Below are 898,088 nucleotides of genomic sequence, written 5' to 3' on the forward strand. Positions count from 1 at the left end.
ATCTCGCTCACCGGCACCGGCTGCCCGGCCCGGGCCAGCAGCAGCGCCAGCAGCGCCCGTTCCTGCGGCCCGCCGAGGACGACCTCCGACCCCGACCGCCGCACCCGGACCGGCCCCAGAACCGAGAACTCCACAGGCTCCAGCCCCACCGGCCCGCCCCCCTTGCTTCCTCTCCCACCCCCGCCCGACTTTACGTGATCTTTCGGGCCACCGGAGCGGAACCACTGGGGCCCTAGGCGCGGTAGCGGGCCGTGACCGCCGTGAGGTAGCCGCGCAGCATCACCTTGGCCTCCTCCAGCAGCTCGGCGTCCCCGAGCGGCTCGCGGCGGAAGGCCTCCTGGGCGAGGGCGTCGGCGGCCAGGACCGCGGAGTGGCAGGCGCGAGCCAGGGCCGCGTCGTCCCGGGCGAGGCCGAGGGCCAGCAGGACACGGCGGATCCCGTCCGCCATCCGGCGCTTGTGGTCGCGGTCGGCGGCCCGGGTCCGCTCGGTCAGACCACTGCCGAACCACAGCGCCCTGAAACCGTGCTCGCTGCGGTAGATCCCGGCGAAGGCGTCGACGAGCATGCCGACCGGATCCTCCCAGCGCTCCGCCGCCGCGGCCTCGACGAGACCGTCCATGGCGGCCTCCAGCTTGGCGAAGTAGCCGGCCGCGAGCGCGTCGATGATCGCGTCGCGGTCGGGCAGGTACTGGTACAGCGAGCCGACCGAGACCCGCGCCGCCGCGGCCACCCGGGTCGTCGTCAGCGCCTCCACCCCGTCCCTGATCAGGATCTGCTCCGCGGTCTCCAGCACGCGTGCCAACCGGGCCCTGCTGCGCGCCTGTTGAGGGGTGCGCCGCAGGGGAGCGGCCTCGCCCGGACGTGCTGTCGGCTCACCCACGGAACAACCTCCGAACCTGAACGTGACTTTGTTTCATGTTTAGGTTACGGTCGCGCCCATGACCGACTCAAGCTCGGCACTTCGGCCGGAGCGGAGCGCCGTGGCGGACGCCTGCCGCCGCCTGGGGGCGGAGGGGCTGCTGATCGGCACGGCCGGGAACGTCAGTGTCCGCGTGGAGGACCTAGTCGCCATCACCGCGACCGGAGCCGTGCTCGCCGAACTCACCCCGGACCAGGTCACCGTCGTCGACCTCGACGGCGAGGTGGTGGCCGGAACCCTGAGGCCGACCTCCGAACTGGACCTGCACCTCGGCGTCTACCGGCGCTACGGCACCGGCGCGGTCGTCCACACCCATGCGCCCATGGCCACCGCACTCTCCCTCGTCCTCGACGAACTGCCCTGCGTGCACTATCAGTTGCTCGCCCTCGGTGGCACCGTACGCGTCGCACCGTACGCCACCTTCGGCACCCCGGAACTCGCCGAGTCGGTCCTCGCCGCGCTGGAGGGCCGCAGCGCCGCGCTCATGGCCAACCACGGCGCCCTCACCCACGCCCCCACCCTCGACAAGGCCGTCGAGCACGCCCTGCTGCTGGAGTGGGCGTGCGGCGTCTACCAGCGTGCCGCCGCGCTCGGCACCCCGCGCGTCCTCGACGAACAGCGGCAACTCGCGGTCATCGAGGCCGCGATCGCCCGCGACTACGGCACCACCCATCCCGTACCACCCGCGCAGGAGGGAACCCGATGAAGGCACAGCAGGTCGTCACGATGGGCGTGCACGTGCTGGACGTGCTGGTACGGCCGGTGGAGGAGATACCCGAGGGCCAGGGCGCCACCCTCGTCGACGACATCCGGATGACCGCCGCCGGCACGGCCGCCGGCACCGCGCTCACCCTCGCCAAGCTCGGCGCGGAGGTCCGCACCACCGGGGCGATCGGCACCGACCCGACCGGCGACATGCTCGTCCAGCTGCTCAACAGGGCGGGCATCGACACGGAGTTGCTGGTCCGCCGTATCGACACCTCCACCTCCGCCAGCGTCCTGCCGATCCGCCCCAACGGCGACCGGCCCTCCCTCCACCTGCTCGGCGCCAACATCACCTACGGTCTCGACGACGTCCCCTGGGACGCGGTCGCCGAGGCCACCCATCTGCACCTGGGCGGCCCGGAACTGATCGGCGCCGATGTCGCGGCGCGCATCCTGCACTTCGCGCGGGAACACGGCGTGGTCACCTCCGTCGACCTCCTGGCCCCCGGCGAACTGGGCACCTACGACCAGATCGAGCCCCTCCTCAAGTACGTCGACTACCTGCTCCCCAACGACGACCAGGTCCTCGGCTTCAGCGAGGAGGAGGACCTGGTGAGCGGCGCGAAGAAGTTCCTGACCGCCGGGGCCGGGCTCGTCGCCGTCACCCGCGGCGGCGACGGCGCCCTGCTGGTCACCGCCGACGGCACCGAATCGGTCCCGGCCTTCGAGGTGGACGTCGTCGACACCACCGGCTGCGGCGACGCGTTCTCGGCCGGGTTCCTGCGCGGAATCGGCCTGGGCCGCACCCCCCGCGAGGCCGCCGTGCTCGGCAGCGCGGCCGCGGCACTGGTCGCGCAGGGGCTCGGCAGCGACCACGGGGACTTCGACCTCCCCGAGGCCGACGAGTTCGCCATGACCCACAAGACCCGGGACTGACGGGCGGCCCGCGAACCGAGTGGTGAGCCCCGCGGCGGGGGCGTACGGTCGGACAGTGAACGCCGTCGTTCACCGAGAGCAAACGCACCATGAGCAGCAGCCCGCAGCCGACCTCCGCAGCACAGGCCACCACCCGGGAACCGGGCGGCGGGGGACACGGCATGGCGCTGCTCGTCATCGCGTCCTGCCAGCTCATGGTGGTGCTCGACATCACCATCGTGAACATCGCGCTGCCGCACATCCAGAGCGCCCTGGACTTCTCCACCACCAGCCTGTCCTGGGTGGTAAACGCCTACACCCTGACCTTCGGCGGACTGCTGCTGCTCGGCGGGCGCACCGGCGACATCCTCGGCAGGCGCCGCATGTTCGTCTTCGGGGTGCTGCTGTTCGCGCTCGCCTCTTTGCTCGGCGGGCTCGCCCAGAGCTCCGGTGAACTCCTGGCCGCACGCGCCCTGCAGGGGGTCGGCGGGGCCATCGCCTCCCCGACCTCGCTCGCCCTGATCAGCACGACGTTCCGTGAGGGCCCGGAACGCAACCGCGCCTTCGGCGTCTTCGCCGCGGTCTCCTCCGGCGGCGGCGCGATCGGCCTGCTCGCGGGCGGAATGATCGTCGAGTGGCTCAACTGGCGGTGGGTGTTCTTCGTCAACGTGCCCATCGGGGTGCTGATCGCCCTCGCCGCACCCCGCTGGATCAGGGAGTCCGAACGCCACCCGGGCCACTTCGACATCGCCGGCGCGCTGACCTCCACGCTGGGCATGGTGCTGCTGGTGTACGGGTTCATCAGGGCCGCGCAGGAGGGCTGGCGGGACCCGTTCACCCTGGCCTCGTTCGGCGCCGCCGTGGTCGTCCTCGCCGCCTTCGTCCTGATCGAGCGGCGCTCCGACCAGCCGATCACCCCGCTGCACATGTTCGCCGACCGCAACCGCGCGGGCACCTACGGCATCATGCTGAGCCTCGCCGCCGCGATCTTCGGCATGTTCTTCTTCCTGACGCTCTTCGTCCAGGACGTGCTGGGCTTCAGCCCGCTGCAGGCAGGGCTCGCCTTCCTCCCGGTCAGTGCGGTGATCGCGGTCGGCGCGGCGCTCGCCTCGCGGTTCCTGCCCCGGTTCGGTCCCAAGCCGTTCATGGTGGTGGGCGCCGTGCTCGCGGCGGCCGGTCTGGCCTGGCTCACCCTGACCGACGTCCACTCGACCTACGCCGGCAGCATCCTCGGCCCGATCTGCGTCTTCGGCCTGGGCATGGGCATGGAGTTCGTCTCCCTCACCCTCATGGCGCTCTCCGACGTCCCCGTCCGGGAGACCGGCGCGGCCTCCGGGCTGCTCAACGCCACCCAGCAGGTGGGCGGTTCGCTCGGTCTGTCCATCCTGGTCACCATGTTCGGCACGGCCAGCACCAACGAGGCCCACAAGCAGGTCTCCCGCTTCCTCGCGCAGGCCACCCCGGCCGAGCGCCTGCGCTTCCGGCACACCGGCAAACTCCCGAGCCCCTGGTCCGACGAGGTCCTCACGGCCGGCATCTCCGCCGCCTTCGTGACGGCCGCGATCTTCACCGTCGTCGCCGCCCTGGTCGCCGTCCTCGCCATCCAGGTCCGCCCGTCCGACCTGGAACGCCTCAAGGGCGGCATGGGCCCCGGAGCTGTCTGAGCCCACGCGGCCGGTGCATAGGATCACCGGCATGGCAGTGCGACCTGTTCAAGTGAACATCAAGGCCCTCGACCCCGTGGCGGTCGGCCGGTTCTGGGCGCAGGCGCTCGGCTGGAGCGCCTACCACCCCGGTGTGACCACCTACGTCGGACCCGCCGGCGGCCCGGTCTGGCCGGACCCGCTCTGCGTGGGCATCGACGTCGTTCCCGTCCCCGACCCCCGGACGACGACGAAGAACCGTGTGCACCTCGATCTCGCCACCACCTCCGAGGCCCACCGGAGGGAGCTGGTCGAGCGCGTGCGGGACCTGGGGGCGACGCCCGTGGACGTCGGCCAGGGCAGCGTGCCGTGGACGGTCCTCGCCGACGTCGAGGGCAACGAGTTCTGTGTGCTGGAGCCCCGGGACGTCTACCGGGACACCGGCCCGATCGCCGCGATCGTGGTCGACTGCGCCGATCCCCGGGCCATGGCCCGGTTCTGGGGCGAGGCGATGGACTGGACCCTGCACGAGGTGGCCGACGACCGCGCGGTCTGGCGTTCCGCCGAGGGCACCGGCCCGTACCTTGAGTTCCTTCGCACACCGGACGTGAAGACCGCGCCGGACCGCGTCCATCTCGACCTGCTGCCCCGCCCCGGCGACGACAAGGAGGCCGAGGTGGCCCGGCTGCGTGCCCTCGGAGCCACCGACCTCGACCTCGGCCAGGGCGACGTCCCCTGGACCTGCCTGGCCGATCCGGAGGACCACGAGTTCTGCGTGCTCGCCCCGCACTGACCCAGGTGCGCGGCCGGTGGCCGCGGAGATCGCCCTGCCATGTCACAGCCACGGGTGGCTGTCTCGTCCTCTCAGTGAGAACTGATGAGGGGACCGGGAAGGTGATCATCGTGCGGGTGTTCGTGGCGGGCGGATCCGGGGTGCTCGGGCGGCGGCTGGTGCCGCAGCTCGTGGCCGGGGGACATCAGGTGACGGCTACGACGACCGGCGCGGCCAGGCTGGAGCTGCTGCAGCGGCTGGGCGCGCAGGGCGTCGTGATGGACGGACTGGACGCGGCCTCGGTCGGCGAGGCGGTCGCACAGGCGCGGCCGGACGTGATCGTGCACCAGATGACCGCGATCTCGGTGGCGCACGCGGGCAAGCCGGACCTGAAGCATCCGGACCGCTGGTTCGCCAAGACCAACCGGCTGCGCACCGAGGGCACGGACCACCTGCTGGCCGCGGCCCAGGCGACCGGCGTCCCGCACGTCGTCGCCCAGGGATACGCGAGCTGGAACGGCATCCGGCAGGGCGGCCGGGTGAAGACCGAGGAGGACCCGCTGGACCTCCTGGAGGGCACGGCCGCGCAGGCGGGCATGGAGGCGATGCGGCACGCGGAAGAGGCGGTCCTCGCGTACGGCGGCGCGGTGCTGCGCTACGGCGCCTTCTACGGGCCCGGCGCCATCGACGACCAGGTCGTCCTGGTGCGCAAGCGGCAGTATCCGCTGGTCGGCAGCGCCGCGGGTTACAGCTCCTGGATCCACCTCGACGACGCCGCCGGCGCCACGGTGCTGGCCGTGGAGCAGAAGGCGGCCGGCGTGTTCAACATCGTCGACGACGAACCGGCCCCGGCGAACGAGTGGCTGCCCCATCTCGCCGAGTGCGCCGGGGCCAAGCCGCCGCGCCGGGTGCCCGTGTGGCTGGCCCGGCTGCTGGCCGGCGACCAGGCGGTGATCATGATGACGCAGGGGCGGGGCTTCTCCAACGCCAAGGCCAAACGGGAGCTGGGCTGGCAGCTGCGCCACCCGTCCTGGCGCCAGGGCTTCAAGGAGGAGCTGGCGTGACCCGCACCGAGGAGTTCGAGGAGCTGCGGCCGCTGCTGTTCGCCATCGCCTACCGGATTCTCGGCAGCGTGAGCGAGGCGGAGGACGCGCTCCAGGAGGCCTGGCTGCGCTGGCAGGCCGCCCCGACCCGGCCCACCTCGACCAAGGCCTACCTGTCGGCGGTGGTCACCCGGATCTGCGTCGACGTCCTGCGCTCGGCCCGGGTACGGCGGGAGGAGTACGCCGGCCCGTGGTTCCCCGAGCCGCTGCTGGCCGACCCCTACGAGGACCCGGAGCGCTCCGCCGAGCTGTCCGACTCGCTGTCGATGGCCGCCCTGTTGCTGCTGGAACGGCTGACCCCGCTGGAGCGTGCGGTCTTCGTGCTGCGGGAGGTCTTCGGGTTCGGCTTCCCGGACATCGCCTCGGCCGTGGGCCGCTCGCAGGCGGCGTGCCGCCAGCTCGCCGTACGGGCCCGCCGGCACATGGACGCCGGCCGGCCCCGGTTCGAGGCCGGCCGCAAGGAGCGCGAGGAACTCGCCGGGCGGTTCTTCGACGCGTTCCGGGAGGGCGACGTCGACGCGCTGCGCGAACTCCTCGCCGCCGACGTGCACATGGCGGGCGACGGCGGCGGCAAGGCGCCGCAGCTGGCCGACGCGGTCGTCGGCGCCGAGCACGTGGCCCGCGTGCTCGCCGAGTTCGCGCCGCAGATCGGCAGCGTCGGTGTCGTGGTGGAGCCGCGGCAGGTCAACGGCCGGCCGGGCGCGCTCTTCCGCGACCGGGAGGGCAGGATCGTCAGCGTCATGGCGCTCGACGTCGTCGGCGGACGGGTCGGGGCGATCCGTTCGGTGATCAACCCCGACAAGCTGGGGCACCTGGGGCCGGTGGCGGACGCGTGGGCGCTCAGGCGGGAGGCGGAGCGGGCGCGCCGGCTCCAGACCGGCCGGACCGGCTGAGCGCGCACCTCAGCCGACAGTCGTCCCGCCCCACTCCTCCGGAGCCACGTCCGCGAGCGTCTGCGAGAACGTCCACTGGTGCCCGGCCGGGTCCTCGGCCGTGTACTGGCGCTCGCCGTACTCGAAGTCGGTCGGCTCCATGAGGATGCTGGCGCCGTGCTCCCGGGCCCGCTCACAGTGGGCCCGGGCGTCCGCCACACGGACGGTGACCGAGTGCGTGACCTCGCCGGGGCGGGGCGGACGGCGGTCCTTGCGGACGTCTCCGACGATCACCGCCCCGTCGCCGTAGGCGAGTTGGGCACGGTGGTCCTCGCCGATGCGCACCCGCTCGACGAAGCCGAAGGCCGCGCCCAGCCAGTCGACCGCCGCGCGCACGTCCGGGTAGATCAGCACGGGGATGACGGTCGCGGCGGGGACTGAACGGTTCGGCTTCATGACGGACTCCGAAGGATCGACGGCACCCCTACGGCCGTGCGGACGGTGTGGGCACCAGGCCGATTCGCTGGGCGCGCAGGACCGTGCTGACGCGGTCGCGTGTACCCAGTTTGCGGTAGATCTTCTCGATGTGCTTGTGGACCGTACGGTCCGAGATGCCGAGCCGGCGGCCTATCGCGGCCGCGGTCAGCGCGTCCGTGAGCAGGAGCAGGACCGCCGTCTCCCGGGGCGTCAGCCGTGTGTCGGCCGCCTGGTGGGCGGCGCCGGCCGAGCGCCGCAGGCGTTCCAGCAGCTGCCGCTGCCGATCGACCGCGGCCAGCAGCGGCTGCAACTCCCCGGCCACCCGGACCTGGTCGTCGGTGAAGTCCCGGCCCGAGCGGTAGACCATGCAGCCGGTGACCGGGCCCGTCGCCTTCGGCAGCGGGATCGCCAGCACGTGGTCGGCGTCCATCAGGCCGCCGATCAGCCGCGCCGTCGGGCTCGAGGACCAGGCGCGGCCGGCCGCCCGGCGGGCGGTGAGCGGGGTGCGGTCCCGGCCCGCCGTGTACAGGGGCGCGAAGGGGTAGCCCTCCCGCAGCAGTCCCACGGACTCCTCGCCGAGCCGGGCGAACCCGTCGGCGACGGCGGCGGGCATGCCGACCGTGCCCGAGGACGCGTTCCACTCGTCCAGCTTGTAGATCAGCGTCTCGCCACCGCACAGGGTCGGCAGCGCCTCGGCCAGCAGCGGCCACAGCCGCTCCGGCTCGGGCTCGTTGAGGGCCGCGACGGCCACCGCCAGCATGCGTTCATGGGCTCCGCCCAGCGCCTGTGCCACGTTCCGACTCCGCGTACGCAGTTGTACCCATACCGAACGGCGTCCACGGTGCCCGAGACTGCACACGGGCGACAGAGACGCTCTCGGAAACACTCCAGCACATCGTCGCTCCGGCGGCCGCGGCGGGGGAGACCCGGCGGTTCAGGTGGGGGACGGCCGGTGCACCTCCGGCCCCGGATCCCGTGCGGGCCGCCGGAACGGGGGACCGGCGGCCCGCACCCGGGTCACCAGCGTGGCAGCCGTAGCTCGTAGTCCGGCTGGATCCGGCGCATGTAGCCCGTGTCGTCGCGGCCACGCACCCCCGACTCCACGTACAGCCGGTGCAGCCTCTGAAGTGCCTCGTGGTCCAACTCCACGCCCAGTCCCGGCCCTTCGGGGACCGCGACCTCGCCGTCACGGAACTCGAGGACACCCGGACGGATCACGTCGTCGGCGGAGTTCCACGGGTAGTGCGCGTCGCAGGAGTGGTCGAGGTTGGGGATGGCCGCGGCGACATGGGTCATGGCGGCGAGACTGATGCCCAGGTGCGAGTTGGAGTGCATCGACAGCCCCAGTCCGAACGCCTCGCACACGGCCGCCAGTTCACGGGTGCGGCGCAGCCCGCCCCAGTAGTGGTGGTCGGTGTGGTTGACCGTGACGGTGAGCAGGAGCGTCACGCAGAGCAGTACGACGGAGGCCGCCGAGGCGCCGCCGATGTCGTTGCGGGTGAAGCCGAGGGTGTAGGCGCGGGTCATCCAGACGTCCGTCGATCCGGCGGGACCGCCACCGGTGAGGACGTACACCTCCGTGAACACCCGCAGTCCGCGGATGGCGGCGAGCGTGAGGACGATCCCGAGCGCGGGCCGGATCGCGGGCAGCGTGATGTGGCGCAGCCGCTGCCAGAGCGTGACGCCGTCCATCGCGGCCGCCTCGTACTGCGAGCGGTTCACCCCCGCGAGCCCGGCGAGGATGATCACCATGTTGTAGGGGGCGCCCATCCAGATGCCCATGATCATGGTCGACCACAGCGCGGTGCCGGGGTCGTCGAGGAACTGCACCGGGCCGAGGCCGAGGAAGCCCAGGGCGTTGTCGATCAGGCCGTCGGAGGTCGGGTCCATTCATGTTCGTGAACTTGCATCACGAACATGAATGACGGTGCTCAAGCTGCGAATCATGTCATCCGCATGTCAAGACATGAATGAAAGCTTCACGGAGCCTCTGCAGGGCCTGCCGACGGTGTGCCGGAACGGGACGTCACGACGAAGGGCCCCGCGCCGGCTGGCGGCGCGGGGCCCGGAACGTTCTTCGGTTGTGGACTGGTCGAGGCTGTGACCGAAACCGTCAGGCCGGTCGCACGGCGATGCGGATCGCCGCCTCCCCGGCGTTGTGGATCGACTCCTCACGGATGACGGAGCCCGGACCGGGGGCGTGGATCATCAGACCGTTGCCCGTGTAGAGACCCACATGGCTGAAGTTGTCGTGGAAGAAGATGAGGTCACCGGGACGGCTCTCGGCGAGGGGGATCACCGTGCCGGCGCTCGACTGCTCGTGCGTGCTGCGCGGCAGCGCGACCCCGGCGGCCTTCCAGGCGGCCTGGGTGAGCCCCGCGTTGTCGTACGACTCCGGGCCGACGGCGCCCCACAGGCACGGCCTGCCGATCTGCGCGCGGGCGAACTCCACGGCCCGGTCGGCCTTCGTGCCGGTGGACGTCTCGACGGCCGGGACGCCCGTCTCCAGGACGGTCGGCTGTGGCACCCGCCGCTCCTCGACCACCGGCACGCCGGTGTCCAGAACCGACGGCTCCCGCAACCTCCGCGCCTCGTCGGCCCTCCGCCGAGCCTGCTCCTGAGCAACCGGATCCCGCCAGTCGGCCTGCGGCACCGCCGCCGCGACGATCTGCTGTGCGCCGGTGTCCCAGCCGGGCTGGGCGGGGGCGGACGGGGCCATGGTCTGTGCGACGAGCTGTTGTGCGCCGGTGTCCCAGCCGGGCTGGGCGGGGGCGGACGGGGCCATGGTCTGTGCGACGAGCTGTTGTGCGCCGGTGTCCCAGCCGGGCTGTGCCGGCGCGGTGGTGGTGTTCGTGCGTGCCGTGGCTGTCTGCTGCGCCGGTATCGCCCAGCTCGGCTGTGCGGGTGCGGACGGGGTCATCGTCTGTGCGACGAGTTGTTGTGCGCCGGTGTCCCAGCCGGGCTGGGCGGGTGCGGACGGGGTCATCGTCTGCGTGACGAGCGGTTGCGCCCCGGTGTCCCAGCCGGGCTGTGCCGGCGCGGCCGCGGGCTGCTGGGGCTGGGCTGTCCAGTCGGGTTGGGCCGGTGCGGGTTCGTTCATCGTGCGGGCCGTGGCCGCCTGCTGGACCTGGGCTGCCCAGCTGGGCTGCGCCTGGGTGGCCTCGATCGGCGCGGCGGCCGCGCTCTGCGGGGCCGCCTGCCAGGTGTTCCGGTCCTGCTGCGGTGCGACGGCGGGACGCGGGGCGGAGGTCTGCCGGGCGACGTACCGGTACAGCAGGTCGCTCGCCGCGGCGACCTTGCGCTGGTTCTCCTGCTTGGATCTGCGCAGCGAAGTCTGCCTCGACTCCGCGGGGGCAGGGGCCACGGGGGCTGCTTCCTGGCGGGGCTGCGGCACAGCGGGAAGCGCCGCCGTCGGGCCGGCGGGCAGCTCGGCCACCGGGCGACGGGGCCCGGCGGCGGGCAGCTCGGGCACGGCCCGGGTGGGAGCCTCCAGCTCACGGGCCGCACGCGTCTGAACCGGGCGCGCGGGCCGGGTGGCCGCGGGACGCCTGGCCGGTGTGCGGTCGGACGGGAGGATCGCCGGGACGGTCGGCCCGATGGACGCCCGGGCCATGTCGAACCACTGCCGGCTGACGTTGTCCAGGTCGGGGTCCGAGCCCCTGCGCGGCTGACCACCGCGCTCGCCGGTGCCCCGCGCGTTCTGCACGCGGGTCAGGTTGAACTGCCCGGTGTCTCCTTCGGCGCGGTCGTACAGGTTGCTCACCCGCTGCTGGACGTCCTCCCGGCTGGGTGCTTCGTCGCCCGTCTGGGGCGCGGCGTCGGCCGTCTGCGAGAACAGGGCCACCGAGGTGAGGGCGGCCGTCGCGAGGGCGGAGTTGCGCATACCGGGGAGGCCGAAGCCTCCGGCACGCGACGATCGTTCCGGCGCCATGGGGGCCGTACTCCTTCCGTACTCCGCCTACCGAGTTAGCTGTCGGGTTCGGGCGGTCAATTCCGGAAGGCATGCCCTACGGCCCTTGCGCCGAAGCGCAGTCGGGCCGATTCACCCCATGAATCGGTTGGGTCCCCGGTTCCGGCTGCCGCGGAGGCGCACCGGATTCGGCGGAGGCCGCTCTTCCCGACGGGGTTCGCCGGAGTGACACGAGCGGCCTGAGGCCAAGTTAGCCAACTTGTGCGGCTCGTGTGAAGGTTGACGGCCGGAATGTCCGATACGCTTTTGTGACCTTCGTCGTGACGCTCCGTCAGATGCCTCGACGGTGGACAGAGGGCGTGGGTGCGGTGACAAAGAGTCACCGAACCCCTCGTCCGCGGGGCGTCAGGAACGCGAGCCCTGGTCCTGGTCGGCCGCCCGCTCGGCGTTGCGCTTCTTGATCCGCGCGCCCTCCTTGCGGACCTCGGCCTGCGTGGCGCGCTCCTTGACCAGCCACTCGGGCTGCTCCTGCTTCAGGGCCTCGATCTCCTCGGTGGTGAGGGCATCCGTGACCCCGCCGCGCGCGAGACCGGAGATGGAGACGCCCAGCTTCGCCGCGACCACGGGACGGGGGTGCGGACCGTTGGCCCGCAGCTCGTGCAGCCACTCGGGCGGATTCGCCTGGAGCTCGTCGAGCTGGGCGCGCGAGACGACACCCTCACGGAACTCTGCGGGGGTGGCCTCGAGGTACACACCCAGCTTCTTCGCCGCGGTGGCGGGCTTCATCGTCTGGGCGGTCTGGTGCGACTTCATGGGGTCCAGGGTATCGAGCGCGTACGACGCCTCCGACCACGGCCGGTAACCTGGCGGGGTGACAGGCTCGGAAGCATCCCAGACGTTCCGGCTTGCGTACGTCCCGGGGACGACGCCCGCCAAGTGGGTGCGGATCTGGAACGAGCGCCTGCCCGACATCCCGCTGACCCTCCAGCCCGTACCGGCGGCCGAGGCCCCCGACGTGCTGCGGGCCGGCGAGGCCGACGCGGGGCTGGTACGGCTCCCGGTGGACCGTACGTACTTCAGCGCCATCCCCCTCTACACCGAGACGACCGTGGCCGTCGTCCCCAAGGACCACGTGATCACGGCGGCGGAGGAGATCACCCTCGCCGACCTGGCCGACGAGGTGCTCTTCCACCCCCTCGACGACGTCTTCGACTGGGACGCCCCGCCGGGCGAGCCCGCCTTCGAGCGCCCCGCGACGACCGAGGACGCCGTCGAGCTCGTCGCGGCGGGCGTCGGCCTCCTGGTGGTGCCCCAGTCCCTGGCCCGCCTCCATCACCGCAAGGACCTCACCTACCGTCCGGTGACCGACGCGCCCCGGTCGAGCGTGGCCCTGTCCTGGCCGGAGGACTCCACCACCGACCTGGTGGAGGACTTCATCGGCATCGTCCGCGGCCGTACGGTCAACAGCTCCCGCGGTCGCAAGCCGCAGGCGGCCGAGAAGGCCGCGGACAAACCGGCGCCCCGCCGCAAGCCCGCGGCGGCGAAGACGCCGGCCCGCAGCCCCAGGGCGGGCACGTCGAAGACCCCCAAGCGAGGAAAGCCCCGCCGCCGCTCCTGAGCCACCCGGCGGACATCCCGGCCGACGGGCCACGGCGCAGGCCGGCCATGGCCGCGGCCGGCCGCCCGCCGCCGGGTGGGCGCTGCCGCGCCGGAGCGACCGATGCCGGGCGGGCGCTGCCGCGATGGACTGCACGCCGCCGGACGGGCACTGCCGGTATGGAGCGCACGCCCCGACCTGGTACCGCGGCCGGCCGGCCGCCCGTCGCGGGGTGGGCGCTGCCGCGCCGGAGCGACCGATGCCGGGCGGGCGCTGCCGCGATGGACTGCACGCCGCCGGACGGGCACTGCCGGTATGGAGCGCACGCCCCGACCTGTACCGCCGCGGCCGGTCAGCCGCCCGTCGCCGGCCGCCCGTCGCCGGCCGGGAACGGCCGCGCCGGCCGGGAACGGCCGCGCCGGACGGGAACGGCCGCGCCGGAGCGCGCGCCGCTGGCCGGGCACGGCCGAGACAGACGGCACGCCGCCGGCCGGGCACGGCCGAGACGGACCGCACGTTGCCGGGCGGGCACCGCCGCACCGGAGCGCACGCCTCCGTACGGCCACCGCCGAGACAGACCGCACGCCGCCGTACGGCCACCGCCGCCCCGCCCCGTACACCACTGCACGACCACGCTCCGGCTGCCTCCGCCACCCCGCTCGCGAAGACTTGGCCGCTGCCCCGGTGGCACAATCGGTGAGTGGACCGGGGGATCCTCGAGCGTGAGCCCGAGCTGGAGCTGCTGGCCTCGGCCGCACGGCAGGCGGCGGACGGCGCCGGTGCGGTCGCGCTTGTCTTCGGCGAGGCGGGAATCGGCAAGTCGAGCCTGGTCGGGGCCCTGCCCGACCGGTTGCCGGGGCAGGCGCGCGTGCTGGTCGGCCAGTGCGACGACCTCGCCACCCGGCGCCCCCTGGGCCCCTTCCGCGACCTGGTCGGCAGCGTCGGCGCCGAACTCGCCCGAGCCGTCACCGAGGGCGCGGACCGGCACCGCGTCTACGAGTCCCTGCACGCCGAGCTCGCCGTGACTCCGCATCCTGCGGTACTCGTCGTCGAGGACGTGCACTGGGCCGACGAGGCGTCCCTGGACGCCCTGCGCTTCCTCGTGCGGCGCATGGACCGCCTGCCCGCCCTGCTCGTCCTGACCTACCGCGACGACGAGCTGAACAGCGGCCACCCCCTGCGTCACCTCCTCGGCCAGGTCTCCCGCGCGCCCCGCGTGCACCGCCTGCCCCTGGCCCGGCTCTCCCTCGACGCCGTGACCGAGCTCAGCACGGCCGGCCGGCTCGACCCGGCGCAGGTGTACCAGGTGACCTCCGGCAACCCCTTCTTCGTCACCGAGGTCCTGGCCGCCGGCGGCACGGGGGGCGTGCCGCCCACGGTCGTCGACGCGGTGCTCGCCCGGCTGCGCGGGCTGCCGCCGGCCACCGTGGACGCCCTGGAACAGCTCGCCGTCGTTCCCTCGGCCGTCGAACGCCGGCTCGTCGACGCGCTGGTCACCGACGGCGTGGCGGTCCTCGCCGAGGCCGAACAGCGCGGGCTGCTCACCGTCACCCCGGAACGGATCGTCTTCCGGCACGAGCTGATCCGGCGCGCCGTCGCCGACTCCGTGCCCGCCGCCCGGCGCATCGAGCTCGACCGCCAGGTCCTCGCCGCGCTCGTCGCCCGGCCCGGCGCCGACGCCGCCCGCGTCGTCCACCACGCCGCGCGGGCCGGTGACCTGGACGCCATCGCCCGCTACGGCCCGGACGCCGCCCGGGACGCCGCCGCCGCCGGCGCCCACCGCGAGGCCGCGGCCCACCTCGGGCTCGTCCTGCGCCAGCGCCACCGCTACGGCCCGGCCGAACTCGCCGACCTGCTCGAACGCCTCGCCGTGGAGAGCTACACCATCGCCGACACGGCCGCCGCCGTCACCGCCGAGCGCCAGGCCGTCGCCCTGCGCCGCTCACTCGGCGACATCCTCGCCCTCGGCTCCGACCTGCGCTGGCTCTCCCGCATCCACTGGTGGGCCGGCGACGCCGACGAGGCCCAGGCCGCCGCCCGCGAGGCCGTCACCGTCCTGGAGCACGCGGGCGACGACCGCCTGCTCGCCCTGGCCGTCAGCAACATCGCCCAGCTGCGCATGCTGTCCGACCGCTACCCCGAGGCCGTCGAACACGCCGAGCGCGCCATCGTGCTGGCCCGCAAGGCCGACGACATGGCGATCCTCTCGCACGCTCTCAACAACCTCGGCACGGCCCGCTGGCGGGGCGGTGACCCCGACGGGCGCAAGCAGCTGGAGGAGAGCCTGGAGGTCGCCCTCGGCGCCGGCGAGGTCGAGCACGCCTGCCGCTCCTACGCCAACCTGATCTGGACCTTCCTGGACAACCTGCAGTACGCGGACGCCGACCGTTTCCTGCCGCCTGCCCTGGACCTGGCCGACCGCGCCGAGCACCTCGGCTTCCTCACCTACCTTCACGTCGAACTCGCCCTGCGCCGCCTCGCCGCCGCCGACTGGGAGGACGCCGAACGGCACGCCGAGTTCGGCATCCACGACTTCCCGCCGGCCCGCTGCCCCGCCCTGACCGTGCTGGCGCGGGTGCGCATCCGCCGCGGCAGGCCCGGGGCCGGTGAACTCCTCGCCGAGGCGCGGGAGATCGCCGTACGGACCAGGGAGCTGCAGCGCACCGGCCCGGTGGCGGCCGCGCAGGCGGAGGCGGCCTGGCTGCGCGGGGACGCGGACGCCGTGGTGCGGGCCGCGGCCCCGGTGCATGCCCAGGCCCGCCACCTGCCCGGCATCCCCTACGGCGCCGAACTCGGCTACTGGCTCACCAAGGCCGGGCATCCGGTGCCCGCCGACGACTCCGACCACCCCTACGCCCTGCAGACGCGCGGCCACTGGCGGGAGGCCGCGGCCGTCTGGAAGGCCGCCGGCTGCCCCTACGAGCACGCCGCCGCCTTCGCGGAGAGCCCGCACCCCGCCGACAAGCTCGAGGCCCTCGCCGAACTCGACGACCTGGGCGCCGAACCGCTGGCCCGCCTCGTCCGCGCCGAACTGCGCCGGCTCGGGGTGCGGCACATCCCGCGCGGCCCGCTCGCGGCCACCCGGGGCAATCCCGGCCGGCTCACCGAACGTCAGCTCCAGGTGATGCGGCTGCTCGCCCGGGGTCTGACCAACGCGGAGATCGCCGCGCGCCTCGTCGTGTCCGTCCGTACCGTCGACAACCACGTCCGCGCCGTCCTCGGCAAGCTGGACGCGCCCACCCGTCGGCACGTCGCCGCCCGCGCCGCGGAGCTGGGACTGCTGCCCGAGCGCGAAACGTAGGTATCGCGGGCGGCCGAGGTAGGTGATGCCCACCGATGCCCGCAGCCGCGCAACCCGAGTAGAACGTGCGTATCGACCCGACTCACGAAGAAACGGGGGATATCGCATGACCAACACACCGTCCCAGGCGGCACAACGGGAACTCGCGGACTTCACGGGGGAGCTGATCGGCCCCGAGGACTCCGGCTACGAGCAGGCCCGCGCCGTCTACAACGCGATGATCGACCGGCGTCCCGCTCTCGTCGCCCGCTGCGCCGACGCGGACGCCGTCGCCCGGGTGATCGGCTTCGCCCGCGCCCACGACCTGCCCCTCGCGGTCCGCGGTGGCGGCCACCACGGGGCCGGCATGGGCACCGTGGACGGGGGAGTGGTCGCCGACCTGTCCCCCATGAAGGAGATCCACGTCGACCCCGAGGCCCGCACGGTCACCGTCGGCGGCGGCTGCGTCTGGGGCGAGGTGGACCGCGCCACCCACGCCCACGGCCTGGCCACCCCCAGTGGCATCGTCTCCACCACCGGCGTGGGCGGCCTCGCGACCGGCGGCGGCCTGGGCCACCTCACCCGCAAGTGCGGCCTGACCATCGACAACATCCTCTCCGCCGACGTCGTCCTGGCCGACGGCCGGCAGGTGCGCGCGAGCGCCGACGAGAACAGCGACCTGTTCTGGGCACTGCGCGGAGGCGGCGGCAACTTCGGCGTCGTCACCTCCTTCCGGCTCCGGCTGCACGAGATCGACACGGTGGTGGCCGGGCCGACCTTCTGGCCCGTCGAGATCGGCGCCGACGTCCTCGCCGCCTACCGGGACTTCCTCCCGAACGCGCCCCGCGACCTCAACGCCTTCTTCCTCTACGGCACCGTGCCACCGGCGCCGCCGTTCCCCGAGGAGATCCAGCTGCGCAAGACCGCCGGCGTCGTCTGGTGCCACACCGGCGGCGACCCCGAGGCCGCCGCGCGCGAGATGGCACCGCTGCTCGACGCCCTGCCGGAGCCGATGCTGCACGCCGTCGGACCGATGCCCCACCCCGACCTGCAGGGCATGTTCGACGGGCTCTACCCGCCCGGCCACCAGTGGTACTGGCGCGCCGACTTCGTCGAGGAGATCCCGGACGAGGCCGTCCAGCTGCACGCCAAGTTCGGTGCCGAGGTGCCGACGGTCCAGTCGACGATGCACCTCTACCCGATCGACGGCGCCGCCCACGACGTCGGCCCCGACGAGACACCGTGGAGCTATCGGAGCGCCCGGTGGTCCACCGTCTACGCGGGCGTCGACCCCGACCCCGCCAACGCCGAGCTGATCAAGCGCTGGGCGGTCGACTACTCCGACGCCCTGCACCCGTACTCGGCGGGCGGCGCCTACGTGAACATGATGATGGACGAGGGCCAGGAACGGATCCGCGCCAGCTACGGCGGCAACTACGCACGGCTCGCCCGCGTCAAGGCCGACCTCGACCCGGACAACGTCTTCCGCCTCAACCAGAACATCCGGCCCACCTGACCGCATCCGAGGACCGGACGGTGCCCCGGGCGGGGGACGGGGCACCTCCGGCATCCGTGCCGGCCTCCCCCTGCCCGCTCACCAGGTGTCCACGAACGGGCGGTGACCCGGCGGCGGGACGGGGCACCCGTCCAGCGCCGCCAGGATCCACTCCCGCGACCCGGCCGGGTCGATGACCGCGTCGATCTCCAGCGCGGCCGCCGCGTTGACCGCCTTCCCGCGTTCGTACAACTCGGCGACGCGCTCCTCGAAGGCGCGGGCCCGCTCGGCCGGGTCGGCGATCGCCGCCAGCTCCTTGCGGTAGCCGAGACGGACCGCGCCCTCCAGGCCCATCCCGCCGAACTCCCCGCTCGGCCAGGCCACCGTGGCCAGCGGAGCCCGGGTGGAGCCGCCCATCATGGCCATCGCCCCGAGGCCGTAGGCCTTGCGCAGCACCAGACTCACCAGCGGCACCCGCAGATTGGCCCCCGTCACGAACAACCGCGCGAAGTGCCGCACCGTGGCGGTGCGTTCGGCGTCCGGTCCGACCATGAACCCCGGGGTGTCGCACAGCGAGACGACCGGCAGCCCGAACGCGTCGCACAACTGCAGGAAGCGCGCCGCCTTGTCGGCCGCGTCCCGGTCGATCGCCCCGCCCAGATGCGCCGGATTGCTGGCGATCAACCCCAACGGCCGCCCCTCGATCCGCACCAGACAGGTCAGCACCCCGACCCCGAACCCCGGCCGCAGCTCCAGCACCGAGTCCGTGTCCGCGAGCCCCGCGACCGCCGACCGCATGTCGTACGCCCGCCGCCGGTTCTCCGGCACGACGTGGCGCAGCAGCCGCTGGTCCGGCGCCTCCCAACTCGCCCGCGCGCCTTGGAAGTACGACAGATACCGGCGCGCCACCCGCACGGCCTCCGCCTCGTCGGCGACGACGACGTCCACGACACCGTTGGGCACCTGCACCGACAGCGGGCCCACCTCCTCCGGCCGGTACACACCGAGCCCGCCGCCCTCGATCATGGCGGGCCCGCCCATCCCGATGGTCGCGTCGGGCGTGGCGATCACGACGTCGCAGCAGCCCAGCAGCGCCGCGTTGCCCGCGAAGCAGCGGCCCGAGACGACGCCGACCAGCGGAACCGTCCCGCTCAGCCGCCCCATCCGCCCGAAGGTGGTCACGTCCAGTCCCGCGACGGCGGTGGTGTCCGTGTCCCCGGGCCGGCCCCCACCGCCCTCCGCGAACAGCACGACGGGCAGCCGCCGTTGCTCGGCGAGCTCCAGCATCCGGTCGGTCTTGCGGTGGTTCTGCAGTCCCTGGGTGCCCGCCAGGACCGTGTAGTCGTACGACATCAGGACGCAAGGCCGGCCGTCGACGCTCCCCGTGCCGGTCACCAGGCCGTCGGCCGGCGTCGAGCGGATCAGGTCGTCCAGGGAACGGCGCCGGCGCTGGGCGGCGATCGCCAGGGCGCCGAACTCGGTGAAGGTGCCCGGGTCGCACAGGTCGGCGATGTTCTCGCGGGCGGTGCGGCGTCCGAGGGAGTGCCGCCCGGCCACCGCCTCGGGGCGGTTCTCGTCCAGGCCGAAGGAGTGCCGGTGGACGACCTCGGCGAGATCCGGGCGGATCGCGTCGGGGTCGGCCCGTTCGGCGGTACCGGTGTCGTGGTGCGCGCCGGTCATCTCGTCGAGGGTGGCCAACAGGGCTCCCTCGCCGACCGTTTCGCCCACGCGCGCGTGCAGCAGCCGTACCACTGCGGAGCCGGGTGCCCGAACGACGTGCTCCATCTTCATCGCCTCCAGCACCAGCAACTGCTGCCCCGCGTCGATGCGTTGGCCCGGGGTGACGTCGACGGAGACGACGGTTCCGCCCAGCGGCGCGAGGACCGTGCCGTCCACGGCCGCCGCGCCCGGCCCGGTGAAGGCCTCCGCGAGTTCCGCCACCACACCCGTGTGCGCCCAGAAGCGCGGTTCGGCGAGCACCTCCCGCAGCAGCGGAATCCCGGTCCGCACTCCCTCCACCCCGAACTCGCCCAGCGCCCGCCGCGCCCGCGCGCAGGCCGCCTGCACCCCGCCGGACGGGACGTGCGCGATCACCTTCGCCAGCAGGGGGTCGTACCGCATGCCGACCTCGGCCCCCGCCCGGACGGCCGTGTCCACCCGGATGCCGGGCCCGGTCGGCAGGTCGAAGCGCGAGATCCGTCCGGCCTCCTCGGCGCCGACCCGCGCCTGCACGGCGAACCCGCGCGGCGCGGGCGGCGGCCCCGACAGCCCCAGCTCCTCCAGCGTCGCCCCGCCGGCGAGCCGCAGTTGCAGGGCGACCAGGTCGAGGCCGGTCACCTCCTCGGTGACCGTGTGCTCCACCTGGAGGCGGGGGTTGGCCTCGATGAAGGAGAACTCCTCGTCGCGCACCAGGAACTCGAAGGTGACCAGGCTGGAGCAGCGGGTGGCACGGGCCAGCCGCAGGGCCGCGCCCAGGATCTTCTCCCGTACGTCGTCGCGGAGTTCGGGAGCGGGCGCGATCTCGATCAGCTTCTGATGGCGTCGCTGGGCGCTGCAGTCCCGGTCCCACAGGTGCGTGACGGCGCCGGTCGTGTCCCCGGCGATCTGCACCTCGATGTGCCGGGCGCCCTCCAGCAGCCGTTCCGCGTACAACTCGCCCCGTCCGAAGCCCTGTTCCGCCTCCGAACGGCACCGCTCCCACGCCTCCGGCAACTCCTCGGCCCGGCGCACCACCCGCATCCCGCGACCGCCGCCCCCGCCGGCCGCCTTGACCATCACGGGGCCGTCCGCCAGCAACTCCCGTGCTGCCTCGGGCCCGTCGGCGCCCGCGAGCACCGGGACCCCGAGCCCGGCGGCGAGCTCCCGGGCCCGGCGCTTGTCCCCGAAGACGTCCAGGACCTCGGGCGAGGGCCCGACGAAGACGATCCCGGCCTGGCCGCAGCGGCGCGCGAACCCGGCGTCCTCGCTCAGGAAGCCGTAGCCGGGGTGGAGGAAGTCGCACCCGGTGGCGCGGGCGGCGGCGAGCAGCGCGTCACCGTCCAGGTATCCGCTCAACGGCACCGCCTCGTCGGCCGGCCGTGTGTGCGCGGTGTCGCCCTCCTCGTAGACCGCGACCGTACGCAGCCCGGCTTCCGCCGCGGCGCGCAGGACACGTACGGCGATCTCCCCGCGGTTGGCGACGAGCACGGCGGCAGCACCCATGGGAGTCCTCCAGGACACGGACCTCATCGACCGGCCCGGTCATGATCTCAGGCTCACCCGTCGGGCGGCCGCCGGGTGCCAGGTCACTTCCGCGCCCCGCGCCCGATCGACTCGACCAGCGGCAGCAGCCGCTGCGGGACGCGTTCGCGCAGGGCCACCTCGGTGCGGGTGCGGACCACGCCGGGCAGGCTGATCAGCTTCTGGATCACATCCTCCAGGTGGGCGTTGTCGCGCGCCACGACCCGGGTCAGCAGATCGCCGCCGCCCGTGATGGAGAAGGCCTCCACGATCTCCGGTACCGCCGCCAGGGCGTCCCCCACGTCGTCGAGGTGCCCCTGGGTGACCTCGATGTGCACGAACGCGAGGACGGGGTGGCCGAGCGCGGCGGGGGAGAGGGTGGGGCCCGTTCCCGTGATCACGCCGTCCCGCTCCAGCCGGTCGAGACGGGCCTGCAGGGTGCCGCGGGCGACTCCCAGGATGCGGGCGTACTCGCGCACGCTCGTACGGGGCTGCTCCAGCAGCAGCCGCAGGATGCGGGTGTCGAGCTGGTCGACCGCCATGTGCCGGATCTCCTCGTGCGTGGTCCGTTGGCCCGCCCGTGGCCGCCCCCGAACCGATGTAGCTGCGCCAATGGCCCAGCATAATCGGCGTCGCTTGAGCCAGCAGGACGGAGGATGCTGCAATGAGGACGTCGATGGCGCTGCGGACCCCGCGGCGCCTTTTTCATGCCGGCGTGCAAGGGGGCGGGTAAGCGTGTTGAAGAGGGTGTTCGTGGCTCCGGACCCGGGGCGGCTGCGGCTGCGGTTCGCCGCGCGCGCCGTCGTCGGGATCGGGGCGGCCGTGGTCCTGTGCGGTCTCGCCGGACTGTCCCTCCCCGGTACGGTCACCGGCGGCCTGGCCGCGCTGCTGGCTCTGTTCACCGTCTCCGACGCCACCGTCCGCGGGCAGGCGGTCACCACCGCGCTGCTGCCCGCCGTCGGCCTGCCGGTGCTCGCCGCCGCGGCCGGGCTGCACGCCCACCCCGTCGCCCGCGACCTCGTCTTCCTCGCCGTCGTCGGCGCGGGCGTGTACGCCCGCCGCTTCGGCCCGCGCGGGCACAGCCTCGGCGTGCTCGCGTTCATGACCTTCTTCATGGCGCAGTTCCTGCACGCGACGACCGGGCAGCTGCCCGAGCTGTACGTCGCCGTCGTCCTGTCCGTGCTCACCGCCGCGGCCGTGCGCTTCGGCCTGTGGTGCTACGAGGCCCAGCTGCCCCCGGCCCCCGCGCCCGCCCCGCCGCAGGCCGGCGGACTGGCCCGGGTGACCACCCGCCAGGCCGTCCAGGCCACCGCCGGCGCGGGTTTCGCGCTCCTCGTGGGCCAGCTCGTGTCCGGACAGCGCTGGTACTGGGCCGTCGGCGCCACCTGGTGGGTCTTCGTCAACACCGCCTCGCGCGGCGAGACCCTGGTCCGTGGCTTCCGCCGGGTCCTGGGCACCGTGATCGGCATCGGCCTGGGCGTCCTGATCGCCGTTCCGGTGGACGGTGCGGGCCTCCCCACGGCCGTACTCCTCGCCGCCTGCGTCTTCGGGATCTTCTACTCGGCCGCGGTCTCGTACACCTGGATGATGCTCTGCGTGACTCTGCTCGCCGAGCTGCTCTACGGGCTGCTGGGCGTACTCACCCCCGGCCTGCTGGTGCTGCGCCTGGCGGAGACCGCCGTCGGAGCGCTGGGCGCCGCGCTGGCCGTGCTCCTCGTCCTCCCGGTCACCACCCACACCGCCACCGACGCCTGGATCCAGCGCGCCCTGCGCTGCGTGCACGCCTGCACCGCGGAGGCGGCCGCGCGGCTCGCGGGCGTCCCCGACACCGACCCGGCGGCGAAGGTGGCCGAACTGGAACAGCTGCTGGGCCGCGTACGGCTGTCCGTGGCGCCCCTGGTGCACCCGCTCAACCCGATGCTGGGCCGCAAGCGGCGCGCCCGCCGGGTGCTGGACCTGCTCGACGACTGCGCCCGCGAGATCCGCGGCCTGGTCGCGGTCGCCGCCGATCCGGAGGCCTCCCACGACGCCCGGCTGGCCGCCGCCTGCTGGCGGGTGGAGGCCGCCGTCGAGGCGCTGACCGGCGACGGACGCGAACACCCCGCGACCCTCGTCGGCGAGCCGCCGGTGGCCGAACCCGCCCTGACCCACCTGCACGGTCTGGAGCGGGCCCTCGCGGAACTCGCGACACCGCTGCGGACGCCCTCGCGTTCCCGCCTGGTGGGCGCGTGACGGCCGGACTTTCCACCCCTTTGGTCTAGACCTCGCTTGATCGACTGCTACGGTCGCCTCCGACGGCACAGAACCGAGAGGGGACAGCGGTGACAGACTGCGGGCGGCGACGGCGGGCCTTCATCGGGTCGTTCACGGCGGCGGGAGGCCCCGGGATCGTGATGGCGGCCGTGGCGGACGGCGGCGGCCTGAACCTGCTGGGCAGCGTCGACGGCCTGCCCGACCCGTCCTACCTGGCGCTGAGCCCCGACGCGGCCACCCTCTACGCGGTCAGCGAGACGGCCGAGGGAGCGGTGGCCGCGTACCGGGTACGGGGGGACCGGCTGGAACGAGCTGGCGCTCCCGTCCCGGTCGGCGGCCAGGAGCCGACGCACCTGAGCGTCCTCGCCGGACACGTCCTGACCGCCAACTACGGCTCCGGCAGCGTCTCCGCCGTACCCCTGCGCCCGGACGGCACCCTCGCCGACACCGTCTCCGGCATCCTGCGGCACACCGGATCCGGCCCCCACGCCCGCCGCCAGCAGGGCCCGCACGCCCACCAGGTGCAGCCCGACCCCAGTGGCCGCTGGGCCGTCAGCGTGGACCTCGGCACGGACTCGGTCCGCGTGTGCGCCCTCGACGGCGGCGCCCTCGCCCTGCACCGGGAATGCCCCCTGCGCCCCGGATCGGGCCCGCGTCACCTCGCCTTCCACCCGGACGGCACGCGCGCCTACGTGGTCAACGAACTCACCCCGACCGTCACCGTCTGCCACTGGGACGCCGACGCGGGCACGCTCAAGCCGCTCATCGAGGTCCAGGTGCTGCCCGGCGCCCCGGCGGGTGACGCCTATCCCTCGGGGGTCGTCGTCTCGCCCGACGGCCGTTTCGTGTGGACGGCCACCCGGGGCGAGGACGTCCTGTCCACCCTCGTGGTGGAGGGCGACGGACTGCGGTTGGCCGGCACCGTCCCGTGCGGCGGCGACTGGCCCCGAGCCCTCACCGAGTCCCACGGCATCCTCTACGCCGCGAACGAGCGCTCCGGCGAGGTGACCTGGTTCGCCGTCGACCCGGCCACGGGACTGCCCCGCTACGAGGGCTCGGTGATGGTTCCCGCCGCCTCGTGCGTGGTCTTCGCCTGAGTCCGGCAGACCACGAAGCCGCAGAGAACGAAGCCGCAGAGAACGAAGCCGCAGAGAACGAAGCCGCAGAGAACGAAGCCGCAGAGAACGAAGCCGCAGGGCCCGCTCCGAAGTCCGGAGCGGGCCCTGCGGCGTTCGTACGGCGATGCCGTGCGCGTCGCGTCAGCGGACCGGCGCACCCTGCGGCTGCTGCGGGGCGATGCCCAGCGCCGTCGTGTACTTGGCCAGCGCGAGCTTGCCGATCGCCGGGTACGGGCCGAGCGCCTCGGCCGCGGAGCAGCCCGCCTCCCTGGCCGCCTCCTCGATCAGACCCGGGTCGATCTCCGGCCCTATCAGGTACGGCGCCAGCGCCAGCTGCTGCGAGCCCGAGGAACGCAGCTGCTCGGCCACGGACGCGATCGCACCCTCCTGGTCCAGGGCCGCCGCCATCACCGGCACCGCCAGGCGCGCGGCGAGCAGCATGCCGGTGATCCCCGCCGCCTGCACCGCCTCGTCACCACCGACGGAGGCCAGGATGATGCCGTCCGCGGCGGTCGCCACCGTGAACAGGCGGGCCCGGTCGGCACGGGCCAGACCGGCCTCCGACAGCCGCACGTGCAGCGCCTCGGCGAGCAGCGGGTGCGGGCCCAGCACATCGGTCAGGTCGGCCGCGACCCGGCTGTCCATGACGGCCTGGCGGATGACGCGCAGCAGCGCGCTGTCCGGGCCGGCAAGCAGCGGCACGACGACGGCCACGGGGCCGTCCGGCTCCTTGACGTCGAGACCGGCGGCCTTGGCCTGCTCATAGCGGGCCGAGCGCTCCTCGGCGGCGTGCGCGAGCACGGACTGGAGCGTGGGGAACTCCGCGTCGTCCCCGTCCAGGTAGCCGATCCGCGCGTCGAGGCCGGGGAGCTCGGAGCGGGCGATGCTCACGACCTCCTCGGCGAGACTGCGCGTGGGAGCGGCGGGAGTGCCCGGCACCGCGAGGACGAGCGCGGGCGCGCCCTCGGGAGCCGCCAGCGGCTCGGGTCGGCGGTGCCGCCCGGGCTGGCGAGGTCGCGGCATTCGTACTGGCAGGCCGGACGCGGGTCCAGTGGGGGAGCTCATGGCGACGCATGTTACTGGCTTCCTGGGCTCCCCTGTTCGGGGAGGGTGCAGGTGAGCGGTATCCGTCCGGTTTTGTCTGATGAGTAACGTACGGATCAGAAGTGATCGGAGCACGAACCGGGCGCATCACCAAGCATGGGGAGAAGCCCGGGGATGGTCGCTTATGCGGTCACCACGGACAACATCGCCGCGTCACCCGGCAGGGTGAGACCGTCGGCCGCCAGATCGGCGGCGATGCGCGAAGCGCCGCTGAGCGGATCACCGGAGGCCATCTCCCGGCGCGCCCACGGCAGCTTTTCGGCCAGTTCCTCCTCCAGCGGTACGAGGAGGGGCTCGCCCATCTTGAACAGGCCGCCCGTGAAGGCGACCACGGGCTCGCCCGCGGCCGGGCAGACCGCGGCGGCGGACTCGGCCATGTGCCGCGCTGCCGCGCGCAGGATGCCCGCCGCCACCGGATCGCTCTCGGCGCAGGCGGCGACCTCCGGTGCGAAGGAGGCGAGGACGGCGGGGCGGTCCGGACGGGGGTAGAGCCGCCCAGGAAGCCCCGGCAGGGGCCCGAACAACCCCTCGGCGCGCGCCCGCAGGGCCGCCGACCCACCGGCCCGCCCGTCGAACGCGCGCAGCGCGGCCTCCAGCCCGGCCCGCCCGATCCAGGCGCCGCCACCGCAGTCACCGAGCAGATGGCCCCAGCCGTCCGCACGACGCCAGCCGGTCAGGTCGGTGCCGATGGCGATCAGCCCCGTGCCGGCCGCGACCACGGCACCGGCGCGCGGACCGAGCGCACCGACGTACGCGGTGACCGCGTCGGCCGCCAGGGCGACTCGCCGCACCCCGAACTCCCGGCTCAGCGCGCCCGGAAGCTCGGCTCTCAGCCCGTCCCCCAGCGTGGCGAGCCCGGCAGCCCCGACGGCCGCCGCCCGCAACCGGGTCACACCGCTCTCGGCGAGCAACGCCCGCACCATGGGCACCAGTTGCTCCATCAGATGCCCGGGGTCGATCCCGCGCGGCCCCGTCCGCACCGGCAGCGGCGACGACGCCTCGGCGAGGGTGGCCCGCTTCAGGCTCGCGACGGCGGCACGCAGCCCGGAGCCCCCGGAGTCGACGGCGAGGACACCGACGGCACCCCCGCCCCGCCCGGCGGAGTCCGTGTCCGGTCCCCCCGGGTCCCCGTCGGTCACGGCAGACGCCAGTCCACCGGCTGGCCGCCCTGGCCGATCAGCAGGTCGTTGGCGCGGCTGAAGGGACGGGAACCGAAGAAGCCGCGGTCGGCCGACATGGGGGAGGGATGGGCGGACTCGACCGAGGGAAGGCTGCCGAGAAGGGGCCGCAGGTTGCGCGCGTCACGGCCCCACAGGATGGACACCAGCGGTTTCCCGCGGGCGGCCAGGGCCCGTATCGCCTGCTCGGTGACCTCCTCCCAGCCCTTGCCCCGGTGCGCGCCGGGCTTGCGCGGGGAGGTGGTCAGCGCCCTGTTCAGCAACAGCACGCCCTGCCGCGTCCACGGCGTCAGATCGCCGTTGGACGGCTGCGGCAGGCCCAGGTCGGTGTTCAGCTCCCGGAAGATGTTGATGAGACTGCCCGGCAGCGGCCGCACCTCCGGTGCCACCGAGAAGGACAGTCCCACCGCGTGTCCCGGGGTGGGGTACGGGTCCTGACCGACGATCAGGACCCGTACCTCGTCGAAGGGCTGCTGGAAGGCGCGCAGGACGTTCGCTCCGGCCGGAAGGTAGGTGCGCCCCGCGGCGATCTCCGCACGCAGGAAGTCCCCCATCTCGGCGATCCGTCCGGCGACGGGTTCCAGGGCCTTCGCCCAGCCCGCTTCGACGATTTCATGCAACGGTCGTGGTGCCACGGGCGTCACCCTACTGCCGTACGGGCAGCGGAGATCAACCGGTGGCCAAGGCCGTACGATCCCCCCGTCCGGGTCATCCCACCACCGCGGCCCGCACACACAGCACGTCCGGCAGATGCGACGCCAACTGCCGCCAGTTGTCGCCGTCGTCGGCCGAGGCGAACACCTCGCCGTTGCGGTTGCCGAAGTACACGCCCGCCGGGTCGGCGTCGTCCGTGCACAGGGCGTCCCGCAGCACCGTGCCGTAGTGGTCCTCCGCGGGCAGGCCCGCCGACAGCGGCTCCCAGCTCTTGCCGGCGTCCGCCGTGCGGTACACCCGGCAGCGGTGGTCGGCCGGCACCCGGTCGGCGTCGGCGTTGATCGGGAACACGTACGCCGTGTCGCCGCGGCGGGGGTGGGCGGCCGCCGCGAAGCCGAAGGTGGACGGCAGGCCCTCGCCGATGTCCGTCCAGTGCGCGCCCGCGTCGTCGCTCCTGTACACACCCCAGTGGTTCTGCAGGTACAGCCGGTCCGGGTCGGCCGCGTCCCGGGCGACCTTGTGCACGCACTGACCGAACTCCGGGTTGGGATCCGGCAGGAACACCGCCGAGACACCGGAGTTGGACGGCGTCCAGGTCGCGCCGCCGTCCGTGGTCCGGAACACCCCGGCCGTGGACACGGCGACCGTCACGGCCCGCGGGTCTCGCTTGTCGGTGAGCACGGTGTGCAGCCCCTCACCGCCGCCGCCCGGGACCCATTTGGAACGGGTCGGGTGCTCCCACAGCGGGCGGACCAGTTCGAAGGTCTCCCCGCGGTCCTCCGAGCGGTACAGCGCGGCCGGTTCCGTGCCCGCGTACACCACGTCGTCCTCCGCGGCCGCCGGGTGCAGCTGCCACACCCGCTCCAGCGACGCCCCCGTGTCCTTGGGGAACTTGACCGCGGGCCGGGCCGGTTCGGTCCAGGTGCGGCCCAGGTCGTCGGAGTGGAACACGGACGGGCCCCAGTGGGCGCTGTCGCCGCCGGCCAGCAGCCGGGGACGCCCGCCCCGGGTGTCGATCGCGACCGAGTACACGGCCTGCGCGTTGAAGTACGGACTCTCGTCGAACTCCCAGGTGCCATCCCTCCGGCGCCCGATGAACAGGCCCTTGCGCGTGCCCACGGCCAGCAGTACCTCGGTCATGCCGATCACCTCCGCGACGTCTTTGTCCCAGACATCGGCCAGTCTGCACCCAGCCACTGACAGTCACCTCTGGAGACGGCATCGCCGCAGCTCAGCGCGGCCCGGGCGGCTCGGGACGGCGATCTTTCGGACACATTCGCGAAGTGGTCCCCGCGGTTCCGGCACCCGTGCGACCGTCGAGACGGGGTACCCGCCTGAGCATCCGGGGATCTCGGCCCGTAAGGGAGGGAGATCGGGGATGGTCATGTGCTCATGAGGAGGCTGCCTTCTATGGCGTTCCGTGGTCCGAGGGTGTGGCTGTGGCGCTGGCGCCGCAACCCGTTGAAGCGCCGCACCGACGCGCTGGAGGCCTGGGTCGTGCTCGGCGCCTGGATGATCACCGTGGTCGCCGGGGTGCTGGCCGGTCTGGCGGCCACCCAGTCCGTGGAGAACGGCCTGGCCCGCGAGCGGGCCGAATGGCACCGTGTCGACGCGCGGCTGACCGCTAAGGCCCCCGGGAAGGCCGCCGCCAACTCCCAGACGGCGAGCGGCGACCAGGTGTGGGGCAACGTGAGCTGGACCGCGCCGGACGGCAGCCGGCACACCGGCCAGGTCCGGGTGGGTCCCGGGAGCGCGGCCGGCACCGCGGTGCGCATCTGGTCGGACCGGCAGGGCCACCTGGTCACCCGGCCCGCCAGCGTCACCCAGGCCCATGTACGGGCCTCCCTCATCGGCGTCCTGGTCGGCATCAGCGCCGCGGCGGTCCCCTTCGTCGGCGGCCGGGTGCTGTGCGGCCGGCTGGAGCGCCGGCGCCTGGACATGTGGGACACCGAGTGGGCCCGCTTCGGACCGCTGTGGGGACGCAAGACGAGGTGACACCGCCTCGGCCTGCCCGGCCGGGTCGGCGCACGCCGGGTGGCCGCCGTTCCTGCGGGCGGCCACCCGGTGCGCGAGTGCCCTACTCCGCGCTCAGCCCTTCCCGGCACACCCGGAGCAGTCGCAGGTCGTCGGCGATGTCGTGGCTGCCGTAGCCGCCGAGGGACGCCTGATGGCGCCGTGGGGAGGCGAGTTCCGCGCGCAGCAGGTCGTGGAGGGGCTCGGCGACGGGGCCCAGGCCGGTGACGCATTCGGCGACGGTGGGGCGGGTGTGCGGGTTCGCCGCCCAGGCCCCGCGCAGGACGGGAGCGGCGATCTCCGTCTCGCGGTCCCCGCCGATCCGCCACAGGGCGCACGCCGCCGACGTCCGCTGCCACAGGTCGTCGACCGCGGCCATGCGGCGCAGATCGGCCAGTGCGGGGCGGCCCGCGGGACCCAGCCGCCCCAGCGCCTCGGCCGCCGCCGAACGCCCGCGCCGCTCGCCCCGCAACTCCCGCAGCAGCACCGGCAGTACCGCGGCCGCGTCCCCTTCCACCGCCCACAGCGCCGCCGCGGCGGCGACCGCCGACCCGGAGTCCAGCAGGCCCCGCAGCACGGGTGCCGTCTCACCGGCCGCCGGCCCGAGCGCCCCCAGAGCGCGGACCGCCGACTCGACCACCGTCTCCCGGGACCGCAGCCCGTCCGGCATGCCCAGCAGCAGCCGCAGCACCTGCGGTACCGACTCCACGTCCCCGAGGGCCCCCAGTGCCCACAGCAGCGGTGCCGCCCGGTCGTAGGTATCGGGTGAGTCGAGCGGGACCTGCCTGAGCCTGTGGCGCAGGGCCGGCGCCAAGGGGCGGGCCGCGGGACCCAGATCGACCACCACGCGCCCCAGCTCGTTCGGCACGACCGGTCCGGCCAGCACCTGGGCCAGCACGGTCGTCGCCCGCGGATCCCCGCACTGGGCCAGGGCCTTGAGCGCGGTGCCCAGGGTCGGCGCCCCGTGCTCCCACTGCCGTATCCACAGGTCGAGGCGGGAGGCGACCAGCGTGTGCAGGTGGTCCGCGGCCGGGGCGGCCAGGTCGAGGAGACCTTCCAGGACGGACAGGGCCGCGTCGCGCAACCGGTCCCCCTCCGCGCCCAGTTGGGCGCCGATCAGCGCCACGGGTTCGCGGTAGTCGGCACGCCATTCACGGAACAGCCCCATGGACATCCACACCGCGTTGCACCGGTCGGTCGCGTCGGGGCTGCTCAACTGCCCCACCAGCAGCGCGATCCGCTCCTCCACCCGGCCGTCGAGCGCGCTGTGCAGGGTCCGCAGCAGCTGCGAGCCCTCCTCGTCCGAGGGGCGCAGCCGCCGCAGCCGGCCGACCAGCGTGTCCGTCTCCGGCCGGTCCGGTTCTCCGGTCCGGCACGGCCGCCGCCGCGAACGCTCCCTGAGCAGTCGTACGACGGTGGGCACCAGGTCCTCGGGGAGCCGGTCGGGGGCGCAGCCCGCGAGCTGGCCGAGCGCCGCCAGCCGCAGTCCCGGCCCGAACGGCGGTGCGCTCTGGGCCGCCAGCAGCTCCACCGCCTCGGCCGCCTGACCGGGGTGCCGGCGCGCGAACACCCCGAGGGCCTCGGCGAGGGCGAGCAGGACCCGGTCGTCCCGCTCCACGGTGAGCCGCTCCCGCACCAGGTCCAGCACGCGCGCCGGTGCGTCGAGGAACCTCACCAGCGCGCCCGCCGCCGCCCGCCGCACCTCCGGGTCGGGGTCCCGGGCCAGCCGTACGAAGACCTCGGCGCCCGCGCGGACCGCGGTGCGGGCCATGGCGCGGGTGTCGTCGCCGACTCGCTCCTCACCCTCCTGCCCGATGCTGACCAGCAGTTCCACGATGCCGCCCCGCTCGGGCACCGCCTCGCTCGCCACCAGGGCGAGCAGGAACGGCAGGGACGCCAGCGTCGAGTCGTACACGTCTCCCTGGTGGTGCACCGCTCCGTACATGCCGTCGAGCGCGGTCTCCCGCGCGGCCGGGTCCGCGGAGGCCAGGCCCCTCAGCAGACCGGGCACGTCCTCCGCGCTGCCGTACGCGTGCCTCAGCGAGGCCCAGTCGACCTCGTCGATCCCCGTGAACACGTTGTCCTCCCCAGGCGAAGTGCCAACCCTTCGTGAGTCTGCACCACGCCACTGACAACGGAGCGGGATCGGGAGGTCACTGTGCGCAGATCTCGTCTATGGCAAGGGCGATGCGCCGTCCGGCAGGGACCGCTCCAGGATCGCGTCCAGGTCGGCGCCGTCGGGCAGCGTGCCGAAGGCATGCCCCCAGTCGCCGCCCAGCCGGGTGGCGCAGAACGCGTCGGCGACGGCGGGCGGGGCGTGCCGGACCAGGAGGGACGCCTGCAGGGCCAGCGCCATCTGCTCCACCAGGCGGCGCGCGCCGGCCTCGGAACCGGTGGCCAGCAGCCCTTCCAGGCGGACCACGGCGGCATCCAGCCGGGCGTCCGCGCCTCGTGCCAGGGCCAGTTCGTCGAAGAGGGCCTGCGCGGTGCCGGGCTCCCGGCGCAGCGCCCGCAGCACGTCAAGGGCGTTGACGTTCCCCGAGCCCTCCCAGATCGACAGCAGCGGGGCCTCGCGGTAGTGGCGGGGCATGCCCGACTCCTCGACGTAGCCGTTGCCGCCCAGGCACTCCAGGGCCTCCGCGGTGAAGGCCGGGCCCCGCTTGGTGACCCAGTACTTGCCCACGGCCGTGGCGATCCGCCGGAAGGCCGTCTCACCGGCGTCCCCGCGGACCGCCCGGTCGGCCGCCCCGGCCAGCCGCAGGGTGAGCGTGGTGGCGGCCTCCGACTCCAGCGCCAGATCGGCCAGAACATTGCGCATCAGCGGCTGGTCGACCAGCCGTGCCCCGAACGCGCTGCGGTGGCGCACATGGTGGCCCGCCTCGACCAGCGTCTTGCGCATGAGGGTGGCCGACATCATCACGCAGTCCAGACGCGTGCAGTTGACCATCTCGATGATCGTCTTCACGCCCCGGCCCTCGGGCCCGACCAGCCAGGCCACGGTCCCGTCGAACTCCGGCTCGGACGAGGCGTTGGAGCGGTTGCCGAGCTTGTCCTTCAGCCGCTGGATGCGGAAGGTGTTGCGGGTCCCGTCGGGCAGGATCCGCGGCACCAGGAAGCAGGACAGCCCCTCCGGGGCCTGCGCCAGGACCAGGAACACGTCGCACATCGGCGCCGACGTGAACCACTTGTGCCCGCGCAGCTGGTAGACGCCGGGCTCGGCGGTCGGCCAGGCCGTGGTCGTGTTCGTACGGACGTCGGAGCCGCCCTGCTTCTCGGTCATCCCCATGCCCGCGAGCAGGCCGGGCTTCTCGGTCGGCACCCTCAGCGTGGGGTCGTACTCGCGGGCGGTGAGCAGGGGTTCGTAGACCTTGGCCAGTTCCGGCTGGGCGCGCAGCGCGGGGATCGCCGCGTAGGTCATCGACGTCGGGCAGCCGTGCCCCGCGTCGGTGTGCCCCCACACCAGTCCGCCCGCGGTCCGGGCGACGTGCGCGCCGGGCCGCGCGTCCGCCCACGGCGCTCCGGCCAGTCCCTCGGCGACCGCGGCCCGCATCAGGTGGTGCCAGGCGGGATGGAAGTCGACCTCGTCGATCCGGTTGCCGTACCGGTCGTGCGTCCGCAGCACCGGCTCGTGGACGTTGGCCAGCTCGGCCCACTCCTGCGCCTCGGCGCTGCCGGCCCGCAGCCCCAGCCGCCGGACGCCCTCCTCGGCCCATCCGGCACCCTCCCGGCGCAGACCTTCCAGCAGAGCCGTGTCCTCGGAGGCGTCGTACGGGGTCAGGGGAGGCGGTTGGTTGGTGACGTCGTGCGTGGCGTACTGCGGCTGCGGCCGCGCGGGAACGGGTGTCGAGACCATGCCGTCATGTTGCATCTTTTCTGCGCTCGCAGCAATGATGCAATAAGGAGGCGCCCGTAAAGTACGTGCTCATGCGCATGAACGTCCCGGAGCGGTCCGTCGAGGTCGACCTGCGGCCGTTGTCCGCGAGGTCGGTCGTGCTGAGCCTGCTGCTGGGCACGCACCCGCCGGAGCTCGCGGTGAAGGACCTCGTCCGGGCGGTGGAACCCTTCGGCGTCGGCGGCTCCACGCTGCGTGCCGCGCTCAGCCGTATGGTCACCGCCGGTGACCTGCGGCGCTCGGAGGACTCCGTCTACCGGCTCAGCGACCGTCTGCTGGCCCGCCAGCGCCGGCAGGACGAGGCGGTGGAGGCACGCACGCGCGCGTGGAGCGGCGACTGGGAGATGGTGGTGGTCACGGCGACGGGCCGCGGCCCCGCCGAACGCGCCGAACTGCGCGCCCGTCTCACCGCCCTGCGGCTGGCCGAACTGCGCGAGGGGGTGTGGCTGCGCCCCGCCAACCTCAGCCGTCCCCTGCCGGAGGACCTGGCGGCGGTGGCCGAGACCTGCACCGCCCGCCCCGACCGCCCGGCGCGCGAACTGGCGGAACGGCTGTGGCCGTTGGACGCCTGGGCCGCCACCGCCCGTGCCCTGCTGGCCCACGTCGCGCGCGCGGACCGGCCCGCGGACGTCTTCGCCGCCTTCGCCGCGGTCGTACGCCATCTGCTGACCGACCCCGTGCTGCCCGCCGGGCTCCTCCCCGCCGACTGGCCGGGAGCGGCCCTGCGCGCCGCGTACGCGGACTACCAGCGGCAGATCACCCGGGACATGGGCGCATGACGCGGCGGCCGTACGAAGCACCGTGCGGGTGTGCTTCGTACGGCCTGATCCACCGTGGGGGGAGGGCTACTTGTAGGTGATGTCCGAACTCGCGTACTTGCAGTACGTCCCGTCCGGGCCCGAACCGTTCTTCGGCGGCTCCGCGCCCGTGTTGTTGCCGATGTACTTCTGGCAGGGCACGATCTTCTTGCCGCTGTCACCGACGATGGTGATCTTCTTCAGGGTCGCGCTGTCGCCGTAGTTGGTGTTGATGCCGACGAGGGCGCTGCCCTTGTAGGTCGCCTCGATCGTGTTGAGGTTGATGGTCCGCTTGTACTGCGTCTTGCAGTTGCCGCAGCTGCGCACCAGCTTGCCGAAGTTCTGTACGGCGAAGTTCGAGACGTTGAGCGTGCCGGCGCCGTTGAACTGGAACACCTTGTCGCTGGCCTCCTTCGCGCCGCCGCCGGAGACGGTGTACACGTTGGACGACGAGGAGCCCCGGAACGTCGCCGCGTCCTCGCCGACGTCCTCCCACCACACGTTCTGCAGCGTGCAGCTGCCCTCGCAGTGGATGCCGTCCGCGGCGGGCGCGCCGATGATGACGTTCTTCAGGACGGCGCCGGCCGCCAGGTCCAGGATCGGGTCCTGGTTCTCGTTCTGGCCGCCGGTGCCGAGGTCGCCGCTGCCGTAGAGGCGCTTCATCCCGTAGTCCTTGGTGCCGGAGATCGAGATGGTGGCGGTGACGGCCTGGCTGCCGTTGGCGGTGGGCCAGGTGGCCGCGCTCGCCGGGGCGGCTCCATCCGTCATGATCATGACAGACGTGAGGCCGAGTGCGGCCAGGGCGCCGGTCAGCGCGCGCCTGCGGGCGCGTAAGGAAGCTGGTGAAGTCATGTCCCGATGCCTTCTTCCGGATGGGGGGTGGGGTCAGAGCTTTCCGGCGCCCGCGCCGCCGGTCACCGAGGCGACGACGGAGGAGGCCGGCTCGGCCGTGTAGCTGTACGGCGGGCTGGTGAAGGTCCCGACCTGGGAGATCTCGGTCGTGGCGCCGCCCAGGTCGTTGCCCTTGAGGTTGGCGTGGCCGTCCACGTCGCTGTCGCGGTTGGTGGTGACGGCCACCTGGGTCGAGCGGAAGACGTTGTTCTCGACGAGCATCTGCGCGCCCATGCGGGAGTGCACGGCGGTCTCGGCGCCGACGACGTAGTTGTCGTAGAAGTGCCCGGTGCCGAAACGCAGGCTGGGGATGCGGGAGTTGACGTTGTCGAACCAGTTGTGGTGGTACGTCACCCGCAGATGCCCGGTGTCCTCGCTCGCGTTGTTGTCGCTGTGGCCGACCAGGGAGCCCTTGTAGTGGTCCTTGAAGGTGTTCCAGGAGACGGTCACGAAGTCGGACGCGTGGGTGATGTCGACCAGGCCGTCGTAGTAGTCCTTGCCGTGGTCGCGGTCGGAGGAGAGGGAGTTGTGGTCGATCCAGACCTTGGTCGACTTCTGGACCGTGATGGCGTCCGTGCCGACCGCCTTGCTGATGTTCAGGTTGCGGATGATCACGTTGGTGGCGTTCTTCAGTCGCAGTCCGCCGCCGGTGAACCCGGAGGGCGAACCGACGCCGAGGACCGTGGTGTTGGAGCCGACGTCCACCTGGCCGCTCAGCGAGATCAGGCCACTGACCCTGACGACCTTCGCGGTGCTTCCGGTGACGGCCGACTTGAACGCCGACAGCGTCGAAACGGTCGTCGTCGTGGCGCTGCCGCCACCGGTGGTGCCGGCACCGAACCCGACCGGGGAGGACTCCGCCGCCGAGGCGGACCGGGGGAGGGCGAGGACGGTGACGGCGGCGAGGGCGGCCGCCGCGGCCGTCACCGCTGTGGATCTTTGCGCGTGTGTACGTGGGGGGCGAGTACGCATGCGGGTGCGTCCCTTCGACAGCATGCCTGATCGTGTATGTGAACGATGTTCGCCATGTTGAGCACTGCGCGGGGGCATCGTGACCGTTTGGCTCCGAGGAGGCGCCTCTCGGTCACGTCACTGAACGGACCGTAGGGGGTAAGCGCTTTCTGGTCAACGCTTTGCGCACCACAATTCCGTCCGGTCGGCAGGGTGCAAGGGCTTGTCCGGATCTGGGGGCGGAAGTCGCGTGGGAGCGCTTCCATGACGGTTGTGTCCATGTCACCATGCGGGACGCACGCCTCCCCTTTTCCGGGAGATTCCCGAGAGGTTCCGAGAGATTTCCGAAAGGGCGGCTCGATCCCCGGGACGCCCAGAAGGGAGCACACGGACGTGTCCCACCGCACCCGCACAGCCGTCCTGTCGGCGCTGGTCGCCGTACTGCTGCCGTTACTCGCCGCGGTGACCCTCACCGCGCCCCCGGCCACCGCCGCCACGCGTGCCGCCGTACCCACCGCCACCCTCACCGAGGTGACGAACTTCGGCACCAACCCCAGCAACCTGCAGATGTACCTCTACGTGCCGGACAGCGTCACCGCGCACCCCGCGGTCGTCGTCGCCGTGCACTACTGCACCGGCTCCGGGCCGGCCATGTACAACGGCACCGAGTGGGCGCAGCTCGCCGACACCTACGGCTTCGTCGTGATCTACCCCTCGGTCACCCGGGCCAGCAAGTGCTTCGACGTCTCCTCGCCCCAGGCCCTCAAACGCGGCGGCGGCAGCGACCCCGTCGGCATCAAATCCATGATCGACTGGGTAACCCGGACCTACGGCGCGGACACGGGCAAGATCTTCGCCACCGGCATCTCCTCCGGCGCGATGATGACGAACGTCCTGCTCGGCGACTACCCGGACGTGTTCGCGGCCGGCGCGGCCTTCTCCGGCGTGCCCTTCGGCTGCTTCGCCACCAGCGACGGCTCCGAGTGGAACAGCGCCTGCGCGAACGGCACCGTCACCCACACCCCGCAGCAATGGGGCGACCTGGTGCGCGGCGCGTACCCCGGCTACGCCGGGCGCCGACCGCGCATGCAGCTGTGGCACGGCACCGACGACGCGACACTGCGCTACCCCAACTTCGGGGAGGAGATCAAGCAGTGGACCGACGTCCTCGGCGTCGGTCAGTCCCCGGCCGCCACCGACACCCCCGCCTCCGGCTGGACCCGCACCCGCTACGGCTCCACCGGTGACCAGGCGCCCGTCGAGGCGATCAGCCTCCAGGGCGTCGGCCACAACCTCTACACCTACGGCATGGCCTCGAAGGCGCTGACCTTCTTCGGCCTCGGCACCTCGGGCCCCGCGCCCCAGCCCGGCGCCTGCAGGGTGACCGCCACCACCAGTGCCTGGAGCACGGGCCTGACCGCCTCGGTGACCGTCACCAACACCGGCACCACGACGATCAACGGCTGGCAGCTCGGCTTCACCCTGCCCGCCGGGCAGACCATCACCAACGGCTGGGGCGCCACGTACGCGCCGGGCAGCGGTGCGGTGACGGCCATCAACGCCTCGTACGACGGGACGATCGCCCCGAACGCGAGCGTGAGCATCGGCTATCAGGCGAACCACACCGGCAACAGCGCGGCGCCCGCCGCCTTCACACTCAACGGGACCGCCTGTACGGCGAGTTGAGCCTCCCCGATTGCTGCGGTGGCCGGAGGTCGGTGATCTCCGGCCACCGTGGCGTTCACACCGCTGACGGGCGTGGCTCCCTCGCGGTGCGCTCTCTCCTTCGTGTCCGGATGACGTGGCGCTGAACGGGAACCCGGCAAATCCGGCAAAGCGAACTCATACGGATCGAGGAGAGTCATGGCTCGGCAGGAGCAACGGTCGTCGTCGACGACCCTTCCGGAGCCGCTGCGGACCGCGGCCTCGGCGCTGCGGCACGTGCCCGGCGCCGGGATGGTGAGCAGGGTGGCCGGGGGAGCGCTGGACAAGGTCGGAGCCGTGTCACCGCGGGGGCGGCGCCTGGCGGTGTACACGGGGGCCGGGGTGCTGGGTGTCGCGGGCATCGTGGAGTGGCCCGTCGCCGTCACGGGCGCGGCGGTGGCCTGGCTGACACAGCCGCGGCCGGAGGAGCGGGAGCGTTCCGGGGACGCCGGGGACTCCCTGGGCCCGGGGGAGTCCGGGGGCGCCGTGCCCCCGGGCGAGATCGGGGTGATCCCCCTCGACGAAGAGCCCGAGACACCCGGGGACGAGATGGGGGAGATGCGCGCGGGCGACGTGCGTGAGACGCCGTCGGGGCAGGGGTCCGAGACGTCCTGGGGGCGTGGGTCCGAGATGTCCTCGGGGCGTGAGTCCGAGATGTCCCCGGGGCCGGGAGCCGAGACGTCCTCGGGCCGGGTGTTCGAGGCGCCCTCGGGTGATGTGGGCACGACGCCCGGCGCCGCTGTGGGGGCGGCGCCCGGCGGCCTCCCGTCCGACGCGCGGACGGTGATCACCGGCGACACCCAGCTGCCCACCGGCCCCAAGGTGCCGGCCCCCGGCGAGGCCGGGGCGATGACCGGCGACGCGGAACGGCTTCTCGGCCCCCAGGCGCCGGTCCTCGGCGCGATGGAGCCGGTGACCGGCGATACACGGCACCCGTCCGGTACGGAGGCGCCGGGCCCCGTCGGGAGCGGGGTGGGGACCGCTGCGGCGGAGGAGACGCCGGGTCCCGAGGCGCCGGAACCCGGTGCGATGGAGCCGGCGCCTGGTGACACGCGGCCTGCGTCCGGTGCGCGAGTTCCTGGTACGGAGGCGCCGGGTCCCGTGCTCGCCGCTGACATGGCTGACATGGAGGACCTGCCCGGTCCTGAGGTGCCGGAGCCCGGGGCCGCCGAGGCGGGCACCGGTGACGAGTGGCAGACGTCCGGTGCGCCGATGTCGTCTCCCGGCGAGGCGGGTGCGGCGACCGGTGACGGGGACCTGCCCGGTCCTGAGGCGCCCGAGCCCGGGGCCGCCGAGGCGGGGCAGGGCGGCTCGGACGACGGTGGCGTCGGCGGGCGAGGGGCGGGTGAGGGGGTGTGATGGCTCTGGGACTGCTGACGCGGCCCGCGGTCACCGCGGGCCGGCTCGCCGCGGCCGGGCCGCGGCTGCTGGTCCGCGGGACCGTTCCCGTGGTGGGCACGGCGGCCGGGGCGGTGGCGGGGGCGGCCCGGGCCGGAGTGCGCGGCGCGGACGGCGTCGCCCACGTCACGCGGGTCGCCCGAGCGGCGCTGCCGGGCAGCCGCGGACCCTGGCGGGCCGGCACCCGGGCGCATCTCGCGCTGCGCCCCGAGGAGCCGGACCGGGTGCGTCGGGCGGGCGGGAAGGCGCATCTGGCGCGGCGGGTCGCCGAGACGCTGGCCGAGCGGCCGGACGTGGCGTACGCCTACTGGGACGGCGGACTGCGCAGGCTGGTGGTGGTCGCCGCCGAGGAGGCGCTCGGCGACCGTGTCCTGGAAGCGGCGACCGAGGCCGCCGAACGGCACGGCCTGGTGCCGACCGACGAGGCGGTGGAGGAGTTCGCCCACCCCGCCGACCCGTCCGGAATACGGGCCGCCGCGACGGCCCTCGCGGCCGACGGGCTGGGAGTGGCGATCGCGCTGGCCGGCTACGGCCTGCGGCTGCCGCCGACGCCCCGCCAGGTGACCGCGCTGGTGACACTGCTGCGCGAGAACCCACGGGTCCGCGCCTGGCTGCGCGTCCGTCTCGGCCGTACCCGGATGGATCTGCTGCTGGCCGGCGTCAACGCGGCCGTGCACGGGGCCGGCCGGACCCCGACCGCCCTGGTGCTCGACGGTGCGCTGCGCTCCTGCCAGCTGGTCGAGACGGTGGCCCGGGTGACCGCCTTCGAGACGGCGCACGACGAGGTGTGCACCCCCGACCGGTGCGGCGTACCGGCGGACCACTCGCCGCGTCCGCCGCTGCGGACGTCCCCGGCGCAGGAGTACGCCGGGCACGCCTCCGTCGGCAGTCTGCTCGGCGCCGTGGCCGCCCTGCTGGTCAAACGCGACACCACCGAGGCCGCCGAGGCGGTCCTCGCGGGCTCGCCCAAGGCGGCGCGCTACGGCCCCGCGGCCTTCCACGCCGTGCTGAGCACCGCGCTGTCCCGGACCGGGGTGCTGGTCCGCGACACCGAACGCCTGCGTGAACTGGAGATGGCCGACACCGTCGTCCTGCACCCGAGTGCCCTGCGCACACCGGGCGAGGGAGCGGACAAGTGGGCCGAGCCGGTCCTGGACGCGGCTCGGCGGGCCGGACTGCGCGTCGTGCTGGGGGACGATCCGGCACTCGCCGACTTCACCGCTCTCGCCGACGCCGTGCTGCCCGCCGACGAGTCGCTGAGCGAGGCGGTACGCCGGCTGCGCGAGGAGGGCGCCACGGTGGTCACCGTCGCCCGGCCCCGGTCGGCGGACGACACGGACGTACTGGCCGGCCTGCACGCCGGTGACGTCGCGGTCGCGCTGACGGACCACGACGGTGCCGTCGTGTGGGGCGCGGACGTGCTGGCCCCGCACGGTCTGACCGACGCGTGGCGGCTGCTGGCGACCATCCCGGCAGCGCGTGCGGTAGGCCGCAGGTCGCAGACGCTCGCCCGCTCCGGCGCCACGCTGTCCGGGATCCTCGTGGCGGTCGGCGAGTCCCGCGTCCGGGGCCGGAGCCGCCCGCCGTGGCCCGGCCTGCGCCACACTCCGGTGGACGTGAGCGCGGCCGTGGCCCTGTTCTCCGGCGCCCGCGCGGCCCTGCGCGCGGCGGCGGCCCCCGCCCCGCACCCGCGCCCCCGGGTGGCCTGGCACGAACTGGACCCCAAGGGCGTACGACGGCACGTGAAGCGTCTGGCCGAGGCGGAACCGGGCAAGGAACGGCACGTGACGGCCCAGGCGGGCCGGGTCGTCCGCCGTGTGGGCCGGCACCCGGTGCTCGCCCCGGCGCGCTGGTCGGTGCAGCTGGCCCGGGCCGTGCGCGGGGAGCTGGACGACCCCCTCACCCCGGTACTGGCGGTCGGCTCGGCCGCCGAGGCGATCCTCGGCTCCGTCGTGGACGCCCTGCTGGTCCTGGGCGCGCTCGACCTGAACGCGCTGGTCGGCGGGTTCCAGCGGCTGCGGGCCGAACGGGCCCTGTCCGGGCTGCTGGACGAGCACAAGCAGATGGCCCGGGTCGCGCCCCCGGACGCGGCCGAGCAGGGCGGCACACGCACCGTCGACGCCGCCCGGCTGCGGCCCGGGGACGTGATCGAACTCGGCGCCGACGACGTGGTCCCCGCGGACGCGCGGCTGCTGTGGCAGGACGGCCTGGAGGTCGACGAGTCCGCGCTGACCGGGGAATCCCTGCCGGTGGAGAAACAGACCGACCCGACACCGCACGCCGCGGTCGCCGAGCGCAGCTGCATGGTCTTCGAGCACACCACCGTCGTCGCCGGACAAGCCCACGCCGTCGTGGTGGACACCGGCGACCGCACCGAGGCCTCCCGCGCCGTCCACCTCGCCTCCCGCACGCCCCCGGCCGCCGGGGTGCAGGGCAGGCTGCAGGAACTCACCGCGAAGGCGCTGCCGTTGACCCTGGCCGGGGGAGCCGCGGTGACCGGGCTCGCCCTGATACGCCGTACGCCCATCCGCGAGGCCGTCGCCGGCGGGGTGGCCGTCGCCGTGGCCGCCGTACCCGAAGGGCTGCCGCTGGTGGCCACGGTGGCCCAGCTCGCCGCCGCCCGACGGCTCAGCCGGCGCGGTGTCCTGGTCCGCACCCCGCGCACCCTCGAGGCGCTGGGCCGGATGGACATCATCTGCTTCGACAAGACCGGCACCCTCACCGAGAACGCGCTGCGCCTGACCCGGGTCTCGGACGCCGACGGCGCCGTCCACGCCGTGGACGACGACGCGGCCGTGCCCGCGCTGCGGGCCGCGGCGCGCGCCTGCCCGCAGAACGGCGACACCGACCGGATCGTGCACGCCACCGACGAGGCGGTGCTCGACGCGGCCGGCCCCGACCCGGACTGGAGCCAGCTGGAAGGGCGGCCGTTCGAGGCCGCCCGCGGTTACGCCGCCGCCGTCGGCCGAGGCGCCGACGGCACCCGCGTACTGGTGGTCAAGGGGGCGCCGGAGAACATCCTGCCCGCCTGCGCCGGCCCTCCCTCCGGCGCCTTCGACGCGGCATCCGCGCTGGCCACCGGCGGGCTGCGGGTCCTGGCCGTGGCCGAACGCCGGCTGACGGACGGCGAGAAGGACAGCGACGTACTCGAACAGCCCCTGCGAGAGCTGGAGTTCACCGGTCTGCTGGCGCTGTCGGACCCCCCGCGGGAGACCTCCCCGGCTCTCCTGCGGGGCCTGAGCGAGGCGGGCGTGCGGCCGGTCATGCTCACCGGCGACCATCCGCAGACCGCGCGGTCCATCGCCACCGACCTCGGCTGGCCCGAGGACACGGCCGTGGTCACCGGCGACGAACTGACGGCAGCGGACCGCTCGGCCAGGGCGCGGATGCTGGAGCACGTGGGTGTGGTCGCCCGGGTCGCGCCCGAGCAGAAGCTGCAGGTCGTCGAGGCGCTGCGGGACGCGGGCCGGGTCGTCGCCATGGTCGGCGACGGCGCCAACGACGCCGCCGCGATCCGGGCCGCCGACGTCGGCGTCGGCATCAACGCCCGGGGCTCGGCGGCCGCCCGCAACGCCGCCGACCTGGTCCTGACCGAGGACGACCTGTCGGTCCTGATCGAGGCGATCCACGAGGGCCGCGCCCTGTGGCACAGCGTGGCCGACGCCATCGCCATCCTGATCGGCGGCAACGCGGGCGAGGTCGGCTTCGGCATCCTCGGCACGCTCCTGTCGGGCCGGGCGCCGCTGTCCACCCGGCAGATGCTGCTGGTGAACCTGTTCACCGACCTGTTCCCGGCGATGGCGGTGGCGGTGACGCCGGACGAGAAGGCACAGGCGGCGGCGGCCCGATCGCCGGAGGACACCTCCGACGTGCTGGGCGCGCCGCTGATCCGGCAGATCCGGGCCCGTGCCCTGACGACCAGCCTGGGGGCGACCGCGGCCTGGCTGTTCGGCCGCTTCACACCGGGCACCGTCCGCCGCTCCGGCACGATGGCCCTGTGCGGGGTGGTCGGCACCCAGCTGGCGCAGACCCTGCTGGACCGTCGCGACAGCCGGTTGGTGCGGGTCACGTCCATCGGTTCCGCGGTGGTGCTGGCCGCCCTGATCCAGACCCCGGGCGTCAGCGGGCTGCTCGGCTGTACCCCGCTGGGGCCGGTCGCCTGGGCGGGCGTCGCCGTGGCGATCGCGCTGGCGCTGTCGGGGCAGCGGGTCGTGCCCCGGCTGGAGGAGGCGGTCCGGCGGCTGGCTCGGTGACACAGGATGTGCGCACCATAGGCACAGAAAGCGTCCGTCTTCTCCGCGCTTACGACCACCTGGCTCTGTTTTATTTGCTGGTCGGCCGTACCGCACCGAGAAGGATCAAGCCGTGACATCGAACGCGACCCACAACGATCACCTACCCGTCTACGACAGCCTCGTCCGGGAACGCGGTGACGTCGTGGCGGAGACCCGCGAGGTGGCCGAGCTGGCCCAGCACCAGGCATGGCAGGGCCTGCACGGCCACGTCGTCGCGGCCACCTCCGACTTCGACCCGCAGTGAGCTACACGGACCGGTGGTACTGGTCCGGCACGTGCACGTCCCCGCCCAGCTCCCGCGCCGCGTGCCGTGCCCAGGACGGGTTACGCAGCAGCTCGCGGCCCAGCAGCACGGCGTCGGCCTCGTCGTTGGCCAGGATCTTCTCGGCCTGTTCGGCGTCGGTGACGAGGCCGACGGCGGCCACGGGCAGGGTGGTCTCGGCCTTCACCCGGGCCGCGAACGGCACCTGGTAGCCGGGCCGGACCGGGATGCGCACACCGGAGGCGTTGCCGCCGGTGGAGACGTCCAGCAGGTCGATGCCGTGGGCCTGGAGGTCCGCGGCGAACCGGACGGTGTCGTCGGCCGTCCAGCCGCCCTCCTGAAGCCAGTCGGTCGCCGAGATCCGGAAGAACAGCGGCTTGTCCTCGGGCCACACCTCACGTACTGCATCCACGACCTCGAGGGCGAAACGGGTGCGGTTGCCGTAGGAGCCGCCGTAGGCGTCCGTGCGGTGGTTGGAGTGCGGCGAGAGGAACTCGTTGATCAGGTAGCCGTGGGCGCCGTGGATCTCGGCTACCTCGAAACCGGCGGCCAGGGCGCGACGGGCGGCGTCGGCGAATTGGCCGACGATCTCCTGGATCTGATCCACCGTCAGTTCGGTCGGCACCACGTGCCGGTCGTCGAACGCGACCGCGCTCGGCGCGAGCGGCTGCCAGCCGTACGCCTCGGGTCCCACCGGGCCCCCGCCCTTCCAGGTCCGGTCGGTCGAGGCCTTGCGGCCGGCGTGGGCCAGCTGGATGCCGGGCACCGTGCCCTGGGAGACGAGGAAGCGGGTGATCCTTCGGAACGCCTCGACCTGCGCGTCGTTCCAGATGCCCAGGTCGTACGGGGAGATCCGGCCCTCGGGAGACACGGCCGTGGCCTCGGTGAGGATCAGGCCCGTGCCGCCGGCCGCGCGGGCCGCGAGGTGGGTGAAGTGCCAGTCGTTCGGCGCGCCGGTCCCGGGGCCCTCGGGTTCGGCCGAGTACTGGCACATCGGGGCCATCCACACCCGGTTCGGGATGGTCACGCCACGCAGGGTGAAGGGCTGGAAGAGGGCGCTCATGACGAGCTGCTCCGTTCTCGCGGGGCCGAATGACGCTCGTACGATAACCATCGTAGTACGTTGAGTGTCAAACTACGATGGCTCTCGTACAATGGGTCCGTGAGTACCGCCCCCGCCACCAGCAGCCGCGACCTGCCGCACCCCGCCAGCGAGGACATCCGGCTGGAAGCCGTGCTGCACGCGCTCTCCGACCCGATGCGGCTGCAGATCGTGCGTGAGCTCGCCGTCGACGACGACGAGCTCACGTGTTCGCAGTTCGCGCTGCCGGTGACCAAGTCCACGACCACGCACCACTTCCGGGTGCTGCGCGAGGCCGGGGTGATCCGGCAGTGCTACCGGGGCACGGCCAAGATGAACGGCCTGCGCCGGGACGACCTAGACGACCTCTTCCCGGGACTGCTCGACGCCCTGCTCGCCGCCGCCGGCCGGCAGGCCGTTCGCCTCGGGAGCTGAAGCCGCCTTCGCGGGAAGGTGGTTGAACAGCAGGTTCAGCACGATCGCCGTCAGGCAGCCCGCGCTGATGCCGCTGTTCATCACGGTCTGGAACCAGTCGGGGAACCTCTCGTAGACCGTCGGCACCCCGACCGGGAGCATGCCCACGGCCACCGACACCGCCACGACCGTGAGGTTGTGGTTGTCCTTGAAGTCCACCTGGGCGAGGGTGCGCAGGCCGCTCGCGGCCACCGTCCCGAACATCACCAGCCCCGCGCCGCCCAGCACCGGCGCGGGGATCGCCGCGACCATCGCGCCCAGCTTGGGCAGCAGGCCGAGCAGGACGAGGATGCCGCCCGCGGCGGCCACCACCCAGCGGCTGCGCACCCGGGTCATGCCGACGAGGCCCACGTTCTGCGCGTACGCCGTGTACGGGAAGGTGTTGAAGACGCCGCCCAGCACGGTCGACAGGCCGTCGGCGCGCAGCCCGTCCGCCAGTGAGCGCGGCTCGACCGCGCGTCCGGTGAGCTCGCCGACGGCGATCAGGTCACCGGTCGTCTCGGTCATCGTCACCAGCGCCACCACCAGCATCGAGACCACCGCCGAGGCGTGGAAGGAGGGCGCGCCGAAGTGGAAGGGCGTGCTGATGCCCAGCCAGTCCGCGTCGCCGACGCCGCCGAAGTCCGTGAAGCCGAACGGGATCGCCACCGCCAGCCCCACCGCGATGCCGATCAGCACCGCGATCCGGCTCAGGAACGCGGGCGCGAACCGCTGGACGCCGAGCACGACCAGCAGCACGAAGAGGGCCAGGCCCAGGTTCTTCGGCTCACCGAAGTCCTTCGAACCGGCGCCGCCCGCGGCCCAGTTGCCCGCCACCGGCAGCAGTGACACCCCGATGATCAGGATCACCGTGCCCGTGACCAGGGGCGGGAAGAAGCGCAGCAGCCTCCCGAACACCGGCGCGAGCAGCACGATCGCGAGTCCCGCGACGATCACCGACCCGTAGATCGCGGGCAGACCGCCACCGGTCGTCCCGATGAGCACCATCGGTGACACCGCTGCGAACGTACAGCCCTGCATGATCGGCAGCCGGACACCGAACCGCCAGAACCCGACGCACTGGACGAGTGTGGCGATGCCGCACACCAGGAGATCGGCGGTGATCAGGTACGCCAGGTCCGCGGGCGACAGCTTCATCGCCCCGCCGACGATCAGCGGGACGGCCACCGCGCCCGCATACATCGCGAGCACGTGCTGCAGCCCGAAGGCGGCCAACTGCCGTACGGGCGGGACCTCGTCGACGGGATGGACGGGGGCGGGTGCGGTCATGGGGACTCCAGGGCGGCGGGGCATCCGAACAGCACGAGACCGTACGAGGCTTGAACAGTTTGTTGATTTCTGACGTGTTGCCGTTCTGTGTACTGCCCACCCACGGGCGACGGACTCCGCTACGGGGCCGCCGTCCGCGCCGCCGCGAGCAGTGCCTCCCAGTCGGCCAGCTTGACCACGCTTCGCCCCAGTGAGGCCCCGAGCGCCGCCTCGGCACGCTCGATGGCCTGCCAGCCGGTCCATGTCACCGGCTCGGCACCGGCCGCGCGCAGCGCCGCGAGCGGATCGCCGGGCACGTCCCTGCGCAGCAGCACGGGAGCGTCCTCCAGCAGCGAGGTCGCCGTCTGCTTGGCGTCCGGGCGGTTGGTGCCGATCACGCCGGTCGGACCGCGCTTGATCCAGCCGGCCACGTACTCGCCGGGCCCCACGACGCCCTCGCGCAGCACCCGCCCGGCGAGGTGCGGCACGGTGCCGCGTGCCGCGTCGAACGGCAGCCCCTCCAGCGGCACGCCCCGATAGCCCACCGAGCGCAGGACCAACTGCGCCTCGATCTCCTCGTACTGCCCCGTGCCCGTGACACCGCCGTCTCCGTCGCACACCGTCCGCTCGAAGCGCACCGCGCCCACCCGCCCATGGTCGGCGAGCAGTTCGACGGGACGCAGGAAGAACCGCAGGGCGATCCTGCGGGAGGCGGTCCGGGCGGCCGATCCAGCGGGTGGACGGGCGGACGACCACCCCCGCAGCACCTCCACGTTGCGGCGTCTGGCCGTCGGCAGCGCGGACGGATCGGCGTATGCCGGGTCCAGTGCCAACTCCGCCGGATCCACGGTGACTTCGGTGTCCGGCAGACCGCTCAGCTCGCGCAGTTCCTTGGTCGTGAAGCGGGCCTGCGAGGGCCCGCGCCGCCCCACCATGTGGATGTCGGCGACCCGGCTCGCGGCCAGCGCGCCGAGCGCCGCCTGCGGTATGTCGGTCGTGCTCAGCTCGGCCGCGCCCCGGGCGAGCATCCGCGTGACGTCCACCGCCACATTGCCGACGCCGATGACCACGGCGGAGCGGGCGTCGCGCACGAACCCGTCGTCGGCGGCGTCCGGGTGGGCGCTGTACCAGGCCACGAACTGCGTCGCCGACCAGCTGCCCGGCAGGTCCTCGCCCGGGATGCCGAGGTGCCGGTCGGTGGCCGCGCCCACGCAGTACACCACCGCGTGGTACAGCTCCCGCAGCCGCGCGGCCGGTACCCCGCCCGGACCGACGCGGACGCCCCCGAGGAACCGCACCCGCTCGTGCTCCAGGACCGAACGCAGGTTGTTCTGCAGGGACTTGATCTTCTCGTGGTCCGGCGCCACCCCGTACCGCACCAGCCCGTACGGGCACGGCAGCCGGTCCAGGACGTCGACGAGGACCTCCGGGTCCGCCTGGACCAGGCTCTGGGCGGTGTAGCAACCGCTCGGCCCGGAGCCGACCACGGCGACATGCAGCACGGCGGAACTCCTCACGGCGGGAGATCGCTGACGGCTCAAGCATGGCACCGCGGGTGCTCCGCTGACAGGGTGTCGGCGAGCCCTCCGCGTGCGTGTCCGTTCGTATGGAATGTGATCATGCGGTTACGTTGCGTGTGTGCTAGAAGCATCCTTTCTCAATCTTTCTGATCGTTGCCCGTCGGATGGCGCTGTGTCCGTGTGGCCCGCGTGGGAAGTGCGGGAGGGCGGGGACAGTACGGCGTGGTTCCATGTCCGGCTGGCGTTCACCGACGGCGCCCGGGTCGACGCGCTCGCCGTGGTCGGCGGGGGGTGCGTCTCCCTGGAGGACGTCCGGGCCCAGCCGGCGCTGTCCCTGGACGACCTCGCGGTGCTCGCGGAGTGGATCGAGGAGCCGCTCTTCGAGGCGTGCGGCGGCGCCGGGGAATCGGGCGCGGAGGGCGAGGAGTCAGGGAGCGGACGTCGGGCCCGCCCTTCCTGGCCGCGCGGCATCGAGGGGCGGTGGCTCGTCGCGCAGGAGTACCGCGCGGCCCAGGAGGAAGGCGTCGACCCGGTCCTCGCGGTGATGGACGCGACCGGGCACAGCCGGCGCAAGTCGCTGCGGATGATCTCGCAGGCGCGGGACGCGGGCTTCCTGACGCCCCGTCACATCCGCCGCTGACCGGGCGAGTCGGTCGAGCTCGACGTTCCTGTCGAGCCCGGGTCACTTCGACCCGGCCGGCACCTCCGATCCCTCGTCCGGCTCCTCGCCCGTGGCGAAGAACCGTGACAGGTCGGACTGTTGAGTCCCGCCGGACGCTTCCCCGGTGTCCGGCGGGACGCCCATCTCCCAGTCGAGCCGGTAACGCGCGAACAACTCGGCTCGCAGGGTGGTCAGTTGCATCGGCACATTCGGCAGCACCATCGCGTAGACGGCGCCCATCAGCAGGGAGCGCAGCATGGGGTAGTCGGTGGCCGCGTCCCGCGAACCGTGCCGGGCGACGGTGTCCCGCAGCAGTTCGGCGAGCCGCTGCTGCTCCGGGCACTGCATGAAGCCCTCGGCCTGCAGCAGCCCCGCCATGTGCTGGCGCATCAGCACCGGCCGGTCCCGGGCCAGGCCGAGGATCGCGTCGATGGCCCGCGCCATCCGCTCCCGCCCGTCCTCGGTGCGCGGCTCGCGCTCCAGCGCCTCCTCCAGTGTGCGGTGCATCAGCCGGTGCACCGCCGACTGCACCAACTGCCGCTTCCCCGGGAAGTAGTACGACACCAGACCGCGTGCCGAGCCGGCCCGGTCCGCGATGTCGCCGAGCGTCGTCGCCTCGTAGCCGTGCTCGCCGACCATTTCGACAGCCGCCTGCAGGAGCCGCTCCCGAGAACGTCTCCGCAACTCTTCATTGACCGAGGCGCTGCGCGGGGACATGCTGTAACTCCTGCGTTGACTGGCTGCCAGCCAACTATACTCAACGCATCCGGACCGCCACCTTCAAAGGGCGTGGTCAGGGCTGCCGTCCGTCTGGGGCGACGCGGGGGATCGTCTCAGGCGGGCGGTCATGTCGCCCCGAAGGTGTCCTGAGGCTACTGTTTCGGCTCCTGGCGGCCTTGACCTCCGGTTCTCCCACTGCCGTCGCACAGCGGCCCCCGCGTCCCTACAGTGGTCATCGGTGTCGAGCCGAGGAGGCGTAGGGGCATGGAACAGGACGAGCGGATCCTGGCCAGGATCTCGGAGATGGTCGAGGACGAGCGCAGGCTCCGCACTTCTCTCGCCTCCGGGGAGATCGACGGCGAGACGGAACAGCAGCGGCTGGGCCGGCTGGAGCGCGAACTCGACCAGTGCTGGGACCTGTTGCGGCAGCGGCGCGCCAAGGCGGAGTTCGGGGGGAACCCGGACGAGGCGAGCGTGCGTCCCTCCTCGCAGGTGGAGGGATATCTGGAATAGGGGCCGCGGAGCCGGCTCAGTCGACCAGGCCCAGCACCGGGCGCAGCGCGTCCGGCCGCTGCGCCACCGGCAGATGGTCAACGAAGTGCACCCGGCATCCCAGGGCCGCCGCACCGCCGTCCGCCTCCCGGCTGTCGCCGACCATCAGCACCTCGTGCGGTTCGACCTCGAGGGCCTCGCAGGCGAGGGCGAACAGTCGCGGGTCGGGCTTCTGGATGCCGTGCCGGTACGACAGCACGTACGTGTCCACGAACCGGTCCAGGTCGTGGGCCTCGAAGACGGGGCGCGGGTCCCAGCCGATGTTGCTGACCACGCCGATGCCGAGCCCTCGCTCGCACAGCGCGTACAGCACCTCGGCGGCGTCGGGGTACGGCGCCCACGCGGCCGGCGTCATGTGCCGGTCGTACAGCGCGTCGTGCAGGGCCGGGTCGGGCAGCGGCACCTTGCGGGAGAGGCCGGTGTAGGCGGCCCGGTGCAGCTCGGCGCTCGCGTCGCGCACCCGCCACAGCTCGGCGACATCCGCGGGCACCTGGAGCGGGGACGCCCCGCCGGGCAGTGCGCCCGCCGCCTCCAGCGCCTTCGCCGCCTGCAGCAACTCCTGCTCCGGAAGCGGCGTCCCGGCTTCCTTCAGCACGGCGCGCAGCCAGGACTCGGTGGACTCGATGCGGAAGAGGGTGCCGGAGAAGTCGAAGAGGACGGCGAGCATGGAGGGATCCTACGGTGCGACGTTCCGGCGCGCGGGAGGGTGTCCGTCGCGGTGGACGCGGACGTATTCCGCTCAGTCACGCTCGGGGCCCCACCGCTGATGGACCACGACGGCGACCGCGACCAGCGTCGCCCCCAGCAACCAGCCCCCCAGTACGTCCGAAGGCCAGTGCACGCCCAGCCACACCCGGGTCACACCGACCCCGGTCACCGAGACGACCGCCACCCACAGCGCCGTCAGCCGCAGGGCGCGGCCCGCGCCGTAGTGGTGGACCAGCCACAGCAGGAGTCCGCAGACGATCGTGGCGGTCATCGCGTGACCCGAGGGGAAGGCCGCGTAGCGGGCCGAGTCGACGGGATCGGGCCAGACGGGGCGCGGGCGGTCGACCGCGGCCTTCAGCGCCTGCTGCAGCACCGAGCCCAGTGCGACAGCGGTCGCCAGCCAGTACGCCGTCCACCGCGCCGAGCGCCGCCACACCAGCCACACCACGGTGAGCGCGGTCGCGAGGCGCATCGTCCAGGGGTCCCAGACCCAGTCGGTCAGGATGCGGAAGGCGTGGGTGAGGCCGGGTTCGTCCACGGCCCAGCGGTGCGCGGTGCGGGCGACGTCGCCGTCGAGGGTCATCAGGGGCCGCCACTCGGCCACGACCACGGCGAGAAGGAGGACCGAGCACACGGCCAGGACGCCCGCGGCGCCGGTGGCGCGCGCGGCGGGGCGGTGGTCCGGCGGGCGGGGCGGGGATTCGACGGACGGGTTGTACATGGAGCGATCCTCGCCGACGGGTGAGGCCTGCGGCCAACACGCGGATGCCTGTCGTCGCGAGTTCCCCGAAAGGGCACTTCCACCCCGGCGGCGGACCGTGGGGCCCGGCTTCGACGGCGCTCAGAGTGTGATCAGCATCGCCACCATCGCGATGCCCATCGACAGCCGGCACGCCCGAGCCAGCTCCGGCCGGTCGCCCCACCCCACGGCCCCGCCGCCCGCGGTCGCGGGTATCAGCCGCACGCCGGACAGCAGGACGTAGCCCGTGAAGTAGAGCAGCAGCGCACCCGTGAGCAGCGGCACCCCGGAAGGCCCGCCGTGCCCGGCGTGGTGGCCGGGAGAGGCGGCCATCACGACCGCCATGTAGACCATCGCCGAGGTGCCGACCAGGTGGTGCAGATGGTGCGGGTCCCGGCGCGCGGCCCACAGGGCGCGCAGCGCGGCCGACCCGAACAGGACGGCGTAACCGGGCCAGGCCCACGACGGCTGGCTGATCACCGCCGCCGGCACGGCCATCGCGGCCATCCCGAAGCCCATCAGCGCCTCGCCGCCCGCGGAGCGGCGCTGTTCCTCGACGCTGCTGCGCATCCGCAGCAGACAGTAGGCCCCGGTCGCCGCACACAGCGCGACCAGCAGCCAGCCGGGCGAAGCCGGTCCGTGCACGCGCACCTCCCCGCTCGACGGTGTCGACAGTGCGTCGATGCCCGGGCCGTCCGGTGCGCACGCGAGCGCAAGGGTGTACACGGGGAGCATTCGAGGGAGCACGGCAGGTGAGCAGAGCCGCCGGGAAATGATTTATGGGTAAAACACCTGTTAAGCTTGTGGGCATGAGCCGTGCGACCCCCGTCCCCACCACGCCCCGCACCCGCCGACTCCCGCTGGCCGGCGTCCTGCGTCTCGGTCGCCCGTCGGCCATCTGGTTCAAGCCCGCGCTGAGCGTGGTCGCCTCGGTCGCCCCGCCCAACCTCCTCCTGTTGGCCCTCGGCCGGCTCGACCTGGCGATGTACACGATGGCCGGATCGCTGTGCGCCCTCTACGCGCACAACCGCCCGTACGCCGCCCGGGCCCGGGTCCTGGCCTGGATCGTCCTGGGCATGGTCGGCGGCCTCGCCGTCGCCCTGACCGCGGCCTCCCTCACCTCCGACGCCGTCGTCCTGGTCACCGTGGGCGCGGTGCTCGCGGCGGCGCAGAAGGTGCTGTGCGACGCGACCCGGGTCGGCCCGCCCGGCAACGTCGTGCTCACCTTCATCAGCTCCGCCTCCCTGTTCGTCCCGCAGACCCTCGCCCAGCTGCCCGGCCACCTCGCCCTGGCCCTCGCGGCAGGTGCCTGGGCCTGGCTGGTCGGCATGGCGCCCGGCCTGCTGCGCCCGCACGGCCCGGAACGCCGGGCCACCGCCCAGGCCCTCGACGCGGCCGCCGCGTACGCCGCCGCCCACGAAGCCGACGCCGGCCACTCCTGCTCCCGTGCCGAGGGCGGCCACTCCTGTTCCTGTGCCGACGCCGGCCACCCCCGTTCCCGTGCCGAGGGCGGCCACTCCCGTTCCTGTGCCGACGCCGGCCACTCCTGCTCCCGTGCCGAGGGCGGCCACTCCTGTTCCCGTGCCGACGCCGGCCACCGCCGTTCCCGTGCCGACGCCGGCCACTCCTGCTCCCGTGCCGAGGACGGCCACCGCCGTTCCCGTGCCGAGGGTGGCCACCCCCGTTCCCGCGCCGCTGCGGCCGCCGCGATCCAGGCCGCTTGGCAGGCCCTCCTGGCCTCCGGTGACCCCTCCGTCCGGCGTGCCCTGGAACGCCTCGTGGTGCGCGCCGAGGTCGCCCTGGCCGCTCCCGCCGACACCGACCCCGAACTGCTGCGCACCTGGTCGCGCGCCCTGTGCGGCAGTGGCCCCGTCCCCCAGTTCCACGAACCGCGGGACGCCGACGAACTCCTCGGCGTCGACGCCGAACTCGCCGTCCCGCCGCGGCCGTTGTGGAGCAGGCTCGGCCCGCTCACCCCCCTCGCCGTCCGCACCGCCCTGGGCTGCGCCCTGGCCGGCTACGCCTCCCTCGCCCTCGGCGTCGGCCGCCCCTACTGGGCCCTGGTCACCGCGGCCTCCCTGTACCAGGCCAACCTCACCCTCACCTGGAGCCGGGGTGTCCAGCGTGTCGTCGGCAACATCCTGGGCGTGCTGCTCTTCGCCGCCGTCGCCCCGCTCGCCCACCTCGGGCAGCCGGCCCTGGTCCTGTGCTGCCTCGCCTTCAACTTCGGCGCCGAGGCCCTGATCGGCCGCAACTACTGGCTCGGCACCGTCTGCGTCACCCCGATGGCCCTGCTCATCACCGAGTTCAACCGCTACCAGGCGCCCGGCGAGCTCATCACCGAGCGCGTCGTCGACACCCTCGTCGGCGCCCTGGTCGGCTTCCTCGTCGCCGTGGCCGTCACCAACCGCCGCTCCGCCGACCGTGTCGAGCACGCGCTGGCCGCCGCCGAGCGCGCCCGCGAACGCACCGCCCGCCTGCTGGCCGCCCCCGCCGCTCCGGCCGCTCTGGAGGCCGCCCGGCGCGGGCTCGCCACGGCCCTGGCCGACCTGCGGGCCACCGTGGACGCCGCGTCCGGGGAGTGGTGGCAGCGCGCCCTGCCCCAGGAGCGGGTCGTGCGCGCCGAGCAGGCCGGACACCGTACGCTCGCCGCGACGGTACGGCAGCTGGGGCTGCGCGGGGCGAGGGAGGACGTAACGCCATGACGGCAGCGAACGGGCGGCGGCAGGGCGCGACCGAAGGCGACACCGTCTCCGCGGTCGTCCGGCAGTGGCAGGCCGTCCACCCCGGCCTCGACACCGGCCCCATGGAGATCATCGGCCGGATCAACCGCTGCGCCGCCCTCCTGCAGCAGGCCGAGGACGCCCCGCTGCGCCGGGCGGGCCTGAGCCGCCCGGAGTTCGACCTGCTGGGCGCACTGCGGCGCACCGGCCACGAACTGACCCCCAGTGAGCTGGCGCGCGAGACCTTCTCCTCCGGCGCCGCCGTCACCAAGCGGCTCAAGGCGCTCACCGAGCGCGGACTGGTGGAGCGGCGCGGCGACACCCGGGACCGACGCGTCGCGCACGTCCGCCTCACCGACGCCGGCCGGGACCTCGTCGACGCGATCCTGCCCGAACAACTCGCCTACGAGACCGCCGTGCTCTCCGCCGTCGACCCGCGAGGGCAGGGCGAACTCGCAGACCTGCTCGGCGAGTTGCTCGGCCGGCTGGAGGGCACCCCGGGCATGCTGCGGGCCTGAGCGGCGGCTTTCGGAAGTTTCGGAGGACGGAAGCCCGTTGACGCGGTCACCCCGCGGTCCTTACGTTCGACCGGGCCGGTTCGGATCATCGACTGGCGTACGGTATTTCGAACGAAGGAGGGTGCCGTGACGGCCGAGACGCTCACTGTCGACCTGGGCACCGAGACGGGACCCTTCCACGGCGGCGCGAGCGGCACGCTCTACGGCGTCTACGGCGACGGCGTGCCCAGCCGCGCGGTCGTCGAGGGCATGTACGTCCGCACGGTCACCACCAAGGCCCAGGACGGCGTCCAGCACCCCGGGGCCGACGCCCTGGAGATCCTGCCGTCCTTCGTCGCCGCGGGCGGCAGGGACGTCTACGTGTACACGACCGACTTCCACCGCGGCTTCCCCTACGAGTGGCCGGGCGCGACCGGCGAGGAGAGGCTCGCCGGCCACCTGGAGACCGTCCGCCGCCAGGTGCGGCAGGCGCAGAGGCTCGGTGCGCTCACCTCCCACCTCGTGTGGGTGCCGTTCAACGAGCCCGAGGGCAACATGTTCGGCACGGGGGAGTGGAGTTACGACGGCGTCTCCTGGCGGACCGAGCCCGGCCCCTTCTTCTCGGCCTGGACGCAGGCGTACCGCCTCATCAAGGAGATCGACCCCGCGGCGCGCGTCGCCGGCCCCAACACCAGCATTCTGTACCCGGAGGTGCGGGGCTTCCTGGAGTTCGCGCGCGACCACGACGTACTGCCGGACGTGGTGACCTGGCACGAGCTGTCGTCCCCGGACGAGGTCCGCACGAACGTCGCCGCGTACCGCGCGCTGGAACGGGAGTTGGGCATCGGCCCGCTCCCCGTCAACCTGAACGAGTACGCGCACAACTACCACCTCTCCGTCCCGGGGCAGATGATCCAGTGGATCGCAGCCGTCGAGGAGTCGAAGGTCGACGCCGACATGGCGTACTGGAACATCGCCGGCAACCTCAACGACTCGGCGGTGGAGGCGAACAGGGCCAACGGGCAGTGGTGGCTGTTCAACGCCTACGGCCAGATGTCCGGCACCACCGTTCGGGTCACCGCGCCGCACCCCAACGTCCAGTACACGCTGCAGGGCGTCGCCACGCTCGACCGGGACAAACGCCAGGCGCGGGTGCTGTTCGGCGGGGCGGGCGGGGCGGCGGACCTGGTCGTCGAGGGCGTCGACGCGGAGGTCTTCGGCACCCGGGTGCACCTGCGGCTGCAGGAGATCCCCTGGACCGGGCAAGTGGGCTCCTCCGCCCAGCCGTTGCGGCTGCGCGACGTCGAACTGCCGGTAGTCGCGGGCAGGGTGACGCTTGCGCTGACCGGTCTCGACGAGATGTCCGCCTACCAGCTGATCCTCTCCCCGGGCGGCAACGGCGCCGTGCCGCTCGCGCCGTCGACCGGCTGGCGCGGGACGTACGAGGCGGAGGACGCGCTCTACACGGGCGGCGGCTACTCGAGGAACGGCCCCGAGGGATCCCCCTCCGCCGTCGACCGGTTCGCCACCTCCGGCGGCTACCACGTGGGCGGTCTGCGCACCGGCTCCGACGGCGTCCTCGCCTTCGACGTCGAGGTCCCCCAGAACGGCACGTACGACATCCGGGTCTTCGCCAACTCCCACAACCGGGCCGACCTGGTGCGCGAGTCGGGCCCCACCAACGTCTTCCTGCGCATCGACGGCGAGGACCCGCGCGAACTGCTGCTGCCGCTCGGCTACAAGTGGGCCGTGTGGGGACACACCGACACCCGGGCCGAGCTGGCCCGGGGCCCGCACCGCATCACCCTCGCCGCCCAGGACCCCGACCTCGGTGAGACCGTGGGTGACGCCGTCATCGACAGACTGGACCTCGCCCTGCGCGACGAACGCCAAGTCGACGTCTACGAGGCCGAGTTCGCGGCGCTCGGCTCGGGAGCGCGAGTCGACTGCGCCTATCGCGGCGCCTGCGGTCCCGCAGCCGCGGTCCTCCCGCGCGGCGGCACCGTCACCTTCTGGGTGCACGCCGCCGACGACGGCGAGGCGACGGTCACCGTCGACCTGCTCGGTCCCGGAGAGGGGCTGCTCACCGTCAACGACGAGGAGACCGGGCCGTTGGCGCGCGGACCCGTGCCGCTCTTCCTGGCGGGGGGCGTCAACAAGGTGACGGTGACCGGGACTTCGGAGCACCTGGTCGTGGACCGGCTGACCGTGGGCCCGTCGCGCGGTCTGCTGCCCACGACCGCGTACCCGGCGGAGGAGGGCACGCTGACCGGTGCCGCCAGGGTGACCGCGTACTCCCGTGCCACCGGTGGCAAGGCCGTCGACGGCATCGGCGCCGGTCCCGGCAACGCGCTCACCCTGACGGTGACCGCGCCACACGCCGGACGGCACGCCCTGACCGTCCGCTACTCCAACGGCGAACAGGCGCCCGCCACGCACTACAACCCCGACCCCATCTGCCGTCACGCGGACGTCTTGGTCAACGGGGCGGCCCCGCACCGGGTGCTGTTCCCGACCACCTTCCACTTCAACGACTTCCGGCAGCTCACCCTCCCCGTCACGCTGGACGAGGGCACCAACACCGTCACCCTGACCGCCGACGAACTCCCCGACTTCGACGGGGACACCCGAAACCCCCACGGCCAGCGCTCGCCCTACGCCCCGGTGATCGACCGGATCACGGTGACCCCGCTCGCCGCGCGCCCCTGATCCGGGGTGCTCTCCCGCCCGGCCGCGTACACCCCGAACACCGCTGCCCAGCCTTCCGGCGGCCGTCACGGTGCCGCGGTGGGCGGTTCAGATCCCGGGCCGGTACCGGAGGGGATGGTCCGCCGGCACCTCCACCAGCACGATCCGCGTCCCGTCCGGGTCCTCGATCCACATCTCGATCAGCCCCCAGGGCTCCCGCACCGGGGGCCGTACGATCTCGACCCCGTTGGCGCGCAGCTCCTCGTGCGCCGCGTCGGCGTCCTCGACCTGCAGCCACAGCCGTACGGCGGGGGAGGGCGGGGCATCGGAGCGCCCCGAGACCTCCAGGAAGCCACCGCCGAGGAAGTAGACGGTGCCGCGGTCCGGCCCGGTGCCGAACTCGCGGTGGACGGCGAGGCCCAGCTGCTCGCCGTAGAAGCGACGGGAGCGCTCGGGGTCCGAGGGGCGAAGCAGGGTCCGGCTGCTGAGAACGTGCACCATGCACCCGAAGCCTAGTGGCGGCGTTACCCTCATCGGTGCCGTGCCGTGTCAGAGATCGGAGAGCCGCCCCATGGAAACCGCCGCCGGACTGACCTTCCGCGATGCCACCGACGCCGACGTAGACGCTCTGGTCGCCCTGATCGAGTCGGCGTACCGCGGAGACTCCAGCCGGGCCGGGTGGACCACCGAGGCGGACATCCTGGAAGGACAGCGCACCGATCAGGAGGGTGTGCTCGCGGTCATCAAGTCCCCCGACAGCCGGCTGCTCACGGTCGAGCGCGACGGGGTGGTCGTCGCCTGCTGCCAGCTCGAACACCGCGGCGCCCACGCCTACTTCGGGATGTTCGCCGTCAGCCCCCGGCTCCAGGGCGGCGGCCTCGGCAAGGTGATCATCGCGGAGGCGGAGCGCGCGGCCCGCGAGACCTGGGGCGTCAGCGAGATGCACATGACCGTGATCTCCGTACGCGAGGACCTCATCGCCTGGTACGAGCGCCGCGGCTACCGCCGTACGGGAAAGATGACCCCCTTCCCGTACGGCGACGAGCGCTTCGGCATCCCGCAGCGCGACGACCTGCAGTTCGAGCTGCTGGTCAAGGAGCTCGGCTGAGCGTCACGCCGTGAAGCGGGCGGTGCGCTTGATCTCCGGGTAGTCGGTGGTCGCGCCGTCCAGCTGCAGGGCCCGGACCAGACGCAGATGGTCCTGGGTGTTGACCACCCAGCCGATGATCCGCAGGTCCGCCTTGCGGGCCCGCTCGACGATCTCCAGCGTGAGCCGGCGGATGTTGAGGCAGACGGTCGCCGCGCCGGCCTCGACCGCGCGGTCCACGATGTCGGTGCCGAAGCGGCTGCCGATCAGCGCGGTGCGCACCCCGGGCACGAGACGGGCGATCTCGGCGACCGCCTCGTCGTGGAAGGAGGACACCTCCACCCGGGCGACCAGGTCCCGCTTGAGCATCACCTCGGCCAGCGCCCGGGCGGCCTGCACGTCCTTGATCTCGGCCTGCAGCGGTGTGCGTACCGCCTCCAGGACCTCCTCGAAGACCGGCACGTGCTCGCCGCGGCCCGCGTCCAGGGCGCGCAGCTCGGCGAGGGTCTTCTCGGCGATGGGGCCGGTGCCGTCGGTCGTGCGGTCCACGTCGGTGTCGTGCATGACGACGAGGGCGCCGTCCTTGCTCAGATGCAGATCGAGTTCGATGACGTCGAGGCCGGCCTGCTGGGCGGCGACGAAGGAACGGAGGGTGTTCTCGGGCTCGACACCCATGACTCCGCGGTGACCGATGGTAAGGAAGTTCAAGGTTCAACTCGCTTCCGTCGACGGGCGGCTCGGAGCGCGCGCGGACCGGAGCGGACGGCCGCGCGGGCAGAGCCGCAGCCTAACGGCCCGGCCGCGCGATGAACCCGTGCGTACACGGGGGATCGCCGTGGCGTACGGGGCCTGTCCGGCCATCGGGGCCGGAGCCGCTCACCCGGGCGTGGGCGAGTCCTGTGGGCATTGACCGGATGGCTGATACCCGTGCGGTGTGGTCGTATACCCGGAAGGGCCGTCTTCACCGTGTCGGGCAGGAAAAAGTTCTGTGACGATGCGGGTGTGCAGGATAATTTCCGGAGGCCGCTCTTGCTGGGAGAAAGCCCGTATGTATACGGTCTCCTTACGCAAGCTTCTCCCGTGGAGGATGGGACATGACGGAAATTCTTGTGCAGGCGGCTTCGGGGGAGCAGGTTCCTCCCGCGACCAGGGTGGTCGAGCACCCGGCGTGGCCGGTGCTCAAGGATGCCGTGGAGCGGATCCGGCCATGGCAGTCCAAGGACGGGTCGATCGACTTCGAGGCCGAGGGCGCACCCGAGCGCGCCGACGTCGAGACCGCCGTACGGCGTGTCGTGGAGGCCGTCGAGGAGCTCTCCCCGCTGCTCCCGCACGACACCGCCTACCACGAGGCCCTGGTCAAGGACCTGGAGCGGTGGGCCGTCGACGGCTTCCAGGTGCCCGACTTCCTGGACTCGCTGCTGGCCTTCCAGCCCGCCGCGCACCGCGCGGACGGCCTGCAGCACCTGGTCGTCTTCCCGATGTACACCCAGAACGGCAACCCCGACCGCAACCTCGAGGCGGTCGTGCTGCGCATGGTCTGGCCCGACTGGCTGGCCGAGCTGGAGCGCACCCGCTACGACAACCCGCTGTTCTGCGGAATCAAGTTCGAGGACTTCACGGCCGGGTACGACACCAACTCCGCCGTCCTCTTCCCCGAGACGATCGCCGTGCGCGAGGCGCCGGAACGTTTCTCCTGGGGTGGCATCTTCTGCGACCGCGAGGCCGCCCGCTTCCGCCGGGTCACCGACGCCGCCGTCGACATCCTGGGCCTGGAGCTGCCCGAGGACATCGCCGCGATGGTCCACGACCAGAAGCGCTGCGAGGAGGCCTTCGTCCTGTGGGACATGGTCCACGACCGCACCCACAGCCACGGCGACCTGCCCTTCGACCCGTTCATGATCAAGCAGCGCCAGCCGTTCTGGATGTACGGCCTGGAGGAGCTGCGCTGCGACCTCACGGCCTTCAAGGAGGCCGTCAAGCTCCAGGCCGACGGCGTCCCGCAGGCCCGTGACGTGCAGTACGCGGTCCTCTTCGACCGCATGTTCCGCTTCCCGGTCACCGGTGAGCGGGTGCGCAACTACGACGGTCTCGGCGGCCAGCTGCTCTTCGCCTACCTGCACAAGCACGACGTCGTCCGCTGGACCGACAACAAGCTGCACATCGACTGGCAGCGCGCCCCGCAGGTCACCAACGAGCTGTGCGCCGAGATCGAGAAGCTCTACCGCGACGGCATCGACCGCCCCAAGCTCGTCCACTGGTTCGCCGGGTACGAGCTGGTCTCCACCTACCTCGCCCCGCACCCGGGCTCCAAGTGGGCCAAGGGTCCCGACGCCCTCGACCTGAGCCAGCCGCCGCGGAAACTCGTCGATGACGTGCTTCCGGACGAGTTTCCGCTGAGCATGTTCTATGAGGCCCTCTCCAAGAAGCTCAAGAACGTGATCGCCTCGACCCGGGGCATCACGGCTCAGAGCGCCGAGCGGGTCGCCGCGTGAGCGTGCGCGGCACCGGGAACACTGCTCAGCAAGCTCAGGAGGCGAAGAACATGGCGGGGAACGGAGCTCTCAGCGGTGCGGTGATCGCGGTGGCCGGCGCGGGCGGACCCGCCGGGCGGGCCGCGCTGCTGCGGCTGGCCGAGGCCGGGGCGACCGTCGTCGGCGCCGACAACGATCCCGAGCGGCTCGCGGAGGCCGTGGACGCGGCCCGGTACGCCTCCGGCGGCGCCACGGTCACCGGTGAGTCCGTCGACCTGCTGGACCTGGAATCCACCCGGGACTGGGCCACGCACATCGAGAAGGACTTCGGCCGCGTCGACGGCGTGGTCCATCTCGTCGGCGGCTGGCGCGGCAGCGAGACCTTCATCAAGACCAGCCTCGACGACTGGGACTTCCTGGAGCTGCTGCTCATCCGGACCGTGCAGCACACCTCGCTCGCCTTCTCCGAGGCGCTCCAGCGCAGCGACCGCGGCCGCTACGTCCTGATCAGCGCCGCCGGTGCCTCCAAGCCGACCGCCGGGAACGCCGCGTACGCCGCCGCCAAGGCCGCGGCCGAGGCGTGGACGCTGGCCATGGGCGACTACTTCCGCAAGGCCGGGGGCCCCGAGGGGCCGACGTCGGCGGCTGCGATCCTGGTGGTGAAGGCGTTGGTGCACGACGCGATGCGCGCCGAGCGCCCCAACGCGAAGTTCGCAGGCTTCACGGACGTCAAGGACCTCGCGGAGGCCATCGTCGACGTCTGGAGCAAGCCCGCCGCCGAAGTGAACGGAAAGCGTCTGTGGCTGACCGACAAGCCGTGAACCCCCCGAAGACCGACGCCCGCCGCCACCACGACCCGGACGTCCGCGGCTTCGCCAGCGACAACTACGCCGGGGCCCACCCGGAGGTGCTCGCCGCCCTGGCCCTGGCCAACGGCGGGCACCAGGTCGCCTACGGCGAGGACGAGTACACCGAGAACCTGCAGCGGATCATCCGCGGCCACTTCGGGGCCACGGCGGAGGCCTTCCCGGTCTTCAACGGCACCGGCGCCAACGTCGTCGCGCTCCAGGCGGTCACCGACCGCTGGGGCGCGGTGATCTGCGCCGAGAGCGCCCACATCAACGTCGACGAGGGCGGCGCGCCCGAACGCATGGGCGGCCTGAAGCTGCTCACGGTCCCCACGCCCGACGGCAAGCTCACGCCCGAGCTGATCGACCGGCAGGCGTACGGCTGGGAGGACGAGCACCGCGCCATGCCGCAGGTCGTCTCGATCACCCAGAGCACGGAGCTCGGCACCCTCTACATGCCCCAGGAGATCCGGGCGATCTGCGAGCACGCCCACGCGCACGGGATGAAGGTGCACCTGGACGGCTCCCGCATAGCCAACGCCGCCGCGTCCTTGGACGTCCCGATGCGGACGTTCACCAACGCGGTCGGCGTCGACATCCTCTCCCTCGGCGGGACGAAGAACGGCGCGATCCTCGGCGAGGCGGTCGTGGTGATCAACCCGGACGCCGTGAGTCACATGAAGCACCTGCGCAAGCTGTCCATGCAGCTCGCTTCCAAGATGCGCTTCGTGTCGGTGCAGCTGGAGGCCCTGCTCGCCAAGGACCTGTGGCTGCGCAACGCCCGCCACTCCAACGAGATGGCCCAGCGCCTTGCCGAGGGCGTGCGCGCCGTGCACGGCGTGGAGATCCTCTACCCGGTGCAGGCCAACGGCGTCTTCGCCAAGCTCCCGCACGACGTCAGCGAGCGGCTGCAGAAGCGGTTCCGGTTCTACTTCTGGGACGAGGCGGCCGGCGTCGTGCGCTGGATGTGCGCGTTCGACACGACCGAGGACGACGTGGACGCGTTCGTGGCGGCGCTGAAGGAGGAGATGGCGCGCCAGTAGACCCCTTCGATGCATAGATATGCGGTCACTCGTAAAGTCATTGACGGTCGGGTGATCGCGTTTCTATGCTCTGCGGGCATGGAGCTGATCCAGAACACCCCCGACCTGTCCGCCTATCTGGCCGCCGATGAGGTCATCGACCATCATCATCCGCTCGTCAGGCGGACTGCGGCCCGGCTCGCGCGGGACGCCGAGGACTCGTATGCCTATGCACGGCTGGCGTTCGAGTTCGTCCGTGACACCATCCCGCACTCCCAGGACTCCGGGGACCCGCGCGTCACCTGGCGGGCCTCCGACGTCCTGGAGCAGGGCACCGGCATCTGCTACGCGAAGTCCCACGCGCTGGCGGCCTTGCTGCGGGCGGAGGACATCCCGACCGCGCTCTGCTATCAGAAGTTCGATGTGGTGCACGGCCTGGTCGCCGTCCGCTTCAACGGCGCCTGGCACCGGCAGGACCCGCGCGGCAACAAGCCCGGCGTGGACGCGCAGTTCTCCCTCGACGGGGAACGCCTGGCCTTCGCACCGGACCCGGAGTTCAATGAGCTGGACTATCCGGTCTTGTATGCTGAACCGCATCCGCTCGTCGTCGACGCACTCAGGGCCGCCCCCGACCGGGCGTACCTGTGGAAGACGCTCCCCACCGCACTGTGAGGCAGACGATGACCCTCTCGCTGACCGTGTCCGACGAGGTGCGCGCCCTCGCGCCCGGCTTCACCCACCTGGCGATCGAGGCGCACGGCCTGGTCAACGGGCCCAGCACCGCCGAGAGTTCGGCCCTGCTGGACGACGCGGCCCGCCGTCTCGCCGCCCGCCTGGACGGCCGCGCCCCGCACGAGGACCCGCACATGGCCGCCTGGCGCGCGGTGTACACCGCGTTCGGCTCCAAGCCCTCCCGCACCCGCAACTCGGCCGAGGCGCTGGCGAAGAGGGCTCTGTCGGAGGCGGGCCTGCCCCGCGTCAACCTCCTGGTCGACCTCTACAACGCCGTCAGCGTCGCCCACCTCATCCCGGTCGGCGGAGAGGACATCGACCGCATCCGAGGCGGCATGCGGCTCGTACGGGCCGGGGGCGACGAGGACTTCGTGACGGTGGCCGGCGGCGAGGAGGCCGTCGAACACCCCGACGCGGGCGAGGTGGTGTGGCGCGACGACGCCGGCGTGACCTGCCGCCGCTGGAACTGGCGCCAGGGCCCGCGCACCCGGCTCACCGAGGAGACCGTCTCGGGCATCTTCCTGCTGGAGGGTATGGCCCCGCTGCCGGTCGCCGAGACGGAGGCGGCGGGGGCCGAACTCGCCGAACTGCTGGAGAAGTTCAGCCCGGGCGCGAGCATCGACGTACGGGCGGCGCGGTCCGCCGGCTGAGCGGGCGGACTCAGGGAGCGCGGAACAGCCCCGTCCACAGGAAGGGTTCGCCGAAGCGGGAGGACTCGGGCGGCTCGTCCCGCATCCGCCGTATCTCGATCTCCGTCAGACCGGAGAAGATCCGGCGCAGGGACTCGGGCGTGTAGGCGAGCCCGCCCTCCAGCCGGCTGCGCCGGTAGAACTCCGCGTCGGGCAGCTCGGACCCCATGGCGCCGGCGGCGAAACACGTGAGCGCGAACAGCGCGCCGGGCGCGAGACATCGGCCGAGCAGCGCCAGGTAGCTGATGCGGCGGTGCGGCGGCAGATGGTGGAAGCAGCCGGAGTCGTAGACCAGGTCGTAGCGGCCGCGGATCTCCTCGTCGACCAGCGCGAAGGCGTCGCCGCACAGGAAGCGGACCTCGGCGCCCGTCTCGCGGGCGCGTTCCCGCGCCCAGTCGATCGCCACCGGCGACAGATCGACGGCGTCGACCTCGAAGCCGAGCGAGGCGAGGTACAGCGCGTTGCGGCCGGGACCGCAGCCCAGGTCGAGGGCGCGGCCCGTGGTGACCAGGCCGCGGTCGACGTAGGAGACGAGGTTCTCGTCGGGCTTGTCGGCGAAGAACGGGACCGGTCTGGCGCGGTCCGCGTAGAACTCGTCCCACCAGGAGCCCGCGTTCCCCGTCCAACGGTCGGCTCCCGTGGCGAACAGTCCGTCCAGCAACTGCAGGACGTCCTCCACCGTGCGTATGTTCCGGTCCATCAGATCCCCTTCCGACCACCGGGATCCTAGGCCTGAGCAGCGCTGATGCCGAGTTCGGGCGGCGGCCGCGGAAGCCGTGGCCGACGCCTGGAGGGGCTGCGGGGGCGGGGGACGTGGCCGTCGTCCGGGGCGGAGGTGAACCGGGCGCACCGTCGGCGCGACAGGCCGTCAGAAGGCCGTTTGCGGGGCAGCGCCGGGGACTTTTTCGCGTCGCCGGTCCGCGGACGGCCGGCGACGCCGCCTCAGCGTGCCTCGGACTCCCGTACCTGCTCCGGCGTGGGCGCCGTACCGCCCAGATGGGCCGGCATCCACCAGGTGTCGTCGGCGTCCTTCGGGCGGACGGGGTAGGCGCGCTGGGCGGCCTCGAGGAGTTCCTGCACCCGCTCGCGCAGCTGTCGGGTGATCGCGCCGGCGTACTTGTCCTTGGACGCCTCGATCGCCTCGCCGACCCGGATGGTGATCGGGGTGTGGCTGCGCTTGAAGTTGCGCGGCTGCCCCTTGGTCCACAGCCGCTGCGTCCCCCACACCGCCATCGGGATCAGCGGGACGCCCGCCTCCTGCGCCAGGCGTGCGGCACCGGACTTGAAGGACTTCAGCGTGAAGGACTGGGAGATGGTCGCCTCGGGGAACACCCCGACGATCTCACCGGACTTCAGTGATTCCAGCGCGTGCGCGTACGCCGCCTCGCCCTGCGTGCGGTCCACGGGGATGTGCTTCATGCCGCGCATCAGCGGACCGGAGATCTTGTGCCGGAAGACGGACTCCTTCGCCATGAAGCGAACGAGTCGTTTCTGCGGCAGGGCCGCGAGGCCGTCGAAGATGAAGTCCAGATAGCTGATGTGGTTGCTCACCAGCACGGCGCCGCCCGAGCGCGGGATGTTCTCCGACCCCTTGCAGTCGATCTTCAGGTCCCACGCCTTGAACAACGTGAGTGCGAGACCGATGACGGGGCGGTAGACAAGCTCTGCCATGGGACGGGGTGGACCCTTCCTTCTCAGCCTGGGAAGGGATTCCCAGCGGGAAAGTTACGCAGCCGTAGGTTTACGGCATGTCGCAGATCGTGCCCCAAGAACGGCCCGGGAGCCAGTCCAAGTTCCGGACGGCGGCGGAGATCCTCGTCACGTAGGCCCCGGTGATCCACCTCGCCCTTTTAACCCTCCTTTACTCGGTGCGCGGTGTCACCCTCCGCACCAGCAGATACATCTCGCAGCCCAGGCAGTATCCGAACGCGGCGTTGAGGAAGGCGGCCGCGAGCGCGAGCCCCGTCGCGGCCATCCCCAGCCACGCGGGTCCGAGCCAGAACCCGATGAGTCCGAGAACGGCGAAAACCAGTCCCACCGCCTGGGCGAACCGCGGCGGCTGCGGCGACTCGAACTCGGTCGGCGGCCCGATCCGGGGCCGTACGACCCTGCGGAACAGCCAGCCGTAGGGCGAGCGCCCCGCCGCGCCCAGCGCGAAGACCAGCGTCTGCCAGGCCAGCAGCCAGGCGCTCCCGGTGACCAGTACGAGGACCAGCACCAGGGTCGTCACGGCCGCGCCGAAGCGCGGGCCCCTCACGTCGATGTCCATGAATCAAGCATTCCGCATGGAAAATGATTCAGGGCATCGGGAATCTTTGCAGTCTCGTGAACGCTGGAGCAGTCGATGACCGGACTGGTGGTGTGCGTGGCGGTGCTCGCGGTGGCGGGCGCCTTCGGAGTGCTGCATCGACAGCGGAGCGGGAGGGTGCGCGTGCGCGGGCGCGACGACGGAAAGCGGCTCGGCGCGGCCGAACTGGGCGGGGCACTCGGCGAGCGCGCCACTCTCGTGCAGTTCTCCAGCGCCTTCTGCGCCCCCTGCCGGGCCACCCGCAGGATCCTCGGCGAGGTGGCCGGCCTGGTGCCCGGCGTGACCCACGTCGAGATAGACGCGGAGGACCGCCTGGAGCTGGTCCGCGAACTGGACATCCTCAAGACCCCGACCGTGCTGGTCCTCGACGCCGACGGCCGGGTCGTGCGGCGCGCGACCGGCCAGCCGCGCAAGGCCGACGTCATCGCCGCCCTGGGGGAGGCGGTCTGAGCCCGTGACGTGGACGGTGAGGCATCTCCCATATGCCGGAACGTACTTGACTGTGTGCGCCACGTATCGTCAGCCTGACTGCATGCCCACGGAACTCCTTCTCCACGGGCGGGCCCACATCGACCTGGCCCGCACCGCGAGCGCGCGCTGTCCCGGCTGTTGAGCAGCCACGACTCCGCTCGCCCCTCCTCGCAGAAGGACACCGCCGTGCCGGTCTCTCCCGACCTCGACTCCCACACCGTTCGACTCGCCTCGCCCGACCTGCTGCGCTCCGTCTTCCGGCGGCACGCGGCGGGTGTCGCCGTGATCACCGCGCGGGGCGAGTCCGGCCCGGTCGGCTTCACCGCCACCTCCCTCAGCTCCGTCTCCGCCGAACCCCCGATGCTCTCCTTCGGCGTCGGCACCGGCGCCTCCAGCTGGCCCGCCATAGCGGGGACGGAGCACGTCGGCGTCCACATACTCGGCGAGCACCAGCGGGAGCTGGCCGCCACCTTCGCCAGGAGCGGCGCCGACCGCTTCGGAGCGCCCACCGCCTGGCGCGAGGGGCCCGAGGGCGTCCCCGTCCTCGACGACGTCCTGGCCTGGCTCGTGTGCCGGGTCGTCGCCCGTGTGCCGGCCGGCGACCATCGCATCGTGCTGGCCGAGGTCGTCCTCGGTGACCCCGCCGGTCCCGGCAGCCCACTCCTGTACCACCAGGGCCGGTTCAACGGTCTGCGCGACTGATCGTCGCCGGCTTCGCGCTGCGGGACGGTCGAGTTCCGATTACGCTGCGTTGCAAAGGTCACAGTTCAAAGCGCTTGCTTAGCGGGAACCAACTGGGTGTACTGACGAGTAATATTTCGCTCGGAGCGCGGTGTCGCCCCGATCGGGATCGGCCGCTAGAGGCGCCTATGCTGCCTGAAAGTAGGCAGCACCGAAATGACGATGCAGTAGGAGAGCCGGCGTGAGCTTGAGGATCGTTGTCACTGTGAAGTACGTGCCCGACGCCACTGGCGACCGGCACTTCGCCGATGACCTGACCGTCGACCGGGACGACGTGGACGGCCTGCTCTCCGAGCTCGACGAATACGCCGTCGAGCAGGCGCTGCAGATCTCGGAGAACTCCGACGACGACGTCGAGGTCACCGTCCTGACCGTGGGCCCGGAGGACGCCAAGGACGCGCTGCGCAAGGCGCTGTCGATGGGTGCGGACAAGGCGATCCACGTCGAGGACGACGACCTGCACGGCACCGACGCCATCGGCACCTCGCTGGTGCTGGCGAAGGCGATCGAGAAGGCCGGCTTCGACCTGGTCGTCTCCGGTATGGCCTCCACCGACGGCACCATGGGCGTGGTCCCGGCGCTGCTGGCCGAGCGGCTGGGTGTGCCGCAGGTGACGCTGCTGTCGGAGGTCTCGGTCGAGGACGGCACGGTCAAGGGGCGCCGCGACGGCGACACGGCGTCGGAGCAGCTTCAGGCCTCGCTGCCGGCGGTGGTGTCGGTGACCGACCAGTCGGGCGAGGCGCGCTACCCGTCCTTCAAGGGCATCATGGCGGCGAAGAAGAAGCCGGTTCAGTCCTGGGACCTGTCCGACCTGGAGATCGACGCCGAAGAGGTCGGTCTGGAAGGTGCCTGGACGAAGGTCGAGGCGGCGGCCCAGCGTCCGGCGCGGACCGCGGGCACGATCGTCAAGGACGAGGGCGAGGGCGGCAAGCAGCTCGCCGAGTTCCTCGCGAGCCAGAAGTTCATCTAAGGGCCGTCGGCCCTCCAGAGGCTCAACTCCCTTCCCGCCCCTCAAGCCTTCGCACATCCGCAAGGAGTTTCGTTCCCATGGCTGAAGTTCTCGTCTACGTCGATCACGTGGACGGTGCCGTCCGCAAGCCCACCCTGGAGCTGCTGACCCTCGCGCGCCGCATCGGCGAGCCGGTCGCCGTCGCGCTGGGCGCGGGTGCCGCCGGCACCGCCGCCGCGCTGGCCGAGCACGGCGCCGTCAAGGTCCTCACCCACGAGGCGTCCGAGTACGCCGACTACCTGGTCGTGCCGAAGGTCGACGCGCTGCAGGCCGCCGTCGCCGCCGTCTCCCCGGCCGCCGTGCTGGTGCCGTCCTCCGCCGAGGGCAAGGAGATCGCCGCGCGTCTGGCGCTGCGCCTGGGCTCGGGCGTCATCACCGACGCCGTCGACCTCGAGGCCGGCGACGAGGGCCCGGTGGCCACGCAGTCGGCGTTCGCCGCCTCCTTCACCACCAAGTCCCGCGTGTCCAAGGGCACGCCGGTCATCACGGTCAAGCCCAACTCCGCCGCGGTGGAGGCCGCCCCGGCCGCCGGCGCGGTCGAGGCCCTTCAGGTGTCCTTCTCCGAGCAGGCCACCGGCACCAAGGTCATCTCCCGTACGCCGCGTGAGTCGACGGGCCGTCCCGAGCTGACCGAGGCCGCGATCGTGGTCTCCGGCGGCCGTGGTGTCAACGGCGCCGAGAACTTCGCGATCATCGAGGCGCTCGCCGACTCCCTCGGTGCCGCGGTGGGCGCCTCGCGTGCCGCCGTCGACGCGGGCTGGTACCCGCACACCAACCAGGTCGGCCAGACCGGCAAGTCCGTCTCGCCGCAGCTGTACATCGCCAACGGCATCTCCGGCGCCATCCAGCACCGGGCCGGCATGCAGACCTCCAAGACCATCGTGGCGGTCAACAAGGACGCCGAGGCCCCGATCTTCGACCTCGTCGACTACGGCGTCGTCGGCGACCTCTTCGACGTCGTCCCCGCCCTCACCGAGGAGATCAAGGCTCGCAAGGGCTGATCGCCGGCACCTGCCGAACGAGGCCCCCGCGACCGCATGAACGGTCGCGGGGGCCTCGTCTCATCCCAGGCTCAGCCAGACCCGCACCGGAAGGTGGTCGCTGGCGTACCGGCCGTGCGCGGAGAAGGTGTCGATCACCGCGCGGTGCACGGTCACCCCGGCCGTGGTGAGGATCCAGTCGATACGGTCGCCGTCCGGTTTCAGCCCCTGGTAGCCGTGAAAGGTCGCGTACAGCGGGCCGCGCTCGGCCGCCGCGTCCCAGGCGTCCACCAGACCCGTGGACATCATCCTGTCGTAGGCGGGGTTCTTGTGCGCGGCGGCGTTGAAGTCGCCGGTCACCACGACCGGCAGCGGGTACCGGAGCGCGGCGATCCGCTCGGTCATGAGATCGGCGCTGCGTTCGCGTGCGTACTGGCTCGCGTGGTCGAAGTGGGTGTTGCAGACGTAGAACTCCCGCCCGCCGTCGGCGAGATCGCGAAATCTGATCCACGTGACGACGCGCGGGAAGGCGGCGCCCCAGGTGTTGGACGCGATGGTCTCCGGAGTGTCGGAGAGCCAGTAGGTGTAGTGCTCGACAGGGGCCAGCCGCCGGTTGTCGTAGTAGATCGCCGTGGACTCGTCGCGGCTGCCGCCCTCACGGCCGGTGCCGATCCAGTCGTAGTGCGCGCCCAGGTCGGATTCGATGTCCCGCAGCTGCTGGTACAGGCCCTCCTGGGTGCCGACGACATGGGGACGCGCGCGGCGCAGCAGCTCGCGCATCACGGGTCTGCGGTCGCTCCAGCTGTGGGGCTCCTTGGCGCTCGCGAAACGCAGGTTGAAGGTCATCACCTGCAGACGAGGGCCCTGGCGCCCGCGCGCCGGGGCACGGCGGACCCGTGCCCGCAGCGGTAACGAGGAGGCGGAGGAGGGGGAGATCGCGGCGGCGCCGGAGAGGGGCGCGGTGACCGCCGCGGCGAACAGGGCCCGTAGGCCCAGACGGCGGGTGACTCGGCGCTGTTCGGGCACGGGGGCTCCTTCGGTCGCACGGGCCGGACGAGTCTCGCGTGGGGGGAGTTGTGCGTCGAGCTGTGTGATACCCGGGTGTCGGCGGGGAGTGAACATGCCGAGGTCATCGCATGGTCGGCCCGTGGACACGGTGTTGACCGGGCGGACCGGGCACAGATACCTTCATTCTACGGATTGTTGATTCCGTAGAGCGGAAAACTGGAGGGTGTGGGATGGGTCAGGGCCAGCAGGAGACCGTGGCGACGAGCCTCGCGGGCGCCGTCAGCGAGGAGATCAGCGCCTCCCTCGCCCCGGTCGACGCCGAACTGCAGCGCCGCTACCCCGGCGACCCCGGCACCCGTCAGCCCGTCCACACCGTCTACGTCCCCGGTGACGTCTTCGCCGCCGACACCATCCGCTCCTGGGGCGACCGGGCCCTCGCCGCCCTCGACGAACACGCCCCGGACGCCGCCTCCTTCGCCGCCGTCCTCGGCCTGGCCGACGACCTCGCCGAGCCCGTCTACACGCGCGTGCGCGCGAAACTGGAGCGCGAGCCCGTCGAGGACCTGCGCGTCGACTTCGAGGACGGCTACGGCCCGCGCCCGGACGCCGAGGAGGACGAGACGGCGGCCCGCGCGGCCCGGCTGATCGCCGAGGCGTACGAGAACGGCACGGCGGCCCCGTACATGGGCATCCGCATGAAGTGCATGGAAGCGCCGGTGCGCGACCGGGGCATCCGCACCCTCGACGTCTTCCTCACCGGCCTGACGCGGGCCGGCGGCCTGCCCGACGGGCTGGTGCTGACCCTGCCGAAGGTGACGTACGCCGAGCAGGTGAGTGCCTTCGCCCGGCTCCTGGAGGCCTTCGAGAAGGCCCACGGCCTGGACGCCGGCCGGATCGGCTTCGAGATCCAGATCGAGACCAGCCAGTCCATCCTCGCCACCGACGGCACCGCCACCGTCGCCCGCATGATCCAGGCCGCCGAGGGACGGGCCACCGGACTGCACTACGGCACCTTCGACTACAGCGCCTGCCTCGGCGTCTCCGCCGCCTACCAGGCAAGCGACCACCCGGCCGCCGACCACGCCAAGGCGATCATGCAGGTCGCGGCGGCCGGGACGGGGGTCCGGGTGTCGGACGGCTCGACCAACGTGCTGCCCGTGGGGCCGACGCGGAAGGTGCACGACGCCTGGCGCCTGCACTACGGACTGACCCGGCGGGCGCTCGCCCGCGCCTACTACCAGGGCTGGGACATGCACCCCGGCCACATCCCCACCCGCTACGCCGCCGTCTTCGCCTTCTACCGCGAGGGCTTCGAACAGGCCGCCGCCCGGCTCGCCCGCTACGCCAACCGGGCCGGCGGCGACGTCATGGACGAGCCCGCCACCGCCAAGGCCCTGAGCGGTTACCTGCTGCGCGGCCTGGACTGCGGTGCCCTGGACATCGCCGAGGTGGCCCGCCTCACCGGCCTCACCCGGGCCGATCTGGAGGGCTTCGCGGTGCCCCGGCGCGGCGACCTGACCGTGTCCGCCAAGTAGCAGGCGCGTCACAGCAGTTACCGTCGGCCGACGCCGTCACCTCCGCCCCGTAGTCTGTACGCCACGCATTGACGGGTCACAGGAACGGGGCGTGCGGTGTCTTCGGGGGAGACCTCAGGCGGGAACAACCGGGCCGACGGGACGGGCCGCCTGCTGGCGGGGCGCTATCGCGTCCTCGCACAGCTCGGCCGGGGCGGCATGGGCGTCGTCTGGAGAGCCGTCGACGAGGTGCTGGGCCGTGAGGTCGCCGTCAAGGAGCTGCGCACCTACACCGACGCCGACGGGCCCGAACTCGCCGATCTGCGGGTACGGATGCAGCGCGAGGCCCGCGCGGCCGCCCGGGTGCGGCATCCCGGCGTCGTCGCCGTGCACGACGTGACCGAGGTCGACGGCCGTCCGCTGATCGTCATGGAGCTCGTCGACGGGCCCTCCCTGGAACAGGTGCTGCGCGAGCGCGGCTCCCTCGACCCGGTCGAGGCCGCCGGTATCGGCGCCCAGGTGATGGACGCGCTCGCGGCGGCCCACCGGGCCGGCGTCCTGCACCGGGACGTCAAGCCCGGCAACATCCTCCTCGAACGGTCCGGACGCGTCGTCCTGACGGACTTCGGCATCGCGGCCATGGACGACCCGGGCGACGGCGCCGCCACCCACCTGACCCGCAGCGGTGCCCTCGTCGGCTCCCTGGACTACCTGGCACCCGAGCGGGCCCAGGGCGCCGACGCGAGCGCCGCCTCCGACGTCTGGGCCCTGGGCGCCACGCTGTACGCGGCCGTCGAGGGTTCCTCGCCCTTCCGCCGCACCTCGACGTACTCCACGCTCACCGCGATCGTCACCGAACCGCTTCCCGAGCCCGAGCGCGCCGGCCCGCTCACCGCCGTCCTCCGGCAGTTGCTCGACAAGCGGCCCGACGCCCGCCCGGAGGCCGAGCAGGCCCGCGCGCTGCTGCAGGCCGTGGCGGACGCGGGCGGCACGGACACACCGACGACGACCCTGCGCGGCGACGAGGCGCCCAGGACGCGCACGGAACCCGCCGGCCCGCCGCTGCCCACGGCATTCGTCATGCCGGGCGCGGCGGCCGCCGGCCCGCGGGGTCCCGGGCCTGCCGTACCGCCTGAGCACACGGCTGCCGCTGCCGCCGACGACACGGCCGGTCGTCACGACACCGCCCCCGGACCGAGTACCACGGCACCGGAAGCCGGCTCGGCGGTACCCGGCTCGAATCCGGCGGTGCCGGGATCGGGTGCGGCGGTGCCGGGTTCGAATCCGTTGGTGCCGGGATCGGGTGCGGCGGTACCCGGATCGAATCCGGCGGTACCCGGATCGAATCCGGTGGTGCCCGGATCGGGTGCGGCGGTGCCGGGCTCGGATCCGGTGGTGCCCGCATCGGATGCGCCGGTGCCGGGATCGGGTGCGCCGGTGCCCGGTTCTGGTGCCGTGGTGTCCGGTGCTGCTTCGGTGGCCCCCGGGTCCGTACCGCACACCGCCCCCGTGACGCCCGGCTTCGGCCCGCCCGTGCCGTTCGCACCGGTACCGGACCCGGCGTCGGCCCCCACAGGCCCCATCGCGTCCCTCGCCGGCCCGCGCCGCAAGGGCCGTGTGCTGCTCGCCGCCGCGGCCGTCACCGTCGTCCTCGCGGCGGCCGGCGGCACCGTCGCCCTGGTGAACTCGGGAGGCGAGAAGGCGCACGCGGGTGCCTCCGCGTCCGGTGCGGGTCCCTCGGCCCCGGCGTCCACCTCCGACCGCACCGACGCCGGCCGTTCGGCCGGGACCAAGTCCACGAAACAGGGCGACAAGAAGTCCCCGAAGCCGACGCCCACCGGCGGCGAGAAGGGCGGGGCCACGCCCACGGGCCGCGCCTCGGCCTCCGCCACCGCGAAATCCTCGGGCGGCACCACCACCACGGGAGGCGGTGGCGCTGGCGGCACCTCCGGCGGCGGGACCACCGGAGGCGGCGGCACCACGGGCGGCACGACCGGCGGAGGGACCGCGACCACCCCGGCCCCGGCCTGCACCTCCACCGGCGGCGGCAGGTACGACTGCACCGTCTGGCGCACCGCCAAGTCCTACACCGCCTCCGGCGCCGAAGCCGGGGTCCTGAACGCGGGCGTCAACTACTTCTACTGCCAGCAGAATCTGGGGCGCCGCGAGACGTACGGGCAGTGGACCAACGTCTGGTGGGCGAAGACGGACGACGACAGCGGGAACACGAACGTCTACGTCAGCGACGTCTACATCAAGGGCGGGGACAACGACGAGCCCGTCCCCGGACTCCCGGTCTGCTGATCCCCTACGAACCTCTCCAGACCGGACGCCGTGACCAGCTTCTCCTCGGCGAACGCCCGGGCGCCCCGCTCGCGCAGCCACGCGTCGGCGCGGGCCCGTGCGCAGAACTCCTCCGGGGTCACGCCGAACAACCCCCTCAACCGGGCCGATCCGACGAGGAGTTCGGTGAGCAGCCGTCGCTGGCCGGGGTGCCGGCGCGGGGTGTCCGTGCCGTTGCGCAGAACTCCGCGCCGATTGACGTAGACGTGGACCCCGGGCAGCCGCGTACCGTCCTCCAGCTCGATCCGCACCTCGGGCGCGGGCAGCCAGGCGCGCCGGTAGTTGCCGTGCGGCAGCGGTACGCCCTCACTGGCGTCGATCACCGCGAGCTGCTCGGCGTCGAACCAGGTCACGAACAACTCGCGTACGGCGTCGGGTGCTTGGAACGGTGACGCTGAGACGTATCCCGGACGGCTCACATGCGCGGAGACACCCACGTCGACGCCGGTGACCCGGGCGCGGACCATCGGGATGGGCGCGGTGATCCCCGACTCGGCCATCTTGTAGCGCAGTTGGCCGGGGCAGGCGTTGGAACCGACCGCCAGGACGGGGACGCGGTCCTCGTGCACCAGCCGGCCCAGCGGCAGCAGCCGGTCCCCGTCGAGCAGCCCCGACTCCGCGGGCCAGGCCCCCGGATAGCGCAGCGGCTCCTCCCGCGGCACACAGTCCAGTCCGAGCGCCACCAACGAGCGGCCGCCCGTCACCGGCGCCCGCCGCTCCTGAGGTCCCCTCTCGCCGGACACGGTGGCCGCTCAGTCCGCCGGTGGCAGTTCGCCCGAGCCGCGGGTGATCAGGCGGGTCGGCAGTTCGATGCGTTCCGGTGCGATCAGTTCGCCGTCGAGCTGGCGGAAGAGCCGCTCGGCGGCGGTCCGGCCGAGCGCCGCCGCGTCCTGAGCCACCACCGTCACCCCCGGCTGGAGCAGATCCGCGAGCTCGATGTCGTCGAAGCCGACGAAGGCCACCCGGCGACTCTGCTCGGCGAGGACACGGACCACGGTGACGGTCACCCGGTTGTTGCCCGCGAAGATCGCGGTGACGGGGGCGGGGCCGGTCAGCATCTCCTCGGCGGCCCGGCGCACCCGCTCCGGGTCCGTGACGCCGAGGGACATCCAGGAGTCCTCGACCGGTATGCCGGCGTCCTCCATGGCCGCCCGGTAGCCGCGCAGACGCTCCGCGGCCGTGTGGATGCGGGGCATGTCACCGATGAAGCCGATCCTGCGGTGGCCGTGGGCGATCAGGTGGGCGACCCCGCTGCGGGCACCGCCGTAGTTGTCCGACAGGACGACGTCCGCGTCGATCCTCCCGGCCGGACGGTCGACGAACACCGTGGCCACGCCCGCCTTGATCTCGGGCTCCAGGTAACGGTGGTCGTCACCGGCCGGAATGATCACCAGCCCGTCCACCCGCCGGGCGCACAGCGCCAGCGCCAGCTCTTGCTCGCGGTCCGGGTCCTCCGCGCTGGAGCCGTTGATCAGCAGGGCGCCGTGCGCGCGGGCCACCTCCTCGACCGCGCGGCTGAGGGGGCCGTAGAACGGGTCGGCCAGGTCCTCGAGGACCAGGCCGATGCTGGCGGTGCGGCCCTTGCGCAGGACGCGCGCGCTGTCGTTGCGGCGGAAGCCCAGCGCTTCGATGGCCTCCTGGACTCGGCGCTCGGTCTCCGGGGTGACCCCCGGTTCGCCGTTGACCACGCGGGAGACGGTCTTCAGCCCGACCCCGGCCCGCGCGGCCACGTCCTTCATGGTCGGACGGTTGCCGTAGCGGGTGCCGGAAAATCGGTCGGTGCGGCGGGCGGTCTCGGGCACGATGCGCTGTCCTGTCCTGTCTCGTCGACGGGTCTTTTCCGCGGGGATGCGTCGGACCATGACTTTGTATGAGGATGTGGCGTCGAGCATAGAGCCTGGACAACGTTGTCATATGCGCGAGAGACTGTCCACCACAATCTCCGGCCTGCGCCCCCATCGCGAGACCGGCCCGCTCATCTCCGTGGTCGAAGGGGTAAGTTCCCCTGGTCCACCGGGATTCGATGGTTTGACGGGGAGATCCGACTCTGATGCACACCGACCTCGTGGCCGCGCTCGACATCGGCGGCACCAAGATCGCCGGGGCGTTGGTGGACGGCCACGGCCAGATCCTGGTCCGCGCGCAGCGCGCGACGCCCGCGCAGGAGAACGGCGACATCGTGATGGGCGCCGTGGAGGAGGTCGTCGGTGAACTGACCGCCTCGCCCCTGTGGGGACGCGCCACGGCCTTCGGTATCGGCAGCGCCGGCCCGGTGGACGCCTCCTCCGGCACGGTCAGCCCGGTCAATGTGCCGGGCTGGCGCGACTACCCGCTCGTGCGCAGAGTCCAGGAGGCGGCCGGCGGGCTGCCCGTCGAGCTGATCGGCGACGGCGTGGCCATCACGGCCGCCGAGCACTGGCAGGGCGCCGCCCGCGGCCACGACAACGCGCTGTGCATGGTGGTCTCCACCGGCGTCGGCGGCGGCCTGGTCCTGAACGGCCAGCTGCACCCAGGACCCACCGGGAACGCCGGTCACATCGGCCACATCAGCGTGGACCTCGACGGCGACCCGTGCCCGTGTGGCTCGCGCGGCTGTGTGGAGCGCATCGCCAGTGGGCCCAACATCGCCCGCCGGGCGATCGAGAACGGCTGGCGGCCGGGTCCCGACGGCGACACCTCCGCCGCCGCGGTGGCCGCCGCCGCACGCGCCGGCGACCCCGTCGCGGTGGCGTCGTTCGAGCGGGCCGCCCAGGCGCTGGCCGCCGGGATCGCGGCCACCGCGACGCTCGTCGAGATCGACATCGCGGTGATCGGCGGGGGAGTGGGCAAGGCCGGCGACGTCCTGTTCACCCCGCTGCGCAAGGCACTGGGCGACTACGCGACCCTGTCCTTCGTGCAGCGCCTGGAGATCACCCCCGCCCAGATGGGCACGGACGCCGGGCTGGTGGGAGCGGCCGCGGCCGCGCTCGCCAAGCGGGCGGACGCGGCCGCGGTCTGAGCCGCTGCCGGGGCGTGGGCGGCAGGAACGTTTCAGGCGAGCTGCCGGCCCCCTCTCCGGTGCCGGCAGCTCGCCTGCTCTTCCGGTGTCAGCAGCTCACCTGCGCGTTCGCCCAGTCGGCGTGGTCCGAGTCGATGCCGTCCCCACCGTCGGTGACGACGAGCCGGACCACCTGGGCGCCGGTCACGTCCGCGGTGAGGGGCTGGGCGGGCATCGCGTTGGTCAGTACGCCGGTCGAGGCGACCTTCGTACCGTCGGCCCAGATCTCGAAGGCGACGGTGCCGTTGGCACCCTTCTCGTCGTCGACCCCGACGTCCGCGGTGACCGTCTCGCAGGCCTTGCCGGTGTAGTACTCGACCGCGCTCTCCGCGTGGACGCCGAGGCCCTTGGCGTACACCACCCCGCCGATGGTGATCGGATGGCCGTCGCCCGCGGCGCTCTCCCCGTTGCTGGTGTTGCGCTCGACCGGCCCGTAGCCGTTGGTGGCCGACAGCCACGGCAGGTCGCCGAGCCCGGAGGTTCCGGAGGGCGGCGGAACGACGACGGACACGGTCAGCGGCAGGACCTCTTGGGCGCGCAGACCGGTCGGCGAGCGGTAACTCGCCCTGAGTGTCAGGTCGTACGAGCCCGTCGGCGTCCCCTGCGGAGCGGTGACCGACCACCTGGTGCTCAGGGAGCGGCCGGTGGGCAGTACGGCGGCGGTCGTGCGGGAGGCCGCCCGGAGCGCCCATCCGTCGGGTCCGGTCAGTGAGACCGAGACCCGGGTGGCCGGCGTGCGGCCCCAGTCGGTGGCCACGGAGGTGAGCGTGGCGGGCGTGCCCGCCTCGACCAACGGGCTGCCGGTCAGGCCCAGTTCGACGGCCGGCGGGTGCGTGGCCCAGGCGCGGTCGGCCGAGACGCGCAGCAGCACCGTGCCGTGCGCCGGGACGGTCGCCGAGATCGTGCTCGCGGTGTTGTAGCTGCTGTGCCGCCACAGGTCGCGCAGGGTGTAGGCGCGGGTGCCGGGCAGGCCGACGGCCTGTGCGGTGGTGGAGATGTGCTGGGCGGTGCCGTTCTCGTTGAAGAGGGCCACCGCGCGGCTGCCGTCCTTCATCTCCTTGGCCACGACCCAGCGGCCGCCCGCCGAGGAGACGACCGTCCCCTGCTTGCCCAATGGGTCCTGGTCGACGGCGATGACCTCCTTGTTGTCGAGGATGTCGAAGGTCGCCGGGGTGGCCTTGCGCAGGTCCGAACCGATGAGCAGCGGGGCGGCCATGACCGACCACATGGAGAAGTGGCTGCGGTATTCGGTGTCGGTCATGCCGCCGTTGCCCACCTCCAGCATGTCGGGGTCGTTCCAGTGCCCGGGACCGGCGTACGGGGCGAGCGGCAGGTTCTGCTTCAGAATGCCCAGCATCGAGCCCCAGTTGTCACTGATGTCGCCCGTGGTGCGCCACAGGTGACCCACGTCGGCGGCCCATTCCCACGGTTTGTTCTCGCCCCACTCGCAGATGCTGTAGACGATCGGCCGCCCGGTCGCCTTGAGGGCGTCGCGCATGGTGGTGTAGCGCAACTTGGCATCCACGCCTTGGTTGTTGCAGTTGTCGTACTTGACGTAGTCCACGCCCCAGTCGGCGAACTGCCGCGCGTCGCTGTACTCGTGTCCGAGCGCGCCCGGGAAGCCGGCGCTGTTGCACGTCTTGGTGCCCGCGCTGGTGTAGATGCCGAGCTTGAGGCCCTTGGAGTGCACGTAGTCCGCTACGGCCTTGATCCCGTTCGGGAAACGGGCCGGATCCGGGACGAGCCGGCCGTCCGCGTCACGGTTCGGCAGGGCCCAGCAGTCGTCGAGGTTGACGTACCGGTAGCCCGCGTCCTTGAGTCCCTTCTCGACGAACAGGTCCGCGATTCCCTTGACCATGGACTCGTTGAACTCGGCACGGCAGTGGGTGGAGTTCCAGTTGTTGAACCCCATCGGAGGGGTGAGGGCGAGACCGTCGGCGAGTGCGGGCGCGGCGGGCTCGGTGGCGGGCGCCGCGGCGGGTGCGGCGACGGCCGGTGCGGCGAGTCCGGCGGTGCACAGCAGCCCTGCGGTGAGCGCTCCGACCATTCTCCGGCGGTATGTGCGGGTGTGCGGGTGACGCATCGTTACGTTCCTCCGAACACACAAAGGTGGGATGACGCCATGTCCCCGTCATCGGTGCGCGTTTACGGTAGGACGTGTCGGACCGTGTTGGAAGAGGAGCGGTCGTGTGGGATTGCTTCATTGGTCCAATCCAAGAGGTGAGGGTCATCGGATGTCCCGCCGAAGCCGCCTGCCGGATGCGTGACCCCGGACCGGGTCCGGCAGTTGATCAGGGCATGAAGAAGCGCAGCATGATGGCCATCGCCTCCCTCGCCGCCGGGTTCGTCGTCGCGGCGATCAGCCCCACGCACACCGGAGACCACCACGTCCTCGGCGATCACCCCGTGCTCGGCGACCTCAGCGTCGACGACACCGTCGGCACGGTCACCGACACCGTCGGCAAGGGCAGCCTCTCCGACGCCGACAAGACCCTCGGGTAGGGCCCCGTCGGCACGGCGCCGGTGCCCCTGTCCGGGGAGCACCGGCGCCGCTCCGTGTGCGCCCTCAACTGGGGCTGGTTTCCGTGGCAGGGTGGAGCGGGCAAGCCTCAGGGGGCCAACAGAAGAGGGGGACCTGTGACCGTCGTCTGGATCAACGGCGCGTTCGGTGCGGGGAAGACGACCACCGCACGGGAACTGATCGAACTGATCCCGAACAGCACGCTCTTCGACCCCGAGGTCGTCGGCGGAGCGCTGGCACACCTGCTCCCTGCCAAGCACCTCGCCGAGGTCGGCGACTACCAGGACCTGCCGATCTGGCGGCGCCTGGTGATCGACACGGCGGCCGCCATGCTCGCGGAGCTCGGCGGGACGCTCGTGGTCCCCATGACCCTGCTGCGCCAGGAGTACCGCGACGAGATCTTCGGCGGGCTCGCCGCCCGCCGCATCACGGTGAGGCATGTGCTCCTCGCCCCGGCGGAAACGATCCTGCGGGAGCGCATAGCCGGCCGGGAGGTCCCGCCCGACCTCCCCGACGGCGAGATGCGGATACGGCAGTGGTCCTACGACCACATCGAGCCGTACCGCAGTGCTCTGGCCGGCTGGCTCACCGCCGACGCCCATCCCGTCGACACCAGCGCTCTCACCCCGTACGAGGCCGCGGTCCGCATAGCGGAGGCCGTGGGCAGGGGGGAGGTGGCGGTGTGCGACATAGTGCAGACACCCGAGCCGACCGCCGAGACGCTCGCGGCAGGTGTACTGCTCTTCGACGAACAGGACCGTGTCCTCCTCGTCGACCCCACCTACAAGGCCGGCTGGGAGTTCCCCGGCGGCGTCGTGGAACCGGGCGAGGCGCCCGCCCGCGCCGGCATGCGCGAGGTCGCCGAGGAGACCGGCATCCACCTGGACGACGTACCGCGGCTGCTGGTCGTCGACTGGGAGGCGCCCGCGCCGCCCGGCTTCGGCGGGCTGCGGCTGCTGTTCGACGGCGGCCGCCTCGACTCCACCGAGGCGGAGCGGCTGCTGCTGCCGGGGCCCGAGCTGCGCGACTGGCGCTTCGTCAGCGAGCAGGAGGCCGCCGACCTGCTGCCGCCGATCCGCTACGAGCGGCTGCGCTGGGCCCTGCGGGCGCGGGAGCGCGACGCGGCGCTCTACCTCGAGGCCGGTATCCCGCTCGGTTGACGCACTGATCCGTTCACCGCGTTCCGGTCACCCGGAGTGCGTGGAGCCGTCGTGGGCGAGCCGTAGTTCCTCGTACGGGTACGCCGTCCGCCTGCCCTCCTGGCGCAGGCGGCCGAGGAAGCCGTTGAGGACGGCGGTGAGCGGCGCGTCCCGGGAGATGATCGCGGCGGCGGCCTTCGGGGCGCCGTCGGCACGGGCTCCGACCGCGCAGGCGCGCACGAAGGCCTCCCGCTCCAGCCTGTCGTATCCGTAGAGGGCGGTGACGAGCCAGTTCACCAGGTGGGCGCGGCCGTGGAAGAGGTCGTAGTCGCGGTGCCGGTCGAAGAAGGCGTGCTCCGGCCGGGAGAGGTGGAAGCGGGGGCTGAACGCGAGCCCGTAGTCGGCGAGGAAGAAGTCGGCGCCGTCGGTGAGGACGTTCTGGAAGTGGACGTCGAAGTGGAGGAGCCGGCGGTGCCGGAGGAAGCCGGTGAGCGTGCTCAGCCAGTCGTCCACCCGCGTGCAGATCCGGTCCGAGTCGTCGGTGCGGACCTGGGTGTCGAGCCAGTCGTGGAGAGTGTGCGGGAAGTACTCCAGGAAGAGCGTCAGGCTCGCGGACGCCGTCCGCAGGGCCTCCAGCCGAGCACGCACCTGCGGGGCGCCGCCCCAGTACGCCACCGTGGCGTCCACATCGGCCAGTTCCTCCGGCAGCTGCCGGACGTCGTCCGGCAGCACCCGCCAGTGGTGCAGCAGCGGAAAGCCGGGGAAGGCGCCGGACAGCACCCAGTTCGTCGTCATCGTGTGCGTGGCCAGCTCGCGCCAGGCACCGAAGCCCGGGCTGCGTCCGGTGCCGTAGTGGCAGGCGGCCGGCAGGTCGAAGACGTTCGCCGTGGAGCGGGCGTTCGCCGGCAGCGACTCGATGTCCGTGAGCGGCACCCGCTTGACGAAGACGAGGGTGCCCGCCACCTCGACCAGAGTGCAGCGCCCGCCGATGCCGACGCCCGCGGGCGTCCCGGCCGCCAGCAGCTCGCCCAGCTCGCCGTCACCCAACAGGGCCAGCTCGGTGGCGAGTTCGGTGTGGCGGGCGATGCGGGTGACGGAGGACATGACCTCCATGGTCAGGGTCGGACCGGGTGCCTGTCCGCCGTTCGGCGAAGGACCGTGCCGGCGTGGCCGACGACCGGATCGCCGTGTCCCAAGCACGCCACGTCGCAGTCGAGCGCGGCCAGTCGGCGCAGCGAGGCGAGCAACCGGGGCCGGTCCAGGTTGAACACCCCCGGCATCACACCGCCGTCGACCGGGGACGCCGCCACGCTGTCACCCGTGAACAGCACCCGCTCGCACGGCAGATGGACGGCGATGCTGCCGTGCGTGTGGCCGGGGGAGTGCAGGACGTGGGCACCGTCGCCGAAGCCGAGGACGTCACCGTCGGCGACCTCGGTGATCCGCGAGGGGCGGACGAAGGGAGTCCCGGGGAGGTGCCGGGCGGCCTCCGCGTGGATCGGCAGCTCCCAGTCCTCGAGCACCGGTTGCGGGCCCGGGACCTCACCTCGGATCGCGGGGGCGTCCAGGTGGTGGGCCAGTACCTCGGCGCCGGTCAGCGCGGCGAGCTCGCCCGCGCCGCCCACATGGTCCTCGTGGAAGTGCGTGAGCACGATGCGGCGGATCGTGCCCAGCGGCTCGGCGACGGCCGCGACGGCGGCCCCCGAGCCTCCCGGGCCCGCGTCGACGAGCGTCAACTCGTCGCCGTCACGCCACAGATAGGCCTGGCCCACGGGGAAACGCAGGAGATACAGCCGCGGCAGCAGCTCTACGACGTCCATGCGGACGACCGTAGGAGGGCCCCCGTCCGAAGGCGAGGGCCCTCTGCCGACGGCAGAGCGGCTCAGCTCGCCGCGTAGTTGCGCAGGAACAGGGCCTCGGTCACCGACAGCCGCTCCAGTTCCTCGGGCGAGACGCTCTCGTTGACCGCGTGGATCTGCGCCTCCGGCTCGCTCAGGCCGATCAGCAGGATCTCCGCCTCCGGGTAGAGCGTGGCGAGCGTGTTGCACAGCGGTATGGAGCCGCCCTGGCCGGCGTACTGCATCTCCTGGCCGGGGTAGGCGACCGCCATCGCCTCCGCCATCGCCGTGTACGCCGGGCTGGTGGTGTCGGCGCTGAAAGCCTGGCCCTGACCGATCTGCTCCACGGCCACCCGGGCGCCCCACGGGGTGTGCGTCTCCAGGTGGGCCTGCAGCAGCTTGGTCGCCTCGGCCGCGTCCACGCCCGGCGGCACCCGCAGGCTGACCAGCGCGCGGGCGCTCGCCTGCACGGACGGGGTGGCGCCGACGACCGGCGGGCAGTCGATGCCGAGCACGGTCACGGCCGGCCGCGCCCAGATGCGGTCGGCGACCGTGCCCGAGCCGATCAGCCGCACGCCGTCCAGCACCTTGGCGTCCTCGCGGAACTGCTCCTCGTCGTACTGCAGACCCTCCCAGGGGCCCTTTGCGGTCAGCCCGTCGACCGTGGTCGAGCCGTCCTCCGCGCGCAGCGAGTCCAGTACGCGGATCAGCGCGGCCAGCGCGTCCGGGGCGGCGCCGCCGAACTGGCCCGAGTGCAGATTGCCTTCGAGGGTGTCGACGCGGACGCGGAGCATCGTCATGCCGCGCAGGGTGGAGGTGACCGTCGGCAGGCCGACGCGGAAGTTGCCCGTGTCGCCGATGACGATGGTGTCGGCGGCCAGGAGGTCGGGGTGCTCCTCGGCGTACCGCTCCAGACCGCCCGTGCCCTGCTCCTCCGAGCCCTCGGCGATGACCTTCACGTGGACCGGGACGCCGCCGTCGGCCTTCAGGGCGCGCAGCGCGAGCAGGTGCATGATCACACCGCCCTTGCAGTCGGCGGCCCCGCGCCCGTACCAGCGGCCGTCGCGCTCGGTCAGCTCGAAGGGCGGGGTGGCCCAGCCGGCCTCGTCCAGCGGGGGCTGCACGTCGTAGTGGGCGTAGAGCAGGACGGTCTTGGCGCCCTCGGGTCCGGGCAGGTGGCCGTAGACGGACTGGGTGCCGTCCGGGGTGTCCAGCAGGGCCACGTCCTGGAAGCCCTCGGCGGTCAGCGCGTCGGCGACCCAGCGCGCGGCGCCCTCGCTCTCGCTCCTGGGGAACTGGTCGAAGTCCGCCACCGACCTGAAGGCCACCAGTTCGGCGAGCTCGTCCCGCGCCCTCGGCATGAGCGAGGCGACGGTCTCGGCGACCGGATTCGACGACATGGGCACGCTCCTCGTGGGTGCGACGTTGTACAGGTGGATATCGGGATCCTCCCACAGTGGCCTGCGACGACGTCCGCCGTAGGATGCGGTGGACAGGTGCGGCAGCGGCTTGATCGGGAGCAGTAGACCATCGTGAGCAGCGAGAACTCTTCGGCGGACGACGTGCAGCGGGTGTGGGACGTCGTCGTGGTGGGCGCGGGACCCGCGGGGGCCTCGGCCGCCTACGCGGCCGCGGTGGCGGGACGGCGTGTGCTGTTGCTGGAGAAGGCCGAGCTGCCGCGCTACAAGACGTGCGGCGGCGGCATCATCGGCCCCTCGCGCGACAGCCTGCCCCCCGGCTTCGAGCTGCCGCTGCGGGACCGGGTGCACGCGGTCACCTTCTCCAACAACGGCCGCTTCACCCGCACCCGCCGCTCCCGGCAGATGCTCTTCGGGCTGATCAACCGGCCCGACTTCGACCAGCAGCTCGTCGAGCACGCGCAGAAGGCGGGCGCCGAGCTGCGCACGGGCGTCACGGTCCAGCGCGTCGAGCAGCACGGCTCGGCGGTGCCCGACCGGCGCACGGTCGCCGTGGTCCTGCAGGGCGGCGAGACGCTGCTCGCCCGGGCCGTGGTCGGCGCCGACGGCAGCGCGAGCCGGATAGGAGCCCACGTCGGGGTCAAGCTCGACCAGGTCGATCTCGGCCTGGAGGCGGAGATCCCGGTGCCCGAGACCGTCGCCGAGGACTGGAAGGGGCGGGTCCTCATCGACTGGGGTCCGATGCCCGGCAGTTACGGCTGGGTGTTCCCCAAGGGGGACACGCTCACGGTCGGTGTGATCTCGGCCCGCGGCGAAGGCGCGGCCACCAAGCGGTACTTGGAGGAGTTCATCGGCCGGCTCGGCCTCGCCGGGTTCGAGCCGAGCATCTCCTCCGGCCATCTGACCCGCTGCCGCGCCGACGACTCGCCGCTGTCGCGCGGCCGGGTGCTGGTGTGCGGGGACGCGGCCGGGCTGCTGGAGCCGTGGACCCGCGAGGGCATCTCCTTCGCGCTGCGCTCCGGGAGGCTCGCGGGGGAGTGGGCGGTGCGGATCGCCGAGGCGCACGACGCGGTGGACGCCCGGCGGCAGGCCCTGAACTACGCGTTCGCGATCAAGGCGGGACTCGGCGTCGAGATGAGCGTCGGCAAGCGGATGCTGACGGTGTTCGAGCGCCGTCCCGGTCTGTTCCACGCGGCGCTGACGGGCCTCAGGCCCGCGTGGAACGCGTTCAAGGAGATCACCCAGGGCTCGACGTCCCTCGGCGAGCTCGTGCGCACCCACCCGATGGCCCATCGCGCCCTGAGCGCGCTGGACCGGCGCCCGGCGGCCGGCCCTGCCGGCGGCGCCGCGAGCGGTGAGGGCGCCGAGGTCACTTCGTGACGGTGATCCGGAAGACCGGGTGGTCGGGCGCGATGCGGCGCAGGTCGGCGTCGGGGGAGTCCGGGCCCACGCCGTTGAAGAAGACCCCGACCTCGGCCTTCCAGCGCTTGAGGTAGGCCCGCAGCAGCGGGACCTTGTCGTCGTCGGCGACCTCGACCGCGGTGAACACGTCCACGTTCTTGCCCAGGCGCAGTTCACCGCCGCCGGCGGCGCGCATGTTGTGCGTCCACTGGACGTGGCCGCGCGGGGCGAGCAGGTACTGCTGCCCGTCCACGGTCAGCAGGTTGACGGGGGTGGTGCGCCACTCGCCGCTCTTGCGGCCGCGGACCGCGAGGACCCGGGAGCCCCACACGCTCAGGCCGCGGCGGGTCATCCAGGCGACCGCGCGGTTGAAGACGTTGACGGTGAACCAGCCGGGCTTCTGGACGTGCGCGGACATGATCTCCCCATGGGGTGCGTGAGCGGTGCTCTCTTTTGTGAGCGGTGCTCTCGGTTTTCCGTACGAGGAGCAGTCTGCCTCAGATCGCCGATCCAAAGCAAGAGCACTGCTCTCTTTTTTGTGCGATGCTCTCGTTTGTGTGCACTGCTCTGGTTTCGTGGCACACTGCAAGGCATGAGCACCCCCCACAGTGCCCGCGCCCGGGCCCGGATCGAAGTCACCGCCGCCATCAAGGACGAGGCCCGCAGACAGCTCGCCTCGGAGGGCGCGACCAAGCTCTCGCTGCGGGCCGTCGCCCGCGAGCTCGGCATGGTCTCCTCCGCCCTCTACCGGTACTTCCCCAGCCGCGACGACCTGCTGACGGCGCTCATCATCGACGCCTACGACTCCCTGGGCGCCGCGGCCGAGGCGGCGGCCGAAGCCGTCTGCGACGCCACGCCCACCCGGCGCTGGGTCGCCGTCTGCGAAGCCGTACGCGCCTGGTCGCTGGCGCACCCCCACGAGTACGCCCTGATCTACGGCTCGCCGGTCCCCGGCTACGTCGCGCCGCAGACCACCGTCCCCGCCGCCTCCCGTGTGGGTCTGCTGCTGATCGGCATCGTGCGCGACGCGATCAAGGGTCCGGGCGTGACGTTCCCCCCGCTCGCCGCCGAACTGCGCCCCGAGGCCGAGCGCCTCGCCGCCGACATCGCTCCCGACCTGCCGCCCGAGATCGCGGCGGCGCTGGTCGCGGCCTGGGCGCAGTTGTTCGGGCTGGTCGGGTTCGAACTGTTCGGGCAGTTCAACCGGGTCGTCGAGGACCGGGAAGCGTTCTTCCGGCATGCCGCGGGCCAACTCGCGCTGGGCGTCGGGCTGTCGGACCGCCCGTCCGCGAGGCGCTGATGCGGGCACGCTTCACCGGCACCGGCACACTTCACCCGCACCGGCACCGGCACACCCGCACCGGCACCGGCACACCCGCACCGGCACCGGCACATCCGCACCGGCACCGGCACCGGCACCGGCACATCCGCACCGGCACCGGCACATCCGCACCGGCACCGGCACATCCGCACCGGCACACCCGCACCGGCACCGGCACACTTCACCCGCACCGGCACGGGCACCGGCACATGTCACCCTCACCGGCCCACTTCACCGGCACCGGCCTGATCACCGGCGTGGACGAGCGCCGCGCGGAGCTGCCGGCCGTACTTCCCGGGGAGTACGTGTGATCACCTCGCCCGGCTGACGCCCACCAGGCGTGACGGCGTCTAGCGTGGCCGTCATGGACGAGCAGCAGCGCGTGCGCGGGGGCGGCCCGCCGCGGTGGGGTCGGCACGGGCCGCCGTGGGCGGGCCGCCGGGGCGAGGAGGAGCGGGCGGCCCGGTGGCCGTGGCGCTCCACCGCGCTGCTGACGGCCTTCGTGCTGTTCGGGTCCCATTTCGCCGCCCACCGGCAGCACGGCGAGCGAGCCGCCCTGGACGTCTTCGCGTGGGCGCTGCTGCTGGTCGCGTCGGGGCTGCTGCTGTGGCGGCGCCGGTATCCGGTGGCGGTGGCGTTCGGCACGGCCGCCGCCACGGTGGTCTACCTCGGCGCGGGCTATCCGTACGGGCCCGTGTTCCTCACCGTCGTCGTGGCCTGCTTCAGCGCCGTCGTCGCGGGGCACCGCAAGGCGGCCTGGGGCGCGGTGGGCATGCTGTGGGCGGGACATGTGCTGGTGGCCCACTGGCTGTACCGATGGCTGCCGCCGGCCGGGGACCCGCCCGCCTCCTGGGCGCAGGAGGGCGTGATCGCCGCCTGGGTCGCGGCGGTCGTGGCGCTGGCGGAGCTCGCCCGTGCCCGCCGTGAGCAGTGGGCCCGCGAGCGGGCCGAACGGGCGCAGGCGGCGCGGCGCCGGGCCGACGAGGAGCGGCTGCGCATCGCCCGCGAACTGCACGACGTCCTCGCGCACAGCATCTCGGTGATCAACGTGCAGGCGGGTGTCGGCCTGGCCCTGCTCGACACCGACCCCGAGCAGGCGCGCACCGCGCTCACGACCATCAAGGCCGCCAGCAAGGAGGCGCTCGGCGAGGTCCGCCAGGTCCTCGACACGCTCCGCACGCCCGGAGACGCGCCGCGCGCGCCCGCGCCGGGCCTGGACCGGCTGCCGGAGCTGGTGCAGCAGGCGGCGAGCGCCGGTCTGACGGTGGACGTGGAGGGGGCGCCGCCGCGGCTCGCGCCCGGCACGGACCTGGCCGCGTTCCGCATCGTGCAGGAGGCGCTCACCAACGTCGTACGGCACTCCGGGTCACGGCACGCGCGCGTGCACGTCGGCCATGACACCGGGGCGCTGCGGCTGCGGATCGACGACGACGGGCCCGCCACCGGAGCGGACGCCGGCGGCAGCGGCAACGGCCTGGCCGGAATGCGTGAGCGGGCCGCCGCCCTGGGTGGCACGATCGAGGCGGGACCGCGCCCCGACGGGGGCTTCCGGGTGCTCGCCGTACTGCCGTTGAGGCCCGCGGCCAAGGAGGACTACCGGTGATCCGTGTACTGCTCGCCGACGACCAGTCACTGGTACGGGCAGGCTTCCGGGCGCTGCTCGACGCGCAACCGGACATCGAGGTGGTCGGCGAGGCCGCCGACGGCGAGGAGGCGCTGCGCCAGGTGCGTGAACTGCGCCCCGACGTCGTGCTGATGGACATCCGCATGCCGGTGCTGGACGGTCTGGCCGCCACCCGCCGCATCACCGGGGACACCGCGCTGGGCGAGGTGAAGGTGGTCATGCTGACCACCTTCGAACTCGACGAGTACGTCTTCGAGGCGATCCGCTCGGGCGCCTCGGGCTTCCTGGTCAAGGACACCGAACCGGAGGAACTGCTGCGTGCGGTGCGGGCGGTGGTGGCGGGGGACGCCCTGCTCTCCCCTGGTGTGACGCGCCGGCTGATCGCCGAGTTCGCGGCCCGTTCCAAGGAGCCCGCGGCCGCGGACGTCCTCGCCGAACTCACCGAGCGGGAACGGGAGGTGATGGCGCTGGTCGGCATCGGCCTGTCCAACGAGGAGATCGCCCGCCGCCTGGTCGTCAGCCCGCTCACCGCGAAGACCCACGTCAGCCGCACGATGGTCAAGCTGGGCGCCCGAGACCGGGCCCAACTGGTGGTTCTGGCCTATGAGTCGGGGTTGGTCCGGCCGGGCTGGCTGGGCTGAGCGGCACGCCGGAAATCCACCAGGACGCTCACGACCCGGACGACGAAGACGATCGGTGCGAGCGCCAGGCCCACCCTCGGCAGCAGGGCCGACAGCAGGTCGGGCAGGTCGAAGAGGAACGCCGGACCGGCGACGGCCGCGAACACCACCCCGGCCAGGAAGACCGCGCTGACCAGCGCGTATCCGACCTCGACGGTCAGTGCGTCCCGCTCGGCCTTGTGCGGCCTGCCCCCGTGCCCGTCCATCCGTCCAGTCTCACAGCCGTGCGCCCGACGGGCAACCAACTCCCGCCGGGCGCACGCGTGGAGGCTTCCCCTAGTCGCGTACGGGCACGCGATCCGCCTCCAGGGCGGTGGACTTGGCGACGACCACCGAGCGCGCCGGCCGGCGGGTGCGCAGGCCGGTGAGTGTGATGAGCAGGCCGGCCACCGCGACGCCGGTGACGACCAGGAAGCCCGGCCGGTAGCTGTCCAGCACGCTCTGGGCGGTGGCGTGCTGGGGTGCGTGGGCGGTCACCACCGCCGTCACGACGGCCAGGAAGATCGCGCCGCCCACCTGCACCGAGGTGTTGAGCAGGCCGGAGACTATGCCCTGCTCGTGGTCCTCCACGCCGTTCGTGGCCTGGATGTTGAGCGAGGGGAAGACCAGCGCGCAGGCCGCCCCGATGAGCAGCATCGACGGCAGGATGACGGCGGCGTAGACGGGGTCGAGATCGACGCGCAGGAACAGCGCGTATCCGAGCACCATCAGGGCGAAGCCGGCCGCGATCAGCCGCTGGGTGCCGAACCGGTCGACGATCGAGCCCACCTTGGTGGAGGACACCGCGACCAACGCACCCGCGGGCAGGAACGCCAGCGCCGTGTGCAGCGCCGACCAGCCCAGCAGCGACTGCATGTAGAGGGTGGTCAGGAACTGGAAGCCGACGTACGAGCCGAAGAAGGCCACCGCCCCGAGCTGGGCGCGGATCTGGCTGCCGGAGCGCAGCACGCCGAGCCGGATCAGCGGGCCGGGGGAGCGGCGCTCGACCAGGACGAACACGGTCAGCAGGACGGCGACGGCCAGGAAGGACAGCAGGGTGCGGGCCGAGGCCCAGCCGGCCTGGGGCGCCTGCACGACGGTGAAGACCAGCAGCAGCATCGAGGCGGTGCCGAGAACGGCGCCGGGGACGTCGTAGCCGTTGTGGTCCTTCTCGCGCTCGCTGCGCGGCAGCAGTTTCAGGCCGGCCAGCAGCGCGATCAGGGCGATCGGCGCGGGCAGCAGCATGGTCAGGCGCCAACTGGCCTCCGTCAGCAGGCCGGAGAGGACCAGGCCCATGGAGAAGCCGGTGGCCGCGCAGGTGGTGTAGATCGACAGGGCGCGGTTGCGGAGCGGCCCCTCGGCGAAGGTCGTGGTGATGATGGACAGTCCGGCGGGTGCCGTGAAGGCTGCGCTGAGTCCCTTGATGAACCGGCTGGCGATCAGCAGCGGGCCGGAGTCGACGAGACCGCCCAGCAGCGAGGCGAGCGCGAAGACACCCAGGGCGACCAGGAAGACCTGACGCCGGCCGAGCAGGTCGGCGGTGCGGCCGCCGAGCAGGAGCAGACCGCCGTAACCCAGGATGTAGCCGCTGACGATCCACTGCAGGGTCGAGGTGGACAGGTCGAGGTCGGAGCCGATGGACGGCAGGGCGACGCCGACCATCGACACGTCGAGGGCGTCCAGGAACATCGCGGCGCACAGCACCAGCAGGGTGCCCCACAGCCGGGGAGTCCAGCGGACCGCCGAAACCGGGGCCGCGGGGTTGGTGAGCGGAGAGGTCATGTCCACAGACACTACATGCGCATGCATCGAATGCAAACGCATTTAATTCCGATGCAATAAATTCGTTTCTCTGCTACGGTGCGGCCATGGCGGCGAAGAAGGCCGAGCAGGCGCTCGTGGACCAGTGGCGGGACATCCTCGCGCTGCATGCCCGCACCCAGTGCGAACTCGACCGCGCACTGCATCGACACGGCCTGTGCGCCAGCGACTTCGAGGTGCTCGACGTACTGTCCGGGGAGTCCTGCGCCTACCGGGTGCAGGAGATCGCCGAGCGGGTCCATCTGAGCCAGAGCGCCTTGTCCCGCCTGATCGCCCGACTGGAGAAGGACGGTCTGGTCGACCGCACCATGTGCCCCGAGGACCGCAGGGGCGTGCGGGTGGCCCTCACGGAGAAGGGACGCGCCCTGTACGGCGAGGTGCTGCCGGTGCAGCGCGCGGTCCTGACGAAGATGCTGGCGAGCTGAGGATCCTCGCCCTCAGACGGCGGACCTCTCGCGCCACAGCGCGGCGACCGAGGCGTCCCCGGTCACGCCGGGGAAGGGCAGCCGGTTCCACAGGGACAGATACAACTGCGCGGCCGGCCCGGTCACTTCGCAGTCCGCGCCACCGCTTTCGCCCCGCACGGTGACGGGCGGCTCCGCGGTCAGGCGTACGGTCCACACCGCGCCGTCGACGTCAGTCGCCCGCACCCGAAGGACCCGGGGCCGCTCGCTGCGCACCCTGCTCCTCGCGCGGGCGTGGAATCCCCTCAGCAGCTCGTCGACGCCGTCCGCGGCGAACGCGGGCCCGATCTCGCCGGGCGCCCCGCCGCGCGCCGCCTCGGCGTCGATCCGGTGCACGGTCGTCTCGTGCGCCTGCCGCCGGGTCCAGAACGCGAGCGGTGACGGCGCGGGCAGGAAGTGCCAGCACTCCACGTCGGACGGGGCGCCGGCGAGGGTGTCGACGAGACGCCGATGCCCCGCACGGAACCAGGTCAGCAGCTCGGCGCCGTCGAGCTCTGGGGCCTCGCCCATGGCGCGGGGCGAGGCGTACCCGTCGCCGACGAAGCCCGCCGCCCACCGGTGCACCACCCCGGTGTGCCGCAGCAGGTCCCGCACCGTCCAGTCCGGACAGGTCGGCACCTTGGCGTCGGTGCCGGCCCGCTCGGCGGCCACGGCCAGCAGCCGGCCCTCCCGGTCCAGGATCTCCAAGAACTCCGCTGTCTCCATGAGGGGAGTGTGCCGGATGGAGCGCGGGTGAAGGCAACCGTTCTGTCAGCCGGTCGTCCGCCGGCCGGTCGTCCGCACGGGTGCGCTGCCGCGCCCCTGGCTCCGGCCGCTGAGTTCGGCGTCGAACGTCTCCTGGGACACGCGCATGACCTCGGCGTACCGGGGTTCCCGCAGCCGCTTCCACATCTCCTCCTCGGAGACGTCCTCGATGCGGGCGACCACCCACCAGATGTTGCCGAAGGGGTCCTTGACGCGCCCCCCGCGCTGACCGAAGGCGTCGTCCGCGAGGGGGGTGACGACCCGTGCGCCCGCCTCGACGGCCCGCGAGAACGCCGCGTCCGCGTCCGCGACGAACACCCGCAACAGGCTCGGCATGACCGGCCAGTCGGCGCTTCGGTCGAAGGCCAGCACCACCGTGTCGCCGACCCGGATCTCACCGTGCCCGATCGCGCCGTTCTCGGTGGCCACCCGCACCAGTTCGTCGCCCTCGAACGCGTGGGCGACGAAGTCGAGGAAGGCCCCCGTGTCGTCGGTGGTGACCCAGGGCGCGACCGTCGTGTAGCCCTCCGGGGCCCGGTTCTGCTGCTCGGACATGGCGGTCCTTTCGAGGAGGTCGCTCGGACGACGCCGACGGTAGGCGGCCAGTAGGCCGGTATCTGTCCTGGATGGCGGACGTTTCCGTGCGGACCCGGCCGTCCCGGTAGCGTGGTGATCATGGTGGACTGGGACATACGGCCGGCCACGCGGGCGGATCTCGAGGCCGTGGCGGAGTTGCGGGCCGTGGTGATGCGGCCGGATCTGGAGCGACTCGGGCGGTATGACGAGCACCGGGTGCGGCAGCGGCTGCGGGACAGGTTCGAACCGGCGCACACCTGGGTCATCGAGGTCGACGGCGCCTTCGCCGGCTGCGTGGCCCTGCGTCCCGCCGAGGACGCGCACTGGCTGGAGCACTTCCTCCTCGACCCGCGTCTCCAGGGCCGCGGCATCGGATCGGCGGTGCTGCGCGAACTGCTCGGTCGGTCCGACCGCGCCGGCGTCCCCGTCCGCCTGAACGTGCTGCAGGGCAGCCCCGCCCGACGCCTCTACGAGCGGTTCGGGTTCGAGTCGCAGAGCGAGGACCCCGTCGACGTGTTCATGCTGCGCACACCGGCCGCCGCCCCGGCCCCCGCCCTGAAGCCCTGACGCGGACCGCGACCGGGGCGCCCTCGGCGGGGGCGGGGGGTGTGTCGGTCAGGCGGTCCCGGTGCGGGCCCGGAGCATGCGGGCGATGGCGTCCGAGCGTTCCAGGAGCGTGGTGCGGACGACCGGGGGTGCCTCCGCGGCGGCCTTACGGGCCTTGTCGAGGTAGTCGGCGTCGACGGCGTACGGCGACAAGAGGTGCCGGGTGTAGCCCATCGCGGGGATCATCCCGCCGACGTGCAGCTGGGGGATCGCCTCCAGATAGAGCTGGGTGTAGGGGGCCAGCAGCTCGTCCTGGTCCGGGCGCCAGAAGGCCGTCGCGATCTGGCCGACCGCGGCCACGGGGACCTCGCGGTCCACGGCCAGCCGCTGCCAGATCTCGGCCTTCGCGGCGGCGTCGGGCTGGGCGGCCCGTACGGCGAGGGCGCGGATCCGGGCGTCGGGGTCCGGATCGTGTGCGAGCAGCAGCGCGGTCTCCGCGGCGACGTCCCCGCCCAGCTCCGCCTCGCGGACCAGCGCACGCCAGCGCAGGTCCACGTCGTCGCCGGCCCGCTCGCGCAGCCACGCCAGGTCGTCCGCGCCCGTCGCGGTCCGGGCCAGACCGCGCAGCGCCACCTGCCGGCGGCCGGGGTCCGCGGCGAGTTCCCGACAGGCCGCGGCCACCGCCGCCGTCAGCCCGGCGCGTTCGGCGGGCGGCGCCCACAGGTCGGCGATGTTCGCCGCGAGGTCCAGATACGGCTCGATCACCGCGTCGGACGTCTCGGCCGACAGGACCGCGGTGACGCACCGTCCGGCCTCCACCGCCGTGGCCTCGCCGGTGATCAGCATGTCCCACACGGTGGCCACGGCCACGCCACGGGAGATGGCCGTGGGCAACCGCGCCGCCGTACCGAAGAAGGCGTCCCTCGTCGTGGCATCGGGGCGGGTCGTGGCGAAGGTGAGGTCGTCGTCGTTGACGAGCAGGACGTCCGCGGTGGGCGGCAGGCCGGTCACCGGGGTCCGGGGGCCGGTCACCTCGACGCGTACCAGCGCGGCGCGCTCCAGCGCCTCGCCGTCGTCGCCCTTCCTCTGGTAGGCGCCGACGGCCAGCACCTGCGGACGAGGCGTGTCGGCGGCGACCAGCGTCACGCTGTCGCCGTCGCGCTCCAGGGAGAACCGGTCGGTGCCCGCCCTCGCCAGCCAGGCGGCACGCCAGGCGTCCAGATCGCGCCCACTGGCCTCGGCGAGGGCGTCGACGAGGTCCTGGAGCGAGGTGTTGCCCCAGGCGTGGCGGGCGAAGTAGGCGGCCATGCCCGCCCGGAAGCGGTCCTCGCCGACGTACGTCATGAGCTGCTGCAGGACGGAGGCGCCCTTGGGGTAGGTGATGCTGTCGAAGATGGACGCGGCCTGGGCGACGTCGTGGATGGGCTGGTGGATCGGGTGCGAGGCGGGGCCCTGGTCGGCCAGGTACGCCCTGAGCTTGTCGCCCGCCAGATGACCCGCCCACGCGTCGGTGTAGCGGGTGGCGCCCTCGGCGGCCCAGTGGCAGGCGAACTCCGCGAACGCCTCGTTCAGCCACAGGTCGTCCCACCAGCGCATGGTGACGATGTTGCCGAACCACATGTGCGCCATCTCGTGCAGCAGCACGATGGCGAGCAACTCCCGCTCGGCGGGCGTCGGTTCGGCGCGCCGCAGGAACGCGTCCGACCAGGTCACACAGCCGTAGTTCTCCATCGCGCCGCCGAACTCCGGCATGAACACCTGGTCGTAGCGGCGCTGCGGGAACGGCATGGCGAAGGCCTCGCCGTAGAAGGCGAGGCCCTGTCGGGTGAGGGTGAAGATCTCGTCGGCGTCGCGGTCGAGGACCTCGGCGAGCGAGCGTCGGGCGTACAGGCCGAGGTCGTGGCCGTCGGCCTCGCGGCGGATCTCGTGGAAGGGGCCCGCGTTGACGACGGTGTTGTACACCGACAGCGGCGGGGTGTCCGGGTAGCTCCAGCGCCGGGACGCGCCCAGGTCCTCGACGCGGGCGTCACCGGAGTTGCTGGTGACGGTCCACGCGGCCGGGGCCGTGACGGTGAAGGCGTGCGGCGCCTTGAGGTCGGGCTGATCGAAGCACGCCCACACGAACCGGGCCTCGTCCGGTTCGAAGCTCATCCACAGGTAGACCTCGCCGTCCGCGGGGTCGACGGCCCGGTGCACGCCCGGGCCGGCGGCCGTGTCGGACTGGACGCTCTCGACGCGCAGCACGTTGTGCCCGGCCAGGGCGGGCAGCGAGATGCGGCCGTCGTCGCCGGGGGCGAGCGCGGCGCCGTTCAGCGTGGCGCCGCGGACCTGGGCCGCGCAGTCCACGAAGGTCTCGGTGCCGGGCTCGTGGCAGGTGAAGGTGATGGTGGAGACGCAGCGGACCTCCGGCCCGGTGGGCAGAGCGGTGAGATCGATCTCCACGTCGTACCGCTCGACCGTGAGCAGCGCGGCCCGTCGCTCGGCTTCGCTACGGGTCAGGCTCCGGATCCCCATGTGTTCTCCCTCGTCGGACGGCGGAGGTCAGAGTACGTCGGCCGGGGCCGGGGACCGCAGGCATTTTCGACAGTCGCGGGCGGGCGTGCGCGAGCCGGCGTCAGCCGCGCGTGTAGCGGTGTTTGACCCCGGGCGGGAAGTACTCGGGGTCGCCGAAGTCACGCAGCCGGACCTCGGGCAACTGCCGTGCCTCAGGCACGTAGTTCGCGAACTCGCTGTTCAGACGCCGGAGTTGGTCGCCTACGGAACGAGCGACGAGGGCCGGGTCGCCGTCCTTGCCGGGCGCTCGTTCCACCGTGATCCGCACCTGCCGGTCGTGCGACTCGTCCTCCACCACCTCCAGGACGAAGCGGCCGGAGACCCAGTCGTGCACGCCGGGTTGTTCCAGGCCCACGGAGACGTTCTCCGGATAGATGTTGGCGCCGAAGTACGACACCGTGAACAGCGACCGGCCGAAGACGTACACGAACGGCAGGCCACGGGAGTCGGTGCCCGCCGCGGCCACCGGGTCGAAGCCGTGGTCCGCGCAGATGCGCAGTATCTCCGCATGAGGGATCACCCCGCCCTCGTCGGCGATGTGATACCGGATCAGCGGAACCCCGCTGTCACCGGTGAACACCAACGTCCCCTCGTGCTGCTCGAAGTAGCGGCTGCCGGGGTCGTACTGGACCAGCGTGGGCAGCCGGGCGTCCCCGAAGACCTCCCGCGCCGCGTCGGGGCGGGCGGCGAAGAAGCGCCGGACCGTGATGCTGAGCGGCGTCTCGTTGCCCAACACGCCCGCGTCCGCGGTGCCGTACAGCGAAGCGGTGTCGCGCACCGGGTCGGACAGCCCCGCCCGCGCGCCGACGATGTCCCGCCACTCCTCGCTGAACACCTCGCCCGCGAAGACGAGTTTGACGGCGTACCGGCTCCAGTCCAGGCCGGACGCGGCGCCCGTGTCGATGACGTCCTTGAGGAAGGGCGGGTAGCCGAGCAGCACCGTCTGGTCGAAACCGGGGGCGAGTTCGGGCAGGACACGCAGGATCTCCTCCGGTTTGTTGCCCGGCGCGACGACGGTGACCGGATAGCCCTTGGCCGACAGCAGCCGCACGCAGCCGGCCGTGAACAGACCGCCCACCCAGGTGCCCAGCGGGAAGCACACCACCGCCAGCGTGCTGCGCTCCGCGGCTCGGAAGGCGTCCGCGAAGATCTGCTCGAAGCGGCGAGCGATGTGCAGTTCGTCGAGCACGGACCGCGGCCACAGGGTCGGCCGCCCGCTCGAACCGGAGGACACGGCCACGATGTCCAGATCCGCCGGGCGACCGTCCCGGCACCGTTCGGCGAGCGGGTAGCGGTGGTGGTACGACTCCTTGTCGGTCAGGGGCAGTGCGCGGAAGGCGTCGAGGGTGCGGACGGCGTCCGGGTCGACGCCGCGCTCGGCGAGGAAGGCGCCGTAGGCCGGCACGGTGGCGGCCACCCGCCGGAACAGCCCCAGGACGTCGGGGGCGGAGACGAGCGAGGTGTCCTCGGCGAACTCCGCCAGGGCGGAGGCGATGCCGCGGGGGCGGTCGGGGTCCAGCACGGCGCCACCATCCACTGGGTCGGGATCGATCTGCGGAGGTGCGACGTTACCGGCAGCGCGACAACCGGTGGGGCCCGCGGCCGTGGCACGGCGCTTGAGGAGGCGGGCATCGGGTAGGTGCTACGACGCCAGGGAAGACACCGCCCCGCGGGAGATCCCATGAGCGTCACCCTCGTCCACCCCCGCCCGAAGTTCCACCCGGCCCCGCTCACCGAGCCGCCGCCGTCGGGCTACCTCCACCTCGCCGCGACGCTCCTGCCGTCGGCGGCGGGCCCCGGCAGGCCGGGCCACAACCGCGACCGGACACTCCTGCTCGACAGGCTGCGCGCCGAGGCCGAGGACCTGGCCAGCCTGGCCGAGGTCAAGCGGGCCTGCGTGTACCGGGCGGCCGCCACGGCACCGGCGATCGGCTGGAACCCGCCGGACGGCCCGCCCCGCGCCCCCCACGACGTGGCCGTGCTGGTGGAGACCAGGACGCCGCGGGACATCCCAGCCGTGCAGCGCGCCGTCGCCTACCGTGACCTGCGCCGACGCCTCGAACACCACGGTCGGGAGGTGCAGGTGTTCACCGCCCGGTGCGGCAAGTGCGTCGCCGACGTCGACCGCACCCGGCAGGGACTGTTCCTCTTCCACTACCTCACGGGCGAGGACCCGCGACGCGTGGCCGAACTCTGGGAGCACCTCACCGGCTGGTACGCCGCCGAGACCGGCCTCGACAACTCCCTGCTGCTCGAACCCCTCGACGCCGACGCCTCTCCCTACACCCACGTCGGGCACGCCCGCTGGGACCTCAGCCTGCCCGGCGCCGCGCTGCGCCAGTTCGGCAGGCCGAGCTTCTACCGCTTCCTGCGGCCCACGCTGCGGGAGAACCACACCACCGCGATACCGGTGCTGTACCACCTCGTACGACTGCAGGACCGCTGACTGCGGCGCCCGAGTCCGCCGGGCGGGGTCAGGGAGTCGTCGCGCGCAGTGTCGCGAAACCGATGAGCGCGGCGACCGCGGCCAGTATCGCGACGCTGGTCAGCGCGGCGGGCAGCGAGAACCAGTCCGCCATGAAACCGATGGCCGGCGGGCCGAGCAGCATGCCGCCGTAGCCGAGGGTGGAGGCGATCGCGACCCCGCTGGGGCCCGCGAGCGTCCCCGCGCGTTCGACGGCGACCGGGAAGAGGTTGGCGAGGCCGAGGCCGGTGACGGCGAAGCCCACCAGGGCCGCCCAGAGGGAGGGCGCCAGGGCGCCGGTCAGCATGCCGGCGGCTGCGGTGGTGCCGCCCACGACGACGGTACGGGTGCGGCCGAGCCGTTCGAGCAGGGTCGTGCCGGTCAGCCGTCCGGCCGTCATGGCGAGCGCGAAGCAGGAGTACCCGAGGGCGGCGGCCCCGGGGGAGCCGCCGAGGTCCTGTTCGAGGTGCAGGGCACCCCAGTCGGCCATGGCGCCCTCGCCGTACGCCGTGCACAGGGCGATGAGCCCGAAGACGACGACCAGACCGCGCGTGCGGGTGTCCGGTCGGCGTGTGCCGTCCTGCGGGGCGGCGGCCGGCCGGTCGGCGGGTCGTGGCGGCTCGATGCGCAGCAGGGCGCGTCCGGCGACGGCGGTCACCAGCAGCCCGACGAGGGTCAGGCCGAAGAGATGCCGGGCAGGGGAGAGGTGCCCGGCGACCAGCCCGCCGAGACCGGCGCCGATCATGCCGCCGAGGCTGAACGCGGCGTGGAAACTGGGCATGATCGGCCGGCGCAGCGTGGTGACGAGGTCGACGGCCGCGCTGTTGAAGGCGACGTTGATGCCGCCGTATGCGGCGCCGAAGAGGAGGAGGACGAGGCCCAGGGCGAGCGCCGAGTGGGTGTGCGGGGGCAGCGCGACGCTCAGCGAGAGCAGGACGCCGCAGACCACGGTCACCGGGTGGCTGCCGAAGCGGCGGCACAGGCGGCCGGTGAGCATCATCGTGACGACCGCGCCGGCGGAGACGCCGAGGAGGGCCAGGCCGAGGGCGCTGGCCGAGGCTCCGGTCTGCTGTTTGATCGCGGGGATGCGGACGACCCAGCCGGCGAAGACGAAGCCGTCCATGGCGAAGAAGACCGTGAGGACGACACGGAGCCGGACGAGGTCGCTTCGGGGGCCCGGCACGGCGCTGTGCGATCGGGCTTTGTTTATTAGCGGCACAAACTCAGGCTAGGCGAGGTCCGACGACGGGGACAAGGGCGGGGTTCGCATCCGGGAAGGGCGGGGCGCGCTTCCGGGGTGGGCGGGCGCGCTTCCGGGGTGGGCGGGCGCGCTTCCGGGGTGGGCGGGCTCGCTTCCGGGGTGGGCGGGGCGCGCTTCCGGGATGGGCGGGGCTCGCTTCCGGGATGGGCGGGGCTCGCTTTCCGGGGTGGGCGGGGCGCGCTTCCGGGAGTGGCCGAGCTCGCTTCCGGGGTGGGCGGGCTCGCTTCCGGGGTGGGCGGGCTCGCTTCCGAGAAGGGCGCGGAAGCGGTAGATCCGCCCGGTCGGCGGGCAGAACCGGACCATGGAGCACGCCAACGTCCCAACGAGCTTGCGGAGGTCGTGACTTGACCGTCATCGTCGGCCTGGTCCATCGTCGGCGCGTCCACCTCGGGGGAGACTCCGCGGGCAGCAGCGGGTCGCAGCTCACCATCCGCCGCGACCGCAAGGTCTTCACCAACGGTCCCTACGTACTCGGCTTCACCACCTCCTTCCGCATGGGCCAGCTCCTGCACCACGCCTTCCAGGCCCCGCACCCCCAGGGCGACCTCGACCGTTTCATGGTCACGACCTTCATCGACGCCGTCCGCACCTGCCTCAAGGAGGGCGGCTGGGCCCGCAAGGACTCCGAACAGGAACAGGCGGGCTCCTTCCTCGTCGGCGTCCACGGCCGTCTCTTCGAGATCCACGACGACTACCAGGTCGGCGAGCCGGCCGCCGGCTATGCCGCCGTGGGCTGCGGCGACGACCTGGCGCTGGGCGCCCTGCACGCCACGGCCGGCCTCGGCCTCAAGCCGCGCGAGCGCCTCACCGCAGCCCTGCGCGCCGCCGACCACCACAGCACGTTCGTCTCAGCGCCGTACACCTTCGCCCGTACACCCCGCTGAACGGCCACCCGACGGCCGGCTCCCCGCCGCAGTGTCTCGGTCGGCCGCAGGTGCGAGGGCCACAACGTGTTTGAGCGGCCCTGATGCGGCCACGCGACATATATGACCCAGTCGAAGCGTGAGACAGAGCGAAAGTACGCCGCTCCGTCGGCCGACGACGCCGCGTGGCTCCGCGAGCTCACCGGCGTGGACGGCGTCGTGTCGGTCGTGGAGCGGGGGTCCGAGGACCTGGACGCCGTGTACCACGACACCGAGGACCTGCGTCTGGCCGGCGCGGCGGCCACGCTGCGGCGCAGGACGGGCGGGCCCGACGCCGGCTGGCATCTGAAGCTGCCCCTGACCGGCGACAGCCGGGAGGAGGTCCAGGCGCCGTTGTCCGAGACGGTCCCGGACGACCTGCGCGACCTGGCCCTCTCCCGGACCCGCGGGGCGCCGCTGACCCCCGTGGTCCGCGTCCGGTCCACCCGCAGCACACGCCGGCTCGTCGGTTCCGACGAGGAGGTGCTGGCCGAACTGACCGTCGACAGCGTCCGCGCCGAGTCCCTGCGCGGCACCACCACCCTGGCCGCCTGGACCGAGATGGAGGTCGAGCTCGCCGAGGACGCCGACCCCGCGGTGCTGGACGTCGTCGACAAGGCACTGCGCAAGAGCGGCATCGACCGGGCGACCCATGCCTCCAAGCTGGCCCGGGCCCTGGAGGAGACGGGACTCGACGGGCCGCGCCTGCCGGACGCCCGCGCCGAGAGGGTCGTACCCGGCTCGGCGGGCGACGAGGTCCTCCGGCACGTGGACGAGCAGGTGCGCACCCTCGTGGCCCTCGATCCCGCGGTACGGCGCGACCTGCCCGACTCGGTGCACCGGTTCCGGGTCGCCTGCCGTCGGCTGCGCAGCGTCCTGCGGTCGTACCGGTCCGTGCTGAGCCGGGAGATCACCGACCCGATCCGCGAGAACCTGAAATGGCTGGGCGGGGAACTGGCCGACGCCCGCGACCGGGAGGTCCTCGCGGAACGCCTCGACGCGCGCGTCGACGCCTCACCTCCCGAGCTGGTCCTCGGACCCGTCGAGGCCCGGCTGCGGGCGTGGCACGTCGCCGGCACCGCCGAGGCGCGCCGACGCACCCTCGACGCCCTGAACTCGCCCCGCTACCTCGCCCTGCTGGACTCCCTCGCCACCCTGACCGAGCAGCCCCCGCTGCGCCGCAAGGCCGCCCGCGAGCCGCGCAAGGCGATGCCCAAGGCGATCCTCAAGGAGTACGACCGCCTTGCCGCGCGCATGGCGCACGCGCTGGACCTGCCGCCGGGCAAGGACCTCGACGCGGCCCTCCACGAGGCGCGCAAGGCCGCCAAGAAGACGCGCTACGCCACCGAACCGGCGCGCGCCTCGCTCGGCAAACCCGCGAAGCGGCTCGGCAAACGCGTCAAGGCCGTACAGCGGGCCCTCGGCGACCACCAGGACAGCGTCGTGGCACGGGACACCCTGCGGAAGCTGGCCGTGGCCGCGCACGCCGCCGGAGAGCCCGGTTTCACCTGGGGGCTGCTCTACGGCCAGGAGCAGGCCGCGGCCGCCGAACGCGAGCGGCAGCTGCCGGCCGTGTGGGCCGACGCATCCAAGCGACGCCTGCGCAAGCGGCTCGCCCGCTGAAACCACGCGCCACCGCGATCACGGTCCCTTACCTTCGAGGGCGACGACGCTTCCACGAGGGGGAGTTGAAATGGCTGCGACGATGCGAGCGGCGGTCTGCGTCCGGGCGGGCGGCCCGGAGGCGCTGGAGGTCCGCGAGCTGCCGGTGCCCGAGGTGCGGGAGGGCTGGAGCCTGGTCCGGGTGAAGGGCGCGGGCCTGAACCGATCGGAGCTGAGGACCCGGCAGGGGCACTCCCCGAGTGTGACGTTCCCGCGTGTGCTGGGAATCGAGTGCGTGGGAGTGGTGGCCGACTCGACCGATCCGCGGCTGCCGGAGGGGACCACGGTCGCGGCGGTGATGGGCGAGATGGGCCGGGAGTTCGACGGCGGCTACGCGGAGTACGCGCTGCTGCCGAACCAGCTGTTGATGCCGCTCGCCACCACCCTGCCCTGGGACGTCCTGGCCGCGCTGCCGGAGACGTATCTGACCGCGCGGGGCTCACTGGACGCGCTGGGCGTCGAACCGGGCGGCCGCGGAAGGTTGTTGATCCGCGGCGGCACCTCCTCGGTGGGAATGGCGGCCGCGTCCATCGCGGCCGGTCACGGGCTGGAGACCGCCGCCACGACCCGGCGGCCGGACAAGACGGACGCGCTCACCGCGGCCGGCGTCGACCACGTACTCCTCGACGACGGTGAGCCGTTGGCGAAGCGGCTGCGCGAGATCTGGCCCGAGGGCCCCGACCATGTGCTGGACCTGGTCGGGGCGGACACGCTCGTCGACTCGCTGCGCCTGGTGCGCCGGGGCGGCACGGTGTGCATGTCGGGCTCGCTCAGCGGCTGGCTGATCCCGGACTTCGAGCCGATCGCCATGATCCCGTCCGGCACCCGGCTCACGGCCTTCCACAGCGACGACATCAAGGGCAGCGCCGGGGCATCGGTGCTCCAGCGGGTGGTCCGGGAGGTCGAGGCCGGGACCTACCGGCCCCACGTGCACCGTGTGTTCGCCCTCGACGAGATCGTCACCGCCCACCGGTACATGGAGGACGACCAGGCCGCCGGGAAGCTCGTGATGCTGCCCTAGGCGCACCGACCTGGGCGCGGTTCACCGACGCTCACGGTGCGCCCAGGCGAGGAAAGAGGGGACGCGTGGGCGGCAGCACGCCGTCCACGGCCGTCACCCGTTCGGCGATCCGCGCCGCCGCCTCCGGGACGAAAGGCTGGAGCTCGTCCCCCAGGACGCGGCAGGCGGTGACCAGCGCGGCGAGGACCGCGTCGAGGCGTTCGGCCGCGTCGGCGTTGCCCTGCCGCTCCGCTCTGGCGAGCTCCCAGGGGCGGGTGGCGTCGATACAGCGGTTGGCCTCCTCCACGATGCTCCAGGCGGCCTGGACGGCCCGGCGGAAGTCGTGGTCGGCCAGCGCGGCGTCGATCCCGCCGGGTGCCGCCCCGCACACCTCCAGCAGCGTGGCCACCGCGAACCGGTCGGCGCCCAGGGCGGGCACCGCGCCGCCGCGGAAACGGTGGACCATGGTCACGACGCGGTGGACGAGGTTGCCCAGGCCGCCGGCGAAGTCCGCGTCGGCGCGGGCGACGAGCCGGTCCCGGGTGAAGTCCGCGTCCCCGACGCGCGGGACCTCGCGCAGCAGCCACCAGCGCACCGCGTCCGTGCCGTAGGCGTCCACCAGGGCCACCGGATCGACGGTGGCACCGCCGGACTTGCTGATCTTGCGGCCGTCCACGGTGAGGTAGTCGTGGACGAGGACGTCGGTGGGCAGCGGCAGCCCTGCCGACAGCAGCACGGCCGGCCAGTACACCGCGTGGAAGCGCACAACGCCCTTGCCCACCAGGTGCGTTCGGCGTTCTCCCGTCACCCACCACTGCTCGTACGCGGGGTCGTCGGTGCCGTAGCCGAGGCTGGTGACGTAGTTGCCCAGGGCGTCCCACCACACGTAGACGACCTGGTCGGGGTCGTCCGGCACGGGGATGCCCCAGCCGTGGGCGCGCGTGTGGGAGCGGGAGACGGAGAAGTCGCGCAGACCGCCGGCGATGAGGGCGAGGACCTCGTTGCGGCGGGCGGCGGGCTCGACGCGCAGGCCGCCGCCGGCGATCAGGTCGTGGAGCCGGTCGGCGTAGCGGGACAGCCGGAAGAACCAGTTCTCCTCCGTGACGGGTTCGGGTGCGGTGCCGTGCTCGGCACACCGGCCGTCGACCAGCTCGTCCTCGGTGTAGAACTGCTCGCAGCCGACGCAGTACAGGCCCGTGTACTCCTTGCGGTACAGGTCGCCCGCCGCGGCGCACCGCCGCCACAGGCGCTCCACGCCGACGCGGTGGCGGGGGTCGCTGCTGGTACGGATGAAGTCGTCGGTCGACAGCGCCAGCGGGGCCCGGAGCGCGGCGAATGCGTCGGCGTTGCGGTCGACCAGCGTCCGGACGTCGACGCCCTCGGCCTCGGCGGCCAGCACGTTCTTCAGGGAGTTGTCGTCCGTACCGGTCACCAGCCGCACCTGGTCGCCCCGTCGGCGGCGGTGGCGGGCCAGCGTGTCCGCCTGTACCAGCTCCAGGGCGAAGCCCAGATGGGGGCGTGCGTTGACGTATGGGACAGTCGTGGTGATGTAGTGCCGTCGTGTGCTCATGTGCCCTCCCGCCGGGTGGCGGGGCCGGGTCCGCACAACGCGGCGAGGCCCCGTCCCGGGGCCTCGGATTCGGTACGCGTCCGTGCTCAGCAGCCCCGTGAGCGGGGCATCATCCGGCGCTGAGGCGAAGGCGTGATCATGGCACCGAGGGTAGTGGCGGCACGTGGCGTCCAGCACACGAATTTTCTTTTCCACGGCTCCGGGACCGCCCATGCCCATACTGCTTCTGCGGCGACGTGGCTCCTGCGGCTTCCGGGGCGACGTGGCTCCTGCGGGCTCCTGCTGCTTCTGGGGCGATGTCGGCGCACCTCGTGCCGCCCCTAGCGCCGGGGATCCACCTGGATCTTCGGTCCCGGTCCGGCCCCGGCCGGTCGTCCTCCCGCCAGTACCGCCCCGACCTCCGTCAGCCCCACCGTCGCCGCCACCAGCGGCCGGGGATCCACCGACCCCTCGGCGTACGCCCGGACGGCGGCGGCCAGGCCGGGGGAGGCGGACAGGATGCCGATCGCGGTCACGTCCTTCAGGACGAGTGCGCGGGTGTCGACCCCACTGGGTTCGCCGGACAGTCCGATGTAGACCACAGAACCGCCCGGCTCCACCAACTCCACCGCCCTGCGCGGCAGATGGGCCGCGTTCGTGGCGTCGACGACCGCGTCGAAGGGGAGGTCGGGGACGGAGTCCTCCGGCCACACGTGCGCGAAGCCCAGCTCGCGCGCGAACGACAGGGACGCTTCGGTGAGACCGGCGAGGTGCACCTCCGCGCCGGTGACGCGCAGGAACATCGCGGTCAGCAGCCCGATCGTCCCCGGCCCCAGGACGAGGGCCCGGTCGCCGGGGCCCGCGGCCGTGGCCCGTGCGGCGCGCAGCGCGTTGCCGCCCGGCTCCACCAGGGCCCCGAGCGTGGCGTCGACGGAGTCGGGCAGGGCGTGCAACGAGGAGGCGAGCACGGCCAGTTGCTCCGCGAGGGCGCCGGGCCGGCCGCCGCGGATGCCGACTTCGTGCCGTTTCTCGCACACGTGCTGCAGACCCCGCAGGCAACGGCGGCAGGCGCCGCAGCCGAGCATCGTGTCGCCCATGACCCGGCGGTCCAGCCACGCCGGGTCGACGCCGTCGCCGACCGCCGTGACCCGGCCCGCCCACTCGTGCCCCAGCCGCATCGGATACGCCGAGTGCCCCTGGTGGAGGTAGGCCATCGCACCGGTGAAGAACTCCATGTCCGTCCCGCAGACGCCCACCCGCTCCACGTCCACCACGGCTTCGCCCGGTCCGGCCACCGGCGCCGCGACGTCGAGGACTTCGTACGCCCCGGGCGCGGTCAGCACGAAAGCCCTCACCGGCGACTGCCCGGCAGGCCCACAAGACGCCGTCCCCCGGCGGCGGTCGAGCCGCGCCCGCCGGGGGACGTCGCGATGTCGTACGTCTGGATGTGCCTCATGGTGATCCAGAATGTAGACGGTCGCACCGATGGCCGGAAGAGGCCCGGAGGTGACCCTCCGGACGTTGGGCTCCAGCGGCTCCCGGGTGGGCCGGGAGTCGCACGGAGCCCACCCGGGAGCCCGCGCCGCCGTAGGGGGATCAGGCGGTGTGCAGCGTCAGCCCGTACCGGTTGAGGATCTCGTTGACGGGCTGGTACCAGGTCTCGCCGCCGGAGCTGCAGTTGCCCCAGCCGCCGGAGGTGACGCCCTGTGCCTGGTCGCCGCTGATGAAGGAGCCGCCGGAGTCGCCCGGTTCGGCGCACACGCTCGTCTTCGTCAGCTGGTTGACGGCACCCTGGCTGTAGTTGACGGTCTCGTTCTTGGCCAGGACGGTGCCGCAGTGCCAGTGGCTGGTGGAGCCGGAGCGGCAGATCGAGGCGCCGACGGGGGCCTCGGCTGAGCCGCGGACCAGCTGGTCGGAGACGGTGCCCCAGCCGAGCACGACCGGGACGGTCCACCAGCCGCTGCCGACGTTCACCCAGGCGTAGTCGTTGTCCGGGAACGAGGAGCCCTGGAAGTTGCCTATGTAGGAGCCGTCCCAGCCGTACACCGCGCCGGTGTGCTGGTCGCAGTGCCCGGCGGTGATGAAGCCCCCGTACACCGAGAAGCCGATGGAGCAGCGGACGTTGCCCGTGTAGTAGGGGTCGCCGCCCACGGTCCCGGCGGCGAAGGTGCGCGGCGCCGCGGCGGTCTCCTCGACGGTGACGGGCCCGGCCTGGCGGGCGCGGGCCAGGAACGCCCGGACATCGTTGTCAGAGCGGTGTGCGGCGACGACGTCCACGACGACTTCATTGGCTTTGGGGTCGACGTACCAGCTGCTGACCCCGGCGGGCGCGGACAGGGCGTCGATGCGCGCCTTCGTCGCGTCCAGCCGGCGCGCGCTGTGCTCCACGGTCCGCACGGTCGCGCCGGTCGCGCGGACGGCCTCGGTGTTCGCGCCGCGGGTGACGGCGACGGTGAGCCGGCCGGTGGACGGGTCGAACCAGGAGCCGCCGTAGGAGGTTCCCGCGGCCCGCTTGGCCTTGCGCTCCACGGCCGTGGCGGTCTTCTCGGCGGCCAGTCGGGCCCTGGCCTGCTTGTCGGTGAGGCCGAGGTCGTGCCGCATCGCGGTGAGGAGGGAGGCGGAGGCGGGTGCCTCGGAGGAGGAGTGTGCGGGGGAGTCCGCGGCGGAGGCCGGAAGGCTGCTCGCGGTGGCCCAGGTGCCGACCAGGAGGAGAGCGGACAGGCCGGTGCGCAGGGATGTGATGCGTCTCAAGGGGGTGCCCCTTCGTTGTTCCAGCAGGGTGGGGGTGGAACAGCAGAACGGTGAGAGCGCTCTCAGGGGGGTGCGCCGCAGATCCTAGCGGGTGATCATGGTCAGGTCTATGCCAATCCCATGAGGAAATCGGCGAGTTGGCGGCCCTGGGATCTCGGTGCGCTTAGCAGCCCCGTCCTCCTCCCGAAAGGCTTCGTCGATCCGGCTTGTCCGATTTCATCGGCGCGCGCACGCTGGTCTCGGAGGACCCTCGCCGCGTGAATAGAGCGCAAGAACTCATCAGCGTCCCCGTGGTCTGCGTGTTCGCCGTGTTCCAGCGCTTCGTCGTCGGCGGTCTCACCGCAGGCAGCGTCAGGGGCTGACGAACGCCACGTCCGGCCTGCACCGGTCACTCGTCGTCCAGCACCCGGTCGTCCAGGTGGGCGCCGTAGAAGGCGCTCTGACGGGCCATCACGGTGCGCATCGACGTGCCCCGCGGTACCCCGTACACCGTCCCCGGAAAGTCCAACTCGCGTTGCACCTGCCACAGTTCCTCGTGCTGCTCCGGTGCGAAGAGCCGTGCCGGGTCGCCCGCCGCGATCCAGCCGATGGGGACCACGGCGCCGGGCGCGAGCCGGGAGCCCACGTGCAGCACGCTGTTGATGCGCAGTTCGGCCCCCGCGCCCGCCACCGAGCCCGGGAACAGCGAGGCACCCGTGGCGACGAAGACCTCGTCCTCGACGACCGCGCCGTTGACATGGGTGTGCGGGCCGATCAGCACGGCGTCGCCGATCACGGCCGGATGCCGGGCCCGTCCGCGCACGAGCGCGTGCTCCATCACCACCGTGTCCGCGCCGACGCGCACCTCCCCGTCCTCGGCCGTCAGCACCGCGCCGTGCAGCACCCGGGCGCCCTCACCCAGGACGACCGCCCCGCACAGGGTCGCGCCGGGCGCCACGTACGCGGAGTCGGGGACGAGCGGCCGCCGCCCGCGGTGTTCGATCAGCATGGGCGATGAGCCCCTTTCCGTGCTGAGTGGTCCGATGTGGTCCGATGCGCGCAGACTAGCCCGGGCCACCGACAGCGTCGCGGCGGGCTGTGGAGAACCCCCGGGTGAGACGGGGGAGCGCCGTGTTCCGCCGGGAGGTGTACGTCCATAATCTCGCGTCCGTGACCACAACCGGCTGGAAGCATCCGCCCGGCGGCGGGTCGGCGGTGGTGCGGCGGAATGCGTAGCGGCCCACCGCCCGTGCGGAGCGTCCTCGGCGCTCCCCTCACCGCCCGCGCCCGGGCCGAACTCGCCCACTGCCTGCTCGGTTTCCCCCTCGCCCTGGCCGGCTTCCTCCCGGTGGCGGCGTTCCTGGCCCTCGGCGCCGGCCTCACCGTCTCCCTCCTCGGTGCCGTCCTCGGCCTCCTGCTGATCGTCACGGCGATCGGCCTCGCGCGTGCCCTCTCCGGCGTGCACCGTCGTCTCGCCGCGGCGCTGCTGGGGGAGCGGGTGCCGGCGCCGGCCCGGCCGCGGCCGGGGGGAGGGGCGTTCGCGCGGCTGGACGCCCGGCTGCGGGACGCGGCGGGCCGGCGGTCGGTGGCCTACGTCCTGGTGAAGCTGCCCGTCGCCGCCTTCGGCATGTACGCGGCCGGCTGGTGGCTCGCCGGCCTGATCGACCTCGCCACACCCCTGCGCTGGGCCGCCTTCGGCCAGCGGGACATGCCGACGATCACCCCGGTCCCGATCGGCGGCGGAGCCCCGTACAGCACCTCCCTCGCCGGCACCTTCGTCGCGGCGGCCGCCGGGGCGCTCATCCTGCTGACGGCGCCCTGGTGCACGCGGGGCGTGGTCGCCGTCGACCGCTGGCTGATGCGGGCCCTGCTCGGCCCCGGCGAACTCGCCGAGCGGGTACGGAGCCTGGAGGAGACCCGTGCCCTCGCCGTCGACGACTCGGCTGCCCTGCTGCGCCGCCTGGAACGCGACCTGCACGACGGGGCGCAGGTGAGGCTGGTCGCGCTGGCCCTGAGCCGGACACGGCCAGGGAGCGCCTGGGCGCGGACGGCGACCCGGTGGCCGACCCCGGCCGGGTGCGGCAACTGATCGAGCTGGCGCACCGCAACGCCACCGAGGCCCTGACCGAGCTGCGCGACCTGGCCCGCGGCCTCCACCCGCCCGCCCTCGACGACGGTCTGCCCGACGCCCTGGCCACGCTCGCGGCGCGCAGCACCCTCCCCGTGGAGCTGGCCGTCGACGTGCCCGAGCGGCCCACCCCCGCCATCGAGACCATCGCCTGCTTCTGCGCCGCCGAACTGCTCACCAACGTCATCAGACACAGCGGCGCCCGCCGCGCCGCACTGCAAGTCAGCCGGCGGCACGGCGCGCTCCGGCTGTGCGTCACCGACGACGGGCACGGCGGAGCGCGGGCGGGGACCGGCAGCGGCCTGACGGGGCTGACGCAACGCGTCCGTACGGTCGACGGCACGCTGGAGATCACCAGTCCGGTGGGCGGGCCGACGACGGTGACGGTGGTGCTGCCGCTGCGTGCATGAGTAGCCTGCGTCACCATGACGCGCGTCTGGTTGCCGCCCCTGCTCTTCGCCCTGTGCGGCTCGGCCCTGGCGACGGAGCTCGCCCTCGACGGCAGCCCCGCCGAGGCCACGGCACTGCTGCTGGTGTTCCTGGTGCTGGCGGCCGTCAACTCGCCCCTGATCTTCCCGAGGTCGGTCGACGCGCAGGAGGCGCAACGCCGCAGCGCCGCCGACGGCCGGCCCGTCGTCTACTGGCGGCCGGGCTGTACGTACTGTGTGCGGCTGCGCCTCCGGCTGGGCCGTCGTGCCCGGCGGCTGCACTGGGTGAACATCCGGCGGGACCCCGCCGGGGCGGCGGTGGTGCGGGCCGCCAACGACGGCAACGAGACCGTGCCGACTGTCGTCGTGGCGGGCCGGCCGCACACCAACCCCGATCCGGAATGGGTGCGCCGACAGCTCTCCTCCGCCACGTGACCGGCCTCGCCGCACGACTGCGGCACGTGTACTGGATCGGCGGCGGCAGCGGTGCGGGCAAGTCGACGGTGGCCCGCCGGCTCGCCGACCGCCACGGCTGGCGGCTGTACGCGACCGACGACGCGATGCCGGACCACGCCGCCCGGACCACACCCGACGAAGCGCCCTTCCTGCACGCGTTCATGGCCATGGACATGGACGAGCGATGGGTGGACCGGCCGCCGCACGTCATGCTGGAGACCTTCCACTGGTTCCGCGGCGAGGGCTTCGGGCTGATCGTGGAGGATCTGCTGCGGCTGCCGCGGCAGCCCTGCGTCGTCGTCGAGGGTTTCCGGTTGCTGCCGCGCCTCGTGCGGCCGCTCCTCGCCGCTCCCGAGCACGCGGTCTGGCGCCTTCCCACCCCCGACTTCCGCCAGGCCGCCTTCCGGAACCGCTCGGCGCCCGGCGAAGGGTTCCTGTGGAGGACCAGCGACCCGGCGCGGGCCGGCCGCAACCTCGCCGAACGCGACGGCCTGTTCACGGAGCGCCTGCGGGCGGAGACCGAGCGGCTGGGTCTGCGTGCGATCCCGGTCGATGCCGGCATGACGGAGGACGCCCTCACCGAGGAGGTGACCACGGCGTTCCGGCTCTGAGCGCGGGTCAGAACCAGTGCAGGCAGTGCGGGGTGCGCTCGGCCGCGAAGAGCGAGTCGGCGAGGGCGGCCGCGCCCGGACGGTGGGCCCGGATGTGTCCGGCCCGTATGAGCGTGCCCGGTGTGGTGCCGCCGAGGTAGACCGAGCCCAGGTCGCTGATGTCCAGCGACAGGTCGGGTTCCCGGTCCGTCGGGACGCAGTCGGCCTTGCCGTCCCGGACCGACAGCAGGTGGCGGGCCCGCTCGCCGAGGAAGGGGTCGTCGACGTCGAGGACGAGCTCGCCGTCCGTGAACCAGCCACGCGCGGTGAGCGCCCGCGGGACGTCGAGCAGCCGTACCCAGAGCCAGTCGGTGTGGTCGCTGTCCTGGCCGGCCCGGAAGTCCGCGAGCTGCCAGCGCAGCGGGTGCTCGGGCGGGACGTGCTTGAAGACGACCTGAGTGACCAGGTCGTGTCCGAGGACGAACCGGGCCAGGGCCGTGAAGACGGCGTCGTCGGTGGCGATCGTCTCGTCGACCGTCAGGGTGCCGGAGTCGACCGAGTAGCTCGCGTACCCGTCGGGGACGCCGTCGGTGCCACGGTGGACGGCGACGTAGCGCGCCGCGGGCGCGATCGGCGGCTGTCCCGCGCGCAGGGCCCACCAGCGGTGCGGCCGGGACAGCGCGCCGGGCTGGGTGCGGCGGTAGCGGTCGTAGACCTCCTCGAGGACGTCGCCGCACTCGGCACGCCGCAGCACCTCGACCGAGCCCGTTGGGGCGTCGGCCGATCCGCGCGCCCGGGGGAGGGCGAGGGCCGCCCGGTGGCGCGGCACCGTCAGCCGCTGCGTGTATGTCGCGGGCCCGTAGCCGAACCTGCGGTAGATCAGGGCCTCGGAGGCCAGCAGCACCGAGAGGAACTCGCCGCCGGCCCGCAGTCCGGTGAGCTGATGCCGCATCATCGCGCTGAGCACGCCCTGGCGTCGGTGCGAGGGCAGGACGCCGACGGCGGTCACCCCGGGGGCCGGGACGACGGACGCACCGGGCAGGGTGAGTTCGAAGGAGTAGGACGCGGCGGTGCCGACGGGCCTGCCGTCCGCCGTGCGGGCGAGCAGGCCGCGGTCCATCTCCAGCGCCGACCACCAGACCCCGCCGCCCCCCTCGGCCGGTGTCTCCGGGAAGAGTCCGAACGCGGCGTGGAGCGTGTCCACGAAGACGTCGATGTCCTCGTCGCTGGTGGAACGGATCTCCATCGCTGCCGCCGCCTCCTCGAAAACACCGGCACCACGACGCGTGGTGTCCCGCCACCATGCGGTGTCCCCCCGTGGCGGGGTCAAGCGAATTACGGGATCATGCCGGTCATGCGCGTCGTGATCGCCGAGGACGCAGCCGTGCTGCGGGAACTGCTCGCCCCGATGCTCACCGAACGCGGCCACGACGTGTGCGCGGCCGTGGGCGACGCCGACGCGCTGCGGACGGCCGTGGAGCGACACGGGCCGGACGTCACCGTCGTGGACATCAGGATGCCGCGCTCGGGGTGTTCCCCGCCCCACTTCATGAAGGTGCGGATCGCGGTCGGCGCGCAGTAGAGGATCGACACCCGGTACTTCTCGATGATCTCCCACCAGCCGATGTCCGCCGCCGTCCAGAAGACGTCCCGTTCCGGCTTGACGTCGAAGCCACACCTGCATGTCGCCTTTTCGGGCACGCGGCCCGCTCCCGGGTCCGTACCGGCGCCGATCCGGGGTACCCGGCACCCCGTTCACGAGCCCGACGACCAGTTCTGATGAAAGGGAGGCACAGTCATGGCCAAGGTCAAGGAAGCGGTCGAGGTCGCCGTCCCGGTCCACACCGCGTACAACCAGTGGACCCAGTTCGACGAGTTCCCGAAGTTCATGGAGGGCGTCGAGGAGGTCACCCAGGTCGACGACACGCACAACCACTGGACCACCAAGATCGGCAACGTGCGCCGGGAGTTCGACACCGAGATCGTGGACCAGCTGCCCGACGAGAGGATCGCCTGGCGCACGATCGGCGGCGACACCAAGCAGATGGGCATGGTGCACTTCGAGAGCCTCGACGACCTGCACACCCGTGTGGAGCTCGTCATGGAATTCGAGCCGAGCGGGACCGTCGAGAAGGCCGCCGACGCGCTCGGCATGGTGGACCGACGGGTCAAGGGCGACATGAAGCGGTTCAAGGAGTACATCGAGGAGCGCGGCGGTGAGACCGGCTCCTGGCGCGGCCGGATCACCCCGGGATGAGAGCGGCACGCGGCACGGAGCCCGTCGGCCGGGGCCGAAACCCCGCCGACGGGCTCCGCCCCGCGAGCGGCGGCCGGTCCACGCGGGGCCCGTTTCAGCGGCCGCGGCCGGGTACTCGGCAGGCGTGGACGCCACCCGGCTCTCGCTGCGCGAACGTTTCATCCTCAAGGACATCGAGCGCAGGCTGCGGCGCGACCCGCGACTGAGGCACCGTATGCGGGCCGGGCGCGGGGTCCGTTCCTTCTGGCTGCCGCCGACGGTGACGCTGTCGGGCGCAGCCTCCCTCCTCCTCCTGGTCGTCGGCATCCGCACCTCCGATCCCGGGGTCATCCGGGCCTTCGCCGGCCTGTGGCCGCTGACCCTGATCCAGGGCTTCCGCCTGCTGCGCCGCTGGACGGAGCCCCAACACGTACCACCGCCCCCGCTGCGCTGACCCCCCGGCCGACGGCGGGCGCTTCGGCGGGCCCGCCCGGGGAACCCGGCGGCCATGAACACGTACGCAGCCGAGCAGCGGTCGTACTGGATCGACACGGCACCCCAACGAGACCCCCACCCGCCGCTCGAGCGGGACACCACCGTCGACGTCGCCGTGATCGGCGCGGGCATCGCGGGCCTCAGCACGGCCTGGGAACTGGCCCGCAGCGGCCGCAGCGTGGCGCTCGTGGAGGCCGACCGGATCGCCGCCGGAGTCACCGGCCACACCACCGCCAAAGTGAGCGTGCTGCACACCCTCGTCTACGAGCGGCTGCGCCGCACCCGGGGCGAGGAAGCGGCGAAGCTGTACGCGCGGTCCCAGACCGAAGCCGTCCGCCACGCCGCCGAGACGGCCCGCGAACTCGGCATCGACTGCGACTGGGAGGAGACGGCGGCCTTCACCTACACCGAGGACCGGGAGCGCGTCGGTGAACTCGAGGCCGAGGCGGAGGCCGCCCGGGCGGCCGGTCTGCCCGCCGACTTCGTCACCGAGACGGATCTGCCGTTCCCGGTCGAGGGCGCGGTCCGGGTGACCGGGCAGGCGCAGTTCCACCCCCGCAAGTACCTCCTCGCCCTCGCCGACGACCTGCGGCGGCAGGGCGTGTCGATCTACGAGGGGACACGTGTCGTCGGGCTCAAGGAGGGCGAGCCCTGCCGTCTGACCACCGAGGCCGGGGTCACCCTGAGCGCCGACGACGTCGTGGTCGCCACGCACTACCCGATCTTCGACCGGGCCATGCTCTTCACCCGGCTCTCCCCGCGCCGCGAACTCGTGTGGGCCGCCCCCGTCCCCGCCGACCTGGACCCGCACGGCATGTTCATCACCCCCGAGCAGGGCACCCGCTCGGTGCGCACGGCCCCGTACGCCGACGGACAGCGGCTGCTCATCGTCACCGGTGAGCACTTCGCCCCCGGTACCGCCGACGTCGAAGAGCGCTTCGAACGGCTCGCCGGCTGGGCCGTGGAACGCTTCGGGAAACTCGACTTCACCCACCGCTGGGCCACGCAGGACAACGACTCCACCGACTCCGTACCGCTCGTCGGACCGCTGCCCACGGCGGGCCGCCACACCTACGTGGCCACGGGCTTCGGCGGCTGGGGCATGAGCGGCGGCATCATGGCCGGCCGGCTGCTCAGCGACCTGATCACCGGCCGGAGTTCACCGTGGAGCGGGCTCTACGACCCCCGTCGGCTGGGCACCGTCGTCCGCGAGGCGCCCGCCTTCCTGCGCCACCAGGCCCACGTGGCCCGGCACTTCGTCGGCGACCGGCTGCCGTCGGTGTCCGGCGGCGGCTCGGTCGACGACATCGCACCGGGGGACGGGGCGGTCGTCCTGGCCGGCGGACACCACTGCGCGGTCCACCGCGACGAGTCCGGCGAGCTCCACGCCGTCGCCGCCCGCTGCACGCACCTGGGCTGCCTGGTCGCCTTCAACCGCGCCGAGCGCACCTGGGAGTGCCCCTGCCACGGCTCCCGCTTCGACCCCGACGGCAAAGTCGTCCAGGGGCCCGCGACGAGGCCCCTGGAGCGGCGGGAGACGTGACCGTCGGAAGAGGCGGCCGCGGCCGATGACGCGGGGCCCGAAGGTGCCTGCCGGCAGGCACCTTCGGGCCGGTGTCACACGTGCCGGTGGTCGATGCCGAGCAGACTCGCCGCCGCGCGGAAGTCGGCGGCACGATGGCCGACCGCCAGGGACCAGTGGTGGCCCACACCGGTGGCGCTCCAGGCGTCGACCCACTCGCCGGGGTCACGGCCGAAGTCGACACGGCTGGTGGTGTTGCCGATCTCCAGCAGCGGGCCGGGGGCGACCGTGCCCTCGGAGGTGACGAAGGAGAGGCTGCCGTCGGCGTCCTGGCCCAGACCGAGCAGCGTCACCGGGCCGTGCTGGACGTCGAACTCCACGCTGACGCCCCAGCCGCGCTTGCCGTGGTAGACCCCGAGCCCGCGCAGCAGCGGGTCGCGGGCGCTCACGGCGAGATGGGCGGGCCCGTCGTGCCCCATCTCCACTACGCCGTCCTCGAAGTTCAGTGCCTGGATCTCGGTGAAGGAGCCGCCCGCGCCCACGCTCTGCGAGGCCAACTGAGCGACGCTCGTGCGCAGTTCGTACTCGCCCGCCGCCGGTACGCCCCGGGCGGTGAGCAGGGAGGCGCCCAGGATCATGCCGGCGCCGAGCCGCTCGTGCAGCTCGCCGTCGAGGCCCCGATGGTAGTACGCGAGAGTGTCCAGGCCGAAGTCCTCCACCAGCCGGTCCAGCGCCACGGACACGGTCGCGCCCCACGCGAAGTCCTCGTCCACCACGCTGTCGTCGAGCGTGAAGACCCGGCGGGCCAGCTCCATGCGCTCCCGGGTCTCCCCCTCGCTCACCCGCTCCACCCGGTGGCGCAGATCGTCGAACTCCAGCACCTCCACGTGCGAGCCGAACGTCGTGGACAGCAGGGTCGGATCGGTCGACACGTCCAGCATGCCGGGATACAGGTGCCCCATCAGGCCGTGCCGGGCGTGCCGGAGCGCGGCGCGGACGTGCGCGGCCCTCACCCACTGCTCGATCCGCCGCCAGGCGGACTCCTGCCGCAGCCAGCCCGACACCGACCGGAAGGGGACGCGGGCCCGGCGGAAGACGTTGCCGACTTCGGGCACCGAGCACTGGGCGCAGTACGCCAGCCAGGCACCCGTGTCGAAGCGGGCGTGGTCCATCCGCTCGGTCGGCTGCAGGTCGACGACCAGGACGGGAGTGTGGGAGCGGCGGGCGACCGGCAGCACCATCGACGACGTCAGATACGTCGTCAGGAACAGCACGATCAGATCGCAGTCCGTGCGGCGCAGCCGCTCGGCCGCGGCGGCGCCCTCCTCGGCGTCGGAGACGAAGCCGACGTCGGTCACCTCCGCGTCCATCCGCCGCAGCCGCTCGGCGACGTAGCCCGCCGACTCCTTCAACTGCGGCAGCAGATCGGGGAACTGCGGCCAGTAGGTGCCGAGCCCGCCCGCCACCAGCCCGATCCGGGGGCGGCGGCGGGTCACCGGGGGGAGCAGATCGCGCAGTACGGCGGCGCGGTCCTCGCTCGCGGTCGGGGTGTCGGTCGTTGCCATCGTCGGTGCTCCTTGTGAGGTCCGCGCCCCGGGTGGGGACCGCTGCGGCGTTCAGGCCCCGGCCACACCCAGGTCCGCCGGTGCGGGTGCCGCCCGAGGGGTACGGCGGACCAGGACACGGACGATGTACACGCCCGCGACCGCCGACGCCGCCATGCACAGGGTGATCGACCAGAGGAGGAGGGACGCGCTGTACTCCATGAGGGCCGGCGTGACGAACGCGACGCCCGCGAAGACGCCCCGCGACAGGGCGTAGGTCAGACCCTGGGTGGTGCCCCGGGTGTCCGGGGGCAGGATGAGCTGCGACCACACCTTGTAACTCGCCTCGCCCGCGAAGGGGTTGGAGATCTGGTACAGCACGAAGAAGACGAGCATCCCGGCCAGGGCGCCGGCGGTGAGCGAGGCGATGCAGAAGGCGAGGATCTGCACGAGCGTGAACACGTAGAACAGCCGGTCGCGCCAGGGGGTGTCGGCCAGGCGCACGAAGACGAAGGTCAGCACCAGCGCGATCGGCAGGAAGGCCAGGTTGATACCGGTGGCCAGGCTCTGCGAGGCGCCGCTCACCGTCACCAGCAGATACGTCCCGAACTGGCCGAAGGTGTTGGCTCCGATGCCCCAGGTGACGTAGTAGAGGAAGGTCAGGGCCATCGGCAGCAGAGCGGCACGGTTCCACACGTTCTTCAGCGCGGTACCACGCGGCGCTTCCAACACGGCCGCCTCCTGGGCCACTTCGGCGACGGAGGGTTCGTCGGCCAGCTCCAGCCGGGAGCGCAGCTGCCAGGTGACCAGCGCCGCGACGGCCAGATGGCCGGTGATGCAGCGAGCCCCGGTCATGCCGGTGTCCGACAGCAGATAGCCGAGGAAGATGACGACGACGATGCCGGCCACCCACATGACCTGCGTGAAGGACACCAGACGGGCCCGGCCGTCGGCAGGGGCGGCGTCGGAGACGACGGCGAGGGAGGTCGGCAGATCCGCGCCGGCCGCCAGGCCCGCGACGAGCACACCGCCGAAGAGGACGACGTCGTTGGGCGCCAGGGTGATGACGACCGCGCCCAGCGCGAAGCAGAAGATGTCCCAGTTGTAGACGCGGCGGCGGCCGAACATGTCGGCGAGCCGCCCGCCGACGAGGGAGCCGACCGCGATGCAGCCGGTGACGATCGCGCTGATCGCGCCCGCCATCCACACGCCCATGTGGTAACTGTCGCGGTAGATGGCCAGGTTGACGGCGATGCTGACGATGAGGGCGGCATCGAGGTAGGAGGCCATGCCCGACAGGGCGGCGACCTTCCACAGGTGTTTGGGGATGGGTTGTTCGGCGTGCGCGGGGGAGCTCGTGGCTGAGGCCATGATGCGACTCCGTCGTCTGGGGAATGGCCGAGCGGAGGGGAACGTCGCGACTCTGCGGCCGGGTGGGCCGGGGGGCCGAGTCACAGTGACTGTAGGAGCCGAAAAACGTTCCAACAAGACGTGGCGCACGTAATGGCTGCGAAAGAGGGAACCGAGCATCGGTCAGGTCACCACGCTGGTGGGCTTCCTGCCGGTGTTCTACCGTGAACCGCGTATAGAACGTTTTTGATCCGTGAGAGCCTCCGAGCCGCCGCCGGAAGGACCGCATCCGTGATCTCATCCGCCCTGCAGCAGCTGTTCGACGACCCTCCCCGGGACTTCGGCCCCACACCGCTGTGGTGGTGGTCGGGAGCGAAGGTCACGCGCGAACGCCTCGCCTGGCAGATGCGCCGGTTCGCCGAGGGCGGCGTCCACAACCTCGTGGTCATCAACCTGGCCCCCGCCGGGCCCGGTTTCGGTGCCCCGGCCGACGACCCGCCGTGGTTCGGCGAGGAGTGGTGGGCCCGCTTCACCGACGCCTGCGCCCTCGCCCGCGACTCGGGCATGCGCCTGTGGTTCTACGACCAGATCGGGTTCTCCGGCGCCAACGTCCAGGGCGGGGTGACCCGCCTGCACCCCGAGGCGGCCGGGCTCGCGCTGCGCCACCGCTGGACGACCGTCTCCAACGGCACGGTGGCGGTGGGCGGTTCGGAGACCCTGGTGGGCGCCTACGCCGCCGACGGCCGGCGCCTGACCGGCAACAGCACAGGCAACAGCACCGCCAACAGCACCGGCACCGGCACCGGTCGGATCGCGGCCCCCGACGGCACCCGGGTCGAACTCGTCACCGCCGTCCCGACGGCCTTCGACTACCTCGACCCTGACTCCGTCGGCCTGCTCATGGACGCCGTCCACCACGAGTTCGACCGCCGTGTGCCCGAGTACCTGGGCAACGTCGTCGCGGGAAGCTTCCAGGACGAACTGCCCGCCACCAACTCCTGGAGCACCCGCTTCCCCAAGGAGTTCCTCGCCCGCCGCGGCTACGACCTCCTCGACCACCTCCCCGCCCTCTTCGACGCCGACCCGCCCGACGGCCCGCGGTCCGCGAAGATCCGCGCCGACTACTACGCCGTGCGCGCCGAACTCACCGAGGAGGCGCTGTTCAAGCCGCTCGCCGCCTGGCACGGGGAACGCGGCATGCTCCTGGGCTGCGACCAGAGCCACCCCGCCCGCTCCGGCTACCCGGCCCAGTCCACCCAGATCTACACGGACTACTTCCGCACCCACCGCTGGTTCAGCGCCGCCGGCAGCGACCACCACGGCGACTCGAAGGTGCACTCCTCCATGGCCCATCTCTACGGCCATGAACGGGTGTGGATCGAGGCGTTCCACTCCTCCGGCTGGGGCGGCACCCTGGAGGACACCTACGACTGGCTGCTGCCGTTCCTGCGCAGCGGCGCCAACCTGTACAACCCGCACGCCAGTTACTTCGGCACCGCGGGCGGCTGGTTCGAGTGGGCGCCGCCCTCCACCGACTGGCGCCAGCCGTACTGGCGGCAGTACCCGGCCTTCTCCCGCGCCGTCGCCCGGATCTGCTCGATCATGTCCTGGGGCACCTACAGCGCCGACGTCGCCGTCCTGCACCCCACCGCCACCATGCAGGCCCTCATCCCCCTGGACGCACCCGTCCGGCACTTCGGCGACGGCCGCCTCGGCGAGGGCCACACCGACGTCGACGAGACCCAGCACCACTACCTGGAGCTCTGCGGCACGAACAACTGGCTCCGGCCCCGGACGGGCGCCCTCGACCGGCACGGCATCTCCTTCGACGTCATCGACGACGCCTCGGTGCAGCGCGCCGCCGCCACCGAAGGAGCCCTGCGCGTGGGGGAGTCGGCCTACAGCGCGGTGCTGCTGCCCTCGGCGACGGTCCTGGAGGAGGGCACGGCACGACGGCTGACCGAACTGCTCGACGCCGGCGGCCGGGTGGTGGCCGTCGGCCGCCTCCCCGAGGCCGCGGCCGGACTGGCCGGCGACGACTGCGCCGTGGCGGCCCTGACCGCGCATCCGAGGCTGCTGCGGGCGACGGACGCCGAGGCGGGCGCGAAGGCCGTCGAGGACGCCGCGGGCCACGCGACGGCCGACGTGCCCCTGCTCGTCCGGCGGCGGGGCGAGCAGGCCGTCGCCCTGGTGACGGCGGCCTTCCCCGACGCCCGGGCCCAACCGCCCAAGGGCGACCACACCATCGACCCCGCGCGCTACGCCCGCACCAGGACCGTCACCGTACGCGCTCCGGTCGCCGAGGCCGAGGTCTGGAACCCCGCGACCGGCACCCGGCACCCCGCCCACGTCACCGTCTCGCCGCACGTGTCGGCCATCGAGGTCTCGCTGGACGGCGCCCCGGCCGCCCTCGTCGTATGGCGCGAGGGCGACCCGGTGGCCCGCGGCACGGCACGACGGCGCGAGCCGGCCCGGACGATCGACCTCTCGACCGGCTGGCAGGGCCGCCTCGTCCCCACCCTTGACAACACCTGGGGCGACCTCGCCCTGCCTGCGGACTCCGCCGTCGACCAGCCACAGATCTGGACCATGGACTGGACGGAGAACGACACCGGCTGGGGACGGACGCGGGCCACCTACGGCAACCGTGTCCGCCATCTGCCCCCGGTACCCGCCGACCGGGCCCCCGACCCGCTGGACCGTGCCACCGTCGCACGCGTCCTGACGGGCGAACTGCCGCTCGTGCCACCCGAGGAGAGGTGGGCGGTGTCGCTGTTCTCGTCGAGCCGCGGCATCCCCGACCCCGACGGTCTGCTCGGCAACAAGGGCCTGGTGACGGAGGAGTTCGTACGGGTCCCGGTGCCGGGCGCCGGGACCGTCGCCCGCGTCAGGACCATCGTCGAGACCGACCACCGCGGGTCCGCCGACCTGAACGTCGGCGCGGCGGCCGCCAAACGCGTGTGGTGGAACGGCGAACCACTGGAGACCGGCAGCGGCAGTCTGGCCTCCGCCCGCGTGGACGTCGACCAGCCGCGCAACGTCCTCGAGTACGAACTGTCCGACGCGGAGGACCGCCCCTCCCAGATCTCCGCCAAGGCCCATGCCCCGCTGGGCAGTTACTTCTGCCTCTCCCACCCGGACCGGTTCGGCCCGCGCCCGCGGTTCATGTGCCTGCCCGAGGGCGTGCGACCGGACGGCGCCGTGACCTACCGCGGGCGGCTGTCCGTCGCCGACGGCGCGGCGCGGGCGGTACTGGTGGTCGGGGCCGCGGCGGGCGTCACCGTGCTGCTCGACGGCGTCGTCGTGGCCCGGCAGGAGAAGGCCGAGTACTACGAGTCCGACTGGGGCGCGGTGCCGATGTTCTTCCGGCACGAACTGTCGCCTGCGGCGGGCGAACACGTGCTGGACGTCGTGGCGGACGGCACCCGTACGCGGGACGCGGTGTTCGTCGACCTCGTGGCTGGTGCGGCCTCGCTGGTCAGCGGCGCCGGGTGGGAGGCCCGGACGGGTTCGTGGAGTGGTCGTACCGTGGAACACGAGGGCCGCTGGGGGGAGTTGCAGCACTGTCACGCGGCGGTACGGCCGCACCCGCTGCCCGACGCCGAGTGGCTCAACGGAACTCCGGTGCTCGGGGCCCCGGTACTGCCCGTGCGCTGCACCGATGACGTCCGCGAGGCGGCACAGCGTTTCCGGTTCACCGTGCCGCCGGGCACCGTCGCGCTCGATCTGCCGCTGGCGCTGCCGGCCCGGGTGAAGGTCGACGGATTCCCCGAACAGACCCTCACTACAACCGAGTTGATGCTGAACCGACCCCTGGCCGAGGCGGCCGACGTCGAGGTCGTCACCGCACCCACGGCCGTGCTGCGCGGCGGCGGAGCATGGCGCGGGCCGGTACGGCTGCGTACGGTGCCCGCACCGCTGCCCCTGGGGGACTGGCGGTCGCTGGGCCTCGGCGGCTGGAGCGGCGGCGTGACCTACGCCCGCGAGCTGGAGGTACCCGCAGGAGAGGACCCGGTGCTGGACCTGGGACGGGTGCGCGGCAGCGTCGAGGTGGCGCTCGACGGCGAACTCGTCGGAGAGGCGTTCTGTCCGCCCTACCGCTTCGCACTGCGCGGCGCCGCCGGACGCACGGTCCGGATCGAGGTGACAGTGCGCAACACCCTGGCTCCGTATCTCGCCGAAACCACCCCGACGGCCTGGGCGTTCCCCTCCCAGCTGTCGTCGGGGCTGCTGGGGCCGGTGACGCTGACGATCCCCGGATCAGCCGCCGGACAGTGACAGGGTGGAGTCCCGCAGGACCAGCCCCGGCGCGAACACCCGTGCCTCGTGGGCGTGTTCGGCCCCCGCCTCCACCTCGTCGAGCAGCATCTCCACGGCCGCCCTGCCGAGTTCCTCGACCGGCTGGCGCACCGTCGTCAGGGTCGTGCCCACGAAACTCGCGATGTCGAGGTCGCCGTAGCCGACCACCTGCACGTCCTCGGGAACCTTCACCCCCCGCTCGGCCAGCCCGCGGCACAGCCCGGCGGCGAGGAAGTCGTTGGTGCAGAACACCGCGTCGGGCAGCTCGTCGAGACCACGGGCGATCTCCAGGCCGTACCCGACGGTCATCTCCTCCGCGACCACCTGACCCAGCCGTGCCTCGCGCCGGCTGCGCACGGCCTGCCGGGCGCCCTGGTGGCGGTCGGCGCACTGGCGTATCGACCGCTCCCCGTTGACCACGAGGATGTCGCGCGCCCCGCACTCCAGCAGGTGCCGGACGGCGATACGGCCGCCGGCGATGTCGTCGACGGAGACGGAACAGCCGTCCTGGGCGGGCATCGCCCGGTCCGCCAGCACCAGCGGGATGCCCCGCTCGCGCAGCCGCGTCAGCCGGGTGGGGTCGGCGCTGAGCGGCACCACCACGACGCCGACGGCCCGCTGCTCGGCGAGCATGGTGAAGTAGCCCTGCTCCCGCTCCGGCGCGTCCCCGCTGTGGCACAGCACGAGGGAGTAGCCGTGGTCGTAGGCGGCGTCGGCGGCGCCTCTCGCGATGCGCGCGTAGAAGGAGTTGGTGACGTCCGGCAGGACCAGGCCGATCGAGGACGAGTGGCCGGTGCGCAGGCCGGCCGCGCCGGGGTGGGGGACGTAGTCGAGCGCCGCGACCGCGTCGCGGACCCGCTCCGCGGTGCGGGCGTTGACGCGCTCGGGGCGGTTGAGGACGTTGGACACCGTCGAGACCGAGACCCCGGCGGCGGCCGCGACGTCCTGGATACGGGCGGGGCGAACCGGAATGGCGTCCACCCCCTCGCTGTGACAGCCGCGCGACCAGGCACGACGTGGTCCATGTAGGCGACGCAAGTCTACCCCGGACAGGGTTGTAACGTTTTGAGCGAGGTGCGGAGGGCACTAGCCGGCCGTGGCGGCCCGCTCCAGCCGTACGATTACGCTCTTCGACGTCGGGGTGTTGCTGATGTCGGCGACGCTGTCGAGCGGCACCAGGACGTTGGTCTCCGGGTAGTAGGCGGCGGCCGAGCCCTGGGGAGTGGGGTAGGCGACGGCGCGGAAGGCGTCGGCGCGGCGTTCCGAGCCGTCGGACCAGACGCCGACCAGGTCGACGAGGTCGCCGTCCGCGAGGCCGAGACCGGTGAGGTCGGCCTCGTTGACGAGGACGACGCGCCGCCCGCCCTTGATGCCGCGGTAGCGGTCGTCCATGGCGTAGGGGACGGTGTTCCACTGGTCGTGCGAGCGCAGGGTCTGCAGGACCAGGTGGCCCTCGGGGGCCCGCAGCAGGGTGAAGTCGTTGGCGGTGAACACGGCCCTGCCGCTGGGCGTGCGGAAGACACGGGAGTTGACGGGGTTGGGCAGGCGGAAGCCGCCGGGGCGCCGTACCCGCTCGTTGAAGTCCTCGAAGCCGTCGACGACCCGCGCGATACGGTCGCGGACGAGGTCGTAGTCGGCCTCGAACTCCGCCCAGGGGATGTCCGGTTCGGCGCCTAGGACCCTGCGGGCGAGACGGGTGATGATGGAGACCTCGCTGAGCAGGTGCCCGGAGGCGGGGGCGAGGCGGCCGCGGGTGGCGTGGACCTCGCTCATGGAGTCCTCGACCGTCATGAACTGCTCCCCGCCCGCCTGGACGTCGCGGTCGCTGCGGCCGAGCGTCGGCAGGATCAGCGCGGTGCGCCCGCACACTGCGTGGGAGCGGTTGAGCTTGGTCGAGATGTGCGCCGTCAGACGGCAGTTGCGCAGGGCGCGCTCGGTGACGTCGCTGTCCGGCGTGGCACGGACGAAGTTGCCCGCGACACCGACGAAGACCTTGGCGCGTCCGTCGCGCATCGCCCGGATGGAGTCGACGGAGTCCAGGCCGTGCGCCGTCGGCGGCGTGAAGGCGAACTCGCGTCCCAGGCGGTCCAGGAACGGCTGCGGCATCCGTTCCCAGATGCCCATGGTGCGGTCGCCCTGCACGTTGCTGTGCCCGCGCACCGGGCACACGCCCGCACCGGGACGGCCGATGTTGCCGCGCAGCAGAAGGAAGTTGACGACCTCCCGGATGGTGGGCACGCCGTGCTTGTGCTGGGTCAGGCCCATCGCCCAGCAGACGATGACGCCGCGGGCGGCCAGGACCTGTTCGTGGACCTGCTCGATCTCGTCGCGGGTGAGCCCGGTGGCGTCGAGGACCGCGTCCCAGGACGTCTGCCGGATGTGCTCGGCGAAGGCGTCGTAGCCCGTGGTGTGCGCCTCGATGAACTCCCGGTCCAGGACGGTGCCCGGTTCCTTGTCCTCCGCCTCCAGCAGCAGCAGGTTCAGCGCCTGGAACAGGGCGAGGTCGCCGCCGGGCCGTATCTGCAGGAACTGGTCGGCGATCTGGGTACCGCGGCCGAGGACGCCGCGCGCCTTCTGCGGGTGCTTGAAGCGCAGCAGCCCGGCCTCGGGCAGCGGGTTGACGGCGACGACCCGGCCGCCGCGGCGCTTGGTCTCCTCCAGCGCGGAGAGCATGCGGGGGTGGTTGGTGCCGGGGTTCTGGCCGACGACGAAGACGAGGTCGGCGTCGTAGAGGTCGTCGAGGCTGACGCTGCCCTTGCCGATGCCCAGGGTCTCGCCGAGGGCCGAACCGCTGGACTCGTGGCACATGTTGGAGCAGTCCGGCAGGTTGTTGGTGCCGAAGGCCCGCGCGAACAGCTGGAGCAGGAAGGCGGGTTCGTTGGCCAGCCGGCCGGAGGTGTAGAACAGCGCCTCGTCGGGGTGGTCCAGGGCGCGCAGTTCACCGGCGAGGAGGCCCAACGCCTCGTCCCAGCCGATGGGTTCGTAGTGGGTGGCGCCCTCGCGCAGCACCATCGGCTCGGTCAGCCGGCCCTGCTGGTTGAGCCAGTGGTCCGACCTGCGGCTCAGTTCGTCGACCGAGTGCTCGCGGAAGAACTCCGCGGTCACCCGCCGGGTGGTGGCCTCGTCGCTGATGTGCTTGGCGCCGTTCTCGCAGTACTCGTTGCGGTGCCGCTGCCCGGGGGCGGGCTCGGGCCAGGCGCAGCCCGGACAGTCGAAGCCCTTCGCCTGGTTGATGTTGAGCAGTGTCAGGGCGGTGCGTCGGGGGGAGGTCTGGCCCAGGGCGTACTTCAGGGCGTGGGCGACCGCGGGGGCGCCGGTGGCCCAGGTCTTGGGAGCCGTGACGGACAGTTCGTCCCCGTCCGGTTCGTCGAAGTCCCGCATCGGGTGACACGCCCCTTCCTGCCGATCTGCCTCCCCACTGTTCGGCCGGGCGTCCGGCCAGGTCAAAGCGGAAGTTCCGATCGCCTGACAGGCCACACCGATCACCGCTGCGTGCGCGGGCCACCGGTGCCGGCGGGTCGGATGCGGGGGATCATGGGAGGGTGCTGCTGCGTCAACTCGAGTACCTCGTCGCCCTCGCCCGTGCCCGCCACTTCGCGAGGGCGGCGCAGGCCTGCTTCGTCTCCCAGCCGACGCTGTCCGAGGGCATCCGCAAGCTGGAGGACGAGCTCGGCATCCCGCTGGTCCGACGCGGGCGCAGGTTCGACGGCTTCACGCCGGAGGGCGAGCGGGTCGTGGTGTGGGCGCGGCGTATCCTCGCCGACCGGGACGCGATGCAGGACGAGATCCAGGCGCTGCGGGCCGGCCTGACCGGCCGGCTGCGGATCGGGACCGTTCCGACCGCGGCCACGGCCGTCGCGCTGCTGACCCAGCCGTTCTGCGCGGCCAACCCGCTGGCGACCGTGCAGGTCTTCGCCGACCTGCAGTCCGTGGACATCGTCAGCAGGCTCGGCACGTACGAACTCGACGCCGCCGTGACCTACCACAGCACCGTCGTCGAACAGGGCTTCAAGTTCGTCCCGCTGTACCGGGAGCGCTACGTCCTGCTCATCCGGCGCACCGTCCCCGACTCGGGCCCGGCGGAGATCTCCTGGCAGGACGCGGCCCAGTACCCGCTGTGTCTGCTCCACCCCGGCATGCAGGGACGCCAGGTGCTGGAGGCGGCGTTCGAGACGGTCGGCGTCTCCGTCACCCCACGGGTGGAGACTGACTCGATCGCCTCCCTCTTCGCCCAGGTCAGAGCGGGCCAGTGGGCGAGCATCGTGCCGCATGCCTGGCTGCACGTCTTCGGTGTTCCCGCCGGCATGCACGCCGTACCCCTGGTCCGCCCGGTCCGCACGGAACGCATCGGCCTGGTCCTCCCCGCACGCGAGCCGGTCTCAATGATGGGCCAGGCGTTGATCGACGTCGCGGAGCGGGCGGGAATCGCCACGGTGCTGGAACAACTGCCGGACTAGGCCCGGGTCCGCCCGCCGTCTCACGCGGCGGGCGTTCGGGGCCTGACCCGGCCGTTCTCCCATGCCAGTGGGACACAGCCCGGTTCAGTACGCCGGAGGTCCGAGAAGTAGCCCGCGTAGAAGGGCTCGGGGTATGCGGCGGTGAGTGATTCCCCGAGCATCTGCGCCAGGTTCTGATCGAGCGGGAACAGGGCGTGGTCCAGACAGCACAGGTTCGGGTCCCAGCCCCACAGAGGCCCGGCCGGATCGCGGCAGTCGATCAAGGTCATGATCGCGCAGCCCCAGTCCATCAGTGGCAGGCACCAGCGCCGCTGCTTCCAGTCCGGGGAGTGCGCGGAGGCGATGGCCGCCTCCGTCATGTCGGCGAAGAGGTCCGTGCCGTACCAGTCGTGGCCGCGTACTCCGTAGACGCCCCAGCGTGGTCCGAATCCGCCGTTGGCGACCGATGTCAGCAGACGCACCAGCAAGGGTGGCAACCGGTATCCGCAGGCGGCCTCGGTCTCGGCCACCGCCTGAGGCGTGGCGGGAGGAGGAACGTCGCTCTGGGAAACGGCGCTACGGAGCGCTTCCACAAGTTCGTCCTCGGTCACGACCGCAGTCTAGGATCCCCCTCTGACACCCCTGACACCCCTGACACGCCGGCCGCGGGAGCTTTGTGGGGTGCGAGGATGCCGGCGCCCGAGGTGGTGGCCGGGCGCCGGCATCCCACCGGTCAGGCCGGAACCGTCACGGTTCGTACCAGGTGGCGGGCGAAGAACCGGACCGCGCTGTCGGCCTCGAACCGTGGCAGTTCCTTGTGCCGGCCCGCGTTGGCGTGCAGTGACTTCTCCTCGGAGGCGAAGGCGTCGAAGAGGGCGAGAGCGGCCTCCCGCGGAATGTGCTCGTCGTCCCACTGCATGTCGAACTCGACCGGGATCGTGATCCGCCGGGCCGCCTCGGCCAGGGCGTCGGGCCAGTGGAGGCCGAAGACGGCGGCGGTGATCCTCGGCTCGGCGGCCGTCAGCGGTACCCCGATCGCGGTGCCCATGTTCAGGCCGTAGTAGCCCACCGGTCCTCCGGTCCCGATCTCGGGAAGTTCCTGGAGGGCGTCCAGGGTCGCCCGCCATTCCGGTACGGCGCGTTCGGCCAGGTGGGCGTTGTAGCGGACGACGATCGGGCCGACGGGCTCGCCCGCCGCCATCGCCTGCTGCATGACGGCGATCTCCCGCTCGTCGTGCGCTGTACGCGGCCGGTCGCCGTGACCGGGTGCGTCGATGCAGGCGACGTGGAGACCGGCGCCGGTCACGAGTCGGTGCGCCCGGCCCGTCATCGCGGGCCACCTCTTGTGTGTGCCGCCGCCGTGGCCCATCAGTACGAGGGGCGCGCGGTCGGCGCCGGACGCGGGCGACCAGAGGACACCGGGGACGTCGCCCACGGTGAAGTCGCGTTCGAGGACACCCTCGGACGTCTTCTCGGCGGTGAAAAAGGAAGAGTTCATGCGTGTGCCCTTCGGGAGTGCCTGATGATCGCGGCGCTCCCGGCGACGGCTACGTCAGTCGCCCGACCGTGACGGGAGGGGGAGCACCCATATGAATACAGCGTTCACGGGTCTCACCTCCTCGCTCGGTCTCACGGCTGTCGCACGCTATCAAGCGCCCGCCGTCGCCCCAACTCCTTTTCCGCCGGGCCTCATCGGAAGGCCGCCAGGTTGCGGGCGACCCAGTCGGCGAAGGGCCTCGCCGGACGGTGCAGCACGTGCCGCACGTCGGCGGTGACCGTCTGCTCGGCCGGCAGGGGCAGCCCGAGGATGTCCAGGGTGCCGTCGACGACCTCCTCGGGCATGAACCGCGCGAGGTGGGCATGGGCCTCCTCGCGGGAGAGTTCCACGAAGGCGACGTCCTCGCCCAGTGCCTCGGCGATCACCTCGGCCTGCCGACGCGGACCGATCGCCTCCGGTCCGGTGAGTTCGTACGTCCGTCCCGCGTGCCCGTCCTCCCGCAGCGCCGCCGCCGCGACCTCCGCTATGTCGGCCGGATCGACGACGGGCAGGGCCACCTCGCCGAACGGTGCGAACACCGTGCGCCGGGTCCGCACCGACTCCGCCCAGGCGAAGGCGTTGGAGGCGAAGCCGGCCGGGCGCAGGACGGTGAAGTCCGCTCCCGAGGCGCGTACGACGTCCTCGAACTCGCGCAGGCGAGCGTGCGAAGCCGCCTGCGGCCGGGTGGAGTTGATCTGGGAGGACAGCAGGACGACCCGTTTCACACCGGCGGCCGCGACCTCGTCCAGCAGGGCCTTCGGGCTCTCGCCGCGGCTGTTGAGCTCCCCGCCGAGCACGACGAAGAACGCGTCGGCGCCGTCGAGGACCGGCCGCAGGCTCGCGGCGTACGCCAGGTCTGCCCGGGCATGCCGGACGCCGGCCGGGAGGTCCGCGGGCCGTGGCCGCCGCGAGACGGCCACGACCTCCTCGTCCGCTCCGGCCAGCAACGGCACCAGCGCCCGCCCCACATTGCCGGTCGCACCCGTCACCACGATCATCGACTTCCCCCAAGTTAGTTAGTTGACTGACTTGGAAGACCTTAGCAGCGGAACACGGCCGCTGCCTATAGTTGGTTGGGTGACTGACTCAGTGGCGCCCCGGGTGGCGCGCGCGGCCGACAAGCGGCGTCGCCTGAAGGCCGCGGCGGCCCAGGTGCTGCACGAGCGGGGTGTCGAACGGACCACGCTGGCCGACATCGCGCGCGTGGCGGAGGTCCCGGTCGGGAACGTCTACTACTACTTCAAGACCAAGGACGAGCTGGTCCAGGCCGCGCTGTCCGAGCACCGTTCCCGGCTGGACGAACTCACCGCGGCCCTGGAGGAAATGCCCGACCCGCTCGACCGGCTCAGGGGGCTGATCGCGGCCTGGGTCGAAGGGCGTGATACCGCCGCCCGCCGCGGGTGCCCCACCGGAACGCTCGCAGTCGAGCTCGACAAGCGAGAGGAGGGGACCCTCGACGCGGAGGCGGCCGCCGTCGTACGGCAGCTGCTCGACTGGGTCTCCGGGCAGTTCCGGGTCGCCGGGGTGCCCGACCCGGACGGTCACGCCCTCACCCTCGTCTCCGCCTACCAGGGCATGTCGCTGCTGGCCAACGCCCTGCGCGACCCTGAGGTCATGACGCGCGAGGGTGGCCGCCTCCTCGGCTGGATCGACTCCCTCAAGGCCGACGGGCCGACTCCTTGACCCTCGCCCACCACTCCGTGATGCTGTGTTGCGACACGTGAGATGCGTGCCGTAATGAGCAACATCGGGATCAGGTCTCGTACCAGCCGAGGAGTGGCCATGACTCATCAGGTCCGTGCTGTCGTCGCGCGCGCGAAGGGCGCCCCCGTCAGCCTGGAAACGATCCTCGTGCCCGATCCCGGCCCCGGCGAGGCGCTGGTCAAGATCCAGGCGTGCGGGGTCTGCCACACCGACCTGCACTATCGCGAGGGCGGCATCAGCGACGACTTCCCCTTCCTGCTGGGGCACGAGGCGGCGGGTGTCGTGGAGTCGGTGGGGGAGGGGGTCACCGATGTGGCGCCCGGTGACTTCGTGATTCTCAACTGGCGTGCGGTGTGCGGGCAGTGCCGGGCCTGCCTGCGCGGACGGCCCTGGTACTGCTTCAACACCCACAACGCCAAGCAGAAGATGACGCTGACCGACGGCACCGAGCTGTCGCCGGCGCTGGGCATCGGGGCGTTCGCGGAGAAGACCCTGGTCGCCGCCGGGCAGTGCACCAAGGTCGACCCGGACGCGTCGGCGGCGGCCGCGGGCCTGCTGGGCTGCGGTGTGATGGCCGGCATCGGCGCGGCGATCAACACGGGCAACGTCGGCCGTGGCGACACCGTCGCCGTGATCGGCTGCGGCGGCGTCGGGGACGCTGCGGTGGTCGGTTCCCGGCTGGCGGGCGCGGCGAGGATCATCGCCGTGGACATCGACGACCGCAAGCTGGCCACCGCGAAGCAGCTGGGCGCCACCCACACGGTCAACTCCAAGGAGAACGACGCGGTCGAGGCGATCCGCGAGCTGACCGGCGGTTTCGGCGCGGACGTCGTGATCGAGGCGGTCGGGCGCCCGGAGACGTACAAGCAGGCCTTCTACGCCCGTGACCTCGCCGGGACCGTGGTGCTGGTCGGTGTGCCCACCCCGGAGATGAAACTGGAACTGCCGCTCCTCGACGTCTTCGGCCGCGGCGGCTCGCTGAAGTCCTCCTGGTACGGCGACTGCCTGCCCTCCCGCGACTTCCCCATGCTGATCGACCTCTACCGGCAGGGCCGGCTCGACCTGGACGCCTTCGTCACCGAGACGATCGCCCTGGACGAGGTCGAGAAGGCCTTCGAGCGGATGCACGGCGGTGACGTGCTGCGTTCGGTGGTGGTGCTGTGATGGCCGCCCGCATCGAACATCTCGTCACCTCCGGGACGTTCTCCCTGGACGGCGGCACCTGGGACGTCGAGAACAACGTGTGGATCGTCGGTGACGACCACGAGGTCGTCGTCATCGACGCCGCCCACGACGCCGACGCCATCGCCGCGGCGGTGGGGGAGCGCCGGGTACGGGCGGTCGTGTGCACCCACGCGCACAACGACCACATCGACGCCGCGCCGGAACTCGCCGCCCGCACCGGGGCCCCCGTCCTCCTCCACCCGGATGACCTGCCTCTGTGGAAACAGACCCACCCCGACCGCTCGCCCGACGCCGAACTGGCCGACGGGCAGGTGCTGGCGGTCGCGGGCGTCGAGCTGACCGTGCTGCACACCCCCGGACACGCGCCCGGCGCGGTCTGTCTCCACGCGCCGGCCCTGGGGGCGCTCTTCAGCGGGGACACCCTCTTCGCCGGCGGACCCGGGGCCACGGGGCGGTCGTACTCCCATTTTCCGACCATCGTGGAGTCCATCCGCGAGCGGCTGCTGACGCTGCCCGGCGACACGGTCGTCCACACCGGGCACGGGGGGACGACCACCATCGGCGCCGAGGCGCCCCATCTCCAGGAGTGGATAGACCGCGGCTTCTGACCGCCGCCCCCCTCCGCCCCGCCACGCCCGCCGTTCCGTCCGGCCCACGCCGGACGGAACGGCGGGCTGTCGCTTTTCGCGTCTCGTATCGCGCAAGAAGTTGCGGATGGAGCAACCCGAAGTAACGGGTTGTCGTGGCGTCGGAACTCCTTGACAAGCATTCTGGGCGACCCCAGACTGATGTTGCGCTTACCGCAATCCGTTTCGCTATACGCACCGAGGTGTCATGATGATTCCCGCGTGCCGTCTCGCGGATCTCCCGCGAGGTGAGGCCTTCCGGCTCGACATCGACCCGCCTGTCTCGGTGTTCCACACCGACGACGGCGAGGTCTTCGCCATCGACGACACCTGCACCCACCAGGACGCCTCGCTCGCCGACGGCTGGCTGGAGGGCTGCGAGGTCGAATGCCCGCTGCACGCCTCGAAGTTCGACCTGCGCACCGGTGCCGTCGACGCGCCCCCGGCCAAGCTGCCGGTCCGCACGCACGAGGTCGTCGTCGAGGACGGCATGATCTATGTGCGGGTGTCGACCGACGCCCCCAACCTGCCGCCGTGCATCGCCTCCCGGCTCGCCGGAGGTCCCGCGTGAGGACCGTCGCCGTGGTGGGCGCGTCGCTGGCGGGTCTGTCGGCGGCGCGCTCACTGCGCAAGCAGGGCTACGACGGACGGCTCGTCGTCATCGGCGACGAGACCCATCGCCCGTACGACAGGCCGCCACTGTCCAAGGAGTTCCTGGCCGGCACCCTCGGTGAGGCGGACCTGGTCCTGGAGGTCGAGGGCGAGGACCTGGGCGCCGAGTGGCTGCTCGGCACCCGCGCCACCGGACTCGACCGTACGTCCCGTGCCCTGCGGCTCGCCGACGGGCGTCAGGTGCCCGCCGACGGCGTCGTCATCGCCACCGGCGCCGCCGCCCGCACCCTGCCGGGCTCCGCGGGTCTGGCCGGCGTGCACACCCTGCGCACCCTCGACGACGCCCGCGCCCTGCGGGACGAACTGACGCGCGGCGGACGCCTGGTGGTGATCGGCGGCGGGTTCGTCGGCGCCGAGGTCGCCTCCACCGCCTGCGCCCTCGGACTCGACGTGACCGTCGTCGAGGCCGCGCCCACGCCGCTCGCCGGCCCCCTCGGCGAGACCATGGGTGCCGTCGTCTCCGGCCTCCACGCCGACCATGGCGTACGACTGCTGTGCGGCGTCGGCGTCAAGGGCCTCAGCGGTGAGAAACGCGTCGACGCCGTGCTGTTGGAGGACGGCCGGAGTGTGCCGGCCGACATCGTCGTCGTCGGCGTGGGCGCCCGCCCGTGCGTCGAGTGGCTGGAGGGCTCCGGCATCGCGCTCGACAACGGCGTCAAGTGCGGCGCCGACGGGCGCACCAGCATCGCCGGGGTGGTCGCGGTCGGCGACTGTGCCAACTGGTACGACCCGCGCGCGGGCGCCCATCGCCGGGTCGAGCACTGGACCGGCGCGCGAGAACGCCCCGACGCCGCCGTGACCGCGCTGCTGGCGGGCGGCGCCGTGGAACCGGGCGTGCCCAGGCCGCCGTACTTCTGGTCCGACCAGTACGGCGTGAAGATCCAGTTCGCCGGTCACGCGGCCGGCGCCGACAGTGTGACCGTCGAGGCGGGCGCCGTGGGCGACCGCGACGTCCTCGCCGTCTACCGGCGTGCCGGAGAGCCGGTCGCCGTGCTCGGCATGAACCAGCCCCGGCTGTTCACGCGGTGGCGCAAGCAGCTCGCCGCCACGTCTTGACACCGCCGCCGCGGCACCACATGCTGCGGACGCAGCAGTTGCGCACAGTGCGCGCCGTTGCGTAATGAACAACAGAAGCGTGTATCGCCCCAACGCCGTCCGGAGTCGCTCTTCCCGGCGCGTGAATGACCCCTCCACGACGTTCCCCGAGGAGTGCACCGTGACCTCGACCAGCCTGCCGGACAGCCTGATCGCCACCCTGCCCGGCTCCTCCTACACGGATCCGGCGGTCTTCGCCCAGGAGCAGGAGCGCATATTCGAGACCATGTGGTTCTGTGTGGCGCGCGCCTCCGAGCTGGCCGCACCCGGCGCCTTCCGCACCGTCGACGTGGGCCGCGAGTCCATCCTGGTCACCCGCGCCCGGGACCACTCGATCCGCGCCTACTTCAACGTCTGCCGGCACCGCGGCGCCAAGCTGTGCACCGAGGAGTCCGGCGAGGTCAAGCGCGCCTTCCAGTGCCCCTACCACGCCTGGACCTACGGCCTGGACGGCAAGCTCGTCGCCGCCCCCAACCTCACCAAGATGCCCGACGTCGGCCGGACGGAGTACGGCCTGGCGAGCGTCGCCGTGCGCGAATGGCTCGGCTACGTCTGGGTCTGCCTCGCGGAGAACCCGCCCTCCTTCGAGGAGGACGTCATCGGCGCGGTCGTCGAGCGGCTGGGGGACGTCGAGGCGATCGAGCACTACGACATCGACAACCTCTCCGTCGGCAAGCGCATCACGTACGACGTGAAGGCCAACTGGAAGCTCATCATCGAGAACTTCATGGAGTGCTACCACTGCGCCACCATCCACCCCGAACTCACCGAGGTGCTCCCGGAGTTCGCGGACGGCTACGCCGCGCAGTACTACGTGGGCCACGGCGCCGAGTTCGGCGAGGAGGTCCGGGGCTTCACCGTCGACGGCAGCGAGGGCCTCGACCGCATCCCGGGCGTCGGCGACGAGCAGGACCGCCGCTACTACGCGATCACCGTCAAGCCGCAGGTGTTCATCAACCTCGTCCCCGACCACGTGATCTTCCACCGCATGTACCCGGTGTCGGCCGACCGCACGATCGTCGAGTGCGACTGGCTCTATCTGCCGCACGTCGTCGAGAGCGGCAAGGACGTCACCCGGTCCGTGGAGCTCTTCCACCGCGTCAACCAGCAGGACTTCGACGCCTGCGAGCGCACGCAGCCCGGAATGAGCTCGCGGATGTACGCCAAGGGCGGCGTCCTGGTGCCCAGCGAGCACCACATCGGCGCCTTCCACGACTGGGTGAGCGAGCGGCTCAGCGGCGGGCTTCCTCAGCCCAGGTAGCCCATCCGGTGGCTGATCTCCTCCGCGCCCTTGATCAGTACCGGGGCCAGCTCGCGCATGCGCTCCTCGGTGAAACGGTACGAGGGCCCGGAGGCGGTGACCGCCGCGATGACGTTCCCCTCCCGGTCGAGGACCGGGGCGGCCATGGCGTGCAGGCCGATCTCCAACTCCTCCAGGGTCCAGGCGTATCCGGCCTCCCGTGCCTCGGCCAGGTGCTTCTCCAGCTTCGCCTTCGAGGTGATGGTGTGCGGGGTGACCTTCTTCAGGCCCGCCTCGGCCAGCAGCGCGGCGCGCTCCCCGGCGGGCAGGTGCGCCAGCAGGATCTTGCCGCTCGACGTCGCGTGCAACGGCGTGAGCTGGCCGACCCAGTTGTGCGCGGTGACCGCCGCGGGGCCGCGCACCTGGTACAGGTTGATGGCGTAATGCTCCTGCAGCACCGCGATGTTGACGGTCTCGCCGATCTCCTCGGCGAGACGCTCGCAGACCGGACGGCCCTGCTGGGTGATGTCGATGCGGCCGGTGACCGCGCCGGCCAGCCGTACGATCCCGAAGCCGAGCCGGTACTTCCCCCGCTCACCCGCCTGTTCCACCAGACCGCGTGCCTCCAGGGCGCCGAGGAGGCGGAACGCGGTGGACTTGTGAACGTCGATCTCGGCGGCCACCTCACTGACGCCCGCCTCGCCGCGTTGGGCCAGGATCTCCAGGACGCTGATGGCACGATCGACCGACTGCACTCCGCCGGCCTGTGAATTTGACGTTTCGGTGTCTGTGCTGTGGTTGCTCACAGCGAAACTATACGCGTAGTACGGCACAAGTTGTTACCTGTCGGTACCTCCCGCGTTCTGGTCCCGTGCGCGCAGCAGCAGCTTGCCGGTGGAGGTGCGCCCGCCCATCAGCCGGTGCGCCTCGGCCGCTTCGGTCAACGGGAACTCCGCGGTGACCGGGAGGCTCACCGTGCCGTCGGTCACCGTGCGGAAGGCGCGCTCGGCGAGGGAGCGCAGCGCCTCGGGGGCCGACTGCGTGAGCGACAGGATGGAGAAGCCGGCGACGGAACGGCCGTAGGGGTACAGCTCGGGCTGTCCGACCTGCCACGGCTCCGCCCCGCTCGCGTTGCCGAAGGACACCAGGCGTCCGAAGACGGCGAGCGCGTCCAGACCCCGGCGCAGCGTGTCGCCGCCCACGGGGTCGAGCACCAGGTCGACCCCCTTCCCGCCGGTGGCGCGGCGGACGTCGTCGGCGAAGGTGTCGGCGAGGAACACCTCGTCGTAGCCGTGCTTGAGGGCGTGGTCGGCCTTGGCCGGGGAGGAGACCACGCCGTAGACCGCCCCGGCGTCGGCCGCCCGCGCCAGCTGGCCGGCCGCCGTGCCGATGCCGCCGGCCGCGCCGTGCACCAGCACGCTCTCCCCGGCCCGCAGCCGCCCCACCTCGTGCAGCAGGGCGTGCGCCGTCGGCAGCACGGTGGGCAGCGTCGCCGCGGTCCGCAGGTCCAGGCCCTCGGGCAGCGGGAAGACCGCGGCGGCCCCGGCGAGGACGACCTCCGCGTACGCGCCGCTGTCGACCAGGGCGACGACGTCCTGACCGGCCCGCAGCCCCTCGACACCCTCGCCCACGGCCCGGATCCGTCCGGAGACCTCCAGGCCCGGGCGGAAGGGCAGGGACTGCACCCGGTAACCCTCGGCGCGTGCCTTCAGGTCCGCGAAGTTGACGCCGACGTAGGCGGTGTCGATGGTCACCTGCCCGGCCCGCGGCTCGGGCACGCCGGCCTCGACGACCCTCAGCACCTCGGGGCCGCCGTACTCCTGGAACTCCACTGCGCGCATGGGTCGTACCCGCCTCTCCGGAAGTGTTCAATGAAAAGCGAACACTGGGACTGTAAGATACGGATCGAACACTCGGCAAGCGGCGGCGCGCGCCTCGGGGTGAACCGGCGAGGTGCGCGGGACGGGAAGAGGGACATGTCGAAGCAGGCTGTGGGCGCCGGTCACCGCGCTGCGCCGGTGCACACGGACCCGGCGGACGTGTCCGTGCTGACCGCGCTGTCAGCGGTCGCCGACCCCGTGCGCCTGCAGATCGTCCGCGAGCTCGCGGGCTCCGCGGAGTGGACCCGCAGCTGCGGAAGCTTCGACGTACCCGTCGGCAAGGCGGCGCTCAGCCACCACTTCTCCGTCCTGCGCGGCGCAGGTCTGGTCGAACAGCGCGACGAAGGACCCCGGCGGGTCAACCGGCTGCGCCGGGAGGAGTTCGACGCACGCTTCCCCGGACTGCTCGACCTCGTGCTGAGCGCCGACACGGACTGATCCGGCCCCCGCCCCGGCTCCGCGTAGTACCCGGGTACCACGCCACGACCGCAGATCGACCCGCGGTACCACCGAAAGGGACCGATCGCTTCCTAGCGTGGGTGGTGCGGCGTCCGACGGCGCCGCGGACCGAGGGAGAGGCGCGGATGATCGAGGCACAGCAGCTCACCAAACGCTACGGGGAGAAAACGGCCGTCGACGGCCTGGACTTCGTCGTGAAACCGGGCACGGTGACCGGCTTCCTGGGGCCCAACGGCGCCGGCAAGTCCACCACCATGCGCATGATCGTCGGTCTGGACGCCCCGACCGCCGGGTCCGTGACGGTCAACGGCCGCCCCTACGCGCGGCACCGCGCACCGCTGCAGGAGGTGGGGGCGCTGCTGGAGGCCAAGTCGATCCACCCGGGGCGCTCGGCCTACAACCACCTCCGGTCGCTGGCGCTGACCCACGGCATCCCCCGCCGCCGCGTCGACGAGGTCATCGACCTCGCCGGTCTGGGCAGCGTGGCCCGCAAGCGGGCCGGTGCCTTCTCCCTCGGCATGGGACAGCGGCTCGGCATCGCGGCCGCGCTGCTCGGCGACCCGCAGACGGTGATGCTGGACGAACCGGTCAACGGCCTGGACCCCGAAGGCGTGCTCTGGATCCGCAACCTGCTGACCACCCTCGCCGAGGAGGGCCGCACGGTCTTCGTCTCCTCACACCTGATGAGCGAGATGGCACTCGTCGCCGACCACCTGATCGTCGTCGGCCGGGGGCGGCTGCTGGCCGACACCACCGTGCGGGACCTGGTCCGCCAGGCCGGTGGCGACACCGTGACGGTCAAGACCCAGGACCCGGCACGGCTGCGCGAGGCGTTGGCCGGACCCGACGTCGACATCACCGGACACGTCGGCTCCGAAGAACTCCAGGTCACCGGGATCACCGCCCGCGAGATCGGCCTGAAGGCGGCCGAGCACGGCATCGCCCTGTTCGAACTCAGCCCCCGCACGATGTCACTGGAACAGGCCTTCATGGACCTGACCAGGGACGCGGTGGAGTACCACGGCACCGTCACGACCACCGCCGAGACCCCCGGGAGGGCGGCATGAGCACCGTCACCGCGACCACGGACACCACCGGAACACCGCCCGCCACCGCCCCGCGACCCGCCTACCGCGTCACCACCCGGGGAGTGCTGCGCTCGGAGTGGGCCAAGCTGTGGTCCCTGCGCTCGACCTGGATCACGCTCGGACTCGGCCTGCTCTTCCTGGTCGCGTTCGGGCTCATCGCCGCCACCCGCTACAAGTCGGGCTACGCCTCCGGCACCCTGAACCGGGACTTCGCCAGCTCGACGGGCCTGGAACTGTCCCTGTTCGGCACGAACTTCGCCCAACTGGCCCTGGGCGTCCTCGGCGTGCTGATCACCGCGGGCGAGTACTCCACCGGCATGATCCGCTCCACCCTGGCAGCCGTGCCGCGCCGCCTGCCCGTGCTGTGGTCCAAGGCGGCCCTGTACGGCGTGGTCGTGCTCGTCGTCGGCACCGCCGGCGCGTTCGTCGCCTTCCAGATCGGCAGCGGCATCCTCTCCGGCACGCCGGCCGCCATGAGCCTGTCGCACGCCGGAGTCGTCCGCAGCCTCTTCGGCGCCGGGCTCTACCTCGGCCTGGTCGGAGTGATCGGCGCGGCCCTCGGCATGCTGCTGCGCTCGGTCGCCGGCGGGATCTCCGTCCTGGTCGCGAGCCTGATGCTGATCCCCGGCCTGGTGACGCTGCTGCCAAGCTCCTGGCAGAACGACATCAGCCCCTACCTGCCCGGCAACGCCGGCCAGGCGATGTACGCCCTCACGCACGACGCCACCACCCTCTCGCCCGGCGCCGGACTGTGGGTCTTCCTCGGCTGGACGGCCCTCGCGCTGGCCGGCGCGGCGTACCGGCTGGTGCGCACCGACGTCTGACCCCCTGCACCATGGACGGGTGACATCCGTGACCTTCGACGACGCCGGCGCACTGGGGCCGCTGGTCGCCCGCCTCGCGCGGGCCGGCCAGCGGCTGCGGCAGGCCGACCGCGCCCGCCCCTGGGCGCTGGACACCGCGGTCGTGGTCCTGGTCTTCGCGCTGTTCTGCGTGCCGGACCTGCTGCGCGCCACGGGCGCGGTCACCGGCGGCGACGGACCGCACCGGCTGCGCCTCGCCCTCACCGACCTGCCCCTGCCGGCGATGCTGGCGATACAGGCCGGGCTGGTACTGCCCCTGCTGTGGCGGCGGCGACGGCCGCTCGCGACGTTCGGCGTCATCACGGCCGTATTCCTGCTCCAGTGGTCCCTGGACGCCGGGCTGCGCGCGGACATCGCCCTGTTCATCGCCCTCTACAGCCTGGCGCTGCACGGACGGCTGCGGCAGCTGCCGTGGGCCTGCGCCGTCGTGGCGGGCGCCATGACCGTGGTCGCGCTGCGCGTGACCCACGCGGTGTCCGTCTGGGACGCCCTGTTCTTCCTGCTGAGCACGGCGACCGCGGCCCTCGCGCTCGGGCTGACGGTGCGCATCCGCCGGGCCCAGCTCGCCGGCCTGCGCGAGCGGGCCGCCCGGCTGGAGATCGAGCGCGACCAGCGCGGCAGACTGGCGGTCGCCACCGAACGGGCCCGGGTGGCCCGCGAGATGCACGACATCGTCGGCCACAACCTGTCCGTCATCATCACCCTCGCCGACGCCGGCCGATACGCCACCGACCTCGCCCCCGAACGCGGCAAGGAGGCCCTGCGGCTCATCGGCGACACCGGCCGGCAGGCGCTGGGAGAACTGCGGCGCGTGCTCGGTGTGCTCCGCGAGAGCACCGGCACGTCCCCCGCCGAGCCCGCGCTCAGCCCGCAACCCGGCCTCGCGGACATCGACGCCCTGTGCGCCGGCGTGCGCGCCGCGGGCCTGGAGGTCGTCTACCGGACCGCCGGGAACGTCGACGCGCTGGACAGCGGCGTGCAGTTGACGGTGTACCGGATAGTGCAGGAAGCCCTCACCAACACCCTGAAACACGCCGGCCCCGACACCCGGGTGCACCTGGCCGTCCTCGTGGAGGACGCCTCCTTGACCATCCGGGTCCGCGACAGCGGCCCCGCCCTGCTGCCCGGACCGCCGGGCGAGGAAGGACACGGGCTGGTGGGCCTGCGCGAACGAGCGGCACTCTACGGCGGAAGCGTCAGCGCCGGCCCGGTGCCCGGCGGCGGCTGGAGCGTGCGGGCCACGCTCGACCTCACCCCCCAGAGGGGCGCCCCGTGACCACCGTGCTCATCGTCGACGACCAGCACCTGCAGCGCTACGGCTTCCGCATCCTGCTGGAATCGGTCCCGGAGACCGACGTGGTCGGCGAGGCCGCGCACGGCGCCGAGGCCGTCCGCAAAGCCGCCGAACTACGGCCCGACGTGGTGCTGATGGACGTACGGATGCCCGGCATGGACGGCATCGAGGCCACCCGCCGCATCGTCGCCTCCGGCGACCGCTCCCGCATCCTGGTGCTGACCACGTTCGATCTCGACGAGTACGTCCACGCCGCCCTGCGCGCCGGGGCCAGCGGCTTCCTCCTCAAGGACGCACGCCCCGAGGAACTCCTCGCCGGCATCCGCGCCGTGGCCGCCGGCGACGCCGTCATCGCGCCCGCCCTCACCCGCCGCATCCTCGACGAGTACGCCCGGCACCGGCCCGTCCGCCCCGGCGACCCCGCCGAGGACCCCAGACTGAGCACCCTGACCGAGCGGGAGCGGGAGATCCTCGAGGCCGTCGGCAAGGGCTGGACCAACGGCGAGATCGCCGCGCACTTCGTGCTGTCCGAGTCCACCGTCAAGACCCACGTCGGCCGCGTCCTGGCGAAGATCGGCGCCCGTGACCGCATCCAGGCCGTGATCTTCGCCTACGACATCGGACTCGCCCGGCCCAACGAGGGATGAGCGCGGACCGCACAGCGCCTCAGACCGCCGCCACCGGCCGGTACACCGGCTCCCACATGGCCCGGCGCACCCGGTCCTCGATGGTGTCGTCCACGCTCTCGCGGGCGACGCCGTCCTCGGCCGCCGCACGCGCCACGGCGACCGCCACGGCGGCGGAGGTGCGCCGCAGGTCCCGGGTGTGGGGGAGGAGGGAGGCGCCTCGGGCGGTGGAGTCGACCTGTGCGGCGACCGCGTGGGCCGCGGCGGAGAGCATCGAGTCGGTGACCCGCGTGGCCCGGGAGACGACGGCACCGAGGCCGAGTCCGGGGAAGATCAGCGCGTTGTTGGCCTGGCCGATCTCGTAGGTGACCCCGCCGCTGGTCACCGGCTCGAAGGGGCTCCCGGTCGCGATGAGCGCACGGCCCTCCGTCCAGTCCAGCAGCTCGGAGGGCACGGCCTCGGCGAGCCGGGTCGGGTTGGACATCGGCAGCACGATGGGGCGTTCGGCGTGCGCGGCCATCTCCCGGACGATGCTCCCGGTGAAGGCGCCGCCCTGGCCGGAGGTGCCGATCAGCACGGTGGGCCGGACCTGGCGCACCACCTCCGCCAAGGGGATGCCCCCGACCTTCGCGTCCCGTCGCCAGCCGGCGACCTCGTCGGCCGATCGGGCGTAGGCGACCTGGAAGTCACGCAGGCCCTCCTGGTCACGGGTGATCAGCCCGTGGCGGTCGACGGCCCAGAAGCGGTCGGTGGCCTGCTCCCGGCCGAGACCCTCCGCGGCCATGGCGTCCCGCAACTGGTCGGCGACGCCCATGCCCGCCGTGCCGGCGCCGAAGACCACCACCCGGTGCTCGGGCAACGGCATCCCGCTGGCCCGCACCCCGGACAGGACGGCGGCCAGGTTCACCGCTCCCGTGCCCTGGATGTCGTCGTTGAAGACGAAGTGCTCGCCCCGGTAACGGTCGAGGACGCGGCGCGCGTTGGCCGGCCCGAAGTCCTCGAAGTGGAGCAGCGCGTCGGGGAAGAGGCGCTCCGCGGTGGTGACGTAGCGCTCGATGAAGGCGTCGTACGTCTCCGTGTCCACCCGGGGGTGACGGTTGCCCAAGTAGAGCGGGTCCTCGAGGAGTTGCTCGCGGTTGGTGCCGACGTCGAGGACGACGGCGAGGGTGCGGGCCGGGTCGATGCCGGCCGCGGCCGTGTACACGGCGAGCTTGCCCACCGAGATGTCGATGCCGCCCACCCCCCAGTCGCCGATGCCCAGGATGGCCTCGCCGTCGGTCGCCACGATCAGGTCGACGTCGTCGGCGCCCAACCCGGAGGCACGCAGGGCGCGTTCCATGTCCTCGGGGGCGTCGACCGACAGGTAGATGCCGCGCGGGCGCCGGTACTCGGTGCTGTAGCGCTCGATGGCGGTGCCGACCGTCGGTGTGTAGACGATGGGCAGCATCTCCGAGAGGTGATCGCTGAGCAGGCGGTAGAACAGCACCTCGTTGCGGTCGTGCAGGGCGGTCAGGTTGACGTGCCTGGCCAGGTCGGTGGGCTGGGCCGAGTACTGGCCGTACGCCCGGTCGGCCTGCTGGTCCAGGGTGAGCACGCGGGGCGGGATCAGGCCGTCCAGGCCCAGGTCCCGCCGCTCCTGTCCGGTGAAGGCCGTACCGCGGTTGAGACGGGGGTCGGCCAGCACGGCACGGCCGCGTGCAGAGGTCTCGAAACGGTTGTCGTCGGCGTTCCACTGGGTGCTCATCGTCGCTCCGTGACGTGTCCGGGAGTGCGACCGTCGGTCGCCCTGTCCCTCCCCAGGGTGGCCCACCGTGCCCCGGGCCGCCGCGGAGGCCGGGCCGACGCAGCCGGTCCTCTCGCGGGCGGTCGGACGCCTCGAACAGGAGGTGGGTGCCATGTCCGGCAACACGCCGTCTCGGTCGCCACGCACGACACGGGCATCCACCTGACCGCCCCCGGCATCATCCTCACCGTCACTTGCATGGCGGGAATCGCCGGCCCGGCCACCATCGCCACCTGAACCGGGCCGCAGGCGTCGGTGCCCTAACGGGCCTCGGCCCGGACATCCTTGACGAACACGACGCCGGCGGCGTCCCCGAGCTGAGCAGGGTCGAGCGGCGCGTAGCCGAACCAGGGGGACACGCGGGGCGCGGGAGGCGTGCCGCCGACGGCCGCGGCGAGCCGCCCGGCGTCCACGACACAGCGGTCCTCCGGGAGCGCGTACAACAGACCCTCGACGGTGTCCGGCGCGGGCGTGTCCACTCCCCGGTGGCGGATCGTGCCCAGCGCCGTGGTCAGAAAGGCGTACTCCGCGCCGAGCCGGACGCCCGCCAGGGCACCGGCGCTCCACCACTGCACCGGCCCCTGCCACATCCGCATCGAGCTCTTCGCCCGCTGCAGATGTGAGTTGTGGGCGTGCACCAGCACCGGGCCGCGTTCGGCGAGGGCCAGCAGGTTGTGGGCCATCATCAGATCCCGCAGCGCGCACAGCCGTGTCATGCGGGCCGGCGAGGTGTCCGCCATCCCGTGGTGATAGCGCAGCAGTCCGACGGCGGTACGTCCGTACAGGCGCGCCCGGTCCCAGTCCTCCCGGGAGGCCGCACCGATCAGATGTGGCGTCTGCGCGTCGAGCAGTGCCACCAAGTCGTCGGCCAGCAGCCGGAGCCGATCCGCCTCGGCCGACCGTCCCACGGACCGGAACGGCTCGGTCATCGCGGCGGGATCCGTCCACCGGTCGTCGGGGCCGAGCAGACCGTCGAGGGTCTGCGCGGTGCAGGGCAGCAGGTCCGCGTCCACGTGGTCCGCGAGATGGGCGTGCAGTGCGGTGAGGGCCTGTCGGGGGCTCGCGGCCTCGGTGATCTCCAGGGGGCCGTCGAAACCGGCGAAGCTTACGTGTTCGGACGCGGGCCGGCGCGCGTTGTGGGCCCGCATCCAGCGCACGAGCTCCCTGTTGCCGGCGAAGGCGCCCCAGCCATGGCTGAACCCGCGCTCCATGACGTCGTCGAGGGTGCCCGTGCCCGAGGTGACGTACTCGTCCACGACCAGGCCCCGCACGCAGTCGCTCTCGATCGCGACGGTCCGGTAGCCGTCCTGTTCGACGAGTTGCCGGAAGAGTTCGTTGCGCAGGTCGAGCAGGGCGTCCTCACCGTGGGTGGGCTCGCCGAGCCCGAGCAGTCGGGGCCGGCCCGGGAGCAGCCTCCTGACGGAGGCGGCGTCGACGGCACCGGCGATGTCCTTGATGCAAGTGGCCATATCCTCAACGGTATCGTTGAACCTTCGGTTGAGACTTTCACGTGATTTGGGCAGGAGTATGGGGAGAAACCTTCAAAGCGGCGGGCGGCTCAGGCCCGTCGACCTGGCCCGCGCCCACGGTCTGTCCACGCAGGCGGTCAGGAACTACGAGGAGGCGGGCATCCTCCCTCCGGCCGGTCGCACCCCGCACGGCTACCGCACCTACACCTCCGTGCACGCGGCGGCTCTGCGGGCGTTCCTCGCCCTGCTGCCCGGGCACGGCCACCGGACGGCGGCGTCGATCATGCGGGAGGTGAACCGGGGCGCGACCGACGAGGCGTTCCGCCACATCGACGAGAGCCATGCCCAGCTCCTCGACGACCGGCGGACCCTCCACGCCGTGGAGAACGCCCTCCGCGACCTGGAACCCGCCACCGCACCGGAGCCCGGCGGCACCTTCATCGGGCCCCTCGCGGACCGGCTCGGCATCCGGCCCGCGACCCTGCGCAAGTGGGAGCGCGCCGGGCTGGTACGCCCGCACCGCGACCCGCACACCGGCTACCGCGTCTACGACGACGCCGGCGTACGGGACGCCCGGCTGGTCCACCAACTCCGGCGCGGGGGCTACCTGCTGGAACAGATCGCCCCGCTCATCACCCAGGTGCACGCGGCCGGCGGACTGGAACCGCTGGAGGGCGCGCTGACCGAATGGCGCCGTCGGCTGTCCGGCCGCGCATGGGCGATGCTGAGCGGAGCGGCCGAACTGGAGGCGTACCTCCGCGAGCGCACGCCCCCACCCGGCACCCCCCTGTGAGGCACGGCCCCCTCAGGAACCGCCGGCGTGGAGTGTGACGGCGTCGTGGAGGGCGTTCCGGCCGCCGTGCCCTCGGTGCTCAGCAGTACGACGACCGAGGCCGGCCCGAGCCCCAGCGCCGTACGGCGTTCCGCGGCCCCCGGGCCGTTGAGCGCCGCGCGCAGGCCGGCGAGCACGGCGGCACCGCAGGGCCCCGAGGAGACGCCCAGCGCCGCGAGGTCGGCGGCGGCGCGGGCGCAGTCGGCGTCCGTGATGGCGATCGCGGCGTCCAGCCCGGCGAGAAGATGGGGCCAGGCGATGCCGGACGGTGTGCCGCGGCGAGCCGCTGCTCGACGAGGCGCTGGTGGAGCAGGAGATCGGTGGTCTCGAACCGTACGTCGGGCTCGAAGCCGGCGCGTTCCTCCCCGACCTCGTGTGGAGCGGACGGTCCCCGACCGTCGCCCTGCGGCGCCTCACCCGCGGCCGGAGCACCCGCCGCGTCGTCACCGTGGTACGCCGCGGCGGCGAGCACCCGGCCGTCCGGGCGTGGGCGAACCCGGGGAAGCCGGCCGCATGCTGACTCATCTCGTGGCCGCGACCGGTGTCCTGGGGGTGCTGACCGTCGTGCCCGGCCCGGACATGGCGGTGGTGACCCGGCGTGCGCTCGCGGCCGGTGCCGGGGACGGGCTGCGCACCGTCGGCGGGATCGCGACCGGGCTGCTGCTGTGGGGTGCGCCGACCGCGGCGGGCCTCGCGGCCGTGCTCGCCGCCTCGCCCGCGGCCTACCGGGCGGTCAAGCTCCTGGGCGCCGGCTACCTGGTGTTCCTGGGCGCGCAGGCCCTGTGGCAGCACCGGGCCACCGCACCCGCCGTGCCCACGGGCACCGCCCCCACGGGGAGCCCCTGGCAGACGGGCCTGGTCAGCAACATCCTCAACCCGAAGATCGCCGTCTTCTACACCGGACTGCTGCCCTCACTCGCCCTGCCGGGGCTGCCCACCGCCTGGGCCATGACCCTCCTGGTCCTCCTGCACACCGCCCTCACCCTCGGCTGGCTCGGCGGCTACGTGCTCCTGCTGGCGAAGGCGGGCCCGGTCCTGCACAGACCGCGGATCGGCCGTGCGCTCGGCCGCACCACGGGCGTCGTGCTGATCGGCTTCGGCCTGCTGGTCTCCTCGTACGAGGCGAGCGCGTCAGCCGACCTCGGCTCGGGGGGTGGAGTCGGCCGGGGCGGCCGGGAGGTCCAGGCCGCGGGCGGTGACCGGGTGGGCGCTGCCGTCGGCCAGCCGGTAGGTCAGGCCCACCACGGCGGTGCGGCCGCGGGCGACCTGGTCGGCCAGTTCCCGGGAGCGGTCCATGACGAAGTCGACGGTGTGCCGCACATGAGTGGCGATGAACTCCTCGTTCTCGCTCGCACCGGCGGCTTGAGCGGCCAGCACACTGGGCGTCACCCGCTCTATCACGTCCCGTAGGTACCCGGGCGCGGCCCTGCCGTCCGCCACGGCGGCCCTGGTGGCGGCGACCGCTCCGCAGGCGTCATGGCCGAGGACCACGACCAGCGGGCAGTCCAGCACGCTCACCCCGTACTCGATGCTGCCGAGCACCTCCGGACCCGCGGCGTGTCCGGCGGTGCGGACGACGAACAGGTCTCCCAGCCCCTGGTCGAAGATGATCTCGGCGGCCAGCCGGGAGTCCGAGCAGCCGAGGAGCACGGCGAACGGGCGCTGGGTGGAGGTCAGATCGGCACGGCGGGCGGCGTCCTGGTTGGGATGCAGGGGCGTGCCGGCGGCGAAGCGGCGATTGCCCGCCAGGAGCAGGTCATAGGCCTCGCGCGGGCCGGAAGGAAAGACATCGCTCATGATGCCGCAGGTTACGACCGAATCGGCTCCGCCGGCGCACCGGGGTCGGCCGGATGCCGTACAGGGCTCCCTCGGCCGCCCCGGCGCCCACCGCCCGTCCCTACGACCTGCTCTGAGCCGGCTTGACGGCGCGGACGACGGCCGAGTGCATGCCGTCGGCGACCGGGTGGGTCGGGGTGATCTCGACGTCGGTGAACCCGGCGGCCTCGAGGCCCGCGCGGTATTCGGCGAACGACAGGGCACCGGCGATGCAGCCCACATAGTCACCGCGCTCGGCACGCTGTTCGACGGTGAGGGTGTCGTCCGAGACGATGTCGGAGACGCCGATCCGGCCGCCGGGCCGCAGCACGCGGAAGGTCTCGGCGAACACGGCTGCCTTGTCCGTGGACAGGTTGATGACGCAGTTGGAGATCACCACGTCGACGGTGTTCGCGGGCAGCGGGATCGCCTCGATGGTGCCCTTGAGGAACTCCACGTTCCGCGCGCCCGCCTTCGCCGCGTTGGCCACGGCGAGTTCGAGCATCTCGTCGGTCATGTCCAGCCCGTACGCCTTGCCGGTCGGACCGACGCGGCGGGCGGACAGCAGGACGTCGATGCCGCCGCCGGAACCGAGGTCCAGGACGCGTTCACCGGCGCGCAGCTCGGCGACGGCGGTGGGGTTGCCGCAGCCGAGGGAGGCTGCGACGGCCTCCGCGGGCAGGGCGCCGCGCTCGTCCGCGGGGTACAGCGTGGAGCCGAAGTCGTCGTCGACCTCGACCGGCTCGGGTCCGCAACAGGCGGCCGCGCCCTCGGTGACCTTGACGGCCGCGGCCGCGTACCGGCGACGTACCGCCTCGCGCAGATCGTTGGACTGCTCGTTCATGGCTCACCCCCAGGTGACGGGCCGCGGCACGGCGGCCCGGAACGACCTGTATCGACGTTCCTTGATGCAAGCCTGCGCCTTGCATCGACGGACGTCAACATAGAAGCCTGTCGAAACAGGCGGAGGGGGGTCGGCGGCGTCGGCGGTCGGCCTCAGTACGCGTGGTGGACCTGCCAGAAGGCCCAGGCGTCGCACGGGCTGCCGTAGGCGGCGTTCATGTAGTTGAGCCCCCACTTGATCTGGGTCGCGGGGTTCGTCTGCCAGTCGGCGCCGACCGTGGCGTATTTGGAGGCCGGCAGGGCCTGGACGAGGCCGTACGCGCCGGAGGAGGCGTTCAGGGCGTGCATGTTCCAGCTGGACTCGCGCTCCACGATGTTGCTGAAGCACTGGAACTGGCCGCTGGGCACGATCTGCCGGGCGATCGCCTGGATCTCGGCGATGGTGTACGACCGCTGGGGGGTCAGGCTCACGCCCCGGCTCGCGGCGCTCTTCGTCTCGGCGCGCTTCGCGGCTTCCTTCTTCGCCGTGGCCGTCCTGGCGGCGGCCTTGCGGGCGGCCTCCTCGGCCTCTTTCCTGGTGACGGCGTCCGCCTGCACGGCCTGCGCGTCGGCCTGCATCGTCAGGGACGCGGTCTGCACCTGGGCCTGCTGACCCGCCGGTATGTCGGCGAGCAGCGTCGCGTCGGCAGCGCCGGCCTCGGCCCCGCCCGTCTGCGCGGCGGTGCCCGAGGCGACGCCGACGACACTTCCGACGGCGGTGACCGCGGAGGCCGAGGCCACCGCGAATCCGCGGACCGATATCGGGCTCACTGGTCTACCTTCCGGGTCGTCCGTGGCGCCTTGCCGTGGGGATGCGGGCAACTCGCCTCACACGTCCCGCAGTTGCCACACTCTGCCGCGCCGTGGCAGGGGGCCGCAATGGTGAAGGAGGTGTGGATGCTCACATCTGGGGCGACGCCCGGGGCCCCTTCGGCGCCGGGGCGGCGAAGGGGCCGTCGGAGGTCTACCTGCCGTAGCCGGCCGCGGTGATGTTGGCCTGTACGGCGTTCTCGGTGGCGTCGGAGGGATAGCCGGAGGTCATGACGCCCTCGTAGAAGGTGCCCGCGGCGCCGTGGCTGTTGTCGCCGCCGATGCCGAGGATGATGGCACCCTCCTTCTTCATCGGGTTGTACCCGGCGGCGTTGGGGCGGACCCCGTTGTAGAAGGTGGACAGGGAGCCGGACTGGGCGTTGCCGCCGCGGATCGCCCAGTGGTTGGGGCCGCCCCAGACACTCGCGCCTGCTGCGATCGCAGTGGACGGGAGGCGCTTCAGCGGTGTGCCAGACCGTCGATCATCAGGCGGAGGGTGAAGTCGAACCGGTCGTGGCCCTCGCCCGCGGTGAGCTCGGCGGCGTGACGGGTGGTGTGGGGGAAGGTCCCGGCGGGCAGGGCCGCGAAGCGCCGCAGCAGCTCGGCGCGGTCGACGACCCAGACGGCGTCGTCGTCGGCCGAACGCAGGCGGGCGATCGAGGTCTCCAGGCAGTAGGCGGCCACGTACAGCAGCAGCGCGTCGATGGCCCAGGCGGCGGCCTGCGGTGCGACGCCGCCGGCGAGGAGGATGGCGAGCAGCCCTTCGCTGACGCGCATGGTCTCGAGGTCGGTGGGGGCCATGGCGAGCGCGGCGCGGGAGATGCCCGGGTACTTCAGGTACTGGTCGCGGATCTGGGCGCACACACCGTGGATCTGCTCCCGCCAGGCCTCCGGATCGGGTGCGGGCAGGACCAGCTCGGCGCACAGCCGGCCGATGAGCAGCTCGTCGAGGTCGGCCTTGTTGACGACGTGGGCGTAGAGCGATGCGGGGCCGGTGTCGAGGGCGCCGGCCAGTCGCCGCATGGTCAGGGCCTCGTAGCCCTCCGCGGCGATCATGCCCAGCGCGGTGTCGACGACCTGTTCGACGGTGATCGGGTCCTTGCGGCGACGGGGCCTGGGGCCCCCTTCGGCCTCGGTCTTCGGCGGCAGGTGGCGCGCCGCGCGTCGCTCTCTGGGGTTCACCCGAACACTATAACTTGACGCGAACAGTGTTCGTAGATAGAACACTGTTCGTGACAGGGACTGAGAAGTACGACGTGACCGTGGTCGGTGCCGGGCCGGTGGGCCTGCTGCTCGCCGGGGAGCTGGCGCTCACCGGGGCCTCGGTGCAGGTGCTCGAACGGCTCGCCGAGCCGGACAGGTCGATGAAGGCCGGAGCGGTCAACGTACCGACGGCCGAGGCGCTCGACCGCCGGGGACTGCTGCCCGAGGCCGAGAAGGTGCAGCGAGAGATCTTCGAACGAGTGGGCTCGTTCGCCGGGACGACCGTCGGCCGGGGAGCACGCGAATCGCGGTTCACCGGGCATTTCGCGGGGATCGTCCTGGACGCCGACCTCGTGGACTGGTCCGATCCCGATCTCGCCGCGCACACCGCGGTCGACGGAGCGCGCATGGTGCCGCAGCCCGAACTGGAGGCGCTGCTGGCCGGCCATGTGGCACGCCTCGGCGTACCCCTGCGCCGCGGGGTCGAGGTCACCGCGCTCCAGGACACCGGCGACGAGGTGCTCGTCGGCACCACCGCCGGCCCGGTGCGCACCGGCTGGCTGGTGGGATGCGACGGCGGACGCAGCACCGTGCGCCGCCTCACGGGCATCGACTTCCCCGGCACCGACCCCGAACTCACGGGACATCTGGCGGTCGCCGACATCGCCGACCCGGAGAAGCTCGCGAACGGATGGGCATGGTCGCCGCAGGGCGCGTACCGCCACGGGCCGCAGCCGGGGCGGGTCGTCACCGTGGAGTTCGACGGCGCCGCCGCCGACCGGAGAGCGCCGGTCGCCCTCGACGAGGTGCAGGCCAGTCTGCGCCGGGTCTCGGGAACCGATGTCACGCTGACCGCGCTGCGCGGCACCGCGACCCGCTGGAGCGACAACGCCCGCCAGGCCGCGGCCTATCGGTCGGGCCGGGTGCTGCTGGCCGGCGACGCCGCGCACGTGCACTCGCCCTTCGGCGGCCAGGGACTCAACCTCGGGGCCGGCGACGCGATGAACCTCGGCTGGAAGCTGGGTGCCGTGGTCGCGGGATGGGCACCCGAGGGGCTGCTCGACACCTATGACGAGGAGCGCCGGCCTCTCGGCGCCTGGGTGCTGGACTGGACGCGGGCCCAGATCGGCGTGCTGCGCGGGGACGCCAAGTCCGCCGCGCTGCGCGAGGTGGTCGCCGATCTGCTGGGTACCGGGGCCGGAGCCACCTACGCCGTCAAGAAGATCTCCGGCGTCACGCACCGCGTCGACCTGCCCGGCGACCATCCGCTCACCGGCCGGTACGCCCCCGACCTGTGGCTCGCGGACGGCTCGCGGCTGGTCGACCACGGGCACGGCGGCGGGTTCCTGCTGCTCGACCGTACGGCGGACGGCCGATTCGCCCACCGAGCCGAGGCCTGGGGCGACCGGGTGAACGGCGTGACCGACGACCACGCCACCCCGGCCGGTCTCCTGGTACGCCCCGACGGCGTGGTCGCCTGGGCCACCGACACCGACGACACCGAGGCAGTCACCGGTCTGGAGGCCGCCCTGCACCGCTGGGCGGGCACCCCGTAGCTAGTCGCCCCACTCGCTCTCGAGTTCCTTGACCAGGCCGGCGAGCGCGGTCGGGTCCGGGACGGCGTCCAGGGAGCGGCGGACCTGCTGGTCGCCGAACGCCCGCTGCTCGGCCGTCTTCTCGGGGTCCACCGCCGCTTCGGCCTGCACCTGGACGTAGTTGAGGCTGGTCGCGAAGAGCATCGAGAACGCGTCCAGGCTCCGGATCGCCCCCGGGCCGCCGGCGTCCACGTAGGCGCGGACCAGCCGGCGTGCGGAGTCCGAATTCGCACCGGACCACGCGTACACGACCGAGGCCAGCTCGCGCTCCGGTGACACGGGCCCCGCGTTGTCCCAGTCGATCAGGACCGGGCCGGCCGGTCCGACCAGGACGTTCTGGGGCTGGACGTCGAGATGCGACATCACCAGACCGGTGCGGCCGGCCGGGGTCACGAACCGCGCCAGTTCCCTGGCCCGGCCGTCGGCGAGTTCCTCCAGCCGCTCCGACCACGGCAGCCCGTGCCCACGGATCTTCCGGCACAGGCTTTCCCAGTCCGACGCGTCGGGGCACCGCTCGTACCAGGGATGCGGTGCCCCGCTCGCACCCGCTCCGGCGATGTGCAGCAGTGCGAGGGTGCGTCCGACCCAGGTGAGGATCTCCGGGCGGGCGGGGTCGGCACCGCTTCCGTCCACCCAGTCGTAGACCTTCACACAGGTGCCACCCACCTGCGCCGGAAGGGTCGAGACACGAGTGCCGTCCCGGTTGGCGAACAGCCTCGGAGAGGCGATCCCCAGGCGTTCCCCGGCGTCCCTCAGGGCGGCCTCGCGACGCACCTGCTCTTCGTCGCAGCCGAACAGCATCTCCTTGACGGCCCATCGGCGGCCGTCCCCGGCGAGCCTCCAGATCCGGCCCAGTGCGCCGCGTGTGACCGGTGTGATCGTCCACGGTCCGCTGCCGAGTCCGTAGGCCTCGACCACATGGTCGACGGCGTTGTGCACGGGGACCTCCTCGTTCCTCACGGCGGCAAGGCGCGGCCGCCCCGTCGGCGAGGACGGGGCGGCCGCGGTCCGAGGTTCACTCGGGACGTGTCACTCGGCGGCCGAGAACACGAAGGAGAACTCGGCCGGTTCGGCCCGCAGCCAGTACGGCGGCAGCACGCCGGGCCCGCAGGACCCGGTGCCGATGCCGTGCAGGCCGTGGTCGAGGTTGACCCACACCGTCTCACCGGGCGTCAGGTCGGTGAGGTGGGTGGCCGCGTCCAGCTGCTCGGTCGTCCAGCGCCGGGCGGTGAGGAAGAACTCCGGGTCGCCCTCGACGCGCAGCCCGCCGATCTCCGCCCACCGGACGTCGGCACGGGCGCCGTTCTCCTGCGGACGCAGGTACGGCGTCTGCAGCCCGTCCACCGTCGACTCCCAACGTGCCACCCGGGAGGCCGCCTTGGTGTCCGGGTAGCCCTCGCCGGGGCCGCCGCCGTACCACTTCACCGCGTCGGCCCGCTCGAGCCCGAACCGCACCCCGAGCCGGGGCAGCGGCACCGGCCACTCGCCCTGCGGTCCCACGGACACCGTCAGCTTCAGACGGTCGCCGTCCGAGGTCCACCGGTACACCGTGGCGAGGCCGAACTCCCAGGCGGCGGGCGCCACCCGGGTGCGTACGGTCAGCGCGTCACCGTCGAGCTCCACGGAGTCCAGCCGGTGCCGCATGCGGTGCAGGCCGAACTTGCGCCACAGCTCCGCGTAGCGGGTGCCGGTCTGCCACTCCGCGCCCTCGTCGTTGTCGGTGGTCGCCCGCCAGACGTCCAGCCGCAGGCCGCTGACGGCGACGCCGCCAATGGTCTTCAGTGCCCCGCTGCGGGCGTCGAACGCGGCCGGGCCCAGCGTGATCACGCCGCCGTCGGACACCGGCCCGGCGCTCGCGGACACCACCGGCAACGGCCGCGCGACCACGGGCACCTGGCCCCAGGCCACCTCGTGCCCCTTCGACCCCCAGACGGTGTCGGCCGCCAGCAGCGCCCGCACCGTCCACAGGGTCTCGGCGCCCGTGTGCCCGGCCGGCGGTTCGGGCAGCTTGACCTCCGCCGACTCGCCCGGAGCGAGCGCGGGCACGGCCAGGGACCCCGACTCGACCGTCTCGCCGTCCACTTGGTACGACCACTCGAAGGCGAAGGCCGAGAGGTCGGCGAAGTCCTGCTTGTTCGTCACCCGCACGGTGCCGTCGAGTGCGTCGAAGGAGACGGGCTCGATGACCTTCTTGAACTCCAGCAGGCCGGGGGAGGGCCGCCGGTCCGGGAAGATGAGGCCGTCGCAGACGAAGTTGCCGTCGTGCAGCTCCTCGCCGAAGTCGCCGCCGTAGGCGTAGCCCAGCTCGGCGTGCTTGACGCCGTGGTCGATCCACTCCCAGATGAAGCCGCCCTGGAGGCGGTCGTGGGACTCGAACAGCCGCTGGTAGTCGGCGATGCCGCCGGGGCCGTTGCCCATGGCGTGCCCGTACTCGCAGAGGATGAAGGGCAGTTCACGACGTTTGTGCGTACCGCCGTCCAGGTCCTTGCCGATGGCCTCGACCTCGGCGTGCGAGGCGTACATCCGCGAATAGACGTCCGTGTCACGGCAGTTCCAGTCGCCCTCGTAGTGCACGAGGCGGGAGGAGTCCCGGCCGTGGATCCACTCGGCCATCGCGGTCAGGCCACGGCCGGTGCCCGCCTCGTTGCCCAGCGACCAGATGACCACCGACGGATGGTTCTTGTCCCGCTCCACCATGCGCGCGGCGCGGTCCAGGAGGGCCGGGGTCCAGCGGTCGTCGTCGACCGGGTTGTCGCGCCAGGCCTGCTCGGTGAAGCCGTGGGTCTCCAGGTCGCACTCGTCGATGACCCACAGGCCGTACTCGTCGCACAGGTCGAGGAAGGCGGGGTGCGGCGGGTAGTGGGAGGTGCGCACGGCGTTGAGATTGTGCCGCTTCATCAGCAGCACGTCCTCGCGCATCGTCTCCAGGTCCAGGGCGCGGCCCTTCTCCGGGTGCCACTCGTGGCGGTTGACGCCCTTGAAGAGCACCGGCCTGCCGTTGACCTTGATCAGGCCGTCGGCCAGTTCCACGGTACGGAACCCGATGCGCAGCGGAACCCGCTCGCCCTCGGTGACCAGCTCGCCGTCGTACAGCTTCGGCACCTCGGCCGTCCACGGCTGGACCGGGACCGTGACCGTCGTGCCGGTCTCGACATCGATGTCCAGGGCGGGCACGGACACTCGCCCGTCGACGTCGGAGTCGACGCGCAGGGTGCCCTCGCCCGTGCCGTGGTCGTAGGAGGCGTGCACGAAGAAGTCGAGCGCGCTGCCCGCCGGGCGGTGCAGCAGCGTCACGTCACGGAAGATGCCGGGCAGCCACCACTGGTCCTGGTCCTCCAGGTAGGAACCCGCCGACCACTGGTGGACCCGGACGGCGAGGACGTTGCCGCTCGGCTTGAGCAGGTGCCCCACCGCGAACTCGTGCGGCAGCCGGGAGCCCTTGAACTCGCCGATGTCCGTGCCGTTCAGCCAGACGCGGGCGCAGGACTCCACGCCGTCGAAGCGGATCACCGCCCCGCCCTCGGCCGGCCAGTCCGCGGGCAGGTCGAAGACGCGCAGGTGGTCGCCGGTCGGGTTCTCCGTCGGGACGTGCGGCGGGTCGACCGGGAAGGGGTAGAGGTGGTTGGTGTAGATCGGCAGGCCGAAGGCGCCGTCGCCCTGGAGCACCCAGTGACCCGGGACCATGACCTCGTCCCAGTCCCCGGCCTCGAAGCCGGGCTCGGCGAACGAGTCGTCCTCGGCGTCGGCGGTCGGCGACACCCGAAGGCGCCAGCTGCCGTTGAGCGAGAGTGACGTCGCGTCGGAGGACGCGTACCAGGCGCGGGGCGGAAGGGCCCCGCTGCCGGGTGAGACGTCCTCGACGTAGTCAAAGGCAGTGGTGGTACGGAAAGACATCGGTCTCCAGGTCGTGAGTGGAGGGCGTCAGCCCTTGATACCAGTCTGCGCGATTCCCTGGACCAGCCAGCGCTGGAGGAAGAGGAACACGAAGATCAGGGGCAGGATGGAGATGGCGGTGGCCATGAAGATCAGATGGAAGTTGACGGTCTGGTTGGTCATGAAGGAGGACAGCGCGATCTGGACCGTCCAGGAACTCGGGTCCTGTCCGATGACCAGGGGCCACAGGAAGGAGTTCCAGGCGCTGATGAAGGTGATCGTGGCGATGGCCGCGAAGAAGTTCAGCGAGTTGGGTACGACGATCCGCCAGTACGCGCCCCAGTAGCCGAGCCCGTCCACGCGTGCCGCCTCCTCCAGCTCCTTGGGGAATCCCAGGAAGTACTGCCGGAAAAGGAAGCAGGTGAAACCACTGAACAGGCCCGGAATGATCAGACCGCGGTAGGTGTCCACCCAGCCGAGGGACGAGACCAGCACGAAGCTGGGCACGAAGGTGACGGCCGTGGGGACCATCAGGGTCGCGAGGACCGCGTAGAAGACCTTGTTGGCGTGCTTGTACGGGATGCGGGCCAGGCCGTAGCCGGCCAGGGAGCAGACCACAAGGGTGCCGAGAGTGGTCGACACGGCGACGACCAGCGAGTTCACCATGGAGCGGCCGAACTCGACCGTGGGGTCGTCGAACAGTTCGGAGATGTTGGCCCACTGGAAGGAGGGCAGCAGCTTCCAGTTCTCGCCCGTGATCTCCGGGTCCGTGGAGAGGGCGTTGCGGACGATCAGGTAGAACGGGACCAGGAAGAGCAGGGCCGCGACGCAGACGGAGACGTACAGTCCCGTGTTGCCGAGGACGCCCCGGGCCTTCTTGTGCTGCTTGCCGACCTGATGAGGTGCGGTGGTGGTCACTTGGACTCATCCCCCCTTCCGAAGCCCATGAACTTGCCCTGGACCAGGGTGACGAGGCAGATGAGCAGCGACAGGACGACCGCGCCCGCGCTGCCGGCGCCGTAGTCCTGGTTGGTGCCGAGGGCTGCCTTGTAGAGCTCCATGAGCGGTGTCTGCGCCCAGGTCGCCTTGGTGCCGATGATGTTGAAGAACTCGTCGAAGGCCTGGTACGCGGCGATGAGCAGCAGCAGGATCACCGCGGTCGAGGTGGCCCGCAGCTGGGGCAGCGTGATGTACCGGAAGGTCTGCCAGCCCTTCTTGGCGCCGTCGATGGCGGCGGCCTCGTACAGCTCGGCCGGGATGTTCTGCAGCGCCGCCAGGAAGAGGATCATGTAGAACCCGGACTGGATCCACAGGCGCAGGGTCACGATGACCAGCCAGTACCAGGGCGGGGTCGGGTCCGCCAGATAGGCGATGTTGTCGACGCCGAACCAGCCGAGGACGGTGTTCATCAGACCGAAGCGGACGCCGCTGAAGATGGACATCTTCCAGATCAGCGCGGCGGCGACATAGGAGACGGCGGTCGGCAGGAAGAACACCGAGCGGAAGAAGGCCCGCATGAACCGCAGCCGGTTCACCAGCAGCGCCAGACCCAGCGACAGCGCCCAGGTCGTCGGCACGATGAAGGCGGCGAACACGCTGAACGTCAGCAACGAGTCGGGGAAGTTGCTGTTGGTCAGGATCTGCTTGTAGTTGTCGAAGCCGATGAAGTTGCTCGGCGTGACGGTGTACCGCGCGTCGAAGAAGCTGAGCCAGACGCTCCAGACGATCGGCACGAAGACGAAGATCACCAGGCCGATGAGGAAGGGCCCGGTGAAGAGCCAGAAGTTGAGCGTCGGGTTGCCCCGCAGGCCCCGCCGCGGCCGGGCCTGGGAGGCCTTGGCCGGGGCGGGCTGGGCGACCCCGCGTGTGGTGGTGGTCGACATGTCGTTGTCTTCCCGGCGGCCTATCCGAACAGCTTCTTGAGCTCGACGTCGACCTTCTTGTCGCAGGCGTCGAGCGCCGCCTCCGGGTTGCCGTTCTTGCGGACGGAGGACGCGATCACGTCGTTGAACGCGGTGATCATCACCTGGTCGAAGCCGATGTTGTCGAAGTGGCCGTAGTCGGTGAAGAGCTTGACCGCCTCGGCGGGCAGGCCCGACTTGAGCTTGGTGGCGGACTGGGCTGTCGAGGTGCGCGGCGGGATGTGGAAGCCGTAGGACAGCGCCCAGTCCTCCTGGTACTTCTTCTGGTCGATCCACAGCCACTTGACGTATTCCTTGGCGGCGTCGACGTTCTTGCTCTTGGCGTTGACGAAGATCGACCAGCCGCCGTTGTAGACCGACAGCTTGCCGGCGCTGCCGATCTTCGGGAACGGGAAGATGCCGAGGTCGTCGCCGAGCGCCTTCTGCATGGCCGGCATGGACCACATGCCGCCCCACTGGATGGCGCACAGGCCCTGGTTGAGCGCGGAGGGATCCCAGAAGTCGGTCGGGGCGTCCAGCAGCACGTGGCCGCTGGTGAACAGGGTGCGCAGCTTCTTCAGGCCCTCGACGACGCCGTCCGTGTGGTAGCCGATCTTGTTGTTCGCGTCGAGGGTCTGGGCGCCGGCCGAGAAGATCAGGTTGTTCTGGATCGCGGTGAAGTCGTTGCCGAGGAAGACGCCCTTGACCTTGCTGGTGGTGAGCTTGGCGGCGGCCTCGAGGAGCTCGTCGAGCGTGGTCGGGACGTCGACCTTGGCCTTCTCCAGCATCGACTTGCGGTAGTAGAAGAACTGCGGGTCGTCGATCATCCGGATGCCGTAGATCTTGCCGTCGACCGTGTGCGACTTGATGTCGTTCGGGTTGAAGTCGTCCTTGACCGGGTCGATGAGGTCGCTGAGGTCGGCCACCTGACCGCTCTTGACCATCTGCAGCTGCGGGTGGAACTCGAAGACGTCCGGGGCCTGCTTGGTGAGCAGCGACGAGAAGAGCTTCGCCTCGAAGTTGTTGCCCGTGATCCAGTTGGTGCTCACGCCGGCCTTCTTGTACGCCGCCGCGTACCGCTTGATGGCCTGCTCGGTACCCGCCTCGCCGTAGGCGTGGAAGTACTGCACGAGCTGGGTGCCGGACCCACCGCTCCCGCCGCGCCCGTTGTTGCTGCCGCACGCGGCGAGGGTGCCGGCGGCGGCCATGCCCGCGGCGGCCCGGAAGAGGGACCGGCGGGAGAAGTTGTCGTTGCTCAATGCCGACATGCTGACGTCCTTGTCTCGAGTGCGGCTGCGGCTCTGCGGCTCAGCGCCCGGTGGCTCGAATCTGATTGCAGGGCCGGACGCTAAGCTTTCGAGCAGGGCTTAGGCAAGGGGTTGGACGAAGTCTGCGCGAAACGTTGTCTGTCGTTCGGCATGCCGAACGCGGGTACTTTCCATGGGAGTTGAGATAAGTGAGGGCCGCCCGGCCATGGGTGGCCGGCGGCCCTCGAAAAACAGCGAGCGCTACCGGGTCACTGCCGGGACCAGGCCTCGTTGCCGCCGCCGTTGCAGCTGTAGAGGATCACCTTGCTGCCTTCGGCGGTCGCCTGCCCGCTGACGTCCAGGCACTTGCCGGACGCCTCGCTGAGAATCTGGCCGTTGGCGTTGAGCAGCCAGCGCTGGGTCGCGTCACCGGTGAAGTCGGCGGTCGTCGTCAGTCCCGAACTCCCGGCCGTCAGATAGCCGTTCACGCCCTTCAGGGCGCCCTTGGCGTCGTACGACCAGGACTGCTCCGCGCCGCCGGTGCAGGTGCTGATGGCGGCTCCCGAGGTGCCCGCGGTCAGGCACTTGCCGGACTGTTTGCCCTGCCAGGCGCCCGTGACGGCCGTACTGCCGTGGCCGCGCCGGTCGAGGACGTACGTCGTGACGGAGCGCGCGGCCAGGTTCGCCGTGACCGTGCCGCCGCTCACCGACGGCTTGTCCACCTTCGCCCAGTCCTCGGTCGCCGAGGTCCGCACGGCCTGCGTGGCCCGTACCGGAACCTTGCTGTTGAAGTGCAGACTCAGCGGGGTGTCGGTGGTGTTGTGGTTGTTGACCACGACCACCCACGTGCCGTCGCGGTCGTACGCGGAGACCTCGACGCCGTCCGGCGCTCCGGTCACGTTGTGCGCGACCGAGCCGGGCCGGACGAACTTGCTGTACTGGCCGAGCGCGTAGTACCGCTTGGTGAAGTACAGGGTCTGGTTGCCGTTCGTCGCGTAGTCGGGGTCGTAGTAGACAAGGCCGTCGTTCCAGCCGGTGTCGTTCTTCGTGTACGGGTCGCTGCCGTAGCCGCTCGCCAGCGCCACCCACCACTGGAAGGCCGAGTCGTGGGCGCTCGCGAAGTCCTTGTAGATGATCCGCGACATCAGCAGGGCGTTGTCGATGGACGGGTCGTACTCCTGGTTCCAGCCCGTCGAGCCCTTGCCGAAACAGCAGATCTCGGTGGCCCAGGACTTCTGGCCGACGGTCCTCGACGTCTCGTAGACGTTGGCGAGCTGCCCGTCGTTCGGATTGTTGTACGTGTGGTGGGCGAGCGCCGACACGTACTGCTGCGTACCCGGCTGCGAGATCCACTGCGGCAGCTCGGAGACGAACTGGGTGGTCTGGCTGGACTCGTCGGCGATGATCGACGTCTGCTGCTTGCGGGCCCGCTGCTCGGCGCCCAACGCCCGCACGATGTCGTCGCGTTGGTCGACCGTGACCTTCATGCCCTCCTGGCCGCACGAACCGAAGTCGTTGTCCGGCTCGTTGAAGGGGCTGATGTGGTCCAGTTTCGCGCCCTGGCGGGCGAAGTGGTCGGTGACGTCGGCGACGTACTTGGCGTAGTCGCCCTCGTTCTCGGCCTTCAACTGCCCGCCGCAGCTCTGCCCGTTCGTCGTCCACTGCGCGGGTGCGCTGTTGACGAACCCGATCAGGTCCTTGACGCCGTATGCCGAGGCGTACGAGAGGAAGGTCCGGCCGCCCTTGTCCCTGCTCCAGTCGTAGGAGCCGTCGGGGTTCAGGAAGTCCTCGGCGGCGCGGGCCGGGGTGGTGACCGCGACTCCGCCGCCGCCGATGTTGTAGCGGTAGGAGGAAAGGGCCAGGCCCTGCTTCGAGAACAGCAGCTTCGCCACCCGGGCCTGCACCTCGGGCCTGAAGTGCTGCAGGTCGTTGACCCACCAGGCGCCCGACGCTCCGATGTCGTCGATGGTCTGGGCGGCATGGGGGGAGACCTCGGCCGCCGTGGGGGTGGCGGCCGAGGCGGCCGGGGCGGATATCAGGGGGCCGGTGACGGCGAGCGCGGCAGCGGCCGTCAGCAGGAGCGGTCTCCTGCGGTGGGGGTGAGTCACGTGCATCCCTTCCGTCGTCATGAAGGTGGTGCGGTACGGCTCCTTGCGGGGGTGGTGCGCTTGCCCGTCCTCTGGCTCACCGACTGCAGGGCCCCTTCGAGCGCGAACGTGGCCGCGCCCAGGCACACCGGGTCGGTGGGGATGGGGGAGAGGACGATCTCGGTGGCGGCCATCGGCCGCTTCAGCGCGTGCCGCCCCACGGCGGCGCGCACCTCGTCCAGCAGCGGCTCCGCCAGCTTCTTGGCGACCCAGCTGCTCAGGACGACCACTTCGGGGTTGAACAGGTTCACCAGGTCGGCGATGCCCGCGCCGAGGTAACGGGCCGTGTCCCGGACCACCTTGACGGCCACCGGGTTGTGCACGGCGACCGAGGCGGCGAGCGCGTCGATCGTGGCGGTCTGGTCCTCGGGGTGCAACAGCGTGCTGCGCGGACTGAGTTCGCGCAGGTTCAGCATGATCCCGGGGGCCCCGACGTACGTCTCCACGCAGCCGTGGTTGCCGCAGTGGCACAGCCGGCCGTCCAGCACGATCGTGTTGTGGCCCCACTCGCCGGCGCTGTTGCTCACGCCTCGGTGCAGCGCGCCGTCCAGGATCAGGCCGGCGCCCACGCCGGTGCCGAGGTTGACCACCACGGCGTCCCGGCGTCCGCGCGCGGCCCCGAACCACAGCTCGGCCACCGCGCAGGCGCGCAACGGGTTGTCCAGATAGAGGGGATAGGCGATGACCTCGGAGAGCAGGTCGAGCAGTGGTACGTCGTGCCAGTCCCAGTTCGGCGCGTACTCCGAGATGCCCGTGGCGCGGTCCACCTGGCCGGGCACGCTCACGCCGACGCCCAGCACCCGGGCGCCCTCCACGCCGGCCTGGGTGACGACGGCGCCGACGGCCGCGGCGACATGGCCGACGACCTGCTCGGGCCGGTTCTCGCCGGGCCGCATCTCCTCCATGGCGCGGGCCAGGACGTTCAGTCCCAGGTCGAAGAGTTCGACGCGGACGTACGTCTCCGCGATGTCGACGCCGATCAGCGCGCCCCCCGACGCGTTGACGGCCACCAGGCCCCGGGGGCGGCCGCCCGCCGAGTCCTCGAAGCCGACCTCGGTGATCATCCGCAGGTCGAGGAGTTCGCCGACGAGCGTGGCGACCGTGGCCAGGCTCAGGCCCGTGGCGGCCGCGAGCTCCTGCCGGGAGGTGGGAGACTCGGCGATGATCTGGCGCAGCACCTCATAGCGGTTCGCGGTACGGATGTCACGCGATGTGCGCTTCACTGGAGTCTTCACTGACGTTCGTCCCCATCCCTTCCCAGGCCAGTCCCGGCCGGGTCGGCAGCGACACCAGCACCGGCGCGGCGCAAGGCTATGGCCTGCGAGGGACTTTCGACAAGGGATTGGGAAAGGGTTGAAAAACCCGGACCTGCCGTCTTGGCTGTCGTGGCCGTAAGCATAAGCCCCCGGTGGGGCGGTGCCGGTGCGGGTGACCGTGTCGTGATCCGGGGCGTCAAGTTGCGTGGGCCGCAACCTAGTGCGTATAGCGATACCGGTATTAGCATGCGTCGCGTATCTACGGCGCGAGGAGACGAGGCACCATGGCTCCCCTGCAATACGACTTCGTCATCGTCGGCGGCGGTTCGGCCGGCAGTGCACTGGCCAACCGGCTCTCCGCGGACCCGGCGAACAAGGTGCTGGTCCTGGAGGCGGGCCGGTCCGACTACCCGTGGGACGTCTTCATCCAGATGCCCGCGGCACTGACGTATCCCATCGGCAGCCGTTTCTACGACTGGAAGTACGAGTCGGAGCCCGAGCCCCACATGGGTGGCCGCCGCATCTACCACGCCCGCGGCAAGGTGCTGGGCGGCTCCAGCAGCATCAACGGCATGATCTTCCAGCGCGGCAACCCCCTGGACTACGAGCGCTGGGCCGCCGACCCCGGGATGGAGACGTGGGACTACGCCCACTGTCTGCCCTACTTCCGGCGGATGGAGAACTGTCTCGCCGCCGACCCGGACGACGAGTTCCGCGGCCACGACGGCCCCCTCGTCCTGGAGCGCGGCCCCGCCACCAACCCGCTGTTCACCGCCTTCCAGAAGGCCACCGAGGAAGCCGGCTACGCGCCCACGGACGACGTCAACGGCTACCGGCAGGAGGGCTTCGCCAAGTTCGACCGCAACGTCCACCGCGGCCGTCGCCTCTCGGCCTCCAAGGCCTACCTCAAGCCCGTCATGAAGCGCCCCAACCTCACCGTCACCACCCGCGCCCTCGTCACCCGCGTCCTGTTCGAGGGCAAGCGGGCCGTCGGCGTCGAGTACCGGCGCGGCAAGGGCGCCCTCCAGCAGGTCCGCGCCAAAGAGGTCATCCTGTGCGGCGGCGCGATCAACTCCCCGCAGCTCCTGCAGCTCTCCGGCGTCGGCAACGCCGAGGAGTTGAGCGCGCTCGGCATCGACGTCGTGCACGACCTGCCGGGCGTCGGCGAGAACATGCAGGACCACCTGGAGGTGTACGTCCAGTACGGCTGCAAGCAGCCGGTCTCCATGCAGCCGTACATGGCGAAGTGGCGCGCGCCCTTCATCGGCCTGCAGTGGCTGTTCCGGAAGGGGCCCGCCGCCACCAACCACTTCGAGGCCGGCGGCTTCGCCCGCAGCAACGACGACGTCGACTACCCCAACCTGATGTTCCACTTCCTGCCCGTCGCCGTCCGCTACGACGGCTCCTCGCCCTCCGGCGGCCACGGGTACCAGGTGCACGTGGGCCCCATGTACTCCGACGCCATCGGCTCGGTGAAGATCAAGAGCCGGGACCCGCGCGAGCACCCGGCGCTGCGCTTCAACTACCTCTCCACCGAGCAGGACCGCCGCGAGTGGGTCGAGGCCATCCGGGTCGCCCGCAGGATCCTCAACCAGCCCGCGATGGCCCCCTACAACGACGGGGAGATCTCGCCGGGGCCGAAGGTGGAGACCGACGAGGAGATCCTCGCCTGGGTCGCCAAGGAGGGCGAGACCGCCCTGCACCCGTCCTGCACGTGCAAGATGGGCACCGACGAGATGGCCGTGGTCGACCCGACCAGCATGCGGGTGCACGGGGTCGAGGGACTGCGCGTCGTCGACGCCTCCGTCATGCCGTACGTCACCAACGGAAACATCTACGCGCCCGTGATGATGGTCGCCGAGAAGGCCGCCGACCTGATCCTCGGCAACGAGCCCCTCGCCCCCTCCAAGGCCGCCTACTACCGCCACCGCGACGCCCAGAAGCAGGCCGGGTAGACCTTGGCCGGCGAAGCGCTGCGCGCGCTGCTGGAGCACGTCCGCTACGAGGTGCTGCCCGCGGCGGCGACGGAGGAGAAGGTCCTCGCGCATGTCCCGCGCGACGTCGTGGTCACGGTCACGGCGTCGCCGGTCAAGGGGCTGGAGCCGACCCTGGAGCTGACCGGGCGGCTCGCCGCGCACGGCTACCGCGTCGTCCCGCACGTGCCGGCGCGGCTGCTGCGGGACGACGTCCACGTCAAGGAGGTCGTCGCGCGCCTGCGCGAGGCGGGCGTGGACGACGTCTTCGTACCGGCGGGCGACGCCGATCCGCCCGCGGGGGCCTACGGCGGCGCCCTGCCGGTGCTGCAGAGGCTCGGCGAGCTGGGCGGGCCCTTCGCCCGGGTCGGCATCACGGGCTACCCCGAGAGCCATCCCCTCATCCACGACGACCTGACCATCCAGGCGATGTGGGACAAGCGCGCGCACGCCACGTACATCGTCAGCAACCTGTGCTTCGACGCGCGGGTGCTGGGGGAGTGGATCGCGCGCGTACGGCGCCGGGGGGTGACGCTGCCGCTGTACGTGGGCGTCGCCGGGCCCGTGCAGCGTGCCAAGCTGCTCGCCATGGCGACGAAGATCGGCGTGGGGGAGTCGACGCGGTTCCTGAGCAGGCACCCTTCGTGGTTCCTGCGGTTCGCCGCTCCCGGGGGCCACGCCCCGGAGCGCCTGCTGGAACGCGCCGAGGAGGCCCTGACCGCACCGTCGTCCGGTGTGGCGGGCCTGCACCTGTTCACCTTCAACCAGATCGCCGAGACGGAGCGCTGGCGCCGGGCGTGGCTGGAGCGGCTCGGCGGCTGACGCCGCGGCGGGGCCGGGAAGGACTTCTGTCCCTCCCGGCCCCGCCTCCGCATGCCCCCGAGCCGTGTGGTCGCCGTATACAGGGGACTGGCGCGGGTTCCCTCAGCGGAAGACGACCGTGCGGTTGCCGTCGACCATCACGCGGCTCTCGCTGTGCCACTTCACCGCGTGCGCCAGCACCTGCGCCTCCACGTCACGGCCGACCGTCACCAGTTCGCCTGGGTCGAGGGAGTGGTCGACGCGGACCACGTCCTGCTCGATGATCTGGCCCTCGTCCAGGTCGGGCGTGACGTAGTGCGCCGTCGCGCCGACGAGCTTCACACCGCGGGCGTAGGCCTGCTCGTAGGGGCGGGCGCCCTTGAAGCTCGGGAGGAAGGAGTGGTGGATGTTGATGGCGCGGCCGTCGAGCTGCTTGCACAGGTCGTCGGAGAGGATCTGCATGTACCGGGCCAGCACGACCAGGTCCACGTCCAGCTCGCGCACCAGCTCCATCAGGCGGGCCTCGGCCTCGGGCTTGGTGTCCCTGGTGACCGGGACGTGGTGGAAGGGGATGCCGTAGGTCTCGGCCAGCCCCTCGAAGTCCCGGTGGTTGGAGACGATCGCCGGGATCTCGATGTTCAGCGCCCCGGTGCGCCGGCGGAAGAGCAGGTCGTTGAGGCAGTGCCCGAACTTCGACACCATGATGAGCGTGCGGGTCGGGGTGGCGGCGTCCCGCATGGTCCAGGAGATGCGGTGGGCCTCGGCGACCGGGCCGAACCGGTAACGCAGGGTTTCCAGATCCGCGATTGGATCGGAAACATCGAAGTGGACCCTCATGAAGAAGCGGCCCTTGAGCCGGTCGTCGAACTGCTGGCTCTCCAGGATGTTGCCGGAGTTCCTGACGAGGAAGCCGCTCACGGCATGGACCAGTCCCGCACTGTCGGGACAGGAGAGGGTGAGGACGTACTCGCGGCCTGACTGCGGACGAGGGAACTTAGGGGACACGGCGGCCTCCGTCGGTGCGCATTGCACAACTCAGTGAGCGATACGCAACATAGTCCGGGCTGGCGGGACTCTCGGTCAAGAGAGAAGGGGCCTTTGGGCCCTTGCCGAATCGTCATCGGCGGACCCCTTGACGTATGTCCTCACATTCGCCAGGGTGTTCCACCACAAGCAATTGGGTGCACGATGCGCAACGCATTTCGGTTGAAGGGCTAGGCGCGTGGCAGACCTGTATGTGGACGGTGAATGGCGGGAGTCGGTGGCCGGTGGCCGCCGCGAGATCCGCTGTCCCGCTGACGGCACGCTCGCCGCGACCGTCTCCGAGGCGACACGCCCCGACACCGAGGCGGCGATCGCCGCGGCCCGCCGTGCCTTCGACGAGGGCCCCTGGCCGCGCACCCCGGAGCGCGAGCGCGGCGCCCTCCTGCTGCGTACCGCCGACATCCTGGAGCGGGACGCCAAGGAGTTCGCCCGCGCCGAGTCGCTGGACACCGGCAAGCGGCTGGTGGAGAGCGAGTACGACATCGCCGACGTCGTCTCCTGCTTCCGTCACTACGGCGGGCTCGCCGGCACGGACGCCGGACGTGTCATCGACACCGGACGCGACGACGCCGTCAGCCGCGTCGAGTACGAGCCGGTCGGGGTGTGCGGACTGATCACCCCCTGGAACTACCCTCTGCTGCAGGCGAGTTGGAAGGTCGCCCCGGCCCTCGTCGCCGGCAACACCTTCGTCCTCAAGCCCAGCGAGCTCACTCCCTCCACCTCCATCCTGCTGATGCGGGCCCTTGCGGAGGCGGGGCTGCCCGCGGGCGCCGGCAACCTCGTCCTGGGCGCCGGACCGGAGGCGGGCGCCCCGCTCTCCGAACACCCCGCGGTCGACATGGTCTCCTTCACCGGCGGACTGGAGACCGGCAAGCGGATCATGGCCACCGCCGCGGCGACCGTGAAGAAGGTCGCCCTCGAACTCGGCGGCAAGAACCCCAACGTGGTCTTCGCCGACGCCGACTTCGACGCGGCCGTCGACTTCGCCCTCACCGCCGTCTTCCTGCACTCCGGGCAGGTCTGCTCGGCCGGCGCCCGGCTGATCGTCGAGGACACGCTGCACGACCGGTTCGTCGACGAGGTCGTGCGCCGCGCCCGGCTGATCCGGCTCGGCGGACCCTTCGACCCCGACGCCGACACCGGCGCGCTGATCTCCGGCGGGCACCTGGCGAAGGTCGAGGCCTACGTCGCCGCCGGGCTCGCCGAGGGCGCCGTACTGCGCTGCGGCGGCGAGCGGCCCGACGACCCCGCCCTCGCGGGCGGCTTCTACTACCCGCCGACCGTCCTCGACGAGTGCCGGCAGGACATGCGGGTCGTGCACGAGGAGTCCTTCGGGCCCGTGCTGACCGTGGAGCGTTTCACCGGCGAGGACGATGCCGTCCGCATCGCCAACGACACCGAGTACGGACTCGCCGGAGCCGTCTGGACGCAGGACGGGGGCCGGGCCCAGCGGGTCGCCCGGCGGCTGCGCCACGGCACGGTGTGGATCAACGACTACCACCCCTATGTGCCGCAGGCGGAATGGGGTGGCTTCGGGCACTCGGGCACGGGCCGGGAGCTGGGACCTACCGGCCTCAACGAATACCGCGAGCCCAAACACATCTGGCAGAACATCCAACCTCGGCCGCAGCACTGGTTCCGCGGCTGAACGCCGAAATGAGGTCGAACGTGACCACCACACAGACCGAGGTGCCGCAGCGGCGCGGCGGGCCCCAGGACTCGGCCGGCACGCCGGTGATCTCCGTGCGCAAGCTGTGGAAGGTGTTCGGGCCGAAGGCCGAGAAGGTGCCGGAGTCCGAGGAGCTGTGCGGCCTCAGCCGCCGCGAGCTCATGGACCGTACCGGCTGCACGGCCGCCGTCCGGGACGTCGGCTTCGACGTCGCCCCCGGCGAGGTCTTCGTCGTCATGGGTCTGTCCGGCTCCGGCAAGTCCACCCTCGTGCGATGTCTGACCCGGCTGATCGAACCCACCTCGGGCGAGGTCGTCTTCGAGGGCGAGGACATCCGGGGCGCCGACGCGGCCCGGCTGCGCGAGCTGCGCCGCCGCAAGTTCTCCATGGTCTTCCAGCACTTCGGGCTGCTGCCCCACCGCCGGGTCGTCGACAACGTGGCCTTCGGCCTGGAGATCCGCGGCATGAGCAGGGCCGAGCGCACCCGGCGGGCCATGGAGGTCGTGGAACTGGTCGGACTCGCCGGATACGAGAACTCCTACCCCGACCAGCTCTCCGGCGGCATGCAGCAGCGCGTCGGCCTGGCGAGGGCGCTGGCCGGTGAACCGGACGTCCTCTTCTTCGACGAGCCGTTCTCCGCGCTCGACCCGCTGATCCGCCGCGACATGCAGAACGAGGTCATCCGCCTGCACCACGAGGTCGGCAAGACCATGGTGTTCATCACCCACGACCTGTCCGAGGCGCTCAAGCTGGGCGACCGCATCCTGATCATGCGCGACGGCAAGACGGTCCAGTGCGGCACCGGCGACGAACTGGTCGGCGCCCCCGCCGACGACTACGTCCGCGAGTTCGTCAAGGACGTACCGCGCGGTGAGGTCCTCACCCTGCGGTGGATCATGCGCCCGCCGGCCGACGGCGACGAACTGGACGGCCCCGAGCTCGGCCCGGACGTCGTCGTACGGGAGGCCACCCGGACGGTGCTGGCCGCCCAGAAGCCGGTCAAGGTCGTCGAGAACGGCAAGCTGCTCGGCATCGTCGGCGACGAGGAGATCCTCTCCGTGGTCGCCGGGCAGGAAGGCGGCGCATGATGGCCGTCACCATCGAGAAACCCGGCGAGAAGCCCGAGACGGCGGAGAAGGCGGTCCCCGCCGCTCCCGTCGAGAAGACCCGCAGGATCAGCCGGGCCATGGTGGTCGGCGCCGTCCTGGTCGTCTGGCTGGTGCTGTTCGCCGTGCTGCGCGGCAGGCAGACCCTGTCCCTGGCGGCGGCCGACCTCACCGGTCTGCACAAGTGGCTGAACGACCTCAACGACTCCATCGGCGCCAACCGCAACTCCAACCCGCTCTTCCTGTACTTCTTCAACGAGATCCGGCTGGTCATCGACAACCTGGTGACGTTCATCCAGCACCTGATCTCCCAGCCGTCCGGCGCCCGCCCGGTCCCGCAGATCGGCTGGCTCGGCGTGGTCGGCCTGGCCGGCTACGTCTCCTGGGCCGTCGGCAACTGGCGGGTGGCGCTGCTGGCGGTGGCGGGCTTCACCTTCTTCGGGCTGCAGGGCCTGTGGCAGGCGAGCATGGACACCCTCGCGCTCACTCTCTCCGCGGTGTTCGTGGCCCTGCTCTTCGCGATCCCGCTCGGCGTGTGCGCCGGTCTGTCCGACCGGTTCAACCGCGTCGTCACGCCCTTCCTCGACTTCATGCAGACGATGCCGACCTTCGTCTACCTGGCACCGCTGACCCTGTTCTTCCTGATCGGCGGCGCCTCCGCCACCATCGCCACCGTCATCTACGCGGCCCCGCCGACGATCCGCATCACCGCGCACGGCATCCGCAACGTGTCGAGGGCGACCGTCGAGGCGGCCGACTCGCTCGGCGCCACCCGCCGCCAGTCGCTGCTGAAGGTCCTGCTGCCGATGTCCAAGCGGACCGTGGTGATGGGCGTCAACCAGACCATCATGGCCGCTCTGGCCATGGTGACCATCGCGGCCCTCATCAACGCGCCGGGCCTCGGCGCGAACGTCATCCAGGCCCTGCAGTCGCTCGACGTGGGTACGGCCTTCAACGCGGGCCTCGCCATCGTCGTCATGGCGATCGTGCTGGACCGGGTCACCACCGCGGCCAGCGTCCGCGAGGAGGCCGCGCGCAACGCCAAGGACCGCTTCGCCAAGTGGCGCCGGCCGCTGCTGGGCGCCGGCGCGGCGCTCACGCTGGTTCTCGTCTACCTGTCGCACACCTACCTGTGGGCGGCCGACTTCCCCGGCGACGGCACCGTCGGCACCCACATCGCCAGCGCCGCCGACACCGCGACCAACTGGGCGCAGGACCACCTGTCGGGCCTGACCAACGCCCTCCGCGACGCCATCACCAACGGCCTGCTCAACCCGTTCCAGACCCTGCTCACCGACTCCCCGTGGTGGCTGGTGGGTGCGGTGCTGGTCGTGCTGGGCGTGGTGCTCGGCGGCTGGAAGGCCGGAGCCACGGCCGCGGTGTGCGTGGGCCTGCTGGTCGGCACCGGCTTGTGGTCGGACGCCATGACCACGCTGGCCTCGACGCTGGTGGCGACCGTGCTGGTGATGGTCCTCGGCATCGTCTTCGGGGTGTGGATGGGCCGCAGCGCGCTCGTGGACCGCATCATCCGGCCCAGCCTCGACGCGGCCCAGGTCATGCCGCCGTTCGTCTACCTCGTGCCGTTCCTCGCGCTCTTCGGCGCCACCCGCTTCACGGCGATCGTCGCCGCCGTCGTCTACGGCGCGCCCGTCGCCATGAAGATCATCGCGGACGGGATACGGGCCGTGCCGGAGACCACCGTGGAGGCGGCCACCTCCGCCGGGTGCAACACCTGGCAGATCATCACCAAGGTTCAACTGCCGATGTCACGCAGTGCCCTGACGCTCGCGACCAACCAGGGCCTGATCTACGTGCTGTCGATGGTTGTTGTGGGCGGCCTGGTAGGAGCGGGCGCCCTCGGCTACGACGTCGTGGCCGGATTCTCGCAGGGTGAGCTGTACGGCAAGGGGCTGGCGGCGGGACTCGCCATCGTACTGCTCGGAGTCATGTTCGACCGGATCACTCAGGCAGCGGCGCGACGCGCGAGCGCTTAAGGAGCAGGACACCATGGCAAGACACTGGCGAGCCGGCGCGGCCGGCCTGGCCGTCCTCGGCCTCACTCTCACCGCTTGCGGCGGTGCGAAGGTCGGCGACACCTCCTCGGGTTCCAACAGCGCGGGCAGCTCCGGCAAGTGCGGCAACTTCAACCTCGCGGTCAACCCCTGGGTGGGGTACGAGGCCGACGCAGCGGTCGTGGCCTACGTCGCCCAGCACAACCTCGGCTGCACCGTGAACAAGAAGAACCTCAAGGAGGAGATCGCCTGGCAGGGCTTCGGCACCGGTGAGGTCGACACCGTCCTGGAGAACTGGGGTCACGACGACCTGAAGAAGAAGTACATCACCGGGCAGAAGACCGCCCAGGAGGCCGGCCAGACCGGCAACAAGGGCATCATCGGCTGGTACGTGCCGCCGTGGCTGGCCAAGGCGCACCCCGACATCCTCGACTGGAAGAACCTCAACAAGTACGCCGCGCACTTCAAGACCTCCGAGTCGGGCGGCAAGGGCCAGCTCCTGGACGGCGACCCGTCCTACGTCACCAACGACGCGGCCCTGGTGAAGAACCTCAAGCTGAACTTCAAGGTGGTGTACGCGGGCAGCGAGACCGCGCTCATCCAGTCCTTCCGGGACGCCGAGAAGAACAAGAAGTGGGTCATCGGCTACTTCTACGAGCCGCAGTGGTTCCTCTCCGAGGTCCCGCTGAAGAAGGTGTCGCTGCCGAAGTACACGACCGGCTGTGACGCCGTCGCGGAGAAGATCGCCTGCGACTACCCCGTCTACAACCTGGACAAGATCGTCAGCGCGAAGTTCGCCAAGTCCGGCAGCCCCGCCTACAACCTGGTGAAGAACTTCAACTGGACGAACGACGACCAGAACACCGTCGCCAAGTACATCGCGCAGGACAAGATGACCGACGACGCGGCGGCGAAGAAGTGGGTCGACGCCAACAAGGACAAGGTGGACGCCTGGCTCAAGTAGGTCCGGCCCGGGGCCGGTCGAACCCGCCCGGCGGGCGGTGCGCACCCTTGCGTACCGCCCGCCGGGCATTGCCGTGTTCAGGGCGCGTTTCGCGCCGTTTTCCGACGTCACGGACCCCTTGACACCCCCATTCACGGAAGGCACGCTGAGTTGCGCAACCTGAATCACGTTGCGCAGAAAGCAACTGAACGGTTCTTGATTCCGGAGGTGCGGCGATGGCGGGACCCCGAGTGGTGATCATCGGAGCGGGCGTCGTGGGAGCGGCTCTCGCGGACGAGATCTCCGCACGAGGCTGGACCGAAGTGACCGTGGTCGACCAGGGCCCCCTCCCGGCCACCGGAGGATCCTCGTCGCACGCCCCCGGCCTGGTCTTCCAGACGAACTCGTCCAAGACCATGACCGAACTGGCCCGCTACACCGTCGAGAAGTTCTGCTCCCTCGACGTCGACGGCAAGCCCTGCTTCCTGCAGGTCGGCGGCCTCGAAGTGGCCACCACCCCCGAGCGCCTCACGGAACTGCGCCGCCGCCACGGCTGGATCACCGCCTGGGGCATCGAGTCCCGGCTGCTGACCCCCGACGAGTGCGTCGCGAAGCACCCGCTCGTCGACCGCGACAAGGTCCTCGGGGGCCTCCTCGTCCCCACCGACGGACTGGCCAAGGCCGTCCTCGCCGTCGAGGCCCAGATCCGCCGGGCCACCGAGCGCGGCGTCACCTTCCTCGCCCGCCACGAGGTCCTCGACGTGCTCCGGGCCGACGGCGAGGTCACCGGCGTCCGCACCGACCAGGGAGACCTGGAAGCCGACATCGTCGTGTGCTGCGCCGGCATCTGGGGCCCGAAGATCGCCCGCATGGCCGGCATGAACCTCCCGCTCACCCCGCTCGCCCACCAGCTCGCCTGGACCGGCCCGATCCCCGCCCTCGCCGGCCAGACCGAGGAGGCCGTCCGCCCCATCCTGCGCCACCAGGACGCCGACCTGTACTACCGCGACCGCTTCGACGGCATCGGCATCGGCTACTACGGCCACCGCCCCATGCCCATCACCGCCGACGAGATCCTCTCCGTCGACGAGGCCGACCAGATGCCCTCGGTCCTGAAGTTCACCGAGGAGGACTTCGCGCCCGCCTGGAGCGAGACGCAGAACCTGCTCCCCGCGACCCGGGAGGCCAAGGTCGAGGAGGGCATCAACGGCCTGTTCTCCTTCACCACCGACAACTTCCCGCTCCTGGGTGAGTCGCCGGAAGTCAAGGGCTTCTGGGTCGCCGAGGCCGTCTGGGTCACGCACTCCGCGGGCGTCGGCCGGGCGATGGCCGAATGGCTGGTGGACGGCCACTGCTCGTCCTTCGACCTGCACGAGTGCGACGTCAACCGCTTCGAACCGCACCAGCTGACCCCCGAGTACGTCCTGGCCCGCGACTGCCAGAACTTCGTCGAGGTCTACGACATCCTCCACCCCCTCCAGCCGTCCGGTGAGCCGCGCCCGATCCGCAAGAGCCCCTTCCACACCCGCCAGCAGGAGCACGGGGCGTTCTTCCTGGAGGCGAACGGCTGGGAGCGCCCGCAGTGGTACGAGGCCAACGCCCGCCTGGTCGAGGGCCGTTCCATCCCCACCCCCAACGACTGGGCCGCGCGGTACTGGTCGCCCATCGTCGGCGCCGAGGCCCAGGTCACCCGCGAGACGGTCGCCCTGTACGACATGACCGCCCTCAAGCGCCTGGAGGTCAGCGGCCCCGGCGCCGCCGACTTCCTGGAGCGCCTGGTCACCGGAAAGGTCGCCAAGTCCGTCGGCTCGGTCACCTACACCCTGCTGCTCGACCACGACGGCGGCATCCGCAGCGACATCACCGTCGCCCGCCTCGCCCGCGACCTCTTCCAGGTCGGCGCCAACGGCAACCTCGACCTCGACTGGTTCACCCGCCACCTGCCCGCCGACGGCACCGTCCAGGTCCGCGACATCACCCCCGGCACCTGCTGCATCGGCCTGTGGGGTCCCCTGGCCCGCAAGGTCCTGCAGCCGCTGACCGACGAGGACTTCTCCAACGACGGCCTGAAGTACTTCCGAGCCAAGCGCGCCCACATCGGCAGCGTCCCGGTGACCGCCATGCGGCTGTCGTACGTCGGCGAACTCGGCTGGGAGCTGTACACCACCGCCGACCTGGGCGAGAAGCTCTGGGACACGCTGTGGGCCGCGGCCGAGCCCCTCGGCGGCATCATCGCCGGCCGCGGCGCCTTCAACAGCCTGCGCCTGGAGAAGGGTTACCGCTCCTTCGGCACCGACATGACCTACGAGCACGACCCCTACGAGGCCGGCGTCGGCTTCGCGGTCAAGCCCGACAAGGAGGACTTCGTCGGCAAGGCGGCGCTGTCGCTCCGCAAGGAGAACGTGGGGCGCAGGCTGACCTGCCTCACCATCGACGATCCGCGGTCGGTCGTCCTCGGCAAGGAGCCCGTGTACGACGGGGAGCGGGCCGTCGGTTACGTCACCAGCGCGGCGTACGGCTACACGATCGGCAAGGGGATCGCTTACGCGTGGCTGCCGACGGAGGTGGCCGCGCCGGGAACGGTGCTGCACATCGGGTACTTCGACGAGCGCGTCGAGGCGGTCGTCGCCGAGGAGCCGTTGTTCGACCCGACGATGTCCCGGCTGCGTGGGTGAGTTCGTGGTGGGTCGTTGCTCGGCCGCGGGTTCGTCGTGGCTGGTCGCGCCCCGCGGCGGAGCCGCTGATCGACACAGCCCCGCGCCCCTGACGGGGCGTTCCAGCTCAGGCTTCTGGAAGGAGTACCGTCGGTGACCGCACAGGTGCTTGACGGCAAGGCCACCGCCTCCGATATCCGGCGTGAACTGGCCGATCGTGTGGCCAAGTTGACGGCCGCCGGTGGGCCGCCGCCCGGTCTCGGCACGGTTCTCGTCGGTGACGATCCCGGCAGTCGCGCCTACGTCGCCGGGAAGCACCGGGACTGCGCGCAGGTCGGTATCGCCTCCATCCGGCGGGACCTGCCCGCGGACGCCACCCAGCGGCAGGTCGAGGACGTCGTCGACGAACTCAACGCCGACCCCGCCTGCACCGGCTACATCGTCCAACTCCCGCTCCCCGGCCACCTGGACGCGAACGCCGTACTGGCCCGCATGGACCCGGCCAAGGACGCCGACGGACTGCACCCCGTCAACCTCGGCCGGCTCGTCCTGGGCACCGAGGCGCCGCTGCCCTGCACCCCGCGCGGCATCGTCGAACTGCTGCGCCGCCACGAGGTGCCGCTCGCCGGGGCGCGGGTCTGCGTGATCGGGCGCGGCATCACCGTCGGACGCCCCATCGGCCTGCTCCTGACCCGCCGCTCCGAGAACGCCACCGTCACCCTCTGCCACACCGGCACCAAGGGCCTGGCCTGGCACGTCCGCGAGGCGGACATCGTCGTCGCGGCCGCCGGGTCGCCCGGACTGATCACCAAGGACATGCTGCGCCCCGGCGCGGCCGTCCTGGACGTCGGTATCACCCGCACCGAACACGGGCTGGTCGGCGACGTGCACCCGGAGGCCGCCACGGTCGCCGGATGGGTCGCGCCGATGCCCGGAGGCGTGGGCCCCATGACCCGCGCGATGTTGCTCGCCAACGTCGTCGAGGCCGCCGAGAGGAACGCGAACGCCGTATGAACGCGCTCAACACCCCGCTGTCGGAGCTGGACCCCGAGGTCCACGCGGCCCTCGCCGCCGAGCTGCATCGCCAGCAGTCCACGCTGGAGATGATCGCCTCCGAGAACTTCGCGCCGACCGCCGTGATGGAGGCCCAGGGCTCGGTCGCCACCAACAAGTACGCCGAGGGCTACCCCGGCCGCCGCTACTACGGCGGCTGCGAACACGTCGACGTCACCGAGCGGTTGGCGATCGAGCGGGTCAAGTCCCTGTTCGGCGCCGGGTTCGCCAACGTCCAGCCGCATTCCGGCGCCCAGGCCAACACGGCCGTCTTCTTCGCCCTGTTGCAGCCCGGCGACACGATCCTGGGTCTCGACCTCGCGCACGGCGGCCACCTCACCCACGGCATGCGGATCAACTACAGCGGCAAGATGCTGAACGTCGTGCCCTACCACGTCTCCGAGAGAGACAACCTGGTCGACCTGGACGAGGTCGAGCGCCTCGCCAAGGAACACCGGCCCAAGATGATCATCGCGGGCTGGTCGGCGTACCCCAGGCAGCTGGACTTCGCGGCCTTCCGCCGGATCGCCGACGAGGTGGGCGCGCTGCTGATGGTCGACATGGCGCACTTCGCCGGCCTGGTCGCGGCCGGACTGCACCCCAACCCGGTGCCGCACGCCCACGTCACCACCACGACCACCCACAAGACCCTCGGCGGCCCGCGCGGCGGGGTCATCCTCACCAACGAGGCCGATCTCGCCAAGAAGATCAACTCGGCGGTGTTCCCCGGCATGCAGGGCGGCCCGCTGGAACACGTCATCGCCGCGAAGGCGGTCTCCTTCAAGGTCGCCGCCTCACCCGAGTTCGCCGAGCGCCAGGCCCGCACCCTGGCCGGCGCCCGCATCCTCGCCGAGCGCCTCACGCGGCCGGACGCGGCGGCCGCCGGCGTGCGGGTCCTGACCGGCGGCACGGACGTCCACCTGGTCCTGGTCGACCTGCGCGAGTCGGAACTGGACGGCCGCCGCGCCGAGGACCTGCTCCACGACATCGGCATCACCGTCAACCGCAACGCGGTCCCCTTCGACCCGCGCCCGCCCATGGTCACCTCCGGCCTGCGCATCGGCACCCCGGCCCTGGCCACCCGCGGCTTCACCGAGGACGACTTCGCCGAGGTCGCCGACGTCATCGCCCTCGCCCTCCAGCCGGAGCCGGACACCGCCGCCCTGCGCGCCCGCACGGCGGCGCTGGCCGCCCGGCACCCGCTCTACCCGCACCTTTCCGGACCCGCAGGAGACGCCCGATGAGCCCCAGCACCCCCGGCGCCGACCTCCCCGACCACCCGGACTTCCTCTGGCGCACACCCGAGCCGAAGCGGTCGTACGACGTCGTCGTCGTGGGCGGCGGCGGACACGGCCTCGCGACCGCCCACTACCTGGCGAAGAACCACGGCATCACCAACGTCGCCGTGCTGGAGAAGGGCTGGCTGGCGGGCGGCAACATGGCCCGCAACACCACGATCATCCGCTCCAACTACCTGTGGGACGAGAGCGCGGGCATCTACGAACACGCGCTGAAACTGTGGGAGGGGCTGGAGGAGGAGCTGGACTACCCCATTCTCTTCTCCCAGCGCGGGGTGCTGAACCTCGCCCACAGCCTCCAGGACGTCCGGGACAGCGTGCGCCGCGTCGAGGCGAACCGCCTCAACGGCGTCGACGCCGAATGGCTGGACGCCGAGCAGGTCCAAGAGGTCTGCCCGATCGTCAACATCTCGCCCGACGTGCGCTACCCGGTCCTCGGCGGCACCTACCAGCCCCGCGCCGGCATCGCCAAGCACGACTACGTGGCCTGGGGCTTCGCCCGGTCCGCCGACGCCGCGGGCATCGACATCATCCAGAACTGCGAGGTCACCGGCCTGGACGTGGTCGACGGCCGGGTGGTGGGAGTCCGCACCAGCCTGGGGCCGATCGCGGCGGGCAAGGTCGCGCTGTGCTCGGCCGGGCACACCTCGGTCCTCGCCGCCATGGCGGGCATCGAACTCCCGCTGCAGAGCCACCCGTTGCAGGCACTGGTGTCGGAACTGCTGGAGCCGGTGCACCCGACGGTGGTCATGTCGAACGCCGTCCACGTGTACGTCAGCCAGGCGCACAAGGGCGAGCTGGTGATGGGCGCGGGCATCGACGCCTACAACTCCTACACGCAGCGCGGCGCGTTCCACATCATCGAGGACCAGATGTCCGCGGCCCTGGAACTCTTCCCCGTCTTCGCCCGCGCCCACGTCCTGCGCACCTGGGGCGGCATCGTCGACGTCACCCCCGACGCCTCGCCCATCGTCGGCCTCAGCCCCGTCGACAACCTGTACCTCAACTGCGGCTGGGGCACCGGCGGTTTCAAGGCCACACCGGGCGTCGGCTGGGTCTACGCCCACACCATCGCCCACGACACCCCGCACCACCTCAACGCCCCCTTCTCGCTCGACCGTTTCACCACCGGCGCGCTCGTCGACGAGCACGGCGCGGCCGCGGTCGCCCACTAGGACCCCTGGGAGCCGACCCCATGCTGCTCATTTCCTGCCCCTGGTGCGGGCCCCGCGACGAGTCCGAGTTCCACTACGGCGGCCAGGCCCACGTCCCCTACCCGCAGGACCCCTCGGCCCTGACCGACGAGGAGTGGGCCAGGTACCTCTTCTTCCGCGCCAACCCCAAGGGCCCCTTCGCCGAACGCTGGAGCCACTCGACGGGCTGCCGCCGCTGGTTCAACGCGGTACGCGACACCGCGACGAACGAGGTCCTGGCGGTATACCGCTCGGGCGAGGAGCGCCCCACAACGGGCGAGCCCCGCCCGGTCGCTTCCCAGCCCCGTCCGGCAAATCCAACCCGTCCGGCGTTTGAGGACAAGGCCCCTTCAGGGCCGATCGGGGGTCCGGGGGCAGAGCCCCCGGCCCGCACCGGCAGGCGCACCTTGACGTTCACTTTCGACGGCATTGCATACCAGGGCGTAGAAGGAGACACCCTCGCCTCCGCCCTCCTCGCCAACGGCATCATCGCGGCAGCGACCAGCATCAAACTCGGCCGCCCCCGCGGCATCTTCTCCGCCGGCGTGGAAGAACCCAACGCCGTCGTCCAGATCGAGGAACCCTTCCCCGAGCCGATGCTCCCCGCCACCACCGTGGAGCTCTACGACGGCCTGGTCGCCACGAGCCTCTCCGGCCAGGGCCGCCTCGCCACCACCCCCGACCCGGCCCGCTACGACGCCGTGCACGACCACTGCGACCTGCTGATCGTCGGCGCCGGCCCGGCCGGCCTCGCGGCGGCAGCGGCCGCGGCCCGCAGCGGTGCCCGCGTCGTCCTCGCCGACGACGGCCCCGAGCTCGGCGGCAGCCTCCGCGGTACCGGTGAACTCCTCGACTGGGTCGCCGAGACCACCGCCCTCCTCGACGCCGCCCCCGAGGTCAAGGTCCTGCGCCGCACCACGGTCTTCGGCTACTACGACGACAACCACCTCCTGGCCGTCGAGCGCCGCACCAACCACCTCGGCGCCGCCGCCCCGCCGCACGTCGCCCGCGAACGCGTCCACCGCATCCGCGCCCGCCGTGTCGTCCTCGCCACCGGCGCCCACGAACGCTCGCTCGCCTTCGCGGACAACGACCGCCCCGGCGTGATGCTGGCCGCCTCGGCCCGTACCTACGTCAACCGGCACGGTGTCCTGCCCGGCCGTCACGCGGTCGTCCTCACCACCAACGACAGCGCGTACGCGGCGGCGCTGGACCTGCACGCGGCCGGCGTCGGGATCAGCGCGATCGTCGACACCCGCACCGACCCGGGCGAGTGGGCGGAGCGTGCCCGCGCGGCCGGCATCGAGGTGCTGCCCGGGCACGCCGTCGTCGGCACGGACGGCGAGGCGCGGTTGACCGCGGTGACCGTCGCCCCGTACGGACAGACCGTGGGAGAGCGGGAGTTCGCCGCCGACCTGCTGCTGGTCTCCGGCGGCTGGAACCCGGTGGCGCACCTGTTCAGCCAGGCGGGCGGCAGACTCCGCTACGACGACGAGCTCGGCACCTTCGTCCCCGACACCTGCCGGCAGGCCGTCGAGGTCGCGGGCAGCGCGAGCGGCGTCCTCGACCTGGCCGGGGTCCTCGCGCAGGGCGCGGCGGCCGGCGCCCGGGCGCTCGAGGCCGAGGGGTACACCCCGGAGACCCCCCGCCTGCCTCGGCCACCCGCCCAGCCGCGGGCGACACCCCCCATGCGGGTGTTCACGGTCCCCGGCCGTGCGGGCGCCCCCCGTTTCGTCGACCTCCAGCGCGACGTCACCGTCGACGACCTGTCGCGCGCCACCGGCGCCGGCCTGCGCTCGGTGGAGCACACCAAGCGCTACACCACGGCCGGCACCGCCAACGACCAGGGCAGGACCTCCGGCGTCCTGGCGAGCGGAGTCGTCGCCGAACTGCTCGGCGTGGACGTCTCGACGCTCGGCACGACCACCTTCCGCCCGCCCTACACCCCGGTCTCCTTCGCCGCCCTCGCCGGCCGCGACCGCGGCGCGCTGAGCGACCCGGTGCGCACCACCGCCCTGCACGAGTGGCACGTGGGACACGGCGCCCTGTTCGAGAACGTCGGCCAGTGGAAACGTCCCTGGTACTACCCGCGGGACGGCGAGGACATGGAGAGCGCGGTCCTGCGCGAGTGCGCCGCCGCCCGGGAGGGCGTCGCCTTCATGGACGCCTCCACGCTCGGCAAGATCGACGTACAGGGCCCGGACGCCGGCGTCTTCCTGGACCTGCTCTACACGAACATGATGAGCACCCTGAAGGTCGGCATGATCCGCTACGGCGTGATGTGCCGCCCGGACGGCATGGTCTTCGACGACGGCACGGTCATCCGTCTCGCCCCCGACCGCTTCCTGGTCACCACGACGACGGGCAACGCGGCGGCCGTACTGGACTGGATGGAGGAGTGGCTGCAGACGGAGTGGCCGGAGCTGCGCGTGCACTGCACGTCCGTGACCGAGCAGTGGGCCACCGTCGCCCTGGTCGGCCCGAGGTCCCGCGCGGTCCTCGGCTCGCTGGCCCCTCAACTGGCCGTGGCCAACGACGACTTCCCGTTCATGGCCTGGCGGGAGACGACCGTCGCCGGTATCGAGGCGCGCGTCTGCCGCATCAGCTTCTCCGGTGAACTCGCCTACGAGATCAACGTCTCGCCCTGGGATGCCCTCGCCCTGTGGGAGGCGCTGTACGAGGCCGGCACCCCCTACGGCATCACCCCGTACGGCACCGAGACCATGCACGTCCTGCGCGCCGAGAAGGGCTATCCGATCGTCGGCCAGGACACCGACGGCACGGTCACCCCGCAGGACCTCGGCATGAGCTGGGTGGTGTCGAAGAAGAAGCCGGACTTCCTCGGCAAGCGCTCCTACGCCCGCGCCGACGCCGTCCGCCCCGACCGCAAGCACCTGGTCGGCCTGCTCCCCGAGGACCCGGCCGCCTTCCTGCCCGAGGGCACGCACCTGGTGGCCGACAGCGTGCTGCCCGCCCCGCCGGTGCCGATGCTCGGCCACGTCACCTCCAGCTACCGCAGCGCCGCCCTGGGCCGGACCTTCGCCCTGGCCCTGGTCAAGGGAGGCCGGGACCGCATCGGCGAGCGGCTGTACGCGCCCGTCGGCGACCGGCTGGTCGCGGTGACCGTCGCAAGCCCCGTCCTCTACGACCCCGAGGGAGCCCGCCGCGATGGCTGACACCGCGCTCACCGCCCCGCCCCGCAGCCCCCTGGCGCACGCCGCCGGCCGTCTGGCGGCCGCGACGCGCACCTCCGAGGGCGCCATCCGCCTGGCCGAACTGCCCTTCCTGGCCCAGGTGAACGTGCGCCTCGACGCCAAGGGCCCCGCGGCGGACGCCGTGGCGCTCGCCCTGGGCCTGCAACTGCCGCTGGAACCCGACACGGTCGTGCGCTCCGGCGAGCTGACCGCGCTGTGGCTCGGCCCGGACGAATGGCTGCTGGTCGGCCCGCCCGGCACCCAGCGCGCCCTGGAGGGCCGTATCCGGGAAGCGGCCGGAGAGGAACCGGTGTCCGTCACCGACGTCTCCGCCCAGCGCACCGTCCTGCTCGTCGCCGGCCCGCGCGCCCGCGACCTGCTGGCCCACGGCTGCTCCCTCGACCTGCACCCGCGTGTCTTCGGCCCCGGCCGCTGCGCGCAGACAGCCCTGGGGCGCACCCAGGTCGTCCTGGTCTCCCGCGACGAGGCCCGGGCCGGTTTCTGGGTGCTGGTCCGCTCGTCCTTCGCCGGCTACCTCACCGACTGGCTGCTGGACGCGGCGACGGAGTACGTGTAGCCCGCGGCGGTCCGGCGTCTAGGAGGCGCGGGCGTCGACCAGCCAGGCGCCCGCGCTGAAACGGACCTCCGGGCCGTGCACGAAGGGTTCGAAGGCGGCGCGTACGGTCTCCACCACCTTCGTCCGGGTCGCCTCGTCCGCCTCCCGCAGGGCCTGCCCGACCGGCCCCATCCGCGTGAAGTAGCCGGTCAACTGCCCCTCAGGGAAGGTGCATTCGGCGTCGAACGGCCTGACTTCGATACCCGCCCAGCCACTCTCCGCCAGGATGCTCCGGACCCGGTCGGGGTCGGCGAACGCGAACTGGCCCGGCTCGTCCGGTCGGCGGGCCGGAAGGCCGGGCAGGAACGGCGCCGCGGCGCGCTCGGCCGTCGTCATGAACGGATTGTCCGCCGGGCCGCGCCAGGCGATGAACCGCAGCCCGGCCCCCTCGCGCGCCGCCCGCCGCAGATTGGCGAAGGCCCGGACGGGGTCGGCGAAGAACATGACGCCGAAGCGGGACACCACGGCGTCGAAGGTGCCCGGCTCGAAGGCGTGGTCCGCCGCGTCGGCACGGACGAAGGACGCGGCGGTGCCCTCACGCTCGGCGCGCTCCCGGGCGGCGGCGATCATCGGCTCGGAGATGTCGACGCCCACGCATCGGGCCGCCGGACCGAGCCGCCGCGCGGCCGCCAGGGTCGTGCCGCCCGTTCCGCAACCCACGTCCAGCACCCGGCCCGCCGGTCCGGCGGACGCCTCCACCGCGTCGAGGAGCGGTGCCTCGAAGGGCCTGAGCAACCCGTCCAGCACTGCCTGGGACTCGACCCAGGCCTGTCCCGCGGCGCCGTTCCAACGGGCCGCCTGTTCGTCACCGGTGCTGCGCTCCACGTTCATGACCGTCTCCTGTGCTTGCCGTCATCGGGCCAGGATGACACCGTGCTACTTCAAGCCGACTTGAGGTCAAGAGGATGACAGAGCTGGACATTGCCGAGGTGGTCCGGCGCGCCGGGGTGCCCGCCTCCACGCTGCGGTACTACGAGGAGAAGGGCCTGATCACGCCGGTCGGGCGACGGGGCCTGCGGCGCCAGTACGACCCCGCCGTCCTGGAGCGTCTCGCGCTGATCGCGCTGGCGCGCACCGCCGGGTTCCCGCTCGACGAGATCGCGCGGGTGTTCGCACCGGACGGGGCGATCCACATCGACCGGGAGGCCCTGGTGGCCAAGGCCGGGGAACTGGACCGGCGGATCGCCGAACTGGCCGTCCTGCGCGACTCCCTGCGGCACGTCGCCGCCTGTCCCGCGCCCAGCCACATGGAGTGCCCCACGTTCCGGCACATCCTCGCGGCCACCGCGTCCGCGGACGTTCCGGTCCGCCGGAAGCGGGCACCCGGGCAACCGTGGGACGCCTCGATCCCGGGAAGCGCCGACGAGCACGCTCCGTGACCATGGGGTCGCCGTTTCGTCGGTACACGCGACTCCGACTGTCCGCGAGCCGCGCGAGGTGCGACTCTGGGACGGCAGGCATCCGCCGAGGGGACTCGGGAGGGCCCGATGGGACGTGACGTGCCGGCCCTGGTGTTCACGCGGGAGGACCGCCGTCGGTACCGGGAAAAGATGCACACCTGCCTCGACGTACTCGCCCAGATGCTGCGCGAGTCGGGTTTCGAGAGCGAGCGCCCCCGGGTGGGGCTGGAGATCGAGCTCAACCTGGTGGACGACGACGGGCTGCCGGCGATGCGCAACACCGAGGTGCTCAACGCCATCGCCGACCCCGCCTGGTCCAGCGAGCTGGGCCGCTTCAACCTGGAGATCAACATCCCGCCCCGGGAGCTGACGACCGGCGGGCCCGGCGCCTGGGAGGAGGCCATCCGCAAGGCCCTCAACCACGCCGACGAACGCGCACGTGCCGTGGGCGCCCGCCTGATCATGATCGGCATCCTGCCGACCCTGCGGGAGTCGGACGTGGGCGAGGCCGCCCTGTCCGGCGACCCGCGCTACAAGCTCCTCAACGAGCAGATCTTCGCGGCGCGGGGCGAGGACCTGCGCATCAAGGTGGACGGCGTGGAGCGCCTGTCGATGTACGCCGACGCCATCACGCCCGAGGCCGCCTGCACCAGCACCCAGTTCCATCTCCAGGTCGACCCCAGGGAGTTCGCGGACTACTGGAACGCGGCGCAGGCGATCGCGGGCGTGCAGATCGCCCTGGCGGCCAACTCGCCCTTCCTCTTCGGCAAGGAGCTGTGGCGTGAGACCCGCGTACCCCTGTTCGAGCAGGCCACCGACACCCGCCCGCAGGAGATCAAGGCGCAGGGCGTGCGCCCGCGGGTGTGGTTCGGGGAGCGCTGGATCACCAGCGTCTTCGACCTGTTCGAGGAGAACGTGCGCTACTTCCCGGCGCTCCTGCCGCTCTGCGACGACGAGAACCCGCAGGAGGCGCTCGACGCCGGCGGCATTCCGGAGCTGGGCGAGCTGACCCTGCACAACGGCACCATCTACCGGTGGAACCGCCCCGTCTACGCCGTCACCGACAGCGGTCCGCACCTGCGTATCGAGAACCGCGTACTGCCCGCCGGCCCCACGGTCGCCGACATCATCGCCAACGGCGCCTTCTACTACGGCCTGACGCGTGCCCTGGTCGACGAGGACCGGCCGGTGTGGACGCGGATGTCGTTCGCGGTGGCCGAGGAGAACCTGCACGCCGCGGCCCGCGACGGCATCGACGCCCGCCTGTACTGGCCCGGCACCGGTGAAGTCCCGGTCACGGAACTGGTGTTGCGCCGCCTGCTGCCACTGGCCCACCGGGGTCTGGAGCTGGCCGGTCTGGACGCGGCCTGGCGCGAACCCCTCCTGGGCATCATCGAACAGCGCTGTGTCACCGCCCGCAACGGCGCCCTGTGGCAGGCGGAGATGGTGCACCACCTGCAGAAGGCGGGCGTCCCCGACCGCGAGGAGGCCCTGCGCCGGATGACGACGACCTACATGGACTACATGCACCTCAACGCCCCCGCCCACACGTGGCCCGTGGACTGACGCCACCCGGCGTTCGGATTCAGGCGCGGTAGCCGCGCAGCTTGCGGTACAGGGTGGCTCGGCCGATGCCGAGGGCTGCCGCCGTGCGGGCCTTGTTGCCGCCGTGCAGGTGCAGGGCGTCGAGGATCGCGGCGCGCTCGGCGATTTCCATCGGGCTGAGCGGGCGCGGTGCGGGGCCCTCGCGCACGGGGTCCGGGAGTTCGGTCCGCCGGATGGGGCCGGTGGAGCGGCGGTGTTCGGCCAACGCGCGTACGACATGGGCGAGTTCGGTGACATTGCCGGGCCAGGGGTACTGCTCCAGAGCGCGCAGCGCGTCCAGCGTCCAGGTCAGCGGAGGGCGTCCGGGGGCCGGGCGCGGTGTCAGGGCCGTGAGCAACTCCCTGAGGTCCTCCGGGCGTTCGCGCAGCGCAGGCAGTGTCACCGAGCGTGCCGAAAGGCTGTCGAGGAGCCGCTGCAGACACGGACCCGGTGGGCTGCCCGGGGTGTGGGTGACCAGCAGGGGCACGCCGGGATGCGAGGCGAGCAGCGTGTTGAGTGCCGCCGTGTCGGACGCCGCGAGTCGCTCGGCATGCCGGATGAGCAAGGGGCGCCCGTCCGCCAACTCCCTTATCCGGTCGCCTGCTTCGCACTGCGCCGCGTCCACGGCCAGGGCATCGGGAACCAGCTCCAGGGCCAGCGAGGTCTTCCCGGTGCCGCGCTCGCCCACGAGCAGCACGGGCTCGGGGGAGCGGGCCAGTTCCACCGCGCGGCCGACCGCGTGCCGCCAGGGCACCGACCGGCCGGCCAGCCGCACCTCGGTCCGCGCGACCGGCGCCGGTGTCGCGGGTGGCGTCGGCTCCAGCACGGCGACGGCACCGACGACCGAGCCCACATGCGTCACCGGCGTGAGGAACGCGGTGCACCCCGTGCCGTCCGGCAGCCGCACGCGGTACGAGGGCGGGGGCGCCGCGTCGAGGCCCTGCCTCCTCGACCCGTCGTCCGTGTCGCTTCTCTGCCCGGTCGGTTCGACCCTTTCGCTTCTCTGCCCGGTCGGTTCGACCCTTTCGCCTCCCCGCCCGCTAGACCTGCCGACCGCGTCGCTTCCGCGCTCCGGCGGCCGGCCGTCCCCGCCCGCCTCCCGCAGCAGCGCGACCGCCTCCCGCTCCAGAGCCTCCAACCCCTCCGGTGGCAGCAGCCGTTCGGCGGCCCGGCTGACGAACCTGTTGCGGCCGTCGAGGCCCACGACCGCGCGGTCCTGTTCTCCGGCGGCGCGCAGATAGGCGTCCAGCAGCACCCGCTCCGCCGCCCGTGAGCGCGCGAGGAGTTCCGTCTCGACGGCACCGGCCGCGGCCTCGGCGAGCGGAGCCCCCGGATGCGGACCACGGTCGCCGCACAGCCCGGTCGCCACCGTCACCGTGCCCAGCGGCTGCCCGGTCTCCGGTGCCCGCACCGGCACGCTGACCGCGGAGACGTCCTGCCACAGGTCGAGGAAGTGCTCGGGGCCGTGCACCTCGGCCCGGCGGTGGGTGTGCAGCGCGAGGGCCGCGCTGTTGTGGCCGACGGCCCGCTCCGAGAGGTCGGCGCAGCACTCGCCTGGCCCCCGCCCGCTCGTCCACAGCACCCGCAGCCGCTCGTCGGTGAGGATGAGCGAGGTCTGCCCGGTGCCGAGCACGGGGGCGATCCGCTCGAGCACGGGCCGGGCCGCGTCCAGCAGCGGGGACCGTGGGGCCCGCAGCGGAATGGGCGCGTCGGCGGCCGGGCCTGGCACGTCGTGCCGTACACCCAGGAAGCGGGCCCGTCGCCAGGCGGCGACGACGTCCTCCGGTATCCCGTCCGGCAGTTGCCGCCCCAGCAGGAACAGCTCGCGGGCCCTGCGCAGCGGGGCGAGCGCGGGGCGGGCGGTGGGATGCTCTGCGGTGGTCACGGCACCGTTCACCCTACCGGGAACGGTTGAACGCGCAACGACCCCTGTCCGCACCGGCGCCCGGTTCGGCGCACTGTCTCGAATTGAGACACCCGGGACCCCGGCCCGGCGTACATGATCTTGAACAGTCGGCGCCTGTCCCCATGCCGCCTGTCCCCATGCCCTGGAGCGTTCCCCGTGCACACCGTCGAGCCCGATGTCGAAACCGACGTACTGATCGTCGGCAGCGGCCCCGCCGGCGCCTCCGCCGCGCTCGCCCTGAGCACCTACGGCGTGCCGAACATCGTCGTCACCCGCTACTCCGGCCTCGCCGACACGCCTCGGGCGCACATCACCAACCAGCGCACCATGGAGGTGCTGCGCGACCTCGGCGTGGAGGACGAGGTGGTCGCCAAGGCCACGCCGCAGCACCTGATGGGCGACACGACCTTCTGCACCAGCCTGGCCGGCGAGGAACTGGGCCGGATCCGGTCCTGGGGCAACGACCCCCTCGTCCAGGCAGCGCACGAACTCGCCGGCCCCACCCGCATGTGCGACATGCCGCAGCACCTGATGGAGCCCGTGCTGATCGACGCCGCCGTGGCGCGCGGCACGCGGCTGCGCTTCAGCACCGTCTACAAGTCCTTCGTCCAGGACGCCTCCGGCGTCACGGTCACCGTCGAGGACCGGCTGCGCGGTGACGAGTACACCATCCGCGCCCGGTACCTCATCGGCGCCGACGGCGGCCGCAGCAGGGTCGCCGAGGACGCGGGCCTGCCGATGGGCGGCCAGATGGGCGTGGCCGGCAGCATCAACATCGTCTTCGACGCCGACCTCACCAAGTACACCGCCCATCGTCCCTCCACCCTGTACTGGGTGCTCGCCCCCGGCGCGACCGTCGGCGGCATCGGCGCCGGCCTGGTGCGCTGCGTGCGGCCCTGGAACGAGTGGATGATCGTGTGGGGCTACGACGTCACCGCCGGGGCCCCCGACCTGACCACGGAGTACGCCGAGGAGATCGTCCGCAAGCTGGTCGGCGACGACGAGATCCCGGTGACCGTCAAGTCGTCCTCGGCCTGGACGGTCAACGAGATGTACGCCGAGTCGTACTCGAACGGCCGTGTCTTCTGCGCCGGCGACGCCACGCACCGCCACCCGCCGTCCAACGGCCTCGGCTCCAACACCTCCATCCAGGACTCCTACAACCTGGCCTGGAAGCTCAAGCACGTCCTCGACGGCACCGCCTCCGAGAAGCTCCTGGACACCTACACCGCCGAACGCGCCCCGATCGGCCGGCAGATCGTCACCCGCGCCAACCGGTCCATCGGCGAGACCGCCCCCATCTTCGAGGCCCTGGACGGGCTTTCGCCGCAGACGCCCGAGCAGCTGTGGGCCAACATCGCCGCCCGCAAGGACGCCACCGAGGCGGCGCGCAAGCAGCGGGCCGCACTGCGCGAGGCGATCGCGCACAAGGTGTACGAGTTCAACGCGCACGGCGTCGACCTCAACCAGCGCTACGACTCCGCCGCGATCGTCCCCGACGGCACGCCCGACCCCGGCTTCGACCGCGACCCGGAGCTGTACCACCAGCCCAGCTCGCGCCCAGGTGCCAGACTCCCGCACGCCTGGATCACCTCCGGAACCCGCACTCTGTCCACCCTCGACACCGTCGGCCGCGGCCGCTTCACGCTGCTCACCGGCATCGGCGGCGAGAGCTGGGTGCGGGCGGCCGAGAGCTGCGACCCGCGCGTCGCCACGGTCGTCATCGGCCCGGGCAGGGAGTACGAGGACCCGTACGGCGACTGGGCGCGGCTGAGCGAGGTGGCCGACGGGGGAGCGCTGCTCGTCAGGCCGGACGGCTTCGTCGGCTTCCGGCACGGGACCGCGGCCGTCTCCGACGCGGCCGCCGAACAACTGCTCACCGACGCGCTGCGGCGCATCCTCGGGCACACCTGAGCCACCCCGACCCGCGCCCCCGTCCACCGCGACCGACCCCCCCACGGTCAGCACACTGAAAGGTGAACCCCATGCCCCTCGGACTGCTCCGGCGGCGCCTGCGACATGCCCCCGGGAACGCCGCGGGCCACGCGTTCCCCGTTCCGTCCGGCGCGGGCGTCGTCGTCCGCGAGGTCCTGGACCCGGTGAGCCAGCCCCTGGGCGCCGCCGACGTCACGGTGACGGAACTGCGCAGCCACCAGGTCGCCGCCCGCGGCACCACGGACCCCTACGGCCTGTTCCTCGCGGCCCTTCCGCCGGGCAGCTACAGCCTGATGGTCGTGGCGGAGGGGCTCGAACCCCACCGGGAGACCGTGGAAGTCACCGCCGACGCGCCCCTGGAACCGCAGAAGGTGTGGCTCCAGCCCGGCCGCCAGGCGGACCTCCCGGTCCCCGGCACCTGGCTCTTCGACCCGCCGCACACGGCGATCCGCTTCATCGCCAAGCACGTCGGCATGGCACATGTGCACGGCCGTTTCGAGCGGTTCGAGGGCGGCATCCAGGTCACCCCGGACATCACCGACTCCCGCGTCCACGTGCGCATCGACGCGTCGAGCATCACCACGGGCAACAACACCCGGGACGCGCACCTGCGTTCGGACGACTTCCTGGACGTGGACCGCTTCCCGTACATCGACTTCACCAGCACCCGCTTCGCCTACCGGGGCGGCAGCAAGTGGACCCTGCTGGGCAGCCTGACCATGCACGGCGTGAGCCGCTCGGTCTCGCTCGACACGACCTATCTGGGCATGGTCAACGGCGGCTACGGCGAGGAGCTGCGCTGCGCCGCGCTGGCCAAGACCGAACTGCACCGCGAGGATTACACGTTGAACTGGCGGTCCATGCTGGCCCGCGGCATCGCCGTGGTCGGCCCGACCGTCCAACTGGAGCTGGACGTCCAGGCGATGTACCGCACACACGACACCCCGACACCGCCGGAGTAACCGCGCCCGCACCGTCGAGGCCGCCGGAGAAGCGGTCCCGGACCTCCTCCAGCACCGCCCGGATCGGCAGGTTCCATGGCGGGAACAGGTCGCAGGCGGGGCCGCGGCGCGGAGCCATCCCACCGGACCGGGCGTTCGGGCGGCCCGCGTGCCATGTCAGGATGCGGGTGATCGTACGTCCTCCGGAAAGCTGCCCGACGTGAGCGAAACCGAGCCGGCCACCGCGCCGCACCCCCTGCTGCTGGCCGACGGCCGGCCCGCCGCCGAGGCGTGGTCGCTGGACCCCGCCCTCAGGCATCTCAATCACGGCTCGTTCGGCGCCGTCCCGCTGGCGGCGCAGGAGCGGCAGCGGGAACTGCGGGCCGAGATGGAACGCTCGCCGGTGGTGTGGTTCCCGACGCTGCCCCCGCGCCTCGCCGCCGCCCGCCGGGGACTCGCCGCCTTCCTGCGGGTGGACGCCGGCGACCTCGCCCTGGTGCCGAACGCCAGCGCCGGCGCGAGCGTCGTCTACGCCGCCCTCGCCCCGCGTCCAGGCGGCGAGATCGTCGTCACCGACCACGGCTACGGGGCCGTGACCATGGGGGCCGAGCGGCTTGCCCGCCGCTGGGACGGCCGGGTACGCACCGCGCGGGTGCCGCTGGACGCCGACGCCGAGCAGGCGTACGAGGCCGTGGCCGCCGAACTCGGCGAGGCGACCGGTCTGATCGTCGTCGACCAGATCACCTCGGCGACCGCGCGCAGGCTGCCGGTGGAGGCGATCGGCGCGGAGGCACGGCGACGCGGCATCCCGATGCTCGTCGACGGCGCGCACGCGCCCGGGCTGCTGGCCGCGCCGCTCGCCGACGCCCCCTACGACTTCTGGACCGGCAACCTGCACAAGTGGGGCTGCGCCCCGCGCGGCACCGCGGCGCTCGTCGCCCGCGGCCCGCGGCGCGAGGACCTGTACCCGCTCATCGACTCGTGGGGCGCCCCCGACCCCTATCCCGACCGCTTCGACCAGCAGGGCACCATCGACGCCACCTCCTATCTGGCCGCGCCGACCGCCCTGGCGCTCGTCGAGCACACGTGGGGCTGGGAGGCCGCCCGCCGCCACATGGACGACCTGGCCGACTACGGCGCCCATGTCGTCGGCGCCGCCTTCGCGGACCTCACCGGCGAGGACAGCCGGGTCGACGTCGGCATGCCCGTGCCCGGCATGCGCCTGGTCCGCCTCCCCGACGGCCTGGGCCGCACCCGCGTCGAGGCCGACGCCCTGCGCGACCGCGTCGCCCGTGAACTGGACGTGGAGGCGGCGTTCACCAGCTTCGCCGGTATCGGCTACTGGCGGCTGTCCGCGCACGTGTACAACACGGCCGCCGACTACGAGTACTTCGCGGAGAAGTGCGTGCCCGTGCTCGGCGAATGGGCCCGATTCGCGGACTGAACACCCCTCGGCGCCATCAAGGGGCGGCGTCCCGGCCGCCGAACGTCCCCCGGCGTCATCAGGTCAAGCGTCCCGGACCCTTGACTCGCCGGGCCGCCGCCCCGATCCTCGTCCCAGATATTGCGCTGGTCATGACAACCCCATGGGTCCCCCATGCCATGGGGCCGGCCGCGCCGACGGAGGGACGTGGGCAGTGACGCCGAACCGACACTCGAACCGCAGACGCAGGAACGTCACCCTGATGTCGCTGCTCCTCCTGGTGCTCGCCGTGGTCCTCGGCCCCACGCCGAGTTCGGCGGCGGGCGGCGACTGGTGGATCCCGACCGCGGCGCCCACCCCTGACGTGCAGATCAACGTCACCGGCGAGCCGTTCACCGGCACCGACTCGGCCGGAGACGTGCGCGGGTTCGTCGACGCCCACAACCACCTCTTCGGCAACGAGGCCTTCGGCGGGCGGTTGATCTGCGGCAAGGTGTTCTCGGCGAACGGCGTCGCCGACGCGCTCAAGGACTGCCCCGAGCACTACCCCGACGGGACCCTCGCGGTCTTCGACTACATCACCCACGGCGGCGACGGCAGGCACGACCCGGTGGGCTGGCCCACCTTCAAGGACTGGCCGGCCTACGACTCGATGACCCACCAGGCCGACTACTACGCCTGGGTGGAGCGGGCCTGGCGCGGCGGGCAGCGGGTGCTGGTCAACGACCTCGTCACCAACGGCATGATCTGCTCCATCTACCCGTTCAAGGACCGCAGTTGCGACGAGATGACGTCGATCAGGCTGCAGGCGCGGATGACGTACCAGCTCCAGGACTACGTCGACGCGATGTACGGCGGCCCCGGCAAGGGCTGGTTCCGGATCGTCACCGACAGCGCGCAGGCGCGTGAGGTCATCGAACAGGGCAAGCTGGCCGTCATCCTGGGGGTGGAGACGTCCGAGCCGTTCGGCTGCAAGCAGATCCTGGACATCCCGCAGTGCAGCAAGGCCGACATCGACAAGGGGCTGGACGAGCTGTACGGGCTCGGTGTGCGCTCGATGTTCCTGTGCCACAAGTTCGACAACGCGCTGTGCGGTGTCCGCTTCGACTCGGGCGGCCTCGGAACGGCCATCAACGTCGGCCAGTTCCTGTCCACCGGCACCTTCTGGCAGACCGAGAAGTGCACCGGCCCCCAGCACGACAACCCCATCGGCAACGCCTCCTCCGCGGCCGAGTCCGACCTGCCGTCGGGCGTGGCGGTGCCCTCGTACGACTCCGGCGCCCAGTGCAACAAGCGCGGGCTCACCGACCTCGGCGAGTACGCCGTGCGCGGGATGATGAAGCGCAAGATGATGCTGGAGATCGACCACATGAGCGTCAAGGCCGTCGGCCAGGCACTCGACATCCTGGAGTCGGCCTCCTACCCCGGCGTGATCTCCTCGCACAGCTGGATGGACCTGAACTGGACCGAGCGGGTCTACTCCCTCGGCGGTTTCGTCGCCCAGTACATGCACGGCTCCGAGGGCTTCGTCGCCGAGGCGGCCCGCACCAAGGCGCTGCGCGACAAATACGGTGTCGGCTACGGCTTCGGCACCGACTTCAACGGCGTCGGCGACCATCCGGCCCCACGCGGCGCGAACACCTCCAACCCGGTGACGTACCCCTTCAGAAGTGTCGACGGCGGCTCGGTCATCGACAGACAGACCTCCGGCGAGCGCACCTTCGACATCAACACCGACGGCGCCGCGCACGTCGGGATGATCCCGGACTGGATCGAGGACATCAGGAAGGTCGGCGGACAGGCCGTGGTCGACGACCTGTTCCGGGGCGCGCAGTCCTACCTCGACACCTGGGGTGCGACGGAGCGGCACCAGGCGTCGGTCGATCTTGCCAAGGGGCAGCCGGCGACGGCCAGTTCGTCCGAGTGGAACCCGTTCACCAGCTATCAGCCGGAGCGGGCGGTCGACGGGGACGGCGGCACGCGCTGGGCCAGTGACTGGAACGACGACCAGTGGTGGCAGGTCGACCTCGGCTCCACCCACCTGGTCTCCCGGGTCACCCTCGACTGGGAGCGGGCGTACGGGAAGTCGTACCGGATCGAGCTGTCCACCGACGGCACCACCTGGCAGACCGCCTGGTCCACCACCTCCGGCGACGGCGGGCTGGACACGGCCAGGTTCACCGGCACCCCGGCCCGCTACGTCCGCGTCCACGGCCTGGCCCGCGGCACCTCCTGGGGATACTCGCTCTACGACGTCGGCGTCCACAGCGCCTGACACCCCGCACGACACTCAAGGACACGCATGGCGCGCAGACCGTCGGCCGAACGACGCAGACAGCTGACGGAAGCGGCGATCCGGGCGATGGCCCGGGACGGCGTCGCCAGGACGACGACCCGGTCCATCGCCGCCGAGGCCGGCGTGTCCCTGAGCGTCTTCCACTACTGCTTCGACTCCAAGCAGGCCCTGATCGAGTCGGTCATCACGACCCTCACCGACCACTCGGTGACCGTGGTGAAGGAAGCGCTGCGCCCGAAGGCGACGCTGGAGGAGACCGTCCGGGCCGGCTTCCGGGCGTACTGGGACCACGTCCGCGCCCACCCCGACGAGCACATGCTCACCTACGAACTGACCCAGTACGCCCTGCGCGAGCCGGGCTTCGAGCACCTGGCCCGGCGCCAGCACGAGCTGTACGGCAGCGCCTTCGCCGAGCTCATCGAGCGGCTGAGGCTGGACCGGGATCTCGAACTGAGCGTCCCCGTACCCGTGTTGGCGCGCTACCTGGCCGCCGTCACCGACGGGCTGACCCTCAACTTCCTGGTGCTGGGGGACGAGTCGGCCTGGTCGGACATCCTCGACACGGTCGTCGCGCACATCGCGCATCTCGTGGTCTGAGCGGTGCGGGAGGTTGGGGCCGCGCCCCACTCCTTGACGTGTACTGGACGATGTGGATTCATGGGAGCGCTCCCATAAACCTGCTCGTGTCCTTTCCACGCCTGGGTCTCCCGGCGCTCACCCCCATGGAGCCGCAGTGAGAAGAACAAGCAGCACGACACGACAGCACCCCTTGTCGGGCCTGGTGGCCCTGCTGGCGAGCCTCGTCGGACTCGTCCTCGTCGGCGCGCTCTTCCCCGCCGTCGCCCACGCCCAGTCACCCGGGGTCCAGGCCACCGGCCTGCACATCGGCAACGGCCGGCTGGTCGAGGGCAACGGCAACGACTTCGTCATGCGGGGCGTCAACGCCGCCCACACCTGGTACCCGGGCAGGACCAAGCAGTCGCTGGCCGACATCAAGGCCCTCGGCGCCAACTCCGTCCGGGTCGTCCTGGCCGACGGTCACCGCTGGGCCGCCAACAGCGCCTCGGACGTCGCCGACGTCATCGCCCAGTGCAAGGCCAACCGGCTCATCTGCGTCCTGGAGGTGCACGACACCACCGGCTACGGCGAGGACAGCGCGGCCGGCACGCTCGACCAGGCGGCCGACTACTGGATCGGCCTGAAGGACGTGCTGGCCGACCAGGAGAACTACATCATCATCAACATCGGCAACGAGCCCTGGGGGAACACCAACCCGGACGGCTGGACCGCCCCCACCGTCGCCGCCGTCAAGAAGCTGCGCGCCGCCGGGCTCCAGCACACGATCATGGTCGACGCCCCCAACTGGGGCCAGGACTGGCAGGGCGTGATGCGCGCCAACGCCAAGGCGGTCTACGACGCCGACACCACCGGCAACCTCATCTTCTCCATCCACATGTACAGCGTGTTCGACACCGCGCAGGAGATCACCGACTACCTCAACGCCTACGTCGACGCCAAACTGCCCATCCTCATCGGCGAGTTCGGTGGCCCGGCCGACCAGTACGGCGATCCCGACCAGGACACCATGATGGCCACCGCCCAGCAGCTGAAGCTGGGCTACCTGGCCTGGTCGTGGAGCGGCAACACCGACCCGATCCTGGACCTGGCGGTCAACTTCGATCCCCAGCAGCTCAGTTCCTGGGGGCAGCGCGTCTTCAACGGCGCCAACGGCATCGCCCGCACCGCCAAGGAGGCCACGGTCTTCGGTGGCGGCGGGTCGGGTGACACCCAGGCGCCGACCGCGCCCGGTACGCCCACCGCCTCGGCCGTCACGGCCACGTCCGTCGCCCTCACCTGGCCCGCCGCCACCGACGACGTCGGGGTCACCGGCTACGACGTCGTCCGCGTCACCGGCGGCGACGAGACCCGGGTCGCCACCTCCACGGGCAACACCGCCACCGTGTCGGGGCTGACCGCCGCGACCGCGTACACCTTCGCCGTCTACGCACACGACGCGGCCGGCAACCGCTCGACCCGCTCGGCCACCGTGAACGTCACCACCGACAAGGCCCCCACCACCGCCTGCTCGGTCGGTTACCGCCTCGTGGGGGAGTGGCCCGGAGGCTTCCAGGGCGAGATCAAGATCGGCAATCCCGGCACCGCCGCCATCAACGGCTGGAAGCTCGCCTTCGCCTTCGCCGACGGCCAGACCGTCTCCAACATGTGGGGCGGTACGGCCACGCAGTCCGGCGCCGCGGTGACCGTCACCCCGGCCTCCTACACCACCACCATCCCCGCCGGCGGCTCGGTCACCGTCGGCTTCATCGCGAGCAAGGGCTCCACCAACACCGCCCCGACCGCGTTCACCCTGAACGGCAGCACCTGCACGGCCGGTTGAGTCACCGATCGGCGGGAGCGTCCTGCGTCCCCGCCGATCACCTCTCCTCGGCCACCCCTTCCCGCGTGACTCTGCACAGCCCATATACAGGCTATGTAGAGTACGAGTATGGGTACGCTCCGTATGACCCTGCAGACCCAACTGGTGCTGCGGGCTTTGCTGGAGGACCCCGCCAAGGAGCGCTACGGCCTGGAGCTGTGCGAGCCGGCGGGACTGCCGTCGGGCACGATCTATCCGATCCTCGCGCGTCTGGAACAGGTCGGCTGGCTGGACAGCACCTGGGAGGACCCGGCCGTCCACGAGGAGGCGGGCCGCCCCCGCCGCCGCTTCTACCGCATCACCGAAGACGGCGCCGAACAGGCCCGCCTGGCCCTGGCCCGCGCCTATCGCACCCGCAAACAGCCCCTCCCGGGCTGGGCGGCGAACCGTCCGCCCGCCGACGGGGGAGCACCTGGCGCAACCCCGTCACCTCCGCGGTGACCCCGTACTTCCCCTCACCACCAGCGACGTCGGCACCAGGTCCGTGCCCGGCCGTACCCCGCCGCCCCCGCGGATCTGCTGCAGGGCCTTCTCCACGCATCGTCGGCCCACCTCCGCGAAGTCCTGGTGCACCGTGGTGAGCGGTGGCACGAAGTACGCGGCGTCGGGGATGTCGTCGAAGCCGACCACGCTGACGTCCTGCGGGACGGCGACCCCGCGTTCGTGGAAGGCGCGCAGTACGCCCAGCGCCATCTGGTCGTTGGCCACGAACACGGCGGTGCAGTCGGGGCGGTCGGCCAGTGTGAGGCCCGCCGCGTAGCCGGACTCGGCCGACCAGTCGCCGTGCAGCGGGGGCGGCACCGGGCGCCCCGCCTCCTGAAGTGCCGCACGCCAGACCTGGGTTCGGTGCTGTCCGGCGTAGGAGCTCTCGGGCCCGGTGACGTGCCACACCGTCTCGTGGCCCAGGTCGAGCAGATGGCGTACGGCCTTGCGGGCGCCGTCGGCCTGGTCGGTGTCGACGACGCTGTAGCGGTCACCGGCGTCGGAGTCGACGACCACGACGTGGACGCCGGGCGGCAGTTGGACCGACCCGGTGTCCAGGAGGTGGACCTCCATGATGACGACGACCGCGTCGACGGCCAGCTCGCCCATGCGGGTGAAGGCGCCCAGGACGTTGTCCTGGGTCGGCACGTCGATCGGGATCAGGGTGATCGCGTAGCCCTCGGCCGCCGCATGCGTGGCGATGGCCTCCACGGTGCGGCTGTTGCCGGTCGAGGACAGGCTGAACAGGATCACGCCGATGGTGTTGAACTGGCCGTAACGCAGCGCGCGTGCCGCGCTGTTGGGCCGGTAGCCCAGCTCCCGCATGGCCGCCAGCACCTGCTCCCGGGTGGCGGCGATCACCCCGGGATGGCCGTTGGAGACCCGTGAGACCGTCTGCGAGGAGACGCCCGCGAGCTTGGCGACGTCGGCCATCGACACCCGCTGCTTGCGGCGCCCGCCGGGCACACCGGAACCACCCCGCTCCACCACTGGAGCCTCCTTCGACCCGGCTCCGCACCCGTTGCGGAGTCCACCGGATGTTACGCGTGAGACACCTTGACTGCCGCCGGGGCGGATGCCACGATTCCGGCGCCGCCGAGTTTACGTAAACATCCCCCACGACGGCAGTAGATGTTTACGTAAACATTGCGGAGCGCCGAGCCGCCACCTCCTGAAAGGGCACGTCGATGCGCAAGACCCCCGCCAAGAACCGCCTGAGCTCCCGGCTGCGCGCCACCTGTGTGGCGGTGGCGATCGCCGCGGTCAGCGGCGCGACGCTGGCCGGCAGCCCCGCCTCCGCCTCCGCCGCCGCTCCGACCGGCACGAGCCAGTTCCGGGGCGTCAACTGGGCCGACCCGCGTGACAACTTCGCCGACGACTACCTCCAGCTGTCGGGCCTGTCGACCTCCGACAACTACGCGCGGACGTACGCGAAGGCGAGCCGGATCATCACCGCGTTCCGCGCGAACCTGGGCGCCAACACCGTCCGGCTGCCCATCAACCCCTACACGGTCAACGGCGCGTACTGGAAGTCCTACCGCGCGGTCATCGACGCGGCCTCGGCCCACGGCTTCAAGGTCATCGTGTCCTACTGGGAGGGCACCGGCGACAAGCGCGACGGCTACATCGACGACGAGGCCACCTTCTGGCCCATGTGGGACACCGTGGTCAGGACGTACAAGCACGACCCGCGCGTCTACTTCGAGCCGATGAACGAACCGCACGGCTACACCGACGCCCAGTGGGCCGACATCGCCGCCAAGTGGCTCGCGACCTATCCGTCCGTCCCGCGCGACCGTGTCTTCGTCAGCGGCGCCGGCTACAACGACCACGTCACCTCGGTCTGCGCCGACCCGCGCCTGAAGGGCACCTACCTGTCGCTGCACCACTACGGCTTCTGGAAGTCGTACGCCACCTACGACCAGTGGGCGTCCGACCTCAAGGAGCGCATCGGCGACTGCGCGAGCCGCACGGTCATCGACGAGTTCGGTGCCCCGATGACGACCGGCCTGAACTACGACAAGCCCGCGCCTGACGACAACTACGTCAACTTCATCCAGGCCGAGACCGACACCGCCCGCGAGCTCGGCATGGGTTCCGTGTACTGGCCGGGCCTGCGCACGGACGACATCTACTCGATGCAGAAGCTGGTCGGCGACCCCTCCCGTCCCTGGCTGGCCACCACCAACCAGTCCGGCGCCGACCGGCTGGCCTGGGCCTGGGGCCGCGGCCGGCCCGTCCAGGGCTGACCGACTCCTCGCCGCAACGGTCGAACTGCGCCCGGCCGTTGCGGCGAGGCCTTTCGAAGGATCGGGCCGCGACGGGACGGTCAGGCGGCGGCCGGGCGGACCAGGCCCGTCTCGTAGGCGAAGATCACGGCCTGCACCCGGGCCCGCGCGCCGATCTTCGCGAGGATGTGGCTGACGTGGGACTTCACGGTCGTCGGGGCGATGGACAGCCGCTCGCCGATCTCGGCGTTCGACCAGCCGGAGGCCACGGCGGTGAGGATGTCGCGTTCGCGTTCGGTGAGCGTGGCCAGCCCGGCCGGGCGGGCGGTGCGTGGGGCCGGCTGCTCCTGGCGGACGGTCTCGATCAGCGCGCGCGTCAGGGCCGGAGTGATGACGGCGTCCCCGGCGGCCACGACGCGGACCGCGGCGGTGAGCTCCTGAGGGGTGGCGTGCTGGGCGAGGAAGCCGCCGGCCCCGGCGCGCAGTGCGGCCGAGGCGTACGCCTCGCTGCTGGTCGGCGTCAGCACCAGGACGCGCGGGCGGCGCTCGCCCGGCGCGACGGGGCGGGTGATGCGGCGAATGGCCTGGATGCCGTCCGCGTCGGACGCGCCGCTGCCCATGACGACCACGTCGGGACGGAGTTCCTCGCACCGGTCCGCTGCGCCCAGGGCGTTCGCCGCTTCGCCGATGACGGTCAGGTCGGGTTCGGCCGCGAGGAGCATGCGCAGGCCGAGGCGTTGCAGGGACTGGTCATGGACGACGAGTACGGAGGTCATGGCGGGCTTCTCCCCTGAACGAAACCGTTTCGTTCACGTGGGGATCAGCGTAGCCCCGCCGCTATCGAAACGGCACCGTCTCGCTTGTGGCATCGATCACGCGCTCAGTCGGTTTCGCGCAGCGCGGTCCACGTGTCGTGGCTCACGACGCCGTCGGCGTCGAGCCCCTTGGCGTTCTGGAAGCTCTCCACGGCGGCCGTCGTCCCCGGGCCGAACTCGCCGTCCACACCCGAACCGCCCACGCTGTAACCGCGCTTGGTGAGCATGCACTGCACCTGCAGGACGCGTTTGCCGCTGTCGCCCTCGCGGGTGCGGCCGTTGCCGACGTAGTAGGTGCAGTCGGAGATCCAGGGCGGGGTCGCGGGGTCTTCGGGCGCCCCGGTCGCCGGCGCCGTCCCGGTCGGATCGTCGCTCGCGCTCGGCCCCGGGGCCGTCGGAGAGGCGGAGGCGTCGTGCCGCCCGGGCCGGGCCGAGCCCGAGGCGGCGGACGCGGAGGGGGATTCGGCGGTCCGCGCGCCGCCGTCGACGCTCTTGCCGGAGGCGGACGTGTACGTGTGGGAACCCGACGCCGTCGGCCGGGCGCCGTCGGCCCGGTTGCCGCCGCTGCTCGTACGGGAGCCGGGGGAGGAGCCCGAGGCGGGCGGGAGCGGGCTGTCGAGCGCGAGGATGCCCGCGGCCGTCGCACAGAGCACGACCCCCGCGGCGACGACCAGCAGAGGCTTCCTGCGGCCACCGGTGCGGGGCTCGTCGGCGGGTAAGCGCTCGGGCGGGTCCGCCGGAGCCGCGGGCGCTTCGGCCTCGCCCCCGGCGGGGCGCTCCGCGGGCCCCGCCGGAGCGGGAGCCGACGCCATCGGGGCATCGGAGGAGCGCAGGCGCGTCGTCCCGTCACCGGGCAGACCGTCGAGCACCTCGTACGCCCGCTGCCGGGCCAGCACCCGTCCGGCCAGCGGCTCGGGCCAGTCGGCCGCCTCGGCGCGGACCGAAGCCGCGTCGACCAGGTCCTGCGGGGTGGGCCGGCCCTCGGGTTCCTTCGCCAGACAGGCGGACAGCAGGGTGGCGAGGTCGGCGTCCGCCGCCGCGACCTGGCCCAGCAGCTCCCCGTTGGGCTCCTCGAAGGCCACCCGGTGCATCACGTCGACGCCCGTGCCGTCGCCGAACGGCGCATGCCCGGTCGCCGCGTAGACCAGCGTCGCGCCCAGCGAGAACACGTCCGAGGACGGTTCGCAGGTGCCCGTGCGCAGATGCTCCGGAGACATGTAGGCCGGGGTCCCCACCCGGTTGCCGGTGCCGGTCAGCGCGCTCGCGTCGACGGCCTTCGACAGGCCGAAGTCGATGACGTGCGCGCCGTGGACGGACAGCAGCACGTTCGACGGCTTCAGGTCACGGTGCACGATCCCGGCGGCGGCCAGGTCGGCCAGCGCCCGCCCCAGCTCGGCCACCAGCCGCCACACCGCGGCGGCCGCCAGGGCGCCGTCCTCGCGCACGGCGTCCGCCAGATCGAGGCCCGGCAGATACTCGGTGGCCATCCACAGCAGCCGGTCCTCGAAGCCCGTGCCGCACAGCCGGGGCGTACGGGCGGTGCGGACCAGGTCGTGCACCGACGCCTCGCGTTCGAACCGCCGCCGGAAACCCGCGTCGTCCGCGTACTCGGGCCTGATCACCTTCACCGCGACCAGGCCCGGCCCGCCGCCCGCCGGACGGCCGAGATACACCCGCCCCATGCCGCCGCTGCCGAGCAGCGCCAGCGGCACATAGGGGCCGATGCGGCGCGGATCCCCCGAGTGCAGGGGCGCGGCGCCGGTCTGCCGCAGCGCCGCGGCCTCGTCCGGTGCCGAGCCCGACGGCACCGAGCGGTGTTCTGACACGGGTCCCCCGAAGTGATGTTCGTCGTATGCCAGTTCGCCCAAGAGAGGAAGACGAGGCTAACGCAGCAGCGGCGCGCCGACAGCGGTTTCGATCAGTATTCGGCCTGCCGCGGTGGGTCACCGGCGGTGCATGGTCTCCAGCGCGGCGGCCAGCACATGCGGGTCGTGGTGGCCCTTGTAGACCGCGGGAGGCTGCCGGTCCAGGTGGAGCAGCCGGGACACGGCCGTCCAGGCGGTGCGCACCGAGTACTCGACGGTGAAGACGACGTCGTCCGGCACCTCGGCGAACTGCCCGATGAAGGCGAGGTTCACCGACCCCTCCGGCACCACGTGCGGCCGGTCCTCGCGGCGCCGGACCAGGAACTGGCTGGTGATGTACGGCATCACGCACGGCACGACCGTGGAGGTGGCCAGGACGCGCTCCGCGAGCTCCCCTTCGATGCGCAGGTGGTGCAGGACCTCCTCCAGGATCTCCCGGCCGGAGCACATCGTCATCGGCTTGGGCGTGTGGTTGCCCGCGCGGCCCGGGAAGAGACCGTAGCCCCACCACACCGAGACGCCCTCGGGCTGGTCGCGGTAGACGGGCTGGCGGTTGGCGACGATGGTCAGCAGCCAGTTGGAGTCGGTGAAGGTCATCAGGCCGCCCCGGCCGGTCTCGCGCCGGTCGAACTCGGCGAGCGCGTCGAGGAAGGCGGGATCCTTGGCGGTGACCGTGAAGGACTCCCAGCGCGACTCCTTGACGTGCTTGTCGAAGGCCGCGGGGTTGCCGAACTCCTCGCGGCCCCGGGCCAGTCGGTGCCACAGCAGCCAGGAGCCGGAGCGGCCCGGCGCCGGCGGCGGGGCCGAGGTGTGGGTGCCGAGGGTGGAGGCGTCGGTCATGGAGCCGTTGGTGACGAACACGAGGTCCTCGGGTGTCACGGCGATCTTCTCCTCGACGCCGCCCCGCGTGACGTAGAGCGTCTCGACCGTGCCGCTGTGCTGTCCGGGCGTGAACGCCAGGTCGGTGACCCGGGCGCCGGCGTGCACGACGACACCGCGCTCGCGCAGCCAGGCCGCCAGGGGCCGCACGATCGAGTCGTACTGGTTGTAACGGGTGCGGTGGATCCCCGACATGGAGGAGAACTCGGGGAACAGGTGGATGAAGCGGCGCAGGTAGCGGCGGAACTCGATGGCGCTGTGCCAGGGCTGGAAGGCGAACGTGGTGCACCACATGAACCAGAAGTTCGTGGTGAAGAAGTGCTCGCCGAAGCAGTCCGTGATCCGCTTGCCGTCCAGGCGGCTCTCGGCGCTCGCCAGGCAGCGCACCAGCTCCAGCCGGTCGCGCTCGGAGAAGCCCATCGTGGAGGTGTCGACGATCCGCCCCTCGCCGTCGACCAGCCGCGCGGCGTCGTCCCAGCCGAACTCCTCGTGCCCGGCCAGGATCTCCTGCGTCACCGACACCGAGGGGTCGTCCAAGGTGGGGATGCCGGACAGCAGGTCGTAGGTGCAGCGGAACTCCGCCTCGAACATCCGCCCGCCGCGCATGCTGTAACCGGCGTCCGGCGTGCCGCCGGCGTCCAGGCTTCCGCCGAGCTGCCGCTGCTCCTCGAAGAGGTGGATGTCCGCCCCCTCGAATCCGCCGTCGCGGATCAGGAACGCGGCCGCGGCGAGCGCCGCGATCCCACCGCCCACCAGGTATGCCTTCGCCATCGCCCGACTCCTCGTCTCTCAACGGTTGTTCCGCAACCGCGAACCTCACTGTTCCCTGGCGGAGCAGGGGCCGTCAGTGGGCCGTCCGGCACCCGGGGGGACCGGACGGCCCGTACGTCCGCGGCCCGTTCAGTCCGTCTCGCCGGGCAGCCACAGGTCGGGCCCGAAGACCTCGTAGCGGATGCGGCGGGCGGGGATGCCCGCGCCCAGCAGCTGACTGCGGACGGCGCGCATGAAGGGCAGCGGGCCGCACAGGAACACCGTGGCGTCGGAGGGCAGTTCGATGTCGGTGAGATCCATCAGGCCGGTACGGGCGGCGGGTTCCTCCGCGCCGGGCCGCTCGTACCAGAACTCGGTTCGGGCGCCCGGCAGCCGGCCGGCCAGCTCGCGCGTCTCGGCGCGCAGCGCGTGCTCGGCGGGGGAGCGGTCGGCGTGCAGCACGGTCACCGGGCGGGAGGAGCCGATGGCCGCGAGGTGGGCCAGGATGCCCGTCATCGGGGTGCCGCCGATGCCCGCCGAGACCAGCACGACGGGCGTGGTGGCGTCGGCCGGGTCGTCGAGGAACACGTCGCCGAAGGGCGCCGACAGCGTCAGTTCGTCGCCCTCCCGCACCTCGGCGTGGAGCAGGTTGGAGACCTCGCCGTCCGGTGCGCCGGCCTCGCCCGCGACCCGCCTGACGGTGATGCGCCGCAGGTCGCCGCCGGGGGCCGAGGACAGGCTGTACTGACGCAGCTGGTGCACCCCGTCGGGCATGCGCACCCGCACGCTGACGTACTGGCCCGCGCGCGCCCGGGGCGCCGCCTCGCCGTCGACGGGACGCAGCAGGAAGGACACCGCGTCCGGCGTCTCGGCGCGGCGCTCGACGACCGTCCACCGCCGCCAGATCCGGCCGGGCCGGACGCCCGCCTCCTGGTACAGCCGCGCCTCCTGGCCGATCAACGCGCCGGCCATCAGCCAGTACACCTCGTCCCAGGCGGCCGCCACCTCGGGGGTGACCGCGTCGCCGAGCACCTCGGCTATCGCGCCGAAGAGGTACTTGTGGACGATCGTGTACTGGTCGTCGGTGACCCCGACCGCCGCGTGCTTGTGCGCGATGCGGTCCAGCAGAGTGTCGGGACGGATGTCGGGGTGGTCGAGGAGCGCGGTGGCGAACCCGGCGATCGAACCGGCCAGCGCCCGCCGCTGGGCGCCGCTGGCCTGGTTGCCGCGGTTGAACATCCCGTCGAGCAGTTCCGGGCGGTCGTGGAACATCGCGCCGTAGAAGCGCGTCGTGATCTCGTCGAGTGCTCCCGCGACGGCGGGCAGCGTGGCACGGACCACGGCGGCGGACTCTGCGGACAGCATGGGACCTCCCGGACGGGAACGGTTGGCAGGAAGAGCGCCGCCCGGCTGCGGGCGGCGGCCTCAGGTGTAGCAGGCACCCACCGGGGTTTCCGGGCCGTTTCGGGGCGTCGAGGCCAAGAGGGGCCGGTCGGCCCCGGGACCGGGGACCACCGGCCCACAGGGCCCGCCCGGTTCCGGAGCCGACCGGCCCCGCCACCCTCTCCCGTGCGGCCCTACGGCTTGATCCCCACGGCCGTCCACAGGCTGACCTCGGCGTCCGTCGCCTCGGTGTCGCCCTCCGGGCGCCAGCGGTGCCCCACGCTGACGCCGGGCTCCAGCAGCTCGAACCCCTCGAAGAAACGGGCGAACTCCTCCTTGGACCGCACCTGCACCTGCGTCCCGGAGCTGATGTAGATGTCCACCAGCTTCCGCCAGGTCTCCGGGTCGAAGTCCGGCGTGCAGTGGCTGATGGCCAGCGCGCTGCCCGACGGCAGGGCGTCCATGAGCCGGGCCACGATGTCGTACGGGCCCCACGCGTCCGGGATGAAGTGCAGCAGCGCGTTGAGGGACAGCGCCACCGGCTGCGTCAGGTCCAGCGCCTCGGCCAGCTCCGGCGCGTTCAGGATGGTGTCGGGCTCGGTGAAGTCGGCGTGGATGTAGGTGGTGCGGCCCTCGCTCGTGCTGCGCATGAGGCGTTCGGCGTACTTGAGCACCAGCGGGTCGTTGTCCGCGTACACCACCCGGGCGTCGGGGACCACCGACTGGGCGACCTGGTGCAGGTTCGGCTCGGTCGGGATACCGGTACCGATGTCCAGCCACTGCCGGATGCCGTGCTCCCGGGCGAGGACCCGGGTGGCGCGGTGCATGAACGCCCGGTTCTCGCGGGCGCACACGTAGATCGCCGGGAAGACGCCGGCGACCTGCTCACCGGCCCGCTCGTCGATCTCGAAGTGGTCCTTGCCGCCGAGGTAGTAGTCGTACATCCGGGCGGAGTGAGGCCTGCTGGTGTCGATGTCCCGCGCGGCGTGGGAGTTGGTCATCCTGTCCCTTTCGGTGGTGATCGTGGGGGTGTCGGGCAGGTCGCGGCCAGGGCCGGCACGGATCTTCCCGCTGGGGTTCTCGGTCAGCCGGTGGCCAGATGGTCGGCCAGACCCCGCTTGACGCCGGCGACGAACGCGGCGATCTCCTCCGGGGTGTAGATGAGGGCGGGACCGGCCGGGTCGGTCGACTGGCGCAGGGCCACGCGGCCGTCGGCCAGCTGCTTCGTCTGCACGCACTGCCCCCCGTTGGGCCCGCTCCACGGCGACTCCCAGCCCTGTTCGCCGAGTTCCGACGCGGGCATGCCGTTGTACACGTGACAGTCGATGAAGCTCATGAGTACTCCTTGCGCATGCGGTTCAGGAGTGCCCTGCTGTCCGCGTCCGAGGTCAGCAGGGACATGCGGTTGTGCGCCTCGAGATGCGCCACGACGTCGGAGCGCTGGTCCAGGTACATCGCGCCCGAGAGGACCTCGGTGTAGACGATGTCCGGCAGCTCCGGGGCCTCGAAGCGGAAGTAGGTGAACGGCGCGCACGCTCCGACATGGGCGCCCGCGGTGAACGGCACGACGTCGACGCTGACGTGCGCCAGCTCCGAGACATCGAGTAACCGCTCGATCTGCTCCCGCATCACCTCGGGGCCGCCCACCACCCGGTGCAGCACGGCCTCCTCCATCACCACCCACAGCGTGGGCGCGTCGGCTCTCTCCAGCAGGCTCTGCCGGCGCAGCCGCAGGTCCACCCGCCGGTCGAGGTCCTCGTCGCTGTCGTTCGGGAAGCCGCCGCCGAGCACTCCGCGCGCGTACGCGGGCGTCTGCAGCAGTCCGGTGACGTAGTGCGGCTCGTAGGTGCGCAGCGTCCTGGCCCCGGTCTCCAGGCTCACATAGGCGCTGAACCAACTGGGCAGGACATCGCGGTAGGTGTGCCACCAGCCGGGCGCGTTGGCCCGCTCGGCGAGGACGACGAACTCCTCGATCTCCTGCCGGTCGGCCCCGTACGTCTGGAGCAGCAGCTCCACGTACAGCGGGCGCAGTCCCACCTCCGCCTTCTCCAGGCGGCGGATGGTGAGGGGCGTGACGCGCAGCGCCTTGGCGGCCGCCTCCAGCGAGACGCCCGCATCCTGCCGACGGTCCTGCAGCCGGCGGCCGAGGATCATGCGCAGCACGGTGGGGGCACTGTTGCCACCCGTGCCCTGACGGCCTTCGCTCACGCCCTTACCTCCTGAGGGACTGTCACCCGCCCGAGTCTGACAGTGACTTGATGAACCTCACCAGACCGATACCGGCCCGCTGAAATTATCAGCAGGCCTGTTGCAGGTTGAACTTGGGTGCGATCATAGTTACTTGTGTGAACCGTGCCGCCGAACGCGAGTGCGGTCCGTCAACCGTGCCCACCCCAAGTCGAGTTGACGTGCTCCGACGTTCGAGGCGTCCCCCGCGCCTGGCTGCCGCCCGCCCCACGGAAGGCCAACACCGTGTCCCCCCACCTGACATCGTCACCGCAGCTGTTAGACGTGGTGAACCCCGACCGCACGCACTGGCTCGAGCTGCCCGCCCACCGCTCCAGCGTGCGGGTGGCCCGCCGTTCCATGGGCGCCCGCCTCACCGCCTGGCGACTGCCGGCCGCGCTGTGCGAGGACGCGGTGCTGCTGCTGTCCGAACTGGCCACCAACGCCGTGCGTCACACGCTCAGCGCGCGGATCCTGTGCGGCATCGGCTTCGTCAGCGACGTGTGCCTGCGTCTGGAGGTGCACGACCACGACTACTCGGGCAGCGAACTGCCCCGCCGCGAGGCGGGCCCCGAGGACGAGGGCGGACGCGGGCTGCTCCTGGTGGAACAGCTCGCCGACGCCTGGGGGGTGGACCGGTCCGGACTCACCGGCGGCAACGCCGTGTGGGCGAACCTGACGGCCTGAGGGCGCGCGGCTGTGTCAGTCCTTCGCGGGCGTCAGCTCGGCGAGCAGCAGGGTGCGGTCGTCCCCGCCGCCCGGCCCGACGGGGGCGTGCAGCAGCTGCCGGCACACGGCGGACAGTACGTCGTCGGCGGCGCCCGGCGGTGCGAGCGCGGCCTCGTCCATGGCACCGGCCAGCCGGGCGATCCCGTGGTCGATGTCGTCGTCGCGGGACTCCACCAGGCCGTCGCTGTAGAGCACCAGCACGCTCGGCTCCGCGACCTCCAGCACGGTCGGCTCGTAGCTGCCCGCGCCCAGCCCGAGGGGCAGGCCCGCGCCGACGAGCGGCACCGGCGCGGTCCGGCCGTCCGCGCCGCGCAGCAGCGGGGGAGGGTGCCCGGCGCCCACCAGGGTGCAGGTGCGCAGGCGCGCGTCCCATTCGGCGTAGATGCAGGTCGCGAAGGAGGCGCCCGGGGTCTCGCTGGCGAGGTCGTCCAGTCGCCGTATGAGCTCCACCGCGGGGATGTCCAGGCCCGCCAGGGTGCGTACCGCGGTGCGCAGCTGGATCATCGCGACCGCGGACTCCGGACCGTGCCCCATCGCGTCCCCGACGATCAGGCTGACCCGGTCGCCCGGCCGCCGCAGCACGTCGGACCAGTCGCCGCCGATCACCGTGCCCTGCCCGGCCGGCAGCGAGCCGTGGGCGATGCGGCAGCCCTCGACCTCCTGGACCGCGCCGGGCAGCAGACTGTTGCGGATGGCCAGGGCGGTGCGGCGCTCGCGCTCGTAGCGGCGCGCGTTGTCCAGGGCGACGGCGGCGCGGGCGGCCAGCGACTCCACGGCCGCCATGTCCGCGGTCGTGAACGGTCCCCGGTCCGGTCCGCGCGTGCAGGCCACGAACCCGATCGCGTCGTTGCGCAGCCGCAGCGGCACCACCAGGAACGACCCCACCTGCAGCAGCCGGTCGATGCGTTCGTCGCCGTCCGCCGAGGCCTTCAGCCGCTCGGTGGTGTGCGCGTCGACGGCGTCCAGCAGCTGCGCGTGCCCGTCGGTGAGGGCACGGGCGTACGGCGTGCCGCGCGGGAAGACGATCACCTCGCCGACCGGGAGTACGCCCTCCCAGGTCTCGGGCGCGTCCGTGCCCACGCGCACCGCCAGCCGGCGGGCCTCCCGCTGGGGCGGGTCGGCGACGGCGTACGCGCTCTCCTCGCGCCGCCAGCGCTCCAGCAGGTACACGGACGCGGCGTCGCAGAACCCGGGTGTCAGGGCGTGCACGACATGGCTGCCCGTCAACCGCAGGTCGAGCTCGGAGCCGATGACGTCGGCCGCAGGGGAGAAGGCCGACCGGCGGGGCGACGGCAGGACGGCGGGGGTGTCGTCGGCGGAGCTGCGCGGTTCGTTCCGCAGGGTCGTGCCTTTCCGGGTGGGGGGCCGGCCGCGCGGCTGTGACAACGGATCACCGCGCGTCGACGGCAACTATATGATGAGGCGTCAAGAGCCCTGATCCGAGAGGATGTTGTGGTGTCCGACAGCGCAGGACCACCGGTGACCGATTCCGACAGGGCCAGTGTCGCGCGTATGTACGACGCGATGCTGGGCGGAGAGCACAATTTCGCCATCGACCGGGAGGCGGTCGCGGCCGTCACGGCCATCGATCCCCAGGTGCGCATGCTCGCCCGCGCCAACCGCGCCTTCCTCGGCCGGGCCGTGCGCCACCTCGTCGGAGAAGGGGTACGGCAGTTCATCGACCTCGGCTCGGGCATCCCGACCCAGGGCAACGTGCACGAGGTGGCCCAGGCGGCCAGCCCCGGGGCCCGCGTGGTGTACGTCGACAAGGATCCCGTGGCCGTCGCCCACAGCACGTCACTGCTGGCGGACAACCCGGACGCCGACATCGTCGACGCCGACATCCGGCGCCCGGCCGACGTCCTGGCCGCGCCGCAGCTGCGCAAGCTGATCGACTTCGAGCAGCCGGTCGCGGTGCTGATGGTCGCGATCCTGCACTTCGTCACGCCCGAAGAGGACCCGGCCGGCATCGTCGCCGCCTACCGGGACGCCCTGCCCGAGGGCGGCTGGCTGGCACTGTCCCACGCCACGAACGAGGACCGCCCGCGGACGGCCGCCGCGGTGACGCAGCTGTACAACTCCAGGGCCACCTCGCAGGTCGCCACCCGCTCCCACGACGAGATCCTCGGCTTCTTCGACGGCTTCGACCTGACCGAACCGGGTCTCGTGCACGTCCCGATGTGGCGGCCGGACCCCCAGGATCAGGTCCCGGACAACCCCTCCGAGTACTGGGTGTACGCGGGAGTCGGCCGCAGGAACGGATGACGGGGCTCGCCCGGGGGAGACTCACGGTCCCCGCCGCCGGGTGAGCCCCGGCGGGGAACGGACCGCCCGGCGAGGGACCCGGTGGACGACCCACTCGCTACCGAGGTCCGGCGAGCGGCCGTCCCCTGGCACGGACGCCGTCCCCGAGGGGACGGGGGAGCCCCTTGCAGTGCCGGGTCCGGCGTCCGCGCCTTCTCCAATGATCATGGCTGCGACCACTGACACAGGAGAGGCGAGCGACCCGGAGCCAGGGCCTGTCGGCCCCTTGACACGCGGTCGGCAGGCCACCGCGGGACGGTGTCACGGCAGGGCGCGACGCCGCGACCTGCATTCCCGCCGGCTGCGGCGCCGCGATGGCGTGTCGTGGCAGGGTGCGCGGTGTCGTCGCGGCCCGCGCCGACCGACTCTCGCATCCCACACCGCCGTCAGCCGCGCCCCCTTCGCGAGCGGGTGCCTCCAGATCGGCGTGTGTCCGCCCCCTCAGCGTGCGGGAGTCGCCGGATCAGTGTCCGTCGCGGCCTTCAGCGCGCGGATGCCTCCATACGGTCGCCCGCCGCCCCTCCGCGAGCGGGTGCCGCCACACCGGCGCGTGTCCGGTCCCGGCGTGCGGATGCCTCCGCGCCGTCGTCCGCAGCCGTCCCGTCGTCCGCCGTCCCTCCGCGAGTGCGTGCATCGCCTCCCGGTAGGCGGGCGCGTCGATCCGGCCGCGCAGGCGCCGGTCCACGAGCCGTCGCTCGGCCGCCTCCAGTGCCGCGCGACGGCGTCGGGCCCGCGTGGCGCGGCGGGTGCCCGAGGCCGGGCCCAGCAGACGGGCCGTGTCGTACAACGCCCCCGCGAGGATGAGGAGTTGGAGCAGTGCTGCGACGGCGATCACGGCGACGGCCCCGATCCCTCGCCCAGCACGGGCAGTTCCACGCACTCCTTCGTCCGTACCACGTACCGCAGCGCGGCGCCGAACAGCCACGGCATGCCCCGTACGCCTTCCGTGACGGGCACGATCCGCGGGGCGCCGAGCTCCAGCCACTGCCCGCCCAGCCGCATCCGGCCACCGCCGGCCGCCCGGATGTTGCGCAACCAGTCCGATTCACGACCGAAGTTGATGCCGACGACGACCGTGTCCCCCTTACGGAAGGCGCGCAGCGGAGTGTGGCGCACGGTGCCGGTACGGCGGCCGACGTGTTCGAGGTCGGCGAAGGCGAGGTGCCCGGCCAGGCGCAGGGTCGTCCGGTTCACGCTGCCGCGCAGTCGGCGGCTCAGGAGCCGGGGAAAGGGCACGGCGAGCTCACCTCCCCGGGGCGCGGGGCCCGGCGCGACCTGCCGGTACTCGGCGGAAGCGCTCACGGCACCACCTTGATGGAGATCTCGGGCGGCTGCCGCAGGGTGTTGTGGACGGTGCAGTGCGAGACAACCGCCGACAGGGCGGGCAGCCGCTCCGGCGGCAGACCCGGCGGCGGCGACACGACGATGCGTACGGCGCCGACCCGGGCCGGCCGGTCCGGCGCCATCGTGAACTCCGCCCGCACCCGCAGCCCGGTCTGCGCCAGTCCGTGCCGGTGCAGGAAGCGCCCCGCGTAGAAGGCGACGCAGGTGGCCAGGGACGCGGCGAACAGTTCGGTCGGGGTCGGCGCGGTGTCGGCCCCGCCCGCGTCCAGGGGCTGGTCGACCAGCAGACGGTGGTCGCGGACGTCGACGGCGTAGGCGTCTCCGTCGACATGGGTGACGTCGATGACGTGTCCGAAGTCCCGCACGGGAACTGACGCGGTCGCCTCCGCCGCGGTTCCTGCCATGACCTGCCTCCTCGGTGCCGTGCCCCGCTGTCCTCATCCAGTGCAACGCGCGGACGCGGCGCGGACAGCGGGCCGACCGGGTGCCGAGGGGGCCGTTCGGCCCTGGCGGGGCGGCCGATGCGCGGTCACATGCCCCGGCCGCCGACGAGCGGCCCGGGCGCAGGGGGCCGCACGTATACCCCGGTGGGTACCCGTCGTGGGACCAACGGCCCCTGCCCCGGACCGATCTCCCGCACGACCGTGGAGGCATGGGCAAACACATCGTGATTCTCGGAAGCGGCACCGCAGGCACCATGACCGCCAACCGGCTGCGCCGCGCGTACGACGAGCGTGAGCTGCGGATCACGGTCGTCGACCAGGACGACAGCCACGTCTACCAGCCGGGACTGCTGTTCGTGCCGTTCGGGCTCGCCCAGCCGCACGCCCTGGTCCGCTCCCGCCCGCACCAGCTGCACGACGGCATCGACTACCGGCGGGCCCACATCGACCGGGTCGACCTCGACGCGCGGACGGTGTACTTCGCGGTCGGCGGCTGGGTCGCCTACGACGTCCTCGTGGTCGCCTCCGGCGCCCGGCTGCTCCCGGAGGAGACCGAGGGGCTGACCGGCCCCGGCTGGGGCGAGAACGTCTTCACCTTCTACGACCTGCCGGGCGCCGTCGGCCTGCACCACGCGCTGGAGCGCTTCGACGGCGGCCGGGTCGTCGTCGACGTGGCCGACATGCCGGTCAAGTGCCCGGTCGCGCCGCTGGAGTTCGCCTTCCTCGCCGACTGGTACTTCCAGCGCCGCGGCATCAGGGACCGGGTCGAGCTGGCGTATGCCACCCCGCTGGACGGGGCGTTCACCAAGCCGGTCGCGGCGCGGACGCTCGGCGGGCTGCTGGAGCGCAAGGGAATCGAGCTGATCACCGAGTTCACGCTCGGCGAGGTCGACGGCAAGGGCGGCCGGCTGGTGTCCTACGACGAGCGGGAGGTGCCCTTCGACCTGGCCGTGGTCGTCCCGCTGCACGGCGGTGCCGAGTACGTCGAGCGCTCGCCGGGCCTGGGCGATGAGCTGGGCTTCGTGCCGGTCGACCCGCACACCCTGCAACTCCCCGACCGCCCCGAGGTGTTCGCCATCGGGGACGCGGCCGGGCTGCCGGCCTCCAAGGCCGGTTCGGTGGCCCACTTCGAGGGCGAGGTGCTGGTGCGCAACATCGGCCGCTTCCTCGCCGGAGCCCCCCTGGACGGCTCCTTCGACGGGCACGCCAACTGTTTCGTGGAGACCGGCTTCCACAAGGCCCTGCTGATCGACTTCAACTACGACACCGAGCCACTGCCCGGACACTTCCCGGGCCCGGTGGGCCTGCCGCTGATGAAGGAGTCGCACGCCGCCCATCTCGGCAAGCTCGCCTTCGAGTGGCTGTACTGGCACAGCCTGCTGCCCGGCCGGGAGATGCCCGGCGTCGGCTCGGCGATGCCCGAGCGCGGCAAGATCCACTTTCCTGCCTGAACGAGAAGGAGACAGTCATGCCCACCGCCACCTATGACGGCACGCTCGTGCCGGTCGACGACGAGGGCTTCTTCACCGAGCCCGAGCGGTGGACCGAGCCCATGGGCGAGCAGATCGCCAAGGAACTCGGCATCGACACCCTGACCGACCGGCACTGGACGGTCATCCGCTTCATGCGCGAGCAGTACGCCGCCAAGGGCACCGGACCCACCGTGCGGGTGCTGGGCAAGACCTCCGGCGTGAGCGTCAAGGAGCTGTACCAGCTCTTCCCCAAGGGACCGGCGAAGACCGCCGCGAAGATCGCCGGTATCCCCAAGCCCCGCGGCTGCATCTGAGGAGGACGCCGGTCATGGCCGACACCGCCACGATCGAGAAGGTCTCGATCATCGTCTCCAAGGGGTCCCTGGAGGGGATCTACCCGGCCCTGATCATGGCCAACGGCGCCCGCGCCGAGGGCATCGAGGCCGATCTGTTCTTCACCTTCTTCGGCCTGGACGCGATCACGAAGAAGCACTGGGAGCACATCAAGCTGGCCACCGTCGGCAACCCCGGCCTGCACCTGCCGACCCTGCTCGGCGGCATGCCCGGCGTGCCCGACCTGGTCACCCGCTACATGGAACGCAAGATGGACAAGCTCGACATCCCGCCGATCCCCGAGTTCATCGAGATGATCGCCGACACCGGCGCGGGCATCTACGCCTGCAAGGCCTCCGTCGACCTCTTCGAACTCGACAAGGACGACCTGGTCGAGCACGTCCAGGGCATCATCACCGTCGGCGAGTTCTACGAGCACGCCGCCGGCGGCCAGATCATCTTCACCTGACCGCTCCGCGCGGCCCGTCGGCGCCGCGCTCCGCCATCGCGGCCTGGGCCAGCAGCAGTTGGGCCAGGCCGCGTGCCTCGTCCGCCGTCAACGCGGCCCAGGCGCCCGGCACTCCGCCCCGGTCCCGGCCCACGTCCAGCGCGATCCGGGTGATGGGCCGCTCGGCCGTCGTCAGACGCAGACACTTCACCGCGATACGGCGGCCGCAACCGGTGACCAGATCAGAGTCGGCGATCTCGTGGAACCGCTCTGCTCCCGTGCCCGTCATCGGACTCACGCCCTTCCTTTTCGTTCGTATTCGTACCGGCGGTGGTATCAGAGTGAGCGCCCGCGGCGAGCGGATTGTTCCCGGACGCCGCGCCCTGAACGGTCGCCGCCGAAGATCCGTACCTCCGGTGGGAACAGCCCGGATCAGCGGAGACGGAGAGCCACGTGCCACTGCCGCCACACCATCGACGCTCAGGCACCCTTCCGCCCGTCGCCCGCCTGCTGCGCGGCGCGACCGTGGCCGGCACCCTCGCCCTGCTGCCGACGACCGCGGCCTGCACGGCGGGGGAGGACGACGGCGCCGAGAAGAACAGGACGAGCCGGACGGCGGTCACGGCCGCGCCCGAGGCCGGTGTCGTGGCGCCCGCGAAGGTCGAGGTGATCGCCGGGCTGATCGGCTGCAGGCCGAAGATCCGGGTCGAGGCGGAGGAACTGCGGCAGGGGGTGTGCCACACGAAGGAGAGGGACCGGGTCATCACCACGTTTCCCGCGGAGACGTACAAGCTGGCCTGGCTCGACGCGGCCGCCGGTTACGGCGGGAAGTACCTGGTCGGCTCCCGCTGGGTGGTGGCCGCCGAGCCGGAGGCGCTTGAGGGCATGCGCCAAAGACTCGGCGGTGAGATCCGGCAGCTCAGCGGCTTCGGCCCCACCGCCGCCCGGTAGGGCGCGACCGCCGGGACGGCCTCCGTCTCACAGGAACGGCGTGCCCGGGGCGAGGCCCGACAGCACCCGGCCGTACAACTCCAGGTTGGTCGCCGGATTGACGAACGAGTGCAGGTTCAGGGCCTGTACGTCGCGCACCGCCCGCTGGATCGGCACCTCCCGGTGCAGCGACGACGCCCCGGAGGCGGAGGCGATCAGGTCCACCGCCTCCTTGCACAACCGCGCCACATAGCCCGTCTGCGCCCGGATCCTGGCGCGCTCGGGCTCCGGGTACGGTCCGCCCGCCTCGACGCGGGCGACGAAGTCCCGCGTCAGCAGCTCGGCGCAGTAGATCTTCATCGCCGCCTCGGCCGCCTGCAGATGCGTCACACCGGCCTCGTGCTGCCGCGTGTGGAAGGTGTACGTGATGCCCCGGCGGTGGATCCGGTCGGTGAACTCCGCCAGCGCGCCCCGCGCCAGGCCGAGCGCGTGCGGCGCGGTCCACACGCAGAACATCAGCAGGACGGGTGCCGCGTAGAACGGGTCGTCGGCGTTCGCCTTCGAGGGGAACTCCCCGCCGAGCAGCGGTCCGACGGGCAGCACCCGGTGCGCCGGGACGAAGACGTCCCGGGCGACGACACTGTTGCTGCCGCTGCCGGCCAGCCCGGAGACGTACCAGTCGTCGAGGATCTCCAGCTCGGACATCGGCACGGCGGTCCACAGCACCTCGGGCGGCCCGTCCCCGGACTCCACCCGGGCGGTCAGCAGATGCCAGTCGGCGTGCCGGCAGCCGGTGGCGAAGGCCGAGGTGCCGTTGACCAGGTAACCCCCGTCCGTGGCCCTCGCGGTGGCGTCCGGGACGAGGGTGCCGCCGACCCGTACGTCGGGACCGGTGAAGATCTCGTCCTGCGCCTCGTCGGGGAAGAGCGCCGCGATGAACGCGCAGCCCGCCTGGATCAGCGCGGCGAACGCGGTCGAGCCGCAGGCCGCGGCGATCTCGGCCAGCGCCTCGACCTGGGTGTGCGGCGCGGTCTGGTAACCGCCGTACCGCCGGGGCACGTTCATCCGGTACACCCCGGCCTCCGTCAGGGCCGCGACCACCTCGTCCGGCACCCGCCGCTCCTGCTCCGCGCGCAGCGCGTGCTCGCGGACGAGGGGGGCGAGGTCCCGCAGGCGTGCCACGAGGCCGGTCTCGGACGAGGATGCTGGCGGCGGAGCCATGGCGGACCTCCGGGCGGGCCGACGGGACAATCACCGTTTCGCGGATCGGCCCGAGTGTCAACGCCGCCTTCCTGGGCGGGAGTTGGCCTCTCCGGTGGCTCGTGGCTCAGAACAGCGGGGGGACGTCGGCCTCGATGAGGTGCGGACCGGGCTCGGCGAGAGCCGTGCGCAACCGGGCGGTGAAGTCCTCGGCGGTCGTGGCGCGGCCGGCGGGCACGCCCATGCCCCGGGCCAGGGCGACGAAGTCGAGGCGGGGCCGGGACAGGTCCAGCAGATCGCGACGGGCCGGCCCGTCCGCGCTTGTGCCGAGCCGCTGGGACTCCATCCTGAGGATCGCGTACGCGCTGTTCGCGAAGATCACCGTGGTGATGTCCAGGCCCTCGCGGGCATGGGTCCACAGTGCGGAGACCGTGTACATCGCGCTGCCGTCGGCCTCCAGGCACAGCACCGGCCGGTCCGGGCAGGCGAGCGCGGCACCCGCGGCGAGCGGCAGACCCTGGCCGATGGCGCCGCCGGTGAGGGTCAGCCAGTCGTGCCGGGGTGCGCCCGCGGTGGCGCCCGGCAGCCAGAGGCCGGAGGTGTTGGCCTCGTCGACCACGATCGCGCCCTCCGGCAGCAGGGCGCCGATGGCGGCCGCCGCGCTCTCGGCGGTCAGCGCGCCGGAGGGCGCCTCGGGCCGCTCGGCGGCCTGGAGCACCGGCACCACGCCCGCGGCCACGGTGTCGGCCAGCCGGCCGAGTGCCTCCGCCGCGTCGTCGGCGGCCGTCGCCAGCGTGTGGACACGGCAGTCGTCGGGCGCCATGAGACCCGGAAGACCGGGATGGGCGAAGAACGACACCGGCGCACGGGCGCCCGCCAGCACCAGGTGCCGTACGTCGCGGAGCTGCTCCATCGCCCCCTCGGCGAGATAGCCGAGCCGCTCCACGGCCGGCAGACCCGCGCCGCGCTCCAGGCGGGCCGGGAACGTCTCGCACAGCAGCCGGGCTCCGGTGGCGGCGGCGATCCGGGCCGCCGCCCGCAACGCCGGTTCGCGCGTGGCCGGTCCCCCGAGGAGGATCGCGGCCGGTTCACCGCCGCCCATCGCCTCGGCGACCTCCGCGACGGTCCGCTCGGACACGATGGCGGGCGGCCGGACGGCCACGGGCGGCGCGGGCCGGGCGCCGTCCGACCAGGACACGTCGGCGGGCAGGATCACCGTGGCCACCTGCCCGGGGGCGCCGGTGGCGGCGGCCACCGCCTCGGCCACGTCACCGCCGGCCGTGGCGGGATCCTCGCAACGGCGCACCCAGCCGGACACGGTCCCGGCCAGGGCGTCGACGTCCGACTCCAGCGGGGCGTCGTACTTCTTGTGGAAGACGGCGTGGTCGCCGATCAGGTTGACCAACGGGGTGTTCGCGCGGCGGGCGTTGTGGAGATTGGCCAGGCCGTTGCCCAGGCCCGGTCCCAGGTGCAGCAGGGTGGCCGCCGGCCGGCCCGTCATCCGGCCCCAGCCGTCGGCGGCGCCGGTGGCCACCCCCTCGAACAGGCAGGGCACGGCCCGCAGGGCGGGTTCGTCGTCCAGGGCGGCCACGAAGTGCAGTTCGGAGGTGCCGGGGTTGGCGAAGCAGATCTCGACGCCGCACTCCAGGAGGGTGCGGGCCACGGCATGGGCACCGTTCACGGTGATTCGGCCTTTCACGCGGTCAGTCGAACAGGATCCCCGGGTTGAGGATCCCGTCGGGGTCGAAGGCGTGCTTGATGCGGCGCATCAGCTCCACCTTGGCCGGGTCCTCCAGTTCGAGGAAGTACCTCTTCTTCGTCGCTCCGATGCCGTGCTCGCCGGAGATCGCGCCGCCCAGTTCCGCACCGGCCCGGAACAGCCCGCGCAAAACCGCCTCACGCCGCTGCGCATCCGGCTGGAAGACGGCCAGGTGCACATTGCCGTCACCGGCGTGCCCGCAGCCGGTGATGACCGACGCGCTGTCCCGGGCGATGACGTCCGCCTCGGCGAACAGCCTGGGCAGCGCGGCCCGGGGGACGACGATGTCCACGACCTCGTCCGCGCCGGCCGCCTTCGACGCCCAGAACGCCCGCTCACGGGCCTCCATCAGATCCCGGGCGGCCGCCGCGGGCAGCACGTAGACGTCGGCCGCGCCCAGGCCGAGCAACTGCTCGCCCAGCCGCTCCACATCGGCCTCCAGCCGCTCGGCGAAGCGCTCCTCCAGCACCACGACGAGATAGCCCAGCGCGGTACGGCGGACCTGCTCGGGAATGCCGAGGGCCAGCTCCTGCCGCTCGGTCATGGCGGCCATCGTGAGCATGTCGACGTACTCCAGGGCCAGCGGATCAGCGCCTCCCGCCAGCAGGCGCGGCACCGCGCGCGAGACCTCCTCGGCCGAGGCGAACGGCGCCAGCACCGTCGCGCGGTGCTCCGCCCGGGGACGCAGCCGCAGGACCGCCTCGGTCACCAGGGCCAGGGTGCCCTCCGAACCCACGAGCAGCTGGGTCAGGTCGTAGCCTGTGCTGGTCTTCACGTACTTGCCGCCGCTGCGCACGATCTCGCCGGACGCGAGGACGGCCTCGACGCCGAGGACATGGTGACGGGTCACGCCGTGCCGGACGGCGTGCATGCCGCCGGCGTTGGTGTTGACCGTCCCGCCGACCGAGGCGCCCTGCTCACCGGGACGCACGGGATAGCACAGCCCCGAGGGCGCGGTGCGCCGGTCGAGTTCGGCCAGCGTGACACCGGCCTGGACGACCGCTGCGTGGTTGTCGGTGTCGATCTCGACGATCCGGTTCATCCGCTCGAACGAGACGACGATCCCGTCCGCGCGCGGCACGCACGCCCCGCACAGCCCGGTCCCCGACCCGCGTGCCGTCACCGGGACACGCCGCGCCGCGGCGACGGCCACCACCTCCGACACCTCGTCCGCCGTGGCGGGGCGCACCAGATACGCGGGCGTCCGGGCCACCGCGGTCAGCGACTCGTCGTGCCCGTACTCCGCCGGAACGCCCTCCCCGCTCAGGACGTGCTCCGCCCCCACCGCCTTGGCCAGCAGCGCTCCGGTGTCGGTCATGATCCGGTCCCTCCTCGGTGACGCGCCACGGGCACCGCCCGCGGCCGTGCTCGCCATCATGGGACCGGGCCCGCCGCCCCGATGCCGGTCCAACAGGCCTCACTGGGCGGCCGGTTGGCCCTGCCGTCGCCCCGCGCCGACCGCATCCGCCCGTCTTCGAGACACATGCCGAATTGCAAATTTTCGCAATTGGTTAGATGCTGTGATTGCTGTGCTCGCAAGTAATGCCAGGGAAGTCGAGGGCGCCACCCGATGACCACCGCAATCCGCAGGGCGGCCGCCCGTATCTCCTCGTTGCTGCCCACCCGCACCGATCTCGCACAGGTACGGCGCGATCCGCGCCGTGACCTGCTCGCCGGTCTGACCGTGGCCATCGTCGCGCTGCCGCTCGCGCTCGGCTTCGGCGTCTCCTCCGGACTCGGCGCCGAGGCGGGCCTGGCGACCGCCGTGGTCGCGGGAGCGCTCGCCGCGGTGTTCGGCGGGTCCAACCTGCAGGTTTCCGGCCCGACCGGGGCCATGACGGTCGTACTGGTGCCGATCGTGGGCCGGTACGGCCCGGCGGGGGTGCTCGCCGTCGGCCTCATGGCGGGCGTCCTGCTGGTCGGTCTGGCGGTGCTGCGGGCCGGCCGTTACATGCAGTACGTGCCCGCGCCGGTCGTCGAGGGCTTCACCCTCGGCATCGCCTGCGTGATCGGCCTGCAGCAGCTCCCGAACGCGCTCGGCGTGCCCAAGCCCGCGGGTGACCGGGTACTGGTGGTCGCCTGGCGGGCCGTCGAGGACTTCGCCCGGTCCCCGAACTGGACGGCGGCCGGCCTCGCGGTCGGTGTGGCCGCGGTGATGCTGCTGGGGGCGCGGTGGCGGCCGACCGTGCCGTTCTCGATCGTCGCCGTGATCGCCGCTACGGCCGTGGCCCAGCTGGCGCACCTGGACGCGGCGAAGCCGATCGGCGACCTGCCGTCAGGACTGCCACTGCCGTCCTTGTCCTTCCTCGATCCCGGCTCGCTCGGCACCCTGCTCGCCCCCGCGGTGGCGGTCGCCGCCCTGGCCGCCCTGGAGTCACTGCTGTCGGCGTCGGTCGCCGACGCCATGACGGTGGGCCAGCGACACGACCCGGACCGGGAACTGTTCGGACAGGGACTGGCGAACATCGCGGCGCCCCTGTTCGGCGGGGTCCCGGCGACCGGTGCGATAGCCCGTACCGCCGTCAACGTCCGCACGGGCGCGAGCTCCCGCCTCGCCTCCCTCGTCCACGCCGCCGTCCTCGCCCTGATCGTCTTCGCGGCGGCGCCCCTGGTGTCGAGGATCCCGCTGGCCGCGCTCGCCGGCGTCCTGCTGGCCACCGCGATCCGCATGGTCGAGGTCGGCTCGCTGCGGGCCATGGCGAAGGCGACGCGGTCCGACGCGCTGATCCTCGTCCTGACCGCCGTCGCGACCCTCGCCCTCGACCTCGTCTACGCCGTGATCATCGGCCTCGCCGTGGCGGGCACCCTCGCCCTGCGCGCCGTCGCCAAGCAGGCCCGCGTCGAGCAGGTGCCGCTGGACCGGGGCGACCACAGCGACGAGGAGCACGCGCTGCTCGCCGAGCACATCGTGGCGTACCGCATCGACGGTCCGCTGTTCTTCGCCGCCGCCCACCGGTTCCTGCTGGAGCTGACCGAGGTCGCCGACGTCCGCGTCGTCATCCTGCGTATGTCCCGGGTGTCGACCATGGACGCGACCGGCGCCCTGGTCCTGAAGGACGCGGTGCAGAAGCTGCGGCGCCGGGGCATCGTGGTCCTCGCCTCCGGCATACGCGCCGATCAGATGCAGGTCCTCGACTCCGTCGGCGCCCTCGAGCTCCTCAGGCGCGACGGCCACGAGTACGCCACCACGCCCGAGGCGATCCGTGCCGCGCGCGACCACCTCGAGGCGGCCGGCGTCCTGCCCCCGCCCCGGCCGCTCGCCCACAGGGAGGCGTGAGGGATGCCCACACGACCGCAGACCCTTCCCCACCGGCACGTCCTCACCCTGCCCACCGAGCCGTCGGCCGTCCGGACGGCCCGGGAGACGGCCGAACAGGCCCTGGTCGAGTGGGGGATCGGGCTACGGCACAGCGCCGTGGACCCGGCTCTGCTGATCCTGAGCGAGCTGGTCACCAACAGCGTCCGGCACGCCGCCGCCCTCTCCCCGACGATGACCGTGACGTACGCGGCGGGCGCGGACTGCCTGGCCTTCGCCGTCCACGACCGTCACCCCTACCAGCCGCCGCTGTACGGATCGGTCACCGGGGCCGCGTCGGGGGGCCTCGGCACCGTCATGGAACTGCTGCTCGGCCTGCACGGCACCGCGGTCGTCCGTCCCGACGCCGACGGCGGTGGCAAGAGCATCTGGATCACCCTGCCGCTCTGACCGGAGCGCGGGGACGATCCTCACATGACAGTCGGAAATCGCTAATTGCTAAAGTCGATAATTGATGATGTCGTACCGCCGGATGCGGCGGTACGGCCTGCTGTGCGGGTGGAGGAGACGGCACGGTGAGTACGCCGCTGTACCAGCTGAAGGCCGAGTTCTTCAAAACCCTCGGTCACCCGGCGCGCATCCGCGTCCTGGAACTCCTGAGCGAACGCGAGCACGCGGTCGCGGAGATGCTGCCCGAGGTGGGCATCGAACCCGCGCACCTGTCCCAGCAGCTCGCGGTGCTGCGGCGGGCGAACCTGGTCGTGACCCGCAAGGAGGGCTCGACCGTGTACTACTCGCTGACCAGTCCCGAGGTGGCCGAGCTGCTGCGGGTGGCGCGGACGATCCTCTCCGGGGTGCTGGCCGGTCAGGCGGAACTGCTCGCGGACCTGCGGGCCACACAGGGGACGGCGAAGCCACCGGCGTGACGCCCGACGGCGTCTTCGAGACCTCGAACGCCCAGGCGGGGATGTGATCCCGCCCACGGGCGGTCTCAGCAACGGTTGCTATATTGCGCAATCATCCAACCCGTGGGGTGCGCCCTGACGTGCGGGGCGGTCGCCCGCCGCCCGGTCGTCGCGCCGGGACGGTTGGCGTCGGCCACAGCATAGGGAGTGGGACTTGAGCGACCCCTGGGGCGAAACCCGCGGCCGCGCGGGCACACGCAGCCGCACGGCCGGAGTCCCCCGGCAGCGGGTAACGGGTGACGAGGCGCCGGGTCCCGCCCCCGGCGGCCGGGCGGCCGCCCGGCGGGCGGCCCAGGCGGGGGGACGCCGTGCGGGGCGCCGGGCCAAACCCGTGGCCCGCCGCAGGCGGCTCGCACGGATAGCCCTGTTCACCGTCTCGGGGCTGGTCCTGGTGACCGCGGGCGCGGGCGCCTGGCTGTACGAGCACCTCAACGGCAACATCAACAGCGTCGCCCTCGACGACGGAGCCGGCGGCAAGGAGAAGGCGGACGCCTTCGGACGGACCCCGATCAACATCCTGGTGATCGGCTCGGACGGCCGGAACAACGCCGCCGACTGCAAGCTGGGCGGGGGCTGCGGCTCGGCGAAGTCGACCGTCGGACACAACGCGGACGTGGAGATGCTGGTGCACGTCTCCGCCGACCGCTCCAACGCCACGGTGATGAGCATCCCCCGCGACACCATGACCCAGGTCCCCGCCTGCAAGGACCCCGACAGCAGCCAGTCCACGGCCGGTTACTACGGGCAGATCAACAGCGCCCTGCAGTACGGCCCGGCCTGCCAGGTCAAGACCGTCCACGACCTCACCGGCATCACCGTCGACCACTTCGTGATGCTGGACTTCTCGGGCGTCGTGAAGATGTCCGACGCGGTGGGCGGTGTGTCGGTGTGCGTCAGCGACAACGTCTACGACACCTACTCGCACCTCAAGCTCGCCAAGGGCACCCACACCCTCAAGGGCGACGCGGCACTGGAGTTCGTACGCTCCCGGCACGGCTTCGGCGACGGCAGCGACCTGGGCCGTACCGTCTCCCAGCACCTCTTCCTCGGCGCCATGATCCGCAAGTTCAAGAGCGCGGGCACGCTGGAGAACCCGGCCAAGGTGTACTCCCTCGCCGACGCGGCCACCAAGGCGCTGACCGTGGACACCGGTCTGGGCAGCGTCTCCAAGCTGGTCGACCTCGCCACCGACCTGAACAAGGTCCCGTCCAAACGGATGACGTTCACCACCATGCAGACCGGGGCCGACCCGGCCAACGCCAACCGTGTCGTGCCCGCGGCGGCCGCGAAGGCCCTGTTCGCCGCCATCGTCAACGACCAGTCGCTGAGCGGCGGCAAGAAGAAGACGTCCGCCGCGCCGTCCGCGTCCCCCGCCGCCACGGTGCCGGCCTCCGAGGTCGCCGTCGAGGTGGAGAACGGCACCACCACCGGCGGACGCGCCTCGGTCGTCGCCAACGCGCTCCTCGCCAAGGGCTTCGGTTCCGGCACCACTTCGGGCAACGCCCCCGCCCAGTCGTCGAAGACGACGATCACCTACGGGCCCGGACAGAAGGCCAAGGCCCAGACCCTCGCCGCCGCGCTGGGGCTGCCCGCCTCCCACCTGACCGAGGGCACCGCGGCCGGAGTGGTCCTGGTCATCGGCGATGACTGGCCCACCGGTACCACGTACGGCTCCTCGGGCGGCTCGTCGGCCGCCCCCGCCGACACGCACGCGGCCGTTTCCGACGCCCACGCCCAGACCGCCGACAAGGCCAAGACCTGCGCGAAGGTCAGCCCGTACAAGACCGTCGAGATCAACGGCGTGGCCATGACCCCGGCCCAGGCGTACGCGGCGGCGAGCGGCAAGAAGGACTCCGCGCCCTGAGTCCCGGAACGCTCAGCGGTCGTGGGCCATGCGGGCTGTCGTGGTGAGCGGGCGGGGCGAGGAGGTGTGTCCGTGCTCGACGGCGGCCGGCCTGCGCGACGGCCACAGCCGCGCCGCCCCGACGGAGGCGCCCGTCGCGATGGCGCCCAGGGTGACGACGGCCGTCTGCAGACCGGCCTCCGCGCCGAGCCACCCCGCCAGGGGATAGGTGAGCAGCCAGCAGCTGTGCGAGAGCGAGAACTGGGCCGCGAACGCCGCCGTACGCTCCTCGGCCGGCGCGGCACGGCGTACGAGCCGTCCGGTGGGCGTGAGCACCGTCGAGCAGGCGGCGCCGAAGGCCGCCCAGACCGCCAGCAGCGCGGGCCAGCGCCAACTCCCGCCGCCCGCCGCCGTGATGGCGCCGAGCCCCGCGAAGACGAGACCGAGCAGCAGGGCCCCCCGCAGCATCACGGCACGCTCGGGGACCCTCTCCAGCACGCGGGGCAGCACGAGCGCCACGGCCATCGACCCCGCGCCGTACGCGCCCAGCGCGAGAGGTACCGCGCCCGCCGGGCGGCCCAGCACGTCGCGCACGTAGACGACGGAGTTGACGGTCACCATCGCGCTCGCGGCGGCGACCGCGAGGTTCAGGGCGAGCAGCGCGCGCAGCTGCGGGACGGCGAAGAAGAGCCGGGTGCCCGCGGTGGCCCCGGCGTGGACGCGACCGGGTCGCGGGGAGCCGGTGGCGGCCGGCTTCGGCAGCAGCACGGAGACCACGAGCGCGGCCGACGCGAGGAAGCCCAGCACGGTGCCGGTGAACAGCCAGTTGTAGGTGACCACGGTCAAGAGGGCCGCGGCGAGCGCCGGGGAGAACAGGCTCTCCAGGTCGTAGGCGAGCCGGGACAGCGACAGGGCCTGGGTGTAGTCGCGCTCCCGGGGCAGGACGTCGGGGATGACGGCCTGGAAGGCCGGGGTGAACGCGGCCGAGGCCGACTGCAGCAGGAAGATCAGGACGTACACCTGCCACACCTGGTCCACGAACGGCAGCAGCAGGGCGACCCCGGCCCGGGTCAGGTCGGCGGTGACCATCAGGGCCCGGCGGGGCAGCCGGTCGGCGACCGCGCCGATCGCCGGTGCGATCAGGACGTAGGCCACCATCTTGATCGCGAGGGCGGTGCCGAGCACCGAGCCGGCGTCGCCGCCCGCGATGTCGTATGCCAGCAGCCCGAGGGCCACCGTCGCCAGTCCGGTGCCGACCAGGGCGATCACCTGGGCGGCGAAGAGGTGGCGGTAGGTGCGGTTGCGCAGGACGGCGAGCATGCGGCGGCTCCTGGACGCGACGGCGTGATGCGGCTCGGCACGGTCAGTGTAGCCATCATGTGCGCATCTGCGCACATGATGGCCGGAGGGGGGTTCGCGGCGGCGCGCGATGCCTCTGCCCGCGCCGGGCCGCGGTGCCTCTACGCTGTTCCCATGTCGGGACGCGACCCCATGTCAACTGCATCCGGTGCGCATCTGCGGGCCCCGGACAGCGCACGGCTGGCCGAGGCGACCGGGGTCTTCGCGATGCTCTCGGACGCCACCCGGCTGCATCTGCTGTGGCTGCTGGCGCAGGGCGAGTCGGACGTCGGGACGCTCACCGAGCACACCGACGCCTCACGCACGGCGGTCAGTCAGCACCTGGCGAAGCTGCGCCTGGCCGGCCTCGTCGACACGCGCCGGGAGGGCCGGCACATCCACTACCGCCTCAGCGACGGGCATCTGCGCCGCCTCGTCCTGGAGGCGCTCAGCCACGCGGACCACCGGGTGAGCGGCCAGGCACCGCACGACTGAGACGGCGGTCCTGGGCCGGCTTCCCGGTGGCGATCACGTCACACTGCCGGCTCGCCCGGCAGCGGCGGACCGGTGAGGTTCGTAGTGCCTCGGCAGGCGCATGCCGCGGTCGGCCATGATCTGCCGGACGTGATCGGGGTAGTTCGTGATGACGCCGTCGACACCCATGTCCATGAGCGCCTCGACGGTGGCCGGGTCGTCGCAGGTCCACGGAACGACCTTCAGACCGCGGGCATGGGCCTCGCGGACCATCGCCCGGTCCGAGTAGAAGCGGAAGCCGGGGTCGCCGACCTTGCCGGTCTGCGGGAAGCCGTAGTTGGGGGAGAGGGCCCGCACGCCGGGAATCGTGGCGGCGGCCCGGACGAAGTCGCCGCCGTAGTCGTCGGCATCGATCCCGCCGAGCCACGGCGAGGCGCCGGGCAGGCCGACCTGGAGGAAGTCGTAGTTGGTCAGGGCGACCAGTGGCCATCTCGGCGCCAGCGCGTGCATCGCCTTCAGCGCGCCCCAGTCGAAGGACTCGATGGTGACCTGGCGTTCGATGCCGGAGCGGTGGATCTCCTCGTACACCCGGCGCACGAACAGCTCGCGCGGAGCCGTCTCGTCGGGTGCGCCCGCCTCCACCTTGGTCTCGATGTTCAGCTTCAGGCCCCACGCGTGGTAGCTCTTGACCAGGTTCAGGACGTCCTTCAGCTCGGCCATCCGGTTGCCCTTGACCACCTCCTGCGCGGGGAAGCCGGGGAGCTGCTGATAGCCGCAGTCCATCGTCTTGATCTGGGCCAGCGTCAGGTCCTTGACGTACTTGCCGACGTACGGGTACACCGGGTCGCCCGGCGTGACCGGTGCCGTGTCACGGCACTTGACGGAGCTGACCTGCCGGTCGTGGGTGACGACGACCTTCTCGTCCCTGGTGATCTGCGTGTCCAGCTCCAGGGTGGACACGCCGAGCCGCATCGCCTTGGCGAACCCCGCGAGGGACTCCTCGGTCGTCATGCCGATGCCGCCGCGGTGGGCCTGCAGGTCGAACCGGCTCTTCGGGTGCGGTGCGGGGGAGCCGTCGTAGGGCGTGGCGTGCGCGGCCACCGGGAGGGCGAACAGCGGAGCCAGCGCCAGGCCGGCGAGGACGCGTCTTGCGGACATCACTACCTCACTCCTGTCGGGTCGGGCCGTCTGCAGACGCTAGTGCGGCCCGCGGCGAGCTCAACGGCCCCGACATGACGGGGCCGTGAATGTCCGAAAACGCTTGCAGGGTGCAGGGAACGGCCTCGGGAGGAGGTTCGTTGGAACGGCATGGCGCTGAACATGCGAGCGGGACACCGGGGGACCGGGCCCGGTGCGATCACGCCGGACGGATGTGCGGTCGAGCTGTACGCGCGGCTGCCGGTGCGGGAGGAGCCCGACGTCGTCGCCGCGGCCGTGCCGGAAGGGGCGCGCGTCCTGGAACTCGGCTGCGGCGTGGGGCGGGTGACCCATCCACTGCTGGAGCGCGGCTTCGCGGTGACCGCGGTGGACGAGTCGCCGGAGATGCTCGACCGGGTCCGCGGGGCACGCACGGTGTGTGCGCCCATCGAGGAACTGGACCTGGGGGAGACCTTCGACGCCGTGCTGCTCGCGTCGTTCCTGGTGCACGCGGCGGACGCCGCGGTGCGTCGGGCTCTGCTGCGCACCTGCGTACGGCACCTCGCCCCCGGCGGCTGCGTGCTGATCCAGCGCGAAGGCGCCGACTGGCACACGAACGTGCCCCGCGAGCGCGTCGACCCCAGCGGCCACACGGTACGGATCGTGTCGGCGGAACCGGTCGGCGACGGGGTGAACTCGGTCCACGCGGAGTACGAGTTCCCGGACGCCACCTGGACCCACACGTTCCTGACCCGGCCTCTGACCAGGGAGCGGTTCGAGGAGGCCCTGGCGGAGGCCGGCCTGCGGGTGGACGAGTACCTGACGGAGGACGGGGTGTGGGTGCGGGCGGTGCCCGCGGAGTAGGCGGCCCCCGCCTCACACCCGGGGGCGCCTGCGGGCGGCCGCCTCCACCATGTGCAGGATGTCCTCCAGGTCGGCCCGGAACTCGGCGTCGAGGTCCCCTGGCAGGTCCAGCCAGGGGGCGAGCCTGCTGTGGCCGGGGAGCGTGCTCTCCGGCAACTGGCCACGGCGCCCACGCGGGTCGAGGGGACCCGGCGCGAAACGGCCCGCGGCCTCCGAGGCGGCGCCTCGACGCCACGTTGGCGATCGCCCGGGCGGGGCGCGTCATCGCGCGCGGCACCCAGGAGGACTCACCCGCCACCTGCCCGGCGAACTCCGCCTCACCTTCGCCGATCCGGCCGAGCCCGACCTGCGCATGCCCACCACGGACCCCGGCGCCGACCTGGCGGCGCTGCTCGCCTCCGGCCGCACCCCCACCTCCATGGTCCTGCCGTCCTGGGTCTCGCGCGTGGCCCCCGCCTCGCCCGGCTACTGGGCGGTGCGGGGCCTGCACGCGGCCCTGGACGGCGACGGGCGCACCGCCGCGACGGGCCGGTGCGCTCCTCCTCGGAGCCGCCCTGCTGTGCGGCGGCCTGGCCTCGCTCCGTCTGCGGGGGCGCGGCGGACGGCTGGTGGCCCTGTGAACGCCCGCGACGCGAGCGGACCGGCTGATGGCGCATCTCCGACCTCCGCTCGGGCAGGCGCTCTTGACAACATGCGTACTGTTTCGCGACGTTTGATCCACGTCGAACGGTTCGCGACCGGAGGGGTCAATCGCGAAACGAGCGTGTACACAGCGTGGAATCGGCTGATACTGAATGAAGCGGTAGGACGCGGACAGCGCGTCATGGGGGGACGTCACGGGGGAGCGATCGCCGATGCGATCCATGAACAGAAGGTCACCCGCCCTTCCGGCCTGCGCCGCCGTCGGCGCGTTCCTCGCGGAACCTGCGGAAGGACGGTTGATCTGAAGTGGACGTCACGATCCACAGAGCCGACGAACTGAACGCCTCGCTGCGCGAAGCCTGGCACCGGGCCATGGACGAGTCGCCGGAGTACTCCAACCCCTTCCTGGCACCCGAGTTCGCCCTCGGCGTCGGCCGGTACCGATCCGGCGCGCGCATCGCCGTCCTGCGCGAGGGCGGGACGCCGGCCGGGTTCTTCCCCTACGAGCGCAACGCCTTCGGCGTGGGCCGGGCCGTCGGTCTCGGCCTGTCCGACTGCCAGGCCCTCGTGCACCGCCCCGGATTCACCTGGGACGCCCAGGAACTGCTGAAGGCATGCGGGCTGTCCATCTTCGAGTTCGACCATCTCGTCGCGGAACAGAAACCGTTCGGCAGACATGTCACGGGGACGTTCGCCTCCCCGGTCGTCGACCTCAAGCCCGACCCCAGCGGCTACGCCCAGTGGCTGCGCGGCGCCTACCCGGGGCTCGCCAAGACCACGCTGAAGAAGGAGCGCCGCCTCGGCCGTGACGTCGGCGAGGTGCGCTTCGAGTTCGACGAGCGCGACCCGCGGATGCTGCGCCGGCTCATGGAGTGGAAGTCCGCCCAGTACCGCAGAACGGGCCGGATGGACCGCTTCTCCAGGCCGTGGATCGTCGACCTGGTGAACCATCTGTTCCAGGTCCGGGAGTCCCACTTCACCGGGGTGCTGTCCGTCCTCTACGCCGGAGACCGCCCGGTTGCCGCCCACTTCGGACCGAGATCGCGCACCGTGCTCGCGGCCTGGTTCACCGCCTACGACCCCGAACTGCACTACTACTCGCCCGGCCTGATGATGCACCTGCGCACCGCCGAGGCGGCGGCCCGCAACGGGGTGACGCTCATGGACCTCGGCCGTGGCGACAAGGAGTACAAGGACTGGCTCAAGACCCGCGAGCTGCGCGTCTCTGAGGGCTTCGCCAGCCGCCCCCACCCCGTGGCGACGGCCCACCGGCTGTGGCGCCGACCGGTACGCGGCCTGCGCAACACCGTCAACGCCCACCCCGAGCTGCGCGCCCCCGCCGACCGCCTGCTCAGGACGGTCGGCACGCTGCGCACCTCGCGGGGGACGGGCCCCGGCGCCCGCTGATCGTGGGCGGTCGGGCGTCAGCTCGCAGCGAAGTCCGGTCCGCTCGCGAGGCAGGGGTGTAAGCATGTAATCCCAGCCTCTGGGCAAGCGGAAAGGCCGACTCGTGGCCGAGACACTTTCCGGGCCCGACCGCTCCGGCGAGGAGCAGGCCGCGCTCGACTCCTACTCCCGGACCGTCACCTCCGTCGCCACCGAGCTCACCCCGAAGGTGGCGGCCCTGAACGTCGCGCACCGCCGCGCCGGAGGACGCTTCGTGGTCGGCACCGGCTCTGCCGTCGTCTTCACCGACGACGGCTTCCTGCTGACGAACGCCCACGTCGTCGGCCACTCCGACGCCGGTACGGCCTCCTTCGCGGACGGCACCACCACACCCTTCCACGTCATCGGAGCGGATCCGCTGTCCGACCTCGCCGTGGTCCGCGCCGACGGGCCGACCCCGCCGCCGGCCCGCCTCGGCGAGGCCGACGCGCTCCGGGTCGGCCAGTTGGTCGTCGCCGTCGGCAACCCGCTGGGTCTGGCGGGCAGTGTCACCGCCGGAGTGGTCAGCGCACTGGGCCGGTCGCTGCCGGCCGGCACCGGCCGGGCGACCCGGGTCATCGACGACGTCGTCCAGACCGACGCCACCTTGCACCCGGGCAGCTCGGGCGGCGCGCTCGCCACCGCCGACGGCCGGGTCGTCGGTGTCAACACCGCCATCGCCGACGTCGGACTGGGCCTGGCGATCCCCGTGAACGGCACCAGCCGCAGGATCATCGCGGCCCTGCTCGCCACGGGCCGGGTCCGCCGCGCCTACCTCGGCCTCGCCGGCACCCCGAGCCCGCTGCCCCCGCCGGTGCGCGCCCGCACCGGCCACCGCACCGGCCTGCGGATCGTCGAGGTCGTCGCCGCCTCCCCGGCCGCCCGCGCCGGCCTGCGCGCCGGTGACCTGCTGCTCACCGCGGGCGACGCGCCCGTGACCGGCGCCCAGGCGCTGCAGCGCCTGATGCTGGAGGACGCCATCGGGCGCCCCCTGGCCCTGACCGCCCTGCGCGGCGACGCCCTGGTGGACGTCGTCGCCGTACCGGTGGAGCTGATCACCGACGACTGAGCGGGCCCGCCGCCGGGGTCAGGGGGTTCCGTTCCAGCTGTGGGCCACGTCCACGATCAAGTGGCCGTCCGTGCGCTGCACCCGGAACGGCAGCCGGGTCCGCACGCCGAGCCCGAGCTGGGTGTCGCCCTCGAAGCTCGCGGCGAAGCGGGTGTCGCGGAAGGCGCGGTAGCCGGTGAGGTCGACGCCCGGCAGCGGGCGGCCTGCCTTGGCCGGATACGTCGGCTTCCCGGTCTCGGGATCGTACGCGGGCGCGTTGATCCGCACTTCGAGGATCGCTCCGCCGCCGACATGGATCTCACGCCCCGATCCGTCCTGGTAGAGGTGGGTGACGTACCCGACGGAGTAGCCGAGAGCGCTCCGGTTCGCGCCGGGGATGTCGATGACCATCCGGTCGTAACAGGTGTGGCGGCCGGTCCTGACGTTCTTCACCGGTGTCGAGGTGGCCGCCGAGTGGGTCTTGGGAAGGCTGCCCCAGCCCGTGGGGCAGGCGGTCGTCCGGGCCGTGGCGGCCGTTGCCGCCTCGACCGGAAGCGCGCTCGCGCCCAGCGCGGTCACCAGGAGTGCCACTGCCGCCCAAACTGATCTGCTTCGTTTCATCTCGTCCCCCAAAGCGTGGTCGGTGCTGATATGGCAGAAGACATACAGGATGGCGGAAAGGTTGCTGTCCCGCCGGGCTCGATCATCCGGGGCCGTGCGTCCAGCGGCCGCCGAGCAGCGTGCCGTGCACCGGCATCCGCCGCAGCGTGCGGACGTCGGCCGTCGCGGGGTCCGCGTCGACGATCACCAGGTCGGCCGGGTCCCCTGCCCGGATCGCCGTACGGCCCCGGGCCGACGCGGCCAGCGCCGCCCGTACGGGCACCCGCTGCTCGGGATGCCAGGCGGGCCGTGCGTCGAAGGTGCGGTGGACGGCGGCGGCGACGCCGAGCCACGGGTCGAGCGGTGCGACGGGAGCGTCGGAGCCGAACTCCAGCCGAGCGCCGGCCGCCAGCAGATCGGCGTAGGCGAAGGCACGGCCGGTGCGCCCGGCCCAGTGCCGGTCCGCCACGTCCCGGTCGTCGACGGCGTGCGCGGGCTGCACGCCCGCCGTGACGCCCAGTTCCGCGAACCGTGGCACGTCGGCCGCCGTCAACAGCTGGGCGTGCTCGATCCGGCCCCGGCAGCCCACGGCCGCGAACGCGTCCAGGGCCAGCGTGTTGGCCCGGTCGCCGATCGCGTGAACGGCCGGCTCGATGCCGTGCGCGGCGGCCCGCCGCATCAGGCGCACCAGCTCGCCGCACGGCGTCTCCTCGATGCCGTGGGCCTCCGGCGTGCCCTCCAGTCCCGGGTACGGCTCGCAGCACAGGGCGGTGCGGGTGTTCAGGGAGCCGTCCGTGAAGAGCTTCAGCGGCCCGACCCGCACCAGACCGCCCGTCCCGGGCAGCACGTCACCCGTGCGAAACCCGCGCTCGATCACCGCGTCCAGATGCCCGGGATACACGGCGGCCCGCACCCGCACCCCGAGTGGCCCCCGTGCCGCGCGCCGGCCCCAGTCGGCGAGGTTGTCGGAGAAGTGGAAGTCGACGATCCCCGTCACGCCCCGCCCGGCGGCATCCCGGCAGGCCTCGGCCACCCACCGGTCCAGGACCCCGACGGGCACCTCGGGCAGCGCCCGCAGCACCTCGAAGCAGTCGTGCTCCCGCAGCAGCCCCGTCGCGTGCCCGGGTCGCCCCACCAGGGCCAGACACGCGGAGTTCAGCCAGGCGGCGTGCAGATCGGCGCTGATCAGCGCCACGGGCCGGTCCGGGCACACCGCGTCCAGCACCGCCTTGTCGGGCGCGTCCGGCCACAGCCCGTCCCGGAAGCCCCGGCCGACGAGCACCTCACCGTCCGGCAGACCGCGCGCGTACGACCGTACGGCGTCGGCCACCGCACGCGCGGACCCGAGACCGGCGAGGTCGACCCGCTGCCGGTCGCCGGCCCACTGGGCCATGTGCACATGGGCGTCCCACAGCCCCGGCAGGACGGTGCGTCCCTCCATGTCGAGGGCCGGGCCATCGAGTTCGTCCGTCTCCGCGACGGCCACGACCCTGCCGCCGTCGATCCGCACCCTGCCCAGCGGCCCGCCGGGTCCCAGCCGCACCCGGGCGAGGGTCAGCGCGGACGGCCGGCCGTCGGAGCCGTCCGTGAGGGGAGCGGGTGTGCCGTCGACGGTCGTCATGCGGGCTCCAGGCGTCAGGACACGCACGGCGGGGGCCACTCGTGGCCCCCGCCGCGGGATGATCTGCCCCGAGGTTACGCGGGCACCGCCGATCGGGCACCGGTCGCGCTGCGGTAGGTGGAGATGCCCACGGCCAGCAGCCACCAGCTGAGGATCGCGCCCATCAGGGCGGTCGTGCCCCAGCCGTTCGCGGCGTAGAAGTGCGCGGGCGTGTTGCCGAAGAACAGCGACGGAACGAACGCCAGGTTGATCACCGCGAGGGCGTAGGCCGACCTGCCGACCCAGCGCGGCAGCAGCCCGGTGCGTGTGACCACGTAGCCCAGCGTGCCGAGGAAGAGGCCCGTCAGCAGCCGGGAGATCGAGCCGTAGAGGATGTACGTTCCGCTGACCGTGATCGTCGGGTCGACCGGGCGGTCGGCGGCGATGACCGCTCCGGCCTCCAGCCCCGAGGAGACCAGGGCGATCGTCGCGTAGACGAGTCCGGTGGTGAAGGCGATCGCGCCCGCCCACTCGTAGTCGGGGCGGGTGCGCCTGACCAGTTCGCGGAAGGCGGTCACGAACACCACCAGGGCCGTGAGTCCGACGATGCCGAGCAGCAGCCGGGACAGCACGTTCGCGTCCGGCGGCGGCCCCGAGTAGACGAAGTACAGGGGTACTTCGACGATGAGCGCGACCGCGGCGACGACGCCGGCGATGCCGGTCAGGCGCCTGGCGAAGACTTCGTTCATGGGTGGTCCCCCGAGCTGCGACGACGGATGAGGCGTCGGCCGTTGTGCCGACGTCATGAATCCTGTCGCTCGCGCGGTCCGCCGTCCCTGGGTCTGGACACCGGATGCGGGGTGGTGTCACCTACACCCGCGTCAGCCCAGCGCCTTGTCCAGGTTGAAGGCCGCGCTGATCAGCGCCAGATGCGTGAACGCCTGCGGGAAGTTGCCCTGTTGCTCCCCGGTGTGGCTGATCTCCTCGGCGTACAGACCGAGATGGTTGGCGTACGTCAGCATCTTCTCGAACGCCAGGCGTGCCTCGTCGACCCGCCCGGCGTGGACCATCGCCTCGACGTACCAGAACGAGCAGATGGAGAAGGTGCCTTCGTCGCCGCGCAGCCCGTCGGGGCTCGCCATCGGGTCGTAGCGGTAGACGAGCGAGTCGGAGACCAGTTCGTGGGTGAGGGCGTCGAGCGTGGACAGCCACTTGGGGTCGGTCGGCGCGATGAACTTCGTCAGCGGCATCATCAGCACCGCCGCGTCCAGCACATCGCCGCCCTCGTGCTGCACGAAGGCCTGCCGGCGGTCCGACCAGCCCTCTTTCATGATCCGCCGGTAGATCGTGTCACGGCTCTGGCGCCAGCGCGGCAGGTCGGCCGGCAGGCCCCGGCGGTGGGCCATGCGGATGGCCCGCTCGATCGCCACCCAGCACATCAGGCGCGAGTACAGGAAGTTCTTGCGGCCGCCGCGGGTCTCCCAGATCCCCTCGTCCGGCTGGTTCCAGTGCTCGCACACCCAGTCCACCAGGCCGCACACGTCGTCCCACTGGTCGCTGGAGATGGGCTTGGCCCATTTGTCGTAGAGGTAGATCGAGTCGATGAGCGCTCCGTAGATGTCGAGTTGGAGCTGCGCGGCGGCGGCGTTGCCGATCCGGACCGGCGACGAGCCGTGATGGCCCTCCAGATGGTGGAGTTCGGCCTCGGTGAGGTCGGTGCGGCCGTCGATGCCGTACATGATCTGCAGGGGGCCGGAGGGCCTGCCGTCGCCCGGACTGATGTGCCGGGTCACGAACTTCATGAACGCCTCGGCCTCGTCGGTGAAGCCGAGCCGCAGCAGCGCGTACACGCAGAAGGCCGCGTCGCGCACCCACACGTACCGGTAGTCCCAATTGCGTTCGCCGCCCAGCTGCTCGGGCAGGCTCGTCGTCGGCGCGGCCACGATGGCGCCGGTGGGCGCGTAGGTGAGGAGCTTGAGGGTGAGCGCCGAGCGGTGCACCATCTCCCGCCAGCGGCCCCGGTACTTGGAGGCCGACAGCCAGCGGCGCCAGTACGTCACCGTCGTGTTGAACTGCTCCTCGGCCTCGACCTTCGCGCAGCGGCGCGGCTCCACGTCGCCGCCGACCTGGTCCAGCGCGAACACCGCCGTCTCGCCCTCGGACAGCTTGAAGTCGGCCCGCGCGTCCAGGCCTTCGGCCTCCAGCGGCACGGTCGACGTCAGGGCGAGGGAGAGCTCCGCGGACTCGAAGACCGCGACCTCGCCGGCCATGCGCACGGTGTGCGGCAGGGTGCCGTAGGCGAAGCGGGGCGCGACCCGGATCCGGAACGGGATGGAGCCGCGCACGCACACCACGCGCCGGATCAGCCGGTGTCGCTCGGGCTCCCCGAACCCGTCGTCGACCGGCATGAAGTCCTGCACCTCGCCGACGCCGTCCTCGGTGAAGAAGCGGGTGATCAGGACGTTGGTGTCGGGGAAGTAGAACTGCTTCGTCTTCGCCGGCACGGATGCGGCCAGCTCGAAGGAGCCGCCCCGCTCGGCGTCCAGGATCGCCGCGAAGACGCTCGGCGCGTCGAAGGCCGGGCAGCAGTACCAGTCGATGGTGCCGTCCGTGCCCACCAGGGCCACGCTGCGCAGATCGCCGATCAGCCCGTGTTCGGCGATCGGCAGATACCGGCCGGCGGCCGTCGGGACGTCCTGGTCGATCGCTCGTGCGCCCATCGCTGCCTCCCGCACCCGACACGCATCCCGGCACTCAGCCTAGGCGGAAACGGGGACGGCGGCGCGGGGATCGTGGCACCCCGTCGGCGAAGGTGCCGGCGATCGCCTCGACGGTCCGGCCCCCGCCGTTGCCGTGGCGCGCCGGGTCAGACCGCGAGGACCTCGACGCCCGCCTCCTCGAACCGGCGGACCTCCTCCGGGTCCGCCGCCGTGTCCGTCACCAGCGTGTCCACCGCCCCGGCCGCGCAGATCCGGGCGAACGCCCGCTGCCCCAGCTTGCTGGAGTCGGCGGCGACGACCACCCGCTCGGCGCGTTCGCACAGCAGCCGGTTGATGGCGGCCTCGGCCTCGTCGTGCGCCGCGGCCCCGTGCGTGACGTCGAAGGCGACGACGCCGAGGACCGCCACGTCGACGGTGATCTGCCCGAGCACGCCGTCCGCGAGCGGCCCGATGAGCTCGTACGACTGCGGGCGCGCGACCCCGCCGGTCACCACGATCTTGAACTGGGGGCGTACGGCGAGCTCGTTGGCGATGTTGAGCGCGTTCGTGACGACGGTGAGCGCGGGGGAGCCGGAGGCGAGGTCGCCGCGCACGGCGAGGGCGCGCGCCACCTCGGTCGTCGTGGTGCCGCCGGTCAGCCCCACCGCCTCGCCGGGCGTGATCAGCCCCGCCACCGCCTTCGCGATCCGCTGCTTCTCGGAGGCGTGCCGGGCCGTCTTGTAGCGCAGTGGCAGCTCGTACGACACCCCGTGCACCACCGCGCCGCCGCGGGTGCGCACCAGCATCTGCTGTTCGGCGAGCTGGTCGAGGTCGCGCCGGATGGTCGCCGCGGAGACCTCCAGTTCGGCGGCCGCCTCCTCCACGTCCAGCCGGCCCCGCTCGACCAGCAGCTCCAGCAGCGCCTTCCAGCGGGCGTCGCGCGACATCGGCCCTCCCTTCCTCGATCTCCCGGCGACCCTAGCGCACCCCGAACGCGCTCGAATGCTTGATTGTGCTCGAAACCTCGCTATATCTTGCAAGAACAAGCATAGAGAGGGAGGGTGCGGCATGACGCACGTCGAGGACGAGCTGACCAGTCAGCCGGAGTGCTGGACACGGGCCGCGGAGCAGGCGCCGCGGCACGCCGAGGTGCTCCCGGCGCCGGGGGAGCGGGTCGCGATCGTCGGTTGCGGCACCTCGTACTTCATGGCACAGGCCGCCGCCGCGCTGCGCGAGTCGGCGGGACAGGGCGAGACGGACGCCTTCGCCGCCTCCGAGTTCCCCCGCGGCCGCTCCTACGACCGTGTCCTGGCCCTCACCCGCTCGGGTACCACCACCGAAGTCCTGCACCTCCTGGACGAGTTGGGCGGACGCACCCGCACCACCGCGCTCACCGCCGACCCGCACACCCCCGTCATGGGGGCGGCCGACGACGTCGTCGTCCTGGACTTCGCCGACGAACGGTCCGTCGTCCAGACCCGGTTCGCCACCACCGCGCTCACCCTGCTGCGCGCCCACCTCGGCCTGCACACCGACGCCGCGGTCGCCGACGCCCGCACCGCGCTCGCCCGCCCCCTGCCCGAAGGGCTCGTCGACTGCACGCAGTTCACCTTCCTGGGCCGCGGCTGGACGGTGGGCCTGGCCAACGAGGCCGGACTGAAGATGCGCGAGGCCGCGCTCGCCTGGACCGAGTCCTACCCGGCGATGGAATACCGGCACGGCCCCATCAGCGTCACGACCCACGGCACGGCCACCTGGATGTTCGGCGAGGCACCCGAGGGCCTGGCCGAACAGGTCCGCGACACCGGCGGGCTGTGGATCGCGGGCGACCTGGACCCGCTCGCCGAACTGGTCCGCGCCCAGCGCCTCGCGGTCGCCGTCGCCGCATCCCACGACCTCGACCCGGACCGGCCCCGCCACCTCACCCGCTCGGTGATCCTCGCCCCCTGACGCACCTGATCGAACGGGAGAAACCGTGCCCCTCGTCACCACCGGCGAACTGGTCACCCGGGCCGCCGCCACGCACTCCGCCGTCCCGTCCTTCAACATCATCACGCTCGAGCACGTCGAGGCCGTCATCGCCGGCGCCGAGGCCGCCGAGGCCCCCGTGGTGCTCCAAGTCAGCGAGAACGCCGTCAAGTTCCGCTACGGCCGACTGCTCCCGCTGGCCCGCGCCGCCGTCGCCGCCGCCGAACGCGCCGCGGTTCCGGTGGCGTTGCACCTCGACCACGTCCAGAGCGACGACCTGCTGCGCCAGGCGGCGGACGCCGGCTTCAGCTCCGTCATGTACGACGCGGCCCGCCTGCCCTACGAGCGCAACCTCACCGCGACCCGGGCGGCGGCCGACTGGGCGCACGCCCAAGGCCTGTGGATCGAGGCCGAGTTGGGCCAGGTGGGCGGCAAGGCCGGGCAGCCCGCGCTCGACGCCCATGCGCCCGGCGCCCGTACCGACCCCGACCAGGCCCGCGCCTTCGTCGCCGACTCCGGCGTGGACGCCCTCGCCGTGGCCGTCGGCAGCACGCACGCCATGACGACCCGCACCGCCACCCTCGACCACACCCTCCTCAAACGCCTCTCGGCCGCCCTGGACGTGCCCCTGGTGCTGCACGGCTCCTCCGGCGTGCCGGACCACGAGCTCGTCGCGGCCGTCGCGGGCGGCATCTCCAAGGTGAACGTCGGCACCGCCCTCAACATCGCGATGACGGGCGCGATCCGTGACTTCCTCGCCGCGCATCCCGAGGCGGTCGACTCGCGCAAGTACCTCGGCGTCGGCCGGGAGGCGATGGTGAAGACGGTGACCGGCATCATCCGGACGCTGACCTGATCACCGCTTGACGGCCCGGAGCACCACGAACTTCGGGTCGCTCGCGACCAGCCGGCTGTTGCCGAACAGCCGCTTGAGCTTGACGTGGTAGCCCAGGTGCCGGTTGCCGACCACCCACAGTTCGCCGCCGGGCCGCAGCACCCGCTTCGCCCCGGTGAACATCCGCCACGCCGTGGCGTCCGTCGTCGCCTGGTGGGAGTGGAACGGCGGATTGTTGAGCACCAGGTCGACGCTGCCGTCCGGCACCCCCGCCAGCCCGTCCCCGACCCGGAACTCGGCGTGCCCCGGCACCCCGTTCGCCCGGTACGTGGCCTCCGCGGAGGCCACCGCCTGGAACGACTCGTCCACGAACAGCACTTCGGCGCCCGGGTCGGCGACCGCCACGGCCGTACCGACGACCCCGTTGCCGCACCCGAGGTCCACCACCCGGCGGGCGCCCGGGGCGGGCAGGTGCCGCAGGAAGAAGCGGGTGCCGATGTCCAGCCGGTCGGCGCAGAACACGCCCGCGTGGTTGACGACCGTGCGCCCGGAGACCGGACCGATGTCCTCGGGCAGCGCGTAGCTGTACGGCCACGGGTCGGCGGGCCGTTCCAGCGACGGATCGGGCGTGCAGAAGATCAGCCGGGCCTTCTTCACCGCGAGGGAGGTGCGGGTCGGCCCGAGGATCCGCTCGAACAGCTCCAGCGTCGAGGTGTGGATCTCCTTCACCATGCCCGTGCCGACGACGACCGTGCCCTCGTGCACGGCGGGCGCCAGCCGCAGCAGCTGGTCCTCCAGCAGCGCGAGGCTCTTGGGCACCCGCACCAGCAGGACGTCGACCCGCTCCGGCGGCGCGTCCTGGGTGGTCAGCAGGCGTACGGCGCCGGTCTCCACGCCGTTGCGCGCGAGATTGAGCCGGGCGGCCTCCTGTGCGAGGAAGGAGTCGGTGATCTGCGTGGGCCGGTGCTCGGCCAGCGCCGTGACCAGGGCGCCCCAGCGGTCACCGAGGACCACGACCGTGCCGGACAGCGGGACCTTCTCCTCGGCGAGGTGGGCGAGCAGATACTCGTCGGAGGCGTCCCACGCGCGCAGCCTCTCGCGCGGATCCTCGGGGAAACGGGTCAGCGCGAACTCGCCCCAGGGCGTCGTCATACGGTCGTTCATCGTGCGTCCAGGCTAGCGGAACCGCAGGTCATCCCAGGTCGGGAGGCCCGGCACCGTCCGTTCGCACCGGCCTGAGCCCGGAAAGCGCCGTTCACGTCGCGGATGCCGGCGCCGAAGGGCGAACAGCACCTTGTCAGGGGTTCGGGAACTGGATCAGGATGGCATGACCGAGTCAATACAGGGGGTCTCGGGTGACAGCAGCGGCCCTGCGCCGACAGAGCACGACCGTCCCGTGAGCCACGCCGACGCGCTCCTGACCCTCGGATCACTGCTCACGCTCCACGTCCTGTGGTTCACCACCCGTCGGCGCGACCGCCGACGCCGTCGCCACAGCTGAGCGGATGGAGCAGGATGGCCGGTATGGAAGCCGAGCTGTTCCCCAGACACCGGGCCGAGATCGCTCCCGGCGCCGTGCACCTGCCGGACTGGCTCGACGACGGGCGGCAGCGCGAACTGCTGGAGGCCTGCCGGGAGTGGGCGCGACCCCCGGCCGGACTGCGGACGGTACGGGTACCCGGCGGGGGCACCACGTCCGCCCGCCAGGTCTGCCTCGGCCTCCACTGGTACCCGTACGGCTATGCCCGCACGGTCGTCGACGGCGACGGCGCACCCGTGAAGCCGTTCCCCGAATGGCTCGGCGAGCTGGGACGGCGGGCCGTCGCCGACGCGCTGGGTGCCCCCGGACCGCCGTACGACATCGCACTGATCAACTTCTACGACGGCGACGCCCGGATGGGCATGCACCGCGACAGCGACGAGAGGTCGGACGCGCCGGTGGTGTCCCTCAGCCTCGGCGACACATGCGTCTTCCGCTTCGGCAACACCGAGACCCGCGCCAGGCCCTACACGGACGTGGAACTGCGCAGCGGTGACCTGTTCGTGTTCGGCGGGCCCTCCCGGCTCGCCCACCACGGGGTCCCCCGGGTGTACGCGGGCACGGCGCCGCCCCAGTTGGGGCTGTCCGGACGTCTGAACATCACGCTCCGGGTCAGCGGCCGATAGGCGGCCGTGACTGCGGATCATGGGAGACTCGCCCTCATGAGCGGCAAGGCGGACCCCCGGCCGGCGGGGGAAGGGACCACCTCGAGGACGCGGCTTGACCGGGGGCGCGGTGCGCTCGGGCCCGCGTTGGAGCTCGTGCACACCGGACGCGCGCCCACCCGGGCCGTCCTGACCGCCGAGCTCGGGGTCACCCGGGCGACGGCGGGGGCGGTCGCCGCCGAACTGGAGGCATTGGGGCTGATCCGGGTCGACGCCCGGCCCGGCGCGGCGGCCGGCTCGCAGGGCCGGCCCTCCCACCGGCTCGCGGTCGCCGACGACGGGCCGGTCGTGCTCGCCGCGCAGGTCCACGCCGACGGCTTCCGGGCCGCGCTGGTCGGCCTGGGCGGCCGGATCGTGGCCACCGCGCCCGGCTGCGAGACCGTCGACGCCGACCCGGCGAAGGTCCTCGGCTCGGTGGTGGAGGCGGGCACGGACCTGCTGCGCGCCACCGGACGGCGCTGCGTCGGCGCCGGACTCGCCGTCCCGTCCGCGGTCGCCGAACCCGACGGCCTGGCCCTGAACCCCCTGCACCTGGCGTGGCCCGTCGGCGCGCCGGTCCGCCGGATCTTCGCCGAGTGCGTGCGCGCGGCCGGTATCACAGGGCCGGCCTTCGCGGGCAACGACGTCAACCTCGCCGCCCTCGCCGAGCACCGGCACGGCGCCGGCCGCGGCGCCCGGGACCTGCTGTGCGTGGCCACCGGGCACCGGGGCGTCGGCGGCGCTCTGGTCCTCGACGGCCGCCTGCACACCGGCAGTTCGGGCCTGGCCCTGGAAGTCGGCCACCTCACCGTCAACCCCGAGGGCCGCCCCTGCCACTGCGGCAGTCGCGGCTGCCTCGACGTCGAGGCCGATCCGCTGGCCCTCCTCACGGCCGCCGGCCTGGACCCGGGCCCCGAGGTGTCCCTGCTCAGACAGGCCGACGACCTGGTCCGCGAGCACTACGACGACCCGGCCGTCCGCACGGCCGCCGAAACCCTCATCGACCGCCTCGGCCTCGGTCTCGCGGGCCTGGTCAACATCCTCAACCCCGACCGCATCATCCTCGGCGGCCTGCACCGCACCCTCCTGGACGCCGACCCCGACCGGCTGCGCGCCGTCGTCGCCGACCGCAGCCTGTGGGGCCAGAGCGGCGGAGTGCCCATCCTGGCCTGCACCCTCGACCACAACAGCCTCGTGGGAGCGGCGGAGTTGGCCTGGCAGCCGGTCCTGGACGATCCGCTGGGAGCGCTCGCCCAGGCAGGGGGGAGCTAGGCTCGTCGGCATGCGGATCTCCGTCTCCTCCGACATGGACGAACCCGTCGCCCGCGCCCTCCTCACCGAGCTGGGCCGGCGCGGCCACGAGGTCACGGCCCACGGCGCGCTCAGCCCCGGCGACGACCCGCAGTGGGCCGCCTGCTCGGAGGCGGCGGCCCGGGAGGTCGCCGCCGGCCGGGCGGACCAGGCGGTCGTGTGCTGCTGGACCGGCACGGGCGCGTCCATCGCCGCGAACAAGGTGCCTGGGGTACGGGCCGCGCTGTGCACGGACGCCTACAGCGCGGACGGCGCCCGCCGCTGGAACGACGCCAACGTCCTCGCGCTCAGCCTGCGCCTGACCTCCGAGCCACTGCTGAAGGAGATCCTCGACGCCTGGTTCGCCGCCGCGGCGAGCGAGGACGCCGAGGACCGCGAGAACGTGGCCCGCGTCGAGCGACTCGACGCACACAGAACCGCGCTCTGATCCGGCGTGTTCGTGGCCACCATGGTCGACAACTGTTCCCGTACGGCCCGGCTCGGCGCCCGCCGCTGGGGCCCCTGCTTCCAGCCCGCGTACGAGCAGAACGCCGACCCCGCCCCCGAACACCCGGCAGATGACGCCCTGTTGGCGTCCTTCGACACCCATCCGGTGCACGAGGCCCTGGCAGCGGCGGCGAAACCGCGCCCCTGCGCGGACATCTCCGTCGCCTGAGCGGGGCCGGGGGCGTTGTCAGTGCCGGCCGCTAGCCTGCGGGCATGATCGAGACAACGGACGACTCCCGCCGCTTCCCGCCGGCACTGGCCGACGTGGCCCTGGTGGAGTTCGACTACGACGACGGCGAGGGCGTCGACTTCGAGCCGTACGGCGCCTTCGACTCCGCCGAGGAGACCACCGACTGGCTGCGCCACTGGACCGGCAACCACGAACTCGACGGCGATGCCTACCGGGTCTTCGGCCAGGACGGCACCGGCGGCCTCGCCGCCCTGTGGTGCGTACGGCCCGGCCGGCCGCTCGTCGAGCAGCCCGTGGTGTTCTTCGGCTCCGAAGGCGAGCGGGGTGTGGTGGCGGCGAACCTGTCCGACTTCCTGTGGGTCCTCGCCGACGGCCTCGGGCCCCTGGAGATCGTGGATTTCGGGCAGCGCGAGGGCCGGCCGAACCCGGCCCTGGCCGAGCTCGCCGAGCGGCACGCCACCACTGCCCGCCGTTCCGCGGGGGAGATCGTGGACGAGGCGCGGGCCGAGTTCCCCTCCTTCTCCGACGACATCGACGCCCTCTGCCGCTGACCCCGCCCAGGAGGGGGAGTCCCCACGTCCCGGCTCAGCGCCACGGCACGGCGAACGCCCGGCCGGGGTTCTCCGTCAGGACGCGGTCCATGAGCTCCTCGCCCAGCTCCAGCGCCAGCCGCGGCCGGACCCTGCGCAGCAGATACGGCATGCCGGGGCCGCCGTCGACCGACCGGGCCCCGGCGACCACGGTGTCCCCGCCGAGCAGCAGCCGATGCCCGAAGCCGGCCTCGGCCAGGTCCCGCACGGCCCGCGGCATCCGCCAGTCGGTGGAGTGGTGGGCCTGCGACGGGCCGTCGAAGGCGAGATACGCGCCGGCTTCGGCGGCCTGCCGCTGGACGACCGGGTCGGGGGAGCGGTTGAGGTGCCCGAGGATCACCCGGTTCGGCTCCACCCCGAGCCTGCCGCACAGCAGGTCGAGGACGTCCAGCGCTCCGGTCCCCAGCTCCAGGTGCACGGCGATGGCCGCCCCGGTGGCGTGATGGGCCTCGGCCGCCGCGGTCATCGTCCAGCGGGCGTGCGCGTCCAGCGCGTGGAAGCCGCCCGCCACCTTGATCAGTCCGGCCCGCACCCCCGAGGTGCCGATTCCCTGTGTGAGCTCCGCGACGAACACCTCGGCGAGCCCGCCGCGCAGCTCCTCCACCAACTGCGCGCTGTAGTGCGCCGCTTGGTGCAGACCGGTCGCGCACACCACGTGCACCCCCGAGGACCGGGACAGGTCGGGCAGGTCGGCGGCGCGCCGCCCCATGCCGTACGGCGTCCACTGCACCACGGTGCCGCCGCCCACCGCCCGGAAGGCGGCCAGCTCGGCCCGGGCGGCCGCCGCGTCGTTGAGCTCCTGGCCGGGCAACCGGGGGCTGCGCAGGAACAGATGGTCATGGGCGTCGCACACGCCCAGCTCCTCGGGAGGCACGTCCCCGAGCACCGTACGGACCGAACTCACCACTGCCGGCCCCCCGGCAGGACATCGCGCCCCGGCGCGGACAGGTGCAGCACCTGGAAGACGTCCCCCTCCGCCTTGGGCGTCCGGTGCTCCCACAGCGAGAAGTGCACCAGCTCCCAGCGGCTGGTGTCCACGGCGGCCGCCGCGAGCACGGCCCCGTCCTCGCCCGCCAGCCGCCCGACCTCGTCCGTCGCCTCCGTCACGACATCGGCCGGCACGACGCCGTCCGGTACGCGCCGACGCCGGCGCACCGCGATGCGCGCCGCTCCCGAGGCGGCCGTGCCCTCGGCGTACGCGAGCCCCGACCACTGGCGCACCGACGGCCGCCCGAAGTCGTCGCTCAGCCCCTGGAAGGCCCCTCCCCAGAGGAAGGAGTTCATGCCCTCCACGCTGTTCCACAGGTAGAACGGCGCGTACTGGTTGACCGGCGAGCCGTCCACGCCGCGCTCGCGCAGCAGGTAAGCCTTGATCCCCAGCCCCTCCCAGTCGTCCAGCAGATGCCCGATCCGGGCGACACGGGCGCGGATGATGTCCGTGTCGTAGTCGGCGGGGAGGGTCAGCTCGTACTGCATGGCGTGCATCGGATGCCTCCTCAGGCGGGTCGCGGGGCAAGCAGGGAGAGCAGTCCTCGGACACCGGCGTCGAAGTCGGCGGGGGAGCCGGAGGCGCGGGCGAGCACATAGCCGCCCTGGACCGTCGCGAGGACGGCCGCGGCGATCTGCTCGCCGTCCAGCGAGGGCGCGAACTGACCGAGTTCCTTGCCCTCCTCCACGATCCCCGCGATCAGTTCGCGGATCGCGTCCAGCGTCTCGTCGACCGGAGCGCGCAGTTCGGCACTGGCGACGACATCCGGGTCCATCGTCAGCCGTCCCACCGGGCAGCCCCGCAGCACGTCGCGCTCGCGCAGCAGATACGCCTCGATGCGCTCGTACGGAGTCCCCGGCCCGCCCAGTACTCCCTCGGCGGTGGCCCGCAGCTCCGCGGCCGTCCGCCGGATCGCCGCCAGCGCGAGGTCGGGTTTCCCCTTGAAGTGGTGGTACATGCTGCCCTGCCCGGCGCCCGCCCGCTCCAGGATCGCCTTGGGGCTCGTCCCCACGTACCCGCGCTCCCACAACAGCTCACGCGTGGACTCCACGAGTCGGTCCGCAGTGCTCTCCGAGGTACTCATGCACGCACTGTACATACTAGTAGTTACAGAAGTCGAGGGCATAAGGGAGCAGCGCCCCAGCCCGCCGGTACTCCCCGGGAGGTATAGGAACTGCCGCTGGCCGTACGACGACCCGGATACCCTGCCGCCGCCAGTCTCGAGACATCACCACCGGCAACCACTCAGGAGATGACCCGAGATGCAGACCCTCGCAGACTGGCACGGCGGCCCCGGCCCCTGGATCCTCTTCTTCCCGCTGATCTGGGCGGCCGTCGTGATCGGTGTCGTCACCTTCATGCGCCGCACCGTCTGGCGCGGCCGCCGCGGCCCCTGGCGCCCGGTGGACGACCCGCGGCCCTCCGGCGACTCCCCCCTCGCGGTACTCGGCCGCCGCTTCGCCTCCGGCGAGATCGACGAGGACGAGTACTGGCGCCGGCTGTCCGTCCTGGACGAGCAGTTCGGCCGTACGAAGGGCGGCACGGCATGACGACCGCGACCACCGTGCGCGCGGCCGCCCGGGTCGCCGACGCCGTGAAGGTGTACGGCCGTGGCGACACCGAGGTGAGGGCCCTGGACGGGGTGAGCGTCGACTTCCCGGCCGGCCGCTTCACCGCGATCATGGGGCCCTCGGGCTCCGGCAAGTCCACCCTGATGCACTGCGCCGCCGGCCTCGACACCCTCACCTCCGGCACCGCCCACATCGGCGACACCGATCTCGGCGCGCTGGACGACCGCCGCCTCACGCTGCTGCGCCGCGACCGCGTCGGATTCGTCTTCCAGGCCTTCAACCTCGTTCCGACGCTCACCGTGGCCGAGAACATCACGCTTCCCCTCGACCTCGCGGGCGGCGGACGCGACCAGGAGTGGCTCGATGCGCTGATCGACGTCGTCGGTCTGCGCGACCGCCTCCACCACCGTCCCTCCGAGCTCTCCGGCGGACAGCAGCAACGCGTCGCCGTGGCACGGGCGTTCGCCGGACGGCCGGACGTCGTCTTCGCCGACGAACCCACCGGCAACCTCGACTCGCGCGCCGGCGGGGAAGTTCTGGGCCTGCTGGGCCGGGCCGTCCGGCAGACCAACCGCACGGTCGTCATGGTCACCCACGACCCGGTCGCCGCGGCCCACGCCGACGAGGTCGTCTTCCTCGCCGACGGCCGCCTCGTCGACCGCATGGAAGCCCCGACCGCCGACGGGGTCCTGGACCGCATGAAAGCCTTCGAGGTGCCCGCATGAACGCCGCCGTACGCCTGAGCGCGTCCTCCCTGCGCGCCCACAAACGCCGCTTCGCCGGGACCTTCCTCGCCGTCTTCCTCGGCGTCGCGTTCCTGGCCGGCACCCTCGTCATGGGCGACACGCTGCGCGCCGGCTTCGACACCATGTTCGGACGCGCGGCGAGCGGCACGGACGCGGTCGTCCGCAGCGCCGACGCCATCACCACCCCCGGCGAGAGTCAGGGCGCCCGCCAACCGGTCCCCGCGACCCTCGCGCACACGATCGAGCAGGTGCCGGGCGTCGCCGCCGCCGAACCCGACATCGAGGGTGCCGGCCAACTCGTCGGCAAGGACGGCAGGCCCATCGGCGGCAAGGGCCCGCCCACCCTCGCCGGCAACTGGATCAACGACCCCGAACTCAATCCCTACCGGCTCGCCGAAGGCCGCGCCCCGCGGAGGTCCGGCGAGGTGGTGATCAACCGCGGCACCGCCGCCAAGGGCCACCTGAAGATCGGCGACACGACCACCCTGCGCACCCCCGACCCGGTCCGGGTGACCGTCGTGGGCCTCGCGACCTTCGCGGGCGAGGACGGCATGGCCCAGGTCACCTTCACCGGCATGACCCGCGCGGACGCCGAGAAGCACCTCACCGCCCGCCCCGGCGAGGCGGCGAGCATCAAGGTCCGGGCACACCCGGGAACCACCCAGCGGGAACTGGTCTCGCGCCTGACTCCCGTACTCCCCAAGGGAGTCGAGGCGATCACCGGCCAGGAGTCGGCCCAGGAGAACACGGACATGGTCTCCAGCCAGTTCCTGACCCTCTTCACCACCTTCCTCCTGGTCTTCTCCGGCATCGCTCTCCTCGTCGCGACCTTCTCCATCCACAACACCTTCGCCATCGTCGTGACCCAACGCACCCGCGAGAACGCCCTGTTGCGCGCCCTGGGCGCCTCCCGTCGCCAGGTCACCGCCACCACCCTCACCGAGGCCACGGCGGTCGCCGTGACAGCGTCCGCCGCCGGCCTCGCGGGCGGCATCGGCATGGCGGCCGGCCTGCAGGCCCTCTTCCCGGCGATCGGATTCCCCTTCCCCGACGGCGACTTGGTCGTCAAGACCCTCTCCCTGGCCATCCCGCTCGCCGTCGGCATCACCGTCTGCCTGGCCTCCGCCCTCCTGCCGGCCCTGCGAGCGGGCCGCATCGCCCCGCTGGCGGCTCTGCGCGAGACGGCCGTCGACGCCTCCGCCGCGTCCCGCACCCGAGCCGTCACCGGCACGGCCCTGGCCGCCCTCGCCGTGGCCGCGACCCTCGGCGGCGTCCTCGCCTCACCCTCCCTGTGGCTGGCGGGACTCGGCGCCGTACTCGCTCTGGCGACCTTCATCGTCCTGGGCCCGGTCGCCGCCACGAACGTCGTACGGATCCTCGGCACCCCCCTGGACAGGCTGCGGGGCGTCACCGGCTCCCTGGCCCGCCGCAACGCCCTGCGCAGCCCCAAGCGAACGGCCGCCACCGCCGGCGCCCTGATGATCGGCGTGGCAGTCGTCTCCTTGTTCACGGTCTTCGCCGCCTCCCTCAAGGCGACCATGGACCAGACCGTCTCCCGCTCCTTCGCGGGCGACGTGGCGGTCAGCACCCCGTCCTTCGGCGCCGGCGGCAGCGGTCTGAGCCCCCGCCTGGCCGGGGCGATCCAGCAACTGCCGCAGGTCGACACGGCGGTGGGCCTCGGCCGCGGAGTGGCCGAGGTCGACGGCAAGGGCCGCGCCCTGACCGTCACCGACCCCCTCGCCCTGAAGCGCACCTTCGACCTCGGCAGGATCGACGGTTCCCTCGACGCCCTGGGCCCCGACGGCATCGCTATCACCCGCACCGAGGCCACCAGGCAGCACCTCACCACCGGCGCCAAAACCCAACTCACCTTCACCGACGGCCAGAAACGGACCTTCACGGTCCGCGCGGTCTACGGCCGCTCCGAACTCGCCGGCGACTACGTCATCACCCGTGCCGCCTGGGCCCCGCACCGCACCCAGGACTCCGACACGCTCGTAGCCGTCACCTTCAAGCAGGGCGTGAGCACCAAAGCGGGCAAGGCCGCGGTGGAACAGATCACAGCCCGCTACGGCGACCCCGCCGTCCAGACCCGCGACGAGTACGCGCAGTCCTCGGCCGGAGGCATCGACATGATGCTGACCCTCGTCTACGCCCTCCTGGCCCTCGCGGTCCTCATCGCGCTGCTGGGCATCGCCAACACCCTCACCCTGGCGATCCACGAGCGCACCCGCGAACTGGGCCTGCTGCGCGCCGTCGGCCAGACCCGCTCCCAACTACGGGCCATGGTCCGCTGGGAGTCGGTCCTCGTGGCGGCCTTCGGCACGGCGGGGGGCCTGGGCCTGGGCGCCTTCCTGGGCTGGGTCCTGGTCAGGGCCTCGGACGGAGCGAGCGACAGCAGCTTCGCCTTCGCCCTCCCGCCGACCCGGCTGCTGATCGTGACCCTGGTGGGCCTGACGGCCGGCGCCCTGGCGGGCCTGCGCCCCGCCCGCCGAGCGGCCCGCCTGGACGTACTGCGCGCGATAGCCACGGAGTAAGAACACCGGGCAACGGCCCACCGATGTCACCGCGGCCGGCGCGCCGGCCGGGCAATCCAAGGGGCGACCCCCCATCACCGCCCGGTCAACCGACAACGGCCGACCGGGCGGGAGCATGTCCGGCCCTGTGCGCGTCCACCGCGTGCTCGGCCTCGACGAAGCGCCGTACCGGCTTCTCGGTCGTACGCCGTGGCCGCCGGCCGGGCGCGGCGACCGGCATGACGGAGGCGGGCAGTGTGAACCACACGACCTTGCCCGACTCGCCCTCGGGCCGCACTCCCCAGCTCTCGCTCACCGCGGCCACCATGGCGAGCCCGCGCCCGCTGGTGGCGGAGGGTTCCACGTCCCGCACTTCGGGCAGGCGCGGGTCGTGGTCGCGCACCGAGACCGTGAGCCGGTCCAGCAGGAGCTCGATCTTGACGGTGCACTGTTTGTCCGGTTGGGCGTGCCGGTGGACGTTGGTCAACAACTCGGTCACGGCGAGCGCGGCCCGGTCTATGAGGGGATCGAGATGCCAGTAGCGCAACTGCGCTGAAAGGATTCTGCGGACCTGGCCGATCCGCGACGGCAGGGCTTGGAGCTCCACCGTGCAGTGCCTGCTTGGGTTACTGATCACGGCTGCGACTCCCCGACTTGAGGTCCGGAAGAACACGGAGTTCGGATGCAGCAGCGGCCCGGACGGACATGGTCGGCTGCTGTCGTGCCCGGCGGGCTGGTTCGCAGCGTTATCGCCGGTAAACCCAGAGTGACGTGAGATCAGCGTGACGCAAGGGGCGCGGGACCGCAACTCGCGGTCACCTCGCACGGGCTCTGCGTCATCGAACCGGGCCGATCAGCCCCCGCGCCCCGCGGCCCTCCGTACGGCTTCGATGAACCGCCGTGCCGCCGGCGGCCCCCCTTCGCCCGGCGCGGGGTCGTGGTCGCCGAGCGTGAGCGTGTAGCGCTTGCCGTTGAGGTCGGCGAGCGCCCGGTCGTCGGCCGCGAACCACGGCTTGGAAGCGCGCACCGCCTGTACCGGCGCGCTGTCGATCTCGCTGCCGTAACTGGTCAGCAGCTGCACTCTGCCGTCCGTGATCCGGACCTGCCCGGCCCGGGTGAGCGAGCGCAGCCGCTTCTCGATCCGCACGCCCGTAGCCGTGAACTCCGGCTCCGCCATGCCGTATGCCCCCTCGTACGCGTGTGTGCGCCGGTCCGTGGCTCATTCTCGGGCTCTGGTCCAGCGCCTTTCGTGATCCAGTGTGCCGCCCCGTTCGGTGCAGTCTGCCCTCACCCGCCGTCGAGCACCAGTGCGCATGGCGCGCTCGCCGTGGGCATCCGGAGCACTCGCGCGAATGCGCCCCCACCCCGGCCCGGCTCACGCCCCCAGCTTCTCCTTTGGGCTGCTCAAAGTGGTGTTTATGCAGGTGAGGCGGGTGCGGAAGGTGTCTATGATCGAGGTGTCGGCAGTGCGACACGCCGTCGGCGCGAAGTGTAAGGAGCCCGTGGTGAGCACCACTCAGCAAGCCCCGACCGGTGAAACCCTCGACGTCGACCACAGCGACGCCACCTACCGCGACTGGCTGAAAGAAGCCGTGCGAAAGGTCCAGGCCGACGCCAACCGCTCGGCCGACACCCACCTCCTGCGCTTCCCGCTGCCCGAGAAGTGGGGCATCGACCTGTACCTGAAGGACGAGTCGACCCACCCGACCGGCAGCCTCAAGCACCGGCTCGCCCGATCGCTGTTCCTCTACGGTCTGTGCAACGGCTGGATCCGGCCGGGCCGCCCGGTGATCGAGGCGTCCAGCGGCTCGACGGCCGTCTCGGAGGCGTACTTCGCCAAGCTGATCGGCGTGCCCTTCATCGCCGTCATGCCGCGCACGACGAGCGCCGAGAAGTGCCGACTGATCGAGTTCCACGGCGGGCAGTGCCACTTCGTGGACGACTCGCGGAAGATGTACGAGGAGTCGGCCCGCCTGGCTGCGGAGACGGGCGGCCACTACATGGACCAGTTCACCTACGCCGAGCGGGCCACCGACTGGCGCGGCAACAACAACATCGCCGAATCCATCTTCCGCCAGCTGGAGTTGGAGCGGTTCCCGGAGCCCGCCTGGATCGTGGCGACGGCCGGCACCGGCGGCACCTCGGCGACCCTCGCCCGCTACGTCCACTACATGCAGTACGACACCCGCATCTGCGTCGCCGATCCGGAGAACTCCTGTTTCTTCGACGGCTGGACCACCGGTGATCCGGACGTCACCTGCGACTGCGGCTCCCGCATCGAGGGCATCGGCCGACCCCGTATGGAACCGAGCTTCGTGCCCGGTGCGATCGACCGGATGATGAAGGTCCCGGACGCCGCGAGCGTGGCCGCCGTGCGGGCCCTGGAGCGGGCCATCGGCCGCAAGGCGGGGGGTTCGACGGGCACCGGGCTGTGGAGCGCGTTGAAGATCGTCGCGGAGATGGTGGCCGCCGGGCGGCGCGGGAGCGTGGTGACCCTGCTGTGCGACCCGGGCGACCGCTACCTCGACAAGTACTACTCGGACGCGTGGCTCGCCGAACAGGGCCTGGACATCGCGCCGTACACAACGGCGATCGACTCACTGCTGACGACGGGCGTGTGGAGCTGAACGGCTACGGCCGGTAGACAGCGGCGACCCCCCGCGACGTCAGGCCTGCCCCACGTGGCTACCGCCCCTCCGCGAGCCGTCGGTCCAGTGAGGTCACCGCGTCTCGGAAGGCTCGGCCGAGTCCGGCGCGGGCCGCCTTCACCGCCCAGCGGAAGGGCGCCGTGCCGTCCGCGCCGAAGGTCCACTGCACGCGCGTGCCGGTTCCGGCCGGTATCAGCCGCCACTCCTCCGCGAGGGCTCGGGCGCCCGGCGCGTTCGTCACGTCGACCCGGTAGGCGTACAGCTCCGCCTCCTTGGCCGCGATGACCGTCTCCCGGAAGTGTCCGCCGCCCTTGAGCCGGATGTCGCGCCCGGCGCCGTCGTCGACCGACCGGGCGTGCGTCACGGCCGCGAACCACTCCGCCCAGCCCGGCACGTCGTCGTTGAGGGCCCTGAAGACCGCCTCGGGCGCCGCGGAGATCTCCTGTGCGAAGACCAGCCGCACCGGGGCGGTCGCGATGAAGTCGAGCCCCACAGGGCGCAGACGGTTGGCCATGGACGCGAACCCCCGTGACGGGTAAGGGTGGTTGACCGGGGCCACGTCACGATAACTGGCACCCCGTCAGATGTCAGCACCACCCCACCGGGGTCAGTCCTCCGGCTCGCCCGCCACCACCAGCCGCCGCAGGTGATCGGCGATCTCCTCGCGGGCCTCGCCCGCCAGTCCCGCGTCCGTCACCAGCGTGTCGACCTGCTCCAGCGCCGCGAACGAACTCAGGCCCACCACACCCCACTTGGTGTGGTCGGCGACCACCACGACCCGCCGCGCGGACTGCACCAGACGGCGGTTGGTCTCGGCCTCCGCGAGGTTCGGCGTCGACAGGCCGGCCTCGACCGATATGCCGTGCACACCGAGGAAGAGCACGTCGAAGTGGAGCGCCGCGATCGCCTGGTCGGCGACCGGCCCCACCAGCGAGTCGGACGGGGTGCGCACCCCGCCGGTCAGTACCACGGTCGCCGCGCCCTGCCGGGGTCCGGAGCTGCGCTGCGCCGCGTGGAAGACGTCGGCGACCCGCACCGAGTTGGTCACCACGGTCAGATCGGGCACGTCGACCAGCTGGTGGGCCAGCGCGTACGTCGTCGTACCGCCCGACAGCGCGATCGCGCTGCCCGGGGCGACCAGCTCGGCCGCCGAGCGCGCGATGTCCTCCTTGGCCGTCAGCTCCAGACCGGACTTGGCCTCGAAGCCCGGCTCGTGCGTGCTCGCCTCGACCACGGGCACCGCGCCGCCGTGCACCTTCTCCAGCACGCCCTGCCGGGCCAGGGCGTCCAGATCGCGGCGCACGGTCATGTCCGACACGCCGAGCTTGCGCGTCAGCTCGTTCACACGAACCCCGCCCCGGCGCCGCACCTCGTCCAGGATCAGGGCGCGCCGCTGCTCCGCGAGGAGGTTCTGATTCTCGCTCACGTACGCTCCGGTCCTTTCGCCGCATGCAGTCCGACACGCCCGGCACACCCTCTCCGACAAGGACATTCTTCCCGGCCCCGGTGCGCGGACGTCCCATCCTCGCACGCCTTGGTCCCGGCGGCGCCACCGACTGTCACGACGCGTGCGTGCCGGCCGGGCATCATCCGCCCGCCGCTTGTCACACGTATAGGGGAGATTCGGTGAGAAGAGGTGTGGGGCGCCGCCGCGACGGAGATCCTTGAAGCCGCACGGGCACAAGCCGACGGCTCGCCACGGGGGAAGTGCGAACAGTGGAACGCGCGCAGGAAACCGTCTCGACGCAAGGCCCCGGCCCGGCGGCCGGGAAATCCGGAATCGCCCTGGAACTGCTGGTCCACGGGGTGGGCGGCACCACTCCGCAGGACATGCTCGGTGATCCGCGCACGGTGCGGGTCACCGGCGACGACACGGCCGCCGTCTTCCGGCGTGCCGAGGACGCGGACGCCGAGAGCCGACCCGAGGACTACCGGGGCCGCCCGGTCCCGGAGGCCTACGTCTGGTGCAATCTCACCTCCGGCAACAGCGCCCGAGCCCTGTGGCTCCTGCTGCTGCCGTTCATGGTCGTCAACCTCGCCCACTGGATGCGCCCCACCGCACGCGGACGCTCCCGCACGGTCCGCTTCTACGGGCTGCTCGTGCGCCTCGCCGGCCTGACCCTGACCGTGCTGCTGGTCGCCGCCGCCTGCGAGGTCGCCCTGGACCTCGCGGCCTGGCAGTGCGCCGGCATCCGCGCGTGCGCCGGACGCCACTCCTGGCTGGGCTTTCTCTCGCCGGAGGCCTCCCACGACGGCTGGTGGAGCCGCCCGGGCCGCCGCCTCGCCCTCGCCGCCCTCGTCCCGACCGCGCTCACCGGCCTGCTGTGGTACCTCTCGCGCCGCACCTGGAGCGCGTACGAATCGGTACAGCCGGTCTCCCACCTCGACGAATCCGAGGAGGACAGCGCCCGCACCTCACTGGGCCGCCCCGGCTTCTGGTACGGCCGCCGCCTGGTCGCCCGGCTGCGCGCCGCCCACACCGCGGCCGGCCTGCTGACGGTCGCCGCGGCGCTGGCCTCCTCGGCGACCCGTTTCGACCGGCAGGCGGGCGGCCCGGCCCTCCTCGACACGCTGGGATGGCTCCTGTACGCCGCGCTCGGCGCCACCGCCGTCGTGACGTGTTGGGTGATCTGCCGCCGCGGGCGCACCGAGAACCGCCTGGACCGGCGGCTCGACCGGCATCTCGTACGACGTTTGCCGCTGGCCGCCCTCGCGCTGCTGCTGCTCGCCGCCGTGTACGCCGGCTGGGAGCGCCCGGGGTGGGAATCGGCGGGCCGGCTGCTGGGCGGCGGCACCGCCTTCGGCTCCATCGCGCTCGCCCAGGGCGGTCTGGTCATCGTCCTCGGCGTGGTGGCCCGCCTCCTGTACCGCACCCACCCCGATCCCCGGGCGGCGATGCGGGGCCTGGCCGGGCCGGCCGTCGCGATGCTGGCCTGCGCGCTCGGCGGGGTGATGTCCGGCGGGGTCTCCCAGCGCGTGTCGGACTGGCTGGACGGCACCAGGGCCTCCATCGCAGGCCCGCCCGTCCTGCTGACCTGGCAGTCCTCCGTCATCCCCGTCCTCCTCCTCGTCCTGCTGGTGGTGTGCGCCTGGCTGGGGCACGGCACCTGGCGGCTGCGCCGCGGCGAGCTGGCCGCGGTGGAGGCCGACTACCCCGGAGAGCGCCGGGACGCCGCCCGCACCCGCGCCATCGCCACCACGCGCGCGATGGCCGCGCTCACCGACCGAGGCCCCCTCATCGCCGCCGTGACCGCCGCCACCACCCTGGTCCTGGGCGCCGCAGCCCTCGTGGGGGCCGAGTTCACCGACGAGGCACCCGGCCCGGCCGCCCGCGACGGTCAGGCCTTCGTGCACGGCACCGCGCAGACCGCCCAGGCGCTGGGCTCCTGGCTGATCGGCGTCGGCTTCATCCTCTTCGTCACCTGGGGCCGGCGCGCCTACAAGGACGCCTCCGCCCGGCGCACCATCGGCATCCTGTGGGACGTCGGCACGTTCTGGCCCCGGGCCGCCCACCCCTTCGCCCCGCCCTGCTACGCCGAGCGGGCGGTCCCGGACCTCACCTGGCGCATGGCCACCTGGACCCGCGCCACCGGCGGCCGACTGGTCATCTCCGGCCACTCCCAGGGCAGCGTGCTCGCCGCCGCGGCCGCCTGGCAGCTGAAGCCGTCCGACCGCAAGCGGGTCGCCCTGCTGACCTACGGCTCGCCCCTGGAGCGCCTCTACGGCCGCTGGTTCCCCGCCCACTTCGGCCCGGCCGCGCTCAGCTCCCTGCACCACGAGGTCGACTGCTGGCGCAACCTCCACCGGCCGACCGACCCGATCGGCGGCCCCGTCCGGCTGCCCGGCGACTGCGGCCCCGAGGTCGACCACGCACCGCTGAGGGACCCCCTCGCCTACGGCCGCACCGCCCGCCATCCGCTGCCCGCGCCGATCCTCGGGCACGGCGACTACCAGGCCGACCCCGTCTTCGCCGAGGAACGGGAACGGCTGCTGGCCCGGCTGCGCCCGGACGTGCCGGCTCCACGTCCTCAGGGGAAGTCGGGCAGATCCTCGGCGTAGAGGAGCGTCAGGTCGTCCGTGCTCGGCTCGTGGACCTGGGCGACCCGGCCGGCGTGCCGCTCGACCATCGCCTCGAAGGTCTGCCGGGCGGTGCGGCCGTTGCCGAACGCCGGGCCCTTCGGGATCGCCGTGAAGTACTTCAGCAGCGCCTCCGCCGTGCCCTCCGCCAGCCGGTACTCGTGCTCGTCGGCCTGCTGCCCGACGATCCGCAGCAGTTCCTCCGGGCTGTAGTCGCTGAAGGTGATGGTCCGTGAGAAGCGGGACGCCACACCGGGGTTGACCGAAAGGAACCGCTCCATCTCGGCCGTGTAGCCCGCCACGATGACGACCACCGCGTCCCGGTGGTCCTCCATCAGCTTCACCAGGGTGTCGATGGCCTCCTTGCCGAAGTCCCGGCCCGAGTCCTCCGGCGACAGGGCGTAGGCCTCGTCGATGAACAGCACCCCGCCGCGCGCCCTGTCGAACGCCTCCTGGGTGCGGATCGCAGTCGACCCGATGTGCTCGCCGACCAGGTCGACGCGGGAGACCTCGACGAGGTGGCCCTTCTCCAGCACCCCGAGGGAGGCGAGGATCTCGCCGTAGAGGCGGGCCACGGTGGTCTTGCCGGTGCCGGGGGAGCCGGTGAAGACGAGGTGCCGCTTGACCGAGGCCGCCTTCAGGCCCGCCTGCTGCCGGCGGCGGCCCACCTCGATCATGTCGGTCAGCGCCCGCACCTCGCGCTTGACGCTGTCCAGGCCGACCAGCGCGTCCAGCTCGCCGAGCACGGCCTTCGAGGTCCGCGTCGGCTGCTCCGGCTCCGCGGGGGCGGCCCCGGGCCCCTGCTCGGTGATGCGCTGCCCGGGAATGGCGCCCAGCAGACCGGGTGACCGGTGCGCCGTCTCCACCGCGGTCTCGCGTGCCGCCGACGGGCGCGCGCCGGAGCCGCTCTCGTCGCTGGTGCAGTCCTCGACGTCGGGGCCCGTGCCGGCGGCCGCGTCCGGGCCGCCGTCGGCGAACTCGTAACCGCCGCGCGCGCACCGTTCCGTCCGGCACTTGCGCAGCGTCGTACGGCAGCCGTCGATCACGTGGAAGCCGTAGCCGCCGCTGCCGGTCACCCGGCAGTTCAGGAAGCTGCCCCGGCCTCCCGCCGACACGTAGAAGCCGGCCTCGGCGGGGGAGTCGACGGTGCACCGCTCGATGGTCGGATCGGCGCCCTTGGTGACGATCACACCGGTCTGGGTGCCGTCCACGGTGCAGTTGTTGAGGGTTCCGCCGCTGCCGTGGTCGCGGAACCAGGCGCCGGTCGCCGCGTCCCGGATCCGGCAGTCGTCGAGCTGGGCCGTGGCCCCGTCGCTCACCGACACGGCCGTGTTGCGCACCTGCGACAGGTCGCTGTCGACGACGTCCGCGCGCGAGCCGCGGTCCAGGACGAACAGGGCGTCCGGCACGTCGTGCACCCGGCAGGACTCCAGCACCGCCGTGGCGCCGTCACTGACCCACACCGCCGGGTAGTCGCCGGTGCTGTCGAAGATCTCGCACTGGTTGGCGTCGACCCGGGTGCCCGGGTCCCACACCGACAGGCCGTTGCGCCCGAACTGACGCACCGTCGTGCGCGTCAGCGTCAGCACCGAGCGCGAGCGCAGGTCGACCGCGTTCTCCGGGATGTCGTGGATACGGCAGTCCGCCAGCGTGAGCACCGCGTCCGTGTCGAGGGTGACGCCGTCCGCCGTGGTGCGGTGCACATCGCAGTCCGTCAGATGGGCGGTGGCCCGGCCGGTGATCTGCACCCCGCTGCCGCGGACCTCGTACACCTCGCAACCGACCGCCTCCAGGGCGGAGTTCTCTCCCGTCGCCGTCAGCCCCGAGCCCGAGGCGTGGTGAACGCGGCAGCGCTCCAGACGCGGGTGCGCGCCGCCGCGGACCGCGACGCCCGCCTGCCCGGCCGCGACCACCTCGCACTCCTCGAACACCCCGCTGCCGCCGTCGAGTACGGCGATGCCGATGCCCGCCGGATTGTCGACGGTGCACCGCCGTACGGTGGGCCGCGCGCCTCCGCGCACCTCGATCCCGGCCGCGGACCGGGTCACGATCCGCACGTCCAGCAGTTCCGGCGTGCCCTCCTCGACCAGCAGCGCGGGCGCGGCCGCGTCCTGGCCCTCCACGTGCAGGTCCTGGACCACGGCGGAGGCCCGCACGGTCAGCGGCACGCCGTCCAGGGGCGCGATCCGCACCGAACCGGGGGAGCCCTCGGGGCCGCGCAGGGTCACCACCCGCTCCACGACGAGGTTCTCCCGGTAGGTGCCCGGGGCGACGGTGAGGACGTCGCCGTCGGCCGCGGCCTCCAGGGCGGCGGCGAGCGACGCGTACTCACCCGTGCGGCGCCGCCACCGCGATGTTCCGGTGTGCGTCACCTGGACCGTGCCCTGTGCCATGGCGTTGCTGTGCCCCCACCTCGTAGTACGCGGGTTCGTGCTGCCGAATGAGCTCGGCCGGTCCACCGTAGCGTGCGCACGGGGGGTGGGTTGACCAGAGCCGGAAGGCCGTCAGCTGCCGGTGCCGGTCCTGCCCCAGTCCGGGCCCGCCCGGTCCCAGGCCTGGTCCCAACGGGCGTAGCGGCGAAGGACCATGCGCCAGAGGATCAGTCGCCGGGTGCCCTCGACGGCGCCCGCGGTCAGCAGGGCGGCGCCGAATCCGGCAAGCACCGCGTGGGTCGTCGCCGTCGCCGCATCCAGCGGGCGGGCCACCGGACGGCCGTGGGTGTCCGTCCATATCGTGAAGTGGTCGCCGTGGTGCGGGGATTTGAGGGCGGCCAGGGTCACGTCGTGGTGAGCGGTGCCGTCGGGGGCCGTCCAGTCGGCGAGGACACGGCTGCGCAGGTCCCGCGCCGAGGAGGTCTCGGGGTCGGTGTCCAGCGGAGAGCGGTCGAGCTTGCGCACGACGGTGGCCGTGACGGCGTGGCGCGCGGCGCGCTGGTCGCGGACGGACTGCTGCAGGGAGTGCTGGGCGACGCGGCCGACGAGCGAGCCGACCACGGGCGCGGCGGCCAGGATCAGCAGCAGGGCGGCCAGCGCCACCCACGCCTCGACCAGATCGCTCGTGCGACGCAGTGGATTGTGCCGCCAGCGCCAGAGTCCGCCGATCGCTCGCACCGTCCCGCACCCCCTTTCCCGCTCCGTGATAGCCCCTGGCGGAGTCGTCCACGGCCGGGCCCGGTCGACAGAGAGCGAAATCACCTCCGGCCGGGGCCTCTCATGGAGTTCTCACCGAACGTGCAACGCTCGGTGCCCCGGTGTCGGTTCCCGGTGGCGCGGGTGTTGGCCGGATCTTTCCTCACGATCCGTCCGTCGGGGCCTGTGCGAGGACCGTGACAGGGTCTCCGACCCGGATCGTGCCCCGGTCGAGGGGCACCAGGTTCTGGCCGAAGGCCAGCTTGTTGCCCAGCCGGCGGTGCCGTCCCAGGGTGCGCAGGGGTTCCCTGCCCACCTCGGCCGTGGACTGGTCGGTGGTTGTCACCACACAGCGTCCGCACACCTTGGCGACGCGGAAGGTGACCTCGCCGACGGCGACGCGGGTCCAGTCGTCCTCGGCCCAGGCGGTGGTGCCGGAGACGACGACGTTGGGGCGGAACCGGTTCATCGGCAGGGGGCCCTCGGCCGCATGCGCACCCTGCGCGATCAGGGAGTTGAGGGCGTCGAGGGAGGCCACCGTGGTGAGGAGCAGGGGGTAGCCGTCCGCGAACGTCACCGTCTCGCCCGGGAGCGCGAACTCCGGCTCGACGGGGCGGCGTACGGCCGGATCGTCCATGTGCACGAGGCGGGTCCCGGCGCCCAGGTACTGGCTGCACCAGGCGTGTGCGGCCGGCTGCTCCGCGGGGACGCCCTCCACCTTGTCGCCGAAGATCTCCACCGTCACCGTGCCCTGCGGGCGCGGCACGGGCACCGTCAACGGGTCCATGCCCGGAGCGGACAGCCGTACGCCGCCGCCGGGCAGGAGCTCGGCGGCGGCCAGTGCGAGACGCGGCTGCTGACGTTGTGTGACGACCTTTCCCCCGTCGTCGATCAGTGCCCAGCGTCGATCCCCGGCCAGCCCCCAGGGCTCCACGACGGCCTCCCGGGGCGCGAGACCCCGGAACGCCTTGACCGGATGAACGTGAATCGACTGCAACCGCGCATTCCCCATGGAGCCATCGTGCCAGGTGGCGGAGACAGCGGGGAAAGCGGCTCAGTAGCCGCGGTACTGCTGCTGGTTGTACGGATCCTGGTAGGGGGTCGCGGGGCGGGGAGCCGCGGGACGCATGGCCTCGTAGCCCGTGCCGGCGGCCATGGGGCGCTGCGGCTGCTGCTGCGGGCCGGGATAGCCGCGCGGCGCGGTGGCCTGCTGCGGGATGTAGGCGGCGGGCGCCTGTTGCAGCGGCGAGGGCTGCTGCGCCTGCGGGTAGCCGTAGGAGGGCTGGGACGGGCCCGCCGGGAGGGCGGGCAGGGCCGACGGCAGCGCGGGCAGGTTGCTGCCCGGCATGTCGTAGGCGGCGGGGACCCTGATCGGAGCGATCTGCGGGGTGCCCCGCTCGGCGACGAGCCTGTCGTAGATCGGGGTGTCCGGGAAGGCGGAGTAGTAACCGCCGCCATAAGTGGAGCGGGGGGAGGTCATGGCACATAAGTTAAGCCCACGATGTGCTGGTTGGGGAGACCGATAAGAAGGTTGTTTTCCGTGTCTGCAGTGGCCCGGGATGCCCAATGCGAGCGAACGTGCCAAAAAGGGGCGCCGCGCGGAGCCGTGATCGGGTAAAGCCCGAGTTCCGGGCGGGTTACCGGCGGGTCGCCCGAGCGCCCGGTCGCGCCCCGCATGGGAGTTCGCCGCCCTGAGGAATAGGTTGTGCGCAGAAGAAGCCGAAGGCGGCTTCCGGGCGCGGAGCGGCGCTGTGACACGCGAGGGGGCGGACATGTCAATGCCCAAAGGATCGAATACTCCGGTGCCGACGACGGCGCTGCGGGTGGAATTGGGCTGGCGCTCCGGGCCCGGCGTCCCCGACGCGGACGCCTCGGCGCTGCTGCTGGTGGGCCGCAAGGTCCGCTCCGACAGCGACTTCGTCTTCTACAACCAGCCGGCGCACGCCTCCGGGGCGGTCCGGCACGAGGGCAAGAGGGACGGCGGCGGCAGGATCACCGACACCCTCCTCGTCGACCTCACGCGCGTGGAGCCGGCGATCGAGACCGTCATCCTGGCCGCTTCGGCCGACGGCGGTACGTTCGGACAGGTTCCGGATCTCTATATCGAAGTCCGCGATGCCGCCTCCAATGCCGTGGTCGCTCGATTCGACAGCGCGGGCGCGAGTGTAGAAACCGCTTTCGTCCTGGGGGAGTTCTACCGCCGGCAGGGCGCGTGGAAATTCCGTGCCGTCGGCCAGGGATACAGCAGCGGACTGGAGGGCCTCGCCACGGACTTCGGCATCTCCGTGGACGAACCCCAGCACACCCCGCCCGCCGCCGCTCCGGCGGCACCCCCGGTCGCCCGGCCGGTGACCGCTCCGCCGGCCGTCGCACCGCCCGTGACGATGCCGCCGCCGGCCGGGCCCCCGGCCCCCGTTCAGCCCCCCGCGCCCCCCGCCGCTCCGGTCCGCCTGAGCAAGGTCACCCTGACGAAGGCGGCCCCGGCGGTCTCCCTCACCAAACAGGGCGGCACCTCCGGCGCCATGCGCGTGAACCTCAACTGGGAGGTGCGCAAACAGTTCTCGGGCTGGGGCAGCAAGCGCGGCCGCGCGGTGGCGATGCACGCCGACCTCGATCTGGACCTGTGCGCCCTGTACGAACTCACCGACGGCAGCAAGGGAGTCGTACAGGCCCTCGGCAACGCCTTCGGGTCCCTGAACCGTCCGCCGTACATCCACCTCGACGGCGACGACCGCACCGGCGCCATGGCGAGCGGCGAGAACCTCACCGTCAACCTCGACCACAAGGCGAGCTTCCGGCGGATCCTCGTCTTCGTGACCATCTACGAGGGCGCGCGTTCCTTCGCCGACCTGCACGCCACGGTCACCCTCCAGCCGCAGTTCGGCGCGGCGATCGACTTCTCGCTCGACGAGTGCACGGTCCCCTCCACCGTGTGCGCGCTCGCCCTGATCACCAACACCGGCGGTGATCTGATCGTCCAGCGCGAGGCCCGTTATCTGGTGCCCGAGCGCGGGGTGAGCCCCCAGCGCACCGTCGACTACGCCTACGGCTGGGGCATGAACTGGACCCCGGGCCGGAAGTGACCGCCCTCCGGAACCCTCAGAGGGGCCGCTCGTCCGCGACGGTGTCGGGGCGCGCGTAGGTGCGGCCCTTCCAGGCCGCACCCCGCCCGCGGTAGTGCTGCACCGCCGAGTCCACGGTCATCAGGAGGTACAGACACGCGGTGAACGGCAGCAGCGGGGCGAGCCACAGCGGCCGGCGGTAGTAGCGGAGCATCGGCACGTACGTGCCCGTCATCACCAGCCAGGCGAGCCCGCCCAGGACGGCCGCCGCCGGATCCCCCGTCACCGAACCCGCGATCAGGGTCACCGGGGGCACCACATAGACAAGCAGCAGCCCGGCGACCGTCCCGAGCAGCAGCAGGGGGTTGTGCCGCAGTTGGGCGTACGCGCTGCGCGACACCATCCGCCACAGGTCGCGCAGCCGCGGATAGGGGCGGACGCTGTCCACCTTCTCGGCCAGCCCCAGCCAGACGTGCCCGCCGGCGCCCTTCACGGTCCGCGCCAGCGCCACGTCGTCGATCACCGCGTGCCGGATGGCGTCCGGGATCCGTACCCGCTCGGCGGTGTCCGCGCGCAGCAGCACGCAGCCGCCCGCCGCGGCCGCCGTCCGCGCCCGCCGCCTGCCGATCCGGCGGAAGGGATAGAGCTGCGCGAAGAAATAGACGAACGCGGGGACCACGAGCTGCTCCCACGCGCTCTCCACCCGCAGCCGGGCCATCTGCGAGACGACGTCGAAGCCGCCGGTGCGCGCCGCCGCGACCAGCTCCCGCAGACTGTCCGGCTCGTGCGCGATGTCGGCGTCCGTCAGCAGCAGGTACTCCGGTCCACGCGCGCGTGCCAGGCCGATGCCGTGCCGCACGGCCCACAGCTTGCCCGTCCAGCCGGCCGGCGGCTCGCCGGGGGAGCCGACGGTCAGCGGCAGTCCGCCGTGGGACGCGGCCAGTTCGCGGGCCAGGTCACCGGTGCCGTCCGAGCTGCCGTCGTCGATCAGGAAGACCTCCGCACGCCCCGGATAGTCCTGGGCGAGCAGAGAAGGAAGCGCCGAGGGCAGGACGGCGGCCTCGTCGCGAGCCGGGACGACGACGCACACCGGGGGCCAGTCACCGGGTTCGGAGCGGAGCGGCAACCTGACGTCCGTGCGCCAGAAGAAGCCCTGACACAGCAGCAGCCACAGCCAGGCGGCGAGAGATACGGCGGCACTCCACACGATGACGCTCACCCGCGCAGTCTGCCCCACCCGACCGGCCCCGAACGGCTCATCGACTATCGTGGCCGGGTGAAGATCGCGCTCATGGACTCCGGAATCGGTCTGCTTCCCGCCGCCGCCGTGGCGCGCCGGCTGCGTCCCGACGCCGACCTCGTCCTGTCCTGGGACCCCGACGGGATGCCCTGGGGGCCGCGCACGCCCGAGGACATCACCGAGCGGGCCCTGGCCGTCGCCGGAGCGGCCGCGGAGCACGACCCGGACGTACTGATCGTCGCCTGCAACACCGCCTCCGTGCACTCGCTGCCCGCGCTGCGCGCCCGTTTCGAGCCCAAGCTGCCGATCATCGGCACCGTGCCCGCGATCAAGCCCGCCGCCGCGGGCGGCGGCCCCGTCGCGATCTGGGCGACGCCCGCCACCACAGGCAGCCCCTACCAGCGAGGTCTCATCCAGGAGTTCGCGGCCGGCGTGGACGTCGCCGAAGTGCCCTGCCCCGGGCTGGCGGACGCCGTGCACCACGCCGACGACGCGGCCATCGAGGCCGCTGTGGCCGCGGCCGCCGCGCGTACCCCGCAGGACGTCACCACCCTCGTCCTGGGCTGCACCAACTACGAACTGGTCGCCGAGCGCATTCGCGCCGCCGTTCAGCGGCCGGGCGAGCCGCCGCTCATCCTGCACGGCACCGCCGGCGCGGTGGTCGCCCAGGCACTGCGCCGGATCGGCGCGCAGCCCATCCCCGAGGCCGACGCCGAGGGCACCCTGACGGTGCTGCTCAGCGGACGCCGGGCCGAGCTGCCCGCGACGGCGCTCACATATGAGGAGGGACGTTTCCTCCAGGCGGTCAGCACCGCCCGGTGACCGGCGGGTGCCCGGTCGGTGCAGTCACTGTCCGCGACCCGGTACCACCGCTGCGAAACCTGGGTAACCTCATCGGTATGAGGGAGCACCCCCACGACGAGAGCCCCCGGCACCCCGATGTCTGGACGGGACGTGCCACCAACCGCGCCCAGTGGCTGCTGGCGCTCGGCGGCGCGGCCTTCATGGCGCTCGGCATCGAGCTGGCCGTCGACTCCGCCTGGACCTCCGGCATCGCCCCGCTGGTCATGTCCGTCGTCGGCTGCATCGCTGCCGGGCTGCTGGTCCTGTTCGGCACGCTCGCCTTCGTGCACGTGGACCTGAAGCTCGACAAGGAGTCCCTCGAGGTGCGCTGCGGCCACATCGGTGTGCCGCGCCGCCGCATCCCCCTCGACCACGTGGCCGGCGCCGAGTTCGCCCCGCACGTCACCCCGCGCCAGTGGGGCGGCTGGGGCTACCGCTGGCGGCCCGAGAAGGGCACCGCGGTCGTCGTACGCCGCGGCGAGGGCGTCGTGCTGCAGTTGTGGGACGGCCACACGTTCACGATCACCGTGGACAACGCCGAGACCGCCGTGCGGGTCATCAGGGACCGGCTGCGGTCGAGCACGCCCGGCACGACGCACTGACCGGCGCCTCACGGCGTCAGCCGGTCGTCCCGCGGGCGCGCCCGCGTCTCGTGCCGGGGGGTGTCGTCGGCGAGCGGCCGGGCGGTGGCCAGGCCCGCCAGGAGCCCCGCACCGACCGAGACGGCGGTGAAGCTCAGCGCGTTGCCGACCGAGGCGATCGCCGCGAGCAGCGTGAGCGCCGCGCCCGCCGTGAGCACGACCGGGGTGGGGCGCGGGGAGCGCCACAGTGTGTACAGCAGCCACCCGAACACGGCCGCCAGCAGCAGTACACCGACGACTCCCTGCTCCGCCGCCTGCTGCAGCAGCGCCGAGTGCGGCTTGCCGTCCGAGAGGGTGGGGGCGACCGTGGTGCTCAGTTCGCCGAAGCGTCCCGGCCCCACTCCGAGGGCCGCGTTGTCGCGCGACAGGCGCAGGGCGTCGTGCCACAGCCCCAGGCGGTGCGGCGTCAGCTCGCCCCCCAGCGACGCGGTCAGTCCGCCGGGCAGTGAGCCGGCGGCGACCGCCCAGGTGAGCAGGCCCGCCGCGGCGGCAGCGAGTGCCAGACCGGCCATTCCCAGGGCGCGACCGCGCATCCGGCCCGCGGCGAGCGAGCACAGCAGTACGGCCGCACAGCCGATGAACCCGCTGACCGAGCCCAGCAGCGGCGCGGCCACCGCGATCCCGGCCGCCAGCGCGCCCAGCGCGAAGCGCAGGGCAGGTGACCCGGCCTCCCACGCGGCACAGCACGCGGCGCCGGTGCAGAGGGTGAGCAGGGCGGCCGTACCGCCGGCGTGCCCGAGCGGCGCGTCGATCTGCGGGCCGGCCGCGAGGCGTGGCACGACCAGCATCAGGACGAGCCCGGCGAGCGCGCCCGCGCACAGCGCCGCGACCGGCAGCAATGCGCCGCAGATCCGTCCCGCGGCGTAGCCGGCCGCCACGGCCAGCACCGCCAGCAGCACGCCCTCCGGGCGGCCGTCGTGCGCGGTCGCCGTGATCAGCGACCAGGTGGCGCAGCCGCCCAGCGCCACCACGCCCGCCGCGTCCGAAACGTTTCGTCTGTCGCCGTCCTCCCCAGGACCGGCGACGGACGTCATCCCCGTGGAACCCACCCCGCCCCCCACACCCGACCGAAGCCCCCCGACCTCGCACGACCCGCCCGTCGAGGCCGTGACCGGCCGGGCGACTGTGGCTGGGCACACCGTAACCGCTGATGGGCGTTTTGTGGATGAGTTGGACCGAGATGCGCAGGAACGGTGGGGCGGCCGGTTCCCGCGGGCCCGCGTGCTGCCATGCGGACCGCGCTGTCCCGGCCAAGGTCACCCGCCGTACACTCCCCGAGTGACCGTCACCGCAACATCCGTGGACGAGTCGGACCAGTTGCAGCCGCAGACCGCGCCCGCATCGCGCGGGGCGCGCCTCGTACGCCTCGTTCCGGCCCTCGCCGCCGCACTCTGCGGAGTGCTCCTCTACGTCAGTTTCCCGCCGCGCCCCCTGTGGTGGCTGGCGCTGCCGGCCTTCGCCGGTTTCGGCCGGCTGCTGCGCGGCCGCAGCTGGAAGGCGGGTCTGGGCCTCGGCTACCTCTTCGGCCTCGGCTTCCTGCTGCCGCTGCTGGTGTGGACCGGCGTGGAGGTCGGACCCGTGCCCTGGATCGCCCTGGCCGCGATCGAGGCGATGTTCATCGCGCTGGTCGGCGCGGGCGTCGCCGCGGTGTCCAGACTGCCCGCCTGGCCGCTGTGGGCGGCGGCGGTGTGGATCGCGGGCGAGGCGGCACGCGCGCGCGTGCCCTTCCACGGCTTCCCCTGGGGCAAGGTCGCCTTCGGCCAGGCCGACGGAGTGTTCCTGCCGCTCGCCGCGGTGGGCGGCACCCCGGTGCTGGGCTTCGCGGTCGTCCTGTGCGGCTTCGGTCTGTACGAGGTCGTACGCCTGTCCCTGGACGCGCGGCGCACCCGGGAGATCCGGCGATCGGCCGCGGCCGTGGCCCTGCTGAGCGTGGCCGTGCCGGTGGCGGGCGCCGTGGCCGCCCGCGCGCTGGTCAGCGACAAGGCGCAGGACGGCTACACGACCGTCGCGCTCATCCAGGGCAACGTGCCCCGCTCTGGGCTGGAGTTCAACGCGCAGCGCAGGGCGGTGCTCGACTACCACGCGCGCGAGACCGAGCGCCTGGCCGCCGAGGTGAAGGCCGGCAAGATCGCCAAGCCCGACCTCGTGCTGTGGCCGGAGAACTCCTCCGACGTCGATCCCTTCGCCAACGCCGACGCCTACGCCGTCATCGACCACGCGGCGAAGGCGATCGGCGCGCCCATCTCGGTCGGCGGCGTCGTCGCCCGGGACGGCAAGCTGTGGAACGAGCAGATCCTCTGGGACCCGAAGAAGGGCCCGACCGACACCTACGACAAGCGGCAGATCCAGCCGTTCGGCGAGTACCTGCCGCTGCGCGGCCTGATCGGCGCGATCAACGGCAACTGGACCTCGATGGTCCGCCAGGACTTCAGCCGGGGCACCAAGCCGGGCGTGTTCACCATGGACCGGGCCAAGGTCGGCCTGGTCACCTGCTACGAGGCCGCCTTCGACTGGGCCGTGCGCTCCGAGGTCACCGACGGGGCGCAGCTGATCTCCGTGCCGAGCAACAACGCGACCTTCGACCGCAGTGAGATGACCTACCAGCAGCTCGCCATGTCCCGCGTCCGCGCCGTCGAGCACAGCCGCACCGTGACCGTGCCCGTCACCAGCGGCGTCAGCGCGATCATCATGCCGGACGGGAGGATCACCCAGAAGACCGGCATGTTCGTCCACGCCCACCTGGTGCAGAAGGTGCCGCTGCGGTCCTCCGAGACGCCCGCCACCCGGCTGGGCATCCTCCCGGAGATCGCCCTGGTGCTGGTCGCCGCGGGCGGTCTCGGCTGGGCGGTCGGCACGGCGGTGCGCGGGCGGCGCGCGGGGGACGTGTAGCGATACGCCGGGCGCACGCCCCCGGAAGTGCGCTTCGGGACCCGGGCACCGGCCCCTTAGGGTCGGTGCCATGTCGACTCCTGACTTCATCCGCGAGATCCGGGCCACCGTGGGCCACCAGCTGCTCTGGCTCCCCGGCGTCAGCGCCGTCGTCTTCGACGACGAGGGCAGAGTGCTGCTCGGGCAGCGCGCCGACAACCACAGGTGGGCGCTGATCTCCGGCATCCCGGACCCCGGCGAGCAGCCCGCCGCCGCCGTCGTGCGGGAGGTGGAGGAGGAGACCGGCGTCCGTGTCGCCGTCGAGCGGCTGGTCTCGGTGCGCTCCGGCCGGCAGGTCACCTACCCCAACGGCGACGTCTGCCAGTTCATGGACCTCTGCTTCCGCTGCCGTGTCCTGGGCGGCGAGGCGCGGGTGAACGACGACGAGTCGCTGGCCGTCGGCTGGTTCTCGCTTGACGAGCTGCCCGAGATGACCGAGTTCCACCACTTCCGCATCAAGCAGGCCCTGTTCGACGAACCCACATGGTTCGACCCCACGGCGCCCCAATGAAGTATGTGCTTTGACCACATGTGGCGAGGGCATAGCGCTGCCTAGGGTCGTTCCATGACCCCGACCGGTGCCCTCTCGCCCCCACACGCCCTCGCCCTCGACCTCGGCGGCCGCACCGCCCTTGTCACCGGCGCCGCCAGTGGTATCGGCCGCGCCTGTGCGCTGCGGCTCGCGGCCGCCGGGGCCAAGGTCAGAGCCGTCGACCGGGACGCCGAAGGGCTCGAGTCCCTGGCCGAGGAGGCCGCGGGCCTCACCGGCGGCATCGAACCGCACGTCCTCGACCTCACCGACCTCGACGCCGCCGAACACGCGGCCGCGGGCACCGACGTCCTCGTCAACAACGCGGGACTGCAACTGGTGCGCCCCATCGAGGAGTTCCCGCCCGACGTCTTCCACACCGTGCTCACGGTCATGCTGGAGGCGCCCTTCCGGCTGATCCGCGGCGCCCTGCCCCACATGTACGGTCAGGGATGGGGCCGCATCGTCAACGTGTCCTCCGTCCACGGCCTGCGCGCCTCGCCGTACAAGTCCGCCTACGTGGCCGCCAAGCACGGCCTGGAGGGCCTGTCCAAGACCGCAGCCCTGGAAGGCGCCCCCCACGGGGTGACCTCGAACTGTGTGAACCCCGGCTATGTGCGCACCCCCCTGGTCGAGCGCCAGCTGGAAGACCAGGCCCAGGCGCACGGCATCCCGGTGGAGCGCGTCCTGACCGAGGTGCTGCTGCAGGACAGTGCCCTCAAGCGCCTCGTCGAACCGTCGGAGGTGGCCGAGGCCATGGCGTATCTGTGCGGCCCGCAGGCGTCCTTCGTCACGGGCACCTCGCTCGTCCTCGACGGCGGCTGGACCGCTCACTGATCCGGCGTACACCCGTGCGAAGCGGAGTTGTCCACAGGGCTGACGGGGCGGCCGTGGGATGGGTAATCCTGTGAGCATGTCCCGTGATCACGTGCAGTCGGCCGAGCGCTCCGACGCCGAGGCGCCGCCCGCCGCGCCCACCGGCGTCGAGACGCCGTTCCTGGAGCTGCTGGCCAGGGGAGCGTCGGCCGACGCCTACGACCAGCCGGTGCTGCTGGCCCGGGCCGAGGGACGACCGGCCGAGACGATCGACGCGCTGGAGCGGGCCAAGCTGCTCGCCCTGCGGGTGCGCGCGGAGCTGGAGGGCCGGCGCCGTCGCGAGGCCGAGCTGTCGGCGCTCTTCGAGACCGCCCACGACCTGGCCGGACTGCGCGACCTGGACGCGGTCCTCAGGGCGATCGTGCAGCGCGCCCGCTCGCTGCTGGGCACGGACGTCGCCTACCTCAGCCTGAACGACCCCGCGCGCGGCGACACCTACATGCGGGTGACCGAGGGCTCGGTCGCCGCCCGGTTCCAGCAGCTGCGGCTCGGCATGGGCGAGGGGCTCGGCGGGCTGGTGGCCCAGACGGCCCGCCCCTATGTCACCGACGACTACTTCAAGGACGCCCGCTTCCAGCACACCCGCACGATCGACGCCGGTGTCCGCGACGAGGGCCTGGTCGCCATCCTCGGCGTGCCCCTGATGCTGGGGCACCACGTGATCGGTGTGCTCTTCGCCGCCGACCGGCGTGCCCGGGTCTTCGAACGCGAGCAGATCGCCCTGCTGGGCTCCTTCGCCGCGCTGGCCGCGGCCGCCATCGACACCGCCAACCTCCTCACCGAGACCCGCTCGGCCCTCGCCGGCCTGGAGCGGGCCAACGAGATCATCCAGGACCGCAGCGCGGTCATCGAGCGGGCCTCCGACGTCCATGACCGGCTGGCCGAGCTCGTGCTGCGCGGCGGCGGGGTGCACGACGTGGCCGCCGCCGTCTCCCAGGTCCTCGACGGCACGGTCGAGTTCACCGAGGCCGCGGACACTGCCTCGGCGCCGCTGGAGGACTCCCGCGCAGAGGGCCACGCCGTACGCCACAAGGACGACTGGATCGCCGCCGTGACCGCCGGCGGCGAACTGCTAGGCGCCCTCGTGCTGCGCGGCCACCCCGGCCTCGACCCCGTCGACCAGCTCACCCTCGAGCGCGCCGCGATGGTCACCTCGCTGCTCCTCCTCGCCAGACGCTCGGCCGCCGACGCAGAGCAGCGCGTCCGCGGCGAGCTCCTGGACGACCTGCTCGACGCCCGCGACCGCGATCCGCGCCTGCTGCGCGAGCGCGCCTCCCGGCTGCACGCCGACCTCGACTCCACCCACGTCGTCCTCGCCGCCCGTCTCGACGGCCCCGCCGCCGACGCCGAGGAGGAGGCCGCCGCCCGCAGACGCCTCGGGGCTGCCGCCTCCCACCTCGCCGCGACCCGGCACGGGCTGGCCGCCGCCCGCGACGGCGGCACCGTCCTGCTGCTGCCCCTCACCGCCGGCGAGACCGCGACCGGCCTGGCCCGCCGCACCGCCCGCCACCTGGGCAGCGCCGTCCACGAACCGGTCACCGTCGGCGCCTCCGCCCCCGTCCGGGACCTCGCCGCCCACCCCGACCACGTGGCCGCCGGCTACGCCGAGGGCCGCCGCTGCCTGGAAGCCCTGCGCCTGCTGGGCCGCGCGGGCGACGGCGCCGCCGCCGAGGACTTCGGCTTCCTCGGCCTGCTGCTCGCCGGCGACCGGGACATCGCCGGCTTCGTCGACCGCACCATCGGCCAGGTCGTCGCCTACGACGAACGCCGCGGCACCGACCTGGTGCGCACCCTGGACGCCTACTTCACCTGCGGCATGAGCCCGGCCCGCACCAAGGACGCGCTGCACGTCCACGTCAACACCGTCGCCCAGCGCCTGGAGCGCGTCGGCCGACTCCTCGGCGACGACTGGCAGGACCCCGCCCGCGCCCTGGAGATCCAACTGGCCCTGCGGCTGCACCGGTTGTCCGCACCGGCACAGCACTGACCCCCGTACGCACGGGCGTACGGGGGCCGATGCCGCCGGCTCAGACGGTGCGCGCGTCCGCCGCCGGGACCGCCGTGGCCTCCGCGCCCACGGACGGCTCGACGTCGGCCAGGTCCCGGTGACGGGTCTCCTTGGCCGCGAGCACGGCAACGACCGTCAGGGCCGCCGCGGCGACGACGTACAGCACGATCGGGGTGGAGCTGTCGTACTCGGCCAGCAGGGCGGTGGCGATCAGCGGAGCCGGCGCGCCCGCGGCGACCGAGGCGAACTGGGCACCTATGGAGGCACCGGAGTAGCGCATCCGGGTCGCGAACATCTCGGCGAAGAAGGCCGCCTGGGGCGCGTACATGGCACCGTGCAGGATGAGGCCCACGGTGACGGCGAGGACCAGGGCGCCGAAACCGCCGGTGTCGACGAGGGAGAAGAAGGGGAACATCCACAGCCCGACGCCGACCGCGCCCAGCAGGTACACCGGCCGCCGTCCGATCCGGTCCGACAGCGCGCCCCACGCCGGGATGACCGCGAAGTGCACGGCGGAGGCGATGAGCACCGCGTTCAGCGCGGTCTGCTTGGACACGCCGGCCGAGGTGGTGGCGTAGACGAGGATGAACGCGGTGATGACGTAGTAGCTGATGTTCTCGGCCATGCGGGCGCCCATCGCGACCAGCACGTCCCGCCAGTGGTGCCGCAGCACGGACACCAGCGGCAGCTTCTCCGCCTCGCCGCCCCGGGCCGCCTTGCGGGCCTCGGCATGCGCGAGGGCCTCCTTGAAGACGGGCGACTCGTCGACGGACAGCCGGATCCACAGACCCACGACCACCAGGACCCCGGACAGCAGGAACGGAATCCGCCAGCCCCACGACCCGAAGGCGGCGTCCGACAGCAGGGCCGTCAGCAGGGACAGCACACCGGTGGCCAGCAACTGCCCGGCGGGCGCCCCCGTCTGCGGCCACGAGGCCCAGAAACCACGCCGCCGCGCGTCGCCGTGCTCGGACACCAGCAGCACCGCGCCGCCCCACTCGCCGCCGAGCGCGAAGCCCTGGACCAGCCGCAGGGTGGTCAGCAGCACGGGAGCGGCGCTGCCCACGGTCGCGTGCGTGGGCAGCAGACCGATCGCGAAGGTCGCCCCGCCCATCATCAGCAGACTCAGCACCAGCAGCTTCTTGCGCCCGATCCGGTCCCCGTAGTGCCCGAAGACCAGGGCGCCCAGCGGCCGGGCGGCGAATCCGACGGCGTATGTCAGGAACGACAGCAGCGTGCCGACCAGCGGGTCGGAGTCCGGGAAGAACAGCTTGTTGAAGACGAGCGCGGCGGCGGAACCGTAGAGGAAGAAGTCGTACCACTCGATCGTGGTGCCGATCAGACTGGCGGCGACGATGCGCTTGAGGTTGGCGGGGGTCGGTGGAGCGGATGCTGCTGCGGAGGCCATGTGCGCCACTTCCTCGTGTGCGATGGGGACGGGTACGTGTCGGCACACCGTAGGAAGAGGCAGGTCAGGCGGACATGTGGTGGGACAACATAGTTCGGGGGTGGAGTGTGCGTGCACCCCCTATGCCTCCACTTCGAAGTCCGAGTGAGGAGTTTTGTGCCCCTCACGTAGCGTCACGACGGTACTGGGCAGACTTGGGCTTCGTGGGCGGCCGGCCTTTGTTCAGGCGTCGTACGCGTAGAAGCCGCGGCCGTTCTTACGGCCGAGGTGGCCTGCGGCGACCATGCGGCGCAGTAGTGCCGGCGGGGCGTACAGCGGTTCCTTGAACTCCTCGTACATCGACTCGGCGACGGCTTGGGCGGTGTCCAGGCCGATCAGGTCGAGCAGGCGGAGTGGGCCCATGGGGTGGGCGCAGCCGAGTTCCATGCCTTGGTCGATGTCCTGGGGCCGGGCGCCGCCGGACTCCACCATCCGGACCGCGCTGAGCAAGTAGGGCACGAGGAGGGCGTTGACGACGAAGCCGGAGCGGTCGGGTGCCTGGATGGGCTGCTTGCCGAGTTGCGTGGCCAGGTCGCGGGTGCGCTGCACGGTGTCCGGGCTGGTGGTCAGGGCGGGAACGAGCTCGACCAACCTCTGTACTGGGACGGGGTTGAAGAAGTGCATGCCGATGACCTGGCCGGGCCGCTCGGTGGCGACGGCGAGATCGACGACGGGGATGGAGGAGGTGTTGGTGGCCAGGATCGCCGCGGGGTCTTCGACCGCCTTGTCCAGGGAGCGCAGGACGTCGGTCTTGATCTCGCGGTTCTCGGCGACGGCCTCGACGACAAATTGACGGTCGGACAGGTCACCGAGGTCGTGGGTGAACGAGAGCCGGGCGAGGGCCTGGCCGCGCTGTTCCTCGGTGATCTTGCCGCGCTGCACGCCTCGGTCGAGGGAGGCGGTGACTCGACGGCGGCCTGCCTCGACGGCGTCGGGTGTGGCTTCGGCGACACGGACGTCGAGGCCGCCCAGGGCGGCGACTTCGGCGATGCCGGAGCCCATGAGGCCGCAGCCGACGACGCCGAGACGGGTGACGGAGTCCATGTGATGTCCCATCCGGTCAGTGGTAGTGGTCAGACGTTGCGGCGGTACTGGCCGCCGACCTCGAAGAAGGCGTCGGTGATCTGCTGCAGCGAGCAGACGCGGGCGGCGTCCATGAGGACGGCGAAGACGTTGTCGCCGCCCACCGCCGCGTCCTTGAGGGCGGCCAGGGCGGTGTGGGCCGGCTCCTGGTGCCGGGCCTGGAAGTCCTGTACGCGCGCCAGTTGGGAGTGCTTCTCCTCCTCGGTGGCGCGGGCGAGTTCGATGACGCCGGGCTCGGCGATGTCGGCGTGGGGGTTGCGGAAGGTGTTGACGCCGATGAGGGGCAGGGTGCCGTCGTGCTTGCGCTGTTCGTAGAGCATCGACTCGTCCTGGATACGGCCGCGCTGGTAGCCGGTCTCCATCGCGCCGAGCACACCGCCGCGCTCGCTGATCCGCTCAAACTCGTCCAGGACGGCCTCTTCGACCAGGTCGGTGAGTTCGTCGATGACGAACGACCCCTGCAGAGGGTTCTCGTTCATCGCCAGGCCCCACTCCCGGTTGATGATCAGCTGGATGGCCAGGGCGCGGCGGACGGACTCCTCGGTGGGGGTGGTGACGGCCTCGTCGTAGGCGTTGGTGTGCAGGCTGTTGCAGTTGTCGTAGATCGCGATGAGGGCCTGCAAGGTGGTGCGGATGTCGTTGAAGTCCATCTCCTGGGCGTGCAGCGAACGGCCCGAGGTCTGGACGTGGTACTTCAGCTTCTGGCTGCGCTCGCCCGCGCCGTACTTCTCCTTCATCGCGACCGCCCAGATACGGCGTGCCACGCGGCCGAGGACGGAGTACTCGGGGTCCATGCCGTTGGAGAAGAAGAACGACAGGTTCGGGGCGAAGTCGTCGATGTGCATGCCGCGGGCGAGGTAGGCCTCGACGTAGGTGAAGCCGTTGGCCAGGGTGAAGGCGAGTTGGCTGATGGGGTTCGCGCCGGCTTCGGCGATGTGGTAGCCGGAGATGGACACCGAGTAGAAGTTGCGGACCTTCTGTTCGATGAACCACTCCTGGATGTCGGCCATCATCCGCAAGGAGAACTCGGTCGAGAACAGGCAGGTGTTCTGGCCCTGATCCTCCTTGAGGATGTCGGCCTGGACTGTGCCGCGCACGTTCGCCAGCGCGTGCGACCGCAGCTCGGCCGCCTCCTCGGGCGACGGTTCGCGGCCCTCGGCGGCACGGAAGCGGTCGAGTTGCTGGTCGACCGCGGTGTTGAGGAAGAAGGCCAGGATGGTCGGCGCCGGCCCGTTGATCGTCATCGACACCGACGTCGTCGGCGCGACCAGGTCGAAGCCGTCGTAGAGCGCCTTCATGTCCGCCAGCGTGGCCACCGAGACTCCGGAGGTGCCGACCTTGCCGTAGATATCGGGGCGTTCGTCGGGGTCGCGGCCGTAGAGGGTGACCGAGTCGAAGGCGGTGGACAGGCGGGTGGCGGGCTGGCCCTCGGAGAGCAGCTTGAAGCGGCGGTTGGTGCGGAACGGGTCGCCCTCGCCGGCGAACATCCGCGCCGGGTCCTCACCGTCACGCTTGAAGGGGAACACCCCGGCGGTGAAGGGGAAGTGGCCGGGCAGGTTCTCCCCGCGCCAGAACCGCACCAGCTCCCCGTGGTCGGTGAAGCGGGGCAGGGCGACGCGGGGGACCTTGTTGCCGGAGAGCGACTCGCGGGTCAGCTTGGTGCGGATCTCCTTGTCACGGACCTTCACGACCTGCTCGTCGCCGGAGTAGGACGCCACCACGGCGGGCCAGTTCTCGATCTGCTCGCTGATGACGTGCGGCAGCTGCCTGCGGGCCTTGTCGAGCAGCGACTGCACGTTCTCGGCGTCGGAGCCGGCCTCGACGAGCTCGCCCCGGACCGCGTCCAGGCGCTGCACCCGCCGTGCCGCCTCGGCCAGTTGGGCGGTCTCGCCGTGGTAGGCGCGGACGGTGTCGGTGATCTCGGCGAGGTAGCGCACCCGGTCCGCGGGAACCACCTGCCGGATGCCGGAGGAATGGCGAATGTCGACCGGGGCCAACGCGCCCTCCGACAGCGGCAGTCCCTTCTCGGCCAGGGCGGCCTTCAGGTGCTGATGCAGCGCGGTGACGCCGTCGTCGTTGAAGGTCGCCGCCGAGGTGCCGTACACCGGCATGTCCTCGGGCCGTTTGCCGAACGCCTCGCGGTTGCGGACGAGTTGGCGGCCCACGTCGCGCAGTGCGTCCTTGGCTCCGCGCCGCTCGAACTTGTTGATGGCCACCACGTCGGCGAAGTCGAGCATGTCGATCTTCTCGAGCTGCGAGGCGGCGCCGAACTCAGGCGTCATCACGTACATCGAGGTGTCGACGAACGGCACGATCGCCGCGTCGCCCTGGCCGATGCCCGGCGTCTCCACGATCACCAGGTCGAAGCCGGCGGCCTTGACCACGTCGATCACGTCGGACAGATGCTCGGGCAGCTCGCGGCTGCCGCGGGTTGCCAGGCTGCGGAAGAAGACCCGGCTGCCGTCCAGGGAGTTCATCCGGATCCGGTCACCGAGCAGGGCGCCACCGCCGCGGCGACGGGTCGGGTCGACCGCGATCACCGCGATCCGCAGCTTGTCCTGCTGGTCGACACGGAACCGGCGCACCAACTCGTCGGTCAGGGACGACTTCCCCGAACCACCGGTGCCGGTGATGCCGAGCACCGGCACCGACCCGGCGGCAGCCGTGGCACGCAGTTGTGCGAGGAACTCCGGGGGCAGTTTGCCCAGTTCCGCACCGGTGATGGCGCGGGCGATCGCGAACCGGTCACCGGCCAGTACGGCGGCCGCGTCGGCCGGTTTGCCGTCCCAGAGGTCGAAGTCGCAGTCCCGCACCACCGAGTTGACCATCCCGGCCAGGCCCATCCGCTGGCCGTCCTCCGGGGAGAAGATGGTCACCCCGCTGTTGCGCAGCCGGGCTATCTCGTCGGGCACGATGACGCCCCCTCCGCCGCCCACCACGCGGATGTGGCCGGCGCCCTGCGCACGCAGCGACTCGACCAGGTACTCGAAGTACTCGACGTGCCCGCCCTGGTAGGACGAGACGGCCACGCCGTGTGCGTCCTCCTCCAGCGCCGCGTCCACGACCTCCCGCACCGACCGGTTGTGGCCCAGGTGGATCACCTCGGCACCCTGGGACTGGAAGATCCGCCGCATGATGTTGATCGACGCGTCGTGCCCGTCGAACAGAGCTGAAGCGGTGACCAGACGAACAGGGTGCACGGGCCGGTGCAGATCGCTCATGAGGGCCTTCCCGGACGGAGCGGGGTACTGCTGACTTCAGAGATACTAGGACGTCCTAGTAAATTGCTGGAGGTGATCGCCGTCACAGGTCGAGGACCAGGCGCGGCCCGCACGAGCGGGAGACGCAGATGAGCATGGTGTCGCCGGCGGCCCGTTCGTCCTCGGTCAGCAGCGAGTCGCGATGGTCGGGCCTGCCGTCGAGTACGTCCGTCTCGCAGGTGCCGCACGTGCCTTCACGGCACGAGAAGTCCACCGCGACGCCTGCCTCCTCGACGGTTTCGAGTACCGAGCGGTCCGACGGCACGGTGAGGGTGAGCCCGGAACGAGCGAGCTCCAGCTCGAAGGCCTCGGCCGGGCCGGACCCTGTTGGCTGCGTCGGGGCGAACCGCTCGACGCCCAGCGTGCCGGGGGGCCAGCCCGCGCACTGCTCCTGCACAGCTCGCAGCAGGGGTTCGGGCCCGCACGCGTGCACCAGGGTGCCCTCTTCGGGAAGGCCGAGGTGGGCGGCGAGGTCCAGCAGGCCGTACTCGTCCTGCGGACGGATGAGCACGCGGTCCCCGTGCGGGGCGAGGCGGTCGAGGAACGCCATGGAGGCGCGGGTGCGGCCGCCGTACAGCAGAAGCCAGTCGTCCCTCGCGGCCTCGGCGGCCTCCACCATGGGAAGGATGGGCGTGATGCCGACGCCGCCGGCGATGAACAGATGGCGTGCGGCGGGCCGCAACGGGAAGTTGTTCCGCGGTCCGCGGACCCGCACGGTGGTGCCTTCGCGCAGATGGTCGTGGACGTACGCGGAACCGCCCCGGCCCCGCGGCTCGCGCAGCACGGCGATCTGCCAGGCCGTACGGTCGGCCGGGCGCCCGCACAGGGAGTACTGGCGGATCAGGCCGCCCTCTTCACCGTCGTCGCCGTCCAGGAGTACGTCGATGTGGGCGCCCGGCGTCCAGGCGGGAAGCACACCGCCGTCGGGGCGGCGCAGAGTGAGGGAGACGACGCCGTCGGCGGCGGGGGTGCGGGTCGCCACGGTGAGGGTCGTCCAGGCGGGAAGTTGGTCGTTCATCGTGGTTCAGCTCCGGGGTTCAGGCTTGCGTCGGCACATGAAGCAGCAGCGCGTCGCCCTGGCCGCCGCCCCCGCACAGGGCCGCCGCTCCGCTGCCGCCTCCGCGCCGTCGCAGTTCGGTCGCGAGGGTCAGCACCAGCCGGGCTCCGGTCATGCCGACCGGGTGCCCGAGCGCGATCGCGCCGCCGTTGACGTTCACCTTGTCCAGGGGGATGTCCAGCTCCCGTACGGATGCCAGGGCCACCGAGGCGAACGCCTCGTTGATCTCGAACAGGTCCAGATCGGCGCACTTGAGCCGGCCGTCCCGGGACAGGGCGTCGCGGACCGCGCCGGCCGGCTGGACGAGCAGTGAGGGGTCGGGGCCCGCGACCGTGCCGTAGGCGCCGATCTCGGCGAGCGGGGTCAGGCCCTCCCGGCGGGCGCGCTGCGCGCTCATCACGACGACGGCCGCGGCGCCGTCGGACAGCTGCGACGAGTTGCCCGCGGTGATCGTGCCCGCCCCCGAGAAGGCCGGCCTGAGCCGCCCCAGGCCCTGTGCGGTGCTCCCCGGCCGCACGCCCTCGTCGGTGTCGACCACCGTCTCGCCCCGGCGTCCGGCCACGGTGACGGGGACGATCTCCTCGCGCAGCGCACCCGACTCCTGCGCCTGGGCGGCCCGTTGATGGGACAGCGCGCTGTACTCGTCCTGCTCCTCGCGCGTCAGGGCGTACGGCTGCTGGTACCGCTCGGTGGCCGCTCCCATGGAGACGCCGTCGAAGGCGCAGACGAGGGCGTCACGGTCGAGGGCGTCCTCGACGGCGGTGGCACCGTACTTCCAGCCCGTGCGTGATCCGCGCAGCAGGTGCGGGGCGCCCGACATGGACTCCATGCCGCCGGCGACGACCACCTCGTGCCGGCCGGAGGCGATCATGAGGTCGGCCAGGGCGATGGCGTGCAGACCGGACAGGCAGAGCTTGTTGACGGTGCTCGCGGGGACGGAGAACGGAATGCCGGCGCGGATCGCGGCCTGCCGGGCCGGGTTGGGGCCGGCCCCGGCCTGCACGACATGGCCCATGACGACGGCTTCCACGGCTGCCGGGCCCAGGTGCACGGCGGCCAGCGCCGCACCGATGGCGCGGGCGCCGAGGTCGACGGCGGACACCGTGCTCAGGGCGCCCATGAGTCTGCCGATGGGCGTCCTTGCTCCGGCGACGATGACGGATCCGGGCATGGCCGGGACCTCCTGGGGAGTGGGACGGGGTCAGGCGGCCGCGTCGACGGCACGTCGGGCGATCATGTGGGCCGTTTCGTTCACCGAGTGCAGAACGATCCGGCCGCCGGGCATGCGCCGCACCCGGCTGACGGACGTGTAGCCGGGATGGAACCAGAACATCGTCGGCAGGCCGAGCACCGTCGCCAGGTAGGTGTTGGTGATCCCGCCGTGGCACACGACCGCGACCCGCCCGCCGGGATGGGCGTCGAAGATGGTGTCCATGGCCCGTACGGCTCGCGCACGGAAGGCGTCCCAGTCCAGATCGGGCACGAAGTCCTCGTAGCGTCCCTCGGCGAGTGCCGCCGCGCGGGGGTCCTCCGCGCCGATCTGCTCCGGTGGCATGTAGGGGTGGGAGACGTCGGTGTCCCACTCGCGCAGGTCGTCGAGGGCGGTGGCGGTCATGCCGGTGAGCCGTTCCAGGGGAGCCACCGTCTCGCGGGCACGCAGGAAAGGGCTGGTGTACAGGGCGTCGACGTCCTCGTGCACGAGCCAGGCGGCGAGACGCTCTGCCTGGGCGCTGCCCTCCGGCGACAGCCCCGGGTCGAACACGCCCGCCAGGGGGAGGCCGTGCCGGACGAGGAGGAGTTCGGTCATGGGTGATCCTTCGTAACGCGTGAGGGACGGGCGGGTCGGCTCAGCCGGCGATGGTCCGTTCCGAGCTCCAATAGGGGCGCCGCATCGCACGCTTGTCGAGCTTGCCCATCGCGTTGCGCAGCAGCTCGGAGACGAACTCGTACGACTTCGGGCACTTGTAGGCGGCGAGGCGGTCGCGGCAGAACCGGTCCAGGTCCTCGGTCGGCGGCTCGGCGGCCGCGACCACGACCAGCGCCCGCAGCGACTCGCCGAAGTCCGCATCGGGCACGCCGATGACCGCGACCTCGGCGATCGCCGGGTGCTGCCGCAGGACCGCCTCGCTCTCGGCCGGGTACAGGTTCACGCCGCCGGAGACCACGACGTCCGCGGCCCGGTCGGTGATGAAGATGTAGCCGTTCGCGTCGACGTAGCCGATGTCGCCGAGCGTGAAGACGCCGGGGGAGAGGTAGGCGGACCTGGTCTTGTCCGGGTCCGCGTGGTAGCGGACGCCCTGGTCCTCCGGGGCCCGGAAGGCCAGCAGTCCTTGTTCGCCGGGCGGCAGTTGCCGCCCGGCGTCGTCGGTGACCAGGACCTCGAACGGGGGCCGGACACGCCCGACCGAGCCCGGGTGCGCCAGCCACTCGGCGCTGCTGATGCGGGCCACCGTTCCCGCTTCGCTGGCGCCGTACGACTCGGTCAGCACCGGGCCGAACCACTCGATCATGGCTCGCTTCACGTCCGGCGGGCACGCGGAGCCGGTGTGCGAGACCTGCCGCAGGCTGGAGACGTCGTAGCGGCCGCGGACCTCTTCCGGGAGGGCGAGCAGCCGTTGGAAGTGGGTGGGCACCATCACCGTCGAGGAGACCCGCCACCTCTGCACACGGCTGAGGAACGTCTCCGAGTCGTAGCTGCCGAGGACGATGACCGGCTGACCGGCCGTCAGATGCCGCAGCGAGGTCAGCGGCGCGTTGTGCTGCAGCGGGCCGCACACCAGGTGCGGTCCCGGCGGGAATCCCGGCCGGGCGGCCATCGCGGCGAGGTAGGCAAAGCTGTCGGCGACCGGGCCGCTCACCCAGCGCACCTCGGTGCCGCGCGCCCGTCCGGTGGTTCCCGAGGTGTAGACGAGCGGAGGCCGGGCGGGCCGGTCCGTCGGGGCCGTGCGCCCGGCGGGCGCGGCCGCGAGCCATGCGTCCCAGGCGAAGGCGTGCCCCACTGCCGGGGTTCCGTGCATCACGACCGGAAGGCCCAGTTCCCGGGCCGCGTCGAGGGCGGCACCCGCGCCGACCGGTCCGGCGATGATTCCGGTCACGCCCGCGTCGATGATCTGGTCGACGAGTTCGCCCGACGTGAGATTCCGGGACGTGGCCACGGTCCCCACTCCGGCACGCAGGCCCGCCAGATGGGCAACCAGCGTCGGGATCGCGTTGTCGCCGAGGACTGCGATCCGGTCGTCTGGGCCGGGCGCGAGCTCCAGCAGCCGTGCCGTCGCCCGCGCCACCTGGTCGGCGAGGCCCGACCAGGACAGCACGCCCAGGTCGTCCGCCAGGGCGGGCTCGTCGGGTGTCTCCTGGGCGCGGCGGTCGAGTGGCAGCAGCGACATGGCTCCTCCGGCGGCTCCTGGGCCTCTCCCGATTCGAAGGGAGAGGAGATGCGGAGACTGTAGCGTTTATCAAGAAAGTACGGAACACTCTGGTTCCAGGCGGAGTCATTTCCCCAAGTTTCAGAGGCGGGGGCGGTGTACTCCCGATCACCGTTACTCAAACTGCCGTCTGGTAAGTATTCGAGGAGGAGCCATGTCCCAGCCCGATCCGGACGCATGGCGCACACAGGTCCGGCAGTGGCTGGCCGGCGTGCTCGAACCGGCGCGGGCGCCGCAGTCCGCCACAGGGATGGCCGACCTCGCCGTGTTCCACAACCTCCCGGAGGACGAGGAACGCCTGCTCCTGGAGCGCTGCCGCGTCTACCAGCGCGCCCGCTTCGACGCCGGGTACCAGGCACTGACCCTCCCCGAGGACAAGGGCGGCGCGGGCCTGACCGCCGCCCATGCGGCGGCCTTCGCCAAGGAGGAGTCGGCCTTCGAGGTGCCGCCGTCGACCGAGCTGATCAGCGTCACGGTGCGCCTTGTCGGCATGGCGGTCTCCCTGTTCGGGACGGCCGAGCAGCGTGACACGTACGCGCGCGCGTTCCTGCGCACCGACCTGCTGGCCTGTCAGCTCTTCAGCGAACCCGGTGCCGGATCCGACCTCGCGGCCCTGCGCACCCGTGCCCGCCGCGAAGGCGACGAGTGGGTGATCGACGGTCAGAAGGTGTGGACCTCGGGCGCCCAGTTCGCCGACTACGGTCTGCTGCTCGCCCGCACCGACCCGGACGTGGTCAAACAGGCCGGCATCACCGCCTTCCTGGTCCCGATGGACGCCACCGGCGTGGAGGTGCGCCCCATCCGTCAGATGAGCGGCGGCGCCTCCTTCAACGAGGTCTTCCTCAGCGGCGTCCGTGTTCCGGACCGGCTGCGGATCGGGCGACCGGGCCAGGGCTGGGAGGTCGCCACCGCCACCCTCGCCTTCGAGCGGACCGCCTCCGGCGGCGGCAACCGTCGCAAGGGCGGCACGTTCGCGGACGTCCTCGCACTCGCCCGCTCCCTCGGCCGCACCGAAGACCCGCTGGTCCGCCAGCGCCTCGCCGACCTGTACGTACGCGCCGCACTGCGCGCGGCCACCGTGGACCGCGTCGCCAGGACGAGCGCCGCAGGCGGCCGGCCGGGCCCGGAGGCGTCGCTGACCAAACTCATGGCCTCCGACCTGCTCACCCGCACAGGACAGGTCGCGGCAGAGCTGATGGGCGCGCGGATCAGCGCCGACACCGGGGAGGCGGGCACCTTCGCCTGGGCGCAACACCTGCTCGGCGCCCCGGGCTACCGGCTGGCCGGAGGCACCGACCAGATCCAGCGCAACCTGATCGGCGAACGGGTGCTGAAGCTGCCGCCGGAGCCGCGGGTGGACCGGGTGCCGTTCTCGCAGCTTCCCGGCAACTGAGGCGCCGGGCTCCTTTCAGCAGCAGCGTTCGGCAGCCGCATACCGCAGTCACATTCGGCAGCCACATTCGGCAATCGCATTCGGCAATCACAAAGGAGTGACCTCGATGGATCTGGGACTGACAGGCGCGAAGGCACTGGTGACCGGCGCGAGCCGGGGCATCGGCCGGGCGATCGCCACCACCCTGGCGGCCGAGGGCTGTGCGCTGGCCCTGTGCGCCCGCGGTGAGGAAGGCCTGGCCAAGGCGGCCGCCGAACTGCGCGGCGAGGGGGCCACGGTGTTCGCGGAACCGGTTGACGTCACCGACCCGGCCGCGCTCGCGGGCTTCGTGCAGCGGGCGGCCGGCGAACTCGGCGGTCTGGACCTGCTGGTGTCCAACGTGTCGGCAGGCAACGTGAAGGGCCCCGAGTCCTGGGAGGCCAGCCTGCGCGGCGACCTGATCCCGTTCGCGGGACTCGTCGAGGCGGCCCTTCCGTACCTGGAGGCCTCCGACCGGGCCGCCGTCGTCGCCATCGGCACCACGAACGCCTCCGACACCGCGCGCCCGGCCGGAGCGAACTCGTACTCCGCGCTCAAGGCAGCCGTGGTCCAGCACGCCTCGGCCCTCGCGCACGCCCTCGCGCCGAAGGGCATCCGCGTCAACACCGTCTCGCCCGGCCCGATCGACTTCCCCGGCGGCGCCTGGGAGACCATCCGCGCCGGCCGCCCGGAGGTGTACGAGGAGGTGCTCGCCAAGCTGCCGATCGGCCGTTACGGCACCGCGGAGGACGTGGCAGCGGCGGTGGCGTTCCTGCTCGGGCGGACCGGCTCCTTCTGCGTCGGGGTCAACCTCGTGGTGGACGGCGGGCTGCTCACCCGCGTCCAGTACTGAGCCGTGGCGGGCCCGGCCGGCCGCCTGGACGCCGTGTTGGTCTGCGGCGGCCGGTGGCACGACTTCGACTACGCGCGGCTCCGGCTGCTGGAGCTGCTCGGTGAGCATCCACGAGTGCGCACCACCGTGTATCAGGACTACGACTGCGTGGCCGCGCTCGAGAAGGCCGATCTGCTGGTCACCTACACCTGTGACGTCCGGCCCCGCCCGGCACAGCGGGCCGCGCTGGCACGGTTCGTCGAGCGGGGCGGGCGCTGGCTCGCCCTGCACGGCACCAACGCGGTGATCGAGCCGTCGGTGAGTGACGGACCGCGGGTGTTCACGACCCCGCGGCTCCTGGGGGAACTGGCGCCGGTGCTCGGCAGCCAGTTCCTGGCCCATCCGCCGATCGAGCCGTACGAGGTGCGCGTCACCCGGCCCGACCATCCACTGGTCGCCGGGATCAGCCCGTTCACGGTCACCGACGAGCTGTACGTGTGCGAGCTGCACGGGGAGTTGGAGGTGCTGCTGCATGCCGAGTACACGGGGCCCTGCCGCGGTTTCGCCGAGGGTGACACGGCGGCCCTCGACGCCGCGCCCCGACCGGTGCTGTATCTCAAGGGGCACGGTCTCGGTGAGGTCTGCTACTTCACCCTCGGGCACTGCAGGGGCCGTTACGACGTACAGGACCTGGGCGTGGACGACACCGGCCGGGTGGATCGCGGGCCGTGGGAGACGCCGGAGTTCATGACGGTGCTGCGGCGGTGTGTGGCGCGGACGGTGAGTGGGCGAAACCCGGCCACGGAGCGGGCCGGCACCTGAGCGGGGCTCGGGCGCCGGCCCTGCACGGGGCGCGGTGCTCAACCGTGCGGCAGTACCACCGCGCGGCCGTTGATGTCGCCGGCGTGCAGACGCTCGTAGGCCGTCGGCGCCTCGTCGAGTGGGAAGGTCTCGACGTGGGAGGAGACCAGCCCCTGCCGCGCCAGCTCGACGACCTCCATGAGTTCCGGGCGAGTGCCCCAGTAGGGGAACGAGGCGGAGACCTCGAACGGCAGCCCGCCGCCGAAGCCGACCGCCAGGGTGCCGCCGCCGATGCCGACGATCGTCACGTCGCCCGCCACCGCCACCGACGCCGCGGCCACCGCGAGCGTCGCCTCTGCTCCCACGAAGTCCAGCACCACGTCCGCTCCCGTGCCGCCGGTGAGCTCCCGCACCCGTGCGGCCGCCGCGCCGTCGGAGAGGAGCGTCTCGTGGGCCCCGACGGTGCGTGCCAGCTCGAGCTTCTCCTTGCTCACGTCCAGGGCGACCACCCTGGCCGGTGTCAGAGCGCGGAGCAGCTGTACGGCGAGGTGCCCCAGGCCGCCGACCCCGATCACCACCGCAGTGCTGCCCGGGATCAGCTTGGGCATTGACTTCCTGATCGCGTGATGGGGCGTCAGCCCCGCGTCGGTGAGGGGGGCGGCCTGCACCGGGTCCAGACCGTTCAGCGGCACCAGGTGGCGGGGCGAGTCCACCAGCATGTACTCGGCGAGCGCACCGGGGGAGCCGAGTCCCGGCGGCAGGATGCCGAGCGCGGCGGCGCGCGGGCAGCAGTTCTCCTTGCCCTGGGCGCAGTTGTGGCAGTGCCCGCAGCCCCACGGGCCGTACACCGCAACGTCGTCGCCTTCCGCCACTGCCGTGACACCGTTGCCCACGGCCGCGACCGTGCCGACACCCTCATGGCCGAGCGTCATCGGCAGCGGGTAGGGGAACTGCTCTTCGGGCCAGCCCATGACCGCCAGGTCGGAGTGGCACAGACCCGCCGCCGTCACCTTCAACAGCACCTGGCCCGGGCCCGGTTCGGGCACGGGAACCTCGACGACCTCGGGGGCGTGTCCCACCCTCCGGTACTGCACAGCCTTCATGGTCAGGTCTCCTTGCTGGTGGCAGGCGGGGTGCCGCTCTCCGTGGGAGTCCCGGCGCCGGCATTCGCGGGGATTCCCTTCCGGCGGCGCAGCACGGCAGGCAGGGCGATCCGGCCACCCGTCAGGACCAGCGCCACGATGAGGACCGAGCCGGTGAACAGGCTCGCGGCCCACTGCGCGCTGGTGGCGAGCCCGAGTCCGGTGATGCCCGTGCCGAGCAGGAGGACGGCGAGCACCGTGCCCCAGGCGTTGAAGCGGCCCGCGCGCAACTGGGTCGCCCCGACGAAGGCGGCGGCGTAGGCCGACAGCAGATACGGGGTGCCCGCGGTCGGCGAGCCTGATCCGACCGAGGACGCGAAGACGATGCCGGCGAAACCGGAGAGCAGCGAGGAGGTCACCAGGGTCAGGAAGCGCAGCCGGTCGGTGCGCACGCCCTGCAGCCGGGCCGCGTCGGCGTTGAAGCCGGTCGCGTACAACCGGCGCCCGGTGGCGGTGTGTTCCAGCAGGAACCAGATGGCGAGCGCGGCGAGCAGCAGATACAGCACCGGCAGGGTGATGCCGCCCGCGTCCAGCTGGGCGATGCTCGCGAACGGCTTGGCGAGCAGCTGCACACCGGTGATGGAGCTGTCGTTGGTGACCATGGTGATCAGTGACTGGATCAGCGCGCCGGTGGCCAGGGTGGCGATGAACGAGTCGACGCGCAGGACCACCACCACGATCCCGTTGACGACTCCGATCAGCAGTGCGGCGGCCATCGCCAGGGTGAGCGCCGCGCCGGGGCCGAGTCCGGCGGAGACCAGGAAGCGGGCGGTCAGCACGCTGGTGAGCGACATGGTGTAGGCGACCGAGAGGTCGAAGACACGTGCGGCCAGTGGCGGTACGACGCTGAGTGCCACCAGGCCGGCCACGGCGTTGCCGTTCAGAACCTGCTTGACCGTGATGATGGTCGGGAAGGTGTCCGGCGCCCACACGGAGAAGAGCACGACGATGACCAGCCACACGTATACGGCGCCGATGTTCCGGAACGACAGGGCTGCCACCGCCCGCCGGCCCAGTGCGCCGGGGACGAACACCGCGGACCTGTGCGGTGCGGACGGCGGTAGCTCCGCCGCCCGGGTCGGTGTGGATGTCATGTCAGAGGGTCCCTTCCAAGACTCATGTCACTCGGTTCCTTCCATGGCGTGCACGAGCGCGGGCTCGGTGATGTCCCGGCCACTGATCTCCCGTGCGATCCGGCCGTCGCGCACCACCAGGACACGGGTGCACAGCGCGAGCAGGTCCTGCGTGTCGGAGGAGCACACGATGACGCCCATGCCCTCGTCGGCCTGACGCTCTATCAGGTCGTACAGCTGCAGACGGGTGGCGACGTCCACGCCCGCCGTGGGTTCGCACAGAGCCAGCACCGGCGGGCGCTGTGCCAGACAGCGGGCCATGACGACCTTCTGCTGGTTGCCGCCGCTCAGGGTGGTGATCCGCGCCCCTGGTCCGGCCGTGCGCACCCCGACCCGGCTGATCCAGTCCTGTGCCAGGGCGGACTCGCGGCGCCGGTGCAACCGCCCCGCCCGGGCGCGCAGCCGGTGCAGGAGCGGGAGGGTGAGGTTCTCGCCGACCGAGAAGTCGCCGATCACTCCCTCGCCCGCCCGGTCCGCCGGGACCAGGGGAAGGTCCAGGGCGCCGGCGTCACGCGCCTCGGTCCACCGCTCGGAGCGTTCCGGCAGCCGCAGCCTGCCGCTCACCGGCCCGGCATGGGCCCCGCACACGACGTACGGCACGATCTCGTGGCCGGAGCCGACCAGTCCGGTGATGCCCAGACGCTCACCCCTGGCCAGGTCGAGGTCGATCCCCCGCAGAGGCCCGGCCCACAGGTCACGGACCTCCAGCACGGGGTCGGCGGGACTGGCAGAGGGCGCCGGGCGGTGGTCGGTCTCCGTCTCCTCGCCCGCCATCAGTTCCGCCAGCGAGCGCGGAGTGAGCTCGGCGACCCGGCGCGTGGCGATCCGGCGTCCGCCGCGGATGACGGTGACCCGGTCGGCGAGCGCGAAGATCTCGTCCATCCGGTGCGAGACGTACAGGACGCCGGCGCCGGCGTCGCGGACCTCCCGCACGATGTCGAAGAGGCGGGCCACCTCGCCGGGCGGCAGTACGGCGGTGGGCTCGTCGAGCACCAGGACACCGCGGCCGCCGTCCCAGCCCTGCAGCGCGGCGGCGATGGCCACCACCGCGCGCTGCACCGGGGTCGCCGCCACCAGGGGACGGCGTACGTCGATGCCGAGACCGAACCGTTCGACGAGGGCGGTTGTGCGTCTCTCCATCTCCGGCCAGCGGATGTTGCCGAAGGCCGTGCGGGCGAAACCGTGGCTGAGCGCCAGGTTGTCGATGGCGCTCAACTCGCCCACCAGCCCCAGCTCCTGGTGGACGAAGCGGAGCCGGTCGTGGCGGGAATCGGTGGCATGGCCGAGGTCGAAGGGCTCGCCGTCGAGTTCGGCCACCGCACCCGGCTCCGCATGGTGGAAGCCGGCGAGGATCTTGATGAGGGTGGACTTGCCGGAGCCGTTGGGCCCGATGAGGGCGTGGATCTCGCCGGGTGCGACCTCGAGATCCACGTCCCTCAGTGCCTGGGTGCCGCCGAATCTCTTCGACAGAGCGGCCACCCGCAGTACCGGCCCGGTCAACTCAGGCCCCAGAGCGCCTTGAACTGCTTCTGGTAGCTCTCGACGATCGGGAAGTCACCGTCGGCGGAAGGCAGGTTGTCCTTGGTGACGAGCATGTTGGGCAGCGCCGCCTTCTGGTCCACGGCCATGGACTGGCCGGTGAAGTGCCGGGCCAGCGCGTCGACCTGGAGCCAGGCCGTCTCATGGGAGTTCAGCGCCATCGCGCCGTCGGTGAGACCGCTCTGGATGTACTGGTAGTTCTGCGCGTCACCGACGTTGACCACGATGTGCCTGCCGGTGAGGCCGGCGGTCTTCAGCGCGGCGGGCACGCCCACGTTGAGCAGGCCCAGGGAGAAGACGACATGGGTCACCTTCGGGTGTGAGCGGAGATACGACACCACGCGGTCCGGCATGTCCTTGCCCACCGCGGTGATCGGGACGTCGACGTTGTCCAGCGCGCAACCGGCGCACCACTTCTTGTAGTTGGCCGCGAAGGAATCCTTGACGGGCTTGAGGATCGTGTACGCCGGCAGATCGAAGTACACGGTGTTCGCCTTGGCGCCGCTGTTCGACACCACCCACGAGGCGAGCATCCGGCCCTGGATGCCGACGTCCTTCGGCCCGTTCTTCAGCAGGGAGATGCCGTCGCCCACCACGTCGTCGGCGTTCGACTGGATGACGGGGACACCGGCCGCCGTCAGCTGTGCCAGCTGCTTGGTGTAGACGGCACGCGGGAAACCGGAGGCGACGACGGCGTCCGGCTTGTCGCGTACGGCCTGTTCGTAGGCGGCCTGGACGGACTCCGGCGTGCCCTGGGTGGCGATCTGCTTCACCTTCCAGCCGAGTTGTCCCGCGGCGCCGGTGAAGAAGTCGGCGAGGTCCTTGCATGACTGGACGCCGCAGAGGATGAAGTCGATCTTCTTTCCCTTGGGAATCTTCTTGCCGACCGGCTGGGTGACCGAGATCGCGGCCGGGCGCTGCGCATACGTCTTCAGAGCCGCACGGGCCGCCGTCAGGCCGGGCGATCCGGGTGCCGCCGCCTGCGAGGAGTCGGCGGCCGGGGTCGTGCCGCTGCCGCACGCCGTCAGGGTGAGCAGTGCAGTGGCGGGGACGATCGCGGTGAGGGCGCGGCGGACCGCGCGACCGGGTCTGGAACTCATCGTTGAGTACTCCCGTGGTGTGGCGCACGCAAGAGGTGCTGGGGGATGCAGGGCTGCGTCGATCGCCGGCGTGGGGCACGGCGCGGGCCACCGGGGTGAGAGCCCCGGGGCGCTGGGGCCGGGACGGGCAGAAGACCGTTCCGGAGCGGAGAAACTTATGAGGTACTACAGCCTCAAGTGGGTCGGAGTGTGGCATGCCCCGGCGTGCTTGGGGAGAGGGTCACCGCAAGAAAATCCAGGATCTCAGGCTGATTCCGCGATGACCTTGGGAGATGCGGGCGCGTTCACCGTCGCGAGTGTTGCTCTCGACCTCAGCCGGTAACTACACTCACTCTAAAGTTTCTGCCGGAGGAGAGATGATGGACGAAACATCGGAGCTGGGCACGGCGCGGTGCCCCGGGCCCAGCGTCCAGGACTACCTCGACCAGGACAGCCGCCCTGTTCCCCCCGCCCTGAGGTACGAGCGGAACGACCACCTCGGCAGCGAGGACATCGACACCGCCCGCTTCACCTCCCGCGAATGGGCCGAACGCGAGATGCGGCAGGTGTGGCGCCGTGTCTGGCAGTTCGCCTGCCTGGAGAGCGAGATTCCCGAGGTCGGCGACCACGAGGTCTACGAGATCGGCGACGACTCGCTCATCGTCGTGCGCACGGCCCCCGACGAGATCCGCGCCTTCGTCAACGTCTGCCTGCACCGCGGACGCAAACTGCGCACCGGCGGCGGCAACGTCAGCGAGTTCCGCTGCTCGTTCCACGGCTTCGCCTGGAACCTCGACGGCACGATGCAGACCCCGCCCTGCGCCTGGGACTTCCCGCACGTCACCCCGGAGAAGTTCGCCCTTCCCGAGGCCCAGGTGGCCACGTGGCGCGGCTTCGTCTTCATCAACATGGACCCGTACGCGGAGTCCTTCGACTCCTACCGCGGCACCTTCGACGACTACTACATCTGGCCGCTGGAGAACCGCTACAAGTCGCTGCACATCGCCAAGGTGCTGCCCTGCAACTGGAAGATCGCACAGGACGCCTTCATCGAGTCCTTCCACGTGATCGCCACCCACCCGCAGATGCTGCCGTGGCTCGCCGACGCCAACTCCCAGTACGACGTCACGGCGGACCAGCCGAACTGGAACCGGATGATCAACATCCAGGGCGCGCCCAGCCCGCACGTGGCGGAGCACGTCACGGAGGAGGACGTCCTCGAGACGTTCTACGACTCGCGCGCGTTCTACGCCGCGGCCCAAGGCCGTGACCTGGTGATGCAGGAGGGCGACGAACTGCCGGCGATCCCGCCGGGCGGCACCGCCCGCCAGGTCCTCGCCGAGCGGATGCGCGCGCAACTGGCGGCCACCTCGCAGCAGGACTTCTCGCGGACCGCCGACACCGAACTGCTGGACGCCATCAACTACTTGCTGTTCCCCAACTTCAACCCCTGGGGCGGCGCCAAGTCCAACATCATCTACCGGTTCCGGCCCAACGGCCTCGACCCGGACTCCTGCACCGCGGAGATCATCTTCATGTCGTCCCCGAAGCAGCCCGGCGAGATGCCGCCCCCGGTGAAGATCCGCTGGGTGCCGGAGGACATGCTCTTCGCCGACATCCCCGAACTCGGCGTGCTCGGCCCCGTCTTCGACCAGGACTGCGAAAACCTCCCCTACGTCCAGCAGGGCCTCAAGGCGATGCGCAAGCCGGGCATCACCCTGGCCAACTACCAGGAGAGCCGCATCCGCCACTTCAACCGGACGCTCGACCGGTGGATGGACCAGTGACCCACTCCGTGGCGGTCAGACCCCTGGGCGTCGAGCTCGAAGTCCTCGACGGCGAGGACCTGTTCACCGCCGCCCAGCGGCTCGGCTACCGCTGGCCCACCGTCTGCGGCGGCAAGGGCACCTGCCGTACCTGCTTCGTCCAGGTGGAGGACGGCGCCGAGAACTGTTCCCCCGTGGGCCCGTTGGAGCGCGAGGGCATCGAGGCCCTGCGCAGGCCGGTGGACGGCCTGACCCGGCTCGCCTGCCGGCTCAGGGTCGAGGGCCCGGTGACCGTGACCAAGCGCGGCGTCCGCCGCCGAGTGCAGGAGTGAGGCCCCCATGTCCAAGCAAGTGATCCACCCGCTGACCGGGCATGTGTACCGGCTCACCGAGGACGGACTGGTGGAGGTGACCGACCCCAGGACCGGGGCGCAGGGCGTCTTCGACTTCCAGGCCCGGTGGCAGTCGGGCGAACTGCGCCACGCCGACCTTCAGATGGCCGGCTGGGTCGGCCGCCTCGCACAGCGGCGCACCCCGCCCCGGCCGGAGGGATGACGCCGTGTCCCCGCGCACCACCCGCGTGGTCTGTCTGGTACGCCGCCCCGAAAAGGAGCCGGCCCCCGGTGACTTCACCGTCGAGGAACGCCCTCTGCCGCCCCTCGGTGAGGGCCAACTCCTCGTCCGCAACCTCTACATGAGCGTCGACCCGTCCATGCGTGGGCGGTTGGAGAGCACCGAGAAGCACTACACGCACAACTTCACCCCCGGATCACCGCTCGACGGCCGGGCCCTCGGTGTCGTGGAGGAGAGCCGCTGTCCCGGCGTACCGCCCGGTGCCTACGTCCGCCACCAACTCGGCTGGCGGGAGCGGGCCGTGCTGGACGGGGCGGCCACCGACGGAGCCGATCGCATCGACCCGCAACTCGCCCCGCTGCCCACCTGGTTGGGGCTGCTCGGCCAGACCGGATTCACCGCGTACGTGGGCCTGACCCGGATCGCGGCGCTGCGCCCCGGCGACACCGTCTTCGTGTCGGCGGCGGCCGGGGCCGTCGGCACCGCCGCCGGCCAGTTCGCGCGCCTGCTGGGCGCGGACCGAGTCGTCGGCACCGCCGGCGGCCCGGAGAAGTGCGCCCTGCTGGTCAAGGAGTTCGGCTACGACGCCGCCGCGGACTACCGTGCCGAGCCGGTGCGCGACGCCCTGGCCCGGATGGCACCCGACGGCATCGACGTGTACTTCGACAACGTCGGCGGAGAGCAGCTCGCCGCCGCCCTGCACGCGCTGCGGACCGGTGGCCGGGTCGCCCTGTGCGGCATGATGTCGCAGTTCGGCGGCGCCCGACGGACCGTGGACATCAACCAGTTGATCCAGGCGGTCCTCAAACGGCTGACGCTGTGCGGTTTCATCGTGCGCGACCACGACGGCCTGCGGCCGGAGTTCGAGCAGCGGGTCTCGGGCTGGCTCGCCGAGGGCCGGATCACCACGCGCGAGACGGTCGTGGACGGCCTGGAGAACGCCGCGGGGGCGTTGCTGTCCCTGCTCGGCGGCGGAAACGTGGGCAAGATGCTGGTCCGCCTGGGCGATTCCGGCTGAAACGGCCCCTTCCGGCACGCTGAAACGGCGCCCCCGGGCGGGGGCGCCGTTTCAGCGCATGGGCTGTGACGCGGCGACGGTGTGGGCCGTCAGGGAGACCCCGACTCGGGTCAGCCCCGCCACGGCCGCCCGGAAGTCCTTGATGTGCGCGGTGGAGAAGTGCTCGTCCAGGGCCTGCCGGGAGGTCCAGTGCTCGTACACCCGGATACGCCGCTCGTCGGCGGGATCGGCGGTCATGGCGTAGTCCAGACAGCCGGGTTCCTGCTCGCGGGTATGCCGGCCCAGCTCGACGAGGGCCCTCAGCATGCCGGCGCGGTCGGCGGGCTCGTAGTCCATCCAGCCGGCGACGATGATTTCCTCAGCCACGGGATTCCTTTCGCGGTCGTGCCCGCGGGCCCGTCGCCCCGGTGCAGGGGAGCGGCGGGCCCGCGGTGCTTCAGATGCCGAGCGGCGCCGGGACGCTGTCCACGGTGACGGTGCCCTTGTCACCGTCGACCGTGATCACCATCCCGTCCTGCAGGCGCTGTGTCCCGCCCTCGACGGAGATGACGGCAGGGATGCCCAGTTCGCGGCAGACCACCACGGCGTGGCTGTTGAGCGCGCCCACGTCCACCACGGCCGCTCCGGCGACCAGGAACAGCGGGGTCCAGGCCGCGTCCGTGATCGGTGCGACCAGCACCTCCCCGGGCTCCAGCGCCTCGCACGAGGCCGGGTCGGTGACCACCCGCACACGGCCTGTGTAGGTGCCGTGGCTGCCGCCGACACCGCCGAGGACATCACCCTCGACGGCCGCCTGCGTCCGCGCCTCGGCGCGCCTCGGCCAGGTGCCGATGTCGGTCTGCGCGTCCTCCGCGACGAAGAACGGCGGTTCCAGGTCGTGCAGGGCGGCATACTCCTCCAGCCGGCGCGCGATGACGGGGCCGAAGGACTCCGGGGCGGCGACATAGTCGTCGAGCTCGGTGTCCAGCAGCATCATCACGTCCTCGGGCCGGGCGAAGAGCCCCGCCTCGACGCCGCGGCGACCGAGCTCCCGCACGGCCATGCGGATCTCGTTGACGACGGTGACGCAGTTCGCCTTGGTGCGTTCGCGGGCCGGGATCCACACCTGGGAGGCGTGCATGCCGGCGTCGAACATGGGCTGTGTCTCCTCGGGCAGCGCGGCCCGGATCTCCTGCGCCGTCCGCTCGCGCCGTTCGGTCAGCCGTGTCCGGCGGGCGGCCGGGGAGTCGTCGTCGGGACTGTGACGGATCCGGTCGACCAGGGCCAGCGCCTGGACGGGCGCCGCCTCCCAGGACAGCGCGTGGATGTCCCACTCGTTGGGGCCGCGGTCGCCGGACTCGGCCAGGAACTCCTCGAAGGCGTCGCGGAACGTCTTCACGTCGCCGCTCGCCCCGTCGAGGGCCTCCTCCACGGCGGCCGGACCCCGGTCGAACAGCGCGCTCAGCTCGGCCGAGGCCGCCACCTGCCGTGACAGCGTCCACAGCCCGGTCGAGGGGGAGGCGGAGTCGACGTCGCCGAGACCGCCGATCAGGTCGAGCATGGCGCCGGGGCGGTCCACGCTCGCGCACAGCGGGCCGAGGATCGCCGGTCCGACGGACGCGGGCAGCGAGGACTCGACGTGCCGCTGGAAGGTCGTCTCCACCTCGTCCAGCAACGACCGTGCGTACGCCACCAGTTCGGCCTCGGACAGCCGCGTCAGGTCGGGCCGGGAGCGGCGCAGTGCGCGCAGACGCCGCCGGTCGGCGTCGGCCTCCGGGAAGCCGCTCTGGCCGAGCATCCGCTGAAGCGTCCCGCCCGCCTTGGCGGTCAGCTCCTCGTCCTGGTCGTCCGGGTGCGCCACGTACACCGGCGTGTCGGAGCGCTGTCCGACGAAGGCCGCGTCGATCTGGTCCGCGGTCTGGCCCATGCGGATGCCGAACAGCCGCATGTGGGACAGGTTGAGGTAGAAGTGGCCGCCGAACATGCCGACGAACGGCGGTCGGGGGCCGGCCACCTCCTCCTCGCGGTAGATGCCGAACCCGACGAAGCCGCGACGCCAGCCCTGCAGGCCCTGCCCCCACACCAGGGTCCAGCCCAGCGGGCTGGCGGGTTCCGGCAGGGTTTCGCCCGCGTTGGCGCGGGTGTAGTGCGGCAGCCGCTCACTGCGCTGCCAGTCCGTGATCCAGCTCTTCATGGCCGAGGTCTCCCGCTGTCCGTACCCGCGCCTACCACTGCGCCGTTCCGCCGTCGACACTGATCAGTGCGCCGGTGATTCCTGTGCCGGCCTCGCTCGCGAGCAGCGAGGCGACAGCCGCGATCTGCTCCACCGTGGTGATCTTCTTGGTGGCGGCGTGCTCGGCGAAGCGGCTCAGCCACTCCTCGTAACTGATGCCCTCGGCCTCGGCCGCGGCCGGCCCCGCGGCACGCATCAGGTCGGTGTCGACGGCGCCGGGGCAGATGGCGTTGCAGGTGATGCCCTGGGTGCCGTACTCGAAGGCGGTCGCCTTGGTCAGGCCGTGGATCGCGTGCTTGTTGGTGATGTAGTGGCTGATCCCCGGCTTGTTGGCCTGCTTGCCCTCGACGGAGGAGATGTTGATGATGCGGCCCCAGCCGTGCTCCAGCATCTTCGGCAGCGCCCGTCGGGTGCCGTAGAAGTAGCCGTTGACGTTCAGCTTGAGGGCGTCGTGCCACGCCTCGTCGCTGAGTTGGTGGATGGGGGCGAAGCCGGAGCTGCCGCCGACGTTGTTGACCCAGATGTCGAGCCGGCCGAAGCGTTCGGCGGCGAAGTCGGCGAGGCCCTCGATGTCCTCCTGGCTGTTGGCGTCGCAGGGGTGGAAGACGGCCCGGTCCCCGGCGCCCATCTCCTCCAGGGCCTGCTTGCCCTTGATCTCGGAACGGCCGCTGATGACGACCGTGGCGCCGTCGGCCACGAAGGCCTCGGCGATGGCGCGGCCGATGCTGCGCGTGCTGCCCGTGATCACCGCGACACGTCCGTCGAGGCTGCCCGTAGCCACCATGCTGTTCTCCCGCGAGTGTTGTTGGTTCGTCACCTGGTGGCTCTGGCGGCCTGTGCGCCGTCTTCCAGGTGCTGGTGGATGGTGCGGTGCAAATGCTGGAGTCCGGGCTCGTTGCGTCCGAAGACGAAGTCGGTCCCGTCGAGGGCCTTCAGACCCTGCTGGACTCCGTAGGTGGTCGCGTAGTCCTCGTCGCGGACCACCTCGTGGAACCACTCGCCGAATTGGTCGGCGGCCTGGCGCTCCTCCTCGGTGACCGCCGGCTCCCGCAGCAGGATGATCTGCTGGGTCACCGACTCGGTGGCCGTCCGGGGGAGCACCAGGGAGACTGCGATCTTCTGGCGCCAGCCGCCGGCGATCGCCAGGCCCGGGAAGAGCCAGTAGATGGGTCCGACGCAGTCGCCGGGATCGCGCTGGTCCGGGGGCAGTTCGGCCGCCTGCGCGATGGGGCGCAGGGCCGGTGCGATGCGCTGGTGGGGGCCCCAGGTGTCGTGGGCCATCATGTTCGAGAGGTTCGTCTCGAACACCGTCTTCGGGTGCAGCGAGGCGAAGTGATAGGTCTCCAGATATCCGTCGAGGGTGACCTTCCAGTTGGGACTCGTCAGCTCGCTGGTGGCGTAGTGGTGGCACTCCGCCAGCCGCATACCCTCGAGGAGCGGCTGCAGATCGCCCAGCCAGGCGTCCAGGTCGGGCTCGGCCGCCGGGTCCAGCGAGACGAAGACGATCCCCGCCCGCTCCCCGGCCGGAAGCCTGACCAGGCTGCGCCCCTCGCGTGGAACGTCGCCGAAGGTCTTCTCGGCGTAGACCCCCCGCAGTTCGCCGGACAGGTCGTACGACCACGAGTGGTACGGGCAGGTGAGCCGCCTCGACACCCCGCAGCCGGGCTCGAGGAGCTTGGCCCCCCGGTGCCGGCAGGCGTTGATCATCGCGTGCACGGCGCCCTGGCGGTCCCGGGTGATCAGCACGGGGATGCCGAGCACGTCGATCGCCTTGTAGGTGTTCGGACCTGGCAGCTCGCAGGACATGGCGAGCGGCAGCGGGACGCTCCGGTGGACGGCGTCCGTCTCGCGTTGCCAGCGGTCGGCGTCGAGGTAGTTGGCGACGGGTTCCGTCCACTGGCCGTCCGCCTGGTGCGTCGTGTTGGCGCGGTAGTGCGCCATCACGCGCTCGACGAGTTCGGCGGCCTCCCGCCGCATCGTCAGGGATGCGGCGTCGGTGGACCGGTCCTGGCTGATCCACGAGGAGTATGCGGGTGCCGAGGGCGGGTTGCGGTCGGCGTCTGTCTCCCGGATCTCCGGCGAACTGGTCTGGACCACGATGTCCTCACAATCCTCCCAGCCGCGAGCCGGTGACCGGCTTCGGAATGCGACAGCTGGGCTGTGTCCGAAACTGCAACAGGACTTAGTGTGGTCTGTCAATAGAAAGTGGCGAAGTTGCGGCTCGGTCTCCCGTGGGGTGGGTGTGATGGTCATGGTCCGACCGTTCGAGGTGGGCCTGGTGGTACGGGACTTGGGGCCGATGGAGCGCTTCTACCGCGACGTGATCGGTTGTCGCGCCGTGCACCGCTCGCGTGTGCCGGTGGCCGTCGGCGGCCCGGCCGGACTGGGCGGCGAGCTGGACGTCGTCTGGCTCCAGGTGCCCTCCGGGGGGTGCGTCAAGCTGATTCTTCCCTCGTCGCCCGCGGTGCGGGCCCGTGCGGCGCTTCCATTGACCGGCCGTGTGGGGCTGTCGTATCTCACCTTCCACGTCGACGACGTGGACCCCATGGTGGCCGCACTGAGGGCCGCGGGCGCCAAGCCCCTGTCGGACCCGGTGGTCGTCCGCGCGCACGGTCGGCGGATCACCTTCTGGACGGATCCGGAGGGCAACGCGGTGGAGCTGGTGGACGACCGGGGCGAGGAGTCGGGTCCGGGGCGTAGTAATTAGAGAACCTGTTCAGTAAGGTGCGTGGTGCTCGTTACTGTAGAGCGACACTAGAAAGTCCACTTCCGTGGCACACCTCCCTCGGGCGAAGGGGCGGACGATGGCTCAGAAGAAGTCGGCCGAAGCGGCCGCGCACCAGGTATCCGCGCAGGTCATCAGGGATCTGCACGAGCGCATGGTGCGCATCCGGCTGTTCGAGACCGAGGCGGGCAAACTCATGGAGGCCGGCAAACTGCCCGGCTTCCTGCACCTGTATGTCGGCCAGGAAGCCGTGGCCGCCGGCGTGATGGCGGCCCTGCGCGACGACGACCAGATCACCTCCACCCACCGGGGCCACGGGCACGCCGTGGCCAAGGGCGTCGGCCTCCGCGAGATGTACGCCGAGCTGTACGGGCGCGTCACCGGCGCCTGCCTCGGCCGCGGCGGCAGCATGCACATCAACGACCTCACCCGCGGCATGCTCGGCGCCAACGGCATCGTCGGGGCGGGCGTCCCGATCGCCGTGGGTGCCGCCTTCGCCGCCCGGTACAAGGGCGAGGACAGCGTCGCCGTGACCTTCTTCGGCGACGGCGCCACCAACATCGGCGCCTTCCACGAGGGCGCCAACATGGCCGCGATCCTCGGCCTGCCCGTCGTCTTCGTCTGCGAGAACAACGGCTACGCCGAATTCACGCCACAGTCCGGGCACATGCTGCTCACCGACGTGGCCGACCGGGCCGCCGCCTACGGTATGCCCAGCGTGATCGTCGACGGCATGGACGTGCTCGCCGTCCATCGCGCCGCCGCCGACGCCGTCGAACGGGCCCGGTCCGGCGCGGGCCCGATGATGATCGAGGCCAAGACCTACCGCTACTTCGACCACCAGGGCGTCAAGGGCCTGCGGCACCCCTACCGCTCGGACGAGGAGGTCGCCGAGTGGAAGGCCCGCGACCCCATCGACCTGCTGGAGACCCGTGCCGTCGCCGACGGCACGGCGGCCCGCGCGGAGCTGGACGAGGTATGGCAGCGCACCCGCGACGAGATCGCCGAGGCCATCGCCTACGCCGAGACGAGCCCCCTGCCCGACCCCGCCGACCTGCTGCTCAACGTCTACTCAGGGTGACCGCCATGACCACCACCACCGAAGCACCGGCCGTCGCCCCGAACGCCGCGGCCCGCAAACTGACCTACGTCAAGGCCTTCAACGAGGGTCTCGCGCAGGCCATGCGCGAGGACGAGAGCGTCTTCGTCGCCGGCGAGGACGTGGCCGGGTACGGCGGCGTCTTCCGCATGTTCGACAACCTGCTCGACGAGTTCGGCCCCCGCCGCATGATCGACACCCCGATCTCCGAAGCCGCCCTCGTCGGCCTCGGCGTGGGCGCCGCCGCCCGCGGCCTGCGCCCCGTCGTCGACCTCATGTTCATGGACTTCATCGGCGTCTGCCTGGACCAGATCGTCAACCAGGCAGCGAAGATGAAGTACATGTTCGGCGGCGCGCTGTCCGTGCCGCTCACCATCACCACCGCCTCCGGAGCCGGCCTCGGCGCCGCGGCCCAGCACAGCCAGAGCCTCGAGGCCTGGCTGGCCCACGTGCCCGGCCTCAAGGTCGTCATGCCGTGCGACGCGTACACCGCCAAGGGCCTGACCGTCTCGGCCATCCGGGACGACAACCCGGTCGTCGTCATGCTCAACAAGGTCCTGCTCGGCAGCACCAGCGAGGTGCCCGAGGAGATCTACGGCATCCCGCTGGGCCAGGCGCACACCGCGCGCCAGGGCGGCGACGTCACCGTGATCGCCCTGGGCCGCATGGTGGGGGAGGCCCTCGCGGCGGCCGACGAACTCGCGGCCGAGGGCGTCGAGATCGAGGTGATCGACCCGCGCACCGTGCAGCCCCTGGACACCGAGACGATGTTCGCCTCCGTCCGCCGCACCAACCGGGTGCTCGTGGTGCACGAGGCCGTCACCTTCGGGGGGCTCGGCGCGGAGATCGCCGCCCAGATCCAGGACGCCGCCTTCGACCACCTCGACGCGCCGGTCCTGCGCATCGGCGCCCCCTTCTCACCCGTCCCCTTCTCCCCGGTCCTGGAGAAGGCGTACGTCCCCGATCGCACCCGGATCGCCCAGGGCTGCCGGCGTCTCCTCGAAAGGTCGTGACCGACGTGGCGGTCGAGGTTCTGCTGCCGAAGATCGGCCTGACCATGCAGGAAGGCACGATCGACGAATGGCTCGTGCCCACCGGCGCCGCCGTCGTGGAGGGCGACGCCCTGCTGCGGCTGGCCACCGACAAGGTCGACGTGGACGTCGAGGCGGAGGCCGGGGGACTGTTCCACCCGGTGGTCGCGGCCGGTGCCACCGTGCCGGCCGGGGCCCTCATCGGCTGGCTGCTGGCCGAGGGCGAACAGCCACCGGACCCGGCGGGTACGCCGATGCCCGCCGGGTCCGGGTCCGGGACCGCTGCGCCCGCCCCCGACGCCGGCGCGGCGCCTTCCGTGAACGGCACGGGTGAGAAGGGCATCGGTGACCGGCTTCTGTCCTCACCGAACGCCCGGAGGGTCGCCGCGGCCGCCGACGTCGACCTCACCGCCGTACGAGGCACCGGCCCCGGCGGACGGATCGTCTCCGAGGACGTGGAGGAGTTCCTCGCGGCTCTCTCCGGCGATCGCGTCACGCCCGCCCCGTCGGGCGACACCCCCGTCTCACCGCTCGTCCGCAAGCTGGCGAAGGAGCGGGGCATCGATCTCTCCGAGGTCAACGGCACCGGGCCGGGCGGCCGGATCCGCAGGGCGGATCTGGATGGCGTCACTCCGGCGCCCGAAGCCACTCCCGTTCGTCCCAGTGAGGTCATCCCGCTCACCGGGATGCGCGGCACCATCGCCCGCAGGATGCACGCCAGCCTCCAGGAGATGGCGCAGCTGACGCACGGCTACGAGGTGCGGATGGACGCCGTGGTGTCCCTGCGGGACCGCCTCAAGGAGGAGTGGACCGACAGCGATCTGCCGGTCCCCAGCATCAACGACTTCCTGCTGAAGGCCGCGGCCCTGGCCCTGCGCGAGCACCCGCTGCTCAACGCGACGGTGCGGGAGGACGGCATCCATCTGCTCGACGAGGTTCACCTGGGCTTCGCGGTGGCCGTTCCGGGCGGCCTGATGGTCCCCGTGATCGAGGACGCGGTGGAGCTGTCTCTGCCCGAGATCGCCCGTCGGTCGAGGTCCCTGGCCCAGGCCGCACGGGAGGGACGGATCTCGCCCGCGCAACTGGACGGGGCCACCTTCACGGTCACCTCGCTCGGTGGATACGGCGTCGACTTCTTCACCCCCGTGATCAACCCCGGCAACGTCGCGATCCTCGGGGTGGGCCGGCTCAGGGACGGCGTCGAGTGGGTGGACGACCGGCCGCTGCGCACGCGGGTGCTCACCCTCAGCCTCACCTTCGACCACCGTGCCGTCGACGGGGCACCCGCCGCCGAATATCTGCGCACCGTAGGTGAGTTGCTGAGCAAGCCCCTCCGCCTGCTGCTGTGATCCGTGGCCTATGTGGCCGGCTCGGCGATCCGTTCCGCGAGGTTGCCGACCTCGCGGACGAAGGAGCGGTGCCCCAGCGACCGGTAGACGTCGTCACCCCGGACCTGCGAGATCGCCGCGGTCTCCAGCAGCGCCAGCAGGCCCAGGCCGATCACCGCCGCCTCGGCGTCGGAGACCGACCCGCGGGCCTTGCGGATCAGCCGCACCAGTTCTTCCAGCAGTTCGGTACGGCTCTCCTGGCGCAGTGCCTCCGCGTCCTGGCTCATGCCGGCCGACGACACGAAGAAGACGGTGGCGGCGGACCGGTGTTCGCCCAGCCAGGCCAGCAGTGAGGTGATCGCCGTGCCGACGTCCGAGCCGGGTTCGTGGGCCTGAGTGAGTGCCTGCAACTGCTCGCGCAGCGCGGCGGCGAACACCCGCATACCCTCCGCGAGGACCTGGTCCTTGGAGGAGAAGTGGTAGTACACCGCTGCCGAGGTCATCTCCGCGCGAGCGGCGATGTCGGCCACCGTCACCTCGTCCGGCGGCTGGGTGGCGAACAGCTCCGTGGCTGCGTCGATCACCCACTGCTTGCGCGACGGACGGTGAGCGGCGCGGGTTCCGGATGTCGTCATGGTGTCAAGTATGCCGGGAGTCCGGTGCTCCGGAGGCGCTTGCGTAGCAGGAATTATGCCGTCGGGTGGGAGGAGTTACTGGATACAATGGTCAGTACGCAGGGCCCACGGACGCGGGCTCACGGCAGTCGGCAGGGAGCATGATGGCCACCACGAAGAACGGCAAGCAGCCCGCCCACCGGCCCTCGCGGCGGCAGCACATCATCTCCGCCGCCGTGCGGGTCTTCGGCCGCAACGGATTCGCGGAGACCAGCGTCCAGGACATCGCGGACGAGGCGCAGGTGGTGCCCACCGCCGTCTACTACCACTTCGACGGCAAGGAGGAGTTGCTCGAACTCGCGATGCGACGGGTCTTCGACCAGCTGAACGCGGTCGTGGAGGCGGCGCGTCCGGAGTCCGAGCCGGGTGATGCGGAGGGCCTGGTCCGCGTCATCGACGCGGTGTGGGACTGGGTGGAGCAGAACCCGGACGAGGCCCGTCTGTACCAGGTCCAGGTCGCCTCCGCGAACGGCAGCGTCAAGGTACTGCGGGACGAGTTCGAGCAGCGGCACATCCAGCGTGGCTACGACTATCTGCCCGAGGGCACCACTCGCAGCCCCCGGGCGGCGAAGGCCCGGCACGCGGGGCAGGCGCTCGCGGTCCGCACACTGATCAGTACGACCATGCTGGTCACGGCGCTGCGGGCGGAGGGAGGACCGCTGTCCCAGCTGCCCTCCCGGTCCGTGCTGGAGGCGGTCAGGGCGCTGGCGCTGCGTATCGTCGGCGCCGAGGAGAAGCCGGCCCCGTCCCGGACCTGAGGCAGTTCACCAGGGCAGCGGCCTGCGGTCGGCGAACAGCCCGCCCGTCGTCTCGTCGCCCTCGGGAAGGGTCGCCAGCCAGACCGGGGTGTCCGCCCCTTCCTCCGGACCGCGCGGAGCGGACCGGCCGCCCATGCCGCTGCGGGTCCAGCCGGGGTCGGCGGCGTTGACCAGGACGCCCGTGCCGGAGAGTTCGGCCGCGAGCATACGGGTCAGGGCGTTGAGCGACGCCTTGGAGATCCGGTAGGCGGGGTGCCGACCGGAGTCCATCAGCGCCAGCGAACCGTAGGAGCTGGTGACGTTCACGACCCGCCCGTAGCCGGCTTCCACCATGCCGGGGACGACGGCCTCCGCCACCCGCCAGGCGCCGGTGAGGTTCGTGTCAAGGGTCGCCCGCAGTATGTCCTCATCGATGTACGGGGGCCGCAGTTCCCGGTCCAGGGACACGCCCGCGTTGTTCACCAGCACGTCGATCCCACCGGTCAGCCCCGTCGCTTCCCGGACCGCTTCCGTGACGCTCTTCGCGGACGTCACGTCCAGGGCCAGCGGCAGTGCCGCCGGGCCGATGACGCGGCACGCCTCCTCGGCGGCCTCCCGTCCTCGCGCCCCGACCAGGACCCGCAGCCCCTGGCCGGCGAGCTGTCGGCACATCTCCAGGCCGATCCCACGTGCCCCGCCGGTCACCAGCGCCGTTCTCTCGCCGTGCCGCATGTTTCGCCCGCCGCCTCTCACACCGTCAGGACCGAGCAGGCGCTGATCCCGGGGGCCCCGTACACATGGGTGAAGCCCACCCGGGGAGCGCCCGGCACCTGCACGCCGGGCGCCCGGCCCTGCAACTGCCGTACGACTTCGTGGAACTGCCGCAGCCCGGACGCGCCGACGGGCTCTCCGCCGGCCAGGCAGCCGCCGTCGGTGTTGACCGGTGTCCGGCCCGTCGGATCGGTCTCCCCGGCGGACAGCAGTTCCTCCTGCTCGCCGTGACCGCACAGCCCGGTCTCCGCCAGGTGGATCAGCTCCGAGCCGCTGTCGGTGTCCTGCAACTGGGCGACCTGTACGTCCGCGGGTGCCACCCCTGCCGCGCGGAAGGCCGCCTCCGCGGCGTCGACGCTGGGGCTGTGGTGCGGTCCCGGAGGCAGCCAGGGCGAGAACACCTCGAACGAACCGAAGCGCCGGGTGCGGAAGGCCAACGACGCCAGCTTCACCGGCCGTTCGCACAGGTCGAAGGCGCGGTCGCCGTGCGCCAGCACCAGCGCCGCCGCCCCCTGTCCGGGCGAACAGAACATGTACTGGGTGAGCGGGGGACTGACCTCGGCGGAGTCGAGGATCTCCTGCTCCGTCAGCGGCTTGCGCCGCCAGGCCAGGGGATGGTGCGAGCCGTTGCGGAAGGCCCGCGCGGCGACCATCGCCAGCGCCCGCTCCGAGATCCCGTGCTCGTACAGATACCGCCGGGTCTTGAGGGCGAAGAACTGGGTCGTGAGCATCAGGCCGGTCTCGGCGTACCAGTCGCCCAGACCGTAGCGGGCGGCGGAGACGTGGAACGCGCCCCGCTCGTGCTTGTCGAACCCGACCGCCAGTCCAAGGGAGGCCTCGCCCGCGCGCAGCGCGTTGGCCACCGCGAGCACGGTGGAGGCGCCGGTCGCGCAGCCGTTCTGCACATTGACGAAGGGCACACCGGTCAGGCCAAGGCGGCCCACCAGTGTGTCGGGCTTGCCGGACACGTCGGAGCCGCCGGCCGCGTAGCCGATGTCCTCCCAGGCGACACCGGCGTCGGCCAGCGCCTCGCGTATCGCCCGCTCGGCCATGTCCATGCCGGTGACGCTCTCGTCGCGGCCGAAGGGATGCATCCCGCACCCGACCACGTACACCTCGTCGGTCCGCCTCATCGCTCCCCGTCCAGGTCCGGACGGAACGCGAAGGTCACGACCTCGGTTCCGTCCTCGTCCTGGTACGCGGGCACCGTGGTGAGCCGGACCGGCAGACCGATCCGTATCTCCGCGCGGGGAACCGCCAGCAGTGCCTCGACCAGCACCTCACCGAGGTCCACATAGCCCACGTGGTAGGGCCGGTGGCCGCCGGACGGCGGGCGGTACGGCGGCTTCGGCGCAAAGGCCTGGAGCGTCCACGACCAAACGCGCCCGCTCACCGGCAGCACATGCTGGGACATGGCGCCGTTCGAACACTTGGGGCACGAGTCCTGCCGGGGGAAGACCACGGTGGTGCACGCGGAGCAGCGCGCGCCCGCGAGACGCGGTGGGCCCCCGTCGTCGAACAACACCTCGTCGATGAGTCTGGTGGTCATGCCGTTCCGCCTTCCACGTCACCAGCCCAGCAGCCCGGCCAGCCGTTCCCGATGGTGTGCGGCGCCGCCCAGCAGGACGGCGTCGGACTGGGCACGCCGGAAGTACAGGTGTGCGTCGTGCTCCCAGGTGAAGCCCATGCCGCCGTGCAGCTGCACGCACTCGGCGGCGACGGACACGAACGCCTCGCCGCACCACGCCTGTGCCACCGCCGCCGCCTCGGCCAGCGCCTCGGGCGAGCCGGCCGCCCGCACCGCGCGCACCACGGCCGACCGTGCGGCCTCGACCTGGAGCAGCATGTCGGCACAGGTGTGCTTGACCGCCTGGAAGCCGCCGATCGCCCTGCCGAACTGGGTACGGTCGCGCACATGGGCCACCGTCATGTCCAACGCGGCCTGCGCTCCGCCCAGTTGCTCGGCGGCCAGAGCCACCAGCGCCACGTCCAGGGCGCGGGAGACGACGTCCGCCCCCTCGCCGCCGGCGGTCAGCGCCCGGGCCCGGGCACCGGAGAAGGTGACCACCGCCTGGCCCCGGCTCAGGTCCAGGGTCGGCACCCGGCGCACCGCGACCTCCGGCTCGCGCGGGTCGACGAGGTAGAGGTCCACGCCGTCGGCGCCGGCCGCGGCCACCACCAGCGTTTCGGCGTCGGCGCCGTCGAGGACGAACGGCGCGGTGCCGTCGAGCAGCGGCACGCTGCCCTGCCAGGAGACGGCCACCGGCACGGCGTCGGACCGCCATGCTCCATCGGGGGCCGCCACCGCCAGGGCGTGCACCGTGCCCTCGGCCAATTCGGCCAGTGCCCTGTCGGCGGTGCCGCAGCCGGCCAGCACCTGGCCGGTCAGCACGGTGGAGGACAGCAGCGGTACCGGCGCCAGCGTCCTGCCCAACTCCTCGCAGACCACGGCGATCTCGGCGATGCCGCCGATGCCGCCGGCCTGCTCGGGCAGCCCGAGGGCCGCAAGGCCGACCTGCCGGCCGAGGGTGTCCCACAACTCGGCGTCGACGCCGGGGGAGTGCTCGGACATGCGGCGTACCGCGGCGGTCCCGCCGGCGTCCGCGCACACCGACCGAACGGTCTCGCGCAGGTCGTCCAGTTCGGTGTCCGACAGCGCTGCGCCGTCCGTCACGGTGCTCGTCATCGTGTGCTCCCGCTCTCGTCGCGCCGCTCCCGCAGGGCACTGTGCGCGGCCGCCATCCGGGCCACCGGCACGCGGTGCGCGGAACAGGAGACGTAGTCGAGGCCGAGGTCGTCGCAGAACGCGATCGACTCCGGGTCACCGCCGTGCTCACCGCACACGCCCAGCTTGATGGCGGGCCGTACGCTCCGCGCCCGCTGCGCCGCCAGGTCGATCAGGGCCCCCACCCCGTGCGGGTCGAGCCGGGCGAACGGGCTGGCGGTCAGGAACCCGCGCTCCTGGTAGTTGGCGAGCACCTGGCGCTCGACGTCGTCCCGCGAGAATCCGTAGGTGAGCTGAGTGAGGTCGTTGGTGCCGAAGGAGAAGAACTCGGCGTGCTCGGCGAGTTCGCCGGCCAGCAGCGCGGCCCGCGGCGTCTCGATCATCGTGCCGAGCCGGTACGGGACCTCCACTCCGGTCCGGGCGGCGACCGCGTCGGCGGCACCGCGCACGTACGCCGCCGCGGCGGCCAGTTCCTCCGGCAGGCTGACCAGCGGGATCATCACCTCCAGCTCCGGGCGGACTCCGGTGGCGGCGACATCGGCCCAGGCGGTGAAGAGCGCCTCGGCCTGCGCCGGGTAGAGCCGCTCGTGCAGTAGCGCCAGCCGCACTCCGCGCAGCCCGAGCATCGGGTTCGCCTCGCGCAGCGCGGCGGCCCGCTGCTCCTCGGCCGCGTCCAGGGCCTGTCCGGGGGCGGGCAGGAACTCGTGCAGCGGGGCGTCCAGCAGGCGCACGGTCACCGGGCGGTTTCCGACCGCCGCCAGCAGAGCCCTGAAGTCCTCGTGCTGGGCGTGCTCCAGCGCCAGCAGCGCCTCGTCGCGGGCCGTCGGGTCGGCGGCCAGGATCACCCGGCGGATCAGCGGCAGCCGCTCGCCGAGGAACTGGTGTTCCGTACGGCACAGCCCGACACCCTCCGCGCCCAGGGCGACGGCGGTGCTCACCTCCGCGGCCGTGTCGGCGTTGACCCGCACACCCAGCCGGCGCATGCCGTCCGCCCACTCCAGCAGGGTGGACAGCTCGGGCGGCGGTCCGGCGACACTGACGCTCAGCGTCCCCGCGTAGACGGCGCCGGTGCGGCCGTCCAGAGAGACGGGGTCGCCCTCGCGCAGCACCCGGTCCCCGATCCGCACCGTCCCGGCGGCCCGGTCCACGCGCAGCCCCTCGGCGCCGCACACCGCGGGCTTGCCGGCGCCCCGCGCCACCACGGCGGCGTGCGAGGCGATGCCGCCGCTGCCGGTCAGCACGGCGACGGAGGCGAGCATCCCGGGGACGTCCGCAGGGTTCGTCTCGGCAGCCACGAGCACGACCCGAGCACCGTCCGAGGCCAGTTCGAGGGCACGCTCGCTGGACAGCGCGACCGCTCCGGTCGCCGCCCCCGGGGACGCGGGCAGCCCCCTCACCAGGAGCTCCTCCCCGCCGGTCAGCCGGAGCTGGGGGTGCAGCAGTTCCTGCACCTGCGCGGGGGTGATGCGCCGTACGGCCTCCTCGCGGCCGAGCGCACCGTCCCGGGCCAGGTCCGCGGCCAGACACACCGACGCCCGAAGCGGCGGGCGCAGTTGCGCCGAGGCGGCGAGCAGGGAGATCTCGTCGTCGCGCACTTCGAAGTCGACCGACACCGGCGCGTGCAGATGACGCTCCAGGGTGAGCAGGGAGTGCTCCAGCAGGGCGGTTCCCCCGGCCAGCCGGTCCAGCGGTTCACCGGTGTGGGGTGGCGGGGCGCTGCGACGCACCCCACGGAAGAAGGAGCCCTGGGGGGAGAGGCGTCCGGTCTCGGGGTGGCGGCTGACCGCCGTGCCGTGACCCGAGTGGTCCGCCGGGCCGATGCGCAGTGCCTGCACGTGCAGGGCGACGGCGAGATCGGCGGGGAGTCGCTGGGCCCGGCGGGACCTTCTCGCACGCGGCGAGTCCCATCGGCCGAGAAGGGCGCGGGCGGCCAGTGCGAGCTGCTCTGCCGGGTCGTCGGGGAAGGGCCCGGAACCGTGCTGCGCCACCAGCGCCAGCAGTGCTTCGACCCGCGCTCGCGGCTCGGGCGTGTCGAGGAGGGCGTCGTCGAGCACCGCACCCGGGACGTCGAGGGCGTACTCGGCGATCATCCGCACCGTGGCGGTCCACACCTCGTGCAGTGCCTCCGCGCGACCGATGACGGCGCACAGGTCGCCCGCATTGCCGGGCGTCACGCCGAGACACGCAAGGTCGGGCGGCAACCCGGCGATCTCGGTCGGAGCACTCGCCGACAGGCGCAGCAGCAGCGGCCGGGTCGGGTCGCCGATCCGCCGTCCCGAGAGTTGTTCGACCAGTTCGACGGCGGATCTCGCGGTGTCGGGTTCGGACAGGGACGCGGAGGCGTCGGCAGGCACGGTGAGGCCCGGCACGACCGGCAGCCCGAGGGCCACCAGCCGGTCCATCGCCGCGCCGTGTGCGCCCAGTCCAGCGGCGTCGAGGCCCCGGATCCGGCCCTGCCCGTAGGGCACCAGGCTGCGGCCGGGGGTCTCGGACGGTGTACGGGAGGGCTCGGACTGTGCGAGCGGGCCCGCCTCGCGGTCGGTGACGCTCAACCCCGGCTCCTTGTGACCAGCTCTTCTTCGCGGGCCTCGTCCTGGGCCCGGCTGATGCCGAGCACCAGCAGCAGTTCCTGGTGCAGCCGCATCCACACGGTGTGATACGAGTCGCACAGCGGCGAGGCCAGCCACTCCAGCGAGCCCTCGTCGAAGTGGTCGAGGGCTTCCTCCAGGGCCGTGAGGTAGCGTCCGCTGCCCGCGAGTACCCGTTCCAGCCTGCGCAGCACGGGCTGGATGGCCTCGTGCACGTCTTCCAGCGACTCGCGCACCTCGGCGTCGTAGCCGCTGTCGGAGTGGTCGTTGGCCGTTCCGTCGGGGCGGCACTGCCAGGCCGTGCACACGTCGCGGATCTTCCGGTTGACCGGCAGGAAGGCCTCGTACGCCGCGGTGATCCGCTCCTCCTGCTCGGATCCCGCGGCAACCCGCAGGATCCGCGAGGCGGTGGCCTTGGCACGCTCGGTCGGCAGCACCACCGGCCCCTTCACCATCGCCAGTCCCGCGTCGACCAGGGGGCGGTGCTCGGACTCGGGCCGGCCACGCCACATGCCACGCAGAACGAGGTCGACGACGGCTTCGGTGAGGCTCTCGTCGGGAGCGTCCGGAAGGTCCACGGCAGCAGATTGCATCGCCACACCTTTTCCCCGGTTCAGTGGTGACCGGTTCCTCGGTTCTGTGTTGCCCGGAGGTTACGCTCCGGGCGAGGTGTTAGTGAAGAGGGATTCAAGAAACACTTTCGGGCTCCCTGGTCCCGGTCCCGCTGTCACCCGCCTTCGAGCCGCCCCGGGCGGCGAGGAACGACACCATGCGGTCCTGTGCCTCCCCGCCGTCCGCCAGGGAGGCGATCAGCCGCGCCTCTTCGGCGAGGTGGCGGCGCAGTTCTTGCCCGGCGCCGGCGCGCAGCAGACCCTTCGCGGCACGCAGCGCGCCACCGGCGCCGGCAGCCAGACCTGCGGCGGTCCGGTGGGCCGCGTCGTCCAGTTGCCCGTCGTCCACGGAGCGGGAGACCAGGCCCAACCGCTCGGCGTCGTCGCCGGTCAGGACCCGGTTGGTGAGGATCAGGTCCGCCGCCAGGCGGGGACCGGCCAGGCGCGGCAGGAACCATGAGGCCCCGCAGTCCGGCGTCAGTCCGATCGCCGTGTACGCCAGCCGGAAGCGCGCGGACCGGGCCGCCAGGACGATGTCGCCCACGAGTGCGAGGCCGATCCCGCCGCCCGCGGCGGCGCCGCGCACGGCGGTCACGAGGGGCACCGGCAGGTCGTGCAGAGCCTGTATCGCGGCGTGCGCGGCGGTCGCCACGGCGTGCACATAGGCGCCGGTCTCCGTGCCGCGACCGGCGAAGGCGCGCAGGTCACCACCCACGCAGAAGCTGCCGCCCGCCGCCCGCAACAGGACCGCGCCACCCGGGTCCGCCGCCACCTCGGCGGTCGTGTCCCGCAGTGCCTGCGCGGTCCTGAGGTCCAGGGCGTTGCCCCGCCCGGGATCGTCCAGCCTCACCTCGACGACACCGTCGGGGTGGCGCACGATCCGGACCGGCTCGGCGCTCGTGGGCAGGCTCATGGCTTTCTCCTGTCGTCTTCCCGTCGCCGGGTCCCTCCCGGCAAGATACTGAAGACGCTGTACAGTTTCTAGGACGCGACGGGCGCCGATGCCCGTACGCCCGTCGGCGGGAGGTCCCGTGCCCATCCAGTTCGATGTCGATCCGCCTGTTGCCCAACTCGCCGCGTCCACCGCCGAGTTCGTACGCGAGGTGGTGATCCCGGCCGAGCGCGAGTGCGGCGGGTCCGTGCACGACGCTCCCGAGGCCCTGCGGCAAGCCCTTCAAAAAGGTGCGCGTGAGGCGGGTGTGTTCGCTCCCCATGTGCCGACGCGGTGGGGCGGCCACGGGCTCGACCTGCGCGGACAGGCTGTGGTGTTCGAAGCGGCGGGCTACTCGCTGCTCGGACCACTGGCGCTGAACTGCGCGGCCCCGGACGAGGGCAACATGCACCTGCTGGAGAAGGTGGCCACCGAAGAGCAGAAGCAGCAGTACCTGCAGCCGCTCGCCGCGGGCGAGACACGATCCTGCTTCGCCATGACCGAACCGGCGCCCGGGGCGGGTGCCGATCCCCGCTCCTTGCGGACCACCGCGACCCGGGTCCCCGGTGGCTGGCGCATCGACGGCCGCAAGTGGTTCATCACCGGGGCCGACGGAGCCGGCTTCGCCATCGTCATGGCCCGTACCTCCGGCAGTCCCGGCGACCCGGGTGGCGCCACCATGTTCCTGGTCGACGCCGACACCCCCGGCATGCGCATCGTCCGGACCATCGAGACGCTGGACGAGTCGCTCTTCGCGGGGCACAGCGAGATCGTCTTCGAGGGGTGCGTGGTGGGGGAGGAGCAGGTGCTCGGCGCGGTGGACCGCGGTTTCGACGGCGCCCAGGTCCGGCTCGGTCCCGCCCGGCTGACCCACTGCATGCGCTGGCTGGGAGCCGCGCGCCGCGCCCAGGAGGTGGCACTGGAGCGGGCGGGCAGCCGGACCGCGTTCGGCTCGGTGCTGGGAGATCTCGGCATGGTCCAGCAGATGCTGGCCGACTCCGAGATCGACATCGAGGCGAGCCGCGCGCTGATCCTGCGTACCGCCTGGGAGCTGGACACCGGCTCCGCCGCCGCCTCGCAACTCACCTCCGTGTCCAAGACCTTCGTGGCGGAGGCGGTGAACCGGGTGGTGGACCGGGCGGTACAGATCTGCGGAGCGCTCGGCATCTCGGCAGCCGACGCCCCGCTGGCCCGTCTGCTCAGGGAGGTGCGGCCGTTCCGGATCTACGACGGCCCTTCGGAGACGCACCGATTCGCCATCGCGCGCCGCGCGGTGCGGCCCTACCGACAGCCGCGAACCGGTGCCGCCGACGACTCATGACGGCGTCGCCGTGGGAAACGTTTCGGGCCCGTCTCGCCCGGCATCCGCGGGTCGGGCGATGTCCCGCCGCGCTGCCGTGGTGTGACAAACGCGTCGCCGGGAGCTGAGTCTTTGTGAGCACCGCCCCGACTCCGGTCCCGTGCCGTCCTACGGTCCGGCCATGGACACGAGTCGAAGCAGAAGAACCCCCAGGGCCCTGCGCACGGCCGCGCTGGCGGCGCTGCTGACCACCGGGGCGCTCACCGCGGCCGCCCCGGTCGCCCACGGGGACGGCGCGCGCATCGAGACGCGGGTGGGCGCCGCGGCCGGGGTCACCGAGTCCGTGGTGCGGGTCAAGGTTCCGCTGCCGGCGTCCTTCGGGACGCGTCCGCGGGCGTGCGACTGGCTGTCGTACCTGCGCTACCGCTCCTCCGCCGGGCCGGCGGCCTCGGCCGACGCCGACCGCGTCCTGGTCGCCCAGCCGGGCATCCTGGAGGGCGCGGGAGCCTTCGACAGCGTCGCCCGCAACACCGTGAGCCGCGCCGCCGAGCAGGGCGAGCACATCGAGTTCTGGGCGCTGGACCGGCGTTCCAACTGCCTGGAGGACCACACCGGCATCGACTCCGGCGACCAGCACACGGCCGTCGACTACTACTACCGCGGCAGGCAGGTGAACGGCCGCACCTTCGCCGGGTTCGCCGGCAACGGGCAACTGGGCTGGATGGCGAGACTCGGCATCCAGCAGACCGTGCGCGACCAGTACGACCTGCTCACCGCCGAGCTGCCCGACCAGAACCTGCGCAAGCGGAAGCTGCTGTGCGGCGGGCACTCGCTCGGCGGTGTCGTCACCGGCTACTTCGCCACCGCCGACTTCGACGGCGACCCCGCCACCACCGCCGACGCCGGATACAACCAGTGCGCGGGCTACTTCGCCCTCGACACCACCGTCTCCACCTCCCTCGCCGACCTCAGCGGCAGCATCCCCGACGACACCGACCTGCCCGACGTGGGCCTCGGCTACGGCGCCGTCCAGGCCGGCCTGGACAGCGGCGTCCTCCCGCGGTCGCTGTCCGCGCCGGTCCTGCTCAACCCCGAGACCATGACCCTGCTGGCCATCGCGGGAGTGGGCGCGCTGCAGAATCCCGGCGGCGAGTCCGATCTGCCGGCCTACCTGCCCTCCAGCACCGACATCGAGGCCACCAACCGCTTCCTGTTCTCCAAGGACGCCGCGGCCTTCCTCAGCGGCTCGCCCGCGGTGAAGGACTTCCGCCTCACCAACCAGGCCGTGCTCGGAGCCCTGCTGGACGACAACTCCGTACCCCTCGCCTTCCTGCAGAGCAGCGTCGGCCTCTTCGACGGCGGACCCGTCACCGACAAGAACTTCCCCGCCGCCAACGGCGGTTCACAGCAGCCCGGTCTGTTCGGCACCCGGTACAAGGCCATCCCGGCCGAGCCGCACGGCCCGCTCTACACATGGCGCGATTACGACCGTGTCGGCGCGCCGGACGACCCCGGATACCGCTCCTCCGACGGCACGCCGTTCACCGACGCCGGTGAAGAGGTCACCGACATCCAGGAGTTGGCGCGCAGCCTGGCCCGGCAGCCGCTGGACTTCACCGAGCAGTACTTCCCGACGAAGCTGGTCACCGACATCGAACTGGCCACCTCGCCCCAGGTGAGGCGACTCGTCGTGCGCCCGGACGGGTTGACGGCCGATCCGACGCTCACCGTGCTCGCGGGCGACGGACTGCTGGCCGGCCGTGTCCCCGCCGACCTGCATCCCGTCATCGCCGACGGTTACCAGCACCTGGACGTGCTCACCGCCGCGCCCGTGCAGAACGACGGGCGGCCCGAGCCCGTCTCCACCCACCTCGCGCGCTTCGCCGGAAGGCCCGAGTGACCGGTGCACGGCACGAGCCGAGGGCCCGGGAGGAGATCCCCTCCCGGGCCCTCGGCGTGCGTGGCCGGCGTCGGCCGTCAGACCTTGGTCGCCGCGAAGTCTGCCGCCGCGCCCGCGTCGGCGGTGTAGCCGAGGTGGGCCAGGACGTCACCGCCGCCGTTCTCGCAGATCGGGTCGCCCTTGGCGCAGAAGTCGATGGTGCGGCTCTGGTAGGGGCCGGTGACGCTCTTGCCCAGGGCCCTGATCGGGTTGCCGAACAGCAGCACCGCCGCGACTCTCGGTGCCACTGCGGCGGGAAGGGTGGCCACGATGGGACTGCCCACGACCGCGCCGTCGCTGCTGATGCCGATGGAATTGTCGACCACATTCGCGCCCTGCGAATAGCCGACGAGAATGAAACGCTGGTTCGGGCAGGCCGCCGCCTGACCGCTGACGTGGTTCACGAGGTCCGCGTTTCCCTGCGCGGCCGATGTGAGAGAGAGGTCGGCCGGGTAGTTCACCTTGTAGCTGGAGAGATGACGGCCGGTCAGTTTCTGCTGCAGCGCGGAATACACGGGGTCGCCGACGATCGCGCCCAGGGTGCCCGGCTCGAACGTGCCGCGGGCCGCGACGACGTCGATGTCCGAGCAGGTGGCGGCCGATGCGACGGGCGCCGAGAGGCTGGTGAGTCCGGCCCCGCCGACCAGGGAGAGCGCGGCGAGGCACAAGCGGATACGCATGGGGATCCTTTGCGGGTCGGGCGCGTTGCGCGCCTGCGAAAAAGGACCCCCCGAACGTATTCGCGTTCAGCCGCGGGGTGTTATCGCTGGGAATTCAGAAATTCCCCCGATTTTGTTGCGTGCAGACGTATCTCCTCCGCACGCAGCGCGAGAATCATTTCCAGGCGGGTGTCCGGGTCGTGCAGTGCGTCGCCGAAGACCTTTTCCAGCTGACGCATCCGGTAGCGGACCGTCTGCGGGTGGACGTGCAGCCGGGTGGCGACGTCGGGGACGTTGCTGCCACTGAGCAGCCAGGCCAGCAGGGTCTCGGCGAGGCGGGCGCGCTGGCCCTCGGAGACCCCGTCGAGCGGTGCCAGGGCGCGCGCCCGGAGCTGGACGAGCAGCGGTTCGTCGCTGTGCAGCAGCAGGGTCGACAGGTGCTCGTCGCACCGCACGACACCCTGCCGGGGCAGGATGCCCCGCCCCATCAGGCCCAGCGCCAGCGACGCCCAGCGCAGCGACCGCGCGGCCTCGGCGAGCGGCACCGTGGGCCCGATCGCCGCCGGCCGGCCGCGCAGCGCGAGCGCGAAGGCGCGCCCGGCGAAGCGGCCCGAGCCGTCCGGGTCGGGCACCAGCATCCGCGGCGGCCGCGACCCCATGTCCACCAGCGCTCCCGCGGCCGCGAGCGGCCGGTCGTCCTCGCTTCGTTCGGCAGCGGCGGCGAGCGCGACCACGGCCACGTACCGCGGCACCGACCACCGTGCGCCGTGCGCCAGTTCGTGCACGGCCTCCACCGGCACCGGCCCCTCGCCCAGCAGCAGGTCCAGCAGGCGCCGGCGCCGCCGCTCCAGTTCGTCGGTGCTGCGCAGCCGCGCGTCCGCGTAGCCCTCGGCGGCCGCCTCGGCGACCTCGTGCACGGTCCGGAAGGCGAGTTCGCCCAGCGCGGCCACCACCTGGGAGTCCAGCCCGAGCTCCTCCACGGTGCGGCTCATCAGCCGCCAGGCGTGCAGCCCGCCGATCCGCAGCGCGGACTGCAGCGCGTCCAGACCGCGGCCCACCAGGGCCTCGCCGCGACCGAGTTCGTAGTACGTCGCCGCGATCGCGTCGCCGGGGCCGCGCGGGTCGGCGATGTGGTCGACGAACAGGGTCAGGGCCTGCACCACGCCGGCTCGCAGATTCCGCGTGTAGGCCCCGTCCGCCGGGCCCGCGTACTCGGGGACCTGTCTGCGGACCTCCTCCTCCACCTCGTCGGCGACGGCCTCGAGCCGGGAACGCAGCAGCTCGGCCAGATCGGGCGGAAGCAGGGGGGCCGCCCGCCCGGCCGGCCCCTCGTGGGGGGTGGGGACGGCCATCGAGGTCACTCCTTTCACCCGGAACCGGCTCACCCGCGGGCTGTTGCCCGTGGGACGAGGGGCATGTCCCGTGTTGGACGGGCGCCCCCTGCGCTCCGTTCCGTGCCCCGACGGCACCGACATCACTCCGGCACTCCCAGCGCACGGGCGAGCATCGGCCACGACGCGGTGAACTCCTGCTTCCAGTACTGCCAGCTGTGCCCGCCTCCCGAGTAGAAGTGTTTCGTCACGGCGATGCCGAGCCGGTCGAGGGCGTCGGTGAAGCTGTGCGCCGACGGCCACAGGGCGCTCTCCAGCGCCTCGGGCAGCCAGTCGCCGATGCCGCCGAGCACACCGCTGCCGCTGGAGACGTACAGCGGTGTGCCGCGCAGTCCCTGCGCCCGGGCCCTGGGGTTGAAGTTCTGCCAGGTGAGCAGGTCCAGTACCGGGTTGCCCCACAGGGACAGGGGCGTCAGGTTCTCGCGGGCCACGATCGCGTCGACGAGCGTCGGCACGCCGGGGAAGGTGGTGTCGAGGATGCCGCTGTAGGAGGCCGCGGCCGTGAACGCGCCCGGATGGCGCGCCGCGTGGGCCATGGCGCCGTAGCCGCCGGTGGAGACCCCGGCCACTGCCCGTACCGCGGAGGCCCGGTAGTCGCGGGCGAGCAGCGCCGGCACCTCCGAGAGCTGGAAGGTCTCGTAGTCCGGGCCGCCCCGCCAGGCCGTGGGAATGCCCGTGGGCCCCGCGTCCGGCATCGCCACGATCAGGTCGCGGCCCTCGGTGAAGGCCTCGATGCCCGTCTCCCTCGTCCAGGACGTGTAGTCGTCGTGGGCGCCGTGCAGCAGGTACAGCACCGGGTACGTCCGTCCGGGCTGTGAGCCGAAGCCCGACGGCAGGATCAGCCGCACGGGCGCGCTGCGGCCCAGCGCGGCGGACGGGACCGACAGGTCGAGGGTGCGGGCCGTCAGACGGGTGGCGGCTCGCGCGGTGCCGGTCGCGGCGCCGAAGAGCGCGGCCAGCCCGGTGACCGCGGCGGCCTTGGCGACGGTGCGTCGGGACACTGCGGCGGTGCGGTGCGGGTGGGACATGGCGGCTCCTCGGGTTTCCGGTTCAGCGGACCTGCTCGGCGAACTCCCGCCGCAGCCGGGCGGCGAGCTCGTCGACGTGGGGCGGGTCGAGGAGCGACAGATGGTGCCCCGCGACCGGTACGACGGTCAGCCGCGGACAGACCTCGTCCCAGCCGAGCGCCTCGTCGTCGCGTTCGTAGGCCGGGTCGCGCACCGTGTGCGGCGCGGGCTCGGTCGCCCGGTACAGCACCACCCGGCCGTCGTAGCGCCGCGGCCGGTGCGCCTCGCCGATCCTCAGGTCGAGATAGGAGGCGCGCTGATGCTCCAGCGCGGCGGCCGGCACCTCGGCGGCCTCGCGCAGGGCCCGCAGCACGGTGTCGATGCGCTCGCCGTCGTCGTCCAGCGCGACGAGCTCGTCGTACGGCAGGTCGAGGCGCACCCCGTAGACGTCCGCGACGTGGGCCGCGAAGCCCGTGAGGTGGGCGCGGATCCGGCCGGGCCGGGGCAGGGGCCGTACGGAGTCGATGAGCACCACCAGCTCCACCTCGCGCCCGGCGGCCACCAGCTGCCGCGCCGTCTCCTGTGCGACGAAACCGCCGAAGGACCAACCGCCCAGCAGGCAGGGCCCGTTCGGGTGGGCGGCGGTGATGGTCTCGGCGTAGCGGCGGGCCTTCTCGGTGACCGTGCAGGCCTCCTCGATCCGGTCCAGTCCGTACACCGGCCGGTCTCCGCCGAGGCGTTCGGCGAGCGTCCGGTAGACGTCGGTCGTCCCTCCGGCGGCGTGGACCAGGAAGAGCGGGGCCCCCGGGCCGGTGGCGTTCAGGGTCCGCAGGGGGCCGAACCCCCCTCCGGGGAGAGCCTGTTGCAGGCGGTCGGCGAGGTCGCCGAGCCGGGCGGCGCCCATCAGGTCGCGCAGCGGCAGTGCGGTCCGGAACTCGCGCTCCAGCGCGGTGCGGACACGGACGGCCATCAGCGAGTCCAGTCCGAGGTCGGCCAGCGGGGTGGCGGCGGTGAGGCGGCCCGGCGGATGTCCGGTGACGGCCGCGAGGTGGTGCCGCAGGCGGGCGGTGACGGAGTCGTCGTCCGACGCCGGCTCCTGCTTCGGCGCCGCCGGGACCGCCGTCCGCCCGTCCGTCCACCAGTGCCGCACATGCCGCCAGCGCGGCGCGGGCAGGTCGATGACCCGCCCGGCCGGCAGCGGCAGCCGCAGGCCCGCCGCGTGCAGGGCGCCCAACTGGCCGACGAAGGAGGCCGAGTCGTCGGCGTCGCGGCGCAGCGTGCCCAGGGCCAGGGCGCCCGGCGCGGTCCCGGTGAGGGCCCGCAGCAGGACCGGGTGCGGCGAGATCTCCACAAAGGCGGTGTGACCGTCGGCCGCGGCTGCCGCGACGGCCCGGTCCAGGCGGACCGGCCGCCGCAGGTTCGCGACCCAGTGGGCGGCGTCGAAGACGCTCTCCTCGCGCGGGTCGTCGAGGACGGTGGAGTAGACCCGCACGCGAGGCCGTCTGCCCTGGACGTCGACCAGCGACTCGGCCAACTCGGGCAGCAGTGGGTCGACTTGAGGGGAGTGCCCGGCGCCGACGACCTTCATCGCCCTGGCCGCGCGCCCCTCGTCCCGCAGCCGCCGTACGAGCCGGGCCACCGCCTCCTCCTCCCCGGTGACGACCTGCTGGCCGGGTGAGGAGTGCACGGCGACATGGACACCGGGGAAGTCCCTTGGCAAGTCGTCGACTTCGGTCTCGTCGAGGTCGACCACGGCCATCGCGCCGCCCCGCAGCCGGCTGAGCAGCCGCGCCCGTACGGCGACGATCCGCGCCCCGTCCGACAGCTCCAGGGCCCCCGAGCACACCGCGGCGGCGACCTCGCCCATGGAATGGCCGATGACGGCGACGGGCTCGACGCCGTGGGCACGCCACAGCTCGGCGAGAGCCACCTGAACCCCGAACAGCACGGGCTGGGCGACTTCCAGGCGCCCCAGTTCACCGCCCGAGGCGAGGTGGTCGTACAGGGAGAACCCGCACTCTGCGGCCAGTTGGGCATCCGTCTTCTCCACGGCGGCGGCGAAGGCCGGTTCCTCGGCGAGCAGCCGGCGCCCCATGCCGGCCCACTGGCTGCCGTACCCGGAGAACACCCACACCGGCCCGCGCCCGATGCGATCCCGGTCCTCGGTCACCACCCCGTGGTGCGGCCGTCCCGATCCCAAGGCGCCGAGCGCTTCGGCGAGTTCGGCGCGGTCGCGAGCGACGACCGCGGCCCGTACGGGCCCTCGGCCGGTCCGCCCCGCGAGCGTGCGCGCGACGTCGGCCGGGTGCGCGCCGGCGCCGGCGGGGGTGTGCAGCCAGTCGGCGAGGCGGGAGGCGGTGTCCCGGACCCGTTCCCCGTCGACGTCGGACAGCACGTACAGCCGGGCCGCCGGGTTCTCGGGGGGCGGAGCCGGGGCGGGCCGCCATTCCTCCAGTACGGCATGGGCGTTGGTGCCGCCGAACCCGAACCCGGAGACGCCCGCCACGGCCGTTCCGCCGTAGCGCGGCCAGGGCTCCGGCTCGGTCACCACCCGCAGCCGTGTGCCGTCCACGGCGCTGCCGTTCGCGCAGTGCAGGGACGGCGGGACGATGTCGTGGTGCAGGGCGAGGACGGTCTTGACCAGCCCGGCGATGCCCGCGGCCGACTCCAGATGGCCGAGGTTGCCCTTGACCGAGCCCAGCAGCAGCGGCTGGTCGGGGTCGCGGTCCGCGCCGAGGACCGCGCCGAGCGCGCCCGCCTCGATCGGGTCGCCGAGCGGGGTGCCGGTGCCGTGCGCCTCGACGTGGTCGACGTGCGCCGGAACGGCACCGGCCCGCGCGTACGCGGTGGTCAACAGGGCTTGCTGGGCGGCCGGGTTGGGAGCCAGCAGGCCGTTGGAGCGGCCGTCGGAGTTGACGGCCGTGGCCCGGATGACGGCCAGCACGCGGTCGCCGTCCCGTTCGGCGTCGGACAGCCGTTTCAGCAGCACGGCGGCGCAGCCCTCGCCGCGTCCTATGCCGTCCGCCGCCGCGGAGAACGGCTTGCACCGCCCGTCCGGGGCCAGGGCACCCGCCCGCCGGAACGCGACGGTGACGGTGGGGGACAGCAGCAGGTTGACGCCGGCGGCGATCGCCGCGTCGCTCTCACCCGTCCGCAGGCTCACACACGCGTGGTGCACGGCGACCAGCGACGAGGAGCAGGCGGTGTCGACGGCCATGCTGGGTCCCCGGGTGTCCAGGACGTACGCCAGCCGGCCCGCGGTGACACTGAGCGCGGCGCCCGCCGGGGCCCACGGGTCGACCGTGCCGGAGTCGGCGCCGGTGAGCCCGCCGTACTCGGGCGCCGACACGCCCACGAAGACACCGGTGTCGGTGCCGGCCAGGGCGGCGGCCGGGACGGCGGCGTGGTCGAGCGTCTCCTGGACCACCTCCAGCAGGATGCGTTGCTGCGGGTCCATCACGGCGGCCTCGCGCGGGGAGATGCGGAAGAAGTCCGCGTCGAACCCGGCGATGTCGTCCAGGTAGCCGCCGTAGGGCAGCGCGTCGGCGGGCGGGAAGGCGGTGAAGTCGCGCCACCGGTCCTCGGGCACCCGGCGGATCGCGTCGACACCCTCGCCCAGCAGCCGCCAGTAGTCGTCCGGACCGTGCACCCCGCCCGGCAGCCGGCAGCCGACACCGATGACCGCCACGGGCTCCCCGGCGATCACCGGCCGTGGAGCCGGCACGGTGGCGGCCCCCCGGGCCGGCGCGGCGGCGGTCTCCCGCGGGGCGCACAGGCGCGCCACCAGCGCCTCCCCGGTGGGCGCCTCCCACACCAGCGTCGCCGGCAGCTCACGCCCGGCCAGCGCCGACAGCTCGCCGGCCAGGGTCACCGCGTCCCGCGAGGACATGCCGAGATCCGCCAACGGCCGGTCCATCGGGGCGTGTTCGACCGCCGTGCCGCCCCACTCGGCCACCCGGCGGGCGATCAGCCGGCGCACCGCCCGTTCGTCGACGGCGCTCACCGCGCGTCCTCGGCCGGGTACGCGCCCGCCAGATAGCGCTCGCGGGTCAGCGCCCGCGACACCTTGCCGCTGGAGGTCCGCGGCACGGTGCCCGGTGGCACGAGGACGACGTCGGCCAGCCGCAGCCCGTGCCGGGCCGACACGGCCGCGCGTACGGCACCCACCAGGGCCGGCACGTCGATCTCGGCGAGGGACGTGCCCCGCACGTGTTCGGCGACGACGACCACCCGCTCGCCCGAGGCGCCCGGTGTGCCGAAGGCGGCGAGCCGGTCGGGCCGCAGGGCCCGGTGGGCCTCCTGGGCGGTGGCCTCCACGTCCTGCGGGTAGTGGTTGCGTCCGTCGACGACGATGAGGTCCTTCAGCCGGCCGGTGACGATCAACTGCCCGTCCAGCACGGTCCCGAGGTCCCCGGTGCGCAGCCAGCCGTCGGGGCCGAAGACGCGGCGGGTGAGCTCCGCCTGGTTCCAGTAGCCGCGTCCGACGTTCGGCCCCTGGACGCGGATCTCGCCGACCTCGCCCTCGGACAGGACGGCGTCCGTCACCGGATCGGTGATGCGCACCCGCTGGCCCGCCGGGGTGCCGCAGCCCGCCAGCAGCACGGCCCTGGGGTCGTCGGGCCGCGCGGGCAGCGCCTTGCCGGTCGCCAGGGCGTCCCGGTCGAGGGCGAAACGGTGCGGGGGTTCGCCGGGCCGGGCGGCGCTGACGAAGACGGTGGCCTCGGCCAGCCCGTACGACGGGCAGTGCGCCGCCGGATCGAGCCCCTGGGCGGCGAAGGCGGCGTGGAAGCGTTCCGCGGTGCCCGGGCGGACCGGCTCGCTGCCGTTGATCAGCGCGGCGATGTCCCCCAGCCGCAGATCCGCCTTCTGCGCGTCCGTGACGGCGGCGGCGCAGTAGTCGTAGGCGAAGTTGGGTGCCGCGCTCACCGCGCGCGGATGCGCGCTCAGCAGGCGCAGCCAGCGCACCGGCTCGTGCAGGAACGCCACCGGGTCCATCAGCACCGAAAGCTGCCCGCGCACCACCGGGGCGGCCACGCTCAGCACCAGCCCCATGTCGTGGTACAGGGGCAGCCAGCCCACGCAGGTCACCGGGTGGGTGTCGGCGCGGTAGGCGCTCAGTGCCTGGCGGGCGTTGGCGACGACGTTGGCGTGGGTGATCTCCACGCCCGCCGGGGTGCGGGTGGAGCCGGAGGTGTACTGCAGGTAGGCGACCGCCGACTCCCGGGGCGGCACCGGCCGCCGTCCGTCGGCGGCCGTGTCGGGCACCTGGTCCGCGACCACGACCCGGGCCGGGGTGTCCGCGCAGAAGTCCCGCACCATGTCGGCGGCCGGGCTCGTGGTCACCACGACCGCCGGACGCGCGTCGGCGAGCACCGCCGCGAGCCGGTCGCCGTGCCCGGGCAGGTCCGGCGGATACAGCGGTACGGCGACCAGACCGGCCGTGAGCGCGGCGAGGAAGGCGGTGACGTACTCCGTGCCCTGCGGACACAGCAGCGCCACCCTCGCGCCGGGTTCGGTGTCCTCGGCGAGCCGGGCGGCCAGGGCGCGCACCCGCAGGTCCAGGCGCCGCCAGGTCAGCGTGCGGTGGACGCCGCGGGAGCCCGGCGCGGGGTGGTCGACGAAGGTGAACGCCCGGCGGTCGGGGGTGGTCTCGGCCCAGTGCCGCACATGTTCCGGCAGGCTGCGGTGGGCGGGCACGAGCGGGGGACGGCGGCTGTCCATCGGGCATGGCTCCTGACGTGGTCGGCGTGTGGGGCGCGGCGGTGGGAGCGGTGCGCAGGGTCAGAGGGGGCGGAAGGTGCAGAAGGTTCAGAGAGGGATGTTGCCGTGCCGGCGCTCCGGCATCGGGGCACGCTTGCCGCGCAGGGTCCTGAGCGCGCGGCACACCTGCTCGCGGGTCTCGCGCGGGGCGATGACCGCGTCGACATAGCCGCGCTCTGCGGCCGCATACGGGGTGCCGTGGGTGCTCTCGTACGCGGCGACGAGCCGGGCGCGCAGCGCCTCGGGGTCGGCCGCGGCGGCGAGTTCACGCCGGTGCAGGATGCCGACGGCGCCCTCGGCGCCCATCACGGCGATACGGGCCGTGGGCCAGGCTAGGTTGACGTCGGCGCCCAGGTGCTTGGAGCCCATCACCGCGTATCCGCCGCCGTATGCCTTGCGGACCACGACGGTGACCTTGGGCACGGTCGCCTCGGCGTACGCGTACAGCAGTTTGGCGCCGCGGCGGATGATCCCCGCCTGCTCCTGGCGGACGCCGGAGAGGTAGCCCGGCACGTCGGCGAAGGTCAGCAGCGGGACGCCGAACGCGTCGCAGAACCGTACGAAGCGGGCGGCCTTCTCCGAGGCGTCGATGTCCAGCACACCGGCCGCGTGCAGGGGCTGGTTGGCGACGACGCCGACGGTGCGGCCCTCGACCCGGGCCAGCGCGCAGATGATGTTGGGCGCGAACAGGGCCTGGACCTCCAGGAGTTCGCCGTCGTCGACCACCGTCTGCAGGACGTCCCGCATGTCGTAGGCCTGCCCCAGCCGGTCGGGCACGACCTCGTCCAGCCAGGCGCCGTCGCGCGCGGAGCCAGGGGCGTACTCCGGTGGCCGTTCGAGGTTGTTGGCCGGCAGGTACGACAGCAGGTCGCGCACGGTGTCCAGCGCGTCCTCCTCGTCGGCGGCGAGGAAGTGCGCGTTGCCGTTGACGGTGTTGCTGGCGCGGGCGCCGCCCAGTTCCTCGGCGCTGGTGCGCTCGCCGGTGACCGCCTCGATGACGTCGGGGCCCGTGACGAACATGTGGGAGGCGCCGTCCACCATCACCGTGAGGTCGGTGATGGCCGGGGAGTAGGCGGCGCCTCCCGCGCAGGGACCGAGGACGACGGAGATCTGCGGGATGACCCCGGAGGCGCGGACGTTGCGGCGCACCAGCTCGGCGTAGAGAGCGAGGGAGGCGACGCCCTCCTGGATGCGGGCCCCGCCGCCGTCGTTGAGCCCGACGACCGGGCAGCCGATCTTCAGGGCGAGGTCCATCAGGGCGACCGTCTTCTCGCCGAAGGACTCGCCCATGCTGCCGCCGAAGACAGTGGAGTCCTGGGCGAACACGCAGACGGGACGGCCGTCGACGGTGCCGTGGCCGGTGACCACCCCGTCCCCGTACGGGCGCCGGGCACCGTCCCCGGCCCGGCGGGCCCGCACGAACAGACCGGTCTCGGTGAAGGAGTCCGTGTCCAGCAGCCGTTCGATCCGCTCCCGCGCACCCAGCCGCCCCCGGCGTCTCGCGCCGCCCGGGGCCACCGCCCGCACCCGACGGCTCTCCAGTTCGGCGAGCCGTGCGGCGGTGCGGTCGGGGGCGTGCGCCGCCGTGTCCTCGGCCCGGGATGTCGTCGCCTCTCGCGTCACAGCCACCTCCGAAGTGGCTTTCGAATATGGCAGCGAGACCACGGTGAGGGAGGTGGTTGAGTTTTCTCTTTGCGGGAGTTGAGTGCCCGGGGAGCGCGGTTAGTGCGGCGGTGACAAGGCGGGGCGCGTCAGGGCTCGCGGTGCTCGTGCGCCGCGAGTTCCAGTGCCTCCGCCTCCGCCTCGGCCACCCGCTGCTCGGCGGCCACGTCGATCGAGCGGGTCAGCCACCAGTACAGCACCGCGGAGACCGGCAGTCCGACGAACAGCGAGATGTCGGCGCCGTCGAGGGCGTCGGCGACCGGGCCGGTGTAGAGGGTGCCGACGGAGAAGAACGGGACCATGACGGCGAAGCCGACCAGGTAGGCGATGATGCCGTGCCAGCCCCAACGGCCGTACATGCCGCGCGGGTTGAAGATCTCGGCGATGGCGTAGTGGCCGCGGCGCACCACGTAGTAGTCCATCAGGTTCACCGCGGTCCACGGGATGAAGAGATAGAGGACCAGCAGCAGGAAGTTGTTGAAGTTCTCCAGGAAGTGGGAGGTCGCGGCGAGCGCGCCGACCAGGGAGAGGGCCGCGGTGAGGCCGATGGTGACCAGACGGACGGCGAGGGTGGGCCGCACCCGCTTGAAGGAGTCGATGGCGCTGATGAGGGTGAGGGAGCCGCCGTACATGTTCAGCGCGGTGACGGAGATCAGGCCCAGCGCGGCGAACAGCAGCACGATCGCGCCGAAGCCGCTGAACACCTTGTCGCCCGCCGCGTTGATCGACCTGATCGTGTCGAAGTCCTTGCCCGCCCAGGCGGCGAGCAGGGCGCCGAGGACCATCAGCCAGATGCCGCCGAGAGCGGAGCCGAAGTAGGTCCAGTAGAAGGTCTTGCGGACGGTGACGTCCGGCGGCAGGTAGCGGGAGTAGTCGGAGACGTAGATCGCCCAGCTGATCTGGTAGCCGGCGACCACGCCGAACTGCGCCAGGAACGGGGTCCACTTGAAGGCGCCGAGGTCGAAGGAGCCGGCCGGGTAGTGCAGGGTGAAAAGGACTCCGACGGTGAAGATCCCGAAGACGACCAGGAAGGTGTACGTCAGGAAGCGTTCGGCCTTGTGGATGATGTCGTAGCCCACCAGCGCGATCACGAGGGCGAGCACGGTGACCACGACCACCCACAGCTTCACGCCGCCGTGCACGGTGGAGTGCATGGCCTCGCCCGCGAGGATCGTGTTGAAGACGTTGAAGCCCGCGTACTGGACGTAGGCGAACAGCCAGACCAGCAGGGCGCCGACATAGCCGAACTGGGGCCGCGACTGGATCATCTGCGGCAGGCCCAGCTGGGGCCCCTGGGCCGAGTGGAAGGCCATGAAGAAGGTCCCGAGGACCGTGCCCGCCACGATCGCGATCAGCGACCAGACGAGATTGCCGCCCTCGGTGATGCTGATCAGACCCACGGCCAGCGTGGCGATCTGGGCGTTCGACATGAACCACAGCGGGCCGAGGTGCCACAGCTTGCCGTGGCGCTCGTCCAACGGGACGTAGTCGATGGAACGGATCTCCAGGCCCTGCACCCGGGGTTCCGACGTTGTGGTCACGGCGCCTCCAGAGAGCAGATCCACCCCTGTGGCCGGATTCATTCCCTGGAATTGTCTGGCCAAAGGTGGCATTGCCGACCCTTGACCAGACGGGTTCCCAGGTCAGGCCGCCGGACTCGGGAAGGTCGGGTACTCCACGCCCGAGACGTGCTGGACGACCCGGATCACCTGGCAGGAGTAGCCGAACTCGTTGTCGTACCAGAGGTAGAGGATGGCGTTGTCGCCCTCCACCTTGGTCGCGCCGGCGTCGACGATGGAGGCGTGCCGCGAGCCGATGAAGTCGCTGGAGACCGCGTCGGGTGCGGTGGTGAAGTCGATCTGGCGCTTGAGCGGCGAGGTCAGCGACACCTCGCGCAGGTAGTCGAGGACCTCCTCTCGGTCCGTCTCCCGGGCCAGCTGCAGGTTGAGGATCGCGATCGAGACGTCCGGGACCGGGACACGGATCGAGCTGCCGGTGATCCGCGCCTTGAGGTCGGGCAGCGCCTTGGCCACCGCGGAGGCGGCGCCGGTCTCGGTGATGACCATGTTCAGCGGCGCCGAGCGGCCGCGGCGGTCGGCCTTGTGGTAGTTGTCCAGCAGGTTCTGGTCGTTGGTGAACGAGTGGACCGTCTCCACGTGGCCGCGCAGCACGCCGTACTCGTCGTCCATGGCCTTCAGCGGCGGCACGATCGCGTTGGTGGTGCAGGACGCGCAGGACAGGATCTGCTCGTCCGGCTTGATCGTGTCGTGGTTGACGCCGTGCACGATGTTGGGGACGTCGCCCTTGCCCGGCGCGGTCAGCACGACCTTGTCGATGCCCGGACGCAGGTGCTGGGACAGGCCCTCGCGGTCGCGCCACTTGCCGGTGTTGTCGATGAGGATCGCGTTGCGGATGCCGTACGCGGTGTAGTCGACCTCGGAGGGGTCGTTCGCGTAGATCACCTTGATCGCGTTGCCGTTGGCGAAGATCGTGCTCGACGCCTCGTCGACGGTGATGGTGCCCTGGAACTGCCCGTGGATGGAGTCCCGGCGCAGCAGCGAGGCCCGCTTGACGATGTCCTGCTCGCCGCCGCCGCGCACCACGATCGCGCGCAGCCGAAGGCCGTTGCCCGAGCCCGACTTCTCGATGAGCAGCCGGGCCACGAGCCGGCCGATGCGGCCGAAGCCGTACAGGACGACGTCCCGGCCCTCGCCGCGCTGGATCTTGTTGGCGCCGGTGGCACCCGCGACCGCCTCGGCGGTGAACGCCTCCACCGTCAGACCGCGGTCGTCGCTGCGGTAGGTCGCGGCGAGCATGCCGATGTCGATCTGGGAGGGGCCGAGGTCGAGCGCGGTCAGCGCCTGCAGGAACGGCATGGTCTCGGTGACCGACAGCTCCTCGCCGGCGATCTGCCGGGCGAAGCGGTGGGTCTTGAGGATGCTCACCACAGACTTGTTCACCAGGGAGCGGCTGTGCAGCAGGACGGTGACGTCCCGCTCGCGGTGCAGCTTCCCGATGAGGGGGATCATCGACTCCGCGATCTCCTCGCGGGTCTTCCAGTTGGTGAACGAGTCGTCGTTGACAGCAGTCACGGATCCATCTTTCGAGCTAGGCGGCGCTCATATGTTAAACCCTGGTTGATCGATCGTTTGAGCGGGGTTCGTCACATCCGCTTCCCTCGGACATCGAGACGATCCGGCCGCCCGTCCGTACCTGACGGGCATGGGGCACGCCCGCCCCGCCACCGCTCCGATCGAGGGACGAACTCCATGAACGCAACCGCAGCCATCGGCGTGACCGGCCTGGGCGTGATGGGCCGCAACCTGGCGCGCAACTTCGCCCGCAACGGATACACCGTCGCCGTCCACAACCGCTCGGCCAGTCGCACGCGCGCGCTGATGGAGGTGTACGGCGACGAGGGCGCGTTCGTGCCCGCCGAGACGGCCGAGGAGTTCGTCGCCGCCCTCGAACGCCCCCGCCGCCTCATGATCATGGTCCAGGCGGGAGCGGCCACCGACGCCGTCATCGACGAGTTCGCCCCGCTCCTGGAGCCCGGCGACATGATCATCGACGGCGGCAACGCCCACTACTCCGACACCCGCCGCCGCGAGGCCGCCCTGCGCGAGCGCGGCATCCACTTCGTCGGCACCGGCGTCTCCGGCGGCGAGGAGGGCGCGCTGGAGGGGCCGTCGATCATGGTCGGCGGCTCGGCGGAGGCGTACGACGTGCTCGGGCCGATGTTCGAGAGGATCAGCGCGAAGGTCGACGGCGAGCCCTGCGCAGCCCACATCGGCAGCGACGGCGCCGGGCACTTCGTCAAGATGGTCCACAACGGCATCGAGTACGCCGACATGCAGCTCATCGCCGAGGCCTACGACCTGCTCCGGCAGGTCGCCGGATACACGCCCGCCGAGATCGCGGACGTCTTCCGCCGCTGGAACCGGGGCCGGCTCGGCTCCTACCTGGTCGAGATCACCGCCGAGGTCCTCGCCCACACCGACGCCGAGACCGGGGCCCCCTTCGTCGACATCGTCGCCGACGCCGCCGGCCAGAAGGGCACCGGGCGCTGGACCGTGCAGACCGCGCTGGACCTGGCCTCACCGGTCACCGCGATCGCCCAGGCCACCTTCGCCCGCGCCGCCTCCGGCCAGAGCGAACTGCGCGCCGCCTACGCCGGGCTGCCCGGCGGCACCCGGCCCGCGCTCAGCCGTACCGAGGCCGAACGCTTCACCTCCCAGGTCGAGCACGCCCTGTACGCGTCCAAGGTCATCGCCTACGACCAGGGGCTGAAGATGATCCAGGACGCGGCCGCCGAGTACGGCTGGAAGATCGACCTCGGCACGGTCGCCCGGATCTGGCGCGGCGGCTGCATCATCCGCGCCTCCTTCCTCGACCGCATCCGCGTCGCCTACGCCGCCGACCGCGAACTGGTGAGCCTGCTCGGCGAGATGGAGTTCGCCATGGAGATCACCGACGCGCAGGTGCCCTGGCGGGAGACCGTCGCCTCCGCCGCCCGCCGCGGCATCCCCGTCCCCGCCTTCTCCGCCGCGCTCGCCCACTACGACACCCTGCGCGCCGACCGCCTGCCCGCCGCCCTCCTGCAGGGCCAGCGCGACTACTTCGGCGCCCACACCTACCTGCGCACCGACCGCCCCGGCGCCTTCCACACCCACTGGGCCGCGCCCGACCGGTCCGAGACCCCCGCCTGACCCACACCGCCGTGACCCCCGGGCGGAACGGGTCGTTCCGCTCTGTGTGATCCACATCAAGCGCGGACTCCTCACGGCCGCCGCGGCGCTCGTCGCCCTGGCGGCCCTGACCGCCCCCGCCGCCCACGCGACCGACGACGTCCCCTGCCGCAGCCCCGTCAAGCGGGACCTCGCCGACCCCCTCTCCGGCCGGGTGTGGCCGGGCACCACCGTCATGTACTGCAACCTCACCCGCGGCCATGTCCCGGTGTTCGCCTCGCGCTCACCGGGCGCCCCGGTCGTCGGCCACCTGGAACAGGGCGGCGCGGCGAACTGGTTCGTCACCGAGACGAGGGGCCAGACCTTCAGGGACGGCGCCGCCGAGAACCACTGGTGGGGCAGCACCATGGCGGACAACGGCCGCTGGGGCTGGGTCCCGGAGGTCTACTTCGCCGGCGGCGAGAACAACGAGGGCGACGCGGGCCTGCTCATGCCCGGCGGCTACACCTGCGCGAAGGTCTGCGCACCGCTGCCGTTCTGGGCGCGCTGAGGCTCCCGGGCCACCGGTCGGGCAGAATCACCCCACGCGGTCCCGGGGCCGGCCCGGCCGGGTGGGACCCATTGATCATTGACGGCCGACCGGACCCCACTTAGCCTCCAGCCATCACGTGCGGAACACGGGAGGTCGTCGATGGCAGGGTCCCCGGACAACGCCGAGGGCAGAGCGGCGGCCCGGCAGCTCCAGGTGGAGACGCACGGGCTCGACGTGATCGGCGACGCCGAGCGCAAGGGCACACCACGCACCCTGTTCTGGCCCTGGTTCGGCGCCAACGTCTCCATCCTCGGACTCAGCTACGGCGCCTTCGCGCTCGGCTTCGGGATCTCCTTCTGGCAGGCACTGATCGCCGGCGTCGTCGGCATCGTCTTCTCGTTCCTGCTGTGCGGCTTCATCGCGGTCGCCGGCAAACGCGGCTCGGCGCCGACGATGGTCCTCGGCCGGGCCGCCTACGGGGTACGCGGCAACCGTCTGCCGTCGGTGATCTCCTGGGTGCTCACCGTCGGCTGGGAGACCGTGCTGTGCGCGCTGGCCACCATGGCCACCGCCACCGTCTTCTCCCGCCTCGGCTGGGGCGGCGGCACCGAGACCAAGGTGGTCGCCCTGGTCCTGGTCGGCGCGCTCACCGTCGTCGGCGGGGTCATGGGCTTCGACCTGATCATGCGGCTGCAGACGGTGATCACCGTGGTCACGGGCGTCCTCACCGTCGTCTACGTCGTCCTCGTCGCCGACCACGTCCACTGGAGCACCGTCAGCGCGATCCCGGCGGGCTCCGCGCAGGAGTTCATCGGCGCGCTCGTGTTCATGATGACCGGCTTCGGCCTCGGCTGGGTCAACGCCGCCGCCGACTACTCCCGCTATCTGCCGCGCCGCTCCTCCAGCCGCGGCGTGATCGGCTGGACCACCTTCGGCGCCTCGGTGGCCCCGCTGCTCCTGCTGGTCTTCGGCCTGCTGCTGGCGGGCTCCTCCGACAAGCTCGGCACCGCGGTCGCCGCCGACCCCATCGGCGCCCTCACGATCCTCCTGCCCACCTGGTTCCTGGTGCCGTTCGCCGTCGTCGCCGTCCTGGGCCTGGTCGGCGGCGCCGTCCTCGACATCTACTCCTCCGGCCTCGCCCTGCTCTCCGCGGGCCTGCGGATCCCCCGCTACCTGGCCGCCCTCGTCGACGGCGTCCTCATGATCGCCGGCTCCGTCTACATCGTGTTCGTCGCCGACGACTTCCTCGGGCAGTTCATGGGCTTCCTCACCACCCTGGGCGTCCCCATCGCCGCCTGGTGCGGCATCATGCTCGCCGACCTCGCCCTGCGCCGCCGCGACTACGACGAGACCGACCTCTACCGCCCCACCGGCCGCTACGGCGACATACCGCTCACCCCGTTCCTGCTCACCGTCGCCGCCACCGCTCTCGGCTGGGGCCTGGTCACCAACTCGGCCGCCCACTGGCTCACCTGGCAGGGCTACCTGCTCCAGCCCTTCGGCCTCGGCGGCAAGACCGGCGCCTGGGCCTACGCCAACCTCGGCGTCCTCGCCGCCCTCGCACTCGGCTTCCTCGGCACCCTCACCCTGGGCCGCGCCCGCGTGCACGCCCAGGAAGCGCAGGCCCAGAGCCCGACGGACGCCGGAGCCGTCGTATGACCAGCGGACTGCTCACCGTCATCGACATGCAACGCGTCTTCGCCGAACCCGACAGCCCCTGGGCGGCCCCGCGCTACGCCGAGGCCGCGGCGGGAGTACGGCGTCTGCTGCCGGCCCACCGCGACCGGACCGTCTTCACCCGCTTCGTGGCCCCCGCGGAGCCCGAGGGCGCCTGGCGTGCCTACTACGACCAGTGGCCCTTCGCCCGCCAACCTGCGGACGCCCCGCTGTGGGAGCTCACCGACGAGTTCGCCGGCCTGGCCCCGCGCGTCCTGGACGCCCCGACCTTCGGCAAGTGGGGCCCGTCCCTCGCCGCCCTCGCTGAGCGGGAGGGCCGCCTGGTCCTGGCCGGCGTCAGCACCGACTGCTGCGTGCTGTCCACCGCGCTCGCCGCCGCCGACGCCGGCATCGAGGTACTGGTCGCGGCGGACGCCTGCGCGGGCGCCGACGACGACTCGCACGCCAAGGCGTTGCACATCATGGATCTCTACCGGCCGTTGGTCCGAGTCACCACGGTCGCCCAGCTGCTCGCGGAGGCGCAGTGAGAGCCGGAACGAACCCGAACCCGACCCCGCGACGACGCGTGGCCCTCCTCGGCGGAGGCTTCAGCACCGACGACGACGGCCTCCTGGACGACTGGATGCTGAGCCATGTGCGCACCGACTGGCCGCGCATCTGCTTCCTTCCGACCGCCAGCGGTGACGCACCCGCGTACGTCGAGCAGTTCCTCGACGCCTTCCGGCCCCGTCGACACTGCATGCCCTCCGTGCTTCCCCTGTTCCACAGGGAGTTGGACGACGAGGCGCTGCGCGCCCACCTGCTCGCACAGGACGTCGTGTACGTGGGCGGCGGCAACACCGCGAACATGCTCGCGGTGTGGCGCGTGCACGGAGTGGACCGGCTGCTGCGCGAGGCCTACGACCGCGGCACCCTGCTGTGCGGCATCAGCGCCGGTGCCAACTGCTGGGCGGAGAGCTCGCACACGGACTCCTTCGGCCCGCTGACCTTCCTGCGGGACGGACTGGGCCTGGTGCCCGGCTCGGTCTGCCCGCACTACGACGGCGAACCGGGCCGGCGCCCCTCCTACCGGTCCGCCGTCGCCGCCGGATCGCTGCCTCCCGGATGGGCGCTGGACGACGGAACCGGCGTCCTGTTCACGGACGGCCGGCCGACGGAGACGGTGACCCGCCTTCCGCACGCCCGGGTGCACCGGGTGGAACCGGACGGGCGCGGCGGCGCCGACGAACAAGAGCTGGAGTGCCGACCGCTGCCCTGAACCGCCGAGGCCGGCGCCGATCCTCCTCGATGCCGGACGGGCCGACGGGGACGTGGTGGACGGTCCGCCGTCAATTCCCCCGGTGGCAGGAATGGCCTGCCTGGGTTCGGGTACGCGAGCAGAACCGTGCCCGCGGGCGATCATGCCCCGGGCGGGCCGTACGACCGCCGCTACCTGGGGACCTTCCATGGACACACCTGCCAACGACCACACCGCCACACCGGCCCGGCAGGCGCTGGACGCGCTGGCCGTGAACACCGACGACACCGCGGCGCTGGACGCACTCGCCGGCAGCGAGGTGCTCGTGCCCGTACCCGACGACGCGAACCAGGAGGACGCCGCCGACCCCTCGGCCGTGGCGCTGCCCGTCCTGGAGCAGCCGGGCGGCGACCCGGTGGTGCCCGTGTTCACGTCGGAGGGGGAGCTCGCCGACCTGCTGCCCTTCGTCTCGCGCTACCGGCTGGTGCCGCTGGGCGCGCTCGCCTCGCAGTGGCCCGCCGACGACCTGTCGCTGACCATAGACGCAGGCTCCGACCACCCGCTGACACTCACCTCGGAGGGCGTCCGCACCCTGCTGGCCCGGCCCTAGCGCACGCGGGTGGGCCCGGCCACCGATCACGGAGGGGGAGCAGCCGGGCCCGCAGAGGTGCGGGTGTCTCCCGCTCCCGCACCCGAGGCTCACGCGGCACGGAGATCAACGGCGCCGACCCCGTCCCCTCCCGCGGGACAATGGCCGCATGAGATGGATCTCCGGCGTGGCCGGCGGGCTGCTGCTGGCGGTCATGGTCTCCAGCGTGCTGCGTACCCTGGTGGTTCCCCGAGGGCTGTACTCGACGCTGGTGTACCGGCTGTGGTGGACGCTGCGCCGGCTGCTGCGGCTCACGGCCCCGCGCGGTGACTACGGCGCCATCGACCGCGCGCAGACCTGGCTCGCTCCGCTGGTCCTGATCGGCATGCTCGCCACCTGGCTGGGCGGCGCGCTGGCCGGCTTCGGAATGGTGCTGCACGCTCTGTCGGGGCTGCCCTGGGGCAGCTCCTTCCGGGAGGCCGGCTCCAGCCTGTTCACCCTCGGCTTCGCCAGCGGCGCCCGGCTGCGGCTGTCCGCGCTGGACTTCGTCGCGGCGGCCACCGGCCCCGTCCTCATCGCCCTCCAGATCGCCTACCTGCCCACGCTCTACGCCGCCTACAACCGCCGTGAACTGGAGGTGACGCTGCTGCAGTCACGGGCCGGCGAACCGGCCTGGGGTCCGGAGATCCTGGCCCGGCAGTACCTCGTCGACACCGAGACCGCGCTGCCCGAGCTGTACCGGGCCTGGGAGCGGCTGGCCTCCGACATCGGCGAGAGCCACTCCACCTACCCCGTCCTGCTGGCGTTCCGCTCACCCCGGCCCTATCGGCACTGGCTCGTCGGCCTCATCGCCGTGATGGACGCGGCGGCCATGCAGCTGGCGCTCACCCCGCGCAGCGCCCCGCCCGAGGCACGGCTCGTGCTGCGCGCCGGGTTCACCGCCCTGCGCGACGTCGCCCGTGCCCTGCGCATCCCCTTCGACCCCGATCCCGACCCGGACGCACCGATCCAGCTCGACCCCGTCGAGTTCGAGGCCGCGGTCGCCATGCTGGAGGCGGCGGGCTTCCGCGTCGAACGCGCCACCGCCGAGGCCTGGCCGCACTTCCACGGCTGGCGGGTCAACTACGAGGCGATCGCCTACCGGCTGTGCCGCCGCTGCGACGCCGTACCGGCTCTGTGGACCGGCCCACGCGACTTCACCTCGACCCCCATCCCGCCACGCCGCCCGGCGGACCGCAGACCGGGCGAAGGCTCCTCGGGCCGGCCACCGGCAGCGGGACCGCGCGGCTGAGACCGACCGCGACGCGCGAGAGAGCGACGGGGGGTACCGGACGGCCACGCGCGAGAGGGCGACGGGGGTACCGGGCGGCCGGTGCCGTGAGCGTGTGCGGTCGGGGTGGGCCGGAGGGCGACCGTGGCAGCCGGGGGCGCCTCCGAGTCCGTCCGGCGAGTGCCGGCAACGGGGCCGCGCGGCTGAGAACGACCGCGATGCGCGAGGGGGCGATGGGGGTACCGGGCGGCCGGTGCCGTGAGCGTGTGCGGTCGGGGTGGGCCGGAGGGCGGCCGTGGCAGCCGGGGGCGCCTCCGAGTCTGTCCGGCGAGTGCCGGCAACGGGGCCGCGCGGCTGAGACCGACCGCGATGCGCGAGGGGGCGATGGGGGTACCGGGCCGCTGGTGCCGTGAGCGTGTGCGGTCGGGGTGGGCCGGAGGGCGGCCGTGGCAGCCGGGGGCGCCTCCGAGTCTGTCCGGCGAGTGCCGGCAACGGGGCCGCGCGGCTGAGACCGACCGCGATGCGCGAGGGGGCGATGGGGGTACGGGCCGCCGGTGCCGCGAGCGGCCGTGACCGCCGAGGCCGGGCGGGCGGGGTCGCCGCCGGCTCCGTCCGGCGAGTGCCGGCACACGGGGCCACATGTGGGCCGGGCCGCGGCGTGTCACTGGGCGACCGCGGCCACCAGGCAGGCGATGCCGAGGAGGAGTACGGCCGTGAGGAGCAGAGCTGTCACCGCTCACACCCGGGCGACGGCCGCGGACAGCGGGAAGGCGACGCCGGTCAGTTCCTCGGAGACGTCCCACAGACGGCGGGCGGTGACCGGGTCGCTGGCCGCCGCGGAACGGCCGACCAGGGTCGGGGCGCCGCGCATCTCACCGAGGCCGTCCGGCCCGACGTAGCTCGCGCCGGGCAGGTCCTGGACGGCGGCGAACAGGGTCGGCAGGGCGCCCGCCCTGTTGTCCTGGGCGACGAAGCGGTTGCCGACCCGCATCACGACGCGGCGCAGCGCGCTGCCGTCGTGGCTCTGGAGGTTGGTCGCGGCCCAGCCCGGGTGCGCGGCGAGCGCCCGCACGGACGAGCCCGACGCCTCGAGCCGGCGCTGCAGTTCCAGGGTGAACAGGAGGTTGGCCAGCTTCGACTGGCTGTAGGCCTTGATGGGGGCGTACTCGCCGGTGAGGTCGAGGTTGTCGAAGTGGATGCGCGGGCTGCCCGGCATCCGGTGCGCGCCGGAGGACACGGTCACCACCCGGTCGGTGATGTGCGGCAGCAGCAGGTTCGTGAGGGCGAAGTGGCCCAGGTGATTGGTGCCGAACTGCGTCTCGAAGCCGTCCTTGGTGGCGGACTCCGGGATGTTCATGACGCCGGCGTTGTTGACGAGCAGGTGCAGATCGCCCTGCCACTGCGCGGCGAACTCCCGCACGGAGGCGAGGTCGGCGAGGTCGAGGCGGCGCACCTCCACGCTGCCGTTCACGCGCGCCGCGGCGGCGGAGCCGCGTGCGGGATCCCGCACGGCGAGCACCACATGCGCGCCGGCGCCGGCCAGCGCCTCCACGGTGGCGATGCCCAGCCCGCTGTTCGCGCCGGTGACCACGGCGGTACGGCCCGTCTGGTCGGGGATGTCGCTGATGTTCCACTTGCTGGATCGAGTAGCCATGCCCGCAAATGTAGGCGCCGCCAACAATGCTGTCAATGACAACAATGGTGACGACGACAACAATGTAGGCGTCACAAACATGACCGTTACACTGAAGCCCATGCACTCCCGGACTCGCCGCTATCACCACGGAGATCTGCGCGCCGCCCTGCTGGCGCGAGCCGAGCAGACGCTCCGCGAGAGGGGGCCGGCGGATCTTTCGCTGCGTGAGCTCGCCCGCGATCTCGGCGTCAGCCACGCCGCGCCGAGCCGTCACTTCAAGGACAAGCAGGCGCTGCTCGACGCGCTGGCGCAGACCGGATTCGAACGGCTGCGGGAGGTCCTGGAGGCGTCACAGGAGGGGATCGGCGCATCCTTCGCGGAGCGTTTCGACGCGATGGTCCGCGCCTACGTCGGTTTCGCCCTGGAGAACGCCGCGCTGCTGGAGCTGATGTACTCGCTCAAGCACGCCCCGGAGGCGTCCGAGGCCCTGGTCGTGGCCACGGAGCGCTGGTCGGAGCTGCTGGAGCGGTTGATCGAGGAGGGGCAGCGCAGGGGCGAGGTGCGCAAGGGCTCGCTGGAGCGCGTAGGGAGCCCCATCTTCGCGGTGCTGCACGGCTACGCCGACCTCGCGGCGACCGGACACCTGCCCCCGGAGGTCGGCGAGACGGGACTCGACGACGTGATCGCGTTCGTGCTGCGGGGCTGCGCGCCGGACTGATCAGCCCAGCATGCGACCGAGCGCGGCGCGCTGCAGCGGCAGAACCTCGGCGTGCAGGTCGCGCCCCTTGCGGGTCAGGGCGACATATACGCCCCGCCGGTCCTCGGCGCAGACGGAACGCGCGACCAGGCCGTCCTTCTCCAGCCGGCCGATGAGCCGGGACAGCGCGCTCTGGCTGAGATGGACCCGCCCCACCAGGTTCTGCACCCGGCACTGGGTGCCCTCCTCGGGCGCCTCGGACGCGAGGATGTCGAGCACCTCGAAATCGCTCGCGCCGAGGCCGTGAGGGTGCAGCGCCCGGTCGATCTCGCACATCGTGCGCGCGTGTACGGACAGGATGTCCCGCCACTTCGCCTCGAGCCGGGCGTCTGCCGTCTTCACCGCCATACCTGCACGGTAACACCGAATCGGCCAGTTGTTGAGTGTGCAACTAGTGCGGATGCATGCGACTCGCCGGTCGTCAGGCGGCCGGGTCCTGGAGCAGCCCGATGAGGTTGCCGTCCGCGTCCTTCAGGGACGCGATCAGCCTGCCGTTGCCCACGTCGCGGACGTCCTCCAGCACCTCGGCACCCGCCTCCACCAGCGCGGCGAGCCGTCCCCGGATGTCGGAGACGTGCCAGTACGGCACCGGCCCGGTCCAACCCTGCGCGTGGCCGTTGGGGTTGAGGCCGACGTCCTGTCCGGCGTCCTTGAAGCCGACGTAGTACGGCTCGTCCGCGTAGGGCTCCGTGTCCAGCAGGGCGCTGAACAGCGCCTTCGCCCGGGTGAGGTCCTTGACGGGGTAGATGATCGTGTTCAGGCCGGCGGTCATGGCGTTCTCCTCGGCTCAGCGGTGTCACCGACGGATTTCGTCGGTGATTTCACGCTAGAGCGGGGGAGCGGACTGCGGCTTCTCGGATCCTGACCGGTTGCGATTCAGACGTCCGCCACCAGGAGCCGGTAGCCGACGTCGAGGGTGTCGAGGGTGAGCAGACCGGCGTGGCGGATGTGCCAACGCCCCGCGGCGAGGTCGTCGGCGAGCGCCGCCAGCCCGGGTGCCAGGACGTCCTCGCCGGCCTGGGCGAACAGGGAGATGCCGGCCCTGATCCATGGGTCGAGATAGGCATGGGGGCGGCGCCAGAACGCGGCGCCGAAGCCGTCCGTGCAGTCGTGCGGGACGGGCACCGGCTCCTGGCGCGCCCCGCCGAGCAGGGCGGCGAGGCGGTCGACCGGGACGGCCCGGGAGTCGTCGAAGGCGGCCGCCGCCGGCAGGTACTCGCGCACCAGCCAGAACCGCTCGCGAAAGACCCGCTGGTCCCAGGTCAGAACGACGATCCTGCGGCGGGCGACCCTGCGCAGTTCGGCGATCCCGGCCGCCGCGTCGGTCCAGTGATGGACGGTCAGCAGCGCCATGACGGCGTCGGCGGCGCCGTCCCGCAGCGGAAGACGCTCGGCCACCGCGCGCACCGCGGGCGCGCTCCCGGGCGCGCGCTGGGCCACCATCACCCGGCTGGGCTCGACGGCGAGCACCGTGCGCGCGGGCTCGTAGGAACCGGTGCCCGCCCCCACGTTGACCACGTCCGTGGCATCCCCGAGAGCCGCGTGTATCCGTGCGGCGATCCGCGGATCGGGCCGCCGGGTCCGGCCGTACGTCGTGCCGAGCGTGTCGTAGGTGGCCATGCCCCTCAGTATGGGCAGCGGCACGGCTACCGCGGCCCGGCCCGGACGCTACGTCGAGTCCCGCTTGACCAGCTCCGTCGGGAGGATCACCGCCGCCGCGTCCTCGCCGCCGATCTGGGCGAGCAGCACGCGCACCATCTCGGCGCTGATGCGGTCGTAGGGCTGCCGGACGGTGGTGAGGGCGGGGGTGGCCTCCACGGCCGCGACGGAGTCGTCGAAGCCGCCCACGGCCACGTCCTCGGGGACCCGGCGCCCCGCCCGGGCCAGCGCGGTGAGCGCGCCCTGCGCCATCAGGTCGGAGGCCACGAACACGGCGTCCATGTCCGGGGCCTGCGCCAGCAGCCGTTCGGCGCCCGCCTCGCCGCTGGCCCGGCTGTAGTCGCCGGAGACGACGAGCCGTTCGTCGATGTCGATGCCCGCTTCCCCGAGTACCTCCTTGTAGCCGGCGAGGCGGTCGACACCGCCCGGCAGGTCCAGCGGGCCGGTCACCATGCCGATGCGGCGGCGGCCCAGGGACAGCAGGTGGCGCACCATGTCCCGGGCGCCGTCCCGGTCGTCCGCAGCGACATAACTGACCTTGGAGCCGGGCCCCATGGGCTTGCCGCACTGCACGAGAGGCACCCCCGCCTTGCGCAGCTCCTCCGCGACCGGGTCGCCGGAGTGGCTGGAGACCAGCAGCACGCCGTCGACATGGCCGGCGGTGATGTAGCGCGTTATGCGGCGCCGTTCGTCCTTCGTGCCCGCCAGCATCAGCAGCAGCGGCATGTCGTGTGCCGCAAGTGCCTGGGTGCAGCCGCTCAGCAGCACGTTGAAGTTCGGGTCCTCGAAGAAGCGCTCCTGAGGCTCCGTCAGCAGAAAGCCGATGGAGTCCGAACGGCCGGTGATCAGCGAGCGGGCGTGCCGGTTGACGACGTACCCCGTCTTGCGGATCGCCGCGTTGACCGCCTCCTGGGCGGCCGGGCTGACGTAGTGCCCGCCGTTGAGCACCCGCGAGACGGTGCCTCGTGAGACACCTGCCTCGCGCGCCACGTCGTGGATCGTCGGCGGTCTGCGTCGGCCCCCCGTGTTGCTCATGGTCATGACTTTACGGCCCCGGAGAGCAGATCGAGGCTCCAGAAGCGCTGGATGACCAGGAAGAGCGCGATCAGCGGGAGCACCGCGAGGAACGCCCCCGTGATCACCAGGGTGTACAGCGCGGGCTGGTTGGAGCCCTGCTCCAGCAGCGTGTACAGACCCAGCGTGATCGGGAACTTCTCGTCGTCGCTGAGCATGATGTACGGCAGCAGGAAGTTGTTCCACACGGCAACGAACTGGAACAGGAAGACCGTCACCAGGCCCGGCACCATCATCGGCAGCGCGACCCGGGTGAAGATCCGCCACTCGCCCGCCCCGTCCATCCGCCCGGCCTCCACCACGTCCGCCGGCACGGCGGCGGAGGCGTAGATCCGCGCCAGGTAGACGCCGTAGGGGGAGAGGATCTGCGGCAGCAGCACCGACAGGTAGGAGTCGGTGAGGTCCGCCTTGGCCAGCAGCAGGTACTGCGGGATGGCGAGGATGATCGGCGGCATGAGCACGCCCGCGAGCAGGATGTTGAAGATCGTCTCGCGGCCGCGGAAGCGGTACGTCGCCAGGGCGTAGCCGCTGAACGCCGACACACACGTCGACAGCAGGGCGCCCAGACCGGCGTACAGGGCGGAGTTGCCCATCCACGTCCAGTACACGCCGTCGCGGTAGGCGTCGAGCTGCTTGATGTTGTCGGCGAAGCCGGTGCCGGGCAGGAAGGTGAACGTCGAGAACAGCTCACTGCCCGACTTCGTGGACGCGACGACCACCCACGCCACCGGCAGCAGCGTGTAGACCGCGCCCAGCACCAGGGTGAGCGTGGGGACCAGGGCGATACGGCGGCGCAGCGGCGGGCGGCTCCGGGTGGCGCCGGTGGTGCCCGCGGCCGGCGGGGCCTCTCGGACGGCGAGGGAGCTCATCGCGTGGCCTCCTGCTTCTGGCGGCGGTTCGCGGCCCGCAGGAAGCCGAAGGACAGCACGAGCGTCGCGACCGCGATGATCACGGCCTCGGCGGCGGCCTGGTAGATGTCGCCCTTGCGGAACGCGTCCTGGTAGACGGTCATCAGCGGACTCCAGGTCAGGGGCAGGGAGTTGGTGAGCGGCTTGAGGGTCGTCGGCTCGTTGAACACCTGGAGCGTGGCGATGATCGAGAAGAAGAAGGTCAGCACCAGCGACGGTGCCACCATCGGGATCTTGATCCGCAGCGCGGTCTGCAGCGGGGTGGCGCCGTCCAGCCTCGCCGCCTCGTACACCTCGGCCGGGATCGACCGCAGCGAGGTGTAGATGACGATCATGTTGAAGCCGGTGCCGCCCCAGACCGCGATGTTCGACATGGCGAGGTACAGCGGGCCGCCGTCGAGGAGGTCCGGCTGCGGCAGGTGGAACTTCTCGAGCAGGTAGTAGAAGGGGCTGACGTCCGGCAGGTACAGGAAGCCCCACATCAGCGCCGCGACGACGCCGGGGATGGCGTACGGCAGGAAGATCGCGAGCCGGGTGAAGGGCGCGAGGCGCACCCTCTCGGAGTCGAGCATCAGCGCGAAGAGGAGGGCGAGGCCCAGCATCACCGGGACGACGATGCAGCCGTAGCCCAGCACGCGCAGCGCCCCGTGCATCAGCTCACCGTCGGTCAGGGCGTCGGTGTAGTTCTCCACGCCGGCCCAGACCTCCTTCCGGGCACCCGACCCCAGGCCGAGCCCGGAGACGTGCACCTTGCGGAAGCTGAGGTGGACGGCGTAGCCGATGGGCAGCGCGAAGAACAGGGCGAAGAGGATCGTTGCTGGAATCAGGAAGGCGTACGGGGCCCCCTTGACCCCGTACGACCTCCGGCGGGCGGCGCTGGTCACTGAGAGACCCCGAAGCCCTGCTTCTTCAGGTCGGCGACCGTGGCGTCCTGCATCGTGGTCAGGGCGGCGACGAAGTCCGACTTGTTCTTGGCGGCGGCGCCGAAGGCGTCGTTGAAGGTGGTGTAGGCGACGTTCACGTTCGGGCCCCAGGCCGAGGGCGCGGTGGTCTTCGCGATCTCGGCGGCCTTGGTGTAGAAGTCCGCCTGGTTGGCGAAGTACGCCGGGGGATTGGCGAAGGCGCCGCTGGTCTGGGCGTTCGTGGCGGCAGGGTAGATGCCGCTCTCCTTGGCCAGCGCCTGCAGCGCGGAGCCGTCGGTGTTCAGCCACGCGGCGAACTTGGCGGCGGCCTCCTTGTGGGCGGAGTCGGTGGTGACAGCCGTCGAGGAACCGCCCCAGCTGCCGGTGACGTTCTGGCCGGCGGACCACTGGGGGAGCGGGGCCATGGCCCACTTTCCCTTGGTGGCGGGCGCGGCCGTGGTCAGCGTGCCCGGCGCCCACACGGCGGAGACCCAGGCGATCTGCTTGCCGGTGTTGAGCGCCTTGTTCCAGGCCGGGGTGTACATCGGCTGGTTGTCGACGGCGCCCTCCTTGACCAGGCCGCCCCAGAACTTGGCGACCTTCTGCGTCGCCGCGTCGTCGATGCCGACCTTCCACTTGTCGCCGGAGGTCGTCCACCACTTGGCGCCGGCCTGCTGGGCGAGGCCCGCGAACAGGCCCGAGTCGTTGGCGGAGAAGGTGGTCAGGTCCTTGTCCGGGGCCTTCTTCTTCAGCTGGCGGGCGACCTGTGCGAACTCGTCCCAGGTCGTCGGCACCTTCAGGCCGTACTTCTTGAACAGGTCGGCGCGGTAGTAGAACATCATCGGCCCGATGTCCTGCGGGATCGCGTACACCGCGTCCGTGCCCAGCGTGGTCTGCTGCCAGACGCCGTCGGCGAACTTGCCCTTGGCGTCGCCGACGTCCTTCGCTATGTCGGCCAGCGCGTCATTGCTGACCAGCGTCGGAAGCGCCTGGTACTCGGCCTGCACCAGGTCGGGTGCCTTCTTCGCCTTGTGCGCGGTGAGGATCTTGGTGACCAGCGAGTCGCCGGACGCCTGCTTCTTCACGGTGACCGTGATCTGGTCCTTCTTGCCCGGGCCCTTGTTCCACAGGTCCACGACCTTGTCCATGCCGGGCGTCCAGGTCCAGTACGTCAGTGAGACCGGACCGGACTCGGCCTTGCTGTCGCCGTCGGACGAACCGCAGGCGGCGAGTGCCGCGGCGCCGAGGGCGACGGCGAGGGCGGACGCTGCACTTCTGACAACGAGACGGCGGCGCTGCGCGTTGGGCATGGATCTCTCCCCTGACCTGGGTCCCCGCCCTCTGCGGGGACCTGCCGTGCGAATCACATGAGCGGGGCCCCCGCCCGTCGCGAGGACCTGTCGTGCTGCTCTGTGAGCGTTCACAGTAGAGAAACATCCCGGACACTTGTCAATGGTTGTTGCTGTGCGGTTATGTTGGGCTCGCACCGCCGAAGATGTGTGTGCACGTTCCCAAATGATCGACCAATTCGGGAGAGATCCATGCCGGAGACCAGCCCCAGGGGCCTCACCAGGCTCGCCTTCGGTGGGGACTACAACCCCGAGCAGTGGCCGGAGAGCATGTGGCAGGAGGACGTCCGGCTGATGCGCGAGGCCGGCGTCACCATGGTGAGCGTCGGGATCTTCTCCTGGGCGCTGCTGGAGCCCTCACCCGGCGAGTACGAATTCGGCTGGCTGGACCGGGTTCTCGACCTGTTGCACGCAGGCGGCGTCCGCGTCGACCTGGGCACCCCCACCGTCTGCCCGCCCGCCTGGTTCTACCGCGCCCACCCGGAGGCGCTGCCGGTCAGCCGAGAGGGCGTGCGCTTCGCGTTCGGCTCCCGCGCCGCCATCTGTCACAGCAACGCCGACTACCGCGCGGCCGCCGCCGACATCACCACCCGGCTCGCCGAGCGCTACGGCCACCACCCGGCCGTGGCCATGTGGCACGTGCACAACGAGTACGGCGTCCCGGTCTCGGCCTGCTACTGCGACTCCTGCGCCGCCCACTTCCGCCGCTGGCTCGAGGCGTCGTACGGGAGTGTCGAAGCGGTCAACGAGGCGTGGGGCACGGCCTTCTGGGGCCAGCGCTACTCGGGTTTCGAGCAGATCGGGCCGCCCAGTGCCACCCCGACGGCCGTCAACCCGGCCCAGGCCCTGGACTACAAGCGCTTCGCCGACGCCACCATGCGCGAGAACTTCCGCATGGAGCGGGACATCCTGCACCGCCTCTCGCCGGGCGTGCCCGTCACGACGAACTTCATGACCGCCCTCAGCCAGTGCGACTCCGTCGACTACTGGGCCTGGGGCCGCGAGGTCGACATCGTCACCAACGACCACTACCTGATCACCGACGGCCGCCGCACCCACGTCAATCTCGCCATGGCCGCCGACCTCACCCGCTCCGTGGCCGGCGGCGCCCCCTGGCTGCTGCTCGAACACTCCACCTCGGGCGTCAACTGGCAGCCCCGCAACCCCGCCAAGGCGCCGGGCCAGATGGCCCGCAACTCCCTGGCGCACGTCGCCCGCGGCTCCGACGGCGCGATGTTCTTCCAGTGGCGCCAGTCCCGGCGCGGCGCCGAGAAGTTCCACTCGGCGATGGTTCCGCACGGCGGCACCGACACGCGCGTGTGGCGCGAGGTCGTCGAACTGGGCGCCTCCCTGGACTCGATCGGCACCGTCCGCGGCACCCGCACCGAGGCCGACGTGGCCGTCCTGTGGGACTGGCACTCCTGGTGGGCGCAGACCCTCGAATGGCGTCCCAGCGAGGACCACGACGCGCGCGAACGCGCCGACGCCTTCTACGAGACCCTCTACGACCGCCACCTCACCGTCGACTTCGCCCACCCGGAAGCCGACTTGTCGAGATATCCCCTTGTCGTCGTGCCCGCCCTGTACCTGATGACCGAGGCCGCCGGGAACAACCTCAGGGAGTACGTCGAGAACGGCGGCACCCTCGTGGTGTCGTACTTCTCCGGCATCGTCGACGAGCACGACGGAGTCCACGAGGGCGCCTGCCCCGGTGCGCTCAGGGACGTGCTCGGTCTGACCGTCGAGGAGTTCTCGCCGCTGCTGCCGGGCCAGTCGGTGCGCCTCACCGGTCCGGACGGCTCCGAACTCGCCGGCGACGTGTGGACGGAGTTCGTCGTCCCGCGCGGCGCGGAGACCGTGTGGACGTACGCCGACGGCCTGACCGCGGGCCACCCGGCCGTCACCCGTCACCGCCTCGGCGGGGGCACCGCCTGGTACGTCTCCACCCGCCTCGCCCCCGAGGGCCTGGACGCGCTGCTCGGCCGGGCCGTCGAGGACGCCGGTGTCGCGGCTCGCGCCGACCTGCCCCGCGACGTCGAGGTCGTACGCCGCACCGGCGACTCGGGCAGCTACCTCTTCGCGATCAACCACACCGCGTCCGACGCCAAGGTGCCGCTGGAGGCGCACGGCACCGAGCTGCTCACCGGTGAACGTGCGGCGGGCCGCCTGGAAGTACCCGCGGGAGCCGTGCGGGTCGTACGACTCGACGGCTGAGCCGACTCCCCTTCGCCCGTGTGTGCCACGAGAGCCGCGGGCGGAGGGGCCCTCCCTCCGGGTGCCACCGGAGGGGCACCTCCATCGGAGGGGATCCCCCATCCCCATTCGTCGAAGGGACGACGGACGACGATGTTCCATCCCAGACGCACCCTCAGGGCCCTGCTGCTGCCGCTCGTGGCCGGGCTCGCCCTCATCGCCCTTCCCGCCACCGGCGCACACGCCGCCGCCACGCTCACCAACGGCGGCTTCGAGTCCGACGGCGCGGGCGTCGCCGCCCCCACCGGCTGGTCCGAGTACGGCGACACCGGCGCCTCGTACACCGAGTCGGGCGGCCACAGCGGGAGCTACCGGCTGTCCCACTACGCGGCGTCCGCCTACAAGGTGGAGACGTACCAGTACCTGTCGGGGCTGACCAACGGCAGCTACACGCTCACCGCCTGGACCCGCTCCAGCGGCGGGCAGAACTCCGCGTACATATCCCTGAAGAACTGCGGCGGTTCGGAGCAGAGGACCGATCTGCCGGTGTCCACCAGCAGCTGGGTCCGCATCGTCACGTCGATCAAGGTGACCGCCAACCAGTGCACCATCAGCATCAACAGTGACGCGAAGGCGGGCAACTGGATCAACGTCGACGACCTCACCTTCACATCCGGATCGACCGGTCTGTCGATCAAGGGTGCCGACATATCCTCCCTCGCCAAGAGCGAGGCCCTCGGCGGCGTGTACAGGACCGGCTCCGGCACGACCGGCGACGCGGTCACCATCCTCAAGAACGCCGGCATGAACTACGCGCGCCTGAAGGTCTGGGTCGACCCGGCCGACGGCTACAACAACAAGTCCCGCGTGCTGGCCATGGCCAAGCGCGTCAAGGCGGCCGGCATGAAGCTGCTGGTCGACTTCCACTACTCGGACAGCTGGGCCGACCCCGGCAAGCAGACCAAGCCGGCCGCCTGGTCCGGCCACACCTACAGCCGGCTCAAGACGGACGTGTACAACCACACCTACGACGTACTGAACGCACTGAAGGCGCAGGGCACCACCGCCGACATGGTGCAGGTCGGCAACGAGATCAACGGCGGCATGCTGTGGAGCGAGGGTTCCACCGACAACTGGTCGCAGCTCGCCGGCCTGCTCAACTCCGGCTACAGCGCCGTCAAGGCGGTCTCCTCCGGCACCCTGGTCGCCCTGCACCTGGCCAACGCCGGTGACGACTCCACCGTCCGCTGGTGGTTCGACAACGCCAAGACGTACGGCATCGACTACGACGTGATCGGCCTGTCCTACTACGGCTACTGGCACGGCTCGCTCGCCGCCGCCCAGACCACCCTGGACGACGTCGTCTCCCGCTACGGCAAGCCGGTGTTCGTCGCCGAGACGGCCTACCCGTTCACCCTCGCCCAGGACGACTCGCTGGAGAACCAGATCGACACCACCGGCGAACTGGTCACCGGCTACCCGGCCACCCAGGCGGGCCAGCTGGCGTGGATGAACGCCGTCGCGAACATCGTGGAGGCCGTCCCCGGCAACAAGGGACTCGGCGTCTTCTACTGGGAGGCCACCTGGACCGCGGTCACCGGCAACGGCTGGGACCCGACCGACTCCGCCTCCGGCAACGGCTGGGAGAACCAGGCCCTGTTCGACTACAACGACAGGGCCACCTCGGCCATGAGCTGGTTCAGCCATCGCTGAACCTGTGTGGAGGGGGCCCGGTCGCAGGGGAGCGGCCGGGCCCTCGCCCATGTTTGCGCGGCCGGGACCAACAGCCCAACCCCCACTGGGCCGTCGGGTCCCGGACAAAGGCCACCGAGTCCCGGACACGGCGGCACGTGCTGCGGGACAGTGGGAGGACGCGGTACGCGGTGGCCCGTCCGGTGAGGGGGACGAGATGCTGAGGACTCCCGGCGGCACGCTGCGTCAGGACATCCTGGAGTGGCTCAAGGACCCGGCCGCGCACTTCGCCCCGCAGCCGCACGGCGACCCGGTCGACGACGGCGTCACCGCGGACGCCGTGGCGAGCAGACTGGGCGTGCCGAGCGCCGTCGCCCTGACCCACCTCGACCTGCTCACCGACCTGGGCCTGCTGCGCACCCGCCGACGCGGGCAGCACACCTACTACCGGCGTGACGAGGTGCGCATCGCCGAGGTGGCCCGCATGTTCGAGAAGGGCTGGTAGACGCGGCAGGGAAGGGGAAGCTACACCGTCCCCCGCGACGACGGCACCGCCGACGGCCCCTGGTCCGTGCCGCCTTCGTCCTCGGGCGGCTCCTCCGTGTACCCGAACCGCTCGCACAGCAGCCGCCCGACCAGCGCGCCGCCGTACACCACGAACCCCACGCCCACCAGCCAGGACTCCACCACCAGGATGGTGCCCATGGGCCCGTAGCTGATCGCGTTGGTGATCAGCAGCGGGGTGAACACCAGGTACGAGAACCAGCGCAGGCCCACCAGACCGGCGATGGTGGCGACGGCCCCGGGCAGCAGATGGCGCCAGCGCACCTGGCCGGCGAGCAGGAAGTGGGCGCTCCACCAGAAGAACAGCAGCCCGACCGCCAGGCTGAGCGGGACGCGGGGCGTGCCGCCCAGCACACTGCGGGTCTGCACCTGCGTGTACACGTACACCATCAGCACCACCAGCCACACCACTTGGCGGTACAGCCGGTGCCACGGGCCCGCCGACGGCTTCCAGATCCGCGCGTAGCCGTTCTGCACACTGGACGCGAAGGACAGACCGAACAGGGCGAGCAGCGCCACGCTCCACGCGCTGGTGGTGCTGATGACCTTGCGCGGCGGGGTGAAGACGTGGGAGAGCGCCCGGGCGGACCGGCCCGACAGGTCCATGCCGTCCACCAGCCACAGCGCGAACCCGCCGTGCCCGAGCGGATCCGCCGCCGCGACCACGATCAGCAACGGCGCCAGCGTGACCAGGGCGAGCGTGGCGAAGCCCATGGCCCGGTGCAGCAACTCCAGTTCCGCGCCGCGCCGGTGGAGCTCGGCCAGCCCCAGCCGGTGCCACCACGCGGACGACCGTGACATGGGACCACCCCTTCTTCGTGACCGGAACACCGCTGTGCGCATGGTCCGGTGGAGACACTGGTGGCGAGTGACTGAGTGGGCAGAAAAGCCACGAGGTAAACCTGATCGAGTGACCCGCTGCCCGTCGGACGTCCGTACGCATGCCAGCATGAACTGTCCCGACCTCGACGAGGAGGTTCTCATGGACCGTCCCGCCGCACTTGTCCCGCTGAAATACGTCGCCATCGGCGGCCGAGGCCCCGAGGACGTCGTGGCCGACGCCCGCGGCCGCGTGCTGACCGGCGTGGAGGACGGCCGCATCCTGCGCATCGACGGCCTCACCGACGACTCGCCCGCCCGCGTCGAGGTGCTCGCCGAGACCGGCGGCCGGCCCCTCGGCCTCGAACTGCTGCCGGACGACGCCCTGCTGGTGTGCGACGCCGAGCTCGGCCTGCTCCGCGTCGACCTGCGCGAGGGCATCGTCCGCATCCTCGCCGACTCGGTGGCGGGGGAGCGGCTGCGGTTCTGCAGCAACGTCGTGGCGCTGTCCGACGGCAGCGTCTGCTTCACCGTCTCCAGCCGCCGCTACCCCCTGCACCAGTGGATCGGGGACATCGTCGAACACACCGGCACCGGCCGGCTGCTGCGGCTGGCGCCCGGCAGCGAGTACCCCGAAGTGCTGCTGGAGGGCCTGCAGTTCGCGAACGGGCTGGCGCTGAGCTCCGACGAATCGTTCCTGATCGTCGCCGAGACCGGCGCCCGCCGGCTCACCCGGTACTGGCTCAGCGGACCGAAGGCCGGGCGCGGCGAGCCCTTCGTGGAGAACCTCCCCGGCATGCCCGACAACATCTGGCGCGGCGCGCCCGACGGGCCCGTCTGGGTCTCCCTGGCCGGCCCCCGGATCCCCCCGCTGGACCTGCTGCACCGTGCCGCCCCCGCCGTGCGCGCCGCGGCCGCCCGCGTCGCCTTACGCGCCCCCTACCGCCCCACCGGCACCATCGGCGTCCTCGCGGTCGACGACCGGGGCACGGTCGTCCACCACCTGACCCACCGCCGCTCCGGCTTCCGCTTCGTCACCAGCGTCTGCGAGGCCGGCGGCCGCCTCGTCCTGGGCAGCCTCTCGGAGCGCGGAGTGGCGGTGTGCGAGCGGCCGGACCCGAAATGACCTCCGCGCGGCCCGGACGCTACGCTGTAGCCCGGCCGCGACCCCCTTCGCGGCGCGGCGGTGGGGCCCGCCGTACCCGAACCGCGGCACCGGTGCCGCCAACGGTCCCTACTTGCGAAGGAGCGGCGCCCGCGCACCCGGGCCCCGGCGAGTAGGAGACGTACGACCATGACCGCACCGGAAGCCGAGAGCCTGCGCGCGCCGGCCCGCACCCGGCGAGCACCGGCCTGGCGCACCCAGGCGCCGGTCCTCGCGGTGGTGGCGCTGGGCGGAGCCCTCGGCGCGAGCGCCCGCTACGCGCTCGCCCTGGGGTGGCCCACCCCGCCCGGCCACTTCCCGTGGGCGACCTTCTGGACCAACGTCGTCGGCTGCGCCGTGATCGGCGTGTTCATGGTGGTCATCACCGACGTGTGGGCCGCCCACCGGCTGGTGCGCCCCTTCTTCGGCACCGGTGTGCTGGGCGGCTTCACCACGTTCTCCACGTACGCCGTCGACATCCAGAAGCTCGTCGACGCCGGCCACCCGGTCACCGGGCTGGCCTACCTCGCCGCGACGCTGTTCGCGGCCCTCACGGCGGTGTGGTTCGCGGTCACCGCCGCCCGCCGCGTCCTGAAGTGGAGGCAGCCATGACGAGGCTGACCGGCAGCGCCCTGCGCGTGACCGTCTTCATCGGCGAGAACGACACCTGGCACCACAAACCGCTGTACTCCGAGATCGTCCATCGCGCGCACGCGGCCGGCCTCGCCGGCGCCAGCGTCTTCCGCGGCATCGAGGGCTTCGGCGCCTCCTCGCTGATCCACACCTCGCGGCTGCTGTCGCTGAGCGAGGACCTGCCGGTGGCGATCGTCGTCGTCGACACCGAGGAACGCGTCCGCGCCTTCCTGCCGCAGCTCGACGAACTCGTCGAAGAGGGACTCGTGATCCTCGACGACTGCGAGGTGATCCGGTACGTCGGGCGCGAGAGGGCGTCCGGCGGGTCGGACCGGAAGGGTAAGAAGTCGTTGTGAACTGGCTGTTGGTCGTCGCGGGCGCCGTGGTCGGCGCGCCGCTGCGCTACCTCACCGACCGCACCGTGCAGTCCCGGCACGACTCCGTCTTCCCCTGGGGCACCTTCGCGGTCAACGTCACCGGCTGTCTGATCCTGGGCCTGCTGACCGGCGCCGCGGCCCAGGGTGCCGCCGGTTCCCAGGCGCAGCTGCTCCTCGGAACCGGCCTGTGCGGAGCGCTGACGACCTACTCCACCTTCTCCTACGAGACCCTGCGGCTGACCGAGACCGGAGCGGGGCTCTACGCTGCCGCCAACGTCGTCGGAAGTGTGACGGCGGGCCTCGGCGCGGCCTTTGCCGGGGTTTCGCTCGCCCGGGCGTGGTGGGGGTAGGCGCAAGGGCCCCCGCGCACCCGTAGTAAGACTGTCTACAGCACTGTCGACCAACTCCTCAGAACTGGATCCCATGAGCGTCATCAACGTCGGTCAAGCCGCCGTCCTCGGAGTCGTGGAAGGGCTGACCGAGTTCCTCCCCGTCTCCTCCACCGGGCATCTGAAGATCACCGAGGGGCTCATGGGAATCCCCGTCGACAACGACGCGGTGGTCGGCTTCTCGGCCGTCATCCAGGTCGGCGCGATCGCCGCGGTGTTCCTGTACTTCTTCAAGGACATCGTGCGGATCTGCGCCGCCTGGGGCAGGGGACTGGTCAACAAGGAGGAGCGCTACCACCACGACTACAAGTTCGCCTGGTGGGTGATCTACGCGACCATCCCGATCGTCGTCGTGGGCCTTGCCGCCAAGCCGCTCATCGAGGGCCCGCTGGCGTCCCTGTGGGTGGTGGCCGCCTCGCTGATCGTCGGCAGCGGCGTGATGTGGGCGGCGGACCAGATGGGCCGGCACAAGCGCGGTGAGGGCGACACGACGTTCAAGGACGCGATGCTGGTCGGCAGCTCGCAGATCCTCGCCCTGCTCTTCCCCGGCTTCTCCCGCTCCGGCGCCACCATGTCCACGGCGCTGGTCCTCGACCTCGACCGGGTCGCCGCCACCCGGCTGTCCTTCTTCCTCGGCCTGCCCGCCCTCACCGGAGCAGGCATCTACGAGCTCAAGGACGCGCTCGGCGCGGGCGTGGGTGCCGCCCCGCTCCTCGTCGGCACGGTCATCTCCTTCGTCGTCGCCTACGGCTCCATCGCCTGGCTGCTGAAGTACGTCGCCAAGCACTCCTTCAACGCCTTCGTGATCTACCGGATCATCGTCGGCGTGCTGCTGCTGGGCCTGCTCGGCGGGGGCGTGATCAGCAGCTGACCCGTCCGGTCGCCCGACGCGGGGTGTGCGATCTGTTTTCAGGTCGCACACCCCGCGAATCTTTTCATTCACCTCCCTTGACAGCCCCCGTACGTCACCCGCAGGATCACTCCCGTGAACCTGTCAGACAGCAAGACAGCCAGTCAGGGTCCGCGGCGCATCAGCGCCATGGAAGCGGTCCTGGCCCATCTGCGCGCCGCCATCGAGAACGGCGAGTACGCGGTGGGGGACAAGCTCCCCTCCGAGGCCGAACTGTGCCGCGCCCTCGAGGTCAGCCGGCCCGTCCTGCGCGAGGCCCTCAGGGCCCTGCAGACGATGGGCCTGACCGTCTCCAGGACCGGCAAGGGCACCTTCGTCGTCGCGAGCGCCGTCGAGGACCCCACCTTCGGCGACTACGCCGCCAGCGACCTGCTGGAGGTGCGCCGCCACGTGGAGATCCCCGTGGCGGGCTACGCGGCCCGGCGCCGCACCCCCGAGGACCTCGACCACCTCACGCACCTGCTGGAGCGCATGGAGCGGGAGACCGACACCACCTCCTGGGTCGCCCTCGACACGCTGTTCCACCTCGCCGTCGCCCAGGCCGCCCAGAACCCGGTCTTCCGCCGGGTCATCGAGGAGATCCGCGACGCACTGGCGCGTCAGTCGGCCTTCCTCAACGACCTGGGCGGACGCCGCGAGCACTCCAACCGCGAGCACCGGGCGATCGTCGAGGCGCTGATGGACGGTTCCGAACTCGACGCGACCGACGCCATGGCGCACCACCTCGACCGCGTCGAGAACACCCTCACCGACATCGTGCGCCCCCCGCGCGCGGAAACACCCACGGAAGGCGGACCCGAGGCGTGAGCGAGCACCTCAAAGAAGAGACGCGCACACCGGCCGCACATGTCGACGCGGGCGACGCGGGCTACAGCAAGTCCCTGAAGTCCCGGCACGTCAACATGATCGCCATCGGCGGCGCCATCGGCACCGGTCTCTTCCTCGGCGCGGGCGGCCGCCTCGCCGACGCGGGCCCCTCCCTGTTCATCGCCTACGCGGTCTGCGGCATCTTCGCCTTCCTCGTCGTGCGCGCCCTCGGCGAACTCGTCCTGTACCGGCCCTCCTCCGGCGCCTTCGTGTCGTACGCCCGCGAGTTCATGGGCGAGAAGGGCGCGTACACCGCGGGCTGGATGTACTTCCTGAACTGGGCCACGACCGGGATCGCCGACATCACCGCGGTGGCCACGTACACCCACTACTGGGGCATGTTCTCCGACATCCCTCAATGGTTGATCGCATTGATCGCCCTCGCCGTGGTGCTGACCGTCAACCTGATCTCGGTCAAGATCTTCGGTGAGCTCGAGTTCTGGTTCGCGATCGTCAAGGTCAGCGCGCTGGTGATCTTCATGTGCATCGGGATCTTCCTGCTGGTCACCCAGCACCCCGTCGACGGCGCGCACCCCGGTCCGTCCCTGATCACCGACAACGGCGGCGTCTTCCCCAACGGCCTGCTGCCCATGCTGCTGATCATCCAGGGCGTCGTCTTCGCCTACGCCTCCGTCGAACTGGTCGGCGTCGCGGCCGGCGAGACCGAGAACCCCGAGAAGATCATGCCGAAGGCGATCAACTCGATCATGTGGCGCGTCGGCCTGTTCTACGTCGGCTCGGTGCTCCTGCTGTCGATGCTGCTGCCCTGGAACAAGTACACCGCCGGCGAGAGCCCCTTCGTCACCGTGCTGTCCAACATCGGCATCCCGGCGGCCGGCGGCGTGATGAACCTCGTCGTCCTCACCGCGGCCATGTCCTCGCTCAACTCCGGCCTGTACTCCACCGGCCGCATCCTGCGCTCCATGGCGATGTCCGGCTCCGCGCCGAAGTTCACCCGCGTGATGAGCCGCAGCCAGGTCCCGTACGGCGGCATCCTGCTCACCAGCGGTATCTGTGTCCTGGGCGTCGGCCTGAACTTCGTGGTCCCGGCGGACGCGTTCGAGATCGTCCTGAACTTCGCGGCGATCGGCATCCTCTCCACCTGGGGCATGATCATGGTCTGTCACCTCCTCTTCTGGCAGAAGACCCAGAAGGGCGAGCTGACCCGCCCCGGCTACCGGCTGCCGGGCTCCCCCTGGACCGAACTCGTGACGCTGGCCTTCCTCGCCTCCGTCCTGGTCCTCATGTACGCCGACGGAGGCGCCGGCCGCACCACCGTGCTGTGCCTGCCGCTGATCGTCGGAGCCCTGGTCGGCGGATGGTTCGCCATCCGCGGCCGGGTCGGCGCCCGGTCCGCACGGACCGAACCCACCACCGGAGCCGACGCGTGACCCACGCGCCGCTCCCTGACAAGAGGCAGTGATGTTCAGCAGTTCCGTCGCGGGCGCACCCCAGATCCGCGAGCCCCTCCACGCCCCCGTCGCCCACCTGATACGCGACGGGGTCGTCGAGGGCATCCACTACGGTTCCGTCGTCGTCCTCGGCGCCGGCGGGAAGGTCGACTTCCAGCTCGGCGACATCGAGGCCGCCTTCTACCCCCGCTCGGCCCTCAAGCCCGTCCAGGCCGTCGCCATGGTCCGGGCGGGTCTGCCGCTCGACGGCGAGCTGCTGTCGCTCACCGCGGCCAGCCACTCCGGCGAGGAGCGGCACCTCGCCGGGACCCGGCGCATCCTCGAACTCGCCGGCCTGACCGAGGACCATCTGCGCAACGTCCCCGACATGCCCTTCGACCCCGTCGTGCGGGACACCTGGGTGCGGGAGGGCCGGCCGCCCTCGCGGCTCGCCCAGAACTGCTCGGGCAAGCACGCGGCGATGCTGTACACGTGCGTGCTCAACGACTGGCCGCTCGAGGGTTACCTCGACCCGGCGCATCCGCTGCAGCAGGCGATCGCCGAGATCGTCGAGGACCTCACCGGGCAGCGGATCGCGCGGGTCACGGTCGACGGGTGCGGGGCGCCGCTGTTCTCGGTGTCCCTGCACGGGCTCGCCCGGGCCACCGCGCGCGTCACCACCGCGGCTCCCGGCACACCGGAGGCCCGCGTCGCCGACGCGATGCGCTCGCACGCCGAGATGGCCTCCGGCTCGGGGCGGGACGTGGCCGCACTGATGCGGGCCGTGCCGGGGCTGCTCGCCAAGGACGGCTTCGAGGGCGTCGAGGTCGCCGCGCTGCCGGACGGGCGGGCGGTGGCCGTGAAGATCGCCGACGGGGCGAACCGGGCGCGGATTCCCGTGGCCGCGGCGGCGCTGGCGCGGGCCGGGGTCGATCCGGCGGCGCTCACCGAGTTCCGGGGCGAGGCGCTACTCGGCGGTGGGCAGCCGGTCGGGTGTGTGCGGCCCGCGCGTTCGCTGGACCCCGTCGTCGTTCCGGCTTGCGCCTAGCGGGGCGGGTCGACCTGTCGATCGGCGGGTGCGGGTCCGTTGTGGCCCGTCGCGCAGTTCCCCGCGCCCCTTGTCGGGGCGCCATAAGTTCCGTACCTCAGAAAGAGGACCTTCTCCCTCATGACCAGCGTCGTCACCCGTAGCGAGCATGATCTGCTCGGCGACCGTGATGTTCCCGCCGATGCCTACTGGGGGGTGCACACCCTCCGGGCCACCGAGAACTTTCCGATCACCGGCACGCCCATCTCCGCCTATCCGCACCTGATCGACGCCCTCGCCGCGGTCAAGGAGGCGGCCGCCCTCGCCAACGAGGAGCTCGGGCTGCTGGCGCCGGAGAAGGCCGCCGCGATCGTCGGGGCCTGCCGGGAGATCCGGGGCGGCAAGCTGCACGACCAGTTCGTCGTCGACGTGATCCAGGGCGGCGCCGGGACCTCGACCAACATGAACGCCAACGAGGTCGTCGCCAACCGGGCGCTGGAGCTGCTGGGGCACGAGAAGGGGCAGTACGGGTTCCTGCACCCCAACGAGGACGTCAACCTCGGCCAGTCGACCAATGACGTCTACCCGACCGCCGTCAAGATCGCGACGGTCTTCGCGGTACGTGGACTGCTCAGGGCGATGTCCGTACTGCAGGACTCCTTCGCCCGCAAGGCCGTCGAGTTCCGTGATGTGCTCAAGATGGGCCGTACACAGTTGCAGGACGCGGTGCCGATGACGCTCGGTCAAGAGTTCTCGGCGTACGCGGTCATGATCGACGAGGACCGCAACCGTCTTGACGAGGCCGTCCAGTTGATCCATGAGATCAACCTCGGGGCCACGGCCATCGGCACCGGGCTCAACGCACCGGCCGGATACGCGGAGGCGGCCCGCCGTCATCTCTCCGCCATCACCGGACTGCCGCTGGTCACGGCCGCCAACCTCGTCGAGGCCACCCAGGACTGCGGGGCGTTCGTCCAGATGTCCGGGGTGCTCAAGCGCATCGCCGTCAAGCTTTCGAAGAGCTGCAACGACCTGCGGCTGCTGTCGTCCGGGCCGCGTGCGGGCCTGGGCGAGATCAACCTGCCGCCCGTACAGGCCGGTTCGAGCATCATGCCCGGCAAGGTCAACCCGGTGATCCCCGAGGTCGTCAACCAGGTCGCCTTCGAGGTGATCGGCAACGACGTCGCCATCACCATGGCCGCCGAGGCCGGGCAGCTGCAGCTGAACGCCTTCGAGCCGATCATCCTGCACTCCCTCTCGGAGAGCATCACGCATTTGCAGAGCGCCTGCGTCACACTGGCCGAGCGGTGCGTGGACGGCATCACCGCCAACACCGAACGGCTGCGCGCGAGCGTCGAGAACTCCATCGGCCTGGTGACCGCCCTCAACCCGCACATCGGGTACACGGCCGCCACCGACATCGCCAAGGAGGCCCTCGTCACCGGCCGCGGTGTGGCCGAACTCGTCCTGGAGAAGGGCCTGTTGCCCGCCGACACGCTCGCCGGCCTGCTGCGGCCCGAGGTCCTCGCGGGCAACGGCGCACCACTGGTCTGACCGGTCGCAGATCCGCGACGAAGCACCCTGACCGGCACGGAGGCACAATGGTGATCATGACAATGACGTCGTCCCGCGCCTTCCAGCCGGTCCTGGAGCGCATCGCCGAGGAGATGGAACGCACCCCCGGCCGCGGCCGGCCCGCCGACTACATCCCGGCGCTCGCCGCCCGGGACCCGAGCCGCTTCGGGATGGCGGTGGCGGAGCTGGACGGCACGGTGTACGGCGTGGGGGACTGGCGGGAGCCGTTCTCCACGCAGTCCATCACCAAGGTCTTCACCCTCGCCCTCGACCTGGCTCGCGAGGGCGACGAGCTGTGGGAGCACGTGGGCCGCGAACCCTCAGGCAACCCCTTCAACTCCCTGATCCAGCTGGAGTACGAGAACGGCATCCCGCGCAATCCCTTCATCAACGCCGGCGCGCTGGTCGTCACCGACCGCCTGCACACCCGTACCGGCGACGCGGCGGGCGAGCTGCTGGCCTTCCTGCGCACGGAGAGCGGCAACCCGGCGCTCGGCTTCGACGAGGACGTCGCCGCCTCCGAGGCGGGACACGGCGACCGCAACGCCGCCCTGGCCCACTTCATGGCGTCCTACGGCAACATCGACAACCCCGTCCCGCTCCTGCTCGACCAGTACTTCCGCCAGTGCTCCGTCACGGCCTCGTGCGCCGACCTCGCCCTGGCCACCACCTTCCTGGCCCGGCACGGCGTCCGCGCGGACGGCACCCGGCTGCTCACCCGCAGCCAGGCCAAGCAGGTCAACGCGGTGATGCTGACCTGCGGGACGTACGACGCGGCCGGCGAGTTCGCCTACCGGGTCGGCCTGCCCGGCAAGAGCGGGGTGGGCGGCGGGATCATCGCGGTCGTGCCGGGGCGCTGCACCCTGTGCGTGTGGAGCCCCGGGCTCGACGAGCGCGGCAACTCGGTGGCGGGGGTGGCGGCACTGGACCGCTTCACCACCCTGACGGGCCTGTCGGTGTTCTGAGCCGCAGTTCGCAGTACATCCGCAGAGCGTTGAACTCGGCGTGTTCGGAGCTGTCCGGCAGCGTCATCATCTCCGTCCGCTCGTGTGTCGTATGCCGTGGAGGCCCCTCGGCCCGGCGGAAGTCATCGCCGTGGCCACGGGATCACACGCCGGTCACATCCAGGTCCCCGACGCGAGGGCGGCGCGTCAATCTCCGGCCATCCGGCGTTGACACGCTTCCCGAGTGTTGGCCATGGCCTTTCCCGTCGATCTCCGCCGCTGCCAGGTGCTGGGGCTGGCCGGTACCGCCTTCCTCGCGCTGGGCGGGGAGACGGCCGGCGCCCTGCCCGTCGAGGAGCTGTCGGCCCCCGCGAACGTGCGCGTGGCGCTGGGGCTGGTCTGCGTGTACTTCGGTGTCGTCCTGCTGATCGCCGCCTGGCTGCTGCTGGGCAGGCTCGTGCGCGGCGCCGAGCCGCCCACGACACGGGCCCTGCTGCTGGTCCTCGCCGTGTGGGCGGCACCCCTGCTGCTCGCCCCGCCCCTGTTCAGCCGGGACGTCTACAGCTACCTCGCCCAGGGCGCCATGGTCGACGCCCACATGGACGTGTACACCTACGGCCCCGCCCACCTCGGCGGACCCCTCGCCGACGAGGTCCCCGCGCTGTGGCGGCACACGGCGACCCCGTACGGCCCGGTGTTCCTCGGCGTCGCCTCGGCCCTGACGGGCCTGACCCGCGGCGAACTGCCCGCCGGGCTGCTCGGCATGCGCCTGGTGGCACTGCTCGGAGTGGCCCTGATGGCGGCGGCGCTGCCCCGCCTCGCCCGCCACAGCGGCGCTGACCCCGCCCAGGCGCTCTGGCTCGGCGCCCTCAACCCGCTGGTCCTGCTGCACCTGGTGGCCGGCGCCCACAACGACGCGATCATGCTCGGACTGCTCGGCACGGGACTGGTGGCCGCGCTGGGCCGGTGGCCGGTGGCGGCGGCCGTGCTCGTCACCCTGGCCGCCCTGGTCAAGGCGCCCGCGGTGCTCGGTCTCGTGGCGGTCGTCGCGCTCGGTGTCCGCGCGGGCCTCGCACCGGCGCGCGCGGTGCTCACGACCGCCGCGGCCGCGGTCGCGACGACCGTCGCCACCACCGCCCTGACCGGCACCGGCTACGGCTGGATAGCGGCCCTGAAGACGCCCGTCTCCCCGCACAACTGGGCGCTGACCAGCCTGCTCGGCCGCGCCACCGCCGCCCTGCTCACCAGGGCCGGCAGCGATCTGGCCCCGCTCGCCGTCCCCGCCTGGCAGGCCGCCGGCCTCGTCGCCACCGCCGTCGCGATCCTCGTCATATGGAAGCGGCGGGGACGCCTGACCCCCGTGTACGCGCTCGGCCTCAGCCTGGCCGCGGTGGTCGTCCTCGGCCCGGCGATCCGCCCGTGGTACGCCCTGTGGGGGCTGTTCCTCATCGCCGCCGCGGCGCCCAGCACGCCGATACAGCGCCGTCTGGCGCTGGTCACGGGCGCGGTGGCGTTCCTCGCCCTGCCCAGCGGGGCGCCCGCGGGCACCGACGAACTGGTGCTGGCCGTCTCCGGCGGCCTGCTGGCCGTGGCCGTGCTGTGGCAGGTCCACCTGGCGGCGCAGGCCCCGGCCCTGGGACGCACCGCGTGAGGCCCCCCGCCACCGACCGCGGTCGGAGCCTGCTGGTCATGGCCGTCGCCGCCGCCGTCACGGCCTTCACCGCGACCGTGCCGCTGCTGCGGGACTGGTTCGACCTGCGCGTCTACTACGGCGCCGTCGACACCTGGATCCACCACGGCGGCCGGCTCTACGACTACCGGGTGCCGGGGACGACGTACGGCTTCACCTACCCGCCGTTCGCCGCGGTCGCCATGCTGCCCATGGCCCTCGTCGGACTGCGCACGGCGATCGTCCTCGCCCTGCTGCTCAACCTGGCGGCCCTCGCGCTGATCGCGCACCTGCTGACGGACGGGGCGTGGCGGCGCCTGGGCTGGTTCGGCTGCGCGCTGGGCGCCTGTCTGCTCGCCCTGTTCGAGCCCCTGCGCGACACGTTCAGCTTCGGCCAGGTCAACCTCCTGCTGCTCGCCCTGGTGCTGATCGACGCCCGGCTGCTGCGCACCGGAGACGACCGCTGGGCGGGCGCCGGCATCGGCCTCGCGGCGGCGGTCAAACTCACCCCCGCCGTCTTCATCGGTCTGCTGCTGCTCGCAGGCCGCCGAAGAGCGGCCGCCACGGCGGCTGTTGTGGCGTGCGCGGCGACCGCACTCGCCGCGTGGGTGGCCCCGGGCGCCTCCCGCTTCTACTGGACACGGGCCCTGTGGGACACCAGCCGGGTGGGCCGCATGGACTACGTCTCCAACCAGTCGCTCCAGGGCGTCCTGGCCCGTCTCGGCGTGACGGACCGCGCCGTGTGGGCATGCGTCGTCCTCGTGGTGCTCGCCGTATGGGCCCGGCGGACCCGGTCGGCTCTCGCCGCGGACGACTGGTCGGGCGCCTTCGCCCTGACCGGTCTGACCGCGTGTCTGGTCAGCCCGATCACCTGGGTGCACCACCTGGTGTGGGTGCTGCCGGCGCTCGCGGTGCTGGTCCGCGCCGGGCACCCGCGGACCGCCGGTGCCCTGTACGCGGTGATGTGCACCAGCGTGGTGTGGCTGTGGTTCGACGACGCTTCCGGCATCGACGGATTCCTGGGCGCCAACACCTACGCGTGGATCACCCTAGGTCTGCTGCTGCGGCTGCCCGTCGCTCAACCCTCCGACGAGCGCGGAACCCTGCCCCGCAGCACGAACGCCACCGCACCGGCGCCCAGCGCGGCGGCCCCCGAGATGACACCGGTCTCCGGCCATCCGGGCCCGCCCCCGGGTACGGCCACCGCGGCCACGGCGGCCACCGGCGCGGCGTGCGGACCCGGCCTGGGCCGCACCCGCAACCCGTCCAACGACCCCACCGGCGCCACCCGCCCGGCCGCCCCGAACCCCCAGTCGAGCAGCTCACGGGCCTCCTCGTAGACGGTGAACCCGCCACCGGCCTGAGGGTTCATCACCGTGACGACGAGGGTCCGCCCGCCCCGCCGGGCGGCGGCGACGAGGGTGTTGCCCGCGTTGGTCGTGTAGCCGTTCTTGACACCGATCAGCCCGCGGTACGGCTCCACACCGTCCGCGCCGGTCAGCAGCCGATTGGTGTTCCGGATGCCGTACCACCCTCCGGCGCCGTCCGGGAACTCCGCCTCGGCCGTGCCGCAGTACCGTGCGAAGTCCGCGTTGCGCAGCCCGGACCGGCCGAAGACCGCGAGGTCGTACGCCGACGACACCTGCCCCGGCGTGTCGTAGCCGTCGGGCGAGCGCACCTGGGTGTCCAGCGCGCCGAGGGCCCGCGCCTCGGCCTGCATCCGGGCGGCCGTCGTCGCCCAGCCGCCGTTGAGGGAGGCGAGGACGTGCACCGCGTCGTTGCCGGAGTTCAGGAACACCCCGCGCCACAGGTCGGCGACGGTGTACGTGTGTCCTTCGGCGACCCCGACCATGCTGCTGCCGGGCCCGATGCCCGCCAACTCCTCCTCCCGCACCCGGTGGCGGATGCCGCCCGGCAGGGTCGGCAGCACGGTGAGCGCGAACAGGGTCTTCAGGGTGCTGGCGGGCGGCAGCCTGCGATGCGCGTCGTGCGCGGCGAGCACCTCGCCGCTGCGGGCGTCGGCCACCAGCCACGACAGCGCGGAGACGTCGGGCAGCGCGGGAGCGTCGCGGTGCGGGCGCACGAGTGTGCCGTGCCGGTACAGGAGCGCCGGGCGCGGCATCGCAGCCCTCGGCCCGCCGGCCGGGCCCGGCTTCGGCGCCGCGGCCGCCGCGACGGGCGCGAGCGCCAGGACGCCCGCCACACAGACCGCGCAGGTCGCGGCAGCGGCCCGGGGCATGCGGAACGCGGCCGCCTTCCTGGGCGTGAGGAACGCGACCGCGGTTCGAGGCATACGGAAAGAGAATCCGATGGTCATATCGTCAACGTAGGAATCGGGCCGGCGTTCGGGCCGATGGCCGGGCCGGGCCGCGGTCGGGAGCACCCGGATGCCGCAGTCACCCGGAGGCGTCGGCGGTCTTCCGGTGTCCGGCCAGCCGCAGCGTCACGACGGCCGCGATCCCCGCGACGGCGCCGAAGGTGAGCGCGGCCGGCACGCCGCCGCCGAGATCGGCGAGCAGGGACACCGGCCCGCGCACGGCGGTGGTGTCGTCCATCGCCCAGTGCAGGAGCTGGCTCGCCAGCAGGCCCAGCACGGTCGCACAGACGGCGCCCGCCGCCATCGCCGGCACCGTGGCCTCGGTGAGGAGGGCAGGCAGCAGCCGCAGTGCCCACCACACCACGGCGAGCACGAGCACGTCGGCGGCCCGGTACAGCAGCCAGTCGCCCAGGGGCGTGGTCGACGGGTCGCTCCAGGCGCCCAGCAGCAGCCACTCGCGCAGCAGGTCGCCGGGCTCGGACAGCAGCCCCTCGCCGGGGAAGGACGTCTGGATCCAGGCCGCCACCGACTGGTACGACAGGACCACCAGCGACAGCGCCACCACCGCGGTTCCGGCGCTCGCCGCCAGACGGGCCGCGAGCGGCGGCACGTTCCGCCGCGGCAGCGGTTCCGCGTCGTTGTCCAGGACACGCGCCACCACGACCGCGACCGGGGCGGTCAGCAGCCCCGCGAACACCGCGACCGGACCGCCCGAGGCGATCACGCCCGCCAGCTGCGGCAGCACCCGGAAACTGCCGTGCCCCCGCGAGGCGATCAGCCACGGCGCCGACACGGTCACGGCCAGCGTCGCCGCCACCGGCGCCCAGGCCCACAGTGCGAGCAGCGTGGCCGGCGTACGGCCCTGTACGGGCGGCAGCCGCCGCAGCAGGAGCAGGGCACCGGCCAGGAAGAACACGAAGAGCGCCACGAACCTGATCTGCATCGCGGTGCGGTAGAGGTCGGTGTACGGGCCGCCGCCGCCCGCGCCCGAGAACGACCAGGGTGAGAGCAGGACTCTGAGGGCGGTCGTGGACTCGAAGTCGAACACGTTGCCCGTGCCCTGGAGTTGGAGTGCCGAGGCGCTCGCTCCCGCCCACAGCATCAGCAGGGTGAGCAGGGCGCCTCCGACCGCTGCCGGTATGAGCGCGCGCCGATATGTCATGTGCCGTACCCCCGTGTCGAACCTGTGGTCTGCATGTGCAGGTCAGCCCGAAGGATAAGGGGCGCGGTTCGTCAGCCGTTCGGCAGTGTCGGCTGGATGCGGCGCAGGAAGGCCGAGTTGTCCGGGGTGTCGCGCATGCGCTCCAGAAGGGTCTCCAGGCTCGCCTGCCCGTCCCGTGTCTGCAGGGCGCGCCGCAGTCCGCGTACGGTGGTCAACTCGGCGGGGGAGAGGAGGAGTTCCTCGCGGCGGGTGCCGGAGGGGTTGATGTCGACGGCCGGGAAGACGCGGCGCGAGGCAAGTTCGCGGCTGAGGCGCAGCTCCATGTTGCCGGTGCTCTTCAACTCCTCGAAGAAGTAGTCGTCGGCGCGCGAGCCGGTCTCCACCAGCGCGGTGGCGAGGATCGTCAGCGAACCGCCCTCCTCGGCGAGCCGGGCGGCCCCGAAGAACCGCTTCGGGCCGAGCAGCGCGGAGGCGTCCACGCCGCCGCTGAGCGTACGACCGCTCGACGCGGCCGCGTTGTTGTGCGCCCGGCACAGCCGGGTCAGGGAGTCGAGGAGGATCACGACGTCCTCGCCGGCCTCGACGAGCCGCTTCGCCCGCTCGATGACGAGTTCGGCGAGCGCGATGTGCTGCTTGGGACCCCGGTCGAAGGTGGAGGCGTACACCTCGCCGCGCACGGAGCGCCGCATCTCGGTGACCTCCTCGGGCCGTTCGTCCAGCAGCACCACCATCAGGTGGCACTCGGGGTGGTTGCCGGCGACGGCGGCCGCGATCTGCTGCAGCAGCACGGTCTTGCCGGTCTTGGGCGGCGCCACGATCAGGCCGCGCTGGCCCTTGCCGACGGGCGAGACGAGGTCGGTGACGCGCCCCGCGAGCCCGGCCGCCGGGTGCTCCAGGCGGATGCGCTGCCGGGGATGCAGCGGGGTGAGGTCGCGGAAGTGCGGGCGGCCGCGGAGTTCGTCGGGCGTGCGCCCGTTGACCCGGACGACCTCGGTGAGCGCGCGCCGGCCGTCGCGCACACCTTCGACCAGGTCGCCCTTGCGCAGGCCGTGACGGCGGATCAGCGCGGGCGGAACCGGCAGGTCGGACGGTGTGGCGTGCAGGCTGCCGGCGCGCAGGTGGCCCTTGCCGCCCGCGTCGATGTCGAGGACACCGCCGGCGACCTGGGCCTGGGGTTCTTGCCTGACAGGGGGGTGTTCGAGAGTGGTGGTCATGTTGTTCGGTCCTTTCGAGGACGAATGCCATGGGACATGCGGGAGGGAGGGGAAGGCCGCGAGAGGAAGGCGGACATGCGCATTCGGCGGCGGGAACGGCACCTCGGTGCGGGGCGGAGAACGCGCCGGTCACGAGGTGGTGGTGAGAAGCCGGTGCGCCGGCCGGAGGACGGCGGGCGGGCGGCCAACTGAAGTGGAACTGGCACCGGCGCCCTCAACGGGGCGTACACAAGTGCTAGCAGAACGGTACCACAGGGGCCGCGGGCCCAAACCGGTCGACTGCTCACCGGCGTCAACACGTCGAGGACTCCGCCTATTCCGCTCGGGGCGCAGCTGTGCATCACGGTGCCGAGCCGACGGTGCAGACCGCGTGGGCGTAGAGGACGAGCCGAGAGAGGCCGGGGCACGCGCTCCGGCCTCTCGGCACGCCCGGGTGTCGATTCGGTGCGGTCCCGTTCGTCGGTGGGGTGTAGGAAGCTCATGACGACCGGGAGGACCCCATGAAGTACATGCTGCTCGTCTGCGGCGACGACACCGCCGACGCCTCCGGCATGGCACCCGTCGAACCCTGGGTGGAGGAGCTCGGGGAGCGCGGCGCACGACTGCACGGCCACCGGCTGGCCCTGCCCGCCGAGGCGGTCACCGTGCGGGTGCGCGGAGGCGAGGTCCTGCGCACCGACGGCCCCTTCGCCGAGACCAAGGAGTACGTCGCCGGATTCGACGTCCTGGAGTGCGACAGCCTGGAGGAGGCCGTCGAGGCGGCCGCCGCGCACCCCGTGGCCACCATCGGTGCCATGGAGGTACGGCCTTTCTGGCCGATGGGCGACGACGAGGACCCCGAGAGCGCGATCCGCGCCCTCGACACGGAGCTCAGCACCGCCTTCAGCGCCCGCGACGTCGACCGCGCGCTGGCCTGCTACACACCGGACGCGGACGTCTTCCACCTCGCCGACGGCCGGGAGCGCCAGGGCCTGAAAGCCCACCGGGAGGCGCTGCGGGAGCTGTTCGCGTCCGTCACCGGCCCCGTGAACCGCGAGGTATTGGACCTCCGCGTGAACGTGGACGAGAGCGTCGGCTTCACCCACGCCCTCGTCCGGCTGACGGCGGCCCGGGCAGACGGCACGGCGCTCGACGAGACACTGCGGGTGACCACGGGCTACCGCGACACCGGCCTGCGCCGGCTGATCACCCACGAACACGCCGTGTCCCTGAAGGGGGCGTGATGCGGTACGCCCTCCTGGTCCGTTCCCCTGTGGGCGGTGATGAAGAGCGGCCGGAGGAGGACGCCGAGGGCCCGCGGGACGTTTCGGCGGGGCGAGTCACCGGCGGCGTACGGTTGCGGCCGGCCGCCGACGCCACCACCGTCCGCGTCCGGGGCGGTGAAGTCCTGCTCGGCGACGGGCCGTTCGAGCCGAGCGAGGAGGACCTCACCACGATCGCCTTCATCGACGTCGACGACCTCGACGAGGCGATCGCCCTGGCCGCCGGGCATCCGTACGCCTGTGGCGGCGGTTCGGTCGAGGTACGACCGGTCTGGGAGTGAGCACCACGGACGACGTCGAGGCGGCCGTCGCCGCCGCCTTCCGCGAGGAATGGGGCCAGGTCGTGGCCACCCTCATCCGGGTGACCGGCGACTGGGACCTGGCCGAGGAGTGCGCGCAGGACGCCTTCGCCCAGGCCCTCGACCGGTGGCGGCGCGACGGCGTCCCGCGCCGCCCCGGCGCCTGGCTGACCACCACCGCCCGCAACCGCGCCCTCGACGTCCTGCGCCGCAGGGCGGTCGGGGCGGCCAGACTCCGGGAGGCCGCCGTGCTGGCCCGTGACGAGGGACCGTACGACCCCGAGTACGACCGCGACGACAGCGGCGTCCAGGACGACCGGCTGCGCCTGATCTTCACCTGCTGCCACCCCGCCCTGCCCGTCGAGGCCCGGGTCGCCCTGACCCTGCGCACCCTCGCGGGCCTGACCACACCGGAGATCGCCCGCGCCTTCCTCGTGCCCGAGGCGACCATGGCCCAGCGCCTGGTGCGGGCCAAGAGGAAGATCCGCAACGCCGGGATCCCCTACCGGGTACCGCCCGCCCACCTCCTGCCCGAACGCACCACCGGCGTCCTCGGCGTGGTCTACCTCCTGTTCAACGAGGGCTACGCCGCCACCTCCGGGGCCGAGCTGGTGCGTACCGACCTGTGCGCGGAGGCCGTCCGCCTCGCCCGGCTGCTGGCCCGCCTGATGCCCGACGAACCGGAGACTCTCGGCCTGCTCGCCCTCCTGCTGCTGCACGACGCGCGGCGGCACACGCGCGTGGACGCCGCCGGCGACCTGGTGACCCTGGAGGACCAGGACCGCACGGCCTGGGACCGGGCCGAGATCGACGAGGGCACCGCGCTGGTGGAGACGGCCCTGCGCCGCGGGCGGCCCGGGCCGTACCAGATCCAGGCGGCCATCGCGGCCTGCCACGCCGAAGCCGCCACGGCGGAGGACACCGACTGGGCGGACATCGCCGCGCTCTACGACGCCCTGCTCCGCTTCGTGCCCTCCGCCGTCGTCCGGCTCAACCGCGCCGTCGCCGTCGGCATGGCCGAGGGCCCGGACGCCGGGCTCGCCCTGGTCGCCGAACTGGAACGCGACGGCGACCTCGCCGACTACCACCTGCTCCCCGCCACGCGCGCCGACCTGCTGCGCCGCGACGGACGTACGGCCGAGGCGGCCGAGGCCTACGAGCGGGCGCTGGAACTCGTGGAGAACGACACCGAACGGAGGTTCCTGGAGAAACGGCTCGCGGAGTGTCGATCGGCGGAGGGCCGTTCGTCGGTGGAGTGAGACCACCACTCACCATCGAGGAGACCGCGATGCCCCCGCCCCGACCCGGCAGACTCCGCCGAGCCCTCACCCCCGGCGCGAGCTACACGGGCGCCCTGGTCCTCACCGTCGCGTGACGTCAGGAGGCGGAGGCGGACCGCGCCTCCGCCTCCTTGGCGATCTCCTCGAACCGCGCGCCCATGGCCGCCGCCAGCGCCTGGGCGCCGGACAACGGCCGGACCATGACCGTGAACTCGTCGATCAGGCCGTCCTCGTCCAGGTGGATGAAGTCGCAGCCCGTCAGCTCGCGGTCGCCCACCCGCGCGGCGAACACGAGGGCATGGTCGCGGCCGTCGGGCCCGGCGAGCTCGCGCTCGTACCGGAAGTCCTCGAAGACCTGCGCCACCGCCCGCAGGATCGCCGCCGTGATCGCCTTGCCCGGGTACGGCTTGAACACCACCGGGCTGGAGAACACGACGTCCTCCGCCAGCAGCGCCTCGACCGCGTCGAGATCACCCGCCTCGACCGCCTCGCGGAACGCGCGCATCGATCACTCCATAGTGAACTAGTGGAATAGGTGCCGATGACACTAGCCAGTCCGCGGGAGCCTGTCCATGGGCGGCTCTCCGTGAGGAGCCGTCCCGGCGGCCGTCCACGACCGGCGTCCCCTAAGCTGACGGAGATGTTCAGCCCCCAAGGCCCCAGCCTGCGCGAACTCGCCGTCCAGGCGCTCTCGTCCGTCGAGCGCGGATACGACCTGCTCGCGCCGAAGTTCGACCACACCCCCTTCCGGACGCCCGAGGCGGTGCTCGATGCCGTCGCGGCGGCCCTCGCCCGCACCGGGCCCTACCAGGCGGGGCTCGACCTGTGCTGCGGCACCGGCGCGGGGGTCGAGGTGCTCGGCCGGGTCTGCCGGGAGAGCGTGACCGGGGTCGACTTCAGCGCGGGGATGCTCGCCGTGGCCCGGAAGAACATCCGGCCGGCGGGGCCGGACGTCTCCTGGGTGCGGGCCGACGCCCGGGCGCTGCCGTTCCGCCCGGCCTTCGACCTGGTGGTCAGCTTCGGGGCGTTCGGCCACTTCCTGCCAGGCGAACTGCCGGGCCTGTTCCGGCAGGTGCACGCGGTGCTCCGGCCGGGCGGCTGTTTCGCCTTCCCCGTCCTCGCGCCGCCCCGGCCCTCGTCGCCGGCCTACTGGATGCTGCTCGGCTTCGACGCCGCCATGCGGGTGCGCAACGCCGTGTGGCGCCCGCCGTTCGTCATGTACTACCGGGCCTTCCGGCTCGGGGACGTCCGGCGGGAGCTGGAGGGCGCCGGATTCCGCGTCGGCCTCGAAGCGCTGCCGGAGTTCGGGCGGCGCGGCGACGGGAGCCCGCGGGTGCGGCTGGTGCGGGCCGTCAGGGTCTGAGGGCGGGCCTCGACGGCGGGGGCTGGGCCGTCGGTCCCGGGAAAGGCCCGACCGGCCCGGCGCCACGGGCCGCGCCGCGCGCGACGATGAGAGTGCGCAAAGGGGCTCAGGGAGGTGCGTCGTGAACTGCTACGACTGCGCGCTCAAGGACACGACGGCCCCGGCGGTCGCGGTGTGCGACCGCTGCGGCTGCGGTGTGTGTCTGCGGCACGCCCATGTCGTCGGACGGCTGATGGAGCGGGTCCCCGGCTCGGGACCGAGCGTCGGCCGCAGGCTCGCGCGGCGCGTGACATGTCCCTCGTGTCACGAGGCCGAGGACTTCGACCATGTGCGGTGCGCCGGCTGAGCGGTCCTGCCCGGCACGCCGGGCGGCCGGGGTCAGCTGTCCTCTCCCGCACGCAGGGCGGCCGGGGTCAGCTGTCCTCTCCCGCACGCAGGGCGGCCGGGTTCAGTCGTGCGGGACGACGGCGACCGGGCACGGCATGTGGTGCAGGGCCGCGTGGGTCACCGGCCCGAGCTTCCAGGTCAGGTGGGAGGGATTGCGCTCCCGTCCCAGCACGGTGAGTCGGCTGTGCTCCGCGGCGTACAGCAGCACCGCGGTGGCCGGCCCGGCCGTCACCTGCTCCACGACCAGGACGTGGGGGAACTTCTCCCGCCAAGGGGCCAGTGCGGCCGCCAGCCGGGCGTGTTCCTCGGCCTCGTGGCGGCTGTCGGCGTGACCGGCGGCCATCGCGTGCAGCGGGGACACCGTGCCGAACGGCGGCAGCGCCCGCACCGCGCGCACCCGGGCCCGGCGCGAGTCGGCCGCCGTGAACGCGAACTCGAGCAGCGGGTCGGCGGCCGGGCCCGTCTCCTTCACGCCGACGACGACCTCGCCGGGTTCCGCCGCCGCGGGATGGCCCGAACCGTCCTCGACCGCCGGGTCACCGGCCCGGACCACGACGGCCGGACACCGCGCGCGCCCCAGGACGTAGAGGCTGGTGGAACCGAGCAGGAAGCTCGCCGTGGAACCGTGTCCCCGGCTGCCGAGCACCAGCAGCTCCGCGAGCCCGCCGAGGTCCAGCAGCGCTTCCGATGCGGGCGTCGACGTCAACTCCGTGGTCAGCCTCAGACCGGGGTAACGGCGCAGCAGTTCGGTCTCGGCCCGCTGCAGCAGCCGCCCGCCGTTCCGCTGCCTGCCGAGTGCCTCGCGGGCGGGCGGCACGTCGAGTGGCTGCGTGGACCAGGAGTGAAGCAGTAGCAGCGGCCGCCCTCTGGTCACGGCCTCGCGGGCGGCCCACCACGCGGCCGTCGTCCCGGCCGGGGAGCCGTCGATTCCGACGACGACAGGTCCGGTCATGGCCCACCTCCGGTCCCGGCGCGGCACCCGGGGGCGCCGCGCCGCGCGCAGTCCCCTTCTTCAGGATCGCCGTCGCCCTGCCGCCGGGGCAGGGCCGGAAGGTGCGCCACGTGGGCCGTTCGGCCCGTCCCGGCATGCCGCCAGGTCGCCCGGCTCCACCGCTCAGCCCGCCGCCGGGAGCGTGAACTCGTAGACCAGGGCCTCCTGTTGGGCGTCCACCAGCAGGTCGGTGATCTCCAGCGGACGCGCGTACTGGTCGTGCACGCGCCGTCTCACCCGCACCGAGGGCGCGTCGGCGAGCGGGGTGATGGAGTCGCGGTGGTGCAGGGTCAGGCCCGCCTTGCGCATCCAGTCGTAGGCCCGGTGCAGCTGGGCCGTGGCGGCACCGTCTGCGCGGTCGCGGTAGCGGGCCAGTTCCTCGACCTCCGACAGGGCGACGGCGGAGAAGGAGGTCACGGCGGTACGGCGGCCCCGGCCGTCGGCGCCCGCGGACTCGTAGCGGTGCACCAGTGTCGGCCGGTGCGGGGCCAGCCCGAGGGCCTCGGCGTGCTCGGGCGGGGGAGCCTCCCAGGTGACCGTGGCCCGGTCGACCGCGCCGCCGGGGTCGGTGGCCCGGGCGCCGACCGGGAAGGTCAGCGAGGACGGGCTCCGTACCGCAGGCCCCGGCAGCGTGGCGTGGCTGCCCCGCCGGTCGGTGGCGACCAGGCCGTCCCGGCGCAGCAGCTCCAGCGCCTGCCGTACGGTCTCCCGGCTGACCCCCAGATGCTCGGCCAACTTCCGTTCGCTCGGCAGTCGTTCACCCGGCGGGATGCCGCCGTCGCGCAGCTCGTCCAGCAGGCGCGTGGCGACGCGCCAGTACAGCGGCGGATCGGGGACGGGGGAGTGGTCGTGCGGGGTGGTGCGGGCCATGCCGCGCCTCCTGTTGGTGACGTGCGGTAGCCGTGCGGGCTCGGTGCGCCACCAGATCTAGCATTGGTCTAAACCACCAGGGAAGGGTGGGCGGGCGGTTCGGCCGAAACCGAACCGCCGGGCCCGGGCTCACAAGGCGCCGTAGAGGGCCTCGATCAGTGCCGTCTTCCGCGGGTCGTCGGCGATATGAGGCCCCATCCGGTTCATGACGTACCCCAGCGACACCTCCGCCTCGGGGTCGGCCAGCCCGCAGGAGCCGCCGAAGCCGTCGTGTCCGAAAGCCCTCGGGTTGGGCCCGTAGGAGCCGTTCGGCCCGCTCAGCCACAGGCCGAGCCCGATCTCCGTATCGGCCCCCAGTCCGGGGCCGAGCACCAGGTCCCGGCACCTGCCCTGACCCTCGCGCACCCGCTCCGCCGCCTCCGGGGACAGCACGCGCCGGCCGCCGTACGACCCCCGTCCCGCGAAGATCCCGTACAGGGCGGCGACCGCCCGCGCCGTGCCGTGCCCGTTCGCGGCCGGGATCTCCGCGGCCCGCCACTCCGGCGTGTTCGCCTCGGCCGCGCCCACCAGGGGATTGGCCAGCGCGGCGAGCACCGCGGGCGTCAACCGGCCGAAGGCCGCGGCCTGTTCGCTGTCGGAGGCGGCCGGCGGATGCACCAGCTCGGCGGCCCGCCCCGCCTCCTTCTCGGGCAGGCCGATGGTGAAGTCGATCCCCAGCGGTCCGGTCACCTCACGCTCCAGGAAGGCGCCCGGCGACAGCCCCGAGATCCGCCGAACGACCTCCCCGACCAGGTGGCCGAAGGTGAGCGCGTGATATCCGGACACCGTCCCCGGCTCCCACCACGGCTCCGTCGCCGCCAGCCGCCGCGTCGTCAGCTCCCAGTCGTAGAGCTGCTCGACCGAGTGCGGCTCACGCAGGCCCGACAGGCCGGACCGGTGCGACAGCAGGTGACGTACGAGGACCTTCTCCTTGCCGGCCGCGGCGAACTCGGGCCAGTACTCGGCCACCGGCGCGTCGAAGTCGAGCAGCCCCCGGTCCGCCAGGATGTGCGCGCACAGCGCGGTCGGCCCCTTCGACGTCGACCACACGTTGGCCAGGGTCTCCCGCTCCCAGGGCCGGGTGCGGTCCGCGTCGGCCCAGCCGCCCCACAGATCCACCACGACTTCACCGCCGACGGTCACCGTGACCGCGGCGCCCAGCTCCGCCCGTTCACGGAAGTTCTCCTCGAACGCCGTCCGCACCGCCTCGAACCGCGCGTCGCAGTGTCCCCGCGCGACTGGCTCGCGTTCCGCCATGGGCCCCTCCGTCCTCCGCCGGAAGCCCGGGCCGCACCGCCGCGATCCGGGCCCCCCGAACGTACCGACTGGTCGGACTGGAGGGAAGGTCAGAGGAGGAACAGGTCGCCGGCCGGCTCCTCGTGGCCGTCCGCCGTGTGCCAGTAGTCCCGTGTCGCGACCGCCAGACCGGCTTCGTCGAACCGCACGAACACGCAGCCCGCCAGGGTGGACGGCGCTCCCTCCTCCTCGGCCAGCACCCGGAACTCGGCCACGGCGACCCCGTCCGCGCCGACGACCGGCGCCGAGAAGCGCACGTCCGTCACCCGCTCCCGCGCGAAGGACCAGCGCAGGTAGTCGGCCAGTTCGGCCCGGCCCCGGTGCGGCCGGCGGAACGGCATGGACCGGTGGACGCACTCCTCGGCGTACAGCGGCAGCAGGGCGTCCACGTCGTGCGCGGCCCAGGCCCGCTCCCAGACCCGGACGAAGCGTTCCGCGGCCTCACGTGTCTCCATGCCGGACTCAGGCGTACGCCCGCAGCCACTTCACCTTGGCCGCCTCCTGGTAAGGCCCCCCGCCCTCATGGTCGTTGAACTCGTACACCTCGATCCGCTTGTCGTCGTGCGCCCAGTTGTGGAACGCCGCGTAGACAGTCGAGGGCGGGCAGGTCTGGTCCTCCAGGGCCGCCGAGAACAGGGCGGGCGCGCGGCCGCGGGTGGCGAAGTGGACGCCGTCGAAGTAGGAGAGAGTGCGCAGGGCGTCCTCGGTGCGGCCGCGGTGGGTCTTGAGGAACAGGCCGATCTCCCGGTAGGGGTGACGGTCCGTCACGGTGGTCGCGCGCGGGAAGTCGCACAGGAAGGGGACGTCCGGGGCGATCGCGACCAGGTCCGGGACCAGGCCGCCCACGGCGATCGTGATGCCGCCGCCCTGGCTGCCGCCGGTCGCCACCGTGCGGGAGGCGTCGGTCAGCGGATGCGAGCGGGCCGCCTCGACGGCACGCACCGCGTCGGTGAACACGCGGCGGTAGTAGTAGTTCTCGGGCGCGTCGATGCCACGGGTCATGAAACCGGGGTACGCCGGGGCGCCGCCCATCGGGTCCGCGGTACCGCCACCGCCGCCCCAGGCGCTGCCCTGGCCGCGCGTGTCCATCACGAAGTGCGCCCGGCCCGTCGACGCCCACAGCAGGTGCTCGTGCGGGAGCCCGCGCCCGCCGCCGTAACCGATGAACTCCACGACCAGCGGGACCGGTTCCCGCGTCCCGGCGGGAAGCGTCAGCCAGCCCTTCACCGGGTGGCCGCCGAACCCGGCGAACGTCACGTCGTACACCTGGACCGTCGTCAGCCCCGTGTCGACCGGCTCGAAGCGGGCGTCAAGGTCGTGCTCCCGGGCCTCCCGCAGGGTCTTGGACCAGAACGCGTCGAAGTCCGTGGGCTCGACGGACGCGCTGCGGTACTCGTGGAGCTCGTCGAGGGGGAGGTCGAACAGGGCCATGCAGGACCGCCTTCGAGTCGGGACCGTACCGTTGATCACACCGTACGTGGGTGGTCGGACGACTCGCCAGACCCTTGCCTCTCGACCTCCGGACCGCGAGGGTCCGCCATCGGTGAAGGATTCGCTGGTCGTGGACGCGGGGACAGTCGGCGTCCGACGGATCGGACGGGCGCCGACGCCCGCGGGGCCGCGCCGAGAGGTCGGGTCTTCGTAGGGGGCTAGGGTCCCCCGGCCTGCCGCCGTGTCCACTGCGGCTCGGTGCGTGCCCATGCCCGTCCCCACTCGGCCAGCCGGTGGCGGGTGGCGACACGCCGCACCACGGCGTTGGCCACGAGCAGTACGGCGGCCGCGCCGCCCGCGGCGCACGTGCCGATGGTGACGGTGTGCTGCCAGATCTGGCTCGCGCCGGGCGGCGGGGGGACGGCGCGGTCGCGGGAGTCGAACCACACGTCGACGGTGTCGCCGCGCCGGGTGCCCGCCGGGACGCGCGCCTGCGCGGTGTGCGTCCCGGCCGTCCGATCCGTCCAGCGCACCTTCACCGGGTACGAGTGGTCGCGGCCGCCCGGTGTCGTGCTGGGCCTGTCGGGCGGCGTGCCGACGACCTCGGCCCGCACCCGGTGGTGTTCGGCCCGGTCCGCGGCCGCGACGGCCCGCGCGTGATCGTGTGCCCACCAGCCGGCCACCGCCCCGGCCAGCGGGGCGCCCACGAGCAGCAGCACGGCGACGGCCAGCGCTGTCCACGCCTCCACGACGTCCGACCGGCGCCGCAGCGGATTGCGCCGCCAGCGCCAGCCGCGCACCCGGGTTCGCATCTCGACCTCCCCGCCGTGACCGGAGCCGGAGGGACTGAGGGTGTCCGGTCCGTATTGTCCCTCCGCGCCGCACGCGCGCGCGAGTTCCGGGGGAGGCGGGTACCCAGCGGCGGCGAGATCGCGCACCGCCGGGCGGGCCGGAAGCCGTGCGTCAGCCGAAGCGTTCGATCCGGATCCGGTCCACGGGCTGGCCGGCCGCGACGAGCAGCCGGGAGGCGTGTTCGGCGAAGGCGTTCGAGCCGCACACGTAGGCCTCCCACCCGCCGGGAGGCCGATCGGCCAGGAGCGGTGCCAGATGGGCGGCGGCCAGACGGCCCACCGGCACACCCTCGGGGGCGCTCCGTGTGAAGACCGGCGTCGTCTCCGCGCCGAACTCCCGCGCGTAGATCAGCTCCTGGGGGCTGCGTGCGGACACCACCAGCCGCAGCGGCACGTCCAGGCCCCGCGCCCGGCGATGGCGCACCATCGACATCAGCGGTACGACACCGGAGCCGGCGCCGATCAGCAGCGCGGGCCGGTCGCCGGGCCACGCGAAGAAGCCACTCACCGGGCCGCGCACCTCGACCCGGTCGCCGGGCCGCGCCACCGTGTGGAACCAGCCCGAGACCTCGCCGCCGTCGACGCGGTCGAGGGTCAGCTCGATGTGCCCGCCGTCGTCCGGCGCGGAGGCGATCGAGTAGTGCCGCTGGGCCACGTAGCCGTCCTCGGCCGTGAGCCGGAGCATCAGGTGCTGGCCGGGCAGATGCCCCCTCCAGGCCGGCACCGCGAACCGGAACGTCGAGGCGTGCGGCGTCTCGGGCCGGATCTCGGTCAGGGTGGCGATCTGCCACTGCGCGGCGCCCCGGTCGCTCACCTCGATCCGGCCGGGCACGGCGAACCGCGTCGGGGGAACGAACACGGGGGGCGTATCGGTCGCTCGCTCAGTCACCGGAGTACCGCTGCTCCTCCCACGGGTTGCCGCGTCGGTGGTAGCCGTTCTGCTCCCAGAAGCCCGGCTCCTCGTGGTCCAGGAGCCGGATGCCCGCGATCCACTTGGCGCTCTTCCAGAAGTACAGATGCGGCACCAGCAGCCGTGCGGGACCGCCGTGTTCGGCGGGCAGCGGCCGGCCGTCGTACTCCCAGGCGATCCAGGCCTTCCCGCCGGTCAGGTCCGCCAGGGGCAGGCTGGAGGTGTACCCGGTGTGCGCGTGGGCGACGGCATGGGTGGCCGACGCCAGGGGTCGCGCCTCGTCGAGGAAGGCGTCCAGGGACACGCCCGCGAACCGGACACCGAACTTCGACCAGCCCGTCACGCAGTGGATGTCGCCCTCGTACGCGGACCCCGGCAGCGCGTGCGCCTGCGCCCAGTCCCAGGTCAGCGGCCGCTCCACGAGTCCGTCGACGCGGAAGGTCCAGTCGGTCGCCGCCAGTTCGGGCGTGACCTCGGCGGACAGGACGGGCCAGTCGTCGCCCGCGTCGTACTGGCCTGGCGGCAGGCCCGGATCGGGGACGCGGGGGCGCCCGGTGAAGCCTCGGGTGACGTTCATGGGGATCCAGCGGGAGGGAGGTCGGTTCTTACGTGTCCAACCGTACGTGCACGTCAGGTCTGCCCCGGCCCCGGGGAGCCCCGGTGATCGTCAACGGCGTGTGAACTCTCCCGGGGCCCGGGAATAGCCGCTCCCCGATCTTGCTTGCCGCCTGTGGCAGCGGTGAGCGCGAGCGAGAGTGGGAGCACATGCCGAAGGCGCACGTCTTCACGTACTACGGACGTCCGGAGGCCGGGGCGCACCGGCCGGTACCCGGTGCGGGCGTCGACGTCCGGGGCGGGGCCGGCACAGGGGTCGCCGGATGAGCCACGTCCTCGACAACCCGGCCCTCGCCTCCCTGACCGGCCCGCACGCCCACTTCGCCGAGCGGCGCGGCCGGGTGCTGCGCTACCCCGTGGACGTCTCGCCGTGGCTCGCGCTGCCCGACGAGCCCGACGCGGACGACTGGGCCGACCTGGCCGCGCTCGCGGGCCCCGGGGCGGAGGTGCCGCTGAACGGCTACTGCCCCGAGGTGCCCGCCGGCTGGGAGGTCGTCTTCCACGTCGAGGGCGTGCAGCTCGTCGACGACGGCATGGCCGCCGCGCCGGACGCGGAGGCCGTCCGGCTCGGCCCCGCCGACGTGCCGGAGATGCTCGACCTGGTCGCCCGCACCCGTCCCGGTCCGTTCCTGCCGCGCACCGTCGAGCTCGGCACCTACCTCGGCATACGCCGGAACGGCGCCCTGGTGGCCATGGCGGGGGAGCGGCTGCGTCCGCCGGGCTGGACCGAGATCAGCGCCGTCTGCACCGACCCCGCCCTCCGCGGCGAGGGACTGGCGACCCGGTTGATCCTCGCCGTCGCCCACGGCATCCGCGAGCGCGGCGAGACCCCGTTCCTGCACACCTCCGCCCGCAACACCGGCGCCATCCGCCTGTACGAGGCACTCGGCTTCCGGCTCCGCCGTACGACCGCCTTCCTCGCCGCTCGCGCCCCCGAACACCTCACAGAGGTAAGGGAGTTGGCCGTGCCCTAGCTCTCCTCGGCGCGTGTCGCCCACGCGTTGTACCGCACCAGATACCCGGCGAACCGCCGTAGATCCTCCGCCGGCCAGTCCGCCAGCCGCTCCCGGAACGCGGCCCTGCGGCTGTCGGTGACCTGGGCGAGGATCCGGCTGCCCTCGTCGGTCAGGTGCAGGACCTGCACACGGTGGTCGTCCGGAGCCACGCGCCGCTCGACGAGCCGGGCCCGCTCCAGTGCCGCCACCTGACGGCTCACCGTGGACTTGTCCAGGGCGTAGTGGGCCGCCAGGTCGGTCGCCCGGCAGCCGCCGCTCTCCTCCAGGTGCCCGAGCAGCGTGTACGACACGAGCGACAGCTCGGGGTGCATGCGCCCCGCCGAGGCCCGGGCGCGCCGGGCGAAAGCCGTCATCTCGCGCTGGATGGTCTCCACCGCCTCGTCCGCGTCCACCGGAACCTCCCTCGCGCTACTGGTTGTATAGTACAACTGGAAGTGCGAGTTGTGTAAGCCAACCATTTGGGGGCGGTGAGTGATGAGGACCCCGGCACTGCGCCACGTGCTCACGCATCTGATCACCCCGCTGCTGATGTGCCTCGGCATGGGACTCGCGTACATGGGGGCGTTCGTGACCCCGGAGCCCCATCACCTGCCCGTTGCCGTCGTCGGCTCCGGGCGGCGCAGGACCGGGAAGAGGAGGAGGTCGAGGAGGCCGTCGGCGTCTGAGAGTTGGGGTAGTGTTGCCGTCCGGCCGCGGACCACCCCGGCCGTCAGGACCGAGGAGGTGAGACCCATTACCGCTGTGTCAGCTCGGGTGCTCTCTCCTCGCGTCGACGCGGATCACCGCCGCTAGCCGACCGCGAGAGCGCCCTTCGCTTCACCGAAAGGCTCTCGGCTCCATGCCACCCTTCTCCCTGACCGCCCGCGACTCCGTCGTGACCGCACTGCGCGCCGCCGGCTGCGTCTTCGCCGAGGACGAGGCCCGGTTGATCCTCGCCGCCGCCCGCACACCGGACGAACTGGCCGCGCTCGTCGAGCGCCGGGCCGCCGGGCTCCCCCTCGAACTCGTCCTGGGCTGGGCCGAGTTCCGTGGCCTGCGCATCGCCGTGGAACCCGGCGTCTTCGTGCCCCGCCGCCGTACCGAGTTCCTCGTCGAAAAGGCCCTCGCCCACGCCCCCGAGGCGTCGGTCGTGGTGGACCTGTGCTGCGGCTCGGGCGCCGTCGGCACGGCCCTGGCCGCCGCCCTCGGCACCGTGGAACTGCACGCCGCCGACATCGACCCGGCCGCCGTGCGCTGCGCCCGCCGCAACATCTCCGGCGCCGGCGGTCACGTCCACGAGGGAGACCTCTTCGACGCGCTCCCCGGCGACCTGCGCGGCCGGATCGACATCCTCGCCGCCAACGTGCCCTACGTCCCTTCCGACGAGGTCGCCCTGCTGCCCGCGGAGGCCCGCGACCATGAACCGCTCGTCGCCCTCGACGGCGGCTCCGACGGTCTGGACGTCCTGCGCCGGGTCGCCGCGCAGGCACCGAGCTGGCTCGCACCGAGTGGGTGCCTGCTGGTGGAGACCAGCGAACGGCAGGCGGAGGTGGCCGTCGACGCCTTCTCCGGCGCCGGTCTGCGAACCAGGTCGGCGGTCTCCGAGGAGCTGTACGCGCACGTGGTGATCGGCGTCAGACCCTGACGCGGGCGGACCGGGCGACGGCGTCCGTCACGTCGTCGCGCCGCTGCCCGAAGGGCTCGCCGACGGCGAGGGCATGCCCCAGCGGTGCGGGCCGTGCCCCGGGAAACCGCCGCGCCGGCCGTCGTCCGAGCCCTCGTCGCCCGGCCCCTTGCCGTCGAAGGGCCCGGACAGCACCCGGAGCGCCGTCCTGGTGCCGCTGTCGGAGCGGGTGCCCACCAGGAAGACGGTGTCGTCCTTCTTCAGGGAACCGGTCCCGGTGCCCTTGGTGCCGTCGTGCAGGACGGTGGTGCCCGAGTCGACGGTCCACGTCCACCGGGCGCCGTCCTCGCTCTTGACGGTGACCTGGTCGCCGTCGACCTTCTCCACGGTCCCGCGCTGCCAGACCCGTACCACCCACTTGCCGGTGTCCTGGTCCTTCACCGTCGACTCGCCGTGCACGCCCATGCCGCCGAAGTCGAACCAGCGGCCGCCGTGCCCGTACCCGGGTCCGCCCGGGGACGGCGAGGCGGAACCCGACGCGGAGGGCGTGGCGCCCGAACCCGGACCGCCCGAGGTGGCGGCGTACGCCACGGTGCCGCCGAGGGCCAGCACGGCGACCGTGGTGGCCGCGATCACCGCCCGCGCGCGGCCGGAGCGCCGCCGCCAGACCCGGTCCCAGGCCGGTTCCGGCGCGGCTTCCGCCCCGCCCGGACCTGTCATCACCTCCCACTGCGGTGCCGTCTCGCCCTGGCGTTCGGACGGCCCGCCTCCGGCGGTGGATTCCTCGTGCGGATCGTGTGTCACGGCGCGCTCCCGTCGGTCACGGCACCCGGCATCCCCATGCCATGCCTTGTTGTGATTGTGCGAGGAGCTTGATAAGGGCCGGATAATCAGTACCTGTGAAAACCGGGCGAGGCCGCTCGCGGGCCGCCGCTACGGCTGCCGCACGCGCGCGATGAGCAGTGCCACGTCGTCGGAGTTGTCCGGCTGGTGCAGTGTGCGCAGCAGCAGGTCGCACACCTCCTCCAGGGGACGGTCGGGGCCGTCGAGCAGGGACAGCAGCGCGTCCAGGCGTTCGTCCAGGGGGTGCTGCCGGGTCTCGACGAGACCGTCGGTGTAGAACACCAGCCGGTCGCCGGGGCCGAGGTCGACCGTGGTGGTGGAGAAGGCCACCCCGCCCACGCCCAGCGGCGCGCCGGTGGGCAGTTCGAGCAGCTCCGGAGGGTGGCCCTCGCGCAGCCGGACCGGTGGCAGGTGTCCGGCGTTGGCGATCCGGCACTGCCGCAGCGCGGGGTCGTGAACGGCGTACACGCAGGTGGCGATGGAGTGGTCCAGGTCCTCGGTGATGCGGTCCAGGTGCTCCAGGAGCCGGGCCGGGTCGAGGTCCAGGGAGGCGAGGGTGTTGGTGGCGGTGCGCAGTCGGCCCATGGTGGCGGCGGCCGTGATGCCGCTGCCCATCACATCGCCCACCACCAGTGCGGTCTTGCCGCCGTCCAGGGGGATCACGTCGAACCAGTCGCCGCCGACCTCGCTGGTGGCGCCCGCGGGCTGGTAGCGGGAGGCGACCTCCAGGCCGCCGGTGACCGGCGGATGGCTGGGCAGCAGACTGCGCTGCAGGGTGAGGGCGGTGTCGCGGGCGTTCTGGTACCAGCGCGCGTTGTCGATCTGCACGGCCGCGCGGGACGCCAGCTCCCGGGCGAGCAGCAGGTCGTCGTCGGTGAACGGCAGCGCGTTGCGGGTGCGCTTGAGGTCGAGGGCGCCCAGCACCTCGCCGCGCGCGATCAACGGCACCGCCAGATAGGAGTGGACGCCCGCCCGGTCCAGCCGCTCGGCCGCCTCCGCGGAGCGGGCGATACGCGGCAGGTCGGCCTTCTCGACCCGGGGCAGCATGACCGGCCGGCCCGTGCGCACGCACTCGGTGACCAGGCGGTCGGGGCCGTAGCGGGCCACCTGCCCGGGCGGGTCCGCCGCCCGCAGCGCCTCCGGAGCGTCGTCCGCCCGCACGGCCAGCGCCCGTATCACCGCCGGCTCCGTCGGTCCGAGGCTGCTGCGCCTGCCCGCGACCACCGCGTCCAGCAGGTCCACGGCCGCCACGTCGGCGAGCTCCGGCACGGCCACCTCGGCCAGCTCGCGTGCCGTGCGCTCCAGTTCCAGGGTGGTGCCGATCCGGGTCGTGGCGTCCGCGATGACGGCCAGCCGCCGCCGCGCGCCCTCCGCCTCAATGCCGGCCCGGTGCTGCTCGGTGACGTCCACGACCATGGCGGCCACGCCCAGCACGGTGCCGACGGCGTCCTCCAGGCGGTACAGGGAGAGCGTCCAGGCGTGCTCCCGCACCGGATCCGCCGGGGTCCTGCCGACGGTGAGCTCGTCGACGAGCGGGCGGCCGGTGCGCAGCACGTCGCGTGCGGCCGACTCGATGGCGTCGACGTCTATGTGCGGCAGCACCTCGCGCATCGACCTGCCGATGTGCTTCTCCGCCGGCACGCCGTTGAGTCGTTCGAGTGCCGGGTTGACCGAGACGTAGCGCAGGTCGATGTCCAGGACGGCCAGCCCGATCGGGGACTGGGCGATCATGCGCGTGGACAGCGCCACGTCCCGCTCCAGCCGCCGTACCGTCGAGCGGTCGGCGCACAGGCCCAGCGCGTAGACGTCACCCCGGTCGTCCAGCAGCCGCATGTTGCGGAACTCGACCAGACGGGTGCTGCCGTCCTTGCGGCGGATGGGAAAGGCGCCGGCCCAGCTCTGGCCGGTGAGCATGACGTCGGCGAAGAGTTTGATCACCAGGTCGAGATTCTGCTCGTGCACCATGATGCGGGCCGCGTACTCTCCGAGCGCCTCCCGCGCCGGGTAGCCGAACAGCTCCTCGGCCTGCGGACTCCACAGAACGATGCGGCCCTCGGCGTCCAGCACCACCGAGGCCATGCCGAGTACGTCGAGCAGCCCGCTCGGCCGCACCGACTCGTGGCCGTCGGCCACCGGAAACCCGGGTGCACCCATGGCACGCACCGCCTTCGCCCTTCGCGCGGCACGCCGTCCCCCGTGCCGACTCCCCATGTTCTACCGCGCTCAACCGTCTTCGTGACGTCCCCGTCGCCCACCTCCACCATCCCTCGACACGACCGGGGCGTCGCCGTAGCGGTGACGACACTACCGGCGACGCGCTGTCACCGGACCGCGAGCTCTCGAGGTCGTCTTGGTCTGTACATGACCGTCCGGTCGGGGTCAGACTGGCCGCCGAGCACACCCCGCCCCCCATGGAGGAGCCCCCGCATGCCCCTGCGTGCCCGGCAACGTTGTCACGCGGTCCTGACCGCCGCCCTCGCCCTCGCCACCGCCGCCGTCCTGTCGGCCGCGCCGCCCGCCTCGGCCGCCGACACCACCTGGACCGAGGTGGGCTCCGACCGCGCCGACCCGCTGACCGAGAGCCAGGGCCTGACCTCGGTGGAGGTCCCGGCCGGCAGCCCCAACCGCTACACCGGCATCGGCACCATCCCCGTCTCCGTGTCCAGCCGCGGCTGGAACCATGTCGGTGACCCCGACGCCTCCTCCACCGGCTACTACGTCGAGCCGTACCAGGCCGACTCGGGCACCGCGAAGATGTTCCGGGTGCAGGCGCCCGGCGGCGCATGGTCCGAGTACACGCACACGCTGGGCTCCGGCGAGGCCCTGAACAACTCCTGGGTGGCGATCTCGCCCGACGGACAGTGGATGCTGTCCGGCGAGTACGGCACCATGAGCCGCTTCCTCGTCTTGCCGACCCCCGGCGTCAACGCGGCCACCTCGCCCTCGGCGAACCTCCCGCAGGTCTCCACCGTCGTCCTCGACCACGCCGTCCGCGACGTGCAGGGCTGCGACTTCGTCACCGCCACGCGGCTGCTGTGCTCCTCGGACGACCCCGCCGGCACGCTGTTCGGGATCACCAAGCCGCTCCTGCAGGTCGACCTGTCCGCCGCGGCGAACGGCACGTCCGACGTCACCGGCCATGTCACGGCGCTGCGGCAGCTGCCGCTGAGGAGCTCCTGCTCGGGCACGTTCGAGGCCGAGGGCATCGACTACGACCGCCGTGACGGCACCCTGCGCGTCATCGTCGTCTCGCCGGGCTTCTGTGTGCTGACGGACAGCAAGACCTACCGGTTCACCAAGAGCTGAGCCCTCGCTGGTCCCCCGACCGCAGTGGTGCTTTTCTGGGGATGTGACGCGGTTCGCGGGGAACCCGCCGTGCCGCGTCACCTCCACGAGAGGAGCGATCAGGACATGGACCGCGAACGATCGCACGAGGAGCCCGTCTCCCTCGAGATCAGTGGCTGCAGCAAGGAGGACGCCCGGATCGTGTTCGACGCGCTCTGCGCGTGTTTCGAGTCCGACCGCGGCGCCGACGAGGTGCCCCAGCAACTGCACGAGACCCGGCCGATGGTGTGGCTCGGCACCTTCGAGGTCACCGACGCCCACTCCTGCCCGCCACCCGCCCGCCTCGCGGCCTCGGTCGAGGTCGACGCCCAGGGCGGCTACTGGGCGATCGAACGGCTGCGCAGCACCCTGGATCCCCTGTTCAGCGTGCGTGACCTGTCCTCCGCGTCGGGGGATCAGGAGCGGGAGCTGCATGTGATTCTGGAGAGCCGATGAGGGGTGCGGGGCTGGTGCCGTGGGCCGTGTGCCGGGTGCGGTGATCGGCGGTGTGCGGCTTCGTCGTGGCCGGTCGCGCAGATCCCCGCGCCCCGGGGGTGGGCTCGCGGACCGTCTCCGACGGGTTCAGGCCAGCAGGCTCAGGACGGCGCGGTGGTATACCGCGTGGACCTTGGGGAGGTCTGCCAGGCGGGCCCGTTCGTCCACGCCGTGCAGGCCCTCGTGGTGGACGCCGAAGCCGGCGGTGGCCGGGATGCCCTCGGCCGCCAGCAGGTTGCCGATGTTCGACGGGCCCGCGGTCTTCGCCCGCACGGCGAGCCCCTCGCGCGCGGCGGCCTCCAGCAACGCGGCGGCCGGCTGCCGGTCCTCGGCCAGCCGGTACGGCGGCCAGGACGCCACCGGGGTGATCCGGGTCGGTCCTGGGGCGGGCAGCCGCGCGTCCAGTTCGGCGACGGCGGCGCGGACGACGGCCTCCGCGTCCTCGGCGCCGAAGCCCGGTGTGGTGCGGATGTCGACGCCCACCTCGCACCGCCCGGGGACCACCGAGAAGCCCTCCCCGCCGTGGCAGAAGGTGACCGTCAGCCTGGGCGGCAACGGGAACTCCCCTTCCGCGTCCGGTAGTTCGGCCTCCTCCAGCAGCCGCACGAGCAGGGCCGCCCGGGAGACGGCACCCGGCGCCGCACGCCGCGATCCCGAATGGCCGGTCTCCGCGTGCACCGCGAGCGTGGCCCGCCACAGCCCCCGCCCGCCGACCACGACCTCGTCCGGCCCCGGATAGCCGATCATCACCCCGGCCGGGCGCACCGCCGCGGGGTCCGCCAGATACGCGCGGGCGCCGCCGAAGCGACCGGTGTGCTCGTCGGCGTCCAGCAGCACGGCAAGCCCGCCGCGCAGTGCGTCGGCCCGCTCGCGCACCTCGGCGGCGATCCGGCAGAACAGCGCCGCCGCCAGCTTGGAGTCGGCCGCGCCCCGCCCCCGCAGCCACCCGTCCACCACGTCCCCGGCGTCCGGCGGGAACGACCAGGCGCCCTCGTCGCCGTATGGGGCGGTGTCGACGCAGGCGTCCAGTGTCCACCAGGGCCCCGGGCGGCCGCAGGGGATCTCCACGAGCAGGGCGACGGTCCGCCCGGCGTCGTCCCGCAGCCGCCGCCGCGGCAGGTTCCGCGCTCCCAGCCAGTCGTCGAGGACGGCGAGGACGGGGCCATGGTCGTCGATCCCGCCCCGGCTCGGGCGGCGGATCAGTTCCTGGGCCAGCTCGAGGGTCTCCGCGGTCATGCGGTGACTGTGCCCGACGGTGGCCGGAGTCACGCCCCCGCGGTTGTGCAACTAGTTGCACAAAGCGTCGGCGGTCCTCTACAACTACAGGCACGACACCGCGCACGGAGGGGCCCGATGAGCCGTTACCCGCACCTGCTGAACCCGCTCGACCTGGGCTTCACCACCCTGCCCAACCGCGTCCTCATGGGCTCCATGCACGTCGGCCTGGAGGAGGCCGAGCGCGGCTTCGAGCGCATGGCGGAGTTCTACGCCGCCCGGGCCCGCGGGGGAGTGGGCCTCATCGTCACCGGTGGCATCGCGCCCAACGACGCCGGACGGCCCTACGAGGGCGGCGCGAAGCTCACCTCGGACGCCGAGGCCGAGCAGCACACGGTGATCACCGACGCCGTCCACCGCGCCGGCGGCCGGATCGCGATGCAGATCCTGCACTTCGGCCGGTACGCCTACCACCAGGACCTGGTCGCCCCGAGCCCCCTCCAGGCCCCGATCAGCCCCTTCCCGCCCCGCGAGCTGACCGACGCCGAGGTCGAGCAGACGATCGAGGACTACGCCCGCGCGGCCCGCCTCGCGAAGCGGGCGGGCTATGACGGCGTCGAGATCATGGGCTCCGAGGGCTACCTCATCAACGAGTTCATCGCCGCCCAGACCAATCACCGCACCGACCGCTGGGGCGGCTCGTACGACAACCGCATGCGCTTCCCCGTGGAGATCGTGCGCCGGGTGCGCGAGGCCGTCGGCGAGGACTTCATCATCGTCTACCGGCTGTCCATGCTGGACCTGGTCCCCGGCGGTTCCACCCTGGACGAGGTCATCACGCTGGCCAAGGCCGTCGAGGCCGCCGGCGCGACGATCATCAACACCGGCATCGGCTGGCACGAGGCCCGCATCCCCACCATCGCCACCTCCGTGCCGCGCGGCGCCTACACCTGGGTCACCAAGCGGCTGATGGGCGAGGTGTCGATCCCGCTCGTCACCACCAACCGCATCAACACCCCGGAGCTGGCCGAGGAGTTGCTCGCCGAGGGGTACGCGGACATGGTCTCCGTGGCCCGGCCGATGCTCGCCGACCCCGACTTCGTCAACAAGGCCGCCGCCGGAACGCCGGAGGCCATCAACACCTGTATCGGCTGCAACCAGGCCTGCCTCGACCACACCTTCAGCGGGAAGATCACCTCCTGCCTGGTGAACCCGCGCGCCTGCCACGAGACCGAACTGGTGCTGTCGCCCACCCGGTTGCGCAAGCGCGTCGCCGTCGTCGGCGCCGGGCCGGCCGGACTCGCCTGCGCCGTCACCGCCGCCGAACGCGGCCACGACGTCGTGCTGTTCGACGCCGCGAGCGAGGTCGGCGGCCAGCTGAACGTCGCCCGCAAGGTCCCCGGCAAGCAGGAGTTCGACGAGACCCTGCGCTACTTCCGCCACCAGCTCGACGCGCACGGCGTGGACGTACGCCTCAACACCCCCGTCGCCGCAGCCGACCTGGCCGACTACGACGAGGTCGTCGTCGCCACCGGCGTCACTCCGCGCACCCCCGACATCCCGGGCGTCGACCACCCGAGCGTCGTGGGCTACCTCGACGTCCTGCGCGAGGGAGTCCCCGTCGGCGACCGCGTCGCCATTCTCGGCGCGGGCGGCATCGGCTTCGACGTCGCTGAGTTCCTCACCGACGGCGGGGACAAGGCGAGCGAGGACCCGGAGACGTACTTCCGCCAGTGGGGCGTAGACATGGACTACCGGGCGCCCGGCGGCCTCGCCGCCCCCGAGCGCCCCGCGCCGCCGCGCACCGTGCACCTGCTGCAGCGCAAGACCAGCAAGGTCGGTGCCGGCCTCGGCAAGACCACCGGCTGGATCCACCGCGCCGAGCTCAAGCACCGCGGCGTCACCATGGTGCCCGGCGTGCGCTACGACCGCATCGACGACGCCGGTCTCCACATCACAGTCGGCGAGGAGTCCACCGTCCTGCCCGTCGACACCATCGTGCTGTGCACCGGCCAGGAGCCGCGCCGCGACCTGTACGAGGAGCTGGTCGCCGCGGGCCGCAGCGCGCACCTGATCGGCGGGGCGGACGTGGCCGCGGAACTGGACGCCAAGCGCGCCGTCAAGCAGGGCACCGAGGTCGCGGCCGCCCTGTAGGGGCCGTCCCTAGGATGACTTCATGTCCCTCCCGCACGCGATCCTCACCGCCCTGCTCGAGAAGCCGTCCTCGGGGCTGGAGCTGACCCGCCGGTTCGACCGGTCGATCGGCTACTTCTGGTCGGCGACGCACCAGCAGATCTACCGGGAACTGGGACGGCTGGAGGCCGAGGGACACATCCGGGCGCTGCCCACCGAGCAGCCGGCCCGCGGGCAGAAGAAGAGCTACGAGGTCCTGCCCGCGGGCCACGCCGAACTCCAGCGGTGGACGGCCGCCGCCCAGGACCCGAGGCCGCACCGCGACACCCTGCTGCTGCGGATGCGCGCGGCGGCCGTCGTGGGCACGGAGGGCATCGAGGCCGACCTGCGCCGCCATCTCGCCCTGCATCAGCGGCAGCTGGCGGAGTACGAGGAGATCGAGAGGCGCGACTTCCCGCCGGGCAGGGACAGTGCCCAGGACCGGCTGCGGCACCTCGTGCTGCGGGCGGGCATCGACCTGGAGACCTTCTGGACGCAGTGGCTCGGCCACGCGCTGGAGGAGTTCGCCGAACTGCCCGGTGGCGAGGGCGCCTGAGGCTCAGAGCCGGTGGGGCTTGGTGCGGCGGCGCAGGTACCAGGCCGTCGCGATGACACCCGCCCCGACCAGGGCGCTGCCCACGCCCACCGTCACCGGTCCGTAGTCCCGCACCGCGCCGCCGAGACCGCCCATCACGCCCAGCGACGGCGACGGCGAGGCGGTGGCCGAGATGGTGGGGGTCGCGGTGGCCGCCGAGACGATGACGGACTGCGTGCCCGCGGTGCTGTTGTTGAAGGCACACATCACGATGACGGTGTACGTGCCGGGACTGACACCCTGCCAGGCGGCCGTCTGGATGCTGGTCGTCCCCGAAAGCGCCACCTGCCGGCCCTGGGAGAAGTTCGCCTGACTGCTGTTGAGCAGCGAGGCGGTGCCCCACATGCCGTTGCTCGCGGTCTGGTTGCACACGGTGGTGGTCACCGACACGGTGGACCCGCTGGTGCTCACCGAGATCCCCGAGCCCAGCGCGGCGGCGGGCGTGGCGGCGGCCAGGGCGACGGGCAGCGCGGCGGCGGCTGCCACGGCCAGGCCGGTCCGGATCAGAGGCTGAGAGTTGCGCATGTCGACTGCCCTCCGGCGGCACGGTCGGCGGTACATCCCTTGCGCCGCCGGGGGTCGGGAATCGCCCGTGCTGCCTCCGGGTCAGCCAACGCGGCGGTGTCCCCGCGCGCATGCGGAGCGCAGCCGGGCAGGTGACGGATTCCCTCGTCCGGACCGCCACCGGCTACCGCGTCGTCACCGACCGCTCCGCCGTGAACCCGCCCCAGGTGCCGTCGGGCAGTCTGGCGCGGACCCGAACGCGATGGGTGACGCCGGTCTCCCGGCCGACGTAGAAGCTGTAGCGCGCCCGGTCGCGCGGGGCGTCGCCGCCGTACACCAGGGAGGTGGCCGGCTGTCCGTCCAGGCGGATCTGGTACTCCGTGACCACGCCGTCCGTGCGCGGCACGGTCCAGGAGAGGTCGAGGTAGTACGCCCCGTCGGCGCGGTGGCAGCTCGCGCGGAAGGCGGAGGGCGCGGTGCCGCGTCCGTCGTCGGTGCCCGGGGTGGTCAGGCGGACGGTGCCGCCGGGCGGGGAGACGTTGTCGGCGGCGTCGCGGGCCCGGACGGAGAACGCGTATCGGGTGCCCGGCCGCAGGCCCGTGAGCACGGTCGCCGTCTGGTTCCCGCCCACACTGTGGACCTTCGAGCCGCCCTGGTAGATGTCGTACGACAGAACGGCCGTGTCGTCCCGGGACGCGGACCAGGACAGCTGGACCTCGCGGCTGCCGATCACCCGGCCGCGGGCCGGTCCCGGGCGGGTGGGCGCCGTGTCGTCCGCGGCCACGGCCGCCGGGGTCGTCGCGCGCACCGGGCGGCTGGGCGGGCCGAGCCGGCCCTCGCCGTCGCGTGCCCGCACGGTGAAGACGTAGCCGGTGGTGGGGCGGAGGCGGGTGACGTCCACCATGTGCTCGGAGGCCGGCACCTGGGCGACCTTGGCGGTGCCGCGGTACACCTCGTAGAGCCGGACGCGGGGAGTGGTCGGCACCGCGTCCCACATGACGTGCACGCTGCCGGCGCTGCCGGCCGTCGCCGTGACGCCCGCGGGCGCCGCCGGCAGCCGGCCGTCGTCGTTGCCCGTGCCCGGTGAGCCGCATGCCGCGGCACAGGCCAGCACACCGCACAGGGCGAGGAGCCGGCGCGGGACAACAGCGGCACGACGACGCACGGCTCGGCCCTCCGGACGGATGCGGCGGCAATGGTACGGACCAATATGGGGGTGGGTGCGCACGCGCGGCAAGGGGGCGTGGCGCGGACGCGGGGCGTTGGAGATCGCCCGCGGAGGTTACGTATGCTGGAGCTCCTGACGGCCGAACTCTCCTCGAGGGCTCGGGAGTTCATGCCGTGGCGCGGGCCGCTGTCGTCGCTGATCCCGCGCCGGGGAACGGGCGGCCGGGGGACCGGAGCCGACGCCGGCTCAGGTCCCCGGCCCCTGCCCGCCGTTCGGGTCGTTCACCGTCCGGCCCCCTTGCGGTGGCCGCGTGGGCGCACCGGGGTCAGATTGACTGAGTGTTCGTCACTGTTCCCCAGGAGAGGCTCCCCCCATCGTGCGTGTCCAGTCGCTGACGCTGGCCGCGGCCTGCGCCGCCCTGCTCGCCCCCACGACGTCGCCCGCAGCCCAGGCCCGCTTCGCGGAGCAGCCGGTGGCCTGGCGGGAGGGCGACGTCAGCGCCGCCGACCTGCTCGCCAAGGTGCGCGGCTGTGCCCAGGTCTCCCGCGGCCGCTACCGCAGCGACGAGGGCACCCCGGCGACCATCCCGGTCTGCGGCACGCGGGACGCCGTCTTCTGGAAGGCCGATCTCGACATCGACTGCGACGGCCGGGCCGGCCCGCGCTGCAACCGCCGCACCGACCCGCTGTTCTCCTCGCTCACCGCCTACCAGCAGTCCGACGGCCGCCATCTGAGCGCCGAACGCCTGCCGTACATCGTCGTGCCCGCCGTCAGCCGTATCTGGGACCACCGCGACCACGGCGTGCGCGGCGGCTCGGTCGCGGCGGTCGTCTACCGGGACCGGGTGCAGTACGCGGTGGTCGGCGACATCGGCCCGCGCGGCATCATCGGCGAGGCCTCCTACGCCACCGCGCGGGGCCTCGGCATCAGGCCCGACCCGCGGGGCGGCGGCACGTCCTCCGGGGTCACCTACATCGTCTTCAAGGACTCGCGGGTCAAGCCGATCGAGGACCACGCGGCCGCCGTCGCCGCGGGGCAGCGGCTGGCACGGCTGTTCGTGCGGCGCGGGTGAGGCGCCGAGGACCCGTCGGGCGGTGGGTCGACCGCCCGGGTGCCGACGGCGTGTCGGTCGGCGGTCGGCGGGCCGGATCCCGGCGGCGCGTGGGGCGGCGGGCCGTGCGCCCGGGGCGTGTGGGGTGGCGGATCGGCGGGTCGGCCCCGGGGGTGCGTCAGACGGCGGACCAGCCGTCGTCGACGGGCAGGATCACGCCGTTGATGTCGCTCGCCGCGTCCGAGGCGAGGAAGAGGATGGCGGCGGCCTGCTCCTCGGGCCGGGCGACGCGTCCCAGATTGACGAAGTGCGGGCCGAGCGCGGTCGGTCCGTGGGCGGCCTGGTCGGCGTCCACCACGATGCCGGTGGCCGTGCCGCCCGGGGCGATGGCGTTCGCCCGGATGCCCTGCCTGCGGTACATCACCGCCAGGGACTTCGTCAGACCCACCACGCCGTGCTTCGAGGCCGTGTAGGCGGCGCCCGCCGCGCTGCCGCGCAGGCCGGCCTCGGAGGCGGTGTTCACTATCGCGCCGCCGCCTGCCGCCAGCATGTGCGGCAGCACCGCCCGGGTGAGCAGGAACGGAGCGGTGAGGTTGACCCGCAGGACCCGCTCCCATTCGGCGTCGGTCACGTCCGCCAGCGCCGACATCCGGTCCATGATCCCGGCGTTGTTCACCAGGACGTCCACCGAGCCGAAGCTCTCCACGGCGGTCCGCACCACCTCGTCGACCACACTCTGCTCGCCGAGGTCGCCCACGACCGCGACCGCGGTGCCGCCCGCCGCCTCGATCTCCCGCACGACGCCGTCCGCGCCCTTCGCGTCGATGTCCGCGGCGAGGACCCGGGCGCCCTGGGCGGCAAAGGCCAGCGCGGCGGCGCGGCCGATGCCCGAGCCCGCTCCGGTGACGATGACGCCGCGTCCGTCGAATTGGCCGGCCATGTGGTGCTCCTGTTCCTTGGGGGGCGGTCCTGGGGAGGCCACCCTACGACTTAATGTCCCTGGGTGACATAAAGTCGTGGTGGAGAATTCCGGAGGAGTGATCCCCCCGACCCGGAGGACCGGATGACCGCCGCCCGCGGACGTGCTGGACGACCGCCGCTGACCGACGAGCGCAAGGCCGAGATCCGGCTGGGGATCGCACGGGCCGCCGTGGAGCTGTTCGTCACCCAGGGCGTCGCCGCGACCACGGGTGAACAGATCGGGCAGGCGGTCGGGGTCTCGGCGCGCACGGTCTGGCGCTATTTCCCGAGCAAGGAGGCCTGCGTACGGCCGCTGTTCACCGCGGGCATCGAGATGGTCGCCGACCGGCTGCGCGAATGGGCGCCCGGGCGGCCGCTGGAGGACATCTTCGCGCCGGAGGCCACCGACGAACTCGGTGTCCTCGTCGGTCCCGACCACGAGACCGTCGGCGCCCTGGTACGGCTGACCCGCACGGAGCCCGGTCTGCGCGCCGTCTGGCTGCAGACCTACGACGAGGCGGAACCGGCGTTCGCCCGCGCCCTCGCCGAGGGCGCCGGGCTGCCGCCGGACGACCTGCGGCCCGTCATCCGGGCGGCGATGTTCAACGCGGCCCTGCGCGCCGCGGTCGAGCACTACGCCTGGCACACCGCCGAGGCGGAGCCCGACCGCGCGACGGCGCAGGACGAGCTGACGCGGATCGTCCGCTCGGCCCTCGCCGTCGTCGCGGAGGGACTCGGGTAGGCGTTCCCCGGCGGTCAGACCTTCCTGTACGTGTACGCGTCCGCGGCCGCCGCCTCCACCGCCGCGAGGTCCGCGCCGGTGGCCGCCGTGACCACCGCGGCCACCGCTCCCTCCACGAAGGGGGCGTCCACCAGGCGTGTGTTGTCGGGGAGTTCGTCGCCCTCGGCGAGCAGTGCCTTCACGGTCAGCACCGCGCTGCCGAGGTCGGTGAGGACGGCGACCCCCGCGCCCCGGTCCACGGACGCGGCCGCCGCGGCGATCAGCTCCGCGCTCGTGCCGAGTCCTCCGCCCTCGGTGCCGCCCGCCGGGGCGACGTGCACCGAAGTGCCGCCGCCCGCCAGGCCCTTGGCCAACTCCGCCACCGAGGAGGCCACTTCGGCGCTGTGCGAGACCAGCACGATCCCGACGGTCTTGTCGTCACTCACCGTTCGCCTCCGCGAGTCCCGCGATCAGCAACGCCGACGAGGTCGCGCCGGGATCCTGGTGGCCGATGCTGCGCTCGCCCAGATAACTGGCCCGGCCCTTGCGCGCCTGCAGCGGGATCGTCGCCAGCGCGCCCTGCTCGGCGGCGGCCCGGGCCGCGCCGAAACCGTCGGCGAGCGCGTCCACCGCCGGCACCAGCGCGTCGATCATGGTCTTGTCGCCCGGTGCGGCGCCGCCCAGCGTCATGACCGCGTCCACCCCGGCCCGCAGCGCCTCGGCGAGTTGCTCCTCGCTGACCTCGGCGGCGTCCCCGAGCGCCTTGCCGGTACGGCGCAGCAGCGTGCCGTACAAGGGGCCCGACGCGCCGCCGACGGTGGAGATCAACTGACGTCCGGCGAGCGTGAGGACCGCGCCGGGCGTGTCCGGCGCCTCCTTCTCCAGGACCGCGGTCACCGCCCGGAACCCGCGCTGCAGATTGCTGCCGTGATCTGCGTCCCCGATGGGGGAGTCGAGGGCGGTGAGCCGTTCCGCCTCACGCTCCACGGACGCGGCGGTGGCCGTCATCCAACGGCGGAAGAAATCGGCGTCGAGCACTGGATCTCCTTGCGTGGTAGGTACGGCCCGAATTCCGGTGTCTCACATGCCCCAGCGCAGCCCCGGCGTCTTCACCGGCGCGTCCCACAGCCGCAGCAGCTCCTCGTCGACCTGGCAGATGCTGACCGACGCTCCGGCCATGTCGAGCGAGGTGACGTAGTTGCCGACGAGAGTGCGGGCGACGGCGACACCGCGCTCCGAGAGGACCCGCTGCACCTCGGCGTTGAAGCCGTACAGCTCCAACAGCGGTGTCGCGCCCATGCCGTTGACGAGGACGAGCACCGGGTTGCGCGGCGGCATGTCCTCCAGTACGGCGTGCACCGCGAAATCCGCGATCTCGCCCGAGGTCATCATCGGCCGCCGCTCGCGGCCCGGCTCGCCGTGGATGCCGATGCCCAACTCCAGCTCACCGGCAGGCAGATCGAAGGTGGGGCTGCCCTTGGCCGGCGTGGTGCAGGCGCTCAGGGCCACGCCGAAGCTGCGCGCGTTCTCGTTGACCTGACGGGCGATCGCCTCCACCCGCTCCAGCGGCTGTCCCTCCTCCGCGGCGGCGCCCGCGATCTTCTCCACGAACAGGGTGCCGCCGACGCCGCGCCGCCCGGCCGTGTAGAGGCTGTCGGTGACCGCGACGTCGTCGTTGACCAGTACCTTGGCGACCTGGATGCCCTCGTCCTCGGCGAGTTCGGCCGCCATGTCGAAGTTGAGCACGTCGCCGGTGTAGTTCTTCACGATGAACAGCACGCCGGCCCCGCTGTCCACGGCCGCGGCGGCGCGCACCATCTGGTCGGGCACCGGCGAGGTGAACACCTCGCCCGGGCAGGCCGCCGAGAGCATCCCGGGGCCCACGAATCCGCCGTGCAGCGGCTCGTGCCCGGAGCCCCCGCCGGAGATCAGGGCGACCTTCCCGGCGACGGGGGCGTCCCGCCGTACGATCACCCGGTTGTCGACGTCGACCGTCAGTTCGGGGTGGGCGGCCGCCATGCCCCGCAGCGCGTCCGCCACCACGGTCTCAGCGACGTTGATGAGCATCTTCATGACTACCTCCGGGAAACGTGTCCGCTGAGCCGCAGTCCCGGCAGCTCACACTGGGAAGTATCGACGTTTGCGCGGCGATGGTCACGTGCGCGGCGTTTTCGCCCGCCGGATGTTCGGCCGTTCAACTTCCGCGCGCAACAGTAACCATGTGCCGATGAAATTGAACAAGTAAGTAAGTGAATTTGCTGATTTCTCGCATTATCCACCCACCTTCGGAAGTGGGTGGGAAGTCAACACCAAAACTCGAACCCACGGGGGGGTCGTACGGCGCCGCGTCCGTGACCGACTGCTGCGTCCCCTCGGGCTCGGGGACGCCGCCCTGGCGCCGACGGGCGACGGCCCCGACGCGACGGGCCACGGCAAGGACGGCCGCACCCCGGTCCCGGCCTTCGACGCCGGAGGCTTCCAGGCGCCGGGCGCCGTCCGCTGCACCCCGCACGACCTGCCCACCTTCCCGCGGCCTGGGGCACCGGCAGGTGCACACGGTGGCCCGGATCCGGCATCCGGCCTCCGGCGCGTGATGTACCTCCACGGCGGTGCCCCCCTGGGCCAGCAGGCGTTCCTCGGTCTCCGGCCGGACACCGGGGCGGCCCTCGTGGCCGTGTGCAGCCGGCGGTTCCGGGCGAAGGACCCGTTCGTGCCCACGACGTGCGGGCTGCTGGCGGAGCTACGACGGCGGACGGGCCCGGGCGCGCGTCTCGCGCTCCCGGGCCCGTCCGGTCTCACCGGCGCCGGTGAGGTCTCACAGACGCTGCCACAGGGCGGGCGTGACGTCCGGGGCCCAGGAGCTCTGTGCCTGATGGGACTGCAGACACCGGTAGGTGACCGTCCCGACCGTCACCTCCGTCCCCACCTCGTACACCCGCCCCGCACGCCAGGCGCGCGCGTCGGCCGGCTCGGGTGCCGCGGAGGTCTGGCCCGTGGTCTTCAGCGTGAGGCCGAAGTCGTCGAGGATCGGGTTGACCGGCTGGAAGAACGTGGTGCCGCCGCGCGTGCAGTCACCGGAACCGCCCGAGGTGACCCCCTGCGCCTGCGCGCCGGAGATGTAGGGGCCGCCCGAGTCCCCGGGCTCCGCGCACACATCGGTCCGCGTCAGTCCGCCGACCGTGCCCTCGGCGTAACTGACGCTGGTGTCCGTCTCCTTGACGGTGCCGCAGTGCCAGCCTGTGGTCGAGCCGGACCGGCACACCGACGCGCCCACCATGGCCTGCACCGAACCGGCCACCTTCACCTTCTGGCCGTTCTTCCCCTTGACGTAGGGGGTGGCCGTCCAGGTGGAGTTCGTGGCCACCCAGGACATGTCCTTGCCGGGGAACGTGGCGGCCTGGAAGGTCCCCTGGGCGGTGGTCCGGTCGGGCCCGGTGGTCTTGGAACCCGGCTTGCCGCAGTGGCCGGCCGAGGCGAAGCCCTGCTGCACGCCCTTGGTGACGGAGAAGCCGACGGAGCACCGTGCCGTGTTGTCGATGTAGTAGGCGTCGCCGCCGACGATGTCCGCCATGAGGCGCGGCCGTTTCGCCGACAGACGCACGGCGGTGCGGCCCACCTCGGCTCCGGCCGCCTTGACGAACGCGGCCGCCGCCTTGCGGCTTCTGGCCTCCACCACCACCCGGTTCGTGCGCACGTCCACGTACCACACGGGCGTGTCGGCGGTCTTGACGCCGGCCGCCGCCCGGTCCAGCTTCTCCTTGACCGACCGCAGCCCGGCCAGCCCCCAGCGGACGGCCACCGGGGTGGCGCCCTGAGCCCGGATCGCGGAGAAGTCCGCCCGGTCGGTGGTCGCGACGGTCAGCTCGGCCGCCGTCGCGCCCTTGACCCAGGCACCGGCGAAGCGGGTGCCCAGGGTGTTGCGCAGGACACCCGCCCGGGTGCCGGCGTCGGCCTCGTTGACCAGGCGCGTGGCCGCCTGGTCCGGCGTCAGGCGCAGGTCGCGTTCCAGGGCGTGCAGGACCTGCGGCGACGGCTTGTCGGCGCCGAGCGTCTGGGCGGCGCTGGGAGCCGGGCCGCGGCCCGGACCGGCCGACGCCGCCGGCTGGATCGCGGTGAGCGCGAGTGTGCCGAGCGCGACCACGGCGGCGCCGCGTACGGTCGCGCGGTGTCTGTCTGCCATTCGGCGTACCTCCTGAGGGATGCGGTGGAGCAGGTCGTGAGACCACAGCCCTAGCCCCCGGCACCGGCGTGATGCCGCGGGCCGCGGGCTTTTGCGTACTACGGGGGACACCGGGAGCGGCATGTGCAGTAGCGGCCCGACGGCCCCGTCCCGGCCCCGGAGAGCGGGCCGGTTCAACCCGCGTCGGTCACCGGCCACGGGGCCGTCGGCCGTCCGCCCAGGGACCAATGGGCACGTCCGGGGACCTGCGGCCGCTCACCCCGCCGGGCGCGGGGCACAAGGATCGTTTCCGGGAACCGCCCCACCGCAGCGACCGGCGCGAGGAGCACTGCCATGTCCGCCACACCCACAGGACGCGAGGCACCGGACCTGGGCCCCCAGAAGGCGCTCGGCCTGCCCGCCGCCTCCGCGCTCGTGATCGGCAGCATCATCGGCACGGGCGTCTTCGCCCTTCCGTCCGCCCTGGCGCCGTACGGGCCGATCTCACTCGTCGCGTTCGCCGTCGTGACCCTCGGCGCCCTCGCCCTGGCCCTGACCTTCGGCTCACTCGCCGGGCGCGTCCCGGCCGACGGCGGGCCGTACGTCTACGCCCGCGACGCCTTCGGCGAGTTCACCGGGTTCCTCAACGCCTGGTCGTACTGGATCACCGCGTGGGCGGGGAACGCCGCGATCGTGGTCGCCTGGGTCGGCTACGTCGAGGTGTTCGTCAACACCGGGCACCGCACCGGCGTCTCGATCCTGATCGCGCTGGTCGGGCTGTGGATCCCGGCCGCCGTGAACCTCACCGGCGCACGGAACACGGGCGCCTTCCAGGTGATCACCACCGTGCTGAAGTTCGTCCCGCTGGTCTTCATGGCCACCGTCGGCCTGCTGTTCGTCGAGTCCGCCGACTTCGGCCCCTTCAACGCCTCCGGCCGGTCGGCGACCGGCGCGATCTCCGCGGCCGGTGCCATCGCCCTGTTCAGCTACCTCGGCCTGGAAGCCGCCTCAGTCGTCGCCGGACGCGTGCGCGAACCCCGGCGCAACGTGCCGCGCGCAACCGTCTACGGCACCCTCGTCTGCGCCGTCATCTACATCCTCGGCACCCTCGCCGTCTTCGGCACCGTCCCGCACAGCCGGCTCGGCGACTCCACCGCGCCCTTCACGGACGCCGCGAACAACATCTTCGGCGGGACCTGGGCCGGTGACGTCGTCGCCGCGGCCGCGATCATCTCCGGCATCGGCGCCCTCAACGGCTGGACCATGCTGTGCGCCGAGATGCCGTACGCCGCGGCCCGCGACGGGCTGTTCCCGGCCGCGTTCGCCCGGCTGCGCGGCGCGAACGGCGTCCCCGTCTTCGGCATCGTCGCCTCCACCGTGCTCGCCTCACTGATCACCGTCTTCAGCTACACCCGCTTCGAGGACGTCTTCACCAAGATCGTCCTGCTGAGCGTGCTGACCGCCGTGATCCCCTACCTGTTCTCCGCGGCCGCCCAGCTGTACTGGCTGCTCGGCCGCGGCCGCGAGGGACTCGGCCGCGCGCGGCTGATCCGTGACGCCACCGTCGCCGCGCTGGCCATGGCCTTCTCGTACTGGTCGATCCAGGGCAGCGGCTACCAGACCGTCTACTACGGCCTGTTCGTGCTGCTCCTCGGCCTGCCGGTCTACCTCTGGCTCAAGCGCGACCACGGTGAGTACGGCGAGAGCGCGGCCGGGCCGGCCGCCGGGTCCCGTGCGCCGGAGACGCCGCTGAAGCCGGCCCCGTGCATTCCGCGGCAGCGCGCACGGCGCGGGAACACCCTGCGCCACCACGACTGAGACCCGGGGGTCCCGCCATGACCACGTTCCACGTCGACTCCGAGGTCGGCCGCCCGCGCCAGGTGGTCCCGCACCGCCCCGGACTCGAACGGCGCCCGCGTCCACTGCTGCGCGGACCTGCCGGCCCAGACCCTCGACGTGCCCGAGGCCCGCGACCGGCTGCTGGACCGGGTCGTCACCCCCGCAAGCGTGGGAACGGCCCTCGTCGAGACACCGTCGCAGGTGCCGGACTCGGGCGCGGGCGCGGCGGACCGCGCCGCATGAGCCGCCTCATCGATCGCGACCCGGCCCGCTGACCGGCAAGGAGACCTTCCATGAACGTCGACCTGCGAGGCCGCTCCTTCCTCAGCGAACTCGACTTCGCTCCGGCCGAGGTGCACCATCTGCTCGACCTCGCCGCCGAGTTGAAGAAGGACAGGCGCGCCGGCACCGAGTGGCCCCGGCTCGCCGGCCGTCACCTCGCGCTGATCTTCGAGAAGACCTCCACCCGCACCCGCTGCGCCTTCGAGGTGGCCGCCGCCGACCAGGGCGCCGCCACCACCTGTCTCGGCCCCGGCGACACCCACCTCGGCGGCAAGGAGTCCGTCGCCGACACCGCCCATGTGCTCGGCCGGATGTTCGACGGCATCGAGTACCGCGGCTCCGACCAGTCGACCGTCACCGAACTCGCCGCCCACGCCGGCGTACCCGTCTACAACGGGCTGACCGACACCGCGCACCCCACCCAGAGCCTGTGCGACATGCTCACCATGCGCGAGCACAGCCCGAAGCCGCTCACCGACATCAGCTACTGCTACCTCGGCGACGGCCGCAACAACATGGCCAACTCCCTGCTGTCGATGGGCTCCCTGCTCGGCATGGACGTGCGGATCGCCGCTCCCGCCGCGCTGTGGCCCGACCGTGGCCTGGTCGCCGACTGCCGCTGGTTCGGCCAGCGCACCGGTGCGCGGATCACGGTCACCGAGGACGTCGAGACCGCCGTACGCGGAGCCGACTTCCTGCACACCGACGTCTGGGTCTCCATGGGCGAACCCGCCGACACCTGGCGCGAGCGCATCGACCTGCTGCTGCCCTACCAGGTCACCGGCCGGACCCTCGCGGCCACCGGCAACCCGGACGTGCTGTTCATGCACTGCCTGCCCGCGCTGCACGACCACCGCACCCGGCTGGGCCGCCAACTCCTCGACACCTACGGCCTCGACGGCCTGGAGGTCACCGACGAGGTCTTCTCCTCGCCCGCCTCGATCGTCTTCGACCAGGCGGAGAACCGGCTCCACACCATCAAGGCCGTGCTCGTCGCCACCCTGGAGGACTGAACCATGCGTATCGTCGTCGCCCTCGGCGGGAACGCCCTGCTGCACCGGGGCGAACGCCCCGACGCGCGGATCCAGACCGCCAACGTCGTCCGGGTGGCCACCGCTCTGGCCGCGCTCGCCCAGGAGAACGAGCTGGTGATCACCCACGGCAACGGCCCGCAGATCGGCCTGCTGGCGCTGGAGAGCGCCACGGACCCCTCGCTGACCGCCCCCTACCCGCTCGACGTGCTGGGCGCCCAGACCCAGGGCATGATCGGGTCCCTGCTGGTGCGGGCCCTGCACGACGCGCTGCCCGGCCGGAAGATCGCCGCACTCGTCACCCACACCTACGTACGCGCCGACGACCCGGCCTTCGACACTCCGACCAAGTTCGTCGGCCAGGTGTACCCGCGGGCGCGGGCCCAGGCGCTGGCGCGTGAACGGGGCTGGAGCGTGGCCCGGGACACCGACGGCTGGCGCCGGGTCGTTCCCTCGCCGTCACCCGAGTCCTTCGTGGAGACCGAGACGATCCACGACCTGCTCGCCGCCGACACCCTCGTCGTCTGCGCCGGCGGCGGGGGCGTCCCCGTCGTCGCCGACCCGGACTGTGGCGGGCTGACCGGGGTGGAGGCCGTCGTCGACAAGGACCTCGCCGCCGCCCTGCTCGCCCAGGACCTCAAGGCCGACTTCCTGCTGATCCTCACCGACGTCCCGTGCGTGTACGCCGGCTTCGGCACCCCCGACCAGCGGCCCGTACTCGACGCCACCCCCATCGAGCTGCGCCGCGGCGGCTTCCCCGCCGGGTCCATGGGCCCCAAGGCCGAGGCCGCCGCCCGTTTCGTCGCCCGCACCGGCGGCCTGGCCGCCATCGGGGCCCTGGACGCCGCCTACGAAATCGTCCACGGCCGCTCCGGCACCCTGGTCCGCCCTGACCTCACGGTGGGCTGACGGGCGGCGCCGGGTGTGCCCGTGGGCGTCGGGGCGGGGACTCGGCCTCGGCGGCCGTGTCCGGGTATGAGGAAACCCGTGCACCGGTGTGGTGCACGGGCTCCGCGGCCGCCGGCCGAGTCCCGCCCTGTCGAGCTCGGCGGTGCCGCGTGGAGATGGTCCTCAGCCGCCCCGGGGAAGGGTGCTCACCCGGTCTTGTGCCCCCAGCGCGGTCCGACCATGGCCCATTCGGTGTCCCACCCGTCGAGGCGCCGCCGGTCCAGCCGCCAGCGGACCACGGCCCCGGCGGCGAACACGACGCCGGCGGTCGCCAGCGAGGCCGCCGTACCCAGCAGACCGGCCTCGAACCCCGCCTCCACGCGGCCGGGCGGCTGGGAGGTGAGCCGGTCCTGTGCGTCCAGCCAGACCAGGACCCGGGCGCCGGCCTTCTGCCCGGCACTCACCAGGGCCCGGCCGGTGTGGGCCGTGCCGTCGGAGGCGGTCCAGCGGACGTTCGCCGATATCCGTTCCGCCGTGTCCCCGCTCGACGAGGCACTGGGCAGATCGGTGAGGAGGACGGCCCGGACGGAGTGCCGTTCGGCGCGCTGCCGGGCGAGCACGTCGTCGGCCGCGTGCGCGGTGACCAGACCGGCGATCGCGCCGCCGACGGCGACGACCACCCACATGGCGAGGACGACCCAGGCCTCGACGATGTCGTCGTGCCGGCGCAGCGGGTTGTTCCGCCACCGCCACAGCCGCTTCTTCACGGGCTTGCCGCTCATCGGTCCGCACCTCCCTCTCGTGGTCACGGACAAGACGGTGGCACCGGGAAAGGCGTGCCGGGATGGGCCGACCAGGCGCTTTCGGGGGACCATCCGGGACCTGCTGCCCGACGCCCTTGGGCCGTTCAGCCCCCCTGCCGCGCCTCGGCCCGCGAGCAGGCGACCACCACCGTGCCGCTGTCCACCGCCCGACGGCCGGCGATCAGCCCGTCGCACCGGCCAGGTTCCCGGGGTCCGCCGCGGGTGCCAGGGCCTCGCAGAGCCGGGTGTCGAGTTCGAAGACGCCCGCCAGGCCCGCCGGGGGCAGCAGCCGCCGGAAGCCGGGGCTGTCCGTGACCAGCCGCAGCCGGCCCTCCTGTGCCACGACACGGTTGCGTGCCCGGCACAGCATCCCCAGTCCGGAGCAGTCGATGAACGACACGTCGCGCAGGTCCACGACCAGGTCGGGACGTCGACCCGCGGTCAGCTCGTCCAGCCGGGCCGAAAGGGACGGCACCGTGAGCAGGTCGATCTCCCCGCGCAGCGCCACGACGGTGCGGCCGGCGACGACGCGCACCGTCGGCGGTGGGGGTTCGGAGTGCATTTCGGCCATGGGAAAAGGCAAGCGGGCAGGCCAGGGCGGCGGGTAGGGCCGTTCGGGCCAGCCGGTTCCACGCGAGGTGGGCCGTACGGGCACGGCCGCCGCCAAGGACCCGTCCGGCGTGACCCTGGGGGCCGACCGGCCCAAGCGCCCGCCCGGGACGGCCGGACAAGCTGGACCTGCGGGGCAATCCCGGCGCCGCACCGGCTCGCGGCCCTCCCGGACCACGGGAGCGACAGGCCGAGGAGGGAAGGATCGCCATGAAGGGCTTCGTCTACCACGGACCCGGCAAGTCCTCCTGGCAGGACGTCCCGGACCCGGGCGTCCAGGAACCCACCGACGCCGTCGTCCGCGTCGACGCCGTCACCATCTGCGGTACCGACCTGCACATCCTCAAGGGCGACGTCCCCGAGGTCCGCCCCGGCACCGTGCTCGGCCACGAGGCGGTCGGCGAGATCGTGGAGACCGGCACCGACGTGCGCACCGTACGCCCCGGCGACCGGGTGCTGGTGTCCTGCATCACCGCCTGCGGCCGCTGCGCCTACTGCCGGCAGGGCATGTACGGCCAGTGCCGGGGCGGCGGAGGCTGGGCCCTCGGCCACCTGATCGACGGCACCCAGGCGGAATACGTCCGTGTGCCGCACGCCGACCTGTCCGTGCACGCCCTGCCCAGCACCCTGGACGCCAAGGAGGCGGTCCTCCTCGCGGACATCTTCCCGACCGCCTACGAGGTCGGCGTCCTCAACGGGCGCGTCCGACCCGGTGACACCGTCGCCGTCGTCGGCGCCGGACCCGTCGGGCTGGCCGCCATCGCCACCGCCCGGCTCTTCAGCCCGGAACGGATCGTCGCCGTCGACCTGGCCGCCGCCCGCCTGGACGCCGCCAAGGGGCTGGGCGCCGACGCCGTGGCCGACGCCCGCGAGGACCCCGAGCAGCTGGTCGCCGACCTGACCGACGGACTCGGCGCCGACGTCGTCATCGAGGCGGTCGGCACCCCGGAGACGTTCGAGATGTGCACCCGGATGGTGCGCCCCGGTGGGCACGTCGCCAACGTCGGCGTGCACGGCGCCCCCGCGACCCTGCACCTCGAGGACCTGTGGATCAAGAACGTGACCATCACCACCGGCCTGGTCGACACCAGCTCCACGCCGACCCTGCTGCGCATGGCGGCCGCCGGCCGACTGCCCGCCGGGGCCCTGGTCACCCACACCTTCCCGCTGAACGCCATGGAGGAGGCGTACGACGTCTTCGCCCGCGCCGCCGACACCGGCGCCCTGAAGGTGGTGCTCGGCGAGGAGACACACGAGGCCGTCGCCGTCCGGACGACGTGACCGGACCCGACCGGAGGGAGTGACGGGCCATGACCGCACCGACCCCGTCGAACGCGCACGACGCCACGGCCCCGGGCGATCTCGGACGCCGACTCGCCCGGCGACGCGAAGACCTCGGCCTCACCCGTGAGGAGACGGCCGCCCGCGCCGGCATGGCCCTCGGCTACCTCCAGTACCTGGAGGAACAGCCGACCGCCGCCCCCGGCACCAGCACGCTGCTCAGGCTCGCCGGGGCGCTGCGCACCTCCCTCACCGAACTGACCGGCGGAGAGATGGAGGTGCCGCCCGGTCCCGGGCGGTCGGCCCGCCAGGCCGAGCTGACCGAGCTCACCCCGCAGCAGTGCCGCGCCCTGCTGGCGACCCACGGCGTCGGCCGCATCGCGGTGCCCACCGTCGAAGGACCTCTCGTCGTCCCCGTCAACTACAGCGTGGTCGACGGCGCGATCGTCTTCCGCACGGCCCCCGGCACCCTGCCGGCCCAGGCCGCCGGCTGCCGCGTCGCGTTCGAGGTGGACCGCATCGACGACGTGTTCAGCCAGGGCTGGAGCGTGCTGGTACGCGGCCTGGCGCGGATCGTGACCGACCCCGCGGCCGTACGCCGGCTGACCGAGCAGGCGCGTGGTGAACCCTGGGCCGGCGGGCGGCGGGACACCTGGGTGCGCATCGAGCCGCTCGCCCTCACCGGACGCCGGATCACCGCCTGAAAGGTCCCTTGGCCGACCTGTTCGGGACCGATGGCCCTTAGCCCGCGGTCCCGCCGTGCCAACCATGGAGAGACACATCCCACCGCCCAGTCCGGGCGGCGGGCCACGGGCCGAAAGCGACTGGCTGATGTATCCCAATGACGGATTCCGCGAACTCGAACGGCAGGAGTGCCTGCGTCTGCTGGCGAAGGCGCCCGTCGGCCGCATCGTGCACACGCGTCAGGCCCTGCCCGCGGTGCTCCCGGTCAATTTCTCCCTGGACACCGACGGCGCGGTGCTGCTGCGCACCTCCGCCACCTCGGAACTGGTCCGCGCGATCGACGGCGCGGTGGTGGCCTTCGAGGCCGACGAGGTCGACGCCGACGCCCACGCCGGCTGGAGCGTCGTGGTCACCGGCCACGCCGCGATGGTCACCGACCCGGCCGAGCAGGAGCGCCTGGTCCGCACCGGCCCCCGCTCCTGGGCGCCCTCCCCGAGGGAGGTCTTCGTGCGCATCGAGCCCGAGCTGGTGACCGGACGCGAACTGATCGCCGGACGCAGCCTGTACGGGGTCGATCTGCAGGCCCCCCGCTGAGCGAACGGGACGGCCCCCTGCCGCAGGACCGCACGGGACGGCCCCCTGCCGCAGGGACCGCACGGCCCTACGGCAGGGGGCCGTCCGGCATCCCCGCCGGGTTCGCGCGGTCCCTGCCCCCGGCGCGCGCACCGCACGACCATCGAGGTGATGGCCGTAGCGGGATCCCGCGAGAGCCCTACGACGGCGCACGCGCCCCGGTCCCGGCGGCTCCTTCCCGCCGCACGGGAAGAGCACGGCACAGAAGGGAAACGGGACATGACTCTCCAGCACGTCGTCGTCGGAGTCGACGGAACACTGGTCGCCGTACGCGCCCTGGACCGGGCCGCGGACGAGGCCGCACGGCGCGACGCCGAACTGCGCGTCGTCTACGCCGTGCCCGACCGGGACGAGGCCGCGCCGATCCTGGCGTCCGCCGTGGCCCGCGTCCACGCCCGGCGCCCCGGCCTGCGGGTGACGACCGAGGTCGTCCAGGGCAACGCCGTGCGCGCGCTGACCGACGCGAGCGAGGGCGCCGCCCTTACCGTCGTCGGCACCCGCGGGTTCGGCGGGGTCACCGGCACCCTGTTCGGCTCGGTGAGCCTGCGGCTGGCCGCGCAGGTGCACGGCCCGCTGATGGTCGTGCGCGGGGACCACCTCGTCGACCACGCCGCCGAACCGTTCGACGCCGGCCGGCACGTCCTGCTCGGCCTGCAGGGCGACAGCGACGCGGACGTGGCCGGCTACGCCTTCGAGGAGGCCGAGCGGCGCGGTGTGTGGCTGCACGTGCTGCACTCCTTCAACCACCGGCACGTCGCCCCCGAACTGCCCTCGCTGATCCCCGCGACCAGCCCTGGCCAGCAGCGCCTGGCCCAGCACGACCGGGCGGAGGAGGCCGTACCGCGCTTCAGCCTCGCCCGGCTGCAGGAACGGCACCCCCGGGTGGGCGTCGACGCCCGCACGGTACGCGGCGGGCCGGCCCACGCGTTGCTGGAGGCCACCGCGGACGCGTCCGTCGTGGTGATCGGAGCGCACCGCCGCACGGGCCGTGTCGGCCCGCACCTGGGGACGGTCGCGCACACCCTGCTGCACCACTCCCACTGCCCCGTCGTGCTGGTGCCGACCCAGGCGTGACGGCCCCCGCCGTCGGGATCCAAGTGGTCCCGGCGGCGGGGACGTTCGGACCGGCGGCCGGGCCCTGCAGCCCATGCGACGACCGTCGCGAGAGCGGGACATTTGAAAACGTGACGAGGGCTTGGAAGCCCCCGTGAGACTCGAGGGGATGAAGATCATGGCAGTGCACGACCACCCGCAGCGTCACCAGGGATTCCACTTCCCGTCCCTGCGCCGGACCGGAACGGCCCCCCGCACCACGGACACCACGACGGCGGCGGCCGTGACCGGCGCGCACGTCCTCGCCGGGCTGCGCCTGCTGACCGGGTTCGTCTTCCTGTGGGCGTTCCTGGACAAGACATTCGGCTTCGGCTACGCGACCCCGTCCGGCAAGGGCTGGATCGACGGCGGTTCGCCCACCAAGGGCTTCCTGAGCTCGGTCGCGGCCGGACCCATGGAGTCGACGTTCCACGACTGGGCCGGGGCAGGCTGGGCCGACTGGCTGTTCATGCTCGGTCTGCTGGGCATCGGCCTCGGGCTCCTCTCCGGCGTCGCGCTGCGCCTCACGGCCGTCGCGGGCACCGCGATGATGGCGCTGATGTGGATCGCCGAATGGCCGCCGGCCAAGCACCTCTCCGACGGATCGGCCAGCATGTCGACCAACCCGTTCGTCGACTACCACGTCATCTACGCCGTCGTGATGATCGCCCTGGCGGTCGTGGGCGCCGGCGCCACCTGGGGGCTGGGCAGGCTGTGGGCACGGCTGCCCTTCGTCAGCCGTAACCGCTGGCTGCTCTGACCGCTCGGTGCACACCGGGTCGTGGGCGCCGCCGCCGAGGGGATCCGATTCCCCCGGCGGCGGCGCCCTTTCGCGTGCGGCAGGCCGGGACCGATCGGTACCGGACAGGGACTTGTGGACCTTCCCGCCGCGGGCCGCCGCCGACGACAGTGGTCGTGACAAGAAGGAGGCTGCACATGTCCCGAACCCTCACCGTCGGCCTGGACGGCTCGCCCGAAAGCCTCGCGGCCGCCGAATGGGCCGCGCGGGAAGCCCTGTTGTGGCCGGCCGCGCTGCGCGCCGTGTACGCCGGGGACCAACAGCCCTCCGCCTACCGGCCGTTCGCCGGTGAGGCCGTGCCGTCGCCCGGCGAGGACCGGGCCGGACGCATGCTGCGCGAGGTTCGCGCCGCGCTGACCCACCGTCACCCGGGCCTGGACCTCACCACGGCACGGCTCGACGGGCGCCCCGCCTCGGCCCTGCTGGAGGCGGCCCGCGACGCCGACCTGCTGGTGCTCGGCTCCCGCGGACTGGGCCGGGCCGCCGGCCATCTGCTCGGCTCGGTCGCCTCGGCCGTACTGGACCGGGCGGAACGGCCCGTGGTGCTCGTACGCGCCGACGACGGCACGTCGGACGAGCAGCCGGCGCAGGACCACGCGGGCGCCGTGGACGGGGACGTGGTGCTCGGCCTGGAACTGCACGACCACGCCGACGACGCCCTCCTCGCCTTCGCCTTCGAGGCCGCCGCACGGCGCGCGGCCGCCCTGCGGATCGTCCACGGCTGGCGGCTTCCGGCCTACCCCGACGTGCTGTCCGCGGGCACGGACGAGCGGGAGGTCCTGGACGCGCTGCTGCGGCCGTGGCGGGAGAAGTACCCCACGGTCGGGGTGGCCGGCGAGGCGGTCGTCGGAGGGGCCGGGCCGCACCTCGTGGACGCCTCGCGGAACGCGGCCCTGGTCGTCGTCGGCCGCCGCAACCGCCGTACCTCGACGGTCGGTTCACCGATCGGGCCCGTGACGCAGGAGGTGGTCCGGCACGCGGTGGCCCCGGTGGCGGTCGTACCGCACGACTGACCGCGGACCGCGGACCGCGGACCGCGGCCCCCGCCGCGCCGGCTCAGGCGTCGGTGGGGGCCAGGCGGATCCCGGTCACCAGATCGGGGCGGATACGCACCGCGTAGTCCATCGCGCGGCCGACCCAGGGACGCAGCAGCTCCTGGTAGCGGGCCAGCTGCTGCGGATCGGTGACCAGATGGGCGTAGCCCGTCACCACCACGCTCCAGCCCAGGTGCGTGTCCGGGTCGATGACGTCGGCCTCGTACGCGACGACCACGCCCTGCCCGTCGGCCTGCCGGGTGCGGGAGGTCAGGGCCGCGCGCTCGTGGGTGCGGATGACGATGTCGCCGTCGTCGAGGACGTGGTTGACGGGGCGGACCGTCGGCAGCGCGTGCTGTGTGAAGACGATCCGGCCGTACGAGACGCTGCCCAGCAGCCGCAGGGCCTCCGCACTGTCGAGCGCGATGCTCTGGCGGGGTTCCGTGGGAACCGGCTGGGCTTGGTCCAGGGCCATGGGCGGATTCCGTAGATTCTCGTGGTTCAGTCGGTCGGTCGTCCCTCGCCGCATGGCGCGGCTGTGGCCGATCGCGTCATGGAAGCCGGTAGCGGACATCGCCCGCTAGGGCCGTTCGGGCCCTGTCCAGGCCCCGGTGGACCCTTCCACCGCCGCCGGCCACCCGCGGGCGTCAGCCCTCGCGCACACCGGTGTCGTCCACCTCGTAGGTGAGGCCGTTGACGACTCCGACGACCCCCTCGATCTTCCACGCCGAGCGGACGGCCGGCGCTATCTCGCAGCTCCGGGGCACCCGGCCGGTCAGCGTGACCATGCCGTCCCGGACGGTGACGCCGACGGCCTCGGGCGGCAGTCCCAGCACGCCGACCACGATCCCGTCGACGACCTCGCGGCGGATCGTGGCGTCGGTGCGCGCGAAGACCCGCAGCAGATCGCGTCGGGTGGCGATGCCGATCAGCCGGTCCTCCTCGTCGACCACGGGCAGCCGCTCGATACCGTGCCGCTCCATCACCCGCGCGGCGTCCGAGACGGCCTGCTCCGGGTGGACGGTGACCGCGGGAGTGGACATCAGGTCCCCGGCGGTGAGGGTGCCGGTCCCCGCGCGCGCCAGATCGGTGCCCGACACCACGCCGAGGACCTTGTCGTCGTGGTCGACGACCGGCAGCCCGCTGATGCGGTGCCGGTCCAGCAGCCCGACCAGCTCCCGGAACGGCGTTGTGCGGTGGGCGAGTACGACCTCACTGGTCATCACCTCGCCGATGATGTGCGGTTCCACGGCGCCTGCCTCCTGGTTCCGGCGGGTGGCGGGCAGGGTGGTCCTGCCCGCCCTTGACGTCCTAGCCCTGTCGCTCCTGGCCGGGGCCGCCCCGCCACGGCGGCGGGGTGGCCGTGCGCCGCGCGGTCTCCCCGCGGTCGGCGAGCCGGTCCAGCCGGGTGCGCAGGCGGTCCTGCAGCCGGTCGGCTAGTTCATGGGCGCTCGCCTCGCTCGCGTGGACGACGAGCAGCTCGCCGCCCACCCGGATCTCGGCGCCCGCGGACCAGGGCTGTTCGACATGGTGGGCGGCCGCCCTGGCGACCCGCACCTCTCCGTCGACTGCGGGCAGGCCCGGCCGGTCGAGCGCCGCGGCCACCTTGGTCCGGACGTAGGCCAGAGCCGCCTCGTCCACATCGCCCTCGGCCCGTACCCGCACGGCGAAGGCAGTGGCGGCCTCGGTGCCGATGTCCCTGGGAGTCATGTGCTCCACCCCTTTGATCGTCTGTGAGCAGTTCCAGACTCCCCCGGGCGTCCGCCGCGCCCCAGGGGCCGCCCGGCCCAGGAACGGGGCCGGGGGTCCTCGGCGTGGCGGAGGTGCGCGGGCGGTGGTCCCGGGTACCCGCGCGGTACCCGGAAGGGGAGGGAAACAGGGCCGACCGGCCCTGGCCATCGGCCCCTTGGGCGAGAAGGATCTCGAGATGGAACCGGTTCCGCGCCCAGGTGCGCGGGACGCGGTGCGGTGGAAGACGACAGACACGGCGAGGAGCATCTGATGGCGGACAGCCGGCGGCCGGGACCCGACGAACCGATCCGGGTCTTCCTGCTGGACGACCACGAGGTGGTACGACGCGGGGTGCACGACCTGCTCAACGACGAGCCGGACATCTCCGTGGTCGGCGAGGCGGCCACCGCCGAACAGGCCCTGGTCCGCGTCCCCGCGCTCCGTCCCCACGTGGCGGTCCTCGACGTGCGCCTGCCCGACGGCGACGGCGTCAGCGTCTGCCGCGAACTGCGCTCACGCATGCCCGAGTTGAGCTGCCTGATGCTGACCTCGTTCGACGACGAGGAGGCCCTCCTCGACTCGATCATGGCCGGCGCCTCCGGATACGTGCTGAAGCAGATCCAGGGCTCCGACCTGGTGTCGGCCGTGCGCACCGTCGCCTCGGGGCAGTCCCTGCTCGACCCCAGCGCCACCACCCGGCTCATGGCCCGGCTCCGCCACGACCAGCGCCAGGAGGAGGAACCGGACGCGCTGCCCGGGCTGACCGACCGCGAGCGGGAGATCCTCGCGCTGATCGGCGAGGGACTGACCAACCGGCAGATCGGCCAGCGGCTGTTCCTCGCCGAGAAGACGGTGAAGAACCACATCTCCCGCCTGCTGGCCAAGCTGGGCGTGGAACGGCGCATCCAGGCCGCCGTCATCGCCACCCAGGCCCAGGACCGGCTGCGGCAGCAGGGCCACTGACCCGGCCGACCGGGGTCCGATCGGCCCTCGGCCGCCCCCGTACGGCCCATGCCGGACCCGGCCCGCCTCCCGCAGGCTGGCAGTGCAGCCCGGACACCACCGGGCACCCGAGGAGGGACGGACATGAACGTGCGTGTGGGCATCAACGGCTTCGGCCGCATCGGCCGCAACTACCTGCGCTGCGTGCTGGAGCGCGCCGCGAGCGGCAGCGGCACCGGTATCGAGGTCGTCGCGATCAACGACATCACCTCGCCGGCCACGCTGGCCCACCTGCTGGCCTTCGACTCGACGTACGGCCGCATCGGCCGCGCCGTCGAGCACGACGACACCTCGATCACGGTCGACGGACACCGCATCGCGGTCACCGCCGAGCGCGACCCGGCCGCCCTGGGCTGGGGCGACCTGGGCGTGGACGTCGTCATCGAGTCCACCGGCCGCTTCCGCACCCGTGAGACGGCCGGGGCACACCTGAGGGCGGGAGCGCGCAAGGTGCTGCTGTCCGTACCGGGCAAGGACGTCGACGCGACCGTGGTGATGGGCGTCAACGAGGGGACGTACGACCCCGAGAACCACCACGTGATCTCGAACGCCTCCTGCACCACCAACTGCGTGGCCCCCATGGTCAAGGTCCTCGACGAGCACTTCGGCGTCGTCAAGGGCCTGATGACGACCATCCACGGCTACACCAACGACCAGGTGGTGCTGGACGGACCGCACAAGGACCTGCGCCGCGGCCGCAGCGCCGCCGTCAACATCATCCCGACCTCGACCGGCGCCGCCCGCGCCGTCGGTCTGGTCCTGCCCGAGCTGGCCGGGACCCTGGACGGCATCGCCGTCCGCGTGCCCGTCGAGGACGGCTCACTGACCGACCTGAGCATCATCCTGGAGCGGGCGGTGAGCGCGGAGGAGATCAACGCCGCCTACCGCGAGGCCGCCGACGGACCGCTGAAGGGCATCCTCAGGGTCTCCGACGCGCCGATCGTCTCCCGCGACGTCGTGGGCGACCCGGCCTCCTGCGTCCTGGACGCCCCGCTGACCCAGGCGCACGGCGAACTCGTCAAGGTCTTCGGCTGGTACGACAACGAATGGGGCTACACCAACCGGCTGCTGGACCTCACCGAGCACGTGATCGCCCGGCTGCCGCAGGGCTGACCGGCCCACGGCGGTCCTCCCACGTGAGATCCCGTATCGTCCCCCCGACAAGACCGTTACCGTGGCACCTGAGGCCGAGGCCGGTCGGCAACACGGCACAGGGGATGTGGAGGATCACGGGTGGGACGCTCCGAGGAGCCCGCGGAGGCTCGCATGCGGCTGCCCCAGCTCAGGCTCGACGAGCTGCTGGAGGAACTGCAGGCGCGGCTGGACGCGGCTCGCGGTACCCGCGACCGGGTGCACAGCCTGCTGGAGGCGGTGCTCTCGGTCGGCCGGGAGCTGGAGCTGGAGCAGGTGCTGCGCAGCATCGTGGAGGCCGCGGCGGTGCTGGTCGACGCCGAGTACGCCGCACTGGGCGTCATCGGCCCGGACGGCAAGCGGCTGTCGGCCTTCCACACCGTCGGCGTCGGCCCGGAGGAGATCGCCCGGATCGGCCCCTACCCCGAGGGTCACGGCATCCTCGGGGAGCTGATCCGGCACCCCGAGCCGCTGCGGCTGGCGAAGCTCTCCGAGCACCCTGCCTCCTACGGCTTCCCCGCCCACCACCCGCCGATGAACTCCTTCCTCGGAGTGCCCATCCGGGTGCGCGAGCAGGTCTTCGGCAACCTGTACCTGACCGAGAAGCGTGGCGGGGCGCAGTTCGACGAGGAGGACGAGTCGGTCCTGTCGACGCTGGCCGTGGCGGCCGGCGTCGCGATCGACAACGCCCGTCTGTACGAGGAGTCGCGGCTGCGTGAGCGATGGCTGCAGGCCAACGCCGAGATCACGCACAGCCTGATGTCGGGCGGTCCGAGCAGCGACGTCCTCGGACTGATCGCCGAACGGGCCGGCGAGATCACCGGATCGGCCCTGGCGGCGGTCGCACTGCCCATGGAGGACACCGACTCGCTCGCCGTGGAGTTCGCCTTCGGCCTGGACGCCGACGCCCACCGCGGGCTCGTGCTGCCCATGGACCGCAGCCTGATGGGGCTGGCCTTCTCCGGCGCCGTCCCGGTCACCAGCACCGACGCCGCGCACGACCAGCGGATCTCCCTGGAGCCGCCGCGCTTCGAGGGACTCGGCCCCGCCGTGGCCGTCCCCATCGGCTCGGGAGAGGAGGGGCCGCGAGGCGTCGTCCTGCTGGCCCGCAGGACCGGACGGCCGGCTTACTCGGTCACGGAGATCGAACCCCTGCAGTCGTTCGCCGGGCAGGCCGCCATCGCGATGGAGCTCGCGGAGCGCCGTCGGGACGCGGAGGAGATAGCGGTGCTCAAGGACCGCGACCGGATCGCCCGCGACCTGCACGACCTGGCCATCCAGCGGCTGTTCGCCACCGGTATGACGCTGCAGAGCGCAGGCCGCTTCATCGAGCACGAGGAGGCCGCCGAGCGCGTGGTCCGCGCGGTCGACGACCTGGACGAGACCATCAAGATCATCAGGTCGACGATCTTCGGTCTGCGGGCCCGCGACGGCGGGGCCGGCACCGGACTGCGCGCCCGCGTCGTCCGGGCGGTGGGCGAGGCCAGCCCGGTCCTCGGCTTCGCGCCCAGCGTGCGGATGGAGGGCCTGGTCGACACGGACGTGCCCCAGGAGATCGCCGACCATGTGATCGCCGTGCTCTCCGAGGCGCTGACCAACATCGCCCGGCACTCCGGCGCGCAGCGCGCGGACGTGGCTTTGGAGACCGATGGCCGCGAGGTGCGGCTGACCGTCGCCGACAACGGCAGGGGCATCCCCGACGGCGGACGCCGCAGCGGGCTGCGCAACATGGCCGAACGGGCCGAACAGCTCGGCGGCTCGCTGCGGGTGGACTGTCCCGAGGGCGGCGGTACGACGCTGGTGTGGCTGGTGCCCGTGGGGGAGCGGTGACCCGGGCCTGAGGCCCGGCAGGGGTCAGCAGGGCACGTCGAGGCCGACCGCGCCCCCGTGGGGGGTGTTCTCGGCGTGCGCGGTGCCGCCGTGGGCGGCGGCCACGCCCCGCACGAAGGCCAGCCCCAGCCCGGACCCCTCGCCGGTGCGGCTGGCCTCGGCCCGGGTGAAGCGGTCGAACGCCCTGGGCAGGAACTCCGGCGGAAAGCCCGGTCCTTCGTCCGTGACGCACAGCCGCAGCCGGTGCCGGCGGACGGCGGCCGTGACGCGGACCGTCCCGCGGCCGTGGCGCAGGGCGTTGTCGACCAGGTTGCCGATGGCCGGAGGCAGCCAGCGGGTGTCGACCTCGACGTCCACGTCGGCGACCTCGACCGTGAGGCGGCGCGCCGACCGTTCCGCGGTGCGCCGGTGCGGGGCCACCGCGCCGTCGACGAGGTCGGCCAGCCGGACGCGGGTGCGGGTGACATGCGCGGTGCCGCCGAGCTCCTCCAGGTCGAGGAGCGCGTTGGAGAGGTCGATCAGGCGCTGCACCTCGGTGTCCACCGAGCGCAGGGTGTCGGTGAGTTCCCCGGCCGAGCGGGGGCGGTGCAGGGCCACGTCGAGTTCGGCCCGCAGCAGGGACAGCGGCGTACGCAGCTCGTGGCTGGCGTCCGCGACGAACCGGCGCTCGCGTTCCGCCGACGCCTGTAGGCGGTCGAGCATGTGGTTGAGGGTGTGGCCGAGCCGGGTGATCTCGTCGTCGCGGTCGACGGGCACGTCCAGGCGCAGGTTCTGGGCGCCCTCGGCCAGGGTGGCGGCTCCGCCGCGGTAGCGCTCCACCGGGCGCAGGGCGGCCCGCGCGGTGCGGTAGCCGACGTAGGAGGCCGCGATGAGGGTCAGGGCGGAGGCGAGGGCGAGCTGGGCGAGGAGTTCACGCAGTGCCTCGTCACGGTGGCCGCGCCGCACCGCGGCGACCACGATCGAGGTCCGCCCGCCCGCGCTGACGCGCCCGGCCTGCAGCCGCAGCGTGCCGGAGGTGATCGGCAGCAGGGAGCCGACGTCACGCCGGACCGTGGCACCGCGCGTGACCGCGTCGAGTTCGGCGGGGGTGAGCAGGGCCCGGCGGGGCAGCGCGTCGCTGGAGCGCAGCACGCGGCCGTGCGCGTCGAGGATCTGCCGCAGGCTGCCGCTGGGGCCCGGTGGCAGCTCCTCCTCGGCGCGGACCGCCTGGTCGAGGCTGTGCCGATAGGTTGTCAGGTCGTCGTTGAGCTGCTGGTCCAGGGCGGTTCTGACGCGCCAGTAGACCAGCCCGGCGGCCCCGGTCAGGACCAGGGACATGGTGACGGCGACGGCCAGCACCAGACGGGCGACCACGGGCAGCCGGCGCAGCCGTGCACGCGGCCCGCCCGGCGGGGTCACGGCGCGATCTCCAGGCGGTAGCCGCGTCCGCGCAGCGTCGTGATCGTCATACGGCCGAAGGCCCGGTCGACCTTGGCGCGCACCTTGGAGACGTGCACGTCGATGGCGTTGCTGCGCAGGTCGGTCTCACCGTCCCACACCTCGTCGAGCAGCTTCAGCCGGCTCACCACCCGCCCGGCGTTCTCCATCAGCACCCGCAGCACGTCGAACTCCCGCCGGGACAGTTCGAGTTCGCTGTCCGCCCGCCACACGCGCTGCCGCTCCGTGTCGAGGACGAGGTCACCGACCCGCAGGCGGCCGGAACAGTCGGGGCGGCGCCGGGAGATGGCCCGCAGCCGGGCCAGCAACTCCTCCATGGCGAACGGCTTGACCAGGTAGTCGTCCGCGCCCGCGTCCAGTCCGGCCACCCGCTCGTCGATCGCGCCGCGCGCGGTCAGCAGGATCACCGGCACGTCCACGCCCTCCTCGCGCAGCGTCCGGCACACCTGGACCCCGTCCAGGCCGGGCAGCATCACGTCGAGCACCACGGCGTCCACCCGCGGGTCACGGGCGGCGGCCAGCCCGGAGGGGCCGTCGTAGTGGCCCTCGGCGGTGTGACCGGACTCGGTGAAGTAGCGGACGACGAGGTCCGTGAGGCGGCTCTCGTCGTCGACGACCAGGTAGTGCATGCCGGCCAGGCTAATCGGCCCCGGCCCCGGTCAGGCGCGTCGGGCAGCCTTCATGGTCTGTTCATGTGACATCCCTACCGTCCTTCACGTCGCGGTGCCCCGCGGGCCGCGACCGGTCCGCCGTCCGCCGTGCCGCGACGGAAGGGACAGCCATGCACACAGCGGTCACGGTGCTCGCCGCCAAGGGCATCACCGACCACATCGCCCCCGCGGACCTGCTGACCCGCGGCGGCCTCGACATCGTCGCCCTGCTGGTCCTGGTCGGCCTGCTGCACCGCCGCCGCCCCAGCGCACCGGCCATGCCGCTGGTCCTGGCCGCGCTGAACGTCGGCCTGTTCGCCGCGATGACCACGATCAGCGCCGGCAAGTTCCCGGCCGGAGTCGGCTTCGGGCTGTTCGGCGTCCTCTCCCTGGTGCGGCTGCGCAGCGCGGCGTTCACCCTGCGCGATGTCGCCTACACCTTCGTCAGCCTGGTCGTCGCCCTGTGCGCCGGGCTGCCGCAGCGGCAGGTCTGGCTCGTCGTCGCCCTGGTCGCGGCGGTACTGGTCGCCGTGCTGGTGGTCGACGACCCGAGGCGGTACGAGCCGCCGACGACGGCGGTGAAGTTCACCCTCGACCGGATCTACCCCGAGCCGGAGCTCATCGCCCAGGACGTGGCGCTCCGCTTCGGCCGGACCCCGCTGTCCGTGCTCGTCGAGGAGGTCGACTACGTACGCGAGACGACCCGGGTCCTGGCCCGCTACCCCGCAGCGCCGCACGCGCTGCCGGCCGCCGATGCCGGCCCCTACGAGCCGCCCACCGTCGGCCCGCGCGAGCAGGTGACGGCGTCATGATCTCCGCGTCCTCCTTCGCGGCCGGTCTGGGGCTGTCCGCCCTGCGGGGTGCGACGCTGGCCGAGGTCGACGCGGCGGCGGCCCTGCAGCACCGCACCGACCGCAAGTACCTCGTCCCGCTCGACCAGGCACACGCCTTCGTCCGCCTGCTCGCCGACAGTCATCACGTCCTGGACCTCGCGGGGCGCCGCACGACGAGCTACGTCAGCGTCTACTTCGACACCCCTCGACTGGCCGCCTGGCACGCCCACGTCCAGGGCCGGCGCCGCCGCTGGAAGGTCCGCACCCGCCTGTACGCCGAGGACGGCCTGTGCCGGGTGGAGGTCAAGACCAAGGACGGCCGCGGCGCCACGCTCAAGCACGCCCTGCGGATCCCGGCCGTCGACCACGGCGAACTCCCCGCCGACGCCGCCGAGTTCGTCGAGCGGACCCTGAACGGTGCCGGTATCCCGGTCACCGCCGGGGAACTGGCCCCCGCCGCGGAGGTCCGTTACCTCCGCGCCGCCCTCGCCGACCTCCACCACGGCACCCGCGTGACCCTCGACGCCGCCCTGACCTTCCGGCACGGCGACCGCACCGCCGCCCTCGGCCCCGGCCGCGTGCTCGTCGAGACCAAGGGCGGCACCAGGCCCGCCCCGGCCGACCGGCTGCTGCTGCGCCTGGGCGGCCGACCCGTCTCCCTCAGCAAGTACGTCCTCGGCCGCTCCCTGCTCACCCCCGGCCTGCCCGACAACGACGTACGCCGCCTCGTCCGCGACCACTTCACCACCGCGGGGACGAGCACCGGACCGCTCCTCGAAAGGACCCCCGCCGCATGAACCCCCTGCGCGGCATCACCTGGCCCTACGCCGTCATCGCGCTGCTCGCGGTCGCCGCGGCCGCCTTCGGCCTGCTGCACCCGGCCGCCGCCTCGACCTCGTCGAAGAAGAAGCCCGGAGCGACGGCACTGATCAAGCAGAACCCGCCGCCCACCCTCTTCACCGACGCCCGGATCGCCGCGATCGGCAAGCAGGCGAGGGACGAGCGCAAGAAGGCCGACGCACTCTTCGCGCAGTGGAAGGCCGCACACGGCACCACCCGCGACGACACGGCGTTCGCCGCCTGGGCGGCACGCCAGGTCCCGGCACCACCGTCGGCCCAGCGACGCACCGCCGAACTCCACCAGGTCCAGGCCCTCGCCAGGACCCGTACCGCGGCGGGGGAGAAGGCGGCGTCCTGGCTGGAGCTCTACGGCAAGAAGGATATCTGGAAGCTGTACCTCCACGACCGGCGTGAACTGATTCCCGCCGCGCAGGGCACGGCTGAGAAGGCCGAACTCAAGTCGGCCCTGAAGCTGGCCAAGACGATCAGTGACCGGCTGGCGGCCAAGGACGCACAGCCCGCCCCGTTCGTCCTGGACCCGAGCCTGCGCCCGGACAAGCACATCGAACCCGGCGCCAAGGGCCCCTACTCCTACCCCTCCCGCCACGCCGCCCGCTCCGCCGCCGCCGTCACCCTCCTCAGCGCGCTCTCCCCGCACCGCGCCGCGGACTACGAGTGGATGCGGGCCGAGGTCCTCTACTCCCGCCTCTACATGGCCGGCCACGTCTCCTCCGACCTCGTCGCCGGCACCCTGCTGGGCGACCTGATCGGCGACTACGAACTCGCCGTCGCCGGCGGCTAGCACCTCCCGCGCACGTGGGGACCAGCGGCCGCCCGGCATGACCGGGTGGCCCCTGCCCGCGGGCCCTGCGCCGGACCAGGCTGAGAGGCGGAACGCGAAGGGACAGCCCCGTCGCGGCCATGTGCCCGGACGGGGTCCGAGCGGCCCTGCCCCGGGGCCCTTCGGCCTCTGCAGGCCGCGCGGCGCACGCCCGAGGCTGGGGTGACCCGACCGGGAGGAAGCCATGCGGGAGGTGCCATGGACGCTTCCACCGCCGCCTCGCTCTCCGCGTCGCGCACCGCGCACGAGCGGTTCGTCACCTCCCCCGGCACGGCACGGGGAACCCGCGGCCTGGTGGCCGAGTCCTGGCGGCGCTGCGCGCAGTGCGCGGTCCGCCCCGACGGCAGCCGGCTGCCGTCGCTGCTGAGGACCACGGAGGAACTGCGCGCCTATCGCGCCACCCACCCGCTCGCCGTCGCGCTGCCCATGCTCCGCGAGGTGCTGGGCACCGGGGCCGCCGACGACGGGCACGTGTTCGCCGTCGGCGACGCCGACGGAACCCTGCTGTGGGTCGAGGGCGACACCAAGGCCGTCGGGCGCGCCGAACGCATGCACTTCGTGGAGGGCGCCGGCTGGTCCGAGCGGCAGGCCGGCACCAACGCCCCCGGAACCGCGCTGGAGTTGGGGCGCGCCGTGCAGATCGTGACGGGCGAGCACTACAGCGCCGCCGTGCACGGCTGGTCCTGTGCCGCCGCCCCCGTCCGCGATCCGCGCACCGGCCGCGTCGTGGGCGTCGTCGACCTGTCCGGCGGGCCGACCATCGCCACCCCGCCGGCCCTCGCGGCGGTGCGGGCCGCCGCACTGGCCGCCGAGGCCGAACTCGCCTCCCTGCGAACGCCGCAGGGGGACCCGCTGCGCCTGTACGCGCTGGGCCGGGACAGCGTCCTGCTGCAGGAGACCGGACGCATGCACCGGCTCAGCCCCCGGCACAGCGAGATCGTCCTCGCGCTCGCGCTCGCCGGCCACGGCGTGAGCGGCGAACGGCTCGCGGTGGACCTGTCGGAGCGCGAGGTGCCCGCCTCCACCCTGCGGGCCGAACTGACGCGACTGCGCGCCGTGCTGGGACCCGAACTGCTCGGCTCACGGCCGTACGCCCTGCTGCGCCCCGTACGCACCGACTTCGGCGACGTGGCGGAGCTCCTCGCCGAGGGCCGGGTGGCCGAAGCCCTCGCCCGCTACCCCGGTCCGCTGCTGCCCCGCTCCGACGCACCGGTGATCGTGGAGCAACGCCGCTGTCTGGAACAGCAGTTGCGCGGCGCCGTCCTGGCCAGCCGGGACCCCGGGCTGCTGCGCCGCTGGGTCGACGCCGGCTGGGGCGGCGACGACGCCCCCGCCTGGTCGGCGCTCGCCCACACCCTGCCGGGCGGCTCCCCGCAGCGCGCGGCGGCGGCCGCCAGGGCCCGCGCCCTCGGCCTGGAGAGCGGGGTGATCCCGCAGCTCAGGCGGCATGCAGCGGTATTGCAGCGTCCCCGCTCCTAGCGTGTCGAGCATCAGCGGATCGTCGTCATCGAAAGGGGACGGTCATGAAGTACGAGTCTCCGGGCAAGCCCGGCAGCCCGGTCGACGTGGCGCCACGCTACGAGAACTTCATCGGAGGCAAGTGGCAGGCGCCCACCACGGATCAGTACTCGGCCAACCTGTGCCCGGCCACCGCCAAGCCCATCTGTGAGATCCCGCGCTCGGGGGCCGCCGACATCGAACTCGCCCTCGACGCCGCCCATGCCGCCAAGGACAAGTGGGGCGAGGCCTCCACGGCCGAGCGGGCCGCGGTACTGAACAAGGTCGCCGACGCCATCGACGCCCACCGCGAGGAACTCGCGGTCGCCGAGAGCTGGGACAACGGCAAGCCGGTCCGCGAGACGCTGGCCGCCGACATCCCCCTCGCCGCCGACCACTTCCGCTACTTCGCGGCCGCGATCCGCGCCGAGGAGAGCGAGATCACCGAGATCGACAAGAACCTGATCGCCTACCACTTCCACGAGCCACTGGGCGTGGTCGGCCAGATCATCCCGTTCAACTTCCCGCTGCTGATGGCCGCGTGGAAGCTCGCCCCGGCGCTCGCCGCAGGCAACGCCACCGTCATCAAGCCGGCCTCGCCCACCCCGTGGTCGATCCTGAAGCTGATGGAGGTCGTCGGAGACCTGCTCCCGGCGGGCGTCCTCAACGTCGTCAACGGACCCGGCGCCGAGATCGGCAAGGCCCTCGCGACCAGCAAGCGCATCGCCAAGGTCGCCTTCACCGGCGAGACCGTCACCGGCCGCCTGATCATGCAGTACGCGGCGGAGAACATCATCCCGGTCACCCTGGAGCTGGGCGGCAAGTCGCCGAACATCTTCTTCAACGACGTGGCCGCCCACGACGACGACTTCCTGAACAAGGCCGTCGAGGGACTCGTCCTGTACGCGTTCAACAAGGGCGAGGTCTGCACCTGCCCCTCCCGCGCGCTCATCCAGGAGGACATCTACGAGGAGTTCATGGGCCGCTGCCTGGAGCGCATCCGCGCCATCAAGCAGGGCGACCCGCTCGACACCGACACCATGATGGGCCCCCAGGTCTCCAAGCAGCAGGTCGAGAAGATCGCCTCCTACGTGGACATCGGCCTGAAGGAGGGCGCCGAACTGCTGGTCGGCGGCCACCGGCCCACTCTCGGCGGCGAGTTGAAGGACGGCTACTTCTTCGAGCCGACCGTCCTCAAGGGCCACAACAGGATGCGCGTCTTCCAGGAGGAGATCTTCGGGCCCGTCCTCGCCGTCACCACCTTCAAGGACGAGGCGGAGGCCCTGGAGATCGCCAACGACACGCTGTACGGCCTCGGCGCCGGCGTGTGGAGCCGCGACACCTCCCGCACCTACCGGATGGGCCGCGCGATCAAGGCCGGCCGCGTCTGGACCAACTGCTACCACCAGTACCCCGCGGGTGCCGCGTTCGGTGGCTACAAGATCTCCGGCATCGGCCGCGAGACCCACAAGATGATGCTCGAGCACTACAGCCAGACCAAGAACCTCCTGGTCAGCTACAGCGACAAGCCGCTCGGGCTGTTCTAGGAGGAGGACGGCGACATGTCCGAGAAGGCGCAGAACGGCACCGTCGGGCGCGTCACCGCCACACCCGCGGCGCGCAGGGCGATCGCGGCCCTGTGCGCCGCCCACGGCGGGCCGGTGATGTTCGTCCAGTCGGGCGGCTGCTGCGACGGCAGCGACCCCATGTGCTTCGAGGGCGGCGAATTCGCCCTGGGAGCCGGCGACATGCTCATCGGCGTCGTCGACGGCTGCACCTTCCACATGGACGCCGACCAGTACCAGGCGCTCGGCCGCCCCCTGTTCGTCCTCGACGTCGAAGAGGGCACGCCGGGCGGATTCTCCCTCGCAGCCGGGGACGGGCTGCACTTCGTGACCCGGGTCGAGGCGCCCGGAGAACAGACCAGTTGAGGAGCAGATCGATGAAGGCAGCAGTCGTCACCGACTTCGGCAAGCCCCTGGAGATCCAGGACCTGCCCGTCCCCGAGCCCGGACCCGGCCAGGTGCTCGTGAAGATGGAGGCCTCCGGCCTCTGCCACACCGACATCCACGCGGCGCACGGCGACTGGCCGGTCAAGCCCCGGCCGCCGTTCATCCCCGGCCACGAGGGCATCGGCCCCGTCACCGCCGTCGGCGCCGGCGTCCCCGCCGACCTCGTCGGCAAGCGGGTCGCCGTGCCGTGGCTCGGCTCGTCCTGCGGCACCTGCCGCTACTGCGTCTCCGGCTGGGAGACCCTGTGCGAGTCCCAGGTCAACTCCGGCTACAGCGTGGACGGTTGCTACGCCGAGTACGCCGTCGCCGACGCGAGCGGGATCGTCCACGTGCCCGACGGTGTCAGCTCCTTCGACGCCGCGCCCCTGACCTGCGCCGGCGTCACCACCTACAAGGCGATCAAGGTCGCCCGCGTGGTCCCCGCCGAACGGGTCGCCGTCTTCGGCATCGGCGGCCTCGGCCACCTCGCCCTGCAGTACGCGCGTCTCGTCGGCGGCCTGGTCACCGCCGTCGACCTGGAACCCGACAAGCTGGGCCTGGCCCACCGGCTCGGCGCCGACGAGATCGTCAACGCCCGCACCCACGACCCGGTCGAGGAGATCAAGAAGGCCGGCGGCGCGGACGTCGCCGTCGTGCTCGCCGCCGCCCCCAAGGCCTTCGAGCAGGCGTTCAGGTCGCTCAACCGCGGCGGACGCCTCGTCATGGTCGCCCTGCCCGCCGACAACGCGGCGATCAACGTGCCCATCTTCGAGACCGTCCTCGGCGGCATCTCCGTCATAGGCTCGATAGTGGGCACGCGCCAGGACCTGGCCGAGGTCTTCGCCCTGCACGCCGCCGGCCGCACCCAGGTCATCGCCGAGACCCGGCGCCTGGACCAGGTCAACGACTCCTTCGACGAGGTCCTCGGCGGACGGGCCGAAGCCCGGCTCGTCTTCGAGTTCTGAGGCCCGGGAGACCCCCGCGGCCCCGGAGAGAGGCAGCAGATCATGCCAAACGTCACCGTAGGTGCCGTACGGGAGCGGGCGCCCGGCGAACGCCGTGTCGCCCTCGTCCCCGAGGCGGTCACCCTGCTCACCCGGGCCGGCATCGACGTCCTGGTCGAGACCGGGGCCGGCTCCGGCGCCTGGTTCACCGACGCCGACTACACCGAGGCGGGCGCCGGCGTCGTACCGGCGGACGAGCTGTACGCACGCGCGGACGCCGTGCTGTGCGTGGGCCCGCCGGACGCCGAGACCGCACGGTCGCTGCGCGCCGGACAGACCCTGATCGGCCTGCTCGAGCCGCTGCGCCACCCCGCCCTCGTGCAGGAGCTGGCCGAGCGCGGAGTGCGCACGGTGAGCCTCGATCTGCTGCCGCGCACCCTCAGCCGCGCCCAGTCCATGGACGCGCTGACCTCCCAGGCCAATGTCGCCGGCTACAAGGCGGCCGTCCTCGCGGCCGACTCCTACGACCGGTTCTTCCCGATGCTGACCACCGCGGCGGGCACCATGCGTCCCGCGCAGGTCCTCGTCCTGGGGGCCGGGGTGGCCGGGCTGCAGGCGATCGCCACAGCCCGCCGCCTCGGCGCCGTCGTCACGGCGTACGACGTACGTCCCGAGTCCAGAGGGGAGGTGGAGTCGCTGGGCGCCCGGTTCCTGGACATCCAGAGCCAGGCACCAGGGGAACCGGGCGCCGGACAGGGCGGCTACGCACGGGAGCTGACCGAGGAGGAGCAGCGGGCCCAGCGCGCGGCACTGGACGCGCACATCGCCCGTACCGACATCGTCATCACCACCGCCCAGGTCCCCGGCCGAAAGCCGCCGCTGCTGGTCACCGCGGCCGCGGTGCGGGGCATGAAACCCGGCTCGGTGGTCGTCGACCTCGCCGCCAGCGACCTCGGCGGCAACGTCGAGGGATCCGAACCCGACAAGACGGACGTCCTCGACAACGGCGTCACCGTCATCGGCGCAGGCCGGCTGCCGTCCGCCATGGCGACCGCGGCCTCCACGGCCTACGCCCGCAACCTCGTCGCGCTCCTGCGCCACCTCGTGCGCGACGGCGAACTGGTCCTCGACCCGGCCGACGAGATCACGGCCGCGCTCCTGGGCGAAGCGGCACCGAAGGGAGGCGCGACCTCATGAACGAGCTCGATCTCCTCACCGCGATCACCGTCTTCGTGCTGAGCGTCCTGGTCGGCGTCGAGGTCATCAGCAAGGTTCCCGCGACCCTGCACACCCCGCTGATGTCCGGCTCGAACTCCGTGCACGGCATCGTCGTCATCGGCGCGATGCTGATCGCCGCCGAGTCGCACACCTGGCTCGGCTACGTCCTCGCCTTCGTGGCCATGGTGTTCGGCGCGATGAACGTCGTCGGCGGATACGTCGTCACCGACCGGATGCTGGAGATGTTCAAGGCCAGGCCCAGTGAGAAGAAGGACGTGTGAGCGCCATGGACACCGTCTCCAACGCCGTCCACTACATCTTCCTGGCCACCGCGGCCTGCTTCGTGCTCGGCCTGCACCTGATGAACCACCCGCGCACCGCCCGCCGCGGCAACGCGATCTCCGCCGGCGCGATGGCCGTCGCGATCGCCGCCACCGTGTGGCTCGTGATCCACGAGGGCACGATCACCACGACCGGCTGGCTGGTGCTCGTCTCCGGCGGCCTGATCGGCGCCGCGCTCGGCCTGTACGCCGCGCGCGAGGTCAAGATGACCGCCATGCCCCAACTGGTCAGCCTGTTCAACGCCGTCGGCGGCGGGGCGGCCGCCCTCATCGCGGTCAACGACCTGCTCCAGGCCGACCACCCGGCCGCCCTCGGCGCCCGCGTCTCCCTGCCGGGCGCCCTGGACATCGTCATCGGCGCGGTCACCTTCTCCGGATCGCTGATCGCGGCCGGCAAGCTCCAGGGGGTCGTCTCCGGCGCGCCGGTCGTCTTCCCGGGAGCACGGCTGCTCAACGTGCTGCTGCCGGCCTCCTTCGTCGCCGGCACCGTCTGGCTGGTGCTGTCGCCCGACTCCCTCGGCGCCCTCTACGGGCTGGTGGCCGTCGCCCTGCTGTTCGGCGTGACGATGGTGCTGCCCATCGGCGGCGCGGACATGCCGGTCGTCATCGCCCTGCTGAACGCCTTCACCGGATCCGCGGTCGCGATGGCCGGCTTCGTCCTGAACGAGACCGCGCTGATCATCGCGGGCATGCTGGTCAGCTCCTCCGGCGGCATCCTCACCAAGCTGATGGCCGACGCCATGAACCGGTCGATCGCCAACATCGTGGTCGGCGGCTTCGGCACCGGGGACGGCGCTCCCGCGGCCGTCGCCGGAGGCACACCGGCCCAGGTGCGGCCGGTCTCCGCTGACGACGTCGCGATCCAGCTGGCGTACGCGAGCAAGGTCATCTTCGTCCCGGGCTACGGCCTCGCCGCCGCGCAGGCCCAGCACGAACTCGGCGACCTGGCCAAGCTGCTCTCCGACAACGGCGTCGACGTCAGCTACGCCGTCCACCCGGTCGCCGGCCGCATGCCGGGGCACATGAACGTGCTGCTGGCCGAGGCCAACGTCCCCTACACCCAGCTCAAGGAGATGGACGACGTCAACCCCGAGTTCCCGCAGGCCGACGTCGCGCTCGTGATCGGCGCCAACGACGTCACCAACCCGATCGCCCGCAAGCCCGGCAACGCGATCTCGGGCATGCCGATCCTGGACGTCGACAAGGCCAAGAGCATCGTGGTCATCAAGCGCTCGATGGGGCACGGCTACGCGGGCATCGACAACGAGCTCTACACCGACCCCAAGACCGGGATGTTCTTCACCGACGCGAAGAAGGGACTGAGCGAACTGAAGTCGGCGGTCGGCGAGTTCGTCGGCTGAGCAGCACAGGGCAGTGCCCCCGCGGTCACCCGCGGGGGCACTCGCGCGTCCGCTCACGTCGGCAGGAACCGTTCCCGGAACACCCTCTCCGGGGCGACACCCGCGGCGAGCGCGGCGGCCGCCACGCCCTCCACCAGCGGCGGCGGCCCGCACACGTACACGTCCGGGCCTTCCCCGGCCGTCCGCAGCGCCTCGGCGACCCGCTCGGCGGGCGTGCCGGCCGCGCCCCGCCATCCGGTACCGGGCCGCCACACGCACACCTCGTAGGCGAACGACGGCAACTCTGCGGCGACTTCCTTCAGCTGTTCCTCGGCGAAGACGTCCGTCTCCTCGTTCACGCCGAGGAAGAACCGGGCGGGCTGCGGCTCCTGCCACTCCGCCATCTGCCGGGCCATCGACAGCAGCGGCGCCAGACCCGTGCCGCCGGCCACGAACCAGCGCGGCCTGAGCCCCGTCTCGCGCAGCCCGAACGCGCCCTGCGGGCCGTGCACGGTCAGCCGGTCGCCTATCCGGGCGTCGCGCAGGTACCCGGAGAACAGGCCGCCGGGCCGCAGCCGCACGAACAGCTCCACCCGGCCGTCCCAGTTGCCGGTGTTGGCGAGCGAGTAGGCCCGCCGCTCGTCCCGTCCCGGTACCTGCACCTCGACGAACTGCCCGGCGTCGAACTGGAATCCGGCGCCCTGCTCCTCGTCCTCGTCCAGCATCAGCTCCAGCCGTACGGTGTCCCGCGCCACCGTCTCCAGCGCGGTGACCGTGCCCTCGCGCACGGGGATGCCGCCGTACAGGACGCGCGAGTCGCCGTACGGCAGGGCGGCGCTCAGCGGGCCGCGCGGGTAGGTGCGGCACAGCAGCACACCCCCGGCGTCGCGTTCGGCGGGCGGCAGCGCGTCGGGTGAACACGCGCCGAGGTCGTACCGGCCGTCGGTGACGTCCGCCCGGCAGGAGCCGCAGGTGCCCTGGCGGCACGCGGCGGGCAGGGCGGCCCCCCACTGCGCGGCGGCCTCCAGGACGCTCTGCCCGTCGCCGCAGTCGAACTCCAGCCGCCGGCCGTCGGATGTGGTCAGGCCGACCGGCGCGGTCATGCCCCGGCCCCGTGCAGCGCGGCCGCGACGTCGGTCGCGGGGTCGCCGATGACACGCAGCCCGAACCGGTCGACGAGCGCGGCGACCAGAGTGGGCGTCAGATACGCCGGCAGGGACGGGCCGAGGTGGATGTCGCGCAGGCCCAGCGCGAGCAGGCTCAGCAGCACGGCCACCGCCTTCTGCTCGGTCCAGGACAGCGCGAGGGTGAGCGGCAGGTCGTTCAGGCCGCAGTCGAAGGCGTCGGCCAGTGCGGCGGCGATCCGGATCGCGGAGTGGGTGTCGTTGCACTGCCCCAGGTCCAGCAGCCGGGGGATGCCCTCAATGGTGCCGAAGTCGTGCTGGTTGAAGCGGTACTTGGCGCAGCCGAGAGTGAGCACGACCGTGTCGTCCGGCGCGCCGAGGGCGAAGTCGCGGTAGTAGTCGCGGCCGACCGTGGGGCCGTCGCAGCCGCCCACCAGGAAGAAGTGCCGTATGGCGCCCTTCTTCACCGCGCCCACGACGTCGTCGGCGACGGACAGCAGCGCGTCCCGTCCGAATCCCACGGTGATGAACCGTTCCTCGCCGTCCTCGCGGAAGCCGGGCATCGCCTTCGCGGCCTGAACGACGGCGGAGAAGTCGCCGTCGGCGAGGTGCCGCACGCCCGGCCAGCCGACCGGCCCGGTGGTGAAGATCCGTCGGCGGTAGGCGGGAAAGGGCTCGATGATGCAGTTCGACGTCATGAGGATCGGGCCGGGGAACTTGGTGAACTCGCGCTGCTGGTCCTGCCAGGCGCCGCCGTAGTTGCCGGCCAGGTGCGGGTATCGCTTGAGCAGGGGGTAGGCGTGCGCGGGCAGCATCTCGCCGTGCGTGTAGACGTTGATGCCGGTGCCCTCGGTCTGCTCCAGCACGGCCGCCAGGTCGCGCAGGTCGTGTCCGCTGACCAGGATCGCCTTGCCCGCGACGGGCGTCGTGCGCACCGCGGTCGGCTGCTGGGCGCCGAACGTGCCGGTGTTGGCGGCGTCCAGCAGTTCCATCACCGACAGGTTCAGCCGGCCCAGACCGACCGCCCGCTCCAGCAACTCGCCCGTGTCGGCCGGATCGCCCGCCAGGTACGCCAGCGCGTCCTCGACCCCGGCGAAGACCTCCTCGCTGTGCCGGCCCAGGACATGGGCGTGATGGGCGTAGGCGCAGATGCCCTTGAGGGCGTACAGGTGCAGCGAGCGAAGGCCGACGACGTCCGGGCCGACCAGGGCGAGACCGGCGTCGACGCGGAAGGCGGGTGCCTGCTGAAGCAGTCCCGCCAGGTCCGGCGCTGGCTGCCAGTCGGCCGGGCCGGCCGGGTGCTCCGGTTCCAGCCCGCGCCCGCGTGCCGCCGCCTCGTAGCGGGCCCGCACCCGGTCGCGTACGGCCGCGGCCTCCTGGAGGAGGGCGACGAGGCGGGTCGGGTTGAAGTTCACGTTGGTGAGCGTGGTGAACACCGCGTACAGGATGAACCCGGCCGCCTCGTCGTCGCCGGCGCCGAGGACGCGGGCCCGGCTCGCGTACTGCGCGATGCCCTTCACCGAATGGATCAGCAGGTCCTGTACGTCGGAAGTGGCCTCGTCCTTGCCGCAGTTGCCGAGCGGACCCGCGCAACCGGCCCTCTCGCCCGTGCGGTCGGTCTGCTCGCACTGGTAACAGAACATGCGTCTACTCCTTCGGAGGTGTCGCTCACTACGGAACGTGACGTTAGGCGCGGGGCACGACGGATTCCTTGACGTGGGTCAAGGGGGTTGCGTGACGGGGGTCACCGCCAGTCCAGGCGGGCCGCCAGCCGAGGCACGTCGTGCAGGGCCACGCACCGGCCCCGGACGCTGATCAGGCCGTCCGCGGACAGGCTCCGCAGGGTGCGGGAGAGCGTCTCGGGCGTGAGGTTGAGCCGGGAGGCGACGGTCTGCTTGGCGGCGGGCAGCACCACCTCCCGCCCGCCGTCGCCGTCCCCCGCCTCGTGCAGCAGGAACCCGATCACCCGCTGTTCGCTGGTGCGCAGCGAGTACGACTCCACGTCGCGCACCAGGCGCCGCAGTCGTACCGCCATGTTGGCGAGCATGCGGCGGGCGAAGGACGGATCCCGGTCCAGCAGGTCCAGCACCGCCCTGCTGGACACCGACAGCAGCTCCGAGTCGACCAGGGCGGTGGCCGTGACCGGGCAGGTGATCCCGTCGAACACCACCGCCTCGCCGAAGCTCTCGCCGGCGGGCACGATCTCCAGCACCTTCTGCGCGCCGTCGGCCGCGGACACCGTCAGCTGGACCTGGCCGCGCAGGACGAAGAAGAAGCCGCGTACGGGGTCGCCCTGGTGGAAGAGGATCGTGCCCCGGCCCGCCGTCCGGACGTGCGAGCCCGCGGAGACGACGGCGAGCTGTTCCCGCGTGAGCCCGTCGAACAGCGGCACACGCGGGAGCAGTTCGGGCACCGTGAGGGTGCTGTGCGTCATGCGCCGGAGTCCTCCTCCGGCACCATCTCGATGGCCCCGCACGGGCATTCGGCCGCACACAGCCCGCAGCCCTTGCAGTAGTCCAGGTCGATGGCGAAGCCCTTGCCCGGGCCCAGCTTCCTGATGGCGTTGTCCGGGCAGACGCCGTAGCAGTTGTCGCACTCGAAGCAGTTCCCGCAGGACATGCAGCGCCGGGCCTCGAACAGCGCGGTGGACTCGTCGAGTCCCTGCACGACCTCGTCGAACGTCGAGACGCGGCGGGCCAGTTCGAGGCGCGGCCGCACCGAGGCGGGGGCGTCGGAGTAGTACCAGGTGTTGAGCAGGTCGAAGTCCGCCGGGGCGTGCTTGGCGCCCGGATCGTAGCTGCTGCCGCGCAGATACGCGTCGATGTGCCGCGCCGCCTTCTTCCCGTGCCCGATCGCCACCGTCACGGTGCGCTCCGCGGGCACCATGTCACCACCGGCGAAAATGCCCTGATGGCCGGTCATGAGACCGTCGGCGACCTGCACCATGCCGTGGTCCACGGCCAGCTCCGGCACGTCCCGCAGCAGGGACAGGTCCGAGTCCTGGCCCAGCGCCAGCACCACGCTGTCCGCCTCCAGTTCCTCGAACTCTCCGGTGGGCTGCGGGAATCCGGTCTCGTCGAGCTCCATCCGCTCGATGGTCAGCCGGTCCTCGTCGGCGTGCTTGATGGTGGAGAGCCACTTGATGCGCACGCCCTCCTCAAGCGCCTCCTGGACCTCGACGTCGTGCGCGGGCATACGGTCCCGGGTGCGCCGGTAGACCACCACGGCGTCGGTGGCGCCCAGCCGGCGGGCGGTGCGGGCGGCGTCCATGGCGGTGTTGCCGCCGCCGTAGACGGCGACCCTGCGGCCCAGCAGCGGCGGGCCCGCGCCCTCCATGCTGCCGAGCAGCGACACCGCGTCCAGGATGCGTGCGCTGTCCCCGGCGGGAATGTAGGCGCGCTTGCCGATCCCCGCGCCCACGGCCAGGAACACGGCGTCGAAGCCGCCGTCCGCCTGCGCCTCGAGCACGTCGTCGACCTTGGTGCCCAGCTCCAGGGTGACGCCCAGCGCCGTGATCCGGTCGATCTCGGCGTCCAGCACCTCACGCGGCAGCCGGTAGCGCGGGATGCCGTAGCGCATCATGCCGCCGGGCCGGTCCTGCGCCTCGCGGATCGTCACCTCGTGGCCGAGCAGCCGCAGATGGTAGGCGGCCGACAGCCCGGCGGGTCCGGAGCCGATCACCAGCACCCGCTTGCCGCTCGTCGCCGGGGGTGCCTCGACGCTCCAGCCCCGCCTGATCGCCTCGTCGCCCAGGAAGCGCTCGATCGAGTTGATGCCGACGGCGTTGTCGACCTGGACGCGGTTGCAGGCGGTCTCGCAGGGGTGGTAGCAGACCCGGCCCATCACGGCGGGCAGCGGGTTGTCCCGCATCAACTGCCGCCACGCGGACTCGTAGTCGCCGCCCTCCGCGTGGAACAGCCACTGCTGGATGTTCTCGCCGGCGGGACACGCCTGGTTGCACGGCGGCATCCGGTCGACGTACTGGGGACGCTCGGTGCGCCAGGCCCCGGTCCGGTTGGCGAGGCTGGAGCCCACGTCCAGGGTGATCGCGAACGGCTTCTCCTTCACGACGACGCCTCCTCCTGCTCCAGCAGCCCGAACCGGGCGATATTGCGGTCGGCCACCCGCTGCAGACGGGCGATGACATCCGTGCGCGGCTCCGGCTCGAAGAGGTGCGCGTACCGCTTCTGCGGCCGCAGGTACTCCTCCACCGGTAGGCGCCGCCGGATCGGTGTGACGTCGGTGACCACCCCGCCGGTGGCCTCGAACACCGGGAACAGCCCGGTCTGTTCGGCCAGCCGCGCGATGCGCACCGTGTCGTGGGAGGCCGTGCCCCAGCCCAGCGGGCAGGGCACCAGCACGTGCAGATAACGGGCGCCGCGCATCCCCATCGCCCGGTGCACCTTCGCCTCCAGGTCGCGCAGGCCGGCGACGGTGGCCGTGGCGACGTAGGGGATCTCGTGCGCCATCGCGATCAGCGGCAGGTTCTTGCCCTGCCCGAAGGAGGCGCCGGGCTGCTCGCCGACCGCCTGCGTGGTGGCCGTGCGCGCGGTCGGGGGAGTGGCCCCGGAGCGCTGCACGCCGGTGTTCATGTACGCCTCGTTGTCGTAGCAGATGTACAGCACGTCGTCGTTGCGCTCGAACATGCCGGACAGACAGCCCAGGCCGATGTCGACCGTGCCGCCGTCCCCGCCCTGCCCGACCACCCGGATGTCCGTGCGGCCCTTGGCGCGCAGCGCGGCGGCCACACCGGCGGCGACGGCGGGCGCGTTGCCGAACAGGGAGTGCAGCCACGGCAGTTGCCACGACGTCTCCGGATAGGGCGTGGAGAAGACCTCCAGGCAGCCGGTGGCGTTGACGGCGATGACCTTGCCGCCGGCCGCCCGCTGGGCCGCGTCCAGGGCGTAACGGGCGCCGAGCGCCTCGCCGCAGCCCTGGCAGGCGCGGTGGCCGCAGGTCAGCGCGTTGGAGCGGCCCGGGTCGGCCTGGTCGGACTGCGCCTCCGGCCCCAGCAGCCGGTTTCCGGCGGCGAAGCTGCCCACCTGGTAGAACTTGACCTGCGGTGCGGCACTCATCGGTTGCTCCCCACATCGCGCAGGATGTTCTCCGCCGACGGACCCGACCGCCTGGTCTTCGCCATCCGCGCAAGTTCCCGCTCCACCAGTTCGGTGTTGAGGTCGAGGAAGGTCAGCTGCTCCAGCCGTCCGGCGACCGCGTCGTCGAAGAGCCGGTGCAGGGATTCCTTGGTGATCGGCCGCCCGCCGAGCCCGGCGACCACGGTGTGGCCGGCGAGCTGGATCCCGGACAGCGCGGTGCGCACGTTGGCCGACACGATCCCGCCGATGCCGACCGCCAACGCCCGCTCCAGGACCACCACTTGACGGGCACCGCCGAGCACCGTGCGCACCGCCTCCAGCGGGAACGGCCGGAAGGAGGTGATCGCCAGTGCCCCGATCCGCACCCCGCGCTCCCGCATCTCGTCGACGACGTCGCACACGGTGCCGAACACCGAGCCCAGCACCACCACGATCGTCTCGGCGTCCTCACAGGCGTAGGGATGCACCAGCCCGCCCGAGGAGCGCCCGAAGACCTCCCGGAACTCCTCGGCGATGCGCGGGATCGCCTCAAGCGCCTGCATCTGCTTGGCGTGCGCCAGATAGCGCACCTCGGTGAAGGCGTCCGGCCCGACCATCGCGCCGATCGACACCGGCTCGTCGGGGTCCAGCACCTGCCTCGGGTCGTACGGCGGCAGGAACGCGTCGACCTGCGCCTGCTCGGGCACCTCGATGCGCTCCCAGGCGTGGGTGAGCACGAAGCCGTCCATGCACACCATCACGGGCAGCGACAGCTCCTCGGCCAGCCGGAAGGCCTGCGGGTGCAGGTCGGCGGCCTCCTGGTTGTCGCGGGCGTACAGCTGGATCCAGCCGGAGTCGCGCTGGGACATGGTGTCGCTGTGGTCGTTCCAGATGTTGATGGGGGCGCCGATGGCCCGGTTCGCCACCGTCATCACGATGGGCAGGCCCAGACCGGAGGCGTTGTACAGCGCCTCCACCATGTACAGCAGCCCCTGGCTGGCGGTCGCCGTGTAGGTGCGGGCGCCGGCCGCGGAGGCGCCGATGCACATGGACATCGCGGCGAACTCCGACTCGACGTTGACGTACTCGCAGGGCTTGAGCGCACCGGACTTCACCAGGCGGCTGAGCTCCTCCACGATGTGGGTCTGCGGTGAGATGGGGTAGGCGGCGATCACCTCGGGACGGCAGTACGCCACCGTCTCCGCGACCGCGCGCGACCCCTCAGTCTGCTTGAGCACGGACGAGCTCCTCACGCTCGGCGCGGACATGGGCGAAGGCCTCCCGGGCGGCGGCCGCGTTGGCCGCGCCCAGCTCTCCGGAGAAGCGCTCCACGATGGCGGCCGTCAGCGACTCGATCAGCACGCACCCGGTGAGGGCGGCCAGTCCGCCGAGCAGGACGGCGTTGGGCACCGGCCGCCCGAAGTGACGCAGGGCGAGCGCGGTGGCCGGCACGGTCAGGGCGACGGCGTGCGGCACCGTCTCGGCGAGGTCGGCGAGGCCCAGCTCCTCGATCGGGCGCGGCGAGTTGATCAGCACGGCGCCCTCCGGGTTCAGGCCCTCGAAGACGTTGACCTGGTGCAGGAGCGTGGCGTCCTGGACGACCAGGGCGTCGGGCCGCATCACGGGCTCGCGCACCCGGATGGGGCGGTCGTCGATACGGCAGAACGCCATCACCGGTGCGCCCGTGCGCTCCGAGCCGAAGCTCGGGAACGCCTGCGCGTGACGGCCCTCCAGAAACGCCGCCACCGACAACAACTCCGCGGCCGTCACGGCACCCTGCCCGCCGCGACCGTGGATGCGTACCTGGAACACGGCACCCTCCTCCCGGAGCCTTGTCTCCAGTCGTACCTCCGCCCCACCTCGACCTCGCAGGGGCCGAAGGTCCCCGGGCGGGGGCCGAGGGGGCAGGACGTGCCGCGGCTCCCGGGCGGGCGGGATCATGAACCACAGGAGGGGGAGGTCATGCCGGGCCCGAAGGCCGGAGGCCCCATTGCGGAGCCCCGAAGACGGTATCGGGGGAGGGATCAGCCGCCGGCATGTGACGTGCCGGAGCCGGAGTCCGCCTGGGTCGGCCAGTCGTCCCGTGGTTCCGGTACCACTGCCGTGCGGGTGCCGAACCGATCTCTGTCGGAGCCGAGCCGTTCTCCGCCGGCGTCTTCGCACGTGTCGCGCGCCGGGGTGGGCGGCTATCCGGGCCGTTGGGTCCGGTCATTGTGCGCGAGGCCGTCCGGATGCTCCCTCGTGCGCTCTCCGAGGGGCAGAAGCAGTACGCACAGGATGGCCGGGGGACGGTGGATCTGGCCCACCTCCTGCCAGCCCCACGCCTCCAAGGCGGCGCGGGCCGAGCGGTCGGACCGGTCCGGCAAGGTGACCCCGAGGGAGGCTTGATGGTCGTCGAGCAGGCGCTCCTGGAGCCGACGGGCGAGCCCACGGGCGTACTGGTGCGGATGGACGACGGTTTCGAGGATCGCGAAGACGTGTCCGGACGCGGTCAGTTGCTCCAGGTTCTGCGGCAGCGGCCCGCCGAACCCCTGCCACCAGGAGCCGTCACGTGGCACGGGGACTCCGAAGACACACCCGGTCAGGGACCGGGCCTCAGCGACCAGCATGTCGAATCCCGGCCGCTTCACGCCGTCGGCCAGACGGCGCAGGAATTCTTGCCGGCCGCGGAACTCCTCGCCCGGCGGGGTGGTGGTGGACTCGACGTACAGATCCGCCAGGTCCTCTCGCAGGCCCTCGGCCTGCCAGCGGTTCAGCCGGCGCAGCCGCACCGTGTCCATGGCGGACGGCTTCGGACTTTCCGGTTCGTGGGGTTGCCGCGGAGTGCGCATGGGGCGCCTCGGTTCTGGAGACCGGCAGATGGGCGGGAGTGCCATCGTGGACGATGTGCCGTGCGGCGCCGGGGTCTTGGGCGTCTGTGCATCAGCATAGCTCCGGACCGGTGCCGCGCCGGGGCCAGTTGGGGGCACGAAAGGGCGCTCCGAGTGGCCGTCGCTCGCCTCTCCGTGTCCGGGATCGGCCCGGGGTGCGATGCGACACCGCCGCCGCAGCTGCGCGGAGTTGACACGAGACGCGCACACGTAGGCCCTGTACCGCCGCGCCTGGATCTGTTCTAGGCTGCACGTGGGGATGACGGGACTGCGACCGTGTCAGGTACCAGCAAGTCTCCCCATCCAGGCTCCCTGCCCCCGAGTCGGAAACCAGGCCCGGCCGGAGCCGCATCGCCGGACGGCGCGGCTCCAGCCTCAGTCCTCCCGGCATTTTCCAGACGGGGTGTTCCCATCAGTCCCGCCGCCGTGGAGGACAGCGCGCGAGGAAACGGCGGAGGGGGGCCTCCCGTCCTCGCGCTCCGGACGGCCGCCGCCGCAAGACGGCGGCGGCCGTCCGGACCACGGCCCCCGGCGCAGGAGCGGCCTGCCGAGCGCGCGGGCTGTGGCGGGGGAACGGGTCAGGACTCCAGCCCGGCAGGGGGGTCGGAGCCGTCGATGAAGGCGCGGGCCGGGTCGGCCAGGCGCCGGTTGTGGGAACGGGCATAGGCGCGCAGCGCGCTGAACCTTGCCCGGGCATGCGCGGACGCCGTTGCCCGGGGAGGCCTCCCTCCTGATCGGTCACGCGGTGGCCGGCCGGGGGTACACGGCGGCCTCCCGTCGGCGCACGGTCGGCGGCGTGCCGGTAGGACCAGCCGGCGCCGGGTGGGCGGCTCCGTCCGTACCGCGGCCGGCTCGTCGGTGGTGGTGTCCTCCTGGTCCTACCTGATCGGCTCATCGGCCAATGACGAGCACTCCCGGTCCTCCGTGTGCAAACGCTGCAACGCGCGCCGCAGTGCCTGCAGCATCCGCGCCGGGAGCGGCTTGCCCTCCCAGGCGGCGACGACGGCCTCTGCCACCCTCGGAAGTTTCATGTCGCACTGGCGCGAGATGTCGACCAGCAGGCTTCTGGCCGTCCCGCGGCTGCAGGGGGTCAGGACCATCACCATGCCGCGGGCCTGGTCGACGATCGCACGGCCGGCCAGCGCCCGCCGTAATTTGTCGTTCTCGGCGCGCAGGGCGACGAGGTCCTCTCCCTCGGCCGCATTCCCCCACGTGGCTTCCGCCCGAAGCTTCCACCAGTCCTCTTGGAGCACGGTAGTGCGATGCATGTCATGTACCTCTCAAATAGTTCCGACGTGTCCGGACGGTCGAAGCGGTCTCGGAACCCATGACTGACGGCCGCGCCACGCGTCAGCCCTGGGGCTCGTGGTCCCGCCGGTTCTCCCGCCGCCGGCGCGCCTGGTTCTGACGGTCGTAACGCCTGTCCCAGCGTTCCCTGCGGTCGCGGTAGTCCCGGTAGTCGCCGGGATCGAAACCGCCGCCGCGGCTTCGGCCTCTGCCTCGATCGCGGCCGCGGCGGGTCGTGCCGTAGATCAGCGCCGCCGCCACCACCCACCAGAGGGGGTGGAAGCCGGAGTCGAACAGGACGGCGATGAGGACGAGAAGCAGGATGAACACGGTCGGCCTTCCCGGGGAGCGGGACACGGCATCGATACCGGGGACTGGGGCCTCACAGCACAGCGTAGTCCTGTCAATACGTTAGGTGTACCGTCGAGCGTCAGCATTTCCGGATGTGTACGGGTGCGTCGCTTCACACCGCCTTGCGCGGACGGCCGCTTGGCACCTGTCGGGAAGCCGCCGCGAGGGCTAGTGTGCGGCATGCCGCCCCGGCCCCCGGCAGCGTCGCATCGCGAACGCGCTCCCCACCGGGCGCCCCCGCGCATCGGTGCCGGAACCCGCCGTGTCACAGGCCCTGCCGTTCCCGCACACGCTCCTCGTCACGAGAACGCGGCGAAGCGCGATGCGCCTCAAGCGGGCAGCGATCTGCCGCCCGCCGCGTCGCACGCATCCCATACCAGGCGGTACACATGTACGCGCTGATCGTTTCCGCTTCGACCCCATTCGTTCTGCTCGCCGTCGTCATGGCCCTCTCCTGGTGGGAGGACCACATCCTGCCGTCGCTGCCGACCGAGCCGGCCGAGTCCCCCGCCGAGGCTCCTCTCGCCCCGGCGGCCCCAGCACAGCTCCCAGAACCCCCCCCATGTCGGCACCGCGTTGACAGGGGAGACCGCCGGGCGTTGACTGGCAGCACGGCGTAGGGCCATGCCACTCCGGATCACCGGGCGCGGCATTCCTCCTCCCCGTCTCGCCCGGACCCCGCGGAACCAAGGAAATCCCCGCGATCCGGAGGCCCGGCAATGATTCTTTGGATTCTTCTCCTGCTGTTGATCCTGGTGGTCTTCGGGATCGGCTTCACGATGCACCTTCTGTGGTGGGTCGCCATTGTTCTGCTGGTCCTCTGGATCGCCGGCTTCCTGATGCGCGGCCGACGCGGCGCCCGTCACCGCTAGTCCGTCACCGCTAGTCCGTCACGTAGTCCGCACCTGCCCACCGGGACGACCGCCCGTACGGCGATCACACGCGACCCCACTCACTCACCAGGCAGGAGGCCGGCCATGAGTGTCGGACAGACCATCAGGCACAAGACCCAGGCGTTGAAGGGCCGAATCACCGAACGCATCGGTCGGACCACCCACAACAGGCGGCTGCAGCGGGAAGGCAGGACCGACCGTGTCGCAGGAGACCTGAAGCAGTCCGGCGACAAGGTCAAGGACGCCTTCAGGCCGGGGAGGCGCTGAAAGGCCGCCTCGGCCCCGAGTACGCCCGCACGGTCGGCGCGCGAGAGGTGAAGGAGCACGGTTCCCGCGCGCCTGGCGAGCGGATCGCGGTTTCCCCGACGGCGAGCGGTCCGACGACCGGATCGCGGTCCTTCGCCGGTCAGCCGCGTCAGGCGTGCGGGACGATGGCGACAGGGCATTGGACGTGGTGCATCACCGCGTGGGCCACCGGGCCGGTGTGTGTGCCGAGCCTGCCCGCGCGGGCCCTGCGGCCGACGACCAGCAGGCCGGCCTCGGTCGTCGCGTGCAGCAGCTCCTGCGCCGGACGCCCGTTCTCCACCAGCTCCCGCACCTCGACCGCCGGGAACTTCTCCCGCCACGGCCGCACCATGGAGGCCAGCTCCTGCTCGGCCACGGCCTGCGCGGCGGCGTTCGCCTCCTCGTCCGCCGGGCGGGACAGCCTGGGCTGCTGCCACAGGTGCACCACCAGCAGCGGGGCGACCCGCAAGGCGGCGCTCTCGAAGGCGAACTGCAGGACCTCCTCGCACGGATGCCCGGTGTCCACCCCCACGACGACCTCGCGGTACGGCTCCCGCCTCGACGGCCGCCCCGCCGGGTCCGGGATGCGCTCGTCCTCGGAAGCCTGATCGGCCCGCACCAGCACCACGGGCCGCGACACGTGCGCGACCGTCGCGAGCGCCACCGACCCGGCCATGAAGCCGCCGAAGCCGCTGAACGCACGGCTGCCCAGTACCAGCAGCTCCGCCTGCGCGCCCGCCCTGACCAGCGCCTCCGCGGCGGGCCGGGCGATCTGCTCGGAACTCAGACGGACCTGCGGATACTGTTCGTTCAGCCGGTCCAGGGCGGCACGCATGATCCGTCCCGCCCAGTAGCGGGGTGCCTCCAGCTCCGGCAGGTCCGAGGCGTCGGGCGACAGCCCCTCGTACGCGTGCACAAGCCGCAGCGGCAGCCCGCGCCGCAACGCCTCCCTGGCAGCCCAGTCGGCGGCGGCGAGGCTCTCACGTGAACCGTCCAGTCCCACGACAACGGGGCGAAGCACGGCCAACACCTCCCCGGACAGGTGCCCGTGCGGTCCGCTCCGGCACGGGTCATGCCACCAGAGTCGGCGCGCGCACGGCGGCCCGGGCAGGGGCTGGCCGTCCTCGGCACCAGGCCGAACGGCCCTGCTCCCCGCCCGGGCCGTCCCGGGATCAGTGGGCCGCCCCGACCGGCGCCCGCCGGGTCAGTGTCCGCCGCACCTCGGTGCCGGTGAAGACCAGCGCCACCGCCGCCACCGCCGCCAGCAGCAACAGGCCGACCGCGTAGGAGCCGTAGGAGCCGTAGAGCGAACCCATCACCAGCGGCGGGATGAAGCCGCCCAGGCCGCCGGCGGCGCCGACGACGCCGGTGACCGAACCGGTGCGCTGCGGCGGGGCGAGCAGGGCCACGAAGGCGAACGTCGCGCCGCTGCCGGCGCCGAGTGCGGCTGCCATGGCCAGGAAGGCGATCGTGCCCATCGGCGCCAGCGTCGGCGTCGCCGACTGCACCAGCGCGCCGGTGACGACCAGGGCCAGCGAGCCGGCCAGCACGCGCACCGGGCCGACGCGGTCGGACAGCCAGCCGCCGATCGGCCGCATCGCCACCGCCAGCAGCACGAACCCGGCCATGCGGTTCGCCGCGTCGGCCTGGGTGAGGCCGTAGCCGTTCTTCAGGTAGGTGGGCAGGTACACGGAGAACGCGACGTAACCGCCGAAGGCCACCGCGTACAGCGCCGAGGCCTGCCAGGTGATGCCGAGCCGCAGGGTCGCCGCGAGCCGGGTGCTCAGCGGTTCCGTCGGCACGACGCGGTCCGGCGCGTCCCGCAGGACGAGGGCGGCCACGACCGCGTACACCACGAGGACCGCGGCGGTGATCAGGAACGGGGTCTGGACACTGTGCGCCTTGACCAGCTTGACCGTGCTCAGGGCGCTGATCGCGGTGCCGCCCATGCCCATGCCGAACAGGCCGATGGCGAGCCCCCGCCGCTCGGGCGGGAACCAGGCGTTCACGAACGGCACGCCGACGGCGAAGGCGGTGCCGCCGACGCCGAGGAAGAAGCCCCCGACCAGGAGCGCCGTGAGCGAGGAGTGCCCGGCGAGCCCCAGGTACAGCACGGGCACCACGGTCACGAGGGACACCAGCGGGAACATCAGCCGTCCGCCGTAGCGGTCGGTGAGCGCGCCCACCGGTATGCGGCCCAGCGAGCCGACGACGACCGGCACCGCCACGAGCAGCGACTGCTGGAAGGAGGACAGGCCCAGGGAGTCCTTGAACCGCGGGCCGAGCGGGCTGAGCAGCGCCCACGCCCAGAAGTTGACGGCGAATCCGACGGTGGCCAGCGCCAGCATCAGCCAGGCCCGCCCCGGGACCGGTGCCGGCGGCGCCTGTTGCGGGTTCCTCGACGGCTGGAGCATGGCACTGGTCCCTTCTGCGGGTGAATGACTGAAGCAAGGGTTGAGGATCACCCCGTCCGGCGGCGTGGGCCGAAGGACCTCGACATACGGCCGGTCGGGACCCGCCCGGGGCCGTTCGGCCCACGGTGGGGCGGCCGGCGCCCCGCATAGCGTCCCGGTCCATGGAGAACGACAGGACCGCTCGCCCCGCACGGCGCGGCGCCGCCGAGCGCAGGCCGTTCGCGGCCGGGCGGCGCGCCGAGGAACACGTCGAGCGCGGGACCGTTCTCCCGGACCGGGTCACCGGAGCACGTCCGGTGACCCCGGGCGGCCCGCCCGGCTTCCGGTGGGGGGAAGCCGGGCGGGACCGCCGGAACGCCGAACTCGGCGCGGGACCAGGGCAGTCGAGTTCGTCGCCGTCGGCCGGGCCCCGGCCCCGTGGCGCTGGGTGAGCGGAGGCCGTCCGTGAGCCCGCTGCCCGCCACCATCCCGGTGACCGCGCGCACGCGCATCCGCGCGACCGCCCGCCGCCGCACCGTTCCGACCCCCGACGCGGCCGAGCGTCGCGTCCTGCTGCTGCGGCTGCTCTCGCTGCTCCTGCGGTATCCGGACCACGAACTGACGGACGGCAGGCCCAGGTTGGCGGCCGCGGTGGCCGCCCCGCCCCCGTCGCGGGCCGCCGCCGAGCTCGCCGCCTTCATGGCGTGGTTCACGGCCGACGAGCCGGAGGAACTGGGGCGGCGCTACGCCGAGATGTTCGACCCGCGGGGCGACGGCAGCCTCCACCTCACCCACTATCTGAATGCCGACATCCGCCGCCGCGGGTCGGCCCTGCTGGCCCTGAAGCGCCGCTACCGCGCCGCCGGCTGGAACATCGAGGGCGCGGAACTCCCCGACCACCTCCCGGTCGTCCTGGAGTTCGCCGCGCTCGCCGGCCCCGGCCCGGGCGAGGCGCCGCTCCGGCAGCACCGGCGCGGACTGGAGCTGATCCACCGGGCCATCACCGACACCGGCTCGCCCTACGGCCATCTCCTCGCCGCCCTGCGCACCCTGTTGCCGCCCGCCGAGGACACCGAACCCTCGCGTCACTCCGGCGCCCACCCCGAGGCGGACCGCTGATCGTCGCGGTCGGGCACGACGATCTGACCGCCGTCACGCTCAAGCTGGTCGAGGAGCCGTTCACAGCCTGAGCGTGAACCATGTCGTCTTGCCCTCGTCGGTGGGCCGTACGCCCCAGGTGTCGGCGAGGGCCCGCACCAGCAGCAGACCCCGCCCGGACTCCTCGTCCTCCGCCGCCAGACGCGGCTGGGGCAGATGCGGGCTGTGGTCGCTGACCTCGACGGTCAGGTCCGTGGCGGTGCGGTGCAGATGCAGGCCGATGGGGCCTTCCGCGTGCTGCACGGCGTTCGTCAGCGTCTCCGACAGCAGCAGCAGGGCGTCGAGGGTGCTCGGCGCGCAGTTCCACGACGTGAGCGCCTTCTGCAGGAACGCCCGTCCCTCCGGCACGGAGGACGGCACGGCCGGCAGTTCGATGCCGAGGGCGGCCAGCGGCGCGGCCGGCAACTGCGCCAGCAGGAGCGTCACGTCGTCGTTGTGGCTCTCCGGGTCGGGCAGCAGACTCGCCAGCACATGATCGGCCGCGGCCTCCAGGCACGGCGTACCGACGAAGAACTCCTCCAGGACGACGGAGAGTTCGCCCACCCGCTCCTCGATGTCGCTGCCCGGCGTCTCGATCAGCCCGTCGGTGTAGAGCACGAGGGTCGCGCCCGGCGGGATCGCCGTACAGGACTGTTCGTACAGGACGCCGCCCACGCCCAGCGGCGCGTTGACGGGGGAGGAGAGACTGCCCACCCTCCTGTCGACGCCCGCGATGAGGATCGGCAGATGGCCGGCGGAGCACACCGTCACCGTCCCGGTGTCCGGCGCGATGACCAGGTAGCAGCAGGTGACGAGCTGGTCCGGCACGTCCAGGTCGGCCACGCAGGTGTCCAGGGCCTGCATCAGCTGTCTGGGCTGCATGCCGGTCTTGGCGAGGGCGTGCGCCGCCGAGCGCAGCTGGCCCATGACGGCGGCGGCCTCCAGACCACGGCCCATCACGTCGCCTATGAGCACCCCGACCCGGTCGGCGCCCAGCGGGATCAGGTCGAACCAGTCCCCGCCCACCCCGGCGCCCTGCGTGGCCGGGCGGTAGCGGCTCGCGGTGTCCAGACCGGGCAGGGAGGGCGGGGCGCCCATCAGACTGCGCTGCAGGGTGAGGGCGATGTGCCGCTGCTGCTCGTACAGCGCGGTGAGCTCGGCCTCCGCCTTCTTGCGGTCGCTGATGTCCCGCACGATGGCGCACGCCCCGACCACGGTGCCGGCGGTGTCCCGGGTCGGCCACAGGGTGACGTCGACGTCCAGCATGTCCCCGGACCTGGTCACCCGCAGCGTCTCGAAGTGCTCGACCTTCTCGCCGTCCCGCAGCCGCCCGAGCAGGATGCTGACCTCGTCCCGCAGGGCCGCGGGGGCGAGGAGGGAGACGTGCCGGCCGATGACCTCCTCGGCCGTGTATCCGTAGAGGTCCTGCGCGGCCGCGTTCCAGTAGGTGATGTAGCCGTCGAGGGTCTTGGCGAGGATGGCGTCCTGCGAGGACTCCACGAGCGCGGCGAGTTCGTTGATGCGGGCCTCGGCGGCCTTGCGGTCGCTGACGTCCCGGACGGCCGCGGACACCAGCAGCCCGTCCGTGGTCTCCAGCGGGCTGAGGCTGATCTCCACGGGGAACTCGGTGCCGTCCTTGCGCAGCCCGTGCAGATCGAGCCCGGCCCCCATGGGGCGCACCTGGCGGTTGTCGGTGTAACCGCCGCGGTGCAGGGTGTGCTGGCCGCGGAACCGATGAGGCATGAGCAACTCCACCGGATGCCCGAGGAGTTCCTCGCGTCCGTAGCCGAAGAGGGCCTCGGTCTGGGCGTTGACTAGTTTGATGGTGCCCGTGTCGTCGACGATGACCATGGCGTCCGGCGCCGCCTCAAGCAGTCCCCGGAACCTTTCCTCCGCGCCGCCGGGAGCACCCTCCCGGACCGCCGCCGCACAGCGGCAGCCACCGCGCGCCCCCGCGCCGGGCTGCTGCTCCGTCTCGACGAAGTCGGCCACCTCCGCCTCACCTCCACCCCCAGGGACGATTCGGCCATCACACCTCCTCGACGCCCGCGCCACACCGCAATGTCGCTTACTGTCCGTACACTGTTCGCTCCTGTCCGTTGTCGGGCCCGCATGTGGCCCGTCCAGCGGCGGAAGTGCCCGTCGGGATCAGGTACTCGTGCCGTTCGGCCCATGCCATCCGCCGCCCGGGGGCCGAACCTGAAGGCAAGGGGTTCCCCAGGGGCGCCACGGGCGCCCGGCCTGCCGGAGGACATCATGTACGGCACTCCGCACACCGTGAGCGATGTGATGACCCGCACCGTCGTGGCCCTGGCGAGCGCCGCGCCGTTCAAGGACATCGTCAGGGCGATCCGCCAGTGGCAGGTCAGCGCCCTGCCCGTGCTCGACGAGGACCGGCGCGTCGTCGGTGTGGTCTCCGAGGCCGACCTGCTGCCGAAGGAGGAGTTCCGCGACCGGACCCCCGACCGGTACACCCGGATGCACCGCGGCGGCGACCTCGCCAAGGCCGGCGCGCGCACGGCGGGCGAGCTGATGACCGCCCCGGCGCTCACCGTCCGGGCCGACGCCACCCTCGCCCAGGCGGCCCGCACGATGGCCCAGTACGGGGTCAGGCGGCTGCCGGTCGTGGACGAGGCCGGGGTGCTGCAGGGCATCGTCAGCCGCTCCGACCTGCTCCAGGTGTTCCTGCGCGAGGACGCGGACATCGAGCAGGAGGTGCGCCGCGAGGTGATCGGCCCGCTCTTCCCGGACCCCCTCGAACCGATCCGGGTCCAGGTGCGCGACGGTGTCGTACGGATCACCGGCCGGGTCTCGGACACCGCCTTCGTGCCCGTCGCCGTCCGCCTGGCGCGGGCGGTGGAGGGCGTGGTCGACGTCGACTGCCGACTGGCCGGCCCGCCGCGCCGGGTCGACCTCGACGCGGACCTGCCCGACGTCCCCGATGCGCAGGCCGAGGCCGAAGCCGAGGCCGACGCCGACGGGGACGCCACGGGCCCCAAAGAGGTCCGGATGTCCCCGTGACGACCCCGGTCGGCCCCTGACCTGCGACGGCCGTCCATGAGACGTTCCCCTTGAGGGAACGAGGACCGTTCTCGGCAGACGCGAAAAGGGGCGTCGACGATGAAACAGCAACGCCGTACCCGGCCGGCCAGCGTGCGGTTCTGGCGGTGGCGGCACAACACGCTCCTGCGCCGCAGCGACCGCGTGGAGGGCTGGGTCCTCCTGGCCGCCTGGACCCTCGCCCTGCTGGGCGGCCTGTTCGCGGGGCTCGCCGCCGGCACCTGGGCGGCGCACGACCTCGACGCACGACGGGCCTCGGTGCACTCCGTGTCCGCCGTCCTCCTCCAGGACGCGCCCAAGAGCGCGGTCGTCAGCCCCTACGGCTCCGACGGCACCGTGTGGGCCAAGGTGCGCTGGACCGACGGTGCCGGCACCGTGCACACCGGCCTGGCCAAGGTCGAACCCGGCGGAACGGCGGGCGGCCGCGTGACCGTGTGGCTCGACCGCGACGGCACCCCCGTCGTCGAACCCGCCGGCCCCACCGTGGCCCGCGCCCAGGCCGTCCTGCTGGCCGTGCCGACCGGACTTGCCACCGGCGCCCTCGTCCTCCTCGGCGGCCGGCTGGTGTGCAACCGCCTGGACCGCCGCTCCTACGAGGAGTGGGCGGCGGAATGGCGGCAGGTCGGCCCCCAGTGGCGCAAGCGGATGCTCGGCTGACAGGGCCCACCGGGTCCGGCGCGGGGCCGGACGGCCCACGCGGGCGCCCGCCCGCCGCGCCACGCTGGAAGCAGGAGACGAAGAGGAGGGCGAGATGAGCGGCATGATCGAGCGGTTCCCGGGCTGGCCCGCGTTCCCCGACCTGTTCGGCTGGGTCGAGGGCGGATTCCCGGCGACGCACACCGCTCCCGGGACGCACGGCATTCGCATCGAGGAGCAGTTGAAGGACGAAACGTACGTGCTGCGGGCCGAGCTTCCGGGCGTCGACCCGTCGAAGGACGTCGAGATCACCGTCGCGGAAGGCATTCTGACACTGCGCGCCACGCGCACCGAGGAGACGACCGACAAGCACCACACCGAGTTCCGCTACGGCACCTTCAGCCGCTCCCTGCGGCTGCCCGCGGGAGCACAGGGCGACGAGGCGACCGCGGAGTACAAGGACGGCGTACTGACCATCACGGTTCCGGTGCCCGAGAAGAAGACGGACACCCGGACCATCCCCGTGCGGCACGTCTGAGCGCTGTCACGGCGCCGAGCCGCACCCCGTGCGCGACCGGTGATCCGCCGGCCGCGCACTTCGGCGTCCGGGGTGCCCCCGCACCCCGGGCACAGGTACACGAGGGGAGGAGCGAGTCATGGGCATCGGCGGAGACTGGTACAGCGAGAACGGCTCGCACATGAGGATCACGGCCGACCCGACGGGCGGCCTCAGGGGCACCTACGCCTCGGCCAACGGCCACGCCACGGGCACGTACCCGCTGGTCGGCCGCTACGACAGCGCCGCCCTGCCGGACCACGGAACCACCCTCGGCTGGACGGTCGCCTGGCACAACGGGCAGTCCGACGCCGGCTCGGTGACCAGCTGGAACGGCCAGTACCACAAGGAGGGCAAGGAGCGGATCCGCGCCACGTGGCTGCTCACCGCGTCCGCGAACCCGGCCAACACCTGGGAGGCCACGGCCGTCGGGCAGGACGTCTTCACCCGCGAACCGCCGCCCCAGGAGCTGATCGAGGAGCAGCTGCGGCGCACGCAGTGAGGTCCGGACACCGAACGCGGGCGTCACACCGGTCGGCCCGACGAGGCCCCGGCGGACGGACGGGCGAGATGGCCCGTGAACCAGTCGCAGGCCAGTTCGGCGACCATGGCCAGGGCGCCCGGTTCGGGGAAGAGGTGCGTGGCCCCGGGCACGACGGCGATCCGGTGCTCACAGCGCATCCAGTCGGCGGCGAGCCGGTTCAGCCCCAGGACCCGGGTGTCCGCGGAGCCCACCACGAACAGCGTCGGCGCGTGCACGTGCGCCAGTGCGGCGGGCGTCGCCAGATCGGGCCGGCCGCCGCGCGAGACGATCGAGACGACGTCGGCGTCGGGAGCGGCGGCGGCCTCCAGGGCGGCCGCGGCGCCCGTGCTGGCCCCGAAGTAGGCCACGTACAGGCCCGTCTCGCGCCGCAGCCACAGGGCGGCGGCGTGCAGGCGCTGGGCGAGCATGCGGATGTCGAAGACGTTGTGCCGGTTCTCCTCCTCGTCCGCGCTGAGCAGATCGAGCAGGAGCGTGCCCAGGCCGGCCCGGTTGAGGGTGTCGGCGACATAGCGGTTGCGGGGGCTGTGCCGGCTGCTGCCGCTGCCGTGCGCGAACGCCACGACCGCCGGGGCCGCCCCGGGCACCGACAGGAGCGCCGGGAGCCGGACGCGCCCGGCGGGCACCTGGATCTCGCCGTCCCCGGGCGGGTCCCCGAAGCCGCCGGCCCCGGACATGGCGAGCAGGTCCGTCACCTCGGCGTCCGTGACCTGCGTGAAATCGCGGTACCAGACGCCGACCGAGCCGAAGGGGCGCGGCTGGTGCAGCACGACCGACCGGTCGGCCACCCCCCGCAGCCGGGCGAGCGTGGCGGGTGGCGCCACCGGCACCGCGAGGACGATCCGGGCGGCGTGCCGGCCACGGACCAGCGTGCAGGCGGCCTCCGCGGTGGCGCCGGTGGCCAGCCCGTCGTCCACGATCACGACGGTGCGCCCCGCCACCGGCACGGGTTCGCGCCCGCCGCGGTAACGCCGTACACGCCGCTCCAGTTCGGCCCGCTCGGCCTGCTCCACGACCGACAGGTCGGCGCGCTCCAGCCCGCTGTCGCGTATCACGTCGTCGTTGAGGACCCGCACCCCGCCCTCGCCGATCGCGCCGAAGCCCAGCTCGGGCTGCCAGGGCACGCCCAGCTTGCGCACCACCAGCACGTCGAGGGGCGCGCCGAGCGCGCGGGCAACCTCGTGGGCCACCGGCACGCCGCCGCGCGGCAGCCCCAGCACCACCACGTCCTGCCCGCGCAGATACTCCAGACGCCGGGCCAGCCGTCGACCCGCCTCCCTGCGATCCCGGTAACGCATGGGCCACCTCCTCATGCGCGCACCGCGGCGGCGACACCGCCGCTCATCCGGCGCGGGATTCCGCCTTCCTTCCATTCGACCCCCGGTACGGGGGGTCCGGCAGGGGCACATCGGGCCCGACCCCGGACCCCTTCGGCCCATGCCCGCACCCTCGCCGCCCAGCACGCTGGTAGGGGGACGCGGAGGGAGGTGGCACACGCCTTCGGGATTCACGATCTGTCGGCGGCCGGGTGGAGAACGGCACCGTCCGTGCCCGGCACGACGCGGCGGGAAGGACCCATCCGCTTCTCGCGGATCCTGATTGCGCGGTGCGCGGCTCGGGTCCGCTGCTCCGCGTCTTCGCCGGGTCCTTCCCGTCACATCCAGCACACCACGCCCGCAGGGTGGGCGCCAGGGCCGATGGGCCCTCATCCGTGAAGGAGACCGTGGCCATGACCACTCCGCCCGTACGCACCGACGACCGGCCGCAGACGCGCGGCCGGCCCGCACTGCTGACCTTCCTCGGCGGCGTGGGGACGGTCACCGGCAGCAAGTTCCTGGTGGAGAGCGACCACGCCCGCGTCCTCGTCGACTGCGGCCTCTTCCAGGGCATCGCCGACCTGCGCAGGCGCAACTGGCGCGAACTGCCCTGCGACGGCGCCGACATCGAGGCCGTCGTGGTCACCCACGCGCACCTCGACCACTGCGGCTACCTGCCCCGGCTGGTGCGCCACGGCTTCCGCGGCCGCGTCGTGACCACGGAGTTCACCGCCCGGCTGATGGAGATCGTGCTGCGCGACAGCGCCAAGCTGCAACTGGAGACGGCCCAGCACGCCAACGAGCACGGCTGGTCCAAGCACCGGGTGGCGCAGCCCCTCTACGACGACTCCGACGTGGACCGCACCATGAAGCTCGTGGAGGCCGTCCCCTACCGCGCGCCCGTCGACATCGCCCCGGACACCCGGCTCACCCTGCACCCCGCCGGCCACATCCTGGGCTCGGCCTGGGCCCGCCTCACCCTGGAGGACGGCAGCACCCTCGCCGTCAGCGGCGACATGGGCCGCCCCGGCCACCCGCTGCTGAGCCCCGCCGAACCCTTCTCCGGGGCGGACGTCCTGCTCATGGAGTCGACCTACGGCAACCGGCGCCACGACGAGCGGGAGGCCCGGACCAATTTCGCCGACGTGGTCACCCGCACCCTGGCCCGCGGCGGCACCGTCGTCATCCCCGCCTTCGCCCTCGACCGCACCGAGGTCGTCCTGCACGAGCTGGCCGAACTGCGCCGGGAGGGCCGCCTTCCGGCCGCCGTACCGGTGTACGTCGACAGCCCGATGGCCCTGGCCGCCCTGGACGTCTACCGGGACGCCCTGCTCACCCGCGCCCCCGACCTGCGGCCGGACGTCACGGCGGCCGGCACCGCGGTGCTGAGCCCCGAGCCGTTCCGGCCCGTGCGCTCGCTCCAGGAGTCCCTCGAACTCGGCCGCGCGGGCGGACCGGCCGTCATCGTCTCGGCGTCCGGCATGGCCACCGGCGGACGCGTCCTGCACCATCTGCGGCGGCTCCTGCCCGATCCGCGCAACGCCGTCGTCGTGGTCGGCTTCGCGGCCCGGGGCACTCGGGCCCGCGACCTCGTCGACGGCGCCACGGCGATCAAGATGTTCGGCGAGTACGTCCCCGTACGGGCCCAGATCGCCGACGTGCCGCACTTCTCGGCCCACGCCGACGCGGCGCAGATCGTCGAGTGGCTGCGCGGCGCTCCCGCCCCGCACGTCACCTACCTGGTCCACGGCGAGCAGGAGGCCGCCGAAGCCCTGCGCGAACGCATCGACCACACCCTGGGCTGGACGGCCGTGGTACCGCGCTCCGGCGAACGGGTCCTGGTCCGCTGAGGACCGCCGTCCTCAGTAGGGCATCGGCCGCCCGGAGGGCGTGCGCAGGTCCTGGGGCTGCGGCCGGCGCGGTGTCCCGGGGCGCCTGGTCTGCTGTATCCGCCTCATGACCGTCGCCTCCCTGGTCGTCGTCCGCGGTCCGCCGGAGTCCCGGCGTCGCGTAACACCCCAGCCTCGTCCGCCGCGCATCGCACGCCCATGAGGCGACCTTCCCCGCGCCGTGGGCCACCCCGCACCCCCGAGCCGGGGGCCGACCGGCTCATGCGGCACCGGCCCACGCGGACTCGGCGCAAGGGCCGCTCCAGGCCCCTGTTCGGGACGTAAGGCTCATGTGCCCGGCGGCGCAAGGGAGTTGGCTGTAAGGGAAGGAACCACAACGCCTACCCGAGAGGAGGGGGGACAGTGGGTACGACCCTGACACCGGAATTCTGGGAGCGGTTCGCCGTTCTGCTGGTCGCCGCGATGGCCGTGACCTTCGTCCTCACCGCACTGTTCGACACACTCGTCGTGCGGCTGACGAACCGTCGCGGGCACCGGCCGCCGACGCCGCCGGCGGAGGCCCCGCACCGGCCGACGCCCCGGCACCACCGTATGCCCGTCCGCGGCTGACCGGCGACGCGGCGTCAGCCGCCGTACGCCCCCGCGATGCGCCGCCGTGGATCCGCGCCGTTTCCACACCGCGGCGGCCCGCCGTCGGCCGGCCCACCCGCCCGGGCCGCGAGCGACGGCACCCAGATCGTGCGCACACCAACGCGACCGCCGTCCCCCGGAGGGACCGCGCGGCCGCGATCACCGATGTGCGCGCTCAGGCGGCACCGCTGTGCGAGAACGCCCCTCCCACGCTCCGCAGGGGAGCCGCGACCCGCTCGGGCGCGGGCACCGTCACCACCGGCACCGGCGCGTGCCGCAGACACTCACGGCCCACCGCGCCCAGCGCCGGCCTGTCCCACCGCCCGTGATCGCCGCGTCCCAGCGCCAGCAGCGCCGCGCCACGCGCGTGCCGCAGCAGCACGCGTGCGGGCGGCCCCTCGACCAGCACCGCGCGTACGCCGGTTCCGACACGGGCCCCGAACGCCGTGCGCACGGCCGCGGCGAGGAGCCCGGCGGCCGCCTCGCGCTGCTCGGCCTCCGTCGGCCGGCCGGACGCCGGGGCGTAGGGGGCCAGGCCGGCGGCCGGCTCCCACGCGTGTACGGCGAGGACCCCGGTGCCCAGCGCCCGCGCCTGCTCCCCGGCCCAGCGCAGCGCGGCCACCGACGCCTCGGAGCCGTCCACACCGACCACGACGGGACGGTCGGCGGTGTTCTCGGTCATGGCTGCCTCCCGATCGGACTCCGGGTTCACCGTGCCCCGGCCCGGTGGGCCGGGGCGTGGGCCGGGCGGCCGTGCACAGGTGCCGAACGGTCCCTTACGGACCGTGGCGGGCCGCACCGGGTTCACGGGTGGTGGTGGCGGCGGTCGTCGCGCTCGCCCGTGCCCATGTAGTGGCGCTCCTCGATGACCGTCCCGCTCTCGCCGGGACGCTTCACCATGCCCCTTGTGGACAGGAACATGATCAGGCCGAGAACACCGACCACCATCAGCGTCAGGCCGACGATGAACTGGCTGTAGCCGAACACCATGCAGGTGCCCACGACGGCCGCCCCCACCAGGAAGAGCGGAAGATACATGGCTGCCCTCCTTCGGTCGTCCGCCCGCGGGCGGACGGGAACCGGCGAGCCTGACCGGGACGGCCGACGGCCTCCCCCCTGCGGCTCATCTCCAGCGTCTCCGCCGCCGCGGCCGTATTCCAAGGGCTGAACGGGCAGGCGACAGGCCCGAATGGCCCCTCACCTGCGCGAATCCCCGGACGCACAGGCGCTCACCCGTCCCGCGCGCCTCCTGCCGTGCCGCCTTCGGGGCCGAACGTCCCTGTCCGGGGCCGAACCACCCATCGCGCCGGCCGCGTACGGGTGCCACGGTGAACTGGGAGACCTGCGCTGCCGCGGCCTGCGCGGCCCGACGAAAGGCGGTGGGAACGATGGAGCTGCCCCTGGTCGTGGGTGTCGACGGTTCGGAGTCCAGCCTGGCGGCCGTCGACTGGGCGGCGGACGAGGCGGCCCGGCACCACCGGCCGCTGCGCCTGGTCCATGCCTCCCTGTGGGAGCGCTACGAGGGCGCCGTGCCGTCGTCCGGCGGCCTGACCCGCCCGTCGGGGCAGGTGATGGCCGAGAACATCGTCGGATCGGCCGTGGAGCGGGCCCGCCGCGGCGCGCCCGAGGTAACGGTGTCCGGCGAGGTGGTGCCCGAGGACGCGGCGGACGCGCTCCTGCGCGAGGGCCACAACGCCTTCGCCCTGATCACCGGCTGCCGTGGCCGCAGCGAGCTGGCGGGACTGCTGCTCGGGTCGGTCGGCCTGACCGTGGCCGCCCGCGCCCACTGCCCCGTCATCGTCGTCCGCGGCGACAAGGCGGGCCTGGAGGGCACCCATGAGCGGATCCTGCTCGGCGCGGGCGACCCGGCCACCAGCGGCGAGGCCGCGCGGTTCGCCGTCCGGGAGGCCGCGGCACGCGGGTGCGGCCTGGACGCCGTACGCGCCTGGCGCTGCCCGGAACGCGAGAGCGCCGCGGACTTCGGCGCGGCCACGGAACCGGCCCGCTACCACGAACAGCGGGCTTCGGCCCTGCTGGACGCCGTGCTGCACGACGCCGCCGCCGACCACCCGGCCGTCCGGCTGCGCCGGTTCACGGTGGAGGGCCCGGCCCGGCAGGTGCTGCTGAACCGGTCGGCGGCCGCCGACCTCGTCGTCATCGGCGCCCGGCGCCGCCACGGACACTTCGGGCTCCAGCTCGGCCGGGTGGGACACGCGCTGCTGCACCACGCGGAGTGCCCGGTGGCCGTCGTACCGCAGCAGATGTGACCGGCCGAGGTGCCCACGGGGACGAGGGGAGGACCGGCGACGTGACGGACGAGGTGTGGGAGTACGAGGGGTACGCCCCCGAGGACGAGCGGCTGCGCGAGTCCCTGTGCGCGCTGGGCAACGGCTACTTCGCCACCCGCGGCGCCCTGCCCGAGTGCGCCGCGGACGAGGTGCACTACCCGGGCACCTACGTCGCCGGCTGCTACAACCGGCTCACCTCCGAAGTGGCCGGGCGCAGCGTCGAGAACGAGGACATGGTCAACCTGCCCAACTGGCTGCCGCTGCGCTTCCGCCTGCCCGGCGGCCCGTGGCTCAGCCCCGAGACGGCGATCGTGCTCGACCACCGCCAGACGCTGCACCTGACGTCGGGGATGCTGGAACGCCGCACCCGGTACGGCGTCGGCGAGGACCGGGCACTCGTGGTGCGCCAGGAGCGGCTCGTGCACATGGGCGACCCCCATGTGGCCGCGCTGCGCACCGAGTTCACCGCCGACGGCTTCGACGGCACGCTCGAGGTGGAGGCCGCCCTCGACGGCACCGTCACCAACGCCGGCGTGCCGCGCTACCGCGACCTCGACGGCCGCCACCTCACCCATGTGCACACCGGCGCCGACGACCTGGGCACCGTGTGGCTGCGCTGCCGCACCCGCACCTCGGACATCCGCGTCGGCATGGCCGCCCGGCTCAGCGCCGACACGCCCGTCACCGTCCGGCACGACGGGCCCCGCCCCGCGCAGCGCACCGTCCTGCGCCTGACCGACGGCCGCCCCGTCACCGTCGACAAGACGATCGCCCTGCACACCTCGCGCGACCCCGCGATCAGCGATCCGCTGTACGCCGCCGTCGACCGGGTCGGCCGGGTGCCCGGCTTCGACACCCTGCTCGACGACCACATCACGGCCTGGGACCAGCTGTGGCGCCGGGCCGACCTCGACGTCCCCGGCGAAAGCGGCCGCATCCTGCGCCTGCACCTCTTCCACGTCCTGCAGACCCTCTCCCCGCACACCGCGGACCTCGACGTCGGCGTACCCGCCCGGGGACTGCACGGCGAGGCCTACCGCGGCCACGTCTTCTGGGACGAACTGTTCGTCCTGCCCTACCTCAACCTGCACTTCCCTGAGGTCTCCCGCGCCCTGCTGCGCTACCGCCACCGCCGCCTCGAACAGGCCTGCACCGCCGCCCGGGAGGCCGGCCGCAGAGGCGCCATGTACCCCTGGCAGAGCGGCAGCGACGGCCGCGAGGAGACGCAGCGGCTGCACCTCAACCCCAACTCCGGCCGCTGGCTGCCCGACCACTCCCGCCTCCAGCACCACGTCGGCTCCGCGATCGCCTACAACGTCTGGCAGTACTGCCAGGCCAGCGGCGACGCCGAGTTCCTGCAGACCAAGGGCGCCGAGATGCTGCTGCAGATCGCCCGGTTCTGGGGGGACGCCGCCGTCTACGACGAGGACCTGGGCCGGCACCGCATCAAGGGCGTCGTCGGCCCCGACGAGTACCACGACGCCTACCCGGGCGCCGAGCTGCCCGGCCTCGACGACAACACCTACACCAACGTCACCGCCGCCTGGGTGCTCGCCCGCACCCTGGAGGTCCTGGGCGACCTGCCCGAGTCGCGCCGCCGTGAACTCGTCGAGCGCACCGGCCTGGACGGCGGCGAACTCGAACAGTGGGAGGACGTCTCCCGCACCCTGCACGTGCCCCTGCACGCCGGGGTCATCAGCCAGTTCGAGGGCTACGGCGACCTCGACGAACTCGACTGGGACGGCTACCGCCGACGATACGGCGACATCCGCCGGCTGGACCGGATCCTGGAGGCCGAGGGCGACACCGTCAACCGCTACCAGGCGTCCAAACAGGCCGACGTCCTCATGCTCGGCTACCTGTTCTCCCCGGCCGAACTCGCCGGCCTGTTCCACCGGCTGGGGGTGGCCGTCGACGACGAGATCTGGTCGCGCACCGTCGACCACTACCTGACCCGCACCAGCCACGGCTCCACCCTCAGCGGTCTGGTGCACGGCTGGGTGCTGGCCCGGGCCCGGCGTGCCGAGGCCTGGAAGTTCTGCCAGGAGGCCCTGCAGGGCGACGTCGCCGACCTGCAGGGCGGCACCACCGGGGAGGGCATCCACCTCGGCGCGATGGCCGGCACCCTCGACTTCGTGCAGCGCGGGCTGACCGGCCTGGAGACCCGGGCCGGCGCCCTGTGGCTCGACCCGGTGCCGCTGCCGGAGCTGTCGTCGTACGGCTTCGTCCTGCGCTACCAGGGCCACTGGGACGTACGGCTGCGCCTGAGCCGGGGCCGGCTGGAGATCGCCGTACCCGAGTCCGAGGCGTCGCCGATCGAGGTGCGGCTGCCGGACCGGTCGGTGAGCCTGCGGCCCGGCGAGTCCGGCCACCTGCTGCTGGTCGGTTGACGGCGGGAAGGCGGTGGGCCTGATGGGCCACCCGCCGAGACCGATGGCCCCTACCCGCGGCGGGCCGGCCGGGGCGAGGCTTTTCCAATAGCGGTCCGAGCGAGAGGAAGGGGCCGCCATGAGCGGGAACCACGGCTCCGAGCCCGGAAGGACGCACCCCGGGCTCGCGCGACCACTGGACACCACGACGGTCACGGCCCTGGTGGCCGCGGCCACGGCCGCCCCGTCCCTGCACAACGCCCAGCCCTGGCGGTTCCGTCACGTCGCCGGCGGCAGCACGCTCGAACTGCGGGCCGACCTCGACCGGACGATCCCGCGGTTCGACCCCGACCTGCGCGGCCTGCACCTGGGCTGCGGCGCGGCCCTGTTCAACCTGCGCGTCGCCGCGGCCGACGGCGGCCGCGACATGCACGTCCGGCTGCTGCCCGATCCCGCGGACCGGCGGCTGCTCGCCACCGTGCGCGTCACGGACACCGACCGCCCCGACCGCGAACTCGCCCGGCTCGCCACGGTGATCAGCCGACGGCACACCAGCCGCCATCCGTTCGAGGACCGGGAGGTCCCGGCCACCGTGCAGGAGGCGCTGCGGCACGCGGCCGAACAGGAGGGAACCCAGCTGGTGTTCCCCGACAGATGGCACATCGAGTCGCTGCTGGACGACGTCCGCGACGCCGAGGGACGCGACGACTTCGACGCCGCGTACATGGCGGAGATGCGCGCGTGGACCCGTGTCGGCCCGCAGGAGACCGAGGCCGCCGTGGACGGGGTCCCGGACTACGCCTTCGGGCCGAGCAAACGGGGAGGGCGTGCCCCGGTGCGCGACTTCGCGGGCCGACGGCCCCTGCCCGGACGCCCCGCGGCCGTGTTCGAGACCGTCCCGAACCTCGCCCTGCTCGGCACCACCCACGACCACCCCGCCGACTGGCTGCGCGCCGGAGAGGCGATGGAACGGGTCCTGCTGCTGGCCACCCTGCACGGACTGGCCACCTCCCTCACCTCGCACAGCCTCGAACGACAGGACCTGCGCGAGCTGGCCCGCGACCCCGTCTCGGGCATGGGCTTCGTCCAGATGGTGCTGCGCCTCGGATACGGACCCGCGGGCGTCGCGAGCCCGCGGCGGCCGGTCGAGCAGGTCCTGGAGATCGTCTGAGGGAGCCCGGCACGCGTCAGTCGTGCGGGACCACCGCGACGGGGCACGGCGCGTGGTGCAGCACGGTGTGTGCGACGGGCCCGAGCTTCCAGGTGAGGTGAGAGGAGTGCCGGCGGCGCCCCACGACGGTGAGCCGGCCGTGCGTGGCGGCGGACAGCAGCACCTGCGCCACCGGCCCGGCCGTCACCTCGTCGACGAGGGGAACGCCGGGGAACTTCTCGCGCCACGGCGCCAGCGAGGCCGCGAGCCGCGCGCGGTCCACCGCCTCGCGCTCCTCGTGCCGGCCGGCCGTGACCGCGTACTGGTGGGGGACGGCCCGTACCGCGTGCACGCCGCAGCCGTGCGCCTCGGCGGTGGTGAAGGCGAACTCCAGCAGGGCGTCGGCACCCGGCCCCGGCTCGACACCGACCACCACGTCGCCCCGCTCACGGCCAGGACGCCCCCAGCCGGTCGCGACGGCCGGATCGCCGGCGCGGACGGTGACGGCGGGACACCGCGACAGCCCGAGGACGTGCAGGCTGATGGAGCCGAGGAGGAAACTCGCGGCCGAGCCGTGTCCGCGCGAGCCGAGCACGAGCAGGGCGGCCCGCTCACTGTGTTCGAGCAGGGCCTGCGACGCGGAGACCTCCACCAGCTCGGTCGTCAGGCTCAGATCGCCGTAACGGTGCAGCAGTTCGGTCTCGGTGCGCCGCAGCACGCTCTGCCCGTACCGCTGCTTGCTCAGCGCCTCCTGCGGGACCGGCACGTTCAACGGCTGCGTGGTCCACGAGTGGACCAGGAGCACCGGCAGCCTCCTGGTCAGGCCTTCCCGGGCGGCCCACCACGCGGCGGTCGTGCCGAAGGGGGAGTCGTCGACTCCGACGACGACGGGTCCGGTCATGGCGCACCTCCCGGCGGTGCGGCGGCCGTGCCGCGGCATCGCGTTCAGGTTCCCCTCGGTCCGTTTCTCCCAGCGTCGTCCCGCGCCCGGCGGCGGGGGAGGGCCGGACGGTGCGCTGTTGGGAGCCGTCCGGCCCTGGGGAGCACGGCCGGCCGGGGGCAGGCTGGGGATCGGGCGGAGAGGCGTGTCCTCGCCCGCCCGCGCCGTGAGGGGAGATGTGTGATGAGCGGCCCCGTCGTCGTGGGAGTGGACGGTTCGGCGTCGAGCCTGGCCGCCGTGGAGACGGCGGCCCGGGAGGCCGCCGTCCGGGGCGTGGGGCTGCGCCTGGTGCACGCCGTCGGATGGCCGCCGCTTCCGCTGCGGCGGGGCCGCTCCGCGTGGACGCCGGACGCGGCGGGCGTGCGCGAGCAGGTGGACGGCATGCTCACCGAGGCCGAGCAACGGGCCCGCAGGATCGCACCCCATCTGCGGACCGTCACCGACAGCGTGCTCGGCGAGCCGGTCATGGTCCTGGAGATCGTCTCCCGCCGCGCCTCGCTCCTCGTCGTCGGCAGCCGCGGGCTGAGCAGGCTCGGCAGCCTGCTGCTCGGCTCCACCGCCGCCCACCTCGCCGCCCACGCCCGCCGCCCGCTGCTGGTCGTGCGCGGCCGGCCCGATGCGTCCGGCCCCGTGCTCCTCGCCGTCGACGGTTCCCCGGACGCCCGTCCGGCCGTCGAGTTCGCCTTCGCCGAAGCGCAGTCGCGCGGCGTCGGCCTGGTGGCGCAGCACGTGTGGAACACGGCCACCGAGCGTGTCTACGACGGCCCCGCCGACCCGCCCTTCATGACGTACGACGAGGACCGGCTGCGTGACGAGGAGCAGCGGGTGCTGGCCGAGGCGCTGTCGGGGCTTCGCCAGAGGTACCCGGACGTCGTCGTGGAGCGGCGCCTGGTCCGGGGCCGGGTCGGCGGCGCGCTCGTCGAGGCGAGCGCCCGGGCACAGCTCGTGGTGACCGGCGCGCACGCCCACGGCGGCTTCACCGGGCTGCTGCTGGGCTCGGTCGGCCAGGCCCTGCTCCACCACGCGCAGTGCCCCGTCGCCGTGATCCGCTCCACGGGGGAGTGACCCGGCGACGGGGCAGGGCGCCGACCGGCGCGTGCTCAGCCTGGGACGAGGTGGTCCACCACGGCGACGACGTCCGCGATCTGTTCCACCTCGGCGACCAGCTTGGGGATCCGTCCGGCGTCCAGCGAGCCGCTGAGCGTCACCGTCCCGTCGTGGACCTCGGCGTCCACCTGTGCCGGGTCGATGCCCAACTCGCCCACCACGACGCGGTGGAGGACCTCGGCGCGGATGGCCGCGTCGTCCCGCACCAGGGCGTGCAGCAGCTCGCTGCGGCTGACGACGCCCACCAGGTGCCCCTTGTGATCGGTGACGAACACCTGCCTGATCCGGGAACGCGAGGCGATGCGCGCCGCGTCGATCACGAGGGTCCACGAGTGGACGGTGAGCGCGGGCGCCGACATCAGCATGCCCGCCGTCACCCCCGCGCCCGCGTCACGCGGGTGCCGGCGCAGCATCCGGGCGAACGCGCCGGGGTGGTCGCCCGCGGTGATGGACGCCGCCCGGGCGAGCAGGTCGGACTCCGCGATCACGCCGATCACCCGCTGGGCCTCGTCCACCACGGGCACCGCGCCCGTCTGCCGACGCGCCAGCATCCGGGCGACGTCGAGGAACGGGGCGTCACGGGAGACGCCCGCCACCGACCGCCGCATGACGTCACGCACCCGCAGTTCCGCGGTCGTGTGTGCCTTGTGGTGGACGTGACGGGTCTCGGCGGCGTGCGTGCCGGCGGCGACCGGTGTCTCCAGCGCGGCCGCCGAATGGGACGCCATCGCCTGCAGATAGCGCACCATCATGTCCTGACGGACGTCCTCCACCGGCGACGGCTCGAAGGTCGGTACGGCATGCCGGGCTTCCACCGACGCGGCGGCGTGTTCTCGTGCCTCTCGGTCGCTCATGGCTACCTCCCAGCGTGCGTGGAGACCACACCCCTCCTGCTCTTACCGTCTCGCCGACGCGGTGGCCGCTGACAGGGCCGACCGGTCCCTTCCCCGGGGCGAAACAGCCCTAGAGGACCTTCGGCCGCCTTCGTAGCGTGAGAGTGGGCCACGGTGGGCTCCCGCGCCGGGTCCGGAGGTTCTCATGCCCGGGTTCCGCGAGTTCCGCATACGACTCCGGCCGGCCGGCTCGCCCGGTCCGGCCGCGCCGGGCGGTGTCCCCGCCGACCGGTCGGGCGAACTCATGGCCGAACTGCAGCCCGAGCTGACCCGGCTGGACGACACGGCGGCGGCCGCCGACCGCATCCGCACCGAAGCGGTCCACGAGGCCGACGAGCGTCGCCGTGCCGCGCGGCGGCAGGCCGAGGAGACGGTGCGGGCGGCGCGGGCGCGCGCCCAGGACGTCAGGAACGAGACCGCGGCCCGGATACGGCGGGAGGCCGCCGCCGAGGCCGAGCGGGCGGACGCCGAGTCGCGCCGAGAGACCGAGGCGCTGCGGGCACGGGCGCGCGCCCGAACCCCCGACCTCGCGGCCCGGGTCGTGGCCCGGGTCGCCGCCGACCTGGGCCTGCCCGCCGGGCGGGGCGGACCGGAGTAGGAGGCCGTGATGGGCGCCGGCTGGGTCGCGGGGGTGACACGGGCCAGGTCCATGGTCGTCGGACGCCTCGGCCCGGACGCCGCTCGCGAGCTGGCCGCTTCGGCCACCCTCACCGAGGCCCTGCGCGCCCTGGCCGGCACCCGCTACCGCAAGGTCCGCGAGACGGAGCCCGAGCCCGCCGCGGCGGGCCGCGCGGTCTCGGCCGCCCTCCTGTGGCAGCTGCGCGTGCTCGCCGGATGGCAGCCCCGGGCGGGTGTCGCCGCCCTGCGCCGGCTCGCCGCCGGCTTCGAGATCGCCAACACCCGCGACCATCTGCGCGCCCTGGCCGGGGAGCCACGCCCGGCGCCGTACCGCCTGGGCGCTCTCGCCACCGCCTGGCCGCGGCTGGCCCGGACGGCCGACGCGCGCGAGGTACGGGCCGTACTGACCGCGTCGGTGTGGGGGGATCCCGGCGGCGAGTCCGCGGCGTCGGTGCTGACCGGGATGCGGCTGTCCGCCGCCGCCGGGGTCGTGGCCGACCTGCCGCAGGCGGCCCGGTGGGCGGCGGGGGACACCGCGCTGCTGCTGGCGCGCGAGTCCTACCTCCTGGACCGCCCGCCGACCGGACGGGCCGCCGGACACGCCGAACGGATTCTCGGCCGGTCCGCCGTACGGGCCGTCTCCTACGACGACTTCCGCGCCCGCCTGCCCTCGGCGGCGCGCTGGGCACTGAAGGACGCCGGGCGGCCCGCCGACCTCTGGCGGGCCGAGGCCCGCTGGTGGTCCGTCGTGGAACGGGACGGCCTGGAGATGCTGCACCGGGCGGACCTCGGCGTGACCCCCGTCGTGGGCGCCATCGCCGTCCTGTCCGCCGACGCCTGGCGGCTGCGCGCCGCCCTGCTGGCCGCCGCGCACGAGGGCCGGGCCCGGGAGGCTTTCGATGACCTCCTGGAGTGAGTCCCCGATCCGCGCGGCACCGGTCCGTATGCAGCGGGTGGCCGTCGTCGCCCCCCGCGGCGCTCTTCGGGACGTCCTGGTGCGGGTCGCCGACGCCGGCTGCGTGGAACTGGACCACCCCGACGACGCGCCCCACGGCACCGGACCGGCCGCCCGGGCCCTGCAGGCGCTGCGCGCCGAAGCAGCCCCGCCCCTGCTGTCCGTCTCCCCTCCCGACCTTCGGGAACTGCAGGCAGAGGGCCGCGCCGACCTGCTGGCCGGCGAGGCACAGCTCGAGGCGCACCGGGCGGCCGCGGTACGGCGCGGACCGGCGGCCGCGCTGGCCGGCTGGTGCCCCGTGCCGGCCGTGCCCAGGCTCGGCGCCGACCTGGCCGACGCCGGCGGCGCCCTCGTACCCCTGCGGGCGCCGCGCGGCATCGACCCGCCCACCCTGCTGACCACCACGACGCCCGTCCGGCGTTCCTTCGGCCCCCTGGTGCGCACCTACGGCACCGTCCCCTACGCCGACATCGACCCCACGCTCCCCGCCGGAATCGCCTACGTCGTCATGTTCGGGATGATGTTCGGCGACGCCGGCCACGGCGCCCTGCTCCTCCTCGGCGCCCTGCTGCTGCGGCGCGGCCGCCCGCGCCGGCTCGCCGCACTGCGACCGCTGTGGCCCTTCGTCGCCGGAGCGGGGCTCACGAGCAGCCTGGCCGGGTTCGCCTACGGCGAGTTCTTCGGCCCGACCGGCGTGCTGCCGGTGCTGTGGCTGAACCCGCTGGACGAGCCCCTGCGGCTCCTGGCGAGCGCCGTCGCGTTCGGCGCGTTCCTGCTCGCCCTGGCCTACGCGGAGGGCATCGTCAACCGCTGGCGGGAGAGCGGGCCGGGCCGAGCCCTGTACGCGGCCTCCGGCATCGCCGGGGCGGCGGTGTTCCTCGGCCTCGCGCTCGCCGCCGGGGGAGTGCTGCTGCACACCCCGGCCCTCACCTGGACCGGAGCGGTGCTCGCCGTCACCGGACTGGTGCTGGTCGGCGCCGGGCTGACCGCGGAGTCGGGCGGCGGCGCCTCCGGCGCCCTGCAGACGGGCGTCCAGCTCTTCGACGTGGTGGTCCGCATCGGCTCGAACACCATCTCCTTCGCGCGGCTCGCGGCCTTCGGACTGACCCACGCCGCGCTCGGCGGCATCGTCTGGCAGGCCACCACGGGCCTGGCCGGCCGCGGCCCCCTGGCCCTGGCCGCCGCGCTCCTCGTCTTCCTCCTGGGCAACGCGCTCGCCTTCGCCCTGGAGGCACTGGTCGCCGGGATCCAGGCACTGCGCCTGGAGTTCTACGAACTCTTCTCCCGGGTCTTCGACGCCGAGGGCCGGCCGTTCGACCCCTGGCACGTGCCCACGGAGCCCACCCACGCACCCGTACGACACGAAACGGAGGTGACAACATGATCGCCTGGCTGATCGCGCTTCCCGTCCTCGTCGGAGCCTTCGCCGTCACCCGCCGACTCCTGCGGCACCGCGGCCGCGGGGCGCTGCGGGCCATCCTCGCGGTGGACGCGGCCCTGTTCGCCGGGGCGCTGGCGCTGCTGGTCGTCGCGCTGAGCGGCGGCGCGGCGCAGGCCCAGACGGCCACCGCCGCCGGGCAGAGCTCCGGCTCCGGTTCCGCGGCGTTCATCGGCGCCGCCATCGCGGTCGCCGGCGCCTCGATCGGCGCGGCGATCGCCGTCGCCTACACCGGCGCCGCCGCCCTGGCGGCGATGAGCGAACGCCCCGAACTCTTCGGCCGGGCCATGGTCATCGTCGGCCTCGCCGAGGGCATCGCCATCTACGGCCTGGTCGTCGCCGTCATCCTGCTCGGGAAGACCTGACCATGGGGCACATCGCGGCGATCGGAGAACCCCTGCGCATCCTCGGACTCGCGTCCGTGGGCGTCCTGCTGAGCCCTGCCGAGAGCCCGGACGCCGCACGCGCAGCCTGGCGGAACCTGCCGCCGGACGTGGACCTGGTCCTCCTCACACCGACCGCCGCCGACGCCCTCGACGCCGAGGCCGTCGAAGGCCAGGAGCCGCTCGTGGCGGTGATGCCGCCATGAGGACCCTGCCTCCGGCACTGGAGCCGGTGCGTGCGCGGTTGCCGCGTGCCGCGCGGGGTGACGCTGATGCGCTCGGTGGTCAGGTGGTGTTCGTGGTGGTGGTGCCGGTATGAGGAATCCGCCTGCGGCCTCGGCCGACGTCGCGCTGGCACCGGTGCGTGCGCGGTTGCTGCTTGCCGCGCGGGGTGAGGCTGATGCGCTCGGTGGTCAGGTGGTGTTCGTGGTGGTGGTGCCGGTATGAGGAATCCGCCTGCGGCCTCGGCCGACGTCGCGCTGGAGCCGGTGCGTGCGCGGTTGCTGCTTGCCGCGCGGGGTGAGGCTGATGCTCTGTTGGCCGCGGCCGATGCCGAGGTCCGGGCCGTGCTGGCCGAGGCCGACGGGCGGGCCGCCGCGATTCTGGACGAGGCCCGCAGGATGGGTGAGGCCGATGCGGCGGCGGCCCGCGACGCCGCCCGAGCCCGGGCCCGCCGGACCGCCCGCGCCCGCGAGCTCGCCGCCCGCCGGGAGTGCTGGGAGGAACTGCGCGCACGGGTGGTGGCCGGCGTCGAGGACTTGCGCCACGCGGACTCCTACCCGGCTCTTCGCGCCCGCCTGACCGCGCACGTACGCGCCGTGCTGGGCGTGGAAGCCGAGGTCACCGAGGCCCGGGGCGGGGGAGTGACCGGACGGACGGCCCACCGCAGGCTCGACTGCGGCCTGACCGCGCTCGCCCTGCGGGCGCTGGAGCGCATCGACGGGGAGGCGGAGGAGCTGTGGGCACCATGACGGACGTGTCGTCGGCGGACGGCCGCGTCCTGCGCGTCGCCGGCCCGCTCGTGGAGGCCGAGTACGTCACCGGCACCGCGATGAACGACCTGGTCGCCCTGGGCGAGGCGGAACTGCCCGGAGAGGTCGTCGCCATCCGGGACGGGGTCGTCACCGTCCAGGCGTACGAGTACACGGGCGGCCTGGCCCCCGGCGCGCGGGCCCGCCCGCTCGGCCGGCCCCTGTCCGCGCCGCTCGGCCCCGGCCTGCTGGGCGGGGTCTTCGACGGCCTGCTGCGCCCCCTGGCCACGGCCGGTGCCTGGCTGGAACCCGGCGCCGCCGGCCGCGGGAGCGGGCCGGCACGCCAGTGGGAGTTCGTGCCACGGGCCTCGGTGGGCGACCTCGTCGCGCAGGGCGACGTACTCGGGGAGATCCACGGCCCGGGACCCGTGCCGCTCAGGGTGCTGGTGCCGCCTGGCCGGTCCGGCGCCGTGGACCACGTCGCGGGCGCCGGCCACCACCCCGCCGACGCCGTCGTCGCGTCCGTCGCCGGCACCCCCGTACGCATGACCACCCCCTGGCCGGTCCGCACCCCCCGCCCCGTCCGCGAACGCCTCGACTCCCCCCGCGCCCTGGGCACCGGGCAGCGCGCCATCGACCTGCTCTTCCCGGTGGCCCTCGGCGGCACCGTCGCCGTCCCCGGCGGCTTCGGCACCGGCAAGACCGTGCTGCTGCAGCAGATCGCCAAGTGGTGCGACGCCGACGTCATCGTCTACGTCGGCTGCGGCGAACGCGGCAACGAGATGGCCGACGTCATCGACGAGTTCGGCGCGCTCACCGACCCGCGCACCGGCGGCCGGCTCGCCGACCGGACCGTGATCGTCGCCAACACGTCCAACATGCCGATGATGGCCCGGGAGGCCAGCATCCACACGGGCGTGACGGTCGCCGAGTACTTCCGGGACATGGGCCTGGACGTGGTCGTCATCGCCGACTCCACCTCCCGCTGGGCAGAGGCGCTGCGCGAGTTCGCCTCCCGCACCGGCGCCCTGCCCGCCGAGGAGGGCTACCCGGCCGGCCTCGCCTCGGCGATCGCCGCGTTCTACGAACGGGCCGGCGCGGTCACCACCCTCGGCGGCCGCGGCGGCTCGGTGACGGTCATCGGCGCGGTGTCCCCGCCCGGCGGCGACATGGCCGAACCGGTCACCGCGCACACCCAGCGCTTCGTGCGCTGCCTGTGGACCCTGGACCGCGAACTCGCCTACGCCCGCCACTACCCGGCCGTCTCCTGGGCGGAGTCCTTCTCCCGCGACGCCGAGGCGCTCGGCGCCCGCCGCGCCGCGACCGACGACCCGGACTGGCCGGCCCGGCGCGCCCGGGTCGCCGGTCTGCTCGCCGAGGCCGACCGGCTCGCCGACCTCGTCGACCTCGTCGGCATCACCGCGCTGCCCGCGCAGGAGCGCGTCAGCGTCCTCGGCGGCCGGCTCGTACGCGAAGGGGTCCTCCAGCAGAGCGCCCTGTCGCAGCGGGACGCCTACAGCGGAGCGGAGAAGACGGCCGCGCTGGCCGAGGCGGTCCTCGGCGTCGTCGACCGCTGTCGCGAACTGGCCGACGCCGGCGTGCCCGCGGCACACATCGAGGAGGCCGACTTCACGCCCGTACTGCGCGCCCGCGAGGCAGCGGGCCCGCACGACGCGGACACCGTGCGGGCACTCGGCCGGAGCATGCTCGACCGACTGGGGGAACTGACATGACGGACACGCGGGACACGCGGGACTGGGGCCTCGTCGAGTACACCTCCATCCGTGAACTGCGCGGCCCGCTCGTGGTCGTCGACAAGGTCGAGGGCGTCGGCTGGGACGAGTTCGTGCTGTTCACGCTCGACTCCGGCGAGCAACGGCACGGACTCGTCCTCGACGTCGACCGCGGCACCGCCGTCGTGCAGGTGCTGGAGGACACGGCCGAGATCGACCCGGAGCGCATCCGGGCCGCCTTCACCGGCACGCCGCTGCGGATCCCGGTGGGCCCCGGCTGGCTCGGCCGGGTCTGCAACGGCCGGGGCGAACCCCTCGACGGAGGGCCACCCGTCTTCGGCTCCACCACCTCGGCGGTCGGCGGCAACCCCGTCAACCCCGTGCGCCGCGAGCCCCCGGCCGAACCGGTGCTCACCGGGGTCAGCGCGGTGGACGCCCTGACGACCCTGGTACGCGGTCAGAAGCTGCCGGTGTTCTCCGCGGCGGGCCTGCCGCACCTGGAGCTGGCCGCGCAGATCGCGGCCCAGTCGACGGCCGGGGGAGAGCCGTTCAGCGTGGTGTTCGCCGCCATGGGCGTCACCCACGCGGACGCCGGGTTCGTGCGCGACGCGCTGGAGGAGCGCTCCGCGGCGGGCGAACTGGTACTGCTGCTCAACACCGCCGCGGATCCGGTGATCGAACGTATCCTCACCCCGCGCATCGCGCTGACCGTCGCCGAGCACCTGGCGTTCACCGGCGGCCGGCACGTGCTGGTGGTGATGACCGACATGACCAGCTACGCCGAGGCGCTGCGCGAGGTCTCCGCGGCCCGCGGCGAGATCCCGGCCCGTCGCGCCTACCCCGGCTACCTCTACAGCGACCTGGCGTCCCTCTACGAGCGCTGCGGACGCATCCGCGGGCTGCCGGGTTCGGTGACCGTGCTGCCCCTGCTCACCATGCCGGCCGGCGACATCACGCACCCCGTCCCGGACCTGACCGGGTACATCACCGAAGGACAGGTCGTGCTCTCCCGCGAGATGCACGCCAAGGGCGTCTACCCGCCGGTCGACGCCCTGTCCTCGCTGTCCCGGCTCATGCGCAAGGGCGCCGGCCCCGGCCGCACCCGGGACGACCACCTCGACGTCGCCGCCCAGCTGCTCGCCGCGCTGGCCCGGGCCCGCCAGGTCAGGGAGCTGGCCGACCTGGTCGGGCAGGCGGCGCTCAGCCCCACCGACCGCCGCTACCTGGTCTTCGACGAGGCGTTCGCGCACAACTTCGTCGACCAGCGCCGCGACGAACGGCGCACGCTGGAACGGACGCTGGAGCGCGCCTGGCAGGTGCTGCTCACCCTGCCGCGCAGCCAACTGTCCATGCTGCCCGCCGAGTTCCTCGACGCCCACGCCGCGCCGGAAGGCGGGTGAGCCGCGTGAAGGACCTGCGGACCCCGCCCGGCCGGGCCGGCCGGATGAGACTGCGCCACAGCCTGGACGTCGCCCGGCGCGGCGCCGACCTGCTCGACCAGAAGCTGCGCATCCTGCGCGCCCGGCACGAGACACTGCTCGCCGCCGAGGAGACCGCGCGCGACGCCTGGCACGAGCGCCTGCGGGAGGCCGAGACCTGGTTGCGGCGCGGGCTGCTGCTGGGCGGCGACGAGGCGCTGGAGGCGCCGGCGCCCGTACACCCCGCCGAGATCCACATCGTCCGGACCTCCACGATGGGCGTACGTCACCCGGAGAAGGCCACCTGCGTGCTGCCGCAACGGGAACCGGACACTCCGGCGCCCGCGAACACCGCGCTCGTCCACGCCGAGTCCGCCTACGCCGAGGCGGTACGGGCCGCCGCCGACCACGCGGTCGCCCGCGCCGCGGCACGCGAGGTCGGCGCGGAGGTCCTGCGTACCCGCCAACGCGTCCGAGCCCTGCAACGCCACTGGATCCCCCGCCTGGAGGACGCACTGGCCCGCGCGGACACCGCCCTGGAACAGAGCGAACACGAGGACGCGGTCCGCCGCCGCTGGGCCGCCCGCGCCCCGGACGACCGGGGGTGACGGGCCGCGGGGCACGGATCAGGCCTCGGGGCTGCCCACGTCCCGGGCCACCGGGTGTGACAGGACGCGGGGCCCCGGGCCGCGCCCGACCCGGCGTGACAGGCCGCAGGGCGCGGGGCACGGCCGCCTCCGGGCCTCCCACGACCGGACGAGCGGGCGTCGCCCGCGCCCGGATCCGCTCGGCCCCTCCCGGGGGTCACATGACCCATGGCAGCCGGGTGGTCGGCACGTCGAAGCTGGAGAGGTCGTCTCGGAGTCCGGAGGGCTTCCTGTGGACAAGGACAGCGTCGCTCAGCGGCTCGCACCCGGTCCGGAAAGCGGCACGGTGCCCGCACCCCGCGCATCCGGGCCCCCACTGCCCCGGCAGCGGGCCGACGAGGTGCTCGCCGAGCTCGGCACCTCGCGGCGGGGCCTGGCCGCCGCGGAGGCCGAGCGGCGCCGGCATTTCCACGGACCCAACGAACTGCCGCAACCTCGCCGCAGGGGACTGTGGCGACGCTTCTTCGCCCAGTTCACCGATCTGTTCGCGATCCTGCTGATCGTCGCCTCGGCCCTGACCTTCGTCGCCTACGCCCTGCAGGACCCCCGCGACGTGGGCAACCTGCAACTGGCCTTCGCGATCCTCGGCGTGGTGGTGCTCAACGCGGTCATCGGCTTCGTACAGGAGTACTCGGCGGAGCGCACCGCCCAGTCGCTGCAGGCGATGGTGCCGCACACCTGCCGGGTGCTGCGCGACGGCGAGCGCCTGGAACTGCCGACGTCCGCGCTGGTCCCCGGCGACCTCGTGGTCCTGGAGGCCGGGGACGCCGTACCGGCGGACTGCCGTGTCGTCGAGGGCCACGGCCTGATGGTCAACAACGCCTCCCTGACCGGGGAGAGCGTGGCCGTCGGCCGGGTGGAGGAGCCCACGACGGCCGCCACCGTCCTCGACTCCCGCAACTGCGTGTTCATGGGCACCACGGCGGTCTCCGGATCGGGCAAGGCGGTCGTGTTCGCCATCGGCGCCGACACCGAGTTCGGCCGGATCTACCGGCTCACCCAGGAGGCACCGCAGCAGCAGACGCCCCTGCAGCAGCAGGTGGCCTCCATGGCCCGCCGGGTGGCCGTCCTGGCCGTGGCCATCGGCCTGCTCGTCCTCGCCGTCCGCCTGCAGAGCGGACAGCCGCTGGTGTCCACGTTCGTCTTCGCTCTCGGCGTGATGGTCGCCCTGGTCCCCGAGGGACTGCCCGCCACCCTGTCGGTGTCCCTGGCCATCGGCGTCCGCCGCATGGCCCGCCGCCAGGCGCTGGTCAAGAAGCTGCTGGCGGTGGAGGCACTGGGCTCCACCACGGTGATCTGCACCGACAAGACAGGCACCCTGACCCAGGCCGAGATGACCGTCACCCGGCTGTGGAGCGGCGGGGCATGGCACGAGGTGTCCGGCGTCGGCTACGCCCCCGTCGGCGCCGTCACCGATCCGGAATCCGTACGGGACCTGTTGCGCGTCGGCGTGCTGTGCTCCGACGCCCGGCTGCTGGCACCGGACGAGCAGGCCGACTGGCGGGTCCTCGGCGACACCACGGAGGGCGCGATCCTCGTCGCCGCGGCCAAGGCCGGACTCGACCCGGCCACCGAGCGGGCCGCCGCGCCGCGCATCGCGGAGTTCCCCTTCGACCCCGTCCGCAAGCTGATGAGCACCGTCCACCGCACGCCCGAGGGCGACGTCGTGTGCGCGAAGGGCGCCCCCCAGGAACTCCTCGCCCGCTGCACGCACCTCCTCCAGGACGGCGTCTCCCTGCCCCTCACCGACGAGTTGCGCGCCGGTGTCACCGAGGCCAACGACACCATGGCCGCCCAGGGACTGCGCGTCCTGGCCGCGGCCCTGCGTCCCGTGACCTCGGCACCCGGCGACAGCGCGGAGGCCGAGTCCGGGCTGACCCTGCTGGGCCTCGTCGGCATGTTCGACCCGCCCCGGCCCGAGGTCTCCGCCGCCGTGGAGGCCTGCCGCAAGGCCGGCATCCGCATCGTCATGGTCACCGGCGACCACCCGCTCACCGCGGAGGCCGTCGCGCGCAGGGTCGGCATCGTCACCGGACCCGCCCCCACCGTGGTGACCGGAGCCCGGCTCGGCGAGATGGACGCGGGCGAACTCGACTCGGTGATCGCGGCGCCGGGAGAGCTGCTGCTGTGCCGGGTCAGCCCCGAGCACAAGATGCGGGTCGTGGCCGCCTTCCAGAAGCGGGGCGAGGTCGTCGCGGTCACCGGCGACGGCGCCAACGACGCCCCCGCGCTCAAACACGCCGACATCGGTGTCTCCATGGGCGCCGGCGGCACCGACGTCGCCCGCGAGGCCTCCGTCATGGTGCTGCTCGACGACTCCTTCGCCTCCATCACCGCGGCCGTCGAACTCGGCCGCTCCGTCTACCGCAACATCGGCAAGTTCCTGACCTACCTCTTCAGCCACAACATCGCCGAGCTCACCCCGATCCTGGCCGCCACCTTCGTCGGATTCCCGCTGGTCCCGCTGAGCGCCGTGCAGATCCTGGCGATCGACCTGGGCTCCGACGTACTGCCCGCCCTGGCGCTCGGCGCCGAGCCACCCGAGCCCGACACCATGGAGCGCCCGCCCCGCGGCCGGCGCGAACGGCTGTTCTCCGCCGCGCTCGTGCGCCGCTTCCTCTTCCTCGGCTTCGTGCAGTCCATCGGCGTGTGCACGGTCTTCTTCTGGCAGGTGCACTCCTCCGGCATCCCCTACGCCGACTTCACCACGGACACCCCCGCCTACCGCAAGGCCATCACCCTGACGCAGGCGGCCATCGTCGTCAGCCAGTTCTTCAACGCCCTGGCCGTGCGCACCGACCGCGAGAGCGTCTTCCGCGTCGGCCTGTTCTCCAACCCGCGGCTGCTGGCCGCCGGCTGCTTCGGAATCGCCCTGATGGCCGCCATCAGCTACGCGCCGCCCCTGCAGGCCGTCTTCAACACCGCGCCGATCTCGGCCACCGACTGGGCGGTGCTCACCGGCTTCGGGGTGCTGCTGCTGGCCGCCGAGGAAACCCGCAAGGCGTGGCTGCGCCGCACACCACCGCACCAGCCAGAGAGGAAACAGCCATGAGGGTCGTCATCGTGGGCTGCGGCCGGGTCGGCTCCGCCCTCGCCACCCGGCTGGTCAACGAGGGCCACGACGTGCGGATCATCGACCGCGAGCCGAAGACCCGCACCCTGCTGCCGGCCGGCTTCCCCGGTCAGGTCCTGCACGGCAACGGCTTCAGCCGCACCCTGCTGGAGGCGGCCGGCATCGAGCACGCCGACGCGTTCGTCGCGGTCACCTCCGGGGACAACACCAACATCGTCAGCGCCAGGACCGCCAAGGAGACCTACCGCGTGCCGATAGTCCTGGCCCGCATCTACGACCCGAGGCGCGCCGACATCTACCGAGATCTCGGTATCCCCACCATCGCCAGCGTCCGCTGGACGGTGAACCGGCTTCACGAGATGCTGCTGCACCGCCACCTCACCCCCGAACTCGGCTTCGGCAACGGTGAAACGCTGCTGCTGCGCTCCCAACTGCCCGCCCACCTCACCGGCCGGCGGCTGGGGGAGCTGGAGGTCGACGGCGAGATTCGGCTCGTCGAGGTCACCCGCGGCGGGCGCTCGTTCCTGCCGACGCGCAGCACCCCCGCCGAACCGGACGATCTGATCACCTTCGCCGTGTCCGCCGAGGCCCTGACCCGGTTGCGCGGCTTCCTCGACAAGGAGCTCGGCACATGAAGGTCATCGTCGCCGGCGCCGGCCGGCTCGGCAGGCAGGTCGCCCAGGTGATGGCGGCCGCTGGCAACCAGGTCACCGTCGTCGACCGCGACGACGACCGCGTCGCAGCCATCCACGACCGGCTGCCGGCGCGGCTGGAGGTCGGGGACGCCTGCGAACCCTCGGTCCTCGAACGCGCCGGCGCGCACTCGGCCGACCTCGTCGTCGCGACCACCGGGGAGGACGAGGACAACCTCGTCATCAGCCTCCTCGCCAAGCGCCAGTTCGGCGTCGAGAGGGTGGTGGCCCGGGTCAACGACACCGAGAACGCCTGGCTGTTCGACCGGAACTGGGGCGTCGACGCCGCCGTACCCGCCGCCATGCCTCTCATCTCGCTCATCGAGGAGGCCGCCGGAGCCACCGACACCGTCGCCCTGCTGCGGCTGAGCAAGTCCGGCGTGAACGTCATCGAGACCACCATCACGGCCCGCTCGCGCGCCGTCGGCCGCACGCTGGCGGACATCACGCTGCCGGCGAGCACCGTCCTCGCCGCGGTCATCAGGGACGGCGGCCCCGTCGTGCCGGCACCCGCGCTGGTCCTGCGGGCCGGGGACGAGATCCTCGTCGTGTCGCACGAGGCGACCGAGGACGAGGTGCACGCGGCCTTCCAGTGACGGTCGCGCGCGAACGGCGGCCGTCGGCGGGGGTGTCCCCGGCCGGCGGCCGCCGGAGGCGGGCCGTCACCGTTTCGCGGGCCCGGCCAGCTCGACGATGTCGTCGGAGGCGACGTCGTGCAGGCGGATCGCGAGGTCCTCCAGCGCACGGCTGGCGGCCAGTTCGTCGCCGATCTCGGGGATCGAGCGGTCGACCGGGTTCTTGCGGGCCACGCCCCGGCCGGTGACCGTCTCGGTGTCCCGGGTGGTGAGCACGGCCCGCGCGTGGGTCTCGTCGCCGTCCTCACTGATGAAGATCTGTACCGTCCACTGCTTGGCTTGCATCGTGATCACTCCCGGGCGGAGGGGTGAGGAGCAGGCGCCCGGACGAACCGGTTCCTCCGCTCATCTCCCAGCCTGCGCCCCTGACGAGGACCGGGACAGGGCCGAACGGCCCGCCGGCCGGGACGTCATGCCGAGGCCGCCCCGGCGTCCTGCGCGTCCTGCGTGACGGCGTCCCGCGGAGCGGCGTCCTGCGCGACGGCGTCCTCGGGACCGGTGGCCGGCTCCGTCCGGACCGTGCCCGCGCCCTCGTCGAGCCGCAGTCCCGTGGCGGCCGAGAAGCAGTGCACGGCGTCCGCCCGCACCACGACCCGGACCCGTGACCCCTTGCCCTGCGTGGCACGCCCGGGCAGCCGGACGACGACCGGCGCGCCGGCCCCGCCCACCCGCGCGGTCGCGTGCAGGTAGGCGACGGAACCGGTGTCCTCGACCGCGTCGACCACCAGGTCCAGCGCCGGGGTCTTCTCGTCCTCCTCCGAGAGGATCCGGAACTGCTCGGGCCGGACGCCGAGCGCGATCTCGGTGGCGTCCTCGGCGGACGCGGAGCGCAGGATGTCGCGGGGCAGCGGCACGGTCAGCCCGTCCAGCCGGACACCGTCCGGCGTCAGCGGCAGCCGGAACAGGTTCATCGCGGGCGAGCCGATGAAGCCGCCGACGAAGGTGTTGGCCGGCCGCTCGAAGACCTCCTTGGGCGTGCCGACCTGCTGCAGCACCCCGTCCTTGAGGACGGCCAGCCGGTCGCCCATGGTCATGGCCTCGACCTGGTCGTGGGTGACGTACACCGTGGTGGTGCCCAGACGGCGCTGCAGCACCGCGATCTGGGTGCGGGTCTGCACGCGCAGCTTGGCGTCCAGGTTGGACAGCGGCTCGTCCATCAGGAACACCCGCGGCTCGCGCACGATGGCCCGCCCCATGGCGACGCGCTGCCGCTGGCCGCCGGAGAGCGACTTCGGCTTGCGGTCGAGGTACTCCTGCAGGTCGAGGATGGTGGCGGCCTCCCGAACCCGTTCCCGTATCCGGGGTTTGGGCATGCGCGCGATCTTCAGGGCGAAGCCCATGTTGTCGGCCGTCGTCATGTGCGGGTACAGCGCGTAGTTCTGGAACACCATCGCGATGTCGCGGTCCTTGGGCGGCAGATGGGTCACGTCCCGCTCGCCGATGCGGATCGTTCCGGAGTCGACGTCCTCGAGCCCGGCGAGCATGCGCAGGCTGGTGGACTTGCCGCAGCCGGACGGGCCGACCAGCACCATGAACTCGCCGTCCCTGATGTCCAGATCGAGTTCGCTGACCGCCGGGCGCTCCATGCCCGCGAAGCGGCGGGTGGCCTTCTCGAAGGTGACCGATGCCATGACCAATCCCTCCCGTGTATCTCCTGCTCCCAGCCTGGAACGGTCGCCGGCGCCCGCGCATGACCCGACCGTCCCCTTCCCCGGCCGATGGACCCCCTGCCGCCGTGCTCCGGCGGCGCGGTCAGCCCGCGACGGTGCACGTCCAGCGAGCGCCGTGCGGCGGGACCCGCGGTGCCGAACTGCCGTACCGCGAGGCCGGGTCGACGGCGCGAGCGGGCGTCACGACGGGCGTGAGCGCGGGGACGGACCGCCGGTTCCCCGGCACCGTGACGACGGGGACCGTCGCCTGCTCCAGGCAGGCCCGCACCACCCCTCCCGTCGCGTGCTCCTCGTGTCCCCGGCGCGGGGTGCGCCCGAGCGCCAGCAGGACGGCGCCGTGCGCCTGTTGGATCAGGACGCGGTCCGGTGCCCCCTCGGCCACGACGGCGCGCACGGCACCGTCGTCCTGCGGACCGAAGACCTCGCGGATCGTGGCGGTGAGCAACCGCGCCGCCCCGTCGCGCTGTTCGGCCGCCGTCGGCCGTGCCGAGGCGGGAGCGTAGGGGGCGAGCCCGGGCCGTTGCCAGGCGTGCACGGCGACGACGGTCGCGTCCAGGGCCCGAGCCTGCCGGGCGGCCCAGCGCAGTGCCGCCACCGATGCCTCCGACCCGTCGACCCCCACCACGACACTGTTGCCGACCGCGCGTTCCGCCATGACAGCCCTCCTCGCCGGATGTTCCCCGGTGTCCCAGTCTCCCGGGGCGACCCGCGCGGGACTTGGGCCGAGTGGCTCCCCCGCGGGCGCCGAACGGGTCGGTCGGTGCGCCGGTCGGAGCCGTACGGCCCAGTGCCGGGGGCGGGCCGGGAGCGGACGCTGGATGCGGCACGAACGGACGTGACCGCGGAGCCGGGACAACCGGTCCGGGTCCGCCGCGCCGTGCCGCCGCTCGCGGCACTCGGCTCTCGTGGCCGGGACGGGCCGAGGTGCGGGGAGGCCGGAGAGGAGAGAGGCGTCATGAACGGACCGGTTGTGGTGGGGGTGGGCGCGTCGCCGTCGAGCCTGGCCGCGGTGGAGACCGCCGCCTGGGAGGCCGAACGGCGAGGTGTGGGCCTGCGGTTGGCGCACGCCGTCGCGTGGCCGTCCGACCCTGTGGCGCCCGGTGTGCCGCCCTGGGACCCGGACGGCGCCGGGCTGCGCGCGTCGGCCGGGGGAGCACTCGCCGAGGCCGAACGGCACGCGCGGCGCGTCGCGCCTGAGCTGCCGATCACGAGTGAGGTGCTCGTAGGCGAGCCCGGGACGGTGCTTCAGTCGCAGTCGCGCGCGGCCTCGCTGACTGTGGTCGGCGGTCGCCGTCAAGGCCGGTTCGGCGGGCTGCCGTTCGGCTCGGTCGCCGGCCTGCTGACCGCGCGGGGACGCTGCCCGGTGCTGGTCGTGCGCGGCAGGACCGGCCGCAGCGGACCCGTCGTCCTGGCGTCCGACGACGCCTCGCCCGCGGCCCGCGCCGCGGCCGAGTTCGCCTTCGCCGAGGCCGCCCAACGGGCCGCGGAACTGGTCGTGTTGCACACGGGCGGAGACGGTCCCGACGGAGTGCTGACAGAGTTGCGGCGTAGGTACCCCGATGTCGTCGTGCGCCATCGTCGGATCCGGGGGCGCAGCCGTCCGGTCGTCGTCGGAGCGAGTGCGGGCGCCCAACTCGCCGTCGTGGGCGTGCCCACCCACACGGGCCTCACGGACACCCTGACGGGCTCACTGGGCCGAGCCCTCCTGCACCACGCCCCGTGCACCGTCGCGGTGGTCCCACCGGCAACTCCGAAGAGTTAGGCCTCAGTCCACGGCCGGGGGGAGCTTCGCTGTGATTCCGGTGAGGATCAGGTCGATGCCGGCCAGGAACTCGGTGCGGTCGTCGTGGTCGCGCAGCCGGTCGGCGGTGCTTCGGGTGAAGGCGTAGCGCTCGGGGTCCAATTCCGTCCATGCCTGCGCGACGGCGTCCAGGAAGTCGGTGCGGTCCGTGCCGGGCGGCTGGGAACGGGCGTTGGCGGCGTTCTGGCCGGCGACGCCGAGGATGTAGTTCAGCAGCGCCGACACCGCCGTGAACCGGGCGGCCTCGGGCACCCGAAGCGCCTGGACCTGCCGTCCGAGGCGCTCGAAGACCGACACCATCGGCGGCTGCCCGGGCGCGCGGGTGAGCTGCGTGCCGACCCACGGATGGGCGTCGATCGCGTCGAACAGACCGAGTGCGAGGGCCCGGATCACCTCCTGCGGCGTGTCTTCGGTGCCGTCGTCGGCGAGGGCGTCGGCGACCACGGCGTCGGCGGCGGCGGCCAGAAGTTCCGCCTTGCCCGTGACGTGCCAGTAGATCGCCCCGGGGCCGGTGGCCAGGCGTTCGGCCAGCGCACGGAACGTCAGGCCGCCCTCGCCCACCGCGTCGAGCAGTTCCACGGCGGCGCCGACGATGCGCTCCCTGGAGAGCGGTTCCTGCCGTCGTTCCGGACGGCGCGTCCTGGTTGCCATGCCATCAGTCTAGCCATCTGGAATGTCGTTCCACCTTGACAATGCCTGGAACGCCGTTCCAGTCTGGGGATGCTGGAACGGCGTTCCAGCGTGTGTGCCGGGTGCCCGCCCGGCGACGCGCGGCCTCCGGAAGGAACCATCCATGACCACTCCCGTCACGATCATCGGCGCCGGGCTCGGCGGCCTCGTCCTGGCCCGCGTCCTGCACGTGCACGGCATCCCGGCCACCGTCTACGAGGCGGAGCCCTCGCCGACGGCCCGCGCGCAGGGCGGAATGCTCGACATCCACGACCGCACCGGCCAGCCGGCTCTGCGCGCGGCGGGCCTGTTCGAGGAGTTCAGCGGCCTGGTCCTCGAGGGCCGCCAGGCACTGCGGGTCCTCGACCGGGACGGCACCGTCCTGTTCGACCAGCCCGACGACGGCACCGGCGGACGCCCCGAGGTGCAGCGCGGCGAGCTGCGGCGGATGCTGCTCGACTCGCTCCCGTCCGGGACCGTCCGCTGGGGCCACAAGGCCGCCGGCGTCCGCGCCCTCGGCTGGGGACGCCACGAGGTGACCTTCGCCGACGGCACCACCGTCGTCACGAGCCTGCTGGTCGGCGCGGACGGCGCGTGGTCACGTGTACGCCCCGTGTTCTCCACGGCCACGCCCCGGTACACCGGCATGTCGTTCGTCGAGACCTACCTCCTCGACGCCGACAGCCGGCACCCCGCCGCCGCGAAGGCGGTCGGCGGCGGATCGCTCTTCGCGCTCGCGCCGGGCAAGGGCATCCAGGCCCACCGTGAGAGCGGCGGAGCCCTCCACGCCTACGTGGCGCTCGCCAGGCCGCGGGACTGGTTCGCCGCCCTCGACCTCACCGACGCCCGTGCGGTCACCGCCCGGGTGGCGGCGGAGTTCGAGGGCTGGGCGCCGGAGCTCACCGCGCTGATCACCGACACCGACACCGCGCCGGTCCTGCGGCCCCTCCACACGCTGCCGGCCGAGCACAGGTGGGACCGGGTGCCCGGAGCGACCCTGCTCGGCGACGCCGCCCACCTCTCGCCCCCGAACGGCGAGGGCGCCAACCTGGCCATGTACGACGGCGCCGAACTCGGCCACGCGCTCGCCGCCCACCCCGACGACGTCGAGGCCGCCCTCACCGCGTACGAGCAGACACTGTTCCCGCGCAGCGCCGAAGCCGCGACCGAAGGCGCCCACCTGCACGGACTCCTCTTCGGTGACGACACCCCGCGCGGCCTCGTCGACATGTTCGCCGCCGCCTGATCGACGAACCGCTCGCGAGGTGTGTGGAGGCGGCGACACAGGGGACTTGGTGGTCACGTCGGGTGCGGCGACGCTCCCCCGGGGGGCCGGCCCGGCCAGGCTTCTCTGGTTCTGACATCGAGCCAGGGAGGCCGCTGCCCGGATTCAGGCGATGCCGCCCTGTTCGCAGATCATCCGGGCGACCTCCCGCAGCTTGATGTTGCGCTCCTGCGAGTAGCGGCGCAGCACGTCGAACGCCTCCTCCTCGGTGAGCTGATGGCTGCCCATGAGGATGCCCATGGCCTCGCCGATCACATGGCGGGTGGCCATGGCCTGCTCCAGCTGGGCATGCGTGCGGGCGCTGGAGAACGCGACCGCCGCGTGCGAGGCCAGCAGCCACCCCGCCAGCTCACTGGCCCCGGTGAACATGCCGGGCTTGCGGGAGTACAGGTTCAGCGCGCCGAAGTCATCGTCCTCGGTGAACAGCAGGAAACCCATCATGCTGCCCACGCCGAGCCGGGAGGCCTGCGGGGCGAAGGCGGGCCAGCGCGGGTGCTGCTCGGTGAGATCGGCGATGCGCAGGACCCGCTCGCGCACCGTGCCGGCGGTGTCGAAGCACGGCCCCTCGCCCAGCCGCTCCTGCAGCCGGTCGCACTCGACCACGAGATCACCGGTGGGGGCCAACGTCCGCACCTTCCTGCCCTGCACGACAAGGATGCCGGCGGCGTCACACCCCTCCACCAGCTCGACGGCGGAGGCCGTGATCCGTTCCAGCGTGGCACCGACACTGTCCTGTGCCAGCAGATCGCGCGCCATGGCCGCCATCTGCTGCGCGAATTGCGCCCACTCCACGCCGTCCTCCGCCTGTCGTGTCCCGAGGACCTCCCTTCTACCCGGATTCGCACGCGACCTTCACCCGGACACGGCGGTCGCCGGGCCGGACGTCGCGAACGTGTCCTGGTCCAGCGTCTGCGCCACCGTCCTGCGCGGTGAGGCCGGTCCCTGCGGCCCGTATCCGAGGCGGAGCACCATCTGGGCGTGCACGCGCCCGTCCTCCGGATCCCGCACCAGCTGGTCGCGCAGGTCCGGCCACTCCAGAGCCTGGTGCAGCAGCGAGGCGCGCACACCGTGCCGGGTGGCCACCAACAGCACGTGCTGCAGGGCCTGGCCGGCCCGCAGCCAGTCCGCCCGCCGGTCGTGCGGGGTCGACAGCACGGCGAGCGTCGGCCGCTTCTCGAAGGCACGGGCGGCCAGTGTCGACGGGTGGAGATGGGCCCCGAAGTCCCGCATCGGGACCTGGTCGCGGTAGTCCTGCGGGCCGACGGCGTCCGGCGGTATGCCGAGCGCCGACTCGTCCGGCTCGCGGATCCAGCGACGGCTCTCCGCGGCCCGGTCGGCGTCGGCCCGGTTGCGGCGCTCCGCCTCCAGCGTCACCCGCAGCAGCCGTTCGGTCTCGGCGGTCTCCGGGCTGCTCAGCAGCGCGCCTTCCGCCTGCGCGGCCTCCGCCAGCTCGTGGTGCAGGGCGGTGGGCAGCGGCCGGTCGGAGTACGGGAAGCGGCTGCTGCGCCGGTGCCAGAGGGCCTCGTAGAGCTCGGGCGCCGGCGAGGAGCGCGCCGTGCCGCCGAGCCGGACGGAGGCGAGCAGTTCGGGTTCACCGGGCCGGGGCAGCAGCCGGGTCACCGGGGCCCAGCCGAAGTGCGCCACCGCCAGCCGCAGGTTGAACAGCGCGCAGCCGACCGACACGTGCAGTGCCCGCCCGGAGGGGTCGAGGTGGCGCAGCCCGCGGTCCTGCGCCGCCCGGATCTCCAGCGTGAGGGTGTCCGGGTCGAGCCGGAACCGCCAGGGCTGGGTGTTGTGGATGGAGGGGGCGGCCACGGCGGCCGAGATCAGCTTCTCCAGAGTCGCCACGTCGAGCAGCGCGGTGGACATGGGGGCCTCCTCCCCGCCCGGTGACGAAGGGCGGTGGAACGGGTCGATGACCCTGTCCAGGGTGGTCCCGGCGCGGACTCCGGGGCAGGGGCCGTACGTCCTCGAATCCCGCCGTACGGCCCCGCCCGGTTCAGCGGGTGTGCGGGGCGCCCTGCTCGGGCTGCTCCAGCTGCGAGGCGAGCACCGCCGCCTGCACCCGGCGCTGCACGCCCAGCTTGGCCAGCAGCCGCGAGATGTGGTTCTTGACGGTCTTCTCCGACAGGTACAGCTGCTTGCCGATCTCCCGGTTGGTCAGGCCGTCCCCGATCAGGGTGAGGATCTCCCGCTCGCGCGGCGACAGGCTCGCCAGCTCGGGGGAGACCTCGGGGGCCTCGGCCGGCTCGGTGCGCAGCGACCGCATCAGCCGGGCCGTGGTCGCCGGGTCGAGCATCGACTGGCCCGAGGCGACCGTACGGACCGCCGAGACCAGGTCGGAGCCCTTGATCTGCTTGAGCACGTATCCCGACGCCCCCGCCATGATCGCGTCCAGCAGGGCGTCCTCGTCGTCGAACGAGGTCAGCATCAGGACCGCCAGCTCCGGCATGCGGCTGCGCAGTTCACGGCAGACGGAGATGCCGTCGCCGTCGGGGAGCCGCACGTCCAGGACGGCCACGTTCGGCCGGACCGCGGGGGCGCGCACCAGGGCGTGCTCGACGTTCTCGGCGTCGCCGACCACGCTGATGTCCGGCTCGGCGTCCAGCAGGTCCGCGAGGCCGCGGCGGACGACCTCGTGGTCGTCGAGCAGGAAGACGCGGATGGGATCCTGCGCCGTGAAGGTGCGTGCCTCGGTCATGTCGACCTCTCGTTCCCCGGGTGTGAGACGGACTGCGGGCCGTCTGTGCTGAAGATCATGACCCGCCCGGACCGGAGCCACTAGGGCCGACCGGCCCAACCGGACCATCGCCCCATCAAAGCTCCCCCCGGGGCGCAGCCGCAATCCTCTCCCCTCCGAGATCGATAGGTGAGACCTTTTAGGTGTGTCCGTCCCATTGCGCCCTGAGGGGGTGTGACCGATGCGGAAGGTGAGAGGCGGCAAGGTCATGGGGTGGCGCTGGCGTGACAATCCGCTGCGGCGGCGCAGTGACGTGCTGGAGGCCTGGATCGTCCTGGCCGCCTGGACGCTCGCCTCGGTCGTGGCGGCGCTCGCCGGGATCCTCGGCGCGCAGCTGTCCGAACGCGCGGCCGAGCGGGACCGGGCGGGCCGTGAGCCCGTCTCCGCGGTGCTGGTCCGCATCCTCCCGGGCGGCGCCCCCGACGCGGTCACCGGGGTGCGCTACGACCGGGCCCTGGCGACCGTGCGCTGGCGGGACGCGTCCGGGACACCCAGGACCGGCACGCTGGAGGTCACCCCCACGGCCCGGGCCGGCAGCAGGGTGCAGGCCTGGACGGACGGCCACGGCCGTCTGCTGTCCAAGCCGGTGGGACCCGCGGAGGCGACGACCCGCGCGGTACTGGCCGGCACCGGTGCCGCCCTGGCCGCGGGCCTGCTGGCCCTCGCCGGCGGGCAGCTGGTCCGGCTGCGGGTGCAGCGGCGCGCCACGGAGGCGTGGGGCACCGAATGGGACCGGATCGACGGCCGCTGGGGGCACACCACCGGCTGATCAGCCGGCGGCGTCCTGCCCGTCGAGGGCGAACCGCACGTCCACGACCCCCTCGACCGCCCGCACCAGGCGTGCGGCCACGGGCACCAGTGACGTGTCGGCGACCCGGCCGCCGAGCGTCACCACACCGTCGCGGACCTCCACCCGCACGCTCGAGGCGGAAGCGGGGAAGAGGTACGTCACCACGTCCCGGCGCACCTCCTCGGCGATGTCCTCGTCGTCGCGCAGGAACACCTTCAGCAGATCGGCCCGGCTGACGATGCCGACCAGCCGCCCGGACGCGTCGACGACGGGCAGCCGCTTGACCCGGGCCCGCGCCATCTCCCGCGCGGCCTGCGCGAGGGTCGCGTCCGGGGCCACGGTGAGGGCGGGGGAGGTCATCAGCTCGCCGGCCGTGACCGACCCGGCCTTCAGGAGATCGGACAGCCGCCGCAGCTGGGTGTGGCGGTCGGGGTCGCTGTCGCGGAACTCCTCCTTGGGCAGCATGTCCGCCTCGGAGACGATCCCGACGACCGCTCCCGTGCCGTCCACGACGGGCAGCGCGCTCACCCGGCGCTCCTGCATCGTCCGCACGATGTCCTTGAAGGCCGCCCCGACGTCCACCACCGCGACGGCACCAGTCATCACGTCGCCGACGAGGTGCGGCGAGCCGTGCCCGCCGGCTTCGCGGCCGGTGCGGTCCGCGTGGTCCTCGCGCGTGGTCATCGCATGCCTCCGCTGCCGTAGGGGCCGTAGAGGTCCAGCAGCCGGGTGCGGGCCGACTGCAGCCGGTGCGCCACGATCCGGCCCACCCACTCGGCGACGGTCCGGCCGAACTCGGCGTCCCGCTTGCACTCCGCCCGCACGTCCGCGGCGTCGAACTCGTAGGCCCGCAGCGGGGTGACCGCCTCGGCGCCCAGATGCCAGGTGTGCGGCGGGTAGAGCCAGGACCAGCCGAGCAGTTCGTTGTGGCCGAGGGAGTCGATGACGGCCGCCTGACGGCCCGGCACGCGCATGTCGAGATCGACGGTGCCGGTACGGATGATCCAGAACCGGTCGGCGTGTCCACCCTCCTCGAAGAGCCGTGCGCCCTCGGGATACGACACCTCGCGAGCCATCCGCATCAGCCGCTCCCGGTACTCGGGAGACAGAGCCCGCGGCATGCTCGACGTTGCGGGAGCGTTCATGGCGTGCCTCCACTCAGGCGTACGGAACTGCCACCTCCAGGGTGTCGGCGGCCCCCGGCACCGGCCATGGGCCACCCGGCCCCAGCCGCGGGCCACCCGGCGGTTCAGTGCTCCCGGCTCCACTCGCGGTACGCGGTCACGGCGGTCGGCAGGGTGGGGAAGATCAGGTCCCGGCCCACCGTCTCCGCCAGCCCGTACGCCTCCAGGTCGTCCAGGAGGTCCTGCTTGACTCGGGCCAGCGCGAAGACGATCCCGCGGCGCGTCAGCTCGCGCCGCAGCGCGTCGACCGCGTCCAGCGCGGTGATGTCCACCTCCACGTTCGCCTCGGTGTTGAGCACGAACCAGCGCACCGGCCCGGTCTGTTCGTCGACGGCGGCCAGCGCGCGGCGGTGGAAGTCCTGTGCGTTGGCGAAGAACAGCGGGGAGTCGTAGCGGTAGACGAGCAGGCCCGGGATCGTGCGGGCCTGCGGGTAGTCGTCCACGTCGTGCATGCCGGCCACCCCGGGCACCAGCCCCTCGACGGCGTCGTGCGGGCGCGCGACCCGGCTGAGCAGCTCGGCCACGGACAGGCCGACGGCGACCAGCACCCCGTAGAGGATGTCCAGGGTCAGCACCCCGGCCAGGCAGCCGAGCGCCAGGAGCAGTTCGCGACGGCGGAAGGCGGCCAGCTTGGTGAACCCCGTCAGATCGATCATGCGGACGGCCGCGTAGACGACGAGGGCGCCCAGCACGGCCGACGGGGTACGGCTCAGCAGGGGGCTCAGGAACAGCAGCACACACAGCACCAGCGCGCCCGCCACCAGGGAGTAGGCCTGGCTGCGGGCGCCCGCGGAGGAGGCGAGCGCGGTCCGGCTGGCGCTGCTGCTGACCGGGAAGCCGTGCAGCACGCTCGCGCCGATGTTGGTCGCGCCCAGCGCCAGGAACTCCTGGTCGGCGTCGAGCGGTGGCGCGTCCTCGTCGGGGCCGGTGAAGGCGCGGGCGGTGAGGACGAAGTCCGTGTAGGCGACGATCAGCACGCCGAGCGCCGGCAGCACCAGGGGCGGCAGCTCGGCCGGATCGGGCAGCGCGAACGAGGGCAGTCCCGAGGGCACCGTGCCGATGACCTTGATGCCGAACCGGTCGTCCAGATCGAACGCGACCACCGCGGAGGTGCCCAGCACGACGGCCAGCAGCGGCCCGGGCACCGCGCGGGACAACCGGGGCACCGTGAACAGGAACGCGATCGTCAGCGCCGAGAACAGCACGGTGGCCGGGTGCCCCTGCCCCAGGTGCCGCAGGAACGACCACAGTTGGGCGAAGAACACCGAACCCGTCGTGGGCACGCCGGTCAGCCGGGGCATCTGGTCCATGATCATGATCAGGGCCACGCCCGCCAGGTAGCCGATCAGCACCGGCCGGGAGAGCAGGTCGGCGACGAAACCCAGACGCAGAACGCGGGCCGCCACGCACAGCAGGCCCACCGTGAGGGCGAGACAGGCCGCCAGCTCGGCGTAGCGGTCCGGGGAGCCGTGGGCGAGCGGACCCACCACGGTCGCCGTCATCAGTGCGGTCGTGGACTCCGGGCCCACCGACAGCAGCCGGGAGGAGCCCAGCATCGCGTACAGGGCGAGCGCGGGCAGGATGGCCCACAGCCCGGCGACCGGCGGCAGACCGGCCACGCCCGCGTACGCCATCACCTGCGGCACGAGATACGCGGCCACGGTCAGGCCCGCCAGCAGGTCGCCGCGCAGCCAGGAACGGCGGTACCGGGACAGCGGCACGAGTCCGGGCGTCAGGCGGTGCCACGCGCGTACGTGCCCGCTCCAGCCCCGCGACATGGGCCTGCTGTCGTCACACTCCCTCAGCATCCACCGAGAATCGGCCACTCGCCCGGTCTTGGGGAAGGGCCCCGACCGCGCGAGGCCCGACCGGTCCCGTACCGGACGCCGTTCGGCCCCGCACGCGCCGACCTTCGGCATCGTGCGCGACGGACCGAGCCCGAGCAGCGTCGGGGATGTGGACGTCTCCCGGACACCGGGCCGTGACAGCACGGCCCGGACGCCCGGTCCCGCCGATCGGCGCGATCCGGGCCCCGGTCCGGTCGGCCGGCGCGCGGCAGCCGCCGTGCCCGGCCGAAGCGGACCGCCGGCCGGGGGGCGCCGGCGGGACGGTCGTCCACCGGCGGGGTGCCGGCGCGAGGTCGTCGCCCGCACGGTCGGCCCGCCGCGCGCGGGAGGGACGGCGGATCCCGGACTCACGGGACCCGCCGTTCCGCATGGCCGTTGGGCCGGTCGGTCCCCGTTGGGGAAAAGCGGCCCCTGCCGACCCGGGCGCCTCCCGGCCGACGCTGGACCCAGATACCCGATCAGGAGGCAGCATCATGGTCCGCACCGTTGTCGCAGGTCTCGACGGCTCACCCGAAAGCCGCGCCGCGGCCGAGTGGGCGGCGCGCGAGGCGAAGCTGCGTGGTCTTCCGCTGAAGATCGCGCACGTTTGGGAGCCCGTGCCCGCGCCGATGGCCCAGGCCCCCATGCTCGGTGCCGAGACCCAGCAGCACTGGACCGAGCGCATCCCGCGGGAGGCCGCAGAAGGCCTCCGGCTGCGCCACCCCGGCGTCGAGGTGAGCATCGAGCACTCCACCGGCCAGCCCGCCGAGATCCTGGCCAAGGCCGCCGAGGAGGCCGAACTGCTCGTGCTCGGCTCCCGCGGGCTGAGCGGCATCGGCGGCTTCCTGGTCGGCTCCGTCGGCCTCGCCGTCGTCGCGCACGCCGCCCGGCCCGTCGTGCTGGTCCGTGCCGGTGAGCAGGCCGCCGACGAGCACGAGGCGGACCCGGTGGGCATCCCGTCCGCCGCGACCCCCTACCTGCCCGTGCTGCTCGGCCTCGACCCCGCCCACGCCGACGACTCCGTCATCGAGTTCGCCTTCGACGCGGCCGCCCGCCGCTCGACCACCCTGCGGGTCGTGGCCGGCTGGAACCTGCCGCCCTACTACGCCTACGGCCTGTCCGTGGACCCGGACTTCGACCGGGAGGTCGCCCGGCAGCAGGCCGCGGCGCTGGCCGCGGCCCTGCGCCCGTGGCGGCTGAAGTACCCGGACGTCGAGGTCGTCGAGCAGTCCCGGGCCGGCAGCGCCGCCACCTTCCTGATCGACAACTCCGCCGACGCCTCCCTGGTCGTCGTCGGCCGCCGCACCCGCCGCAGCCCGCTGGGCCCGCACATCGGTCCCGTCGCCCACGCCGTCCTGCACCACGCCAAGGCCCCCGTCGCCGTCGTCGCCCACGACTGACGGCCCCCGACACCCCGAGGAGCAACAACCATGAAGGCAGCGGTCGTCCGAGCGTTCGGTGCACCCCTGGTCATCGAGGAACGCCCCGACCCCGAGCCCGGCCCCGGCCAGGTCCGCATCCGGCTGGAGGCCTCCGGGCTGTGCCACACCGACATCCACGCCGCCCACGGCGACTGGCCCGTCAAGCCGAACCCGCCGTTCGTGCCCGGCCACGAGGGCGTCGGCCTCGTCGAGAAGCTCGGCGACGGCGTCACCCACCTGAGCGTCGGCCAGCGGGTCGCCGTGCCGTGGCTCGGCCGGGCGTGCGGGCGGTGCGAGCACTGCCTGTCCGGCTGGGAGACGCTGTGCGAGCAGCAGATCAACACCGGCTACGGCTGCGACGGCGGGTACGCCGAGAAGATGCTCGCCTGGGCCGACTACGCACAGCCCGTGCCGGAGGGGGTCAGCGCCCTGGAGGCCGCCCCGCTGACCTGCGCCGGCGTCACCACCTACAAGGCGCTCAAGGTCGCCGACGTGCGGCCCGCCCAGCTCGTCGCCGTCTCCGGCGTCGGCGGGCTCGGCCATCTGGCCGTGCAGTACGCGAAGATCGCCGGCGCCACCGTCGCCGCGATCGACGTCACCGACGACAAGCTCGAACTGGCCGCCGAACTCGGCGCGGACATCGTCATCGACGCCCGCAAGGAGGACGTCGGCGCGGTCCTCAAGGGGCACGGCGGCGCCCACGCCGCGATCGCCCTCGCGGTCAACCCGGCCGCCTTCGAGGCGGTCAACGCGGGCTTGCGGCGCGGCGGAAAGCTCGTCATGGTGGCCTTGCCGGCCCACGGCACCATCCAGGTCCCGATCTTCGACACCGTCCTCAACGGCACGTCGGTGATCGGCTCCATCGTCGGCACCCGGCAGGACCTCGCCGAGGTCTTCCAGCTGCACGCGGACGGCCGCACCAAGGTCATCTACGAGACCCGGCCCCTGCAGAGCGTGAACGAGTCGATCGACGAAGTCCTGCGCGGCCAGGTCAAGGCCCGCATCGTGTTCGATCTCGGCACGGGAAGGTGAGCACCATGGAACTGCCCCTGGTCGTGGGGGCCGACGGCTCCGAACCCAGTCTGCGCGCCGTGGACTGGGCGGCCGACGAGGCAGCGCTGCGCGGAGTGCCGCTCCGGGTGGTGTACGCCTCGCTGTGGGAACGCTACGAGGGCCACGCGCTCGCCGAGGACCTCCGCAAGCCGTCCGAAGAGGTCATGGCCGAGGACGTCGTCGGCAACGCCGTCGAACGGGCGCTGCGCCGCCGCCCCGAGCTCCAGGTCACCGGCGAGGTACTGCCCGAGGAGCCGGAGTACGCCCTGGTCCGGGAGGGGCGCAACGCCTCCGCGCTGGTGGTCGGCACCCGCGGCCGCAGCGGCATCGCCGAGATGCTCCTCGGCTCCGTCAGCCTCACCGTCGCCGCCCACGCCGACTGCCCGGTGATCGTGCTGCGCGGCAGCCACGACAACCGCGCCCAGCCCGCGACCCACGGGCGCGTCCTGGTGGGCGTCGGTGAGGAGAGCAAGGACTCGGCCGCCGTGCGCTTCGCCTACGACGAGGCCCGGCGCCGCGGGGTGCCCGTGGAGGCCGTACGGGCCTGGCGGTGCCCGGCGCACGAGACCACCGACCACCCCCTGATGGCCGGCGAACCCGCCCGGCTGCACGAGGAACGGGCCGTCGAGTCCCTGGAGGAGGCACTGCGGGACGCCCCGGAGGACGTCGAGGTGCGCCGCCGTACCGTCGAGGGCAACGCCCGCCGTGTGCTGGTGGACCTCTCCCACCACGCCGACCTGCTCGTCGTCGGCGCCCGGCGCCGGGAGGGACACCTCGGGCTCCAGCTCGGCCGCGTCGCGCACGCGGCACTGCACCACTCCGCCTGCCCGGTCGTCGTCGTACCGCAGCCGGCGTGACCGCCTTACAGGCCCGCCGCGTGATCCGGGACGTAGGTCTGCAGGTCGCGCGGCGGGCGCACGTAACCGGTCGACGCAGGGCGGGCGGGCAGCTTCAGCACCGGCGGCGGCACCTCGTGGTACGGCAGGGAACCCAGCAGATGGGCGATCATGTTCAGCCGGGCGCGCCGCTTGTCGTCGCTCTCGACCACGTACCACGGGGCCTCGGTGATGTCGGTGTGCACCAGCATCTCGTCCTTGGCCCGGGAGTAGGCCTCCCAACGGGTGATCGACTCCAGGTCCATGGGCGACAGCTTCCAGCGCCGCAGCGGGTCCTCCAGCCGGCGCCGGAAGCGTTCCTGCTGCTCCCGGTCGCTGACCGAGAACCAGTACTTGCGCAGCAGGATCCCGTCCTCGACCAGCATCCGCTCGAAGATGGGGCATTGGCGCAGGAAGAGCTGGTACTCCTCCTTGGTGCAGAAGCCCATCACGTGCTCGACGCCGGCCCGGTTGTACCAGGACCGGTCGAACAGCACGATCTCCCCGGCGGCCGGCAGATGCTCCACGTAGCGCTGGAAGTACCACTGGGTGCGCTCGCGCTCCGTCGGCTTGGGCAGCGCCGCGATCCGCGCCACACGGGGATTGAGGTGCTCGGCGACGCGCTTGATCGTCCCGCCCTTGCCCGCCGCGTCCCGGCCCTCGAAGACGACGACCAGACGGGCGCCCTGCGCCCGCACCCACTCCTGCAGCTTCACCAACTCCGTCTGCTGGCGCAGCAGTTCCTTCTCGTACGCCTTGCGCGGCAGCTTTGCCGCCTTCTTGCCGGCCATGCCGCCTCTTCCCCTCGATGACTGTGGAGTCACTCATGCCCAAGGTCGAACACCAGGACGCCACCGTACTGACCGACGACGAGGTGCGCACCCTGGACGCCCACTGGCGGGCCGCCAACTACCTGGCCGCCGGACAGATCTACCTGATGGCCAACCCCCTGCTGCGCGAGCCCCTGCGGCCCGAGCACATCAAGCCGCGGCTGCTGGGCCACTGGGGCACCTCGCCCGGGCTGAACCTCGTCTACACCCACCTCAACCGCGTCATCAAGGCGCGCGGCACGGACGCCCTGGCCATCTGGGGCCCCGGCCACGGTGGCCCCTCCGTCCTGGCCAACTCCTGGCTGGAGGGCACCTACAGCGAGACCTACCCGGACGTCTCCCGGGACGGAGCGGGCATGGAGCGGCTGTTCCGGCAGTTCTCCTTCCCCGGCGGGGTGCCCAGCCATGTCGCGCCGGAGACGCCGGGCTCCATCCACGAGGGCGGTGAGCTCGGCTACTCCCTCTCGCACGCCTACGGCGCCGCCTTCGACAACCCGGACCTGGTGGTCGCCTGCGTGATCGGCGACGGCGAGGCGGAGACCGGCCCGCTGGCCGCCTCCTGGCACTCCAACAAGTTCCTCGACCCGGTGCGCGACGGCGCCGTCCTGCCGATCCTGCACCTCAACGGCTACAAGATCGCCAACCCGACCGTGCTGGCCCGTCTGCCGGAGCACGAACTCGACGAACTGATGCGCGGCTACGGCCACGCCCCCATCCACGTCACCGGCGACGACCCGCTCAGCGTTCACCGCGCCATGGCCCACGCCCTCGACGAGGCACTGGACCGCATCGCCCTGCTGCAGAACTCGGCCCGCGAGGACGGCGTCACCGAACGCCCGCGCTGGCCCGTCATCGTCCTGCGCACCCCCAAGGGCTGGACCGGCCCCGCCGAGGTCGACGGCCTGCCCGTGGAGGGCACCTGGCGCGCACACCAGGTCCCGCTGGCCGGCGTCCGGGAAAACCCCGAGCACCTGCGGCAGTTGGAGACCTGGCTGCGCTCCTACCACCCCGAGCGCCTCTTCGACGGCGACGGCCGGCCCGTCGCCGACGTCCTCGCCTGCGTCCCCGAAGGCGATCGCCGGCTGGGCGCCACCCCGCACGCCAACGGTGGCGTCCTCCTGCGCGAGCTGCCCGTCCCCTCCCTGGACCGCTTCGCCGTACCGGTCGACAAGCCCGGCACCACCCTGCACGAGCCGACCCGGATCCTCGGCGACCTCCTGCAGGAGATCATGAAGGACACCTCGCACCGCCGCGACTTCCGTCTCGTCGGCCCCGACGAGACGGCCTCCAACCGGCTGCAGGCGGTCTTCGACGCCAGCGGCAAGGCCTGGCAGGGGATCGTGCTCCCGGTCGACGAACACCTCGACCGGCACGGCCGGGTGCTGGAGATCCTCTCCGAACACACCTGCCAGGGCTGGCTGGAGGGCTATCTGCTGACCGGCCGGCACGGACTGTTCTCCTCCTACGAGGCGTTCGTGCACATCGTCGACTCCATGGTCAACCAGCACATCAAGTGGCTGAAGACATCGAGGGAGCTGTCCTGGCGGGCGCCCATCGCCTCCCTCAACTACCTGCTCACCTCGCACGTGTGGCGCCAGGACCACAACGGCTTCTCCCACCAGGACCCCGGCTTCGTCGACCACGTCCTCAACAAGAGCCCCGAGGTCGTCCGCGTCTATCTGCCGCCGGACGCCAACACCCTGCTGTCGGTGGCCGACCACGCGCTGCGCAGCAAGGACTACGTCAACGTGATCGTGGCCGGCAAGCAGCCCTGCTTCGACTGGCTCTCCATGGACGCCGCCCGCGCCCACTGCGCCCGCGGCGCCGGCATCTGGGACTGGGCCGGCACCGAGAACGGCGGCGAGCCGGACGTCGTCCTGGCCTGCGCCGGGGACGTGCCCACCCAGGAGGTCCTGGCCGCCGCCCAGCTGCTCCGCCGCAACCTGCCCGACCTCGCCGTACGCGTGGTCAACGTCGTCGACATGGCCCGCCTGATGCCCCGCGAGGAGCACCCGCACGGCATGAGCGACTTCGAGTACGACGGCCTGTTCACCAAGGACAAGCCGGTGATCTTCGCCTACCACGGCTACCCGTGGCTGATCCACCGGCTCGCCTACCGCCGCACCGGGCACAAGAACCTGCACGTGCGCGGCTACAAGGAGTCCGGCTCCACGACCACGCCGTTCGACATGGTCGTCCGCAACGACCTCGACCGCTACCGGCTGGTCATGGACGTCATCGACCGCGTCCCCGGCCTCGCCGTGCGCGCCGCCTCCGTACGCCAGCAGATGGCCGACGCCCGCAGCCGCCACCAGGCCTGGATCCGTGAGCACGGCACCGATCTGCCCGAGGTCGCCGACTGGGGCTGGAACGCCTGAGAACGGCCGGGATCGGGGGCCGACCGGCCCTCGATCCACCCCCGGACAGCCCATGGGAGCGCGGCACGTTCCGCTGGACCCTCGAAGTGTCAACAGACGTGGAAGGGATCCGCGATGTCGCACGACGCTCTCAGCAGGCCCCAGGTCCACGCCCTGCTCGCGGACGGCACCACCGTGTGCATCCGCGAGGTGCGGCCCGGCGACCACGAGCAGCTGCGGGGTTTCTACGAGGAGATGTCCCCGGAGAACCTGAGGCTGCGGTTCTTCGCGATCAGCCGGCGCTCCGCCGAGATGGCCGCCGACCGGGCCTGCGCGACGCCGCACCCCGGATATCGGGCCCTGGTGGCCGAGACCCAGGGCCGCGTCATCGGCCTCGCCGAGTACGACACCTCCGGCACCGGCCAGGAGGCCGAGATCTCCATCGCGGTCGCCGACACCCTGCACCACCGGGGCGTCGGCACCCTGCTGATCGAGCACCTGGTCTCCGCCGCCCGCGCCGAGGGCATCACGGCCTTCAAAGCCGACGCCCTGTGCGAGAACCACGAGATCCTGCGGCTCTTCGCCGACCTCGGCCTGCACACCGCCCGCCACTTCGACGGCCCCGAGGTGCGCTGCACCATCGAGCTCGCCGAGAGCGAGAGCTACCTGACGGCCGTGGAGGAGCGGGGCAGGGCGGCCGACGTCGCCAGCCTCCAGCCCCTCCTGCGCCCGGACGCGGTGGCCGTCGTCGGCGCCGGCCGCAAGCCGGGCTCGGTGGGCCGCGCGATCCTGCACCACCTGCACTCCGGCGGCTTCACCCGGCGCCTGTTCGCCGTCAACCCCGCCGCCACCTCCATCCTCGGCGTCCCTTCCTACCCTTCCGTCGCCGCCCTGCCCAGGACACCCGACCTCGCGGTCCTCGCCGTACCGGCGGCCGCCGTGGCCGAGACCGCCGAGGAGTGCGGCAAGGCGGGCGTACGGGCCCTCCTCGTCGTCACCGCTGGCCTCGACGCCGACCAGGCGGCCGCGCTGCTGACCTCCTGCCGTACCTACGGCATGCGGCTCGTCGGCCCCAACTGCCTCGGCGTCTCCAACACCGACCCGGAACTGCGCCTGGACGCCACCTTCGCCGCCGGCCACCCGCGTCCCGGCACCGCGGGCGTCGCCGTGCAGTCCGGGGGAGTGGGCATCGCCCTGCTCGACGGCATGTCCCGGCTCGGCATCGGCGTCTCCTCCTTCGTCTCGCTCGGCGACAAGTTCGACGTCAGCGGCAACGACCTGCTCCAGTGGTGGGAGAGCGACGGCCGCACCGACCTCGCCCTGCTCCACCTGGAGTCCTTCGGCAACCCGCGCGCCTTCTCCCGCACCGCCCGACGGGTGACCCGCCGGATGCCGGTGCTGACCGTCGACGCCGGACGCACCGACGCCGGCCGCCGCGCGGCCGCCTCGCACACCGCGGCCGCCGCCACCCGCACCATGACCCGCGGCGCGCTGTTCACCCAGGCCGGCATCACCGCCACCCGCTCGGTCGGCGAACTCCTGGAGGCCGCCGCCCTGATGCACGCCCAGCCGCTGCCCGCCGGACCCCGCGTCGCCATCGTCACCAACGCGGGCGGCGCCGGTGTGCTCGCCGCCGACGCCTGCGCCGAGGCCGGGCTGATCCTGCCCGCGCCGACCCCGCAGCTCGTCGACGACCTGCTCGCCGTCCTGCCCGAGGGTGCCGCCGTCGGCAACCCCGTCGACGCCACCGCGGCCGTCGGCGAGGAACAGCTCATGGACTGCGTGGACCGGATCATGCGCAACGGCGGAGTCGACGCCGTCCTCGTGGCCCTCGTCCCCACGGCGGTCGCCGCGGCGACCGGCGACGACCTCGTCCGCGCCCTCACCCGGGCCCCCGGCCGGCGCGCCAAGCCCATCGCCGCGGTACGGCTCGAACAGGCCCTGCCCGTCGAGCTGCTGGCCACCTCGGACGGCGGCGCCGTCCCCGCCTACGCCGAACCCCAGGCCGCCGCACGGGCACTGGCCCACGCGGCGCGCCGCACCGCCTGGCTGGCCCGCCCCGCCGGCACCGTCCCCGCCCTGGCGGACGTCGACACCGCCCGCGCCCACACGGTCGTCGAGGCCTACCTCGACGCCCACCCCGACGGCGGCTGGCTCGACCCCCGAGCCTGCGCCGAACTCCTCGGCTGCTACGGCATCCCGCTCTCGCCCTGGGCCTGGGCGGAGACCGAGGACGACGCCGTCCTCGCCGCCGACCGGCTGCGCGGCGCCGACGGCCGGGTGGTCATGAAGGGACACTGGCCGGGCCTGCTGCACAAGAGCGTCGAGCACGCCGTCCATCTCGACCTGCGCGGCGACTCGCAGGTACGGGCCGCGTTCCGCGACCTGGAGACCCGGTTCGCCGGCCGGCTGACGGGCGTGGTCGTACAGCCCCTGGCCGCGCGCGGCACCGAACTGTTCGCCGGCGTCGTCCAGGACCAGGTCTTCGGACCGCTCGTCCTGTTCGGACTCGGCGGCACCGCCACCGAGATCCTCGCCGACCACGCGGCACGTCTGGCCCCGCTCACGGACCACGACGTCCACGACCTGATCACCGCCCCCCGTTGCGCCCCACTGCTGTTCGGGGCGAACGGCGAGCGGCCCGCCGACCTCGAAGCCCTCGAACAGCTGCTGCTGCGGCTGTCCCGGATGGCGAGCGACCTGCCGCAGCTGGCCGAGGCCGACTTCAACCCCGTACTCGCGTCACCGGGCGGCGTCAACGTGCTCGATGCGCGGGTGCGCCTGCTGCCCAGCAGGCAGCAGGACCCCTATCTGCGCCGGCTCCGCTGAGGAGGAGAAGCCATGAAGCACAACAAGGTCGGCTCCGTCATGACCACGGACGTCGTCCGCGCCGAGTACGGAACCCCCTTCAAGGAAGTGGTCCGGCTGCTCGGTGAGAACCGCATCAGCGGACTGCCGGTGGTGGACGAGGACGAGAAGGTCATCGGCGTCATCTCCGAGACCGACCTCATGATCCGGCAGGCCGACACGCCGGACCCCTACGAGCAGCCCCGGCACCACCCGCTCGCCGCCCTGACCCGGGAGAGCCGCACCCACAAGGCCAAGGCCCGCGCCCGCACCGCCGGCCAGCTGATGACCGAACCGGCCGTCACCGTGCACGCCGACGACACCATCGTCGAGGCCGCCCGCACCATGGCCCTGCACCATGTGGAACGGCTGCCCGTCCTGGACGAGGAACAGCGGCTCGTCGGCATCGTCACCCGCCGCGACCTGCTCCAGGTCTTCCTGCGGCCCGACTCCGAGATCCGCAAGGAGGTCGTCGACGAGGTCATCGTCCGCGCCCTGTGGCTCGCCGAGCGCAGTATCGACGTCTCCGTGGTCGAGGGCGTGGTCACACTCGCCGGACACATGGAACGCAAGAGCGAGACGGAGATCGCCGTCTCCATGACCCGCCAGATCGACGGTGTGGTCGCCGTCGTCGACAAGCTCACCTTCCGACTGGACGACTCGCATCTCCGGCCCGCCGAGGAGAGCGCCATGCACGGCGTCGCCGACGACTGGATGCGCAAGCTGTGACGTGAGAGGAGGCGGACCCCATGCCCGAGAACGTGCTGGTCGCCTATGGAACGACGAACGGATCGACCGCGGGGATCGCCGAGGCGGTGGCCGACGTCCTGCGCAAGGAGGGCCTCACCGCGGACACGGCGTCCGCGGCCACGGTCACCGACGTGACGTCGTACGACGCCTTCGTGGTCGGCGGCGCCCTGTACGCCGGGCGCTGGCACCGCGACGCCCGCCGCTTCGTGCGCCGGCACCGGCGGACCCTGGCCGAGCGGCCGGTGTGGCTGTTCAGCAGCGGCCCGCTCGACGCCTCGGCCTCCGAGAAGGACATCCCGCCCGTGCCCTGGGTGCGGCGGACCGTGGACAAGCTCGACGCCCGCGGCCACGTCACCTTCGGCGGCTGCCTCCAGGAGGGCGCCAAGGGGCGCATCGCCCGGATGATCATCCGTAACGGGAAGGGCGGTGACTTCCGCGACTTCCCCGAGATCGAGGCGTGGGCGGCCCGGGTCGCCGACGAACTGATCAAGAGGGAGCAGACGACCTGAGGAAGCACCCTCCCCGAAGGAGGCGCATCATGAACATCCGTCAGATCCCCGCCGTCACCACCGAGGCGGTGCTCTATCTGGTCGCCGCGGTCCTGGCGTTCCTGTGCCTCGGACTGGCCGCGTCGGTCGCGGGCCTGCCCCTGGTCCCGCTGGTCGTACCGGTCATCCTCGGCCTGGTCCTGCTGGCCCGGCACCTGGCCCACCGCCACCCCATGACCAAGGTCTGAGCGGAGGCGGCGGAGGCGGAAATGGACGACCCCGGCGCGGTCCTCGCGCCGGGGTCCTCGTGCCGCCGGCCGGAGTCAGCGGTTCACGGCCAGCGGCACGGTGTCCACGGTCACCGGGCGTCCGTCCTCGGGTGAGACGAAGTACGCCGTGAGCAGACCCGGCCCGGTGCGCAGCGCCCGGTAGGGGAAGGTGACGTCGAAGGTGCCGCGGGTGCCCGTGCCGGACGTGGCCCGGACCAGCACGTCGGCCGCCCGGTGCCCGGAGACGTCGGTCAGCCTCAGCCGGAACTCGGCCTCGAAGGTGTCCGCGCTGCCCCACACCCGCAGCGGGGTGCGTACCGCGTCACCGATCAGGGGCGACTCGACCAGCACGGCGGGCGACAGGTCGTCGAAGTCGGCGCGGCCGACCGGCCTGTCGAGGACGATGCCCCCGGGGCCGAAACACCTCACCGGCTTGCCCTCGATCTCGACGGCGACCTTGCGCACCGTCGGGAACCTGGTCAGCGTGAACACGACCTGGGCCAGCCGGGCCCGCATCAAGGGGCCGCCGCCGCCGTCGAGGAAGCGGTCGGACAGGTCGACCGTCGCGAGACGGCCCTGGACGTCGACCGAGCGCAGCTCGGTACCGGACGGGACGGCGGTGGTACGGCCCCGGTGGCCCTCGAAGCGGCTGGGGCCGGACAGCAGGGCGCGTACGGCCGCGGTGGCGGTCGCCGGAGCCGTCACGGTGCGGGGGACGGCCGAGACCTTCCCGTCGTGCAGGAAGTACACCGCCGTACGGATCCTCCTGGACGACGAATGGCTCGTGGCGGCGGCCGACGGCTTCCGGGCCGCCGGCGCGGACGGTGTTCCACCGGACATGGCATCCTCCTCCCACACTTCCAGCGAACCGCTCCCCGCGGAGGTCGGAAGAGGGCCGCACAGGCCGCGTACCGGGACCCTCGGCCCCTGCCTCCGCCGACCGCGCACGGGGACCCTTGGGGGTGGATGGTTCACGAAGGGTGGACGGTTCGCGAAAGGCGGGATCCACCATGACCGTGTCGTACGAGAAGTCCGGCCACGCGGCGGTTCACCTGGCCCGTGCCGCCTCCCTCGCGCCCTCCCCGCACAACAGCCAGCCCTGGTTCTTCGTCGAGGAGGGCCACGACCACGGCTTCGAGGTGCACGCCGACGGGGGGCGGCGTCTGATGCTCAGCGACCCCGGCGGCCGGGAGATGGTCATCGCCTGCGGAGCGGCACTGTTCAACACCCGGATGGCCGTGCGCCACCTCGGCTTCCAGCCGTCCGTGGACCTGTTGCCACGGCCCGGCGACTCCGCCTTCCTGGCCCGCGTGGGCTTCGCCGTGCACGCCCCGGCCACCGCAGACGAGACACAGCTGATCGACGCCATGCCCCACCGCCACACCCACCGCGGCCCCTTCGCCTCCCTGGCCCTGCCCAGCGGCCTCCTCGACGACCTGCGCGAACACGCCCGGATCGAGGGCGCCGTCCTCCACGTCCTGGAGGAACCCGAGGAACTGGACCTGATCGCCCGCCTGGTGCGCACCGCCGAGGACGCGCACCGCGCGGACCCGGGCCGAACCTGGGAGGTCAAGCGCAGCGTCGGGCCCGACCAGGTGCCCGCCGACGCGTGCCGCTACCACCCGGACTCCACACTCCTGGCCGGTCGGGACTACCTCGACCTGGCACGCCGCTTCATCGTCCCCGCCCGCCGGCGCGGTTTCGGCACCGGCACCGTTGCTGTGCTGTCCACCCCGCGCGACGGCCGGCTGGACTGGCTGCGGGCCGGGCAGGCGCTGCAGCGTGTGCTGCTGGCCGGCGCCGCCCGTCACGTCATGGCCGCCTTCCACACCCAGCCGCTCGAACTCCCCGAGATCCGCGCCGAGTTGCGTCGGCGACTGGCCGCCGGGAACTTCCCGCAGATGGTGCTGCGGCTGGGCGTCCCGGCCCAGGTGTGGACCACCGCCCGCCGGCCGGCCTCCGAAGTCCTCGTCCGCGACGACGCGTTGGTCCGGTGGTGACGATGCCCGCGGTACGGCCCGAACGACCGGCCCGGACGCGCTGGTGGCGGCTGCGGCGCAACCCGCTCAGGCGCCCCAGCTACCTGGTCGAGGCCTGGCTGCTGCTGGCCGTCTGGACGGTGGCCCTGCTGGCGGCCGTCGTCGCGGGCGTGGGCGCGGCCGGCGCCATCGAACGGGACAGCGCCGGGCTGCGGGCCGAACGGCACTCCGTCCAGGCCGTGTTGACCAAGGACGCGGAAAGCGGCACCTCCTCCGTCGACGGCATCGGCGACGCCCGCGCCTGGGCCACCGTGCGCTGGACCGCGGCGGACGGGACACGGCGCACGGGCGTCACCCGGGTCTCGGGCGCGAGCAAGGCCGGCAGCACCACCCGGATCTGGCTGGACGCCCAGGGCCGGCTCGTGCCCGAGCCCGCGGGCGCCGGCCAGGCGCGGTTCCAGGCGGTGGTGCTGGGCACGCTGGCCGGCGTGACCGTCGCCGGAGCGGTTCTCCTCGTCGGCTCGGGGATGTGCGCCCTGCTCGACCGGCGCCGGCTGGTCCAGTGGGACACCGAGTGGGCCCGCGTCGACCGCCAGTGGGGCGGGAAGACACACTGACGCCCTCGCGAGCGGCGCGCCGAGTCCCAGCCGAGTCCCAGAAGACGTGAACCGCGCACCAAGTCTCAGCAGATGCGCGGCAGTTGCTCGCCGAGGGGCATCTCCACGATGCGACGGGCGCCCACCAGCGTCCGCAGTGTCGCCCGGCCCGACGGGCCTTCGTGCAGCACCTCCCCGATCCGGACCGCCCCCGCGCCCTCCGGCAGCGACCGCATCGCCGTCAGCGCGTCCTCGGCGGCATCCGCCTCGACGAACACCACCATGCAGCCCTCGTTCGCGACGACCAGCGGATCCAGGCCGAGCAGGTCGCACGCGGAGGCGACGGCCTCCGGTACGGGAACCGCGCTCTCCTCGATCTCGACGGCTACCGACGAGTCCCGGGCGATCTCGTTGAGCGAGGCGGCCAGCCCGCCCCGCGTGGGGTCGCGCAGCACGTGCACGGCGGCACCGAGCGGCTCCAGGGCGTGCACCAGGCGGTGCAGCGGACGGCTGTCGGAGGCGATGTCCCCCTCGAAGCCCAGGCCCTCGCGGGTGCTGAGCACGGTCGTGCCGTGCAGCCCGATCGGCCCGGAGAGCAGGACCGCGTCGCCGGGGCGGGCGTTCGCCGCCGACGGGCACAGCGGCGCGCGCCGCTGCCCGACCCCGGTGGTGTTGATGAACAGCCGGTCGGCGGCGCCGCGGCCCACGACCTTGGTGTCACCGGTGATCACGGGCACGCCCGCGTCCTGGGCCGCCTTGCCCAAGGAGGCCGTCACCGCCCGCAGTTCGGACAGCGGCAGCCCTTCTTCGATGATCAGGGAGACGGACAGCGCGAGCGGCCGGGCGCCCCGCATCGCCAGATCGTTGATGGTGCCGTGGACGGCGAGGGACCCGATGTCCCCGCCGGGGAAGAACAGGGGGCTGACGACGAAGCTGTCGGTGCTCATCACCAGGTCCGGCAGACCCGGCAGCAGCGCCGCGTCCTCCAGCGGTCCGCCGGCCCCGCCGACCGCGGGCAGCACCAGGGTGTCGAGGAGTTCCTCGGTGAGCCGGCCGCCGGCGCCGTGGCCCAGCAGCACGACCTCCTCCTCGTGCCGGGGAGTCGGGCATTCGATGGTCATGGCGTGCTCCTCGCCGAAGCGGTGCGTCCGGCCGCGTGGAAGGCGGCACACGTGCCCTCGGACGACACCATGGGCGCGCCGAGGGGATGACGGGGCGTGCAGCGGGTGCCGTACGCGGGGCAGTCGGTGGGCAGCTTGGCGCCGGTCAGGATGGCGCCCGCGATGCACTCGGGGTCCTCCACGGGCCGCAGCCCGCCCACGTCGAACCTGCGGGCGGCGTCGAACCCGGCGTAGGCGTCCGCGAGTTCGAGCCCGCTGTCGGGCAGTGCCCCGATGCCCCGCCAGGACCGGTCGGCGACCTGGAAGACCTTCCGTACGGCCTCCTGGGCGTCGGTGTTGCCCGAGCGGCGCACGGCCCGCACGTACTGGTTCTCCACCTCGAAGCGGCCCGCCTCCAGCTGCCGGACGGCCATCAGGACGCCCTCCAGCAGGTCCAGCGGCTCGAATCCGGTCACCACGATCGGCACCCGGTGGCGGGCGGCGATCGGCTCGTACTCGGTCCAGCCCATCACCGCGCACACGTGCCCGGCCGCCAGGAACGCCTGCACCTCGCAGTCGGGGTCCTCCAGCAGCGCGGTCATCGCCGGCGGCACCAGGACATGGCTGACCAGCATGGAGAAGTTGGTCAGCCCCAGCCGGGCGGCGTGCAGGACGGCCGTGGCGTTGGCGGGCGCCGTCGTCTCGAAGCCGACCGCGAGGAAGACGACCTCCCGGTCGGGGTGGGCCGCGGCCAGGCGCACGGCGTCCATCGGGGCGTACACCACCCGGACGTCGGCGCCGCGCGCCCGCAGGGACAGCAGGTCGGTCTCGCTGCCGGGCACGCGCAGCATGTCCCCGAAGCTGGTGAAGATCACGCCGGGGCGGGCGGCGACGGCCATGGCCCGGTCGAGGGTCTCCAGCGGGGTGACGCACACCGGGCAGCCCGGGCCGTGGATCATCCGCATCCCGGCGGGCAGCAGCTCGTCGATGCCCTGGCGGACGAGGGTGTGGGTCTGACCGCCGCACACCTCCATGATCCGCCAGGGCCGGGTGGCCGTGCGCCGCAGCTCCTCCAGCAGTCGCCGGGCGAGCGCGGGGTCGCGGTACTCGTCGAGGTACTTCATCGCTGCGCGAGGTCGAGCCGGATGTCCACGACGCCCTCCACGGCCCGCACCGCCCGCGCCACGATCGGCACGAGGGTACGGTCGGGCAGCACGCCGCCCAGGGTGACCACGCCGTCGGCCACTCTCACCGTCAGGGGAGTGGTGATCGGCAGCTGGCCCAGGACGCTGTGGCTGACCTCCTCGGCGATCTCCTGGTCGTCCCGCAGGAAGACCTTGAGCAGGTCGCTGCGGCTCACCACGCCCTGCAGGATGCCCACCGAGTCCACCACCGGCAGCCGCTTGACGTGCCGGCGGGCCATGATGCGGGCGGCCTCGGCGACGGTGGCGTCGGCGTGCACGGTCACCGCGGGGGTGCTCATCAGCTCGCCCGCGGTCAGCGCGGCCGCCTTCTCCCGCTCGGTGCGCTCCGCGTCCTCCTCGCCGCCGTCGCGGAACTCCTCCTTGGGCAGCAGATCCGCCTCGGAGACCACGCCGACGACCCGGCCCTCGCCCACCAGGACGGGCAGGGCGCTGACCTTCCACTGGTCGATCAGGCCGACGATCTCCTTGAAGGAGGCGTCGCGCCCGACGGCTATGACGGTCTGCGTCATCACATCGCTCACGGTGTACGGAGATTCAGGCACGGTGGCCTCCCGCGGTCGGGCCCGAGGTACGGACGACGGTCAGGTCGAGGAAGTGGGTGGAGCACGAGATGCACGGGTCGTGGTTGCGGATCGCCCGCTCGCACAGGGCCGTCAGCTCGTCGTCGTCCGGGTCGTGTTCGCCGATGGCGGCCTGGGTCATCCGGCGCAGGTCGTCCTCGATCGCGCCCTGGTTCTGGGCGGTGGGCGGCACCATCGTCGCGTCGGCGACCAGGCCCTCGGCGTCGATCTCGTAGCGGTGGTAGAGCACGCCGCGCGGGGCTTCCGTGGCGCCGTGCCCGACGCCCGCCACCGGCGGCACCTCGGTGTACGGCGACGCGGGCGGCTCGTAGCCGTCGATGATGCGCAGCGCCTCGCCGACGGCGTACACCACCTCGACCGCCCGCACCAGAATGGACCGGAACGGGTTGCGGCACACCGCGCCCTCGCGCGGGTCGCCGAGCCCCGCCGCCACGGCCGCCTCCAGCGCCACCGGCGACAGCAGGGAGCCGCTGACCGCGAACCGGGCCAGCGAGCCCGTCAGGTGCAGCCGTCCGTCGAGCCGCGAGTGCAGGGCGGTGGAGTGGGCCACATGGGTCTCGGTGACATGCTCGGTGAACTCCCGCACCGGGAAGGAGCCTCGGCTTCCGTCGGCGCGCAGCACGGTCGGCGTGCCGCCCTCGATCGCGTACGTGTCCGCCGCGGCCAGCGCCAGCAGGTCCGCGTCGGTGCGCGCCTCGGGGAAGTCGAAGCCCGCCACCCAGCGCACGGTCTCCCACGCGTCGTCCAGTGCCTGTTTCAACTGCTCGCGCAGCGGCCGCAGTTCGGCGCGGGCCGGGACACGGTGGAAGCCGCCCAGCCGCACGTTGATCGGGTGCACGGCGCGGCCGCCGACCAGCTCCATGATGTCGTTGCCGGCCTTCTTCAGCCGCAGCCCCCGCTCCACCTCGGCCCGGTGCGTCCGGGCGAGGTCGATCGCGCTGGGGCGGCCCAGGAAGTCCGGTGCGTGCAGCAGATAGATGTGCAGGGCCTGGCTCTCGATCCACTCGCCGCAGTACAGCAGCCGGCGCAGATCCCGGATCACCGGGTCCACCTCGACCCCGCAGGCGTCCTCGATCGCCGCGCAGGCACTCATCTGGTAGGCCACCGGGCAGATCCCGCACACCCGGGCCGTGATGTCGGGCGGCTCGGTGTAGGACCGGCCGCGCAGGAACGCCTCGAAGAAGCGCGGCGGCTCGTAGATCTCCAGCCGCGCCTCGGTGACCGTGCGGTCGTGTACGTGCAGGCGCAGTGCGCCCTCGCCCTCGACCCGGGACAGCGAGCCGACGTGCAGGACACGGGATCCGCGGTGCGTCACTTGCCCAACTCCTTTTCGAACGCGGGGGCGTTGAAGGTGTGCAGGAAGCGCACCACGGCGTCCTCGTCCATACCGTCACGGCGCAGCACGGGGATCAGCGCGGGCAGGTTCACCGAGCCGGAGGGCCCGAAGCAGCCGAAGCAGCCGCGGTGGTAGGCCGGGCACAGTGCCCCGCAGCCGGCGTGCGTGACCGGGCCCAGACAGGGCGTGCCGTGCGCCACGGTCACGCAGACCGTGCCGCGCCGCTTGCACTCGAAGCACACGCTGTGGTCGGGGACGTCCGGCTTGCGGCCGGCCAGGAACGCGGTCAGCACCTCGATGAGCTGGCGCCGGTCGATCGGACAGCCGCGCAGCTCGAAGTCGACGTCCACATGGGCCGAGACCGGCGTGGAGGTGGCGAGCGTCTCGATGTACTCCGGGTGCGCGTAGACGGTGCGCCGGAACTCGTCGACGTCCGCGAAGTTGCGCAGGGCCTGGATGCCGCCCGCGGTCGCGCACGCCCCGATGGTCACCAGGTGCCGGGAGGCGGCCCGGATCTGCCGGATGCGCTCGGCGTCGGCGGGCGTGGTGACCGAGCCCTCGACCAGGGACAGGTCGTAGGGTCCGGGCTGCACCGCGCTGGAGGCCTCCAGGAAGTGCGCGATCTCCACCTCGCCGGCCAGCGCGAGGAGTTCGTCCTCGCAGTCCAGCAGGGTGAGCTGGCAGCCGTCGCAGGAGGCCAGCTTGAACACCGCGAGTTTCGGTGCCATCTCACAACTCCCTTACCGAAAGCAGGGGTTCGGCGCGGCCCCAGTCCACGACGGGGCCCTCCTGGCACACCAGCACGGGCCCCAGCTGGCAGTGCCCGCAGTGCCCGGTCGCGCAGCGCATGTTGCGCTCCAGCGAGACCTGCACACGGTCGTGGGGCACTCCGTGCTGGATCAGTTCGCGTGCGGTGGCCCGGATCATCGGCTCGGGCCCGCACACGAACGCCGTCGTCTCCTCCGGCTCGAAGTGCGCCCGCCCCAGCAGCTGGGTGACCACGCCGACGTCCCCGCGCCAGTCCGGCTCGGGCTGGTCCACCGTCACCCCGGTGTAGGCCGTGGCCCAGCTCGCCACCTCGGCGCGGGCGATCAGGTCGCTCGGGGTGCGCGCCCCGATCAGGACGTTGATGCGCCGGTACGCCTCCGGCTCGGCCAGCGCGCCCAGGATCAGCGGGCGCAGCGGGGCGAAGCCGATGCCGCCCGCCACGATCACCACGTCCCGCCCGCGCGCCCGCTCCAGCTCCCAGCTGCTGCCGTACGGTCCGCGGATGCCGACGACGTCGCCGACCCGGGCCGTGCACAAGCCGTCGGAGACCGCGCCGACCGACCGCACGGTGTGCGCGAGTCCGCCCGTGGCCTGCACCGAGCTCACCGACACCGGGATCTCGCCGCGGCCGAAGGCGTGGACCATCGCGAACTGTCCCGGCAGGAAGTCCGGGAGCGGGCGGCCGACCGGCTCGAACCGCAGCGTGACCGTGTCCGCGGTCTCCGGGCGGCGGGCGACCACGCGATGGGGGACCGGCACGGCGGTCATCGCTCTTCCTTCGTCTCGTAGATGCCGTAGAGGTCCACCAGCCGGGCGCGCGCCGCGTTGAGCCGGTGGGCCAGCACCCGGCCCACCCAGTGCTCGACCGCGCGCCCGAACTCGGCGTCGTTCAGGCACATCAGACGGACGGCGACCGCGTCGAACTCGTAGGCCCGCACCGAGGTCACCGCTCCGGCTCCGAGCTGCCACACGAACGGCTCGTACATCCAGGACCAGCCGACGAGGTCGCCCACCCCGATCGTCTCGATGACGGGCGGCCGGCGGCCCGGCACGTGCATGTCGAGGGCGACCGTCCCACTGCGGACGATCCAGAAGCGGTTGGCGTGCGCGCCTTCCTCGAACAGGCGGGCGCCCTGCGGGAAGTCGGCCTCACGGCCGACGCGCAGCAGCCGCTCGCGGTGCTCGGCGGGCAGGGCGTGGTTCATGCGCAGGGCGATCGAGGGGGGCATCAGTCGGTCTCCGTTTCGAGTTCGGCCTTGAGCGCGGCCACTTCCTCGGTGATGTCGATGCCGACCGGGCACCAGGCGATGCAGCGCCCGCAGCCCACGCAGCCCGAGGTGTCGAACTGGTCGTGCCAGGTGGACAGTTTGTGAGTGAGCCACTGCCGGTACCGGCTGCGGGCCGAACGGCGTACCGGCCCGCCGTGCAGATAGGAGAAGTCCAGGTCGAAGCAGGAGTCCCAGCGCTGCCAGCGCTCGGTGTGGTCACCGGTCAGGTCGGTGACCTCCTCCGTGGTGGTGCAGAAGCAGGTCGGGCACACCATCGTGCAGTTGCCGCAGGTCAGACAGCGCTCGGCGACGTCGTTCCAGCGCTCGGCGTCCAGACTCGAACCCATCAGCGTCCTGAGGTCGACCGGTGGCAGCGAGCGCCCCATACGGTCCCGGGCGCCGTCCACCGAGGCACGGGCGGTGTCCTCGGTGACCGGGTCGGCCGCGCGATGCGGCACCCGCGCCAGCAACTCGGCACCCGCCTCGCTGCCGACGCGCACCAGGAACCGGTGCCCCTGCTCGTCCACGACCTCCGTCAGCGCCAGGTCGTACCCGGGGTCGGCGGCGGGCCCGCCGCCCATGGAGACGCAGAAGCAGGTGGCGCCGGGGTCGGTGCACTCGGCGGCGATCAGCAGCGCCCCGGACCGGCGCCTGCCGTAGCCGGAGTCCTCGTACCGTCCGCCGGCCAGCACCCGGTCCTGGATGGCGATCGCCCGCAGATCACAGGGCCGCACGCCGAGGAAGGCGTACGACGGGTCGTCCGGCTCCTCGGCGCTGAAGGTGACCTCGCCGTCCGGCTTCCGGTCGGCGCTCCACAGCCGCTCCCGCGCCGGGTGCAGGAAGTTCTTCCAGGACTGCGGGCCCGCGCTGTGCGCGAAGGCGGCGCCGTCCTCCCGCCGCACCAGCCGGTACCGCCCGGCCTCCAGCTCCACTCCCCAGCCGAAGGGCAGCGCGTCCGCGGAGTCCAGCTCCGCCAGCACGACCGCCCCGTCACGGACAGTCGGCCCGACGACGGTCCGCCCTTGTGCCACCAGTGCCGCGACCAACGCGTCGAGGCCCTCCCGGTCGAGCACGGCCGGCGCTGCGGTGGCGGTCATGACGGTCCTCCTCGTCGAAAGGCGGTCGTACGAATCCACTTTCAGGTTGTGTCGTGGGGCAGGCCAGTGGCAGGGGCCGACCGGCCCTCCCGCACGAGCCGACCGGGCACTCGACCCGGGACGGCCCGAACCGGTCTACGGCAGCGGTTCGCCCAGTTCGCTCTCGACCGCTCCCGCCATCGCCCGCAGCACGTCCAGCGTCCGCCGGGCCTCCTCCTCGTCGACCGTCGTGATGGCGAAACCGACGTGCACGATGACGTACGCGCCCACGTCGGCGTCCGGCGTGCAGCTCAGACAGACCTCACGGCGCACACCCCCGAAGTCCACCGTCGCCATCCGCAGTCCTGCGTCGTCGTGCACCTCCACGACCCGCCCCGGAATCCCCAGGCACATCAGTCCTCATCCCTTCGCACCGAGCCGCGCCGCCGCGACCGCCGCCTGTCCGTAACTGATCCCGCCGTCCCCGACCGGCACCTCACCGCCGACCAGCACCCGCAGCCCCTGCGCGTGCAGGCGCCGCTTCACCTCGGTCAGCAGCCGGCGGTTGACGAAGCAACCGCCGCCCAGACACACCGTGTGCGGCGCGCCGTCGGCCACCGCCTGGGCGACCAGCTCCGCGGTGACGATCCCGAGCGTCAGATGGAAGGCCGCGGCCAGGGCCTCCACCGTTTCCCCGTCGAGCCGCCGCCGCAGCAGGTCCGCGACGGTCGGCGTGGGGTCGTACACCCACAGGCCCTGCGCCCGCACGACCCGATGGGCCAGCGGCACCGCGTGCAGATCGCCCGCCGCCGTCTCCAGCAGGACGGCCGCCTCGCCCTCGTATCCGGTCCGGTCGCACAGTCCGAGCAGGGAGGCGACCGCGTCGAAGAGCCGTCCCGCGCTGGACGCGCGCGGGCAGTTGACGTTCCGGGCGACCATGACCCGTACCGCGGTCGCCTCGGCCGGGTCGAGCCGTTCGGTGAAGGGCCGGGTGAGCCAGGGGTACGGCCGCGGGGAACCCAGCGTCTCCGCGCCGAGCAGCAGCCCGAGGGCCGTACGGGAGGGGTGGCGCACCGCCGAGTCGCCGCCGGGCAGGGGCGCGGTCGCGAACCGGCCGACGCGGCGGAAGCCGCTGAGCCCGGCGACGAGGATCTCGCCGCCCCACAGGGTTCCGTCGTCGCCGAGCCCCAGCCCGTCGTAGGCCACCCCGATGAACGGGCCCCGCACCCCGTGCTCGGCCGCGCACGCGGCGACGTGCGCGTGGTGGTGCTGCACCGCCATCCGCGGCACCGGCTGCGCCTTGGCCCAGCGGGTCGACAGATAGCCGGGGTGCAGGTCGTGCGCGAGGACGGCGGGTTCGATGCCGGTCAGCCGCTTGAGATGTTCGTACGACGCCACGAACGCGTCGTGGGTTGTGACGTCCGCCAGGTCGCCGGTGTGCGGCCCCAGATGGGCGCGGCCGTCGGCGGCGAGCGTGAACGTGTGCTTGAGCTGGGCGCCCACCCCGGCGACCGGCCGCTGTGCGCGCAGCGGCAGGGGAGCGGGGGCGAGGCCGCGAGCGCGGCGGACGGTGATCCGGGTCCGTCCGGCGAACTGCACGACGGAGTCGTCGTAGCGGGAGCGGATGGACCGGTCGTGGGTGAGGAAGCCGTCGGCGACACCGGCGAGCGCGTGCCGTGCCTCGGCGTCGTCGATGGAGAGGGGCTCGTCGCTGAGGTTGCCGCTGGTGACCACGAGCGGGCGGGCGAGTTCGTCCAGCAGGAGGTGGTGCAGACCGGTCGTGGGCAGGAACAGGCCGACGCGGGTCAGGCCCGGGTGCACCTCGGCGGCCAGCGGGGGAGCGCCGTGCCACCTGCGCCGGGCCAGCAGGACCACGGGGCGTTCCGGGGAGGTCAGCGCGGCCTGTTCGGTGGCGCCGGCGCGGGCCAGCCGGTCCGCCGCGGGAAGGTCGGCGACCATCACGGCGAAGGGCTTCGTGGGACGGCGCTTGCGCCGCCGCAGCTCCGCGACGGCCGCCGGCTCGCCCGCGTCGCACACCAGTTGGTAGCCGCCCAGGCCCTTCAGCGCGACGATCCCGCCGTCGGCGACCGTCTTCACGGCCGCCCGCAGCGCCTCCTCGCCGCGCAGCTCGTCCCAGGCCAGCCGCGGCCCGCAGACCGGGCAGGCGACGGGCTCGGCGTGGAAGCGGCGGTCGGCCGGGTCGGCGTACTCCGCGGCGCAGTCCGCGCACAGCGGGAAGTGCCGCATGGTGGTGCGGACCCGGTCGTAGGGCAGGTCCTCGATGATCGAGGCCCGCGGGCCGCAGTCCGTGCAGTTGATGAAGGGGTAGCGGTGCCGGCGGTCGGCCGGGTCGCGCAGCTCGCGCAGACAGGCGTCGCAGATCGCCGCGTCCGGGGGGATCTCGCGGGACGCGGCGTCCGGGGCGCCGGGCGGACTGTGCCGGACCAGGAAACCCGCGGGGAGATACGTCCGCACATCGTCGCTCAGCCGGATGCGGCGCACCCGGGCCAGGGCCGGGGCGTCGGTGCGCAGGCGGGCGGCGAACTCCTCGATGTCCCGGGGCGGGCCGGCGACCTCGCCCTCCACGTGCCCGTTGACGTTGGCCACCCAGCCGTCCAGGCCCAGCGCGGACGCGGTGCGGTACACGAACGGCCGGTAGCCGACGCCCTGGACGATGCCCTCCACCTGGAAGCGCCGTACGGTCATGACCGGCTCCTGGCCGTGATCTCGTCCTCGACCGCCGCCACGAGGGGCTCCACGGCGGCCGCGACGGCGGCGGACAGGCCGGTGCCGAAGTCGCTGTCGGCGCCCTCGACGGCGTAGACGACGAGATGTTCCGGCAACAGGCCGAGGACGCGGGCCAGTTCGACGGCCTCGCCCAGTCCCAGCCCGTGCGAGCTGGTGGCGGACGGCGGCGCGATGTGCCCGGCGTCGAGTTCGAGGCGGTGCACGCGGCCGGGGGTGCCGGGGTGGGCGTGCGCGGCGTCCACGACCACGGCGAGCCCGGCGCCCTCCCACAGGCCGATCAGCCTGCCGGGGTCGCCGTCGCAGGTGGCGAACACCGTGCCGGCGGGCAGCGGACGGTCCCCGGCCCGCTCCTTCAGACGCGCGACCACGGCCCAGCCCACGCCGTCGTCGCGCCGGAACTCGTTGCCGACGCCGATCACGGCGATACCCGTGCGTGTCCTCATGCCCTCACGGTGGTTCGCCGACCCCGGACCCCGCATGGGCCGAACGGACCCGTGCACCGGGCCGACCCTCCCCACCATGCGAACCTCCCCCCAGCGAGTCACCCGGCAGCGACGACGACCACGCACCGCACCGGCGCCCGTCCCGCACTCGCCGCGGTCCTGCGGGCCACCACGGCGACCGGGCACCCGCCGCGGTCATCCGGCCACCACGGCGACCGGGCACCGGGTCGTCGCGAGTACCGCGGATGCCGTGCGGCCCGTGCGGTGGCCCAGGACCAGGAGGCCGGCGGTCGTGGAGGCGTGGGAGAGGGCCTGGGGCGGCGGGAAGGACAGGACGTCCTGCTGGACCTCGACGTCCGGGTATCGCGCCCGCCATGGCCGAAGCGCGTCCGACAGCACCTGCACCTCCTGGTCCTCCCAGGTCGCACGGTCCTCCTCGGGCACGGCGAAGGGCGTCTCGGCGGCCTCGGCGGGCAGCGTCCAGGCGTGCACCGCGCGCAGCGCCGCCCCGCGCAGCCGCGCCGCCTCGAAGGCGAAGCCGATCGCCTCGTCCGCCGGGTCCCGGCCGTCGACGCCGACCGCCACCCGGTCGGGCAGCCGCGCCGGCGGGTCCGGCACGAAGACGACGGGCCGGCCGGACACCGCGGCCACCGCCCCGCGCGCGTCCGCCGCGGGTGAGGGCCGTACCAGCAACTCCACGTCCCGGCCCGCCCGGTGCGGCTCGGCGAGATCGCCCGAAGACAGCGTCAGCCCGCGCAGCCGCGCCTCCCGCTCGGCCCACGCCACCGCGGCCCGGCCCGCCGCGGAACCGTCGTCACCCGCGACGACCACTCGCCCCATGCCGCATCCCCTTCCGCCCGTTCGACCCCCACCGTGCCCGCCGGACGCCGCCCGCGACAGAGGGCCGAACGGTCCCCGCTCGAAGACCCGGCGGCCCATATCGCCGCCCCGGGCGCGGGACGACGCTGGGACCGAGGAGCAGACCGAGCGCTGGAGGTGCGCACATGCTTCCGCCCGTCATCGCCGGAGTCGACGGCTCCGCAGAGAGTCTCGCCGCCGCCGAGTGGGCCGCCCGGGAGGCGGCCCGCCGAGACCGGCCGCTGCGGCTCGTGCACGCCTGGAACTGGCATCCCCGCCAGGGCGAGGGCGAGCCGGCCACGGCCGCCGAGCGTTTCCTGGCCCGCCGCGCCCTGCGTGCGGCCGAGGAACGCGTCCACCGTGTCAGCCCGAACGTCAAGGTCGAGGACGAACAGGTCGAGGGACCCGCGACGGCCGCCCTGTTGAAGGCCGCCGAAGAAGCCGACCTGCTCGTGCTGGGCTCGCGTGGCCTCAGCGGCTTCACCGGATTCCTGGTCGGCTCGGTCGCCCTCGGAGTGGTGGGGCGGGCCCGCGGGCCCGTCGTCCTGGTCCGGGCGGACGAGGAAGCCGCGGACGAGCACCTTCCGGCGGCCGACGGCAGCGCGTCCGAGGACACCGGATACCGCGACGTCGTCCTCGCCATCGACCTGAACGACCCCTGCGACGAGGTGATCGAGTTCGCCTTCGAGGAGGCCCGGATGCGCGGTGCGCGTCTGAAGGCCGTCCACGCCTGGCAACAGCCCTCCGCGATCGGCCTCGGCCCCGGAGACCTCGGACTGGTCGCCGAGTCCGAGCGGCCCGGGGAGTGGCTCGGCTTCCTCGGCGCCGTGCTCCACGTGTGGCGCGAGAAGTATCCCGAGGTCGAGGTCGTCGAGACCGTGACCGAGGGCCGCCCGCAGTCCGTGCTGGTCCGCGCCGCCTCCGGAGCGAGCCTGCTGGTCGTCGGCCGCCGCACCACCGAACACCCGACGGTCCCGCGCACCGGCCCCGTCGCCCATGCCGCCATCCACCACGTCGGCTGCCCCGTGGCCGTCGTCCCTCACGCCTGAGAGGCCTCTTCAATGAGCACGCCCGTGAAGTACGTGTACCGATTCGCAGAGGGCGGCCGCGACATGGCCGACCTGCTCGGCGGCAAGGGCGCCGGACTCGCCGAGATGACCCGGATCGGTCTGCCCGTCCCGCCCGGATTCACCGTGACCACCGAGGCCTGCAAGGTCTACCTCAAGACCGGCGAGGAGCCGCCCGAGCTCGGCGTCGAGGCCGCCCAGGCGCTCGCCGGCCTGGAGCAGGCGATGGGCCGCAGCCTCGGCGCGGCCGACGACCCCCTGCTGGTGTCCGTACGCTCCGGTGCCCGCTTCTCCATGCCCGGCATGATGGACACCATCCTCGACATCGGGCTCAACGACCGCTCCGTCGACGGCCTCGCCCAGGCCTCCGGACAGGAGAGGTTCGCCTGGGACTCCTACCGGCGGCTCATCCAGATGTTCGGCCACACCGTGATGGGCGTGGACGGAGACCTCTTCGAGGAGGCCATGGCCGCACACAAGAAGAAGGACGACCACGACCTCGACACCGCCGATCTCAAGCGGCTCACCGAGGAGTTCAAGGCCATCATCCGCAAGGAGACCGGCGAGGAGTTCCCGCAGGACCCGGCCGACCAGCTCTCCCGCGCCATCCGCGCGGTCTTCGAGTCCTGGAACACCGAGCGCGCCCGCGTCTACCGCCACCGCGAACACATCCCCGAGGACCTCGGCACCGCCGTCAACGTCCAGGCGATGGTCTTCGGCAACCTCGGCTCCGACTCCGGCACGGGCGTCGCCTTCACCCGCGACCCCGCCACCGGTGAACGCGGCCGGTACGGCGACTACCTGCCCGACGCCCAGGGCGAGGACGTCGTCGCCGGCGTGCGCGACGCGCTGCCGCTGAGCGAGCTCAGGACGCTCGACCCGCGCGCCTACGACGAACTGGGCGACCACCTGCACACCCTGGAGAACCACTACCGCGACCTGTGCGACGTGGAGTTCACCGTGGAGCGCGGCAAGCTGTGGGTCCTGCAGACCCGCGTCGGCAAGCGCACCGCCGAGGCCGCCTTCCGCATCGCCCACGACCTGCGCGAGGAGGAGACCATCACCGCCGACGAGGCCCTGGTCCGCGTCGACGGCGCCGAGCTGACCCGGCTGATGTTCCCCCGCTTCGACGTCAAGTCCACCGACCGGCCGCTGGCCCACGGCGTCCCCGCCTCGCCCGGCGCCGCGGTGGGAGCCGTCGTCTTCGACTCCGCCGAGGCCGTACGCCGTGCCGCGGCCGGCGAGCACGTGGTCCTGGTCCGCCGGGAGACCACCCCCGACGACCTGCCCGGCATGATCGCCGCCGAGGCGGTGCTGACCAGCCGGGGTGGCAAGACCAGCCACGCCGCCGTGGTCGCCCGCGGCATGGGCAAGGTCTGCGTGTGCGGCGCCGAGGAGCTGACCGTCGACACGACGGCCCGCCAGTTCACCACCGCGTCCGGCACCGTTGTCCGCGAGGGCGACGTCGTCTCCGTCGACGGCACCGCGGGCACCGTCCACCTCGGCGCCCTGCCGCTGACCGCGTCCGAGGTCGGACGCGCGCTGGAGACCGCCACCGCCTCCGACACGCTCACCGACGCGGTCCTGGGCGCCCTCGCCCACGCCGACTCGGTGCGCCGCCTGGAGGTCCGCGCCAACGCCGACACGCCCGAGGACGCCGTCCGCGCCCGTGCGCTCGGCGCGCAGGGCATCGGCCTGTGCCGTACCGAGCACATGTTCCTCGGTGAGCGCAGGGCACTGGTCGAGGCGATGATCCTGGCCCGCGACGACTCCGCGCGCGAGCGGGCGCTCGACGCCCTGCTGCCGCTGCAGCGGGCCGACTTCACCGCCATCCTTCAGGCGATGGACGGGCTGCCGGTGACGATCCGGCTGATCGACCCGCCGCTGCACGAGTTCCTGCCCGACCGCACGGAGCTCGCCGTCCGCCTCGCCCGCACCGAGCACCCGGACGAGCACGACCTCGAGTTGCTCGCGGCCGTCGAGCGGATGCACGAGCAGAACCCGATGCTGGGTCTGCGCGGCGTCCGCCTGGGCCTGGCCGTGCCCGGTCTGATGGCCATGCAGGTGCGGGCCATCGCCGAGGCCGTGGCCCAGCGGCTGCGGGACGGCGGCACCCCGCGGGCCGAGGTCATGATCCCGCTGGTCGGCACGGTCGAGGAGCTGCGGCTGGCCCGCGACGAGGCGGAGACCGTGCTCGGCGAGGTGGAGACGGAGACCGGTCTGACCCTCGACTGCCCGATCGGCACGATGATCGAGCTGCCGCGCGCCGCGCTCACCGCGGGCCGCATCGCCGAGGTCGCCGACTTCTTCTCCTTCGGCACCAACGACCTCACCCAGACCACCTGGGGCCTGTCCCGGGACGACGCGGAGGCGTCCTTCTTCCCCCTGTACATCGACAAGGGCGTCTTCTCGGTGTCGCCCTTCGAGACGATCGACCAGGAGGGCGTCGGACGGCTGGTGGAGATGGCCGTCGAGGCCGGCCGTGCCGTCAACCCCCGTCTGGAGACGGGTGTGTGCGGCGAGCACGGCGGTGACCCCGACTCGATCCACTTCTTCCACCGCGCGGGTCTGGACTACGTCTCCTGCTCGCCCTTCCGGATTCCGGCGGCCCGGCTGGAGGCGGGACGCGCGGCGCTGATGGAGACCACCGGCACGAGTGACAGCAGGTGAGAGACCCCGGGGACGGTGAGTGGGCTCGCCGTCCCCGGGTGCCCGTCGGCGCATGGCGGTGGACAGGAGGACGGCGCGGCCGCGCCGGGCGCCGGTGCGGCCGCGCACGCGCTCGTCCCTGGGGCGGGCGCTGCTGCGTTGGGCGACCACGACCGATCACAAGGTCATCGGCAATCCGGACCTCACGACCGTATCCGGCGAAGCTTCGGCCCGGGCCAGCACGAACAGGGTCATGCCGATCAGCCAGTTGACCTCGCGGGGCCGGCGGAACGCGCCCGTGGAGAAGACCCGCAGCAGGTGCACGGCGATCGCCGCCACGAACACCAGCGCCGCCCAGTGGTGCAGTTGGCGGATCGGCAGACCGCCCCGCACGTCGAAACCGATGTCGAGGGTGGAGCGGTACGCCTCCGACATGCGCACCCCGTCCAGCGGCCGGTACGAGCCGCCGTAGACCGGTCGGCGTGTGAGCGTTCGTAGGTCAGCAGCGCAGCGGCAGGGTGTTGCGGGCGGAGTCGGTCATGGCTCTCGCTTCCTCTCGCGATGACGGTGGGAGGGCGCGGGCTCAGTGGCCGCCCGAACTCCCGCTGCCGAACGACCCGCTGTTCCCCCCGGTCCAGCGCGGCCGATCCTGCGAAGCGGCGGCCCGGGTCGGGGAGTTGCCGTGCCCCGGCAGCTCGTGCGGGGTCAGCCGCTGGTCGGAGCGGGGCACCTCGTCGGGCTCGCGGGCCTCCCGGACCTCGCGGACCGGACCCCCCTCCGGCAGCCGGGGCTGGTCCTCCGGGCTCGGCGGACCGGGCTCCCGGCGCCGAATGCGTGAGCCCAGCAGGAAGGCCCCCAGCAGCAGGGCCACGAGAACCACACCGGCCGCGATGAGGCCCATCGCGGAGGCGCTGCTTGCGGCGATGACCATCGATGCGCTGTTCATGGGCCGCGAGTACCCCGCGCCCGGGGCGTGAACCGGCCCGGCGCCGTGGGTGGCGCGAACGGCACGGCCCGCGGCGACACCGTGTTTGGCGGCGCGAGCCGCGGCTACCCGAACCGGGTGACTTCGACAACGACCCAGCAGGAGCTCTTCCAGTTCCTGGAGGACCGCTTCGCGTGCGCCCAGGCGTGCACGGAGTGCGCACGCGCGTGTGCGCTGCGCGCGAGCCTCGTGGACCCGGACGGCACGGAGGAGCAGGAACTCGTACGACGCAAGGGCATCATGTGCGCGGAGGTGTGCGACGCGACCTGTCGTGTGCTCTCCGAGCAGAACCGCATGGACGAGGCGGGCATCCGCATCCAGGTGGAGTGGTGCCGCACGGTGTGCCTGGAGGCCGCGCACGCCTTCGACCGGCTGGCGGGCACCGAGGACGGCGCGAAGGCCTGCCGGGAGTGCGCGCAGGCCTGCACGGACTTCCTCGCCACCCTGAACTGACCTTCCGCCCGGCTCATTCCGCACCATCGGGCACCTTCGCCATTCCCAATTACTGGAACACGTTCTACGGTGTGCGCCGTCAGGACCGGCCTGGGATGCCTGGAGGCGCCGTGCACCTCGAATACACGCCCGAGCAGCAGCGGCTGCGTGCCGAACTGCGCGACTACTTCGCCGAGCTGGTACCGGACAACGCCTACGCCCGCCACGCCGACCCGGCCGCGCAGAAACGCTTCTACCGCGAGACCGTCCGCCGCCTCGGCACCGACGGCTGGCTCGGCGTGGGCTGGCCCGAGGAGTACGGCGGCCGCGGTCTGACGGCGATGGAGCAGTTCATCTTCTTCGACGAGGCCGCCCAGGCCGGCGTCCCGCTGCCCCTCATGGCGCTCAACACCGTCGGCCCCACGATCATGCGGTACGGCACGGACGAGCAGAAGGCGTACTTCCTGCCCAGGATCCTCTCCGGCGAGATCGACTTCGCCATCGGCTACAGCGAGCCCGACGCGGGAACCGACCTCGCGTCGCTGAAGACCCGCGCGGTGCGCGACGGCGACGAGTACGTCGTCAATGGGCAGAAGATCTGGACCACCAACGGCGACACCGCCGACTGGGTGTGGCTCGCCACCCGCACCGACCCGGACGCCGCGCCCCACAAGGGCATCACCATGCTCCTCGTCCCCACCACCGATCCCGGGTACTCCTGCACCGTCATCACCACCCTCGCCTCCCACGACACCACCGCCAGCTACTACGAGAACGTCCGCGTCCCCCTCTCCCGCCGGGTCGGCGCCGAGAACGAGGGCTGGCGGCTGATCACCAACCAGCTCAACCACGAACGCGTCACCCTGGCCGCCCACGGCACCATGGCCATCCGCGCCCTGCACGACGTGCAGCGCTGGGCCATGGAGACCAAACTCGCCGACGGCCGCCGCGTCGTCGACCTGCCCTGGGTGCGCCGCCTCCTGGCCCGGACCCACACCCGGCTCGACGCGATGAAACTCCTCAACTGGCAGATGGTGCACGCCGTCCAGAACGGCACCCTCACCCCGCAGGACGCCTCCGCGGTGAAGGTCTACGGCTCCGAGGCCCGCCGGGACGCCTACGCCTGGCTGATGGAGATCGTCGCCGCGGCGGGCGCCCTGAAGGAGGGCTCCGCCGGCGCGGTGATCCACGGCGAACTGGAACGCGGCTACCGCTCGGCGGTCATCTTCACCTTCGGCGGCGGCAACAACGAGATCCAGCGGGAGATCATCTCCTGGATCGGCCTGGGGATGCCGCGGGTGCGGCGTTAGCCTGCGGGCATGGGTGATCCCGGGCTGTTCACACCGAACTCCGTGACCTGGCAGATGCACGGCGACCCGATGATGTGGGTCGCCGGCATCCGCGCGCTCTACCTCCAGGCCCTGCATCCGCGCGCGGTGCGCGGCGTCATGCAGAACTCCGACTTCCGCAAGGACGCCTGGGGGCGGCTGATGCGGACCGCCGACTTCGTGGGCACCACGACCTACGGCACCACCGAGGCGGCCGAGCGGGCGGGCGTCCGAGTCCGCAAGATCCACCGCATGCTGTCGGCCGTCGACCCCGGCACCGGGGAGCGGTACGGCGTCGACGAACCCGAACTGCTGCTGTGGGTGCACTGCGCCGAGATCGACTCCTATCTGCAGGTCCTGCGCCGCTCCGGGTTCCGCCTCACCGACGCCGAGGCCGACCGCTACATCGGCGAACACCGCGTCAGCGCCCGGCTGGTGGGCCTCGACCCGGACGCCGTACCCGCGAACCAGGCGGAGATGAACGCCTACTTCGACAAGATCCGCCCCGAACTCGCCGTCGGACCCGAGGCACGCGAGGTGGACGACTTCCTGCTCCGCCCGCCGACGCATCCCCTCCTGGTCCCGGCGCGCGAGGTGCTGTGGCGGCGCGTGGCACACCTGGCGTACGCCGCCCTGCCGCCGTACGCCCACGAGCTGTACGGCAGACCGGCACCGAAACCCGCGACCGTCACCCTGCGACTGCGTGCCACGGGCAAACTGCTGCGCTGCGTCCCCGCACGTGTGCACTGGCAACTGCCGCCCAAGCACATCCCGCGGGCGATGGCCCGGCTCGGCCCCGGCTCGCGCCCGGCACCGTACAAACTCGGACGATAGGTCGCCATACTGGACGAGCCAGGGGCGGGCGGGACGAAGAGGTACGGGGGCGGTCGCGGACGATGGGGGACAGCAGGCTGATCCAGGGCCGGTACCGGCTGCTCGACCTGATCGGGCGGGGCGGTATGGGCGAGGTGTGGCGGGCCAGGGACGAGTCGCTCGGCCGGCATGTCGCCGTGAAGTGCCTCAAGCCCCTCGGCCCCCACCACGACCAGGCCTTCACCAGAGTGCTGCGGGAGCGGTTCCGCCGCGAGGCCCGGGTGGCCGCCGCCCTCCAGCACCGCGGGGTGACCGTCGTCCACGACTTCGGCGAGACCGACGGCATCCTCTTCCTGGTGATGGAGCTGCTCGAGGGCCGCAACCTCAGTCAGCTGCTGGAGGACAACAAGCACCACCCGCTGCCCGTCCCCGACGTCGTCGACATCGCCGACCAGGTCGCCTCCGCCCTCGCCTACACCCACAAGCAGGGCATCGTGCACCGCGACCTGAAACCCGCCAACATCGTGCGGCTCACCGACGGCACGGTGAAGATCTGCGACTTCGGCATCGCCCGCCTCGGCCACGACATCGGCTTCACCTCCCGGCTGACCGGCACCGGCGTAGCGATGGGCACCCCGCACTACATGTCCCCGGAGCAGATCGGCGGCTCCGAGGTGGACCAGCGCAGCGATCTGTACTCGCTGGGCTGCGTCCTGTACGAGATCGCCACCGGAGTCCCGCCCTTCGACCTCGACGACCCCTGGGCGATCCTCGTCGGTCACCGCGACACCCCGCCCCGGCCGCCGCGCAGCCATCGCGCCGAGCTGCCCGAGTATCTCGAGAGGATCATCCTGGACCTCCTGGCCAAGCGGCCGGAACAGCGCCCACCGGACGCCCGGGAGCTGGGCCGCCGTCTCGGTCTGGGGCGTACGGCACCGGCGTACGTGCCCACCGTCGTGACCCCGCAACCGGTCCTCCACCCGCCCGGGCAGCGGCCCGCGGGCACGCCCCGCCTGCCGTCGTGGACGCACGGCATGACCACGGGCCACAAGGCCACCGGCGCCGGCCCGGACGCCACCCCGCCGGACACCGGCGCCGGGCTGACCGGCGAGTGGACCCCGCGCCCCGCCTCGGCGCAGCCCGGCGAGACCGCGCCGGAGCCTTCACCGCAGACACTCACCGCCCTGGCCGGACGGCACAACGCCGGGCTGGCCCTGGCCCGGTCGGGCCGCTGGGCGGAGGCCGGGGAGGTACACCGCGCGGTGGCCGCCGAACGCTCGCGGCTGCTCGGCCCCGAGCACCCCGACACCCTCGCCAGCCGCTATGAGGTCGCCTTGACCCTCAGCCGCACCGGCCACGCGGCCGACGCCCTGCGGGAGTACAAGTTCGTGGCCGCCGCGAGAACGCGGGCCCTGGGCGCCGACCACCCCGACACGCTGGCCGCCCGCCAGGAAATGGCCTATGTGCTGGGCCAGTTGGGCCGCCACTTCGACGCGCACCAGGTGTACAACGCCGTGCTCGCCGCCCGCGAGCGGGGCATGGGCGCCGATCACCCCGACACCCTGCGCTGCCGTCACAACCTCGCCTTCAACCTCAGCAGGCTCGGCCGCCCGGAGGACTCCTACCGGATGGCCCGGGACGTGGCCGCCGCCCGCGCCCGCGTCCTGGGGCCCGAGCACCCCGACACCCTGGTCACCCGGTACGAGGTCGCCTACGCGCTGGGCCAGCTGGGCCGCTGGCAGGAGGCGCTGCAGACCTACCACGAGGTCGCCGAGGCCCGCGCCCGCGCCCTGGGCCCCGACCACCCCGACACCCTCGCCGCCCGCTACGAGGTCGGCATCAGCCTCGGCCGCCTCGGCCGCAGCGAGGACGCGCTGGCCCTGTACCGCGCCCTGATCGACGACCGCACCCGGGTCCAGGGAGCCAACCATCCCGAGACCCTGCGCGCCCGGCACGGCCTCGGCGTCAACCTCGGCCGCCTGGGCCGCTGGGAGGAGGCGCTGGCCGAGTCCCGTGACGTGTGCGCCATCCGCGAGCGGGTGCTGGGGCCCGAGCACCCCGACACCCTGGTCAGCCGGCGCGAGGTCGCCGTCGGTCTCGGCTGGCTGGGCCGCTGGGCCGACGCCCTGACCGAGTACCGGCGAGTGGCCGCCGCCCGCGAGCGCGTGCTGGGCGCCGAGCATCCCGACACCCTCGCCAGCCGCAACGACGAGGCCCACTGCCTGGAGCAGCTCGGCCGCGGCGCGGAGGCCGTCGAGCTGTACCGCAGGGTCGCGGTGCTGCGGCAGCGGCAGCGGGCCTCCGGCGAGCACTGATCACGTCGCCGCCCCGCTCTGGCCGATCTGGATCACCGCGTGTTACCAAGAACCATGACCGCACACGAGGCACACCGCAGCTACGACGCCGTCGTCGTCGGCGCCGGCCACAACGGCCTGGTCGCCGCCGCCTACCTGGCCCGGGCCGGGCGATCGGTGCTGGTGCTGGAGCGCCTCGGCCACACCGGCGGCGCAGCCGTCTCCACCCGGCCGTTCGCCGGCGTGGACGCACGGCTGTCGCGCTACTCGTACCTGGTCAGCCTGCTGCCGAGGAAGATCGTGCGCGACCTCGGCCTCGACTTCCGCGTCCGCACCCGCACCATCTCGTCGTACACCCCCGTGGAACGCGACGGCCGAGCCACCGGACTGCTGGTCGGCGGCGGCGAGAGGCGCACCCGGGAGGCCTTCGCCCGGCTCACCGGCTCCGACCACGAGTACGAGGCCTGGCAGCGCTTCTACGGCATGACCGGCCGCGTGGCCGAGCGCGTCTTCCCGACCCTCACCGAGCCCCTGCCCACCCGCGAGGAGCTGCGCCGCCGCATCGACGACGAGGAGGCCTGGCGCACCCTCTTCGAGGACCCGATCGGCGTCGCCGTCGAGGACCGCTTCGCCGACGACCTCGTGCGGGGGGTGGTCCTCACCGACGCCCTCATCGGCACCTTCGCCGACGCCCACGACCCCTCGCTGGCCCAGAACCGCTGCTTCCTCTACCACGTCATCGGCGGCGGCACGGGCGCGTGGGACGTCCCGGTCGGCGGCATGGGCGCGCTGACCGACGCCCTGGCCACGGCGGCCCGGGAGGCGGGCGCCGTCATCGCCACCGGGCACGAGGCGCTGCGGATCGACACGGACGGGCGAGCCGCCGAGGTCACGTACCGTACGGCGGACGGCGAAGCCGTCGCCGCCGCCCGGCACGTGCTGGTCAACGCCTCCCCGCAGGCCCTCGCCGAACTGACCGGCGACGTGCCGCCCGCCCCTGCCGAGGGCGCCCAGCTCAAGGTGAACATGCTGCTCAAGAGGCTGCCCAGGCTGCGCGACGACTCCGTCGACCCGCGCGAGGCGTTCTCCGGCACCTTCCACATCGCCGAGGGCTACGAGCAGCTCGCCGCCGCCCACGCCCAGGCCGCCGCGGGCCGGCTGCCCGCCGCGCCGCCCTCGGAGATCTACTGCCACTCCCTGACCGACCCGACGATCCTCGGCCCGGACCTCGTCGAGCAGGGCTATCAGACGCTCACCCTCTTCGGACTGCACACACCGGCCCGGCTCTTCGAGCGGGACAACGACTCCGTACGTGAGGAACTCCTCAAGTCGACCCTCGCCCAGCTCGACGCCCACCTCGCCGAACCGCTCGCCGACTGCCTGGCCGTCGACGCGGACGGCCGCCCCTGCATCGAGGCCAGGACGCCCCTGGACCTGGAGCGCGACCTGCGCCTGCCCGGCGGCAACATCTTCCACCGTGCCCTGGCCTGGCCGCACACCCAGGAAGGCACCGGCCGCTGGGGCGTTGAGACCGCGCAGGAGAACGTCCTGCTGTGCGGGGCGGGCGCGGTCCGCGGCGGCGGTGTGAGCGGCGTCCCGGGCCACAACGCGGCAATGGCGGTACTGGAGGCGACCGGCGAGTGACCTCCTCGGCCGGGGAGTTCTACGACTCGCCGGCGCCTGAATCCGGCCGGGCCGCCGGTCGGCGCAGTCCCGCGACCAGGAGGTCGACCAGGCGGCGTGCGTCGTAGGCGGGGTCGTTCTCCGCGCCGGCGCACAGGTTGCCCACTCCGCGCATGAGTTGGTAGGCCGTCAGGCCGGGGCGGATCTCGTCGGCGGCCTCCGCGGCGGCCAGCAGTTGCGCGCAGACCGGCACGAGGCGGTCGAGGAAGTAGGCGTGCAGCGTCTCGAACCCCGCGCTGTCGGACTGCAGCACACCGGCCAGCCCGTGCTTGGTGACCAGGAAGTCGACGAACCGGTCGATCCAGCGTGCCAGCGCGGTGTACGGGCCGGCGCTGCTCGCCAGGAGGGCCGGGCCCGCCTCGGCGCAGGCCTCGACCTGGTGCCGGTACACGCCGATGATCAGGTCCGCGCGGGTGGGGAAGTGGCGGTACAGCGTGCCCAGCCCGACACCCGCCTCGGCCGCAATGTCCCGCACCGGCGCGTCCACGCCCTTGGTGACGAAGACCGCGGCGGCCGCGTCCAGCAGCGTCTCCTTGTTGCGCCGGGCGTCCTTACGCCGGGACGGGGCACCGCGCCCGCCCGCCTCAACGCTGTCGCCGTCCTTCACAGCGTCCTTCCCTCCACCATCGCCTTGCAAAAACGGAACACGGTTCCGTATCGTCGTTCCGGAACGAGGTTCCGGTTCGCCCATTCTGGCAGAGCGCGAACCGGGTAACCAGCCATGCCACGAGGAGACACTGTCATGCAGTACCGCACCTTGGGCCGCACCGGTGTGCAGGTCAGCACGCTCGCGCTCGGCGCGATGAACTTCGGCGCCATCGGGAACACCACCCAGGACGAGGCGACCGCCGTCGTCGACGCCGCCCTGGAGGCGGGCGTCAACCTCATCGACACCGCCGACATGTACAGCGCAGGCGGCTCGGAGGAGATGGTCGGCAAGGCCATCGCCGGCCGCCGCGACGACATCGTGCTGGCCACCAAGGCGACCATGCCGATGGGCGACGAGCGCAACCACCGCGGCAGTTCACGCCGCTGGCTCGTCACCGCGCTGGACGACAGCCTGCGCCGCCTCGGCGTGGACCACGTGGACCTCTACCAGATCCACCGCTGGGACCCGACCACCAGCGACGAGGAGACGCTGTCGGCGCTCACCGACCTCCAACGGGCCGGGAAGATCCGCTACTTCGGCTCCTCGACCTTCCCCGCCCATCGCATCGTGCAGGCCCAGTGGGCCGCCCGCGAGCACCGCCTCGGCCGCTACGTCACCGAACAGCCCAGCTACTCCATCCTGCAGCGCGGCGTCGAGGCCCATGTCCTGCCCGTGGCCGAGGAGTACGGGATCGGTGTTCTGGTGTGGAGCCCGCTCGCCTCGGGCTGGCTGACGGGCGCGATCCGCGAGGGCGGTGAAGTCACCACCAACCGCTCGGCGTTCATGCCGGAACGCTTCGATCTGAGCCTGCCGTACAACCGGGCCAGGCTCGACGCCGTCGAGCGGCTGGCCAAGGTCGCCCACGAGGCCGGCCTGACCCTGATCCAGCTCGCCCTCGGGTTCGTGACCGCACATCCCGCCGTCACCTCCGCGCTCATCGGCCCGCGCACCCTGGACCACCTGCGCAGCCAGCTCGCCGCGGCCGACACGGTGCTCTCCGCCGACGTGCTCGACGCGATCGACGCGATCGTCACGCCCGGCACCGACCTCGCCGCGCACGAGAAGTTCGACGCGCCGCCGGCGCTGCTGGACGCGTCGCTGCGCCGCCGCCGGCCGGTCAGCCCGCACCGGCCGCGGTGAGGAGCTCGGCGGTGTCCGGGTGCGGGCCGTTCTCCGCCCACCGCAGCGGGGACCAGCCGGTGCCGTGGTCCTCGCGCAGCGACGGATCGGCGCCGTGTGCCAGCAACTCCCTTACCACCTCGGTGTGTCCCCAGCACGCGGCGGCGCACAGCGGGGTGCCCTCCGCGCCGATCCCGCTGCTCTCGGCGTCGGGCGGGGCGCCGGCCGCCAGGAGCAGACGGACGATCCCGGCCTCGCCGTTGACGGCGGCCTCGTAGAGAGGGGTGGTGCCCTCGCGGTCGGCCCGTCGCGGATCGGCTCCGGCGCGCAGAAGCGCCCCCACCCGGGCGCTGTCGCTCTGGAGGATCGCCTCGAAGAGCCGGCCGGTGAGCTTCTTCTGCCGCCGTCGGTTCATGCGCCGCACAGTAGCCAACAGGGCGCGTGGGAGATCAGGGTTTTTCGACGGCGCTAGTCCGCCGACGCGGTCCAGCCCACCGGCGTGATCCGTGCCGAGTCGGCCGGGCGTGCCTCGTCGAAGAGCACGTCGCCGCCCGCCCGGACCCGGATGGCGTCGACGTACGCACCCCGTCCCACGTACAGCTTGTCCGTCGAGTACCGCCAGCGCACGGCCAGTTGAGCGGCGGCCGGAAGATCGGCCGTCAGGCGGTGCCAGACGCGGCCCGACCAGCCCGTGACCGAACCCGACGGGTGCTCCCGCGGCTGTTCGCCGTGGCGGGCGGTGGTGAACGGCAGGGGTTGCCAGGTGGTGCCGCCGTCCGCCGTGGCCTCCAACACGAGTGTGTCCGCGTCCGGTTCGGTGTCCCACCACAGTGCGGCGCCGAGCCGCGCGCCGGCCGGCCTTGTGTCGAGCGCGGGCAGGGTGAGCGTGGCCGCCGTGGAGTTCGCCATGCCGGAGAACCACGTGGTACGTCCACGCACGGGGCGGACGGGCACGGCCCGCGCCAGGTTGTCGCCGGCGGCGACCCGGGGAGCGGAACCGGAGCGCCAACTGCGCACCGGATGGACCGAGTTGCCCAGCACGACGAGGAAGGAGTCGGTCGTCGGGTCCAGGACCAGCGAGGTGCCGGTGAAGCCGGTGTGGCCGGCGGTGCGCGGGGTCGCCATCGCGCCCATGTACCAGTGCTGGTAGAGCTCGAAGCCGAGGCCGTGCTCGTGACCGGGGAAGGCGGTGTTGAAGTCGGTGAACAGCAGCTCCACCGACTCCGGACGCAGGATGCGGGCGCGGCCGTAGGCGCCGCCGTTCAGCAGTGTCCGGCCGAGCACCGCCAGGTCCCAGGCGCACGAGAACACCCCGGCGTGGCCGGCGACCCCGCCCAGGCTGTACGCGTTCTCGTCGTGCACCTCGCCCCACACGAGCCCGCGGTCCAGCCCGGACCAGGGCGCCCGCTCGTCCTCCGTGGCCGCGATCGTCGGCCGCCAGGAGGTGGGCGGGTTGTAGCGGGTGTGGTCCAGGCCGAGCGGCCCGGTGATGTCCTCGCGCAGCAGGACGTCCAGGGTGCGGCCCGTGATCCTCTCCAGGACCAGCTGGAGGGAGATCAGATTCAGGTCCGAGTAGAGGTACTTGGTGCCGGGCGGGTTGATCGGCGCCTGGTCGTAGACGAGCTGAATCCTGGCGTCGTACGTCGGCGCCTTGTACAGGGGAATCCAGTCACGGAAACCCGAGGTGTGGGTGAGGAGCTGGCGGACGTTGACGTCCTGCTTGCCCGCGGCCCCGAACTCGGGGACGTACGAGGCGACCTTCGCCTCCAGTTCCAGTTCGCCACTTTCCATGCGCTGTACCGCCAGGAGGGAGGTGAAGAGCTTGGAGACGGAGGCGAGATCGAAGACGGTGTCCTCGGTCATCGGGATCTGCTGCTCGGCCGGGAACTCGACGCCCGTGTCGGTCTTCTCGTCGTACGACCGGTAGCGCACCGCCATGCCGATGGGCCGGTGCAGCGCCACGGTACCGCCGCGGCCGGCCAGCAGGACGGCGCCCGCGTACCAGGGGTGCTTGGGGGAGGGGCCGAGGAACGCCTCGGCGTCCGTGACCAGTTGGCGCAGATGCCCGGCCAGCAGGCCGGCGCGTTCGGGCGAGCCGTGTCGCAGGGTGGGGTGGGCCGAGGCGGGGGCGGCCGCGGCCGCCGGGCCGGCGGGGAACGGGGCGAAGGCCAGAGCGCCGCCCAGGGCGAGGGTTCTTCGGGCCAGTTGGCGCCGGGACAGCCCCGGCCGGGCCGCCGCGTCGTCCGTCATGGGTGAGCCTCCCGTGCCTGAAAGTATCTTTCCGGGATCACCTTGCGGACTGAAACTTTCGTGTCAGGGGTGCGGTGTGTCAACAGGGCGCGGTGCCGGCAGAAAAACTGACGGAGCATCAGAAAAGGCCTTCCGTCGTCCGGAGGACTGCGGCATCCTGCGCCCATGCAGACGGAGCTGAGCAAGAAACTGGGAGTCGAGCACGCCATCTTCGGCTTCACGCCGTTCCCCGCCGTCGCGGCGGCCATCAGCCGGGCCGGCGGCTTCGGAGTGCTCGGCGCGGTCCGCTACACCGCCCCCGACGACCTCAAGCGCGACCTCGACTGGGTCGAGGCCCACGTCGACGGCAAGCCCTACGGCCTCGACGTCGTCATGCCCGCCAAGAAGGTGGAGGGCGTCACCGAGGCCGACGTCGAGGCGATGATCCCCGAGGGGCACCGCCAGTTCGTCAAGGACACCCTCGCCAAGTACGGCGTGCCCGAACTCGCCGAGGGCGAGGCCTCCGGGTGGCGCATCACCGGCTGGATGGAACAGGTCGCCCGCAGCCAGCTCGACGTCGCCTTCGACTACCCGATACGGCTGCTCGCCAACGCCCTCGGCTCCCCGCCCGTCGACGTGGTCGCCCGCGCCCACGAGCACGACGTGCTGGTCGCCGCCCTCGCGGGCAGCGCCCGGCACGCCCTCAAGCACAGGGAGGGCGGCATCGACATCGTCGTCGCCCAGGGCTACGAGGCGGGCGGCCACACCGGCGAGATCGCCTCCATGGTGCTCACCCCGGAGGTCGTCGAGGCCGTGGACCCGCTGCCGGTCCTGGCCGCCGGCGGCATCGGCAGCGGACAGCAGGTGGCCGCCGCCCTCGCCCTCGGCGCCCAGGGGGTGTGGCTCGGCTCCCTCTGGCTGACCTGCACCGAGGCCGACCTCTCCTCGCCCGCCGTGACCCGCAAACTGCTGGCCGCCGGCTCCGGCGACACCGTCCGCTCCCGCGCCCTGACCGGGAAACCCGCGCGCCAGCTCCGTACCGAGTGGACCGACGCCTGGGACGACACCAGCGGACCCGGCACCCTCCCCATGCCCCTGCAGGGCCTGCTGGTCGCCGACGCCCTCACCCGTATCCAGAAGTACGAGGTCGAGCCACTGCTCGGCACGCCGGTCGGCCAGATCGTCGGCCGTATGACCAGCGAACGCAGCGTCCAGGCCGTCTTCGACGACCTCACCCGCGGCTTCGAGAAAGCCGTCGACCGCGTCAACCGCATCGCCGGAAGGAGCGGTGAATGACGAGCACGACGAGTACGCCCCCGGCCGGATTCTGGGCCCAGGCCGGTGCCGATCCCGACCGGAAGGTCCTCATCGCCCCCGACGGCGAGGAGTGGACCGCCGGACGTCTGCACGCCGCCGCAAACCGCCTCGTGCACGGCCTGCGCGCCGCGGGACTCGCGCGCGGGGACGCCTTCGCGGTCGTCCTGCCCAACGGCGTCGAGTTCCTCACCGCCTACCTCGCCGCCAGCCAGGCCGGCCTCTACCTCGTGCCGGTCAACCACCACTTCGTCGGCCCGGAGATCGGCTGGATCGTGGCCGACTCGGGCGCCAAGGTGCTCATCGCCCACGAACGGTTCGCCGGCCCCGCCCGGCACGCCGCCGACGAGGCCGGCCTGCCGGCCACCCACCGCTACGCCGTCGGCGAGGTCGAGGGCTTCCGCCCGTACACCGAACTCCTCGACGGACAGCCGGAGTCGGCGCCCGCCGACCGCGAACTCGGCTGGGTCATGAACTACACGTCGGGCACCACCGGCCGCCCGCGCGGCATCCGCCGTCCGCTGCCCGGCAGGGCACCCGAGGAGGCCTATCTCGGCGGCTTCCTCGGCATCTTCGGCATCAAGCCGTTCGACGACAACGTCCACCTCGTGTGCTCGCCGCTCTACCACACGGCCGTCCTGCAGTTCGCGGGCGCGTCCCTGCACATCGGCCACCGACTGGTCCTGATGGACAAGTGGACGCCCGAGGAGATGCTGCGCCTCATCGACACCCACAAGTGCACCCACACCCACATGGTCCCGACCCAGTTCCACCGGCTGCTGGCCCTGCCGGAGGACGTCCGGCGCTCCTACGACGTCTCGTCCATGCGGCACGCCATCCACGGCGCCGCCCCCTGCCCCGACCATGTGAAACGGGCGATGATCGACTGGTGGGGCGACTCGGTCGAGGAGTACTACGCGGCCAGCGAGGGCGGCGGCGCCTTCGCCACCGCGGAGGACTGGCTGAAGAAACCCGGCACCGTCGGCAAGGCCTGGCCCATCAGCGAACTCGCCGTCTTCGACGAGGACGGCAACCGGCTGCCGCCCGGCGAACTGGGCACCGTCTACATGAAGATGAACACCGGCGGCTTCGCCTACCACAAGGACGAGGCCAAGACGAAGAAGAGCCGCATCGGCGACTACTTCACCGTCGGCGACCTCGGCTACCTCGACGAGGACGGCTATCTCTTCCTCCGCGACCGCAAGATCGACATGATCATCTCGGGCGGAGTCAACATCTACCCGGCAGAGATCGAGTCCGCGTTGCTGGCCCACCCCGCCGTCGCCGACGCCGCCGTCTTCGGCATCCCGCACGACGACTGGGGCGAGGAGGTCAAGGCGGTCGTCGAACCGGCGCCGGGACACGAGCCGGGCCCCGCGCTGGCCGCCTCGATCCTCGAGCACTGCGCCGAGCGGCTCGCCGGCTACAAGCGGCCCAAGAGCGTCGACTTCATCACCGAGATGCCCCGCGACCCCAACGGCAAGCTGTACAAACGGCGGCTGCGGGAGCCGTACTGGGAAGGGCGGACCCGGCCCGTGTGACGGGCACCCGGCCGACGGGGACGGATCGAACGCTGCGCGCCGTCCGTGCGTCACAGGGACGGCACCGTGTTCGTCACCGTCACCGTCGGCCCAGGGGGACCCCATGCGCAGGCACACCGCACGCGCGGCCATGCCGCTGTCCGTACTCGCCCTGCTCGCGGTAGGAGGCTGCGGTGGCGAGCAGGCCGCGGGCGGCGGCTCCCGCCCGGAGGGGACCTCCCAGGCCCGTGCCCGCGCCGTCGCCGAGGCCTGGCACGGCTCCCGGGCCGCCCGGGCGTGGACGAAGGGCTACCACCCCCTGGACGACGTGGTCCAACTGCCCGACGGCGCCTTCCACACCGACGCCGACAAACGCGCCTACGCCACGGAGAACTTCGTCCTGGACACCGCCCTGCCCGCCGCCCCGGCCCGCACCGGCCGGGTGAAGTGGTCCCACGGCGGCTCGCTCACCCTGCCCCTGACGGGCGCACGCGAGGCGTACGACTCCGTGGCCCGCGGCGGCAACGACGGACCGCATCTCACCGTGACGGACGCCCGGCTCGGCGAGACCACCCTGCTCACCAGCCGCGGCCCGGCGACCGTCCCGGCCTGGCTGTTCACGATCGAGGGCTACGACACCCCGCTGAAGCGGGTGGCCCTCGGTCCCTCGCGCCCGCCCGCCCCGCCGATCCGGCCGGCCGCGAAGGCTCCGAGCGACGAACTGTGGCCGCTGGCACGGCTGGTGGACGTCTCCCGCGACGGCCGGTCCCTCACCGTGCTCGCCCAGCGCGGCGCCTGCGACGAGGGCCCCGCCGTCGGTGTGCTCGAGACCGACGACAGCGTGGTGCTGTCCGCTTCGATCACCGGGCACAAGGGCGGTGTCTGCACCAGCGAGATGCTCGGCGTGCCCAAGACGGTGACTCTGAAGCGGCCGTTGGGCGACCGCATCCTCCTGGACGCCTTCACCGGCCGCCCGCTGACGTCCCCGAGCGGCGGCTGAGCCGGAGCGGCCCCTGTCCCGCGCGCACCGCGCGGGGCAGGGACCGTGCCGCGCTCAGCCGTGCTCGCCGACCCGGACCACCCGCAGCGCGGGCGAGGCCAGGACGTCCTTCTCGCAGAACCTGGCCGTCACCCACCTCTCACCGGACAACAGCCGCGTCTGGTCGCTGTAGTGGGGCGAGTTCGGGTTCGACGACTGCGAGTACGTCAGCAGGGTGCGGGCCACCGGGCAGCCACCGCCGTCCCAGCCGACCGCCTGGATGTGACTGGACCCGAACGGCACCTCGGTGTAGGCCCCGCTCGCGGCGTCCCACGTCGGCTCGATCACGTTCCACACACCGAGCCGGCTCGAGCCGCCCGGTACGGCGATGCGCTCACCACCGCGGACCACGTACTGGTGGTCGCCGAGCCGGGCGTCCAACGCGGTGTTCGTGCGGCGCAGTTCCGCCACCGCGTCGGCGAGGGCCGTGGCGAAGCCCGGCGCGGCGGTGTTCAGCGTGTTCGGTGTGCGGACCGGGTCCGCCGCCGAGAACGGCACCTTCCAGAGCCGCCCGGGCGGCACCGCGGCCGTCAGCTTCCGCCAGAAACGGTCGAAGAGCAGCGCCCCCCGGCTGCCGGTGTCCATGGTCCGCCCCCAGGCCGCGAGCACGGGACAGGCGGCGGAGACGTCGACCGCCGTGCCGTCGCCGGCCGTCGCCGTGCCACCGGGCAGCGCGGCACACGCCTTCGCCGCGTCCGCGGCGGCCAGATCGCCCGCCGGCACCCGGTTGGCGAACTGCTGCCGCTGCAGGTCCCGGACGGTCAGCCCGCCCCGCTTCGCCATCGCCGCGACGTCCTCGATTGCGCCCCTGGTCCGCAGCGAACGCTCGGTCCCGGTGTCCCCGAAGATCCGCTCGTATCCGGTCAGCGGCCGGTCCGCGTCGGCCAGCCAGGGGCTGTTGTTGGAGTTCTCGGCGTACGGCGCGTCCTTGAGCGTGGGCATGCGGGCGGGACCGAAGATCCCGGGCTGCACGGCGTCGGCGTCACTGCCGATCGCGCAGTCGCCGCGGGAGCCGTCGAGCACCGCGAGGCCCGCCTGCGGGTAGGTGATCCTGCCGAGGTCGGTGGAGCACCGGGCCGCGAGGTCGTCGGTGATCCGGGGCAGCACCTGCGACTGGGTGTAGAGGGAGTGCCCGGCGGAGTCCGCGGCGACGGTGTTCACCCACGGCAGACCCTGGTGCTGCTTCAGGGAGGCGAGGACGCCGGCGGTGGAGCGCGCCCGGGCGAAGCCGAGCGAGGTGTCGGGGAAGCGGAAGTTGGCGGCGTTCGGGTCGTTGAGCGCGTACGCCGTCGTGGCGGTCCAGGGCAGCGGCGGATCGCCCTGGGGATCGGCGACGACCGGACCGTAACGCGTCCACCACTGGCTGCGGGTCACCGGCGCGCCGCCCCTGACCGCCACGGTCACGGTCCGCTTCGTCATCCGCTCGCGTTTGCCGTCCACCAGGTAGACGGTGGGGTCGGCCGGGTCGAGGGTCAGCCGGGTCAGGTTGAAGGGGACGCCGGTCGCGACGGTGTGGGACCACGCCACGTGGGAGTTGTAGCCGATGGAGACGGTCGGGGAGCCCAGCAGCGAGCCGCCGGCGACGTCCAGCCGGCCCGGGATGGTCTGCTGCGACTGCCAGAACCGGCGTCCGCCCTGCCACGGATAGTGCGGGTTGCCCAGCAGCAGACCCCGGCCGTTCGCGGTGGTCGCGCCGCTGAAGGCGACCGCGTTCGACCCCATGTCCGCCGACCGGTCCCGCACCAGCCCGACCAGCGCCTCGGCGTCGGCCGGCCGTGCCGTGGCCGCGGTCCCGGAGGGCGGCTGGGCGCCGGTGATCTCGTCCACGGCGCCGCCCTGGCCGGCCAGCACGGACAGGGCGTAGAACCGGACGGCCACGTCGGTCGCGGTGACGGGCCGCAGCCAGGCGGCGCCCTCGCACGCGGGGTCGGTGACCCGGTTCCGCGCCAGCCACGCGTTGTAGCCGGCGGCGAAACCCCGCATCAGGTCCTTCACGTCCTCGCTGGGGCCCAGCGGTGCCCGCGCGGCGAGCAGCCTCTCCACCGTGCCGGACCGCCGTATGCCACGGAAGTACAGGTCACTGGCGAGATTGGTGGACGCCGACGACAGCGAGCGGTCGGTCGTCGCGTCGGCGCCGAAGTAGCGCGAGCGCTCGCCCCGCACGGTGGTGAAGCCGTCGGCGAGCAGACACACCTGGTCGGCGGCCTGCGCCCAGCCGGTGCCGAAGCCCAGGTCCGGGTAGTCCTTGGCGACGATGTGCGGGATTCCGTACTCGGTGTAGCGGATGACGGCGGACAGCCCGCCGTGCGAGGGATGTTCCTGGCGGCTCGGACGTTCGGCCGCGGCGGCCGGCAACGCGGTCGCGGCGGTGAGTAACGCGACGGCCCCGACGATCAGCCGTCTTCCACGGGTGCGCAATGGTGTCTCCCAACATCCTTGAGAGGAGCGGTGGTTGAACATACCTGCGGCTGTGACCCGCCCGGGTGCTTGACCGGCCCCGGCCACGGACCGAGGATCATGAGTCATGACGCAGGGACAGGGCAGCACGGTTGACGGGGTGCTGCGGCGCAGCGCCCGGCGCACCCCGGCGCGGGTCGCGGTCGAGTACGGCGACCGCAGGTGGACGTACCAGGAACTCGACGAGGCCGTCTCCCGCGCGGCGAGCGTCCTCCTCGGCCAGGGCCTCGCCCCCGGCGACCGGGTCGGCGCCTACGGCCACAACTCCGACGCCTACCTGATCGGCTTCCTGGCCTGTGCCCGCGCCGGACTCGTGCACGTGCCGGTCAACCAGAACCTGACCGGCGACGACCTCGCCTACATCGTCGGCCAGTCCGGCAGCTCGCTGGTCCTCGCCGACCCCGACCTGGCGCCGCGGCTCGCCGACGGCACGAGGACGCTGCCGCTGCGTGACGCCGAGGACTCCCTGCTGGCCCGGCTGGCGACCGCCCCGGCGTACGACGGCCCGGAGCCGCGCACCGAGGACCTCGTGCAACTGCTGTACACCTCGGGCACCACGGCCCTGCCCAAGGGCGCGATGATGACCCACCGCGCCCTGGTCCACGAGTACCTGAGCGCGATCACCGCCCTCGACCTCAGCGCCGGCGACCGCCCCGCGCACTCCCTGCCGCTGTACCACTCGGCGCAGATGCACGTGTTCCTGCTGCCCTACCTCGCGGTCGGCGCAACGAACATCATCCTCGACGCCCCCGACGGCGACCGGCTCTTCGACCTGATCGAGGCCGACCGCGTGGACAGCCTGTTCGCCCCGCCGACCGTGTGGATCGGTCTGGCAAACCGCCCCGACTTCGCCACCCGCGACCTCGACGGGCTGCGCAAGGCGTACTACGGCGCCTCGATCATGCCGGTGCCGGTCCTGGAGCGACTGCGCGAGCGGCTGCCGAAGCTCGCCTTCTACAACTGCTTCGGCCAGAGCGAGATCGGCCCCCTCGCCACCGTCCTGGCACCCGACGAGCACAAGGGCCGCATGGACTCCTGCGGCCGGCCCGTCCTCTTCGTCGACGCCCGCGTGGTCGACGAGGACGGCAAGGACGTCCCCGACGGCACCCCCGGCGAAATCGTCTACCGCTCCCCGCAGTTGTGCGAGGGCTACTGGGACAAACCCGAGGAGACCGCCGAGGCCTTCCGCGACGGCTGGTTCCACTCCGGCGACCTCGCGGTGCGTGACGCGCACGGCTACTACACGATCGTCGACCGGGTGAAGGACGTCATCAACTCCGGTGGCGTACTGGTCGCCTCACGCCAGGTCGAGGACGCCCTGTACACGCACGACGCCGTCGCCGAGGTGGCCGTGGTCGGGCTGCCCGACGAGCGGTGGGTCGAGGCCGTCACGGCGGTCGTCGTCCCCCGCGGGGAAGTCACCGAGGCCGAACTCATCGAGCACGCCCGCGAGAAACTCTCCGCCTTCAAGGCGCCGAAGCGGGTGGTGTTCGTGACGGAACTGCCGCGCAACGCCAGCGGAAAGATCCTCAAACGGCAGCTGCGGGACCGCTTCGGCACGTGACGCGATGCACAGGCAGTCTCCCGCCGTACCTGGTATTGCCATGGCTACCATGAGTCTTGTATACGGCAGGAGGGCACAAACCAGGCATGCGATGCTGCTTCTCCGCTCCTCTCGCCGCCCTCGCCGGTGTCCCCGGCCCCTGTGAGGTGCTGCGTTCGGGAGCCTTGCTCGCTCCGGCCCTGCTCAGGGCCGCCTCCGCCGCTCGTTCACGCCTTCCGCACCCGCACCAGATCGCGGCCGTCCACCTGGAACTGGTCACCCTGACCGAGGACAGCGCCGTCATCACCTGGTACACCGGGGTCCCCGGCACCGACGACGGCTTCGGCCGCATGCTGCCCGCCCTCACGGAGGGCGAGGTCGTGTACGGCACCCACCCGGCCCACCTCAACCGCACCGCGGGCGAGAACCGGCTCACCGCCCACCACCACGTGGAGCTCACCGGCCTGGAGCCGGGGCAGACGTACTACTACCAGGCCCGCTCCCGGGGCGTGGCCGCCCGGCCCACCACCCTGCACCTGGTGCGCGGCAACGCCGCGGGCACCTCCCGGCACGGCCTGGGCTCGCTGGGCGGGCCCTACGCCTTCACCACGCCGCAGCCCCCGCCCGGCCGGCATCTGATGTCCCTCGCCCTCTGCAACGACCTGCACCTCGGTGAGACCGTCGCCGGCCTGGTGACCGGCTTCCCCCTGCTGCGCGGGGTGTCGCAGGAGCCCGGTCTGCCGCCGTATCCGGAGATCATGACCCGGGCCCTGGTCGAGGAGGCCCTGCGGCGCGGAGCGGACCTGCTGCTGGCCGCGGGCGACATATCGGCCGGTGGCGGGCCGGCCGACCTGGCTCGCGCCAGGGGCATCCTGGACGGCTTCGGCACCCATGACCGCGACTACTTCGTCGTCCGCGGCAACCACGACCGGCCCGGCTCGGAGGACGTCGACGGCGACGGCTTCCGCCGTGGGTTCGGCCGGGCGGACGAGCCCGGCTACTTCGCCCGGGAGCTGGGCGGGCTGCGGATCATCGGCCTGGACACCTACGAGAAGCGGGGCAACGGCGCCGACTCCGGCGGGCTCGGCCCCGAGCAGCTGGCCTGGTTCCGCAACCGGCTGCGCGAGAACCGGGAACAGCCCACCGTGGTCTTCGGCCATCATCCGCTGACCGTGCGGGACTCGCTCTTCCCCGTCAGCGCGGGCCAGCGCCTCGGCCGCCGCCAGGCCCGCTCGATCATCGACGCCTACGCCACCACCCCCGGCGTCTTCCTCCACCACGCGGGCCACACCCACCGCAACAAGCGCACCCTCGTACCGCAGGCCCCGCACGTCGCCCTGCAGGAGGTCGGCGCCGCCAAGGAGTACCCCGGCGGTTTCAGCCTGCTCCGGATCCACACCGGCGGCTACGCCCTGAACTTCTTCAAGGCGCGCGGCGCGGAGGCGCTGGAGTGGGGCGAGCGCAGCCGCCGGATGGCCGGCGGGCTCTGGCCGCACCACGCGCTGGGCCGCTCGGTCACCGACCGCAACAGCGTGGTCTTCCGCGACCTCTCCGGCATCACCCGCCCCACGTCCCCCTCCCTCGCCACGACCACGGCGCAGAGCGCCTGACCGCAGGCCTCAGGCGCGCGGGCGCAGGTCCACGATGCGGCGGATCTTGCCCACCGAGCGCTCCAGGGACTCCGGTTCGACGATCTCGACGGCGACCGAGACGCCGATGCCGTCCTTGACGGCCGCCGCGATCGCCGACGCGGCGGCCTCCCGCGCCTCCGCACCCGCGTCGGCACGGGCCTCGGCCCGCACGGTGAGGGCGTCCAGCCGGCCCTCGCGGGTCAGCTTCAGCTGGAAGTGGGGCGCCACGCCCGGCGTCCGCAGCACGATCTCCTCGATCTGTGTCGGGAAGAGGTTCACCCCACGCAGGATCACCATGTCGTCGCTGCGCCCGGTGACCTTCTCCATCCGCCGGAACACCCGCGCCGTCCCCGGCAGCAGCCGCGTCAGGTCGCGCGTGCGGTACCGCACGACCGGCATGGCTTCCTTGGTCAGCGAGGTGAACACCAGCTCGCCCTCCTCGCCGTCCGGCAGCACCTCACCCGTGATGGGATCGACGACCTCCGGATAGAAGTGGTCCTCCCAGATGTGCAGCCCGTCCTTGGTCTCCACGCACTCCTGCGCCACCCCCGGGCCGATCACCTCCGACAGCCCGTATATGTCGACGGCGTCGATCGCGAACCGCTCCTCGATCTCCCGCCGCATCTCCTCCGTCCACGGCTCGGCGCCGAACACGCCGACCCGCAGTGACGTGCCGCGCGGGTCGACGCCCTGCCGCTCGAACTCGTCGAGCAGGGTGAGCATGTACGACGGCGTCACCATGATGATCTGCGGCTCGAGATCCTGGATCAGCTGGACCTGACGGGCCGTCATGCCACCGGAGGCCGGGATGACCGTACAGCCGAGCCGCTCGGCGCCGTAGTGCGCGCCGAGGCCTCCTGTGAACAGCCCGTATCCATAGGCCACATGGACCTTGTCGCCGGGCCTGGCGCCGGCCGCCCGGAGCGAGCGGGCCACCATGTCGGCCCACAGGGAGAGGTCGCCGTCGGTGTAGCCCACGACCGTGGGCCGTCCCGTGGTGCCGCTGGAGGCGTGGATGCGGCGGATGCGGTCCTGCGGCACGGCGAACATCCCGTACGGGTAGTTCTCGCGCAGGTCGGCCTTGGTGGTGAAGGGGAAACGCGCGAGGTCGGACAGGGACGCGCAGTCCTCCGGCCGCACCCCGGCCTTGGTGAAGGCCTCGCGGTAGAACGGCACGTGTTCGTAGGCGTGCCGCAGCGAGGCCCGCAACCGCTCCAGTTGCAGGGCCCGCAGTGCCTGCGCGTCGAGCCGTTCCCCGCTGTCCAGCAGCTCCGCACCATCCGCCATGGGGGCTTCTCCCTCACCGACCGCGCCAATTCGGACGACCGATCATTCGGTCGAGCTCTTCGGGATCAAGTAATTCAGGCGACCCGCAGGCAGGCAAGGGTTCCACCCGGATTTTTCTCACCGGGACCGCCGCCCCGGGAGACGAGGAAACCCGTTGCGACCCGCGGGGACCCTCCGTGAAGATCGGCGGCATGCCTGTCTTCACCGCTCCGGACGGAACCGAGCTGGCCTGTCACCCGCGGGGGGAGGGCGCCCCGCTGGTCGTGCTGCCCGGCGGGCCCATGCAGGCGTCCTCCTACCTCGGTGACCTGGGCGGACTCACCGCGCACCGGCGGCTGATCCTGCTGGACCTGCGCGGCACCGGCGACTCCGCGGTGCCGGCGGACCCGGCGACGTACCGCTGCGACCGGCTCGTGGACGACGTGGAGGCGTTGCGCGTCCACCTCGGGCTGGAACGCATGGACGTGCTGGCGCACTCGGCCGGCGGCAGCCTCGCCATGCTCTATGCCGCCCGCCACCCGATGCGGGTGTCCCGGCTGGTGCTGGTGACCGCGATCCCGTGGGCGCTGGGCCTGCGGGCGACCCCGGAGCAGCGGCTGGCGGCGGCCCGCGCACGCAGTGGTGAGCCCTGGTTCGCGGAGGCGTTCCCCGCCTTCGAGGACTGGCTGGCCGGGAAGTCCGACTTCGACCCCGCGTGCGCGCCGTTCTTCTACGGCCGCTGGGACCGGGCCGCCGCCGATCACATGGCGCGGTCCGACGCGGAGTTCAACGACGAGGCCCACGACATCTACGGCTCCGACGGCGCCTTCGACCCGCCCGCCACCCGTGCCGCCCTCGCCGAGGTCACCGCACCGGTGCTCGTCCTCGGCGGCGGCCTCGACGGAGGACCGTCCCCCGACCTCGCGCGCGCCGCCGCCGACGCCTTCCCGAACGCCGAGTTCGCCGTCCAGCCCGGTGCCGGACACTACCCGTGGATGGACGACGGGGAGTGGTTCGCGCGGCATGTGGCCGCGTTCCTTGACCGGTGACCCACCGGGCGGTCTCAGCGCCTGCGACCCGGTGCGGCCCTGCGGCGCCGGCGCAGCACCAGGTGACCGGTCGCCAGGCCCACGCCGAGGACGGCGAGTCCCACTCCGCCGACCACCTCGAAGTCGGCGGGCCCCGTGCTGCCGCCGAGCCCCGCGTTGACACCCCGCCGCGGTACGGCGGTGGCGGCAGCGGTGGCCGTGGCCGTGGCCCGGTGCGGCAGGTCCTCGCAGGCGATGCCGTCGTTGTCCGCGTCCAGGCGGTTGGGGTCGCTCGGATCGCTGTTGAACACGGCCTGCGCGTCCTCCTGGAACGCGAAGTCGGAACAGTTCAGGTCGTTCTGCGCGTGGGCCACGGCGGCCGCGGGCCCGACGGTCGCGAGGAGTGCCAGCGCGGCCGTGCTCAGGGTGCGAGTGCACATGTTCATGGCGGGTCCCTTCCAGTGACGGTGAATCCGATCCACCGTCACTGCGACCCTAGGGACGGGCCCGGGCCCTCGGCGCGTCTTGCTACGCCGTCCGAAGGTCCCCCGGCCGGGGGACCTCCCCGGCGGACCGGATCACCCGCCCTGCGGCCCGTACGCCGTCATGAAGCGGTCCCGGAACTTGTTCATGGTCCACTCCGGCGCGTTGTCGGCGGGCTTGATGCCCTCCGTCCAGCCCCAGTCGGAGATGCGCTGCAGCACCTTCGGGTCCCGGGCGACGACGGTGACCGGCACGTCCCTGTTGCTGGTGCCCCCGGTGACCGTCGGGACGGGCTGGTGGTCGCCGAGGAAGACGAGGACGGTCTTGTCGTCGCCGTACCGCTGGATCCACTGGGTCAGGCTGTCCAGGGAGTACTGGATGGCCTTGCGGTACTCGGTCCGCACGCGCTTGGCGCTCTTCCAGACCTCCGTGGGGTTCGTGCCCTCCTTCTTGATCTTGTAGAAGACCTTGCCGTTCCCCAGGTCCTTCCAGTCGATCATGTGGGCGATGGGCGACCAGGGGTTGTGGCTGGAGGCCAGGATGATCTCCGCCATGATCGGGTCGCGGTTCTTCTTGCCGTGCTCCAGCTTCTGGAAGGCCTCCAGGCTGAACTGGTCCGGCACCGGCGTCCAGCTGAAGTAGGGGCCCTGGTAGCCGAGGTGGGTGGAGTCGTAGATGTGGTCGAGGCCGAAGTACTTGCCCTCGGGCCAGGCCTTGCGGACGCCGGGGACGATGCCGACGGTCCGCCAGGCGCCGGTCTTCTGGAAGTAGCTGGTCAGGGTGGCGCGGTCGCTGGTGGTCAGGGTCCGGTAGCGCTGCTGGTTCTTGACCCACAGGCCCGACAGGAACGTGGAGTGGGCGAGCCAGCTGCCGGCACCCGTCACGGGCGACCTGAGCCAGCCGCTGCGCGCGGAGAAGCCCGCCGCCTTCAGGCGGGCGTCACCCGCCTTGAGCGTCGCGTCGACCTCCGGTCCCATCGTCGGATCGTCGATGGCCACGCGGCCGTAGCTCTCGATGAAGGTGAGCATGACGTCCTTGCCGCGCAGCCCGGTCAGCAGCTGGTCGGACGGGGTCTTGGCGTAGGCGTCGACGGTGAGCTGCTTCTTGAAGACCTCGGCGTCCCCGAGGCCGTCGCGTACGTACTGCACACGGTTCGACAGGTACTGGGCGTAGCCCTTGGTGGCCACCGTGACGCCGCCGAACTGCACGCCCAGGGTGAAGCAGATGATCCACACGACACCGAGGACCAGGGTGGAACGCACGGCCACGGGGCGGTGGCGGGCCAGTACGTTCGCCAGCCGTACCGTCGCGAGCGCACTCAGCACGAGCACGGCGACGACCAGGGCGATCACCGCGATGACCGCGAGGATCTCGCCGGTGCGGCCGAGGGAGTCCTTCAGGAAGTCCGCGGCGTCGCTGAGCAGGACCCAGTCGAAGACCAGGTCGAACGGCCTGGCCAGGGTCTGGCGGAAGCCCATGTCGAGGCACTTCAGAACGGCGGACAGCCCGAGGAGCACGCCGAGGGCGGCGGCCGTGATCCGCCGTGCCCGCGAGGGCAGTGCGAGCAGGACGGCCGCGAGGAAGATCCCCTCGACGGGGAGGCGGAGGAACGACTGGACGGTGATGTAGTCCAGGCGGTTGGGCACGAGCAGGACGACGAACACCAGCACGGCGGCCAGCACGGTCGTGCCCAGCCACACGCCCCGCGCGGTGCGCGGAAAGCGCCGACGCCAGCCGAACCAGCCGGGACGGGCGGGGGAGACTGGGGAATCGGGGGAAGCCGCCTGGGCGTCGGGCTCGGCTTCGTCGAGAGTTGCGGTGCCCTGCGCGTCAGGGGTGGCTTCGTCGAGGATCGCGGTCTCCCGCGCGTCGGGCTCGGCTTCGTCGCGGGCGGCGCCCTCAGGGGTGGGTTCCGCGGCGGCAGGCGTCTTCGGCGTCGGCTTCTCGGCCGGCTCGGTGTCCCTTCGGGCTTCGTCCGTCGCCGTCACGTCGGGGTCCGGGCTCCCGTCCGCGTCCGTGTCCGGCAGCTGGCGAGGGGGCGTGAGGTGCGACACCCGTAGGTCCTTCCGTGCGGTTTCCCGGTGCTGGTACGGCGGACCGGGCCCGCAGGTCGGGGCCGCCTACCTCGCGTACGGCCCGCCGTCACCCTCCGTTCAGGCACGCAGGTCAACCGCGGGCAAAGACTACGCCCGCCCCCGCGCCTACCGGTCGGCGGCCTCCGCCACGTCCCGGGCCCACCGGTAGTCCGCCTTGCCGCTCGGCGACCGCCGTATCGCCTCCGTGATCACCAGCTGCCGGGGAATCTTGTAGCCGGCGAGATGGGTGCGGCAGTACGTCTGGACGTCCTCCAGGGACGGCCGCGCCGCCCCCTCGCGCAACTGCACCACCGCCGCGACGTGGTTGCCCCACTTCGCGTCCGGCACTCCGGCCACCAGCGCGTCGTACACGTCGGGATGGGACTTCAGCGCCTGCTCGACCTCCTCGGGGTACACCTTCTCGCCGCCGGTGTTGATGCACTGCGAACCGCGGCCGAGGACGGTGACCACGCCCTCCTCGTCCACCGTCGCCATGTCCCCGAGCAGCACCCAGCGCTCACCGTCCTTGTCGAAGAAGGTCTCGGCGGTCTTCCCCGGGTCGTTGTAGTAGCCGAGCGGCACGTGGCCGCACTGCGCGACCCGGCCCACCTCACCCGCCGCGACCGGCTCATGGGTGGCCGGATCGACCACCTGGGTACGGGAGTTGACGCGGATGCGGAAGCTCTGCCCGGCCCCCGAGTCGGCCGTCGCCGTGCCGTTGAAGCCGGATTCGGAGGAGCCGTAGTTGTTCAGCAGCACGGCGTTGGGAAGCAGTTCCTGGAACTGCCTGCGGACCGTCTCCGACAGCACCGCCCCGGACGAGGACACGCTGAACACCGACGAGCAGTCCGTTCCCTTCATGGGTCCGGCCAGCGCGTCGACCAGCGGCCGCAGCATCGCGTCACCGACCAGCGAGATGCTGGTGACCTTCTCCTTCTCCACCGTCCGCAGCACCTCCTCGGGCACGAACTTGCGGTGGATCACGACCCGTTGGCCGAAGTTGAAGCCGATGAGCGAGGTGAGGGTCGAGGTGCCGTGCATCAGCGGGGGAGTGGGGAAGAAGGTGATCCCGCTGCCCCCGGCCGCGACCCGCTCGGCGAGCTCCTCGGGCTTCCGCACCGGCTCACCGGTCGGCGCCCCGCCGCCCAGTCCGGAGAAGAACAGGTCCTCCTGACGCCACATCACCCCCTTGGGCATGCCGGTGGTGCCGCCGGTGTAGATGATGAACTGGTCGTCGCCCGAGCGCGCCGGGAAGCCGCGCTCCGGCGAGCCCGCCGCCTCGGCCTCGGTGAACGGCACCGCGGCCGAGACCCCCTCGTCCCCGCCGCCCACCCGCACCAGATGCCGCAGCCTCGGACACTGCGGCAGCGCCGCGGCCACCCGTGCGTCGAACTCCGCGTCGAAGACCAGGGCCGTCAGATCGGCGTCCCGGTACAGGTACACCAACTCGTCCTCGACGTAACGGTAGTTGACGTTGACCGGCACGATCCGCGCCTTCAGGCAGCCGAACACCGTCTGCAGGTACTCGATGCCGTTGTAGAGATGCAGCCCGAGATGCTCACCGGGCCGGATACCCGCCTCGATCAGGTGGTGGCCGACTCGGTTCGCCGCCGCGTCCAGTTCCGCGTACGTCAGCCGGCGTTCCGCCCCCGTCCCCGGATGGTCGATGTACACCAGGGCCTCGCGGTCGGGCACCACGTCGACGACCGACTCGAACAGGTCCGCAAGGTTGTACTCCACCGTTCCTCCTGACCCCGTGCAGCCGTGACGAAGAAAGGCGCATCCGTCGGTTCGCCGGTCATCAGAGCAAAGGGCGCGGCAACTGTGAAGGGTTCGCGCGAAGAAATCTGACTACCTGTCAGAAAACTCTTGAAGTGCCTCCCGCGCTCCTGCAACCTGTTCTCGTTCCCGGAGAGGGGAGATGGTCATGGGTGGGACGGAACACCTCACCGTCCGGCGCGAAGGCGCCACGCTGGTGCTCACGCTCAACAGGCCCGACGCCAAGAACGCGCTCTCGCTGCCGATGCTGGTCGGCCTGTACGACGGCTGGGTGGAGGCCGACGAGGACGACGGCGTCCGGTCGATCGTGCTGACCGGTGCGGGCGGGTCGTTCTGCGCCGGCATGGACCTCAAGGCCCTGGCCGGGCAGGGCACGCAGGGCGAGCAGTACCGCGGCCGCCTCAAGGCCGATCCGGACCTGCACTGGAAGGCGCTGCTGCGCCACCACCGCCCCCGCAAACCGGTGATCGCCGCCGTGGAGGGCCACTGTGTGGCGGGCGGCACCGAGATCCTGCAGGGCACCGACATCCGGGTCGCGGGCGAATCGGCGACCTTCGGACTCTACGAGGTCAGGCGCGGGCTGTTCCCCATCGGCGGCTCGACCGTCCGGCTGCAGCGCCAGATCCCGCGCACCCACGCCCTGGAGATGCTGCTCACCGGGCGCCCCTACACCGCCCGGGAGGCCGCCGGCATCGGCCTGATCGGCCATGTCGTCCCCGACGGCACGGCGCTCGCCAAGGCCCTGGAGATCGCCGAACAGGTCAACGCCTGCGGCCCGTTGGCGGTCGAGGCGATCAAGGCCTCGGTCTACGAGACCGCCGAGATGTCGGAGACGGACGGCCTCGCCTCCGAACTCAAGCGCGGCTGGCCGATCTTCGACACCGCCGACGCCAAGGAAGGCGCCCGCGCCTTCGCGGAGAAGCGGCCGCCCGTCTACAAGCGCGCCTGACCCGAAGGAGACCGGGCATGCCCGAAGTCCTCAAAGCACCCCTCGCCGTCGAGTTCCCCTTCACCCGCTCCCTCGGCCCCGTCCAGAGCGCCTTCCTGACCGGCCTGCGCGAGCGCGTCGTGCTCGGTGTGAGGACCGTCGACGGCCGCACCCTGGTCCCGCCCGTCGAGTACGACCCCGTGACCGCCGAGGAGATCCGCGACCTCGTCGCCGTGGCCGCCACCGGCACGGTCACCACCTGGGCCTGGAACCACGAACCCCGCCGCGGCCAGCCCCTCGACACCCCCTTCGCCTGGGTCCTGGTCCGCCTCGACGGCGCCGACACCGCCCTGCTGCACGCCCTGGACGCCCCCGGTCCCGACGCCGTGCGCACGGGCATGAGGGTCCGCGTCCGCTGGGCCGAGGAGCGCTCCGGCGCCATCACCGACATCGCCTGCTTCGAGCCGTACGCCGGTGACGACACCGAAGTCACCGTCCACGCGGGGGAGTTCGACGAACCCGTCACCGGCATCGTCGCCCCCGCCCGCCTCGACTACACCTACTCGCCGGGCCGCGCCCAGTCGGCGTACATCCACGCCCTCGCCGACCGCCGCACCGTCGGCGAACGCTGCCCCACCTGCCGCAAGGTGTACGTCCCGCCGAGAGGCGCCTGCCCCACCTGCGGTGTCGCCACCTCGGAACAGGTCGAAGTGGGACCCCGCGGCACGGTCACCACCTTCTGCATCGTCAACATCAAGGCCAAGAACCTCGACATCGAAGTGCCGTACGTCTACGCCCACATCGCCCTCGACGGCGCCGACCTCGCGCTGCACGGACGCATCGGCGGCATCCCCTACGACCAGGTGCGCATGGGCCTGCGCGTGGAGGCGGTGTGGACCGAGGGGGCCCGCTACCCGGACCACTACCGGCCGACCGGTGAGCCCGACGCGGAGTACGACGCCTACAAGGAGCTGCTGTGACACGTGACATAGCACTGGTCGCCTTCGCCCAGACCGACCACCGGCGCACCACCGACGAGCTCTCCGAGGTCGAGATGCTCATGCCGGTCCTGCACGGCGTGCTCGATCAGACCGGCCTCAAGACCGCCGACATCGGCTTCACCTGCTCCGGCTCCAGCGACTACCTGGCCGGCCGTGCCTTCTCCTTCACCCTCGCCCTCGACGGCGTCGGCGCCTGGCCCCCGATCTCCGAGTCGCACGTCGAGATGGACGGCGCCTGGGCCCTGTACGAGGCCTGGACCAAGCTGCTGACGGGGGAAGCCGACACCGCACTCGTCTACTCCTACGGCAAGTCCTCACCGGGCTCCGTGCGCGACGTCCTGACCCGGCAGCTCGACCCGTACTACGTGGCGCCGCTGTGGCCCGACTCGGTCGCCCTGGCCGCCCTCCAGGCGCAGGCCCTGATCGACGCCGGGGAGACCGACGAGCCCGCGCTCGCCGCCGTCGCCGCCCGCAGCCGCGCCGACGCCACCGCCAACTCCCACGCCCAGCTGAGGGGTTCGGTCCCGCAGGGCGACTACCTCGTACGGCCCCTGCGCACCGGGGACTGCCCGCCCATCGGCGACGGCGCCGCCGCGGTGATCCTCGCCGCCGGCGAGCGGGCCCGCGAGCTGTGCGAACGGCCCGCCTGGATCCGCGGCATCGACCACCGCACGGAGGCCCACAGCCTGGGGGTGCGCGACCTGACCGACTCGCCCTCCGCCCGGCTGGCAGCCGAGAAGGCAGGAGCCTTCGAACGGCCCGTCGACACCGCCGAGCTGCACGCGCCGTTCACCTCCCAGGAGGTCGTGCTGCGCAAGGCGCTCCGGCTGGACGCGACCGTGCGCGTCAACCCGTCCGGCGGCGCCCTCGCCGCCAACCCGATCATGGCCGCCGGGCTGATCCGCGTCGGGGAGGCCGCCGCCGCCGTCCACCGGGGCGAGTCCGACCGGGCGCTCGCCCACGCCACGTCCGGCCCGTGTCTGCAACAGAACCTGGTCGCCGTACTCGAAGGGGATCCGCGATGAGCAAGGAGCCCGTGGCCGTCACAGGGATCGGCCAGACCAAGCACGTGGCCGCCCGGCGGGACGTGTCGATCGCGGGACTCGTCCGCGAGGCGGCCCGGCGGGCCCTCGACGACGCCGAACTCACCTGGGCCGACATCGACGCCGTCGTCATCGGCAAGGCGCCCGACTTCTTCGAGGGCGTCATGATGCCCGAGCTGTACCTCGCCGACGCGCTCGGAGCGGTCGGCAAGCCCATGCTGCGCGTGCACACCGCCGGCTCGGTCGGCGGCTCCACCGCGCTCGTCGCCGCCAACCTGGTCGCGGCCCGCGTCCACGGCACCGTACTGACGCTGGCGTTCGAGAAGCAGTCCGAGTCCAACGCCATGTGGGGGCTGTCCCTGCCGATCCCCTTCCAGCAGCCCCTGCTCGCGGGGGCGGGCGGCTTCTTCGCCCCGCACGTGCGCGCGTATATGCGCCGCAGCGGCGCCCCCGACACGGTCGGCTCGCTGGTGGCGTACAAGGACCGGCGCAACGCGCTGAAGAACCGTTACGCGCATCTGCACGAGCACGACATCACCCTGGAGAAGGTCCAGGCCTCACCCATGCTGTGGGACCCGATCCGGTACTCCGAGACCTGCCCGTCCTCCGACGGCGCCTGCGCGATGGTGCTGACCGACCGGGCGGGCGCGGCCCGGGCGCCGCGGCCGCCGGCCTGGATGCTGGGCGGGGCGATGCGCAGCGAGCCGACCCTCTTCGCCGGGAAGGACTTCGTCTCCCCGCAGGCCGGCAAGGACTGCGCCGCCGACGTGTACCGGCAGGCCGGCATCGCCGACCCGCGCCGCGAGATCGACGCCGCCGAGATCTACGTGCCGTTCTCCTGGTACGAGCCCATGTGGCTGGAGAACCTCGGCTTCGCCGACGAGGGCGAGGGCTGGAAGCTCACCGAGTCGGGGGTGACGGAACTGGACGGCGATCTTCCCGTGAACATGTCGGGCGGGGTGCTGTCGACCAACCCGATCGGCGCCTCCGGCATGATCCGTTTCGCCGAGGCGGCCCTGCAGGTGCGCGGGCAGGCCGGAGAACACCAGGTGGAGGGCGCGCGCCGGGTTCTCGGGCACGCCTACGGAGGCGGTTCGCAGTTCTTCTCCATGTGGCTCGTGGGCAGCGAACCCCCCACCTCCTGAGCGTCTCGCCAAAGGTCCCCCTCACGTGGCCTGTTGGCATCAGAGGCCGATCGCTAGGCTGGCCGCGGACGACGAATCGGGAGGAGCACCGACGTGGCCGAGAGCACCACCATCCAGCAGCACCCGCTCGCGGGCTGGGACAAGCCGGAGCTGGACCTCAGCAACGCCGACTGGCACTCCAGCAGCCGTGGCCTGGGGGATGTCCAGATCGCCTTTGTCGAGGGATTCATCGCGATGCGCAACAGCGGCCGCCCGGAAAGCCCTTCCCTGATCTTCACACCGGCGGAGTGGGGCGCGTTCGTGTCGGGCGCGAGGGAGGGCGAATTCGACCTCACCTGAGCCGCGGGGTGCGTGCCGGTCGGGCGGTGTCCGCCGCCCGTTTCCCGGACACTCGGCCTTGAACACTTCCCGGCGCCGGCGCCCGAGCGGGGCCGACCCGGGAGGGAAGGCCGTGATCCGGAGGTGAGGACCCCATGAACAGCCTGCCCGTCGTCGCGGCGGTCGACGGTTCGGACGACAGTATGCGCGCCCTGGACTGGGCCCTCGACGCCGCCCGCGAACGCGCGGCCCCGCTGCGGCTGGTCCATGTGCGGCAGTACGCCCCCTGGGCGCAGCCCGACGTCCTGGTCGCCGGACCGCCTCAGGCGGGCGAGGACCCGGTGCTCGCCCAGGCGCGGGACCGGCTGGAGGACCGGACCCACCCGCCCGGGATCGAGTACGTCGGCCTCGACGGCGCGCCGGGTGCCGTGCTGCCGGGGCTGGGCGCCACCGCGCGGTTGCTGGTCCTCGGCTCCCGTGGCCGGGGCGGCTTCGCCGGCCTGCTGCTCGGTTCCAACGGCATGGCCGCCGCCCGCGACGCCGAGTGCCCGGTCGTCGTGGTGCCGCGGCCCGGACGCCAGGTCCACGGGGACGCGCCCGTCGAACCGGGACCGCGCGTGGTCGTCGGTCTTAAGGTGGACGCCCCCGACGAGGCGACCCTGTCCTTCGCCTTCACCGAGGCCGCGCTGCGCGGCGCCCGCCTCCAGGTCGTCGCCGCCTACGCCTGGCCGGTGCGCTCCTGGGCGGTCCCCGCCGAACTCGCCCCCGAGATGATCGACCAGGGGGCCGTCGAGAACGAGACCTGGACGCTCGCCGAGGGCTTCCTCGCCCCGCACCGCAAGAAACACCCCGACGTGCGCGCCGACGCCTTCGCGCTGCCGGGCGACGCGGCCGGCCTGCTGGTCGCCGCCTCCAGGGACGCCGAACTGGTCGTGGTCGGCCGCCACCGCCGCCGCCTGCTCGCACCGGCCCGCATGCTCGGCTCGGTCGCCCAGGCGGTCCTCCTGCACGCGGCGAGCCCGGTCGCCGTCGTACCGCCGGAGCCGGGGGAAGGCTAGAGGCGCCGTTCCTCGCCGTTCCTCGCCGCTCCGCGCCGTTCCTCGCCGCTCCGCGCCGCGGAGGCAGCGTGCCTCCGCGGGTCCTCACGGGACGGCAGGTTCTCATGGGACGGCAGATTCTCATGGGTGGGCAGGATCTAATGGATGGGCAGATGTAATGGATGGGCCCAGGCCTATCATTAGGGCATGCCGGACCCGCTCGCTCCAGAAGCCCGCCTCTGCCTCGACCTCGCCCTCACCGTCCGCCATGACGGCCACGGCGGCGTCGCCGACGACCTGAGCGACGCCGCCGGGCTCACCGCCTGGGTCCGCGACCACCCGGAGACCGTGCCTGACGCCCACCGGTGGGTCGCCGGCGAGGGCGACCTCGCCGCCGTACGAGAGCTGCGGGCAGCCGTCCGCGCCCTCTTCGCCCGTGCCGTACGACCCGCCGAGCCCAGTCCCGCCGACGCCACCCGCCTCCTGCCCGTGCCCGACGCCCTCGCCCGCCTCAATGACGCGGCCGCGCGCACCCCTACCGTGCCGGTCCTGCACTGGGACGACGGTGCCGAACCCGTCGTGCGCCGTCATGCGGCCGACGGCGCCGAAGACCTCACGGCGACCCTCGCCCAGGCCGCCATCGCCTTCCTCACCGGCCCCGACCGGCAGCGACTGCGCGCCTGCCACGCGCCGCGCTGTGTCCGCTACTTCCTCAAGGAGCACCCCCGCCAGGAATGGTGCAAGCCCTCGTGCGGCAATCGCGCAAGAGTCGCCCGGCATCACGAACGACACCGAAGCACCGTTTGAACCGGTTTCGGTCAGTAATGCTCGTACCAGGTCGTGCGACCCCCCTGCGGCGTACGCTGAGGTGCCTGGAGGCCACGGTGCGTGTCCGCTCCCCGCGCGGACGCACCGCCGTGGCAGGGGGTATGCCATGGTGCAGCGTGTCGTACGGAACAGCCGGACCCTCTTCGAGCGCGAGAGCGAACTCGCGGCCGTCGACGAGGCGTTGGCTGCACTCACCGGCCTGCGCGCGGACGGGGCCGAACCGCCCGACCGTCCCCGCGGCGCCCTCCTCGCCTTCGCGGGACGCGCCGGCATCGGCAAGACCACCCTCCTCGCCGAAGTCCGGCGGCTGGCCACCGCCAAGGGCTGCACCGTGCTCTCCGCGCGGGGCGGCGACCAGGAACAGCGGGTCGCCTTCCATGTCGCCCGCCAACTGCTCCAACCCCAGTTCGCCGGAGCCGCACAGGCCGACCTGCGCGACTCGCTGGGCAGTTGGTACGACATCGTCGGTCCCGCCCTCGGCCTGTGCGCGCCCACCGCGGCCGCCCCACCGGACCAACAGGGCCTGCGCGACGGCCTGGACTGGATCCTCACCCATCTCGCCGCGCTGCGCGCCCCGATGGTGCTGGTGCTGGACGACGCCCACTGGGCCGACCCCGAATCCCTGCGCTGGCTCGCCGCGTTCGCGCCCCGCGCCGAACAGCTCCCGCTGCTCATCGTCGTCGCCTACCGGCCCGACGAACTCCCCGAGCACGCCGAGTCGTTCAGGGGACTGCCCGGCCGGGCCGGCACCCGCCCCCTCGACCTGGAACCGCTCAGCGCCGCCGCCGTCGCCCGGCTGGTGCGCGAAACCCTCGGCGCCAGGCCCGACGACGCCTTCTGCCGCGAATGCTGGGCCGTCACCACCGGAAATCCGTTCGAGACGGTCGAGTTGCTCGCCAAGGTGCGCGAGCGCGGCCTCGCCCCGACCGAGTCCGCCGCCCCGCTGCTGCGCGATCTCGCCGCCGCCGTCAAGGGCAGCGGCCTGGTCGCCCGCCTCGAACGCCTCGGCGCCTCCACCGTGCGCTTCGCCTGGGCCTGTGCCGTCCTCGGCACCGAGATCCACCCCCTGCTCGCCGCCGCCGTCGCCGGACTCGGTCACGAGGAGGCCGCCGACGCCGCCGACGCGCTGCGCACGGCCCGCATCCTCACCGGCGCCGAGACCCTGGAGTTCGTCCACCCGCTGATCGCCACCGCCGTCTACCGGGCCATCCCGCCCGGCGTCCGCGTCGCCCTGCACGGCCAGGCCGCCTGGTGCGTGATCGACGACGGCCAGGGCCCCTCGGCGGCCGCCCGCCACCTCCTGGAGACCCACCCCGACGGCGACACCTGGGTGGTCCAGCAACTGCGCGCCGCCGCCGCCCAGACCGTGCGCGCCGGCGCCCCCGACGCCGCCCGCGGCTACCTCGCCCGCGCCCTGCGCGAACCCCCGCCCGCCGGGGACCGCGCCGCCGTCCTGTACGAACTGGGCTCGGCCTCCCTGCTCACCGAACCCGCCACCACCGTCAACCATCTGCGCGCCGCCCTGGAGGAGCCGGTCACCGACCCCGGCCTGCGCCACCACATCGTCTACCGGCTCTCCCAGGTCCTCGCCCACAGCGACCACCTCGCCGAGGCCTCCGACACCCTCGCCCGCGAGATCCGCGTCACCGACGACGCCCGGGTCAGGCTGCGCATGGTCGCCGAACAGTTCATGTGGGACGCCTTCCGCGCCGACGAACCCGACCACCCCTCCCGCTCCCGCCGCCTGGCCAGGCTCGCCGACCGGCTGAGCGGCCGCGACCTCACCGAGCGCTATGTCATCGGCCTGCGCACCTGGGACGCCGTCCTGCGCGGCGAGCCCGCCCACATCGCCCTCCACCACGCCGAACGCGCCCTGGCCGGCGGTCTGCGCTGGGCCGAACCCGACCGGGGCTTCGAGGTGCCCGTCCTGGTCGCCCTCGCCTTCATGTACGCCGACCGGCCGGGCCGTACCGAAGAACTCTTCGCGCTCGGCATCGCCGACTACGAACGCCAGGGCTGGCGCGGCGCCCACCTCTCCTTCGCCTACACGCTCCTCGCCTACGTCCGCTACCGGCGCGGCCGGCTCGCCGAGGCCGAGGACTTCGTCCGGGCGGGACTGCGGCTGGCCGAACGCGTCGGCCCCGGCACCCCCGCCCACTGGTACGCCGTCGGCATCCTCATCGAGGTACTGCTGGCCCGCGGCCGGATCGTCGAGGCCGCCCGCACCGGCGAGGACTACTCCTTCTGCGCGCCCTACCCGGCGGCCGTCGTCTTCCCAGACGCCCAGACCGTGAGCGGCGAACTGCTCCTCGCCCGCGGCCTGCACCGGAAGGCGGCCGATGAGCTCGCCGCGGCGGGCCGCCGACTCGACCCGCGCGGCATCCGCAATCCCGCCTGGTGCCCCTGGCAGCTCCACCTCGCCCGAGCCGAGGCCCACACCGCCCCGGAACGGGCCGTCGCCACCGCCCTCGAAGCGGTCGCCCGGGCCCGCCAGTTCGGCACCCCGTCGGCCGTCGGCCAGGCGTTGCGCACGGTCGCCGAAGTCTCCTCCGGTTCCGCCCGCGTCAAATACCTGGAGGAGGCCGTCACCCACCTCGAACGCTCTCCGGCCGCCTACGAGCTGGCCTGCGCCCTCGTCGCCCTCGGCACGGAACTCCGCCGCACCGGCCGTCCCCGGGAGGCGGCCGAGCACCTCTACCGGGGCCTCGACGCGGCGGTCCAGTGCGGCGCCGACGGGCTGGTCGAGGACGCCCGTGACGAACTCACCGCCGCGGGACTGCGCCCACGGCGCCTGCACAGCACGGAGACGGACACCCTGACGTCCCGAGAGAGCTCGGCGGCGAACCTGGCGGCCCAGGGGCGCACCGAGGCGGAGATCGCGCGCGAACTGCACATCGACGAGCCGACGGTCGTCCGCCTGCTCTCCGCGGTCTACCGCAAGCTCGGCACGGACAGCACAGGCCTGGCGGTCACTCTGAAGGCGACGGAAGACCAGGAGACCTGAGGGCGCCGAGCCGTGACAGACGCGGCTCGGGCGGGTGGGTGCGACCAGCACCCGCACCACGCCCGCCTGCCCCGTACCATTGGCGCATGTCGTTCCTCCGCCGCCGCAGTGCGACCCCCGCCGGCCCAGACTTCGACGTACTGGCCATGGACCCGGGTGACTGGCCCGGCAACCTCGGCGCCGGCCTGCTGCCCGCCCCCGACGGCAGCTGCCAGGGCGTCTTCCTGCGCTACGACCTCTTCGGCGGCCGCGGCCCGGCGATGATCATCGGCAACCTGCCCGAGGGCTCCCCGGCCCGCGAGGTCGCCGAGGGCGAGATCCCCTTCGAGGTCGCCCAGCTCCTCCTCGCGCTGGAGAACGAGGAGGAGGTGACGGTCGTCGGCGTCGAGGACATGCCGGTCATGCAGGGCGACAACCTCCTGATCGTGCGCCGCCTCAAGCTCTCCGAGAGCCGGATCTCCTGCGTGCAGTTCGACCGCAGCGACAACGTCCTGGTGACCATCGCCGCCTGGGACCGCCCCATCACCGACGACCTGTACGCCCTGCTGAAGCCGCTCCCGGCGGAGCTTTTCCAGCAGGGCTGACCCGGCCCTACCGGCCGGACGGCAGCAGCGTCACGTCCGCGGCGCGCACGAACTCCACGCGATGGCCGTACTGGATCTCGTAGTACAGGTCCTTGCCCACCACGACCCGGTGCGAGTCGGTGGTGAAGGTGACCGCGTAGTAGTACTCACCCGGCACCACGTCACCGACCACGTACTTCTGCCCCTTCGGCAGCGTGTACGGCAGCGGGGACACCGCCTGCGCCGGCACTCCCGCCGGGTACGCCGACGCCTCCGGGTAGGCCCGCCCGTACACGGGGACACTGTCCAGACCCTCCCTGGGCGTCACGACCGGACCGGAGGCCGGCACCGCCGTCGGGTCCTTGTGCGGGTTGCGGAACCAGGCCTTCTGACCCAGGTACCAGATCGCCGTCCAGTCCTTGTACCGGTCGGCGACCGCGTACTGCTGGCCGGTCGACACCCGCGAGCCCACGTCGTTGACGTCGATCGTGGAGTCGGCGCCCTTGTGCAGGCCGACGTCCTTGATCAGCGGCGAGCTCTCGTCGTGGTCCGAGTACAGGCGCACCTCACCGGACCCGTGCGCCGCGCAGGGCTCGTCCTTGGTGACGCAGCCGGTGTACGGCGGTTGGTTGGCCGCGTAGTCCGGCAGGATCGTCACCACCCCGGCGTTCTTCCCGGCGGTCCGCTTGAAGGGGTGGCCGAGCAGCTCGAAGTAGTGCCGCCAGTCCCAGTAGGGGCCGGGGTCGGTGTGCATACCGGGGATGGTCGACGTCGTCGGGCCGGGGACGTTCTCATGGCCCAGGATGTGCTGCCGGTCCAGCGGGATGCCGTACTTCGCTGCGAGGTAGCGGACCAGGCGCGCCGACGCGCGGTACATCGCCTCCGTGTACCAGGCGTCCGGCGAGGCGAGGAAGCCCTCGTGCTCGATGCCGACGGACTTGGCGTTGACGTACCAGTTGCCCGCGTGCCAGGCCACGTCCTTGGCCTTCACGTGCTGGGCGATCAGACCGTCCGTGGAGCGGATCGTGTAGTTCCACGACACATAGGTCGGGTCCTGGACCAGGTTCAGCACACCGTCCCAGGTGCCCTCGGTGTCATGGACCACGATGTACTTGATGCTCTGCGACTCCGGGCGGTCCCCCAGGTCGTGGTTGCCGTAGTCGTCGTTCCCGAACTGCTGGTAGGGGGCCGGGATCCACTCGCAGGACACCGACTTCGGGCACTCTGTGCCGTCGTCGGAGACATTCCTCAGGCCTGCCGCGTGGAGCTGCCCGGTGTCGGCGGCGAGACCCGGCCGGGCGGCCAGGACGACCTGCTGCCCGGCGTCCGTCATGCGTTCCTCGCCGGTGCGCATCACGTCGTAGACGTCGTTCGCGTACGCGGCCGCCGTCGCGGTGTCGTCGGCGCCCGAGAAGCGGGCCACCGCCCCGTACCAGGCCGCGGGGTCGGCGCTCAGCGGCTCGCCCAGGTCCCGCTGCGCGGCGGCGAGCAGCGCGGCGCCGCCGGCCACGTTGGCGTCCTCGTCCGTCCGCAGCCGCTCGGCCGGGATGCCGCTCAGCTCGGCCGCCCTGCTCAAGGTCCGCAGCCGGGCGGGGAGCTGGGACTGCGCCGGTACGTGGACGTCGGGGCGCAGGGCGGCGCGGGCGCTGTCGCCGCGGGCGTCCTCGGTGCCCTGACCGTGGTGCGAGGTGGCGGTGGCGAGCGCGGTGCGGGCGTCCGTGAGGTGCATCGGGCCGTAACCGCCGGAGACGCTAGGCGCGCCCTCGTGCGCGTCCCAGCGTGACTGCAGATAGGAGACGCCGAGCAGGACGCTCTGCGGGACGTGGTACGCGGCGGCCGCGGACGCGAACGCCCGCTGCAGCGAGCCCGCCGACGACTCGGCCGCGCTCGGCGCCGGGGCCGCGCCCAGCAGCGGCAGCAGCAGAGCCGCGGTCGAGAGAGCGCCGACGGCTCGACGGGTGTGTCTGTGGCCGGGTGCGGATCTGGGGTCGGTGACGGATCCTCGCAATGCAGCCTCCTGGGACGAGCGGGCGTGGCGGGGCGTGCAGGGCCGGTGGTGGGTCAGTGGTACCGGCTTGCCGACGATCCGTCAATCATGCCCACGAGCAGGAGATTTCCCATGTCAACACGAGGATGGGGGAGTTTCCCGGCGGCGGCTTCCGGGCCTGCGAGGCGTCAGTGGAGTACACCAATGACCCGTGCGGAGGAGCCCGCGAACACGAAGATCCGCGGCGCGCTCCCTCACGGGCGCACCGCGGACCTTCGTCCCCTTCAGCGAGTGCCGACCGCCGCGCGCACGGCCCGCCGGGCCAGCTGGCAGTCGTCGTGCAGCCGCCTGAGCAGCAGCCGCTGTTCCTCGCCGGACGGCGCAGCACTCGGGTGGGCCACCCCCGGTGCCGCCGGGGCCGCGTCGTGCATCGAACGCTGCACGGCCGTCTCGTAGGTGCGGATCTCACGGGTCAGGACGAGCATCAGGTTCACCAGGAACGCGTCCCGAGACGCCGGACCCGCCGACTGGGCGATCTGGCTGATCTGACGGCGGGCCACCGGGGCGTCGCCGAGGACCGACCACAGCACCGCCAGGTCGTAGCCGGGCAGGTACCAGCCCGCGTGCTCCCAGTCCACCAGCACTGGACCGGCCGGGGACAGAAGGATGTTCGAGAGCAGTGCGTCGCCGTGACAGAACTGGCCCATGCCCTGCCGGCCCGCCGAGTGCGCGATGCCGTGCAGCAGCTTCTGCAGGTCGCCCATGTCCCGGTCGGTCAGCAGTCCCAGCTCGTGGTAGCGGGAGATCCGGGCCGCGTAGTCCAGCGGGGCGTCGAAGGTGCCCGCCGGCGGCCGCCAGGCGTTGAGCCGGCAGATCGCGCCGAGTGCCGCCCTGATGTCCGCCCGGGGAGGAGCCTCGGCCGGATGCCGCTGCAGCGCGGCCACCCGTCCCGGCATCCGCTCGATGACCAGTGTGCAGTTGTCCGGGTCCGCCGCGATCAGTCTCGGCACCCGCACCGGAGGACGGTGCCGGACGAACGAGCGGTATGCCGCTATCTCGTGCCTGATCCGCTCGGACCACGCGGGCGAGTGGTCCAGTAAGCACTTGGCGACGGCCGTACTGCGCCCGGTCGTGCCGACCAGGAGCACGGACCGTCCGCTGCGGCGCAGCACCTGCACCGGAGCGAACTCCGGGCAGATCCGGTGCACCGACGCGAGGGCCGTTCGCAACTGGGCGCCCTGAGGGCCGGACAAGTCGAGTCTCCCGCTGAGCGGTTGGGTGCCGGGCCCCGGGGCGCGCCGCGGCCGTCCCGCACCGAGCGCGGGGGCCACCGGGCGCCCGGCGGGGTCGAGGAAGGGGCCGCTGCCCGCCGGGCGGGAGCGCAGCGACCGGGGCGGGGCGGACACGGAGGACGATGCTGCGTACATGGGCGAAACAGATCCCTTCGTGTGCCTGCAGTGCCTGTGCGGTTCAGACGCGCTACCCGGCCCGGCCCCTCGGGAGCATCCTGGGGAATGCGTCCCTTGTTCACGAAGGCAACCGGGTCGGGGTGGCGCGTTCCTACCTGACACCCGATCACCACTGGCACACCATCTGGCGCACCCTGGCGAACCCTGGCGAATAGTCGCCCGGCAACTCTCCCCGGGCTACTGTCAACTCAGCCGAGAACCTGGGGGCTTGACGTGAGCGGACAACCCAACACCCGCCTTGCGGACCTGTTCGGCCTGGCCGGCTGGTCCAAGGGTGAACTCGCGAGGCTGGTCAACCGGCAGGCGGCGGCCATGGGCCACCCCCAGCTGTCGACCGACACCTCCCGGGTGCGGCGTTGGATCGACACGGGAGAGATCCCGCGCGATCCGGTGCCGCGGGTGCTGGCGGCTCTGTTCACCGAGCGTCTCGGCCGTGTCGTGACCATCGAGGACCTCGGTCTGGTCCGGCACGGGCGTACGGGGAAACGGCAGGACGGCGGGAGTGTGGAACATCCCGACGGTGTGCCGTGGGCGCCCGAGCGGACAGCTGCGGTCCTCACCGAATTCACGGGAATGGACCTCATGCTCAACCGACGCGGCTTGGTGGGCGCGGGTGCCGCGCTCGCCGCAGGCTCCGCACTCAGCAGCGCCATGTACGACTGGCTGCACACCGACCCGACACTCAAGTCCGACGCCCCACGATTCGACGATCCCCTGCACGCCGACCCCGCTGGGTTCGACCGCTACGAGGCCGCCCCCATCGGGTCGCAGGAGATCGAGGAACTGGAGCGCTCGGTCGAGGTGTTCCGGGCCTGGGACGCGGCCCGCGGCGGCGGGCTGCAGCGCAAGGCAGTCGTGGGCCAGCTCAACGAGGTGGGCGGCATGCTCGCCTACCGTCACCCCGACCATCTCCAGCGGCGCCTGTGGGGCGTCGCTGCCAACCTCGCCGTCCTCGCGGGCTGGATGTCGCACGACGTCGGCCTGGAGCCCACGGCCCAGAAGTACTTCGTCATCGCCGCGCACGCGGCCAGAGAAGGCGGTGACCGGCCCCGCGCGGGGGAGGCGCTCTCCCGGGCGGCTCGCCAGATGGTGCACCTGGGCCGGCCCGACGACGCACTCGACCTGATGAAACTCGCCCGGTCCGGCTCGGGCGACGAGGTGCTGCCGCGCACCAAGGCGATGCTCTACACCATCGAGGCCTGGGCACAGGCCTCCATGGGCAAGGGCCAGGCCATGCGACGCACCCTGGGCCAGGCGGAGGACCTCTTCGTCTCCGACAAGTCGGACGTGCCCCCGCCGAGCTGGATGCAGATGTTCAAGGAGGAGGACCTGTACGGCATGCAGGCCCTGGCCTACCGCACCCTGGCCGAACACGACCCCTCCGCGGCCGTGCACGCCCAGCACTACGCGGAGAAGGCCCTGGCCCTGCGCGTCGACGGACGCCAGCGGTCGAAGATCTTCGACTTCCTGTCCATGGCGTCGGCCTGCTTCATCGCCGACGACCCCGAACAGGCCGACCGCTACGCGCGCCTGGCCCTGATGTCGATGGGATCCAACTCGTCCCACCGCACCTGGGACCGGCTGCGTCAGATGTACCGGCTGACGGCCGAGTACTCCAACTACCCGAAGATCCACGAACTGCGGGAGGAGATCGAACTTGCGCTGCCGAAGAAGGCGTCCCAGGGCGGCAACAGCGCACGGGCATAGGGAGTTCGTGCCTCCGCCGGGACGGGCCGAACCCGGGACACCGGTGGTCCGATGCGCCTACGCCGTCACCCTGGCGACGAGCACGCACGCGTCGTCCTGACGCTCGCTCGCGCCGAACTCCTCCACGACCAGCCGTACGCAGTCCTGTGCGGTTCGCGCCTCGCGGAAGCGGGGGGCCAGGTCCAGGAGCCGGTGCGCGGGCTCTGTCACTCCCGCGGCATGCCCAGGCTCCAGTCCGTCGGTGTGCAGCAGGAGCAGGTCGCCCACTTCGAGGGTCTCGTGGACCTCCTCGAAGGCGGCGTTCGCGGTCGCGCCGAGCAGAACGCCCTGCGGGGCGCGCAGCCTGCGCCCCGTCCCGTCGCGGAACAGCAGCGGGGCGGGGTGTCCGGCCTGCGCCCAGGTCAGGGTGCGGGTCTCGGGGCGGTAGCGGCAGCAGACGGCGCTGCCGAGGGCGGGTTGCACGGTGGCGTCGAGTAACCGGTTCAGCAGGGACAGCAGTTGTCCCGGTGCCGTGCCGGCCATCGCCATGCCGCGCAGTGCGCCGAGCAGCATCGCCATGCCCGAGGTGACGGTCACGCCGTGCCCGGTCAGGTCGCCGACGCTCAGCAGGGTCTGTCCGTCGGGCAGTTCCAGCGCGTCGTACCAGTCCCCGCCGATCAGCGCGCCGTCCGACGACGGCAGGCAGTACGCGGCGAGGTCCAGCGTCTGGGGGCCTCGGTGCGGGAGCCGCAGGGAGCCACGCCACGGCGGCAGCACGGCCTCCTGCAGCTCGACCGCGAGCCGGTGCTCGGTCTGCGCGCGGTGCTGGTGGCGCTGGAGCGAGTCACGGGTCTCGCTCACCGCCTTCTGGCTGCGGCGCAGTTCACTGACGTCCCGCAGCACGGCCCACATCGAGGCGGTGCCGCCGTCGGCGTCGAGCACGGGCTCGCCCATCATGTGCACGGTGCGCACCTCGCCGTCCGGGCGCACGACGCGGAACTCCCCGTCGATGGGCTGTGCGTCGACGAGGCAGTGCGTGACCATCGCCGTCAGCCCCGCGCGGTCCTCGTCCAGGACCAGGGAGGGCAGTTCGTCGAGGGTGAGCGGGGCGGACTCGGGGGCGCGGCCGAGGATCTGGTACAGCTCGCCGGACCAACTCGCCTCGTCGGTGAGCAGGTTCCACTCCGCGGAGCCGACCCGGCTGAGCAACGAGCCGTGCCGGGGAGCGGGCGGCACGGACCGGCCGCCGGCCGGCTCCGGGGCGGCGGGAACGGAGGGCGGTCCGTCCCGCAGCTGCGCCAAGTGGGCGTCGAGGTCGTTGAGTTGATGCAGCGCCAGGTCGCACAGCGCGCGCTGCCAGCGCTCCCGGGGGTCCGAACCGTCCGCGTGCGTGTCCTGTCGTACGGCGTCCACGTCGCCCTTGAGTCGCCGCGTCTGCGAGATCAGCGCGTCGACCGAGCCGCGCCCCGGCGGCTGGGCGGCTGGGTGATCCGCAGAGAGATGGGACGGCATGACGCACTCCGATGCGGGACGGTACGACCAAGGCGGACGGAGGGACCGTTACGACTGTTGCACAGCCCGCGACGCCCTGTAAGTGATTTGGCAACACACGATCCGGTGGTGCTTCTGGCATATGCCAGCGTCTACTTGGAGTGGTTGCGCTGCGTCTGTCGCTTACCTCCTCGGCTCGTCAAGTCGTAGGCGGCGTACGTGACTTGGGGCATCGTAACCGAGTCCCGGTGCGTGTTCCGCAGTGTGTTCGACGGGTGTTTGTTCGGCATGTTTGTTCGCATCGCTACCCAGTGACGCAGGTCACACAAACTGGAAAGCGCTTGCATGTAATGCGATCGGGGTCTTCGAGGTCGTAACAGTGTCGGCGATCCGGCCGACCTCGGACCCGTATTGGGGAGCGGCCATGGACATCACCCTCGAGCAGCCCGTCCGGGGCCGCCTGGTCACCGCCCGTGAGCAGGAACTGCCCGCCCCCGCCACCCTGCGCTACACGTCGGCGGACCCGCTGGCCGTGCACCTCGACTTCCCGCCCGACGTCTCCCTCGACGGCACCGCGGTGACCTGGACGTTCGCCCGCACCCTGCTGGACGAGGGGCTGCGCGGCCCGGTCGGCGGCGGCGACGTGCACCTGTGGCCCTGCGGCCGCGCCCGCACGGTGATCGAACTGCATTCGCCGTACGGCATGGCCCTGCTGCAGTTCGACACGGCCGCCCTGCAGCGGTTCCTGGTGCGTACGTACGCCGTCGTCGCCGCCGGGCAGGAGGATCTGGCCGAGGCGCTGGACCGCGGCCTGAGCGCCCTGCTCGGCAACGTGTGACCGGACCGGACTCAGTAGCGCAGCACCCCGGCGATCCCCTGCGCGTCGACGAGCGCGCCGTCCGGGACGAAGCGGACCTCGGCGCCCGTCTCCAGGCACTGTTCGACGATCTCGTCGACGATGTCCTCACGCGCGTCTCGGTCGCCGCTGTTCGCCGGCGCGAGGTGCTCGCCGAGCGCGTCGCGCACCGTCATGCGGAAGTTCTCCTCGACGGCGAGCAGGCGGACGCGGCCCTCGCGGGCGCTGTGCCAGACCTCGTCCACGCCGGCCGCGAACGACTTGCGGCCGCGGGCCGACTCCAGTTCCCGGGCGACGGCCTCGGTGTCGCTCCGGGCCTCGGCGTCGAGCACCGGACGCACCGCCTGCCACACCGCATCCGGCGTGCCGTGCGCGAGTCCGCCGTGCGGGACGTGCATCGCCTCCTTGGTGACGCCGCCCACCTCGTCCAGCGCGGACAGGGCGGCCTGCTCGCCGGTGACGTAGAGCCGTCGTGGCTGCTCGCGCAGCACCATGCCCATCGTCGCGTCCGCCTCCCGCAGGAAGTGGCGTGTGCCCTCGTCGCGGAAGGTGCTCGGCACGTCGCCGATCCGCTCCACCCGCTCGGCGTCGAAGTTCGGCGTCGCCCGGGTCATCGGGAAGCCGCCGCTGTGGTCCTCCGTGACGCGGTCGATGCCGCCGCTCCACAGGGTGACCCGGTCGGCGGAGACCGACAGCACCCAGAACGGCCGCTCGGCGGCGTGCGCGGAGACCAGGTTGCGGGTGAGGAAGGTGTCCGAGAGGACCACCCGCTCGGGCACGGTGCGGGCGAGCGACCACACCTGGTGCTCACCCGGAGCGGCGAAGATCACCAGACCGTCCTCGGCATGTGCCAGATCCACCTCCGAGAGGGCCTGGTCGAGCTGACGGACCACGTCGGAGCGCCGTTCCCGCGTCACCGAGGGATCGGCCTCCAGCTGTTTCTTGGCCTCGGCCACGACATTGCGCAGCCGGACCGGATCCTGGGCGTTGTCGGGCTCCCGGCGATGCGTCGGCGTCAGCACGGACACGGCCGGATACGGCCGCGGGCGCCGGAGCTCGGAGAGGGTTGAAGGACTCAGATCGTGCTCCATAACAGCACGATAGGACTGAATCGGCGGTCGGGCATGGGGAGCGGTTCGACCGGGCATTACGGGCATACGGTTGCCAATGTCTCCCGAGTCGCCGGATGGCGCCTCCCACCCGGCCTGCCCGAGCTGTGGGTCGTGGAGACCGGCGGTGACGCGTACGCCTCCGAGTGGCAGCAGTGGGGCAGCGGCAACAACGCGGTCGCCCTGGAGCCCGGCGTGGTCTTCACCCACGACCGCAACACCCACACCAACACCCTGCTCCGCAAGGCCGGCATGGAGGTGATCACCATCGTGGGCGCGGAGCTGGGCGGCGGCCGCGGCGGCGGACACCGCATGACGTGCCCGATCGTGCGCGACCCGGTGGACTTCTGACCCAGGGCCCTAGCGGACCCCGTCCGGCGGCTCCGTCACCGCGACGTTCCCCTGAGCCACGGCGCACAGGGTCCGCACCCCGGCGCCGTCCACGGTCGTCACGTCGCAGCGGCACACGACACGGGTGCGGCCGGCCCGCACCACCTGGGCGTCCGCGCGCAGGACGACACCCGTGGCCGGCCGCAGATAGTCGATGGTGAACCCGGACGTGATCACCCCGGCGCCCACCACCGTGGCCGCGGCGAGCGTCAGCGTGTTGTCCGCCAGGTAGGAGAGCACCCCGCCGTGCACGAAGCCGTACTGCTGGAGCAGCTCCTCGCGGACGTCCAGCTCCAGCGAGGCCGTGCCGTCTCCGCAGGCGGTCAGCCGGGTGCCCAGCAGCCTGCTGAAGGGCTGCTCGGCCAGGGCCTTGCGAGCCAGTTCCAGGTCCATCGCGCCGTCCGCCCTCCGTCTCACTTCACCAGTGAAGTGAGGGTGGCGTGCGCCGTCGGCGTCTGTCAAGATCGGCCCATGTCCGAGCCGGATCAGCGCCTGTACTTTCTGCTGCAGCGGGCGGCCCACCGTCTGCGCACTGCGGTGGACCGGCGCTGCCTCGCCGTCGCCGGCGTCACCACGGCCCAGGTCGGCGCGCTGTTCGCCGTACAGGACCGGCCCGGTGCGACCCAGCAGGAGCTGGCCGGTGTACTCGGGCTGCGCGAGTCGGCCGTCACGGCGCTCGTCGGGCGGCTCGCCATGGCGGGCCTGCTGTCCAAGCAGGCGCACCCGCTCCAACACCGCGCCGTCGTACTGGAGTTGACCGACGCCGGAGCGGACGCCCTGCGGGCCGCGCGCCCGGAGATCGACCGCTTCAACGCCCAGCTGCGCGAACTGCTGGGTGAGGACGGCTTCGTGACGACGGCCGAGGCCCTGCACCGCCTCGCCTACGACTGGGAGGCCTGACTCAGTCGCCCTCCTCCGGCGCGCAGGAACTGCCGTTCGGCGGCAGGGAGCCGTACAGGAGGAAATTGTCGACCTTCTCGTGCACGCACTTGGAGGAGGCGTAACCGGTGTGCCCCTCGCCCTTGTTGTCGAGGACCACCGCCGAGGAGCCGAGCCGCGCGGCCGTCTCCACGGTCCAGCGGTACGGCGTGGCGGGGTCGCCCCGGGTGCCCACGAGAAGCATCTTGGCGCTGTGCACGTCGCGCACCTTCTCGCGGATGTAGTCGGTGCCCTTGGGCCGGCCGTAGCACATCAGCAGCTCGGTGAGCCGGTAGCGGCCGAAGACCGGGGAGGCCTGCTCGTACTCGGCGCGCAGCCGGCCGAGGTCCCGGGCGATCTGTTCGGCGCCGGGGCGGTCGGGATCGTCCGCGCAGTCGATCGCCATCAGCGCCGCGGGCAGGTTGTCCAGCGGGACGTCGTCCTCGTCGACCAGCCCGCCGTCGCCCTGCGCCCGGCGCGGCCGGGCCCCGCCGGTCGCGAAGTTCATCACGCCGCGGGTGTCGCCGTCCTCGACGAGCTGGGCGAGGGCGCGCTCCAGGGAGGGCCACAGCTGCTTGCTGTACAGCGCCTGTCCGATGGCGCCCACGAGGTCCTGGCCGGTGAACTGCCCGCCGAGGTCGCCCGGCACCGGGTCCTGGTCGAGCGAGTCCACCAACTGCACGACCTGTTCCCGCGCGTCGCGCGCGTCCTGGCCGAAGGGGCAGGCGATGTCCTTCACACACCAGGTGATGAAGTCCTCCAGGGCGGTCTGCTGACCCTCGGCGCCCGCGATCCCCTGCTCCGCCATGGGCTCGGTCAGCGTGTCCACCCCGTCGAGCACCAACCGGCCCACCTTCTTGGGGAACTGGGCGGCGTACACCGCGCCGAGCCGTGTTCCGTAGGAGAAACCGAGGTAGTTGAGCTTCTTGTCGCCGAGCGCCTGGCGCATCACGTCCAGGTCGCGCGAGGCGTTCACCGTTCCTATGTGGGGCAGTACCGGCCCGGAGTGCCGCGCGCACTGCTCGGCCGCCGCCTTCAACTGCCGCAGCACATCCTGCGGATGGCGGAGGTCGGCGTTCTCGTCGGTGACCGCCGCGAGCGCGTCGCTCTCGTCGCCGCAGCTGACCGGCGAGGACCTGCCGACGCCGCGCGGGTCGAAGGACACCACGTCGTACTCGTTCGTCAGGCCCATGAAGTCGTCGCCGCCGGAGGCGAGTTCGCTCACCCCGGAGCCGCCCGGCCCGCCGAAGTTCAGCAGCACCGAACCGCGCTTCTTCTTCGCCGTCGCGCGGTAGCGGGCCAGCGCCAGATCCAGCGTGCCGGCCCGGGGCCTGGCGTAGTCGAGCGGCACCGTGACCTTGCCGCACTGCAGGTCCTTGGGCGCGTCCGGCCCCTTGCACCTGGACCAGACGATCTTCTGCCGGTAGAAGCGAGACAGGTCGGGTCCGGTGCCGTCCGCGGTCACCGACGGCAGCCCCGCGGCCAGCAGGGCCACAGTGGCGGCCCCGGTGACCGCGCAGCGCCGCACCGCGGACCGTGTCGTCGGCTTGGCCAGCATCGATGCCTCCCAGGGCGCCCGCAGCGGACCGGCGGGAAACGGCGCCCTCGCTCACGATAGGCGGCCCCCACGGGCCCCGCCTCCGGGCGGGCGGAACCCCCTGACGTGCCTTACCCTCGGCGCTCCCCGGGCTGCCGGCCACCGGCGACCGCGGCGGCTCGTCGTCCCGGTGACGGACGTCTTGCCCGGGCCGTCAGGAGGACCATTCCGGACTCCCCGTAGTCGGGCGGGGTGGGGTCGGCGTCGATGTGGGTCACGGTCAGGTCGTGGGTCAGCGGCGCGAACACCTGCGTGACCGTCTCGGGGTTCACCGGGCAGCCGGGCCAGCGCAAGGCCGGGCCGACGCGGTAGGTGGGCAGGTCCTCCATGAACGCGGCCACCAGGTGTCCGCCCGGGACGACGCAGCGCACGAAGGCCCGGCAGAAGTCGGCGAACTCCGCACGGTCCTCGGTGGCGCCCTCGGCGACGAAGTGCATCGACGCCAGGTCGTACCCGCCGGGAGCGAGCTCGCGCACGTCGGCGTGGACTACGTTGACGTCCGCCAGTGCCCCCGCCAGGGTGGCGGGCAGGTCGGGGTTCAAACGCCGGCACAGCGCGTGGAACGGCAGCCAGCTGGCGTCCGGCCCGTAGAGGATCTGCCGCTCCAGGTAGGCGACGTTCCCGGCCCCCGCCTCGACGGCGTCGATACGGCGGCTCGCGGCGGCGGCGAGGATCAGCGGGTACAGGTTGGGGCCCGCCCCGAACTCGACCGACCTGGCGAGGGACCTCGGCGGGATGCGCCGGTAGAAGGCGGAGTGATGGGCGATGACCGCCGCGTCGGACGGATGCAGGTCGCGGTAGTTCTCCGCGAGGTAGTCCGCCACCGGCCAGCGGTCCCAGTCCACGTCGTCGTTGTGCGTCGTCATCGGCCTCAGCCCTTCGGCCGCAGCGGGAAACGGGCGGCCAACCGGGTCAGCGTCCCGTTGAGCCGCTCGATGTCGTCGTCGGAGTTGAGCGCCGTGACCTGGACGCGGCATCCGACCCGGTCGCGCGGTACCAGGGGATGGGCGGCCAGCGTCACGTAGATTCCCTCCTCCCACAGGAACGCCCCGACCGCGTCCAGGTCGTCCGCGTTCGCCAGCGGGATCTCGATGATCGGCAGCCGGTCCCGGTTGAGGGTCGCGACGCCCAGCTCGTCCAGGTGATCCAGCACTTGGACCGTCCTGCGGTACAGATCCGCGCGCAGCGCGTCGCCCCGCTTGTCGTTCACGTCCAGCCCGGCCAGCACCGTCGCCAGGGACGCCGTGGGGGACGGACCCGAGTACAGGTAGGGGCCCGCGGCCGTCTTGAGCCGGTTCTTCATCGCGGTCGGCAGCGCGAGGAAGGCGAGCAGCGACGAGTACGCCATGGAGAAGCCGCCGGCAAGCACGATCCCGTCGTACGACTCCCCGGTGTGCCGCACTATGCCGTTGCCGCGCGTCCCGTACGAGCACGGCTCGCGCGGCCCGCGCTCCCCGACCACCCCGAACCCGTGCGCGTCGTCGACGTACAGCGTCGCCCCCGCCGCGCGGCACACCGAGGCCAGCGCGGGCACGTCGGTGAGGTTCCCGCTCATGCTGTTGACTCCGTCCAGGCACACCAGCCGGGGCAGGCCCGAGGGCACCGAGGCCAGCAGGGTCTCCAGCTCCCCGAGGCGCTCGGCGTGGAAGCGGTGCAGGGTGGCGCCCTGGCCGCGGGCGACGAGGCAGCCGTCGTAGACCGTCCGGTGTGCCGTCGCCTCCACGAAGACGTGGCCGCCGTCGGCCAGCGCGGGGATCACCGAGGTGTGGATCAGCGTCAGCGTCGGCAGCAGCAGTGTGTCGGGCGCGCCGAGCAGCGCGGCCAGACGTTCCTCGATGTCCGGGTACAGGCGCGGGCTGCCCAGCAGACGGGACCAGCTGGGGTGGGTGCCCCAGCGCCGCAGCGCGGGGTCCACCGCCTCGATGATCTCCGGGTCCCAGTCGAAGCCGAGGTAGTTGCAGGAGGCGAAGTCGATCAGCCAGTGGTCGCGGCTGCGGATGTGCCGGCCCCGCACCTCGTCCAGGACCGCGTCGCTCATCGGGCTGGTCCGCCGCAGGTGTTCCAGGCTCGCGTTGCGGTCCTGACGCCGTGGGTGCGCGGGGCGGCTGTCGGCGACGGGCACCGGCTCGGGGCCCGGGTCGGTCCTGGCGACCCGGCCGTTGTCACTGCGGCGCAGCACCCGTTCGCTCTGCTGCACCGTCATCGGCCGGGCGAACAGATAGCCCTGTCCGAACCGGCACCCCATCCCCGCCAGCAGATCACGTTGCGCCGGCTCCTCGATCCCCTCGGCGATCACCTGCAGCCCCAGGGTGTCGGCGATCCGCACGATGCCCTCGACGAGCGCGACCTGCTGGGCGTCGCGGGTGATGTCGTCGATGAACGTCTTGTCGATCTTCAGTACGTCGATGGGGAAGTCCCGCAGGTAGCGCAGCGAGGAGAAGCCGGTCCCGAAGTCGTCGACCGCGATGTGCACCCCGAGCTCCTTCAGGGCCCGCAGGACCGCCTGGATCTGGGTGTCGCGTCGCAGCAGCACGGTCTCGGTGAGCTCCAACTGCAGTGACCCCGGGGCGAGCCCGGGCGTGCGCAGGGCCTGGCCGACCTGGTCGACGAACCCGGCGTCGCGGAACTGGCGCGCGGAGACGTTCACGCTGATGTACGGCGGAGCGGCGGGGCCGGGCAGCCGCTGCAGGCCGGCGATGTCGTTGACGGCGTTCTCCAGCACCCACGCGCCCAGCATCGCGATGTGCCCGGTCTCCTCGGCCAGCGCGATGAACTGCTCCGGCGGCATGGGCCTGTGCGGGGCCTGCGGCCAGCGCACCAGCGCCTCGAAGCCGACGACCTCGCCCGCCTTGATGTCCACGACCGGCTGGTAGCGCAGGGTGAACTCCTTGTCGGCGACCGCCCGGGCGAGCCGGTTCTGCAGGTCGTGCCGCTCGACCATGCGGGTGTGCAGCAGGGGGCGGAAGCGCCGCCACTGTCGTTTCCCCGCCGCCTTGGCCGCGTAGAGCGCGAGGTCGGCGTGGCCGAGCAGTTCCTCCGCGTCGGTGCTGTCGCGGGCCGTGGCCACGCCCACGCTGGCGGAGACGGTGACCGACTCCTCTCCGAGGGCGAACGGCCGGGACAGCGTCTGGATGACCTGGGCGGCCAGCAGCTCCGCGTCCAGCGGTTCGCGGGCGTCCTCCATCAAGGCCGCGAACTCGTCGCCGCCGAGCCGGGCGGCGGTGTCGCTGCGCCGCAGCGCCTTGGACAGCCGCTCCCCGACAGAGACCAGCAGATGGTCGCCGGCAGAGTGCCCGAGCGTGTCGTTGACCTGCTTGAAGTCGTCGAGGTCGATGAAGAGCAGACAGGTCAGGGACGACTCGCGGCGCCCGCGCAGCAGGGCGCGCTCGATCCGCTCCAGCAGCAGCGTCCGGTTGGGCAGGCCGGTGAGCGCGTCGTGGAAGGCCCGCTGGGTCAGCTCGTGCTCCAGCCGGCGCTGCTCCGTCACATCGCGCAGGGTGACCACCAGTCCGCCCACGGTCCGCTCGTCCCGGAAGTCGTTGCACCGCACCTCCACCTCGACCCGGCCCGCGCGGTGCCTGACCCACCAGTGGTCGTGGGTGGCCCGCGGCCCCGCCGTCCGTACGGCCGCCAGCTCCCGTGCGGCGCGCTGCCGGTCCCGAGGGTCGACCAGGTCCGGCAGCGGGACGCCGACCAGGTCGGCGGTGCCGAAGACGGACGCGGCGGACGGGCTGGCGTACCGGATGTTGTCGTCGTCCTCGACGATGAGGATCACGTCCGAGGTGTTGCGCACCAGCGTGCGGAAGTACGCCTCCTTCTCCCGGCGGACGATCTCCTGGCGCAGCGCGATGCGCTCCATGGCCAGGCCCGCGTGCGAGGCGAGGATCTCTATGGAGCCGCGGGTCTCGGCAAGCTGCCCGGGTGGCCCGGCGACCAGCAGTACGCCCGGGACGTCTCCGACGGGGCGGTCCGGCGGGATCATCAGGCACACCAGGACAGTGGCGGAAGGCTCCAGCTCGTCGCCGACGGCGAGGTCGCGGGCGTCGGCGAGGCGTCCGTGGTGCGGCGCGAGGTCGGCGGCGCGCTCGGCCGGGAGCAGCAGGGTCCGGTGGTCGACCGCGCTCTCCAGCAGACCGTCGACGGCCGTGGCGCAGACCCGGGCGACCTCTTCCTGGCGGACCGCCGAGACGAGCGAGACGGCCGCGAGGCGCAGCGTCAGCTCCCGTGCCACGGTGCCGCGGTGGGCCACGACCATTCCGCCGAGCCGGAGGATCACGAGGACGAACAGCACACCGGAGAAGGCGGCGATCACCGCGGCGTCGTCGGCCGAGCGGGTCAGCCCCTCGTCCAGCAGGATGCCCGGGGCGATCAGCGTCGCCAGGGCCAGCATGACCAGTCGGCGCCGGTGGGCCAGCAGGGACCTGTGCCGGGGCTCGGCCGCGGTCAGTTCCACCATCGACGGGTGCAGCGCGGCCTGGCCCCAGGCGGTGTAGAAGACGATCCATCCGGTGTCGAGGGCCGTGCCCGCCTGCCAGACGTCGTTGAGCTGCAGAATTCGGTACGCGATGTCGAAGCCGAGCAGCGTCAGCGTGCCGACCACCAGCAGTTGCACGGAGCGGTTGTGGCCGCCCACCGGGCTCGGGGTGAGAAGCCGGGCCAGCAGTGCCAGCACCAGCACGTCACCGAGGGGATAGGCGATGCTGATGGCCCGCTGCTGCCAGGTGAGCCCGCGCACCTCGGTGAGCGGCTGCACCAGGTACAGCCACACCGGCAGCGCGAGCCCGGAGGTGAAGATCAGCGCGTCGAGCAGGCTCGGCGGGTCGTGGCCCGCCCAGCGGTAGCGGACCAGCCCGGACAGCCCCGCGGCGAAGAGCGGGTAGGCGGCCAGGTAGCAGGCGTCCGCGGGGGAGGGGAAGGGGTTGGAGGCGTGGAAGTACTGCTCGACGACGTTGTAGTACGTATCGCCCGCGATGAACGTCAGCAGTCCGCCGGCCAGCAGCCACCAGGGCCAGCGGTGGGCGGGGCGGTGGACGTGCACCCCGGTCAGTACGGCGACGACGGCTGCCACACCGATGACCGCCCACGCCGCAGCGCGTGCTTCGGGCACCGCCAGGTACAGGGTCGTGGCCGCCGCGACCACCGCGGCATGAGCGACCATCAGCCGATGAGACGGCAGCAATGGCAAGCGCCTCCCCCAGCCGGAGGAGACCGGGTCGATCACCTGGTCTGCTTATTCGTAGAGCCTATGCACGGGGCGCGCGCCGCTGCATCTTGGGCGGTGCCGGGCCCGTCTCGGGCGTCCCCGCGGTGAAACCGGAGGTGCAGCGCGCGCACCTGTGCCACCAGCTCCGGTACCGGGCCGCCCGAGGCCCACCCAGGCGTGCGGGGCCGCGCACATCGGGCAGTGCTCGCCGCAGGTGTACACCGTCGCCGCCGCCCGCTCCTCGGGTGTCGGACGGGCGGCCGCCCAGCGCGCGAGCTCGAACGCGGGGCCGGGTGCGGTCGCCCGAGGCCACCCGGTTGTGGTCCTCGCCGAGCACCGTGCCGTCCCCGCCCACGAGGACCGACCCGAACGGCCCGTCACCGGCCCGCGGCGCCTCGGCCGCCGGCTCGACGCGGCGCCGCAGAGGGGGCAGCTCGGTGTCCTTCACGACCAAGGCGTACGGCCCTCCTCGCGACGTGATCTTCGACGTGCAGCCTACGGTCGCCCGCGCACGCGGCAAAGGCGGGCCGCGGCGCTCGACGGCGGCGACCCTGCGTCGCCACGGAGGGGCCGACCAGCGCTGACGCGCCGCCGACACGGGAGCCCGGAGGGTAAAGGTGTTGCCGCGTCCGGCGCCGGGTGCTGGAGTGACCCCATGGATCATGCAGCGGTGCTCGCCCTCTTCGACCGTGACATGCGCGAGGGCGCCCAGCCGGACGGCCCCGCCACACGCGTCGAGCGGGTGGGCGGCGTGGTGCGCCAGGTGTCGACCGCGCGCGGCTGGAACGGCGTCGTCTGGTCCGACCTGGACGAGACGAGCGCGCAGGCGGCGATCTTCGAGCAGATCGCCTTCTTCTCGGGTCTCGGCCGGGAGTTCGAGTGGAAGCTGTACGGCCACGACCTGCCGGTGGAACTGGGGGAGCGGCTCAGGGCAGCCGGGTTCACGGCCGAGCCCGAGGAGACGCTGATGATCGCCGAGGCCGCGGGTCTCGACCTCGACGTCGAGCCGCCCGAGGGCGTCCGTCTGCTGCCGGTCACCGACGCGGCGGGCGTGCACCTCGTGGCCGACGTGCACGAGAAGGCGTTCGGCACCGACGGCTCCCGACTGCGTGACCAATTGCTGGCCCGGCTGGCCGCGGAACCGGACACGATCGTCGCCGTGGTCGCGCTCGCCGGCGACGAACCGGTCAGCGCGGCCCGTATGGAGCTGGTGCCCGGCACCCGGTTCGCCGGGCTGTGGGGCGGCGGGACCGTCGAGGCCTGGCGCGGACGCGGGGTGTACCGCGCCCTGGTCGCCCACCGCGCCCGCGCGGCCGTCGAACGCGGCTACCGCTACCTCCAGGTCGACGCCTCCAGCCAGAGCAGACCGATCCTGGAGCGACTCGGCTTCGCGCCCCTGACCACGACGACTCCGTACACGTACGTCCCCTAGGGCCCGCCGTTCGGATCGGCTCGGCGTCCCGGGGTCCGGCACGCCCCGGCCGCCCCTGGAAGCCGTGGGGCGGTTCACTTCCCTGGGGATGTCACATCCGTGGCGCCCCGGTTCGTCGCATCGGCATGACGACGAACAACACCCACCAGAGCATCCTCCTCGCGGGCGCCGGCGGCGTCCTCGGCGGCCACATCACCCGTGCCCTGACCGAGGCCGGGCACAAGGTCACCGGGCTCGGCCGGGGACCGGCCCATCAGGTGCGCGCCGACCTCATGGACCGGGACGCGGTGCTGCGCGCCGTCGACGGGCAGCACTTCGACACCGTCGTCCACGCCGCCACCGCCCTGCGCCGGGCGCCGATGCGCCACCGCGACATGTACGCCACCGACGCGCTGCGCGTCGCCGGCACCGCCCACCTCGTCGAGGCGGCGCAGGCCACCGGCGCGCACCGCTTCGTCAGCGAGTCGATGGTCTTCGGTTACGGCTACGGGGACTTCGGCGACCGCACCCTCACCGAGGACGACCCGTTCGGCCCGCGCGGCACCACCCCGGAGCTGGAGCGGCACGTCGAGGGCATGCGGATCAAGGAGCAACTCACCTTCGAGGCGGCGGGACTCGCGGGCATCTCGCTGCGGTTCGGTCTGTTCTACGGCCCCGGCGGCACCGACGCCGTCCTGACCATGCTGCGCAAGCGGCAACTGCCCGCCCCCGACGACCACGGCCGGGTCCTGCCGTGGATCCACCTCGCCGACGCGGCGCGCGCGGTGGTCGCCGCCGTCGAACACGGGCGGGCCGGCCAGGCGTACAACGTCACGGACCGCACCCCGCTCGGCTTCCGCGCCCATCTCCTGTACGTGGCCGAGGAGTTCGGGCTGCCGAAGCCGCTGACGGTGCCGCTGTGGCTGACCAGGCCCATGCCGTACGCGCACACGATGATGTCGACCAGCATGCGCGTGTCCTCGGCGAAGGCGGAACGGGAGCTGGGCTGGACGCCCCGGTACCCCTCCTGCCGCGACGGCCTCGCGGCGTCGGCGCCACGAGGTTGAAACGCCAACCGGGGCTGGAGGTTGAAACGCCAACCGGGGCTGTTCGGACCGCAGTCGGGGGCCGATCGGCCCCGCCTCACGAACCGGCGTGCCTGGCAGTCTCGTCCATGGGTACACCACCCGGGGGACAGCCTCCCGCGGCGTCCGACTCTCCCGCTCAGGACGCACGGTCGAGGCGGCGGGCCCGCCGACTGCTGAGGGGAGCCGCGTCGGCGGGCCCGACTACCCTGCCGCGTCGGCGGGCCCGACTACCGCGCCCAGCCGTGGCTGCGCACCGGACCGCGCACTCCGGCCCCGGCGAGCCCGTGCCGACCCTCGCATGCGTCAGCGGCGTGCCCTCGTCCGGTCCAGTGCGGCGACACCGAGCGCGGCGAGGCCGATCTGGATGAGCCACTCGATCCAGTCGACGCCCTTGGTGTCGGCCACGCCGAAGGCACTCGCGATCGCCGACCCGATCAGGGCGGCCACGATGCCGACGAGGATCGTCAGCAGGATCCCGATGCGCTGGCGGCCCGGTACGACGAGCCGGCCCAGTACGCCGATGACGATGCCGATCACGATGGCACTGATGATGCCTGAGATCTCCATCTCCACCCCTCTTTTCAAGGCCCCCGCACTAAGCAGATGCCCCCTGGGGAGGGGGACAGTCCGTTCCGTTTCACGTACGGGTCAACGTCGGGTCATCTCCACGGGGCGGGGCGGGTGACGCCTGTTCAGCCCCTGTTCTGCCATGTACCGTTCAATCGGTCGCACGGACCCCGTGCGACCGAACGTCTACGCGCGCAGATGTCCTGTGTCTACGCGCGTAGTTCCGGCCCCGCATCCCGCACCACACGTCCCCAACCCCACTCGGAGGTACGCCGGATGCTCACTCGTTCCAGGACCCGCCACAGACTCACCACGGCCCTCGCGGTCTTCGGTCTGCTCGGCACGGGCGCCGCCCTCCAGGCCACGGCAGGCGCCACCCCCGCCCGCGCCGCCACCACCCATCGCGTCCTCTTCGACGACGGTCACGCCGAGGAGGCGGGCAACGCGGACTGGATCATCTCGACCAGCAAGCCCGACCCGCTCGGTCAGGACTCCACCCCGTCCGCCGAGACGGACTGGACCGGGGCGTTGTCGTCCTGGGGCGTCGCGCTGCAGAAGACCGGCAGCTACAGCCTCAAGACGGCCACCAGCGCCCTCACCTACGGCGGCTCGTCGTCCACCGACCTGTCGAACTTCGACACCCTGGTGCTGCCGGAGCCCAACACCCTGTTCACCACCGCCGAGAAGACGGCGATCATGACCTTCGTCAAGAACGGCGGCGGACTGTTCATGATCTCCGACCACACCGGAGCCGACCGCAACAACGACGGCTACGACGCGGTCGAGATCCTCAACGACCTGATGACCAACAACAGCGTCGACTCCACCGACCCGTTCGGCTTCTCCATCGACTCGCTCGATGTCGGTTCCGGCTACCCGGCCGCGATCAGCGACAGCACCGACCCGGTCCTGCACGGCTCCTTCGGCACGGTCACCAAGAGCCTGATCGCCGACGGCACGACGGCCACCCTCAAGCCGTCCGACAACTCCTCCGTCAAGGGCCTGGTCTACCGGTCCGGTTACTCCGGCAACACCGGCGCGTTCTTCCTGACGTCCACCTTCGGCAGCGGCCGGGTCGCCTTCTGGGGCGACAGCTCACCCGTCGACGACGGCACCGGTCAGTCCGGCAACACCCTCTACGACGGCTGGAACGACTCCGGCGCCACCAACGCCGCCCTGGCCCTGAACGCCACCGCCTGGCTGGCCGGCGCGGGCAGCAGCAGCGGAGGCGGCGGGGGTTCGGGTACCTGCACGGCCGCCCAGCTGCTCGGCAACAACGGCTTCGAGTCGGGCAGCACCACCTGGAGCGCCTCCAGCGGCGTGATCACCAACTCCACCGGCGAGTCGGCGCGTTCGGGCTCGTACTACGCCTGGCTGGACGGCTACGGCAGCGCCACCACCGACACGCTGTCGCAGTCGGTGACCATCCCGTCCGGCTGCACCACCGCCGCCCTGAGCTTCTATCTCCATGTCGACACGGCGGAGACCAGTACCAGCGCGGCGTACGACACGCTCAAGGTCCAGGTCCTCAACAGCTCCGGGACCGTGCTGGGCACCCTGGCGACCTACTCGAACCTCAATGCCGCGAGCGGCTACACCCAGCGCAGCTTCAGCCTCGCGGGCTACGCGGGCCAGACCGTCACGCTGAAGTTCACCGGCACCGAGGGCTCCACCCTGCAGACCTCCTTCGTCATCGACGACACGGCCCTCAACGTCAGTTGAGACCCGCGGGGGCCCGGCCGCAGGGCCGGGCCCCTTCGGTCATGCGGCCGGGACCGTGAGCTCCGGCGTGTTCCAGCCGGAGACCCGCACGTTCGGCGCCGCCCCGCGCAGGTCCGCCGTCCGGTAGGCGGCGGTGAGCGTCACCGACTCGCCCGGCCACAGACTCACCTCGTTGTCCGACCACCGCACGGGCAGCACCGGCCGCCCCTTGGCGTCCACCAGGTGTACGTCCGTCAGCAGCGACGGCGTCCTGCCGCTCCCGGTGTTGCGCAGGGTGACCGTCGTGGTGGAGGTGCCGCCCGAGGAGGCCGTCGACGCGGTGGCCGACACCGACACCTGCGCCATCGAGGCCAGCCCCTTCAGATCGGCGTAGCTCGTCGTCGGTGTGTAGTACCAGTCCGTGTGGGCCCAGTCGAGCGTGTCGGGCTTGGTGGACAGCCAGTAGACGTTGCGGCTGACCTCCTTGCCGGAACCGTCGGTCAGGGTCAGCCGCAGCAGGTACGTCGTCGCCAGTCCGCTCACCGACGAGGGCAGGGTGAGCGCGGTGGCGTGCGCGCCGTCGCCGTTCACCTTCACACCGGTGCTCGTCCTGTCGAACTTCTGGGTGCCGTCGGGGTTGTACAGGGTCGCCCGGACGGTGAGCCCGGAGGCCGCCGTGGGCCGGTTGTCGACGACCACCACGGAACGGTCGTCGTAGGAGTACTGCACGTGCAGCGGCTCGTTCGCCTTCTTGGCCCCGAAGTAGGCGCCTCCCTGGTCGAGGTAACGGTCCATCAGCTGCCAGTGCAGTGAGGTCCAGCCGCTGTTGAACATCCAGTAGACGACGCCCGTCGAGGGCTTGGAGGCGTCGGTGGCGTTGCGTTCGTACGCCTCGAACTGCGCGCGGACGTTCTCGTACTGCGCGAGCTGGGCCTTCCTGACGTAGTCGGTCAGGCCGGTCGGAGGACCGTAGCGGCCGGTGAGGGCGTCGTCGTAGAGCTTGAGGGTGCCGAAGGTGGACGACGGCGAGCGGTGGTACTGCTTGGCGCCCGGGTCCTTCCAGAGGGTGTCGAGTTCGGCCGGGGTCATCATGCGGCGCAGGGTGTCGAGGGTGGGGATGTCGGGACCCGCGCTGGTCTCGGAGTTGAAGCCGGTGGCGCCGCCCTCGCGCTTGGCGTACCAGTAGTTCGGTGGGATCCAGTCGTAGGGGCCGGTCATCTTCATGCCGGAACTACCCAGCTGGGGAGAGGAGTTGTCGGAGGCCGCGGCTACGACGGGGGCGTTCCAGTCGGCTGCCTTCAGCGCGTCGAGGTAGTTCTTCTCGATCGTCGCGTCGGGGGCGAAGTCGCTGCCGATCAGGAAGGAGACGACGCTCGGATGGTCGCGCAGCCGGGCGGCCTCGGCGGCCATCGACGCCTTGGCGACCGGGTAGTCGGCGGCCGTCCACTTGTCGCCGGGCTCGCCGCCGTTGACCTGGCCCTCCCACTTGTCGCAGCACTCCCAGCCCGGCAGCGTGAGGATGCCGTAGCGGTCGGCGAGGTCGAAGAACTCGTCCGGTTCCAGGTGGCCTTCGAGGCGGATGGTGTTCAGGCCCAGGTCGAGGGCGTACTTCAGCCGGTCCTCGACGTACGTCCGGTCCCAGCGCAGGAACTCGTCCGGTGACCAGCCGCCGCCCTTGATCAGCAGCTTGCGCCCGTTGACCCGGTACTGGCGGGCGCCGTCGGAGTTCAGGGGTGCCTGGACGTCCCGGATGCCGAAGGTCTCGTGCGCGGTGTCGGAAGGGGTGCCGGAGACGGAGGCGGTGAGGTTCAGCTCGTACAGTGCCTGGCCGCCCATGCCGGCGGGCCACCACACCTTCGGGGACGTGAGGTGGAGGCCGGGCACGTCGGTGGGGGTGAAGGTGACGGTCCTCGTCTCGTGGGCGGCGAGCGAGACGGGCCGGGTGAACGTCGTCGAACCGATGCTGCCGGAGACCGTGGCCGTCACGGGCGCGTCGGAGTCGTTGCGTGCCCGCGCCTTGACCGTCAGGTCCGCCGAGGCGAGCGAGGGGACATCCAGCTCGGTCACCACGTGGGCGTCGCGCAGGGCGACCGGTCCGCCGCGGCGGACCACGACGTCGCGGACGATGCCCATGTTCTCGTCGGGCGGCGGCTGGAGCCAGTCGATCCAGCCCATGGTGAGGTTCTTGGCCGGGTCGTTGGGCTGGATCCGGAAGGCCACGGTGTTCTTGCCCGGGCGGACCAGCGAGGTGACGTCCAGTTCGTGGTGGGTGTAGGCGCCGGTGACGTCCTTCGTGGTGGCGACCTGCTTGCCGTCGACGTACACGTCCGCCGCCGAGATCACTCCGCTGAAGTCCAGGTAGGTGCGCTCGGAGGTGTCGGCGACCGTGAAGTCGGAGCGGTACCACCAGGGAACCTGGAAGTCGGCCTTGGGGATCTTCCGCTGGTCGGTCGAGTAGAACGGGTCGGCGTACACGCCGTCGGCGAGCAGGGCCGCCAGGACCGTGGAACGCGGTCCGGCCGGGTGCCAGCCGGCCGCCGGGTAGCCGGGGGAGGAGACGGCGGCCGCGGAGTCGGTGACCTCGGCCGTCGACTGAATCGCGTAGCCGGACAGGGCGGCCGTACTGCCCGGCGCTGCGGGGACCCTGGTGACTTGGGCGGGCGGGGCCGGCCGGCCGGGGTCAGGTCCGCCGGCCCAGGCACTGGTGGTGAGGGAACCCAGCAGTCCCAGGATCGCGGTCGCCGTGGCGAGACGCTGTCTGTTCACGGAGGCTCCAGCTTTCGTAAAGTTAGGAAACTTTACTAACGCGAGGCAGGCTAGGACCCGGCGGTGAAGCCTGTCAATCACCCCGGCTGACGCCCGAGTTGCTCAGGAGGCGGCCGACCGGCGCTCGAACACCACGTCCCGAGCGGTGTCGAGGGCGGTGGCCACCGCGCCCAGCAGCACCGCGTCCTCGCCCAGCCGGCTGGGCGCGATCCTGGGCCGCAACGGGGTCAGCGCACGGAGGTTGTCGCGCACCGGCTGCAGCAGCAGGTCCACGCTGTGGCCGACGCCGCCGCCCAGGACGACGAGGTCCGGGTCGAGCACCGCCGCGGCCGCCGCCACCGTGTGCGCGATGCGCTCGCCCTCCAGGCGCACCGCCCTGACCGCCGCGTCGTTGCCCTGGCGCGCCGCGTCGAACACGGCCTTGGCCGTGAGCTGCCCGCTCATGCCGAACCGGCGCGCCGCCTCCACGACGGCCACCCCCGACACCGCGTCCTCCAGCCGGGCCGGCTTCTGCTGCCCCGGCCACGGCAGGAACCCGATCTCCCCGGCCAGCCCGTGCGCCCCCGTGAACAGCCGCCCGTCGGCGACCACGCCCATGCCGAGCCCGGTGCCGATCAGGATGTAGGCGAACAGCCTGCTGCCCGCGCCCACCCCGTACGTGTACTCGCCCAGGGCGGCGAGATTGGCGTCGTTGTGCACCTCCAGCGGGACACCCAGGTCCGCGCGCATCCGGTCGAAGAGACCGGCGCGTCCCCAGCCCGGCAGGTGCATCGCGTACCGCACCCGGCGCTGCTTCTCGTCGTAGACGCCGGGCGTGCCCACCACCGCGTGCACCACCTCGTCGGGCGCCACGCCCGACCCGGCGACCACCTGGCGGGCCGTCGTCACCACCAGGTCGGCCAGCGCGCCCGAGCTGCGGGCGCGGTTGCGCACATCGGAGCGGGCGACGACGGTGCCGTCCAGGTCGGCCACGGCCACCCGCAGCCAGCTGCGGCCGATGTCGATGCCGAGAGCGTGGCCGGCGGCGGGATCCGGCGCGTACAGCACCGCCGTACGACCGCGTTCGGGTGCGTGGGTGCCCACCTCGTGCACCAGGCCCGCCGACTCCAGCGAGGCGAGCGCGCTGGAGACGGTCGGCTTGGACAGTCCGGTGTCGCGGGCGAGCTGCGCCCGGGACGCTGCGCCGGACGCGCGCAGCCGGTCCAGGAGCAACCGCTCGTTGGTGCTGCGCAGCCGCTGCCGGTTCCAGGGCTGTTCCTGCTGCTCCACGACGTCACCGGCGGCCATCGCACCATTCTCGCGCATACGGGCTCCCCTCTTGACGCATCAAGTAAGGCTCCTTAACTTTATCGGCCAGTCAGCCACCGGATACCGGCCCGCACGCCGTACCCCACCCTTTCGCCCCGCACCCACCCCCAGGAGCCCTCATGTCCGGTAGCCCGCCACCCACCGGTGGCTTCGTCCGTCGCGTCGGCCAGTTCCAGGCCACGGCGATCAACATGAGCCAGATGTGCGGCATCGGCCCGTTCGTCACCATCCCGCTGATGGTCGCCGCCTTCGGTGGGCCCCAGGCGGTGATCGGATTCATCGCGGGCGCGATCCTCGCGCTGGCCGACGGGCTGGTCTGGGCCGAGCTGGGCGCGGCCATGCCCGGCTCCGGCGGTAGCTACGTCTACCTCCGCCAGGCCTTCCAGTACCGCAGCGGGCGGCTGATGCCGTTCCTGTTCGTGTGGACGGCGATGCTGTTCATTCCGCTGATCATGTCGACCGGCGTGGTCGGCTTCGTGCAGTACCTCGGCTACCTGGCCCCGGACCTGACGAAGACGCAGGGGGACCTGATCGGCCTCGGTATCGTCGCGCTCGTCGTCCTCCTGCTGTGGCGCGGCATCGAGAACATCGCACGGATCACCGCCGTGATGTGGGCGGTCATGATCGCCTCGGTCGCCCTGGTCATCCTCGCCGCCGCCACCGACTTCAGCGCGCACCTGGCCTTCACCTACCCGGCGCACGCCTTCGACCTGGGCAGCAACCACTTCTGGATCGGCTTCGCGGCCGGCCTGACCATCGGCATCTACGACTACCTCGGCTACAACACCACGGCCTACATGGGTGCCGAGATCAAGGACCCCGGCCGCACCCTGCCCCGCTCGATCATCTTCTCCATCCTCGGCATCATGGCGATCTACCTGCTGCTGCAGATCGGCACCCTGGGCGTCATCGACTGGCACCGCATGACCGACCCGAAGGACATCGCCTCCACCTCCGTCGCGTCTGCGGTGCTGGAGAAGACCTGGGGCAAGGCGGCGGCCGACACGGTCACCGTGCTCATCCTGATCACGGCCTTCGCCTCCGTCTTCACCGGACTGCTCGGCGGCTCGCGCGTGCCGTACGACGCGGCCCGCGAACGCGTCTTCTTCCGCCCCTACGCCAAGCTCCACCCCCGGCACCGCTTCCCGATGCTGGGCCTGGCCACCATGGGAGTGATCACCGCCATCGGCTTCCTGATCGGCCGGCACACCGATCTCGCGACTCTGATCCAGCTGCTGACGACCGTGATGGTGCTCGTCCAGGCGCTCGCCCAGATCGTCGCTCTGACGGTGCTGCGCAAACGGCAGCCCACGCTGCGCCGCCCCTACCGCATGTGGCTCTACCCGCTGCCGAGCATCGTCGCCTTCGTCGGCTGGTGCGTGATCTACGGCTACGCGGACAAGAACTCGCCGGGCCGCCACCCCATCGAGTGGTCCCTGGCCTGGCTGGCCCTGGGCTGTGTCGCCTACCTGCTGTGGGCCCGCTTCGAGAAGGTGTGGCCGTTCGGACCGAAGGAGATCACCGAGGAGTACCTCGAGGCCGAGGCACGGCCCGACGCGGCACCGGCGGGTGCCTGAGCCGCTAGGATTCCCCCAACTCACCAGGCCTCCCCGGCCGGACGTGCTCCGCCGGGGAGGCTTTTCGCATGTCCGGACCCTTTCGGACCGTCCTCAGGAGTACCTCATGCCCGATGTGTCCGTCCGCCTCGCGACCGCCGGAGACCGGCCCGTCGTGGAGCGGCTGTGGCTGATGTTCCGTCGCGACCTCTCCGGCTTCCGCGGCGTGCTGCCGAACCCGGACGGGACCTTCCGTGGCGACCGGGTCGAGGCGGCCTTCGCACGGGACGGCTGGGCGCCGTACCTCTTCCTCCGCGACGACCGCCCCGTCGGCTTCGCCTTCGTCCGCCCGCCGGCGGGTCCGGTGCGCGTGCTGAACAGCTTCTTCGTGGTGCGCGGCGCGCGACGGGAGGGCGTCGGTCTGCGGGCGGTGCGGGAGGTCGTGGGCAGGCATCCGGGCTCGTGGGAGGTCGCCTTCCAGTACGACAACCACCCCGCGGTCCGCTTCTGGCGACGCGTCGCCCGCGAACTCGCCGGCGACGCCTGGTCGGAGGAGGCGCGGCCGGTGCCGGACCGGCCCGAGCTCCCGCCGGACGTATGGATCTCCTTCGCCGCCGGACAGACCGGTTCCTTGACATGCAGGTAATTGCCTGCATAACTTTGGGTGTGCGAGGAGAGAGCGAATCCGGGATGGACAAGGTCTTCAAGGCGCTGGCCGACGACACGCGCCGGCGTCTGCTGGACCGGCTGCACGAGCACAACGGCCAGACGCTGGGCGAGCTGTGCGGGCACATCGACATGACACGCCAGTCGGTGACCCAGCATCTGGCCGTCCTCGAGGCCGCGAACCTCGTCAGCACGGTGCGGCGGGGGCGGGAGAAGCTGCACTACCTCAATCCGGTCCCGCTCCACGAGATCCAGGAACGGTGGATCGAGAAGTTCGAGCGCCCGCGCCTGAGCGCGCTCGGCGCCGTGAAACGACAAGCCGAGGAAGCCATGACCGACAAGCCCACATTCGTGTACGTCACCTACATCCGCAGCACGCCCGAGAAGGTCTGGGACGCGCTCACCGACGCGGACCTGACCGCCTCCTACTGGGGCCACAGCAACGTCTCGGACTGGCGCCGGGGTTCACGCTGGGAGCACGTCCGCACGGACGGCTCGGGCATCGCCGACGTCGTCGGCACCGTCGTGGAGAGCGAGCCCCCCACCCGCCTGGTCACCACCTGGGTGGACCCGCAGAAGGAGGGTCAGGAGGACACGTACTCCCGGGTCACCTTCGACATCACCCCGCACGAGGACATCGTCCGCCTCACCGTCACGCACGAGGACCTGTGGGACGAGGGCGCGCTGTCCGACGTGTCGCTCGGCTGGCCGGCGGTGCTGTCCAACCTCAAGTCCCTTCTGGAGACCGGCAGTCCGCTGCCGCAGGAGCCGTGGCTGGTCCCCGGCCGCTGAGCATGTGGTCCGCTGGGGGAGCCCCTGGGCGGGGGCTCGCCGGGCACGTCCGCCGCGGAGGGACCTCCGGGGAGCGCCGACCCTCCCCGGAGGCCGTCGGGGAGGAGGGGAGCTCCCCGGCCCGCCGGTCCGTCAACCGGTACCGCGGTACACCCCTACTTCCGTCGCGGGGCGCCCGGCGGATGCGGCCCGGCACCGGCGACTCTCGCGCCACCGGCGCACCAGGACGACTGCGCCGACCAAGGCCACGAGCAGAACCACGGGCCCCGGCAGCGCGGCTGACGGCCTCCCGCCGGACCTGGGGAGGGGGCGGGCCGCCCCGCGCATCCGCTCGGCGACCGCCCGCCGCACCGGCGCGGCGGGCCGCCGGGTCACGCCGTCGCCCGGCCCGGTGCTCCGGCCCGCCGCGACGACCCGTATCAACCCGGCCAGCGCGTCGGCGCACCGCAGGCACTCCGCCACGTGCCCCTCGGCCGCCACTACGTCCGCGGTGCGGGGCAGCCGTCCGCCGTCGAGGGCGAGGGTCGCGAGGAGGTCAGGTGGGACATGACCGATGCGATACGGGCCGGACATGCGCCCCCTCCTTCTCGTACGGGTGTGCCGCACAGTTCCGCACCGTTGCTGCGTCGAAAGGAGGTGCGAGCGGCGGCTCGTGCGCTTCTCAGAAGTCCACCTCCTGGAGGCGCCGCCGCAACTGCTGCAGGCCGCGGCGGGCATGGCTCTTGACCGTGCCGAGCGGCCAGCCCGTGCGCTGAGCGATCTGCGTCTGGGTGAGGTCCTCGTAGAAGGCCAGCCGCAGGACCCGCCGCTGGGGGGCCGGCAGCCTGGCCAACTCCTCGAGGACGAGCACGCGGTCGAGGGCCCCGTCGGGCTGGACCGCCCAGGGGTCGGGGGACAGGGCCGGTGACGCGCCGACGGAGGCCACGGCCGTCAGGCGGCGGGTGCGGGCCGAGAGGGCGTCGGCGATCTTGCGCCTGGTGATGCCGACGATCCAGCCCCCGACCGTGCCCCGCTCCGGCCGGAAGGCCCGGCGTCCGCGCCACACGCCGAGGAACACCTGCTGGGTGACGTCCTCCGCCTCCTTCGCGTCCCCCAGGGAGCGCCAGGCCAGCGCGTGCACCATGGCCGACCAGCGGCGATAGGCGGCCTCCAGGCAGCACTCGTCGCCCTCGACCAGCCCGCGGGCGAGTTCGTCCTCGGCGAGTGACTCCGGTGCCGTCGTGGATGCGTACGGCGCCCGCCCGTGGGGGGCCGCTGCCGCGGGGGCCGGGGCGACGGTGCTGCGTTGTGGGCACATGACGGCTGCTCCTCGCGTCGGACGAGCGGGCGGACCGGACACGTCCGCCGGAGCGGCTGCCGGTCCGCCCATGCTGCGAGCCCGGGAACAAGGTCATCAACTCGCATCGTTTCTGCGTCGTATAGGCTCGCTCCATGAGCGATGCGGCCGCTTACGGGGATGTCACGCACGGCGAGGAGCGGGGCGCGGCGCAGGCCGCCACCGAGGTGGGCGTGCCGCTGACGACCGGCGCCCTGGCCCGGCGGCTCGGGGTCTCGCCCACCACGCTGCGCTCCTGGGACCGTCGCTACGGCATCGGCCCCGCGGCCCGCGCCGACGGACGGCACCGCCGCTGGACCCGGCAGGACGTCGCCGTGCTCGAGGCGATGTGCCGGCTGACCTCGTCGGGGGTACCGCCCGCGGAGGCGGCCAGAGCCGCGAAGGAGACGGCCGGCACCCCGCCGGGAAGGGCCGAGGCGTACGTCCAGCCACCGCCGCCGATCCGCTCGAAGGCTGCCGGCACACTGCCGCTCGGTGATGTGCGCCAGGAGTGCCGCGGGCTGGCCCGGGCCGCCGTACGACTGGACGCCCCGGCCGTCGAGCGGCAACTGGCCGCCGCCGTAGAGCAGTACGGCGTCGCCGAAGCCTGGCAGGAGGTGATGGCGCCGACCCTGCACGCCGTGGGACGCAAATGGGCCTCGTCCGGCGACCGCTACGTCGAGGTCGAACACATGCTGTCCTGGCACGTCTCCACCACCCTGCGTCGGCACACCCCGGCTCCGGAACGGCAGGGCGAGGTGTCGGCCACGGGGCCCGTCGTGCTGGCCTGCGTGCCCGGTGAGCAGCACACCCTGGCGATCGAGGCGCTCAACGCCGCCCTGGGCGCACTCCACGTGCCGACTCGGATGTTCGGCGCCGCCGTGCCGGTGGAGGCGCTCACCGCTGCCGTGCAGCGACTGGGGCCGTCGGCCGTCGTGCTGTGGGCGCAGGCGCGCTCCACCGCCAGCCTGCCGCTGGCCCGGCACCTCGCCGACACCCAGTGGGGCGTCAAGGGCGCCCGGCGCGGCCCACGGGTGGTCCTCGGCGGACCCGGCTGGTCCGGCCCCTCGACACGGGGCCTCCCCAGACCGCAGACCCTCCGCCAGGCCCTGGACCTCCTGTCCACCGCCCACCGGGGCGAGGTCCCCGGCGAACACCCCGACGGCCCCGTCCCGAGGCGATAGGGGCGGGCGCATCCGGGGAACGTGTGGCACCGGAAGGCATCGACACAGGCGTGTGCCGGCGCCCCGGCACCGCCGCCGAACGGACGTCCGAGACCGCAAGGAGCCCGCCATGCCCGCGCCCGCCCGTACTCCCGACGTCCTCGTGATCGGCGCGGGTGTCGCCGGTCTCGCCTGCGCCCGGGACCTGCTCGCCGGCGGGCTCGAGGTCGCCGTGGTCGAGGCCTCCGACGCGGTCGGCGGGCGGATGCGCTCCGACCGCGTCGAGGGCTTCGTCGTCGACCGTGGCTTCCAGGTCTTCAACACCTCCTACCCGCAGGTGCGGCACCGTCTGGCGCTGCGCGACCTGGAGTTGCGGCCGTTCACGCCGGGCTTCCTCGTGCACACCGCGGAAGGCAGACTCCGCTTCAGCGATCCGACCCGGCGCCCCCGCACCCTGCCCGACCTGCTCCCGGGACGCCTCGCGGGTCCGCGCGATCTGGCGGCGCTCGGCCTGCTGTCGGCGCGGGACATGCTCGCGCCCGTACGTCTGGTGAAGCGCTCACGGGAGAGCACCACCCGCACCGCGCTCGCCGACGCGGGGTTCTCCGAGGGGTTCGTCGAGCGCTTCTTCCGCCCGTTCCTGTCGGGGATCTTCCTGGAGGACGAGCTGGAGACGTCCAGCCGGTTCTTCCATCTCGTCTGGCGCAGCATGCTGCGCGGCACCCTGTGCCTGCCCACCGCCGGGATCGGGGCGGTGCCCCGTGCGCTGGGGGCCGCGCTGCCGACCGGCACGGTCCGGCTGGAGACGGCCGTGACCGGGCTGACGGACGAGGGCGCCGTCACGGCCGACGGCACCGAACTGCCCGCCCGTACCGTGGTGGTGGCCACCGGACCCGGCCCGGCCGCACACCTGCTTCCCGGGCTGGACCTGCCCGGCTACCGGACGGTGACCACGTACTACCACGTGGCGCCGCGCCCGCCGCTGGCCGAGCCCACCCTCCTGGTCGACGAGCGCCGCCGCTTCCTCAACACCTGCGTCCTCAGCGAGGTCGTCCCGGACTACGCCCCCGCCGGCTCCGCCCTGGTGGCCACCTCCGTCCTCGGCGCGGACGCCGAGAAGCGGGAGGTGACGGTGCGCGAGGCACTCGCCGAGGTGTACGACAGCGACACCGACGGCTGGGACCCGCTGACCAGCCGCACGATCCAGGACGCGCTGCCCGCGATGCCGCCTCCGCAGCCGCTCGGCCGCGGCACCCGTGTCGGTCCGGGCCGCTACGTGTGCGGCGACCACCGCTCCACCGGCTCGGTCCAGGGCGCCCTCGCCTCGGGTGCACGCGCGGCCCGAGAGGCACTGCGGGACCTGCACCGCGCCTGACGCGCGGCGTCAGGGCGGGCCGTCGCCCCGGCGCTCGTCCTCGCGCAGGAGTTCGTCGAGGTCCTGGAGCCGGTCAAGCCCGCGCACCGCCCGGGTCATGCGCGGATTGGGTTCCAGGCGGGCGCGATGGCGGTGCAGGAAGGCCCAGTAGCCGGCCGTGAACGGACAGGCGGTGTCGCCGACGCGGTCGGTGGGCCGGTAGGCGCACGGGCCGCACAGGTCGCTCATGCGGTTCACGTACGCGCCGCCCGAGGTGTACGGCTTGGTGGTCATGCGGCCGCCGTCGGCGTACTGGGACATCCCGACCACGTTCGGCAGCATCACCCAGTCGTAGCCGTCGACGAAGCAGCGGTGGAACCAGTCGGTCACCGCGGCCGGGTCCCAGCCCCGTTGCAGGGCGTGACTGCCCAGCAGCATCAGACGGGGGATGTGGTGGGTCCAGCCGGTGTCGCGCACCTGCGCCAGGACCGTGGCGAGACAGCGCGCGGTCACCGCGTCGGCGTCCAGTTCCAGGAACCACTCGGGCAGCGGCGCGCGGTGGCGCAGCGCGTTGCGGTGCCGGTAGTCCTCGCCGAAGTACCAGTACAGCTGCCACACGTACTCGCGCCAGCCGGCGATCTGCCGTACGAACCCCTCGACGCTGTTGATCGGCGCGGTCCCGGACCGCCAGGCGGCCTCGGCGCGTTCGACGCACTCCAGCGGATCCAGCAGTCCGAGGTTGAGCGCGGACGACAGCAGGCTGTGGCTCATCACCGGGTCGGCGGCGAGCACGGCGTCCTCGTGCGGGCCGAAGCCGGCCAGCCGGTGTTCGACGAACCGGGCGAGCGCGGCCAGTGCCTCGCGGCGGGTGGCCGGGAACCGGCGGGGGCCGTCGCGTCCCACGAACCGGATGCCCTCGTCGCGTTCCCAGCGGTCCAGGTCGTGGCGGACCTCCGCGTCCAGGTCGTCCTCGCGCGGCCGGTACGGCGCCGGGGCGCCCAGTCTCCCCGCCCCTTTCGGCGGCGGTTCGCGGTTGTCGTGGTCGTGGTTCCAGCGCCCGCCGGCGGGGGCGTCACCGTCCAGGAGGAGGCCGTGCCCGCGTCGCACCCAGCGGTAGAAGTCCTCCTGCAGCAGCCGCTGTCCGCCGTGGCCGTCCGCCCAGGCGCGGAAGTCCGCGTGCGGGACCAGGAAGCCGCGCGGCGGCAGCACGGTGATGTCGGGCAGCGACGACACCAGCCGCAGCGCGGCTCGGGAAGTGGGGTGGCGAACCGTCAGAGATTCGCCGGGAAAGGCCTTTTGCAGTCCCTCGCGGTACGTCTCCGCCTTCACGTACGTCACCCGGTCGCCGAGTTCCGCGGCGCGGTGGCGCATGGCGGACAGCACGAGGTGCGCCTTGGCGCGGTGGAAGCGCCGGCGGCGGAACACGGACCGGGCCTCGATCATCACGACCGGTGCGCCGCGGTCCGGCCCGCCCTCGCCGTGGGTGAGGAAGTGCGGGCCGAGCTGGTCGCCGAACAGCCAGTGGGGGGTGGCCATGTGCGGGCTCCTCAGTCGCGGGCGCGGGCCTGCTTGAAGCGGGCGAGGCCCTCGGAGAGCTCGACGATGGGGTCCGGGTAGCCGTCGAGGGCGGCACGGTCCAGGCCCTGCAGCTTCCATGGCTCGTGTACGAAGGGGCTGTCCACTTCGGCGAGTTCGGGGACCCAGCGGCGCACGTACGCGCCGTCGGGGTCGTAACGCTTGGCCTGGGTGAGGGGGTTGAGGACCCGGTTGGGCCGGGTGTCGGTGCCGGTGCCCGCCATCCACTGCCAGTTCAGCTGGTTGTTGGCGACGTCGCCGTCGACCAGGAGGTCCAGGAAGTGCCGGGCGCCCACGCGCCAGTCGACGTACAGGGTCTTGCACAGGAAGCTCGCGGTCAGCAGCCGGCTGCGGTTGTGCATCCAGCCCTCGTGCCGCAGCTGGCGCATCGCCGCGTCGATCACCGGATAGCCGGTGCGGCCCTCCTTCCAGGCCTCGACGTCCTCGCGGGCGGTGCGCTCCGTGCGCCAACGGTCGTGCTTGGTGCGGTAGTCGGCGGTGGCGGCCGCGGGCCGGGCGGCCAGGACCTGGCGGTGGAAGTCGCGCCAGGCGATCTGCCGGACGAAGGCCTCGGCGCCGGGGCCGCCGACCTTGCGGGCCCGGTGGACGAGCTCGACCGGGGAGAGCGTGCCGAAGTGCAGATGGGGCGAGAGCCGGGAAGTGGCGTCCCCGGCCATGTCGTCGCGGCGGTCCTCGTAGGCGGCGACCCCGTCGCGCAGCCAGGCGGCCAGACGCCTGCGACCCTCCGTCTCCCCGCCGGCCGCAAGGCCCTCCGACAGCCCCGACAGACCGGAGCGGGCCGGGAGTTCCTCGGAGCCGACGCCGTCCGGGACGCGGACGGTGCGCGGCGCGGCGAGCGTGTCGCGCAGATGCGTCTGCGCCCACTGCCGGAAGTACGGGGTGAAGACGGCGAAGTGGTCCGAGGAGGCGGGCGTGACCGCGCCGGGCGCGACGGCCGTGGTCACCGTCTCGTGGACGTGCAGGCGCCGCCCCTCCGACTCCAGCGCGCGGCGCAGCCGCTGTTCGCGCAGGTGCGCGTAGGCGCTGACGTCACCCGCCATGTGCACTTCGTCGGCGTCGGTCTCGGCGACCACCTTGCACACCTCGTCGACGACGTCACCGGACCGCACGATCAGCCGGCCGCCGCGCTCGCGCAGCCCGCTGTCGAGATCCCGCAGGCAGTCGGCGAGGAACGCCAGCCGGTTGGGCGCGGCGAACCCGGCACCGGTGACGCCCTCGTCGCGCACGAACAGCGGCACCACGGCTTGGGCCTCGTTGGCGGCGCGCAACGGGGGATGGTCGTGCAGGCGCAGGTCGGCGGTGAACAGGACGACCGAGACGTTCATGGTGCTTCTCTCCGGGGCGGCGAGTGGTGGGCGGCCGATCAGGTGCTTCCGGCGCGGCGGACGCGGCGGATGCGGCCGTCAACGGCTCGGTGCGTTTTCCCTCTTGGGCGTGAGGGGGGTCCGCGACGCGGTGAGCGCGATGTTGCGGGCCATGCCGCCGAAGACGACGGCGTGGAAGGGGGAGACGCTCCACCAGTAGGCGTGGCCGAGCAGTCCGTGGGGATGGAACAGGGCCCGCTGGCGGTAGCGGGTGCGGCCCTCGTCGTCGGTGTCGGCGCACATCTCCAGCCAGGCCAGTCCCGGCAGCCTCATCTCGGCCCGCAGCCGCAGCAGACGGCCCGGCTCGATCTCCTCCACGCGCCAGAAGTCCAGCGAGTCGCCCGTGCGCAGGTGTGCCGCGTCCCGCCGGCCGCGGCGCAGGCCCACGCCGCCCACCAGCCGGTCCAGCCGGCCCCGGACCGCCCAGGCCAGCGGGAAGGAGTACCAGCCGTTCTCGCCGCCGATCCCCTCGATCACCCGCCACAGCGACTCGCGCGAGGCGTTGACGACGAGCTCCCGCCGGTCGGTGTAGAGGCTGCCGCCCGCCCAGTCGGGGTCGGTGGGCAGTGGATCGCTGGGCGCGCCCGGCACCGACGCCGACGACCAGCGGGTGGTGACCTGGGCGTCGCGCACGCGTTGCAGGGCCAGGCGTACCGCCTCGTCGAAGCCGATGGGCCGGCCGGGGCCGTCGGGCACGTACCGGGCGATGTCGTGCTCGTGGCAGACGACCTCGTGGCGCAGCGACTCGGTCAGCGGCCGTGCGATCGGCGCGGGTACCGGGGTGACCAGTCCGACCCAGTGGCTGGACAGGCCGGGGGTGAGCACGGGCACGGGGAGGATGACCCGGCGGGGCAGGCCGGCGACGGCCGCGTAGCGCAGCATCATGTCCTTGTACGTCAGCACATCCGGTCCGCCGATGTCGAAGGCGCGGCTGACGTCGGCCGGCATCCGGGCGCTGCCGACGAGGTAGCGCAGCACGTCCCGCACCGCCACGGGCTGGATGCGGGTGCGGACCCAGCTGGGGGTGATCATCACCGGGAGGCGTTCGGTGAGGTAGCGCAGCATCTCGAAGGAGACGGAACCGGAGCCGATGACGACCGCGGCCCGCAGTTCGGTGGTGGGGACACCGGAGTCCCGCAGGATCCGGCCGACCTCGGCCCGCGAGCGCAGGTGCGGCGACAGCTCGCTCTCCGGCACCCGCGAGGGCGTGAGACCGCCGAGGTAGACGATGCGCCGTACGCCCGCCGCGCGGGCCGCCGCGCCGAAGATCCGGGCCGCCTTGCGGTCGGTCTCCTCGAAGTCGCCGCCGGAGCCGAGTGCGTGCACCAGGTAGTAGGCGACGTCGACGCCGCGCATGGCCTCGGCGACGGAGTCGGCGTCGGTGACGTCGCCCCGTACCACCTCCGCCTGTCCGGCCCAGGGGTGGTCGCGGAGCTTGCCCGGGGAGCGGGCCAGGCAGCGCACGCGGTGCCCCTCGGCGAGCAGCTCCGGCACCAGCCTGCCGCCGATGTATCCCGTCGCCCCGGTCACCAGGCAGCGCGGGCCCGGTCCGTCGTCGTCAGCGTTCATCTGCTCCGGGCCCTTCGTGTCGGTGTCCCTGTGATCACTTCCACGGGGGCGGCGGGATCGGATGCGGGCGGGCGTATCTATAGGCTGATCGCGTGGCCAGAGCAGACGACCGGGAGCAGCGAGCGGTGGCGCCGGGACCTGACGGGGCGCTCCCCGAGGGGATCGACCTGCATGCGCTCGCCGTGCAGCTGCGCCGGATGAACGGCGAGATCAACCGTCTGGTGCACGGCTTCGCGGGCGAGCAGGGGCTGCACGCCACGGACGTCCAGGCCCTCGCGGCGATCCTGGATGCCGAGGAGCCGATGACGCCGGGGCGTCTGCGCGAGCATCTCGGACTGACCTCCGGTGCGGTCACCGCCTGCGTGGACCGGCTGGAACGCTCGGGGCACATACGCCGGGTCCGGGAGAGCGCCGACCGCAGGGTGGTGCACCTGTACTACGCGGCGGACGGCCGGGCGGCGGCCCGTACCTACTTCCGGCCGCTCGCGAAGGCGGCGGAGGCGGCCTGCGGAAAGTTCAGCGAGGGGGAGCTCTCCGTCGTGCTGCGTTTCCTGGCGGCCATGAACGAGGAGCTGGCTCCGCTCCGGTCTCCCGGTGACTGACCGACCTCACACCTGACCACTCGCGCGAAAGCCGCTGCATCCGGCGGGGCCCCGGCGGCGGAAGATCGGGCGTCACTTACCATCGATCCTCCTTATCTCAATCATTGAGATTGTTTTTCATTGAGATACCTAGGCGCTTGGAGAGTCATGTCCCTCAGCCCGCGACGGGGCCGCTTCGTCGTACCCCTGCTCCTGCTCGTCGTCTGGCTCGGCATCGGCGGCGCGCTCGGCCCCTTCGCCGGACGGCTCGGTGAGGTCGCCACCAACGACCGGGCCGCCTTTCTGCCGCGCAGCGCCGAGTCCACGAAGGTGATCGGCGAGCAGCGGGCCTTCCAGCAGGACGAGACGCTGCCGGCGATCGTCGTCTGGACCGACGAGGGTGGCGGTCCGGTACGGGACCGCCAGGCCGCCGCAGGACGCGCGCTCGCCTCCCTGTCCGACGTGTCCGGCGTGGTCGGAGACGTGTCTCCCGCGCTCCTCTCCCGGGACGGCAAGGCCCTCGAAGGCGTCGTACAGCTGAGGCCCGATCTGGGGGACCGGCTGCCCGACACCCTCGACCGGCTGCGCGCGGCCGCCGAGCGGGTGCCCGGCAGCACGGTCCGGCTGGCCGGACCGGCCGCCAGCCAGGCGGACCTGGCCGACGCCTTCGCCGGGATCGACGGCCTGCTGCTGGCCGTGGCCCTGGTGACCGTGCTGGTGATCCTGCTGCTCGTCTACCGCAGCGTCCTGCTGCCCCTGGTGATCATCATCGGGGCCGTGTTCGCCCTCGGACTGGCCTGCGCGGTCGTCTACGTGCTCGCCGACCACGACCTCGTCCGCGTCGACGGACAGGTCCAGGGCATCCTCTCCATCCTCGTGATCGGCGCCGCCACCGACTACGCGCTGCTCATCACCGCCCGTTACCGGGAGGAACTGGCCGGGCGGACCGACAGGTACGCCGCCGCCAGGGCCGCGCTCAGGCAGTCCTGGGGCGCCGTCGTGGCCAGCGCCGCGACCGTCGCCCTCGGACTGCTCGCCCTGCTGATCAGTGACCTCACCAACAACCGCGCACTCGGCCCGGTCGGCGCCATCGGCATCGCCTGCGCCGTGCTCAGCTCGCTGACGTTCCTGCCCGCCGTGCTCGTCCTGCTGGGCCGGGCCGCCTACTGGCCCGCCACCCCTCGCCCCACCGGCGCACAGGGCGGCGGCCACGGCGTGTGGCGGCGCGTCGCCGCCGTGGTGGACCGGGCGCCCCGCAAGGTGTGGGCCGTGTGCCTGGCCGCCCTCGTGATCTGCGCCACCTTCGCCCCGACCCTGGCGTCCAAGGGCGTCCCGCTCGACGAGACCTTCGTCGACGACGCCCCGTCCGTGGCCGCCCAGAGCACCCTCGCCCAGCACTTCCCCGGCGGCTCGGGCAACCCCACCGTCGTCATCGCGAACGCCGACCGAGTCGACCCCGTCCTCACCGCGGCCCGCGGCACCGAGGGCGTCGCCTCCGCGGCCGGGGTCACCGCGTCCGGGCGGCCCGGCGGCGCGCCGAAGGTCGTCGACGGCCGCGTACGCGTCGACGTCACCCTGGACTCCGCGGCCGACAGCGACAGCGCCAAGGACACCGTGGCGCGGCTGCGGAAGGCCCTGCACGCGGTGCCGGACGCGCAGGCCCTGGTCGGCGGCTACACCGCCCAGCAGTACGACACCCTGCGCACCGCCGAACGGGACCGCACCCTGATCGTCCCCGTGGTCCTGGCGATCATCTTCGTGATCCTGACGCTGCTGCTGCGCTCCCTGCTGATGCCCGCCCTGCTGGTGGCCACGGTGGGGCTCAACTTCCTCGCCACCCTGGGCGTGTCGTCCCTGGTCTTCCGGCACGTCTTCGGCTTCACCGGCAGCGACCCCTCGGTGCCGCTGTACGGGTTCGTCTTCCTGGTGGCGCTGGGCGTCGACTACAACATCTTCCTGATGTCGCGGGTGCGGGAGGAGTCCCTGCGGCACGGGGTGCGGGAGGGCGTCCTGCGCGGTCTGGTCGGCACCGGGGGAGTGATCACCTCGGCCGGCGTGGTGCTCGCCGCGACCTTCGCCGCCCTCGGGGTGATCCCGCTCGCCTTCCTCGTCCAGATCGCCTTCATCGTCGCCTTCGGCGTGCTCCTCGACACGCTCGTGGTGCGCTCCCTGCTGGTGCCCGCCCTCGTCCGCGACCTGGGCGCCGTGGCCTGGTGGCCCGGCCGGCTGTGGCGATCCGCGCCGGACGGGACTGCATCCGTCGCGGCCGGCCACGGCGAAACAGGTACGACACCCCGACCGGCCGGGGTCTCGACCGAGGAGTGAACCGTGCGCCCGCAGAACGCCGAGCTGGGACCGGCCGACGCCCGCGCCCGGTCCGGGCCGCTGTTCGAGCGCCTGCGTTCCCTGGAGGAGCGCACCGCCGAGTACGCGCACGTCCGCAACACGCTCGTGGAGCTGAACATGTGGATCGTGCGGCACGCGGCGCGGCGCTTCCCGGCGCGGCGCGAGATGAGCGACGACGTTCTGCAGGCGGGCACCATCGGGCTGATCAAGGCGATCGACCGGTTCGACCCGACGCGCGGCTTCGGCTTCGAGGCCTACGCCGTGCCGACGGTCGTCGGCGAGATCAAGCGCTTCTTCCGTGACACCACCTGGGCCGTCCACGTGCCCCGGCGGCTGAAGGAGTACCGAGGAGTACTGCGCGAGGCCGTCGTCGCCTTCGAGCAGTCCGAGGGGCGCTCGCCCCGGGTCGGTGAACTCGTCGAACGCACGGGTCTGACGGAGGAGGAGGTGGTGGAGGGGTTGCAGGCGGCCGACGGCCACGAGGCGGTCTCCCTCGACGCGTCCCTCGGGTCCGACGGGGACGGCACCGGAATCGCCGACCGGCTCGGTGTCGAGGACCCCGCCATCGGCCGCACCGACGACCGGGTCACCCTCGCACCGCTGCTCGCCGCCCTGCCGGAGCGCGAGCGCCGGATCCTGACCATGCGGTTCCTCTACGACATGACACAGAGCCAGATCGGAGCCGAGCTCGGCATCTCCCAGATGCACGTCTCCCGGCTGCTGGGCCGCACCCTCGCGGGGCTGCGGCGCCGGCTGTACGGAGCCGTTTGATGGATTATCGACAAATCTCTCCACCGGGCCGGACATGTCGGCGCTCCCAGCGGGCAGTCGCATTGTACGAACGTGATGGTCCGAGAACGACTCCGGAGGTGTCTGCCGCTATGGGCGCGAAGGTGTTGGAGCGGTTTCCAGCGGGAGCTCCGCGCGGATCATGGCCGGCAGAGGAGTACGCGGCCAAGCGCCGCGCCGAAGGTCAGTCCGCGACGGTCGTCATGGATCTGAAGTCGGACACCTTCCTCGTGGTGGTGCCGGCGGGCGACGAGGAGTGACCGGGATCGGACGGGCCACCTGTGCGGCCCGTCCGATCCCGGTCACTGCGGTGCCGGAGCGGTTCACGGGCGGTTCGCCAGGGCGCGGCGGACCGCCCTCGTGACGATCGGCGGCAGCAGGTCCACCCCTATCCGGCGGGCCCGGGACCGGGGGCGGCGGGACGCCGGAACCGGCGCTGTCGCGGGGGCCGGCTCCGCGTCGACCACCCGCGGCTCGGGCTCCCGGTAGTGGCGGGAGCGGGGAAACGGCGGAGCCTGCATGCCCTTGAGGGCGCGGGCGCGCACCAGCCGGTGGCCCGCGGCCTCCTGCACGCTCAGGCCGACGTCCGTGCGGGCCCGCAGCATCTCCAGCAGCTCCTCCTGCACGGGCTCCGGATCGCCCCAGGTGCCGTACAGCTTCTGCGTGCTGAGGCAGACCGGGCGCAGGCCGCGGTTGAGCACGGCCTCCCAGGTGGCGACCGAGACGCCGGGGGTGTGCTCGGAACGGAAGTCGTCGAGGACGACGATGCCGCCGGGCAGCAGCAGGTCGTGGGCCGCGCCTATGTCGTCGCGGACGTGCTCGTACAGGTGCGAGGCGTCGATGTGGACGAAGCGGCAGCTGCGCGGGGCGACCTCCGCGGGGATCACGGAGGTGGGGGCCTCCAGCACCCGTGGCAGGGCGTCGTGGAAGGAGAGGTAGTTGCGCTCGAAGGCCTGTCGGGTGAGGGAGGAGTACGACTTCGCCGTCTCGGCCCGGTTGGCCCCGTCCGGCGCCTCGCCGCCGAAGAGGTCGCAGACCGTGAACTGCTCGCCCTCCCGGCGGTGCCGGCCGAGCAGGACGGCGCTCTTGCCCATGTACGCGCCGAGTTCCAGCAGGTCGCCCCCGAGACCCGCGGCTTCCTGCCGTTCGAGGAACCAGGTGAACAGGACCTGGTCCAGCGGCGGGAACCAGCCGGGGACGTCCTTGAGTTCGCCGGGCAGTTTGATGTCGGTTGCCTGTGCGGTCGCCATGAGGCGATTCTGCTCACTGGGCGGGGCCGAAACTGTCACCTGATTGAACGTCCGATGAACAGCCGAACCGGCCTCAGATCAGTGCCAGCGCGTCGAGATGAGCCCGGCGCACGTCGGTCGTCTGGCCCTGCACCAGAAGGAACAGACCCTCGCGTGCCAGCCGCTGCGCCGGGCTGTCGAGGGCCATGGCGCGTCCGCCCCCGGCCACCACGGCCGCCGTCGTGGCGGCCCGCATCAGGTCGTACGCGCGTGTCTTCAGCTCCAGCCGTTCCGCGATCCGCTCGTGCGGCACGGGATGCGCGGCCAGCGCGTACACCCGGGTCCGCACCTCGTCGAGCCGCGCCCGCAGGGCACCGGCGGTCTCGCCCTCACCGGCCTCCTCCACCAGCCGCAGCGCCGCGTGGGCGACGCCGAACACGGCGGGGGAGGCGTTGGTGTTGCGGGGCAGGTCTACGAGGGCGAACTTCTCCCGCGGAGTGCGCAGCACCACCGACTCCCCGGGCAGCCACAGACCCTCCAGCTCCAGCGACACCGTCCGGGCCGCCGTCAGCGCGGCCAGCCGCATCGGCGGCGACGGGCGCAGCCCCGGCTGCTCGCGGGCCTCGGCGAACGCGAACACCACCTCCTCGGCGTCGGTCACCCCGGCCAGCAGCATCACGTCGTTCAGACCCCAGCCCGTGTACCAGGGCACCGTTCCGTCGAAGCGCCAGCCGCCGCGCTCGGCCGTCGCCCGCACCGGCACCCGCGGAAAGGCCCGTACGTGCGCGAACGCGATGCCGGCCAGCAGCTGGCCGGTCGCCAGCGGACGCAGCAGCCGCTCGCGCACCGGCAGCCGCGACCCGGCCAGCATCCGGACCGGCGAGTGGTGCTGGGTCTGCACGAACCAGGTCGAACAGCAGGCCCCCGCCAGGATCTCCTGCACCTCCCGCACCACCGTGTCGGGGGCACCCGCACCGCCGTACTCCCGCGGCGCCCCCACTCCCAGCAGCCCCGAGCGCCTGAGCGCCTCGATGTGACCGACGGGCACCGACTCCCGGTCGACGCGCTCCGCGTTCGGGGCGAGGAGGTCGCGGGCGAGGGTCCGGGCGGTGGCGAGGAGCGGGTGCGGCGCGGCGGTCATGGAGAAGATTCTGCCGATCCGGTCGCGCGCGGTGTCGATCCGCGGGTGTGCCGTTCGTGTAGGAGGTGAGACATCAGCTACGACGCCTAGGAGGACGTCATGACGTACTACCTGCTCAGCGTGGTCACCCCGACCGACGGCACGCCCCCGGAGCCCGACGCCCTCGCCGCGATCATGCGCGACGTGGAGGCCTTCAACCAGGAACTGCGCGACGCCGGCGCCTGGGTCTTCGCCGGCGGTCTGCACGCCCCCGAGACCGCGACCATGCTGCGTCCCGACGGCGGCGACGTCCTGATCACCGACGGGCCCTTCGCCGAGGGCAAGGAGTATCTGGGCGGGCTGTGCCTGATCCAGGCCGCCGACCTGGACGAGGCGCTGGAATGGGGCAGGAAGGCGGTCCGCGCCACCACCCTGCCGATCGAGGTGCGCCCCTTCGTGGAGAGCCACTAGTGCCCGTGCCCGACACCGTCGACGTCGAGGCCGTCTTCCGCGCGGAGTACGGCCGGGCCGTCGCCGTCCTGGTGCGCTTCCTCGGCGACATCGACCTCGCCGAGGAAGCCGTCCAGGACGCCTTCACCACCGCCGTGCAGCGCTGGCCGCGGACCGGCGTGCCGCCGAGCCCGGCCGGCTGGATCATCACCACCGCCCGCAACAGGGCGATCGACCGGCTGCGCCGGGAGGCGACCCGCGACGAGCGACACGCCGAGGCCGCCCTGCTGCGCGCCGGCGACGCACCGGCCGAGGAGGGCCCCGTGCGCGACGACCGGCTCCGCCTGATCTTCACCTGCTGCCACCCCGCGCTCGCCCCCCAGGCGCGGGTGGCCCTGACCCTGCGCCTCCTGGGCGGGCTGTCCACGCCGCAGATCGCCCGCGCCTTCCTCGTGCCGGAACCGACCATGGCGCAGCGTCTGGTCCGCGCCAAGGCCAAGATCCGCGCCGCCCGGATCCCCTACCGCGTACCCCGGGACGCCGACCTGCCGGACCGGCTGGCGGGCGTCCTGGCCGTCGTCTACCTGATCTTCAACCAGGGATACGAGGGCTCACCCGGACTGTGTGCGGAGGCCGTACGCCTCGGCCGGCTCCTGGTCGAGCTCATGCCGGACGAGGCCGAGGCCACCGGCCTGCTCGCGCTGATGCTGCTCGTGGAGTCGCGCCGGGACGCCCGCGTGGACGCGGACGGCGTACTGGTGCCGCTGCCCGAGCAGGACCGCGAGCGCTGGGACCGGGAGCTGGTCGCCGAGGGGCAGGCCCTCGTACGACGCTGTCTGCGCCGCAACCAGCCCGGCCCCTACCAGATCCAGGCCGCCATCCAGGCCGTCCACAGCGACGCCTCTCGCGCCGAGGCCACCGACTGGCGGCAGATCGGACGGCTCTACGACCAGCTCATGGCCGTCGCTCCGAGCCCGGTCGTGGCCCTGAACCGGGCGGTCGCGATCGCCGAGACCGAGGGACCGGGCCGGGCGCTGGACCTCGTCGACGCCCTGGATCTCGGCTCGTACCACGTCTTCCACGCGGTCCGCGCCGACCTGCTGCGCCGACTGGACCGCGACGCCGAGGCCGCACGGGCCTACGAGGCGGCCGCCGAACGCGCCGAGAGTCCCGCCGAGCGCGCCTTCCTGGAACGCCGCCGACGCCGGCTTCCGCCCACGTGACGGCTCGGCGGCCGTACATCGGCCCCCTCGGCGCCGGAATTTATTTTGGTGTATGAAAGGTTGGCATATACACCTGACCTGAGTACCCCTGATCGTTCCAGCAGCGAGGCACCATGAACCAGCCCATCACCGAGCAGCCCGCCGACGTCGTCGCCCGGCTGCGCGCCGCCTTCCGCAGCGGCCGCACCAAGCCCGTCGAATGGCGCACCGCCCAGTTGCGCCGTCTGCGCGACATGCTCACCGAGAACGGTCCCGACCTGGCCGCGGCCCTCCACGCCGACCTCGGCAAGAGCGCCGCCGAGGCCGACCGCACCGAGATCGGCTTCACCGTCCGCGAGATCGACCACACCCTCGACCACCTCGCCGACTGGCTGCGCCCCGAACCGGCCCCGGTCCCGGACCGTCTCGGCGACGACGCGCGCGCCTGGACGCAGTACGACCCGCTCGGCGTCGTCCTCGTCATCGCCCCCTGGAACTACCCCGCCCAGCTCCTGCTGGCCCCGCTGGTCGGCGCCCTCGCCGCGGGCAACGCGGTGCTCGTCAAGCCCAGCGAACTGGCCCCCGCCACCTCCGCCGCCCTGGCCCGCCTGCTGCCGGAGTACCTCGACACCGGCGCGGTCGCCGTCGTCGAGGGCGGCATCCCCGAGACCACGGCCCTGCTCGCCGAGCGCTTCGACCACATCTTCTACACCGGCAACGGCACCGTCGGCCGCATCGTCATGCGCGCCGCCGCCGAGCACCTCACCCCCGTCACCCTCGAACTCGGCGGCAAGTCCCCGGCGTTCGTCGACCGGGGCGCGGATCTCGACGTCGTCGCCGACCGGCTGGCCCGCGGCAAGTTCCTCAACGCCGGGCAGACCTGTGTCGCCCCCGACTACGTGCTGACCGACCCCGAGACGGCCGCCGCCCTGGAGCCCGCGCTCACCCGCGCGGTCGAAGCGCTCTACGGCGGCGACCCCTTGGCCTCCGGCGCATACAGCCGGATCGTCAACGAACGTCACTTCGACCGGCTCACCGGCCTGCTGGGCTCGGGCCGTACGGTCGTCGGCGGCGTCGCCGACCGCGCCGCCAAGTACATCGCCCCGACCGTGCTCGCGGACGTCGACCCCGAGTCGCCGGTGATGCGCGAGGAGATCTTCGGACCGATCCTGCCGATCGTCACGGTGGCCGGGCTGGACGAGGCGATCGACTTCATCAACGACCGCGACAAGCCGCTCGCCCTCTACGTCTTCTCCGAGTCCGGCGACACCCGCGCCCGTATCGCCGCGGAGACGTCCTCCGGCGGCCTCGGACACGGTCTGCCGCTGGCCCATCTCACCGTCTCCGACCTGCCGTTCGGCGGGGTGGGGGAGAGCGGCATGGGCAGCTACCACGGCCGCTGGTCGATCGAGACGTTCAGCCACCGCAAGGCGGTCCTGGAGAAGCCGCTGAGCCCGACCCGCTGAGAGGTCCGCCCGGCCGTGACGGCGAGCGCGTTCGGTCCGCTATGGGTATGTTCGTCGTGCTATGCGCCGCGAGGCCATGCGGTGGTCGGCCCGACGCGACCGCGTGGCGCGGCGCCGACCCCGGGAGGACCCATCGCCGGAACGACGTCGGAGAGCGGCTCCGGGGCCGCGGCGCGCAACCAGCCCCCGGAAGCCGATCTGCTGCGCACCATGCTGGGCCGGCCGGACTACCGCAAGGCCCTGGTGTTCTGCGGGCTCATCGGGATTCCGGTGGCGCTGATCGCGTTCTGGTTCCTGGTGGCGATCCACCGGCTGGAGCAGCTGATCTGGACGACCTGGCCCAAGGATCTGGGCTGGAAACAGGCTCCCTGGTGGTGGGGCCTGCCCCTGCTGACGGTGGCCGGAGTCGTCGTCGGCCTGGTCGTCACGCGGCTTCCGGGCCGGGGCGGACACGTCCCGGCAGCGGGCCTGCATTCGGGCGGCGTCACCTGGAAGGCGCTGCCGGGTGTCGTGATCGCCGCCCTGGTCGGTCTGCCGCTGGGCGCGGTACTGGGACCCGAGGCACCGCTGATCGCGATGGGCGGCGGACTGGCCCTGCTGTTCGCTCGGCTGGTCCGGGCACCGGACACCGAGGCGAGCAATTCGCTGCTCGGTGCGGCCGGGGCGGCGGCGGCCATCTCAGCGCTCTTCGGGAACCCGATCGTGGGCGCGGTGATGCTGATGGAAGTCGCCGGGCTCGGCGGCCCACAACTGTTCGCGGTGATGCTGCCGGCCCTCCTGGCCAGCGGGGTCGGAGACCTGATCTTCACCGGGTTCGTCCGATGGACCGGCCTGAAGACGGGGAGCCTGTCCATCGGTCTGCCCAAGCCGCCGCCGCTCGACTGGGGAGACGTGCTGTGGGTGCTGGTGCTGGCGCCCGTCCTCGCGTTCCTCGTCCACTGGATCTTCGTCGGCGGCCGGTTCGCCGCCCGCTTCGTCACGACCCGGACGGTGCGGAACACCACCCTCTGCGCGCTGGGCGCGGCGGTCTGCGTCACTCTCTACGCGGTCGCCACGGGGCGTTCGCCGGGCGAGGCGGCCCTGTCCGGCGAGTCCACGCTGGCCGCGCTGGCGCACGACCCGCACGCCTGGTCGGTGGGCGCCCTCATCGCCGTACTGGCCTTCAAGGGCCTGGCGTACGCGCTGTGCCTGGGCAGCCTCCGTGGCGGTCCCGTCTTCCCCGCCCTGTTCCTGGGCGGTGCGTTCGGTGTGCTGCTCTCGCCGCTGCCCGGCCTGGGGCTGGTGCCGGCGATGGCGGCCGGGATGGCGGCGTCGGTGACCGCGGCCCTGCGGCTGCCGGTGAGCAGTGTCGTCCTGGTCGTGCTCCTGCTGGGCAACGTGGACACCGTGGCGCTGGTGGTGCTCGCGTCGGTCGTGTCCTTCGTGCTCAGCCAGCTCCTGCCACAGGGCCCGCGTGTCCTCGCCGTAGGGGAGCGACCCGCCGACCGGACGGCCACCGGCGCCCCGGGGCGGGCTGACCACCTTCGCGGTCGTCAGTCCCCGGGGACCGGCTGAGTCTCCGAGGGACCCGGCGTGCCCAGACGGCGGGCCGCCCAGGGCTCACGGGCGATGACCGCGCCGGCGGTGATGCACAGGGTCGCGACCACGCAGAGCGTGATGAGCCAGGACAGCAGGGTGAACACCGCGCCCAGGGAGCCGTACTTGTCCAGGCTGTGGTTGAGCGCCCGGGGCACGTACAGCGACGCGGACGACGTGAGGACGCTCAGGGCCGTCCCGGTCAGCAGCGCGCCGGGCAGCAGCGGCAGCCACGGCACGCGCCCGGCCAGCAGCAGATGCTGCGTCCACCACCAGATGCCGGTCTGGGTGATCAACAGCAGCGGCACGCCCAGCCACAGGCCGAGACCGAAGCCGTTGCGCAGAGTGCCCTGAACGCCGAACATCAGCAGCCATGTCGCCAGCCAGGCGATCCAGCGCCAGGCGGCCACCCGGGCGCCCGCCTTGGGCATGCTCCAGGCGCGCTCGCACAGCCGTTGCATGGCACGGCTGCACGCGGTGGCCGAGATGAGCACCATGAACCCGCCGACCGCACCGGTGGTCTGGCGCAGTTCGTCGGAGGGATCACCCGTGCCCTGCACGACCTTGGCCAGCTCGGCGTTCGCGCTCCCGGACAGTCCGAAGGTGTCGTGCAGGGATCTGACGAACTGGTCCCGCATCGACGGCGGGGCGACGGAGGCGACCACGAACAGCAGGGGGACGGCCGTGAGGAACGTCTGGGCGGCGAGCCGGGTCGCCGAGTCGAGCACGTTCACGTTGATCAGATGCGACAGCAGGTGTGTGATGACCGGGAACCGGGTCTCGGCGCGGTTTCGCAACCCCGTCAGCCGGGTCCGCGTCGAGGAGCCCCGCTTCCCTCCCGACGCACGGCGTGACGGGCGGCCCGGACGGCCCTTTCCGGTCCCTGTCCCTGGCTGCATGCCTCCAGCCTGCCGCTCCTGCGGCCGAACGGCTCCCGGCGGGAGCGCGGCCCGAGCCGAGCGGGTGAAGAACCTTCGCGCAAACAGATGGGACAGGGCGGCGGCCAGGTGCCCAAGGGGCCCGCGACCCGGCGATTTGTGGGGTGCGGCCCCGCCGGTGAGACTGGAGCCATGGGCGAGAGCCGCTTCGTCGCGGGGCGTGCAGCGTCGTACGGGGGCCGCGATGGTGCTTGACCTGGTGATCATCGGCCTCGCGATCGCCGTGTTCCCCCTGTCGGTGACCGCGTTCGTCCTCGTGCTGTCGGCAGAACGCGGCATCTGGAAGGGCCTGGCGTTCATCCTCGCCTGGCTCGCCTGTTTCGTGGCCGTCCTGGCCGCCGTACTGCTCACCACCGGCGGCAAACCGCCGGCCCCCAAGTCCGCGCCCTCCACCGCCGCGTCCGCCGTCAAGCTCGCCATCGGCGTGGGGCTCGTCGGGTTCGGCTGGTACCGGCGCAGGAACCGCGAGCGAACCGGCCATCGGCGCCGGTCCACCGGCGGACTGATGACACGGCTCGACCGGCTGTCCGTGTGGACCGCGGCCGGGCTCGGGCCGCTGCTCCAGCCCTGGGGGCTGGTGGCCGCCGGCGCGGCGACGGTGGTCAGCGCCGACCTGTCCCACGCGTCCTCCTACCTGGCCCTGATCGGCTACTGCCTCCTCGCCACGAGCAGTCTGCTGACGATGGAGATCTACACGACGTTCGCCCCCGACGCGGCCCGGGTGCGCCTCGGCAGGCTGCGCACCTGGATCGAGACCCACCAGGAGCAGGCGCTCGTGGGCGTCGCCCTGGTGGCCGGCCTGTTCCTGGTGAGCAGGAGCATCGCCCAGTTGGCCTGAGCCCACCGCGCCGCCGGGGCCCAGGAGTGTCAGGCCGCGCCCGGTGCGCCGCTGGGGCCGGGATCCAGGAACTCACGGATGGCGAAGGCGAGCAGCACGATCAGCGCGGTCCAGATGACCACCGCCGTGGTCGGATAGCTCCAGGTGAACAACACGATCGCGGCCACCGCCAGGATCGCCACCCCGATCCACTTCTTGAAGCGGTGCACGAACCGGCCCACCGGCCCGAGCCGCAGCCCCGCCGAGACCGACGCGTCCCGTCCCGCGCCGATGCTCCTGCTGAAGAAACGACGGGTGAACACCGCGCCGCGGGACGGACCGACGAAGAACGCGCCGATCACCGTGACCAGGGCCAGCGCCCCGACCGCCCGCACACTCGAGCGCAGGAAGCGCACCAGCGCGTCGTAGACGGCGCCCGCGGCGGCCGAGTTGGTGCCCGGCGGCAGATGGTCCAGGTACACCGCGCGGAAGACGGTGAGCGCCACCCCGAGCAGCACCATCGCGAGGAACACGCCGATCGCCGCGCCGATCAGCGCCCGCCTGCGATGGACCGCCAGGAACACACCGGCGGCGGCGATCAGCACCGCGATGACCGGCAGCCAGTTGCCCACGATCTGCAGCACCCGCATGTACGACTTGACCTTGCCGACGTCCTTGCCCTCGACCACGACGAAGTCCGTGTGGACCGCCGGGATCTTGGACGCGACCCCCAGCCCCGCGTCGACCAGTCGCTGCTTCACCTGGGCCACGATGGGCCCGACGTCGATGGCCACCTGATTGTTCTTCAGCTGTACGACACTGTCGCTGTTGCCCGTCAGCGCCTTGTCCACGGCGCTGTGGGCACGTCGGTTGGCGTTGGTCCAGGCCGTCTCGAAGGCGGAGCTGGAGACCACGCGCATCACGGTGTTGCTCACCAGCTGCTTGAGGCCGTTCTTGATGGGGCCGTCCAGATTGCCGACGAGGTCCGCGACCCGCGGCGGCACGCCCTTCTGCGAGGCCGCGTCGCTCAGCTGCTTCACGAGCGCGTCCACGTCGACCCGCTGCAGCACGGCGTCGGTGACCCGGTTGGTCACCGCCTGCTGGATGTCGGGGTTCGACGCGAGCGGCGCCATCGTCGCGACGTAGCGATCGGTGTCCCGGACGATGCTGTTCGCCCAGACCGCCACCACCGCGAGCAGGGCCAGCAGGGACGCCAAGATGATCAGTAGGGCCGAACCGAGCGCCCGCAACCGGTGCTTCGGCTCGTGCCGGGCGCTCTCCAGTTCGCTCACCCGGCGCCGCAGTTCTTCCAGCTCGCCGTCCTGCGGCCGCTCAGGGGGGAGTGCCTCGCTGTCTGTCATGTCTTCGAGGAGATCCCGCCGGAGCCGTACAGGCGAGCCGTGGACAACCGGGCGGGTGACACGGGCAAGATGTGGCGCCCGCCCCTGTCCGGTGATGCAATGGCAATCAGGGGACGTACGCCTGCCAGAGGTGATCACCGTGAGCGAGCAGTTCGAGGACATGGGTCCGATCGACTACGTGGTGGTGGAGTTCCCCGGCAACCACATGACGGGCGAGGCCTTCCCCCTGCTGGTCGATCTCGTGGACCGGGGCATCATCCGCCTCCTGGACCTGAGGTTCATCAAGAAGGACGAGGACGGCTCGGTGACGGCGCTGGAGATCGCCGATCTCACCGGGGACGGGCACCTCGACCTCGCCGTCTTCGAGGGGGCCAGCTCCGACCTGCTGGGCCAGGACGACCTGGAAGAGGCGGCCGCGGCCGTGGAGCCGGGCAACTCGGCCGGTCTGCTGGTCTACGAGAACCTCTGGGCGGCCCCTTTCGCAAGCGCCCTGCGGCGTGGCGGCGCGCAGCTCGTCGCCTCCGGGCGCCTGAACGTGCAGGCCGTCCTGGCCGCCCTCGAAGCCGCCGAGGCGGCGTCGTGAGGTGCGATCCGGTGAACCGGTGAACAACAGCCAGAGTCGTTCCACGACTTAACGGGTGAGAGGCGATTCTCATGCCAGGTCTTCTTCGCGGGGTTGCCCGCACGGCCGTGGTCGCGGGCACGGCGACCGCCGTGTCCAACCGCGTGTCCCGTCGCCAGCAGGGGCGTTGGGCCGCCCAGGCACAGCAGCCGCAGGGCTACCAGGAGGCGCCGCCCCCGCCGCCCGCGCCCACCACCACCTCCACGGCCGACGACATGACGAACAAGATCGACCAGCTCAAGCAGCTGGGCGAGCTGAAGGCTCAAGGCATCCTGAGCGAGGCCGAGTTCGAGGAACAGAAGCGCAGGCTGCTCGCTTGACCGCCACTCGACGACGCATCTGACCTCTTCTGCGTCCAGGGCGAGGAGTGGGCGACGCGATCCGTGGCACACGGGCATGGCCCGTCCCGCGTGCCTTCGGCCGATCGCGAGCCGATACTCCAGGGCCGCCCGACCGTCCCGGGCCCGCTCCTCTCGCTCGACGCGCGGGGCAGCTCCGGAGCTGGTGTGCTGGTCCGGAGCCGATCGCCCATTCAGGAGATGCGGATGAGTACCTATCGAGTCGCCCAGGTCGACGCTGCCGGAGGCCAGTTCCGGGTCACCGAGCGCGAGGTGCCCCGGCCCGGACCCGGGCACGTGCGGATCGCCGTGGAGGCGTGCGGGGTCTGCCACAGCGACGCCCTGTTCGTGAACGCCGGGGTGCCGGGCGTCAGGTTCCCGCTGGTACCCGGACACGAGAGCGCCGGCCGGATCGAGGAACTCGGCGAGGGGGCTGAGGCGATGGGCTGGCGGACGGGCGACCGCGTGGCCGTGGGCTGGTTCGGCGGCAGTTGCGGCCACTGCACGCCGTGCCGGCAGGGCGACTTCATCGTGTGCGACAACCTCAAGGTGCCCGGCTGGGCCTACGACGGCGGTTTCGCGGAGCGGATGATCGCGCCGGTCGACGCGCTGGCCCGCATCCCCGACGCGCTCTCGTCGAGCGACGCCGGCCCCATGGCCTGCGCCGGCGTCACCGTGTTCAACGGGCTGCGGCGCAGCTCCGCCCGGCCCGGCGACCGCGTCGCGGTGCTCGGGCTCGGCGGCCTCGGCCATCTGGGGGTGCAGTACGCCGTCGCCATGGGCTTCGAGACCGTGGCGATCGCGCGCGGGCCCGGCAAGGCGGACTTCGCCAAGCGGCTCGGCGCCCACCAGTACGTCGACAGCACGGCCGTCACCCCGGTCGCCGAGGCGCTGCAGTCGCTCGGCGGTTGCAAGGTCGTCCTGGCCACGGCGGGCAACTCCGACGCCATCTCCGCCACCGTGGACGGTCTCTCGCACCGCGGCGAACTGGTCGCCATCGGCGCCGACAGCGAAGCGATGGGCATCAGCCCCGTCCAGCTGCTGATGCGCGGCAGGATCGTCCGCGGCCACCCGTCCGGCACCGCGCAGGACGTGCAGGACACCATGGCCTTCAGCGCCCTGCACGGCATCCGGCCGATGACCGAGACGGTCCCGCTGGACCAGGCCGACGCGGCCTACCACAAGATGCTCTCCGGCGGCGCCCGGTTCCGCATGGTCCTGGTTCCCCGCTGACACGCCGACGCGCTGGACGGTGGGCCGACCGTCCGGTCGACCCGGAACCCGCCGACCGCCCCGCGCGAGCCGCGTCCCTCAGGCCGTCCAGGCGCCGTCCCGCATCAGGTGGCGCCCCGGCAACTCCCGCGCCCCGCGCCACGCCTGCACGGCGCGGGGCCGGACCCGGAAGTACGCGTACGAGGCGGCGTCCGTACGCGGATCCCAGCCGGTTGCGGCCGCGAACGCGTCGGCCGCCGCACCCGGCACCTCCGCGCGGGAGAACGTCTCCACGTCACCGTCGACGAGCACGACGTCCCGGGTGTCGCCCAAGGCCAGCCGAGTGCGCCCGCCGTCGCGCAGATTGCGGCCCGTGGGATTGGTGAGCCGGGTGCACACCCAGAAGCACTCGCCGTCCCACACGAACCACAACGCGACCAGACACGGCAGCCCGTCCGCGTCAGCCGTCGCCACCCAGACGTCCGACTCCCGTGCGAACCGGGCGAGTACGTCCTCCTTGCGCCGCCGCGGATCACGTGGCGGCTCGGTGATCTCCATGCCCCCGCACGCTACCGACGCGCACGCGCTCGCACCTCGGGCCTCGGTCCTACACCCATCGACCTCCTCCTCCCCGGCAGCCGGTGCCTCGGGGTGCCTCGGCGACGCACGACGGAAGCGGACTGGCGTCCGGGACGTTTTACGTATAACCTCACCCGTCAATCCCCCGCTTCGGAAGGCCCCCGATGAGACGCGTCGCCCTGGTCACCCTCGTCGTCGACGACTACGACGAGGCGATCCGCTTCTACACGGAGGCCCTCGGGTTCCGGCTCGCCGAGGACGCGCCGCGGCCGGACGGCTCTCGCTGGGTCGTCGTGGAACCCGGCACGCCGGGGCAGGGCACCGCGCTGCTGCTCGCCCGCGCCAAGGGGGAGGCGCAGCGCGCCCGGATCGGTGACCAGACCGGCGGCCGCGTCGGCTTCTTCCTGCACACCGACGACTTCGCCCGCGACCACGCCCGCATGCTCGCGGCGGGCGTGACCTTCCTGGAGGAGCCGCGCCACGAGCCCTACGGCTCGGTCGCCGTCTTCCAGGACCTGTACGGCAACCGCTGGGACCTGCTCCAGCCCGCCGACTGACCCCCTCCCGCCCCCTCAGAACCGCCCGCCCGAGAAAGCCCACCATGACTGCTACGCGCGTAGATGCCGATGTGATCCGCCGCCTCCCCAAGGCCGTCCTGCACGACCACCTCGACGGCGGCCTGCGCCCCGAGACCGTGGTGGAGCTCGCGGAGGCGGTCGGGCACACCCTGCCCACCACCGACCCGGACGAGCTGGCCGCCTGGTACTACGAGGCCGCCAACTCCGGTGACCTGGTGCGCTACATCGCCACCTTCGAGCACACCCTCGCCGTGATGCAGACCCGCGAGGGACTGCTGCGCACCGCCGAGGAGTACGTCCTCGACCTGGCCGCCGACGGCGTCGTCTACGGCGAGGTGCGCTACGCGCCCGAGCTGAACACCAGCGGCGGGCTGGCACTGAGCGAGGTCATCGAGACCGTCCAGGAGGGACTCGCCTCCGGCATGGCCAAGGCGGCCGCCGCCGGCACCCCGGTCCGCGTCGGCACCCTGCTGTGCGGCATGCGGATGTTCGACCGGGTCCGCGAGGCCGCGGACCTGGCCGTCGCCTTCCGGGACGCCGGCGTGGTCGGCTTCGACATCGCCGGCGCGGAGGACGGGTTCCCGCCCGCCGACCACCTCGACGCCTTCGAGCACCTGCGCCGCGAGAGCGTGCCCTTCACCATCCACGCCGGCGAGGCGCACGGCCTGCCCAGCATCCACCAGGCCCTGCAGGTGTGCGGCGCCCAGCGCATCGGGCACGGCGTGCGCATCACCGACGACATCGTCGACGGCAAGCTCGGCCGTCTCGCCGGCTGGATCCGGGACCGCCGTGTCGCCCTGGAGATGTGCCCGACGTCCAACCTCCAGACGGGAGCGGCGACTTCGATCGCCGAGCACCCGATCACGGCGCTGAAGGACCTCGGCTTCCGGGTCACCCTCAACACCGACAACCGTCTGGTGTCGGGTACGACGATGACCCGTGAGATGTCGCTGCTGGTGCGGGAGGCCGGCTGGACGGTCGAGGACCTGCGCACCGTGACGGTCAACGCCCTCAAGAGCGCGTTCATCCCGTTCGACGAGCGCAGGGCCCTCATCGAGGACGTCGTCCTGCCCGGCTACGAAGCCGCGCTCTGAAGCTGCCCGCGCAGATAGGCGGCCTGTCCGACGTGCTGCAGATCGTCGGACAGGACGCTGACCAGCCGTACGCCCAAGGTGACCGGCGGTTCCCAGCGCTCGTCGACGACGCGCTCCAGATCCGCGGCGGCCAGTGAGCGCAGCGCTCGCAGTGTCTGTTCGTGGACGGCGTCGTAGTAGCCGGTCAGCAGGTCGGGGGAGTCGACCCGTACCTTGGCGACCTTCGCCGCACTGTGGCCATACCCGGTGTCGCGGCGGGACAGGTCCAGCCCGAAGCGTTTCTCCCACTCCTCGGCGAGCCACACCTGGTCGAGCCCGAAGGCGTCTGCGACGTGGTCGTCCTGGACGCGGGTGAGGTGCCAGACCAGCCAGCTGATGGAGTTGGCGTCGTGGGTCGGGCGGGCGTTGAGCACGTCCGGTCCGAGTCCCCCTACCGCGGAGTGGACTTCTTCCCGGATGCGGCTGAACGCGTCGATGAGGATGTCCTTGGCATGCATCCCTCCACCATCGCGCATCACGGCCCGTCGTGCGTCCCCTGTTCCAGAAGCGCCATCAGGGCCCGCGCCGCCGGGCTGGTCGCCCGGTGCGGCGGCAGCAGCGCCACCGTCTCGTACACGGTCTCGTCGGTGTCCTTCACGGCCAGGGCGGTCAGCGTCTCCCGCTTGTGCCGGAAGTGCCGGGGCACCACCGCGATGCCGAGGTTCTCGTCGACCAGGTCCAGCAGGCTGTGCACGTCGTTGACCTCCAGCGCCACGGTCCGCCGTACACCCGCGACGGCGAACGCGGCGTCGGTGGTGCGGCGCGGGCCCCAGTCGGGGTGGAAGTCGACGAACACCTCCCCCGCCAGGTCGTCCGGGGTGACGGCAGTGCCGTCGGCGGCCAGCGGGTGCGTGGGGTGGCACAGCACGGTCATCGGTTCTGCGGTCAGCGCCACCGACCGGAGCTGGTCGGTGTCCGCCTGCGTGCGGTAGGCGAACGCCAGGTCCAGGCGGCCCGCCGCGACCTCCTCGGCGAGCTCCACGGAACCCGCCTGCCGCAGCCGGATCTCCACGTCCGGGTGCCGGTGCCGGAACGTCGCCAGCAGGCGCGCCGTGTGCACCCCCGCGATGCACTGCTCGGTGCCCAGCGAGAGCGTGCCCCGCAGCACCCCCTGCACGGCGGCCACCGCCTCGTGCGCGGCCCGGACCTGCGCCAGGATCCGCTCGGCCTCACCCAGCAGCGCCCGCCCGGCCTCCGTCAGCGTCACCCTGCGGGTCGTCCGCACGAACAACGGCGTCTGCAGCTCCCGCTCCAGCGCCCGGATCGAGGCCGACAGGCCCGATTGGGACACCATCAGCCGCTCGGCCGCCCTGGTGAAGTGCTGGTCCTCGGCGACCGCCACAAAGTGCTGGAGATGGCGCAGTTCCATCGGACCCCTTCTCGCAGGCGACGACCGGTCTCACCCCGCAATGGTAGGCAAGCGCTCTCCGGCCGGTTCCCGACCCCCAAAGGCGAGACTCCTTGCGATAAGGGGCGGGACAGCGGAAGACTGGCAGAGACCGCAGACGCAAGGGAACTCGCTTTAGTGGAGGTCGTTCGATGCTTCTCCCGGACGGTTTCTGGATCTCGTTCACTCTCATCGTCCTGGCCGGTCTGGTGGCCACGGCCGCGGCCGCGCTGCTGGTCGCCGCGCTCACACCGGGCGGCACCGGCCACCGGCCGCGCACGCCCCGCCGGTCGCCGGACCCGGGCGTCACGCTCGTGCGGCTCCCGCGGCCGGCCCGGGAGCCCGAGCCGCACCGGAAGGCGGGCTGACCCCGGCCTGCGGTGACGGCTCCTGAGATACGTTGGCGGGATGCCGGGCCCCAGTACTTCCCGAGTGCGCCGACCGGGCGGCCGCAGCGCCCGAGTGCGTGCCGCGGTACTCGCGGCGACGGTCGACGTCCTGCTCGAAGGCGGCCTCGACGCCCTCTCGATCGGCGACATCGCCCGCCGCGCCGGCGTCCACGAGAGCTCGGTCTACCGGCGCTGGGGCACCCGGTTCAACCTGGCGCTCGAAGCGGTGCTCGACCGCACCGGGACGGAAGTGCCCGTGCCGGACACGGGCGCCCTGCGCACGGACCTGAACGCGCTGCTGCGCGGCACCGCCGCTTTCGTCCGCACGCCCCTCGGCGAGCTGCTGCTGCGGCTGGCGCTGCGGGCGGACATGGCGGAGTACGAGGGCGCCCGCGAGCGGTTCTGGGACCACCGCTTCGCCGCCGGGTCGGCCGTGCTGACCCGGGCCGAGGAACGGGGCGAACTGCGTCCCGGCCTGGACCACCGCCTCGTCTTCGAGGCGCTCATGGGCCCCCTGCACATGCGGCTGCTGCTCACCCGCGAGCCGCTGGACGAGACGTTCCTGGACGGCGTGGTGGACCTGGTCCTGGCCGGCATCGCACCGCACGGCTGACGTGCCGGCGCCGGTTGCGCGGATCAGCGCTCGGGCGCCGGGTGCTCGGCCGGCGGCCGGGACGGCAGGGCCGCGAACGCCAGCGCCGCACCGCACGCCGCGACCGCGGCGCCGACCGTCAGACCCAGGCCCATCCCGCTGACGAACGCCGAGCGGGCCAGTGCCGCGAGCAGACGGCCGGACGTGCCGCCCACCCGCCCGGCCAGTTCGAGCGCGCCGCCCAGTGAGCCGAGGACACTGTCCGACAGGCCGCGCGGCAGGTGGTACGGCGCGAGGGGCGGGCCCATGCGGTCCTGGTAACGGGTCGTCAGCAGACTGCCGATCACGGCGACACCGAGCGCGCCGCCCAGCTGGACGGACACCCCGTTCGACGCCGAGCCGACACCGGTGTCTCCCGGCGGCAGCGTGCCCATGAGCGAATCGAGCGCGGCCGGAACCACCAGCCCCGCGCCCAGGCCGAGCAGCAGCATGCCGACGAGGACGTCGCCGTACGTCGACGACACGTCCGCTCGGGACAGCTGCCACAGACCGCCCGAGACGACCAGCAGCCCCGTGCCCACGACCGCCTTGGTGCCCGCCGCCCGGACCAGCACCGGGGACAGCGGGGCCACCAGCGCCAGGAGACCGGCCACCGGCAGGATGCGGACACCCGTGGCCAGGGCCGAGTAGTCGAGGCTGAACTGCAGGTACTGGGTGAGCACGAACAGCGCGCCGAACAGTCCGAACATCGCCAGGGCAACGGACGACGTGGCGAACGAGAAGCGCCGCTCGGCGAAGAAGCGCAGGTTCAGCATGGGGTGACTGGAGGCCCGCTCCCACAGCCCGAAGCACACCAGCACGGCCAGGCCGGCGCCGCCCGCGCCGAGCACCAGCGCGGACGACCAGCCGCGCACCGGCGCCTCGATGATCGACCAGAGCAGCATCCCGAGGCCCGCGATCGACAGCACCGAGCCCACCGGGTCCGGCCGCAGCGCGGCGGGGTTGCGGGACTCCGGCACCAGCAGCCGCGCGCACACCAGCCCGGCCAGCGCGAAGGGGATGTTGACCCAGAAGACCGAGCCCCACCAGAAGTGCTCCAGCAGCAGCCCGCCCGCCACCGGGCCGATCGCGATCCCGAGCCCGCTGGTGGCGGCCCACACGCCGATGGCCCGCCGTCGCTCACCGGGGTCCCGGAACACGTCGGTGATGATCGACAGGGTGGCCGGCATCATCATCGCCGCGCCCACCCCCATCCCGGCACGCGCCGCGATCAGCATCCCGACGGAGCCGGAGTACGCGGCCCACGCCGAGGCCGCGCCGAACACGGCGAGCCCGGTGGTGAAGACCCTTCTGCGGCCGAACCGGTCCGCCCCGCTGCCGGCCACCAGCATCAGCCCGGCGAACGCCAGCGCGTAGGCGTCCACGATCCACTGCAACTGGGTCGTCGTCGCCCCGAGTTCCTTCACCAGCGTGGGCAGGGCCACGTTCAGAATGGTGTTGTCCAACGTCACGATCAGCAGCGACACACAGAGCACCACGAGGGCGGTCCAGCGGCTCCGCCCGCCGCCCGCGCCCGGTGCCGGGGCTGCCTGCGGTATGTCCTGCACATACGTCATGCCTCCATGGAGCGCCCGGATTCGGCGCTACCGGCAGGTACCGAACGGCCCCCCGACGGGCCCTACGGCCCGGGATTGAGAAGCCGACCCGCTGAATTCCATCGCATTCGCCTGTTGGACCAATGGCCGCAGGTCACGAAAGAGTGGGGACCGGTTCCCAGGAACCGTCAATCCGTGTGCCAACCCTCTGGAGTCGCGTTGTACACCGCACACCCCGACCGTTACGCGGACCTGCCCTACCGGCGCACCGGACGCAGCGGCCTGAAGCTCCCCGCGATCTCGCTCGGCCTGTGGCACAACTTCGGCCCGGCCGACCGCACCGTCGAGACGCAGCGGGCCATCCTGCGCCGCGCCTTCGACCTCGGCGTCACCCACTTCGACCTGGCCAACAACTACGGCCCGCCGCCCGGTGCCGCCGAGCTGGCCTTCGGCGAGGCGCTCAAGGACGACCTGGCGCCCTACCGCGACGAGCTGGTGATCTCCACCAAGGCCGGCTACCTGATGTGGCCCGGTCCGTACGGCGAATGGGGCTCCCGCAAGTACCTGCTGTCCTCCCTGGACCAGAGCCTGAAGCGGATGGGCCTGGACTACGTGGACATCTTCTACTCCCACCGCCCCGACCCGGAGACTCCCCTGGAGGAGACGATGGGCGCCCTGCACTCCGCGGTCCAGCAGGGCAAGGCGCTCTACGTCGGCGTCTCCAACTACTCGGCGGAGCAGACCCGCGAGGCCGCCCGCATCCTCGGCGAGCTCGGCACCCCGCTGCTGATCCACCAGCCGCGCTACTCGATGCTCGACCGCCGCCCCGAGGACGAGGGCCTGCTCGACGCCCTGGACGAGCTCCGGGTCGGCTCGATCGTCTTCTCGCCGCTGGAGCAGGGCCTGCTCTCCTCCCGGTACCTCGACGGCATCCCGGAGGACTCGCGGGCGGCGAGCGACAGCCCCTTCCTCAACTCGGACGCGGTCACCGAGGACCTGGTCGGCAGGCTGCGCTCGCTCAACGAGATCGCCGAGAGCCGCGGCCAGACCCTGGCCCAGATGGCGCTGGCCTGGGTGCTGCGCGGCGGACGGGTCACCTCCGCCCTGGTCGGCGCGAGCAGCCCGCAGCAGATCGAGGACAGCGTCGCGGCCACCCGCAACCTGGACTTCGACGACGACGAGCTGGCCCGCATCGACGCGATCGTCAAGCGGTAAGCCGTTCGCTGACCTCCCAGAGGCGGGCCGCCGCCTCTGGGTCGACGGCGTACGGCAGGACCCCGGGAGTCTCCGCCCCGGCCCGCCAGGCGGCCTCCTCCTCGGGGGCCACGAGCGGACTGATGTCGCAGTTCTCGCAGTACACCCCGCCCAGCCCGGCGAGCCGTGGGCTCGTCGCGCACCACACGCTGGTGGCCGCTCCCTGGGCGATCGTCTTCAGCTGGCGGGCGGGGTCGCGAACCGGGCGCCCCTGCGCGTCCACGGCTCCGGCGGCGCGGACGGCCTCGGGGGACACGTGCTTGGCGAGACCGGTGTCGATGATGATGCCCGGGTGCACCGCGAAGGCCCGCACGCCGTGGGCCCGCCCGCGCCGGTCCAGTTCCACGGCGAACAGCGCGTTGGCCGTCTTCGACTGGCCGTAGGCGACGAACGGCTCGTAGGGGCGGCGCTCGAAGTGCAGATCGTCGAAGTCGACGCCGCCGAACCGGATGCCCCGCGACGACACCGACACCACGCGGGCGCCGTCTGCGGCCGCCAGCGCCGGCCACAGGCGTGCGGCGAGCTGGAAGTGCCCCAGATGGTTCGTGGCGAACTGCGCCTCGTACCCGCGCGCGTCCCGCGTCAGCGGAGTCGCCATGATCCCGGCGCTGTCGACCAGGATGTGCAGCGGACGCCCGGAGGCCAGGAACTTCTCGGCGAAGGCGTCGACCGACTCCGGGTCCAGCAGGTCCAGGTACTCGACCTCGGCCCCCGGCACCGTCTCCAGGGCCGCCCGGGCCCGCCGAAGGTCGCGCGCCGGTACGACGACCTCGGCGCCGGCGGAGCGCAGCACCCGTGCCGTCTCCAGGCCGATCCCGGAGTAGCCGCCGGTGACGATCGCGACCTTCCCGGTCAGGTCGACGCCCTCGATCACCTCCTCGGCGGTGGACGCGGCGCCGAAGCCGGAGGGCAGGGGCTGCTGTGCGGTGGTCATGATGCGTATCTCCTCTTGCGTGAGCCGTCCATGCCACCGTAGGAAGGTGGAGTCGTACGATGAATGCTTGTAAGTTCGCGCTACTTGCGTGATAGTTCGAGCATGTCCGCCGACCCGCTCTCCGACGCCCTGGCCGTCGCCGACGCCCGCAGCGTCTTCTCCGGTGGTTTCACGGCCGGCGGGAGCTGGGCGGTCCGGCTGCGCGGACGGGACCGGCTCAAGGTGGTCGCCGTGGTGCGCGGCGGTTGTCTGCTGGTCCGGGAGGACGGCGGGGAGCCCCTGAAGGTGTCCGAGGGGGACGTCGTCGTCTCCGACGGCGGACAGCCCTACGTCCTGTGCAGCGACGTGGGCGTCGAACCACTGGACTCCGGCGACGCGGTCATGGACCCCGCGAGCCGCATGGCGCGGCTCGGCGAGGGCACGGGCGAGGACGTGGTGTGCGTGTCCGGGCACATCGACCTCAGCCGGGACAGCGGCGAACTGCTGCGCCGGGCGCTGCCGGAACTGGTCCACGTGCGCTCGGACGCCGCCGAAGCGCCGGTGCTGGGCTGGCTGATCGACCGCATGGCCGACGAGGTCAGGGCGCACCGGGCCGGGGTGGAGTTCGCCTCGGACCATCTCGCCCAGCTGCTGTTCGTTCAGGTGCTGCGGGTCTGCCTCACCGAGTCCGGCGGGCTGCCTCCCGGCTGGCTGCGCGCCCTCGCCGACGAGCGCCTGGCCCCCGCCCTGCGTCTGATGCACGGCGATCCGGCGCACCCCTGGCAGCTCGGCGAACTCGCCAGGGTGGCCGCGATGTCCCGCACCACCTTCGCCGTCCGGTTCAGGGAGGCGGCCGGGGTGCCGCCCCTGACCTACCTGCTCAACTGGCGGATGAGCCTGGCCGCCCGCGCCCTGCGGCAGGACACGGTCCCCGTCGCGGTGCTCGCCCGCTCCGTCGGATACAGCTCCGAGAGCGCCTTCAGCAACGCGTTCAAGCGGGTGACGGGAGTCGCGCCCCGCCGCTACCGGGAGGCCGCCAGGGGCTGAGGCCCGCTCCGGGGGCGGCGGGACCCCTCGCCGCGTCGGTTCTCACGCTCCGGCGGGCACCCGGTCCAAGAAGCCCAGCACGGTGCGGATACGGCCGTCCGCGTCCAGTGTGATCACGTCGAAGCCGGCCACCGGTGCCGAGCCGTCGGCCTCGCCGACCAGCTCCCACGAGAAGCGGGCCGTGTCGTGGTGGCCGTCCACGGCGCCGACGGGCCGGAAGACGAACCCCGGGAACTGCGCGTGGGCGGCGTTGATCACCGCGGCGATCCCGTCGTGCCCGCTGACGTCGGCGAGCGGGTCGGTGTAGGAGCCGTCCGCGGTCCAGGCGGCGGCGACCGCCTTCGCCACCCCCTCGTCGCCGGCGGCGTTCCAGGCCTCGAAGTAACGGGCGACGGCGTTCTCGTAGCGCTCGGTGTTCGCGGACATGGCGATCAGCCTCCACAGAGGTAGTCGTTGCTGGTCAGGTACCGGGTCGAGGTCTCGGCGACCCGGTGCGACCACCATGCCCCGGCCGGTGCGGGAGGGTCGATTACCCCTCAAGTAATGACGGCGTCCGTCAGGTTTCGGCCAACTGTCCGTGTGAATATGCCAGGAGACTGGCCGGAAATTCATGGTGACAGTGATTCAGTCGTGAACATACTCAACAGTTGAGGCACTTAACGGCGAGCGAAGACGCCGTCACGTACCGCATATGAGCCGCACGGAAAGCGAGGCAAGGCCGAGAGGCGAACGAGCAGCGGGGGAATGACCATGCATGACGAGTTCTTATGCCACGTCACCGCCTACGGTGTCTGCGCCGGGCAGCGCATCGGCGTCCCCCTGGGCACCTACCGTGCCCCCACCCTCGCCCTCGCCCTGTGGTGGCTGCGCGACCGCGCCAACTGGATCGCCGACCGGCTCGACCCGCAGCCCGAGGCCGAACACTTCCCGCCGAGCTCGCTCGTCCCGGTCGCCGACACCGTGCCCGACGTGCCGGCGGCGCTGCGCTGGTGGTGCGCCGATCTCAGCCAACAGGAGCTGGTGGCAGATGAGTTGGCGGCCGGCCGGCTGGTGCGGGTCGCCATCTGTGACGAGACCACCGAGTACGAGCTGCTGGCCGAGTCCGTCGACGCGCTGCGCATGCAGCGGATCATCCCGTCGCTGGTGATGCCCGTCGGCTGACGCTGCCCGCCTGATCCACCGACTCCGGTACGCCGGGCGCGTACATGCACAAATCGGTAGAATCGCCGGCATGGCGGAACGGTCGTTCATGCCGGGCGCGCCCGAACTGGTCCTGGAGACCGAGTCGGGCTCCACGGTGATGAGTCCCAGCCACGACTACCACGTCGGACGCGACCCGCTCAGCGACATCGTCATCGACGACGCCCGGGTCTCCTGGCACCACGCGGTCCTGCGGCCCGAGGCCGACCACTGGACCATCGAGGACGAGAACAGCACCAACGGCACCTTCGCCGACGGCCGTCGCGTCCACGAGTGGGGTGTGGGCCCGGGGAGCGAGATCCGCTTCGGCAGCCCGTCCGACGGCCCGCGGCTGGTTCTGCTCGAGTGTCCCTCACCGGTGCGGGAGCGTCCTTCGGCCGTCTCGATGCCGGGCCTGACCGGGACCTTCCGGCAGCCCACCTCCGTGCGCCCGCTGCCGGCGCGCACCGTCCGCATCGGCCGCGCCGCCGACAACGACCTGGTCATCGACGACCTCGTCGTCTCGCGCCACCACGCCGAACTGCGCGCGCTGCCCGACGGGACGTACGAGATCGCCGACCTCGGCAGCCACAACGGCACCTACCTCAACGGCGCCCCCGTCACCGCCGGGCCCGTCGGCCCCGGGGACATCGTCGGCATCGGCCACTCGGTGTTCTGCCTCGTCGGCGACGAACTGCAGGAGTACGTCGACAGCGGCGAGGTCTCCCTCGACGTGCAGGACCTCGCGGTCGCCGTCGACCACGGCCGCAAGACGCTGCTGGACCACGTGTCGTTCCCGGTGGGGGAGAAGTGCCTGCTCGCGGTCGTCGGTCCGAGCGGCGCGGGCAAGTCCACGCTCCTCAACGCCCTCACCGGACAGCGCCCCGCCGACCACGGCACCGTCCTCTACGACGGCCGCGACCTCTACCGCGACTACGCCGAGCTGCGCCAGCGCATCGGCCTGGTCCCGCAGGACGACATCCTCCACGCCCAGCTCACCGTCCGCAGCGCCCTGTCCTACGCCGCCGAGCTGCGCTTCCCGCAGGACACCGCGAAGGCCGAGCGCCGGGCCCGGGTCGAGGAGGTGATCGGCGAACTCGGTCTCGAGCAGCGTGCCGACCAGCCCGTGCACAGCCTCTCCGGCGGACAGCGCAAGCGGGTCAGCGTGGCCCTGGAGCTGCTGACCAAGCCGTCCCTGCTCTTCCTCGACGAGCCCACCTCCGGCCTGGACCCCGGCATGGACCGCTCGGTGATGCACATGCTGCGAGGCCTCGCCGACGACGGCCGCACGGTCATCGTCGTCACCCACAGCGTGCTCAGCCTCGACGTGTGCGACCGGCTCCTGGTCCTCGCACCCGGCGGCAGGATCGCCTACTACGGCCCGCCCGAGGACGCCCTCGCCTACTTCGGGTTCGAACAGTGGCCGGAGGCCTTCGAGGCCTTCGAGCAGGACCGCGACCGCGACTGGGGCGGCGACTTCCGCCTCTCGAGGTTCCACCGGTACTACGTCACCGACGCCACCGCGCAGCCCCGCGTACCCCGCTCCGGCCCCGTCGTGATCACCCCGCCCGCCCGGCCGCGCAGCCGCGGCGCCCAACTCGGCACCCTGGTCCGCCGCTACGCGACCGCCCTGAGCGCCGACCGCACCTTCCTCGCCATCATGATCGCCCTGCCGTTCGTGATGGGCGCCATGGCCCGGGCCCTGGCCGGCAGCGCACTCACCCGTGAGACGGTGATGAACGCGCTGCTCATCCTGTGCGTCGGCGGCGTCCTGACCGGCGCGGCGAACGCGGTGCGCGAACTGGTCAAGGAACGCGGCATCTACCAGCGGGAGCGGGCGGTCGGCCTGTCCAGATCGGCGTACCTGATGTCGAAGGTCGTCGTGCTGGGCACGGTCACCGTGCTGCAGGCGGTGGTGCTGACCCTGGTCGCGCTCCTCGGCGTCGACCTGAACGCGCCCGGAGGCGAAGGCGTGTTGATGCCGCCCCTGGTGGAAATCACCGTCGCCGTCGCCCTGTTGGCGTTCACCGCCATGATGCTCGGCCTGGTGGTCTCGGCGCTGGTGCGCAAGGAGGAGGTGACGATGCCGCTGCTCGTGCTGCTCGCCATCGTCCAGGTCGTCTTCTGCGGCGCCCTGTTGCAGCTGCACGGGGTGGCCGTCCTCGAACAGCTCTCCTGGCTCGTGCCCTCCCGGTGGGCGCTCGGCGCGATGGCCGGCACCGTAGGCCTGGCCCGGATCGTGCCCGGCGACCTGACCTCCGACCCGCTGTTCCGGCACTCGGCCGGAGCGTGGCTGCTGAACATCGGCATGCTCGTCGTGCTCTCGGCGCTCTTCTGGTTCGTGGTCTCCCGGCTGCTGCGCCGGCACGAACCTGCCGTCATGCGGAAGTAGGAGCCGCGATGACCACCCCCGGTTTCCGGCCCACCCACGTCGTCCCCCAGCAGGGCATGCCCGCCTGGGAGGCCCCCGACCCCGATCGGCCCACCGTCGCCCTAGACCCGCTGCTGCCCGTACAGCTCGTCGAGCGGCGCGGCGACTGGGCCCACGTCCTGTGCGCCAACGGCTGGTCGGCCTGGGTCGACGGCCGCCTCCTGGTCGCCGTGCCCCAGGACCCGCCCGCCGCCGGCGGCCCTCAGGCCCGCACGCCCGACCCGCGCCCCCTGCTCGCCCGCGCGGAACAGACCCTGGCCCGCTACCGCGCCGCCGTCGAGGACCTCGCCGGCGGCGGCCTGGACGGGGAGTCCTTCCGCGGCCGTACCCGAGGACTGCGCATCGGGATCGTCGTCGACGGTGAGTCCGTCTGGCTCTACGACACCGAGCAGGGCCGTTGGGTCTACGGCGACGGAGCACGTCTGAGCACCTACGCGACCGACGACGGGCCCCGCTCCGCCGTCGCCGACCCCGGACACGCGCCCACCCAGGTCGTGACGCCCGATGGCCCGTGACACCGGTCTGTTCTCCGGCCGGCCCTCCGAGCTGGTCGGCCGCCAGGTGGCCGGTTACCGCATCGAGCGGGAGATCGGCCGCGGCGGCATGGCCGTCGTCTACCGCGCGCTCGACCTGCGCCTGGAACGCACCGTCGCACTCAAGCTGCTCGCCCCGGAACTCGCCCGCAACGACACCTTCCGCCTCCGCTTCACCCACGAGTCCCGGGCCGCCGCCGCGATCGACCACCCGCACATCGTGCCGATCTACGAGGCGGGCGAGACGGACGGCGTCCTGTACATCGCCATGCGCTACGTCGACGGCAGCGACCTGCGCCACCTCCTCGACCGCCGGGGCCCGCTCGCGCCCTCGACCACCCTGCGCATCGCCGCGCAGGTCGCCTCCGCGCTGGACGCGGCCCACGAACACGGGCTGGTCCACCGGGACGTGAAACCCGGCAACATCCTGGTCGCCCGCGGCACCGACAGCGACCACCCCGAGCACACCTACCTGACGGACTTCGGGCTGACCAAGAAGTCACTGTCGCTGACCGGGTTCACCACCGTCGGACAGTTCGTCGGCACCCTCGACTACGTGGCCCCCGAGCAGATCTCCGGCCGCCCCGTCGACGGCCGCTGCGACGTCTACGGCTTCGCCTGCGTCGTCTACGAGTCCCTGGCCGGCCGCCCGCCCTTCCGCCGCGACGACGACATGGCGCTGCTCTGGGCCCACCAGTACGACCAGCCGCCCCCGCTGACGGAGTTCCGCCCCGACCTCCCCGCCGCCGTCGACACGGTCTTCGACCGCGCCCTGGCCAAGAGCCCCGACGACCGCCACGACTCCTGCCTGGCCTTCGTCGCGGCGCTGCGCGCCGCCCTGGCCGGCCGTGAGGCGGCCGGCCACCCGCCGACGGTGGTGGAGCCGCGGGCCGGCAGCGCGGGCGAGGAGCGCCCCCAACCCCCGCCACGCTGGGCCGAGCCGGTCTTCAGGATTCCTGGCCCAGCCCGTTGAGCGGCACCCGCCGTGCCACCAACCTGCGCCGGCCGATGCGCCAGCCGGCCTCCGTGCGCACCACCACGTCCTCGTAGGTCACCGAGCCGCACGACCCGTCCGCCATGATGCCCAGCCCCTTGGAACGGACCCGGACCCGGCCCTCGGCCACCTCCTCGACCACCACGTTGGTCACGTGGTGCGCCACGGGGTTCGCCGCGCCCAGCGCCAGCGCCGCCCGGGTCAGGGCGGCCAGGCCCACGACCTCGCCCTGGCCGAAGTCGGACAGGTCGTAGACGACGTCCGGGGTGAACACCTCGTCGGCGCGGTCCAGTTCCCCCTCGTCGACCAGATGGCCGTGCAGCGCGACCAGCTCCGTGACGGCCACGCGGTCCTCGATCGCCAGCGCCATGTCGTGCCCCTCCCTCGACTCGGCGCACACTCCCACGGACGACGTCATCCTTCCCACCTCTTTTCCGCCGGCCCCCGGCGCCGCACCGGCCTCGCCAGCAGCGCGCCGAGGAATCCGGTCGCCAGCCCCCACAACAGGGCGAGGCCCAGCGCCGACCAGACCTCGGGCCGCAGGAACACGGTTCCGGACAGTCCTCCGCCCAGGTCGCCGATGCCGAGCACCGACAGCCCGAAGTGCGCGGAGATCCGGCCGACCAGGCAGATCATGAGCACGGTCAGGGCCAGGGCGACCGCCATGTGCAGGGCATGCTGCCAGGCCCGCATCCGGGCCGGGGAGCGGGCCGCCAGCACGAAGGCGGCCGCCACCAGCAGCACCACGTCGACCACCAGCAGCCACCAGACGCGCCCGTCGTGCTCGGAGAGCGTGCCCAGATTGAGGGCCGAGACCTCCTTGGTGCGCAGCACCTCGTCGAGCACATGGGGCATCGGCAGCCCGAACGGGCCCTGCACCCGGCCGTTCCAGGTCACCCCGAGGCCGAGGGTCAGGGCCAGCCAGGCCAGGTTCGGCAGGCCCAGCAGGATCACGGCGAGCGTCTCGGCGCGGTGCCCGCGCGTCACCGCCACGACCAGCCCGACGACGACGCCCAGAGCGACGTACGCCAGAAGCAGCGCGACCATCGCGTACGCGGCCGGGCGCACCGACTCCTGGAAGCGCAGCAGCCGCCCCGGCAGCGGAGCCCCGCGCGAGACCAGCAGCGCCAGCACCAGCACACCGGCCAGCCACAGCAGCCCGAACAGCAGCGTCAGCGGAACGTCGGTCGTGAACCCGACCTTCGGCGAGACGCCGAACAGGCCGCCGATGTCGCTGATGGTGCTGTCGCCGAGGGACAGGGTGAAGGTGTGGCGGGCGCCGAGGGCCAGGCCCAGCAGGGCGAGCAGCCAGAGCACGGCGACGCGGGCGGCCCAGCCGGCGAGTTCCGGCGCGCCCGCCACCGCCCGATGCCGCAGCGGGCGCAGGAAACCGGCGGCGAGCACGAGGGCGCCGACCAGGGTGACGGACAGCGGGATCACGGTCAGCCCGGCGTCGGCGCCGGCCAGCGCACCGGCGTCGCCCGACAGTTCCACGGTGCCGCCCACAGCGGTGACCACGGTCGCCGCGACCACCCGGGGGAAGGCCCCGTCCGGCAGGTCCGTCGCCCCGGCCGCCCACAGCCCCAGCGCGGCGACGACACCCATGGCGATCAGCGCGGCCAGCACCGCGACGAGGGCCTGCACCCAGCCGTGCCGGGCCACGGCCGGGGTGGAGGGGGCTCGCGGGCTCACCCTTGCCACGCTAAGCAGCTCCGGCCCGCCCCGCCCGCCGGGAGGTCCGTCCGCGTCGGCTTGCGACGGGCACGGAACCGGAGCACACAATAAGGAGGAGAGGTAGGAAAACGGCGGAACTCGGGGCAAGCCGCCGCACCATCACGTCGGGAAGAAGAGCTCGTGAGCGTCGAACCGCCGTCGTCCGGCCGCCCCACAGGACCGCCTTCCGGCCCGCTCTCGGGCCCCTCCCAGCCGCCCTCGGGCCCGCCCTCCCAGCCGCCCGGCAGCAGCGGCGGCACGCCGCCCCCGCCGGAACCCCGCCGCCCCTGGTGGAAGTCCGCACCCCGGGTCGCGGTCCTCACCACCGCGATCGTCGCCGCCGTCGTCCTGGCCGTCGTCCTCACCCGGTCCGACAACGGTGCCTCGGGCAAGAACGGCGAGGTCTTCCTCCAGGCCGCGGGCAAGACCGGCCCCGACCCCTTCACCCCCTCGACGGCGAAGGACAGCTCCACCGCCACGGTCTCCGCCTCCCCGACGGCCCCCGAATCGACCCCGGCGAACGCCGTACGCGGCGTCGACGGCGGGGCGCCCGGACTGTACGGCGGCAGCCGCAACGTCTCCAGCTGCGACGTTGAGAAGCAGATCCGCTACCTGCAGGAGGTCCCGGCGAAGAACCGGGCCTTCGCCTCCGCCGAGGGCATCCAGCCCTCCCAGGTCCCCGCCTACCTGCGCGGCCTCACCCCCGTACAGCTGCGCATGGACACCCGGGTCACCAACCACGGCTATCGCGACGGCACCGCCACCGGCTACCAGGCCGTCCTGCAGGCCGGTACCGCCGTCCTCGTCGACGGCCACGGCGTGCCCCGCACGCGCTGCGCCTGCGGCAACCCGCTGACCCCGCCCGTCGCCCAGCAGACCACGCCCACGCAGACCGGCGACTCCTGGCCGTCGTACCGCTCCTCCAACGTCGTGGTGGTCACGCCCGCCCCGCAGATCATCAACGTCTTCGTGATCTACGACCCGGACCACGACCAGTGGATCTCCCGGCACCGCGGTGACACCGGCCACAAGGACCACCCGGCCAAGCCGCCGGTGCGGCCCTCGCCGTCCGTGAGCGTGACCACGCCCACGGCACCCTCGTCGTCGAACTCCCCGTCCCCGTGCGTCTCCTCGCCGACGCCGGGCGTGGGCACCGCGACGACGAGCCCCTGCCCGTCGACATCGACGCCGACGCCGCCGTCCTCGTCGTCGCCCGGCCCCACGCCGCCCTCGAGTTCCAGCGAGCCGCCCAGCTCACCCGGCTCGTCCCCGCCCGAGCCGCCGCCCGCCTCCGGCAGCACCACAGTGAGCGCACCCGTCTCCTCCGCCACGACGCCCTCGGCGTGAGCCGAAGGGGACACATCACCCGCGACAGGGGACTGCGCGGCCCGCCTCGGGGTATCAGCACTGGTGCAACAGCGTCCGGCCAGTCCGGCTTCCGAGAGAGAAACGCATGAACGACCACGTGGGCGGGGCAGTGATATCAGCAGGCTTCGACGTGCCGGTGGAACCACTGAGGCGGGCTGCCCACTACACCGGCGAACCCGGCTGCATCGCCGAGGCCCGGTCCTTCGCCGCGCACTTCGTCCGCAGCCTGCGCACCGAGTGGTGCGCCGCCGTGGACGAGCGGGCCGAGAACGAGGTACTGCTGGTCGTGAGCGAACTGGTCACCAACGCCGACCGGCACAGCAATGGCCCGTACATCCTGGAGCTGGAGGGCACGGACGCCGCCGTGACCGTGTGCGTCTACGACAGTAGCGCCGCCCTGCCGCGCCGGTTCCCGCGTGATCCCGAGCGGGTCGGCCGGCACGGCCTGGAGATAGTCCACGCGCTGGCTTGCCGGGTCGTGGTCGAGAGAGTGCCCGTCGGCAAGCGCGTCAGCGCGGTGGTGTCGCTCAGCGGAAAGTGACCGCCGCGCCGATCCGCGACGGTCACCCTCTTCGTGTGCCGGTTTCTCAGGCGCAGCCGAGTTCGCCCAGCATCCCCTCGCGCAGCCGCGCGATGATCCTCTTGATCAGCCGGGAGACGTGCATCTGCGAGCAGCCGAGCCGTTCACCGATCTCCGCCTGCGTGGCCTCCTCCACGAACCGCATGTGGAGGATCTGACGGTCGCGCTCACCGAGCTCCGCCATCAGCGGGGCCAGCGACTGGAAGTCCTCGACGAGCCGCAGCCCGTCCTCCTCCACCCCGATGAAGTCCGCCAGGACCGCCTCGCCGCCCTCCGGCCCGTCACCGGTGAGCGCGGCGTCGAGGGACGAGGAGTTGTAGCCGTTGGCCGCGATCTGCGCCTCGACGACCTCGTTCTCGGAGATGTTCATCAGCGTGGCGAGCTCCGCGACCGTCGGCTCACGGTCGAGCCGGCTGCCGAGCTCCTCGCGCGCCTTGGCCAGCTCCACCCGCAGCTCCTGAAGCCGCCGCGGCACGTGCACCGCCCAGGTGGTGTCCCGGAAGAACCGCTTGATCTCGCCGACGATGTACGGCAGCGCGAACGACGTGAACTCCACCTCGCGGGACAGCTCGAACCGGTCGATCGCCTTGATGAGACCGATCATGCCCGTCTGGACGAGGTCCTCCATCTCGTCCCCGCGCCCCCGGAAGCGCCCGGCGGCGAACCGCACCAGCGACATGTTCATCTCGATGAGGGTGTTGCGCGCGTACTGGTACTCCTGCGTGCCCTCTTCCAGTTCGGCCAGGCGCTGGAAGAACTGACGGGACAGCTCCCGTGCGTCACGAGGCGCCACCGAGCGTGGCTCCTCTATGCCCGGCAGCGCACCGTTCTCCGTGCCGGTCCCGGCGGTCGTCTGGACGATCGCTGTCTTCGACCGATTCACGGCGGTATTCATTGTCCCTCTCCCACGAGTCACGGTCCGGCGTCTGTCTGCCATGTGTCCTCGCCATGCGGGTACCCCCGGTCGGGCAGCTCACTCCCACCGCTTTTCGAAGCGGCGCGAAATCATCCGGCGACCCGGGTGGCGACGACCAGCTCGTGCAGGTACCGCTTGGTCACACTGCCCGCGAACCCATTGTCGATCAGACTGCGGATACATGCCAGCAGACCCCGGCGGGCGGGCTCGTCGAGGGCGCGGTGATTCGAGTAGGTGAGCAGGACGTCGATGTACCGGTCGGTGCTGTACGTGATGTCCTGCGTGAAGCGGGCCGCCGTCACCCCCTCGAAGTGGGGGGAGCCCGCGGGCTCGGCGGTGCCGGCGGGGATCTCCGACGCCGGCTGCGGACGCAGGCCGGGCGGGGTGGCCGGATCCCATCGCTCGTAGCAGTCCTGGACGCGGGCGAAGAACTCCTCCGTGCCGCCGGCCACATGTTCCGTGAGGACCAGGGCCAGCCGTCCGCCCGGACGCAGCGCCCGGGCCGCCTTGACCATCCGTACCTCCGGATCGATCCAGTGGAAGGCCGTGGCGCACACCACCAGGTCGAACGGTTCCTCGGGCAGCGGCCAGCTCTCGAACTCCGCCACCCGGACGTCGACGCGCGGATGGTCGCGCAGCCGCCGGCGGGCCACGGCCGCCATCGCGGCACCGAGTTCCACCGCCGTGACCCGGCATCCCAGCTCCGCCAGCGGCAGCGTGAGCTGACCCGTGCCCGGGCCGATCTCCAGGACCCTGCTGTCCGGACCCAGGCCCGCGACCCGCGCCAACTCGGCCACCAGCGCCGGGGGATAACGGGGCCGCGCCCGGTCGTACAACTCGGCGTCCTGGTTGAACGTCTCCCGCAACGCTGTCATGGCATCCTCCGCCTCGGTGATTCACCCAGGGCAGAATGCCGATCCCTTCCCAACACGGCGAGGGAATTTAGTCTGAGGGGGTGAGCAGCCAAGCGCCGAACGAAGCCCGCGTCATTCCTCTGCGCCGCCCGCAGGCCGGTGCTCAGGCCGCCCCGCCGCCACGCCAGGCACCACCGGTCCCCGCGGCCCCGGCCGCCCCCGCGCCGAGGGAACCCCTGTGGCGTGACCTCGTCGGTGACGTGCTGCGCCGTGAGCGCCTCGCCCAGGAGCGCACCCTGAAGGACGTGGCCGACGCGGCCCGGATCTCCATGCCGTACCTCTCCGAGGTGGAGCGCGGCCGCAAGGAGGCCTCGTCCGAGGTCCTCGCGGCCGCCGCCCACGCCCTGGGACTGGGGCTCGGCGATCTGCTGTCGCTGGCGCACGGCGAGCTGACCCGCCTCACCAGCCGGCACGCCGCCCGAGGCCGGGGCACGTCCGGCCCGCGCCACGACGGACTGTGCCTGGCCGCCTGACGACGCGGGACGGGCCGGCGCCTCAGACCGCGACGAGCCGCCGGCTCAGCACCTCGTCGGCCAGCCCGTAGGCCACCGCCTCCTCGGCGGTGAACACCTTGTCGCGGTCCATGTCCGCGCGCAGGGTGGCGACGTCGTGGTGGGTGTGGCGGGCGAGCACCTCCTCGACCTGGGAGCGGATGCGGACCATCTCCTTGGCCTGGAGCGTCAGGTCGGAGATCGCGCCCCGGCTGCCTCCGCTGGCGGGCTGGCCGAGCAGCACGCGCGCGTGTTCCAGCACGAACCGCCGCCCGGGATCCCCTCCGGCCAGCAGCACGGCCGCGGTGGATGCCGCCTGCCCGACGCAGAACGTCGAGATCGGCGCCTGCACGAAGGTCATCGTGTCGTAGATCGCCATCAGCGAGGTGAACGAACCGCCTGGGGAGTTGAGGTAGATCGCGATCTCGCTCTCCGGGGCCGCCGATTCCAGATGGAGGAGTTGCGCGATGACGACGTTGGCCACCCCGTCGTCGATCTCCGTGCCGAGGAAGATGATCCGCTCGGACAGCAGCCGGCTGAACACGTCGGAGGACCGCTCGCCGTGCGCGGTGCGCTCGACGACGTACGGAATCGTGTAGTTGCCCATGTCACAGCCCCATCCGTCGCTTCGAGGCGGCCGGGCGGACGTCGGCGAGCGACTCCACGACCTGGTCCACCATGCCGTACTCCCTGGCCTCCTCGGCCGTGAACCAGCGGTCGCGGTCACCGTCCCGGGCGATGGTCTCCGGGCTCTGGCCCGTGTTCTGCGCGATGAGCCGCTCCATGGTGCGCTTGCTGTGCTCCAGGTTCTCCGCCTGGATCTCGATGTCGGCGGTGGTGCCGCCGATGCCCGCGGAGCCCTGGTGCATCATGATCCGGGCGTTCGGCAGGGCGTAGCGCTTGCCCGGGGCGCCGCCGCACAGCAGGAACTGGCCCATGCTGGCCGCGAAGCCCATGGCGAGCGTCGAGACGTCGTTCGGGATCAGCCGCATCGTGTCGTAGATGGCCAGGCCCGCGTACACCGAGCCGCCCGGGCTGTTGATGCACAGGCTGATGTCGGTGCGCGGGTCCTCGGCGGACAGCAGGAGCAGCTGGGCGCAGACCCGGTTGGCGGAGACCTCGTCGACCTGGGTGCCAAGGAACACGATCCGCTGGCCGAGCAGTTGGGCGGCGAGATGGTCGTCGAACCGGGAGGGCGCGGTGTCGCCCTCCTCGGCCCTGGGCGTGAGCGCTGCGAGTGAAGTCATCGGGTCTCCCTACGGTGCGGTGATGCCGTCGACCTCACTCTCGGCCCGCGGGCGGGCACCGATGCGGTTTCTCTGCCCGCGGCAGATTCGCCACCGGCAGAGTCCGGCTCTCAGCCCTTCTCGCGCAGCTGCCGGAAGAACGCCCGCACGTCCCCCACCAGCAGGTCCGGCTCCTCCATCGCGGCGAAGTGGCCGCCCCGGTCGAACTCCGTCCAGCGCACCAGGTTCTCGGTGCGCTCCGCCTTGTGACGCAACGGAAGCTGCGGCTCCGCGGGGAAGAGCGCCAGCGCGGTGGGCGCGGTGGAGGGCTCCGTGGGACGGGCGCCGCCCACCGGGGCGTGGGCGCGCTCGTAGTAGATGCGGCCGGCGGAACCCGCGGTGCCGGTCAGCCAGTACAGCATCACGTTGGTCAGCAGCCGGTCCCGGTCCACGGCCTCCTCGGGCAGCCGCTGCGAGTCCGTCCACTCCTGGAACTTCTCCACGATCCAGGCCAGTTGACCCACGGGCGAATCGGTCAGGGCGTACGCCACGGTCTGCGGCCGGGTCGCCTGCAGAACCGCGTACCCGGTGCCCTCGCGCGACCACTCGCTCCACCGGCGCCATGACAGCAGCGCCCGCTCCTGCTCCTCGGTGTCCAGCTCGTCCAGCTCCTCCTGGGTGGGCTCGGTGGCCTGCTGCCCGCCCGGCAGGAGGTTGAGATGGACGCCGATCACCCGGTCGGGGTGGGCCCGGCCCAGCTCGCGGGAGATGGCGGCGCCCCAGTCGCCGCCCTGGGCGCCGAACCGCTCGTAGCCGAGCCGGCGCATCAGCTCGGCCCACGCGTCGGCGACCCGCGCGGCCTCCCAGCCGGTGTCCGCAGGGGGCCCGGACAGACCGAACCCCGGGATGCTCGGTACGACCACGTGGAAGGCGTCGGCCGGGTCGCCGCCGTGCGCGGCGGGGTCGGTCAGCGGCCCGACGACGTCCAGGAACTCCACGATCGAACCCGGCCAGCCGTGCGTCATGATCAGCGGTGTGGCGTCGGGCTCGGGGGAGCGGACATGGGCGAAGTGGACGTTCGAGCCGTCGATGGTGGTGGTGAACTGCGGCCACTCGTTCAGCCGGGCCTCCGCCGCCCGCCAGTCGTAGACGTTCCGCCAGTGGTGATGGAGTTCGCGCAGATAGTCGGCCGGGACGCCGTAGGCCCAGCCGGTGCCGGGCAGCTCGTCGGGCCAGCGGGTGCGGTCGAGGCGGTCGTACAGGTCGTCGAGCTCGCTCTGCGGGATGTCGAGCCGGAAGGGCCGGACCGGGTCCGTGGGGTCCACGGGGGATGACGTCATGGCGGGAGCCTAGATCGCGACGGAGACGGGTCCATATGGATTAATCGGCCGCCCCACCGATGAGTTCTGCGCCGAGGATCGGTCGGTAGAGGTGACCGCGTTCCACACCCAGGAGGTGCCCATGACCACCGACGGATTCACCACGTGTCTCTGGTTCGACGGCCAGGCCGAGGAGGCCGCCCACCACTACGTGTCGATCTTCAAGAACTCCAGCATCGGCCGCGTCGGCCGCAACGTCGAAGGGGGAGCGGGACCGGTCGGCTCCGTGCTGGCGGTGGAGTTCACGGCCAACGGCCAGAAGTTCGTCGCGCTCAACGGCGGACCGATGTTCAAGTTCAACGAGTCCGTCTCCTTCCAGATCTTCTGCAAGGACCAGGAGGAGATCGACTACTACTGGACCAAGCTCACCGAAGGCGGCGGCGAGCCCGGCCCCTGCGGCTGGCTGAAGGACAAGTACGGCCTGTCCTGGCAGGTCGTCCCCGACACCCTCATCGACATGATCAGCGACCCGGACCAGGAGAAGGCCTCCCGCACGACCAAGGCGTTCATGGCGATGGGCAAGTTCGACATCGCCGCCCTGCGCAGGGCGTACGAGGGCGAGTAGGCGGCACGCGGCGAGGACGGCGTCGTCCGCCGAGTGGGTAGGACACCGGACGACGTCGTCGACTTCGCGGCGATGCAGACCAGTTGACCGCCCCTCGCCCGCAGGAGCTGCCCGTGTCCGCGAACTCGCCGACGTACGCCTTCGACAACGACGACCCGGAAGCCGTGGGGCGGCACGTCCATCTCGCCACTCTGCTGGACGAGTTCACCGTCCAACGGCTGTCCGGGCTCGGGGATCTGACCGGCAGGCGGTGCCTGGAGGTCGGCGCCGGGGGCGGCAGCGTCGCGGCCTGGCTCGCCCACGCGACGGGGCCCACCGGCCGCGTGCTCGCGACGGACCTCAACACCCGTCATCTGCCGGTGGATCCACCGTACGAGGTGCTGCGCCACGACCTGGAGGGCGAACCGGTGCCGGAGGGCCCGTGGGACGTCATCCACGCCCGGCTGGTACTGCTCCACCTGCCCGGGCGGCGGGCGATCCTCGCGCGCCTCGCCCACGCGCTCGCGCCCGGGGGAGCGCTGGTCGTGGAGGACTTCGAGGCGACGTTCCGCAAGATGGTCCTGGCCGCCCCGAGCCCCGAGGCGGCCGAGCTGATCGACACCTACCACACCCTGCTGGTCGAGCATGTCCTGCCCGCGCACGGCAACGACCCGAGCTGGGCGGGCCGGGTGCCCGCGCTGATGCTCGAGGAGGGGCTGACCGACGTGGACACCGTCATGCACGCCCGCTCCTGGCCGGGCGGCACGGCGGGCGCGCTGCTGATCGCCGCCAACGTCGCGCAGGCGAGGGAGGACTTCCTGGCGGCCGGCATGACCCCGCAGCAGCTCGACGAGGTGGCCCGGCTGGCCGCCGACCCCCGCCTGGTGGTGCGCAGCCACTTCACGTACTCCACCATCGGCCGCCGGCCGGCCGCGGAGTGACGGCGTGGCGGGGCCGTGGGCGCGGAAGATCACCGGCCGACGGCCCCGTGGATCACGTCGGTGATCTGCCGGGAGATGCGCAGGATGCCGGGGGAGCGGACCGGGCACGGCTTCGGGGTGGGCGTCGTGGGCGCGAGGCAGAAGTGCAGGAAGTCCGAGTCGAGGTGGAGTGCGGTGCGGTCGCGGCCCGGCTGGGTGCAGTAGTCGGGGTGCTTGCGTTCGTACGCCGTGCACGGCAGGTACTGGGTCCAGGTGTAGCGGGCGCCGGCCGGAGCGACCGTGCGGCCCGCGTCGGCGACGAGGTCGCCCGACTCCGCCGCCTGCCGCTCGTACATCCCGTTCACGCGCCGCACGCGGTCGGGGGTGATCGGGTCCGGGCCCTGCAGCACCCACACGATCTTCGGCCGCTTCTCCCCGCCCGCCGCCGCGATCTGCTCGGTCAGCCGGCGCAGGTCGGCGCGGTAGCGGCCGAAGTACCGCTGCGGGGAGGCGTTGTAGGTGATGCCGTCCATGCACCAGGTGTAGCCCCACGCGTTGCCCCAGAACTGCAGCACCACGTAGTCCGGATGGCGCGCGCGCACGAGCGCGGCGGCCTTGTCCGCGTCCGGTACGAGCGAGCGCGCCCCCGTGCCCTCCAGGTAGTCGCACAGTGTGGTGCCCGAGTACGGGGCGCTGGTGTACGTCGCGTTCAGGTCGTGGCGGAGCTGCTGCCCGAGCACGTTCTGGGCCTCCATGGCCAGCGAGTCGCCCAGGTACAGCACCCGGGGCCCGACGGCCGGGACGCCGGGCGAGGCCGGCGCCCGCTGGTGCGTGGTCGCGGCGGACGCCCCCGGTACGGCGGGGGAGGGCGGCGCGGCCTCCGGCCCGGACGACGGGTCGCCGCACGCGCCCAGCAGCAGCGCACCGGCCAGCAGCATCCCCACGATCCACGGTCCGCGCATGCGGCAACTCCCGCCCCGGCAACCGAAAAACGGCTCCCCAGGCAAGCACAGGAGGGCCCAAGGGGGAAGAGAGGCAACGGAGTTCGCGGGCGCCCGGTCCCGGTCTGCACGCGGTCGGCAGCGATCAGCAGATACCGGAGACTGCCGTTGCGGCAGGCGGTCAGGAAGGTGTCCTCGATCCCCGTGACCAGGTGGTCGGCCTGCCGGCGCAGCTCCCAGTACAGGACGGTCTCGGCGGTGGGGTCCCGCACATGGACCGGGACCAGCCGGTGGCGGGCCACCGCCCGGAAGTACTCCGAGCGCGGGCCGCGCACGCGCGGGTCTCGAACCCGGTGTCGGGCATGTTGCGGTGGTGGTGGCGCACCTTGCCGTCGATGCCCCGCTCGCGGGCCCGTGCCGCGGCGAACTCGGCCTGCTTGGCGGAGATCGTCACGCCGTCCGTACGGCAGCGTCGTGGCACAGATGTGCCACGACGCTGCCGCCACCGCGTCCACAGCCCGCGTCGAAGGCACGGTCGTCGGAGGTGAGGGGGCCGAGACGGTCGGCGAGGAGTTCGGCCTGGGGGTGTTCGAGGCGGTGCGGTTCGGTGGACTCGCGGGGCGGGTGTGATCCCACGCCGGGCGCACGGGCCGTGTCCGCGCCCCCGGCCGGCGCGCTCAGGAAAGGTCGTTGACCAGGACCGCCGCCCCGTCGAAGCGCCCCGCCTTCAGGTCCCGCAGCGCCTCGTGGGCGCGGGACAGGGCGTAGGTGTGCGTGGTGGCGCGTACGCCGTGCCGGGCGGCGAGCGCGAGGAACTCACGGGCGTCGGCACGGGTGTTGGAGGTGACGCTGCGCACCTGCTTCTCGTAGAACAGCTCGGTCTCGTAGCGCAGGGACGGGATGTCGCTGAGGTGGATGCCGGCGACTGCCAGGGTGCCGCCGCGGTCCAGGGCGCGCAGCGCGACCGGGACCAGGTCGCCGACCGGGGCGAAGAGGATCGCGCTGTCCAGCGGCTCGGGCGGCATGTCGTAGGCGTCGTGCGCCGAGGCGGCGCCCAGGTCGAGCGCCAGCCGCCGTGCCGCCGCCCCGCGCGTCAGCACGTGCACGGTGGCGCCCTCGGCCAGCGCCACCTGCGCGCACAGATGGGCGCTGCCTCCGAACCCGTACAGCCCGAGCCGTCCGCCCGGCGGCAGCGCGGCCCGACGCAGGGCGCGGTAGCCGATGATCCCGGCGCACAGCAGGGGAGCGGGGGCCACGTCGCCGAGGGCGGCCGGCAACCGGTGCGCGAAGGCCGCGGGCACGGTCGTGTACTCCGCGTAACCGCCGTCGGCGTCCCAGCCGGTGTAGCGGGAGGCCGGGCAGAGGTTCTCGTCCCCGCGCGTGCAGTACGCACAGGTGCCGTCCGTGCGCCGCAGCCAGGCCACGCCCACCCGGTCACCGACCTCGAAGCCCTCGACGCCCGCACCGCGCCCCGCCACGACGCCCACCACCTCGTGTCCGGGCGTCACACCGGGCCGGCGCACCGGAAGATCGCCCTCGGCCACGTGCAGATCGGTGCGGCACACCCCGCACGCGCGCACGTGCACGAGCAGCTCGTCGTCCCCGGGCGCCGGAACCGGCTTCTCCACCAGGCGGAGCCCTCCCTCCTCCTCCACCGGGCCGGGCACCACCACCGACCACGCGCGCATCGTTGCGTCAGCCATCGCGCACCCCGTCCCGAGCGCCGAAACCCTTGTCCCGACCAGTGTGGGACGTGTCCGGGCGTTCGGCGCGCGCTTCGGCGGACGGGTGACTAGCGTGAGGAAACGGACCAACCGCCGACACAGGAGAGGGCCGCAGCCATGGCCGTGCAACCTGAGGGAACCCCCTGTTGGGCCGATGCGATGTTCGGTGACGTCGAAGGAGCCAAGAGCTTCTACGGCGACGTCCTGGGCTGGACCTTCGGCGAGGCGTCGTCGGAGTACGGCAACTACACCCAGGCCTACGCGGACGGCAAGGCCGTCGCCGCCGTCGTACCGCCGATGCCGGGCCAGGAAGGCTACTCGCAGTGGTGCCTGTACTTCGCGTCGCAGGACGCCGCCGCGACCGCCGGGAGGATCCGTGACAACGGCGGCGAGGTGCTGATGGAGCCGATGAAGGTCGGCGAGTTCGGGACGATGTGCCTGGCCCGCGATCCCAGCGGGGTGGTCTTCGGCTTGTGGCAGGCCGGGGTCCACGAGGGGTTCGAGGCCTCGCCGCAGCAGCCCGGCGCGTACTGCTGGGCCGAGGTCTTCACCCGCGAGCCCGAACGGTCCGACACCTTCTTCACCTCGGTCTTCTCCTACACGGCGAAGCAGATGCAGGACGACGCGATCGACTTCCGCATGTTCGACATCGACGGGAAGACGGTCCTCGGCCGTATGAAGATGACGGAGGACTTCCCGCCGGAGGTGCCGCCGTACATCAACGTCTACTTCAGCGTCGCCGACTGCGACGACGCGGTCGCCCGGGCGACCAAGCTGGGTGGCGTGCTGCGGTTCGGGCCGATGGACAGCCCGTTCGGGCGGTTCGCGGCGCTGAGCGACCCGCAGGGGGCCAACTTCTCGGTGATCGACATCACGACGACGGTCGGGGAGATGCCGCAGGTCACGGACGTCTCCTGAACCGTGGGCGAGTGGCCCGCCGGGCCATGGCATGATCGGGCACATGCGTGAACGTGTTGTGGCCGCGTGCGACGGGGCTTCGAAGGGAAACCCCGGGCCGGCGGGCTGGGCCTGGGTTGTCGCCGACGAGTCGGAGACCCCGGCCCGCTGGGAGGCCGGGCCGCTCGGCAGAGCCACCAACAACATCGCCGAACTGACCGCCCTGGAACGACTGCTGGCCTCGACCGACCCGGCCGTGCCGCTCGAGGTGCGGATGGACTCGCAGTACGCGATGAAGGCCGTCACCACCTGGCTGCCCGGCTGGAAGCGCAACGGCTGGAAGACGGCCGCCGGCAAGCCGGTCGCCAACCAGGAGCTGGTGGTGCGCATCGACGAGCTGCTCGACGGCCGCTCGGTGGACTTCCGCTATGTGCCCGCCCACCAGGTGGACGGCGATCCGCTCAACGACTTCGCCGACCGGGCGGCCAGCCAGGCGGCCACCGTGCAGGAGGCGGCGGGCAGCGTTCTCGGCTCGCCGGAACCGCCTCCCTCCCCGGACACGCCGAAGGCGAAGACGGGCGCGCCGCGCCGGAAGCCCGGCGCGGCGCGCAAGGGTGGCGCCTCGTCCTCCCGCACGATCAAGGCGAAGTTCCCCGGCCGCTGCCTGTGCGGCCGCTCCTACGCCGCGGGGGAGCCCATCGCCAAGAACGCGCAGGGCTGGGGGCACCCGGAGTGCCGTACGGCCGAGGCCGGGTGACGGCCGGCGGTCAGATGACCGCGCCGCGCCACTCGCCGGTCTCCTGACCGCGGTTCTCGATGAACCTCTTGAAGCGCTCCAGGTCGCCCTTGGCCTGCCGCTTCACGAAGCCCAGCCTGTCGCCGACCTTCTCGGTGATGCCGTCCGGGTGGAAGTCCATCTGCAGCATCACCTTGGTGTGGTCCTCGTCGAGGCGGTGGAAGGTCACCACCCCGGCCTGCTTGGCCTCACCGTCGACGGTCGTCCAGGCGACGCGCTCGTCGGGGATCTGTTCCGTGATCTCGGCGTCGAACTCCTTGTGAACGCCGTTCACACTCGTCACCCAGTGGGTGAGCGTGTCGGTGCGCTGTTCGATGCGGTCCACGCCGTCCATGAACTCGGGGAACGACTCGAACTGCGTCCACTGGTTGTAAGCGGTGCGCACCGGGACGCCGACCTCGATGGATTCCTCGACCTGCGACACGGGTGAACCCCTCCTTCGCTCTGCTGTCGGTTGTGTCCGTCGCGGGTACCCGTGACCTGCGGGTCCAACCACCCGACCGCGGCCGTCAGTCGGTGTCGAAGGTGTAGTGGGCGGTGTGGTCCAGCAGGTCGGCGGGCCGGGTGTCGTTCCACGGCTTCATCGCCTCGCCCAGGTCGACCACGTCCGGTGTCCCGCCGGTCGGCAGATAGCCGGAACGGGGGTTGCGCCGCTGCCACTCGGCCCACAGCTTGTCGATGTAGGCGTGGTGCAGCCAGAACACCGGATCGTTGGGGGAGACGCCGGTCGCCATCTGGCCCCCGACCCACACATGGACCCGGTTGTGCAGGTTCACGCCCCGCCAGCCCTCCAGGTGGTTGCGGAAGCCGTCCGAGGCGCTGTTCCAGGGCGGCATGTCGTAGGTCGCCATCGACAGCACCGAGTCCACCTCGGCGCGCGTCGGCAACTCCCGTACGCTTGCCCCCAGTTGGCGGCGCAGGAAGGTACGGCCGTCGACGCGCACGTTGATCGGCCAGTTGCCGGCCGACGCGGCGAACGGGCCGTCCATCACCTGCCCGTCCCGGCTGCGCCCCGTCCCGCCGAGGAAGTCCGGCGCCCACAGCGAGGAGCGGGCGGAGCGGTCGGTGCTCCAGTCCCAGTAGGGCAGCGCGACCGAGGCGTCCACCGCCTGCAGCGCTCCTTCGAACTCCAGCAGGAATCTGCGGTGCCAGGGCAGGAACGACGGCGAACGATGGCCGGTGCGCTCGCCGTTGTCGGTGTCGCCGAGGATGAAGGCGTTGTGCGTCGTGACGAAGGCGTCGTAGCGGCCGGTGCGCTTCAGCTCCAGGACGGCGGCGACGAAGCGGCGCTTCTCGTCGGCGGTCAGGCCGGCCTGGTTCTTGCGGACGGTCATGGTGGTGATGGCTCCGAAGTGTCGTACGGGAAAGGTCAGTTGGCGGGGAAGGGCAGCAGCACCGCGCCCTGCAGTTCGTCGACCGCGGCGCGTGCGGCGGCACGGGGTGTGGGGACCGGGTCGTAGTGGCTGACCACGCTGATCCAGGTGCCGTCCGCGTTGCGCATCACGTGCAACGGGACGTCGTCGACGAGCACTTCGAAGCCGCCGCCGTGGTGGTGGTGCTCCGGCATGGAGGCAGGGCGGCCCTGTATCCGGCGGCCCTTGTAGACCTCGTCGAAGGGTTCGGGGGAGTCGTGGTGGTGGTCGGCGGGCGCGGCCGAGGCGGCGGGCGCGCTGAGCGTGTGGGCCGCGGCGGCCGCGGTGAGGGCGGCGGCGGTGCCGAGGGCGCGGCGGCGGCTGAGTTCTGGCATACGGGATCTCCCGGGGATTCGTTCGATTGACGACCCGGCATGCCTATCGGCCCTGACGAGAGCGGGAGAAATCCCCCGAGACCGGTTGGCTGCGATCAGGACAATTGCCCAAATGTCGTGCAAGCTTGAACGAAGTTGATCTTGCTGTGTGAAGGGCCCGGTCACCCCGGAAGGGGGAATTCCTTCTCCGGGAACTCGTGTTCCGGATGATCTTTCCTGGCCGAGGGTGTCGCCAGTGGCCCGCCTCACCTCGGGAAACTGACGTGATCTCGAACGCCGGGCGCCGCTAGGGCCCCCTGCTACCCTGCGTTGCCAAATGACCGCTTTGGGTAATTCCTAGGGGTGTGCGTGAAGGTCGCCTGCATCGGCGGCGGGCCCGCCGGCCTGTATCTGTCGATCCTGCTGAAACGGCAGGACCCGTCCCACGACATCGCCGTCCACGAACGCGATCCGGAAGGGTCGACCTACGGCTGGGGCGTGACGTACTGGCGGGGCCTGCTCGACAAGCTCCACGAGCACGACCCCGAGTCGGCGCGCGCACTGGAGCGGGCCTCCGTCCGCTGGAACGCCGGCGTCGCCCACGTAGGGGACCTCACCACCCGGCACGGCGGTGACGAGGGCTTCGGCATCGGCCGCCACCGGCTGCTGGAGATCCTCGCCGCGCGCGCCCGCTCCCTCGGTGTGCGGCTGGAGTTCGAGCACGAGATCACCGACGGCAACCTGCCCGCCGCCGACCTGGTCGTCGCGGGCGACGGCGTGAACAGCGCCCTGCGCACCCGTCACGCCGACCACTTCGGCAGCGAGGTCAGCGCGGGCCGCAACGCCTACATCTGGCTCGGCACCACCAAGGTCTTCGACGCCTTCACCTTCGCCTTCGTGGAGACCGACCACGGCTGGATCTGGTGCTACGGCTACCCATTCGGCCCCGAACGCAGCACCTGCGTCGTCGAGTGCGCCCCCGGGACCCTGACCGGCCTCGGGCTCGACAGCGCGAACGAGGCGGACGGGCTGGCGCTGCTGGAGAAGCTCTTCGCCGACGTGCTGGACGGTCACCCCCTCATCGGGCGCTCCTCGGCCGACGGCAGCGCTCAGTGGCTGAACTTCCGCACCCTCACCAACCGCACCTGGTCCCGCGACAACCTCGTCCTCATCGGTGACGCCGCCCACACCACGCACTACTCGATCGGCGCCGGCACCACCCTCGCCCTGGAGGACGCCATCGCGCTGGCCGACGCCCTGCGTGAACAGCCCACCCTGCCGCAGGCCCTGGCCGGCTACGAGCGGCAACGCAAGGCCGAGCTGCTGTCCATCCAGAGCGCGGCCCGGTACAGCGCCCGGTGGTACGAGAACCTGCCCCGCTACATCCACCTGCCCCCGGAGCAGATGTTCGCCCTGCTCGGTCAGCGGCACTCGCCCCTGCTGCCGTACGTCCCACCGCAGCTCTACTACCGGATCGACCGGGCGGCCGGGCGGCTCGAAGCGCTGCGTCGCTTCAAGCGCTGGCTCGGGCCGAAGGTCGCGCGGACCGTGCACGCGCGGGAGCTCGCCTCGCGGAAGCAGGGCTGACGGGCGGCCCGCCTCCTGGGTGAGCCGACGGCCTGCCCCGCCTCCTGGGTGAGCCGACGGCCTGCACGCCTTGGGTGAATGGCTATTCACCAGTTATGGTGAATAGCCATTCACCCGTTTCTTTTCCGTGCCACCCGCTGGAGTAGCGATGGAGCAGCCCGCACCGATAGCCCAGCCCTCAGTGCGGCCCGGGCTGCGCGGTCGGCTGACGATCCCGGTGCTGGCGTTCGGCGGCATCCTCATGGCCGTCATGCAGACGGTCGTCGTCCCGCTGCTGCCCGACCTGCCCCGCCTGACCCACTCCTCGGCCGGCGCGGTGTCCTGGACGGTCACCGCGACCCTGCTGGCCGGTGCGGTCCTCACCCCCGTGCTGGGCCGGGCCGGCGACATGTACGGCAAGCGCAGGGTGCTGACCGCGGCGCTGCTGCTGATGACCGTCGGCTCGGTGATGTGCGCCCTGTCCTCCGACATCGCGGTCCTCATCACGGCGCGCGCCCTCCAGGGCGCCGCCGCCTCCGTGGTGCCGCTGTCGATCAGCATCCTGCGCGACGAGCTGCCTCCCGAGCGCCGGGGCTCCGCGGTCGCCCTGATGAGTTCCACCGTCGGGATCGGCGCCGCGCTCGGCCTGCCGCTCGCCGCGCTGGTCGTGCAGTACTACGACTGGCACACCATGTTCTGGCTGACCAGCGTCCTCGGCGCGGTGGGCGTGTCCGCGGTGTGGTGGGCGGTGAAGGAGTCGCCGGTGCGCGAGCCCGGCCGGTTCGACGTGGCCGGCACCCTGGGGCTGGCCGCCGGACTGGTCTGCCTGCTGCTCGCGGTGTCCCAGGGCGGGCAGTGGGGCTGGACCGGTGCCCGGGTCGTCGGCCTGTTCGTCGCCGCCGTGGTCGTCCTCGCCGTGTGGTGGTGGCAGCAGCTGCACACCGAGCGGCCGCTGGTCGACCTGCGCCTGGTCTCGCGGCCCCGGGTGGGCCTGTCCCATGTCGCGGCCCTGCTCACCGGATTCGCCTTCTACGCCAACTCCCTCGTGACCGCGCAGCTGGTGCAGGCACCGAAGGCCACCGGGTACGGCCTCGGGCTGTCGATCGTGGAGACCGGACTGTGCCTGCTGCCCGGCGGGGTGACGATGCTGGTCTTCTCACCGCTGTCGGCGCGGATCTCCGCCGCGCGCGGCCCGCGGGTCACGCTCGCCCTCGGGGCCGCGGTCATCGCCTGCGGCTATGCGGTGCGCATCGCCGACAGCCGCGACCTGTGGATGATCATCCTGGGTGCGACGATCGTGGCGACCGGCACCACCCTCGCCTACTCTGCGCTGCCCACCCTGATCCTGCGCGCCGTACCGGCCGAGCAGACCGCGTCCGCCAACGGCGTCAACGTCCTGATGCGCACGATCGGCCAGGCCACCTCCAGCGCCGCCGTGGCCGCCGTCCTGGTCCACCACACCAGCCCGGTCGGCGGCGTCCCGGTGCCCACCCTGCACGGCTACCTGCTCGCCTTCACCGTGGCCGGGATCGTCGCCCTGGTGGCGAGCGCCACCGCGCTGACCATCCCCGGCGACGACGGGCGGCGCGGTTCCCGCAGGGCCGGGAGCGGCACCCTGGATGCGCGGGACGAGGCGTTGGAGGGAGCATGAGTGCCGTGAGCACTCCCCCCACCACGACCGCGCCCGCCCGCCGGGACGCCGAGGCCACCAAGGCGGCCATCCTCAAGGCCGCCCGCTATCTGCTGGCCCGGCACGCCCACGCCGACATCACCCTCAAGGCCGTAGCCGAACGCGCCGGTGTCAGCGCGCCGTTGATCCTCAAGTACTTCGGCAACAAGGACGCCCTCTTCGCCCGCGTGATGTCCTTCGAGACCGACGCGGACGCCCTGCTGGACGCCCCGCTGGACGACCTCGGCCGGCACATGGTGCGGCATGTGCTGATCGGCCAGTCCCGGCACGGCGCCGACCCGCTGCTGCGCATCGTGTTCGCGCCCCTGCACGCCGAGCAGGGCGACATCCTGCGCGCCAACTTCCGCACCCAGGTCACCGAGCGCCTCACCGAGCGCCTCACGGGCGCCGACGCGGGCCTGCGCGCCGAACTCGCGGTGGCCGCGCTGCTCGGTCTCGGCGTGATCTACGGTCTCGCCCGCGGCCCCCACGTCCGCGCGGCGGAGCTGGAGGAGATCGTGGAGCGGTACGCGCCGCTCGTCCAGGGGCACCTCACGCCAGGAACTCCCCGACCGTAGCCACGAAGCGCTCGGGATCGTCCAGCCACGGGAAGTGACCGGCTCCCGGCTGCACCACGGACTCGGCCTTGGTGAAGAGTCCGGCGAACTCGGCGACCATGGGCGGCGGGGAGTTGAGGTCGACCTCACCGGCCAGCAGCAGCACCGGCGCCGCCAGACCGGCGAGCGCGGCCCGGGTGGCGGCCGGGTCGAACGCCCCCTCCCCGCCGAAGACCGCGGCGGCCTCGTCATTCCTCTGCGCGGCTCCGGCGGCGTGATGGGCACGGGCCGTGTCGTCCCAACGGCCGTACAGGAAAGGCGCGATGGCTTCCCAGCTGTCGGCGGTGGCGCGGCCGGTGGTGATGTCCTGCAGGGCGGCGAACGCGACGGGGAACCACGGCTCGTCGTGCCGCGACTGCGCGGTCTCCCGCCGCACCTGCGGCGCGACCGCGAGCCCGACGGCCCCTGCGCTGGGTGTGATCAGCGCGAGGCTGTCCACGCGCTGCGGGTGGCGGGCCGCGTACAGCACGGCCGGATTGGTGCCCGCGGAGTGTCCGAGCAGGTCCATCGTCTCCAGGCCCAGGTGTACGCGCAGGGCCTCGACGTCGTCCACCAGCCGGTCGCAGCGGAAGGTGGCGGGGTCCTCCGGGAGCGCGGAGTCCCCGGTGCCCCTGAAGTCCAGCAGAACGAGCCGACGGCGCGCGGACAGACCGCCGAGCTCGCCGAGATAGGCGGACGCCTGCATGGGGCCGCCGGGGAGACAGACCACGGGCGGGCCGTCGTCCCCGAGGACGTGGTAGGCGAGTTCGGTACCGTCGGGCGCGGTGAAGGCAAGCATGATCACGACCCTTCCAGTCGCGCCCGGCGTGGGCAACCGGTTATCCGAACAGGCGGTCGAGGAAGCCGTTGCCGAAGACCCGGTGCGGGTCGAGCCGGTCCAGGATCCCGGCCGCCTGCCCCCAGGCGGTCTCGCCGAAGGAGCCGGGGATCACCGTGCCCAGCACCTCCTCGTCGCTCCACACCGCGTCGTCGGTGTACGCCCAGCCCTTGGACCACTCGACCCGGGTCAGCGCGTCCTCGCCGTCGTACTCATGGAGCAGGAACCGCTCCAGCTCCCGCAGGAACTCCTCCGCGTACGGGGTGCCGGGCAGTGTCAGCACGTCCAGCCACACCGCCGTGTCCCACTCGGGACGCGTCTCGTCGCGCCGCAGCGCCGACAGCAACGGGGCGCGGGCGCCGTCGAGTTCGGTGTCGGCGGGATCGTCCAGACCCGTCACCCGGATCTCCACGGAGCCGTTGACCGGGTAGCGGCCCAGGGCGGCGTACGCGGCCAGCCGCTCGCGGTAGAACGACGTGAACTCGCTGACCACACGCTGCGCCTGGGCCCGTGCGGTGAGCACCGCGTACCCGTTCGCGGTGACCCGGAGGGTGGTCGGCCTGATGTAGAGCAGCGTGTTCTTCGACGGTCCCCAGATGTCGGCGGACAGCGTCGCCACCAGCCCGGCAGCGGCCGCGTCGTACTGCGCGTTGCCCAGCACCGGGGCCAGGTACCAGGCGGCATCCGAGGTCATCCGCCCCACCAGGTCCGCCACCACGGTCGGCACGTTGTCGGAGAAGGGGTAGTTGTACGGCGACGTCACATGCCGTGAGGTGAGCGGCCGGGTCGGCGCCACGCTCCACACCTTCAGCCACGGGACCTCGGTGAAGGCGAACCAGATCGCCTCCACGCGCCCCGCCCGGTCGAGGAAGCCCGCGAGGGTGCGCCCGTCGGACCCCGGCGCGGCGAACAGCTCGGCCGCCGGGATGTCCGTACGGCTCACGCACCGCAGGTTGGCGTTCGCGCCCACCCGCAGCACGACCTCGGTCACCAGCGAACGGCCGAGATGGGTGAGCAGCGCGGCGCAGTCCGCCTCGTCGCGGCGGTAGGTCCGCAGCGCGTACGCCCCGGAGCCCTCGTCCCACACGACCGCCGTCAGCGACAGCACCAGATTGCTCAGCGAGCCGTAGGTGTGCCCCGGCGACCGCTGTTCGCCCTTCGCCGGTACGGCGGTGCCGTGGGCGTCGACGGCCAGCGCGCCGCCCAGGGTGAGGTCGCCCGGGGCGGGAGCGGCGGTGACCCCGAGGCCGTGCTCCTCCAGATGGCCGAGCAGGGCGTCCATCGTGACGCCGGTTTCCGCGCGGACGGCGGACGCCGAGTCGAGGCTCAGGCCGGTGAGGTGCGGGGCGGTGTCGACGAGGAGGACGCGGGCGTCCGAGGAGGTGTGCGCGGTGATGGTCAGGGGTGACCAGCCGTGCGAGGCGCCGCGGGCGCGCACCGTCCAGCCGTTCCGCCAGGCCCAGTTGACGACGTCGACGACCTGGCCGGGGTTCTCGGGAGCGCAGGCCCACAGGCCGTCGGAGGTGATCTCGCCCACCCAGTTGCGGTAGGCCGAGCGGTACAGCGCGACGCCTTCGGGGAAGTCCGGCAGCTCCTGCGCCGCCACCGCCGGATCGGCGGCGACCAGGACGGGGAGGGCGGCCAGGGCGGCGGCGGACAGCAGGAAACCGCGGCGGCTCCACGGGGCGTCGTCCCCGTCCCCTGACGGGAAGTTGCTCACTGAACGATCAGTCACGGGGCCACGCTAGGCCCGTGGTGACACGAGTCCACCCGCTGACCGGAAGCATCACTCGTGTGAGTGAATGATGGGCAAGGAGTCCACCGGAGCGGCTCGTTCCGCGCTGGGGTGCGGTGAATGACAGACTGACGTCATGGACGAGCGCACTTTCGACAGGTCGGGTCAGCACGCCTCCGTCATCGGTCTCGGCACATGGCAGCTGGGCGCCGACTGGGGAGACGTCGACGACAAGGAAGCCCTGGCGGTCCTGGAGGCGGCCGCCGAGTCGGGTGTGACCTTCTTCGACACCGCCGACGTGTACGGCGACGGACGCAGCGAGCAGACCATCGCCGCGTTCCTGGCGGGCCGACCGGACCTGCACGTACTGGTCGCCACCAAGATGGGCCGCCGGGCCGACCAGATCCCGGAGAACTACGTCCTCGACAACTTCCGCGCCTGGAACGACCGTTCGCGGCGCAACCTCGGTGTCGACCGCATCGACCTGGTCCAGCTCCACTGCCCGCCCACGGCCGTCTACTCCACGGACGAGGTGTTCGACGCCCTGGACACCCTCGTCGAGGAGGAGCGCATCGCCCACTACGGCGTCAGCGTCGAGACCTGCCAGGAGGCGCTGACCGCGATCGCGCGGCCGGGTGTGGCGAGCGTGCAGATCATCCTCAACCCGTTCCGCATGAAGCCCCTGCGCGAGGTCCTGCCGGCCGCCCGGGAGGCCGGCGTCGGCATCATCGCCCGCGTCCCGCTCGCCTCCGGCCTGCTGTCCGGGAAGTACACCAAGGACACCGTCTTCCCGGAGAACGACCACCGCGCCTACAACCGGCACGGCGAGTCCTTCGACGTCGGCGAGACCTTCTCCGGCGTGGACTACACGACGGGCGTCGAGGCGGCCGCCGAGTTCGCCGCCCTCGCCCCCGAGGGGTACACCCCGGCGCAGCTCGCCCTGCGCTGGATCGTCCAGCAGCCCGGCGTCACCACCGTGATCCCCGGCGCCCGCTCGCCCGAGCAGGCCCGCGCCAACGCGGCCGCCGCCAAGCTGCCGGAACTCTCCGACGAGACCCTCGCCGCGATCCGCGACCTCTACGACCGCCGGATCAAGGACCAGGTCGAGGGCCGCTGGTAGCGGTTGCGGTCCGCCCGCTCACGGCTCCAGGAGCAGCTGGCTCTCCTGCTCCTGGTCGCCGGAGACCGCGCCCTGGTCCTGCGCGGTGAACGAGCGGGCCAGCACCTCGCGCGCCCTGGCCACCGCGTCCGGGGCGCCCTGGACGGTCACCGTGACCGCCCCGGACAGATGCCCGTTGCCGCCGGCCGGGGCGCTCCCGGCCGGCTCGGCTCCCGGATCGTGCGCGAACCTCGCCGTGTACACCGTCACGCGGTCGTCGGCGGGAAGTTCCTCCTTCGGGCTGCCGAAGGCCGGTTCCAGGACGTGCACGACGGCGCGCGCGTCTGCGGCGGTGGCGCCGCTGAGAGTGAGCGTGAGTTCGGTGCCGGACATGATCGTCGGACTCCTCGGATGGTCGTCGTGGGCCGTCAGCACCGTGTAACCGTCCCGAGATCGTCCAAACAGCCGCCGTTTTCCGCAAAGGCCCGGTCAAAACCGCGCGGTCGGGGAACCCGGACGTGGAGAGGCGCGGGCCGAGGAGCAGGAGGAACATTGACGGTCTCGAAAAGCAGTGCGGACATGAACGAGTGGGGTCGGCACGAGACCGAGGAGGAGAGGGCCGACCGCAAGTGGGGTGAGCTGATCCAGGAGGTCAGGGTCGCCCAGACCGGCGTGCAGATCCTGTTCGGATTCCTGCTCACCGTGGTGTTCCAGCAGAAGTACGCCTCGCTGGAACAGACGGACAAGACCATCTACATCATCACGGTGATCCTGGGCGCCGCCACGACGGGTGCGCTCATCGGGCCGGTCTCGCTGCACCGACTGGTGTCCGGGCGGCGGGTCAAGGCGGAGGCCGTGGAGTGGGCCTCCCGGATGACCCTGGCCGGCCTGGTGCTGCTGCTCGCGACCATGACGTCCTCGCTGCTGCTGGTCCTGCGGGTGGCGACGCACAACGCGATCGTTCCCTGGATCGTCAGCGTGGTCGTCGCGTGGTACGGCCTGTGCTGGTTCGTGGTGCCGATGTGGACGCTGCGCCGCCATACGACGCGCTGACGCCCAGCGCGTCGAGCTGCCGGTCGTGCACCCGGGAGAGCACCAGCACCGAGACCGTCGCGCCGATCAGCGCGCAGAACATGTCCCACTGGGTGTCCCAGACGTCCCCCTGCGTGGCGAGGAAGGCGTCCGCCGAGTGCCCGCCGACCACCGCGGCCAGCCACTCCAGCATCTCGAAGACGGCACTGAAGGCCAGACAGGCGCAGACCGTCAGGGGAGCCAGCCAGCGGCTGCCGCGCAGCGGCGAGGTGCGGCTGAGCAGCTCGCGCACCAGCACCGCCGGCACGAAGCCCTGCATGAGGTGGCCGAAGCGGTCGTAGGGGTTGCGGGACAGGCCGAAGGTGTCGCGCACCCAGTCGCCCACGGGGACCTGCGCGTAGGTGTAGTGGCCGCCCACGGCCAGCACGAGCGCGTGCGCGGCCAGCAGACAGCACAGCAGGTTCGTGAGCGGGAACCGGCGCCCAGTGAGCACCGCGACGGGCAGGCCGACCAGCACCCACACCGTCTCCAGGAACCAGGTCGTGCGATCGTGCGGATTCCAGGCCGACACCGCGAGACCGGCGACCGTCACGGCGACGGCCACGGCGGGCAGGTGCCGTCGCGGGACGGCTGGACGCAGAGCGATCGACATGGGGGCTCCTCCTGACTGGGAGCCCCCATGCTGACCGCGGCGGCCGACCGGGGGCATGAGTACCGCTACTCAGCCCCGCCCGGGTATGTGCGCCTCAGTCCTTCGCGCCGCGCAGCGCGTCCAGGCACGAGGCGATGGCCTGCTGGAGCTCCTCCAACTGCTGCACCATGTCGTCCTCGACGAACTCCTGCACATCGTCGAAGGTGAGCTCCTCGAACGCCTTCGTCGCCTTCTGCAGGCTGCTGTAGAACCTCGTCCGCCGCTCCGTGACACGCAGTTCGGGATCGGCCTCCACGGCCTCGGCGACCAGGGACTTCATGCTGTCGTAGGCCTCGGTGGCCCACTCGCCGGTGTCCTCGTCCTCGTCCAGCTCGTCGATGAGCGACAGGTGCCGCTCGGCCTCCTGGCGTACGTCGACCGGAGCGTCGATGGTCTGTCCGGCGGGGGTCTTCACCTGCCCCGACTCGGCGATCTGGCGGACGTACCCGATCCGGTCGGCGGCCCGGCTCTCGGTGGCGACGGCCTTCTTCAGGTCGTCGGTGCGCACCACGTCCCGTGCCAGTTCGGCCTGCAGGTCGGGGTCCTCGCGCACGCGGTCCAGCAGCGCCTGGCGGGCCGCGCGGGCGGTGGAGGGGTCGGCGAGGATCGCGGCGCGCAGCGCGGTGGGGTTCTCGGCGACCTCCAGCGCCTTGGTGGGCCGGATGCCCTCGGCCTCGGCGGCCTCGGCGATGGCCGTGCCGCGCTCGGAGCCGGCGCTGCTGCGGGAGACGTAGTAGCCCAGCCACACGTCGGCGTCCGGCAGCTCCACCTCCTGGCCCGGCGCGAGCGCCTCGAAGTGCGGGACGAGGCCGTCGTCGGCGGCCCGGTCCCACGCCTTGTAGTAGCGCATGACACGCTCCGGGGAGCACCCGGCCAGCTCCGCGAACTCCTTCGCGGACACCTTCGGCGTCTCGTCCGCGCCCTGACCGCCGGGCCGTACGCTGCGCGCCACCATCAGGCCGAAGGCCCATCCGCCGGTGCGCGCGTACACCCCGAACTCGCGGGCGTCGCGCGCCACGAGGTCGGACAGGGGCGCGGGGGCCGGCTCGGGTGCAGAGGTCTCAGACGCCTCGGACGGGTCGATCGCCAGTGTCACCGATGACTCTCCTGTGCAAAGCTTGTCGGGCTGCGAAGTGCAGACCGGCAGCCTATATGCACCGCTTGGCCATGGTTTCGCAGGGCCGGGCGTCGGCGTGCTGACCGTCAGCCGAACGCGTCGCGCAGCGCGGGCAGCAGCGTCTTCTCCGCCCAGTCCAGGTAGGCCGGTTGCGACTCGCCGCCGATCTGCACGAGCGCGATCTCGCCGAACCCCGCCTCGGCGTACGGCCGTACGGCCTCGACGAAGTCCTCCGGGTCGTCGCCGCACGGAATCGACGCCGCGACATCGTCGGGGGTGACGAACCGGGTGGCCGACTCGAACGCGTCCGGGTGCGGCAGCTCGGAGTTGACCTTCCAGCCGTTGCCGAACCAGCGGAACTGCGCGTGCGCCCGCTTGACGGCCGCGTCCCGGTCGGGGTCGTAGCAGACGGGCAGCTGGCCCACCCGCGGCTTGCCCTCGCCGCCATGCCGGTCGAACGCCGTCAGCAGCCCTTCCTTGGGCTCGGTGGCGATGACCAGGTCGGCGAGCCGGCCCGCGAGGGCACAGGACTGCTCGCCGGACACGGCGATGCCGATGGGCGGCGGCTCGTCCGGCAGGTCCCACAGCCGTGCCGACTCCACGTCGAAGTGCTTGCCGCGGTGGTTCACGTGGCCGCCCTCGAACAGCGCCCGGATGACCTCCACCGCCTCCTCCAGCATCTCGTGGCGTACGTCGGCCGCCGGCCAACCCCCGCCCACGACATGCTCGTTGAGGTTCTCCCCGGCGCCGAGCCCGAGCCGGAACCGGCCCTCGGACAGCAGCTGCATCGTGGCGGCCTTCTGGGCGACGACCGCCGGGTGGTAGCGGACGGTCGGACACGTCACGTACGTCATCAGCGGGATGCGCGAGGTCGCCTGGGCGGCGGCGCCCAGCACGCTCCACGCGTACGGGGAGTGTCCTTGCGAGCGCAGCCACGGGAAGTAGTGGTCCGAGGTCACCGAGAAGTCGTAGCCGGCCTCCTCGGCGCGCACCACATGGTCCACCAGCTCACGCGGACCTGCCTGCTCGGTCATCATCGTGTATCCGATTCGCACCATGGGGGCCGAGTCCCCTGCGTGGGCGACGGAAAACGGGTCTCGATAATCCAGCGATCATTGGCGAGGATGCGGTCATGACCGTTCCCCCGCTGCCCTCCGCCGATCCCGCCGCCCAGGGTGTCGACGCCGTCGGCGTCCACGCCTTCCTCGACGCCCTCGAAGCAGCCCCCGACATCGAGCCGCACAGCCTGATGATCGTCAGGCACGGCCGGCTCGTGGCCTCCGGCTGGTGGGCGCCGTACACCGCGGACCGCCCCCACCTGCTGTACTCGCTGAGCAAGAGCTTCACGGCGACGGCCGCCGGCCTCGCCGCCGCCGAGGGGCTGCTGCGGTTCGACGATCCGGTGATCTCGTACTTCCCCGAGTTCGAGGCCGACATCACCGACCCGCGCAGCCGAGCGATGCTGGTGCGACACGTGGCCTCCATGTCCAGCGGGCACGAGGCCGAGACCCTGGAGCGGGCGCTCGCCGCCGACCGCGACGAGTTGGTGCGCGGCTTCCTGCTGGTACCGCCCGAGCGTGAGCCCGGGACCGTCTTCGCGTACAACCAGCCCACCACGTACACACTGGCCGCGATCGTGCAGCGGGTCACGGGACAGTCGCTCACCGACTACCTCCGCCCGCGCCTGCTGGATCCGCTCGGCATCGGGGAGGCGGCCTGGCAGTCCGACCGGGCCGGCCGCGAGATCGGCTTCAGCGGGCTGCACGCCTGCACCGACGCCGTCGCCCGGCTCGGCCAGCTGTACCTCGGCGACGGGGTCTGGGAGGGCAGGCGCCTGCTGCCCGAGGGCTGGGTGGCCGAGGCCACGCGCCCGCACATCGACAACTCCGGCGGCGCGCCCGTCGTTTCGGACTGGCAGCGGGGCTACGGCTACCAGTTCTGGATGTCCCGGCACGGCTACCGCGGCGACGGGGCCTACGGCCAGTACTGCCTGGTACTGCCCGAGCAGGACGCCGTGATCGCGACCACCGCCGCCACCGAGCAGATGCCTCAGCTGCTCGACCTGGTCTGGGAGCACCTGCTGCCCGCCTTCCGGTCCGGACCGCTGACCGGCGCCGAAGAGGCGGACGCGGGCCTGCGGGAGCGGCTCTCCCGGCTCGCGCTGGCGCCGGCCGCGGGCAAGCCCGCCCCGCCCGAGCGCGCGGCGCGGTGGACGGGGGCCGAGTTCACCCCGCGGGGCGGCGCCTGCGCCGGTCTGCCGAAGCTGACGGCGGTCGCCGTGACGCCGGCCGCGGACGGCTGGAGCCTGACGCTCACCGAGGACGGTGAGCCACTGGCACTGCGGCTCGGCGCGAGCGGCTGGACCGTCGCCGAGGAGCCGCTGCCCGTCGCGGTCAGCGGCGGCTGGGCCGACGCGGACACGCTCGCCGTGGATCTGGTGTTCCTGGAGACACCCCACCGGCTGACCGTGACCTGCTCCCTGCCCGAGAGGACGTTCGCGGCCCGCTGGCACACGACACCGCTGCGCAGCACACCGCTGCGCCGGATGCGCGCGCCCCGTGCCTCAGGATGACGGCACCCGGAAGGTCGCCAGGAAGGTCTTCAGAGCCTGCTGGTTGACGGTGTCGTCGAAGTCGTCGGCCGGAGTCGTCCAGCGCAGGGAGAAGCCGCGGCCGCCGCCGAGGAGGAAACCGCGTCCGAAGGTCCGCGTCCGCACGCCGTCGACCTCGGAATACCACTCCATGTCGGCGGCCTTGTGGCCCTGGTAGGTGGTCGCCTCGATGGCGCCGATCCGCTGGTAGCCGCCCTGCTTCTGCAGTTCGGGCTCGACGTCGTCGCGCCACACGGCGACGGGGTCGGGGCCCAGCACCGTGCTGTACGTGACCGCGAGCGAGCGCGGATCGCCCTTCGCGCCGAAGGTCACGCGGTACGACAGGTCGCCGACGCGCTTGGTTTCGGTCCGCTTCCAGCCGCTGGGGAGGTCGACGGAGAAGCCCTCCGGCGCGGTGTACCGGTGGAAGACCTGCCGCGGGGCGGCGGACGACGGGGGAGCGGAGGGCGATGCCGAGGAGGTGCGACCCGGGGACGGGGTGGGTGTGGGCGAGACGGAAGGGGTGCTGCTTTTGCCGTCGGTGCGGTCGGAGGCCGAGGGCGGGGGCGGGGGAGCGGAGGCGGTAGGCCGGGAGCCGGCGTCGGTCGAGGACGTGTCGGTCCCGGGCAGCTCGTGGGTGACGGCGAGGGCGGCGACGGCGATGGTGACGACGGCCAGGGCGGTCCCGGCGGCCAGCGTGGTCCGGTTCCACCCCGGTACTGCGTGGGCGGCGGCGGTGTAGACGCCGCGCAGCCGCGGCCGGGGCACGGCGGCCTGCGCGAGGGTGTCGGGGTCCTCGGTCAGCACGCGGTCGAGGGCCTCACGGACCGTATGGCGGGTCAGCCGTTCCCGCGAGTCCTTGCGCAGCAGCCCGAGCACGGTCTGGGTGAGCGGGCCGGCGTGCACCGGTGTGCGCAGCGGCAGCCGGTCCACGCCCCTCAGCGTGGCCTCGGGCCGGTCCCGGTCCCGGAAGGGCGGCCGTCCCTCGACCATCGTGTAGAGGATGGCGCCGAGGGCCCACAGATCGGCCGCCGGCCCGATCCGCTCGTCACGGGCCTGTTCGGGGGAGGCGTACGACGGTGCGGTGAGCCTGGGGGCCAGGGTGGCGCCCGCGAGCCCGAAGCCGGTGACCACGGCGGGGCCGCGGTCCGGGACGAACACCTGTCCCGGACTGAGCTCGCCGTGGGTGATGCCCTCGCCGTGCGCCGCCTCCAGCACGTCCAGCAGCTCCAGGCCGATGCGTGCGGCCCGCACGTAGTTGAACGTGCCCTGCTGGGCCAGGAGTTCGCCCAGCGGGGTGCCGTCGATCCACTCGGTGACGGTCCACAGGGTGCCGTTCTCCTCGACGGCGTCGACGACCGTGGCGACCCTGCCCGGGCACAGCAGCCCCATGGTCTCCGACATCCGGATGACGGTCGCGCTCGCCCGGGGCGCCGCCTCCCCTTCCGGGTCGGCCGGAAGGGTGATCTCGGTGAGCAGATAGGGCCGCTGGGCGCCCTCCACGCCCTTGCCGTACCAGCAGACGCGGTTCGTCTCGCGATGGACGACATCGACGAGACGGTACCTTCCGGCCACCAACTCGTGTGTGAAGACGTGCGCCTTGACCATGGACATCCCTCGCCGAACCCCTGGTTCTCACCTTTCACTCAGAGGTACGGGGAGCACGACGGTATGTGTTCAAAGAATCTGCAACTCGCCCGTCGTTGAAGCGTTTTGTTCACGCCGAGTTGGCCGATTAGCGGAAGTCCCCTTTTCCTGAACGTAATTCAAGAGGTGGTATTCCGATGGTGCGGCGCGGAGAGCTCAGCGCAGACCGAAGCGCTCCGCCCAGCCCATGACATCACCGGTCGTGGCGTTGCCCCCGCACACCACGAGCCCGATCCGGGCCCCCTCGCCGACTCGCTCGAGCACCCGGCGGGTCGCCGGCAGCAGACAGCCGGCGGCGGGCTCGGCCCACACCTTGGCGTGGTCGGCGAGATCCAGCGTGCCCCGCACCGCCTCCCGGTCCGGCACCACGAGCACCTCGTCGACCAGCGCGGACACGTGCTCGTACGTCAGCTCCGACACCGCCGGCGCGCTGAGCGTGGAGACCAGGGACGACAGGGCGACCGGCACCGGGCCGCCCGCCGCCAGCGCCCGCGACATCGCCTCGGCGCCCTCGGTCTCCACGCCCCAGATCCGCACATCCGGCCGGCGCTCGCGCAGCGCGGCCGCCACGCCGGAGATCAGCCCGCCGCCCCCGATGCTGACCAGGACGTCGGTGAGCTCGCCGGCGTCGGCCGCGAACTCCAGCCCCACCGTGCCCTGGCCGGCGATCACGACCGGGTCGTCGAAGGGGTGGACCAGTGTCAGCCCCTCCTCCTGCAACCGGGTCATGAGCGCGAACGCCCCGGCCATGTCGTCGGTCAGCCGCAGCGACGCGCCGGACTCCCGGGCGATCTCGACGGCGCGCGCGGGCGCCGAGCGCGGCATGACGACCGTCGCCTTCACATCGAGGGCGGCGGCCATGACCGCGAGGGCGATCCCGTGGTTGCCGCCGCTGACCGCCACCACGCCGGCCGCGCGTTCCTTCTCGCTCAGCGACAGCAGCTTGGCCGTCGCTCCGCGTGCCTTGAAGGACCCGGTGCGCTGCAGCAGTTCGAGCTTGACGGTGACCGGGGCGCCGAGCAGCGTGGACAGGCCGGGGCTGGGCAGGGTCGGGGTGCGCACGACATGCCCGGCGATGCGCTCGGCCGTGGCTTCGATCTCCGAGATCCCGATCAAGGTGCTCATCCTTCCGGCGCGGGGCGACGATCCGCACCGTCTGCACCCTGACGCGGGGGACGCCCCTGGTCAACCCGGGCCCACGCCGGTCCGGCGGCCGGGCGGCCCCACGGCGGCCCGGCGCGTCGAGGGAGCGGCCCCGTCCCCGGCGCGTAGAGGGAACACCCCGGCCCCCGGCGCGTCGAGGGAACGCCCCGTCCCCGGCGCGCAGAGGGAACACCCCGGACCCCGGTCCGACTCATCGCTCGCGGCGGACCAGGAATCCCACCAGCGACCGCAGTTCCTCCCGGGCCCCGTCCTCCAGTGGCGCCCCGGTGAGGGCGGTCTCGGCGGCGGCGATGAGGCGGTGGGCCTCGGCCAGGGCCGCCGATCTCCCGCCGGCCGCCTCGATCAGCGCGGCGGCCTCCTCGGGCTCGTCGCCCGTTTCGAGCAGCGCGGCGAGACGGCGGGCCTCGGGGCCGGTCGAGGCGAGCGCGGCCAGCACGGGGAACGTCTTGCGCCGTTCCCGCAGGTCGGCGTGGACGGGCTTGCCGGTGACGGCGGTGTCGCCCCAGATGCCCAGCATGTCGTCGACGATCTGGAAGGCGACCCCGAGCCGTCGCCCCGCCCGGTCGAGCGCGGCGACCGTGGGCGGCGCCGCACCGCCGAGCAGCGCGCCCAGCGCGAGCGAGCAGCCCAGCAGGGAACCCGTCTTCCCCTCGGCCATCGACCGGTACTCCTCCGGCCGCACCCGCTCGGGACCCGTCCACGGCCGCCCGGCGAACAGCAGGTCGTCCGCCTGCCCGTGCACCAGGTCGCCCAGGGCCACGGAGAGCATCCGCACGGCCCGCCCGCCCGAGGGCGCCGCGGCGAGCGTCCCGACGGCCAGGGCGAACAGCCCGTCGCCCGCGAGGACGGCCGGTCCTGTGCCGTAGGCCCGCCAGACGGCGGGGCGGCCGCGCCGGGCCTGATCGCCGTCCATGATGTCGTCGTGCAGCAGCGAGAAGGCGTGCACGAGTTCCACCGCCACCGCCGCCGGCACACCGGCCCGCCCGGGCGCGCCCGACGCCTCGGCGCCGAGCACGGCCAGTGCCTGCCGCACCCCCTTGCCGCCCGGCGCGACGGCCGCCGCGCCGCCCACCTCGCACCAGCCGAAGGAGTACGCGGCCATCTCACCCACCCATGGATGCAGCCGCCCGACCGCGTCCGCCAGCGCGGGCCCCACCAGCTCCCGGCAGCGTTCGAGGATCCGGCCCGTGTCGAGCGGCGCGGACAGCGCAGGGGAGAGCGGCGCGGACAGCGCCGAGGAGGCCGCCGTCACCGTGCCGCCTCCGCCCGGACGCGCTCCGGCGTGGACCGCGGCGCGGTCCGCCGTGATTCGGGATCCAGGAGCTCCTTCTGCGCCCGCGCCACCATCTCCCGGGCGTGCCTGAGACCTATGCGGTCCAACTCGTCCGCCAGCGAAGCGAGTTCGGCAGCGGTCTCCGAGCGGTCGCGGCCCAGCCGGGCCAGCGACTTGGTCAGCCCGAGCCGCGCCAGTGCCTGTCCGCGGGGTTCGCTCATCGCCCGGAACTCCGCCAGCGCCCGCTCGTACAGGTCCCGGGCCTCGGCGTGACGCCCGGCGCGGTACAGGACGTTGCCGCGCATCTTGTGGTTGTAGGCCAGGGCGCTGGACAGGCTCATGGCGCGGCAGGTGCGCTCCGCCTCCGAGAGCAGCCCGAGCGCCCGCTCGACGTCGCCGTCCCGGACCGAGACGATGTCGGCCAGGCCGCGCAGCGCCCAGGCGTGTCCCCGCCGGTCGTCGGCCTGCGCGGCGATCCCGGCCGCCTCCTCGAACAGCGCGTAGGCGGTGTCGTAGTCCCCCCGGTTGCGGTGGATCTGCGCGATGCCCTCCAGCGCCCACACCGTGTGCCGTGCCTCGCCGCGCCGCCGTGCCTCGGCCAGCAGCTGCTCGTGCAGCCGCGCGACCTCCTCGTAGTCGCCCTGGATGCGGCCGGTCTCGGCGAGCCCCGCGAGCGAGTAGCCCCGCACGACGACGTCGCCGCCGCGCTCGCCGAGTTCGGCCGCCAGTGCCAGCAGCCGTCGGGCCAGCGGGAACGCGCCCCGCTGCCGGGCCAGGGTGCCGCCGCTCCACAGCGCCCAGGCCATCGCCGCCGTGTCACCGGCCTGCCGGGCGGCGCGGTAGCTCGCCTTCCAGGCGCGGTCCGCGTCCCCGATCCGGCCCAGCCGGCGCTGGGCCTCGGCGACCGCGAGGCCGGAGCGGGCCGCCTCCCCGTGCCGACCGTCGCGCTCGGCCTCCCTCAACTGCCTTGTCCCGGCGTCCAGTACGTCGGTCAGTGAGGCGTTGACGGACAAAGTGGTGAGCGCGCCCTGGTACTCCGGAGCGAATGCCTTGCCGTACATGCATCCCTTTCGGTCGCTATACACGCCGTGTCTACATGCCATCTCTACACTCTGCGTATACATGGCGTGTATAGAGCGTCGAAGAAAGTGCCCTGGCCCGGGGGCCAGGGCATCACCTGATGTCGGTCAAGACGTCGTGCGCGTCGGGGAGGTTGCCTGTGAGGCGTAGATCACCCGACGGGGCGTCAGTGCTGCTGCGTCTTCTGCGGGGTCGCCTCGCTGGGCCGTACGACCACATACCCCTCGCCCTGCAGCATCAGCTGCACCGCCTCGCCCGAGCCGCCGCGCAGCATCGAGCCGATGGACTGCGAGCGGTGCAGCGAGGTCTGCAGACCGGCCGTCCAGCCCACGACCGCGTCGGTGTCGACGAACACCGGGTACTGCGCCGAGACCGGGATGACCAGCGGGTTGCCCTCGCAGATCAGGCCGAGTCTGCCCTGCCCGGTGAAGACGCTGTTGAACAGTCCGCCACCGGCTATGCCCGCGCCCTTCACGGTGGAGATCCGGTACGACAACGAGGCGTCGAAGCACAGGACGTTGCGGCCGTTGACCGTGAACTCGTCACCGGGGTCGACGTCCACGATGAAGCAGTTCTGCGCCTCGTGCGCGAACCAGGCCTCGCCCTGTCCGCGCACCGCCATGAGGGGCAGCCCCTCACCGGTCATCGCGCGCTTGAGCATGCCGCCGACGCCCTGACCCTTGCGTTCGAACTGCAGGTTGCCGCGATAGGCGATCATCGCGCCCTGGCGGGCGAGCATCTCGCCGCTGACCGCGTACTTGATGCATTTGGCGTTCTCGACGGTCATGCCGGGCGCGGTGGCCGGCTGCACCATGTGCTCGCTGGAAAAGAGGGAACCCTTCATGCGGGCATCCTGTCCCGGAGGGATCCGTTCCGCCAAGATCGCGGACCGGAGTGCTTGCTTCAGGTTCGGAAGCCGACGTGCACGTGGTCGTGGTGGGTGGCGTCGCTGAAGAACTGGTTCGCGGCGGCGCCGCCGGACGGCCGGAGCGGGCCTCCGACGTTGTAGGAGCCGGCGGCCGCCGCGTCCCGCATGAAGCGTTCGATCAGCGCGCGCGAAGTGCTCGGGTCCACCACCGGGTGGCCGTCGATCCGCCACACGTCGAACGCCCGCCCGCGCGGATGGTCGCTGGGGCGGCGGGTGCCGAAGACATCGAGGGGATGGCCGGAGCGCACGACGCTGACGGACATCCGGTAGGTGCCCGCCAGTCGCAGCATCGCGGTGAGGACGCTGTCGTGGACCTGTCCGCTGCGCAGGTCCGCCCGGGCGGCCGCCGGCAGTTCGATGCGCGGGTCGGACAGGATTTCGCGGACCCGGGACGGCGGTGGCGACTCGGCGGCTCCCGGGTGGGCCGGGTGCACGGCGGTGACCGTCCAGCCGGAGGCCGCCCGGACCAGCCGTACGTCCACGGTCGTCCCGCCGGCGCTCACCCGGTCCGCGCTGCGGGTCCATTGACGGCACACCACCAGGACGCTCGCGGAGTCGCTGAGGATGCCGCCGTACTGGGCGTCGATCACCTGCACGGCGGCCGCGTCCGCCTTCGGCAGCAGGGGGCCCGCCTGGCCGACGAGGGCCGGGTCGAGGCGGAGGGCGGCCACCCGCGACCTGGCCGCGGCGGTGCCGGACTCCCCCGGCCGCCAGGAGCCGACCACCTCGACGAGCCGGACGGCCCGAAGCTTCGCGGCGGGGGTGACCTCGGCCGAGGTCGGACGCCACGGGGTGGTGCGCGGCAGGCCGGCACCCTGTGGCGTACGCGGCGACGGTGAGGCGGACGCTGCCCGGGCGGTGGCCGGTGAGCGCGCGGCGGCCCGGGGCGAACGGTCGGTGCAGCCCGCCGCCCCGCACAGGCAGCCGACCGCGCCCAGCAGCGCGGTACGACGGGACATGCGCGTCATGGGTACCAGTGTCGGTCAACGCCGCGCCACCCGTCGCCCCTGCTCCGGCGGCGGGTGGCGCACGGTTCGCGGTGGCGGCGCACGCACCGGTCCACCGCCGGTTCCGGTCAGTCCCGCGCGACCTCGGGAGCCATGTCCTCGTGGCGCTCCACGGCCGCGGAGCCGCGCCGGACCTTCGTCGGCTTGCCGCAGAACGCCGACTCCAGCGTGCCCAGCATGGTGTTGAGGACGGCGCCGTTGTTGGAGGTGTTGGCCAGCGCGGTGAGGCTGCGGCGGCCGTCCTTCGTCGCGAAGGCGTAGGTGTAGTAGCCCTGGACGGCGCCCGTGTGGCCGTACACCGAGACACCGCACGACAGGTCACGGCGGCGCAGCCCGAGTCCGTAGGCCTGGGTGCTGTTCACCGGGATCATGCGCTCCATCTGCCCGAGTCGCGTGGCCGACATCAGCCGGCCGCCCAGCAGGGCCGACAGGAACGTGTCCAGGTCCCGTGTGCTGGAGATCAGCGCGCCGGCGCTCTGTGCCCAGGACACGGTCTGCCGCGTCGCGTCGACCAGCGGGGCGCCCGCCGAGTCCGGGGTGAGGTAGCCGCGGGCGTACCGGCCGGGGATGTCCTTGCCCGGGTGCACGTAGAACGTGTCCCGCAGCCGCAGCGGCCCGATGATGCGGTTCGCGTACTCGGTTCCCACGGAGTGGCCGGTGAGCTTCTCGATGAGCATCCCGGCGACGACGAAGTTGGTGTTGGAGTACGCGTACGCGGCGCCGGGGGCGTTGGTGCGGGCGTGCCGCAGCGAGCGGTCCACCAGCTCGCGGTAGGTGAAGACCTTGGAGCGGACCGACTCGAAGCCGGAGACCGACTTGGCGAACATGTCGTTCGTGTAGTCGTACAGGCCGCTGCGGTGGCCCAGCACCTGACGCACCGTGATCCGGCTGTCGGGCAGGAGCCCGGGCAGATAACGGTCGACGGAGGCGTCCAGGCTCAGCTTCCCCTCGTCGGCCAGCTGCATGAGCACGACCGCGGAGAAGACCTTGGTGACGCTGCCGATGCGGAACCGGTCGGCGTTCGAGATGGCCCGTCCGGTGCTTCGGTCCGCGACGCCGACGGCCGTCGTGCGGACCGTGCCGTCGTCGTCGAGTCTGGCGATCGCCCCGGGCGCGCCCTGGCGCAGCGCGGTGCGCAACACGCTGTCGACACCCGTGAGATCGGGCTTGGGGAGCCGGCCGGCCGGGGCGGCCTGCGCGGTCCCGGCGAGGAGGCAGAGCGCGGCCACGCCCAGGGCCGTTCCCCTTGTTGCGAGATGAGTCACATTCACTGGAGGCAACCTGCTTCCGTCTCGTCACATCTCCACAGATGGAACACAGTTGGTGACCCTCCGGTCACCGAGCGGTGTGGATTTGCAAAGTATTGCCCTGTATCGCATGGAAAGCGATCATTTGGGCTTTACATGTGCATGACTCATCCGAAAGGGTTCCGTTCCAGGGCCCGACCAGCCCCATGGCGCCCAACAGCGCCGTGCCTCAGGGCGGTTGGTGATCCCGACCGCTCTGCGAGGAAGGAAACCCTCACCAGTGCGCAGACCGCACATACGCAGCGTGGCGGTCGCCGTCGCCGTGACGACGGCCGCCACCGGCCTTGCGGGCACCGCTTTCGCGGGCCCGGACACGGGGACCCACGCGACCGCCGCCGACACCTCGGCCGCCGGCGTCGTGTCGGCCGCCAGGTCGGCCGCCTTCGCCCACGCCACGGCGACAGGCGTCTCCCAGGGGGACGCCCTGCAGGCCCAGGACGTCATGATCGATCCCGAGGGGGCGCGGCACGTCCGGTTCACCCGGACGCACCAGGGCCTGGCGGTCCTCGGCGGGGACCTCGTCGTCCACCTCACCCGGCAGCTCTCGTACGCCGGTGTGACGCGGGCCGCCGACCACACCGTCAAGGCCGCCCCGACCGCCGACGCGAAGCTCTCCGCCGCGCAGGCGGAGCAGAAGGCGGCGTCGGTCGCCAAGGGCGACGCCGGCCCGGCCGAACTCGTCGTCGACGCCCGCGACGGAGCCTCCGCCCTGGCCTACCGGGTCTCGGTGACCGACAGCACCACCACGGAGGGCACCGGCTCCCGCACGGTCGTCATCGACGCCATGAGCGGCAAGGTGCGCAGCAACACGCCGGACAACGACGAGTTCCTCTCGCCGAAGCTGCTCGACACCCTGCGCGAGCGCGGCGAGACCTCGGCGCCCGTCACCGGTGCCGGCGCGCAGAGCGCCGGGCTCCTCGCGGGATCGGCGGCCGCCGCCACCCGCTACCCGGTGACGGCCAACGGCACGGGCAAGTCCCTCTTCGTCGGCAAGGTTCCGCTGAAGACCACTCAGACGGCCCGCACCACCTTCCTGCTGAAGGACCCCACTCGCTACGGCAGCGAGACCCGGGACGCCAAGGGCAGCTACACGGAGAGCTTCGGCCGCGGCACGAAGATCACCACCAAGAACGACGTCTTCGGCAACGGCGCCACCACGAGCCGCAACAGCGCCGCGGCCGACGCCCAGTACGGCATCACCAAGACCCTGGACTTCTACAAGAAGACCTTCGGTCGCAAGGGCATCGCCAACAACAGCAAGCCCGCCAAGGCGATGGTGCACTGGGGCAAGCAGATCGCCAACGCCTTCTGGGACTCCGACTGCGGTTGCATGCTCTACGGCGACGGCGACGGCGACATGTTCAAGAAGCCGCTGGTCGCCCTGGACGTCACCGGCCACGAGCTGACCCACGGCGTGGTGGACGCCACCGCCAAGCTCGAGCCGACGCGGATGGACTCCCAGGGCAACCAGTTCGGCGAGCCCGGCTCGCTGAACGAGTCCCTCGCCGACATCTTCGCCTCCAACGTCGAGTTCGCCACGAACAACGCGACGGACAAGCCGGACTACCTCATCGGCGAGAAGATGGGCCTGGCCCAGAAGTTCCTGCGCCGCCTCGACCACCCGTCCCTGGACAGGCTCGAGGGCACCGTCGACTACTGGGCGCCCGAGGTGTACGACGCCGAGGTGCACGCCGGCTCCGGCGTCTCCTCGCACGCGTACTACCTGCTCGCCGAGGGCAGCGGCCAGAAGACGATCGGCGGCGTCAAGTACGACTCGCCGACCTTCGACGGCTCCACGGTCAAGGGCATCGGCCGCACCAAGGCCACGGCGATCTACTACCGCGCCCTGACCCGCTACATGGTCTCCACGACCGACTTCCACGACGCGCGCGTCGCGACGCTGCAGGCCGCCAAGGACCTGTACGGGGCGAACAGCGTCGAGTACACGACGGTGGACCAGTCCTGGGCCGCCGTCAACGTCACCGAGGCCAACACCCCGGCCGACCGGCACTGACGGCGCACCGCCTCCGTCACACCCACTGCCTCTCCACCTCGTCGGACACGCCGAACTCGGCGCCGCAGGAGGGGCAGTGGGCCCTGCCGAACACGTACGTCAGCGCGCGGGCCACCTCGGCGTGGCCCGCCGCCACGGCCTCGCCGTACAGGCGCGCGCCGATGCCCGTGAGCCGCTCCGGGAGCGCGGGCGTCAGGTGTCCCCGGCCCTTGGCCTCCGGGGCGCCGGAGATCACGTAGTCACCGGCCGACGTGAACGTCCCGTAGGAGCCGAAGGCCACGTAGAGGCCCTCCTCGCACTCGGGGCACTCCAGCTCGTACTCCTCGTGGGCCACCCCCTCCAGGGCCTCCGCCCAGGTGCCGGCGTCCTCCAGGGAGAGCAGCGCCATCTGCAGATAGACGAAGTCGCCCGGTCCCGGACCCGGGACGCCCAGCAGACCGCGGGCCACCTCCAGGAGTTCGGCGATCTCGCGCGCGTACCGCTCGTGCTCCCCGGTGTCCGGGTCGGTCGCGATCAGCCCGGCCATGAGTACGGCCTGTATCGGCTCGCCGGGCGCGCGGCCCCGCGCGATGTCGGCGAGGACGGGCATCGCCGCCCAGCTCGCCTCGTACACCGACCCCTGGTGGCACAGCGCGGACCACAGCTGTGACCAGATCTTGTCGTCCTCGGACCCGCCCAGGCGCGCGAAGAGCCCCGGGATGTCCTCGGCGCTGCCGTAGGCGTGGGTCAGCGCGGCCCAATCGATCGTCGTCATGCGGCGATTGTGCCGTCCGGCACTGACAGTCCACTCACAGACCAATCCTGCTTCTTTTATTGACGACGGAAAAGAAGGGGAATAGGTTCCGGCCATGCGCCCGACCCCTCGCGTCGAGACGTTCCCGGCGAACACGCCGGCCGCCTCGCAGATCTTCACCACGGTCCTGTCCCAGGGGCCCCTCACCAGGCTGGAGGTGGCCCGGCGCACGGCGCTGTCGCCGGCCGCCGTCACCAAGGCGGTCAAGCCGCTCATCGAGGCCGGGTACCTGGTGGAGGACGCCGCCGACGAGGTGCGCCCGGCACTCGGCAGGCCCGCCAACCCCGTGCGGGTCGACGGCGGACGGGCGCTGTTCCTCGGGGTCAAGGTGACCGGCGACGAGATCATCGGTGTCCTCACCGACCTGTGCTGCCGCACCCGCGGCGCCCGCCGCGTGCCGCTCGCCGACCGCGCCCCCAAGCCGGTCCTCACGGCGATCGCGGACCTCGTGGGCGAACTCCTTTCCCAAGCCGCCGAGTTGGGCGTCGGCGTCCATGGCCTCGGTGTCGCCGTCTCCGGGGACGTCGACCGCGCCGAAGGCGTCGTGCGCTACTCGCCCTTCCTGAACTGGCACGACGTGCCCCTCGCCGAACTCGTCGCCATGACCGTCGGGTTGCCGGTCACCGTCGACAACGACGTGCGCGCCCTCACCGTCGCCGAGCAGTGGTTCGGCGCCGGCGTGGGCCTGTCCGACTTCGCCGTGGTCACCGTCGGCGCCGGGATCGGCTGCGGCCTCGTCGTGCACGGCCGGGTCGTCGCCGGAGCCCATGGTGTGGCCGGCGAGATCGGCCATGTCACCGTCGATCCGGCGGGCCCGCCCTGCCACTGCGGCAACCGCGGCTGCGTGGAGGCGATCGCGGGGGAGGCGGCGATCGTCCGCCAGGTCCGCGAGGCCACGGGCGTCGAGGTCCGCGACGCGACCGAGGCCGTGACCCTCGCCCACCGGGGCGTCCCCGGCGTTCGGGAGGTGTACGCCAGGGCCGGCGAGGCCATCGGCCGCGGCATCGCCACCGTCGCCAACCTCCTCGGCCCCGAACGCGTGATCATCTCCGGCGAGGGCCTGGCCGCCTACGACCTGTTCGCCGAGCAGATCCGCGACACCCTCACGGCGGCCGCATTCGGCTCCGCCGCCCAGTGCGACGTACAGACCCGCCCGCTGCCCTTCGAGGAGTGGGCCCGCGGGGCCGCCGCCACCGCGATCCAGTCCTTCATCACCCCCGACGACCCGCATCCGAGCCGCTGAACCGACTCCCCCTGGAGGTACGACCCATGCGGTCATCCTCGTACTCCGTCCTGCCCGCACGCGCCCTGAGAACCGCGGTGGTCCTCGCCCTCGCCGCGGGCGCCGTCACCGTCGCCCCCGCGGCCCACGCCGCGACCGCCGACCCGGCGCCGATCGCCGCCAAGCCCTACATGGGCTGGTCGAGTTGGAGCATGCAGTCCTCCAAGTACCCCGGCCTCAACCCGGACGGCGACTACAGCTACCTCACCGAGGCCAACGTCACCAAGCAGACCGACGCCCTGGCCGCCAAGCTCAAGAAGTACGGCTACGAGTACGTCAACATCGACGCCGGCTGGTGGCGCGACAACAACTGGAAGCCCGAGTACGACCAGTACGGCCGCCAGAAGGCCGACCCCAAGCGCTTCCCCAGCGGCATGAAGGCCGTCGCCGACCGCATCCACGCCAAGGGCCTCAAGGCCGGCATCTACCTCCCCGCCGGCCTGGAGAAGGAGGCGTTCGGCGACGGCAAGACCCCGATCTGGAACGCCGACGGCTGCACCACCGCCGACATCGTCTACGGCGACCTGCGCACCACCAACGGCTGGGACAGCTCCTACAAGCTCGACTTCTCCCGCCCCTGCACCCAGAAGTACATAGACTCCCAGGCCCAGTCGATCGCCGGCTGGGGCTACGACTTCCTCAAGCTCGACGGTGTGGGCCCCGGCTCCGGAAAGAGCGGCGACCAGTACGACAACGTTGCCGACGTGGCCGCCTGGCACAAGGCCATAGCAGCCACCGGCCGCCCGATCCACCTCGAGATCTCCTGGTCGCTGGACATCGGCCACGCCGACGACTGGAAGAAGTACTCCAACGGCTGGCGGATCGACACCGACGTCGAGTGCTACTGCAACACGCTCGTCAGCTGGGAGAACTCCGTCGACGACCGCTGGGACGACGCTCCCGGCTGGACCCGCCACGCAAGCCCCGGTGGCTGGAACGACCTCGACTCCCTCGACGTCGGCAACGGCGCGATGGACGGCCTGACCAAGGCCGAGCGCCAGAGCTACGCCACCCTCTGGGCCATCGCCAAGTCGCCCCTCTACACCGGCGACGACCTCACACGGCTCGACTCCTATGGCCTCTCCCTGCTCACCAACAAGGAAGTGATCGCGCTCAACCAGGGCGCCACCCCGCCCGCACGCCCGATCACCCCCTCCGACCCGCAGCAGGTGTGGGCCGCGAAGAACCCCGACGGCAGCTACACCGTCGCCCTGTTCAACCTCGCCGACAGCCCCGCCGCCGTCTCCGCCCCCTGGGCCTCCCTCGGCTTCACCGGCAAGGCGGCCGTGCGCGACCTGTGGAACCACGAGAACCTCGGCAGCTTCAAGGACAGGATCACCGAAGCCCTGCCCGCCCACGGCTCCCGCCTGTTCACCGTCACCCCGCACGGCGCGACGCTCGCGTACACCGGCTACGAGGCCGAGGCGAGCGGCAACACTCTCGGCGGCAACGCCTCCGTCGCCGACTGCTCCGCCTGCTCCGGCGCCAAGAAGGTCGGCAACCTCTACCTCGGCGGCAAGCTCACCTTCAACGACATCGTCGTCCCCAAGGCGGGCACCTACCAGGTGAAGATCGCCTACGTCAGCGGTGACGCCCGCTCGGCGGCCGTATCCGTGGACGGCGGCGGCGCGACGAACCACAAGTTCCCCTCGACCGGCGACTGGGGAACGACCGGAACGGTCAGCGTGCCGCTGACCCTCAAGGCCGGCTCCAACACCATCACCTTCGACAGCGGCAACGGCTACGCGCCCGACATCGACCGGATCGACGTACCCAAGTCGTCCTGAACGAGCCACCAGGAGCCGCCATGAACACCCCGCTGCCCAGACGCGACGTGCTCGCCCTCGCCACCGCGACCGGCGCCGCCCTCGCCACCCTGCCCGCCTTCACCGCGTCGGCCGCACCCCAGCGGCCCGCCACCGCCGAGACCGTCCAGGGCGCCGACCCCCGCCACGAACTGTGGTGGCAGGCACCCGCCGACGACAACTCCATGATCGAACAAGGGCTCCCGGTCGGCAACGGCCGCCTCGGCGCCCTCGCGAGCAACGACCCCGGCCACGAACTCCTCCTCCTCACCGACGCCACGATGTGGACCGGGGGCCTCAACGACACCCTCGACTCCGACGGCCAGTTCCCCTACGGACGCGACGACTTCGGCTCCCTCACCCTGCTCGCCAGGCTCACCGTCGACATCCCCGACCACGACCTCGGCGCCGTCTCCGGCTACCGCCGCACCCTCGACCTCGCACGGGGAGTGGTGACCACGACGTACGTCCGCTCGGGCGTCACCTACCGGCGGCAGATATTCGCCAGCCGCCCCGACGACGTCGTCGTCCTGCACTTCACCCAGAGCGGGGGAGGGCGCTACACCGGCACCGTCACGCTGGCCGGCACGCACGGCGAGGACGCTGCGGTCTCCTTCGGAGCGGCTTTCCCCAACGGCCTGAAGTACGGGGCCGCCGTCACCGCCCGAAGCACCACCGGCCGCGTCATCGTGGACGGCGGGCACATCTCCTTCGCCGGCTGCAAGGACCTCACGGTCGTGGTGAGCGGCGGCACCGACTACGCGCCCGACGCGGCCAAGGGATACCGCCACCCCTCCCTCGACCCCCGCCGTCTCGCCCGCACGAAGGTCCGAGACGCCGCCGCCCACTCCGCCGACACCCTGCTGCGCACCCATGTCGCCGACTACCGCGCGGCATCCGGCGCGTTCGGTCTCACCCTGGGCACCTCGACCCCCGAGCAGCGCTCCCTGGACACCTGGGAACGTATCCGGGCCCGCGCCCGCGACGGCGAGCCCGACCCCGAACTCGAGGCCGCCTACGTGCACTTCGGCCGCTACCTGATGATCTCCGGATCGCGCGGCAGCCTGCCCATGGGCCTGCAGGGCCTGTGGCTCGACGGCAACGACCCGGCGTGGATGGGCGACTACCACACCGACATCAACATCCAGATGAACTACTGGATGGCCGACCGCGTCGGCCTGTCCCGCTGCTTCGAGGCGTTCACCGACTACTGCGTCGCCCAGCTGCCGTCCTGGACCGACCTGACCCACCGCCTGTTCAACGACCCGCGCAACCGCTACCGCAACTCCACCGGCAAGAACGCCGGCTGGACCGTCGCCATCTCCACCAACCCCTACGGCGGAGGCGGCTGGTGGTGGCACCCCGCCGGGAACGCCTGGCTGTGCAACACCCTCTGGGAGCACTACGAGTACACCCTCTCCCGCTCCCACCTGGAAAAGATCTACCCGCTCCTCAAGGGCGCCTGCGAGTTCTGGGAGGCGCGGCTGCTGACCACGACCCTGCCCGGGACGTCCCGGGAGGTGCTCATAGCCGACAGCGACTGGTCGCCCGAACAGGGCCCCCTGGACGCCAAGGGCATCACCTACGCCCAGGAGCTCGTCCACGCCCTGTTCGGCAACTACTGCGTGGCAGCTGCCGCGTTGAAGCGCGACGGAGGCTACGCGCAGACCGTCGCCGGCCTGCGCAAGCGCCTCTACCTGCCCCAGGTCAGCCCCAAGACCGGCTGGCTGGAGGAGTGGATGTCCCCCGACAACCTCGGGGAGACCACCCACCGTCATCTCTCCCCGCTCGTCGGCCTGTTCCCCGGCGACCGCATCCGCCCCGACGGCTCCACCCCGGCCGACATCGTGGCCGGCGCCACCGCACTGCTCACCGCGCGCGGCATGAACAGCTTCGGCTGGGCCAACGCCTGGCGCGGCCTGTGCTGGGCCCGCCTGAAGAACGCCGACAACGCCTACCAGCTCCTCGTCAACAACCTCCGCCCGTCGGCCGGCGGCGGCAACGGCACCGCCCCCAACCTCTTCGACATCTACGAACTCGGCCCGGGCGACGGCATCTTCCAGATCGACGCCAACTTCGGCACCCCCGCCGCCGTGACCGAGATGCTCCTCTACTCCCGTCCCGGCCACCTGGAACTCCTCCCGGCCCTGCCCGACGCCTGGGCCGCCTCCGGCTCCCTCACCGGGGCTCCGGCGCGCGGCGGATTCGTCGTCGACCTACGCTGGACGGACGGCAGGCCGGACGAGGTGCGGATCCGCAGTGTGGGCGGCCGCAGCACGACGGTGGCCTACCGCGGCGCATCCCGGACCGTGATCGTGGAACCCGGCGCATCCATGATCCTCAAGGGAAAGGACTTCGTGCGGTGAGGGGCCGATTCGCGCGAGCCGCCCGGCTGGCCGCCCTGCTGGTGCTGGCCGGCGCGGTACAGGCGGCACCGGTGCACGCGTCCGACGTGCGGCACCCGTTCACCGTCACCGGCGCCCCCGACCGGCGCGACGTGGTCACCTGGGGCGCGAGCGCCGACCGGATGGGCGACGCCGTCGCCGACCGCAGCTACCGGCTGGTCGTCCACACCAGCGTCGGCGGCGGCGATCTGCGCATCCGGCTCTCCAACGCCTTCGGAGACCGGCCCGTGACCTTCGACAGCGTCTACGCCGGCCTGCGCCGCGACGGCGCCGAACTCGTCCACGGCAGCAACCGCCCCCTGACCTTCTCCGGCGCACGCTCCGTCGTGGTCCCCGCCGGCGGCGTCGCGCTCAGCGACCCGCTGCCGGGCCGGCTCCCGGCCGCGACCGACCTGGTGGTCAGCATCCACACGCCGGACGCCGCGGGCCCGGCGACCGGCCACTGGATGGCCATGCAGACCTCCTACGCCACCCAGGGCGACCACACCGCCGAGGAGAGCGCCGGCTCCTGGACGGAGACGACCGGCTCCTGGACCTACCTCGACGCCGTCTCCGTGCGCCCGCCCACCGGCACCGCGGCCGTCGTCGCCCTCGGCGACTCCATCACCGACGGCTGGCAGTCCACCACCGACCTCGACCGCCGCTGGCCCGACTACCTCGCCCGCCGCCTGCGCACCGCCCACACCCGGGTCAAGGGCGTGGCGAACGAGGGGATCTCCGGCAACAAGGTCCTCGCCGACGGCGCCGGCCAGAGCGCCCTGAACCGTCTGCGGCGCGACGTCCTCTCCCAGCCGGGCGTGCGCACCGTCTTCCTCTTCGAGGGCGTCAACGACATCAAGGCCCACACCGGGGTCACCGCCCAGGACCTGATCGCCGGTTACCGCGAGATCGCCGACCGGGTCCACGCGGCGGGCAAGTGCGTCGTCGCCGCCACCGTCGCCCCGTTCAAGGGCTGGTCCGAGTGGGACCCGGCGGCGGAGGCAGTACGACAGGAGGTCAACACCTACCTCCGCGGGAGCGGGGACTTCGACGCCGTCACCGACTTCGACCACATCCTGCGCAGCCCCTACGACCCCGAACGGATGCTGCCCTTCTTCGACGGCGGCGACCACATCCACCCCAACGACAAGGGCATGCAGGCGATGGCCGACGCCGTCGACCTCTCGCGCCTCGACTGCGCCGGACGCAGGTGAGGATCGCGGCTCAGCCGGACGCCTGGTGCTCGGGCGCGACGAGACCCTGCCGGTAGGCGATCGCCACCGCCTCCGTACGGCTCGCCGCGCCGAGCTTGGCCAGGATGTTGGAGACGTGCACGCTCGCCGTCTTGCCGGTGATGAACAGCTCCTCGCCGATCTGCCGGTTGCTGCGGCCGCGGGCCAGGAGCCGCAGTACGTCCTGCTCGCGGGCCGTGAGCGGCGAACTGCGCTCCCCGTGCGCCGGGGCGGCGGCGAGCCGGCCGCGGCGTATCAGCCCGTCCAGACGCTCCAGCAGGGGAGCCGCGCCGAGCCGCTCGGCCACCGCCCGCGCGGCACGGGCCTGCTCGGCGGCCTCCTGTCGCTGGTCGGCCCCCAACAGTGCCTCCGCGTACCGCACCTGGCAGCGCAGCCGCTCGTACACGTCCCCGTAGTCGAACGCGGCGACCGCCTTCTCCCAGGCTGTCGCGTCCGGCCCGGACACCGCCCGCGTCCACTCCGCCTCCGCGCGGGCCAGCCAGGCCAGGCCCTCGGGGCCCTGCGGCGGGTCGTCCTCGTCGCGCCGGGCCACCTCGCGGGCCAGCGTGACCAGCTCGTCGGCGGTCTCCCGCCACTGGTGGGACTCGCCGCCTGCCGACCGCAGCTCCACGGCGGCGTCGGCCACCGCCGACAGGGCGAGCGCCGCCAGCCGGACGGTCACGTCGGGGCGCGTGCCCGACTCGTCGGTCAGCGCCTCGACCGTGGCCCGCACCCGCTCCACGGCCGCCCGCGGATCGCCGCGCAGCACGGCCACCTCGGTCAGCGCGATCCCGGCGACCAACGCGGCCATCCAGTCGAACGGGCCCTCCAGCAGGGACCGCGCCCGCTCGGCGGCCTCCAGATCACCGCGCGCCACCGCCACGTACAGGGCCGGGGCCATCGCGTACCCGCCCGCCGCCGGGAGGACCGCCGCGTCGGCGGCCGCGGCCCGCAGGCACTCGTCCCAGTGGCCCAGCGTGTACAGCACCACCAGATGCAGGTACCGCATCTCCAGCGGATAGGGCGACGACAGCAGTCCGGCCCGCCGGGCGCGCTCCAGGCCCTCGGTCACCCAGCGCAGACACCCCTCGAGGTCACCGGACTCGAAGCAGCCGATGGCGAGGTTGAACAGGGCTCGCAGCTCCACCGGCGCGTTGCCCGCGCCGCGGGCCAGCTCCCGGGCCTCCGCCAGCCGGGCCCGACCCGCGGCCCCGGCACGACCGCCGGGGCCCAGGACGGCCAGGGAGACGAGGAGGTCGGCCTGCGCGTCCTTCACCCGCAGCTCCTCGGCGACGCCCAGCGCATGCCGTGCCACCCGCAGCGCGACCTCGTTCTCGCCGATGTGGCGTGCGGCGATGACGTGCGTGGCGGCGGCCCACACCCAGGTGCGGCTCGGCGGCTCGGCGGGGATCAGCGACAGGGCCTCACTGCTGTAGGCGAAGGCGGCCGTCAGACTGTCGACGCTCATCAGGTTGCCGGCCAGGGTGTAGCGGACCCGGGCGGCGAGCTCGGCGTCCGCGTCAGCGCCGATTCCGGCGAGGGCGGCCCGGGTGAGGGACACGGCCCGGTGCGTCTCACCGGCGTGCGCGGCGGCCGCCGAGGCCCGCAGGGTGAGCGTCACCCGGTCGACGCCCTCGCCGGAGGGCCGTGCCGCCGCGTCCACCGACGCCCACAGGTCGAGCGCCGTTTCGAGGTGCCGCAGCTCCTCGGCGGGCGCGCCAACCCGCTGGGCGTGGTCGGCGGCCTCCAGCGAGGCGGCCAGCGCCTCGGCCAGATCGTGGCTCTCACGGTAGTGGTGGGCACGCTCGGCCGCGGTCTCTCCCGAGCGGCCGCGCCCCGCGAGCAGGCGGGCGAACGCGCCGTGCAGCCGCGCCCGTTCCCCCGGCAGCAGGTCCGCGTAGACGGCCTCCCGTGCCAGCGCGTGCCGGAAGGCGTAGGTGTCCCGGTCCCCGGGGACGAGGAGCTGATGTCCGGCGGCCTCGCGCAGCGCCGACTCCAGTTCGTCCTCGGGCAGCCCGACGGCGGCCCGCAGCAGATCGTGCTCGACGCGGCGGCCGGCGACGGCGGCCGTGCGCAACACCTGCTGGGCGGTGTCGGACAGCTGCTCGACGCGGATGAGCAGCACGTCGGCCAGGCCGCTCGGCACCCCGCCGGCCTCCGAACCGGTGGCGGCGACCAGTTCCTCCGCGTAGAAGGCGTTGCCCTCGGCCCGCTCGACGATACGGCGAACCGTGACCTCCGGCAGCGGACTGGTCCGCAGCGCCCGCACCAGGCGGGTGACCTCGGCGTCGGCCAGGGGCCGCAGTTCGAGCCGCTCCACGGCCGGCAGCCGTACCAGCTCGGCCAGAAGGGGACGCAGCGGGTGACGGCGGTGCAGGTCGTCCGAGCGGTACGAGGCGAGGACGGCGAGCCGGTGGGCGGGGGCGCCGCCCGCCGGGCGCTGCAGCACGCCCCGGCTGAGCAGGAAGCGCAGCAGGTCGCGGGACGACTGGTCCGCCCAGTGCAGATCCTCCAGGACCAGCAGCACGGGCGCGCGATCGGCGAGGTCGGCCAGCAGCTGCGCCATGCCCTCGAACAGCCGCAGCCGCCCGCCGGCGTCCCGCACCGCCTCCGAGCCCGAGCCGAGGAGCCGGTCCACCACGGGATGCGCCGCCAGCACCGACGCGAACCGCTCGTCGGCGGCGAGCATCCCGAGAACCTCGGTGAACGGCAGATAGGGCAGGCCGACGTCACCGAGGTCGACGCAGTGCCCGGTCAGTACCGTCGTGCCGGCACCCGCGGCCCGCCGGGCGACCTCGTCCAGCAGCCGGGTCTTGCCCACCCCGGCGTCCCCGGCCACGAGCACGGCTCCCGCCTCGCCCCGCCGGGCACGCTCCAGTACGTCGTCGAGCCGGGCGAGATCCTCGTCGCGCCCGATCAGCGGAGTGGCGAAGCCGGTTTCAGTCACACGCCCATCCTGGCACCCACCACTGACAGCGGGTGTGCCGACCCGAAGGGCGCGGACGACGGCGCGACGGGCCACGGACCACCCGCACACGCCGTCATGAAGAACCCCCCGAGTCCGCGGTCGCTCAGCCGCGCAGAACCCGCGCCCAGTCCTCCGGCACCCGCCCCGCGGGTCCCGGCGCGGGCTGCTCCGCCGGATGACTCGCCGGCGGCGCCAGCTCGGGCCCCGACTCGTACAGCTGCGAGCTCTCGAAGTCCCAGAACCACTCCTCGCCCGGCTCGAAACTGCGGATCACCGGGTGTCCGGTCTCCCGGAAGTGCGCGGTGGCGTGCTTGGCCGGCGAGTCGTCGCAGCATCCGATGTGCCCGCACTGCGCGCAGCGCCGCAGGTGGAACCACCAGCCGCCCGCCTCCTCGCACTCGACGCAGCCGGTGCCGCTCGGCGGGACGCCGGGATCGATACCGTCCCCGCTGCTCATGCGCTCTCCTCGGGTGTCTCGTCGGCCGTGGCCGTCAACGGAAGCAGGACCTGGAAACGGGTGTCGCCGGGTTCGGACTCGACCTGGAGTGTGCCGTGGTGTTTGTTCACGACGATCCGCCAGGAGATGTCCAGCCCCAGACCGGTGCCCTCGCCGACCGGCTTGGTGGTGAAGAACGGGTCGAAGATACGGTCGCGGATCTCCCGTGGCACACCCGGTCCGGTGTCCTTGAACTCCACCAGCAGACGGTCGTTCTCCAGTGCCGTCCGTACGGTCAACGTGCCGTCCCCGCCGGTGCTGTTGATGGCGGAGACGGCGTTGTCGATCAGGTTGGTCCACACCTGGTTGAGCTCCGCCGGGTACGCCGGGATCTTCGGCAGCGTCCGGTCGTACTCCTTGACGACCTTGATCCGCTCACCGGTCTTCCCGGACAGCATCAGCAGTGTGCTGTCGAGGAGTTCGTGGACGTCGGCGACCTGGTAGGGCGCCCGGTCCAGCTGCGAGTACTGCTTGGCGGCGTCGACGAGGTGCGAGATGCGGGTGGTGGAGTCGTTGATCTCGTCCATCAACAGCTCGGTCTCGACGGTGTAGTTGAGCCAGCCGATCGCGTTCGGCAGGATCTCCTCGTTGACGGCCGCCGCGACCTGCTCCAGCCAGTCCACGTCGAGCCCGGCCTGGACGAAGGTGGGGGCGATGCGCCAGCCCTCCTGGATGCCGTGGTCGTCGAGCCAGTCGGCGAGGGCGTCCTCCCGGTCGGAGGCCTCCAGCGGGCTGAGCACCGGTGCCTTGGCGACGCGTTCGGCGGTGCGCTCCTGGATGTCGATCAGGTTCGCCATGTCCTCGGGCGTGAAGGAGCTCTGCGAGATCACGGCGAGCTTGTGCCGCATCTTGCCGACCCGCTCGCGCAGTGTCGCCGTGGCCCGGACCGCCGCGGCCGCGGGGTTGTTGAGCTCGTGCGTGAGACCGGCCGACAACGAGCCGAGCGCCAGCAGCCGTTCGCGCTGGCCGACGGCCCGCTGGGTGTTCTTCGAGCCCCAGAACAGTCCCTCCAGCAGATGGACCGCCATCGGGAAGTTCTCTTCCATGAAGTCCGCGAACTTCTCGGCGGGCAGCACGAAGAACCGCGAGGGCTGCGTCACCCTCATGGAGTTGTGGTAGACCTGCCGGACCCGGTCGCCGAGGTAGGCCTGCATGGCGCCCGCGTAGGCGCCGCGCTGGGAGGTCCGGGTGACCTCCACGTCGTCGCCGCCGACCCGCCGGGACAGCACGACGGTGCCCTCGATCATCACGTAGAAGCAGGTGGCGGGGTCACCCTCGGTGTAGACGGGCCCGGGTTCGAACTTCTCCACCCGGCCGGCGCTGCACAGCTGCCCGAGCTGCTCGGCGGACAGCTTCTCGAACAGGAACAGCGACCCGATCTCCTGCGGGCTGCAGGGCAGCGCCCGCCCGCTCACGACTGCTCCAGGTACCGGTGGACGAGCATCACGGCCATGGCTCCCTCTCCGACGGCGGACGCGACGCGCTTCGCGGACTCGGCGCGCGCGTCGCCCGCCACGAAGACGCCGGGAATGTTGGTCTCAAGGTGATAAGGCGGCCGGTCCAGCTCCCATTCCGCGGGCGGCCGCCCGTCCGCGGTGAGGTCGGGTCCGGCCAGGATGAACCCGTGCTCGTCACGCAGGACCGTGCCGTCCAGCCAGTCGGTCAGGGGGGCCGCGCCGATGAACACGAACATCCACTGCGCGTCGACGAGTTCGGTCTCGCCGGTGTCGACGTCGCGCAGGGTGAGCTGTTCGAGGTGGTCGGTGCCGTGCGCGGTCTCGACGACCGTGCGGGCGCGCACGGAGATGTTCGGCGCCTCGTTGATCTGCTGGATCAGGTAGTACGACATCGACGCCGCCAGGTCCGGGCCGCGCACCAGCAGCGTCACCGACTTGGCGCCCCTGGACAGGTACATCGCCGCCTGCCCGGCCGAGTTGGCGCCGCCGACGATGTACACGTCCTGGCCCTGGCAGGAGGCGGCCTCGGTCAGCGCGGAGCCGTAGAACACCCCGCAGCCGGTGAGGTCGTCGCAGCCCGGCGCCGTCAGCTGCCGGTAGGACACGCCGGTCGCGAGGATGATGCTGTGCGCGGCGACCGCGGAGCCGTCGGAGAACCGCACCGTGCGGGCGGCCCCGTTGACCTCCAGTCCCGTGACCTCGCGCGCCGTGAGGATCTCGGCGCCGAACTTCGCGGCCTGGCGCCGCGCCCGCTCGGTGAGCTGGGCTCCCGACACGCCGTCGGGGAAGCCGAGGTAGTTCTCGATCCGGGAGCTCTGCCCGGCCTGTCCACCGGTGGCCGACCGCTCCACCAGAACGGTCCGCAGTCCTTCGGAGGCGCCGTACACCGCGGCGCCCAGCCCGGCCGGCCCGCCACCGATGACGACGAGGTCGTAGAAGTCGGCGGCCGGGGTCGTCGCGAGCCCCACCCGGGCGGCGAGTTCGGGGGCCTCCGGCTCCACCAGCGGTGTGCCGTCGGGGGTGATGACCAGCGGCAGTCGCTGTCCGTCCACCCCGGCGGCCGCCAGCAGCCGCCTGCCCTCCGGCTCGTCCGCGGAGTACCAGCGGTAGGGCACCTGGTTGCGGGCCAGGAACTCCCGAACGTCCGACGAGCGCGCCGACCAGCGGTGCCCCACCACCTTGGTGCTGGGCACCGGCCGGAAGTCACTGCACCGCCAGGCCTCCAGCAGGTCGTCCAGCACCGGGTAGAGCTTCTCCTCCGGCGGGTCCCACGGCTTGAGCAGGTAGTGGTCCAGGTCGACGACGTTGATCGCGTCGATCGCCGCGTTCGTGTCCGCGTAGGCGGTCAGCAGCACCCGGCGGGCGCCGGGGTACACGTCCAGGGCCTGTTCCAGGAACTCGATGCCGTTCATCTGCGGCATCCGGTAGTCGGCCAGGATGACGGCCACCAGGTCGCCGCGCAGCTTCAGCTCGCGCAGCGCGTCCAGCGCGGACTCGCCGGACTCGGCGCGTACGATGCGATACGACTCGCCGTAGCGGCGCCGCAGATCACGGGCGACGGCACGGGAGACTCCCGGGTCGTCGTCCACGGTCATGATCACGGTCCGTGCGGCGTCGGACGCCTGTGCCATACCTCTCCCACCCCGAGTGGATCGGACCGACGGCCGGCGAGCGCTGTCGCGGGAAGCGGTCACCGCGTCGGCTTCCGCCCATCGTATGTTCGATCGTCCCGCTTCGCTCCGCCATGAGACGGACGGCGGACGATCAGCTCCGCCTCGGCCCCAGCACGCAGAACTCGTTGCCCTCGGGGTCCGCCAGCACCACCCAGGGCTCGTCGCCCGTCTGCCCGACGTCCGCGTGCCGTGCGCCCAGCGCCAGCAGCCGGGCCACCTCGGCCTCCTGGTCCTCGGGACGGAAGTCCAGGTGAAGACGGTTCTTGACGGTCTTCGGGTCCGTCGAGCGCCCGAACAGCAGTCCCGGCAACCGGTCCTTCGCCGGCCGGATCTCGTACTCGTCGGGCGACTCGTCGACCACGACCCAGCCCAGCGCCTCGGCCCACCAGCGGCCGAGGGCCACGGGATCGGCGGCGTCCACGATCACCTGTTCCCATTCCAAGATCACGGGCACAGTCTAGTGAAGACTGGGCCCGACCGACGTGAGCACGACACTGGGAGGCAACCGCATGACGCGTCCGATCACCGCCGGGGTCGACGGAACCGAGGAGAGCCTCGCCGCGCTGGAGTGGGCGGCCCGGGAGGCCGTCCGCCGGAACCTCGCCCTTCGGCTGGTGCAGGCCTGGCGGTTCCAGCCGTACGAGGCGATCGACGCCGGCGACCGGGAGACCCAGGCCGGATGGGTGAAGAACGCGGTCGCCGACGCGGCCCGGGCCGTCGAGGCGCGGCACAAGGGTCTGGAGGTGATCACCGACGTCCTGGAGGGGGACACCGTCGACACGCTGGTCGGCGCCGGGGCCGAGGCCGAGATGCTGGTCCTCGGCTCCCGCGGGCACGGGCCGGTCGTCGGCTTCCTGCTCGGGTCCGTGGGCCAGCAGGTGATCGCCGAGGCAGGCCGGCCGGTGGTGCTGGTGCGCGCCGGTGACCAGCCGTCGGCCGAGGCCGCGGGGCGGGAGATCGTCGTCGGCCAGCAGGGCGATCCGGAGGACAGCGCCGACACGCTGCGGTTCGCCTTCGAGACGGCGTCCGCCCGCGGGGCCGGCGTCCGGGTGGTGCGGGCCTGGACGCTGCCGCCGGTGTTCGCCTACAGCCCCGGTTCGATGCAGATCCTCGACCAGGCCGGGGGACTGGAGCCGTTCGAGAAGAAGGCGCTGGCGGCGGCGCTGCGGCCGTGGCGGGAGCGCTTCCCGGACGTCCCGGTGGTGGAGCACGTGGAGATGGGCAGCGCCGGGCAGGTGCTGCTGTCGGTGGCGGCGCGAGCCCAGCTGATGGTGGTCGGGCGCCGGGCGCACCGTACGGCCGTGGGCGCCCGGATCGGCTCGGTGGCGCACGGGGTGCTGCACCACGCGGAGTGCCCGGTGGCCGTCGTTCCGCACGCCTGAGGTCACTCGCCGGTCGTGGGCTGCAGCGTCTCGCGCGCCTTGGGCAGGATGTTCGTGATGTAGTCCTCGACCGCCGTGTCCAGCCCGATGTCCTGCTGCGCCCGCTCGGACAGGTACCAGCGGTGCTCCAGCAGCTCGTGGTAGATCTCCGCCGCGTCCATGGAGCCGCGCAGTTCGAGCGGCACGGCGCGCACGGTGGGCCGGAAGACGTCTCGCACCCAGCGGTGGGCCAGCACCTCGGGGCGGGCGGCGAGGGGGTCGCCCGGGGCGTAGTCGTCCTGGGTGGCCATCCAGCTCTCGAGGTCATTGAGCAGCCTGCGGGCCTGGTTCTCCTCGGTGTCCAGGCCGGTCAGGCGCAGCAGCTGGCGCTGGTGGTGGCCGGCGTCGACGACCTTGGGCACGAACGTGACCGTGTCGCCGTTCGAGGAGTGCTCGATCTGCATCTCAGCGACGTCGAAGCCGAGTTCGTTCAGCCGGCGGATGCGGCGCTCGATGTACTGGTACTTGCCCGCCGGGTACACGGAGGTGCGGGTCAGCTCCTCCCACAGGCCGCGGTAGCGGGCGCAGATCTCCATGCCGAACTCGACCGGGTCCACCGAGGGGTGCAGCGCCCCGGACGCCTCCAGGTCCAGCAGCTCGCCGCTGATGTTGACGCGGGCGAGGTCGAGGTCGTACTCGCGCTGGCCGGTGCTGAGCTGCGGGTGCAGGTCGCCGGTCTCGGCGTCGACCAGGTAGGCGGCGTAGGCGCCCGCGTCGCGCCTGAAGAGGGTGTTGGACAGGGAGCAGTCGCCCCAGGCGAAGCCCGCCAGGTGCAGGCGGACCAGCAGCACGGCGAGGGCGTCCATGAGGCGGTGCATGGTGGCCGGGCGCATGGTCGTCTCGAACATCGAGCGGTACGGCTGCGAGCCGCGCAGATGACGGGTGATCAGTACCGGTTCCAGCGGGTCGCCCTGGGCGTCGGTGCGGCCGGTGACCACGGCCAGCGGGTCGACCGAGGGGATGCCGAGCCGGTCCAGGTCCCGCAGAAGTTCGTACTCGCGCAGTGCGGGCCGTTCGGCGAGTTCCTTGACGGCGATCACCTCGTCCCCGGCGTGGGCGTAGCGCACCACGTGCCGGGAGATGCCGCGCGGCAGCGGGACGAGGTACTTCTCCGGCCACTCCTCCAGCGGCAGGTGCCACGGCAGTTCCAGCAGGAGCGCGGGGTGCTCCGGGTTCGTCGCGCTGATCTGCAGTGCCATGGGTCGCGTGTCCTCGCCTCGCCGTGATCGTCACCTCACCCTAGAGTGCACGCTCCTTGGCCTGAAGTGCCGCTTCACGGATCGGACCGCGATGCTCCGGACCGTGACCGGGCAACAGCAGATCGCCGTCCAGCGCGGCGATGACGTCGAGGGAGGCGACGGCCCGTGCGCGCTCGTGCTGGAACATGTCGGGCAGCAGGTGGGGTCCGCTGAGACGCGAGGTGGGGTGGGCGGTGGCGATCGCGTCACCGGCGATCACCACGCCGGCGTGCGGGAGGTGGAAGACCGCGTGTCCGTCGGTGTGGCCGGGTGTGTGCACCGGGACCGGCCGGCCGGGCAGGTCCAGGGCGCCCGGCGCGGGGAACGGCTCGGGAGCGGCGACCGGGACGTCGGTCATGCCGCCGGAGCGCAGGGCGTGCAGCGCCCAGGGCAGCACACCGGGCCGCCAGCCGTTGCGGGCGATCTGGCCGACGGTCACCTGGTGCAGGAACTCCCGGCGGGCGTGCGGCACTTCGGCCTCGTGCAGATAGACGGGCGTGTCGTAGGTGCAGCGCAGGTACTCGGCCGAGCCGAGGTGGTCGTTGTGCGCGTGGGTGATGAGCACCGCCGCGACCGCCTCGGGCGAGCCGCCGACCGCCGCGAGGGAGGCGAGGACCTGCTCCCGGTCACCGAGATAGCCGGTGTCGACCAGGGTGAGTTCGTCGCCCTCGGTGAGGATCACCCAGTTGGTGTTGCTGCCGTGCACCAGGTGAATGCCGTCGGCGACCTGCCGTACGTCTGCCCGCATGACCGCCCCAAGTCCTCCGCTGCTGTCCGACGGGATCAGCAAAGCAGACCGGGGCGGGACCGGAGCCGTCGGGTCCACGCCAACGTCGGGCACGGTCGTCGGCGGAGGAAGGGCGGCCTCCGGCACCGTCCGCCGGAGGCCGCCCCCGCGTGCGCCCGAAGCGGCCGCCTCTCCGCCTCAGCGCACGCCGTGCGGGCGGAACTGGATGCTGATCCGCGGTCCCGCGGCCCGCGTGCTCTTGGGCACGCAGTGCTCCCAGGTCCGCTGGCAGGAGCCGCCCATCACGATCAGATCGCCGTGCCCCAACGGCCGGCGCACGCTCTCGCCGCCGCGTACCGGCCGCAGCAGCAGGTCGCGCGGGGCTCCCACGGAAAGGATGGCCACCATCGTGTCCTCCCGCGCGCCCCGGCCGATCCGGTCGCCGTGCCAGGCCACGCTGTCCCGGCCGTCGCGGTAGTAGCACAGCCCGGCCGTGGTGAACGGCTCGCCCAGCTCGTCGGCGTAGTGCGCGCACAGGGCCGCACGGGCCTCGTCCAGCACCGGGTGCGGCAGCGGGTCGTCCACACCGTAGAACGCCAGCAGCCGGGGTACGTCCACGACCTGGTCGTACATCTGGCGGCGCTCCGCCCGCCAGGGCACCTCGGTGGCCAGCTGTTCGAACAATGCGTCCGAACCGCACAGCCATCCGGGCAGCACGTCGATCCAGGCGCCGAACCCGAGCGACGTGCGGCGGATCCCGTCGAGGGGGCCGAGGCGCAGCTGGTCGGTCTGGTCGAAGAGAGAGCCCTGGAGGTGCGTGGTCATGAGTCCAGCGTACTCCTTATTCGAAAATGTGTTCCCCTTGAATGTCCGCGCGAGCCTTTCGATACATCTGTGTATCGGATACATTCACGTATCGAACGGAGGCGGGCCATTGGTGACCGAGGAGACCACGCGGCGCGTGACGAAGCGCCGGGTGCGCACCCGCGCGAACCTGCTCGACGCCGCGTTCGAGGTGTTCGCCGCCAAGGGCTTCGGGCGGGTCTCGATCGAGGAGGTCTGTGAGGCCGCCGGCTACAGCAGGGGCGCCTTCTACTCCAACTTCGACAGCCTGGACGGGCTGTTCTTCGCCCTCTACCGGCAGCGCGCCGACCTGATCGCCGAGCAGGTCTCCGGCGCCCTCGCCCTGGACGGCCCCGACCTCGACGTGCCCGCCGCCGTGGACCGCGTAACCGAGGTGCTGCTCCTCGACCTCGACTGGCTCCTGGTGAAGACGGACTTCCTGGTGCACGCGGCCCGCGATCCGAAGGTGGCCGAGACCCTCCTGGAGCACCGGGCCCGACTGCGCGGCGCGATCGCCGACCGACTCGCCCGCACCCGGGGCTTGGCCGAACCGCCCGCCGTGCTCGGCGACATCGACGGCGCGGCGCACGCCGTGGTCGCCGCCTACGACGGGGTCACCACCCAGCTCCTGCTGGACAAGGACGTCGAACATGCCCGCGTCTGGCTCAAGCAACTGCTCACCGCCCTGCTGACCGACGGCAGCGGCAGCCCTCAACGAGGCCACTGAGAAAGGGAACGGTCGCCATGGATGCGGACGTCATCGTCGTCGGAGCGGGCCTCGCGGGCCTGGTCGCCGCGCACGAACTCACCAGCAAGGGGCGGCGCGTCGCCCTGGTCGACCAGGAGAACGCCGCCAACCTCGGCGGCCAGGCGTTCTGGTCCTTCGGCGGGCTCTTCCTCGTCGACTCCCCTGAGCAGCGCCGCCTGGGCATCAAGGACTCCTTCGACCTGGCCTGGAGCGACTGGCAGGGCAGCGCGCGGTTCGACCGGGTGGCCGACGAGGACTCCTGGGCGGTGCGCTGGGCGCGCGCCTACGTCGAATGGGCGGCAGGGGAGAAGAGGGCCTGGCTGGACGGGCACGGCATCAAACTGCTGCCGACGGTCGGCTGGGCCGAGCGCGGCGACCTGCGTGCCGACGGGCACGGCAACTCCGTGCCCCGCTTCCATGTCACCTGGGGCACCGGCACCGGCGTGGTCGAGCCCTTCGTGGACTCCGCCAGGCAGGCCGCCCGCGACGGGCTGCTCACCTTCCACCACCGCCACCAGGTCGACGAGCTCGTCATCGAGGGCGGCGCCGCCCGCGGCGTGCGCGGCACGCTGCTCGCCGAGGACCGCTCGGCCCGAGGCGTCGCCTCCAACCGCGAGAGGGTCGGCGACTTCGAACTCACCGCCCAGGCCGTCGTCGTCACCACCGGCGGCATCGGCGCCAACCACGACATCGTGCGCCGCTACTGGCCCGAGCGCCTGGGCACCCCGCCCGCCGAGATGGTGACCGGCGTCCCCGCCTACGTCGACGGCCGCATGCTCGACATCAGCGCCGAGGCGGGCGTACGCCTGGTCAACCGCGACCGCATGTGGCACTACACCGAGGGCGTACGGAACTGGGACCCGATCTGGCCCGGCCACGGCATCCGCATCCTGCCCGGCCCGTCCTCGATGTGGTTCGACGCGCTCGGCCGCCGGCTGCCCGACCCGTGCCTGCCGGGCTACGACACCCTCAGCACCCTCGAACACCTGCGGACCACCGAGGACATCGCCGGCTACGACCACTCCTGGTTCGTCCTCACCCGGAAGATCATCGAGAAGGAGTTCGCGCTCTCCGGCTCCGAGCAGAACCCCGACATCACCGCCAAGGACCGGGCGGCCGTCCTCAAGAACCGCCTCGGCAAGGGCATCCCGGGCCCGGTCGACGCATTCGTGCGCAAGGGCGCCGACTTCGTGACCGCCCCCAACCTGGAGCAGCTGGTGGCGAAGATGAACGAGCTGACCGACAAGCCGCTCCTCGACGCGGCCGAGCTGCGCCGCCAGATCGAGGCCCGCGACCTGCAACTCGCCAACCCCTACAGCAAGGACGCCCAGATCCAGGGCATCCGCAACGCCCGCCGCTACATCGGCGACCGCCTCGGCCGCGTCGCCACCCCGCACCGCATCCTCGACCCCGCCGCCGGCCCCCTCGTCGGAGTCAAGCTGCACGTCCTGACCCGCAAGACCCTCGGCGGCATCCAGACCGACCTCGACTCCCGCGCCCTCGGCGCCGACGGCACCCCGATCGACGGCCTGTACGCGGCCGGCGAGGTCGCCGGCTTCGGCGGCGGCGGCGTGCACGGCTACAACGCCCTGGAGGGCACCTTCCTCGGCGGCTGCCTCTTCTCGGGCCGGGCGGCCGGGCGGGCGGCGGGCGTACAGACGGGCTGACCGGCACAGGCGTCGTGGGCGGTCGGTGCGGGCGGCCGACCGCCCACCTTTCTGTGAACAGCGCGTCGTCGCAGGGGGATTGACCCGCCCGCACTCCACTTGGTTGAGTGGCTCAGCCACTGAGCCACTGCACGTGAGGAGACAGCCGTGGAGGCACTGCCCCGCGAGACGATCGTGGACGTGCTCGAGGAGCGGTTGCGCGAGGACATCCTTGCCGGCCGGCATCCGGCGGGCAGCTATCTGCCACCGGAACGCCGGCTGGCCGACGGCTACGGCGTCACCCGCACCACCCTCAAACACGCCTTCGGCCGGCTGGTCCAGGCCGGACTCCTGGAGACCCGCCACGGCGTCGGCACCAAAGTCCTCGACTACGCCCGGCAGGGCGGCGCCGACCTGCTGCCGATGCTCGTCCGGCACGACCCGAAGTGGGTCCACGAGATCTTCGAGGTACGGCGCTCGATCGGCGCCCTGATCGCCGAGCGGGCCGCCGCGCGAGCCACCCGGGCCCAACACGCCGAACTGCGGCGCCTCTTGGAGGCCGTACGGGAGGCCGCCGACGCCGACGCCGTGCAGCTGGCCGACATCGAGGTGCACCGGGCCCTCGCCCGGGCGACCGGCAACCGCGTGTACGCGCTGCTGACCAACACCCTCTTCAAGGCCTACGTCCCCGTCCGAGCCGCCCTGCGCGGGCCCTTCACCGACGCCGAAGCCGCCCACCGGCGGCTCGTCCCGGTGGTGGACGCGGTGGTGTCGGGCGACGGCCGCCGGGCGCACGCCGCCGCCGACACCTATCTGCGGGACACCGAGCGGATCATGCTGGAGGGACTGGCATGAGGGGCACCCGGTTCACGGAGACCATGCTCGGCACGGTCCGGCTCGGCGCCACCGACCCCGTCCGCCGCATCCGCCTCGACCTGCGGGCCCGGGCCGAGGAGGTGCTGCGCCCGCACCGCACCGTCCGGGCCCGGATCGACGGCCGCGTCCGCGTCGCCGGACTGGCCGACGATCCGGGCGCCACCGGCGAGTTGGAGATCTCCCCGCTCGTCGGCCGCCGCATCCGCTACCGGCTCTCGTTCACCGCGCAGGGCCGCCGCCTCACCCTGGACGGCTGGAAGTCGGTGACCGCGCGGCACCCGGTGCGGTCGATGACGGTCCTGCCGTTCTCGCTGTACGAGGACGGCGCACAGGTGGGACAGGGCACCCTCCGCTTCCCCCTCGCGACCGGCCTCGCGCCCTTCCTGCTCAGTTTCCGCTTCCCCCGGCGGGAGGACTTCGCCGACCACCTCGCACCGCGCTGGGACGGCAGCCCCGGCCGCACCGAGGTCTGGTACACCACGCTGACCGACCCGGCCACCGGGACCGGCATCTGGCTGCACCACGAACTGGTCGCGCCCACCGACGGATCGGCGCCGGTGGCGCACGGCTGGGCGGCCGTCTTCCCACCGGAGGGCAAGGTCACCCACGCCCGCTTCGGCCCCGTTCCCTGGACCGGCCCCGCCCACGGGTTCGCGGCCGGTGACGTCGCGGCGGTCCCCGGGCGGCTGAGCGGCAGCGCCGGCGACCTCAGCTGGAACCTCTCCGAACAGCCCGTCGCGGAGCCCCTGTTCACCTTCCCCCGCTGGTCCTGGCGGCGCCCCCTGCTCCCCGCCGCCCACATGCTCCCGGCGGCCCGGGCCACCTACGACGGAACGTTCGCCGACCAGGACCGGACGCTCACCCTGCACGGCGCTCCCGGAGCCTCCGCCCGCATCCACGGCCACGGCAACGCCCGCCGCTGGGCCTGGCTGCACGCGGACCTCGGCGACGGCGGCGTGCTGGAAGTGGTCGCCGCCGTGTCGACCAGGCCCCTGCTGCGGCGGCTGCCCCCGCTGGTCTTCCTGCGCCTGAGGCACCGCGGCCGCACCTGGCCGCGCCGGGCGGAGCGCTCCGCGGTGGGCCTGCTCGGCATCGGACGCTTCCGCGCCGACATCGGTCTGCCCCGCTGGACGGTGACCGGCCGCACGCTGCTGCGCCGCGTCCGCGTCGACGTCACCCAGCCCGCCGAACGCACCCTCGCCCTGGACTACCGCGACCCGGACGGAGCCCCGGCGGTGTGCCGCAACAGCGAGAGCGCCGACGCGACGATCCTGCTGGAACGCTGGTGGGGGCGCTGGCGCACGGAGTCCGCCTGGACGCTGAGCGGGACCGCGCACGCCGAAGTGGGGGACCGGTGACGGCGCCCGGGCTGGTCGCCGCCCTGCTCGCCGACACCGGCGACGAAGCATGGCAGGCCCGTGTGCCCGGGCGGCTGGAGGCGTTCCTGTCCGCTCTGCCCGCGCCCGTGCGGACCGCGGTGCGCGCGGGTGCCGGCGTCGTGGACGCCTACGCCGTCCTGCACAGCGGACGTCGGCTGAGCGGCCTGACACCCGACGAGCGGCAGGCGGTCCTCGACTCGCTCGCCGCACGCCCCCGGCTCCTGCCGGCCCTCGACCTGCTGAAAATCCCCGTCCTGCTCGCCGCGGCCACCGAACGCACCCCGGCTGCACGGCCACGCGCCGCCACCGCCGACCCGCCCCTGGACTGCGTCCCGGCCGAGGAATGGCCGACCCGTGCCCGGGCCGACGCGGTCGTCGTGGGATCGGGCGCCGGTGGAGCGGTCGCCGCCCGCACCCTCGCTCGTGCCGGACTCGACGTGGTCGTCCTGGAAGAGGGGCAGCACCACACCACGGCGTCCTTCGGCGCCCGCGCACCACTGGAGCGCTTCACCGACCTGTACCGCGACGGCGGCGCGAGCGCGGCCCTGGGCGACCCGCCCCTCCTGCTGCCGGTCGGACGGGCCGTCGGCGGCACCACCGTCGTCAACTCCGGCACCTGCTACCGCACTCCGGACCACGTCGTCGACCGCTGGAGCAGCCGCCACGGCTTCCACCTCGCCGACGGACTCCCGGCCCGGCTCGACGAGATCGAACGCACCCTGCGCGTGGCCACCCAGCCCCTGGACGTCCTCGGCGCCAACGGTCTGCTGGCACTCGCCGGAGCCGAACGGCTCGGCTGGCGGGCCGGACCGCTGCGCCGCAACGCACCGGGCTGCAAGGGCTCCTGCCAGTGCGTGGTGGGCTGTCCCACCGGCGCGAAGCAGAGCGTCCAGCTCTCCGTGCTGCCCGACGCGTGCGCCGCGGGAGCGCGGATCGTCACCGGCGCCCGCGTGCTGCGCATCCTGCTCGACCGGGACGGCCCGGGCCCGCCACGGGCGGCGGGCGTCCGGGCGCGCCGGGCCGACGGCAGCGAACTGGAGATCCTCAGCCCCCTGGTCGTCACGGCCGCGGGCGCCCTGCAGACCCCACCGCTGCTGCGCCGCTCGGGCCTGGGCGGCCACCCGCGCCTGGGCCGCAACCTCAGCGTCCATCCCGCCACCAGCGTCGCGGGCCGCTTCGCCGAACCGGTCGACTCCTGGACGGGCGTTCTGCAGAGCGTGGGCATCGAGGAACTGCACGCCCGCGGCATCCTGATCGAGGCGACCGCGAGTCCGCCCGGCATGAGCAGCTTCGTGCTGCCCGGCCTGGGACGCTCCCTGCGCCGCGAACTGGAGACCGCCGACCGGCTCGCGGTCCTCGGCGCCATGATCGCCGACCGGCCGTCGGGCCGGGTGCACGGTCGCGACCGGACACTCGTGCGCTACCGCCTCGATCCCCGGGACGGCGCCCGGCTGATCACGGCCGTGCGCGCCATGGGCCGGATCCTCTTCGCGGCCGGCGCCCAGGAGGTCCTCACCGGAATCCCGCGCGCACCACGGGCCCGCACTCCCGCCCAGATGGACGCCCTGCTCGACACGGTCACCCCGCGCGATCTGCACCTGTCGGCCTTCCACCCCACCGGCACGGTCGCCGCCGGCGGTGATCCGCAGCGGGCCCCGGCCGACCCCGAGGGGCGGTTGCGGGGCGTGCGCGGCGTCCTCGTCGTGGACGCCTCCGTGCTGCCGGGCTGCCCGGAGGTGAACCCCCAGCTGAGCATCATGGCGGCCGCACTGGCCGTCACGGAGAACTACCTGGAACGGGAGGTGAGCACGCGGACCAGCACGGCGGCGTGACTGTGCTCGGGGTCCTTGGCGGAGGTCAGCAGCGTCACCGCCCCCTCCTCCGACAACTCCCGCACGTGATCGAGGAGTTCCGCGGCCTCAAGGGCCTCCAGCTCCGCCTCGTACCGGCTGCCGAACTCCTCGTAGGAGCCTTCGCCCGCGTGGTACCAGCGGCGCAGTTCGGTCGACGGCGTCAGGGCCTTGGGCCACTCGTCGATGTGCGCCGCGTCCTTGGACAGGCCGCGCGGCCACAACCGGTCGACCAGGACACGGACGCCGTCGTCCGGCTCGGGGGGTTCGTAGACACGGCGCAGACGAACGCTCACTTCGGCCTCTTTCTCCGTGGCGGTGGGTGATTTCGAGCGTAATCGGGGAGCGCGGGGTGACCCTGTGTGACTTGGCCGAATGGAGGAGGAAACCGGGCGGCCCGGCACCCAGGGCCTGTCGTCACATTCCCGCCTGGCCCGCCCTCCGGGCGGACGACGGGAATGTGACGACAGGCCCTAACCTGGGGCGGATTCGTCACTCGCCACCCCCCAAGGAGCGCATGTGAGCCAGACCCGCCGACAGGCCGTCAGACGTACCACCGTGACCACCCTGACGGTCCCCGTCGCCGTCGCGGCCCTGCTGGTCGGCGCCGGAACGGCGGTCGCCGACACCGCCGGCACCTCCGGCGTCGGCGACCCGTACTTCCCGCTCGCCGGCAACGGCGGCTACCACGTCGAGCACTACGACCTGACGCTCCGTTACGACACCGGAAGCCGCCACCTGGACGGCACGGCGGTCGTCACCGCCCGCGCCACCCAGCGCCTGACCCGCTTCGACCTGGACTTCAAGGGACTGAAGGTCACCGGTCTGACGGTCGACCGCGACGCCGCCCGCTTCCGTCGCGACGGCCAGGAACTCGTCGTCACCCCGCGCCGGACCCTCCACCCGGGCCAGGAGTTCCGCGTCAAGGTCACCTACAGCGGCGTCCCCAAGAAGGTCACCGACCCCGACGGTTCGGCGGACGGCTGGATCGCCACCGACGACGGCGCCTTCGTCGCCGGTGAGCCGCAGGGCGCCATGACCTGGTTCCCGGCGAACAACCACCCCAAGGACAAGTCGTCCTACGACATCACGATCACCGTCCCCAAGGGCCGCACCGCCGTCTCCAACGGAAGGCTGCTGAGCCGGCGCACCGCGCACGGGCGCACCACGTTCCACTGGCGCCAGACCGAACCCATGGCCGCCTACCTGGCCACCGCGACCGTCGGCAAGTTCAAGGTCGAGCAGTACACCACCCGCGACGGCCTGCACGTCTACAACGCCGTCGATCCGCGCGAGGCGGCCGCCGCCGCGCCCGTGCTGAAGCAACTTCCGGCCGTCCTGGAGTGGGAGAGCAAGCTCTTCGGGCCCTATCCGTTCCGCGACGCGGGCTCGATCGTCGACAAGGCGACCGTCGGCTACGCCCTGGAGACCCAGTCGCGTCCCCTGTACGACCAGGCACCCGACCTGGGCACGCTCGTCCACGAGAACGCCCACCAGTGGTTCGGCGACTCCGTCTCCCTGACCTCCTGGAAGGACATCTGGCTCAACGAGGGCTTCGCCACCTACGCCGGGTGGCTCTACAGCGAGCAGCACGGCGCCCCCACCGCGCAGAAGATCTTCGACAACCTCTACGCCCGCCCCGCGAGCGACAGCCTGTGGGCCTTCCCGCCCGGCGACCCCGGCAGCGGCAAGCACATCTTCGGCAACCCCGTCTACGCCCGCGGCGCCATGACCCTGCACGAACTGCGCAAGGCCGTCGGCGACCCGGTGTTCTTCCACATCCTGCGGGACTGGGCCGGGCGGCACCGGGGCGGCCACGGCACGACGGAGCAGTTCGTGAACCTCGCCCGACAGGAGTCCGGCAAGGACCTGAACAGCCTGTTCCAGACCTGGCTCTACGCGCCGGGCAAGCCGAACAAGGCCTAGTTCCTGACCAGTTCCTTACAAGTCTGCGCCAGGATGCGTTCATGATCACGCGCAGACACCATGTCGTCCTGCTCGCCGCATCCCTCCTGCTGACGGGATGCGGCGGCGGGGCCGTGGCCTCGCCGGGCCACCCCTCCGGCGCCGCCACGCCGGGGACGACATCCCCGGCCATGCCGGTCCCCGGCCCCTCCTCCGGGACGACCGCCGAGTCCGCCCCGAGCGGACTGCCCGGCCTGGGGCCCAAGACGCTGGCCGCGATACCCGCCGCGACCCGCCAGGCCGTCGTCATCACCGGCCGGGGCAGGAACTCCCCGCTGTCCACGCTCGTCCTGTACGAACGCACCGCCACCGGCTGGCAGGCCGGCGCCACCTGGCCCGCGCACAACGCCCTGCGCGGCTGGAGCGACCACCACCTGGCCGGTGACCTGCGCTCACCCATCGGCGTCTACGGCCTGACCGACGCGGGCGGCCTGCGGGCCGACCCCGGCACCCGGCTGCCGTACCACCACTCCTGGGGCTTCACCTCGCCCGGCACCGGCTTCGAGGGGGAGTCGCTCGCGGGCTCCTTCGACTACGTCGTCGCCATCAACTACAACCGTGAGCCCGGCACTTCGCCCCTCGACTGGACCCGTCCGCTCGGGGCGAAGCGCGGCGGCGGCGTATGGATCCACGTGGACCACGGCGGCCCCACCCACGGCTGCGTCAGTATCGCCGAACAGCACATGAAGGAGCTGCTGCGCGCCCTCGACCCCGGCCGCCACCCCGTCGTCGTGATGGGCGACGCGGACGCCCTCGCCCGCTGAGCGCCTAGGATTCCGCCGCGTGTGCGCACATGTGCTGGTCGCCGAGGACGACGAGATGCAGGCCGAACTGATACGCCGCTCCCTGCTGGCCGAGGGACACACGGCCACCGTCGTGCACGACGGTGCGGCGGCGCTGGACGCCGCCCGCCGGCTGAGGCCCGACCTCGTCGTCCTGGACCTGATGCTGCCCGTCGTCGACGGCTTCGGGGTGTGCCGGGTGCTGCGCGGCGCGGACCCCGACGGCGACGGCATCCCGGTGCTGATGCTGACCGCCCGCTCCGAGGAGGACGACGTCCTGCTGGGCCTGGAGCTGGGTGCGGACGACTACATGACCAAGCCCTACAGTCCGCGCGAGCTGATGGCCCGGATCCGCACGGTGCTGCGGCGCAGCGGGCGGACGGTGGGCGTGCGCGAGGATTCCGTGGTTCGCGCGGCCGGCCTCGCCGTCGACCCGGAGCGGCACGAGGTGCGCTGCGACGGCGAGCCCGTGGAGTGCACGCCGGCCGAGTTCCAGATCCTGCTGGCCATGGCCGGCGAGCCGGAACGGGTCTTCACCCGGCGGCAGTTGCTGCAGGCCACCCGCGGCTTCGACCGGTCCTCCACCGAGCGGGCCGTCGACGTGCACATCATGAACCTGCGCAAGAAGATAGAGGCCGACCCGCGCCGGCCGGTCCGGCTGCTGACGGTGTTCGGAGTGGGCTACAAGCTCAGCGGCGGCCGGCCGTGAAGCGCCGCATACCGCTGCGCAAACGCCTGCTGGTGCGGCTGCTGTTCGCCTCCGCCCTCATCGCGGTCTGCTCCGTGGCGGCCACGACCTGGCTGGCGGTGGAGACCACCACGCGCGCCCTGCGCGAGGAGCAGGGCCAGGATCTCGCCGACGACATGAAGATCCTGGCCGAGCTCAGCGGGTACGCCGCCACCCATCCCGACTGGAAGGGCGTGCAGTCCCTCGTCGACCGCCTCGCCACCCGGACGGGGCGGCGCATCGCCCTGACCACCACCGACCGCGCCCTCATCGCCGACTCGGCACGCAAGGGCACCGCCCTGCCGCTCGGTGCCGCCGCCACCGTCGACCCCCTGCACACCGACACCTACACCCAGTCCGGCGCACAGCTCAGGGGCGTCGACCCGCGCGCCGTGGGGCCGTACCGGCTCACGGCCGGCGAGCGCGCCGAACAGGACGCGCTGACCCGGAAACTCCGCCTCTGCTTCACCCGGTACGGCATCGACACGAAGATCGTGCACATTCCGAGCGGGCGGGCGGTGCTGCTCGATCCGGACGGCAAGGACGCTTCCCAGTCCCTGCCCGAGGAGTGCGGCTACGGCCTGAACACACCCGTCCGGACCGAGCGGAAGGCCCTGGACGCGTTGAGCGACGCCGCCCTCGCCTGCCTGCGCGAGAACGGCTGGGGCAAGGGCGCACGGCTGTACCTGTTCGTCAACCCGACCGGCAAGGACCCGCTGAGCCGCTACGTCATCGGAAAGTACGCCGGTACGGGCGACGTCAAGGACCTGAAGACCGTGCAGGCCTGTACCGACAACGCCCTGCGCGCCCAACTCGACCCGTACGTCGCCCCCGTGGCCGACCTGTACCTGGGCGGCGACGAGACGACCCCGCCCCGCTTCGACATGTCCCCGGCCAACAAGGCCAAGATCGTCGGTGTCGTCGGTCTGGTCCTCGCCGTCACCGTCGCGGTCACGGCCGTCGTCGCCACCCGGCTCGTCCGCCCGCTGAGGGCGCTCACGGCGGCCGCCCAGCAGCCCCCGGAGCTGCATGTACGGGTTCCGGTGACGACCCGGGACGAGACCGGCATCCTCGCGGAGGCCTTCAACGACCTCACCGAGCGCCGGGAACGACTGGAGGAGCAGCGCAAGGCGATGGTCAGCGACATCGCGCACGAACTGCGCAGCCCGCTCACCAACATCCGCGGCTGGCTGGAGGTCACCCGGGACGGCGTCGTCGACCCCGATCCCGCCCTGCTCGGCTCCCTGCACGAGGAGTCGCTGGTGCTCCAGCGCATCATCGACGATCTGCAGGACCTCGCCGCCGCCGACGCGGGCACTCTGCGCCTGCACCGGGAGCCGGTACGCGCCGAGGAACTCCTCGACCAGGTCGCCGCCGCGCACCGCGTCGCGGCCGGCGCCGCGGACGTCGAGGTGCGCACCGACGTGGAGGGCGATCCGTGGCTGGACGCCGACCCGGTGCGCATGCGGCAGGCGCTCGGCAACCTGGTCTCCAACGCCCTGCGGCACACCCCCGCGGGCGGCACGGTCACCGTGGCCGCCCGCCGTGACGGCGACGACGTCGTCTTCACCGTCACGGACACCGGCAGCGGCATCGCGGCCGACGATCTGCCGCATGTCTTCGAGCGGTTCTGGCGCGCGGAGAAGTCGCGCAGCAGACGCACCGGAGGCAGCGGCCTCGGGTTGCCGATCGTCCGCCACCTGGTCGCCGCGCACGGCGGAACGGCCACGGCGCAGAGCGAACCCGGCAGGGGAGCGGCGTTCACCCTCCGCCTGCCGGGAACCGAGACGCCCGGGCGCTGAGCACGCCCCCGGTCAGCCGTTGCGTGCGGCCGTGCGCCGACGCCTGCGCTGCAGGGCGCGTCGTTCGTTCTCGCCTGTGCCGCCCCACACACCCAGGATCTCCCCGTGATCCAGCGCCCATTCCAGGCACTGCTCCTGCACCGGGCAGCGGGCGCACACCGCCTTGGCCTGTGCTGTCTGCATCAACGCGGGGCCGGAGGTGCCGATCGGGAAGAACAGCTCGGGGTCCTCGTTGCGGCACGCGGCCTGGTCTCGCCAGTAGTCCATGAAAAAGTCACCTGCGATCGAGTCGTACGTGCCCTCGCGAATGGCTTACTCGTTTTCGGGTCACCTGTCGATGCGCATGTGAAACAAAGGAAGTTGTACGGAATCGGTGTTCATTCCTCGCGGATGCCCCACGGCGAGCCGTACGCCGTCAGCAGATCCAGGAACGGGCGGGCCGGAAACGCCTCCGGACCGAGGACGCCGGAGCCCGACCAGGCGCCGTCGGCGAGGAGTTCGAGGGCGACGACCGGGTTCACGGCGGTCTGCCAGACGACGGCCTGGCTGCCGTACTCCTTCATGGACCACTGGTTGTCGACCACGTGGTAGATGTACACCTCGCGGGGCGCCCCGTTCTTCGTGCCCCGGACCCAGGTGCCGGCGCAAGTCTTGCCGTGCATCCGCTCGCCGAGCGTCGCCGGGTCGGGCAGGCAGGCGGCGACGACGTCCCGGGGTGAGACGGCCACCGGTCCGGCCGGGCCCGGCACGGTCACCGGCGCGGTGCTGTCCAGGCCCAGCAGGTGCAGCGTCCTGAGCGTGTCGATGAACTCCTTGCCCAGGCCGTACTTGAAGGTCACGCGGCCGGCGTCGACCCACCGCGGGACGAGCAGCACCTCCTCGTGCTCCACGTTCACGCACTCGACGGGACCGATGCCCTCGGGGAAGTCGAAGACCTCCGGCTCGCTGAACGGCTCCGTGGTGAACCAGCCGCGCCCGGCCTCGTATACCACCGGCGGGTTGAGGCACTCCTCGATCGTGGTCCAGATGCTGAAGGACGGGGCGAAGTCGTAGCCGTCGACGGTGAGGTTCGCGCCGTCGCGCACGCCGATCTCCTCGATCTCGTCGAACAGCTCGTCGGCGGCGTACCGCGCGAAGACGTCCGACAGACCGGGCTCCACGCCCATGCCGACGAGGGCCAGCGCGCCGGCCTTCTCCCACTCCCCGGCCCGCGCGAACTGGTCGTCGCCGAGCTTGACCCCGCACTCGGTGTACGGGCGCTCGGGATGCGGGTGCGACAGCGACATCGCCATGTCGACATAGGTGGCGTCGGCGGCGCGGGCCGCCCGGAACAGCGGCATCACGAAACGCGGGTCGGTGGCGTTGAGCAGCACGTCACAGGCGTGCCGGCGCAGCAGTTCCGTCACCGCCGTCTCGTCGCTCGCGTCCACCTGCGCCGCGCCGAACCGGTCGTCGCCGACCGCGGCCACGGCCGCCTCGGCGCGTGCCGGATCGTAGTCGGCCACGACCATCGCGTCGAAGAACCGGCGGCGGGCCGCGATCCGGGTGATGGCGGTGCCGACGCCACCGGCGCCCACGAGCAGTACACGCATGACAAGCACTCCCTGTCGATCGGGGTCGAAGAAGGAGGGGCCCCGCCGCAGATACAACGCCCGGCGCTCCCGTAAGGTCAATGGCGTTGGCATAAGAGCGGAGAGGGGAGCGGCGATGCCCAAGGCCGTGGTGCCCGAGGAGAAGCGGCGCAGGCGCCGGCCCACCAAGAGCGGCACCGTGCTGTCCGAGCGGCTGATCGTGGAGACGGCGCTGCGGATGCTGCGCGAACACGGCAGCGCGGGCCTGACCGCCCGCCGCCTGGGCCTGGCCCTGGACGCCGACCCGAGCACGCTCTACCGCTACTTCCGCGGCATGGACGACCTCACGCTCGCCATCGGCGACGCCCTCATCGGGCAGGCCCTCGACGGCTGGCGGCCGACGGGAGGGTGGCGGGCGGACCTGCGCGCCGTCGGCCTGCGCATCCACGCCGCCTATGTCGCCCATCCGCAGGCGGCCGTGCTGACCACGAGCCGGGTCACCGGCCGGGCCAACGAACTGGCCGCCGACGAGACCGTCCTGGACATCCTGCGCACCGCGGGCTTCCCGCTCGCCGACACCGTGCGCATCTATCACGCCTTCATCGACCAGACCCTGGCCTTCGCCGCCCTCGACGCCGCCTCCCTGACCCTGCCGAGCGCCGCGCTGCGTGCCGACGAGGACATGTGGCGCTCCACCTACGCCCGCCTGCCCGCCGCGACCCATCCGCGCATCGCCGAGGCCGCCCCGCTGCTGAGCGCACGGATGGTCGACAGCGCCTATCCGACGGCGCTGGAGATGCTGCTGGACAGTGCCGCCGCGCGGCTGGAGGCGCTGGGGGACGGCCTCACGCGCGCAGTGCCTCCGCGGCCGCGCGGGTGACCGCCTCGGCCACCGTCGCGAGGGCGGGGGAGTCGAGTTTCCACTGCTGCCAGTACAGGGGGACGTCGAGCCAGCGTCCCGGCGCGAAGTCGACCAGGCGGCCGGCCCGCAGCAGCGGCTCGGCCTGCACCTCGGGCACCAGGCCCCAGCCCAGGCCCGCCGCCACCGACTGCGCGAACCCCTCGGAGGTGGGCACCAAGTGCCGTACCCGGCTCGCGCCCCCGGTGCCGTGCCGCAGCCGGCGGACGAAGGCGTCCTGCAGGTCGTCGCTGCGGTCGAAGGCCACCGTGGGCGCGGCGGCCAGTACGTCCCGCAGCGGCCCGTCGAGGTGCTCCCGGGCGAAGTCCGGGTTGGCCACCGGCAGGTAGCGCATCCGGCCCAGGGCCTGCACCGAGCATCCCGTGACGACCTCCGGCGACGAGGTCACCGCCGCCATCACCAGGCCCTCCCGCAGCAGGGACGCGGTGCGCGTCTCGTCCTCGCGGCGCAGCTCGAAGCAGAGCCGCGGCTCGTGCCGTACCCGGGTGAGCGCCGGCAGCAGCCAGGTGGCCAGCGAGTCGGCGTTCACGGCGATCGACACCCGGGTCGGCTCACCCGCCCCGCTCATCCCCAGCTCGGCCCGGGCGTCCCGCTCCAGCCGGGCGAGCTGCCGGGCGAACCGCACGACGACCTCGCCCGACTCCGTCGGCCGCACCGGTTTCGTGCGCATCAGCAGTACTCGTCCGGTGCGCTGCTCCAGCGCCTTGACCCGCTGGCTGACCGCCGACGGCGTCACGTGCAGCGCGGAGGCGGCCGCATCGAAGGTGCCCTCGTCCACCACCGCCAGCAGCGTGCGCACCTGGTCGAGCGGAAGCTCGGTCAGCTCCGTCTTCATATCCGCTAATGATACGTAAGAATCTTTAGCTGTACGCCGGGAGATCGCTTCCCTAGCGTCGATGTCATGACCAACGCCCTGACCGCCGCGGCCGCAGGATTCGGTACCGGCCTCTCGCTCATCGTCGCCATCGGCGCCCAGAACGCCTTCGTCCTCAGGCAGGGCATCCGCCGTGACGCCGTCCTCGCCGTGGTGGGCATCTGCGCGCTGTCCGACGCCGTTCTCATCGCCCTGGGCGTCGGGGGTGTCGGCGCCGTCGGGGTGGCGTACCCGCAGGCGCTGACGGCGGTCGGCTGGATCGGCGGCGCCTTCCTGCTCTGCTACGGCGCCCTGGCCGCCCGGCGGGTGTTCAGGCCGCAGGGCGCCCTGCGGACGGAGGGTGAGGCGACGGGCTCCCGCAGGCGGGCCGTGCTCACCTGTCTGGCGCTGACCTGGCTCAACCCACACGTCTACCTCGACACGGTGTTCCTGCTCGGCTCGATCGCCGCCCACCGTGGCGCGCTGCGCTGGACCTTCGGCCTCGGCGCCGTCCTCGCCAGCCTGTGCTGGTTCGCGGCGCTCGGCTTCGGCGGGCGGCTGCTCGGACGCGTGCTGGCCAGGCCGTCGGCCTGGCGGGTCCTGGACGGTCTCGTCGCCGCGACGATGATCGGCATCGGCGGCATGCTCCTCGTCAGGGCCTGACCGCCCTCCCGCCGAGACTGTCCGCCCGCCGAGACCGTCCGCCCGCTGAGACCGTGTGTCCCGAACTCCCGTCCGGTGCTGCGATAGTGAACCCTGCACCCGATAGATGTAGCGAGCAACCAGGAAGCCCGTGGACACCAGCGAGAGCAGCACCGAACCGCAGACGCCGGACCCCGTCGCGACCGACCCGCCCCGGCGCGGCTGGCGCCGCTGGGCCATGGACACCCGCCCGCTGCGCATCCCGGCCTACCGCAGGCTCTGGTCCTCCACGATCGTCACCGCGGTGGGCAGCCAGCTCACCGCGGTCGCCGTGCCGAAGCAGATCTACGACATCACCGGATCCTCGGCGTGGGTCGGCGCCGCGAGTCTCGCCGGTCTGCTCCCGCTGATCGTGTTCGCGCTGTGGGGCGGCGCCGTCGCCGACAGCATGGACCGCCGCAAGCTGCTGCTGATCACCAACACCGGTATCGCGGTCACCTCGCTGCTGTTCTGGCTCCAGGCCGTCACCGGGCTCGAGTCGGTGGCCGTGCTGATGGTGCTGCTGGCGATGCAGCAGGCCTTCTGGGGACTCAACGCGCCCGCCCGCAACGCCTCCATCGCCCGTCTCGTGCCCGAGGGCCAGCTGCCCGCCGCCAACGCCCTGGGCTCGACCGTCATGCAGACCGGCCAGGTCGTCGGCCCCCTCCTCGCCGGCGCCCTGATTCCCGTCATCGGCCTGCCGGAGCTGTACCTGATCGACGCGCTCGCGCTGTGCGTCACCGTGTGGGCGGTCTACAGGCTGCCGTCGCTGCCGCCGCTCGCGGGCGCCACGGCCCGGCGGGCCGGCGTGCGCGAGATCGCCGAGGGCTTCCGCTACATCTCCATGCACAAGGTGCTGCTGCTGTCCTTCCTCGCCGACATCATCGCGATGGTCTTCGGCATGCCCCGCGCCCTGTTCCCGCAGCTGGCCGCCGAGACCCACGGCTCCTACGGCGAAGGACTCGCCCTCGGCCTGCTGTTCGCGTCTATCCCCATCGGCGCCGTGCTCGGCGGCCTGTTCTCCGGCACCTTCTCCCGGGCCCGCCGGCACGGCGTGATGGTCATCGGCGCGGTCATCGCCTGGGGCCTGGCGATCACCGGCTTCGGACTGAGCGGCAACCTGTGGGTCGCGGCCGCCTGTCTCGCCGTGGCCGGCGTCGCCGACATGGTCTCGATGGTCTTCCGCGGTGCGATCCTGCTGTCCGCCGCCACCGACGAGATGCGCGGCCGTATGCAGGGCGTCTTCACGGTCGTCGTCGCGGGCGGTCCGCGGCTGGCCGACGTCCTGCACGGCACCGCGGGATCGGCCTTCGGCCCGCGCGCGGCCGTGGCGGGCGGCGGTCTGCTGGTCGTCGTGGTGATGCTGGCCCTGGCCGCCGCGGTGCCGGCGCTGCGCCGCTACCGGGTCTGAGGCGCTACAGGGCGCGCCGCCGCTGGGCGGTGTACTGCTCCATGAGCTTGCCCCGCGTCATCTCCAGCCGGTGCGCGAGGATCTCGGCCACGCTGCGCACCAGCACGATCCCCAGCTGCGGATCCTCCTCGCACAGCCGCAGCACCTGCGCCGCGTCGAACTCGTAGGCGCGCACCGGGCTGAACGCCTCGGCGCCGAAGTCCCACTCGTGCGGCGGGAACAGCCAGGACCAGCCGAGCAGATCGCCGGAGCCCAGACTCGCCACGGTCACCCGCTGCAGGGAGTTGACCCGCTGGTCGAGCGAGACCGCGCCCGAGCGGATGACCCAGAACCGGTCGGCCCGGCCCCCGGCCTCGAAGATCCGGGTGTCCTCCGGGAAGGAGACCTCCCTGGCGAGTGTCATCAGGCGCTGGCGTTGCGGCGGGGGAAGGGCGTTCAGCAGTTTGATGGCTTTGGTCATGGCGCGGGGCTCCTCGCCGGCGGGGGTCCGGTGTCTGCCTAAGCCCATTTCAGCCGCTGCAGGCGGCGAGAGCACCTCGGCGGACGGCGGCTTTCTTCCCCGATCGGCCCGAGGGCATGAAAAAGCCCTGGCTGGACGGGGGAGGCCAGCCAGGGCCGTAAGCGGTGATGTCGGAGGACGGTACGATCCACTCCGTCACCACGTATGAATGAACGATAAACCATTCAAGTGGGTTTGGCGTAGCGGAAACCGGGTCGAGTGACCTGTTTCACTCGGTGGGTTCCGCGTCGGCCACCACCACCTGTACTCGCCGGTGGTGGTCGACCAGGGCTTCCAGTACGGGTGCTCGGTGGTGATCAGCCGTCATGCGCACCGGGTTCCCTCGGCCGCGGGCGTTATCGGCGGGCCGGCCGGGACAGCGGGCCGGTCAGCTCCGCTCGCCGTGCTTCCCCGGGGTCAGGACCTCGTCCAGCACCCGCACCACCGCCTCGTACGCCAGCGCCCGCACCACGGCGTCGCGAGCCGGGTCGGGGTCGGCGGCCCCGAGGTCCTCCCGCCGGTCCCGCCAGGCCCGCTCCTCCTGCTGCGCGCAGGCCCGGGCGCGCTGGAGTCGGCGCAGCAGTTCGTCTGAGTCCACGACATCGGTCATTCGATCCCTGTACCCCTCTCGCGCCGCGCCATGGCCCGGATCGAGGTCCCGGCCGAGAGGTTTGGCAGGGCTTATGCAGGTGAGCCGAGAGAAGAGACCCTTGCCACGCAGCGCGAGAAGACCTTCCGTGACAGGGCGCGCACCCGCTGCGCCGAACGCGGGGCGGCGGGGACGGGCCGTGCCTTTCACCGATCCAGGAGTCAGATCCACCAGCCCACAGGGAGCCAGGCGATGTGCGAGAGGCGCACGACCGAATCAGCCTACGAATCGTCGGGTGCTCAGGGCTCGGGGCCGACGCGGCTGTGCAGGCCGGCCGAGGCGCGCCGGGCCGTGGAGCGGGCGGTGGCCGAGCGCTGCCGTATGACGCACACCTCGTGCGATCCGCAGGCCCTCGGCGACGCCGTGCTGGTCGCCTCGGAACTGACGTCCAACGCGATCCTGCACGGCGGCGGGGTCACGGACTTCCACGTCGACGTCGCCGGACCCTGTCTGTGCGTGTCGGTGAGCGACCGTAGCGACGAGGTACCGGTGGCCAGGCCCGCGGTCGACGCCCACGGGCGGTACCGGGTGGGCGGCCGCGGCTGGCCCATCGTGTGCCGGCTCGCCCGTGACGTGCGCGTGTCCGAGCTGCCGGCCGGCGGCAAGTGCATCACCGCCGTGGTCCCGCTGACCTGAGCGGAACCCCCGGTCACATTTATTTCGAGGAGCGGAGTTTGTTCCTCCGAGGGCAGGGCAGACGGAGGTTCGTGCTTCGGACCGGAGGCGCCCTGCGGGAGCGGTATGACCGCCCCGGGCCCTCCCATCGGTCCGGGTGGCGACCGACCCCGCGGTAAGTCCCTGAAACCCCTCGTTCAGGAGCCAATCCGCATGCTCATCGACACGTCGGCCAGCCGTCCCGTCACGCAGACCCCCCAGAGCGCCGCCGCGCGGCGCCACGACGACGCCCCCGACACGGCGGAGCTCTTCGCCCGCCTGGCCGTCCTGGAAGACGGCCCCGAGCGGGAGGCCGTGCGCGACGAACTCGTCACCGCCTGGCTCCCCATGGCCCACCGCATCGCCGGCCGCTTCCGCGACCGTGGCGAGTCGGTGGAGGACCTGCGCCAGGTCGCGGCCCTCGGCCTCGTCAAGGCCATCGACCGGTTCGACCCGGAGCGCGGGGCCTTCGAGAGTTACGCCGTGCCCACCATCACCGGTGAGGTCAAGCGGCACTTCCGGGACCGGATGTGGGCGCTGCGCGTGCCCCGCCGCGTCCAGGAACTGCGCAACAAGGTTCGCGTGGCCCGCCGCGAACTCACCCAGACGCCGGGCAGCCCCGAACCCACCGTCGCGGCCCTCGCCGCCCACACCGGGCTCACCGAGGACGAGGTCCAGTGCGGCCTGGAAGCCCTCGAAAGCTTCAGCACCCTGTCCCTGGACGCCGAACTCTCCGGCGACGACGACGGCTACAGCCTCGCGGACACTTTGGGCGCGCCCGACGCGTCGTACGACGTCGTGATCGACCGCGAGTCCGCCAAGGAGGGCCTGCGTCGCCTGCCCGAGCGCGAGCGCGCCATCCTCTACATGCGCTTCTTCGAGGACATGACACAAAGTCGGATCGCCGACCAGCTCGGCATCTCCCAGATGCACGTCTCCCGCCTCATCAGCCGGAGCTGCGCCCGGGTACGCGCCGAAGCCATGGGCCACAGCGGCCGCAAGGGCGGCGGAAGCGGGTGGAGCGCGGCCTGAGCCCATCGGAACCGAGAAGGAGCGAGAGCGATGCTGATCCCTCATCCCGCCCTTTTGCGCAAACTCGTGGAGGAGTACGAGGCCCTGCTGGCCGAGGAGGCCGAGACGGGCACCGGCTGGTCGAGTCCACGCGCGCAGGACCTGGCCTACACCCTGTGCGTGACGACGGGCACGCGTGACGTCAGACGGGCCCTGGAGACCGCCCACCGTCTTCTGGCGGCCGAGTCCATGGCACCTCGCCACCGGCCGACCGCCGCCCCCATGGCCGAGTGACCGCGACCCCCGCCCGACGGGGCGGGGAGGGCAGCAGGCGGCAGCCGCGCCCGTGGCGCGTCCCACACGCACACGGGCGCGGCTGCCGCCTTGTGCGGCGACACCTTCGGGGCGAGTGGATTCGGGGCGAGTGGATCCGCGCCCCGCACACGCGGGTCCCGAAGTGCTGGGCGTGCTCGCCCCGCGGCGGGGCATCCGGACGAACGGGAGGTGCACATGAACGCGAGTGCCATGGCGCGCTCCGGCCGCATCGAGGCCGAGCGGACGGCGCGGGGTTCGATGACGGAGGGCGCCGCACGGGCGGGGCTCACCGCGCGAGGAGTGATCTATCTGCTGGTCGGGGTGATCGCCCTGCAGATCGCCTTCGGCGACACACGCCGGCAGGCCGACCGCGGCGGAGCGGTCGCCGAACTGGCCCGCCAGCCGTTCGGCAAGTTCCTGCTGTGGGCGCTGGGTCTCGGGCTCGTCGGAATGGCCCTGTGGAGGCTGTCCGAAGCGGTCTTCGGAGCGGCGGGGGCCGACGGACGCAAGGCGCACAAGCGACTGCTCGCGCTGGGCCGCTGTGTCTTCTACTCGTTCGTCGCCTACTCCGTGCTGTCCTTCGCGGCCGGCCCGCACGGCAGCGGCAGCGGTTCCAGCGACGCCCGGTCCCGCGACATCACCGCGCGCATCATGCACTGGCCCGGCGGCCAGTGGCTCGTCGGCGTGGCCGGAGCCGGCGTCGTGGTGGCCGGCATATGGGTGGGCGTGCGCGCCATCCGGCGGGACTACCGGCGCAAGCTCAAGCAGGCCCGGATGCCCCGGTGGGCGAGCCGGCTGGTCGACATCACCGGTGTGGCCGGCGGCACCGCGCGCGGACTCGTCTTCGCCGTCGCCGGAGGCTTCGCCGTGCGCGCGGCCGTCGACTACCGGCCGGACCGGGCCAAGGGACTCGACGACACCCTGCGTTCCTTCGCCCACACCCCGCTGGGGCCGTGGCTGCTGGTCTGCGTCGCGGCGGGTTTCGTCCTCTTCGGAGTCTTCTCGTTCGCACTCGCCCGCTGGCGGCGGGTCTGACCCGCGCGATGCGGGGCACACGCACGAGATGAACGAATCCGAGTTCTCACCCGAGCACCGGCCCGTCGACATGTACCTCGGACTCCTGCGCAACCGGATGGACACGGACGACTACCGGCAGTTGCTCGACCTGGTCGAACCCGTCCTGCGGGCCATCGACCAGGAGCAGCTGCCCGCGCTGGACTTCGCGCTCGACGGCGAGCAGGCCGACGGCATGCCCCAGGAGGTCCGCGACGAGGCCGCCCTGGTCATCGCCGCGGCCGTCACCGGCAGGCTGGACAACGAGGTCGTCGAGATCCAGCTGGAGGAGACCGGCCCGGTCCGGGTGGTCACCGACGCGGACACCGCCTCGGACCCGGTACGGCTCGGCGAGATAGCCGACTTCATCCGGGAACGGCACCGTCAGAACGAGGAACTGCGCGGCATCGCCGAGGTCAGCGGTCTGCCCACCGACTTCTGACCGCGCTTCACCGCTTCGGCGCCGCCACGGGCACCTTCAGCGGCCGGGCCAGGCCCACCACGGCCTCGTCCAGCCGCTGAAGGTGCCTGAGCACCCGGTCGGTGATCCGCCCGTACCGGGAGACGCCCGGCAGCTCGGACTCCAGCAGGGACGCGATGCTCGCGCCCGTCTCGACCTGTGCCGAGGCCCTCTCGTCCGCGGCGCGCGCGGCGATCGCCGCGATGTTGTCCAGAATGCGCTGCCCGGCCCGGCGCAGCCGCGGGTCCGCCGCGATGGAGGGATGCGTGGGCAGCAGTTCGGCCATCGCGGCCAGGGAACGCGCGTGATACGCGCAGGTCTCCAGCAGGGCGACGACGTACCGGGCGGTGTTGCGGCGGGTCCGCAGCGGCGTGACCGGGTGCGTGAGCGGCTGGGTGGCGGCCCGCAGGTCGGCCAGCGCCTGGTCCAGATCCCGTGCCCGGTCCAGCAGATCGTCCGGCGGCCCGCCGCTGAGCTGGTCGATTGCCGCCTCCGTGACCTCGGCGAGCCGGTCCAGCACGGTGCCCAGCAGGTCGTTGGTACGGCGGTCGGTGTGCACCGGCAGCACGAACGCGGCGGCGATGATCCCGCAGGCCGCCCCGAGTGCCGTCTCCTCCACCCGCAGCACCAGCACCGACAGGCTGTAGGTGTGCAGCAGCGTGTAGAGCACGCCGAGGGCCGCCGTGACGAAGAACGACATCAGCGTGTACGACAGCGGTGCCGTGTAGAACATCGCGAACACGCACAGCAGCACCAGCGCGAACGCCGTCCAGGTGTGATGGCCCACCAGGCCGGCCAGGAGCAGCCCGGCCACGACGCCGAGCACCGTGCCCAGCAGCCGCCGGTAGCCCTTGACCAGGATCTCGCCCGTCGAGGCGGTGTTGATGAACACGATCCAGCAGGTCAGCACCGCCCAGTACCAGCGCTGGCTGGACAGGAACTCGCCGCCCACGATGGCCAGGGACGAGCCCACCGCGACCTGCACGGCGGCACGTGTGGTGGGCCGCTGCCACCCCGTGGCAGGGGCTTCGGCGGCCTCCTCGCCGCCGTCGATCGCCGCGTCCTCGGCGTCCAGTTCCTCGCGCGAGCGCGCCGTCGACGGGGAGTCGTCCGCCTCGTCCCGGGCCCCGCCGAGCGCGATCCGCAGCCCCAGCACCGCCCGGGCCGCCTCACCGACGCCCCGGAAGACGTCTTGGACGGCGGATGAGGCCTTCGGCAGGTTCTCCTCGTCCCGGTAGCCCAGCAGCCGGTTGCGCACCTGCGCCAGACCGGTCCCGGTGTCGGCCGATACCGGACGCAGCACCAGCATGCGCAGCGCCTCGAGGTCCCGGCGCAGTGTGGTGGTCGACTCCTCCCGCACCGGCAGCAGGCCGCCCTCCGGGGCCGGCGCGCCCGGCAGGTGCAGGGTGAGGGTGTCCGCCCGCTCGGCGCTGCGCGCGGTCAGCAGCAGCAGGCCCAGGCGCTCGGCGGCGATCTCGGCGTCCGCGATGCGGCGCTGCACCAGCCGGGCCACGGCCTCGTCGTCGGTGCCGTCCTCGAGCCGGCCCTGGATCATCATGGCCGTCTCGTGCAGCCGCGCGGTCCCGTCACGGACGTCCGCGAGGGCCCCGTCGATCTCCTCCGGACCGGCGTCGAGCAGCTCCAGCTGCGCGGTCACCAGCTGTGCCAGCCGGGCCCGGAAGGCCTCGCGCAGCCGGGCCAGGATGCCCGCCGGCGTCTCGGGCACGAGTACGAAACGCACCAGGGCACTGCTCGCGAACGCCACCGCGACCACCCCGTACAGCTGCGGCAGGGCCGAGACGGTGGCGCCGACGAACAGGGACATGAAGTAGACCTGGAAGCCGATCAGCCCGAGCGCGGTGCCGCGGTCGCCGAAGCGGCGGGCGTAGACGGCGCAGAAGATCAGCGCGACGAAGACGACGTCACCGCCCACGCGGGAGTTCAGGACCGCCGCCAGCGTCAGTGAGGCCAGGGCCACCGGAAGGCCGAGTGCCAGCGTCACGGCCTGCCGCGACCGCTGCTTCTCCCGGATGGCGAAGGTGGAGACCATCGCCGCGATGGCACCGGCCACCAGATGGCGTACGTCGGTTCCCACCAGGCCGAGCACGGCGAGCGTGAGGGCGATGGCCCCGACCGTCCGCAGGCCCGCGGCAAGGCGCAGCAGGCCCGGGTCGTTGGCAGCGACGAGATCGCGCAGACGCGCCCGGACCGACCCCACCGCTGCCCTCACGCCGCCGTACTCACTCCCGCTTCACCTCAAGATCCGTATCCAGCATGACACGGCCCGCCGGGAAGGCCGGCACCCGCCCTCACTTCTGCTCGGGACGCGAACCCTCGATCTGGGCCCGTACCTGCTCCGGACTCAGGTAGGCGTCGGTGTACTCGAAGTCCTTGAGCTTGGCGGGCCTGCGGGCCTGGAAGCCGGTACGGACGAAGTCGTCGCCCGCGATGGCGTTGAGCGTCCAGTTCGTCGCCACGCGGACCTTCGCCACGTTGGTGCGCAGCGCCGCCCAGTGGTAGCCGCGGGCCGCGAACTGGGCGGGCAGACCGTGCAGTTCGATGCCGAGCGGCTTGGCGACGGCGTCCGTGCCGCCGAGGTCGACGACCAGGCCGAGGTCCTTGTGGTGGTACGGCTGCATCGGCCGGCCCCGCAGCGTGGCGATGATGTTGTCGGCGACCTGCGGGCCCTGCCGCATGGCGTGCTGGGCGGTGGGCGGGCAGATCGCGTCGTCGCCCTGGGCCAGGTCGGGCACCGCGGCGGAGTCGCCGAGCGCGAACACCCCGTCCTCGCCCGGCAGCGACATCTCCGCGGTCACCGCGAGCCGCCCGCGAATCGTTTCCGCGCCGAGCGTGCCGATGAGCGGGCTGGCGACGACGCCGGCGGTCCAGATCAGGGTCCGCGTCGGCACCACCCGGCCGTCGGTGAAGGTGACCTCCTCCGGGCCCGCCTTCTCGACGGAGACACCCAGGGACACGTCGATGCCCCGCCGCGCCAGGATCTTCTGGGCGCTGCGGCCCAGCTTGTCGCCCAGCTCGGGCATCAGCTTGGGCGCGATGTCGATCAGGTGCCACTTGATCAGTGCCGGGTCGATGCGCGGGTAGCGCTTGACGGCGGCGTGCGTGAGCTTCTGCAGACAGGCCGCGGTCTCGGTGCCGGCGTATCCGCCGCCGACGACCACGAACTGCAGCCGGGCGGCGCGCTCGGCCGGGTCCTGGCTGGCGTCGGCCAGGTCCAGCTGCGAGATGACGTGGTCGCGGATGTAGGCGGCCTCGGCGAGGGTCTTCATGCCGAAGGCGTTGTCGGTCAGCCCCGGGATGTCGAAGGTGCGGGTGATGCTGCCGGGCGCCAGCACGATGTAGTCGTAGGGCTCGTTGACGATCTGGTCGGTGATGGTGCGGATGACGCACACCTTCGCCTTCAGGTCGACGCCGATCGCGCCGCCCGGGATGATCCGGGTGCGGTACCGCTTGCTGCGGCGCAGGGAGACGGCGATCGACTGGGGCGTCAGCACCCCGGAGGCGACCTGGGGCAGCAGGGGCAGATACAGCTGGTAGGCGAAGGGCGTCACCAGGGTGACGTCGGCCTCGTCGGGCGCGAGCTTCCGCTCCAGACGGCGCACGCACTCCACGCCGGCGAAACCTGCGCCGACCACCAGGATCCTGGGTCGTGTCACGGTTCTTCATCCCTCTCTGCGGCTCCAGGCGGTCACTTCCAACGCCCTTCGCCTGCCCTGGATCTCTGCTTGCACCACATCGATCCCACCGTGCCTTGAGCCGTACCGCCAGCCGGGCGCGGCAGGCAGACGAACGCGTCGGGACAACCCTGCCCCCGCGGGGGCGGAAACGCACCGGGTGAAAGGTGAAGGAAATGACCGGACCGTGCCGAAGGGAGATGACCGGACCGTGCCGAAGGGAGATGACCGGACCGCGCCTAGACGAAGCCCTCCGTGGTGTGGCACAGCAGCAGGCACACGTCGTCGTCGCGCTCGGAGTCGACGAGCAGGGGGTCGAGGATGCGGTCGGCCGAGCCGTCCAGGTCCCGCTCGAGCTCGTCCGGCCGGAAACCGCCGAGCGACGTCGCCAGGCGCGCTATCCCGGGATCGATCCCCGCGGCCCGCCGTTCGACCAGCCCGTCCGTGTACAGGGCCAGCGTCGACCCGGGCGGGAGGTCCACCGTGTGGTCGTCGATCCGCTGCTGCAGCGGGATGCCCAGCATGGCGCCCGGTTTGGCGTCCAGCGTGTGCACCTGCCCGTCGGGGGTGCGCAGCAGCGGCGGCGGGTGACCTGCGGCGGCCCAGGTGAGAGTGGGCCGGCCGGGCTGGAAACGGGCGATGACGGCGGTGGCGTACAGGTCGGGCTGGAGGTGGTGCAGGAACGTGTGCAGCCGGGTCAGCAGGGTGCCGGGGCTGCCGCCGTCCACGGCGTACGCCCGCAGGGCGGTGCGCAGTTGGCTCATCATCACGGCCGCGTGCAGCCCGTGCCCGGTGACGTCGCCTATGACGGCGATCAGGGAGCCGTCGGGCTGAGGGAAGGCGTCGTACCAGTCGCCGCCGATGTTCAGCCCGTGGGTGGCGGGCAGATAGCGGGCGGCCAGGTGGAGGCCCGGTGTGGCGGGCAGGTCCGTGAGCAGGGCCCGCTGGAGCGTCTCGGCGATGTCGCGGTTGCGCTCGAAGCGCCGGGCGTTGTCGATCGCGATGCTGGCGCGCCGGGCGAACTCGATGAGCATGACCGCGTCGTCCGGCTCCCAGCGGTCGCCGGGCGGTGTCAGGGTCAGGACGCCCAGCGGCGCCCTGCGGGTGGGCAACGGCAGGCACAGCAGCGGCTGTTCGGGGTCGAGCGCCGAGGGCGGCTGGTCGTCGACGCCGGGCAGGAGGCCCGGCTCGCGGGCCGCGTACTGAGGGCGTCCGGTACGGGCCGCGAGGACGGCGACGGCCGGACGCGGCCCCGGGGGGCGCCGGTCGTCGCCGCCGTCGAAGAGCCAGACGTCGACGCTGCGGGCGTACTCCGGCACCAGCAGTTCCGGAAGCCGGCGCACGATCTCGTCGTGGTTGAGGGAAGAGGTGAGGGCGGCGCTGGCGTCGGCCAGGAACGTCAGGCGCCGGCGGGCGCTCTCGGCCTCCTGACGGGCCCTGCGCTCGGCCGCGAAGGCCTTCTGCTGGGCCTGCCCGGCGGCGTCGAGTTCCGCGTGCAGGGCCAGCACACCCTGGTTGGTCTGGTGCAGTTCCTCCCGGTGGAAGGCGACCAGCTGCTCCTGCTCGGTGAGCTTGGCCAGCAGCAGCGCCGTGTCCTCGTCGGCGCCCATCAGCGACTCGGCCAGATCCGCCGGGGACCCGGCCGCGACCCCGTCGTCCGCGACCGGCTGCGCGGCGCAGGCGACGGCCGTCCGCCACGGCGGATGCTCGGCGGGATGCGAGGAGGTGACCGTGACGTGCAGCTGCGCCTGTTCGGCGGCGGTGACGTGCAGCGTCAGCCGCCAGGAGCCGCCCTTGGCCAGGCACTGCCGCAGCCGCGCGCTGAGCGCCGTCGTCAGCCGGGTGCGTTCGAGCGGCGTCAGACCGTACGCCGCGGCGAGGCGGGCGGTGGCGATGCGGGCCTGGGCCGCGTCGGTGACGGTGTCGATCCGCCAGGTGCGCTTCATCGGCCCTCCCGCGGTGCCGGTGACAGAACGGCCACGGTGGTGTCGTCGCGGGGCGGCCGGGCGGCGCTGCCGCTGTCGCGGAGGGTGACCGCGGCCATGACGGCCGGGTCGGCCGACAGCAGGTCCGGTGCGGACGGCGGTGTGCGGCGGCCGGGGAGGCCGTCGCTGTGCAGGAGCAGCACCCGGTCGCCGCCCCAGCGCCGTTGCCGGTCGACGAGGGTTTTGGGCCGGTGGACGCCGACGATGCCGGGGTGGGACAGCAGGCAGTGCCAGGCGCCGTCCTCCCACAGCCAGGCGCTCGCGTTCCCGAGCCCGGCGAAGCGGAGCGTCCCGGCGACGGTGTCGACCTGGGCGACGGCCACGGCCGCGCCCCGGGTGCCGCGCAGGTCGGCGTCGAGCCGGCCCAGGGCCTTTGCCGGAGACAGGTGGGCCGACCGCCGCAGCGCGTCGACCGCCGCCGTGGAGGCGTGGGCGGCCAGGGGGCCGTGCCCGAGGCCGTCGGCCAGCATCAGCGTCACCCGGTCACCGGACCGGACGCAGGTCCAGGCGTCGCCGGAGTGCTCGGCCCCGCCGTAGGGGAGGTTCACCCCGCCGGCCCGCACCCCGCAGGCCGAGGGCGCGGCGCCGCGCGCGCCGGGACCGATTCGGGCCAGTGCCACCGTGCCCCGGCCGGGTGTGCTGTGCAGGGCGAATGTGTCTGCGACGCGCCGGCAGGTGCCCAGACCCGCGCCCAGCGACCTGGCCGTCGTGAAGCCGTCGTCGAGGGCGGCCGGTACGTCGGCGATGCCGGGCCCGTGATCCAGCGCCGTGATCTGCACGAACCGGGTCGGGCCGCCGCCCTCCACCGGTTCCGGGGGAGGGACGACGTCGAGGAGCAGCCGTCCTCCGTCGGCGTGCTTGAGCAGGTTGGTGGCCAGTTCGGTGGCCACCAGCGCGGCGTCCGCCGTCCGGGTCTCGTCGAGTCCGGCCGCGTCCGCGGCCTCCGCCACGGCCAGCCGGGCGTCGCGCAGCCGGGTGGGGTCGTGGACCGGCACGTCCCATACGCGTGGCATCACGGGCCTCCGCAGGGACGGGGCGGAGGCGTGACCCAGCAGACGACCGTGACCTTCGTGCCCGACCCGGGTGCGCTGTCGACGGCGAACTCGTGCACCAGGCGCCGTGCGCCGCCCAGGCCCATGCCCAGTCCGCCGCCCGAGGTGTAACCGTCGGCCAGCGCCCGCTCCAGGTCGGCGATGCCGGGCCCTTCGTCGGAGAAGACCAGTCGGAGGCCGTGTGCCTGTCCGCGGGTCACCGCCGCCGATTCCATGCGGCCGCCGCCACCGTGCACGAGCGTGTTGCGGGCCAGCTCACTGGCGGCCGTGACCAGCTTGGTCTGCGCCACCAGACCGAAGCCGAGCCGAGCGGCGGCCTGTCGTACATGCTGGCGCACCCAGGCCAGATCCATCTCCGAGTGGATCGGCAGGCTCGCCTCGACGGCCGTGGACGAGGGCATCAACCGTGCTCCTGGGGCAACCTGCCGCGGCCGACCGCCGGGTGGTGGTGCGTCAGCAGTTCCACGGCCGCCTCGGTGGTGAGGGCCGTGCGCAGCCCCGGCAGGGTCAGCCCCAGCTCCACCAGGGTGATCGCGACCGCCGGCCGCATGCCCGCCACCACCGTCCGGGCGGCCAGCAGCGAGGCGTTGGCCGCGATCTCGGCCAGCACCCGGCCGAGGAAGGAGTCGACGATCTCGACGGCGGAGATGTCGATCACCACTCCGGTGACCCCGCTGCTCGCGACGGCCTCGCAGATGTCCTGCTGGAGCCGCTGCGCGTCGCTGTCGTGCAGGTCGCCCTGGAGGGTGACCAGGAGGACCTCGCCCAGGCGGAGTACCGGCACATGGCTCGTGACGCCGTGCTGGAGTCGGTCGCTCATCGCGCCCCCGCACCTCCGGGCGCCGGTGCGACGATGCCCACGCCGAGCTCGTTCAGCGCGTAGGCCAGCGCGTCGGCGAGGCCGGCCCGGGTGATCACCGTGCCGAGGTCCAGGCCGAGATGGACGATGGTCTGCGCGATCGCGGGGCGGATGCCCGACACGACGCACTCCGCGCCCATCAGGCGGGCGGCCGCCACCGTCTTCATCAGGTGCTGGGCCACCAGCGAGTCCACCGTCGGCACGCCGGTGATGTCGAGGATCGCGAAACGCGCGTGCTGCTCGACGATGGCCTCCAGCAGTGTCTCCATCACCACCTGGCTGCGCGCGCTGTCGAGCGTCCCGATCAGCGGTACGGCCACGACGCCGTCCCACAGCCTGATCACCGGGGTCGCCACCTCCAGCAGCTGGAGCTGCTGCCGCTCTATGAGCGCCTGCCCCTCGGACAGGGCGGTGTCCAGGACGACCAGCCGCAGCGTCCCCATCAGGACCGTCAGCGCGGTCGCGTACTCCCGGACCTCGTCGGCGGGCAGGTCCGCGCACTCCTCGACGAGCAGACTCGCCACGGGCGGGCGCAGGGCCTCCACCTCGCCCGACACCTGTGCCATGGAGGCCCCGGCGCGCGAACGTGCGGCGGCCATACGCGCCAGCTGTTCCCGTACGACGACGAAGCCGGTGGCGTCCGTGTCGTGCACGCGTTCCGACTCGGCCACCCGGGCAAGTGCTTCGGCGACCGCCCGCGCCGCCTCCACGGCCTCGTCCCGCGAGACCGTGAACACGCTGCGGAACAGGGGTTCGTCGGCCCAGCGCTGGGCGATGCGTTCGCGATGGCGGTACAGGAACTCCCCGACCTGCCGAGCCGACGTTCCCTGACTTACTGCCGCTTGGTGTTCCGGCACCTGCTCTCTCCTCTTCCGAGTCGTCCGCGTTGCGTGGACCGCGGCGGCCGCAGAACGGCCGGGGCGACGCAAACCATTGCCGGGCGACAACTGTAACGAGCCCGTGTCGTTACAGAAGTCCGGGGCTCACACGCCCGTCGGCTGCTTGCCGAACCAGTCCAGACAGACCACCAGCGCGTCGTCGTCCGGTTCCGGCCGGCCACGATGGCCGCTGAGCTCCCGCAGAACCGCGGCCGGCACATCGGCGGCCGGCAGCAGCCTCGTGGCCGTGACGGCCCGGGTCAGGGCGCGCTCTCCGTACGGTTCACCGCCCGGAGCGGCGACCGCGTGCACCCCGTCGCTGACGAACAGCAGACGGTCGCCCGGCCGCAGCCGGAACTCCTGCGCCGTGTAGTCGGTCTCCTCGAACATGCCGAGCGGGAGCTGCGCCTCGAGCGGGACGGGTGTCACCGCTCCGTCCCGCAGGCGCAGCATCCGCGGCGATCCCGCGTCCACCACCCGCACGCGTCCGGAGGACAGTTCGAGGTCCACCAGCAGGACGGACAGGTGTGCCTGGCCCCGGTACCGGGCGTACACCGCCTGGTCGGCCAGAGCGGCCTGGTCGGCGATCGGGATGCCGGCCCGGCGCGCATTGCGCAGGGCGTTGATCCCCAGACTGGTCAGCAGCGAGGCCTCCATGCCCTCGCCCATGCCGTTGGTGACGTACAGCAGCAGCCGGTCGGCCGACACCGACCAGTCGAAGTTGTCACCGAAGATCGCGTAGGCGGGCTCCAGCTGGGCCCCGAGGGCGTACTCCGGCCCGGCGGAGGAGCGAGCCGGCAGCAACTGCCACTGCATCTCCGCGGCGAGCGTGAGCCGGTTCCTGCGCCGGGCCCGCCGGTAGACGTCGGTGTCGCGTTCGGCCACCAGCACCTCGTGCCCCAGGATTTGGGCCAGCTCGGTCAGTTCCGCCATGTCGGCCTCGGGCCGCGCGCCGGGCGGCAGCGTGACGCTGAGCACGCCCAGCCGGTCGCCGCGCACGGTGACGGGCAGGTGCATCCAGGCCCGCCCGGCGTCGTCCTCCATCACGAAGGGCTGCTGGGCCCCGAACGCGCGTCCCGCCGCGCTGCCGTGGACGGGCACCGCCTGGGCGGGGTCCGCCGTCGCGGACACGGGCTGCAGCACTTTCAGCCCGTAGTCCACCATGAGGAACTCCACGTTCTCGGCGCCGTACTGACCGCACAGCACTTCGCGGACGGTCGCCGCCAGTCGGTGCGGAGCCGCGGTGCGCAGGGCGCGCCCGGCGGCCACGAGTCTGTTCACGTCGTCCGTCATGCCATTCCGTGCGAGAGCGCGCCGTCGCGTCCGTGACGCCGCGAGGGCGTCACCCGTTCCCTGCGGACCGCGCCCGGTCCCGTGCGCCGCGCACCTGGGCGGGCTGACAGCGGCGGGCAAGCCTGAGAAGGTGTGCGGGTGACGATCTCGCACCCGCGCCCGGAGCCCCAGGAGGTGGCGCGTGTGACCTCCGAGGCGGCCGAGCTTCTTGAGGTCCTGTGGGGCCGGGCCTCGACGGCACCGGTCTCCGCCTCCCAGCTGCGTGTCCTGTTCATCCTGGAGCACAACGAAGGCATCAACCTGCGTACGCTCGCGGACGCGCTGGGCTCGACCCCGCCGTCGACCAGCCGGCTGTGCGACCGGCTGCAGGCCGTGGGGTTCGTCGAGCGCAGGGCCGCCACCGCCAGCCGACGGGAGCTCGAGCTGTATCTCAGCCGCCGCGGCCGGGCGTTCCTGACCGGCCTGCGGGTCCGTCGCGAGAGCGCACTGCAGTCCGTCCTGGAACAGATGCCGGCCGCCCGGCGATCCGCCCTGCTGAGGGGGCTGGAGGCCTTCTGTGCCGCCGCGGCGGCACAGATCCACGACGACGGCGAGTCCGCCGCCGTCACCGCCTGACCCCGTCTCATCCCGATCTCTCCCGCCCACGTGCGAGCCCACTCTCTTGCCTGCACCCACAGTTGTCAAACGGCAACAGTTGTCAGGACTGCGGCTGGTCGACCAGGGCAAGGGCCTCCTCCGTGCTCTCCGACACCGGGACTGTGATGCTGACTCCGGTGAGGTCGAGAATCCGCCGCACCGCGGGCGTCGGCGCGATGATGTGCACACTGCCGGGCAGCTCACGGGCCTGCTGGTAGACGCGGAGAATGATGTTCATCCCGGACGAGTCCATGAACGGCACCTCCGAGAGATCGAGCAGGAAGTGCCGGCGACCGTGATGCAGCTGGTTGGCGAGATGGTGCTGGAACTCGGTCGCGGTGTCGGCGTCCAAGTAACCCTGCACCGTGATCAGGGCCACATCCTCACGGGGCAGGCTGACCTCGACGGACAGGGGATTGTGGGCAACGGACACGTCTACCTCCAACAACAGCGCGTACTACGGCGAGCGGTGTGCACCGCGGAACCGCGATTACCCCTGAATGCCCACGTCATGCCTCGCATCCTCATGAGCCGTTCGACGCGCGGCTCCGCCACGTGACACGGTGGAGCCGCCCAGCGGCCGTCGCGACGGCCACCAACCCCCATGGAGAGGGGGCCCGAAACAATGGGCACTCGTGTCTCACTGAGCCCCGGCGGTCGCACCGCCACCCTGACCGTGGACAGCGACATCGACGACCGTGCGCGGCCCGCCATCGAGAGCGCCGCGGCCCGGCTGCCGCTCACTGTCCGGCATCTCACCCTCGACCTCGCCCGCGTCGACTTCGTCGACTCGTCGCTGCTCCACCTCCTGCGCACCGTCGACCACTCCGTCGCCGGACGCGGCGGCCTGCTGCGCGTCGCCGGCCTGCGGCCCCAGCCGTCCAGGCTGCTCGCACTCGCCGCCGACCTGTGGCCCGAGGTCCGCTGGGAGTCCTACGCGGCCGCCGCCGGGCCGAACTGATCCCTCCGGGACGCCGCCGACCGCCACCCATGTCCCCTTCCGGGTGGTTTCCCCGTGGCCCCTTGCCGTCACGGCGTCACTCGGGAGAGAGTTGTCGGAAGGAAACAGTCCTCGTCCCGGAAGGCGGTGGGCGCGCCACCGCGTGCCTTGCTTGTGGACACATCCCAGCACTCTCTCGCAGGCCCGCGCGACGCCCCACCGGGCGGGGCCTGGGGTGCCGCGCCCTATCCCGTACTGGTCGCCGACCCGCAGGGCGGTGTCGTCGGCCTGAATCCGGCCGCCGCCGCACTGCTGCCGACGGCCGCGATCGGAACGCGCCTCGCGGACGTCGCGCCGGCCTGGATCGCGAGCGCCCACGAGCGTCTGCCCCCCGATCCGCACAGCGGGGACGCCGCCGGTTCGGTGGCGCACGGCTGTCTCGGCGACCGCGTCTTCCGCGGCCGCCCCACCCTTATGGACGACGGCAACGTGATGTGGTGGCTGGTCGACGACACCGACCGCCGCAAGGCCGAGGTCAGCCTCGACGAGGAGCGCCGGCGCACCACGTTCCTGGCCGCCGCCTCCAGCGCGCTGCTCGCCTCACTGAACCTCGAACGGTGCATGGAGGTCACCGCCTCCCTCGCCGCCGAGCACCTCGCGGACGCGGCGGTCGTGGTGGCCCCGGCCAGAGGCGGCAGGTTCCCCGTCACGCACTCCGGTGCCGACGGCCGGATCGTCCACCGGCTGGTGGAGGCCGAGCCGACCGGCGTCCCCGGGCTCGGCGAAGCCCTCCGCGGCTTCCCCCCGGTGCCCTCGCGCTGGATAGACCCCGCCGGCATCCCCGCCTGGCTGGTGCCCGAGGACCTGCCCGGCGTCGGCTCGGCCGTGGTGACCCCGCTGCCGGGACACGGGGTGCCGGCCGGCGCCCTGATCCTCCTGCGCGCGGGCGACCGGCAGGCCTTCTCGGAGAGCGAGGAGATCTTCGCCCGGCTCTTCGCGGCCCGGGCCGGAGCGGCGATGTCCGCGGCCCGCATGTACGCGGAGCAGGCGGCCATCACCAGGACCCTGATGCGCGACCTGCTGCCGCCAACCCTCAGGGCCGTGCACGGAGTCGAGTACGCGGGGGCCTACCGGCCGTCCGCGGAGAGCGACCGGGTGGGCGGCGACTTCTACGACGTCCACCCCGGCACGGACGCCGACGGGGAGACGATGGTCGTGCTGGGCGACGTGTGCGGCAAGGGCCTGGAAGCCGCCGTACTGACCGGGAAGATCCGCAACACGCTGCAGGCGCTGCTGCCGCTCGCCGACGACCACCAGCGGCTGCTGGAGCTGCTCAACGGCGCCCTGATCAACTCCCATCACACCCGGTTCGCCACCCTGCTGCTGGCCTCCGTGCGCCGCGCCGGGCGGACGGTGCACCTGCGGGTCACCAGCGGCGGGCACCCGCCGCCGCTGGTCGTCCGCGCCGACGGCCGGGTGGAGCGCGTGGAGACGCGCGGCTCACTGGTCGGGGTCTTCTGGAACATCACCTCGACCACCGCGCACGTCGAACTCGCCCCGGGGGAGACCTGCCTGATGTTCACGGACGGGGTGACCGAGGCCCGGGGCGGCCCGCTCGGCGACGAGATGTTCGGCCACGAGCGGGTCGAGGAGGCGCTCGCCCACTGCGCGGGCATGCCCGCCGAAGCCGTGGTCGACCATGTGCGGATGCTGGCCGAGCAGTGGGTCGGCCACGGAACGCACGACGACATGGCCCTGGTGGCAGTGACCGCTCCCCGCCACGCCCACCTGAGCGCGGTGGACGGCCACACCCGGGGAAGGTACACGGCATGACCGCTGTCAGCGCCACGCGCCCCGGCCTCACCGCCGTCCGCGACCGACTGTGGACCGCGGTCCGGGCCGGCGACGAGTACGAGGCCTGCGCCACCGTCCTCCACGCCGTCGAGTCCGGCCTGGACGCCGAAACGGCACTGCTGGACGTGATTGCCGCGGTCCAACTGCGGGTGGGCACGGAATGGGCGGCGAACCGGCTCACCGTGGCCCAGGAACACGCGGCCACGGCCATCCACGAACGGGTCGTGGCCGCCCTCGCCCACCACCCCGAGCACCGCGGTTCCGCCCCGAGCCGGTCCCGGATCACCGTGGCCTGCGTGGACGGAGAGTGGCACGCGCTGCCGGCCAGGCTCCTCGCCGAGGTGCTGCGCCGGCGCGGCTGGCAGGTCGACTTCCTCGGCGCGCAGGTGCCCACGCCCCACCTGATCGCACATCTGCACCAGACGGGCTCGCGGGTCGTGGCCCTGTCCGCCACGCTCTCCCCCCATCTGCCCACGGCACACGCGGCGATCACGGCCTGCCAGGCGGTCGGGGTGCCGGTCGTCGCGGGCGGCGCGGCCTTCGGGGCCGACGGGCGCCACGCCCGCGCCCTGGGCGCCGACGCCTGGGCCGCCCACGCCCGCGAGGCCGCCGGAGTACTCGACCGGGGGCTCGCCCGGCCGGACCCGCTGGCCGTCCGGCAGACCGTCGACGACCTGCCCCACCTGACCGACCAGGAGTACACCATGGTGGTCGGCACCCGGCGGGAGCTGCTCAAGGAGACCCTCGTGGGGCTGGAGGAGCGCTTCCCGCCGATGCGCGCCTACAGCGACCGGCAGCGGCAGCGCACGGCCGAGGACATCGGCCACGTCCTCGACCATCTCGCGGCGGCGCTGTACGTGGACGACGAGGACCTGTTCCGCGATTTCATCGCCTGGACGGCCGACGTCCTGACGGCCCGCGACGTGCCCGGGCGCTCGCTGGACCCGGCGCTCGAGCTGATCGGCCGCCGGCTGAAGGACTTCCCCCGCGCCACCCGCATTCTCCGAGCGGCACGGGAAACGCTCGCCACACACCTGTCGGCACCGAGGAAGCCAGGAGACGGACAGCACGTATGACGAACCCTCACCCACCGCTGTTCGGCCTCGAGGTCGACCATGCACCCGACGGCGTGGTGGTGCGTGTCGAAGGCGACCTCGACTACGAGACGCACCGTGAACTCGTGGACAAGGTCACGCCGTTGTTCGCCCCCGGCGACGCGGCGCGGCACCGGCCCGCCGAGGTGGTGCGCCTCGATTTCGCCGGCCTGCGCTGCGTCGACTCCTCCGGCCTGTCCGCCCTGCTGCTGCTTCGGCGCCGCGCCGACGAAGCGGGCGTGCGTCTCCTCCTGCAGGCGCGCCCCCTCGCCTTGGAACGAGTCCTGGTGATGACCGGCACACTCGGCCATCTCACCGCCCATGAGCAGGACTCCGACGGTCAGGGGCGTCCGGGGACGGGCTGAGTCCGGTGCCGCCGGAAAGTCGTGTCGAATGCGATCGGGCGGGCCGGGTAACTGCTCGTGTGAAGCAAGCGGCAGAGATCGGGGAAGGGACGTCGTATGTCCGACGAGCGGTGTCCTGCCGTCGTCCAGCAGCACGTACGAGAGGGAGAACAGGACGTCACCGTCGTGAGGGTGCGCGGTGACGTCGACGTCGACAGCGCCCCGCGACTCGCGCAGGCGCTGAACGCGGCGGAGCGGGCGTCGTCCGTGCGCACGGTCGTCGACCTCTCGGCCACCGAGTTCGCCGATTCCGCCATCCTGCATGTGCTGCTGGAGGCGCAGCAGGCCCACCTGGCGAGCGGCAGGCCGCTGGTAGTGGCGGGACCGCTGAACGAAAGCATCGAAAGGCTGTTTGAAGTGACAGGCACCGCGAGGTTCTTCGTCCTCGCCCCGGACGTCCGGTCGGCTGTGGAGATGCCCTGGGCAGTGACGGAACGGTGAGCCGGCCCGACCAGACGGCCGAGGGGAACGGCGGCATGCCGGGCGGGACACTGGCCGCGCCGCACGTGACGACCGCGGCCGCGGCACGCGAGTACGCCCGGTCGGTGGTGCGGCAGCAGTGGGACACGGCATCGCGCACGGCACGGGAAGAGGACGTCGTCGACCTGCTCCTCGTCGTGTCCGAGCTGGTCACCAACGCCATCCGGCACGGCGACGGACTGGCGGCCTTCGAGATCGCCGTCACCGCCGACGGGGTCCGGCTCGCCGTGCACGACAACAGCGACGAGATCCCGGAAGTCGCCTACGGTTCCGGGGCCCTGCCGGTGGGCCACCACGGCAACGGCTACGGCTGGCCGCTCATCATCCGCCTGGCGCGCGAGATCGTCATCGACCGGCGCGGCGCAGGGGGCAAGACGATCAGCGTGCTGGTGCCGCTGCGCGCCCTGCCGTAACGCTCTCACCAGGGCAGGAAGACGTGGATGTCCTTCCCGGCGTCGTTGGTGACGACGCTGACCTGGCTGCACAGCGCATGTACGAGGTGCCAGCCGACCCCGCCGCTGCCGTCCCGGTGGAAGGGGCGCGGGGCCGGGGGAGTGCTGCTGGTGTCGTGGACGACGAGATGCACCCCGTCGAAGGTCGGGCGCAGCCGGATCTCGATGGGCCCGGGCGCGTACTGGACCGCGTTGGCCGTGAGTTCCGTGACGACGAGCAGTATGTCGTCCCAGTGCTCCGGCGCGGTCGGTGGAGTGACCTGGGCGAGATCGTCGAGGAACTGCTCCGCGTCGAGACGGGCGTCCGTCACATTGTGGAGCTCGCCCGGATAGCGCGCGACGCGCTCCGGCATGTTGCCGGAGACCGGACTTCCGTGCCAACGGTGATCGGTTGCCATCTCGCCTTCCCGCTCGGCGGTCACGTCACTGCCCCGCCCCTGTGTCCCTGTCGTTACCTGGTTCCCGAGTGCGCGACGGCTACGCGTACCGAAACCGGCGGGCCGTGACGAACACCGTACGTCACGGCCGCTCATCGGAACACGTTGTCGGTCTCGTCCCAGCTCGACAGCTCGTCCGGCACGGTCTGCCGCGCAGGTCGCGAGCGGGCCTGGTACATGGCGTCGATCTCGAAGGCGTAGTGCCGCACGATGGCGTCCCGGCGCAGCTTCATGGACGGGGTCATCAGACCGTTGGCCATGTCGAACTGTTCCGGCAGCACCCGGAAGACCCGGATCGACTCCGAGCGTGAGACGGCACTGTTGGCGGCGGCCACGGCCCGCCCGATCTCCTCCCGCAGCGCGTTCTCCTCACGGGCCTGGTGGCTCGGCATGTCGCTCTGCAACGACAGAGACCCCCGCCAGTACGCCAGGAACTTCGGGTCCAGGGTGATCAGCGCCCCCACACAGGGCCGGTTGTCCCCGACGACGACGGCCTGGTGGATCAGCGGATGCATCCTCAGCCGCTGCTCCAGGGCGGCCGGCGCGACGTTCTTGCCGCTGCTGGTGACGATGATGTCCTTCTTGCGACCTGTGATCGTCAGATAACCGTCCGAGTCGAGCCGCCCGAGGTCCCCGGTGGCCAGCCAGCCGCCGCGCAGCACGGACCGGGTCGCCGCCTCGGCGTTGATGTACCCCTGGAACACCGACGGACCGCGCACCAGGATCTCGCCGTCGTCGGCGACGATGATGTCGGTGCCCGGCAGGGCCTGCCCGACGGTGCCCGACATCTCCCGGCCCAGCGGCTGCGCGGTGACGCCGCCGGCCGCCTCGGTGAGGCCGTACCCGTCGTTGACGTAGATGCCGATGCCCTCGTAGAAGAGGGAGAGCTCCCGGCTGAGGGACGAGCCGCCGGACGTCGCCCGCCGCACCCGGCCGCCGAGCGCGGCGCGCAGCTTGCGGTACACCGTCCGCTCGAACAGGGCGTGCTGCAGCCGCAGGTCGAACCCCGGACCGGAACCGCCGCCCAGCCGCTGCCGCTCCAGCGCCGCGGCGAAGTCCCGCGCCGTGTCCGCGGCCCGCTCGAACAGCGCCCCGCGGCCGGCCTCCTGGGCGGCGCGCAGGAAGTTCTTGTAGATCTTCTCCAGCAAGGAGGGGACGGCGCACAGGTACGAGGGCCGGAAGGTGCGCAGCGACGCGGCCAGGGCCTCCTCGCTCATGTCCGGCTCGTGCGCCATCAGCATGCCGCCGCGCACGCACAGCGTCTGCACCAGCAGGCCGTAGACGTGGGAGAAGGGCAGGAAGGCCAGGACCGACGCCTGCCGCTCGCCGGGCGGGACCACGGTGTGGCCCCAGCCGGTCAGCAGCGTGTCGCAGGCGCTCGCCAGGTTGCGGTGGCTCAGCGCGCAGCCCAGCGCCCGTCCCGTGGTGCCGGAGGTGTAGCTGATGGCCGCCGCGGAGTCCGGCAGCACGATGCGCCGCAGCGACTCGACCGTGGCCAGCGGGATGAACCGGCCCCGCTCGACCAGGTCGTCCATGGCCCCGGCGTCCAGCTGCCAGACGTGGCGCAGCCGCGGCAGCTGACCGCACACCGAGCCGACGGTCATCACCGCCTGCTCGTCCTCCACCACCACGGCCACGCAGCCCGCGTCCCTGAGGACCCATTCCACCTGTTCGCGCGAGGAGGTCGGGTACAACGGCACGACCTCGGCGCCCACCGTCCACAGGGCGTGGCTGAGCACCGTCCACTCGTAGCGGGTCCGCGCCATGATCGCCACGCGGTGGCCCGGCGAGATCCCGGACGCCACCAGCCCCTTGGCCAGATCCACGACCTCGTCGCGCACCTCCACGGCGGTCACCTCCTCCCACGTGCTGGAGGCGGGGTCGGCCCGGCGGGCGAGAAGCGGAAGGGTGGGATCGAGGGCCGCCGCGTCGAAGATGCTGTCGGCCAGCCCGCCGGTCAGGGGGGAAACGGTGGTGGGAGCGAGGGCGACGTCGCGCATGCGCTGCTCCTGAGCTGTACGGAGGGTGACCATGCCGACGGGTTCCGTTGTCGGCGGTGCTCGAATCTAGCTCAGGTGCGTGCGGATGGTGACCGGAACGTGCGAAGTTGCGGACCCGTGATGATCTGGTGGCGATCGGGGGACTCGGCCGCCATGAGTTACGTCGGTCCCGATCCGGAACCCGAACGCACCACAGGCCTGGAGCCCGGCGGGGGAGTGCCGCCCGGCGAGACCCCGCCGGCGGAGAGCAGCATGCCCGAGGCGGGGCCGCGCGAGACGCCGCGGGGCCTCACTCCTGGGTGAGGCGCGCGCAGGTGGTCACGACCTCTCGCAGACTCCCGGTCCGCTCCAGCAGCTCACGCTGGACCCGCGCGCCGGTGCCGCCGTCCAGCAGTGTGTCGCACGCCGCCCGGGCCCGCTCGAGGTCCCCGCTCTCCCCGAGTGCCTGCTCGACGTGCTGCAACAGCGCCGCCACCACGGTCTCGGCGGGGAGCCGGCGCATGGTCGACGGATGCAGCAGTTCCTCCCCGAGGCCGGAGCGCGCGGCCCGCCAGGCGGCCAGCCGCAAAAGGCTCACACTGTGATCCACCGGCGGGTCACCGGCCCGGCACTCCCGCGCCGCCGTCTCCACCAGCCCCCGCGCCAGCATGGCGATCAGTACGGCCGTCTCCGCCCGCAGGCACACGTCCGCCACCCGGATCTCCACCGTCGGATACCGCTGGGAGAGCCGGGCGTCGAAGTAGACCATCCCCTCGTCGAGGATCACGCCGCTCGCGACCATGTCCGCCACCCGCCGGTGGTAGCGCTCGGCCGAGCCGAACACCTCCGTCGGCCCGGCCGACGGCCAGCGCGACCACACCCTGCTGCGGTAGCTGTCGTAGCAGGAGTCCTTGCCCTGCCAGAACGGCGAGTTGGCGCTCAGCGCGGCCAGGACCGACAGCCACGGCCGGATCCGGTCCAGGACCGCGACGCCCTCCTCGTCGGAGTCGACCGCCACATGGACGTGACAGCCCAGCACCATCTGTTCCTGTACGGCGATGCCGTACTGCTCCGCCATCCACTGGTAGCGGCTGCCCCGCCCGACGGACGGGCTGACGGGCAGCGGTGAGGAGGCCAGCGCGGCCACCGTGCACCCGATCTCCCCAGTGTGCCGGGCCGCCTCCCGGCGGCACCGGACGATCTCGTCGCCGAGGTCCTTCATGTCGGCCTGCGGATGCGTGGCGAACTCCAGCATCTGGCCGTACAGCTCCTTCTCGAACACACCCTCGTCCGTGCCGCTCTGCGCGGCACGGGCGAGCACGGCACCGGACAGCGCCTTGGGTTCACCCGTCTCCGGGTCCACCAGGAGGAGTTCCTCCTCCACTCCGACAGTGCGCACCTGAGCTGCCTCCGGGACTTCGTGGGGTCTACGACGTCCACGGGTACCCCCTGACGGTCACGCCAAGGGGGCCAGCCAGACCGTCGCCAGCGGCGGCAGGGTGAGGGTGATCCTTCCGTCCTCCGGCTTGAGGTCGTCGGCGTTGACGACATCACCGCCGCCGTAGCAGGCGGCGTCGCTGTTGAGGACCTCGCGCCAGACGGGCACGTCGTCGGGGACGCCCAGCGTGTAGTCGTGCCGGACGACCGGCGAGAAGTTCGACACGGCCAGGAGGGGGCTGCCGTCGGCGGCGAACCGCAGGAACGCGAAGACGTTGTCCTCGGCCGCGTCGCCCAGAACCCACCGGAAGCCCGCCGGGTCGGTGTCCCGCTGCCACAGGGCCGGCGTGCGGTGGTAGACGCGGTTGAGGTCGCGGACCAGGTCCCGCACCCCTCGGTGGTCGGCCTCGGCCACGTAGTCCGGATCGAGCAGCCACCACTCGGGTCCGTGCGCCTCCGACCACTCCGCTCCCTGTGCGAACTCCTGCCCCATGAAGAGGAGTTGCTTGCCCGGGTGGGCCCACATGAAGCCCAGATAGGCGCGGTGACCGGCGCGCCGCTGCCACCAGTCGCCGGGCATCTTCGACACCAGAGCCTGCTTGCCGTGGACGACCTCGTCGTGCGAGATCGGCAGCACGTAGTTCTCGCTGTAGGCGTACACCATCGAGAACGTCATCTCGTTGTGGTGGTACTTGCGATGCACCGGCTCTTTGCTCATGTACTGCAGAGAATCGTGCATCCAGCCCATGTTCCACTTCAGCCCGAACCCCAGGCCGCCGCTGTCGGTCGGCCGTGTCACGCCGTCCCAGGCGGTCGACTCCTCCGCGATGGTCACGACCCCGGGGTTGCGCCGGTACACGGTGGCGTTCATCTCCCGCAGGAAGTCCGCCGCCGCCAGATCCTCCCGCCCGCCGAACACGTTCGGCTCCCACTGGCCGGAGTCACGCGAGTAGTCCAGGTAGAGCATGGAGGCCACGGCGTCGACCCGCAGGCCGTCGATGTGGAACTCCTCGCACCAGTACGTGGCGTTGGCGACCAGGAAGTTGCGCACCTCGGTGCGCGCGTAGTCGAACTCGTACGTCCCCCAGTCCGGGTGCTCGGCCCGCCGCGCGTCCCCGGGCTCGTAGAGCGGGTCCCCGTCGAAGCGGGCCAGCGCCCAGTCGTCCTTGGGGAAGTGGGCCGGCACCCAGTCCACGATCACTCCGATGCCGGCCTGGTGCAGGGCGTCCACCAGGTACTTGAAATCGTCGGGTGAACCCAGCCGGGAGGTCGGCGCGTAGAACCCGGTGACCTGGTAGCCCCACGAACCGGCGAACGGGTGCTGGGCGACCGGCATGAACTCGACATGCGTAAAACCAAGATCCCTGACGTACGACGGCAGTTCCTCTGCCAGCTGACGGTAGGTCAGCCCGGGCCGCCAGGACGGAAGGTGGACCTCGTACACCGAAAAGGGCGCCTCGTGCACCGGGACGTCACCGCGGTGCGCCATCCACTCGGCGTCACCCCATTCGTGGTGCGAGGCGTGCACGATCGATGCCGTGTCCGGCGGTACCTCCGCACACCGCGCCATCGGGTCGGCCTTGAGGAAGCGGTGGCCGTAACGGGAGGTGATCTCGAACTTGTAGCGCGCGCCCTCACCGATGCCCGGCACGAACAGCTCCCAGACACCGGAGGAGCCCAGCGAGCGCATCGGCAGGGCCGTCCCGTCCCAGCAGGTGAACTCCCCGGCGACACGCACCCCTTGGGCGTTCGGCGCCCACACCGTGAACCTGGTGCCGGCCACGCCCTCGTGGGTCATCGGCTCGGCGCCGAGCGCCTTCCACAGCTGCTCGTGCCGTCCCTCGGCGATCAGATGGAGGTCCAGTTCGCCGAGCGCGGGCAGGAAGCGGTACGGATCGGCCGTCTGGTGTTCCCCGTCCTCGTATTTCACCGCCAGCTTGTACCGCGGCGGGATCGACTTCAGGGGGAGCACGCCGGAGAACAGACCGTCGCCCTCGGACGTCAGCCGGTGCCGCTTCCTGCCGATCACGACGCTCACCGCGCGGGCGTAGGGCCGCAGGGTCCGGAAGGCGATGCCGCCGGGGACCGGATGGGCGCCCAGCAGCGCGTGCGGATCGTGGTGGCGGCCGGCCAGCAGCCGCTCACGATCGCCGTCGTCCAGGGGTGGGGCGGCCCCGGGCAGGGCAGGGCCTGAGGGCTCGGGAAGCGAGGTCTCGCGCAGAGCCATGGTGTCAGCCTCCTCTTACGGCGAGACGCTCGATCGCCGCCATCGGTACGGGGAGCCAGTCGGGTCGGTGCCGGGCCTCGTAGAGCACCTCGTACACCGCCCGGTCCGTCTCATAGGCACGCAGCAGTCCGTGTTTCTTGCGCGGGTCCCAGCCGGCCCGGTCGGCATAGCCCGCGCAGTAGGCCTCCCGGCAGCGGCGCGCCCACTCCGGGCGCCAGGGGCGGCGCTGCCGTGCCGCGTAGTCGAAGGAGCGCAGCATCCCGGCGATGTCCCGCACCGGGGACTGGGTGCCGCGCCGCTCGGCGAGGGGCCGGGACGGCTCGCCCTCGAAGTCGATGACGAACCAGTCCCGGCCGGCCCGCAGGACCTGGCCGAGGTGCAGGTCGCCGTGGACGCGCTGGGCGGGCGGCCCGGGGTCGCACGAGTACAGGGCACCGAACGCGGTGCGCAGCCCCGGGACGTACGGGCGCAGCGCGGGGACGGCCTGGGCGGCGGCGTCCAGGCGCTCGGACATCGCCGCCGCCGTGCGCGCCCCCTCGTCATGGGTGCCGGTGGGAAAGGCGGCGCCCAGCGCGAGGTGCACCTCCGCTGTGGCCCGCCCCAGCTCGCGGGCCTGCGCGGCGAAGTCGTCGCCCGTGGCCAGCGCGCGCAGCGCCAGCGTCCAGCCGTCGGAGGCACCCCGCAGGAACGGCTGCAGCACTCCCAGCGTCGCCTCGTGCGGGTACGTCGTCCGGAACCACGCCACCGGCGCCGGCACCCGCCGGCAGCCCTCCCCGGCCAGCGCGCCCGGCACTTCCAGGTCGGGATTGACGCCCGGCTGGATGCGCCGGAAGACCTTCAGGATGAACTCCTCGCCGTACACCAGCGACGAGTTGGACTGTTCGGCCTCCAGGACACGCGGGACCAGCCCGGCGGGCACCGCCATGCTGGGCGCCGCCTCGAAGAGCAGCGGGCCCGACCTGCCGGGGCACCGCAGCCGCTCCAACAGCAGCTGGGCCGACCGGGGATCCTGCAGCGCGTCGTACACCGTCAGGCCGGCCAGCGGGCCGGTCTCGGCCCTGCCGATCAGGGCCCGGCCCAGACGCGGCGAGACGTGCTCCCGCACACCGAGCAGCACCTGGTAGCAGTCCGGCCCGGCCTGCACCAGCAGGTGCAGACAGCCCGGGAACACCTCGGTCAGGGACAGCAGGCGGAGCTCCGTGACCGGCCGGTCCTTGCCCGCGAACCAGCGCTGCCTGGGCAGCCACTCGCGCAGCAGCCCGTCGAGCGAGGCCATGGGATCGGCGACGACGGCCTGTCTCGGACTCAGTGATGCGGTCTTCGGCATGGTGACGCGTCCTTTCCTCGGCACACGATCAAAGGCGTCGGCCGATGCGGGATGCGACTCGGGAGAGCCGGAACCAGTAGAAGCCGTGGCCTGCGAGGGTCAGCAGGTAGGGGAGTTCGCCGATGGCCGGGAAGCGCACGCCGCCGATGAGCTCCACCGGATGCCGGCCGTCGAACTCGCGCAGGTCGAGCTCGGTGGGCTGGGCGAACCGGGAGAAATTGTGCACGCACAGCACGAGATCGTCCTTGTACTCGCGCAGGAAAGCCAGCACCGCCGGGTTGGAGGACTGCAGTTCGGTGAAGGTGCCCAGTCCGAACGCGGGATTCTGCTTGCGGATCTCGATCATCCGGCGTGTCCAGTGCAGCAGGGACGACGGCGAGGACATGGAGGCCTCGACGTTGGTGACCTGGTAGCCGTAGACGGGGTCCATGATGGTCGGCAGGAACAGCCGCCCGGGGTCACAGGAGGAAAAACCCGCGTTACGGTCCGGTGTCCACTGCATCGGGGTGCGGACGGCGTCGCGGTCGCCGAGCCAGATGTTGTCGCCCATGCCGATCTCGTCGCCGTAGTACAGGATCGGCGAGCCGGGCAGGGACAGCAGCAGGGCGGTGAACAGTTCGATCTGGTTGCGGTCGTTGTCGAGGAGGGTGGCCAGGCGCCGGCGGATGCCGATGTTGGCGCGCATCCGTGGGTCCTTGGCGTACTCGGCCCACATGTAGTCGCGTTCCTCGTCGGTGACCATCTCCAGGGTCAGCTCGTCGTGGTTGCGCAGGAAGATGCCCCACTGGCAGTTCGACGGGATCGCGGGCGTCTTGGCGAGGATCTCCGAGACCGGATAGCGCGACTCCCGCCGGACGGCCATGAAGATGCGCGGCATGACGGGGAAGTGGAACGCCATGTGGCACTCGTCGCCGCCGGACTCGTAGTCGCCGAAGTAGTCGACGACGTCCTCGGGCCACTGGTTGGCCTCCGCGAGGATCACCGTGTCCGGGTACTGGGCGTCGATCTCCTTGCGGACGCGTTTGAGGAACTCATGGGTCGCCGGAAGGTTTTCGCAGTTCGTGCCCTCCTCGGCGTAGAGGTAGGGCACGGCGTCGAGGCGGAAGCCGTCGATGCCCAGGTCCAGCCAGAACCGCAGCGCGGCCAGGATCTCCTCCTGGACGGCCGGGTTCTCGTAGTTGAGGTCCGGCTGGTGGGAGAAGAAGCGGTGGAAGAAGTACTGGCCCCGCACGGGGTCGAAGGTCCAGTTGGAGGCCTCGGTGTCGACGAAGATGATCCGGGCGTCCGCGTACTGCTTGTCGTCGTCGGCCCACATGTAGTAGTCGCCGTACGGGCCGTCGGGATCGCGGCGGGACTCCTGGAACCACGGGTGCTGGTCGCTGGTGTGGTTCATGACGAAGTCGATGATGACCCGCATGCCGCGCTGGTGGGCGGCGTCGACGAACTCGACGAAGTCGGCGAGGTCGCCGAACTCCGGCAGGACGGCCGTGTAGTCGGAGACGTCGTATCCGCCGTCACGCAGCGGTGACTGGAAGAAGGGCGGCAGCCACAGGCAGTCGACGCCCAGCCACTGCAGGTAGTCGAGTTTCGCGGTCAGGCCCTTGAGGTCGCCGACGCCGTCGCCGTTGCTGTCCTGGAAGGAGCGGACGAGGACCTCGTAGAAGACCGCGCGCTTGAACCACTCCGGGTCCCTGTCCTTGGCGGGGGTGTCCTCGAACGTGTCCGGGACGGGCTGGTTGACAGTCATGAGGCTCTGGCCCTCCGATAGGTGACTACGCTGACGACCTCTGGATGTGGAGCACGTGTGCCGGGGCCCGTCCGGGCTCGAGCCGCACATAGTTGTTCCTGCCCCAGTGATAGGTCTCACCTGTCAGTTCGTCGTGTACGGACATGAACGTGTGCCACTCCAGGCCGAGTTGCGGCATGTCCAACGAGACCGTGGCCTCCTGGGTGTGGTGGGGGTCGAGATTGGCGACGACGAGGACCGTGTCCTGGCCCGTGGTCTTGCTGTAGGCGATGACCGCGTCGTTGTCGGTGCCGTGGAAGCGCAGATTGCGCAGACGCTGCAGGGCCGGATGACGGCGCCGGATGGTGTTGAGTTTGGTGATCAGGGGGGTGATGGTGCGGCCCTGGCGTTCGGCGGCTTCCCAGTCGCGTGGTTTGAGCTGGTACTTCTCCGAGTCGAGGTACTCCTCGCTGCCCTCGCGCAGCGGGACGTTCTCGCACAGCTCGTAGCCGGAGTACACGCCCCAGGTCGGCGAGAGGGTCGCGGCCAGGACGGCGCGGACCTCGAAGGCGGGCCGGCCGCCGCGCTGGAGGTACTCGTGCAGGATGTCGGGGGTGTTGACGAAGAAGTTCGGCCGCATGTACGCCGCCGTCTCCGTCGACAGTTCCGTGAGGTAGTCGGTCAGCTCCTGCTTGGAGGTGCGCCAGGTGAAGTAGGTGTAGGACTGCTGGAAGCCGATCTGGGCCAGGGTGCGCATCATCGCCGGGCGGGTGAACGCCTCGGCCAGGAAGATCACGTCCGGGTCGGCGGCGTTGATCTCGGCGATCACCCGCTGCCAGAACACCACCGGCTTGGTGTGCGGGTTGTCCACCCGGAAGATCCGCACCCCCGCCGCCATCCACACCCGCAGCACCCGCAGTGTCTCGGCGACCAGGCCGTCCATGTCGGCGTCGAAGGCGATGGGGTAGATGTCCTGGTACTTCTTCGGCGGGTTCTCGGCGTAGGCGATGGTGCCGTCGGGCCGGTGATGGAACCACTCGGGGTGCTTGTGCACCCATGGATGGTCCGGGGAGCACTGCAGGGCGAAGTCCAGGGCGATCTCCAGGCCCTGGGCGCGGGCCTGGTCCACGAACCAGGTGAAGTCCTCCATCGTGCCCAGCCGCGGGTGGACGCTGTCGTGGCCGCCCTCGGGCGAGCCGATCGCCCACGGCACCCCGACGTCCTCGGGGCCGGGGGTGAGGGTGTTGTTGCGGCCCTTGCGGAACGTCGTGCCGATCGGATGGACCGGCGGCAGGTAGAGCACGTCGAAGCCCATCGCCGCGATCGCCGGCAGCCGCCGGGCGGCGCTGCGGAAACTGCCGTGCGGCTCCTCGGCGGTGCCCTCCGAACGCGGGAAGAACTCGTACCAGGCGCCGTACAACGCCCGCTCCCGCTCCACCAGCAGCGCCAGCGTCTCCGAGGCCGTCACCAGCTCCCGCAACGGATGCGCCGCCAGCACCGCATCCACCTCCGGCGTCAACGCCGCCGCGAGGCGCGTGGCGACGGGCAGCGAGTCGTCGCGCAGCACCTCCGTCGCCGCCAGCACGGCCGCGCGTCCGGCTCCCGCGGGCACCCCGGCGGCCACCCGCTGCAACAGGTCGGCGCCCTCCTCCAGGACCAGGCCGACGTCGATGCCGGCCGGGACCTTGATGCGGGCGATCCGGCGCCAGGTGGCGACCGGGTCGCTCCAGGCCTCCACGCGGTAGGTCCACCGGCCCTCCGAGGTGGGCGTGACCTCCGCGCCCCACAGGTCGGTGCCGGGGGCGAGTTCGCGCATCGGCGTCCACGGGCCGTGCGTGCCCTCCGGGTCGGTCAGCACGACATTGGCCGCGACCGCGTCGTGGCCCTCACGGAAGACGGTCGCGGTGACCTCGAAGGTCTCACCCGCGACCGCCTTCGCCGGACGTCTTCCGCACTCCACGACCGGGCGGACATCACGCACCGGAATTCGGCCGATGGCCGGGATGGAACTCATGGGTCTCGCCTCCGCCGTGCTCAGGACCGGGCCGTTCGCCCGATCGGGGAAATCCAGCCGCGCCGGAAGGACCTGCCTCCCCGCGGGTGATACCGGTCCGCCGGCGGCGGACCCCCGGTCTAGGCGGTGCCCGCCCGGGGCCGTTCGTTCTGCTCCCCGAGGTAGGCGACCAGGCTGCTGCGCAGATAGCGCTCGGCGGCGTCCGCGGCCTCGCGGGCACAGCGTTTGCCCATGAGCACACACAGCGTGTAGCCGGAGTCCTCGAAGGTGGCTCGCACCGTGCGGTCGGTGGGGGAGGCGAGCATGACGCGCTCCCAGGCCCGGTACCGCCGCAGTTGCCGGGCCACTTCGGCTTTGGCCGGTAGCAGCATGACGCCGTTCACCTTCCGGGATGTGACAAGCACGGGCAGAGAGAGGTCTTCACACATGGTGCATGTATGGCCACGCAACGTCTTGTTGGGGCTTCAACAACGCGCTCGTGTTGCACGAATGGCGTACCGATCCCACGCTTGAGGTGACTCAGAAGCGATCAGTGCTCACGCTCCGCGTTCGGTGGCCCGTCCCGCCCGGGACGAGGAGGAGCGGGAGCTTCGCCGGTGAGGAGCCAACGAAGATGAAGACCGCAGTGCCCTGCTACTACCACCTCGACGTGGAAGTCAGTCCGGAGCGGGTCGGACAGGTCAGGCGCATCCTGGCCGCACACCTCAGGCTCTGGGACCTGGAAACACTGGTCGAGCCGGTCTGCCGCGGCGCCGAGCTGCTGCTGAGGGCCATCGACGAGCACGCCACGGACAAGAACACGTCGATCGAGCTGTGGTGGAACGGCCAGCACCTGATCACCGCCATCGGGGAGAACGACTGCGAACTGCGCCCGGACCAGGACCTGCGGGCCTGTCTGGAGCACATCGCCGTCATGAGCGACGGCTGGGGGTGCTGCGCCACCGACACCGGCAGCAAGGTCATCTGGTTCTCGCAGCGCGCCCGCGCCGGCGAACGCGTGCCGCTGGTCCCCGTGGCCCCCGCGCCCAGCCTGCGCGCGGTGCGGCAAGTGCCCCGCGAGGTGCCGGTCGCGGCCCTCGCGGGCGAGTCGAGCGGCGTTCTGGAGGCCGCCCGGTGACCGCCAAGCGACGCCGCAAGGCAGGGGTGCCCGTGTGGAGCGGGCACCCCTACCCGTTGGGAGCCTCCTTCGACGGTGAGGGCACCAACTTCGCCCTCTTCAGCGAGGTCGCCGAAGACGTCGAACTGGTCCTCGTCGAGGACGACGGCACCGAGCGCCGCGTCCCCATGACCGAGGTCGACGGCTTCGTCTGGCACTGCTACCTGCCGAAGACGGGCCCCGGCCTGCGCTACGGCTACCGGGTCCACGGTCCGTGGCAGCCCGAGCTGGGCCACCGGTGCAATCCGGCGAAGCTGCTCCTCGACCCGTACACCCGGGCGGTGGACGGCCAGGTCGACAACCACGCCTCCCTGTTCGAACGGGCGTCGCACGGCCGTTCCCGGGCCGACAGTGCCGGCCACACCATGCTCGGCGTGGTCACGGACACGGACTTCGACTGGGGCGACGACCGGCCGCCACAGCATCCGTACGCCGAGACGGTCATCTACGAGGCCCACGTCCGCGGACTCACCCGCACCCACCCCGACGTCCCCGCCGAGCTCCGCGGCACCTACGCGGGTCTCGCCCACCCGGCGGTGACCGACCATCTGACCTCGCTGGGCGTGACGGCCGTCGAACTGATGCCGGTGCACCAGTTCGTACAGGACGGCGTGCTGCGCGACCGCGGTCTGTCCAACTACTGGGGCTACAACACGATCGGCTTCTTCGCCCCGCACAACGCCTACGCCGCCCACGGCACCCGCGGCCAGCAGGTCACCGAGTTCAAGGCGATGGTCAAGGCGCTGCACGCGGCCGGCCTCGAAGTCATCCTCGATGTCGTCTACAACCACACCGCCGAGGGCAACGAGAAGGGCCCCACGCTGTCCTTCCGCGGCATCGACAACGCCTCCTACTACCGCCTCGTGGACGGCGACTGGCGGCATTACTACGACACCACCGGCACCGGCAACAGCCTGCTGATGCGGCACCCGTACGTCCTGCAGCTGATCATGGACTCGCTGCGGTACTGGGTGACCGAGATGCACGTCGACGGTTTCCGCTTCGACCTCGCGGCGACCCTGGCACGGCAGTTCCACGAGGTGGACCGGCTGTCGGCGTTCTTCGACCTGATCCAGCAGGACCCGGTGATCAGTCGGGTCAAACTCATCGCGGAACCGTGGGACGTGGGCGAGGGCGGCTACCAGGTGGGCAACTTCCCGCCGCTGTGGTCGGAGTGGAACGGCAAGTACCGTGACGCCGTACGGGACTTCTGGCGCGCGGAGGAACACACGCTCGGTGAGTTCGCCTCCCGGCTGACCGGTTCCTCCGACCTGTACCAGCACAACCGGCGCCGCCCACGCGCCAGCGTCAACTTCGTCACCGCGCACGACGGTTTCACCCTGCGCGACCTGGTCTCGTACAACGACAAGCACAACGAGGCCAACGGCGAGGGCAATCGGGACGGCGAGAGCGTCAACCGGTCCTGGAACTGCGGCGCCGAGGGCGAGACGGACATGCCCGGCGTGCTGGAGCTGCGCGCCCGACAGCAGCGCAACTTCCTTGCCACGCTGCTGCTCTCCCAGGGCATCCCGATGCTCTGCCACGGCGACGAACTCGGCCGCACCCAGGGCGGCAACAACAACGCCTACTGCCAGGACAACGAGGTCTCCTGGATCGACTGGCGGCTGACCGGCGAACAGCGCGACCTGATCGACTTCACCCGTTACGTCATCGGGCTGCGCGCCGCCCATCCCGTGCTGCGCCGACGGCGCTTCTTCCGCGGGGAGACCGCGACCCACCCCCGCCAGCCGCTGCCCGACCTGATGTGGCTGGCGCCGGACGCGCGGGAGATGACGGAGGAGGACTGGCAGCGCGGCGACGCGCACTCCGTCGCGGTCTTCCTCAACGGCGACGCCATCGTCGAACACGACCCGTGCGGCCGCCCGGTCGTGGACGACTCCTTCCTGCTGCTGTTCAACAGCTACTGGGAGCCGATGGTGTTCGTGCTCCCGGACGTCTCCTACGGCGAACGGTGGACGACACTCCTCGACACCGCGATCACGCAGGGGCCCCCGGACGAGACCGAGCACAAGGCGGGCGCGCAGACGACCGTCGAGGCGCGCAGCCTGGTCCTGCTGACCCGGCCCTCGCGCACCGCTCGCTGAGGCTCAGCGCTCCTTGCGTGAGGTCACCGTGAACTGCGCGCCGTCCGTGTCGCGCAGCACGGCCTCGTCGCCGCCCTTGGACAGGACGCTGCCGCCGTGCCGTTCCGCGGCCCGCACACAGGCCGTCACGTCGTCGACCGCGAAGTGGATCTGCCAGTGCGGGCGGATGGTGGGGTCGGGGGCCGCCCCCAGCGCGCCCGACTCGATGCGGGCCACGATGTCGCCCCGGCTGCGCAGCACCACCTCGCCGCCCTCGTAGCGGACCTCGCAGCAGCCGGGGCGCTCGGTCGCCCATTCCAGGACCTCGCCGTAGAAGATGGCGGCGTCGAAGGCGTCGCGGGTGTGCAGCCGGATGAAGGCCGGGGCGGCCGCGCGCCACTTCTCCCAGTCGGAGAACAGTTCGCCCTCCCAGATCCCGAAGGTCGCCCCGTCCCGGTCGGCGAGCAGCGCCGCCCGGCCGGGCGGGAAGGAGAGGGGTCCGACGGCCGCCGTACCGCCGCGTTCCTGCGCGCGGGCCGCGGCCTCGTCGGCGCTCGGCACGGCGAAGTACGGGGTCCACGCCACGGCCATCTGCCACATGGAGGCCACGGCGGCGATCCCCGCCACCGGGGTATCGCCCACCATGGCGATCCGGAAGTGGTCGCCGAGCTTGGCGGAGCGCAGCCGCCAGCCCAGCACGGCCCGGTAGAAGTCCTCGGCAACGTCGAGATCACGGCTGGTCAGGCTCACCCAGCAGGGGGCGCCGAAGACGGAGTGCGAGGAGACCACCTCGGTGGTGGCGGTGGGGCGTGTCGTGTCGTCGCTCATGGCAGTCGCGTCCTGGTCTCGTCGACCGGCCGTCACCGGTCTGCCACCAGTGTCCAACCGGAACCGCCCCGTGCGCCTGCCGAGTACCCCTGACGGGGCCGCGAAACGGCCGACAGGCCCGGTGGCGCGGGTCTGGGGGAGTGGCGAGGATGGAGGGGACCGAAGGTGTCTCGACCATGTGCCGGGGAGGTGCGATGCCCAGGGACGGGGGCTCGGAGCGGATCTTCGAGCTGCAGGAGGAAGTGCAGCAGCTCAAGGAGGCGGTCGCCTCGCACGCCGTCGTCGACCAGGCGATCGGCATGGTCGTCGCGCTCGGCCGCGTGGGCCCGGATCAGGGCTGGCAGGTGCTGAAAGAGGTCTCCCAGCACACGAACATCAAGCTGCGGAACGTGGCGGAGCTCATCCTGCTCTGGGGCCGCACCGGGGTCATGCCCGCGGAGATCCGTGCGGAGCTGGAAGACGCGCTGGACCGTTTCGGCCCCACGCAGATACCGGGGGAGGCGCCGGAGAAGTGAGCGGTCCGGCTCGCGCGGGGCCGGACGCGGTGCGGCTCAGCCGGTCTGCGCGAGGAGTTCCTCCCGCAACTGGGCGAAGCATCCACTGAGCAGGCGGGACACGTGCATCTGGGAGATGCCGAGCTGCTGGGCTATGTGGCTCTGCGTCATGCCGCGGAAGAACCGCAGGTAGAGGATGGTGCGCTCGCGTTCGGGCAGCGCCTGCAGGCAGGGCGCGGCCGCCACGCGGTCGACGACGACGTCGTACGCCGGATCGGGCCCGCCGATCGCGTCGGCGAGGGCGTAGCCGTCCGTGCCGGGCATCTCGGCGTCGAGGGACAGGGCGGAGAAGCACTCCAGGGCCTCCATGCCGATGCGCACCTCGTTCTGGCTCAGCCGCGTGTGCAGGGCGATCTCGGCGACGGTCGGCGGCCGGCCCGGGATGGTCTGGGACAGCTCCTTCGCGGCCTGCCGGACCCGGTTGCGCAGGTCCTGCACCCGGCGCGGTACGTGCAGCGTCCACATGTGGTCGCGGAAGTGCCGCTTGATCTCGCCGGTGATGGTCGGCACCGCGTACGCCTCGAAGGCGTACCCGCGGGTCGGGTCGTAGTGGTCGACGGCCTTGACCAGACCGAGGGCCGCGACCTGGTAGAGGTCTTCGAGGGTCTCCCCGCGCCCCTTGAAGCGGACGGCGATCCGCTCCGCCATGGGCAGCCAGACCCGCACCAGCTCGTCTCGCAGCCCCTTGCGCTCGGGACCGTCGGGGAGCCCTGCCAGCCGTTCGAAGACCGAAGCCGTGTCGGGGGCGTCGTCGTGCGGGTGGGGCTTGTTTCTACCGGTGGTGACGCGCATCGCGCGCACCTCCCTCGGGCAGTGCCGGGTGGACAGACACCATGGGAGGACCGGAACTCGGACCGGCGGAGACATCCGGGGCCTGGCCGGCTCCCACGGACGTGCCTCCTGTCCGAAGCACGCAATGCACATGCCCAGGATAGGCACATCCAAAACAAAACAGACATTTCGATGGGTTTCGTTCGACCTGAGGCGGTGGCTGTGTTCCCGCTTGACCGTTCCTTGGGTTCATTACCTCTGCTACAGAGGTAAATTCGGGGTGTGGAATCGGAAACCTTCCCGGACGAGCTGGTCGACGCCCTCGTCGGAGTCCAGCGGCTCCTCAGACGCCGACTGCGCCGGCAGATCGCCCCGCAGCTGCGCGGTGCCGAGGTCGAACTGCTGCGCCTGGTCGTGACCCGGCCCGGCGTCGGCATCTCCGACGCCGCCAAGGACCTCCACCTGGCGGGCAATTCGGTGTCCACACTGGTCAACCAGCTGTCCCGGCAGGGCTATCTGGTACGCGAGACCGACCCCGCCGACCGGCGGGCCGCCCGGCTGATGCCGACGCCCGCCGCCGAGGCGCGGCTCGCGGAGTGGCGCAAACGGCGCGGCGAACTCGTCCGTGACGGGCTGTCCGGGCTGGACGAGGCGGACCGGGAGGCGCTGCGTGCCGCCCTCCCCGCGCTGCGCAAGCTGGCCGAGAACCTGCACGAGGAGGCGGAGGAGTCATGACGAACGACGCGGGCGCGCCCCAGGTCGGCGCTGATGCCCCAGAGATCGCGGACGCGCCACCGGCCGATGCCGTCACCTGTACCCGGCTCGCCTACGAGTTCGGTGAGACCCGCGCGGTCGACGACCTCGAACTGTCGGTGGAGGAGGGCGAGGTCTTCGGACTGCTCGGCCCCAACGGCGCGGGCAAGACCACCGCGATCCGCTGCATCACCACCCTGCTTCCGGTCCCGGCCGGCATGGTGCGCGTCTTCGGCCACGACGCCGCCAAGGAGCGCATGGCCGTCCGCCGCCTGCTCGGATACGTGCCGCAGCAGCTCTCCGCCGACGCCGGGCTCACCGGACGAGAGAACGTCGCCCTGTTCGCCCGGGTCTTCGACGTCTCCCGCCGAGAACGCGGCGAGCGCGTCGCGCAGGCCCTGGCGGCCGTCGGCCTCACCGACGCCGCCGACCGGCTCGCCGGCACCTACTCCGGCGGCATGGTCCGCCGTCTCGAACTCGCCCAGGCCCTGGTCAGCGCGCCCCGGCTGCTGATCCTCGACGAGCCGACCATCGGCCTCGACCCCATCGCCCGTACCGGCGTGTGGGAGCACATCAACGCCGTGCGCGACGCCACCGGCATGACCGTGCTGGTGACCACCCACTACATGGACGAGGCCGACCAGTACTGCGATCGCGTCGGCCTGATGCACCGCGGCCGAATCCGTGCCCTAGGCACCCCGGCCGAACTGCGCCGGGGCCTCGCCGAGCGCCGGGGGGCGGACACCCTGCCCACCCTGGAGGACGTCTTCCGTGACGTCGCCGGCAGCGGCCTCGACGACAAGTCAGGAGATTTCCGTGATGTCCGAAGCACCCGCCGTACCGCCCACCGTGTCGGCTGAGCGCGCAGACGGCATCGATCTGCTGCTGCGCCCGCCCGAGCCCCGCGCGGGCTGGCGGCTGCTGCCCGCCCGGGTGGTGGCGATGTGCGCCGTCGAACTGCAGAAACTGCGCCACGACCGCACCGAGCTCTACACCCGTGCGGTGCAGCCCGCCCTGTGGCTGCTGATCTTCGGCCAGACCTTCACCAGGATCAAGGCGATCCCGACCGACGGCATCCCCTACGTCGACTATCTGGCACCGGGCATCATCGCCCAGTCCGCGATGTTCATCGCCATCTTCTACGGCATCCAGATCATCTGGGAGCGCGACGCCGGCATCCTGAACAAGCTCCTGGTGACGCCCACTCCACGCTCGGCGCTGATCACCGGCAAGGCATTCGCGGCCGGCGTGAAGTCACTGATCCAGGCCGTCGTCGTCATCGTGATCGCCGCGCTGCTCGGCGTGGCGCTGACCTGGAACCCGCTCAAACTCCTCGGCGTGGCGGCGATCGTCGTCCTCGCGTCCGCTTTCTTCTCCTGCCTGTCCATGACCATCGCCGGCGTCGTCCTCAGCCGCGACCGGCTCATGGGCATCGGACAGGCCATCACCATGCCGCTGTTCTTCGGCTCCAACGCCCTTTACCCCGTGTCCATCATGCCCGGCTGGCTTCAGGCGATCAGCAAGTTCAACCCCCTGAGCTATCAAGTGGACGCCCTGCGCGGGCTCCTCCTCGGCACCCACGCACACGTCGCCCTCGACCTCGCCGTCCTCCTCGTGGCCGCCGCGCTGGGCATCACCGCCGCCTCCTCACTGCTGGGCCGGCTCGCCCGGTGATCACGCCGTTCGGAACGTGATGTGCGGCACGCACCGTCCCGCGTACGCGTGACACATTTCGCCGATTGTTCCTGCGCACGGCTTGATCAGTGATCAAAGGGGGTGAATTCGCTGGCCACAGCGCATTCTGCTCATTTGACAGTGCGCTGAGCGCACAGATAGGAAGCAGCTCTCTGAGGTCGAAGAGGTGGATTGTGTACGAGCCGAACGTGGTCGGGGACTGGCAGGAGTACGACGAGCATGCCGGTCTGCGTGTCCGCGTCCACCGTCTCCAAGCCGCCGAGCCGCCGCGCGGCCGGGACGACGCGGCCGCCGGCCTCACCTACTTCAGCGTCCGTGTGACCGTCGAGAACCGCGGCGACCGGCCCTCGACCATCCACCTCGAGGACGGCCAGATCGACGTGCGGGTCGGCCCGGACGGCGAGGCCGCGTTCATCGACTGGCGCAACTCGCAGTTCATCGAGGGCTTCGACGTCTACCCGCTGCGCCGGGCCACCGCCGTACTGTTCGCGGCCGGTCCCGAGGCCTCCCTGAGCCAGGTCGACGTGCAGATCCAGCTGCGGGTCGACGACGACTGGGCCGACCGCCGGCTGTGGGCGGGCGGCATCGGACTGCACGAGGACGCGGTGGGCGCCCACGCGGTCTCCGCACGGGACGTCCTGGCCCACCAGGTCAGCACCTTCCTGCGCGAACAGGCGGAGGAAGGCACCGCCTGATCCGCTCCCGCCTCAGTGCGGGATGCCGTCGATGATCTCGCGGGCACCCTGACGCAGCAGCGCCACGGCGACCGACGTGCCCAGCGTGGCCGGGTCGAGCCGGCCGGCCCACTCGTGGGCGTTCAGACGCGTCTTGCCGTCGGGAGTGAACACGCAGGCCCGCAGGGAGAGTTCGCCGCCGTGCTCCACGCGCGCGTACCCGGCGATCGGGCTGTTGCAGTGCCCCTGCAGCACGTGCAGGAACATGCGCTCCGCGGTCGCCTCCCGGTGCGTGTCCGGGTCCCCGAGGCCGCTGACCGCGTCGATGAGATCGGTGTCGTCCTGCCGGCACTGCAGGGCCAGGATGCCCGCACCGATCGGCGGCATCATCGTCTCCGCCGAGAGGATCTCCGTGATCACGTCCTGGCGTCCGATGCGTTCGAGGCCGGACACCGCGAGCAGCAGCGCGTCCGCCTCGCCGGCCTCAAGCTTCGCCAGCCGCCGGTTGGCGTTGCCGCGGAAGGGCACGCACTCCAGGTGCGGATGGCCGGCGGCCAGCTGGGCGACGCGGCGCACCGCGGAGGTACCGATCCGCGTGCCCTCCGGCAGCTCGTCCAGCGTCAGACCACCCGGATGGATGAGGGCGTCGCGGACGTCGTCGCGCTTGAGGAACGCGGCGAACGTCGTGCCCGCCGGAAGCGGCCGGTCGGCGGGGATGTCCTTGACGCAGTGCACCGCGAGATCGGCCTCGCCGGCCAGCAGCGCGGCGTCCACCTCCTTGGTGAACGCCCCCTTGCCCTCCACCTGGGACAGCACGCCCATCCACTTGTCGCCGGTCGTCTTCACCGGCACGACCTCGGTGCGCACACCGGGGTGCAGGGCCGCCAACTCGGCGCGGACACGCTCCACTTGGGCGAGCGCCATGGGCGAGTCGCGGGAGACGATACGGATCAGTTCGGGGACGGACATGCGGACACGATAGACCTCCACAGAGGCGCGTTCGTGCCGTACCGGCCTATTCGGGCGGGCATCACGTCGGCGTCAGGCGGTGGGCGCGTTCGTTCCGATCGCCCGCCGGGCCTCCGCCAGGGCTTCGTCGTCACGGACGCCCAGAGCCGCCACCTGCGGCGTCGGGAACGTCATCGCCCTTGCCCGTCCGGTGCGTCGATGGTGGCGGTGGATCAGATGAGGTCGTCGGGGAAGTCGGCCGCCGCCTCCTCGGGGGTCAGGTCGGGTCGCAGCCGCAGCCAGGAGGGCTGGCGCAGCATGCCGGCCCGGGTGCGGGTGCTGTAGCGGACCTCGCCGACCAGCCGGGGCACCACCCATTGGGCGCCGGGCACCGCGGGGACGGGATCGAAGGGGCACACGGCGGTCTCGGCATCCCGCAGCAGCCCGGCGAGCCGGGTGCGCTCGGCTTCGCTCCAGCCGGTGCCCACCCCGCCGACGTACCGCAGCCGCCCCGCCGCCCGCTGTCCGACCAGAACCGCGCCGGGCAGTCCCGACAGCCGTCCCTTGCCCGCCAACCAGCCGCCCACGACGACATCCTCGCTGCGCATGTTGCGGATCTTGATCCAGGCCCGGGAGCGCACCCCGGGTTCGTACACCGAGTCCAGCCGCTTGCAGACCAGGCCCTCCATGCCGTGCTCGCGGGTGGCGTTCAGCGCCTGCCGTCCGTGTCCGACGAGCGCGGCGGGCGTGGACCAGAAGGGCCCGTCGAGCCCCAACTCCTCCAGAAGCCCCCGGCGGCGGACGTAGGGCAACGCGGTGAGAGCCTGGCCGGCCAGGTGCATCACGTCGAACAGCACCAGGTGGGCGGGCACCTTGGCCGCCTGCCGCGCCGCCCGGGCGGGCGCGTGGGCCAGTCCCATGCGGGACTGCAGCAACTGGAAGTCGGCGCGGCCGTGTTCGTCCAGTGCCAGGACCTCCCCGTCCAGCACCGCGGCCGTGGTCCCCAGTGCCGCGCCGAGCTCCCGAAGTTCGGGATACGCGGCGGTGATCTCCTCTCCGGACCGGGCGCGCAGCCGCACACCGCCGTCCCCTTCGAGGTAGGCCACGACCCGCTGGCCGTCCTGTTTGGTCTCGTAGGCCCAGCGGGCGTCCTGCGACACGGGCGGCAGTGTGCCCGGGGTGGCGAGCATGGGCGGGATCAGGGGGAGGGTCACGGGTGAGTTGTCGACGCTGTCGCGTGCCGTAACGCGCCCGGCCCACCGGTTTCCCCTGAACGGCGCTGCCAACGGGTGCCGTCAGATGATGCCGCCGTTGGCCCGCAGCACCTGTCCGTTGACCCAGCGGCCCTCGCGGCCCACGAGGAAGGACACGACGCCGGCTATGTCCTCCGGTGTCCCGAGGCGTTCCAGCGGCGGCTGCGCGGCCAGCCGGGCGACGGTCTCCTCGTCCTTGCCGTCGAGGAAGAGGCCGGTCGCCGTCGGGCCGGGTGCCACGGCGTTGACCGTGACGTCACGGCCTCGCATCTCCCGCGCCAGGATCAGCGTCAGCGCCTCGACGGCGCCCTTGCTCGCGGCGTAGGCGCCGTAGCCGGGGAAGGCGAGTCCCACCACGGAGCTGGAGAAGTTGACGAGCGCCCCGCCCGGGCGCAGCCGGCGCGCGGCCTGCTGGTCGACCACGAACGTGCCGCGGATGTTGGTGCGGTACAGGGCGTCCAGCTCGCCCAGGTCGAGCTCGGCGACGGGGGACAGGGGCATCCTTCCGGCCGCGTGCACGACCGCGTCGACACCGCCGTAGGTGGCCTCCGCCAGGTCGAAGAGCGCGGCGACCTCGGCCTCGTCGGCGACGTCCGCGCGGGCGGCGAACGCAGTGCCGCCGGCCGCCTCGACGGCCTGGACGACCTCGTCCGCGGCATCCTTGCCGCCCGCGTACCCGACGACGACCGCGAACCCGTCTGCGGCGAGCCGCCGGGCGACCTGCCGCCCGATACCGCGTGATCCACCGGTCACGATCGCCACGCGCCGGTCCTGCTGGGGCTGAGTGGTCATGGCTGCATCCTTTGTTAGCGCTGCTACGACTGATTCGTATCGACGATAACACAGTTCCGTAGCGTTGGTATCGTCGATTTCGTATCGGTGCTACGAATGGCGTACGGTGGTCCCATGGATGCGCGGGAGAAGATCCTGGAAGCGGCCACCGACCTGCTGGCCGAGGCATCGGTCGCCGATGTCTCCACGCGGGCGGTGTGCGAGGCGGCGGGCGTGGGTGCGCCGATGCTCTACCGGCTGTTCGGGGACAAAGCGGGGCTGCTGGCCGCCGTGGTCGACCGGGGTTTCGAGGCCTACCTCGCCTCCAAGCGGGCGGCCCGGCCCAGCGACGACCCCGTCGCCGACCTCCGCAGCGGCTGGGACAGCCACATGCGCTTCGCACTGGAGCACCCCAACCACTACCGGCTGATGTACTCGCCCGAGCTGACGGTCCCGCCCGCGGCGGCGCAGGAGGCGCACGCCCTGCTGCACGGCATCCTCGAGCGCTGTGCCGCCGCCGGCCGGCTCACCGTGCCGCCCGCCCTCGCCACGCAGATGATCATGTCCGCCAATGTCGGGGCGGCCCTGTCCATACTCACCAGGCCGGAGCAGTACCCGGACCCGGGGTTCTCCGAGCGGCTGCGCGACGCGGTGCTCGACTCGGTCACCCGCCCGTCCACCGACGCCTCCGACGGCCAGGCGGACGACGGGGACAGGGCCGTCCCGGTCGCCGCCGCCACACTGGCGGCACGGCTTCGCGCCGCGCGGTCCCCGTCCTTCACCCCGGCCGAATCGGCCCTGCTGGGGCAGTGGCTGGACAAACTGTCCGCGGGCTGACCGGGCGGCGTGTTGGGGGCCCCGGTCCGCTGAGGCACGGCCTGTGCCCCTGTAGGGGGCCGGCTGATGGCCGCGGACCGTCGGTCGGCGGCCATCGGGGGCGGCGGTCAGCCCACCTTGGAGGCGTCGACCGACGGCTCGGTGGCGGGCGTCGACGCGTCCACGGCGACGGGGCGGCGGCTCGGGATGAACGACGCCACGGCGAAGGCCAGCAGCGCGGCCCCGGCGCCGAGGGCCATGACGACCTTGAAGCCGTTCTGCGAGGGCAGCGAGTAACCGCCGAGGTCGATCGTCAGGTGGGAGAGGACGACACCGGCGAGGGCACTGGCCACGGACGTGCCGATCGACCGCATCAGAGTGTTGAGGCTGTTGGCGGCCGCGGTCTCCGACGGGTCCACGGCGCCCATGATCAGGGCGGGCATGGCGCCGTAGGTGAAACCGATACCGGCGCCGATGACGCACGACACCAGCACCAGATGCCACACCGCGGACATCAGCACGATGTTCAGGCCGTATCCGCAGGCCACGATCAGCGCGCCGATCATCAGCGTCACCTTCGGTCCCTTCGCCCTGGAGACGGCCGCGGAAACCGGGGCGAACGCCATCATCACCAGACCGGACGGCGCCATCACCAGACCGGCGGTCAGCAGCGACTTGCCGAGGCCGTAGCCCGTCTGCGCGGGCAGCTGCAGCAGTTGGGGCAGGACCAGGGACATCGCGAACATCGAGAAGCCGATCGCGATCGAGGCGAGGTTGGTCACCAGGACCTGACGGCGGGCGGTGGTGCGCAGGTCCACCAGGGGTTCGCTGGTGCGCAGTTCGAAGAGGCCCCACGCGAGCAGCACCACGACCGCCCCGGCGAACAGGCCGAGCGTGGTGCCGTCGGTCCAGCCCCAGTCGGCGCCCTTGGATATCGCCAGCAGCAGGGACACGAGCCCCACCGCCATGCCCACGCCGCCGACGACGTCGAAGCGGCCGCCGGAGCGCACCTGCGACTCGGGCACGAAGAGCAGGACGAGCACCAGGGCCACCACACCCATGCCGGCCGAGCTCCAGAACAGCGCGTGCCAGTCGTAGTGGTCCGCGATCAGCGCCGCCGTCGGCAGGCCCAGGGCGCCGCCGACGCCGAGCGAGGCGCTCATCAGCGCCGTCGCTCCGGCCAGCCGCTCGGTGGGCAGTTCGTCGCGCATGATGCTGATGCCCAGCGGCACGACCGCCGCCGCCAGGCCCTGCACCGCCCGCCCCACGATCATCGGAACCAGCGAATCGCTGAGCGCGCAGACGACCGACCCCGTCACCAGCAGCACCACGCTGACCAGCAGCATGCGCCGCTTGCCGAACATGTCACCGAGCCGGCCCACCACGGGCGTCGCCACCGCGGCGGCGAGCAGCGTGGCGGTCACGGCCCAGGCGGTGTCCGCGGCGGGAGCGTCCAGCAGTTTCGGCAGCTCCGGCACGATCGGGATGACCAGCGTCTGCATGAGCGACACGACGATGCCGGCGAAGGCCAGCACGGCCACCACGGCGTTCGACCGCGGTGCGGCCGGTCCGCCCGGGCTCGCCGGGCTGGGAAGGACGTCGGACATGAAGAAGCCTCCATGGGCAGGGGGAGGAGCCGGAAACCGATCCGCGACCAAGGTTTAAGGCAGGTGATTGACTTAGCTTAAGGGCTGCAGCCTGCCTGAGATCCCTCGGGTCCTCCTCGAGGCCCGACCGTGCTCGGGTCGGCGTGGAGCCGTAGGCCGTCCTCCCCGTGCCATTGCGTAGGCTTCCTTAGCTGGAACCCGCCGCACGGGCGGCGGACCTGCGACGGCTCGAGGGACTGGCCGCCGCGGGCGGAACGATGTCCCGGTGCGGTGGTGAGCATGGCGGCCAGAACGGCGCGGGCGGAACAGGTGAGCGCGACCAGGGAGCTGATCCTGACCGCCGCCGAGCGGCTGTTCGCCGAGCGCGGGGTCAACGCCGTCTCGAACCGTCAGGTCAGCGAGGCCGCAGGGCAGGGCAACAACACCGCCGTCGGCTACCACTTCGGCACCAAGGCCGACCTGGTGCGCGCCATCGTCCGCAAGCACGCGACGCAGATCGAGGAGATCCGCGCCCGGCTGCTGGCCGGCATCGGCGAGTCGCCGGACGTACGTGACTGGGTGGACTGTCTGGTGCGCCCCGTCCCGCAGCACCTCGGCGAGTTGGGCGGCCCCACCTGGTACGCCCGCTTCTGCGCGCAGATCATGACCGACCCGGTGCTGCACCAGATCGTCGTCGAGGAGTCGCTCACCTCCCCGTCCCTCCGGCAGATCATCGACGGACTCACGGCCTGTCTGCCCGACCTGCCGCCCGAGGTCCGCGCCGAGCGGGGTGAGATGGCCCGTCATCTGATCGTGCAGATGCCCGCCGAGCGCGAGCGCGCGCTCGCCGAGAACCGGCCCACCCCGCGCGCCACCTGGGACGACGCCGCGACCGGTCTCGTCGACGCCCTCGTCGGCCTGTGGCTGGCACCCGTGGCGTGACGCCCGCGGCATTTTACTTGAGTTACGCAACAAGATGGTAGCGTGGACGTATGCCCACACCACCCCTCCCCGGCTTCCCCGACACCCCCGCGTCCGACGAGGTCATCGAGATCGAGCGCGCGCTCACCCGCATCACCTACCTGAGCACCCGCGCCCGCCGGCACGAGCGGCTGATGGCGCTGGCCGGTGTGCCGCTGGACCGCGCCGCCGTCGCGCTGCTGCGTCAGGTCGCCGACTCGGAGCCGCTGCGCCCCGGGGAGCTGGCGACCCGGCTGGGCGTGGAGGCCTCCCATGTCACCCGCACCGTGCAGCAGTTGCAGAAGTCCGGCTACGTCACCCGCGTCCCCGACCCCGACGATCGCCGCGCCCAGCGCATCGAGCTCACCGAGGCGGGCCGCGAGGCCATAGCGCGGGTCCGCGACGCCGGCGCCCGAGGCATGCAGCTGGCCCTGTCGGAGTGGACGCCGGAGGAGCTGCGGCAGCTCGCCGGCCTCTTCCACCGCATGGTCGACGACTTCCTCGCCCACGCCATCGACGAGGAGGCCGAGCAGCCGACCGCCCCGGCGTCGACCCTCTGACGGGCCCCGGCGTCGGCCCTCCGGCACCGCCCGGGCCGCCCTCGGGGGAGGCCGGTCACAGGCCCTCTCTACCCTCCGGTAACATCGCCCGGCAGGTCATCAGAGGAGGAACCGTGTCACGGTCCGAACGCTCGCCCCTGCTGCTCGCCGGCCTGCTTGCCGCCGCGGGCACCGCCCACTTCGCCGTTCCCCGCCAGTTCGACGCGATCGTCCCGCGCTCCCTGCCGGGTGCGCCCAGGACCTGGACGTACGTCAGCGGCGCCGCCGAACTCGCGCTCGCGGCAGGCATCGCGCTGCCCCGCACCAGGAAGGCGGCGGCCCTCGCCGCGGCCGCGTTCTTCGTCGGTGTCTTCCCCGCCAACGTCAAGATGGCCGTCGACTGGCGTGACCGGCCCGCGCCGCAGAAGGCCGCGGCCATGGGGCGACTGCCGCTGCAGCTGCCCCTCGTCCTGTGGGCCCGCAGCGTCGCCAAGAGCGGGGAGGGCGCGGCATGAGCCAGTCCGTGAACGTCGGCGACAAGGCCGATGACTTCGAACTGCCCGACGAGACAGGCACCGTTCGCACGCTGTCCGAACTGCTCGCCGACGGACCGGTCGTGCTCTTCTTCTACCCGGCCGCCCTCACGGCGGGCTGCACCGCGGAGGCCTGCCACTTCCGCGACCTGGCCGCCGAGTTCGCCGCCGTCGGTGCCCGGCCGGTCGGGATCAGCGGAGACACCGTCGAACGGCAGCAGGAGTTCGCCGGCCGGCACACTCTCGGCATGCCGCTGCTGTCCGACCCCGACGGCACGATCCGCGAGCGGTTCGGCGTCAAGCGCGGCTTCAGCCTCGCGCCCACCAAGCGGGTCACCTTCGTCATCGGGCAGGACCGCACGGTCCTCGAGGTCGTCCGCAGCGAGCTGCGCATGAACACCCACGCCGACCGGGCCCTCGAGGTCCTGCGGGCCGCACGACAGAAGTGACCGTGGTGGAACGGAGGGCTTCACCGGTCCTCCGTTTCGGTTGAAGCCGTACGACAAAAGCACCATCCTGTGGAATATGGAGCACGCCTCCGCTGCGGCGATTCTCGATGCCCGGGGCATGGTGACGGGGTGGAGCGAGGGCGCCCGGCGCCTGACGGGATACCCGGCGGTGGAGGCCCTCGGGCGGGCGGCGCGCGACCTGCTCGCCGAGGAGGCGCCCGCCGAGGCCGTCGCAGCGGGCCAGGGCACCGTCGTACTGCGCCACCGCGACGGTTCCACCGTGGCACTCCGGCTCAGCGCCTGCCCGGTCGTCGGAGAGAACGGCGACCCCGGCGGCTACGTGATCACCGCCGAGCCGCCGGACGACCCTGGGACCGCGCTGGCCGCCGATGCCTTCCAGCGAGCCTCCATGTCGATGTCCGTCTTCGACACCCGCCAGCACTATCTGCGGCTCAACGACGTCGCCTGCCGGGTCATGGGCGTGTCGGAGGAGGACCTGACCGGCCGGTTCTTCGCGGACACCGTCCAGGACGCCGAGCACAGCCGCGGCTTCCTCGCCCACCTGCGCATGGTGGCCGAGACGGGCCGGCCGACACGCTACGAGAGCTACGCCGGGGCCCCCGCCCTCAACCGCGACCACGCCTGGACCACCGAGATGTGGCCCCTGCGAGACGCCGCCGGCGAGGTCCGCGCGGTCGCCCTGGCGGCGTTCGACAGCACCGAGCAGTACTGGGCCCGCGAACGCCTGGCCCTGCTCAACGAGGCGGCGGCCTCCATCGGCACCACCCTGGACGTGGTGCGCACCGCCGAGGAGTTCGTCGAACTCCTCGTGCCGCGCTACGCCGACTTCGCCAGCGTCGACCTGCTCGACTGGGTGCTGGGCGCCGAGGAGCGACCGGGCATGCTGGAGAACGACGTCGTGCTGCGCCGCGTCGCCCACGGCTCGGTCACCGGGGGCACCCCCGAGGCCGCCGTGCACGTCGGCGAGACGGACGTCTATCCCTCGTTCTCCCCGCCGGCGAAGGCACTGCACGCCGGGAAGGCCGTGGTCAGCCAGGCCGGCGAGCCGGACTTCATGCGCTGGGTCGCCGAACGCAACGCGCGGGCGCCGGGAGGCCGTCCGTACCGCAAAGGCGTGCACTCGATGCTCGCGATGCCGCTGCGCGCCCGCGGCACGACGCTGGGCGTCGTCGTCGGCGTCCGCATCGCCAACCCTGACGACTTCGCCGATGACGACGCCGTCCTCGGCGAGGAACTCGCCAGCCGTGCCGCCGTCTGCATCGACAACGCACGCCGCTTCGCCCGCGAACGCACCACCGCCCTGGCCCTCCAGCACACCCTGCTGCCCAGGGGCCTGCCCGGACAGGCGGCGGTGGACGTGGCCCACCGCTACCTGCCCTCGGGTTCGCTGGCCGGCATCGGCGGCGACTGGTTCGACGTGATCCCGCTGTCCGGCAGCCGCGTCGCCCTGGTCGTCGGCGACGTCGTCGGCCACGGCATCCCCTCCTCGGCGACCATGGGCCGTCTCTGCACGGCCGTACGCACCCTCGCGGACGTGGACCTCGCCCCGGACGAGCTCCTCACCCACCTCGACGACCTGGTCACCCACCTCGCCTCAGACGACCGGAGCGACGAGGTGGCGGAACTCGGCGCGACCTGCCTCTACGCCGTCTACGACCCCGTCTCGCGCCGCCTCACGCTCGCCGCGGCCGGTCACCCCGCGCCCGCGCTGCTGCGTCCCGACGGCACGGCGAGCCTCGTGCGGATGACGGCCGGACCGCCGCTGGGCGTCGGCGGCCTGCCCTTCGAGGCGACGGAGCTGGAACTGCCCGAGGGCTGCGTCGTCGCCCTCTACACGGACGGCCTGATCGACGACCGGGACCGCGACGTCGACCACGCCATCGCCGAGCTGTGTCGCGCCCTCACCGCCCCCGCCGACACCCTCGAGACCCTGTGCGACACGGTCCTGAAGGCCGTACTGCCGGAGGAGCCGGGCGACGACGTCGCGCTGCTGCTGGCCCGCACCCGGGCGCTTGGCGCGGACCAGGTCGCCACCTGGGACATCACCCCGGACCCCGAGCGGGTCGCCGCCGCCCGGCGGGCCGCCACCGAGCAGGTGATCGCCTGGGGGCTGGAGGAGGCCGCGTTCGTCACCGAACTGGTCGTCAGCGAACTGGTCACCAACGCCATCCGCTACGGCGCCCCGCCCGTCCAGCTCCGCCTGATCCGCGACCGTGCCCTCATCTGCGAGGTGTCCGACGGCAGTTCGACCTCGCCGCACCTGCGGCGGGCGCACGCCTTCGACGAGGGCGGCCGCGGACTGCTGCTGGTCGCCCAGCTCACCCAGCGCTGGGGCAGCAGGCAGACCCCGCGCGGCAAGACCATCTGGGCCGAGCAGACGCTGCCGCCGACCCCGGTGTGATCACTGGAACGAGCAGCCCGGGTTCGGGACGTCCTCCGAGTACGGCGCGCCGTGCGGCAGCACGTACAGCACGTCGAGGATCAGCGGTGTGTCGCCCTCGTTGCGCCCCAGGTGGACGTCGCTGGGGCCGCCCGGCTCGCGGACCGTGGTGCCCTTCGGATAGACGCCGTCCTCGGCGCAGTCGGCGTGGTAGTGGCTGAGGGTGCCCTGGCGGACGAAGCCGCGGACCACGCCGTCGTGGTAGTGCCAGCCGGTGCTCTGGCCCGGCGGGACGGTGATCTCGCGCAGCACGTAGTCGGTGTCCCCGACGGTGGTCGTACTGATCAGCTTGGCGGTCACCCCCGGTCCCGGCGGCGTGGCCCCGGCGGTGCCGCAGGTCAGGACCGAACCGGTGACGATCGCGCCGACGACGGCGGTGCGGAGTGCGGTACGCATGGTTGAACGGCCTTCCGGGCGAGGGGCGAAGATCGGTTACGGCCGTGAACATAGAGGCCCGGAAGGCCTGTTGGGGCCGGAACGCGTCAATGCGGCCAAGTGTCGGCCGGTTCGCTCAGGCGGCCGGCCGCTCGCGCACCACGTCGGCCGGCTTCTTGTCGTCCCTGAGCCCCAGAAACCGCGGATGGCGCAGCATCCCGTCCCGCGTCCACTCGGTGAAGAGCGGACCCGGCACGGCCGTTCACTTCCGTCCGTCGTCGGCGGCGACCTGTGCGAGCGTACGGCCGCTGGTCACCGAGCGGGCCCGCCGCGGATCCGGCGTCCCGTGCCCGTGGGCCCGCTCGCCGCCGGCCTTCACCAGCAGCCAGGACTCCCTGCCGTCCCCGTCCTTCCCGCCGCGGAATCGGGTGAGCGCGTACTCGCCGTGCAGTTTGGCGCCCTTCAGCCGGAATCGGGCGTGCCCGTGCTCCAGCGACTCCTCGAAGTCGACGGGCCGCCCGTTGCGGTCGTGGCTCAGCGGCTGGTAGGTGCCGTGGTCCCAGACGATCACGGTGCCGCCGCCGTAGTCGCCCTCCGGGATGACGCCCTCGAACTCCTCGTACTGCAGCGGATGGTCCTCCGTGGGCACGGCCAGCCGCTTGTCGTGGGGGTCGTCGGAGGGGCCCTTCGGGATGGACCACGACCTCAGTACGTCACCCACCTGGAGCCGGAAGTCGAAGTGCATGGTGGACGCGTCGTGGATCTGCACGACGAAGCGGGGTTCGCCGTCCGCGGGAGCGGACCGGCCCTCCGGCTCCGCGCTCCGCCGGAAATCGCGTTTGCCGCGGTACTCCCGCAGCCGGTCCCGGTCACCCACGTCCGGCTCCTTCCGTGCGTTCTGCCTCGCGGGCCTGCGAGTACCCCGCGGGCGCCTCAGAACTCCTCGTGCACCTCGGGGTCACCGCCCAGGCGGCGGTGGGCACGGTCGGCGACGGCCCGCATCTGCCCGGCGTCCAGTTCGAAGCCGAAGACGTCGAGGTTCGCGCGCTGCCGCCCCGGGTCCGACGACTTCGGGATGGGCACCGCCCCGAGCTGGGTGTGCCAGCGCAGCACGACCTGGCCGGGGGTCACGCCGAGATCCTCGGCGATCGACACGAGCGCCGGGTCGTCGAGCAGGTCGCTGCCACGGCCCAGCGGGCTCCAGCTCTCGGTGAGGACGCCCTTGGCGGTGTGGAAGGCGCGCAGTTCCTCCTGCGGGAAGAGCGGGTGCAGCTCGATCTGGTTGACGGACGGCAGGACGCCGGTCTCCTTCTCCAGCCGCTCGATGTGCTCCGCAGTGAAGTTGGAGACGCCGATGGAGCGGACCAGGCCGTCCTCGCGAAGCTTGATCATGGCCCGCCACGAGTCGACGTACCGGTCGACCCGGGGGAGCGGCCAGTGGATCAGATACAGGTCCACGTACTCCAGGCCGAGCCGGCGGCGGGAGTCCTCGAAGGAGGCGAGGGTCTCCTCGTAGCCGTGGTCGCGGCCCGGGAGTTTCGTGGTGACCACGATCTCCTCGCGGGGCACCCCACCGCGGGCGATGCCGAGGCCCACTCCGGACTCGTTGCGGTAGTTGGTGGCCGTGTCGACCAGGCGGTAGCCCAGGCCCAGGGCCTCGGCGACGGCGCGTTCCGCCTCGGCGTCGCTCATCGGCCAGGTGCCCAGGCCGACCGCGGGGAGCCGTGTGCCGTCGTTGAGCGAGTGCGTCGGGATGCTGACCACGGGGAGACCCTTCCCTCGACGGTGCCGGACCTCCAGCGTCACGGACAGCAGGGTGCTTGATCAAACGCACAGGTGGGGATGAGGGCGTGAGGGGAGCCGATGCGCACGAGTGACGGAGTGGGTATGACGACGGAGTGGGACGCGGAGGCGGAGCGGGCCGCGGGTGTCGAGGTGAAGCCGGTCGCCGGACACATCGGAGCCGAGATCGCCGGCGTCGACCTGGCCGACGACCTCGACGACGCCGTGGTCGCCGCGATCCGCGCGTCCGTGCTGCGCTGGAAGGTGGTGTTCTTCCGCGGGCAACGGCTCGACCACGCCCGGCACGTCGCCTTCGCGCGCCGCTTCGGCGATCCCGTCGTCCCGGGCAGGCGGGGCAGCGCCTCACCACCGGACTTTCCCGAGGTGGAGACCACCGCCGACCGGCTGGAACTGGGCGGACGCTTCGGCATGGAGCACGAGGAGTGGCTGCAGCGCCGACGCCACACCCTGCTGCGCGGCTGGCACTGCGACCACGGCGCCCGGATCGACCCGCCCGCCGCGACGATCCTGCGCGCCGAGACCGTACCGCCGTACGGCGGCGACACGACCTGGTCCAACCTGGCGGCCGCCTACGCCGGACTGTCCGCGCCGGTGCGGCGGTTCGTCGACACCCTGCGCGCCGAGCACCGGCTCGGGGTGGGCTACCAGCCCAGGCCCGGCGACGACGCGTACCTGCGTCATCTGCTGGACCACCAGGTCGCCTCCGTCCACCCGCTGGTGCGCGTGCACCCGGAGACGGGGGAGCGGGTGCTGTACGTCAACGGCTACTACGTCGAGCAGATCGTCGACGTCTCCCGGCCGGAGAGCCGGGCTCTGCTGGAGATGCTGCTGGAGCAGGCGGTGCGGCCGGAGTACACCGTGCGGTTCCGCTGGGAGCCGGGCAGCGTCGCCTTCTGGGACAACCGGGCCACCATCCACCTGGCGCCCGGAGACAACGCTCACCTCGGCTTCCCGCGGATCATGCACCGGGTCATGCTCACCGGCGACGTACCGGTCGGCGTGGACGGCAGGCCGTCGCAGCCTGTGGTCGGCACCGAACCGGGCAGGTGGTGAGCGTCAGACGGAGGGCCGCCAACCCAGCGCCGGGCCCAACCGCGTCGCCATGTCGGTCAGGATCTGCACGTAGTCCTCGTGTGCGAAGGTGAACGGCAGAGCGAACGCCACCTCGTCCACCTCGCGGAACGCGGCATGCGCGCGCAGCCGCTCGGCGATCTCCTCGGAGGTGCCGACGATGTCGGGCGCGAACAGCAGCCGCGCCGGGCCCTGCGGTGACGTCGTACGAGGGGTGCGCCGAGCCGCGTACTCCTCGTACCGGGCTCGCTGTTCGGGCGAGGCGGAGTCGGTGGGGATGACCACCAGGCCCTGGGAGACCCGGGCGTTCTCGCCGTCGGGGTGACGGGCGCGGAAGGCGCGGATGTGGGACAGCTGGATCTCGGCGAAGTCGTAGCCCGACCCGTCCGATCCGTCCGTCCCCTCCGCCTTGACGACGCTGCTGGTCAGGAAGTTCATGCCGTTCTCGCCGGCCCAGCGGGCCGAGCTCAGGCTGCCGCCGCCGTACCACATCCGCCGGCCCAGACCCGGCGAATGCGGCTGCACCCGGTCCGAGAACGTCTCGAACCCCTCGACGCCGCTGAAGTCGCTGGCGCTCTTGCCGCGTACGAGGTCCAGCAGCCGCCGCACGCGCTCGTAGGAGAAGTCCTCCGCGTCGGCCGTGTCCGGGTAGAGCGCCTGCTTGACCTGGTCGAAGTGCATCGGCGGGCCCACGCTGACGCCCGGGTTGACCCGGCCGCCGGAGAGGATGTCCACGGTCGCCAGGTCCTCGGCCAGCCGCAGCGGGTTCTCCCAGCCCAGCGGGATGACCGCGGTGCCGAGCTCGATGCGGCTGGTGCGCTGCGAGGCCGCCGCCATGACGGCGACCGGGGAGGAGATGCCGTACTGCAGATGCCGATGGCGCAGCCAGGCGCTGTCGAAGCCGAGCCGCTCACCGAGCTCGATGATCTCCAGGGTGGATTCGTGGCCCCGGCGCGGGTCCTCCTCGTCGAACAGGCCGATGGTCAGGAAACCGAGCTTGCGCAGGGGACGGGAGGTCGGCGGCACGGGCTTCTCCGTAGGTGTTTGACGTATCAAGCAGTACGGCAGTGTCAACCAGGTCCCCGCGGCCGGTGTTCCCCGCACCGGGAGCGCATTCTCAGGCCAGCGGAATGGACACCTCGTCCTCGACGGGCGGCTCGATCTCCTGGGCGAGGTTGCCGGTGGCCGCGAAGCACCGCAGCCGGACGGCGTCGGGGGTGACGTCCAGGCGCAGGAACTGCTTGAAGAAGGGCGGGCTGTAGGTGGCCGAGCCGGGTGAGAACAGCTGCGTGTAGATCTTGCGGACCGGGAGGCGGAAGCGGGAGGTGCGGTCGGGGCGGCCGCCCGCGCCGAGCAGGCTCGCCACGAGGCGGATGCGGCGGGTCACGCGGACGGGGCCGCCGGGCGCGCGCGTGGGCGTGATGCCCAGGCGTTCGGCGACGACCGCCGTGGCCTCGGCCTCGGTGAGGGTGAAGAAGCGGCGCAGGCGCAGGCGGCGCCCGTAGAGCCGGCTGTAGAAGGCCAGGGAGTCACCGCGCAGCGGGTAGCAACGGAAGTCCTTCTCCGTGACGTTCGCGATGTTCACCCGGGGGATGGTGTGGGTGGCGTGCATGAACGCCCCGCCGCCGCCCGAGACGACGTACTGGATGGTGCGGCCGTCCACCTGGACCGGATAGCGCTGGTAGTTGTGGATGTCGCCGCCGATCGCGGCCACGTAGTGGTGCTCGGGGTCGCGGACGATGTCGTCGACCGTGCCGCCGCCCCCTTCGATGGTGCACGGGTGGTGTTCACCGTCCACGTACAGGGGCGAGCCGGTGAGCAGGATCTTGGGGCGGGGCCCCCGGGAGACCTCACGCAGCCAGGCGCCCTGTTCGGCGTCGATGGTGCCGAGCAGACCCGTGTCGATGCCTATGAGCCGCAGGGGGCCGGCGTCGATCGCCCAGTAGGGGCCCGGCTGGACGGCCTGTTGGGCGGAGGCGGACCGCAACCGCCGCGCCTCGTCGAGGTGCTGACCGTCCGTCGGACGGGGCCGGTGCCACAGCAGCGACCTCCACCACGCCCGGGTGAGAGGGCGCGGTGCGGGCTCCGGAGCGAGGGGCGGGGCGTCCCCGCAGAAGACGCGCATGAAGGCGCCGAGGCCCTCGTACCAGTCGTGGTTGCCGGGTATCGCGTAGATCGGCGCCGGATAGTCCCGGTAGGGGCGGAAGAACTTGGTGCCGTAGTCGTCGGCGCTGCCGACCGGGTAGATGACGTCACTGGTGACGACCGCGAAGTCCGTGCCCTGACCGGTCTTCAGAAAGCCGGGCACGACGGCGTACTGGGGCTCGTCGCCCTCGCCGGTGTCGCCGATGACCATGAAGGAGAAGCGGTCCGGGTCGTCGCGCGGGATCACCTTGTCGGCCGGGGCACCGGCCGCTTCCCGCTGGGCCACCCAGCGGCCGCGGGTGTGGCCTGTGGGGTCGCCGAACCAGGAGGCCAGCACACCGTTGCGGGCGGACCACAAGGTCCTGGGGTCGAGCCAGGAGAGCTTCTCGACCTTGGCGGGCATCAGCCGCTTGTACTCGCCGGGTTGTGCGGCGCCCCAGCCGGCGCCCTCGGCGGTATCGCGTGAGGAGTCAGACACCGGTGCACGGTAACAACGATCAAGCGGCGGACGAGAGGGGGGTGCGTCGCCATGGCGGCCGTGCCGTGCCTGAGAGAGGATCACGACCGAGCCCCGTCTGCGCGAAAGGCCCCGTATGACCGCCGACTTCATCGACCTGGTGCCCGACCCGGACCGGCCGAACGACCGGCTGCTGCTGGGGATCCGCCACTTCGACGAGCCCTTCCTGCTCACCGTCTCCCTCTCCCAGGGGCTGGGTTCAAGCGAGTTGTGGCTGGACCGGGGGAGGGCGGGCAAGGCGCGGCTCGCCGAGTTCCGGCGGATCGGGGACCGGGTGCTCTTCGTCGTCCGGAACAAGCACTTCCAGACGTACGGCGACGCGGCCGCCGTGCGCGCAGGGCAGGAGTCGTTCCCGGTGTCCGTGGTGTGGAGCGGGCCGGTGCTGCGCGAGGAGAACGGCGCCGCGGTCGTGGACGCCACCGGCCTCGCCCTGGCCGACCACGACCGGATCGCCGAGCACCTGTACGACGAGGACCAGGGGGAGTACGCCGTCGACGACTCCCGCAGTCTGCCGCTCGTCGCGGACAGCCGCACCGGCCCGTCCGCCACCCGGCTGCCCGCCCTGCTCACCCTCGCCGGACCCGGCCGCGGCACGGCGGTGCGTGCGGTCGCCGCCGACCCGCGGGCCCTGACCGTCGTCCAGCAGCTCAACCTGGTCCGCCTGCCCTCCGAACCGCTGCCCGTTCGCCGCTTCCACCCCAACTCCGGCGGGTACGGCGTCGGTTACGCCGATCACGGCCGGGTCGGCGCGGGTGACACGCAGGTGAGGATGCAGCCGCGCTTCCGGGCCGGTCCGGATGCCGAGCCGATCGTGTTCCGGGTCGATCCGGCGGTCCCGGAGCCCTTCCGCTCGGCGGCGATCGAGGGCGGCAACTGGTGGCGGGAGGCCTTCGCGCTGATCGGACTGCCTGACGCCTACCGGGTCGAGGCCGGTGACGAGACGTTCGACCCGTACGAGGTGGGCGTCAACGCCGTGGTCTGGGTGCACCGTTCGGGCCGCGGCTGGTCGCTGGGGCAGGGGCTGACCGACCCCCGCACCGGCGAGATCCTGCACGCCCGGGTCCGCCTCGGTTCCCAGCGCCTGGAGCAGGTCCGCGCCCTCGGTGAGGCCCTGCTCGCCCCCTACGGGCATACCGACGAAGCCGAACGGCTCGCGGCCGTGCAGGAGTTGGTCCTCGCGCGACTGCGCCACCTGGCCGCCCACGAGATCGGCCACGCGCTCGGGTTCATGCACAACTTCGCCAGTACGGCCCACCCGAAGCCGTCCGTCATGGACTACCCGCACGCCCGCGCCACCGTCACCGACGACGACCGCATCGACCTGTCCGCCGCGTACAGCACCGGACTCGGCCCCTGGGACCACTTCCTCGTCGCCCACGCCTACGGGCACTTCGCCGACGAGGACGCCGCCCTCGCCCAACTGCGCGCCGAGGCCGCCCGATCGGACCTGCGCTTCGTCTCCGACGAGGACGCGCAGGGCCCGCACGCGGCCCACGCGGACGCGGTCACCTGGGCGACGGGCGGGAACGCGCCGCAGGCCCTGGAGACGATGCTGCGGGCCCGCCGGATCGCGCTGGAGAGGTTCTCGCGCGGCGTCCTTGCGCCCGACCGGCAGACCGGCGAACTGGAGGAACGGCTGACCCTCCTGCACCTCCTGCACCGGCACGAGGTGATCGCCGTGGCCCGGCTCGTCGGCGGGGTCCGCTACGCCTACGGCCTGGCAGGCGAGGACGGCCGCGGCACCGAGGCCGTGGACGCGGCCACCCAGCGCACGGCCCTGACCGCCCTGGCCCAGCTCCTGCGTGCCGAACAACTCGGACTTCCACAGGCGGCGTTGAGCACCGTGACCCCGCCCGCGGTCCGCTACAGCCGTACCGAGCAGTACCTGGACAGCGCCGCCGGACGGGTCTTCGACCCGCTCGACGCGGTCCGCGCCGCCGTCACCCTGGTCACCGAACAGCTCCTGGAGCCGGCCCGCCTCAACCGGGTCGCCTGGCAGCACGCCACCGATCCGGCCTCGCCCGGCGTCACCGAGGTCGTCGACGCGCTCCTGACCGTCACCTGGCGGCGCACGGACCCGGTGCCGACGGAGCTGCCCGGCGGTGTCGCCGTCCAGTACACGGCCGCCTGGACGCTGCTGAACCACCTGCTGAGCGTCCTGCGGGAAGGCGCCCTGCACGCCGCCGTGCGCACGGCACTGCGCAGCGCCCTGCGCCGGTTCGCCGCCGAGCTGCGGCAGGGCGGCCACGACGGTCAGCGCGAGGCGGCCGACCTGATCAGCGGCGTCCTGGCCGACCCCGACGCGGTCCGCCTGGACCCGCTGCCGAGGGTGCCGCCGGGTGCGCCCAACTGAGCCCGCACAGCCGGTCGACCGGGCGTCACGGCCGTGGCCTGTCGCTCCTCGGCCTGCCGGGCGGTGGCGCCCATCGCGGCGTGGTCTGCGGGGTGCCGTATCCGTTCGAGGCGGCGGACCGGGCCTGCGGTGCCCGTGGGGTGCGGGCGGGGCGCCCGACGAGGCGACCGCCGCGGGGCAGCGTCGATTCGGGCGCCGTCGCCTCCGCGCGGCTCCGCCGGTTCGCCGCGGACCGGTTCCAGTCGCCGTCGCCCAGGACCAGCAGCGGGTCGAACATGACCACCACACCGGCCAGCAGCAGGAACACCGCGGGACCCAGAAGCATGGGCAGCAGCAGCGAGGTGGGCGAGTCCCCGGCCCAGGCGGCCCCCGAGCCGTGCACATGGACGCTGACGGCGGCCATGGCCGTGTAGTGCATCCCGGACACCGCCACACCCATGACCAGGCTGGCCCCCAGGCTCGTCAGGAAGCCCCGTACGGTGACGGCCGCCCAGAGCGCGGCGGTCGCGGCGACGATCGCGATGAGCACCGACACGCCGACCGTGACGGCGTCGTAGCGGATGTCGCCGTTGAGCTCCATCGCCGCCATGCCCAGGTAGTGCATCGCGGCGACCCCCAGACCGGTGACCACACCCGCGAAGGCGAGCGTCGCGGTGCCGGCGCCCCGGTAGCCCACGATGAACACACCGACACCGACCACGACGATCGCCACGAGGAGGCTCAACAGGGTGAGGCCGGTGTCGTAGCGGATTCCGGTCTCGTGGACCTGGAAGCCGAGCATCGCGATGAAGTGCATCGTCCAGATGCCGCAGCCGATCGTCGCGGCCCCCAGCGCCAGCCAACCGCCCTTCCAGGACTGTTCGTTGAGCAGGGACCGGACGATGCAGCGCAGTCCCAGCGCTCCTCCCAGACAGGCCATCAGATAGGCCGCCACCGGGGTCACCGCGCCGTAGCGGAACCCGTCAACCGTGCCTTGCATGCGTCAACTCCCCCCAGAGTCAAGGCGTTCAGTGAAGCAAGGTCCATGGGTAAGGACTGCGTGAAGGGGAAAGTTACCGCCGGTAGGCGTTCGTGTCCGGAGTGATGGCGGTGAAAGTCGGTCACCGAGTGACGAGTTCGGGCCAAGATCGGACCCGTCCGCGGTTCGACGCCGACCGGTCGGTCACGTCTGTGGCCGGGTGGCCGCGGTGAGCCAGGACAGGGCGCGCGTGATGTCGGCGAGGGTGACGATGCCGACGACGTGACCGTCGTCGAGGACGAGGGCGCGCCGGTCCCGGCTGGTCTGCAGTCGGGGCAGGAGGTCCACGACCCAGTCGTCCGGCGCGGCCGTGATCACCTCGCGAAGCGGACGCATCACCTCGGCGATCGTCGTCGTCGAGCGGGCCCGGAGCGGGATGTCTTCGACGAGGCGGACGGTGACGAGTCCGGCGGCGGTGCCGTCCGGGGCGAGGACGGGGAAGGCGGAGTGGCGGTAGCGGCCGAAGGGGCCCTCGGACAGGAAGGCCGCGAGGGTCGTCGTGCCGGGTACGGTGATCGGGTCGCGGGTCATCACGCGGCCGACGGGAATCTGGTCCAGCACTCCGCGCAGCTGTGTCTGGCGTTCTTCCGCGGTAGCGGTGGCGACCAGGAACCAGCCGATCAGCGCGGGCCACAGCCCGGACAGGTCGCCGGTGAGGACCATGGCCGCGAACCCCGTCACGATCATGAACCAGCCGAGCGCGCGGCCGGCGGCCGCGGCGCCGTGGGTGGCCCGCATCCGGTCCCCGGTGCGGTGCCACAGGAAGGCGCGCAGCAGCCGTCCGCCGTCCAGCGGGGCAGCCGGCAGGGCGTTGAAGACCGCCAGCACGAAGTTGATCGCGGCGAGCCACGCGACCGCCTCGACCACCAGCCCGGAGGCGTGCAGAGCGTCCAGCCACACGGCCAGCCCGAAGAACCCCGCGCCCGCCACGGCGCTGGTCAGCGGCCCCACCCCCGCGATGCGCAGCTCGGCGGCGGGCGTGGGCGCCTCACTGTGCAGCCGGGCGACGCCGCCGAGCATCCACAGTGTGATGCCGTCGACCTGCACGCCGTTGCGGCGGGCCACGACGGCATGGGCGAGTTCGTGCGCGAGCAGCGAGGCGAGGAACACCACCGCCGCCGACAGCGCCGACGCCCAGTAGGCCCAGGCCGGGTGGCCGGGGTGGGCGTCGGGGAAGCGGCCCTCGGCGAGTGTGACGGCCACCAGCGCGATGATGACCAGCACGCTCCAGTTCAGGCCGACGCGGACGCCGGCGATCCGCCCCAGACTCAACGTCTCCTTCATCGGGCTCACCGCCTCAGGACGCCCGGCCGGCGGGAGTGGGGACAGGTGCGCGTGCCCCGCCTCCCGCTCCCGCACTGTCATCGTCGCGCGGGGGAGGGCGGCGGGGCGTGGGTCGATCGGGCCTTGCCGGGGCCGGTCGGACGGTTCTGCGCGGGGGTCTTCCGCCGGGGTCGCCGTGTCCGGGGTGTCAGCCTCAGGCGATGGTGACGCTGTCGTCGAGGTAGACGTCCTGCACGGCGTGGAGGAGTTCGACGCCTTCGGCGGTGGGCCGCTGGAAGGCCTTGCGGCCGGTGATCAGGCCGGTGCCGCCGGCCCGCTTGTTGATCACCGCGGTCCGTACGGCCTGGGCGAGGTCGCCCTGGCCGCCCGACGCGCCCCCGCTGTTGATCAGCCCGACGCGGCCCATGTAGCAGTTGGCGACCTGCCAGCGCGTGAGGTCGATCGGGTGGTCGCTGGTGAGGGTGTCGTAGACGAGCGGGTCGGTCCTGCCGAAGCCCAGGGCGCGGTAGCCGCCGTTGTTCTCCGCCTGCTTCTGCTTGACGATGTCGGCCTCGATGGTCACGCCGAGGTGGTTGGCCTGGCCGGTGAGGTCGGCCGCCGCCGAGTAGTCCACGCCGTCCTTCTTGAACGCCGCGTTGCGCAGGTAGCACCACAGCACGGTGAACATGCCGAGCTCGTGGGCGCGGGCGAAGGCCTCGCCGACCTCCCGCAGCTGGCGGTCGGACTGTTCGGAGCCGAAGTAGACCGTGGCGCCCACACCGGCCGCGCCGAGGTCGAAGCACTGCTGGACGCTGCCGAACATGACCTGGTCGTAGTGGTTGGGGTAGGTCAGCAGCTCGTTGTGGTTGAGCTTCACGATGAACGGGATGCGGTGCGCGTAGCGCCGCGACACGGCCCCGAGCACCCCCAGGGTGCTGGCGACGGCGTTGCAGCCGCCCTCGACGGCCAGTTCCACGATGTTCGCGGGGTCGAGGTACCGGGGGTTGGGGGCGAACGCGGACGCCGCGGAGTGCTCGATGCCCTGGTCGACCGGCAGGATCGACACGTACCCCGTGCCGGCCAGCCGGCCGTGGTCGAAGAGGGACTGCAGGTTGCGCAGCACGCGGGGCGAGCGGTCGGTGGCGGCCACGACCCGGTCGACGAAGTCGTGGCCCGGCAGTACCAGGTCCTCCTTGGGAATCCCCAGGGCGACATGGGTCAGCAGGTCCTTCGCCTCGTCACCCAGCAAGTCTTGGATGTCGGTCATGGTCACACCCCCAGGGCGTCGTACGGCCGTCTCTCGGCCCACTGCCACCGTGCGGCGCGGCGTGGTGGCGCGGCAGAGCCCGTTGGGCACCTCGCGGAGGTCGAACGGCCCTCGCGTCAGCCGAAGAACACCTCGAACTCGTCGTACAGCGCCGGATCGACCACCTTGATCCTGCCCCGGGTCTCGTCGAGCGGGACACGGACGATGTCGGTGCCGCGCAGGGCGACCATGGTGCCGAAGGCCCCGTCCCTGACCGCGTCCACGGCATGCAGGCCGAAGCGCGTGGCCAGCCAGCGGTCGAAGGCGCTCGGGGTGCCGCCGCGCTGGACGTGGCCGAGGACCGTGGTTCGGGCCTCCGTGCCGGTGCGTCCCTCGATCTCGCGGGCGAGCCATTCGCCGATGCCGGACAGGCGCACATGGCCGTACTCGTCCCGCGACCGGTCCTTGAGGACCATCTCGCCCTCCTTGGGAACGGCTCCCTCGGCGGCGACGACGATCGGGGCGTAGTTGATCTCGAAGCGCTTCTTCACCCACGCGCAGACCTGGTCGACGTCGAACGGCCGCTCCGGCAGGAGGATCACGTTGGCGCCGCCCGCGACGCCGGCGTGCAGGGCGATCCAGCCGGAGTGCCGGCCCATCACCTCCACCACCAGGGTCCGCATGTGCGACTCGGCCGTGGTGTGCAGCCGGTCGATGGCCTCGGTCGCGATGCCGACGGCGGTGTCGAAGCCGAAGGTGTAGTCGGTGCCGGCCACGTCGTTGTCGATGGTCTTGGGTACGCCGACCAGCTTGATGCCCTGACGGCTCAGCTCCGTGGCCGCACCGAGCGTGTCCTCGCCGCCGATCACGATCATCGCCTCGACGTCGTGTGCGGCCAGGGTGTCCCGGATGCGCCGCACCCCGTCCTCGTGCTTGAACGGGTTGGTGCGGGAGGAACCGAGGATGGTTCCGCCGCGCGGCAGGATGCCGCGCACCGCGGAGACGTCCAGCGGAATCATGTTGTTGCGCAGCGCGCCGAGCCAGCCGTCGCGCACACCGACGAACTCGAAGCCGTAGTCCTGCACGCCCTTACGGACGACGCTGCGGATGACGGCGTTGAGACCGGGGCAGTCACCGCCGCCGGTCAGCACTGCGATCTTCATGGCTTCCTCCCTCTCTCCCCGGGCGGAGGCCGGCCTTCGATCCCGGCGTCACGCGCCGCACGCCGCCCGAAAGCCCGGCGACGTCGTCGGTCCACCTCCGCGGATGCGCACCCGGAGAGCCAGGTGTCTGTTCCTCCATCATGGGCGCCAGGGGTCCCGGCGGCGACTCCCGTGCGGCCCGCCGGTGAGGACCTTCGGCCCCGTGACGCTCTACTTCACGCGCCGCAGGGTCGCGGAGAGGTGATGCTGCAACGGCAGGCCGACGGCCGCGAGCTCGTGTTCGAACGCGAGCGTGCCGTCGTCGGTCAGGGTGTAGCGGCGGCCGGTGGCGTCGACGCGCTTGGCGGTCGGGGTGAGCGCCACCTGGTGTGTCGCGAGTTCGACGGTGCCCTCGGCCGCGCGGCCGACCGCGATCTCGGCGATGCCGGTGGGCTGGGTGATCAGCGCCTCCACCCGCCCGTCGGGCTGCAGCCGCCACCAGCCGCTCTCCCGCGCCGCCGGCCGCAGCGGCGTACCGTCCGCGTCCAGCAGCCAGGCCTGTGCCTCGTAGCGCAGGAAGGGCCGGCCGTCGTGGCTGAGGACGACGTTCTGGGCGTACGCGAAGTCCCCGTCGAGCGTGGGATAGCCGCCGTGGCCCCGCCCGTGCCACCGGCCCAGGAACCCGAGCACGGGTGCGAGCAGCGCGTGCGGCTCGGGCGCCGCGTCGGGCCGGTCACCGTCGGGATAGGGGCACTCCACCGCGGGGTCGAACACGTCTGCACTCCTCAAGCCGTTCCGGTCCGGGCTGCAAGCCTAGGGGCACACCCGTCGACGTGGGACGGGGCGCCGTGGCGTCGTTCCGCGCCCCTTCAAACCGAACCACTCTTCGGGGCGCGAGGTCGGCAGCAGGGCGGCGACCGTCACGAGGCAGACGAGCGCCGGAACCGCGAGCGTGCCGACCGGCAGCTGCCAGCGACTCCACCGGCCCAGCCAGGTCCCGAAGGGCACACCGAGCACCAGCGCGAGGGAACCCGCGACGGACAGGGCCCCGACGACACGGCCACGGACCCCGGGAGCGAACAGCCCCACCGCGACCGGGCCCATGACCGCCCAGAACAGCGCCTGGGCGAGAGCGGTCAGCAGCCGCGCCGCGAGGAGCACCCCGTACGAGGTCGCCGACGCCGCCGCCGCGCTGGACAGCACCAGCGCGCCCAGCACGCCCGTGAGCACATGGCGCCGGGGCACGGTCCGTACGCCGTGGGCCGGCGGCAGGGACGCGACGGCGACCGTCGCGCCGTAGCCGGTGACCAGCAGCCCGACCGCCGACACCGACACGCCGAGGTCCCGGGAGATGGGCTCCAGGAGTCCGACGGGCAGGTTCTCCGCGGTGTTGAAGGTGAACGCGGCCAGCATCAGCGCCGCCAGCACCGCCGTCCCGCGCCACGCGGCCGGTCGCGGGACGAGCGCACCCTCCCGTCCCGGCCCGCTCCGTTGCGCTTCCTCGGCGACGCCGTCCATGGAGTCACCCCACCCGGCCCGACGACCACGCCGCAACCGATTTCCGCCTCCGACGGCCGCGGGACGCCTTCGGCGCCCCTTCCGCGAAGTTGACCGAGATCCTCATGAAGGTGAAATCACTTCGTATCAGGAGGAGTTCGGGGTTTCCCGCGCGATGTCCCCGGCGCAGAGGGATAACCCTCGATTAGCCCCGACGTCGCTGACATGCCACGGTCAACCTGCCATTCTCCCTCCAACCGCCGCACACACCCCCCACGTTCTCGACACGCAGTCGGTCCCGCACAGCTCGGCTCGTCCCGGTCAGTACGCCCGTCTGTCCGGTCTGTCATCGGCCGCCCCACGCGGCCACCGCAGTAGGAGAACGAGTGAGACGCATTCCCCGCAAGCGGACCGCGGTGGGAGCCCTGCTCTCCACCGCCGCCTTCCTCGCCGTCGGCATCCAGTCGGTCCCGGCGAACGCGCAGCCCGCAGCCCCCCACCCCACCCCCCTGCGTACCGGGGGCCTGGAGGCGAAGCTCTCCCCGGCCCAGCGCACCGCTCTGATCAGGAGCGCGTCCGGGAAGGCCGGCACGACCGCCCGCACCCTCGGCCTGGGCGCCAAGGAGAAGCTGGTCGTCAAGGACGTCGTCAAGGACAACGACGGCACGGTGCACACCCGTTACGAGCGCACCTACGCCGGGCTGCCCGTCCTCGGCGGCGACCTGGTCGTGCACACCCCGCCCGCCTCCCTCGCGGCCGGCACGGTGAGTACGACGTTCAACAACAAGCACACCATCAAGGTCGCCTCGACCACGGCGGACGTCGCCAAGTCGGCCGCCGAGACGAAGGCCCTCACGGCGGCCAAGGCCCTGGACGCCAAGCAGCCCAAGGCCGACAGCGCCCGCAAGGTCATCTGGGCGGGCACGGGCACCCCGAGGCTCGCCTGGGAGACCGTCGTCAGCGGCTTCCAGGACGACGGCACCCCCAGCCGGCTGCACGTCATCACCGACGCCACCACGGGCAAGGAACTCCACCGCTTCCAGGCGATCGAGACCGGCACCGGCAACACCCAGTACAGCGGCACGGTCACGCTGAACACGACGCTTTCGGGTTCGACGTACCAGCTGTACGACACCACGCGCGGCGGCCACAAGACGTACAACCTGAACAACGGCACCTCGGGCACCGGCACCCTGATGACGGACTCCGACGACGTCTGGGGCACCGGATCCGGCTCCAACACCCAGACCGCCGGCGCGGACGCCGCCTACGGCGCCCAGATGACCTGGGACTTCTACAAGAACACGTTCGGCCGCTCCGGCATCAAGAACGACGGTGTCGCCGCCTACTCCCGCGTCCACTACAGCAGCAGCTACGTCAACGCCTTCTGGGACGACAGCTGCTTCTGCATGACCTACGGCGACGGCTCGGGCGGCACCCACGCCCTCACCTCGCTGGACGTGGCCGGCCACGAGATGAGCCACGGTGTCACCTCCAACACCGCGGGCCTGGACTACAGCGGCGAGTCCGGCGGCCTGAACGAGGCGACCTCCGACATCTTCGGCACCGGCGTGGAGTTCTACGCCAACAACAGCAGCGACGTCGGTGACTACCTCATCGGCGAGAAGATCGACATCAACGGCGACGGCTCGCCGCTGCGTTACATGGACAAGCCGAGCAAGGACGGCGGCTCCGCGGACAGTTGGTACTCGGGTGTCGGCAACCTCGACGTGCACTACTCCTCGGGTCCGGCCAACCACATGTTCTACCTGCTGTCCGAGGGCAGCGGCACCAAGACGATCAACGGCGTCACCTACAACAGCCCGACCTCCGACGGCGTCGCCGTCACCGGCATCGGCCGGGCCGCGGCCCTGCAGATCTGGTACAAGGCGCTGACGACGTACATGACGTCCAGCACCAACTACGCCGGTGCCCGCACCGCCGCCCTGAACGCCGCAGCCGCGCTGTACGGCACCGGCTCCACCCAGTACGCCGGGGTGGGCAACGCCTTCGCCGGCATCAACGTCGGCAGCCACATCACCCCGCCCTCGTCGGGCGTCACGGTCACCAACCCGGGCAGCCAGTCCTCCACCGTCGGCACCGCGGTGAGCCTGCAGATCTCGGCCAGCAGCACCAACAGCGGCTCGCTGACGTACGCCGCCGGCGGACTGCCGACGGGCCTGTCGATCAACAGCTCCACCGGCGTCGTCTCCGGCACCCCGACCACGGCCGGCACCTACAGCACGACCGTCACGGTGACCGACAGCACGGGCGCGACCGGCACCGCCTCCTTCACCTGGACGGTGAGCTCCAGCGGCGGTGGCACCTGCACCTCGGCCCAACTCCTGGGCAACCAGGGCTTCGAGTCGGGCAACACCACCTGGACCGCCTCCAGCGGGGTCATCACCAACTCCACCGGTGAGAGCGCCCACGGCGGCTCGTACTACGCCTGGCTGGACGGGTACGGCTCCACCCACACCGACACCCTGTCGCAGTCGGTGACCATCCCGAGCGGCTGCAAGGCGACGCTCACGTTCTATCTGCACATCGACACGTCGGAGACCACCAGCAGCACCGCGTACGACAAGCTGACGGTCACCGCCGGTTCGACCACCCTGGCGACGTACTCGAACCTCAACGCCGCCTCCGGCTACGCCCAGAAGTCCTTCGACCTGTCGTCCCTGGCGGGCTCGACCGTCACCCTGAAGTTCAGCGGTGTCGAGGACTCCTCGCTCCAGACCAGCTTCGTCGTCGACGACACCGCCCTGACGACCAGCTGATCCCTCCGCACCGGCACAAGGGCCTCACCCCGCACGGGGTGAGGCCCTTCGGCATCAGTTGAACGGGTCGAGCGTCAGATACGCCTGCTGCGGGCTGCCGTCCTGGACGAGCGACTCGTGGTTGCCGACGTCGTCGAAGGCGAACGCGTAGGCCTTGCCGTCGGCCATCTGCGCGTGGATGGCGCGGGCGTACTGGTTGGTCACCGCGTCCTGGTAGAAGTTCGCCGAGGAGGTGTCCGGCTGGTTGGTGTTGGTCAGGAGCGTGGTGCGGTTGAAGCCCGCGCACAGTGTGCGCGAAATGGGGCCGCGGACTTGGTCGTTGGGGGCGTCGAGCAGCTTGTGGCAGCCGAAGACGCTGTCGGCGTCCGGCTTCTGGAAGCTGGTGACGACCGCGCCGGAGCCGTTGGTGAAGTTCATGACCCCACCCGAGACCCGGCCGTAGTACTTGGTGTTCGGCTGGTCGGTGAACGGGGTGACGGTCAGGGTGGACGAGGCGTACTTCTGCCAGACGCGGTTGATGTAGTCGTCCATGACGGACGCCGGGAGAGCGCCGGACTCCAGCCCGTGGCCGGGGGACAGCGCGCGCAGCACGGTGCCGTCGGAGCGGGTCTGGATCAGCCCGGCCCAGCCGCCCGACCTGCCGCGCAGGTCGTTGAGAACGCCGTTGTACCCGCCCGACTTGAGGTGCCCGGTGGAGACCGTGCTCCCGTCGGCCCGCTGCACGCCCACCGCGTAGGGCGCCGAGAACATGTCGACCTGCGTGCTGTTGATCCACAGACCGGAGTCGTTGAGCGTGTACTCCGACCAGTTGAAGAGGATGTCGTGGTTGGGGTCGGTCGGGTTCTGCACGGCGGGCTGCACCAGACCGCCGGTGGTCAGCTTGAACACCAGCTTCTGGCCGTAGGAGAAGTAGACCCGGCCGGAGAACTTGGGGATCCGGATCGTCTTCGACTGCCCGGCGGCGGGACCCGGGATCGACGCGTCCGGTGCGGGAGTCGGCGGGTTGCCGCCCGCCGGCCACGCGTGGAACGTGCCGCTCGCGTCCGCCCAGCCCTGCTGGCCCGTGGAGAGCAGGGTGCCGATCGTATAGACGTAGACCGCGTCGCCGCGGCCCGAGTTGTTGGTCACCTTCAGCGGGATCGTCGTGGGGACGGCCGCCTCGGCGGACGTGGGCGACTGGACGGCGATCACCGCGGCGATCAGTGCGGCGGCGGCTATGGGGGCCGGCAGCCGTCGAGAGAGCTTGTGGCGCACGCTCCACCTCCGTGTGTGGGGTCACTCGAGGGGTTGGTCCGTGTTGGTCCGTACCTGTTCTGAGAGCGCTCTCAAAGTGACACTCAGGTTGCGTGCATGTCAATAAGATCGCCATGAGGGAAAACGCGGGCGCCCGCGGAACGAACCCGCGGGCGCCTGAAGCGACTTGTCGGAAGGTGTGGCGACCTGTCAGAAGGTGCGTCCCAGAAGGTCGAGCAGTGCGGCCCAGTGCCGCTCGGCGCCTTCCTTGTTGTAGGCGGCCGTGTCCGCCTGCGTGTACCCGTGGTGCGCGCCGGGGTAGACCTCGCAGCGATGCCGTACGCCCGCCGCCGTGAGGGTCTCCTCCAGCAGCCGCTGCTGCTCGGGCGGCATGGACGAGTCTTCGTCGGCGTGTCCGAAGTACACCTCGCCGCTGACGTTCCCGGCCACCGTGTGCGGGCTGTCCGGCGCGTCCGTGGCCAGGTGGCCGCCGTGGAAGCCGGCCATCGCCGCGACCCGGTCCGGGTAACTGCCGGCCGTGTACAGCGCCAGCCGCGCGCCCATGCAGTAGCCGGTCACCGCGACCTTGCCGTCGGCCACGAGCGGGGAGTCGGCCAGCCACCGCAGATAGGTGCCCGCGTCCCGTATGGCGAGGTCCGAGGTGTGGGACATCAGCACCGGGCCGACCTGCTCCCAGATCTGCGGCCGGGCCGCGGGATCGATGAACTCGGGCAGGTCGAACACCGGTGAGCGGCCGTGCCGGTAGAAGACGTTGGGCACCAGGACCGTGTAGCCGGCTTCGGCCAGCCGGTCCGCCATCGACTCGAGATGCGGACGCAGGCCGAAGGCGTCCATGTAGAGGAGTACGCCGGGGTGGGGCAGGCCGTCGTCGGGATGCGTCAGATAGGCATCCGCGACGCCGTCCTCGGTGGCGATGTCGATGGCTGTTCCCTGTACGGAGGTCATGGGGGGTGCCTCTCTGTGTGCTCGGCGACGACCAACTGCGCGGCCCCGCGGGCCGGGCCCGGTCATCGTTGCACGTGCCACCGACCCGGCCGACACGACCCCTGACTCAGGCGGAGGGGCTCATTCGAACCGTGTGACGTCCCCGGCGCCCCGCCGGATGATCTCGGCCTCGCCGCCGGAGAAGTCGATGACGGTGGTCGGTTCGGTACCGCACTCCCCGGAGTCCACCACCCCGTCGAGGACATGGTCCAACCGGTCCTTGATCTCCCAGCCCTGCGTCATCGGCTCCTCCTCGTCGGGCAGGAGCAGCGTGCTGGACAGCAGGGGTTCGCCCAGTTCGGCGAGGAGGGCCTGGGTGACGACGTGGTCGGGGATGCGGACGCCGACCGTCTTCTTCTTCGGGTGCTGCAGCATGCGCGGCACCTCCCGGGTCGCCGGCAGGATGAAGGTGTAGCTGCCGGGCGTCGACGCCTTGATGGCGCGGAACACGTCGTTGTCGATCCGCACGAACTGGCCGAGCTGCGCGAAGTCCTGGCACACAAGGGTGAAGTGGTGCCGGTCGTCCAGGTGGCGGATGGTGCGGATCCGCTCGATGCCGTCACGGCTGCCCAGCCGGCAGCCGAGCGCGTAACAGGAGTCGGTCGGATACGCGATGAGCGCCCCCGACCGGATGCTCTCCGCGACCTGCGAGATGGTGCGCGGCTGGGGGTTGTCGGGGTGCACGTCGTAGTACTTCGCCATCCGCCGAGCTTATGCCGTGCGCACCTTGGCGACGAACGCGGCGAGGTTGGCCACGGTGCGCCGGATCTTCTCCTCCAGTGTGATCGTCTCGTGCATCCGCCCGCCGGCGTCCGCGTCCTTCCTCCCGCGCACGTACAGCGAGCAGGCGAGGTCGTCACAGAGGTAGGCGCCCACGGAGTTGCCCTGCTGTCCGGCCCTGCCCGCCTTCGGCGCGACCATCAGGGACACGCCACCGGAGTGGACGGTCAGGCATATCGAGCACATGCTGCGCCGCGTCTGCCACGAGCCCGCGCCTGAGGTGCGCAGCACGACGGCCACGGGACGGGCGTCCAGCTCGGCGGCCAGATAGGCGCGGCCGGGGGCCTGGGGATCGCGCCAGCCGAGGTAGTCCAGGTCCTCCCAGGGGCGGTCGGCCAGGTCGCGCGGCACGTGCAGCCGCTTCGCCTCGCCCTTGGTGCAGTTCACGAAGGCGGCGCGGATCTCTTGCTCGGTCAGCGGTTCCATAATGTCACGCTAATTTGCCTAAAGGCTTTAGGCAAACGCATAATCGATGCAGGCGAGGGAAGAGGGCTGACCATGGGGCGTATGGGGCTGACCACGGAACGCGTGGTCCGGGCGGGCGCGGAGCTGGCCGACGAGGTCGGGTTCGAGCACGTGACCGTCTCGGAGGTGGCCCGGCGCTTCGACGTGAAGGTCGCGAGTCTGTACTCGCACGTGAAGAACTCCCAGGACCTCAAGACCCGGATCGCCCTCTTCGCCCTGGAGGAACTCGCCGACCGGGCCGCCGACGCGGTGGCCGGACGGGCCGGCAAGGACGCCCTGGCCGCCTTCGCCAACGCCTACCGCGACTACGGCCGCGAACACCCCGGGCGCGCGACCGCGGCCCGGTTCCCGCTCGATGCCGAGACGGCGGCCGCGAGCGCGGGCGTCCGCCACGCCCGCATGACGCGGGCGATCCTGCGCGGCTACGACCTGCCGGAGCCGGAACAGACGCACGCCGTACGGCTTTTGGGCAGCGTCTTCCATGGTTACTCGAGTCTGGAGACGGCCGGCGGCTTCAGCCACAGCGCCCCCGGCTCCGAGGAGTCCTGGACGCGCATCCTCGACGCCCTCGACGCCCTGCTGCGCAACTGGCCCGCCACCCCCACCCCTTGATCGACAGGCTGAGGACATGGACACCGAGCACGACTGGATCACCACGCCCGTCACCGCCGAACTGCTGCGCGGCGCGATCGACGTGGAGCACACCGAGCGTGGCGTGCTGCCGCACCGGCTGCCCGCCTGGGCCCGGGCCCAGTACGACGACGGACAGCTGGCGATGGCGGAGTCCCAGCCGTCCGGTGTGCGGCTGGTCCTCCGTACCCGGGCCACCGCCGTCGAACTCGACGCCCTGCCCCTCAAGCGCGCCTACACCGGCGCCCCGGCCCGCCCCGACGGCCTGTACGACCTCCTCGTCGACGGCCGCCCGGCCGGCCAGGCCTCCGTGGCGGGCGGCGACACCGTCACCATCGACATGAGCACGGGCGGCACCGAACTGCGATCCGGCGAGCCCGGCACCCTCCGCTTCACCGGCCTGCCCGACCGGCTCAAGGACGTCGAGATCTGGCTCCCGCACAACGAGACCACCAGGCTCGTGGCCCTGCGCACGAACGCTCCCGTCGAACCGGCACCCGACCACGGACGCAAGGTCTGGCTGCATCACGGCAGTTCGATCAGCCACGGCTCCGACGCGGCGAGCCCCACCACCACCTGGCCCGCCCTCGCCGCCTCGCTCGCCGGCGTCGAACTGATCAACCTGGGGCTGGCCGGCAGCGCCCTCCTCGACCCCTTCACCGCCCGCACCCTGCGGGACACGCCCGCGGACCTGATCAGCGTCAAACTCGGCATCAACGTGGTCAACACCGACCTGATGCGGCTGCGCGCCTTCACCCCGGCGGTCCACGGATTCCTCGACACCATCCGCGAGGGCCACCCCACCGCGCCCCTGCTCGTCGTCTCGCCCATCCTGTGCCCCATCCACGAGGACACACCGGGCCCCACCGCCTGGGACATGAGCGCGCTGAGCGCCGGCCGCCTCCGCTTCCAGGCCGCGGGAGACCCGGCGGACCGCGACAACGGGAAACTCACCCTGACCGTCGTCCGCGAGGAACTGGCCCGTATCGTCGAGCAGCGCGCAGCCGACGACCCGCACCTGCACTACCTCGACGGCCGGAGCCTCTACGGCGAGGCCGACAGCGCCGAACTGCCGCTGCCCGACGACCTCCACCCCGACGCGACCACCCACCGGCGCATCGGCGAGCGCTTCGCCGACCTGGCCTTCGCCGAGGACGGCGCCTTCGGTAAGCGCGGCTCCTGAATCCCGGTTCAGCGGGACGGTACTCGTACGGCCGTCGGGCACTCGTGGGGTAACGTCCCCGCGACATGCCGAGGCCGATGCGATGAACGAGGAGAAGGGCGACATGACTGGCCCGACGGACGACGCCCGTCCCGAGCAGACGACGGGCGCCGCCGCCGACGCTTCCTGGGCGCGGGAACTGCTCGAACAGATGCGGCCCACCGGGCGCGGTGTGGACGGGGTCGTCGCCTGGCTCGCACAGGCCGTGCGGGGGACCGCCTGTCTCCACGACGGCGACGGCACCCCGCTCGCGGGGGTCCCGGTCCCGCTCGACGCCGACCTGGTCGCGGAGATCACCGCGGGCCGGATCGCCTCCGCCGCCTGGGGCGACCCGGGCCGCCACCTGCGCCTGGTCGGCGTGGAGCTGCCGCACTCCGGCACCGCCGGGGTCCTGGCGGTGTCCCGCACGACTCCCTTCGACCGGCGGGCCTCGGACATCGTCACCCACACCGCACAGGTCGTCGCGCTTCTGCTCCGGGCACGGGAGACGAACGAGGCGGCGCACCGGCTCCGGCGGGCCACCTCCGACCTGCGCCTGGCGATCCTGCAACTGCTGATGGTGGAGGACACCGTCTCCGCGCGCCGCGTGGCCGCCGGTCTGTGGCCCGGCCTGCTCGACACGGACACCGCGTGCGTCTACGTCCTGGAAGGCGATGCGAGGGAACGCGACCACATCGCCGAGGAGTGTCTCGACGCCACCCGGGAGCGGGCGCTGGTGGTGCGCTGCCCCGCGATGGACGCCCATGTCATCGTCGTGGCCCCGCACGACGCCGCCGCCGAAGCGCTGCGCGCCCTCACCGGGCGGTGGCCCGGACTGCTTCTGGGCGGCAGCGCCCCGCACAGCCTCGCCCGCACCGCCACCGCGTACGGGCAGGCCGTCAGCGCGCTCGCCGTGGCCCGCTTCCGCCCCGACAAGCAGGCCGTCTACGCCGAACGCACCCACCCCGAACGCCTGATGGACCCGGCCGTGCTGCGTGCCTGGACGGCCTCCCTGCTGGAACCGCTCGACACCCTGGCCCACCACACCCGCGCCGAGCTCCTCGCCACCTCCCGGCTCGGTCTGGAGTTCACGGCCGTGAGCGCCGCCAAGGTGCTGGGCGTCAGCCGCAACACCGTCCGCGCCCGCATGGAACGCGTGGAGGCGCTGCTGGACGCGGACTTCTCCGACCTCACGGCCCGCGCCGTGGTCCACCTCGCGCTCAACACCCAGGTCGGCCTGGCCGACGACGACCGCCGGCCCGACCGTGCCGAGGCCGACCGGGCCCGGCTCGCCGAGCTGCTGGCCGGCCCGGCGCTGCGCACCTGGGCCCACGACCTGCTCGCCCGCCTGGAGACGGACGCGCGCGACCTGCGGCGCACGCTGCGGACCTGGATCGCCGCCGGAGGCAACGCCGAGCGCGCGGCCCAGAGCCTCGGCATGCACGCGCAGACCGTCCGCGAGCATGTCCGCAGCGCGGAACCCGTTCTCGAACGCCAGCTGCTGACCGGCGGCAGCGACCTCTACGAGGTCGTCCTGGCCCACCTCGCACTCGGCGACCTGAACGGGCCGGTCCTCGACCGCGCGAACCGGGATCATCCGGACTCACCTGTGCACGGGTGAGCCTCGCGGTGCTCGCAGCGGGCACGGACGCGGTATCCAACGGATCCGCAGGTCACGTAAGTTCGGCGACCAGCAGGGCGCGACCGGAACGGGGGACTGGTCGCGCCCTTCGTGCGTTTCCCTCCGGGTGCAGGCGCTGCGCGGCGCGCGATTCGATCGTTGCGACGCGCGAATCCATCGCTATGTCTTGCCTTGACCGCTCATTCCGTCGTACCGTCCGATTGTTCGACCGTTCGCGCCCACGCCCCGAGGTGATCCATGGACCGCTCCCGCCTGCAGGACCTGCTGGCCCGCGAGACGGCGGAGGCCGTGCGCCGCTGCCCGCGTTCGAAGGACGCCTACGGGCGCGCCGACCACCTCTTCGGGCGGGTGCCGATGACGTGGATGAACAAGACGGCCGGCTCCTTCCCGCGCTACCTGGCGGCCGCCCGGGGCGCCCGCGTCACGGACATCGACGGGCACGAGTACATCGACTTCTGTCTGGGCGACACGGGTGCGATGACCGGGCATTCGCCGGCCGCCGTGGCCGACGCCGTCCAGCACCGCTTCGCCGATCTCGGCGGCGCCACCGCGATGCTGCCGACGGAGGACGCCGAGTGGGTCGGCGCGGAGCTCACCCGCCGTTTCGGCCTTGCCCGTTGGAGCTTCTCGCTGACGGCGACCGACGCCAACCGCTGGGCGATCAGGCTCGCGCGCGCCGTCACCGGCCGCCCCAAGATCCTCTTCAACAGCTACAGCTACCACGGCAGCGTCGACGAGTCCCTCATCGTGGTGGGCCCCGACGGACGGGGGGAGGCCCGCCCCGGCAACGTCGGTGCCCCGTGCGACGTCACGCTCACCAGCCGCGTCGCGGAGTTCAACGACCTGGAGCAGCTGGAGCGCGAACTCGCCCACGGCGACGTGGCCGCCGTCCTCATGGAGCCGGCGCTCACCAACATCGGCATCGTGCTGCCCGAGCCCGGATACCTCGAAGGCGTCCGCGAACTGACCCGCCGTCACGGCACGCTGCTGATCAACGACGAGACCCACACCTTCTCCGCCGGCCCCGGCGGCTGCACCGCGGCCTGGGACCTGGACCCCGACCTGCTCACCATCGGCAAGGCGATCGGCGGCGGCATCCCGGCCGGCGCCTACGGTCTGTCCGCCGAACTCGCCGACCGGCTCCTGGGCCGCACCGACCTCGACCTGATCGACATGGGCGGCGTCGGCGGCACCCTCGCCGGCAACGCCCTGTCGGTGGCCGCGATGCGCGCCACCCTCGAACACGTCCTGACCGACGACGCGTTCGCCCACATGGCCAAGCTCTCCGAACGCTTCGAGGCCGGCGTCCGCGCAGGGATCGACGCCCACGGCCTGCCCTGGACGGTCAGTCGCCTCGGCGCCCGCACCGAGTACCGCTTCGCCTCCCCGGCGCCGCGCACCGGCACCGAGTCCGCGGCCGCCGCCGACCCCGTCCTGGAGGACTTCCTCCACCTCTACCTGGCCAACCGGGGCATCCTCCTGACCCCGTTCCACAACATGGCCCTCATGTGCCCCGACACCACCGAGCGGGACGTCGACACCCACACCGAGCACTTCGCCGCCGCGCTGGCCGACCTGGTGCGGTGAGCCCGCACACCGGCCGAACCGGCACGACGATTCGCCGCGGATAGGGTCGGACGAGCCGACCGGACGAGGGAGAACGAGGAACGTGGACGAGATCGACCGGGCCATCCTGCGTGAACTGCAGACCGACGGCCGTATCGCCTACGCCGACCTCGGCCCCAAGGTCGGCCTGTCCGCGTCGGCGGCCCGCCAGCGCCTGCAGCGGCTGCTGGACTCCAAGACCGTCCAAGTCGTGGGCGTCACCGACCCGATGGCCATGGGCGGGCAGGCCATGGCCCTGCTCGGCATCGCCGTCGACGGCGACCCGCGCGCGGTCGCCGACGAACTGGCCCGCCGTGACGAGGTCGTGTACTCGGTGCTGACCTCCGGCGGCTTCGACCTGTTCGCCGAGGTGGTCGCCCCCGGCCCGCGCGAGCTCCTCGACTTCGTCAACGACGTCGTACGGCCCGTCGAGGGCGTCCGGGAGATCCAGTCCTTCCCCTACTTCGGCATCCACACCCACCGATTCCTCTGGGACGTCGGCTGATTGCCCGGCGCGGGACGGGTACTCGGGCCTCTCCGGAACGACAACCGCTGGAGGAGGGCCTCAATGACCAGCAGCACGGAGACCGGCGGCGTGACCGGTACGCCGGACAAGGACTACAACCTCATCTGGTACGTCGAGGCATGCCTGAGCAACGCCCTGCGCCTGGAGAGCTACATCCAGGACGCGGAGCGCGAGAAGGACAGCGAGGTGGCCGACCTGTTCCGCAAGGCGCAGGCGGACAGCCGCAAGGGCGCGGAACTGGGCAAGAACCTGCTGCGCGCACGCCTCGACGGCGGCTGATCACCGCCGCCCGCACCGGGCCCGGACGCCGTGCACACCACGGCGCCGGGCCTTCGACGTGTCCGGTGTCCGGCACGGAGGCCCGGGCCCCCGACCGTCCGTGTCCGGCGGGCCGACCGGCGTGGTGGGTGTGGCCGATCCCACGCGTCCGGGCGGCCGAGAGTCATGTCGTCGCGCCGGGGCCGCAAGTTACCGTCTTCGCACAGCTCCCTCGCAGTACGGACGGCTCGCAGTGCTCACTGACCTCTCCCCGCTCATCGCGGCGACCGCGGAATGGCTCACGCGCGCCTACCCGGCGAGCGGCGGCGCGCTGGCCTCGGCGCTGTGCGAGGTACAGGCACGCCAGGCCGTGACGGTGGCCGCGTGGCTGCGCTATCCGACCCCGACGGACGCCGCGCTCGTCGGCATCGCGGGCCCCGGCGGATCCTCCCGGCTCGACTGGATCACGGGCGCCGACGCCGGGACGCACTGCGACGACGACACCCACGCCTGGCGCACCTGGGTCGACGAGGTCGTGGCGAGCTGGGCGGCCGCCCTGCTGACCGACCCGGAGCTGGCCGGCCTCGCGGTGGCCGCGCTCGCCGAGGGCAGCCACGCGGCCGGCACACCGGTCCGCTTCCGCCGCCTGCTCGCGCCCGATGCCACCGACCGGCGTGCCGCGGCACTCCTGCGCCACCCCGATCTGCTCGCTCCCGTGGCCTCGCTCCACCAGGACCAGCTCCTGGACCTGCTGAAGCCCGGCCGGGCCCTCATCGCCTGACCACGCGCAAGCACACCCCCGGGAGCCCGCCGGTCGTACGGCGGGCTCCCGGGGGTGTGACGCGGCGCGGCCTGTGTCAGTGGTCGAGCTTGCCGCGGCCGCTGAGCGCGTCACGCAGCCGGTCGACCAGGCCCGCGCCCGGTGCGAGCAGCTTGTTGGCCGGAGGGGTGTCCGGTGCGGAGGGGTGGGGCCGGGTCGGCGCCATCTTCTTGGCCTGACGGATCTTGTCGCCGAGCTTGTCCAGCGCCTCCGGAGCACACGCGGCCCGCAGCTTGGGGAAGAGGTTCTCCTCCTCGTCGGCGATGTGCGAACGGACCTCCGTCATCAGCTTGCCGATGAGCCGGTCGAACTCACCGTGGTCCGCCTCGCAGCTCTCCAGGTCCTTCATGATCTGCTCGGCCTCGGAGTGGTCCTCGATCTCCTTGTCCGCGATGGCGTTCCCGCCCGCGACGTGCTCGCGCACGGCCGGGTAGAGGTACTCCTCCTCGGCGACCGAGTGCCGGATCAACTCCATCGTGGCCTGATCGGCGTACACCTTGCGGTCCTTGTGTCCCGTCGGCAGGGCCTCGATCCGGCCGAAGATCTCCTCGACCTCGCGATGGTCGGTCATCAGCTCGTCGATGACGTTTCCGCCGTGTCCCATGCTCTTCACCTCCAGCCAGGAAGTGGCGGCTCCCGGTCCGGATCCGCCACGGCCCTCGAGTGCCCTGGCGCCCTGCGGGCTAACGCACCGCTTCCGGGGGAGCGCTCCTGGTGTGGTGTTCCTCGTCCTTGGAACCCGCACCTACGACATCGACGCGGAGGGCGAACGGGAGGCCGATGTGGGGCACGCTGTGGACGAGGCGGTCGGACGAGTGGCGGGCGAGGTGGCCGTACGGGCGGAGCGGCTGTGGGAGACGGCACAGACGCTGCACGGCGATCCCGAGTACGCGTTCGCGGAACACCGGGCGGCCGAGTTGCTGAGCGCGGAACTCGAACGGGAGGGGTTCGCCGTCGAGCGCGACCTGGCCGGTCTGCCCACCGCGTTCGCGGCACGGTCGGGAACGCCCCGGCGGCCGGCCGTGGCCCTGCTGCTCGAGTACGACGCCCTGCCCGGCCTCGGGCACGCCTGCGGCCACAACCTCATCGCCGCGGCCGGTCTCGGAGCCGCCCTCGCGGCCAGGGCCGTGCTGGGCGACGGGGACGGCGCCGTGTGGGCGGTGGGAACCCCCGCCGAGGAGGGCGGTGGCGGCAAGGTCATCGAGACCGACGCGGGCGTCTTCGAGGACCTCGACGCCGCGCTGATGTTCCACCCGGGAGTCCACAGCTGGCGGTGGGCGCCGCTGACCGCACAGGCGCAGTACCGCGTCGGCTTCCACGGGCGCGCCGCGCACCCCACCGGCAACCCGACCGAGGGCATCGACGCCCTCGCCGCGCTCATCCAGCTGTTCAACACCCTCGCGGTCGTCGAGCGGCGACTGCCGCAGGGCTCGCACGTCCAGGGCATCATCACCGACGGCGGCCGGGCGACGAACATCGTTCCCGAGTACGCCGAAGGGCTCTTCGGGCTGCGCGCCGCGACGACCACCGGGCTCGAGGACCTCGCGGGTGAGCTGCTGACCTGCGCGCACGGAGTGGCCCGGGCGACCGACACGACCGTCACGGTGGAACGCGCCACGCCCCGCTACGAGCACTTCCGCGACAGCGGCGTGCTGTCCGGACGGTTCGCCCACCACCTGTCCCGCGCGGGCATCGACCTCACGCCTCCGGAGCCCGGCGTGTTCCTTGGCTCCTCCGACATCGGCAACGTCAGCGGCCGCGTTCCCGCGATCCACCCCTTCGTCGCCGTCATGGGTGAGGACGGCTCCGACCACACCCCCGAGTTCGCGGCCGCCGTGGCGTCCGACCGCGGCCGCCGCGTGATGCTGGCGGCGACTGAGGCACTCGCCTGCACGGCGGTGGAACTCCTCCTCTCCCCGGACCTGCGCGACCGAGCCTGGTCCGAACACGAACGCACCACCGTCGCGGCGCCGGGGTGAGCGGGACGAGGTCCCGGCCGGTGCTGGATCACGTGCCGTCCGACGGCCCATGCACCGCCGTCCCCGCGCCGGGATGAGAGGGCGGCAGCCTGCGGCGCCGGCGGGTCGAGGACCGGCGCTCACGCGTCCGCCCCTGCGATGACCCGACCGCAAGCCCGGGCGGTGCTGGATCACGTGCCCTCCGACGGCCCATGCACCGCCGTCCCCGCGCCGGGATGAGAGGGCGGCAGCCTGCGGCGCCGGCGGGTCGAGGACCGGCGCTCACGCGTCCGCCCCTGCGATGACCCGACCGCAAGCCCGGGCGGCGCAGCGTCACACGCCCTTCCCCGCGCCGGTGACCCCGACCGGGTTGCCGGCCGGGAGCAGGTCGGAGTCTCGGATCGTGGCCGCCAGGGGGTCGAGCAGGTCGGCCAGGCGGGCGGTGTCCTCCTGGCCGAGCGTCCTCCACGGTCCTTCGGCCAGCGCGTCGGTCTGCGCCTCGATCGCCGCGCGCCCCGCGACGCCCGCCGGGGTCAGCCCCCCGTCCTCATCCAGCCAGCCCCGCTCTCGCAGCTTCTTCTCGGCCGCCCGCCAGTCCGCCTGGTCCCACTTGCGGCCCTCCCGCAGCAGGGCCGCGTCGGACTCCCCGGCGGCCGCCTTGAGCACCATCGCCGCCACGGGGGCGACGCCGTGGCCGACCAGGGTGGCGACGTGCCCGTCCCCGCGGTGCTCCCGCAGCGTGGTCAGCGCCTGCCAGAGCCGGGCGCACGACTGCCGGGGCCGGTCGATGGCCTGGTTGGCGGCGGCGAGCGGCCGGCCGGCCGTGTCCGCGGCCTCGGCGGCCCGCCACGCCAGGTCCGCCGCCTCCGTCATCCGCGCCGAGGAGACGGCGTCGGGACCGAACAGCCGCGTCATCGCCGCGTCCATGGCCGACTCCCGCGCGTCGAGGACGTCGTCCGGAGCGGCGTACTGCCAGGCGTCGGGCAGGGCCCGCGCCACCCGGTCGGGGTGGAAGACGTAGAAGCACGCGGTGACGACCGGGGCGGGCACCGGCCCCAGGGGCGCCGCGCGCAGCGCGAAGTAACCCATCCAGAATCCGCGCATCCCGAGTCCGTCCGCGGCCCGGCGGGCCTCGGGCGCGAAGTACACGAGATCGTGGACCGGTTCGAACCGCTCCCACATGGCCCGTGCCGCCTGCGTCACCATGCCGGTTCCTCCCGCTCGCCCGCTTGGCCTTCCCGGGCAGCATCCGTCATGACAGCGGTCATAACAAGCTGTTCCGGGAATCGGGATAGCCTCGTGGCCGAGACACCCGGGCCTGTATTCTTGATCCACTTCGGGGTGCAGGCCATTCACCCGCTCGACGACGACTGTCCGATCCGGCCGTGACGGGAATCGACATTGAACGCGACCCGAACGACGAGTGCGGCGGAGCCGGACGGCTCCGGCAGAACACCCCTGTCGGCGCGCGCCCTGGCGCGGTTCGCCCTGCTCTGCGTGGCCGGCGCCGTCGCGGCCGTACTGGCCGGAGCCGGCCAGTGGCTGATACTCCTGCTCGGCCTCGCCGGGCTCGCCCTGGCCGGCGCGGGCCTGTGGTGGGCCCTGGCGCACCGCGGCCCGGCCCGCCTGTTCGGCGCGCTGCTGGCGATCGGCGCACCCATCGGCGTCCTGGTGCTGTACGCGGTCTCGGGCCTGTGGGTGGTGGCCGTGGCCGCAGTGGCGGCCTGGACCACCGCGGTGGCCTGCGCCAGAAGCGCCCTGCGCCGACTGCGCTCACCGCACGGCATGCGTCACCGCTCCGCCCGGCCGTTCCGGCGCGCCGTGCTGATCATGAACCCCCGGTCGGGGGGCGGGAAGGTCGGCCAGTTCGGCCTGGTGGAACGGGCCGAGGCGCTGGGCGCCCGGGTGATACTCCTCGACCTCGACACCGCCCCCGACCCCGTGGCGCTGGCCCGCCAGGCGGTCGCCGAGGGCGCGGACCTGCTCGGCGCGGCGGGCGGCGACGGCACCCAGGCCCTGGTGGCGAGCGTGGCCGCCGAGCACGGGCTGCCGTTCGTGGTCGTGGCCGCCGGGACCCGCAACCACTTCGCCATGGACCTCGGCCTGGACCGCGACGATCCGGCGAAGAGCCTGGACGCCCTGTCCGACGGTGTGGAACTCCGCGTCGACCTGGGGGAGGTGGGCGGCCTGCCGTTCGTCAACACGGCGTCGTTCGGGACGTACGCGCAGATCGTGCAGAGCCCCGACTACCGTGAGGCCAAGGCGGCCACGGCGCTCGAGCAGTTGCCGGACCTGCTGACCGGCGACGCGGCGGCCCCGCTGACCGCACGGACGGACGACCAGGTCGTGGAGGCCCCGCAGGCCGTGCTCGTCAGCAACAACCCCTACGCCCGGGCCGATCCGCTCGGCGGCGGCCGCAGAGCCAGGCTCGACACGGGCACGCTCGGCGTGATCGCCGTCCGGGTGGAGAGCGCGGCACGCGCCGCGGAACTCGCGCTGCTGGGCGAGCGGGCCAGCGGCATCACCTCACTGACGTCCCGCCGGGTCGTGGTCGAGTCCGACGACGAGCTCATCCCGGTGGCCGTGGACGGTGAGGCGCTCACCCTGCCCCCGCCGGTCGTGTGCGCCGTTCGGCCGGGCGTCCTGCGGGTACGTGTGCCCCGGCACCGCCCCGGTGCCCCGTACATCGCACCGTCCGTCGACTGGCGACGGGTGGTGCGCCTCGCCTTCGACCGAACCCCCGACCCACGCGAGAAGGAACCAGGAGCACAGCGATGACCGACTGCCCGCCGCGCGAACAACGAGTGCCGCGAGGACTGTTGCACGATCTCGCAGCCCTCGACCAAGCGCTCTACGAGGCCGTGACGGTCACCAGAACACCCACACTGGACGCCGCGCTGCGGCGGCTGTCCGCGGCGGCCGACCACTCCAAGATCTCGTTCGCGGTCGCGGGAGCGCTGGCCCTGTGGCCGGGCAGCTCGCGTCGCGCCGCGGCCCTCGGAGTCGCGGCGATCGGTGTCGCCTCGGCGACGGCGAACCTGCTCGGCAAGCGTCTGGTCCGGCGACCGCGCCCCCACCGCGCGGAGGACTCGCCGTTTCCCGGACGGCATGTGCCCATGCCGGAATCCGCCTCCTTCCCCTCGGGGCACACGGCCTCGGCGGTCGCCTTCGCAGCGGCCGTCGGCACCGCGTTCCCGGCCGCCACCCTGCCTCTCGGCCTGCTGGCCTGCGCCGTGGGCTACTCACGCGTGCACACGGGTGTTCACTACCCCGGCGACGTCATCGCCGGCGCCGTGCTCGGCACCGGTGCCGCGTCCGCGGTCCTGGTGGCCGCCCGCTGGGAGGGTCTGAGCGACATCCGCCCGTCGGCGCTCGCACCCTTCAAGGCGCGCCGCAAATAACCCATCGACAAGTTCTGGCCAAAGGTTTAAGGGTCACAGACCGCCGGTCGGCGCCGTGGTCCGGCGGCATCACGGCGCCGCGCGCAGGTTGCGGCCTCGGCGAGAGCTTTCCTGCTCTGGCCGTTTTTCGACCCTTCGAACGTGCTCCTTCCGAGTTCCGGGAGATCTTGAAGATTCCGTGTGGGAATCCTGTCTAGGATCTGGAGCTGGTACGGAGAGGAAGCACGTGTGAGTGAACAGGCGGGTTCCGGCTGCCCGGAGTGCGGCAAACCCCGGGCGGCGGACGGCACTCCGACCTGCTCCTGCACAGTCCGCGCCGCCGACGTCCGCAGCGAGACGCGCACGGCCGAGGCGGCGGCCGCGGAGGACTTCGACCCGGTGCGCATACGGCCGTACGTCGAGATAGACGTCGTATCCGGACCGGGCGACGAGTCCGGCGCCGACGGAGCACCACAACACCCCGACATTCCGGGGGAGTTCGACGATCTGCTCGCGGCAGGTGCCGAGCCGACGGAGCCGCTCCCGCCGTCGCCGGCCGACGCGGCCCCGGCCCGTCGGCGGTCCCGGGCGCTGCTGGTGACGGGCGTGGGCGCCGCGGCGGCCGTCCTCGTGACGGGCGGAGTCGTCGGGGGCATCTTCTGGTACGACAGCCCCGCACGGAAGGACTCCGTGTCGGACGGCGTGCGGGCGGGCCTGCCGGACCAGCGGCCCTCGGCAAGCGGTCCGGCTTCCGGGCAGCCGTCGACCACGGCGCCCTCGGCGTCGCCGTCCACGACCCCGAGTTCCTCGCCCAGCGCCACCGCGACCGGCGGCCCGGCCACCCCCACCGGCTCGGGCACCCCGAGCGGCACACCCACCGGCACCGGCACGGCCACCGGAGCCCCCGCACCGAGCGAGTCCGGCGGCCGCCCACCCGTCCTGCGCTACGGCGACAGGGGGCCGGAAGTCGTCGAACTACAGCTGCGGCTGAAGCAGGTCGGCTACTACGACGGTGCCGCCGACGGCAACTTCGACCGCGACGTGGAGAACGCCGTCCGCGGCTACCAGTTCACCCGCGTCATCCTCCAGGACGAGTCCGGCGTCTACGGCGCGGCCACCCGGGCCGCACTCGAATCCGAGACCAAGGAGCCGTGACGGCCGGAGGCGGCCACGGTGTCCGCCACTGGCGGGCGGACGCCCGGCAACCGCGCCGCTCGGGGTGTCGTCCCGGGCCCTGGCCCGACGCCGCTTCGTACACTGACGCCGTGCCCGGGCGGCAGGAGGTGCTGGTGGGTGGAGCCGGTGACGAGAGGCGTCCCGCGGGACTGTTCGTCGGCCTGTGCACGCTGGACGTCATCCAGCTCGTCGATCGCACACCGGGCCCCAACGAGAAGCTGACGGCCCGTCGGCAGGAGGTCTGCGCAGGCGGCCCGGCGGCGAACGCGGCCGTGGCCTTCAGCCATCTCGGCGGCTCGGCCAGACTGCTGACCGCCGTCGGCGCCCATCCGCTGGGCCTCGCCGTCGCGGCGGACCTGCGCCGGCTCGGCGTGACCGTGTCCGACCTCGCGGCCGACTCGGCCGAACCGCCCGCCGTGTCGTCCGTCCTGGTGACCGCGTCGACCGGGGACCGGGCGGTCGCCTCCACCAACGCGACCGGCCGCCGTCTCGCGCCGCCCGCCGACCTCGACGCGCTGGTGGCCGACTGCGATCTCGTCGAGTTCGACGGCCACCACATGGAACTGGCGGTGGCCACCGCCCGCCGCGCCCGGGCGGCCGGCCGAACCACCCTGTTCGACGGCGGCAGTTGGAAGGAGGGGACGCCGACGCTGCTGTCGTCGATCGACGTGGCCGTCTGCTCGGCCGACTTCCGGCCGCCGGGAACGCGCACACCGGCCGACACCCTGCGGTTCCTGCGGGAGCTCGGTGTCCCCTGGACCGCGGTCACCGGGGGAGGGCAGCCCGTGGTGTGGCAGGGCCCCGACGGCGGGGGAACGGTGGACGTGCCGCCGGTCCGCGTCGTGGACACCCTGGGCGCGGGCGACGTCCTGCACGGTGCCCTCGCCCATCACCTCGCGCCGCGAGGCCGGATCACGGCAGAGGGCTTCGCCGAGGCGCTGCACGCCTCCGCCGCCACGGCCGCCCGGGCGTGCACGTCGTTCGGCACCCGGGCCTGGCTGCGGGGCGGATGAACGCCGGGCGCTCCGCAGCGGCGAGAGGGGACCTGCCACGCCAGGGCGAACGTGACGTGCGGTGTCCCGCCGCCGAGGGTCAGATGGATGGCATGCGAAGATCCATATCCGCTCAGCACGGCCGCGCGCGCCGACGTCTCGTCGCCGCCCTGACCGGCCTCCTCGCCGTCCTGTCCGCCCTGACGGCCACCCCGGCCTCCGCCGAGTCCATACCCGAGCGCGGCACCGCCTACATGGGCATCGGCGTCATGGCCCACGACGGAATCGCCGGCAGTCCCGACAGCTCCCCGCCCATGACACGCGCCGTCCACGCCGAGGGCGTCGACGTCTCCAGCCACCAGCGCGAGGTCACCTGGTCCACCTTGTGGAGCAACGGCGTCAAATGGGCCTACACGAAGGCCACCGAAGGCACGTCCTACCAGAACCCCTACTTCGACCAGCAGTACGGCGGCGCCCACGACACCGGCATGATCCGCGGCGCCTACCACTTCGCCACCCCCGACTCCGGCAGCGGCACCGCACAGGCCGACTACTTCGTCGACCACGGCGGCGGCTGGTCCGGCGACGGACGGACCCTGCCCGGCGCCCTCGACATCGAGTGGAACCCCTACGGCGACTCCTGCTACGGCAAGTCCGACAGCGGCATGGTCACGTGGATCCGTGACTTCCTCAACCGCTACCGCTCCCGCACCGGCCGCGACGCCGTCATCTACACCTCCGCCTCCTGGTGGTCGAGCTGCACCGGCGACTACGCCGGCTTCGGCTCCAACCCCCTGTGGGTCGCCCGGTACGCCTCGTCCGTGGGGGAACTGCCGGCGGGCTGGTCGTCGTACACGATGTGGCAGTACACCTCGTCGGGGCAGACGGTCGGTGACCACGACAAGTTCAACGGCACCGCCGACAAGTTGCGGCAGTTCGTCGACGACTGAGCGGCGTCGTGCCGCACGGGTGCCGGGCGGCGGCGCTAGTGTGCCGGTCATGCGCGTGCCCGCACCGGATCCGCCCCCGTCACCCGAAGTCCCGCGCAGGGCCCGTGAACTGGGCCTGGGCGTGGGGGACTTGCCCACCGGGCGCCACAACGCGCTCACGGACGTGCCCGGCGTCCGTGTCGGTCACACGACACTGATGCGGCCCCCGCGGGTCCACAGCGGCGTGACCGCGATCGTGCCCGACGGCGTCGGCCCCGCGAGCCCGCTGCCGGCAGGCGTGTTCGCGGGCAACGGCTACGGCAAGCTGCTCGGCACCACGCAGATCGCCGAACTCGGCGCCCTGGAGACGCCGATCCTGCTCACCTCGACCCTGTCCGCCTTCCGGGTCGCCGACGCCCTGGTCGGCTGGATGCTGGAACGGACCGAGGCGGCGACGGTCCGCAGCCTGAACCCGGTGGTGGGGGAGTGCAACGACGGCCTGCTGTCCGACATCCGCTCCCGCCCGGTGCGCGAGGAACACGTCCGCGCCGCCCTCGACACCGCCACCGGCGGGCCGGTCGCCGAGGGATGCGTCGGCGCGGGCACCGGGACGGTCGCGCTCGGCTTCAAGTCCGGCATCGGCACCTCCTCCCGCCGGGTGCCGCTCGCGGGTCGGCGGGCCACCCTCGGCGTCCTGGTGCAGGCCAACTTCGACGGCACCCTGCGCGTCCAGGGCCGCCCGGTCACCCCCGCCGACGTCGGCCTCCCCACCCCGGAACCCGGCCCGGCGCAGGGCTCCTGCATGGTCGTGGCCGCGACCGACGCGCCCCTGGACGCGCGCCAGTTGACCCGGCTCGCCCGGCGGTCGGTGTACGCACTGGCCAGGGCCGGCGCCGCGTACGGCCACGGCAGCGGCGACTACGGGATCGCGTTCGGCACCCGCCCGCTGAGTACGCCCGCCGGCCCCGCCGCCGTACCCGACGACGCTCTCGACCCCCTGTTCACCGCGGTCCTCGACGCGGTGGAGGAGGCCGTCCTGGACTCACTGCTGACCGCGAACACGACGACGGGCCCGCGCGGGGACACCCGCCACCCCCTGCCCGCGGCACCGCTGCTCGAACTGTTGCGGCGATGACCGCCCGATGACCCGCAGTTACGCGCGGGGCCGTTCGAAGGTCAGGAGCAGGCCCTCCACCGCCCCGGGACCGATGCGGCCCTTGACGTCGGCGGAGGTGATGGCCCTCAGCTGCCAGCCGTCCTCCGCCTGCTTGTTGAGCGTCTTCTCCAGCTTGTCGCTGTCCAGCGCGTCGCCGATGAGCGACTCCCGGAAGGTGACGACCTTGTACTCGTACGCCTGGCTCATGGCTGCAACGTCCTTCTGTCCGTCGAAGACCGCGTATCGGTCGCGGTGATGGGGGCAAGCCAATCACGACGGGACGCGGGCCGCGCCGGGGGGTGGTGGCCATGAGGACGCGATGCGGGGGAAGCCGTACGACCATGAAGGCGACGTCGAGAAGGCGAGTCCTGTCCCTGGCCGTCACCCTGACCGTGCTCCCCGCCGGCGCGGCGTGCGGCCACCACGGAAACGCCGCATCCCCGGCCGTGGCCACGGCGGCAACCTCCGCGACCGACGCACCGGGCAGCCGCCTCGTCGTGACCACCGACAACGGCTTACGGCTGCGCCCCACCGACGGCCACCGGGTCACCGTCGACGACCGCGTCGACGCCGAGTGGTCGCACAGGGGACGGACCTGGACCCTGGATCTCTCGTGCCGCGACGGGGCCCGGACCGACGGCTCGTGCCCGCGCATGCCCTATGTGAAGGTGCCGGACGGCCTGAGCGTCACCGTCAGCGCGCGCAACGCCGGCATCGACGCCGCCGGAGTCGCCGCCGCACTGGACCTGACGACCGTCAACGGCGACATGACGGTGACCCGTTCCGGACGCAAGGACGCGTCCGTACGACTGGCCACCCGCAACGGGTCGGTGCACGCGACGGACCTCGACGCGCAGCGGGTACGCGCGGCGACCACCAACGGCGACGTGGTCCTCGCCTGCGCCACGGCACCGTCGAGCGTGACGGCGACGACCACCAACGGCTCGGTCGACGTCACCGTTCCGCACGGCGCCCCCGCCTACCGCGTGACGGCGGACACCGACAACGGCCGCGCCATCACGGAGGTGCCCACGAGCGAGGCGGGCCGGGGCCCCGACATGACGATGACCACGGTCAACGGCGACGTCGGGGCACGCCTCGGCTGAACCGGCGCCACGTCGGCCCAGGTCACGAGCAAGCGGGTGTCCTGCCCAGACGGCCAGGGCCTGTCGTTTGGATCAACTCGGCGTCGCGGGCCCTGGCACGCGCATCTGCCGCGTTGTCGTCACTCGCCGACTCCCCCACTCTCGGCTTCGCTCGAGCGGGGGCCCCCATCGCGTCGACTCCCTCCTCCGCCTGGCAGCCGCACGCACCAGACCCCGCTCGGGTCCGCCGGAACGCACGATTTCCTGCGGCCGACCTGATCCAAACGACAGGCCCTAGACGGCCCGGGCGATCAGCAGTGCGACGTCGTCGTGGTCGTCGGGGTGCCGCAGACCGTAGAGCAGGAGGTCGCAGGTTTCCTCGAGGGGACGCTGGGGCTCGTCGAGGAAGCTCAAGAGGGCGTCGAGCCGGTCGTCGATGGGGTGGTGCCGGGTCTCGACGAGGCCGTCGGTGTAGAGCACCAGCAGGTCACCGGGGTCTAGCCGGACGGTGGAGGCCTCGAAGGGGATGCCGCCGACGCCGAGCGGCGCGCCGGACGGCAGGTCGAGCAGTTCCGGGGCGCGGCCGGGGTGGGCGACCGCGGGTGGCATGTGCCCGGCGTTGGCGAGTCGGCACAGCCTCGTGCGGGGGTCGTACACGGCGTAGAGGCAGGTGACGATGTAGTGCTCCAGATCGCAGGTGATCTTGTCGAGGTGCTGGAGCACGTCGGCGGGGGCGAGGTCGAGGTCGGCGTAGGCGCAGGTGGCGGTGCGCAGCCGGCCCATGGTGGCGGCCGCGTCGATGCCGTTGCCCATGACGTCCCCGACGACCAGGGCCGTCTTTTCGTCGCTCAGCGGAATGACGTCGTACCAGTCGCCGCCGACCTCACTGGTGGCCTGGGCGGGCTGGTAGCGGGAGGCGAGCTCCAGGCCCGAGTGCTCGGGCGGATGGTCGGGCAGCAGGCTGCGCTGCAGCGTGAGGGCGGTGTTGCGCACGCTCTGGAACCAGCGGGCGTTGTCGATGGCCACGGCCGCGCGTCCGGCCAGTTCGGTGGCGAGGACGACGTCGTCCTCGTCGAAGGGGATCGGGTTGCTGGTGCGCTTGAGGTCGAGCGCACCGATCACCTCGCCGTGGGCGATCAGCGGCACCGCGAGGTAGGAGTGGACCCCGGCGCGGGCCAGCAGCGACCCGGCCTCGGCGTCCCGGGCGATGCGCGGCAGGTCCTGGGCGTCGACGTGCCGCACCAGCACCGGGCGGCCGGAGTGGACGCACAGCGTGACCAGCCGGTCCCCGTCGTAGGCCGCGAGGCCGCCCGGAGGGTCGGCGGCGCGCAGCGCCTCGGACGGATGGGCCGCCTTGAGCGCGAGGGCGCGGAAGAGTTCGGGACCGTCGTCGGGCCTGCGCGAGCGGCGGCAGGCCAGCGCCGAGTCGAGGATGTCCACGGCGACCACGTCGGCGAGCTGGGGAACCGTGATCTCGGCCAGTTCCCGGGCGGTCTCCTCCACCTCCAGCGTGGTGCCGACTCGCACGGAGGCGTCGGCGATCAGCGCGAGCCGGCGCCGGGCCCGGTCGGCCTCGGCCGCCGCACGGTGCCGTTCGGTGACGTCGACGACCGACAGTGCCGCGCCCAGGACCCGCCCGCCGGGGTCCTCCAGCCGGTAGAAGGACAGCGACCAGGCGCGGTCGTGCTCGGCGTCGACCGAGAGACGGCCCACGTGGTACTGGTCGAGCAGCGGCATGCCGGTGGTCAGCACCCGGCGCAGCGCGGACTCGATGGTGTCGATGTCGGGCAGCGGCAGGGTCTCCCGCAGCCCGCGGCCGACATGGTCCTCGGCGGGCATGCCGTCGATGCGTGCCAGCGCCGGGTTGACCAGGACGTGCCGCAGGTCGGGGTCGAGGAGGGCCAGGCCGATCGGCGACTGGTCGATCAGCTTCTCGCACAGCGCCAGGTCGGTCTCGACCCGCTGCAGCAGGTTGTGGTCGGCGGCGATGCCCAGAGCGTAGAGGTCCCCGAGATCGTCCTGGAGCCGCATGTTGCGGAACTCCATCAGCCGGGTGCTGCCGTCCTTGTGCCGGATGGGGAAGGCGCCCGCCCAGCTCCGGCCCGTCTCCAGCACCTCCGTGAACAGCCTGACCACGGCCTTGAGGTGCTCGGGGTGGATGAACAGCCGGGCGGCGTACTTCCCCAGCGCCTCCTGCGCGCTGTACCCGAAGAGCTCCTCGGCCTGCGGGGTCCAGAACACGATGCGCCCGTCGGCGTCGACGACCGTCGCGGCCACGCTCAGGACGTCCAGCAGCCGGGTGGGTGGGGGTGTGTCGATGCCGTGCGCATCCCCTTCGGCCGGGAACGAATCGGCTGTCATCCGGAAACCACCTCCACCGTCCGTGGAATCAGGCGCTGCTTTCCGGCCACGCCGAACTCCCGGGTTCCGACCAGCGGCACTTCCATGCTGCATCCGGTCCGCGGACGGCGAAAGCGCGGCCGGCTCGGACCGGTGCCGATCGTTCTGCCCGGAAGGGCGCCGAGGCGGTCATTCGACCCGCCTCACCTGCTCCGGGAGCTCGTGGCGCCCGGCCTCGGCCTCCCCGATGCGTGCCAGCAGCCTGGCGATCCTGGCCTTCCTCGCCTCGATCGCGCGAACGATCAGCCGGAGGTGGGTCGTCGACTCGGGCACGGCAGCCTCGAACTCCGCCAACCGCCGCCGCTCGACGGACAACTCGTTCCGCAGCCGGGCGACACGGTCAAAAGCAGGGGGCGGACGCACGCCGTTGAAGATCACGTTGTACTTGGGGTGCTCGCTCCACACGACCTCGCGCTCGGCGGCCTCCGCGTCCTCCGGGTAGTCGATCTGTATCCCGACCACAAGTGATCGCCACGGCTGCTCCCGCAAGTGGGTGCGCACGCGGGTGAGCGGGGCCACGGAGATCCCGACATACAGCAGACCCTCCAGGCCGTACAGCCGGTACAGCGCAGTGCGGCCGCCCGCGTGCAGGCTGCCCTCCTCGTCGAACAGGCCGCGCAGGAACTGCGCGTCGACGTCGGCCATGGCGCCGCCCTCCTCGGCTCTACGCGCACGGTGCCGGTCTCCCCACGCTCTCACGGGGCTCTGACACCGGTCCCGGGCGGCGAACCCGGCGCCGACGGGCGACAGTGGAAGCGCCGGGGATCTTGACAGCGGACCGGGGTAGACGGAAAAGGGACCGAGGGAGGAGACACAGTGACGACGTACGTCATCTCGGTGCCGGGGACGTTCACCGGCGACGCCGGGCAACAGACACAGGCCGAACTCGCCCGGGCCCTGCGCCCGGCGGACCCGCACCACACGCACATGGGCAACGCGGAGGATCTCGACGTCCTCACCGTCAACGACGACGGCACCTTCACCGTCCGCGTCACGGTCGACGCGGCCAGCGGCCCGGAGGCCGAACGGGAGGCCCGCCGGTACGCGGAGGCGGCCCTGGACTCCGTCGGGCTCGACGAGGGCAGTGCGCCACTCGGGCCGGCGGTGATCACGGGCATCGACTCCGGCGACTGAGGCCCTGCGGCACGGCCGGCCGTCACAGCGGCCGGGGACGCGGGTCCAAGTCAGCGGACGAGACGTCCGGCGAGACATCGGCAGAGTTGTCCGGGGTACCCCCAAGGCGGAGGTTCATGATGTTCGAGGCAAGCGACATCCGTGAATGGCGTGGCCACGACGTGGTCGACCCGAACGGGCACAAGATCGGTGTCCTGGAGGCGATCTACGTGGACACCGCGACCGACCAGCCCTACTTCGCGACGGTGACCGTGGGCCTTCCCACGCGCCGGCGCCTGGTCTTCGCGCCGCTGTCCGGCGCGACCGTGGGACCGGGCTATCTCAAGATCGTCCATCCCAGGGACGTGGTGAGGAAGGCCCCCACGATCGACACCGACGGTGAGCTGCCGGCCTCGGACGAGCCCGACATCTTCGCGCACTACGAACTCGACTACGTGCCGGGAAGCGGCGGCGAACGCCGCCTCGCCCGCCGCTGACACCAGTGATCCACCCAAGTCGCCGGGAGCACTGATGAGCCTCTTTCTCTTCCTCGTCCTCGTGGCCCTCGTCCTGGGCATCATCGGATTCGCCGCACACGGCCTGTTCTACCTGCTGATCATCGGCGCGATCGTGCTGCTCGCGGATCTCGCCTACGCCGCCGTGCGTTTCCGCCGAGGGGGCTGGAGGCACCGCATCGCGCGCTGAGCACGGGCGCGCCGGGAACGCGCCGTCGTCCCCGGGCCGGACCGGCGGCGGTCCTGGTACGGCCAACGCCTCGTCCGGACAGAGAAGTTGCGCGGTGTCTGTACGCGGTTCGGGTCATGGGATAGCGTCGCCCTGCCTCGGCGTATTGAATCGTTTCAATGCACCGAGGGGCCAGAAGCCGCTCTCGAGGACGAGGTGCCATGACATCGAGCAGCACGTCGGAGAACTCCGTACCACCCGGCCCGCGCCGCCGCGCCGTCATCGCGGCGGGCACCGCGGCCGCAGCCCTGACCATCGGCCCCCCGGGTACGGCCCCCGCCGCCGCGGCACCCGACGCGGGCACCACGACCGCAGCCCCGCGCCCGGGGACCGGCTGGCAGCGCTATGTGCACGGGCCCGCGTCCCGCACCGTACGGCCCGAGCGGGTGCTCGACGCCACCGGCGACGTACACGACCCGGACGCGCTGCTGAAGCCCGGCGGCGCCGTCACCGTGCTGCGCCGCCCGCGGCCCGCCCCCGCGCCCCGCTGGCCGGCGGGTACCACGGCCGAGGCCTCGAGCGCGCACGCCGGCAACAACGGCAACGACGGGCGACCGCGCACCTACGACGCCACCAACGCCGTCGACGGTGATCCCGACACCTTCTGGAACGACGACACCCCGGCCGCCTTCCCCGACGTCCTCACCATCACGCTGCCCGAGACCCGGCAGCTGTCCGGGATCACGGTGATCTCCAACAGTGACGGGGTGCCCACCGCGTTCACGGTCGACGTGTGGGCGGACGGCGCCTGGACGACCGCCGCCACGGTCTCCGACAACGATGTCATCCAGCGGGCGGTGCCCTTCTCCACCCCGGTACCGGCGAGCCGGGTCCGGATCACCGTGACCGCCGTCCAGGACACTCCGCGCGGAGCGTTCACCAGGATCAACGAGGTGTGGCCCGAGCCGGTCGAACCACCGGCGCCGCCGCCCGGCGTCACGGTGGACTTCGGCAAGGTCGTCGTCGGGTACCCGCGCGTCCGCTTCACCTCCGCCTCCGACAACGCGCCGGGAGTGCGCCTCGCGTTCTCCGAGACCCGGCGCTTCCTCACCGACCGCTCCGACTTCACCCGCTCCGACCAGTCCGGCGGCGCGGGCCAGGGCACCGACCAGTTCGCCGTGCCGCCGCAGGGCGCGGACTGGACCGACCACAAGGGCTTCCAGGCGGGCGACAAGGTCTATGCCGACGGCCTGCACGGCTTCCGCTACCTGCGGATCACCCTGGACGCCCTGGCGTCCGACGCGCCCGCGGCCCAGCCCTGGGGGACGGTCGGGATCGACTCCGTCAGCCTGGACTTCACCGCCTACCGGGGCACACCCGGCACCTACCGCGGATGGTTCCTCTGCTCCGACGACGACCTCAACCGCTACTGGTACGGCGCCGCCTACACCAACGAACTCGTCACCGACACCTTCCGCCAGGACGACGTCGATCCGCGGGGCGCCTGGAGCGCCTCGCTCGAAGGCAGGCTCGTCCTGCACGACGGGGCCAAACGCGACCGCGACCCGTACGTGGGCGATCTGGCCGTCTCGGGGCGCACGCTGTACCTCACCCACGACGACGCGGCGGCCGCCGCACGCAACGTGCTCGCCGATCTGGCCGACCACCAGCGCGCCGACGGCTGGATACCGCCCGCCTCCATCTCCTCCTACACCCTCCCGCTGTTCGACTATCCCCTGTGGTGGGTCACCTGCAGCTGGGACTACGTGCTGTACACCGGGGACCGGGCCTACGCGGCCCGCTACCACCCGAACCTGCGGAAGGTGCTGGACACCTGGTACCCGGGCGTCACCGACGAGACCGGCCTGCTCAGCAAGGGGCTCAACGGCACCGGCGGATACGGGGACTACGCGTTCCTGGGCCGTACCGGCCGGGTCACCTACTACAACGTCCTGTACGTCCAGGCCCTCAGGGACGCCGCCCGGCTCGCCCGGCTGCTGGGCCACGAATCCGACGCGGCCCGCTGGACGGACCGGGCCGAGGCGGTCACGGACGCGGTCAACACGCATCTGTGGGACGCCGACGCGGGCGCCTACCTGGACTCCGCCACCGGGCCCGCGCGCCACGCCCAGGACGGCAACGCCCTCGCCGTCACCGCGGGCGTCGCCGACGCCGGGCGCGCGGCATCGGCCCTCGCTCATCTCGACGCCACCACCCGACTGCCCTACGGCAACGCGTTCATGGACAACGACACGCTCTTCGACGGCGCGGCCCAGCGGGTGTACGCCTTCACGTCGTACCCGGAGATCGTGGCCCGTTTCCGCACCGGGCGTACGGACTCCGCCCTCGACCAGATCCGGCGCACCTACGGGTGGATGGACGGGCACGACCCCGGCATCACGAACTGGGAGGGCGTCGGCCCCGGCGGATCCCTGTACGAGGACGCCTACACCAGCATGGCGCACGGCTGGTCCACCGGTGTCCTGCCGGCCCTGACCCACCATCTGCTGGGGGCGGGACCGACCTCACCCGGATACGCCACCTGGGAGGTGCGTCCGCAACCGGGCGACGTCGCCTGGGCGCAAGGCCAACTACCCACTCCGCACGGCGCTTTGCGGGTCGCCTGGCAGAACTCCGGGAGAACCTTCCACATCGTTCTCGACGTGCCGAAGGAGACGCGGGGCACGCTCGTCCTGCCGGGGGACGGCCGACGGCTGACCGTGCGGGCCCGCGGCCGCACGCTGTGGGACGGACGCCACGCCGCGACCGACGGGGTCGGTGTCGTCGACGGAAGGGTGACCATTTCCGGACTGGGCCCGGGAACGCACGACTTCACCGCCCGGCGCGACACCTGACCGCTGCTCGGCGTGGCCGCTCACGAGCCTCGAACGGCCGGGCCGTCGGTGTTGTCCCCGCCACCCCGCGGCCACGACAGTCGACGGGGCAGATACCAGGTCCGTTCGCCCAGCAGCGACAGCACCGACGGCAGCAGCACACCCCGTACGACGGTCGCGTCGAGGAGGATGGCCACGCCGAGCCCGACACCCATCTGCTTGAAGTCCTGCATCGACAGGGTGGCCAGTACGGCGAACACCGCCACCATGATGACCGCCGCGCTGGTCACCACTCCGGCCGTGCTGCGGATGCCGTGGGTGACCGCCTGCCGGGTCGGCAGACCGGAGTCGTGCGCCTCGCGGATCCGGGAGACCACGAACACGTGGTAGTCCATCGACAGCCCGAAGAGGATGACGAACGCGAACAGTGGCAGCCACGACTCGATCGCGCCCACGCCGTGCGTGCCGAACAACCCGGCGCCCCAGCCGTGTTGGAAGACCGCGACCATCACGCCGAAGGAGGCCGCCACCGACAGCAGGTTGAGCAGGATCGACACCACGGCGATGGTCACCGACCGGAACGACACCAGCATCACCAGGAAGGCGACCGCCATCACGAACGCCACCACCGGCGCGATGCTCCGCCGCAACCGGTCGTTGAAGTCCATGGAGAAGGCCAGGTCACCGGCGACGTGCGCCTCCACCCCCCGCACCTTGCCCAGCGTCGAGGGCAGTACGTCGGCGCGCAGGGCCCGCACGGCACGGCGCGAGGTGTCGTCGGACCCGCTGCCCGCGAGCGGCACGCTGATCTCGACGACGTTCTGCCGCTGGTGGACGGTGGTCTGGACGGGCCGGTTGACCAGCCCGGTGCGCAGGGCGGCCGCCGTGAAGTCGGTAAGCGCCGCGCGTACAGCCGGGGCCCGCACGTCGTCCGCCTCCACCACGACCTGGGCCGGGCCGGCCCCGCCGGGGAAGGCGGCACCGATGTGCCGGTAGGTCTGGATGATGGCGGTGTCCGACGGCAACTGCTTGTCCAGGCTGAGCCGTTCGGTGTGCATGCCGAGCACGGGGGTGGCCAGCAGGAGGAGGAACGCTCCGGCAGCCACGGCCGACACCGCCGGACGGGCCAGCACCCGGCGCAGGATCGCGCCCCACACCCGGCTGCCGCCCCGGGGCCGGCGCAGCCGTCCCAGACCGGGGATCCGCCCCAGCTCCACGCGGTCGCCGAGCACGGACAGCAGGGCGGGCAGTACGGTCACCGAGCCCAGCATGGCGACGAGCACCACCAGGATCGTGCCCACCGCGAACCCGTCGAACAGCAGCATGCCGGACAGGAACATGCCCGACATCGCCACCACCACGGTCAGGCCGGAGACCAGTACCGACCGCCCCGAGGTCGCGGCGGCGATCCGCAGGGCGGTGGCCGGGTCCCGCCCGTTGGCCCGTTCCTCGCGCTCCCGGCGCAGGTAGAACATGCAGTAGTCGACGCCGACCGCCAGGCCCAGGAGCAGCACCACCGAACTGGTGGTGTCGTCCACGTGCATGCGGTGGCTGATCACGGCGAGCAGGCCGTCGGCGGCGAAGAAGGCGGTCATCGCCAGCAGCACCGGCAGCGTCGCGGCCAGCAGGGCGCCGAAGGCGGCGAGCAGGATGCCGAGCGCCAGCGGGATCGCCGTCCACTCCGCGCGGTGGAAGTCCTTGAGGACGGTGTCCTGGAACCACTTGCTGCCGCTCGCCTGGCCGTACTGCTCGACGCGCAGGTCGGGGTGGGCGGCCCGTACCCGGTCGACCGAGCGCAGGACCGGCTCGACCCTTTGGTAGGCGGTGCCGGCCTTGCCGGTCATGGAGAACTCCACCAGCACGCTGTGCCGGTCGCGGGAGACCAGACCGGCCGTGTAGGGGTCGCGCAGATCGGTCACCTCGCCGGTGGCCCGCAGACCGTTCGTCAGCTGCCGCACGGTGGCCCTGAATCCGGCCGCGGTGGCGAGGTGGGTGTCGCTGTGCACCAGCACCATCTCGCGGGCGGGCGGCAGCAGCCCGTTGCGGTCCAGCAGCCGCCAGGCCCGGGCGGTGTCGCCGGTGGCGTACTGCTGGTCGGTCATGCGCTGCTGCCCCGCGGCGGAGCCGATCAGGGTGGCCGCCAGGACGACGACCAGCCAGCCGACCACGGCGACGGCCCGATGACGGGCGCTCCAGCCGCCCAGCCGCGCGGCGAGATTGTGTCCAGGTGTCATGGCAGCCCCCTGCGGTCTCTCCACCGCGCGGGACCATTCGGGTTCGCTCACGCGGTGCCCGTCAGGCCCCACCCTCGCGACGGCCCGGGCCACGCACAGTGGGCCGAAGGTCCCGCGAGGGGGGCCGGACGCCGATTGCCTGCCCCCTCCCACATCTGAGGGGGCAGCCGGGCCAAGGAGGTGGCCGAGTCAAGTGCCTTCTCCCTAGGATGGGTTGCCTGGCGCGCCGGAGACTTCGGTGCGCGACCTGCGGCTGGGGGAGCGATGGAGTCCGGGAAGCGGCTGTCCACCAAGATCGATGCCACGGTTCCGACGGCCGCGCGCATGTACGACCACTACCTGGGCGGCAAGGACAACTACGCCGTGGACCGGGCCGCCTGCGAGGAACTGGACAAGGTGGTGCCCAGCACGCGGGCGCTGGCGCTGAACAACCGGCGCTTCCTGCAGCGGGCGGTCGGACAGCTGGCCAAGGAGTACGGCATCCGGCAGTTCCTGGACCACGGTTCAGGTCTGCCCACCCAGGACAACGTGCACCAGGTCGCGCAGCGGATCGATCCGCAGTCACGGGTGGTGTACGTCGACAACGACCCGATGGTCCTGGTGCACGGCCGCGCCCTGCTGGACCAGAACGACCGCACCGCCGTCATCCAGGCCGACCTCCGCGACACCGAGGAGATCTTCTCCCATCCGGACACCAAGCGGCTGATCGACTTCTCGCAGCCGGTGGCGGTGCTGTTCAACTCGGTGTTCCACTGCATCCCGGACAGCGAGACCGACGGGCCCCTCGCGGTGGTGCACAGGGTGACCGAACGGCTCGTGCCGGGCAGCTGTCTGCTGATGTGTCAGCTGGTCAGCGAGGACGCGGAGGTCCGGGACTTCGTCACGAACTTCATGGACCAGGCGACGCAGGGCCACTGGGGCCGGGTGCGGCAGGAGAAGGACGTCGCGGTGTGGTTCGAGGGGCTGGAGATCCTCGAGCCGGGTCTGGTGGAGGTGTCCACCTGGCGGCCCGACACCGACGTGGCTCCTCGCCAGGCCACCCAGGAGTGGATCGAGTTCGGCGGCCTGGGCCGGATCCGGTAGCCGTTCACCGGAGCGCGGCTCATGCCATGCTGTGCCGCCGCCGGCCCGCAGGGCTCACACGTCGCCGTAGCGCTGTTCGACCGTCTCGCGCAGGCGGGCCAGGGACTGACGGGGATCGAGGGCGTCGTCGGCCAATTGGTCCAGCGTCACCCGGTACTGCTCCGTCTCGTCGCGGTCCTCCAGGAACGTGGCGCTCTTGATGTGCTCCAGGTAGACGACGTCCGGCAGGTCGAGCCCGCCGAAGCGCAGATAGGTGACGGGTATGGCCGGCGCGGAGGCGTTGGTCACGTCCAGCGGCACGATCTGAACCGTCACGTGCGGCAGTTGGGCCACCGCGATCAGATGCTCCAGCTGCTCGCGCATGATCTCCCGGCTGCCCAGGACGCGCAGCAGCACGGACTCGTCGACGACCGCCCACAGCTGTGGCGGGTCCGCCCGCCGCAGCAACTCGGCCCGTTTCATGCGCAGTTCGACGCGTCGCTCCACCTCGCGGGCCGGGGCGGAGGGCAGCCCGCGCTGCACCACGGCACGGGTGTAGGCCGGAGTCTGCAGCAGTCCGGGAACGTACTGGATCTCGAACGTACGGATGGAGTCGGCGGCTTCCTGGAGTCCGACCAGCCGGTCGAACCACTCGGGCATCAGGCGCTTGTCGAAGCGCTGCCACCATCCCGGTTCCCCGGCCCGCCGCAGCAGTTGCAGCAGTACCGAGGTCTCGTACTCCTCCGTCTTGTAGAGCTCCAGCAGGGCTCGCACATCCGCCTCGGTGGGCGGCCTGCGCCCCTTGCCCGCCTCGATGCGCGACAGCTTCGCCGGGCTGAACCCCACAGCACGGGCGGCCTGTTCCTGTTGGAGCCCCGCGTCCTCGCGAAAGCCCGCCAGCTGTACGCCGACCAGCATCTTCAGCAGGGTCGGCGCCGGCTCGGTGCGGTCCAGGTACGGTTCGAGGCGGGAGACGCGGGGTGACTCGGAGGGCATCCTGACTCCCAGTGGGCAGTGGGCAACAGTATGCATTATCGCATCTGTGCGCCTCCTGCCGTAGGTGCAGGCCGAAGAGATTACGTCCGTGCCGTCACAGCAGGTGGTCGAACTCGCCGTCCCTGACGCCCGCGAGGAACGCGGCCACTTCGGCCGGCGTGTAGATCAGCGCGGGCCCATGTGGGTCACGTGAGTTGCGCATCGCCACCCCTCCCTCGGCCAGGGCCGCGACCTCGACACAGTTGCCCTCGGCGTTGCTGTGCCGGCTCTTGAGCCAGCGGACGTCCAGTGAGCTGGCTCGCACCCCGTTCGGAATCGATGACACGGCTCTCTCCTCGCATGTGTCGCGCCACGCGGTCGCCCGCTTTCGAGGCGGCCCGGTCCCAAGTGGCGCTGGCTGGCTGGAACTGCGCGCAATTTCTCGTGAAATTGCACGGAGTCGCTGTCAAGGTGGATACTAACCACGACGCCGACCTTCATGCCGCCCCGTCCTGACGTCACCTCAGGAGATGCCGTGTCGCTCCCAGCGCACCCAGCACCCTGGTCCGGTCCCACTGCGTTCCCGGTGGGACGGGCCGCAGTCACCGGTACCGCCCGGTCCGCCGCACCCAGGACGGTCCAGCTGTGCCTGTCCGGTGGTCTCACCGGATGCGGCCAGGCGCGCGCGTTCACCGAACGCGCGCTCACCGACTGGGGGTTGGACCGGTGCGTCGACGACGCCCTGACAGTCGTCTCCGAGCTGACGGCCAACGCCATGCTGCACGCCCGGCGCTGTGGGGCGGGTGACGAAGGAGAGTCCGACGTGCGCCTGAGGCTCACGCGCCGGCCGTCTCATCTGGTGTGCGCGGTCACCGACCGGAGCGACGCCGTCCCCATGAGCCCGCACACCCCGGACTCCTTCCAGGAGCACGGACGCGGTCTGTTCCTGGTCGAGGCCCTCGCGCAGCACTGGGGCTGGACCCGCTACACCCCGACGGGCAAGACGGTCTGGGCCATCCTGGCCACAGAGGCGCCCGCCTGACATGACGTCACAAGTCGAGGTCCGCGGCGATCGGTATCCGGTGGCGGAGGGCAGGCTCCCCATAGGACTCCGGGACGTCGGCCTGGTCCGCTGGCGCGACATCGAGGACGTCTCGGGGTCGGCCGCTGCCATTCCCTTCCTGCTCGCCGCCGTCGCCTCGGGCGACGAGCCCGCCGCCCGCAACGCGCTGGAGCGGCTGCAACACCGCATCTGCCAGTACGGTTTCGTCGTCGGCCAGGCGACCGCTGTCACGGTCCCCTTCCTGTGGGACCTCGCGCAACGCCCGCAGACCACCTGTCGGGCGCAGATCCTCCGGCTCCTGCGCAACATCGCCGACGCCCGTCAGTGGGAGAGCGCCGTCGCCGCCTATCCGAAGCTTCGCCGTCATCACGGCGACCACGTCGAATGGGAGTGCGCGGCCCGCAGCGCGGTGAGGGCCCAACGCGGCGTGATCCCGCGTCTGCTGGCCGAGGGGGACGCCGAAGTCGTCGACGCCACCAGGAAACTCGCCGCCACCCTGGCCGACTGAGGTCTCAGCCGACGCGGGCCACACCCGCGTAGATGCCGCTGCCCTCCGCCTCCGCGGACGGCGTGGAGGGTCCCCACTCGGTGGCGGTGACCAGGCCGGGCGGCACGAGTTCCAGACCGTCGAAGAAGCGCTCCACCTCGGCGCGGGTGCGGAAGCCGAGCTGGATGCCGCCCTTCGCGTACTCGGCCGTGACGCGTTCGGCGAGCTCCGGGAAGAGGTCCGACGCGGCGTGCGACAGCACCAGGTAGCTGCCCGGCGGGAGCGTCGCCACCAGATTGCGGACGATGCCGTGGGCGTCCTGCTCGTCGGTGATGAAGTGCATCAGCGCGATGAGCGACAACGCGATGGGCCGGTCGAAGTCGAGGACGTGCCGGGCGTGTTCGACGATGCCTTCCGGGTGCCGTACGTCGGCCTCGATGTAGTCGGTGACCCCCTCGGGGCGGCTGATCAGCAGCGCCTCGGCATGGCGCAGCACGATCGGGTCGTTGTCGGCGTAGACGACCTTCGCCGCCGGCCCGATCTCCTGCACGATCTGATGGAGGTTCGGCTCGGTGGGTATCCCCGTGCCGATGTCCAGGAACTGGTCGATGCCCTGTGCGGCGAGCCACGCGGCGGCCCGGTGCATGAACGCCCGGTTCTGCCGGGCCGCGTCCCGTGCCTCGGGGGGCAGTCGCTCCCCGACGGCCTCGTCGACCGGGTAGTTGTCCTTGCCGCCGAGCAGCCAGTCGTAGACCCGCGCGGGGTGCGGTCGGCCGGTGTCGATCCGGGCGGAGGACTGGGGGCCGGTCGTCATGGCAGCTCCATCGGGGCGGGTATCGGAACGGGCCGAGTATTCGATCATCGTACTCACCGCGCGGCGAGCTGACGAAGAGTCTGCTGCGCCCCGCGCCCAGGTGGGTGCGCGGACCGGCGCCCGGCAACTTCCGGAGGGCTCTTTCGCGTGATGACAGGCAGAGGCCGGACATCGGAGGGGGCGGGCGTGCAGTTCATCGAGGTGACCGGGCTGGCCGGGGTGCGATCGGCCGTGATCCGGTTCGTGCGGCCGGGGACGGGTCTGGCGTTCGTGCTCTTCCCCATGGTCCATCTGGCGGAGGCGGCCTTCTACCGGGAGGTGGCGGCTCGGCTGCGCCGCACCTGCGACCTGGTGGTCGCGGAGGGCATCGGGGAGGGCTCGCCCGGCGCCGAGGCCCTCGTCTCCTCGTACCGCCGGCTGGACGGTCACGAACGCCTGGGTCTGGTGGTGCAGGACCTCGACTTCGACGCGCTCGGGCTGCCGGTGGTGTGCCCGGACATGAGCGGTGCCCGGTTCCAGGAGGGGTACGGGCGCCTGCCGTGGAAGGAACGCGCGATGGTGGCCACCCTGGTCCCCGCCGTCACGGCCGGCATGCGCCTGCTGGGGACCCGCCGCTGGCTCGCCCGGCACCTCACCGTGGAGGACCTGATGAGCGAGGGGGAGGAGGCCGCGGCCGACCTCTGGCCGGGCCTGGACGACCTGGTGCTACGACGCCGGGACCGGCTGCTGACCAAGGCCCTGACCGACCTCGACGCCGCCTACGCGGGACGCACCGGACCCTTCTCCATCGCCGTCGTCTACGGCGCCGGGCACATGCGTGCCGCCTCCGAGGCCCTGGTCGGACTCGGCTACCACGCCGCGGACGCCGAGTGGATCACGGTGTTCACGCTGGATCCGCCGGAAACGCCACGGCCCTGAGCCGGCAAGGGACGTCGCCCCGGGATGCCGTCCCTTCGGATACCCCGGCTTGAGGCGGCGTCGCCGGGTTACCCGGCGAGCATGGCGAAGCTGCATCTTCCGGGACGTAAAGATCAGGACCACCGCGACGACCACCCGGAATCCCGGGTGCCTTCGCCGCAGGAGGCAGGACCGGACGGGGAGGTCGAACGGGCTGCCCCCGACACCCCGACGAAAATGCCGAAAGGTGCCTGGGGTGCGGTGTTCAAGGGCAGCCTGAAGGAGTTCAAGGACGACGAGCTCACCGACCGGGCGGCGGCGCTGACCTACTACGGGGTACTGTCCCTGTTCCCGGCTCTGCTGGTGCTGGTGTCCCTGCTGGGCATCACCGGCAAGTCCGCCACGGACCGGGTGCTCTCCAACCTCAAACAGCTGGCCCCCGGCTCGGCGCGCGACATCATCACCCGGGCGGTGGAACAGCTGCAGAACAGCTCCGGGGTCGGCTCGGTGATGGCCCTGGTCGGCATCGTGCTGGCGATCTGGTCGGCGTCCGGCTATGTGGCCGCCTTCATCCGCGCCGCGAACGCCGTCTACGACATGCCGGAGGGCCGGCCGGTGTGGAAGGTACTGCCGGTACGGGTCGGGGTGACGGTCGTGCTCATGGTGCTGGCGGTGATCAGCGCGCTGATCGTGGTCTTCACCGGTGGGCTGGCCCGCCAGGCCGGGCAGGCACTCGGCATCGGTGACACCGCGCTGACGGTGTGGGCGATCGCCAAGTGGCCGGTCCTCGTCCTGCTGGTGACGGTGATGATCGCGATCCTGTACTGGGCCACCCCGAACGCCAAGGTCAAGGGCTTCAGGTGGATCACCCCGGGCAGCCTGCTGGCCCTGCTGATCTGGCTGGCCGCCTCCGCCGGCTTCGCGTTCTACGTGGCCAACTTCGCCTCGTACAACAAGACGTACGGCACCATGGCAGGGGTCATCGTCTTCCTCGTCTGGCTCTGGATCAGCAACCTCGCGATCCTCCTGGGCCTGGAGTTCGACGCCGAGAGCGTGCGTCAGCGGGCCATCGCCGGCGGTCTGCCGCCCGAGCGGGAGCCCTACACCCAGCCTCGCGACACCCGGACCTGGGACGAGGAGGACGTCCGCCGCCTGGAGACCGACTGACCGGGCCACGGCCGACGGCCGGCCGAGGGCGCGCGAGATCGGTCGGAATGATGACGGATGACCGACAAAGCGCGACAAACGGAGATCCACGCGAGAGGCTGCGGCTGAAACCGCCCCACCCGGCAGAGGCCGCAGTCACCCGCACCAGGAGTCACCGTGAACGCTACCGACGACAGCTATCGCTTCGACGACCTCACCGCCCTGTTCATCAACTGCACCCTCAAGCCGTCACCCCAGCAGAGCCACACCCAGGGCCTGATCGACAAGAGCCGGGCGATCATGATGTCGCGGGGAGTGCGCACGGATGTGATCCGTGCCGTCGACCACGACCTCGCCCCCGGCGTCTACCCGGACATGACCGAACACGGGTTCGCGACGGACGAGTGGCCGGCGCTGTACGAGAAGGTCATGGCCGCCGACATCCTGGTCATCGCCGGGCCGATCTGGCTGGGCGACAACAGCTCGGTCACCAAGCAGGTGATCGAACGGCTCTACAGCTGCTCGGGTCTGCTCAACGCCGAAGGCCAGTACGCCTACTACGGCCGCGTCGGCGGCTGCCTGATCACCGGCAACGAGGACGGCGTGAAGCACTGCGCGATGAACATCCTCTACAGCCTCCAGCACCTCGGTTACACCATCCCGCCGCAGGCCGACGCCGGCTGGATCGGGCCGGCGGGACCGGGGCCCTCGTATCTGGACCCCGGCTCGGGCGGCCCGGAGAACGACTTCACCAACCGCAACACGACCTTCATGACCTGGAACCTCATGCACCTGGCCGCCATGCTCAAGCGCGCCAAGGGCATCCCGGCCCACGGCAACCAGCGCTCTGAATGGGACGCGGGCTGCCGCTTCGACGCCCCCAACCCCGACTACCGCTGACCGGGGACGCCTTCGGCGCGGACGCGGCGGTCGACCCCAGGCCGCCGCCACGAAGGCCGCGTCGATGGCGCGTCCGTGCGGGCGCGGACGACCAGCCGGGGGCTCACGCCGCCGGCGTCGGCCTCCAGCGGGCGGCGTGCGGGCGCGCGGTGCGTGGCCACTGACATCAGGACACCGAGACGGCCGCACCTGCGATGGGTTACCCGAGTCCCGTGGCCGGGAACGCCCGCCCGAAGACGGGGAAGCCGCTCGCGTCGCGGCCGCTTGACCTGCACTCATACGGGTACTCCAAGGTGTCGGGCCGGAACGCCGGCGACTGGAGGGGTGAGGTGGATGGAAGCGTGCACGCAGCTCGGGGCCCTCGGGCCGGCGGAGACGAGCTGACCTCGAGTCGGGCGGACCCATGGGATTTCTGGCCCGCGTGGATGCCTACCAGCGACGCCACCGCTGGGTGGGCCTGCCGCTCGGGGTGGTCTACAAGTTCTACGACGACCAGGTCACCTACCTCGCGGCGCTGCTGGCCTACTACGCCTTCCTGTCCCTCTTCCCGCTGCTGCTGATCCTCGTCGCCGTCCTGGGCACGCTGCTCCACGGCGACCCCGGACTGCGGCAGCGCGTCATCGACTCCGCGCTCAGCGAGTTTCCCGTCATCGGCGACCAGATCGGCGAGAACGTCCACTCCCTCCACGGCAGCGGTGCCGCGCTCGCGGTGGGTGTCGCGGGCAGCATCTACGGCGCGCTCGGCGTGGCCCAGGCCGCGCAGTACGCCCTCAACAAGATCTGGGCGGTGCCCCGGCACGCCCGGCCGGACCCTCTGCGCTCACGGCTGAAGGGCCTGTTGTTCCTGTCGATCCTCGCGGTCGGCCTGTGCGTGGCCACCGGGCTGACCGCCGCGGAGTCCGCGGCCAGCGTCTTCGGCACCCGCCTCGCCACCGGCATCCGGGTCGGCGCCGTGCTCGGGACGACCGTCCTGAACGCCGCTCTGCTCCTGCTCGCCCACAGGGTGCTGACCCACCGCCGGCTCCCGGCGCGAAGGCTCTACGGCGCCACGCTCGGCGGCGCCTGCGCCTGGCAGCTGCTGCAGTGGGGCGGCTCGTACTACGTCGACCACGTCCTGCGGGGCGCCACGGCCACCTACGGCATGTTCGGCATCGTCCTCGGCCTGCTGGCCTGGCTGTACCTCGGCGCCCTGATCTTCCTGACGACGGCCGAGGTGAGCTCGGTCCGTGTGATGCGTCTTTGGCCGCGCAGTCTGCTGACCCCGTTCACCGACCGGGTGCTGCTCAGTCCGGGGGACCGTCGCGCCTACCGGTCGTATGCCGAGACCGAGACCTTCAAGGGCTTCCAGAAGGTCCGCGTGCGCTTCGAGCCGCCGACGAAGACCCTGGGCGACGACCTGCCGGAGGAGGACGGACCATAGGGACCGGGTCCGGGTCCGGCTTCGGCCGTGAAGGCCGGCCTCTTCGGTGCGGCGAACCGTTTGGCGGCCGGCGGGTCGGGCACCCGGGCCGCCCCTGACGCCGGACGATCTGGCGGAGGTCAGCCGATGAATGAGCACACACCGTCCCAGGCCGAGGGCGAGCGGGACGACGAGACGGCACCCGAGGCGCCCGGATCCCGTCCCGACTACGACCCGCCCTGGACGACTCCCTCCCAGGCGGAGGGGGAACGCGACGACGAGACCGAGGAAGAACGCCCGCTGGCCGACGCGCCGGACCGGGACACCCGCGCACGCGGCGAGGAGGAGCCGGAAACGCACTCCGGCGGCGAGCGCTAGATACTCCGGAACTTCTCGATGGCGGCCGCGGTCACCGGGGTGAAGAAGTTGACGAGGTTGCCGTCGGGGTCGCGGAACAGCAGCGACCGGTTGCCCCAGGGCATGGTGGTGGGCTCGGTGACGAAGTCGGTGACGTACCCGGTCAGTCTCTGGTGCACGCGGTCCACGTCGTCGACGAGGAACTCGGTGATCACGCTCTGATTGGCCGCCGGGCGGGCGGAGTCCGGGGCGAACAGGGGGACGGTACGGGTGCCGGCGATCGCGAGGGTGGCGTGCGGGGTCCTGATCTCTGCGAAGTCCTCGGTGGCCCGCACCGCCCGCAGCCCGGTGGCCCGTTCGTAGAACTCGACGAGACGTGCGACGTCGCCGGTGATGATGCGGATCGAGACGAATTCCATGGTGATCTCCCTGGCTGGTCAGGACTGCTGTGCGCTGCTGAGGCGCCGCACTCCGCAGCCTAGGAGCAATAGGGGACAGAATCGGTCCTGTATTCACCTAGGCTGTGCGCATGCCTGGACCCACCGGCCGTGTGCTGACACTCCTCGAACTGCTGCAGTCGGGCGGCACCCGGACCGTGGCGGAGCTCGCCGACCGGCTCGGGGTCGAGGGACGGACCGTGCGGCGGTACGTGGACCAGCTGCTCGACCTCGAAGTGCCCGTGGAATCGGTGCGCGGCCGCTACGGCGGCTACCGGCTCGCCCCCGGGTACCGGCTTCCCCCGCTCATGCTCAGCGACGACGAGGCGCTGGCCGTGCTGCTCGGACTCGTCGCCGGCCGCCGGGCCGGGCTGACGCCGGAGCACACGGCGAGCGAGACGGCATCGGCCAAGATCCGGCGGGTGCTGCCGAAGCACACCGCCCGCCGCCTGGACGCGCTCCTGGAGTCGCTCGACTTCACGGACCGGCCGGGCGAGGCCGCCACCCCGGACACCGGTGTCCTGCTCACCGTCACCGACGCGGTGCGCCACCGCCGCCCCGTCTCGATCCGCTACACCGACCGCGACGGACGGGGCAGCGAACGCACCCTGCACCCGTACGGCGTCGTCGCTCATTCCGGCCGGTGGTACGTCACGGGCAGGGACGCCGGGATCGGCGAGGACCGGACCTTCCGACTCGACCGCGTCGCGGACGCCCGCACCCTGCCCGGCACGTTCGAGGCGCCCGCGGGCTCCGCCCCCGCACAACGCCTGCTCTCGGGGTTCGCCACGGCCGAGTACCGGCACGAGGTGACCGTCCGGATCCAAGGCACGCCCGAGCAGATCCGCGCCCGCCTGCCCGCCGGCATCGCCACCCTGGAGGAGTGCGAACCCCCTACGGGCACCGACGGACGGTGGCTGCGCGTCGAGCTGCGGGCCGAGCGCCTCGAGTGGTTGCCCGCGACGCTCGCCTCGCTCGACCGTCCGTTCGTGATCGAACGCCCCGACGAACTGCGCGACCGCGTCACCGCGTTCGCCGCCCGGCTCGCGTCCTTCGCCCGCTCGACCTGACTCAGGCGGATCCGGATGGGGGGACCTCAGAAGCGGTCAGGCGGCCTTCTGGGAGGCGGCCGCGTCGGGGTGCAGGTCTTCCAGGGTGAGCAGGTGTGCCGGAGGAGCCGGCAGGGCGACCTGGTGGGTGACGTGGAGGTCGGCGCCGACGTGGAGCAGTTCACCGGGCTCCAGCGGGCGCCAGTTGGGGTTGTCGTCCATGCGCTCGCTGGCGACGACCACGGCGGGGTGCTGGGCCAGGTGTGCGGAGTGCACGCGCATGCGGCCGTGGGTGCCGCTGTGGTCGAGGTGCCGGCTGCCGTGCGGGCCGCCCGCCGGACGCTCCAGGACGTACAGGTCGTGGGTGTCCGGGTAGCGCAGTGCCCACAGCTCCCGTGGGGTGACGAGGATCAGGTTCAGGGCGTAGAGGGGCAGGTTCGCGGCGATCCAGCGGGCGGCTTCCCGGATGCCCGAGGTGATGTCACCGTCGTGCCGTCGTGTCTCCCGGGTGATCAGGGCGAAGAACCGCTCGGAGTCGGTGTCGCCGCGGACCGGCGAGCGGTCCTTGCCCAGATGCTCGTCGAGCCGGTCGAGGCCCTCGATGACCCCGTTGTGCGCGAACAGGCGGCCGTCCTGTTCGAAGGGGTGGGTGTTGCGGACGTCCAGGCTGCCGGTGGAGGCGAAGCGCACGTGGGCGACGAAGGTCGCCGACTCCTCCTGCCGGGCCTCCTGGGCGAAGGCGCGGTCGCGGTAGGCCGCGATGGGGGCCTTGTCCACGCGCGGGGTGCCGTCGGCGGCGAAGAGGCCGAGACCGGTGCCGTCGGGGTCGCGGTGGCTCTGCCGACTGAGGCTGTCGGGGGCGTCGAGAAGCCAGAACGTGGCGTGGGTGCGGAGCGGGGCGCTGCTGAGACCGAAGAGGCGGCACATGAGGTTCCTCCAGGACAGCCGATCGGTGGTTCCGTGCTCGGTTCGGCCGCGAACGGAGCGGGTCGTCTGGTGAGGGAAGAGGGAGCGCTGTATCAGGAGTGTCCCCTCAGACCCGACCTGAATCCCGCGTCCGCTGCTGCTTCACCGGGGCCGGTTTCTCCGCGTACGGGGGACCGGCCGAGCCGTACGCCGTGCGCCACGCGGCGGGAGGCACGGCCTCCTGGCGTCGGAAGAAGGTGGTGAAGTTGCCGACGTCGTGGAAGCCGAGGCGTCGGGCGCAGCCGGTGACGGGGAGGTCGGTGTGGGCGAGGAGTCTCTTCGCCTCCAGCAGGATGCGCTGGTCGAGGAAGGTCTTGGCGCCGGTGCCGGCGGCGGCCCGGGTCGCCCGGGTGAGGGTGCGCACGTCGTAGCCGAGCGCCCGGGCGTAGTCGGCCACGTGGTGCCAGTCGGTGAAGTGTTCCTCGACGGCGCTCCGGTAGGCGCGGAAGACATCCGTGTGCCCCGTGCCGCTTATCGGCGCGTCGGTCGCGGCCGGTACCTCGGGCAGCGCGCGCAGGAGCAGCGCGGCCAGCAGGTGGGAGAGCAGCGCGGGAGACGCCAGGTGCGGCGCGTGTGCCGCCGCGTCGTGCTCGCGGACCAGGTGCTCGACCGCGAGCAGGGCGAGGTCCAGGCGCTGCTCGTCCATCCGCCAGCACACCGGGGCGGCGGTCTCCGCGACCGTGAAGCCGGAGAGGAAACCGGGCCGGAAGAGTACGAGCGGTCCGTCGCAGGCGTCCACGTCACTCCAGCGGTGCACCATGCCGGGCCGGATCCAGACGGCGCTGCCCACGGCCATCGGGTGGCTGTGGAAGTCCGCTTCGTGGCTTCCGGTGCCCGAGCGGACGAGGGCGAAGACATGGAAGTCGGGGCGCTGCGGGAGCGCGCGCCGCCGACGGGGGTCCATGGAGCGCAGTCCGGCGAAATCGAGCACCTCCACGCCGTGGGGTGACCCGATGGCAGGCAGGTAGCGCAGCTGTCGTACCGCGTCGAGTCCGTTTTCCACAATCATCGTGTCCTTTTTCGCCGAGGGGTCGGCGAGGCTGCCCATACCGTCGTCTTGGACCTGATGAGCAGGCCGAATGATGGTTCGAGGGTACGGCAGGGCGACGAGCGGTCGCTCCGCCGAGCCGTTGGAAAGGTGTGACGATGACGGAAACGACAATCCCGGTGACCGTTGCGGGCGGATCGCTGGAGGCGCGCGTCGCTGGAGGGAGCGGACCGGCGCTGGTGTTCGCCCACTACTGGGGCGGCTCCGCGCAGACATGGAACGGCGTCATCGACCGGTTGCCGCCTGGCCGGGCGACGGTCCGCTTCGATCAGCGCGGCTGGGGCACCTCGCGGGCCTTGCCCGGGCCCTGTCACCTGGACCGGCTCGCCGACGATCTCACCCGCGTCGTCGACACGTGCGTGTCGGGGCCGTACGTCCTGGTCGGCCACTCGATGGGCGCCAAGGTGAGCCAGCTGGTCGCGGCGCGTCGCCCTGCCGGACTGGCCGGGCTGGTCCTCGTCGCCCCGGCGCCGCCGAAGCCGCCCGCCACGGTGACCGAGGAGTACCGTCGGGGCCTGTCCCACGCCTACGACTCTCCCGAGACGGTGCGACACGCCCTGGAGCATGTCCTGACCGCCGCCCCACTGCCGGAAACGGTACTGGGCACCGCGGTGCGCGACAGCCTCGCCGCCGGGGCCGCGGCCCGGCAGGAGTGGCCGCTGCGCGGGATCGCGCAGGACATCACAACTGCCGTGCGCGGCATCGACGTTCCGGTGACGGTGCTGGCCGCGGAGAAGGATGTGGTGGAACCGCCGCAGACCCTGCGCGAGTGCCTTCTGCCGTACATTCCGCAGGCCACCCTGACCACGATTCCGGGCGTCGGGCACCTCATCCCCCTGGAAGCGCCGGGGGTCATAGCGGCCGCTCTCCGTGACGTCCTCGCCCAGACCACGAACCGGGCGGAGGCCCCGGTCGGCGGCGGAGAAGCGACAAACGTTGCCGACATTGAGTAAGTAAACGGGCGATAAACGGCTTTTGGTCGCAAACCGAGATGTTGCGGTCGACCGCCGGATAGCTTCCTCATGTTGTCACACCGGGTGATCGTCTTCGCGTGATCCCGAGGAAGCTGTGCGGAGGTGCGCGGATGGATCCGGCGACGTTGGTAGTGCAGGCCCTGGTCACGGGCGCGGCGGCGGGCTTCAGCGGCGCCGCTTCCGCCGCCGTGACCGATTCCTATCGGGCGCTCAGGGAAGCGCTGAGCAACCGTCTCTCCGGCCGCCCGGGTGCACTGGAACAGATCAGCGCCCTGGAGCGCCGGCCGGGAGCGCCCGCCGAGGGGCTGGTCCGCGAGCTCGTGGTGACGGGAGCGGTGGACACGGAGGTGATGGAGCACGCCCAGCGACTGCTGGTCCTCCTCGCCCCGGCCGCGGCGCACTTCTCGGCCGGCGGGATCGATCTCGGTCATGCCAAGGGCGTACAGGTCGGCAACGGCACCACCCAGAACAACACGTTCCACCAAGGCGGCCGCTGATGAAGAACAGCCGGACCAAGGGCGCCCAGGTCGGCGACGGGAACGTCCAGAACAACACCTACCTGCCCCCGCAGACAGGCGGGCACCGCTCGCGGGTCCACGACTCCTCGGCGACCGTCACCGCGGGCGACCATGCCACGATCAACCAGAAGAACACGCACCTGAAGTTCTCGATCCCCGTGATCGGCCCCTTGCTCTCCCTGACCGCCGCACACCCCGTGATCGCCGGCGTCGCGGCTCTCGCGGTCGTCGGAGGCGGCGGCCTCGCCGCCAAGACCGCCCTCTCCGACCCGGCGCCCGCCGTGTCGACCGCGTTGGTACGCGGCTTCCACATGGAGGACGGGAACCAGGGCGCACCCGTCGGGTACGACTTCTCCCACACCCCACCCTCACGGGCGGGGACGACCACCGACGCCATCTATGTCTCGGGCGGCTTCTTCAACGCCACGAACGGCAAGCTGGCCGAATGGGGTTCGCAGAATCTGCCCACGGCGTCCGAGTGCCGCGACGCCGTCGCCAAGCATCCGGTCCGTCAGGCCGTGGTCACCTCGTTCGGCCTCACCTGCTACGTGGACCGCAACGGCAACCCCGGCTACATCCTGGTGACCGGCTCCGACACCGAGTCCACGATCATCGACACCGCTCATCTGCGGTGAGACCCGCCGACGCCGCTCGCGACAAGGGCCGTGTTCAGCGCAGGCGCACCGGAAGGGATCGGTGGCCGTTGGAGATGAATGAGTCCACCGGCTCCAACTCCTCCTCGGACACCGCCAGTCGGAGCTCCGGGAAGCGGGCGAACAGCGCGGGCAGCGCGATCCGCGCCTCCAGTCGTCCCAGCGGTGCGCCCAGGCAGAAGTGCGCGCCGTAACCGAAGGCCAGGTGTTCCTTGTCGACGCGGGTGACGTCGAAGCGGTCCGCGTCGTCGCCGTGGCGGCCGGGGTCGCGGCCGGCGGCGGCGTACGCGGCGAGAATGGCCTCACCCTTGCCGATCACCACCCCTTCGGGACCACCGAACTCCCGCATGACCAGGTCCTCGACGGCGTACCGCAGCGGCAGGCTGGCGACCGGTGCCTCGACGCGCAGGGTCTCCTCCACGACGTCGTCCCAGGAGGCGCCGCCGCCGCGGACCAGGGCGAGCTGGTCGGGGTGCGTGAGCAGGGCGTGGACGGCCTTGTCGAGGAGGTTGACCGTGGTCTCGTGACCCGCGCTGACCATGAGCATCAGCGTGTCGAGGAGTTCCTGCTCGCTCAGGCGGGTGTCGCCCTCGTCGTCGCGGGCCGCGATGAGGGCGGTGGTCAGGTCGTCGCCGGGCGAGTCCCTTTTGAGCGCGACGAGTTCGGCGAGAACGGCGTAGAACCGAGCGTAGGTGTCGGTGACTTCCTCCGGTGTGGCGGAGGTGTGGAAGACGCCGTCCACGACTGCCCGGAGTTCCGCGCCCAGTTCCTCGGGCAGACCGAGGAGTTCGCTGATCACCCGGATCGGCAGGGGGTAGCAGAACTCCTCGCGCAGGTCGACGGGGCGCCCGCCCTCGCCGGCCGACTCGACCTGGTCCAGCAGGGTTTCGGCGATCTCCTCGACCCTCGGTCGCAGCGCCGCGGTACGGCGTGCGGTGAACGCCGTGGACACCAGGGCACGCAGGCGTTTGTGCTCGCCCCCGTACGCGGTGAACATGTTCTGCACGGCCACCCAGCTGAACAGGGGCCATTCCGGCGCGATTTCGTCGTTGATGAAGCGGGTCCAGTGGCGCCGCGCGTCCTTCGAGACGCGGGGGTCGGTGAGCAGGCGTTTGAGCAGGCCGGGGTCGCTGACGGCCCATGCCTCGACGCCGTCGGGGAGTGCTACCGGGGTCACCGGTCCGCGGCCGCGGATCCGGGCGGCCTCGCCGTGGATGTCGCCGCCGGTCGCGTCGATCACTAAGGGGTTCGGGTCGATCGCCAAGGGATCGGGGTGTCCCATCGCAGCCTCCGAAGATCGGGAACATCACGTACGAACGGCAAGCTACTCGGCCGTAGCGTCGTCGCACGAGACCGCCCGGCACGTACCGTCACGATCCGTACGTGCGACCAGCGTGATCCGGCCGAACTCCCCATGCCTCGCGCGCCTATGACCCCGTGCCGTCGTGGAACGCCCCGTCGGCGAGGACGGGCACGCCGGCGCACGCGTCGAGTTCGGTCGCGACGGCCACGTCGTCGGCGAAGCCGCTTCGGGCCGGCTCGAGGCCCGAGGATCAGGAAGCCACGGCGGCGGCGACGTCCGGAGTCCCGGTGAAACAGGCTCGCGCGGCGGCCGCCTCGGGGGAGAGGGGGCCGGCACCGTGCGACACCAGCTCGTCGATGATCGCCCCGGCACCCAGCAGGTCCTCCAGCGCCGGGCGCAGGCTCCCGTCCGGCCACCGCTCACCCGCGGCGATCACCGCGAGGGGACGCTCCGCGGTGCCGTGACCCTGCCGCGCCGGCAGGCGCCCACAGCGGCCGCGTTGCGCAGACAGCCCGCCACGACCGTCGAGCCGGTGGCCGCGGCGGCGATGGCCGACCCGTTGGGCGAGGGCAGCACGGACTCCGTTCCCCCGTTGCAGGAACCAGTCGCTCATGGCGGTCGAGTCTGGCACCGGCTTGATCGACGGGCGGGAAGATCCACGTTTCCCGTGCCGGCGGTGCGGCGGGGAAATAATCCGACGCATGAACACATCACCCTCACCGTCCGGTACCGAACCGGCCGTCCGGATCGGTGTCCTCGTTCCGCTCACCCGGCCCGGCTGGGTCGAGGCCGGCCGGCACCTGCTCGCCGGACTCGAACTGGCCGCCGAGGAGGTCAACGACGCCGGCGGAATCGACGGGCGGCCACTGGAGCTGGTCGTCCGTGACACCGCGGCCGACCCGCGCAGGGCCGCGGCGGCCGTGGAGGAACTGGCCCACCTGGGCGTGGCCGCCCTGGCGGGGGAATACCACAGCGTCGTCGCCCGCGCTGCCGCGGCCCGGGCCGACGCCCTCGGTCTGCCCTATCTCTGCTCGTCGGCGGTTCTCGACACGCTCACCGAGCAGCCGACGGACTGGGTGGCGCGCCTTTCCCCGGCGCAGTCGTACGGCTGGCGCGGCTACGCGGACTTCCTCCTCGGCGCGGGCCACGGCCGTGTCGCCGTGGCGACCGAACCGAGCGTGTACTGGGCCTCCGGAGCCGGCATCCTCCGGGACCACCTCACCTCGCACGGCGCCACCTTGACCGAGTTCGATGCCCGTACGCTCGCTCCCGCCGCCCTGTGCGAGGAACTCGTCGCCCACCGCGCGACCGCCCTTCTCCTGCTGGTCGGCTTCCCGGAACCGGCCGTGCCGATCGTCAGGGCCGTCCGCGCCGACCCGCGCCTCGCCGGGCTCACGCTCGGCGCTCCGGCCGGGCAACCGGAGCTGGCCGAATGGACGGCACTCCTGGGCGACGACGGTGCCGGTGTTTCCTTCCTGCGCTACCTGCCCGAGCGGCCGACCCCGCTGGGCGCCCGTGTCGGGACGGCGCTGCGCGAGCGGTTGGCCGCAGCGCCCTCGTTCGTGGCCTTCGAGGGCTACGACACGGTCGTCGTCCTCGCCGAGATGCTGCGTGCGCACGGCACGGACCGGGCGCGTACGGCCGCGTCCTGGCCGCGCGTCGCCGTCGACGGCACCCGCGGGCGGATCCGGTTCTCCCGCACGCCCGGCATCAGCGTCTGGCAGTGGGCCTGGGCGCCGGTCCAGGTCGTCGACCGCGATCCGGCGAACCCCGGCCGCCTTCGCATCCTGCACACCGTCGGGTAGCCGAGCGGGCGGCGAGTGGAGGCGGGCGCAGCGGGCGTCGAGGGTGTGTGCGAGTCTGGGCAGCGTTGCGGACGTGCTGTGGGACTGGAGGATGAGGACGATGCGGGAGGCCTATCACAAGGAACTGGAGTCGATCAGCGAGGCGCTGGTGGAGATGGCGAACCTCGTCGGCTCGGCCATGGGCCGCGCCACCGGCGCCCTGCTCGACACCGATCTCCGGCTGGCGGAGAGCGTGATCGACACCGAGGGCCAGGTGGAGGAGCTGCAACGGAGTCTGGAAGAACAGGCGATCGCGGTGCTGGCGCGCCAGCAGCCGGTCGCCACGGATCTGCGCGTGGTGGTCACGTCACTGCGGATGAGCGCGGACCTGGAGCGCTGCGGCGTCCTCGCCCAGCATGTGGCCAAGCTGGCCCGGCGGCGGCACCCGCAGCACGCCGTGCCACGGGACCTGCGCCGTACGATCCTGGAGATGGGCCAGCTCGCCCAGCGCCTCATGGCCCAGGCGGCCGAGGTCCTGATCACCCAGGACGTCGACGCCGCCCTGCAGTTGGAGCGGGACGACGACCGCATGGACGAGCTGCACCGCATGATCTTCCAGCACCTGATGGACGAACGCTGGCACCACGGCGTGGAGACGGCCGTCGACGTCACCCTGGTGGGCCGCTACTACGAGCGCTTCGCCGACCACGCCGTCTCCGTCGCCCGCCGGGTGGTGTACCTGGTCACCGGTGAACACGCCGACGACTACCTCCCGGAGACCCCCGTCATCCACTGAGACAGGCGGGCCCGCGCGGGGGCGGGCCCGCCCCCCGTCACAGGGTCGCGGTCGTCTGCTCCCCGGCGGCGCTGCCCGTCAGCCACTGGTCCCACGACAGGTTGAAGTCGGCGTAGCCGTTGTCGGCGGGCGCCTTGGCGCGGGGGGAGCCGGTGATGGTGACCGGGTCGCCCTGCTTGACCTGGCCGTAGAACCACTTGGCGTCCGACATGGACAGGTGGACACAGCCGTGCGAGCCGCGGGCGCTGCCGCTGCCCGGGTACGGGTCGCCCGTCGAGTAGTGCACGTACGTGCCGGACTGGGTGAGGTGGACGTCCCAGGGCAGCGTCAGGTCGTAGTAGTTGGCGCTGCCCTTGTCGCAGCTGATGCCGACACTGCAGGAGGTCATGTGGACCTTCTCCTGCTTGTCGATGACGGCCATCGTGCCGTTCCACGTCGGGTACTCGGCGCTGCCCGCGTTGATCGACAGGGTGCGCACCAGCTTGCCGTTGCGGGTCACCTTCATGGTGTGGCCGGTCACCGAGACGTCCGCGCGCACGTCGTCGCCGATCTTGAAGGTGTGCGTGTAGCCGTGCACGCCGTAGCGTCCGTTGCCGTTGCTGACGCCCTTCAGATCGGCGTCGATCTTGACGGTCGTGCCGGAGGGCCAGTACGTCTTCGGCCGCCAGTCGGCGCGCCTGTCGCCCATCCAGTGCCAGGCGCCGGCCACCGGCTGCGAGGCGCTCACCTTCATGTGCTTCTCGACCGTGGCCCGCGCCTTCGCCGCCACCGGGTTGGTGAAGATCACCGAGATCGGCATGGCCACGCCGACCGTGTTCCCCGTCTGCGGGGTGATGGTGTCCAGCAGCATCGGCGGGCCCGCGGGCTTCGTCGGCTTGGGCGAGCTGCTCGCGCTCGCCTTGCCCGACGCCTTCCCGTCGCTCGCGCTCGCCTTGTCGCCGCCGCCCCCGCCGCAGGCACTCGCGCCCATCAGCGTCGCGACCGTGACGAGTGCGATGCCTATGCTGCCTTTGCGCCGTCCCACGCCTTGCTCCGCTCTCTCTTGCTCCCCGGCCCTGACGGGCCCGCCTTCCTGTCAGACAGTGATGGACGGGGGCGCAGTTGCGTACGGCACATAGATCTTTAGTGATCCACGTCACTTGGACGCGTCGGATCGGACCGGTGTCGCGGGCCGCGGCCCACGTTGCGGGATCAGGCCGGCCGCGGCGGCCGTCAGGGGGACCTGGGCGATGTCGGACAGCCCGGTCTCCCGCTCGCCGCCGCCTATGTCGCAGTGCACGCCGGTGAACCAGACCTGCTCCAGTGGCTGACCGCCCGCCGCTGCTTCGGGCCGCTGGTGCCACAGCGTCGGCCGGAACACCTCGCGCTGTTCGTCGATCGCCAGCGCGTCCGGCGGAACAGGGTGGAGGCCGCGCCGTTCGGTTTCTCGATCCGGCTGCGGTACAAGGCCCACGCCTGCCTGGTGCGCTGGGCGTTGCGGCGGCGCTGGACTCCGCTGTTGTCGATCGGCCCGGCCAGGCGGCGGGCGGTGAACGCGTCCCGGCCGAAGCCGAACAGGTTCTCGTCGGCGGGTGCCGGCGCCGCTGTGGTGGTACACGCGCTGCCCGGTCCCGTCGGCGCAGCGCGGGAGAACGGACAGGGCGACCTTGGTGACATTGGTCTTGCTGGGCTGGCCGGCGAGATTCCATGAGCGACCGCGCATCGGAGACGTCGGCGGACGGACGCCACTGCTTCCGATGCGCGGTCGCTGTGTACTACGGGTGACTTCAGGGTGCTACGGCGCGGCCGGTCTGCGGCGAGATCCGTCCCGCGCACAGGCCGCGAGCGGCGAGTCCCTGCGCGATGCGCGGGATCGCGGCGACCGTATTGGCCGGCCAGTCGTGCATCAGGATCACCTGGCCGTTGGTCAGTCGTCCGGCGGCCGCCACGATGGCGTCCGTACTGGCGCCGTTCCAGTCCTGCGAGTCCACGTCCCAGATGATCTGGGTCAGGCCGTACTTGGCCTCCACGGCCCGGACCGTGGAGTTGGTCTCGCCGTACGGCGGCCGGAACAGCTGGGGCGTACCGCCGCCCGCCGCCGCGATGGCCTGCTGGGTGCGTGAGATCTCGGAGTCGATCTGGGCCTGGCCGAGCGTGGTGAGATGCGGGTGGGTGTAGCTGTGGTTGCCCACCCACATGCCTGCGGCGACCTGGGCCCTGACCTGGGCCGGGTAGGCGGCCGCGTACTGGCCCTCGTTGAACATCGTGGCCCGCAGCCCGTTCTGCTTCAGCGCGTTCAGCAGGTTGGGGGTGTTGCCGGACGGGCCGTCGTCGAAGGTGAGGCCGACATAGCCGTTGCAGGTGGCGGCCCGGGCCGGAACGGCGTGTGCCGTCTGGACGGCGAGGGTGGCCGCGGCGGCCAGCGTGACGGCCGTGAGCGCCGTCGTCACGGGGTGGTGCGAGCGCCGGGTCCCGCCGCTCATCCCGACACCGTGATGTTGGAGCTGCCGCTGCTCTGGTATCCCTCCGTCGCCAGGATCATGTAGTACTTGAAGCTGCCGAGCGGCATACCGGCCCGGCCCCAGGCGTCGAAGTGGTTGCCGGTGGTGATGGTGCCGCCCGTGCGCCTGGACTGGCGCACGCTCCAGTACTGGTTGAAGGTCTTGGTGCCCTCGACGGACGGGGCGTTGTACCGGGTCGTCTGGTAGATGTCGTAGGTCCCGCCGTCGCTGCTGACGGTGCCCTTGTACGTTCCCGTGGGCCGGTAGGTGCCCCAGTTCTCGACGATGTAGTACTCGACCAGCGGGTTGGACGTCCAGCCGTACAGCGACAGGTAGCCGTTGCCGGACGGGCTGAAGCTGCCCGAGTACGTGACGTTCCTGCGGGCGCCGGTGCTCCAGCCCTTGCCGGCGACGAAGTTGCCGGTGTTGCGCCAGCTGGTGCTGTAGTTGCCGCCGGAGTTCAGGGTCATGGAGACCGTGCCCTGGGCGTCCGTCCAGAACGAGTAGTAGAAGCCGTTGTTGGTGCCGGTCTGGTTGGTGGTGACGACTGTGGCGGCCCGGGCGGTACCGGGAAGTGCCAGCGCGGCCGCGCCGCCCAGCAGCAGGGTGCCGACGCCCCTGCGGGTGATCTCGTGCGTCATGTGCGGGTCCTCCTCGTCCAGAGAGGCCGGGTTGTGGTTCGGTCCGCCAGTTTTGGCCTGCACCCGTCAAGCGTCAATAGTTTCGGTGATTATTTCGAAACATTCGGCATTGGTTCGCTACGGTCAGATCACTTTTGGCCAAGAGTGAGAAGCGGTGAATAGATCAACTCAAGGGAATTGATCAATCGAATGTTTCGAAGGAATTCCGTTCCGCCGCTAAGAGGCTGGAGGCGCCGTCATTCCGACTGGGGTCGCGTGGCCTCTTCGCCGCGCTGGTGTCCGCGGCGGGCGTCTCGGTCGAAGATGCCGAGGATCTCGCACGGTCCGCCCTCGGCCCCGATGGCGTGCGGCAGCATGGTCGGGAACTCGGCGGCCTGGTTGGTCTCGATCCGAAGGCGACGGTTTCCCAGCAGCAGGATCGCGGTCCCGGACAGCACGACGAGCCATTCTCGGCCCGGGTGCGCACGCATGCGTGAGGGGCTGTCCGGCGGCGGGTCGGTCATGCGCTGACGCACGACGGTCATCCCGGGATCGGCCTTGATCGGCCAGCGCATCAGGGAGTGGGTGGCGTCGATCATCGGGCTCGACACGACGTCGTCCGTGGCCGTCTCGACCAACTGGTCGAGCGAGGTGTCCAGCGCGCGGGCGAGGGTGACCAACTGGTCGAGGGCCAGGCGGCGCCGGCCGTTCTCGATCCGGCTGAGGGTGGACTGACTGACGTTGGCCCGAGCGGCCAGCTCCTCCAGAGACCCGCCGGCTACCGGAGTGCCATCGACACCCGGCTGGGCAGCGTGCCCGAAGAGACCGCCGACACCGCCCGCGAGGGCATCGCCAACGCCGTCGACGCCTCCCGCACGGCAGGCCCGCACGCCCGGAGCCTGGTCCGCGCCGCACAGGAATCCTTCGTCGACGGATGGCAGCGGGCCATGTGGGCCGGCGTCGTCGTCATGGGCGCCCTGTTGCTGTACATCCTCCTGCGGGGCCTGCAACGGCCGACCCTCGCAGTCGACGAGCCGCCGGCCGATCGACGTCCATGTGAACTGAGCGATTTCGTATAGCAGTTGGTCGGCATGATGAGGCAACCAACCTGCTCCCGCGCCACTGTTCACATATGGCACACAGATTCCGCCGTGCCTCACCATCCGCCAGATGCCGGCAGGCACTTGTGAACGAGGATTTGATGACCACGTACCACAGAAGCACGTTAGGTCGTTCGGCGATCGTCACCGCCGCGACGCTCACCATGGCCGCCACCGCGGCCGGGGTCGCTCCCACCGCCGGAGCGGCGACTCCCGTCGCCCCGAAACTCAAACTGATCGCCGCGTCCAAGTCCGTGACCCTCGAACGGTGGAGCGGGGAGCCGGGCGTCTACCTGGACCTGGGGACCTACATCTCCGTCGACAAGGCGGCCCTGGAGTTCCGGGTGACCCGTAAGTCCTACAACGATCCCGTGGTCGCCCAGCAGATCACCCGCAGCGGCTCCACCACGCACGCCAAGACCCTTCCGGCCGGCCTGGTCAAGGACTTCTCGGGCCTGCCCGGATTCCTCGACGTCACGGTCACCGACGCCGGGGGCAGGAAGGTGCTGAGCACGAAGCAGGCCTTCTGCCCGAACAACCGGGCCGGACGCATCCGCCCGGACGCCCCGGCGACCTCCCGCTACCCCGGCGGCTGCTCGGACAACCCCTTCACCCTCGGCGGGGTATGGGGCACCGAGCAGGGCTGGGCTGCCGGAGTCACCCAGGGCTGGAACAGCGAACCCGCGGACCTCGCCGCCGGTGAGTACACGGCGACGGTGCACGTGGCCAAGAAGTACCGCGACCTCTTCGGCATGGCCGACGAACCGCAGACGATCAAGGTGACCGTGCAGGACGCCGGCGACGGCGGCCAGGGCCTGGCCCCGCACACCCGTGCCGCCGACGGCGAGGTGAAGGGGAAGGCCTCCGCGGGCGCGGCCTCACGCGTGCTGAAGCCCAACAAGCACCGCCCGACCGGCGCCCGCACCGACGCGGCCGCCCTGCCCAAGCCCGACCTGCGGGCCCTGCCGGCGTACGGCATCTCCATCAACGACGGCTCCGACGGCAGCGCCGGAGCGGCCGCGGGCAAGGACTACCTGGCCTTCGGCGCCACGGTGTGGAACGGCGGCCCCTCCCCGCTGGTCGTCGACGGCTTCCGCAAGCCCGGCGCCGCCACGATGGACGCCTACCAGTACTTCTACGACGCCCAGGGCAAGCAGGTCGGGTACACGCCCACCGGCAGCATGGAGTGGGACCCGAGGGAGGGCCACCAGCACTGGCACTTCCACGACTTCGCCAGCTACCGGCTGCTGGGTGCGGACAAGAGAGAGATCGTCCGCAGCGGCAAGGAGGCGTTCTGCCTGGCCAACACCGACGCCATCGACTACACGGTGAAGAACGCCAACTGGCACCCGGGCAACACCGACCTCGCCACCGCCTGCGGTGAGGAGAACTCGGTGTCCGTGCGGGAGGTACTGGACGTCGGCAACGGCGACACCTACAGCCAGATCCGGCCCGGCCAGTCGTTCGACGTCACCGACCTGCCGAACGGCACGTACTACATCCAGGTCATCGCCAACCCGGACCACCGGCTGAAGGAGACGAGCACCACGAACAACGTCTCCCTGCGCAAGGTCGTCCTGGGCGGCACGACCGGCGCCCGCACGGTGACCGTACCGGCGTACGGTCTCGTCGACGCCCCCTGATCCGTCAGGGGCCTCCAGGGTCGGGCGGTCCGGCGGGACCGCCCGACCTTCCGGACGGCAAACCCGCAGTTCATGCCGTACGACGAGGTCGAGGTCCGCTCCGGCTCGTCGTCGCCGGCCCTGGTCTGTCGCGCGAAGAGGTGGGCGCCTAGTCGGCGTCGCTGGTGGCCCGGGCGGTCTTCGCGTGGGGCGCGTCGCCCCGCATCGGCAGTTTCAGCGGCCGGCCTTCGCGGTGTGCCCAGATGTCGCGAAGGATGACCTGGATCATTCCGGCGACGGGAATGGCGAGGAGGGCTCCGAGGATTCCCGCGATCTCGACGGCCAGCAGAATCGCGACCAGAACGGTGAGCGGATTGAGTTTCACCGTCCGGGACAGAATGACCGGTTGCAGGAGATGGTTTTCGACCTGCTGGTAGACGACGAAGAAGACGATGGCGGCGATGCCGGCCGGTAGGGAATGGATGAACGCCGCGGCCGAGGCGACGACGGCGCCCAGCGTGGCTCCCACGAGGGGAATGAGGTCGGCGATGGCGACGAAGAGGGCGAGCAGCCCGGCGAACGGCACTCCGGCGATCAGCAGCATCACATAGGTCAGGACGCCGCAGATGACGCTGATCAGCAGGTTTCCGGTCAGGTAGCCGTTGACGGTCCGGGCGCACTCGGCTCCCACGCGGCGGATGCGTGCGGCGCGGGTCTCGTCGGTCAGGGCGAGCGCGCCGCGGACGACCTTGGGTCCTTCGAGGACCATCAGATAGGCCAGGACGAAGATGGTGACGGCGCCCGCGACGGTGGTCGCCGCGCTGCGGACGAACGCCAGGGCGGGTGTGCCCAGTCCGGTGGCGAAGGAGCGGATCTGACCGCGATGCTGCTGGACGTAGCGCAGGGCATGGGTGCGCTCCAGCAGGTCCCCGACCGGTCCGCGGCCGGCGCGGGCGTCCTCGACGATGTGCGGCAGACGGCCCGCGAGCCGGGTGCCCTCCTGAGCCAGCGGAGTGACGAAGAGCGCCACCAGGCCACCGACGACCACGACCGCCAGCAGGAAGACCAGCAGCGTGGCCACCGAACGCCGGCAGCGCGTGACCCGCCGCTCCAGCGCGTCGACCGCCGGGTACAGGGCGACGGCGAAGAACAGCGCGATCACCATCCACACCAGGACCCGGCGGGTCTGCACCACCAGTTGCAGTGCGACGTAGGCAGTGAGCACCAGACCGATGGCGGCGAGAATGGTGCGTACCGGAACGGGACGCTTTTCCATGGCCACTGGGTGCCCGGCACCCGGTGCGGGAAACGAGGAGGCTCAGCGGGCGGGTGGCGACGGGCGGTGTCTCGTCGTACGCCTCACTCGGTGCAGCTGTCGGGATCGGCGTTGATGACGCGCTCGGGGATGTCCGGCTGCGCGAAGAAGAACCAGTGCCACCACTGGGTGGCGAACTCGGTGGTGATACGGGACAGGTGCTCCGTGATGGGCAGGCAGTCGAACAGTGCCACGCGCGTGGCGACGTCCGGATGGCCGAGGACAAGTCGCAGCGCGACGGCGCCCCCCGCGATCGCGCCCGGCGAGCGCGAACCGGCCGGTCGACCGGCCGTATCCGCGCAGGTCGGGGCGGACGACGGTGAAACCGCACACGGGTCGGCGTGGCCGTCAGCTCGCGGGTGAAGTCGTCGCCGGTCGCGACGGCGCCATGGCCCAGCGCACGGCCGAGGTGACGGCGAGCCCCAGCGGCCGGACGCACCACTCGTCGACCAACGGCAGCCTGAGCAGGCGCAGTTCGCGGGCGGCCCAGTCGGGCAGCAGGGAGACGGCGTTGGCGGCCAGGACCCCGTAGGGGAGCCGGGCGGCGAGCGGGACGGGCGGGTTGAGCAGCAGGAAGCGGGCGGCCTCCCTGGCCTGCGGGGAGGCTCGCAGCTCCGGGCGGTAGTCGTCGAGCAGGCGCGCGAGTTCCGCGCGGTTTCGGGGCGGGTCGAGGACGCCCAGCTCGGCGGCGATGCGCGCGGTGTCGGCGATGTAGCCGTCGCAGCCGTCCTCGGAGAGGGGCGCGGTGCCGAAGCGCTGGTGCGCGCGCAGGAAGCTGTCGACCTCGGCGGCGTGCACCCAGCCGAGCAGATGGGGATCGGCGGCGTGGTAGGCGTCGCCGTCGGGGGTGAGGCCCCGGACGCGTTCGTGCACCGCCCGGACCTGCGCGCAGGCCTCCTGCGCGTGCTCGACCGTGCCGAAGGTGGTCGTGGCGAGGAACGTGCTGGTGCGCTGCAGCCGCCCCCACGGGTCACCGCGGTAGCCGGAGTGGGCGGCGACGGCCGCCATGGCGTGGGGGTGCAGGGACTGCAGCAGCAGGGCGGACAGTCCGCCGATGAACATCGAGGCGTCTCCGTGCACCCGGCGGATGGGCCGCTCCGGCCCGAACCAGCGCGGGCCCGGAGTGCCGTGGATACGGGCGCGGTTGCGCGGGCCGTCGGGGCCGGCGACACGGGTGAAAAGGCCTTGGCCCAGCTGCTGTCGCAGTCCGGGGCCGCCGAAGGGGATGAGTCTCATCAGCCGAGGTCCCTTCTACGGGACGAGCGTCGCATAGCGGGCGAGCGGGCCCGCCGGCCGTGCGGCCGCGGACCCGCTCTGTCTTGCCGCTCCCTCTACCAGCGGTACCAGCGGCCCCTGCGGCCGCCGTTCCCGGCCGGCCGGACCACGAATCCCAGCAGCCACAGGACCAGGACGATGACCGCGATCCACCAGAGTGCCTTGAGTGCGAAACCGGCACCGAAAAGAATCAGAGCAAGCAGCAGAACAAGAAGCAAAGGAACCATTTGTTGTACACCTCCGGCGCTTCATGTGCCCCGGAAGATGCGCCTTACGCAGGGAATTCAAGGCTGTTTGATCCTGGAACGGCCGGGAATTCGCTTTGTTTTCCCATCGAGTGTCCCTCGAAGGTCTCACCCCGGAAAGCGGCCGGTGGAGCGCAGCAGCCAGCGCCGCTCCGCGTAGGCCAGGTCCTCGCGCCACAGCCGGCCGGCCGCCGCCACCATGAGCCGGCGCAGCAGCGGTGCCGCCGTGCGGGCCACGGCGAAGCCCGGACGCTCCGAGGAGGCCACGACCGCCTCCACCACGGCGGTGCGCGGCCGCCCCCGCTCGTCCGGCCCGAGAGGCGTGGCGTGTGTCTCGACGACGGATCCGCGGCCCTCGCCGTCGGTGATGCGCATGACGATCGTGCGCGGTTCGGGACTGGTGAACACCGCCCGCACCGGTACGACGAGCCGCCCGGCGACCTTGAAGGACACGTCGACGGTGAACCCGTCGTCGTCCGACGTGTCCGTGCCGGGCGTTCCGGCCACGGTCAGGTCGACGAAGGAGTGCGGGTGGAACCAGGCTCCGTGCCAGGGGTCGAGCCGGTTGGCGACGATGTCCTCGGGTTCGCAGGCCCCGATTCCGCTGTACACGGCGGCGACGGAACCCGACAGCCGGGGACGGGCGGGGACGACGGGCGCGTCCAGCGGTGGCTCGCCGCCGACCGCGTCCAGGCGCACCCAGACCAGCACCCCGTCGTCGTGCACGGGCACCGGGTCCCACCCGGCGAACGGCGTGCCCTCCAGGGCCATGCCGTGCCAGTGGCACACGAGCGTGCCGCAGCGCACCGGGCTGTCGGCGAGCGGGGCGCCCAGGTGCGGGCAGATGCCGGGGCCCGCCACGAGCCGCCCGTCGGCGGCACGCCACACCACGACCTCGTGTCCGGCCACCGTGCCGGACAGGGGCCGGTCCTCGCGTACGTCGCGGGTCGCGCCGACGACGTACCAGTTCCCGGACGGACGGGCCTGGGCCCGCTTCAGCGCCTCGGCGATGGCACCGGGACGGGCCTGACGCCAGGTGGGCTGCTGCTTCTCCCAGCGCGGCGGGTTCCGCCGCAGGGAAAGGGGGTAGCGGCGCGGCTTCATGTGACCTTCTCGTGCATCGGCTCGGGCGTGGGCGTGACCGCCGGTGTGGGCGGTGCGGGGTGCGGGGGCGGGGCGGGGACCGCGGCCGCCCGACCGCGCAGCCGGGCGGCGGCCACGCGGGTCAGGCCGTCGAGGGCCACGGCGGCGCGTCGGCGGCGGGAGACCACCGCCCGGCGCTGCACCGAGCGGTAGCCGTCCGCGGCGACGGCGTCCAGGATCCCGCCGTAGAGCACGAACGCCGTGCGGATGCAGGGCCGGGATACCGGTTCGAGCATGTTGAGACCGGGGGCCGCCTCGTCGTAGACCCGGCGGGTCAGGTCCGCGAAGTCGCGCAGGGCGGCGGTGATGCGGCGGTCGGGTCGTCCGGTGTCGCGGCTCCAGCGCAGCAGGTGCCGGTCCACGTCGTGGGCGGCCAGCAGGTCGGCGGGCAGGTAGACGCGGCCGCGGTCGAGGTCCTCGCCGATGTCCCGCAGGAAGTTGGTCAGCTGGAAGGCCACGCCCAGCGCCGCCGCGTGCGGTGCCGCTTCCTCGCGCGGTACGACCGTGCCGAGCACCGGAAGCATCTGAAGCCCGATCACCTCGGCCGAGCCGTACGTGTAGCGGCGCAGGTCCGCGTAGGTGGCGTAGTCGGTGACGTCGAGGTCGGCGCGCATAGCGGTCATGAAGTCGCTGAAGTACCGGTGGTCGATGGCGTACCGGCGGGCGGTGTCGGCCAGGGCGCGCACGACGGGCTCGGCACTGTCGCCGTCGCGCAGTCCGGCCAGCAGGTCCTGCTGCAGACGGGTCAGCTGCGCTCGGCGGGCCTGGTCCGTGGCCGCCGGATCGAGGGTGTCGACGATGTCGTCGGCCCAGCGGGCGAATCCGTACAGGGCGTGCACGGCGGACCTGCGCTGCACCGGCAGGAGCCGGGTGGCGAGGAAGTACGTCTTGCCGTGACGTGCGTTGAGCCGTCGGCACTGGGTGTACGCCTGGCGCAGGCCGGGGTCGGTGATGCCGGCTGCGTCGAGTTCGCGGTCCGTCACGCGGGCCTCCCTTCCCGGCGGGCGGCGGGCCGCGGCCGGGCACCGGCGCGTGGAGAGCCTTGGCCGCCGGTGATGCGAGCCGCGGCCAGCTTGCCCGACAGCAGGACGGTCGGCACGCCGACGCCCGGCGTGGTGCCGCACCCGGCGAGGACCGCGTTGACCGTGCCGCGCGGCAGGTTGCGCGGCCGGAACGGTCCGGTCTGGGCGAAGGTGTGGGCGGCGGAGAAGGGCGATCCGGCCGCGTGTCCCTGCGCCTGCCAGTCGGCCGGGGTCACCAGGCACTGCTCCTCGATGGCGGACGCGATGCCGTCCAGGCCGCGCCGGTCGAGTTCGGTGAGCAGGCCGTGCCGGTAGTCGGCGGCCAGGTCGCCCCAGGCGGTCGCGCTGGGTCCCAGTCGGGTGTTCGGACAGGGGGCGAGGATGTAGTGCAGGTGGCGGCCGGGTGGCGCGAGCGTGGGGTCGGTGGTGGTGGGGCGGGTGATGAGCAGGGAGGGGTCACTCATCAGGCGGCCGGTCCGGGTGAGTTCGTGGAAGGTGCGTTTCCATGCTCCGCCGAAGGAGATGGTGTGGTGGGCCAGCCACGGCCAGGTGCGGTCGGTGCCGGCGTGCAGGATCACGGCGGAGGGCGAGAAGCGCAGGGACACGGGCCGTTTGGGGGTGCGTCCGAGCAGGCGGTGGGTGACGGGCAGGTCGGGGGTGAGGACGACGGCGTCGCAGGGGATCCGGTCGTCCTCGGTGACGACGGCCGTGACGCGCTCGCCCGAACGCTCCAGACGGGTGACGGTCTGTCCGAAGCGCAGGTCGGCTCCCGCTTCCGCGGCCGCGTCCGCCATGGCCCGGGGCAGGGCGTGCATGCCGCCGCGTGGGAAGTACACGCCGGCCACGGTGTCCATGTAGGCGATGACGGCGTAGGCGGCGAGGGCGCGTTCCGGCGCCACACCCGCGTAGAGCGACTGGAAGGAGAAGACCCGGCGCAGTCGCTCGTCGTCGAGGAAGCGGCCGATGCGCGCGTCCAGTCGGCCGAATCCGCCGAGTGCGGCCAGCCGGGCGAGGTCGGGGGTGAGCAGCTGCAGCGGGGAGTCGAAGTTGACGTCGATGAAGCGCCGCAGCTGCGCCCGGTAGAGCTTCTCGAGCCAGACCCGCAGCCTGCGGTATCCGGCGGCCTCGCGCTTTCCGGCGAAGCGTTCGACCTCCGCCTCCATGGCCTCGGCGTCGGTGTGGACGTCCAGCGTGCTTCCGTCGGCGAACCGCGCCCGGTAGGCCGGGTGCAACGGCACCAGGTCGACGCGGTCGCGCAGGCTCTCGCCGACGGCCGCGAAGGCCTCGTCGGCGAGGTGGGGCATGGTCAGCACGGTGGGGCCGGTGTCGATGTGGTAGCCGCGGCGCACCAGGCGTCCGGCGCGGCCGCCGGGTTCTTCGTCGCGCTCCACCACGGTGACCCGGCGGCCGGCGCCGAGCAGGTGCAGGGCGGCCGCCAGCCCCGAAAGGCCGGCGCCCACGACGACCACGTGGTCGGTGCGCCCGGGAACGGTACGGGTCATCGGTGGGCCCCTTCGTCCATGGCGGTCAGCGACAGGGAGACGGGGACGACGTCGTCGGGGGCGGCGTCGGGCGCCTTGGGCGGTGGTGCGCCGGCCGCGGAGCGCAGCAGCGCGCGGAGCCTGTCTCCGGCATGCGGTGCGAGCACAGCGGAGTCGAGATGGCGCAGGCCCTGGGCCACGAGCCGGTCGATCTTGGCCTCGACCGTACTCCGTGCCCCGGTGACCTCGAACACCTCGCGTACGTCGACCAGTTCGGCGTCGGAGAGGTCGCCCCGGCCGAGCGTCCCGCGCAGTACGTCGAGGGCGTGCCGGTCGCTCGTGGACTCGGCCCGCGCCTGGGCGACGGCGGCGAGGTAGGTGGGTTTGCCGCTGCGGATGTCGGCGCCCGGCGGTTTGCCGGTGTCGCGGGGGTCGCCGTAGACGTCGACGAGGTCGTCGCGCAGCTGGAAGGCGATGCCTACGCAGCGGCCGGCCGAGCACAGTGCCCGGGTCGTGGTGGGAGTGGCTCCCGCCAGTGCGGCCCCCAGCGCGAGCGGGCGTTCCACGGAGTACAGGGCGCTCTTGAGGCAGGCGGCGCGAATCGCCCGGGAGAGCGACCGCGCCGAGGTCGCCTCGCCGTGGACGTCCAGGTACTGCCCGGCGACCATCTCCATGCGCATGGAGCGCCACAGGTCCCGTACCTCGCGTGCGGTGGCCCGGGACAGCTCGGTGTCCGCCACCACGTCGTCCGCCCAGGCCAGGGCGAGATCGCCGGCCAGGATGGCGGACGCCTGGCCCAGGCGCGCGGCGCGCGGGCCGGAGGTCTCGCTCGCGTACCGGTCCGCTATCTCGGCGTGCAGTGAGGGACGTCCGCGGCGCACCGGCGCGCCGTCCATCACGTCGTCGTGGACCAGGGCGCAGGTCTGGATCAGCTCCAGGGCGGCGCCGATGCGCAGGGTGGCGCGCAGCACCGACGGGTCACCGCCGCAGGCCCGCATCCCCCACCACACCAGGCGGGAGCGGCTGAACTTGCCGCCGTCCTCCGTGAAGCGCGCGACCCGGGCGGCCAGGTCCCGCGCGAAGAGCGGGTCGATGGCCTCGGCCGCCGCGAGCCGCCGGGCGAGCAGCTCGGCGAGCACACCGCGTACGGCGCCGGGCACGTCCGTGTCCACGGCACGCAGAGCGTCCGAGCCGGTCGGATGTGCGCTGGGCCGCAGAGTGCCGTGAGGGCGGTGTTCCTGTGCCGCGGTGGGGCTCATGCCGGTTCCCGTCATCGAGATCCTCGTGATCAGAGCTGGCTTCGTCGTCATCGGTTCGGGCCGGGCCGCCAGGACGGATGCGGCGCGATCCGGAAAACGACGCGGAGTGCTGCGGGGTTTTGACCGGTGTGCTTGCGCGAACACATTTGCTCGCCACTGAGCTGGTGCGACGGCGCAAGCCGGGGTTCTGTTCGCGGATGCGACAGGAATGGCCGCGCGTCACGGGGCAGCTCTTTTCGACGCACAGACGATGCAAGTTGTTCTAGCTGCATCGATTTCGGAGGGTGGAGTGGTCAAAGTCGCTCCAGGCGGCCACCCGGCGAAGCAGAGGAGTAGTCATGACGACCGCCCCCCAGACCCGAGCAGACCTCCTCGACGACGCCGATCTCGTGGACGGATTCCTTGCCGGCGACGAGGCATGCCTGGAGGTCGTCCACGACCGCTGGCGCTCGCTCGTGTACGGCCTCGCCAAGCGCTCCCTGGGAGATGCGAGGGACGCGGAGGACGTCACCCAGACGGTGTTCCTCGCGGCCTGGCGGGGCCGCGCGGGATTCAGCCCCGACCGCGGCACCCTGCCGGGCTGGCTCGTGGGTATCACCCGCCGGAAGATCGCCGACGCGCTCGCGGCCCGTACCCGGCGCTCCGAACTCGTGGCAGCCGCGGGCGCCAGACTGCTGGTGACGGCCCACCAGGAGATGGTGCGGCCCGAGGCCTCCCTCGACCGAGTGCTCCTGGACGACGAACTGGCACGGCTGCCGGCCCCGCAGCGCCGCGTGCTCAACCTCGCCTTCCACGACGACCTCACCCAGACCCAGATCGCCCAGCTCACCGGATGGCCGCTGGGAACGGTCAAGAGCCACGTCCGCCGGGGGCTGCACCGCCTCGCCCGCCGCCTCGACGCGGACGACGCCGGAAATTCACCCCTCGTCGGCGGGTGACCACCGCATCCGCAGGGGTACCGCTGCGGAAATGTTGTCGACAGGCCGACCAGTGACACGAGAGGGGTTGATGCGGTCGTGCTCGAGGCGGAGGTCGCCATCATCGGAGCCGGCGCGGCGGGGCTGTCCCTGGCCCACCGTCTGTCCCGCCCCCTGACCGGCCGCCCCCTGTCCGCGATCCTGGTGGACGCCCCGCCCGGCCCCCTGCGGCCGCCCCAGCGCACCTGGTGCTTCTGGGAAGCGGGCCGCGGACCCTACGACGCCGCCCTGACCGCGTCATGGAGGCGGCTGCGCGTGCACCCGCCCACGGGCCACCCCATCGAGGACGACATCTCGCCGCTGAGCTACAAGATGATCCGCTCCGAGGACTTCGAGGCCCTGGTCGGGCGCGACCTCGCCCGCAGCGGCCGCGTGGAGCGCCTGGAGGCCACGGTCGACCACGTGGAAGCACTCCCCGAAGGCGCCGAGATCCACGCACACGCGGCGGACGGGCGGGAGCGGTCCGTGCGGGCCCGCTGGGTGTTCGACTCGCGTCCGCCCGGCAGCCTGCCCGCGGCCCGCACCACCCTGCTGCAGCACTTCGGTGGCTGGTTCCTGCGCACGCCCCGCCCGGCCTTCGACCCGTCCCGTGCGGAACTCATGGACTTCCGCACGGCCCAGCCCGCCAAAGGCCTCTCCTTCGGCTACGTCCTGCCCACCGGCACCCGGCAGGCACTCGTGGAGTACACGGAGTTCTCCCCGTCCATCCTGTCGAAGGACGCCTACGACGCGGCGCTGAGCCACTACACCGACTCCGTGCTCGGTCTGAAGGACTACGAGATCGTGGGGACCGAGACCGGTGTCATCCCCATGACCGACGCCCGATTCGCGCGCCAGACGGCGCCGTCCGTCTTCCGTATCGGCGCGGCCGGAGGAGCCACCCGGCCCTCGACCGGCTACACCTTCGCCGGCCTGCAACGACAGACCGCGGCCGTGGCGGCGGCCCTGCGCCGCGGGCGCAGGCCGGTGCCGCCGCAGCCCCACTCGGCGCGCTCGCGCGCCATGGACGCCGTGCTGCTGCACGCGCTCGACAGCGGTCTGGTGGACGGTGCCGCCTTCTTCTCTGGTCTGTTCGCACGTGTACCCATGGCGCGCCTGCTGCGCTTCCTGGACGGCACGACCCGGCTGTCCGAGGACCTCGGCATCGGCCTGCACACACCCGTCCTGCCCATGCTCCGTGCCGCCGCGGAAGTCCCGCGGCTGCCCCGGCGCCCCTTCACCGGTTACTGACCCGCGGTGCGCCCCGCCCGCCCCACCGACCCAGGAGAACGCATGACCCTGCTGCGCGACGCGGACCTGGCCACCGCGTTCGACCATGCGGCGCACTCGTACGACACGCTGGTGGCGGCCAACCCCGGCTACCACGCGCATCTGCGCCGTTCGGCCCGCAGACTGGGCCTGTCCCGCCCCGGCACCGGGCTGCGCGTCCTCGACCTCGGCTGTGGCACGGGAGCGTCCACCGCCGCCCTCCTTGCCGCCCTGCCCGACGCCGACATCACGGCCGTGGACGCCTCCGCCGGAATGCTGGAGCGTGCTGTGGCCAAGCCCTGGCCGGCGAACGTCGGGTTCCTGTGCGCCCCGGCGGAGAAACTCGCCGACGCGGGCGTCGAGGGCCCCTTCGACGCGGTGTTCGCCGCCTACCTCTTCCGAAACGTCGCGGACCCCGACGCCGTTCTGTCGACCGTTCACGACCTGCTCGCCCCGCACGGGCGGCTCGCCGTGCACGAGTACACCCTCAGCGGCCGCCCGGCCCACCGCGCGGTATGGACGGCCGTGTGTCGGGGGCTGGTCCTGCCCGTCGCCACCGCGCTGGGGGACGGGGAGCTGTATCGCCACCTGTGGCGCAGCGTCGTCGACTTCGACACCGTCGACGCGTTCGCCGACCGGCTTCGGGCCACGGGGTTCGACCAGGTACGAGCCCTGCCGCTGCCCGGCTGGCAGACCGGCATCACGCACACCGTCGTCGGCCGACGCGCCGACGCCACGGCGCGGGCGGCGCGATGACCGGCCCGACGGCGCCCGGCGCGCGCCCCGGCCGTGACCGGCGCGCCCGGTACCTGCCCCCGCCACCCGGCTCGGCCCGCGTCAGCGGAGCACGGCGCAGTACGGCCGTGGTGGGCGGCGGCATCGCGGGGCTGGCCGCAGCGACGGCACTGGCCGAACGCGGTGTCGACGTCACCCTGTACGAACGCGAGCCGTACCTGGGCGGCCGCGTGGGTGGCTGGCCGGTCGAGCTGCACGACGGCTCCACCGCCACCATGAGCCGCGGCTTCCACGCTTTCTTCCGCCAGTACTACAACCTGCGCGGTCTGCTGAGCCGTACCGACCCGACGCTGGCAGGGTTCACCGGACTCCCGGACTACCCGCTGCGACACGGCGCCGGAGCGCACGACAGCTTCCGCAGGGTCCCGCGCACCCCGCCGCTGAGCGCACTGGGCTTCGTGGCGCTCAGTCCGTCCTTCCGCTCGCGGGACCTCATCCGCATGAACCCCGCCGCGGCACTCCCGCTGCTCGACGTCCGCGTCCCGGAGGTCTACGACCGTCTCGACGCCGTCAGCGCCTACGACTTCCTCGCCTCCCTGCGCTTCCCGCAGGCCGCGCGCCACCTCGCCTTCGAGGTCTTCTCTCGCAGCTTCTTCGCCGACCCCCGGGAGCTGTCGGCCGCCGAGATGGTCCTGATGTTCCACATCTACTTCCTCGGCAGCGCCGAGGGACTGCTCTTCGACGTGCCCGGGGAGCCCTTCCCGACCGCCCTGTGGGAGCCTCTGGCGGGCTACCTGCGCGGACGCGGGGTCACGCTGCGCACCTCGATGCCCGTCGAACAGGTCGCGCCCACCGAGGACGGCGCCTTCACGGTCCTCGCCGACCGGCGGGCGACACGGCACGACACGGTCGTCCTGGCCCTCGACACCCCCGGGCTGCGCTCGCTGCTCGGCCGCTCGCCCGGCCTCTGCGACGTCGCCTGGCGCGAACGTGTCCGCCGACTGCGCACCGCGCCACCCTTCCTCGTCTCCCGCCTCTGGCTGGACCGCCCCGTGGACCGCCGCCGGCCCGGATTCCTGGGCACGGCCGGATACGGGCCGCTGGACAACGTCAGTGTCCTGGAGCGCTGGGAGGGCGAGGCCGCCCGCTGGGCCTCCCGTACCGGAGGGTCCGTGGTGGAACTGCACGGCTACGCGCTGCCCGAGGACGCCGACCCCGAGGTGGAGGCCAAGCGCCTGATCGAGCAGCTGGGGCGCGTCTACCCCGAGACCCGCGACGCGCGGATCCTCGACGAACGGCACGAGTGGCGCGAGGACTGCCCGCTCTTCCCGGTCGGCGGCTACGACGACCGCCCGGGCGTGCGCACCCCGACCAGCGGCCTGGTCCTCGCGGGCGATCTGGTGCGTACGGACCTGCCGGTCGCCCTGATGGAACGGGCCGCCACCAGCGGATTCCTCGCGGCCAACGCCCTTCTTCAGTCGTGGGGCGTACGCGGCCACCCGCTGTGGACCGTGCCCGACCGCGGCCGTAGCCGACTGCTGCGGACCCTGGCGGCCCGCGGGCAGGGCTCCGCGCCGCCCCGGTGACCGCGGCCGGCGGGTTCAGCTCGCGGGCACGTCCTGGCGGTCCGAGGCGGGCCACACATAGGGCAGATCGTCGGGCACGCCGGGAAACAGGCCGGCGTAGACCTCCGGGTCCTTGCGGACGAGGGCGGAGCGGTGACTGCGGTGGAAGGCCTCGTCGCCGAGCCAGGGCGGCAGCTCGTGGCCGGCGGCCAGGTCCGCCTGGGCGCGCACCGGCGCTCCGGGGCGGTGTGCCGCGAGGCCGGCGACGAGGGAGGCGGCGCAGCTGTCCTGGTGCCCCTGCTCGCGCCACACGTGGCAGATCTCCAGGCCGTAGCGGACCAGCGCCTCCTCGTAGCCGGTCCACATCCGCACGGCCGGGTGGCGGCGCCACCCGTAGCCCGGCACGGTCAGGCCCCGCAGCACCTGCAGGGCCTCGACGCGTTGCTTGCCCAGGCGGCGGCGGTCCAGCAGGAGGGCGCAGGCCCTGAAGTCGGGGTCGGGCAGGAACGTCTGCATGGTGGTCGTTCCTCGCTGTGCTCGCGGCGGGCGGGATGTCCGCGCCGTGTTCAGGCGGTGGAGCGGGCCGCGGCCCGGTCGGCCTGGCCCCCGGCACCGAGCGGACCGGTGTGCTGCCAGGGCTGCCGCTCCTGCAGCCGCGGCAGTTCCCGACGTGACAGTCGCAGCACCACCGGCGGCATGGCCGCGCGGACCGGCTGCGTCAGACGCAGCCAGGCGGGGGCGTAGACGGCCGTGCGGCGCCGCTCCACGGACCGCACCAGCCGTGCCGCGACCACGTCCGCCGCCATGACGCGGCGTGCCGGGGGCGGCATGTGGGCCCGCAGTTCCCGCAGGACGGCGTGCCGGTCGGCGTCGCGCACCATGTCGGTGTCGATCCAGTTGAGGTAGGCGATGCCGACACTGACTCCTTCGTGGGCGACCTCGGCCCGCAGCGCGTGCGCGAACGCCTCCACACCCGACTTGGAGGCGCAGTAGGCGCTCATCAGGGGTGCCGCGCCGATCGACGCGAGGGAGGCCACCTGCAGGAAGTGGCCGGCCGTGGCCACCAGGTCGGGCAGGAAGACCCGGGCGGTGTTGGCGCTGCCGACGAGGTTGACCTCGATGACACGACTCCACGTGGCCGGGTCCGAGGACGCGAACGGCCCACCCTCGGCGATGCCCGCGTTCGCGACGACGACGGAGGGCCGTCCGATGCGGCGCCGGATCTGACGAGCGGCCGTCCGGAGCGCGTCGACGTCGGTGACGTCGGCCTCCACCACCAGTGCCGGGCCGGGAAGGGAGGCCGCGACCGCGTCGAGTGCCGCCTTCTCGTGGCCCAGCAGGGCGACCCGGCCGCCCCTCGCGGAGAACTCGCGGGCCAGCGCCGCGCCGAGACCGCGGGCTGCTCCGGTCACCACCGTCGTCCGGGCCGCCAGGGGACTGCTGCGCGTCGCCATGGGCACTCCTTCCGGCTCGAGGCGAGCATGTCCTTTCGATGTGCTTCGCCTCCGGTGCCTGGTTCGGATGCGGGTCACTCCCGGGGCAGGGGCGGCCGTGCGGTGTGGTCCGGGTGACCGTGCGTGCGGCGCTCCTCCTTGAGTTCCGCCTCGTACACGTGGTCCCGGTGCTCGGCCAGCTCGCCCTTCGCGCCCGCCTCCAGTTCTGTGAAGGGCCGGTAGTAGGTGGCGTTGTAGGCCTCGACGATCTGGTACGTCCAGTGTCCGGGGATGACGTTGCGTCCCAGGATCTCGTTGCTGATCTTCTCGGCCCACTCGTGGTGGCCGGCTTCCCGCAGGAGCCGTACCGCGTCGTCCAGTTGGAAGTCCGCCGAGCCGGTGAGCTGGTGGAAGTCGTACAGGCGGCCTCTGGCCCGTTCGGTCGTCTCCAGCGCCTTCGACAGGGCGGCCAGTGCCTGCACGGTCTTGTCGTTCGTGCCGTCGGGGCGCCGGTGGTGCGGGTCGGCGGGTGTCCGGTGGTGGTTCATGCGCTCTCCAGGTGTTGCCGCCGTGGTGTGCGCCGGGGCGGCGGGGTCAGCGTTTCTTTCCGGTGCGGTCGCGCTGGGTCAGCAGGCGTTGGGCGCGGGCCAGGCCGGGTGGCCGATGGCGGCGCAGGGCCGCGTGTGCGGCGTTGGCGCCCGGCGCTCCGTGGACACCGCCGCCGGGGTGGGCCCCCGCGGAGGCGAGGTACAGGCCCGCGACGGGTGTCTCGGGCCGCCCGGTGCCCGGCACGGGCCGGAAGACGAGCTGCTGGTGGACGGCGGTCGTGCCGCCGTTGATGGCGCCGTTGACCAGGTTGCCGTCGAGCGCCTGGAGGGTGGGCGGGGCCAGGATGCGGCGGGCGCGGACGAGCGAGCGGAAACCCGGTGCGAACCGCTCCACCTGCTGCTCGACCCGGTCGGCCATGAGCTCCTGGTCGGTGGTGTTCCACTGTCCGGTGATGCCGTCGTCGCCGGCGTCCGCGGTGATCTCGTGCGGTACGTGGGTGTAGGCCCAGGCCGATTCGGTGCCGCCGGGGGAGCGGGACGCGTCGGCCTTGGTCATCTGGCCGAACAGCAGGAAGGGCCGGTCCGGGACCTGGTGCATGGCGATCTGGGCGGCGAAACGGGTCAGCTCGTCCATGCCGTCGCCCAGGTGCACCGTCCCCGCGCGTGCCGCCTGCTCCGCCTGCCAGGGCACCGGGCCGTCGAGCGCCCAGTCGACCTTGAACGTCGCGAAGTCCCACTGGAAGCGCCGCAGGTCGGCCAGGAGCTGGTCGGGCAGATACTCAGGGGCGACGAGCTCGCCGTAGAGGGCGGGTACCGACACGTCCGCGAGGACCGCCCGGCGGGCCGCGATCGCCCGGCCGTCGGCCGTCCGCACACCCACCGCCCGCCTGTCGCGGACGGTGATCGACGTGACGCGCTGTCCGCAGCGCACCTGTCCGCCGACGGCCTCCAGGCGCCTGGTCAGGGCCTGGGTGAGGGCGCCCGATCCGCCGACCGGGACGGGAAAGCCGTAGGTCTGGCCCAGCATGGCCATCAGCCAGCCGAAGCCTCCGCTGCCGGTCGCCTCCGGCGCGAGGTCGGCGTGCAGCGCGTTCCCGGCGAGCAGCAGCCTGCCACCCTCCCCCTCGAACTCCTCCTCGCCCATACGGCGTACCGGCAGCACCAGGGTGCGCGCCATGCGCAGCCCGCCCGCCGCCCGCAACCGGAGCGCGAGCCGGGCCGTCGCCCTGACCGGCGGGAAGGGGGTGAACAGCGCGCTCAGCAGGTCGGGCCGCAGCTGTTCCCAGATCTCGTGCAGGCGGCGCCAGGCGGCGCCGTCGCCGGGCGCGAAGGCGTCGAGGGAGGCGGCCGTGGTGTCGATGCGCCGGTCGAGCAGGGCGCACCGGCCGTCGGTGAGCGGGTGGGCCAGCACGCTGGGCGCGTGGCTCCAGCGCAGCCCGTGGTCCTGCAGCCGCAGGGCGCTCAGGACGGGGGACGCGGCCGCCAGCGGGTAGAAGGAGCTGAACAGATCGTTGACGAACGCGGGGTCGACCCCCCGGTCGTGGCGTACGGCGCCTCCCGGTTCGGGCTGTTCCTCCAGCACCAGCACGCTCCAGCCGGCGTCCGCCAGCAGATTGGCGGCCACGAGACCGTTGGGGCCGGCCCCGACCACTACGGCGTCGGTCACCTCACGTCCCGCCTTCCGTCTCCGCCGTCGCCGAGCCGACCGGTGCCGGACCGCGGGCGCGGCGTGCGTCGCCGGCCCGGTCCTCGCACAGCCGGGCGAGGCGTCCGAGCATCGCGCGATGGCGCAGGTGGATGAGGGCTTCGAAGGCGAAGTTGTGCCATTTGCCGCCGGCTCCCTGCAAGGGGTGCTCGTCGACGATCACCAGGCAGTACTCACCCCACGGCCGCAGTTCGATCGCGATCCGTGCCGTACCGAGGATGCCCGCGTGTGCCTCCAGTTCGAGGCGGGCACCGGGGTCCCGGAAGCGGACGGTCGTCTCGTTGGACAGCGACACGGGTCCGAGGTGGACCTCGTAGCGGATCGCAGCCCCTGTCTGCGGCCACGTACCGCGGACCGGACGGGAACTGGAGGTGCCGACGACCCAGTCCGCGTACCGGTTGGGGTCCGACAGCAGGTCCCATACGACCTCGGGCGCGACCTTGATCAGACGATGGCGTACGGCCACAGGTGCCTCCCGTGCTTCGTCGGCCGACTGGGGCAACAGCCATCGCCGGGTGCCCTCGATCACGGGGACTCAACCAGCGCGAGTGACTGGTCACGCCCCGAGTTCGATCCGTGGCGGTGAATGACGGAGACGGGGGTACTCGCGGCGCATGGCAACGCACACCGATCACTTCTCGTCGCTGCCGGCTGCGAGGCAACTGCGCCGCATGCGGGCCTTCTACACGGCAGGCGTCGTGCTGTGGGCCGCATCGAGCATCTGGACGGGATGGGACTCTCCCGGCAGCCGGCCCATGTGGACGTCCCTGTTGCTCCTGGCCGTCTTCGCCGTCCTGCTGGGGCTGGCCTGCCGATGGCTGCGGGGCCTCGAGAGCAACGGCGAGGCCGGGCCGGCCCACCGGGCCGCGCCGCGGCGGGCCCCCGCGATACGCCACACGAGCGCCTGAACCCGCGTCGGAAACCGGGTCGCCCGTCCCCGGGAACCCGGTTCCACGTACCACCGCCCCGCATTCGTCGTGCTCGACTGCGGGGCGGTGCTGTGAACGCTTCCGGGCGTCAGTTGGTGTAGACGGCCGGGGAGCCGCTGACGCTGCTGTCGACCACGGGGGCGTACGTCGCGGAGAAGTAGCCGCTGGCCGCGCACAGCCCCGAACCGGACACCTTGCTGAACGCCTGGTTGGAGAAGGCCAGGCTGTTGTTGGTGTTGGAGCTCACCGCCGACAGGCTGGGCGCCTGGTAGACGCAGGTGACCGAGCCCAGCAGGGTGGAGAGCACCACCGTGGTCTGGATCGTGCCGCCCGAGGCGGGCGTCACCGTCACGCTGCCGTCAGAGGCGGCGGAGGTGGTGTAGGGCAGGCCGTTGACGGTGATGCTGCGCACGCCGGTGACGCCGAAGACGTTGCTGGTGCAGCCGCTGAACGTCTGGGCGGTCGCGGACTCGGTGGCGGTGCCGGGGGCGGCCGGGTTGTCCGTCACGGTGGCCGAGAGGCTCGAGCCCGTGCAGGTGATGCCGGAGGAGCCGCCGCTGCTGGTGGCGAGGGTGGCCTTCGTGCCGGAGGCGAGCGAAGAGGTGAGGACGTCGCCGACGGAGACGGCGTTGCCGCCGGCGCTGCCGTAGGTGAGCACGGAACCGTCCGCCGAGGCCGCGGTGGCCGGGAGGAGGGCCAGGGTCGTCAGGGCGGTGGTGGCGAGGATGGCGGAGGCCATGTGTCTGCGCATGGAAGGTCCTCTGGTACGGGGGGTGGCGAAGAGGGCGGGGTGCCGCTCCGCCACGGGGTGGGGGAGCGGCACCCCGCGCGGCCGTTCCCGGAGGGGGAACGACGGACCGGTGCGGGTGTACGGCCCGACGTCGGGGACGCGGGCACACTTGTTGCGGCCTTGCGGGTGCGTGAAACTGACGGCTCCGATGGCGTGTCGCCGCCGGTCCGACCGAGTGGAAAACCTGTGAAGGTTGTAAACCTGACGGGTATTCAACGTCAAGGCACTGCACGCCAGTTGGTGAGAAAGAAGGGTGCGCGATGGCACAAAGCTCCTCGATGCCACCTGTGTTGGTGCTGCCCGGAACGCGTACGGGACGCGACCCGCAGCGCTCCCTGCGGCCCGGACCGCGCCGGGCCTCGGCCGAGGCGGTCGCCGCCAACCAGCGCGACCGGCTGCTCGACGGCTTCGTCCGCACGGTGGCCCAGGTCGGTTACGCCGGCACCCGGGTCAGTGACATCTGCAAGGCGGCGGGCGTGACCAGGCCGGTCTTCTATGAGCTGTTCAAGGGCAAGGAGGACGTCTTCCTCGCCGCCCACCACCACGGCACCTCCCTGGTCTTCAACGCGATGGAGGAGGCCCACGGCCAGGGCCCCGACTGGCCCGGGCGGGTGCGGGCCGGGCTTGGCGCGCTGCTCGGCATCCTCGCCGAGGCGCCGGCGTTCGCGGCCATGGCCATCGTGGAGATCGACGCGGTCGGGCCCGCGGGGCGGGCGGCACGTGAGGAACTGCTGGCCCGTTTCCGGCACTTCTTCACCGACGCGCCCGAGACCGAACTGCCCGTGCCCGCCCAGGACGTGGTCGACACGGTCGTCGGCGGGGTCTACTCCGCGATCTACCGCCACATCGCCGCGGGCCGGACCACCGAACTGCCCGCCCTGCTGCCCGTGCTGACCTTCTCCGTCCTCGTTCCCTTCCTCGGCCCGGAACGCGCCGCCGCCCGCCTGGCCGACCCGCCGCCCTCCACCGGCCCGCTGCCGTCCTGCCTGACGCCGGACCCCTGAACCGAGGTGCCTGGCGCCGGGCGCCTGAACCGAAGTGTCTGACGCCGGGCGCCTGAACCGAAGTGTCTGACGCCGGGCGCTTGAACCGAAGTGTCTGACACGGACGCTTGAACCGAAGTGTCTGGCGCCGGGCGCCTGAACCGAAGTGTCTGGCGCCGGGCGCCTGAACCGAAGTGTCTGACGCCGGGCGCTTGAACCGAAGTGTCTGACACGGACGCTTGAACCGAAGTGCCTGGCGCCGGGCGCCTGAACCGAGGTGCCTGGCGCCGGGCGCCTGAACCGAAGCCCTCTGCATCGTGCTGCCCGCGGTGTCGTCACGACGGCGGCGAGTGCGGCCCCGGGGTGTCGGCGTCGAGGGCCGCCGCACGGATCGCGGCCGCCACCCGGCCGCTCGGATCGGTCGGCGGGTGAGGGAGGCGCGCCAGCAACAGACGCCGCTGTTCCTGGGGGCCGCCGCGGACGGGCAGGACTCGGACACCCGGTGGCGCGACGGAGGCCAGCCCGGCGGGCACGGTGGTCAGTCCGCAGCCCGCGGCGACCAACTGCAGCTTGGCGAGCCAGTCGCGGACGGTGTGCGCGATCTCGGGCCGCTCGTCGAGCCCCGGCCACACGCCCATCAGCTTGTCCTCCCCCGACGCGGAACCGGTGATCCACCGCTGACCGCGCAGATCGCTCACGTCGACGAAGTCGCCACGGGCCAGGGGATGGGTGGCGGGCACCGCCAGGCAGAGGGCGCGTTCGGTGAGTGTCTGCAGAGCCAGCGGAGGCGACTCGGCGTCCGGCGGCCGGAACGGCGGCGCGGAGGCGAGCAGCGCGAGGTCGAGGCTGCCGGCCCGCAGAGCGCGCACCAGCGCCGGGGTGCTGCCCTCCCGGCCGACGACCTGAAGTCCGGGGTCCGTGCGGCGCAGGGCGGCCAGGGCGCGGGGTACCAGCACGGCACCGGCGCTGGGGAACCAGCCGAGGCGGACGGTGCCGCCCTGCCCGGGCAGGCCGGACAGCTCGCGCGCGGTCGCGTCGATCTCGTCCAGCACGACCGTCGCACGGCGCATGACGACACGGCCGGCCGACGTGAGTCGTACGCCGTCCCGCCGCCGCTGCAGCAACTCGGCGCCCGCGGCCCGCTCGATCGCGGCGATCTGGCGGGACACCGCGGACTGGGTGTAGCCGAGCGAGACGGCGGCCGCGGTGAAGGTCCCCTGCTCGGCGACCGCACGGAAGACACGCAGCGCGGTCAGCGACACATCCCTGAAGTCCATGACGTTTACGCATACCACGTGTGCCGAAGTTTCGTTGGACTCATGGACGTGGCGTTCCTAGCGTTGCCGGCATGAAGACTTCGCGCCTCGCCCTCGTCACGGGCGCCAACCAGGGACTCGGCCGCGCTCTCGTCGAGGGGCTGGCGGCCCGCATGAACCCGGACGACCTGGTCCTGCTCACGGGCCGCAGTCGGCAGCGGGTGACGGAGGCCGCCCACGAGGTGGCCCAGCTGCCCGGCACCCGGGCCCGTGTCGAGGGCCGGGTCCTGGACGTCACCGACACCGACGCTGTGGCCCGCCTCGCCGAGGAGGTCCGGTCCCGCCACGGAGGGATCGACGTCGTGATCTCCAACGCGGTCGCCCGCGTGCTGCCCGAGGAGTCGCAGGCGGCGCGGGCGGACGAGTTCATCGACGTCTCCAACACCGCCACGCACGCGATCCTGCGCTCCTTCGGCCCCGTCCTGCGGCCGGGCGGCCGACTGCTGGTCGTGGCCAGCAGCCTGGGCACCCTCGGCCACCTCGACTCACGGCTGCACCACCTGTTCGACGGGGCCGACCTGGAGCAGGTCGAGTACGCGGTCGAGTCGTGGCGCAGCGCCATTCACCACAGGACCGCCCAGGAAGCGGGCTGGCCGGTGTGGGTGAACGTGCCCTCGAAGGTCGCTCAGGTCGCCGCAGTCCGCGCCCTCGCCGCCGAACGCCGTGACGGCGACCTCGACACCGGCACCCTGATCGCCGCCGTGTGCCCCGGCATGGTCGACACCGCCACCTCCCGCCCCTGGTTCAGCGACTACAGCCAGGCCCAGTCACCGGCCCGGGCCGCGGCCGCGGTGCTCGACCTGGTCTTCGCCGAGCACGTCGACCCCGCCCTGTACGGCGAGCTCGTCCGCTTCGGCACGGCCCTCGACTGGCACGAGGGCACACCGCTGGTGGAACAGGACCGCCTGCTCACACCGTGAGCGCCGCCCGACCGCGCCGCCGCACGGGGCTGATGCGACCGGTCGCGTCTCGGCCAAGAGGAGGCTGGCACAGAAGGGGGTGCAAATGTCTCATGAGCCCCTAAATAATGCTAGATCGTGGCCAGTTCGAAGGTGGAGCGGGGTTGGGCCGGTGCTTGACCAGAGGGGCGATTTTCGGCCGGAGGCACGTACATGCATCCGATACTGCGTTAGACCGAGAATCGGGGGTATTCGGCAGCGCGAGCGGCTGAACGGCCGTATCGAGGACGAGGGAGAGACATTCATCATGACGGCGGCGTTGACCACGGAAGTCGGCACGGGACAGCTGTCGGAGGGCGTCGACGCCTCCCGTATCGCCCCGAAGGACGCCCGCGAGCTGACCCGTCAGTTCCTGGCGCGGCTCGCGGTCCTGGAAGAGGGAACGCAGGAGTACCAGTACGCGCGCAACACGCTGATCGAGATGAACATCTCGCTGGTGCGGTACGCGGCCGCCCGGTTCCGCAGCCGCGGACCCCAGGAGATGGAGGACATCGTCCAGGTCGGTGTGATCGGCCTGATCAAGGCGATCGACCGGTTCGAGGTGTCCCGCGAGGTGGAGTTCACCTCCTTCTCGATCCCCTACATCGTCGGCGAGATCAAGCGGTTCTTCCGTGACACCTCCTGGGCCGTCCACGTGCCGCGTCGCCTGCAGGAGGCCAGGGTCCAGCTGGCCCAGGCCACCGAGGAGCTCAGCAGCCGGCTGGGCCGCACGCCGACGGTGGCGGAGCTGTCGCAACTGATGAGCCTGTCGGAGGAGGAGGTCATCGAGGCCCGTCTGGCCTCCAACGGCTACACCTCCTCCTCGTTGGACGCCGCCATCTCCACCAGCGAGGACGGCGAGAGCGTGCTGGCGGACTTCATCGGCAACGAGGACACCGCGCTGGAACTGGTCGAGGACTTCCACTCCCTCGCGCCGCTGATCGCCGACCTCGACGAACGCGACCGGTTGATCCTCCACATGCGCTTCGTGGAGGAGCGCACGCAGGCCGAGATCGGCAAGCGCCTGAACATCTCCCAGATGCATGTCTCACGGCTGCTGAGCCGTCTGCTGGAGCGGCTGCGCGCCGGCCTGCTCACGGTGGAGTGACGCCGACGACCCAGCCGGACGCTTCCGAGCCGGTGGGCGGGGACGGTCACAGCACAGGGTGGCCGTCCCCGCCCACCGGCTCAGGGCTGCGTGTCAGGCGGTGAAGCCGCAGTCAACGGGCTTCCGCAACCGGTCATATGACGCGTTCCATGCAGATGAGCTGCTCCCTCGTGTCCCACGACTCGGAGACGGTGAAACCGAGCCGCTCGTACAGCGCCACCGCGCCCGCCCGCCAGCTCCACACCGACAACCGCACCACGCCGACGCCGCGTCCCTCGGCCTGCGCGAGGGCGGCACCGACCAGGCCGGAGGCGATGCCCAGGCCGCGGTGATCCGGGTCCGTCCAGAGCCGCTTGATCTCCGCTCGCCCGTCGACAGGGGCGGTGAGAACCAGACAGCCCACCGCGATGTCCCCGCTCAACGCCAGCAGCACGACATCGTCGACGAACGCGGCCCGCGGATCCACGACTTCGGCCCGGTAGCGGTCCGGCAACTCGTTCGCATGGGCGACGCCTTCGCCCTTCTCGGCCTGCGTCTGCAGATGGTAGGCCGCCAACAACGTCGCCGGCCCACCCTCGGGCAGAAGCCCCGGCCCCGGCCATCGAACGACGGAAACCCCGCGGTGATCAGTCATGACGCCAGCATCACACGGTGCCTCAGGTCGTCGAGACGTTGAAGCTCATGACGTTGATGGTGTTGATCGCGCGCCATTGGTCCTGGCTGTAGCCGTCCCAGTCCTTGGCCCTGCGGTCGGCGGGGAACTCGGCGGCCTGGTCGCGGCTCACAAGGACCAGAAGGTAGATCTGCCCGATCCCTTTGACGCCTGGATATCCGACAGGCCGGTTGTCGTCCTCCCAGCAGCCGGCGGATGTCGGGGTGACGGACGTGGCGGGGTAGTACCGGTTGTTGCCCGGATTTCCGAACGAGTCCTTGGTCTTGGGGTCAGGGCGTCTGATGAGGTAGAGGACCTGGCCGGCTGGGACATCGATACTCAGCTGTCCCTTGACGCTGACTTCCGGATTGCTGTCGGGGCTCACCTGCGAGAAGACCCTGGGCCTTTGGCGGCTGGCGAACAGCGTCTCGTTGTAGCGCTGCGACGGCGGCTGGACCCAGTAGTCACCGAGCCGATCGAGATCGCACGGATCATCCGTCGCCGGGCTCGAACTCGCCGAGGTGCCGGTCGGTCGTCCGGGCTGATTCAACAGCACAGGAATCGTCGCCGCCGCCACGCCGGCCAGAGCGCCGATCACGGCAATGGCGATTCTGCCCTTGAGGCCACTCCGTCCCTCGCTTTCCCCCTGCTGTTCAGGCATCGAAGTGCCCTCTGCCGTATTGGTGTTGGTGTCTGTCACTTGCATCCCCCGGATCAGATGGAATCTCCCCGGCGACAATCATTGCTTCGGGCGAGCTGCCAGGACATCAGGGACAAACCGGGGACTTCACCGGGTTTTCCCGGCGAAGAAACCCCGCCTGTCGCGCGGCTCCACGGCCCGCCGGAAAGCCAGGGATGGAACGCGTGTCTGAATGGCGGCCGGGTGTTCGAAATGAAGGGCGGTCGATCGCGGGTCATGCCACTGATCTGCCGAATTCGTCCCCCACGCGGCCGTGATCCGGGACGATATGGAAGACCGCGCGACAGCCTGTGCAGCGCTTTTCAGGGAAGCCTTGGCTGCGGGCGGCAAGAACATGGCGCCCGGAAGAGGAAGGCGGCACCGTGGAAACCCGGTGCCGGAACCCGGGATGGGACGGTGGTGCGGACCGGGCGGCGGAGTTGACCATGGGGGAGTGGCCGTCATGATTCCCAGCCGTCGCGCTACGGGCCCGGGCCGTTGGCTGACCGGGGCCCTGGCCAGAGCCTTCGTGCCGGCTCCGGTCGCCGTCGCCATCGCACTGGTCGCCGGTTGGCCCTACTTCAGCAGCCATCCGCTCGCCGCCGCCGTGACACTCCTCAGCTGTGGTGCCTTCGCGGCCGCCGGTGGTCTGCTCACCACCGCGGCGCCCAGCCGCGCGAGCGGCCTGCTGCTGTTGGCCGCCGCGCTGGCCTGGGCGGTGAACTGGTCCGCCAGCTGGGACCGGGGCGTATGGCCCCTGGTCTCCGCCTTCGCGCAGGCCACCTTCTACCTCGTGGTCGGCCTCTCGGTCCTGATCTACCCCGCAGGCCGGCTCACCGCCGCCGTCGACCGGGCGTGGGCGGTGCAGGCCATCCTGATCCTGTGGGGCGGCCAGGTCGTCATCTGCACCACCTCACGCCCGGAATGGTCGGGCTTCCGCCCCGGGACGTTATGGCTCACGGTGACGGCCCGCAGGGAGGTCTTCCACCAGGTGCTGCAGGTGATGACCGTCCTGTACCTGCTGTTGGCCGCCAGTCTGGCCCTGGCGCTACTTCTGCGGCTGCCACGCATGGGGCGGCTCGACCGAGCCCTTGCCGTGCCCGTGATGGTGGCCATCGCCTTCGTCGGGATCTCCGCCGCCATCACCGAGCAGTCCGTCATGGAAGACGTCATTCAACTGCCCCAACTGCTGCACCTCTACGTCATCCAGGGCGCCTTCTCGCTCGCCGTCCCCGCCGCTCTCCTGGCCACGGCACTGCGCAGCCGCTTCAGGGAACTGACCGCGGCTGCCCGCATCCTGCACCTGACCAGCTACCCGTCCGTGGAACGCGTGCAAAGCGCCCTGCGCGACGTCCTGCACGACGCCACTTTGCAGGTGTGGTTCTGGATCCCCCCGCACCAGGTCTACGCCGACGACGCGGGCCGTCCTCTCGACCTGCGGGCCGGGGTGCTGCAGGACGCCGCTGCGGGCCGATGGCGCAGGACGGTCACCACGGCCGACGGGCCGCCCCTGGCCGTCGTCGACTGCGCCATCGGTCTGCAGGCGCACGCCTCGCTGGTCGACGCCGCCCTCGTAGCGGCCGGCCGCGCCATCGAGACAGCACAGCTCCAGGCCGTGGTCCAAGCACAGTTGGAGCAGGTCCGCTCAGCCCAAGAGCGCCTTGTGCGCGCCGAAGCCGCCGAACGCGAGCGACTGGCCCGCGACCTGCACGACGGCGCCCAGCAACGCCTGCTCGCCCTCGGTGTGAACCTGGGAATCCTCGAGAACACCGTCGGCGACCCCGCCCTGCGTCCCCAACTGCGCGAATGTCGCCTGGAACTGCTCGAGTGCCTGAGCGACCTGCGTGCCCTTGCCCGTGGGATCCACCCCGCCGTCCTGGTGCAGGAGGGCATCGCGGCCGCCCTCGAGCCGGTCGCCGAACGGCTCGGCATCCGCGTCCACCTGCACGCCACGCGCCGCCGCTTTCCCCGCGATGTGGAGTCCACCATGTACTTCGCGCTGTGCGAAGCCCTTTCCAATGTCGTCAAACATGCCCAGGCCACCGAGATACGCATCCACGTCACCGACGACACCACTCACCTCACCGGTGTCGTCCGCGACAACGGCACCGGTGGTGCCTGTGCCGATCCGGGCGGGGGACTGGCCGGCATCACCGACCGGGTCGGAGCCCTGCGTGGGCGCATAGAGCTCTCCAGCCCGGCGGGCGCGGGCACCATCGTCAAGGTGGTACTGCCGTGCGCGTAGCCATCGCCGAAGACAGTGGCATCTTCCGTCAGGCCCTGGTCACGTTGCTGGCCACGGCCGGCATGGACGTCATCGCCTCCGCGCCCACAGGCAGTGAACTGATCACCCGGATCAGCAGCGACCCGCCCGACGTGGTCCTGCTCGACCTCCACATGCCGCCTACGTACACCAATGAGGGCGTTCTGGCCGCCCGGCACATCAAGCAGACCCATCCCGGCGTCGGCGTGCTGGTTCTGTCCGCGCACAACGAGACGCCTCAGGCCATGGCTCTGTTCGGGGAACGCGCGCAGGGGCTGGGCTACCTCCTCAAGGACCATGTCACCGACGTCGACAACCTGCGCTCCGCCCTGGAGCGCGTACACCGCGGTGAAACCGTCATCGACCCCCTGGTCGTCGCCCGCCTGGTCGACTCACGCCAGCGCAGCAACGAGTTGCAGGCGCTGTCCGAGCGGGAGAAGGACGTGCTGGCCCTCATGGCAGAAGGCCATTCGAACGTCGGCATCGGCTGTCGTCTGCATCTCAGCCACCGCACCGTGGAGGACCACGTCCGGGCCATCTTCACCAAACTCGGCATCAACGACTCCCGTGAGAGCGAGCGCCGAGGGCAGGACAACAAGAGGGTCCTCGCGGTGCTCGCCTGGCTTCGCTCCACCGGGCCGGCCTGAGGGGGCCGAGTCGCAGCAGGCGAGGCCGGCGACCGTAACCGGCGTCCTTCAGCCGAGCTCCTCCGCCAGTCCGACGACGATGTCCTCGGGGCCGCGGACGTAGCAGAGCCGGTAGATGTTCTCGTACTGCACGATGTCGCCGACGAGTTCGGCGCCGTGGGACCGTAGGCGGTCGACGACGTCCTCGATGTCGTCGACGGCGAACATGACGCGGCGAAGGCCGAGCGTGTTCGCGGGTGCGTGCTTCGGCTCGGGGGTGATGGCCTTCGGCCGGTGGAACCTCGCCAGCTCCACGCGGCCGTGGCCGTTCGGGACGCGCAGCATCGCGATGTCCTGCCGGACGTCCTGGAGGCCGATGACCCGTTCCGCCCCGGGCCAGTCGAGTGGACCCCTGCCCTCGAGCGCCATGCCCAGTTCGACGAAGAACGCGATGACCGCGTCCATGTCGTCGACGACGATGAGGACGTTGTCCATCCGCTGGATCGCCATGTCGAGTCTCCTTCGCGTGGCACGGCCACAGTAGCCTCCGGCCTCACCGCCGTCGTCGCGGCTCTCGTCGGCACGGCGGGTCCGTGTCGCGCAAGGCCCCTTCCCGCGCCGAGAGTTGGGAAGGCAGCCGGCCTCCGCTCGGATCGATTGCAAAGAACTTCTTACCCAGAAAGCTCCGTACGCCTCGTTGACACGCCATCAGCACTGGCGTTTCACTCGACACTTGTCCATGGCAACGTTGTCAGGCCGCCGGCGAGGCGGCCCGGGACCGTTGCCTTCGGCCGGTGCTCCGTGGTTCTCGGGGCGCCGGCAGTTGATGTGCGAAGCACGAACTGCCGCGGAGGCGACCGATGGTGAGACCCCGACGTTCAGCCGCACAACGCAACCGAAAGAGACTCCGTCAACGCCTGGCCGTGGTCTGCGTCCTGGGCATGGCCGCCCTGCCGCTCACGACGGCGGGCAGCGCCCAGGCCGCGGGCACCAGCACGCCCACCCTGGTGAAGGACCCCGCGTCCCTCGTCAACCCGCTCATCGGCACGTCAGGTGCCGTGGACACCTTCCCCGGACCCGACATGCCGGCCGGCATGGTGCAGTGGGGCCCCGACACGACCCCCCACCGGCCTGACGGCGGCGGCTACGAATACAAGGACAACAAGATCTCCGGCTTCGGCCTCACCCATGTCTCGGGACCCGGATGCCCCGTCGCGGGCGACCTGCCCGTCCTGCCGGTGACCGGTGCGTTGTCGGGCAGTCTCGGCGACACCTCCGTCGCCTTCAGCCACGCCGACGAGCAGTCGGGCATCGGGTACTACAAGGTCACCGACGCCGGCGGTGTCAAGACCGAGTTGACCGACACCACTCGCGCCGGCCTGGGCCGCTTCACCTTCCCGACCGGCCGGCAGGCGAATCTGTTGTTCAAGCTCAGCGGCGGGGCCACGCAGGTGGACGGAACCCGGGTCCAGGTGGTGAACGACCACGAGATCAGCGGTGCGATCGACAGCGGTCACTTCTGCGGGGCGAGCAACAGGTACACGCTGCACTTCGACGTCAAGTTCGATCAGCCGTTCACCGCGAGCGGCACCTGGGTCGGCGGGACCATCAACCCGGACGCCAAGTCGCTCAAGGCGGGCAAGGTGCAGGCCGCCCCCGAGGCGTCCAAGCCGGCGCCCCGGAAGGAGAAGCACTTCACCGTTCCGGCGAGGCCGGCCCCGACGATCCACGGCAGTGGTGACAAGGCCTCGGGCACGCCGTCCCCCGCGCCGAGCGCAGGCGCCGTACACCAGTCCTCCGCCAAGGCCGCCCAGCCGCCCACGACGGGCGCCAACGGCATGTACCTCACCTTCGACACCTCCTCCACCCCCACGGTGAACGCGAAGGTCGGCATCTCCTACACGAGTGACGCCAACGCCGCGGCCAACCTCGCGACCGAGATCAAGAAGTGGGACTTCGACGGCGTCCGGCAGGCCAACCACGACGCCTGGAACGCCGTATTGAAGAGGGTCCGTGTCGGCGGCGGCACCTCCGACCAGCAGACGCAGTTCTACACGGCGCTCTACCACGCCCTGCTGCACCCCAACGTCTTCTCGGACGCCAACGGGCAGTACATGGGCATGGACAATCAGGTCCACAAGCTGGCGAAGGGCCAGCAGGCCCAGTACGCCAACTACTCCGGCTGGGACACCTACCGCTCCCAGACCCAGCTGATGGCGATGGTCGAGCCGAAGGTGGCCGCTGACGTCGTCACCTCGATGCTCAACGGGTACGACCAGACCGGCCTGCTGCCCAAGTGGGCCTCGAACAACGGCGAGAGCTACGTGATGGTCGGTGACCCGGCCGCCGGCATCATCGCCGGCGCGTACGCCTTCGGCGCGACGGACTTCGACACCGGCAAGGCGCTCGCCGCCCTCCAGCACGAGGCCACCGCCCCGAACAACGACCGCCCCGGCGAGTCCGTACGCGACGCCAAGGGCTACCTCCCGCTCGACGAGAACGACTACGGCTGCTGCAACTTCTACGGCCCCGTCTCCACCCAACTCGAGTACGACTCCGCCGACTACGCCCTCGCCGCCTTCGCGAAATCGCTGGGCAAGACGGACGTGTACGAGAAGTTCGCCGCCCGCGCACAGGACTGGATGAACGTCTTCAATCCGCAGACCGGGTACCTCCAGGCCAGGAACAAGGACGGCCAGTTCGCGAACGGCTTCACCCCCGGCACCTCCAACGGCTTCGTGGAGGGCACCTCGGCCCAGTACACGCCCATGGTCCCCTTCAACCTCCAGCAGCTCATCCAGGCCCGGGGCGGCGCCAAGGCGTACTCGTCCTACCTGGACAGCCTGCTCGACGACATCACCCACCCGGGCAACACCGACGCCGACCTGAGCAACGAACCCAGCGTCGAGATCCCCTGGGAGTACGACTACACCGGGCAGCCGTGGAAGACCCAGGCGGCCGTCCGCGCCGCCCAGCAGGACCTGTACTTCAACGCCCCGGTCGGTTCCTTCGGCAACGACGACCTCGGCGCGATGAGTTCCTGGTACGTCTGGTCCGAGCTCGGCATGTATCCCGAGACCCCGGGCGCCGACACCCTCGTGCTGGGCAGTCCGGTGTTCCCGGTGGCCCAGGTGACCCTCGGTGGTGGCAAGACGGTGCGGATCAACGCGCCGCAGGCGGCGACCGACGCGCCCTACGTGCAGTCGCTCGACGTCAAGGGCAAGGCATGGAACGCCTCGTGGCTGACGTACCGGCAACTGAAGGGGGCCGGCAGCCTCGACTTCACGCTCGGCGCCCAGCCCAACACCTCGTGGGCGTCCGGCCCGTCGGCGGTGCCGCCGTCGGACACCACGGGCGGCGGCCGGGTGCTGGCCGCCACCGGTCCGTCGAGCGACGGCCTGGTGCTCGAGCCCGGCGCGTCCGGTGACGCCACACTCGACGTGACCAACCTCGGCAGCAAGGCGGTCACGGTCGACTGGAAGGCCACGGCGCCCTCGGGCGTCACGCTGGACACCTCGTCCGGCTCGCTGACGGTGCCCGCCTCGGGCAGCGCCGAGGCGAAGGTGAAGGTGACGGTGGGCACGAGCGAGGGGACCTCTCCGGTCACCTTCGCCCTGTCCGACCACGGCACCGGCGCGGCGCTTGGCGGGGCGAGCCTCCGCGTGGCCGTGGCCAAGGCCGGTGCGCTGTGGCCGTACGACACCAACGAGGGCATCTACCCCGACGGTGCCACCTTCTCGGGCGGCTTCGACAACGGCGGCTGGGCGTTCTCGCAGAACGCGCTGGCGGCGGCGGGCGTCACCAGCGGCTCGACCGTCACGGCCGACGGCATCTCCTACGAGTGGCCGAAGGTGACGGCCGGTCAGCTGGACAACCTGGAGATGGCCGGCCAGACCATCCGGGTGCCGGCCGGCACATCGGGCGCGTCGCTGGGCCTGCTGGGCGCGGCGACCAACGCGCCGACCGACGGCAGCGGAGTGTCGGGAACGGTGACCGTCACCTACACCGACGGCACCACCGCCAAGGCGACGGTCGGCTTCTCCGACTGGACCCTCAACGGTGGATCCAGCAAGCCGCTCCCGGCGAACACGACGGCCGTCACGACCGGCTACCGGGACACCGGTGACGGTGGCCGGAACAACGTCAAGACGTACGTCTTCGCGACGAAGGTTCCGCTGGACGCGTCCAAGCAGGTGGCATCGATCACCCTGCCGGTGACGGGCTCCACGGGCACCGACCACCTGTTCGCCTACGGCTTCGGACAGTAGGGGCCGCCGGCACCGGTCGACGCGTGAGCGGTGCACGTCCGCCGAGAGGCGGGCGTGCACCGCGCCCGGTCCTCCTGTCACGAGAGGGCGGATCACCATGCAGTGACAGGTTCTGGTCAAAGATCCGCCAAGCCGTCGTGCGCGCCCCCACTTCCATGATCGGGTCTCAGCCGACGGCTTTTCGATGTCCGTTTGGGAGGACCTGGTGCCAGCACCAACCCGTAGAAGACGATGGCTCACGATCTGCGCCATCACTGCATCCGCCGGCCTCGTCGCGATACCCGCGGGCGCCGCGCCAGGCGGAAACGGCAACCCCTTCGGGGTCCGTGCGCTCGACCGGCTCGCCGCGCAACGCGCGCACGCGGTGGGGACGATGAGTCCGAAGGCGAAGGCCGAGGACGGGGACGGCGGCAACGAGGCGGACGAGATCGCCGAGGGCGCCGACCAGTACGCCGAGGCCCGCACCTCGCCGGGCATCGTCGCCCCCGGCGCGTACGGTGCCGCATGGACCAGCCTCACCAAGCTGCCGAGCACCGGCGGCAGTTGGCGCGACATCACCGGCCTGCCATACAACTCAGACGACTCCCGCTACCGGGACATCGACTCCAACTCCAGCGGCGGCTCGGGCAATGTCACCGGCCGTATGGCGGCGATGGCCGCCGACGACGACGGATACGTGTACGCGGGCAGCGCCGGCGGTGGCGTATGGCGCTCCAAGCGGGGCGGCGGGAACTGGAAGCCCATCAGTGACAAGCTTCCCTCCCAGTCGACCGGCGCGCTCGCCCTGGACGGCGCCGGGCGGCTGTGGCTGGGTACGGGCGAGGCGAACACCAACGCCGACGCCTACCTCGGCAGCGGTGTCTACGCCCTCTCCCACCCGCACCACGGCACCTTCTCCGTCCGCGGCCGGGTCGGCGGCGACGAACTGGAGTCGACGACCATCCGCCAACTCCGGTTCGGCGGCGGCAAGGTGTGGGCCGCGACCAGCGAGGGCGTGTGGAGCCACTCCACGAAGAAGCTGACCGGCGCCTGGAAGCTTGAGTTCGCTCCCAACCCCGACTACCTGCCGGGCGGTTCGAAGGCGGACGACGACTCGGCCGCGTACAAGAACATCACCAACGACATCGCCATCGATCCCAAGGACCCCTCGAAGGTGATCCTCGCGGTCGGCTGGCGCAGCGGCGACGACTACAACGGCTTCTACACCCGGGACGCCAAGGGCACCTGGACGCGGATCACCAGCGGCTTCGGCGACCTGCCGACCGACGCGGACAACGTCGGCACGGTCACCTTCGCCCACGCCTCCGACGGCTCCCGCTACTACGCCATCGACCAGTCGCCCGAGCAGATGGCGTCCAACCCGGACAGCGGCCTTGAGGGCATCTACAGCGCCGCCTCGCCGTTCGGACCCTGGACGAAGGTCGCCGACTACAAGCAACTGGCCGCCGACGGCTCGGCGTTGACCTCCAGCGGCTACATGCCGGGCGTGCAGGCCTGGTACAACCAGTTCCTGACCGTGGACCCGGCGAACCCCAAGCACGTGTACGCGGGCCTGGAGGAGGTCTACGAGTCCAAGGACGGCGGCGCCACCTGGTCGACCGTCGGACCGTACTGGAACTTCGGCTTCTCCTGCTGGAAAATCGACCCGGCCGAACAGACCGGTGACTGCAACCAGACCACCCACTCCGACCAGCACGGCGTCGCCATCGGCCGCTACCACGGCAAGAGCTTCGTGTACGTCGGCAACGACGGCGGCGCCTACCGCCGCCCCGTCGACGGCTCCCAGGACGCCTCCGGCCACGCCACCGACTGGACCTCCCTCAACGACGGCACCATCGACGCCCTGCAGTACTACTCGGTCGGCGTCGGCAAGGACCTCGAACACGGCGGCGTCTCCGTCACCGGCGGCCTGCAGGACAACGGCCAGTCCGTCCTGCGGAGCAACGACACGGTGATGGGCTCCAACTTCGGCGGCGACGGCGGCGACACGCTCACCGACCCTGCCAACGGCTGCAACATGGCAGAGGAGTACGTCTACCTCGCCGTCCAGATCACCCAGAACTGCGCAGTCAATGACGGCAGTTGGACCACCGACCCCGCCAAGGCGACCTCGTACAACGTCGCCCCCGCCGACAACGCCACCAGCGAGGCCCGCTTCATCGCCCCGCTCGCGGCGGACATGAAGGACAGCGACACCTGGGTCGCGGGCGGCCGGCACATCTGGGTGCAGACCCACGGCTACGCCATCCGCAGCGGCTCCGAGTGGAAGAGCGTCCACGACTTCGGCGCCGGGCGCACCGCCACCGCCGTCGCCGCCTCGGGCGGCAAGGTGTACGCGGCCTGGTGCGGCCCCTGCAACAACCAGGGCTTCGCCCGCGGCATCTCCGTCGGCAACGCGGACGGCACCGGCTGGCACGACATCACCCTGCCGGCCGAGGGGACCGTACCCAACCGCTACCTCAGCGGCTTCGCCGTCGACCCGAAGAACGCCGACCACGTCTTCCTCGCCGTCAACGGCTTCTCCCGGCACTGGACCGAGGGCCCCGGCGCCGGCGTCGGCCACGTCTTCGAGTCCACCGACGGCGGCAGCACCTGGAAGGATGTCTCGGCCGACCTCCCCGACGTGCCGACAAACTCGGCGGTCGTCCTGCCGAACGGCGGCCTCGCCGTCGCCACCGACCTCGGCGTCGTCTACCGCGCGCCGGGCCACACCCGGTGGCAGCGCGTGGGCTCGCTCCCGGCCGTCGCCGTGCTCCAGCTGAAGCTGAGCCCTGACGGCCGCACTCTGTACGCGGCCTCCCACGGTCGCGGCATCCGCACCATCAAGGTGCGCGACTGCGACTGACCTCGCGGGCGTCATGGGGGAGCGGTGACCCGTCTTCGGGTCACCGCTCCTCGGCGTACGGGGCCGCCGTCGTCAGGTGTGGCCCTCTGCGGCGACCGCGGCCGCGGCGGCGTGGGCCCGGTCCGGGGCGAGGTAGGAACCACCGGGGGACAGGGGCCGCAGTCCGGGGTCGAGGCGGTAGACGAGCGGTTCCGCGGTGGGAATGTTGAGTGCGCGGACGGCCGGTTCGCCGAGCCGGTCCAGCAGAGTGACGAGGGCGCGCAGGGAATTGCCGTGAGCGGCGACCAGAAGCGTGGCACCGTGGGCGAGCCCGGGCGCGAGGACGTCGCTCCAGTACGGCTTCACCCGGGCGAGGAGGTCGGCGAAGCTCTCGACGGGCGGGATGGCCTCGCCCGGCAGGGCGGCATAGCGCGGATCGGCCCGCAGCAGGGCCAGCCGGTCCTCGGACAGCGGCGGCGGAACGGCGTGCAGGGAGCGGCGCCAGCGCTCGTAGCGCTCGGCGCCGGCGTCCTGCCGCATCCGCCGCTTGCTCTGTCCGGTCAGGGCGCCGTACTGACGTTCGTTGAGCCGCCAGGTGCGCCGCACCGGTATCCAGGCGCGGTCGAGGCGGTCGGTGACGATCTGCGCGGTGCGGATGGAGCGGTGCAGGAGCGATGTGTGCACCATGTCCGGCAGGAGGCCGGCCTCGGCGATCAACCGGGCCGCGTCGGCGGCCTGTTCCGCGCCGTGCGGGCTGAGCCGGTAGTCCGCCCAACCGCCGAAGACACCGGCGGCGTTGGCCTCGCTCTGTCCGTGCCGCAGCAGGATCAGGGTGCCGGGAGACGGCGGGCCGGAGGGGCGGCTCACGTGCGCTCGGCCGGTGGTTGCGCGGCGCGTTCGCGGGAGGCGTCGATCTCCGCGTACGCCTGCTCGCGGCCCTCCCAGTGGGATCCCTCGACGTCCTTGCCGGGTTCGAGGTCCTTGTAGACCTCGAAGAAGTGGGTGATCTCCCGCCGGTCGAACTCGGGGATGTCGGTGATGTCCTGCACGTCGGCGTAGCGGGGGTCGTGGGCGGGGACGCACAACACCTTCTCGTCCGGCCCGTGTTCGTCCTTCATCACGAACATGCCCACGGCCCGGCACTCGATGGTGCAGCCCGGGAAGGTGGGGTCGCCGGTCAGCACGAGGGCGTCGAGCGGCTCGCCGTCGCCGCCGAGGGTGCCGTCGATGTAGCCGTAGTCGGCCGGGTACTGCGTGGACGTGAACAGCATGCGGTCCAGGCGGATGCGGTGCAGGGTGTGGTCCATCTCGTACTTGTTGCGCGAACCCTGCGGGATCTCCACGGTCACATCGAACTCCACGTCGGTCTCCTCGTCTTGTCGGTGCCGCCGCCCATCCTCCTCTTCGGTTACCCGCATGTCCGCTCCCGTGAGCGACGCCGGCGTTCTTCGACGGCTGGGTGTATTGATCACGAGCGTTGTTAACGCGGGCCGGTGGACCCCTGGACCGCGGCCGATCGTGGTGAGCCCTTGAACACCTGCGCGAAGTGCCAGGCGCGATGCCAGTCGGCGACCGAGGGCGCACCCGGCTGCGGGCCGAGGAGTGGACGGCCCGCGAGAGCGGTGACGTGGGCGTGGGCGGCGGGACTGTGGCCGACGAAGCGCTGAGAGACGAGGATGCGGTGGCCGTCGCCCACGCCGAGGACACCCTTGTCGAAGAGCTTGTGGTGCAGCGAGCACAGGCACACTCCGTTGTCCACGTCGTCCGGGCCGTCGAACGCCCACCAGCGCACGTGCGCGGCCTCCAGCCCGACGGGTACGGTGCCGATGCGGCCGTCGTATCCGCAGAACGCGCACCGGTACTCGTACGCGGTCAGCACCCGCTCGCGCATGCGCCGGTCCCGCTGTCCGCGCACGGTCGACGCCCGCGCCGTCTCCGTCAACTCCGGTTCCAGGCCGACCGCTTCGCACAGATCATCGTGCAGGGAGGGAGGGAAGTGCAGGTCGAGCAGCAGCCGCGCCATCCTGCCCAGCAACGATGGGTCGCGCCGCAGATCCGCTCTGAGGTCCGGCGCCAGCCGTCCGGCGGCACCGGTCTCCCGGAGGTCCCGCACACCGCTTCCGGGGCTGCCGGGCCCGCGGTCGGTCCGCACCTCCCACACACCGTCGCTGACCAGATGGTGGAAGGGGTAGGCGGGCGAGGTCCTGTGAGGAGGGCCGAACTCGGTCAGCAGCCGCTGCAGGTCCTCCTCCACCGCGGTGTAGGCCAGTGCGCCGTCGGCGTCGTGCTGGAAACGCCCGAGGGCATACAGCAGAAGGAGGGGTTTGTGCGGGGCGCGGGTGCCGCTTCTGGTCCATTGCCTGAGCTTGGCGGTGCGCTCGAGCCAGTCCATGACGGATGATCGTAGTGAGGTTCGTGTTCCATGGCCGAGCTGTGAGGGAGACTGACTGAATGGCCGTTGTCGTCTGGGTCGTCGAGGGCACCTGGCCCGCGTGTGTGGACGCCGCGCGTCGGCACGCCGCGGCGGACGCCGACGTCGTACTGCTGCACGTCACCCCGTCCGACCTGCCGGAGGTGGCGCACGGCGCCTTCGCCGGGCTGCTCGGCCGAGGCCACCGCGAACGTGATCCGGGCACCCGCGTCGAACACCTCGCCGCCGCCTCCGCCGAGGAGCTCCTGCGGGCCGCCGCCGAGCGCCTCGACCGGCCCTGCACCCCCACCGAGCGGACCGGACGCGTCGAACGCGAGGTCGTCGCCGCGGCCGAGGACGCGGACCTGCTGATCCTCGCCCGCGACGGCGACCGCAGCCACCTGGGTCCGCACAGCCTCGGCCCGGCCAGCCGCTTCGTCGTCGACCACGCGCCCTGCCCCGTCCTCCTGGTCTGGCCCGAACCCGCACCCGGCCTGGCCACCATCCCGCCCCCGCCGCCGCATCCCCCACACCACCGGTAGCCCCTGGACGCCGCGAATCGTTTCCCCTGCACGGGCATCCGCGATGACAACGTTGTGCAGCCCCTTATCGACACCCTTGCCCAGGACGTACTCTCACGCCACTCGTGTAGTTCCAACGACCCAGGAACGAGGCAGCGTTGCAGGGAAGGGGAGTTGACATGACAGCCGTATCCACGAGGCGACGGCTCAGATCCGTACGGCGGCGGCTCGGCGGGGCCGCGGCCCTGGCGGTCGCCGCCGCAACGGCGTTGACGGGGGCGGGACCCGCGTCGGCAGGCGGCTCGCACACCGCCCGCATTCCCACGGTCACGTCGGGGGACGCGCGGTTCGAGATCCTCTCGCCGACGCTGATCCGTACCGAGTACGCCGGGGACGGCAAGTTCACCGATGCCCGGACGTTCAACGCCATCGGCCGCGACGGCTTCACCCCGGCCGCTTACACGGCCACGACGTCCGGCGGCTGGCTGACCATCAAGACGAGTGCGCTGACCCTGCGCTACCAGGTCGGCTCGGGACCGTTCGACGCCCGCAACCTCTCGCTCCGCCTCGCGGCGGGCGACGCGCCGGTGACCGCCGCCCCCTGGCAGCGGCTGACCTGCGCGGTCGGCGCGCTGTGCGAGGCGGAGAACCTGCAACTGAACGGTCTCTCCGTGGCCTCGGACCATGCCGGCCACACCGGCACCGGCTTCGCCGCGGGATTCGAGGGCACCGGCGGCTCGGCCTCCGCTGACATCGATGTCAAGACCTCCGGCGCCTACGATTTCGCCCTGCGCTACGCCAACTCCCGTGGCGGAGACGGCCAGACCCGCACCCGCACACTCACCCTCACGGTGGACGGCGGCGCCCCACAGACCGTCACCCTTCCGACCACGGCCGACTGGGACACCTGGAACCTGGCCACCGCGAGCCTCGACCTCGGCGCGGGCCACCACACGATCGCTCTGACCCGCACCGCCTCGGACAGCGGTGACGTCAACGTCGACAGCGTCGCGCTGGTCCGCCCCGGCGCCTCCTACCCGCCGGTCTCCAGCACGGCGATCACCGACTGCCCCGTGGACACGAGCTGCGAGGCGGAAGCCGGGCGGATCGGCGGCACCGCCGTCACCGCCACCGACCACACGGGATACGCCGGCAACGGGTTCGTCGCGGAGCTCAACAAGGGATCGAGCCTGACGACCCACCTGGTCGGCGTCCCGGCCGACGGCACCTACACCCTGCGCGTGCGCTACGCCAATGGCACCGGGAGCGACGGCCTCCACCAGACCCGTACCGCCTCCGTCACCTCCGGCGGTACCACCGCAGCCCTGTCCCTGCCCGCGACGGCCGACTGGGACGACTGGCAGACCGCCTCGGTCCCCATAGCCCTGAAGGCGGGCGAGGACGATGTCACGCTCGACTGTCCGGAAACCGCGAGCTGCCATGTCAACCTCGACACCCTCTCGGTGGCCGCACCGCGGCACTCCGCGCCGGCGCCCCACCTCGCGCTCGGCGGCTACCGTCGTGGGCTGGACGGCGTGAACGGCGACAACCGCACCCCGGTCACCACCCCCGGACTGCTTCACCGGGACGGCTGGTACCTCCTGGACGACACCCCGTCGGCGCTCTACGACACCGCGTCGAAGAAGGCCACCCCCCGGCCCTCGCACGGCGGCGCGCCCTACCAGGACGGTTACGTCTTCGCCTACGGACACGACTACAAGCAGGCACTCACCGACCTCGCCACCCTGACCGGACCGCCGCAGCTGCTGCCGCAATGGGCGTACGGCGTGTGGTACTCGGAGTACATCGACCGCACCGCGGCGGACTACGAGAACAAGATCCTCCCGGCGTTCCGGTCCGAACACGTGCCGCTGGACGTCCTGGTGACCGACACCGACTTCAAGGCCGTGAACGACTGGAGCGGTTGGGAGATGGACCGGGGCCGCTTCCCCGACCCGAAGGGCTTCTTCGACTGGTCCGCCGCGCAGGGCCTGCACAACACGCTCAACGTGCACCCCAGCATCCTGGCGTCCGACCCCCAGTTCGCCCAGGCGCAGGCAACGGCCAAGGGCAAGCTGACCAAGGGCGGTTGCGCCGCGGCCGCCTCCGTCGAGGACAACTGCTACACCTTCGACTTCGGCGACCCGGACCAGCTCAAGGCATACCTGGACCTGCACCGGACCATGGACGACCAGGGCAACGACTTCTGGTGGCTCGACTGGTGCTGCGACGCCTCCCAGTCGTCGCAGGAGGGCGTCACCCCGGACGCCTGGATCAACCAGCAGTACGCCGACCTCACCGGCGAGACGCTCGGCCGCGGCTTCGTCCTCTCCCGGGCGTACGGCTCGCTGCAGGCCGGCGGGTACAGCGGCCAGCAGGCGCTGCCGACCGGACCGTGGGCGGACAAGCGCACCACCGTCCACTTCACCGGCGACACCGCCTCCACCTGGGGCACGCTGAGATTCGAGGTCGGCTACACGCCGGGGGAGTCCGCCGCGACCGGGATGGCGGCCATCACGCACGACATCGGCGGGCACAACGACACCACGGGGCTGACCGGTTCGGAGACGTACACCGACGGCGGGCAGACCCGCACCACGCACAAGCTCCCCGACGACCTGTACGCGCGCTGGGTGCAGTTCGGCACCTTCCAGCCCATCGACCGGCTGCACAGCAACCACAGCGACCGGCTGCCCTGGCAGTACGGCACCCAGGCGCGCGACTCGGCCGACAGGTTCCTCAACCTCCGCGAGAACCTGGTGCCTTACACGTACGGCCTGGCCGAGGAGGCAAACCGGACCGGCGTGCCGATCGTCCGCCCCACCTACCTGGAGTATCCGGCCGAGGCGCGGGCCTACGAGACGGCCGGCCGCGAGTACTTCTACGGCGCCGACGTCCTGGTCGCCCCGGTGACGACACCGGGCACGACGGCGACCACCACGGTGTGGTTCCCGCCCGGCCGGTGGACCGACTACTTCACCGGCAAGACCTACCAGGGCGGCACCACCCAGGACATCACCACCGGCCTGGACACCATGCCGGTGTTCCTCAAGGCAGGCGCCATCCTGCCGACCCGCACCCATGACGTCACCGACAACGACCGCAACCCGCTCACCGACGTCACCCTGACCGTGGCCCCCGGCGCGTCAGGCTCGTACCGTCTGTACGAGGACGACGGAACCACCCTGCGGAAGGGACACACCGCCACGACAACCGTCCGCTACGGCCACAAGGGCCGGCGCCAGACCGTGTCGATCTCCCCCACGACGGGCGTCTTCCACGGCCAGGCGAAGAGCCGCCAGTGGACCCTGTCCCTGCTCGGAACGGCCCACGCGCCCACCAAGGTCACCGCGACCGGTGTCCGCCTGACCCCGCGCGACTACCACTGGAACAGCTCCACCGGCACACTCACGATCACCCTCCCCGAGCGCTCCGTCCACAGCCCGATCACGGTCGCCTTCCAGTAGCCGACCGGGCGGTGACGACGAGATCGTCGCCGCCCTCGCCCGGCTCACAGAAGCCGGGCGAGGGCGGCCTCGGAGGGGCTTCCTGGGGCTGCCTGGTAGGCGATGACGACCTGCTGTTCGGCGCCGCCGACCGTGAGCGCCTGCCGTCGTAGAGCGAGCTCACCGACGACCGGGTGGACGAACCGCTTGAGTTCGTCGCGGGAGGGACGTGCGTCGTGCCGGGCCCACAGGCGGCGGAAGTCCTCGCTGTCCTCCAACTCGGCGATGAGTGACCGGGTCGCGGGGTCGTGCGGGTCGGCCTCGGCGCGCAGGGCCGCGGCGGTCTGCGCGGCGATGTCGGGCCAGTCCGGGAGGAGTTGGCGGATCAGCGGATCGAAGAACATGTCGAGGGCCAGGTTGTGCCCGGGCTCGTACATGGAGGCGAGGGCGCGGGCCATCTTGTTCGCGGCCAGTACGTCGAAGCGGCGGTTGCGTACGTAGGCGGGCGCGCCGGTCCAGGCATCCAGCAACCGGTGCACGTCAGCGGTGACCTCGGTCTCCGGGGGCCGTACCGGGCGCGGGTCGGCGAGCGCGAACAGGTGCGCGGTGGTGTCGGCGTCCAGGTCCAGCGCCCGCGCGAGCGCCCCCAGCACCTGGGGTGACGGGTGCCGGTCGACGCCCTGCTCCAGCCGGGTCAGGTACGGCTCACTGATCCCGGCCAGCCGCGCCAGCTCCTCCCGGCGCAGTCCCGGGACGCGGCGGCGGCCGCTGTCGGGCAGGTCGGAGCGGGAGTGCGGGACCCGTCCCCGCCGGGCCTTGAGGAACTCACCCAGGACGTTGTCGCTCGCCATGGTCTCGAAGGGTAACCCTCCGGGGGTGCTGGCTGCGGTCAGGCGGGCCTCGCAGGGTGGAGACATGACGAAGAAGACATGGTTCATCACCGGCGCGTCCCGTGGCCTCGGCCACATCTGGGCGCGGGCGGCCCTCGCCCGCGGCGACCGGGTCGCCGCCACGGCGCGCCGCCCCGAGTCGCTGCGGCCCCTCGTCGACGCCTATGGCGACGACGTCCTTCCCCTGCCCCTCGACGTCACCGACCGCGGTGCCGCCACGGCCGCCGTGCAGCGAGCCGTCGATGCCTTCGGCCACCTCGACGTGGTCGTCAACAACGCCGGGTACGGCCTGTTCGGCATGGTCGAGGAGACCACCGAGGAGCAGGCTCGTGCCCAGCTCGACACCAACCTGTTCGGTCCGCTGTGGGTGACGCAGGCCGCCCTGCCCTTCCTGCGCGCCCGGCGAGGCGGTCACATCGTGCAGGTCTCCAGCCTCGGCGGGCTCGCCGCGTTCCCCGGCCTGGGGCTGTACAACGCCTCCAAATGGGCGCTGGAGGGGATGAGCGAAGCGCTCGCCCAGGAGGTCGGCCCGCTCGGCATCCGCGTCACCATCGTCGAACCCGGCCCCTACGGCACCGACTGGTCGGGAGCCTCCGCGGTGCACGCCCGGCCCATCGCCGCCTACGAGCCCGTCCGCGAGGCACGCCGGTCCGGCGCCACGGCTCGTGCGCCGCAGGATCCGCGGGCCACCGCCGATGTCATTCTCGAACTGGTCGACACCGACGAGCCGCCGCTGCGCCTGTTTCTCGGCACCTACCCCTATCCGGTCGTCGAGGCCGCCTACCGGCGGCGGCTGGAGACCTGGGACGCGTGGCGACCGCTGGCAGCGAGGGCATGACGGGGCGGGGCGACTCCTCGTACGACGGCGCGTCGTCGCCCGGCGACCTGGGGGTGAGAGCTCTGTACGGTCCCGTCAGACCTGGGTGCCCGTCGGTCCTGAGGGAGGCCGCGTGGGAACACCGGCCGTCACCGGGTCGTACCGGATGCGGTCCGCGGGGAGTCCCAGGTCGGCCAGGCGTCGTACGGCGGCGCCGACCAGCCCCGGCGGGCCGCTGACGTACGCCATGTGGCCGCTGAAGTCGCCGTACCCGGCCAGTGCCTCGGTGACCGGTGCCCGCTCGGGACCGCCGGGTCCCTCGTCGATGACGGGCACCACCCGCAGCCAGGCGCAGTGGCTCTCCAGCCGGGCCAGGGCCGGCGCGTCGTACAGATCGTCGGCTGTGCGGGCGCCGAGGAACAGGTGGGCGCGGCGGCCCGGTGGCCGCCGTACGGCCAGGTCCTCCAGCAGGGCCCTGGCGGTGGCCCATCCGGTGCCGCCGGCCACGACGAGCACGTCGCGCGCGAGGTCGTCGTCCAGCGTGGTCGTTCCCTGGGCGGGCCCCAGGCGCAGGGTGTCGCCGACGCCGGTGCGGGTCACCAGGGCGTCGCTCACCCCGTCGGGTCCGGTGCGCCGGACGTGGAACTCCAGTTCGCCGTCCGCGCCCGGTGCGCCGGCCGGCGAGTAGGGGCGCCAGGTGTGCGGCAGGAGGGGTGTCTGCAGGGTCGCGAACTGGCCGGGGCGGTACGGGTACGGCTCGGCGGTCCGGACGCGCAGGACGGCGAGGTCGGGACGGCGGCGCTGGTGGTCGACGACCGTGCCGTTCCAGTACGTCGGCTCGGCCAGCGCCTCGTTCGCGCCGTCCACCATGGCCGCGGCGGCGAACCGCACCATGCGCAGCCACGCCCGCTCCACGTCCACGCCGAGGCGGCCGTCCGCGGTCCGGTGCAGCGCCTCGACGAGGGCTTCCTCGAACAGCCCGTAGTGCACCGGCAGCACTCCGAGTTTGCGGTGGTCGCGGCCGAGCCGGGTGCAGAAGGCGGTGACGTCCTCGGGCCGGTGCAGATTCTCGATCAGGTACCAGAACGCCCGCTCCAGGTGGACCCGTTGGAACTCCATCGAGTCGGGGAACAGCTTCCGCAGGTAGGGGTGGCGCTCGAACATGGCCTGGTAGAGATGGTCGATGAGGTGGCCGAACGGAGTGACCGGCTCGAGGTTCCGCATGATCACCTCCTGGTCCGCGGCCCCGTCGTAGACCTCGGTCCTGCGGGAGTCGGTGAGGAACGCGGGCCCCGGGGGAGTGCCGCCGCCCTTTCCAGGGCGTGGTGCGGAAGTGAGCAGGCGGTCGCGCAGGCGCATTGCCTCCCGGCGAGCGAGCAGGGCGTGGTAGTTGTCGGTCATTCGCAGGCCCTTCTCATACAGGCGCCGCACGACCCGCCACCGGCGCAGCCGCCGGCCCCGGCCGCCCGCGCTCCCGACCGGGCCCTGCGGGTGTAGTACCAGGCCATGTTCGACGTCAGTCCGGCGAGCAGCAGCCAGACCACGCCCAGCCAGGACCCCCGGGCGAAGGACATCACCGCGGCGCCCGAGGCCAGGACGCAGACGATGGGAGCGAGAACGGCTGGGCGGACCATCGGCAGTGCTTCCTGTCGTTCCTGTCGGTTTCCGAAGGACGTGCGCCGCCGCCGGTACCGTCGGCACCGGCCTCACCGTCGCGGTGAGGCCGGAGCGCACGTGCGCATCACATCACCGAGGATCGCGCCCGGGGCACAGCCGATGGACCCCACGATGCGGACGAAGGGCCTCTTCCGGCGGCGGCCCTTCGCCTCTGTTCCCGACGCACGGTCTGTGCTTACGCCATGGCTTCCCGTGCTTACGACGTGGCTTCCGTGGCCTGCCGGGGCGCGTGGAAGCAGGCGATGACCGACTTGCCGTGACGGCAGGACCTGGCCTCCCACTCGTCGGCCAGGGCGTCCACGAGGAACATGCCGCGTCCGCCGACGCGCTCCGTGCTGGCGCCGCGGGGGACCGGAGGCTCGCTGGACGCGTCGTGAACGCTGATGTGCAGACACTGTTCGTCCCAGGTCATCACCAACTGGGCGTTGCTGTGCGCGTGGACGTGCGCGTTGGTGACCAGCTCGGAGACGGTGAGCAGTACGGCGTCCACCGTCTCGGGAGCGGTCGTGGTCCATCCCAGCGCCCTGAGATGGTCGCGCGCCCAGTCCCGGGCCGCTCTGACCTCACTGTGCAGCGGCAGCGAGCGGGCCCAGCCGACCGCTCGCAGCGACGAACCCTCCTGTGGCGCCTTCCGTGGTTTCCCGATGTGTGCTTCAGGCATGTCCCGTCCTGGGTGAGTGCGCGGGGCTGTGCGGTGGTCGGCGCTCGGCGGTCAACGGTGGCCACGCAGTTTGCCCAGCAGGCGCTGGGCCTGGGCTCGACGCCGCGGATCGGCCGCGGCCCGCCGCGCCTGCTCGGCCGCGCGCCGGCCCTGGGGACTCCTGGCGAACTGCTTGATGCGCTCCATCATGCCTGGCATGACGCTCCTTCCCTGCGGTGGTTTTGTCCTTCGCTGTCGGTTCGGTTACCCCCGACGGGTCGGCTCAGCCCTGCCTCTCCCGACGCAGGACGAGCGGCGGCCGGGTTGTCAGTGGGCTTTGGCACGATCTCCGCCATGACGATGATCGATGAGGCTTCCGTACGGGAGTTGGCGAGGGAACACGGCGTACCCGCGGCTGTGGCAGGGGAGTTGATACGACGCCTGCGCGCGTGTGTCTACCTGGCGCCGCTGGAGGACCTACCTCCCACCCTGCACGACAGGGCGCGACCGGCGGCACGGGTCGGCGGCCTTCCGCTGCTGCCGAAGGACATGGAATGGCCGGCGGGCAAGGAGCCGCTGGCGATGACCGTGGACTGAGGCTGGGTCAGGTGATCCCGGTGTGGCGCAGAAGCAGCAGCGCCACGTCCACCACCACCACGGCGACCGCCGCCGCGAACGCCACCCGCTCCCAGCGGTGTCCCAGCACCGTCCCCGCCACCGCGACCAGGCCGGCCACCGCGAGCGCCGCCAGTCCCCACCTGCCTGGGGGCCCGGCAGGACCCAGCACCAGAACCGCGGACGCGGCCACCAGCGGCACCGGTAGCAGCAGCCGGGTGCCGTGCGGGCCCAGCCGGTGCGGCCATCCCCGAACTCCCGTCGCCAAATCCCCGCGAATGTCCGGCAGTACGTCACCCAGATGGGCGCCGACCCCCAACAGCGCCCCGGCGGTGACAACCCACCAGGCCGGCCATGGCTGCCCCGGCAAGGCCAGCGCGACGAACGCCGGGAGGCCGGCGAAGCCCACCGCATAGGGTGCCCAGGACCATACTGTCGCCTTGAGCCGCAGGTCGTAGGCCCACGCCGCCGCTACACCGGTCAGGTGAACGGCACCCGCCCACAGGCCACAGGCGAGCGAGAGCGGCACGCACAGCGCCAGTGCGGCATAGGCGGCCACCCACACCTCCGTCACGCCGACGGTGCCGTCGACGACGGGTTTGCCCCGGCGCCCGGCCGCGATGTCCCGGCACGCGTCGAACGCGTCGTTGCACCAACCGACGGACAACTGCCCGGTCAGCACGGCCGCGGCAGTCAGGACGCAACGCGCGGCGCTCTGGCCGGCGGTGACGGCCAGCGCCGCCATCAGGGCGGTGACCGCCACGACAGGCCCGGGGTGGCACGCCCCGGCCAGACCAGCCACCCGGCCGGCCCAACTCGCCTCGGGGCCGCCGGTCGTCGACTGCTCGGAAGTGCCCACCCGGCCGATCGTAGGCGCCCGGGCCCCACCCGGCCGCCCCATGCTCCGGGGTGAGCGGCCGGACGGGCGATCCATGGTGTCGGAGTCCCGGTCTGGGGAACACGTGGAGAGCAATTCACCCGAGTGGGAACCGGACGGGAACCATATGACGCGGATCGCCGCCGTTCACGGTGCCCTCGCAGCGCACCGTCGCACCCAGTCCGAGATCACCGATATGGTCGCCCGCACCTGCCTGCCGGAGGGAACCGACCGCAGGGTTCTGGACCGGCTGCACCGCAGCGCCAAGGTCGGCGCGCGTCACATGACGCTGCCGCTCGAACGGTATGGGGAACTGGACGGATTCGGCGCCGCCAACGACGTCTTCATCGCCGCTGCCACCGACCTGGGTGCCAAGGCCGTCCAAGACGCACTGGACATGGCGGGTCTGTCCGCAGCCGACGTGGACCTGCTGATCTTCACCTCCGTCACCGGCATCGCCACCCCCTCGATCGACGCACGGCTGGTCGGCCGCCTCGGACTGCGGCCGGATGTCAAACGGCTGCCCCTGTTCGGCCTGGGCTGCGCCGGCGGCGCAGCCGGCCTGGCCCGTATGCACGACTACCTGCTGGGCCGGCCCGACCACGTGGCGGTACTGCTGTCCGTCGAGCTGTGCTCGCTCACCTTCCAGCGCGACGACGCCTCCATGGCCAACATGGTCGCCACCGGACTGTTCGGCGACGGCGCCGCCGCGGTCGTCGCCTGCGGCGCGAACCGCCCGGATCGCCCGGACGTGACCGCCGGCCCGACGATCGTGGACACCCGCAGCCACCTGTACCCGGACACCGGCCGCGTCATGGGCTGGGACATCAAGGACTCAGGCTTCCAGGTCGTCCTCGACCCACAGGTCCCCGACGTCGTACGCCGTTACCTCGCCGATGACGTCGAGGGGTTCCTCGGCGACCACGGGATCAAGCCGAAGGACGTGACCGCCTGGGTGTGCCACCCCGGCGGCCCCAAGGTCCTTCAGGCCGTCACCGACGCCCTCGACCTGCCCGACGACGCACTCGATGTGACCTGGCGTCACCTGGCCGATGTCGGCAACCTGTCCTCGTCATCGGTGCTCCACGTACTGCGCGACACCCTGGCCCAACGCCGCCCACCGCCGGGCACACCGGGTGTACTGCTGGCCATGGGGCCCGGCTTCGCCTGCGAACTCGTCCTGCTGCACTGGTAGTTCGAACCGACGAAGAATCACGAAGGACACAGGACACATGATCTGGTACGGACTGCTGGTGGCCGCCGTCGCCGCCGAGCGCGTCGCCGAACTCGTCGTGGCCCGCCGCAACGAACGGTGGAGCACCGCCCGCGGCGCGACCGTGACCGGGCAGGGCCACTACCCGGCCATGGTCGCTCTCCACACCGGTCTGCTGGCCGCCTGCCCGGCCGAGGTCTGGCTGGCCGACCGGCCCTTCGTACCCGCCCTGGCCTGGCCGATGCTGGCCGTGCTCGCGGGCGCCCAGGCGCTGCGGTGGTGGTGCATCCACACCCTGGGACCCCGGTGGAACACCCGGGTGATCGTCGTACCCGGCCTGCCGCTGGTGACCGGCGGTCCCTACCGGTGGCGGTGGCTGCGGCACCCGAACTACGTGGCCGTCGTCGCCGAGGGCCTGGCCCTGCCCCTGGTGCACACCGCCTGGATCACCGCGACCGTGTTCACGGTGCTCAACGCCGTTCTGCTCACCGTGCGCATTCGCTGCGAGAACCGGGCGCTGGCCGCCGCGACCGCGCCGACCACGACCGCTCCGGCGTGATCGACGTACTGGTGGCCGGCGGTGGACCGGCCGGTCTGGCCGCCGCGATCCACGCCGCGCTCGCCGGCCTGGAGGCCGTCGTCGTCGAACCCCGGACCTCGCCCGTGGACAAAGCCTGCGGAGAAGGCGTCATGCCTGGCGGAGTCGCCGCGCTGAGAGCACTGGGCGTCGAGGCCAGTGGCCGCGAACTGCGCGGCATCCGCTACGTCGACGGTGCCGTCCGCGCCGAAGCGTCCTTCCGCGGCCACAGCGGGCTGGGGATCCGTCGTACGACGCTGCACGCCGCACTGCACCAGCGCGCTCTCGGCCTCGGCGTGCGGATTCTGCCGGGCAAGGTCGGCGAGGTGCGACAGAACGCGGACACGGTCACCGCCGCCGGAACCACAGCGCGTTGGCTGATCGCCGCCGACGGCCTGCACTCCCCGGTGCGCCGCAGCCTGGGGCTGGAACTGCCGGGCCGCCCCCACGGCCGCTATGGGCTGCGCAGGCACTACCGTGTCGAACCGTGGACGGACTTCGTGGAGGTCCACTGGTCCCGGCACGGCGAAGCCTATGTGACACCGGTCGGCGACGACCTGGTGGGCGTCGCGGTCCTCAGCCGCAACCGTCGGGGCTACGACGAGCACCTGGCCGACTTCCCCGCCCTCACCGCCTCGCTGCGCGGCCCAGCCACGACGGAGGTGCGCGGCGCCGGACCACTGCGACAGCGGGTGCGGCACAGAGTCGCCGGCCGTGTCCTGCTCGTCGGCGACGCCGCCGGCTACCTGGACGCCCTCACCGGCGAGGGCATCGCCCTCGCACTGGCGACGGCCGGGGCCGCCGTCCGCTGCCTTGCCGCCGGACGAGCGGACGCGTACGAGCACACCTGGGCCCGGCTGACCCGCCGCCACCGACTGCTGACCGAAGCCCTGCTGGCCGCGAGCCGCCGTCCCGGCACCGCCCGCCTCATCGTCCCCGCAGCATCCTGGATGCCTCCGGTGTTCTCAGCAGCGGTCCACGCACTGCAGTAACGCTGGGCCGGCCCTGGAGACCGCCTGTGTCCCGTGGCCGAGCACAGAGATCGTTTGGCCCTGTGGCCCGGAGGCCCGCTGCAGCCGGAAACTCACCTCGGTCAGGACGCACCAGCCCCGCCCTACTCAGCCTTCACCCACGGGGGACTGCTGGCGTCAGTGATCAGCCCCCTGCGCAGTGACATCAATCGCTATCGACATTGATCATGCAAAGGCGCGACAGATGATTCCCGATCTCACCTCGAAAAGGCATCCGCGGAAGGCGACACAGCCGCACCGGCAACGACGGCCGAGTCCGCCCCGACATCCTCCTGTCGCAGCCCTTGTGAAGATCCGGACCTGACTCCGACACCAGCAGCGGCCTTTCCGACATGGGTCCAAGTAGCGCGCGGGGCACCGGGTGTGAGCGTGCCGTTACCTTCGGCATTGTCCACATCCTGAGATGGGGCGGCTTCGGGCCGTCTGCCGCGCTGGGGCAGGACTAGCATGACGAACAAGCGTCCCAGACCCCGGTGGCTTGTCGTTTCGCGACACCGATGGCTGCGTGGAGCGGACCTCTCGTCCGTCACCCAACGCATCCCCTAGAGAACCGGGCGGGCCCTATGACCTATTGCGCAGGCCCTCGGACCGGCCGTCGTTCCGCCTCCGCCGCACGTATGCCCCTGCCAGCAGCGCGCCAAGAGGAGCCGGACCCCCGGCGTTCCCGTGTCGCTGCCGGATGGTCTTCTGAACCGAGGCGTCATGCCCCTCCCACGGCTCACCATCTATCGTCATGACCGACGGAAACGGGCGCTGATCACTCTGGCTGGTGAGATCGACCTGGAATCGGCACCGCTGGTGCGCGCAGCGCTGACGCGATGTCTGAGCGACAGCATCCGCATCGTCGATGTCGACCTCACCCCTGTGACCTTCTGCGACTGCAGTGGCCTCAACGCCTTCCTCTACGCCGCGCAGCGGACCAAGGAGGCCGGCGGGATCCTACGTCTGCACAACCCGCCACAGTCACTGGGGCGAATCCTCGACCTCACCGGCTGCGGGGTCCTGCTTCTCGGCCTTCCGCTCGGCCATCTGCCACCCCCTCTCGGGGACATCCCCGACCCGGTTGCTCCAGCCCTGGCGGACCGGAGTGTCCCGCTGGTGGCCGTCCTCTCCGGCGAAGTGCGGTGAAGGCCCGGCCCAGGCAGGGGCAGCCGCACGAGCCGCATGCAGGCGAGTCGTCCACCGTGGACGCGGTGCGGTTGCGCCGCGTGAGCCGTGAACGAACCACGGCGCGGCTGGAGGGCCTGGCCCACGATGCCTGGGCGCGGTGGCCCGGATGAGGGCCGACAGCCGCTCGGCCCGCATCCAGGTGCTCGTCGCCGAGCAGGCGGCCCGACGCGGCGCCCCGGTCGGTGTGGTGGACGTGTGCACCGCCGCCGTGGCCGCATTGCCGGTCGGCGGAGCCGGGGTATCGGCGATGTCCAAGACCACCGCAAGCCATCCGCTGTGCAGCACCGACGACATCAGCGAGCAGTTGGAGGAGCTTCAGCTCACCCTGGGCGAGGGACCCTGCGTGGACGCCTTCACCCACGGCTCGGCCGTCCTGGCCCCCGATCTGCTGACCGGCGGGCTGCAGGACCGCTGGCCCGTGTTCGCCGACGCGGCCTTGGATGCCGGGGCACGCGCCGTCTTCGCACTCCCCCTGCAGATCGGGGCGATCAGCCCGGGAGTCCTCGACCTGTACGCCGACGTGCCGACCGTGCTGGACGCGGAGGAGCTGGCCGACGCGCTGGCGTTCGCCGATCTCGCGACGCTGCTCCTGCTCGACGCGCGGATCGAGGAGACGGGCGCGCAGGCCGGCGCACCGTCACCGGACCACGGCATCGAGGACCTGGGCGGATACCGGGCAGAGATCGACCAGGCCACCGGCATCCTCACCGTCCAGCTCGGCGTCGGCATCGACGAAGCCTTCGTCCGGCTCCGCGCCTACGCCTATACGCAAGGGCGCCGGCTCGCCGACGTGGCCGCCGACGTGGTGGCCCACCGGCTCCGCTTCTCCCCGGACACGGAACCGAAACGGACCGACCACGGCAACTGACCCATCGGCTCGGGCCGACGCACGTGCGCGCTTCCCTCCCGCTCCCGGCGGGACTAGTCTCAATCGAGGGTGTCACGATGAATCAGCAGCTCCTGGCCAAGACCTTCGTCGAGCTGGCGGACAACCTGGTCGCCGACTTCGACCTCATCGATTTCCTGCGCCTGCTCACCGACCGCTGCGTCGGCATGCTCGATGCGAGCGCCGCCGGGGTGCTGCTCGCCGACCGGGACGGCAAACTGCGCGTGATGGCCGCCTCCGACGAACAGGTGCGCCTGCTGGAGCTCTTCCAGCTCCAGAACGACGAGGGCCCCTGCCTGGAGTGCTTCAGCACCGGCGCACCGGTGATCGTCCCCGACCTGACCCGGGAGGTCGACCGCTGGCCGCGCTTCGTCACGGCGGCCCACCGCAGCGGGTTCGGCGCCGTCCAGGCCCTGCCCATGCGTCTGCGGGACGAGACCGTCGGCGCCCTGAACCTCTTCCGCGCCGCCCCCGGCCCCTTCGACCCGCCCGCCACACTCATCGCCCAGGCCCTGGCCGACGTCGCCACCATCAGCCTCCTACAGCAACGGTCCGCCCAGCGCAGCACCGTGCTCAACGAACAGCTGCAGACCGCGCTGAACAGCCGCGTACTGATCGAACAGGCCAAGGGCAAACTCGCCGAACGCCAGGGCGTCGACATGGAACGGGCGTTCACCACCCTGCGCGGCTACGCCCGCGCCCACAACCGGCGACTGTCCGATGTGGCCCGCGCCTTCATCGACGACTCCGAACCCCTCCCCGGGCTGGTGGCCTGACCACCCTGGCGCGGCTGTCGCCTCCGCAGACGCTGCCGAAGCGGCTCTGGCAGTGGTTCGGGGCAGCGTTCACAGCCCGGCGCCAGCGAGCCGAGGCGAGGACACCGCAGTGGATCAGCCTGATCGCGACGGCGACCAGGAGCCACGGTCCCGCCGGTGTCTGCGCGAAGCTCCGGAGCGTCGCGTCCGCGCCCTTGGGCTCGTCCGGATCGAAGCGGACGGCTGCCACCAGGACGAAGACCCCGGGCGCGGCGAACACCACGCCACGCGCCACGCCTCCACCCACGCCCAGAGCAGTGATGGCCTGCTTCGTACGACGGCTCATGGCGGCGGTGTCCAGCTGCCGCAGGAAGCGCCGCATGGCCGCCCGGACGGCGAGTATCGCGCCGATACCGATCAAGAGACAGCCCGCGGCTCCCACCTATACGTGGCCGTACGACAGTTTGAGCGCCGCTGCCGTCCAGTCCTGCGACTGCTCGTTGCCGCTGGAGCCCTGGCCGCCACCGGCCGCATACACCGCTGTGGCCCAGCAAACGGCAGCGTGGAAGACCGCCCGCCCGCCGTCGAGGAGTCGCGAAACCGCCTTCCGCCGGGGCACCGTGGTGAGCACTGCGCGGGCTCCCCGTCAAAGCGCCATGGCCGCGAAACCGACCACCAGCGTGGAACGGGCCGCGGACTTCGCACCCCGGCCACAACCTTGTGTGGTGGACGACGTCACGATGTCCTCGCCACCGGCCTTTGTCGCCGGACTGCTTCAGGTTTCCGGAGACCTGGTCGGTCCTGCCGTGCCGCTGCAGTCGCCTGTTGCGGTTGGCTCGGCCGATGCGGTCGGTGACGTGGCCCTTCAACGCCTGTGCCTTGTGCCTGATGGTCCGTCCGACGCGCATGGCCGCCTCCTGCCCGTCTGGTGAGCGGGTTCCCGCGTGTGATCGCCGTACAGGCCGCTTGTGTTCCCGTGGGCAGGATCGAGCTGCGGAGCGGACTACCTGCGGCTGTACCGGCGGCGGCCACCACTGCGCCCCCGCATGGCGAAGCCGACGATCCAGACGATCAGCAGGGCGGCGGCGACCCACCACAGGTGGCCTCCAGATCGCGGGGATTTTCTGACATTCGCGGGGTCCAGGCGAAGCGGGAAGGTGGAATGCTGCGCGCCGAATGATCCGGAGTGGCATGGCCCTACGCCGTGTTGCCAATCAACGCCCGGCATCCTCCCTTGTCAATGCGGTGTCGACACTGAGGAGTTGTGGGACCTGGGCAGGGGCCGCCGGGGTGAACGGAGCCTCGGCGGGTGGTTCGGCCGGCTCGGTCGGCGACGTCGGCAGGATGTGGTCCTCCCACCAGGACAGGGCCATCACGACGGCGAGCAGGACAAAGGGGGTTGAAGCCGGAACGATCAGCGCGTACATGCGTGCCGCCTGGTTTGGGATGCGTGCGACGCAGCGGGCAGCAGATCGTTGCCCGCTTGAGGCACATCGGGCGCGCCGGGATCGCGTGACGCAGAAATGTGCGGGGAACGGACTCGCTCGTGACGCGGCGGGTCCCGGCACCGATGCGCGGGGTGCGCCCCCGGAAGGAGCGCGAGAGGTGATCGACGCTGCCGGGGGCAGGGGCGGCATGTCGCACGCTACCCCTCGTAGTCGTTCCCCGACAGGTGTCAAGCAGCCATCCACGCCGGGCAGACGCCCTGACGTCGCACACTCTGTGGTGTGAGGCCTCAGTCCCCGGTATCGGTGCCGTGCCCAACTCCCGGGGAGGCCCGCCATGTTCGCTCTGCTCCTCATCCTCATCGCCGCCCCGGTCGCTTTCGGCTTCCTTCACCGAGTGGTCCCCTGCGCCCACTGCGGCGGCATCGTCAAACCCGACGTCGTGTTCTTCGGCGAGGCCGTGTCGCCACGACGGGTCGAACACTGCCGCGAGCTGGTCCGCGCGGCGGACTCCGTGCTCGTCCTGGGCTCCTCGCTCACGGTGATGTCCGGACTGCGATTCGTCCGTGGCCGCGCAGTCCGGGAAGCGGGTGCTGATCATCAACCGGGACGCGACCCGCGGCGACCGGCACGCCGTCGCACGAGTCGACCTTCCGCTGGGCGCGGCGCTCACCACGCCGGCCGACGAGCTGGGCATCTGCCTCGACGACGAGACGAAACCCGTGGCCTGAGCCGGGGCACTACCGTTTCAGTGCCGCCGGCCAAGGATGTCCGGGACGCATGCGCGACAGCCACTTGCTCAGCGCGTCGCGACGCGCCTGGCTCAGCAGTGGCAGAACCCCGTCGAAGTCCGCGTGATCCTTGGGCCGTGTGTCCTTGGCCTTGAACAGCAGCACCAGCTCGGGCACCAGGTAGGGGATGCCTTCTGCGGTCCGCTCGATGATGACGTCGTAGGGCAGTCTCAGGCTCTCGTCGCGGCGGCAGATCCACGTGTCGCCCTCGTGCGGCTCGCGGAAGACGTCGAAGAGGAACCGACCGCTCGCCCGGTCCCGCAGCCAGGTCTGGTGGGTGGCGGCGAGCGCCTCGGCTCCCGCCTCCGCCCAGATCCGTCCCCGGCCCACCGCGTCGAACGCGTACTCGGAGAAACGGTCGCGGACCTCGGCGAACCCTGCCGCGGGCACCGCGATCTCCAGATCGCCGTGGGGCCTCGACCGCTCACCTCGGAACAGGTCCAGCGCCCAACCAGCCACGACGCACCAGGGCGTGCCGACCCCGGCCAACCGCTCCGCGACCTGGTTCGGCGTCCACGCGTCGGCCCACCGGGCGTTCAGTTCGCCCGCGTCGACAATGGTGCCGCCCGGCGGCGGGGACTCGGTCATCGGGACAACGTACCGCCCGGAATCCGCCGAGGTGCGGCCGTGCGGACAGGGCAGCCGAGAAGGGTGCGGCGCCTCGTGGTTCCGTTGGAGGTGAGCGCAATACCGGCATATGACTCTGAAGTCGTGAAACTCGGCATGGTGGTGACCGGTACGGAGGGAAGCGGTGGACCTGGAGAGCGTCGCGGACGAGCTGTACGGGTTGCGGCCGCAGGACTTCACCGCCGCGCGGGACGCCCGTGCGGCCGAGGCCCGCCGCGCCGGCGACCGCGCGCTCGCCGGAAAGATCGGCAAGCTGCGTCGGCCCAGCCTGGCCGCCTGGGCGAGCAACCTCCTCGTCCGTGAGCGGCCCGAGGACATCGAACCGCTGCTGCGCGTCGGCGAAGGCCTGCGACAGGCTCACCGCGACCTGGACGGGGCGCAGCTGCGCGAGCTCAGCAGGCAGCAGCACCTTGTGATCAACGCGCTGTCGCGGCAGGCCCGCCAACTGACGGCCCAGGCCGGACACCCGGTCGGCGAGGACGTCCAACGGGAGGTCGAAGGCATCCTCCACGCCGTGCTCGCCGACCCCGATGCCGCGCGGGAGTGGGCTGCCGGACACCTGGTCAAGGCCTTCGACCAGACCGTCGGCTTCCCGGCCGCGGCGGACGTCGCCCGTCCACGGACCGCCCGGCCCGCCCGGGCTGCTCCCGCGCGCAAGGAGGCCCGGCCCTCCGAAAAACGCCGGCAGAAGGCCGACGAAGAGCGACGCCGACGGCTCGAGCAAGCCCGGCGGGACGCGGAGGAGGCCGAGCGCGTCCTCGACGCCCGGCGGGAGGAGGCCGCCGCCGCCGACCGGCAGGCCGACGACGCGCAGGCCGCGGTGCGGACGGTCGAGCAGCGCATCAGCGAACTGAGCGAGGAACTCGCGAACCTCGAAGAGCAGCGGCGCCAGGCCGAGACGACCGCAGGCAACGCCCGCGACCAGGCCGCCGACGCGGACCGGCGTCTGCGGGATGCGCGGCGCAAGGCCGAAACCGCCGTCGCCCAGGTCACCCGCCTCGACGCACGCGCCGACGCGCGGCGCACGACGAGCAGGAAGTGAGCGGAGGGGGAAGCACACGGTCCCCCCGTATGCCGGGTGGCTTTCACGCCGCGCGCGTCATGTCAGCCAAGGGCTGCTCCCACTGCGATCTCGCCCGAGCCCCGCTCGATCAGACGCGTCGGCACGGTGACGGTGCTGGTGGGTGACTCGTCGCCGTCGAGTCGGCGGAAGAGCATCTCCGCGGCCGTCCTGCCCAGTTGCTCGATGTCCTGGGCGATGACGGAGATGCCCGGACTGAGGATGTCGGCCAGCGGGAAGTCGTCGAAGCCGACGTGGGCGACGGTGTCCTGCAGGCCCAGGGCGCGCAGTGCGCGGACGGCGCCTATGGTGACGAAGTTCTGGCTGGTGAACAGCGCCGTGGGCGGGTCGGGGAGCGCCAGCAGTTCCTGGGCGGCGGTGATGGCGGCACTCTCGCTGGAGCCGACGTGCCGGACGATCTCGGCGTCGTACTCGATGTGCGCCAGTTGCAGCGCGTGCCGGTAGCCGTCGAAGCGCTGGGCGGCGGTCGAGATGGTCACCTCGTCGCCCAGGTAGGCGATGCGGCGGTGGCCGGACTTCAGCAGGTGCTCGATCGCGGTGACGGCACCCTGCCGGTTGTCGGAGACGACGGCGTCCGCGTCGAGCAGGCTGGGCTCGCGGTCGACGAAGACCACGCAGGTGCCCGAGCGCTGTTCGCTGATCAGGTAACTGTGGTCACGGCCGGCCGGGACGATGACGAGGCCGTCGACGCGGCGGTCGATGAGAGCCTGGGCCAGCTCCCGTTCCCGGGCCGGATCCTCGTCCAGGCTGCCCACCAGCACCAGGCTTCCCCGCCCGCGGGCCACGTTCTCGACGGTACGGGTCAGCGCGGCCGAGAAGGGGTTCGCGGCGTCCTCGACGAGCATCCCGACCGTGGCGGTACGCCCGTCCCCGCGGCGCAGGCTGCTGGCGGTCAGGTTGGGCCGGTAGCCCAGCTTGTCGGCCGCTTCGCGCACCCGGGCAGCGATGGCCGGATCGACGGTGGGGACCCCGTTGACCACACGCGAGACCGTCTTGATGGCCACGCCGGCCAGTGCCGCCACCTCACGCATGGTGGGGCGGCTGCGGGGTGCCCGTGGCGGCGGCTCGCCCTGAGTCATCGTTGTCTCCAACCGGTTGCGCGTTACCCACTCGTTGCGGACGCATGTCTACCAGTGCCTTGACGTACTCGTCCATACGGGCCCAGTATCCCGGTCAGTCAACGTTGTCTCAGCGTGGACCACGGGACGGCTCCGAAAGGGATCAAGCCATGAACATCTCCTCCAGCCAGGCGTCGAGCCGCCGCAGTCGGCGCACCCGGGCGGCAGCGATCGGGGTCACTGTGTGCCTCGGTGCCACCCTCGCGGCCTGCGGTTCCTCCGACTCCGGCTCCTCCTCGTCCGGTTCGGGCGGCGGCGGGAAGGTGGGTGTCTCGCTGATTCTGAAGACGCTCACCAACCCGTACTTCGTGAGCATGGAGAAGGACGCCAAGACCCAGGCCGCCAAGGACAACGTGAGCCTCACGGTGGCGGCCGGCAACTCCGACGGCGACACCCAGACGCAGATCACCGCCATCGACAACGCCATCTCGCGCGGTGACAAGGGCATCCTGATCACCACCAACGGCGACGCCGTCAACGCCGCGCTGAAGCGCGCCAAGCAGGCCGGCCTGTTCGTGATAGCCCTGGACACCGCGCCCAATCCGCCGAGCGTCGCGGACATCACCTACGCCACCGACAACGAGCAGGCCGGCAAGCTCGACGGCCAGTACGCGGCGGCGGCCCTGAACGGCAAGCCCGCGGTCATCGCGATGCTCGACCTGTTCAACAACCAGGTCGTCTCCGTCGACATCCAGCGCGACCACGGCTTCCTGGAGGGCATGGGCATCGACCCGGGCAGCAAGACGGAGAACGGCAAGGAGGCCAAGTCCGGCAAGTACACCGGCGGCAAGGGCGGCACGTACAAGATCGCCTGCCACCAGCCCACCCAGGGCGCCATCGACGGCGGACGCACCGCCATGGAGAACTGCCTCTCCTCCAACCCGGACATCAACGTCGTCTACGCGATCAACGAGCCCGCGGGCGAAGGCGCGTACAACGCCCTGAAGGCCGCGGGCAAGCAGAAGAACGTCGCGATCTACGCGATCGACGGCAGCTGCTCCGGCCTGAAGAACGTCACCAGCGGCGTGTTCGCCGCGGACGCCGTGCAGTACCCGGGCAAGATGGCCGCCCTCGGCGTCAGCTCCATCGCGAAGCTGGCCCGCGGCGGCAGCAAGCCCAGCGTCACCAACGGCAAGACGTTCTTCGACACCGGCACCGCGCTGGCCGCGGCCAAGTCCGTCGGCGGCCTCAAGGTCCAGTCCCCGTCGCAGGCCGCGTCCGCCTGCTGGGGCAGCTGACCCCTGCCGTGCCGGGCGCGCCGCCGGTCCCCGACCCCGGCGGCGCGCCCGCGCCACACGTGCCCATGAGTTCGTACGAAGGCCCGCACGCGGAAAGAATTCCGGAAGGACCCCCTGTGACCACCCACGTGGACAGTCAAGCCACACCGGCACCGGCGGAGGAGTTCCTCAACCGGCCCGCCACCCCGGCCCAGCGCATCCACTCGGTGCTGCACCGGCAGCCCGCCCTCAGCCCGGCGATCGTGCTGGTACTCGCCGCGATCGTCTTCTCCCTGGTCAACGAGCGCTTCTACGCGCTGCAGAACCTGTCGCTCGTCGCCCAGCAGGTGGCCGTCATCGGTTCGCTCGCCGTCGGCCAGACCGTCATCATCCTGACCGCCGGCATCGACCTGTCCATCGGCGCGGTCATGGTGCTCGCCTCGCTGCTGATGTCGAAGCTCGTCGCCGACAACCACCTTCCGGGCGTGGTGGCCCTGCTCGCCGGCGCGGCCGTCGCCGTCGCCGCCCAGGCCGTCAACGGACTGCTGGTCACCAAGATCAAGCTGCCGCCGTTCATCGTCACCCTCGGCACCCTGAGCGTCTTCACCGCCATCACGCTCATCTACGCCAAGGGCCAGACCGTCTCCCTGCAACCGGGCAACATCCTGATGTGGAGCGGCGAGACCATCTCCATAGGACAGCTGAACCTGACCTACGGCGTCCTGCTCATGATCGCCCTGTACGTGGTGATCGGCTACGCCCTGCGCTACACCGCCTGGGGCCGGCACCTGTACGCCGTCGGCGACGACCTCGAGGCCGCCCGCCTGGCCGGCATCTCCGTCAACCGGGTCCTGCTGAGCGCCTACGTGGTCGGCGGGTTCGCCATCGCCGTCGGTGCCTGGATCCTCGTCGGCCGGGTCGGCGGCGGTGACCCCAACAGCGGTCTCAACGCCAACCTGCAGTCCATCACCGCCGTCGTCATCGGCGGCACCAGCCTGTTCGGCGGACGCGGAGTGGTGGTCGGCTCGCTGATCGGCGCGCTCATCGTCCAGGTCTTCGTCAACGGCCTCGCGCTGGCCGGCATCGACCCCAACTACCAAGTCCTCGCAGTCGGCGTCCTGGTGATCGCGGCCGTCTCCGTCGACCAGTGGATCCGGAGTGTGAAGTCGTGACGACCACCACCGCCCCCGTGCTCGAGGCCAAGGGCCTGGTCAAGGTCTTCGGCAGGGTCGTCGGCCTCAACGACGTCGACCTGACCCTCTACCCCGGCGAGGTCCTCGCCGTCATCGGCGACAACGGCGCCGGCAAGTCGACCCTGATCAAGTGCCTGTCCGGAGCGCTCGTCCCGGACCGGGGCAGCATCCTCGTCGACGGCAAGGAGGTCGCGTTCAAGCGGCCCCAGGACGCCCGCGAGGCCGGCATCGAGACCGTGTACCAGACCCTGGCGGTCGCCCCGGCGCTGGACATCGCGAGCAACCTGTTCCTCGCCCGCGAGATCCGCCGCAAGGGTGTCCTCGGTTCGGTGTTCCGCATGCTCGACACCGGCGAGATGAAGAAGCAGGCGGCCGACCACATCAAACGGCTGGGCATCAGCACCCTGCAGAACATCAACCAGGCCGTCGAGACCCTCTCCGGAGGCCAGCGCCAGTCCGTGGCGGTCGCCCGGGCGGGTGCCTTCGGCGGCCGGGTCGTCATCCTCGACGAACCCACCGCGGCCCTCGGCGTGCGCGAGACGGGCCAGGTGCTCAAGCTCGTCCGCGACCTGCGCGACCAGGGCCTCGGCGTCATCCTGATCAGCCACAACATGCCCAACGTCTTCGACGTCGCCGACCGCATCCACATCCAGCGCCTCGGCGGGTGCGCGGGGGTCATCACTCCGCAGTCGCACTCGATGGAGGACGCGGTGGCCATCATGACCGGCGCGAAGAAGCTCGTTCCGGAAGCCGGCTGAGGCAGAGGAGCACGACCTCGTGAAGAAGACCCTGTACGCCGAGTTCACCGCCCGTGAGGGGGCGGAGGCCGACGTCGCCCTCCTGCTGCGGGACTACGCCGAGAAGGTGCGCGCGGAGGCAGGCAACCTCGCCTTCGACAGCTACACCAGAGCCGGCGACCCGCGCGCCTTCTGGATCTTCGAGGTGTACCGGGACGAGGACGCCTTCCAGGCGCACCTGAAGGCTCCCTACGGCGCCCCGTTCAACGCCGCCCTCGCCCCACTGATCGAGGAGGACGCCTCCGTGCTCACGTTCCTCGACCGGCTGGAGTGACGCGGCCCGCTTCCACCGCATTCGCCAGGGCCCTTCCGGTGCTCCTCCCCACCCACCGGACAGGGCCCTGGTCCATGTCCGGTGGGTGGCACGGATCCTCGCCCGTGCGAGATCCGAGGAATCGGCTTTCAGGGGATGTTCCATGGCGTTCGGCTCGACAACGGCAACGTCACCACCCAGGGCAGCAGCGTGACGCAGTGCCCGCCTCAGCCCGCCGACGCGATACGGCCGGCGTCCGTACTGCGCCCTGCCGCCAGCAGTGCCGCGCCGAGGTCCGCCACGGTATGGGGGTCCGAAAGCGAACGGCCGGTGAGTTCCTCGACGCGGCGCAGGCGGTAGCGGACGGTGTTGGGGTGGACGTAGAGGCGCTGTGCCGCCGTCGCAGCGGATCCGCCGGCCGCGAACCAGCTCTCGAGTGTCTCCATGAGACGTGTGCGTTCGAGGCCGGGGAGGTCCAGTACGGGTTTCAGGACCCTGTTCATCAGGTGAGCCGCCTCCGCGGGAGCCGCGGCGACGAGCATGGCGAGGGGATTGTCGTCGAAGCGGGCCACCCCCGGTCCGTCGCCCGGCAGGCCGGCCAGTGCCAGCCGGGCGAAGCGCAGGGCCTGGGGCGTCTCGCGCAGCGAGGTGAAGCCCGGACTGACCCCCACCCGGGCGCCGGCGCGGCGCAGGATGCGCAGACCGGTGACCTCCGCGTCCGGTGTGGTGAGGGCGATGACGCCGATCTGCTGGTCGGGCAGCAGCCGCCAGGCGGACGGCAGGTGAGCCTGACGCAGCGAGGTCTCCACGCCCGGCAGGGGTTCCTCGCCGGGGGAGTCGGCCGCCGCCGCGACGACGGCGTAGGGTCCCCGCTCCGGCAGGCCCAGTTCTCGGGCCGCGTCCCACAGCGTGATGCGGTCCCCGATCACGCCGGTGAACAGCGCCTCCACCAGCGCCGAACGGCGGGCGCCGCGCTGCACGGCCAGTTCGGCGGTGGTCTCCCGGTGCGAGGCCGCCACCGCCTGGGCGTAGAGGCCGAACAGCTGCCAGATCTGCGCCGAGCGGTCCACCAGCTGGGCGTCGGGGACCGCGGAGTGGGCGCGCGCCTCGGAGAGGATCTCCGACCACAGGAACTCGAAGCCGATCCGGTACGCGTGCAGGACGTCCGCCAGCGGCATGCCCTGTTCGGCACGGATCCGGCCCGTCTCCCGGGCGGGTTCGGCATCGGGCGCGCCAGTACGGCGCAACTGCCTGAGCACCAGATCGGCGTTGTCGGTGCAGGACCGGCACAGCGAGTCGAACGGGATGAGTGACTCGTTGCGGTAGGCGGGGACGTCCGACCGAATGCGGTCCGCGACCCGCTCGCCCAGCCCGGGAAGCTGGGCCTGGATCGCCGCGATCACCTCCGAGAGTTCCATCATCGCAGCTTAACGCCACCTTTTTGTTCCCGGGAACAGATGGAGGCGGGCAATGGTGTCATGGCGTCCATAGCTGCTGACATGCGGTCTGAGCACCATGGCGTTCGCGTGTACGACAGATCTCGACGGTGAGTTCATGGAGGCGGGCGTGGCCAATTTGTCGGAGTTCCTGGTGGAGACCGCGGCTGCGCGGCCCGACCGTCCGGCGTTGCGGCTGGGGGACCACATCACCTCCTACGCGGAGCTGGACGCCGGCAGCGCCCGCGCGGCCGCACTGCTGCGGGCCGAGGGCGTACGCCCCGGAGACCGGATCGCCCTGATGCTGCCGAACGTCCCCGAATTCGTCGTCCTCTACTACGGCGCCCTGCGCGCAGGGGCGATCGTGGTGCCGCTCAACCCCCTGCTGAAGGAGCGGGAGACCGCCTACCACCTCACCGATTCCGGCGCCGTGCTGCTGTTCGAGTGGCACCAGGCGCCCGGCGAGGGCACACAGGGGGCCGCCGCGGCCGGAGTGCGACGTGTGGCGGTGGAGCCGGCGTCGTTCGCCGCGCTGCTGGCCGGGCACGAGCCGTGCACCGAGGTGGCCCGCACCGCCGACGACGACGTGGCCGTCCTGCTGTACACCTCCGGCACCACCGGCAAGCCCAAGGGTGCCGCGCTGACCCACGGCGGGCTGCGGCACAACACCGAGGTCATGAAGGTGCACGTCACGCGGATGACTCCGGACGACGTGGTGGTGGGGTGTCTGCCGCTGTTCCACATCTTCGGCCAGATCTGCACGATGAGCGTGGCCGTGTGCAGCGGTGCCTCGCTCACGCTCGTCCCGCGCTTCGACCCGCAGACCGTGCTGGATGCCATCGCCGGCGACCGGGCGACCGTCTTCGGCGGCGTGCCGACGATGTACGCGGCCCTGCTGCAGCATCCGGCCGACGCGGACGTGACCAGCCTGCGGATGTGCGTCTCCGGCGGCGCGTCCCTGCCGGTCGAGGTCCTGCACGGCTTCGAGAAGCGCTTCGGCTGCGCGGTGCTGGAGGGCTTCGGCATGTCCGAGACCAGTCCGGTGGTGACGTTCAACCACCTCGACCGTCCCCGCAAGGCCGGCTCCATCGGCACCCCCATCCAGGACGTCGAGGTCCGGCTGCTGGACGACAAGGGCCGGGACGCGGGCGCCGGCGAGATCGGTGAGCTGGCCGTGCGCGGCCCGAACGTGATGAAGGGCTACTGGAACCGTCCCGCGGAGACCGCGGCCGCCATCCCCGACGGCTGGCTGCGCACCGGCGACCTGGCCCGGCGGGACGACGACGGCTACTTCTACATCGTCGACCGCAAGAAGGACATGATCATCCGGGGTGGCTACAACGTCTACCCGCGCGAGATCGAGGAGGTCCTGCACGAGCACCCGGCCGTCGCCCTCGCCGCCGTGGTGGGCGTACCGCACCAGCAGCTCGGCGAGGAGGTCGCGGCCGCCGTGGTCCTGCGCCCGGAGGCCCGGGCCACGGCCGAGGAGCTGCGCCAGTACGTCAAGGACCGGGTCGCGGCCTACAAGTACCCCCGCGTGGTGCGCCTCATGGACACGCTGCCGATGGGACCGAGCGGCAAGATCCTGAAGAGGGAGATCAGCGCCCGGGCGACGAGCCCGGCCTCAGGGGTCAGCCCTGTGAGTCCATGAGCCGTCGCCATGTCTGGTTGCCCACGATGCCGTCCGCCGTGAGGCCGTTGTCCGTCTGGAACCACCTGGCCGCCGCCGCGGTGTGGGGGCCGAACTTGCCGTCGACGTCCAGCGGCGGACTCCAGCCGAGTTCGTTCAGCCGCCGTTGGATGTTCTTAACGCCCTCCGCGACGGTCCCCGTCCTGGCGAAGGGCTGGTCGGCTTCCAGGCGTTCCTCGCGGCTCGGGTGGTCGGTCAGCCATTGCGCCAGGTCATCGGGGAGATCGTCCGGACCGTGCTCCTCGCCGCCGCGCCATCCCTCCACTCGCTGGATCTCCTCGGCGAAGGCGGTCCTCTGGTCGTCGTCGAGTTCGGCGAGGGTGGTGTCGGTGCCGACCTGCAGTGCGTCGGCGATGCGTTGTGCGTATGCCTGGGGGTCGTTCGCGCCGTGCCCGGCGGGAGCGTAGGCCCGCATCACGTCGAGCACCGTCTTGCCGCCGCGGTGTTCGAGGTATCGGCGGACGGCCGTGAAACCCGTGGCCTCGTCCGGGAAGATGGCGAATATGTCGTTGTGCTTTCCGGCGTAGGCGCCGTACTGCTCCGCCTCGCCGGAGCTGATGATGTTCCCCGGATTCTGGTCGTTCCACGACGCGGTTCCTCCTGTGCGCATCACTTCCTCGAAAAAGACATGGTCGATGCCGAGGATGCTGATGACGTCGCCCGGTTCCACGTCGGATACGTCGGTCCAGCCCATGGTGTCCTCCTGATGGAAAGTCAGCTGCGGCGTCGCCCGCTCAGCTTTCTTCCAGTACGTCGAAACGCAGCCCGCTAGATCCGCCGCCCGTGCCGCTGCCCCTGCTGCGGGTGGTCCAGGCGTGCGTCCTGCCGTCCTGCCAGCGCGTGTACTGCCGGGCGCGCTCGACCCGGATCCCGGAGCGGGGCACCTCCTCCTCGTAGAGCCAGTCCGTCTCGCCGAGCAGCTTCCCCAACGGGGGCCGCGGGGTGCCGTCGCCGCGGGCCAGGCCGACCAGACGGAGCCGGATCGACTCCTGGTCGGCGAGGGCCTGCGGCACCAGCGGATACCAGTGGGAGGGGACTTCGGTGACCACGCGGTAGCGCGGACTGCCGTCGGGCGGGGGCGGTGCCGGAGGCGGGGCGGTGGCGACCCAGCGGTCGTAGCGGTCGACGCGTTCGTCGGCTTGGTCGGCGACGGACTCCTCCACGGCCCAGGCCAGGTTGGCCTGTTCGTCGCGGAGCAGCAGTACCGATTCGACCGGGGGACTCTCCTGCCCCGCCGGCAGTGCGGCGGGTCGGTAGAACCAGGGGGAGGGCGGTTGCGTCATGCCGGCGGCGGGCGGGATGCCGCCGGTCCCGCTCGCGCCGGGGCCGCCCATGCCGTACAGATTCCAGACGATGCTGTCGTCGGCCGTGGCGTGCCGCAGGGTGGTCGCGCCGCCGAAGACGTCGGTGATGGTGCAGTCGACGATTCTGCTGAGGGAACCGACGGGCAGGGGCAGCGGGACGCAGAACCAGTCGCTGTTGTAGACCGTCGCGAAGGCGACGAGCATCAGCCGGCCGAGGTCCGCGGGAGAGGCGTCGACCGAGCCGAAGTCGATGCGGGCGTCCTCCATCTCCCAGAAGCGGGAGACGGGCATGCCGCCGTAGACCGCCGGGGTCGGGACGATTCTGCGCCGGTCGCGGGTCACCGCTGCTTCCGAGACCGGCAGGGGCTGGACCGGGCCGTCGAGGGCCCACCAGTCGAGGTGGCCGCCGCGGTATTCCTCAGCGCGCAGTTCCAGGCCCGGGAGGCTGGAGGCGCGGACCTCGAACGCGTACTCCATGCGGCGGGTGTTCCACGACGGCGGCGGTTTCGGGGGTCCGACGGGCAGGTCCGACGGCACCCGGGCATGCCACCACGAGAGCCAGGCCGCCGCGGCGGTGGCCAGGGCCTCCAGGGCGGTGTCGGGGGCGTCGAACTCCTTGGCGGCCGTCGCGTCGCGTTCCGCGAGGCGGGCCAGCCAGGGGGCGAGGGCGACCGGGTCGGGGAGCCGTTCCCGTACGGCGGCGGACAGCCCGGTCGGCGCCAACGGGCCGTCGGCCGCGAACGGGCAGACCTGGGCGAAGGCCGGCAGCAGGGCGATCAACCCGGCGGCCGCCAGAGCGCGTTGCCACCGCAGAGCCCCGGACAGCGTCAGCCGGGCGTCGGGGCCCGTCACGGGCTCGCTCTCGACCAGTTCCTCCAGCACCATCGTCGCCGGGTCGTACGGCAGCCACTCGCCGCCCTCGGCCCCCACGCCACTTCGCCAGCCGTCCAGCCGATGGGTCTCCCGGGCGAGCGAGACCGAGACCGGCGAGGCCGCGTCCTCGCCCCGGAACTCCCCGAGCGCGTACTGCCTGGCCAGGAACCACGCGGCATCGGCGGTGCGGGCGGCGAGAGCCTCCTCCATCCCGGTGTCGCGTGGCAGGGGCTCGTAACGGAACATGGTCATAGCAGCCCCGATCCATGTGGTGGCATCGTCCACTGCACCGGCAGCAGGCCGCGCAGTTCGGCGAAGTCGTTCAGGTCCATGCCCCTGATCTGGGCGAGGGCGAAGGTCTCCTCGACCACGGCGTGAACGTCCTCCATGCGCCAGCCGCGCCCGCGGTCGGGCGGGAGCGCCAGCAGCAACGCCTGCGGAGCGCGGGCGTCGGGCTGGTTGTAGTGGAAGGCGAGCCCGCCCAGTTCCTCTCGATCCTCACGGTCGGGCTGCGGGCCCTGGCCGTCGGCGTTCGTCGGGGCGGCGGGCTCGGGCACGCTCTCGGTCCAGGCGTCCACGACCAGGCCGGCGACCTGCCCGGGGTCGGCGGGGCCGTCGGTGCGCAGCACCGCGCAGTGGCGCGGAGCCGGACGTGTGCGGGACGGCAGGGGGGCCGGACCGCGTGCGATCCACTGCTGACCGGCGGGGAGTTGGGCCACCGTGGTGGCACACGCCGGCGTCTCGGCCAGCACCTCGGCGGCCGTCAGCGCGTCACCGAAGGTCCGGGCCATGGGCCGGACCCGCTCCATCTCCAGCAGCCAGTCCGCCACCGTGTCCTCCTCGGCCCCCTGCGGTGGCGCGGACAGGGCCGCGCCGGCGGCGGTCGCCGCCAGCCGGAGCGTCGGCAGCAAGGGCAGGGATCGGCCGAGGACGGAGGAGACCGCCGTACGCAGCGCCGTGACCCACTTCAGGACGGCGGACGGGTCCTCGGGAGGCGGGCCGGGGAGGTCGGGCAGCGGAGTCGCCTCGAAACGGTCGAGAACGGCGGAGGCGTGGGCGCGCAGCGCTTCCGTCTGGTCGTCCGCGGACAGGGTGACCGGTGGCGCCGCGTGCGGGAGCCCGCAGTCGGCGAGCGTGTCCAGCTCCTTGGCCGCTTCCCGCGCCGTGCCCGGCAGCGACGTGGTCGCCTCCCGGAGTCCGGCCAGCGCGGATGCGACCGTCCCGTGCCAGACGGTGACGCGCGCCGCCAGCTCGGCCAGGTCGGCGGCGCCCCAGTCGTCGCCCGCGTCGGCATCCAGATCCGTGACGAGCAACGGGCGGCCGGCGCGCAGCACGTCGGCCAGGCCACGGCACAGCAGCCGGAGTTCGGCGAAGCGGGCCGCACCGGAGTCGGTGACGTTCGCGCCTGCCGGTGACTGTTGCAGCAGCCGGTGCATCACGGTGCCGTACGTTCCGGCGGGCGCGGCGCCCGCTCGGTCGCTTTCGGCCGGTCCGGCGTCCAGCACCACGTCCAGGGCGCACAGTCCGAGGTCGGCGAGACCGACCGTGGTGGGCGTGGCCGGGTCGCCGAAGCCGAAGCTCCAGCCGGAGGCGTCGCCCAGGCGGTGCTCGCACCAGCGTTCCAGTGCCGGTTCGAGCACGGCCAGCGGCCGGTCCGCGTGCCAGCCGCCCGTGCCGGCAGTGGGAGCGAGCAGTCCCAGGCGGTGGCTGAGGGCGACGGCGGCCCGCGGGGTGCGGACGACCTCGAAGTCCTGCGGAAGGTTCTCACCGCGCGAGATCCCGTCGGCGGCCGCACCGGAGCGCATCGGGTTGCCCGCGACGAGATGGTGGACGCTCTCGGCGAGCAGCAGGTCCCCGACCGCGTCCACGGCATCTGCCAGATCGGCCACCAGCGAGCTCGCCCCGTCCAGCAGCGGTCGCGTCGCGTCGGTCAGTTGCGAGGTGAGGGAGTCGAGGTCCTGCAACTGCCCGCCGTGTGCCGTCCAGTCGGCCAGCAGGGCCTGGCCGTCGACGACGTCGCGGGCGGCCATCGCGGTCAACGCCTCCTGGCTGTGCGGTGCCTCGGGGTCGACGACGTGCGCGCTGGGATAGGCGGCGCGGAAGACGGCGATGAGCTGGTCCGACTGGGTGTCGTGCAGGCCGCGTTCGAGCCGGTAGCCGAGCAGCGCGCCGAGGGACTGGCCGGATCGGACGCCGTCCACCAGGGTGAGGGCGCGGCGCACCCGGTCGGCCCGCAGATCGATGTCGAAGGCCTGTGCGTGGGCGTGGCTGAGCCAGCCGGAGCGCAGGACGGCGGCGGTGGTGGCGTGATGCATGGAGGGGGCCAGGAGGTAGCCGTCGCCATGAGGTTCCTGGCCGTCCTGGGGTTGGGCGTCGTCCGGGGGCGGCGCGTTCGTGTCGTCCTCCGGGTCGGTCGGCACCGGCTGCTGCTCCGAGTCCCGCGGCCGCAGATCGGTGACCCAGCCGTACGCCCCGAGGTGGGTGCCGTCGGGGCGGTCGGCGCGCAGGCGGGTCAGCCGGGCAGTGGCCACGGACGTCATCCAGGCGTCCAGACGGTGGGCCTGGGTGTCCAGCACCTCGCACAGCAGCCGTTCCAGGCGTGGCTGGTCCGCGCCCGCCATGTCCTCGGTCGCGGCGAGTTGCCGGAAGGCCATGGCCGCCCAGTCGTAGAACTGCGGGACCGTGCCGGGCTGCGCCGTGACCTTGCCGTCGGTCAGGGCGACCAGGGGATCCACGGCTCCCTCGGAGTCGAAGCGCTCCTGCAGACGGAAGCGGTAGAGCCACAGGACCATCATGGCGAGGTGGTACCAGAGCCCGATCCGGCCGGTGCCCACGTTGTCGAGGGCGGGGGCCAGTCCGCGCATCTTCTCGCCCAGTTCGGGCGGGATCTCCTGATGGAGGGAGGTGAGACGGGCCTCCTCCTGCCACAGGTCGCACAGGGTGCGCAGCGGGCGGCTCTTGAGCACCTCCTGGAGTTCCGGCGTGGTCTCGGTGGCGACGGCGAACTCCAGCGGCAGGGGCAGCGCCTCCGGGTCGGGCTGCTGCTGCCAGGCGAAGCCGCTCATGTACGGGATGCCGCCGATCGGGTTGTCGGGGGCCGGCTGGAACGGCGGATTGACCGGCTCCTGCTGGACGAAACGCAGTCGGCGCGAGGCGGGGAGCCGGTGCAGGATGTCGTTGATGACCTGGTCGGAGTCGCCCCCGCCGCCGACCCTCGGGCAGCGCCAGCCCTGGGACTCGGCGAAGGTGCGGAAGCCCTGGATGTGGTCGAGGATCCTCAGGTCGACCTCGGTACCGTGCCACAGGTCGAGCGAGGTGACCGGCAGGATGCCGTACGGCTGTCGTCCGACGCGCAGCGTGGGCAGCGGGCCCCGGGCGCGTACGTACTCGGCGAAGTGCGAGACCAGGAAGACCAGATCGACCTGCGCATCGCCGTCGTAGTTCATCCAGTTGGTGGACGAGGCCGCCATGGCGCCGATCCCGGCGTGCAGTTGCAGCAGCAGGTCGTGGTCGTCGTCGCAGAGGCCGTCGGCGGTCTGGGCCAGTACGCGCCCGGCGGCGGGGCCGAGGGCCCGGGCGACGCGGGCGGCGGCCTGCGCGCCGCCGGAGACGAACGCGGCGCGTTGTGCGTCGGTCTGCTCGGGGCTCGGCGGCGGCATGCGGGTGCGCCACGCGGACCTGGTCGCCTCGGTGTTGTTGGTCGGTGTGCCGTTGGGCAGCACGGCCAGGCCGTCGGTGCAGCGGTGGGCGTCGAGCAGCGAACCGATCAGCTCGGAGGTCTGCTCGGAGGTCCCGCCGCGCACCCCGGTGACGGTGACCAGGGGGAAGTCGGTTCGCATGCCGTCCTCGACAGGGACCTTGACCCCCATGCCCACGCGGACGGCCTCCTCGAAGTCGCAGAGCCACGCCGGCGGAACCGGACTGTCCGGGCCGGGCCCCACGTCGAGCACCTCGGGGATGGGCGCGCCCTCCTGCCGCCAGACCAGGCCGATCTGTCCGTCGCCGACGATCTCGTAACCGGAGAACACCAGCCGGTCGGGGAGCACGGAGCTGCGTGACGGCCGGGTCCAGGCGCCGTCACGCCGCTCCGGCTGTACCGACCAGGGTTCCGGGGACGGCGGGTTGCCGCCGGGCGGGGTCTCCGTGGACGGGGGCTGCTGCAGTCCCGGGCGCAGCGCGTGGACCGCCCACACGGCGCGCCCGGGACCGATGGTGGTGACGAGCGTGCTCCAGGCGGCCTTGCGGCGCTGCTGGTTGGGGCCCGCGGCCCAGACCTCCCGCCAGTAGGCTTCGGCGGCGATCCGTTCCGCCGGGGTGAGAGCGGGTTCGTGGGAGTCGACGTGGATCTCGTCGGGGTAGGCACGGATCCACAGTTCCAGCGCGGCCTCCCCGGCGTTGCGGTAGACGGTCTCCAGTCGCAGAGGCAGGAGCAGCAGCGGGTCGGAGGCGCTCTCGTGCGGCCAGAGCTGCGGCTCCTCCTGGGCCAGCTCGGTGTACGCCTCGCGGGCCGCCTGGTAGGAGGTCTCGTCGGTCGCCGCCTGCTGGCCCTGCGCGAGGTGTTCGGCGTCCAGACCGGTCTCCCCGGACTGGATGCGCTTGTCGTACATGGCGAGTCCGGCGCGCGACCAGTCCCGGGCGAGCCGGGCGTCACTGACGGCGCGGTGGGCCTTGGCCAGATCCGGGTTCACGGTCACCGCGGTGCTCCGATCAGGTTGCGGGCGGAGGTGACGACCCTGAAGGGCCGCTGCAACGCCACCATGGCGATCGTCGCCGCGTTCCACGCCGGCGGCGGATGGTCGCGTTCCTGGTCCGGCAGGGCGGGCATCGCTCCGAGATCGGCGAAGCCTCCCTCGCCCACCGGCCAGGTGAGGTCCGACCAGTGCTGGTACTCCTGCGCGGTGGTGTCGAAGCCGAACCGCATCCGGTAGCTGTTCTCGGCGAGGACGAACCACCAGTCGTGGATGTCACCGGGCAGGTCGAAGGCGTAGGCGCAGGTCCGTTCGTCGAGCGTGAGCACCATCTTCGGGCGTTCCCACGTGTTCTCCGCCAGGTCGCCGCTCTCGGTCACGGACTGGGCGGGCACGGCCGCGACGATCATGTTCGGGTAGCGGTGCACCAGTCGGCCCCGGATGAGCAGTACGTCCACGCCGCCGGCGTTGCCGGTGAGCTGGGCGGCCAGGCCCAGCTCCGGCAGCCAGCCGTGGACCGGGGGGATGTCCGGCTCGCTGTCCGGACGCGGCCAGAAGTGGGTGAAGGGGCTGCCGCGCAGGTCGGTGGGGTACTCGCGCCAGCGCATCTCGTGGTTCATCTCGTCGTTGACGCCGACCATGAAGGAGGCGATGAAGGGCGCGTTGGCGCGGAGCAGGACGGCGCGGTCGTCCGGGATGTCGGCCGATCCGGGCAGGAACCACTCGGGAGCGGTGTCCTTCAGGGCCATGGCCATGGGCGCGGCGAAGTCCGGGCAGGCCATCACCGGATCGGAGACCGTCGGCGGCATCGCGAGCGGGGACTGTGGTTCCTGGGCGACGGTGCTGTCCAGGCGGGCCGTCAGCAAGGGACCGGGGTCGAGGGCCCGGGCGAGCCGCCCCTGCAGCGCGTCCGCGTCCACGGGCACGCCGAACTCCAGGATGTGTGCCGCCGGATCGTCGGACATCGAGGGCTGCGCCGGCAGGGCGACGTCCTGCTCGGGAACGTTCAGCGTCTGGTCCGCGGAGTGCTCGGCGAACGAGGCGGCCAGTTGGTCCGCGATCTGTGGTCCTATCGGGCCGGACAGTGCCCTGAACCTCTTGATCTCGTCGGCGCCGAGGTCACCGTCGGGCTGGACGGCCAGGGTCGGACCGGTCAGCATCGCGCCCAGTGTGTCGGCCTGAGCGCCGAGGTCGTTGGCCCGGGCCGAGAGCGCCATCGCCGACAGGACCTTGATCCGCTGGGTGTCCCGCCTGGTCGCGGTGGCATACAGGGCGCTGTCGACGGTGAAGGTCAGGTCGGGCGTCTCCGCCTCGGCCGGCGGCGCGGACGGCTCGGGCCGTGTCACCAGCGCGGCGGGAAGCGGTGGCAGGAGGTCGCCGGTGAGGGTGCGCCGGACGTACGACTCGGTGTCCAGCGCGGCCCGACGGGCGACCGGCCCGCGGCGCCGCAGGAGCCGCTGCAGGGCCGGTGTGACCAGCGCCTCCGGCGCGGGGCTGACCGCCACCTCGGTCCGCAGCGGCAGCCCACTCTCCGTCCGCAGACGCTCGCAGACCGGGGCCGCCATGCCGAGGGCCTCGGCAGGGGAGAGGTTCTGCACGGACCGCCGGTGCACGGAGGCGGACACCTCGGCGCAGAAGGCGGCAAGGCGCCGCAGCCGGTTGGCCTCGCGCACCACGCCCACCTGGTCCCAGGCCCTGGCCATCAGCCACTCCTGGTTGTCGCGCACCCAGCCGGTTCCCAGAGAGGCCGCGATCCGTGTCTCGGGGTCCAGGTTCAGCTCGGCGAGCCAGCCCCGCTCGCCGTCCTCGATCCGCTCGCGCACGACGGGGTGACCGCCGTACAGCGGCGGGGCGACGGTGTCCCCGGTGCCTTGCGCGATGTGCTCCCGCACGCGCCGCGCGAAGTCGGCGAGCGCGGTTCCGGCCTGTTCGGGAGGGCTGTCCACCAGGCTGAGGACACCCTGCACGGTGATGGTCTGCCGGGCTCCGGGCGGGCCGTCGGAGGCGAGCGGGGCGCCGTCCGGCCAGGGTTCGGTGATGTCGACCGTCCGGCCCGCCAGGACGGCGCGTTCGCTGTCGGACAACGGCACGACGGCGGTGGCCAGTTGCTCGAAGTCCCCCGGGTCGCCGGTGCGGAACTGCCAGCTGTGGTAGACGGGCAGCCGGACCGTGCCCTGATCGCGCCGCCAGGCGTCACCATGCTGCTCGACGTCGGTGAGACCGCCCTGGAGGCCGGCGGTCACCCCGCCCGCGAAGGCGGGCACGACACAGGCCGTGTAGGCGGTGTCCGCCTTCAGGTGCAGCGGGCACAGCAGCCGTGAGGTCAGCGGTCCGGGTTGGCCGGCGGGCCGTTGGACGTGGGCCCACTGCCAGGACTGCTCGAGCGGCGGCAGCAGTGCGGCGTCCACGTCGACGAAGGGCAACGGCAGGCCGCTCTGCAGCGGATGGCCGTCCGTCTCGATCGCGGTGAGCACGAGCCAGGGCCGCAGCCGGTCCCCGGCGGGCCGCGCGGGCGTGAACAGCCACGGCAGTTCGGGTACGTCGAACTCGATGCAGGGCATGTAGTTCGGCTCGGTGTCCTGGATGCCGGGCGGTGGATCGACCCGCAGGACGTGCCGGACGTCGATGCCGACGACGCCCTCGGGGCCGAGCATGCGCAGGGCTCCGCCCGGCGCCGTCAGGTCCACCTGGCGGCCGGGTCCGGCCAGGGACAGCCGGGGCCTGAGAATCGCCGGCCCGTTCGGTACGTCGCTCTCGATCGCCGCGCCGACGGAACTCTGCATGAACGGGGCGAATTCCAGTTCCTCGGCCATCAGCCCGACACCTCCCACGCCTCCACCGCGCGTATCCCGGCCTCACCGCTCAGGTGTCTGCGCAGCTCCGCCGTGCTGGCCTCCGGCCCGGCGGGTTCGCCGGCCGCGACCATCGCCCAGGTGTCCGCGGCCACGACCGGCGGTTCGGCGGCCACCCTCAGTCCGGCGGTCACGGCCGGCCACCAGTGGGAGTCCCGGACGGAGCCCGCGGCTGCCGCCACCTGCTCGGATTCCAGGAGGGCGGCGATCCGGGCGGCCCGCAGCAGTCCCTCGGGGCGCAGTGCGGGCACCGGGTCCTGGACGATCCTGGTCTCCCAGTCGAGGCCGGCCCTGACGAACACGCCGTCGGCCGGTCCCGAGGTGTCGGCCACCAGGCGGACACCCGACCGGTAGGTCTCGAACGCGGGGCTGCCGAGCAGTTCGTCGTCGCTGCGCTTGAAGAACCGGCCTGGAGCGAACTCGTCCGCGATCGTCCCGCCGGTCGCGTTCGCCGCGCCGAGGGTGGCCGAGGCCACGTCCCAGCGCTCGGCGGGCTCGACGGCCGAGCGGCCGTACCGCTGGATGTCCACGCCGAAGGGCAGTACCCGCTGCCGGGCGGCGAGACTGCCGTGCGGGTGCACCCGGCTGCCGTCGCCGATCAGCCGGTTGGCGGAGGGGGACAGCAGCACCGGGGAGCGCCGCAGGTCGGCCGGCGGGTGCGCGCTCCACGTGTCCGGGCGGGAGAACGCCTCCCTGAGCCGGGCTTCCAGGTCGGCCGGCGGGACCGGCAGCGCGGGCGGCGGGTTGCCCCAGCGTTCGTCGAAGTCGAACGACGCGCTGAACAGGAACAGGTCGATGCTTCCCCGCCCCACCGCGTGCCAGGGAGCGGGTCCCTCCAGGGTGAGGTCGAACGCGACGCCCATCAGGGTCTCGCCGAACACCTCGACCGCCAGCGAGCCACGCATGTTGGCCGTGAACGAAAGGCTGGGCTCCAGGTGGATGAGCACATCGAGCCCGAACAGCCCGCGCAGCCCGCAGTCGGCGATCTCGGCGACCAGGGAGAGCTGGGCCCCGAACTGCACGGTGTTGCTGGTGACCGCGAAATACGCCTGGCAGCGCAGCTGGATCCAGGGCACCGGTGAGAGGTTCATGGACAGCCGGTGCAGCGCGGGCACGCCGCGCGGTATGGGGTACGCCGGGTGGAATCCGCCCGCGCTGAGGATGAAGGCCGAGTCGGCGCCGCCCCGGCTCAGGACCAGGACGTCGCCGTCCAGGGGCACTCCGGCCATGTGCGAGCCGGTGAGACTCGCCATGAGGAAGGCGCTGGGCTCGGCACTGTCGTACTGTCCGGCGAAGGTGGCTTTGAGGTCGATCAGCGGCACCGCCGGGTCCGGTACGGCGACCCGCAGGATGCCGAGCAGTGACAGGCGCACGGGATCGGGCACCTCGGCCATCACGGCCGTCGACAGGGAGACCATCCGGTCGCCCCACGAGACCTGGAACATGGGCCCGACGACGATCCGCCCCGGCGCGGTCGGGAACAGGGCCGGCAGCCGGGGAACGACCCGCAGCGCGGCCTTCACCGGATCCGGGGGGAACAGCAGGTCACCGGCGGTGCCGTCGGCGATGGCGGCGATCAGGGCGTCCCGGTCGACCGCCTTGTTGACGCCCACCACCCCGCCCACGCCGCTGAGCGAGAAGCCCAGGCCGAGCTGCAGGCCGGGATCGGGGAAGGTCGCGCCCATGAGCGCGATGAACGCCGGGCCGCCCGGCGCGGCCAGGTCCAGCTGCCCGAAGGCGGTCACGGTCGCGGCGGGCATGGCCGCGCTCAGGACGCCGGAGAACGACCGGAACTGCTGCCGCTGCAGCCTGCCCCGCAGCCGGACCGGGGGGAGCGGACTGTCGATGTCCACGGTGGTGGGGAGTTGGTCGTCGGCCAGCCGTTCCAGATCCAGTCCGAAGATTCCAGCCATGCCGTACCTCGCCGTCAGCGGCCCGGGGGCAGCGGACTGCCCTCCGGGAGGAGGTCGAAGAAGTGGTGCTCGCCCGCGGGTACGTACCGAACGAGGCCGACGTGACGCGGGATCCGGGAGGAGGTCACCCACTGGAACGCTTCTTCGCCGGCCTCCGCGAAGGACTCGGACACCGCGCCGTGCCAGTAACCGGCGTCGGCGAGCGGATCGCCCGTCGGCTGCGGGTCCGGTTCGGAAGAGGACAGGCCGACCGGCAGGTACAGCCGGTCCACGCCCTTGTCCGCGCAGACCTGCGCGAGCAGGGTGCCGGTCAGGCCGTTCTCGTCGTCGCTGCCGGGAGCGAACTGCGCCAGGACCGCCCGCAACGGCAGTTCGCCCACGCAGGGCCAGCTCTGCGCGTAGTGCGCACTTTGCGGAAGCCGTTCGCCGCTGTCCCCGGGCCCGTACGGGCCTCCGGCCCCCTCACCGGGGTCGGGCCGGACGCCCCCGTCGAAGTACGCCCACCGCCAGCCCTCACGCCGCCCGTCGGCGTTGCCCGCCACAGCGCCCTGGGCCCAGGCCCGCGCGTAGTCGGGGTTGCGGACGAGCGGCGTCGCAGGCACGTCGGGAGGCGTGCCGATGCCCGCGTCGTAGCCGCTCTGCCAGGCACTGAAGCGGAACGGCATGGGCTCACCGGGCCGCGCAGGGGTTCGGTAGGGGTTGTGCTGCGCCATCGCGCGCCTCCTCGGGCCCGCTCACCAGACGGGTTTCGCGACGTTGCCGTAGGACCAACTGGAGCCCTTCGACATCTCGAAGTGCAGATGCGGTCCCGTCGCGTTGCCCGTGGCGCCGACCTTGCCGAGCTGCTGTCCGGCGGTGACCTTCTGACCGTCCTTCACCTGGCGCTGTGAGAGATGGCAGTAGGTGTAGACATGGCCGTTGTCGGCGTGCAGTCCGATCCACTGGCCGTACGCCCCGCCGTTGCCGTTCGACCAGGCGACGGTGCCGTTGCGCACGGCGACCACGGGCACGCCCGGTCTGGCGGCGAAGTCCTCGCCCGTGTGGCGGCCGACGCCGTCGGGCTTCCAGGCGTAGGGGCCGCGTGCGAAGAAGGCGAAGGTCACCTTGTGCTCCGGCACCGGAGAGGGAACCCGCCCCTTGCCGGGGGTGTGCGCCTTGCTGCAGTCGACGTCGAAGTGGGCGTGGTGGCCGAGGGTGGTGAGGGAGGCGCAGCCGGGGATGCCGTCGGCGTCGTGGCCGGTGAAGCCCTGGGCGTGTTGTTCGGCGCGGTAGGCGGCCTTGGTCTGTTCCCCGAAGAAGCCGGTGGGGCCGCCGGGGATGGGGTGGCCCCGGGCGATCAGGGCCTTCTGTACGGTTCGGACGTCCTCGTTGGTCTCACCGAACCGGACTCTGGACAGGGCGACGGTGACCATGACGGGCTCCTAGTAGCCGCGTGGGGGCCGGTGTGGATCTGCTTGCTGCACCCGCGCCGCGAAGTTCGAGCCGGCCCGGTCCACGTGGTACCGGTCGCGAACGTAGTTGATCGTGGCGCACATGTCCGCGACCACGTCGTACGGTGTGGTGGCCGTGCCCGCCTGGTGGTAGGCGGCGAAGGTCGTGGGGATGCACTGGGTGGCGCCTCGGGAGCAGTTCTGAGGGTGCCCGTCGGCCACCTTGGGGCCTCGCGCGTTGACGTCGTTCAGGTTCACCCGGTACTTCGGGTGGTTGTGGGCGGACTCCCGCCCGGCGATGGTCACCAGCGCCGGAACGCCGAACCTCTCGTCCATGCCGGTCAGTTGGCAGGCCTTTTGCGCGTAGCGCCGCATGGCGGCCTGCCCGAAGTCGTCCCCGGGGTCCCGATAGGTGACCTGGCCGAGGGTGAGCCGCCCGTTTCCGCCTGCCGGGGCGGCGCGGGCGCAGTCGACGTCGAAGTGGGCGTGGTGGCCGAGGGTGGTGAGGGAGGCGCAGCCGGGGATGCCGTCGGCGTCGTGGCCGGTGAAGCCCTGGGCGTGTTGTTCGGCGCGGTAGGCGGCCTTGGTCTGTTCCCCGAAGAAGCCGGTGGGGCCGCCGGGGATGGGGTGGCCCCGGGCGATCAGGGCTTTCTGTACGGTTCGGACGTCCTCGTTGGTCTCACCGAACCGGACTCTGGACAGGGCGACGGTGACCATGCCGGCTCGCCTCCTTTCGTGCCGTCAGTCCCAGGGGGTGACGGTGAGCCGGATCCGCGCCTCCTCCCCGAGGATCGGGGCGGCGGTGGCGGGCAGTTCGATGTGGTGGACCCAGACACCCTCAGCGGGGTTCTCGTCGCCGAGGTTGCTGCCGCCGTCGGGCCGGTAGTCGCTGATCGGGCCCTTGATGGTGGAGTTCCAGGTGGCCCGGAGCACGGGCATGGCGGCCGGATCGTCGCCACCCCCCACGTCGACGACGAGGATGTCGTCGAAGTCGGCGGTCTGCTCGAGGTGGTCGTTGAAGCTCAGCAGCCCGTCATGACGGTGCAGCGACAGGATGCGCAGGTGCAGCGCGTACCGCATGGTGCCCGAATCGCCGGTCCGCAGGCCGCTGTTGAGGAAGGTGTCCACCAGCGGGACGCATGTCTCGCCGTCGGCGGTGCCCGTCGTGCTCTCGGACAGCTGGATGGGGCACCACTGGGCGCTCGTCCGTTCGTGGTTGACGATCTGCAGGCCGCGCACCGACAGACGCACCTCCGCCTGCCAGGTCGTGTTGTCGCGCTCGGGCAGGTGGAAGTGGACGAGTTCCGCGGCGACTTCGCAGTCCCCGAACAGGAAGCGCCGCAGGTTCTGGTAGCCCTCTTCGGAGTTGACGAGTCCGTAGGATCCGCTGTGGCTGCGGTGCACATGGGCCTGGTGTGCGCCGGGGACGTAGGCGTTGTCGATCTGCACCAGACCGTCGCTCCGGGGCCCGACCGTGGCGGACGACAGGCCGTGCGCCACCTCGTAGTCGGTCGGGTCGGTGCCGATCAGGCAGAAGACCCGGCCGAGAGGGAAGGCGAACGGCCGGTCGGGCGGCATCGCGCGGGCGTCCCAGGACTGCGGCGGTCCGTCGGGGTCGGTGAGCGCCTTCGGAGTGAGGTACTGGTACATCCGTTCCGGGCCGAAGATGTCCGCGCCGTTGATGCCGGTGACATCACGCAGCCGCTCCAGCACGCCGAAGCCGACGTCGAAGGCGATGCCCCCGTGCGGGGTGCCGTAGGTGAACAGCTTGCCCACGTAGTCGGCCGGATCATGGCCGAGATCCGGAATGATCTTCTGGATCAGGCAGCGGCACACCAGCCCGCCCATGGAGTGGGCCACCAGGTGGACCCCGGGTGCCCCGGACTTCTCCTTGAGCGTCTCGATCAGGGTCAGCAGGTCCTGCGCGGCTGTCTCCAGCCGGAACTCGCGAGGGCCGACTCCCCAGGTGGTCGCGGATGTGTCGTAGAAGCGGTGGATCCAGATGGAGTCCGGTGGAATCGTGTCGTGGGTCGCCAGGTAGAGCTCCTGGCCTCCGTCGACGAGGATGTGGTAGCCCTCGTCCAGGTGCAGCCTCAGCAAAGGGCTCTCGAACTGGTAGAAGGACGGTTCGTCGTCCGCTCCGATACGGATGTGGGTGGAGCCCTCGTTGAACCCGTAGAAGGGGTCCGTCACGGCCTTGTCGATGCCGGCGGTGTTGCCGGCGTACCCCCGGACGTAGACGATGGGCAGTTTCGCGACCGGTGCCATGCCGTCCTCCAGATCAGCATTCACCCACACCCGGAAGCCAGGCGGCGGGGTGGTCGATGAAGATGTTGGACACGTATCCGCCGAGCAGGGGGACGAAGGACCAGGCGTCGTTGACATGGCCCGCCGTGCTGACCGTGTCGCCCCTGGTCTGGCACTGCACCGTCACCTGGGTCGGGCCGGGCAGCACGGCCACGACCGGGGCGTCGAGGCGTGGCTCCGCCCGGACGTTGACTCCGGTGCCCCAGGTGACGAAGTCGGTGGTCGCGGCGTCACCCCCACCGTCCGGGGTCTCGCCCAGGACGGGCAGCTTCCAGTCCTGTGGGTCGTCGCAGAGCGGATCGGCCACCACCGACAGGTGGAAGTGCTTCTCGTGCGGGTTGGCCCCGTCGTACGGTCCCCACTGCCAGTCACGGCGGGTGGCGATCCGACGGTTGGCTATGACGTACTTGATCCGCGGGTCGCGGCTGTCCAGCAGCTGGTCGGCGACCACCTGGATGTCGAGGCCGTGGGCCGGATCGTGGGTGAAGTCCCGAGCGGTGACGATCCCGGGCCCGTACCAGGGATTGTGATCGCTGTCGCGCGTCTGGTGAGCGGCGTCGCCGATGCCGCCGTCGGAGAGTTTGCTGCGTCCCGGGAAGCTCGCGTCGATCTGACGCAGAAGGGTCTCCAGGCTGCCTGCCACGCGCCACGACATGGTGACCTCCGAGTGGAGTCGGTGTTCAGTCGACGTGGTACTGGACGTAGTAGTACGAGCGTTCTTCCTCGGAGTGGGCGAGTTTCGAGAGGCTGCCGCCGCCCTGCTCGTCCTCACTGATCGTGACGGAGCCCAGCAGGTCGTCTGCCGAGACGTCGTCCTGGTCCCACAGGAACACCTCCTGGGAACCGTCCACCGTGAGCTGGATCCCGAGGGGGATCTGTGCCCCGGCGGCGGCGGTGAACGTCGAGTTGCCCGGCCACACCGCGTGGTCCGCTCCGGCACTGGGATCGGTGGTGACGTACAGATCGTCCGGCTCCTCGTCGAGGGCGGACTGGATCATCTGGCCCACGTCCTGGTTACCGGTCAGCTGCTGCACGAGAGCGGCGCCCGGCAGGTTGTACACCGGCTGCAGGACGCTGTCGATCACTCCCGCGAGGGAGAAGTCGGTCGAGGTCGACGGCCGTAGGCACACGATCTCGTCGATGGTCGCCGTGGCGGTCATGTCGTTCTCCGTTCGCGTGGAGGGTCCCGCGGACGAAGCTACGGACGTGCCGTCAGCGCGCTGTCAGCCTGTCGTCAGTCTTCCGTCATCCCTCTCGCGTCGACCCTCACCGGAAGAGCGCGTCGACCCTCACCGGAAGAGGACGATCCCGTGTTGAGCCAGCATCCGCGTGAACTGAGGGGACGGTTCGACGCCCAGCTCCTCGCGCAGCAGCCGTCGGAACGAGCGGTATTGACGGACCGCCTCGTAGAGATTGCCCTCCGCGAGGTGCGCCGCAACCGCGGCCCGGTGCGCGCTCTCCCGCAGCGGCTCCGAGCGTACGCTCGCCCATGCCGCCTCCAGAGCCAACGCCGACTTCCCCTCCCGTACGAGGGTCTCGGCCAGGGAGTCGAGCGCATGCAGACGCAGCTGCCGCAGGCGTTCGCGCTCCAGCAGCACCCACTCCTCGTCCCAGCCGGGCAGCAGCTCCTCCGTGCCGATCAGTCCCGGCGGGAGATGGGCGTCGAACGGGCGGGCACAGCCCTGCACGACATCGAATGCCGTCTCGATCAAGGCGTGTACGTCGACATGCATGGCTGTCCCGCTCGACAGCGAGTCTCCGCTGCACCGGATCAGCGCCTGGTCACAGTTGGGCAGCTTCCACAGAGTGGTGCGCAGACTGCCCCTGGCGTGCTCTTCCGTGACCTCTGGCCACAACGTCCCGGCCAGGACGGTGCGCGACACGCGCCGGTGCAGTCCGACGAACGCCAGCAAACGCTGGCCGTTACGGCTCAGTTCGACAGGCTTGGCGTCACACTCAAGCCGGAACTGGCCGAGCAAGCGCAAAAGGGGAGGGGACGTCATTGATCGCCTCGCTCGCCATGGCCCGGGCAGCCTCTTGGGAGCCCATGTCATCAATTTCAGCCGCTGCGACCAGACCATGCAAATCATGCACCAGCGGGTCGGTTAGAGCGTAAACCGTTGAACGGTCATCTCAATTGGTTGCAACTGAAACGATGGCCGGCCGAAGAACACCGGAATCGCGGGTTTGCGGACCGAGGTGACCGGGATCAGACTCGATACGAGGGGCGGTGACGGGTTTCAGGCTCTGCCGACGCACGGTGCGCTCACGATCGGACGGTCCCCTCACCATCGGACGGACTCGCGCCGCGTTGTCCGTCGGCGAACTGATGGCATGTCATCCGGGTGCGAACGGCGGCGTTCCGCGCTACGAGTCCGGGGCTGCCGCGCTGGACTCCCCGCATGAGGCCGCTCACCCGGTGCGGACTCTGAAGAACCATTCGGAAAGCCGGGTGAGAAGTCATGACAGCGATAGACGACAAGTGGACCCAGGTGGCGTGGATCGGCGCGCCGGTGGATGCCGGGGGCGGTTCGGCGGAGATGCCCGAGCCCGACGGCCGCGGCCGGTCTCGCGACTACCAGAACGGCTCGATCTTCTGGTCGCCGCAGACCGGAGCCCACGAGGTCCACGGCAGCATCCGGGTCTGCTACGCGCGACTCGGCGGGACGCGCGGATTCCTCGGCTACCCCGTCACCGACGAGACGGGCACCCCTGACGGCGTCGGCCGCTACAACCATTTCGAAGGCGGCTCGGTCTACTGGACGCCGGCGACGGACTCGCACGAAGTCCACGGCACCATACGGGACCTGTGGGCGAGCATGGGCTGGGAACGCAGCTACCTCGGCTACCCGGTCTCCGACGAGAGCGGCTCACCGCAGTCCCGCTACAGCCTCTTCCAGCACGGGCGTATCTCCTGGACGCCGTCAGGTGGAGCCGTAGCCGTGCACAGTCAGTCCTACGGCGACGACAACGTGGGAGAAGCCGTCTGAGGACATGATCGTCTACGGCGATGACCGAGCGTGTTGTCGTCTGAGGCGATGACCGGGTGCGGCGGCCGTCGCCCGGACCCTTGATGGATGACCGGGCCTGCCGGCGGTCGCCGCGCTCCGTGTCAAGCCTCCTCGAACACCAGGTCCTCGGGTGCCTGAGTCATCCGTACGATCTGACCGTTGGTGACTTCGACCACGGTGTTCAGGCCGGTGCAGCGCTTGCCGGTGGTCGCGATGGTGAAGCGGTCCTGCACTCCGGCGAGATAGGCCGGGAAGCAGGTCAGCGAGCCGTTGTCGAGCTGGAGGTAGTCGACGAGCCGCCGGAACAGCTTGGGCAGGATCACGACGTCGTCGGTGAGCGAGGACAGGCCCGTGACCTTGGCCCCGGTCGTGGTCGTGTCGCTCGGCCACAGACCTTGCGCCGGCGCCGTCCGTGCCTGCCGCACGGCCGCGGTCAACTCGGCGCGCAGGCTGGGGAACAGGCTTCGGTAGAACGTGGGGTAGACCAGGCCGGTGGCGATCAGGTGATGGTTCGCCGTCGTCCGGAGCAGGTCGGCGTCGACGTCGACATCGGTACCGCTGGGGCCCTCGGGGGTGCCGCGTCCGACGAGAGCGACACAACGGCCATGGATGTCGGCGCCGTTGGTGAGGATGAAGCCGGGCACCGTGTCGGGCGTCGCCGCCGTCACGGTCTCGTCCGGCCCTTGCTGGACGTTCGTGAACCCCAGCCAGCTCTGGAGTTCGTCACGTGCGGCATGGGCGAAGTGGAGGGGCTGGTGCACACGGCTGGCACCGTAGTGTGTCTCCAGCGCGTCGATCGCGTCCAGCCGGAGCGTGGCGCGCCCCAGCACATCGTGCTTGACGGCGCGGCCTCCACTGCCCACCAGGGCCCATTCTGTCGGGTCGTTGGGAGTGAAGTGAATGGTGTCGCCGTCCGGCTGTGTTCCCGTGATCTGGAACGATCCGTTGATGAGCAGCATCGTCATAGCGGCTCCCGAAGACTTGAACGGCTCGCGAGACTTGAACGGCTCGCGGGGAAAGGCGAGATGCCTGCTGAACCACGCTATTCCCCAGTCGGGCGCTCTGCAATTGCTGCCATTACCCTCCCCTGCCGCGCTCCTGTTGGCTGACCGTCCTATGCTGAGAGGGGGAGCCTTTGCTGGAGGTCGGGATGACCAAGGGGAAAGCCGTCAAAGGTTCGCGAAGCCCGACAAAACTCAGAGGGAATGCAATCGCCTTCGTTTTCCTGTGGGTTACGTCGCTCTTGTTCGGACGCACGGCGAAGCCGGACGTGCCGAAGCAGGATCATCCCTACGAGCCGACCGGACGAAAGAACGTCGTCCAGCTCCCCAAGATCCCGAAAGAGCAGTCCAGAGTTCACAGGACGGCATGGCGAGAACGGGCCGCCGCACGCATTCTCTACCTTGAGCAGCAAGCGGATCGCGAGAGATGCCGGACGGTCGAGGACCAGGCCGAGCAACGACAGCGGGAGAAGACGCTGGAGGGGATCGCACGGCATCTGGAAGAGGCAGGCCATGCCATCTGCGCACCGCGCCGCCTCTTCTCCGGAGCCGCAGCCCTCGAAAGGACCTGGGCAAACCTGCGCGCGACCGACGTCATGCTGCTCGGGCTGTGCTCGGAAGAGGACCTGATCAGCCGGAGCACCGATGTGCTGGGCTATGTCGAACAGCATCTTGGTCCGGGCAACCCGCTTCGGGTGAGGGCGGAGGCGGTCGCGGAGCGCATGGAGGTGAAAGGGCCTCAGCCCGGGGACCGAGGACTCCTCGTCCTGGCTCTGAGTGCCGCGTACGACGCGCTGGACGCCGAGGTCAGGAGGGTTCGCAGCCTCAGCGTCATTCTGCGGATCGCCACCTTCTTCGTGCTCCTCGGTGCGGCTGGGCTCGCGCTCTGGGGCTGGTACTGCCCCAGTTCGCTGAACTTGTGTTTCATTCCCAAGGGAGAGCTCAACGCCGCGTGCCCCTCAGGAGAGTTCCCTCGGAACTGGAGCGATGTTCCGAGTGACTACGCTCAGCACACGGACGTGCTCGTCACCGAGGCGGCAGGGCTGGCCGGCGCTGCTCTCACGGTGATCGCGTCCTTGCGCCGGATTCAAGGGACGAGCACTCCCTACATGCTGCCGCTGTCCGCGGCCCTGCTGAAATTTCCCACCGGGGCCCTGACCGCCTTCATCGGGGTGCTGCTCATCAGGGGGGCTTTCATCCCCGGCCTGAGTGACCTGGATTCCAGCGCACAGATCATGGCGTGGGCTGTCATCTTCGGTGCCGCGCAACACCTTGTGACGCGCTTCGTCGACGCACGGGCCCGCGAAACGCTGTCGGACGTGGGGCGCGCGCCGGCCGACCCGGAACCGGGTGGCCCGGGGACGGAGCCGGTTCCCGCGCAGACAGGTAAAGGGGCCACAGACGACACGTGAAGCCCTGCCGACCCAGGAGCGGGGCACGCGGTCATGCGGGGCATCGCGCGCCGGGCATCGTCTCCGCGTCTACCAGCTGCGAGCCGCATGCAGGAGGGTCTCGCGGACCCGGAGCACATGGGGGTTGGCCTCGGCGCCGGGGCGCTGGACGAGGGACAGGGTGTCGAGCGGCGGAACCTCCGGCTCGTGCAACAGGGCGAGGCGACCGGAGTCGAGGTGCTCCTGGCACAGGGAGCGGGGCAGCACGCTGTAACCGGCGCCGGCATCGACCGCGTACAGGACCGCGGACAGACCGCATACAGATTGGGCACGGAGACGGCGGCGCGGGTAGCGAGCTGCTTGCCGAAGACGGTGCGCCAGTAGCGGCGCAGGACGGGCAGGTCCTCGGCGTAGGTGACCATGGGCACCTCGCGCGGTGCGGTGCAGAGATCGTCGGCCTTCGGGTGTGCGGCGAGGCGCTCGCTCCAGGCCGGGGCCGCGACGAGCAGATACTCCTCGTCCGCGAGCGGCACTGACTCCAGGGCGCCGCCGTGGGGCCGGCGGGTGGCGATGACGAGGTCGTGGCGGCGCGCCCGCATCTCCTCCAGCAGCGGTTCGGGCAGTCCCTGGGTGACGCGCAACTCGACCCCGTCCGCCACGAGGGTCAGCCTGCTGCCGGGCTCTGCGGGCCCGTCGTTCGTGTGAAGCCGTGGCTGCGCTCCACTTTCGCCACATGCAGTGTGTAGCTCTGGTACCACTCGGCCCGCCCGCGCTGTTGCGCCGCACGGTGCTCGGCGTTGCTCCGCCACTCCGTGAGGGCGTCGGCGTCGCGGAAGTAGCCGACGGTGATGCCGAGCCCGCCGGGAGTCTGCGCGTGATCCATCCCCAGGAAGCCGGGTACGTCCTTCACCAGGTCCTCCATGCGTGCGTTGGTCTCGCCGTAGCCACTCTGGTCCTGGGTTCGCACCGTGGTGAAGACGGCTACGTAGTAAGGGGGTTCGAAGGCTTCGACCGGCTTGACAGGCGCTTCGGCGTGATCACTCATGGCGCCACTGTAGGGAGGGCGCGCCCATGATCCGGCGACTTTGCCGAACGGGATGCGAAAGGGATCAAGTTCTTGGCGAGCGTGCCCGAGCGCCGGCTGCGCTATCCGGTGACCGTCACGGTCACGTCGTAGCGTTCCTGCCCCGGCGAGCAGCGCATGGCCTCGCCGCATGAGTGACGTCGGGCGGTGATGTGCGCTGTGCCGGGCCGCAGTGCGGTGAACTGCGCGGAGGAGATGCCGCAGCCGCGGCCGGGCGGGCAGGTGGTGGCGGCTGTCGTTCCGCCGCCGACGGGGTCGAGGACCCGGGGGTTCGAGCCCGCGGGAGTGGACCAGTAGGCGCTGTGCAGACGCACCGCGAGGTGGGTGCCCGTGGACACTCGGACCGTGGTTCCACGTGCCCGTTCGTCGAGTACGACGGAGTGGGCGGCGGAGCCGGACGCGGACGGCGGGGGAGTGGGGGGTGTGGAGGAAGAGGACCCCGCCGTGCCGGACGAACAGCCGCCCAGAGCGGCCATCGCGGCTGCCGCGGCCACGGCGGCGAGCCCGGCGCGCAGTGTGTGTCGGGGAAGGGTGATGGGGACCGGCGACAGAGACAAGGGGCCCTCCGATGGTTACCGCCCGGGGTTGAGGCCCGGACGGGAGTGGGGGCGGGCCGTCGGCCCGCCCCCACCGTGCGGTGCGAGGTGTCAGGAGACGGTCACGTCGTCGTAGTAGGTGTAGGTCGCGTCACCCGCGTAGTTGTCGTCCTTGTTGGTGAGGGTGAGCGTGTAGTTGTGGCCCGCGGTCACGGCGCCCGAGACCTGCTTCCAGCCTGCGCCCTGGGTGCAGGTCTTGGCGAGCAGGGTCGTGGTGGTGCCGGCCGTGGTGTCCTGGAGGGTGGCTGTGGCCCAGTCGTAGGTCACGGTGTCCGGGCAGGTGACGTTGTACCAGAAGGAGACCTTGCTGGTGCCGGACGGGGCGGTGAAGGACTGGGTGAGCGAGGAGGTGTTGGTCGGGCTGGTCGAGCCGACCATCGCTCCGTAACTGCCGCTGTGCGCCGCCGAGGTGGTGGCGGAGGTGCTGCCGCTGGTGGTCCAGCTCGACAGGCTGCCCGTCTCGAAGGTGCCGTTGGTGAGGGTGCCGCCGCCACCGCTGCTGCCGCCGCCGACGATCGCGTGGGTGATGGCGCAGTTGTTGGTGTCGTTGGACCAGCTCGCCTGCTCCGCGAAGGTGCCGGTGCCCATGGTGACGTTGGCCGCCCCGCCCGTGCTGCCGGGGGAGATCCAGGCGCACTCGTCGGAGTTCTCCTGGCCGTCGTAGGAGCTGCCGGTGTGGTTGGTCCAGCCGCCGGCCGGGTTCTGGTCGGACATCATCTCCTGCCACTCGTGGCCGAGCGTCATGGTCCAACCGTCGAGTGTGCCGGGCGAGTTGACGAAGCCGACGCCGCAGCCCGAACCGGAGTCCATGTTGTACGGCTGGTTGCTGAACGCGATGTCACCGTAGGAGGAGGACACGGGTCCGCCGGAGAGCGTGCTGTCGCCGTTGTAGTCGTGCCAGGCGCAGTACTGGCCCTGGTAGCTGTCCGGGTTCGTGTTGTGCGGCGACAGGATGACGTAGTAGGCGTCCCGGTTGGACGCGGCGGTGGTGTTGCCGAAGTGCCCGGCCGCCTTGACGGCCTCGGCGCCCAGCTGGTGTCCCGTCGCGGCGCTCGGGGAGGCCGCCGAGTTGTCGTACCAGACACCGGACAGCACGCCGCCGCTCTGGTACGGGATGAAGTTCGCGTTGGACGGGCAACTGGTGGCGCCCGACGACACGTTCGGCCCGTCACACCACTGCGTGAGGTCCGCGGACCACCGCTCGTTGCCGGTACCGATGTCCTTGAACATCTCCTGGGCGACCGGGGCTGCGCCGTCCGGGTCGCCGGAGAACGTGGCGTCACCGCTGCCGTTGGTGCTCTGCGTCCCCCACTGTGAGCCGTAGAAGACCAGGTAGACCTTGGAGTGCCCGCTCTGGACGCCGATGCCGTCGATACCGCCGCCGTAGGACAGGGTCTGCGGGCCGGTCGCCGCGGCGGCGGCCGGGTGGCTGGCCGCCCACGACTTCATCTTGGCGTTGCGCTGGATGGTGGGAAGGGCGCCGTGCCGGTACGGGTGCTGGTACGAAGGGCTGTAGGGGTTGGATCTCGCCGCGTGCACCGTGGCCTGGGGGGCGGCTGTCGCCTGCGGGGTGATGGCGAGTGCCAGGCCGGTGGCCAGGGACAACGACGCGAGACCGGCGAGGGTTGCTCGGGCTGCGCCGCCTATGTGGGGAGTACCCATGGGTGATGGGAACCTTTCTTCGCGTGGACCTCCGCCGTCGGTGCGGGGAGGTGGATTGCATGGGACGCAGACAGGGCGCATCACCCGACAGCCGCCACCGGACGTCGACCTCGACGCCGGTTTCGTCGCAGAGCAGGACAAGGGAGCCGAGCGACGGTTGCGTCACTGCACGGGCGGCGGTGTGCACGGCAGTTGGGCAATTGACGCGCGGCGTTGCGATCTGCGGGGAATCCAGTCCTGACCTGAACGAAGGAAAAGGGCAGTGAGAAGGGTCGCGCTGCCCCTTTTGACGCTGGAAAGGTGATGCGTTGTCAGACGCGGCAGAGCAAATCAGATTTGACAGGCGCAGGTCAATGGAAGCAGACAGCTTTTACACAGGGGCGCTGCTGCCACCCTCCCGTGCCCGGTCGCTCGCGTGTGGTGCCCGGCCCGTTTCGGCTGGTCGTGCCGCAAGTCGCGCTATCTGTGGGTCAGTTGACGGAGCCGGGTGCAGGCCGTTTCATGACTGATCGTTGACCATGGACGAGGGTGCCATGCACATCGGGCGGAGAAGTCGGAGAAAGTCGGAGGCAATACTTCGCCAAGAACCGGTAATCGGCTGCCTATTGCTTTGATTTCCCGGATGTCTACACTCCGACGATGAACAACATACGGTGCACCCAATGTGGTGCGGTGGGGCTGGAGCCGGGCTTCGTCGAGGACTCCGGGCAGGGCGCTCGCGGATACGCGCGCTGGATCGCCGGCGCCCTTGAGAGGGGCCCGCTCGGCGGCGCCAGGCGCATGGGCCGGCCGCACTGGCAGATCGATGCCTACCGCTGTCCGACCTGTGGGCACCTGGAGATGTTCGCGGTACAGCGCGCCTGAGGGGGCGTGGCGTCACCCGCCGGAACGGGGCTGGAGGATCACGACAGGGATCTCACGTTCGGCCCACGACTGATACAGCTCGAAGTCGGCGTAGACGTCGAGCAGCAATGGCCAGAGGCGGGAGCGCTCCTCCGGGTCCGCGGTGCGGGCTCGGACGGGTCTGCGGTCGGCGCGGATCTGGATGTGGGTGTCCGGGTGGGCGCGGAGATTGAGGTACCACTGGGGGTGCTTGGGGAGTCCTCCCTGGGAGGCCACGACGACGGTGGCCGCCCCGTCGTTCATGTAGAGCAGCGGAGTGGTGTGGAGCCTGCCGGACTTTCTGCCGCGATGGTCGAGGAGAAGCACGGGTACGGGTTTACGGAATCCGG

General features: G+C 72.3%; 822 protein-coding genes, 19 pseudogenes and 1 riboswitch (2 of these 842 only partly in view). Of the genes and pseudogenes, 426 read left to right on the top strand and 415 right to left on the bottom strand.

From position 1 onward, the window contains the following. Positions 1-149, bottom strand: the 5' portion of a protein-coding gene (locus tag ACQF4J_RS39220; protein ID WP_427167888.1) for a BTAD domain-containing putative transcriptional regulator. It extends 2,641 nt beyond the left edge of the window; only the first 149 of its 2,790 coding nucleotides appear in the window; its start codon is at positions 147-149; the stop codon falls past the left edge of the window. An 83-nt stretch (positions 150-232) separates the two neighbouring features. Beyond that, positions 233-880, bottom strand: a complete 648-nt coding sequence (locus ACQF4J_RS39225) for a TetR family transcriptional regulator (RefSeq protein ID WP_351576912.1) — start codon at positions 878-880, stop codon at positions 233-235. 58 nt (positions 881-938) lie between these two features. Here ACQF4J_RS39225 and ACQF4J_RS39230 point away from each other — a divergent pair, with 58 nt between their 5' ends. The 6 genes from ACQF4J_RS39230 (at position 939) to ACQF4J_RS39255 (ending at position 6,950) form a co-directional block, all read left to right on the top strand. Then, entirely contained in the window at positions 939-1,625 is a 687-nt protein-coding gene (locus ACQF4J_RS39230) for a class II aldolase/adducin family protein (protein WP_351576909.1), read from the top strand. Then, positions 1,622-2,560, top strand: a complete 939-nt coding sequence (locus tag ACQF4J_RS39235; RefSeq protein ID WP_351576906.1) for a carbohydrate kinase family protein — start codon at positions 1,622-1,624, stop codon at positions 2,558-2,560. Before ACQF4J_RS39230 ends, ACQF4J_RS39235 begins: the two co-directional genes overlap by 4 nt. 89 nt (positions 2,561-2,649) lie before the next feature. Further along, positions 2,650-4,203 (top strand): MFS transporter, encoded by a 1,554-nt coding sequence (locus ACQF4J_RS39240; RefSeq protein WP_351576903.1) that lies wholly within the window; start codon positions 2,650-2,652, stop codon positions 4,201-4,203. Positions 4,204-4,234: 31 nt separating this feature from the next. Beyond that, positions 4,235-4,975 carry a VOC family protein gene (locus tag ACQF4J_RS39245; RefSeq protein ID WP_351576900.1) on the top strand — a complete coding sequence of 247 codons (741 nt, stop codon included), beginning with the start codon at positions 4,235-4,237 and terminating at the stop codon, positions 4,973-4,975. Positions 4,976-5,076: 101 nt separating this feature from the next. Beyond that, positions 5,077-6,018 carry an NAD-dependent epimerase/dehydratase family protein gene (locus ACQF4J_RS39250; protein ID WP_427168672.1) on the top strand — a complete coding sequence of 314 codons (942 nt, stop codon included), beginning with the start codon at positions 5,077-5,079 and terminating at the stop codon, positions 6,016-6,018. Then, entirely contained in the window at positions 6,015-6,950 is a 936-nt protein-coding gene (locus ACQF4J_RS39255) for an RNA polymerase sigma-70 factor (protein ID WP_351576897.1), read from the top strand. The genes ACQF4J_RS39250 and ACQF4J_RS39255 overlap by 4 nt, the downstream gene beginning before the upstream one ends. Positions 6,951-6,959: 9 nt before the next feature. Here the strand turns inward: ACQF4J_RS39255 and ACQF4J_RS39260 are convergent, their stop codons facing one another. From ACQF4J_RS39260 to ACQF4J_RS39285, 6 genes and pseudogenes are all read right to left on the bottom strand, one after another. Beyond that, a complete protein-coding gene (locus tag ACQF4J_RS39260) occupies positions 6,960-7,385 on the bottom strand; it encodes a VOC family protein (protein ID WP_351576894.1) in 426 nt (141 codons plus the stop codon). Positions 7,386-7,413: 28 nt separating this feature from the next. Next, a complete protein-coding gene (locus ACQF4J_RS39265) occupies positions 7,414-8,166 on the bottom strand; it encodes a helix-turn-helix transcriptional regulator (protein ID WP_351576938.1) in 753 nt (250 codons plus the stop codon). 257 nt (positions 8,167-8,423) lie between these two features. Beyond that, a pseudogene (locus ACQF4J_RS39270) lies at positions 8,424-8,837 on the bottom strand (enolase C-terminal domain-like protein); the annotation flags it as partial. Between the two features lie 6 nt (positions 8,838-8,843). Further along, positions 8,844-9,296 (bottom strand): annotated as a pseudogene (locus ACQF4J_RS39275) (carbohydrate ABC transporter permease); the annotation flags it as partial. Positions 9,297-9,519: 223 nt separating this feature from the next. Then, positions 9,520-11,337 carry an NlpC/P60 family protein gene (locus tag ACQF4J_RS39280; protein ID WP_427167892.1) on the bottom strand — a complete coding sequence of 606 codons (1,818 nt, stop codon included), beginning with the start codon at positions 11,335-11,337 and terminating at the stop codon, positions 9,520-9,522. Between the two features lie 8 nt (positions 11,338-11,345). Then, a riboswitch (cyclic di-AMP (ydaO/yuaA leader) is annotated at positions 11,346-11,520 on the bottom strand. 201 nt (positions 11,521-11,721) lie between these two features. Beyond that, positions 11,722-12,129, bottom strand: a complete 408-nt coding sequence (locus ACQF4J_RS39285; RefSeq protein ID WP_427167893.1) for a DUF5997 family protein — start codon at positions 12,127-12,129, stop codon at positions 11,722-11,724. 58 nt (positions 12,130-12,187) lie between these two features. Here ACQF4J_RS39285 and ACQF4J_RS39290 point away from each other — a divergent pair, with 58 nt between their 5' ends. From ACQF4J_RS39290 to ACQF4J_RS39300, 3 genes are all read left to right on the top strand, one after another. Continuing rightward, positions 12,188-12,934 (top strand): LysR family substrate-binding domain-containing protein, encoded by a 747-nt coding sequence (locus ACQF4J_RS39290; RefSeq protein ID WP_427167895.1) that lies wholly within the window; start codon positions 12,188-12,190, stop codon positions 12,932-12,934. Between the two features lie 679 nt (positions 12,935-13,613). Further along, positions 13,614-16,214, top strand: coding sequence for an ATP-binding protein (locus ACQF4J_RS39295; protein WP_427167896.1), 2,601 nt, complete (start codon positions 13,614-13,616; stop codon positions 16,212-16,214). A gap of 106 nt (positions 16,215-16,320) precedes the next feature. Beyond that, entirely contained in the window at positions 16,321-17,709 is a 1,389-nt protein-coding gene (locus ACQF4J_RS39300) for an FAD-binding oxidoreductase (protein ID WP_427167897.1), read from the top strand. A 78-nt stretch (positions 17,710-17,787) separates the two neighbouring features. Here the strand turns inward: ACQF4J_RS39300 and ACQF4J_RS39305 are convergent, their stop codons facing one another. Together ACQF4J_RS39305 and ACQF4J_RS39310 are read right to left on the bottom strand one after the other, a co-directional pair. Further along, complete coding sequence (locus ACQF4J_RS39305; protein WP_427167898.1) at positions 17,788-20,889, bottom strand: carboxyl transferase domain-containing protein; 3,102 nt, start codon at positions 20,887-20,889, stop codon at positions 17,788-17,790. An 83-nt stretch (positions 20,890-20,972) separates the two neighbouring features. After that, positions 20,973-21,449 (bottom strand): Lrp/AsnC family transcriptional regulator, encoded by a 477-nt coding sequence (locus ACQF4J_RS39310; RefSeq protein WP_427167899.1) that lies wholly within the window; start codon positions 21,447-21,449, stop codon positions 20,973-20,975. A gap of 193 nt (positions 21,450-21,642) precedes the next feature. Here ACQF4J_RS39310 and ACQF4J_RS39315 point away from each other — a divergent pair, with 193 nt between their 5' ends. After that, a complete protein-coding gene (locus ACQF4J_RS39315) occupies positions 21,643-23,139 on the top strand; it encodes an FUSC family protein (protein ID WP_427167900.1) in 1,497 nt (498 codons plus the stop codon). A gap of 89 nt (positions 23,140-23,228) precedes the next feature. Next, the gene (locus tag ACQF4J_RS39320; protein WP_351576867.1) at positions 23,229-24,257 is read left to right on the top strand and encodes a lactonase family protein; all 1,029 of its coding nucleotides are present in this window, start codon (positions 23,229-23,231) and stop codon (positions 24,255-24,257) included. Positions 24,258-24,419: 162 nt separating this feature from the next. On the opposite strand, the gene ACQF4J_RS39325 is transcribed toward ACQF4J_RS39320, so the two are convergent. The 4 genes from ACQF4J_RS39325 to ACQF4J_RS39340 form a co-directional block, all read right to left on the bottom strand. After that, positions 24,420-25,343 (bottom strand): sirohydrochlorin chelatase, encoded by a 924-nt coding sequence (locus ACQF4J_RS39325; RefSeq protein WP_351470216.1) that lies wholly within the window; start codon positions 25,341-25,343, stop codon positions 24,420-24,422. A gap of 161 nt (positions 25,344-25,504) precedes the next feature. Continuing rightward, a complete protein-coding gene (locus ACQF4J_RS39330; protein ID WP_427167901.1) occupies positions 25,505-26,521 on the bottom strand; it encodes an N-acetylglucosamine kinase in 1,017 nt (338 codons plus the stop codon). Further along, complete coding sequence (locus ACQF4J_RS39335) at positions 26,518-27,195, bottom strand: uracil-DNA glycosylase (protein WP_200700998.1); 678 nt, start codon at positions 27,193-27,195, stop codon at positions 26,518-26,520. Before ACQF4J_RS39335 ends, ACQF4J_RS39330 begins: the two co-directional genes overlap by 4 nt. A 73-nt stretch (positions 27,196-27,268) precedes the next feature. Further along, positions 27,269-28,354: a WD40/YVTN/BNR-like repeat-containing protein gene (locus ACQF4J_RS39340; protein ID WP_427167902.1), complete on the bottom strand. Its 1,086-nt coding sequence runs from the start codon at positions 28,352-28,354 to the stop codon at positions 27,269-27,271. A 270-nt stretch (positions 28,355-28,624) separates the two neighbouring features. Between ACQF4J_RS39340 and ACQF4J_RS39345 the strand changes: the two genes are divergently transcribed. After that, positions 28,625-29,209: an Rv1733c family protein gene (locus tag ACQF4J_RS39345; RefSeq protein ID WP_427167904.1), complete on the top strand. Its 585-nt coding sequence runs from the start codon at positions 28,625-28,627 to the stop codon at positions 29,207-29,209. An 82-nt stretch (positions 29,210-29,291) separates the two neighbouring features. Here the strand turns inward: ACQF4J_RS39345 and ACQF4J_RS39350 are convergent, their stop codons facing one another. Together ACQF4J_RS39350 and ACQF4J_RS39355 are read right to left on the bottom strand one after the other, a co-directional pair. Further along, positions 29,292-31,304: a HEAT repeat domain-containing protein gene (locus ACQF4J_RS39350; RefSeq protein WP_427167906.1), complete on the bottom strand. Its 2,013-nt coding sequence runs from the start codon at positions 31,302-31,304 to the stop codon at positions 29,292-29,294. Positions 31,305-31,400: 96 nt separating this feature from the next. Then, a complete protein-coding gene (locus ACQF4J_RS39355) occupies positions 31,401-33,080 on the bottom strand; it encodes a DNA alkylation response protein (RefSeq protein ID WP_351804664.1) in 1,680 nt (559 codons plus the stop codon). Between the two features lie 71 nt (positions 33,081-33,151). Here ACQF4J_RS39355 and ACQF4J_RS39360 point away from each other — a divergent pair, with 71 nt between their 5' ends. Continuing rightward, on the top strand, positions 33,152-33,898 hold the full coding sequence (locus ACQF4J_RS39360) for a PaaX family transcriptional regulator C-terminal domain-containing protein (RefSeq protein ID WP_427167908.1): 747 nt from the start codon (positions 33,152-33,154) through the stop codon (positions 33,896-33,898). Between the two features lie 66 nt (positions 33,899-33,964). On the opposite strand, the gene ACQF4J_RS39365 is transcribed toward ACQF4J_RS39360, so the two are convergent. Both ACQF4J_RS39365 and ACQF4J_RS39370 read right to left on the bottom strand, forming a co-directional pair. Further along, positions 33,965-34,768, bottom strand: coding sequence for a pectate lyase (locus ACQF4J_RS39365; RefSeq protein ID WP_351576845.1), 804 nt, complete (start codon positions 34,766-34,768; stop codon positions 33,965-33,967). 33 nt (positions 34,769-34,801) lie between these two features. Beyond that, positions 34,802-35,779, bottom strand: coding sequence for a pectate lyase family protein (locus tag ACQF4J_RS39370; protein ID WP_427167910.1), 978 nt, complete (start codon positions 35,777-35,779; stop codon positions 34,802-34,804). Positions 35,780-36,151: 372 nt separating this feature from the next. On the opposite strand from ACQF4J_RS39370, the gene ACQF4J_RS39375 reads away from it, so the two are divergent. From ACQF4J_RS39375 to ACQF4J_RS39390, 4 genes are all read left to right on the top strand, one after another. Then, on the top strand, positions 36,152-37,444 hold the full coding sequence (locus tag ACQF4J_RS39375; protein ID WP_351576839.1) for an extracellular catalytic domain type 1 short-chain-length polyhydroxyalkanoate depolymerase: 1,293 nt from the start codon (positions 36,152-36,154) through the stop codon (positions 37,442-37,444). 177 nt (positions 37,445-37,621) lie between these two features. Next, entirely contained in the window at positions 37,622-38,821 is a 1,200-nt protein-coding gene (locus ACQF4J_RS39380; RefSeq protein WP_351804672.1) for a hypothetical protein, read from the top strand. Continuing rightward, positions 38,821-43,113 carry an HAD-IC family P-type ATPase gene (locus ACQF4J_RS39385; protein WP_427167913.1) on the top strand — a complete coding sequence of 1,431 codons (4,293 nt, stop codon included), beginning with the start codon at positions 38,821-38,823 and terminating at the stop codon, positions 43,111-43,113. Before ACQF4J_RS39380 ends, ACQF4J_RS39385 begins: the two co-directional genes overlap by 1 nt. Before the next feature lie 112 nt (positions 43,114-43,225). Continuing rightward, the gene (locus ACQF4J_RS39390) at positions 43,226-43,399 is read left to right on the top strand and encodes a hypothetical protein (RefSeq protein WP_351576830.1); all 174 of its coding nucleotides are present in this window, start codon (positions 43,226-43,228) and stop codon (positions 43,397-43,399) included. Between the two features lies 1 nt (position 43,400). Here the strand turns inward: ACQF4J_RS39390 and ACQF4J_RS39395 are convergent, their stop codons facing one another. Continuing rightward, positions 43,401-44,480 carry an NADH:flavin oxidoreductase/NADH oxidase gene (locus ACQF4J_RS39395; RefSeq protein ID WP_427167916.1) on the bottom strand — a complete coding sequence of 360 codons (1,080 nt, stop codon included), beginning with the start codon at positions 44,478-44,480 and terminating at the stop codon, positions 43,401-43,403. Positions 44,481-44,579: 99 nt separating this feature from the next. Between ACQF4J_RS39395 and ACQF4J_RS39400 the strand changes: the two genes are divergently transcribed. Next, complete coding sequence (locus ACQF4J_RS39400) at positions 44,580-44,933, top strand: ArsR/SmtB family transcription factor (protein ID WP_351576824.1); 354 nt, start codon at positions 44,580-44,582, stop codon at positions 44,931-44,933. Here the strand turns inward: ACQF4J_RS39400 and ACQF4J_RS39405 are convergent. Together ACQF4J_RS39405 and ACQF4J_RS39410 are read right to left on the bottom strand one after the other, a co-directional pair. Then, the gene (locus ACQF4J_RS39405; RefSeq protein ID WP_427167918.1) at positions 44,856-46,241 is read right to left on the bottom strand and encodes a nucleobase:cation symporter-2 family protein; all 1,386 of its coding nucleotides are present in this window, start codon (positions 46,239-46,241) and stop codon (positions 44,856-44,858) included. The genes ACQF4J_RS39400 and ACQF4J_RS39405 overlap by 78 nt on opposite strands. A gap of 119 nt (positions 46,242-46,360) precedes the next feature. Next, the gene (locus ACQF4J_RS39410) at positions 46,361-47,722 is read right to left on the bottom strand and encodes an FAD-dependent oxidoreductase (RefSeq protein ID WP_427167920.1); all 1,362 of its coding nucleotides are present in this window, start codon (positions 47,720-47,722) and stop codon (positions 46,361-46,363) included. A gap of 190 nt (positions 47,723-47,912) precedes the next feature. Here ACQF4J_RS39410 and ACQF4J_RS39415 point away from each other — a divergent pair, with 190 nt between their 5' ends. Then, complete coding sequence (locus tag ACQF4J_RS39415) at positions 47,913-48,380, top strand: DUF6214 family protein (protein ID WP_351576815.1); 468 nt, start codon at positions 47,913-47,915, stop codon at positions 48,378-48,380. 42 nt (positions 48,381-48,422) lie between these two features. Here the strand turns inward: ACQF4J_RS39415 and ACQF4J_RS39420 are convergent, their stop codons facing one another. After that, a complete protein-coding gene (locus ACQF4J_RS39420; RefSeq protein WP_351576812.1) occupies positions 48,423-49,118 on the bottom strand; it encodes a TetR/AcrR family transcriptional regulator in 696 nt (231 codons plus the stop codon). Positions 49,119-49,385: 267 nt separating this feature from the next. Here ACQF4J_RS39420 and ACQF4J_RS39425 point away from each other — a divergent pair, with 267 nt between their 5' ends. Further along, on the top strand, positions 49,386-49,634 hold the full coding sequence (locus tag ACQF4J_RS39425; RefSeq protein ID WP_351576809.1) for a DUF2630 family protein: 249 nt from the start codon (positions 49,386-49,388) through the stop codon (positions 49,632-49,634). Between the two features lie 16 nt (positions 49,635-49,650). Here ACQF4J_RS39425 and ACQF4J_RS39430 read toward each other — a convergent pair whose 3' ends face one another. The 3 genes from ACQF4J_RS39430 to ACQF4J_RS39440 form a co-directional block, all read right to left on the bottom strand. Further along, entirely contained in the window at positions 49,651-50,340 is a 690-nt protein-coding gene (locus ACQF4J_RS39430; RefSeq protein WP_351576806.1) for an HAD family hydrolase, read from the bottom strand. A gap of 72 nt (positions 50,341-50,412) precedes the next feature. Further along, entirely contained in the window at positions 50,413-51,102 is a 690-nt protein-coding gene (locus ACQF4J_RS39435; RefSeq protein ID WP_427167924.1) for a phosphatase PAP2 family protein, read from the bottom strand. Between the two features lie 120 nt (positions 51,103-51,222). Then, on the bottom strand, positions 51,223-51,765 hold the full coding sequence (locus ACQF4J_RS39440; protein WP_351576929.1) for a DUF5134 domain-containing protein: 543 nt from the start codon (positions 51,763-51,765) through the stop codon (positions 51,223-51,225). 164 nt (positions 51,766-51,929) lie between these two features. Here ACQF4J_RS39440 and ACQF4J_RS39445 point away from each other — a divergent pair, with 164 nt between their 5' ends. The 3 genes from ACQF4J_RS39445 to ACQF4J_RS39455 all read left to right on the top strand — a co-directional run bounded on the left by ACQF4J_RS39445 (position 51,930) and on the right by ACQF4J_RS39455 (position 57,049). Then, positions 51,930-53,825: an FUSC family protein gene (locus ACQF4J_RS39445; protein WP_427167926.1), complete on the top strand. Its 1,896-nt coding sequence runs from the start codon at positions 51,930-51,932 to the stop codon at positions 53,823-53,825. Continuing rightward, complete coding sequence (locus ACQF4J_RS39450) at positions 53,822-54,361, top strand: MarR family winged helix-turn-helix transcriptional regulator (RefSeq protein ID WP_351576797.1); 540 nt, start codon at positions 53,822-53,824, stop codon at positions 54,359-54,361. Before ACQF4J_RS39445 ends, ACQF4J_RS39450 begins: the two co-directional genes overlap by 4 nt. Before the next feature lie 87 nt (positions 54,362-54,448). Further along, positions 54,449-57,049: a cellulosome protein gene (locus ACQF4J_RS39455; protein ID WP_427168673.1), complete on the top strand. Its 2,601-nt coding sequence runs from the start codon at positions 54,449-54,451 to the stop codon at positions 57,047-57,049. An 87-nt stretch (positions 57,050-57,136) separates the two neighbouring features. Here the strand turns inward: ACQF4J_RS39455 and ACQF4J_RS39460 are convergent, their stop codons facing one another. Beyond that, the gene (locus ACQF4J_RS39460; protein ID WP_351576792.1) at positions 57,137-57,529 is read right to left on the bottom strand and encodes a VOC family protein; all 393 of its coding nucleotides are present in this window, start codon (positions 57,527-57,529) and stop codon (positions 57,137-57,139) included. Between the two features lie 70 nt (positions 57,530-57,599). Between ACQF4J_RS39460 and ACQF4J_RS39465 the strand changes: the two genes are divergently transcribed. Continuing rightward, positions 57,600-58,136 carry a GNAT family N-acetyltransferase gene (locus ACQF4J_RS39465; RefSeq protein ID WP_351576790.1) on the top strand — a complete coding sequence of 179 codons (537 nt, stop codon included), beginning with the start codon at positions 57,600-57,602 and terminating at the stop codon, positions 58,134-58,136. Positions 58,137-58,139: 3 nt separating this feature from the next. On the opposite strand, the gene ACQF4J_RS39470 is transcribed toward ACQF4J_RS39465, so the two are convergent. Continuing rightward, complete coding sequence (locus tag ACQF4J_RS39470; protein WP_351576787.1) at positions 58,140-58,823, bottom strand: glycerophosphodiester phosphodiesterase; 684 nt, start codon at positions 58,821-58,823, stop codon at positions 58,140-58,142. 386 nt (positions 58,824-59,209) lie between these two features. Here ACQF4J_RS39470 and ACQF4J_RS39475 point away from each other — a divergent pair, with 386 nt between their 5' ends. The 5 genes from ACQF4J_RS39475 to ACQF4J_RS39495 all read left to right on the top strand — a co-directional run bounded on the left by ACQF4J_RS39475 (position 59,210) and on the right by ACQF4J_RS39495 (position 63,838). Beyond that, positions 59,210-60,607 (top strand): DUF6421 family protein, encoded by a 1,398-nt coding sequence (locus ACQF4J_RS39475; RefSeq protein ID WP_351576784.1) that lies wholly within the window; start codon positions 59,210-59,212, stop codon positions 60,605-60,607. A gap of 50 nt (positions 60,608-60,657) precedes the next feature. Further along, entirely contained in the window at positions 60,658-61,407 is a 750-nt protein-coding gene (locus ACQF4J_RS39480) for an SDR family oxidoreductase (RefSeq protein WP_351576781.1), read from the top strand. Beyond that, complete coding sequence (locus tag ACQF4J_RS39485; protein ID WP_427167929.1) at positions 61,404-62,477, top strand: threonine aldolase family protein; 1,074 nt, start codon at positions 61,404-61,406, stop codon at positions 62,475-62,477. The genes ACQF4J_RS39480 and ACQF4J_RS39485 overlap by 4 nt, the downstream gene beginning before the upstream one ends. Before the next feature lie 78 nt (positions 62,478-62,555). After that, positions 62,556-63,128 carry a transglutaminase-like domain-containing protein gene (locus ACQF4J_RS39490; protein ID WP_427167931.1) on the top strand — a complete coding sequence of 191 codons (573 nt, stop codon included), beginning with the start codon at positions 62,556-62,558 and terminating at the stop codon, positions 63,126-63,128. 8 nt (positions 63,129-63,136) lie between these two features. Continuing rightward, positions 63,137-63,838 carry a B3/B4 domain-containing protein gene (locus ACQF4J_RS39495; RefSeq protein ID WP_427167933.1) on the top strand — a complete coding sequence of 234 codons (702 nt, stop codon included), beginning with the start codon at positions 63,137-63,139 and terminating at the stop codon, positions 63,836-63,838. Between the two features lie 10 nt (positions 63,839-63,848). On the opposite strand, the gene ACQF4J_RS39500 is transcribed toward ACQF4J_RS39495, so the two are convergent. From ACQF4J_RS39500 to ACQF4J_RS39510, 3 genes are all read right to left on the bottom strand, one after another. After that, on the bottom strand, positions 63,849-64,577 hold the full coding sequence (locus ACQF4J_RS39500; RefSeq protein WP_427167935.1) for a class I SAM-dependent methyltransferase: 729 nt from the start codon (positions 64,575-64,577) through the stop codon (positions 63,849-63,851). 242 nt (positions 64,578-64,819) lie between these two features. Then, positions 64,820-65,548 carry a lysophospholipid acyltransferase family protein gene (locus ACQF4J_RS39505; protein WP_351576761.1) on the bottom strand — a complete coding sequence of 243 codons (729 nt, stop codon included), beginning with the start codon at positions 65,546-65,548 and terminating at the stop codon, positions 64,820-64,822. Positions 65,549-65,738: 190 nt separating this feature from the next. Further along, positions 65,739-66,146: a DUF4395 domain-containing protein gene (locus ACQF4J_RS39510; protein ID WP_351576759.1), complete on the bottom strand. Its 408-nt coding sequence runs from the start codon at positions 66,144-66,146 to the stop codon at positions 65,739-65,741. Positions 66,147-66,221: 75 nt separating this feature from the next. On the opposite strand from ACQF4J_RS39510, the gene ACQF4J_RS39515 reads away from it, so the two are divergent. The 4 genes from ACQF4J_RS39515 to ACQF4J_RS39530 all read left to right on the top strand — a co-directional run bounded on the left by ACQF4J_RS39515 (position 66,222) and on the right by ACQF4J_RS39530 (position 69,407). Beyond that, entirely contained in the window at positions 66,222-66,635 is a 414-nt protein-coding gene (locus ACQF4J_RS39515) for a TlpA family protein disulfide reductase (protein WP_351804691.1), read from the top strand. Between the two features lie 207 nt (positions 66,636-66,842). After that, positions 66,843-67,358: a flavin reductase family protein gene (locus ACQF4J_RS39520; RefSeq protein WP_351576754.1), complete on the top strand. Its 516-nt coding sequence runs from the start codon at positions 66,843-66,845 to the stop codon at positions 67,356-67,358. Between the two features lie 220 nt (positions 67,359-67,578). After that, positions 67,579-68,367, top strand: a complete 789-nt coding sequence (locus ACQF4J_RS39525; RefSeq protein WP_351576751.1) for an electron transfer flavoprotein subunit beta/FixA family protein — start codon at positions 67,579-67,581, stop codon at positions 68,365-68,367. Positions 68,368-68,444: 77 nt separating this feature from the next. Beyond that, positions 68,445-69,407 carry an electron transfer flavoprotein subunit alpha/FixB family protein gene (locus tag ACQF4J_RS39530; protein WP_351804693.1) on the top strand — a complete coding sequence of 321 codons (963 nt, stop codon included), beginning with the start codon at positions 68,445-68,447 and terminating at the stop codon, positions 69,405-69,407. Between the two features lie 60 nt (positions 69,408-69,467). Here the strand turns inward: ACQF4J_RS39530 and ACQF4J_RS39535 are convergent, their stop codons facing one another. Then, positions 69,468-70,412: an endonuclease/exonuclease/phosphatase family protein gene (locus ACQF4J_RS39535; protein WP_427167939.1), complete on the bottom strand. Its 945-nt coding sequence runs from the start codon at positions 70,410-70,412 to the stop codon at positions 69,468-69,470. A 212-nt stretch (positions 70,413-70,624) separates the two neighbouring features. On the opposite strand from ACQF4J_RS39535, the gene ACQF4J_RS39540 reads away from it, so the two are divergent. Together ACQF4J_RS39540 and ACQF4J_RS39545 are read left to right on the top strand one after the other, a co-directional pair. Next, positions 70,625-71,929 carry a DUF6986 family protein gene (locus ACQF4J_RS39540; protein ID WP_351584879.1) on the top strand — a complete coding sequence of 435 codons (1,305 nt, stop codon included), beginning with the start codon at positions 70,625-70,627 and terminating at the stop codon, positions 71,927-71,929. 96 nt (positions 71,930-72,025) lie between these two features. Continuing rightward, positions 72,026-74,212, top strand: a complete 2,187-nt coding sequence (locus tag ACQF4J_RS39545) for a protein kinase domain-containing protein (RefSeq protein WP_427167941.1) — start codon at positions 72,026-72,028, stop codon at positions 74,210-74,212. On the opposite strand, the gene ACQF4J_RS39550 is transcribed toward ACQF4J_RS39545, so the two are convergent. Then, positions 74,158-74,994 (bottom strand): hypothetical protein, encoded by an 837-nt coding sequence (locus ACQF4J_RS39550; RefSeq protein WP_427167943.1) that lies wholly within the window; start codon positions 74,992-74,994, stop codon positions 74,158-74,160. The genes ACQF4J_RS39545 and ACQF4J_RS39550 overlap by 55 nt on opposite strands. 9 nt (positions 74,995-75,003) lie before the next feature. Continuing rightward, entirely contained in the window at positions 75,004-76,053 is a 1,050-nt protein-coding gene (locus ACQF4J_RS39555) for a LacI family DNA-binding transcriptional regulator (protein WP_351584873.1), read from the bottom strand. A gap of 248 nt (positions 76,054-76,301) precedes the next feature. Between ACQF4J_RS39555 and ACQF4J_RS39560 the strand changes: the two genes are divergently transcribed. Further along, positions 76,302-77,249 carry an ROK family protein gene (locus tag ACQF4J_RS39560; RefSeq protein WP_427167945.1) on the top strand — a complete coding sequence of 316 codons (948 nt, stop codon included), beginning with the start codon at positions 76,302-76,304 and terminating at the stop codon, positions 77,247-77,249. 88 nt (positions 77,250-77,337) lie between these two features. Here the strand turns inward: ACQF4J_RS39560 and ACQF4J_RS39565 are convergent, their stop codons facing one another. Further along, positions 77,338-79,335, bottom strand: a complete 1,998-nt coding sequence (locus tag ACQF4J_RS39565; protein WP_351581833.1) for an NPCBM/NEW2 domain-containing protein — start codon at positions 79,333-79,335, stop codon at positions 77,338-77,340. A 251-nt stretch (positions 79,336-79,586) separates the two neighbouring features. On the opposite strand from ACQF4J_RS39565, the gene ACQF4J_RS39570 reads away from it, so the two are divergent. After that, complete coding sequence (locus ACQF4J_RS39570) at positions 79,587-79,790, top strand: hypothetical protein (RefSeq protein WP_351581832.1); 204 nt, start codon at positions 79,587-79,589, stop codon at positions 79,788-79,790. A gap of 135 nt (positions 79,791-79,925) precedes the next feature. Continuing rightward, positions 79,926-80,969 carry an NUDIX hydrolase gene (locus tag ACQF4J_RS39575; RefSeq protein WP_351581830.1) on the top strand — a complete coding sequence of 348 codons (1,044 nt, stop codon included), beginning with the start codon at positions 79,926-79,928 and terminating at the stop codon, positions 80,967-80,969. Between the two features lie 27 nt (positions 80,970-80,996). Here ACQF4J_RS39575 and ACQF4J_RS39580 read toward each other — a convergent pair whose 3' ends face one another. The 3 genes from ACQF4J_RS39580 to ACQF4J_RS39590 all read right to left on the bottom strand — a co-directional run bounded on the left by ACQF4J_RS39580 (position 80,997) and on the right by ACQF4J_RS39590 (position 84,186). Then, positions 80,997-82,052 carry a protein kinase family protein gene (locus tag ACQF4J_RS39580; RefSeq protein ID WP_351581828.1) on the bottom strand — a complete coding sequence of 352 codons (1,056 nt, stop codon included), beginning with the start codon at positions 82,050-82,052 and terminating at the stop codon, positions 80,997-80,999. An 11-nt stretch (positions 82,053-82,063) separates the two neighbouring features. Beyond that, positions 82,064-82,768: an MBL fold metallo-hydrolase gene (locus tag ACQF4J_RS39585; protein WP_351581826.1), complete on the bottom strand. Its 705-nt coding sequence runs from the start codon at positions 82,766-82,768 to the stop codon at positions 82,064-82,066. Between the two features lie 62 nt (positions 82,769-82,830). Continuing rightward, positions 82,831-84,186, bottom strand: a complete 1,356-nt coding sequence (locus ACQF4J_RS39590; protein ID WP_351581824.1) for a dipeptidase — start codon at positions 84,184-84,186, stop codon at positions 82,831-82,833. 132 nt (positions 84,187-84,318) lie between these two features. Between ACQF4J_RS39590 and ACQF4J_RS39595 the strand changes: the two genes are divergently transcribed. Continuing rightward, on the top strand, positions 84,319-85,584 hold the full coding sequence (locus ACQF4J_RS39595) for a geranylgeranyl reductase family protein (RefSeq protein WP_351581821.1): 1,266 nt from the start codon (positions 84,319-84,321) through the stop codon (positions 85,582-85,584). Here ACQF4J_RS39595 and ACQF4J_RS39600 read toward each other — a convergent pair. Then, complete coding sequence (locus tag ACQF4J_RS39600; protein WP_200700560.1) at positions 85,574-86,023, bottom strand: nitroreductase family deazaflavin-dependent oxidoreductase; 450 nt, start codon at positions 86,021-86,023, stop codon at positions 85,574-85,576. The genes ACQF4J_RS39595 and ACQF4J_RS39600 overlap by 11 nt on opposite strands. A 174-nt stretch (positions 86,024-86,197) precedes the next feature. Between ACQF4J_RS39600 and ACQF4J_RS39605 the strand changes: the two genes are divergently transcribed. Genes ACQF4J_RS39605 through ACQF4J_RS39620 form a run of 4 tightly spaced genes read left to right on the top strand, consistent with a single transcriptional unit; the run spans position 86,198 to position 89,191 of the window. Further along, on the top strand, positions 86,198-86,905 hold the full coding sequence (locus ACQF4J_RS39605; protein ID WP_351581817.1) for a TetR/AcrR family transcriptional regulator: 708 nt from the start codon (positions 86,198-86,200) through the stop codon (positions 86,903-86,905). Continuing rightward, positions 86,905-87,237: a hypothetical protein gene (locus tag ACQF4J_RS39610; RefSeq protein ID WP_427167949.1), complete on the top strand. Its 333-nt coding sequence runs from the start codon at positions 86,905-86,907 to the stop codon at positions 87,235-87,237. Before ACQF4J_RS39605 ends, ACQF4J_RS39610 begins: the two co-directional genes overlap by 1 nt. Before the next feature lie 53 nt (positions 87,238-87,290). Beyond that, positions 87,291-88,529, top strand: a complete 1,239-nt coding sequence (locus ACQF4J_RS39615; protein WP_351581815.1) for a sensor histidine kinase — start codon at positions 87,291-87,293, stop codon at positions 88,527-88,529. Further along, the gene (locus ACQF4J_RS39620; RefSeq protein ID WP_351581813.1) at positions 88,526-89,191 is read left to right on the top strand and encodes a response regulator transcription factor; all 666 of its coding nucleotides are present in this window, start codon (positions 88,526-88,528) and stop codon (positions 89,189-89,191) included. Before ACQF4J_RS39615 ends, ACQF4J_RS39620 begins: the two co-directional genes overlap by 4 nt. Here ACQF4J_RS39620 and ACQF4J_RS39625 read toward each other — a convergent pair. After that, positions 89,152-89,436 carry a DUF6332 family protein gene (locus tag ACQF4J_RS39625; RefSeq protein ID WP_351581812.1) on the bottom strand — a complete coding sequence of 95 codons (285 nt, stop codon included), beginning with the start codon at positions 89,434-89,436 and terminating at the stop codon, positions 89,152-89,154. The genes ACQF4J_RS39620 and ACQF4J_RS39625 overlap by 40 nt on opposite strands. 70 nt (positions 89,437-89,506) lie before the next feature. Then, the gene (locus tag ACQF4J_RS39630) at positions 89,507-90,991 is read right to left on the bottom strand and encodes an MFS transporter (protein WP_427167952.1); all 1,485 of its coding nucleotides are present in this window, start codon (positions 90,989-90,991) and stop codon (positions 89,507-89,509) included. Positions 90,992-91,077: 86 nt separating this feature from the next. On the opposite strand from ACQF4J_RS39630, the gene ACQF4J_RS39635 reads away from it, so the two are divergent. Then, positions 91,078-91,455 (top strand): MarR family winged helix-turn-helix transcriptional regulator, encoded by a 378-nt coding sequence (locus ACQF4J_RS39635; protein ID WP_351581808.1) that lies wholly within the window; start codon positions 91,078-91,080, stop codon positions 91,453-91,455. A 12-nt stretch (positions 91,456-91,467) separates the two neighbouring features. Here ACQF4J_RS39635 and ACQF4J_RS39640 read toward each other — a convergent pair whose 3' ends face one another. Further along, a complete protein-coding gene (locus tag ACQF4J_RS39640; RefSeq protein WP_351581806.1) occupies positions 91,468-92,199 on the bottom strand; it encodes a maleylpyruvate isomerase family mycothiol-dependent enzyme in 732 nt (243 codons plus the stop codon). 45 nt (positions 92,200-92,244) lie between these two features. Next, positions 92,245-92,793, bottom strand: coding sequence for a VOC family protein (locus tag ACQF4J_RS39645; RefSeq protein WP_427167955.1), 549 nt, complete (start codon positions 92,791-92,793; stop codon positions 92,245-92,247). Between the two features lie 120 nt (positions 92,794-92,913). Here ACQF4J_RS39645 and ACQF4J_RS39650 point away from each other — a divergent pair, with 120 nt between their 5' ends. Further along, entirely contained in the window at positions 92,914-93,381 is a 468-nt protein-coding gene (locus ACQF4J_RS39650) for a GNAT family N-acetyltransferase (RefSeq protein WP_427167957.1), read from the top strand. A gap of 48 nt (positions 93,382-93,429) precedes the next feature. On the opposite strand, the gene pepN is transcribed toward ACQF4J_RS39650, so the two are convergent. Both pepN and ACQF4J_RS39660 read right to left on the bottom strand, forming a co-directional pair. Continuing rightward, positions 93,430-95,874, bottom strand: coding sequence for an aminopeptidase N (gene pepN / locus ACQF4J_RS39655; RefSeq protein ID WP_427167959.1), 2,445 nt, complete (start codon positions 95,872-95,874; stop codon positions 93,430-93,432). A 100-nt stretch (positions 95,875-95,974) separates the two neighbouring features. Further along, a complete protein-coding gene (locus tag ACQF4J_RS39660) occupies positions 95,975-97,435 on the bottom strand; it encodes a phenylacetate--CoA ligase family protein (protein WP_427167961.1) in 1,461 nt (486 codons plus the stop codon). Positions 97,436-97,594: 159 nt separating this feature from the next. On the opposite strand from ACQF4J_RS39660, the gene ACQF4J_RS39665 reads away from it, so the two are divergent. Further along, positions 97,595-98,359 carry a hypothetical protein gene (locus ACQF4J_RS39665; RefSeq protein ID WP_351581796.1) on the top strand — a complete coding sequence of 255 codons (765 nt, stop codon included), beginning with the start codon at positions 97,595-97,597 and terminating at the stop codon, positions 98,357-98,359. A 28-nt stretch (positions 98,360-98,387) separates the two neighbouring features. On the opposite strand, the gene ACQF4J_RS39670 is transcribed toward ACQF4J_RS39665, so the two are convergent. Beyond that, positions 98,388-99,560: an MFS transporter gene (locus ACQF4J_RS39670; RefSeq protein ID WP_427167964.1), complete on the bottom strand. Its 1,173-nt coding sequence runs from the start codon at positions 99,558-99,560 to the stop codon at positions 98,388-98,390. A 422-nt stretch (positions 99,561-99,982) separates the two neighbouring features. On the opposite strand from ACQF4J_RS39670, the gene ACQF4J_RS39675 reads away from it, so the two are divergent. The 3 genes from ACQF4J_RS39675 to ACQF4J_RS39685 all read left to right on the top strand — a co-directional run bounded on the left by ACQF4J_RS39675 (position 99,983) and on the right by ACQF4J_RS39685 (position 103,223). Next, positions 99,983-100,522, top strand: a complete 540-nt coding sequence (locus ACQF4J_RS39675; RefSeq protein ID WP_427167966.1) for a hypothetical protein — start codon at positions 99,983-99,985, stop codon at positions 100,520-100,522. 102 nt (positions 100,523-100,624) lie between these two features. Beyond that, the gene (locus tag ACQF4J_RS39680; RefSeq protein WP_427167967.1) at positions 100,625-102,163 is read left to right on the top strand and encodes a CHAD domain-containing protein; all 1,539 of its coding nucleotides are present in this window, start codon (positions 100,625-100,627) and stop codon (positions 102,161-102,163) included. 70 nt (positions 102,164-102,233) lie between these two features. Continuing rightward, positions 102,234-103,223, top strand: coding sequence for a zinc-binding dehydrogenase (locus ACQF4J_RS39685; RefSeq protein ID WP_351804717.1), 990 nt, complete (start codon positions 102,234-102,236; stop codon positions 103,221-103,223). A gap of 31 nt (positions 103,224-103,254) precedes the next feature. Here the strand turns inward: ACQF4J_RS39685 and metG are convergent, their stop codons facing one another. The 4 genes from metG to ACQF4J_RS39705 form a co-directional block, all read right to left on the bottom strand. Then, positions 103,255-104,772 (bottom strand): methionine--tRNA ligase, encoded by a 1,518-nt coding sequence (gene metG / locus ACQF4J_RS39690; protein WP_351804719.1) that lies wholly within the window; start codon positions 104,770-104,772, stop codon positions 103,255-103,257. Positions 104,773-105,092: 320 nt separating this feature from the next. Beyond that, on the bottom strand, positions 105,093-106,106 hold the full coding sequence (locus tag ACQF4J_RS39695) for a zinc-dependent alcohol dehydrogenase (RefSeq protein WP_427167970.1): 1,014 nt from the start codon (positions 106,104-106,106) through the stop codon (positions 105,093-105,095). Between the two features lie 241 nt (positions 106,107-106,347). Further along, positions 106,348-107,502 (bottom strand): S1 family peptidase, encoded by a 1,155-nt coding sequence (locus tag ACQF4J_RS39700; RefSeq protein ID WP_351581780.1) that lies wholly within the window; start codon positions 107,500-107,502, stop codon positions 106,348-106,350. A 388-nt stretch (positions 107,503-107,890) separates the two neighbouring features. Then, a complete protein-coding gene (locus tag ACQF4J_RS39705; RefSeq protein WP_351581778.1) occupies positions 107,891-108,490 on the bottom strand; it encodes a gamma carbonic anhydrase family protein in 600 nt (199 codons plus the stop codon). A 219-nt stretch (positions 108,491-108,709) separates the two neighbouring features. On the opposite strand from ACQF4J_RS39705, the gene ACQF4J_RS39710 reads away from it, so the two are divergent. The 4 genes from ACQF4J_RS39710 to ACQF4J_RS39725 are packed head-to-tail and all read left to right on the top strand — an operon-like array spanning position 108,710 to position 111,104. After that, positions 108,710-109,570, top strand: coding sequence for a sensor domain-containing protein (locus ACQF4J_RS39710; protein WP_427167973.1), 861 nt, complete (start codon positions 108,710-108,712; stop codon positions 109,568-109,570). After that, entirely contained in the window at positions 109,540-110,019 is a 480-nt protein-coding gene (locus ACQF4J_RS39715) for a sensor histidine kinase (RefSeq protein WP_427167975.1), read from the top strand. Before ACQF4J_RS39710 ends, ACQF4J_RS39715 begins: the two co-directional genes overlap by 31 nt. A 15-nt stretch (positions 110,020-110,034) precedes the next feature. Then, positions 110,035-110,472 carry a glutaredoxin domain-containing protein gene (locus ACQF4J_RS39720; protein ID WP_351804727.1) on the top strand — a complete coding sequence of 146 codons (438 nt, stop codon included), beginning with the start codon at positions 110,035-110,037 and terminating at the stop codon, positions 110,470-110,472. Continuing rightward, the gene (locus ACQF4J_RS39725; protein WP_427167977.1) at positions 110,469-111,104 is read left to right on the top strand and encodes a hypothetical protein; all 636 of its coding nucleotides are present in this window, start codon (positions 110,469-110,471) and stop codon (positions 111,102-111,104) included. Before ACQF4J_RS39720 ends, ACQF4J_RS39725 begins: the two co-directional genes overlap by 4 nt. A gap of 7 nt (positions 111,105-111,111) precedes the next feature. Here ACQF4J_RS39725 and ACQF4J_RS39730 read toward each other — a convergent pair whose 3' ends face one another. Then, on the bottom strand, positions 111,112-112,329 hold the full coding sequence (locus tag ACQF4J_RS39730) for a GNAT family N-acetyltransferase (protein ID WP_427167978.1): 1,218 nt from the start codon (positions 112,327-112,329) through the stop codon (positions 111,112-111,114). Positions 112,330-112,437: 108 nt separating this feature from the next. On the opposite strand from ACQF4J_RS39730, the gene ACQF4J_RS39735 reads away from it, so the two are divergent. The 4 genes from ACQF4J_RS39735 (at position 112,438) to ACQF4J_RS39750 (ending at position 115,357) form a co-directional block, all read left to right on the top strand. Then, complete coding sequence (locus tag ACQF4J_RS39735; RefSeq protein ID WP_427168718.1) at positions 112,438-112,665, top strand: response regulator transcription factor; 228 nt, start codon at positions 112,438-112,440, stop codon at positions 112,663-112,665. Between the two features lie 216 nt (positions 112,666-112,881). Next, positions 112,882-113,340 (top strand): SRPBCC family protein, encoded by a 459-nt coding sequence (locus tag ACQF4J_RS39740; RefSeq protein ID WP_351581766.1) that lies wholly within the window; start codon positions 112,882-112,884, stop codon positions 113,338-113,340. 124 nt (positions 113,341-113,464) lie between these two features. Continuing rightward, positions 113,465-113,773 (top strand): DUF3040 domain-containing protein, encoded by a 309-nt coding sequence (locus tag ACQF4J_RS39745; RefSeq protein ID WP_427167980.1) that lies wholly within the window; start codon positions 113,465-113,467, stop codon positions 113,771-113,773. Between the two features lie 54 nt (positions 113,774-113,827). Beyond that, complete coding sequence (locus ACQF4J_RS39750; protein ID WP_351581762.1) at positions 113,828-115,357, top strand: FAD-dependent oxidoreductase; 1,530 nt, start codon at positions 113,828-113,830, stop codon at positions 115,355-115,357. A gap of 74 nt (positions 115,358-115,431) precedes the next feature. Here the strand turns inward: ACQF4J_RS39750 and ACQF4J_RS39755 are convergent, their stop codons facing one another. Continuing rightward, positions 115,432-116,901 carry an arabinose isomerase gene (locus ACQF4J_RS39755; RefSeq protein WP_427167982.1) on the bottom strand — a complete coding sequence of 490 codons (1,470 nt, stop codon included), beginning with the start codon at positions 116,899-116,901 and terminating at the stop codon, positions 115,432-115,434. A 51-nt stretch (positions 116,902-116,952) separates the two neighbouring features. After that, a complete protein-coding gene (locus tag ACQF4J_RS39760) occupies positions 116,953-118,251 on the bottom strand; it encodes an MFS transporter (protein ID WP_427167984.1) in 1,299 nt (432 codons plus the stop codon). A gap of 270 nt (positions 118,252-118,521) precedes the next feature. Between ACQF4J_RS39760 and ACQF4J_RS39765 the strand changes: the two genes are divergently transcribed. Next, positions 118,522-122,508, top strand: a complete 3,987-nt coding sequence (locus tag ACQF4J_RS39765; RefSeq protein WP_427167987.1) for a glycosyl hydrolase — start codon at positions 118,522-118,524, stop codon at positions 122,506-122,508. Here ACQF4J_RS39765 and ACQF4J_RS39770 read toward each other — a convergent pair. Continuing rightward, positions 122,491-123,510, bottom strand: a complete 1,020-nt coding sequence (locus ACQF4J_RS39770) for a LacI family DNA-binding transcriptional regulator (RefSeq protein WP_427167989.1) — start codon at positions 123,508-123,510, stop codon at positions 122,491-122,493. The two genes, ACQF4J_RS39765 and ACQF4J_RS39770, sit on opposite strands and share 18 nt — an antisense overlap. Before the next feature lie 105 nt (positions 123,511-123,615). Further along, positions 123,616-125,910, bottom strand: a complete 2,295-nt coding sequence (locus ACQF4J_RS39775; protein WP_427167991.1) for an FdhF/YdeP family oxidoreductase — start codon at positions 125,908-125,910, stop codon at positions 123,616-123,618. A gap of 161 nt (positions 125,911-126,071) precedes the next feature. On the opposite strand from ACQF4J_RS39775, the gene ACQF4J_RS39780 reads away from it, so the two are divergent. After that, entirely contained in the window at positions 126,072-126,986 is a 915-nt protein-coding gene (locus ACQF4J_RS39780; RefSeq protein ID WP_351804738.1) for a LysR family transcriptional regulator, read from the top strand. Positions 126,987-127,006: 20 nt separating this feature from the next. Here the strand turns inward: ACQF4J_RS39780 and ACQF4J_RS39785 are convergent, their stop codons facing one another. The 3 genes from ACQF4J_RS39785 to ACQF4J_RS39795 all read right to left on the bottom strand — a co-directional run bounded on the left by ACQF4J_RS39785 (position 127,007) and on the right by ACQF4J_RS39795 (position 129,500). Further along, the gene (locus tag ACQF4J_RS39785) at positions 127,007-127,576 is read right to left on the bottom strand and encodes an SMI1/KNR4 family protein (protein ID WP_351804740.1); all 570 of its coding nucleotides are present in this window, start codon (positions 127,574-127,576) and stop codon (positions 127,007-127,009) included. A gap of 122 nt (positions 127,577-127,698) precedes the next feature. Further along, on the bottom strand, positions 127,699-128,463 hold the full coding sequence (locus tag ACQF4J_RS39790; RefSeq protein ID WP_351804742.1) for an alpha/beta hydrolase: 765 nt from the start codon (positions 128,461-128,463) through the stop codon (positions 127,699-127,701). A 191-nt stretch (positions 128,464-128,654) separates the two neighbouring features. Next, on the bottom strand, positions 128,655-129,500 hold the full coding sequence (locus ACQF4J_RS39795; RefSeq protein ID WP_351804744.1) for an NAD(P)H-binding protein: 846 nt from the start codon (positions 129,498-129,500) through the stop codon (positions 128,655-128,657). Between the two features lie 79 nt (positions 129,501-129,579). On the opposite strand from ACQF4J_RS39795, the gene ACQF4J_RS39800 reads away from it, so the two are divergent. From ACQF4J_RS39800 to ACQF4J_RS39825, 6 genes are all read left to right on the top strand, one after another. Continuing rightward, positions 129,580-130,185, top strand: coding sequence for a TetR/AcrR family transcriptional regulator (locus ACQF4J_RS39800; RefSeq protein WP_351584210.1), 606 nt, complete (start codon positions 129,580-129,582; stop codon positions 130,183-130,185). Between the two features lie 99 nt (positions 130,186-130,284). Then, the gene (locus tag ACQF4J_RS39805) at positions 130,285-131,370 is read left to right on the top strand and encodes an S-(hydroxymethyl)mycothiol dehydrogenase (RefSeq protein ID WP_427167995.1); all 1,086 of its coding nucleotides are present in this window, start codon (positions 130,285-130,287) and stop codon (positions 131,368-131,370) included. Then, positions 131,370-131,999 (top strand): MBL fold metallo-hydrolase, encoded by a 630-nt coding sequence (locus ACQF4J_RS39810; RefSeq protein WP_427167997.1) that lies wholly within the window; start codon positions 131,370-131,372, stop codon positions 131,997-131,999. The genes ACQF4J_RS39805 and ACQF4J_RS39810 overlap by 1 nt, the downstream gene beginning before the upstream one ends. A gap of 226 nt (positions 132,000-132,225) precedes the next feature. Beyond that, a complete protein-coding gene (locus tag ACQF4J_RS39815) occupies positions 132,226-132,588 on the top strand; it encodes a bifunctional 3-phenylpropionate/cinnamic acid dioxygenase ferredoxin subunit (RefSeq protein ID WP_058926936.1) in 363 nt (120 codons plus the stop codon). Beyond that, complete coding sequence (locus ACQF4J_RS39820; RefSeq protein WP_351564404.1) at positions 132,585-133,745, top strand: NAD(P)/FAD-dependent oxidoreductase; 1,161 nt, start codon at positions 132,585-132,587, stop codon at positions 133,743-133,745. Before ACQF4J_RS39815 ends, ACQF4J_RS39820 begins: the two co-directional genes overlap by 4 nt. A 160-nt stretch (positions 133,746-133,905) precedes the next feature. Next, positions 133,906-135,045: an aromatic ring-hydroxylating oxygenase subunit alpha gene (locus ACQF4J_RS39825; RefSeq protein ID WP_351564402.1), complete on the top strand. Its 1,140-nt coding sequence runs from the start codon at positions 133,906-133,908 to the stop codon at positions 135,043-135,045. Here ACQF4J_RS39825 and ACQF4J_RS39830 read toward each other — a convergent pair. After that, the gene (locus ACQF4J_RS39830) at positions 135,033-135,779 is read right to left on the bottom strand and encodes an IclR family transcriptional regulator (protein WP_351564400.1); all 747 of its coding nucleotides are present in this window, start codon (positions 135,777-135,779) and stop codon (positions 135,033-135,035) included. The genes ACQF4J_RS39825 and ACQF4J_RS39830 overlap by 13 nt on opposite strands. An 84-nt stretch (positions 135,780-135,863) precedes the next feature. Further along, positions 135,864-136,865: a quinone oxidoreductase family protein gene (locus tag ACQF4J_RS39835; RefSeq protein ID WP_351564398.1), complete on the bottom strand. Its 1,002-nt coding sequence runs from the start codon at positions 136,863-136,865 to the stop codon at positions 135,864-135,866. Positions 136,866-137,000: 135 nt separating this feature from the next. Between ACQF4J_RS39835 and ACQF4J_RS39840 the strand changes: the two genes are divergently transcribed. From ACQF4J_RS39840 to ACQF4J_RS39860, 5 genes are all read left to right on the top strand, one after another. Next, a complete protein-coding gene (locus ACQF4J_RS39840) occupies positions 137,001-137,342 on the top strand; it encodes an ArsR/SmtB family transcription factor (protein ID WP_351564396.1) in 342 nt (113 codons plus the stop codon). 146 nt (positions 137,343-137,488) lie between these two features. Continuing rightward, entirely contained in the window at positions 137,489-138,430 is a 942-nt protein-coding gene (locus ACQF4J_RS39845; protein WP_351805516.1) for an ABC transporter ATP-binding protein, read from the top strand. Then, the gene (locus ACQF4J_RS39850) at positions 138,427-139,275 is read left to right on the top strand and encodes an ABC transporter permease (RefSeq protein WP_351564393.1); all 849 of its coding nucleotides are present in this window, start codon (positions 138,427-138,429) and stop codon (positions 139,273-139,275) included. The genes ACQF4J_RS39845 and ACQF4J_RS39850 overlap by 4 nt, the downstream gene beginning before the upstream one ends. 19 nt (positions 139,276-139,294) lie before the next feature. Then, positions 139,295-140,590, top strand: coding sequence for a sensor histidine kinase (locus tag ACQF4J_RS39855; protein WP_351564391.1), 1,296 nt, complete (start codon positions 139,295-139,297; stop codon positions 140,588-140,590). Continuing rightward, positions 140,587-141,255 (top strand): response regulator transcription factor, encoded by a 669-nt coding sequence (locus ACQF4J_RS39860; RefSeq protein ID WP_351564389.1) that lies wholly within the window; start codon positions 140,587-140,589, stop codon positions 141,253-141,255. Before ACQF4J_RS39855 ends, ACQF4J_RS39860 begins: the two co-directional genes overlap by 4 nt. A gap of 19 nt (positions 141,256-141,274) precedes the next feature. Here the strand turns inward: ACQF4J_RS39860 and ACQF4J_RS39865 are convergent, their stop codons facing one another. Together ACQF4J_RS39865 and ACQF4J_RS39870 are read right to left on the bottom strand one after the other, a co-directional pair. After that, positions 141,275-142,978, bottom strand: coding sequence for an NAD-dependent malic enzyme (locus tag ACQF4J_RS39865; protein WP_427167999.1), 1,704 nt, complete (start codon positions 142,976-142,978; stop codon positions 141,275-141,277). A 299-nt stretch (positions 142,979-143,277) separates the two neighbouring features. Next, on the bottom strand, positions 143,278-144,486 hold the full coding sequence (locus tag ACQF4J_RS39870; protein WP_427168000.1) for an erythromycin esterase family protein: 1,209 nt from the start codon (positions 144,484-144,486) through the stop codon (positions 143,278-143,280). Between the two features lie 58 nt (positions 144,487-144,544). On the opposite strand from ACQF4J_RS39870, the gene ACQF4J_RS39875 reads away from it, so the two are divergent. Beyond that, the gene (locus ACQF4J_RS39875; protein ID WP_351805512.1) at positions 144,545-145,279 is read left to right on the top strand and encodes a TioE family transcriptional regulator; all 735 of its coding nucleotides are present in this window, start codon (positions 144,545-144,547) and stop codon (positions 145,277-145,279) included. Positions 145,280-145,326: 47 nt separating this feature from the next. Here ACQF4J_RS39875 and ACQF4J_RS39880 read toward each other — a convergent pair. Then, positions 145,327-145,593 (bottom strand): annotated as a pseudogene (locus ACQF4J_RS39880) (pyridoxal-phosphate dependent enzyme); the annotation flags it as partial. On the opposite strand from ACQF4J_RS39880, the gene ACQF4J_RS39885 reads away from it, so the two are divergent. Continuing rightward, the gene (locus ACQF4J_RS39885; RefSeq protein ID WP_427168001.1) at positions 145,587-145,838 is read left to right on the top strand and encodes a hypothetical protein; all 252 of its coding nucleotides are present in this window, start codon (positions 145,587-145,589) and stop codon (positions 145,836-145,838) included. The pseudogene ACQF4J_RS39880 and the gene ACQF4J_RS39885 overlap by 7 nt on opposite strands. Further along, a pseudogene (locus tag ACQF4J_RS39890) lies at positions 145,832-146,434 on the top strand (LysE family translocator); the annotation flags it as partial. The gene ACQF4J_RS39885 and the pseudogene ACQF4J_RS39890, both read left to right, overlap by 7 nt. A gap of 15 nt (positions 146,435-146,449) precedes the next feature. Here the strand turns inward: ACQF4J_RS39890 and ACQF4J_RS39895 are convergent. The 5 genes and pseudogenes from ACQF4J_RS39895 to ACQF4J_RS39915 form a co-directional block, all read right to left on the bottom strand. Continuing rightward, positions 146,450-147,115, bottom strand: coding sequence for a carbonic anhydrase (locus tag ACQF4J_RS39895; RefSeq protein ID WP_351564381.1), 666 nt, complete (start codon positions 147,113-147,115; stop codon positions 146,450-146,452). A gap of 100 nt (positions 147,116-147,215) precedes the next feature. Beyond that, positions 147,216-147,977 (bottom strand): arsenite methyltransferase, encoded by a 762-nt coding sequence (arsM, locus tag ACQF4J_RS39900; protein WP_427168002.1) that lies wholly within the window; start codon positions 147,975-147,977, stop codon positions 147,216-147,218. 152 nt (positions 147,978-148,129) lie between these two features. Continuing rightward, on the bottom strand, positions 148,130-148,786 hold the full coding sequence (locus tag ACQF4J_RS39905; protein WP_351564375.1) for a lytic transglycosylase domain-containing protein: 657 nt from the start codon (positions 148,784-148,786) through the stop codon (positions 148,130-148,132). 202 nt (positions 148,787-148,988) lie between these two features. Beyond that, a pseudogene (locus ACQF4J_RS39910) lies at positions 148,989-149,252 on the bottom strand (arabinofuranosidase catalytic domain-containing protein); the annotation flags it as partial. Positions 149,253-149,284: 32 nt separating this feature from the next. Next, complete coding sequence (locus ACQF4J_RS39915; protein WP_351564373.1) at positions 149,285-150,007, bottom strand: TetR/AcrR family transcriptional regulator; 723 nt, start codon at positions 150,005-150,007, stop codon at positions 149,285-149,287. 50 nt (positions 150,008-150,057) lie between these two features. Here ACQF4J_RS39915 and ACQF4J_RS39920 point away from each other — a divergent pair, with 50 nt between their 5' ends. Next, complete coding sequence (locus ACQF4J_RS39920; RefSeq protein ID WP_427168003.1) at positions 150,058-151,584, top strand: FAD-dependent monooxygenase; 1,527 nt, start codon at positions 150,058-150,060, stop codon at positions 151,582-151,584. Here the strand turns inward: ACQF4J_RS39920 and ACQF4J_RS39925 are convergent, their stop codons facing one another. The 7 genes from ACQF4J_RS39925 to ACQF4J_RS39955 all read right to left on the bottom strand — a co-directional run bounded on the left by ACQF4J_RS39925 (position 151,585) and on the right by ACQF4J_RS39955 (position 162,014). After that, complete coding sequence (locus ACQF4J_RS39925; protein WP_427168004.1) at positions 151,585-152,562, bottom strand: aminoglycoside phosphotransferase family protein; 978 nt, start codon at positions 152,560-152,562, stop codon at positions 151,585-151,587. A 90-nt stretch (positions 152,563-152,652) separates the two neighbouring features. Continuing rightward, entirely contained in the window at positions 152,653-155,517 is a 2,865-nt protein-coding gene (locus tag ACQF4J_RS39930; protein WP_427168005.1) for a glycoside hydrolase family 2 TIM barrel-domain containing protein, read from the bottom strand. Between the two features lie 27 nt (positions 155,518-155,544). Further along, a complete protein-coding gene (locus ACQF4J_RS39935; RefSeq protein ID WP_427168006.1) occupies positions 155,545-156,414 on the bottom strand; it encodes a carbohydrate ABC transporter permease in 870 nt (289 codons plus the stop codon). Next, positions 156,411-157,379, bottom strand: coding sequence for a carbohydrate ABC transporter permease (locus ACQF4J_RS39940; RefSeq protein ID WP_351564361.1), 969 nt, complete (start codon positions 157,377-157,379; stop codon positions 156,411-156,413). The genes ACQF4J_RS39935 and ACQF4J_RS39940 overlap by 4 nt, the downstream gene beginning before the upstream one ends. 20 nt (positions 157,380-157,399) lie before the next feature. Beyond that, complete coding sequence (locus tag ACQF4J_RS39945) at positions 157,400-158,665, bottom strand: ABC transporter substrate-binding protein (protein WP_351564359.1); 1,266 nt, start codon at positions 158,663-158,665, stop codon at positions 157,400-157,402. Between the two features lie 248 nt (positions 158,666-158,913). Next, positions 158,914-160,758, bottom strand: coding sequence for a glycoside hydrolase (locus ACQF4J_RS39950; RefSeq protein WP_427168008.1), 1,845 nt, complete (start codon positions 160,756-160,758; stop codon positions 158,914-158,916). Positions 160,759-160,769: 11 nt separating this feature from the next. Continuing rightward, complete coding sequence (locus ACQF4J_RS39955) at positions 160,770-162,014, bottom strand: ROK family transcriptional regulator (protein ID WP_351564356.1); 1,245 nt, start codon at positions 162,012-162,014, stop codon at positions 160,770-160,772. A 317-nt stretch (positions 162,015-162,331) separates the two neighbouring features. On the opposite strand from ACQF4J_RS39955, the gene betA reads away from it, so the two are divergent. Together betA and ACQF4J_RS39965 are read left to right on the top strand one after the other, a co-directional pair. Then, positions 162,332-164,002: a choline dehydrogenase gene (gene betA, locus ACQF4J_RS39960; protein WP_351564354.1), complete on the top strand. Its 1,671-nt coding sequence runs from the start codon at positions 162,332-162,334 to the stop codon at positions 164,000-164,002. Positions 164,003-164,005: 3 nt separating this feature from the next. Beyond that, positions 164,006-164,842: a 5,10-methylenetetrahydrofolate reductase gene (locus ACQF4J_RS39965; protein WP_427168009.1), complete on the top strand. Its 837-nt coding sequence runs from the start codon at positions 164,006-164,008 to the stop codon at positions 164,840-164,842. A gap of 102 nt (positions 164,843-164,944) precedes the next feature. Here ACQF4J_RS39965 and purU read toward each other — a convergent pair whose 3' ends face one another. After that, entirely contained in the window at positions 164,945-165,826 is an 882-nt protein-coding gene (gene purU / locus ACQF4J_RS39970; RefSeq protein WP_351564350.1) for a formyltetrahydrofolate deformylase, read from the bottom strand. 217 nt (positions 165,827-166,043) lie between these two features. Here purU and ACQF4J_RS39975 point away from each other — a divergent pair, with 217 nt between their 5' ends. The 10 genes from ACQF4J_RS39975 (at position 166,044) to ACQF4J_RS40020 (ending at position 181,564) form a co-directional block, all read left to right on the top strand. Beyond that, entirely contained in the window at positions 166,044-167,513 is a 1,470-nt protein-coding gene (locus ACQF4J_RS39975) for an aldehyde dehydrogenase family protein (protein WP_351564348.1), read from the top strand. 20 nt (positions 167,514-167,533) lie between these two features. Further along, entirely contained in the window at positions 167,534-168,622 is a 1,089-nt protein-coding gene (locus ACQF4J_RS39980; RefSeq protein ID WP_351805500.1) for a quaternary amine ABC transporter ATP-binding protein, read from the top strand. Next, a complete protein-coding gene (locus tag ACQF4J_RS39985) occupies positions 168,622-170,634 on the top strand; it encodes an ABC transporter permease (RefSeq protein WP_351564424.1) in 2,013 nt (670 codons plus the stop codon). Before ACQF4J_RS39980 ends, ACQF4J_RS39985 begins: the two co-directional genes overlap by 1 nt. Positions 170,635-170,647: 13 nt before the next feature. Further along, positions 170,648-171,616, top strand: a complete 969-nt coding sequence (locus tag ACQF4J_RS39990; protein WP_351564344.1) for an ABC transporter substrate-binding protein — start codon at positions 170,648-170,650, stop codon at positions 171,614-171,616. 215 nt (positions 171,617-171,831) lie between these two features. After that, positions 171,832-174,270: a GcvT family protein gene (locus tag ACQF4J_RS39995; protein ID WP_427168010.1), complete on the top strand. Its 2,439-nt coding sequence runs from the start codon at positions 171,832-171,834 to the stop codon at positions 174,268-174,270. 132 nt (positions 174,271-174,402) lie between these two features. Further along, entirely contained in the window at positions 174,403-175,263 is an 861-nt protein-coding gene (locus tag ACQF4J_RS40000) for a bifunctional methylenetetrahydrofolate dehydrogenase/methenyltetrahydrofolate cyclohydrolase (protein WP_351564340.1), read from the top strand. After that, a complete protein-coding gene (glyA, locus tag ACQF4J_RS40005) occupies positions 175,260-176,546 on the top strand; it encodes a serine hydroxymethyltransferase (protein WP_351564338.1) in 1,287 nt (428 codons plus the stop codon). The genes ACQF4J_RS40000 and glyA overlap by 4 nt, the downstream gene beginning before the upstream one ends. Next, positions 176,543-177,775: a sarcosine oxidase subunit beta family protein gene (locus tag ACQF4J_RS40010; RefSeq protein ID WP_351564336.1), complete on the top strand. Its 1,233-nt coding sequence runs from the start codon at positions 176,543-176,545 to the stop codon at positions 177,773-177,775. The genes glyA and ACQF4J_RS40010 overlap by 4 nt, the downstream gene beginning before the upstream one ends. Positions 177,776-177,795: 20 nt before the next feature. After that, positions 177,796-180,969 (top strand): sarcosine oxidase subunit delta family protein, encoded by a 3,174-nt coding sequence (locus ACQF4J_RS40015; RefSeq protein ID WP_351805494.1) that lies wholly within the window; start codon positions 177,796-177,798, stop codon positions 180,967-180,969. Further along, positions 180,962-181,564 (top strand): sarcosine oxidase subunit gamma, encoded by a 603-nt coding sequence (locus tag ACQF4J_RS40020; protein ID WP_351564332.1) that lies wholly within the window; start codon positions 180,962-180,964, stop codon positions 181,562-181,564. The genes ACQF4J_RS40015 and ACQF4J_RS40020 overlap by 8 nt, the downstream gene beginning before the upstream one ends. A gap of 18 nt (positions 181,565-181,582) precedes the next feature. Here ACQF4J_RS40020 and ACQF4J_RS40025 read toward each other — a convergent pair whose 3' ends face one another. Continuing rightward, the gene (locus ACQF4J_RS40025) at positions 181,583-182,434 is read right to left on the bottom strand and encodes a class I SAM-dependent methyltransferase (RefSeq protein WP_351564331.1); all 852 of its coding nucleotides are present in this window, start codon (positions 182,432-182,434) and stop codon (positions 181,583-181,585) included. A gap of 74 nt (positions 182,435-182,508) precedes the next feature. Between ACQF4J_RS40025 and ACQF4J_RS40030 the strand changes: the two genes are divergently transcribed. Together ACQF4J_RS40030 and ACQF4J_RS40035 are read left to right on the top strand one after the other, a co-directional pair. Further along, positions 182,509-182,982, top strand: a complete 474-nt coding sequence (locus tag ACQF4J_RS40030) for a helix-turn-helix domain-containing protein (RefSeq protein ID WP_351564329.1) — start codon at positions 182,509-182,511, stop codon at positions 182,980-182,982. Between the two features lie 108 nt (positions 182,983-183,090). Beyond that, a complete protein-coding gene (locus ACQF4J_RS40035) occupies positions 183,091-184,569 on the top strand; it encodes a glutamate-cysteine ligase family protein (RefSeq protein WP_351564327.1) in 1,479 nt (492 codons plus the stop codon). Between the two features lie 19 nt (positions 184,570-184,588). Here ACQF4J_RS40035 and ACQF4J_RS40040 read toward each other — a convergent pair whose 3' ends face one another. Further along, positions 184,589-186,472, bottom strand: coding sequence for a helix-turn-helix domain-containing protein (locus ACQF4J_RS40040; protein WP_427168012.1), 1,884 nt, complete (start codon positions 186,470-186,472; stop codon positions 184,589-184,591). Between the two features lie 177 nt (positions 186,473-186,649). Here ACQF4J_RS40040 and ACQF4J_RS40045 point away from each other — a divergent pair, with 177 nt between their 5' ends. The 7 genes from ACQF4J_RS40045 (at position 186,650) to ACQF4J_RS40075 (ending at position 195,966) form a co-directional block, all read left to right on the top strand. Further along, positions 186,650-188,407 (top strand): FAD-dependent oxidoreductase, encoded by a 1,758-nt coding sequence (locus ACQF4J_RS40045; protein ID WP_427168013.1) that lies wholly within the window; start codon positions 186,650-186,652, stop codon positions 188,405-188,407. 71 nt (positions 188,408-188,478) lie between these two features. Continuing rightward, the gene (locus ACQF4J_RS40050; RefSeq protein WP_351805488.1) at positions 188,479-189,390 is read left to right on the top strand and encodes a YceI family protein; all 912 of its coding nucleotides are present in this window, start codon (positions 188,479-188,481) and stop codon (positions 189,388-189,390) included. A 199-nt stretch (positions 189,391-189,589) separates the two neighbouring features. Beyond that, positions 189,590-190,813 (top strand): aminotransferase class V-fold PLP-dependent enzyme, encoded by a 1,224-nt coding sequence (locus ACQF4J_RS40055; RefSeq protein ID WP_427168014.1) that lies wholly within the window; start codon positions 189,590-189,592, stop codon positions 190,811-190,813. A 241-nt stretch (positions 190,814-191,054) separates the two neighbouring features. Further along, positions 191,055-193,067, top strand: a complete 2,013-nt coding sequence (locus tag ACQF4J_RS40060; protein WP_427168015.1) for a discoidin domain-containing protein — start codon at positions 191,055-191,057, stop codon at positions 193,065-193,067. Between the two features lie 27 nt (positions 193,068-193,094). Then, positions 193,095-193,685 carry a TetR/AcrR family transcriptional regulator gene (locus ACQF4J_RS40065; protein WP_351564315.1) on the top strand — a complete coding sequence of 197 codons (591 nt, stop codon included), beginning with the start codon at positions 193,095-193,097 and terminating at the stop codon, positions 193,683-193,685. A 136-nt stretch (positions 193,686-193,821) separates the two neighbouring features. After that, a complete protein-coding gene (locus ACQF4J_RS40070) occupies positions 193,822-195,486 on the top strand; it encodes a cellulase family glycosylhydrolase (RefSeq protein WP_427168016.1) in 1,665 nt (554 codons plus the stop codon). A gap of 108 nt (positions 195,487-195,594) precedes the next feature. Then, on the top strand, positions 195,595-195,966 hold the full coding sequence (locus tag ACQF4J_RS40075; RefSeq protein WP_427168017.1) for a PadR family transcriptional regulator: 372 nt from the start codon (positions 195,595-195,597) through the stop codon (positions 195,964-195,966). Here ACQF4J_RS40075 and ACQF4J_RS40080 read toward each other — a convergent pair. Beyond that, on the bottom strand, positions 195,952-196,998 hold the full coding sequence (locus tag ACQF4J_RS40080) for a LacI family DNA-binding transcriptional regulator (protein WP_351805484.1): 1,047 nt from the start codon (positions 196,996-196,998) through the stop codon (positions 195,952-195,954). The two genes, ACQF4J_RS40075 and ACQF4J_RS40080, sit on opposite strands and share 15 nt — an antisense overlap. A gap of 197 nt (positions 196,999-197,195) precedes the next feature. On the opposite strand from ACQF4J_RS40080, the gene ACQF4J_RS40085 reads away from it, so the two are divergent. Continuing rightward, complete coding sequence (locus ACQF4J_RS40085; RefSeq protein ID WP_351564305.1) at positions 197,196-198,257, top strand: glycoside hydrolase family 5 protein; 1,062 nt, start codon at positions 197,196-197,198, stop codon at positions 198,255-198,257. Positions 198,258-198,337: 80 nt separating this feature from the next. Here ACQF4J_RS40085 and ACQF4J_RS40090 read toward each other — a convergent pair whose 3' ends face one another. From ACQF4J_RS40090 to ACQF4J_RS40120, 7 genes are all read right to left on the bottom strand, one after another. Then, positions 198,338-199,012, bottom strand: coding sequence for a response regulator transcription factor (locus ACQF4J_RS40090; protein WP_351564303.1), 675 nt, complete (start codon positions 199,010-199,012; stop codon positions 198,338-198,340). 104 nt (positions 199,013-199,116) lie between these two features. Further along, entirely contained in the window at positions 199,117-200,877 is a 1,761-nt protein-coding gene (locus ACQF4J_RS40095) for a protein kinase domain-containing protein (protein ID WP_351564302.1), read from the bottom strand. 117 nt (positions 200,878-200,994) lie between these two features. Next, positions 200,995-202,566, bottom strand: a complete 1,572-nt coding sequence (locus ACQF4J_RS40100) for an oleate hydratase (RefSeq protein ID WP_351564300.1) — start codon at positions 202,564-202,566, stop codon at positions 200,995-200,997. A gap of 129 nt (positions 202,567-202,695) precedes the next feature. Next, on the bottom strand, positions 202,696-203,910 hold the full coding sequence (locus ACQF4J_RS40105) for a globin domain-containing protein (RefSeq protein ID WP_351564298.1): 1,215 nt from the start codon (positions 203,908-203,910) through the stop codon (positions 202,696-202,698). A 212-nt stretch (positions 203,911-204,122) separates the two neighbouring features. Beyond that, the gene (locus ACQF4J_RS40110) at positions 204,123-204,929 is read right to left on the bottom strand and encodes an SAM-dependent methyltransferase (protein WP_351805478.1); all 807 of its coding nucleotides are present in this window, start codon (positions 204,927-204,929) and stop codon (positions 204,123-204,125) included. An 83-nt stretch (positions 204,930-205,012) separates the two neighbouring features. Continuing rightward, entirely contained in the window at positions 205,013-205,264 is a 252-nt protein-coding gene (locus ACQF4J_RS40115; protein WP_351564294.1) for a DUF397 domain-containing protein, read from the bottom strand. Next, complete coding sequence (locus tag ACQF4J_RS40120) at positions 205,261-206,136, bottom strand: helix-turn-helix domain-containing protein (RefSeq protein WP_351564292.1); 876 nt, start codon at positions 206,134-206,136, stop codon at positions 205,261-205,263. The genes ACQF4J_RS40115 and ACQF4J_RS40120 overlap by 4 nt, the downstream gene beginning before the upstream one ends. Positions 206,137-206,442: 306 nt before the next feature. On the opposite strand from ACQF4J_RS40120, the gene ACQF4J_RS40125 reads away from it, so the two are divergent. Continuing rightward, positions 206,443-206,841, top strand: a complete 399-nt coding sequence (locus ACQF4J_RS40125) for an ATP-binding protein (protein WP_351564422.1) — start codon at positions 206,443-206,445, stop codon at positions 206,839-206,841. Positions 206,842-206,856: 15 nt separating this feature from the next. On the opposite strand, the gene ACQF4J_RS40130 is transcribed toward ACQF4J_RS40125, so the two are convergent. Next, positions 206,857-208,269, bottom strand: a complete 1,413-nt coding sequence (locus ACQF4J_RS40130; protein WP_351564290.1) for a PP2C family protein-serine/threonine phosphatase — start codon at positions 208,267-208,269, stop codon at positions 206,857-206,859. Between the two features lie 93 nt (positions 208,270-208,362). On the opposite strand from ACQF4J_RS40130, the gene ACQF4J_RS40135 reads away from it, so the two are divergent. Next, the gene (locus ACQF4J_RS40135; RefSeq protein ID WP_351564289.1) at positions 208,363-209,148 is read left to right on the top strand and encodes an SAM-dependent methyltransferase; all 786 of its coding nucleotides are present in this window, start codon (positions 208,363-208,365) and stop codon (positions 209,146-209,148) included. Positions 209,149-209,650: 502 nt separating this feature from the next. On the opposite strand, the gene ACQF4J_RS40140 is transcribed toward ACQF4J_RS40135, so the two are convergent. From ACQF4J_RS40140 to ACQF4J_RS40150, 3 genes are read right to left on the bottom strand one after another with little or no spacing between them, the layout of a single operon-like run. Beyond that, on the bottom strand, positions 209,651-210,022 hold the full coding sequence (locus tag ACQF4J_RS40140) for a hypothetical protein (RefSeq protein WP_351805474.1): 372 nt from the start codon (positions 210,020-210,022) through the stop codon (positions 209,651-209,653). Next, positions 210,019-210,489, bottom strand: a complete 471-nt coding sequence (locus ACQF4J_RS40145) for a nitroreductase family deazaflavin-dependent oxidoreductase (protein ID WP_351564285.1) — start codon at positions 210,487-210,489, stop codon at positions 210,019-210,021. Before ACQF4J_RS40145 ends, ACQF4J_RS40140 begins: the two co-directional genes overlap by 4 nt. Beyond that, positions 210,486-210,935 carry an OsmC family protein gene (locus ACQF4J_RS40150; protein ID WP_351564283.1) on the bottom strand — a complete coding sequence of 150 codons (450 nt, stop codon included), beginning with the start codon at positions 210,933-210,935 and terminating at the stop codon, positions 210,486-210,488. The genes ACQF4J_RS40145 and ACQF4J_RS40150 overlap by 4 nt, the downstream gene beginning before the upstream one ends. A 248-nt stretch (positions 210,936-211,183) precedes the next feature. Here ACQF4J_RS40150 and sqr point away from each other — a divergent pair, with 248 nt between their 5' ends. The 3 genes from sqr to ACQF4J_RS40165 are packed head-to-tail and all read left to right on the top strand — an operon-like array spanning position 211,184 to position 213,248. Continuing rightward, on the top strand, positions 211,184-212,425 hold the full coding sequence (gene sqr / locus ACQF4J_RS40155) for a type III sulfide quinone reductase, selenoprotein subtype (RefSeq protein ID WP_351564281.1): 1,242 nt from the start codon (positions 211,184-211,186) through the stop codon (positions 212,423-212,425). 17 nt (positions 212,426-212,442) lie between these two features. After that, positions 212,443-212,760 carry a TusE/DsrC/DsvC family sulfur relay protein gene (locus tag ACQF4J_RS40160; protein ID WP_142149491.1) on the top strand — a complete coding sequence of 106 codons (318 nt, stop codon included), beginning with the start codon at positions 212,443-212,445 and terminating at the stop codon, positions 212,758-212,760. Between the two features lie 14 nt (positions 212,761-212,774). Beyond that, a complete protein-coding gene (locus ACQF4J_RS40165; RefSeq protein WP_351564280.1) occupies positions 212,775-213,248 on the top strand; it encodes a DsrE/DsrF/DrsH-like family protein in 474 nt (157 codons plus the stop codon). Here ACQF4J_RS40165 and ACQF4J_RS40170 read toward each other — a convergent pair. After that, a complete protein-coding gene (locus ACQF4J_RS40170; protein WP_351564420.1) occupies positions 213,241-213,516 on the bottom strand; it encodes a hypothetical protein in 276 nt (91 codons plus the stop codon). The two genes, ACQF4J_RS40165 and ACQF4J_RS40170, sit on opposite strands and share 8 nt — an antisense overlap. A 164-nt stretch (positions 213,517-213,680) precedes the next feature. Here ACQF4J_RS40170 and ACQF4J_RS40175 point away from each other — a divergent pair, with 164 nt between their 5' ends. After that, complete coding sequence (locus ACQF4J_RS40175) at positions 213,681-214,178, top strand: hypothetical protein (RefSeq protein WP_351805470.1); 498 nt, start codon at positions 213,681-213,683, stop codon at positions 214,176-214,178. A 27-nt stretch (positions 214,179-214,205) separates the two neighbouring features. On the opposite strand, the gene ACQF4J_RS40180 is transcribed toward ACQF4J_RS40175, so the two are convergent. The 3 genes from ACQF4J_RS40180 to ACQF4J_RS40190 form a co-directional block, all read right to left on the bottom strand. Beyond that, a complete protein-coding gene (locus ACQF4J_RS40180) occupies positions 214,206-215,378 on the bottom strand; it encodes an acyl-CoA dehydrogenase family protein (protein WP_427168019.1) in 1,173 nt (390 codons plus the stop codon). Positions 215,379-215,484: 106 nt separating this feature from the next. Next, positions 215,485-217,056 carry an acetolactate synthase large subunit gene (locus ACQF4J_RS40185; RefSeq protein ID WP_427168020.1) on the bottom strand — a complete coding sequence of 524 codons (1,572 nt, stop codon included), beginning with the start codon at positions 217,054-217,056 and terminating at the stop codon, positions 215,485-215,487. 4 nt (positions 217,057-217,060) lie between these two features. Next, the gene (locus ACQF4J_RS40190) at positions 217,061-218,434 is read right to left on the bottom strand and encodes an FAD-binding oxidoreductase (RefSeq protein WP_427168021.1); all 1,374 of its coding nucleotides are present in this window, start codon (positions 218,432-218,434) and stop codon (positions 217,061-217,063) included. 252 nt (positions 218,435-218,686) lie between these two features. Between ACQF4J_RS40190 and ACQF4J_RS40195 the strand changes: the two genes are divergently transcribed. The 4 genes from ACQF4J_RS40195 to ACQF4J_RS40210 all read left to right on the top strand — a co-directional run bounded on the left by ACQF4J_RS40195 (position 218,687) and on the right by ACQF4J_RS40210 (position 223,201). Further along, entirely contained in the window at positions 218,687-220,393 is a 1,707-nt protein-coding gene (locus ACQF4J_RS40195; protein ID WP_427168022.1) for a SulP family inorganic anion transporter, read from the top strand. Between the two features lie 3 nt (positions 220,394-220,396). Next, positions 220,397-220,822: an ATP-binding protein gene (locus tag ACQF4J_RS40200; protein ID WP_427168023.1), complete on the top strand. Its 426-nt coding sequence runs from the start codon at positions 220,397-220,399 to the stop codon at positions 220,820-220,822. A 125-nt stretch (positions 220,823-220,947) separates the two neighbouring features. Then, complete coding sequence (locus tag ACQF4J_RS40205) at positions 220,948-221,298, top strand: ArsR/SmtB family transcription factor (RefSeq protein WP_351564269.1); 351 nt, start codon at positions 220,948-220,950, stop codon at positions 221,296-221,298. Positions 221,299-221,491: 193 nt separating this feature from the next. Then, entirely contained in the window at positions 221,492-223,201 is a 1,710-nt protein-coding gene (locus ACQF4J_RS40210) for an LCP family protein (RefSeq protein ID WP_351805464.1), read from the top strand. 12 nt (positions 223,202-223,213) lie between these two features. On the opposite strand, the gene ACQF4J_RS40215 is transcribed toward ACQF4J_RS40210, so the two are convergent. Then, positions 223,214-224,500, bottom strand: coding sequence for an MFS transporter (locus tag ACQF4J_RS40215; protein WP_351805462.1), 1,287 nt, complete (start codon positions 224,498-224,500; stop codon positions 223,214-223,216). A 171-nt stretch (positions 224,501-224,671) separates the two neighbouring features. On the opposite strand from ACQF4J_RS40215, the gene ACQF4J_RS40220 reads away from it, so the two are divergent. After that, positions 224,672-225,013 (top strand): ArsR/SmtB family transcription factor, encoded by a 342-nt coding sequence (locus ACQF4J_RS40220; RefSeq protein ID WP_351564264.1) that lies wholly within the window; start codon positions 224,672-224,674, stop codon positions 225,011-225,013. Between the two features lie 33 nt (positions 225,014-225,046). Here the strand turns inward: ACQF4J_RS40220 and ACQF4J_RS40225 are convergent, their stop codons facing one another. Continuing rightward, positions 225,047-226,150 (bottom strand): glycerophosphodiester phosphodiesterase family protein, encoded by a 1,104-nt coding sequence (locus tag ACQF4J_RS40225; protein ID WP_351805460.1) that lies wholly within the window; start codon positions 226,148-226,150, stop codon positions 225,047-225,049. Between the two features lie 150 nt (positions 226,151-226,300). Here ACQF4J_RS40225 and ACQF4J_RS40230 point away from each other — a divergent pair, with 150 nt between their 5' ends. After that, positions 226,301-226,993, top strand: a complete 693-nt coding sequence (locus tag ACQF4J_RS40230; RefSeq protein ID WP_351564260.1) for a class I SAM-dependent methyltransferase — start codon at positions 226,301-226,303, stop codon at positions 226,991-226,993. Between the two features lie 12 nt (positions 226,994-227,005). On the opposite strand, the gene ACQF4J_RS40235 is transcribed toward ACQF4J_RS40230, so the two are convergent. Further along, complete coding sequence (locus ACQF4J_RS40235; RefSeq protein WP_351564258.1) at positions 227,006-227,149, bottom strand: hypothetical protein; 144 nt, start codon at positions 227,147-227,149, stop codon at positions 227,006-227,008. Between the two features lie 792 nt (positions 227,150-227,941). On the opposite strand from ACQF4J_RS40235, the gene ACQF4J_RS40240 reads away from it, so the two are divergent. Both ACQF4J_RS40240 and ACQF4J_RS40245 read left to right on the top strand, forming a co-directional pair. After that, the gene (locus tag ACQF4J_RS40240; protein WP_351564256.1) at positions 227,942-229,042 is read left to right on the top strand and encodes a GNAT family N-acetyltransferase; all 1,101 of its coding nucleotides are present in this window, start codon (positions 227,942-227,944) and stop codon (positions 229,040-229,042) included. Between the two features lie 103 nt (positions 229,043-229,145). Then, positions 229,146-230,129, top strand: coding sequence for a S1C family serine protease (locus ACQF4J_RS40245; RefSeq protein ID WP_351564254.1), 984 nt, complete (start codon positions 229,146-229,148; stop codon positions 230,127-230,129). 18 nt (positions 230,130-230,147) lie between these two features. On the opposite strand, the gene ACQF4J_RS40250 is transcribed toward ACQF4J_RS40245, so the two are convergent. From ACQF4J_RS40250 to ACQF4J_RS40270, 5 genes are all read right to left on the bottom strand, one after another. Beyond that, on the bottom strand, positions 230,148-230,729 hold the full coding sequence (locus tag ACQF4J_RS40250; protein WP_351802732.1) for an AMIN-like domain-containing (lipo)protein: 582 nt from the start codon (positions 230,727-230,729) through the stop codon (positions 230,148-230,150). Between the two features lie 82 nt (positions 230,730-230,811). Then, positions 230,812-232,329: an amidohydrolase gene (locus ACQF4J_RS40255; protein WP_427168024.1), complete on the bottom strand. Its 1,518-nt coding sequence runs from the start codon at positions 232,327-232,329 to the stop codon at positions 230,812-230,814. Between the two features lie 74 nt (positions 232,330-232,403). Next, on the bottom strand, positions 232,404-233,057 hold the full coding sequence (locus tag ACQF4J_RS40260) for a hypothetical protein (protein WP_351564248.1): 654 nt from the start codon (positions 233,055-233,057) through the stop codon (positions 232,404-232,406). Positions 233,058-233,189: 132 nt separating this feature from the next. Then, on the bottom strand, positions 233,190-235,028 hold the full coding sequence (locus tag ACQF4J_RS40265; RefSeq protein ID WP_351802734.1) for a glycoside hydrolase family 15 protein: 1,839 nt from the start codon (positions 235,026-235,028) through the stop codon (positions 233,190-233,192). 146 nt (positions 235,029-235,174) lie between these two features. Beyond that, positions 235,175-235,954: a DeoR/GlpR family DNA-binding transcription regulator gene (locus ACQF4J_RS40270; RefSeq protein ID WP_351564245.1), complete on the bottom strand. Its 780-nt coding sequence runs from the start codon at positions 235,952-235,954 to the stop codon at positions 235,175-235,177. 121 nt (positions 235,955-236,075) lie between these two features. On the opposite strand from ACQF4J_RS40270, the gene ACQF4J_RS40275 reads away from it, so the two are divergent. Further along, entirely contained in the window at positions 236,076-236,957 is an 882-nt protein-coding gene (locus ACQF4J_RS40275; protein ID WP_427168025.1) for an SIS domain-containing protein, read from the top strand. A gap of 25 nt (positions 236,958-236,982) precedes the next feature. After that, on the top strand, positions 236,983-237,831 hold the full coding sequence (locus ACQF4J_RS40280; protein WP_427168026.1) for a class II fructose-bisphosphate aldolase: 849 nt from the start codon (positions 236,983-236,985) through the stop codon (positions 237,829-237,831). On the opposite strand, the gene ACQF4J_RS40285 is transcribed toward ACQF4J_RS40280, so the two are convergent. Then, entirely contained in the window at positions 237,832-238,974 is a 1,143-nt protein-coding gene (locus tag ACQF4J_RS40285; RefSeq protein WP_427168027.1) for a methyltransferase, read from the bottom strand. 360 nt (positions 238,975-239,334) lie between these two features. Here ACQF4J_RS40285 and ACQF4J_RS40290 point away from each other — a divergent pair, with 360 nt between their 5' ends. The 5 genes from ACQF4J_RS40290 to ACQF4J_RS40310 are packed head-to-tail and all read left to right on the top strand — an operon-like array spanning position 239,335 to position 242,532. Beyond that, entirely contained in the window at positions 239,335-239,976 is a 642-nt protein-coding gene (locus tag ACQF4J_RS40290) for an alpha-ketoglutarate-dependent dioxygenase AlkB family protein (RefSeq protein WP_427168674.1), read from the top strand. Between the two features lie 36 nt (positions 239,977-240,012). After that, positions 240,013-241,266 carry an ROK family protein gene (locus ACQF4J_RS40295; RefSeq protein WP_351564233.1) on the top strand — a complete coding sequence of 418 codons (1,254 nt, stop codon included), beginning with the start codon at positions 240,013-240,015 and terminating at the stop codon, positions 241,264-241,266. A gap of 10 nt (positions 241,267-241,276) precedes the next feature. Next, the gene (locus tag ACQF4J_RS40300) at positions 241,277-241,732 is read left to right on the top strand and encodes an RpiB/LacA/LacB family sugar-phosphate isomerase (protein WP_427168029.1); all 456 of its coding nucleotides are present in this window, start codon (positions 241,277-241,279) and stop codon (positions 241,730-241,732) included. A 12-nt stretch (positions 241,733-241,744) separates the two neighbouring features. Then, positions 241,745-241,960, top strand: a complete 216-nt coding sequence (locus ACQF4J_RS40305) for a hypothetical protein (protein WP_427168030.1) — start codon at positions 241,745-241,747, stop codon at positions 241,958-241,960. Between the two features lie 44 nt (positions 241,961-242,004). Further along, positions 242,005-242,532, top strand: a complete 528-nt coding sequence (locus tag ACQF4J_RS40310; protein WP_351802740.1) for an SMI1/KNR4 family protein — start codon at positions 242,005-242,007, stop codon at positions 242,530-242,532. A gap of 34 nt (positions 242,533-242,566) precedes the next feature. On the opposite strand, the gene ACQF4J_RS40315 is transcribed toward ACQF4J_RS40310, so the two are convergent. Genes ACQF4J_RS40315 through ACQF4J_RS40325 form a run of 3 tightly spaced genes read right to left on the bottom strand, consistent with a single transcriptional unit; the run spans position 242,567 to position 244,643 of the window. Further along, positions 242,567-243,475: a phosphotriesterase family protein gene (locus ACQF4J_RS40315; RefSeq protein WP_351802742.1), complete on the bottom strand. Its 909-nt coding sequence runs from the start codon at positions 243,473-243,475 to the stop codon at positions 242,567-242,569. Then, positions 243,472-244,056 (bottom strand): DUF4865 family protein, encoded by a 585-nt coding sequence (locus ACQF4J_RS40320; RefSeq protein ID WP_351564224.1) that lies wholly within the window; start codon positions 244,054-244,056, stop codon positions 243,472-243,474. The genes ACQF4J_RS40315 and ACQF4J_RS40320 overlap by 4 nt, the downstream gene beginning before the upstream one ends. An 11-nt stretch (positions 244,057-244,067) precedes the next feature. After that, positions 244,068-244,643: a TetR/AcrR family transcriptional regulator gene (locus tag ACQF4J_RS40325; RefSeq protein ID WP_351802744.1), complete on the bottom strand. Its 576-nt coding sequence runs from the start codon at positions 244,641-244,643 to the stop codon at positions 244,068-244,070. Positions 244,644-244,821: 178 nt separating this feature from the next. On the opposite strand from ACQF4J_RS40325, the gene ACQF4J_RS40330 reads away from it, so the two are divergent. From ACQF4J_RS40330 to ACQF4J_RS40340, 3 genes are read left to right on the top strand one after another with little or no spacing between them, the layout of a single operon-like run. After that, on the top strand, positions 244,822-245,109 hold the full coding sequence (locus ACQF4J_RS40330; RefSeq protein WP_351564220.1) for an SHOCT domain-containing protein: 288 nt from the start codon (positions 244,822-244,824) through the stop codon (positions 245,107-245,109). Further along, entirely contained in the window at positions 245,106-245,855 is a 750-nt protein-coding gene (locus tag ACQF4J_RS40335; protein WP_351564218.1) for an ABC transporter ATP-binding protein, read from the top strand. The genes ACQF4J_RS40330 and ACQF4J_RS40335 overlap by 4 nt, the downstream gene beginning before the upstream one ends. Then, positions 245,852-248,413 (top strand): ABC transporter permease, encoded by a 2,562-nt coding sequence (locus tag ACQF4J_RS40340; protein ID WP_427168031.1) that lies wholly within the window; start codon positions 245,852-245,854, stop codon positions 248,411-248,413. The genes ACQF4J_RS40335 and ACQF4J_RS40340 overlap by 4 nt, the downstream gene beginning before the upstream one ends. An 85-nt stretch (positions 248,414-248,498) precedes the next feature. On the opposite strand, the gene ACQF4J_RS40345 is transcribed toward ACQF4J_RS40340, so the two are convergent. Next, positions 248,499-249,029, bottom strand: coding sequence for an ATP-binding protein (locus tag ACQF4J_RS40345; protein WP_427168032.1), 531 nt, complete (start codon positions 249,027-249,029; stop codon positions 248,499-248,501). Between the two features lie 216 nt (positions 249,030-249,245). Continuing rightward, on the bottom strand, positions 249,246-249,569 hold the full coding sequence (locus ACQF4J_RS40350; protein WP_351564214.1) for a hypothetical protein: 324 nt from the start codon (positions 249,567-249,569) through the stop codon (positions 249,246-249,248). A 328-nt stretch (positions 249,570-249,897) separates the two neighbouring features. On the opposite strand from ACQF4J_RS40350, the gene ACQF4J_RS40355 reads away from it, so the two are divergent. Then, on the top strand, positions 249,898-251,019 hold the full coding sequence (locus tag ACQF4J_RS40355; RefSeq protein ID WP_351564212.1) for a PLP-dependent cysteine synthase family protein: 1,122 nt from the start codon (positions 249,898-249,900) through the stop codon (positions 251,017-251,019). 58 nt (positions 251,020-251,077) lie between these two features. On the opposite strand, the gene ACQF4J_RS40360 is transcribed toward ACQF4J_RS40355, so the two are convergent. Continuing rightward, positions 251,078-251,554: an SRPBCC family protein gene (locus tag ACQF4J_RS40360; RefSeq protein WP_351564210.1), complete on the bottom strand. Its 477-nt coding sequence runs from the start codon at positions 251,552-251,554 to the stop codon at positions 251,078-251,080. Positions 251,555-251,647: 93 nt separating this feature from the next. After that, positions 251,648-252,466, bottom strand: a complete 819-nt coding sequence (locus tag ACQF4J_RS40365) for a DeoR/GlpR family DNA-binding transcription regulator (protein WP_142149419.1) — start codon at positions 252,464-252,466, stop codon at positions 251,648-251,650. 290 nt (positions 252,467-252,756) lie between these two features. On the opposite strand from ACQF4J_RS40365, the gene ACQF4J_RS40370 reads away from it, so the two are divergent. Then, complete coding sequence (locus ACQF4J_RS40370) at positions 252,757-255,099, top strand: hypothetical protein (protein WP_427168033.1); 2,343 nt, start codon at positions 252,757-252,759, stop codon at positions 255,097-255,099. Here the strand turns inward: ACQF4J_RS40370 and ACQF4J_RS40375 are convergent. From ACQF4J_RS40375 to ACQF4J_RS40390, 4 genes are all read right to left on the bottom strand, one after another. Further along, positions 255,069-257,510, bottom strand: coding sequence for a right-handed parallel beta-helix repeat-containing protein (locus ACQF4J_RS40375; protein ID WP_427168034.1), 2,442 nt, complete (start codon positions 257,508-257,510; stop codon positions 255,069-255,071). The two genes, ACQF4J_RS40370 and ACQF4J_RS40375, sit on opposite strands and share 31 nt — an antisense overlap. Positions 257,511-257,621: 111 nt before the next feature. Then, positions 257,622-258,227 (bottom strand): Rv1733c family protein, encoded by a 606-nt coding sequence (locus ACQF4J_RS40380; protein ID WP_427168035.1) that lies wholly within the window; start codon positions 258,225-258,227, stop codon positions 257,622-257,624. Between the two features lie 181 nt (positions 258,228-258,408). Beyond that, positions 258,409-259,257, bottom strand: coding sequence for an MOSC domain-containing protein (locus tag ACQF4J_RS40385; protein ID WP_351564202.1), 849 nt, complete (start codon positions 259,255-259,257; stop codon positions 258,409-258,411). A gap of 42 nt (positions 259,258-259,299) precedes the next feature. Then, a complete protein-coding gene (locus tag ACQF4J_RS40390) occupies positions 259,300-259,725 on the bottom strand; it encodes a DUF6643 family protein (protein WP_351564200.1) in 426 nt (141 codons plus the stop codon). A 298-nt stretch (positions 259,726-260,023) separates the two neighbouring features. Here ACQF4J_RS40390 and ACQF4J_RS40395 point away from each other — a divergent pair, with 298 nt between their 5' ends. Next, positions 260,024-261,328, top strand: a complete 1,305-nt coding sequence (locus ACQF4J_RS40395; protein WP_427168675.1) for a TerD family protein — start codon at positions 260,024-260,026, stop codon at positions 261,326-261,328. A 16-nt stretch (positions 261,329-261,344) separates the two neighbouring features. Here the strand turns inward: ACQF4J_RS40395 and ACQF4J_RS40400 are convergent, their stop codons facing one another. After that, positions 261,345-262,544 carry a glycosyltransferase gene (locus ACQF4J_RS40400; RefSeq protein ID WP_427168036.1) on the bottom strand — a complete coding sequence of 400 codons (1,200 nt, stop codon included), beginning with the start codon at positions 262,542-262,544 and terminating at the stop codon, positions 261,345-261,347. A gap of 39 nt (positions 262,545-262,583) precedes the next feature. Between ACQF4J_RS40400 and ACQF4J_RS40405 the strand changes: the two genes are divergently transcribed. Continuing rightward, complete coding sequence (locus ACQF4J_RS40405; RefSeq protein ID WP_351564196.1) at positions 262,584-263,369, top strand: glutamate racemase; 786 nt, start codon at positions 262,584-262,586, stop codon at positions 263,367-263,369. Positions 263,370-263,446: 77 nt separating this feature from the next. Continuing rightward, on the top strand, positions 263,447-263,992 hold the full coding sequence (locus tag ACQF4J_RS40410; RefSeq protein WP_351564194.1) for a hypothetical protein: 546 nt from the start codon (positions 263,447-263,449) through the stop codon (positions 263,990-263,992). Between the two features lie 8 nt (positions 263,993-264,000). Here ACQF4J_RS40410 and ACQF4J_RS40415 read toward each other — a convergent pair whose 3' ends face one another. Then, positions 264,001-265,065, bottom strand: a complete 1,065-nt coding sequence (locus tag ACQF4J_RS40415) for an O-antigen ligase family protein (RefSeq protein ID WP_351564192.1) — start codon at positions 265,063-265,065, stop codon at positions 264,001-264,003. 244 nt (positions 265,066-265,309) lie between these two features. On the opposite strand from ACQF4J_RS40415, the gene lnt reads away from it, so the two are divergent. The 4 genes from lnt to ACQF4J_RS40435 all read left to right on the top strand — a co-directional run bounded on the left by lnt (position 265,310) and on the right by ACQF4J_RS40435 (position 270,351). Next, a complete protein-coding gene (gene lnt, locus ACQF4J_RS40420) occupies positions 265,310-266,920 on the top strand; it encodes an apolipoprotein N-acyltransferase (protein ID WP_351802758.1) in 1,611 nt (536 codons plus the stop codon). Positions 266,921-266,990: 70 nt separating this feature from the next. Next, positions 266,991-267,470, top strand: a complete 480-nt coding sequence (locus ACQF4J_RS40425; protein ID WP_351564188.1) for an NUDIX hydrolase — start codon at positions 266,991-266,993, stop codon at positions 267,468-267,470. A 54-nt stretch (positions 267,471-267,524) separates the two neighbouring features. Further along, complete coding sequence (locus tag ACQF4J_RS40430) at positions 267,525-268,325, top strand: 3-hydroxybutyrate dehydrogenase (RefSeq protein ID WP_351802760.1); 801 nt, start codon at positions 267,525-267,527, stop codon at positions 268,323-268,325. 76 nt (positions 268,326-268,401) lie between these two features. Further along, positions 268,402-270,351 (top strand): helix-turn-helix domain-containing protein, encoded by a 1,950-nt coding sequence (locus ACQF4J_RS40435; RefSeq protein WP_351564181.1) that lies wholly within the window; start codon positions 268,402-268,404, stop codon positions 270,349-270,351. Positions 270,352-270,391: 40 nt separating this feature from the next. On the opposite strand, the gene ACQF4J_RS40440 is transcribed toward ACQF4J_RS40435, so the two are convergent. The 7 genes from ACQF4J_RS40440 to ACQF4J_RS40470 form a co-directional block, all read right to left on the bottom strand. After that, the gene (locus tag ACQF4J_RS40440) at positions 270,392-271,780 is read right to left on the bottom strand and encodes an MFS transporter (RefSeq protein WP_351564180.1); all 1,389 of its coding nucleotides are present in this window, start codon (positions 271,778-271,780) and stop codon (positions 270,392-270,394) included. Between the two features lie 222 nt (positions 271,781-272,002). Next, positions 272,003-272,863 (bottom strand): 3-hydroxybutyryl-CoA dehydrogenase, encoded by an 861-nt coding sequence (locus ACQF4J_RS40445; protein ID WP_351564414.1) that lies wholly within the window; start codon positions 272,861-272,863, stop codon positions 272,003-272,005. Between the two features lie 29 nt (positions 272,864-272,892). Next, a complete protein-coding gene (icmF, locus tag ACQF4J_RS40450) occupies positions 272,893-276,123 on the bottom strand; it encodes a fused isobutyryl-CoA mutase/GTPase IcmF (RefSeq protein WP_427168037.1) in 3,231 nt (1,076 codons plus the stop codon). An 82-nt stretch (positions 276,124-276,205) separates the two neighbouring features. Then, entirely contained in the window at positions 276,206-277,180 is a 975-nt protein-coding gene (locus ACQF4J_RS40455) for a PDR/VanB family oxidoreductase (protein ID WP_427168038.1), read from the bottom strand. A 19-nt stretch (positions 277,181-277,199) separates the two neighbouring features. Then, positions 277,200-278,390, bottom strand: a complete 1,191-nt coding sequence (locus ACQF4J_RS40460; protein WP_351564175.1) for an acetyl-CoA C-acyltransferase — start codon at positions 278,388-278,390, stop codon at positions 277,200-277,202. A 30-nt stretch (positions 278,391-278,420) separates the two neighbouring features. Beyond that, positions 278,421-279,026, bottom strand: coding sequence for a histidine phosphatase family protein (locus ACQF4J_RS40465; protein ID WP_351802768.1), 606 nt, complete (start codon positions 279,024-279,026; stop codon positions 278,421-278,423). Positions 279,027-279,066: 40 nt separating this feature from the next. After that, positions 279,067-280,605 (bottom strand): AMP-binding protein, encoded by a 1,539-nt coding sequence (locus tag ACQF4J_RS40470; RefSeq protein ID WP_427168039.1) that lies wholly within the window; start codon positions 280,603-280,605, stop codon positions 279,067-279,069. 193 nt (positions 280,606-280,798) lie between these two features. Here ACQF4J_RS40470 and ACQF4J_RS40475 point away from each other — a divergent pair, with 193 nt between their 5' ends. The 3 genes from ACQF4J_RS40475 (at position 280,799) to ACQF4J_RS40485 (ending at position 283,709) form a co-directional block, all read left to right on the top strand. Next, positions 280,799-282,037, top strand: coding sequence for an acyl-CoA dehydrogenase family protein (locus tag ACQF4J_RS40475; RefSeq protein WP_427168040.1), 1,239 nt, complete (start codon positions 280,799-280,801; stop codon positions 282,035-282,037). A gap of 106 nt (positions 282,038-282,143) precedes the next feature. Beyond that, entirely contained in the window at positions 282,144-282,908 is a 765-nt protein-coding gene (locus ACQF4J_RS40480; RefSeq protein WP_351564170.1) for an SDR family NAD(P)-dependent oxidoreductase, read from the top strand. A gap of 3 nt (positions 282,909-282,911) precedes the next feature. Beyond that, on the top strand, positions 282,912-283,709 hold the full coding sequence (locus ACQF4J_RS40485) for a ThuA domain-containing protein (RefSeq protein ID WP_427168041.1): 798 nt from the start codon (positions 282,912-282,914) through the stop codon (positions 283,707-283,709). A gap of 38 nt (positions 283,710-283,747) precedes the next feature. Here the strand turns inward: ACQF4J_RS40485 and ACQF4J_RS40490 are convergent, their stop codons facing one another. The 4 genes from ACQF4J_RS40490 to ACQF4J_RS40505 are packed head-to-tail and all read right to left on the bottom strand — an operon-like array spanning position 283,748 to position 288,602. Next, the gene (locus tag ACQF4J_RS40490; protein ID WP_427168042.1) at positions 283,748-284,791 is read right to left on the bottom strand and encodes an NAD(P)-dependent alcohol dehydrogenase; all 1,044 of its coding nucleotides are present in this window, start codon (positions 284,789-284,791) and stop codon (positions 283,748-283,750) included. A gap of 2 nt (positions 284,792-284,793) precedes the next feature. After that, positions 284,794-285,924, bottom strand: coding sequence for an ABC transporter permease (locus ACQF4J_RS40495; RefSeq protein WP_351564167.1), 1,131 nt, complete (start codon positions 285,922-285,924; stop codon positions 284,794-284,796). A gap of 27 nt (positions 285,925-285,951) precedes the next feature. Then, positions 285,952-287,463 (bottom strand): sugar ABC transporter ATP-binding protein, encoded by a 1,512-nt coding sequence (locus tag ACQF4J_RS40500; protein ID WP_427168043.1) that lies wholly within the window; start codon positions 287,461-287,463, stop codon positions 285,952-285,954. Then, positions 287,460-288,602, bottom strand: coding sequence for a sugar ABC transporter substrate-binding protein (locus tag ACQF4J_RS40505; protein WP_351564164.1), 1,143 nt, complete (start codon positions 288,600-288,602; stop codon positions 287,460-287,462). The genes ACQF4J_RS40500 and ACQF4J_RS40505 overlap by 4 nt, the downstream gene beginning before the upstream one ends. A 359-nt stretch (positions 288,603-288,961) precedes the next feature. Between ACQF4J_RS40505 and ACQF4J_RS40510 the strand changes: the two genes are divergently transcribed. Genes ACQF4J_RS40510 through ACQF4J_RS40525 form a run of 4 tightly spaced genes read left to right on the top strand, consistent with a single transcriptional unit; the run spans position 288,962 to position 291,938 of the window. After that, the gene (locus ACQF4J_RS40510) at positions 288,962-290,368 is read left to right on the top strand and encodes an aromatic ring-hydroxylating oxygenase subunit alpha (RefSeq protein ID WP_427168044.1); all 1,407 of its coding nucleotides are present in this window, start codon (positions 288,962-288,964) and stop codon (positions 290,366-290,368) included. 8 nt (positions 290,369-290,376) lie between these two features. Next, a complete protein-coding gene (locus ACQF4J_RS40515; RefSeq protein ID WP_266526235.1) occupies positions 290,377-290,679 on the top strand; it encodes a 2Fe-2S iron-sulfur cluster-binding protein in 303 nt (100 codons plus the stop codon). A gap of 7 nt (positions 290,680-290,686) precedes the next feature. Next, positions 290,687-290,902 (top strand): transposase, encoded by a 216-nt coding sequence (locus ACQF4J_RS40520; RefSeq protein ID WP_190152981.1) that lies wholly within the window; start codon positions 290,687-290,689, stop codon positions 290,900-290,902. A gap of 4 nt (positions 290,903-290,906) precedes the next feature. Continuing rightward, positions 290,907-291,938 carry an NADP-dependent oxidoreductase gene (locus tag ACQF4J_RS40525; protein ID WP_351564160.1) on the top strand — a complete coding sequence of 344 codons (1,032 nt, stop codon included), beginning with the start codon at positions 290,907-290,909 and terminating at the stop codon, positions 291,936-291,938. A gap of 51 nt (positions 291,939-291,989) precedes the next feature. On the opposite strand, the gene ACQF4J_RS40530 is transcribed toward ACQF4J_RS40525, so the two are convergent. From ACQF4J_RS40530 to ACQF4J_RS40545, 4 genes are all read right to left on the bottom strand, one after another. After that, a complete protein-coding gene (locus tag ACQF4J_RS40530) occupies positions 291,990-292,304 on the bottom strand; it encodes a putative quinol monooxygenase (RefSeq protein WP_351564158.1) in 315 nt (104 codons plus the stop codon). A 70-nt stretch (positions 292,305-292,374) separates the two neighbouring features. Continuing rightward, complete coding sequence (locus ACQF4J_RS40535; protein WP_351564156.1) at positions 292,375-294,111, bottom strand: PEP-utilizing enzyme; 1,737 nt, start codon at positions 294,109-294,111, stop codon at positions 292,375-292,377. Between the two features lie 31 nt (positions 294,112-294,142). After that, positions 294,143-294,934: an SDR family NAD(P)-dependent oxidoreductase gene (locus ACQF4J_RS40540; protein WP_351564154.1), complete on the bottom strand. Its 792-nt coding sequence runs from the start codon at positions 294,932-294,934 to the stop codon at positions 294,143-294,145. Positions 294,935-294,963: 29 nt separating this feature from the next. After that, positions 294,964-296,247: an aromatic ring-hydroxylating oxygenase subunit alpha gene (locus ACQF4J_RS40545; protein ID WP_351564153.1), complete on the bottom strand. Its 1,284-nt coding sequence runs from the start codon at positions 296,245-296,247 to the stop codon at positions 294,964-294,966. A gap of 154 nt (positions 296,248-296,401) precedes the next feature. Here ACQF4J_RS40545 and ACQF4J_RS40550 point away from each other — a divergent pair, with 154 nt between their 5' ends. From ACQF4J_RS40550 to ACQF4J_RS40565, 4 genes are all read left to right on the top strand, one after another. Continuing rightward, a complete protein-coding gene (locus tag ACQF4J_RS40550) occupies positions 296,402-296,857 on the top strand; it encodes a VOC family protein (protein WP_351564151.1) in 456 nt (151 codons plus the stop codon). 97 nt (positions 296,858-296,954) lie between these two features. Next, complete coding sequence (locus ACQF4J_RS40555; protein ID WP_351564149.1) at positions 296,955-297,956, top strand: thiamine pyrophosphate-dependent dehydrogenase E1 component subunit alpha; 1,002 nt, start codon at positions 296,955-296,957, stop codon at positions 297,954-297,956. Between the two features lie 5 nt (positions 297,957-297,961). Continuing rightward, the gene (locus tag ACQF4J_RS40560; RefSeq protein ID WP_427168045.1) at positions 297,962-298,987 is read left to right on the top strand and encodes an alpha-ketoacid dehydrogenase subunit beta; all 1,026 of its coding nucleotides are present in this window, start codon (positions 297,962-297,964) and stop codon (positions 298,985-298,987) included. After that, positions 298,984-300,354 carry a 2-oxo acid dehydrogenase subunit E2 gene (locus tag ACQF4J_RS40565; RefSeq protein ID WP_351564145.1) on the top strand — a complete coding sequence of 457 codons (1,371 nt, stop codon included), beginning with the start codon at positions 298,984-298,986 and terminating at the stop codon, positions 300,352-300,354. The genes ACQF4J_RS40560 and ACQF4J_RS40565 overlap by 4 nt, the downstream gene beginning before the upstream one ends. Positions 300,355-300,362: 8 nt before the next feature. Here the strand turns inward: ACQF4J_RS40565 and ACQF4J_RS40570 are convergent, their stop codons facing one another. Beyond that, positions 300,363-300,968: a TetR/AcrR family transcriptional regulator gene (locus ACQF4J_RS40570; RefSeq protein WP_351564143.1), complete on the bottom strand. Its 606-nt coding sequence runs from the start codon at positions 300,966-300,968 to the stop codon at positions 300,363-300,365. A 140-nt stretch (positions 300,969-301,108) separates the two neighbouring features. On the opposite strand from ACQF4J_RS40570, the gene ACQF4J_RS40575 reads away from it, so the two are divergent. After that, the gene (locus ACQF4J_RS40575; RefSeq protein WP_351802790.1) at positions 301,109-301,765 is read left to right on the top strand and encodes a TetR/AcrR family transcriptional regulator; all 657 of its coding nucleotides are present in this window, start codon (positions 301,109-301,111) and stop codon (positions 301,763-301,765) included. Between the two features lie 6 nt (positions 301,766-301,771). On the opposite strand, the gene ACQF4J_RS40580 is transcribed toward ACQF4J_RS40575, so the two are convergent. The 7 genes from ACQF4J_RS40580 to ACQF4J_RS40610 all read right to left on the bottom strand — a co-directional run bounded on the left by ACQF4J_RS40580 (position 301,772) and on the right by ACQF4J_RS40610 (position 309,352). Next, positions 301,772-302,476 (bottom strand): SDR family NAD(P)-dependent oxidoreductase, encoded by a 705-nt coding sequence (locus ACQF4J_RS40580; RefSeq protein ID WP_351564139.1) that lies wholly within the window; start codon positions 302,474-302,476, stop codon positions 301,772-301,774. 17 nt (positions 302,477-302,493) lie between these two features. Further along, the gene (locus ACQF4J_RS40585) at positions 302,494-303,648 is read right to left on the bottom strand and encodes a thiolase family protein (RefSeq protein WP_351564137.1); all 1,155 of its coding nucleotides are present in this window, start codon (positions 303,646-303,648) and stop codon (positions 302,494-302,496) included. Further along, on the bottom strand, positions 303,645-304,064 hold the full coding sequence (locus tag ACQF4J_RS40590) for a Zn-ribbon domain-containing OB-fold protein (RefSeq protein WP_351564136.1): 420 nt from the start codon (positions 304,062-304,064) through the stop codon (positions 303,645-303,647). Before ACQF4J_RS40590 ends, ACQF4J_RS40585 begins: the two co-directional genes overlap by 4 nt. Before the next feature lie 18 nt (positions 304,065-304,082). Further along, positions 304,083-305,201: an acyl-CoA dehydrogenase family protein gene (locus tag ACQF4J_RS40595; protein ID WP_427168046.1), complete on the bottom strand. Its 1,119-nt coding sequence runs from the start codon at positions 305,199-305,201 to the stop codon at positions 304,083-304,085. Then, complete coding sequence (locus ACQF4J_RS40600; RefSeq protein ID WP_427168047.1) at positions 305,198-307,792, bottom strand: putative PEP-binding protein; 2,595 nt, start codon at positions 307,790-307,792, stop codon at positions 305,198-305,200. Before ACQF4J_RS40600 ends, ACQF4J_RS40595 begins: the two co-directional genes overlap by 4 nt. After that, positions 307,789-308,421 (bottom strand): hypothetical protein, encoded by a 633-nt coding sequence (locus ACQF4J_RS40605; protein WP_351564130.1) that lies wholly within the window; start codon positions 308,419-308,421, stop codon positions 307,789-307,791. The genes ACQF4J_RS40600 and ACQF4J_RS40605 overlap by 4 nt, the downstream gene beginning before the upstream one ends. 94 nt (positions 308,422-308,515) lie before the next feature. Further along, positions 308,516-309,352, bottom strand: a complete 837-nt coding sequence (locus tag ACQF4J_RS40610; protein WP_351564128.1) for an enoyl-CoA hydratase/isomerase family protein — start codon at positions 309,350-309,352, stop codon at positions 308,516-308,518. A gap of 118 nt (positions 309,353-309,470) precedes the next feature. Here ACQF4J_RS40610 and ACQF4J_RS40615 point away from each other — a divergent pair, with 118 nt between their 5' ends. Then, complete coding sequence (locus ACQF4J_RS40615) at positions 309,471-310,691, top strand: acyl-CoA dehydrogenase family protein (protein WP_427168048.1); 1,221 nt, start codon at positions 309,471-309,473, stop codon at positions 310,689-310,691. Positions 310,692-310,851: 160 nt separating this feature from the next. Then, a complete protein-coding gene (locus ACQF4J_RS40620; RefSeq protein WP_427168049.1) occupies positions 310,852-312,570 on the top strand; it encodes a hypothetical protein in 1,719 nt (572 codons plus the stop codon). 77 nt (positions 312,571-312,647) lie between these two features. Here the strand turns inward: ACQF4J_RS40620 and ACQF4J_RS40625 are convergent, their stop codons facing one another. The 8 genes from ACQF4J_RS40625 to ACQF4J_RS40660 form a co-directional block, all read right to left on the bottom strand. Next, on the bottom strand, positions 312,648-313,289 hold the full coding sequence (locus ACQF4J_RS40625; protein ID WP_351564120.1) for a cutinase family protein: 642 nt from the start codon (positions 313,287-313,289) through the stop codon (positions 312,648-312,650). A gap of 80 nt (positions 313,290-313,369) precedes the next feature. Then, entirely contained in the window at positions 313,370-314,620 is a 1,251-nt protein-coding gene (locus tag ACQF4J_RS40630) for a PucR family transcriptional regulator (RefSeq protein WP_351564118.1), read from the bottom strand. A 122-nt stretch (positions 314,621-314,742) separates the two neighbouring features. After that, positions 314,743-315,687, bottom strand: a complete 945-nt coding sequence (locus tag ACQF4J_RS40635) for an alpha/beta hydrolase (protein ID WP_351564116.1) — start codon at positions 315,685-315,687, stop codon at positions 314,743-314,745. Between the two features lie 22 nt (positions 315,688-315,709). Beyond that, on the bottom strand, positions 315,710-319,669 hold the full coding sequence (locus ACQF4J_RS40640; RefSeq protein WP_427168051.1) for an acyltransferase domain-containing protein: 3,960 nt from the start codon (positions 319,667-319,669) through the stop codon (positions 315,710-315,712). Next, positions 319,666-321,387, bottom strand: coding sequence for a fatty acyl-AMP ligase (locus tag ACQF4J_RS40645; protein WP_427168052.1), 1,722 nt, complete (start codon positions 321,385-321,387; stop codon positions 319,666-319,668). The genes ACQF4J_RS40640 and ACQF4J_RS40645 overlap by 4 nt, the downstream gene beginning before the upstream one ends. An 87-nt stretch (positions 321,388-321,474) precedes the next feature. Then, a complete protein-coding gene (locus tag ACQF4J_RS40650; RefSeq protein WP_351802887.1) occupies positions 321,475-323,049 on the bottom strand; it encodes an acyl-CoA carboxylase subunit beta in 1,575 nt (524 codons plus the stop codon). 128 nt (positions 323,050-323,177) lie between these two features. After that, on the bottom strand, positions 323,178-324,605 hold the full coding sequence (locus ACQF4J_RS40655; protein ID WP_351564410.1) for a purine-cytosine permease family protein: 1,428 nt from the start codon (positions 324,603-324,605) through the stop codon (positions 323,178-323,180). A 126-nt stretch (positions 324,606-324,731) separates the two neighbouring features. After that, complete coding sequence (locus tag ACQF4J_RS40660) at positions 324,732-326,180, bottom strand: glyceraldehyde-3-phosphate dehydrogenase (RefSeq protein ID WP_351564111.1); 1,449 nt, start codon at positions 326,178-326,180, stop codon at positions 324,732-324,734. Between the two features lie 177 nt (positions 326,181-326,357). Between ACQF4J_RS40660 and gndA the strand changes: the two genes are divergently transcribed. The 7 genes from gndA to ACQF4J_RS40695 all read left to right on the top strand — a co-directional run bounded on the left by gndA (position 326,358) and on the right by ACQF4J_RS40695 (position 333,102). Further along, positions 326,358-327,797 (top strand): NADP-dependent phosphogluconate dehydrogenase, encoded by a 1,440-nt coding sequence (gene gndA, locus ACQF4J_RS40665; protein ID WP_351564109.1) that lies wholly within the window; start codon positions 326,358-326,360, stop codon positions 327,795-327,797. 46 nt (positions 327,798-327,843) lie between these two features. Continuing rightward, positions 327,844-328,326 carry a hypothetical protein gene (locus tag ACQF4J_RS40670; RefSeq protein ID WP_427168053.1) on the top strand — a complete coding sequence of 161 codons (483 nt, stop codon included), beginning with the start codon at positions 327,844-327,846 and terminating at the stop codon, positions 328,324-328,326. Between the two features lie 141 nt (positions 328,327-328,467). Beyond that, positions 328,468-329,967: a purine-cytosine permease family protein gene (locus ACQF4J_RS40675; RefSeq protein WP_351564105.1), complete on the top strand. Its 1,500-nt coding sequence runs from the start codon at positions 328,468-328,470 to the stop codon at positions 329,965-329,967. Next, positions 329,964-330,512 (top strand): cysteine hydrolase family protein, encoded by a 549-nt coding sequence (locus tag ACQF4J_RS40680; protein ID WP_351564103.1) that lies wholly within the window; start codon positions 329,964-329,966, stop codon positions 330,510-330,512. Before ACQF4J_RS40675 ends, ACQF4J_RS40680 begins: the two co-directional genes overlap by 4 nt. Continuing rightward, on the top strand, positions 330,509-331,243 hold the full coding sequence (locus ACQF4J_RS40685; RefSeq protein WP_351564101.1) for a peptidase E: 735 nt from the start codon (positions 330,509-330,511) through the stop codon (positions 331,241-331,243). Before ACQF4J_RS40680 ends, ACQF4J_RS40685 begins: the two co-directional genes overlap by 4 nt. 187 nt (positions 331,244-331,430) lie before the next feature. After that, positions 331,431-331,832 (top strand): SseB family protein, encoded by a 402-nt coding sequence (locus ACQF4J_RS40690; RefSeq protein WP_351564099.1) that lies wholly within the window; start codon positions 331,431-331,433, stop codon positions 331,830-331,832. Between the two features lie 148 nt (positions 331,833-331,980). Further along, entirely contained in the window at positions 331,981-333,102 is a 1,122-nt protein-coding gene (locus ACQF4J_RS40695) for a hypothetical protein (protein WP_427168054.1), read from the top strand. A 715-nt stretch (positions 333,103-333,817) separates the two neighbouring features. Here the strand turns inward: ACQF4J_RS40695 and ACQF4J_RS40700 are convergent. After that, on the bottom strand, positions 333,818-334,735 hold the full coding sequence (locus tag ACQF4J_RS40700) for an oxidoreductase (RefSeq protein ID WP_351564095.1): 918 nt from the start codon (positions 334,733-334,735) through the stop codon (positions 333,818-333,820). A 100-nt stretch (positions 334,736-334,835) separates the two neighbouring features. Here ACQF4J_RS40700 and ACQF4J_RS40705 point away from each other — a divergent pair, with 100 nt between their 5' ends. Next, positions 334,836-335,435 (top strand): TetR/AcrR family transcriptional regulator, encoded by a 600-nt coding sequence (locus ACQF4J_RS40705; RefSeq protein WP_351564093.1) that lies wholly within the window; start codon positions 334,836-334,838, stop codon positions 335,433-335,435. Here ACQF4J_RS40705 and ACQF4J_RS40710 read toward each other — a convergent pair whose 3' ends face one another. From ACQF4J_RS40710 to ACQF4J_RS40740, 7 genes are all read right to left on the bottom strand, one after another. Further along, positions 335,436-335,822: a MarR family winged helix-turn-helix transcriptional regulator gene (locus ACQF4J_RS40710; RefSeq protein ID WP_351564091.1), complete on the bottom strand. Its 387-nt coding sequence runs from the start codon at positions 335,820-335,822 to the stop codon at positions 335,436-335,438. It lies immediately after the preceding gene. A 73-nt stretch (positions 335,823-335,895) separates the two neighbouring features. Continuing rightward, complete coding sequence (locus tag ACQF4J_RS40715) at positions 335,896-336,246, bottom strand: VOC family protein (RefSeq protein ID WP_351564089.1); 351 nt, start codon at positions 336,244-336,246, stop codon at positions 335,896-335,898. 104 nt (positions 336,247-336,350) lie between these two features. Beyond that, positions 336,351-337,094, bottom strand: a complete 744-nt coding sequence (locus ACQF4J_RS40720; protein ID WP_351564087.1) for a methyltransferase domain-containing protein — start codon at positions 337,092-337,094, stop codon at positions 336,351-336,353. Between the two features lie 48 nt (positions 337,095-337,142). Then, positions 337,143-338,174 (bottom strand): LacI family DNA-binding transcriptional regulator, encoded by a 1,032-nt coding sequence (locus ACQF4J_RS40725; RefSeq protein WP_351564085.1) that lies wholly within the window; start codon positions 338,172-338,174, stop codon positions 337,143-337,145. Further along, the gene (locus ACQF4J_RS40730; RefSeq protein WP_351564084.1) at positions 338,171-339,076 is read right to left on the bottom strand and encodes a carbohydrate ABC transporter permease; all 906 of its coding nucleotides are present in this window, start codon (positions 339,074-339,076) and stop codon (positions 338,171-338,173) included. Before ACQF4J_RS40730 ends, ACQF4J_RS40725 begins: the two co-directional genes overlap by 4 nt. After that, positions 339,073-339,999: a carbohydrate ABC transporter permease gene (locus tag ACQF4J_RS40735; protein ID WP_351802810.1), complete on the bottom strand. Its 927-nt coding sequence runs from the start codon at positions 339,997-339,999 to the stop codon at positions 339,073-339,075. The genes ACQF4J_RS40730 and ACQF4J_RS40735 overlap by 4 nt, the downstream gene beginning before the upstream one ends. Continuing rightward, positions 339,996-341,327 (bottom strand): extracellular solute-binding protein, encoded by a 1,332-nt coding sequence (locus ACQF4J_RS40740; protein WP_351564077.1) that lies wholly within the window; start codon positions 341,325-341,327, stop codon positions 339,996-339,998. Before ACQF4J_RS40740 ends, ACQF4J_RS40735 begins: the two co-directional genes overlap by 4 nt. Before the next feature lie 231 nt (positions 341,328-341,558). Between ACQF4J_RS40740 and ACQF4J_RS40745 the strand changes: the two genes are divergently transcribed. From ACQF4J_RS40745 to ACQF4J_RS40755, 3 genes are all read left to right on the top strand, one after another. Next, the gene (locus ACQF4J_RS40745; RefSeq protein ID WP_351802812.1) at positions 341,559-343,580 is read left to right on the top strand and encodes a beta-galactosidase; all 2,022 of its coding nucleotides are present in this window, start codon (positions 341,559-341,561) and stop codon (positions 343,578-343,580) included. Positions 343,581-343,712: 132 nt separating this feature from the next. After that, on the top strand, positions 343,713-345,272 hold the full coding sequence (locus ACQF4J_RS40750; protein ID WP_351564073.1) for a glycosyl hydrolase 53 family protein: 1,560 nt from the start codon (positions 343,713-343,715) through the stop codon (positions 345,270-345,272). Between the two features lie 196 nt (positions 345,273-345,468). Further along, positions 345,469-345,756, top strand: a complete 288-nt coding sequence (locus tag ACQF4J_RS40755) for an ArsR family transcriptional regulator (protein WP_427168055.1) — start codon at positions 345,469-345,471, stop codon at positions 345,754-345,756. A 20-nt stretch (positions 345,757-345,776) separates the two neighbouring features. Here ACQF4J_RS40755 and ACQF4J_RS40760 read toward each other — a convergent pair whose 3' ends face one another. Beyond that, positions 345,777-346,616 carry a ribonuclease BN gene (locus ACQF4J_RS40760; RefSeq protein ID WP_427168057.1) on the bottom strand — a complete coding sequence of 280 codons (840 nt, stop codon included), beginning with the start codon at positions 346,614-346,616 and terminating at the stop codon, positions 345,777-345,779. A gap of 181 nt (positions 346,617-346,797) precedes the next feature. Here ACQF4J_RS40760 and ACQF4J_RS40765 point away from each other — a divergent pair, with 181 nt between their 5' ends. The 12 genes from ACQF4J_RS40765 (at position 346,798) to ACQF4J_RS40820 (ending at position 358,900) form a co-directional block, all read left to right on the top strand. Continuing rightward, positions 346,798-347,760 (top strand): SMP-30/gluconolactonase/LRE family protein, encoded by a 963-nt coding sequence (locus ACQF4J_RS40765; protein ID WP_351564408.1) that lies wholly within the window; start codon positions 346,798-346,800, stop codon positions 347,758-347,760. A 168-nt stretch (positions 347,761-347,928) separates the two neighbouring features. After that, the gene (crcB, locus tag ACQF4J_RS40770; RefSeq protein ID WP_351802818.1) at positions 347,929-348,390 is read left to right on the top strand and encodes a fluoride efflux transporter CrcB; all 462 of its coding nucleotides are present in this window, start codon (positions 347,929-347,931) and stop codon (positions 348,388-348,390) included. After that, positions 348,387-348,767, top strand: coding sequence for a DUF190 domain-containing protein (locus ACQF4J_RS40775; protein WP_351564066.1), 381 nt, complete (start codon positions 348,387-348,389; stop codon positions 348,765-348,767). The genes crcB (ACQF4J_RS40770) and ACQF4J_RS40775 overlap by 4 nt, the downstream gene beginning before the upstream one ends. Further along, entirely contained in the window at positions 348,764-349,138 is a 375-nt protein-coding gene (gene crcB / locus ACQF4J_RS40780) for a fluoride efflux transporter CrcB (RefSeq protein ID WP_351564064.1), read from the top strand. The genes ACQF4J_RS40775 and crcB (ACQF4J_RS40780) overlap by 4 nt, the downstream gene beginning before the upstream one ends. A gap of 73 nt (positions 349,139-349,211) precedes the next feature. After that, positions 349,212-350,048, top strand: a complete 837-nt coding sequence (locus ACQF4J_RS40785; protein ID WP_351564062.1) for an undecaprenyl-diphosphate phosphatase — start codon at positions 349,212-349,214, stop codon at positions 350,046-350,048. A gap of 168 nt (positions 350,049-350,216) precedes the next feature. Then, positions 350,217-350,894: a FadR/GntR family transcriptional regulator gene (locus ACQF4J_RS40790; protein WP_351564406.1), complete on the top strand. Its 678-nt coding sequence runs from the start codon at positions 350,217-350,219 to the stop codon at positions 350,892-350,894. Then, positions 350,891-352,345 carry an amino acid permease gene (locus ACQF4J_RS40795; protein WP_351564060.1) on the top strand — a complete coding sequence of 485 codons (1,455 nt, stop codon included), beginning with the start codon at positions 350,891-350,893 and terminating at the stop codon, positions 352,343-352,345. The genes ACQF4J_RS40790 and ACQF4J_RS40795 overlap by 4 nt, the downstream gene beginning before the upstream one ends. 31 nt (positions 352,346-352,376) lie before the next feature. Next, entirely contained in the window at positions 352,377-353,393 is a 1,017-nt protein-coding gene (locus tag ACQF4J_RS40800; RefSeq protein WP_427168058.1) for an asparaginase, read from the top strand. Between the two features lie 120 nt (positions 353,394-353,513). Beyond that, complete coding sequence (gene aspA, locus ACQF4J_RS40805) at positions 353,514-354,926, top strand: aspartate ammonia-lyase (protein WP_351802822.1); 1,413 nt, start codon at positions 353,514-353,516, stop codon at positions 354,924-354,926. 47 nt (positions 354,927-354,973) lie between these two features. Continuing rightward, positions 354,974-355,912, top strand: coding sequence for a glutaminase (locus tag ACQF4J_RS40810; RefSeq protein ID WP_351802824.1), 939 nt, complete (start codon positions 354,974-354,976; stop codon positions 355,910-355,912). A 232-nt stretch (positions 355,913-356,144) separates the two neighbouring features. Beyond that, entirely contained in the window at positions 356,145-357,542 is a 1,398-nt protein-coding gene (mptB, locus tag ACQF4J_RS40815) for a polyprenol phosphomannose-dependent alpha 1,6 mannosyltransferase MptB (protein ID WP_427168059.1), read from the top strand. Beyond that, positions 357,539-358,900, top strand: a complete 1,362-nt coding sequence (locus ACQF4J_RS40820; protein WP_427168060.1) for a glycosyltransferase 87 family protein — start codon at positions 357,539-357,541, stop codon at positions 358,898-358,900. The genes mptB and ACQF4J_RS40820 overlap by 4 nt, the downstream gene beginning before the upstream one ends. 83 nt (positions 358,901-358,983) lie before the next feature. Here ACQF4J_RS40820 and ACQF4J_RS40825 read toward each other — a convergent pair. The 3 genes and pseudogenes from ACQF4J_RS40825 to rho all read right to left on the bottom strand — a co-directional run. After that, a pseudogene (locus ACQF4J_RS40825) lies at positions 358,984-359,877 on the bottom strand (D-alanyl-D-alanine carboxypeptidase family protein); the annotation flags it as partial. Between the two features lie 79 nt (positions 359,878-359,956). Continuing rightward, entirely contained in the window at positions 359,957-361,039 is a 1,083-nt protein-coding gene (locus ACQF4J_RS40830) for a hypothetical protein (RefSeq protein WP_351584258.1), read from the bottom strand. 71 nt (positions 361,040-361,110) lie between these two features. Continuing rightward, entirely contained in the window at positions 361,111-362,253 is a 1,143-nt protein-coding gene (gene rho, locus ACQF4J_RS40835) for a transcription termination factor Rho (RefSeq protein WP_427168061.1), read from the bottom strand. 500 nt (positions 362,254-362,753) lie between these two features. On the opposite strand from rho, the gene ACQF4J_RS40840 reads away from it, so the two are divergent. The 3 genes from ACQF4J_RS40840 to ACQF4J_RS40850 are packed head-to-tail and all read left to right on the top strand — an operon-like array spanning position 362,754 to position 365,073. Next, complete coding sequence (locus tag ACQF4J_RS40840; protein WP_427168062.1) at positions 362,754-363,476, top strand: YciI family protein; 723 nt, start codon at positions 362,754-362,756, stop codon at positions 363,474-363,476. After that, complete coding sequence (locus tag ACQF4J_RS40845; RefSeq protein ID WP_351584252.1) at positions 363,476-363,796, top strand: YciI family protein; 321 nt, start codon at positions 363,476-363,478, stop codon at positions 363,794-363,796. Before ACQF4J_RS40840 ends, ACQF4J_RS40845 begins: the two co-directional genes overlap by 1 nt. Next, complete coding sequence (locus ACQF4J_RS40850) at positions 363,793-365,073, top strand: RNA polymerase sigma factor (protein WP_351802835.1); 1,281 nt, start codon at positions 363,793-363,795, stop codon at positions 365,071-365,073. The genes ACQF4J_RS40845 and ACQF4J_RS40850 overlap by 4 nt, the downstream gene beginning before the upstream one ends. 118 nt (positions 365,074-365,191) lie before the next feature. Here the strand turns inward: ACQF4J_RS40850 and ACQF4J_RS40855 are convergent, their stop codons facing one another. Continuing rightward, complete coding sequence (locus ACQF4J_RS40855; protein WP_142149320.1) at positions 365,192-365,599, bottom strand: nuclear transport factor 2 family protein; 408 nt, start codon at positions 365,597-365,599, stop codon at positions 365,192-365,194. A gap of 135 nt (positions 365,600-365,734) precedes the next feature. On the opposite strand from ACQF4J_RS40855, the gene ACQF4J_RS40860 reads away from it, so the two are divergent. Together ACQF4J_RS40860 and ACQF4J_RS40865 are read left to right on the top strand one after the other, a co-directional pair. Further along, complete coding sequence (locus ACQF4J_RS40860; protein ID WP_351584248.1) at positions 365,735-366,457, top strand: class I SAM-dependent methyltransferase; 723 nt, start codon at positions 365,735-365,737, stop codon at positions 366,455-366,457. A gap of 121 nt (positions 366,458-366,578) precedes the next feature. Continuing rightward, entirely contained in the window at positions 366,579-366,803 is a 225-nt protein-coding gene (locus tag ACQF4J_RS40865; RefSeq protein WP_351584246.1) for a DUF2180 family protein, read from the top strand. Positions 366,804-366,905: 102 nt separating this feature from the next. On the opposite strand, the gene ACQF4J_RS40870 is transcribed toward ACQF4J_RS40865, so the two are convergent. From ACQF4J_RS40870 to ACQF4J_RS40905, 8 genes are all read right to left on the bottom strand, one after another. Then, positions 366,906-367,796: a universal stress protein gene (locus ACQF4J_RS40870; RefSeq protein WP_427168063.1), complete on the bottom strand. Its 891-nt coding sequence runs from the start codon at positions 367,794-367,796 to the stop codon at positions 366,906-366,908. 162 nt (positions 367,797-367,958) lie between these two features. Beyond that, positions 367,959-368,705 carry a GntR family transcriptional regulator gene (locus ACQF4J_RS40875; protein WP_427168064.1) on the bottom strand — a complete coding sequence of 249 codons (747 nt, stop codon included), beginning with the start codon at positions 368,703-368,705 and terminating at the stop codon, positions 367,959-367,961. Positions 368,706-368,834: 129 nt separating this feature from the next. Further along, a complete protein-coding gene (locus ACQF4J_RS40880; RefSeq protein WP_351580451.1) occupies positions 368,835-370,001 on the bottom strand; it encodes a serine hydrolase domain-containing protein in 1,167 nt (388 codons plus the stop codon). Positions 370,002-370,090: 89 nt separating this feature from the next. After that, positions 370,091-370,495 (bottom strand): nuclear transport factor 2 family protein, encoded by a 405-nt coding sequence (locus tag ACQF4J_RS40885; RefSeq protein WP_427168065.1) that lies wholly within the window; start codon positions 370,493-370,495, stop codon positions 370,091-370,093. A gap of 7 nt (positions 370,496-370,502) precedes the next feature. Then, on the bottom strand, positions 370,503-371,471 hold the full coding sequence (locus tag ACQF4J_RS40890; protein WP_351580456.1) for an acetylxylan esterase: 969 nt from the start codon (positions 371,469-371,471) through the stop codon (positions 370,503-370,505). A gap of 218 nt (positions 371,472-371,689) precedes the next feature. Next, complete coding sequence (locus ACQF4J_RS40895; RefSeq protein WP_351580459.1) at positions 371,690-372,283, bottom strand: Rv1733c family protein; 594 nt, start codon at positions 372,281-372,283, stop codon at positions 371,690-371,692. Between the two features lie 151 nt (positions 372,284-372,434). Next, a complete protein-coding gene (locus ACQF4J_RS40900) occupies positions 372,435-373,154 on the bottom strand; it encodes a ferredoxin reductase (protein WP_427168677.1) in 720 nt (239 codons plus the stop codon). A 49-nt stretch (positions 373,155-373,203) separates the two neighbouring features. Continuing rightward, positions 373,204-373,809, bottom strand: coding sequence for a sulfite oxidase-like oxidoreductase (locus ACQF4J_RS40905; protein ID WP_351580462.1), 606 nt, complete (start codon positions 373,807-373,809; stop codon positions 373,204-373,206). A 301-nt stretch (positions 373,810-374,110) separates the two neighbouring features. Between ACQF4J_RS40905 and ACQF4J_RS40910 the strand changes: the two genes are divergently transcribed. Further along, positions 374,111-374,821 carry a GNAT family N-acetyltransferase gene (locus tag ACQF4J_RS40910; RefSeq protein WP_351580465.1) on the top strand — a complete coding sequence of 237 codons (711 nt, stop codon included), beginning with the start codon at positions 374,111-374,113 and terminating at the stop codon, positions 374,819-374,821. Here the strand turns inward: ACQF4J_RS40910 and ACQF4J_RS40915 are convergent. Beyond that, complete coding sequence (locus tag ACQF4J_RS40915) at positions 374,818-375,255, bottom strand: MarR family winged helix-turn-helix transcriptional regulator (RefSeq protein WP_351580468.1); 438 nt, start codon at positions 375,253-375,255, stop codon at positions 374,818-374,820. The genes ACQF4J_RS40910 and ACQF4J_RS40915 overlap by 4 nt on opposite strands. 446 nt (positions 375,256-375,701) lie before the next feature. Between ACQF4J_RS40915 and ACQF4J_RS40920 the strand changes: the two genes are divergently transcribed. After that, positions 375,702-376,487, top strand: coding sequence for a putative protein N(5)-glutamine methyltransferase (locus ACQF4J_RS40920; RefSeq protein WP_427168066.1), 786 nt, complete (start codon positions 375,702-375,704; stop codon positions 376,485-376,487). 27 nt (positions 376,488-376,514) lie between these two features. On the opposite strand, the gene ACQF4J_RS40925 is transcribed toward ACQF4J_RS40920, so the two are convergent. Both ACQF4J_RS40925 and ACQF4J_RS40930 read right to left on the bottom strand, forming a co-directional pair. Further along, the gene (locus tag ACQF4J_RS40925) at positions 376,515-377,270 is read right to left on the bottom strand and encodes a hypothetical protein (RefSeq protein ID WP_427168067.1); all 756 of its coding nucleotides are present in this window, start codon (positions 377,268-377,270) and stop codon (positions 376,515-376,517) included. A 129-nt stretch (positions 377,271-377,399) separates the two neighbouring features. Further along, positions 377,400-379,463 carry a SpoIIE family protein phosphatase gene (locus ACQF4J_RS40930; RefSeq protein WP_351580476.1) on the bottom strand — a complete coding sequence of 688 codons (2,064 nt, stop codon included), beginning with the start codon at positions 379,461-379,463 and terminating at the stop codon, positions 377,400-377,402. Between the two features lie 273 nt (positions 379,464-379,736). On the opposite strand from ACQF4J_RS40930, the gene ACQF4J_RS40935 reads away from it, so the two are divergent. Beyond that, the gene (locus tag ACQF4J_RS40935; protein WP_427168068.1) at positions 379,737-380,615 is read left to right on the top strand and encodes a hypothetical protein; all 879 of its coding nucleotides are present in this window, start codon (positions 379,737-379,739) and stop codon (positions 380,613-380,615) included. Positions 380,616-380,720: 105 nt separating this feature from the next. Continuing rightward, entirely contained in the window at positions 380,721-381,089 is a 369-nt protein-coding gene (locus ACQF4J_RS40940; protein ID WP_351580482.1) for a hypothetical protein, read from the top strand. 126 nt (positions 381,090-381,215) lie between these two features. Here the strand turns inward: ACQF4J_RS40940 and ACQF4J_RS40945 are convergent, their stop codons facing one another. Further along, positions 381,216-382,364 carry a M20 family metallopeptidase gene (locus ACQF4J_RS40945; RefSeq protein WP_427168069.1) on the bottom strand — a complete coding sequence of 383 codons (1,149 nt, stop codon included), beginning with the start codon at positions 382,362-382,364 and terminating at the stop codon, positions 381,216-381,218. A 117-nt stretch (positions 382,365-382,481) separates the two neighbouring features. On the opposite strand from ACQF4J_RS40945, the gene ACQF4J_RS40950 reads away from it, so the two are divergent. Both ACQF4J_RS40950 and ACQF4J_RS40955 read left to right on the top strand, forming a co-directional pair. Continuing rightward, complete coding sequence (locus ACQF4J_RS40950; protein ID WP_351580488.1) at positions 382,482-384,497, top strand: NADPH-dependent 2,4-dienoyl-CoA reductase; 2,016 nt, start codon at positions 382,482-382,484, stop codon at positions 384,495-384,497. A gap of 22 nt (positions 384,498-384,519) precedes the next feature. Then, positions 384,520-385,071 carry a PadR family transcriptional regulator gene (locus ACQF4J_RS40955; RefSeq protein WP_351580491.1) on the top strand — a complete coding sequence of 184 codons (552 nt, stop codon included), beginning with the start codon at positions 384,520-384,522 and terminating at the stop codon, positions 385,069-385,071. 3 nt (positions 385,072-385,074) lie between these two features. On the opposite strand, the gene ACQF4J_RS40960 is transcribed toward ACQF4J_RS40955, so the two are convergent. Both ACQF4J_RS40960 and ACQF4J_RS40965 read right to left on the bottom strand, forming a co-directional pair. Continuing rightward, positions 385,075-385,635, bottom strand: a complete 561-nt coding sequence (locus ACQF4J_RS40960) for a hypothetical protein (protein WP_351802851.1) — start codon at positions 385,633-385,635, stop codon at positions 385,075-385,077. A 163-nt stretch (positions 385,636-385,798) separates the two neighbouring features. Next, positions 385,799-386,779, bottom strand: a complete 981-nt coding sequence (locus tag ACQF4J_RS40965) for a fibronectin type III domain-containing protein (protein ID WP_427168070.1) — start codon at positions 386,777-386,779, stop codon at positions 385,799-385,801. 379 nt (positions 386,780-387,158) lie between these two features. Between ACQF4J_RS40965 and ACQF4J_RS40970 the strand changes: the two genes are divergently transcribed. Then, complete coding sequence (locus tag ACQF4J_RS40970; RefSeq protein WP_427168071.1) at positions 387,159-387,854, top strand: glycoside hydrolase family 75 protein; 696 nt, start codon at positions 387,159-387,161, stop codon at positions 387,852-387,854. A 157-nt stretch (positions 387,855-388,011) separates the two neighbouring features. On the opposite strand, the gene ACQF4J_RS40975 is transcribed toward ACQF4J_RS40970, so the two are convergent. Further along, entirely contained in the window at positions 388,012-388,773 is a 762-nt protein-coding gene (locus ACQF4J_RS40975; RefSeq protein ID WP_351580500.1) for an SDR family NAD(P)-dependent oxidoreductase, read from the bottom strand. A 123-nt stretch (positions 388,774-388,896) separates the two neighbouring features. Here ACQF4J_RS40975 and ACQF4J_RS40980 point away from each other — a divergent pair, with 123 nt between their 5' ends. After that, the gene (locus tag ACQF4J_RS40980) at positions 388,897-389,535 is read left to right on the top strand and encodes a TetR/AcrR family transcriptional regulator (protein ID WP_351580503.1); all 639 of its coding nucleotides are present in this window, start codon (positions 388,897-388,899) and stop codon (positions 389,533-389,535) included. 14 nt (positions 389,536-389,549) lie between these two features. Here the strand turns inward: ACQF4J_RS40980 and dhaM are convergent, their stop codons facing one another. From dhaM to dhaK, 3 genes are read right to left on the bottom strand one after another with little or no spacing between them, the layout of a single operon-like run. Then, positions 389,550-389,960, bottom strand: a complete 411-nt coding sequence (gene dhaM / locus ACQF4J_RS40985; RefSeq protein ID WP_200702099.1) for a dihydroxyacetone kinase phosphoryl donor subunit DhaM — start codon at positions 389,958-389,960, stop codon at positions 389,550-389,552. Continuing rightward, the gene (gene dhaL / locus ACQF4J_RS40990; protein ID WP_351580507.1) at positions 389,953-390,552 is read right to left on the bottom strand and encodes a dihydroxyacetone kinase subunit DhaL; all 600 of its coding nucleotides are present in this window, start codon (positions 390,550-390,552) and stop codon (positions 389,953-389,955) included. Before dhaL ends, dhaM begins: the two co-directional genes overlap by 8 nt. Before the next feature lie 42 nt (positions 390,553-390,594). After that, the gene (gene dhaK, locus ACQF4J_RS40995) at positions 390,595-391,587 is read right to left on the bottom strand and encodes a dihydroxyacetone kinase subunit DhaK (RefSeq protein ID WP_351580510.1); all 993 of its coding nucleotides are present in this window, start codon (positions 391,585-391,587) and stop codon (positions 390,595-390,597) included. 283 nt (positions 391,588-391,870) lie between these two features. On the opposite strand from dhaK, the pseudogene ACQF4J_RS41000 reads away from it, so the two are divergent. Then, a pseudogene (locus ACQF4J_RS41000) lies at positions 391,871-392,254 on the top strand (penicillin-binding protein); the annotation flags it as partial. Between the two features lie 75 nt (positions 392,255-392,329). Here the strand turns inward: ACQF4J_RS41000 and ACQF4J_RS41005 are convergent. Further along, positions 392,330-393,694, bottom strand: coding sequence for an alpha-lytic protease prodomain-containing protein (locus ACQF4J_RS41005; RefSeq protein WP_427168073.1), 1,365 nt, complete (start codon positions 393,692-393,694; stop codon positions 392,330-392,332). 414 nt (positions 393,695-394,108) lie between these two features. Between ACQF4J_RS41005 and ACQF4J_RS41010 the strand changes: the two genes are divergently transcribed. From ACQF4J_RS41010 to ACQF4J_RS41025, 4 genes are all read left to right on the top strand, one after another. Next, a complete protein-coding gene (locus ACQF4J_RS41010) occupies positions 394,109-395,491 on the top strand; it encodes an APC family permease (protein WP_427168678.1) in 1,383 nt (460 codons plus the stop codon). A 138-nt stretch (positions 395,492-395,629) separates the two neighbouring features. Continuing rightward, entirely contained in the window at positions 395,630-395,755 is a 126-nt protein-coding gene (locus ACQF4J_RS41015) for a hypothetical protein (protein WP_351580519.1), read from the top strand. A gap of 50 nt (positions 395,756-395,805) precedes the next feature. Continuing rightward, the gene (gene argF, locus ACQF4J_RS41020; protein WP_351580521.1) at positions 395,806-396,807 is read left to right on the top strand and encodes an ornithine carbamoyltransferase; all 1,002 of its coding nucleotides are present in this window, start codon (positions 395,806-395,808) and stop codon (positions 396,805-396,807) included. Between the two features lie 3 nt (positions 396,808-396,810). Further along, the gene (locus ACQF4J_RS41025; protein ID WP_351802861.1) at positions 396,811-397,734 is read left to right on the top strand and encodes a carbamate kinase; all 924 of its coding nucleotides are present in this window, start codon (positions 396,811-396,813) and stop codon (positions 397,732-397,734) included. A 185-nt stretch (positions 397,735-397,919) separates the two neighbouring features. Here ACQF4J_RS41025 and ACQF4J_RS41030 read toward each other — a convergent pair whose 3' ends face one another. Both ACQF4J_RS41030 and ACQF4J_RS41035 read right to left on the bottom strand, forming a co-directional pair. After that, entirely contained in the window at positions 397,920-398,495 is a 576-nt protein-coding gene (locus ACQF4J_RS41030; RefSeq protein ID WP_351580527.1) for an Rv1733c family protein, read from the bottom strand. A 202-nt stretch (positions 398,496-398,697) separates the two neighbouring features. Continuing rightward, positions 398,698-399,087, bottom strand: coding sequence for an STAS domain-containing protein (locus ACQF4J_RS41035; protein WP_351580535.1), 390 nt, complete (start codon positions 399,085-399,087; stop codon positions 398,698-398,700). A gap of 248 nt (positions 399,088-399,335) precedes the next feature. Between ACQF4J_RS41035 and ACQF4J_RS41040 the strand changes: the two genes are divergently transcribed. The 6 genes from ACQF4J_RS41040 (at position 399,336) to ACQF4J_RS41065 (ending at position 404,627) form a co-directional block, all read left to right on the top strand. Then, on the top strand, positions 399,336-400,406 hold the full coding sequence (locus ACQF4J_RS41040; RefSeq protein ID WP_351580538.1) for a zinc-dependent alcohol dehydrogenase family protein: 1,071 nt from the start codon (positions 399,336-399,338) through the stop codon (positions 400,404-400,406). A 29-nt stretch (positions 400,407-400,435) separates the two neighbouring features. After that, on the top strand, positions 400,436-401,110 hold the full coding sequence (locus tag ACQF4J_RS41045) for a helix-turn-helix domain-containing protein (RefSeq protein ID WP_427168075.1): 675 nt from the start codon (positions 400,436-400,438) through the stop codon (positions 401,108-401,110). 127 nt (positions 401,111-401,237) lie between these two features. Further along, positions 401,238-401,684 (top strand): pyridoxamine 5'-phosphate oxidase family protein, encoded by a 447-nt coding sequence (locus ACQF4J_RS41050; RefSeq protein WP_351580592.1) that lies wholly within the window; start codon positions 401,238-401,240, stop codon positions 401,682-401,684. Positions 401,685-401,942: 258 nt separating this feature from the next. After that, on the top strand, positions 401,943-402,797 hold the full coding sequence (locus ACQF4J_RS41055; RefSeq protein WP_351580544.1) for a universal stress protein: 855 nt from the start codon (positions 401,943-401,945) through the stop codon (positions 402,795-402,797). A 157-nt stretch (positions 402,798-402,954) separates the two neighbouring features. Next, positions 402,955-403,575: a hypothetical protein gene (locus tag ACQF4J_RS41060; protein ID WP_351580595.1), complete on the top strand. Its 621-nt coding sequence runs from the start codon at positions 402,955-402,957 to the stop codon at positions 403,573-403,575. A 176-nt stretch (positions 403,576-403,751) separates the two neighbouring features. Further along, positions 403,752-404,627 carry a universal stress protein gene (locus tag ACQF4J_RS41065; RefSeq protein ID WP_351580547.1) on the top strand — a complete coding sequence of 292 codons (876 nt, stop codon included), beginning with the start codon at positions 403,752-403,754 and terminating at the stop codon, positions 404,625-404,627. 43 nt (positions 404,628-404,670) lie between these two features. Here ACQF4J_RS41065 and ACQF4J_RS41070 read toward each other — a convergent pair whose 3' ends face one another. The 3 genes from ACQF4J_RS41070 to ACQF4J_RS41080 all read right to left on the bottom strand — a co-directional run bounded on the left by ACQF4J_RS41070 (position 404,671) and on the right by ACQF4J_RS41080 (position 406,358). Beyond that, positions 404,671-405,123, bottom strand: coding sequence for a pyridoxamine 5'-phosphate oxidase family protein (locus ACQF4J_RS41070; RefSeq protein WP_351580550.1), 453 nt, complete (start codon positions 405,121-405,123; stop codon positions 404,671-404,673). Positions 405,124-405,295: 172 nt separating this feature from the next. Beyond that, a complete protein-coding gene (locus tag ACQF4J_RS41075) occupies positions 405,296-405,898 on the bottom strand; it encodes a CBS domain-containing protein (RefSeq protein WP_351580553.1) in 603 nt (200 codons plus the stop codon). Positions 405,899-405,959: 61 nt separating this feature from the next. Continuing rightward, on the bottom strand, positions 405,960-406,358 hold the full coding sequence (locus ACQF4J_RS41080; protein WP_351580556.1) for a hypothetical protein: 399 nt from the start codon (positions 406,356-406,358) through the stop codon (positions 405,960-405,962). 291 nt (positions 406,359-406,649) lie between these two features. Between ACQF4J_RS41080 and ACQF4J_RS41085 the strand changes: the two genes are divergently transcribed. From ACQF4J_RS41085 to ACQF4J_RS41095, 3 genes are all read left to right on the top strand, one after another. Further along, positions 406,650-407,342: a response regulator gene (locus tag ACQF4J_RS41085; RefSeq protein WP_142149240.1), complete on the top strand. Its 693-nt coding sequence runs from the start codon at positions 406,650-406,652 to the stop codon at positions 407,340-407,342. A gap of 123 nt (positions 407,343-407,465) precedes the next feature. Next, complete coding sequence (gene gap / locus ACQF4J_RS41090) at positions 407,466-408,494, top strand: type I glyceraldehyde-3-phosphate dehydrogenase (protein ID WP_351580559.1); 1,029 nt, start codon at positions 407,466-407,468, stop codon at positions 408,492-408,494. A 153-nt stretch (positions 408,495-408,647) separates the two neighbouring features. Then, positions 408,648-410,342, top strand: a complete 1,695-nt coding sequence (locus tag ACQF4J_RS41095; protein WP_427168679.1) for a GAF domain-containing protein — start codon at positions 408,648-408,650, stop codon at positions 410,340-410,342. 24 nt (positions 410,343-410,366) lie between these two features. Here ACQF4J_RS41095 and ACQF4J_RS41100 read toward each other — a convergent pair whose 3' ends face one another. Continuing rightward, positions 410,367-411,740 (bottom strand): ATP-binding protein, encoded by a 1,374-nt coding sequence (locus tag ACQF4J_RS41100; RefSeq protein WP_427168076.1) that lies wholly within the window; start codon positions 411,738-411,740, stop codon positions 410,367-410,369. After that, complete coding sequence (locus ACQF4J_RS41105; RefSeq protein WP_351580568.1) at positions 411,737-412,408, bottom strand: response regulator transcription factor; 672 nt, start codon at positions 412,406-412,408, stop codon at positions 411,737-411,739. The genes ACQF4J_RS41100 and ACQF4J_RS41105 overlap by 4 nt, the downstream gene beginning before the upstream one ends. A gap of 152 nt (positions 412,409-412,560) precedes the next feature. Between ACQF4J_RS41105 and ACQF4J_RS41110 the strand changes: the two genes are divergently transcribed. The 10 genes from ACQF4J_RS41110 (at position 412,561) to ACQF4J_RS41155 (ending at position 422,295) form a co-directional block, all read left to right on the top strand. Beyond that, a complete protein-coding gene (locus tag ACQF4J_RS41110; RefSeq protein WP_351580571.1) occupies positions 412,561-413,241 on the top strand; it encodes a DUF4956 domain-containing protein in 681 nt (226 codons plus the stop codon). Further along, positions 413,238-414,059 carry a polyphosphate polymerase domain-containing protein gene (locus tag ACQF4J_RS41115; protein WP_427168077.1) on the top strand — a complete coding sequence of 274 codons (822 nt, stop codon included), beginning with the start codon at positions 413,238-413,240 and terminating at the stop codon, positions 414,057-414,059. Before ACQF4J_RS41110 ends, ACQF4J_RS41115 begins: the two co-directional genes overlap by 4 nt. Then, positions 414,056-414,904, top strand: a complete 849-nt coding sequence (locus ACQF4J_RS41120; RefSeq protein ID WP_427168078.1) for a phosphatase PAP2 family protein — start codon at positions 414,056-414,058, stop codon at positions 414,902-414,904. The genes ACQF4J_RS41115 and ACQF4J_RS41120 overlap by 4 nt, the downstream gene beginning before the upstream one ends. Positions 414,905-415,141: 237 nt before the next feature. Beyond that, on the top strand, positions 415,142-416,422 hold the full coding sequence (locus tag ACQF4J_RS41125; protein ID WP_427168079.1) for a GAF domain-containing protein: 1,281 nt from the start codon (positions 415,142-415,144) through the stop codon (positions 416,420-416,422). A gap of 44 nt (positions 416,423-416,466) precedes the next feature. Next, positions 416,467-417,987, top strand: a complete 1,521-nt coding sequence (locus tag ACQF4J_RS41130; RefSeq protein WP_427168080.1) for an aldehyde dehydrogenase family protein — start codon at positions 416,467-416,469, stop codon at positions 417,985-417,987. Between the two features lie 15 nt (positions 417,988-418,002). Continuing rightward, positions 418,003-418,371, top strand: coding sequence for a DUF779 domain-containing protein (locus ACQF4J_RS41135; protein WP_427168081.1), 369 nt, complete (start codon positions 418,003-418,005; stop codon positions 418,369-418,371). An 11-nt stretch (positions 418,372-418,382) separates the two neighbouring features. Next, entirely contained in the window at positions 418,383-419,396 is a 1,014-nt protein-coding gene (locus ACQF4J_RS41140) for a zinc-dependent alcohol dehydrogenase (protein WP_427168082.1), read from the top strand. A 42-nt stretch (positions 419,397-419,438) separates the two neighbouring features. Continuing rightward, the gene (locus ACQF4J_RS41145; RefSeq protein WP_427168083.1) at positions 419,439-420,572 is read left to right on the top strand and encodes an NAD(P) transhydrogenase subunit alpha; all 1,134 of its coding nucleotides are present in this window, start codon (positions 419,439-419,441) and stop codon (positions 420,570-420,572) included. After that, positions 420,569-420,874, top strand: a complete 306-nt coding sequence (locus ACQF4J_RS41150; RefSeq protein ID WP_351567136.1) for an NAD(P) transhydrogenase subunit alpha — start codon at positions 420,569-420,571, stop codon at positions 420,872-420,874. The genes ACQF4J_RS41145 and ACQF4J_RS41150 overlap by 4 nt, the downstream gene beginning before the upstream one ends. A 5-nt stretch (positions 420,875-420,879) precedes the next feature. After that, positions 420,880-422,295 carry an NAD(P)(+) transhydrogenase (Re/Si-specific) subunit beta gene (locus ACQF4J_RS41155; protein ID WP_351567173.1) on the top strand — a complete coding sequence of 472 codons (1,416 nt, stop codon included), beginning with the start codon at positions 420,880-420,882 and terminating at the stop codon, positions 422,293-422,295. 53 nt (positions 422,296-422,348) lie between these two features. On the opposite strand, the gene ACQF4J_RS41160 is transcribed toward ACQF4J_RS41155, so the two are convergent. The 10 genes from ACQF4J_RS41160 to ACQF4J_RS41205 all read right to left on the bottom strand — a co-directional run bounded on the left by ACQF4J_RS41160 (position 422,349) and on the right by ACQF4J_RS41205 (position 432,960). Next, complete coding sequence (locus ACQF4J_RS41160) at positions 422,349-423,377, bottom strand: 2Fe-2S iron-sulfur cluster binding domain-containing protein (RefSeq protein ID WP_351567134.1); 1,029 nt, start codon at positions 423,375-423,377, stop codon at positions 422,349-422,351. Beyond that, on the bottom strand, positions 423,374-425,041 hold the full coding sequence (gene hcp, locus ACQF4J_RS41165) for a hydroxylamine reductase (protein WP_351567132.1): 1,668 nt from the start codon (positions 425,039-425,041) through the stop codon (positions 423,374-423,376). Before hcp ends, ACQF4J_RS41160 begins: the two co-directional genes overlap by 4 nt. 101 nt (positions 425,042-425,142) lie before the next feature. Further along, positions 425,143-425,832, bottom strand: coding sequence for a Crp/Fnr family transcriptional regulator (locus ACQF4J_RS41170; protein WP_427168084.1), 690 nt, complete (start codon positions 425,830-425,832; stop codon positions 425,143-425,145). Continuing rightward, positions 425,829-427,466, bottom strand: coding sequence for an NAD(P)-binding protein (locus tag ACQF4J_RS41175; protein WP_351802881.1), 1,638 nt, complete (start codon positions 427,464-427,466; stop codon positions 425,829-425,831). The genes ACQF4J_RS41170 and ACQF4J_RS41175 overlap by 4 nt, the downstream gene beginning before the upstream one ends. Further along, complete coding sequence (locus ACQF4J_RS41180) at positions 427,463-428,473, bottom strand: thiamine pyrophosphate-dependent enzyme (RefSeq protein ID WP_351567123.1); 1,011 nt, start codon at positions 428,471-428,473, stop codon at positions 427,463-427,465. The genes ACQF4J_RS41175 and ACQF4J_RS41180 overlap by 4 nt, the downstream gene beginning before the upstream one ends. Then, complete coding sequence (gene porA, locus ACQF4J_RS41185; RefSeq protein ID WP_351802883.1) at positions 428,470-429,711, bottom strand: pyruvate ferredoxin oxidoreductase; 1,242 nt, start codon at positions 429,709-429,711, stop codon at positions 428,470-428,472. Before porA ends, ACQF4J_RS41180 begins: the two co-directional genes overlap by 4 nt. Then, positions 429,695-430,285 carry a 2-oxoacid:acceptor oxidoreductase family protein gene (locus tag ACQF4J_RS41190; protein ID WP_351567117.1) on the bottom strand — a complete coding sequence of 197 codons (591 nt, stop codon included), beginning with the start codon at positions 430,283-430,285 and terminating at the stop codon, positions 429,695-429,697. Before ACQF4J_RS41190 ends, porA begins: the two co-directional genes overlap by 17 nt. A 374-nt stretch (positions 430,286-430,659) precedes the next feature. Further along, positions 430,660-431,253, bottom strand: coding sequence for a hypothetical protein (locus ACQF4J_RS41195; RefSeq protein WP_351567115.1), 594 nt, complete (start codon positions 431,251-431,253; stop codon positions 430,660-430,662). Positions 431,254-432,221: 968 nt separating this feature from the next. Beyond that, positions 432,222-432,611, bottom strand: coding sequence for an ANTAR domain-containing protein (locus ACQF4J_RS41200; RefSeq protein WP_351567112.1), 390 nt, complete (start codon positions 432,609-432,611; stop codon positions 432,222-432,224). 82 nt (positions 432,612-432,693) lie between these two features. Next, complete coding sequence (locus ACQF4J_RS41205; RefSeq protein ID WP_427168085.1) at positions 432,694-432,960, bottom strand: hypothetical protein; 267 nt, start codon at positions 432,958-432,960, stop codon at positions 432,694-432,696. A 740-nt stretch (positions 432,961-433,700) separates the two neighbouring features. Here ACQF4J_RS41205 and ACQF4J_RS41210 point away from each other — a divergent pair. Both ACQF4J_RS41210 and ACQF4J_RS41215 read left to right on the top strand, forming a co-directional pair. Further along, positions 433,701-433,853 carry a hydrophobic protein gene (locus ACQF4J_RS41210; protein ID WP_351567103.1) on the top strand — a complete coding sequence of 51 codons (153 nt, stop codon included), beginning with the start codon at positions 433,701-433,703 and terminating at the stop codon, positions 433,851-433,853. 105 nt (positions 433,854-433,958) lie between these two features. Continuing rightward, positions 433,959-434,141, top strand: coding sequence for a CsbD family protein (locus ACQF4J_RS41215; RefSeq protein WP_351567100.1), 183 nt, complete (start codon positions 433,959-433,961; stop codon positions 434,139-434,141). Between the two features lie 148 nt (positions 434,142-434,289). Here ACQF4J_RS41215 and ACQF4J_RS41220 read toward each other — a convergent pair whose 3' ends face one another. Next, on the bottom strand, positions 434,290-435,180 hold the full coding sequence (locus tag ACQF4J_RS41220; RefSeq protein ID WP_427168086.1) for a universal stress protein: 891 nt from the start codon (positions 435,178-435,180) through the stop codon (positions 434,290-434,292). 151 nt (positions 435,181-435,331) lie between these two features. Beyond that, complete coding sequence (locus tag ACQF4J_RS41225; protein ID WP_351567094.1) at positions 435,332-436,573, bottom strand: MFS transporter; 1,242 nt, start codon at positions 436,571-436,573, stop codon at positions 435,332-435,334. A gap of 444 nt (positions 436,574-437,017) precedes the next feature. Here ACQF4J_RS41225 and narJ point away from each other — a divergent pair, with 444 nt between their 5' ends. Further along, positions 437,018-437,671: a nitrate reductase molybdenum cofactor assembly chaperone gene (gene narJ, locus ACQF4J_RS41230; RefSeq protein WP_427168087.1), complete on the top strand. Its 654-nt coding sequence runs from the start codon at positions 437,018-437,020 to the stop codon at positions 437,669-437,671. Positions 437,672-437,731: 60 nt separating this feature from the next. On the opposite strand, the gene ACQF4J_RS41235 is transcribed toward narJ, so the two are convergent. Next, complete coding sequence (locus ACQF4J_RS41235) at positions 437,732-439,681, bottom strand: PAS domain S-box protein (protein ID WP_351567085.1); 1,950 nt, start codon at positions 439,679-439,681, stop codon at positions 437,732-437,734. 264 nt (positions 439,682-439,945) lie between these two features. On the opposite strand from ACQF4J_RS41235, the gene ACQF4J_RS41240 reads away from it, so the two are divergent. From ACQF4J_RS41240 to ACQF4J_RS41255, 4 genes are all read left to right on the top strand, one after another. After that, positions 439,946-440,710 carry a CBS domain-containing protein gene (locus tag ACQF4J_RS41240; protein WP_427168088.1) on the top strand — a complete coding sequence of 255 codons (765 nt, stop codon included), beginning with the start codon at positions 439,946-439,948 and terminating at the stop codon, positions 440,708-440,710. 99 nt (positions 440,711-440,809) lie between these two features. After that, complete coding sequence (locus ACQF4J_RS41245) at positions 440,810-441,406, top strand: Rv1733c family protein (RefSeq protein WP_351567079.1); 597 nt, start codon at positions 440,810-440,812, stop codon at positions 441,404-441,406. A gap of 94 nt (positions 441,407-441,500) precedes the next feature. Continuing rightward, the gene (locus ACQF4J_RS41250) at positions 441,501-441,923 is read left to right on the top strand and encodes an Hsp20/alpha crystallin family protein (protein ID WP_351567076.1); all 423 of its coding nucleotides are present in this window, start codon (positions 441,501-441,503) and stop codon (positions 441,921-441,923) included. A 118-nt stretch (positions 441,924-442,041) separates the two neighbouring features. Next, positions 442,042-442,443, top strand: a complete 402-nt coding sequence (locus ACQF4J_RS41255; protein WP_351567068.1) for an avidin/streptavidin family protein — start codon at positions 442,042-442,044, stop codon at positions 442,441-442,443. A gap of 23 nt (positions 442,444-442,466) precedes the next feature. On the opposite strand, the gene ACQF4J_RS41260 is transcribed toward ACQF4J_RS41255, so the two are convergent. Further along, positions 442,467-443,780 carry a phosphoribosyltransferase family protein gene (locus ACQF4J_RS41260; protein WP_427168089.1) on the bottom strand — a complete coding sequence of 438 codons (1,314 nt, stop codon included), beginning with the start codon at positions 443,778-443,780 and terminating at the stop codon, positions 442,467-442,469. 431 nt (positions 443,781-444,211) lie between these two features. Here ACQF4J_RS41260 and ACQF4J_RS41265 point away from each other — a divergent pair, with 431 nt between their 5' ends. Next, positions 444,212-445,648, top strand: a complete 1,437-nt coding sequence (locus ACQF4J_RS41265) for an MBL fold metallo-hydrolase (RefSeq protein WP_351567062.1) — start codon at positions 444,212-444,214, stop codon at positions 445,646-445,648. Positions 445,649-446,050: 402 nt separating this feature from the next. After that, complete coding sequence (locus ACQF4J_RS41270) at positions 446,051-446,257, top strand: hypothetical protein (protein ID WP_351567059.1); 207 nt, start codon at positions 446,051-446,053, stop codon at positions 446,255-446,257. Positions 446,258-446,453: 196 nt separating this feature from the next. Here the strand turns inward: ACQF4J_RS41270 and ACQF4J_RS41275 are convergent, their stop codons facing one another. Both ACQF4J_RS41275 and ACQF4J_RS41280 read right to left on the bottom strand, forming a co-directional pair. Then, positions 446,454-446,960, bottom strand: a complete 507-nt coding sequence (locus ACQF4J_RS41275) for a universal stress protein (protein WP_351567056.1) — start codon at positions 446,958-446,960, stop codon at positions 446,454-446,456. Positions 446,961-447,082: 122 nt separating this feature from the next. After that, the gene (locus ACQF4J_RS41280) at positions 447,083-447,316 is read right to left on the bottom strand and encodes a hypothetical protein (protein ID WP_351567053.1); all 234 of its coding nucleotides are present in this window, start codon (positions 447,314-447,316) and stop codon (positions 447,083-447,085) included. 350 nt (positions 447,317-447,666) lie between these two features. Between ACQF4J_RS41280 and ACQF4J_RS41285 the strand changes: the two genes are divergently transcribed. The 3 genes from ACQF4J_RS41285 (at position 447,667) to ACQF4J_RS41295 (ending at position 452,106) form a co-directional block, all read left to right on the top strand. Further along, positions 447,667-448,545: a universal stress protein gene (locus tag ACQF4J_RS41285; protein ID WP_351567050.1), complete on the top strand. Its 879-nt coding sequence runs from the start codon at positions 447,667-447,669 to the stop codon at positions 448,543-448,545. Positions 448,546-448,586: 41 nt separating this feature from the next. Next, positions 448,587-450,956, top strand: a complete 2,370-nt coding sequence (locus ACQF4J_RS41290) for a glycoside hydrolase family 65 protein (protein WP_351567047.1) — start codon at positions 448,587-448,589, stop codon at positions 450,954-450,956. A 118-nt stretch (positions 450,957-451,074) separates the two neighbouring features. Further along, the gene (locus tag ACQF4J_RS41295; protein ID WP_351567045.1) at positions 451,075-452,106 is read left to right on the top strand and encodes an Acg family FMN-binding oxidoreductase; all 1,032 of its coding nucleotides are present in this window, start codon (positions 451,075-451,077) and stop codon (positions 452,104-452,106) included. Positions 452,107-452,122: 16 nt separating this feature from the next. On the opposite strand, the gene ACQF4J_RS41300 is transcribed toward ACQF4J_RS41295, so the two are convergent. Next, on the bottom strand, positions 452,123-452,986 hold the full coding sequence (locus ACQF4J_RS41300; protein WP_351567042.1) for a universal stress protein: 864 nt from the start codon (positions 452,984-452,986) through the stop codon (positions 452,123-452,125). A 222-nt stretch (positions 452,987-453,208) separates the two neighbouring features. Between ACQF4J_RS41300 and ACQF4J_RS41305 the strand changes: the two genes are divergently transcribed. Next, positions 453,209-454,090, top strand: a complete 882-nt coding sequence (locus ACQF4J_RS41305) for a universal stress protein (protein WP_351567039.1) — start codon at positions 453,209-453,211, stop codon at positions 454,088-454,090. Between the two features lie 35 nt (positions 454,091-454,125). Here ACQF4J_RS41305 and ACQF4J_RS41310 read toward each other — a convergent pair whose 3' ends face one another. Then, positions 454,126-454,986, bottom strand: coding sequence for a CBS domain-containing protein (locus tag ACQF4J_RS41310; protein ID WP_351567036.1), 861 nt, complete (start codon positions 454,984-454,986; stop codon positions 454,126-454,128). A 184-nt stretch (positions 454,987-455,170) separates the two neighbouring features. Between ACQF4J_RS41310 and ACQF4J_RS41315 the strand changes: the two genes are divergently transcribed. The 13 genes from ACQF4J_RS41315 (at position 455,171) to ACQF4J_RS41375 (ending at position 467,549) form a co-directional block, all read left to right on the top strand. After that, the gene (locus ACQF4J_RS41315; protein ID WP_351804175.1) at positions 455,171-455,623 is read left to right on the top strand and encodes a hypothetical protein; all 453 of its coding nucleotides are present in this window, start codon (positions 455,171-455,173) and stop codon (positions 455,621-455,623) included. 9 nt (positions 455,624-455,632) lie between these two features. Next, positions 455,633-456,559 (top strand): hypothetical protein, encoded by a 927-nt coding sequence (locus tag ACQF4J_RS41320; RefSeq protein ID WP_427168093.1) that lies wholly within the window; start codon positions 455,633-455,635, stop codon positions 456,557-456,559. After that, on the top strand, positions 456,543-457,982 hold the full coding sequence (locus ACQF4J_RS41325; RefSeq protein WP_427168095.1) for a V-type ATPase 116kDa subunit family protein: 1,440 nt from the start codon (positions 456,543-456,545) through the stop codon (positions 457,980-457,982). The genes ACQF4J_RS41320 and ACQF4J_RS41325 overlap by 17 nt, the downstream gene beginning before the upstream one ends. Next, positions 457,979-458,401: an ATP synthase subunit C gene (locus ACQF4J_RS41330; protein WP_351567027.1), complete on the top strand. Its 423-nt coding sequence runs from the start codon at positions 457,979-457,981 to the stop codon at positions 458,399-458,401. Before ACQF4J_RS41325 ends, ACQF4J_RS41330 begins: the two co-directional genes overlap by 4 nt. A gap of 2 nt (positions 458,402-458,403) precedes the next feature. Continuing rightward, the gene (locus tag ACQF4J_RS41335; protein ID WP_427168097.1) at positions 458,404-458,625 is read left to right on the top strand and encodes a hypothetical protein; all 222 of its coding nucleotides are present in this window, start codon (positions 458,404-458,406) and stop codon (positions 458,623-458,625) included. A 109-nt stretch (positions 458,626-458,734) separates the two neighbouring features. Continuing rightward, entirely contained in the window at positions 458,735-458,866 is a 132-nt protein-coding gene (locus ACQF4J_RS41340; RefSeq protein ID WP_427168098.1) for a hypothetical protein, read from the top strand. Further along, positions 458,863-459,390, top strand: coding sequence for a hypothetical protein (locus ACQF4J_RS41345; RefSeq protein WP_427168099.1), 528 nt, complete (start codon positions 458,863-458,865; stop codon positions 459,388-459,390). The genes ACQF4J_RS41340 and ACQF4J_RS41345 overlap by 4 nt, the downstream gene beginning before the upstream one ends. Continuing rightward, on the top strand, positions 459,387-461,123 hold the full coding sequence (locus ACQF4J_RS41350; RefSeq protein WP_427168101.1) for a V-type ATP synthase subunit A: 1,737 nt from the start codon (positions 459,387-459,389) through the stop codon (positions 461,121-461,123). The genes ACQF4J_RS41345 and ACQF4J_RS41350 overlap by 4 nt, the downstream gene beginning before the upstream one ends. Beyond that, positions 461,120-462,523: a V-type ATP synthase subunit B gene (locus ACQF4J_RS41355; protein WP_427168102.1), complete on the top strand. Its 1,404-nt coding sequence runs from the start codon at positions 461,120-461,122 to the stop codon at positions 462,521-462,523. Before ACQF4J_RS41350 ends, ACQF4J_RS41355 begins: the two co-directional genes overlap by 4 nt. Further along, the gene (locus ACQF4J_RS41360) at positions 462,520-463,149 is read left to right on the top strand and encodes a V-type ATP synthase subunit D (protein WP_351804185.1); all 630 of its coding nucleotides are present in this window, start codon (positions 462,520-462,522) and stop codon (positions 463,147-463,149) included. Before ACQF4J_RS41355 ends, ACQF4J_RS41360 begins: the two co-directional genes overlap by 4 nt. 271 nt (positions 463,150-463,420) lie before the next feature. Beyond that, complete coding sequence (locus ACQF4J_RS41365; protein WP_427168103.1) at positions 463,421-466,240, top strand: cation-translocating P-type ATPase; 2,820 nt, start codon at positions 463,421-463,423, stop codon at positions 466,238-466,240. After that, positions 466,237-466,896, top strand: a complete 660-nt coding sequence (locus tag ACQF4J_RS41370) for a potassium channel family protein (RefSeq protein ID WP_351567009.1) — start codon at positions 466,237-466,239, stop codon at positions 466,894-466,896. Before ACQF4J_RS41365 ends, ACQF4J_RS41370 begins: the two co-directional genes overlap by 4 nt. After that, on the top strand, positions 466,893-467,549 hold the full coding sequence (locus ACQF4J_RS41375) for a potassium channel family protein (RefSeq protein WP_427168104.1): 657 nt from the start codon (positions 466,893-466,895) through the stop codon (positions 467,547-467,549). The genes ACQF4J_RS41370 and ACQF4J_RS41375 overlap by 4 nt, the downstream gene beginning before the upstream one ends. Positions 467,550-467,615: 66 nt before the next feature. On the opposite strand, the gene ACQF4J_RS41380 is transcribed toward ACQF4J_RS41375, so the two are convergent. The 3 genes and pseudogenes from ACQF4J_RS41380 to ACQF4J_RS41390 all read right to left on the bottom strand — a co-directional run bounded on the left by ACQF4J_RS41380 (position 467,616) and on the right by ACQF4J_RS41390 (position 469,913). Further along, a complete protein-coding gene (locus ACQF4J_RS41380) occupies positions 467,616-467,873 on the bottom strand; it encodes a DUF1876 domain-containing protein (protein WP_351567000.1) in 258 nt (85 codons plus the stop codon). Between the two features lie 245 nt (positions 467,874-468,118). Then, positions 468,119-469,219 (bottom strand): annotated as a pseudogene (locus ACQF4J_RS41385) (ABC transporter ATP-binding protein); the annotation flags it as partial. A gap of 121 nt (positions 469,220-469,340) precedes the next feature. Next, positions 469,341-469,913 (bottom strand): universal stress protein, encoded by a 573-nt coding sequence (locus tag ACQF4J_RS41390; protein ID WP_351804191.1) that lies wholly within the window; start codon positions 469,911-469,913, stop codon positions 469,341-469,343. A gap of 300 nt (positions 469,914-470,213) precedes the next feature. Between ACQF4J_RS41390 and ACQF4J_RS41395 the strand changes: the two genes are divergently transcribed. Next, a complete protein-coding gene (locus ACQF4J_RS41395; protein ID WP_427168105.1) occupies positions 470,214-471,020 on the top strand; it encodes a universal stress protein in 807 nt (268 codons plus the stop codon). A 3-nt stretch (positions 471,021-471,023) separates the two neighbouring features. Here ACQF4J_RS41395 and ACQF4J_RS41400 read toward each other — a convergent pair whose 3' ends face one another. Further along, positions 471,024-471,710 carry a TetR/AcrR family transcriptional regulator gene (locus tag ACQF4J_RS41400; RefSeq protein ID WP_351804195.1) on the bottom strand — a complete coding sequence of 229 codons (687 nt, stop codon included), beginning with the start codon at positions 471,708-471,710 and terminating at the stop codon, positions 471,024-471,026. Positions 471,711-471,852: 142 nt separating this feature from the next. Between ACQF4J_RS41400 and ACQF4J_RS41405 the strand changes: the two genes are divergently transcribed. Further along, positions 471,853-472,974 carry an FAD-dependent oxidoreductase gene (locus tag ACQF4J_RS41405; RefSeq protein WP_427168106.1) on the top strand — a complete coding sequence of 374 codons (1,122 nt, stop codon included), beginning with the start codon at positions 471,853-471,855 and terminating at the stop codon, positions 472,972-472,974. A 144-nt stretch (positions 472,975-473,118) separates the two neighbouring features. On the opposite strand, the gene ACQF4J_RS41410 is transcribed toward ACQF4J_RS41405, so the two are convergent. The 3 genes from ACQF4J_RS41410 to ACQF4J_RS41420 all read right to left on the bottom strand — a co-directional run bounded on the left by ACQF4J_RS41410 (position 473,119) and on the right by ACQF4J_RS41420 (position 475,714). After that, a complete protein-coding gene (locus tag ACQF4J_RS41410) occupies positions 473,119-473,805 on the bottom strand; it encodes a GAF and ANTAR domain-containing protein (RefSeq protein WP_427168107.1) in 687 nt (228 codons plus the stop codon). A gap of 60 nt (positions 473,806-473,865) precedes the next feature. Further along, complete coding sequence (locus tag ACQF4J_RS41415) at positions 473,866-474,882, bottom strand: Acg family FMN-binding oxidoreductase (protein WP_351566980.1); 1,017 nt, start codon at positions 474,880-474,882, stop codon at positions 473,866-473,868. Between the two features lie 130 nt (positions 474,883-475,012). Further along, on the bottom strand, positions 475,013-475,714 hold the full coding sequence (locus tag ACQF4J_RS41420) for a response regulator transcription factor (protein ID WP_351471705.1): 702 nt from the start codon (positions 475,712-475,714) through the stop codon (positions 475,013-475,015). A 220-nt stretch (positions 475,715-475,934) separates the two neighbouring features. Here ACQF4J_RS41420 and ACQF4J_RS41425 point away from each other — a divergent pair, with 220 nt between their 5' ends. Further along, complete coding sequence (locus ACQF4J_RS41425; RefSeq protein WP_351566978.1) at positions 475,935-476,522, top strand: Rv1733c family protein; 588 nt, start codon at positions 475,935-475,937, stop codon at positions 476,520-476,522. Here ACQF4J_RS41425 and ACQF4J_RS41430 read toward each other — a convergent pair whose 3' ends face one another. The 3 genes from ACQF4J_RS41430 to ACQF4J_RS41440 form a co-directional block, all read right to left on the bottom strand. Beyond that, a complete protein-coding gene (locus ACQF4J_RS41430) occupies positions 476,523-477,227 on the bottom strand; it encodes a CBS domain-containing protein (protein ID WP_351566976.1) in 705 nt (234 codons plus the stop codon). Further along, entirely contained in the window at positions 477,224-477,688 is a 465-nt protein-coding gene (locus tag ACQF4J_RS41435) for a Crp/Fnr family transcriptional regulator (RefSeq protein WP_351566973.1), read from the bottom strand. The genes ACQF4J_RS41430 and ACQF4J_RS41435 overlap by 4 nt, the downstream gene beginning before the upstream one ends. 104 nt (positions 477,689-477,792) lie before the next feature. Continuing rightward, entirely contained in the window at positions 477,793-479,505 is a 1,713-nt protein-coding gene (locus tag ACQF4J_RS41440; RefSeq protein WP_427168680.1) for a SulP family inorganic anion transporter, read from the bottom strand. Between the two features lie 542 nt (positions 479,506-480,047). Between ACQF4J_RS41440 and ACQF4J_RS41445 the strand changes: the two genes are divergently transcribed. From ACQF4J_RS41445 to ACQF4J_RS41455, 3 genes are read left to right on the top strand one after another with little or no spacing between them, the layout of a single operon-like run. Then, positions 480,048-480,953 (top strand): universal stress protein, encoded by a 906-nt coding sequence (locus tag ACQF4J_RS41445; protein ID WP_351566971.1) that lies wholly within the window; start codon positions 480,048-480,050, stop codon positions 480,951-480,953. 30 nt (positions 480,954-480,983) lie between these two features. Beyond that, the gene (gene adhP / locus ACQF4J_RS41450; protein WP_351566968.1) at positions 480,984-482,006 is read left to right on the top strand and encodes an alcohol dehydrogenase AdhP; all 1,023 of its coding nucleotides are present in this window, start codon (positions 480,984-480,986) and stop codon (positions 482,004-482,006) included. A 5-nt stretch (positions 482,007-482,011) separates the two neighbouring features. Continuing rightward, a complete protein-coding gene (locus ACQF4J_RS41455; RefSeq protein WP_351804201.1) occupies positions 482,012-482,884 on the top strand; it encodes a universal stress protein in 873 nt (290 codons plus the stop codon). Between the two features lie 5 nt (positions 482,885-482,889). Here ACQF4J_RS41455 and ppk2 read toward each other — a convergent pair whose 3' ends face one another. Beyond that, positions 482,890-483,693, bottom strand: a complete 804-nt coding sequence (gene ppk2, locus ACQF4J_RS41460) for a polyphosphate kinase 2 (RefSeq protein WP_351566962.1) — start codon at positions 483,691-483,693, stop codon at positions 482,890-482,892. Between the two features lie 35 nt (positions 483,694-483,728). On the opposite strand from ppk2, the gene ACQF4J_RS41465 reads away from it, so the two are divergent. From ACQF4J_RS41465 to ACQF4J_RS41485, 5 genes are all read left to right on the top strand, one after another. Continuing rightward, on the top strand, positions 483,729-486,110 hold the full coding sequence (locus ACQF4J_RS41465; protein ID WP_351566959.1) for a phosphoketolase family protein: 2,382 nt from the start codon (positions 483,729-483,731) through the stop codon (positions 486,108-486,110). Positions 486,111-486,224: 114 nt separating this feature from the next. Continuing rightward, complete coding sequence (locus ACQF4J_RS41470) at positions 486,225-488,918, top strand: GNAT family N-acetyltransferase (protein WP_351566957.1); 2,694 nt, start codon at positions 486,225-486,227, stop codon at positions 488,916-488,918. A gap of 12 nt (positions 488,919-488,930) precedes the next feature. Next, positions 488,931-489,665: a CBS domain-containing protein gene (locus ACQF4J_RS41475; RefSeq protein WP_351566954.1), complete on the top strand. Its 735-nt coding sequence runs from the start codon at positions 488,931-488,933 to the stop codon at positions 489,663-489,665. 20 nt (positions 489,666-489,685) lie between these two features. Continuing rightward, positions 489,686-490,195, top strand: coding sequence for a flavodoxin domain-containing protein (locus ACQF4J_RS41480; RefSeq protein ID WP_351804205.1), 510 nt, complete (start codon positions 489,686-489,688; stop codon positions 490,193-490,195). A 29-nt stretch (positions 490,196-490,224) separates the two neighbouring features. Then, positions 490,225-490,422: a hypothetical protein gene (locus ACQF4J_RS41485; RefSeq protein ID WP_427168108.1), complete on the top strand. Its 198-nt coding sequence runs from the start codon at positions 490,225-490,227 to the stop codon at positions 490,420-490,422. 75 nt (positions 490,423-490,497) lie between these two features. Here ACQF4J_RS41485 and ACQF4J_RS41490 read toward each other — a convergent pair whose 3' ends face one another. Further along, complete coding sequence (locus ACQF4J_RS41490) at positions 490,498-491,283, bottom strand: GerMN domain-containing protein (RefSeq protein ID WP_427168109.1); 786 nt, start codon at positions 491,281-491,283, stop codon at positions 490,498-490,500. A gap of 170 nt (positions 491,284-491,453) precedes the next feature. On the opposite strand from ACQF4J_RS41490, the gene ACQF4J_RS41495 reads away from it, so the two are divergent. Together ACQF4J_RS41495 and ACQF4J_RS41500 are read left to right on the top strand one after the other, a co-directional pair. Next, on the top strand, positions 491,454-492,443 hold the full coding sequence (locus tag ACQF4J_RS41495) for an Acg family FMN-binding oxidoreductase (RefSeq protein ID WP_351566943.1): 990 nt from the start codon (positions 491,454-491,456) through the stop codon (positions 492,441-492,443). 2 nt (positions 492,444-492,445) lie between these two features. Next, complete coding sequence (locus ACQF4J_RS41500; RefSeq protein ID WP_351566941.1) at positions 492,446-493,039, top strand: Rv1733c family protein; 594 nt, start codon at positions 492,446-492,448, stop codon at positions 493,037-493,039. Between the two features lie 65 nt (positions 493,040-493,104). On the opposite strand, the gene hypE is transcribed toward ACQF4J_RS41500, so the two are convergent. From hypE to ACQF4J_RS41560, 12 genes are all read right to left on the bottom strand, one after another. Further along, the gene (gene hypE, locus ACQF4J_RS41505; RefSeq protein WP_351566938.1) at positions 493,105-494,139 is read right to left on the bottom strand and encodes a hydrogenase expression/formation protein HypE; all 1,035 of its coding nucleotides are present in this window, start codon (positions 494,137-494,139) and stop codon (positions 493,105-493,107) included. Further along, on the bottom strand, positions 494,136-495,242 hold the full coding sequence (gene hypD / locus ACQF4J_RS41510) for a hydrogenase formation protein HypD (RefSeq protein ID WP_427168110.1): 1,107 nt from the start codon (positions 495,240-495,242) through the stop codon (positions 494,136-494,138). The genes hypE and hypD overlap by 4 nt, the downstream gene beginning before the upstream one ends. Continuing rightward, positions 495,239-495,865, bottom strand: coding sequence for a CBS domain-containing protein (locus tag ACQF4J_RS41515; RefSeq protein WP_351566933.1), 627 nt, complete (start codon positions 495,863-495,865; stop codon positions 495,239-495,241). The genes hypD and ACQF4J_RS41515 overlap by 4 nt, the downstream gene beginning before the upstream one ends. Continuing rightward, positions 495,858-497,219, bottom strand: coding sequence for a Ni/Fe hydrogenase subunit alpha (locus tag ACQF4J_RS41520; protein WP_427168111.1), 1,362 nt, complete (start codon positions 497,217-497,219; stop codon positions 495,858-495,860). Before ACQF4J_RS41520 ends, ACQF4J_RS41515 begins: the two co-directional genes overlap by 8 nt. Then, entirely contained in the window at positions 497,216-497,968 is a 753-nt protein-coding gene (locus ACQF4J_RS41525; protein WP_351566927.1) for an oxidoreductase, read from the bottom strand. Before ACQF4J_RS41525 ends, ACQF4J_RS41520 begins: the two co-directional genes overlap by 4 nt. Before the next feature lies 1 nt (position 497,969). Continuing rightward, positions 497,970-498,776 (bottom strand): FAD/NAD(P)-binding protein, encoded by an 807-nt coding sequence (locus ACQF4J_RS41530; RefSeq protein ID WP_351566924.1) that lies wholly within the window; start codon positions 498,774-498,776, stop codon positions 497,970-497,972. Then, positions 498,773-499,237: a Crp/Fnr family transcriptional regulator gene (locus ACQF4J_RS41535; protein ID WP_351566921.1), complete on the bottom strand. Its 465-nt coding sequence runs from the start codon at positions 499,235-499,237 to the stop codon at positions 498,773-498,775. The genes ACQF4J_RS41530 and ACQF4J_RS41535 overlap by 4 nt, the downstream gene beginning before the upstream one ends. Then, on the bottom strand, positions 499,237-500,373 hold the full coding sequence (locus tag ACQF4J_RS41540) for a 4Fe-4S dicluster domain-containing protein (protein ID WP_351804211.1): 1,137 nt from the start codon (positions 500,371-500,373) through the stop codon (positions 499,237-499,239). The genes ACQF4J_RS41535 and ACQF4J_RS41540 overlap by 1 nt, the downstream gene beginning before the upstream one ends. Before the next feature lie 135 nt (positions 500,374-500,508). Then, complete coding sequence (locus ACQF4J_RS41545; RefSeq protein WP_351566915.1) at positions 500,509-500,766, bottom strand: HypC/HybG/HupF family hydrogenase formation chaperone; 258 nt, start codon at positions 500,764-500,766, stop codon at positions 500,509-500,511. A gap of 6 nt (positions 500,767-500,772) precedes the next feature. Continuing rightward, complete coding sequence (hypF, locus tag ACQF4J_RS41550) at positions 500,773-503,058, bottom strand: carbamoyltransferase HypF (RefSeq protein WP_427168113.1); 2,286 nt, start codon at positions 503,056-503,058, stop codon at positions 500,773-500,775. Then, complete coding sequence (locus tag ACQF4J_RS41555) at positions 503,055-503,543, bottom strand: hydrogenase maturation protease (RefSeq protein ID WP_427168114.1); 489 nt, start codon at positions 503,541-503,543, stop codon at positions 503,055-503,057. The genes hypF and ACQF4J_RS41555 overlap by 4 nt, the downstream gene beginning before the upstream one ends. Positions 503,544-503,738: 195 nt before the next feature. Continuing rightward, a complete protein-coding gene (locus ACQF4J_RS41560) occupies positions 503,739-504,383 on the bottom strand; it encodes a universal stress protein (protein ID WP_427168115.1) in 645 nt (214 codons plus the stop codon). 164 nt (positions 504,384-504,547) lie between these two features. On the opposite strand from ACQF4J_RS41560, the gene ACQF4J_RS41565 reads away from it, so the two are divergent. Together ACQF4J_RS41565 and ppdK are read left to right on the top strand one after the other, a co-directional pair. Next, a complete protein-coding gene (locus ACQF4J_RS41565; RefSeq protein ID WP_351566903.1) occupies positions 504,548-505,450 on the top strand; it encodes a universal stress protein in 903 nt (300 codons plus the stop codon). Between the two features lie 12 nt (positions 505,451-505,462). Further along, the gene (ppdK, locus tag ACQF4J_RS41570; protein ID WP_427168116.1) at positions 505,463-508,138 is read left to right on the top strand and encodes a pyruvate, phosphate dikinase; all 2,676 of its coding nucleotides are present in this window, start codon (positions 505,463-505,465) and stop codon (positions 508,136-508,138) included. Positions 508,139-508,283: 145 nt separating this feature from the next. Here the strand turns inward: ppdK and ACQF4J_RS41575 are convergent. Further along, a pseudogene (locus ACQF4J_RS41575) lies at positions 508,284-508,591 on the bottom strand (cytochrome b N-terminal domain-containing protein); the annotation flags it as partial. Between the two features lie 109 nt (positions 508,592-508,700). Next, positions 508,701-509,063: a DUF6479 family protein gene (locus tag ACQF4J_RS41580; RefSeq protein ID WP_351566894.1), complete on the bottom strand. Its 363-nt coding sequence runs from the start codon at positions 509,061-509,063 to the stop codon at positions 508,701-508,703. Positions 509,064-509,180: 117 nt separating this feature from the next. On the opposite strand from ACQF4J_RS41580, the gene ACQF4J_RS41585 reads away from it, so the two are divergent. The 5 genes from ACQF4J_RS41585 (at position 509,181) to ACQF4J_RS41605 (ending at position 515,613) form a co-directional block, all read left to right on the top strand. Then, positions 509,181-509,555, top strand: a complete 375-nt coding sequence (locus tag ACQF4J_RS41585) for a ferredoxin (protein WP_351566891.1) — start codon at positions 509,181-509,183, stop codon at positions 509,553-509,555. A 110-nt stretch (positions 509,556-509,665) separates the two neighbouring features. Then, on the top strand, positions 509,666-510,844 hold the full coding sequence (locus ACQF4J_RS41590; protein WP_351566888.1) for an acyl-CoA dehydrogenase family protein: 1,179 nt from the start codon (positions 509,666-509,668) through the stop codon (positions 510,842-510,844). Positions 510,845-510,853: 9 nt separating this feature from the next. After that, positions 510,854-511,696: an oxygenase MpaB family protein gene (locus tag ACQF4J_RS41595; protein WP_351804220.1), complete on the top strand. Its 843-nt coding sequence runs from the start codon at positions 510,854-510,856 to the stop codon at positions 511,694-511,696. Positions 511,697-511,758: 62 nt separating this feature from the next. Further along, positions 511,759-513,990, top strand: coding sequence for a serine/threonine-protein kinase (locus tag ACQF4J_RS41600; RefSeq protein WP_351804222.1), 2,232 nt, complete (start codon positions 511,759-511,761; stop codon positions 513,988-513,990). A 54-nt stretch (positions 513,991-514,044) separates the two neighbouring features. Continuing rightward, on the top strand, positions 514,045-515,613 hold the full coding sequence (locus tag ACQF4J_RS41605) for a phytoene desaturase family protein (protein ID WP_351566879.1): 1,569 nt from the start codon (positions 514,045-514,047) through the stop codon (positions 515,611-515,613). Between the two features lie 19 nt (positions 515,614-515,632). On the opposite strand, the gene ACQF4J_RS41610 is transcribed toward ACQF4J_RS41605, so the two are convergent. Continuing rightward, positions 515,633-516,259, bottom strand: coding sequence for a TetR/AcrR family transcriptional regulator (locus ACQF4J_RS41610; RefSeq protein ID WP_351566876.1), 627 nt, complete (start codon positions 516,257-516,259; stop codon positions 515,633-515,635). 135 nt (positions 516,260-516,394) lie between these two features. On the opposite strand from ACQF4J_RS41610, the gene ACQF4J_RS41615 reads away from it, so the two are divergent. Continuing rightward, the gene (locus ACQF4J_RS41615; RefSeq protein ID WP_351804224.1) at positions 516,395-517,441 is read left to right on the top strand and encodes an aldo/keto reductase; all 1,047 of its coding nucleotides are present in this window, start codon (positions 516,395-516,397) and stop codon (positions 517,439-517,441) included. Here the strand turns inward: ACQF4J_RS41615 and ACQF4J_RS41620 are convergent. After that, positions 517,419-517,835 (bottom strand): ankyrin repeat domain-containing protein, encoded by a 417-nt coding sequence (locus ACQF4J_RS41620; RefSeq protein WP_351804226.1) that lies wholly within the window; start codon positions 517,833-517,835, stop codon positions 517,419-517,421. The two genes, ACQF4J_RS41615 and ACQF4J_RS41620, sit on opposite strands and share 23 nt — an antisense overlap. 53 nt (positions 517,836-517,888) lie before the next feature. After that, positions 517,889-519,670: a serine hydrolase gene (locus ACQF4J_RS41625; RefSeq protein WP_427168117.1), complete on the bottom strand. Its 1,782-nt coding sequence runs from the start codon at positions 519,668-519,670 to the stop codon at positions 517,889-517,891. Positions 519,671-519,835: 165 nt separating this feature from the next. Here ACQF4J_RS41625 and ACQF4J_RS41630 point away from each other — a divergent pair, with 165 nt between their 5' ends. The 3 genes from ACQF4J_RS41630 (at position 519,836) to ACQF4J_RS41640 (ending at position 523,483) form a co-directional block, all read left to right on the top strand. Then, positions 519,836-520,945: a nitronate monooxygenase gene (locus tag ACQF4J_RS41630; RefSeq protein WP_351566864.1), complete on the top strand. Its 1,110-nt coding sequence runs from the start codon at positions 519,836-519,838 to the stop codon at positions 520,943-520,945. Beyond that, a complete protein-coding gene (locus tag ACQF4J_RS41635) occupies positions 520,942-522,504 on the top strand; it encodes an acyl-CoA synthetase (RefSeq protein ID WP_427168118.1) in 1,563 nt (520 codons plus the stop codon). Before ACQF4J_RS41630 ends, ACQF4J_RS41635 begins: the two co-directional genes overlap by 4 nt. A gap of 103 nt (positions 522,505-522,607) precedes the next feature. Next, positions 522,608-523,483, top strand: coding sequence for a hypothetical protein (locus tag ACQF4J_RS41640; RefSeq protein ID WP_427168119.1), 876 nt, complete (start codon positions 522,608-522,610; stop codon positions 523,481-523,483). 54 nt (positions 523,484-523,537) lie between these two features. On the opposite strand, the gene ACQF4J_RS41645 is transcribed toward ACQF4J_RS41640, so the two are convergent. Continuing rightward, entirely contained in the window at positions 523,538-525,940 is a 2,403-nt protein-coding gene (locus tag ACQF4J_RS41645; protein ID WP_427168120.1) for a penicillin acylase family protein, read from the bottom strand. A 106-nt stretch (positions 525,941-526,046) separates the two neighbouring features. Between ACQF4J_RS41645 and ACQF4J_RS41650 the strand changes: the two genes are divergently transcribed. Beyond that, positions 526,047-527,543 (top strand): acyl-CoA synthetase, encoded by a 1,497-nt coding sequence (locus tag ACQF4J_RS41650; protein ID WP_351804236.1) that lies wholly within the window; start codon positions 526,047-526,049, stop codon positions 527,541-527,543. A gap of 86 nt (positions 527,544-527,629) precedes the next feature. After that, positions 527,630-529,132 carry a metallophosphoesterase gene (locus ACQF4J_RS41655; protein ID WP_427168121.1) on the top strand — a complete coding sequence of 501 codons (1,503 nt, stop codon included), beginning with the start codon at positions 527,630-527,632 and terminating at the stop codon, positions 529,130-529,132. A 9-nt stretch (positions 529,133-529,141) separates the two neighbouring features. On the opposite strand, the gene paaK is transcribed toward ACQF4J_RS41655, so the two are convergent. Next, positions 529,142-530,440, bottom strand: coding sequence for a phenylacetate--CoA ligase PaaK (gene paaK, locus ACQF4J_RS41660; RefSeq protein WP_351804240.1), 1,299 nt, complete (start codon positions 530,438-530,440; stop codon positions 529,142-529,144). Between the two features lie 191 nt (positions 530,441-530,631). On the opposite strand from paaK, the gene ACQF4J_RS41665 reads away from it, so the two are divergent. Next, complete coding sequence (locus ACQF4J_RS41665; protein WP_351566843.1) at positions 530,632-531,468, top strand: alpha/beta fold hydrolase; 837 nt, start codon at positions 530,632-530,634, stop codon at positions 531,466-531,468. Between the two features lie 14 nt (positions 531,469-531,482). Here the strand turns inward: ACQF4J_RS41665 and ACQF4J_RS41670 are convergent, their stop codons facing one another. From ACQF4J_RS41670 to ACQF4J_RS41680, 3 genes are all read right to left on the bottom strand, one after another. Beyond that, a complete protein-coding gene (locus ACQF4J_RS41670; protein ID WP_351804244.1) occupies positions 531,483-531,893 on the bottom strand; it encodes an excalibur calcium-binding domain-containing protein in 411 nt (136 codons plus the stop codon). A gap of 132 nt (positions 531,894-532,025) precedes the next feature. Then, a complete protein-coding gene (locus tag ACQF4J_RS41675) occupies positions 532,026-533,984 on the bottom strand; it encodes a sulfatase (RefSeq protein WP_351566837.1) in 1,959 nt (652 codons plus the stop codon). 147 nt (positions 533,985-534,131) lie between these two features. Next, positions 534,132-535,745, bottom strand: a complete 1,614-nt coding sequence (locus tag ACQF4J_RS41680; protein ID WP_351566834.1) for an acyl-CoA synthetase — start codon at positions 535,743-535,745, stop codon at positions 534,132-534,134. 187 nt (positions 535,746-535,932) lie between these two features. On the opposite strand from ACQF4J_RS41680, the gene ACQF4J_RS41685 reads away from it, so the two are divergent. The 9 genes from ACQF4J_RS41685 (at position 535,933) to ACQF4J_RS41725 (ending at position 545,672) form a co-directional block, all read left to right on the top strand. Continuing rightward, a complete protein-coding gene (locus ACQF4J_RS41685) occupies positions 535,933-536,733 on the top strand; it encodes a crotonase/enoyl-CoA hydratase family protein (protein ID WP_427168122.1) in 801 nt (266 codons plus the stop codon). 17 nt (positions 536,734-536,750) lie between these two features. Beyond that, positions 536,751-537,692 carry a Zn-ribbon domain-containing OB-fold protein gene (locus tag ACQF4J_RS41690; RefSeq protein WP_427168124.1) on the top strand — a complete coding sequence of 314 codons (942 nt, stop codon included), beginning with the start codon at positions 536,751-536,753 and terminating at the stop codon, positions 537,690-537,692. Then, positions 537,689-538,738, top strand: coding sequence for a thiolase domain-containing protein (locus ACQF4J_RS41695; RefSeq protein WP_427168125.1), 1,050 nt, complete (start codon positions 537,689-537,691; stop codon positions 538,736-538,738). The genes ACQF4J_RS41690 and ACQF4J_RS41695 overlap by 4 nt, the downstream gene beginning before the upstream one ends. Beyond that, entirely contained in the window at positions 538,735-539,901 is a 1,167-nt protein-coding gene (locus ACQF4J_RS41700) for a thiolase domain-containing protein (protein ID WP_351566816.1), read from the top strand. Before ACQF4J_RS41695 ends, ACQF4J_RS41700 begins: the two co-directional genes overlap by 4 nt. A gap of 93 nt (positions 539,902-539,994) precedes the next feature. Continuing rightward, positions 539,995-540,240, top strand: coding sequence for a DUF397 domain-containing protein (locus ACQF4J_RS41705; protein WP_351566813.1), 246 nt, complete (start codon positions 539,995-539,997; stop codon positions 540,238-540,240). 134 nt (positions 540,241-540,374) lie between these two features. Beyond that, positions 540,375-541,277 (top strand): universal stress protein, encoded by a 903-nt coding sequence (locus ACQF4J_RS41710; protein WP_427168126.1) that lies wholly within the window; start codon positions 540,375-540,377, stop codon positions 541,275-541,277. A gap of 186 nt (positions 541,278-541,463) precedes the next feature. Then, the gene (locus ACQF4J_RS41715; RefSeq protein ID WP_427168127.1) at positions 541,464-542,063 is read left to right on the top strand and encodes a CGNR zinc finger domain-containing protein; all 600 of its coding nucleotides are present in this window, start codon (positions 541,464-541,466) and stop codon (positions 542,061-542,063) included. 127 nt (positions 542,064-542,190) lie between these two features. Next, positions 542,191-545,088 (top strand): AAA family ATPase, encoded by a 2,898-nt coding sequence (locus tag ACQF4J_RS41720; protein WP_427168128.1) that lies wholly within the window; start codon positions 542,191-542,193, stop codon positions 545,086-545,088. Between the two features lie 86 nt (positions 545,089-545,174). Continuing rightward, on the top strand, positions 545,175-545,672 hold the full coding sequence (locus tag ACQF4J_RS41725; protein WP_142149023.1) for a hypothetical protein: 498 nt from the start codon (positions 545,175-545,177) through the stop codon (positions 545,670-545,672). Positions 545,673-545,679: 7 nt separating this feature from the next. On the opposite strand, the gene ACQF4J_RS41730 is transcribed toward ACQF4J_RS41725, so the two are convergent. Then, positions 545,680-547,659, bottom strand: coding sequence for an N-acetylmuramoyl-L-alanine amidase (locus tag ACQF4J_RS41730; protein ID WP_427168129.1), 1,980 nt, complete (start codon positions 547,657-547,659; stop codon positions 545,680-545,682). Positions 547,660-547,922: 263 nt separating this feature from the next. After that, positions 547,923-549,065 (bottom strand): aminoglycoside phosphotransferase family protein, encoded by a 1,143-nt coding sequence (locus ACQF4J_RS41735; protein WP_427168130.1) that lies wholly within the window; start codon positions 549,063-549,065, stop codon positions 547,923-547,925. 255 nt (positions 549,066-549,320) lie between these two features. Here ACQF4J_RS41735 and ACQF4J_RS41740 point away from each other — a divergent pair, with 255 nt between their 5' ends. Further along, positions 549,321-550,814, top strand: a complete 1,494-nt coding sequence (locus ACQF4J_RS41740; RefSeq protein WP_351566797.1) for a DNA-binding protein NsdB — start codon at positions 549,321-549,323, stop codon at positions 550,812-550,814. A gap of 57 nt (positions 550,815-550,871) precedes the next feature. Here ACQF4J_RS41740 and ACQF4J_RS41745 read toward each other — a convergent pair whose 3' ends face one another. Continuing rightward, the gene (locus ACQF4J_RS41745; RefSeq protein WP_427168131.1) at positions 550,872-552,305 is read right to left on the bottom strand and encodes a PP2C family protein-serine/threonine phosphatase; all 1,434 of its coding nucleotides are present in this window, start codon (positions 552,303-552,305) and stop codon (positions 550,872-550,874) included. Positions 552,306-552,708: 403 nt separating this feature from the next. Here ACQF4J_RS41745 and ACQF4J_RS41750 point away from each other — a divergent pair, with 403 nt between their 5' ends. Beyond that, entirely contained in the window at positions 552,709-553,122 is a 414-nt protein-coding gene (locus tag ACQF4J_RS41750) for an SsgA family sporulation/cell division regulator (RefSeq protein WP_351566793.1), read from the top strand. Between the two features lie 11 nt (positions 553,123-553,133). On the opposite strand, the gene ACQF4J_RS41755 is transcribed toward ACQF4J_RS41750, so the two are convergent. Then, complete coding sequence (locus ACQF4J_RS41755) at positions 553,134-554,231, bottom strand: chemotaxis protein (protein ID WP_351804262.1); 1,098 nt, start codon at positions 554,229-554,231, stop codon at positions 553,134-553,136. A gap of 111 nt (positions 554,232-554,342) precedes the next feature. Between ACQF4J_RS41755 and ACQF4J_RS41760 the strand changes: the two are divergent. Next, positions 554,343-554,600, top strand: a pseudogene (locus ACQF4J_RS41760) (arginine deiminase family protein); the annotation flags it as partial. A gap of 9 nt (positions 554,601-554,609) precedes the next feature. Here the strand turns inward: ACQF4J_RS41760 and ACQF4J_RS41765 are convergent. Further along, entirely contained in the window at positions 554,610-555,032 is a 423-nt protein-coding gene (locus ACQF4J_RS41765; RefSeq protein ID WP_351567167.1) for a PaaI family thioesterase, read from the bottom strand. A 78-nt stretch (positions 555,033-555,110) separates the two neighbouring features. Between ACQF4J_RS41765 and ACQF4J_RS41770 the strand changes: the two genes are divergently transcribed. Next, complete coding sequence (locus tag ACQF4J_RS41770) at positions 555,111-555,539, top strand: MarR family winged helix-turn-helix transcriptional regulator (protein ID WP_351804264.1); 429 nt, start codon at positions 555,111-555,113, stop codon at positions 555,537-555,539. Between the two features lies 1 nt (position 555,540). Here ACQF4J_RS41770 and ACQF4J_RS41775 read toward each other — a convergent pair whose 3' ends face one another. The 4 genes and pseudogenes from ACQF4J_RS41775 to ACQF4J_RS41790 form a co-directional block, all read right to left on the bottom strand. Further along, positions 555,541-557,115 carry an alpha/beta hydrolase gene (locus ACQF4J_RS41775; protein ID WP_351804266.1) on the bottom strand — a complete coding sequence of 525 codons (1,575 nt, stop codon included), beginning with the start codon at positions 557,113-557,115 and terminating at the stop codon, positions 555,541-555,543. 110 nt (positions 557,116-557,225) lie between these two features. Further along, entirely contained in the window at positions 557,226-558,020 is a 795-nt protein-coding gene (locus ACQF4J_RS41780) for a class I SAM-dependent methyltransferase (protein WP_351566781.1), read from the bottom strand. Between the two features lie 5 nt (positions 558,021-558,025). Next, on the bottom strand, positions 558,026-562,312 hold the full coding sequence (locus ACQF4J_RS41785; RefSeq protein ID WP_351804268.1) for an aminotransferase class I/II-fold pyridoxal phosphate-dependent enzyme: 4,287 nt from the start codon (positions 562,310-562,312) through the stop codon (positions 558,026-558,028). 201 nt (positions 562,313-562,513) lie between these two features. Then, positions 562,514-562,811 (bottom strand): annotated as a pseudogene (locus ACQF4J_RS41790) (nucleoside deaminase); the annotation flags it as partial. A 201-nt stretch (positions 562,812-563,012) separates the two neighbouring features. Here ACQF4J_RS41790 and ACQF4J_RS41795 point away from each other — a divergent pair. Both ACQF4J_RS41795 and ACQF4J_RS41800 read left to right on the top strand, forming a co-directional pair. Beyond that, the gene (locus ACQF4J_RS41795) at positions 563,013-563,789 is read left to right on the top strand and encodes a GNAT family N-acetyltransferase (RefSeq protein ID WP_351566775.1); all 777 of its coding nucleotides are present in this window, start codon (positions 563,013-563,015) and stop codon (positions 563,787-563,789) included. A 125-nt stretch (positions 563,790-563,914) separates the two neighbouring features. Beyond that, entirely contained in the window at positions 563,915-564,835 is a 921-nt protein-coding gene (locus ACQF4J_RS41800; RefSeq protein ID WP_427168132.1) for an NAD-dependent epimerase/dehydratase family protein, read from the top strand. A gap of 324 nt (positions 564,836-565,159) precedes the next feature. Here ACQF4J_RS41800 and ACQF4J_RS41805 read toward each other — a convergent pair whose 3' ends face one another. Further along, positions 565,160-565,423, bottom strand: a complete 264-nt coding sequence (locus tag ACQF4J_RS41805; protein ID WP_351566770.1) for a GlsB/YeaQ/YmgE family stress response membrane protein — start codon at positions 565,421-565,423, stop codon at positions 565,160-565,162. 276 nt (positions 565,424-565,699) lie between these two features. On the opposite strand from ACQF4J_RS41805, the gene ACQF4J_RS41810 reads away from it, so the two are divergent. Then, entirely contained in the window at positions 565,700-567,145 is a 1,446-nt protein-coding gene (locus ACQF4J_RS41810) for a hydrolase (protein ID WP_351566767.1), read from the top strand. Between the two features lie 39 nt (positions 567,146-567,184). Here the strand turns inward: ACQF4J_RS41810 and ACQF4J_RS41815 are convergent, their stop codons facing one another. Both ACQF4J_RS41815 and ACQF4J_RS41820 read right to left on the bottom strand, forming a co-directional pair. Further along, positions 567,185-569,890 (bottom strand): glycoside hydrolase family 2 protein, encoded by a 2,706-nt coding sequence (locus ACQF4J_RS41815; RefSeq protein WP_427168133.1) that lies wholly within the window; start codon positions 569,888-569,890, stop codon positions 567,185-567,187. A 102-nt stretch (positions 569,891-569,992) separates the two neighbouring features. Beyond that, positions 569,993-571,177 (bottom strand): ROK family transcriptional regulator, encoded by a 1,185-nt coding sequence (locus tag ACQF4J_RS41820; RefSeq protein ID WP_351567160.1) that lies wholly within the window; start codon positions 571,175-571,177, stop codon positions 569,993-569,995. A 140-nt stretch (positions 571,178-571,317) separates the two neighbouring features. On the opposite strand from ACQF4J_RS41820, the gene ACQF4J_RS41825 reads away from it, so the two are divergent. The 3 genes from ACQF4J_RS41825 (at position 571,318) to ACQF4J_RS41835 (ending at position 574,212) form a co-directional block, all read left to right on the top strand. Further along, positions 571,318-572,775 carry an APC family permease gene (locus ACQF4J_RS41825; protein ID WP_351566761.1) on the top strand — a complete coding sequence of 486 codons (1,458 nt, stop codon included), beginning with the start codon at positions 571,318-571,320 and terminating at the stop codon, positions 572,773-572,775. A 106-nt stretch (positions 572,776-572,881) separates the two neighbouring features. Beyond that, positions 572,882-573,400 (top strand): GNAT family N-acetyltransferase, encoded by a 519-nt coding sequence (locus ACQF4J_RS41830; protein WP_427168134.1) that lies wholly within the window; start codon positions 572,882-572,884, stop codon positions 573,398-573,400. Positions 573,401-573,444: 44 nt separating this feature from the next. Beyond that, on the top strand, positions 573,445-574,212 hold the full coding sequence (locus ACQF4J_RS41835; RefSeq protein WP_427168135.1) for an ArsR/SmtB family transcription factor: 768 nt from the start codon (positions 573,445-573,447) through the stop codon (positions 574,210-574,212). Between the two features lie 132 nt (positions 574,213-574,344). Here the strand turns inward: ACQF4J_RS41835 and ACQF4J_RS41840 are convergent, their stop codons facing one another. Together ACQF4J_RS41840 and ACQF4J_RS41845 are read right to left on the bottom strand one after the other, a co-directional pair. Beyond that, positions 574,345-574,785 carry a hypothetical protein gene (locus ACQF4J_RS41840; protein WP_427168137.1) on the bottom strand — a complete coding sequence of 147 codons (441 nt, stop codon included), beginning with the start codon at positions 574,783-574,785 and terminating at the stop codon, positions 574,345-574,347. An 88-nt stretch (positions 574,786-574,873) separates the two neighbouring features. Continuing rightward, the gene (locus ACQF4J_RS41845; RefSeq protein WP_427168138.1) at positions 574,874-575,509 is read right to left on the bottom strand and encodes a sigma-70 family RNA polymerase sigma factor; all 636 of its coding nucleotides are present in this window, start codon (positions 575,507-575,509) and stop codon (positions 574,874-574,876) included. A gap of 134 nt (positions 575,510-575,643) precedes the next feature. Between ACQF4J_RS41845 and ACQF4J_RS41850 the strand changes: the two genes are divergently transcribed. Together ACQF4J_RS41850 and ACQF4J_RS41855 are read left to right on the top strand one after the other, a co-directional pair. Next, positions 575,644-576,711, top strand: a complete 1,068-nt coding sequence (locus ACQF4J_RS41850; protein ID WP_351566752.1) for a MerR family transcriptional regulator — start codon at positions 575,644-575,646, stop codon at positions 576,709-576,711. A gap of 109 nt (positions 576,712-576,820) precedes the next feature. Further along, positions 576,821-578,065, top strand: a complete 1,245-nt coding sequence (locus ACQF4J_RS41855) for an NAD(P)/FAD-dependent oxidoreductase (protein WP_427168141.1) — start codon at positions 576,821-576,823, stop codon at positions 578,063-578,065. 9 nt (positions 578,066-578,074) lie between these two features. Here the strand turns inward: ACQF4J_RS41855 and ACQF4J_RS41860 are convergent, their stop codons facing one another. From ACQF4J_RS41860 to ACQF4J_RS41870, 3 genes are all read right to left on the bottom strand, one after another. Beyond that, positions 578,075-579,580: a cryptochrome/photolyase family protein gene (locus ACQF4J_RS41860; RefSeq protein ID WP_427168142.1), complete on the bottom strand. Its 1,506-nt coding sequence runs from the start codon at positions 579,578-579,580 to the stop codon at positions 578,075-578,077. 11 nt (positions 579,581-579,591) lie between these two features. Further along, a complete protein-coding gene (locus ACQF4J_RS41865; protein WP_351566743.1) occupies positions 579,592-580,965 on the bottom strand; it encodes a cryptochrome/photolyase family protein in 1,374 nt (457 codons plus the stop codon). 78 nt (positions 580,966-581,043) lie between these two features. After that, the gene (locus ACQF4J_RS41870) at positions 581,044-582,573 is read right to left on the bottom strand and encodes an SDR family oxidoreductase (protein WP_351566740.1); all 1,530 of its coding nucleotides are present in this window, start codon (positions 582,571-582,573) and stop codon (positions 581,044-581,046) included. A gap of 92 nt (positions 582,574-582,665) precedes the next feature. Between ACQF4J_RS41870 and ACQF4J_RS41875 the strand changes: the two genes are divergently transcribed. From ACQF4J_RS41875 to ACQF4J_RS41890, 4 genes are all read left to right on the top strand, one after another. Then, positions 582,666-583,175, top strand: coding sequence for a MarR family winged helix-turn-helix transcriptional regulator (locus ACQF4J_RS41875; RefSeq protein ID WP_427168143.1), 510 nt, complete (start codon positions 582,666-582,668; stop codon positions 583,173-583,175). Positions 583,176-583,322: 147 nt separating this feature from the next. Further along, on the top strand, positions 583,323-585,479 hold the full coding sequence (locus ACQF4J_RS41880) for an MMPL family transporter (RefSeq protein WP_427168144.1): 2,157 nt from the start codon (positions 583,323-583,325) through the stop codon (positions 585,477-585,479). A gap of 3 nt (positions 585,480-585,482) precedes the next feature. Beyond that, positions 585,483-586,271: a SigB/SigF/SigG family RNA polymerase sigma factor gene (locus ACQF4J_RS41885; RefSeq protein ID WP_351566735.1), complete on the top strand. Its 789-nt coding sequence runs from the start codon at positions 585,483-585,485 to the stop codon at positions 586,269-586,271. 110 nt (positions 586,272-586,381) lie between these two features. After that, positions 586,382-586,549 carry a hypothetical protein gene (locus ACQF4J_RS41890; RefSeq protein ID WP_351566732.1) on the top strand — a complete coding sequence of 56 codons (168 nt, stop codon included), beginning with the start codon at positions 586,382-586,384 and terminating at the stop codon, positions 586,547-586,549. 63 nt (positions 586,550-586,612) lie between these two features. On the opposite strand, the gene ACQF4J_RS41895 is transcribed toward ACQF4J_RS41890, so the two are convergent. Then, on the bottom strand, positions 586,613-587,539 hold the full coding sequence (locus ACQF4J_RS41895; RefSeq protein ID WP_351806463.1) for a class I SAM-dependent methyltransferase: 927 nt from the start codon (positions 587,537-587,539) through the stop codon (positions 586,613-586,615). A gap of 73 nt (positions 587,540-587,612) precedes the next feature. After that, a complete protein-coding gene (locus ACQF4J_RS41900) occupies positions 587,613-588,659 on the bottom strand; it encodes an acyl-CoA dehydrogenase family protein (RefSeq protein ID WP_427168145.1) in 1,047 nt (348 codons plus the stop codon). A 99-nt stretch (positions 588,660-588,758) separates the two neighbouring features. Between ACQF4J_RS41900 and ACQF4J_RS41905 the strand changes: the two genes are divergently transcribed. The 4 genes from ACQF4J_RS41905 to ACQF4J_RS41920 all read left to right on the top strand — a co-directional run bounded on the left by ACQF4J_RS41905 (position 588,759) and on the right by ACQF4J_RS41920 (position 593,310). Next, positions 588,759-589,109 (top strand): YciI family protein, encoded by a 351-nt coding sequence (locus ACQF4J_RS41905; protein ID WP_351806467.1) that lies wholly within the window; start codon positions 588,759-588,761, stop codon positions 589,107-589,109. A gap of 5 nt (positions 589,110-589,114) precedes the next feature. Then, complete coding sequence (locus ACQF4J_RS41910; protein WP_351566720.1) at positions 589,115-590,311, top strand: RNA polymerase sigma factor; 1,197 nt, start codon at positions 589,115-589,117, stop codon at positions 590,309-590,311. A gap of 113 nt (positions 590,312-590,424) precedes the next feature. Continuing rightward, the gene (locus ACQF4J_RS41915; RefSeq protein WP_427168146.1) at positions 590,425-591,756 is read left to right on the top strand and encodes an aldehyde dehydrogenase family protein; all 1,332 of its coding nucleotides are present in this window, start codon (positions 590,425-590,427) and stop codon (positions 591,754-591,756) included. 210 nt (positions 591,757-591,966) lie between these two features. Beyond that, a complete protein-coding gene (locus ACQF4J_RS41920; RefSeq protein ID WP_351566714.1) occupies positions 591,967-593,310 on the top strand; it encodes a chloride channel protein in 1,344 nt (447 codons plus the stop codon). Here ACQF4J_RS41920 and ACQF4J_RS41925 read toward each other — a convergent pair. After that, positions 593,289-594,128: a YhjD/YihY/BrkB family envelope integrity protein gene (locus ACQF4J_RS41925; RefSeq protein WP_427168147.1), complete on the bottom strand. Its 840-nt coding sequence runs from the start codon at positions 594,126-594,128 to the stop codon at positions 593,289-593,291. The two genes, ACQF4J_RS41920 and ACQF4J_RS41925, sit on opposite strands and share 22 nt — an antisense overlap. A gap of 325 nt (positions 594,129-594,453) precedes the next feature. Here ACQF4J_RS41925 and ACQF4J_RS41930 point away from each other — a divergent pair, with 325 nt between their 5' ends. Continuing rightward, positions 594,454-595,107, top strand: a complete 654-nt coding sequence (locus ACQF4J_RS41930; RefSeq protein ID WP_351806475.1) for a GAP family protein — start codon at positions 594,454-594,456, stop codon at positions 595,105-595,107. Positions 595,108-595,136: 29 nt separating this feature from the next. Here the strand turns inward: ACQF4J_RS41930 and ACQF4J_RS41935 are convergent, their stop codons facing one another. Beyond that, entirely contained in the window at positions 595,137-596,447 is a 1,311-nt protein-coding gene (locus ACQF4J_RS41935) for a hypothetical protein (protein WP_427168148.1), read from the bottom strand. A gap of 160 nt (positions 596,448-596,607) precedes the next feature. Between ACQF4J_RS41935 and ACQF4J_RS41940 the strand changes: the two genes are divergently transcribed. The 3 genes from ACQF4J_RS41940 (at position 596,608) to ACQF4J_RS41950 (ending at position 598,640) form a co-directional block, all read left to right on the top strand. Further along, positions 596,608-597,030: a DUF6325 family protein gene (locus ACQF4J_RS41940; RefSeq protein ID WP_427168682.1), complete on the top strand. Its 423-nt coding sequence runs from the start codon at positions 596,608-596,610 to the stop codon at positions 597,028-597,030. A 71-nt stretch (positions 597,031-597,101) separates the two neighbouring features. Next, positions 597,102-597,389, top strand: a complete 288-nt coding sequence (locus ACQF4J_RS41945) for an SHOCT domain-containing protein (RefSeq protein WP_351806479.1) — start codon at positions 597,102-597,104, stop codon at positions 597,387-597,389. 225 nt (positions 597,390-597,614) lie between these two features. Continuing rightward, entirely contained in the window at positions 597,615-598,640 is a 1,026-nt protein-coding gene (locus ACQF4J_RS41950) for an alcohol dehydrogenase (protein ID WP_427168149.1), read from the top strand. Positions 598,641-598,718: 78 nt separating this feature from the next. On the opposite strand, the gene ACQF4J_RS41955 is transcribed toward ACQF4J_RS41950, so the two are convergent. After that, positions 598,719-599,177 carry a pyridoxamine 5'-phosphate oxidase family protein gene (locus ACQF4J_RS41955; protein ID WP_351566690.1) on the bottom strand — a complete coding sequence of 153 codons (459 nt, stop codon included), beginning with the start codon at positions 599,175-599,177 and terminating at the stop codon, positions 598,719-598,721. 185 nt (positions 599,178-599,362) lie between these two features. On the opposite strand from ACQF4J_RS41955, the gene ACQF4J_RS41960 reads away from it, so the two are divergent. Further along, entirely contained in the window at positions 599,363-599,755 is a 393-nt protein-coding gene (locus ACQF4J_RS41960) for a VOC family protein (RefSeq protein ID WP_427168150.1), read from the top strand. Positions 599,756-599,799: 44 nt separating this feature from the next. Further along, entirely contained in the window at positions 599,800-600,870 is a 1,071-nt protein-coding gene (locus ACQF4J_RS41965; RefSeq protein ID WP_427168152.1) for an adenosine deaminase, read from the top strand. Here the strand turns inward: ACQF4J_RS41965 and ACQF4J_RS41970 are convergent. Next, positions 600,852-601,367: a mycothiol transferase gene (locus ACQF4J_RS41970; protein WP_427168153.1), complete on the bottom strand. Its 516-nt coding sequence runs from the start codon at positions 601,365-601,367 to the stop codon at positions 600,852-600,854. The genes ACQF4J_RS41965 and ACQF4J_RS41970 overlap by 19 nt on opposite strands. Positions 601,368-601,384: 17 nt before the next feature. Then, the gene (locus ACQF4J_RS41975; protein ID WP_351806485.1) at positions 601,385-602,278 is read right to left on the bottom strand and encodes a LysR family transcriptional regulator; all 894 of its coding nucleotides are present in this window, start codon (positions 602,276-602,278) and stop codon (positions 601,385-601,387) included. Positions 602,279-602,448: 170 nt separating this feature from the next. Between ACQF4J_RS41975 and ACQF4J_RS41980 the strand changes: the two genes are divergently transcribed. Next, positions 602,449-602,664, top strand: a complete 216-nt coding sequence (locus ACQF4J_RS41980) for a hypothetical protein (RefSeq protein WP_351566676.1) — start codon at positions 602,449-602,451, stop codon at positions 602,662-602,664. A gap of 40 nt (positions 602,665-602,704) precedes the next feature. After that, positions 602,705-603,298, top strand: a complete 594-nt coding sequence (locus ACQF4J_RS41985; protein ID WP_351806487.1) for a TetR/AcrR family transcriptional regulator — start codon at positions 602,705-602,707, stop codon at positions 603,296-603,298. A gap of 23 nt (positions 603,299-603,321) precedes the next feature. On the opposite strand, the gene ACQF4J_RS41990 is transcribed toward ACQF4J_RS41985, so the two are convergent. Then, positions 603,322-604,893, bottom strand: coding sequence for an MFS transporter (locus ACQF4J_RS41990; protein WP_427168156.1), 1,572 nt, complete (start codon positions 604,891-604,893; stop codon positions 603,322-603,324). 198 nt (positions 604,894-605,091) lie between these two features. On the opposite strand from ACQF4J_RS41990, the gene mgrA reads away from it, so the two are divergent. Continuing rightward, positions 605,092-606,087 (top strand): L-glyceraldehyde 3-phosphate reductase, encoded by a 996-nt coding sequence (gene mgrA, locus ACQF4J_RS41995; RefSeq protein ID WP_351566667.1) that lies wholly within the window; start codon positions 605,092-605,094, stop codon positions 606,085-606,087. Here the strand turns inward: mgrA and ACQF4J_RS42000 are convergent. Continuing rightward, on the bottom strand, positions 606,077-607,060 hold the full coding sequence (locus ACQF4J_RS42000; protein WP_351566665.1) for an oxidoreductase: 984 nt from the start codon (positions 607,058-607,060) through the stop codon (positions 606,077-606,079). The genes mgrA and ACQF4J_RS42000 overlap by 11 nt on opposite strands. A gap of 102 nt (positions 607,061-607,162) precedes the next feature. Here ACQF4J_RS42000 and ACQF4J_RS42005 point away from each other — a divergent pair, with 102 nt between their 5' ends. Beyond that, positions 607,163-608,086 carry an AraC family transcriptional regulator gene (locus ACQF4J_RS42005; RefSeq protein ID WP_351566662.1) on the top strand — a complete coding sequence of 308 codons (924 nt, stop codon included), beginning with the start codon at positions 607,163-607,165 and terminating at the stop codon, positions 608,084-608,086. Positions 608,087-608,128: 42 nt separating this feature from the next. Here ACQF4J_RS42005 and ACQF4J_RS42010 read toward each other — a convergent pair whose 3' ends face one another. Next, a complete protein-coding gene (locus tag ACQF4J_RS42010) occupies positions 608,129-608,512 on the bottom strand; it encodes a nuclear transport factor 2 family protein (protein WP_351566659.1) in 384 nt (127 codons plus the stop codon). 324 nt (positions 608,513-608,836) lie between these two features. On the opposite strand from ACQF4J_RS42010, the gene ACQF4J_RS42015 reads away from it, so the two are divergent. The 4 genes from ACQF4J_RS42015 (at position 608,837) to ACQF4J_RS42030 (ending at position 613,202) form a co-directional block, all read left to right on the top strand. Continuing rightward, on the top strand, positions 608,837-609,247 hold the full coding sequence (locus ACQF4J_RS42015) for a hypothetical protein (protein WP_351806489.1): 411 nt from the start codon (positions 608,837-608,839) through the stop codon (positions 609,245-609,247). A 70-nt stretch (positions 609,248-609,317) separates the two neighbouring features. After that, positions 609,318-611,657: an FHA domain-containing protein gene (locus ACQF4J_RS42020; RefSeq protein ID WP_351566656.1), complete on the top strand. Its 2,340-nt coding sequence runs from the start codon at positions 609,318-609,320 to the stop codon at positions 611,655-611,657. 8 nt (positions 611,658-611,665) lie between these two features. Further along, positions 611,666-612,211: a hypothetical protein gene (locus tag ACQF4J_RS42025; RefSeq protein ID WP_351566653.1), complete on the top strand. Its 546-nt coding sequence runs from the start codon at positions 611,666-611,668 to the stop codon at positions 612,209-612,211. Continuing rightward, a complete protein-coding gene (locus ACQF4J_RS42030; protein ID WP_351806493.1) occupies positions 612,201-613,202 on the top strand; it encodes a serine/threonine-protein kinase in 1,002 nt (333 codons plus the stop codon). Before ACQF4J_RS42025 ends, ACQF4J_RS42030 begins: the two co-directional genes overlap by 11 nt. Here ACQF4J_RS42030 and ACQF4J_RS42035 read toward each other — a convergent pair. Beyond that, positions 613,177-613,593: a nuclear transport factor 2 family protein gene (locus tag ACQF4J_RS42035; protein WP_351567151.1), complete on the bottom strand. Its 417-nt coding sequence runs from the start codon at positions 613,591-613,593 to the stop codon at positions 613,177-613,179. The genes ACQF4J_RS42030 and ACQF4J_RS42035 overlap by 26 nt on opposite strands. 44 nt (positions 613,594-613,637) lie before the next feature. Next, positions 613,638-614,915: a streptophobe family protein gene (locus ACQF4J_RS42040; RefSeq protein WP_427168160.1), complete on the bottom strand. Its 1,278-nt coding sequence runs from the start codon at positions 614,913-614,915 to the stop codon at positions 613,638-613,640. Between the two features lie 162 nt (positions 614,916-615,077). Between ACQF4J_RS42040 and ACQF4J_RS42045 the strand changes: the two genes are divergently transcribed. Together ACQF4J_RS42045 and ACQF4J_RS42050 are read left to right on the top strand one after the other, a co-directional pair. Next, a complete protein-coding gene (locus ACQF4J_RS42045) occupies positions 615,078-616,283 on the top strand; it encodes a DUF6777 domain-containing protein (RefSeq protein WP_351566640.1) in 1,206 nt (401 codons plus the stop codon). Between the two features lie 106 nt (positions 616,284-616,389). After that, complete coding sequence (locus tag ACQF4J_RS42050; RefSeq protein WP_351566639.1) at positions 616,390-616,845, top strand: ATP-binding protein; 456 nt, start codon at positions 616,390-616,392, stop codon at positions 616,843-616,845. Positions 616,846-616,891: 46 nt separating this feature from the next. Here ACQF4J_RS42050 and ACQF4J_RS42055 read toward each other — a convergent pair whose 3' ends face one another. Continuing rightward, positions 616,892-617,779, bottom strand: a complete 888-nt coding sequence (locus ACQF4J_RS42055) for an RNA polymerase sigma factor SigF (RefSeq protein WP_351566636.1) — start codon at positions 617,777-617,779, stop codon at positions 616,892-616,894. Between the two features lie 110 nt (positions 617,780-617,889). Beyond that, positions 617,890-618,675 (bottom strand): class I SAM-dependent methyltransferase, encoded by a 786-nt coding sequence (locus ACQF4J_RS42060; protein ID WP_427168161.1) that lies wholly within the window; start codon positions 618,673-618,675, stop codon positions 617,890-617,892. An 80-nt stretch (positions 618,676-618,755) separates the two neighbouring features. On the opposite strand from ACQF4J_RS42060, the gene ACQF4J_RS42065 reads away from it, so the two are divergent. Beyond that, a complete protein-coding gene (locus ACQF4J_RS42065; RefSeq protein ID WP_351566631.1) occupies positions 618,756-619,187 on the top strand; it encodes a helix-turn-helix domain-containing protein in 432 nt (143 codons plus the stop codon). Positions 619,188-619,209: 22 nt separating this feature from the next. On the opposite strand, the gene ACQF4J_RS42070 is transcribed toward ACQF4J_RS42065, so the two are convergent. The 3 genes from ACQF4J_RS42070 to ACQF4J_RS42080 form a co-directional block, all read right to left on the bottom strand. Continuing rightward, positions 619,210-619,812 carry a ClpP family protease gene (locus tag ACQF4J_RS42070; protein WP_200703390.1) on the bottom strand — a complete coding sequence of 201 codons (603 nt, stop codon included), beginning with the start codon at positions 619,810-619,812 and terminating at the stop codon, positions 619,210-619,212. A gap of 1 nt (position 619,813) precedes the next feature. Continuing rightward, the gene (locus ACQF4J_RS42075; RefSeq protein ID WP_351566626.1) at positions 619,814-620,452 is read right to left on the bottom strand and encodes a ClpP family protease; all 639 of its coding nucleotides are present in this window, start codon (positions 620,450-620,452) and stop codon (positions 619,814-619,816) included. Between the two features lie 110 nt (positions 620,453-620,562). Then, positions 620,563-621,771 (bottom strand): epoxide hydrolase family protein, encoded by a 1,209-nt coding sequence (locus tag ACQF4J_RS42080; protein ID WP_351566623.1) that lies wholly within the window; start codon positions 621,769-621,771, stop codon positions 620,563-620,565. Positions 621,772-621,892: 121 nt separating this feature from the next. Here ACQF4J_RS42080 and ACQF4J_RS42085 point away from each other — a divergent pair, with 121 nt between their 5' ends. Both ACQF4J_RS42085 and ACQF4J_RS42090 read left to right on the top strand, forming a co-directional pair. Then, positions 621,893-622,375, top strand: a complete 483-nt coding sequence (locus ACQF4J_RS42085; RefSeq protein WP_351566620.1) for a VOC family protein — start codon at positions 621,893-621,895, stop codon at positions 622,373-622,375. A 113-nt stretch (positions 622,376-622,488) separates the two neighbouring features. Next, positions 622,489-623,295 (top strand): methyltransferase domain-containing protein, encoded by an 807-nt coding sequence (locus tag ACQF4J_RS42090; protein WP_351566618.1) that lies wholly within the window; start codon positions 622,489-622,491, stop codon positions 623,293-623,295. 29 nt (positions 623,296-623,324) lie between these two features. Here the strand turns inward: ACQF4J_RS42090 and ACQF4J_RS42095 are convergent, their stop codons facing one another. The 3 genes and pseudogenes from ACQF4J_RS42095 to ACQF4J_RS42105 form a co-directional block, all read right to left on the bottom strand. Beyond that, positions 623,325-624,236 (bottom strand): SGNH/GDSL hydrolase family protein, encoded by a 912-nt coding sequence (locus tag ACQF4J_RS42095; protein ID WP_427168162.1) that lies wholly within the window; start codon positions 624,234-624,236, stop codon positions 623,325-623,327. A gap of 107 nt (positions 624,237-624,343) precedes the next feature. Then, positions 624,344-624,833, bottom strand: a pseudogene (locus tag ACQF4J_RS42100) (SAM-dependent methyltransferase); the annotation flags it as partial. A gap of 59 nt (positions 624,834-624,892) precedes the next feature. Further along, positions 624,893-625,903, bottom strand: a complete 1,011-nt coding sequence (locus ACQF4J_RS42105; protein ID WP_351579763.1) for a zinc-binding alcohol dehydrogenase family protein — start codon at positions 625,901-625,903, stop codon at positions 624,893-624,895. 153 nt (positions 625,904-626,056) lie between these two features. Here ACQF4J_RS42105 and ACQF4J_RS42110 point away from each other — a divergent pair, with 153 nt between their 5' ends. Both ACQF4J_RS42110 and ACQF4J_RS42115 read left to right on the top strand, forming a co-directional pair. Continuing rightward, positions 626,057-626,857: a VOC family protein gene (locus ACQF4J_RS42110; RefSeq protein WP_351579758.1), complete on the top strand. Its 801-nt coding sequence runs from the start codon at positions 626,057-626,059 to the stop codon at positions 626,855-626,857. A gap of 31 nt (positions 626,858-626,888) precedes the next feature. Further along, positions 626,889-627,593 (top strand): ribonuclease H family protein, encoded by a 705-nt coding sequence (locus ACQF4J_RS42115; protein WP_351805530.1) that lies wholly within the window; start codon positions 626,889-626,891, stop codon positions 627,591-627,593. Between the two features lie 10 nt (positions 627,594-627,603). Here the strand turns inward: ACQF4J_RS42115 and ACQF4J_RS42120 are convergent, their stop codons facing one another. The 3 genes from ACQF4J_RS42120 to melC1 all read right to left on the bottom strand — a co-directional run bounded on the left by ACQF4J_RS42120 (position 627,604) and on the right by melC1 (position 629,379). Next, on the bottom strand, positions 627,604-628,056 hold the full coding sequence (locus ACQF4J_RS42120; RefSeq protein WP_351579752.1) for an SRPBCC family protein: 453 nt from the start codon (positions 628,054-628,056) through the stop codon (positions 627,604-627,606). 85 nt (positions 628,057-628,141) lie between these two features. Further along, on the bottom strand, positions 628,142-628,966 hold the full coding sequence (melC2, locus tag ACQF4J_RS42125) for a tyrosinase MelC2 (protein ID WP_351579749.1): 825 nt from the start codon (positions 628,964-628,966) through the stop codon (positions 628,142-628,144). A gap of 35 nt (positions 628,967-629,001) precedes the next feature. Continuing rightward, complete coding sequence (gene melC1, locus ACQF4J_RS42130; RefSeq protein WP_351579746.1) at positions 629,002-629,379, bottom strand: apotyrosinase chaperone MelC1; 378 nt, start codon at positions 629,377-629,379, stop codon at positions 629,002-629,004. 342 nt (positions 629,380-629,721) lie between these two features. On the opposite strand from melC1, the gene ACQF4J_RS42135 reads away from it, so the two are divergent. The 3 genes from ACQF4J_RS42135 to ACQF4J_RS42145 all read left to right on the top strand — a co-directional run bounded on the left by ACQF4J_RS42135 (position 629,722) and on the right by ACQF4J_RS42145 (position 633,171). After that, positions 629,722-630,945 carry an FAD-dependent monooxygenase gene (locus ACQF4J_RS42135; protein ID WP_351579743.1) on the top strand — a complete coding sequence of 408 codons (1,224 nt, stop codon included), beginning with the start codon at positions 629,722-629,724 and terminating at the stop codon, positions 630,943-630,945. 148 nt (positions 630,946-631,093) lie between these two features. After that, positions 631,094-632,575, top strand: a complete 1,482-nt coding sequence (locus tag ACQF4J_RS42140; protein ID WP_351579740.1) for an MFS transporter — start codon at positions 631,094-631,096, stop codon at positions 632,573-632,575. Beyond that, entirely contained in the window at positions 632,572-633,171 is a 600-nt protein-coding gene (locus ACQF4J_RS42145) for a TetR family transcriptional regulator (protein ID WP_351579737.1), read from the top strand. The genes ACQF4J_RS42140 and ACQF4J_RS42145 overlap by 4 nt, the downstream gene beginning before the upstream one ends. On the opposite strand, the gene ACQF4J_RS42150 is transcribed toward ACQF4J_RS42145, so the two are convergent. Both ACQF4J_RS42150 and ACQF4J_RS42155 read right to left on the bottom strand, forming a co-directional pair. Beyond that, entirely contained in the window at positions 633,146-633,988 is an 843-nt protein-coding gene (locus ACQF4J_RS42150; RefSeq protein ID WP_351579734.1) for an alpha/beta fold hydrolase, read from the bottom strand. The two genes, ACQF4J_RS42145 and ACQF4J_RS42150, sit on opposite strands and share 26 nt — an antisense overlap. 40 nt (positions 633,989-634,028) lie before the next feature. Continuing rightward, complete coding sequence (locus tag ACQF4J_RS42155) at positions 634,029-635,762, bottom strand: cholesterol oxidase substrate-binding domain-containing protein (RefSeq protein WP_351579731.1); 1,734 nt, start codon at positions 635,760-635,762, stop codon at positions 634,029-634,031. A gap of 136 nt (positions 635,763-635,898) precedes the next feature. On the opposite strand from ACQF4J_RS42155, the gene ACQF4J_RS42160 reads away from it, so the two are divergent. Beyond that, the gene (locus ACQF4J_RS42160; protein ID WP_427168163.1) at positions 635,899-636,882 is read left to right on the top strand and encodes an aldo/keto reductase; all 984 of its coding nucleotides are present in this window, start codon (positions 635,899-635,901) and stop codon (positions 636,880-636,882) included. Positions 636,883-636,900: 18 nt separating this feature from the next. On the opposite strand, the gene ACQF4J_RS42165 is transcribed toward ACQF4J_RS42160, so the two are convergent. Then, on the bottom strand, positions 636,901-637,254 hold the full coding sequence (locus ACQF4J_RS42165; RefSeq protein WP_351579725.1) for a hypothetical protein: 354 nt from the start codon (positions 637,252-637,254) through the stop codon (positions 636,901-636,903). 186 nt (positions 637,255-637,440) lie between these two features. Between ACQF4J_RS42165 and ACQF4J_RS42170 the strand changes: the two genes are divergently transcribed. Further along, positions 637,441-637,914, top strand: coding sequence for a DUF6328 family protein (locus tag ACQF4J_RS42170; protein ID WP_351579722.1), 474 nt, complete (start codon positions 637,441-637,443; stop codon positions 637,912-637,914). On the opposite strand, the gene ACQF4J_RS42175 is transcribed toward ACQF4J_RS42170, so the two are convergent. From ACQF4J_RS42175 to ACQF4J_RS42185, 3 genes are all read right to left on the bottom strand, one after another. After that, positions 637,835-638,545 (bottom strand): DUF2238 domain-containing protein, encoded by a 711-nt coding sequence (locus tag ACQF4J_RS42175; RefSeq protein ID WP_351579720.1) that lies wholly within the window; start codon positions 638,543-638,545, stop codon positions 637,835-637,837. The genes ACQF4J_RS42170 and ACQF4J_RS42175 overlap by 80 nt on opposite strands. A 94-nt stretch (positions 638,546-638,639) precedes the next feature. Further along, complete coding sequence (locus tag ACQF4J_RS42180) at positions 638,640-639,680, bottom strand: hypothetical protein (RefSeq protein ID WP_351579717.1); 1,041 nt, start codon at positions 639,678-639,680, stop codon at positions 638,640-638,642. Between the two features lie 107 nt (positions 639,681-639,787). Next, positions 639,788-640,759, bottom strand: a complete 972-nt coding sequence (locus ACQF4J_RS42185; protein ID WP_351805538.1) for an LLM class F420-dependent oxidoreductase — start codon at positions 640,757-640,759, stop codon at positions 639,788-639,790. A 74-nt stretch (positions 640,760-640,833) separates the two neighbouring features. On the opposite strand from ACQF4J_RS42185, the gene ACQF4J_RS42190 reads away from it, so the two are divergent. Then, positions 640,834-642,273, top strand: coding sequence for a serine hydrolase domain-containing protein (locus ACQF4J_RS42190; RefSeq protein ID WP_427168165.1), 1,440 nt, complete (start codon positions 640,834-640,836; stop codon positions 642,271-642,273). Here ACQF4J_RS42190 and ACQF4J_RS42195 read toward each other — a convergent pair. From ACQF4J_RS42195 to ACQF4J_RS42225, 7 genes are all read right to left on the bottom strand, one after another. Continuing rightward, the gene (locus tag ACQF4J_RS42195) at positions 642,265-643,905 is read right to left on the bottom strand and encodes a protein kinase domain-containing protein (protein WP_427168167.1); all 1,641 of its coding nucleotides are present in this window, start codon (positions 643,903-643,905) and stop codon (positions 642,265-642,267) included. The genes ACQF4J_RS42190 and ACQF4J_RS42195 overlap by 9 nt on opposite strands. A 189-nt stretch (positions 643,906-644,094) precedes the next feature. After that, the gene (locus tag ACQF4J_RS42200) at positions 644,095-645,054 is read right to left on the bottom strand and encodes a threonine/serine dehydratase (protein WP_351579705.1); all 960 of its coding nucleotides are present in this window, start codon (positions 645,052-645,054) and stop codon (positions 644,095-644,097) included. Positions 645,055-645,292: 238 nt separating this feature from the next. Then, positions 645,293-646,354: a polyprenyl synthetase family protein gene (locus ACQF4J_RS42205; protein WP_427168169.1), complete on the bottom strand. Its 1,062-nt coding sequence runs from the start codon at positions 646,352-646,354 to the stop codon at positions 645,293-645,295. Beyond that, entirely contained in the window at positions 646,351-647,436 is a 1,086-nt protein-coding gene (locus ACQF4J_RS42210; RefSeq protein WP_427168170.1) for a tetratricopeptide repeat protein, read from the bottom strand. Before ACQF4J_RS42210 ends, ACQF4J_RS42205 begins: the two co-directional genes overlap by 4 nt. 185 nt (positions 647,437-647,621) lie before the next feature. Then, entirely contained in the window at positions 647,622-648,299 is a 678-nt protein-coding gene (locus ACQF4J_RS42215; RefSeq protein WP_351579694.1) for an AIM24 family protein, read from the bottom strand. A gap of 59 nt (positions 648,300-648,358) precedes the next feature. Beyond that, a complete protein-coding gene (locus tag ACQF4J_RS42220; protein WP_427168172.1) occupies positions 648,359-649,351 on the bottom strand; it encodes a hypothetical protein in 993 nt (330 codons plus the stop codon). A 107-nt stretch (positions 649,352-649,458) separates the two neighbouring features. Next, on the bottom strand, positions 649,459-650,619 hold the full coding sequence (locus tag ACQF4J_RS42225; RefSeq protein WP_351579688.1) for a serine hydrolase domain-containing protein: 1,161 nt from the start codon (positions 650,617-650,619) through the stop codon (positions 649,459-649,461). 298 nt (positions 650,620-650,917) lie between these two features. On the opposite strand from ACQF4J_RS42225, the gene ACQF4J_RS42230 reads away from it, so the two are divergent. Next, positions 650,918-652,711 (top strand): M4 family metallopeptidase, encoded by a 1,794-nt coding sequence (locus tag ACQF4J_RS42230; protein ID WP_351579685.1) that lies wholly within the window; start codon positions 650,918-650,920, stop codon positions 652,709-652,711. Positions 652,712-652,727: 16 nt separating this feature from the next. Here ACQF4J_RS42230 and ACQF4J_RS42235 read toward each other — a convergent pair whose 3' ends face one another. Further along, on the bottom strand, positions 652,728-653,465 hold the full coding sequence (locus tag ACQF4J_RS42235; RefSeq protein ID WP_427168173.1) for a hypothetical protein: 738 nt from the start codon (positions 653,463-653,465) through the stop codon (positions 652,728-652,730). A 94-nt stretch (positions 653,466-653,559) separates the two neighbouring features. Here ACQF4J_RS42235 and ACQF4J_RS42240 point away from each other — a divergent pair, with 94 nt between their 5' ends. From ACQF4J_RS42240 to ACQF4J_RS42255, 4 genes are read left to right on the top strand one after another with little or no spacing between them, the layout of a single operon-like run. Further along, positions 653,560-654,747: an ROK family transcriptional regulator gene (locus ACQF4J_RS42240; protein ID WP_351805550.1), complete on the top strand. Its 1,188-nt coding sequence runs from the start codon at positions 653,560-653,562 to the stop codon at positions 654,745-654,747. Between the two features lie 26 nt (positions 654,748-654,773). Continuing rightward, the gene (locus ACQF4J_RS42245) at positions 654,774-656,573 is read left to right on the top strand and encodes an alpha-galactosidase D (RefSeq protein ID WP_351579676.1); all 1,800 of its coding nucleotides are present in this window, start codon (positions 654,774-654,776) and stop codon (positions 656,571-656,573) included. A 20-nt stretch (positions 656,574-656,593) separates the two neighbouring features. Then, on the top strand, positions 656,594-658,957 hold the full coding sequence (locus ACQF4J_RS42250; RefSeq protein ID WP_427168174.1) for a glycosyl hydrolase family 95 catalytic domain-containing protein: 2,364 nt from the start codon (positions 656,594-656,596) through the stop codon (positions 658,955-658,957). Continuing rightward, a complete protein-coding gene (locus ACQF4J_RS42255; RefSeq protein WP_351805556.1) occupies positions 658,954-660,189 on the top strand; it encodes an SGNH/GDSL hydrolase family protein in 1,236 nt (411 codons plus the stop codon). The genes ACQF4J_RS42250 and ACQF4J_RS42255 overlap by 4 nt, the downstream gene beginning before the upstream one ends. Positions 660,190-660,199: 10 nt before the next feature. On the opposite strand, the gene ACQF4J_RS42260 is transcribed toward ACQF4J_RS42255, so the two are convergent. The 5 genes from ACQF4J_RS42260 to ACQF4J_RS42280 form a co-directional block, all read right to left on the bottom strand. Further along, on the bottom strand, positions 660,200-663,154 hold the full coding sequence (locus ACQF4J_RS42260) for a helix-turn-helix transcriptional regulator (RefSeq protein WP_427168175.1): 2,955 nt from the start codon (positions 663,152-663,154) through the stop codon (positions 660,200-660,202). Positions 663,155-663,278: 124 nt separating this feature from the next. After that, positions 663,279-663,632, bottom strand: a complete 354-nt coding sequence (locus ACQF4J_RS42265; RefSeq protein WP_351579665.1) for a UBP-type zinc finger domain-containing protein — start codon at positions 663,630-663,632, stop codon at positions 663,279-663,281. Beyond that, positions 663,629-665,086: an ATP-binding protein gene (locus tag ACQF4J_RS42270; protein WP_427168176.1), complete on the bottom strand. Its 1,458-nt coding sequence runs from the start codon at positions 665,084-665,086 to the stop codon at positions 663,629-663,631. The genes ACQF4J_RS42265 and ACQF4J_RS42270 overlap by 4 nt, the downstream gene beginning before the upstream one ends. After that, positions 665,083-666,759: an FAD-dependent oxidoreductase gene (locus ACQF4J_RS42275; protein ID WP_351579659.1), complete on the bottom strand. Its 1,677-nt coding sequence runs from the start codon at positions 666,757-666,759 to the stop codon at positions 665,083-665,085. Before ACQF4J_RS42275 ends, ACQF4J_RS42270 begins: the two co-directional genes overlap by 4 nt. 133 nt (positions 666,760-666,892) lie before the next feature. After that, entirely contained in the window at positions 666,893-667,249 is a 357-nt protein-coding gene (locus ACQF4J_RS42280) for a VOC family protein (RefSeq protein ID WP_351579656.1), read from the bottom strand. A gap of 61 nt (positions 667,250-667,310) precedes the next feature. On the opposite strand from ACQF4J_RS42280, the gene ACQF4J_RS42285 reads away from it, so the two are divergent. After that, positions 667,311-668,183 carry a universal stress protein gene (locus tag ACQF4J_RS42285; RefSeq protein WP_427168177.1) on the top strand — a complete coding sequence of 291 codons (873 nt, stop codon included), beginning with the start codon at positions 667,311-667,313 and terminating at the stop codon, positions 668,181-668,183. Positions 668,184-668,185: 2 nt separating this feature from the next. On the opposite strand, the gene ACQF4J_RS42290 is transcribed toward ACQF4J_RS42285, so the two are convergent. The 3 genes from ACQF4J_RS42290 to ACQF4J_RS42300 all read right to left on the bottom strand — a co-directional run bounded on the left by ACQF4J_RS42290 (position 668,186) and on the right by ACQF4J_RS42300 (position 671,012). Next, the gene (locus ACQF4J_RS42290) at positions 668,186-669,421 is read right to left on the bottom strand and encodes a DUF4032 domain-containing protein (RefSeq protein ID WP_351579645.1); all 1,236 of its coding nucleotides are present in this window, start codon (positions 669,419-669,421) and stop codon (positions 668,186-668,188) included. 40 nt (positions 669,422-669,461) lie between these two features. Then, complete coding sequence (locus ACQF4J_RS42295; protein ID WP_351579642.1) at positions 669,462-670,208, bottom strand: MBL fold metallo-hydrolase; 747 nt, start codon at positions 670,206-670,208, stop codon at positions 669,462-669,464. A gap of 177 nt (positions 670,209-670,385) precedes the next feature. Continuing rightward, positions 670,386-671,012, bottom strand: coding sequence for an alpha-ketoglutarate-dependent dioxygenase AlkB (locus tag ACQF4J_RS42300; RefSeq protein WP_351579640.1), 627 nt, complete (start codon positions 671,010-671,012; stop codon positions 670,386-670,388). A gap of 109 nt (positions 671,013-671,121) precedes the next feature. Between ACQF4J_RS42300 and ACQF4J_RS42305 the strand changes: the two genes are divergently transcribed. The 5 genes from ACQF4J_RS42305 to ACQF4J_RS42325 all read left to right on the top strand — a co-directional run bounded on the left by ACQF4J_RS42305 (position 671,122) and on the right by ACQF4J_RS42325 (position 677,511). Continuing rightward, complete coding sequence (locus tag ACQF4J_RS42305) at positions 671,122-671,757, top strand: TetR/AcrR family transcriptional regulator (protein ID WP_351579637.1); 636 nt, start codon at positions 671,122-671,124, stop codon at positions 671,755-671,757. A gap of 17 nt (positions 671,758-671,774) precedes the next feature. Further along, a complete protein-coding gene (locus ACQF4J_RS42310; RefSeq protein ID WP_427168178.1) occupies positions 671,775-673,445 on the top strand; it encodes an FAD-binding dehydrogenase in 1,671 nt (556 codons plus the stop codon). Positions 673,446-673,592: 147 nt separating this feature from the next. Continuing rightward, complete coding sequence (locus ACQF4J_RS42315) at positions 673,593-674,279, top strand: FadR/GntR family transcriptional regulator (RefSeq protein WP_385244410.1); 687 nt, start codon at positions 673,593-673,595, stop codon at positions 674,277-674,279. Beyond that, positions 674,276-675,658 carry a hypothetical protein gene (locus ACQF4J_RS42320; RefSeq protein ID WP_427168179.1) on the top strand — a complete coding sequence of 461 codons (1,383 nt, stop codon included), beginning with the start codon at positions 674,276-674,278 and terminating at the stop codon, positions 675,656-675,658. Before ACQF4J_RS42315 ends, ACQF4J_RS42320 begins: the two co-directional genes overlap by 4 nt. Further along, positions 675,655-677,511: a GMC family oxidoreductase gene (locus ACQF4J_RS42325; RefSeq protein ID WP_351805572.1), complete on the top strand. Its 1,857-nt coding sequence runs from the start codon at positions 675,655-675,657 to the stop codon at positions 677,509-677,511. Before ACQF4J_RS42320 ends, ACQF4J_RS42325 begins: the two co-directional genes overlap by 4 nt. Here ACQF4J_RS42325 and ACQF4J_RS42330 read toward each other — a convergent pair. After that, the gene (locus ACQF4J_RS42330; RefSeq protein WP_351805574.1) at positions 677,466-677,825 is read right to left on the bottom strand and encodes a DUF488 domain-containing protein; all 360 of its coding nucleotides are present in this window, start codon (positions 677,823-677,825) and stop codon (positions 677,466-677,468) included. The genes ACQF4J_RS42325 and ACQF4J_RS42330 overlap by 46 nt on opposite strands. Before the next feature lie 223 nt (positions 677,826-678,048). Here ACQF4J_RS42330 and ACQF4J_RS42335 point away from each other — a divergent pair, with 223 nt between their 5' ends. Genes ACQF4J_RS42335 through ACQF4J_RS42350 form a run of 4 tightly spaced genes read left to right on the top strand, consistent with a single transcriptional unit; the run spans position 678,049 to position 682,805 of the window. After that, positions 678,049-679,455 (top strand): M1 family metallopeptidase, encoded by a 1,407-nt coding sequence (locus ACQF4J_RS42335; RefSeq protein ID WP_351584374.1) that lies wholly within the window; start codon positions 678,049-678,051, stop codon positions 679,453-679,455. Between the two features lie 41 nt (positions 679,456-679,496). Next, positions 679,497-680,258 (top strand): L,D-transpeptidase family protein, encoded by a 762-nt coding sequence (locus ACQF4J_RS42340; RefSeq protein ID WP_351805576.1) that lies wholly within the window; start codon positions 679,497-679,499, stop codon positions 680,256-680,258. 19 nt (positions 680,259-680,277) lie between these two features. Further along, complete coding sequence (locus ACQF4J_RS42345) at positions 680,278-680,985, top strand: response regulator transcription factor (RefSeq protein ID WP_351584378.1); 708 nt, start codon at positions 680,278-680,280, stop codon at positions 680,983-680,985. After that, on the top strand, positions 680,982-682,805 hold the full coding sequence (locus ACQF4J_RS42350) for a HAMP domain-containing sensor histidine kinase (RefSeq protein WP_427168181.1): 1,824 nt from the start codon (positions 680,982-680,984) through the stop codon (positions 682,803-682,805). The genes ACQF4J_RS42345 and ACQF4J_RS42350 overlap by 4 nt, the downstream gene beginning before the upstream one ends. A 12-nt stretch (positions 682,806-682,817) precedes the next feature. Here ACQF4J_RS42350 and ACQF4J_RS42355 read toward each other — a convergent pair whose 3' ends face one another. Continuing rightward, entirely contained in the window at positions 682,818-683,072 is a 255-nt protein-coding gene (locus tag ACQF4J_RS42355; RefSeq protein ID WP_351584383.1) for a WhiB family transcriptional regulator, read from the bottom strand. Between the two features lie 110 nt (positions 683,073-683,182). Further along, positions 683,183-684,397, bottom strand: a complete 1,215-nt coding sequence (locus ACQF4J_RS42360) for a saccharopine dehydrogenase family protein (RefSeq protein ID WP_351584385.1) — start codon at positions 684,395-684,397, stop codon at positions 683,183-683,185. A 115-nt stretch (positions 684,398-684,512) separates the two neighbouring features. Here ACQF4J_RS42360 and ACQF4J_RS42365 point away from each other — a divergent pair, with 115 nt between their 5' ends. After that, on the top strand, positions 684,513-685,256 hold the full coding sequence (locus ACQF4J_RS42365; RefSeq protein ID WP_351584387.1) for a TetR/AcrR family transcriptional regulator: 744 nt from the start codon (positions 684,513-684,515) through the stop codon (positions 685,254-685,256). Here the strand turns inward: ACQF4J_RS42365 and ACQF4J_RS42370 are convergent. After that, complete coding sequence (locus ACQF4J_RS42370; RefSeq protein WP_427168182.1) at positions 685,222-686,130, bottom strand: LysR family transcriptional regulator ArgP; 909 nt, start codon at positions 686,128-686,130, stop codon at positions 685,222-685,224. The two genes, ACQF4J_RS42365 and ACQF4J_RS42370, sit on opposite strands and share 35 nt — an antisense overlap. A gap of 66 nt (positions 686,131-686,196) precedes the next feature. Between ACQF4J_RS42370 and ACQF4J_RS42375 the strand changes: the two genes are divergently transcribed. Both ACQF4J_RS42375 and ACQF4J_RS42380 read left to right on the top strand, forming a co-directional pair. Continuing rightward, on the top strand, positions 686,197-686,811 hold the full coding sequence (locus ACQF4J_RS42375; protein ID WP_427168183.1) for a LysE/ArgO family amino acid transporter: 615 nt from the start codon (positions 686,197-686,199) through the stop codon (positions 686,809-686,811). A 130-nt stretch (positions 686,812-686,941) separates the two neighbouring features. Further along, positions 686,942-688,240 carry an MFS transporter gene (locus ACQF4J_RS42380; protein WP_427168184.1) on the top strand — a complete coding sequence of 433 codons (1,299 nt, stop codon included), beginning with the start codon at positions 686,942-686,944 and terminating at the stop codon, positions 688,238-688,240. A gap of 4 nt (positions 688,241-688,244) precedes the next feature. On the opposite strand, the gene ACQF4J_RS42385 is transcribed toward ACQF4J_RS42380, so the two are convergent. Together ACQF4J_RS42385 and ACQF4J_RS42390 are read right to left on the bottom strand one after the other, a co-directional pair. Then, on the bottom strand, positions 688,245-688,700 hold the full coding sequence (locus ACQF4J_RS42385) for a cyclic nucleotide-binding domain-containing protein (protein ID WP_351805582.1): 456 nt from the start codon (positions 688,698-688,700) through the stop codon (positions 688,245-688,247). Positions 688,701-689,127: 427 nt separating this feature from the next. Next, positions 689,128-689,349: a hypothetical protein gene (locus ACQF4J_RS42390; RefSeq protein ID WP_351584397.1), complete on the bottom strand. Its 222-nt coding sequence runs from the start codon at positions 689,347-689,349 to the stop codon at positions 689,128-689,130. 231 nt (positions 689,350-689,580) lie between these two features. Between ACQF4J_RS42390 and ACQF4J_RS42395 the strand changes: the two genes are divergently transcribed. The 5 genes from ACQF4J_RS42395 to ACQF4J_RS42415 all read left to right on the top strand — a co-directional run bounded on the left by ACQF4J_RS42395 (position 689,581) and on the right by ACQF4J_RS42415 (position 692,863). Further along, positions 689,581-690,024: an ATP-binding protein gene (locus ACQF4J_RS42395; RefSeq protein ID WP_351805584.1), complete on the top strand. Its 444-nt coding sequence runs from the start codon at positions 689,581-689,583 to the stop codon at positions 690,022-690,024. Between the two features lie 192 nt (positions 690,025-690,216). Next, positions 690,217-691,074, top strand: coding sequence for a SigB/SigF/SigG family RNA polymerase sigma factor (locus tag ACQF4J_RS42400; RefSeq protein ID WP_351584401.1), 858 nt, complete (start codon positions 690,217-690,219; stop codon positions 691,072-691,074). A gap of 30 nt (positions 691,075-691,104) precedes the next feature. Further along, positions 691,105-691,347: a DUF5133 domain-containing protein gene (locus ACQF4J_RS42405; protein WP_351805586.1), complete on the top strand. Its 243-nt coding sequence runs from the start codon at positions 691,105-691,107 to the stop codon at positions 691,345-691,347. 216 nt (positions 691,348-691,563) lie between these two features. Beyond that, positions 691,564-692,403: a DUF1206 domain-containing protein gene (locus ACQF4J_RS42410; RefSeq protein ID WP_427168185.1), complete on the top strand. Its 840-nt coding sequence runs from the start codon at positions 691,564-691,566 to the stop codon at positions 692,401-692,403. A 28-nt stretch (positions 692,404-692,431) separates the two neighbouring features. Further along, positions 692,432-692,863: a hypothetical protein gene (locus ACQF4J_RS42415; RefSeq protein WP_272174743.1), complete on the top strand. Its 432-nt coding sequence runs from the start codon at positions 692,432-692,434 to the stop codon at positions 692,861-692,863. Positions 692,864-692,870: 7 nt separating this feature from the next. Here ACQF4J_RS42415 and ACQF4J_RS42420 read toward each other — a convergent pair whose 3' ends face one another. The 8 genes from ACQF4J_RS42420 to ACQF4J_RS42455 all read right to left on the bottom strand — a co-directional run bounded on the left by ACQF4J_RS42420 (position 692,871) and on the right by ACQF4J_RS42455 (position 702,640). Further along, positions 692,871-695,111 carry an FUSC family protein gene (locus ACQF4J_RS42420; protein ID WP_427168187.1) on the bottom strand — a complete coding sequence of 747 codons (2,241 nt, stop codon included), beginning with the start codon at positions 695,109-695,111 and terminating at the stop codon, positions 692,871-692,873. Between the two features lie 79 nt (positions 695,112-695,190). Continuing rightward, the gene (locus ACQF4J_RS42425) at positions 695,191-696,555 is read right to left on the bottom strand and encodes an NAD(P)/FAD-dependent oxidoreductase (RefSeq protein ID WP_351583395.1); all 1,365 of its coding nucleotides are present in this window, start codon (positions 696,553-696,555) and stop codon (positions 695,191-695,193) included. A 257-nt stretch (positions 696,556-696,812) separates the two neighbouring features. Then, positions 696,813-698,519: a PP2C family protein-serine/threonine phosphatase gene (locus tag ACQF4J_RS42430; protein WP_351805594.1), complete on the bottom strand. Its 1,707-nt coding sequence runs from the start codon at positions 698,517-698,519 to the stop codon at positions 696,813-696,815. Next, positions 698,516-699,571, bottom strand: a complete 1,056-nt coding sequence (locus ACQF4J_RS42435; RefSeq protein WP_427168188.1) for a SpoIIE family protein phosphatase — start codon at positions 699,569-699,571, stop codon at positions 698,516-698,518. Before ACQF4J_RS42435 ends, ACQF4J_RS42430 begins: the two co-directional genes overlap by 4 nt. After that, positions 699,571-700,011 (bottom strand): anti-sigma regulatory factor, encoded by a 441-nt coding sequence (locus ACQF4J_RS42440; protein WP_351583404.1) that lies wholly within the window; start codon positions 700,009-700,011, stop codon positions 699,571-699,573. Before ACQF4J_RS42440 ends, ACQF4J_RS42435 begins: the two co-directional genes overlap by 1 nt. Further along, the gene (locus ACQF4J_RS42445; RefSeq protein WP_351583407.1) at positions 700,011-700,430 is read right to left on the bottom strand and encodes an STAS domain-containing protein; all 420 of its coding nucleotides are present in this window, start codon (positions 700,428-700,430) and stop codon (positions 700,011-700,013) included. Before ACQF4J_RS42445 ends, ACQF4J_RS42440 begins: the two co-directional genes overlap by 1 nt. Continuing rightward, positions 700,427-701,326, bottom strand: coding sequence for an STAS domain-containing protein (locus ACQF4J_RS42450; RefSeq protein WP_351583410.1), 900 nt, complete (start codon positions 701,324-701,326; stop codon positions 700,427-700,429). The genes ACQF4J_RS42445 and ACQF4J_RS42450 overlap by 4 nt, the downstream gene beginning before the upstream one ends. Positions 701,327-701,452: 126 nt before the next feature. Beyond that, positions 701,453-702,640: a PP2C family protein-serine/threonine phosphatase gene (locus tag ACQF4J_RS42455; RefSeq protein WP_351583413.1), complete on the bottom strand. Its 1,188-nt coding sequence runs from the start codon at positions 702,638-702,640 to the stop codon at positions 701,453-701,455. A gap of 132 nt (positions 702,641-702,772) precedes the next feature. Between ACQF4J_RS42455 and ACQF4J_RS42460 the strand changes: the two genes are divergently transcribed. Continuing rightward, positions 702,773-703,255, top strand: a complete 483-nt coding sequence (locus tag ACQF4J_RS42460) for a MarR family winged helix-turn-helix transcriptional regulator (protein ID WP_351805598.1) — start codon at positions 702,773-702,775, stop codon at positions 703,253-703,255. A gap of 82 nt (positions 703,256-703,337) precedes the next feature. Here ACQF4J_RS42460 and ACQF4J_RS42465 read toward each other — a convergent pair whose 3' ends face one another. Beyond that, positions 703,338-703,709, bottom strand: coding sequence for an STAS domain-containing protein (locus ACQF4J_RS42465; protein WP_351583419.1), 372 nt, complete (start codon positions 703,707-703,709; stop codon positions 703,338-703,340). Between the two features lie 192 nt (positions 703,710-703,901). Here ACQF4J_RS42465 and ACQF4J_RS42470 point away from each other — a divergent pair, with 192 nt between their 5' ends. From ACQF4J_RS42470 to ACQF4J_RS42495, 6 genes are all read left to right on the top strand, one after another. Next, positions 703,902-704,237 carry an STAS domain-containing protein gene (locus ACQF4J_RS42470; protein WP_351583422.1) on the top strand — a complete coding sequence of 112 codons (336 nt, stop codon included), beginning with the start codon at positions 703,902-703,904 and terminating at the stop codon, positions 704,235-704,237. 153 nt (positions 704,238-704,390) lie between these two features. Then, on the top strand, positions 704,391-706,049 hold the full coding sequence (locus ACQF4J_RS42475; RefSeq protein ID WP_351583425.1) for a PP2C family protein-serine/threonine phosphatase: 1,659 nt from the start codon (positions 704,391-704,393) through the stop codon (positions 706,047-706,049). Then, positions 706,046-707,146 carry a cobalamin B12-binding domain-containing protein gene (locus tag ACQF4J_RS42480; RefSeq protein ID WP_427168189.1) on the top strand — a complete coding sequence of 367 codons (1,101 nt, stop codon included), beginning with the start codon at positions 706,046-706,048 and terminating at the stop codon, positions 707,144-707,146. Before ACQF4J_RS42475 ends, ACQF4J_RS42480 begins: the two co-directional genes overlap by 4 nt. Further along, on the top strand, positions 707,143-707,529 hold the full coding sequence (locus tag ACQF4J_RS42485) for an STAS domain-containing protein (RefSeq protein ID WP_427168190.1): 387 nt from the start codon (positions 707,143-707,145) through the stop codon (positions 707,527-707,529). The genes ACQF4J_RS42480 and ACQF4J_RS42485 overlap by 4 nt, the downstream gene beginning before the upstream one ends. A 96-nt stretch (positions 707,530-707,625) precedes the next feature. Continuing rightward, a complete protein-coding gene (locus ACQF4J_RS42490; RefSeq protein WP_351583434.1) occupies positions 707,626-708,009 on the top strand; it encodes an STAS domain-containing protein in 384 nt (127 codons plus the stop codon). Then, on the top strand, positions 708,006-708,461 hold the full coding sequence (locus ACQF4J_RS42495) for an ATP-binding protein (protein ID WP_351583437.1): 456 nt from the start codon (positions 708,006-708,008) through the stop codon (positions 708,459-708,461). Before ACQF4J_RS42490 ends, ACQF4J_RS42495 begins: the two co-directional genes overlap by 4 nt. Before the next feature lie 5 nt (positions 708,462-708,466). On the opposite strand, the gene ACQF4J_RS42500 is transcribed toward ACQF4J_RS42495, so the two are convergent. Together ACQF4J_RS42500 and ACQF4J_RS42505 are read right to left on the bottom strand one after the other, a co-directional pair. Next, a complete protein-coding gene (locus ACQF4J_RS42500; protein ID WP_142148757.1) occupies positions 708,467-708,898 on the bottom strand; it encodes an ATP-binding protein in 432 nt (143 codons plus the stop codon). A gap of 131 nt (positions 708,899-709,029) precedes the next feature. Further along, entirely contained in the window at positions 709,030-710,937 is a 1,908-nt protein-coding gene (locus tag ACQF4J_RS42505) for an AMP-dependent synthetase/ligase (protein ID WP_351583440.1), read from the bottom strand. 153 nt (positions 710,938-711,090) lie between these two features. Between ACQF4J_RS42505 and ACQF4J_RS42510 the strand changes: the two are divergent. After that, positions 711,091-711,213 (top strand): annotated as a pseudogene (locus ACQF4J_RS42510) (DUF6480 family protein); the annotation flags it as partial. A gap of 13 nt (positions 711,214-711,226) precedes the next feature. Here the strand turns inward: ACQF4J_RS42510 and ACQF4J_RS42515 are convergent. From ACQF4J_RS42515 to ACQF4J_RS42540, 6 genes are all read right to left on the bottom strand, one after another. After that, positions 711,227-712,315, bottom strand: a complete 1,089-nt coding sequence (locus tag ACQF4J_RS42515) for a glutamate--cysteine ligase 2 (protein ID WP_427168191.1) — start codon at positions 712,313-712,315, stop codon at positions 711,227-711,229. 57 nt (positions 712,316-712,372) lie between these two features. Next, positions 712,373-714,580, bottom strand: coding sequence for a 1,4-alpha-glucan branching enzyme (gene glgB / locus ACQF4J_RS42520; protein ID WP_427168192.1), 2,208 nt, complete (start codon positions 714,578-714,580; stop codon positions 712,373-712,375). Positions 714,581-714,584: 4 nt separating this feature from the next. Next, positions 714,585-715,907: a maltokinase N-terminal cap-like domain-containing protein gene (locus tag ACQF4J_RS42525; protein ID WP_351585076.1), complete on the bottom strand. Its 1,323-nt coding sequence runs from the start codon at positions 715,905-715,907 to the stop codon at positions 714,585-714,587. Between the two features lie 28 nt (positions 715,908-715,935). Then, the gene (gene treS, locus ACQF4J_RS42530) at positions 715,936-717,654 is read right to left on the bottom strand and encodes a maltose alpha-D-glucosyltransferase (RefSeq protein WP_427168193.1); all 1,719 of its coding nucleotides are present in this window, start codon (positions 717,652-717,654) and stop codon (positions 715,936-715,938) included. Positions 717,655-717,679: 25 nt separating this feature from the next. Continuing rightward, positions 717,680-719,647: an alpha-1,4-glucan--maltose-1-phosphate maltosyltransferase gene (locus tag ACQF4J_RS42535; protein ID WP_427168194.1), complete on the bottom strand. Its 1,968-nt coding sequence runs from the start codon at positions 719,645-719,647 to the stop codon at positions 717,680-717,682. 119 nt (positions 719,648-719,766) lie between these two features. Then, positions 719,767-720,018, bottom strand: a complete 252-nt coding sequence (locus tag ACQF4J_RS42540) for a DUF5133 domain-containing protein (protein ID WP_351580875.1) — start codon at positions 720,016-720,018, stop codon at positions 719,767-719,769. 242 nt (positions 720,019-720,260) lie between these two features. Between ACQF4J_RS42540 and ACQF4J_RS42545 the strand changes: the two genes are divergently transcribed. Next, positions 720,261-720,764: a pep a2 gene (locus tag ACQF4J_RS42545; protein ID WP_351580878.1), complete on the top strand. Its 504-nt coding sequence runs from the start codon at positions 720,261-720,263 to the stop codon at positions 720,762-720,764. A gap of 26 nt (positions 720,765-720,790) precedes the next feature. Beyond that, positions 720,791-722,908: a glycogen debranching protein GlgX gene (glgX, locus tag ACQF4J_RS42550; protein ID WP_351580998.1), complete on the top strand. Its 2,118-nt coding sequence runs from the start codon at positions 720,791-720,793 to the stop codon at positions 722,906-722,908. Positions 722,909-722,911: 3 nt separating this feature from the next. Here glgX and ACQF4J_RS42555 read toward each other — a convergent pair whose 3' ends face one another. After that, positions 722,912-723,715, bottom strand: coding sequence for a VOC family protein (locus tag ACQF4J_RS42555; protein ID WP_351580886.1), 804 nt, complete (start codon positions 723,713-723,715; stop codon positions 722,912-722,914). A gap of 194 nt (positions 723,716-723,909) precedes the next feature. Between ACQF4J_RS42555 and ACQF4J_RS42560 the strand changes: the two genes are divergently transcribed. Further along, positions 723,910-724,230: an ANTAR domain-containing protein gene (locus ACQF4J_RS42560; RefSeq protein WP_351580889.1), complete on the top strand. Its 321-nt coding sequence runs from the start codon at positions 723,910-723,912 to the stop codon at positions 724,228-724,230. Positions 724,231-724,266: 36 nt separating this feature from the next. On the opposite strand, the gene ACQF4J_RS42565 is transcribed toward ACQF4J_RS42560, so the two are convergent. Beyond that, positions 724,267-725,061, bottom strand: a complete 795-nt coding sequence (locus ACQF4J_RS42565) for an RNA polymerase sigma factor SigF (RefSeq protein WP_351805685.1) — start codon at positions 725,059-725,061, stop codon at positions 724,267-724,269. Between the two features lie 261 nt (positions 725,062-725,322). Between ACQF4J_RS42565 and ACQF4J_RS42570 the strand changes: the two genes are divergently transcribed. The 4 genes from ACQF4J_RS42570 to ACQF4J_RS42585 all read left to right on the top strand — a co-directional run bounded on the left by ACQF4J_RS42570 (position 725,323) and on the right by ACQF4J_RS42585 (position 728,183). Continuing rightward, entirely contained in the window at positions 725,323-725,775 is a 453-nt protein-coding gene (locus ACQF4J_RS42570) for a MarR family winged helix-turn-helix transcriptional regulator (RefSeq protein WP_351580894.1), read from the top strand. Next, positions 725,772-726,653: an ABC transporter ATP-binding protein gene (locus ACQF4J_RS42575; protein ID WP_351580897.1), complete on the top strand. Its 882-nt coding sequence runs from the start codon at positions 725,772-725,774 to the stop codon at positions 726,651-726,653. The genes ACQF4J_RS42570 and ACQF4J_RS42575 overlap by 4 nt, the downstream gene beginning before the upstream one ends. After that, positions 726,613-727,467, top strand: coding sequence for an ABC transporter permease (locus ACQF4J_RS42580; protein ID WP_351805683.1), 855 nt, complete (start codon positions 726,613-726,615; stop codon positions 727,465-727,467). The genes ACQF4J_RS42575 and ACQF4J_RS42580 overlap by 41 nt, the downstream gene beginning before the upstream one ends. A gap of 194 nt (positions 727,468-727,661) precedes the next feature. Continuing rightward, on the top strand, positions 727,662-728,183 hold the full coding sequence (locus ACQF4J_RS42585) for a hypothetical protein (RefSeq protein ID WP_351580903.1): 522 nt from the start codon (positions 727,662-727,664) through the stop codon (positions 728,181-728,183). A 12-nt stretch (positions 728,184-728,195) separates the two neighbouring features. Here the strand turns inward: ACQF4J_RS42585 and hemC are convergent, their stop codons facing one another. The 3 genes from hemC to ACQF4J_RS42600 form a co-directional block, all read right to left on the bottom strand. Continuing rightward, complete coding sequence (gene hemC, locus ACQF4J_RS42590; protein ID WP_351580906.1) at positions 728,196-729,131, bottom strand: hydroxymethylbilane synthase; 936 nt, start codon at positions 729,129-729,131, stop codon at positions 728,196-728,198. Positions 729,132-729,343: 212 nt separating this feature from the next. Further along, a complete protein-coding gene (ligD, locus tag ACQF4J_RS42595) occupies positions 729,344-730,324 on the bottom strand; it encodes a non-homologous end-joining DNA ligase (protein ID WP_351580909.1) in 981 nt (326 codons plus the stop codon). A gap of 81 nt (positions 730,325-730,405) precedes the next feature. Next, on the bottom strand, positions 730,406-731,155 hold the full coding sequence (locus ACQF4J_RS42600) for an SDR family oxidoreductase (RefSeq protein ID WP_351580912.1): 750 nt from the start codon (positions 731,153-731,155) through the stop codon (positions 730,406-730,408). Between the two features lie 114 nt (positions 731,156-731,269). Here ACQF4J_RS42600 and ACQF4J_RS42605 point away from each other — a divergent pair, with 114 nt between their 5' ends. After that, positions 731,270-731,971 (top strand): TetR/AcrR family transcriptional regulator, encoded by a 702-nt coding sequence (locus tag ACQF4J_RS42605; RefSeq protein ID WP_351580915.1) that lies wholly within the window; start codon positions 731,270-731,272, stop codon positions 731,969-731,971. 107 nt (positions 731,972-732,078) lie between these two features. Here ACQF4J_RS42605 and ACQF4J_RS42610 read toward each other — a convergent pair whose 3' ends face one another. Continuing rightward, positions 732,079-733,557 carry an MFS transporter gene (locus tag ACQF4J_RS42610; protein WP_351580922.1) on the bottom strand — a complete coding sequence of 493 codons (1,479 nt, stop codon included), beginning with the start codon at positions 733,555-733,557 and terminating at the stop codon, positions 732,079-732,081. A gap of 279 nt (positions 733,558-733,836) precedes the next feature. Here ACQF4J_RS42610 and ACQF4J_RS42615 point away from each other — a divergent pair, with 279 nt between their 5' ends. From ACQF4J_RS42615 to ACQF4J_RS42635, 5 genes are all read left to right on the top strand, one after another. After that, positions 733,837-734,478, top strand: a complete 642-nt coding sequence (locus ACQF4J_RS42615) for a TetR/AcrR family transcriptional regulator (RefSeq protein WP_351580925.1) — start codon at positions 733,837-733,839, stop codon at positions 734,476-734,478. Between the two features lie 50 nt (positions 734,479-734,528). Further along, positions 734,529-735,056 (top strand): MarR family winged helix-turn-helix transcriptional regulator, encoded by a 528-nt coding sequence (locus tag ACQF4J_RS42620; RefSeq protein ID WP_427168195.1) that lies wholly within the window; start codon positions 734,529-734,531, stop codon positions 735,054-735,056. Positions 735,057-735,169: 113 nt separating this feature from the next. Further along, on the top strand, positions 735,170-735,550 hold the full coding sequence (locus ACQF4J_RS42625) for a DoxX family protein (protein WP_351580931.1): 381 nt from the start codon (positions 735,170-735,172) through the stop codon (positions 735,548-735,550). Beyond that, positions 735,547-736,017 carry a peroxiredoxin gene (locus ACQF4J_RS42630; RefSeq protein ID WP_427168196.1) on the top strand — a complete coding sequence of 157 codons (471 nt, stop codon included), beginning with the start codon at positions 735,547-735,549 and terminating at the stop codon, positions 736,015-736,017. The genes ACQF4J_RS42625 and ACQF4J_RS42630 overlap by 4 nt, the downstream gene beginning before the upstream one ends. A gap of 76 nt (positions 736,018-736,093) precedes the next feature. After that, positions 736,094-738,439, top strand: a complete 2,346-nt coding sequence (locus tag ACQF4J_RS42635; RefSeq protein ID WP_351580938.1) for a SpoIIE family protein phosphatase — start codon at positions 736,094-736,096, stop codon at positions 738,437-738,439. Here the strand turns inward: ACQF4J_RS42635 and ACQF4J_RS42640 are convergent, their stop codons facing one another. The 4 genes and pseudogenes from ACQF4J_RS42640 to ACQF4J_RS42655 form a co-directional block, all read right to left on the bottom strand. Beyond that, complete coding sequence (locus tag ACQF4J_RS42640; RefSeq protein WP_351580941.1) at positions 738,440-738,874, bottom strand: cupin domain-containing protein; 435 nt, start codon at positions 738,872-738,874, stop codon at positions 738,440-738,442. Positions 738,875-738,989: 115 nt separating this feature from the next. Beyond that, a pseudogene (locus tag ACQF4J_RS42645) lies at positions 738,990-739,094 on the bottom strand (hypothetical protein); the annotation flags it as partial. A 21-nt stretch (positions 739,095-739,115) separates the two neighbouring features. After that, the gene (locus ACQF4J_RS42650) at positions 739,116-739,730 is read right to left on the bottom strand and encodes a DNA polymerase ligase N-terminal domain-containing protein (RefSeq protein WP_351580944.1); all 615 of its coding nucleotides are present in this window, start codon (positions 739,728-739,730) and stop codon (positions 739,116-739,118) included. Between the two features lie 56 nt (positions 739,731-739,786). Next, complete coding sequence (locus ACQF4J_RS42655) at positions 739,787-740,617, bottom strand: aldo/keto reductase (RefSeq protein ID WP_351805673.1); 831 nt, start codon at positions 740,615-740,617, stop codon at positions 739,787-739,789. A gap of 123 nt (positions 740,618-740,740) precedes the next feature. Here ACQF4J_RS42655 and ACQF4J_RS42660 point away from each other — a divergent pair, with 123 nt between their 5' ends. Then, positions 740,741-741,709: a TauD/TfdA dioxygenase family protein gene (locus ACQF4J_RS42660; protein ID WP_351580950.1), complete on the top strand. Its 969-nt coding sequence runs from the start codon at positions 740,741-740,743 to the stop codon at positions 741,707-741,709. A 3-nt stretch (positions 741,710-741,712) separates the two neighbouring features. Here the strand turns inward: ACQF4J_RS42660 and ACQF4J_RS42665 are convergent, their stop codons facing one another. Together ACQF4J_RS42665 and ACQF4J_RS42670 are read right to left on the bottom strand one after the other, a co-directional pair. Beyond that, positions 741,713-742,753: an LLM class flavin-dependent oxidoreductase gene (locus ACQF4J_RS42665; RefSeq protein WP_351580953.1), complete on the bottom strand. Its 1,041-nt coding sequence runs from the start codon at positions 742,751-742,753 to the stop codon at positions 741,713-741,715. Positions 742,754-742,844: 91 nt separating this feature from the next. Then, positions 742,845-744,350, bottom strand: coding sequence for a metallophosphoesterase family protein (locus tag ACQF4J_RS42670; protein WP_427168197.1), 1,506 nt, complete (start codon positions 744,348-744,350; stop codon positions 742,845-742,847). 115 nt (positions 744,351-744,465) lie between these two features. On the opposite strand from ACQF4J_RS42670, the gene ACQF4J_RS42675 reads away from it, so the two are divergent. Beyond that, positions 744,466-746,742: a zinc-dependent metalloprotease gene (locus ACQF4J_RS42675; protein WP_427168198.1), complete on the top strand. Its 2,277-nt coding sequence runs from the start codon at positions 744,466-744,468 to the stop codon at positions 746,740-746,742. Positions 746,743-746,767: 25 nt separating this feature from the next. Here ACQF4J_RS42675 and ACQF4J_RS42680 read toward each other — a convergent pair whose 3' ends face one another. The 6 genes and pseudogenes from ACQF4J_RS42680 to ACQF4J_RS42705 all read right to left on the bottom strand — a co-directional run. After that, positions 746,768-747,721, bottom strand: a complete 954-nt coding sequence (locus tag ACQF4J_RS42680) for an MHYT domain-containing protein (RefSeq protein ID WP_351580961.1) — start codon at positions 747,719-747,721, stop codon at positions 746,768-746,770. A 183-nt stretch (positions 747,722-747,904) separates the two neighbouring features. Beyond that, positions 747,905-749,044, bottom strand: a complete 1,140-nt coding sequence (locus ACQF4J_RS42685; RefSeq protein ID WP_351580964.1) for a site-2 protease family protein — start codon at positions 749,042-749,044, stop codon at positions 747,905-747,907. Positions 749,045-749,237: 193 nt separating this feature from the next. Continuing rightward, positions 749,238-750,290, bottom strand: a complete 1,053-nt coding sequence (locus ACQF4J_RS42690) for a class I fructose-bisphosphate aldolase (protein WP_351805667.1) — start codon at positions 750,288-750,290, stop codon at positions 749,238-749,240. A gap of 116 nt (positions 750,291-750,406) precedes the next feature. Beyond that, positions 750,407-751,432, bottom strand: coding sequence for a 6-phosphofructokinase (locus tag ACQF4J_RS42695; protein WP_351580970.1), 1,026 nt, complete (start codon positions 751,430-751,432; stop codon positions 750,407-750,409). Positions 751,433-751,642: 210 nt separating this feature from the next. Continuing rightward, positions 751,643-752,185 carry an FABP family protein gene (locus ACQF4J_RS42700; RefSeq protein WP_351805665.1) on the bottom strand — a complete coding sequence of 181 codons (543 nt, stop codon included), beginning with the start codon at positions 752,183-752,185 and terminating at the stop codon, positions 751,643-751,645. A 69-nt stretch (positions 752,186-752,254) separates the two neighbouring features. Further along, positions 752,255-752,824, bottom strand: a pseudogene (locus tag ACQF4J_RS42705) (MFS transporter); the annotation flags it as partial. Between the two features lie 470 nt (positions 752,825-753,294). Here ACQF4J_RS42705 and ACQF4J_RS42710 point away from each other — a divergent pair. Continuing rightward, positions 753,295-755,688 (top strand): M4 family metallopeptidase, encoded by a 2,394-nt coding sequence (locus tag ACQF4J_RS42710; protein WP_427168200.1) that lies wholly within the window; start codon positions 753,295-753,297, stop codon positions 755,686-755,688. 54 nt (positions 755,689-755,742) lie between these two features. Here the strand turns inward: ACQF4J_RS42710 and ACQF4J_RS42715 are convergent, their stop codons facing one another. The 4 genes from ACQF4J_RS42715 to ACQF4J_RS42730 all read right to left on the bottom strand — a co-directional run bounded on the left by ACQF4J_RS42715 (position 755,743) and on the right by ACQF4J_RS42730 (position 759,132). Beyond that, positions 755,743-756,942: a glycoside hydrolase family 64 protein gene (locus ACQF4J_RS42715; protein ID WP_427168201.1), complete on the bottom strand. Its 1,200-nt coding sequence runs from the start codon at positions 756,940-756,942 to the stop codon at positions 755,743-755,745. Between the two features lie 189 nt (positions 756,943-757,131). Then, positions 757,132-757,887: a dienelactone hydrolase family protein gene (locus ACQF4J_RS42720; protein WP_351580982.1), complete on the bottom strand. Its 756-nt coding sequence runs from the start codon at positions 757,885-757,887 to the stop codon at positions 757,132-757,134. A gap of 120 nt (positions 757,888-758,007) precedes the next feature. Further along, the gene (locus ACQF4J_RS42725) at positions 758,008-758,628 is read right to left on the bottom strand and encodes an L-threonylcarbamoyladenylate synthase (RefSeq protein WP_249837811.1); all 621 of its coding nucleotides are present in this window, start codon (positions 758,626-758,628) and stop codon (positions 758,008-758,010) included. 9 nt (positions 758,629-758,637) lie between these two features. Continuing rightward, the gene (locus ACQF4J_RS42730) at positions 758,638-759,132 is read right to left on the bottom strand and encodes an FBP domain-containing protein (RefSeq protein WP_351580984.1); all 495 of its coding nucleotides are present in this window, start codon (positions 759,130-759,132) and stop codon (positions 758,638-758,640) included. A gap of 72 nt (positions 759,133-759,204) precedes the next feature. On the opposite strand from ACQF4J_RS42730, the gene ACQF4J_RS42735 reads away from it, so the two are divergent. The 7 genes from ACQF4J_RS42735 to ACQF4J_RS42765 all read left to right on the top strand — a co-directional run bounded on the left by ACQF4J_RS42735 (position 759,205) and on the right by ACQF4J_RS42765 (position 765,814). Then, on the top strand, positions 759,205-759,783 hold the full coding sequence (locus ACQF4J_RS42735) for a TetR/AcrR family transcriptional regulator (protein ID WP_427168203.1): 579 nt from the start codon (positions 759,205-759,207) through the stop codon (positions 759,781-759,783). 16 nt (positions 759,784-759,799) lie between these two features. Continuing rightward, positions 759,800-760,984 carry a GDSL-type esterase/lipase family protein gene (locus ACQF4J_RS42740; RefSeq protein WP_351580988.1) on the top strand — a complete coding sequence of 395 codons (1,185 nt, stop codon included), beginning with the start codon at positions 759,800-759,802 and terminating at the stop codon, positions 760,982-760,984. 103 nt (positions 760,985-761,087) lie between these two features. Next, a complete protein-coding gene (locus tag ACQF4J_RS42745; RefSeq protein ID WP_351805651.1) occupies positions 761,088-762,623 on the top strand; it encodes a helix-turn-helix domain-containing protein in 1,536 nt (511 codons plus the stop codon). Positions 762,624-762,881: 258 nt separating this feature from the next. After that, positions 762,882-764,231, top strand: a complete 1,350-nt coding sequence (locus ACQF4J_RS42750; RefSeq protein ID WP_351805649.1) for a transaminase — start codon at positions 762,882-762,884, stop codon at positions 764,229-764,231. An 82-nt stretch (positions 764,232-764,313) separates the two neighbouring features. Further along, positions 764,314-764,754: an Lrp/AsnC family transcriptional regulator gene (locus ACQF4J_RS42755; protein WP_351580992.1), complete on the top strand. Its 441-nt coding sequence runs from the start codon at positions 764,314-764,316 to the stop codon at positions 764,752-764,754. Positions 764,755-764,817: 63 nt separating this feature from the next. Continuing rightward, on the top strand, positions 764,818-765,054 hold the full coding sequence (locus ACQF4J_RS42760; protein ID WP_351580994.1) for a hypothetical protein: 237 nt from the start codon (positions 764,818-764,820) through the stop codon (positions 765,052-765,054). 232 nt (positions 765,055-765,286) lie between these two features. Then, positions 765,287-765,814: a hypothetical protein gene (locus tag ACQF4J_RS42765; protein ID WP_351580996.1), complete on the top strand. Its 528-nt coding sequence runs from the start codon at positions 765,287-765,289 to the stop codon at positions 765,812-765,814. Between the two features lie 76 nt (positions 765,815-765,890). On the opposite strand, the gene ACQF4J_RS42770 is transcribed toward ACQF4J_RS42765, so the two are convergent. Continuing rightward, positions 765,891-766,457: a hemerythrin domain-containing protein gene (locus ACQF4J_RS42770; protein WP_351581302.1), complete on the bottom strand. Its 567-nt coding sequence runs from the start codon at positions 766,455-766,457 to the stop codon at positions 765,891-765,893. A 178-nt stretch (positions 766,458-766,635) separates the two neighbouring features. Between ACQF4J_RS42770 and ACQF4J_RS42775 the strand changes: the two genes are divergently transcribed. After that, the gene (locus tag ACQF4J_RS42775) at positions 766,636-767,832 is read left to right on the top strand and encodes an amidohydrolase (protein WP_427168684.1); all 1,197 of its coding nucleotides are present in this window, start codon (positions 766,636-766,638) and stop codon (positions 767,830-767,832) included. 312 nt (positions 767,833-768,144) lie between these two features. Here ACQF4J_RS42775 and ACQF4J_RS42780 read toward each other — a convergent pair whose 3' ends face one another. Next, entirely contained in the window at positions 768,145-769,017 is an 873-nt protein-coding gene (locus ACQF4J_RS42780; protein ID WP_427168204.1) for an SCO6745 family protein, read from the bottom strand. A gap of 195 nt (positions 769,018-769,212) precedes the next feature. Here ACQF4J_RS42780 and ACQF4J_RS42785 point away from each other — a divergent pair, with 195 nt between their 5' ends. The 6 genes from ACQF4J_RS42785 to ACQF4J_RS42810 all read left to right on the top strand — a co-directional run bounded on the left by ACQF4J_RS42785 (position 769,213) and on the right by ACQF4J_RS42810 (position 775,423). After that, complete coding sequence (locus ACQF4J_RS42785; RefSeq protein ID WP_427168205.1) at positions 769,213-770,589, top strand: diacylglycerol/lipid kinase family protein; 1,377 nt, start codon at positions 769,213-769,215, stop codon at positions 770,587-770,589. Then, positions 770,586-771,212 (top strand): phosphatase PAP2 family protein, encoded by a 627-nt coding sequence (locus tag ACQF4J_RS42790; protein ID WP_351581298.1) that lies wholly within the window; start codon positions 770,586-770,588, stop codon positions 771,210-771,212. The genes ACQF4J_RS42785 and ACQF4J_RS42790 overlap by 4 nt, the downstream gene beginning before the upstream one ends. Positions 771,213-771,440: 228 nt before the next feature. Beyond that, positions 771,441-772,346: a peptidoglycan-binding domain-containing protein gene (locus ACQF4J_RS42795; protein WP_351581296.1), complete on the top strand. Its 906-nt coding sequence runs from the start codon at positions 771,441-771,443 to the stop codon at positions 772,344-772,346. 110 nt (positions 772,347-772,456) lie between these two features. After that, entirely contained in the window at positions 772,457-773,380 is a 924-nt protein-coding gene (locus tag ACQF4J_RS42800; RefSeq protein WP_351581294.1) for a PfkB family carbohydrate kinase, read from the top strand. A gap of 92 nt (positions 773,381-773,472) precedes the next feature. Then, entirely contained in the window at positions 773,473-774,309 is an 837-nt protein-coding gene (locus ACQF4J_RS42805; RefSeq protein ID WP_427168206.1) for a lysozyme, read from the top strand. A 49-nt stretch (positions 774,310-774,358) separates the two neighbouring features. Next, positions 774,359-775,423: a P1 family peptidase gene (locus ACQF4J_RS42810; RefSeq protein ID WP_351805645.1), complete on the top strand. Its 1,065-nt coding sequence runs from the start codon at positions 774,359-774,361 to the stop codon at positions 775,421-775,423. A gap of 18 nt (positions 775,424-775,441) precedes the next feature. Here the strand turns inward: ACQF4J_RS42810 and ACQF4J_RS42815 are convergent, their stop codons facing one another. Next, positions 775,442-775,651: a DUF4177 domain-containing protein gene (locus tag ACQF4J_RS42815; protein WP_351805643.1), complete on the bottom strand. Its 210-nt coding sequence runs from the start codon at positions 775,649-775,651 to the stop codon at positions 775,442-775,444. 134 nt (positions 775,652-775,785) lie between these two features. Here ACQF4J_RS42815 and ACQF4J_RS42820 point away from each other — a divergent pair, with 134 nt between their 5' ends. Then, positions 775,786-776,550, top strand: a complete 765-nt coding sequence (locus ACQF4J_RS42820) for a DUF4097 family beta strand repeat-containing protein (RefSeq protein ID WP_427168207.1) — start codon at positions 775,786-775,788, stop codon at positions 776,548-776,550. Positions 776,551-776,823: 273 nt separating this feature from the next. Here ACQF4J_RS42820 and ACQF4J_RS42825 read toward each other — a convergent pair whose 3' ends face one another. Together ACQF4J_RS42825 and ACQF4J_RS42830 are read right to left on the bottom strand one after the other, a co-directional pair. Beyond that, entirely contained in the window at positions 776,824-778,890 is a 2,067-nt protein-coding gene (locus ACQF4J_RS42825) for a SpoIIE family protein phosphatase (protein WP_351581283.1), read from the bottom strand. Between the two features lie 168 nt (positions 778,891-779,058). Continuing rightward, positions 779,059-779,574: a GIY-YIG nuclease family protein gene (locus ACQF4J_RS42830; protein WP_351805639.1), complete on the bottom strand. Its 516-nt coding sequence runs from the start codon at positions 779,572-779,574 to the stop codon at positions 779,059-779,061. A gap of 171 nt (positions 779,575-779,745) precedes the next feature. Between ACQF4J_RS42830 and ACQF4J_RS42835 the strand changes: the two genes are divergently transcribed. From ACQF4J_RS42835 to ACQF4J_RS42850, 4 genes are all read left to right on the top strand, one after another. After that, a complete protein-coding gene (locus ACQF4J_RS42835; RefSeq protein WP_351581280.1) occupies positions 779,746-780,063 on the top strand; it encodes a hypothetical protein in 318 nt (105 codons plus the stop codon). 119 nt (positions 780,064-780,182) lie between these two features. Next, on the top strand, positions 780,183-780,539 hold the full coding sequence (locus tag ACQF4J_RS42840; protein ID WP_351581309.1) for a PRC-barrel domain-containing protein: 357 nt from the start codon (positions 780,183-780,185) through the stop codon (positions 780,537-780,539). 34 nt (positions 780,540-780,573) lie between these two features. Beyond that, positions 780,574-780,747 (top strand): hypothetical protein, encoded by a 174-nt coding sequence (locus tag ACQF4J_RS42845; RefSeq protein WP_351581278.1) that lies wholly within the window; start codon positions 780,574-780,576, stop codon positions 780,745-780,747. A 200-nt stretch (positions 780,748-780,947) separates the two neighbouring features. Then, the gene (locus ACQF4J_RS42850; protein WP_427168208.1) at positions 780,948-783,581 is read left to right on the top strand and encodes an alpha-L-rhamnosidase C-terminal domain-containing protein; all 2,634 of its coding nucleotides are present in this window, start codon (positions 780,948-780,950) and stop codon (positions 783,579-783,581) included. Positions 783,582-783,601: 20 nt separating this feature from the next. Here ACQF4J_RS42850 and ACQF4J_RS42855 read toward each other — a convergent pair whose 3' ends face one another. Further along, positions 783,602-785,794 carry an MMPL family transporter gene (locus ACQF4J_RS42855; protein WP_427168209.1) on the bottom strand — a complete coding sequence of 731 codons (2,193 nt, stop codon included), beginning with the start codon at positions 785,792-785,794 and terminating at the stop codon, positions 783,602-783,604. Positions 785,795-786,058: 264 nt separating this feature from the next. Between ACQF4J_RS42855 and ACQF4J_RS42860 the strand changes: the two genes are divergently transcribed. Beyond that, positions 786,059-786,877: an SAM-dependent methyltransferase gene (locus ACQF4J_RS42860; protein ID WP_351581272.1), complete on the top strand. Its 819-nt coding sequence runs from the start codon at positions 786,059-786,061 to the stop codon at positions 786,875-786,877. Between the two features lie 54 nt (positions 786,878-786,931). Here the strand turns inward: ACQF4J_RS42860 and ACQF4J_RS42865 are convergent, their stop codons facing one another. Further along, positions 786,932-787,852, bottom strand: coding sequence for a helix-turn-helix domain-containing protein (locus ACQF4J_RS42865; RefSeq protein WP_351581270.1), 921 nt, complete (start codon positions 787,850-787,852; stop codon positions 786,932-786,934). A 94-nt stretch (positions 787,853-787,946) separates the two neighbouring features. After that, complete coding sequence (locus ACQF4J_RS42870) at positions 787,947-788,168, bottom strand: DUF397 domain-containing protein (RefSeq protein WP_058928632.1); 222 nt, start codon at positions 788,166-788,168, stop codon at positions 787,947-787,949. Positions 788,169-788,417: 249 nt separating this feature from the next. Here ACQF4J_RS42870 and ACQF4J_RS42875 point away from each other — a divergent pair, with 249 nt between their 5' ends. Next, positions 788,418-788,873, top strand: coding sequence for an ATP-binding protein (locus ACQF4J_RS42875; RefSeq protein WP_351581268.1), 456 nt, complete (start codon positions 788,418-788,420; stop codon positions 788,871-788,873). Between the two features lies 1 nt (position 788,874). Continuing rightward, complete coding sequence (locus tag ACQF4J_RS42880; RefSeq protein ID WP_351581266.1) at positions 788,875-789,402, top strand: hypothetical protein; 528 nt, start codon at positions 788,875-788,877, stop codon at positions 789,400-789,402. A 4-nt stretch (positions 789,403-789,406) separates the two neighbouring features. On the opposite strand, the gene ACQF4J_RS42885 is transcribed toward ACQF4J_RS42880, so the two are convergent. Beyond that, positions 789,407-790,195: an SAM-dependent methyltransferase gene (locus tag ACQF4J_RS42885; RefSeq protein WP_351581264.1), complete on the bottom strand. Its 789-nt coding sequence runs from the start codon at positions 790,193-790,195 to the stop codon at positions 789,407-789,409. Between the two features lie 186 nt (positions 790,196-790,381). Between ACQF4J_RS42885 and ACQF4J_RS42890 the strand changes: the two genes are divergently transcribed. The 5 genes from ACQF4J_RS42890 (at position 790,382) to ACQF4J_RS42910 (ending at position 794,915) form a co-directional block, all read left to right on the top strand. Then, a complete protein-coding gene (locus ACQF4J_RS42890; RefSeq protein WP_351805633.1) occupies positions 790,382-791,113 on the top strand; it encodes a hypothetical protein in 732 nt (243 codons plus the stop codon). Between the two features lie 81 nt (positions 791,114-791,194). Next, positions 791,195-792,259 carry a YihY/virulence factor BrkB family protein gene (locus tag ACQF4J_RS42895; RefSeq protein WP_351581260.1) on the top strand — a complete coding sequence of 355 codons (1,065 nt, stop codon included), beginning with the start codon at positions 791,195-791,197 and terminating at the stop codon, positions 792,257-792,259. A gap of 156 nt (positions 792,260-792,415) precedes the next feature. Next, positions 792,416-793,138 carry a flavodoxin family protein gene (locus ACQF4J_RS42900; protein WP_351805631.1) on the top strand — a complete coding sequence of 241 codons (723 nt, stop codon included), beginning with the start codon at positions 792,416-792,418 and terminating at the stop codon, positions 793,136-793,138. A 403-nt stretch (positions 793,139-793,541) separates the two neighbouring features. Further along, positions 793,542-794,558 carry a YihY/virulence factor BrkB family protein gene (locus tag ACQF4J_RS42905; protein WP_351805629.1) on the top strand — a complete coding sequence of 339 codons (1,017 nt, stop codon included), beginning with the start codon at positions 793,542-793,544 and terminating at the stop codon, positions 794,556-794,558. Between the two features lie 126 nt (positions 794,559-794,684). Further along, complete coding sequence (locus ACQF4J_RS42910) at positions 794,685-794,915, top strand: hypothetical protein (RefSeq protein ID WP_351805627.1); 231 nt, start codon at positions 794,685-794,687, stop codon at positions 794,913-794,915. Here ACQF4J_RS42910 and ACQF4J_RS42915 read toward each other — a convergent pair. After that, entirely contained in the window at positions 794,912-795,313 is a 402-nt protein-coding gene (locus ACQF4J_RS42915) for a VOC family protein (protein ID WP_351581246.1), read from the bottom strand. The genes ACQF4J_RS42910 and ACQF4J_RS42915 overlap by 4 nt on opposite strands. A 110-nt stretch (positions 795,314-795,423) precedes the next feature. Between ACQF4J_RS42915 and ACQF4J_RS42920 the strand changes: the two genes are divergently transcribed. Further along, positions 795,424-796,401 (top strand): helix-turn-helix transcriptional regulator, encoded by a 978-nt coding sequence (locus tag ACQF4J_RS42920; RefSeq protein ID WP_427168210.1) that lies wholly within the window; start codon positions 795,424-795,426, stop codon positions 796,399-796,401. Positions 796,402-796,437: 36 nt separating this feature from the next. On the opposite strand, the gene ACQF4J_RS42925 is transcribed toward ACQF4J_RS42920, so the two are convergent. Then, positions 796,438-797,307, bottom strand: a complete 870-nt coding sequence (locus ACQF4J_RS42925) for a class II glutamine amidotransferase (RefSeq protein WP_427168211.1) — start codon at positions 797,305-797,307, stop codon at positions 796,438-796,440. 106 nt (positions 797,308-797,413) lie between these two features. After that, positions 797,414-798,349: an AraC family transcriptional regulator gene (locus ACQF4J_RS42930; RefSeq protein WP_427168685.1), complete on the bottom strand. Its 936-nt coding sequence runs from the start codon at positions 798,347-798,349 to the stop codon at positions 797,414-797,416. Between the two features lie 143 nt (positions 798,350-798,492). Here ACQF4J_RS42930 and ACQF4J_RS42935 point away from each other — a divergent pair, with 143 nt between their 5' ends. The 3 genes from ACQF4J_RS42935 (at position 798,493) to ACQF4J_RS42945 (ending at position 800,521) form a co-directional block, all read left to right on the top strand. Then, complete coding sequence (locus ACQF4J_RS42935) at positions 798,493-799,347, top strand: alpha/beta fold hydrolase (RefSeq protein ID WP_427168212.1); 855 nt, start codon at positions 798,493-798,495, stop codon at positions 799,345-799,347. Positions 799,348-799,478: 131 nt separating this feature from the next. Next, entirely contained in the window at positions 799,479-799,865 is a 387-nt protein-coding gene (locus tag ACQF4J_RS42940) for a hypothetical protein (protein ID WP_351581238.1), read from the top strand. Beyond that, positions 799,865-800,521, top strand: a complete 657-nt coding sequence (locus tag ACQF4J_RS42945; protein ID WP_351581236.1) for a hypothetical protein — start codon at positions 799,865-799,867, stop codon at positions 800,519-800,521. The genes ACQF4J_RS42940 and ACQF4J_RS42945 overlap by 1 nt, the downstream gene beginning before the upstream one ends. Before the next feature lie 34 nt (positions 800,522-800,555). Here the strand turns inward: ACQF4J_RS42945 and ACQF4J_RS42950 are convergent, their stop codons facing one another. Further along, complete coding sequence (locus ACQF4J_RS42950; protein WP_427168213.1) at positions 800,556-801,821, bottom strand: cytochrome P450 family protein; 1,266 nt, start codon at positions 801,819-801,821, stop codon at positions 800,556-800,558. Between the two features lie 271 nt (positions 801,822-802,092). After that, positions 802,093-802,455, bottom strand: a complete 363-nt coding sequence (locus tag ACQF4J_RS42955) for a hypothetical protein (protein ID WP_427168214.1) — start codon at positions 802,453-802,455, stop codon at positions 802,093-802,095. Positions 802,456-802,543: 88 nt separating this feature from the next. Between ACQF4J_RS42955 and ACQF4J_RS42960 the strand changes: the two genes are divergently transcribed. After that, positions 802,544-803,647, top strand: coding sequence for an ABC transporter substrate-binding protein (locus ACQF4J_RS42960; protein ID WP_427168215.1), 1,104 nt, complete (start codon positions 802,544-802,546; stop codon positions 803,645-803,647). Between the two features lie 100 nt (positions 803,648-803,747). Then, positions 803,748-804,422 carry a phosphate signaling complex protein PhoU gene (gene phoU, locus ACQF4J_RS42965; protein WP_351581226.1) on the top strand — a complete coding sequence of 225 codons (675 nt, stop codon included), beginning with the start codon at positions 803,748-803,750 and terminating at the stop codon, positions 804,420-804,422. 37 nt (positions 804,423-804,459) lie between these two features. On the opposite strand, the gene ACQF4J_RS42970 is transcribed toward phoU, so the two are convergent. From ACQF4J_RS42970 to ACQF4J_RS42995, 6 genes and pseudogenes are all read right to left on the bottom strand, one after another. Further along, positions 804,460-805,392 carry a L,D-transpeptidase gene (locus ACQF4J_RS42970; protein ID WP_351805689.1) on the bottom strand — a complete coding sequence of 311 codons (933 nt, stop codon included), beginning with the start codon at positions 805,390-805,392 and terminating at the stop codon, positions 804,460-804,462. 165 nt (positions 805,393-805,557) lie between these two features. Further along, complete coding sequence (locus ACQF4J_RS42975) at positions 805,558-805,875, bottom strand: DUF2235 domain-containing protein (protein WP_351581224.1); 318 nt, start codon at positions 805,873-805,875, stop codon at positions 805,558-805,560. 29 nt (positions 805,876-805,904) lie between these two features. Further along, positions 805,905-806,078, bottom strand: a pseudogene (locus tag ACQF4J_RS42980) (hypothetical protein); the annotation flags it as partial. Between the two features lie 110 nt (positions 806,079-806,188). Continuing rightward, positions 806,189-806,884, bottom strand: coding sequence for a polysaccharide deacetylase family protein (locus ACQF4J_RS42985; RefSeq protein WP_351581222.1), 696 nt, complete (start codon positions 806,882-806,884; stop codon positions 806,189-806,191). Next, positions 806,881-807,543 carry a glycoside hydrolase family 11 protein gene (locus ACQF4J_RS42990; RefSeq protein WP_351581220.1) on the bottom strand — a complete coding sequence of 221 codons (663 nt, stop codon included), beginning with the start codon at positions 807,541-807,543 and terminating at the stop codon, positions 806,881-806,883. The genes ACQF4J_RS42985 and ACQF4J_RS42990 overlap by 4 nt, the downstream gene beginning before the upstream one ends. A gap of 236 nt (positions 807,544-807,779) precedes the next feature. Next, positions 807,780-808,289 (bottom strand): helix-turn-helix domain-containing protein, encoded by a 510-nt coding sequence (locus ACQF4J_RS42995; protein ID WP_351581303.1) that lies wholly within the window; start codon positions 808,287-808,289, stop codon positions 807,780-807,782. Between the two features lie 434 nt (positions 808,290-808,723). Between ACQF4J_RS42995 and ACQF4J_RS43000 the strand changes: the two genes are divergently transcribed. Continuing rightward, entirely contained in the window at positions 808,724-810,265 is a 1,542-nt protein-coding gene (locus ACQF4J_RS43000) for a lysyl oxidase family protein (protein ID WP_351805619.1), read from the top strand. 148 nt (positions 810,266-810,413) lie between these two features. Here ACQF4J_RS43000 and ACQF4J_RS43005 read toward each other — a convergent pair whose 3' ends face one another. The 8 genes and pseudogenes from ACQF4J_RS43005 to ACQF4J_RS43040 form a co-directional block, all read right to left on the bottom strand. Continuing rightward, positions 810,414-811,520 (bottom strand): AI-2E family transporter, encoded by a 1,107-nt coding sequence (locus ACQF4J_RS43005; RefSeq protein WP_427168216.1) that lies wholly within the window; start codon positions 811,518-811,520, stop codon positions 810,414-810,416. 95 nt (positions 811,521-811,615) lie between these two features. Next, positions 811,616-811,886 (bottom strand): annotated as a pseudogene (locus ACQF4J_RS43010) (alpha/beta fold hydrolase); the annotation flags it as partial. A 21-nt stretch (positions 811,887-811,907) separates the two neighbouring features. Next, positions 811,908-812,795 (bottom strand): oxygenase MpaB family protein, encoded by an 888-nt coding sequence (locus tag ACQF4J_RS43015; protein WP_427168217.1) that lies wholly within the window; start codon positions 812,793-812,795, stop codon positions 811,908-811,910. 95 nt (positions 812,796-812,890) lie between these two features. After that, the gene (locus ACQF4J_RS43020) at positions 812,891-813,061 is read right to left on the bottom strand and encodes a DUF5670 family protein (RefSeq protein WP_142148582.1); all 171 of its coding nucleotides are present in this window, start codon (positions 813,059-813,061) and stop codon (positions 812,891-812,893) included. A gap of 126 nt (positions 813,062-813,187) precedes the next feature. Next, positions 813,188-814,183 carry a DUF5914 domain-containing protein gene (locus ACQF4J_RS43025; protein WP_427168218.1) on the bottom strand — a complete coding sequence of 332 codons (996 nt, stop codon included), beginning with the start codon at positions 814,181-814,183 and terminating at the stop codon, positions 813,188-813,190. Continuing rightward, the gene (locus ACQF4J_RS43030; RefSeq protein WP_427168219.1) at positions 814,180-815,205 is read right to left on the bottom strand and encodes a phytoene/squalene synthase family protein; all 1,026 of its coding nucleotides are present in this window, start codon (positions 815,203-815,205) and stop codon (positions 814,180-814,182) included. The genes ACQF4J_RS43025 and ACQF4J_RS43030 overlap by 4 nt, the downstream gene beginning before the upstream one ends. Further along, the gene (gene crtI, locus ACQF4J_RS43035; RefSeq protein WP_351806880.1) at positions 815,202-816,746 is read right to left on the bottom strand and encodes a phytoene desaturase family protein; all 1,545 of its coding nucleotides are present in this window, start codon (positions 816,744-816,746) and stop codon (positions 815,202-815,204) included. Before crtI ends, ACQF4J_RS43030 begins: the two co-directional genes overlap by 4 nt. Further along, complete coding sequence (locus tag ACQF4J_RS43040; RefSeq protein WP_351582165.1) at positions 816,743-817,984, bottom strand: polyprenyl synthetase family protein; 1,242 nt, start codon at positions 817,982-817,984, stop codon at positions 816,743-816,745. Before ACQF4J_RS43040 ends, crtI begins: the two co-directional genes overlap by 4 nt. A 338-nt stretch (positions 817,985-818,322) precedes the next feature. Here ACQF4J_RS43040 and ACQF4J_RS43045 point away from each other — a divergent pair, with 338 nt between their 5' ends. From ACQF4J_RS43045 to ACQF4J_RS43060, 4 genes are all read left to right on the top strand, one after another. Continuing rightward, on the top strand, positions 818,323-818,922 hold the full coding sequence (locus ACQF4J_RS43045) for an RNA polymerase sigma factor (RefSeq protein WP_427168220.1): 600 nt from the start codon (positions 818,323-818,325) through the stop codon (positions 818,920-818,922). Positions 818,923-819,000: 78 nt separating this feature from the next. Beyond that, a complete protein-coding gene (locus ACQF4J_RS43050) occupies positions 819,001-820,191 on the top strand; it encodes a lycopene cyclase family protein (protein ID WP_427168221.1) in 1,191 nt (396 codons plus the stop codon). A 42-nt stretch (positions 820,192-820,233) separates the two neighbouring features. Then, positions 820,234-820,965 carry a methyltransferase domain-containing protein gene (locus tag ACQF4J_RS43055; protein WP_351582159.1) on the top strand — a complete coding sequence of 244 codons (732 nt, stop codon included), beginning with the start codon at positions 820,234-820,236 and terminating at the stop codon, positions 820,963-820,965. Continuing rightward, positions 820,962-822,530, top strand: coding sequence for an FAD-dependent oxidoreductase (locus ACQF4J_RS43060; RefSeq protein WP_427168222.1), 1,569 nt, complete (start codon positions 820,962-820,964; stop codon positions 822,528-822,530). The genes ACQF4J_RS43055 and ACQF4J_RS43060 overlap by 4 nt, the downstream gene beginning before the upstream one ends. 15 nt (positions 822,531-822,545) lie before the next feature. Here ACQF4J_RS43060 and ACQF4J_RS43065 read toward each other — a convergent pair whose 3' ends face one another. From ACQF4J_RS43065 to ACQF4J_RS43085, 5 genes are all read right to left on the bottom strand, one after another. After that, entirely contained in the window at positions 822,546-823,025 is a 480-nt protein-coding gene (locus tag ACQF4J_RS43065) for an MSMEG_6728 family protein (RefSeq protein WP_351582156.1), read from the bottom strand. 50 nt (positions 823,026-823,075) lie between these two features. After that, positions 823,076-823,963: an SDR family oxidoreductase gene (locus ACQF4J_RS43070; protein WP_351804866.1), complete on the bottom strand. Its 888-nt coding sequence runs from the start codon at positions 823,961-823,963 to the stop codon at positions 823,076-823,078. Positions 823,964-824,037: 74 nt separating this feature from the next. Then, positions 824,038-824,490, bottom strand: a complete 453-nt coding sequence (locus ACQF4J_RS43075; RefSeq protein WP_427168223.1) for a hypothetical protein — start codon at positions 824,488-824,490, stop codon at positions 824,038-824,040. A gap of 46 nt (positions 824,491-824,536) precedes the next feature. Further along, positions 824,537-826,156, bottom strand: a complete 1,620-nt coding sequence (locus ACQF4J_RS43080; protein WP_427168224.1) for a phytoene desaturase family protein — start codon at positions 826,154-826,156, stop codon at positions 824,537-824,539. 1 nt (position 826,157) lies between these two features. Continuing rightward, complete coding sequence (locus ACQF4J_RS43085) at positions 826,158-826,661, bottom strand: SRPBCC family protein (protein WP_351582178.1); 504 nt, start codon at positions 826,659-826,661, stop codon at positions 826,158-826,160. Between the two features lie 148 nt (positions 826,662-826,809). Between ACQF4J_RS43085 and ACQF4J_RS43090 the strand changes: the two genes are divergently transcribed. Then, positions 826,810-827,103, top strand: coding sequence for a hypothetical protein (locus tag ACQF4J_RS43090; protein ID WP_427168225.1), 294 nt, complete (start codon positions 826,810-826,812; stop codon positions 827,101-827,103). 109 nt (positions 827,104-827,212) lie between these two features. Here ACQF4J_RS43090 and ACQF4J_RS43095 read toward each other — a convergent pair whose 3' ends face one another. Continuing rightward, positions 827,213-827,875 (bottom strand): Tat pathway signal sequence domain protein, encoded by a 663-nt coding sequence (locus tag ACQF4J_RS43095; RefSeq protein WP_351582146.1) that lies wholly within the window; start codon positions 827,873-827,875, stop codon positions 827,213-827,215. A 317-nt stretch (positions 827,876-828,192) separates the two neighbouring features. Here ACQF4J_RS43095 and ACQF4J_RS43100 point away from each other — a divergent pair, with 317 nt between their 5' ends. Continuing rightward, on the top strand, positions 828,193-828,918 hold the full coding sequence (locus ACQF4J_RS43100) for a TetR/AcrR family transcriptional regulator (protein ID WP_351804872.1): 726 nt from the start codon (positions 828,193-828,195) through the stop codon (positions 828,916-828,918). A 314-nt stretch (positions 828,919-829,232) separates the two neighbouring features. Here ACQF4J_RS43100 and ACQF4J_RS43105 read toward each other — a convergent pair whose 3' ends face one another. Beyond that, positions 829,233-830,174, bottom strand: coding sequence for a LysR family transcriptional regulator (locus ACQF4J_RS43105; protein WP_351582142.1), 942 nt, complete (start codon positions 830,172-830,174; stop codon positions 829,233-829,235). A gap of 71 nt (positions 830,175-830,245) precedes the next feature. Between ACQF4J_RS43105 and ACQF4J_RS43110 the strand changes: the two genes are divergently transcribed. Both ACQF4J_RS43110 and ACQF4J_RS43115 read left to right on the top strand, forming a co-directional pair. Further along, positions 830,246-831,133 carry an SDR family NAD(P)-dependent oxidoreductase gene (locus ACQF4J_RS43110; protein ID WP_427168226.1) on the top strand — a complete coding sequence of 296 codons (888 nt, stop codon included), beginning with the start codon at positions 830,246-830,248 and terminating at the stop codon, positions 831,131-831,133. Between the two features lie 286 nt (positions 831,134-831,419). After that, on the top strand, positions 831,420-832,259 hold the full coding sequence (locus ACQF4J_RS43115; protein ID WP_351582139.1) for a SigB/SigF/SigG family RNA polymerase sigma factor: 840 nt from the start codon (positions 831,420-831,422) through the stop codon (positions 832,257-832,259). Between the two features lie 133 nt (positions 832,260-832,392). Here the strand turns inward: ACQF4J_RS43115 and ACQF4J_RS43120 are convergent, their stop codons facing one another. Both ACQF4J_RS43120 and ACQF4J_RS43125 read right to left on the bottom strand, forming a co-directional pair. Then, entirely contained in the window at positions 832,393-832,893 is a 501-nt protein-coding gene (locus ACQF4J_RS43120) for a GNAT family N-acetyltransferase (protein ID WP_351582137.1), read from the bottom strand. 22 nt (positions 832,894-832,915) lie between these two features. Further along, complete coding sequence (locus tag ACQF4J_RS43125; protein WP_351582135.1) at positions 832,916-833,611, bottom strand: hypothetical protein; 696 nt, start codon at positions 833,609-833,611, stop codon at positions 832,916-832,918. Between the two features lie 442 nt (positions 833,612-834,053). Here ACQF4J_RS43125 and ACQF4J_RS43130 point away from each other — a divergent pair, with 442 nt between their 5' ends. Together ACQF4J_RS43130 and ACQF4J_RS43135 are read left to right on the top strand one after the other, a co-directional pair. Then, on the top strand, positions 834,054-835,835 hold the full coding sequence (locus tag ACQF4J_RS43130) for a sensor histidine kinase (protein WP_351582133.1): 1,782 nt from the start codon (positions 834,054-834,056) through the stop codon (positions 835,833-835,835). Continuing rightward, positions 835,826-836,500, top strand: coding sequence for a response regulator transcription factor (locus tag ACQF4J_RS43135; RefSeq protein WP_351582131.1), 675 nt, complete (start codon positions 835,826-835,828; stop codon positions 836,498-836,500). The genes ACQF4J_RS43130 and ACQF4J_RS43135 overlap by 10 nt, the downstream gene beginning before the upstream one ends. A 48-nt stretch (positions 836,501-836,548) precedes the next feature. Here the strand turns inward: ACQF4J_RS43135 and ACQF4J_RS43140 are convergent, their stop codons facing one another. After that, a complete protein-coding gene (locus ACQF4J_RS43140; protein WP_427168227.1) occupies positions 836,549-836,989 on the bottom strand; it encodes a VOC family protein in 441 nt (146 codons plus the stop codon). 413 nt (positions 836,990-837,402) lie between these two features. On the opposite strand from ACQF4J_RS43140, the gene ACQF4J_RS43145 reads away from it, so the two are divergent. Together ACQF4J_RS43145 and ACQF4J_RS43150 are read left to right on the top strand one after the other, a co-directional pair. After that, the gene (locus ACQF4J_RS43145; protein ID WP_427168228.1) at positions 837,403-840,747 is read left to right on the top strand and encodes a lectin; all 3,345 of its coding nucleotides are present in this window, start codon (positions 837,403-837,405) and stop codon (positions 840,745-840,747) included. A 205-nt stretch (positions 840,748-840,952) separates the two neighbouring features. Further along, entirely contained in the window at positions 840,953-843,592 is a 2,640-nt protein-coding gene (locus ACQF4J_RS43150) for a glycosyl hydrolase (protein WP_427168229.1), read from the top strand. A gap of 72 nt (positions 843,593-843,664) precedes the next feature. On the opposite strand, the gene ACQF4J_RS43155 is transcribed toward ACQF4J_RS43150, so the two are convergent. The 3 genes from ACQF4J_RS43155 to ACQF4J_RS43165 all read right to left on the bottom strand — a co-directional run bounded on the left by ACQF4J_RS43155 (position 843,665) and on the right by ACQF4J_RS43165 (position 845,963). Beyond that, on the bottom strand, positions 843,665-844,438 hold the full coding sequence (locus ACQF4J_RS43155) for a 2,3-bisphosphoglycerate-dependent phosphoglycerate mutase (protein ID WP_351804884.1): 774 nt from the start codon (positions 844,436-844,438) through the stop codon (positions 843,665-843,667). Next, positions 844,435-844,932, bottom strand: a complete 498-nt coding sequence (locus ACQF4J_RS43160) for an inorganic diphosphatase (RefSeq protein ID WP_351577334.1) — start codon at positions 844,930-844,932, stop codon at positions 844,435-844,437. The genes ACQF4J_RS43155 and ACQF4J_RS43160 overlap by 4 nt, the downstream gene beginning before the upstream one ends. Before the next feature lie 119 nt (positions 844,933-845,051). Next, complete coding sequence (locus ACQF4J_RS43165; RefSeq protein WP_427168230.1) at positions 845,052-845,963, bottom strand: phosphorothioated DNA-binding restriction endonuclease; 912 nt, start codon at positions 845,961-845,963, stop codon at positions 845,052-845,054. 59 nt (positions 845,964-846,022) lie between these two features. On the opposite strand from ACQF4J_RS43165, the gene ACQF4J_RS43170 reads away from it, so the two are divergent. Beyond that, on the top strand, positions 846,023-846,523 hold the full coding sequence (locus tag ACQF4J_RS43170; protein WP_351577341.1) for a universal stress protein: 501 nt from the start codon (positions 846,023-846,025) through the stop codon (positions 846,521-846,523). A gap of 158 nt (positions 846,524-846,681) precedes the next feature. Continuing rightward, on the top strand, positions 846,682-849,969 hold the full coding sequence (locus tag ACQF4J_RS43175; protein WP_427168231.1) for a TIM-barrel domain-containing protein: 3,288 nt from the start codon (positions 846,682-846,684) through the stop codon (positions 849,967-849,969). Between the two features lie 44 nt (positions 849,970-850,013). Here the strand turns inward: ACQF4J_RS43175 and ACQF4J_RS43180 are convergent, their stop codons facing one another. Next, positions 850,014-850,799: a helix-turn-helix domain-containing protein gene (locus ACQF4J_RS43180; RefSeq protein ID WP_427168232.1), complete on the bottom strand. Its 786-nt coding sequence runs from the start codon at positions 850,797-850,799 to the stop codon at positions 850,014-850,016. A 64-nt stretch (positions 850,800-850,863) separates the two neighbouring features. Between ACQF4J_RS43180 and ACQF4J_RS43185 the strand changes: the two genes are divergently transcribed. Beyond that, the gene (locus tag ACQF4J_RS43185; RefSeq protein ID WP_427168233.1) at positions 850,864-851,676 is read left to right on the top strand and encodes an SDR family NAD(P)-dependent oxidoreductase; all 813 of its coding nucleotides are present in this window, start codon (positions 850,864-850,866) and stop codon (positions 851,674-851,676) included. A gap of 75 nt (positions 851,677-851,751) precedes the next feature. Here the strand turns inward: ACQF4J_RS43185 and ACQF4J_RS43190 are convergent, their stop codons facing one another. From ACQF4J_RS43190 to ACQF4J_RS43205, 4 genes are all read right to left on the bottom strand, one after another. Then, positions 851,752-853,056 (bottom strand): globin domain-containing protein, encoded by a 1,305-nt coding sequence (locus ACQF4J_RS43190; RefSeq protein ID WP_351577359.1) that lies wholly within the window; start codon positions 853,054-853,056, stop codon positions 851,752-851,754. Next, entirely contained in the window at positions 853,053-853,289 is a 237-nt protein-coding gene (locus ACQF4J_RS43195; RefSeq protein ID WP_351577362.1) for a hypothetical protein, read from the bottom strand. Before ACQF4J_RS43195 ends, ACQF4J_RS43190 begins: the two co-directional genes overlap by 4 nt. A gap of 239 nt (positions 853,290-853,528) precedes the next feature. After that, complete coding sequence (locus ACQF4J_RS43200) at positions 853,529-853,993, bottom strand: ATP-binding protein (RefSeq protein WP_351577365.1); 465 nt, start codon at positions 853,991-853,993, stop codon at positions 853,529-853,531. A gap of 51 nt (positions 853,994-854,044) precedes the next feature. Further along, positions 854,045-854,191, bottom strand: coding sequence for a hypothetical protein (locus tag ACQF4J_RS43205; RefSeq protein WP_351577368.1), 147 nt, complete (start codon positions 854,189-854,191; stop codon positions 854,045-854,047). Positions 854,192-854,326: 135 nt separating this feature from the next. Here ACQF4J_RS43205 and ACQF4J_RS43210 point away from each other — a divergent pair, with 135 nt between their 5' ends. Continuing rightward, positions 854,327-854,569 carry a hypothetical protein gene (locus ACQF4J_RS43210; RefSeq protein WP_351577371.1) on the top strand — a complete coding sequence of 81 codons (243 nt, stop codon included), beginning with the start codon at positions 854,327-854,329 and terminating at the stop codon, positions 854,567-854,569. 7 nt (positions 854,570-854,576) lie between these two features. Here ACQF4J_RS43210 and ACQF4J_RS43215 read toward each other — a convergent pair whose 3' ends face one another. Further along, positions 854,577-855,446 carry a UbiA family prenyltransferase gene (locus ACQF4J_RS43215; protein ID WP_351804900.1) on the bottom strand — a complete coding sequence of 290 codons (870 nt, stop codon included), beginning with the start codon at positions 855,444-855,446 and terminating at the stop codon, positions 854,577-854,579. A 145-nt stretch (positions 855,447-855,591) separates the two neighbouring features. On the opposite strand from ACQF4J_RS43215, the gene ACQF4J_RS43220 reads away from it, so the two are divergent. From ACQF4J_RS43220 to ACQF4J_RS43245, 6 genes are all read left to right on the top strand, one after another. Continuing rightward, on the top strand, positions 855,592-856,659 hold the full coding sequence (locus tag ACQF4J_RS43220; RefSeq protein WP_351577377.1) for a type III polyketide synthase: 1,068 nt from the start codon (positions 855,592-855,594) through the stop codon (positions 856,657-856,659). 37 nt (positions 856,660-856,696) lie between these two features. Then, positions 856,697-857,236: an isoprenylcysteine carboxyl methyltransferase family protein gene (locus tag ACQF4J_RS43225; RefSeq protein ID WP_351804902.1), complete on the top strand. Its 540-nt coding sequence runs from the start codon at positions 856,697-856,699 to the stop codon at positions 857,234-857,236. Then, a complete protein-coding gene (locus ACQF4J_RS43230) occupies positions 857,233-858,246 on the top strand; it encodes an NAD(P)/FAD-dependent oxidoreductase (RefSeq protein ID WP_427168234.1) in 1,014 nt (337 codons plus the stop codon). The genes ACQF4J_RS43225 and ACQF4J_RS43230 overlap by 4 nt, the downstream gene beginning before the upstream one ends. A 705-nt stretch (positions 858,247-858,951) precedes the next feature. Next, positions 858,952-859,413 carry an STAS domain-containing protein gene (locus tag ACQF4J_RS43235; RefSeq protein ID WP_427168235.1) on the top strand — a complete coding sequence of 154 codons (462 nt, stop codon included), beginning with the start codon at positions 858,952-858,954 and terminating at the stop codon, positions 859,411-859,413. 148 nt (positions 859,414-859,561) lie between these two features. Continuing rightward, positions 859,562-860,323 carry an ANTAR domain-containing protein gene (locus ACQF4J_RS43240; RefSeq protein WP_351577395.1) on the top strand — a complete coding sequence of 254 codons (762 nt, stop codon included), beginning with the start codon at positions 859,562-859,564 and terminating at the stop codon, positions 860,321-860,323. A gap of 77 nt (positions 860,324-860,400) precedes the next feature. Then, positions 860,401-861,117, top strand: coding sequence for a GAF and ANTAR domain-containing protein (locus tag ACQF4J_RS43245; RefSeq protein WP_351577398.1), 717 nt, complete (start codon positions 860,401-860,403; stop codon positions 861,115-861,117). Here ACQF4J_RS43245 and ACQF4J_RS43250 read toward each other — a convergent pair. Continuing rightward, positions 861,077-861,517 (bottom strand): DUF1206 domain-containing protein, encoded by a 441-nt coding sequence (locus ACQF4J_RS43250; protein ID WP_427168236.1) that lies wholly within the window; start codon positions 861,515-861,517, stop codon positions 861,077-861,079. The genes ACQF4J_RS43245 and ACQF4J_RS43250 overlap by 41 nt on opposite strands. Positions 861,518-861,538: 21 nt before the next feature. Then, complete coding sequence (locus ACQF4J_RS43255) at positions 861,539-861,727, bottom strand: hypothetical protein (protein WP_351804908.1); 189 nt, start codon at positions 861,725-861,727, stop codon at positions 861,539-861,541. A gap of 94 nt (positions 861,728-861,821) precedes the next feature. On the opposite strand from ACQF4J_RS43255, the gene ACQF4J_RS43260 reads away from it, so the two are divergent. Then, positions 861,822-862,028 carry a hypothetical protein gene (locus ACQF4J_RS43260; RefSeq protein WP_427168237.1) on the top strand — a complete coding sequence of 69 codons (207 nt, stop codon included), beginning with the start codon at positions 861,822-861,824 and terminating at the stop codon, positions 862,026-862,028. A gap of 282 nt (positions 862,029-862,310) precedes the next feature. Here the strand turns inward: ACQF4J_RS43260 and ACQF4J_RS43265 are convergent, their stop codons facing one another. Continuing rightward, a complete protein-coding gene (locus ACQF4J_RS43265) occupies positions 862,311-862,523 on the bottom strand; it encodes a hypothetical protein (RefSeq protein WP_351577404.1) in 213 nt (70 codons plus the stop codon). Between the two features lie 412 nt (positions 862,524-862,935). On the opposite strand from ACQF4J_RS43265, the pseudogene ACQF4J_RS43270 reads away from it, so the two are divergent. Continuing rightward, positions 862,936-863,272: pseudogene (locus ACQF4J_RS43270) on the top strand (Sir2 family NAD-dependent protein deacetylase); the annotation flags it as partial. 9 nt (positions 863,273-863,281) lie between these two features. Here the strand turns inward: ACQF4J_RS43270 and ACQF4J_RS43275 are convergent. Further along, the gene (locus ACQF4J_RS43275) at positions 863,282-863,920 is read right to left on the bottom strand and encodes a nucleotidyltransferase domain-containing protein (protein WP_427168238.1); all 639 of its coding nucleotides are present in this window, start codon (positions 863,918-863,920) and stop codon (positions 863,282-863,284) included. 163 nt (positions 863,921-864,083) lie between these two features. Here ACQF4J_RS43275 and ACQF4J_RS43280 point away from each other — a divergent pair, with 163 nt between their 5' ends. Beyond that, positions 864,084-865,001, top strand: a complete 918-nt coding sequence (locus ACQF4J_RS43280) for a hypothetical protein (protein ID WP_427168239.1) — start codon at positions 864,084-864,086, stop codon at positions 864,999-865,001. A 62-nt stretch (positions 865,002-865,063) separates the two neighbouring features. On the opposite strand, the gene ACQF4J_RS43285 is transcribed toward ACQF4J_RS43280, so the two are convergent. Beyond that, complete coding sequence (locus ACQF4J_RS43285; protein WP_351577413.1) at positions 865,064-866,119, bottom strand: LacI family DNA-binding transcriptional regulator; 1,056 nt, start codon at positions 866,117-866,119, stop codon at positions 865,064-865,066. Positions 866,120-866,268: 149 nt separating this feature from the next. Here ACQF4J_RS43285 and ACQF4J_RS43290 point away from each other — a divergent pair, with 149 nt between their 5' ends. The 4 genes from ACQF4J_RS43290 to ACQF4J_RS43305 all read left to right on the top strand — a co-directional run bounded on the left by ACQF4J_RS43290 (position 866,269) and on the right by ACQF4J_RS43305 (position 869,639). Beyond that, complete coding sequence (locus ACQF4J_RS43290; protein WP_351804916.1) at positions 866,269-867,396, top strand: substrate-binding domain-containing protein; 1,128 nt, start codon at positions 866,269-866,271, stop codon at positions 867,394-867,396. 116 nt (positions 867,397-867,512) lie between these two features. Further along, on the top strand, positions 867,513-868,547 hold the full coding sequence (locus tag ACQF4J_RS43295; RefSeq protein WP_351577419.1) for an ABC transporter permease: 1,035 nt from the start codon (positions 867,513-867,515) through the stop codon (positions 868,545-868,547). Further along, entirely contained in the window at positions 868,544-869,326 is a 783-nt protein-coding gene (locus tag ACQF4J_RS43300; RefSeq protein ID WP_142148495.1) for an ATP-binding cassette domain-containing protein, read from the top strand. Before ACQF4J_RS43295 ends, ACQF4J_RS43300 begins: the two co-directional genes overlap by 4 nt. A gap of 19 nt (positions 869,327-869,345) precedes the next feature. Further along, positions 869,346-869,639, top strand: a complete 294-nt coding sequence (locus ACQF4J_RS43305; RefSeq protein WP_351577423.1) for a putative quinol monooxygenase — start codon at positions 869,346-869,348, stop codon at positions 869,637-869,639. A gap of 206 nt (positions 869,640-869,845) precedes the next feature. On the opposite strand, the gene ACQF4J_RS43310 is transcribed toward ACQF4J_RS43305, so the two are convergent. After that, on the bottom strand, positions 869,846-871,036 hold the full coding sequence (locus tag ACQF4J_RS43310; protein ID WP_351577518.1) for a PucR family transcriptional regulator: 1,191 nt from the start codon (positions 871,034-871,036) through the stop codon (positions 869,846-869,848). Positions 871,037-871,184: 148 nt separating this feature from the next. Between ACQF4J_RS43310 and ACQF4J_RS43315 the strand changes: the two genes are divergently transcribed. Then, complete coding sequence (locus ACQF4J_RS43315) at positions 871,185-872,705, top strand: long-chain-fatty-acid--CoA ligase (protein ID WP_427168240.1); 1,521 nt, start codon at positions 871,185-871,187, stop codon at positions 872,703-872,705. Here ACQF4J_RS43315 and ACQF4J_RS43320 read toward each other — a convergent pair. The 12 genes from ACQF4J_RS43320 to ACQF4J_RS43375 form a co-directional block, all read right to left on the bottom strand. Continuing rightward, on the bottom strand, positions 872,686-873,438 hold the full coding sequence (locus ACQF4J_RS43320; protein WP_351577429.1) for a peptidoglycan-binding protein: 753 nt from the start codon (positions 873,436-873,438) through the stop codon (positions 872,686-872,688). The two genes, ACQF4J_RS43315 and ACQF4J_RS43320, sit on opposite strands and share 20 nt — an antisense overlap. A 40-nt stretch (positions 873,439-873,478) precedes the next feature. Continuing rightward, complete coding sequence (locus ACQF4J_RS43325; RefSeq protein WP_351577432.1) at positions 873,479-875,173, bottom strand: hypothetical protein; 1,695 nt, start codon at positions 875,171-875,173, stop codon at positions 873,479-873,481. Further along, a complete protein-coding gene (locus ACQF4J_RS43330; protein WP_427168241.1) occupies positions 875,170-879,615 on the bottom strand; it encodes a hypothetical protein in 4,446 nt (1,481 codons plus the stop codon). The genes ACQF4J_RS43325 and ACQF4J_RS43330 overlap by 4 nt, the downstream gene beginning before the upstream one ends. Beyond that, positions 879,612-882,422, bottom strand: a complete 2,811-nt coding sequence (locus ACQF4J_RS43335; protein ID WP_427168242.1) for a hypothetical protein — start codon at positions 882,420-882,422, stop codon at positions 879,612-879,614. Before ACQF4J_RS43335 ends, ACQF4J_RS43330 begins: the two co-directional genes overlap by 4 nt. Beyond that, positions 882,422-884,374: a DUF6603 domain-containing protein gene (locus ACQF4J_RS43340; RefSeq protein ID WP_351577441.1), complete on the bottom strand. Its 1,953-nt coding sequence runs from the start codon at positions 884,372-884,374 to the stop codon at positions 882,422-882,424. The genes ACQF4J_RS43335 and ACQF4J_RS43340 overlap by 1 nt, the downstream gene beginning before the upstream one ends. A gap of 14 nt (positions 884,375-884,388) precedes the next feature. Then, positions 884,389-885,087 carry a hypothetical protein gene (locus ACQF4J_RS43345; protein WP_351577443.1) on the bottom strand — a complete coding sequence of 233 codons (699 nt, stop codon included), beginning with the start codon at positions 885,085-885,087 and terminating at the stop codon, positions 884,389-884,391. 21 nt (positions 885,088-885,108) lie between these two features. Beyond that, positions 885,109-885,786, bottom strand: coding sequence for a peptidoglycan DD-metalloendopeptidase family protein (locus ACQF4J_RS43350; RefSeq protein ID WP_427168243.1), 678 nt, complete (start codon positions 885,784-885,786; stop codon positions 885,109-885,111). A gap of 9 nt (positions 885,787-885,795) precedes the next feature. Next, the gene (locus tag ACQF4J_RS43355) at positions 885,796-886,521 is read right to left on the bottom strand and encodes a peptidoglycan-binding protein (RefSeq protein ID WP_351804928.1); all 726 of its coding nucleotides are present in this window, start codon (positions 886,519-886,521) and stop codon (positions 885,796-885,798) included. Positions 886,522-886,545: 24 nt separating this feature from the next. Next, on the bottom strand, positions 886,546-888,072 hold the full coding sequence (locus ACQF4J_RS43360) for an alpha/beta fold hydrolase (RefSeq protein WP_427168244.1): 1,527 nt from the start codon (positions 888,070-888,072) through the stop codon (positions 886,546-886,548). A gap of 13 nt (positions 888,073-888,085) precedes the next feature. Beyond that, a complete protein-coding gene (locus tag ACQF4J_RS43365) occupies positions 888,086-888,754 on the bottom strand; it encodes a hypothetical protein (RefSeq protein WP_351577451.1) in 669 nt (222 codons plus the stop codon). Between the two features lie 37 nt (positions 888,755-888,791). Then, positions 888,792-889,271: a hypothetical protein gene (locus ACQF4J_RS43370; protein ID WP_427168245.1), complete on the bottom strand. Its 480-nt coding sequence runs from the start codon at positions 889,269-889,271 to the stop codon at positions 888,792-888,794. A 129-nt stretch (positions 889,272-889,400) separates the two neighbouring features. After that, on the bottom strand, positions 889,401-890,090 hold the full coding sequence (locus ACQF4J_RS43375; protein ID WP_351804930.1) for an AfsR/SARP family transcriptional regulator: 690 nt from the start codon (positions 890,088-890,090) through the stop codon (positions 889,401-889,403). A gap of 483 nt (positions 890,091-890,573) precedes the next feature. On the opposite strand from ACQF4J_RS43375, the gene ACQF4J_RS43380 reads away from it, so the two are divergent. Next, complete coding sequence (locus tag ACQF4J_RS43380) at positions 890,574-891,101, top strand: LGFP repeat-containing protein (protein WP_351577459.1); 528 nt, start codon at positions 890,574-890,576, stop codon at positions 891,099-891,101. Between the two features lie 122 nt (positions 891,102-891,223). Here ACQF4J_RS43380 and ACQF4J_RS43385 read toward each other — a convergent pair whose 3' ends face one another. Continuing rightward, complete coding sequence (locus ACQF4J_RS43385; RefSeq protein ID WP_351804932.1) at positions 891,224-892,087, bottom strand: nuclease; 864 nt, start codon at positions 892,085-892,087, stop codon at positions 891,224-891,226. 185 nt (positions 892,088-892,272) lie between these two features. Between ACQF4J_RS43385 and ACQF4J_RS43390 the strand changes: the two genes are divergently transcribed. Continuing rightward, positions 892,273-893,535, top strand: coding sequence for a hypothetical protein (locus ACQF4J_RS43390; protein ID WP_351577464.1), 1,263 nt, complete (start codon positions 892,273-892,275; stop codon positions 893,533-893,535). A gap of 69 nt (positions 893,536-893,604) precedes the next feature. Here ACQF4J_RS43390 and ACQF4J_RS43395 read toward each other — a convergent pair. The 4 genes and pseudogenes from ACQF4J_RS43395 to ACQF4J_RS43410 all read right to left on the bottom strand — a co-directional run bounded on the left by ACQF4J_RS43395 (position 893,605) and on the right by ACQF4J_RS43410 (position 896,856). Beyond that, positions 893,605-894,113, bottom strand: a pseudogene (locus tag ACQF4J_RS43395) (substrate-binding domain-containing protein). 65 nt (positions 894,114-894,178) lie between these two features. Next, the gene (locus ACQF4J_RS43400; protein ID WP_351577467.1) at positions 894,179-894,559 is read right to left on the bottom strand and encodes an antibiotic biosynthesis monooxygenase family protein; all 381 of its coding nucleotides are present in this window, start codon (positions 894,557-894,559) and stop codon (positions 894,179-894,181) included. Between the two features lie 101 nt (positions 894,560-894,660). Then, complete coding sequence (locus tag ACQF4J_RS43405) at positions 894,661-895,155, bottom strand: hypothetical protein (RefSeq protein WP_351577470.1); 495 nt, start codon at positions 895,153-895,155, stop codon at positions 894,661-894,663. Positions 895,156-895,245: 90 nt separating this feature from the next. Continuing rightward, on the bottom strand, positions 895,246-896,856 hold the full coding sequence (locus tag ACQF4J_RS43410; protein WP_351804934.1) for a hypothetical protein: 1,611 nt from the start codon (positions 896,854-896,856) through the stop codon (positions 895,246-895,248). A 639-nt stretch (positions 896,857-897,495) separates the two neighbouring features. Between ACQF4J_RS43410 and ACQF4J_RS43415 the strand changes: the two genes are divergently transcribed. After that, a complete protein-coding gene (locus tag ACQF4J_RS43415; protein ID WP_351577475.1) occupies positions 897,496-897,720 on the top strand; it encodes a hypothetical protein in 225 nt (74 codons plus the stop codon). 12 nt (positions 897,721-897,732) lie between these two features. Here ACQF4J_RS43415 and ACQF4J_RS43420 read toward each other — a convergent pair whose 3' ends face one another. Next, positions 897,733-898,088 carry the 3' portion of a nitroreductase family deazaflavin-dependent oxidoreductase gene (locus ACQF4J_RS43420; RefSeq protein ID WP_427168246.1) on the bottom strand. It continues 136 nt past the right edge of the window, so 356 of the gene's 492 nt are visible here — the last part of the coding sequence; the start codon falls outside the window, past its right edge; the stop codon is at positions 897,733-897,735.

Source organism: Streptomyces sp. C1-1 (genome assembly GCF_050214755.1).
Lineage (GTDB): Bacteria > Actinomycetota > Actinomycetes > Streptomycetales > Streptomycetaceae > Streptomyces.

Coding starts and splice junctions, on each gene's coding strand:
- ACQF4J_RS40115 (WP_351564294.1), bottom strand. CDS start 205,264: ATGAGCTTCATCGACTGTCACGTGTACAACGGCATGCCCGCGTCGGAA.
- ACQF4J_RS43360 (WP_427168244.1), bottom strand. CDS start 888,072: ATGGCACCGGTCGCGAAACTGCCCATCGTCTACGTCCGGGGGTACGCC.
- ACQF4J_RS42140 (WP_351579740.1), top strand. CDS start 631,094: ATGGAGCAGCCCGCACCGATAGCCCAGCCCTCAGTGCGGCCCGGGCTG.
- ACQF4J_RS40520 (WP_190152981.1), top strand. CDS start 290,687: ATGTCCAAGCAAGTGATCCACCCGCTGACCGGGCATGTGTACCGGCTC.
- ACQF4J_RS42880 (WP_351581266.1), top strand. CDS start 788,875: ATGACGTCACAAGTCGAGGTCCGCGGCGATCGGTATCCGGTGGCGGAG.
- ACQF4J_RS42415 (WP_272174743.1), top strand. CDS start 692,432: ATGAACGAATCCGAGTTCTCACCCGAGCACCGGCCCGTCGACATGTAC.
- aspA (WP_351802822.1), top strand. CDS start 353,514: ATGACCAGCGTCGTCACCCGTAGCGAGCATGATCTGCTCGGCGACCGT.
- ACQF4J_RS39790 (WP_351804742.1), bottom strand. CDS start 128,463: ATGAACTCTTCCTTTTTCACCGCCGAGAAGACGTCCGAGGGTGTCCTC.
- ACQF4J_RS41400 (WP_351804195.1), bottom strand. CDS start 471,710: ATGGCAACCAGGACGCGCCGTCCGGAACGACGGCAGGAACCGCTCTCC.
- ACQF4J_RS40295 (WP_351564233.1), top strand. CDS start 240,013: ATGAGCGGCAAGGCGGACCCCCGGCCGGCGGGGGAAGGGACCACCTCG.
- ACQF4J_RS41470 (WP_351566957.1), top strand. CDS start 486,225: ATGTCGCACGACGCTCTCAGCAGGCCCCAGGTCCACGCCCTGCTCGCG.
- ACQF4J_RS41980 (WP_351566676.1), top strand. CDS start 602,449: ATGCTTCTCCCGGACGGTTTCTGGATCTCGTTCACTCTCATCGTCCTG.
- ACQF4J_RS41620 (WP_351804226.1), bottom strand. CDS start 517,835: ATGAACCGACGGCGGCAGAAGAAGCTCACCGGCCGGCTCTTCGAGGCG.
- ACQF4J_RS43045 (WP_427168220.1), top strand. CDS start 818,323: ATGACGACCGCCCCCCAGACCCGAGCAGACCTCCTCGACGACGCCGAT.
- ACQF4J_RS41915 (WP_427168146.1), top strand. CDS start 590,425: ATGAACCAGCCCATCACCGAGCAGCCCGCCGACGTCGTCGCCCGGCTG.
- ACQF4J_RS39990 (WP_351564344.1), top strand. CDS start 170,648: ATGGCAAGACACTGGCGAGCCGGCGCGGCCGGCCTGGCCGTCCTCGGC.
- ACQF4J_RS42480 (WP_427168189.1), top strand. CDS start 706,046: ATGACCGCTGTCAGCGCCACGCGCCCCGGCCTCACCGCCGTCCGCGAC.
- ACQF4J_RS39985 (WP_351564424.1), top strand. CDS start 168,622: ATGGCCGTCACCATCGAGAAACCCGGCGAGAAGCCCGAGACGGCGGAG.
- ACQF4J_RS42235 (WP_427168173.1), bottom strand. CDS start 653,465: ATGACGACGATCGATTGGGCCGCGCTGACCCACGCCTACGGCAGCGCC.
- ACQF4J_RS43075 (WP_427168223.1), bottom strand. CDS start 824,490: ATGAACCACCACCGGACACCCGCCGACCCGCACCACCGGCGCCCCGAC.
- ACQF4J_RS39345 (WP_427167904.1), top strand. CDS start 28,625: ATGGCGTTCCGTGGTCCGAGGGTGTGGCTGTGGCGCTGGCGCCGCAAC.
- ACQF4J_RS40445 (WP_351564414.1), bottom strand. CDS start 272,863: ATGGACTCCGTCACCCGTCTCGGCGTCGTCGGCTGCGGCCTCATGGGC.
- ACQF4J_RS43065 (WP_351582156.1), bottom strand. CDS start 823,025: ATGCAGACGTTCCTGCCCGACCCCGACTTCAGGGCCTGCGCCCTCCTG.
- ACQF4J_RS42400 (WP_351584401.1), top strand. CDS start 690,217: ATGCTCATCGACACGTCGGCCAGCCGTCCCGTCACGCAGACCCCCCAG.
- ACQF4J_RS41040 (WP_351580538.1), top strand. CDS start 399,336: ATGAAGGGCTTCGTCTACCACGGACCCGGCAAGTCCTCCTGGCAGGAC.
- ACQF4J_RS42940 (WP_351581238.1), top strand. CDS start 799,479: ATGGATCCGGCGACGTTGGTAGTGCAGGCCCTGGTCACGGGCGCGGCG.
- ACQF4J_RS43285 (WP_351577413.1), bottom strand. CDS start 866,119: ATGACTCAGGGCGAGCCGCCGCCACGGGCACCCCGCAGCCGCCCCACC.
- ACQF4J_RS41850 (WP_351566752.1), top strand. CDS start 575,644: ATGAGCGATGCGGCCGCTTACGGGGATGTCACGCACGGCGAGGAGCGG.
- ACQF4J_RS39480 (WP_351576781.1), top strand. CDS start 60,658: ATGGCGGGGAACGGAGCTCTCAGCGGTGCGGTGATCGCGGTGGCCGGC.
- ACQF4J_RS41960 (WP_427168150.1), top strand. CDS start 599,363: ATGAGACGCGTCGCCCTGGTCACCCTCGTCGTCGACGACTACGACGAG.
- ACQF4J_RS41905 (WP_351806467.1), top strand. CDS start 588,759: ATGACGTACTACCTGCTCAGCGTGGTCACCCCGACCGACGGCACGCCC.
- ACQF4J_RS41500 (WP_351566941.1), top strand. CDS start 492,446: ATGCCCGCGGTACGGCCCGAACGACCGGCCCGGACGCGCTGGTGGCGG.
- ACQF4J_RS39475 (WP_351576784.1), top strand. CDS start 59,210: ATGACGGAAATTCTTGTGCAGGCGGCTTCGGGGGAGCAGGTTCCTCCC.
- ACQF4J_RS41950 (WP_427168149.1), top strand. CDS start 597,615: ATGAGTACCTATCGAGTCGCCCAGGTCGACGCTGCCGGAGGCCAGTTC.
- ACQF4J_RS39420 (WP_351576812.1), bottom strand. CDS start 49,118: ATGTCCCCGCGCAGCGCCTCGGTCAATGAAGAGTTGCGGAGACGTTCT.
- ACQF4J_RS41720 (WP_427168128.1), top strand. CDS start 542,191: ATGGTGCAGCGTGTCGTACGGAACAGCCGGACCCTCTTCGAGCGCGAG.
- ACQF4J_RS39875 (WP_351805512.1), top strand. CDS start 144,545: ATGGGGAGAAACCTTCAAAGCGGCGGGCGGCTCAGGCCCGTCGACCTG.
- ACQF4J_RS40690 (WP_351564099.1), top strand. CDS start 331,431: ATGGACACACCTGCCAACGACCACACCGCCACACCGGCCCGGCAGGCG.
- ACQF4J_RS39435 (WP_427167924.1), bottom strand. CDS start 51,102: ATGTACAACCCGTCCGTCGAATCCCCGCCCCGCCCGCCGGACCACCGC.
- ACQF4J_RS43195 (WP_351577362.1), bottom strand. CDS start 853,289: ATGGTCCGCCCAGCCGTTCTCGCTCCCATCGTCTGCGTCCTGGCCTCG.
- ACQF4J_RS42525 (WP_351585076.1), bottom strand. CDS start 715,907: ATGCCGAAGACCGCATCACTGAGTCCGAGACAGGCCGTCGTCGCCGAT.
- ACQF4J_RS43400 (WP_351577467.1), bottom strand. CDS start 894,559: ATGAGTGATCACGCCGAAGCGCCTGTCAAGCCGGTCGAAGCCTTCGAA.
- ACQF4J_RS41285 (WP_351567050.1), top strand. CDS start 447,667: ATGGAGCTGCCCCTGGTCGTGGGTGTCGACGGTTCGGAGTCCAGCCTG.
- ACQF4J_RS42245 (WP_351579676.1), top strand. CDS start 654,774: ATGCGGTCATCCTCGTACTCCGTCCTGCCCGCACGCGCCCTGAGAACC.
- ACQF4J_RS41770 (WP_351804264.1), top strand. CDS start 555,111: ATGTCCGAGCCGGATCAGCGCCTGTACTTTCTGCTGCAGCGGGCGGCC.
- ACQF4J_RS41640 (WP_427168119.1), top strand. CDS start 522,608: ATGCGCAGGCACACCGCACGCGCGGCCATGCCGCTGTCCGTACTCGCC.
- ACQF4J_RS41990 (WP_427168156.1), bottom strand. CDS start 604,893: ATGACGTATGTGCAGGACATACCGCAGGCAGCCCCGGCACCGGGCGCG.
- ACQF4J_RS42195 (WP_427168167.1), bottom strand. CDS start 643,905: ATGTCCATGGTCAAGGCGCACGTCTTCACACACGAGTTGGTGGCCGGA.
- ACQF4J_RS40225 (WP_351805460.1), bottom strand. CDS start 226,150: ATGTCCGCAAGACGCGTCCTCGCCGGCCTGGCGCTGGCTCCGCTGTTC.
- ACQF4J_RS41655 (WP_427168121.1), top strand. CDS start 527,630: ATGCGATGCTGCTTCTCCGCTCCTCTCGCCGCCCTCGCCGGTGTCCCC.
- ACQF4J_RS40170 (WP_351564420.1), bottom strand. CDS start 213,516: ATGACGGGCACGGGAGCAGAGCGGTTCCACGAGATCGCCGACTCTGAT.
- ACQF4J_RS42170 (WP_351579722.1), top strand. CDS start 637,441: ATGAACGAGTGGGGTCGGCACGAGACCGAGGAGGAGAGGGCCGACCGC.
- ACQF4J_RS39450 (WP_351576797.1), top strand. CDS start 53,822: ATGACGGCAGCGAACGGGCGGCGGCAGGGCGCGACCGAAGGCGACACC.
- ACQF4J_RS40250 (WP_351802732.1), bottom strand. CDS start 230,729: ATGAAACGAAGCAGATCAGTTTGGGCGGCAGTGGCACTCCTGGTGACC.
- ACQF4J_RS43410 (WP_351804934.1), bottom strand. CDS start 896,856: ATGGGTACTCCCCACATAGGCGGCGCAGCCCGAGCAACCCTCGCCGGT.
- adhP (WP_351566968.1), top strand. CDS start 480,984: ATGAAGGCAGCGGTCGTCCGAGCGTTCGGTGCACCCCTGGTCATCGAG.
- ACQF4J_RS40390 (WP_351564200.1), bottom strand. CDS start 259,725: ATGACCTCCCCCCGCTCCACTTATGGCGGCGGTTACTACTCCGCCTTC.
- ACQF4J_RS43185 (WP_427168233.1), top strand. CDS start 850,864: ATGACGAAGAAGACATGGTTCATCACCGGCGCGTCCCGTGGCCTCGGC.
- ACQF4J_RS41245 (WP_351567079.1), top strand. CDS start 440,810: ATGAAACAGCAACGCCGTACCCGGCCGGCCAGCGTGCGGTTCTGGCGG.
- ACQF4J_RS41435 (WP_351566973.1), bottom strand. CDS start 477,688: ATGAACGCTCCCGCAACGTCGAGCATGCCGCGGGCTCTGTCTCCCGAG.
- ACQF4J_RS40465 (WP_351802768.1), bottom strand. CDS start 279,026: ATGACCGAACTCCTCCTCGTCCGGCACGGCCTCCCCCTGGCGGGCGTG.
- ACQF4J_RS41310 (WP_351567036.1), bottom strand. CDS start 454,986: ATGAGCGACCGAGAGGCACGAGAACACGCCGCCGCGTCGGTGGAAGCC.
- metG (WP_351804719.1), bottom strand. CDS start 104,772: ATGAGCACACGACGGCACTACATCACCACGACTGTCCCATACGTCAAC.
- ACQF4J_RS40595 (WP_427168046.1), bottom strand. CDS start 305,201: ATGACGAGCACCGTGACGGACGGCGCAGCGCTGTCGGACACCGAACTG.
- ACQF4J_RS42725 (WP_249837811.1), bottom strand. CDS start 758,628: ATGGCGAAGTACTACGACGTGCACCCCGACAACCCCCAGCCGCGCACC.
- ACQF4J_RS42920 (WP_427168210.1), top strand. CDS start 795,424: ATGCCTGGACCCACCGGCCGTGTGCTGACACTCCTCGAACTGCTGCAG.
- ACQF4J_RS40710 (WP_351564091.1), bottom strand. CDS start 335,822: ATGGCGGTGAAGACGGCAGACGCCCGGCTCGAGGCGAAGTGGCGGGAC.
- ACQF4J_RS42830 (WP_351805639.1), bottom strand. CDS start 779,574: ATGGCCGACGTCGACGCGCAGTTCCTGCGCGGCCTGTTCGACGAGGAG.
- ACQF4J_RS39895 (WP_351564381.1), bottom strand. CDS start 147,115: ATGAGCGATGTCTTTCCTTCCGGCCCGCGCGAGGCCTATGACCTGCTC.
- ACQF4J_RS39495 (WP_427167933.1), top strand. CDS start 63,137: ATGACCCTCTCGCTGACCGTGTCCGACGAGGTGCGCGCCCTCGCGCCC.
- ACQF4J_RS42825 (WP_351581283.1), bottom strand. CDS start 778,890: ATGACAGCCGATTCGTTCCCGGCCGAAGGGGATGCGCACGGCATCGAC.
- ACQF4J_RS40385 (WP_351564202.1), bottom strand. CDS start 259,257: ATGGGGAATGCGCGGTTGCAGTCGATTCACGTTCATCCGGTCAAGGCG.
- ACQF4J_RS41005 (WP_427168073.1), bottom strand. CDS start 393,694: ATGGCAGACAGACACCGCGCGACCGTACGCGGCGCCGCCGTGGTCGCG.
- ACQF4J_RS42855 (WP_427168209.1), bottom strand. CDS start 785,794: ATGACACCTGGACACAATCTCGCCGCGCGGCTGGGCGGCTGGAGCGCC.
- ACQF4J_RS42810 (WP_351805645.1), top strand. CDS start 774,359: ATGCGCGTGCCCGCACCGGATCCGCCCCCGTCACCCGAAGTCCCGCGC.
- ACQF4J_RS41080 (WP_351580556.1), bottom strand. CDS start 406,358: ATGACTCCCAGGGACATCGGCACCGAGGCCGCCACTGCCTTCGCCGTG.
- ACQF4J_RS41095 (WP_427168679.1), top strand. CDS start 408,648: ATGCGGCTGCCCCAGCTCAGGCTCGACGAGCTGCTGGAGGAACTGCAG.
- ACQF4J_RS42160 (WP_427168163.1), top strand. CDS start 635,899: ATGGACGAGCGCACTTTCGACAGGTCGGGTCAGCACGCCTCCGTCATC.
- ACQF4J_RS40395 (WP_427168675.1), top strand. CDS start 260,024: ATGCCCAAAGGATCGAATACTCCGGTGCCGACGACGGCGCTGCGGGTG.
- ACQF4J_RS39710 (WP_427167973.1), top strand. CDS start 108,710: ATGCGTAGCGGCCCACCGCCCGTGCGGAGCGTCCTCGGCGCTCCCCTC.
- ACQF4J_RS42850 (WP_427168208.1), top strand. CDS start 780,948: ATGACATCGAGCAGCACGTCGGAGAACTCCGTACCACCCGGCCCGCGC.
- ACQF4J_RS40195 (WP_427168022.1), top strand. CDS start 218,687: ATGACCACCGCAATCCGCAGGGCGGCCGCCCGTATCTCCTCGTTGCTG.
- ACQF4J_RS42745 (WP_351805651.1), top strand. CDS start 761,088: ATGACTGGCCCGACGGACGACGCCCGTCCCGAGCAGACGACGGGCGCC.
- ACQF4J_RS42320 (WP_427168179.1), top strand. CDS start 674,276: ATGAGGGGCACCCGGTTCACGGAGACCATGCTCGGCACGGTCCGGCTC.
- ACQF4J_RS39505 (WP_351576761.1), bottom strand. CDS start 65,548: ATGGCAGAGCTTGTCTACCGCCCCGTCATCGGTCTCGCACTCACGTTG.
- ACQF4J_RS42610 (WP_351580922.1), bottom strand. CDS start 733,557: ATGTCCGACGTCCTTCCCAGCCCGGCGAGCCCGGGCGGACCGGCCGCA.
- ppk2 (WP_351566962.1), bottom strand. CDS start 483,693: ATGGCCGGCAAGAAGGCGGCAAAGCTGCCGCGCAAGGCGTACGAGAAG.
- ACQF4J_RS40015 (WP_351805494.1), top strand. CDS start 177,796: ATGCTGCTCATTTCCTGCCCCTGGTGCGGGCCCCGCGACGAGTCCGAG.
- ACQF4J_RS40765 (WP_351564408.1), top strand. CDS start 346,798: ATGGACCGTCCCGCCGCACTTGTCCCGCTGAAATACGTCGCCATCGGC.
- ACQF4J_RS39680 (WP_427167967.1), top strand. CDS start 100,625: ATGACCCAGTCGAAGCGTGAGACAGAGCGAAAGTACGCCGCTCCGTCG.
- ACQF4J_RS42675 (WP_427168198.1), top strand. CDS start 744,466: ATGACCGCCGACTTCATCGACCTGGTGCCCGACCCGGACCGGCCGAAC.
- ACQF4J_RS39235 (WP_351576906.1), top strand. CDS start 1,622: ATGAAGGCACAGCAGGTCGTCACGATGGGCGTGCACGTGCTGGACGTG.
- ACQF4J_RS42905 (WP_351805629.1), top strand. CDS start 793,542: ATGGGATTTCTGGCCCGCGTGGATGCCTACCAGCGACGCCACCGCTGG.
- ACQF4J_RS42055 (WP_351566636.1), bottom strand. CDS start 617,779: ATGAATACCGCCGTGAATCGGTCGAAGACAGCGATCGTCCAGACGACC.
- ACQF4J_RS41300 (WP_351567042.1), bottom strand. CDS start 452,986: ATGACCGGACCCGTCGTCGTCGGAGTCGACGACTCCCCCTTCGGCACG.
- ACQF4J_RS43000 (WP_351805619.1), top strand. CDS start 808,724: ATGACCACGTACCACAGAAGCACGTTAGGTCGTTCGGCGATCGTCACC.
- ACQF4J_RS40020 (WP_351564332.1), top strand. CDS start 180,962: ATGGCTGACACCGCGCTCACCGCCCCGCCCCGCAGCCCCCTGGCGCAC.
- ACQF4J_RS39930 (WP_427168005.1), bottom strand. CDS start 155,517: ATGTCTTTCCGTACCACCACTGCCTTTGACTACGTCGAGGACGTCTCA.
- ACQF4J_RS42250 (WP_427168174.1), top strand. CDS start 656,594: ATGAACACCCCGCTGCCCAGACGCGACGTGCTCGCCCTCGCCACCGCG.
- ACQF4J_RS39265 (WP_351576938.1), bottom strand. CDS start 8,166: ATGCTGGCGGTGGCCGTCGCGGCCCTCAACGAGCCCGAGCCGGAGCGG.
- ACQF4J_RS41635 (WP_427168118.1), top strand. CDS start 520,942: ATGACGAGCACGACGAGTACGCCCCCGGCCGGATTCTGGGCCCAGGCC.
- ACQF4J_RS39650 (WP_427167957.1), top strand. CDS start 92,914: ATGGTGGACTGGGACATACGGCCGGCCACGCGGGCGGATCTCGAGGCC.
- ACQF4J_RS41280 (WP_351567053.1), bottom strand. CDS start 447,316: ATGTATCTTCCGCTCTTCCTGGTGGGGGCGGCCGTCGTGGGCACCTGC.
- ACQF4J_RS39515 (WP_351804691.1), top strand. CDS start 66,222: ATGACCGGACTGGTGGTGTGCGTGGCGGTGCTCGCGGTGGCGGGCGCC.
- ACQF4J_RS40945 (WP_427168069.1), bottom strand. CDS start 382,364: ATGACCGCGGAGACCCTCGAGCTGGCCCAGGAACTGATCCGCCGCCCG.
- ACQF4J_RS39230 (WP_351576909.1), top strand. CDS start 939: ATGACCGACTCAAGCTCGGCACTTCGGCCGGAGCGGAGCGCCGTGGCG.
- ACQF4J_RS42410 (WP_427168185.1), top strand. CDS start 691,564: ATGAACGCGAGTGCCATGGCGCGCTCCGGCCGCATCGAGGCCGAGCGG.
- ACQF4J_RS43015 (WP_427168217.1), bottom strand. CDS start 812,795: ATGAGACTCATCCCCTTCGGCGGCCCCGGACTGCGACAGCAGCTGGGC.
- ACQF4J_RS42310 (WP_427168178.1), top strand. CDS start 671,775: ATGGATGCGGACGTCATCGTCGTCGGAGCGGGCCTCGCGGGCCTGGTC.
- ACQF4J_RS40920 (WP_427168066.1), top strand. CDS start 375,702: ATGCCACCCTTCTCCCTGACCGCCCGCGACTCCGTCGTGACCGCACTG.
- ACQF4J_RS41320 (WP_427168093.1), top strand. CDS start 455,633: ATGGGCGCCGGCTGGGTCGCGGGGGTGACACGGGCCAGGTCCATGGTC.
- ACQF4J_RS42960 (WP_427168215.1), top strand. CDS start 802,544: ATGAACACATCACCCTCACCGTCCGGTACCGAACCGGCCGTCCGGATC.
- ACQF4J_RS40935 (WP_427168068.1), top strand. CDS start 379,737: ATGCCCCTGCGTGCCCGGCAACGTTGTCACGCGGTCCTGACCGCCGCC.
- ACQF4J_RS41465 (WP_351566959.1), top strand. CDS start 483,729: ATGCCCAAGGTCGAACACCAGGACGCCACCGTACTGACCGACGACGAG.
- ACQF4J_RS42615 (WP_351580925.1), top strand. CDS start 733,837: ATGGCGGCCAGAACGGCGCGGGCGGAACAGGTGAGCGCGACCAGGGAG.
- ACQF4J_RS40260 (WP_351564248.1), bottom strand. CDS start 233,057: ATGAACGAAGTCTTCGCCAGGCGCCTGACCGGCATCGCCGGCGTCGTC.
- ACQF4J_RS40700 (WP_351564095.1), bottom strand. CDS start 334,735: ATGGCTACTCGATCCAGCAAGTGGAACATCAGCGACATCCCCGACCAG.
- ACQF4J_RS41495 (WP_351566943.1), top strand. CDS start 491,454: ATGACCGTGTCGTACGAGAAGTCCGGCCACGCGGCGGTTCACCTGGCC.
- ACQF4J_RS42390 (WP_351584397.1), bottom strand. CDS start 689,349: ATGACCGATGTCGTGGACTCAGACGAACTGCTGCGCCGACTCCAGCGC.
- ACQF4J_RS42085 (WP_351566620.1), top strand. CDS start 621,893: ATGACCACCGACGGATTCACCACGTGTCTCTGGTTCGACGGCCAGGCC.
- ACQF4J_RS40050 (WP_351805488.1), top strand. CDS start 188,479: ATGCCCCTCGGACTGCTCCGGCGGCGCCTGCGACATGCCCCCGGGAAC.
- ACQF4J_RS41555 (WP_427168114.1), bottom strand. CDS start 503,543: ATGAGGACACGCACGGGTATCGCCGTGATCGGCGTCGGCAACGAGTTC.
- ACQF4J_RS39835 (WP_351564398.1), bottom strand. CDS start 136,865: ATGCGCGCAGTGGAGTTCCAGGAGTACGGCGGCCCCGAGGTGCTGAGG.
- ACQF4J_RS41395 (WP_427168105.1), top strand. CDS start 470,214: ATGAACGGACCGGTTGTGGTGGGGGTGGGCGCGTCGCCGTCGAGCCTG.
- ACQF4J_RS39500 (WP_427167935.1), bottom strand. CDS start 64,577: ATGGACCGGAACATACGCACGGTGGAGGACGTCCTGCAGTTGCTGGAC.
- ACQF4J_RS42145 (WP_351579737.1), top strand. CDS start 632,572: ATGAGTGCCGTGAGCACTCCCCCCACCACGACCGCGCCCGCCCGCCGG.
- ACQF4J_RS41845 (WP_427168138.1), bottom strand. CDS start 575,509: ATGTGCCCACAACGCAGCACCGTCGCCCCGGCCCCCGCGGCAGCGGCC.
- hypE (WP_351566938.1), bottom strand. CDS start 494,139: ATGACCATCGAATGCCCGACTCCCCGGCACGAGGAGGAGGTCGTGCTG.
- ACQF4J_RS43335 (WP_427168242.1), bottom strand. CDS start 882,422: ATGGCCGAGGAACTGGAATTCGCCCCGTTCATGCAGAGTTCCGTCGGC.
- ACQF4J_RS42690 (WP_351805667.1), bottom strand. CDS start 750,290: ATGACCGACATCCAAGACTTGCTGGGTGACGAGGCGAAGGACCTGCTG.
- ACQF4J_RS39445 (WP_427167926.1), top strand. CDS start 51,930: ATGAGCCGTGCGACCCCCGTCCCCACCACGCCCCGCACCCGCCGACTC.
- ACQF4J_RS42025 (WP_351566653.1), top strand. CDS start 611,666: ATGACCACCCCCGGTTTCCGGCCCACCCACGTCGTCCCCCAGCAGGGC.
- ACQF4J_RS40350 (WP_351564214.1), bottom strand. CDS start 249,569: ATGGCGGAGCCGGAGTTCACGGCTACGGGCGTGCGGATCGAGAAGCGG.
- ACQF4J_RS41065 (WP_351580547.1), top strand. CDS start 403,752: ATGTCCCGAACCCTCACCGTCGGCCTGGACGGCTCGCCCGAAAGCCTC.
- glgB (WP_427168192.1), bottom strand. CDS start 714,580: ATGGCTCTGCGCGAGACCTCGCTTCCCGAGCCCTCAGGCCCTGCCCTG.
- ACQF4J_RS40725 (WP_351564085.1), bottom strand. CDS start 338,174: ATGACCATGAGCAACACGGGGGGCCGACGCAGACCGCCGACGATCCAC.
- ACQF4J_RS41390 (WP_351804191.1), bottom strand. CDS start 469,913: ATGGCGGAACGCGCGGTCGGCAACAGTGTCGTGGTGGGGGTCGACGGG.
- ACQF4J_RS41750 (WP_351566793.1), top strand. CDS start 552,709: ATGGACATCACCCTCGAGCAGCCCGTCCGGGGCCGCCTGGTCACCGCC.
- ACQF4J_RS41315 (WP_351804175.1), top strand. CDS start 455,171: ATGCCCGGGTTCCGCGAGTTCCGCATACGACTCCGGCCGGCCGGCTCG.
- ACQF4J_RS41160 (WP_351567134.1), bottom strand. CDS start 423,377: ATGACCGCGCCGGTCGGCCTGACCACATCCGACGGCCGGCGGCTGGAG.
- ACQF4J_RS42945 (WP_351581236.1), top strand. CDS start 799,865: ATGAAGAACAGCCGGACCAAGGGCGCCCAGGTCGGCGACGGGAACGTC.
- ACQF4J_RS43110 (WP_427168226.1), top strand. CDS start 830,246: ATGAAGACTTCGCGCCTCGCCCTCGTCACGGGCGCCAACCAGGGACTC.
- ACQF4J_RS39240 (WP_351576903.1), top strand. CDS start 2,650: ATGAGCAGCAGCCCGCAGCCGACCTCCGCAGCACAGGCCACCACCCGG.
- ACQF4J_RS41070 (WP_351580550.1), bottom strand. CDS start 405,123: ATGGCCCTGGACCAAGCCCAGCCGGTTCCCACGGAACCCCGCCAGAGC.
- ACQF4J_RS39635 (WP_351581808.1), top strand. CDS start 91,078: ATGGCGGCGAAGAAGGCCGAGCAGGCGCTCGTGGACCAGTGGCGGGAC.
- ACQF4J_RS39365 (WP_351576845.1), bottom strand. CDS start 34,768: ATGACTTCACCAGCTTCCTTACGCGCCCGCAGGCGCGCGCTGACCGGC.
- ACQF4J_RS42340 (WP_351805576.1), top strand. CDS start 679,497: ATGATCACGCGCAGACACCATGTCGTCCTGCTCGCCGCATCCCTCCTG.
- ACQF4J_RS40810 (WP_351802824.1), top strand. CDS start 354,974: ATGGTGATCATGACAATGACGTCGTCCCGCGCCTTCCAGCCGGTCCTG.
- ACQF4J_RS43240 (WP_351577395.1), top strand. CDS start 859,562: ATGAGGGCCGACAGCCGCTCGGCCCGCATCCAGGTGCTCGTCGCCGAG.
- ACQF4J_RS42150 (WP_351579734.1), bottom strand. CDS start 633,988: ATGCTTGCCTTCACCGCGCCCGACGGTACCGAACTCGCCTACCACGTC.
- ACQF4J_RS41715 (WP_427168127.1), top strand. CDS start 541,464: ATGCCGGACCCGCTCGCTCCAGAAGCCCGCCTCTGCCTCGACCTCGCC.
- ACQF4J_RS41115 (WP_427168077.1), top strand. CDS start 413,238: ATGATCTCCGCGTCCTCCTTCGCGGCCGGTCTGGGGCTGTCCGCCCTG.
- ACQF4J_RS43040 (WP_351582165.1), bottom strand. CDS start 817,984: ATGAGCCCCACCGCGGCACAGGAACACCGCCCTCACGGCACTCTGCGG.
- ACQF4J_RS40090 (WP_351564303.1), bottom strand. CDS start 199,012: ATGACCTCCGTACTCGTCGTCCATGACCAGTCCCTGCAACGCCTCGGC.
- ACQF4J_RS41615 (WP_351804224.1), top strand. CDS start 516,395: ATGCAGTACCGCACCTTGGGCCGCACCGGTGTGCAGGTCAGCACGCTC.
- ACQF4J_RS41780 (WP_351566781.1), bottom strand. CDS start 558,020: ATGACGACGCACAACGACGACGTGGACTGGGACCGCTGGCCGGTGGCG.
- ACQF4J_RS40110 (WP_351805478.1), bottom strand. CDS start 204,929: ATGACCAACTCCCACGCCGCGCGGGACATCGACACCAGCAGGCCTCAC.
- ACQF4J_RS43345 (WP_351577443.1), bottom strand. CDS start 885,087: ATGGCGCAGCACAACCCCTACCGAACCCCTGCGCGGCCCGGTGAGCCC.
- ACQF4J_RS40760 (WP_427168057.1), bottom strand. CDS start 346,616: ATGTCACGGTCGTCCGCGTGGTGGCACCGGCTGGGGCTGGCCGAGCTC.
- ACQF4J_RS41840 (WP_427168137.1), bottom strand. CDS start 574,785: ATGTCCGGCCCGTATCGCATCGGTCATGTCCCACCTGACCTCCTCGCG.
- ACQF4J_RS40905 (WP_351580462.1), bottom strand. CDS start 373,809: ATGAACGTCACCCGAGGCTTCACCGGGCGCCCCCGCGTCCCCGATCCG.
- ACQF4J_RS40455 (WP_427168038.1), bottom strand. CDS start 277,180: ATGAACGACCAACTTCCCGCCTGGACGACCCTCACCGTGGCGACCCGC.
- ACQF4J_RS41250 (WP_351567076.1), top strand. CDS start 441,501: ATGAGCGGCATGATCGAGCGGTTCCCGGGCTGGCCCGCGTTCCCCGAC.
- ACQF4J_RS40750 (WP_351564073.1), top strand. CDS start 343,713: ATGTTCCATCCCAGACGCACCCTCAGGGCCCTGCTGCTGCCGCTCGTG.
- ACQF4J_RS39685 (WP_351804717.1), top strand. CDS start 102,234: ATGGCTGCGACGATGCGAGCGGCGGTCTGCGTCCGGGCGGGCGGCCCG.
- ACQF4J_RS41650 (WP_351804236.1), top strand. CDS start 526,047: ATGACGCAGGGACAGGGCAGCACGGTTGACGGGGTGCTGCGGCGCAGC.
- ACQF4J_RS42985 (WP_351581222.1), bottom strand. CDS start 806,884: ATGAGCGGCGGGACCCGGCGCTCGCACCACCCCGTGACGACGGCGCTC.
- ACQF4J_RS42505 (WP_351583440.1), bottom strand. CDS start 710,937: ATGCGCGACGTCGCCCTCGCTCCCACCACCGTTTCCCCCCTGACCGGC.
- ACQF4J_RS40160 (WP_142149491.1), top strand. CDS start 212,443: ATGCCCACCGCCACCTATGACGGCACGCTCGTGCCGGTCGACGACGAG.
- ACQF4J_RS42895 (WP_351581260.1), top strand. CDS start 791,195: ATGGCGAAGCTGCATCTTCCGGGACGTAAAGATCAGGACCACCGCGAC.
- ACQF4J_RS41800 (WP_427168132.1), top strand. CDS start 563,915: ATGACGACGAACAACACCCACCAGAGCATCCTCCTCGCGGGCGCCGGC.
- ACQF4J_RS41890 (WP_351566732.1), top strand. CDS start 586,382: ATGGGCGCGAAGGTGTTGGAGCGGTTTCCAGCGGGAGCTCCGCGCGGA.
- ACQF4J_RS42265 (WP_351579665.1), bottom strand. CDS start 663,632: ATGAGCAGCGGGGACGGTATCGATCCCGGCGTCCCGCCGAGCGGCACC.
- ACQF4J_RS41805 (WP_351566770.1), bottom strand. CDS start 565,423: ATGGAGATCTCAGGCATCATCAGTGCCATCGTGATCGGCATCGTCATC.
- ACQF4J_RS41725 (WP_142149023.1), top strand. CDS start 545,175: ATGTCGTTCCTCCGCCGCCGCAGTGCGACCCCCGCCGGCCCAGACTTC.
- ACQF4J_RS40335 (WP_351564218.1), top strand. CDS start 245,106: ATGACGACCGCGACCACCGTGCGCGCGGCCGCCCGGGTCGCCGACGCC.
- ACQF4J_RS42215 (WP_351579694.1), bottom strand. CDS start 648,299: ATGAAGGGTTCCCTCTTTTCCAGCGAGCACATGGTGCAGCCGGCCACC.
- arsM (WP_427168002.1), bottom strand. CDS start 147,977: ATGAACGAGCAGTCCAACGATCTGCGCGAGGCGGTACGTCGCCGGTAC.
- ACQF4J_RS42865 (WP_351581270.1), bottom strand. CDS start 787,852: ATGCCCTCCGAGTCACCCCGCGTCTCCCGCCTCGAACCGTACCTGGAC.
- melC2 (WP_351579749.1), bottom strand. CDS start 628,966: ATGACCGTCCGCAAGAACCAGGCCGGCCTGACCGCCGACGAGAAGCGC.
- ACQF4J_RS42070 (WP_200703390.1), bottom strand. CDS start 619,812: ATGGGCAACTACACGATTCCGTACGTCGTCGAGCGCACCGCGCACGGC.
- ACQF4J_RS40190 (WP_427168021.1), bottom strand. CDS start 218,434: ATGACCGACACCGGAGCGCTGCTGGCCAAGGCGGTGGGGGCGGAGCAC.
- ACQF4J_RS43310 (WP_351577518.1), bottom strand. CDS start 871,036: ATGGAACTCTCGGAGGTGATCGCGGCGATCCAGGCCCAGCTTCCCGGG.
- ACQF4J_RS40025 (WP_351564331.1), bottom strand. CDS start 182,434: ATGAACGTGGAGCGCAGCACCGGTGACGAACAGGCGGCCCGTTGGAAC.
- ACQF4J_RS40150 (WP_351564283.1), bottom strand. CDS start 210,935: ATGGCAGGAACCGCGGCGGAGGCGACCGCGTCAGTTCCCGTGCGGGAC.
- ACQF4J_RS40510 (WP_427168044.1), top strand. CDS start 288,962: ATGGACGAAACATCGGAGCTGGGCACGGCGCGGTGCCCCGGGCCCAGC.
- ACQF4J_RS40475 (WP_427168040.1), top strand. CDS start 280,799: ATGTCCCAGCCCGATCCGGACGCATGGCGCACACAGGTCCGGCAGTGG.
- ACQF4J_RS41105 (WP_351580568.1), bottom strand. CDS start 412,408: ATGCACTACCTGGTCGTCGACGACGAGAGCCGCCTCACGGACCTCGTC.
- ppdK (WP_427168116.1), top strand. CDS start 505,463: ATGAGCACGCCCGTGAAGTACGTGTACCGATTCGCAGAGGGCGGCCGC.
- ACQF4J_RS42490 (WP_351583434.1), top strand. CDS start 707,626: ATGTCCGACGAGCGGTGTCCTGCCGTCGTCCAGCAGCACGTACGAGAG.
- ACQF4J_RS41145 (WP_427168083.1), top strand. CDS start 419,439: ATGCCAAACGTCACCGTAGGTGCCGTACGGGAGCGGGCGCCCGGCGAA.
- hcp (WP_351567132.1), bottom strand. CDS start 425,041: ATGTTCTGTTACCAGTGCGAGCAGACCGACCGCACGGGCGAGAGGGCC.
- ACQF4J_RS42770 (WP_351581302.1), bottom strand. CDS start 766,457: ATGGGACACGGCGGAAACGTCATCGACGAGCTGATGACCGACCATCGC.
- ACQF4J_RS41420 (WP_351471705.1), bottom strand. CDS start 475,714: ATGACCGAGGCACGCACCTTCACGGCGCAGGATCCCATCCGCGTCTTC.
- ACQF4J_RS40540 (WP_351564154.1), bottom strand. CDS start 294,934: ATGGTGGCTACGGGCAGCCTCGACGGACGTGTCGCGGTGATCACGGGC.
- gap (WP_351580559.1), top strand. CDS start 407,466: ATGAACGTGCGTGTGGGCATCAACGGCTTCGGCCGCATCGGCCGCAAC.
- ACQF4J_RS41920 (WP_351566714.1), top strand. CDS start 591,967: ATGCTGGGCCGGCCGGACTACCGCAAGGCCCTGGTGTTCTGCGGGCTC.
- ACQF4J_RS39750 (WP_351581762.1), top strand. CDS start 113,828: ATGAACACGTACGCAGCCGAGCAGCGGTCGTACTGGATCGACACGGCA.
- ACQF4J_RS39795 (WP_351804744.1), bottom strand. CDS start 129,500: ATGATCGTGGTGACGGGTGCGACCGGCAATGTGGGGCGGGCGCTGGTG.
- ACQF4J_RS41240 (WP_427168088.1), top strand. CDS start 439,946: ATGTACGGCACTCCGCACACCGTGAGCGATGTGATGACCCGCACCGTC.
- hypF (WP_427168113.1), bottom strand. CDS start 503,058: ATGACCGTACGGCGCTTCCAGGTGGAGGGCATCGTCCAGGGCGTCGGC.
- ACQF4J_RS40270 (WP_351564245.1), bottom strand. CDS start 235,954: ATGTCGCGCGACGCCCGCTGGAAGGCGCTGCTGGAGCTGCTGGTCGAG.
- ACQF4J_RS42535 (WP_427168194.1), bottom strand. CDS start 719,647: ATGAGTTCCATCCCGGCCATCGGCCGAATTCCGGTGCGTGATGTCCGC.
- ACQF4J_RS43275 (WP_427168238.1), bottom strand. CDS start 863,920: ATGACCGAGTCCCCGCCGCCGGGCGGCACCATTGTCGACGCGGGCGAA.
- ACQF4J_RS39615 (WP_351581815.1), top strand. CDS start 87,291: ATGGACGAGCAGCAGCGCGTGCGCGGGGGCGGCCCGCCGCGGTGGGGT.
- ACQF4J_RS40940 (WP_351580482.1), top strand. CDS start 380,721: ATGGACCGCGAACGATCGCACGAGGAGCCCGTCTCCCTCGAGATCAGT.
- ACQF4J_RS42630 (WP_427168196.1), top strand. CDS start 735,547: ATGAGCCAGTCCGTGAACGTCGGCGACAAGGCCGATGACTTCGAACTG.
- ACQF4J_RS42105 (WP_351579763.1), bottom strand. CDS start 625,903: ATGCGCGCGTGGTCGGTGGTGGTGCCCGGCCCGGTGGAGGAGGAGGGA.
- ACQF4J_RS42005 (WP_351566662.1), top strand. CDS start 607,163: ATGTCCGCCGACCCGCTCTCCGACGCCCTGGCCGTCGCCGACGCCCGC.
- ACQF4J_RS43220 (WP_351577377.1), top strand. CDS start 855,592: ATGACGCGGATCGCCGCCGTTCACGGTGCCCTCGCAGCGCACCGTCGC.
- ACQF4J_RS42970 (WP_351805689.1), bottom strand. CDS start 805,392: ATGGGCGCGAGTGCCTGCGGCGGGGGCGGCGGCGACAAGGCGAGCGCG.
- ACQF4J_RS43055 (WP_351582159.1), top strand. CDS start 820,234: ATGACCCTGCTGCGCGACGCGGACCTGGCCACCGCGTTCGACCATGCG.
- ACQF4J_RS39395 (WP_427167916.1), bottom strand. CDS start 44,480: ATGAGCGCCCTCTTCCAGCCCTTCACCCTGCGTGGCGTGACCATCCCG.
- ACQF4J_RS42820 (WP_427168207.1), top strand. CDS start 775,786: ATGAAGGCGACGTCGAGAAGGCGAGTCCTGTCCCTGGCCGTCACCCTG.
- ACQF4J_RS41985 (WP_351806487.1), top strand. CDS start 602,705: ATGCCGGGCCCCAGTACTTCCCGAGTGCGCCGACCGGGCGGCCGCAGC.
- ACQF4J_RS40060 (WP_427168015.1), top strand. CDS start 191,055: ATGTCGCTGCTCCTCCTGGTGCTCGCCGTGGTCCTCGGCCCCACGCCG.
- ACQF4J_RS41050 (WP_351580592.1), top strand. CDS start 401,238: ATGTATCCCAATGACGGATTCCGCGAACTCGAACGGCAGGAGTGCCTG.
- ACQF4J_RS41130 (WP_427168080.1), top strand. CDS start 416,467: ATGAAGTACGAGTCTCCGGGCAAGCCCGGCAGCCCGGTCGACGTGGCG.
- ACQF4J_RS43060 (WP_427168222.1), top strand. CDS start 820,962: ATGACCGGCCCGACGGCGCCCGGCGCGCGCCCCGGCCGTGACCGGCGC.
- ACQF4J_RS39945 (WP_351564359.1), bottom strand. CDS start 158,665: ATGTCGGCATTGAGCAACGACAACTTCTCCCGCCGGTCCCTCTTCCGG.
- ACQF4J_RS40495 (WP_351564167.1), bottom strand. CDS start 285,924: ATGACATCCACACCGACCCGGGCGGCGGAGCTACCGCCGTCCGCACCG.
- ACQF4J_RS43130 (WP_351582133.1), top strand. CDS start 834,054: ATGATTCCCAGCCGTCGCGCTACGGGCCCGGGCCGTTGGCTGACCGGG.
- ACQF4J_RS41700 (WP_351566816.1), top strand. CDS start 538,735: ATGAGCAAGGAGCCCGTGGCCGTCACAGGGATCGGCCAGACCAAGCAC.
- ACQF4J_RS42020 (WP_351566656.1), top strand. CDS start 609,318: ATGGCGGAACGGTCGTTCATGCCGGGCGCGCCCGAACTGGTCCTGGAG.
- ACQF4J_RS39815 (WP_058926936.1), top strand. CDS start 132,226: ATGATGATTCCCGCGTGCCGTCTCGCGGATCTCCCGCGAGGTGAGGCC.
- ACQF4J_RS39600 (WP_200700560.1), bottom strand. CDS start 86,023: ATGTCCGCGCACGTCCAGAAGCCCGGCTGGTTCACCGTCAACGTCTTC.
- ACQF4J_RS42035 (WP_351567151.1), bottom strand. CDS start 613,593: ATGGCGCTGGCGATCGAGGACCGCGTGGCCGTCACGGAGCTGGTCGCG.
- ACQF4J_RS40840 (WP_427168062.1), top strand. CDS start 362,754: ATGAAGTACATGCTGCTCGTCTGCGGCGACGACACCGCCGACGCCTCC.
- ACQF4J_RS41440 (WP_427168680.1), bottom strand. CDS start 479,505: ATGTCGCGGGGCTGGAGCGGGCACGTACGCGCGTGGCACCGCCTGACG.
- ACQF4J_RS42220 (WP_427168172.1), bottom strand. CDS start 649,351: ATGACGCGCATGTCCCGTCGTACCGCGCTGCTGGGCGCGGTCGGCTGC.
- ACQF4J_RS42470 (WP_351583422.1), top strand. CDS start 703,902: ATGGGCACTCGTGTCTCACTGAGCCCCGGCGGTCGCACCGCCACCCTG.
- ACQF4J_RS39810 (WP_427167997.1), top strand. CDS start 131,370: ATGGCCGCCCGCATCGAACATCTCGTCACCTCCGGGACGTTCTCCCTG.
- ACQF4J_RS42990 (WP_351581220.1), bottom strand. CDS start 807,543: ATGACGCACGAGATCACCCGCAGGGGCGTCGGCACCCTGCTGCTGGGC.
- ACQF4J_RS43380 (WP_351577459.1), top strand. CDS start 890,574: ATGACAGCGATAGACGACAAGTGGACCCAGGTGGCGTGGATCGGCGCG.
- ACQF4J_RS42440 (WP_351583404.1), bottom strand. CDS start 700,011: ATGCCCTCGTCCACGGCCGTCGAGGCGAGCCTGCCGATCCACTCGGAG.
- ACQF4J_RS41405 (WP_427168106.1), top strand. CDS start 471,853: ATGACCACTCCCGTCACGATCATCGGCGCCGGGCTCGGCGGCCTCGTC.
- ACQF4J_RS41195 (WP_351567115.1), bottom strand. CDS start 431,253: ATGGACACGGTGCGGCTGCGCCGGCTGAACCGCTGGCAGGCCGAGGGC.
- ACQF4J_RS39865 (WP_427167999.1), bottom strand. CDS start 142,978: ATGAGCACCCAGTGGAACGCCGACGACAACCGTTTCGAGACCTCTGCA.
- ACQF4J_RS41605 (WP_351566879.1), top strand. CDS start 514,045: ATGACCGCACACGAGGCACACCGCAGCTACGACGCCGTCGTCGTCGGC.
- ACQF4J_RS41225 (WP_351567094.1), bottom strand. CDS start 436,573: ATGCTCCAGCCGTCGAGGAACCCGCAACAGGCGCCGCCGGCACCGGTC.
- ACQF4J_RS40785 (WP_351564062.1), top strand. CDS start 349,212: ATGAGCGTCATCAACGTCGGTCAAGCCGCCGTCCTCGGAGTCGTGGAA.
- ACQF4J_RS43140 (WP_427168227.1), bottom strand. CDS start 836,989: ATGGCGATCCAGCGGATGGACAACGTCCTCATCGTCGTCGACGACATG.
- ACQF4J_RS40415 (WP_351564192.1), bottom strand. CDS start 265,065: ATGACGTCCGTCGCCGGTCCTGGGGAGGACGGCGACAGACGAAACGTT.
- ACQF4J_RS41255 (WP_351567068.1), top strand. CDS start 442,042: ATGGGCATCGGCGGAGACTGGTACAGCGAGAACGGCTCGCACATGAGG.
- ACQF4J_RS41335 (WP_427168097.1), top strand. CDS start 458,404: ATGGGGCACATCGCGGCGATCGGAGAACCCCTGCGCATCCTCGGACTC.
- ACQF4J_RS41060 (WP_351580595.1), top strand. CDS start 402,955: ATGGCAGTGCACGACCACCCGCAGCGTCACCAGGGATTCCACTTCCCG.
- ACQF4J_RS40490 (WP_427168042.1), bottom strand. CDS start 284,791: ATGAAGGCTGTGCAGTACCGGAGGGTGGGACACGCCCCCGAGGTCGTC.
- ACQF4J_RS41810 (WP_351566767.1), top strand. CDS start 565,700: ATGCTCACTCGTTCCAGGACCCGCCACAGACTCACCACGGCCCTCGCG.
- ACQF4J_RS39380 (WP_351804672.1), top strand. CDS start 37,622: ATGGCTCGGCAGGAGCAACGGTCGTCGTCGACGACCCTTCCGGAGCCG.
- ACQF4J_RS43105 (WP_351582142.1), bottom strand. CDS start 830,174: ATGGACTTCAGGGATGTGTCGCTGACCGCGCTGCGTGTCTTCCGTGCG.
- ACQF4J_RS41565 (WP_351566903.1), top strand. CDS start 504,548: ATGCTTCCGCCCGTCATCGCCGGAGTCGACGGCTCCGCAGAGAGTCTC.
- ACQF4J_RS41855 (WP_427168141.1), top strand. CDS start 576,821: ATGCCCGCGCCCGCCCGTACTCCCGACGTCCTCGTGATCGGCGCGGGT.
- ACQF4J_RS40790 (WP_351564406.1), top strand. CDS start 350,217: ATGGAAGCGGTCCTGGCCCATCTGCGCGCCGCCATCGAGAACGGCGAG.
- ACQF4J_RS41200 (WP_351567112.1), bottom strand. CDS start 432,611: ATGCATCGCACTACCGTGCTCCAAGAGGACTGGTGGAAGCTTCGGGCG.
- ACQF4J_RS42115 (WP_351805530.1), top strand. CDS start 626,889: ATGATCGGGCACATGCGTGAACGTGTTGTGGCCGCGTGCGACGGGGCT.
- ACQF4J_RS43090 (WP_427168225.1), top strand. CDS start 826,810: ATGGCAACGCACACCGATCACTTCTCGTCGCTGCCGGCTGCGAGGCAA.
- ACQF4J_RS41785 (WP_351804268.1), bottom strand. CDS start 562,312: ATGGTCGCTCATGCCGCGGTGGTCGCGGCGGCCACGACCCTGTACCTG.
- ACQF4J_RS39405 (WP_427167918.1), bottom strand. CDS start 46,241: ATGACCGCACCCGCCCCCGTCCATCCCGTCGACGAGGTCCCGCCCGTA.
- ACQF4J_RS39530 (WP_351804693.1), top strand. CDS start 68,445: ATGGCTGAAGTTCTCGTCTACGTCGATCACGTGGACGGTGCCGTCCGC.
- ACQF4J_RS40950 (WP_351580488.1), top strand. CDS start 382,482: ATGAGCCGTTACCCGCACCTGCTGAACCCGCTCGACCTGGGCTTCACC.
- ACQF4J_RS43005 (WP_427168216.1), bottom strand. CDS start 811,520: ATGGAAAAGCGTCCCGTTCCGGTACGCACCATTCTCGCCGCCATCGGT.
- ACQF4J_RS42560 (WP_351580889.1), top strand. CDS start 723,910: ATGCCCAGGGACGGGGGCTCGGAGCGGATCTTCGAGCTGCAGGAGGAA.
- ACQF4J_RS39775 (WP_427167991.1), bottom strand. CDS start 125,910: ATGCGGGACTTCGACGAACCGGACGGGGACGAACTGTCCGTCACGGCT.
- ACQF4J_RS41595 (WP_351804220.1), top strand. CDS start 510,854: ATGGGTGATCCCGGGCTGTTCACACCGAACTCCGTGACCTGGCAGATG.
- ACQF4J_RS39260 (WP_351576894.1), bottom strand. CDS start 7,385: ATGAAGCCGAACCGTTCAGTCCCCGCCGCGACCGTCATCCCCGTGCTG.
- ACQF4J_RS41975 (WP_351806485.1), bottom strand. CDS start 602,278: ATGGAACTGCGCCATCTCCAGCACTTTGTGGCGGTCGCCGAGGACCAG.
- ACQF4J_RS43225 (WP_351804902.1), top strand. CDS start 856,697: ATGATCTGGTACGGACTGCTGGTGGCCGCCGTCGCCGCCGAGCGCGTC.
- ACQF4J_RS42300 (WP_351579640.1), bottom strand. CDS start 671,012: ATGACCACGCACCTCCAGGGCTCTCTCTTCGACCAGACCGACCAGCTG.
- ACQF4J_RS39805 (WP_427167995.1), top strand. CDS start 130,285: ATGACTCATCAGGTCCGTGCTGTCGTCGCGCGCGCGAAGGGCGCCCCC.
- ACQF4J_RS41125 (WP_427168079.1), top strand. CDS start 415,142: ATGGACGCTTCCACCGCCGCCTCGCTCTCCGCGTCGCGCACCGCGCAC.
- ACQF4J_RS39755 (WP_427167982.1), bottom strand. CDS start 116,901: ATGGCAACGACCGACACCCCGACCGCGAGCGAGGACCGCGCCGCCGTA.
- crtI (WP_351806880.1), bottom strand. CDS start 816,746: ATGACCCGTACCGTTCCCGGGCGCACCGACCACGTGGTCGTCGTGGGC.
- ACQF4J_RS40695 (WP_427168054.1), top strand. CDS start 331,981: ATGAGATGGATCTCCGGCGTGGCCGGCGGGCTGCTGCTGGCGGTCATG.
- ACQF4J_RS42295 (WP_351579642.1), bottom strand. CDS start 670,208: ATGCGGGCAGACGTACGGCAGGTCGCCGACGGCATTCACCTGGTGCAC.
- ACQF4J_RS42010 (WP_351566659.1), bottom strand. CDS start 608,512: ATGTCCGCGAACACCGAGCGCTACGAGAACGCCGTCGCCCGTTACTTC.
- ACQF4J_RS43290 (WP_351804916.1), top strand. CDS start 866,269: ATGAACATCTCCTCCAGCCAGGCGTCGAGCCGCCGCAGTCGGCGCACC.
- ACQF4J_RS41135 (WP_427168081.1), top strand. CDS start 418,003: ATGTCCGAGAAGGCGCAGAACGGCACCGTCGGGCGCGTCACCGCCACA.
- ACQF4J_RS39640 (WP_351581806.1), bottom strand. CDS start 92,199: ATGGAGACAGCGGAGTTCTTGGAGATCCTGGACCGGGAGGGCCGGCTG.
- ACQF4J_RS41670 (WP_351804244.1), bottom strand. CDS start 531,893: ATGAACATGTGCACTCGCACCCTGAGCACGGCCGCGCTGGCACTCCTC.
- ACQF4J_RS39355 (WP_351804664.1), bottom strand. CDS start 33,080: ATGGTCTCGACACCCGTTCCCGCGCGGCCGCAGCCGCAGTACGCCACG.
- ACQF4J_RS39720 (WP_351804727.1), top strand. CDS start 110,035: ATGACGCGCGTCTGGTTGCCGCCCCTGCTCTTCGCCCTGTGCGGCTCG.
- ACQF4J_RS41860 (WP_427168142.1), bottom strand. CDS start 579,580: ATGGCCACCCCCCACTGGCTGTTCGGCGACCAGCTCGGCCCGCACTTC.
- ACQF4J_RS41530 (WP_351566924.1), bottom strand. CDS start 498,776: ATGACCGCCGTGCCGGTCCCCCATCGCGTGGTCGCCCGCCGCCCGGAG.
- ACQF4J_RS41380 (WP_351567000.1), bottom strand. CDS start 467,873: ATGCAAGCCAAGCAGTGGACGGTACAGATCTTCATCAGTGAGGACGGC.
- ACQF4J_RS39625 (WP_351581812.1), bottom strand. CDS start 89,436: ATGGACGGGCACGGGGGCAGGCCGCACAAGGCCGAGCGGGACGCACTG.
- ACQF4J_RS40730 (WP_351564084.1), bottom strand. CDS start 339,076: ATGAGCTCCCTCGCCGTCCGAGAGGCCCCGCCGGCCGCGGGCACCACC.
- ACQF4J_RS39705 (WP_351581778.1), bottom strand. CDS start 108,490: ATGCTGATCGAACACCGCGGGCGGCGGCCGCTCGTCCCCGACTCCGCG.
- ACQF4J_RS42805 (WP_427168206.1), top strand. CDS start 773,473: ATGCGAAGATCCATATCCGCTCAGCACGGCCGCGCGCGCCGACGTCTC.
- ACQF4J_RS42635 (WP_351580938.1), top strand. CDS start 736,094: ATGGAGCACGCCTCCGCTGCGGCGATTCTCGATGCCCGGGGCATGGTG.
- ACQF4J_RS41775 (WP_351804266.1), bottom strand. CDS start 557,115: ATGCTGGCCAAGCCGACGACACGGTCCGCGGTGCGGCGCTGCGCGGTC.
- ACQF4J_RS42925 (WP_427168211.1), bottom strand. CDS start 797,307: ATGTGCCGCCTCTTCGGTCTCAGCAGCGCCCCGCTCCGCACCCACGCC.
- ACQF4J_RS39460 (WP_351576792.1), bottom strand. CDS start 57,529: ATGGTGCACGTTCTCAGCAGCCGGACCCTGCTTCGCCCCTCGGACCCC.
- ACQF4J_RS39300 (WP_427167897.1), top strand. CDS start 16,321: ATGACCAACACACCGTCCCAGGCGGCACAACGGGAACTCGCGGACTTC.
- ACQF4J_RS42060 (WP_427168161.1), bottom strand. CDS start 618,675: ATGACAGCGTTGCGGGAGACGTTCAACCAGGACGCCGAGTTGTACGAC.
- ACQF4J_RS42075 (WP_351566626.1), bottom strand. CDS start 620,452: ATGACTTCACTCGCAGCGCTCACGCCCAGGGCCGAGGAGGGCGACACC.
- ACQF4J_RS40360 (WP_351564210.1), bottom strand. CDS start 251,554: ATGGCCAACCGTCTGCGCCCTGTGGGGCTCGACTTCATCGCGACCGCC.
- ACQF4J_RS41475 (WP_351566954.1), top strand. CDS start 488,931: ATGAAGCACAACAAGGTCGGCTCCGTCATGACCACGGACGTCGTCCGC.
- ACQF4J_RS41930 (WP_351806475.1), top strand. CDS start 594,454: ATGGTGCTTGACCTGGTGATCATCGGCCTCGCGATCGCCGTGTTCCCC.
- ACQF4J_RS42955 (WP_427168214.1), bottom strand. CDS start 802,455: ATGAGCGACTGGTTCCTGCAACGGGGGAACGGAGTCCGTGCTGCCCTC.
- ACQF4J_RS40440 (WP_351564180.1), bottom strand. CDS start 271,780: ATGGCCTCCGCAGCAGCATCCGCTCCACCGACCCCCGCCAACCTCAAG.
- ACQF4J_RS40220 (WP_351564264.1), top strand. CDS start 224,672: ATGTCAACTGCATCCGGTGCGCATCTGCGGGCCCCGGACAGCGCACGG.
- sqr (WP_351564281.1), top strand. CDS start 211,184: ATGGGCAAACACATCGTGATTCTCGGAAGCGGCACCGCAGGCACCATG.
- ACQF4J_RS39325 (WP_351470216.1), bottom strand. CDS start 25,343: ATGAGCTCCCCCACTGGACCCGCGTCCGGCCTGCCAGTACGAATGCCG.
- treS (WP_427168193.1), bottom strand. CDS start 717,654: ATGACTGTCAACCAGCCCGTCCCGGACACGTTCGAGGACACCCCCGCC.
- ACQF4J_RS39735 (WP_427168718.1), top strand. CDS start 112,438: ATGCGCGTCGTGATCGCCGAGGACGCAGCCGTGCTGCGGGAACTGCTC.
- ACQF4J_RS40775 (WP_351564066.1), top strand. CDS start 348,387: ATGACGAGGCTGACCGGCAGCGCCCTGCGCGTGACCGTCTTCATCGGC.
- ACQF4J_RS40410 (WP_351564194.1), top strand. CDS start 263,447: ATGAGGGAGCACCCCCACGACGAGAGCCCCCGGCACCCCGATGTCTGG.
- ACQF4J_RS40230 (WP_351564260.1), top strand. CDS start 226,301: ATGGCGCTGAACATGCGAGCGGGACACCGGGGGACCGGGCCCGGTGCG.
- ACQF4J_RS42370 (WP_427168182.1), bottom strand. CDS start 686,130: ATGAAGACGGAGCTGACCGAGCTTCCGCTCGACCAGGTGCGCACGCTG.
- ACQF4J_RS39570 (WP_351581832.1), top strand. CDS start 79,587: ATGAAGAAGCGCAGCATGATGGCCATCGCCTCCCTCGCCGCCGGGTTC.
- ACQF4J_RS43120 (WP_351582137.1), bottom strand. CDS start 832,893: ATGACTGATCACCGCGGGGTTTCCGTCGTTCGATGGCCGGGGCCGGGG.
- ACQF4J_RS41895 (WP_351806463.1), bottom strand. CDS start 587,539: ATGGCGACCGCACAGGCAACCGACATCAAACTGCCCGGCGAACTCAAG.
- ACQF4J_RS41485 (WP_427168108.1), top strand. CDS start 490,225: ATGAACATCCGTCAGATCCCCGCCGTCACCACCGAGGCGGTGCTCTAT.
- ACQF4J_RS39845 (WP_351805516.1), top strand. CDS start 137,489: ATGATCGAGGCACAGCAGCTCACCAAACGCTACGGGGAGAAAACGGCC.
- ACQF4J_RS40635 (WP_351564116.1), bottom strand. CDS start 315,687: ATGTCCCACCCGCACCGCACCGCCGCAGTGTCCCGACGCACCGTCGCC.
- ACQF4J_RS41425 (WP_351566978.1), top strand. CDS start 475,935: ATGCGGAAGGTGAGAGGCGGCAAGGTCATGGGGTGGCGCTGGCGTGAC.
- ACQF4J_RS40030 (WP_351564329.1), top strand. CDS start 182,509: ATGACAGAGCTGGACATTGCCGAGGTGGTCCGGCGCGCCGGGGTGCCC.
- ACQF4J_RS42540 (WP_351580875.1), bottom strand. CDS start 720,018: ATGCTGCTACCGGCCAAAGCCGAAGTGGCCCGGCAACTGCGGCGGTAC.
- ACQF4J_RS41305 (WP_351567039.1), top strand. CDS start 453,209: ATGAGCGGCCCCGTCGTCGTGGGAGTGGACGGTTCGGCGTCGAGCCTG.
- ACQF4J_RS43350 (WP_427168243.1), bottom strand. CDS start 885,786: ATGGTCACCGTCGCCCTGTCCAGAGTCCGGTTCGGTGAGACCAACGAG.
- ACQF4J_RS41945 (WP_351806479.1), top strand. CDS start 597,102: ATGCCAGGTCTTCTTCGCGGGGTTGCCCGCACGGCCGTGGTCGCGGGC.
- ACQF4J_RS41170 (WP_427168084.1), bottom strand. CDS start 425,832: ATGACGCACAGCACCCTCACGGTGCCCGAACTGCTCCCGCGTGTGCCG.
- ACQF4J_RS42845 (WP_351581278.1), top strand. CDS start 780,574: ATGAGCCTCTTTCTCTTCCTCGTCCTCGTGGCCCTCGTCCTGGGCATC.
- ACQF4J_RS40105 (WP_351564298.1), bottom strand. CDS start 203,910: ATGCTGTCCGCAGAGTCCGCCGCCGTGGTCCGTGCCACGCTGCCCGCC.
- ACQF4J_RS42210 (WP_427168170.1), bottom strand. CDS start 647,436: ATGTACGGCAAGGCATTCGCTCCGGAGTACCAGGGCGCGCTCACCACT.
- ACQF4J_RS43390 (WP_351577464.1), top strand. CDS start 892,273: ATGACCAAGGGGAAAGCCGTCAAAGGTTCGCGAAGCCCGACAAAACTC.
- ACQF4J_RS42685 (WP_351580964.1), bottom strand. CDS start 749,044: ATGAAGGAGACGTTGAGTCTGGGGCGGATCGCCGGCGTCCGCGTCGGC.
- ACQF4J_RS42445 (WP_351583407.1), bottom strand. CDS start 700,430: ATGAGCGACCGACTCCAGCACGGCGTCACGAGCCATGTGCCGGTACTC.
- ACQF4J_RS40325 (WP_351802744.1), bottom strand. CDS start 244,643: ATGAGTACCTCGGAGAGCACTGCGGACCGACTCGTGGAGTCCACGCGT.
- ACQF4J_RS40585 (WP_351564137.1), bottom strand. CDS start 303,648: ATGAGGCGGACCGACGAGGTGTACGTGGTCGGGTGCGGGATGCATCCC.
- ACQF4J_RS41210 (WP_351567103.1), top strand. CDS start 433,701: ATGATTCTTTGGATTCTTCTCCTGCTGTTGATCCTGGTGGTCTTCGGG.
- melC1 (WP_351579746.1), bottom strand. CDS start 629,379: ATGCCAGAACTCAGCCGCCGCCGCGCCCTCGGCACCGCCGCCGCCCTC.
- ACQF4J_RS39590 (WP_351581824.1), bottom strand. CDS start 84,186: ATGTCGTCGAATCCGGTCGCCGAGACCGTCGCCTCGCTCATGCCGAGG.
- ACQF4J_RS39245 (WP_351576900.1), top strand. CDS start 4,235: ATGGCAGTGCGACCTGTTCAAGTGAACATCAAGGCCCTCGACCCCGTG.
- mptB (WP_427168059.1), top strand. CDS start 356,145: ATGGCCTTTCCCGTCGATCTCCGCCGCTGCCAGGTGCTGGGGCTGGCC.
- pepN (WP_427167959.1), bottom strand. CDS start 95,874: ATGGGGATCCGGAGCCTGACCCGTAGCGAAGCCGAGCGACGGGCCGCG.
- ACQF4J_RS42435 (WP_427168188.1), bottom strand. CDS start 699,571: ATGCCACGCGTATGGGACGTGCCGGTCCACGACCCCACCCGGCTGCGC.
- ACQF4J_RS41030 (WP_351580527.1), bottom strand. CDS start 398,495: ATGAGCGGCAAGCCCGTGAAGAAGCGGCTGTGGCGGTGGCGGAACAAC.
- ACQF4J_RS43025 (WP_427168218.1), bottom strand. CDS start 814,183: ATGAAGCCGCGCCGCTACCCCCTTTCCCTGCGGCGGAACCCGCCGCGC.
- ACQF4J_RS40955 (WP_351580491.1), top strand. CDS start 384,520: ATGTCCCTCCCGCACGCGATCCTCACCGCCCTGCTCGAGAAGCCGTCC.
- ACQF4J_RS41825 (WP_351566761.1), top strand. CDS start 571,318: ATGTCCGGTAGCCCGCCACCCACCGGTGGCTTCGTCCGTCGCGTCGGC.
- ACQF4J_RS42720 (WP_351580982.1), bottom strand. CDS start 757,887: ATGACCTCCGTACAGGGAACAGCCATCGACATCGCCACCGAGGACGGC.
- ACQF4J_RS42915 (WP_351581246.1), bottom strand. CDS start 795,313: ATGGAATTCGTCTCGATCCGCATCATCACCGGCGACGTCGCACGTCTC.
- ACQF4J_RS40310 (WP_351802740.1), top strand. CDS start 242,005: ATGATCGAGACAACGGACGACTCCCGCCGCTTCCCGCCGGCACTGGCC.
- ACQF4J_RS42360 (WP_351584385.1), bottom strand. CDS start 684,397: ATGCGTGTACTGCTCGTGGGCGCCGGTGGCGTCGGCACCGCCATCACC.
- ACQF4J_RS42050 (WP_351566639.1), top strand. CDS start 616,390: ATGAACGACCACGTGGGCGGGGCAGTGATATCAGCAGGCTTCGACGTG.
- ACQF4J_RS41155 (WP_351567173.1), top strand. CDS start 420,880: ATGGACACCGTCTCCAACGCCGTCCACTACATCTTCCTGGCCACCGCG.
- ACQF4J_RS40875 (WP_427168064.1), bottom strand. CDS start 368,705: ATGGCCCGCACCACCCCGCACGACCACTCCCCCGTCCCCGATCCGCCG.
- ACQF4J_RS43180 (WP_427168232.1), bottom strand. CDS start 850,799: ATGGCGAGCGACAACGTCCTGGGTGAGTTCCTCAAGGCCCGGCGGGGA.
- ACQF4J_RS42185 (WP_351805538.1), bottom strand. CDS start 640,759: ATGGTGCGAATCGGATACACGATGATGACCGAGCAGGCAGGTCCGCGT.
- ACQF4J_RS40505 (WP_351564164.1), bottom strand. CDS start 288,602: ATGAGTTCCAGACCCGGTCGCGCGGTCCGCCGCGCCCTCACCGCGATC.
- ACQF4J_RS40885 (WP_427168065.1), bottom strand. CDS start 370,495: ATGGAGACACGTGAGGCCGCGGAACGCTTCGTCCGGGTCTGGGAGCGG.
- ACQF4J_RS41955 (WP_351566690.1), bottom strand. CDS start 599,177: ATGGAGATCACCGAGCCGCCACGTGATCCGCGGCGGCGCAAGGAGGAC.
- ACQF4J_RS41630 (WP_351566864.1), top strand. CDS start 519,836: ATGCAGACGGAGCTGAGCAAGAAACTGGGAGTCGAGCACGCCATCTTC.
- ACQF4J_RS40265 (WP_351802734.1), bottom strand. CDS start 235,028: ATGGGCGCACGAGCGATCGACCAGGACGTCCCGACGGCCGCCGGCCGG.
- betA (WP_351564354.1), top strand. CDS start 162,332: ATGGCTCCCCTGCAATACGACTTCGTCATCGTCGGCGGCGGTTCGGCC.
- gndA (WP_351564109.1), top strand. CDS start 326,358: ATGAACGCAACCGCAGCCATCGGCGTGACCGGCCTGGGCGTGATGGGC.
- ACQF4J_RS40880 (WP_351580451.1), bottom strand. CDS start 370,001: ATGGCGGAACGCGAGCCAGTCGCGCGGGGACACTGCGACGCGCGGTTC.
- ACQF4J_RS42385 (WP_351805582.1), bottom strand. CDS start 688,700: ATGACCAAAGCCATCAAACTGCTGAACGCCCTTCCCCCGCCGCAACGC.
- ACQF4J_RS42485 (WP_427168190.1), top strand. CDS start 707,143: ATGACGAACCCTCACCCACCGCTGTTCGGCCTCGAGGTCGACCATGCA.
- hypD (WP_427168110.1), bottom strand. CDS start 495,242: ATGAAGTACCTCGACGAGTACCGCGACCCCGCGCTCGCCCGGCGACTG.
- ACQF4J_RS42190 (WP_427168165.1), top strand. CDS start 640,834: ATGACCGTTCCCCCGCTGCCCTCCGCCGATCCCGCCGCCCAGGGTGTC.
- ACQF4J_RS40895 (WP_351580459.1), bottom strand. CDS start 372,283: ATGCGAACCCGGGTGCGCGGCTGGCGCTGGCGGCGCAATCCGCTGCGG.
- ACQF4J_RS40630 (WP_351564118.1), bottom strand. CDS start 314,620: ATGGCCGTCCCCACCCCCCACGAGGGGCCGGCCGGGCGGGCGGCCCCC.
- ACQF4J_RS40740 (WP_351564077.1), bottom strand. CDS start 341,327: ATGCCCAACGCGCAGCGCCGCCGTCTCGTTGTCAGAAGTGCAGCGTCC.
- ACQF4J_RS41325 (WP_427168095.1), top strand. CDS start 456,543: ATGACCTCCTGGAGTGAGTCCCCGATCCGCGCGGCACCGGTCCGTATG.
- ACQF4J_RS41150 (WP_351567136.1), top strand. CDS start 420,569: ATGAACGAGCTCGATCTCCTCACCGCGATCACCGTCTTCGTGCTGAGC.
- ACQF4J_RS42395 (WP_351805584.1), top strand. CDS start 689,581: ATGTGCGAGAGGCGCACGACCGAATCAGCCTACGAATCGTCGGGTGCT.
- ACQF4J_RS40035 (WP_351564327.1), top strand. CDS start 183,091: ATGGGACGTGACGTGCCGGCCCTGGTGTTCACGCGGGAGGACCGCCGT.
- ACQF4J_RS43370 (WP_427168245.1), bottom strand. CDS start 889,271: ATGACCGCCACGGCGACCATCGACGAGATCGTGTGCCTACGGCCGTCG.
- ACQF4J_RS39310 (WP_427167899.1), bottom strand. CDS start 21,449: ATGGCGGTCGACCAGCTCGACACCCGCATCCTGCGGCTGCTGCTGGAG.
- ACQF4J_RS43210 (WP_351577371.1), top strand. CDS start 854,327: ATGACGATGATCGATGAGGCTTCCGTACGGGAGTTGGCGAGGGAACAC.
- ACQF4J_RS42080 (WP_351566623.1), bottom strand. CDS start 621,771: ATGACGTCATCCCCCGTGGACCCCACGGACCCGGTCCGGCCCTTCCGG.
- icmF (WP_427168037.1), bottom strand. CDS start 276,123: ATGAGCGATCTGCACCGGCCCGTGCACCCTGTTCGTCTGGTCACCGCT.
- ACQF4J_RS39540 (WP_351584879.1), top strand. CDS start 70,625: ATGGGTCAGGGCCAGCAGGAGACCGTGGCGACGAGCCTCGCGGGCGCC.
- ACQF4J_RS41525 (WP_351566927.1), bottom strand. CDS start 497,968: ATGGCACCGAAACTCGCGGTGTTCAAGCTGGCCTCCTGCGACGGCTGC.
- ACQF4J_RS40620 (WP_427168049.1), top strand. CDS start 310,852: ATGGACACGAGTCGAAGCAGAAGAACCCCCAGGGCCCTGCGCACGGCC.
- ACQF4J_RS41180 (WP_351567123.1), bottom strand. CDS start 428,473: ATGAGTGCCGCACCGCAGGTCAAGTTCTACCAGGTGGGCAGCTTCGCC.
- ACQF4J_RS41215 (WP_351567100.1), top strand. CDS start 433,959: ATGAGTGTCGGACAGACCATCAGGCACAAGACCCAGGCGTTGAAGGGC.
- ACQF4J_RS40645 (WP_427168052.1), bottom strand. CDS start 321,387: ATGGACAGCCGCCGTCCCCCGCTCGTGCCCGCCCACCGCAGCCTGCCG.
- ACQF4J_RS42365 (WP_351584387.1), top strand. CDS start 684,513: ATGCCCAAGGCCGTGGTGCCCGAGGAGAAGCGGCGCAGGCGCCGGCCC.
- ACQF4J_RS42275 (WP_351579659.1), bottom strand. CDS start 666,759: ATGGCACAGGCGTCCGACGCCGCACGGACCGTGATCATGACCGTGGAC.
- ACQF4J_RS43020 (WP_142148582.1), bottom strand. CDS start 813,061: ATGGTTCCTTTGCTTCTTGTTCTGCTGCTTGCTCTGATTCTTTTCGGT.
- ACQF4J_RS41830 (WP_427168134.1), top strand. CDS start 572,882: ATGCCCGATGTGTCCGTCCGCCTCGCGACCGCCGGAGACCGGCCCGTC.
- ACQF4J_RS41430 (WP_351566976.1), bottom strand. CDS start 477,227: ATGACCACGCGCGAGGACCACGCGGACCGCACCGGCCGCGAAGCCGGC.
- ACQF4J_RS42730 (WP_351580984.1), bottom strand. CDS start 759,132: ATGGAACCGCTGACCGAGCAAGAGATCCGCGCCGCCTTCGTGAACTGC.
- ACQF4J_RS42565 (WP_351805685.1), bottom strand. CDS start 725,061: ATGCGCGTCACCACCGGTAGAAACAAGCCCCACCCGCACGACGACGCC.
- ACQF4J_RS39730 (WP_427167978.1), bottom strand. CDS start 112,329: ATGGAGATCCGTTCCACCAGCGACGAGGACATCGACGTCTTCGTGGAC.
- ACQF4J_RS39605 (WP_351581817.1), top strand. CDS start 86,198: ATGAGCACCCCCCACAGTGCCCGCGCCCGGGCCCGGATCGAAGTCACC.
- ACQF4J_RS41025 (WP_351802861.1), top strand. CDS start 396,811: ATGCGTATCGTCGTCGCCCTCGGCGGGAACGCCCTGCTGCACCGGGGC.
- ACQF4J_RS41295 (WP_351567045.1), top strand. CDS start 451,075: ATGAGCGGGAACCACGGCTCCGAGCCCGGAAGGACGCACCCCGGGCTC.
- ACQF4J_RS40550 (WP_351564151.1), top strand. CDS start 296,402: ATGGTCCGACCGTTCGAGGTGGGCCTGGTGGTACGGGACTTGGGGCCG.
- ACQF4J_RS41545 (WP_351566915.1), bottom strand. CDS start 500,766: ATGTGCCTGGGGATTCCGGGGCGGGTCGTGGAGGTGCACGACGACGCA.
- phoU (WP_351581226.1), top strand. CDS start 803,748: ATGCGGGAGGCCTATCACAAGGAACTGGAGTCGATCAGCGAGGCGCTG.
- ACQF4J_RS39585 (WP_351581826.1), bottom strand. CDS start 82,768: ATGGACGTCGTAGAGCTGCTGCCGCGGCTGTATCTCCTGCGTTTCCCC.
- ACQF4J_RS42600 (WP_351580912.1), bottom strand. CDS start 731,155: ATGACCACTCAGCCCCAGCAGGACCGGCGCGTGGCGATCGTGACCGGT.
- ACQF4J_RS42580 (WP_351805683.1), top strand. CDS start 726,613: ATGTCCGAAGCACCCGCCGTACCGCCCACCGTGTCGGCTGAGCGCGCA.
- ACQF4J_RS40320 (WP_351564224.1), bottom strand. CDS start 244,056: ATGCACGCCATGCAGTACGAGCTGACCCTCCCCGCCGACTACGACACG.
- ACQF4J_RS41480 (WP_351804205.1), top strand. CDS start 489,686: ATGCCCGAGAACGTGCTGGTCGCCTATGGAACGACGAACGGATCGACC.
- ACQF4J_RS40575 (WP_351802790.1), top strand. CDS start 301,109: ATGATGGCCACCACGAAGAACGGCAAGCAGCCCGCCCACCGGCCCTCG.
- ACQF4J_RS40715 (WP_351564089.1), bottom strand. CDS start 336,246: ATGACCGCCGGCCTGAACACGATCATCTACCCCGTCAAGGACCTCACC.
- ACQF4J_RS40535 (WP_351564156.1), bottom strand. CDS start 294,111: ATGAAGAGCTGGATCACGGACTGGCAGCGCAGTGAGCGGCTGCCGCAC.
- ACQF4J_RS42780 (WP_427168204.1), bottom strand. CDS start 769,017: ATGGTGACGCAGGCGGCACGGGCCATGTGGGAGCGGTTCGAACCGGTC.
- ACQF4J_RS42760 (WP_351580994.1), top strand. CDS start 764,818: ATGACCAGCAGCACGGAGACCGGCGGCGTGACCGGTACGCCGGACAAG.
- ACQF4J_RS40010 (WP_351564336.1), top strand. CDS start 176,543: ATGAGCCCCAGCACCCCCGGCGCCGACCTCCCCGACCACCCGGACTTC.
- rho (WP_427168061.1), bottom strand. CDS start 362,253: ATGACCACCACTCTCGAACACCCCCCTGTCAGGCAAGAACCCCAGGCC.
- ACQF4J_RS40830 (WP_351584258.1), bottom strand. CDS start 361,039: ATGACATATCGGCGCGCGCTCATACCGGCAGCGGTCGGAGGCGCCCTG.
- ACQF4J_RS41140 (WP_427168082.1), top strand. CDS start 418,383: ATGAAGGCAGCAGTCGTCACCGACTTCGGCAAGCCCCTGGAGATCCAG.
- ACQF4J_RS43200 (WP_351577365.1), bottom strand. CDS start 853,993: ATGCCTGAAGCACACATCGGGAAACCACGGAAGGCGCCACAGGAGGGT.
- ACQF4J_RS40745 (WP_351802812.1), top strand. CDS start 341,559: ATGCCGGAGACCAGCCCCAGGGGCCTCACCAGGCTCGCCTTCGGTGGG.
- ACQF4J_RS40680 (WP_351564103.1), top strand. CDS start 329,964: ATGACCAGCGGACTGCTCACCGTCATCGACATGCAACGCGTCTTCGCC.
- ACQF4J_RS41690 (WP_427168124.1), top strand. CDS start 536,751: ATGCCCGAAGTCCTCAAAGCACCCCTCGCCGTCGAGTTCCCCTTCACC.
- ACQF4J_RS42735 (WP_427168203.1), top strand. CDS start 759,205: ATGGGGCGTATGGGGCTGACCACGGAACGCGTGGTCCGGGCGGGCGCG.
- ACQF4J_RS40425 (WP_351564188.1), top strand. CDS start 266,991: ATGTCGACTCCTGACTTCATCCGCGAGATCCGGGCCACCGTGGGCCAC.
- ACQF4J_RS40300 (WP_427168029.1), top strand. CDS start 241,277: ATGCGGATCTCCGTCTCCTCCGACATGGACGAACCCGTCGCCCGCGCC.
- ACQF4J_RS42575 (WP_351580897.1), top strand. CDS start 725,772: ATGACGAACGACGCGGGCGCGCCCCAGGTCGGCGCTGATGCCCCAGAG.
- ACQF4J_RS40560 (WP_427168045.1), top strand. CDS start 297,962: ATGACCACCACCACCGAAGCACCGGCCGTCGCCCCGAACGCCGCGGCC.
- ACQF4J_RS41685 (WP_427168122.1), top strand. CDS start 535,933: ATGGGTGGGACGGAACACCTCACCGTCCGGCGCGAAGGCGCCACGCTG.
- ACQF4J_RS41765 (WP_351567167.1), bottom strand. CDS start 555,032: ATGGACCTGGAACTGGCTCGCAAGGCCCTGGCCGAGCAGCCCTTCAGC.
- ACQF4J_RS43205 (WP_351577368.1), bottom strand. CDS start 854,191: ATGCCAGGCATGATGGAGCGCATCAAGCAGTTCGCCAGGAGTCCCCAG.
- ACQF4J_RS41260 (WP_427168089.1), bottom strand. CDS start 443,780: ATGCGTTACCGGGATCGCAGGGAGGCGGGTCGACGGCTGGCCCGGCGT.
- ACQF4J_RS41735 (WP_427168130.1), bottom strand. CDS start 549,065: ATGTACGCAGCATCGTCCTCCGTGTCCGCCCCGCCCCGGTCGCTGCGC.
- ACQF4J_RS41540 (WP_351804211.1), bottom strand. CDS start 500,373: ATGACCGCCACCGCAGCGCCGGCCGTGCTCGACCGGGAGGGCCTCGAC.
- ACQF4J_RS40215 (WP_351805462.1), bottom strand. CDS start 224,500: ATGCTCGCCGTCCTGCGCAACCGCACCTACCGCCACCTCTTCGCCGCC.
- ACQF4J_RS41085 (WP_142149240.1), top strand. CDS start 406,650: ATGGCGGACAGCCGGCGGCCGGGACCCGACGAACCGATCCGGGTCTTC.
- ACQF4J_RS42605 (WP_351580915.1), top strand. CDS start 731,270: ATGGATGCGCGGGAGAAGATCCTGGAAGCGGCCACCGACCTGCTGGCC.
- ACQF4J_RS43385 (WP_351804932.1), bottom strand. CDS start 892,087: ATGACGATGCTGCTCATCAACGGATCGTTCCAGATCACGGGAACACAG.
- ACQF4J_RS40200 (WP_427168023.1), top strand. CDS start 220,397: ATGCCCACACGACCGCAGACCCTTCCCCACCGGCACGTCCTCACCCTG.
- ACQF4J_RS42110 (WP_351579758.1), top strand. CDS start 626,057: ATGGCCGTGCAACCTGAGGGAACCCCCTGTTGGGCCGATGCGATGTTC.
- ACQF4J_RS42950 (WP_427168213.1), bottom strand. CDS start 801,821: ATGGGACACCCCGATCCCTTGGCGATCGACCCGAACCCCTTAGTGATC.
- ACQF4J_RS40180 (WP_427168019.1), bottom strand. CDS start 215,378: ATGGCTCCGCCGCCAGCATCCTCGTCCGAGACCGGCCTCGTGGCACGC.
- hemC (WP_351580906.1), bottom strand. CDS start 729,131: ATGTCCGTCCCCGAACTGATCCGTATCGTCTCCCGCGACTCGCCCATG.
- dhaK (WP_351580510.1), bottom strand. CDS start 391,587: ATGAAGATGCTCATCAACGTCGCTGAGACCGTGGTGGCGGACGCGCTG.
- ACQF4J_RS40870 (WP_427168063.1), bottom strand. CDS start 367,796: ATGACCGGACCTGTCGTCGTCGGAATCGACGGCTCCCCGGCCGGGACG.
- ACQF4J_RS40480 (WP_351564170.1), top strand. CDS start 282,144: ATGGATCTGGGACTGACAGGCGCGAAGGCACTGGTGACCGGCGCGAGC.
- ACQF4J_RS39995 (WP_427168010.1), top strand. CDS start 171,832: ATGGCGGGACCCCGAGTGGTGATCATCGGAGCGGGCGTCGTGGGAGCG.
- ACQF4J_RS42375 (WP_427168183.1), top strand. CDS start 686,197: ATGACCAACGCCCTGACCGCCGCGGCCGCAGGATTCGGTACCGGCCTC.
- ACQF4J_RS39940 (WP_351564361.1), bottom strand. CDS start 157,379: ATGTCGACCACCACCACACGCGGGGTCGCCCAGCCCGCCCCGGCCAAG.
- ACQF4J_RS42750 (WP_351805649.1), top strand. CDS start 762,882: ATGGACCGCTCCCGCCTGCAGGACCTGCTGGCCCGCGAGACGGCGGAG.
- ACQF4J_RS40580 (WP_351564139.1), bottom strand. CDS start 302,476: ATGCGGCACGGCGAGAGAACGGCGCTGGTGACCGGCGGGGCACGTGGG.
- ACQF4J_RS43070 (WP_351804866.1), bottom strand. CDS start 823,963: ATGGCGACGCGCAGCAGTCCCCTGGCGGCCCGGACGACGGTGGTGACC.
- ACQF4J_RS40165 (WP_351564280.1), top strand. CDS start 212,775: ATGGCCGACACCGCCACGATCGAGAAGGTCTCGATCATCGTCTCCAAG.
- ACQF4J_RS43265 (WP_351577404.1), bottom strand. CDS start 862,523: ATGTACGCGCTGATCGTTCCGGCTTCAACCCCCTTTGTCCTGCTCGCC.
- ACQF4J_RS40930 (WP_351580476.1), bottom strand. CDS start 379,463: ATGGGTGCACCCGGGTTTCCGGTGGCCGACGGCCACGAGTCGGTGCGG.
- ACQF4J_RS43100 (WP_351804872.1), top strand. CDS start 828,193: ATGCCACCTGTGTTGGTGCTGCCCGGAACGCGTACGGGACGCGACCCG.
- ACQF4J_RS41110 (WP_351580571.1), top strand. CDS start 412,561: ATGCACACAGCGGTCACGGTGCTCGCCGCCAAGGGCATCACCGACCAC.
- ACQF4J_RS39465 (WP_351576790.1), top strand. CDS start 57,600: ATGGAAACCGCCGCCGGACTGACCTTCCGCGATGCCACCGACGCCGAC.
- crcB (WP_351802818.1), top strand. CDS start 347,929: ATGACCGCACCGGAAGCCGAGAGCCTGCGCGCGCCGGCCCGCACCCGG.
- ACQF4J_RS40290 (WP_427168674.1), top strand. CDS start 239,335: ATGGAAGCCGAGCTGTTCCCCAGACACCGGGCCGAGATCGCTCCCGGC.
- ACQF4J_RS39580 (WP_351581828.1), bottom strand. CDS start 82,052: ATGTCCTCCGTCACCCGCATCGCCCGCCACACCGAACTCGCCACCGAG.
- ACQF4J_RS41880 (WP_427168144.1), top strand. CDS start 583,323: ATGTCCCTCAGCCCGCGACGGGGCCGCTTCGTCGTACCCCTGCTCCTG.
- ACQF4J_RS42355 (WP_351584383.1), bottom strand. CDS start 683,072: ATGGACTACTGGCGAGACCAGGCCGCGTGCCGCAACGAGGACCCCGAG.
- ACQF4J_RS40460 (WP_351564175.1), bottom strand. CDS start 278,390: ATGCCCGGATCCGTCATCGTCGCCGGAGCAAGGACGCCCATCGGCAGA.
- ACQF4J_RS40860 (WP_351584248.1), top strand. CDS start 365,735: ATGTTCAGCCCCCAAGGCCCCAGCCTGCGCGAACTCGCCGTCCAGGCG.
- ACQF4J_RS39850 (WP_351564393.1), top strand. CDS start 138,427: ATGAGCACCGTCACCGCGACCACGGACACCACCGGAACACCGCCCGCC.
- ACQF4J_RS42910 (WP_351805627.1), top strand. CDS start 794,685: ATGAATGAGCACACACCGTCCCAGGCCGAGGGCGAGCGGGACGACGAG.
- argF (WP_351580521.1), top strand. CDS start 395,806: ATGAACGTCGACCTGCGAGGCCGCTCCTTCCTCAGCGAACTCGACTTC.
- ACQF4J_RS41900 (WP_427168145.1), bottom strand. CDS start 588,659: ATGACCGCCGCGCCGCACCCGCTCCTCGCCACCGCCCGGACCCTCGCC.
- ACQF4J_RS40065 (WP_351564315.1), top strand. CDS start 193,095: ATGGCGCGCAGACCGTCGGCCGAACGACGCAGACAGCTGACGGAAGCG.
- ACQF4J_RS42815 (WP_351805643.1), bottom strand. CDS start 775,651: ATGAGCCAGGCGTACGAGTACAAGGTCGTCACCTTCCGGGAGTCGCTC.
- ACQF4J_RS42405 (WP_351805586.1), top strand. CDS start 691,105: ATGCTGATCCCTCATCCCGCCCTTTTGCGCAAACTCGTGGAGGAGTAC.
- ACQF4J_RS39340 (WP_427167902.1), bottom strand. CDS start 28,354: ATGACCGAGGTACTGCTGGCCGTGGGCACGCGCAAGGGCCTGTTCATC.
- ACQF4J_RS41350 (WP_427168101.1), top strand. CDS start 459,387: ATGACGGACGTGTCGTCGGCGGACGGCCGCGTCCTGCGCGTCGCCGGC.
- ACQF4J_RS40720 (WP_351564087.1), bottom strand. CDS start 337,094: ATGGCCACCTACGACACGCTCGGCACGACGTACGGCCGGACCCGGCGG.
- ACQF4J_RS39430 (WP_351576806.1), bottom strand. CDS start 50,340: ATGCTCGCCGTCCTCTTCGACTTCTCCGGCACCCTCTTCCGCATCGAG.
- ACQF4J_RS41330 (WP_351567027.1), top strand. CDS start 457,979: ATGATCGCCTGGCTGATCGCGCTTCCCGTCCTCGTCGGAGCCTTCGCC.
- ACQF4J_RS42285 (WP_427168177.1), top strand. CDS start 667,311: ATGACGCGTCCGATCACCGCCGGGGTCGACGGAACCGAGGAGAGCCTC.
- ACQF4J_RS43355 (WP_351804928.1), bottom strand. CDS start 886,521: ATGGTCACCGTCGCCCTGTCCAGAGTCCGGTTCGGTGAGACCAACGAG.
- ACQF4J_RS40075 (WP_427168017.1), top strand. CDS start 195,595: ATGGGTACGCTCCGTATGACCCTGCAGACCCAACTGGTGCTGCGGGCT.
- ACQF4J_RS43320 (WP_351577429.1), bottom strand. CDS start 873,438: ATGGGCTGGACCGACGTATCCGACGTGGAACCGGGCGACGTCATCAGC.
- ACQF4J_RS43325 (WP_351577432.1), bottom strand. CDS start 875,173: ATGACCATGTTCCGTTACGAGCCCCTGCCACGCGACACCGGGATGGAG.
- ACQF4J_RS41375 (WP_427168104.1), top strand. CDS start 466,893: ATGAAGGTCATCGTCGCCGGCGCCGGCCGGCTCGGCAGGCAGGTCGCC.
- ACQF4J_RS40980 (WP_351580503.1), top strand. CDS start 388,897: ATGACCGCCGCCCGCGGACGTGCTGGACGACCGCCGCTGACCGACGAG.
- ACQF4J_RS40555 (WP_351564149.1), top strand. CDS start 296,955: ATGGCTCAGAAGAAGTCGGCCGAAGCGGCCGCGCACCAGGTATCCGCG.
- ACQF4J_RS41755 (WP_351804262.1), bottom strand. CDS start 554,231: ATGGAGCACGATCTGAGTCCTTCAACCCTCTCCGAGCTCCGGCGCCCG.
- ACQF4J_RS39510 (WP_351576759.1), bottom strand. CDS start 66,146: ATGGACATCGACGTGAGGGGCCCGCGCTTCGGCGCGGCCGTGACGACC.
- ACQF4J_RS39610 (WP_427167949.1), top strand. CDS start 86,905: ATGCGGGCACGCTTCACCGGCACCGGCACACTTCACCCGCACCGGCAC.
- ACQF4J_RS41940 (WP_427168682.1), top strand. CDS start 596,608: ATGGGTCCGATCGACTACGTGGTGGTGGAGTTCCCCGGCAACCACATG.
- ACQF4J_RS41560 (WP_427168115.1), bottom strand. CDS start 504,383: ATGGGGCGAGTGGTCGTCGCGGGTGACGACGGTTCCGCGGCGGGCCGG.
- ACQF4J_RS43245 (WP_351577398.1), top strand. CDS start 860,401: ATGAATCAGCAGCTCCTGGCCAAGACCTTCGTCGAGCTGGCGGACAAC.
- glyA (WP_351564338.1), top strand. CDS start 175,260: ATGAACGCGCTCAACACCCCGCTGTCGGAGCTGGACCCCGAGGTCCAC.
- ACQF4J_RS43095 (WP_351582146.1), bottom strand. CDS start 827,875: ATGCGCAGACACATGGCCTCCGCCATCCTCGCCACCACCGCCCTGACG.
- ACQF4J_RS39285 (WP_427167893.1), bottom strand. CDS start 12,129: ATGAAGTCGCACCAGACCGCCCAGACGATGAAGCCCGCCACCGCGGCG.
- ACQF4J_RS41865 (WP_351566743.1), bottom strand. CDS start 580,965: ATGAACGTCTCGGTCGTCCTGTTCACCGCCGACCTGCGCCTGCACGAC.
- ACQF4J_RS42790 (WP_351581298.1), top strand. CDS start 770,586: ATGACCGACTGCCCGCCGCGCGAACAACGAGTGCCGCGAGGACTGTTG.
- ACQF4J_RS40625 (WP_351564120.1), bottom strand. CDS start 313,289: ATGCGTATCCGCTTGTGCCTCGCCGCGCTCTCCCTGGTCGGCGGGGCC.
- ACQF4J_RS40855 (WP_142149320.1), bottom strand. CDS start 365,599: ATGCGCGCGTTCCGCGAGGCGGTCGAGGCGGGTGATCTCGACGCGGTC.
- ACQF4J_RS40755 (WP_427168055.1), top strand. CDS start 345,469: ATGCTGAGGACTCCCGGCGGCACGCTGCGTCAGGACATCCTGGAGTGG.
- ACQF4J_RS40675 (WP_351564105.1), top strand. CDS start 328,468: ATGGCAGGGTCCCCGGACAACGCCGAGGGCAGAGCGGCGGCCCGGCAG.
- ACQF4J_RS42545 (WP_351580878.1), top strand. CDS start 720,261: ATGAAGACCGCAGTGCCCTGCTACTACCACCTCGACGTGGAAGTCAGT.
- ACQF4J_RS41965 (WP_427168152.1), top strand. CDS start 599,800: ATGACTGCTACGCGCGTAGATGCCGATGTGATCCGCCGCCTCCCCAAG.
- ACQF4J_RS40285 (WP_427168027.1), bottom strand. CDS start 238,974: ATGAACGACCGTATGACGACGCCCTGGGGCGAGTTCGCGCTGACCCGT.
- ACQF4J_RS41820 (WP_351567160.1), bottom strand. CDS start 571,177: ATGGCCGCCGGTGACGTCGTGGAGCAGCAGGAACAGCCCTGGAACCGG.
- ACQF4J_RS41455 (WP_351804201.1), top strand. CDS start 482,012: ATGGAACTGCCCCTGGTCGTGGGGGCCGACGGCTCCGAACCCAGTCTG.
- ACQF4J_RS42165 (WP_351579725.1), bottom strand. CDS start 637,254: ATGTCCGGCACCGAACTCACGCTCACTCTCAGCGGCGCCACCGCCGCA.
- ACQF4J_RS42455 (WP_351583413.1), bottom strand. CDS start 702,640: ATGACGGACGACGTGAACAGACTCGTGGCCGCCGGGCGCGCCCTGCGC.
- ACQF4J_RS40610 (WP_351564128.1), bottom strand. CDS start 309,352: ATGAGCCTGCCCACGAGCGCCGAGCCGGTCCGGATCGTGCGCCACCCC.
- ACQF4J_RS43415 (WP_351577475.1), top strand. CDS start 897,496: ATGAACAACATACGGTGCACCCAATGTGGTGCGGTGGGGCTGGAGCCG.
- ACQF4J_RS40960 (WP_351802851.1), bottom strand. CDS start 385,635: ATGCGCAACTCTCAGCCTCTGATCCGGACCGGCCTGGCCGTGGCAGCC.
- ACQF4J_RS40910 (WP_351580465.1), top strand. CDS start 374,111: ATGAGCCACGTCCTCGACAACCCGGCCCTCGCCTCCCTGACCGGCCCG.
- ACQF4J_RS41355 (WP_427168102.1), top strand. CDS start 461,120: ATGACGGACACGCGGGACACGCGGGACTGGGGCCTCGTCGAGTACACC.
- ACQF4J_RS40975 (WP_351580500.1), bottom strand. CDS start 388,773: ATGGCCGGCCAATTCGACGGACGCGGCGTCATCGTCACCGGAGCGGGC.
- ACQF4J_RS39645 (WP_427167955.1), bottom strand. CDS start 92,793: ATGTCCGAGCAGCAGAACCGGGCCCCGGAGGGCTACACGACGGTCGCG.
- ACQF4J_RS41415 (WP_351566980.1), bottom strand. CDS start 474,882: ATGTCCACCGCGCTGCTCGACGTGGCGACTCTGGAGAAGCTGATCTCG.
- ACQF4J_RS42640 (WP_351580941.1), bottom strand. CDS start 738,874: ATGCGTACCGCACTCCGCACCGCCGTCGTCGGCGCGATCGTCACCGGT.
- ACQF4J_RS42030 (WP_351806493.1), top strand. CDS start 612,201: ATGGCCCGTGACACCGGTCTGTTCTCCGGCCGGCCCTCCGAGCTGGTC.
- ACQF4J_RS39740 (WP_351581766.1), top strand. CDS start 112,882: ATGGCCAAGGTCAAGGAAGCGGTCGAGGTCGCCGTCCCGGTCCACACC.
- paaK (WP_351804240.1), bottom strand. CDS start 530,440: ATGGCGGATGGTGCGGAGCTGCTGGACAGCGGGGAACGGCTCGACGCG.
- ACQF4J_RS42175 (WP_351579720.1), bottom strand. CDS start 638,545: ATGTCGATCGCTCTGCGTCCAGCCGTCCCGCGACGGCACCTGCCCGCC.
- ACQF4J_RS41370 (WP_351567009.1), top strand. CDS start 466,237: ATGAGGGTCGTCATCGTGGGCTGCGGCCGGGTCGGCTCCGCCCTCGCC.
- ACQF4J_RS40100 (WP_351564300.1), bottom strand. CDS start 202,566: ATGGCGAAGGCATACCTGGTGGGCGGTGGGATCGCGGCGCTCGCCGCG.
- ACQF4J_RS41045 (WP_427168075.1), top strand. CDS start 400,436: ATGACCGCACCGACCCCGTCGAACGCGCACGACGCCACGGCCCCGGGC.
- ACQF4J_RS43165 (WP_427168230.1), bottom strand. CDS start 845,963: ATGGACTGGCTCGAGCGCACCGCCAAGCTCAGGCAATGGACCAGAAGC.
- ACQF4J_RS39385 (WP_427167913.1), top strand. CDS start 38,821: ATGGCTCTGGGACTGCTGACGCGGCCCGCGGTCACCGCGGGCCGGCTC.
- ACQF4J_RS41535 (WP_351566921.1), bottom strand. CDS start 499,237: ATGCCCCCCTCGATCGCCCTGCGCATGAACCACGCCCTGCCCGCCGAG.
- ACQF4J_RS40570 (WP_351564143.1), bottom strand. CDS start 300,968: ATGACGACATCCGGAACCCGCGCCGCTCACCGTCCGTCGCGCAAGCAG.
- ACQF4J_RS42240 (WP_351805550.1), top strand. CDS start 653,560: ATGCGCCCGACCCCTCGCGTCGAGACGTTCCCGGCGAACACGCCGGCC.
- ACQF4J_RS41055 (WP_351580544.1), top strand. CDS start 401,943: ATGACTCTCCAGCACGTCGTCGTCGGAGTCGACGGAACACTGGTCGCC.
- ACQF4J_RS41580 (WP_351566894.1), bottom strand. CDS start 509,063: ATGAACAGCGCATCGATGGTCATCGCCGCAAGCAGCGCCTCCGCGATG.
- ACQF4J_RS42500 (WP_142148757.1), bottom strand. CDS start 708,898: ATGGCAACCGATCACCGTTGGCACGGAAGTCCGGTCTCCGGCAACATG.
- ACQF4J_RS41745 (WP_427168131.1), bottom strand. CDS start 552,305: ATGCCGTCCCATCTCTCTGCGGATCACCCAGCCGCCCAGCCGCCGGGG.
- ACQF4J_RS39425 (WP_351576809.1), top strand. CDS start 49,386: ATGGAACAGGACGAGCGGATCCTGGCCAGGATCTCGGAGATGGTCGAG.
- ACQF4J_RS40590 (WP_351564136.1), bottom strand. CDS start 304,064: ATGACCACCAGACTCATCGACGAGGTGTTGTTCGACGACGGGGGCCCA.
- ACQF4J_RS41970 (WP_427168153.1), bottom strand. CDS start 601,367: ATGCATGCCAAGGACATCCTCATCGACGCGTTCAGCCGCATCCGGGAA.
- ACQF4J_RS40435 (WP_351564181.1), top strand. CDS start 268,402: ATGTCCCGTGATCACGTGCAGTCGGCCGAGCGCTCCGACGCCGAGGCG.
- ACQF4J_RS41625 (WP_427168117.1), bottom strand. CDS start 519,670: ATGACGGACGACGCGGCGGCCCGGCCGGGGCTGTCCCGGCGCCAACTG.
- ACQF4J_RS42620 (WP_427168195.1), top strand. CDS start 734,529: ATGCCCACACCACCCCTCCCCGGCTTCCCCGACACCCCCGCGTCCGAC.
- ACQF4J_RS42660 (WP_351580950.1), top strand. CDS start 740,741: ATGACGACGGAGTGGGACGCGGAGGCGGAGCGGGCCGCGGGTGTCGAG.
- ACQF4J_RS41265 (WP_351567062.1), top strand. CDS start 444,212: ATGACCACTCCGCCCGTACGCACCGACGACCGGCCGCAGACGCGCGGC.
- ACQF4J_RS39370 (WP_427167910.1), bottom strand. CDS start 35,779: ATGCGTACTCGCCCCCCACGTACACACGCGCAAAGATCCACAGCGGTG.
- ACQF4J_RS42290 (WP_351579645.1), bottom strand. CDS start 669,421: ATGGCACTGCAGATCAGCGCGACGAACCCGGAGCACCCCGCGCTCCTG.
- ACQF4J_RS40085 (WP_351564305.1), top strand. CDS start 197,196: ATGCGCAAGACCCCCGCCAAGAACCGCCTGAGCTCCCGGCTGCGCGCC.
- ACQF4J_RS40340 (WP_427168031.1), top strand. CDS start 245,852: ATGAACGCCGCCGTACGCCTGAGCGCGTCCTCCCTGCGCGCCCACAAA.
- ACQF4J_RS41795 (WP_351566775.1), top strand. CDS start 563,013: ATGGATCATGCAGCGGTGCTCGCCCTCTTCGACCGTGACATGCGCGAG.
- ACQF4J_RS41275 (WP_351567056.1), bottom strand. CDS start 446,960: ATGACCGAGAACACCGCCGACCGTCCCGTCGTGGTCGGTGTGGACGGC.
- ACQF4J_RS39870 (WP_427168000.1), bottom strand. CDS start 144,486: ATGGCCACTTGCATCAAGGACATCGCCGGTGCCGTCGACGCCGCCTCC.
- ACQF4J_RS39560 (WP_427167945.1), top strand. CDS start 76,302: ATGCACACCGACCTCGTGGCCGCGCTCGACATCGGCGGCACCAAGATC.
- ACQF4J_RS39565 (WP_351581833.1), bottom strand. CDS start 79,335: ATGGTCGGAGCGCTCACCGCAGGGCTGCTGTGCACCGCCGGACTCGCC.
- ACQF4J_RS40800 (WP_427168058.1), top strand. CDS start 352,377: ATGTTCAGCAGTTCCGTCGCGGGCGCACCCCAGATCCGCGAGCCCCTC.
- ACQF4J_RS43340 (WP_351577441.1), bottom strand. CDS start 884,374: ATGGCTGGAATCTTCGGACTGGATCTGGAACGGCTGGCCGACGACCAA.
- ACQF4J_RS40430 (WP_351802760.1), top strand. CDS start 267,525: ATGACCCCGACCGGTGCCCTCTCGCCCCCACACGCCCTCGCCCTCGAC.
- ACQF4J_RS43170 (WP_351577341.1), top strand. CDS start 846,023: ATGGCCGTTGTCGTCTGGGTCGTCGAGGGCACCTGGCCCGCGTGTGTG.
- ACQF4J_RS41490 (WP_427168109.1), bottom strand. CDS start 491,283: ATGTCCGGTGGAACACCGTCCGCGCCGGCGGCCCGGAAGCCGTCGGCC.
- ACQF4J_RS40470 (WP_427168039.1), bottom strand. CDS start 280,605: ATGTCGCTGCTGCCACTCGACCGCCGCGCCCAGGAGACACCCGACGAG.
- ACQF4J_RS41340 (WP_427168098.1), top strand. CDS start 458,735: ATGAGGAATCCGCCTGCGGCCTCGGCCGACGTCGCGCTGGCACCGGTG.
- ACQF4J_RS40705 (WP_351564093.1), top strand. CDS start 334,836: ATGCACTCCCGGACTCGCCGCTATCACCACGGAGATCTGCGCGCCGCC.
- ACQF4J_RS41870 (WP_351566740.1), bottom strand. CDS start 582,573: ATGAACGCTGACGACGACGGACCGGGCCCGCGCTGCCTGGTGACCGGG.
- ACQF4J_RS41035 (WP_351580535.1), bottom strand. CDS start 399,087: ATGGCCGAAATGCACTCCGAACCCCCACCGCCGACGGTGCGCGTCGTC.
- ACQF4J_RS39840 (WP_351564396.1), top strand. CDS start 137,001: ATGTCGAAGCAGGCTGTGGGCGCCGGTCACCGCGCTGCGCCGGTGCAC.
- ACQF4J_RS43175 (WP_427168231.1), top strand. CDS start 846,682: ATGACAGCCGTATCCACGAGGCGACGGCTCAGATCCGTACGGCGGCGG.
- ACQF4J_RS43190 (WP_351577359.1), bottom strand. CDS start 853,056: ATGACCGACAACTACCACGCCCTGCTCGCTCGCCGGGAGGCAATGCGC.
- ACQF4J_RS41445 (WP_351566971.1), top strand. CDS start 480,048: ATGGTCCGCACCGTTGTCGCAGGTCTCGACGGCTCACCCGAAAGCCGC.
- ACQF4J_RS41120 (WP_427168078.1), top strand. CDS start 414,056: ATGAACCCCCTGCGCGGCATCACCTGGCCCTACGCCGTCATCGCGCTG.
- ACQF4J_RS43115 (WP_351582139.1), top strand. CDS start 831,420: ATGACGGCGGCGTTGACCACGGAAGTCGGCACGGGACAGCTGTCGGAG.
- ACQF4J_RS42935 (WP_427168212.1), top strand. CDS start 798,493: ATGACGGAAACGACAATCCCGGTGACCGTTGCGGGCGGATCGCTGGAG.
- ACQF4J_RS40255 (WP_427168024.1), bottom strand. CDS start 232,329: ATGACGACCGTCGACGGCACACCCGCTCCCCTCACGGACGGCTCCGAC.
- ACQF4J_RS39630 (WP_427167952.1), bottom strand. CDS start 90,991: ATGACCTCTCCGCTCACCAACCCCGCGGCCCCGGTTTCGGCGGTCCGC.
- ACQF4J_RS39950 (WP_427168008.1), bottom strand. CDS start 160,758: ATGCACGTGACTCACCCCCACCGCAGGAGACCGCTCCTGCTGACGGCC.
- ACQF4J_RS42095 (WP_427168162.1), bottom strand. CDS start 624,236: ATGCGCGGACCGTGGATCGTGGGGATGCTGCTGGCCGGTGCGCTGCTG.
- ACQF4J_RS40275 (WP_427168025.1), top strand. CDS start 236,076: ATGACGCACGTCGAGGACGAGCTGACCAGTCAGCCGGAGTGCTGGACA.
- ACQF4J_RS40890 (WP_351580456.1), bottom strand. CDS start 371,471: ATGGCCCTGTTCGACCTCCCCCTCGACGAGCTCCACGAGTACCGCAGC.
- ACQF4J_RS41600 (WP_351804222.1), top strand. CDS start 511,759: ATGGGGGACAGCAGGCTGATCCAGGGCCGGTACCGGCTGCTCGACCTG.
- ACQF4J_RS39490 (WP_427167931.1), top strand. CDS start 62,556: ATGGAGCTGATCCAGAACACCCCCGACCTGTCCGCCTATCTGGCCGCC.
- ACQF4J_RS42740 (WP_351580988.1), top strand. CDS start 759,800: ATGGACACCGAGCACGACTGGATCACCACGCCCGTCACCGCCGAACTG.
- ACQF4J_RS40330 (WP_351564220.1), top strand. CDS start 244,822: ATGCAGACCCTCGCAGACTGGCACGGCGGCCCCGGCCCCTGGATCCTC.
- ACQF4J_RS39760 (WP_427167984.1), bottom strand. CDS start 118,251: ATGGCCTCAGCCACGAGCTCCCCCGCGCACGCCGAACAACCCATCCCC.
- ACQF4J_RS39360 (WP_427167908.1), top strand. CDS start 33,152: ATGCGCATGAACGTCCCGGAGCGGTCCGTCGAGGTCGACCTGCGGCCG.
- ACQF4J_RS41345 (WP_427168099.1), top strand. CDS start 458,863: ATGAGGAATCCGCCTGCGGCCTCGGCCGACGTCGCGCTGGAGCCGGTG.
- ACQF4J_RS42000 (WP_351566665.1), bottom strand. CDS start 607,060: ATGACCACCGCACAGCAGCCCCTGCCCTCCGGCTTCGGCGCCGCGTCC.
- ACQF4J_RS42860 (WP_351581272.1), top strand. CDS start 786,059: ATGGAGTCCGGGAAGCGGCTGTCCACCAAGATCGATGCCACGGTTCCG.
- ACQF4J_RS42840 (WP_351581309.1), top strand. CDS start 780,183: ATGTTCGAGGCAAGCGACATCCGTGAATGGCGTGGCCACGACGTGGTC.
- ACQF4J_RS41935 (WP_427168148.1), bottom strand. CDS start 596,447: ATGACAGACAGCGAGGCACTCCCCCCTGAGCGGCCGCAGGACGGCGAG.
- ACQF4J_RS42555 (WP_351580886.1), bottom strand. CDS start 723,715: ATGAGCGACGACACGACACGCCCCACCGCCACCACCGAGGTGGTCTCC.
- ACQF4J_RS39305 (WP_427167898.1), bottom strand. CDS start 20,889: ATGGGTGCTGCCGCCGTGCTCGTCGCCAACCGCGGGGAGATCGCCGTA.
- ACQF4J_RS41710 (WP_427168126.1), top strand. CDS start 540,375: ATGAACAGCCTGCCCGTCGTCGCGGCGGTCGACGGTTCGGACGACAGT.
- ACQF4J_RS42680 (WP_351580961.1), bottom strand. CDS start 747,721: ATGCAAGGCACGGTTGACGGGTTCCGCTACGGCGCGGTGACCCCGGTG.
- ACQF4J_RS40605 (WP_351564130.1), bottom strand. CDS start 308,421: ATGCAATCTGCTGCCGTGGACCTTCCGGACGCTCCCGACGAGAGCCTC.
- ACQF4J_RS40375 (WP_427168034.1), bottom strand. CDS start 257,510: ATGGCACAGGGCACGGTCCAGGTGACGCACACCGGAACATCGCGGTGG.
- ACQF4J_RS41835 (WP_427168135.1), top strand. CDS start 573,445: ATGGACAAGGTCTTCAAGGCGCTGGCCGACGACACGCGCCGGCGTCTG.
- ACQF4J_RS41665 (WP_351566843.1), top strand. CDS start 530,632: ATGCCTGTCTTCACCGCTCCGGACGGAACCGAGCTGGCCTGTCACCCG.
- ACQF4J_RS39280 (WP_427167892.1), bottom strand. CDS start 11,337: ATGGCGCCGGAACGATCGTCGCGTGCCGGAGGCTTCGGCCTCCCCGGT.
- ACQF4J_RS39665 (WP_351581796.1), top strand. CDS start 97,595: ATGAGCGTCACCCTCGTCCACCCCCGCCCGAAGTTCCACCCGGCCCCG.
- ACQF4J_RS42015 (WP_351806489.1), top strand. CDS start 608,837: ATGCATGACGAGTTCTTATGCCACGTCACCGCCTACGGTGTCTGCGCC.
- ACQF4J_RS42885 (WP_351581264.1), bottom strand. CDS start 790,195: ATGACGACCGGCCCCCAGTCCTCCGCCCGGATCGACACCGGCCGACCG.
- ACQF4J_RS40845 (WP_351584252.1), top strand. CDS start 363,476: ATGCGGTACGCCCTCCTGGTCCGTTCCCCTGTGGGCGGTGATGAAGAG.
- ACQF4J_RS42430 (WP_351805594.1), bottom strand. CDS start 698,519: ATGAAGCGCACCTGGCGGATCGACACCGTCACCGACGCGGCCCAGGCC.
- ACQF4J_RS42695 (WP_351580970.1), bottom strand. CDS start 751,432: ATGAAGATCGCAGTGCTGACCGGCGGCGGTGACTGCCCCGGTCTCAAC.